The following is a 673,982-nucleotide window of genomic DNA, read 5'->3' as shown; positions in this document are numbered from 1 at the left end:
CGTGGTGTCCGGGTAAGGTTGCCTTATTGAGAGCGGACTTTATACCTTTTCGCGCGGCGGAGCAACGTCCGTGCTCCAGCATCACTTTCACTATCTGAGCTAACCATCAGATATGAAAGGAAAAATTCTGGTTCATCGATTTGCGCGAGGCCCCATATCCGTCTACCTTTTGCCAAAAAGGCCTCCCAAAAGCCGCTACCTTTCCTGGGCGACCACGCAAACCCGGCACAAGATTTGCCACCACGAAGGTACCCATCCATGGGGGCAAACGCGCGGAATCGGGATGGTCGGGAGGATTCGTGGTGCCTTGCAGCACAACCGCCGTTTTCTCCCATAACTTGCTACCTTCGTCGATTCCCATAGGAGGGTACCTGTCAGCACCGTCAAACGTATTGCTTGCCGTCCCGAGCGTAGAAATCGCTCCCATAAACGGCAACCATTCGCTTTCCCCATAAAAGGTAACCTGTCGATGACACCGGTCCTGTCTATGGGAAAGCGCTACGGGGTGCGCGAGGGAAAGGACAACGAATCGATTCAGTCCGGCTCCCATAACCGGCTACCTTCTTGATTCCCCATAACCGGCTACCCAAAGAAAATCACTGTGCACGCAACGAACTTCCGATCGAGAAAAGTCGCCCATAAAAGGCTACCTTCATGCGTTCCCATAGACGACTACCTAACGCAATTTCCGGCCGATTTCCCATAACCGGATACGCTCGCCCCATATCCACAACCCTGATTCCCCACAGCGTGGTACCCCAAACCCCAAATCCACAGACCTGAAACCCCAAGCCCTTCCACCTGTGCTCCCATAAATGGGTACCGAACACCGCTCAAAGCCTTGCCAGATAAGGCTGTGAGCCGTCTAAAAGTAGTTAAAGAAGTAAACGTGGTTTACCAAAGATGTAAACACACGTGTGCTTGCACAGAAAGACGAACCCCATAAACCGCTACCAATGGGAGTCATCTGTGGGAGACGAAGCCCCGGATCTCTCGATTCAGGCCGACTCCGCCCTGTCTGCCCACACTGGTTTCTGATGGCTCCAAGCCTGACAAGGCATCCCGAAGAGGTGAGTGCCCACTCACAAACACCGAAACGTAGAAACTTATGGGAGGAAATCCCCGGATTCGGCGTAGAGGTTCCCGTTTATGGGACGCAGAAACGTGGCTCGCGGCCCCTGCGATGCCTGTGATTGACCAGCGGAACGGATCCCGTCGGTTTCCTCCACAGCAGTTCGAAATCATCCCGGGCTGCCGGCGAGTGGTTTTTTGTACTCGCGCTGCCTCGTCTGTGGACAAGTTTTTGCCGATCGCCGGTGACGCTGCTCGCCAAATTTAGCCTGTGGACTGTGCAAGCAGGTATCCGCGCCGGGCTGTTTTCCATCCTCATGTCCCGTCCGTTTTTCTACCTTTGTAGCCACGATCGGGAGTCGTCATGCTGTGCCCGTCACCGGCAACGAGAAATTCGTACAACGGCCCGAAAGCAACCTCATGCCGAAAGGCCACCGCACAGAGGGCCGGACCGCCGCGCCGATCTTGACGGCATTCAGGCATTCATCGACATCGCTGCGAGGCAACGTGAAGATGTCGCCGGATCCGACGCTCACCGCACCCGATTCTGCCGATGCTCCCGAACATCCTCACCTTTTCAAAAACACTGGATCCCGTAAAAGCTCACCGATCAGGTGGAGCACAGGTATAAGCAAGCTGTGCAGGTAGCAGCTTCGTTCAGATAGGGAACCGTCGATGGGAGCAAACAACAACGGGTGGCGTCCATGTGTGATGCCTGGTGCGTCGGCAAGTATCGTCACGGGGACGAGCATGTGACCACGGTGATGTGCGCATCCATCAGACGAGCGTTGCTCCTCATGCCGGGTTCAGCACATCCGTGAGACCGACCAGGCCGGCGTTTTCACCGCTCGCACGGCACTCACCTTTTTCGTCAGACCTGCCGGTCGTCCACGGGTAACCTTCGGCATCACAGTGTCGCGAAACCTGCCGAATCAATGACCGAACACCGCAACGGCGCAACGTAACCGTCTCGATCGCCGAAGAACCGAATCGTGGTCGTTTATGGGAGGAACCGTCGCTCGAGCTACATCGAACGACGACGTAACGCACGGACCGACTGTTGCTGCGGTGATCGTGCGAGCGCGACGATCATCACGTCGCGCATGAGCGTATCGATATCACCACCCATGAAACAGCCATCGACGCCGCGCGTCGTGTCCGGTACGACTGCGCCCGTCATCGAACGCACGAGCCACGTCGTCTCCCATACGTGTATCCCCAATGCCGTTGCACGATGGCGCCATATTTTTTGCGACACGGTTATGATGCACAGGTCCTGATCGCGACATGACGACCGGTCAGGGCAGGGGCGGTATCTCGATGGTTTTTCAAACCGTGATGGTCATCAAAAAAGAGAGTTCAGCGATGCGAATCCAGATCAGAAAACTCACGCTGGCTGCTACGGCAGCCGCTTTCCTGTTCGGCTCGGCCGTTCCGGCGTTCGCGCAGACCGACGCCGCCAGCGCACCGGCTGCGGCGGCTGCACAGGACGCAAAGGCCGCGAAGAGCGAAGCGCGCAAGGCGGCCCGGGCCAAACGCAAAGCCGAACGCAAGGCCGCGCGTGCGAAGAACACCGCCGAGCTGAAGAAACTCGAAGACGCCGGTTACAAGCCGGCGGCCAATGATCCGAACTATCCGCAGAACCTGCAGAACGCGGAGAAGAAGGCCGGCGCCGCAGCAAGCCAGTAAGCGTGGTCCGGCGGCAAGCCACGGTTCGATCCGCGGCTTGCCGTTTGCATTGCGATCAAGCGATGCGCACAGGCGAACACGTTCCGGACATTCACCTCATTTGATTCGGAATCCTTCATGGTTTGAAGGCGCGTGGCCGGCATGCCGAAGCGTCAATCCCGCCCGCCCGACGCAGTCGCGCTTCCCGTCACCTTCAACCAGTCCTTGAACGCACGTACGGCGTCGTCGTCCGCCCGCGCGGATGCCACATACGTGAAGTAGCGCCACGGCGGCAGCGCCGGTTCGCTGAACGGCTGCACGAGCCGGCCTTCGGCGATGTCGTCGGCGACGAGCGCGATCGGCCCCATCGCGACGCCGAGCCCGTCGAGCGCGCCTTGCAGCGTCAGGTAGAAATGCTCGAGCGTGAGCGAGTGTCGCGGGACGAGATTCGGATGCCCGGCCGCCGCGAGCCATTCCGGCCACATGCCCGGATAGGTCGCCGCGTGCAGCAACGTGAAGCGGGCGAGATCGGCAGGCGTATCCAGCGACCGGCCCTCCAGCAACTTCGGCGCACACACCGGCAGCCGGACTTCGGACAGGAATTCCTCCGCGACGTACCCGTCGATGGCCTGCGGGCCGCCGCGCACGATCAGGTCGACCTTGTCGCGCAGCTTTTCGATCGGCTCGTTCGACGTCGACAGCCGCACCTCGATGGCCGGATGCGCGACCTGGAACGACGACAGCTTCGGGACGAGCCAGCGCAGCGAGAACGTCGCGGGCGCGCTGACGCGCAACACGCGCTGCTGCGCGTGGCCGAAGTGCTGCGCGGTGGCGAGCGCGATCCGGTCGAACGAGGCGCCGACCTCGGCGAGGTACGCGCGCCCGGCCGCGGTCAGTTCCACGCGCCGGTTGTGGCGTTCGAACAGCGGTCGCCCGAGCCACGCTTCCAGTTGCTGCACGTGCCGGCTGATCGCGCCGTGCGTCACGCACAGCTCGTCGGCGGCCAGCGTGAAGCTGCCGAGGCGCGCGGCGGCTTCGAACGCGCGCAGCGAATTCAACGGAGGGAGACGTCGGGCCATGGCATCGTTTCGTGTGAGATTTCATCACACGATGGTTCAGGTTTAATCGTTTGATCGGGTGATCCGGCTCCGTCAATATGGCATACAAACGGCCCATGCGGCCGAACGAGTGTCTGAATTTCTCACATGGAGTACGGAGCATGCCGAACGTGGTGGTCGTGGGCGCCCAATGGGGTGACGAAGGCAAGGGGCGCGTCGTGGACTGGCTGGCGGCACAGGCCGATCTCGTCGCACGCTACAACGGCGGGCACAACGCGGGCCACACGCTGGTCGTCGGCGGCAACACGTACAAGCTCGCGCTGCTGCCGAGCGGCATCGTGCGCGGCAAGCGCGGCGTGATCGGCAACGGGGTGGCGCTCGACCCCGAAGCGCTGCTCGCGGAAATCGGGCGGATGGCCGAGCTCGGGTTGTCGGTGACGCCGGACAACCTGTCGATCGCCGAGAACGCGACGCTGGTACTGCCGATTCACCGCGCGATCGACGAGGCGCAGGAGCGGTTGCGCCGCGAGCCCATCGGCACCACGCTGCGCGGCATCGGGCCGGCCTACGAGGACAAGGTCGGCCGTCGCGGGCTGCGTGTCGGCGATCTCGCGGAACCGGGCGGGCTCGCGGCCAAGCTCGACGTGCTCGTCGACCATCACAATGCATGGTTCCGCGGCCTGGGGCTCGACGCGTACGATCGCGACGCGATGCTGGCAACGCTGGTTGCGCTCGCACCGAAGATCCTGCCGTTCGTGCGTCCGGTCTGGGCCGACCTCAACGACGCGACCGATCGCGGCGAGCGCATTCTGTTCGAAGGCTCGCAGGCCGTGATGCTGGACATCGACTGGGGCACGTACCCGTTCGTGACGTCGTCTGGCACCGTGGCATCGGCCGCGGCGGCCGGCACCGGGCTCGGTGCGGCGAAGCTCGGCCACGTGCTGGGTGTCACGAAGGCGTATGCGACGCGGGTCGGCGGTGGCCCGTTCCTCACCGAATTGACCGACGCCACCGGCGAAACGCTGCGCGCGCGTGGACAGGAATTCGGCGTCAACACCGGCCGGCCGCGGCGCTGTGGATGGCTCGATGCCGCGCAACTGCGCCAGGCCGTCAGGATCTCGGGCATCGATTCGCTCGCGCTCACCAAGCTCGACGTGCTCGACGGCTTCGAGTCGATCGAGCTGTGCGTCGGATACGAATTCGACGGCGCGCGCGTCGACCATTTGCCCGCGAGCCTCGATGCGCAGTCGCGCGCGAAGCCGGTCTATGAACGATTCGACGGCTGGCAAGGCTCCGTGAAGGGCGTACGCGAGCGAGCGGCGCTGCCGCGCGCGGCGCGAGATTTCATCGCGCGCATCGAAACCGTGGCGGGCGCGCCGGTTTCGATGATCACGACCGGCGCGGAGCGCGACGACACGATCGTATTGCGCAATCCGTTCGATGCGGCGGGCGCCGCGTAACGCGCGAGGCGCGAAGGGCGTCGATCGACGGGCCGGCGGCATGCCGGTCGGCGGGTAGTTTTTGCCGGCCGATGCTGTCGGCGTGCCGGTACGTTCGATACGTATGTGCGCCCGGCCCGGATCCCGCGCGGCGGGCTGCTCGGCAGCACGATTCGGCATCCGGATCACGCCGCGTACGGCGAACTGGACACGTCTGCAACGCTGCTGTACTGTTCCGCACAATTCGCGCCGGACCGGCGTGTGCCGGCGCCGCCGGCACCCTGTCGGCACGGCGGCGCGACGTGACAATCCCGGGGACAGGTCGATGGATACGTTACAGATGATGCGCATTTTCGTCCGGGTCGCGGAGGAGGGCAGCTTCACGAGCGCGGCCCAACGTCTGGACATCACGACGGCCTACGCATCGCGCTCGGTCGCGCAACTCGAAACGCATCTGCGCACGCGCCTGCTCAACCGCAGCACGCGCCGCATCGCGCTGACCGACGCCGGGCAGCGCTATCTCGACCGCTGCCAGCGCATCCTCGGCTATATCGACGAAGCGGAAGCCGAGGCGGCCGATGCACAGGCGAAGCCGTCCGGGCGGCTGCACGTGCACGCGACGACGAGTTTCGGCCAGTCCTACGTGGTGCCCGCGGTTGTGCGCTACCGCGAACGCTATCCGTCGGTCGCGGTCGAGCTGACGCTGTCGCAGCACGTGCCCGACATCATCGACGAAGGCTACGACGTATCGCTCCAATTGAGCACGACGGAGCTGCCCGATTCCGGGCTGGTATCGCAGCGGCTCGGCGACGTGGGCAGCGTGCTGTGCGCGTCGCCTGCGTATCTGAAGGCGCGCGGCACGCCGCGCACGGTGAGCGACCTCGCCGGGCACGCGTGCCTGCAGATCGTCACGCCGCTCTTTCCGCGCGACCGCTGGCATCTCGACGGTCCGAACGGTCGAGAAACGTTCGAGCTGCCGCTGCCGGATTTCCAGGTCAACATCGCCGATGCGCTCGGCGCCGCGCTGCGCGCGGGGCTCGGGATCGGCTCGCTGCCGATGTCGGCTGCGCTGCCCGCGCTCGCGAGCGGTGCGCTGGTGCGCGTGCTGCCCGATTACCGGTTGCAGAAGCTGACGGTCTATACGTTGTATGCGTCGCGTCAGTATCTCGATGCGAAGATCCGCACGTTCGTCGATTTCCTGCGGGAATGCGTGCCGGAGATGCTGGCCGCCGACGAGGCCGCGTTGAACGCCTGTTGCGCCGCCCGTCATTCCTGAACTGATTCACGCATGGTCGGTACGTGAGTACCGCGCACTGTCTCTCTGTTCGATAAAAATAATTGGTAGTCCTGTATTAAAGGCGGGCGGCGAACGCACGTGCGCGGACCGTTCCTGACAACGATGCCCGTGCCATCGGCATTGCCCTTATGAAAACGCTTGCTTTCGATATCGAACATCGTTGGTTCGGCGCGCAGCGGCCCCCTTTTAGAATCGGTTCGACCTGCTTCATCGCATGCGCGCGCTCCGGCCGCGCCTTCTTCATCGAACCCGAAACGACATGGCAGATCGACACTCCAGTATCCGCCGCCGGCTGCTTCATGCCGGCCTGGCACTCGCGGCAGGCGCCGCCGCCCACCCGGGTCTTGCGCTAGCCGGCGCGGCCGGCACGCGTACGTTGCGCATCGGTTATCAGAAAGGGCCGCTCAGCCTGCTGAAGGCACGCGGCACGCTGCAAGGCAAGCTCGCGACACTCGGCGTGAACGTCACGTGGACCGAGTTCCCGTCGGGGCCACCGCAACTCGAGGCGCTGAACGCGGGATCGATCGATTTCGGCGATGTCGGCGAAGCGCCGCCGATCTTCGCGCTCGCGGCCGGTGCGCCGCTTGTCTACTACGCGCAGACGCCGGCCGGTCCGACAACCGAAGCGGTGGTCGTCGCGAAGGACTCGCCGGTCAAGGCCTTTGCCGACCTGCGCGGCAAGCGCATCGCGCTGGTGAAGGGATCGAACACGCACTTCCTGCTGGTCCGGCTGCTGCAGGCCGCGAAGCTCGGCTATGCCGACGTCACGCCGGTGTGGCTGTCGCCGTCCGATGCGCGGGCGGCATTCGAGAACCGCTCGGTCGATGCGTGGATCATCTGGGACCCGTTTCTCGCGGTGGTCCAGCAGGCATTCGGCGCGCGCATCGTCGCGGATGGCACGGGGCTGGTCGAGAACCGCAGTTACTACTTCGCGTCGCGCACGTACGCGCAGCGCAATGCCGACGTGCTCGACGCGGTCGTGTCGGAACTGACGACGGTCCAGCGCTGGCTCGATGCGAACCGCGCGCAGGGCGCGGCCGAATTCTCGAAGCTCTGGGGGATTCCGGAGCCGGCCGTGGCGCTCGCGTTTCGCCGCGCACGCTTCGGTGTCGAGCCCGTCACCCGCGACACGCTCGCGTACCAGCAGCGCATCGCGGATGTGTTCTACCAGGCCGGCATCCTGCCGAAACGCGTCGACGTCAGCGTGGCAGCGCCGCCGTCGCTCGCGTGAGGGTCTAACCGCTCCTGCGATCGGGTGGGTGACGAGTCGCTTTGTCGCCCCCGATATTCCTTCATGGTGCAACGCGCGACAGCGGCACCGCTTCCCCGCGCAGCCTCGCGACGTCGCGGCCCGGCGCGTCGCCGAACAGCCGTGCGTATTCGCGGCTGAACTGCGACGCGCTCACATAGCCGACGCTGCGACACGCCTGCCGCGCATCCATCGCCGACAGGCACATCAGATGGCGCGCCTCCTGCAGTCGCAGCACCTTCTGGCATTGCAACGGGCTCATCGACGTGACCGCCCGGAAGTGATGGTGGAACGTCGACGGGCTCATCTCCACCTGCCGCGCGAGCGAGTCGACCACCATCGGATCGAGGTAGTGATCGCGAATCCATGCGACGGCGCGCGAGATGCGCTGGGTCGTCGAACCGGCGTCGCCGATCTGCGCGACGCGCGCGCCCGACGGGCCGCGCAGCAGCCGGATGAGGATTTCGTCGACGATCAGCGGCGCGATCAGGTCGAGGTCGTCCGGTTGCGCCATCAGTTGCATCAGCCGCGCGATGGCGTCGACGATTTCCGGCGTCGCGTCGTGCGTGTCGAGTGCGCGGCAGTCGACGGCTTTCGGCAGTCCGCGCGGGAAGACGACCGGCGTGAGCGCCGCGATGCGCGCAGGATCGAGTTCGAGTTGCGCGTACAGGAACGGCTCGGCCGGGCGCGCACGCGTCACGCGGCCGGTCACCGGCAGGTCGGCCGTTGCGACCAGCATCCGCGATTCGTCGATCGTGTAGGTATCGTCGCCGACCCGCATCGACTTCGCGCCTTGCCCGACGATGCTCAGGCACGCGTGGTGCACGCCGTGGTTCCATTGCGGCGGCGGCACGGAAGCGCGCGCGATGCGCATGCCGCGCAGCGGAAGGTCGAACATGCCGTCGTGCGGTGCATAGGCGGCGATCAGCGTCGCCAGCCGGGCCGCGGCGGGTGCGCCGGCTCGCGATCGTGCGTCGTGATCCGGCGGGGTGCGCGGGTGCGGTGGCGTTCGAGCGTCGATTTCCATGTTGCGTGAGCGGTTGGCGGAGTGAGCGATGCCATGCGCGCGGCGGCGATTCCCTGTCGAGCTGCACGCACGGCGGTCACATCGTACGGCCAGTTGCGTGCGCCGGATTGCCTAAACCTGTCCGAAATTAGCCCGATCATCCGGACCTGCATGGCGGCGGACGCATCGCCCGTCGTGGCATCGTGTGCAGCGCACAAATTCGGAAATTAAGGCAAAACAATCGCAGGATCGGGCAAGCCATTTTCCGGCGGTTTCCCTACCATTGCACCTGCTGAAGGAAATGCGGTTTCAGCGTGCCCGGATGATGCGGGCAACACCGTCCGCGTGATGCGCGGCCGCCGCCGGCCTTGCCGCGCGCGTCGCCGCCGCGCATCGCGGGAAAAGACTCAGGACTGCTACTGAACGATCGTGCATCGGGCTTGCCGAGGCTGGTTTGCGCCCGTCGCGAGCGTGCCGACCGACCCGGCGGAGCCGGCGTCGGCGCCGCCGCATTGGCCGGGCCGATGCGGGCGGGTGGCGGTGCGGCGTCGGGGTGCAGGCAGACGGGCAGTCGTTCGCGCAGGGGAATCCGGACAAATGGACCAACTTCAATCGATTCGGGCATTCGTGACGGTGGCAAGGGAAGGCGGATTTCGCCGGGCCGCGACGCGGCTGCGCGTGTCGACGGCGATGGCGAGCCGGCTGGTCGATGCGCTCGAGACGCGCCTCGGTGCGCGCCTGCTTCAACGCAGCACGAGCCACCAGTCGCTGACGGAGATCGGCGAGCTGTATCTCGCGCGCGTCGAGCGGATTCTCGGTGCGATCGACGAGATCGACGGTCGTTTCGTCGCGATGGGCAGCAAGCCGGAAGGCGTATTGCGCGTGGCCGCGCCGGTCGCGTTCGGGCTCAGCCAGTTGAGCGCGCTGCTCGATCGCTTCGTGCACCGGTTTCCGGACGTGCGGCCGACGGTGACGCTGACCGATGCCCACGTCGACCTGACTGCCGAGGACATCGACGTCGCGTTTCTGACGGATGGCATGCCGGTGTCCGGCGCGCACGCGTTGCATACGCTGGCTGCATACGAAACCGTGCGCGTCGCGGCGCCGGGCTATGTCGCCGCGCACGGCGGCGCCGCTGCGTCGGGCGACTGGCCGGAACTCGCGGCCGTGCGGCTGGAGTTGCCCGCGGCCGACGACGACCCGGCGGCCGCGATTCGATCCGGTGCGGCGTCCGGCAATACGGGCGTCGGCCATCTCGAGATGGCGCGGCGGCTGGCCGTCGCCGGCATGGGCGCGGCGGTGCTGCCCGCGTATCTCGTCGATGCGGATCTGGCGGCCGGCACGCTCGTGCGCGTGGCCCCGGTCCGCCCGCTCGCGCCCGTCACGCTGAAGCTCGCGCATGCGCGTGCCGCGCGTCTGCCGGCCGCCGCGCGCGCGTTCATCGAATTCGCGGGCACCGCATTCCGGCCCGCGCGCTAGCGGGCCGGCTGATCCCACGGCAACGCGAGCCCGCCGGGGCCGCGGGCTCGCCGTTCTTTTTCGGAAGCAGTTCGGCGCACGAACGCTCCGCAGGGTGCAACGCACACCCGCAACACGCGTCCGCATCCGCGGTGGGCCGGAAGCTGCAGGTCCGCCGCGTGTCAGGGCCATGAGGAGATCTGGTGATTCCCATTGAAGGTCGTCTAATTGTGAGAGGTCGCTCCATGCGCGTCGAACGGGTTCCATACCGCTTAATCACTGCCGCAACGGCTGCCGTTTTCCTGGCCGCGTGCGGGAAAAAAGAACCGGCGCCGCCGCCGCAAACGCCGGAAGTCGGCGTCGTCACCGTGCAGCCGCAAGCCGTGCCGGCGGTGACCGAACTGCCGGGCCGCACCAGTGCATTCCTCGTCGCGCAGGTGCGTGCGCGGGTCGACGGCATCGTGCTGCGTCGTGAATTCACCGAAGGCACCGACGTCAAGGCCGGCCAGCGTCTCTACAAGATCGATCCGGCGCCGTACATCGCGGCCCTGAACAGCGCGAAGGCGACGCTCGCGAAGGCGCAGGCGAACCTCGCCACGCAGAACGCGCTGGTCGCGCGCTACAAGGTGCTGGTCGCCGCGAACGCGGTCAGCAAGCAGGACTACGACAACGCGGTCGCCACGCAAGGGCAGGCCGCGGCGGACGTCGCGGCCGGCAAGGCGGCGGTCGACACCGCGCAGATCAACCTCGGCTATACGGATGTCGTGTCGCCGATCACCGGCCGCGTCGGCATCTCGCAAGTGACGCCGGGCGCCTACGTGCAAGCGAGCCAGGCGACGCTGATGTCGACCGTGCAGCAGCTCGATCCGGTGTACGTCGACCTCACGCAGTCGAGCCTCGAAGGGCTGAAGCTGCGGCAGGACGTGCAGAGCGGTCGTCTGAAGACGACCGGCCCGGGCGCGGCGAAGGTGTCGTTGATTCTCGAAGACGGCAAGACCTATTCGGAGCCGGGCAAGCTGCAGTTCTCGGACGTGACGGTCGACCAGACCACCGGCTCGGTGACGATCCGCGCGGTGTTCCCGAACCCGAATCGCGTGCTGTTGCCGGGCATGTTCGTGCGTGCACGGATCGAGGAAGGCGTGAACGAGAACGCGTTCCTGGTGCCGCAGATCGGCGTCACGCACGACCAGAAGGGGCAGGCGATCGCACTCGTCGTGACCGCGGCCAACAAGGTCGAGATGCGTCCGTTGACGACGACCGGCACGTACGGCCAGAACTGGATCGTCGAAGGCGGTCTGCAGGCGGGCGATCACGTGATCGTGCAAGGCGTCGACAAGGTGCGCCCGGGCGCGACCGTGAAGACCGTCCCCGCGCAGCTCGCCCCGGCGCCGGACGCCGCCTCCGCCACATCGGCCGGCGCCGCGCCGGCGACTACCGCGGCCAGCGCCGCAGCGAGTTCGGCCGCCGCGTCGAGCGCGCAATAACAGGGAGTCCGTTTCATGGCCAAGTTCTTTATCGATCGCCCGATCTTCGCGTGGGTGATCGCGATCGTGCTGATGCTGGCCGGCGTCGCATCGATCTTCAAGATGCCGATCGCGCAGTACCCGACGATCGCACCGCCGACGATCCAGATCCAGGCGAACTATCCGGGCGCTTCCGCGAAGACGGTGGAAGACACGGTCACGCAGGTGATCGAGCAGCAGATGAGCGGTCTCGACAACTTCCTGTACATGTCGTCGACGAGCGACGATTCGGGCAACGCGACGATCACGCTGACGTTCTCGCCGGGCACGAATCCGGACGTCGCACAGGTGCAGGTGCAGAACAAGCTGTCGCTCGCGACGCCGAACCTGCCGCAGGTCGTGCAGCAGCTCGGCATGCAGGTCACGAAGTCGAGCAGCAACTGGCTGATGTGGTTCGCGTTCAACTCCGAGGACGGCCGGATGTCGAAGGAGGACCTGACGAACTACGTGGCTTCGCACGTGCTCGATCCGCTGAGCCGCGTGAACGGCGTCGGCCAGACGCTGCTGCTCGGTTCGCAGTTCTCGATGCGGATCTGGCTCGACCCCGTCAAGCTGACCAACTACAGCCTCACGCCGACCGACGTGACGGCCGCGATCACGCAGCAGAACGTGCAGATCGCGGGCGGCCAGATCGGCGGCACGCCGGCGAAGCCGGGCACCGTGCTGCAGGCGACGATCACCGAATCGACGCTGCTGCGCACGCCCGAGCAGTTCGGCAACATCCTGCTGAAGGTCAACCAGGATGGCTCGCAGGTCCGCCTGAAGGACGTCGGCCGCGCGGCGCTGGGTTCGGAGAACTACACGTTCGACACGAAGTACATGGGGCAGCCGACGGCCGGCCTCGGCATCCAGCTCGCGACCGGCGCGAACGCGCTGGCGACCGCGAACGCGCTGCGGGCCAAGATCGACGAGCTGTCGAAGTACTTCCCGCACGGTCTCGTCGTGCACTACCCGTACGACACGACGCCGTTCGTGCGCCTGTCGATCGAGGAAGTGGTCAAGACGCTGATCGAGGGCATCGTGCTGGTGTTCCTCGTGATGTACCTGTTCCTGCAGAACCTGCGCGCGACGATCATCCCGACGATCGCGGTGCCGGTCGTGCTGCTCGGTACGTTCGCGATCATGGGCCTCGCCGGTTTCTCGATCAACACGCTGTCGATGTTCGGCCTCGTGCTCGCGATCGGCCTGCTGGTCGACGATGCGATCGTGGTGGTCGAGAACGTCGAGCGCGTGATGGCGGAAGAAGGGCTGTCACCGAAGGAGGCGACCCGCAAGGCGATGAGCCAGATCACCGGCGCACTCGTCGGCGTGGCGCTCGTGCTGTCGGCGGTGTTCGTGCCGGTGGCGTTCTCCGGCGGCTCGGTCGGCGCGATCTATCGGCAGTTCTCGCTGACGATCGTGTCGGCGATGGTGCTGTCCGTGCTGGTCGCATTGGTCCTGACGCCGGCGCTGTGCGCGACGATCCTCAAGCCGATCCCGCAGGGGCATCACGAAGAGAAGAAGGGTTTCTTCGGCTGGTTCAACCGGACTTTCGATCGCAGCCGCGATCGCTACACGAGCGGCGTGAACCACGTGATCCGGCGCTCGGGCCGCTGGCTCGTGATCTACCTCGCCGTGTTCCTCGCGGTCGGCGTGATGTTCGCGCGTCTGCCGAAGTCGTTCCTGCCCGACGAGGATCAGGGCTACATGTTCATGATCGTGCAGACGCCGTCCGGCTCCACGCAGGAAACGACCGGCAAGACGCTCGACAACATCAACACGTACCTGACCACCGCCGAGAAGGATGTGGTCGACTCGGTGTTCACGGTCAACGGCTTCAGCTTCGCGGGCCGTGGCCAGAACGCGGGCCTCGTGTTCGTGAAGCTGAAACCGTACGAGCATCGCCAGCGTTCGGACCAGAAGGTGCAGGCGCTGATCGGCCGGACCTTCGCGCACTATTCGACGTACAAGGACGCGATGGTGATTCCGTTCAACCCGCCGTCGATTCCGGAACTCGGTACGGCTGCCGGCTTCGACTTCGAGCTGACGGACAACGCCGGTCTCGGCCACGATGCGCTGATGGCCGCGCGCGGCCAGTTGCTCGGGATGGCCGCGAAGGATCCGGCGCTCGCGCTGGTGCGCCCGAACGGCCTGAACGATACGCCGCAGTACAAGGTCGACATCGACCGCGAGAAGGCGAATGCGCTCGGCGTGACGGCCGCGGCGATCGACCAGACGTTCTCGATCGCATGGGCGTCGCAGTACGTGAACAACTTCCTCGACACCGACGGCCGGATCAAGAAGGTGTACGTACAGTCGGACGCGCCGTTCCGGATGACGCCGGAAGACATGAACATCTGGTACGTGCGCAACAGCGCGGGCGGGATGGTGCCGTTCAGCGCATTCTCGACCGGCCACTGGATCTACGGTTCGCCGAAGCTCGAGCGTTACAACGGGGTGTCGTCGATCGAAATCCAGGGGCAGGCCGCGGAAGGCAAATCGACCGGCCAGGCGATGGCCGCGATGGAAGCGCTCGCGAGCAAGCTGCCGGAAGGCATCGGCTACTCGTGGACGGGCCTGTCGTTCCAGGAAATCCAGTCCGGCTCGCAGGCGCCGATCCTGTACGCGATCTCGATCCTCGTCGTCTTCCTGTGTCTCGCGGCGCTGTATGAAAGCTGGTCGATCCCGTTCTCGGTGATCATGGTTGTGCCGCTCGGCGTGGTCGGCGCGCTGCTCGCGACGATGCTGCGCGGCCTCGAGAACGACGTGTTCTTCCAGGTCGGCCTGCTGACCACCGTGGGCTTGTCCGCGAAGAACGCGATCCTGATCGTCGAGTTCGCGCGCGAGCTGCAGGCGGGCGGGAACATGGGGCCGGTGCGCGCGGCGATCGAGGCGGCGCGCCTGCGGCTGCGCCCGATCCTGATGACGTCGCTCGCGTTCATGCTGGGCGTGCTGCCGCTCGCGATCAGCAACGGCGCGGGGTCGGCGAGCCAGCATGCGATCGGCACCGGCGTGATCGGCGGGATGATCACGGCGACGTTCCTCGCCATTTTCATGATCCCGATGTTCTTCGTGCGGGTTCGCGCGATCTTCAGCGGCGAGACGGAAAACGTCGACGACGCATGGCGTCTCGTGCAGGGCGACCTGCAGCGCGGTCACGACGACGCACACGATTCGAAGGGGCAGTAACGATGCAAAAACATGCTTTGACTGCAACCGCGGTCGCACTGGCTGCCGCGCTCTTTGCCACGGGCTGCACGATGGCGCCGCACTACAAGCGGCCCGACGCACCCGTCGCGCAGGCGTACCCGGCCAGCGGCGTCTACGCGACGCAGCCGGGCGCGGCCGGCGCGCGCAGCGCGAATGGCCAGGCGGCGACTGCCATCGGCTGGCGCGAATTCTTCGTCGATCCGCGCCTGCAGCGGCTGATCGAGATCGCGCTGAAAAACAACCGAGACCTGCGCGTATCGGTGCTCAATATCGAGGCCGCGCGTGCGCAGTACCAGATCACGCGTGCGGGGCTGTTCCCGACGCTCGACGGTACGGGTACGGGCAACCGTCAGCGTTTGCCGAATTCGCTGACGGCCGTGCCGGGCCGGAACATCACGACGACCTACAACGTCGGGCTGTCCGCGTCATGGGAACTCGACCTGTTCGGCCGCGTGCAGAGCCTGAAGGACCAGGCGCTCGCGCAATACCTGTCGACGTCGTACGCGCGGCAGGCGTCCGAGATCTCGCTGGTGTCGCAGGTCGCGGATCAATACCTGACGCTGCTGTCGACCGATGATCTGCTGAAGGTCACGGAGGACACGCTGAAGACCGCGCAGGCATCGTACGACCTGACCAAGCTGCAGTTCGACAACGGCACGGGCTCCGAGCTCGAGCTGCGTCAGGCGCAGACGGTGGTCGAGACGGCGCTCGCGAACCAGCAGGCGCAGGCGCGAGCCCGCGCGCAGGCGCTGAACGCGCTGGTGCTGCTGATCGGCGAGCCGCTGCCGGACGATCTGCCGGCGGGCATGCCGCTCGATGCGCAGAACCTGCTGACGGACGTGCCGGCCGGGTTGCCGTCGGACCTGCTGACGCGTCGTCCTGACGTGATGCAGGCCGAGCAGACGCTGCTGGCCGCGAATGCGAACATCGGCGCGGCGCGCGCGGCGTTCTTCCCGAAGATTTCGCTGACGGGCGCGTTCGGCACCGCGAGCCCGACGCTGGGCGGCCTGTTCAAGGCCGGCACGGCGGCGTGGTCGTTCGCGCCGAGCATCGCGCTGCCGATCTTCGAAGGCGGGCAGAACATCGCGAACCTCGATCTCGCGAACGTGCAGAAGCGCATCGAGATCGCGAACTACGAGAAGGCGATCCAGTCGGCGTTCCGCGAAGTGTCGGATGGTCTGGCCGCACGCGGCACGTACGACCAGCAGATCGCGGCGCTCGAGCGCAACGAGCACGCGCAGCAGCGACGCTTCGATCTGTCGGACCTGCGCTACAAGAACGGTGTCGACAGCTATCTGTCGGTGCTGACCGCGCAGACGGATCTGTACGCCGCGCAGCAGTCGCTGATCAGCGCACGTCTGGCACGCTGGACGAATCTGGTCGACCTGTACCGCGCACTGGGCGGCGGGTGGATCCAGCGCGCCGGCGAGACGCCGCGCGCGCCGGATGCCCCGGTCGATTACCAGCCAGCGACGAACGGATAGGCGCGACGGCACGGCGGGAGCTTCCAGGCCAAGTCTGTCCGCCGACCCGACCGGCTGTGAAAACGAAAACGCCACGGACGCAAGTCCGTGGCGTTTTCCTTCATACCGTCGTGCGTGCGGTGAGCAGCGTTACGTTACGCCTGCTTGGTCCACAGCGTCCGGCCGAAGAACGTGAGCGTGCGATCCCACGCCATTTCCGACCACACCGGATCGAACTGCGTGCCGGCGATGCGGCCGGGACCGACCGCCGTTTCGTTCGCGAACGCATGGTGCGCGAGATAGCGATGGAATTCGAAACCGACCTTCGCATCGGTCAGCTTCTTTTCCAGTGCGTCGACCTGGTCGATCGTAAAGAACGCATCCTGCGTCCCCCAGTGCCCCATCAGCGGCACCTTCAGCTTGGCCGGATCGATGTAGTCGAGCGGCGGAAGGCCGTACCACATGACGCCGGCGTCCGCGTCGGCGTACTGCAGCGACAGCAGCGTCAGGGCGCCGCCCATGCAGAAGCCCGTCACCGCGACACGCGGCGCCAGCGTCTTCAGGTGCGCGACCGCGCCGGGAATGTCCTGCGACGCGGCGTCGCCGAAATCGAGGCCGGTCATCAGGTGGTGCGCTTCTTCCTCCTCGACCGTCGACTTGCCGCGATACAGGTCGGGCACGAGCGCGAAGTAGCCGCAGCGCGCGAGGCGATCCGCGACGCCGCGGATCTGGTCGTTCAGCCCCCACCATTCCTGGATGACGACGACCGCGGGCGCGCCTTCGGTTTGTGCCGGCGTGGCGAGATAGCCCTGCAGTTCCTGGCCGTCCGGACGGCGAAACGTGATCATGGAACCGGATGTTTGAGACATGAAACCGCTCCTTTTCGAAAAATGCGCCGAGTGCGACATCGGGCCGGCCAGCGGGCGTCGTGATACCGCTCGCATGCGTTCTGGCCGACGCCGACCACGCGGCCATTCTATGCGCAAACACCGGACGCTTGCGTGAACGGCGCAGCGCGGCGCATGACCGGCGGCGGGAGCGGAGACCGAAAAGCAAACACCCCGCCCCGATGAACGGGAGCGGGGTGTGGCGCGTACGACGTGCGTATCGAAATACGTCGGGAATACGCCGGAATGCGCCGGCGCGTATCCGGCTTACTGGCCGAAATAGATCGAGTCGCGGCCTTCCTGCTTGACCGCGATCGCGCGGCCGGCGCGTGCACCGGCGGCTGCTTGCGCGCCGTAGCCGGTTTCATCGGCGTTCGTCACGCGAGCCTGGGCGATCTGCAGCGCCCGCGGGTAATACTGATCGGACACTTCGGGCTTGTAGCCGGCCTGTTCGAGCTGGACGAGTTCCGCACGCACCTGGGCCCGCGTCAGCTGGCCCGACGGGTTCGATTGGGCGAATGCGCCGTACGATGCGGACAGGGCAGTTGCGGCGACGACAGCGGTGATGAACGACTTCATGGTGACCTCCGGTTCTGTTGATTTCGCGCTTCGCTCGTGGCGTTCAGCGGTTGATTGCATCGTAACGATCGCGTTACCGGTCGGAAATACGTGTTGCAGCGAATCATTATTGCAACTGGGTAAACGATTCGCGCGGCATGCGATTTCGTCTGACGATTGAGGGCATGTCGGCGAGGCGCGGCTTGGCCTGCGGAGCACGATAGGGTCGATGGGCGCAGCAACGGAATGAGCGGGTGAATCGCATTCCGAATTATTTTGCCGAGGCCGTCAGCGTCGCGCGCTCCGCATCACGCAGCGAGGGTCGCCTGCCGTTTCCGGTATTCGGCCGGCGTGATGCCGACATGCCGGGTGAACGCTCGCCTGAGCGTATCGACGTTTGCGAAGCCGCATTTCGCGGCGACCTGCTTCGGCGTGTCGTGGCCGTTCTCGAGTAGCCGACGAGCGGCCGAGATGCGGGTCGCCTCGACCCATGCGGCCGGCGTCATGCCGACTTCCGCGCGGAACAGTCGCGCGAAATGGCGCGGGCTCATGCCCGCATGCTTCGCCATCCCGGCCACCGAATGTTCGAGTTCCGGATGGGCGGCGATCCAGCGCTGGACTTCCTGCAGGACCGAACGCCCGGCGGGGCGCGCCTCGCCCGTGCGGCTGAACTGGAGCTGCCCGCCCGGGCGCTTGAAGAACATCACCAGCTGCGCGGCGACGCGCCGCGCGATCTCGCGGCCCAGATCCTCCTCGACCAGCGCGAGCGCGAGATCGAGCCCGGCCGTGACGCCGGCGCCGGTGCGCAGCTTGCCGTCGCGCACGTACAGCGCGTCGGCGTCGACGGTGACGGACGGATACGCCTGCGCGAATGCATCGGCGGCGGCCCAGTGCGTGGTCAGGTGGCGCCCTTTCAGCAGGCCGGTGGCCGCGAGGATGAACGCGCCGGTGCAGATCGAGCCGTAGCGCCTGCTTTGCACGGCCGCCGAGCGCAACCACGCGAGGACGTTGGTGCGCAGCACGATCTGGCCGGCGTGCGGCGCGCCGGCGACCAGCAGCGTGTCGACGCGCTCCGGAATGTCGGGCGCGATCCAGTCGGGCAGCAGCCGTGCGCCGGACGCACTGCGGATCGGCCCGGGCCCGCTCGCGATGATCCGCAACGTGTAGAACGGCTTGCCGCACTCGGCGTTCGCTTGCGCGAACACGTCGAGCGGCGCGGAGACGTCGAGCAGTTGAACGCCCGGAACGGCGAAAATACCCACGACCTTCGGCATGATCGATTGCGTGTCGTATCGAACGTGATGCGCAGCAGTATAGGAGCGCTTTCTTCGCCGCGCAGGCGCCATGTCCGTTCGTCGCGCGAAATGGCAGGATTCGGCGTGATACGTCCATTGGAGACACCCGTCGGACTCCGGAAAATCGCAGGTGTCTTCCATGGAGGTCGATCATGACTGTGAGCGTTGCCGGCATCACCCTTCCCGATACGCGTTTGACGCGCGAGATCACCGAGCTCGTGCGCGATACCGAATCCGAGCTGCTGTTCCACCACTCGAGCCGCGTGTTCTATTTCGCGGCGCTGGCGGGCCGGCGGCGCGGGCTCGAGTACGACCCCGAGCTGCTCTATTGCGGCTGCATGTTCCATGACATGGGACTCACGCACCGGCACAGCAGTGCATGCGAGCGCTTCGAAGTGGACGGCGCGAACGCCGCGCGCGATTTCCTGAAGGGCAACGGGATTTCGCAACAGGACATCGATGTCGTGTGGACCTCGATCGCGCTGCACACCACGCCCGGCATCCCGCAGCACATGCATCCGGTCGTCGCGCTGGTCACGGCGGGCGTCGAGATGGACGTACTGGGCCTCACTTACCCGGAATACAGCGATACCGAGCGGGAGGAGGTCGTGCGCGCGCATCCGCGCACGCCGCATTTCAAGGAGGACATCATTCAGGCGTTCTACGACGGCATCAAGCACAAGCCCGGCACGACGTTCGGCAACGTGAAGGCCGACGTGCTCGCGGACAAGGATCCGCATTTCCGTGCGGGCAACTTCTGCAGCGTGATCCGCTCGTCCGCGTGGGCCGGCTGAGCGCGCACGGGCGACCGCGCATCAGCCGACGTTGATCGACTGCCCGACATGCAGCACGTTCGGCGCCGACGCCAGGCCCGGATTCAGCTGCAGGATCTCGTTCAGCGCGCGCGCATCCTGCTGGTCGCGCGTCATCGCGTTGCGGTCGTGCTGCGACACGTGCGCGGCGTCGAGCAGCGACTGGCGATGCGCGTCGGCGATCACCCACAGCGAATCGCCGGCCACGACGATGGTCGGCTGCGCGGCCGACGACGGCGGCGCGGCGGGCTGAGCGGGCGCCGTCGTGCCCGTCGTGCCGGTCCCGGGTGGTTGCGTTGCGGTAGTGCCCGGCGCGAGGCCGGCCGTCGGCGCGCCGCCGGTCGGTTGCGGCGGCTGGTGTGATGGCGATGCCGGCGTCGACTGCGGCTTGTGCGGCGACGAGCCCGAGCCGCCCGACGGCGGGCCGAAGAACAGGTTCTGCAATTGCGTGAAGCCCCAGATTCCGATCGGCACGAGGATCAGCGCGGTCGGGTATTTCCTGACCCAGCGCGTCGCGTTCGGGAAATGCGTGTTCAGCCGCGCGCCGAGCAGCATCAACGTCGACGTCGCGGCCGTTGCCGCGAGCCCGTAGTGACCTTTGTCGTATTGCGCGATCGAGCCCGCGACGCCGCTCGCGACGCCGACGAAATCCGACGTCGAGTCGATCAGGCGCACGACGCGGCTGCGCTTGTCCGCGTTCACGCGGTGCGCGCTCACTGCATAGACGAGGCCTGAATACGTCGCGGCGAGCGCCGCGCTCGCGGTCGTCAGCGCGCCCGCGACGGTCGGCGTGGTCATCAGCCCGTGCACGCCGACGGCGATCGTCCCCGAATAGCCGACGATCGCGCTGCCGCGACCGACGAGGCCGAGCAGCCGGCGGGAATTGCCGTGATGCAGTTGCGCGAGCGACGTGCCGCCGACCATGCCCTGCATGTTCGCGAGCAGGTCGACCGACAGTTCCTTGATCTGCGCGGCCGCATCGTCGAAGCCGATGAGCCCCTGGCGATGCATGTCGACCAGGTGGGTCGCCTTCACGCGGGTTTCGTTCGTCAGCAGGTCGAGCTGTTGGAGCCGCGCCGGGTTGTAGCCGTGTACCGGCGCGGTCAGCTGCTGCGCAAGCGAGCGCTGCAGGCGGTCGAGCACGTCGTGCACCGCGCGCGGATCGCCGCTCTGCAGGCTCTGCACCGCGCCCTGGTGCATCGCGCCGAACACGCGGCCCGCACGCGCGCCGACGAACAGTGCGGTGTTCGCGTGGGTCAGCGCATCCGAACTCATCACGGTCATGCCGTTGAACACGTTCAGCGCGACGAGCGAGCTGGCGCCGGCCACCGTGCCGCCGAATCCCAGCGACCACGCCCAGTCGCGCTTGCCGAACGACGGGCGGTGGACGCGCAGCGCATTGAGCTGCGCGAGCGCGGCTTCCTGCGGGTTGCCGAGCTGGTGGCTCGGCTGTGCGGCGATGTCGCGGTTCACGAGGACGGGCTTGGTCTCGTCGATCGCGAGCTTCGGATCGGCGGCCACCGCGCGCCAGAACGCGGTGCTCGATGCATTCGGGTTCGCATGCGCACCGATCTTGCGTTCGGTAGCGGGCCGGCCGTACTGGTTCAGCCAGCGCTTGCCGGCATCGCGTGCGCGCAGCTCGGCCCGGTTGGCGGGTGCGGTGCTGTTCCAGTAGTTCTCCTGCGCATAAGTGATCGTCGCCTGCCGTGCGCGGTCCATCAGCGCGGTCGTATGGCCTTCGTACAGGTCGGCGCGCAATTGCGCGAGCTCGTCGGGAGTCATCTTGTTCGCGAGGCCGACGCGTTCGACTTCGGCGAACAGCACCTGATGCTGGTTCGCGAGCGTTTGCGTGCCGACCCGTTCGAACACGCGCGTGAGCGCATCGGCGCCGTGCAGGCGCGCGAGTTTGTCGGGTGCATGCAGCTTGTAGTCGACGAGCGTGCGGGCGAGGGCGGCGGTCAGATCCTGATTCGCGACGAAGTCCGCGCCATGCGTCGCATACGACAGCCCGAGATGAACCCAGTCGAGTTCCTTGCGGTCGAGCACGGCCTCGACGAGCTTCAGGTGGCCGTCGCCGGGCGCCGGTTCGAGCACGGCGTCCCAGCCGTGGAACGTCACCATCACATGCGGCGCGGTTTTGCCGGTGTGCTGCCGCGCCCACGTTTCGAGCGCGTCGAACGTGCGCACGTAGTCGTGGTACGCATCGTTGGTGCCGGCCAGCGTGCGCTGGTCCTCGGCCGACACGAGCGCGCGCGACGGCGCGGTTTCGAGGCGCAGCACGAAGCCGCCTTCGGACGCCGCATCGAGCCATTTGAACAGGTGGTCGAGGTCGTCGAGTTCGAGATGGCGGCCCGTGCCGACGATGTCGATCCGCGCGTTCGCTTCGTCGAACTGCGCGTTGTCGAGCTTGCCGAGTTCGCGCACGCGGCGGATGAACGCGGGGTCGTGTTTCCGGCCGAGCGCGGCGGCCAGCGAATACGGATCGACCGCGACCGATACGACCGGCATCGCCCCGCCATAACGCTTCACGAGCACGAGCATTTCGGCGGGGTCGTCGCGCAACGTGAAGCCGCGCGCCATCAGCGCGAGGCGATCCTGGAGCTCGGCCTTCGCGCGGGCATAGGCCTGCAACGCGTGCCGGTCCGCGGCGCGTGCGATCGACAGATAGGTGATCGCGCGCTTCGCATGGCGCGACACCAGGTTCGCCGCATGGTCGGGCCGCGACAGCGGGCCGCGCCACGGCATGCTCGACGCGTCGCGCGCGAGCCGCAACGGGATGCCGAGCGCCTTCATCATCACGCTGTCGGCCATCATGACCTGGCGTGTCGCGCCGAGGTCGAGCGGCTCGCCGGTGCGGCCCGCGAACGCCTTCACGCGCTCGTGCTCCGGGAACCAGTCGTCGAGCTTCGCCTTGCCGAAGCGGAGGATCCATTCGGCGACCGTCGCGCTCGTCAGGCCCGGCTGATAGGTCTTGATGCTGAACGGCTTGCCGGCCGGCGCGGCCTGCGGCGCCGGCGACGCGGCCGGTGCGGGCGCCGCCGGCGCGTTCCGGCTGCCTTTCTTGCCCTTGCCGCGCGCAGCCTTGTTCGGTTTCGCGGGCGGATTGGCGGACGCCGTGCCGGACGCGGGATCGCCGGCAAGTGTGGCCTGCTGGTGCTTCGCGGCCGCCAGTTCGGCCGCGATGCGGCGCCGCAGTTCGCCGAACGGCGCGGACGATTCCGCGGCGGCCTTCTGCAACTGCTTGTCGAGTTCCGCTTGTTTCAGCGCATAGGCCGCGACCTGCGTCGGCTTCGTGCGTGCATCGAATTCCGCCGGGTCGAGCCGCGTCACGAGAAAGTGCCGGTCCGAGCCGTCCGGACCGCCGCCGATCTTCGTCCTGTCGAGATCGACGCCGGGCTTGCGCTCGTCGGCGAAATGCGCGGCATCGTCGAACCATTGCAACGTGCCGTCGCGGGTCGCGAGGAGGCCGTCAGGCTGATGCAGCGTGTCGATCAGCGCGCCTTCCGTACCGTAGACGTAGATGAAGTATTCCGGGCCGACCTGGCCGAGATCGATCACGCGCCGCAGGTGCAGCGTGTTCGCGCCGTTGAAATCGTGCACGTCGTCAGCCGATTTCGGCAGCAGGTTCGGCGCGACCCGCGGGTTGGCGAGCGATGTCGCGCCGGCCGGCGGCTTGCCTCTCGACTGAAGCTTGCCGAGCCGGCGCTGCACGCGGTCGCTCGTTTTCATCGACGGCGGCTTTTGCTCGGCGATCGGCAACGCCCGCTCGGCCGGCGCGAAGCCGCCATAGCGGGATACCACCGATTCCGGCAGCGACGACGGGACGAACACGACGCCGCGCCGTCCGTCGGGCAGGCCGCGGGCGCGGCGGCGGAATGCGGCGCCAAGATCCTGTTCGGCGATCGATGCATCGCCAACCGAGGTTTTCTCGTGATACGCCCAGCCGCTGCCGCCTTGCTTGGGCACGGCGTAGCCGAGCACCTTGCCGGTTTTCCGGTCGACCGCGAAGATCGTCGTGCTGTCGTCGGCGACCTTCGCGGCCGCCTTGGGCCGCTTGAATTGCGGCGCGCCGGCGAGTTTGCCGATCTGCTCGACGACCTCCTGCGCAGGCGCGTCGCCGGAAGGCTCGGCATTCCATACGCGTTTCGAGTCGACGGCTTCGACCTTCGCCGCGCCGCCGAATTGCCGCAGCTCGTCGAGCGACACCGGCGACAGGTAGAAGTCGAATTGCGCACGCGCTTCATGCGGCGTCGCGCTGCCGCTGCGCTTGCGCGGACGCGTGCCCGGATAGAGCGCGTCGCGCAAGTCGTGCGACGGCGCGCCGCCCGGATCGATCGATTCGACCTGACCGGGCTGGCCATGCGCATCGGTCGTCAGGCTCGCGACGAATTCGGGTTGCGGATGCGTGCCGTCGTCCGCCGGCCGATCGGCGTGCTTCGCGATCAGCACGTGGGCGTTGGGGCCCGCGTATTGCGCGAGGTCGCGGATGTCGGCCAGTTGCGTGCCGTCGATGCGCTTCAGATCGCGCTTGCCGTGCGCGTCGAGCCAGTCGGCCGCGCGGGCCTCGGGCGCAAGCACGGGGGCGGCCGGCAGGAACGACGACGGGTCCATCGGCCACATCATCATCGACGGCATCGTCCGCGGCATGGCGCCGGCTCGCCCGGCCTGGCCGTCGCGCAGCGCCTGCTCGGCCTGCGTGCGGTACAGCGCCCGATAGACGGGGTTGCCGGGCAGCGACGTCTGCACGTTGCCGAACGCGTCGGCGAGGCGCGCGAGGCCGGCCGCGTCGCCCGGCATCACATGGTCGGCTTCGCGCGCGATCGCGTCGGGCAGTACCGCGTGCGCGGCGATGTCGATGCCGGTCGATTCGAGGATCTGCTTGCGCACCGCGAACGCGTTGGCCTGCGCGCGCGCCTCGGCGCGCAGCGCGCTTTCCGCATATGCGTCGGGGCTGCTGGTGTCGAGGTCGAGCCGGTTCGTCGCCACGTCGACCGCATGACCGACCTCGTGGGCGAGCACGTAGACGATCGTGCCGGCGTTGCGCAGGCCGCCGTCGATCACGATCCGGCGCTGTTCGGCATCGACCTTGCTGCCGGCGCCCGCGCGGCCCTGCACGATCTGCCAGCGGCCGGGGTTCAGCAGCCGCAGTTGCGCGGCGAGCAGGCTCGACTGGTCGGCCAGCGCGTACGCGGCGTCGGGTAGCGGCGCGCCGCCGAACCACGTCCGGATCCGCGTGAAGCGCGACGGTTTCTGCACGAACGCGCCGTCCGGCAGCGATTCGCTGATCAGCGGGTGCGCGAGTTCGACGTGGCCGCTGGCGATGCCGCGTTCGAGCGGCTGGATGACGGCGTCGATCATCCCGGGCGTGCGGTTGGTTGCCGGGTCCGGATGCGGGATCAGGACGGACGGATCGCTGAAGTGGAACTCGCCGTTCGCATCGAACAGGCCCTCGAAATCGAACGACAGGCCGTGCCGCGCGGCCAGCTCGCGCATCGCGACGAGCTGGCGCATCGATTCGCGCGTCACGCGCTTCGGCAGGATGCCGTGCATCACGTCGAGGCTGCCGAGTTCGGCCAGCGGGCTGTACAGCACCGCGACGCGCCCGTGGTACGTGAACGGCCCGTCGACCGTGACCGTGCGCATGCCGAGCTGCGTCAACTGCTCGAGCCCGCGCTTTTCGTGGGCGAGCATCGTGCGGGCCTTGTCGCCGCTGGCGTCGAACACGCCGATCGCGTTGCGCTTGCCGAGTTCGAATACCGCCTTCGCGGTGCCCGCGCCGAGGAACGGGCCGAGCAGCGCATCGGGATCGACGCGCCGCGACGGATCGCCGGCGACGTGCAGCCCGTGTTCGTCGACGGCGAGCGCGCCCGCGTCGATCCGTTCGCGCGGCGACGGCGTGTAGCGCGTCCATGCGCGCGGGCCGCCGAACCGCATGCGCTGCGTGCCCTCGCCGCGCGGTTCGCCGAGCGTGCGGACCGTGCCGCTGTCGGGCACGTAGATCGTGCGTTGCCACAGGTTCGCGAGCCACGCGGCGTGTGCGGCCCCGCCTTCGCCCGCGAGCACGATGGGGGCGCCGGCCCGGGCGGGCGTGAACGCATGGCGATGGTCGATCGAATAGTCGACCGGCGTGGCGGGGTTGCCACGTGCGTCCAGCAGGCCGCCGGCTGCGTCGGTTCGCGCATGGACGAGCGTCAGCGGTTCGCCGTTCGCATAGGACACCGGACCGTGGCGCGAGAAGGACAGTGTCGGCGAGCCGCCGCCGAACCAGCGGCGCGGAAACGGCGATGCACGGTCCGCGTGCGCGTGGCTCCACTGCGCCTGTTCGTCGAGCGTGCGCGGCAGCCGTGCGCCGCCGCTGCCGCCGGACGATTCGGCCGTGTGCGGCGCGGGCATGCGCAGCGCTGCGTTGCCCGGCTGCTGCTGGCGGTCCCATGTGCTGCCGTAGAACGCACGGTAGTGTTCGCCGTCGCGGCCGGATACGGGGGCATTGCCGAATGCGTCGGCGAGGCGCGCGAGGCCGGCGTCGTCGCCCGGCATCACGTGATCGGCTTCGCGCGCGATCGCATCGGGCAGCACCGCGTGCTCGGCGATGTCGACGCCGGTCGATTCGAGGATCTGCTTGCGCACCGCGAACGCGTTGGCCTGCGCGCGCGCTTCGGCGAGCAGCGTGCTTTGCACGTACGCTTCCGGGCTGCTGGTATCGAGGCCGAGCCGGTCGTTCGACACGTCGGCCGCGTGGCCGGCTTCGTGCGCGAGCGTGTAGACGAGCGTGCCGGTGCCGCGCAGGCCGCCGTCGACCACGATCCGGCGCTGCTCGACGTCGGTGCGGCTGCCGCGTCCCGCGCGGCCCCACACGACCTGCCAGCCATCCGATTTCAGCAGGCGCAACTGGTCGGCGAGGAGGCTCGACTGGCCGGCGAGCGCATAGGCGGCGTCGGGCAGCGGCGCGCCGCCGAACCACATCCGGATCCGCGTGAAGCGCGACGGCTTCTGGACGAACGCGCCGTCCGGCAGCGATTCGCTGATCGCCGGATGCGCGAGCACGATGCTGCCGGTGCGGATGCCGCGCTCGAGCGGCGCGATCACGGTGTCGATTTCCTCGAGCGTGGCGTCGATTTCCTCGCGGTCATCGGTGCGGAATATCGTGGCCGGGTCGCTGAAGTAGAACTCGCCGCGCGCGTCGACCACCCCCTGAAAATCGAACACCAGGCCATCGCGCTCGACGATTTCGCGCATCGCGGCAAGCTGTTGCATCGAGTCGTGCGTGATACGTGACGGCAACGCGCCGAGCGAGATGGCACGGCTGCTGAGTTCGGCGAGCGGATGGTAGAGGATCCCGATCCGGTTGCCGACCGAGAACGGGCCGTCGATGGTCAGCGTGCGCATGCCGTAGCGGCGCAGCAGGTCGAGCCCGGTGCGTTCGGTGTCGAGCGCGTCGTAATGATTCTCGAGCTGGCCGTCGCGCGGCCTCGATGGATCGACGTCGTACAGGCCGATCGCGTTGCGCTTGCCGAGTTCGAACACGCTCTTTTCGATGCCGGCGCCGAGGAACGGGCCGATCAGCGCTTGCGGGTCCAGTCGCCGTGACGGATCGCCCGCGACGTAGAGGCCGTGCGCGTCGACGGCCAGTTCGCCGTAGTCGATCCGCTCGCGCGGCGACGGCGCATAGCGGGTCCACGTGGGGGCGTGGTCGAATCGCGCCTCGGGCCGCTGGCTGCCCGGGTTGCGCATGGCCGCGTCGAACGCGCGGATCGTGCCGCCGTCCGGCACGTAGACCGGCCGTTGCCAGGTGTTCGTGAGCCATGCCGCGGCCGCGTGTCCGTCGTCGGCCGCGAGGACCAGCGCGCGGCCGGTGCCGGCGCTGGTCGACGTGCCGGCGAGGAAGTGCGCGATCGAAAACGGCACGTGCTGCGCGGGGCGGCCGTGTGCGTCGAGCAGTTGGCCCGTGGCGTCGGTTCGGCCGCGAATGATCGTCACCGGTTCCTCGGTTCCCGACGACGTGCGTTCGTCCAGCATCCGCAGCGTCATCTGCCGCGGCTCGTGACGCCCGCGTTCGGCGAACGGCGAGATCGTTTCCGCATGCGCGACGCTCCACCGCACCTGTTCCTCGAGCGTGCGCGGCAGGTGCGCGCCACCGGTCCCTTCGGTCGTGTGCGGCGCCGGCATCCGGCGCGGGGCGCCGCCGTGGCGCTTCTGCTTGTCCCAGATGCCGTCGTAAAACGCCTGGTACGTCTCGCCGCGGCGGCCCGACACCGGCGCATCGGCGAACGCGTCGGCGAGCCGCTCGACCGTGCCCGCATAGTCGCTCGATGGCGACCAGCGGTCGGCCTCGTGCTGCAGCGCATCGGGCAGCGTCGTGTTCGCCGCGATGTCGCCGCCTCCCGCGAGATCGATCTCGTAGCGCGCTTCGAACGCGTTGATCTGGGCGCGCGCTTCGGCTTCGAGCGCCTTGCGCGTGAAGCGGCTGCGGCCGCTGTAGTCGAGCGAATCCAGTGTGCCGTCGATCGCCTCGACCGCATGCTTCGCCTCGTGCGCGAGCGTATAGGTGATGCTGCCCGAATCGTGCAGCGCGCCGTCGATCGTCACGCGGCGCCGCTTCGGATCGATCCGGCTGCCGCCGCCGCGCTTGCCGAGGCTCACGCGCCAGCCGGCGTCGCTCAGCATCCGCAACTGCTGCGTGAGCGTGCCCGATTGCTGCGCGAGCGCGTGGACCGCGTCCGGCAGCGGCGCGCCGCCGAAGCGCATCTGCAGCCGCGTGAACAGGCCCGGGCCGGCAAGCGACGGGTCCGCCGGCGCTTCGGTGGTGTCCGGGTGGGCGGCGGCCGGAAGCGCGTGGTCCTGGGTTCGCGCGTCCCGGGCCGGCTTGGGCGCGGCTGCCTCGCGTGCATCGTTCGCCGCTTGCGTGGGGGCGCGTTCGGCCGGCTTGACGAGCACGAGGATGCGGTTGGGCGCGCTGAATGCGCCGTCCAGCGCACGCGCCGCGCGCGCGGGCGGCTGCGGCACGGCGGCATGCGTGTCGGGGTCGGCGACGTTGCGCCGGGTCGACGCGAGCACGACGACGGTGTCGTCGTTCACGGGGCGTGGCGCGCGGCGCGCGGCGGGCGCGTCCGGATTCGCCTCAGGCGGGTCGGCTTCGACGACGCCCGCCGCGTCGGCGTGGGCCGCCTGCGCGTTCGTGCCGACGACGCGGCCGCCGGCCGCCACGGCGTCGGGGGCGGGCAGGTAGCGTGTCAGCGGCGCATCGGCGCGCAACGTGCCGTCGGCGTGCAGGGCATCCGGCGCGGCCGCGAATACCGGCCGCTGCCAGCGGTTCGCGAGTTCGGGGGCGACGTGCGCGTCCGCGGCATCGGCGATGACGACGATCGGTTCCGCGACGTCGGCGGGCAGCTCGCCCGCCGCGCGCGGCCGCGCGGCGTCGGGCCGGGCGGCCGCCGGGTCCTCGCCGTTGCGCACGATCAAGAGCGTGTGCTCGCCATGGTCGAGCGCCTCGACCGACGGGCCGCGCGGTACCGACACGCCGGCCGGGTCGCGCGTCGCGGGCCGGGAGGCCGGTTCGGCGTCGGTCAGGTCGATCACGCGGACCGGCGTGCGCGGCGCGACGCTGGCCGGTTCCTCGAGCGCGCCCGCGCCGGGTGCGCCGGGCGTCCGCGCGACGGCCGGATCGTGCACCGCGCGCAGGTCGCTGCTGCGGCGATTCTGCGCGGCGACATGCGAATCGGACGCGCGCGTTTCCTGCTGGTTCTCGTCGCGCGCGGCCTGCGCTTCGCTCGTGTGCTGCGCGTTGCGTGCGCTGGCGGCCGTGGTCGCGGTGGCCGTGTCGTTCGCTGCGGTGGCGCGCGCCGCGGCTTCGTTGGCGGGCGTGGTGCGCGGCGCGCTGTCGGCCGGCGGCGTGTCGTTGCTTGCCGGTTGCCGCGGGTCGTTGCGCGACGGGACGGGCGTTTTCGCGACGAGCTTCGACGGCGCGTTGATTTCGCCGTCGCTGCCGAACGACAGCCGGTCGCCCGTCTCCGTGACCGAATCGATCTTCGTGCCTTCGGTCCAGGTCTTGCCGGTCAGCTTGACGATGCTCAGTTCGCCGTTCTCACCGAGGATCACCGACGTCCCGCGCGGCAGGTGGTTCAGGTCCTTGTTGTTGAGCGAGTCGAGCACGCGCACGGGCATGTTGTCGTAGGTGAGCACCTTGTCGCCCGCCATCAGCGTGCCGTCTTTCGCGACCTTGATGTCGACGCCGTCGAGCGACGCGCGCGTCGCGCCGAACGCGAGTTGCGACGGCTCGTTCCTGCTCAGGATCTTCTGCAGTTGCTGTCCGTCGATCGAGATGCGCTCGCCGCCTGCCGAGCGGGCGACCACCGGCCGGCCGGTGACGCGCACCGTCGCGTTGACCACGCGGTCCCGCACGCCGCCCGCGCCCATCAGCGCGACGTTCGTGAAGCCGGACTTGAGCGCGTCCCAGCCGTGCTCGCGGTCCCCGTGCGCGAAGTCGACAGCGGCTTCGACGAAGCTTTCGCCGGCGGCGCCGAGGCCGGTGGCGAGCGAGGTGCCGCGCACGATCGCGGTGCTGATTCGCGCGGCCCTCGCCGAGCGCAGCGCGGTGACCGTCCTGGCGAAGACTTCCGAGCCCGCGAATTTCGCCGCGCCGGCCGCGCCCATCGGTACGAGGTTGAGCCAGTCGCCGCGCGCGCCGGCGTCGGTGAACGGATTGATGCTCTGGTTGTGTTCCCAGCGCGAGCCGATATCGAGCGCGGATTTCGTCATGCTCGAGCCGATCGCCGTATCCATCATCAGCCCGCCCGCGAAGTTCAGCGCGCCGCCGGCGAACACGCCGACGCCGGTTGCGTCGAGCAGCACGCCGGCGCCTTCCATCAGCAGCCCGAGGCCCATCATCCCGAGGTTCACCTTGCCGCCGGTCAGCGTGTTCAGCGCGCTGTCGAACCAGTCGTCGTGATGCGCGCTCTTCTGCTGGAACTGCGCGTGCCCGTTGTCGTCGTAGCCGGTCACGAGATCGAGCGTGCCGCTCGACGCAAGCTGGTTGTTGTCGAGGTAGTCGCCGATGTTGTCGTAATTCGCCGACGTGTCGTCGACGTACTGGACGTGGCCCTTGCTGTCGGTGACCTTGAAGAGCGCGCTCGTCACCATCCCGGCCGTCTTGTCCGAGTAGATCAGCGGCAGGATGTTGACCTGCGTGCCGCTGCCGCCGCCGAGCTCGAGGATTTCGCCGCGCACCTTGTTGATCGTGTCGAGCTTTTCGTTGTCGGTGTAGCGCACCGAGTCGTCGTTGACCGGCGCGGTGGGCGTGCCCGTGTCCGCCGACGGCTGCACGTCGGGCGGGAGGCCGATCGCGGTGCCGATCAGGTTGCGCTGCTCGTTGTCGGTCAGCTTGCCGAAATCGATCGTCGCGGCCTTGTTCGTGCTCGCGCCCGCCTGGTCGAGCAGCGATTGCGACAGCTCGCCCTGGTGCGCGCGGAAGAAGCCGTCGAGCGCCTTCGAATAGGCATCCTTGTCGTCCTGGCTCTGCGGGTTGCGCAGGTTCTCGGCGAGGCTCGCATCGAACTGGTCGAGCAGCACCTGCTGACGCGACATCTCGGTCAGCAACTGCAGCTTGTTGATGGTCGCGTCGGCCTGCTGCAGGTTGTTGCGCGCCTCGTCGAGCCGATCCTGGTACGGATTCGGCCGCCGCGGCGTGGGCATCGGGATCTCGTCGCCGTTCACCTCGCGCATGCGCACCGGCGTCGGGTGGTTCGCGTACCAGTCGTCGTAGGTTTTCTGCATGTCCGCGAGCTTGCCCTTCAGCACGCCTTCCTGCGTCTTCGCGTTCGCCAGCTGGAATTTCGCGGCCGCGTCGTTGAACGTGTTGGACAGGCGGCCGTCGGCCGCGCGCAGCGCGCCCGCGACGACATGGAGCTTTTTCGCGTCGAGGGCGGTCTGGCCGGTCGCGGTGGTCGGCACGGACGTGTTCGAGCCGGGCGGCTGCAGCACGAACGACGGATTCGTGAACAGCGTCGTGGGCGGGAGCGACGTCGATAGCGCGGCGGGCGGCGCCGACGTGCTCAACGACGACGACGGTGTCGGCGTCTGGGTCGTCGACGGCGCCGCGGAACTCGCGGTGCTCGATGGGCTCGGCAGCGACGTGCTGAGCGACGGCGACGGCTGCGCCGACGGGGACGGCGGCGTCGTGGACGGCGGTGGATTCGTCGACAGCGTCGGTGTCGGGTTCTGCAGCACGAACGGCACCTTCGGCTTGAGCTGCGCATCGATCTGCGCGCCGGCGTCGTCATACTGCTGCGCGAGCGTCTTGCCGTACGCGACGACGAATCCGTCGTGCGCGAGGCTGGCCTTCTGCTTCGCCTGTGCGAGCGCATCGGACGCGGCGGCGAGGTCGGCGTCGACGGTCGGATGCGGGTCCAGCGAGCGCGGATTCGCGATATGCCAGTCGTCGGATGCCGATTTCGCGGTGTCGTACTTGGTCTGCAAGTCGTCGACGGTCAACTGCGCGCCGAGCATCTGCATGTAGCTGCCGCTCGTGTTCGCCTGCGTCGTCGCGCGATCGAGCGCGGCCTTGTCGTCTTTCGTCGCGCCGGGCGTCGAGCCGATCAGGCACGCGCTGTCGGCGTCGTATTTCTGCTGCAACGTCGTGACCTGCTGCGCGTCGAGCGATGCCGCATAGGCCGCGTTCGAGTAATTGGCGAGCTTCGCGGCCTGCGCGATATTGGCCTGCACCGCGTTCATGTCGACGTTGCCGTTCGCGTCGGCGGGCGGCGGATCGGGCAGGTCGACCTGCAATTGCAGCGGCTCGAGCGCATCGTTCAGCTTGCCGACGCCGGTATCGATCGCATCCTTGTAGGCAGGGTCGGCCATGTACGACTGGAATTGCGTATAGGCGAGATTCGCGTTGCTGACGTCCGCCCAGTACTTCGCCTGCGCCGTTACCGCGGTCGACGTCGCCGACTGCCAGTCGTCGTAGGCCTGGACCTGGGCGGGCGTCTTGCAATCGCCCTGCTGCGGGATGAAGTTCGGATTCGCCTTGGTCTGGTCGGGAAACAGTTTCTGCAGCGCGGCGAGCTTCGCATCGGCCTGCTGCTGCGCGGGCCCCTCGATTTTGTCGTTGCTCGGGTCGGCGCTGTACTGGTCGGCTTTCGCCTGTTCGCCGTACAGGATCCGGTAGCCGGCGTCGGTCGTGACGTCGAGTTCGCGTTGCGCGGTGGCGGCCGCGTCGTGCGCCTTCGTGTAGTTGTCGCGCGCGGCCTTGCGCTCGTCGGGTGTCGCTTCGGGGTCGCGGTTCGTCATCCGCAGCACGCCCTGCGCGCCTTGCAGCGTGTGTTGCGCGTCGTCGTACCTGGTCTGCGCGTCCTGGATCACGCGCTGGACGGCTTGCGTCGTGTCGTTGTCGACGGTGATCTCGGGCGGCGCGACGCGATACTGGTCGGCCATGTTCCGGAGCAGCGCGGTGGCCGACGCGATTTCGGCATTGGTCGGCTTGGACGGATCGGTGCCGAGGTCGGCCTGCACGGAAATCGGCGGCACGGTGGTCGGGTTCACCGGGTTGGCCGGGCCGTTGTTCGGGCCGTCGTTGGACGTACCGTCCGTATTGCGCGGCGGTTTCGGGGCGAGGTCGGGATCCAGCGTTTGCGACAGGAAACGCTGCCAGTTCAACCCCAAACCCATTCCATCGATGGACAACATGCAAGGCTCCCGTCAGGCGCGGCCGTACGCAGGGTGCACGCCGCCAGCGCCGCATGGCGCGATTTCGAGTGTACGGAAGCGGTTGGGGCAGGCACGGGGGCGATTCGTAGCGTGCGACGAGGGCGAGACGAACGGTCCGGGGATCGCTACGAGACGCGATCATGCACCGATAGTGCGCGGGACCCGACGCGGGGCGATGAGGCGGTTTGCGCATCGATTCGGGCGAGGGCGTGTGTTACAGCTGGCTTTCGGTGGTGGATGCTGTCTTACCGTTTGCTTTCCGTTTTTTTGATCAGGTATGCGAAGTAATGGGTGGTGGTGGGGGTGTTGTGGGGTCGTGCTGTCTGCCCGGAAGCGGGCGAGAGAGTGCAGCGACACGAGTGCGTCGAATCGATATCGATGGGAGAGGGAACAGGAACCGATACAGCGGGTGATTCGCTTTCGCGGCGGGCCAATAGCTGGCCACTATCTGGCTAGGTCGCGTCGACCTCCGGTGGGCCGCGGTCGGCTTGCTGGAGCATGCGGTCGACGTGTAATTCGCCGAGTGCTATGTCACACCGAGGAAGGACAACGCACCGGCCGGGGAAGCGGCGCGCTTCCTTCATTCCGTTCGGTCACCGTTGGGAAATTGTTACGTGACAACTTCCGATCATTATGGATCGATGACTTTATATACTGAATATGAACCCGGCCTCACCGAGGCGAATCTTCGATTCGCATACCCCGAAATACCGGCCTGCCAGCGCAGTCATCCGCTCCGCCACTCGACGATCCGCAAGCATTCGGCAAAACGCCTATAATGATTGGGCAAATTGCCGGAGAGAGGTCATGAGCACCATCGCTTTTCATCCTTCGGGCGTCGCTCATCCGCGGCAGGCCGAATTCACGATTCTCGAGCAGCTGCTGGCGATCCGCGTCCGTTCGGGCGCCGATCTGGCCGAGCTGGCGAGCGCGCGCGTCGACGTGTCGGTGATCGACCGGCTGTCCGAGCGCGGGCTGAAATCGGACGAGCTGGCGTTCATCATTCCGCGTCGCACGCTGAGCCATCGTCGCCAGGCGCACGAACGCCTGTCGCCGGAAGAGTCCGACAAGGCGATCCGCCTCGCGCGCATCGTCGCGCAGGCGACGGCCACGTTCGGCGATCAGGACAAGGCGATGGCGTGGCTGCGCAACGGGCTTCAGCGCTTCGGCGGCCGCACGTCGCTCGACATGGCGAGCACCGAGCATGGCGCGCGGCTCGTCGAAGAGGCCCTCACGCAGATCGACGAGGGGTACTTCGCTTGACGACGCTGTGGCGGATCAGCAATTACGCCGATCTGAAAGGCATCGGCGGGTTGCGGGCCGGCGGCCGCTGGCATTTCGCCGGGCAACCCGTCGTGTATCTCGCCGAGCATCCGGCGCTCGCGTTGCTCGAGACGCTCGTTCATTTCGAAATCGCCACCGTCGCGCAATTGCCGAGCGCGTACCAGTTGCTGCGTATCGAGGTGCCCGATTCGGTGGACGTCGCCGAAATCGCCGAAGGCGATGCGCCGGACGACTGGCGAACGAACGTCGACTGGACGCGTAGCGCCGGCACCGAGTGGCTGCACACGCAGCCGAGCGCGCTGCTGCGCGTGCCGAGCGTCGTCGTGCCGCACGCCCACAACTTCCTGTTGAATCCGCTGCATCCGGCCGCGTCCGACATCCGCATCGCGGAAGTGATGCAATCACCGTACGACACGCGAATTCTGCGGCTGGTCCAGTCGAAGCCGGGCGAATAGCGAGCCGGCGGAACAACGTTCGCGCCGGCGGCGCGCGATCAGCGTTCGTGGGCAGCGCGATCCGCGGCCGCATCGGGCGGCAGCGTCTGCCGGATACGCGTGACCGTTCGCATGCTGGCGAGGCCGAGCATCGCCGTGACGTCGGCATGCGCGTGACCGGCGAGCAACTGGCGGCGCGCATAGGTATTGCGCAGCACGCGCGGGCTCATGTCCGCTGCGCGAAAGGCGATCGCGTTCAGCGCATCGCGTACGACGAGCAGCAGGAACATGTCGTTCATGGCCCCCCCGCGCGGCGCGGGAAACAGCAGCGCCGACGGCGGCGCGTCGGTCGAGCGCGCGCGCCATGCGGCGAGCGGCGCCACCGCGAACGCGGCGAGTTCGATCCGGCGCGCCGGCCGCGCACGATCGCGCGGCACCGTCAACACCGGCGGTCGCGCATCGAGTTCGGGCGCGTCGGCAGTCGCCGCACGAATTTCCGCCGACGTGATGCCGCTCGCGAGCAGCAGCGCGACGATCGCGCGATTGCGGCAGTCGGCCGGCGTGTCGTCCGCTCGAGGCTGGACATGGCGCTGCAGCGCCGCGTCGGCATCGGGCGGCAGGTAGCACGGCTCGGGCTCGCCGTCCGGCCAGGCGAGATCGCGCGTCGACCGGCCGGCCGGGTGGACCGCCCGCACGCCGGTGTCGACCAGATGCCGGCCGAGCCGGTCGATCAGCTTCGCATAGCGCACGCGCGTCGACGTGCCGGGCGCGCAGGTACGGTCGAGTTCCGCGAGGAAGGCCGCGACGTGGTCGGGCCCGAACGTGGCGAGCGACACGCGCTGCGCACTCAGGTGGCGCAGGAATCGCTCGAACATCGCGACATGCTGCACGACCGAGCGCGGCGCGAACGGCCGGCGGCCGGCGCCGGTCGCGGCGGTTTCCTGCCAGACGCGAAACGCGCCGACGGGGTCGTGGATCCAGCGATTCGTGTCCATCTCCGCTTTATAGCCGGACGCGGTGACGCCGGCAATCGTCCCGATGTCCGGTCGGCCGGCACGCGACGCAACGGGCGCGTCAGTGCGCGTGACGCGTGTCGTCGATGCCGTCGTTGTTCATCGTCAGGTAGACGAGCACGAGCAGCAGCGTGATGAAGAACCGGAACGCGTCCGGCACGCCGTTCCATTGCTTCGACATCCACATCCCGAACCATTCGCCGCCGACCGACATGAACGCGACCTGCCACGTGAGGAAGCCGAGCGTCAGGCCGGCGATCGCATGGCCCTTGGCCGTGCGGAATTCCGCATCGCCGGCGCGTCGCGCGCGCAGCAGCCGTGCGCCGCCGATCCAGCACAGCACGGCCGTGAGCGTTTCCATCGAAATGATGCCGATATAGCCGGCGTGATGGACCCACGGCGTGTCGATCGCGCGATACATGATCCCGTTGCCCGGGAAGGTGGTATCCATCAGGAAGACGTGGTGCACGAACGCGAAATTCGTCGCGTAGTCGGTGATGTTGCCGAATGCGACGAGCGACGCGAAAAAGGCCATGGCCAGCACCATGGCTGCCTTGGAAAGACGAATGATCATCATGGACTCCGAAGTGAACGGGCAGGCACGAGCGTGACCGCGCGGCTATGCGCTGGCGTTCAGGGGCGGTACCTGCGTTAAGCGTGTCCGGCGAAGCCGGTCGAAGAGCGTGCGCGTGCACGGCGGCGCGGAGATCGGGACTGGAAAACCTGAAGCCGGTGCGGCGTCGAGGAGACGCACGCGCCGGCTGGATCGAGTGCCCGCGCCAGGAGGGAGCGGCGATTGTCGGTCGATCCGCGGGCGTCGTCAAGCGGCGCGCCGCGTGTGCGTGCCGCTGCCGTTATGCGTCGTGCGAAGGCGCCGCAGCCGCACCCGCGTGTGCCTGCCCGTTCAGCCGCGCGAGCGCGGCGAACGCCAGTTGCGTCGCGATCGCCGCGAGCGTGCCGGCCGCCATGCCGTTGCCGAGCACGATCTGCACGGGTGCGCCGAAATGGCGATACAGGTTCGGCACCAGGATCGGTGCGAGGCCGACCACCAGTGCGGCGGCGAGCGTGTACTGGTTTGCGCGCGCGTGCAGGTCGACGCTCGCGAGCAGCCGGATGCCCATCACGCCGATCATCGCGAATACGACCAGCGCGGTGCCGCCGACCACGGCGGCCGGAATCGCATACGCGAGCCGCGCGAGCGGCGCGAACAGCGCGATGACGATCAGCATCGCGCCGGCGGCGGCCGTCACGTAGCGCGAGCGCACGCCGGTCGTCTGCACGACGCCGATGTTCTCGGCGCTGGTCACGATCAGCGGCGTGCCGAACAGCGCGCCGGCCAGCGACGCGAGCGCATCGCCGCGTATCGTCTTCGGCACGTCGCGCCGGAGCGCAATCGGCTTGCCGCACGTTTCGCCGACGGCGACCGTCTGCGCGGTGGCCTCGGCCATCGAGATCGCGGTGAAAATCAGCAGCGGCAGCGCGGCCAGCACGTCGAAACGCGGCATGCCGAACGGCAGCCACACCGGATGCGTGAAGAGCGGCCCGTGCCACACGTCGGCGAGCGCGGGCATCGCGCCGAGCGCCCAGCCGAGCGTCGCGCCGGCCATCAGCCCGATCAGCACCGCGAGGCGCCCGGCCGTGCCGCGGAACGCGCCCGCGACGACGACGGTGGCGACGATCGTCGCGAGCGCGAGACCGAGCGCGCGCGGCTGCGCGAAATCGGCCGAACCGGGCTGCCCGACGACGATCGTCGCGTAGATCCGGATCAGGTTGATCGACACGAGCAGCAGCATCGCGCCGACGACGATGCGCGGAAAGAGCCGCAGGCAGCGCGTGAAGACGGGCAACAGCACCCAGTAGAACGCGCTGGCGAGCAGCGCCGCGCCGGCCGCGGTCGGCAGGCCCGATTGCGCGGCGATGCCCGCGAACAGCATCGTCGGTGCGCCGCCGGGCACCATCACGAACGGCATGCGCGCGCCGATCGGGCCGGCGCCGAGCGATTGCAGCAGCGTGCCGATGCCGCACGCGAAGAACGTCGCGCCGATCAGCTGGACCGTCAGGTCGGCCGGCAGCGCGAGCACTTTCGCGATCAGGAAGACGGCCGTGATCGGCGATGCGGCCATCGACAGCACGTGCTGCAGCCCGAACAGCGCGAGCTGCCACGCGGGCAGCCGGGCATCGACGGGCGGGGAAATCGGATCGTGCGACACGGCAGGCCCCTCGAAAACGAACGGCGACGATCGCCGGAAACCGGCGGTGAACGAAGGCTCAGGTCCGTAGCCAGGGCAACTGCGCGGCGCTGTAGCGGAACGTCTGGAACACGCTGTTCAACTGGCCGGGGCCAGTCTTGCGCGCCGCTTCGTCCGGGTATTCGGCGAACCACGGGATCACGTATTCCCACACGACCTCGCCGGCCGGCGTCACTTCGAACAGCCGGCCCGTGGACGATTCGGTGACGTGCGTGTTGCCGTTCGGCAAGCGCTGCGCGTTGCCCATGAACGGCGTGTAGAACAGGTTCACGACGTCGTCCGCATACGACCACACGACGCGCCGCGTCGCCGGATCGATTTCCACGACGCGCGAGAACACGACGTGCGCACCGTGACGGAAATTGCCGTTGTCGAACGCGAGGATGTTGCCGTTCGGAAGCGGCACCGGCGCATGCTGGTGCGATACGACGTCGGGACCGATGTGCAGGTCGACGCGGCCGGTTGCGCGGTTCACGCCGATGATTCCCGACGTCGTGCGCAGGCTCATCAGCACGCGGCCGTCCGCATCGACCGCGAGACCGTTGACGAGCGGCCAGTGATAGCGGCCGAAGCCTGCCGCGATCGGAAAGTCCTCCGGCCGCAGATGGTCGCGTGCGTGCCATTCCCAGACGATCTGGCCGGCGCGGTTCACTTCCCGGATCACGTCCGCAAACATCACCTCGTCGTCGCCGTGCGCGGTGCCGCCCGGCACGCGCCGCGCGAAGGCCGCGTCGACCGGTTCGCACGCCGCATACAGCAGGTTGCCGTTCGGCAGCCACTGCGCGTCGTGGTGATGCGCGGGGTCCTCGTAGCGCCACACCGTTTCGCCTTGCGGCGTGACCTCGTAGAAGTCGCCGCCGTGCCACATCGACCACGGTGCGTAGCGCGATTCGGAGTGCGGATGATTGCCGTTGTAGCCGAGGTTGCCGTTCGGGAGGATGACCGCATGGCGGCCGGGGCGCACGGGCATCTTCCACTGGTGGACGACCTCGCCGTCGATGCCGACGAGATAGACGTTGCCGTCGGCGGTCTGCGGCGCGATGAGCGTATAGCCGCCTGCGGACAGCGCGGGATCGTGGGCGATGAGGCCGACGCCGCGGCGGCGCTGGGTGATCTGGTCGACGGTCGTCACTGCGGTCTCCATTCGAATCGGATACGGGGATGCAGCGGAATCTAGACGATTCGTCCGGTCAGTAAAATCGGATTATTCTTGACGGCCTGTTCGGAAAAATCTAACGGACTCCACATGCGTTCGATATCGCAGACATTCCGCTGTTTCGACGAAGTCGCGCGGCGCGGCTCGCTTCGCAAGGCAGCCGATGCGCTGCACCTGACCGCCGCGGCGGTACACCAGCAGATCCGCAATCTCGAGGAGCAGGTCGGCGTGCCGCTGTTCGACCGGCTGCCGCGCGGCATGCAGCTGACGCTCGCCGGCGAGATCGTGATCGCGGCCGTGCGGCGCGGCCAGCGCGATTTCGACAACGCGCTGACGCAGGTCGAGGACCTGCGCGCGTTGCGGCGCGGCCACGTGAATCTCGCGGTGCCCGCGTCGACCGCGGAAAAGCTCGTGCCCGACGCGATCCTTGCCGCGATGCAGCGTTACCCGGGCGTCACGTACAGCGTGCGCTCCGGAAACGGCGAGAGCATCGTGCGCTGGGTCGAGACGGGCGAGGTCGACATCGGTTATGCGCTGCGCCGGCGTACCGCGCCGGGCGTCGTCGAGGTGCGCGCGTTTGCGCAGCCGCTGGGTGTCGTCACGGCGCCCGGTCATCCGCTGGCGTCGACGGGTGGCAAGGTGCGCATGCGCGACTGCTTCGCGCATCCGCTGATCCTGATGACGCCCGACACGGAGCTGCGCGCGATGTTCGACCAGATCGATGCGCGGCAGCCGCGCAACGTACGGCCGCTGGTCGAAACCGGGTCGGTGTCGATGGTGCGGCGTCTCGCGGCCGAAGGCGCCGGCGTCGGCTTCCTGATCGCGGAAAACGTCGCGGACGACGTGGCCGCCGGCCGGCTCGCCTGGACGCCGCTGGCCGATGCGGGCGCGCGCTCGTTCAGTTGCATCTACCAGCGGGCGGACATGAGCGCGACCGTCGCGATGACGATGTTTCTCGAGTTCTTTTCCGAGGCGATCGACGCGATGGAGCACGGCTTCGCACGCAGCGGCCCGTCGAGCGGCACGCGTCGCCGGGCGAAAAGATAACGACGTCGCGCGGCGAGCCGCATCGGCGTATCGAAACGCGATGCAGTGCAACAGGTGAACCCGCATGCCGGTTCGGTGACGTTGCGCACACAACGTCCGGTTGCACTACGCCATTTCCTTATTGCGGAAAAAATTTTGTTCATGGGACCATCGAACGCGTTGCCCGTGCACCGAGGGGGTTGCAGGCAACAGGATGTCCATCGCAACGATCGACGAGAACATCGGCAGACAATGAACAGAACAGCGATTTTTCCGTATGCGTCCGCGTTGCTCGCGGCCGCCCTGTTGACCGCCTGCGGCGGCGACGTCGAGAACGAGGCGGGCCGCACGACCGCACCTTCCACCGATGCGAGCTGCCTCGCGGTCGACAACAGCGGCGCGACGGTCGTGGTGGGCTCGAACCAGCCGGGCGACCCCTCGCTGCCGGAAGCGTCGTCGGGCTATCGCACCGGGATGAAGCCCGTCCATGCGAAAACGTACCTGGTCGCCACGTCGAACGCGTACGCGAGCGCGGCCGGTTGCGCGGTGCTGAAGAAGGGCGGCACGGCCGCCGACGCGGCGGTCGCCGTGCAGGCCGTGCTCGGCCTGACGGTGCCCGAGGCGACGGGCCTCGGGTCGGGCGGCGTATTGCTCTACTACGATGCGCGCGGCAAGACGCTGCAGGCGTACGACGGCCGCGAAACCGCGCCGGCCGCCGCGACCGAGAACTACCTGCGCTACGTCGACGACGCCACCGATCATTCGGCGCCGCTGCCGAACGCGCGCGCGAGCGGCCGCTCGATCGGCACGATCGGCGTGCCGCGGCTCATCGAGGCGCTGCAACAGGATCATGGCCGCCTGCCGTGGCAGAGCCTGTTCGGCGACGCGATCACGCTGGCGACCAACGGTTTCCCGATCGGCGGCCGGCTGGCCGACGCGATCGCGGCGAACGCCGCGAACCTGAAGCGCGATCCCGAAGCCGCCGCGTATTTCCTGAACGCCGACGGGTCGCCGAAGACGCTCGGCACCGTACTGAAGAACCCCGCGTATGCGCGCACGCTGTCGCTGATGGCGCAGTCGGGCGCGAATGCGCTGTACACGGGGCAGATCGCGCAGGACATCGTCGCGAAGATCGCGGTGACGAAGGGCGCGGACGGCTCGACGCTCACGCCGGGCAAGACGACCGTCGCGGATCTCGCCGCCTATCAGGCGAAGCGCCGCGACCCGGTGTGCACGACCTATCGCAGCTACTGGGTGTGCGGGATGCCGCCGCCGTCGTCGGGCGGCATCGCGGTCGCGTCGGCGCTCGGCATTCTCGAGAACTTCGACCTGAAGTCGCTGAAGCCGACGGCGATCGATCTCGAAGGCGGCAAGCCGACCGTCGCGGGCGTCCACCTCGTCACCGAGGCCGAACGGCTCGCCTATGCGGACCGCGACAAGTACGTGGCCGATACCGACTTCGTGCCGCTGCCGGGCGGCACGTGGGACACGCTGCTGAACAAGCCGTACCTGAAATCGCGTGCGGCGCTGATCGACACGACCAAGAGCATGGGCACCGCGCAGCCCGGCAATCTCGGCGCGGTGCCGCTCGGCGTCGACACGACGCTGATCGAGCACGGCACGAACCAGTTCACGATCGTGGACGGCGACGGCAACGTGCTGAGCGCGACGACGACGGTCGAGTCGAGCATGGGCTCGTTCCACATGACCAACGGTTTCCTGCTGAACAACCAGTTGACCGACTTCTCCGCGAACCCGCTCGACACGTCCGGCAATCCGGTGGCCAACCGCCTGCAGCCGGGCAAGCGGCCGCGCAGCTCGATGGCGCCGACGATCGTGTTCGGGCAGGCCGCCGACGGCTCGCGCGGCGACTTCGTGATGGCGACCGGTTCGCCGGGCGGCGGCACGATTCCGCAATACGTGGTCAAGACGCTGGTCGGCGCGCTCGACTGGGGGCTCGATGCGCAGCAGTCGGCGGGCCTCGTCGACTTCGGCGCGAGCAACAGCCCGACGACCACGGTCGGCGGCGAACATCCGAACGTCAACGCGGCGAACAACGGCGCGAACGATCCGCTGATCACGGGGCTGCTCGCGCTCGGGCACAAGGTGTCGACGTCCGCGCAGGCGAGCGGCGTCAACACCGTGATGCGCGTGACGGTCGGCCAGTCGCCGGCGTTGCAGGGCGGCACCGATCCGCGTCGCGAAGGCGTCGTGCTCGGCGATACGTTCCGGCCGTAACCGGATGGAATGCGCACGGCCCCGGTCCGCTTGTCGGCGGCCGGGGCCGTGCGTCATGACGAGGCTGCATCGACGACCGGGCGTCACTCGTCCTTCGGGATGCAGATAAAAGCGGCCGGCTCGTCAGCCGGCCGTTGCATGGATCGGCTTTCCCGATACCTGGCGATCGGGCAGGTCGTCGCCGTGACGCAGCCGGTCGTCCCGGTTCGCGGTTCACACCCGTCCGTCGTCAAATACGGCGCTCACCCCGCCGCAAGCCCCCGATTGTCAAACAGTGTGAGTCAATCGTCAGCATTTGCAACGGAAGTAACAGTCCCCGCAATTCAATCGTTTTGCGCGTCGGCGCCGCTACATTAGCTCCACCTGCCGCATGTCGCGGCGAGGCATGCGACAAGCCGCACGAAGGCGGCCCGCAGCAACAACGTCTTTGGGGAGAATGACCATGAACAAGATTCGTACGATTCTGCTGGGTGCCGCTCTGACGGCGATGGCGACTTCGGCTGCATTTGCACAGACCGCCCAGACCGGCGCCCAGGGCTCCGCAGGTGTCGGCGCCCAGGTCCAGACGCCGCTGCTCGGCGGCGGCGTGGGCGTGCAGGCGGGCGCCGGCGCGAATGCGGCAGGCTCGGGTTCGGGCGCGGGCAACGTCGTCGGCGGCGCGCTGAACGGCGTCGGCAAGACGGTCGGCGGCGTGGGCTCGGCAGCCGGCACGGCAGTGGGCGGCGCGACGCAGGCGGTCGGTTCGGCGGCCGGCGCGACGAAGGATGCGGCGGCATCGGCCGTGCATGCGACGAAGTCGCACGTGAAGCACGTCGCAGGTTCGACGAAGAGCCATGCGCAAGGCGCGGTGTCGACCGCGGGCGATGTCGCGGGCGGCGCGAAGGCGAAGGCCGGCGAGGCGCTCGAAGGCGCGACGAACGCGGTGCAGGGCGGCGCGTCGGTCGGCGTGAAGGGTTCGGCGTCGGCGCAAGGAGGCGCGCTGTAATAAACAGCACGCATCCCGCCACGGCCCGGTCCGCTTCGATGCGGGCCGGGCCGTTTTTTTATCGGCGCGCGGCCCCTGCCCATTGCCCGCACGCCATGCTTAAATAGCAGGGCGCCCGACAGCCGGTCGCCGCGATGGTCGTACCGGCCGGCATGGGCCAGCATGTCCGATCGACACCGTGACGACAGACGATACAAAAACACCGTTCCGGCGAGCCCGGCGCGGTCCGATAACATTCCGAGGCATCACGTCATGACCCTCCTGTTCCGCCTTCTCACGCTCGCCTGCGCGCTCTGGCTGGCTGCCTGCGCGGCGCCGCCCCCGCCGTCCGCCAGTACCGCCGCGCCCAGCGCCGCGCCGGACGCCAGCGAACGCCGCGGGCTCGGTACCGCGTGGGGCGAGTCGGTGCGATCCGAAACCCGGCAGGTCGAATTCGAACGCGCGGATCCGGCGAAGCCGACGGACCTCGCGTCGGTCTACTACAACGACGTGCTGCCCGGCCATCTTCCCGCGTCGCAGGTGCGCCGGCTGCCGACCCGCATCGCGCTCGCGAACGGCGACATCGCGCTGTCGTTTACCGACGAGAAGGGAGCGCCGCTGCGTCTCGCGCGCAGCAACGGCCGCTGGCACATGGCCGGCGTCGAAGGCTCGCGCTACATGATCGTGTTGCGTAACCAGGGGCGCCGCGCGTTCGAGGTCGTGTCGACGGTCGATGGACTCGACGTGCGGTCGGGGCGGCCGGGCAGCTATACGAACGGCGGCTACGTGCTGTATCCGGGCCGCACGCTGACGATCGAGGGTTTCCGCAAGAGCCGCGACGAAGTCGCCGCGTTCCGCTTCGCGGCCGTGCCCGACAGCTATGTCGCGAATTCAAGGTACGGCGATGCCGCGAACGTCGGCGTGATCGGTGTGGCGCTGTTCGCACAGAAGGAGAGCGACGAGGATGCGCTGCGCCGCAACGCGAATCCATTCCCCGGCAACGACAACGGCTATGCGCCGCCGCCCGTTCCGCGCGGCGAGTGAGCGCCGGTAGCCGGGCGCGTGCGTCGCGACGCACGCGGGGCGATCCCGCGTGTGTTCCTGCTCCCCGTTCGACGCTTTCCCGGCGTCGTTTCGCTGTCACGCGATCGTGCTGCGGCACAATGGCGGTTCGCATCGGTATCGCGTGCTTCCCCGCCGTCCGGACCGACGGAGAACGCATGTCGTTACCCGCTTTCAGGTACCATCGCGACCCGCTTGCAACGGGCAGCGCGATCCGGCTCGGCGCGTGTCGCATGTGCGGCGGCAGGCCTGGCGGCTACCAGGGTGACGCCTGACGGCACGGGCCCGTGCGAGCGGCGTCGCCCCTTCGCCATGAAACAGAGGAACCTTCGTGAAGTTCATCCACGCGGCAGACATTCACCTTGACAGCCCGTTGCACGGCCTGAGCGCGTACCCCGACGCGCCGGCCGCGCAGTTGCGCAACGCGTCGCGCGAGGCGCTGCGGCAACTCGTGGATCGGGCGATCGAGGAGGAAGTCGCGTTCCTCGTGATCGCGGGCGACCTGTACGACGGCGACTGGAAGGATCACAACACGGGCATCTTCTTCGGCCAGCAGATGGGCCGCCTGCGCAAGGCCGGGATCCGCGCGTTCGTCCTCGGCGGCAACCACGATGCCGAAAGCGAGATGACGAAGAAGCTGACGCTGCCCGACAACGTCACCGTGTTCGGCCATCGCAAGCCGGAAACCTTCAGGCTGCCGGAATTCGACGTCGCGCTGCACGGGCAGAGCTTCAAGGACAAGGCCGTCGTCGACAATCTCGCGGTCGGCTATCCGGACCCGGTGCCCGGGTACTACAACATCGGCGTGCTGCACACGGCGCTCGAAGGGTATGCGGCGCACGCGAACTACGCGCCGTGCACGCTGGCCGAACTGCACGCGAAAGGCTACGACTACTGGGCGCTCGGCCACGTGCACGAATTCCAGCAATGGACGGGCTCGTCCACCGTCGTGTTTCCCGGCAACCTGCAAGGGCGCCATATCCGCGAAACCGGCCGGCGCGGCGCGGTGCTCGTGACGGTCGAGCAAGGCAACACGCAGGTCGAGCGACTGTATCTCGACGTGCTGCGCTGGGAAGCCGTGTCGGTCGATGCGTCCGATTGCCTGTCGGTGGCCGATCTGTCGCGAAAGATCGGCCAGTCGCTGGAGGCGCTGTTGACCGTCGACGGCCACGTGCCGCGCGCGGTGCGCGTCACCGTCACCGGGTGCACGCCCGCGCATGGCCTCTTTTTCGGCCGCGCGCCGCAGCTGCGTGCGGAGGTGCTGAACCAGATCGGCATCATCGGCAACGAGCGGCTGTGGCTGGAGAAGGTCCGGCTCGCGACGTCCGCCGCCGATCGGCAGCCGGGCGAAAGCGAACCGCTCGAGGCGCTGGAGGACCTGAAGCAGATCCTGGCCGACGCCGCGCATGATCCGGATTTCCTCGCGCTGCTCGAACGCGACCTGAAGCCGTTCGTCGGCAAGGTCCGCAGCGACGTGAAGGAGGAGGTGCCGTTGCTGACGATGGCGCGCGCGGGCGAGCTGACCGCGCTGGTCGAGCAGGTCGGGCCCGCGTTGCTCGCGCGGCTCGCGAGGGGGGAGTAAGCGATGCGCATCCGCCAGCTCGATCTGATCAAGTACGGCAAGTTCACCGACGAGACGCTGCGTTTTCCGTCGGCCAGCGAGGATTTTCACGTGATCGTCGGGCCGAACGAGGCGGGCAAGTCGACGATCCGCACGGCCGTGTCCGAGTTGCTGTTCGGGATGAAGCTGCAGACGCCGCTCGATTTCCTGCACAGCACACCCGAGTTGCGAATCGGCGGCGTGCTGGAGAGCGGCGCCGGTGAACTCGCGTTCCACCGGGCGCGTGGCCGCAGTTCGTTGCGCACGCCCGCCGACGACAAGCTGCCCGACGACTATCTGGCCGCGATCCTCGACGGTGCGACGCGCGAATTCTTCGAGCAGATGTTCGGGCTCGATCACGGGCGGCTGGTCGATGGCGGCCGCAGCATTCTCGACGCATCGGACAAGCTCGGCCAGGTGCTGTTCGAATCGGCGGCCGGCGTCGGCAGCCTCGGGCCGGTGCGCGAGGAACTCGACGCGCGCGCGCTCGAATTGTGGGCGCCGCGTCGCAGCGGTAGCGCGTTTGCGCTGGCCGAAGCGGCGTTCAACGAAGCCGTCGCCGAACTGAAGACGGTCCAGGTGCGCACGCGCGACTGGGTCGATCGCAAGGACGCGCGCGAAGCGGTCGAGCAGCAGATCGAGCAGGCGCGCGCGGAACAGCGTCGGCTCGAAGCGCTGCGCTCGAAGCTCGAACGCGTGCGGCGGCTCGCGCCGTACCTGAAGGAACTGACGGTCAAGGACGCGGCGCTGGCCGAACTCGGCACGGTCGTCGAGTTGCCGCCGACCGCGTATGCGGATCTGCTGAAGGCGCAAGGCGATCTCGCGGCCGAGCAGAAGGTGCTCGAGGAACGGCGCGCCGACCTGCTCGCGAAGCGGCAGGCGCGCGATGCGATCGCCGCGGACGCCGACACGCTGGCGCTCGAAGCGGATATCGAGGCGCTCGACCGGCTGCGCGGCGCATGCATGAATCACGCGCAGGATCTGCTGCTGCTCGGTGCGGACGTCGAGCGGCACCTGTCCGCCGCGCTGTCGGCGGCCGCGCAACTCGGCTGGCCGACGGACGAAGCGTCGCTGCGCGCCGCGTTGCCGACGGCGCTGTCGCTGCAGACCGTCGCGAACCTGCTGCGCGAGCATGGCGCGTTGCGCCAGGCGCTCGCCGGCGCGCGCGAATCGCTCGACGAACGCACGCGCGAGCTGGCGCAGGTCCGCGAACAACAGGCGCGCCTGTCGACCGTCGACGTGCCGCAAGCATTGCGCGCGGCGCTGGCGGATGCACAGGGCTTTCGCAACAGCGGCCCGCGCGAGCAGGCGCTGGCGCATGACATCGCGGCTGCCGAACGCACGCTGACCGGCGCACTCGATGCGCTCGGCCCATGGCGGATGCCGGTCGACGCGCTGCGCGCGCTCGACGTGCCGTCGGCCGCGCGGCTCGGCGCGTTGCTCAAGGAAGACAGCGAACGCGCCAGCGCGGCCGCTGCCGCGCGCGACGCGCGGGATGGCGCGCTCGAGGAACTCGAACGGCTTGTGCTGCAGGAGAAGCATTTCGCGGAGAACCACAAGGTCGTCACGACCGCCGACGTGCTGGCGGCGCGTGCGCGGCGCGACGGCGCGTGGGGCGAGATCCGCAGCGGGGCCGTCGATCTCGCAACGGGCGCACCGGCGGTCGACGCCGCGATTCGCCTCGCCGACGAACTCGTCGATGCGCAACTCGGCGCGACCCAGGCCGCGGCGACGCTGCAATCGCTGCGTCAGCAGGTCGAATCCGCCCGTGCAGGCGTGACGCGCCGGCAAGCCGCGCTGGACGAACGCGAGCGCGAGCTCGCCGCACATCGCGACGCCTGGGCCGCGCTCGCGACGACGGCCGCGGTGCCCGGCATGCCGCTGGCGGCGATGGGTGACTGGCTCGCGAAGCGCGACGCGGTGTTCGCTGCACAGGCCGAGCTCGATCGTCAGCGTCGCGAATTCGACGCGATGCGTGCTGCCCGTGCCAGCGCGGAAACCGCGCTGCGCGCGGCGCTGCTGCCGGTATCGCGGGGCGGCGAGGCGGACGGATTGGCCGCGCTCGTCGCCGTCGCCGAGACGTTCGTGCAGTCGGCCGAGAAAGCGGCCGCGCAGAAGGACAGCCTCGACGATCGTGCGCGGGAAGCCGAACGCGGCTGCGCGACCGCGCAGTTGCGGGCCGATCATGCGCAAACGGCTTACGACGCGTGGCAAGCGCAATGGCGCGACGCGCTGGCCGACGCGAAACTGTCCGCGAGCGCGACGACGCTGGCCGCGGCGGAAGGCGCGCTCGGGCTCGCGAATACGGTGACGGCCGAACTGGCCGATGCCGACGCGCCGCGCAACCGGATCGCCGCGATCCGCGCGGAGTTGAACGCACTCGAGGCCGGCGCGCGGCGGCTTGCCGAAGCGCTCGCGCCGGAATGGCTGGCGAGCGGCGACTGGCCGGACGTCGCGCGGCGGCTGACGATGCGCCTCGCGGCCGCCCGGGAAATCGCGCGTGCGATCGATCGTGCCGACGAGGCCGTGCGGCACGCCGACGGCAAGGTCGCGGACGCGGCGGCCGCGGTGGCCGGCGCCGACGCGCGCATCCAGCCGCTGCTGCAACGGGCCGGCGTCGCGTCGATCGATGCGGCGCTGCCGCTGGCCGAGCGTTCGGATCGCCAGCGCCAGCTTCGTCAGGCGGTCGATGCCGCGCACGAGGCGCTGGTGCGCGACGGCGACGGGCTGTCCCGGTCCGCCGTCGAGGCCGAGGTGGCGGAACAGGACATTGCCGACGTGCCGGCGCATCTGGAAGCGGTGAAGCAGTCGCTGGACGATGTCGGCAAACGGCTGAACGCGTTGTCGCAGCAGCAGGTCGTGGCCGATCAGGCGTTCGGCGCGATCGACGGCCAGGCGAACGCGGCGGTCGCCGAGTCGAAGCGGCAGGAGGCGCTCGCGGCAATGGGCGACGCGGCCGAACAGTATCTGGAAGCGGCCACGGCGAGCCGCTTGCTGAAGTGGGCGACGGATCGCTACCGTGACCAGAAGCAGGGGCCGATGCTGCGGCGCGCGGGCGAGATCTTCGCCGGGCTCACGCTGGGCGAATTCGCGAAGCTGACCGTCGATACCGAACGGACGCCGCCCGCGCTGTATGCACGGCGTACGAAGGGGACGTCGGTCGAGGTCGCCGGGTTGAGCGAAGGGACGCGCGATCAGCTGTTCCTCGCGCTGCGGATCGCGGCGCTCGAGTTGCAGCTCGGCAGCCGCACGGCGCTGCCGTTCGTCGCCGACGACCTGTTCATCAATTTCGACGACGCGCGTGCGAAGGCGGGGCTCGATGCGCTGCGCGATCTGTCGACGCGTACCCAGGTGCTGTTCCTGACGCACCACGACCACCTGCTGCCGCTCGTGAGGGACGTATTCGGCGCGCGGGTCAACGTGGTCGAGTTGCAGCGCGCGCCGGTCGGCGCGTGATGCGGGCACGCCGGGAAGCCGGCGCACGGGAAGCGGCATCGCGTACAGGTAGTATGAGCGGTTCCGAAATGCACGCGGCCGGTTCAACGGCCGCGGTCTGGCCACACGAGGGGTGAATATGAAGAAGCTGGTAGCCGCGATTGCGTTCGCGGCGGACAAGCATCGCAATCAACGGCGCAAGGACGAAGAAGCGTCGCCGTACATCAATCATCCGATCGCGCTCGCCGACGTACTGGCCAACGAGGCCGGCGTCGAGGACGAGCGCGTGATCGTCGCGGCGGTGTTGCACGACACGGTCGAGGATACGGAGACGACCGAGCAGGAGTTGCTGCGGCTGTTCGGCAAGGATGTGGCGGACATCGTGATGGAAGTCACCGACGACAAGTCGCTGCCGAAGGAGGAGCGCAAGCGTCTGCAGGTCGAGCACGCGGCCACCATCAGCCGGCGCGCGAAGCTGGTGAAGCTGGCCGACAAGATCTGCAACCTGCGCGACATCGCCCGGCATCCGCCCGCGGACTGGCCGCTCGAACGCAAGCAGGCGTACTTCGACTGGGCGAAGTCGGTCGTCGACCCGATGCGCGGCGTCCATCCCGGTCTCGAGGCGATCTTCGACACCGCGTACGCGGCACGGCCGGCGGACTGACGCACGCATGCGATCGGCCCGATCCGCCGCACCACGACCGGCTGCAGTCGCGGGTGTCGACGTCGGCGGCGACAGGAAGCTGTGCGATCTCGTGATCCTGCGTGGCTCGACGGTCGTCTGTCGGGAAGCGCGAATCGCGCCCGAGTCGCTGCCCGCACTGTGTCTCGCCCATGACGTCGTGGCCGTCGGCGTCGACGCGCCGAGCCTGTGGTGGACAGGGAGCGGCCGCCGCGCGGCCGAGCAGGCGCTCGCGCGCGAACGGATCTCGTGCTTCCCGACACGTCGCGCGAGCAGGCCATCGCGAGCACGTCGGGCTTCTTCGACTGGATGTTCATGGGAGAGCGCGTCTACCGCGCGCTTTCGGACGCCTATCCGTTGCTGACGGACGCGCGCTACGCGGGCGGCCGTGCGAGCTTCGAAACCTATCCTTATGCGATTACCTGCGCGATGCTGGGCAAGGCCGTGGCGTCGGCGAAGCAGAAGCGCAATCAGCGGCGGCAATTGCTGGAGCGGCTGGGAATCGACGTATCGACGCTGCGCACCGTCGATGCGCGAGACGCCACCTTGTGCGCGTTGACGGCGCAGTACGTGATCGACGGGAACGCGCATGCGTATGGCGATGCGGCGGGCGGGTACATCCGCGTGCCGGTGATGAGCGAGACGATCGTGCTCGATTCGCCGTAGCGGCGACGTGCGGCTCCGCGCGGGATGGCGGTCGGAGGGCGAACGCTTCGTGCGGGAAGAATGCCGCAGGCCCGGCGATGCAGCGGGCGGCTAGCGGCTGTCGGCGGGCACGACGTGAGGCCGGTGCACCGCGCGATGCCGGGCGAGCCTGTTCAATCCTCGAGGATGGATGTCGGCACGCTGGACAGGTCGCATGCTTGAGCATGCGCGAAGTAGCTGTCCGCATCGTCGATCATCACGACCGCGACATCGATCAACTCGTCCAGCCGTTGCAGCAGCGATTCCCGCCACTCGATGTCTTCGTCGCGCTCGGGCGTCTTGTCCAGCTGCTCGATGATCGAGTCGGCGGTCTGCAGGAATGGAATCGCCTGCTGATAGTTTTCGATCGAGACCAGCGCCGCGTTGCGCGCACCGACGAGTCGCTCGCGATGCGTATCCGCGAGTTCGGATTCGCCGCTGATGCGCGGCAGCATGTCCGAGATGCGTTGCAGAAGCGGCGGGACCTCTTGTTCCAGCAGGATCGCGCGCTCGCGCAGTGCCGCATATTCGTCGCGAAGGTCGGTGTCGCCGGGTTGAGTCGTGCTGTCCATCGTCAATATGAGTGCGTGGTTCGGTCGCGGCATGATACTCGACCGCGCCGGGTTCCTTGGCCGTTCCGCGCCCCCTCATATAGGGGGAAAGAGACGTGTTCGTCATATCTTTGGACGGCGGCGCGCGTTGCGCTTCCTGGCCCATCGAGCCCAAAGCCTCCGTGCGCGTGAGCGCACGGAGGCTTTTTTCAAACTTTCTTCACAAACCGCTTGCATGGACGAGGGCAGGTGCTTAGAATCACGCCTCTTTCGCGCCAACGGAAACGCGGCGCGGAGGGAAGGGAAGCAGTGCTGTTGGGGTTCGGAGGTAGCGAGCCTCGGCGGTACGGAAGTTGAGCCCCGCAGTCGCAACGAAGTCGTTCAGAAAGTTGTTGACGAACTGCGAAACACGGTTCATAATCTCGCTTCTCTGCTGCTGAAAACGCAGCGCTGCTGAGGGGTTCAAGATCCCTCGCAGACATGCTCTTTAAAAATTAACAGCCGATAAGTGTGGGCGCTTGATGACAGCGAGCTGATCCTCGGATCAGATAGCAAAAGTATCAAGAGTCTCACACTAAAGTAAGTCAGGTTTATGAAGTGATTCATATTCCTGTCAGCTTTGAGTGAGCGACCGGTTCGAAAGAACCGAAAACAGTAACAGGTTTGAACTGAAGAGTTTGATCCTGGCTCAGATTGAACGCTGGCGGCATGCCTTACACATGCAAGTCGAACGGCAGCACGGGTGCTTGCACCTGGTGGCGAGTGGCGAACGGGTGAGTAATACATCGGAACATGTCCTGTAGTGGGGGATAGCCCGGCGAAAGCCGGATTAATACCGCATACGATCCACGGATGAAAGCGGGGGACCTTCGGGCCTCGCGCTATAGGGTTGGCCGATGGCTGATTAGCTAGTTGGTGGGGTAAAGGCCTACCAAGGCGACGATCAGTAGCTGGTCTGAGAGGACGACCAGCCACACTGGGACTGAGACACGGCCCAGACTCCTACGGGAGGCAGCAGTGGGGAATTTTGGACAATGGGCGAAAGCCTGATCCAGCAATGCCGCGTGTGTGAAGAAGGCCTTCGGGTTGTAAAGCACTTTTGTCCGGAAAGAAATCCTTGGCTCTAATACAGTCGGGGGATGACGGTACCGGAAGAATAAGCACCGGCTAACTACGTGCCAGCAGCCGCGGTAATACGTAGGGTGCAAGCGTTAATCGGAATTACTGGGCGTAAAGCGTGCGCAGGCGGTTTGCTAAGACCGATGTGAAATCCCCGGGCTCAACCTGGGAACTGCATTGGTGACTGGCAGGCTAGAGTATGGCAGAGGGGGGTAGAATTCCACGTGTAGCAGTGAAATGCGTAGAGATGTGGAGGAATACCGATGGCGAAGGCAGCCCCCTGGGCCAATACTGACGCTCATGCACGAAAGCGTGGGGAGCAAACAGGATTAGATACCCTGGTAGTCCACGCCCTAAACGATGTCAACTAGTTGTTGGGGATTCATTTCCTTAGTAACGTAGCTAACGCGTGAAGTTGACCGCCTGGGGAGTACGGTCGCAAGATTAAAACTCAAAGGAATTGACGGGGACCCGCACAAGCGGTGGATGATGTGGATTAATTCGATGCAACGCGAAAAACCTTACCTACCCTTGACATGGTCGGAATCCTGCCGAGAGGCGGGAGTGCTCGAAAGAGAACCGGCGCACAGGTGCTGCATGGCTGTCGTCAGCTCGTGTCGTGAGATGTTGGGTTAAGTCCCGCAACGAGCGCAACCCTTGTCCTTAGTTGCTACGCAAGAGCACTCTAAGGAGACTGCCGGTGACAAACCGGAGGAAGGTGGGGATGACGTCAAGTCCTCATGGCCCTTATGGGTAGGGCTTCACACGTCATACAATGGTCGGAACAGAGGGTTGCCAACCCGCGAGGGGGAGCTAATCCCAGAAAACCGATCGTAGTCCGGATTGCACTCTGCAACTCGAGTGCATGAAGCTGGAATCGCTAGTAATCGCGGATCAGCATGCCGCGGTGAATACGTTCCCGGGTCTTGTACACACCGCCCGTCACACCATGGGAGTGGGTTTTACCAGAAGTGGCTAGTCTAACCGCAAGGAGGACGGTCACCACGGTAGGATTCATGACTGGGGTGAAGTCGTAACAAGGTAGCCGTATCGGAAGGTGCGGCTGGATCACCTCCTTTCCAGAGCTTCTCGCACAAGTTGAGCGCTCACGCTTATCGGCTGTAAATTAAAGACAGACTCAGGGGTCTGTAGCTCAGTCGGTTAGAGCACCGTCTTGATAAGGCGGGGGTCGTTGGTTCGAATCCAACCAGACCCACCATTGTCTGGCGGTAGGTACACCTGAGGCAAATCTGTACATGGGGGCATAGCTCAGCTGGGAGAGCACCTGCTTTGCAAGCAGGGGGTCGTCGGTTCGATCCCGTCTGCCTCCACCAATCACCAACGCTAAGGGCTTGGTTCAGACACTGAACCGAGAATTTTGCATTGGCGATTGAGCCAGTCAGAGGATATCAACAGATATCGGCTGTCGTTCTTTAACAATCTGGAAGAAGTAAGTAATTTGGATAGCGGAAGCGTCTTTGAGATGGACGTGAAAACTATCCGGGTTGTGATTGTATCGATGTATCTCAAGATGATTCGAACTCTAAGTTTGACTCAATTGGAATACGGCACAACGCGAGAACTCAACCTGTAGCGACTGTCGATGAGACAGACTCGTTATAGGGTCAAGCGAACAAGTGCATGTGGTGGATGCCTTGGCGATCACAGGCGATGAAGGACGCGGTAGCCTGCGAAAAGCTACGGGGAGCTGGCAAACAAGCTTTGATCCGTAGATGTCCGAATGGGGAAACCCACTCCTTTTGGAGTATCCATGGCTGAATACATAGGCCATGTGAAGCGAACGCGGTGAACTGAAACATCTAAGTAACCGCAGGAAAAGAAATCAACCGAGATTCCCAAAGTAGTGGCGAGCGAAATGGGATGAGCCTTGCACTCTTTATTTGTATTGTTAGCCGAACGCTCTGGAAAGTGCGGCCATAGCAGGTGATAGCCCTGTAGGCGAAAACAGTATGAAAGAACTAGGTGTGCGACAAGTAGGGCGGGACACGTGAAATCCTGTCTGAAGATGGGGGGACCATCCTCCAAGGCTAAATACTCGTGATCGACCGATAGTGAACCAGTACCGTGAGGGAAAGGCGAAAAGAACCCCGGGAGGGGAGTGAAATAGATCCTGAAACCGCATGCATACAAACAGTCGGAGCCTCGCAAGGGGTGACGGCGTACCTTTTGTATAATGGGTCAGCGACTTACGTTCAGTAGCAAGCTTAACCGTATAGGGCAGGCGTAGCGAAAGCGAGTCCGAATAGGGCGTTCAGTTGCTGGGCGTAGACCCGAAACCAGGTGATCTATCCATGGCCAGGATGAAGGTGCGGTAACACGTACTGGAGGTCCGAACCCACTAACGTTGAAAAGTTAGGGGATGAGCTGTGGATAGGGGTGAAAGGCTAAACAAACCTGGAAATAGCTGGTTCTCTCCGAAAACTATTTAGGTAGTGCCTCGTGTCTCACCTTCGGGGGTAGAGCACTGTCATGGTTGGGGGGTCTATTGCAGATTACCCCGCCATAGCAAACTCCGAATACCGAAGAGTGCAATCACGGGAGACAGACATCGGGTGCTAACGTCCGGTGTCAAGAGGGAAACAACCCAGACCGCCAGCTAAGGTCCCCAAATATAGCTAAGTGGGAAACGAAGTGGGAAGGCTAAAACAGTCAGGAGGTTGGCTTAGAAGCAGCCACCCTTTAAAGAAAGCGTAATAGCTCACTGATCGAGTCGTCCTGCGCGGAAGATGTAACGGGGCTAAGCTATATACCGAAGCTGCGGATGCGTGCTTAGCACGCATGGTAGGAGAGCGTTCCGTAAGCCTGCGAAGGTGCCTTGTAAAGGGTGCTGGAGGTATCGGAAGTGCGAATGCTGACATGAGTAGCGATAAAGGGGGTGAAAGGCCCCCTCGCCGTAAGCCCAAGGTTTCCTACGCAACGTTCATCGGCGTAGGGTGAGTCGGCCCCTAAGGCGAGGCAGAAATGCGTAGCTGATGGGAAGCAGGTCAATATTCCTGCACCATTGTTAGATGCGATGGGGGGACGGATCGCGGAAGGTTGTCCGGGTGTTGGAAGTCCCGGTCGCTGCATTGGAGAAGGCGCTTAGGCAAATCCGGGCGCAGGATTCAAGGGTGTGGCGCGAGCTCCTTAGGGAGCGAAGCAATTGGAAGTGGTTCCAAGAAAAGCCTCTAAGCTTCAGTCTAACGATGACCGTACCGCAAACCGACACAGGTGGGCGAGATGAGTATTCTAAGGCGCTTGAGAGAACTCGGGAGAAGGAACTCGGCAAATTGGTACCGTAACTTCGGGATAAGGTACGCCCTTGTAGCTTGACTGGCCTGCGCCAGGAGGGTGAAGGGGTTGCAATAAACTGGTGGCTGCGACTGTTTAATAAAAACACAGCACTCTGCAAACACGAAAGTGGACGTATAGGGTGTGACGCCTGCCCGGTGCCGGAAGATTAAATGATGGGGTGCAAGCTCTTGATTGAAGTCCCGGTAAACGGCGGCCGTAACTATAACGGTCCTAAGGTAGCGAAATTCCTTGTCGGGTAAGTTCCGACCTGCACGAATGGCGTAACGATGGCCACACTGTCTCCTCCCGAGACTCAGCGAAGTTGAAGTGTTTGTGATGATGCAATCTACCCGCGGCTAGACGGAAAGACCCCATGAACCTTTACTGTAGCTTTGCATTGGACTTTGAACCGATCTGTGTAGGATAGGTGGGAGGCTATGAAACCGGAACGCTAGTTTCGGTGGAGCCGTCCTTGAAATACCACCCTGGTTTGTTTGAGGTTCTAACCTTGGCCCGTGATCCGGGTCGGGGACAGTGCATGGTAGGCAGTTTGACTGGGGCGGTCTCCTCCCAAAGCGTAACGGAGGAGTACGAAGGTACGCTAGGTACGGTCGGAAATCGTGCTGATAGTGCAATGGCATAAGCGTGCTTAACTGCGAGACCGACAAGTCGAGCAGGTGCGAAAGCAGGTCATAGTGATCCGGTGGTTCTGTATGGAAGGGCCATCGCTCAACGGATAAAAGGTACTCTGGGGATAACAGGCTGATACCGCCCAAGAGTTCATATCGACGGCGGTGTTTGGCACCTCGATGTCGGCTCATCTCATCCTGGGGCTGTAGCCGGTCCCAAGGGTATGGCTGTTCGCCATTTAAAGAGGTACGTGAGCTGGGTTTAAAACGTCGTGAGACAGTTTGGTCCCTATCTGCCGTGGGCGTTGGATATTTGAAGGGGGCTGCTCCTAGTACGAGAGGACCGGAGTGGACGAACCTCTGGTGTACCGGTTGTCACGCCAGTGGCATCGCCGGGTAGCTATGTTCGGAAGAGATAACCGCTGAAAGCATCTAAGCGGGAAACTCGCCTTAAGATGAGATATCCCTGGGGACTAGATCCCCTTGAAGGGTCGTTCGAGACCAGGACGTTGATAGGTCAGGTGTGTAAGCGCAGTAATGCGTTCAGCTAACTGATACTAATTGCCCGTAAGGCTTGATCCTATAACAAGTCTGCCTTGTAGATCGGCGCCGTGCGCAAGCACTGGCCGCGATCCAGAGCGACAAGTTGGATTCTCGTGTGTGATACACACAACCTAAATTACTGCTTCTTCCCAGATTGGTTCTGTTGGCCACGCCAGCAGAACAACCCCCTTTGCCTGATGACCATAGCGAGTCGGTCCCACCCCTTCCCATCCCGAACAGGACCGTGAAACGACTCTACGCCGATGATAGTGCGGATTCCCGTGTGAAAGTAGGTAATCGTCAGGCTCCCCTCAAGCCAGAAACCCCCGCCCGAAAGGCGGGGGTTTTTGCATTGGCGTGCCAAAAAAACATGCTTGCCGCAGTCGGTAGCCCAATCTCGTCAACCGTACGCAGTGAGCCATCTTGCTGCGATCTCCTCACCCATCAGACCATGATCCGCAAGATCGGAAAAAATCTGCCCGGGATAGCGCTCGATTCCTTTTCGCCGATCTTTTCAGCCCCCAGTGTCAGATAGAACGGCGCGGCATTGGGATCTGCTTCGATCACGAAGCGCTTGATTCCTCTCGCAGCGGCCTCGGTCCGAACTGATTCCCACAGCGCACGGGCGACACCCTGACCCATGTGATCGGGATGAACGAACAGCCATCCGAGTGTTGGTCGATCCGAATTCAACGATGCTCGGATCCAGAACCCGATGATCGACTCGCCTGATTCCGCGACATAACCGATCGCCCCTTCGATCGTCTCCGGCGAGATCGTGAAATCGTTTTGCCACACGTCCAGCCATTCCTTCGGATAGCCCCAGTGCGCTTTCGACAGGCGCGCCAGTCGCGTGAGTTCGTCTGCGTCCGCGGCACGCGCGGAACGCACGGTAAATAGCTCGTGCATTTCGTCTCTCGTCATTGCCGACACCGTGTCGCGCCTTCATCAGTGCATCGTCGGGATCGCGGCATCTCACCGTCCGGTCGACGGCCGGCTGCTCGCAGCGGCTTTGCTCGACACTATGCATCCCCACACGCCCGTCGCAGTTACATGACCTGCGACGCATGTCCGGCGACGACACGCCAGTGGGCGCCCGATCGACGCCAGACACGCGTATAGGCAAACGTGCCGGCGAATGCCGCGCCATCGAAATGTCCGGCGAGAGTCGCTCGCGTCGTGGTCAGGATCATCTCGTCGATCGCGCATGCGCGCCTCTCGAGGACGTCGAGTGTGTCGAGACGCAGAAGCTTCGCCCGATGCGCGGTGAGGTCGTCCTCCTTGGAGATGACCTGGCCGGTCGGGGCGGTGAATACCAGATCGTCGTCCAGCAGCGCGTCGAGCGCTTCGACGTCGTTGCTCAGCATCGCTGTGCGGAGCGCGGTCTCATAGGGTTCGATGACGGTACGGATTGCGTCCATGTCAGGCCTCGCATCATTTCGGAAGGGGAGCGGCATGGCGGTGACAAACGCAGCCTACCGCGCGTTCGACAACGACTGACGCCGGACCAGCATCACCATGCAGATGCCGATCGACGCGATGAGGTTGACGGCCGGATAGAACGCGACCGCGACACTCCACGTGCTCAGTGCCAGCAGCGCCAGTGCGTACTTGAGCACGCATAGCGCGAAATACGCGAGGCTCTCGCTCCACGGATCGCGGATCGTCTTGCGCACGGTCGGGCCGAGGCCGGCAAGCTCGATCAGCGTAACCAGACAGATCGACACCGTCGGATCGTCGGTCAGCTTCCACAGCGGAATGGCCGACAGGGCCGCGCACAGGAACAGCCAGTCGAGGCCCGTCCAGCCGCGTTCGCCGCGAAACAGGCTGGCGATCAGCGTCAGAAAGCACGTGACGGCGATCGCCGCCGTGCACCACGCGGACGGCCCCGCGCCCGCGACGAACTGGCCGGCAGCCGCGATCGCCGTGACGACCGACCACACGAGCCACGTGAACAGATGCGGACGCACGGTGCGCCGATAGATCGCGAGCGCGTAAGGAATCGCCGCCAGCAACGACACGGCCGTTCCGATCGCGCCGAAGATCGAAGCGGCGCCCTGATCGACATTCACCATCGACGCAACCTCGTCCGGACTGGCCGACCAGTATGTGGTCTGACGGATCGCGGCGCAACGTCGTGCCGGCTCCGCGGTGCGGTGAACGCTGCGCGGATTCGCACCGGAACGCAGAAGAAACCGGACTGGAGCGTATCGACGGCACATGACGAGGCGCTCCACATCCATCAGCCATTCAAGACTCCGCCTGAGCCGCATGCACGTCGCGCCGGAAGGCACCGGGGCTCGTCCCCGTCCATTTCCGGAACGCGCGATGAAACGCGCTCGGCTCGGTGAAGCCGAGCTCGGCCGCGATCTCCGCGACGCTGAGCGCGTGCCCGCGCAGCAGCGACTGCGCGAGCGCGCCGCGCAACTCGTCCTTGATCGCCGCGAAGCTTTGCCCTTCGCTGCGCAAACGCCGCCGCAGCGTCGCGGGCGTCGTGTCGAGGCGCACGGCCAGCGTGTCGAAGTCGGGCCATTCGGCGGCCGGCCGCGCCTTGAGATGCGCGCGCGTCTTCGCGACCCAGCCGGTGTCGTGCCGGTAGCGCACGAGCAGGTTGCCGGGCGCGCCGCGCAGGAAGGTCTTCAGCGCCTGCTCCGAACGGATCGTCGGCAGCGCGAGGTACGCGGCGTTGAACGCGAGCCGGCTGTCGGGCCGGTCGAAATGCACGGGGACGCCGAAGAACTGGTGATAGTCGCTGCGCTGGCCGGCGCTCGGGCACGCGAAATCGATGCGCTGCAGCGGGATGCGCCGGCCGATCAGCCAGCACGCGACGCCAAGCAGGATCAGCCAGAACGTCCGGTACGCGAACGCCGGGTACGGCGCGCCCGATTGCGCCAGCACGATCTGCGCCTGCCCGTCGGCCACCACGAGCTCGCCGTGCGGCTCGTCGAGCACCACGCGCAGAAACTTCAGCGCGCGCCGCAGCGCCTTGTCGAGCGTGCCGGCATGCAGCACCGCGTGGCACAGCAGCGTGAAGCTGCCGCGCCGCATCGGGCGCGCGGCGAGTCCGAAGAACTCGTCGTCGAGCGCACCGGCGATCGCGAGCCACAGCCGGCCGTACTGCTGGGGCGTGACGGGCTCGTGCACGGCGGCCGGCAGCCCCGCGGCACGCAGCACGGGCACGGTCGGCAGGCCGCGCCGGCGCAGGCACGCAAGCGCATCGTCGACGAAATCCGGCGAAATCATCTGCGGCCCCATTTTCCTGCGTCCTCCGACATGGCAAAAGCGATCACGATTCTAGATTCCGTTTGTCATTGATTGCAATGTAGGGGCTGTCTACTATCGATGTATCCCCGTCGCGCCCCTGGCTCGCCGGCGGCCATAACGCACAGGAGACACGCATGCCTGAAGGAGCTACCGCCCGGGCGGTGCCGGCCTACGCCGACGCCGTGGCCCGGTTCAGTATCGAGACCGCCGCCGCGCAACTGGACGGCGACCTGGAGCGCGGCCTGAACGCGTGTGTCGAATGCTGCGACCGGCACGCGAAGGCGGACGCGATCGCGCTCGACTGGATCGACGCCGGCGGCCAGCACCATCGCTTCACCTTCGCGCAGATGCAGGCGTTGTCGGCCCGGGTCGCGCACCTGCTCGTCGCGCAGGGCGTGAAACCGGGCGACGTGGTGGCCGGCATGCTGCCGCGCACGCCGGAACTCGTCGCGACGATCCTCGGCACGTGGCGCGCGGGCGCCGTGTACCAGCCGCTGTTTACCGCGTTCGGCCCGAAGGCGATCGAGCACCGGCTGCGCATGAGCGGCGCGCGGCTGGTCGTGACCAACGTCGCGAATCGCGCGAAGCTCGACGAAATTGCCGACTGTCCGACGGTCGCGACGGTGCGCGAAGCAGGCGAGACGCTGCCGGCTCACGACATCGATTTCCGCGCGGCGCTCGCTGCGCAGTCCGATACGTTCGAGCCGGTGCTGCGCAAGGGGGCGGACCTGTTCATGATGATGTCGACGTCGGGCACGACGGGCCTGCCGAAGGGCGTGCCGGTGCCGCTGTACGCGCTGCTCGCGTTCGGCGCGTACATGCGCGAAGCGGTCGACCTGCGCGCGAGCGACCGGTTCTGGAACATCGCCGATCCGGGCTGGGCGTACGGGCTCTATTACGCGATCACCGGCCCGCTGCTCCTTGGTCATGCGACGACGCTGTACGAGGGCAGCTTCACGGTCGAGAGCACCTACGACGTGATCGAGCGACTCGGCATCACGAGCCTCGCCGGTTCACCGACCGCGTACCGGATGCTGATGGCGGCCGGCAACGAAGCGGCCGCACGGCTGAAAGGCCAGCTGCGCGTGGTCAGCAGTGCCGGCGAGCCGCTGAATCCCGAAGTCGTGCGCTGGTTCCACGCGGCGCTCGGCGCGCCGATCCATGACCACTACGGCCAGACCGAACTCGGGATGGTCGTCAACAATCATCACGGCCTCACGCACGTCATCCATGCCGGTTCGGCCGGCCTCGCGATGCCGGGCTACCGTGTCGCGGTGCTCGACGAAGCCGGCCGCGAGCTTGGCCCCGGCGAGCCCGGCAACCTCGCGATCGACATCGCGCGCTCGCCGCTGCTGTGGTTCCGCGGCTACTGGCAGCAGGACACGCCGGCGATCGCGGGCGGCTACTACCGGACCGGCGACAACGTCGAGCTGGAGCCGGATGGCACCGTGAGCTTCATCGGCCGCGCGGACGACGTGATCACGTCGTCCGGCTACCGGATCGGCCCGTTCGACGTGGAAAGTGCGCTGATCGAGCATCCGGCCGTCAGCGAGGCTGCCGTGATCGGTGTGCCCGATCCGGAGCGCACGGAGATCGTGAAGGCGTTCGTCGTCCTGTCGAAAGGGTTCGACGGCACGCCGGAACTGGCCGAGGAATTGAGTCTGCACGTGAAGCGGCGGCTGTCCGCTCACGCTTATCCGCGCGCGATCGACTTCGTCGACGCGCTGCCGAAAACCCCGAGCGGCAAGATCCAGCGCTTCGTGTTGCGCAAGATGGAAGCCGAGAAAGCCGCTCAACCCTGAATACGGACTGCGAATGAATATCAAGGATCGCGTTTTTCTGATTACCGGTGCCGGTTCCGGCCTCGGCGCCGCGGTGGCGCGCATGGTCGTCGCGCAGGGCGGCAAAGCCGTGCTGCTGGACGTCAATGACGAGGCGGGCACGAGCCTCGCGAACGAACTCGGCGCGGCCGCGCGCTTCGTGAAGACCGACGTGACGAGCGAAGCCGATGGTCAGGCAGCCGTCGCGGCCGCGCGCGACGCGTTCGGCCGCGTCGACGTGCTCGTCAACTGCGCGGGCGTCGCGCCGGGCGAGAAGGTCGTCGGCCGCGACGGCCCGCATTCGCTCGACCGCTTCGCGCGCGCGGTGTCGATCAATCTGGTCGGCACGTTCAACATGATCCGGCTGGCCGCCGAAGCGATGTCGAAGCAGGACGCCGACGCGGAAGGCGAGCGCGGCGTGATCGTCAATACCGCATCGGTCGCGGCGTTTGACGGGCAGATCGGACAGGCTGCGTATGCGGCGTCGAAGAGCGGCGTGGTGGGCATGACGCTGCCGATCGCACGCGAGCTCGCGCGCTTCGGCATTCGCGTCGTGACGGTCGCGCCCGGCATCTTCGCGACGCCGATGATGGCCGGCATGCCGCAGGACGTGCAGGACGCGCTCGGCAAGAGCGTGCCGTTCCCGCCGCGGCTCGGCCGCCCGGAAGAATTTGCGGCGCTGGTGCGCCACATCGCCGAGAACACGATGTTGAACGGCGAAGTTATCCGTCTCGATGGCGCGTTGCGCATGGCACCGCGCTGACACTGGAGGAAGCGAATCATGACGACTCAGGATCCGATCGTAATCGTGGGCGCGGCGCGCACGCCGATGGGCGGTTTTCAGGGCGACCTGGCGGCGGCCAGCGCGAGCGACCTTGGCGCGGTGGCGATTCGCGCCGCGCTCGAGCGCGCGAACGTGTCCGCCGAGCGCATCGACGAGATCGTGTTCGGCTGCGTGCTGCCGGCCGGCCAGGGCCAGGCGCCGGCGCGCCAGGCCGCGCTGAAGGCCGGGCTGCCGCTCGCCGCGGGTGCGACCACGGTCAACAAGATGTGCGGCTCCGGGATGAAGGCCGCGATGTTCGCGCACGACCTGCTGCTGGCGGGTTCGGCGGGCGTGGCCGTGGCGGGCGGGATGGAGAGCATGACGAATGCGCCGTACCTGCTGCCGAAGGCGCGCGCGGGCATGCGCATGGGTCATGGGCAGGTGCTCGACCACATGTTCCTCGACGGGCTCGAGGACGCGTATGAAAAGGGCCGCCTGATGGGTACCTTCGCCGAGGATTGCGCGCAGGCCTACCAGTTCACGCGCGAAGCGCAGGATGCGTTCGCGATTGCGTCGCTGACGCGGGCGCAGCGCGCGATCGCGGAAGGGCGTTTCGTGTCGGAAATCGCGCCGGTGACCGTGAAGGCCGGCAAGACGGAAAGCGTCGTGTCGATCGACGAGCAGCCGGGCAAGGCGAAACTCGACAAGATCCCGACGCTGAAGCCGGCGTTCCGCGACGGCGGCACGGTGACGGCCGCGAACGCCTCGTCGATTTCGGACGGCGCGGCCGCGCTCGTGATGATGCGTCGCTCGGAAGCCGAGCGCCTCGGCCTCACGCCGAAGGCCGTGATCGTCGGGCATTCGACTCATGCGGACAAGCCCGGCCTGTTCGCGACCGCGCCGATCGGCGCGCTGCGCAAGCTGTCGGAGAAAACCGGCTGGAACCTGCGCGACGTCGACCTGTTCGAGATCAACGAAGCGTTCGCGGTGGTGCCGATGGCCGCGATGCGCGACCTCGACCTGCCGCACGAGAAGGTCAACGTGCACGGCGGCGCATGCGCGCTCGGGCATCCGATCGGCGCATCGGGTGCGCGCGTGATGGTGACGCTGCTGGCCGCGCTCGAAACGTACGGCTTGAAGCGCGGCGTCGCATCGCTGTGCATCGGCGGCGGCGAAGCGACGGCCGTCGCGATCGAGCGCCTCGCGTAACGCGACGCATCGTTCGTCCGTCCGTGGCATCGCGGGCGGCGCGTATCGCACGGGACCTTCCGTGTGGTGCGCGCCGCCCGTTTTTATTTGGTTGATCGCCGTGTCGCGCTACGACTTCGCGTTCGGCGATACCGCGCCGCATGCGCGAATCACGAGTTGCACGACCTGTTCGGTCCTGTCGTCGAACGCCTTCTTCGTGAACGCGCGCTTGCCGCTCAGCGCGCGAATCTGCGCATCGAAATCCGCATAGTGCTGCGTGGTCGCCCAGATCAGGTACATCAGCGCATGCGGGTCGATCGGCGCGAGCAGTCCGCGCGCGATCCAGCCGTCGATCACGTTGATGCGCGCGTCGAACCACGGCTTCACGCGTTGCGACAGGATGTCCTGCATGTGTTCCGCGCCGTGGATGATCTCGTTGGCCCAGACCTTCGAGCCGAGCGGGCGCCGCTGCGACAGCGCCATCTTCGCGCGCACGTAGCTGCCGATCGCCTCCACCGGATCGTCGCCGGCCTCGAACGAGCCGGCCGCGCGATGCCAGTCCTCGAACAGGTCGTCGAGCACGCGGCGGTACAGCGCAAGCTTGGTCGGGAAGTAGTAGTGCACATTCGCCTTCGGCAGGCCCGCGCGCTCCGCGATCATCGCGGTGCTGGCGCCGGCGAGCCCGCGTTCCGCGAATACGGCTTCCGCGCACGCGAGCAGATGGGCTTCGTTGGACTCGCGAATGTGTGCCTTGCGTCGCCGCAAAGGCGCGGGCGTTTCGTCCCGGTCGGTGGCTTCGATCGCCGCCTCGTCATGTCTCATCGTGTCCCTCGCGCGGCGGCCATGCCGCGTTGGGCTTCATTCTAGCTGCTGATTCGCGTCGCGCGCACGCATCCGGATGCCGCGATTCCACCGCGATGCTGCGTTGCGGTGGCACGTTTCTCGCTCCATCGCGTCACGCAAGAAAGACGTTGCGCTGGTCATTTTGATCGTCTAAAACCTGTCCAATCGGACAGGATTTGCGCGTTTCGCGAATCGACGGGGACATGCACCGCATCCGGGCGGTGTGCCCTCGAAACAGGCATCACACGCACCGGCACAGACCGGGCTGACGACATCACCGACCCCACAGGAGCGATACGAATGAACGCGGTATCGGAAACAGTGAAGCGGGCAGCTTTCGACACGTCGATCAAGGTCGACGGCAAGCGGTTGTGGGACAGCCTGATGGAAGTCGCGAAAATCGGCGCGACGCCGAAAGGCGGCGTGTGCCGCCTCGCGCTGACCGATCTCGACAAGGCCGGCCGCGACCTGATCGTCGGCTGGGCGAAGGCGGCCGGCTGCACGGTGACGGTCGATACGATGGGCAACGTGTTCATGCGCCGCGCGGGCCGCGTGGCCGACGCCGCGCCGGTCGTCACGGGCTCGCACGCGGATTCGCAGCCGACCGGCGGACGCTTCGACGGCATCTACGGCGTGCTCGGCGGCCTCGAAGTGATTCGCAGTCTCAACGACCACGGCATCGAGACCGAGCATCCCGTCGAGGTCGTGATCTGGACCAATGAAGAGGGTTCGCGCTTCGCGCCCGCGATGGTCGCATCGGGCGTGTTCGCGGGCGTGTTCCCGCTCGAATACGGGCTGTCGCGCAAGGACGTCGACGGCAAGACGATCGGCGAGGAACTGGCGCGCATCGGTTATGCGGGCGACGTGCCGTGCGGCGGGCGCAAGCTGCACGCGGCGTTCGAGCTGCATATCGAGCAGGGGCCGATTCTCGAAGCGGAATGCAAGACGATCGGCGTCGTGACCGACGCGCAGGGGCAGCGCTGGTACGAGATCACGTTCACCGGCCAGGAAGCGCACGCGGGGCCGACGCCGATGCCGCGCCGCCGCGACGCGCTGCTCGGTGCGTCGCGCGTGGTCGATCTCGTCAACCGGATCGGCCTCGATCATGCGCCGTTCGGCTGTGCGACGGTCGGCATGATGCAGGTCCACCCGAACTCGCGCAACGTGATTCCGGGCCGCGTGTTCTTCACCGTCGATTTCCGTCATCCGGACGACGCCGTGCTCGCGAAGATGGATGCGGCGCTGCGCGACGGCGTCGCGCGCATCGCGGCCGACATCGGGCTCGACACCGAGCTCGAGCAGATTTTCTACTACAAGCCGGTCGCGTTCGATCCTGCGTGTGTGGCGGCCGTGCGCGGCGCGGCCGACCGCTTCGGCTATTCGCATCGCGACATCGTGTCGGGCGCGGGCCACGACGCGTGCTATCTCGCGCAGGTCGCGCCGACGTCGATGGTGTTCGTGCCCTGCGTCGACGGCATCAGCCACAACGAGATCGAGGACGCGACGCCCGCATGGATCGAGGCCGGCGCGAACGTGCTGCTGCACGCGATGCTGTCGCGCGCATGCGAGCCGGCTTCATGATGGATCGGCCGTAGCAGCCGCGAGGCTGCCTGTCGTCAGAAATTTGCATGCCTAAGCATGACCGCCCCGACTGTGCATTCGCAGCCGGCGGGGACGGCTTTGTCTCCACCCAGCCGAAGGAACGCGTATGACCACCCAGCCAACCGGCGATATCGCCGCGCATCGCCTGTCGTCCACGCAACTCTCGTGCGAATTCGCCGATATCGCGCCGCTGCTCGATCCGACCGCGGCGGCGGCCGCCGCGAGCCGCTGCCATTACTGCTACGACGCACCGTGCGTGCACGCGTGCCCGACGCAGATCGACATTCCGAGCTTCATCCGCAAGATCGGCAACGGCAACCTGAAAGGCGCCGCGACCGACATCCTGTCCGCGAATCCGCTCGGCGGGATGTGCGCACGTGTGTGCCCGACCGAGATCCTCTGTGAAGGCGCTTGTGTGCGCAACCATCAGGATGCGCAGCCGGTCGCGATCGGCGCGCTGCAGCGGCATGCGACCGACTGGGCGATGCAGACCGGCGCGGTGCAGTTCCGGCGCGCGCCGGAGACGGGCCGCCATGTGGCGGTGGTCGGCGCGGGGCCGGCCGGGCTCGCGTGCGCGCACCGGCTCGCGCTCGCCGGGCATCGTGTCACGCTGTTCGACGCGCGTCCGAAGGCCGGCGGCCTCAACGAATACGGGATCGCCGCGTACAAGACCGTCGACGATTTCGCGCAACGCGAGGTCGAGTGGCTGCTGTCGGTGGGCGGCATCACGCTGAAAACCGGTGCGGCGCTCGGACGCGACGTGACGCTCGATGCGCTGCGCGAGCAGCACGACGCGGTATTCCTCGCGATGGGGCTCGGTGGCGTGCGCGCGCTCGCGATCGACGGCGAGCAACTGGGCGGCGTGATGAACGCGGTCGATTTCATCGCGCAGGTGCGGCAGGCCGACGCGCTCGCGAACGTGCCGGTCGGGCGGCGCGTGGTCGTGATCGGCGGCGGCAATACGGCGATCGATGCGGCGGTGCAGAGCCGCAAGCTCGGCGCCGAGCGCGTGACGATGGTGTACCGGCGCGGCGTGGACGCGATGAGCGCGACGTGGGCCGAGCGCGAGTTCGCGCAGAAGAGCGGCGTCACGCTCGTCACGCACGCGAAGCCGGTGCGTATCGCGGGCACGGACGGGCAGGTGACGGGCGTCGAATTCGAGGGCGCATCGGGCGAGCGCTTCACCATCGATGCGGACATGGTGCTGAAGGCGATCGGCCAGACGCTCGTGCCGGACGGCATCGCGGCCACGTTGCTGACTTCGGACCGCACGCGGATCGCGGTCGATGCGGACGGGCGCACGGCGCTGCCGGACGTGTGGGCCGGCGGCGACTGCGCGGCGACCGACGGCATCGATCTCACGGTGCAGGCCGTGCAGGACGGCAAGCGCGCGGCCGCGTCGATCGACGCGACGCTCGCCGCGCGCGACGCGAAGGCGGCCTGAACGCGCGGCGTCCCGCCGGCACACCGAACACGATCCCATTCTCACGGAGCCGAACATGGCCGATCTTCGCTGCACCATCGCAGGCATCACTTCGCCGAATCCCTTCTGGCTGGCGTCCGCGCCACCGACCGACAAGGCCTACAACGTCAATCGCGCATTCGAGGCGGGCTGGGGCGGCGTCGTCTGGAAGACGCTCGGGCTCGACCCGCACGTCGTCAACGTCAGTTCGCGCTACGGCGCCGTGCAGTGGAACGGCCAGCGCATCGCGGGGTTGAACAACATCGAGCTGATCACCGATCGTCCGCTCGACGTGAACCTGAGAGAGATCGCGCAGGTGAAGCGCGACTGGCCGGACCGCGCGCTGATCGTGTCGCTGATGGTGCCGTGCAACGAGCGCGACTGGAAATGGATCCTGCCGCTCGTCGAGGATACCGGGGCCGACGCGGTCGAGCTCAACTTCGGTTGCCCGCACGGGATGAGCGAGCGCGGGATGGGCGCGGCGGTCGGGCAGGTGCCTGAATACGTCGAGATGGTCACGCGCTGGGTGAAGGAGGGCACGAAGCTGCCGTGCCTCGTGAAGCTCACACCGAACATCAGCGACATCCGGATGGGCTCGCGCGCTGCGTACAAGGGCGGCGCGGACGGCGTGTCGCTGATCAACACGATCAACTCGATCGTCGCGGTCGATCTCGACCACATGGCGCCGATGCCGACCGTCGACGGCAAGGGCACGCACGGCGGCTATTGCGGGCCGGCGGTCAAGCCGATCGCGCTGAACATGGTCGCGGAAATCGCCCGCGACCCGGAAACGCCGGACCTGCCGATCTCGGGCATCGGCGGCATCTCGTCATGGCGCGACGCGGCCGAGTTCATGGTGCTCGGCGCCGGCAGCGTGCAGGTGTGCACCGCCGCGATGCATTACGGCTTCCGGATCGTGTCGGATCTCGCCGACGGGCTGTCGAACTGGATGGACGAGAAGGGCTACGCGACGCTCGACGACATCCGCGGCCGCGCGGTGCCGAACGTCACCGACTGGAAATACCTGAACCTGAAGTACGACATCAAGGCGCGCATCGACCAGGACCGCTGCATCCAGTGCGGGCTGTGCCATATCGCGTGCGAGGACACCTCGCACCAGGCGATCACGGCGACGAAGGACGGCGTGCGGCATTTCGAAGTGGTCGATTCGGCGTGCGTCGGGTGCAATCTTTGCATGCATGTGTGTCCGGTCGAGCAATGCATCACGATGGAGCGCGTCGATTCGGGCGACTACGCGAACTGGACCACGCATCCGAATAATCCGGCGAGCGTGGAGGCGGGGGCGGGTGCAGGCGCGGCGGCACCGGAGAAGCACGCGAAGAAGGCTGCCTGACCGGCGTCCGGCGAGGAGGGTCATCCTGCATCGCCGCCTTTCGTTCCACCCGGGCCGGCATCGCACGATGCCGGCGTTGACGTTTTCGTGGAGTGTGTTCGATGAATCACGCAGCGAATCCCGCCGATCCCGACAGCGCCGCGGCGCACGGCGGCAGCCTGTACAACGACGATCTCGCGCCGACGACGCCGGCGCAGCGCACGTGGAAGTGGTACCACTTCGCGGCGCTGTGGGTCGGGATGGTGATGAACATCGCGTCGTACATGCTCGCGGCCGGGCTGATCCAGGAAGGCATGTCGCCGTGGCAGGCGGTGATGACGGTGCTGCTCGGGAACCTGATCGTGCTCGTGCCGATGCTGCTGATCGGCCATGCGGGCGCGAAGCACGGGATTCCGTACGCGGTGCTCGTGCGCGCGTCGTTCGGCACGCAGGGCGCGAAGCTGCCGGCGCTGTTGCGCGCGATCGTCGCCTGCGGCTGGTACGGCATCCAGACCTGGCTCGGCGGCAGCGCGATCTACACGCTGCTGAACATCCTGACCGGCAATGCGCTGCACGGCGCGGCGCTGCCGCTCGTCGGCATCTCGTTCGGGCAACTCGCGTGCTTCCTCGTGTTCTGGGCGCTGCAGCTGTACTTCATCTGGCACGGCACCGATTCGATCCGCTGGCTCGAAAGCTGGTCCGCGCCGATCAAGGTCGTGATGTGCGTGGCGCTCGTGTGGTGGGCGACGTCGAAGGCGGGCGGGTTCGGCTCGATGCTGTCGGCGCCGTCGCAGTTCGCGGCAGGCGGCAAGAAGGCCGGGCTGTTCTGGGCGACCTTCTGGCCGGGCCTGACCGCGATGGTCGGCTTCTGGGCGACGCTCGCGCTGAACATTCCGGATTTCACGCGCTTCGCGCATTCGCAGCGCGACCAGATGATCGGGCAGTCGATCGGGCTGCCGCTGCCGATGGCGCTGCTGTCGGTGGTGTCGGTCGTCGTGACGTCGGCAACCGTCGTGATCTACGGCAACGCGATCTGGGATCCGATCGACCTGACGAGCCGGATGACGGGCATCGGCGTCGGCATCGCGCTCGTGATCCTCACGCTCGACACGATGTGCTGCAACCTCGCCGCGAATCTCGTCGGCCCCGCGTACGACTTCTCGAGCCTGTGGCCGAAGGCGATCTCGTACCGCACGGGCGGGATGATCACCGCGACGATCGCGATCGCGATGATGCCGTGGAAGATCCTCGCGACGACGGACGGCTATATCTTCACCTGGCTCGTCGGCTATTCGGCGTTGCTCGGGCCGGTCGCGGGCATCCTGATGGTCGACTACTTCCTGATTCGCGGCACGCAGCTCGACACGCGTGCGCTGTTCGACGAGGCCGGCGGCTTCAGCTACGCGCGCGGCTGGAACCCGGCCGCGCTGGTCGCGCTCGCGGTCGGCGTGCTGCCGAACCTGCCGGGCTTCCTGCATACCGCGTTTCCCGCGTCGTTCCCGAACGTGCCGGCGTTCTTCAACACGCTTTACACGTACGCGTGGTTCGTCGGCCTCGTGCTGGCGTCGGGCGTGTACGGCACCTGGATGAAGTGGCGCGCCGGACAGCGCGCGCAGATCGCGAGCGCATGACGCGCGAGCCGGCTTCGACTCGCACGCGGCATGCGGCACCCGACAGTCAACGAGGAGGCAAGCAAATGGCAATCCTGATTCGTGGCGGCACCGTGGTCGATGCAGACCGTTCCTATCGCGCGGACGTGCTCTGCGCGGACCCGCAGGACGGCGGCACGATCCTGCAGATCGCGGAGCAGATCGATGCGCCGGCCGGCGCGACCGTCGTCGACGCGCACGACCAGTACGTGATGCCGGGCGGCATCGATCCGCATACGCACATGGAGTTGCCGTTCATGGGCACGCGGGCGAGCGACGATTTCTACTCGGGCACGGCCGCCGGGCTGGCGGGCGGCACGACGAGCATCATCGACTTCGTGATTCCGAGCCCGAAGCAGCCGCTGATGGAGGCATTCCACGAATGGCGCGGCTGGGCCGAGAAATCGGCTTCCGATTACGGCTTTCACGTGGCCGTGACGTGGTGGGACGACAGCGTGCACCGCGACATGGGCACGCTCGTGCGCGAGCATGGCGTGTCGAGCTTCAAGCACTTCATGGCGTACAAGAACGCGATCATGGCCGACGACGAGATCCTCGTGAACAGCTTCACGCGTTCGCTCGAACTCGGCGCGCTGCCGACCGTGCACGCGGAGAACGGCGAGCTCGTGTTCCAGCTGCAAAAGGCGCTGCTCGCGCGCGGGATGACGGGGCCGGAGGCGCATCCGCTGTCGCGGCCGCCGGAGGTGGAAGGCGAGGCCGCGAACCGCGCGATCCGCATCGCGCAGGTGCTCGGCGTGCCCGTGTATATCGTGCACGTGTCGGCGAAGGATGCGGTCGACGTGATCACGCGCGCGCGCAGCGAAGGGCTGCGCGTGTTCGGCGAAGTGCTGCCGGGCCACCTGGTGATCGACGAGGCCGTCTATCGCGATCCGGACTGGACGCGCGCGGCGGCCCACGTGATGAGCCCGCCGTTCCGCTCCGCCGAGCATCGCGAGGCGCTGTGGCGCGGGCTGCAGTCGGGGCAGCTGCATACGACGGCGACCGATCACTGCGTGTTCTGCGCATCGCAGAAGGCGATGGGCCGCAACGATTTCACGAAGATCCCGAACGGCTGCGGCGGCGTCGAGGATCGCATGTCGGTGCTGTGGCATCACGGCGTGAATCATGGCCGCATCACGCCGAACGAGTTCGTGCGGATCACGTCGACGAACGCCGCGCAGATCTTCAACCTGTATCCGCGCAAGGGCGCCGTGCAGGTCGGCGCCGATGCCGACCTCGTCGTATGGGACCCGGCCGCGACGAAGACGATCTCGGTGAACACGCATCACCAGCAGGTCGACTTCAACGTGTTCGAGGGGATGACCGTGCAGGGCGTCGCGACGCACACGCTCACGCGCGGCGCACTCGCCTGGGCCGACGGTGAATTGCGCGCGGTGCGCGGCGCGGGCCGTTACCTGAAGCGCCCGCCCGGTGCCGGCTACTACGAGGCCGCGCGGATCGCGAACCGGCTGCGCGAACCCCATCCGGTCGAACGCGCGGGTTGAGCGATGCGTAGCAGGCGGGGCGTGCCCGTTCGAACGGCGCGCCCCGCGCGCGTTTTCACGAGGTAGGTAGAACAACTGATCAAGTCGTCGAAGCACGAAAAAAGAAACGATCGACGCCATTGGTCGCGGCGATTTTGGCGACGTTGCCGGCGTGCATATCGAGCGAGTAACATCCACCAACCCGATCACGCGGGTCGCGGGCACGGGCCGCCCGCCGGACAGTTCAAATAGTGAGAAAGGAGCACAAGGTGGATATTCTGCGCAGTCTCCTCGGTATGCTGTTTCTGTTGCTGGTCGCGTATCTGCTGTCGAACAACCGCCGCGCGGTCAGTGGGCGGACCATGATCGCCGCGCTGCTCACGCAGTTCGCGATCGGCGCGCTCGTGCTGTTCGTGCCGTCGGGTCGCGCGGCGCTGGCCGCGGCCGCGAACGGCGTCAACCGCGTGCTCGACATGGGCAATCACGGCATCGCGTTCGTGTTCGGTGGTCTGGTCGACGCACGGATGTTCCAGTTGTTCGGCGACGGCGGGTTCGTGTTCGGCCTGCGCGTGCTGCCGATGATCATCTTCGTCACCGCGCTGATCTCGGTGCTGTACTACATCGGCGTGATGAAGTGGATCGTCGCGATCCTCGGTGCGGGGCTCGCCAAGGTGCTGGGCGTGAGCCGCATCGAGGCGTGTTCGGCCGTCGCGACGATCTTCCTCGGGCAAAGCGAGATGCCCGCGCTCGTGAAGCCGTTCGTGCGCAACATGACGAGCGCCGAGATCTTCACGGTGATGGCGAGCGGGATGGCATCGGTCGCGGGCTCGGTGCTGGTCGGATATGCCGGCCTCGGCGTGAAGATGGAGTACCTGCTCGCCGCGTCGTTCATGGCGGTGCCGGGCGGGCTGCTGTTCGGCAAGCTGCTGTTTCCGACCGTCGAACCGAGCCGCGTGGTGGTCGACGGTCTGGATTTCGACGACAAGCGCGCCGCCAACGTGATCGAGGCGGCCGCCTCCGGTGCATCGGTCGGGCTGCGCATCGCGATCAACGTCGGCGCGATGCTGATCGCGTTCGTCGGGCTCATCGCGCTGATGAACCTGATCGTCGGTGGCGCGGCCGCGTTCGTGGGCTTTCCGCACGTCACGCTGGTCGGCATCATCGGCCACCTGTTCGCGCCGCTCGCGTGGATCATCGGCGTGCCGTGGCACGATGCGGCGCTGGCCGGCAACTTCATCGGCGAGAAGCTGATCTTCAACGAATTCGTCGCGTACGGCGACCTGTCGCCGTACCTGAAGGGCGGCGCGCATGCGGCGGCGGCCGGCCTGCAGGTGCTCGACCCGAAGACGCTCGCGATCGTGTCGTTCGCGCTGTGCGGCTTCGCGAACTTCTCGTCGATCGCGATTCTCGCCGGCGGCTTCAGCGCGGTCGCGCCCGAGCGCCGCTCGGACGTCGCGCGCCTCGGCTTGCGCGCGCTGACGGCGGCGACGCTGTCGAACCTGATGAGCGCGGCGATTGCCGGCCTGTTTTTCTCGCTGCATTGACAGTAGACTCCGACCGATCGAAGCGAGGCAACGATGTTTCTACCGCAGGAATTCATTCGCAGGAAGCGCGACGGGCAGCCGCTCGATCGCGACGGGATGGCCGCGTTCGTGCGCGGCGTGACCGACGGCAGCGTGACCGAGGGCCAGGTGGCCGCGTTCGCGATGGCCGTGTATTTCAACGACCTGAGCACCGACGAGCGCGTCGCGCTGACGCTCGCGCAGCGCGATTCGGGCGACGTGCTCGACTGGCGCGCGCTCGATCTCGACGGGCCGGTGATCGACAAGCATTCGACGGGCGGCGTCGGCGACGTCGTGTCGCTGATGCTCGGGCCGATGGTGGCCGCGTGCGGCGGCTACGTGCCGATGATCTCGGGGCGCGGGCTCGGTCACACCGGCGGCACGCTCGACAAGCTCAGCGCGATTCCCGGTTACGACGTGATGCCCGCCACGGACGCGTTTCGTCGCACGGTGCGCGAGGTCGGCGTCGCGATCATCGGGCAGACCGCGCGGCTCGCGCCGGCCGACAAGCGCATCTATGCGATCCGCGACGTGACGGCGACCGTCGAATCGGTCGCGATGATCACCGCGTCGATCCTGTCGAAGAAACTCGCGGCCGGGCTCGACGGGCTCGTGATGGACGTCAAGGTCGGCTCCGGCGCGTTCATGCCGACCGCGGAGAAATCGGCGGAACTGGCCCGCAGCATCGTCGACGTCGGCAACGGCGCCGGCATGAAGACGACTGCGATCCTCACCGACATGAACCAGTCGCTCGCGCCGTGCGCGGGCAACGCGCTCGAGGTTGCGTGCGCGATCGACTACCTGACCGGCAAGTCGCGTCCCGCGCGGTTGCACGACGTGACGATGGCGTTGTCGGCCGAGTTGCTCGTGACCGGCGGGCTGGCGCGCGACGTCGGCCACGCGCGCGAGAAGCTGCAGCAGGCGCTCGATTCGGGCGCGGCGGCCGAGCGTTTCGCGCGCATGGTCGTCGCGCTCGGTGGCCCCGCCGACCTGCTCGACGCGCCCGCACGGCATCTGGCGCGCGCGGCGGTGATCGTGCCGGTTCCGGCGCCCGCGAGCGGCGTGGTGCAGCGCGTCGATTGCCGCGCGCTCGGGCTGGCGGTGGTCGCGCTCGGCGGCGGCCGTACGCGCGCGGAGGATGCGATCGACGTCAGCGTCGGCCTGTCGGCGCTCGTGGAGATCGGGCAACGCGTCGAAGCGGGCGAGCCGCTCGGTTTCGTGCACGCCCGTGACGAAGCGACCGCGGCGCATGCGGCGGACGCGATTCGCCGCGGCTACGTGCTCGGCGACACGGGCGAAGTGCCGCCGACCCTTTACCAGCGGGTCGACTGACCCTGCTCCCGGAGGCCTCACCACGATGGAACGAGACGAACTGATCGAACAGGCGAAGGCGGCGCGCGAGCGCGCGTATGCGCCGTACTCGCGCTTCAAGGTCGGCGCGGCGCTGCAGGCGCGCGACGGCACGGTTTTCCACGGCTGCAACGTCGAGAACGCGTCGTACGGACTGTGCAATTGCGCGGAACGCACGGCGTTGTTCGCGGCGATCGCCGCCGGCTATCGGCCCGGGGATTTCGCGCGGCTCGCGGTCGTCGGCGACACGGACGGCCCGATCGCGCCGTGCGGCGCGTGTCGTCAGGTGATCATCGAGATCGGCAAGCCCGACATCGAAGTGATCCTGACCAACCTGAAAGGGGCCGTCGAGATCACGACGGCCCGCGCGTTGCTGCCGGGCGCGTTCATGCTGTAACCACACGCGCCGCGGCGAGATGCGCGCGTCGCCTCATGCGCTGTCACGCGCGTCGCGGATCGGGATCACGGTGCGCGCGCCGCACTGGCGCAGCAGGTCGCGCAGCTCGTTGATGACCGGGAACACCTCGTGATTCCAGTCGGCGCCCTGCTGGTCATGCGCTTCCTGCTCTCGTTCGACGATCCAGCGATCCTCGCGGAAGATGCGCTCGGTGAACCATACGAGCAGCGGCCACGCGAGATCGAGCGCGAACGGGATGCCGGGCTTGTGGATCGACAGCAGCCCGAACGTGCGGTTGGTGCGCTGCTCGGCGTCGAGCGGCACGTAGACGATCCACAGGTCCATCACGAGCGTGCCTTCGCTCGACCGGATCCGCAGCGTCTGGTACGGATACTCGGTGCGCACCGTCATCACGCTCTTGTTGGCCTGGTCGCCGGGCTTCTTGCTCGAACCGAACACGAGCGCCTCGCCGACCGGCTGCTTGCCTTCCATCCGCGCGAACGTGTAGTCGACCTCGACCCAGTCGTCGCCGCGGCGGCGGCCCACGGAGCGTGCGCGCATCTGGCCCATCTGCTTGCGGTGCAGGAACTGATGGTTCATGTCCATCAGGTTCTCGTGCATGAACGAATAGTGGCACTTGACTTCGCGGCCGAAGCGGCGTGTCTTGAACGCTCGATCGTCCGCCGATTCGAGCGCGGGGAACGGCCGTGCCTCGGCGAGCGTGGCGTCTCCCGGGAACACGAAGATCAGCCCGTGCGCCTCGCGGCACGGATACGCGCGCACGCCGTTGGGCAAGCGTTCGCGGCCGAGGTAGGGCACGTCGACACAGCGGCCGCTGTCGCACGCGTAGGTCCAGCCGTGATAGCAGCAGCGCAGCGTTTCGCCGCTCACGACGCCTGCGTGCAGCGGCACCTGGCGGTGCGCGCAACGATCTTCGAGCGCATACACGGCGCCCGATTCGGTGCGCACGAGCACGATCGGATCGCCGGCGAAGCGCACGCCGAGCGTCTTGCCGCGCTTGAGCTCGCGCGACCACGCGAGCGGGTACCAGTGATCGGGGTGAATGGGCACGCGGCGCAGGTCGCGCACGACCGCGCCGGTGGACGGTTCTTCGAGGGTATTGCTGTCAGGCAAAGGCACTGCGCGCATGCGTGACGCCTCCTGGCTGGGCGGGTGGTCCGGATGCCGCATCATGCGGCGAGGATCAGGAGAAGTCTACGCGAAGTTGCCGGCCGCGGCGGACACGATGCGGGTTTGCCCCGGCGTCGCGTCCGCCGATTCGTTGATGCGGCGCAAAGCGGCCTCTGCCGGCGCCTGGCGTGGCGGGCCGGCCCGGCCCGGCCCGGCTGTGCGGCGGGCGGCCTCCCGTCGCGCGGCAGGGTGAGTGACCCGCGGCTCACAAGCGCGCTTCGCGCCACAGCACCGCGTCGGCACGGTACAGCGCCGGGAAGCGCTGCTTCAGCCCGGCGACCTTCGGCAGATCGTTGAACGCGATATACGGCGCATCCGGATGCAGTTCGAGGTAGTTCTGATGATAGGCCTCGGCCGAATAGAACCCCTTGTAGGCTTCCACGCGCGTGACCACGGGCGCCGGAAACACATGCGCGCTGCCGAGCTGCGCGATGTACGCGGTCGCGACCGCGCGTTGCTGTGCGGTGGTCGGGAAGATCGCGGACCGGTACTGCGAGCCTTCGTCGGGGCCTTGCCGGTTCAGTTGGGTCGGGTCGTGCGCGACCGAGAAGAACACCTGCAGCAGCCGGCCGTACGTGATCTGCGTCGGGTCGTAGACGATCCGCACCGATTCCGCGTGCCCCGTCAGCCCCGAGCCGACGAGCGCGTAGTGCGCGGTTTCGGACGCGCCGCCCGCATAGCCAGCGGTGACCTGCTTCACGCCCTTCACGTGTTCGAACACGCCCTGTACGCCCCAGAAGCAGCCGCCGGCGAGCACGGCCGTTTCGTCGTGCGACGCGCCGGGCGTTTCGTCGAGCGTTGCTGCGGGCACGGTGCGCATCGGCTCCGCGGAATTGACGATGCGCTGGTAGCCGAACACGGCGGCGGCTGCCACGGCAACGGCGCCGATGCGGCGCAGCATGGTCGCGCGCCGTCGTGCGGCGGCATCGTGGGTCGGGATCGGGATCATCTCTTGCTCCTTCGGACTGCGTTGAAAAAAGCCGATGCTCGGAGGGCGGTGGCGCGAGCAATCAACCGAACGTGAACGCGTACGCATCGACGCCCGGATCGAGGAACTCGATCGCGAACGTGCGATCGGCGATCGCGCCCGGCTGCCGGACGAGCTGGTACAGACGCTGGTCGGTGACGGTGCCGTAGCCTTGCGCATCGACGTCGGCGCCATGCGCGGCCCCGGGCGCCGCGCCGTCGAGCGTCACCCGAAAGCGCACGGGCCGGCCGTTCGCACCGGGGCCGAGCACGAGGTGCAGGTCGCGCGCATGGAAGCGGTAGACGATCCGGCCATCCGGTGCGGCCAGCGACGCGCGTTCGGCGCCGACGTTCCACGTGCCCGCGAGACCCCAGCCGTTGAGATCCGGGCTGCCCGGCGCGTCGTAGCGGTGCGCCGCGTCGCGCACGACGCCGCCCGGCGACGCGAAGCTTTCCGCGCGCGCATAGCCGACATAGGTTTCGGGCGAACGGACGTCCGCGCTGTCGGCGGCGGCGAGCGCACCCTTCGCGGGCGCGCCGGCGAGCCCGAGCGGCACGTTCAGCGCGTCCGGATGGCCGGCTTCGGCGAGCAGCGACTGGATCGCGCGTTCGGACTGTGCGTATTCGCCTTCGCCGAAGTGGTGATGGCGGATCCGCCCTTGCGCGTCGATGAAGTAGTGCGCGGGCCAGTATTCGTTGTTGAATGCGCGCCAGATCGCATAGCCGTTGTCGATCGCGACCGGGTAGTCGATGCCGAGGTCGTGCACGGCCTTCTTCACGTTGCCGATGTCGCGCTCGAACGCGAACTCCGGCGCGTGCACGCCGATCACGACGAGTCCGTACGGCGCGTACTTGCGTGCCCAGGCGGTCGTGTACGGCAGCGTGCGCAGGCAGTTGATGCACGAATACGTCCAGAAATCGACCAGCACGACCTTGCCGCGCAGGCCGGCCGCCGTCAGCGGCGGCGAGTTCAGCCACTGCACCGCGCCGTCGAGCGACGGCAGCGTACCTTCGACGGGCAGCGCGGCCGCGGTCGCGCCGGCCGCGCGCATCATCGCGCTGCCGGCCATTGCAGCGCCGCCGGCCTGCGCGCCATCCGTCGCGGCGGCCATCATCGCGCCGCCCGTCGCGTTGTCGGCGGCGCCGGTCGCCGGCGTTGCCGCCGGCGCGCCGTTCGAGCGCCCGCCGAGGCGGTCGACGAGCTTCGTTTCGAGCCCGCCGGTGGTGACGGTCGACAGCTGCGCCAGGGCGCCGGTGTCGAGGCCGAGCGCGATCGCGCCGACACCGGCCAGCAGCGCCGCGCCGATCCCGCGCCGGATCCATTCGCCGGCGCCGAGCGAGCGCTTCATCGCGGCGAACACCTTGCCGCCGATCACGAGCGCGACGCCGAGCGAGGTCGCCGCGCCGGCCGCATACGCGACGAGCAGCAGCGTCGTGCCGACGCTCGCGCCGCGCAATGCGGCGCCGGTCAGCACGAGACCGAGGATCGGGCCCGCGCACGGCGCCCACAGCAGGCCCGTCGCGACGCCGAGCAGCAGCGACGACGCCGGGCCGGCCGGGCGGCCGTCGCGTTGTGCGAATCCGGTGAGCCGGTTGCCGGCGGCGACCAGCGGGCGCGTCAGGTGTTCCGCGAAGCGCGGCATCAGCAGCGTCAGGCCGAACACCGCGAGCAGCACGATCGCGATCCAGCGGCCGGCCTGGTTGGCCTGCGCGACCCAGCCGCCGCCGACGGCGGCGAGCGTCGCGACGACGGCGAACGTGAGCGCCATGCCGGCGAGCAGCGGCAGGCCGGTGCGCACGAACGGCTGGTCGGCGCGCGCGAACACGAACGGCAGCACGGGCAGGATGCACGGGCTCAGGATCGTGAGCACGCCGCCGAGATAGGCAAGGACGATGAGCAGCATGATGCGTTCTCCAGTCGGTCGGGGGGCCGGATCAGGCGGCAGCCGGGTGGAAGGCGAGCGCGACGCCGTTCATGCAGTAGCGCAGGCCGGTCGGCGCCGGGCCGTCGTCGAACACATGGCCGAGATGGCCGCCGCAGCGGCGGCAGTGCACTTCGGTGCGGACCATCCCGAACGACGCGTCGGTGTCGGTGCCGACCGCGTGGTCGAGCGGTTTCCAGAAGCTCGGCCAGCCCGTATGGCTGTCGAACTTGGTGGCCGACGAGAACAGCGCGAGGTCGCAGCCGGCGCACGCGAACGTGCCGGGTCGGTGCTCGGCGTTCAGCGGGCTGCTGTACGGCCGCTCGGTGCCGGCTTCGCGCAGGACCGTGTATTGGGCGGGCGTGAGCCGGCGATGCCATTCGGCGTCGCTGAGCGTGATCTCGAACGGGGCGGCCTTGGGCGAGCCGGCGGGCGGCGCGGCGAGCGCGCGGCCGACCAGCGCGCGGCGGCCGGCGGACGACAGCGCCGCGAGCGCGGCGAGACCGGTGGCGCCGGCGAACAGCAGATGTCTGCGGGTGGGCATGATGGGCTCCTGGAAGCAGGTCCTGAAAACATGCGCCTATCGTAGGCAGCGGCCGGTGTCGAAGTCCTCACGGAAAGTTAAATGAATTGTGATTATTTTCCGGGTGTTCCGGCCAAGTCCGGTGAAATCCATCAAAGCCCCGTCTGACAAGGGTTTGCAGGGTATTCGTGGTCCGTCCACTTCCGCGGAAATCCCGCACGAGCCGCAACTTTTTAGTGTCTTTTTAGTGTTCGTGGTGTGGGGCAGGCTCTGCTTGGGATGCACGAGCCGACCCGATGACGAAATCAATGGAGGGCGATCATGGGTGCACTGACGGTCAGGCAAATCGAAGCCGCAAGGGCGACCGGAAAGCGGTATTTCCTGTCGGATGGGCGTGGACTGTTCCTGCGTGTCGGCCCGGCCGGCGGAAAGATCTGGTTTGTTCGCGCCAGCATCAACGGCAAGCCGCTCGGCAAGGCGTGGGCACGCTCGACCACAGATGCGCAGCTGTTCCTCGAGGATGCACGCGCAGCGGCGGCGACGATTCGTTCACAAGCGCACGACGGTGTGGACTATCTCGAAGCGAAGAAGCGTGAATGCCAGGCGAGGGTTTAAAAAGGCGGCGATGGCGGACCTCACGTTCGGCGACTTATTCGACGCGTGGTTCGCGACCATCAACAAGAAGCGCGGCAAGAAAGGCCGGAAGGATGGCGGTAAGTCGCTTCGAAGTGCGATGGAAAAACATATGCTGCCGTCTCTCCGTACATACAGGATCGCAGGCGTGTTTGCGTCGAACGTTCTGCCGCTGCTTACCGCGATTTCCGACGGGGGACACAACCGGCAAGCGGTCGAGATGTTGATCACGATCCAGCAAATGATTCGGTGGGGCGAACGAAATCAGCCGTGGAAGCGATTGCTGATCGATTGCGATGTGCTCGCGCTTGCAAAAGAGGATGTCGTTTCAGGTGATTACGACCCGGTGCGTGGCAATGAGCGTAACCGGACGCTTACGGACGACGAAATCCGACTACTCGGTGACCTGATTCCAGCCGTGCGGCTTCCACGTTCCATTGAGTCAGCGGTATGGGTGATGCTTGCGTGCGGAACACGCGTCGGCGAAACGCTCCTGACGCGCTGGACCGATCTCGACTTCAAGGCACGGACGTGGACAATTCCAAAGGAACGCACGAAGTCGAACGCGGCGATCACGATTCATCTGTCCGATTTCGTTCTTGCACAGTTTGCAGCGCAGCAGGTCGTGCGCGCCGGCATGCCTGAAGGCGACGCACGCCGCGAATATGTGTTTCCGTCGGAGAAGGGCAAACTTCCGCACGTCAGTATTCATACGACCTGCGGGGCGATCCATGACCGGCAACGCCCGAAGGATGCACCTACCGAAGGCCGCACAAGGGCAACCGATGCGCTCACAGTCCCGGGTGGCCAATGGAAATGTCATGACCTGCGCCGGACGTGCGCAACGATGATGCAGTCGCTCGGCATCGCAGAAAGCATCGTGCATCGATGCTTGAACCACGCGCGCAATGATCCGCTTGATCGAATCTATTTGCAGTTCGACTATGACGCGCAGATGCGCGATGCGTGGCGGCGATGGGGCGACCGTTTGTCGGTATTGCTTGGCACGAGTACAGAAAACGTACGCTTTCTGTTCGCGCCGTAGTCGGGGAGCGTTTCTCCGCAGAGGGAAGAGGGAATATGTAACCCTGATAATACGAGTTATCACGGTTAAAGGTGCCCGAGAATCGACGGGGATGCCGTGCTTCATTCCTGTTCCCTCGATACATTCCATCGGTGTGGGGCGCCTATAGGGGCAAGTGCGGTGGCCGCCGGGTACCGATGGTCGTGCCCGTGGTCCGCAGTGGTAAGTGCGCAGGTTGCCACGAGCGGAAGAGTGCAGGTTCTGGCGGGTACTGGCTGCATCGGCCGCCCTGCGGTTTGCGTGTTGACCGTTGGATGCGGTAGGGTGCGACTTTGACTTTATGATCCGGACAAGTCCATGAACAAACAGGAACTCATCGACGCGGTCGTCGCGGGCGCGGGCGTCAGCAAAAGCGACGCGAGCAAAACTGTTCAGGCGGTGCTGGATGCGATCACGGACGCGGTGAGCCGCGACGAAGCGGTGCAGCTCATCGGCTTCGGGGCATTTTCGCGGGGGCAGCGCTCAGCGCGTACCGGTCGCAATCCGACGACGGGCGAGGAGATCGCTATTGCCGCAGCAAATACTGTGAAGTTCGCCGCCGGTAAGGCGTTTAAGGACGCAGTGAACGGATCGTGACATCGTGCGAGTTGCGCCTGGCCGCCTAGGCGGGGTCGCCTCCGTGAGAACGCCAGTGTCGTCGCGTTCGTGCGGGTGCACGAGTCTGACTTGATTTGCCGGTCTACCGAATTGTGCAGACAGTGTCTGCACAATTCGGTAGACCGGCTCCAAGTTCGCGACAAACGTGGAGCGCGCCTCAGTCCAGCAATAGCGACTCGTCCGCTGTTCGTGAGTTCGTATACGCGGAACGGAGCTTCGCCGACGCGTGGCGTCAGCGATACCCGCTGGACCACTCGTTCTGTTGTTTGGGCCGTTGATTAAGCAATGCGAAAACACTGTCCCGTGCGCCGCCGCGCGATGACGAAGCGCAATTGCACCCACTTCCCGCCGACAAAATCCGCCGCTTGTCGCTCAAGCACCATCTCGCGTTTGCAGCGCTATGTGGCGGATGCGGCGACGTTGAGTTGATCGCCACGCTGTCCAATATGCTCGCACCTGCGTTTTACCCGCGTGCGGACTGCAATGCCGAACTATATCGCTGCGCGGATTCCGCCCTCGCTCAATGTGTTGCGCGGGTAGAGTGCGGGCGCTCGTGGGCCTTAACGGACGCTGAGCGGACTGCATTCGAACCGTTGCGTCTTGTCCATGACGAGCAACTTGCTGCAGTGCCTGTCCATCGCTACCTTGAAACGCATGGAATGCATGCGACAGGTTCTCGAAGCCATCAACGTTACTGCGTGCCTGAGCGTGTATGTACAGCCGATTTCTCCGAGTGGAATCCTCACCTCTCTCGAGATGCTCGACGCGGAGAAAGGGATACCCTTGGATCCTACGGCTGCCCGTTTCTTCAACGATCTCGATTTCGAAGTATTCGAGTATCACGCAACACATAAGCCATTCATTCAAGCGGATGTAATTTTCTATCGACCCGACAAATAAGTAGGAATGCGATAGAAGTTGGTTTGACAGCATTAACCATTTTTGAGATTCGTGAGATCCGCCGTTCTGTACAATCGCGTGTGAGGGCAAAGCGCGCTTACCGCTTAGCAAGCGGGCGTAATAAAAAAGAAAGGTATGCAGATGGATGCACGTAATCTGATGAAAATCATTCGAGGCGGGCTAATTCAGCAGGACCGACTTCTGAAGCTCGACACTTCGTTAGGGCACGACGTCTTGCTGCCGCAGCAGATGATCGGTGATACGCGACTGGGGCGCGATTTTGAGTTTGTCGTCGACGTCGTTTCAACGACGTCGAGCGTCGAGCTTAAGAAACTTATCGCGCAACCCGCGACGCTATGGATCCAACAGGGTGATGGTTCGTACGCGTCGCATAACGGTTACGTGCATACTGCGAGACGTCTTGGTGCTGACGGCGGGCTGACATTTCACCAGCTCACGATCTCCTCGTGGATGCACTTCCTGCTATTTCGTCGCGACCAGAAGATCTGGCAGGACAAACCGGTCGATGCGATCGTCACCGACGTTTTCAACGCTCATCCCCAAGCACGCGGCTTCTTCGAGTTTCATCTGTCCCGGACCCTGCCGTCGCTCTCCTTCTGCCGCCAGGACGAAACTGATTGGAATTTCGTCCACCGGCTCCTTGAATCGGAAGGGCTCTACGGCTACTGGAAGCACGACAGCGACGGCAAAGCACATCGGCTCGTCATCACCGATCGCCTGACGGCACTCGACGAGCCAGTGCCGCTCACGTTTTCACGCGCGGGAACCACAGTCGCATCGGACGCACTCACGCAATGGAGCGGCACACGCATCCTGCAGAGTACGTCGTTGACCACTTGTACGTTCGATTACAAGAACCCCGCTAGCACGTTTAACGCGAAGGGCACGTCGTTGCCGACAATGCCGAACCAGGGCGAGTTACCAGAGCAAGCTGAGGTGTATCAGTACACCGGCGCGTACACCTTTATGGCCCAGGACCGGGGTGACGCGCTTTCGAAAATCCGCCTCGAGGAATGGGAATCTCGGTCGAAGCGCTTTTTTGGTATTGGAGGTTGGCGAGCTGCTGACTCAGGCAAACGTTTCACGTTGGACGGACATCCCGATCACGATGGAGACTCGAGCGAGCAGCGCGAGTTCGCGGCGATTGCGGTGCGCTGGATCGTGCGAAACAATTTGCCGATCATTCAAACCTCCGCCCGGATGCCCCATAGCCTGGATCGTCGGATCGCAGAATCAGCGATTGCGGACTTGGATCGCGCCGCGTATACGGTGGTCGGACCAGACGGAGCGTCGGGAGTCTTTCACGTTGAGATCGAAGCGCAGCGGACGATGGTGCCGTTTCGGAGCCCTTTCGAACACGCCAAACCATCGACACACCTCGAAACCGCGATTGTCGTCGGGCCAAAGAGCGAAGAGATCTATACGGACGAACTGAACCGTATCAAGGTGCGCTTTATTTGGGATCGCATCAATGAAGGCAATGAGAGCGCCTCGTGTTGGATCCGCGTTGCACAGTCTGATACCGGCAGCGGCTACGGCGCTGTCCACCCTCCACGGGTCGGCGAAGAAGTCTTGATCGATTATGTTGGCGGAGACTGTGACCGTCCAATCGCGATCGCACGCGTTTACAACGGAGCGACGAAACCTCAGTGGCATACGAACGGTCTGCTCTCGGGCTATCGCTCGAAGGAGTATTCCGGAGCGGGATACAACCAGATGGTAATGGACGACTCGACCGGCCAGAACCGAGTGCAGCTGTTCAGTAGCCAAGGGAACTCGGCGCTTCATCTCGGCTATCTGATCCAGCATACCGGAAATTCACGGGGCGGTTATCTGGGTAGTGGTTTTGACCTGCGGACAGATAACTACGGCGCCATCCGCGCGAACCGCGGATTGTACGTCACCACGTATTCGAAGGCGGCGGACAGCCAACCGCTCGACGCGCGCGAAACGCAAGAGCAATTGGTGCGAGCAGAGAGCCTGCTCGAATCACTTTCGGACGCAAGTACCGCACACGAGGCTGAGGGCATGCAGGCCGGATACGACGCACTAAAACAGCTGACCGACGCGTCGCAACAGTCGGTCGCTGGCACCGTGTCTGGTGGCCGCACCGCTGGCGGGGGCACCGGTGCAGCGAATGCCTTCAAAGAGCCGATCATGCTTTTCGGAAGCCCATCGGGCATCGCGATCTCGACGAACGAGACCGCCCATCTGTCAGCCGCGCAACACGTTAACGTCGTCAGCGGGCAAAGTACCCACCTGGCGGTCGGAAAGTCTCTGATCGCAAGTGTCGCGAACAAGCTGAGTATCTTCGTTCAGAATGCCGGCATGAAATTGTTCGCCGGTCGCGGCAAGATCGAGGTACAAGCGCACTCAGACAACATCGAGCTGATTGCTCAGAAATCGGTCAAAGTGCTTTCGACGACTGCCAAGGTCGAGGTTGCCGCTGACCAAGAGATCTATCTAACTTCCGGCGGTGCCTATATTCGCATCGCAAATGGTGACATCCAGATCCACGCGCCCGGCAAGATCGATATCAAGGGCACGTCGCACAGCCTCGACGGACCGACCGCGCAGGGTTACGTACTCCCTGGTCTACCGCATGCGGGCGATGTTCCGCGATATCACGAGCAGTTCCACCTGGTCGACGACGACGGCGAGACGGTGTTGCCGCACACACGCTACGAGATCGAAAGCGAGTCGGGTAAAAGGTGGAGCGGCTTCAGCGATGCAAACGGCTTTACTCAGCACATTTATACCGATGAACCAGAGTCTCTTTCTCTGACAGTGTACAAGGAGGTAGATGATGACGGCGACGAAGAAGCGTAAGACGGTGAAGCGCCACGTTAGGCACGCGTCGACGACGAGTGCTGACCAAAATTCCCTAGTGAAAGCCGTCATTCAGAACGACGCCGGTGACTGGGTGCGCCCGGCGACAGGGGACAAGTTCTACATCGACGAAACAACGAAGTTTCCGTCGATCACATTCGAGTTCAAGTCGGACGATCCTCCCCCCTACCAATGGAAGTGGACCATCGTATGGGACGCGCAGGTGAGCCCGCTGAACGAGAAGAAAAGCCGCGGCAAGAAGGTGCGATCGTTTTCGGAGACCGGATCTTTTACCAGCAATGACAAGGTGTGGGATGCGAATCTGAATGGGAAGATTATCGGTGGGAAGCTGTCCGTCGAAGTCAAGGCGGGGTCAACCGAGTTCCGAAGAACTGTGTTGGTCCTCGGAAAGAATCCGGCGAAAGAAGACGTGCTCGCCTACCTCAAGCCGATTCCGAAAACGGTCGGGTTCGAGCTCGTTCTCGATCAAGAGAGTCACTTCAAAAACTTCAGGACGTCTGACAGTGAACCCGTGGTCGCTGGCGACAAGGGTTTCGGTATGACTCAAATGACGAATCCCGCACCGTCGTACGAACAGGTCTGGAGCTGGAAGGAAAACATTAAGGCTGGCGTTAAGTTGTGGCAGCAGAAGCAAACCGACGCGATCAAGCACTTTGACGGGGTCCCCTATACAGAGGAGCAGCTTCGCCGCGAGACATTTTCCAGATGGAACGGGGGTGCCTACTACAAGGTAGATAAGGCGGCAGGGACGATCGTGCGTGACGATGTGATGTGTGACACGCAAACGGGTAATATAGGTTGGGACATGACGAACCCTTCGAACGCCGGGAAAACAGAAGAGGAACTTCGCAAGCGGGACAAGGATGAGTACCCGAAAATGAAGGCCGGCCAAACCAAAGAACATCCATGGAAGTATTCCGGAATCTGCTATGTCGATCATATCTTCGGTAATTAAGTGTTGCGTCTTCGCTGTTGCAGTAGCTGGTGCAGCTAACGCGTTCGCAGACGAGAAAGCACCGACCTCGATTCAGCTGTCGAACGGACGCCAGTTACAGCAAACGGAAGATGGAAAACGGTTGATTGAAGTAGACGCCGCCCATCACCGGACAATCACGGTGAAGTTGCCTACGGCATTTCGTCGGACCGTCGCATCATCGTCCGGCATCGGATTCCCATCGGCGACATCGAAGGTCGTCGACGGAAAGGAATTTGTGCTGGTGGTCGTGAGCCAATCCTCGAGTAACAAGCCAATGGGTTTCTGCGGTGCAGGGGAAGAGAGCACGCTGTATGCGTTGCAGGTCCACGGTAACGCCGCAGCCCCCGTCTATTCGATGCCGGTACAAAGCTGTTTGCACAGCGTGTCTCTCAATGACAACGGGGGCTACCGGTCGCCATGGCTCGCGATCGAGTGGATCGACAATCCGCTCGGGTTCAAAATCACTTGGACCAATATCGACGATGCTGGCAATGCGACGCGCGAGTATCGGTACAACGGAAGTTCGTTTTCGCGTAGCAAGTAGTAGGCGCCGGTCCGAGAATTAGCAAAATTCCCGTGACGTCGTCGGCAGCGCGCCGAGCAACGCGGTCCTGTCGACGAGCTTGCTCGCGATCAGGTGCCGCACCTACCTTCGGCCTGCCACACGCCGTACACGGCCGGCAGCGCAGCGCCGAGCGCTTCCTTCCGAAACTTCTCCAACAGACCGGGCCAGAGGATCACGTTCGCCTGGCCCGTCTCGTCCTCGAGCGTCATGAACAGCACACCGTTCGCCGTGCCGGGCCGTTGCCGAACGGTGACCAGTCCGCACGCACGCGCGAGCTGGCCGCTGCGCAACGTCGCCAGCTGCTCGGCCGACTGCAGGTGGCCCAGCGCGAGGCGATCGCGCAGCAGTGCCAGCGGATGCCGGCCGAGCGTGAAGCCCATCGCGCGATAGTCCGTTACGATCTCGTGGCCCTCCGACGCTTGAGGTAACGCCGGCACCGCGTCGTCGCGTTCGGTGCCGCGCAGTAGATCTCGATCAGGCGCGGCAGCGGCCCCGAGCCAAAGCGCGGCGCGTCGGTTGCCGCCAGCGAGTGAGCGAAGAGCGTTCGCGCGCGCGAGTACCTGAAGGTCGTGCCGATCAAGCTGGGCGCGACGCGCCAGATCCGCGACGTCGGCAAACGGCCGCGCCGCGCGTGCGAGCTCGATCCGGCTTGCGACGTCCTCGCGCATGCCGCGCAACAGCGAGAAGCAAGGCGCACGGGCGCCGACGTCGTCGGCCCTTCAATCGCAGAATCCCATGTGCTCACGTTGACGTCGACCGGCAGTACCTCAACGCCGCGGCGCTGCGCGTCCTGCAGCAGATGCGACGGCGTGTAAAAGCCCATGGGCTGGCTGTTGAGCAGGGCGGCCAGGAATACGGCCGGTTCGTGTCGACGCAGCCATGCGCTCGAGTAGACGAGCAGCGCGAAGCTCGCCGCGTGGCTCTCCGGGAAGCCGTATTCGCCGAAGCCCTTGATCTGCGCGAAGATCGATTCGGCGAACTCGCGGTCGTAGCCGCGCTCGAGCATGCCGCTCACGAGACGTTCGTGGTGCGGCTCCAGTCCCCCCTTGCGCTTCCATGCCGCCATCGCGCGGCGCAGCTGGTCGGCCTCGCCGGCGGAGAAGCCGGCCGCCAGCATCGCGACCTGCATCACCTGCTCCTGGAAGATCGGCACGCCGAGCGTGCGCGCCAGCGCCTTCTCCACGCCTTCCGACGGAAACATGACAGGCTCCAGCCCCTGGCGCCGGCGCAGAAACGGATGCACCATCCCGCCCTGGACCGGGCCCGGCCGCACGATAGCGACTTCGATCACCAGGTCGTAGAAGCACTGCGGCCGCAGGCGCGGCAGCATCGACATCTGCGCGCGCGATTCCACCTGAAACACGCCCATGCTATCCCCTTCGCAGAGCATGTCGTAGGTCGCCTTGTCCTCGGCCGGGATGTCCTGCAGTTCCAACGTCTCGTCGCGCTTCTCCGAGATCATGTCGAGCGCGCGGCGCACCATCGACAGCATGCCAAGCGCGAGCAGGTCGATCTTCAAGATCCCGAGCGCTTCCAGGGTCCTTCTTATCACGACGGCACGATAGCGTGCTCAAACTCAGGTTTTGAACAACGTGTTACCGCGACCGACGGCGTTGCAACGACGTCGCGAGGGAGTTGACATCGCTCTTCGCAACGCCGCGCTCGGTGACAACTTTAATTCGCGGCGGGCAAATCCTTGAATTCACAAGGGTTCGCAGCTCTTGGGTGACTGCGAAATGGCGAAGTGACATCTTTACTTCGCAAACGGTGACAACTTTATTTTGGCCTACGTCGGCGAAGCGAACCACCGCAGTAGAGATATCTCCCCCCCGTCCAACAATTTGCCTGCGATCTCCCGTTCCTGAAACCGTTCATGTGCGATGCCGGCGTACTTTACGGCGAGCGCGGAGACACGTTCACCGTCCACGTTTAGCGTGCGGCGTGCGTGCGACCTCGGTCGCCACCACGCGAATCGCGTCGATCAACGCGCGCGCGGCCGGCGACGGCGGGCTGCCGGCGCGCGTCATCAGCCCGATGTCCCGAGTCGTTTCGCGCAGCGGCACATCGAGCACGACCAGCAGCCCCGCTTCGCATTCGTAGTGCAACTGCTGCGCGGACAGCACCGCGAGCATGTCTGTGTGCAGCAGCAGGCCGCGTATTATCGCAAGGTCGGCGCTCTCGACCGTCGGCATCGGCGGCTTGAGTTTCATGCGCCGGAACAGCGACTCGAACAGCCCGAGCGCGGGCGAGTGGCTGCGCGGCAGGATCCATTGCGCACCGGCGAGGCTCGCGAGCGTGAGGTTGCGCACGCCGGCGAGCGGGTGATTGTGGCGCGCGAGCACGACGAGGTTCTCGGACATCAACCGTTCGTTCTCGAGGTTGTTCGCCGGATCGCTCGCGCGCAGCGCGCCGAGGATGAAGTCGATGTCACCCGCGCGCACGCCGGCGACGAGCGCCTCGTACGCGCTTTCGTCGGTGATCACGTGCACCTTCGGAAACCGCGTGACGACGCGCGCGACCGCTTCGGGCAGCATCAGCGTGCGGCCGAGCGGCAGCGCACCGACGGTCACGACACCCTGGATGCTGCCGTGCAGCGCCGCGACGTCGTCGGCGACGTGCCGCAGTTCGTTCAGCGCGCGCCGCACGTGCAGCAGGAACGTCTCGCCGTCGGCCGTCAGCAGCAGGCCGCGCGGATGCCGATGGAACAGCGCGAAACCCGCGCCGCTCTCGAGAATCCGGATCGCGCTGCTGACGGCCGGCTGCGTGACGCCGAGCGCACGCGCGGCGCTCGGCATGTGACGGTGCCGCGCGAGCGTCGAGAACAGCAGGAGCCGCCGCGTGTTGAGCAGGTAAGCCGGCAGGCCGCCGTCGGTCGATGCGCGGCGGCGCGACTGGCGCAGCGCACACCAGTTCGCGAGCGCGCCGAGTTCGGCGATCACACGCTCTCCGCGCTTGAGCACCGCACGGCCGACCGGCGTCGCCAGCATGCCGGACGGCTTGCGGTCGAACAGCGCTTCGCCGACGGCCGCTTCGAGTTCCTGCACCGCGCGCGTGACGGCCGACTGCGCGCGAAACAGCGTCGCGGCGGCGCGGCTCACGCTGCCCGTTTCGGCAACGCGCTGCACCGCGTACAGGCAGGCGAGATTCGGAAGGTCGGTGTTGTCCATGGGTGTTCGGGCGGTGTGCGTCGCGGCGGCCGAGCGTACGACATGCGTGCATCCGTGCGGCCTGCGCCGGCGGCGCAGCGGGTTGAACGACTTTACCGGAACGGCGGCCGCGGAGCTTGCGTCGTGCTTATCGGCCCATCTGTTTTATTTATCGGATGTGAATCGCCGAGCGATCGGCTGCGGCTCGCTCGCCGCCGGACGCGGCCGCGCGAGCGCCATATCCGGCGGGCTTCCGGGCCATCGGCGACGCGGTGCGCGTGCTGGTTGAGCGCTTGCCGGATATGCGGTTACATCGGGTTATAAGGGTTTACCCTAACTGTATTGCCCCGGCCGCGACTGAGTAATTTCAATCCCGGGAGCCGCAAGCACGCGGTTGCCGGCGCATCGGGCCGCCATCTGATTCATTGTTCGTCCGATCACGAAAAGGGGCTGGCGCGTGGCGCGGCACCTCCAACTACGAGCGAGGCAGCGTAATGGGACGGCAGCACATCATCGGAGCACGCGAACCGGCGGACGCATCGGCGGGCAGCACGCCGCTTTCCTACACGGTACGCGCCGGTATTCGCGGCGGGTTCGCGGGCGCGGTGCTGATCTGGGTCTACGAGGCGCTCGTGTGGGTTGGCACCCAGCACCTGATGCCGCTCGCCGGCATCCCGCGCAACGCGACGGGACTCGTGTTCGGCAGGGCCGCACAGGACGCGCTCGGCATCGGTGCATACTTCATCGGCACCGCGATCCATTTCGCGTTCGCGCTGTCGTGGGGCATCGTGTTCGCGGCGATCTGGCCGTGGTTCCGCCGGCGCGGCTTCGAGGCGACGTTCGTCGCGCTGTTCTTTGCGATCGTCGCATGGATCGTGATGCACGCGCTGATCATGATCGCGTCGAGCAATCATCCGAACTATTTCGACCCGAACGTGATCATCGGCGGGTTCATGTCGCATTTCGTGTTCGCCGTTCCGCTCGCGCTGGTCGTCAAGCGCAGCCTTGCGCCGCAGCCGCACGGGCGCGCGTAGCGAGCGAACGCGCACGCATTCAATCAGCAACGGCCGGCGCGGCCGGACCGCATCAGAGCATCACGAAGGAGCATTGGCATGGCACGGATTATCGGAGGCATCGCGGCCTCCCACACGCCCACGATCGGGTTCGCGTTCGACAAGAACAAGCGCGACGATCCCGTCTGGGCGCCGATCTTCGAAAACTTCGCGCCGCTGGCCGGGTGGCTCGCCGACAAGCGTCCCGACGTGCTGCTGTTCATCTACAACGACCACGTGACGTCGTTCTTCTTCGATCACTATTCGGCATTCTCGCTCGGCGTCGGACCGCAGTGGCATCCGGCGGACGAAGGCGGCGGCGCGCGCGACCTGCCGCCGATCGCCGGCCACCCGGCGCTGGCCGCGCATATCGGCCGGTCGCTGATGGCCGACGAGTTCGACATGTCGTTCTTCCAGAGCAAGCCGCTCGACCATGGCTGCTTCTCGCCGCTGTCGGTGCTGTGTCCGCACCGGCCCGCCTGGCCGGTGCAACTGGTGCCGCTGCAGATGGGCGTGCTGCAACTGCCGGTGCCGTCCGCGCGCCGCTTCTACCGGCTCGGCCAGGCGCTGCGCCGCGCGATCGAAAGCTATCCGGAGGACCTGCGCGTCGCGATCGTCGCGACCGGCGGGTTGTCGCATCAGGTGCACGGCGAGCGCTCGGGCTTCAACAATCCCGAATGGGATGCGCGTTTTCTCGATCTGCTCGAGCGCGATCCCGAGCGCCTGGCCGGCATGCCGCTCGGCGAATACGCGACGCTCGGCGGCTTCGAAGGCGCCGAGGTCGTGATGTGGCTCACGATGCGCGGCGCTTTGCCGGCGGGTGTCGTGTGCCGCCACCGCAGCTACTACCTGCCGTCGATGACGGGGATCGCGACGGCCGTGTACGAGCCGGCGGACACGGAAGTCGACGAGGCGGCGGCAGAGCGCCACCGGCAACGGATCGCGGCCGAACTCGCCGGCGTCGAGCAACTGCCGGGCACCTATCCGTTCACGATCGAGCGGGCCGTGCGCGCGTACCGGATCAACGACTATCTGCACCGAATGATCGAACCCGCCCATCGCGCGCGGTTCCTGAGCGACCCCGAAGCGAGCTTCGCGGCCGCGGACCTCAGCACGGAGGAGCGCGACCTGATCCGTCGGCGCGACTGGCTCGGCCTGCTGCGCTACGGCGTGATCTTCTTCCTGCTGGAGAAGCTCGGTGCGGTGACGGGCGTATCGAACCTGCATATCTATGCGGCGATGCGCGGCGAATCGCTGGAGGACTTCCAGCGCACCCGCAACGCGCCAGGCGCGCTGTACTCGGTGGCCGGCAAGAGCGCGGGGCCGCTCGGCTGGGACGGCGCGGACCAGTCGGTCAACACATAGCGAAGACGAGGGCGCGCGCGAGATCACCGCGCCTGCGCGACCGGACTGCCGGAAGCGCAACGGGCCATATAAATAGGATGACGAATCGACTGATCGATCGTCGCCAAGGAGACAGGAGAGTCATGATGGCAGGTGGAAAGACAATCGACATCAAGTCGTTCATCGACGAGCGGCCCGTGTCGCGCTACCAGTGGCTGCTGGTCGTGCTGTGCTGCCTCGTCGTGATCGCCGACGGAATGGACGTCGCGATCATGGGATTCGTCGCACCGTCGGTGATTCGCGACTGGGCGATCTCGCGTCCCGAGTTCGGGCTGGTGATGAGCGCGGCGCCGATCGGGCTCGTGATCGGCGCGCTGCTGGCCGGTCCGAGCGCCGACCGGTTCGGGCGCAAGCGCGTGCTGATCGCGTCGGTGTTCCTGTTCGGCGTGTTCACGATCGTGACCGCGCACGCGCATTCGCCATTCGAGATGGCGGTGCTGCGGCTGCTGACGGGCATCGGGCTGGGCGCGGCGATGCCCAACACGACGACGCTGCTGTCCGAATACGCGCCGCAGCGGATGCGGGCGCTGATGATCACCGTGATGTTTACAGGCTTCAACCTCGGCTCGGCGCTGATCGGCTTCGTCGCCGGCTGGCTGATTCCGCTGCACGGCTGGCGCGCGGTGCTGCTGTTCGGCGGCGCGCTGCCGCTGCTGCTGATTCCGCTGCAGCTGTGGCTGTTGCCCGAGTCGGCGCGGCTCCTGGCCGTGCGCGGTGCGCCGCCGCAACGCATCGGTGCGCTGCTGAACCGCGTGTGCGGTGCCCGGTTCACCGGCGACGAGACGTTCGTGTCGAGCGAGCCCGCGCTGCCGACGCGCAAACCGATCGGCGTGCTGTTCTCGCAAGGCTATGGCCGCGTGACGCTGTCGCTGTGGATCACGTACTTCATGGGGCTGCTCGTGATCTACCTGTTGACCGGCTGGTTGCCGACGCTAATCAAGGATGCCGGGTTGTCCGTCAGCACGGCCGCGAACGTGACCGCGATGTTCCAGATCGGCGGCACGATCGGTGCGATCGGCGTGGGCTGGTTGATGGATCGCGTGCGGCCGGCGCCGGTGATCGGCGTCGCGTATCTCGGCGGCGGGCTGTGCGTTGCCGTGCTCGCCTGGGCCGGTGCGTTGTCGTCGTCGCTCGCGCTGCTGGTGTTCGCGGCCGGCTTCTGCATGAGCGGCGCGCAGACCGGGCTGAATGCGTATGCGCCGGGCCGCTATCCGACCGTGGCACGCGCAACAGGCGTGAGCTGGATGCTCGGGATGGGCCGCTTCGGCAGCATCTTCGGCTCGGCCATCGGTGGTGCGCTGCTCGGCTTCGGCTGGAAGTTCGACGCGATCCTGTCGATGCTCGCGGTGCCGGCCACGCTGGCGGCCATCGCGATCATGACGACGCAGCATGCGGCCGTGCCCGAACCGCAGGAACTCGAAAACCCGGCGCACTGACGCACGTCGCACACCGCCATCCGGCGCGGCGGTCGGCAGGGTGCCGGACACTTCATCCAATGCAGGAGCATCAATGATCATCGATATCCACGGTCACTACACCACCGCGCCGAAGGCGCTGGAAGCGTGGCGCAATCGCCAGATCGCGGCGCTTGGCAGTCCGTCGGAGCAACCGAAGGTGGCCGAGCTGAACATCAGCGACGACGAACTTCGCGAATCGATCGAACACAACCAGTTGCGGCTGATGCGCGAGCGCGGCCTCGACCTGACGATCTTCAGCCCGCGCGCGAGCTTCATGGCGCATCACATCGGCGACTTCGCGGTGTCGAGCACGTGGGCGGCCGTGTGCAACGAGCTGTGCCATCGCGTCCATCGACTGTTTCCCGATCACTTCGTCCCGGCCGCGATGCTGCCGCAAAGCCCGGGCGTCGATGTCGCGACCTGCATTCCCGAGCTCGTGCGCTGCGTCGAGGAATACGCCAACGTCGCGATCAACCTGAATCCGGATCCGTCTGGCGGCCACTGGACGAGCCCGCCGCTGTCGGACCGCTACTGGTATCCGATCTACGAGAAGATGGTCGAGTACGACATTCCCGCGATGATCCACGTGAGCACGAGCTGCAACGCATGCTTCCATACGACGGGCGCGCACTACCTGAACGCCGACACCACGGCGTTCATGCAGTGCCTGACCTCCGACCTGTTCCGTGATTTCCCGACGCTGCGCTTCGTGATCCCGCACGGCGGCGGTGCGGTGCCGTATCACTGGGGACGGTTCCGCGGGCTCGCGCAGGAGCTGAAGAAGCCGCTGCTGAAGGACCATCTGCTGAACAACGTGTTCTTCGATACGTGCGTGTATCACCAGCCCGGCATCGACCTGCTGACCGGCGTGATTCCGGTCGACAACCTCCTGTTCGCGAGCGAGATGATCGGCGCGGTGCGCGGCATCGATCCGGAGACCGGTCACTACTACGACGACACGAAGCGCTACATCGACGCATCGTCGCTCGATGAGCAAGCGCGTCGCAAGATCTACGAAGGCAATGCGCGGCGCGTGTATCCGCGCCTCGATGCGCAACTGAAGGCGAAGGGGTTTTGATCATGACTGAACTCGGTGTGGTGTACCGCACGATCCAGCGTGCGGACCAGGATGTGGCGGCGCGGCTCGGCGCGCTCGGCTCGGCGACGGTGCACGAGGCGATGGGCCGCACGGGGCTGCTGAAGCCCTACATGCGGCCGATCTATCCGCGTGCGCAGGCGTCCGGCACGGCCGTCACGGTGCTGCTGCACCCGGGCGACAACTGGATGATGCACGTCGCGGCCGAACAGATCCGGCCGGGCGACGTGGTCGTCGCGGCAATCACCGCGGATTGCACGGACGGCTATTTCGGCGACCTGCTCGCGACGAGCTTCAAGGCACGCGGCGCGCACGCGCTGATCATCGATGCCGGCGTGCGCGACGTCGCGGTGCTCGAGGCGATGCAGTTCCCGGTCTGGAGCAAGGCGATTTCGGCGAAAGGCACGATCAAGGCGACGCTCGGTTCGGTGAACGTGCCCGTCGTATGTGCGGGCACGCTCGTCCACCCCGGCGACGTGATCGTCGCGGACGACGACGGCGTGGCCGTGGTGCCGGCCGCGCGCGCGGCTCAGGTGCTCGAGAAGGCGGCGGCCCGCGAAGCGAACGAAGCGGCGAAGCGCGCGAAGCTCGCGTCCGGCGTGCTCGGCCTCGACATGTACGACATGCGCGAGCCGCTGCGTCAGGCCGGCTTGCGCTACATCGACTGATTCAGGGGGACGCGATGATGCAGACACCGGAAGCGGCGCTGGCCGTCACGGGCATCTCGTCGATGGCGACGCGGCCGGTGCTCGCGCGGCTTGCCGCCGCTTACGAGCGCGACACCGGCGCGCGCGTCGCGATCACGTCAGTCGGCGGCGTCGACGCTGCGCGGCGCGTGCGCGACGGCGAGCCGTTCGATGTCGTCGTGCTCGCGTCCGATGCGATCGAGCGGCTTGCGGCGGACGGTCATGTCGAGCCGGGCAGTCGCGTGGACGTTGCGCGCTCGGGTATCGCGGTCGCGGTCGCGAGCGGTGCGCGGCGGCCGGACATCGGCACGGAAGCCGCGTTGCGCGATGCGATCCTGGGCGCAGGCCGGATCGGCTATTCGACCGGGCCGAGCGGCACGCACCTGACGCGTCTGTTCGCCCGCTGGGGCATCGCCGACGCGATCGCACCGCGCATCGTGCAGGCCCCACCGGGCGTGCCGGTCGGCGCGCTGATCGCAGCCGGCGACGTCGAGCTCGGCTTTCAGCAGACGAGCGAGCTGATGCACGTGCCGGGCGTCGCAATCGTCGGTGCGCTGCCTGACGCCGTGCAGGCGGTGACGGTGTTCGCCGCCGCGGTCTGCGCCGTCGCGCACGATCGCGTGGCCGCGGCGCGGTTCCTCGCGTATCTGGCGTCGCCGCAAGTCGCGCACATCAAGCGCGAACACGGGATGGAGCCTGCATAAGGCTGACGCGGCCGGTCGATAAACGAATTGGATGGGATTCGCCTTTCTTCGCAACGGGCTTGCGCATCGATATTAGTTATGCTGATGAAGCAGTGAGTGGTGATCCAGCTCATACGATCTATCGAAGAATCAATACAACGTCGCCGCGTCGTCCGGCCCGGACGAGCGGCATATCCAGCAGAAAGACAGGAGACAGGCATGCAGACGAACTGCAGGGCAGGGTGGATGATGTGCGCTTGGCATCGCGCGACACGCGTAAGGTGCGATGCACTGACCAGGGCGCTGGCGATCGGCGTCGTGTGGCTGAGTGCGGCGCTGACGGGCTGGCCGAATGCCGCGAATGCGGCGAGCACCGCCGGACTCGCGAATCTTCCCGCGGTGATGCCCGCGATGTCGTGCCCGTCGGTCGCGGCGCTCGACCTGAGCGGCGTGACCGACGGCGCCGTCACGATCACGTCGGCGGTGCTGCTGCCGGCCGGCACGGTCGTCGGTAACAACACGTTGCCGGCGCCGGTGTGCGACGTGAAGGGGACGATCGGCCCGGGCGCGTCGCTGTTCGAACTGCAGCTGCCGACGCAGGGCTGGACGCAGCGTTATCTGCAGACGGGCTGCGGTGGCCTGTGCGGCAACCTGTCCGTCAACGCGCCGATGGCATCGACGTGCGTGCCGGTGACGAACGGCACGATCGCGATGGCTGCGACCGACATGGGCCACGAAGGCGGCAACGACGGTTCGTGGGCGCTCGATCCGAAGGCGAAGCTCGACTTCGCATACCGCGCCGAACACGCAACGGCTCAGGTCGCGAAGGCGATCATCGGCAAGTTCTATGCACGGCCCGCGCGCTACGCGTACTTCGACGGCTGCTCGGACGGCGGCCGCGAAGCGCTGATGGAGGCGCAGCGCTTTCCCGACGACTTCGACGGCATCGCCGCCGGTGCGCCGGCGAACGACCTGATCGTGCAGAACACGTTCCACCATGCATGGCCGAACGCGGTGAACACCGACCCGAAGACGGGCAACGCGATTCTGCTCGCCGGCAAGCTGCCGATGCTGCACGCGGTCGTGCTCAAGGCGTGCGACGGGCTGGACGGCGTGGTCGACGGCGTGATCGACAACCCGCGCGCGTGTCGCTTCGATCCCGCGACGATCGTCTGCGCGCAAGGCCAGTCCACCGCGACCTGCCTGACGCCGCAGGAAGCCGACGTCGTCCGTCGGATCCACGACGGCGCGACGACCGCGGACGGCACGCGTCTCGAGCCGCTCGTCTCGCGCGAATGGGGCTCCGAGCTGAACTGGACGCTGTTCGTCCCGGCGACCGCGACCGCACAGAGCGGCACGATCGGCTTCGTGCTGCCGTTCCTGCGCTATCTCGACTACTACAACGCGTCGTATCCGTCCGCGGCGATCGGCGACCTGAAATTCACGCTCGACGGGTTCGCGAAGACGGTGCCGGTGTCGAACTACCTGGCCGCGACCGATCCTGACCTGACCCGGTTCGCCGGGCGCGGCGGCAAGCTGCTGCTGTGGCACGGCCTGGAAGACCAGCACATCTCGCCGCGTTCGAGCATCGCGTACTACGAAGCGATGAAGCACTACATGGGCGACGCAAGAGTCGACCGCTTCGCGCGCTTCTACCTGTTCCCGGGCGTCGCGCACTGTGGCGGCGGGCAGGGGCCGGACGTGTTCGACATCCTGTCGCCGCTGATGGCGTGGACCGAAACGGGCGCGACGCCGGGCCGGATCGTCGCGTCGATCGTCGACGCGAACGGCAACACGACGCGCACGCGCCCGGTGTTCCCGTATCCGGCCACCGCGCGCTACACAGGCACCGGCAGCACCGACGACGCGGCGAACTTCGCCGCCGGTACGCCGAAGGCCGACCCGGTGGTCGACCTTCACTGGGCCGGCGAATGGCTGTACTCGCCGGGTTACGAAGCGCAATGCCAAGTCCAGGGTTCTCAACTCGTCTGCAAGGGCGGCAACGGCTGGCATGCGTATCGTCCATGACCCCACGGCGGCACGCACTGATCACAACAACTCACGCATTCAACAAGGCAAGGAAGGAGACGGATCGATGAAGAAGCAGGCATCACGGGTCGCGCTGACCGCCATCGCGATGGCGGCGGCCGCACCGGCGTTCGCGCAGAGCAGCGTCACGCTGTACGGGATCGTCGACAACGGGATCGGCTACCAGAGCAACGCGACGACGCTCGGCTCGACGAGCGGCGGCAAGTCGGTGATCAGGATGAACCAGGGCGTGTGGGCCGGCAGCCGCTTCGGCTTGAAGGGTGCCGAGGATCTCGGCGGCGGCACGAAGGCGATCTTCACGCTCGAATCGGGCTTCAACTCGGGCACGGGCGCCACGCAGTACACCGATGCGATGTTCGGGCGGCAGGCTTGGGTCGGCCTGACCAATGCGACCTACGGCACGCTGAGCGCGGGGCGGCAGTACGCGTCGTACTACCAGACGATGTCGGCATTCAGCCCGACGACGTGGGTCACCGGCTACTACGGCGCGCACCCGGGCGACGTCGACGGGCTCGACACGATCTATCGCGCGAACAACACGCTCGAATACACGTCTCCGAAATGGTATGGCCTGACGCTGAGCGGCTCGTATTCGTTCGGCGGCGTGGCCGGCAGCACCAATGCCGGCTCGACATGGGCAACCGGCATCCAGTACGCGGCCGGCCCGCTTGGCGTCGGCCTCGCGTTCGAGCGCGTGAACAATTCGAATACGGCCGGCGGCACGTGGGGTGCGAATTCGACGACGTCGAACGGGGGCGCGCAAGTGGGCGTGTCGGCGCTCACGAACGGCTACCAGACCGCGAAGGCGCAGCAGCGGTTCGCGGTGGGCCTGAGCTACCGGTTCAGCGACGCGTGGGATGCGACGGCCACGTACACCAACACCGAATACATCCCGGGCGCGGCGTCGAAGTTCGTCAACACCGCGATCTTCAACACGGCCGGCGCGGTGCTGCACTGGAAGCCGTCGGCGGTGTGGGATTTCGGTGCAGGCTATGCGTACACGCGCGCGACCGAGGCGAACGGCATCACCGACAGCGCGCAGTATCACCAGTTCAACCTGTCGCAGTATTACTCACTGTCGAAGCGCACGGGGCTGTACCTGCTCGAAGCGTATCAGCACGCGAAGGGCAAGACGCTCGGCACGAGCGGCGCGGGCAGCATCGTCGACGCGACCGCAACGCTGGGTGACGGGTTCAACTCCGCGCCGTCGTCGACCGGGACCCAGTTCGCGTTCGGTGCGGGGATCATTCATCGGTTCTGACCCGGGCCTGATTGCGCGCGCATCCGGCGGCGTCCGGATGTCGCTCATAAGGTAGAGTGCGCCCACATCGGGTTCTGCAGCCGGGGAATCGCGGGCGGCATCGCGCCGATGGACATGATGCTCACGCTGATGTCGAGCGACTTCGGTCCGCATCTCGTCGTCGACGTGTCGAAGCACCTGGTCGTCAGCCGGCTGCGCGGCATGAATGAACCGCAGCCGATGCCGGTGTGTGCGCGTCTCGAGTCGATGCGCGACGATCTGGTCGAAGCGGTGAAGCTGATGGAAGCCAACGTCGAGGAGCCGCTTTCGTTTCCCGAGATCGCGCGGCTGGTCGGGCTGTCAGCGCGGCAGTTTCAGCGCGTGTTCAAGGAATATTTGAGTATGTCGCCGCGCGACTACTACCGAAGCATTCGCCTTCGGCATGCACGGGCCCTGCTGCGCCGCGGCAACGATTCCATCGGCGATGTGTCGGTGCGTTGCGGATTTCCGTCGGCGTGTACTTTCAGCAAGGCGTATCGGAAGGAGTTCGGCCATGCCCCGATCGTCGAGCGCCGCGCACCGCGATACACGGCGGGATGACAGTGCTCGGGTGACCGCATTTTGAGTACGACGCGGGCTGCCGATCGCTGGCGCGGACGTCGGCCGGGTATCACATGCTCGGCAACTGTCCGCGATGCGGGACGGGCGGGATGCCCGCGCGGGCAGGCAGGTTTTCCGTGCCGACGAATGCGTCGGCGTCGTGTGAAGCGCCGATGCAGGACAGGACCGCATCGCGTCTCGACGAGCGGGACGGTGGCGCGACATCGCCTTCCCCCCGAACTTTCTCGGCTCTTTCTCATATCTTTCACAAACTAACTATATCGTACGCGCTTTCTCGACACTCCACGGGAACCGCCCAGTCATGTCAGCGCATCGCCGGATTGCCTTGCACACCTTCGCTATCGCCGTTTCGGCAGCCTTCGTTGTCGCGGCTTGCGGCGGAGACGACGTCGACAGCAACCAGCCGCCGTCGGTTGTCGCGCAACTGCCGGCAGCGCCCGCGGACCCCGGTTTCGTGGACAGCGCCCCGGTTCCGGCATCGGTGCCGGCGTTCGTCGACAACGCGGCGACCAACCAGCGCGGCGATGCGCGTTACGCCACGATGAGCACGAACGCCGGCGTGCGCGTCTTGAACGGCTTCCGTGCGCTGTGGCAGCCGCTGACCGACCTCGTCGATGCCGGGACGAGCGCACCTGCGGCCGGCGGTTTTCCGGCGGTGGCGCCGTCGCTGTGGACCGGTCTTCCGAACGACGGTACGCCGGGCGGGACGGCGCTGAACCCGGCCGTGCTGAACGCGAATGTCCAGTATGTGGTCGACGCGACGTCGCAGCGTACCGCCGCGCAGGCCGAGGCCGCGTACTACGACGACCGCCGCGGCAAGGGCTATAGCGTGTCGGACGGCATGGGGCCGCTCACCGACGCGTGGCGCGGCGCGGCGCAGCAGACGACGAGCATCACGTCGGTGCCGGCCGACGCGACGACGAAGCTCTACAACGATACGGGCAACAACACCGGCGTCGGCGGCAGCGCGAATGCCGGGTTCGGTTCCGTCGTCGATTTCATCAATACGATGGGAAACAACGGCTCGACGGAGCCGGCGAAACGCTTCTACAAATATGCGCGTCCGTATCGGTGGAGCACGAGCGTCGTCGTCGCGCCGACGCTCGTACCGGCAGAAAGCACCACGCCGGCCACGGACGGCGGTTTTCCGAGCGGGCATTCCGCGGAAGGCATGCGTGACGCGCTCGCGATGGCGTACGTGATTCCCGAACGTTTCCAGGAAATGATCAGCCGCGGGCTCGAACTCGGCGAGAACCGCATCCTCGCCGGCATGCATTCGCCGCTCGACGTGATCGGCGGCCGGATACTTGCCCAGGCGGTGGTGGCGGCGAACCTCGTCGATCCGGCCAACGCGACGCTCAAGCAGACGGCCTTCCAGCAGGCGCATGCAACGCTGTATTCGCTGACCCGCACCACGCCGGCCACGTTCCTGGCCGCCGCGCATGCCGGTACGGCGTCGAGCGACCGCTTTGCCGACCCGGCCGCCAATCGGGCCAATTACGCGCGCCGACTCACGTTCGGCTTCGCGCCGATCGGCACCACCACCAACGGCGCAGTCGTGCCGAAGGGGGCCGAAGTGCTGCTCGAGACGCGTCTGCCGTATCTGAGCGCCGACCAGCGACGCGTCGTGCTGAAGACGACGGCGCTGGCGTCCGGTTATCCGCTGCTCGACGACGCCGAGGGATGGGGCCGGCTCAACCTGTTCGCCGCCGCGGACGGGTACGCGAATTTTGCCGGCAACGTCAGTGTGACGATGGATGCTTCGCTCGGCGGATTCAATGCAGCCGATACCTGGCGCAACGATATCGGCGGCGACGGCAAGCTGACGTTCGCCGGCACGGGCGCGCTGACGCTTGCCGGCGCGAACACCTATCGCGGCGGCACGGAAGTGCGGGGCGGAACGCTCGCGGCGGGATCGCCGCAGGCGTTCGGTGCCGGCGACGTCTATGTCGGCGGCGGCACGGTGGCGATCAAGGCCGCGGCGCGCGCGAACATCAACGGTCGCTACACGCAGTTGAAGGGCGGTACGCTGGAACTCGACCGTGGCGCCGGCGACGCCGGACGACTCGCGGTGGCAGGGATGACGACGCTTGCCGGCGGCACGCTGCACGTCCGGTTCGCCGCGGGTCTCGCGCCGCAGGTCGGTGACGTCGTTTCGCTCGTCGACAGCAGCCAACTTCAGGGGCGCTTCGATTCGGTGGTCGTGGACGGGTACAACGCCACCGCGCTTTACAGCGCATCGGGCATATCGGTTCGTATCGACAAGTAGGGGCGGGCGGCGCATCGATGCAGTGATCCGGACGGCGGTTGCCCGCCGGAGCATGCATCGCGCCTTCGTCGTTGGCCGCGGCTGTCGGCTGCGGCTTCGACGACCGCCGCCAGGGTCGTCGACGAAACGCGAGCTTCAGTATTGGCGGCGCGCTTGCGCGGATACCGCGTGCATCGAGCATGATCACGCACGCACGTCGGTAGCCGCGGCACTGATGCGAACGCCGGGTCACCCGGCGTCGTCCGACAGCGCGACGGGCGCGTCGTATGGATGGTCGCGCGCGGCCGCGGCCTCGTGACGCCCGCGGGAAGCGACGTCGGCCCCGAGCGCGTGGAGAATCGATCGGCCCTTCTTCGTCAGGTACGCGCGCCGGCGGCCGGGTGCGCCATGTTCGAGCATGACGAGCTGCCGTTCGAGCAACGCATCGAGTTCGGCGCGGTTCATGTCGAGCTGATCCGGCGCCTGGCACACCAGCATCAGCGTCGCGAATTCATGCGGGCTCAGCATGGCCGCCTCCCGTCGCGCACGAAACCGCCACGCGCGGGCGCAACGCCGAAAAATGAAATGTGGTGCAGCACCCGTCCTGGCGTGGCGACGCGGCGGCGCGGCGGCTTCGGTCGGCCGATCGCGGCGGGCTGGGCCGCGCGACGCAACGCGAATGGCTTGCGCGCGCCGCGTACCCACGCGCCGATCGACGCGAAGCGACCGGTGCCGTTGCGCGCTATCCACAGGCCGGTCGGCAAACCCTTGACGACGCGGGCGACGCGTCGTGGTCGGCGGCCGACCTCCGGCAGCCGATCGAAGATGAAGAAAGGATCGTTCATGATTCGCTCCCGGTTGGACCTCGCACGGAGGACGAACCGGACCACGCGCTCCAGTTCGTCGATCCGCGAAAGATCTCGCTGACAAACAAATCGAAACACGCAGCGCGTAAGCCGCGGCTGCTTGAGCGATACCAAAATAGGATGGGACGCGCGGATTTCAAGCATCGTTGCACGACGATTCGCGCGGCCCGGAGCGGTGGTCGTCGAGGTCGTGTTGCCGCTCGCGACGAAGCGTCGGGAGACAGCCGCCGGTCGTGCGCGCGCCGGTTTCGCGATGAAACATTTTGTTACATATTGGGCGCGCGTCACCCTCTTGAAGCGTCCTCCCCACGCCACTATTTCGCTTTTCGCCAATCGATGGCACGCCGGCGCATCGCGGTCTTTGCGCGTGCAGGCGCCGGCGGATTCCCTTTTCCAGGTGATCTCATCGCTCAGGAGATGAAAATGCAGATTCGTCCCCTCTACGACCGGGTTATCGTCAAGCGAATCGAACAGCAGCGGACGACGGCCTCCGGCATCGTGATTCCCGATTCGGCCGCCGAACGGCCCGAGCAGGGTGAAGTGATTGCAGTCGGCAGCGGCCGGCTGCTGCAGGACGGCTCGCAGCGCCCGCTGCAGCTCCAGGTCGGCGACCAGGTTCTCTTCGGCAAATATGCAGGCCAGACCGTGAAGGTGAACGGCGAGGAACTGCTCGTGATGCGCGAAGAGGACGTCATGGGCGTACTCGAACCCGAATCGCCGGCCGCCAGGAAAGCGGCCTGAATGCCGATTCGACCGCGTCGCACGGGTGTGTACCCGGTGCGCGCGGCATCCCGTTCAACGACTGTATCCGGAGCAAGAAAATGACTGCAAAAGACGTGAAATTCCGCGATGGCGCGCGCCAGCAGATCGTCAAGGGCGTGAACGTGCTGGCCGATGCGGTGAAGGTGACGCTCGGTCCGAAGGGCCGCAACGTCGTGATCGAGCGCGGCTTCGGCGCGCCCGTGATCACGAAGGACGGCGTGTCGGTCGCGAAGGAAATCGAGCTGAAGGACCGCTTCGAGAACATGGGCGCGCAGATCGTCAAGCAGGTCGCGTCGAAGACGGCCGACGTGGCCGGCGACGGGACCACCACCGCCACCGTGCTCGCGCAGGCGATCGTGCAGGAAGGCATGAAGCACGTCGCGGCCGGCATGAACCCGATGGATCTGAAGCGCGGCATCGACAAGGCCGTCGGCGCGGTACTCGACGAGTTGCGCAAGCTGTCCCGACCGATTTCGACCCACAAGGAAATCGCGCAGGTCGGCGCGATTTCCGCGAACTCGGACGACGCGATCGGCAAGATCATCGCCGATGCGATGGAGAAGGTCGGCAAGGACGGCGTGATCACCGTCGAGGACGGCAAGTCGATGGAGAACGAACTCGACGTGGTCGAGGGCATGCAGTTCGATCGCGGTTACGTGAGCCCGTATTTCATCAACGATCCCGCCAAGCAGGCGGCCTATCTCGACGATGCGCTGATTCTGCTGCATGACAAGAAGATCTCCAGTGTCCGCGATCTGCTGCCGATCCTCGAAGCGGCGTCCAAGGCCGGCAAGCCGCTGCTGATCGTCGCCGAGGACGTCGAGGCCGAAGCGCTCGCGACACTCGTCGTGAATTCGATGCGCGGCATCCTGAAGGTCGCCGCCGTCAAGGCGCCGGGCTTCGGCGACCGGCGCAAGGCGATGCTGGAAGATCTCGCGATCCTGACCGGCGCGACGGTCATCTCGGAGGAAACCGGCAAGCAGCTCGACAAGGCCACGCTGGAGGATCTTGGCAGTGCGAAGCGCGTCGAGGTGCGCAAGGACGATACGATCATCATCGACGGCGCGGGCGATGCGGCGCGCATCGACGCGCGCGTGAAGGCGATTCGCGCGCAGATCGACGAAGCGACGAGCGACTACGATCGCGAGAAGCTGCAGGAGCGTGTCGCGAAGCTCGCGGGCGGCGTGGCGGTGATCAAGGTCGGCGCCGTCACCGAAGTGGAAATGAAGGAGAAGAAGGACCGCGTCGACGATGCGCTGCATGCGACGCGTGCCGCGGTCGAGGAGGGCATCGTGCCGGGCGGTGGCGTCGCGCTGCTGCGTGCGCGCGCGGCGCTGTCCGACATCCGGGGCGCGAACGCGGACCAGGATGCCGGCATCCGGATCGTGCTGCGTGCGCTGGAAGCGCCGCTGCGCGTCATCGCGGCCAACGCGGGCGACGAACCGTCGGTCGTGATCTCGAAGGTGCTCGAAGGCAAAGGGAACTTCGGCTACAACGCGGCGACCGGCGAGTACGGCGATCTGGTCGATGCGGGCGTGGTCGATCCGACCAAGGTCACGCGGACCGCGCTGCAGAACGCGGCATCGATCGCGAGCCTGGTGCTGACGACCGATGCGACCGTCGCGCAAGCGCCGAAAGAGGACGGCGCCGAGCCGGCCGCCGCGCCCGACCTCGGCTACTGACCTGCGTCGCGGGCTCGCCTGCGATCGTCGAACAGCCGCTGGCCGGAGCGGCTTTGCTCGGCGCGCGCGACAGCGGGGGGCGCGTCGCGCCGCTTTTTTCGTGTTTGCGAGACCGACCATGAAACTCGAACTTTCGATCGATTCCAGGCCGCTGCACGTCGAACTCGACGACGTCATCGCCGGCCTGCTCGCCGCGCGGCTCGGCCTGCCGCTCGACGGCGACAATCGCGGCGCGATCGGCCGCTACCTCGGCGACGCGGCCGGGCCGTGGACGCTGGATGACGACCATATGCGCAAGCGCGTGATGCGCCGCCTGATCCTCGACATTGCCGATCCGACGCTGGTCATCCAGTACCTGATGGCCGACCAGAGCGACCAGACCGAGCCCGACGAAGCCGGCGCCTGACGCGTGCCGGACGCGCGGCCGCACGTGCGGCGATGCATCCGGCGCGCGCGTCATGTCGCTTCGCCGGCGCGCCGGAATCCCGATCGCGCGCCAGCGCGCCCTTGCTCACGCGCCGTCCGGCTTGCCCGGCTTGCGGCCCTGAGGCGCCGGCGGCCCCGCGCCGAGTTCGGCGCCCGTCACCGGGTCGCTGTTCGGATCGGAGGCGAGTCGCTGCGCCATGGCTTCGATGGCGTCCGCCTGCTGCGCGTCGAGCATGCCTTCCGGAATACCGCTGCCGCCATCGACCGCCGGCTCGCCGGGCCGGATCTCGAGTTCGCCGCCGTGGTTCCACGGTCCGACCAGCGGCGCCGCGTCCGGCTGCATCCGGAAGTACACGTGGTCATACGGCGTCTTGGGCGGCAGCTTGCCCGGCGGGAAATTCGCGGTGATCGCATACAGCGCCTTCTCGAACGACATCTGGTGCGACACTTCGCGCGTCATCAGGAAGCCGAGCGCGTCGCGAATGTCCGGATCGTCGGTGACGTTGATCAGCCGTTCATAGATGATCTTCGCGCGCGCTTCGGCCGCGATGTTCGAGCGCAGGTCGGCGGTCGGCTCGCCGATCGTGTCGATGTACGCGGCCGACCACGGCACGCCGCCCGAATTGGTCAATGGCGCGCCCGCGCCGTACAGCACCTGCGTCACGTGGCTGTCGTTGCCGGCGCCGTGCAGCTTGCGGTACAGCTCGGCCTGTTCGTCGACCGCTTCGGCCAGTTCGCCCTTGGCGCCGCGGTTCAGCATCGCGGCCATCGAGCCGATCACTTCGAGATGGCTCAGCTCCTCGGTGGCGATGTCGAGGAGCATGTCCTTGCGGCCCGGATCTTCCTCGGTGATCGCCTGCGTGAAATAGCGCATCGCGGCGGCAAGTTCGCCCTGCGGGCCGCCGAACTGCTCGAGCAGCAGGTTGGCGAGCCCGGGATTCGGCGCGCCCACGCGCACCGTGTACTGAAGCCGTGTGTTGTGGATGAACATGGCATCTCCGTGGAAAAGGGTTGCGCGACATTCGCCGGCTCGAACCAGCACGATTCGATCCCACGGCCGACGATCCCGGGCATGCGCGATGCTGTCCGGTGCGGGCTGTGCGCGAGCGGCTTGCCGCGGGTGACGGCATCGTTCGCTGCACGACACGCGTGCGTCGGGCAACGGGTATCGGTCTGTCCGGCATCGGTCGGCGCGGCGCGACGGAACCGCGATCGGCTCGCGGCGGGGCTGCTTTCCGCGGGCGCGGCGGCCGGCCGGCGACGCAACGGCGCGGCATGCGACAAGGGCCGAGACGGCGGCGGCGCGAGCACGCGTCGCGTAGCCCGCCCCCTCGTCGCCGGATTTTCAAGCGGTTGTCATTTCGGCTGCATGGCCCGTGTCGCGCCGGCACGGAGGCGGTGCGGCACGGTGTGTCGGCGGTACGCGGGATGGATCGCGCGGGGGGCGCACGATGCCGCTTTCGTGAAGGAGTACGGATGGCGACGCTCGACAGGAACGCGGCGACGGAGCGCACCGCGACGGACATGCGCGAGGGGTTGGCCGGCCGGCGGCGCGGGCCGCTGGCGGCGCTGTCGTTCGCGGGGCCGGCGGTCGTCGCGTCGGTCGCGTATATGGACCCCGGCAATTTCGCGACGAACATCCGGGCCGGCGCGCAGTTCGGTTACACGCTGCTCTGGGTCGTGCTGATGGCGAACGGCATCGCGATGTTGTTCCAGTCGCTGTCCGCGAGGCTCGGCATCGTCACCGGTCGCAATCTCGCGGAGCTCTGCCGCCTGCATTTCCCGCGGCCGGTGGTCGTCGGCATGTGGGTCGCGAGCGAGCTGGCCGCGATGGCGACCGAGCTGGCCGAATTTCTCGGCGGCGCGATCGCGCTGTCGCTGCTGTTCGACCTGCCGACCTTCGCCGGAATGTTCGTGATGGCGCTCGCGACCTACGCCATCCTGCTGGCCGACCGGAACGGGTTCCGGCCGATGGAAATCGCCGTGGGCGTGTTCGTCGGCGTGACCGGTCTCTGCTATCTCGCCGAGATGTTCATTGCGCCGGTCGCGTGGGCCGAAGTCGGCTGGCATGCCGTCGTGCCGGAATGGCCGCGCGGCGACGCGTTGACGGTGTCGGTCGGCATCGTCGGCGCGACGATCATGCCGCATGCGCTGTTTCTGCACTCCGGGCTCACGCAGCGACGCGCGTCGGGGCTCGATCGCGCGCGGCGCCGGATGATGGTGCGGTTCTCGGATCGGGAGGTGGTCGTCGCGCTGTCCGTCGCCGGCGCGATCAACATGGCGATGATCGTGATGGCGAGCGCGGCGTTTCATGCCGGCCATCGCGATGTCGCGGAGATCGAAACCGCGTACCGGATGCTGACGCCGTTGCTCGGCCCGGCCGCCGCGACCTGTTTCCTCGTGTCGCTGATGAGCGCCGGCATCTCGAGTTCCGTCGTCGGCACGATGGCCGGACAGATGATCATGCAGGGCTTCGTGGGGTTCCGGATTCCGGTCTGGCTGCGCCGGCTCGTCACGATGGCGCCCGCGTTCGTCGTCGTCGGGATGGGCGTGGATTCGATGCAGGCGCTCGTGATCAGCCAGGTCGTGCTGTCCGTCGTGTTGCCGGTACCGATGCTGGCGCTGGTGTACTTCTGCGGCCGACGTGACGTCATGGGCGCGTTCACGAGCGGGCGCATCGCGCGCTGCGCAGCGCGCGGCGCGACTGCGGTCGTCGTCGTGCTGAATGTCGTTCTGCTGGCGCGGCCGGTCGGCGCAATCGTTGCACGGTTGGGCGGCAACTGAACGGCCGGTGCGTTAGCGCCCGGGCAAATGTGGCGGCCCAGGTTGCCCGCGACCCCGCGCGAGCCGGATGACGGCCGGCGCGCCGGCGTGCGGGTTCAGCGCGCTTTCAGCATTTCGTCGGCGAGCCGGTAGGCGCTGACCGCGCGCTTCGATTCGTAGTCGGCGATCGTCGACACGTTGCGCCCGGCGTCGCGCGACAGCAAGCCCTGCAGCGCGGCGGCGGCAAAGAAATCGCGCAGGTCCGGGGTCGTCGATTTCGGCTCGGGCGGAACGGCTTCGACGAGCGGCCCCGCCTTCCAGAAAACGGGCGATGGAGTGGCTGCCCTGGCTACGGCGGCAGTTTGCTTGATGCTCACATCCTGCGAAAACGGCGTCATTTCTTCCCCTTCGATCCAGTATCCGTTGGCGAAGCAGCGTAATGTCCCCGACTGCATGAGCGAGCATCGTGTCGTTGTGTTGTGAGCGGTACTAACCGCTTGATCGACGCGAATATTCGCTGGTAATACGGAATTCGTCAAAGAAAATAAATTAGGTCCGCGCCGTCGACGGACGAGCACGATTCGTTCCCGCTCGCAGTCGTGGAGCGGCATCGCGTCTTGCGGACCGATGGGGATGGTATGTCGGCACGAATGACGTTCCGGTGACACGCCTGCGCGCAGGCGCGGCGGTCCTGCACGGCATCCTGACGGCGGTGTTGGCGACATCGCAGGCGAGATGAAAGCGGGCGAGGCATCGTTGCGGGACGGAGCCGAGCAGGTGCAGCCGTTTCATCGTTCCGGTTCCCGCTGTCCCGCGCGCACACGCCGTCGGTGATCCGCCGCATGGGGGATCGCAAGCCCTTGGTCAGCGGCGGTCCGGCGCTTGCCGGTGCCGTACAATGCGCACGGAGGCGCAGGGGAAGCATCACGGAGGAGCGTGGGACGCCCCGACCCGGACGAGGGCGATGCGACCCGGTATCGATCGGCGGTCGGCACACGATGCCCCACAACACCATCAGGAGAATTCAATGGCACGGCAAGCGCCTGCGCGCAAGGAGCGGCTTTCATCGCCCGCCACGTTGAAGAGCGATCTGTCGTTTCCGGTCGTGGGCATCGGCGCATCGGCAGGCGGTACGACGGCCTTGCAGACCTTTTTCGAGAGCGCGCCGACGGGCATGGACATGGCGTTCGTCGTCGTCGTCCATCTCGCGCCGGAACAGGTCAGCCACATGGACAGCGTCCTGCAGCGCACGACGGGCATGCCGGTGCATCAGGTGACGTCCACGGTGCCGATCGAAAAGAACCACATCTACGTGATCGCGCCGGGCATGCAACTCGAGATGTCGGACGGCTGCCTTCGCTGTCATAGCCGGGGCCAGTCCGATGATGCCCCATTCACGATCGACCACTTCTTTCGGACGCTGGCGGACGCGCACGACTGGCGCGCGATCGGCATCGTGATGTCGGGCACCGGCTCCGACGGCGCGGCGGGCTTGAGCCGCATCAAGGAGGCGGGCGGCATCACGCTTGCGCAGACACCGGATGACGCCGAGTATGCGGAGATGCCGCAGCACGCGATTGCCATGGCGCGCGTCGATATCGTGCTGCCGGTGGCCGACATGCCGCAACGGTTGCTCGAACTCTGGTCGAATGCGCGCCGCATCGAGCAGCAAAGCGTCGAATTCGCGCAATCGCTGCACCACGTCGATCGGCCGACGGTCAACGATCCGGAGCGGGCGCTTTCCGACATTCTGATGCACCTGCGGGTACGCACCGGCCACGATTTCCGGCTGTACAAGCGGGCGACCGTGCTGCGGCGTATCGAACGGCGCATGCAGGTCAACGGCCAGCGCGATCTCCTCGCGTACCGGGATTTCCTGCGTGCCGCGCCGGAGGAAGCAAACGCGCTGCTGGCGGACATGCTGATCGGCGTGACCCAGTTCTTCCGCGATCGCGAAGCGTTCGATTTCCTCGAACAGGAAGTGATCGGCTCGTTGTTCGCGTCGGAATCCGGCGAGGAGCAGGTGCGCGTGTGGGTAGCCGGATGCGCGACCGGGGAAGAGGCGTACTCGATCTCGCTGTTGCTGGCGCGGGCGCGCGAGGCCGCGATGTCGAGCCAGGCCATCCAGGTATTCGCGACCGATATCGATGAGGCGGCGATCGTCCGCGCGCGCACCGGCTCCTACCCGCTTTCGATCGCGAGCGACGTGCCCGCCGCGCTGCTGCAGCGGTATTTCACGCGGGACGGCGCACATTACGTGATCGCCAAGGCGGTGCGCGAGCGCATTCTGTTCGCCGCGCACAGCCTGCTGCGCGATCCGCCGTTCTCGCATCTCGACCTGATCTCGTGCCGCAACGTGCTGATCTATCTGGAGCGGGCGGTGCAGCGGCAAATCCTCGAGCTGTTTCATTTCGCGCTGCGTCCGAACGGCTACCTGTTCCTCGGCACCGCGGAATCGGCCGACGCGGCGGACGATCTGTTTGCCGTCGTGGACAAGAAGCGCCGGATTTACCGCGCCCGCGTCGTCACGCATCGCGCGAAGCCGGTCACGGGCTTTCCGCCGCTGTTCCAGGTCGAGTCCGGTGCATCCGACGAGCGGGCCGCGCCGCAGCCCCCGCTGCGGGTGCCGACCAGCCCGGCACAGCGCAATTTCTCCTATGCGGAACTGCACCAGCGCGCGCTCGAAACGTATTCGCCGCCGAGCGTCATCATCGACAAGGAATCAAACGTCGTTCATCTGTCGGATAACGCCGGCCGGTTCCTCAGGCATGTCGGCGGCGAGCTGTCCAGCAACATCATGACGCTGGTGCTGCCGGATCTGCGGCTCGATTTGCGCACCGCGATTTTTCGCGCGCTACAAACGGGCACGAGCGTGGAAGCGCGCCGGGTCAAGTGGGCGCACGACACGCGCGTATCGTGGATCAACATGACGGTCCGGCCGTTCCACGACAAGGTCGCGAATGCGGAATTCCTCCTCGTCGTGTTCGACGAGGTGGCCGGCCGCATGACCGAGGAGGATCAGGCCGAGACGAGCGGGCAGGATCCGGTGCTGGCGCAGCTCGAACAGGAGCTGCAGCACAGCCGCGAGCAACTGGCGACGATCATCGAGCAGTACGAAACGTCGGTCGAGGAACTGAAGGCGTCGAACGAGGAGCTGCAGGCGATCAACGAAGAATTGCGCTCCACGAGCGAGGAGCTCGAAAGCAGCAAGGAGGAACTGCAATCGGTCAACGAGGAGTTGACCACGGCCAACGCCGAAATGCAGGCAAGGATCGAAGACACCGCGAAGGCGAACGACGACCTCCACAACATCATCGCGTCGAGCGAGATCGCGACCGTGTTCGTCGACAAGGAAATCCGCGTCAAGCGGTTTACGCCGAACGCGACGGCCATTTTCAATCTGATCGATACGGACCTGGGCCGGTCGCTGTTCCACATTACCCACGCGTTGCGGTATCCGACGCTGGCCGACGATGTCCGGCAGTCGTTTCAGTCGCTGCGGTTGATCGAGCGCGAGATCGAGAGCGAGGCCGGCCGGTGGTATCTGATGCGGTTGCTACCCTACCGCACGGCGGACGACCACATCGACGGCGCGGTGATCACGCTGATCGACATCACCGACCGGCATCATGCGGAAGAGGCGGCTCGCGCGGGCGAGCAGCGCCTGCGCCTGGTCGCGCAGTCGACCAAGGACTACGCGATCATCATCCAGGACGGCAACGGCGCGATCGTGAGCTGGAACGCCGGGGCGGAACGCATCTTCGGCTATACGGAAGAAGAGATGATCGGCCAGGACGTGGAGTTGATCTACGAACCCAACGATCGACAGGCGCTCGTGCCGATGCGCGAGCGCGAAGTCGCGACCCGGGAAGGCCGCGCGGACGACGAGCGCTGGCACCGGACCAAGGACGGGCGCCGGATTTTCTGCAGCGGCGTCGTTACGCCGATTTCCGATACGTCGTTCAACGGATTCGCGAAGATCGTGCGCGACATGACGCTGCGCAAGCAGAGCGACGACGCGAACCGCGAAGCGCTTGCGCGGGAGCAGGCGGCCCGCGAGCAGGCGCTCAGTTCGAATCAGCTAAAGGACGAGTTCATCGCCGTGCTGTCGCACGAGCTGCGGCATCCGCTCAACCTGATCGGCGTCAAGTCGGAAATGCTGCCGCGCCTGCCGGAGACGCGCGACATTCCCGCCGTGCGCGAAGCCGCGGATTCGATTCGGCAGGCCGTGCGCGCGCAGGCGCAGATCATCGACGACCTGCTCGATCTGTCGCGCATCCAGACCGGCAAGCTCGCGCTCGAGCTGGGCCGCGTCGACCTGACGGCGATGTTGCGCGGCATCGCCGATACCTGCGAGCGCGACGTGCACGCGCGCGGTCTGGTCCTGAAAACGGAGTTGCCGACGGAGCCGGCCATCGCGCTCGCCGATCCGGTGCGCTGCGAGCAGATCTTCTGGAACCTGATGTCCAACGCGCTCAAGTTCACGCAATCGCATGGCGAGATCGTCGTGCGTCTCGCGCATGAAGGGCGGATGCTGCGTGTCGACGTGATCGACGACGGGCAGGGGATCGACGGCGATACGCTGCCGCATGTGTTCGACATGTTCCGGCAGGCGCCGCGCGACCGGACCCGCGGCGGGCTCGGAATCGGGCTGGCGCTCGTTCGGCAACTCGTGGAAATGCACGGCGGCCGGATCGCCGCGGCATCCGACGGCCAGGGAAGGGGGACCACGATGACGGTATGGCTGCCGGCCGCATCCGACGAGCGCGTCGTGTCTTCCGGCAACGGCGCGGCGGAGGGGAGTATCGCGGGCCTTCGCGTGCTGCTGGTCGAGGACGATCAGGAGACGGCGCTGTCGCTCACGGCGCTGCTGGAACTCGCGGGGGCAACGGTCACGGCCGCGAAAAGCGGGGCCGAGGCACTGGAGAGGTTGCCGGAGACGCCTGTCGACGCCATCGTGTCCGACATCGGACTGCCCGACATGGACGGCTATGAGTTGAATCGCCACATCAAGGCCGATCCCCGCTGGGCCACGCTCCGGACCGTTGCGCTGACGGGCCGTAATCGCCAGGACGATGTCCGGGCCGCGGCGGAGGCCGGCTTCGACACTCACCTGTCCAAACCGCTGGATTTCGGGATGTTGCTCGCGGCGCTCGGCGACACGCATTAAGCCTGCCCGGTGACGACCCGCGCGTGCGTCGCGGGTCGTTTGCGCCGCGGTTCGCGCCGCGCGTTCCCGTCGGCGGGTTGCATCAACCGCCATCCGACCCGCATTGCCTCGTCTGCTACCGCCCGTGACGGAATTTCGGCTCAGGAACCCGATTTGCGGCGCTATCCGCAAAGGGGGCGCTATGGACCGTCGAGATATCGTGGTAATTGCGTCGTCCCGAGGCGGTCTCCCGGTCCTCCGGACGTTGGTAGCCGGCATTGCCGCGGATTTTCCGGTGCCGATTTGCATCGTGCAGCACATCGGTCGACATCGGACGATCCTGCCCGAGTTGTTGTCGCGATGGGGCAGGCTCGATGCAAGCGAGGCGCTACACGGGGAATCGCCGGAGGCGGGCAGAATTTACGTGGCGCCGCCCGACCGGCACATGATCGTGCGCGGCGGCGACCTGTGGCTGCTCGATACGGCCGCCGAGAACTTCGCCCGCCCGGCCGCCGACCCGCTGTTTCGCTCCGCCGCACGCGAATATGGCGCCGGTGCGATCGGCGTGGTGCTCAGCGGCGACCTCGATGACGGCGCGGCCGGCCTGGCGGCGATTCGCGCACGGGGCGGCTACGGCATCGTTCAGGACCCCGATGAATGCGAAGCGCCGTCGATGCCGCGCAGCGCACTGGCCGCGGCGGGAGCCGATGCGGTCGCGACGGCGGAAGAACTGCCGCGGACCCTTCATGCAGCGGTCTACGGCGCACGTGCGAAGGAGCAGCGAAAAATGGCAGATTTGCGCGACCTCGACCATGAGAGCCGGATTGCCGAGGGCGGCCTCGTCGATCCGGGACTGCTTGACGAAATCGGCACGCGTTCCGCCCTCACGTGCCCCAGTTGCAACGGCGTGCTCTGGCGCATGCGCGACGATCGTCCGTTGCGATACCGTTGCCATACCGGGCATGCGTTCTCCGCGCTTTCCCTCGACGACGCGGAAGCCCAGAAAGCGGAGGATGCGATATGGGGGGCGATCCGCGCGGTTCACGAGCGCATGATTTTTGCGCGTGAGCGTCAGGAATGGGCGCGCCGCACGGGCAACGCCGAGGACGTCGCGATCGAACAGGCCCGCATCGACGAAAACCAGCGGCTCGCGGACGTGCTGCGCCGTGCGGTCGGCGCCGCACTGAGTACGGGCGAACTGGAGTGAGCGCGAGCCGCGGCATTCGCGCTGCCGGTTTCATCCCGGCACGAACACGCCCATCGCCGCGATCGCCATCGCGAGCGTCGCGATCCATCCGCCCCATGCAAGCGCGCCTCTGACGGCAAACTCGCCCATGACCCGTTTGCTTCTCGCCATCAGCATCATCACGACCATGATCGGAACGGCGCTCACGCCGTTGATGACGGCGCTCCAGTAAAGCGCGCGGATCGGGTCGAAATGCATGAACGTAAACGCGATCCCGCCGACGATCGCCAAGACGATCACCGCATAGAACTCGGGCGCGACGCCCAACTGCAGCGCGAGGCTGTTGCGCCAGCGGAACGTGCCCGCGGCCGCATAGGCGGCCGATCCCGCGAGCACCGGCAGCGCCAGCAGGCCGGTGCCGACGATGCCGAGCGCGAACAGCACGTATGCGAAGTGACCGGCAAGCGGCTCGAGCGCCCGCGCGGCATCGGCCGACGTCTTGACGTCGATGTGATGCGCGTTGAGCGTGGCCGCCGCCGTCAGCACGATGAAGAAGGCGATCACGTTCGACACGCCCATGCCGAACCACGTGTCGAAGCTGATCCGGCGCAACTGGGCGGGTGCCTGATGCGGTACGCGCTGCAGCGGCCGCTGGTTCGGCACGGAGCGCAACTCTTCGACTTCCTGGGACGCCTGCCAGAAAAACAGATACGGGCTGATGGTCGTGCCGAGCACGGCGACGACCGTGGTCAGGTAGGCGGCGCTCAGTTGCGCATGGGGCCGCACGATCGCGCGACCGACGTCGGCCCAGTCGACCGGCACGATGACGGCGACCGCGACATAGGCGAGCAGCGTCAACGCCGTCCATTTCAGCAATCGTGAATAGCGGTCGTACGGGACGAAAACCTGCAGTACGACCGACACGCCGCCGAGGCACACGATGTAGAGCTGTTGTGGGCCGGGCAGCAGCAAATTGACGGCCGCGCCCATGGCCGACAGATCGGCCGCGATGTTGATCACGTTGGCCGTGATCAGCAGTACGACCGTTCCGTACAGCAGCCATGGCGGGTAGTGCTTGCGCATGTTCGACGCGAGGCCCTTGCCCGTCACGCGGCCGATTCGCGCGCTGACCAGCTGGATCGCCGTCATCAGCGGATACGTGAGCAGCAGCGACCACAGCAGTTCGAAGCCGAATTGCGCCCCCGCCTGCGAGTATGTCCCGATGCCGGAAGGATCGTCGTCGGCGGCGCCGGTGATCAGGCCGGGGCCGAGACGCCGGACCCACGTGACCGCGTTCGGGTCCGGTTCCGTCGGCTCGGGCTGGAGCAAATCGTTGTCGTTCATGATCGCGGGCCTCCCGGGGTCCGGCAGGCGCAATGGCCGTGCCCGCCCGGGCGGTTTCCCGCGCCGGCAGCCGGGGCGGGCCTCACGGTCCGGTCGGCTTCGCCCTGTCGCCCACGTCGACGTCGATCGCGTGTTCCTTCGATACCAGCCGGGCCCCGACCATGCTCCCGCCGCCGATGCGCAACGTCAGGCGCGCGGGTTCGTTGGCATCGAGCCCCGACACATAGTCCAGGCCGTGCAGCCCCGCGCGATCGTGGAACGGAATGAACCAGGACGAACAGAAGTCCGACGTGGGGACCGGACACGGGGCGCGGATGGCGAGCCGCCGCGCAGCAAACGGATAGTCGTCGAGCGCGGGTTCACCCGTATCGAATCGCTTGCGGATGGTGAGCGGCGTGACGGTGTAGCGGAGGTAGACGTGGTCGGCCCACAGCGTTCGGTCGAGCGATGCCAGGTCTTCCGTGGTGAACGCAACGATCGTGAGACCGTTTCGATCGCGGTTCTGGATTTCATATCGGCTGACATTCACCGATTTGCAGCCGGTACACGCGATCGCCAGACCCATCGCGAAACCGATCCAGCGCATCCGGTCATGCATGTCGTCCTCCCCGGCACCCTCCGACCTCGGTTTGCTTGCAATACGACGGCGCGCGACGTTGCGTTACGTCGGGCGACCGGCACCTTCGGCAGGCGAGACCGGCGCGTGCATCGCCTGTTCGAGCAGCGCATGCGCGGCTTGCCATGCGCGCTGGGCCGCCGCGGAATCGTTGAACGCCCGCGCTTCGACCGTGGCGCCGTCCAACAGCATCATGAAGACGGTCGCCAGCCGGTTGGCGGTTTCGGCCGGCACGACGGCTTCGATCAGTTCGGCCATCCATTCGACCATCTTGCGGCGATAGCGGATCGCGACATCCGAGATCGGCGCATAAGCGGTGCCGAATTCGGCCAGCGCACGCTCGAACAGGCAGCCGGCAAATTCGGGTGTGCGGAACCACGCTTCATACCAGTCGAAGACGGTCTTGACGCGCTCGACCGGATCGACGACGTGCTGCAACTGCGCGTCGATGCTGCCGACGATCAGGTCGTAGCGCTGGACCAGCACTTCGCGGATGAGCTCGTCCTTGCTCGCAAAATGCCGGTACAGCGTCATTCGCGCGACACCGGAATCGTCGATGATCCAGTCGACGCCCACCGGGTGAAATCCATGCCTGGAGAACAGTTCGGTCGCTTTGTCTACCACCAGCTGGCGTTTGTTGGCTCGCACGAACGGCTTCCTCCTCGATATTTCAACAGCATAGACCGATTATTCTAGCATCATGCCGGTCGATGAAATCGGCCTCCTGGCGCTGTCTGACGGCCGTTCCGCCCCGACAATCTTCGCTTGTCGAGCCGGTTATCAAGTCATCTTGACTATTAGATAGACCGATATGTATCATTTGAAGCCAGTAAGCAGCGATCGATATTGCGTGGATTAAAGAGACAGAACAAGAGCGGGTTTACCGCGTGCCGTTTTCTGCCGTGTCAGACGCTGCAACGATGTTTCAAGCCGAAAAGAGGACCTGAGAGAGCCTTGGCACGCGGGCCCGCGGACGATGTTCGCCGCGCCCCGCACCGGCCGGGGGCATGCTCGCGGGCGAGCGCGCGAAGCAATACGGCGCCAATGAAACGTGAGGAAAATACCCATGTATCGCCGTTTACTCGCACCGGGGCTGCTGTTGCTGTTGGCCGCGTGCGCGCAGGATCCGTCCGTCACCGGGAACACGGTACGGATCTGCGACGACACAGGTTGTTCCGATCGCCCTAAAGATCAGGTCTCCTATCAAAAAAGGGACGATGCGGAAGACCGGGACGATCCGCGCATCGCCGCGCTCAGGCAGACCGCGAAGACCCAGCCGAAGGCCGCCTACGACCTCGGCCTGCGCTATTTCCGCGGCGACGGCGTGCGCCAGGACAGCTATCAGGCGCTCAAGTGGATGCGCGAGGCCGCCGAACGCGGCGACCTGAACGCGCAGAAGGCGCTCGGCAGTTTCTACCTGTTCGGCCTCGAGGAAATGGGCTCGGATGCGCGCGAAGCGGAGAAGTGGCTGTCGATCGCGGCCGGCCGCGGCGACAAGGAATCGAAAAAGCTGCTCGATCTCGCGCGCAAGGCCAAGAAGGAAGACGAGGAAGACTGGAAATGGCGCACGCAATGGCGTGACGTCTATTACGGCTACTGGTACTCGGGCTATCCGTACTACGGCGTCTGGCAGCAGACGTACTGGTACTACTGACCGGGCATCGAGCAACGGGGGCAGCCGCGGGGAGACCACCATCGCGCGCCACGCCGGGGGGCTTATCGAAGTTCGCACGGACGCATAAGCCGAACAACGACTCTAATCGATCGACAACGACAATGAAGACCAACCTTCTCCAACGTCTCACTCAAGGTGCGCTGGTTGCAGCGCTTGGCGCGTCCGTCGCGGGTTGCGGCGGCGTGGTGACGCCCGGCGGGCAGAACGCCGGCGTGACGGGCGCCGCGGCTGGCGGCGCGAGCGCCGGCGCCGATTCGCAACTGCAGCGCTGCACGTCGCCGCTCGGCACGATCGCGGTCGACGACGGCCGCAATGCCGACTGGTGGGGCCCGTTCGGCAGCGCGACCAAGATGACCACGATCGACCCGCTGCTGCGCCTGGCGGTGCAGCAGTCGAACTGCTTCGTGATCACGTCGATCGGCAACCAGAAGAGCGACGCGCGCCTGTCGCGCATCACGCAGCTGCAGCGCAACTCGGGCGAATACCGCGCGGGCTCGAAGCAGCAGAAGGGCCAGCGTGTCGCGGCCGACTACTACATGGAGCCGCAGATCGTGATCAACGATTCGCCGATCGGCGGGATCGGCAGCATGATCGGCGGGCTGATCGGCAACAGCGCGGTGGCGGCGGTGGCGGGCCACCTGCAGACGAAGGCGTCGGTCGTGACGCTGACGCTGTTCGACGTGCGCTCGGCGGTGCAGATCGCGGCGTCGGAAGGCAGCTCGACGGCGACCAACTACGGCGCGGCGCTGGGCGGCTTCGGCGGCGGCGTGGGGGGGGCGCTGGCGGGCTTCTCGTCGACGCCGGAAGGCAAGGCGACGGTCGTGGCGTTCATCGACGCGTACAACAAGATGGTCGTCGCGCTGCGCAGCTACAAGGCGCAGGACGTCAAGGGCGGGCTGGGCCGCGGCGGCCAGCTGCAGGTCAACTGACGTCGTCGGGCCGGCGAGGGCCGCCGGCCGATTGCCTTGATTCCTGATGTCCGATTCGTGAGGGGCGGTGCGTGCGGCACGATGCGCGCGCACCGGCTGCGTTCGTCCTGTTCGTTCGGAGGGTGATTCCGATGAAAGCCGTTGCACTGATTGCATTGACCTGCCTGGCGCTGACCGCTTGCGGCGGTGGCGACGACAATTCCTCGCCCGCGGCGTCCGGCGGATCGGGCACGACCAACAACGGCGGCAGCGGCGGGACGGGCGGCACGCCAACGACGGGCACATCCGATGGCAATTCGGGTTCGCCGACCGCCTCGAACGTCGAGTGCGATCCGGTCTACCAGCAAGGCGATATCGTGCAACTGCACATGTACACGCAAGCGACGGCGCAGAGCCCGGCGGTCGACAACGGCGTGTACACGCGGACCTTCGCGCCGGCGACGTTCGAGGGCGTGGCGCTTACGCAGCAGGCCGAAACCACGACCGGCTCGCCGATTCAGACCAATCACTACTACCTCGTCGGCAACGGCGTGCGCACGAACTACGGCGGCGAGGTCTACAGCGGCAGCACGCTCGCGTTGCGCGATGTGAACTCGCCGCCCTATGTCGAGACGATCGGGCTCACGGGAAGCGAGACGGTGAATTATGTCGATACGCCCGTCTTTCCGTCCGGCGGCGCGCAAACGTCCGTCTCGATCCAGCGGACCTACGTCGCGCGCGAAACGGTCAGCCTCCGGAACGGCAAGGTCTTCGCGAACGCATGCCACTATCACACGACGGAGACCTTCACCAACCCGGCGTTGACCAGCAAGACGATCGCGGACGACTGGCTCGCGCCGGGTGTCGGCATGGTCAAGTCGGTCGCCGATGTGGGCGGCACGCAGATCATCACGCGCGAACTGGAATCGGCGACGGTGGGCGGCAAGTCATACTGAGTATGCATGGACGGCGCGCGGGGATTGGTCACGCGCCCGTGGTTGACGATGCTGCGTGGCGGCATGCAGCAGGTCACGTCGTCACGCGGGCGCCGGCCCGATTTTCCGACTGGCAGGAACGTGACGGCGCGCTCTGTTGTCCGCCGTCGAGATAACCGTTGCAACGACGGGGCGTTGACAGAGCGAGCCGCGTGAATTTCATCCAGAAACCCCAAGCGGTTCAGGCGAGAAAGTTGCTCGACATCTTCCCGACGCCGTCGTGGCGACCGCAGCAGCAATGGGAAAACGTGCGGGCCCCTTGATCGGCTCATGTCGACGCAGGCGAGCCTTCGTGCCGGACGGCATCGTGTGGTCAACAAAGTGGGGGAACACAAGCGTCCGCACTGGCCGGACGGCCACATGCACCGCCTCATATCATCCGACGAGCGTCTATACTTTTTGATCGTCATGCCGGCGCAGTGGGCGCTGGTGATGCATCACTATTGCTGGATTCGCGCCAGGATTTTCTGTCACGACGGTGCTCGCCCATGCGCGGCGCCGGCTTTGCGAGCCCGATTGCCGCGAGAAGGCGCCGGCGCCTGGAACGCTCGGCCCATTGGCGCGTGAGCGTGTGCTCCGGAGGTGCGTTATGAACTGGATCGGTACGTGGCGTAATCAATACGGCTCCACACTTTCCATCACCGACGACAAGGAGGGCGCCATCCGTGGCGTATTCAGCACCGCGTTGCAGGACAGCGCCTTCTTCGGTCACGATCTGCCTGTCTCGGGCGTCTGGTTTGGCGATTGCATCAACTTCGCTTTCGGCATATCGAATGACCGGGTTACCGTGATCTGTTCTTTCACGGGCATGCTGCGTGACGGCACGCTGCAGACGGTATGGCATGTCGTTACCAGCCAGGCGCCTCGGCAAGGCTCACGATCATCGGAGTCTGGATGGGCACATGCCGTCCAGACCAATGCGGATACGTTCGAGAGAGTCGCGGGGTAACGTATCTGCGAACTCGTGGTCCGGAGCGATTGCAAGGTGCGATGCCCGTTGCTGACCTGAACGGCGTGGCCAGGCGGGTGGCATGCAGGTTCGTGCCGAACGTCGTCACCGGGCCGGTCGCGACTGGGCGGTCTCGCGCGTCGGCGAGCTGCCGTGCAGTGCCCCGAACGCGCTCCGCGTCGAACAGGTCGGGCCAGCCTTACCCGCAGCCTTTCCTCCCGTCCGGGCGCAAGTCAATTCGACGCAGCGTCACGGAATTTCCCGTGAGGGGTTCACGCACACCCGCGCACGTACCGGTCGTACCCGACGATTCCCGGTTTGAGCGTCCCGTGCTCGTCCCAGTCATCCCAACCCGGAAATCGCAGCGGCCGGTCCGTCTGCCAGTTCGCGAGCCGGCGCGCGAGCGTGTCGCGATGCGCGGCCAGTTCGGCCGCCAGCGCCGCATCGTCCTGATACGCGTAACCGCCGTGTGCGTCCTGCACGCCATGCGCGAGCACCGGCGACAGCACGTCGTATCCCATGTAATGCAGCGAGTAATGAATCGGCCACAGCAGCAGGCCGATGTCGCCGCTGCGCCCGCCCGGGCCGAACGTCGCGGCCGGCGCACCGGTCGTGACCGAGCAGATCGCCCGTCGGCCGCGGAAGTGGCCGCGATCGTAGCGGCGGCTGCCCGTGTACAGGCCGCCGTTCACGAACACGCGATCGAACCAGCCCTTCAGCATCGCGGGCGGCGCATGCCACCAGACCGGAAACTGGAACACCACGAGGTCGGCCTGCTCGAGCCGGGCGATCTCCCGGCGCACGTCGGCGGGCAGCGTGGCATGCGTGCTCGCGTGGCGCTGTTCGACCAGCGCCGAGAACACGTCGGCGTTCGCGCGACACGGGTAGTGGCGCGGCGCCTCGACCGGATCGAACCCGTCCGCGTAGAGATCCGACACCTCGACGTCATGGCCGAGCGCGCGCATCGTCCGCGCGGCGGTGTCGCGTAGCGCGGCGTTGAACGAGCGGGGTTCGGGATGGCAATGAACGATCAGCGTGTGCATGGGCGGCGTTCCTCATGGTGTGCCGGTGAAGGCGGCTTGCGCCGGGATTTGCCTGATACGGTACGCGTTGCGAGAATGAACGGGAATTGGCCAGTTTCGCAAACGAGGTTTGCATGAATGAACAGCGGCTGTCATGGGACGACCTGCGGCTCGTGCTGGCGGTGGCGCAGGCCGGTTCGCTCGCGGGCGCGGCGCGGCGGCTCGGCATCAGCCACGCGACGGTGTTTCGCCGCCTCGCGGCAATCGAGGCCGAACTGGGCGTCAAGTTGTTCGAGCGGACCCGCGCCGGTTATGCGCCGACGCCGGCCGGCGAGGACGCCGCCGCTGCCGCCGAACGGATCCAGGACGAGGTGCATGGCGTCGAGCGGCGCGTGGCCGGTCGCGACGTGCGGCCATCGGGCACCGTGCGCGTGACGACGACCGATACGCTGCTGTCGGGCTTGCTGTCGCCGGTGTTCGCCGCGTTCCGGCATGCCTGCCCGGAGATCACGCTGGAAGTGTCCGTATCGAACGCGGTCTTCGACCTGTCGAAGCGCGAGGCCGATGTCGCGATCCGCCCGTCGTCGTCGCCGCCTGAGGTGCTGATCGGCCGCCGGGTCGGTACGATCGCACAGGCCGTCTATGCGGCACCCGGGTGGCGCGAGCGCGCCGACGATCTCGCGTGGGTCGGGCCGGACCGGCGGATGGGTTACCGGCCGCTCGAGCGATGGATGCATGCCCAAGGCGCCGATGCGCGTTGCGGGTATCGGGTCGATACGCTGCTCGGCCTGTTCGCCGCGGCACGCGCCGGCATCGGTGCAGCCGTGTTGCCGTGCTACCTGGCCGACGACGAGCGCGATCTGGTGCGGCTGGGCGGCCGGATCGACGAACTGGCGACCGACCTGTGGCTGCTGACTCATCCGGACCTGCGCGACACCGCGCGGATTCGCGCGTTCTCGTCGTTCGTCGCAACGTCGATCGAGGCCTTGCACGCGCGGCTCGCAGGTGACGCGCATCGCTGACGGCCCCGCGGGCCGGATGCTTCGGCCTGCGAAGCGTTACGGCCGCGTCGTCCTTGGCGGTGCGGCCGGCCGCATTTCCCCGAGCCTCGCGCTCCTCGCATCGACGTACGCATGCACCTTCGGCGACGGCAGCGCCTGTGTCGCGCCGACCGCTGACGTTGGCAGCGTCCTTCGACGGCGGGCACGGACATGACTCGAAGACGTTTTGACCGAACTGGACCCGCGCCTGATCGCGGCCCAGGAAACGCCCGGCAACGACACCTGCCGCTAGCGCGTCAGACGAACGATGAAGCAGACGGTCCTTGCCATCCTGGTCGGCGCGTGCGCCGGTCTGCTGGCGTTCGTGGCGGCAGTGAACAACAGCAGGCAAAAGCAGGCGGCACCACGCGTACCGCGGCCGGACGCATCGCCATCGCTGGATTTTCAGTACTTTCCCGGCGAGCCGAAAGGCTATGCGGGATACACCGACCACATCTCGATGCAGCAGACCGTCAACGATGACCTTGTCGAGCATGATGCCGACTGGCAATTCAGCCGCATAGGATTCGCGAAGGGATTCCTGCGTACGGTGCTGCGCCGAGCCGATCGCTCGCCAAATGCGCCCGGCATTTTTCGCATGGAACGTGTGAGCGAAGACGATGCGATGACGATCGAGTGGATCGCACGGATGCAAACGGACGGCATCGACAACGCTTCTCCTTCGACATCGAATGTGAAGTCGATCGTGGATGGGATGGCGTCCGACATTGCGTCGACCGGACCGCGTCGCTCGACGTTCGGGAGTCGCGCCGGGGTGGACGGCCGCGAAGGGATGGAACGCGACGAAATTTCTTCCGAGCGATTGCGCGAACTCACGAAGCTCATGCGCGACGCGGAACGCAGGCGCGTCGCGGGCGGCCCATGCCCGGATCGTGCCGCGGGAATCGAGAGGTCGAGGGACGGGCGGCGCCGATCCGTCGGCTGGCGAACCTTTCGCTGTCGATCGAGCGTGCCGCCCGGCGTGTCCGACATCGCGTTTCAGGGGCCAGATTGCCGCGCCCGCCCTTGACGGCGTGGGCTGACGGCGCACGCGCGGCGCAAACATAAACGAAATGTGATCCCTTGCCGCCGCAAAATTTTGCACAATGACGGCAGCGCGGCCTTCCGCCGTGCTTCGCGCCGGCTCCGATCGCCGCCCGACAACCGTGACCGAGCCCCGCTCCGACGTGCCGCCGCCCACCGCCATGGACCAACCGAAACGTATCCTGATCGTCGAGGACGACGCCGACATCGCCGACGTGCTCAGCCTGCACCTGCGCGACGAGCGCTACGAAGTCGTGCACAGCGCGGACGGCGCCGAAGGGCTGCGCCTGCTCGAACAGGGCGGCTGGGACGCGCTGATCCTGGACCTGATGCTGCCGGGCGTCGACGGCCTCGAGATCTGCCGGCGGGCGCGCGCGATGACGCGCTACACGCCGATCATCATCACGAGCGCGCGATCGAGCGAGGTGCACCGGATCCTCGGCCTCGAACTCGGGGCCGACGACTACCTCGCGAAGCCGTTCTCGGTGCTCGAACTCGTCGCGCGCGTGAAGGCGCTGCTGCGGCGCGTCGATGCGCTCGCGCGCGATTCGCGGCTCGACGCGGGCACGCTCGACGTCGCCGGGCTGGCGATCGACCCGATCGCGCGCGAAGCGAGCGTCGACGGCGCACGCATCGACCTCACGCCGCGCGAATTCGACCTGCTGTATTTCTTCGCGCGGCATCCGGGCAAGGTGTTCTCGCGGATGGACCTGCTCAATGCGGTGTGGGGCTATCAGCACGAAGGCTACGAACATACGGTCAACACCCACATCAACCGGCTGCGCGCGAAGATCGAGGCCGATCCGGCCGAGCCCGTGCGAATCCTCACCGTGTGGGGGCGCGGCTACAAGCTCGCCGCGCCGGGTCAGCGGGACGCATGATGAAGCTCACGCTCACCCGGCGGCTGTCGCTCGTGTTCTCGATCCTGCTGCTCGCGTGCTCGGGTGCGTCGGCATGGCTGCAGATCCGCGCGAACGACATGCGCGAGAAGGAAGTCGTGCAGGCGCTGTCGCGCGACCTGGCCACCAACATCGCCGGCAGCGCGCCGCTGATGGACGCGAACGGATTGCGCCCCGACGCCGTGCGCACGTTGTTCGGCCAGTTGATGGGCGTGAACCCGAGCGTCGAGGTGTACCTGCTCGACAACGCGGGGCGCATCAAGGGCGACGATGCGCCACCCGGCCACGTGAAGCGCGACCGCGTCGATCTCGCGCCCGTGCAGCGCTTCATCGCGGGCCAGCCGCTGCCGATCCTCGGCGACGATCCGCGCAGCCCGGACGCGCGCAAGGTGTTCAGCGCCGCGCCGCTGCAGCGGCCCGGGCAGCCGCCGTCGGGCTACATCTACGTGGTGCTGCTCGGCGAGGCGCACGACCGGCTCGCCGCGCGCGTCGACGCCGGCAACGTGCTGCGCACGACGCTGTGGTCGATGGCGATCGTCGCGCTGCTCGGTCTGCTCGCGGGCCTTACCGCATTCAGCTTCATCACGCGCCCGCTGCGCCGGCTGACGGCCGCGATGCGCGACTTCGACGCGAACGGTGCGCCCGGCGCGCCGGGCGCGGCTGATGTGCAGCCGCCGGTGCTGCGTTTGCCGCCGGGCCGTCGTGGCGACGACATCGCGGTGCTCGAATCCGCGTTCGCGCAGATGGCCGACCGGATCGGCGACCAGTGGCGCGCATTGACGCGCCAGGACCAGCAGCGGCGCGAACTGATCACGAACATCTCGCACGACCTGCGCACGCCGCTCACGTCGCTGCACGGCTATCTGGAGACGCTGTCGCTGAAGGCCGACACGCTGGCCGAGCCCGAACGGCGGCGCTACCTGTCGATCGCGCTCGCGCAGAGCGCGAAGGTCGGGCGGCTCGCGCAGGCGCTGTTCGAGCTCGCGCGGCTCGAATCGGGCGGCGTGCAGGCCGAGCGCGAGCCGTTCTCGCTGGTCGATCTCGTGCAGGACGTATTCCAGAAGTTCGAACTGAGCGCGCAATCGCGCGGCGTCGCGCTGCATGCGCGGATTCCGCCGCGCGTGCCGGCCGTGTCGGCCGATCTCGGGATGATCGAGCGCGTGCTGACCAACCTGCTCGACAACGCGCTGCGGCACACGCCCGCGCACGGCGAGGTCGAGATCGCGCTGGCGCCGCACGGCGACCGCGTGGTCGTGACCGTGTCGGATACCGGGGCAGGGATTCCGGCGGCGCGGCGCGAAGGGCTGTTCCAGCGGCCGCAGCGGCCGATGAGCGGCGGCACCGCGACGAGCGGCGGGCTCGGCCTGTTGATCGTGCACCGGATGCTGGCGCTCAACGGCAGCGGCATCCGGCTCGTCGACCGGGCCGGGCGCGGCGCGGTGTTCGAGTTCGCGCTGGCGGTCGCGTCGCCGGCGGCGGGCGACGCACGCTGAGCTTCGATCGGCGGCGTCAGCCGCCGCGCTTGCGTCGCACGTCGCTCGGCGTCGTGCCGGTCCAGCGCTTGAACGCGTGGCGAAATCCCACCGCATCGCTGAAGCCGAGCGTCAGCGCGATGTCCTCGGTGCTGAGCGTGGTCGTGCTGAGGTAGTCGATCGCGAGCGCCTTGCGCACGCTCGTCAGCAGTTCGCTGTACGACGTGCCTTCGGCTTCGAGCTTGCGGCGCAGCGTGCGCGAGGTCATGCACAGGATCTCGGCGATCGCGTCGATGTCCGGAAACTGCCCGGGCGTGCGCGTGAGTTCCTGGTATACGCGCCGCGTGACGCCGGCCTGGCTGCGCATTTCGTCGAGCAGGCTCGCGCAGTGCGACGACACCTGCGCGGCGGTGATCGGATTCGCGAGCTGCGGCGCGCGCGTGAGCCAGGCCGCCGGATAGCTGAGCACGTGGTGCGGCTGGTCGAACGCGATCGGGCATTCGAGCGCGTCGGCCAGCAGCGCACAGTGCGGCGGCTGCGGCTGCGCGAACTGCGCGCGCGCCGGCACGCACCATCCGCCCATCACGTCCTTGATGATCGTCACGTGCAGTGCGAACTGCATGTCGATCAGGAAACGGTACAGCGGCTCGTCGAGATCGGGCAGCGCGACTTCGTGGCGGTCCGGAAACAGCCACGACGCGGTATCGCCTTGTTCGACCCAGCGGATCGGCAGCATGCCGTTCGCGAGCCGGTGATATTTGACGGCGGAATCGAACGCGTGCGCGAGCGATTCCGAGCACAGCATCGCGTAGCCGTACATCCCGTAGCTCGACGCGCGCAGCCGGCGGCCGACGCGCACGCCGAGGTCGGGGCCGTCGTAGCGGGCGACCGCGTTGCGCGCGGCCGTCAGGAACTGCAGCGGCGACGTGAGCGTGAACGGGTCCGCGACGTCGGCCGGCGCGAGGCCGGTGCCGGCGAGCACGGCGGCCGGATCGAGGCCGGCTTGCGCGGCCACGTCGACCAGCACGGCCAGCTTGGCCGGCGTGAAGCGCTGCTCGCGCAACGCGTGCGCGGAAGCGGCGTCCGGCAGCCGGGCGGGACGGGCGTCGGTCGGTTTCAAGAGCGCACTGCGCAGCATGACGGGATCCTGCGTCCGAATCGATATCGTTGACGGCACGCAATTCTGCGCGGGAACGATCCCATCCGCCACCGGGTTCACCCTGATATACGCCGGCGCCACCCCGCCGCGCGGGTAGTCAGCCCCGATCGCCGGGCTGCGCGCGCAGGATCGCGTCGACGAACTCGACGAAGCCGAGGCCGCCCGGGCCTTGCGTGATCCATCGCGGCAGCGCGGGCAACTGCGGCAGATACTCGATAACGGTGCTCATGCCGGCCGTATGCGTGAAATAGCCGAACATCGGCGCGTCGTTCGTGGAATCGCCCGAATAGGCGACGCACCCGGGCGCGGCGCCGGCATCGACGCCGAACGTATCCGCCAGCACGCGCAGCGACATCGACAGCTTGTCGTACCCGCCGACCCAGCCGATCACCCACAGATTGTTGATGGTTGCGTCGGCACCGGCCTCGATCAGCGCGTCGAGTATCCGGTCGTCCTGGTCGCCGCCGGTGCGTGCGTACGCGAGCGACGTCAGCCGGAAGTCCTGGTCGTCCGCGCGGCGGGCGGGCGGGACGGCCGTCGCGACATGCTGCGCGATGCGCCGGAGCGCGTCGCGTGCGCCGTCGAGCGCATCGTCCGCATGCCAATAGCGGCGTTCGGCGCCGTGCCCGTCCGGGCTGCGCCGGATGAAGAGTCCGCCGTTCTCCGCGATCACGCCGTCGACCGGCCACATCCGCGCCATCTGGTCACACCAGCCGGCCGGCGCGGCGGTGACCGGGATCACGCGGATGCCGCGCGCTTGCAGCCGCTCGAGCGCCGCATAGGTCTGCGCGGCGAGGCGGCCGCGATGCGTGAGGGTCTCGTCCATGTCGGTCAGCAGGAAGCGAACGGACGAGAAGGTGTCGGCGGGGGCCAGGGCGAGCGGCTGCATGGTCTCGGCGGATGAGGGACGGTCGTCGATTATGAAGAACGGCGACACGCCGCGCCATGCCGCTTGCTGCTTTGCAATTCGCGCCGGGGAATATGCGCGCGGACGAGTTGCCTGGACAGGGAGCGAGCACGCATGTCCGTTTCGATCATGTTTTCGGCCGCCCGGATCATTTGCAAAGCGCGTCGCGCGGGCGATAGTCGCCGGTCAGGCGGCGGCCCGCGTCCCTCCGGCGTGCAGGCCCCGTGCGAACGGTACGCATGCTGGCGTGCCGTCCAAAGAGGAGTGAGACATGACGAAGAGACACTGGACCGGGTCGTATGGCTCGATCCCCGCCGAGATCGACGCCGATCGCCATCCTTCCGTCAGCGCGCTGCTGGACGACGCGATGCGCCGCTTCGCCGACCGTCCGGCGTTCCATGCGTTCGGCCGCACGCTCACCTATGCCGACGTCGAGCGCCTGTCGACCGCGCTGGCCGCGTATCTGCAGCAGGTCGTCGGCGTGCGCAAGGGCGATCGCGTGGCGGTGATGCTGCCCAACGTGCTCGCGTTCCCGGTCGTGTTCGTCGCCGTCGCGAGGATCGGCGCGATCCAGGTCAACGTGAATCCGCACTACACCGCGCGCGAGCTCGAGCATCAGCTCAACGACGCGGGAGTCGAGGTGGCGATCGTCTGCGGCGGGTCGATGGGCACGTTCGCGGACGTGGTCGGCGGCACGCGCGTGCGCACCGTGCTGAGCGTGGGGCGCGAGGATCTCGGCGTCGTCGATGCGCCGGCCGGCACCTGCGACGCGCTGCCGCCCGGTTCGACCGCGCTCGCGCAGGCGATCGCCGCCGGCGAATCGCTCGCGTGCGAGCCGGTGGCGCTGAGCGGCGCGGACCTGTTGCTGCTGCAATACACGGGCGGCACGACCGGCCTGTCGAAGGGCGCAGCGCTGTCGCATCGCAACCTCGTCGCGAACATCGCGCAGTTCGCGGCGATCGTGCCGGATGCGCGCCGGCCGGGCGAGGAAGTCGTCGTCACGGCGATCCCGCTGTATCACATCTTCGCGCTGACGGTGAACTTCCTGTCCTACTTCGCGATCGGCGCGCAGAACTGGCTCGTCGCGAACCCGCGCGACATGGACGGGTTCATCGACGTGCTGAAGGCCGCGCGGCCGACGGTGTTCGTCGGCGTGAACACGCTGTACGCGGGGCTCGCCGGCCATCCGCGCCTGAAGGAGGTCGACTGGTCGCGGCTGAAGCTGTCGGCCGGCGGCGGGGCGGCGGTGATCGACGTGATCTCGTCGCGCTGGAAGGCGGTGACGGGCAATTTCATCCGCGAAGGCTACGGGCTGTCGGAAACGTCGCCGGTCGTGTCGTTCAACCCGCAGTCGATCGACCGGTTCACGGGCACCACGGGCCTGCCGCTGCCGTCGACCGACGTGAAGCTGCTCGACGACCAGGATCGCGAGGTGGCGATCGGCGAGGCGGGCGAGATCTGCGTGAAGGGGCCGCAGGTGATGAGCGGCTACTGGCGGAAGCCGGACGCGAACGCGGCCGCGTTCACCGCGGACGGCTATTTCCGTACCGGCGACGTCGGCGTGTTCGACGCGGCCGGCTTCCTGCGGATCGTCGACCGCAAGAAGGACATGATCATCGTGTCCGGTTTCAACGTGTACCCGAACGAGGTGGAAGCGGTCGCGACCGCGCTGCCGGGCGTCGCCGAATGCGCGTGCATCGGCGTGCCGGATCCGCGCACGGGCGAGGCCGTCAAGCTGTTCGTGGTGCTCGCGGCGGACGCCGACGTGACGGAGGCGCAACTCGTCGCGCATTGCCGCGCGAGCCTGGCCGCGTACAAGGTGCCGAAGCTCGTCCGTTTCGTCGAGCGGCTGCCGAAGTCGACGGTCGGCAAGATCCTGCGCCGGGAACTCAGCCGCACCGACTGATGGGCACGACGCGCCGCGCGGCCGCGGCGGCGCGGCCCGGTGCGCCGGCCACGCCGAAGGGGGCGCGCGGGCCGCTCAAGTACAATGCGGTCGGTTCGATCGACGGGGACGCGATGACCGGCTCAGATTCACTTTCCGCCCGGCCCGGGCGTGCGCTGCCGTCGCCGAGCGCGACGGTGCCGATCTCGCTCGTCAACGGCTTTCTCGCGAGCGCGGGCGTGCAGCGCGACGTGGTCGAGCGCTACCTGCGCGGCGCCGGCATTCCGATCGAGCTGCTCGGCGAGCCGCACGCGCGCGTGACGGAGGAGCAGTTCTCGACGCTGTACCGCACGCTCGCGATCGACCTCGACGACGAGATGCCCGGCATCTTCTCGCGCCCGTTGCGCGGCGGCACGCTGAAGTACCTGTGCCTGAGCCTGCTCGACGCGCGCAATCTCGAAACGGCGCTGCACCGTTTCGGCCAATTTTTCCATATCCTGCTCGACGACTTCTTCGTCGAATCGAAGCGCGACGATCTCGTCGCGCAGGTGCTGCTGCGTCCGAACGACGCCATCGGGCCGATCGGCGCGCTCGGCCAGGAGCTGATGCTCAAGCTCGTGCACGGCGTGTGCTCGTGGCTGATCGGGCAGAAGATTCCGCTGCTGCAGATCGAGTTCGCGTGCCCGCGGCCGCGCCATGCGGTCGATCACCTGTACTTCTTCACCGGCGCCGTGCAGTTCGACTGCGAGCGCACGCTGATGCGCTTCAGCGCCGACTACCTCGACGCGCCGATCCGGCAGAGCAAGCGCAACCTGCGCAAGTTCCTCGCGCGCGCGCCCGGCGACTGGATCTTCGAATCGTTCAGCGAACAGCTCGTGTGCCATCGCGTGCGGCAATACCTGTCGGCGGCGCTGCCGGATCTGCCCGTGATCGACCAGGCGGCCGAGCATCTGCATTGTTCGGTGCGGACGCTGAGCCGTCACCTGGCGGCGGAAGGGACGACGTTCCAGGTGCTGAAGGACGAGCTGCGGCGCGATATCGCGATCCAGCGGCTGACCGATACGCCCGACACGATCGCGGCGATCGGCGCCGATATCGGCTTCGACGATCCGAGCGCGTTTCATCGCGCGTTCCGGCACTGGACCGGGAGTACGCCGGGGACGTATCGGCGGCGGGCGTGACGCGGGCGCGACGCTGAGTGGCGCGGATGCGCGGGTTCGCGGATTGAATCCCATAACCGGCTCCTTTTGCGGTTTCCACGGCCGGTTTTCGGCGGACATTCCCATAACCGGCGACCTTCACAGCTCGGGCCGTGCAGGCGCGCACTCGGCCGATCGTTTCCTTCGGCGTGCGTCGCCGCAATCCGCGATCTGGATTTCCGATCGACGGACACATTCCGCTCAATTCCCGGCAAACAGCCGCGCGGCCGCGCGATCGGACGCGATCACCGCGTCGGTCGCCCACACGCGCATGTCTTCCGCATATCGCGTCAGCGCGTGCCGGATATCGCCATCGTTGGCGGTCTGCCCGGCCAGCCGCGCCGCCAGCGCGGCGGCATCCCTGAGCGCCGTATTGGCGCCCGCGCCGCCGGCGGGACTCATGGCATGGATCGCGTCGCCCAGTAGCGTAACCGGGCCGGCCGGCAGCGCTACGTCGGGGCGTCCGCGACGCACGGGCAGCGCGGTGACGGCGTCGGACGGTGTGTCGAGCAGCAGGCGGCGCAGCACCGGGTGCCAGTCCCGCACGACATGCCGGAGCGCGGCCGGGATTCGAGCCGCGAGCGCAGCCGTCGGGTCGGCGTCATCCAGCCCGAAGCGGCTCGACGGTCCGATCGCGGCCCAGTAGAAATAGTCGTCCGGCGGCGTGAACCGGCTGCACGGCAGCGCATGGGCCGCGAGCGCCCGCAGGTCGGTGCGGAACCGCATGTCCTCGAGGACCGCCGCGCACCCGTCGGCCACGATCACCGTGGTGGCGGCGCGCAACCCGGCGGCTTCGGGGAACGCGGGATCGTCGGTCGGCAGCCGGGTCCTGCCGTAGACGCACAGGGCGCCGGTCCTGACCGGCGCGGCCGCCGGAACGAGCTGCGCGCGGAGGGTCGAATGGATGCCGTCCGCGCCGACCAGCACGTCGCACGTGACGGACCCGGACGTGCCGCTCGCGAACGTCACGTGTGCGCGGCCGTCGGGCAGTACTCGATAGCGGTCGACCGCGTGGCCGACATGCACGCGATCCTCGATGCCGGCCATCAGGATCTCCCGCAGGGTCAGCCGGTTCACGCTCAGGTCCGCCGTGTCCGGTGCGGTGTGCCAGCCGGCGGGCGCATGTCCGTGGGCCGGCGTGAGCCGGGGCGTCGCGAGCCGCACGGCGCCGGTGCCCTGCGACGCCGATGCCCGGAACAATGCCGCCGGCCCGGCCGGCAGGCAGGCCGCCAGCGCGCGCTGGCCGGTCGCGTCGATCCGGATGCGGTAGCCCTGCCTCCGGCTGTCGATGGCCGCGTCGCGCTCGTAGACATCGAACGCGATGCCGGCCTGTTTCAAGGCCTGGGCGAGGGCCAGGCCGCCGAGACCTGCACCGACGATGGCGACGTGAATGTCGTGCATGGAACGCTCTCCGTTAGCCGCGCGGGCGCGCGGTCCGGCATGCATTGTTCCGTGCGTCACGGGTGGGCGGATAACGGCATCTGGCCGTTCAATGCCGTAGACTGGCCAATATGGATAACCGTACCGCCGCCGACCTGGCGCTTCCCGACTACAGCGAATGGCTGGACGGCCCCGCGCTGATCGCGCTGCGCGGCAATGACGATCCGGCCAGCGCGTATCGGCTCGGCACACGCGACTATGACTGGCACGCGCATGCGCGCGGTCAGGTGCTGTGTGTCGAGGCGGGGTTGATCCACGTTCATACGCCGCGCGGTGCGTGGCTGCTGCCGCCGCATCGTGCGGGCTGGGTGCCGCCCGGCATGCCGCACAAGGTGCGGGTGAGCGGCGCGCCCGGTGGCTGGGTGCTGCTGGCCGCGCCGCCGTTCTGCGCGGGCCTGCCGGACGAACCGTGCGTGATCGGCATCAGCGCGGTGCTGCGTTCGCTCGCGCATCGTGCGATCGAATGGGACAAGCACGCGCCGCTGGCGCCGGAGCACGCGAGGATGGCTGCGGTCATCCACGACGAAATCCGTCGCACGCCGCGCGAGGCGTTGCACGTGCCGATGCCCGCCGATCCGCGGCTCGCGCGGGTGGCACGGGCGCTTCTCGACGATCCCGGCAGCCGGCGCACGCTCGATGCGTGGGCGGCGTTCGGTGCGATGTCGCCGCGTACGTTGCGGCGGCTCATGTCGGCCGAAACCGGGTTGAGCTTCGCGCAATGGCGCCAGCAGGCCCGGCTCGCGCGCGGCCTCGACCTGCTCGCCCGCGGCTGTCCGGTGGCCGAAGTGTCGGACCTGCTGGGTTACGCATCGCCCAGCAACTTCATCGCGATGTTCCGAAAGGCGCTCGGCGATTCGCCCGCGCACTATTTCGCCACCCGGCCGGAACGGCAGCCGGACGGGCGCTGACGCCCGCCAGACGGGCTTTCGCGGCCAGATGCGACGGCCGCCGCCGGCGCGCGACGTGGCCGGTTTTGTCACCATGTGGGCCGGATATGACAATCGGAATCGGGAGTCCCGGCGTTAGGATGGCCCATCACGTCGCGGCGCTGGCCGGTTTTGCCGTACCGGGCCCGCGTCGCGCCCTATTCACCGCCTGATTGGAACATCGACCATGAGCTATAACGCCCCCGTCAAGGACATGCTGTTCGTGCTGAAGGAACTCGCGGGCATCGACGCCGTCGCGCAGTTGCCGGGCTTCGAGGATGCGGGTTACGACACGGCGCAGGCCGTGCTCGACGAGTCCGCGAAATTCTGCGGCGAGGTGCTGGCGCCGCTGAACGTCGAAGGCGACCGCAATCCGAGCAGCTGGAAGGACGGTGTCGTGACCGCGACGCCGGGCTTCGGCGCAGCGTTCCGCCAGTTCGTCGAGGGCGGCTGGCAGGGGCTGCAGCATCCGGCCGAGTACGACGGCCAGGGGCTGCCGAAGCTGATCGCGACGCCGTGCATCGAGATGCTGAACGCGTCGAACCTGTCGTTCGCGCTGTGTCCGCTGCTCACCGACGGCGCGATCGAGGCGCTGCTGACGGCCGGCACCGACGAGCAGAAGCAGCGCTACGTGCCGAAGCTGATCTCGGGCGAATGGACCGGCACGATGAACCTGACCGAGCCGCAGGCGGGCTCCGACCTCGCGCTGGTGCGCTCGCGCGCCGAGCCGCAGGGCGACGGCACCTACAAGGTGTTCGGCACCAAGATCTTCATCACGTGGGGCGAGCACGACATGGCGGACAACATCGTCCACCTGGTGCTCGCGCGCACGCCGAACGCGCCGGAAGGCGTGAAGGGCATCTCGCTGTTCATCGTGCCGAAGTTCATGGTCAACGACGACGGCTCGCTCGGTGCGCGCAACGACGTGCACTGCGTGTCGATCGAGCACAAGCTCGGGATCAAGGCGAGCCCGACGGCGGTGCTGCAGTATGGCGATCACGGCGGCGCGATCGGCTATCTGGTGGGCGAGGAGAACCGCGGCCTCGAATACATGTTCATCATGATGAACGCGGCGCGCTTCGGGGTCGGGATGCAGGGGATCGGCGTGGCCGACCGCGCGTACCAGAAGGCGGCCGAATTCGCGAAGGAACGCGTGCAAAGCCGCCCGGTGGACGGCTCGGCCAAGCAGTCGGTGACGATCATCCATCACCCGGACGTGCGCCGGATGCTGGGCACGATGCGTGCGCTGACCGAAGGCGCGCGGGCGCTGGCCTACGTGGCTGCCGCGCACAGCGACATTGCCCACCGCCATTCGGACGAGGCGACGCGCGCGCGTCATCAGGCAATCTACGAGTATCTGGTGCCGGTCGTGAAGGGCTGGAGCACGGAGATGGTGAACGACGTCGCGAGCCTGGGCGTGCAGGTGCACGGCGGGATGGGGTTCATCGAGGAGACGGGCGCGGCGCAGTACTACCGCGATGCGCGGATCCTGGCGATCTACGAAGGGACGACGGCGATCCAGGCGAACGACCTGGTGGGCCGCAAGACGCTGCGCGACGGCGGCGCGGTGGCGAAGGCGCTGCTCGCGGAAATCGGCGACACGGTGACGGCGCTCGGCAAGCTGGACGGTGCGGCGGCCGCGTCGATGAAGGCGCAGCTGGAGAAGGGTGCGCGCTCGCTGGCGGCGGTGGTGGACTACGTGCTCGCGAACGTGAAGCAGGACCCGAACGCGGTGTTCGCGGGCAGCGTGCCGTACCTGAAGCTGGCGGGCGTGGTGCTGTGCGGCTGGCAGATGGCGCGCGCGCTGGTGGCCGCGCACGCGAACCGTGCGAGCGACCCGGCGTTCTTCGACGCGAAGATCGCGATCGCGCAATGCTATGCGGAGCACGTGCTGGTACAGGCGGGTGCGCTCGAAGCGTCGATCGTCGGCGCGAAGGGCAACGAGAGCGTGCTCGCGTTGACGGAAGACCAGTTCTGACCCACTGACGGTCGGGACGCAGCAGGAGACAGGATTTTGACCACACAGGACTTGCTCGCGCAATACGGTCCGCGCGAATCGATGGAATACGACGTCGTGATCGTCGGCGGCGGCCCCGCCGGGCTGTCGGCGGCGATCCGGCTCAAGCAGCTGGCCGCCGAGAAAGGCGCCGAGATCGGCGTGTGCGTGCTCGAGAAGGGTTCCGAGATCGGCGCGCACATCCTGTCGGGCGCGGTGATGGACCCGCGCGCGATCACCGAGCTGTTTCCCGACTGGAAGGAACGCGGCGCGCCGCTCGACGTCGAGGTGACGGAAGACCGCTTCCTGTTCCTGTCCGAGAAGAGCGCGGTCACGACGCCGAACTGGGCGCTGCCCGACAACTTCAAGAATCACGGCAACTACGTGATTTCGCTGGGCAACGTCACGCGCTGGCTGGGCCAGCAGGCGGAAGCCTTGGGCGTCGAGATCTTCCCCGGCTTCCCCGCCGCGGAGATTCTCTACAACGACGACGGCTCGGTCAAAGGCGTCGCGACCGGCAACATGGGCGTGGGCAAGGACGGCGAGCCGACCGAGAACTTCCAGCTCGGCATGGAGCTGCACGCGAAGTACACGCTGTTCGCCGAAGGCTGCCGCGGCCATCTCGGCCGCCAGCTGATCTCGAAATTCAAGCTCGACGCGAACGCCGATCCGCAGGCGTACGGGATCGGCATCAAGGAACTGTGGGAAATCGATCCGGCCAAGCACAAGCCGGGCCTCGTGATCCACACGGCCGGCTGGCCGCTGAAGTCCGATACGTACGGCGGCTCGTTCCTGTATCACATGGACAACAACCAGGTCGTGGTCGGCTTCGTGGTGGGCCTGGGCTACACGAACCCGTACCTGTCGCCGTTCGAGGAATTCCAGCGCTACAAGACGCACCCGTCGATCCGCGCATTCCTCGAGGGCGGCAAGCGCGTGTCGTACGGCGCGCGCGCGATCACGGCCGGCGGCCTGCTGTCGCTGCCGAAGACGGTGTTCCCGGGCGGCGCGCTGATCGGCGACGACGCGGGTTTCCTGAACGCGTCGCGGATCAAGGGCAGCCACGCGGCGATCAAGACCGGCATGCTGGCCGCCGACGCCGCATTCGACGCGGTGCAGGCCGGCCGTCAATCGGACGAGCTCAATGCGTATCCGGATGCGTTCAAGCAATCGTGGCTGTACACGGAGCTGTACCGCGCGCGCAACTTCAAGCAGTGGATGGCCAAGGGCCTGTACCTGGGCACGCTGATGGTCGGGCTCGAGCAGAAGGTGATGGGCGGCAACGTGCCGTGGACGCTGCATCACCAGCATGCGGACCACGAGATGCTGAAGCCGGCGTCGCAGTGCGAGCCGATCGCGTATCCGAAGCCGGACGGCAAGCTGACGTTCGACCGGCTGTCGTCGGTGTTCATCTCGAACACGAACCACGAGGAGAACCAGCCGGCGCACCTGACGCTGAAGGATGCGAGCGTGCCGGTGAACGTGAACCTGCGTACCTACGCGGGGCCGGAGGCGCGTTTCTGCCCGGCGGCGGTGTACGAGTTCGTGAAGAACGACGACGGCAGCGAGCGCCTCGTGATCAACGCGCAGAACTGCGTGCACTGCAAGACCTGCGACATCAAGGACCCGACGCAGAACATCGTGTGGGTCACGCCGGAAGGCGGCGGCGGGCCGAATTACCCGAACATGTAACGCAACGCATCCCCGCGCCCCGCGGGCGCGAACGAACCGGAGTGAGACGATGAGCAATGCAGCGAAGGAAGTCGTGGTGGTGAGCGGTGTCCGTACCGCGATCGGTGATTTCGGCGGCAGCCTGAAGGATTTCTCGCCGACCGACCTCGGCGCGAAGGTGGTCGCCGAAGTGCTGTCGCGCGCGAACGTGCCGGGCGACGCGGTCGGGCACGTCGTGTTCGGCCACGTCGTGAACACCGAGCCGAAGGACATGTATCTCGCGCGCGTCGCGGCGATCAACGGCGGCGTCGCCCAGCACACGCCGGCGCTGACCGTGAACCGCCTGTGCGGCTCGGGCCTGCAGGCGATCGTGTCGGCCGCGCAGACGATCATGCTCGGCGATGCCGACGTCGCGATCGGCGGCGGCTCGGAGAGCATGAGCCGCGCGCCGTACACCGTGCCGGCCGCGCGCTTCGGCCAGCGCATGGGCGACGGCAAGCTCGTCGACATGATGCTCGGCGCGCTGCACGACCCGTTCCAGACGATCCACATGGGCGTGACGGCCGAGAACGTCGCGAAGAAATACGACATCTCGCGTGAAGCGCAGGACGCGCTGGCGCTCGAATCGCATCGTCGCGCGGCGCGCGCGATCGCGGAAGGGCGCTTCAAGGACCAGATCCTGCCGATCTCGATCCGCACCAAGAAGGGCGAAGTCGCGTTCGACACCGACGAGCACGTGCGTCACGACGCGAGCGCGGACGATTTCACGAAGCTCAAGCCGGTGTTCGCGAAGGAGAACGGCACCGTGACGGCCGGCAACGCGTCGGGCATCAACGATGCCGCGGCCGCCGTGCTGATGATGAGCGCGGACGCCGCGCGCGCACAGGGCGTGAAGCCGCTCGCCCGCCTCGTCGCGTATGCGCACGCGGGCGTCGATCCGGCGTACATGGGTATCGGCCCGGTGCCGGCCACGCAGAAGGCGCTCGAACGCGCGGGCCTGAAGATCAGCGATCTCGACGTGATCGAAGCCAACGAGGCATTCGCGGCCCAGGCGTGCGCGGTCACGCAGGCGCTCGGCCTCGATCCGGCCAAGGTCAACCCGAACGGCTCGGGCATCTCGCTCGGTCACCCGATCGGTGCGACCGGCGCGCTGATCACGGTGAAGGCGCTGTACGAGCTGAAGCGCATCGGCGGGCGTTACGCGCTCGTGACGATGTGCATCGGCGGCGGCCAGGGGATTGCGGCGATCTTCGAGAACATCTGATAATCGACCGCTCAGCATCCGAACACACAGGACATTTCATGGCCATCGAAACCGTCGGCGTCGTGGGCGCCGGAACCATGGGTAACGGCATTGCGCAAACGGCGGCCGTTGCAGGACTGAACGTCGTGATGATCGACGTCAGCGACGCCGCGCTCGACAAGGGTCTCGCGACGCTGAAGGGCAGCCTCGAGCGGCTCGTGTCGAAGGACAAGCTCGACGCGGCCGCACGCGATGCGGCGCTCGCGCGCATCACGACGTCGACCGACTACGCGAAGCTCGCCGCCGTCGACATCGTGATCGAAGCCGCGACCGAGAACGTCGAGCTGAAGGGCCGCATCCTGAAGCAGATCGAGGCCGTCGCACGCCCGGACGCGATCATCGCGACCAACACGTCGTCGATCTCGATCACCGCGCTCGCGGCGCCGCTCGCCGATCCGTCGCGTTTTCTCGGCATGCACTTCTTCAACCCGGTGCCGCTGATGCCGCTCGTCGAGATCATCCGCGGGCTGCAGACGAGCGACGCGACCGCGTCGGCCGTGCGCGCGCTGACCGAGCGTTTCGACAAGTCGCCGATCGGCGTGCGCAATTCGCCGGGCTTCGTCGTGAACCGGATCCTGGTGCCGATGATCAACGAAGCGTTCTTCGTGCTGGCCGAGGGCATCGCGTCGGCCGAGGAGATCGACGCGGGGATGAAGCTCGGCGCGAACCACCCGATCGGGCCGCTCGCGCTGGCCGACCTCGTGGGCCTCGACGTGTGCCTCGCGGTGATGGACGTGTTCGTGAAGGACTTCGGCGATCCGAAGTATCGCGCGTGCCCGCTGCTGCGCGAGATGGTGTCGGCCGGGCGGCTCGGGCGCAAGACCGGGCGCGGCGTGTACGACTACAGCAAGTAAGCGGCGCGTCATGCCACTTCGCGCGGCCGCCTTCGGGCGGCCGCGTGCATGGTGCGGCGCGCGCGGCGCGATTACGCGTCGAGTACCGACAGGTCGCGCGGCAGCGCGCGCTTGAACATCGCCAGCATGTGCCGCGCCGCCTTCGGCGGCAGCGTGATCGCATGGCGTACGGCCGCCGCGATCTGGATCATCATCAGTTCCGCGAATGCGCTGCGCTGTGCGCGCGTCGTGTCGGGCGCGACTTCCGCCAGCGCATCCGCGAACAGTCCGGCCAGGAATTCGCCGTCCGCGCGATCCAGTGCCTGCAGCGCGCGATCGGCCTGCGTCGCGCGCCAGATGTCGCGCATCAGCGGCTCGTCGACGAACATCCGGTAGTAGCTGTCCGTGATGCGCGCGAGCGTGGCGTGCAGATCGTCGATCGTCTTCATTCCCGCGAGGTCGCGCCGCACGCAGTCGTGGCCGACGGCGTTGTAGCGCTCCGCGAGCGTGCCGATCACCGCGGCCTTGTCCGGAAAGTACTGGTACAGCGAACCGAACGAGATGCCCGTGCGTTCGACGATGTCGCTCATCCGGAACGCGTCGCAGCCTTTCTCGATCATCACTTCCGACGCGCACGCGAGGATGCGCTCGAACCGCTCGCGGCTGCGCTGCTGCGTCGGTACCAGCCGCGCGCGCGCCGGCGCGTCCGCTGCCGCCGCGTCGGGTTCGTCGCTCTGCCCCGATTTTTGTCGGCCCATGCTGTCTCCCGAAAAGCTTGACGTTGCTAATGCGAGAGTCTATCGTGTTTTTGAAACACGAGAGATTCTCGTGTTTTTCCAAAAGGAGACGCACATGTCGGCACTTCCCCTCCTCATCGTCGGCGGTTCGGGCAAGACGGGCGCCCGCGTCGATGCCCGGCTGCGTGCGCGCGGCCATGCGACACGGCCGGTATCGCGCACGTCGGCCGTCCGCTTCGACTGGACGGCGCCCGAAACGTGGCCGGCCGCGCTCGATGGCGTGTCGGCCGCCTATGTGACCTACCAGCCCGATCTGGCCGTCGAAGGCGCGGTGGACGCGATCGCCCGATTCGCGCGGCTCGCGCGGGACCGCGGCGTCGAGCGCGTGGTGCTGCTGTCCGGGCGCGGCGAGCCGCGCGCACAGGCCGCCGAGGCTGCGTTGCAGGCGTCGGGCGTGGGCTGGGGTGTCGTGCGGGCAAGCTGGTTCAACCAGAACTTCTCCGAAGGCTATCTGCTCGACGGCGTGCTGGCCGGCGAAGTCGCGCTGCCCGCCGGCGCGGTGCCCGAGCCGTTCGTCGATGCGGACGACATCGCGGACGTGGCCGTGGCCGCGCTCACCGATGCGCGGTTCGCGGACCGCGTGATCGAGGTCACCGGCCCGCGCGCGCTGACGTTCGCGGAAGCGGTCGACGAAATCGCGCGGGCCGCCGGGCGGCCGATCGCCTACCGCGAGATTCCGCACGATGCATTCGTCGCGGGGCTGAGCGAGGTCGGCGTGCCGGAGCCGGTCGTCGCGTTGCTCGACGACCTGTTCGACGGGGTGCTCGACGGGCGCAACAGCGCGGTGACGCACGGCGTCGACGCCACGCTCGGGCGCCCGGCGCGCGATTTCTCCGACTATGCGCGCGCGGTCGCCGCGACCGGCGTATGGAGCGCCCGACCATGATCGCGTTCGTGACGGCCGCGTTGCTGTGGGGTTCCGCCATCGGCTGCGGGCTGATGGCCGGCGTGTACTTCGCGTTCTCGACGTTCGTGATGACGTCGCTCGGACGGCTCGCGCCGCCGGCCGGCGCGGCCGCGATGAACGCGATCAACGTCGACATCGTGCGTTCGCCGTTCATGCCGCTGTTTCTCGTCACGACGCTGATGGCGCTCGCGCTCGTCGTGATCGCGCTGTTCGATCGCGATTCGCCGGGCGCGATGGCGGCGCTCGCCGGCGGCGTGCTGTACGTGTTCGGCATGTTCGCGGTGACGCTGGCCGTCAACGTGCCGCTCAACGATGCGCTCGCCGCAGCCGATCCGGCCACGGCGCAAGGCGCGGCGCTGTGGACGCGCTACCTGCACGACTGGACGAGGTGGAATCACGTGCGCACGGTGGCGTCGGCGGTCGCATGCGCATGCTTCATCGCGGCACTCGCGGCGCGCTAGCGGCAGCGCCGCCGTTACGCGTAAAACGCCGACGGCGACATCCCGAAGTGCCGCTTGAACATCGCGGAGAACGCGCTCTGGCTGCTGTAGCCGTGATCCATCGCGACGGTCAGCACTTTTTCGCCGTGCGCCAGACGCTTGAGTGCGAGCAGCAGCCGCGCCTGCTCGCGCCAGCGGCGGAAGCTGAGCCCCGTCTCGCGCCGGAACGCGCGATGCAGCGTGCGGACCGACAGGCCGAGCAGGTCGGCCCACTCGGCGATCGTGCGCAGGTCGTCGGGCGTGGCGACCAGCGTGTCGCAGATCGTCCGCAGGCGCGCGTCGTGCGGCCACGGCAGGTACAGCGGCAGCAGCGGCGCGACGGTCACTTCCGCAAGCAGCAGGTGCATCAGGTGATCGTGGCGCGAGCCCGGCGCGTAATCGAGCGGCACGTCGACTGCGGCGAGAATCAGCTCGCGCAGCAGCGGATGCACTTCGACGACGCAACTGCGCGCGGGCAGGTGCTCGACCGCGCCCGGCTCGACGAACACCGTGCGCATCTGCACGTCGCCGCTCATCTGCACCGTATGGTCGAGCCCGGCTTCGAGCCATACGCCGCGCGTCGGCGGCACGACCCACGATGCACCTTCGGATTCGACGTGCATCACGCCCTCGATCGCATAGAGCAGTTGCGCGCGCCGATGGCGGTGCGGCGCGATCGACGTGCCGTGCACGTAGGTGGCCGCCATCGCCGACACGGGCATCGGCGTCGATTCGTAGCGCAGGTGCGCAAACGGCGGGGTGGACTCGAGTGTCCGATTGGCGACAAGTCGTGACATTTTGGCGTGAGACAGGCAGTGGGCGGGCGGGCACGATGGCGTTCCGATTCACGCCAGCCTCCCTGTCACGATATTAATCCGTCCAACGCGATGAACAAGTCTCCTTTTCTGCTCCCCTTCTGCGCGATCGCGCTGTGGGCCGGCAACGTCGTCGTCTCGAAGCTGTCCGCGTCGACGATCGACCCGTCGGCCATCACGTTCTACCGGTTGCTGCTCGCCGTCGCGCTGATGAGCGTCTTCACGCTGCGCCCCGCGTGGCGCAATCGCGCGGTGCTCGTCGCGCACCTGCCGAAGCTCGCGGTGCTCGGCTTTCTCGCGATGGCGCTGTTCCAGAGCCTGTCCTACGAGGCCGCGAAAACGACCAGCGCGACCAACATGGCGATCATCACCGCGCTCGTGCCGCTGATGACGATGCTGCTGAGCTCGCTGCTGCTCGGCGATCCGCCGGGCGCCGGCATGATCGGCGGCGGCGTGCTGTCGCTCGCGGGCGTCGTCTACCTGATCGCCGAAGGGCACCCGACGGCGATCGCCGCGCACGGCGTGCAGCTGGGCGACCTGCTGATGCTGGCCGCGTCGGCCGCGTACGCGCTGTACGGCGTGCTGCTCAAGCGCTGGCGCATCGGCGCGCTGCCCGCGTGGCAGTCGACTTACGTGCAGGCGCTGGCCGCACTCGTGTTCATGGTGCCGATGCTGCTGCGGCTGCCCGCGCAGGCCGCATGGCCGACGCGCGCGAGCGTGCCGCTGATCCTGTATGCCGGCGTGCTGGCGTCGGTGGTGCTCCCGTATCTGTGGATGCAGGGCGTGCGGCTGCTCGGCCCGAGCCGCCGCGCGATGTTCATGAACCTGCTGCCCGTGATGACGGCCGGCGGCGCGATCGTGCTGCTCGGCGAATCGCTGCGGCTGTATCACCTGATCGGCGGCGGCGTCGCGCTGCTCGGCGTCGCGCTCGCGCAGCGGTTTCCGTTTCAAGCCGGTGCATCGCAAGGAGCCCGCCAATGAGCGCGCATGCGGACCTCCAGGATCTGATGGCCATGCTGCCGGACGAATGCGCGCCTGGCGCCGCGCCGGCGCTCGCGCGCCAGCTCGAACGGATCGCGACCGCGCTCGAGGCGTTGGCGGGCATCCGCCAGCCGGCAGCGATCGATTTCGATGCGGCCATTGCGTTTCGCTGGTGCGGTGTCGGCGGCGGCCATCGAACGGCGCCGCTCGAACCGATCGCCACGCCCGCGCTCGTCGGGTTCGACGCGCTGCGCAACGTCGGCCGGCAGGCGGCGATCGTCGAGCGGAACACGCGCCAGTTCGTGCACGGGTTCGCGGCCAATCACGTGTTGCTGACCGGCGCGCGCGGTACCGGCAAGTCGTCGATCGTGAAGGCGTGCCTGCATGCGTTCGCGGCGCACGGCCTGCGGTTGATCGAGGTCAGCAAGGAAGGGCTGAACGATCTGCCGGCGATCGTCGAGCTGGTGCGCGCGCGGCCCGAGCGCTACCTCGTGTTTTGCGACGACCTGTCGTTCGAGGCCGGCGAGACCGGCTACAAGGGCCTCAAGACGGTGCTCGACGGCTCGGTCGCGAGCGACCTGTCGAACGTGCTCGTGTACGCGACGTCGAATCGCCGCCACCTGATGCCCGAGCAGGCGAGCGACAACGCGAACGTGACGCGTGCGGAGAACGGCGAGCTGCACCCGGGCGACGCGGTCGAGGAGCGGATTTCGCTGTCCGAGCGCTTCGGGATCTGGGTCACGTTCTACGGCTTCACGCAGGACGAGTACCTGGCCGTCGTCGAGAGCCGGCTCGGCGCCGCCGGTTTCGATGACGCGCAGGTTCGCGCGGCCCGCGAGCCCGCGCTGCAGTGGGCGCTCGAACGCGGCGCGCGTTCGGGCCGCATCGCGGTGCAGTTCGCGCGCGATTACGCGGGACGGCTCGCGGACGAAAGCGGTGCGGACGATCGCCCGCCGGGGCGCCGGCGCGCCTGAGCCGCGCGCTACAGCAGCCGCTCGGACAGGACGCGGAATGCGACGTCCGGCACGACGAAGCACAGCGGCTCGCCGGTCGCGCCGATGCGGGCGAGGAAGTCGCCGCCGCCTGCGGGGCCGATCGTCTTGAGCGGCCGCACCGCGTCGACGTCGATCGGCAGGTCGATCGACGCATGCGCGAGGCGATCGCAGTCTGCCACATGGGCGACGGCCGCGTGCTGCAGCGACAGCGCGGCGACCGCCGCGCGCCAGTCGTCGAAGAACGGCGCGAAGGCGTCGGGCAGCGTGCGGTCGTGCGACGCTTCGGCCGTGCAGCGGAAGTCGGGTGCGCTGCCGCCGCTCGCGGCCAGCAGCGTGTCGTAGCGTCCGTCGCGCGCCGCATGCGTGAAGGGCCGCGCGAGATGCGACGGCAGCGCGTCGCTGAACAGCCGGCTGCCGAGTGCATAGAGCGGGTGGTCGAACACGTTCTTCACGAACAGCACGGTGCGCCCGGCCGGCGCGCCGTCCGGCAGCGCGTCGACGTAGAGCCGCCAGTTGCTTTGCAGCGGCGACGGAAACACGCGCCGCAGCGGGCCGGCGAGCCGCGGGCCGAAGTGGCGGTGCCGGTAGGTGAGCGTCGTGAACAGCGTGCGGCCGCCACGGCTCGCGAGCGTGACGCCGCGCGGCACGAGCGGCGCGACGGCCGCGACATCGACGACCCACGTGCAATACACGACGTGCTCGACGTCGCTCGCGAGCTGCAGGAACGGCAGCCGCGACAGCAGCGCGCGGCGTGCGCGCAGCAGCGGGCCGCTCGCGACGATCCGGTTGGCGAGCCGGCCGGCGAAGCCGGAGGACGGGTAGACGAAGGTATTGTCGTAGCGCATGGGCGGCATTGTGCCGGGGTTGTCATGTGTGCGGAAGAGGCGAGCCAGCGTCCTTGGCCGAACGCCGTGCATTTGCCGGACGCCGCCCGCATGATGCACGCTCGTGCGACGGATCGCGCCGGAATCGATGGAAAATTTCCGCCGACCCGCGCGTACGGGAGATGGGGCAGCGCTCCACCGATCCCGCCGCGATTCATTCCGGCTCGGGTTCGCGCATCGGTTGCCGCGGCGCGTTCAGCCAACGCGCGATCCTGCCGCCCGCGAGTCGCCACTCGAACGGATTGCGAAAATCGAACGTGTACAGTTCGTGCAGAAGGGACGGCCAGCACCCACGTAGATTCCGGGACGCCTGGGAGCGCTCGATGCGCGAGGGGCGCCACGTGTCGTGCCAGGGAAAGTTCGTCGTCGTACTCGAGCACCGTCGTGGTAACCGGAAATTGAGCGCATACGCGTACCGCGGCCGATCCGAGAAGTTTGCCCCCGCGGCGTGCAGCGTGCGCCCCGCATGCACGGTGCAGTCTCCCGGCATCAACGGACACGTCACGGCGCGCGCCGGATCGAATCCGCCGACACACTCGAGTCCATGGGCGGTCACGTCGCCCCCGAGCGGTACGTGCGGAAGGACGTCGTACAGATGAGACCCGGGGATGAACCGCATGCACCCGTTGTCGACCGACACGGCTTGCAACGGAATCCAGAAGTTGACTTCGCGATGGTCGATGCGCGCGTCGGTAAACGCGTCGTCCTGATGCCATGGCGTCACGGTGTCCGTACGCGACTGCTTCAGGAAAAAGCTGTCGCCGGCAAAACGAACATTCGGGCCGAGCAGCGCCTTGGCGATATCGAACGCGGCGCAGCGGATACGGAGTTTCGCCAGCCGACGCTCGAAATAGGACGCCCAGTGAAGTTGGAGAAGTTGAGGCCCGGAATCGCCCCCGTTCGACTCGGGATAGAAATCGAACATCAGGCCCTGGGCGTAGCCCGTGCGACTGCCGAGCAGACGATGGCCGATTTCGCGCAAGTCCTCGATCTCCGCGGTGTCGATCAGCCCGTTGATGACCGCAAAGCCGTCGTGATGGAACCGGGACCGAAGATTGGCTTGCATTGGAGCCTTGACGATGAGTTCACGGATCGCGAAGCGATGCAGACGGCCTCTGATTTTTCGATTTTCGTATTTTCGCGAAGGACGCTTCTGTTCGATACCTTACGTTGGTTGCCGACGGCCGAGCAGCCCGACGCGTTCTGCGACAAGGGCTATCGGGTCGTGAATGGCGCGGGCGGGGCAACGTGGACGTCGCGATGCCGCCACGTGCCGGGCGAGCGCAGTACCCGGCCGGCGCCGCCGTAGCGGTGGTGCAGCCGATGTGTGCACCACCGATCGCAGCATCGCCGTGCTGGCCGTCGATGGCGTGTGCCGCACCGAGCGCCTGGCGTGCGTCCGACGTCGGACCGGGTCCGGCCGGAACCTGCGCGAGGCGTTTCGACGGCCAGTCTTGACGTGTGATGCACGCGTGCGAAGGCCGGCCGTTCGCGCGTCAGTACCCCGATCCGCCGCCCGCCTGATCGCTGACGATCGCCACCCCCGAGCTCGTACCGAGCCGCGTCGCGCCGGCTTCGAGCATCGCGAGCGCGGCCGCGCGGTCGCGCACGCCGCCCGACGCCTTCACGCCGAGCGTCGGTCCGACCGTGCGGCGCATCAGCGCGACGTCGGCGAGCGTCGCGCCGCCGTGGCCGAACCCGGTCGACGTCTTCACGAACGCGACGCCGAGATCGCGGCACATCTCGCACACGCGCACCTTCTCGTCGTCGGTCAGCAACCCCGTTTCGAGGATCACCTTGAGCGGCACCGTGCCGCACGCGCGATGCACGGCGTCGATGTCGGCCTTCACGTCGTCGGCGCGGCCGCTTTTCAGCGCGCCGATGTTGATCACCATGTCGATCTCGCCGGCGCCCGCCGCGATCGCGGCGGTGGCTTCGAATGCCTTCGCGGCGGACAGCCCCGCGCCGAGCGGAAAGCCGACCACGGCACACACGAGCACGCCGGTATCGGCCAGCTCGCGCGCGGCGAGCGGCACGTTCGCCGAATTCACGCAGACCGAGTAAAAGCGATGCTCGGCCGCCTGGCGGCAGAGTTCGCGGATCTGCGCGTCGCTCGCGTCGGGCGCGAGCAGCGTGTGATCGATGGTTTGGGCGAGTTGGGCGTTGGAAAGCGGCATGTGTCAGGACTCCACGGATCGTGTGCGGAAAGGGCACACGGAAAGTTGATGTTTTCACATCGGTTTGTTACAAATACGACATTCCGGCCGGGCCCGCGCGCCCGGCACGACGAGCGACTCACGCGGCGGGCACGCAGGATACAGGCATGGAAACAAAGAAGGGCGAGCGGATCAAGACATTGATGAACGTGCTGCAAGGGCAGAACGCGATTCATCTGAAGGAAGTCGCCGAGTTGTTCGGCGTGTCCGAAATGACGATCCGCCGCGATCTCGCGGACAACCCGCACGGCCTCAGCCTGATCGGCGGCTACGTGACGCGCCATTTCGCCGCGCAGCGCAGCGACATCGGCGAATACCTGATCAGCGCCGAGAACAACCGGCAGACCGAGGAAAAGCGCCGCATCGGCAAGCTGGCCGCGCAATTCGTGACGACCGGCGACACGATCTTCGTCGACTGCGGGTCGACCACGCCGTTCATCGTCGATTTCATTGCCGACGACCTCGAATTCACGGCGGTCTGCAATTCGCTGAACGTGTTCGCGAAGCTGCAGCAGAAGCCGCATTGCAACGTGATCCTGTGCGGCGGCGCGTATCACCGCCAGAACATGGTGTTCGAATCGGTTGCCGAAACGGGCATCCTCGATTCGGTGCGCGTGTCGAAGGCGTTCATCTCGGCGGCCGGCGTGAGCGACCGCTGCGGCGTCACGTGCTTCAACTTCCACGAAGTCGATGCGAAGAAGAAGGTGATGGCGCGCGCGCAGAACCGCTTCCTGCTGGTCGACCACACGAAGTTCGACGAAGTGCGCGCGGCCTATTTCGCGGAACTGACCGATTTCAACTACGTGATCTCCGACGGCCAATTGAGCCGTCGCTACGAAACCGCGATCCGCGAGCACGGGATCGCGCTCGTGACGTGAGGCGGCGCGGGCGTGCGGCGCGCTTTTCGTCGCGGTTTTCATCACGTTTTCCATCACATCACGCATCGCGCGCTTCCGCCGCGCTCAGGTAGCCGGTGACCACGTCGAAGCGGCGCGACGCGCCCGGCGCCAGCGCCGCGACGTGGCCCTTGCGGCGTTCGGCTTCGTAACCTTCGGGCTCGCAGGTCGACGGCAACGCGAACGCGGCGACCTGCTGGTCCGCGTTGTGCAGGATCCAGCGCGTCGCATGCGGGAATTGCGCGGGGCGGTACGCGGTGTGGAACGCGCCGCCGTCCGGATGCGCGAGCCGGAAATGCGCGACGCCGTCGCCGTCCGTTTCAACCTCGTTCATGAAGAACACGATCTCGGGGTCGTACAGCGCGGGCGCATCGAGCGTCGCGAGCCGCGCCGGATCGCGCGCGAGCGTGGCCGTGTAGTCGCGCCACGCGGCGGTCGGCTTCACGTGCGCGGGCACGCTGTCGCGCAGCCGCATGCCGCCAGGCGGGAGCGACTGCTCGAAGCGGCCGCCCGGCACGTACGCGTAGTTCAGGTGGGCCATGTACATCAGGTCCATCGGCGCGCCGCCGAGGTTCGTCACGTCCATCGCGATCGTCATCCGCGCATCGTGCTCGGCCAGCCGCACCGACGGACGCGCGACGTAGTGGCTGCCGAAGCCCTGCACGTATTCGTACTCGCCGGTCACCTCGACCGTCGCGCCGCGCGCATCCGCGCCGACGACGAGGCTCGCGCGGTCCATCGGCGCGCACGGCATCTCGCCGTGCAGCGCGTGCGTGTCGTCCGGCCCCGGGCAGCCGTTGCGCAGCAGTCCGCTGTGGAACATGAAGCAGCCGTAGGTGTCGATGATCGACGCCACGCGCTTCGGCTGCCGGAACATGTGCTTCATCGTCAGGTCGCGGCCGTCGAATTCGGCCGCCCAGATCATCTGGCCGAGATACGGCAGCACGACGAGATGGCCGCGGCGGTTCTCGAGCTTCAGCGCCTCGACGCCGGACGGATACGCGAACGCGGTCACGGTGAGGCCGTCGGTGCGGTACAGCGTGCGCGGTGTTTCGCGGAAGTCGTCGCGCCGCAGTTCGATCTCGCCCCGCATCGTCAGGCTCCCGACGTGTTGCGCGTCGCGGCGTAGCGCGTGGACGCGTGGCCGTCGGCCGCCGCGTCGGGCGTCGCCGCCGGCAGGTGACGCAGGCAGTAGAAGCCGTAGTAGACGATCACGACGAAGCAGACGAGCGGCACGACGAACGCGAGCTGCATGTTGCCGCCGGTGTGATCCGAGATCAGCCCCTGGATCAGCGGCACGACCGCGCCGCCGACGATGCTCATCACGAGGATCGAGCCGCCGTATTCGGTGTCCTTGCCGAGGCCGTCGATCGTCAGCCCGTAGATCGTCGGCCAGCACGGGCCGAGGAAGACGCTCACGCACACGGCCGCATAGACGGCCGTGATGTTGTGCACGCTGATCGTGTACGCGAGCAGCGCGATGCACAGGATGCCGTAGACGATCAGCACCTTGGCCGGCCCGACGCGTTTCATCACGAGCGTCGCGACCAGCTTGCCGACGAAGAACGCGAAGAAGGTTGCGAGCAGGTAGCGCGATGCGCCGCGCTCGGTGAGGCCGCCGATCTGCATCGCGAGCCGGATCGTGAAGCTCCATACGCCGACCTGCGCGCCGACGTACAGGAACTGCGCGACCACGCCCGCGACGAAGCGCCGGTTGCCGAACAGTCGTGCGAGCGTGCCGCGCGCGTCGATCCGGTGCGTGACCGCGCCCGTGCCGTTGCCCTTGCAGGCCGGGTACGGCGTGAGCGCAAACACGATGAACACCGCGACGAGCACGACGATCAGCCACTTGTACGGCTCGAGCGTCGCCTGGATCATCGCGAGCTGGTGCGTGTGCGCGTCGGCGGCCGACATCGCCGCGAGCTGCGCATGCGACGCGTCGCCTTCCTTGAAGATCAGGAAGCTGCCCATGTAGACGCCGGCCATCGCGCCGAACGGATAGAACGTCTGCGAGATGTTCAGGCGCCGGGTGCTGGTGTCGCGCGGGCCCATCAGCGTCGAATACGAGTTCGACGCCGTTTCGAGGAACGACAGGCCCGCGGCGATCACGAACAGCGCGACGAGGAACATCCCGTACTTCGCCATCGACGCGGCCGGGAAGAACAGCAGGCAGCCGGTCGTGTAGAGCAGCAGGCCGACGAGGATCGTCGTCTTGTAGCTGAACTTCTTCACGACGGTCGCGGCCGGAATCGCAAGGAAGAAGTAGCCGAGATAGAACGCGGACTGCACGAACGCCGATTCGAAATCGGACAGGAAGAACGATTTCTTGAACTGCGCGATCAGCACGTCGTTCAGGTTCGCGGCGGTGCCCCACAGCGCGAACAGGCAGCACAGCAGCGTGAACGCGAAGAGCGGCGTGCGATTCAGGTAATAGCCGTCGGGGGCGTGTTCGATCCGGGTTCGGCTCATGGGTGTCTCCTTCCCAATGTCTCGTCGATGAAGGCGCCGGTCAGAAGCCGGCGTCGCGGAGAAAGCGTTCGAACGTCGCGGCGTCGGCGTACGACTTTTGCGTGCCGAGGCCCGTGACCGAATGCGCGGCGTACGCGGATGCGTAACGCATCGCATCGATCGCGTCGCGCGACGCCGCATAGCAGCGTGCGAAGCAGCCGATATAGGCATCGCCCGCGCCCGTCGTGTCGCGCGCGTCGACCGGGACGCCCGGCACGTGCCGCACGCCGTCGCGCGATACCAGCAGCGAACCGTTGCTGCCGAGCGTGACGAGCACGTGCTTGAGCCCGCGCGCGACCAGCGCTTCGGCGGCGCGGGTCGCACTTTCGCGCGAATCGACCGGCATACCCGACACGATCGCGAGCTCGGTTTCGTTCGGCACGAAGAATTCGACGGAGCGGATGCGTTCGAAATCGAGGTCGGCGACCGCCGGTGCGGGATTCAGCAGCACCGGAATGCCGTGCCGCGCGCCGAATTCGATCGCGTGATAGACGGTGTCGAGCTCGATCTCGAGCTGCAGCACGATCAGCGCGCATTCGGCGAGCATCGGCGCGGCCGCGTCGATGTCGGCCGGCCGCAGGTGGCGGTTCGCGCCCTTGACGATCAGGATGCTGTTGCTCGAATCGGGCTCGACGAAGATCGGCGCGACGCCGCTCGGCACGCCGGCGACCTTGCGCACGTGCGTGGTGTCGATGCCTTCGCGTTCGAAGTTGCGGATCGTGTTGTCGGCGAACACGTCGTCGCCAACTTTCGTGACCATCACGACGCGCGCGCCGAGGCGCGCGGCCGCGACGGCCTGGTTCGCGCCCTTGCCGCCGCAGCCGAGCTCGAAGTTCGGGGCCTCCAGCGTCTCGCCCCGGGCGGGCATGCGCGCGACATAGGTCACGAGGTCGACCATGTTGCTGCCGATGACGGCGATTGTCTCCATCTGCGTCTCTTCCTTGGTATGGGATGCGCCGCGGCGCGCGCATGGTCGGCGGCCGCTCGCGACAGGTGATAATAAAATCACATTGAATGTGAAAATGCAATCCTATGATGTTAGGAGGGTCACTTTTCGGTCGCTGGCCAGGCGGACGAGACGCCCGCATGCCGCTGTCGGCATGCAAAAAGATTGCACGTGGGAGGGCCGGCGAGGATGGGCCAGAAAGACGGGCTTTCGCGAGAACCGCGCGCGATCCGTCGTGCGCATGGCTGTTTTTAGCAGTCCGTTCCTGCGGGGGAACGAGGCATCGATGGCAAGACGCCCGTGATGTGCGAAAGCGCGTCGGTCACGGGCGTACGGAGGCTACCGCTGCGCCACCGCGCTCGTTTCCCGCCAGCCGCCGCCCAGCACCTTGTACAGCGTGATGAGATTGGACTGCTTGGCGAGCATGTCCGTGACCAGTTGCTGTTGCGCGGCGTAGAGCGTGCGCTGCGCGTCGAGCAGGGTCAGGAAGCTGTCGGTGCCGCTGCGATAGCGTGCCTGCGCGAGGTCGTAGTACTGCCGCGCGGACTCGACGTAGTCGCGATCCGCGGCGACCTGGGTGACGTACGTGGTGCGTCCCGCGAGTGCATTCGACACCTCCTTGAACGCCGTCTGGATGGCCTTTTCATAGTTGGCGACGTCGATGTCCTTCTCGACTTTCGCCACGTCCAGCGTGGCGCGGTTGTAGCCGAAATCGAAGAGCGGCACCGAGAGGGTCGGCGCAAACGTCCACGCCCCCGTGCCCGCCTTGAACAGGTTCGAGAGGCTGCCGCTCGTGGTGCCCGCGGAAGCCGTCAGCTCGATCTTCGGAAAGAACGCGGCGCGCGCCGCACCGATGTTGGCGTTGGCGGCCTTCAGCGTGTGCTCGGCTTCGACGATGTCGGGCCGGCGCGCGAGCAGATCCGACGGCACGCCTTCGCCGATGTCCGCGAACGTGTGCTCGCTTTCCATCAGCGAAGGGCCCTGCGGCAGATCGTCGGGCAGCGGCGCACCGATTTCGGCCACCAGGTTGTTGCGGTCCTGCGCGACCGCACGCGTGTACGAGGCGAGACTCGACCGCGCGCTCGCCAGCGAATTTTCGGCCTGGCGCCCGTCCTGCAGCGACGCGCTGCCCATTTTCATCATGTTCACCGTGAGATCGTAGGTGTGCTGGTCCGCATCCACGGTGTTCTGCGCGATCTGCAACGACGTCTCGTCGGAGCGCAGTTGCAGATAGTCGGTGGCGACGGTCGCGATCAGGCTGATCTGCGTGCTGGTGCGCGCGGCGTCCGTGGCGAGGTACTGCTCCAGCGCCTGGCGCTTGAGGCTGCGCAGGCGGCCGAAGAAGTCGATTTCCCACGATGTGAGGCCCACGCTCGCGCTGCTCGAACCGTATGCGCCCGTGGAGCCGGCCACGCGTTCGCGCGTGATCGAGCCGGATGCGTTGATGGCCGGTCCGACGTTGGCGCGCGCAATGCGGTACTGCGCTTCGTACTGCGCCACGTTGAGCGCGGCCACGCGCATGTCGCGGTTGTTCGCGAGCGCGAGTTCGATCAGCTTTTGCAGTCGCGGATCCTTGAAGAAGTCGCGCCAGCCGAGGTCGGCTCCCAGCGGTGCCGCAGCCGTGCTCTGCGCGGCCTTCGGCTGCGGCCGCGAGGGCACGGTGGACCAGGTATTGTCGACCGGTGCGGCCGGCCTTTGGTACGTCGGGTCCAGCGTGCAGCCTGCCAGCATGCCCGTGCAGACAAGGGCGATCAGTGTGCGTTTCATGCGTTGCCCTCGTTGATGCCGGCGGAGTCCGTCGTGTGACCGTGTTCGTTGAACAGTCTGCGCACCACGACGAAGAAGACCGGTACGAAGAAGATGGCGAGCACCGTGGCCGCGATCATGCCGCCCGTCACGCCCGTGCCGATGGCGTGGCGTGCGCCGGCGCCGGCACCCGTACTGATGACGAGCGGCAGCACGCCGAACACGAACGCGAGCGAAGTCATGAGAATGGGGCGCAGCCGCATGTGGGCGGCTTCGAGTACGGCGTCCACGAGGCTGCGTCCCTGCGCTTGCAGATCCTTCGCGAACTCGACGATCAAGATGGCGTTCTTCGTGGACAGACCGATAGTGGCCAGCAGCCCCACCTTGAAATAGATGTCGTTCGAAAGCCCGCGCCCATGAGCGGCAAGTAACGCGCCCAGCACACCGAGCGGCACGACGAGCAGCACCGCAAGCGGAATCGACCAGCTTTCGTAGAGGCCCGCCAGGCACAGGAACACGACGACGAGCGAGATCGCGTAGAGCACCGTGGCTTGCGAGCCGGCCTGCTTCTCCTGATACGACTGGCCCGTCCATTCCACGGCGAAGCCGGGCGGCAGTTTGCGTGCAAGCTGTTCGACTGCCGTCATTGCCTCGCCGGTGCTCACGCCGGGCCGCGTGGCGGCCGAAATGCCGGTGGCGAGCTGCCGGTTGTAGCGTTCGATCTGTGGCGGCCCGGACGTCCAGTGGCTCTTTGCGAACGACGAGAAGGGCACCATCGTGGAGTCGTAGCCGGTCGTGCTCGTGGTGCTCGAGGACGATGAAGACGACGAACTCGACGCACTGCTGCTTGCCTTCACATACCAGTCGCCAAGGTCGGCAGGCATCATGCGATACGGGGCGTCCGACTGCACGTAGACTTTCTGCACGCGCCCCGTGTCGATGTAGTTGTTCACGTAGGACGAACCGAACGCGGTCTGCAGCGTCGCGTTGACGTCGGAGATGGAAAGCCCCAGCGCGTTGGCTTTTTCGCGGTCGATGTCCACCTGCAGCTGCGGCGTGTCTTCAAGGCCGGACGGACGCACCATCGCGAGCGTCGGCTCCTTCGACGCCATGCCGAGAAACTGGTTGCGCACCGCGAGCAGCTTGTCGTGGCCTGCGCCGCCGCGATCTTCTATCTCGAAGTCGAGGCCGCTTTGCGTACCCAGTTCCTGAATGGCGGGCGGGTTCAGCACGAAGATGCGCGCGTCGCGATTGCCGGCGAAATGCTGGTTGGCGCGCGCGATGATGGCCGACACGCTGTCGCGCGAACCGCGCAGGCTCCAGTCCTTGAGCGTCACGAACGCGATGGCGTTGTTCTGCCCCTGGCCGTTGAAGCTGAAGCCGTTGATGGCGATGACCTGCTTGACGCCCGGCTCGTCCTTCAGCACGTACTGCTCCACGGCCTCCACCGTCTTCAGCGTACGCGAGGCCGGCGTGCCCGCGGGCGCGCTGATCGACACGATGAAGTAGCCCTGGTCTTCGTCAGGCAGGAACGAGGAGGGCAACGTGACGTAGAGCAACGCCACGACGCCGGCGATCGCGCCGTAGAGCAGCATGTAACGCGCGGGTCGCGCGACCACGCGTGCGAGCGAGGAACTGTAGCCCGCGTTGCGCTTGGCGAACCACCGGTTGAACCAGCCGAAGAAGCCGCGCTTGTCGTGGTGCTCCACGTCGGCGCGCTTGAGCAGCGTGGCGCACAGCGCCGGCGTGAGCGTAAGCGCGAGCATGACCGACAGCAGCATCGCCGAGACGATGGTGATGGAGAACTGCCGGTAGATCGCGCCCGTGGAGCCCGCGAAGAACGCCATCGGAATGAAGACGGCGGTGAGCACGGTGGTCACGCCGACCAGGGCGCCGGTAATCTGCCCCATCGCCTTGTGCGTGGCTTCCTTCGGGCCGAGCTTCTCCTCGCTCATGATGCGCTCGACGTTTTCCACCACCACGATGGCGTCGTCCACGAGCAGGCCGATGGCGAGCACCATCGCGAACATCGAGAGTACGTTGATCGAAAAACCGATCATCGACATCACGCCGAACGTGCCGAGCAGCGCAACGGGCACCACGAGGGTCGGAATCAGCGTGGCGCGCACGTTCTGCAGGAACAGGTACATCACGAGGAAGACCAGTACTACCGCTTCGAACAGCGTCTTCACGACCTCTTCGATCGAGATGCGAACGAACGGCGTGGTGTCGTACGGGTAACTGATCGCGACGTCCTTCGGCAATTGCAGCTGGATCTCGGCGAGCTTCGCCCGCACGGCGTTGGCCGCGTCCAGCGCGTTGGCGCCGGTGGCGAGCTTGATGGCGAGCGCGGATGCCGGCTTGCCGTTCAGACGCGACGCGGTGTCGTAGCTGTCGCCGCCCACCTCGACGCGCGCCACGTCCTTCAGCAGCACGCGCGAGCCGTCGCTGTTCACGCGCAGCAGGATGTCGGCGAACTGGTCGGCGCTCGTCAGCAGACTCGACGAGCGGATGGTCGCGTTGATGGCCTGCGAATCCGTTGCCGGCGAGCCGCCGACCTGCCCCGTGGAAAGCTCGACGTTCTGGTTCGTGATGGCCGTGGTCACGTCGGAGGGCGCGAGTCCGAAACCGTGCAGCTTCACCGGGTTGAGCCAGATGCGCATCGCGTGCTGCGCGCCGAACAGCGTCACGTCGCCCACGCCGTTCAACTGCGCGAGCGGATCTTCGATCCGGGTCGCGATGATGTTGCCGAGATCCACCGAATTCCAGGTGCCGCCCGGCGACGAGAGCGCGACGATCATGAGAAAGCTCGTCGACGCCTTCGCGACCTGCACACCTTGCTCCTGCACCGTTTGGGGCAGGGTAGGCGTGGCCTGCGTCACCTTGTTCTGCACCTGTACCTGCGCGATGTCGGGATTCGTTCCGGGATTGAACGTCAGCGTGATGGTGGCTTGCCCGGCGGAACTGCTCGTGGACGACATGTACAGCACGTTGTCGATGCCGCTCAGCTTCTGCTCGATCACCTGGGTCACGGTTGCCGCGACGGTGTCGGCGGAGGCGCCGGGGTAAGTGGCCGTCACCTGCACGGAGGGCGGCGCGATGGTGGGGTACTGCGCGACGGGAAGACTCGTGACCGCCGCCGCGCCCACCAGCATGATGACGATGGCCATGACCCACGCGAGAATGGGGCGCTTGATGAAGAACTCTGCCATGCCGTTCTCCGCCTAACGTTGTGCCGACACGGTCGAGGCCGTGTCCGTCGCGGGTGCCGCGGATGCCGCGTTCGCCTGCGTCTGCGGCGTATCGGCCGCCACCTTGACCGGCGCGCCCGCATGCACGCTCTGCAGGCCGCTCACGATCACGCGGTCGCCGGCGTGCAGGCCCGAGGTCACGATCCATTGGTCCCGGAATGCGTTGTCGGCCGTGACTTGCACTTGCCGCGCGTTGCCGGCCGCATCCACGACGTAGACGCTCGCCTTGCCGTCCGACGCGCGCGTCACGGCCATCTGCGGCACGAGTATCGCGTTGTCGTTCTCGCCTTCTTCCAGGCGGGCGCGCACGAACATGCCGGGAAGCAATTCGCGTTCGGGGTTCGGGAACGTGCTGCGCAGCGTGACCGACCCGGTGGTGGCGTCCACCGTGACGCCGGAGAACTGCAGCGCGCCGGGGTGGGCGTATTCGGTGCCGTCTTCCATCACGAGCGTGACGGCGGCGCTGTCGCTGCCCGTTTTCTTCAGGCGCCCGGAAGCGAAGGCCTTGCGAAGCCTCAGCCATTCCGTGCTGGGGCGCGTGACGTCGAGGTACATCCGGTCGAACGCCTGGATGGTGGCGAGCGCGGTGGTCTGGTTCGAGGTCACGAGCGCGCCTTCCGTCACGGTCGATGCGCCGATGCGTCCGGAGATGGGCGCACGCACGTGCGTGTATTCGAGGTTCACGCGCGCGGATTCGAGCGCTGCCTCGTCGGCCGTGACGCTCGCGGCGTCTGCGCGAACCGCGGCGACGGCGTCGTCGTAGTCCTGCTTGCTCACGGCGTTGATCTTCACGAGTTCGGTGAAGCGGTCCGCTTTCGTCTTCGCCGAAGCCAGCGTGGCGCGGGCGTTTTCCAGCGTGCCGCGTGCCTGGTCGTAGGCAGCCTGGTAGGTGGCCGGATCGATCTGGTAGAGCACCTGGCCCGCCTTCACGTCACTGCCTTCCACGAACAAGCGCTTGAGGATGATGCCGCTCACCTGCGGTCGTACGTCGGAGACCTTCTGCGCGGAAAGGCGGCCGGAAAGTTCGGTCGTTTCGACGATCCGCTGCGGCGCGAGCGAGAGCACGCCCACCTGGGCGGTCTGCGTGGCGAAGCCGCCGGGCGGTGCGCCGGTTTGCCTGTTGCAGCCGGCGGTTCCGACTATCGCAAGGATCGAGAGTGCGGCAAACAGCTGGCGCGGCCTGTACGTCATGGGGTGGTGCGCGTGGTTCGCGAGAATGGGCGTCTTCATCTTTGACCTGTTTGGACATCGCGATGTCGCGCGATGCGAGAACGGGACGGCTCCGGACGCTTCAGGGGACCTGGCGGTGCCGGTGCTGGACAAGGCGTAACGCTACCGACGGCGCATTTTTTTGTGCTTACGGAAACTTACTGTCCAGTGACGCGCCTGGAGAGGGGGAAGAGAATCGGGATTTCGGCATACGTAATACCCTCGCGGCCCGGCCCTTGTGCTGGTTCCGTTAGGAATCGCAAATCACAGTAATATTTCGAAAGCCAGTCAGATCGTATCCGGGCTACCATCATTTCGTCCTCACGCCGCCCTGAATACCTGAAATGCACCCATCTTCCATCCCCGGCTCCGCGCCGCAAGTCCTGCTCGTCGACGACGATGCGGAACTGCGCGACCTGCTGCGCAGGTTCTTCCAGCAGCGCGGCATCGAGTTCTCCGTTCTGCACGATGCAACGAATCTCGCGCGGCGGCTGGAGCGCGAACGGCCGGCCATCATCGTGCTGGACCTCATGATGCCGGGCGTGGATGGCCTCACCGCGCTCAAGCAGCTGCGCGCGAGCGGCGACACGATTCCCGTCATCATGCTGACCGCGCGCGCCGACGGCATTGACCGCGTGCTCGGGCTCGAACTCGGGGCGGACGACTATCTGGGCAAGCCGTTCATGCCCCAGGAACTGCTCGCGCGCATCCAGGCAGTGCTGCGCCGCCAAGGGCCACCGCGGACGACAGCGGTGCAGGAGAAGCCCGCTCCGTGCCGGTTCGGCCGCTTCGAACTGGATTTCGCGACGCGCACGCTGCTGTGCGAAGGCACGCCCGTGAAGCTCACCGGCGGCGAGTACGCGCTGCTCGAGGTGCTGGCCTCGCACCCCATGGAAACGCTTTCGCGTACGCGGCTCATCGAATTGCTCCACGGTCCGGATGCCGAAGTGACCGAGCGCGGCATCGACGTGCCGGTATGGCGCCTGCGCCGCCTGATCGAGGACGACCCGTCCAATCCCCGACGGCTGCAAACCGTGCGCGGGATCGGCTACATGTTCATTCCCGACAACCCGGCCGATGAAGAATCCACTTGATACGATGTTCGGCCGGCTCGTCATCACCACGGTGGGCCTGCTGATGCTGGTTCATCTCACGTCGCTGCTGTTGATCGAGCGAACGCGCGCGAGCCTCGCCGCCTTCCATATTTCGCGCGTCGTGGAGGTTGCCGCCGGCATGGACGGGCGGGGCGGCGACGGCGAGCGGTCCGGGGCGGACATCCTCGGTATTTCGTTCGTGGACCTGAAGCAACTGCCGGCCGCCGACGCGCGGCGCTTTCGCGACGACACGAACGGGCCCATCGAACGGCAATTGCGGCACGTGCTGCCGCCGGGCACTCACGTGGCAATGGACGACGACGGCACGCTGCGCGTGCTCCCCGCGGGCAGCACGCGTGGCATCGTGCTGCCGCAAGCCGAGGTGCCGCTGAGCCGTTTCACCGGGGCGCTGGCGTTGACGCTGATGTTCGCCATCGTGGTTGCCGTCGTGCTTGCGTGGCAATTGAATCGCCCCATTCGCGATCTTGCCGCAGCCGCGCGCGAACATCGCACCGGCCACCATCTGAACATGGTGCGCAAGCGCGGGCCGCGCGAATTGCGCGAGCTGATCGGCGACTTCAACGACATGACCGGCGAGCTGGCCGTGGCCGAGCGCGAGCGCGCCGTGATGCTGGCGAGTATCGCGCACGACCTGCGCACACCGATCACACGCATGCAGGTGCGGGCAGACCTGCTGACCGATCGTGGCGATCGCGAGGGCTTTCTGCGCGATACCGAGTCCATGTCGCGTGTCATCACGCAGTTTCTCGACTTTGCGCGCGAGATCCCCGAAGGTTCGCCGCGGATCAGCGTGGACACGCATTGCCGTCGCGATTACACCGACGCACCGAGTCCGAGCGGCGAGGCGCACCGGGATGCGCTCGTCACGCTCGATCTTCACGCGGGGCCCGACTTCATGCTACCTGCGGTCGACATCGACCGCATGCTCTCGAACCTCGTCGAAAATGCGCTGACCTACGGCGAGCCGCCCGTGGAGATCACCACGCGAGCGCATGGCGAGCACTACGAACTCGTGGTGCGAGACCACGGGCCCGGCGTATCCGAGCCTGATCTGGATCGCGTGCTGCGTCCGTTTGTCCGGCTCGATCCCGCTCGCGGCGGCACCTCGCACAGCGGTTTGGGCCTGGCCATCGTTCACCGCCTCGTTCGCCATCACGGCGGCACGCTGCAAATTGCCAACGCGGCCGACGGCGGGCTCGTCATAGCGATGCGGTTTCCGAAGCGCGGCGTCGCGCAATGAAGCGCCGCGCGCCGCCCAGCTTGCTTTATGCGTCCATATCTTCAGCGCGAGGAAAAAGATGTAGATGGAACTCGCGAGCTTGACCGCGTCATAAAGCCAGGGCCGGCCCGCAGCGAGCGCGGACAGGAAGAACCCCATCCGGCAATCGCGATCGCGTAGCCGAGCGCCTCGGCGACGATCAGCGGCCAGGTGCCACGCAAGCGGACCTTCAACCCGGACGACAGCAGCAGCGTATTGGTCGGCCCCGGCACGATCGGCACCAGCGACACGTACATCGACATCTTCAGCAAGGCTTCCTGGATGGGCACGCGGCCTCCTCGATTCGTCAGTGTCGCGGTTCGCGGCCGGCCAGCGCTGGCACGCCGTTGAAATGTTTCAGCGCGAATGCGATTCGCGCTTCCGTGAATGTGCTCGCCTTCATGACCTTTCTGTTCTCCCGCGGGCTCGAGAACACCGCGGTGACGATCCACGCGCTCGCGGCGCGCCTGATCTCTTCGGGCCGTTCGGCATGCTGTCGCGCGCGCTTGGCATGAACATGTCGCAGATGAACCTGCACTTCGACGGCTACCCGGGCGGATGCGTGACGACCGTCGCGCTGGACGCAGACGTCAAATACAAGCTGCTCCAGTGCGTGACGCCGGTGAGCGACGGCAAGAACGTCATGCACATGCTGATCTCGATCAGGAAGGCGCGCGGCGTGCCGCGGCGCGCGATCGACTACGGGCTGTTCGGGCTCCAGACCCGACAGGCGGCGGGGTACGACGTCAGGATCTGGAACGGGATGAAGCCGGACGGCGGCGGTGCGTACAGCCGGTACGACACGCTCGTGCTGAAGTACCGCGCGTTCTACCGCGGCTGGGTCGCCCGCGTCGGGGTGAGCGAGCCGCCCTGCGCGAGCCGGCGGCGTTAGCCTGACCGGCGCCGGCCGCGCCGTTCCGTCCGGCGCGCGCGAACAGCGATGAACCGCATGGACGGCCGGCGTTGGCGCGCGCGGCCGAACCGCCCCGCGATGCCAATGTGTCCCTGTTTTCGTGCAACCGCACGCCAGGCTGACCGGCTGATTACGGTTTTGTCATCTACGCCATTCGCGCTTGCACGCAGCGGCGCCGCGTCGCCGTTTCCCGGTAACATCGCCGCATGTCCCCACGAATGCGACGGAGCCGGCGATGCGCATCCTGATAGTCGAAGACGAACCGAAGACGGGCGCGTACCTGAAGAAGGGGCTCGAGGAATCGGGTTTCAGCGTCGATCTCGCGAAGGACGGCGGCGAAGGGCTGATGCTCGCGCAGGAAGAGCGTTACGACGTGATCGTGCTCGACGTGATGCTGCCCGTGCTCGACGGCTGGGGCGTGCTCAAGCGGCTGCGCGACACGCACACGACGCCGGTGCTGTTCCTGACCGCGCGCGACGACGTGCAGGACCGCGTGCACGGCCTCGAACTCGGCGCCGACGACTACCTCGTGAAGCCGTTCGCGTTCGTCGAGCTGCTCGCCCGGATCCGCACGCTCGCGCGTCGCGGGCCGCCGCGCGAGACCGAGCACCTGGCGGTCGGCGATCTGGACATCGACGTGGTGCGCCGCCGCGTGAAGCGCGGCGCGACGCGGATCGACCTGACGCCGCGGGAATTCTCGCTGCTGCAGCTGCTCGCGCGCCGCCAGGGCGAGGTGCTGAGCCGCACGCAGATCGCGTCGTACGTGTGGGACATGAATTTCGACAGCGACACCAATGTCGTCGAAGTCGCAATCCGGCGCCTGCGCGCGAAGATCGACGACGCGTTCCCGGTCAAGCTGATCCATACCGTGCGCGGCGTCGGCTACGTGCTCGAACCGAAGGACGACGCATGACGCGGCCGCGCTCGCTGGCCGCGACGCTCGCGCTCGCGTTCGCCGCGACCACGCTGGCCGCGTTCGCGCTCGTCGGCGCGTACGTGTATGCGGGCCTCGAGCGGCAGGTGAACACCCAGGACGATCTCGACATCGTGCTGGCCGCGCGCCACACGCGCCGGCTCGCGGGCGAACTCGAGTCGCTCGACGCGGTTCGCTCGCACGCGGAGCGGCTGACGAGCCAGGTGCTGGGCAACGAGGCGCTGTCGATGGTCGTCGTCGATGCGGGGGGCGACGTGCTCGCGCGCCACAACGTCCGGCTCGCCGCACTCGACGACGCGCCGGCAGCCGCCTCGGCGCCGCTGGCCGACGCGCAGCTCTTTGCGCCACGCGCGGTGCCGGTTCCGGCGAACGACCGGATCACGGACGACCGGCTCGTCACGTGGACCGCCGACGGCGGCACGCCGATGCGCGGCGTCGTGATCGAGGCCCCGCTCGGCGACCGTACGCCGATCCGCATCGCGATCGCGCGCAACATGCGCGACCGGGCCGATCTGCTCGACGGCTACCGCGACCGGCTCAAGCTCGCCGGCGGGCTCGGCGCGCTGTTCGCGCTGCTGCTCGGCTATTGGCTGATCCGCACGGCGCTCGCGCCGTTGCGCGAGATCGTCGACAACACCGGCCGGATCACGGTCGACAAGCTCGACACGCGGCTCGACGCGTCGCGCGCGCCGCCCGAGCTGCGCGCGCTGGTCGACGCGCAGAACGCGATGCTCGGCCGCCTGCAGCAGGCGTTCGCGCATCTGTCGCAATTCAGCGCCGATCTCGCGCATGACCTGCGCACGCCGCTGAACAACATGCGCGGCGCCACCGAAGTCGCGCTCGCGCGGCCGCGTTCGGTCGACGAGTACCAGACGCTGCTCGAATCGAATCTCGAGGAATACGACCGTCTCGCGCGGATGATCGAGAACGTCCTGTTTCTCGCGCGCGCCGAGCATCCGAGCTTCGTCACGCGGCAGCGCGCGTTCGACGTGCGCGACGAACTCGAGCGCATCGCCGAGTATTTCGAGGGGCTCGCCGACGAAGCGGGCTCGACGTTGCGCGTCGACGGGCAGGGGCAGCTGACGGCCGATGTCGAACTGTTTCGTCGGGCCGTGGGCAACCTGCTCGCGAACGCGCTGCGTTACACGCCTGCCGGCGGCGTCATCACGCTGAGCGTCGATGAAACGGCCGATGCGGTGCGCGTCGTCGTCGCGAATTCGGGCGAGCCGATCGATCCCGCGCTGCTGCCGCGGATCTTCGACCGGTTCGTGCGCGGCGACCCCGCGCGCAGCGGCGGTGCGCCGGGCGGCACGGCCGGGCTCGGCCTCGCGATCGTGCGCTCGGTGATGGAGCTGCACGGCGGCAGCGCGCAGGTCGAAAGCGATGCGCGCGGCACGCGGTTCGTGCTCGTGTTCAACCGGCCGCCTGTTGCGTGACGGCGGGTTCGTGGCGCGCGGCGGCCGCGTGTTCGTGCGTGTCGGTGTTCGATTCCGCGTCTGAGCTGGCGCTTACGCCCGCCTGCCAGCCACCACCCAGCGCCTTCAGCAACCCGACTTCGGCCTCGATCCGGCGCGCGTCGATCTGATCGGCCGTGCGCCGGTTCGTCAGCGCGATCGTCTGCGCGGTCACCACGTCCAGATAGCTGACGGCGCCCGCGTTGAAGCGATTCGTCGTCAGCCGCAGCGACAGGTCGGCCGCGTCGGTCGCGCGCTGCTGGCTGACGGCTTCGGACGCGAGCGCATCGAGCGCGGACAACTGATCCTCGACCTGCTGGAACGCGACGAGTACGGTTTGCCGGTAGTCGGCGACCGCACCGTCGTATTGCGCATGCGCGCCGCGCAGCGACGCGCTGCGGCGGCCGCCGTCGAACAGCGTGCCGGCGAGTTGCGGGCCGAGCGACCAGAACAGGCTCGGCGCGGCGAGCCACGGCGCGAAGAACGAACTTTCGAGGCCGGCGCTCGCCGACAGCACGAGATCCGGGAAGAACGCGGCCCGCGCCTCGCCGATCTGCGCGTTCGCGGCCGCGACGCGACGCTCGGCCGCCGCGATGTCGGGCCGCCGCTCCAGCAGTTGCGACGGCACGCCGGCCGGAATGGCCGGCACGTGGAACGGCTGTACGTGCGGCGGCAGCGCGAACGTCGACGCGCTTTCGCCGACGAGCGTCGCGATCGCGTGCTGCAACTGCGCACGCGACGCATCGATGTCGGTGTCCTGCGTGCGGGTCGATTCGAGCTGCGTCTCGGCTTGCGCGACCGCCGACGCGTCGATCGCACCGGCCGCGAGTTGCTGCTTGAGCAGCGTCAGCGCGTCCGCGTACGCATGCACCGTGTCGTCGAGCAGTTGCTTCTGCGTGTCGAGCGAGCGCAGCGCGAAATAGTCGGTCGCGAGTTCGGCCGTGACCGACAGCTTCACGGCCTGCAGGTCGGCCGCGCTCGCGGCGGCGTTCGCCTGCGCGCCGGTCACCGCGTCGCGCACGCGGCCGAACAGGTCGGGCTCCCAGCTCGCGGCCACGCCGACCTGGTAGTCGGGCGTCGTCTTGCCGGCGAGCGACGAGCCGAGCCGGTTCTGCGACACGCGCGCGCGGCTCTGCGCGGCACCGGCCGTGATCGTCGGCAGGAACCCGGCGTGCTGATAGTCGACCATCGCGCGGGCTTGCTGCAGATCGGCGACGGCTTTCTTCACCGTCTGGTTCGACACGTCGACGCGCGCTTCGAGCGCGTTCAGATCGGCATCGTCGAAGACGGTCCACCAGGGGCCGCGTGCGACGGCGTCGGCCGGCATCGCGACGTGCCAGCCGGTTTGTTCGGCAGGTGCTGCCGGTGCGCCTGCATAGTGCACGGGCACCGCGACGGCGGGCGGCGAATAGCGCGGCAGCGTCGAGCAGGCGGTCAGTGCGGCGACGGCGCCGAGCGCGACGATGCGGCGAGCGAACGGGAGCGGATGAGGAAGACGCATGGCAGGCATCTCGTGGGTGGTCGTCGATGGGTCAGCCGTGGGCGGGCGCGGGAGCGAGTGTCGACGCAGCCGGCGCGGCACCGGCCGCGTGCAGCGGCGGCACGTCGCGTGCACTGACCGCGGAAGCCGGTTGCGCGGGCAGAGCAGACGAAGCAGACGAAGCAGACGAAGCCGCAACCGGCGCCGCATCGTGCGAAGTCGACACGACCTTCACGGCTTCCCCGACCGTGATCGCATCGCCCGGGTTGTCGATCACGCGATCGGCCGCCGCGAGCCCCGCGACGATCTCCACGCGCGTGCCGAAATCCCGCCCGATCTGCACGGTCTTCAGCGCGGTTTGCCCGTTCGCGTCGACGGTGGCGACCGTCACGCCGTTCGGGCGGAACAGCAGCGCGCTGACCGGCAGCTCAAGCGCCGGCGCCGCACTCGGCAAGACGAGATGCGCCTGCGCATACGCGCCGGGCATCAGCGCGCCGTCGCGGTTGTCGACGTCGATCTCGACACGCAGCGTGCGCGTGACGGGATCGATCGCGCCCGCGCTGCGCGCGACCTGCGCGGCAAAGTGCCGGCCCGGATACTGTGGCGTCGTCAGGTAGACGGACGTGCCGGCCGACACGCCGGTCGCGCTGTCCTGTGGCACGTCGACGAACACGCGCAGCGTGTTCGTCTGTTCGAGATGGAACAGTTCGCCGGACAGGCCCGGGCTGCCCGGCGTGCCGCCCGCGGTCACGAGCGTGCCGACGTCGACGTTGCGTGCGGTGATCACGCCGTCGAACGGCGCGGTGACCGACTCGTACGACACGAGTTCGGCAAGATGCGCGACGTTCGCCTGCGCGGACGCGAGCATCGCGCGCTTCGCGTTCATGTCCGCGACCTTCGTGTCGGTGTCCTGCTGCGACACCGATTGCGTTTTCAGCATGTCCTGCCAGCGCTGCGCGGTCGATTTCGCATAGTCGTAGTTCGCCTGCGCGCTCGCTTCGTCCGCACGCGCCTGGCGCAGCTGCGCATCGAGATCGGGCGCCGAGATCTGCGCGAGCGTCTGGCCGGCCTTCACGCGCGCGCCGAGATCGGCGCTCCAGTGCGCGATATAGCCGCTCGTGCGCGCATAGATCGACGCGTCCGCATACGGCATCACCGAGCCGGGCAACGTCAGTGTCTGGTCGGCCGGCGCCGCGCCGGGCATGACGACCGACACCGGCAGCGCCTGCTGCGCGGCGACCTGCGCGCGCTGCGCGGCGCGTGCGTCGATACGCGGCACGATGCCGAGCGCGAGCAGCGCGGCGGCGAGCGCGACGGCCGCGAGCGGCACGGCCAGCTTGCGGCCGCGGCGGGGCGGCGGCGTATCGGAGGCGGCGCCGCGCGCGGCGGGCGGCACGGCTGCGGCCACGGTGGCCGCTTCGGCGGCGGGCGGCGGGGCGACGGGTTCGATCGAGTCGTTCATGATGGGTCCGGGGGCGGGCGAATCGAAGGATGAGAAGGGGCGGGCGTCCGCGCTCAACGCAGCGCCGGCGTATCGGGTGCGTGCTGCGCGTGCCGCGCTGCCGCGGCGTCGCGACGCCGGGCGAGCCACGCATGGACGAAGCCGAACAGCACCGGCACGAACAGCAGCGTCGACACCGTGCCGAACGCGAGGCCGCCGATCACCGCGCGGCCGAGCGGCGCGTTCTGCTCGCCGCCGTCGCCGAGGCCGAGCGCCATCGGCAACATGCCGATCAGCATCGCGAGCGCGGTCATCACGACGGGCCGGAAGCGGTTGAAGCCCGCGTCGAGCGCCGCTTGCCATGGCGGCGCGCCGGCCGCGAGCAACTCGCGCGCTGCGTTCACGACGAGAATGCTGTTCGCGGTCGCGATGCCGATGCACAGGATCGTGCCGGTCAGCGCGGGCACCGACAGCGTGGTGCGCGTGACGAACAGCATCCATGCGATGCCGGCGAGCGATGCCGGCAGCCCGCCGACGATCACGAGCGGATCGAGCCACGACTGGAAGTTCACGACCATCAGCAGGTAGACCAGCGAGATCGCGAGCGCGAGGCCGCCGAGCAGCCCCGCGAACGACTCGTGCATCGCCTGCACCTGGCCGCGCAGCACGATCGACGCGCCGGGCGGCAGTTGCGCGCGCGCGGCGTCGACGAGCTTCGTCACGTCGCCCGTGACGCCGCCGAGGTCGCGCCCCTGCACGGACGCGAAGATGTCGAGCACCGGCTGCACGTTGTAGTGCGACACCACGGCCTGCTGCGTCGCGCGCGAGAACGAGCCGAGCGCGCCGAGCAGGTTCTGCGCGGGCGCGCCCGCGGCCGGGCCGCCGGCCGGCGTCTGCGGCGAGCGGGCGGTGCCGGCGGGCAGCGGCACGTTCGCGAGCGACTGCAGCGAATTTACCGTGTACTGCGGCGTCTGCACGAGCACCGGGTAGCTGACGCCGTTGCGCGGATCGAGCCAGAAGTTCGGCGTCGTCTGCGAGCTGCCGGACAGCGCGATCAGCAGGTTCTGCGCGACGTCGCGCTGGTCGAGACCGGCCTGGATCGCCTTCGTACGATCGACGTTCACGTTGATAGCGGGTTCGTCGCCGGGCTGCTGGATGCGCGCGTCGACGAGCCCGCGCACGCCGCGCAGCTTCGTGAGCAGCGCGTTCGCGACCGCGCGGTTCTGGTCGAGCTTGTTGCCGACGATCTGGATGTCGATCGGCGCGGGCAGTCCGAAGTTGAGGATCTGGCTGACGATGTCGGCCGGCAGGAACGCGAACGTCACGCCGGGGAACGCCTGCGCGAGCACGTTGCGCAGCTTCGCGACGTACGCGGCGGTCGACGCGTGATCCGGCTTCAGCGTGACGAGCACGTCGGCGTCCTCGGTGCCGATCGGGTCCGACGAGTCGTACGTGAGGTTGATCCCGCTCACCGGCACGCCGATGTTGTCGAGCACGCCCGCGAGCTGGTTCGCCGGAATCACGCTGCGGATCTTCGCTTCCACTTCGTCGGTGAGCCGCGCGGTTTCCTCGATCCGCGTGCCGGTCGGCGCGCGCAAATGCAGGCGAATCTCGCCGGTGTCGACCGACGGAAAGAAGTCCTGCCCGGCGAACGCGTAGAGGCCCGTCGATGCGACGCAGGCGAGCAGGAACGCGGCCGCGAAGCGGCGCCGCCGCGCGATCGCCGCCGACAGCAGCGCGCGATAGCGCAGCCGCACGGCCTCGAAGCGATGCTCGAACGCGGCCTGGAACCGCGCGATGCGTGCGAATGCGCCGCGCGGCGGCCGGCCGCTGCCTTTGGCGCGCATCAGCGCCATCGCAAGCGTCGGCACCAGCGTGCGCGAGAAGAAGTACGACGCGATCATCGCGAAGATCACGGCTTCGGCGAGCGGCACGAACAGATAGCGCGCGACACCCGTGAGCAGGAACATTGGCACGAACACGATGCAGATCGACAGCGTCGACACGAAGGTCGGCACCGCGATTTCCCCCGCGCCGGTGAGGATCGCTTCGTCGAGCGGCGCGCCGAGCTCGAGATGATGCGTGATGTTCTCGATCGCGACGGTCGCGTCGTCGACGAGGATCCCGACCGCGAGCGCGAGCCCGCCCAGCGTCATGATGTTGATGGTCTGCCCGAGCACGGACAGCGCGAGCAGCGACGTGAGCACCGCGAGCGGAATCGTGATCGCGATGATCAGCGTCGCGCGCCAGCTGCCGAGGAACAGCAGGATCATCAGCGCGGTCAGGCATGCGGCGATCAGCGCTTCGCGCACGACGCCCTGGACCGCCGCCTTCACGAACACGGACTGATCGTCGAGCGGCGCGATGCGCAGCGTGTTCGGCAACCCGGCCGCGATCTTCGGCAGCATCGCCTTCACCTGGTCGATGATCGTCAGCGTCGATGCGCTGCCGGTCTTCTCGACCGTCAGCAGCGCCGCGCGCTTGCCGTCCACCCGCACGATGTTGGTCTGCGGCGCGTAGCCGTCGCGAACGTGCGCGACGTCGCGCACGTACACGACGTTGCCGCCGATCGTCTTCACCGGCAGGTCGTTCAGCGCGGCGACCGTCTGCGTGCTGCCGTTCATCTGCACGTTGTATTCGTGCGTGCCGATTTTCGCGGTGCCGCCCGGCAGGATCAGGTTCTGCGCGTTGATCGCGTTCACGACGTCGATCGGCGCGAGCCCCTTCGCCTGCAGCGCGCGCGTATCGAGATCGACGACGATCTGGCGGATCTTGCCGCCGAACGGCAGCGGCACCGCCGCGCCCTGGACGGTCGCGAGCTGCGTGCGGATGAAGCTGTTGCCGAGGTCGTACAGCTGCTGCTCGGCGAGCGTGTCGCTCGACAGCCCGAGCTGCAGGATCGGCACCGTCGACGCGTTGTACGTGATGATGTTCGGCGGCAGCGTGCCGGGCGGCAGGATGCGCAGGATCGACGCGGCGTTGCTCGCGGCTTGCGCGATCGCGCGATTGATGTCGGCGCCCGGGTGGAAGAACACCTTCACGACCGACACGCCGTTCAGCGATTGCGACTCGATGTGCTCGATGTCGTCGACGTCGGACGTGAGCGCGCGTTCGTAGTTCGACGTGATCCGCTTGGCCATGTCCTCGGCGGAGAAGCCGTTGTACGACCAGACGATGCTGACGACCGGAATGTCGATGTTCGGAAAGATGTCGGTCGGCGTGCGCAGCAGTGCCAGCGGCCCCGCGATGAAGATCAGCAGCGCGAGTACGACGAACGTGTAGGGCCTGCGTAACGCCAGCCGGACGATCCACATGATGGTGCTCCTCGAAGCAGGGCTCGGATGCGCATTCGATGCGACGAGCACGCAGTCTGCCGGCGCGGCGTTGACCCGACCCTGACTCGAGGATTACGAAACCGTTATCTGTGCGGGCGCACTGCAGCGTCGGCGGTGGTCGCCGGTAGCTCGCCCTTGCTTTTTCATATTCCTTACCATAAAGTAAGGAATATTGGAGGTGCCGCAAATGACAGCAGCTACTATTACTTCAAAGGGTCAGGTGACCATTCCGGTGGATGTACGCAATCAACTAGGCCTGGAGTCCGGAGACCGGATCGAATTCAGCTTCAACGAGGCAACGGGCCGGTATGAGATCTACCCGGCCACGCGCTCGCTCGCCTCGCTCAAGGGCATCGTGAAAAAGCCCGAGAAATCGGTGTCAATCGAGGACATGAATCGGGCCATCGCCGAACAGGGAGCGTCCGCGCGATGATAGGACTGGATCCGAACGTGCTGGTCCGCTATTTCGCTCAAGACGATGCCGTGCAATCAAAGAGGGCGACCGCGCTGATGGAGTCGTTGTCGGCGGAGCGTCCGGGGTACGTTTCGCAGGTGGCGCTGGTCGAGGTCGTCTGGGTGCTGGGACGTTGCTACGGCGTAGAGCGCGAACAGATAACAGACATCATCGACTCAATGACCGCTACGAAGGAACTGGCCGTTGAAGGCGCTGACACGGTGCGAAAGGCACTTCGCGTTTTCGCGGCATCACCGAAGGCGGATTTTGCGGATTGCCTGATCGAGCGGTCGGCACACGTCGTCGGGTGCGAGTACACAGCAACCTTCGACGTGGCCGCCTCAAAGGTCGCTGGCATGCGGTTGATAAAGTAATCACGGCGCAAGCCGACGATAGAAGAACGGGCGATCAGATAACAAAACCGTAATCGAAGCCTCACCTTCAGGAAAGCGCGCGAATCGCAGAATGGACTCAACTCTTCATCGCATCGATGGGGAGCGGAGGTCCGGCCTGATCTGCGGACGCGAACACGCCATCTTTGAGAGGTGAACATCATGAACAACCTGATTCGTGCAGTCCTGCTGTCCTGCGCACTGAGCGCACCGATCGTCGCATTTGCGCAAACCACCGACCATGCGGTTACCCGCGCCGAGGTGCGTGCCGATCTCGTCCGCGTCGAAAAGGCCGGTTATCGTCCCATCGGCACCGATCCGTACTATCCGGAGGACATCCAGGCCGCGGAGGCGAAGGTCGCCGCGCAGCAAGCGCAATCGGCCGCTGCCCAGCCGACCGACGCGGCCAGGACGGCGACATCATCGCTCGCGTCGCTCGACACGCAGCCGTTGTACGAGCATCACTGAGCGCGGTTGGCGACCGCCGTCGGAAACCCGGCGGCGGTTCCCTCAACGGACGGCGCGCATGCCGTAGCGAGTCAGTTCTCGCCTTTCTCGAGCACGTTCTGCGTGAGCGTGATCGACGGAATCGTCGGCTTGAGCAGCGCGCGGCGCGCGCGACGGCTCAGCCACTTCCAGCCGGCCACGAGCAGCAGCGCGACCAGCGGGATCGAGGCGATCGTCCACGTCCCGTTCGGGTAGTCGAAGGCCATCAACACCAGCACGCCGAGCAGGAACAGCAACGTGAGCCACGACGTGACGGGCGCGCCCGGCATCCTGAACGACACGTCTTCCACGTCGCCGCGCCTGACCGCGGCGCGGAACTTCATCTGGCACACGACGATGAAGCCCCAGGTGCTGATGATGCCCAGCGACGCGATGTTCAGCACGATCTCGAACACGCTCGACGGCACGAGATAGTTGAGCAGCACGCCGACCACGTAGATCGCGACCGTCACCAGAATGCCCGCGTACGGGACGGATTGCCCGCTCATTCGCGCGAGGAACGCGGGGGCGGAGCCGCCCATCGACAGCGAACGCAACACGCGCCCCGTCGAATACAGGCCGGAGTTGAGGCTCGACAGCGCGGCCGTGAGCACCACCAGGTTCATCACCGAGCCGATGCCCGGCACGCCGAGCGTGCCGAAGAACGTGACGAACGGGCTCTGGCCCGCCTTGTACGCGCTCCACGGCAGCAGGCAGACCAGCAGCACGACCGATGCGACGTAGAAGATCGCGATGCGCCAGATCACGTTGTTGATCGCGCGCGGCAGCACCTTGCGCGCATCCTTGCATTCGCCGGCGGCCGTACCGACCAGTTCGACGCCCGCGAACGCGAACACCACGCCCTGCACCAGCACCAGCGCCGGCATCAGCCCGTGCGGAAAGAACCCGCCGTTGTCGGTGATCAGATGCATGCCGGTGCCATGACCGGCGACCGGCATGCCCGTGCCGAGGATCGCCGCGCCGATCACGAGAAACAGCACGATCGCAGCGACCTTGATCAGCGCGAACCAGAACTCCATCTCGGCGAACCACTTCACGCCGATCAGGTTCATCGTCGCGACGATGCACAGCGCGACGAGCGCGAAGATCCACTGCGGCACGGCCGCGAACGGCGCCCAGTAGTGCATGTAGAGCGCGACGGCGGTGATGTCGACGATGCCGGTCATCGCCCAGTTCAGGAAGTACATCCAGCCGGCGACGAACGAGGCCTTTTCGCCAAGGAACTCGCGCGCGTACGACACGAAGCTGCCGCTGCTGGGGCGATGCATCACGAGTTCGCCGAGCGCGCGCAGGATCAGGAACGAAAACGCGCCGCACACCAGATAGACGATCGCGAGCGCCGGGCCGGCGGCCTGCAGCCGCGCGCCGGCGCCGAGAAACAGCCCGGTGCCGATGGCCCCGCCGATCGCGATCATCTGCACCTGTCGATTGCCGAGGGTCTGGTGATAGCCGGCTTCGTGCGATTCGAGCCAGCTGCGTTTGTCGGTTTCGCCGGTTGTCGACGGGTCGGGAATCGATGCCATGACGGTATCCTCGCGCGCGGATGGGATTGGATTCGCCCCGATCGCGGGACGATCGGGACCACCGGTACCGGAGGAGCAGCGCACCGAATCGAGCACGCCCGTCCTGATCGCGATTCGTCGGACGTGACGAAAGGCACGGTACGTCGCGAACGTATTCAGCCGTAATTGCCGTCACAAACGGAATGCAAATTTGGACTGGGCCTGTTCGAATCCGTGCATAGGGCCGCGGCGACGGGTGAACCAGATAGGTAATTTGGTGCGCCGGCGCGCGCTGCGAGGGCAACCGTTACCGACGGCGCCGGTTCGTGCACCGAAATGAGGAATTCGGCACGCCGAGCGGTTCGCTGAAATTTCCGTCTCGTGCCGGTGGGGCAAGCGTTTGACGGCAATGGCCCGGTTTTTGCTGGAGTGGTGTGGACCGCGCAATCGTTGCGCGTCGCTCGACGACATACCAGACAAGGAAGATTCACCGTGAGCCCGACGACCCGACCGTTCCCCCGACGCACCTGGCTGGCTGCGCTGCTCGCCGCCCCCGTGATCGCGCTGTTCGCCGCCGCGCCGGCCCATGCCGATGCGCTCGACACCATCGCGAAAAACGGCACGCTGCGCGTCGCGGTGCCCGAGGACTATCCGCCCTTCGGTTCGGTCGGCACGGACATGCAGCCGCAGGGCTACGACATCGACATGGCAGGACTCCTTGCCAAGGCGCTCGGCGTCAAGCTGAAGCTGGTGCCCGTAAACAGCGCGAACCGGATTCCGTACCTGACGACCAACAAGGTCGACATGGTGATCTCGTCGCTCGGCAAGACCCCGGAGCGCGAGAAGGTCATCGACTTCTCGAGCGCGTACGCACCGTATTTCCAGGGCGTGTTCGGGCCGTCCGACGTGAAGGTGAGCGCGCCGGCCGACCTCACCGGCAAGACGGTCGGCGCCACGCGCGGCGCGCTCGAGGAGATCGCGCTGTCGCAGCTCGCGCCGAACGCGACGATCAAGCGCTTCGAGGACAACAACGCGACGATCCAGGCGTTCCTGTCGGGGCAGGTCCAGTTGATCGCGGCCGGCAACATCGTCGCGGCGGCGATTCTCGCGAAGAATCCGCCGCGCCGCCCGGAGGTGAAGTTCGTGATCAAGAATTCGCCGTGCTTCGTCGGCGTCAACAAGAACGAACCACGCCTGCTCGCGAAGATCGACGATGCGATCGCGCATGCGAAGCAGGACGGCTCGCTGGGCGAGATGTCGCGCAAGTGGCTCGGCCAGCCGTTGCCGGCCGGACTGTGACGCATCGCCGTGTCGCCGGATACGTCGCCGCGGCCGGGGTGCCCGGCGTGGCGCGTGTCGTTGTCCGAACCTGAATTTATCCCCGTCCCATGAGCTACCAGCTTCAATTCGGCGAGCTCGCCGAGTACGTCGGCGTGTTCGCGAGCGGCGCGGCGATCACGCTCGCGCTGACCGCGGTTGCGACCGTGCTGGGCGTCGCCGTCGGCGTGCTCGGCGCGGCCGCGTACAGCGCCGACGCGCGCGCGGCCGTGCGCTTGCGCCCGCTGATCGGCGCGTACGTCGAGGCGATTCGCAATACGCCGTTCGTCGTCCAGCTGTTCTTCATCTTCTTCGGCTTGCCGGCGCTCGGCGTGCACATCGACGAGTACACGGCCGCGATCCTCGCGATGACGCTCAATCTCGGCGCGTACTCGGTCGAGATCGTGCGCGCCGGCGTGGCCGCCGTGCCGAAAGGGCACTTGGAGGCCGCGTCCGCGCTGGCGATGTCGCGCGCGCAGATGCTGCGTCACGTCGTGTTGCCGCAGGCGCTCGCCAAGGTGTTTCCCGCGCTGTCGAGCCAGATCGTGATCACGATGCTCGGCTCGGCCGTCGTGTCGCAGATCTCGGTGGCCGATCTGACCTATGCGGCCAGCTACATCCAGTCGCGCAACTTCCGCGCCTTCGAGACGTACTTCGTGATCACGCTCGCGTATCTGGCGATGGCGCTGCTGCTGCGCGCCACGCTCGGCGCGATGGGCCGCCGCCTGTTCACCCGTCGCGTGCGAGGTGCGCGATGACCGATTTCACGTTGGGGCAGATTCTCGCAAACCTGCTGCTGGCCGCGCGCTGGACGATCGTGCTGTCGATCGTGTCGTTCGTGACGGGCGGCCTGGTCGGCCTCGGCTTGCTCGTGATGCGCGTGTCGAGCTCGACGGTGCTGCGCGGCGTCGCGAAGCTCTATATCGAGGTGTTCCAGGGCACCCCGTTGCTGATGCAGCTGTTCATCGTGTTCTTCGGCCTGCCGCTCGTCGGGCTCGACGTTCCGCCGTGGGTCGCGGCCACGGCCGGGCTCACGTTCTTCACCAGCGCGTATCTGGCCGAGATCTGGCGCGGCTGTGTCGAGGCCGTACCGAAAGGGCAGTGGGAGGCGTCGGCCAGCCTGGCGATGAGCTACGTCGAGCAATTGCGTCACGTGATCCTGCCGCAGGCCGCGCGCATCGCGATCGCGCCGACGGTCGGTTTCGGCGTGCAGGCCGTGAAGGACACGGCGCTGGTGTCGATCATCGGCTTCACCGAGCTGACGAAGGTCGGCGTCGCGATTTCGAACGCGACGTTCCGGCCGTTCGTCGTGTATGGCCTCGTCGCGCTGATCTATTTCGCGCTCTGTTATCCGCTTACCCGTTATGCGCGCACGTTGCAAAGGAGATGGCATGCCGCTCGTTGAAACCCGGGGTCTCGAAAAGAACTTCGGCACCCATCATGTGCTCAAGGGCATCGATTTCTCCGTCGAGCGCGGGCAGGTCGTCTCGATCATCGGGCGCAGCGGCTCGGGCAAGAGCACGCTGCTGCGCACGCTCAACGGGCTCGAGAGCATCGACGCGGGCACGATCTCGGTCGACGGCGAACGCGTCGATGCACGGCACGCGGACCTGCGTGCGCTGCGGCTGAAGGTCGGCATGGTGTTCCAGCAGTACAACCTGTTTCCGCACCTGAGCGCGGGTCAGAACGTGATGCTCGCGCAGTCGGTGGTGAAGAAGGCGCACCGCCAGCAGGCACGCGCGATCGCGGAACTGATGCTCGAGCGCGTCGGCCTCGGCGACAAGTTCGACGCGTTTCCGGAACAGTTGTCGGGCGGCCAGCAGCAGCGCGTCGCGATTGCGCGGGCGCTCGCGATGAAGCCGAGCGTGCTGCTGTGCGACGAAATCACGTCCGCGCTCGATCCGGAGCTCGTCGGCGAGGTGCTGGGCGTGGTCGAGCAACTCGCGCGCGAGGACATGACGCTGATCATGGTGACGCACGAGATGAACTTCGCGCGTGCGGTGAGCGACCGGATCGTGTTCATGCATCAGGGGCGCGTGTGGGAGAGCGGGACGGCCGACGAGATCTTCGAGCGGCCGCAGACGGTGGAGTTGACGCGGTTTCTGGGCAGCGTGCGAAACACCGAAACCGTGACGCGCTGACCGACGCCGCCGTGTGGCCCGGCCGCGATAGATGACAGGACCGTAATCGAAGCCTCACCTTCCGGACAGCGCGCGAATCGCAGAATGGACACCACTCCTCATCGCATCGATGCGGAGCGGAGGTCCGGCCTGATCGGCGGACGCTAACACGCTATCTTCGAGAGGTGAACATCATGAACCACCTGATTCGTGCGGCATTGCTTTCCTGTGCGCTGAGCGCACCGATCGTCGCATTTGCGCAGACCACCGGCCATCCGGTCACGCGGGCCGACGTGCGCGCCGACCTGATTCAGGCGGAGCGCGACGGGTCGCTGCCGACGTTGAACACGGACTATCCGCCGAGCGCGCAGACGATCGCGCGCAATCGCGAGCTGTATGCGATCGCGCATGGCGGCCGGCACTCGGCAATGACCGCGACGTCGGGCGCCGTATCGACCGCGAGCGCGCAATGAAGCGGGGCGCCGTATCGAGACGCGTGACGGGGCTGGCGATCGCCGCGTGGCTCGCGGCGGTCGCGACCCCGGTTTTCGCGCGCGGGCAGCCGCAGCTGCCCGATGACGACGGCGGGCGCGCCAGCGTGCTGCGCGCACTGAATCCCGGATTCGATCCGCAGCGCCATGCAGTCGACCCCCGGCCGGCGCATGTTCACGCCGCGCCCATCAGCCGCGCGCCGAGTGCGATCCCGCGCGCGGCGATCGATGCGCTGGCGGCGCGCTGACGGGCGTCCCAGCCCGCCAGCGCGGCATCGAACGCGGCGCCGCGTGTGACTTTGCGCACTGCTTCGGCGAGGCCGACCGCGTCCTCCGCCGCTTTCGCGACGCCCGCCGCCGTGTGCGGGCGCACGATGCAGGCGGCATCGCCGAGCAGCACCGCGCGCCCGAAAGCCATCCGCTCGACCGCGAGATCGAGGATCGCCTGCGCGAACGGCGCGGTGGTTGCATCGACGAGCGCGGCGAGCGTCGGCGCGAGCATCCGGTCGGCGGCGTCGACGAGTTCCGCGCGGTGGTCGTCGCGCATCGCGCCGGGTGGCAGCGACCCGTCGCGTTGCGTGCCGTCGCGCGCAACGAACAGCGACGGCATCCGGTCGGATGCGAGACGCCGGTACCACACCCAGTTCACGCGCCGTTTGCCCGGTTCGATCGTGCCGTCGGCGCCGGGCACCAGATAGGTCAGGAACAGGTGCCGGTCGCCTTGCTGGAACGTGAAGCGTTCGCGCAGCAGGACCAGCACCTGCTCGGGCAGCGCGCGTTCGTCGACGAGCCCGCGCCACGCGACATAGCCCGCATACGTCGGCCGCACGTCCGGCAGCAATTGCGCGCGCACGGTCGAGCGGCCGCCGTCCGCGCCGATCAGCAGGTCGGCCGTCTCGGCGCGGCCGCTCGCGAAATGCGCGACGATCCGCTCGCCGTCCGGTTCGAACCGCTCGAACGCGTCGCCCGCGTGGATGACGCCGGCGGGCAGCGCACGCTTGAGCGCCGTGTAGATCACGTTCCAGCCCGTCTGCGTCTGCGGCATCGCGAAGCGCTGCACGATCCGGTCGTGCGCATCGACGTAGATCCGGTCGATCGAATCGACGCTTGCCTCGCGCGGCAGCGGCACACCGCCGAACGCGAACGCGCGCTCGATCGGCGGTTGCAGCACGATGCCGCCGCCGCGGCTGTCGAGTGCGTGCGGCGATTGCTCGAAGACGCGGACGTCCCAGCCGGCCGCGCGCAGCGCGGTCGCCGCGAACAGCCCGCCGACCGATCCGCCGGCGATGACGGCCTTGCGGCCCGCTCCGTGTTCCATCCGATGTTCCCCCCGATGATGCCGTGTGCGGCGCGCGTGGCGTCAGCCGGCCCAGCCGCGCAGGAAATCGAGCAGCAGCGCGTTCACGCGCTCGGGCTGCTCCTCGTGCGGCAGATGCCCGCACTGCGCGATCGGCTCGGCACGCAGGTGGGTCGCCATGCCTTCCCATACGGCCTTCATGTCGAACATCTTGCCGACCGCGTAGAAATCCTCGCCCCAGATCGCCATGGTCGGGCACGCGATCCTGACGTCCGCATCGACGAGGTCCTGCTGCACGTCTTCCGCGTTCGCGCGATAGTCGGCCAGCGCGCCGCGCGCGGCCCCCGGGCGTCGGTACGCACGCACGTACGTGTCGAACGCATCGCCCGAGATCGCGTGCGGGTTGTAGCACCAGTCGGCGAAAAAGTAGCTGAGCCATTCGGCTTCCTTGCCGGCGATCAGCGCCTCCGGCAGGTCGGGCACCTGATGGAACAGGAAGAACCAGTACGCGCGCGCCGTTTGCGCGGTCATGTTCTGCGCGACGATGCGCGTCGGCACGTTGTCCATCACGACGAGCCGCTCGACGCGTTCGGGGAAGTCCTTCGCGAAACGCGTCGCGACGCGTGCGCCGCGATCGTGCCCGACGAGCGCGATGCGCTCGATGCCGAGCGCGTCGAGCAGCGCGGCGAGATCGCGCGCCATGTTGCGCTTGTCGTAGCCGGCCGCGGGTTTGTCGGTTTCGCCGTAGCCGCGCAGGTCGGGCACGATCACGCGATAGTGCCGCGCGAGCACCGGAATCTGGAAGCGCCATGCAAAACTGGTTTCGGGGAAGCCGTGCAGCAGCACGACGACGGGCCCCGCGCCGGCATCGATGACGTGCTGGCGGATGCCGTTCGCCGTAACGGTGTGATGGGTGAGTGCGAGCGTGTCGGTCGTCATGGTGAGAATCCCGGTTCGATGCGGACGGTGCGCGATACGGTCGCGTCCGATGCTGTCCGAGCATAGGCCACGCGACGAACGTCGTGGCTGAATCGTTCTGAATCCCGGTGTGAGGCGGCGGCGTGGCGGTCGGTTCGTCGGCGGTCGTCGCGTGCGTGCGTCGCCGCGCCGCACCGCACCGCACCGCACCGCACGTTCAGAACGATTCAGTTCGCCGCCATGACTTTCAGGGCCGCCTTCCCTAGTCTTGTTCCCGAGCCGCCGCACGAGGCCGAAGCCCTTCGGCCGGCCCGGCCGGCGGTACAACCGGAACGGACCATGCCTTACTTGATCTCGCCGGGAGCCCGCATCGCAGTCGGCCTCCTGCACCCCCTCGTGCGCGTGCAGTCGCCCGCGCCGCCGCTGATCGCGCTGGCGCGCCTGTTCGGCATCGTCGTCCGCGAGCATGCGATCCCGCTCGTGCCGGCGCCGTTGCGTGCGCTCGCCGCGCAGGCTCGCGATGCGGACCCCATCCACAAAACCGCGGAAGCCACGACATGCAACCCGCGCAAGTAACGGCAGCGGGCGCGGCGGCCCCCGATCGCGTGCGCGGCGAGGACGTGTTTCTCGCCTCGATCGCCGGCTACGTCGACACGCTCGGCTTCGTCGCGCTGTTCGGGCTCTTTACCGCGCACGTCACCGGCAACTTCATCCTGATCGGCTCGGGCCTTGCCGGGGTCGGCCAGGGCCTTATGATCAAGTGGCTCGCGTTTCCGGCATTCATCGCGGGCATCGTGGCCGCCCGCGTGCTCGATCACCGGATGCGCGTGCGGGGGCATGGCGTGCGGGCGCGCTCGCTGTACGCACTGCAGACGATCCTGCTGGCCGGATTCATGCTCGCGGGCGTCGCGGCGTCGCCGATCGGCAGTGCCGATGCGCCCGCGACGATCGTCTGCGGGCTGCTGGGTGCCGCGGCAATGGGTGTGCAGAACGCGCACGGCCGGCTGACCGCGCGCACCGTCGTCGCGAACACCGTGATGACCGGCAACGTCACGCAGGCGGTCATCGATGCATTCGACTGGCTGGTGCCGATCGCCGCGCCGGCCGAACGGGAAGCCGCACGCGCGCGGCTGCGACGCACGTTGCCGCCGGTCGCCGGTTTCGCGCTCGGCGCGGGCGCCGGGGCGAGCGCCTACCTGTACGCCGCGTTCTGGGCACTGGCGCTGCCGCTCGCGCTGCTTTGTTTCCTTACCTGGCGCGCCGGCCGGACCGGCGAACCCTCCGCGTCGCGCTGAGCGCCGGTTCCGCACGGCGTTCGTCGCGCACGCGGCGGGCGGCTACAGAAAGCGCAGCAGTGGTGAACCGGTCGACGAGGTCCGGGTGACCGAGCTGTTCGACCCACCAGCGTAACGCGCGCCCGGCTTCGTCGGCGCGCCACGCGATATAGCAATGGGTCGTGCCGCGCATGCCGGTGACTTTTCGCGCGACAAGCCTGCCTTGCGCGATCGCGGGTGCCGCGATGCAGTCCGGGAGCGTACCCACCGCGAGTCCTTCGCATGTAGAACGCGTGGGCGTATGACCACATCATGTCGAATGGCAGTATCTCCACGATGCAGACGCGGACCTCGGTTTCCCGACCTTGCTGCGCGCGCTGCGCCTTCCGTTCAGGCTGCTCGGCGGCATGAAGCAGACGACGGCCTTCCTCGACGACGACGCGGCCCGCGCGCGTGAGCTTCGCCCGACGCCCGCTGCGATCGAACAACGCGACGTCGAGATCGCTTTCGCGCTTTTGTACGAGATATGTCAATGCGGACGGCACGCGGTGCACCAACTGCGGCGTCAGAAAACCTACCGGTGCGGTCGATCGCGTCCAGTGCATCGAGTGCTTCGAAAGACAGCTTCATGACGAGTTTTGCTACGACAAGGGCATCAGGCGGTGTCGCGCCGTCGAGCAATGCTGAACCCCATGTTGTTAACAATGGTTCGTCGTCCGATGTATCGAGGCACGCACGCATGTGTGCCGACGGCCGGGCCGCCGCCGCATTCGCTCGACGTCTGCCTGTCACGTCGGTGTCGATTCGCGGTGCTTCGCGGAAGCATCGGCGTGCGCGCCGGGCAGCGCGCCGAACATGTGCTGGCTGCACTTCGCGTCGCGCCATGCGGTTCCCAGGCGGATGCCATCGAACATCCGTCGCACCACGGGAAGAATCTGTTCGCCGACCAGAATGCCGAGCAGGCCAGCCAGGGCAACGGCGGGCGGCGCCGGCGATTGCACGCCGATCAGCGCGTAGACGACGCCGGCGAGGATGCCGGCGAGAAGCGAAGCAATATACGGTTTCATAGATATAGGACGGAATGACGGCCGTTAAAAATATGGATAAATACCGGTCTGGCGTCGATCCGAAAGTCTTGGGCCAGCCTATCAGGTCTGCGTGTTCATCGTTAGCCGATTCAATGAAATTCAGATCTTTTCAGTCTGAATTCAGAGCGCGGTGAGAATCAGAACAATTAACTGGTGCGGTCGAAATTTCGCGTATTGAATGACGCAGGCCGACTGCCGACGCTTCCGACATGGCGCATTGGATGCCTCGCGGATGCGTCGGCCGGGCAAGCCTCATTTTTCTCCGCGTCAAAGGACATCACCACCATGAGCAATCCGAAGCTTGAAGTACTTACTCCGCACAACAGCCAGCTGATCTTCATCGACCAGCAGCCGCAGATGGCGTTCGGCGTGCAGTCGATCGATCGTCAGACGCTGAAGAACAACGTCGTCGGGCTCGCGAAGGCCGCGAAGGTCTTCAACATCCCCACCACGATCACGACGGTCGAAAGCGAGAGCTTCTCGGGCCACACCTATCCCGAGCTGCTCGACGTGTTCCCGAACCAGAAGACGCTCGAACGCACGTCGATGAACTCGTGGGACGACCAGAAGGTGCGCGACGCGCTGGCCGCGAACGGCCGCAAGAAGGTGGTCGTGTCGGGTCTGTGGACCGAAGTCTGCAATACGACGTTCGCGCTCTGCGCGATGCTCGAAGGCGACTACGAAATCTACATGGTCGCCGACGCATCGGGCGGCACGACGCAGGCCGCGCACGATTTCGCGATGCAGCGCATGGTGCAGGCCGGCGTGGTGCCGGTCACGTGGCAGCAGGTCCTGCTCGAGTGGCAGCGCGACTGGGCGCACCGCGAGACGTATGACGCGGTGATGGCGATCGCGAAGGAGCATTCGGGCGCATACGGGATGGGTGTGGACTACGCGTACACGATGCTCCACAAGGCGCCGCAACGCACCGCGACGCCGCACGAGTCGATTCCGGCCGTTCCGGCGAAGTAAGCGCGGACGACCGGCGACCGCTGATGCCGGTGCGGCGGGTTCGATGTGAACGCGTCGCATGGGCTCCATTGCCGCGGGCGGCGGACGTGACCGAAACACGAATGCCGCCCGCGGCATGCGGGTCGAAATACAGCCCCTGCATTCGAAATTGTCCGGGAGATTTATTGCATGGAACCTTATCTGGTTTCCCTTGGCGCGGGTGTGCTGATCGGTGTGATTTACAGCGCCATCAAGGTTCGCTCTCCCGCACCGCCGCTGATTGCGCTGGTCGGGCTGCTCGGCATGCTGATCGGCGTACAAGCCTTACCCCCCGTGAAACAACTCTTTGGCTTCTGATCAACAAGAGATGATGCATATGACCGCAACCGTGACCCAACCGGATCTGATCCTGCATAACGGACGATTCACGACGCTCGATCGCACGAACCCCGTCGCGACGGCGGTCGCGATTGCCGCCGGACGCTTCGTTGCCGTCGGCAGCGAAGCGGACGTGATGCCGCTCGCGGGCCGCGCGACAAAGGTCGTCGATCTCGGCGGCCGCGGCGTGCTGCCGGGTCTGATCGACAACCACTGCCACGTGATTCGTGGCGGACTGAACTACAACATGGAACTGCGCTGGGACGGCGTGCCGTCGCTCGCGATCGCGATGGAGATGCTCAAGCAGCAGGTCGCGATCACGCCGGCGCCGCAGTGGGTGCGCGTGGTCGGCGGCTTCACCGAACATCAGTTCGTCGAGAAACGGCTGCCGACGATCGCCGAACTCAATGCAGTCGCGCCCGATACGCCTGTGTTCATCCTGCATTTGTACGATCGCGCGTTGCTGAATGCGGCGGCGCTGCGGGTGGTCGGCTACACGAAGGACACGCCGGAGCCGCCGGGCGGCACGATCCTGCGCGATGCCGCAGGCAACCCCACCGGCCTGCTGCTCGCGAACCCGAACGCGACGATCCTCTACGCGACACTCGCGAAAGGCCCGAAGCTGCCGTTCGAGTATCAGTACAACTCGACGCGTCACTTCATGCGCGAGCTGAACCGGCTTGGCGTGACGGGCGTGATCGACGCGGGCGGCGGGTCGCAGAATTATCCCGACGATTACGAAGTGATCCGCAAGCTGCACGACACGGGCGAGATGACGATCCGGATCGCGTACAACCTGTTCACGCAGAAGCCGAATGCGGAGAAGGAAGACTTCGTGAACTGGACGAAGAGCGTCAAGTACCACGACGGCACCGACTACTTCCGCAATAACGGCGCGGGCGAGATGCTGGCGTTTTCCGCGGCCGACTTCGAAGACTTCCGCGTGGCGCGGCCGGATCTGCCCGCGCAGATGGAGGATGACCTCGAAGGTGTCGTGCGCGTGCTGGCGGAAAACCGTTGGCCGTGGCGCATGCATGCGACCTATGACGAAACGATCAGCCGCGCGCTCGACGTGTTCGAGAAGGTCAACGAAGACATCCCGCTCGAAGGGCTGAACTGGTTCTTCGATCACGCGGAAACGATCACCGAGCAATCGATGGACCGGATCGCCGCGCTCGGCGGCGGTATCGCGGTGCAGCACCGGATGGCGTACCAGGGCGAATACTTCGTCGAGCGCTACGGCGCGCAAGCCGCGGAGGCGACGCCGCCTGTCGCGAAGATGCTCGCGAAGGGGCTCAAGGTGTCGGCCGGCACGGACGCGACACGCGTCGCGTCGTACAACCCGTGGGTGTCGCTTGCATGGCTCGTGACGGGCAAGACGGTCGGCGGCCTGAGGATGTATCCGCAGCGCAACCTGCTCGATCGCGAAACCGCGCTGCGGATGTGGACCGAGTACGTGACGTGGTTCTCGAACGAGGAGGGCAAGAAAGGACGCATCGCGGTGGGGCAGCTCGCCGACTTGATCGTCCCGGACCGCGATTTCTTCGCGTGCGCGGAGGACGATATCGCCGGCACGACCGCGTTGCTGACGGTGGTCGACGGGAAGATCGTATGGGGCGCGGGGCCGTTCGCGTCGCACGACGCGCCGATCCCGCCGGCGATGCCGGACTGGTCGCCCGTTCGCGAGTTCGGGGGCTATGGCGGCTGGGGCGCGACGCAGCGCAACGGCGCACCGTTGCAACGCGCGGCCGCCGCCGCGATGTGCGGCTGCGCGAACGAATGCAACGTTCACCAGCATGCGCACGCGAACGCATGGGCAAACGCGTTGCCGACGTCCGACGCGAAGGGCTTCTGGGGTGCGTTCGGCTGTTCGTGCTGGGCGGTCTGAGATGACGACGCGCCTCGTCTACGGAACTCGGCGTGGGTCCGCGTGCTGCTGTCGCAGCCATGGGTGCTGCCGGTCTCGCGTCTCATGCTGGTGTCCGCGTATTTGATCGCGGGCGTGTACACGCTGCTGGGTTTCGATGCGGCCGCCGCGGAGCAGGCGCACTTCGGCCTGCACCCCGGGTCCGTATGGGCGGCGATGGCGATCGTGGTCGAGATCGGCGGGCTCGTCCTCGTCACCGTGCGCAACGATAGGCGAGACCGGGCTGGCAGCGTTCCCGCCATTCGGTGACGTTGCGACGACCGTGTCGAAACGACGAGTCTGCGCCGTCTCCCGCGCGCGGTGCGCGTGTTTCTCGCCTGTCGTCCGGGCCGCCCGGACGAGTGGCCTGTATCCCGCTGAATCCGAATCCGCGCGCGGCGCCGTGCCGCGCGCGTCACCATCAAGGAGAAAACCGATGAATTCATTGAACCTGCGCGACATGCTGCGCATGACCGCCGCATCGTCGGCCGTGCTCGTCGCGCTCCTGGCCGGCGCGCCGGCGCTCGCCGACGAAACCCACCTCGACGACATCGCATCGCCGGCCGCCGCGGCGCGGTCGCCAGCCGTTGCGGTCGGCCCGCAGTACGACACGACGCACGTGTGCGTCGCCCCCGAAGACTTCGACCGCTTCACCGACAGCTTCGTCGCGACCTTCGGCGGCAAGAAGTCGAAGCAGGGCGTGTTCCAGGTCACGCCGACGCCGAGCCAGACGATGTCGCAGCTCGTGCTGACGCCGGTCGGCACGATCTCGGTGTTCGGCTTCAAGACGCCGATCCCGTACCCGTTCTGCGAGGAACGCACCGGCTATCTCGTCACCGACATGGACGTCGCGGTGAAGTCGGCGCGCGCGCATGGCGCGGACATCGTCGTATCGACGTTTCCCGACCCGATCGGACGCGACGCGATCGTTCGCTGGCCGGGCGGCGTGAACATGCAGCTGTACTGGCATACGCAGGCGCCGAACTACGACGCGCTGCAGACGGTGCCGGAGAATCGCGTGTACGTGTCGCCGGAAAGCGCGAGCAAGCTCGCACGCAACTTCGCCGCGTTCTCGCACGGCAAGATCGTGTCGGACGTGCGCCATGCGCCGGGCATCGAGATCGGCCGGCCGAACGATACGTACCGCCGCATTCGCATCGAATCGGGCTTCGGCAAGATGACCGTGCTCGCGACCGACGGTCACCTGCCGTACCCGTTCGGGCGTGAAATGACGGGCTACGAAGTGGCCGATCTCGCCGCGACGCTGAAGCAGGCCGAAGCCGCGGGCGTGACGGTGCTGGTGCCGCCGTTCAAATCGGACGGCCGCGACGCGGCGCTCGTGCAGTTCCCGGGCGGCTATGTCGCCGAAATCCACGCGCGGTTGAAATGACGGTGCGCCGGCCGATGAAGCGATCGTGGCGCGGCGCGCTGCCGTGCGTCGTGCTGGCGGGCGGCGCCGCGTTGCATGCGGGTTCGGCCGTCGGCGCCGATGCCGAGGCGGCGGGCGGCGCGGCCGCGTCGCCGGCTGCCGCCGCGGCGTCGTGCACCGCGAAACGCCCGACGGTGCTGTTCAACCGCTGGCAGGAGGACTGGTCGGTGCTCGCGAATCCGTGCGTGCCGCGCAAGCCGTTCGACGCGCTGAAATACATACGGCTCGGCGACGATCCGTCGACCTACCTGTCGCTCGGCGCGAACCTGCGCGAGCGCTTCGAACTGAACAACGCGCCGCTGTTCGGCCTCGGCGCCGCGCACGACGACAATTACGTGATCCAGCGCGCGAACGTGCACGCGGACCTGCGCTATCGCGGGCACTTCCAGGCGTTCGTGCAGTTCGTCGATGCGCGGCCGTTCGGCAAGGACACGGTCGGCCCCGTCGACAAGGATCAGCTCGACCTCGAGCAGGCGTTCGTCGCGTACGTCGATCAACTGGGGCCGGGCACGTTCAAGACGCGGATCGGCCGGCAGGAGATGGCGTTCGACTTGCAGCGCTTCGTGTCGGTGCGCGACGGCCCGAACGTGCGGCAGGCGTACGACGGACTGTGGACCGATTACGAAATCGGCAAATGGCGCCTGATCGGCTACGTGACGCGCCCGGTGCAGTATCGCAATGCGGCCGCGTTCGACGACGTGTCGAACCGCCATCTGCGATTCGACGGCGTGCGCGTCGAGCGCACCGGCACGGGGCCCGGCGATCTGTCCGCGTACTGGTCGCGCTACACGCGCGACAACGCGCGCTATCCGGATGCGTCCGGCACCGAGCGTCGCGACGTGTTCGACATGCGTTACGCGGGCAAGACCGACGGGTTCGACTGGGACGTCGAGGCGATGCTGCAGACGGGCCACGTCGGACAGGACACGGTCGGCGCGTGGGCGTTCGGCGCGCTGGGCGGCTACACGTTCGCGAAGACGGCCGGCACGCCGCGCATCGGCATCCAGGTCGACGGTGCATCGGGCGACGCGCATCCGGGCGACCGGCGCGTCGGCACATTCAACCCGATGTTTCCGAACGGCTATTACTTCACGCTCGCCGGCTATACCGGGTACAGCAACCTGATCCACGTGAAGCCGTCGCTGACCTTCAAGCCGGCCAGCTCGGTGACGGTGCTCACCGCCGTCGGCTTCCAGTGGCGGCAGACGACGGCCGACGCGATCTACGGGCAGGGGATGTCGGCGGTGCCGGGCACGGCGGGCAAGGGCGGCGCATGGACGGGGATGTACGCGCAGGCGCGCGTCGACTGGCTCGTGAACGCGAACGTCGCGCTCGCGCTGGAGGCCGTGCACTTCCAGCTCGGCTCGTCGATTCGCGCACTCGGCGCGCGCAACGCCGACTACGTCGGGATGGAAGCGAAGTTCGGCTGGTGACGCATGGCATCGCTCGTGTCGCCCGTCTCAGGGCTGCGCGCGAGCGAGCGATTCGACGAAATCGATGAACGCGGTCACGCGCTTCGAGCCGCGCTGGTTCGGCAGGTACAGCGCGGTGATCACCGCGCGCGCCGAGCCCGGCGTCACGTCGTATTGATCGAACAGCCGTTGCAGGCGGCCGGCTTCGAGGTCCGTATCGACCAGCCAGTCGGGCAGCAGCGCGATGCCGGCGCCGTCGAGTGCGGCCTCGCGCAGCACTTCGCTGTGGTTCGATTTCAGCCGCCCGGTGACGACGACCTGCGCCGTGCGTGGCGCACCCACGAACGTCCACGTCTGCTGGTCGACGCCGAAATGAAAGCGCAGGCATGCGTGATCGACCAGTTCGGCCGGCGTCGCGGGCGTGCCGTGCGCGTCGAGGTAGGCGCGGCTCGCGACCACGTAGCGCCGGAACGTGCCGAGCGGGCGCGCGACGACTTCCGCGGTCGGCGCGGCGTCACCGAGCCGGATCGCGACGTCGATTCGCGCGGATACGAGATCGACGCGTTCGTCGGTGAGTTGCAGGTCGAGGTCGAGCTTCGGATGGCGGGCGACGAACGCGGCGACGTGCGGCGCGAGGCGGCGCAGCCCGTAGGCGACCGGGACCGACACGCGCAGCGGGCCGGACGGCGCGTCGCCGCGGTCGGCCACCAGCGCGTCGGCATCGGCGAGTTCGCCGAGCACGCGTTTCGCCCGCGCATAGTAGACGGCGCCCGCATCGGACAGCGTGACCTGCCGCGTCGTGCGGTTCAGCAGCACGGTGCCGAGCGACGCTTCGAGCGCGTCCACCGCGCGCACGACCGACGAAGCGGCGAGATCGAGCCGGCGCCCTGCGCTCGAGAAGCCGCCGGCTTCCGCGACTTCGACGAAGGCGCGCAGCGCGGAGAATTTGTCCATGGGGTCGTCCTTGGGCGGGGTGCAACGTCGCGTTGCATGCGGATCGCATTCTAGCGCCGGGTCGCGCGGCAGCCCCGTCCGTGCGCTGCGTCTTCAGGACAATTCAGGCAGCGCTCAGGATTTTCGCCATGGCGCCCGATAAGCTGCGCGACATCGCGTGTCGCGCGGGCCGTTCCATTCGTGGCCGGGCGCGCGTACGGTTCGTCACGGAGAACACATGAAGACCCTGTTCCGGCACGCGTGCGTCGCGCAGGCGGCGCGTTTGCTGATCGTGGCCGGGTGCGCGGGCCTGTTGGCGCCTGCGGCATTTGCGCAAGCCGGCGTGCCGTCCGACGCGGCGTCCGGTGTGCAGCCCGACGCTCCCGTGCCCGCCGCGGGCCGGCAGCCCCCCGGCTTCTATCGGCAGAAGATCGGCGACTTCACGGTGATCGCGCTGTCCGACGGCACTCATCCGTTTCCGGTCGACACGGTGTTCCGCGACATCTCGAAGGACGAGATCCGGCGCGATCTCGATCGCGCCTTCCTGGAGCCGCCCGTGCAAGGGTCGATCAACGCGTTCCTGGTCGATACCGGATCGAAGCGGATTCTCGTCGATGCGGGCGCCGGCACGCTGTACGGCGACTGCTGCGGCAAGCTGCTCGACGACCTGCGCGCGGCCGGCTACGCGCCCGCGCAGATCGACGAAGTGCTGCTCACGCACCTGCACAAGGACCATGTCGGCGGCATTGCGTCGAATGGCGCGATGACGTTTCCGAATGCCGTCGTGCGGGTGAACGCGGTCGAGGCCGCGTACTGGCTCGATCCGGCCAACAAGGCGCACGCGCCGGCGTTCCTCGCGTCGTTCTTCGATGCGGCCGCCGCGGCGGTCGCGCCTTACGTCGCGGCCGGCCGCTTCAAGACGTTTCGCGGCGACGCGACGCTCGCGCCCGGCATTCGCGCGGTGCCGATGCCCGGCCATACGCCGGGCCATACGGCCTATCTGATCGAGAGCGGCAACGCGGGCCTGCTCGCGTGGGGCGACATCGTGCACGTGGCGGCGATCCAGTTGCGCGACGTCGACGCGACGGTCCAGTACGACAGCGATGCCGGCACGGCCCGCCGCACGCGGCGCGACACGCTGAAGCGCGTCGCGGCTCGACGCTATCTCGTCGGTGCCGCGCATATCGCGTTTCCCGGGCTCGGGCATTTGCGCCGCGACGGTGCGCAGTACGACTGGGTGCCGGTCAACTACGACGCGACGCCGGTGCGGTGACGGCCCGGCGTGCGCCCATGCCGGTCAGCGCGACCGTGCGCGCCGCCACGCGCCGGGCGGATGACCGACGATCCGCGCGAACAGGCGGTTCAGATGGCTCTGATCGGCGAAGCCGCACGCGACCGCGATGTCGGCCAGCGTCATGTCGGACGTCTCGATCAGCTCGCGAGCGCGCATCACGCGCTGTTCGAGCAGCCACTGGTGCGGCGTGCGGCCGGTGGTGCGCGAGAACGCGCGGATGAAATACCCGCGCGACAGGTCGCATTCGTTCGCCACTTCCTCGATCGACACGCCGAGGTCCGCCTTTTCCATCAACAGCTCCTTGGCGAGCGCGACCTTCGCGGGAGACAGCACGCCCTTGTGCTCGAGTTCGCGCGTGCGCGCGTTGCCGTAGCGGCGCACGAGATGCGCGCCCATCGCGAGCCCGACCTGTTCGATGAACAGCGCGTTCAGCGGGCCGGGTGTGTCGAGGCTGTCGGCCACCGCGTGCGCGAGATGCCCGAGCACCGGGTCGCGCGCATCGACGCGGCACGTGAGGCCGTCGACCGGGCTGCCGCCGTGCTCGGGGCCGATGCGCGCCAGATACGCATGCGGCAGCTCGACCAGCACGAAGTCGAAGTTGCCGTACAGGTCGGCGTGGAAATGACGGGAAAAATCGCGAATGTAGATCGAGTGGTGCTGGAACCGGCGCTCGCTCGCGCCGGCACGCCCGTAGAGCGTGCGGCGGTGGCCGCCGTTCAGCGACACGCCGACCAGGAAGCCGCGGTCGCACGCGGGCATCTCGATGCGTTCGACGTGCGCTTCGCGCATGCATTTGCGGTGGAGCTTCAGGCCGCCGGATGTCGTCTCGACATCCTTCGCCAGCAGGCTCGACACGCAGCCGAGCGTGTCTTTCGGCCGCCGCGAAGGCGTTGCCACCGGCGCGGCGATGACGGTGTCTGACATGGAATTCCCCAGCGAGGGACTCGGAGCGTGAAATGACGAGTCCAGTTTAGATGCGCACGCGAACGTTCAAAATGAATTTGCATAAACGTCCGCTCGTCATCCTGACAGATTGCTTTCAATGCGTGTGCGCGGTGAGTGCATACCCCCGCGCAGGGCCTGCGCGCGCGGCCCGGCAGAGTATAGCGCCCTACTTTTACACGCAAGTGATCGTGCCGATCGCGTCCGCGCGAAATGCGCTGGCAGCGCATTTTCCTTCAAGATTTTCACGGCATGCCCGTCTACACTCGGTCCGGAATTCGACATTTTCGTCCGGTGCAAGGGTGCGCCGGACGCGGACTTCCTGACGGGTGAACTGCCGCGTTCATTCGCCAGCCATCCCGAGGAACCCGGAGGCGGCCATGATCCAGATCGGAACTTTGTCGGTGGACTTCGAGCAACGCGACATTCGCCGTCACGGCGCGTCGCTGCGCATCGGCGCGCGCGCGCTCGACATTCTCGAAGTCCTGCACCGCGCGAGCGGTTCGGTCGTGTCGAAAGACGACATCATGGATGCGGTCTGGCCGGGCCTGATCGTCGAGGAAAACCGGCTTCAGGTGCATGTGGCCACGCTGCGCAAGGCGCTCGGCGCGAGCCGCGATCTGATCAAGACGGTGCCCGGGCGCGGCTACCTGCTGGTTGCGAGCGCGTCGCCCGGCCCGGATCTCGTACCCGCGGCCGAAGCGCCGGCCGTCGCCGTACCGCCAGCGGTCGCCGCGCTGCCGGATGCCTGCGCGTCGTCGCTGCTCGCGCCGCTGGTCGGGCGCGACGTCGAAATCGCGCAGATCGTCGACATGCTCGAACGCACGCCGGTCATCACGCTCGTCGGCGCGGGCGGCATCGGCAAGACGAGTCTTGCGGTGCGCGTCGCGCACGGCGTGCGCAGCCGCGCGCACGAGCGCGTGCTGTTCGTGGAACTGGCGCGCGCGTCGACGCGCGACGACATGCTGATCGCGCTCGCTGCCGAACTCGGCCTCGATACGTCCGGCGTGCCCGCCATCGACCGCATCGGCGACGCGTTCGCGACGTCGCGCTGCCTGCTGGTACTCGACAACGCGGAGCACATCGTCGATCTGGTGGCGAGCCTCGTCGAAACGCTGACGTCGAGCGCCGGCTCGCTGCGCGTGCTCGTGACGAGCCGCGAGCCGCTGCACATCTCGGCCGAAGCGGTGCTGCGCATGAGCCCGCTCGCGGTGCCGGACGGCAATGCCTCCGCGGCGGAAATCGTCCGTTGTTCGGCCGTCGAGTTGTTCCTGGAACGCGTGCGCGCGGCCGCGCCGGATTGCGCGGTCGACGAAGCCGGCGTGCGGCTGATCGGCGACATCTGCCGGCGCCTCGACGGGCTGCCGCTCGCGATCGAACTGGCGGCGGCGCGCGTGGCGACGCTCGGGCTCGCGGTCGTCGCGTCGCGCCTCGACGACCGGCTGAATCTGCTGACGGGCGGGCTGCGCTCGGCGCTGCCGCGTCATCAGACGCTGCGCGCGACGTTCGACTGGAGCTATGTGCTGCTCGACCGGGCCGCGCGCGCGCTGTTTCGCCGGATGGGATGCTTCATCGGGCCGTTTTCGTTCGATGCCGCGCGCGCGGTCGCGACCGAGCCCGGCACCTCGGCCGCGGACATGATCGCGGTGCTCGGCGAGCTGGTGGCGAAATCGTTGGTGACCGTCGAATTCGACGGCGCGTATGCGCGCTACCGGCTGACCGAATCGACGCGCGCGTACGCGCTGGAAAAACTGCACAACGAGGGCGAGTTCGAGCGCATCGTCGCGCGCCATGCGGAGTACGAGCGCGAGCGGGCGCATGGGCGTCCCGCGGCGCCCGTGATGCTCGCCGACGTGCCACCTGCCGGTGCGCCCGCGCCGGCCGTGGACGAACCGGCGGACGCCGCCGAAGCCGCGGGCGTGCCCGAGCCCGACCGGCTGGCGCGCGCGCTGCTGGAGCCGTCGCGGATGCGCGCGTGTACGGCGCGGGCGCGCCAGGTACTCGACGGGCTGGACACGGACGCCACGGGCCCGGTCGACGTCGCGCGCGAGATGCGGCTGCGGGCGGCCTGCGCGTCGGCGCTGCTGCATACCGACGGCGACGCACTCGCCGCCGCCGCGATGTGGGACCGTACGCTCGGTCTCGCCACGCACATCGGCGACGATGCGTTCGACGCGCGCGCGCTGGTCGGGCTGTGGAACACGATGCTGACGCTGTCGGACATTCACGAATCGCTGCGCTACGCGACGCGCTTCGAGCGGGCGGCCGAGCGGCGCGGCGACCGGTCGCAGCGGTTGCTGGCCAACACGATGGTCGCGACGTCGCTGCATTACTTCGGCGAGCATGCGCAGGCGCGCGAGCGGCTGGAAGCGGCGACGGCCGAGCTGGCCGACGCGGGCGAACCGCCGTGCGCGCAGGCCGCGTTGGGCATCGACATGGCGACGCTGGGGCGCACGATGCTGATCCGTCTGCTCTGGATGCAGGGCGAGCCGGAACACGCGATGCGCGTCGCCGCGCAAGCGGTCGAGCATGCGCGCCGCGACCCGTCGCCCCTCCCGCTGTGCATCGTGCTCGGCGCGGCCGCCGTGCCGATCGCGCTGCGCTACGGCGATCACGACATCACCTCCGACTATCTCACGACGCTGCGCGCGACCGCCGACGCACACGGTTTCGACATCTGGCGCAGTCACGCGGAATGCTTGACGGGCCAGTTCGACATCCAGGCCGGCCATCCCGGCGCGGGCCTCGCCCGGCTCGAGCCCGCGCTGCTGCGCGTCGAGGCGAGCAGCTTCCGGCGCGTGCTCGCACCGTTGACCGTCGCATACGCGGAGGGCCTCGTGCGGACCGGTCGCGCCGATGAAGCGTGCACCCGGCTCGATGCGACGCTCGCACGCTGCCGCGCGCACGGCGAGCACCTGTTCGTCCCCGAACTGCTGCGCGTGAGAGGCGTCGCGATGCTCGAACAGGCGCGCATCGTCGGCGCGGATCTCGCGGTGGCGTACGAGGCCGACGGGCATCGCCATCTGCAGATGGCGATCCAGACCGCGAACGCGCAGGGCGCCGCGATGTGGGCGCTGCGCAGTTCGCTCGATCTCGCCGATCACCTGATCGAGCGCGGGCATACCGCGCAGGCGTCGGCGCTGGTCGCCGGCGTCGCGCGGCACTTCGATCCGCATTCGCGCGCCCACGACGTGCGCCGTTTGCTGCGCGTGCAGAGCTTCGTCCGTCAGGGTGCGCCGCTCGCGCCGTGCCTGACGCGCGCGCGACGCGATACCGCCGACGCGGCGCAGCAGGCGGCATGACGATGCGCGAACCCGGTACGGCCGCGCGGCCGCGCGATAGCAGCATGCATGCCGATGCGTGCGGTGCGGCCGCTTTCCCGCGTTCGACGAGCGGCAGGGCGGCCCGCGCCGCGTCGCACGCGGGTGCGCACGGGAGGCCCGACGGTGCTTAGAGCGACGGAACCCGCGCGTTCGGCGGACCTCGTCGTGTTCAACGGAAAGATCGCGACCCAGGACGAACGGCGCTCGTTCGTCCGCGCGCTCGCCGTGAAGGACGGGACCATCGTCGCGACCGGCGACGATCGCGACGTGCTGCGCCATGCGCACGACGACACCGCCTGTATCGATCTGAACGGTCGTACCGTGATTCCGGGCCTGATCGACGCGCACCTGCAGGCGATCCGCGGCGGCATGAACTTCAACCTCGAGGTGCGCTGGGACGGCGTGCCGTCGCTGGCCGATGCGCTCGAGCTGCTGGGCCGGCAGGTACGACGCACGCCCGCGCCGCAATGGGCGCGCGTGGCGGGTGGCTGGAGCGCGCTGCAGTTCGCGGAAAAGCGCGGCCCGACGACGGCCGAGCTCAACGCGATCGCGCCCGACACGCCGGTATTCGTCCAGCATCTGGCCGACAGTGCGTGGCTGAATGCGGCCGCGCTGCGCGCGCTCGGCTACGGGCGCGACACGCCCGATCCGCCCGGCGGCGAACTGCGGCGCGATCGCCATGGGCGGCCGACCGGGCTGCTGCTCGCGCGTCCGGACCCGGCGGTGCTGGGCGCGGTGCTCGCCCGCGCGCCGAGGCTCGATGCGGCCGACCGGGTCAACTCGACGCGGCAGTTCATGCACGCGCTGAACCGCGTCGGCGTGACGAGCGCGATCGACGCCGGCGGCGACGGCCTCGCGTATCCGGACGACTATGCGGCGGTCGAGACGCTCGCGCGGCGCGGCGAATTGACGACCCGCATTGCCTATGCGCTGGGCGCTCGGCATGCCGGCCGGGAGCTCGACGATTTCGCGAAATGGATCGCGCTGACCGCGCCCGGCGACGGTGACGCATTCCTGCGCGCGAGCGGCGCGGGCGAGCGATTGCTGTTCTCGGCGGTCGATCTCGGGAATTTCCTCGAACCGCGCGTCGAGCTGCCCGCGTCCGTCGAGGTCGAACTGGCGGCCATCGTCCGGCTGCTCGTGCAGCATCGCTGGCCGTTCCGGCTACAGGCGACCTACGACGAATCGATCGGCCGCTTTCTCGACGTGTTCGAAGCGGTGGACCGCGACACGCCGTTCGACGGGCTGCGCTGGTGCTTCGACCGCTGCGAGACGATTTCGGATGCCAATATCGCGCGGGTCGCGGCGCTGGGCGGCGGCATCACCGTGCAGCCGCGCATGGCGTTCCAGGGCGAAGCCTTCATCGCGCGCCATGGTGCGGCGGCGGCCACGCGCGCGCCGCCGCTCCGCGCGATGCTCGCGGCCGGGCTGCCGGTCGGTGCGGGGTCCGGCGCGATGGGCGCGGCGAGCTACAACCCGTTCGTCGCGCTGTACTGGATGGTGTCGGGACGCAGCGTGGGCGGCACCGCGCTGTATCCGGCGCGCAACCGGCTCGGTCGGATGGAGGCGCTGCGCCGCTACACGGTCGGCAGCGCGTGGTTTTCCGCGGACGAGCACCGCAAGGGCGCGCTGGTGCCCGGCCGGTACGCCGATTTCGCGGTGCTGAGCGACGATTACTTCTCGATCGATGCGCGGCGCATCCCGACGCTGTCGTCGGTGCTGACGGTCGTCGATGGCAAGGTCGTGCACGCGGAACAGGAATTCTCGCCGCTTGCGCCGCCGCCGCCGCCCGTCAGCCCCGCATGGTCGCCGGTCGCCGCAGGCGGCGCCGCCGACGCGGCGGGCGCCGACGGGCGCGACCGTTCGCGTGCCTCGGCGGCGGGCGACGCGTGCGTGGCGCCCGGCGTCGATGCGTGCCGTGCGCGTGGTGATGGGCGTCGCTTCGCGCGACCGCGCTATCCGACGGCAAGTGCGGCCGCCGAGCGCTGCGAAGCCTTCGGCCGCTGCTGCGTCGCGTTTTGAGCGGTGCGTACCGGTGCGCTGCGCGCCGGGCGCCGCCGTGCATCGAACGATTTTCCGCCCCGTGCACGGGGCATGAAGGAGACAGGATGAATGTTGCGCACCCGCGCGCATCGGCCACCGGCGACGAAGTGGCCGGCGTGCGCATTCCGCGCACGCCGGTGACGGTCGAGGCCGCCGACGCGGCCCGCGCGTCGTTGCCCGCCGCGCTCGCCGCTCATGCGGCGCGCGTGTTCGTGTTCGCGTCGCTCGCCGCGCGGCGTGCAGGCGACGCGTGCGACGCCGACGCACTGTACGTCGCCGCGATGTACGCGAACATGGGATTGAGCCCGGCGTACTGCCGTTCGACCGAACGCTACGAGCTCGACGGCGCGGATGCCGCGCACGCGCTGCTGCTGCGGCATCGCCGGTCGCGGCGCATGCGCGACGACGTGTGGCACGCGGTCGCGCTGCATACGACGCCGGGCGTGGCCGCCCGCGCGTCGCCGCTTGCGCGCGCACTCGCGTGCGCCGTGTCGACGGACCTGATGGCGACCGACTTCGACGCGTATACCGCCGACGAACGCACGGCGCTGCTCGCGGCCTACCCGCGCGGCAGCGGTTTTCGCGAAGCGTATCTGGACATGGTCGCGCGCGGCGTCGAGCATCGGCCGCAGTCGACCTTCGGCACCTGGAGCGCGGACGTGCTCGAACGCGCGGACCCTGATTTTCATCGGCCGAATTTCTGCGGGCGCGTGCTGGGCGCGCGGTGGAACGATACGTGACGGCGCCGGCCCGGCGTGCGGCAGCCGGACGCACGGCCGGCCGCGGCACGCCGCCGCGCCCGGCGTGCGCGGGTCAGGCGGCCGATTGCGCCGCGTCGTGCCGCGCGTAGTCGACGTAGCCGGCGCGCTCGCCGCCGTACCAGCCGATCGACTTCGGCTCCGCGAGCGGTGCGCGGGCCGCGATGCGCTCGACCAGATCCGGATTCGCGATATACGCGCGGGCAAACGCGACGAGATCGGCGTCGCCCGCGTCGATCAGCGCGCTCGCCGCCTCCGGTGAAATGCCGCCGTTGACGATCAGCGTGCCGTGGAACGACCGGCGCGCGTGCTCGACGATGCGCGGCAGATCGGGTTCGCCGCTCCAGCCGTTGGTGTCGGCCGCGTGCAGATAGGCGACGCCCGCCGCGTCGAGCATCCGGCCGACGTACGCGAGCGTCGCGTCCGGATCGGCGTCGCGCACGTTGTTGTATTTCGCGTACGGCGAGATGCGCACGCCGACGCGGCTCAGCGGCATCACGCCGCCGACCGCGTCGACGATTTCTTCCAGAAAGCGCGCGCGGTTCGCGACCGATCCGCCGTAGCGATCGTCGCGGCGGTTCAGCGTCGACGACAGGAACTGGTGCGGCAGGTAGCCGTTGGCCGCATGAATCTCGACGCCGTCGAAGCCCGCGGCCATCGCGCGTGCCGCGGCCTGCCGGAATTCGTCGACGGTCGCGACGACTTCATCGGTCGTCATCGCGCGCGACGGCGTCGCATGAATCTTCGTGTAGTAGCCGTTCTGCAGCTGCGCCCAGACCTGCAACTGTTCGAGGTCGTCGTTTACGCCGGACGGCGACAGCGGCGCGGCGCCGCCGAGCAGCGTCAGCGAGCTCACGCGGCCGCCATGCCACAGCTGCGCGAAGATGCGCCCGCCGTTCGCATGGACGGCATCGGTGACGATTTTCCAGGCGGCGGCCTGCGCATCGTCGACGAGGCCCGGCGTCAGCTCGAATGCGGCGGAGGCCGGGCTGACGTTGGTGGCTTCGGTCACGATCAGGCCGGCCGACGCGCGCTGCGCGTAGTACTCGGCCATCAGTTCGGTGGGCAGCCCGCGCGACGGCGCGCGCGAGCGCGTCATCGGCCCCATCACGACGCGGTTCGGCAGCGCGAGGCCGCGCAGATCGTAAGCACTGAGCAGGGAAGACATGATGGACTCCTGTGGTTCGACGGAGGGCGGGGCGGCGGCGCGCCCCGCGAACGGATCGGTTCGGCGTGCGACGGCGGGTCAACCCGCGGCGTGACGTTGCGCGTGCGGCCGCCCGACGAGCAGGTAGTGCGCGAGCGCGACGATCGGGAATGCGCCGGCCACTGCGGCGACGAGCGGCCAGCCGCCATGCGCGTACAGCGGGCTCGCGAGCGCGGAGCCGACGGCGCCGCCGACGAAGATGCTCGTCATGTACAGCGCATTCAGCCGGTTGCGGCTCGCCGCGTGCAGCGCATAGATCTCGCGCTGGCCGAGCACCATGTTCATCTGCACCGCGAAGTCGAGCACGATGCCGGTGACGACGAGCCCGTACAGGCCGGTGCCGTGCACGAACCCGACCGCATACGCGAGCGCGCCGGCGACGAGCGCGATCAGCGTCGCGCGCACGGTATGGCCGGCATCCGCCAGACGCCCTGCCACCGGCGCCGAGGTCGCGCCGATCGCGCCGACCAGCGCGAACAGGCCGATCGCCGATTGCGACAACCCGTAGTGACGGGTCAGCTCGACGGGCACGGCGGTCCAGAACAGGCTGAACGACGCGAACATCAGGCCCTGGTAGAACGCGCGGTGGCGCAATACCGGCATCGTACGAACGAGGTGCAGCAGCGAGCCGATCAGTTCGAAATAGGTCGCGCGATGATCGGGCTGGCGCGATGGAATCGTCAGCGCGAGCACGGCCGTGACCAGCGTCATCAGCACGGCCGCCGCCGCGAACACGAAGCGCCAGCCGAACGCGTCGGCCACGACGCTCGACAGCGGCCGCGCCAGCAGGATGCCGAGCAGCAGCCCGCTCATGATCGTACCGACGACGCGGCCGCGCGAATGGTCCGGCGCGAGGTGCGCGGCGAGCGGCACGAGGATCTGCACGGCCACCGAGCTGAACCCGATCAGCAGCGAAATCGCGAGAAAGAGCCCAGGCGTGCGCACGAGCGCCGCCGCCGCGAGGCTCGCGATCGACACGACGGCCGTCACGATCATCAGCTTGCGGTTTTCGAGCAGGTCGCCGAGCGGCACGATGAAGAACAGGCCGAGCGCGTAGCCGATCTGCGTCAGCGACACGATCAGGCTCGCCGTGTTGCCGGACATGTGCAGGCCCGGCGCGATGAGCTCGGTGATCGGCTGCGCGTAGTACAGGTTCGCGACGATCGCGCCGCAGCTGAAGGCGAACAGCAGGATCAGCCCCTGCGTGAGCTTGACGCCGTGCGCGGGCGGCGCGAGCGGTGTTGAATCCGTTGACATGGTCGACTCCTGGAAAAGGGAAAGGCCGGGCACCGAAGCGTCGCGCCGGCATGGAAGTCGCCTGGCCGCGATACGATGCACCGCATTGCCGTCGATACTAGTGATCAATCACTCGAGCCGGAATCGGGACGCCGTGCAATCGAGCGTTGCGTGGCACGCAAAGGTGCCGCGCCGCGCGGGTTCAGCCGCGTTTGCCCTGCAGCGTCGGAATCTGCTCGAACAGGCCCGCGAGCCAGTCGACGAACACCTTCAGCTTGACCGGGATGTGGCGATTGGGCGGATACAGCACCGAGATCGGCCGGGCCGGCGCGTTGAAATCGGTCAGCACCTCGCGCAGCCGGCCCGATTTCAGGTACGGCTCGACGAGATACAGCGACGTCTTGATCAGGCCGATGCCGGCGACGCCGCACTCGATGTAGTTGTCCGCGTCGTTGACGGCCACCGTGCCGCACATCTGCACGATGCGCGGCTCGCCGTCGACGACGTAATCCCACGGGCGAGGCCGCCCGGTGTCGGCCGAGATGTGACTGACCGCGACGTGCTGTGCGAGATCGTCGACGGTCTGCGGCTCGCCGCACCGCGCGAAATAGGCGGGCGAGCCGCACGTACAGGTGGTCAGGCTGCCGATCCGCTTCGCGATCATGCCCGAATCGTCGAGCGCGCCGATGCGCACCACGCAGTCGACCCCTTCGCCGACGAGGTCGATCTGCCGGTCGGTCACGCCAAGTTCGAGCATGATGTCCGGATGGGCGTCGAGAAACGCCGGCAGCGCGGGCACCACGACCTGCTTGGCCATCGCGGGCGGCAGGTTCACCTTCAGCCGGCCGCGCGGCACGTTGCGGGCCTGCGAGACCGACGCCTCCATGTCGTCGATCTCGCGCAGCACCGCGACGGAACGTTCGTAGTAGGCCTGACCGTCCTCGGTCAGCGAGATGCGCCGCGTGGTGCGGTTCAGCAGCCGGCAGCCGAGATGCTGCTCGAGTGCGCTCAGCAGCGCCGACACGCGCGGCGTGGTGAGGCCGGTCGTGTCGGAGGCGCGCGTGAAGCTGCCGGTTTCGACGATGCGCGTGAACACGCGCATCGAAAGCAAGGTATCCATCGTCGGAGGTTCTCCAGCCGGTCGGCATGCGGCGCCGGTGCGTGCCGGCGTCGTCTTGTCTCGTGTCGGATATAGGGTGTCGCGCAGCGGCGTGACCGACCCGCTAGGCGTCGATGCGCTTTCTCAACGCGTCGCCGGCGAACGGCATTTCGCGCATGCGCTGCCCGGTCGCGTCGAAGATCGCGTTGGCCAGCGCGCCGGCGGTCGGCCCCATCGACGCCTCGGCCGCGCCCAGAAACGGCGCGCCGGGGCGATTGACCAGATGGACCTTCACGTTCTGCGGTACGGCCGAGAAGCGCAGGATCGGGTAGCTGCTCCAGTCGAAGCTGCGAATCCGTTCCGTGTCGTACTTCAGCGCCTCGTACAGCGTCCAGCTCGCGGCCTGCACGATGCCGCCCTCGATCTGGTTGCGGATGCCGTCCGGTGACACGATCTGGCCCGCGTCGACGGCGGCTTCCGCGTGTTCGAGCGTCACCTGGCCGGTTTCCGGCACGACCGATACCTCGACCGCGATCGCGACGTAGGCCATCAGGTTCTTGTACTTGCCGAACGCGAAGCCGACGCCGCGGTTGCGCGCGCGCGGCGGCCGCGGCCAGCCGAAGTGCTTCGCGGCGAGCTGGATCACCTGCCGCGCGCGATGGTCTTCCATGTGACGCAGCCGGAATTCGACCGGATCGACGCCGGCCGCGCGCGCGAGCTCGTCCATGAAGCTCTCGATCGCCCAGACGTTGGTGTGCGCGCCGAGCGAGCGCATCGCGGACGTCTGCAGCGGCATCGTCGGCGAGAAGTTGTTGACGATGTGCTGGTTCGGCAGCGTATACAGCGGAATCGCGTTACGGTCGCCGCCGCCCTCCGGCTGCAGCATCGGCGTCGACGGCGCGGGGACGAACGGCGGCTCCAGCATGCGCGCGGGCAGCAGCCGGCCGGCGTTGACGATCCGCTCGTTGTGCGAACTGCTCCACAACGCATAGTTCCAGTCGACGATGCGGCCGCTCGCGTCGAGCGACGCGCTGACCTCGGTCACCATCGCGGGCGTGAAGTGATCCCACGTGTGTTCCTGTTCGCGCATCCATTGCACGCGAATCGGCTTGCCCGGCATCGCGGCGGCGATCAGCGCGGCATGCGCGGCCGCGTCGTCCGCCGCGTTGTGGCCATAGCAGCCGGAGCCCTCGGTGTGAATGCAGCGCACGCTCGCCTTCGGCATCGACAGCATCTCCGCGAGCGCGTCGCGCAGCGGGTAGACGCCCTGCGAGTGGGTCCACACCGTCATCATCCCGTTCTCGAGATGCGCGACCGAACACGACGGCCCGATCGACCCGTGCAGCAGGTAGTTCTTCAGGAACGTCGCGTTCAGCGTCTTCACGGCCGGCGCGGTGGCCGCGTGCGTGTTCGCGATCTCGATGCGCTGCGTCGAGATCCGTTTCAGATCCGCGTGCACGGTGCCGCGCTCGGGCAGCTTGCGGCCCGGCGACCAGCGGCAGCCGGCGGCGAGCGCGCGCTGCGCGACCACCGCCTGCCACTCGCCCTGCGCGACCACCGCGAGCATGCTGCCGTTGCGCACGATCCGCACGACGCCGGGCAGCTTCAGGATCGCGGCTTCGTCGAACGACAGCAGCGTCGCGTCGTATCCCGGCGGCATCACGACGCGTGCGTGCAGCATGCCGGGCAGCTGCATGTCCTGTACATAGCTGACGCCGCCCGTGACCTTGTTCGGGATGTCGACGCGCGGCAGCGACGTGCCGATCACGGCGAACGTCGCCGGGTTCTTCAGCGGCGACGTGGGCGCCGCATTGCGGTGCAGGTCGACCGTGCGGATCGCGTCGCCGTAGGTCAACGTGCGGCCGTCGGGCGCCTTGATCACCGCGTCGGCGGTCGTCAGCACGCGCGGATCGACGCCGAAGCGTTTCGCCGCGCCTTCCACCAGCAGCGCGCGCACCTGCGCGGTCGCGTTCAGCAGCGCGGAGCCGCTGTCGACCATCGTGTGGCTGCCGGCGGTCAATCCTTCGTCCGGCGACGCGCCGGTGTCGGCGGTCAGGAACGTGATTAGCGACGGCTTCATGTCGAGTTCCTCGGCGGCCACCTGCAGCAGCGCGGTGCGCACGCCGGTGCCGAGCTCGACCTTGCCGGTAAACACGGTGACCTTGCCGTCGGGTGTGATCTTGACCCACGCGTCGAGCAGCGGATTGGTCTTCAGGCTGCCGGCGAGCGCCTGCGTGGCTTTCGTCACGTGCACGGCCGCGCCTTCGTCGGCGATCACCAGCTGCGCGGCCGCGCGCGACGCGGGCGCGAGACTGAACGCGACGAACAGCGCGCCGGAGACGATGAAATGCCGGCGGCCTTCGTCGATGTCGTCGTGGGAATTCATCAGAGCCCCTTGCTGATCGTGACGGGAGCGGAAGCCGGTTCGGGGGCCGGCAGCCCCGCGACCGAGCGCACCGCCGCGAGAATCCGCATGTGCGTGCCGCAGCGGCACAGGTTCGGTTCCATGTGCGTGCGCAGTTCCTGTTCGGTCGGCTTCGGATTGCGTTCGAGCAGCGCCTGCGCGCGCATGATCATCCCGGCGATGCAGTAGCCGCACTGCGCGGCCTGATGCTCGATGAACGCGCGCTGCAGCGGGCCCGGATGCTCGGCGGTGCCGAGGCTTTCGATGGTGCGCACGCTGCGCGCGCCGACCGCGGCCACCGGCATCAGGCACGAGAAGGTCGGCTTGCCGTCGACGATCACGGTGCAGGCGCCGCATTGTCCGAGGCCGCAGCCGAATTTCGCGCCGTGCAGGTGCAAGTCGTTGCGCAGCGCGTACAGCAGCGGCGTGGACGGATCGATGTCCAGCGTGTGCCGCACGCCGTTGACGGTGAGGGTAATCATCGTACGGTGTCCTCTTTTCTGAGCTTCGCGGCCATCGCGTCGACGCCGGACCATGCGGGACGATCGGTATAGGTCTCGCGCACGTACGCGGCGAGATCGGCGATCTGCGCGTCGTCGTACTGGTCGATGAACGACGGCATGTAGTTGAGCGTGTCCTCGCCGTGCCAGCCGATGCCGTTGAACATCATCTGGATCGCGTTGCGCGGCGTATCGGCGTTGACCGCCGTGCTGAACGAAAGCGTCGGCCGCTCGCCGATCGACTGCATCGGCGCGGCCGGCCCGTGGCACTGCGCGCACGACGCCTGGAACAGCGTTGCGCCGCGCTGCGCGGCCGGCGTCGTCGCGGCGCGTTCGACCGCGTTCGCGGCGGCGGCCGCACGCGCATGCGCCGGCTTCTGGATCGACAGGATGTAACTGGCGATCGCCTCGACGTCCTCCACCGGCACCGTCGCGAGGTCGCGCGTGACCGGCAGCATCGGCCCGGCCGCCGCGCCGTGCTCGCTCGCGCGGCCGGTACGCAGGTAGGTGACGAGCTGCGCCTGCGTCCACGGCCGCGCGGCCTGGCCGAGCGCATTGAGCGGCGGTGCTTCCCAGCCGTCGACGATGCCGCCGTCGAACGCGCGGCCGCGCTGCTCGCCGCCGATCGCGTTCAGCGGCGAATGGCACGACGCGCAGTGGCCGAGCCCGTCGACGAGCATCCTGCCGCGGTTCCATTGCGCGGACTGCGCCGGGTCCGGCTGATACGCGCCTTCGCGCAGGAACAGCACGTTCCAGAACGCGACCAGCGGCCGGAAGTTCAGCGGAAAGACCAGGTCGTTGGCGGGCGCCGTCGCGTGTACCGGCTCACGCGTCATCAGGTACGCGTACGCGGCCGCGATGTCGTCGTCCGACATCCGCGTGAAATGAATGTACGGAAACGCCGGGTAAAGCGGCTGCCCGTTGCGTCCGATGCCGGTGCGCAGCGCCCGGGCGAACGCGTCGCGCGACCAGCGGCCGATCCCCGTTTCGGCGTCCGGCGTGATGTTGGTCGCGTAGATCGTGCCGAACGGCGTCGCGAGCGGCAGCCCGCCCGCGAACGGCTTGCCGTCCTTCGCGGTGTGGCACACGATGCAGTCGCCGAGCGCGACGACGCGCGCGCCGGCGCGTACCAGCTGCGGATCGAACGACGCGGGGGCGGGCGGATCGATCGGCGCGATCGACGGCCGCACCATGATGCCGATCGCGACCGCGAGGCCGACGACCGCGATGCCGGCCGCGCCGAACCAGAGTCGTTTGTGCTTCATGCGTGCTCCGGGCGACGCGGTGCGCCGCAAGCGATGCGAGGCGCGGCGACACCGGACGATGAGTGTCGGCCGTGCGGGGTCGTCCGATGCGGCCGCGAGCGTGTTGCCGAGCGGCGGTGATTGGCGGCGGGGATCATGTTGTCACTCCAGCAGTCGATAACGGGCGCACGCGCCGTTCTGCGCGGCAGCTCATGAACGGCAGTCTACGCAGCGGCCGCGATCATTGCCTGAAGCGGCGCTGAAACGTTCTGAACGGTGTCCGGCCCCGGATCGGCGCCCGGGGGACGATGACGGGCGGCCATCGTCCGCAGCCGCCCCGCACGTCGCGTTACGACGGAACCTCGCCCGCGACGACTTCGTCCGCGTAGCACCAGATCCAGCGCTCGCCGGGCTCGATCGAGCGGACGAGCCGGTGGCCGGTGTCATGGAAATGCCGGCTTGCGTGGCGATTCGGCGACGAGTCGCAGCAGCCGACGTGCCCGCAGATCAGGCACATCCGCAAATGCACCCAGCGGCTGCCCGATCTGATGCATTCCTCACAGTAGTCCTTGTCGGTGTCGAACACGCGTGCTTCGTCGAGATGCGTACAGGCGTTGGCCATCTTGCGCTCCGATGCCGGCGCGGGAGCGACGCTTGCGGCGGGGCCGGCGCGAGGCCGCAAGCGGGACGGATACCCGACATTGTGCGGCGTGGCGGCGCGGCCGGACCTTAATTGTCATGAAGCGGCCCGCGCGGCGCGTGCCGGCGGCGTACAGTCGCGAATGCGTCCGGCCGCGGCACCGGCCGGGCCGCATCCGGCATTCGACATCGACATCATCGGGAGGCGTTCATGGATCAACCGCAACACGTGCGGATCGTCGGCCTGCCGCGCAGCCGGGACGCGTACGCGATCCGCGATTTCCTGCAGCGGCGCATGATCGCGTACGACTGGTGCGAGCTGACATCCGACGCCGATTGCGCGCAGGTGCTCGGCATCGCGCCGCTGCGCGACATCCGGCTGCCGGTCGTGATCTTTCCGGACGGCTCGCGCCTGTACCAGCCGACGCTGGCCGAGATCGCCGCGCGGCTCGGCTGGGTTGCGCGCCCGCGCTTCGTCGAATACGACGTGTCGATCTACGGCGCGGGGCCGGCCGGGCTGTCGGCGGCGGTCTACGCGGCGTCCGAAGGGCTGCGCGCGGTCGTGATCGAGCGCGGTGCGATCGGCGGGCAGGCCGGCACGAGTTCGCTGATCGAGAACTACATGGGCTTCCCCGACGGCATCCCGGGCGCGGAGCTCGCGGAACGCGCGCGCGAGCAGGCGGTGAAGTTCGGCGTCGAGCTGCTGACGATGCGCGAGGGCGTGCATGCGACGTTCGTCGACGGCAAGATCCGCGTCGAGCTCGCCGACGGGTCGATCCTGATCGCCCGCGCGAACATCTGCGCGACCGGCATCGAATATCGCAGCCTCGGGCTGCCGGAGGAACCGGCGTTTCTCAACGCGGGGCTGTTCTACGGCGCCGGGTCGAGCGAAGCGCCGATGTGCGCGGGCGAGCAGGTCTTCATCGTCGGCGGCGGCAATTCGGCCGGCCAGGCCGCGATGAATTTCTCGCGGCATGCGCGTCAGGTGACGATGCTCGTGCGCGGCGCGTCGCTCGCCGACACGCTGTCGCGCTACCTGATCGACCGGATCGAACGCACGCCGAACATCGAGGTCCGCTACCGGTCGAGCGTCGCCGCGCTGCACGGCGACGGCTGGCTCGACGCGATCGAGCTTCGCTCGGCGGACGGCACGCGCGAACGGTTGCCGGCCACGCGCCTGTTCGTGTGCATCGGCGGCGCACCGAATACCGACTGGGCGAAGGACACCGACATCATTCGCAATCCGGACGGCTATCTGGTGACCGGCGGCGATCTGTACGATTGTCCGGCGTTCGAGCGCGTGTGGCCGCTCGAGCGTCGGCCGTACCATCTGGAAACCAGCGTGCCGGGATCGTTCGCGGCAGGCGACGTGCGATCGGGATCGGTCAAGCGCGTCGCGTCGGCGGTCGGCGAAGGCGCGATGGCCGTGACCTTCGTGCACCGGTTTCTCGGCGAGGATGCGCATCGCCTCGCGCTTGCCTGACGCGCTCGCGGGCCGTTCGATGCCGTCATCGCGCGTCGGCTTGCGTCGCGTCATGCAGCCCGCCCCGGCCGGCGCGCGCCGACGGTGTCCACCCGCCGCCCAGCGCACGCACGAGGCTCACCGTCGCGACGGCCAGCGCCTGCCGGCTGTGAATCAGCTGGCGCCGCGCATTCAGTGCGTCGCGATCGGCGTCGATGACTTCCAGGTAGCTGACGTAACCGTGCGCGTAGCGGCTCAGCGATAGCCGCGCCGCCGCGTCCGTCGCGCGCGCCGCGCTGTCGTAGCGCACGATCCGCTCCTTTTGCGCGGCGATGTCGTTGAGCGCATCCTGCACGTCGCGCAACGCACCGATCGCGGTCGCGCGATAGTTGGCGTCGGCGACGTTCGTGCCGGCTCGCGCGGCGGCCACCGCGGCATCGCGCTTGCCGCCGTCGAACAGCGTCAGCGCGACGTTCGCGCCGAGACTCCACAGCGAGCTGTTGCGGTCGAGAAACGAGCGCAGGTCGCGGGTGGCGAAACCGCCGTCGGCGGTCAGCGTCAGCGTCGGCAGCCACGCGGTGCGCGCGATGCCCAGTTCGAGCGATGCCGCATCGGCGCGCCGCGCCGCCGCGAATACGTCCGGGCGTTGGGCGAGCAGCGCGGACGGCAGCCCGGCCGGCACCTCCGGCACCTGCACGGGCACGGCGCCCGCGTCGACGTCGAACGCGGTCGGCGACACGCCGGTCAGCACTGCAATGGCGTCGACGAGGTTCTCGCGCAGCCGGCGGCTCTCCGCGAGATCGGCATGCGCGGTATCGAGATCGGCCGCTGCGCGCAGCCCGTCGAGATCGCTCGCCGCGCCGGCCCGCACGCGGGCGGCGATCACGTCGAGCGCGGTGCGCCGCAGCCCGATCGCGCGCGTGAGCGTCACGAGATCGTCGTCGACGTAGCGCAGCGTCAGATAGTCGACGGCCACTTCGGTCGCCACCCGCAGACGCACCGCATCGCGGTCGGCCGCCGTCTGCAGCAGGTTCTGTTCGCTGACGTCGGCATCGCCCCGCAAGCGGCCCCATAGATCGACTTCATAACTCGCGGCGACGGGAACCGACCAGTTGTGCATCGTGCGCTTCGGCAGCGCGTTGTCGACCGTGCCGGACACTCGCGTGCGGCTGAACGACGGGTCGACGCGCACGGTCGGCGCCAGCGCGGCCTCGCGCACACCGAGCAGCGCCTGCGCCTGGTCGACGCGCGCGGCCGCCGCGCGGATGTCGAGGTTGTGCGCGAGCGCGGCGTCGACGAGGCGGCCGAGCTGCGGGTCGCCGAACCACACGGGCCACGCGGCGAGCGACGGCGCGCGCGCATCGGTCGCCGGATCGGCATGGCGGAACCCGTCGTGTCCGACCGGGACGGGCGCGAGCGGCTGCGGTGCGATCGAGCACGCGGCCAACAGGCTCGCGGCGAGCAGGGCGAAGACGCGCGTCATCGCGATTCGCTGCCGGGTTGCAGCGTGACGACGACCGACAGCCCGGGCCGGATGCGCGGCTCCGTCGCGGCCGGGCCGTCGAGCAGGATCTTCACGGGGACGCGCTGCGTGACCTTCGTGAAATTGCCGGTCGCGTTGTCGGGCGGCAGCAGCGCGAACTGCGCGCCGGTCGCGGGCGACAGGCTGTCGATGCGGCCGGTGAACGCGCGCTGCGGCAGCGCATCGAAGCGCAGTTGCACGGCGTCGCCGGCACGCACGTGCCGTAGCTGCGTCTCGCGGAAATTGGCGACGATCCACGGATGCGGCTCGACCAGCGTGAGCAGCGCCTGGCCGGGCGCGACATGCTCGCCGGTCTCGACGGTCTTCTTGCCGACGTAGCCGTCCGACGGCGCGACGACCGCCGTGTAGCCGAGTTGCAGCAGCGCGTCGCGCAACTCGGCGTCGTTCTGGCTCGACGCGGCAGCGGCGGCCTGAGCGGCGGCGAGCGCGCTGCGCCGTTGCGCATCGGCCGCCGCGACGCGCGCGCGGGCGGACTTGCGTGCGGCATCGGCCGCATCGAATTCCTGCTTCGACAGGCCGCGCGGTGTCTCGCGGGTCAGTTCGCGTGCACGGGCGTAATCGAGCTCGGCCTTTTCGGCATCGGCGTGCGCCGACACGAGCGCCGCGTCCGCCTGCTCGATCAGCGCGCGTGCGCGGCTCGCATCGGCATGTGCCTGGGCGACGCGGGCGCGCTGCGCCGCGACGCGCACGTCGAAGTCGCGCCGGTCGATCTGCACGAGCGCGTCGCCCGCATGCACGAACTGGTTGTCGTCGACGAGCACACGCTCGACCGTGCCGGTGACGCGCGGCGAGATCACGTGCAGATGGCCGGTCACGTACGCGTCGTCGGTGCCGCGATCGCGTGCGTCGAACTCGTACACGAGCAATGCGACGAGCAGCAGCGCGATCACGGCGATCGCGACGACGGCCAGTCGCCGGGAACGCGCGGGCGCAGCGGGCGACGGTGCGGGAGAGGGTGCGGGAGAGGGTGGGGTCATGATCGGCAAACTCCGTCGTACGGGCAGGATTCGACGCACCGCGTTATGCTTGCGCCAGCTTGACAGGCGGGAGCCGCTCGACGATGAACACGACGTTCGCCACCGGCAGTGCCGTGCCGGCGCCGGCCGCAGGCCCGGCCTCCGACATTCCGACGTTTCGGTCGATCGCCGCGATCGCGGCCGTGCTGCTCGGCGCGATCATCGCGACGCTGACGTCGCGCATCACGTCGCTCGGGCTGGCCGACGTGCGCGGCGCGCTGGGCATCGGCTTCGACGAAGGTGCGTGGATCAACACCGCGTTTACCGCGTCGCAGATGTTCGTCGGGCCGCTCGCGATCGCGGCGGCCTTCATGTTCGGCACGCGCCGCGTGCTGGTCGCGGGCGCCGTGGTGTTTCTCGGCGCGGAAAGCGTGCTGCCGCTGTGCACGCAATTCGGCGCGTTCATCGTGTGCCAGGCGATCGCGGGGCTCGCGTCCGGCGTGTTCGTGCCGCTGACGGTCGGCTTCGTCGTGCGCACGCTGCCGCCGCGGCTGATTCCGTTCGGCATCGCCGCGTATGCGATGAATCTCGAGATGTCGCTGAACCTGTCGGCCACGCTCGAAGGCTGGTACAGCGAACATCTGAGCTGGCGCTGGCTGTTCTGGCAGAACGCGGCGCTGACCGTGCCGTTCATCGCGTGCCTGATGCTGTCGCTCGCCGACGAGCCGATCAAGCGCTTCGCGTCCGGCATCGATGCGCGCGGGATGCTGCTCGGCGCGGGCGGCTTCGCGTGCCTGTGCATCGCGCTCGACCAGGGCGAGCGGCTGTTCTGGTTGCAGTCGCCGCTGATCGTCGCGCTGCTGGCCGCCGGCATCCTGATGATCGCCGCATTCCTGATCCACGAACTCGCGTCGCCGCGCGCGGGCATTGACCTCGGGTACCTCGCGCGGCCCAACATCGCGCTGCTGATCGTGCTCGTCGGGCTCGTGCGCTTCACCGTGCTCAACACGAGCTTCATCCCGTCGCTGTTCCTCGCCAGCACGTACGGCCTGCGGCCGTTGCAGATCGGCGACACGCTGCGCTGGATCGCGATCCCGCAACTGCTGTTCGCGCCGTGCGTCGCGCTGTTGCTGCAGCGGGTCGATCCGCGCCGGCTGATCGTCGCCGGCTTCGCGATGGTGGCGATCGCGTTCGCGCTCGGGTCGCGGCTCACGCCGGTGTGGGCCGAGCCCGACTTCATCCCGTCGCAGTTGCTGCAGGCACTCGGTCAGACGATGGCGCTCACGTCGGTCATCTTCTTCTTCGGCAAGCACGTGACGGCCGAGCATGCGTTGACGTTCGGCGCGGTCGTGCAGGCGACGCGCCTGCTCAGCGGGCAGCTCGGCACGACGTCGATCGCGGTGATTCAGCGGATCAGGGAGGCTACCCATTCGAATCTCGTCGGTCTGCATGTGTCGCTGTCGGATCCCGAAACGCTCGAACGGCTGCGAGCCGGCGCGGGGTCGCTGGTCGCGCATGGCGCCACGTTCGCGACCGGCAACCAGGCGGCCTATGCGCTCGTCGATCGCGCGGTGCGCGTGCAGGCCACGACGCTCGCGCTGGCCGACAACTTCCGGGTGGCGATGGCGTTCGCGCTCGCCGGCGCGCTGCTCGGCATCCTGTTGCGCCCGGTGCGGGCGCCGTAAGTGTGGCACCGGACGGTCTGAAATTTCCTGAAAAGTCCTGAACGGCGCGTCCGTCGCGGCGGCATGCGCGCCGCCGCGACGGACCGCGCGCTTACGCCTGCAGGAACGCAAGCAACTCGGCGTTGATGCGATCGGCGTTCACGACGCACATGCCGTGCGAGCCGCCTTCGATCACCTTCAGCACCGCGTGCTTCACGAGCTTCGACGACAGCCGGGCCGAATCGTCGATCGGCACGATCTGGTCGTCGTCGCCGTGCAGCACGAGCGTCGGCACGTCGATCTTCTTGAGGTCGTCGGTGTAGTCGATTTCCGAGAACTCCTTCACGCACAGGTACTGGCCATGGATGCCGCCCATCATGCCCTGCGACCAGAATGCGTCGATCGTGCCCTGCGACACCTTCGCGTTCGGCCGGTTGAAGCCGAAGAACGGCACGGCCAGATCCTTGTAGAACTGCGAGCGGTTCTCCGCGACGTTCTTGCGGATGCCGTCGAACACTTCCATCGGCAAGCCGCCCGGATTGGTCGGCGACTTGACCATCTGCGGCGGCACCGCGCCGATCAGCACCGCCTTCGACACGCGTTTCGTGCCATGGCGGCCGATGTAGCGCGCGACTTCGCCGCCGCCGGTGGAGTGGCCGACGAGCGCGGCTTCGCGCACGTCGAGCGCGTCGAGCAGCGCGGCGAGATCGTCCGCGTACGTGTTCATGTCGTTGCCGCGCGACGGCTGGCTCGAACGGCCGTGGCCGCGGCGGTCGTGCGCGATCACGCGATAGCCGTGCTGCACGAGGAACAGCATCTGCGCGTCCCACGCGTCCGCGCACAGCGGCCAGCCGTGCGAGAACACGACCGGGCGGCCGCTGCCCCAATCCTTGAAGTAGATCTGCGTGCCGTCCTGAGTGGTGATCGTGTTCATCGTGTGCGCTCCTGAGTGGGCTGAAGAAGGGCTGCGCGAAGGCGCGCCGGCCGCGGCCGCCATCGCGGGCAGCGCGACTGCGGCAACGGCCGTGGCACCGGCAAGCAGCATGTCGCGGCGGCGGGCCGACGAAACGGCGTCGGTCTGTTCGGGATGCATGTGGACTCCTGAGGTATGCGGCGGCGAGGCCGCACGGGATGGTGGATCGGTGGCGGCTGGCCGTGGCCATCCCGCCCGGCAGCCGGCCGGCGTGCGCCGTCGCGCGTCGATGGTGGCGCGCGGACGAACGAATGCCGTCGGGAGCGTAATCCGGCGTGGTGCGCGCCGTACTGAAATCCGGCTGAATTCTCTTGAACGCCGCGGCGCCCCCAACGGATTTGCCGCACTGCAGAAAAATTAAGCCCGCGACCGGGACTCTTCAGCGCACGGCGGCTATCGTCAGCATCGGGTCGTCGGCACACGTCGCGCGCCACGCGAACGGGGCCGACGACCCGCGCCGCCCGTCACCTGCCTGAATAAGCCGCCATGGACGCCTTCAATCGCTGGGAGCACATGATCACGTCGCTCGGACCGCTACCTGCCACGGGGAGCCGGATGCCGCCGCTGCCGCGTACGCGAGAGACGGACGGCTCGCGTCGCCCGCATCGGAACGATGCGCCGGTGCCGTCGAGCGGCGACGTGCGCCGCCGCAGCGCGATCGTCGCCGTCGAGCGGCAGACCGATTCGTCGATGCTGGTGTCGTGGAGCGATCCGACGCGTTGCCGCTACGACGAACAACGCTGGATCAGCGCGAAGGCGCGCAGGCTGGCGCGCTGCGCGCTCACCGGGCAACCGATCCGGGTCGGCGACGCGATCTACAAACCCCAGTGGCGCGGCGAGAAACGCCCCGCGAACTGCCGCGAGATGGTGCTCGCGACGGCGCTCGAGCAGTTCGTTACCCGGCAGTCCCGGGCATGACGCGCCGCGCCGCACACTTCGGCCGCGTCCATGGGCGCGGCTTCCCTACTCGAAAGGAACCTTCATGAGCACGTTCGCCACCCGCGACGGCGTGTCGATCCACTACAAGGACTGGGGCAGCGGCCGCCCGGTCGTGTTCATTCATGGCTGGCCGCTGAATGCCGACATGTGGGACGTGCAGATGCATCATCTGGCGTCGCACGGCCTGCGCGGCATCGCGTACGACCGACGCGGCGACCGCGAAACTCGTTCCGAATTCGACGCTGAGCGTCTATGAAGGCGGCCCGCATGCGCTGTACCTGACGTACGCGACCAGGCTGAACGACGAATTGCTGGCGTTCGCGCAGGGCTGAGCTTCGCGATGCCGGTTCCGCGCGGCGAATCGCGCCGGAAGCGAGCCAGAAGCGCATGCCAATACGTCGACGGATATTCGGCCGGCGCAATAGAGCAACCCGAAAATAAACCGGCCGTTCGAATCGAAAAGAAAATGCGCCGCATATCTCCGTCCGGCAAACATTTCGTCTGATATATCGAAATCGCATTCATGGACGCATGCACCATTTGCACATGAAACGTGCGTGATCGCGCCGCATTTCAGTGCTGGAGTGCAAAACAGCACCGTGCGGCGGAATTTTTCGTCATTTCAAAAAATTCGAGCCGTTCATTCTGATAATTTGAATCATTCGACCATGCAAATACCGTAGCATTGATGCCGAACCGGCACCCGATTTCAGTGGGGCGCCGTTGAATGTCACCCTCAAGAAATTCTCATGATCCGGATTGGAACACTTCACGTTTTTCTCGACAGACGTGAAATTCGTTCGAACGGCAAGCTGCTGCGCATCGGCAGCCGCGCATTCGAAATTCTCGAGCTGTTGATTCGGGCGAATGGTGCGCTGGTATCGAAAGACGACATCATGCAGCGGGTATGGCCGCACACCGTGGTGGAGGAAAACAACCTGCAGGTGCACATCGCGTCGCTGCGCAAGGCGCTGGCCGACGACCGCAACCTGATCGTCACGGTGCCGGGCCGCGGCTATCGGTTGGTCGTCGGGCAGGACGACGGCGACGCGCCCGTGCGTCCCGCGATGTGGCGGCCGTCTGCGGCGCCGAGCACGCTGTTCGGCCGCGAACAGACGGTCGCCGACGTGCTGGCCGCCCTGCAGGGCGCGCGCGTCGTGACGCTGGTCGGCGCGGGCGGCATCGGCAAGACGCGCGTCGCGATCGAAGCGGCGGCGCGCGCCGACGCACGCTTTCCGGAAGGCACCGTATTCGTTTCGCTCGCGACCGTCGCGTGTCCGCGCTTCGTCCCGGACGCGCTGGCGGGCGCGTTCGGCATCACGCAGCCGACCGGGTCGCTGACCCTCGAAGCAGTGCTCGCCAGCGTCGCGCGTCGCCGGATGCTGCTCGTGCTCGACAATTGCGAGCACCTGCTCGACGCCGCCGCGCAGATCGCGAGCGCGCTCACCGATGCGGACGACGGGCTGTGCGTGCTCGCGACGAGCCGCGAATCGCTGCGCATCCACGGCGAGCGCGTGTGCCCGGTGCCGCCGCTCGACGTCCCCGACGAAGGGGGCGGCGACGGCGAGGCGATGAACGCCAGCGCGGTGCAGTTGTTCGCGGCGCGGGCACGTGCGGCCGATCCGCGTTTTCCGCTCGACGCGCGCAGCCTGGCGTTGATGGCGTCGGTCTGCCGTCGCCTCGACGGCCTGCCGCTCGCGATCGAACTGGCGGCGGCGCGCGCCGCCGTGCTGGGCATCGACGTGCTGGCCGCCCATCTCGACGATCACTTTCGGTTGCTGACCGGCGGTTTTCGCACCGCGTTGCCCCGTCACCAGACGCTGCAGGCGATGTACGACTGGAGCTACCGGTTGCTCGGGGACGCCGAGCGCCTGCTGCTGCGATGGCTCGGCGTGTTTCGCGACGGCTTCTCGATCGAGGCCGTGCGCGAGGTCGTCGGTGCCAACGGGCCGGCCGGCGCCGAGCTGCTCGAGACGATCGCCGGCCTCGTGTCGAAATCGCTGGTGATCCTCGAGACCGCGCACGGCGTGCCGCGCTACCGGCTGTTGACGACCACGCGGGCCTACGCGCAACAGCAACTCGACAGTCACGGCGAGGGCGCGGCTGCGGCGCGCGCGCACGCGACCTACTTCCTCGCGTTGTTCCGGCGCGCGGCCCACGGTGGCGACGCGCCGGGCAGCGGGCCGGAGGGCGCGACCCGGCTCGATGCGGTCCGCCGCGAGCTCGGCAATCTGCGTGTCGCGCTCGACTGGACATTTTCGGCGCAGGGCGACGCGGCGCTCGGCATCGCGCTCACGGCCGTCGCGGTGCCGTGCCTGTTCGATCTGTCGCTCGTCGACGAATGTCGCGAGCGCGCGCGCGTCGCGCTCGATGCGATGCGTGACGCGGATGCAACCGGGGTGTCCGACGATGCGCGCGTGCGGGTGCTGGCCGCGTATGCGGCGGCGCTCGCGCATACCGCAGGGTCGACGCAGGTCGTGCACGATGCGTGGTCGGAGGTGCACGCACTCGGATTCGATGCGGCCGAGGCCGAACTGCCGTCGGGCGAGTCGTGACGCCGGGTTCGTGCGCGTCTCCCGTGTTTCAGAACGATTCAGCCCGGATACAGGACGGCGGCAGGCGGCGCGCGTAGATTGCCTGAACGGCGCGTGCCGACACCCCGTCGGCACGCGTGCGCATCGACCGCCTGCGCTCGCCGACATCGCGCGATCCCACTGAAGGTCGGCGCGGCGAAACACCCGGCGCACGCGTCGCCGCGCATCCCGTTCAACCGACGAACCGCCGCATGAAACCTGATCAATCCGACCTTTCCCGTCACGCGACCGATCTCGGCCTGCTGTTCCTGCGCGTCGCCGCCAGCGTGCTGTTGCTCGTCGTGCACGGCTTGCCGAAGATCGTGCATTACACGGCCGAAGCCGCGGCGATCGAAGATCCGTTCCATCTCGGCCGCACGCTGTCGATCCTGTTCGCGATCTTCGCGGAGGTCGTGTGCCCGGTCTTCGTGATCGTCGGTCTGTATCCGAGGCTGGCGGCGCTGCCGGTGATGATCGTCACGCTCGTCGCGCTGGTGTTCGTCCACCCGGACTGGCCGCTGCGCGATGCGCAGTTCGCGTGGATGCTGCTGATCCTGTTCGGCACGATCGCGATCGCGGGTGCCGGCCGCTACGTGTTGCCACTGCCGTTGCCGAGCGTCATGCGCCGGCGCGCCTAGCGGCGGCCAGTGCGTCGGCGGCCCGCACGCCATGTGCCCGACGATTCCGTCCGCGCGGCGACGTACGTGCTGCCGCGCCCATCCTTTCGCGCGCCGCGCGTGCGTTCCGACATGTTGAATTTCTCCGATACGGCGATCTACGGCGCGCCGATCGTGCTGGCCGATCTCGCCGCGTGGCGGCTGTTCGGGCGCGGTCGCTCCGCGGCGCGCGCCATCCGGCGCTGCGCGGCGTTCGCCGCGTTGACCGCGGTGCTGTTCGCGACCGGCGTGAGCCCGCTCGCCGTGCCCGCGTCGCTCGCCTGGCTCGACCGGATCGCGGTCCAGGCCATCTGCATCGCCTGGTGGCTCCAGTGCGCGATCGTGTTCAGTCTGCTGCTCAATCATCTGCTGCTGCTGCCGCGTGCGTGGCGCAACCAGCGGCTGTTTCACGACCTCGCCGAAGCCATCGTGTTCGGCGCGGCCGCGGTGGCCGCGCTCGGCTACGTGCTCGGCCTGCCGTTGAGCGGCCTGGTCGCGACCTCCGGCGCCGTGGCGGTGATACTCGGCCTCGCGCTCCAGAACACGCTGAACGACGTGTTCTCCGGGCTCGTGCTGAATACCACGCAACCGTTCCGGCTCGACGATACGGTCTCGATCGGCGAGCTCGAAGGGCGCATCGTCGAGAGCAACTGGCGTGCGACGAAGCTGATCGACAGCCTCGGCAACCTGGTCGTCGTGCCGAACAGCACCGCGGCGCGCGCGACGATCGTGAATCTCAGCGAACCCGCGGGCCTGCACGGCGTGACGCTCGCGCTCGACCTCGATCCCGCGGTGCGGCCGGCGGTGGCCGTCGGCGCGCTGGAGCGGGCCGCGGCGAGTTCGCTCGACGTGCTCGCGCGCCCCGCGCCGATCGCCGTCGTGAAGGCGTTCCGCGCGAACGCGATCCAGTACGAACTCGTCTGCTACGTCGACGCACTGCAGAAGAAAATTACCGTGCGCAACGCGCTCTACGATCTCGCGCATCGGCATCTGGCCGCGGCGGGCGTCGCATGGCGGCCGCTAGCAGGCTCTGCGCCGGCGTCCGTATCGACATCGCTAGGGCAGCCGGTATCGCGTCGGCTACTGCTGTTGCGCGCGGTCGAATTGTTCGCGCGCGTGGACGACGACGATCTGGCCGTGCTGGCCGATGCGCTGGTTGCGCGTTCGTTCGGCAAGGGCGACGTGATCTATGCGTCGAATGCGGAGTCGCGCGTGCTGACGATCGTCGAATCGGGCGTCGCGGCGGTGTTCGTGCCGGGCGCTTCCGGCGATGTCGAAGTCCGGCGCATGGCGCCGGGCGATGCGATCGGGCAGTCGGTCGTGCTCGCCGGCACGCGGCTTCATGCGACCGTGCACGCGGTGACCGCGATGACCGTGCATCAGCTTCGCAGCGAGGATCTGTCGGCACTGATCGCGAGGAAGCCGGCGCTCGGCAGGCTGATGTGCGAGTCGCTCACCGACCATATCGCGACCGAGGAACGGGTGATGATTCCGCCGGTCGAGAAAGCGCACGCGGGGTTCAGCCTGATCGGGTGGCTCGAGAAGGAAATGAAGCGGCTGCACGATTCGCTCGGCTGACGCCGGGCCGGATCGCGAGGGCCGCTGGCGGCCCGCGAACGGGCGTGTCAGTCCGGCGTCGTGAAACGATCGACGAGATCCGGCTGGTCGAGTTGCTCGACCCACCAGTGCAGCGCGCGGCCCGCCTCGTCGCCGCGCCACGCGAGATAGCAGTGCGTGGTATCGCGCATGCCGGTCACCTGGCGTGCGACGAGCTTGCCGTCGGCGATCGCGCGCGCCGCGATGCATTCGGGCAGCGTGCCGACCGCGAGCCCTTCGCATTGCGCTTCCAGCTTCGCGGCCAGCGTCGGTACCGCGAGATACGGCTGGCCCGCATCGATCGCTACCGACTGCGGCTGCAGTTCGCGCGACGTATCGCTGATCACCGCGCCGCGATACTGGACGACCGACGCCATCGCCAGCGGTTCGGGCAGCGCCGCGAGCGGATGGGACGGCGCGACCGCGAACACGTGTTTCAGCGAGCCGATCGGCCGTGCGACGATGCCCGGCAACTCCGGCGGTTCGCCCGCCGCGCCGACGACGAGATCCGCCCGCCGCGAAATCAGCGCATCCCACGCGCCGCCGAGCACTTCGGTCGACAGCCGCAACCGCGTGTCCATCCCGAGCGCGTAGAACCGGTGGACGTACGGCCACAGCGCGTCGAACGGCAAGATTTCGTCGATACAGACGCGGACTTCCGTTTCCCAGCCCTGTTGCGCGCGCAGCGCCTTCATTTCGAGCTGCTCGGCCGCCCGCAGCAGGCGCCGGCCTTCCTCGACGACGATGCGGCCCGCATGCGTGAGCTTCGCGCGCCGTCCGCTGCGGTCGAACAGCGCCACGCCGAGATCGCTTTCGAGTTTCTGCACCAGGTAGGTGAGCGCGGACGGGACACGATGCAGCAGTTCCGCTGCTTCGGCAAAGGTGCCGGTGCGGTCGATCGCGTCCAGGGCTTCGAGCGCTTCGAATGACAGCTTCATCGCGAATTCCGGTAGGGGGTGGCTGGCGCATCATACCAGTGCGGGGTGCGGCGCGAGCAGCGTGCGTCGCCGCGATTTGCTAGAGTGACAAGCCTCGTCATTCACCTTCCCGCATCGCCCCATGAGCGCCCCTCAGCCGGACACCGCATCGTCCGATTTCATCCCGGCCGACGTCAGGCAGACCGTCGTCACGCAAGCGTTGCCGAACGGGCAAATCGGTATCGTCCGGCTCAAGACCTTGCGCAGGAACATGGGGTTGACCGCGCCCTACGAACTCGAGAATACGGATCTGATCGTGCTGCAGTTGCAACCGTTCGGCGAGCAGGATCTGTGGCTCGACGGCCGCCCCGCACCGTTCGTTCCGTATGACGCGGGAACCGTGTCGATCTACGATCTCGACCGTCGCTGGGTGGCCGATCTCCAAGGTGCGTTCGATTGCCTGCATTTCCATCTGCCGCGCCACACGCTCGAGGAAACCGTCGACGACCTCGGCGGCCGGCAGCGGCCGCAGCTTTATCTGCCGCCGCATCTGAGCACCCACGATTCGGTCATCCATGCGCTCGGACACGCGCTGCTGCCTGCGCTGGCCCGGCCGGGCGAAGCGTCGCAGATCTTCATCGATCACGTGGGGCTGGCGTTTCAGGCGCACGTCGCGCATCGTTACGGCGGCGTCGGCGAACGGCGGGAAAGGTCGGACGGCAAGCTCACGCCGTCGCAGGCGCGCCGCGCGAAGGAGTTGCTGCTCGCGCACCTCGACGGCAACATCGGCCTGGCCGACGTGGCGAGCGCGTGCGGGCTGTCTCGCGGTCATTTCGTCAAGGCGTTTCATCGAACGACCGGGCTGCCGCCGCATCGCTGGCTCATCGTGCAGCGCGTCGAACGGGCGAAGGAATGGATGCGTGACCCGAACATGCCGTTGAGCATGATCGCCGTTGCATGCGGCTTCGCCGATCAGAGCCATTTCTCGCGCACCTTCACGCGCTTGACCGGTGTCACGCCTCGCCGGTGGCGCGCGGACCATACGTGATCGTCGCGACGCGGATGCGGGGCGCGGCATGGCAAGCGCGGCGACGTGCAGGCATGCAACTTGCGCGGCCGCACGGGCCGCACTACTTTGGAGAGATTTCCATGAAACGACGCTGGCCGCGACAACCGATGCTCGCGATAGGTGTGTTCGCAACGTTCGCGCTGCACGCAGCCGTTGCATCGGCGGCGCCCGACGTCTCGATCAGCTGCGCGGATTACGGCACGACCGCGACCGGGCAGGCGGTGAGCCAGTACACGCTCGCGAACCGGCACGGCGTGACGCTGAAAGTCATCACGTACGGCGGCATCGTGACCGCCCTGGACGTGCCCGACCGAACCGGCCACGCGGCCGACATCGTGCTCGGCTTCGATTCGCTGCGCGACTACGAGGCGCACAACGGCAACATCCATTTCGGCGCGCTGATCGGCCGGTATGCGAACCGCATCGCGGGCGGCCGTTTCACGCTCGGCGGCAAGACGTGGAAGCTGCCGGTCAACGACGGGCCGAACACGCTGCACGGCGGCCCCGACAGTTTCGATGCGAAGGTCTGGACGGTTACCGGCACGCACAGCGACGCGACCGGTTCGAGCGTCACGCTGCGCTACGTGAGCCCCGACGGCGAGAACGGCTTCCCCGGCACGTTGACGACCGACGTGACCTACACGCTGACCCGCGACAACCAGATCCGCATCGACTATCGCGCCACGACGGACAAGGACACGGTCGTCAACCTGACCAACCACAGCTACTTCAATCTGGCCGGGCAGGCGGGCGGCAGCGTCGAGCGGCAACTGATCGAGATCGCCGCATCGCGTTTCACGCCGACCGACGATACGTCGATTCCGACCGGGCAACTGGCGAGCGTCGCAGGCACGCCGATGGACTTGCGCCAGTTGACGCCAATCGGCGCGCATGTGCGCGATGCACATCCGCAGCTCGCGATCGCGCATGGCTACGACCAGAACTGGGTGCTCGACCAGGGCGGCCAGTCGGCCCCCGCGTTTGCCGCGCGCGCCTACGACCCCGCGTCGGGGCGTTTCCTCGAGCTGTACACGACGCAGCCGGGGCTGCAGTTCTATACGGCCAACGGGTTGAACGGCAGCGTCGCGGGCAAGGGCGGGACGATCTACCGGCAAACCGATGCGTTCGCGCTGGAAGCCGAGCATTTTCCCGATTCGCCGAATCGTCCGGCGTTTCCGTCGACGGTCCTGAAGCCCGGCGAGACGCTGCACGAAGTGACGGTGTGGCGGGTGGGCGCGCGGTGAGCGTCGGCGTCGGCCGCATCGCGTTCGTCAAACGTTGATCACGCCGCGCCCGATTTCGATCACGCGCCCGCCGACGCCGATTTCGCCCGCGGCATTGACCGACAGGCGCAGCAGGCAAGGGCGGCCGACGGCTTCGCCCTGTTCGATCCGAAATGCGGCCGGCAGGTCGTGCCCTCCGGCCAGCAGCCAGCCGCCCAGGTTCGCGCAGGCCGAACCGGTGCCCGGATCTTCCGACACGCCGCCGCCCTGCTTCACGAAGAAGTAGCGGGACACGACCGTTCCCGGGCGTGCGTCGTCGAACGCGAACACATACGCGGTCTTGCGGCCCAGGCCGCTCCGGGGCCAGATGTCGAGGTGCGCGCTGTCGGGTTGTGCGCGCCGCACGGCGGCCGGGTCCTTGAGCGCGACCAGCAACTGGTCGGCACCGGTATTGACCCACAGCGGCGGCGCGAGCAGATCGTCCTCGGCGAGCCCGAGCAGCGCCGCGACCTGCGCAGCGGACAACGCGCACGGCGCCGTGTTCGGCATGCCTGAGTGCGGCGCGGTGAAGGTCCACACGTCGTCGCGCGCCGTGACGTCGACGACGCCGGCCTTGAATTCGAGCGTGAGCGCGTCGCCGGCATTCAGCCGCTCGCGCACGACGTGCGCGGTGCCGAGCGTCGGATGGCCGGCAAACGCCATCTCGTAGCCGGGCGTGAAGATGCGAACGCGTGCATGCGCGCGTTCGGACGGCAGCACGAAGGTCGTCTCCGACAGGTTGAACTGCACGGCCAGCGCCTGCATGGTCGCATCGTCCATGCCGCGCGCATCGTCGAATACGCAAAGCGGGTTGCCGCCGAACGTTGATTCGGCGAAGACGTTCAACAGACGGAAGGTGTAGGGGGGCATCGATATCTCGTACGGGTCAGCTCGACTTGTCGAGCGGCGCAAGCATCGCCTGCATGTCGGGATGCTTCAGTACTTTCCGGTATTCCGCCGGACTCATGGCGTCGATCAATACGCGGCCGCTCACGTCGGCCTTGATGTACTCGACCGCGAGCAGCGCGATGACCGGATTGGTCGTCAGCGTCGCATGGTCGGGCGACTGATCGCCGAATTCCGCGACCACGGCCTCGGTGTCGTCCGCGATCGCGACGGCCAGCCTCCGCCCCGACAGCCGAAGTCGCGCGCTGGCGCCGCATTTGGCCATGTCGTAGCAGCGCGGGCCGTTGAGCGTGCGATTGCCGTAGATCGCCACGTGCGTATCCACGCCGCGCGCCGCGGCTGCTTCGAGCAGCGGCCCGAGATCGTCGATTTCTTCGTCCCAGACACCCGCGAAGATCGCCGTCTTCGCATGGTCGATCACGCGCGCGAAAGCGCTGACGATCGCCTCCCGCCCGCTCAACGACCAGACTAGCCCCGGCTCTTGCCGCACCGGCAACCGGTCGAGCGCGTCCGCTGCGAGCTCGAGATCCGCGTTGAAGCGCGTGCGCAGTTCTTCCAGCAGCGACCGGTGCGGCACGGCCGCATAGCGGACCGGTTCGGAGCGGTTCACGAGCACCGCGCCGCGCGCCTCGAGGCGGCCCAGGGTCTCGTAGACCTTCGATGGCGGCATGCCGGCGCGCCGGCCGACTTCCGCACCCGTCAGCGCGGCTTGGCCGACGAGCGCCGCGTACGCCTGCGCCTCGTATTGCGTGAAGCCAAGCCGGATCAGTGACGTGATCAGTTCCGCGTTGTCGTTCATGTGGATGGATTCGGATTGCCGTGACGCGCTTCAGGGGATGCTTGATTAACTACCGAAGTAGTATAGAATCGATTCAACTTACTACTGAAGTAGTAAGCGAGATTTCCCAACCTTACCGAGAAGGATCATCGAGATGCGTCAACGGATCAGTACCGGCTCCCCGTGGGAGCCGAAGGTGGGCTATTCGCGTGCCGTGGTCGTCGACAACACGATCTACGTATCGGGGACGGCCGGCAAAGGCGACGACGTGTATGCGCAGACGCGCGATGCGTTGGCGACGCTCGGCAAGGTCCTCGCGGACAGCGGATTCGCACTGTCGGATGTCGTCCAGAGCCGGCTGGTGGTCGCGGATTTCGACCATTGGGAAGACGCCGCACGTGCGCACGGCGAGATATACGGCGAGATCCGGCCGGCATTCTCGCTGGTCCATGCGTTGCCGTTCGTCGATCCTGAGATTCGCGTCGAGGTCGAGGCGATCGCGGTGCGGACGGCCGCATGACGGTCGCCGGCCCGCCCGCCTACCTGTCCCGCACCGCGATCGCGATGCTGGCGCTCGCGGCGGGCGTCGCGATCGCCAACGGCTATGCGCTGCAGCCGTCGCTGTCGGCCATTGCCGGCGATTTCGGCGTGTCGGCTGCGCGGATGGCGACCCTCGCGTCCGTGACGATGCTCGGCTATCTGGCCGGCCTGGCGCTGCTGGTGCCGCTGGTCGACCGGTTCGGTCCGCGCACGCTCATTCCGGCGCAAATGGGGGGGCTCGCGGTGTTGCTCGCGTGCGCGTCGCTGTCGTCGACGCCGCTCGCGCTCGACGCCTGCTTCGTGCTGGTGGGGGCCGCCACCACGGTCGCGGCGCAATGCAGCGCGGTGGTCGGCAAGCATGCGGAGCCGCGTCGGCGGGGCGCGGCGATGGGCGTGGTTTCCGCGGGCATTTCCGCCGGCATCCTGCTGAGCCGTTTCGTCGGCGGCGCGTTGTCGCAGTGGTGCGGATGGCGGGGCGCGCTGCTCGCGCTGGCCGGCTGCGTGGCGCTGGCGGCCGTCGGCAGTGGCGTGCTGTTGCCCGGCGGTCGGCCCGAACGGCGTTCCGGCCACGCAGCCACGATCGGCGCGATTCCGCGGCTGTTGCGCGACAGCACCGCATTGAGGCGCCGCACCGGCGCCGGCATGCTGTGGTTCTTCGCGTTCAATCTGGTCTGGGTCGGATTGGCGATCCGTCTGGCCGCGCCGCCGTACAGCATGGGGGCGGCCGCGATCGGCGCATACAGTCTCGCCGGCGTGCTCGGCCTCGGCGTGACGCGCGTGGCCGGCAAGCTCACCGATCGCTTCGGCGATCGGGCGGTGATCGGCTGGGGGCTCGCGGTGGCCGCGCTTTCCACGTTGCTGCTTGGCGTCGCCCTCGGACATCCAGGCTGGCTGGGCGTCGGGCTGGCGTGGTTCGATGCCGGTTGTTTCGCTGCCCAGGTCGCGAACCAGGCCCGCGTCGTGGCGATTCAGCCCGCACGGGCCGGTGCATTGAGCGCCGCGTACCTGACGCTGTACTACGCGGCCGGCGCGGGCGGCGCCGTGGCGGCAGGCATGCTCGTCGAACGGATCGGGTGGGGTGCGATGATGTTCGTCGCGGCCGTTGCCCTTGCGGCAGCCGGGTGGGTCGGGGCCGCACGCGTGAGCGTCGATGCCTCGGGCGAACCGACGTCCGCCGGTTGAGTGCGTGCGGGACGGCGGTCATCGGCCGGATGTTCGCGCCCACCTCAATGCGACGACACGAACACCGCATCGTCGAACGCTTGCGGAATCGCGAAGCTCGCGCGCATGCGCTGTGTTTCCTTCGCCGGCGTCAACCCGAACAGGCGCTTGAATTCCCGGCTGAACTGCGACGGGCTCGTATAGCCGACCGCGTAGCCGGCCGCCTCCGCCGTCAGGTCCTGGCGCACCATCAACAACCGCGCCTGATGCAGGCGCGTCGATTTCAGGTACTGCATCGGCGACACCTGCGTGACCGCCTTGAAGTGACTGTGAAAGCTCGGCACGCTCATGCCGGCTTCGTTGGCCAGTTGCGACACGTCGAGCGGCCGCGCGTAATCGGCGTGGATCATGCGTAACGATCGTCCGATCCGGCCGAATTGCCCGCGCATCGCCAGTGCGCTGCGCATCGCGTCACCTTGCGCGCCGGTCAGCACGCGGAAATACAACTCGCGAAGCAGCGCCGGGCCGAGCACCGCGGCGTCGAGCGGCCGCTGCAGCGCCTCGACGAACCGCAGCACCGACGCGTGCATCGCTTGATCCATCGGCGTCGACATCATGCTCTTCGGCGCCTGCACGGTTTCCGCGCGGCCAGCGCGGTCGATCTGCGCGGCGAGTTCGGCGGCCAGCGTGAAATCGAGGTGCAGGTACAGCGCGAGCAGCGGGCGCTCGGGCGTGGCGTCGGTTTCCATGCTGAACGGGACGGGCACGGAGACGGCCAGGTAATGGTGTTCGTCGTACAGATAGCGCTCGCCGCCGAAGTAGCCGCGCTTCGATCCCTGGCACACGATCACGATGCCCGGGTCGTACAGCACCGGCGTGCGCGACAGCGCGCGGTTCGCGCGCAGGATGCGCACGCTCGGCAGCGCGGTCAGGTTGTAGCCTTCGTCGGGCGCCAGCGTGCGCAGCAGTGTCACCAGGCGTTTCCGGTCGCGCGGCGGCAGCGCTGAAGAGCGAACGGAGGCGGGCGAGATGCTCATAGTTTTGTGCAAGAAAATCAGCGGAATCGGGCTTATTCGGCGTGGTTCGTCAGATTAGTATGCACGCTTCAATCGACATTCGGGAGAAGCTCAGATGGCATCCGGCAACATCATGCTCATTACCGGCGTCAGCAGCGGTTTCGGCCGTGCGCTGGCCCAGGAAGCGCTGGCCGCCGGTCACACGGTGGTCGGCACGGTGCGCAGCGCGCAGGCGGCGCGCGACTTCGAAGCGCTGTCCGCGCAGGCGGCCGTCGCGCGCGTGCTCGACGTGACCGACTTCGCGCGCATCGACGGCGTCGTCGCGGACATCGAGGCGAACGTCGGGCCCGTCGACGTGCTCGTGAACAATGCGGGTTACGGACACGAAGGGATCCTGGAGGAAGCGCCGCTCGACGAGCTGCGCCGGCAGTTCGACGTGAACGTGTTCGGCGCGGTCGCGATGATGAAGGCCGTCGTGCCGTTCATGCGCGAACGCCGGCGCGGCCGCATCCTGAACATCACGTCGATGGGCGGCCACATCACGATGCCGGGCATCGCGTACTACTGCGGCAGCAAGTTCGCGCTGGAGGGCATTTCCGAGACGCTCGGCAAGGAGCTGGCGCCGTTCGGCATCGCGGTGACGGCCGTCGCGCCGGGTTCGTTCCGCACCGACTGGGCCGGCCGTTCGATGGCGCGCACGCCGCGCTCGATTGCCGACTACGACGCGCTGTTCGACCCGATCCGCCGCGCGCGCGAGGAAAAAAGCGGCAAACAACCGGGCGATCCGGCGAAGGCCGCGCGGGCGATGCTCGCCGTGATCGCGGCGGACCATCCGCCCGCGCATCTGCTGCTCGGCAGCGATGCGCTGCGGCTCGTGCGCAACAAGCTGGCGGCGCTGGACGACGAGATCCGCGCGTGGGAAGCCGTGACGGTGTCGACGGACGGCTGACGCGCGCCGTGTCGTTCGTTTCCTGCCGGTGGATGATCGGCCGTTGCATTGCACGATGGCATCGTGGTTTCACAATAATGGCCGATAATGGCAACCGGCCCGTTCGCCACGTTCATCCACCTCACAGGAGCATCGCGATGCCATACGTCACCACGAAGGACAACGTCGAGATTTTCTACAAGGATTGGGGTCCGAAAGACGCGCAGCCCGTCATGTTCCACCACGGCTGGCCGCTGTCCAGCGACGACTGGGATGCGCAGCTGCTGTTCTTCGTCCAGCACGGCTATCGCGTGATCGCGCACGATCGCCGCGGCCATGGCCGCTCGGCGCAAGTCTGGGACGGCCACGACATGGATCATTACGCGGCGGACGCGTTCGCGGTCGTCGAAGCGCTCGATCTGCGCAATGCGGTGCATATCGGTCACTCGACGGGCGGCGGCGAGGTGGCGCGCTACGTCGCGAAGCACGGCGAGCCGGCTGGCCGCGTCGCGAAGGCGGTGCTGGTCAGCGCGGTGCCGCCGCTGATGCTGAAAACCGATTCGAACCCCGAAGGCCTGCCGCTCGACGTGTTCGACGGTTTTCGCAAAGCGCTCGCCGACAACCGCGCGCAGTTCTTCCTCGACGTGCCGAGCGGCCCGTTCTACGGGTTCAACCGCGAAGGCGCGACCGTGCACCAGGGCGTGATCCGCAACTGGTGGCGGCAGGGGATGGAAGGCAGCGCGAAGGCGCATTACGACGGCATCAAGGCGTTTTCGGAAACGGACCAGACCGAAGACCTGAAGTCGATCTCCGTCCCGACGCTCGTGCTGCACGGCGAGGACGACCAGATCGTGCCGATCGCGGATTCCGCGCTGAAGTCGGTCAAGCTGCTGAAGAACGGCACGCTGAAGACCTACCCGGGTTATTCGCACGGGATGCTGACGGTCAACGCCGACGTGCTCAACGCCGACCTGCTCGCGTTCGTACGGGCGTAATGACGGCGGCGCCGGCCCGCCGCGGCGGGCGGCGCCGCGATCGAAGGCGGGCGATCCGGACGCGCGTGGAAAAGGACGGATCGCCCGCCATCTGCTTCACCCCGGACCGACGAAACGAACGCCCGGATGCGCGAGACGCGGCATCCGGCCGGCCAGGAACGCGTGCAGTTCGCGTACCTGCGCGACCTTGGCGGAATCTTCCGGCCACACGAGGTAATACGCATCGCCGGTGCTGACGGCCGTCTTGAACGGCAGCACGAGCTGCTTCTCGTCGATGGCCGTCGCACACAGCGCGAGATCGCCGATCGACAGGCCGTGGCCGGCGATGGCCGCCGCGATGCCCTGTTCGAGCATGTCGAACACCTGCCCGCGCGTGATGTCCAGGTCCAGATCGTGACCGCTGCCGTTGAGCCAGCGGCGCCAGTCGCGCCGGTCGGGCGACGGATGGATCAGCTCGCACGCGGCGGGATTCGCACGCGCGACCGTGGCGGTGGCTCGCGAGCACACCGGAATCAGCCATTCGTCGAACAGCTTCACGCAATGCGTGCTCTCGCCGAACTTGCCTGCACCGAGCAGGATCGCGCAATCGTAGGATTCGCTGAAGAAATCGACGGTATCGACGTCCATCCACACGCTCGCGATCTGCACCTCGAACGCCGGCCGCGTGCCGCGAAACGCGGCCAGCGCGTCGAGCAGCCAGCGCATCGTCAGCGTGGACGGCGCCTTGAGCCGCAGCACGTCGCGTTGCGTGCGGAACAGCATGCACGCTTCCTCGACCTGCCGGAAGCCGCGCCTGAGGCCGGCCGCGAAGATGTGGGCTTCCGCCGTCACGGTCATTTTCGGCCCGCGCCGGACGAACAGCTTCCGGCCGAAGTAGGCCTCCAGCGTCTTCACGTGCTTGCTGACCGCGCTTTGCGTCAGGCTCAGTTCCTCGGCGGCCAGCGTGAACGAGCCGGTGCGCGCGGCGCTCTCGAACGCGCGCAACGCATAGACGGGGGGAAGCGGTTTGGCCTTCATGGGTTTCGAGTATGAATAAAACTCATGTCATCGGACAGGATTTTCCGTTTTCGGTCGGCGGCCCGGGCGCGTGATACTGCCAGAAACCGCGCTTTTCGATCCATCGGGTCTCCATGATGCCATCGTGACGGGCGTGCTTCTCGACTCATCGAACAACTTTTTGTCATGACACTCCATTACCCGCTGCTGTTCGCCTATCTGGCCGCGATCGTGCTGCTCGTCGCGACGCCCGGCCCGGTCGTCATGCTCGTGACGGGCACCGTCGCGCGGCGCGGATTCCGCCAGGGCGTGCTGACCGCGGTGGGCGCGAATGCCGCGAGCCTCGTGATGATCGCGGGCGCGATGCTGATGGTGTTCGGCGTCGTGATGGTCAGCGCTCGCCTGCTTGCCGGCCTGCATGTCGCGGGGTGCCTGTTCATCGCGGTGCTCGCGATCCGGACGCTGCTCGGCGAATGGCGCGCCAACCGCGCACGGCATGGCGATGGCGCGGCGGCAGGCGAACCGATACCGCAGCCGCGCGGTTTGCCCGGCGTCGTGCGCGGCTTCCTCGTCGGCATCGCGAATCCGAAGGACCTGCTGTTCTTCGTCGCGTTCTTTCCGCAGTTCGTCGGCATCACGCCCGATTCGCGCGTGAGCCTCGCGATCCTCGCCGCGTTGTGGATCGCGGTCGATTTCACGATCCTCGCCGGCTACATGGCCGCGATCAACCATCCGGCGATTCATCGGAAGCAGCGCTGGATCTCGGCCTCGTCGGCGCTTGCGCTGCTCGCGATTGCGCTCGCCGGGCTCGGCAGCACGATCGCGGGCGCCGCGTAGCGCATCGGCGATCTGCGTTACGCTTCGTCGGCACCGATTCTTTCATCGAGTTCGATCATGTCCCGTTCCGCCCCGGCTTTCTCCGAGCACCTTTTCTCATATGGCACGCTGCAGCTCGATCAGGTGCAGCTCGCCACGTTCGGCCGCAAGCTCGACGGTCACGCGGACGCGATGCCCGGCTATGCGATGACGATGCTGCGGATCGACGATCCGGACGTGGTCGCGACGAGCGGGAAGACCCATCATCCGGTGGTGACCTATACGGGGCAGACGGGCGACCGCGTCACGGGCACCGTGTTCGCGATCACCCGCGACGAACTGCAGCACGCGGACGATTACGAAGTCGATGCGTATCGGCGCGAGCGCGTCGTGCTCGAATCGGGTGTCGCCGCATGGGTGTACGTGGACGCGCGTTCGCCGCGCGCCGACTGAATCCGCTACGCGGGCGGGATCGACGCCGTCGCGTGTGCGGCCGCTAGCCGTTGCGCAGGAACACGACGTAACCGCGGAACCACGGATTCGTTGCGAGGTACGGCGGCGCGTCCCATTCGCCGCCCTGGATCACGCCGATGCGAAACGGCAGCTGCAGCCGCGCGACGCGCGGCAGGTAGGCCGCGTAGTCGGGAATCGTGCGGCTGCCCTGGTACGTCTGCACGACCACCTCGTCGACGATGCCCTTGAGCTGGTTGACCTGGTCGGTATCGATGCGGCTGCTCCAGTCGAGCAGCCCCGTGATGCTCAGCCGGCAATCGGCGGGCAGGGTGTCGCGCAGCGTGCGCAGGAACGCGAGGTAATCCTCGAGGTGGCGCGTGCCCGCATCGAAGTCGATCTGGATGCCGGCGATCGTGCGGCCCGACGCACGCCAGCGCGCGAGCTGCGCGAGCATGATCTGCGTGACGCGCGGCGTCCAGCGCAGCGTATGCGCACGATAGACGAGCCACACGCGCGCGTCGGGCGCGGGCGGCAGCGCGACGCCCTGCGCGATCACGCGCACCTGCGACTCGTCCCGCGGCGACGCTTCGATCTGCCCTTGCAGCACATAGACGGCGCGCGCGCCGTGCACGACCGCCTGCGGCTTCACGCCCGCCCACAGCCAGAACGCGTCGTACCGCGCGGCGTCGACAGTGCCGGCCAGCGCGACGCGCGCGGCCAGCAGCAGCGCGATGCCCGCGATGCGCTTCATGCGCCGCTTACCAGTAGTAGCGGAGCTTCTGCGCCCACGGGCTGCCCGGATAGGCGGTCTTCAGCGTGTCGAACCAGCGCTTGCGCGTGCTCTTCGACACTTCCTTGCCGCCGCATTCGTTCGCGCCGGCCGGCGCATAGCACTTGATCGCGCGGTAGAACGCGTACGCGCGATCGTTCGGGTTCGCCTGCGTATCGGCCATCACCGCCACGTAGCTCGACATCCGCTCGTACGGCTTGCCCGCGAACTGCGACGGCGCCGCACCGAGCGTCGGCGGCACGCGCGTGGCGGCCGTGCTCGACGCATTGCGGATCCACGGCGGCACCGGATCGCTTTCGATGCCGGCCGCGGGCGGATGCAGGCGCACGAAATCCGCGAGGCAGTTCAGCCCTTTCGGGTCGGCGGGATTCTGCTGCAGCGTCGCGGCGATGTCGCGCGCCGACAGGCACGTGTAGCCGTCTTCGTTTTTCGCGCCGGCTGCGATGAACGGCTTCAACGGATCGGCGGGCGTGCCGGACACCAGCGCGGTATCGGCGAGGAAGTCCGCGTAGTGCGAACGCGTGAGCTCCTTGTACAGCAGCGTGTACAGCGCGGTGTCGCGCAGCGCGCCGCCGGTCGCCTGGTTTTGCGCCTGCGCGCGCAGCAGGTCGGCATTGGCCGCGCGCTGCAGCAGCACCGCGCGGATCGCCGCGTTCTGCACGAGCGAATCGTCGGCAAACGCGTCGTTGACGAGCCCGGCCTGCTCCAGGTTGATCGCGAGCGCGAGTTCCAGCATTTCGCGCTGGAAGCGGAATTTCGCGAGCGGGATCAGGTCGCGCCACAGCTGGCGGGCCTTGTCGTTCTGGCCGCTGTCTTCCAGCGCGAACCCGCGCAGCGCCTGCTGGCTCAGGCCGAAGTAGTCGAGCGGCGCGGCGGGCGCTTGCGGCAGCAACTCGAGGGCGGCATCCGGCTTGTGCCCGATCTGGACGTACCAGGTCGCGAGCAGGTAGCCGTAGAGCGCGGGCGCGTTCGCGAAGCGCGGCTTCTGCGCCTGCAGCTCGTCCAGCGTCATCGGCTTGCGGCTCGCGTCGCTGCTGTCGGACGCGCGCATGCGCAGCAGGTCGACGGTGGCGAGCACGGTCGGCGACTGGATCTGGCTCGCGTCGAATTCCGACCCGAACAGCAGCTTGCTGTCGAGTTCGTTCGCCAACTGCATCAGCGGCACGTTCGACGTGGCCGGCGACCAGCGCGCGAGCGCGTGGCCGTACAGGTCGGCCTGCTGCGTGACGTTCCCGCCGAGCCACGCGACACGCCGCAGCAGCCCGGTCGCGGAAACCGCATAGCGCCCCTTCGGATACACCTTCAGGTAGGTCCGGAATACCGTGTTCGCCGCGTCGAGCGAGACCTTCGTCACGCGTGCGCGCGACGGCGTCGGGCCGTCGTTGTCGAATACGTTGGCCTGCGCGGCGTTCAGCTGCGCGCGGCCGGCCATGTAGAGGCCGGTTTCCTTCAGCCACGGGTCCGCGCTGTGCGATGCGTTCGCGAAGGCCCGCGTCGCGGTGAGGAAGTCGGCGCGGTAGAACGCGTTCGTGCCGTCGAGGTACGCGGCGAACTGCTGGCCGAGCGGCGACTTGACCGGCGGCTTCGTCCACGCGGCGCCCGCGCCGCCCGCGGTGCAGGTCTTCTGCGCGATGTCGGCGCGTGCCGCGCGCAGGCGGGCGGCTTCGTCCGCGGGCAGGCCGCCTGCGCCGCCCAACGCGTCGTCGAACGCTGCCGCGCCCGCGCTCATGCTGCGGCAGATGCTGCCTTCGCCGTCGGCGTACCGGCTCGACGACGCATCGGCATCCGCTGCGCCGCCGGCCTTGTCGGGCTCCTTCTGACCGATGTAGATCCAGCCGGAGAAATCCATCGGGAACGGCACGACGATCTGGTTGATCCGCTCTTTCGCGGGGATGGTCCTCGGGTCCGGAAACACCTGCGCGACCTTGGCGCTGTCGACCATCATCAGCATCGCGTTGATGCGCGTGTCGTTGGCGGGCGTCAGCATCGGTATGTTGCCGCACGAGTAGGAAGTCTGCCGGAGCGTGTTCGGTACGTAGCAGCCGTCGTCGCCGCTGGCGTGGGCGGCCGGCATCCAGAGCAGGCTGGCCGCCAGCGCGGCGAACAGGTTGCGGTGCAGCGTCGGGTTTCTTCGCATTTTTGTTGTGCTGGGTAGGGGGCCGCGACGGCCGGGTCTCTCAGGGGGGCGCTTTGCCCCGGCGCGTATCGTACCTCACGGCGCGCACACGCCCGTCGAGCGGCGGCCCTGCTCGCGCATCACGCGCACACGCTGCTGGCGATGCCGCCTTCGTCGATGTCTTCGATCGCGGCGCGCAAGTCGTCGATCGCCACCATCAATTCGCGGACCTGCCGCAACGACGGGTACTGATGCAGCACGGCCTGCCATTGCGGCAGGGTCAGCAGCGCATGCCAGATGACGCCGAGGCCATCCGGATCGGCATCCGGCTGCTGCGCGAGCGCACTCGCGTATTCGAGGCTCGCCTGCGCGGACAGCAACTGCATCCGGCTCGCGGCGCCCAGCAGACGCGGCGTCGCGTCCGCGGACGCGTCGCAGCAATACAGCACTTCGCGTGGCAGCGTCGTTTCGTCGGTCGTCAACGCGTGCAGCGATGCGCCGTGCACGTGCACCGTGCCCTGATGCGTCTCGAATGCATAGACCGTGTCGGGCGCTGCCTGCGCGAGCAGGGTCAGGCCGCGCAGCAGCCGCGGCAGGTCGGTCGTCGCGGCATCCGCGGAGGCCTTCGCTTCGACGAGAAAGCGCACGTTCCACGGGGACGCCGGGTCGCTGCCGCGCGCGCGTTCGAGCAGAATCGCGTCCCATTCGGTTTTCGCGCGGTCGTGCCGGCCCGGGATCGACGAAGGCACGCGCATCGACGTGACCACGCGGTAGGTGCGCTGCGCGTCCACCGCGTCGAGCCGGCGCGCCAGTGCGTCGAGCGCCTGCGCCGCCAGTGCTTCGACGGCGGCGCCGCGCTGCTGGGACGCGGCGCCCTGCGCGACGGCGACCGTGCTGCCGACGAGCGGACCCTGGCGGACCCACAGCGCGCGATATCGACGGACGTCCTCGTCCGCGGCCAGCGCGTCGAGCCGCAGCATGCGTTCGAGCGCGGGGCCGTCCTTGAGCTTCACGATGTCCTGCTCGAACGCCGCGTCGGTCGCCATCTCGGGCAGCGCGAGCAGTTGCGCGAGCGCGGCATGCAGTTCGGCCCACGATGCCGCGGTCGCGGCCGCATGCAGGCGCGCGAGGCCGTCGCGTTGCCAGGCCTGCGCGCTGCGTTCGAGCTTGGCCGGATGCGCGATCGCATTGACGGCGGAGTGGAGCGCGCGCCGGTCCTGCTCGGCGTGCGCGGACAACGACGCGTATTCGCGTACGTTCGGCGCATCGTGACGCAGCACCGACGCCTGAAACGACGGATCGCCGGATGACGGGTCCATCGCGTCGCGGATCATCCGCGCGAGCGCATCGATGAAGCGCTGCCGCAAGTCCGCGCCGGGCGCGTGGCCATCCGCCCGCACCCTGCGCGCTTCCTCGATCACGATCGCCAGCGCGGTGGCCGGGTTCGTCGCGTCGGTCAGCGACGACGCGCGTTCGAGCGGCGGCAGCCGGTAACGGCGCGCGACGGTGCGCAGGGTGGCGTCGAGCAGGGCGGGAAGCGGTGTCAGCGACATGGCGGGTTGGGCGTGAAAGAGACGTGACCCGTCACGCCGTCAACGTCACCGACAGGCTGCCGAGCTCGCCGAAGCGGACCGTCAGCGCGTCGCCGAGCGGCACCTCGATCGCACCCGCGTACGAACCCGTCGTCACGATCTGGCCGGCGCGCACCGCGTCGCCGCGCGACGCGAGGAAATTGACGAGCCACACCAGCGGCTTGAGCGGATCGCCGTCCGGATGGCGGCCGTCGATCGTGCGGTTCAGCGCACCGTCGAACGACAGCGCCAGCGTCGCGAGCGGCACGTTCAGCCCGTCGGGCACGACCGGGCCGACGCACAGCCCCTGGTTGAATTGCCCGTCGGCCAGCAGCTCGAACTTCGACGCGCGCGTCGGCTCCGCATAGCGGCAGCCGAGCACTTCGAGCACGATGCGCACTTCGCGGATCGCGGCGCGCACGTCGCTTTCGTCGTACGGCTGCTCGCGCTCGGGCAGATCGCGATCGAGCACGAACGCGATTTCCGGTTCGATCCGCACGATCGGCCCGCCGACGACGCGGTACGGCGCATCGGCTTCGCGGATCGTCGACGCGAAGATCGGCGCGAGGATCACGCGATCGGGCGGCGGCAGTGCGCATTTCCAGCCGCCGACGGGTTCGCCGAGCAGGTCGGCGACGCGCTGCTGGATCGCGAGCGCGGTGTCGATGTCGTCGGGGCGCAGTGCATCGGGCAACAGCGGGCCGGGCGAGCCGGCATGGCGGGCGGCGACGAGATGCTGGGCGGCGCCGTCCACGCGTTCGATAGTCGTTGTCATGTCGGTTGAGCGAGTTGAAAGTGGGGCCGGCAAAAAAGGGCCGGACGAAAGTCGCATCGTCGATGATAGCGCCTTCGGCGCGATGGCCGCTCGAAAGCCCGTCGGCTCATGCGTTGCCGGTCCGGTTTCGGTTGGCCGAGAACGCAGGCTTCCCGCTTCCCGTCGTGCCGTTTTGTCGCATGCGTGATCGCCGCCGCGGCTTGACCGCCGTCAACATCCGAACCTGCCGTCGGCCGATGATGGTGACATGGCCGCGCGCGACAGGGTGCGCGGCAGCTCACCCCAGCGAGGTTCGCATGTACGAGAAAATCATGGTGGCCGTCGACGGCAGCGCTTCGTCGAAACAGGCGCTTGCCGAAGCCGTGAAGGTGGCGCTGGCGGGCGATGCGCACGTCAGCGTCGTGTATGTGGTCGACAAGTCGGTGCTGTTCACGTACGCGGGCCGTGTCGATCCGCACGCGCTCGTCGAGGAAATCCGCGACGACGGGCGCAAGGTGTTGCGCGAAGCCGAACAGATCATCGCGTTGGCCGGTGCGAAGGGCGAAGGCGAACTCGTCGAGACCGAGAGCATCGGCGAGGACATCGCGGAACGCCTGCAACGCTACGTGAAAGAGCACGGGATCGATCTCGCAGTGGTCGGCACGCACGGGCGGCGCGGCATCCGGCGCGTGCTGCTCGGCAGCGTCGCCGAGCGTTTCGTGCGCGGCTCGAAGTGCCCGGTGCTGCTGATTCGCGGCGACGACGCCGGCGAGCCGGCCGCCGCGGCCGCGGCATGACGCGGCGCGCGCGATGATACGTCGCCAGTACCGCATCGTCGTCGCGGCGATCGCCGTGTTCGTGTCGCTCGCCGGGATGATGGCCGTCGTGACGGGCCTGCTGTTCGATGCCACGTCGGCGCTGCGCGGCGGCGCCATCGCGTTGATCGTCGGCGTGGCGGGCTTCGTCGTGATGCTGAACCCGGGGCCGAAAGGCGAGGAGTGACGCGTGCGGGCGAGGTGGTGGCGCACGTCAGGCGTCGGTTTCGCGACGACCGGCGACAGCCGTTGCGCCGCCGTGATCTCGCCTGGTCGCTCGCCGTCGCCGGCGCCTTCGTGCCGGCCTGCCCGATCTGGATATCGGCCGCTTCGACGTTGCCGCCCGCTCGGCGCTTCTGTCAAACTGGCGCCCATGAAACCGCGCCTGACGTCACCGCTTTCCCCCGATTCCGCGCCTGCGCCCGCAGGCTTTCCCGATGCCGACGAACTGGCTGCCCTGCGTGCGTGGTACGCGGGCATGACCGTGCGCCAGGCCGTCGAGCGCTACCTGCCCGACCGGCTCGGCGACGGGCGGTCGGCGCGCGGCGTGATCGGCGCCATTCGCCGCCGCCTCGTGCGCGTCGCGCGGCAGGTGGGCCGCGCCGATCTCGCGGCACGGCTCGGCCATCCGGACGGTGAGCGTTTACGGGAGGCGAAAGCCGCAACCGACGCGATCGGCGTGCTGCGTCATGCGCGCGCGCCGGTCCCGCAGATCAGCGACGACGTCGACCTGTGGCTGCCGACGCGCGCGGTCGTTGCATTGCGTGCGCACGGGATCGCGACGCTCGCCGACCTGACGGTGCGGATTCCGCGCCGGCGCCAGTGGTGGCGGGCGATCGCGGGCCTCGGCATGGCCAGCGCGCGGCGCGTCGAGGCGTTCTTCGCCGCGCATCCGGACCTGACCGAACGCGCGCGTGCGCTGATCGCCGCGACGCCGCGCGGCAGTATCGTGCCGTGGGAGCATCTGAAGCTGCCGCACGAAGTCGACGGCTCGGCCGGCACGTTCCGCGCGCCGCGCGCGACCAGCACGCTCGACGCGGACAACGATTACGCGGCCGTGCACGCGTGGCTGTCGCTGCACGAATCGGCCGCGACGCGGCGCGCGTACCGGAAGGAGGCCGAGCGGCTGATCCTGTGGGCGATCGTCGAACGCGGCCGCGCGCTGTCGTCGCTGACGACCGAGGACGCGCTCGCGTATCGCGCGTTCATCCGGCGGCCGACGCCGCACGAACGCTGGGTCGGGCCCGTGCGGCCGCGCGGCGCGCCCGACTGGCGGCCGTTCTCGGGCGCGCTGTCCGCGCGCTCGGCCGCGTACACGCTGTCGGTGCTCGGCGCGCTGTTCCGCTGGCTGATCGAACAGCGCTACCTGCTCGCGAATCCGTTCGCCGGCGTGAAGGTGCGCGACACGCGCGGCGCGACCGCACTCGATACGTCGCACGCGTTCACCGAAGGCGAGTGGCTGCTGGTCCGCACGATCGCCGACGGGCTCGAGTTCCAGACGCGCCCGCTCAAGGGCGCGCCGCAGTCGGGCTGGACGCCGGCCGCCGCGCAACGGCTGCGCTTCATTCTCGATTTCGGCTACGCGACGGGGCTGCGCGCGAGCGAACTGGTCGGCGCGACGCTCGGCGACATCGAGACGGACGCGCACGGCGACGCGTGGCTGAAGGTGATCGGCAAGGGCAGCAAGGCCGCCCGCGTCGCGCTGCCGCCGCTCGCGCGCACGGCGCTCGATCGCTATCTGGTCGCGCGCCGTCTGCCGGTCACGCCGGCGCGCTGGCGGCCCGATACGCCGCTGATTCCGAGCCTCGCGGAAGACGACGCGGCCGCGATCACGAGCGTGCGGCTGTGGAAGGTGATGCAGCGTTTCTTCGCGCAGACGGCCGAGCGCGTCGAGGCCGACCACCCGGCGCTCGCGCACAAGCTGCGCCAGGCAAGCCCGCACTGGATGCGGCATACGCATGCGACGCACGCGCTGGCGCGCGGCGCGGAGCTGACGACGGTGCGCGACAACCTGCGGCATGCGTCGATCTCGACGACGTCGATCTACCTGCATGGCGACGACGTGAAGCGGGCGCGGCAGATGTCGAGCGCGTTCGGTATCGACAAATGAGTTGAACGGCGCGGCGTCGACGCAGGTCAGACGAATTTTCGGTCCTGGAGATTCGGATGGCATCGAGCCAGAGCACAGTCGATTTCATCGTCGAGCAGATCGCGGCGGCTGGTACGGTCTCGGCGCGCAAGATGTTCGGCGAATACGGCATCTATTGCGACGGCAGGATGGTCGCGCTCGTCTGCGACGACCGGCTGTTCGTCAAGCCGACGCCTGAAGGCCGCGCGTATCTCGGCGTGTGCGACGAAGCCCCGCCGTATCCGAGCGCGAAGCCGCATCTCGTCATTGCTGGCGATCGCTGGGACGATCGCGAATGGCTGTCGACGCTGATCCGGATCACCGCCGCGCAAGTGCCGCTGCCGGTGAAGCGCAGCCGATGACGATCGCGCCGCCTGCCACGCCGCGCGGCTGGCAGGCGTATTCTGTGACACATGCGCGCGGCCACCGTGCGCCCGGGAGTATCAACATGGAGACATCCGCAGCTTCGCGCGGCACGCGCCGTGCCTGGCGCGCGCTCGTCGCAGCCCTGTGTGCAGGCTGGAGCGCGCTGTCGTTCGGCGCGGAGGGCGCGAACGGCGCGGCCGCGCTGCTCGACCGCTACCGCAGCCTCGGCGCGCAACTGAAGGACAACGCGTTTCACCGGCCCGTGGTCCTCGAATCGTCGGAAGCGTCGTCGTCGCTGAAGGGCGACATCTACGCGGTCGTCGATTATCCGTTCGCGGTCGTGAACGGCCAGCTCAACGATCCCGCGCAAGGCCCCGCGAACTGGTGCGCGGTGCTGATCCTGCACCTGAACACCAAGTACTGTCACGCATCGAGCGGCGCCAACGGCCCGGTGCTCGACGTGAACCTCGGCCGCAAGATCCAGCAAAAGTTGCCGGATACCTATCGCGTGCAGTTCCGCTATCGCGTGGCGGCCGCGACGCCCGACTATTTCCAGGTCGACCTGACCGCCGACAGCGGCCCGATGGGCACGAAAGATTACCGGATCGCGCTCGAAGCCGTGCCGGTCGGCGCGTCGCGCACGTTCCTGCACCTCACGTATTCATACGGGTTCGGCACGGTCGGCCGGATGGCGATGAAGACCTACCTCGCGACGGTCGGCAGCGACAAGGTCGGGTTCACGACCGTCGGCGCCGCGTCGGCCGCGCAGCCGCAGTACATCGGCGGCGTGCGCGGGCTGCTGGAGCGCAACACGATGCGTTACTACCTCGCGATCGACACCTATCTCGCGACGCTCGACAAGCCGCTCGACCAGCGCCTCGCGCGCTGGTTCGACGCGACCGAGCAGTATCCGCAGCAACTGCACGAGGTGGAGCGCGGCGCGTATCTGCAGATGAAAGCGCAGGAGGTGCAGCGGCAGCAGACGGCGCGGTAGGCGCCTGCATCGCCGTCAATCGAGCAACCCCGCGACGACGTCGACGATCCGCTGCAGCAGCGCTTCGTCGTAAGGCAGCCACGGCACCGCGCGCAGCGGCGACGGCGGTGGCGCGATCGCCGGTTCGACCGGCTCGCCATCGCGCGTCACGCGGCCGGTCGCGCAATGCACCGACCATGCGCCGACGCGCACGTGGCGTTCGTCGATCGTGATCTTTCCTTGCGCAACCGGCTCGGCGAACACGAGCGACAGCACGTGTTTGCGATGCTGCGCCATCACGCCCAGCGGCAGATCGGACAACCGGTCCAGGCGCTGCCAGTGTTCGGCTTCGAGCTCACGCAGGCGGACCGGGTCCGCCGCGAGCGAAGCGGTCGCCGCACGTGTCGCATCGTCGTCGAGCGCGAACGCGGACACGCTGACGAGCAGGTCGACCGCGCGCGCCGCTTCCGAGAACACCACCCGATCGATCTCGCCGATCGGCAGCGGCAGCCAGCGGGCGCCGTGCCGGCGTTCGAAGTGCAGCCGGCGCGACGTACCGTGGCTTTCCGAACCCGGATAGAGGCGCGCATCGACGCGGAAGGTCGCGCGCACGTCGCCGAATTCGCGGACGAGCGCGTCGTCATAGGCACGGATCGACCAGCCTTCGCGGCGTGCGACGCCGAGCAGCGGCCGGCTCGACAGCACGTGGCCTTCGAACATCGCGGTATCGCTGGCCGACGCGTCGTCGTCGCTCGGCACGTAGTACTCGCGGAACGCCTGCCTGACCGGTTGCCGCAGCGACCGGCCGACGATCGCGCGCTGCCACGCGAGCCGCTCGTCCGCGTCGGCCAGCAGCGGGTGCCATAGCCGGATCTCGCAGTCGTCGGCGATCTCGCATGCGCGGCCGGCCGCGTCGCGCAGCACGACCTTGCCCTTGGCGATATCGGGCGTGAACGATTGCGTCGAGCCGTCGCCGCGGCGTGCCTGCCAGATCATCCGCGCCGAGAACGCGGCGCCGGCCGGCGCATCGACGAGCCGCTCGCGCCATTCGGCGTGGCCGAGCGTCAGCGGCTGCCAGAAGCCGGTCTCCATGCACGTGGCGAGCATCGCGAGGGACTTTTTGTCGGGCTGCGCGTCGAGCGTCATCCGCAGCGCGGTACGCGGCCGCTCGCCGAGTGCGCGTTCGGCCGGCTTCAGGTTGCGCGCGAGCTTCTTCTGCACGCCCGCGTGACGGACGACGGCCAGCGCGTCGCGCAGCGCGCGCACGCCCTCGGGCGTCGGGATCGTCTCGATCGCATGGCCGAGCGCGATGGCGAGCGATTGCGACGGCGCGGTTTTCGCGGCCGTCGGCGCGACGCATACCCCCGTCAGCAGCGGCCCGATCAGCGGGCGCAGCCATGCTTCGTCGCGATAGGCGGCCACGCGCGCGGCGCGGGACAGCACTTGCGCGTCGTCGGTCGTGAACGCGCGATCGGCTTCGTACGGCACGGCGCCGGCATGCAGCGCGGCGACCTGTCGCGCCGCTTCGGTCAGCGCGTCGCGCGCGAACGCGACGTACGCGGCTTCTTCCGCGAGCGTCACGGCCGGATCGCTGAGGTCGAGCCACAGCCGCTTCGGCGCGAAATAGCCGTCGTTCGTCGCAGCCAGTGCGAGTAGCGCGGCCGCTCCGAGTTCGGGCAACACGTCGAGTTCGCGCACGCGAAACGGCGAACCGGCCAGCGCCTGCGCACAGGCTGCGCGCCGCGCCGAGAAGTCGCGGCGGCCCGCGAACCAGTCGAGCGCATACGCGGCATAGGCCGACGCCGCGCGCAATCCGCCTTCTTCCGGTTCGTCGGCGATCCGCGCGAGTTCGGCTTGCAGCGCGGGCGACGGCAGCGCGTCGAGGTACGGCAGATCCTCGAGCGCGCGTTTCCACCCGCCGGCCGGAATGGCGCGGAACAGTTCGAGCGCCGCATCGGCGTCGATGAGCGGCACGAGGCCGAGCGCATCGATCTGCCGGTGCACCGTGCGCGCGAATTCGGCGCGCGGGTCGCCGAACGCCTGGTCGCGCACGAGGATCTCGTGCTCGACGCGCCGCAGCGCCGGCCACACGGTGCCTAGCGCAGGCGCGTCGAGCGCCGACAGATCGATCGGCTCGTCGATGGCGCCCGCGTGGGCGGCCGGGTCGGTCAGCCGCCCGACGAGTAGCGCTACGAGGGCGCGATCAGCCATGCGTACGTGCCCGGTCGGCCGCACCGTTCTGGCGCGATTTCTTTTGTGCCGGTCGCGCGACGCGTCTCGCGCCGCCGAGGCCGGCTACGGGTTCGATCGTGTGCTGCATGGTCTGGCTCTCATCGTGAAAAACCGTGCGGGCGCACAGTATTGCACCCCCATTGATCCGCGCGCGCGGAGGCCCGTGCGGCGGGCCTGCCGGGCCGATTCGCCCGCGCCGTGCCAGCCGACCGACCGTCCGGCCATTTCATAAGACGTACAGTTTTACCGCGATGCGCGATTCGCGCCGAACTGTACTCTTGTTCGCGTGCTCGATGTGTGTACTCGTCACCAACTGTTCTTCTCTTAAGATCCGATCATCAAGTGCACAGTGCCGCAGATCCAGTTGGTCCGGACCCCTGGCGGCGCATCTTCAAGAGAGAGCCAGTGCGATGGAAAAGGCAAAACCGGAGGGAAAGATCAGGAATCACGACGGCCCGGTCGGCGGGCGAAACACGTGCAACGCGTGCGGATTGGACGCACACGGCGGGGCGGCGGGGCGGCGTGCGCCGGCGGGAGACGCACGATGAAACTCTATGAAAAGCTCGCGGACGATATCGAGCGCCTGATCCGCCAGGGCGTGTACCGGCACGGCGACCGGATTCCGTCGGTGCGGCAGGCGAGCCAGCAGCACCGGATCAGCATCACGACGGTGCTGCATGCGTATCTGCTGCTGGAAAGCCGCGGGCTGCTCGAAAGCCGGCCGCAGTCGGGCTATTTCGTAAACCTGCGGCGCGACGACAGCCACGCGCCGGTGCGCGAGCTGCGGCCGTCGAAGCCGATCGCGATCTCGTCGTCGGTGGACGTGAGCCGGCTCGTGCTGTCGACGCTGCGCTCGATCGGCACGGACGACGCGGTGCCGCTCGGCTCGCCGTATCCGGACCCGAGCCTGTTTCCGTTCGAGAAGCTGAACCGCTACGCGTACGCGGCCGGCCGCGACAAGTCGCTGTGGGGCGTGACCGACGGGCTGCCGCCGGGCCATCCGCGGCTGATCCGGCAGATCGCGCGGCGCTACCTGGAAAACGGGATGTCGGTGGACCCGAACGAGATCATCGTGACGGTCGGCGCGACGGAGGCGATCAACCTGTGCCTGCAGGCGGTCGCGAAGCCGGGTGACACGATCGCGGTGGAATCGCCGACGTTCTACGCGATGCTGCACGCGATCGAACGGATGGGGATGAAGGCGATCGAGGTGGCCACGCATCCGGAATACGGGATCGACATCGCTGCGCTGGCCGCGATCGCGAAGTCGCAGCCGATCGCCGCGTGCATGGTGATGCCGAACTTCCAGAACCCGCTGGGTTTCCAGATGCCGGACGAGCGCAAGCGCGAACTGGTTGAGTTCGCAACCAAGTCCGGGATGCCGATCATCGAGAACGGTGTGTATAACGAACTGTATTTCGGCGATACGCATCCGAGTTCGCTGAAGTCCTACGACCGGACCGGGATCGTGCTGCATTGTTCGTCGTTCTCGAAGAGCCTGACGGCTGCATACCGGATCGGCTGGGCGCTACCGGGCCGCTATCGCGATCAGGTCGAGAAGCTGAAGTTCCTGAATACGCTCGCGACGCCGTCGTTGCCGCAACTGGCGATTGCGGAGTTTCTCGAACGCGACGGCTACGAGCATCACCTGCGGCGCTTGCGCAAGGCGTATGCGCAGCAGGCGAACCTGATGCGCGCGATGGTGTCGCGGTTCTTTCCGGAAGGCACGCGCATTTCGAGCCCGGCGGGCGGCTACGTGCTGTGGGTCGAGTTGCCCGCGCAGGTCGATGCGATGCGGCTGTACCAGCTCGCGCTGGAGCAGGGGATCACGATCGGGCCGGGCTACATGTTCTCGATCACCGACAACTACCGGAACTTCATCCGCCTGAACTACAGCAGCCCGTGGTCGCCGGAGATCGAGCAGGCGGTGATCACGGTCGGGAAGCTGGCCGCGGCGTGCATGCGGTGAACGGGCGGGTGACATGGATCGCGGGCGGCGGGACCTGCCGCGTGCGATTCATGTCGTTCAAGCCCAGCCGGCCGCCGAAAACGACCGTGCGGCCGATCGCAGCCAACTGCAGAACGCATCGATTTGCGGCCGCGCGGCGGCCGCGCGCGTCGTCAACAGATGGTAGCTGTAGGGGCCTTGCACCGGCTTGCCCGGCGCAATGGCCAGCAGCCCTTGCCTGACCGCATCGGCGGCGAGGACGTCCGACGCCACGGCCACGCCCTGACCCGCGATCGCGGCATCGAGCGTCAGATAGGTATGCGAGAAGCTCGGCCCCTGTCGCAAACGCGCCGCGCTCGCGTGCCCGTCCTGCATCCGGCACCAGCGCACCCAGTCCACCTGCTCCGGAATGCGCGCCTCGTATTCGTCGTGCAGCAGGGTTGCACGCAACACGTCGTCCACGGTGCGCAGCGGCTTGCATAGCGACGGTTGGCCGACCGCGAGGAACGTTTCCGACATCAGCTTTTCCGCGACGAGCCCCGGATAGGGGCCCCCACCCAGGCGGATCGCCACGTCCACGCGCTCGCGGCTGAAGTCGACGGCGGGCACCGAAGCCAGCAGGCGCACCTCGATGTCGGGATGCAGCCGCCGGAACTCGCCCAGGCGCGGCATCAGCCAACGCGTGACGAACGACGGCATCGCGGTGACCGTTACTTCCGGCGAATCCGCGGCCTGCCGGATGTCGAGCGACGCGCGCTCGAGCTCGTCCATCAAGCGCTCGATTTCCAGGAAGTAGCGCCGCCCGATCTCCGTCAACTGGACCGACCGGGCGCCACGCATGAACAACGGCGTGCCCAGCCATTCCTCCAGCAGCCGCACCTGATGACCCACCGCACCGGACGTGACGCACAGCTCGTCACCTGCCCGGGCGAAGCCGCCATGGCGCGCGGCCGCCTCGAATGCGCGGACGGAGAGCAGCGGTGGAAGTTGTCGCGACATGACTGAATTGAATTGAGGCTCAGTGCGGAAACGTTTGATTTGTTGCGCGGGAAAGGCATGCCTAATCTACAAGCCTCCTGTCACGAGGCTCAGAAATAGTGAGCCATGCCATTTCCGGAGTCAACATGGATCTCAGCATTCACGGCGAGTCGAATCCCGCGCTCGCGTCGTCGTTTCGAAAGGTGCTCGTGCCCTGGGCGGTCCAGGGCGGGCTCAATCCGCCGGTCATCACGCATGCGCACGGATGCTACTTCTACGATGCGAACGGCAAGCGCTACCTGGACCTCACCAGCGGCTATGTCGCGGTGTCGTTGGGACATGGCCATCCGAAGGTGGTCGAGGCGATCCAGGCGCAGGCCGCGCGCATGTGCTGGGTCGCGTCCAGCTACTTCAACGACGTGCGCGCCGAATACGCGGAACGTCTGAACAGCGTTTCGCCGTGGCCGGAAGGGCTGCGCGTGCACTTCACCTGCGGCGGTGCCGAGGCGAACGACGATGCGGTGAAGATCGCGCGGTTGGTGACACGCCGGCCCAAGGTGCTGACCGCCTACCGGTCGTATCACGGCAGCACACTCGGCGCGAGCGCGATGACGGGCGTGGACCGCTGGCGCGATCCGTTCCCGGCGCTGTCGGGCATGGTGAAGTTCTTTGCGCCGTATCCGTATCGCAGCCCGTTCCATACGTCGGAGCCGGCCGAGGAAACCCGGCGCGCCCTCGATCACCTGGCGCGCGTCCTTTCGCACGAAGGCGCACAGAACGTGGCCGCGATCCTGATGGAGCCGATGACGGGATCGAGCGGGGTCGTCGTCTACCCGCCGGGGTATCTCGCAGGCGTTCGCGACCTGTGCGACCGGCACGGCATCCTGCTGGTCTTCGACGAGATCATGACGGGCTTCGGGCGCACGGGGGCATTGTTCTGCGCCGAGCGGGTCGGCGTGTTGCCGGACCTGATTTCGTTCGCCAAGGGGGCCAGCTCTTCGTATACGCCCCTTGGCGGCGTCCTGGTGCGCGAAGGCGTGGCCCGCCACTTCGATACGGAACTCTTCGACGTGGGCCACACGCATGCGGGCCATGTACTGGCGGTCGCCGGCGGGCTCGCGGCACTGAAGGTCTATCTGGAAGAGGGCTTGTTCGAGCGGGCGCGCGAGATCGAAGGCTGGCTGCGCGACGGTCTCGGCGAGCTGGCGGAGCGTCATCCGTCGATCGGCGACGTGCGGGGCATGGGCGCCCAGTTCGGCATCGAGCTGGTGCGCGACCGGGAAACGCGCGAGCCGCTCGTCGAGTGGCACCACCCGGCGGGATCGGCGCCGATGCGCGCGTTCTATGGCGAACTGCTGAAGCGCGGCGTTCACGCGTACGGGCGCTACAACGTGGTGATCGTGACGCCGCCGCTCGTCATCTCGCGCACGGAGCTGGACGAGGGGCTCGACGCGCTCGACGCGGCGCTGACGGTGTTGGAGGCCGCGCGATGAACTACGAGGACATCCTGTATCGCGAAGCAGGCGGCGTGGCGACGATCACGATCAACCGTCCGTCGGTGTACAACGCGTTCCGCGCGAGGACGGTCGACGAACTGCTGCACGCGTTTCAGCAGGCGGGCTGGAATCCGGAGATCGGCGTGATCGTGCTGACCGGCGCCGGCGACCAGGCCTTTTGCACCGGCGGCGACCAGACGAGCCACGGCGATGGCGGCTACGGCGGGCGCGGCACGATCGGCTTGCCCGTGGACGCGTTGCAGAGCCTGATCCGCGACGTGCCGAAGCCGGTGATCGCGCGCGTCAACGGCTATGCGATCGGCGGCGGCAACGTGCTCGTGACGGTGTGCGACCTGGCGATCGCGAGCGAAGCGGCGCAGCTCGGGCAGGTGGGGCCCAGGGTGGGGTCGGTGGATCCCGGCTTCGGCACGGCGTTGCTCGCCCGCGTCCTCGGCGAAAAACGCGCGCGGGAAGTGTGGTTCCTGTGCCGGCGCTACACGGCGCGCGACGCGCTTGCGATGGGGTGGCTCAATGCGGTCGTGCCTGCCGATCGGCTCGACGGGGAAGTCGCGCGATGGTGCGACGAAATCCTTGCACTGAGCCCCACGGCGCTCGCGATCGCCAAGCGGTCGTTCAATGCGGACTCCGAGCATATCCGCGCGATCGGTGCGCTGGGATTCGAGGCGTTGTCGCTGTACTACGCCACCGACGAGTCGAAAGAGGGCACACGCGCCTTCCGCGAACGGCGCAAGCCCGCTTTCCGGCGCGCAAAGGCACGCCATGATCCTCAACCCTGAACGGTCGCCCTGCCTGCTCGACGCGATCCGGCAGGGCGGCATCGTGCGACAGACGATTCGGACGGAGCACTTTGATGAGCACCACTGACGTACTTTGGCAACCACCGGCCGACTGGCGGACCAGCACGCTGCTGGGTGAACTCTGCGCGCGCGTGGGCGCCTCGTCGTTCGAAGATCTGATCGGGATGTCGCTGCATGAGCCGCAACGCTACTGGGCCGCGGTGATGGCGCACCTGCAGTTCCAGTGGCGGATGCTGCCGCGGCGGCATGTCGATCTTGCGAGCGGGCCCGCGTTTCCGCGATGGTTCCCCGGCGGTCGGCTGAACTGGGTCGATCATGTGCTTGCGCACGCGGACGGCCCGCGTGCGCTGCAGGCGGCGGTCGTCACGGAGACGGAGGACGGGCGCGTCAGCACGACCAGTTATGCCGCGCTGGCTCGGGATGTACGGCAACGGGCGTCGCGGCTGGGCGCGCTCGGCGTCGGCGCGGGCGATCGGGTCGGCATCATGATGACGATGGGGGCGCAGGCCGCGGCCAGCCTGATTGCCGTATCGGCGCTCGGCGCGATCGCCGTGCCGCTGTTCACCGGCTTCGGGGCGGACGCCGTCGCCGCGCGACTGACGCTGGCCGACGCGCGTGTGTTGCTGGCGAGCGGCGGCTACCTGCGCCGCGGACGCACCGTCGACCTGAAACCGGTATTCGACGCATTGCAGGAACGGATGCCGGGTTTGCGCATCGTTATCCAGGGCGACGAGCCGGCGGGCCCCGTCACGCCAGACGCCCGATCTTCGCTGCACGCGGCGGCGCCCCATGCGTTCCCCGCGCAGGACCCCGACCAGCCGTTCATGATCGTTTTCACATCGGGAACGACAGGGTCGCCAAAGGGCACGGTGCATACGCATGCCGGCTTCCCGTTGAAGATCCTGCACGATTGCGCATACCACTTCGAGTTGCGCCCCGGCGACCGCTGGCTGTGGCCGAGCGACATGGGCTGGATCGTCGGCCCGCTCACGACGATCGGCGCGCTTGTCCGCGGCGCGACCCTGGTGTGCTACGACGGCGCGCCCGACTATCCGGACGCCGGGCGTCTGGCCGAAGTCGTCGACCGCCACCAGGTCACGCACTTCGGTGCGTCGCCCACGCTGATCCGCAGTCTGGCGGCGTCGCCGCGGGCGGTCGACGGCGCGGTGCTGGACAGCCTGCGCGTGCTGATGGTGGCCGGCGAGGTGATCGACCCGGATCACTTCGCGTGGTTCTTCCATGCGTTCGGCCGGTCGCGGTTGCCGGTGATCAACTACAGCGGCGGCACGGAGGCGTCGGGCGCGCTGTTGGGCAATGTTCCCGTGCGCCCGATCCGTGCGTGCGCTTTCAACGCCGTATCGCCGGGCGTCGACGCGTTCGCGGCCGACGAGCAAGGGCGGCGCGTGCGCGGCGTTCCCGGTGAACTGGTGATCGCCGCGCCGTTCGTCGGGATGACGTCGGGGTTCTGGAACGCGGCCGACCGCTACGAGGAAACGTACTGGCGCCAGCGGCCGGGCCTGTGGACGCATGGCGACCTGCTGCTCGAAGACGATGACGGACAATTCTTCATCCTCGGCCGTGCGGACGACACGCTGAAGATTGCCGGCAAGCGGCTGGGGCCGGCCGAGGTCGAGTCGGTCGTGCTCGGGTCGCCGCTCGTGCGCGACGTGGCGGCCGTTTCGCTGCCCGATCCGGTGAAAGGGGAGCGGCTGGTGGTTTGCGTCAGTACCCAAGGCGAACCGCCGGGCGCGCTGGCGACCTCGCTGGCCGACCGGATCGAGGCGGCGCTGGGCAAGCCGTTCCGTCCGGGCATCGTACATCTCGTGCCCGATCTGCCGCGCACGCGCAACGGCAAGGTCATGCGCCGCGTGGTGCGAAACGTGTTGCGGGGCTTGCCGCCGGGCGACGTGAGCGCCCTCGAGAACCCGGCGGCGCTTGCAGCCTTGCAGGCGCTGGCCGGTCAGGGCACGGCATGACGGATCGACATCGGAACGGGCGGGGCGCGGTGTAACGTCATCCGCCCGTCACCGGTGGAAAGAACGCAACTTCGCTGTCCTCGCGCACGACGAATTCCCCGGTCACCATTTCGAGGTTCACGGCCGCCCGCACCGGGCGGTCCATCCGCAGCGCGTCCGCACTGCGCGCGTCGCGTGCGGCCAGCGTGCCGCGCAGCGCGTCGACGGTGAGTTCGCGCGCATCGATCTCGACGGTTTCCTCGTCGAGCGCCAGTTGTTCGCGAATGCTCGCGAAGTATTTGATCGTCAGTTTCATCGGGTTGTCTCGGGCAGGAGCGGCGGAATCGGAAAACGCGAAGCGGGTGCGGTCAGCCCCAGCGCCGCATCGCCAGGTCGTCGTGCGCTTTCGCCTCGACCCAGCCGGATTCGCCGTCGTGCCGGATTTCCTTCTTCCAGAACGGCGCATGGGTCTTCAGGAAATCCATCAGGAATTCGCATGCATCGAACGCGGACGCGCGATGCGCGGCGGCCACCACGACCAGCACGACCGGCTGGCCGAGCGGAATGCGGCCGACGCGGTGCACGATCCTGACCGCTTCGAGCCGCCAGCGCGCGGTGGCCTCCTCGACGATGCTCCACAGTGCCTGTTCGGTCATCGTCGGGTAGTGCTCGACTTCCAGCGCGACGACGTCGTCGACGTCGCCTTCCTTGCGCACGACCCCGAGAAAATTCACGACCGCGCCGACATTCGGATTGCGAACGATCGGCGCCAGCTCCGCGCCCGCGTCGATCGGCGCATGCTGCACGCGTACTTCGAAGCCCGCGGCAATCGCGGGCGCCGATTCGGGGTGCGGGTCGGTCGCGTCGACGGGCGGCGGCGGGCTGGCGGCACGCAGCGGATCGTCCGGCAGCCCGGCGCGGGATTCGGTGAAGGTCGTCATGACAGGTTCTCCAGTGGGCGGCGCATCCGGTGTCGCGCGGCGGCCCGTCAGCCGCCGACGAGCGACATGCGCACGGTCGGATAGGTCTTGCCCGGCGCGCGGGCCGGCCGTGCGGCCCGGCGCTCGGAATAGCGGTCGTCGCGCTGCGTCCAGCGTGCGCGCACGGCGGCGGCGAGGTCGGCGCTCGACGCCGCGTCGTCGAGCCACGGCCGCAGGTCGGTGCCTTGCGTCGCGAACAGGCACGTATAAAGCTGGCCGTCGGCCGACACGCGGGCGCGCGAGCAGGTGCCGCAGAACGGATGCGACACGCTGGCGATGAAGCCGACTTCGCCTGCGCCGTCGATGTGCGCGCAACGGATCGCGGTGGCGTCGTGCCCCGGCTCGCCGACGAGCACGAGCGGATAGTGGGCGTCGATCAGCTCGCGCATCCGCGCGGCCGGCACCACCTTGTCGCCGGACCAGTAGCTGGCGCCGCCGACGTCCATGTATTCGATGAAACGCACGGCTACGCCCGTATGCCGGAAGTGCCGCACGAGCGGCAGGATCTGGTCGTCGTTCACGCCGCGCTCGATCACCGCGTTGACCTTGACCGGCGCGAGCCCGGCCGCATGCGCGGCCTCGATGCCGGCCAGCACGCGCGCCACGGGCACGTCCGCGTCGCTCATCCGGCGGAACACCGCTTCGTCGAGCGCATCGAGGCTCACGGTCACGCGCGACAGCCCCGCATCGCGCAATGTGCGTGCCTTCGCGGCGAGCAGCGAGCCGTTGGTCGTCAGCGCGATTTCGACCGGCTTGCCGTCGATGGTGGTCAGCGCGGCCAGCCGTTCGATCAGCGCTTCGAGGTGGCGGCGCAGCAGCGGTTCGCCGCCCGTGATGCGGATTTTCTCGACGCCGAGCGACGTGAAGGCGCGCGCGATCTTTTCCAGTTGCGCGAACGACAAGCGCTCGGACGACGGCATGAACGCGTAGTCGGCGCCGAAGCTTTCGCGCGGCATGCAGTAGCCGCAGCGGAAATTGCACTGGTCGATCACGGACAGGCGCAGGTCGCGCAGCGGGCGGCCGAGCGTGTCGGACGGGCGGGGGAAGGCGCCGGGCGATGCGCCGCCGGATGAAGCGGCGACGGCCGGCGCGGCGGAAACGATGGCATTCACGATCGGGTCGTCGGCCTGCATGAAGTAAGCGGAGGGGCGTCGCCGTTCGGCCGTGCGGGTGCCGACGTGTCGGCGCACAGGTCGTGACGAGCCTCATCGTGAGCATAGTCCGCCGGATTTTTCCGGCAGAGACACAATCGCGCCCGAATTGCAGGAATACAGTTCGCCGCGCCGGACGCGCGACAGGCGCGGCGAATGGCGCGAATGCGTCGCGCCGGGCGGGTAGTCGGCGTCGTGTTCATGCGAGCCAGGGAGTGAATTCGTAGTACGGAACCGCGTCGCCGCGCGCGAGCGTGCGCCCGGCCGGCAGCCGCGCGAGCCCGGTTGCCTGCACGAGCGACTGCAGCGTGCCGGCGCCTTGCTGGCGCAACGTGTCGAGCATGGGCGCGCCATCGGCGCCGACGATGCGCCGCACGCGCACGAAGCGTTCGCGCTGCGCATCCGGCTCGAAGCCGGTATCGATCGGCAGCGACGGCACGACCGGCAGGCAAGCGTCGCGCCCCTGCAGGCGGCGGATCAGCGGCGCGACGAACAGCGCGAACGCCGTCATCGCGGCGCCCGGATTGCCGGGCAGCAGTACCACGGGCCGCGCATCGAGCCGCGCGAGCGCGACCGGCTTGCCGGGCTTCATGCGCACACCGGTGACGAGGAACGACGCACCGAGCGCGGCCAGCGCGGGGCGCAGCAGGTCCTTGTCGCCAACCGACGCGCCGCCGACGCAGATCACGAGGTCGCACCGCGCGTGCAGGTCGCGCAGCGCCCGCTCGACGGCGGCCGGCGTATCGGCCGCATGCAGGCTCATCGCGACGTCGGCGCCGGTTCCCGCGGCCAGCGCGGCGAGCATCGGCGCGTTGCTGTTGTAGATCTGCTGCGGCGCACGCGGCTGGCCGCACGCGATCAATTCATCGCCGGTCGTCAGGATGCCGACGCGCAACGCCGCCCGCACGTCGATCCGCGCGAACCCCTGCGCGGCGGCCACCCCGACGTGCATCGCGCCCATCCGCACGCCGGCCGGCACGAGCAGGTCGCCGGCGCGCACTTCCTCGCCGCGGCGGCGGATGTGCGAACCGATGCGTTGCGGCGCGTCGAACGTGACGCCGCCGTCCTGTTCGTGCGCATGCTCCTGCATCACGACGGTGTCGGCGCCGGGCGGAATCAGGCTGCCGGTGAACAGGCGTGCGGCGGTGCGCGGCGCGAGCGGCGCGGGCGTGTCGCCCGCATAGCAGCGCTGCGCGACGCGCAGCGGCTCGCCGTGCGCGAGGTCGGCGTGCCGCACGGCATAGCCGTCCATCGCGCTCTGGTCGGCCGGCGGCTGGTCGAGCACCGCGGTCAGCGGCGCGGCCAGCACGTGGCCGGCCGCGTCGGCGACCGGCAGGGACGCGGCGGCCGCGAGCGGCGCGAACGCACCGGCGAATTGCTGCTGTGCGGTATCGAAATCGAACAGGGGTTTCATGACGAATGGACCGGGTGCACCGGTGCAGGCAGTGGGTCGAGGTGAACGGCGGCGGGCGACACGTATTCGACGAAGCCGTCGTCGCGGCAGAAACCGACCAGCCGCACGCCGGCTTCGCGGGCGACGTCGATCGCGAGCGACGTCGGCGCCGAGATCGTCGCGAGCATCGGGATGCCGACCCGCGCGGCCTTGCGCACCAGTTCGTAGCTCGCGCGGCTCGACAGGAACACGAAGCCCGCGCGCAGGTCGGCGCGGCGGCGCGCGAGCTGGCCGATCAGCTTGTCGAGCGCGTTGTGGCGGCCGACGTCCTCGAACACGTCGAGCACGGCGCCGTCGCGGTCGCACCACGCGGCCGCGTGGATGCCGCCCGTTTCGCGCATCAGCGTCTGCCGGGCCGGCAGCGCACGCGCGGCGCGCGCGATCGCATCGGCGCCGATGCCCGCGGCCGTGCCGGCGGCCGCGATCCGCGGCGGGTGCAGGTCGAGCTGCGCGATGCTTTCGATGCCGCACACGCCGCAGCCCGTGCGGCCGGCCAGCGCGCGGCGGTGCGCCTTCAGCGCCATGAACGCCTGCTGCGACACCGTGAGCCGGACTTCGGCGCTGCCGGGCCGGCATTCGCTTTCGATGTCGAAGACGTCCGACGCGCGCTCGACGATGCCTTCGCTCAGCGCGAAGCCGAGGCCGAACGCGTCGAGGTCGATCGGCGTCGCCATCATGACCGTGTGCGCGATGCCGTTGAACACGAGTGCAACCGGGGTTTCGTCGACGACGCGATCGACGGTGTCGCACGCGGCGCCGGCGCGATGGCGCGTCACCTGACACGCGGTGCTGCCGGTCGGATCGTCGCGGCGGGTGCAGGACTCCATGCGGGTTTCTCCAGACGGGACGGCCGGCGGGCCGGCCGGGCTCGGCGCGGGCGCCGAACGACGGGATTCGATGCCGCCGGGCGGGCGCCGCAGGGCGCACGACCGCCGCGGGCAGGCGTTGCATAACATGTTAAGTGGAGTGAACAGTGCGCCGCAGACACAGCGCCGCCACGCGGAAAGCAGTACAGCTGAGCGTCCCGCCGGCACGGAAACTATTTTCCGTGCACACATCTTTGGCGGCGCAAGCAGCACAGTTTCAGCGCACGTTCGAGTGATTGCGAGTATCGTTGCAAACGCGATATCGTCATTCACGCTTCGATGCCATGCGAGTGACCCGTTGTGTTCGCATGTGTCATCGCCAAGCCGTCGCGCGATTTCCTGCTTCGGGCGTACGTCCTCACAACCACGAGCAAATTACGGTCATGGAAATCTTCGATGCGTTCCATCTCGCCCGATTGCAATTCGCATTCACGGTGTCGTTCCACATCGTGTTCCCCGCGATCAGCATCGGCATGGCGAGCTTCCTGGCGGTGCTGGAATGGCGCTATCTCGTCACCGGCGACGCCGCCTACAAATCCATGTTTCAGTTCTGGTCGAAGATCTTCGCGATCGGTTTCGGCATGGGCGTGGTCTCCGGCGTCGTGATGGCGTACGAGTTCGGCACCAACTGGGCCGGCTTCTCGCGCGTCGCGGGCAACATCACGGGGCCGCTGCTCACGTATGAAGTCCTGACGGCGTTCTTCCTCGAAGCCGGCTTCCTCGGCGTGATGCTGTTCGGCTGGCAGCGCGTCAGCCCGCGCGCGCACTTCTTCGCGACGCTGATGGTCGCGGTCGGCACGCTGATCTCGACGTTCTGGATTCTCGCGTCGAACAGCTTCATGCAGACGCCGCAAGGCTACAAGATCGAGAACGGCCTCGTCGTGCCGGTCGACTGGTTCAAGGTCGTCTTCAACCCGTCGTTTCCGTACCGTCTCGTGCACATGACGATCGCGGCGTTCATCGTCGCGGGCTTCATCGTCGCCGCGTGCGGCGCGTGGCACCTGCTGAAGGGGCGTCGCGACGAGCCGGTGAAGCGCAGCTTCTCGATGGCGCTGTGGATGCTGCTGGTGCTCGCGCCGATCCAGATCGGCGTCGGCGACGCGCACGGGCTGAACACGCGCGAATACCAGCCGGCGAAGATCGCGGCGATCGAAGGGCTGTGGGAAACCGAGAAGGGCGGCACCGCGCTGAACCTCGTCGGGCTGCCCGACATGCAGGCCGAAACCACCCGCTATGCGATCCAGGTGCCGCACCTCGGCAGCCTGATCCTCACGCACAGCTGGGACGGCGAGATCCGCGGGCTGAAGGAATTCCCGCCGCAGGACCGTCCGTATTCGCCGATCATCTTCTGGACGTTCCGGATCATGGCCGGCCTCGGGATGCTGATGCTGCTGACCGCGCTGCTCGGGCTGCTGCTGAGAAAGGGCGGGCGCCTGTATGAAACGCGCTGGTTCCAGTGGTTCGTGGTGGCGATGGGGCCGTCGGGCATCGTCGCGCTGCTGGCCGGCTGGATCACGACCGAGGTCGGGCGGCAGCCGTGGACCGTATACGGCGTGCTGCGCACCATCGATTCGGTCTCCCCGCTCGACGCTCAGCAGGTCGGCGTGTCGCTGCTGGTCTTCGTGGTCGTGTATTTCCTGGTATTCGGAACGGGTATCTACTACATGATGAAGCTGATGAAGCGCGGGCCGGCGGCCCAGGCCGGCTACATCGAACTGCACCGGCATCCGGGGCTGCGCAAGAGCGCGCTGTCCACGCCGCTGAACGTCACCGAGGCGGAGTAACCATGCACATCGATCTTCCTGTCGTCTGGGCCGCGATCATCGGCCTCGGCGTATTCATCTACGTGATGCTGGACGGCTTCGATCTCGGCATCGGTCTGCTGTTTCCGTTCTTCGATGCGAAGGCCGAGCGCCAGGTGATGCTCGACACCGTCGCGCCGGTGTGGGACGGCAACGAGACGTTCCTCGTGCTCGGCGGCGCGGGCCTCTACGGCGCGTTTCCGGTCGTGTATTCGACGCTGCTGCCGGCCAACTACCTGCCGCTGGTGCTGATGCTGGTCGGGCTGATCTTCCGGGGCGCGGCGTTCGAGCTGCGCGCGAAAGCCACCCGCACGCAGCACATGTGGGACCTCGCGTTCATCGGTGGCTCGGCGCTGGCGGCGTTCTGCCAGGGAATCGTGCTCGGTTCGCTGCTGCAGGGCATCAAGATCGAGAACAACCACTTCGCGGGCGGGCCGTTCGACTGGCTGTCGCCGTTCAGCATGATGTGCGGGATCGGCGTGCTCGTCACCTATGCGACGCTCGGCTGCGGCTGGCTGATCCTGAAGGTCGACGGCGAACTGCAGCGCAAGATGCGGTTGCTGATGAAGCCGCTCACGGGCGTGCTGCTCGCGGTGATGGGCGTGGTGAGCCTGTGGACCGTGATCGGGCTGCCGGCCGTCGCGCACCGCTGGTTCGGCAGCGGCAACCTCGGCTGGTTCCTGCCGGTGCCGGTCCTCGTCGTCGCATGCGTGTGGGGCATCTTCCACACGGTGAAGCGCGCGCACGAGGCCACGCCGTTCCTGCTGACGCTGGCCCTCGTGTTCCTCGGCTACACCGGGCTCGTGATCAGCATCTGGCCGAACATCGTGCCGCCGTCGCTGACGATCTGGGACGCGTCGTCGAGCCATTCGAGCCAGTTGTTCGCGCTCGTCGGCACCGTGATCGTGCTGCCGATCATCCTCGTGTACAACGCGATGCAGTACCACGTGTTCCGTGGCAAGGTGCGCGAGGGCGACGTCGGCTATCACTGAGCGGCCAGCGCGGTGACGGGGCGCGTCGCTCGCGTCTCATCACGCGCGGCGCGGCGCCCGACACGGCACCCGATACGAAAGCGGCCCGCCACGCGCGGGCCGTTGCGCATCGGGTGCGGGCGCAACGGGTTGCGCATTTCCTTGGCAGTCGAGAAAACATCATGATCGTCAGACCACGACAGAACTGGCTCAGGATGCTGTTCGTATGGAACGGCTCCGTGCTGCAGTCGATCATTCCGCAGCTCGTGTTCATGGCGATCGTCAGCACGCTGGCGGTCTTCACGAACGGGCGCATCTTCGGCGAGAAGATTCCGCTCAACACCGCGCCGTTCACGCTGTTCGGGCTCGCGCTCGCGATCTTCCTCGGGTTTCGCAACAACGCGAGCTTCGAGCGCTTCAAGGAAGCGCGGCATCTGTGGGGCAACCTGCTGATCGCCGCGCGCACCGTGACGTCGCAACTGCATCGCTACCTGCCCGACAGCGTGAGCGACGCCGAGCGCAACCGGCTCGCCGATCTGCTGATCGCGCTCGCGTATGCGCTGAAGCACCAGCTGCGCCATACCGATCCGACCGCGGACCTGCAGCGCATTCTTGGCGCGGAGCGTACGGCCGCGCTCGGCGGCAAATGCTACAAGCCGGTCGCGATCCTCGACGAACTGCGCGGCGGCATCGTCCGTGCGCTGGGCCGCGCGCCGGGCAGCGACGCGACCTGCTGGATGTTCGAGACGCAACTCGACGAGCTCGGCAAGTCGGTCGGAGGGTGCGAGCGCATCCTGTCGACGCCGATCCCGTTTTCGTACAGCGTGCTGCTGCATCGCACCGTGTATGCGTATTGCGTGCTGCTGCCGTTCGGGCTCGTCGATTCGACGGAGTTCTTCACGCCGCTGATCTGCGTGTTCATTGCGTATACGCTGATCGCGCTCGAAGCGATCGCGAACGAAGTGGCCGAGCCGTTCGGCCTCGCGCCGAATGCGCTCGCGCTCGATGCGATGACGCGTACGATCGAGCGGTCGGTGCTGGAACTCGGGGATCGGCCGATGCCGGAGGAATTCGTGCCCGCGTCGACGTATCAGATCACGTAGGCTGCGGGGCGTTAGTGTAGTCGTCTGTAAGGTTGATCGGCCGGAGCGATGACGGGTGTGTAGACTCTTGCTCGTTCAATGGAGCCCACACCATGCAACTGCTCGATCACGTGTCGATCGGCGTGCCGGATATCGACCAGGCACGCCCTTTCTACGATGCCGTCATGGCTGCGCTGGGCGCGACCAAGGTCTATGACCGGCCCAATGCGCTCGGTTACGGCGAACGTTGCAGCGCGAATGATCCGGGGTCGACCTTTCTGGCGGTGTATCTGGATCCCGCCGAAATCGGCGCGAGCAAGCGGCACTGGTGTTTCAAGGCGACTTCCCGCGAGCAGGTGCATGCGTTTTTCGAGGCCGGCCTCGCGACAGGCGGCCAGTCCGACGGCGAACCCGGGTTGCGGCCGCAGTACCACGCCGACTACTACGCGGCTTTTCTGGTCGATCCGGCCGGCAACCGGGTCGAGGCCGTCTGTCATGCGGCGGCCGGCGCCGGAGCGTGAGCGGCCGTGACGGCATCGCTCAACCGAAATACGTCAACCCCATCGCTCCCTTCACCTCCGCGAGCGTCGCCCCCGCCACTTCCCGCGCATGCAGCGTGCCGCGCTTCAGGATCGCCATCACTTCGGCCTTGTCGGCTTCGAACTCACGGCGGCGCGCGCGGATCGGCTCGATCAGCGCCTGCAGCCGCTCGTTCAGCACGCGCTTGACGACGCTGTCGCCGAGGCCGCCGCGGCGATAGTGGGCCTTCAGCTCGTCGACCTTCGCCACGTCCGGCTCGAACGCATCGAGGAACGTGAACACGACGTTGCCCTCCACTTGGCCGGGGTCGCTCACGCGCAGGTGATTCGGGTCCGTGTACATGTCCTTCACGGCCTGCGCGATCTCGTCCGGCGTCGAGCCGAGCGTGATCGCGTTGCCGAGCGACTTGCTCATCTTCGCCTTGCCGTCGATGCCGGGCAGCCGCGTGACCGATGACAGCACGGCCTCGCATTCGACCAGCACCGGCTGCTCGACGGTCGCGTTGAAGCGACGCACGAGCTCGTTGGTCTGCTCGATCATCGGCAACTGATCGTCCCCGACCGGCACGTGGGTCGCCTTGAACGCGGTGATGTCGGCTGCCTGGCTCACCGGGTAGGTCAGGAAGCCGGCCGGGATGTCGCGCTCGAACCCGCGCAGGCGGATTTCTTCCTTGATGGTCGGATTGCGCTCGAGGCGCGCGACCGTGACGAGGTTGAGCAGGTATTGCGACAGCTCGGCGAGTTCGGGCACCTGCGACTGCACGACGATCGTCGAGATCGCCGGATCGATGCCGACGGCGAGGTAGTCGAGCGCGACCTCGATCACGTTTTCGGTCACGCGCTGGCGGCGGCCCATGTTGTCGGTGAGCGCCTGCGTGTCGGCGAGCAGCAGGAATTGCGTCGCCTCGTGCTGCATCTGCACGCGGGCGCGCAGCGAGCCGATGTAGTGGCCGAGGTGCAGCGGGCCGGTCGTGCGGTCGCCGGTGAGGATGATCGGGCGGGTGGGATGCGTCATGGTCGTCGTGGGCTCCGGGTTGTCGAAGCCGCCAGCCATGGTCTCGGCGCAGAAACGCAAATGCCGCCATGGCTGGCGGCATCACGTTTGGGACATGCAAAAGGAAACGGGCCGCCTGGGTCAGGCGCGCCACCAGCAATGCACGATCGGCGAGGCAGGTCGGGTTTCCATCGCGCCAGTATAGCGCAGTGCGCGGCAGGACGCGTGCGTCAGCGGATCACCGACTCCATCGCGAGGTACGCGGTTTCGGCGGACGGCCACAGCAGGTACAGCAGGCCGGCCATCAGCAGCAATGCGCCGGCGCGGACGAACGGCGTGCGGTCTTTGTCGCGGGGATGGGTGGGCTGCTTCGATTTCTTCATGCTTGCAGGCGCGGGGTGCGCCACTCCAACGGTTACTGCAACGGCTCGCGCGGGGCGAGGCCGAGGTATGACGGGTTTTACGGGACTGGGATGCTGTCCGGGGCCCGGGTCGTCCGGGCCGAGCGCGAAGTTTACCAGCCGCGGGGCGTGAAAAAGGGGACGGTTGAGAGGTCGTGCCGGCTGCCCGCGTCGAGGCGACCGGCATCCTACCAGTTCAACAGGCCGGACACAGTCAAGAATTGTCGGGAACGGGCGCGGCCGGCGCGCCGGCCCCGTTCCCGATTTCACAGACACGTCGCATGGTTCGTCCCTGCAGCGGTCCGCCGAAATTTCCGGCCGGGCCGTCGCACCTTCCTTTCCCGGAGAACCCCATGCGATATCCATTGCAGCACGCCGACCAGGCCGCCGTGGCGCGGCGTCCATCCGAACCCGACCCTCGCGTCCCCGTGCCGGGGCGTCCCTCGAGGAGGTGTGAGCCATGAGCAACGACACACTCGACCCCCTGCTGCGCCAGTTCGCGGAGAAGCGTCTGGGCCGGCCGCTCGAGCCGGGCGAAGAACAGGCGCTGCTGGAGCGGCTGCCGAGCAGCCAGGGGCACCCGTCGGCGTCCGCCGCCGGCCCGGCCACGCCGGCGAGCACCGCGAATCCGTCCTTGCCGCAGTTGAAAACCCGGCGCGAGGCGCGCGAACAGATCAAGCATTTTCTGCAGCTCAACCAGCAAAAGGCGTACGAGAAGATGCGCGGCATCCTGCAGACGATCGACACGCAGAACGAGACGACCCTCGGCATGCTGGCGTCGGAGCAGCGGAAAGTAGCGGGCGTGCTCGACGCGCACGAGGCGGCGGGCGACGCGCAGGCTGCCGGCGCGGCGGAGATTCAGGACAGCACCCGCGAGGCGCTGACGATGATCGGCGAACAGCTGACGGGCCTGATCCGGCAGGAAATCGAAACGTGCTTCCGCCAATACGGCGATGCGCTCGCCGAACGGCTCGCGGCCAGGTTCGACGCAATGGAGGACCGGTTGCGGCGCATCGACACCGGCCCGGTTGAACGATCCGAACCTGCCGCTGCCGTTCACGACACCGTCGGCCGAGCGTCCATGGAGTAGCACGCGGGTCATGCGACCGAACGCGAAACCGGCCGGTCCCGATGTGCGACCTCTCAACTACGTGAACCAAGGAGCAACAAATGGCTGATACGTGTCAAGTGTGCCAGGTCAATCCCGCGATTACCGATGCGGTCACACAGGTCAACGTCAAGGTGGTCGCGGAAGCGCCGGCGATGGCGATGGGCTCGCTGTACCAGGCCCAGAGCCATTCGCTGAGCATCCTGTTCGAGAACGCGGTGCAGCAGCAGTCGCAGGCCGCGATCCAGTCGCAAACGTCGACGAACGTGGGGACGATGCAGCTCTACACGATCGGGCCGGAAAGCGCGGGCGCGGCCGCCACGGAAATCGGCGCGAACGGGATCATTTCCATTCTGGCCGACGTGATCGCGATCGGGAAGGCGGTGGCCCGGCCGTAAGGCGTCATCGCAGCGCCGTGGTTGAAGCGGCGGCGGCCGCGGCACGCGCCGCCGATCCCGCCGCCGCGGCGCGGATTCGCAGCATGGCCGCCGGCGCCTGACCCACGGTGCCGTGCGGTGTTCCGGAGCAAACGACGGAGCGGGCAGCGCCGATTCGATGCGCAGCCCGTTCGCGAAACAGGAGAAATACGATGGCAAATGACACAAACGACGCGAAGGACCCCTGCAAGACGTGTGCGGTCAACGCCGCGATCACCGACGCGGTCACGCAGACCAACGTCAAGGTGGTCGGCGAGGCGCCCGCGATGGCCACGGGCTCGCTGTACCAGGCCCAGAGCCATTCGCTCAGCGTGCTGTTCGAGAACGCCGTGCAGCAGCAGTCGCAGTCCGCGGTGCAGCTGCCGACCTCGACGAACGTGGGCACGATGCAGCTGTACACGCTCGGGCCGGCGAGCGCCGGCGCGGCCGCGACGGAAATCGGCTCGAACGGCGTGCTGTCCGTGCTGGCCGACGTGCTCGCGCTCGGCAAGGCGCTGGCCTGACGCGTAGCCCGGCGTCGGCGCCGGGCGGTGGCCCCGATCGCGGTGGCTGCCGCCCGGCGCCCGACATCGTGTCGACGCACGTGACGGCGGACACCCCGTCACGTAGCGTCGGCGCCGGCCGACCCACTCATGCGCTCGCCACGACCGCGCCGCGGCGGCGAGCCAACCAGGAGCCAAGACATGCCGGAACAGGTTTCCCCCGCGACGACCGATGCAGTCACGCAAGCCAACGTCAAGGTAGTGGGCGAAGCGCCCGCCGTGGCGTTGGGCACGCTCATGCAGTCCAACAGCCACGCGTCCGCGATCCTGCTTCACAACGCGGTGCAGATGCAGGCGAACCAGGCGGCATCCAACCTCGCCGCCACGACCGTCGGCATCATGCAGCTCTATGCCGGCTCGCCGGTAGCGCTGGCCAGCGCGGCGCGGTCCGCGAACGACAACTTCGTCTCGCAACTGGCCGCCGTCGCTCAGTTGATGAACGCCATCGGCCACGGGCGCGGTTGACCTTCACCGCGCGCCGCGCAATCCGGCGCGCGCAACCATGCCCGCATGGCGGCGCTGCCCGGCGCACGCGCTTGCCGGGGCATCAATTGGCGGCGACGATGGTCCGGAGCTGCTCCGGTTTCTCGATCGTCACACCGTGTTCGTGTAGCCGGATCAGGCCGTCGCGCTGCATCTTCTGCAGGCTGCTGTTCAGTCGCGGCCGGCTGACGTTGAGCATCGCGGCGAGGATGCTCTGGTTCTCCGGCAGCGGCACCTCGAGATCGTTTCCTTGCATGCGGTTCAGCAGATGGCGCGCGAGCCGTGCTTCGAGCCGGTACAGGCATGCCGACTCGACGAAGTCGCTCAACTGGTGAATGTGCCGGCACAGCTGCTCGTGGATGCGCGCCATGAATTCCGCGTTGGCCTGCAGCGGCGCGAAGTGCTGGCGATGCAGCAGCGAAATGCGGCAGTCGGGGCTCAACTGGGCGGTGAAGCTGCGCCGGTGCGCGCGAATCAGCGTGTTCTCGCCGATGAGGTCGCCCGGCATCGCGTGACCGAGAATGATCTCGCGTCCGCCGGGTTCGTGCAGCGTCTTGTAGACGCGGCCGCGGTGCACGAACGCGACGAAATCTCCCGGATCGCCCTTGAAGAACAACAGGCGATTGCCGTGTTCCGGCCAGGACGTGACGTGCCGCTCGATGTGCGCGAGCAGGCTCTCCGGAAGATCGGCGAGTATCGGTATATTGCGCAGCGTTTGAGCGTTAGCAAGGGCAGGCATGTTTTCCGCGCGAGGTTGTTTGACGATGCAGCCACCTAGCGAAAAACGCTGCCTTTGGCATTGCGTGAAAAATGAATAATGAAAGTATCGAAATAATCGGCAAGCGGTCCGGACGGGGCCGTGTTTTGGCGGCAAGCGCGCTTGTTCGACCGACAGGGGAAGCCGCATGCCGACGCACGGGCGCATCGCGGCGGGAGTCCTGCTTGTTCATCGCAATGCCGTTATCCGGTCAGGCCCGGCGACGCACCTGAAACGACGGATCGGGCTATGCCGGTGAATTAAAATTTCCGTTCATAATAATCAAGAAAATTTACTGAAACCGATTATCGTTATATCGGTGTTACACGGGTAACAGCGCCATTCCCGGCGTCGAATCGATTCTGTGTTTTCCATAAAAAAGGAAGACACGGGATGACAACCTCGAACCAGCACGCTGCCCCGCCGCCCGAGTCTCCGGCGCAGCAGCTCGACCGCACGTGGCGGGAAATGCAGGGAAAATTGCGGCGCCGCGCGCGCCTGTTGTGCAAGGGTGATATTCACCGTGCCGACGAACTGCTTTCCGATACCGCACTCAAGGTCCACATTTATCTGCAGCGCTCGCCCGAGCGCGTCCGGAACCTGACGGGCTTTCTCTTTCTGGCGCTGAATCACGCGTTCCTCGATGGCGCGCGCCGCCGTCTGCGCGAAAGCGGCATGCTCGAATTCGACCCGGGCTGGGACGACGATCACGCCGTCGAGCTGGCCGGCCACGCGCCGTCGGTGGAGCAGCAACTGCTGCTGCGGCAACAGCTGCTGCGCCTCGAGCAGGCGCTGTCCATGCTGTCCCCGCAGCAGCAGATGCTGTTCACGCTGAAGTTCGAGGAGGACCGGCCTTATCTGCACATCGCCGAGACGCTCGGGATCAACGAGCCGCTCGCCAGAAAACGGGTCGAGCTGCTGCGCAAGAAGTTGCGCGAGGAACTCGCGTGAGCGCGTTCACGAATGCCGGCACGCAGCGTTCCTAACGGCATGCGCGGCGTCGATGGCCTGCCGGCCCGCCCGTTCCTTCAATCGCATGCCGGAGCCGAGATCCGAGGAGGCCTCGTGGCAGACAAAGTCAATGAGCAGATTACCGATGCGCTGACGCAGACCAACGTCAACGTCGTCGCGGGATCGCCGGCCCAGGCGCTGGGCATGCTGTACCAGATGTTCAGCCAGGCCGTCGGCATCTCGGCGCAGAACATGACCCAGCAGCAGGCGGCGCTGAACCAGATCTCGAACGCCGTGGTGTCGAAGGCGGTGGCCATGATCCTGTCCGTCGAAGCGTCGCCGAAGCCGGCATCGGGCGGCGCGTCACTGCCCGCGGCGGGCGGGCCGCCGACGGGCTCCACGCACTAGGACGCGACGTTATCAGGATATCTGAATAATGAACATGAAAGGTCTTTTGGGCGGCCGCGCAGACGGCGCGACGCAAGCGCCGGACGGCACCGCGGACGCAGCAGCCGCCACATCCGCCGCAGCCGAAGCAACGACGCCGGCCGATGTCGCGCCGCACGCCGCTGCTTCGGCAGCCGGCACGCGCGCGTGGCCGACCAACCGGCTGCGCAGGTTCACCGATGCGCTGAAGGCGCCGGACCAGATCGCGGGCGCGAGAGGGTCCGCCCACTCGGCGCTGCAGACCGTGCAGGCGATCAACGCGGAGGCTGCGTCCTACGCGACGACGCAGATCGCCGTCGGCCCGAACATGATGATCACGCAGGCGGGCGGCATGGTCGCGCAGGCGGCGGCCAACTACTTCGAGGCGTCGACGTCGCTGGCGATCGCGGGCAAGAGCGTGCTGATGAAGGACCTGGCGCAGAAGACCATCGACGAGGACGTGAAAGGCATGGCGATGGATGCGGTGGGCCTGCTGTTGACGGACCTGTTCGTCGCGACCGCGGCGGTCGTCGCGGGCGCCGCGGAGGCGATCGAAGGCGAGGCCGCGAGCGTCGCGCTCGACAGGATCGACGAGAGCCTGCAGAAGTATCAGGCGTTGCTGGACAAGAAGGGCACGTAGGGGCGCGACGTCGATCACGAACGTCGCGGGCGATCGCCTGTCGCGCGAGTGGCGGCAACGCATCGATCGACACGACCCGCCGGGCCGCCCGGCCCGATGCGGGATGTGAGCGGCAGGCGCGACGCGCGTTCTTCGTCGAACACGTCGCGGCCTGCTACCGGCAGTCCAGTCCAATCATGTGAGGAACCCATGTCCTACATCATTCAGCACGTAAACGGTCCCGCGCCGCTGGCGGTCGGCGAGCGCCAATGGGGAGATGCGACGGAAATCGATTTCGGCGCGATGACGAGCTGCATCGCGCTCGTCGAGCAGACGCCGGGTCAGCCGACGATGGTGCGCGGCATCCATCTGTCGATCGTCGGCCCCGACGGCACGAAGGTCTACGACACGGCGGCGAATGTCGCCGGGCAGGTCGAGACGATCATGCAGCAGAGCGGCGACATGCGTGCGTGCCTCGGGCGTATCGACGTCTGGCAGGCCAACGAGTCGCAGGAGGTGCAGGATTTCTTCGCCGCGCTGATGCAGAGTCTCGACATGTTCGAGTGGGTGCAGGTGCCGGACGGCAATCTGCGGGTGCGAATCCATGGTGGCGTGATGGCGTATCGGAAGGGCACCGACGGGTGGACCAACGTGTAGTCGGCACGAGCCGGTGACATACCGGTGGGGCGCGTCGACGATCGGTTCGGCTGCGTCGGGACATCGGATTTTTTGGCGCACCCATGCGCTCGTGTCGAACCGTTCCCGACCGGCGTTGCGCTTCGGCTGCCTGCTTGCACGCTGCGCGCCACCGCCTCCCGCCCCAGCTTTTTGCTCGTCAACACCAACAAAAAACCTCATTTCGCGCCAGACGCCCTGTCCGCAGAATGTCTCCATTCCAGCTCACGCAGCGACACGCGCGTCGCATGAGCCGCACTTCAGAAGGAGACAGCCGTGGCAGTCGAAACAACCTCAATCGATACGCTCGTCGTCGGCGCCGGGCAGGCCGGCGTGGCCATGAGCGAACATCTGGGCAAGCTGGGCGTGCCCCATCTCGTGCTGGAGCGCAGCCGCATCGCCGAACGCTGGCGCACCGGACGCTGGGATTCGCTGGTCGCGAACGGCCCCGCGTGGCACGACCGTTTCCCGGGGCTCGAATTCGACGGCCTCGATCCCGACGCGTTCGCGTCGAAAGACCAGGTCGCGGACTACTTCGAAGCGTATGCACGCAAGTTCAACGCGCCGATCCGTACCGGCGTCGAAGTGAAGCACGTCGTGCGCAACACGGGCAAGCCGGGCTTCGTCGTCGAGACGTCGGACGGCACGATCGAGGCGAACCGCGTGGTGGTCGCGACGGGGCCGTTCCAGCGCCCGGTGATTCCGCCGATCGCGCCGGACGATGCGCGCCTCGTGCAGATCCATTCCGCCGACTATCGCAACCCCGGTCAGCTTCCGGCGGGCGCGGTGCTGGTGGTCGGCGCCGGTTCGTCGGGCGTGCAGATCGCCGACGAGCTGCAGCGCGCGGGGCGGCAGGTGTACCTGTCGGTCGGGCCGCACGATCGTCCGCCGCGCGCGTATCGCGGCCGCGACTTCTGCTGGTGGCTCGGCGTGCTCGGCGAATGGGACAAGGAAGTCGCGACGCCCGGCCGCGAGCACGTGACGATCGCGGTGAGCGGCGCGCGCGGCGGCCATACGGTCGATTTCCGCGCACTGGCGAACCAGGGCGTGACGCTGGTCGGGCTGACGAAGTCGTTCGACGGCGGCGTGGCGGTGTTCGAGCGCGATCTCGCGATCAATCTCGCGCGCGGCGACGAGAACTACCTGGCGCTGCTCGACGCGGCCGACGCGTATGCGGCACGCAACGGCCTAGACCTGCCGGAAGAGCCGGGCGCGCGGCGCATCCTGCCGAATCCCGAATGCGTCGCGCATCCGATCCTCGCACTCGACCTCGCCGGCGCCGGCATCGCGTCGATCGTCTGGGCGACGGGCTATGCCGTCGACTACGGCTGGCTGAACGTCGACGCGTTCGGGCCGGACGGCAAGCCGCAGCACCAGCGCGGCGTGTCGAAGGAGCCCGGCATCTATTTTCTCGGGCTGCCGTGGCTGTCGCGGCGCGGCTCGAGCTTCATCTGGGGCGTGTGGCACGACGCGAAACACATCGCCGATCACATCGTCACGCAGCGCAAGTACCTCGCGTACCACGACGCGTCGCAGCACCGCGCGGCCGCGCAAGCGGCACGGCCCGACGCTCGCCCGCTCGCCGAAGCGGCGAACTGATCCCCGACACATCCCGCCGCGCCGCGATTGCTTCCGGCGCGGCGGGCAACCCACCGACACTCGAAGGACCTCGATGAGCCAGCCCACCCATACGCGTATCCGCATGTTCAACACCCGGGATACCTACCCGAACCAGACGCTCGACAACGACCTGTGCCAGGCCGTGCGGGCCGGCAACACCGTCTACGTGCGCGGCCAGGTCGGCACCGATTTCGACGGCAACCTGATCGGCCTCGGCGACGCGCGCGCGCAGGCCGAGCAGGCGATGAAGAACGTCAAGCAATTGCTCGAGGAAGCCGGCAGCGACATCACGCACATCGTGAAGACGACGACCTACCTGATCGACCCGCGTTACCGCGAACCCGTGTACCAGGAAGTCGGCAAGTGGCTGAAAGGCGTCTACCCGATCTCGACGGGGCTCGTCGTCTCCGCGCTCGGCCAGCCGCAGTGGCTGATGGAGATCGACGTGATCGCGGTGATCCCCGACAACCGGCAGCCGAACCGCGCATAGGAGGCGACATGACTTTCTCCATCGTCGGGCGCTGCCCGGAAACGGGCCAGCTCGGGATCGCGATCAGCTCGTCGAGCATCGCGGTGGGCGCGCGCTGCCCGTGGGTGCGCGCGGGCGTCGGCGCCGTCGCGACGCAGAACATCACGCTGCCGGCGCTCGGGCCCCAGATCCTCGACCTGATCGAGCACGACCCGCTCACGCCCGCCGCGGCGCTCGACCGCGCGTTGAGCGCGAACGGCTGGAGCCAGTACCGGCAGGTCACGGTGATCGACGGGCAGGGGCAGACCGCATGCTTCACCGGCAAGGAGGCGCTCGGCACGCATCACGCGGTGCAGGGCGAGCAGTGCGTGGCGGCCGGCAACCTGCTCGCCGCGCCGACCGTGATCGACGCGATGGTGCGGGCCTTCGAGCAGGCGCCCGGGCTGCTCGCGGATCGCCTGCTGGCCGCGATGCACGCGGCGATGGCGGCCGGCGGCGAGGCCGGGCCGGTGCATTCGGCCGCGTTGAAGGTGGCGGGCGACGTGACCTGGCCGATCGTCGACCTGCGCGTCGACTGGGCCGACGCCGATCCGATCGGGCAGCTCGATGCGTTGTGGCGCGCGTATCGGCCGCAGATGCAGGACTACCAGACGCGCGCGCTGAATCCGACCGCCGCGCCGAGCTACGGAGTGCCGGGCGATGAGTGATCCGTCGAGCCGCGCGCTGCTCGAACGGCTGATCGGCTTCGCGACGGTCAGCCGCGATTCGAACCTCGAGATGATCGGCTTCATCCGCGACTATCTCGCCGGGTTCGGTGTGGCGAGCGAACTGTTCTACAACGCGGAGCGCACGAAGGCGAGCCTGTACGCGACGATCGGCCCGTGCGATCGCGGCGGCGTCGCGCTGTCGGGCCATACCGACGTGGTGCCGGTCGACGGGCAGGCGTGGACGGTCGAGCCGTTCCGGCTGACCGAGCGCGACGGCCGCCTGTACGGTCGCGGCACGGCCGACATGAAGGGCTTCATCGCGTCGGCGCTCGCGGCCGTTCCGGCGTTCGTTTCACGGCCGCTGGGCCTGCCCGTGCATCTGGCGTTCTCGTACGACGAGGAAGTCGGTTGTCTCGGCGTGCGGCCGATGCTCGACCAACTGGCCGTGCGCGAACATCGTCCGCGGCTGTGCGTGATCGGCGAGCCGACCGAACTGAAGCCGGTGCTCGGTCACAAGGGCAAGCTCGCGATGCGCTGCCACGTGAAGGGCGCCGCGTGCCACTCGGCTTACGCGCCGTCGGGCGTCAATGCGATCGACTACGCGGCGAAGCTGATCGGCCGGCTCGGCGAGATCGGCGCGGCGCTCGCACGGCCCGAGCATCACGACCGCCGCTTCGATCCGCCGTTCTCGACCGTGCAGGCCGGGCTGATCAAGGGCGGCCGCGCGCTGAACATCGTGCCGGCCGAATGCGAATTCGATTTCGAGGTGCGTGCGCTGCCGGATTTCGATGCGCACGACGTGCCGAGAAAGCTGCAGGACTATGCGGAATCCGAACTGTTGCCGAAGATGCGCGCGGTGCAGCCCGATACCGACATCCGGTTGCAGCCGCTCGGCGCGTATCCGGGGCTGGCGACCGCGCCGGACAGCGAGGCCGCGCGCGTGCTCGCGCTGCTGAGCGGCTCCGATGCGTTCGGCACGGTGGCGTTCGGCACCGAGGGCGGGCTGTTCGGGCAGGCCGGCATTCCGACCGTGGTGTGCGGGCCGGGCAGCATGGATCAGGGGCACAAGCCCGACGAGTTCGTCACGCTCGACCAGCTGCACGGATGCGACGCGATGCTGGGCCGCCTGGCCGCGTATCTCGCTTCCGCCGCCTGAACGTGCGGCCGACACGCACGCACCGCATCCGGCGGCGCGTGCGTGGTCCTGTTCCCGCTCGCGATCCTGTCGTCCTTATCGCGCCGATTGTGCCGATTGCGCGACGATCTGCGCGAGCCGTTCGCGGCAGAAATCGACGAACGACTGCGCCTGCTTGGTGAGCTGGCCGCGCTTCAGCCGTGCGCTCACGAGCCCGGACGGGCTGACGGTTTCGCTGAGGGCGATCGTCACGACGCGCTGGCCGTCGTACGTATAGTCGGAATGCGGGCGCGTGACGAGCAGCGAGAACCCGAAGCCCTGGCCGACCATTCCGCGCACCATCTCGATCGACGGCGAGCCGAACACGATGTTCGGCGTGAGCCCGAGTTCATGAAACAGGCTCACGAAGTACGTGCGGCTCGGTTGCACGTCGAGCAGGATCATCGGCTCGACGCACAGGTCGCGCAGCGACACGTGCGTCTGGCCCGCGAACCGGTGGTTCTCCGGCAGCAGCACGTACGGCTGCTGCGGCGGCATCAGCGGCTCGGTTTCGATCGTGCCGTCCAGATCGTGGTCGTACATCAGCGCGAGATCGAAGGTGCCGGACGTCAGTCCCTGCACGAGTTCCTGCTGGTCGCCGTCGCGCAGCCGGATGTTCACGCCCGGGTAGCGCTCGCGAAAACCGGCGATCAGTTGCGGCAGATAGAGCGGCGCGACCGTCTCGAAGCAGCCGATGTCGATCTGCCCGGTGATCACGTCGTTGTCGGCGAGCGCGTTCTGTTCGAACTCGTGCGCGATGCGCAGCAGTTCCTGCGCTTTCCGGTAGAAGCGCGTGCCGCTCGGCGTCAGCGACACGCCCTGCGCGTGGTGGCGGATGAACAGCTTCACGCCGAAGCTCTCTTCGAGCCCCTTGATCGCGCTGGAAATCGACGGCTGCGCGATGAAGAGCTGGCGCGAGGCCTCGGCGACGCTGCCGGATTCGACCGTCGTGATGAAGTATTTCAGTTGCCGCAAAGTGTAGTGAGCCACAAGCACCTCTGATGCCCGGCCCCGGCGTGCCGCCGCGGGCGCATGCGCGTTCCGTAGGGAAACAGACCCTGGCACCTTACCTGAAGTCGTTCCACGCCGAAATTTCCGCTGCAGAGCTTTTTCGTATGTCGCGGAAATATTTTTAGTATTTTCCGGTCCCGATGCACGTGGCGCACCATCGTCGCCAACCTGGATCGCGGCGAGGCCGCGCGCGCAGGCGGAGGCGGTCATCCGTCCCCGCCTGCCGCGCATCGTTCGCCTCGCCGACCCGGCCGCGTGTGCACGCGGCGCGGCGTCGCTCGCGCATCCGGACCCGATTGCCGGCGCGCACCTCGACGCGCGCCGGCGGAAACGGCACGCGCGCATCGCCGCGCAGGACAGGAGACATCACCATGACGAACGCGGAACGCAATGCGTCCCCGATGATAGAGAAGCACACGATCGGCTATGTGCCGCCTGCGGAACGCCACGGCAAGGTGCGCGACCTGTTCACGCTCTGGTTCGGCGGCAACATCGCGCCGCTGCCGATCGTGACCGGCGCGCTCGGCGTGCAGATGTTCCACCTGAACCTGATGTGGGGCATCGTCGCGATCGTCGTCGGCCAGGCGGTCGGCGGCGTGCTGATGGCGCTGCATTCGGCGCAGGGGCCGCAGATGGGCATCCCGCAGATGATCCAGAGCCGCGCGCAGTTCGGCTCGTGGGGCGCGCTGCTCGTGACGGTGATCGCGGCCGTGATGTACGTCGGCTTCTTCGCGTCGAACATCGTGCTCGCCGGCAAGTCGGTGCACGGCATCGCATCGTCGGTGCCGGTTCCGGTCGGCATCGTGATCGGCGCGGTGGGCTCGGGGCTGATCGGGATCGTCGGCTACCGGTTCATCCACATCCTGAACCGCATCGGCACGTGGGTGCTCGGCATCGGCATCGCCGTCGGCTTCTGGATGATCCTGTCGCACGTGAGCACCGCCGATTTCCTGACGCGCGGCGGCTTCGACTTCGCGGGCTGGCTCGCGACGGTGTCGCTGTCGGCGCTGTGGCAGATCGCGTTCGCGCCGTACGTGTCGGACTATTCGCGCTATCTGCCGGAGAACGTCGGCGTCGCGTCGACGTTCTGGGCGACCTATCTCGGCTGCACGCTCGGCTCGACGCTCGCGTTCATCTTCGGCGCGGTGGCGGTGCTCGCGGTGCCGGCCGGCGCGGACACGATGGACGCGGTCAAGCAGGCGACCGGCCCGCTCGGCCCGCTGATGCTCGTGCTGTTCCTGCTGAGCGTGATCAGCCACAACGCGCTGAACCTGTACGGCGCGGTGCTCGCGGTCATCACGTCGGTACAGACGTTCGCGTACAAGTGGATTCCGACCGCGAAGGCGCGCGCGGTGGTGTCGGTCGTGATCTTCGTCGCATGCTGCTACGCGGCGATCGGCGCATCGACGAACTTCGTCGGCAACCTCGTCGATCTGGTGCTTGCGCTGCTGGTCGTACTGGTGCCGTGGACGGCGATCAACCTGATCGACTTCTACGTGATCCACAAGGGCAAGTACGACATCCAGTCGATCTTCATGGCGGACGGCGGAATCTACGGCCGCTTCAATCCGCAGGCGCTGCTCGCGTATGCGATCGGTATCGTCGTGCAGATCCCGTTCATGAACACGCCGATGTATGCGGGACCGATTCCCGCGCATCTGGGCGGCGCGGACCTGTCGTGGCTCGTCGGCCTGCTGCTGACGTCGCCGCTGTACTACTGGCTCGCGACGCGCGACAGCGCATATCGGCGCCGGCAGGGCGGCGCGCACCTGCCGCCGACGGCGGCGCGGTAAGGAAGGGGGCCGCCGCATCGGTTGCGACGCGGCGGCGAGCAGCGGAAGGAACCGGGCAGGCCAGCGCCGGACTACAGGGTGCAGGCCTGCCGCGGCATCAGACCACCGCCGAGCGCGCGACGCGCACCGGCACCGACTTGTACGACGGCGTGCCGCTTTCCTTGTCGATGTAGTCGAGCGGTACGAGCACGTTCGCTTCCGGATAGTACGCCCCGACCGAGCCCGGCGCGATGTCGTACTCGATCGCGGTGATCTTTTCGAGGCGCAGCGTACGGCCCGACGCGGTCACCGTCTCGATGTCGACGAGGTCGCCGTGTTCGAGCCCGTACTTCGCGAGATCGGCCGCGTTCATGAACAGCACGTCGCGCCGGCCGAACACGCCGCGATAGCGATCGTCGAGGCCGTAGATCGTCGTGTTGTACTGGTCGTGGCTGCGCAGCGTGATCAGCCGCAGCACCTGCTCGGCGCCGAGCACGTCCGCGTCCTCCTTCACGCCCTTGTAGACCGAGAACATCGCCTTGCCGGTCGGCGTCGGCCACACGCGCTCGGTGGGCGGCAGCGGCAGCCGGAAGCCGCCCGGCGTGCGGATCCGCTCGTTGAACGCCTCGAAGCCGGACACCGTCTTGTCGATCAGGTCGCGGATGCGGTCGTAGTCGGCGATCAGGTCGAGCCACGCGACCTTGCTGTTCGGCAGCGTCGCATGGGCGATGCCCGCGACGATCGCGGGCTCCGAGCGCAACTGGTCCGACGCGGGCTTGAGCTTGCCGGCCGACGCATGGACCATCGACATCGAATCCTCGACGGTGATCGACTGCCGGCCGGTGGCCTGCATGTCGAGCTCGGTGCGGCCGAGCACCGGCAGGATGAAGGTTTCCTTGCCGACCAGCAGGTGCGAACGGTTCAGCTTCGTGCCGAGATGCACGCTCAGGTCGAGCTTCGCCATCGCCGGGAACGACACCTCGGGGTCGGGCAGCGCGACCGCGAAGTTGCCGCCGAGGCACAGCAGCGCCTTCGCGGTGCCGTCGATCATCGCCTGCATCGCCTGCACGGCGTCGTGCCCGTGCTGCGCGGGCGGCGTGAAGCCGCACACGTCCTCGATCTTCTTCAGGAATTCGGCCGACGGCTTCTCGGTGATGCCGACCGTGCGGTTGCCCTGCACGTTCGAATGGCCGCGCAGCGGACACACGCCGGCGCCCGGCTTGCCGATGTTGCCGCGCATCAGCAGCAGGTCGGCGATCAGGCGCACGGTCGCCGTGCCCTTGTTGTGCTGCGTGACGCCCATCCCGTACGTGACGATCGTCGCGTTCGACTTCGCATACGCGAGCGCGACCTGTTCGAGCTGCGCCTGGCTCAAGCCGCTCGCGCGTTCGATGTCGTCCCACGACGTCGCCTCGAGATCGGCCGAGAATGCGTCGAAGCCGTTGGTGTGCTGCGCGATGAAGTCGCGGTCGAGCACGTTGCCTTGCTCGGCTTCGAGTTTCAGCAGCGCCTTCATGATGCCTTTCAGCGCGGCCGCGTCGCCGCCCGCGTCGACCTGGTAGTACGTCGACGCGATCCGCGTGGAGCCGAACGACGCCATCTCGATCATGTCCTGCGGATCGGCGAAGCGTTCGAGCGCGCGTTCGCGCAGCGGGTTGAACACGATGATCGGCACGTTGCGGCGCGCGCACTCGTGCAGCGTGCCCATCATCCGCGGATGGTTCGTGCCGGGATTGTGGCCGATCGAGATGATCAGCTCGCAGTGGTCGAAATCCTCCAGCGACACGGTGCCCTTGCCGATACCGATCGACTGCGGCAGGCCGACGCTGGTCGGTTCGTGGCACATGTTCGAGCAGTCGGGAAAGTTGTTGGTGCCGAGCTCGCGCGCGAACAGCTGGTACAGGTACGCGGCTTCGTTCGACGCGCGGCCCGACGTATAGAACTCGACCTGCTCGGGCGGCAGCGCGCGCAGCACTTCGCCGATGCGCGCGAACGCGTCGTCCCATTCGATCGCGCGGAACGTGTCGGTCGCGCGGTCGTAGACGAGCGGATGCGTGAGCCGGCCCATGTTCTCCAGTTCGTAGTCCGACATGCGCAGCAGCGACGACACGGTGTTCGCCGCGAAGAACTCGGGCGTCACGCGCTTGGTCGTCGCTTCCCACGTGACGGCCTTCGCGCCGTTCTCGCAGAACTGGAACGTCGACTTGTGTTCCTTGTCGGGCCACGCGCAGCCGGGGCAGTCGAAGCCGTCGGGCTGGTTGGTCCGCATCAGCACGATCGGCGCCTCGATGGTTTCCATTTGCGTGCGCACCGCATCGGCTGTCGCGCGAAGCGCGCCCCAACCGCCGGCGGGCCCATCGTATTTCCTGATGCCTGGCACTTCGCGTCGATTTGTCATGGTGAATCTCCAATAGCCGGGCCCGGTGCGGGTGGCTCGGTTGCGCCGTGTCGCGGCGTGGGGCGGCTCCGTCCGGCGGACGGAGCCGGTCATGCATGCCCCGGGTTGCAGGGCATGCGTTGTTTTAGTGTGCGTCCTTTTTCGCGCCGGACGACTTCTTGCCGGGCTTCGCCGCGGGCGGCGGAGCGTCGGCGGGCGTGTCGTCCTGCTTCGCGTCTGCTGCTGCCTTGGCGGCCTTGCCGTTGGGTTTGGCCTTGCCGTCGGCGTCCGGCTTCGCGTCCTTCGCTTCCGGTGCCGCGAGCGTGTTGAACTTCACTTCGTCGCTGTTCTTGTCGTAGTCGACCTCGCACTTGTCGCCCGACTTCAGCCGGTCGGCGAGGATCTCCTTCGCGAGCCGCGTCTCGATCGTCTGGCGGATCTGGCGCTTCAGCTCGCGCGCGCCGAATTCCGGCTGGTAGCCGACTTCGGTCAGATGGTCGACGAGCGAGTCGCCCATCACGAGCGTGATGTCCTGCGCGGCGGCCGTGCGCACCACGCGGTCGAGCTGGATCTGCACGATCGAGCGGATGTTGTCCTTCGACAGCGCGTGGAAGACGATCACCTCGTCGATCCGGTTCAGGAACTCGGGACGGAAGTGCCCCTTGAGCACCTGCATCAGTTCCTCGCGGATCGCCTTGTCGGTCTTGCGCGCGGCTTCCGGCTGCGTGAGGTTGTCCATGATGATCGCCGCGCCGAGATTGCTGGTCGCGATGATGATCGTGTTGCTGAAATCGACCACGCGGCCCTTGCCGTCGGTGAGACGCCCATCGTCGAACACCTGCAGCAGCACGTTGTAGACGTCCGGATGCGCCTTCTCGATCTCGTCGAGCAGGATCACGCTGTACGGGCGGCGCCGCACACGCTCGGTGAGCTGGCCGCCTTCGTCGTAGCCGACGTAGCCGGGCGGTGCGCCGATCAGCCGCGCGACCGCGTGGCGCTCCATGTATTCGGACATGTCGATGCGGATGATCGCCTGCTCGTCGCCGAACACGGTCTCGGCCAGTGCTTTCGCGAGCTCGGTCTTGCCGACGCCCGTCGGCCCGAGGAACAGGAACGTCGCGATCGGCCGATGGGTCTGGCCGAGCCCCGCGCGCGACAGCCGCACGGCATCGCTGACGGCGACCACCGCATCGCTCTGGCCGACCACGCGTTCGCGCAGTTGCTCCTCCATCTTCAGCAGCTTCTGGCGTTCTTCCTGCGTGAGTTCGGACACGGGGATGCCGGTCAGCCGCGACACGACCTCGGCCACCGATTCGACGGTCACCTCGAGCGTCTCCGAGCCGGTCTTGCGCTGCCACGCCTCCATCATCTCGTCGACGGCCTTCTGCTTCGCGTTGATCTGCTCCTCGAACTGCTTCGCTTCGTCGAAGCGCTTGCGCGAGGTCGCATAGTCCTGCTCGCGCTTCAGTTGCGCGATCTGCGCTTCGCCTTCCTGGATGTCGACCGGGCGCGACGTCGCGCCGATCCGCACGCGTGCGGCCGCCTGGTCGATCAGGTCGATCGCCTTGTCGGGCAGGAAGCGCGACGTGATGTAGCGGTCGGCGAATTCGGCGGCCGCGACGAACGCGTCGTCGGCGAACGTCACCTGGTGGTGCGCCTCGAGGCTGTCGCGCAGCCCGCGCAGGATCACGATCGTCTGCTCGACGCTCGGCTCCGGCACGAACACGGGTTGGAAACGGCGTTCGAGCGCGGCGTCCTTCTCGATGTACTTCTGGTATTCGTTGAGTGTCGTCGCGCCGATCAGGCTCAGCTCGCCGCGCGCGAGCGCGGGCTTCAGCACGTTCGCGATGTCGAGGCCGCCTTCGCCGCCGCCCTGGCCCGCGCCGACGATCGTGTGCAGCTCGTCGATGAACAGGATCAGTTCGTCCTGCTTCGCGGTCACTTCGTCGATCAGCTGCTTCGCGCGTTCCTCGAATTCGCCGCGATACTTCGCGCCGGCCACCATCGAGTTGATGTTGACCTCGACGAGCCGCTTGTCGCGCAGCACTTCCGGCACGTCGCCGTTGACGATCCGCTGCGCGAGGCCTTCGACGATCGCCGTCTTGCCGACGCCCGGCTCGCCGATCAGCACCGGGTTGTTCTTCTTGCGGCGCGCGAGCACCTCGATCGTGCTCTCGATTTCCTGCGCGCGGCCGAGCACCGGGTCGAGCTTGCCCTGGCGCGCGATCGCGGTCAGGTCGCGGCCGAACTTGTCGAGGTTCGGCGTGCCGGTCGGCGCATCGACGCGGCCGTCCTCCGCGCCCTTGCCGACCACCTTCACGACCTTCTGGCGCAGCGCCTCGGGCGTCACGCCGTATTTCTTCAGCAGCGTGCCGGCGACGCTGTCCGGCACCGACGCGAGCCCGATCAGCAGATGCTCGGGGCCGATGTACGAGTGGCCGAGATCGCGCGACGCCTGGAACGCGTACTGCACGGCCTTCTTCACGCGCGGCGAGATCGACAGCTTGTCGAGCGGCGCATCGGGGTCGGCCGTGCCGGTGTGCGCGTGCTCGTCGATGTACGCGCGGATGTCCTGCGGCGACAGCTTCAGTTCCTTCAGCAGCGCGGCGCAGACGTCGGTGTCCGCGAGCGCGTACAGCAGGTGCTCGGAATCGAGTTCGCTGCGACGCAGTTCATGCGCCTTCTCGGCCGCGCGCTGCAGCAGTTCGAGCGTCTGTTCGCTGAACGCGTCGGTCGGGTCGACCGATTCGCGCGGAATCTCGGCGGCGAGCGGCGATTCGTCGCCGAGCCCGCCGAACAGCGACGGGCCGCCACCGCCCAGCAGCGAATCGAACGGATTCAGCATGCTTTGATGCCGCATCAACTGACGGAAGTGGTAGTCGCAGATCGAGATCGTCTTGCGCTCGCCGTCCTGCATCACGGTTGCGCGCGCGACGGCCGGCCGGGCGTGACAGATATCGCAAAGTGCGGGCATGGTGGTCTGGCTCCTGTCGGTGAAGGTGGGTCGAAGGGTGAAGCCCGATGCGGTGCGGCGCCCGCGCGTTCCGACCGCGCACGCACGACGCGCACGACACGCATCGCGGCGGCGCGCGTGCGGCACCAGTGCGTTCGCGCGGCGCGCGCCGGCGTGGCGCACGGTCGCGGTCGGGGCGGGAAGCGCGAGTGCTGCGAGGAGCCCACGGCATCGCTTCGACTGCGTTCAAAATAGCGAATCGGCACGGGCCATCCAAGACACAGTTCCATGCCGGGCCGGCCGTGAATTGCACCCTCACATGCGCGCGCGATCCGGCGACAAGGAGTACAGAGGGGCAAGCGCGCCGCGGCGCGGGCGTGCGCGGCGCATGCGGCCTGCGGTGGAAGGGAACGGGAAGGGGCGGCGCGCGAACGGCGCGCGGTGCGGCATCGGCGCGCAGGGCGCCGGCAGCCGGCGAACCGGGGAGACGGGACGCGGGGCCGGACGCAAGACGGCGTGCGACGCGCGGTGCGGGCGCGCGGCGGTTACGGCCGGCTCCGCACGCACCGCAGCCGATGCGTGGCGGGGGGCCGGCGAAGGCGAGGACGGGTTGCACGGGATGCGCCGGACATCGCGCAACCGTCGCGAACCGCGATCAGTCCGACAGGTTCATCGCGAGCCGTTGCCGGGCGATTTGCTTCACGTCGGACGAGAGTGCCGCATTCGGCAGACCATTGGCCCAGACGGAGAACGAATCCTCGATCAGGTTGCGCGTGTCGGGCGGCAGTTCGGCCAGCATCAGCGACACGACGGTAAACAGCACGGCGGTGTCGCCGGCCTGGCTGCCTGCGTTCGCGTCGACCGTCTGCTTCAAGGAAGCGACGGACGCCTGCAGCGCCTGTAATGCGTCATTCGATTCGCTCATGACATCCTCCATGCAAGATGGGCTGGATCGGCGACGAGCCTGCGGCCGGCGGTGCGGCCGTCGCGCGCGACGCCCGGCCGGGCATCGCGCGCGGGCAACCGCGCTCAGGCGGCCGCGTTGCCCTGCGGAGCCACGGCCACCGATGCTTCGCTCGTCAGCATCAGGAACGTGAAGGTCTCGCGCAGGTACAGGCGAACGCTCTTGTCGGTGTGGCTCGTGTAGCCGATCGACACGTCTTCCCCGAGGTGCAGCTCGTAGTCGCCGCCGCGCGTGGACAGCACGCAGCCGCCGCTGATCGCCGGCGCCCAGATGATCTCGCCGCTGACGATGCGTTTGATATGGCCGAGGACCGGATAGCCCTGGTCGCGCGCTTCGCTGAGCGCGGTGTACGCGTCCGAACCGAGCACGACCGAGTACGGGCCGTCGACGCCGGCGAGGCGCAGCGCTTCGAGTGCGTCGCTGATCGCGTCCGGGTATGCGCCGACGTCCGCCGGCAGCGTGAGCCGGCGGTTCGACGTGCCTTCGCGGATGCCGACGATGCCGGCTGCCGGGTAGCCGTCGAAGATTGCGTTGTCTTCGGCGAATGCGAGCCGCTGCGCGGCTTCCTTCGCCGGCTGCCAGTCGGCGTCGCGCGCGCCGCGCTCGACGCTGTCGATCGCGTCGCGGCTCAGCTCGAACGGCACCGTCAGCTCGACGATGGTGCGTACTTCGCGCAACCGTGCGTTCACGTGCTCGCGCGGCGCGGCGACGTCGAGCAGGTGCCCGGTGCCGACGGCCGACAGTTCGGGGCCCTCGGGGCCGTCGACGTCGACGACGCGGCGGCCGGCCACCGAGCGCTTGAAGGTGCGCGCCACTTCCTCCTCGATTTGTTCCCAGGCGGACGACGAGATCGGAGCGAGTTCGCGGTGCAGGTTATTCATAGGTCGGGGTTCCTTTCAGCGAGCCGATGTTCAGCGAGCCGTCGCGACGCGGGGCGGAAGGCGCGGACGGCGTGGATTCCGTTTGGATGGCTTCGGCGGGCGGCGCCGGGCGGTCGGCGAGCGCTTCGAGCAGGTCGGCCGACGGCACGAAGAACAGCGAGCCGGTGACCGCGCGGCTGTAGTCCAGCAGGCGGTCGTAGTTGCCGGGCGGCCGGCCGACGAACATGTTCTCGAGCATCTGCTCGATCGGCGCCGGCGAGCGCGCATAGCCGATGAAATAAGTGCCGAATTCGCCGGCGCCCGGGCGCCCGAACGGCATGTTGTCGCGCAGGATCTTCACTTCCTGACCGTCCTCGTCGAGCGTGGTCAGCGAGCTGTGCGAGCACGACGGCTTCACGTCCGGCGGGAGTTCGATGTCGGACAACTTGGTCCGGCCGATGATGCGCTCCTGCGTCTCGACCGCGAGCGCGTTCCAGCCGGCCATGTCGTGCAGGTACTTTTGCACGAGCACGTAGCTGCCGCCCGCGAATTCGGCATCTTCGTCGCCGATCACCGTGAAGTCGACCGCCTCGCGGCCTTCCGGGTTCTCGGTGCCGTCGACGAAGCCGATCATCGCGCGCTGGTCGAAATTGCGGAAGCCGTGCACCTCGTCGACGACCGTGACCGCGTCGCCGAGCGCGCCGAGCAGTTGCGTCGCGAGTTCGAAGCACAGGTCCATCGCTTCGGCGCGGATGTGCAGCAGGATGTCGCCGGGCGTCGCGACCGCGACGCGCTGGCCGGCGCCGAATTCCCGGAACGGATGCAGCGACGCGGGGCGCGGCTCGCCGAACAGCGCATCCCATGCGTCGGAGCCGAAGCCGCACACGCAGGTGAGATTGCCGCCCGGCACGCGCTTGCCGACCGAGCGCACGAGCGCGGCGATGTCGCCGCACCACGAACGGATCGTGTCGGCGTGATCGGCGCCGGGATTGATCGTCGCCACGAGAAAGATCGCGCTGCGCGTGATCGTGCTGTGAACGGCCTGGGAGAGCGGGGGAGGAGTGGTCTGCATCGCGGCCTGCCGGTCAGTCATGTCGGGACGGACGGGCCGCGGCAGCCGCGGCGCGCGAAGGCGAACGGTTGAACTGTGTCATGCGACGGTTCTCTTTGTGACATCCGGATGAAGGACGTTGCGCGGGCATCGCGCAACGGGCCGCAGCGGCGGCGGCCGGCTCCCGGCGCGACGGGGAGGCGGACGGGGTGGCCGCGCGTTCGCCCGGCGCGTGGGGCTGCTCGCACCGCGTAACGTCGTCGAGCATGCAATCTAGCAGCTTCGGCGGGTCTTTGGAACACGTATCGACGATCTGTCATTCGAATGGGTCAAACCGGGCCGGATTTTGTGCGGCGCCCGCGCAGCTGTACTCCTGGCGCGCGCGGCGCTGTGCTCTTGAGCGTGCGTGTCGCGTGCAGTAGATTAGGTTCGCTCCGCTCGACGACGGCCATCATGATGAACCTTTTGGAAGCGATGCGTATTTTCGGTGCAATCGTCGAGCACGGCGGGCTGTCCGGCGCGGCGTCCGATCTGAAGCTCGACGTCGCGCAGGTCGGCGCGCGGCTCGACGGCCTCGAACGCTATCTCGGCTGCCGGTTGTTGCTGGAGCGCGCGGGCGACGATGTCGTCTGCACCGAGGCCGGCGTCGCGTTTTACGCGTGTTGCCGGCGCACGCTGTCCGCGGTCGCGCAGGCGACCGGCGCGAGCGGAGCAGAGGCGTGCGCAACGGGTTCCCGTTCGCCCGTCGCGGGCTTTCCGTTGCCCGAGCCCCCCCGTTGCGGCGACGGAGCATCGATCGCCGCGCCCACGACACTACACCGGCTCACACCTTGAATACGTCCACTGCATCCGCCGATACGGCCGCCGAGCGCATCCGTCGCCGCTTCGGCCATTTCCTTCACGCGGCCGAGCTGGCCGGGCTGGTCGTGATCGGGCTGGCGACTGCGTTCGCGATGACGCAGGAAGCGTGGAAGGTCGTGCTCGCGGGCGAAGTGTCGCTGACCGACCTGCTGTTGATGTTCCTGTATCTGGAAGTGCTCGCGATGGATCTGCGCTACCTGCGGCTCGGCCGGTTGCCGGTGCGGTTTCCGCTGTTCATCGCGATGACGTCGCTCGCGCGCGACCTGATCCTGCGCGGCGCGACCGACAGCCCCGAGCGCATGCTGATGACGACCTTCGGGATCGTGCTGCTCGCGGTCGGCGTGCTGATCCTGAGCTTCGGCCAGCATCGCTTTCCGGCGGACGTCGACGATGTCGAGGACGACGTGCATGCTCGCAAGTAACGCGGCCCGGGCGGCATTCGAAGCGAACCCCGGCGCGTCGTGCGCGGTGCGGCGGTTCCCCCACCATTCAATCAAGCGAGGTGTCGCATGACCAGGCAATTGATCGTCGCCGTGTTCGGCAGCGTCGAGACGGCTCGTCAGGCTGCGAACGATTTCGACGCGCTGTCGGAGAAGAACGAAGGATTCCACATCGAGAACGGCGTCGTCGTCGAGAAGGACGCGAACGGCAAGCTCGCGGTGCTCGACGCCGAATCGCGGCCGTTCAAGGGCGGGGTGATCGGCGCGATCGCGGGCGGCTTGCTCGGCCTGCTCGCCGGGCCGCTCGGCGTGGTGACCGGCATGGCGGCCGGCGCGGGCGCCGGCATTCTCGCGCAGGCGGCCGGCAACGCGCTGCTCGACGGCACGTTCGTCGAGACGGTCGCGGCGCGGCTCGTGCCCGGCAGCGTCGCGGTCATTCTCGAAGCGAGGGAGGACACGCCGTTCTCGGTCGACAACGTCGTGACGGGATTCGGCGGCAAGGTGTTTCGCCAGACGCTCGACTGAGCCCACCCCTTTTCGAACCGAGCCGGGAGAACCGCATGCGCATCGATCAATCGTACCGCCGCTTCGACATCGCGGCGACGCTATCGCCGCTGCCCGGCAACCGCGCGATCGCGAGCGTCGACGTGACGACCGACGATCCGGGCCGCCTCGCCGATCTCGGCACGAGCCAGTTCCTGCAGATCCGCAAGTGGCTCGAGTCGAACGACGTCGCGCTGCTGACGGTGGTGTTCGACGAGTGCAAGGTCGCGATCGACCACTACGCGGACAACGTCGACGACGCGTGAGGGCGAGCGGGCCCGCGCATGGCCGGGCTGCGCTTCACCGCCGCTCCCTCTGCTACCGCAATACATCGTGACGTGCGCCGGACGAACGGCTGCCGTGCGATCGCGCGCGGCCGCGCCGTCGCCTTCGCATCATCTGTTCACCACGCCGGCCGGATTTGACGTTTCCCCGCCAAACTGTCACTTACATTCGCCGAAATGACGCAGTAGGATGCCGAACCTTGTCTTGATGAGATTCGCATTGCTATCCGCCTTCAATTTCGGTAACGGACGAGGTTCGAACCGGGACACCCGCACCCGGCGACGGCTATCCGGCTTCGTGCGTCGGCGCGGCCGCGCCGCCCATGCGGCGCAGGCCGGTTCATCGCTGGCGGGGCGAGGCGGATGAAGCTCTACGAGAAATTTGCGAACGACGTAGAGCGACTCATTCGGCAAGGGGTATATCGACACGGCGACCGTGTGCCGTCGGTGCGGCAGGCGAGCCAGCAGCACCGGATCAGCATCACGACGGTGCTGCATGCGTATCTGCTGCTGGAAAGCCGCGGGCTGCTGGAAAGCCGGCCGCAGTCGGGCTATTTCGTGAACCTGCGGCGCGACGACAGCCACGCGCCGGTGCGCGAGCTGCGGCCGTCGAAGCCGATCGCGATCTCGTCGTCGGTGGACGTGAGCCGGCTCGTGCTGTCGACGCTGCGCTCGATCGGCACGGACGACGCGGTGCCGCTCGGCTCGCCGTATCCGGACCCGAGCCTGTTTCCGTTCGAGAAGCTGAACCGCTACGCGTACGCGGCCGGCCGCGACAAGTCGCTGTGGGGCGTGACCGACGGGCTGCCGCCGGGCCATCCGAGGCTGATCCGGCAGATCGCGCGCCGCTACCTGGAAAACGGGATGTCGGTGGACCCGAACGAGATCATCGTGACGGTCGGCGCGACGGAGGCGATCAACCTGTGCCTGCAGGCGGTCGCGAAGCCGGGGGACACGATCGCGGTGGAATCGCCGACGTTCTACGCGATGCTGCACGCGATCGAACGGATGGGGATGAAGGCGATCGAGGTGGCCACGCATCCGGAATACGGGATCGACATCGCGGCGCTGGCCGCGATCGCGAAATCGCAGCCGATCGCCGCGTGCATGGTGATGCCGAACTTCCAGAACCCGCTGGGTTTCCAGATGCCGGACGAGCGCAAGCGCGAACTGGTTGAGTTCGCAACCAAGTCCGGGATGCCGATCATCGAGAACGGCGTGTACAACGAACTGTATTTCGGCAACATGCATCCGAGCACGCTGAAATCGTTCGACCGCCAAGGCATCGTGCTGCATTGCGCGTCGTTCTCGAAGAGCCTGACGGCCGCGTACCGGATCGGCTGGGCGCTGCCGGGCCGCTACCGCGAACAGGTCGAGAAGCTGAAGTTCCTGAATACGCTGGCGACGCCGTCGTTGCCGCAACTGGCGATCGCGGAGTTTCTCGAACGCGACGGCTACGAGCATCACCTGCGGCGGATTCGCAAGGCCTATGCACAGCAGGCGAACCTGATGCGCGCGATGGTGTCGCGGTTCTTTCCGGAAGGCACGCGCATTTCGAGCCCGGCGGGCGGCTACGTGCTGTGGATCGAGCTGCCGGTGCAGGTCGATGCGATGCGGCTGTATCAGCTCGCGCTGGAGCAGGGGATCACGATCGGGCCGGGCTACATGTTCTCGATCGCGGACAGCTACCGGAATTTCATCCGCCTGAACTACAGCAGCCCGTGGTCGCCGGAGATCGAGCGCGCGGTCGTCACCGTCGGCAAGCTCGCCGCATCCTGCCTCGACTGACCGCGCGGCCGAACGCGGCGCGCGGCGTCACGTCAGCCGGTACGATTGCGCGCCCGTGCCGGCGAGCGTGCCGCCGTCGACGATCAGGTATTCGTTGCGGATCGGCTTGCCGTCGAACCAGCATTGCAGGATCTCCAGCGTGCCGGCCGCATAGCGCGCCTGCGCCGACAACGACGTGCCCGAGATGTGCGGCGTCATCCCGTTGAACGGCATCGTACGCCACGGATGATCGGCCGGCGCCGGCTGCGGAAACCACACGTCGCCGCCGTAGCCGGCGAGATGGCCGGACGTGACGGCATTCACCACGGCATCGCGGTCGACCAGTTTCGCGCGTGCGGTGTTGATCAGGTACGCGCCGCGCTTCATCCGCGCGATCATCGCCGCGTCGAACAGCCGCTCGGTGGACGGGTACAGCGGAATCTGCAGGTTGACGATATCGACGGCGCTCGCGAGCGACGCCGCATCGGCGTGATACGTGAGCGCGAGCGCCTGCTCGATCGACGCATCGAGCCGATGGCGCTGCGTGTAGTGCAGATGCAGGCCGAACGGTTGCAGCCGGCGCAGCACCGCGAGGCCGATGCGCCCCGCGCCGACCGTGCCGAAATGCATCCCTTCGATGTCGTAGCTGCGCGCCACGCAGTCGGCGATGTTCCAGCCGCCCTGCTGCGCGATCGCATGCGACGGCAGGTAGTTGCGCACCAGCGCGAGCGTCGTCATCACCACGTGCTCGGCGACGCTGATGCTGTTCGAGCCGGTGACTTCGGCAACGGTGATGTGCGCGCGTGCGGCCGCATCCAGGTCGACGTGATCGGAGCCGATGCCGGCCGTCAGCGCGAGCTTCAGCTTCGGCGCGCGGGCGATCCGTTCGGCGCTCAGGTACGCGGGCCAGAACGGCTGCGAAATCACCACGTCCGCTTCGGGCAGCCGGCGCTCGAATTCGGAGTCGGGGCCGTCCTTGTCGCTCGTGACGATCAGAGTGTGGCCGTGCGCTTCCATATAGCCGCGCAAGCCGAGCGCGCCGGACACCGAGCCGACGAGCTCGCCGGGCCGGAAGCCAAGCGGGCCGGCCGGTGTCGGCGCGGTCTGGCCGTCCGCGTAGTGCGTGACGACCGGGATCGCGTCGCGCACGTAGCGCGGCGGATAGCCGTCGACGGGATCGGGGTAGAGCACGCACAGGACGGTGGCCATCGGGTAGTGCTCCTTTGACGGGTGAAGGCGGCACGCGGCTTGCGCGGGTCGCGTCGTGCGCCTCGCAGGCGGCCGCCGTGTTGCGCCGCAACGTTGATCACGTTCTACGCCGGTCATGGATCGCGTACAAGCTACAGTCCGGGTTTGCGTGCGCTGCGGGGCGTCTGTACCTGTTCTTTTCAGGAGGGATGTCGATAATGGGATCGTTACCTGACTTTTCGGGAGCCACGTCATGACTGGAAGTGATGCGTCCTCACGCCCCGACCTCACGCAGGGGGTCGCGCTCGACGATCTCGCCGACGGCGCGATGATCGAGGGCCATGTCGGCGACGCGGCGGTGCTGCTCGTGCGTCGCGGCGACGAGCTGTTCGCGGTGGGCGCGCAATGCCCGCACTATGGCGGCCCGCTGGCCGAGGGCCTGCTGGTCGGCGACACGATTCGCTGCCCGTGGCATCACGCGGCGTTCTGCCTGCGCACCGGCGCGATGGAGCGCGCGCCGGCACTCGACGGGCTGCCGTGCTGGCGCGTCGAGCGGCGCGACGGCCGCGCGGTCGTCGTCGATGCGCGGCCGGCCGCCGTGCCGCCCGCGCTGAAGGCAGCCGGGCTGCCCGCGTCGGTCGTGATCGTCGGCGGCGGCGCCGCTGCGATCGCGGCGGCCGTGACGCTGCGGCAGGAAGGCTATCCGCACGCGATCACGCTGCTGAGCGCCGATGCCGATCCGCCGTACGACCGGCCGAATCTGTCGAAGGATTACCTCGCGGGCACGGCGCAAGCCGACTGGTTGCCGCTGCGTGCGCCGTCGTTCTATGCCGAGCAGCGGATCGACGTGCGCTGCAATACGCGGGTCACGCGCATCGATCCCGCGCAGCGGTCGGTCGAGCTGGCCGACGGCGGCCGGGTCGACTACGGCGCGCTGCTGCTCGCGACCGGCGCCGAGCCGAACAAGCTGAACGTGCCCGGCGCCGATCTGCCGCACGTGTGTACGTTGCGCTCTCGCGCCGATTGCGATGCGCTGATCGGCAAGCTGAAAACCGCGCGCCGCTGCGTGGTGGTCGGCGCGAGCTTCATCGGGCTCGAAGCGGCCGCCGCGTTGCGCACGCGCGGGCTCGACGTGCACGTCGTCGCGCCCGATCCGCATCCGATGGGCCGCGTGCTCGGCGATGCGCTCGGCGACACGATCAAGGCGCTGCACGAAGCGCACGGCGTGGTGTTCCATCTCGGCGCGACGCCCGCGCGGATCGGGCCGGACAGCGTGACGCTGTCGAGCGGCGACGTGCTGCCGGCCGACGTCGTGCTGGTGGGTATCGGCGTGCATCCGAACGTCGAACTTGCGCAGGACGCCGGGCTCGCGGTCGAACGCGGCGTGACGGTCGACCGCTTCCTGCAGACGAGTGCGCCCGGCATCTATGCGGCCGGCGATATCGCGCGCTGGCCCGATCCGCTGACGGGCCAGCGGATTCGCGTCGAGCACTGGGTCGTCGCCGAGCGGCAGGGCATCGTCGCGGCGCGCAACCTGCTCGGCCAGCAGCGGCCGTTCGACGCGGTGCCGTTTTTCTGGAGCCAGCATTACGACCTGACGCTCCGCTATGTCGGGCATGCGGAGCAATGGGAGCGCGTCGAGATCGAGGGCGACCTCGGCGCGCACGACTGCTCGATCGCGTACTGGCGCGGCAACACGCGGCTCGCGGTCGTGACGATCGCTCGCGATCTCGACAACCTGAAGGCCGAAGCGGCGCTCGAGCGGCAGATGACGCCCGCATGAAAGCAGCAAGACGACACCTGCCGAACCCTTGATGGAGGCAAGATGAACCCCGACGTCCGCGCCCGTTTCGAAACCGAGTTCGCGCCGCGCATCGCGACGCGCCTGCGTGGCCTGTACCAGCCCGGCGAAGTGAAGGTCGACGTCGTGCCGCACGACGGGCAGGGCAGCCCGACCTGCATCGACGTGATCGGCCTCACGTCGACGGTCGGCTTGCCGAACCGGTTGAACGTGCGGCTCGCGTGGCGCGACGACGCGATCGCCGGCCTGCTGGCCGAGCCCGATCCCAGCCGCTTCGATCGCTATCTCGCGGCGCTGCCGGTCACGATCGAGCGCTGGCAGATGGAGCTGCCGGTCGATTTCAGCACACGGACCCAGCGCGATCGCGAGATCCTGATCGGCGACCTCGATTTCGATGCGTGACGTGCATCGCGCGACGCCGGTCGCCCGTGTGCCGATGAACCGGGTGGCGTTACCGGTCGCGCGTCTTGATCATCACGCGCCCCTGGTCGATGCCGCCGCGCAGCGCCTCGTCGCACGTCAGCCATTCGGGCGTGACGAGTTCGGGCGCGGGCAGGTCGACGGGCGCGCCGTCGCGGAAGATCCGCACCTGCGCGACCCATGCGCCGTTCGCGTTGCGCGTCGCGTCGACGCGAATTTCGTGACCCATGAAAGTGTCGGTGGCTTGCATCGAGCGGGGCCCTCCGTCGTGGATGAACGTGGTGCGTGGATCGTATCAGCATGGCGTGCGCCGCGCATCGAAAACGAACCGGCGTGGGCGTGTCACGTGCCGCGCGAGACGGGAGCGACCCTGTGGCCTTCGACCTGACTTTTTCCATCAAGGTATTCGCCGCGCTGTTCGCGATCATGAACCCGATCGCGAACATCCCGGTGTTCCTGTCGCTGACCGAAGGCGCGGCGGACGGCGTGCGCCGCAAGGTCGCGCTGACGGCCGCGATCGGCGTGACGGTCGGCTGCATCGTGTCGGCCGTCGCGGGCGGCGCGATCCTGCGCGCGTTCGGCCTGACGATCGACGATTTCCGCCTCGCGGGCGGGCTGCTGGTGCTGTTGATCGCGCTGTCGATGCTGCATGGCGCGCCGAGCCGCCAGCATGCGCCGGGCAGCGACGAAGGCGCCGATCCGGCAGCCGCCGAAAGCGTGGCGATCTACCCGCTGACGATCCCGTTGCTGGTCGGCCCCGGCACGATCGCGACGATGATCGTGCTCGGACACGGCGCGGTCTCGACCGGGCAGGAACTCGCGTTCGCGCTCGGGCTGGCCGCGTTTCTCGTGCTGCTGGCCGTGTCGCTGCTGTCGGCGCCGCTGATCGGCCACTACCTGTCGCCGCGCGTGACGGCCGTCACGCAGCGCCTGATGGGGATGATTCTCGCGGCGATCGCGATGCAGATGATCGTCGCGAGCCTGAAAGCCGCGTTCGGGCTGCCGCATTGAGCGCGCCCGTTCGACTGCCTGGAGTCGCTGAATGAACACGCTAATCGTCTTGTCCTATCCCGATCTCGACGCGGCGCGTCGCGCGCTGGCCGAACTCGGCACGCTGCGCGACCGGCACGTCGTCGCGCTCGCGGGGATCGTGATCGTCGAGTGCTCGACCGACGGACAGTTGCGCACGCATGCAGTCGATCCGGGCCGCGTGGCATCCGGATCGCTGCTCGACAGCGTCGTTGCGCACATCGAATCGTCGCTCGACGCATGGCGCGAGCGGCCGGTCGACGATGCGCTGACCGATCGCGTCGCGCGCAAGGCGCGCCCCGGCACCGTCTCGCTCGGGCTGGCCGCGACGCAGGTCGACATCTACGCGTTGAGCGCGGCGCTCGGGCCGCTGGGCGGTGACGTGGTCGACACGACGCTGTCGATCGACGACGAACTGAAGCTCGTCGAAGCGATCTCGAACGCGCGCGACGGCGGCATCGGCAGCGGCCCGGCGACGGACTGACGCGCCGGCTCGATTCCTCCTCGAAAACGCAGCGCTTCCTGTCCGTGCCTCACGGCGCGCCGCACAGGCGCACGCCTTGCTCGATTCGCTCGACGGTCTCATTCACCGTTTCCGCTTTCGACAAGGAGGGCCTGACATGAAAGCAGTCGTATTTCACGGCATCGGCGACATTCGCATCGACACGGTGCCCGATCCGGAAGTCTCCGCGGCGACCGACGCGGTCGTGCGCCTGACCGCCAGCGCGATCTGCGGCACCGATCTGCACATGGTGCGCGGCACGCTGGGCGGCATGAAGCCGGGCACGATCCTCGGCCACGAGGGCGTCGGCATCGTCGAGGCGGTCGGGCGCGACGTGCGCAACCTGCGGCGCGGCGATCGCGTGCTGATTCCGTCGACGATCGCGTGCGGCAGCTGCGCCTACTGCCGCGCGGGCTACACCGCGCAATGCGACGTCGCGAACCCGGGCGGGCCGCGCGCAGGCACTTCGTTCTTCGGCGGGCCGGCGGAAACGGGCCCGGTCGACGGGCTACAGGCCGAATATGCGCGCACGCCGCTTGCGCATGCGAGCCTGATTCGCCTGCCTGACGCGATCGACGACGATCGCGCGATCCTGATGTCGGACATTTTCCCGACCGGCTATTTCGGCGCGCAGCTCGCGGAAGTGAAGCCGGGCGATACCGTCGCCGTGTTCGGCGCGGGGCCGGTCGGGCAGTTCGCGATCGCGAGCGCGAAGCTCATGGGCGCCGGGCGCGTGATCGCGATCGACCGGATCGCGTCGCGGCTCGAGATGGCGTGCGGGCAGGGCGCCGAGATCGTCGATTTTTCCGAGGACGATCCGGTCGATACGATCCTGCGGCTCACCGGTGGGATCGGCGTCGATCGCGTGATCGACGCGGTGGGCGTCGACGCGATGCGCGCGACGCACGGGCCGGCCGCAGCCGATCGCGACGCCGCGCGCGCGTTCGATGCGGAAGTCGACGCGATCGCGCCGCACCGCAAGCCGGACGGTCGCAACTGGGTGCCGGGCGACGGGCCGTCGCAGGTGCTGCAATGGGCGGTGCGTGCGGTCGCGAAGGCCGGCACGATCTCGGTGATCGGCGTGTATCCGCCGGCCGCGCGCGTGTTTCCGATCGGCGACGCGATGAACCGCAACCTGACGATCAAGATGGGCAACTGCAATCACCGGACGGTGACGCCGCCGCTCGTGGAGCTGGTGCGCAGCGGCGCGTTCGACCCGCTGTCGGTGCTCACGCGCAGCGAGCCGCTGACGAACGCGATCGATGCGTATCGCGCGTTCGACGTGCGCGAGCCGGGCTGGATGAAGGTCAAGCTGACGCCATGACGACGACACGAACCGAAACCGGGAGCATTGCGATGAACGATCGATACGACAACTGCATGGCCGCGTGCGACGCCTGCGCGCACGCGTGCGACACCTGTGCGGCATCCTGTCTTGCGGAGCGCGACGTGCATGCGCTGGCCGCGTGCATTGCGCTCGACATCGAGTGCGCGCAGCTGTGCCGCTTCGCATCGGGCGCGATGGCGCGCCGCAGCGGGCTCGCACCGCGCATTTGCGCGCTGTGCGCGCATGCGTGCGACCTGTGCGCGGCCGAGTGCTCGCGGCATGCGCACGAGCATTGCCGCCGCTGCGCGCTCGCGTGCGAGGCCTGCGCGGCGATGTGCCGCGCGATGGCCTGAGTGCTTACGACGTGTCCTGAACCCGCCGCGCGACGCGCTGCAGCAACGCATCGAGCACGGCCATCTCGACGGGCTTCACGAGATGGTCGTCGAAGCCTGCGCGTTCGGTGCGCGCGAGGTCGGACGCGCGCGCATGGCCCGACAGCGCGACGCAGGTCGTGTCGCGCAGCGTGTCGATCGCGCGCAATTCCTGCAGCAGCGTGAAGCCGTCGATGTCCGGCATCGTCAGGTCGAGCAGCATCAGCTGCGGCAGGTAGTCGCGCGCGAGGGCCAGCGCGTCGGCCGCGTTGTACGCGACCCGCGGCGCATGCCCTTTCAACTGCAGCAGCACCGCGAGCGTATCGGCCGAATCGCGGTTGTCGTCGACGACGACGATGCGCAGCGGCGCGTCCGCCGGCTGTTCAGGCACGGCCGGTGCGGGCAGTGCGGCGCGCTCGGCGCGCATCGTGTGCGCGATCGGCAGCCAGACCGTGAAGGTCGCGCCGTGGCCGGGCCCGTCGCTTTCCGCGACGATCCGCCCGCCGTGCAGATCGACGAACGACCGGCAGATCGCGAGACCGAGCCCGAAACCGCCGGACGGAGAGCGGCCCGGTGCATCTTCCTGTTCGAACAGGTCGAAGATCGTTTCGAGCGCACCGGGCGCGATGCCGACGCCGCGATCGACGACGCTGATCGCCACCGACGGCCCTTCGATTCGCGCACCGACGTCGATTCGGCCGCCGTGCGGCGAGAATTTCGATGCGTTGTCGAGCAGGTTGTGCAGCACTTGGACGAGCCGTGCGTCGTCGCCGTGCAGCACCACGGAGTCGGCCGGCAGGTCGACGCGGATCCATTGCCCGCGCGCGGCCAGCTTCGGCTGGATGCTCTCGACGCCGCGGCACACGATGTCGCGCACGCTGACCGGGCGAGCGTCGAGTTCGATCTTGCCGGCCGTGATGCGCCCGACGTCGAGCAGATCGTCGACGAGCCGCGTCAGTTGCCCGACCTGGCGGTGCACGGCGTCGCGACACTGCGCGAGCGCGGGCGGCGGATCGGACAGGCTCTGCAGCACGCCGACCGAATTGCGCAGCGGCGCGAGATGATTGCGCAGTTCGTGCGCGAGCGTCGCGATGAACACGCTGAGCCGCTGCGTCGATGCTTCGAGCTCCTCGAGCCGCTTGCGCTCGGTCATGTCGCGCGTGATCTTGATGAAGCCGCACAGCTCGTGCGTCGCGTCGTACACCGGCGTGATCGTCACGCTCGCCCAGAACTGCGTGCCGTCCTTGCGCACGCGCCAGCCCTCGTCTTGGAAGTGGCCATGCGCGGCGGCCAGCGCGAGCCCCTGCGACGGCCGGCCGGCCGCGATCGCGTCGGTCGGATAGAACAGCGAGAAATGGTGACCGACGATTTCGGCCGCGTCGTAGCCCTTGATGCGCGCCGCGCCGGCGTTCCACGTCGCGACGTTGCCGTACGGATCGAGCATGAATACCGCATAGTCGGTGATCGACTCCACCACGGTCTGGAACCGGAATTCGGCGAAGCGGTGCTGCAGGTCGCGCGGATCGGACAAGCCGGGCGGCGGCGGATGCGGTTGGAGATCGGCGTCGTCTTTCTTCATCGGAGCGGCAAGTTGGAAATACGGGCGGCCGCGGGTCGCCGGCCCGCCCCCGGACGCGCCGGCGGCGGCCATACGGAGCGATTGGCACGTCCGAAAGGATAAAGGAACTCGATTCGGCTGATCAATGGGCGCGCATCGGCCGTGCCGTGCGCCGGGATGGGCGCCGGCGCGACCGGCGGTAGCCGGCCCGGCATGCCGATTGCACGACCTGCTGGTCCATCCGCCGCGCGCCGGTCGTCCGGCCCCGCGCGCGGCGGCAAGCCACGCAAGGAGATCGACATGAACAGCACGCTGAATCCCGACAACGAACCGGCCGGCCCGGACGACGACAACGCGAGCCGCGGCCGCGACGGCCGCGCGCTCGGTCCGAGCGACTCGTCCGACAGCGGCAGCGACACGGCGGGCGCGCGGCGCCATCCGTTCGACGTCGATTCGCCGCTCGACGATCACGCGCTCGAACGCGGCGATGCCGCGCTCGGCAGCGACACGGACCGCGCGGGCACCGGCGAGCGGGCATCGGCGGACGGCGACTCGACGCTCGAGGAAGGCGCCGACATCGAGCCGGACCGCACCGAGCGGCTGAGCGAGCCCGGTCGCACCGACGAACCGGACGAACCTGGCGGCGCGCCGTGACGCCCGGCACGCAAAAACTGCAATCGCGTTGCAGATTGGGGCGCCCGACGGCTTCCCGGCGCTGCGACGCGCAACCGTCGCGGTACGGCCATGTCGCCGGCACGCGATTTGCATTCACCCGACCGACGCGCGCCGCGCCGCGGCATGGGGCCGTGCGCGGCGCAGGCGATCAAGGAGAGACACGATGCAACGACGATATCCCGGACGGTCCGGCGAGCGCGGTGGCCCGCCCGACTGGCACGAGCGCAACGAACGCGCGTACCGGGGCGCTGGCGAGCGCGGCATCCCGGACGACCCCGCACGGTGGCCGGAAGAAGACTACGAATCGGCTTACCGCCGCTTCGCGAGCGAGGACGTGGGCCCGGAAGACTGGGGCAGCGAATGGACCGAGCGCGCCGCGCGCCCGGTCGACCCGCGGCGCGCTGCCGCCGACCCGGACTGGCCGGGCGGCGCGCGCCAGCCGGCGCGGACCCCCGAGCGCGGCTACGGCGACCCGGGTCGCCGCGCGGAAGGCCGCGAAGGCCGGTACGGCGGCGAGCGCCCGGAATTCCGCGGCCAGCACCGGATGGGCTGGTACGGCGGCGAGCGCGACCCCGGTGATCCGCGCCATGGCGGCAGCGCGCCTGACCTGTCGCGCTTCGGCCGGGACACCGAACGCGAAGCGCTGCGCCATCGCCGCGGGCCGAAGGGCTATACGCGCTCGGACGAACGGATTCGCGAGGACGTCTGCGAGCGGCTCGCGCATGCGCTCGAGATCGACGTGAGCGACGTGACCGTGCAGGTACGCGACGGTCGCGTCGAACTGGACGGCACGGTGCCGGCCCGCTGGATGAAGCACGACATCGAGGATCTGGCCGACGGCTGCATGGGCGTGCAGGACGTCGAGAATCGCGTGCGCGTGCGCCGCGAAGGCGAACACGATACGGGCATGGTGCTGCATCCGGACCAGCGGACGGTGACGCCGACCCAGCCCGCCGCGCGGGACCCCGAGCCCGGCACCGTGGTGCGCGGCCGCGAGCGTGAACCGCGCCACTGAGCGCCGATGCGTGACACGGCGCGCCCCCGACCGCGAGCACTGCGTGCATGACGACCGGACTCGACGAAACGCCAACCAAGGACCGTGACGTGGCGGCAGGCCGCGCGCGCCAGGGCCGCCGCCGCGACGAACGCGGCCTGCGGGTGCGGATCGCGGTCGAACTCTGGCGCGCGATCTGGCATTACCGTGCGCGTGTGCTGGCGGCGATCGTGCTGCTGGTGCTCGCGAAAGCGGCGGCCGTGTCGGTGCCGCTGCTGCTCAAGGACATCGTCGACGGCTTCGGCCGCGCGGCCGGCCAGCCCGTCGCGTGGCCGGTGCTGCTGCTGTTCGCGTACGCGGTGGTGCGCTTCGCGTCGAACGCGCTGAACGAAGTGCGCGACATGACGTTCGTGCAGGTCACGCAGCACACGGTCGCGTCGTTTACCGTGCGCACGTTCGGCCACCTGCATCGGCTCGGCGCGCGCTTTCATGCGCAGCGCGAGACGGGCGCCGTCGTGCGCGATCTCGAGAAAGGCACGGCCGGCATCGGCTATCTGCTCGGCGTCGCGGTGTTCACGGTCGTGCCGACGGCCATCGAGATCGGCTCGGTGCTCGTGATCGTCATCGGCAAGTACGGGGGCGGCTTCACGGCGATCATTTTCGTCACGTTCGCCGTCTACGCGGCGTATACGGGGGTGTTCACGCGTCGGCGCATGCGTTACCAGCGGCGCGTGAACGCGCTCGAGGCCGAGTCGAATGCGCGCGTGGTCGACAGCCTGCTGAACGTCGACACGGTCAAGTACTTCGCGCGCGAGGACGTCGAGCGCGACCGGCTCGACCGCGTGCTGGACGAATGGCGCGAAGCCGGCGTGGACAACCAGTACGCGCTGTCGACGCTGCATATCGGGCAGAGCGCGTGCATCGGCGCGGGGATCGCGGCCGTGATGCTGCTGGCTGGGCAACATGTCGCGCGCGGCACGATGACGGTCGGCGATCTCGTGCTGATCAACGCGTACATCATCCAGATCAGCCTGCCGCTGAATGCGCTCGGCTTCGTGTTCCGCGAAGCGAACGACGCGATGACGAACATCGAGCGCCTGTTCGGGCTGCTCGATGCGCGCGGCAAGCCGAGCGAGGACGGCGACGCGCCCGGCGCGCAGCCGCTCGTCGTACGTGGCGGCACGATCGAGTTCGAGCATGTCGACTTCGGCTACGAGCCGAGCCGGCAGATTCTGTTCGACGTGTCGTTCCGTATCGAGGCCGGGCAGACGGTCGCGGTGGTCGGCGGCAGCGGCTCGGGCAAGTCGACGCTCGCGCGCCTGCTGTTCCGGCTGTACCAGCCCGACGCGGGCACGATCCGGATCGACGGCCAGGACTTGCGGCTCGTCACCGAGCGCAGCCTGCGCGATGCGCTCGGCATCGTCCCGCAGGACACCATCCTGTTCAACGACACGCTCGCGTACAACATCGCGTACGGCAAGCGCGACGCGACGCGTGGCGAGGTGATCGCGGCCGCGCGCGGCGCGCAGCTCGACGCGTTCATCGAGCGGCTGCCCGACGCGTACGACACGCGCGTCGGCGAGCGCGGCGTACGGCTGTCGGGCGGCGAACGGCAGCGGGTCGCGATCGCGCGCGCGTTGCTGAAGGCGCCGCCGATCGTCGTGTTCGACGAGGCGACGTCGGCGCTCGACACGCGCTCGGAGCGCGCGATCCAGCAGGAACTGATGCGCGTCGCGCAGCATCGCACCAGCCTCATCATCGCGCACCGGCTGTCGACGATCGTCGATGCCGATCGCATCCTGGTGATGGAGCACGGCCGGCTCGTCGAGCACGGCACCCACGACGAGCTGCTCGAAAGCGGCGGCGTGTATGCGCAGATGTGGGCGCTGCAGGCGAAGCAGCGCGAACTGGAACGCACGGAGGCGAAGTTCGCGCGGCAGCCGGTGCGCATCAACCCGCTCGTGTCGCAGGTGCTCGATTCGCTGGCGGAGGCGGCCGCGCAGCGCGGCGTGCCGGTGTTTCGCCATCTGTCGGACGAGGATCTGGTCGTCAAGGCCGATCCGGCCGCGCTGCGGCGCTTCGTGTGGGAACTGTGCCGCGGCGCGGTCGACGCGAGCAGCGGCGGGCAGCTGGAGGTGCGCACCGCGCGCCACGACCCGGAAGCGCGGATCACGATCGCATGCGCGGGCGTCGACGCCACCGAACTGTCGTTGATCGATCTCGAACGCTTGCAGGACGCGATCGAGGAGGCCGGCGGCTATGTCGTGCGCGAACGCGACGATACCGGCGTGACGCTGCACCTGTCGCTGCCGATGTGCGCGGTGGCGCCCGCGTCGATGCAACCCGACGGCGCCGTGCCGAATCCGGATGCCGGCGCGGCGCCCGCGGCGAAGCCGCTCGACGGCCTGCGCATCGCGTGCGTGGACGATCACGACGAGGCGCGCGAGGCGCTCACCGCGCTGCTGAAGGTCGCCGGCGCCGACGTGCACGCGTATGCGTCGGGCCAGGCATTGCTGGACGACCTGTGGCGCGCGCGCCGGGCCGACTGGCCGGCGCTGCTCGTCTGCGACATCGACCTCGGCGACGACGAGGAGGACGGCTACGCGGTGATGTCGCGGGTGCGCCAGCTCGACGCCGCGCGCGATCGCGATCGTGACGGCCGCGCGCCGCTCGAGGCGCTGGCCTTGTCCGGCCATGCGCGCGACCGCGATCGCACGCGGGCGGTCGAAGCCGGTTTCCATGCGTACCTGACCAAGCCCGCGGTAGCGGCCGACCTGATCGCGGCGTTGCGTGCGCTCGCGTTTTCCTCCGGAGAAATCCATGCCGAACCTTCTGAATCCGACGCCACCCGAAACCCTGAACGCGCGTCGCGGCGGTAGTGCGTTCGCCGACCGCCAGGCCGCGGTGGCGGCCGTCGAGCTGCTGTTGCCGAGCCTGTCCGCCGCGCTGCAGAGCGACTTCGTCGGCGACAGCGGCTGCCTGCACATCGTGATCATGGACCCGGCGCTCGGGCCGCACGACGCGGCGTTCGAGGACGCGATCCTGTATGAGTTTTCGCTGCCCGACCCGAAGGACTGGGACGCCGACTATCGCGCTTACGCGCGGGCCAAGGCGCGGCTGTCGTGGGAAACGGGCCGCGACGGCCACGTCGTGCAGGCGCTGGAGCCGTACCGGCTGCGCGCCGGCGACACGAACCTGTGGGGCGGCGTCGCGCTCGGCGGCATCGTGGTCGGCGTGTCGGGCGCGCAGCCGTGGTTCGACGAGGCGTTCGCGGGCTGCATCGCGCACTGCCTGCGCGCGCTCGCCAAGCACCGCGCGCAGGCGACGCCCGACGGGCTCGCGATCTGAGCGCGGCGGCCCGGACCCGTTTTTACAGCCGGTTATAAAAAAGCCAGCGGGCGCGCGGCACAGCCCGACGCGGCGCGGGCGCACGCAGGCCGGCACGGTTTTCGCTGTACCTCATGCACGGACGGTTGTCGCGACAAGTGTCGCCGTCAGCCGGATGGCTTTCCGACATCGACAGGAGGTGCAGGTGAACGCGACTCACGATCCAGCCAGACCGCCGCTCGCCGGCCGGACCGCACTCGTGACCGGGGGCGGCCGCGGTCTCGGCGAAGCCATTTGCGAGGAGCTTGCCCAGCATGGCGCGCACGTCGTCGTCGCCGATCTCGACGGCGACCGCGCGGCGGCCGTCGCGCAGCGGCTCGAGCGGCACGGCGGCCACGCGGTGGGGCGGCCGCTCGACGTGCGCGACGAAGCGTCGGTGCTGCAGGTCGTGCACGACGCGCGCGAGTCGCTCGGCGACCTCGACGTGATCGTCAACAACGCGGCGATCGACGTGACCGCGCCGATCGACGACGTGAGCGTCGAGGCCTGGCAGCAGGTGCTGATGACGAACCTGTTCGGCCCGTACCTGATGTGCCACGCCGCCGTGCCGATGATGAAGGCGCGCGGCGACGGACACATCGTCAACATCGCGTCGACCGCGTCGAAGCGCGCGTGGCCGAACGCCTCCGCGTATCACGCGACGAAGTGGGGCCTGCTCGGCCTGTCGCACGCGCTGCATGCCGAACTGCGGCCGAGCGGCGTGCGCGTGTCGGCGATCGTCGCGGGCGGGATGCGCACGCCGTTCCTGCTCGACCGCTTTCCGGACATCGACGAGGAGACGCTGCAGCCGCCGGAGCACGTGGCGGCCGCCGTGCGCTTCGTGCTGACGCAGCCGCCGGGCACCGTGGTGCCGGAACTGATGGTGCTGCCGATGAAGGAGACGTCATGGCCCTGAAGCGCGAACGGCGGCTGCCCGGCGCGGTGCTGCTCGACAAGGACGGCACGCTGCTGGAGGACGTGCCGTACAACGTCGATCCCGCGCACATGCGCCTCGCGCCGGGCGCGGCGCGCGCGCTGCGCACCCTCGGCGCGACCGGCATGCCGCTGGCGGTCGTGTCGAACCAGCCGGGCGTCGCGCTCGGCCGCTTTACCGAAAACGAGCTTGGCGCGGTCCGCCAGCGTCTCGCCGAACTGTTCGAAGCGAACGGCGCGACGCTGGCGGATTTTTTTTACTGCCCGCATCACCCGCGAGGCAGCGTGCCGCGCTACACCTGTGACTGCATCTGCCGCAAGCCGCGCCCCGGCATGCTGCGCCGCGCGCTGACCGCGCTCGGCGTCGTCCCCGAATGGAGCTGGATGATCGGCGACATCCTCGACGACGTCGAAGCCGGCCGCACCGCGCGCTGCGGCACGATCCTGGTCGACTGCGGCAACGAGACCGAGTGGCGCCTGAACGCCGCCCGCACGCCGCACCACGTCGTCGATCGCATCGACCTGGCCGCCGACATCGTCGTGCGCGAGGCCGTGCGCCGGCACGGCTCGTGGGTGCGGCGATGAGCACCGCCTGGAGCCGCGCCCGCCGCATCCTGTGCGTGCGGCTCGACAGCATCGGCGACGTGCTGATGACGACGCCCGCGCTGCGCGCGCTGAAGGAGGGCGGCCATGACCGCCGGCTGACGCTGCTGACGTCGCGCACGGGCGCCGCGCTCGCGAAGCACCTGCCGATGGTCGACGACGTGTGGTCCTACGACGCGCCGTGGGTCAAGCATCCGGACACGCGGGGCGACCCGGTCGCCGATCTCGACATGATCGACCGGCTGCTGGCGGGCCGCTTCGACGCGGCCGTGATCTTCACCGTCTACAGCCAGAATCCGCTGCCCGCCGCGATGATGTGCTGGCTCGCCGGCATTCCGTTGCGGCTCGCGCATTGCCGCGAGAACCCGTACGAACTGCTGACCGACCGCGTGCCGGAAACCGAGCCGGAATCGCACGTGCGCCACGAGGTCGCGCGCCAGCTCGCGCTGGTGCGCACGGTCGGCGCGACGACGTCGGACTGGCGCATGGCGTTCGAGCCGGGCGACGCGGCGCGGCGCGCGGTGCACGCACGCTTGCAGGCCGCGCTGCACCGCTTTGGCGGCGCGCGCCAGCCGGAGGCGCCGCGCGCGCGCTGGCTGGTCGTCCATCCGGGCGCGAGCGCGGCGTCGCGGCGCTGGCCGGCCGAGCGCTTCGGCGAAGCGGCCGCCGCCGTCGCGCCGCTGTTCGACGGCATCGCGGTGACGGGCAGCGCGGACGAACGCGCGCTGGTCGACGCGGTGTGCGAACGCGCGGGGCCGCGCGCCGTGCCGCTGGCCGGCGTCTTGCCGCTCGGCGAACTCGGCGCGCTGATCGAAACGGCCGACCTGCTGCTGTCGAACAACAGCGGCCCCGTGCATCTCGCGGCCGCGCTTGGCACGCCGGTGGTCGACCTGTACGCACTGACCAATCCGCAGCACACGCCGTGGCGTGTGCCGCACCGTGTGCTGAACGTCGACGTGCCGTGCCGCAACTGCTATCGCAGCGTGTGCAATCAGCCCGGCCATCCGTGCCTGCGCGGCGTGAGCGTCGACGACGTGGTCGCCGCCGTGCACGCGTTGCTGCGCGGCAGCGCGCGCCATGCGCAACGCGCGGCCGCGCGGGCTGCCGCGCACGGCAGCGAGCCGGTCGCGGTGCCCGCATCGAACGTGCTTCCGTTCGCGCACGTCATCACGAGGAACTGACGCATGCCTGACCCGATCCATACGCTCGGCATCAACGCCGCCTTCCACGACAGCGCCGCGTGCATCGTGCGCGACGGCGTCGTGATCGCGGCGGCCGAGGACGAACGCTTCACGCACGTGAAGCACGCGAAGCGCCCGGTGCCGTTCTCGACCTGGGAGCTGCCTTTCCATGCGATCGACTATTGCCTCGCGGAAGCCGGCATCACGCTCGCGGACGTGGACCACGTCGCGTACTCGTACGACCCGTGGTTCGAACTCGACCGCGAAGGCACGCCGCAGGCGTTGACTTTGCCGCTGTCGCCGTCCGCGCATGCGCCGCGCGAGGACGGCGCGTCGCCGTGGCATCCGCTGTTCCTGTCGTCGATCGTCAACGCGCCGCGGCAGCTCGCGGGCGGCGTGCCGCATCATCTGCAGCGGCGCTTTCGCGGCGTCACGCACGACGGGCCGTTCCGCTGGCATTTCATCGAGCACCATCTCGCGCACGAGGCGAGCGCGTTTCTCGCGGCGCCGTTCGAGCGCTGCGCGGTGATGACGATGGACGGGCGCGGCGAGCGCGCGACGACGAGCTACGGCGTGTTCGACGGCCGCGCGTACCGGCGGCTCGGGCAGGTCAACCTGCCGCATTCGCTCGGGCTGCTGTACGAGCGCTTGACCCGCTATCTCGGCTTCCTGCACTCGTCCGACGAATACAAGGTGATGGCGCTCGCGTCGTACGGCAAGCCGGTGTTCGCCGACGAGATGCGCAAGCTGGTGCGGTATCGCGGCGAAGGGCGCTACGACGTGGTCGACGACGATCTGGCCGCGCGATTCGGCCCGCCGCGCGAACGCGGCGGCCCGATCGAGCCGCATCACTGCGACATCGCGCATGCGCTGCAACTGGTGCTCGAGGAGACGACGCTGCAGGCGGTCGACTGGCTGGCCGCCGAGACCGGCGAGCGGCAGCTCGCGATGGCGGGCGGCGTCGCGCTGAACTGCGTGATGAACGCGAAGATCCGCGATCGCGGCCCGTTCGACGACGTGTGGGTGCAACCGGCCGCCGGCGACGCGGGCACGGCGCTCGGCGCCGCGCTATGGACCGACTTCCGGATGCGCGGCGAGCGCGGCGGCTGGCGCATGGACCATGCGTATCTCGGCCCGGCCTACGACGACGATGCGATCGAGGCGTTCCTGAAGGAGGCGCAGCTGCCGTACCGGCGGCTCGCCGACGTCGCCGCGCAGACGGCCGCGCTGCTCGCCGCGAACCGCGTGATCGGCTGGTTCCAGGGGCGCATGGAGTTCGGGCCGCGCGCGCTCGGTGCGCGGTCGATCCTCGCGTCGCCGATCGATCCGGACATGCAGCGCAAGCTGAACCGGATCAAGGATCGCGAGGATTTCCGGCCGGTCGCGCCGGTCGTGCTCGAGGATCGTGCGCATCACTGGTTCAGCGGCGGCCGCGGCACGCCGCTGCGCGCGCCGTTCATGCTGTTCGTGTACGACGTCGTGCCGGAGCGCGCCGACAGGATTCCGGCCGTGCGCCACATCGACGGCACCGCGCGCGTGCAGACCGTCGACGAAAGCCAGCATCCGCTGCTGCATGCGCTGTTGACCGAGTTCGACGCGCTCACCGGCGTGCCGGTGCTCGTCAACACGTCGTTCAACACGCGCGGCGAACCGATCGTATGCTCGCCGCGCGACGCGATCGAATGCTTCTGGACGTCGCCGCTCGACGCGCTCGTGATCGGCCCGTTCCTGCTGGAGAAGCCGAGATGAACATGCGCGACACGCACCTGCCGCCGGTCGTGTCGGTCGTCGTGCCGACCTACCGGCGGCCCGATCTGCTCGAACGCTGCCTCGACGCGCTGTGCGTGCAGGTGTTCGATCCGACCACCTACGAGATCGTCGTCGTGGACGACGATCCGGCCGGCAGTGCGCGCGCCGTCGTCGATGCGTGCCGCGCGCGCGTGACCGACGTGCCGGTGATCCGCTACATGACCGCGCCCGACACGCAGGGGCCGGCCGGTGCGCGCAACGTCGGCTGGCGCAGCGCGGGCGGCGCGCTGATCGCATTCACCGACGACGACACGATTCCCGATCCGAGCTGGCTGCGCCACGGTGCGGCCGCGCTGCTGGCCGAGCCGTCGGCGGCGGCCGCGGCCGGCCGGATCGACGTGCCGTTGCGGCCGCGCCCGACCGACTACGAACGCGACGCGGCGGGGCTCGCGCACGCGGAATTCGCGACCGCCAACTGCTTCGTGCGGCGCGCGGCGCTCGAACGCGTCGGCGGCTTCGATGAGCGCTTCACGCGCGCGTGGCGCGAGGACGCCGACCTGATGTTCGCGCTGCGCGAGCATGCGGGGCCGATCGTCGAGGCCGACGCCGCGCGCATCGTGCATCCGGTGCGTCCCGCACGCTGGGGATCGAGCATCGGCGCGCAGTCGAAGGTGTATTTCGATGCGCTGTTGTACAAGAAGCATCGCACGACCTATCGGCGCCATATCCGGCCGACGCCGCCGTGGCATTACTACGCGGCCGTGCTCGCCGCGCTCGGCGCGCTCGGCTGTTTCGCGGCCGGCTGGCCGGCGCCGGCCATCGTGTGTGCGGCGGTGTGGGCCGCGATTACCGCGGGGTTCTGCGCGAAGCGGCTGCGCGGCACGCAGCTCACGCCGTCGCATGTGGCCGAGATGATCGTCACGTCCATCGCGATTCCGCCCGTGTCGCTGTACTGGCGCATGCGCGGTGCGCTTCACTTCAGAGTGTTCTTCCTTTGACGCCCTCATCTCCTTAAGGGGGAGGATTCCCACACCTGGCGATGCACGTCCGCATCGGAGAATGTTCAACGCAGCGTTGGTATCTCGATCATGTTCGACACCACAGTCACTACAGGCCCACTCTCTTATTCGCAGTTCCGCGATACCTTTCGGCCGCGTCGTGCTGTCTTTCGATCCGCACGACGAACAGGACTGGGTAGAACCGCTTTCGTCGACTTCCTCGAACGTGGCTCCGTGCGCGATCGCTTTATAGCGGAGCTTGTTCCGGAAGGACGACCAGGATGCGTCGTAGACGCTCTTCGCCATCCTGGTTCTGGCGAGTTTTGCGGCCGACACGTTGCCGACCGCGATGTAATCGAAGCGCCGCACCAGATCGAGCGCGAGCTTGTGCTGGAAATCGGCACGGGCATTCGAGATCTTTGCGTGCAGCTTCGCGATATGTCGCTTGTGCTTTCGTGCTCGCTGCGCTTTCGTCAGCTTTTCTGCCGCGCATCGGCCGAACCGGTCATTCGGCAGTTTTTCTCCGGTCGAAAGCGTGGCGAAGTCTTTCAGGCCGAGATCGATGCCGACACCGGAGCGGACCGGGCGGACCTGCACATCGGGCATCTCGATCACGATGTTGAGAAACCAGTTGCCGCGCGCATCCTGCGCAAAATTGGTCCCGTCCTTGATCTTGCATTCGGGAAGCGGTCGACTGTTGAACACGCGGAAGGTGTTGCCGGCAAAGCGAAACGCTTCGCCTTCGCGCTTCAGGTCTCGGCCCTTCAGCTGCACCCAGCCCAGCGATTTCATGCCGCGATAGCGCAGGTAAGGCCGAGGGTTCCGACTGCGCGACTTCGCGTATTGCTCGCACGTCGCGTTGATCGTGCCGGAATGGATGCCGAGCGCCTTGCTGCTGGTCGTCAGCACGTTCAGATCAAAACCCGTCGGCCATTTCTTATTCCACTTGAGCGCGTGCTTCTGCGTGTCGTTGCAGAAGTTCCAGACGTAGTTCACCGCACGGCTCTGCTTGTTGAGCAGTCCATTGAGCGATTTCACGCGGTAGCGATAGACAAGGATCATGCCGGTGATCCTAACCCGTGGAAGAAGCAGCCTGTCGACAGCACGCCTTTCCTCTCCGTCCTGAAGGTCGGGGTTTCTCGGAGCAAATGATGAAGCTCGATTCCAGCGTCGATTCCGACGGCCCGCGCGGCCCGAAGCGGATCGCAGTGTTCCGCGCTTTGCAGCTCGGCGACATGCTGTGCGCGGTGCCCGCGCTGCGTGCGCTGCGGCGCGGCGAACCGGATGCGCGCATCACGCTGATCGGGCTGCCGTGGGCGCGCGAGTTCGCGTCGCGCTTCTCGGACTACATCGACAGCTTCATCGCATTCCCCGGCGCGCCGGGGCTCGGCGAGCAGCCCGAACCCGACGCGGCCACGCGCGAAGCGTTCATCGCCGAATGTCGCGCGCGCGACTTCGACCTCGCGATCCAGCTGCACGGCAGCGGCGCGCACACGAACGCGATCGTCGCGTCGCTCGGCGCGACCCGCACGGCCGGCTTCGTGCCGGCCGACGGTGGCACGACCGCGCTCGACTGCGCGCTCGTGTGGCGCGACGACGAACCGGAAGTGACGCGCTATCTGGCGCTCACGCGCAAGCTCGGCTACGCGGACTGGGGCGACTACCTCGAATTCCCGCTCGGCGGCCTCGACTACGCGCTGTGGCACGTGCTCTGCGACGAGCACGCGCTCGATCCCGGCCGCTACGTGATCGTCCATCCCGGCGCGCGGATGGCGTCGCGGCGCTGGCCGGTCGAACGCTTCGCGCTCGCCGCGCGGCAACTCGCGGACGACGGCTGGCAGATCGTGCTGACCGGCACGCGCGCGGAACTGGCGTTGGCGAGCGCGTTCGCCGAACACCTCGGGCGGCCGTGCGTGAACCTGTGCGGCCGCACGCCGCTCGGCGCGCTCGCCGCGCTGATCGCCCGCGCGCGGCTGCTGTTGTGCAACGACACGGGCGTGTCGCACGTCGCGGCGGCGCTCGGCACGCCGAGCATCGTCATCGCGTGCGGCAGCGATACGGCCCGCTGGGCGCCGCTCGACGCCGAACGCCATCGCGTGCTCGCGAACTACCCGGCGTGCCGCCCGTGCATGTTCGAGTCGTGTCCGTACGGGCACGAGTGCGCGACGGCGATCGGCGTCGGCGAAGTGATCGACCGGGCGGGCGAACTGCTCGCGGAGGAGAGACGTCATGTCACGTAAGCGGTTGCGCGTGCTGACCTGGCACGTGCATGGCAATTACCTGTATTACCTGTCGCAGGCGCCGCACGATTTCTACATCGTGACGAAGCCGCAGCATCCGCCCGGCTACGCGGGCCGCGTCGGGCACCTGCCGTGGGGCGACAACGTCCATGAGGTGCCGGCCGAATGCGTGCGCGACACCGCATTCGACTGCGTGCTGTACCAGCACGTGAAGCATTATCAGCACGACCGCCTGCGGCTGCTGAGCGAAGCGCAGCGCGCGCTGCCGACGCTGTTCGTCGAGCATGATCCGCCGCGCGAGCATCCGACCGACACGCTGCATCCGGTGCAGGACCCGAACGTGTTGCTGGTGCACGTGACGCCGTTCAACGCGCTGATGTGGGACAACGGCGTGACGCCGACGCGCGTGATCGAGCACGGCGTGCTGATGCCGGAAGGCGTCGAGTATCACGGCACGCTGCCGAAGGGCGTGGCCGTCGTGAACAACCTCGCGCGCCGCGGCCGGCGCCTCGGCGCGGACCTGTTCGAGGTCGTGCGGCACAGCGTGCCGATCGACCTGGTCGGGATGGGCTCGACCGATCTCGGCGGGATCGGCGAAGTGCCGAACCCGGCGCTGCCGCAATTCCTGTCGCACTACCGGTTCTTCTTCAACCCGATCCGCTACACGAGTCTGGGGCTCGCGGTGATCGAGGCGATGATGATCGGGCTGCCGATCGTCGCGCTCGCGACGACCGAGATGGCGCAACTCGTGAAGACCGGCAGCAACGGCGTGGCCGATACGCGGCCGGCCGTGCTGATCGACGCGATGCGGATGTTGATTCGCGATCCGGACCTGGCGCGCGAATGGGGCGCCGCAGCCAAACGCGACGCGTGCGAGCGCTTCGGCATCGAACGGTTCGCGCGCGACTGGGACGCCGCCCTCCGCGATGTGACGACGTGACGACGTGAGCGCGGCGGCGTGCCGGCCGCGTTCACGGCGTCGTCGCGGGCGGCGAACCGGAGGCGTTTCCGCCGTTCGCGGCATTCGGCGCCGGCGGCGCGCCGCTGACCGCGTTGCGCTCGTTTTCCGGCAGCAGCGCGAGGCGGTTGTACAGCGTTTTCAGGCTGATGCCGAGCGCCTTCGCGGTGCGCGGCTTGTCGCCGTTGAAATGCCGTAGCGACGCGACGATGAAGCGCTGCTGCGTATGCGCGAGCGTCGTGCCGATATGCAGCGTCATCGCGTTGTGGCGCACTTCCTCGCGCGGCGGCTGGCGGCGCGGCAACTGCAGTTCGATCTGCTCGTCGGCGAGGATGAACGCGCGCTCCAGCGCGTTGCGCAATTCGCGCACGTTGCCGGGCCACGTGTACGCGCGCAGCGCCTTCATCGCCTGCGTCGACAGGCGCTTTCTCGTACGGTGCCGCGCGTTCAGCCGCTCGACGATCTGCAGCGCGATGTCGCCGACGTCGTCCTCGCGCTGCCTGAGCGCGGGCACGTGCAGCGCGATCGGCGCGATCCGGTAGAACAGGTCCTCGCGCAACCGGCCGCTGCGCAACGCCTCGACCGGATCATGGTGGGTGGCCGCGACGATCCGCACGTCGAGCGGAATCGCCTCGTGGCCGCCCACGCGCACGATCGTGTTGGTTTCGAGCGTGCGCAGCAGCTTGACCTGCAATTCGAGCGGCATCTCGGCGATCTCGTCGAGAAACAGCGTGCCGCCGCGTGCGGCTTCGAACATGCCCACGTGTTGCGCGACGGCGCCCGTGAAGCTGCCTTTTTCGTGGCCGAACAACTGCGACTCCGCGATGTCCTTCGCAATCGCGCCGCAGTTGACGGGCACGAACGGGCCGCGCCGGCGCGGGCTCATGTCGTGAATGAGCCGGGCGACGATATCCTTGCCCGCACCGCTTTCGCCGACCACCAGCACACTCACGCGGGTGGCGGCGACGCGCGACACTTTCAGCAGCAGTTCCTGAATTGTTCGCGAACGGCCGAACAGTCGCGTGCCGTCATCGTCGGATTTCGACATGGAGTATGACCGGGTTGGGAAGTTTTGACCGAATGCGTCGTGACCAGGTAAAAAATGACGTGGCACACGTCGTCTTTCACGTACGCAGGATACCTTTTATACCGATTCGCCGACATTGAATCTGGCAATGCGGCTTACGTCAGCAGATAGATTTATTCGATGGGTCGCGAATGGACGACATCGTTCTTCTATACTGCTAAGCACCTGTTTTCCCATGTGGGACAGCTTGTCTGTCCGTTCGTGTGCAGCGTTGAAGATGCCGTCTTGGGCCAGCGCACGTTCCCTTGTTTGGAAAAATGCATGCGTGGCGCTGGCCCCCCGGAAGGGCCGAGCGCCGCGTCATGCTCGTCGCGAATACGTCGCGTATTCGCTTCGTCGCCATCCTCGCGCTCGACCCTTCCGGGGGCCGGCGCAAGCCCGTCATCAGCATGAACGGGCCCCATGACGTGCATTGCGCCGCACGTGTCGCGGTGCCGGCCGACGTACCTGCCGGGCCGCATTACAAGGAGTCTCGATGCCTTACGTCCTGATCGTCGAAGACGACGCCGATACGCGAACGATGCTGGCCACGCTCGCGCGCACGCAGCAACTGACGTGCGATACGGCGGCGACGCTTGAAGAAGCGCGCACGCTCGTCTCGACGCATACCCCCGATCTCGTGCTGTGCGACCTCGTGCTGCCCGACGGCAACGGGATGGATCTGTTCGACGCATTGCCCAAGCGCGGGCATTGCGAAATGGTGTTGACCACCGGCCACGCGAGCCTCGAAACCGCGATCGACGCATTGCGGCGCGGCGCGACCGATTACCTGGTGAAGCCGCTCAACATGCAGCGGCTGAACAGCATCTTCGCGCGCGTGCCGCGCACGACCGCGCTGCACGAGGAAATCGCGGAACTGCGCTCGGAACTGCAGCGCCTCGGCCGGTTCGGCCGCATGCTCGGCAGCTCGCCCGCGATGCAGGCCGTCTACGACGCGATCGGCCGCGTCGCGCGCACCGAAGCGTCGGTGCTGCTCACCGGCGAATCGGGCACCGGCAAGGAACTCGCCGCGCAGACCGTGCACGACCTGAGCCTGCGCCGCCGCGGGCCGTTTCTCGCGGTGAACTGCGGCGCGATCGCCGCGAATCTCGTCGAGAGCGAGATGTTCGGCCACGACCGCGGCAGCTTCACCGGCGCGGAACGTCAGCACAAGGGCTTCTTCGAACGCGCGGACGGCGGCACGCTGTTTCTCGACGAAATCACCGAGATGCCGCTCGAGTCGCAGGTCAAGCTGCTGCGCGTGCTGGAGACCGGACGCCTCACGCGGCTCGGCTCGACGCGCGAGATCGACGTCGACGTGCGCATCGTCGCCGCGACCAACCGCGACCCGGAAGCCGCGATGGCCGACGGCAAGCTGCGGCCCGACCTGTTCCACCGGATCAACGTGTTCCCGATTCCGCTGCCGTCGCTGCGTGAACGCGGCGACGACATTCCGATGCTCGCCGACGCGTTCCTGCAGCGCTACAACGAAGAGACCGGCCGCAACCTGCGCTTCGCGCCGGCCGCGCGCGAAGCGCTGAAGACCTACGAATGGCCCGGCAACGTGCGCGAGCTGCGCAACTTCGTGCAGCGCGCGAGCATCTTCACCGACGCCGACGTGATCGACACGCTGCCGCCGCCGATCATGGACGAGCTGTCCAGCATGGTCGATTCGCATGAAGATCGCGTGACGGTGCCGTTCGGCACGCCGCTCGAGGAAGTCGACCGCAAGCTGATCCTCGGCACGATCGCGCAATGCGGCGGCGTGAAGGCGCAGGCGGCCGAGGTGCTCGACGTCAGCCTGAAGACGATCTACAACCGGCTCGCGCAACTGGAAGACGAAGCGGAGAAGCCGGATTCCTGATGCCGCTACGATCGCGTTCATGTTCCCGTTTCGGCCTCGCGGCGCGTGTCGCGTTCGAGGCGGCGGCGCATGCGTTCGACGTGCGGCGGGATCGTGCGTCGTTCGCGCAGGATCCACGGCAGGCCCGCGAAGGTGCGCACCACTGCACGTTCGCGGCGCAGCAGCGGCAGCATGCGCACCGTATGGCGCCACGCGGCGGCGGCCGGCCATCTGAGCCACGCGGTCCACACCGCGTTGCGCGCGGCGGTGCGCGCACGTGCCGGCCGGTCGCGCCGCGTCGACGGGTAGTGATGGACCGTCAGTCCCGGCGCATACACGAGCCAGTGGCCGGCGCGCGTCAGATCGAGCGCGAGCAGCGCTTCCTCGCCGCCGAGGAAGTAGCGCGGATGGTAGCCGCCCGCGCGCACGAACGCGTCGCGCCGGAACGCGGTCGCGCCGGCCAGCAGCCCGAGGATCGGGCGGCCCGGCAGCGCGACGGGCGCGTCGAGCGGGCTGTCGGCCATCAGCCGGCAGGTCGGGTCCTCGCGTTCGTCGGGGCCCACCAGCACGCGCGCGGTGACGGCCGCGACGTGCGGATACGCGTCGAGCAGGTTCGCCGCGTCGGCGATGGAGCCGGGCGCCCACCACGTGTCGTCGTCGCAGAACGCGACGTGGCGCGTGCGGGCGACGGCGACGCCGAGATTGCGGCCGGCCGCGCCAAGGTTGCCCGGCGCATGCACGAGCGCGACATGCGCAAAGCGTTCGCGGATCAGGGTGGCCGTCTCGGCGTCCGCCGCGTTGTCGACGACGACGATCGCCGGCCGGTCGGGCAGCCTGGAAAGATGGTCGAGCGTGCGCGCGAGTTCCGCGGCGCGCCGGCAGGTCAGCACGATGGCGGTCACGCGCGGCTCGCCCGGCGGCAGCGCGATACGGGCGGGCGTTACGCGGACGTGACGTCGCATTCGAGCCGCCAGATCATTTCGGGTTCGCGGAGAGCGGCGCGCATATGAGGCTCGAGCAGCGTGACCTGGCTGGCGTACGCGTCGACGGCGGCGGCTTTCGCGGCGGCGCTGTTCGTATCACCGCCGGCCGGCGTTGCGACCGGATGCGCGATCCAGCCGCGCTCGCGCCAGCCGGCCACGCGCCTGGCCATCAGCCCGTCGATGCGGCGATACGGCACGTCCTCGTAGAAGCGCCAGACGTGCGACGGATCGTCGTCACGCAGCAGCCACAGCATGGCCTCCTGCACCTGCAGGTGATCGCGATGGAACAGGCCGGCCGGCGCGAGCACGCCGAAGCCCGGGTACGCGTCGATCGCCGCGGCCACGCGTGTGGCGATCGCGGTCGACGTAGACGGTATGCCGTACTGATCGTCGAGGAAATCGAGCCACACGGGGTGTGCGTCAAGCAGCGCCAGCGCGCGGCGGTCTTCGTCGCGGCGCGCGCGCATCGCTTCGTCCGCGTGATGGAAGCCCGCGCGGCGATCCCACGGCGGCGCGGGCATGCCAGGCGGCGGCATCCCCGCGAACACGGTGACGACGATCGAGCCGGGCGCCTGCGCGAGCAGTTGCCCGCAACTGAAGACGGCATCGTCGAGATGCGGCGAGACGACGAGCCAGCGTGTCGGGTCGGGCATGGCGTGAAGATCTCCTTCGTGAGCGGCCGGGCCGCGGTTACGATCGGCCAGCATGTGCCGTGCCCGCCGGCGGCCGCCACGCCGGTCGCCGCCGACTGTCCCCGCAGGAGCGTGTTCGATGACTGAAATTGCACGACCGCAGGCCGGAAATTACGCAACGGCCGTGATGCTGGTCGCGATCGCGACCGTGCTGCAGACGCTCGCGATCCGGTTCGGCGGCGTGAATCTGCCGTTCGTCCTGTATTACCCGTTGCTCGCGGGCGCCGCGTGGGCGACGTCGTTCCTGTTCGGCATCGTGTCGACGGTGGTCAGCGGGTTGCTCGTGTGGACGCTGTTCCTGTCCGATCCGGCCGCCTATACGGCGCCGCTGCCCGAGCGGCTCGTGCAGCTCGGCACGTTCATGCTGATCGGGACGCTGGTGTGCGCGGTCGCGTCGCTGCTGCATCACACGCGGGTCACGAACGATCGTGCGCGCCGGCGCGAGGCGGGCGCGCGCCGCCAGCTCGAAGCCGTGCTGGGCGCGTTGCCGCACGGCGTGATCGCGACCGATCCGAACGGGCGGCTCACCTATCTCAACGCGGCCGCGGCCGCACTCGTCGGCTGCCGGCCGGACGACGCGATCGGGCGGCCGGCGCGCGACGTGCTGCGGATCGTCGATCACGACGGCCGCCGCGTGCAGACCACGCCGCTCGATCACGCGCTCGGCGGCGCCGGGGCGACGTCCGACCGGCACTGGCTGCAGGCCGGCAGCGGCGAGCCGGTGCCGATCGTCGCGGTGGCGTCGCCGATCGGCGATGGGGACGGCAATCTCGACGGCGCGGTATTGCTGCTGCGCGATGCGGGCGCGGACCGCGCGCGCGTCGACGCATCGCGGCTTCAGCATGCGGTCGTCGAGGCGGCGCCGGACGCGATCGTCGGGATCGATGGCGACGGCCGCATCGCCAGCTGGAATCCGGCCGCGCAGCGGATCTTCGGCTATGACGAGGCCGATGCGCGCGGCCGCAGGTTCGATACGCTGATCGCGAGGCGCTGGCTGCGGCTCAATCCGCTCGCCGACGCGTTCGACGCGATGCACGAGCCGGTCGGGCCGCTCGAACTGCTGTGCGTGCGGCGCGACGGCCGGCGGTTTCGGGCGACGGTGTCGGCGTGCCCGGTGCAGGGCGACGCGCGGGCCAGCGTCGCGCTGTCGCTCACGCTGCGCGAAACCGGCGCGCAGCGTCGCCGCGACCTGCGTGCGCAGCGCTCGCTGCAGGGCGCGCGCAACGCGCTCGACCAGGCCGACACGTCGAACCGGCTGAAGGACGAACTGCTGGCCACGGTGTCGCACGAATTGCGCACGCCGCTGAACGTGATCTACGGATGGATCGAGGTATTGCGCAACTCGGGCGACCAGGCGTTGCAGCATCAGGCGATCGACGCGATCGACCGCAGCGCGCGTTCGCTCACGCGGATGGTCGGCGACATCCTCGATGCGTCGTCGCTCGCGACCGGCAAGCTGCGGCTCGACGCGACGCCGGTCGACGTCGTGCGGCTGTTCTCCGATCTGGTCGGCACGTTCCAGACGGCCGCGTCGTCGGCCGGCATCGTGCTCGAATTCGACTGCGGCGCAACCGCGTGCATCGTGTCGGGCGACGCCGAGCGGTTGCGGCAGATGCTGTCGAACCTGATCTCGAATGCACTGAAATTCACGCCGGGCGGCGGCAGCGTGACGGTCGGCCTCGCGCGCGACGAATCGCAGGTGGTGCTGACCGTCACCGATACCGGGCAGGGCATCGCGACGGAGTTCGTGCCATACGTGTTCGACATGTTCCGCCGCGCGGACGATTCGCCCGCGTCGCCGCGGCGCGGGCTCGGTCTCGGCCTGTCGATCGTGCGACATATCGCGGAGCTGCACGGCGGCAGCGTGATCGTCGCGAGCGCGGGCCGTGATCGCGGCACGACGTTTACGGTGACGCTGCCGGCCGGCTGGCAGCCGGGCGGCGCGATGGCGTGGAGCATCGTGCAGGCAGGCGGCCGCCGCGACGCGCTCGTGCTCGATACGCAGCGCATCCTGATCGTCGACGACGACGCGACCACGCGCGCGAGCCTGACGGCCGCGCTGACCACGTTCGGCGCGGCCGTCGCGATCGCGTCGTCGGGCCGCGAGGCGCTCGCGATGGCGGCCGACATGCGGCCGACGGTCGTGCTGTCCGATCTCGCGATGCCCGACGGAGACGGCTTCTGGCTGCTCGATGCGTTGCGGCGCGGCGCCCTGAACGGCGACAGCGGTCCATCCGACGTGCGCGTGCTGGCCGTCACCGCGCACGCGGGCCTGGCCGACGAGCGCCGCGCGCTGGAGGCCGGCTTCGACGGCTACCTGTGCAAGCCGGTCGACGTGCGCGAACTGGCACACAAGATCGCACACGTGACGAAGCGCGACGGCTGACGCACGTCGCGCGTACCGGCCGCGTCAGGTGGTCGGCGCCGGCCGGTTCTGCGTATGGACCTGCGCGAGCAGATGCGACGCGATTCGCGTGCTGCGCACGAGGTCGCCGGGCGTGTGGTGCGTGACCTGGCGCTGGATGAAGTAGCGCGCGGTGTGCGCGAGCCCGTTCGCGAACGTCGTCGTCGCGCGCCAGCCGAGCCGCTTCTGCGCGGCGGCGAGATTCGGCCGCCGCTGGCGCGGATCGTCGGACGGCAGCGGCCGGAACTCGATCGGCACGGTCGCGCCGACGATCCGCACGACCTCCCGCGCGACGTCGATCATCGCGATCTCGACGTCGCTGCCGAGATTGACCGGCTCGCTCGCGTCGCCCGGTTCGTCCATCAGCCGGATCAATGCGTCCACCATGTCGTCCACGTAGCAGAACGAGCGCGTCTGCTTGCCGTCGCCGTAGACGGTCAACGGCTGTTCCGCGAGCGCCTGCGTGACGAAGTTCGACACGACGCGCCCGTCGGCCGGGTGCATGCGCGGGCCGTACGTATTGAAGATCCGCGCGATCCGCACGTCGACCCCGTACTGGCGGTGATAGTCGGAGAACAGCGTCTCCGCGCAGCGCTTGCCTTCGTCGTAGCACGCGCGGATGCCGGTCGGATTGACGCGGCCGCAATAGTGCTCGTCCTGCGGATGCACGTCCGGGTCGCCGTACACCTCGCTCGTCGAGGCCTGCAGGATGCGCGCCTTCACGCGCTTGGCGAGGCCGAGCAGGTTGATCGCGCCGTGCACGCTGGTCTTCGTCGTCTGCACCGGGTCGCGCTGGTAGTGGACGGGCGATGCCGGGCACGCGAGGTTGTAGATTTCGTCGACTTCGACGTAGAGCGGAAACGTCACGTCGTGCCGCATCAGCTCGAAGTTCGGCGCATCGAGCAGGTGCGCGATGTTGTCCTTCGTGCCCGTGTAGAAATTGTCGACGCACAGCACGTCGTGGCCGGCGGTCACGAGGCGTTCGCACAGATGCGAACCGAGAAAGCCGGCGCCGCCGGTGACGAGGACGCGTTTTCGGTCGTAGCCCTTCATTACGTATTCTCCTTGCGGTGTGCGAGCACGCCTCGCGTGGTGGCGACCGGCGTGCGCCGGCCGGTGCCGGCCGACGTGCCGGCGCGCTGCGCGTGGGCGACGTCGCGATAGATGTCGACGAGCCGGTCGGCGACGCCTTGCCAGGTGTAGAAGCGATGCGCGCGCAGGTAGCCGGCGCGGCCGAGCGCCGCGCACAGGTCCGGTTGCGCGCGCAGTTGCACGAGGCGCGCGGCCAGCGCGGCCGGGTCGCGCGGCGGCACGAGATAGCCGGTCGTGCCGTCGTCGACCGTCGTGCGGATGCCGCCCACGTCGCTGCCGATCACCGCCGTCGCGCACGCCATCGCCTCGACCGGCGTGATGCCGAACGGCTCGTACCACGGCGTCGTCACGAACACGTCGGCCGCGCTGTAGTACAGGTGCAGCGCGTCGCGATCGCGCCGGCCGACGAAGGTCACGCGGTTCGCGATGCCGAGTTCGTGCGCGAACGCGGCGAGCCGCGCGAGTTCCGGGTCGCGCGCGGGGTCGGGCGTCGCCTGGCTGCCGCCGACCACGTACAGGTGGGTCGGCCGCTGCGGGTCGCGCGGCATGCGTGCGAGCGCGTCGATCACGGTGTCGATGCCCTTGCGCGGCACGAGGCGCCCCAGTTGCAGCACGACGAACGCGTCCTGCGGCCAGCCGAGCCGCGCGCGCGCATCGACGCGCGGCACCGGCCGGAATTCCCGCGCGTCGAAGCCGCACGGCACGATCTCGATGCGCTCGGTATCGGCGCGATAGTGCGTCGTCAGGTCCAGCGCATCCTGCGGGCATTCGGCGATCAGGCGGTCCGAGCGGCGCGCGAGCGTGTCCTCGATCGCGAAGCGCGCGTCGGGGAAGCCGTCGGCCGTGCCCTGGTGCAGCCGCCGCACGCGGCCGAGCGCATGGAACGTCGTGACGAGCGGGATGCCGAGCGCCTTTTTCACGCGCAGCGCCGCGTCGCCGGACATGAAGAAGTTCGCGTGCATCACGTCGACCGGATCGGGCTCGCGTCGCATTCGCGCGATCATGTACTGCGCGAACGGGCCCATGTACGGCAGCAACTGCTCCTTGGGCACGTCGGTCGGCGGTCCGGCCGGCACGTGGATCACGCGCATGCGCGGGCCGATCGGCACGACTTCCGGCAAATGCGGATTGTCGCAGCGGGTGTACACGTCGACGTCGAGGCCGCGCTCCGCGAGCTGCTTCGCGACGTTCGCGACGTAGATGTTCTGACCACCGGCATCGACGCCGCCGATCACCCCCAGCGGCGACGCATGTTCACTGATCAACGCGATTCTTTGCATGGTATTGCTCCCGGTATCGGGGCCGCGCACACGGGCCACCGTTGTCGGTGACCCGGCAATCGGCATGCCCGCTGCATTGCGGGGAAAACCGCTTCCCGGGGTGCCGAAAAATTTACAACGCGTTGGATGAAAGGGCGTCTGATCGCGGCATCCCGCTGGCATGCGGCGCACGCGGCGCGGCACGCGATTTGCGCGACCTCTGCTCACCCGCCGGCTCGCCCGGCCCGATGAAAAGGAGGTCACGATGAAGGTATTCCAGCTGCAAGCCCGCTCCCCGCGCATCCGCCATCAGCGCGCGATGCGCACCGGCATGGCGGTCGCGATCGCCGCGGCCACCGCATGCATGGTCGTCGCGCCGAACGCGGTCGCCGCCGGCGACGATGGCGCCGCATCGTCGTCGACGTCGTCGTCGCATTCGAGCACCGGCACGAAGATCCGCGACGCGACGATCACGACCAAGGCGAAGGCCGAGCTGGTCGGCACGAGCGGCCTGTCGGCCGGCGACATCCACGTGAAGACGCGGCACGGCACCGTGACGCTCACCGGCAGCGTGCCCGACGAGCAGCAGCGCACGCAGGCCGTCAGCGTCGTGAAGCAGGTCGACGGCGTGCAGGACGTGCGCGACCAGTTGACCATCCGGCCCAAATAACCGCGACGCGACCGTAACAGGAGTCCAGTGATGAACTGCATGCTCAAACCGGTCGGCGAACAGACGATCGTGATTACCGGCGCGACGAGCGGCATCGGTCTCGTCACCGCGCGCAAGGCGGCCCGGCGCGGCGCGAAGCTCGTGCTGTTCGCGCGCAACGAGGAAGCGCTGAACACGCTGTGCGAGGAAATCCGCCAGCATGGCGGCCTCGCGGTGCCGGTCGCCGGCGATGTCGGCAACGTCGAGGATCTGCAGCGCGCGGCCGCGGCGGCGGCCGAGACCTACGGCGGCTTCGACACCTGGATCAACAATGCGGGCGTATCGATCTTCGGCACGGCGGCCCAGGTGCCGCTCGAGGATCAGCGCCGGCTGTTCGACACCAACTACTGGGGCGTCGTGCACGGCTCGCTCGTCGCGGCCGACCATTTCCGGCGCAAGAGCGATTTCCACGGCGGCGCGATCATCAACATGGGCAGCGAGGCGTCCGACGCGCCGGTGCCGCTGCAAAGCGCGTACGTCGCGTCGAAGCACGCGGTGAAGGGCTTCACCGATTCGCTTCGGCTCGAGATGGAAGCCGATCACCTGCCGGTGTCCGTCACGCTGATCAAGCCGGCCGCGATCGACACGATGTTCGTGATGCACGCGAAGAACTACATGAACGTCGAGGCGAAGCTGCCGCCGCCGATCTACGACCCCGACCTGGTGGCCGACGCGATCCTGTTCGCGGCCGCGCATCCGCGCCGCACGCTGTTCGTCGGCGGCGCCGCCAAGTTCACGTCGGCGAGCGCGTACCACGCGCCGCGCCTGTTCGACCGCGTCGCGGCCACGCTGTTCTCGCGCGGCCAGCGCACGGTGCGCCCGGCGCGGCCGCGCGACGACAACGCGCTGTACGACTCGCGCCACGCGCTGCACGAGCGCGAAGGCATGGAGGGGCCGGTGCTGCGCAGCTGTGCGTACAACACGGTGGTGCAGCGGCCGAAGGTCGCCGGCGCGGTCGCGCTGGGCGCTGCGGCGCTGGTGTTTGCCGCGTTCGCGCGTGCGCGCCGGTCGTCCGCGTGATTTCGTTCATTTTCCAAGGAGGCGTTCATGACATCCCGACAACACACGGGCCACGAGTACAGCCACTCGCGCGCGCACGAAGGCGAGCGCACCCAGCAGGACCACGACAAGGGCGGGCACCAGACGGGGCACGGCAAGCCGCCGAGCCCGGTCGACGTGCAGAAGGCGCTGAAGGGAATGGACTATCCGGCCAGCAAGGCGGACGTCGTGCAGTGCGCGGAACGCTCGAACGCGGACCGCGCGGTGCTCGACATGCTGCGCAAGATTCCCGAGCGCGAGTACGACACGCCCGCATCGGTATCGAAGGAGCTCGGGCGGCTGATGTGAGCGTCGCCCATCGCGCCGCGTGCTCGCGCGCGCGGCGCATCCATCATGAGGAGCACGACCATGGCGATGATCGTCGCAGGCCGTTTCACGACGTTCGATGAAGCGGAAGGTGGGGCGCGTCACCTCTACGAGCGCGCGTTCGGGCCGGACGACGTGTCGATCTTCTTCCTGAACCCCGGCGGCCAGCACGCGCGCTTCCCGATCGGCGGCGACGTGTATGCCGACACCGCGGCGAAGCCCGGCGGGCGCGGCGCGATGGTCGGCGCGATCCGCGGGCTGCTGATCGGCGTCGTCATCGGGTTGATCGCCTATGCGCTCGGCCTGCGCTACTGGTTCGTGCCGGCCGCCGCCGCGCTGGCCGGCGCCTATCTCGGCGCATTCGGCGGCGCGCTCGGCCGCATGCGCGGCGAGCAGGCCGAAGGCAAGGGCACGCTCGCGCAGAGCGAAACGGGCGTGATTCTCGCCGCGCGCGTGACGCCCGACACCGCGACGACCGCCGAAGACGTGTTGCGCGCGACCGGCGCGAAGTCGATCGAGCGCGTCGAAGGCGACTGGCAGGACGGCGAATGGCGCGATTTCGATCCGGTACGCCGGCCCGACGAAGCCCCGTCCGGCGGCCCCCGCTGACGACGCCGTTTTTCCAGACGCTTGCAACGTCAACCCTGAAAACACGGCCGCCGTGCGCGGGCCGGCGTCCGCCGCGCGCGGCACGCCGTTTGCGCAGCATCGGCGGCACCGTTCAAGGAGGAACCCCATGACCACTGCACAGACGCCGCCACCGCAGAAACAGACGCATCAGCCGGGCACCGAGCGCGACATGCATCCGAAGCCGCGCGACGAAGCGGCCGACTACGTGGGCAGCGGCAAGCTTGCCGGCAAGGTCGCGCTCGTGACGGGCGGCGACAGCGGGATCGGCCGCGCCGTGGCGATCGGTTTCGCGAAGGAGGGCGCGGACGTCGCGATCGTCTACCTGAAGGAATCCGACGACGCCGCGCATACCCGGCAACTGATCGAGCAGACCGGCCGACGCTGCGAGGCGATCGCCTGCGACGTCGGCGATCGCTGGCAGGCGTACGACGCGGTGGCCCGCACGGTCGAACGGCTCGGCCGGCTCGACGTGCTCGTGAACAACGCAGGCGAGCAGCATCCGCAGCCGGGCATCGAGGACGTGTCCGAGGAACAGCTCGAACGCACGTTCCGCACCAACGTGTACGGAATGTTCTTCTGCACGCAGGCCGCGCTGCCGCACATGAAGGCGGGCGGTCGCATCGTCAACACGGCGTCGGTCACCGCGTATCACGGCAGCCCGAAACTGCCCGACTACTCGGCGACCAAGGGCGCGATCGTCGCGTTCACGCGGTCGCTGTCGATCGAGCTGGCCGAACGCGACATCCGCGTGAACGCGGTCGCGCCGGGGCCGATCTGGACACCGCTGATTCCGTCGACGTTCACGCCCGAGCAGGTCGCGAAATTCGGCTCGAACGTGCCGCTCAAGCGGCCGGGGCAACCGGACGAACTGATCGACTGCTACGTGCTGCTCGCGTCGGCCGGCGCGAGCTACATGACCGGGCAGACGCTGCACCCGAACGGCGGCTCGATCGTCGGCGGTTGATGGCCGTTTCCACGCAAGCACCAGGAGAAAGCTGATGAGACAACCCAACTGGACGATCGCGGCGCTCGCCGCCGGCGTGCTCGCCGTGTCGGGGCTCGCCCGCGCGCAGATGCCGAGTGAGCCGCCCGCATCGAATTCGCACGTGCCGGGCGGCGTGATCAACCCGTCGTCGGGCGCGGGCGCCGCCGGCGACCCCGGCATCGCGAAAGCGCCGAAGGGCGCCGATGCGGAGTTCGTCGACAAGGCCGCGATGGCCGGCAAGGCGGAAGTGCAGGCCAGCCAGCTCGCGCTGAAGCAGGCGCAGTCGGCGGACGTGCGGGCATTCGCGAAACGGATGGTCGCGGATCATGGCAAGGCGAACGCGAAGCTCACCGAGCTCGCCGCGCGCAAGGGCATGAAGCCGCAGGTCGAACAGATCTCGGACCCTGACGTCGAGGCGCTGCGCGGCAAGAGCGGGCACGACTTCGACACCGCGTATCTCGCGGCGGCCGGCCCCGACGCGCACCAGAAGGCGGTCGCGTTGTTCGAGGACGAAGCGCGCGACGGCAAGGACGCGCAATTGCGCGCATTCGCGAAATCCACGCTGCCGACGCTCAAGCATCACCTGAGCATGGCGCAGACGCTCGCACGCAAGGTGGGCGCGCAATAACGCGCGCCCGGTTCCACCCCTGGGCCGCACGGGCGGCCCGCTTTTTCGGAGAAGCAGTCATGGCCCAACGGCAATCGAAGCACGAAGGTATCCTCGAACTGCTCTGCCAGGCATACGAGACCGAGCTTGGCGGCGCGCAGATCTACGAGGCCGCGCTCCAGTGCGCGACCGACGAGGACCTGCACAAGGAATGGGAGAAGTACCATCGCGAGACGCTGCACCACCAGGAGGTGCTGCGCAACGTGTTCGCCGCGCTCGGCCTCGATCCCGATGCGCAATCGCCGGGGCGCGCCGCGGTGGCTGCCACCGGCAAGTCGCTGGTGCAGGTGATCGAGCAGGCGAAGAAGCAGGCCGACCCGGCGGTCGCGCAGGTGGTCGCGGCCGAGTGCGTGGTGCTCGCCGAAACCAAGGATCACCTGAACTGGGAGCTGATCGGCTATGCGGCCGACCAGCTGCCCGACAGCGACGCCGCGAAGGCGCTGAAGGCCGCGCACGACGAGGTGGAGGCCGACGAGGATCATCACCTGTATCACACGCGTGGCTGGGCGCGCGAGATGTGGATCGAGTCGATGGGCTTCAAGGCGGTGCTGCCGCCGCCGGAGGAAGTGAAGAAGGTGGAGTCCGCCGCGGATGCGGCACGTGCCGAGCGCTCGCGCGGCAAGATGATGTAACGCCCCGGGCAGGCGGGCGGCGCGGCTGCCCGCCTGCCGGTCGAGCCGGTTGCGTCCGCAACGGCTTTCATCCCGCTGTTTCGATCCTCACGTCAGCATGTCGACGATCATCGTCACCACCGACGCCGCCATCAGCGCGACCGCCAGCCAGCCGAACAGTTTGGATACCGGGCCGCTGCCGGGCCGGCCGGCTGCGTCGCGCTTTCGCGCGAGCAGCATCACCAGCACGAGCATCGGCACCGCCGCGACGCCGTTGAGCACGGCGCTCCAGTACAACGCGCGGATCGGGTCGATCGGGCTGAAGCAGATCGCGATGCCGACGATCACGCACAGCGCCAGCACCGTGTAGAACGCGGGCGCACGCCGCACCGGCTCGTTCAGCCCTTCGCGAAACCGCCACGCTTCCGCGCAACCGTAGGCGGCGCTGCCCGCGAACGCGGGAATCGCGAGCAGCCCGCAGCCGACGATGCCGAACGCGAACACCAGGAACGCGGCTTCGCCGGCGATCGGCCGCAATGCCTCGGCGGCCTGCGCGGTGCTGCCGATGTCGTGCCGGCCGTGCGCGAAGAACACGGCCGCGCCGATCACCATGATGCAGAACGACACCGCGTTGGTGACTACCATGCCGGTCCACGTATCGAACGTGATGCGCTGCTCGGTCTCGCGGCGTGCGCCCGGCGCGCACGACGTATCGCCGTTGCGGCGCTCGGCCTGGGTTTCCTCGACCTCGAGCGCGGCCTGCCACACGAACAGGTAGGGGCTCAGCGTCGTGCCGAGCACCGCGACCGCGGTCGTCGCGTAGTCGTGCGTGAACGAAATGTGCGGCAGCGCGATGGCATGCAGCAGGTTGCCCCAGTCGACGTGCACGAAGCCGAGTTCGATCACGTACGCGAGCAGCCCGAGCGTCATCCATTTGAGCCAGCGCGCGTAGCGCTCATAGGACATCAGCACCTGCAGCGCGAGCGACGCCAGGCCGTAGACCGGCGCATACCAGTAGCTGCGGCCGCCGACGACGAGCGCCGTCGCGTCGCCCATCGCCGCGAGATCCGCGCCGACGTTCACCACGTTGACGATCACGACCATCGCGATCAGCCCTTTCGCGAGGCGCTCGGAGAACATCTCGCGGATGCCGGCGACGAGGCCTTCGCGGTTGGTGCGCCCGATGAACGCCGACGCGAGCTGCACGGCGACCATCATCGGCAGCGTGACGACGATCATCCACAGCATGTTGAAGCCGAACTGGCTGCCCGCCTGCGCATAGACGGCGACGTTGCTCGGATCGGCGTCGGACGCGCCCGCGAGCAGCCCGGGGCCGAGCCGCCGATACCACGGTGTCGCGGCGGGCGGCGACGCCTCGGTCGCCGGCCGCGCGTCTTCGTCCAGTCCGCTCATCCGGCGTCCCCGTGCGACGGGCGTGCGCCGCCGTGGCGCCGCTCGCGCGCGAGCCGCGACGCGGTGCGCAGCGCGTCGACCAGCGTGCGGTACGCGTGTTCGCGGGAATCGGCGCCGCGCGTGCGCAGCACGTACGACGGGTGATAGGTCGCGACGACGATCCGGCCGTCCTCGGTGCGCACCGGTGCGCGCGTGCGCTCCAGCGTCGCGTCGTTGTCCTGCAGCACCGCGCGCAGCGCCGTCGCGCCGAGCGCGACCACCACGCGCGGCTGGACCGCTTGCAGCTCGCGTTCGAGCCAGTAGTGGCACGCGGCCACTTCGCGCTGCGCGGGCGTCTTGTGCAGCCGCCGCTTGCCGCGCGGCTCCCATTTGAAGTGCTTGACCGCGTTCGTCAGGTAGACGTGCGTGCGCTCGATCCCCGCTTCGTCGAGGGCGCGGTCGAGCATGCGGCCGGCCGCGCCGACGAACGGCAGGCCCATGCGGTCCTCCTGGTCGCCCGGCTGTTCGCCGACCAGCATGATCGGCGCGTCGACGGGCCCGGCGCCCGGCACCGGTTGCGTCGCGTGTTCCCACAGCGCGCAGCGGCGGCATGCGTCGAGCGTGGACGGCGCATCGTCGTCGGCCGGCGTCGGCGTCGGACGGTCGGGTGCTTTGCGGGTCATGCGGCGCCTCCGGTGCAGGCCGAAACAGCGGCGCGCCGCGATCGCGCGGAACATGCCGGCGCGCACGTGGTCGCACGCGCAGAGGGACGCAAACCGGACGCTTGAAACCGCATCGCGCGCATGAAGGACTCCAGGGTCGACGATGCGAAACATGCAGCAACCGGCATGCCGCATGCAGTCGGTATGGGCGCGCGCCTTGCGGCGCAAGCCGGTCCAACGACAGGAGAAGCACGATGCAACCCGATCCCGGCGACGATCCGGCCGCCGACGACGTGCTGCTGTGGCGCGCCCCCGACAGCGTGCCGCGCCGCCCGCGCCGCGTGCTGGTCGTCGACGATTATCGCGATGCGGCGGATGCGCTGCGCCTGCTGCTCGAGGCGCGCGGCTTCGAGTGCCGGGTCGCCGACGATCCGTTCGCCGTGTGCGACGTCGCGCGCGACTGGCAGCCGTTCGCGGTGGTGCTCGACATCGCGATGCCGGGCCTCGACGGGTTGCAGCTCGCGACGCTGCTGCGGCGCGATCCGCGAACGTCGGACATGCTGCTGGTCGCGTGCAGCGGGCTCGCATCGCGGCGCGATTGCGAACGGGCGAAGGAAGCCGGCTTCGACGCGCACTGCGCGAAGCCGTTGACGCCGCACCGGCTGCTGGGCTACCTCGAATCGGCGAGCGGCGGTGCTGCGAAGCCGGACGGGGACGTTACACGACCCTTGTAAAAAGGCGGGCGGTGCGCCGGGTGCGGCGCCGGCCACCGCGGCGCGAGGACAAAAAAACGCCCCGCGCGAGGCGGGGCTGTCGAACGGAGGCGCCGGCGAACCGGCGCGCGTCAGTGGGCGGTCAGTGACGGCCGCGCGTACGCGGATCGTCGAGGTCCTCGGTCGGGTCGGTCAGCCCGAGTTCGTCGCCGGCACTCCAGTACGGGGTGCTGCCGTAGAACTCGTGCAGCGGCTCGGCCCATTGCGGGTCGGCCATTGCCGGCCAGTGGTCCTTGTCGAACCCCGGCGCATTGCGAATCCGCTCGGACGATACCGACAGCAGGAAGCACTTGCGCTCGGTGTCGAGCGTCAGCGCGCTCCACGGAATCGCGTGCAGCTTGTCGCCGATGCCGAGAATGCCGCCGCTCGACAGCACCGCATACGCGATGCGGCCGGAGCGCACGTCGAGCATGATGTCCTTGATCTTGCCGACATCGTCGCCGTCGGTCGTATAAACCTTGTCGCCTTCCAGCGTATCGGCTGCCATCACGTCGGGGCCGGGGCCGGCCGCCGTCGCGGCGCCCTTGCCGATGATGCGGGTCTGACCTTGATCGGGAGTCTGCATGGTTTCCTCCTGGCTGCGTGGGGCGCGACCGTGCCCGGATGGGCCCAGCGGGTCGCGCGGGGTGGTCGGGCGAAGCGGAAAAAACGCTCCGTCACGTCTGCTTCGGTTGCGACACGCCTTCCAGCGTGTTCGCGACGTCGTCGCGCTCGGGGCTGGCCGTGCGCGTCGCGATGTCGGCCAGCGACAGCATGCCGACGAGCCGCTTGTCGTGATCGACGACGGGCAGCCGGCGCAGTTGCGCGTCGGCCATGTAGTGCTGGATCTCGTCCAGCGAATCGTCGTCGAAGCACCATTCGATCGGGCCGGACGCGACCTCGTGGATCCGCGTCTCCGGCGGCTTGCCGGCCGAGATCGCGCGCACCGCGAGATCGCGGTCCGTCACCATCCCGATCAGCCGGTTGTTGTCGCACACGGGCAGCGCGCCGATGTCGTAGCGCTCCATCAGTTGGGCGGCATGACGGATCGAGTCGGTCGGGGCGATCCGCACGACGTCCTGCGACATGATTTCGTTGACGCGATGCATGAAATTCTCCTTGCGGGTTGGGTGAAGCAATGTGCCGATGCGGGTGCTGCGATCCAGCAAACCGCATGCCGTGCGCGCGGCCGTCTCGTCACTCGGGGTCGCTTTCGCGCTTCTCCTGCCACGGCCCGTCGTCGTGCGTGCCGGGCGGCGTGTCGGGCTCGATGCGCGTGACGCCGCCGGTCGCGGGCGGGTCGCTGGCCGGAAACGTGTCCTCGAGCTGCTTGTCGATATGACGTTCCGAATGGCGCGTGCGCGTCTGGTCGTGCTCCTTCAGCGGCGGTTGCGGGTCGGGCTGCCGCTCGTGCGCCGGTGCGTCGTGGCCGTGCCGGGTCGAATCCTTCATGGCGGTGCTCCGTATCGGTGACGATGACCCGCCTGTGCCGCAACGGCCGTTCCCGGCGCGCATGGACGGCACGCGACTTGCCGCTGCGACCGCGACGACCATGACGACGATCACGACACGGCGCAACAGGAAGCCTGCTGCGCACATCGACGGGAGGCACGACGATGATTCCGAAACGACGACCAGGGGTGCGCTATGAGGTCAACGTATGCGGCGGCGGATTCGATTCGGTGAAGAGCCATTTCGATACGTGGAAGCACGAACCGCTGATCTACCGGCCCGAGCGCCGGATGTTCGAAGGCAAGGCCGACGTGCGGCCGCTCGGCGACGAGACGTTCGGCGCAACCGAGCCCGCCCGTTTCGCGTTGCAGCGGGCGTGCGAGCCGTCCGATCCGTACGCGCTCGCCGCGCGCGTGCGCGACGACGGCCGCGAGCTGTGGCTCGTGATGGCCGCGTACGACGCGTAGCGGCGTGCTTGCAAGATTTGCAGCGAACGGTGTAGCGAAGGCATGGCGCTTCGCGGCCAGCCGCGCGCCTGCGTGCCGATTCCCGCGCGCTCCCGCCGCGCGCACGACCGGCACGGAGGGCATGCGGCTTGCGAATCCACGGTGTGCGGCGCGCCGCGCCGATCCGTACCCGAACCCCGCAACGAGGGAACGCCGATGAAACACGACTCCGCGCAATGGCTGCAACGGCCCGAACCGCCGCTTCCCGACATCGAGCCGGACCCCGAGCCGCCCGATCCCGACGACGTGCCGCCGGACATGCCCGAACCGTATCGGGAACCGGAGGGCGATCCGCCCGGGCATGCGCCGCCGGAACGGGATCCGCCGTCGCGCGAGCCGCCCGTGCGGGCGCGGCCCGCCGGCGCGATGCCGCGGATGCGAACGGAGGGTCTGCAATGAGCATCCGCGTGAAACCCGGCCTGCTGCGCGACATCGCCGAGACGCTCGGCCGTCATTTCGAGGCGCGCGAGATTCCGTTCCACGTCGAGGAACAGCCGGCCGGCGCATTGCATATCGGCTTTCGGGTCGACGGCCATCCGGCGTCGCTGACCGTGACGTTCGACGCCGACGCATTCGCCGCGCTCGAACGGGCCGACGTCGACCGGCAACGCGGCACGCTCACGCGCGTCGCGGCCGAATTCGACACGATGATGGCGCGCCGCGCACCGACCGCGTACGCGGGCGATTTCCATTTCAACCGGCTCTGAGCGGCGCTCGATGCGCCGGCCTGGAGCCCTCGATGGAGGATTCGATGAACACGATCCAGACGATACGCGTGGGCGCCTGTGCGTTCGCCGCCGCGTGCGCGCTGGGCGCATGCACGCAACCGACCGGCGGCACCTACGGCACGCGGGCGGCGCCGCCCGCGCCGCCGGACGGCCGCGGCGCGCAGTCGACCACGACGATGCCGGACGCGAATACGCGTTACGACACGCGTCCGTCGCCGGGCAACACGATGCCGAAGGACGCGAACGTCGGCGAACCGGCCGACGTGCCGCCGCCGGGCCCGAACGGCGCGCAGGGCGACCCGCCGCTGCCGGGCACGCCGCCGCCGATGCAGTACTGATGGCACGCGTCGCGGCGACGCGTCACGGCATGCCGCACCGCGATGCGGCCGGAGAAATGCGATGGCGAACCAGCACGAGCACCTGGAGGACTGGCTGCGCGATGCGTACGCGATGGAGCGCCAGGCCGAGACGATGATCGACGCGCAGTTGAAGCGCGTCGGTCACTATCCGCAGTTGCAGGACCGGCTGCGGCTGCATCTCGACGACACGCTCGGCCAGCAGGCGCTCGTCGAAGCGTGCCTGATGCGGCTCGGCACGTCGCCATCGGCGACCAAGGATCTCGCCGCGCGCGTCGCCGCATACGGGCAGATCGCGAGCGGCATGCTGGCGGACGACGAAGTCGTGAAGACGGCGCTGGCCGGTTATGCGTTCGAGCAGCTGCAGATCGCCGCGTACACCGCGCTCGTCGCGGCGGCGCACGCGGCCGGCGAAGAGGAAATCCGCGCGTGTTGCGAGCGGATCCTGCAGCAGGAGCGCGACATGGCCGCGTGGTTGCTGCGCCATCTGCCGGCGTTGACGACCGCGTTCCTCGACCGTTCGGCGGTCGATCGCATCGATGCGAAGCGGTGACGGCGGGGCCGCCGGGCGGCAGCCTCGGCATGCATTTTCCCGCGAGCGAAATGCGTGCCCCAAACTTGCCCCCGGCTTGTAAAAAAGCGGCCTTGACGCGTGGCGAAACGGGGTGCGAACCCGCGAGAGCCGCGACGGCTCGCGCTTCGCGCGGCTGGCACGGAAGCTGCGTGACGTCCGGTAGAAGAGGGTGAAAACATACCGCGAACCGAACCGTCAGGAGGCTTTCGATGCCCGTCTCGCTTGCGCTGCAGATGCGACAGCATCTGGCACTTACGCCGAGGCTTCAGCAGTCGCTGCGGCTGCTGCAGTTGTCCTCGCTCGAATTTCAACAGGAATTGCGCCAGGCGCTCGACATGAACCCGTTTCTCGAAGACGGCCAGGGCGACGATGACACCGCTGCCGGAACGCCCGAGCAGCCGACCGAAGCCGCCGCGCCCGAAGCGGCGCCCGAGCGCGACGAAATCCGCCCGCCGGATGGCGAGGTGCCGTTTACCGCCGCACCCGCGCCGCGCGGCACGAGCCGTCAGGGTGACGACACCGACGGCCTGTCGCCCGGCGAATGGATCGCCGCCGAGCCGTCGCTGCATCAGCAACTGCACGATGCGCTGCGGCTCTATCCGCTCAACAAGCGCGACCGCGAAGCCGCGCGCCTCGTGATCGATGCGCTGGATGACGACGGCTACCTGCGTCAGGAACTGCCTGAACTGCTGGTCGCCGTCGATCCGGCCTGGCTGCTGTCGGAGCAGGATCTCGCGGTCGCGCTGCGGCTCGTGCAGATGCTCGACCGGCCGGGCATCGCGGCCCGCTCGCTGTCCGAATGCCTGGTGTTGCAGCTCGATGCGATTCCCGCCGGCACGCCGGCGCTCGCGGAAGCGAAAGCGATCGCGCGCGAACATCTGGAGCGCCTCGCGCGCCGCGAGACGGCCGAGATCCAGCGACGCCTCGGCTGCAATCAGCAGACGCTGCACGCGGCGTGCGCGCTGGTGCGCGGGCTCGACCCGCGCCCCGGCAATCACTACGGCAGCACGCGCGGCGACTACGTGGTGCCCGACGTGATCGTGCGCCAGGTGCGCGACGAGTGGATCGTGACGATCAACCCGGCCGTGCTGCCGCGCGCCCGCTTGCACGAGCGCTACGCGACGCTGTTCGCGCAGTCGAGCGGCGAGCGCGATTCGCCGCTCGGCCAGCAACTGCAGGAAGCACGCTGGCTGATCCGCAACGTGCAGAAGCGCTTCGACACGATCCAGCGCGTGGGCGAGTGCATCGTCGCGCGGCAGCGCGATTTCTTCCGCTACGGCGAGATCGCGATGAAGCCGCTGGTGCTGCGCGACATCGCGGAAGAGCTCGACCTGCACGAATCGACGGTCTCGCGCGCGACCGGCAACAAGTACATGGCCACGCCGCACGGTACGTTCGAGTTCAAGCATTTCTTCCCGCGCAAGCTGGAAGCAGCCGGCAAGGGCGTGTGTTCGGCGTCGGCCGCGAAGGTGCTGATCCGCGACATGATCGCGGCCGAGCGGCAGACCGATCCGCTGTCCGATGTCGCGCTCGCGGAAAACCTCGCGGGCCGCGGCATTCTTCTTGCGCGTCGCACGGTGACCAAGTATCGCCAGGCGATGAAGATTCCGCCGGCCGATCTGCGGCGTCGCGACGCCGCGTGACGGCCCCACTGTTCCAACCACGCGCGTGCCGTCCGTCGCGTCGGCCCGCGCGCCAACGAGAGGAGCGCAATCATGCCAGCCAAATCCCAGGCCCAGCAGCGCGCCGCAGGCGCCGCGCTGTCGGCCAAGCGCGGTGACACGAAAATGAAGGACCTGAAACCGCCGTCGAAATCGATGGCCAAGTCGATGAGCGAGAAAGAGCTCGAGAAAATGGCTTCCACGCCCACGCACGGCAAACCGAAACACAAGCACGATGCGTGACCGGCGCCGACGTTTAGTGACGACCGCTGTCATCCAGGAGGGTTCCATGCTTCGATACGCCATCATCTTTTTCGTCATCGCGATCATTGCCGCCGTGTTCGGCTTCGGCGGCATCGCCGCCGGCGCGGCCGAAATCGCGAAGATCCTGTTCTACATCTTCGTCGTGATCTTCCTGGTCACGTTGCTGCTGGGCGTCGTGCGACGATGAGCGTGATGCCCGACCGGTCGCAGCGCGTCGCGGAACTCGAGCACGCGTTCGCGATCGGTTTTCCGTCGCAGTCGACCGTCGTCGTGCATGCGGACGACGCATCCGGGCGACTGACGATCCATGTGTCGTGGGTGCGCGTGCCGTCCGACGAGGACGCGCGCGAATGGCGCTGCACGGTCGACATGCGCTTCGATGCGGACGTAATCGAGCGTTACACGGTGCTCGACACGGCCGACCGGCTGCGCGTGCGCACGCAGCTGTGCGACCGCGCGCGGCGTGCGGTGGACGAGCACAAGCCGCGCGTCGAGGACGCCGTGATCGAATGCAGCGTGACGCTCGACGTGACGGCCGCCGAATTCGACGCGGCGCTGCGCGCGCCCTGACGTCGTCGCCGGCTCCGCCGCCGTTCGCGGCGCGTCGGGCCGGCTTTTCCCGCCGTCCGCACGCGCGTGCCGCGGCGCGCCGTGTCGGCGCGTGCTGCGGCGGCCCATCCGAATGCCACGAGGACCGATAGCGATGACGAATCCCCCATCCGCCGGCAAGACGCCACCCACGCAGCCGACGCAGCCGCCCGACAGCGCGAAATCCCGCCAGCTCGAACAGAACCGGGCGCGGCCCGACGGCGAAGCGCTGCGCACCAACCAGGGCGTGCGGATCGCCGACAACCAGAACACGCTGCGCGGCGGCGCGCGCGGCCCGTCGCTGCTCGAAGACTTCATCATGCGCGAGAAGATCACGCACTTCGATCACGAGCGCATTCCGGAGCGGGTGGTGCACGCACGCGGCTCGGCCGCGCACGGCGTGTTCCGCGTGTACGAGCCGATGGCCGACTACACGAAGGCCGCGTTCCTGCAGGACCCGGCCGCCGAAACGCCGGTGTACGTGCGGTTCTCGACCGTGCAGGGGCCGCGCGGGTCGGCCGACACCGTGCGCGACGTGCGCGGCTTCGCGGTGAAGTTCTATACCGAAGAAGGCAACTACGATCTCGTCGGCAACAACATGCCGGTGTTCTTCATCCAGGACGCGATCAAGTTTCCCGACTTCGTGCACGCGGTGAAGCCCGAGGCGCCGAACGAGATGCCGACCGGCGCGTCCGCGCACGACACGTTCTGGGATTTCGTGTCGCTGGTGCCGGAAACCACGCACATGGTGCTGTGGCTGATGTCGGACCGCGCGCTGCCGGCGAGCTATCGCGCGATGGACGGCTTCGGCGTGCATACGTTCCGTTTCGTGAACGCGGCCGGCGTCGAGCGTTTCGTGAAATTCCACTGGCGGCCCGTGAGCGGCGCGTATTCGCTGCTGTGGGACGAGGCGCAGCGGATCGCCGGCCACGATCCGGATTTCAACCGGCGCGACCTGTGGAAGGCGATCGAACGCGGCGACTATCCGGAGTTCGAACTCGGCGTGCAGATGATCGATCCGGCCGATGCGGACACATTCGACTTCGACCTGCTGGATCCGACCAAGCTCGTGCCGGAAGAGCTCGTACCGGTGCGGCCGATCGGCCGGATGACGCTGAACCGTAACCCCGACAACTTCTTCGCGGAGACTGAACAAGTCGCGTTTCACCCGGGCCACGTGGTGCCGGGCATCGACTTCACGAACGATCCGCTGCTGCAGGGGCGGCTGTTCTCGTACACCGATACGCAGTTGAGCCGGCTCGGCGGCCCGAATTTCCACGAGATCCCGATCAATCGGCCGGTGTGCCCGTTCGCGAACAACCAGCGCGACGCGCTGCACCGGCAGACGATCAACGTCGGCCAGGCGTCGTACGAGCCGAACTCGACGAGCGGCGGCTGGCCGCGCGAGACGCCGCCCGCGCCTGCCGGCGGCGGGTTCGAGACCGTGCCCGAGCCGCTCGAAGGCCACAAGGTGCGCGTGCGCAGCGAATCGTTCGCCGACCATTTCTCGCAGGCCGCGCTGTTCTACCAGAGCATGACGGACATCGAGCAGCGGCATATCCGCGACGCGTACTGCTTCGAACTCGGCAAGGTGACGCAGCCGCATATTCGCGAGCGGGTGGTCAACGAGATCATCGCGCGCTTCGATGCGGGGCTCGCCGCGCAGGTCGCCGAACGGCTCGGGCTGCCCGCGCCGCAGGCGGCCGCGACGCCGGCCGTGCCGCAACGCTCGCCCGCGCTGAGCCTGATCGGCCGCGCGAAGCCCGGCATCCGCTCGCGCAAGATCGCGCTGATCGCGACGCCCGGCGTGAACCCGGTGCTGGTCGAACAGGTGCGCGACGCGCTGCGGGCCGCGCACGCGGTGCCGACGATCGTCGCACCGACACTCGCGCCGATCGGCGGCATCGTGCCGGAGGCGACGCTCGTCGGCATGCCGTCGGTGATGTTCGACGCGGTATTCGTGTGCGGCGGCGACGGCGATGGCCGCGATCTCGCGCACAGCGCCGACGCCCGCCATTTCGTGCGCGAGGCGTTCAAGCACCTGAAGCCGATCGCGGCCGTCGGGTCGGGCCGGCAACTGCTCAGCGCCGCGCATCTGCCGGACCCGGCCGAAGGCGTGTGCGTCGGCCAGCCCGTCGATCTCGACAAGGTGCTGAACACGCTGTCCGACCACCTCGGCCAGCATCGCGTGTGGGCGCGCGAGCAGCAGGCGGCGGAGCTGCCGGCATAGGGCCGACAGCGGCGCGCGCCGTACGGCGCGCCTGCCCGCGGGCGGGCGCGCATTCGGCAAGGAGGAACACGCATGGCACCGCGGATGATATGGAAAGGCGCGATCAGCTTCGGGCTCGTGCACGTGCCCGTGCAGCTGTTTCCGGCGACGCGCACCGTGAAGCCGTCGTTCCGGATGCTCGACAAGCGCTCGATGGACCCGATCGGCTATCGGCAGATCAACAAGCGCACCGGCAAGGAGGTCACGCGCGAGGACATCGTGCGCGGCTACGAGTACGAGAAGGAGCGCTACGTCGTGCTCACCGACGACGAAATCCGCGCGGCGAACCCGGAATCGACGCAGACCGTCGACATCCTGACCTTCGTCGACGAGGACGCCGTGTCGTTCCTCTATCTCGACACGCCGTACTACCTGGTGCCGGACCGCAAGGGCGAGAAGGTCTATGCGCTGCTGCGCGACGCGCTGAAGGACAGCGGCAAGATCGGCATCGCGCTCGTGGTGATGCGCGACCGCCAGCATCTGGGCGCGCTGATCCCTGTCGGGCCGATGCTCGCGCTCGATACGCTGCGCTGGCAGGAGGAATTGCGGCCGCTCGACGAGCTGTCGGTGCCGGCCGACGACGCGAAGGGCGCGGGCGTCACCGCGCGCGAGCTGGAGATGGCGAAGAAGCTGATCGACGACATGTCGGGCAAATGGACCCCCGACGAATATCACGACACGTTCCGCGACGACATCCTCGAACTGGTCGAGCGCAAGGTGCGCGCCGGCAAGATCGAGGAGATCGAGGACCGGCCCGCGCAAACCGGCCGCGCGGCGAGCAACGTGGTCGATCTCACCGAGCTGCTGAAGCGCAGCCTGAAGGGCGGCGCCGGCGCACGCGCGGCGGATCTGCGCGAGGCGCGCGACGAAGCGGAGGACGAGGCGTCGTCGTCGTCATCGCGGAGCGGCGCGCGCCGCAAGCCGGCGGTGAAATCCGCATCGAAAGGCGCCGCGACGAAAACCGCGGCGAAGCGGACTGCAGCGAAACGCGGCGCGGCGAGCGACCCTGCGGCGAAGAAGACCGCCGCGCGCCGCAAGCACGCGGCATGACGCCGATGACGCCGACTCCGACTTCGACTCCGACGAGGTGACGCAATGGCCGGCAAGCTCGATCCGTATCGCCGCAAGCGCCGTTTCGGCGCGACGCCCGAGCCCGAAGGCGCGCACGGCAAGCGTCGCGCGAAGGCGCAGACGAAAGCGGGGACGCAGCCAAACGCGAAGCCTGCCGCACGCGCAGGCCATCCGCTGCGCTTCGTGATCCAGGAGCACCACGCGCGCCGGCTGCACTACGATTTCCGGCTCGAACTCGACGGCACGCTGAAGTCGTGGGCCGTGCCGAAGGGGCCGAGCTTCGATCCGCAGGTGAAGCGGCTCGCCGTGCACGTCGAGGATCATCCGCTCGAATACGCGTCGTTCGAAGGCGAGATTCCGGCCGGGCATTACGGTGCGGGGTCGGTCGTCGTGTGGGACGAAGGTACGTGGACGCCCGATGGCGGCATCGCGCATGCGCGCGAAGGCTATCGGGCCGGCAAGCTGACGTTCAGGCTCGACGGCGAAAAGCTGCACGGCGGCTGGGCGCTCGTGCGCAGCGGGCGGCAGGAGGGGCGTCAGGAGCAGTGGCTGCTGATCAAGGAGCGCGACGACGACGCGCGCAGCGCCGATGAATTCGACGTCGTCGGCGAGCGGCCGGGGAGTGTGCGTGACGATGCGTCCCACGGCGCGGCGCGCAAGCATGCTGCGCGGCGTCGCGGATCGAACAGCGCGGATGGCGCGAATGGCGATGCACGTGCCGCGCGACGCGAAAGCCCCGAAAGCCCCGAAAGCCCCGAAAGTCACGAAGGCCCGCGCCCCACCGAACCGTCGCAAGTCGAAGGCGCGGTGCGCGCGCCGCTGCCCGAGCGCGTCGCGCCGCAACTCGCGACGCTGGTCGATGCGCCGCCGACTCAGGGCGGCTGGTGCTACGAACTGAAGTTCGACGGCTATCGAATCCTCGCGCGCATTGCCGGGAAGGGCGCGCGTCGACGCGTCACGCTGATGACGCGCGAAGGCCGGGACTGGACCGCGAAGCTGCGCGCGCAGCGCGACGCGCTCGCGGCGCTCGACGTCGACGACGCGTGGCTCGACGGCGAGGCCGTCGTGCTCGGCGACAACGGCCTGCCGGATTTCCAGGCGCTGCAGAACGCGTTCGGCACGGACCGTTCGGACACGATCACTTTCTTCGTGTTCGATCTGCCTTATCTCGACGGCTACGACCTGCGCGACGCGCCGCTCACCGCCCGTCGCGCATTGCTCGAGCCGCTGCTCGCGAACTGCGACCCGGCGCGCGTGCGCTTTTCGCCCGATCTCGGCGAGGACATCGCATCGCTGATCGCGAGCGCCTGCGACACCGGCCTCGAAGGGCTGATCGGCAAGCGCGCGGAGTCGCGCTACCGCGCTGGCCGTTCGCCCGCGTGGATCAAGCTCAAATGCCGGCGCCGGCAGGAGTTCGTGATCGGCGGCTTTACGGAGCCGTCGGGCAGCCGGCACGGCTTCGGCGCGCTGCTGCTCGGCGTGCACGAACCGGCGCCGGCCGGCAAACGGCGACGCGGGCCGGGGCCGCTGCGCTACGTCGGCCGCGTCGGCACCGGCTTCGACGCGCGGATGCTCGACCGTCTCGCCGCGATCCTGCGCAAGCACGAGCGCGACACGATGCCGTTCGATGCGCCGCCGCGCGAACGCACGCGCACGCGCGTGCACTGGGTCGAGCCGACGCTCGTCGCCGAATGCGAATTCGCCGAATGGACCGGTGACGGCATCGTGCGGCAGGCCGCGTTCATCGCGTTGCGCGACGACAAGCCGGCGGAGCAGATCGTCCGCGAGATGCCGACACACACGGAAACGGAGGGGGCGATGGATCAGCGTTCGACTACGCAGGACAAGCCGCGGCGTGCGTCACGCACCGATCGTCACGCGAGCACGGGCCAGGCGCGCGGCGCGCGCGCCGATGCCGATACCGGCGACGATACGATCGGCCGCGTGCGCATCACGCATCCCGAGCGCGTGCTCGATCCGCAAAGCGGCACGCGCAAGCTCGATCTCGCGCGGTACTGGCAATGGGTCGCGCCGTGGCTGTTGCCCGACCTGAAAGGCCGGCCCGTGTCGCTCGTGCGCGCACCCGGCGACATCGCCGGCGAACTGTTCTTCCAGAAGCACGCGGAACGCCGCGAGATTCCGTTCGTCACGCAGCACGAAGGGCTCGACCCGGGCCACGGGCCGCTGCTGTCGATCGACAGCGTCGACGCGCTGCTCGGCGCCGCGCAGATGGGCACGGTCGAGCTGCATACGTGGAACGCGCACGCGTCGAACATCGAGCGGCCCGACCGCATCGTGTTCGACCTCGATCCCGACCCGGCGCTGCCGTGGCGCACGATGATCGACGCCGCGCAGCTCGTGCGCGGGCTGCTCGACGAACTCGGGCTCGTATCGTTCTGCAAGACGAGCGGCGGCAAGGGGCTGCACGTCGTCGTGCCGCTCACGCGGCATGCGGGCTGGGACGACGTGAAGGACTTTTCGCGCGCGGTCGCGCAGCACGTCGCCGGCACGCTGCCCGACCGTTTCACCGCGACGATGGGGCCGCGCCACCGGCGCGGCAAGATCTTCGTCGACTATCTGCGCAACGGCCGCGGCGCGAGCACGATCGCCGCGTATTCGGTGCGCGCGCGGCCCGGCATGGGCGTGTCGGTGCCGCTCGACTGGGACGAGGTGCCCGAGACGACCGGCGGCGCGCAATGGACGATCGACACGCTGCACGAACGGCTGGATACGCTGAAGCGCGACCCGTGGGAAGGTTATGCGAAGACGCGCCAGCGCATCACCGCGGCGATGCGCGCGCGGCTCGGCGCCGATGCGTGAGCCGTCAGCGCCGATGCTGCTGCAGCCGGTAATACCAGTTCATCAGCGGCGTCGCGGAAATCCCGTGCGCGACCACCGACGCGGACACCACCGCCAGCACCGGCGCCGCGAGCGGGCGCACGACGTCGGACGGTCCGTGCTCGAGCGCGAACAGCAGATAGTAGAACGAGCCGATCCCGCGAATGCCGAACCACGCCATCAGCCGCCGCTGCGCATGCGTCGCACGCGAGCCGGCCAGCGTGACCAGCACCGCGAGCGGGCGCACCGCGACGAACAGCACGGCGGCCAGCGCGACGGCGCCCCACGTGAGCAGCGGGCCGGGCAGCGTCGCGAGCACGCTGCCGACCATCGTCATCACGATCGCCTCGGCGATCCGTTCGAGCTCGATCGTGAAGCCGAGCACCGATTCGGCCATGAACGCATGCGCTTTCTCCGGATGCTTCTCGGTCGCGACGACGTCTTCCGAATCGATCTGGCCGATCACTTCGCGCGGCGGGCGGTCGCCGCTCGCGCGATGCTCGACGCGTCGCATCGCGACGCCGGCCGCGAACGTCGCGATGAAGCCGAACGTATGCGCGAGCTGCGCGGCGCCGAACGACAGCACGATCAGCGCGAGCGCGAAGAAACCTTCGAGGCCGAGCGCCTGCGCGTGCCGCGTGCGCAGCCAGCCGATCGTCTTCGTCGTGACCCAGCCGAGCCCGCCGCCGATCGCGACCGCGCCCGCGATGCCCCACAGCGCGACCAGCGCGAACGTGCCGGACAACGGCGGGATACCGTGCGTCGCGCCCGGTGCGCCGCACAGCGCGAGCCCCGCGAGCGCGAACGGCAGCGCGATGCCGTCGTTCATCCCGCCTTCGCCGGACAGCGCGAAGCGCACCAGGTCGCGATCGCCCGGATCGTGCACCTGCACGTCGTGCGCGAGCACGGGGTCGGTCGGCGCGAGGATCGCCGCGAGCAGCAGCGCGGGGCCCCAGCCCAGGCCCAGCGCGAGCACCGCGCAGACGGCGAGCAGCGGCACGGTGACGACCATCGCGAGCAGCCCGAGGCGGCACGGCACGAGCCACAGCTTGTCGGACAGCGGCACGCGCAACCGCAGCCCGATCGCGAACAGCGACACGAGCAGCGCGACTTCGACGATCTCGCGCAGCAGGCGCCCGTCGCGTTCGAGGTCGAGATGCAGCAGGTCGGCGCCGGTCGGACCGAGCGCGACGCCGAGCACCAGATAGATCATGGCCGAGCTGCAGGGCAGGTGGCGCAGCGTGGACGTCACGACGCCCATGCCGAGCAGCACCGCGCCGATGATCAGATACCAGAGCGTTTCATGCATGCGTGTGATCGCAGCAGGGGGAGAGAGGCGGCGCGCCAGCCGTCAGGGCTTGCGGCCGAATGCCTCGCGCAGCTTCCGCTTCGCGCGTTCGAGCGTCGCGCGGCGTGTTTTCGGCAGGTTGCGGCCCGCGCGGTTCACGTAGAAGTTCAGCATCGACATCGCCGACTGGAACGGCGACGCCTTGCGGCGGCGGCTGTGTTCGGCCGAGCGCTTCAGCGACGCGGCGATCGCGGCCGGATCGTCGGATTTGAAGATGTCGGGCTCGATGTCGAGTGCATCGCTCTTTTGCGTGACTTCGCCGGACCAGCGCTTGCGGTGGGTCGGGTCGGCGCTGCGCGCGCGGCCGGGTCGGCGCGTGTAGCGTTTGCCGTGCGACTTGACGTGCGCGTGGGAAGCAGAAGCGGAAGGCATAAGGCAAGGGGCTCCGTATGGAATCACAGGACGGTCGTGCGAACACGGCGGACGCAAACCGCGTGCCGGGTCGCGAACGTGCCGACGACGGCATGGGCCTTGCTGAAAGACCGGAGCAGGAATTTCCATCAAGCGATCACCCACAGGGAGAAAACGCCATGAAATCAGCATTCGAATCGAAGTGTGTCGCGCGGCACGTGCTGGCGTGCGCAGCCGTCGCGATCGTCGCGGCCGCGCCGGCCGCATGGGCGCAGAACTCGCAGCGCTCGGACGAGGGCACCGGCGCGCCGAATCCGTCGATGGACATGTCGACGCCGGGCACCAACGGCAATACGACCGCGCCGCCTCCGCCGGCCGGCACGCAGCGGCATGGCGCGAAGCACGGCATGCGTTCGCACAGCGGGTCGGCCGGCCATGTGAAGCCGGGCGGTGGCCCGAACGGTGCGGGCGAAGGCGGTAGCGGCGCCACCGGCGGCGGGGTCGGCGGCGGGTCGGGCGGGGCCGGCGGCGCCGGCGGCTCGGGCGGCACCGGCAACGGCGGTTCGGCCGGCTCGACGGGCACGGGCGGCGGCGGGGCCGGCGGCACGGGCGGCGGTTCCAGCGGTTATTGACGGTGTCGTGCCGGCGCGGCCGGCACGGCGCGATGGCGGCGCGGTTTCCCGGGACGGGCGCGCCGCCGCCACGCAGGAGGACATCATGCAATCGAATTCCCGGATTTTTGTGGACAACGACGAGATCGACGGCGATGCGAGCGACACGGACGATCTCGACACGACGGTCCACGTGGACGTCGAAACGGGCAGGGTCATGTTCCATGCGGCGTGGGCGAACGCCGTCGAAGCGCCGCCCGAGGCGGCCCGCCATTCGGTCGTGCTCGCGCTCGAATGCTCGACGATGGAACGCTACGCGGATCTCGACGAAGGCGCGCGGATGCGTGTCCACGCGATGCTGCATGACGCCGTGCAGCAGACGCTGGAACAGTTGCCCGATACCGACGAGAACCTGACGCTGACGGTCGAGCTGACCGACGCGATGCTCGACGCCGTGCGTCATCTGCAGTAATCGCACGGGATCGGCGCACGGCGTCGCGTTACATCCCGTTGAAATCTTTGCAGTAGCACGGGGCCCGGCGGCCGGGCAGCCCGCCGATCGCATTCGATTGCGGGTCGTTCCCCGGTGGCCGGAACGCATGCGCATCCGCGCCGGCACGTCCGCGCCGGCGGCCGCAGTCTGCGCGGCCGGAACGGCGCTTGCTGGGCGACCGACACGGCACGACGCGTGCCTTGTTCCTATTCCTTTCCACGGACCTTTCCACGGAGGCATCCATGAGCGGCAGGCTGGATCATTGCAAGGTAGCGATTCTCGCGGTCGACGGTTTCGAGGAAGCCGAGCTCGTCGAACCGCAGCGCGCGCTCGCGGCCGAAGGCGCGCAGGTGGACGTGATCTCGCAGAAGCAGGGCGAGATCCAGGGTTTCCGGCACGTCGACAAGGGCGAGCGCGTGAAGGTCGACCGCACGTTCGACGACGCGCGTGAAGGCGACTACGACGCGGTCGTGCTGCCGGGCGGTGTCATCAACGGCGACGCGATCCGGATGGTGCCGGCCGCGCGCGAATTCGTGACGGCGGCCGTCGGCGCCGGCAAGCCGATCGCGGCGATCTGCCACGGCGGCTGGCTGCTCGTGTCGGCCGGGCTGGTGGAGGGCAAGACGATGACGAGCTGGCCGAGCCTGCAGGACGACATCCGTCATGCGGGCGGCAAGTGGGTGGACGAGGAAGTCGTGCGCGACGGCAACCTGATCACGAGCCGCAAGCCGGCCGACCTGCCCGCGTTCAACGGTGCGCTGGTCGAGCGCCTCGCGTCGCGGGGGGCATGAGCCGATGTCGTCCGATTCCCCGCGCCCCGTGACGCTGACCGACGAACCGCCGACCTTCGACGGCGCGGCGCTGCAGTTGCGCTTCGTGGTCGAGGTCGACGGGGTGCCGCACGCCTGCGCGATCACGGTCGAGGCGCTGGAAGATCATTTCGGTGCGAAGTCCGCGCTGGAGGCCGATCTGCGCGACGCGTTCGAAAACGGCCGCGCGCGTATCGAAGCCGCGTGCGCCGACGTGCTGGCGAGCGGCAACCACGACGTGGTGCTGCACAGCGGGTATTTCCGTGCGCCGGCCGGGCGGGCGCGGGCCGGGTTGTTTCGCTCGCGGCGGACGTGAGCGGAGAGCGTTTTCCGGCACGTTTTCCGGCGCGTTCCTCGCACCTGGCGCCGGCCGTCGCCCGCCCTTACATGCCGTTGAAAACTTTGCAGCGGTTCACCCGCATTCCACGGTGCCACATGGCGCGGCGCGCGCACCGTACGGACGCCGGCCGCATGACGTCCCTTGGCACGGTCCCTGCATGCTCATACCGGCGCCGGCGCACGATTCGCGCCGCATGCCGATGCGACGCCGGTGTCGCATCGCGCGCAGCCGCCAACGGGGAAACGAGCATGCTGACCGCCCATGAATTCGCCGCGCTGTTCCTGGCGCATCACGCACCCGAACAGATCCAGATCGACCGCGACGACGTTCTCGCGCTCGTCGAACAACACCTGATCGTGCTGCAGCACGACGACGCGTCGGGCGCGCACCGACCCGCGTTGACCGCCGACGGACTGTCGGTCCTGCGGTGCGTGCAACGTCACGACGCCGCCGAATCCCATGGGATCGGCGTAAGCGACGCGGCCGACGCGTGACGCGCCGGCCCGCGCGCGCCGCTTACCGCGCGATCGCGACGGATGCGTTGACCTGCACGACCGGCGGCTCGCCGTCGAACGGCGGCGCGTACAGGAAGCGGTCGATCACGCCGGCCTCGAACAGCAGGCAGTAGGTCGAGCCGCCGAACTGGAAATAGCCGATCTCGTCGCCCTTGTCGACGCGCTGGCCCGGCACGACCTCGATCACGCACGACGACACGTCGCCCATCCCGACGAACACGGCCGCGACCGTCCCGATGCCGGGATCGTCGCAGGCGATCGCGACCACCGCGCGCGCGGCGACCGCCGTCATGTAGCCCTGCGAGTCGTTGAGGCCGGCCGGGTCCGGCCCTTCCGCTTCGGCGACCGAATAGTAGGCGCCGTCGACCCGATACGCATGCGTGACGACGCCGCGCACCGGCGCATGCCAGCGGTGATAGTTGTACGCACTGAGGTAGGCCTGGTAGACGTCGCCGCCGACGAAGCGCTCGGCGAGCGACAGCCATGCGGGCGTGAAGAGGTCGCGCAGCGAGTACGGCTGCGCCTTGATCCAGAACGTGTCGCGCAGCTTCACGTTGGTTTCGGTGTGATAGGGCGCGGCCTCGCACGCGCTGACGATCACGTGCGGATCGTCGGGCGCCGCCACCGGCCGCGCGCCGTCGCGAAAGCGCCGCGTGAAGAAGTCGTTCCACGAATCGAAGCCCCAGTGCGGCTGGTCCTCGCGATACTGGAACTGCGACAGCCCCAGGCGCTTGCGTGCCGCGTCGCAGAACCAGCCGTCGGGCGCGGCCGTGTCGAGATGCGCGCGCGAATGCGGGCCGCCGAGGAAATCGCACCATACGTTCAGCACGCGCTTCAACTGCGCGTTGACGGCCGCGTCGCGAAACACCGCGTGGCCCGACGGCATGCACATCGGCCAGTCGAAGAATGCGTTCAGCGGGCACACGATCAGGCTTTCCTCGCTGAACGGCGGCGTGTAGGTCATCAGATGGTCGAGCACGGTCATCAGCTCGCCGATCGACGCATAGCCGAGCCGGTATCCCGCTTCGCGCGCCTCGTCGATCGCGCGGGTCAGGTTCATGCGCAGCACGGCGTTGTCGTCGAACAGCTGCGCGAGTTCCTGCACGGCGGGCGTACGCAGCCGGTCGCCGGCCTGCGCGCGCGCTTCGCTCGCGATTTTTTCGCGGAACGCGGCCATGTGCGCTTCCTCGCTGGCCATCCATCCGCCGAGGCGGCGGCGTGTGGCGGGCGGCGTGTTGCGATTCGTCGGCATCGTCACCTCCGGAACGGTTTCGGTCGAATCGGTGTAGCAAGACGCTTGCCCGGCGCCCGGCATCGAAATTGCTGCCTGCGGGCGACCGGTTTCTTTCGATGACACAGGAGAAAAGCATGGCTACAGCTTCGAACGCACGACAGACGAACGACGCGGGATCGACGGACGAAGGCCGCCGCAGCGGCCAGCGAACCGTGACGCCGACGCGCACGCGGAAACGTCCGCAGGCTGCGGGGCCGCGCGACGACGCGCGGCGAGTTGGGCGCGGTGATGGTCGCGCGAGCGGAAACGGGCCGGTAACGCCGAGCCGCGGGGAAGAGGCGGGGAAACCGCTGTGGGAGGACGACCGCGGCGAGATGCCGCCGGAAGAGTGGTCGTGAGTTGCCGCCGACCATCGTCGGGTAGCACGAAATCGCTTGCGAGCAGGTGTTTCGGTTGTAATTCGATTGCGCGTGCGCACAATCGATTTCGGTGACTCGGGGCTGGCACGCAACGGGCGTCGGCTTCAATGTCCCGTCCGCGCAGCAACGAGCACCGCAACAGGCAACTCGGCCAGACAGCGATCGAGCGCCAGCGTGCCGTCCGGCGCATCGATTGCTTGCGCCGCATTCAATCCGTCCGTCCACGGTCCTGCCACGCCGCGCGGCAGCACGACCGCCGTATCGCGCCATTGCGCGGGCTCCACGCGCGGCAACCCCGGCGCTTCCCCCAGCAACCGGCACGCGAGCCGGGTCGCGACCACCACCACGGTCGCCGCCTCATCACATCGCGCGAACGCCACCGCGTGTCGCGCGAGCGGGCCGCGCACCCGCAGCGGAACGTACGCGCCGTCCGCGAACGTCGCCGGCCAGCGCGCGCGCAGCGCCAGCATCCGCTCGATCAGCGCGCGCTTCACGCGCGCATCGGGCCACGTCGGCAGATACGACGCGACGGGGCCGTCGACCGGTTCGGCCGCCAGCGTCGCAAATGGCACGTCGCGCCGGTTGTCCGGATCGACGAGCGAGTGATCCCATCGCTCGGTACCTTGATACAGATCGGACACGCCGGGCGACGCGTTGCGCAGCGCCGTCTGCGTGAGGCTGTTGACGACGCCGGCCGGCGCGATCCGCGCGACGAACGCATGCAGCCGATGCGGAAAATCGCCGGCGCCGCGCGGCGTCAGGATCGCGCGGACGAACGCTTCGCAGTTGCGCTCGTAATCCGGCTCGGGCGCGAGCCAGTCGGTGTCCTGCTTCGCTTCGCGCAGCGCCTTCGTCTGCCATTGCACGACGCGCGTCGCGAGCGCGTCGAGGCCTGCCGCATCGTCGGGCGCGAGCGTCGGTGGCCAGCAGCCGACCAGCGTCTGGTACAGCATCGCCTCGGCGGCCGGCCCGGGCGTCCACGCGAGGTCGCGGTGCGCGCCGCCGCGATGACGGAGATTCAGCGCCGACCAGTCGAGCGACACCGCGCGCCACGCATCCGGCACCTCGCTCAGCACCGCGAGCCGTGCACGCGCATCCTCGCCGCGCTTGTGGTCGTGCGTGGCCGTCGCGACGAGCCCATGCGGGACGGTGCGCGCGCGGCGCCGGTTGCGCGCATGGAAGGCGCCGCGCGACAGGCTGAAGTCGCCGGCATCGGCGCCGACTTCGTTGCGCGACAGCAGCCGGCCGTAGCGATAGTTGGCGGTATCCTCGACGCCCTTCGCGGCCAGCGGCGCGGTGAGCTGCGCGAACGCGACGCGTGCCGCGACGAGCGCAGCGGCGTCCGCGCGCGGCACGCGCACGACCGGCAAGCCGAGCCACGCGGCGACGCGCTCCAGCGCGAACCGGTCGGTCGGATCGACCGCTGCGTACGCACCTTCATACGCGCGGGCGAGTACGCGCCGGTCTGCGTCGGCCGGCTCGTCGCCCGGCGCCGGATACATCCGGTACACCGGCAATTGCACCGCGAGTTCGCCGAGCACGCGCTGGATCGCGATCCGGCTCACGTCGCGCGTCGCGGGCGACGCTCGTGCGATCTCGTGCAGCAACCGCGCGACCCGCGCATGCTCGACGGCGAGCTGGCGCATCAGCACGCGCCGCTTGCCGTCGAGCGCTTCCTGCGCGAACGTGCGCGCCGAACCCGACACGGCCGCCCAGTGCGCGGCGAGCGGCTCGGCGCCGGCCGGGTCGTGCAGCAGCGCGCCGACGTCGTTCATGAAGTCGTAGCCGGTCGTGCCGGCGACGGCCCAGTCGGCGCGCAGCGTCTCGCCCGGCGCGAGGATCTTCTCGACCACGACGTACGGCCGCGCGTCGCGCTGCGCGGCGAGCCGCGCATGCAGCCTGCGGCAATATGCGCGCGGATCGGCGAGGCCGTCGACGTGATCGACGCGCACGCCATCGACGAGCCCGGCGGCATGCAGGCGCAGCGGCAGCGCATGCACGGCGTCGAACACCGCGCCGTCTTCGACGCGCACGGCCGCGAGCGTCGCGATGTCGAAGAAGCGCCGCCAGTTCAGCTCGTCGGCGGCCGTGCGCCACCACGCGAGCCGGTAGTGCTGGCGTTCGAGCAACCGGTGCAGGCACGCGCGCGAGCGCGCGCGGCGCGGGTCGGCGCCGCGCAATACCGCGTCGAGCGCGTGCGGGCCGTGCGCGGCCGCATGATCGCGCAGCGCCGCATGGGCGGCGGCGAGCCGCGCGCTGTCGCGTGCCGGCGCGGCGTCGAAACGCTCGGCCAGCGCGTTCAGGTCCGCGCGGTTCGCGATGCGCAGGATCTCCGCGTAGGTGGCGACCGCGACCGGCAACCGCCGGCCGGGGCATGCGATGTAGAAGCGGCCGGCGGCCGGATCGGCGCGCAGCGTGATGTCGCCGGCCGCGAGCGCGTCGCCGTACGGCGCGCCGAGGCAGGGCAGCAGCACCTTGCCGTCGAGCGCGGGGTCGGGCGGATGCCAGTCGATGTCGAAATAGCGTGCGTACGGGCTCGCCGGCCCCCATTCGAGCACGTCGTTCCACCAGCCGTTCGACGACCCGCCGACGCCCATGTGGTTCGGCACGATGTCGACGATCACGCCGAGGCCGCGCGCGCGCAGCGCGTCGACGAGCCGCATGAAGCCGGCTTCGCCGCCGAGTGCCGCGCCGAGCGCGCGGTAGTCGACGGTGTCGTAGCCGTGCAGCGAACCCGGCTCGGCCGTCGAGACCGGCGACAGGTACAGGTGGCTGACGCCGAGCCGCGCGAAGTAGTCGGCGTGCGCGGCCGCGTCGTCGAACGTGAAGCCCGCATGCAGCTGCAGTCGCAGCGTCGCGCGCGGGATCATCGGCGGCGCCCCTGCGCGCGGCGCGCATGCACGACGGCGGCGATGCGCGTGCGCACGTCGGCGTCGAACAGCGCGTCGATCGTGCGCGGCAGCCGCTGCCGCCAGTTCGGATGGCCGCACGGCGGCCCCGGCAGGTTCGGCTGCGCGTCGAGCGCGAGCAGATCCTCGAGCGGCAGCAGCGCGAGCGGCGCCGGGCCGCTCGCGACGTAGCCGAGGATCGCGTTCACCGGCGGCATGTCGGCCGGCGGCGTCGCGGCGTCGGCCGGCACGCACCCGGCCTGCTGCAGCGCGTGCCACAGCGCGGCGCGCTCGGTCGCGCGTTCCGCGTGAGCGGCGAGCAGCTCGGGCGGCGACGCCGGCGGCGGCGTCGGGTTGCCCGGTTCGGGGCGCTGCACGGTGTCGTGTCCGAACGCCATGCTTTGCACGATCTCATCCGAATCGTGCGCGCTCGCATCGTCCGGCGCCGGGGCGGCGACGTCGCGCGGTTGCGATTCGTCGCGTCGCTTCGCGGCTGCGGCCTCGGCCGCGACGCGCCGCCATCCGAGATCGACGCCGCGCCACCAGCCGGCCACGGTCGGCAAATCGTGCGTCGAGGTCGTCGCGATCGCGTCGCGATCCCACGCGGACGGCGGCCGGAACGCACCCTGCGCGTCGCGCTCGAACCACAGCACGCGCATGCCCGCGACGCCCTGCGCGCCGAGCCGTTCGCGCAACCCGGCCGGCACGGTGCCGAGATCCTCGCCGATCGCGATCGCGCGATGGCGCGCCGCCTCGAGCGCGACGATCCGCACCAGATCGTCGAGCGGATAGCGCAGGTACGCGCCGCTGCGCGGCGAGCCGCCGTCCGGCACGATCCACATCCGCGCGAAGCCGAGTACGTGATCGATGCGGATGCCGCCCGCGTGCGCGAACGCGGCGCGCAGCAGCTCGATGAACGGCGCGAAGCCATCCGCGCGCAACGCGGCGGGCGTCCACGTCGTCACGCCCCACGCCTGGCCGGCGGCGTTGAACAGGTCGGGCGGCGCGCCGAGCGACACGCCGCGCAGCAAGGTCGTGCCGTGCGCCCACGCGTCGCTGCCGGCGCGATCCGAGCCGACCGCGAGATCGGCGATCAGCCCGGTCGCCATGCCCGCGCCGCGCGCCGCGTGCTGCGCGTCGCCGAGCGCGCGCGACGCGCACCATTGCAGGAACGTGTGGAACGCGATCGTGTCGGCATGCGCATGCGCGAACGCGTCGACTTCCGCCGATCCCGGCGTGCGCCACGGCGCCGGCCACTGCCGCCAGTCCGCGCCGATCCCGTGCTCGATGCAGAACGCCTGCAGCGCATCGAAGCGCGCATGCGCGTCGAGCGCCGCACCGCCCGCCGCGCGAAACCGCTGGTAGGTGTCGCGCGACGGGTCGTCGCTCGCGCGCCACGCGTCGAAGCATGCGCGCAAACGGCGCAGCTTCATCGGCAGCACGCGAGGCCAGTCGATCAGCGCGGCGTCGGCCGTGGCGGCGGCCGCGGGATGCGACGCGGCGCCCGCGCCCGGCACCGCGTCGCAGTCGAGATACGCGACGTTGTGCCAGCGTCGCGACGACGGCGAATACGGGCTGTCGTGCGCGGGCAGCGCCGGATAGCCGGCATGCGTCGGGCTGATCGCCACCGCCTGCGCGCCGTGTCGCGCGGCCTGCGCGGCCAGCCGCGCGAGCGCCGTGTAGTCGCCCGCGCCGTCGTCGCCGGTGCGGCGCAGGCTGTAGAGCTGCGCCGCGATGCCCCAGCGGCGGCCCGCGTCATGGGTGCGGGCGAACGCGTCGAACGGGCGCGTGCGCGGCGGCGCGATCGCGAGCCCGATGCGCTGCTCGCCGATGTCGAGCGCGTGATAGCCGGGCATCGCGAGCGGCGGCAGCGTGCCGTGTTCGCCCGCGCCGCCCACGCGTCCGTCCACGTGCCCGCCGGTCTCGAGCGAGATCCGGAAGCGCGCGCCCGGCGGCGCGACGGTCGCGGGCAGCGTCAATGGCAGGCCGGCGTCGCCCGTCACGACGCGCGGCGGCGACGCGTTCGCGTCCGCGAGCGCCGCCGCGCTGTCGACCCGCTGGATCGCGGTGCCGCACGGCCAGCCGAGCGCATCGACGAGCGCGACGAGCGCGTCGTCGTCCACGCGTTGCGCGACGCCGCCCGCGTCGGTCCAGTCGGGTTCGAGGCCGGCCGCGCGGGCGAGCGCCGCGATCGGGACGTCGGTCGTCATGACGGGCTCCGTCCGTTCGCGCGGTGATGCCGCGCATCCTGGTTGACCGCGCCGTCGCGCCACGCGAGGCACGCGCGCGGCGGCACGTGTCCGCCCGGCAGCCGGTCGCGCGCGCGCGGCGGCGTCTCGAACACGATCTTGCCGACCGGCAGATCGGGCAGCGTCGCGTCGTGCGAGCCGAGATTCAGCGCGATCGTCAGCGTGCTGCCGTCGCCGAGGCGCCAGCGCGCGACGAGCGCGGGCGGGTCGTCGTCGCCCGCGAGCAGTTCGACGCCGAGCGACTGCGCGCCGGCCAGGTGTGGCGTCACGAGCGCCGCGCGCACGGCCAGTGCGCTGCGATAGAAGCGCCGCCACGCGGCCGCGTCGGGCCACGACTCGTCGGGCGGATGGTGCGACGACGAGCGCACGAAGGTCGCGATGTCGTTCGGGTCGGGAATCGCGTCGCGATGCGCGGCGTCGGCGAACGCGGGAAACGCGGCGAATTCGCGACGCCGGCCGTCGCGCACCGCGTCGGCGAGCGCACCGCGATAGTCGGTGAAGAACTGGAACGGCTGCGTGCTGCCGTCTTCCTCGCCCATGAACAGCAGCGGGATCGACGGCGCGAGCAGCATCAGCGCGGTGGCCGCGCGCACCGCGTCGTCGTTCGCGAGCGCGCGCAGCCGCTCGCCGAACGCGCGGTTGCCGATCTGGTCGTGGTTCTGCAGGAACGCGACGAACGCGGTCGGGGGCAGGTGCGCGCTCGGCTCGCCGCGCGCGGCACCGTCGTGCAGCGGCGACGGTTCGCCCTGGTACGCGAAGCCTTCGCCGAGCGTGCGCGCGAAATGGCGCAGCGGCGCGTCGGCGTACGCGCGGTAGTAGCCGTCGCGCTCGCCGGTCAGCAGGACGTGCGCGCTGTTGTGGAAGTCGTCGTTCCATTGCGCATCGAAACCGCCCGGGCCCAGCAGGCTCGCGGTATTGCGTTCGTTCTCCAGCACGAGATGAACGTGGCGCGCGTCGCCCGCATGCGCGCGCACGCGACGCGCGAGTTCGCGCAGCCACGCATCGTCGTCGATCGCGTGCGCGGCGTCGATGCGCAGCCCGTCGAAACGGTATTCGTCGAGCCAGTACAGCGCGTTGTCGATGAAGAACGTACTCGTCTGCGGGCGCGAGAAATCGATCGCCGGCCCCCACGCGGTCTGCCGGTCCGCGCGGAAGAACTCGGGCGCGTAGCGCGGCAGCAGGTTGCCTTCGGGGCCGAAGTGGTTGTACACGACGTCGAGGAACACCTGCAGCCCGAGCCCGTGCGCGGTATCGACCAGCGATTTCAGCTCCTCGGGCCGCCCGTACGACGCGTCGGGCGCGAACGGCAGCACGCCGTCGTAGCCCCAGTTGCGCGCGCCGGGGAACGCATTGACCGGCATCAGTTCGACCGCGGTCACGCCCAGTTCGGCGATCGCCGGCAGCCGCCGCTCGACGGCCGCGTAGCCACCGCAGGCGCCGACATGCAGCTCGTACAGCACCGTCTCGTGCCACGGGCGGCCGCGCCATGCGTCGTGGCGCCAGCGGTACGCGGCCGGATCGACGACCTGGCTCGGGCCGTGCACGTCGTACGGCTGGAAGCGCGACGCGGGATCGGGCACCGCGAGCGCGTCGTCGAGCAGGTAGCGGTACAGCGTGCCGGGGCCGCACGGCGCGACCGTCTCGAACCAGCCGTCGCCGGCCGGCGTCATCGGCAGCGCGCGACCGCCTTCGTCCTGCAGCTCGACCGCGGCGGTGCGGCTCGCGGGCGCCCATAGCCGGAAGCGTGTGTGCTCGGCATCGATGCAGGTCGCGCCGAACGACGCTTCGAATGCATGCGTGCCGGTGGGGCGGGCGGAACGGGAAGTCATGGCGGTCCTCAGGAAGACTGATCGGGCGGCACGGCGGCGACCGCGATTACGGCTGCATGGGCGGCGACGTCGAGCCCCGCTTCCGGCCACGAGCGCGGGCCCGAGTCGGGCGTCGCGGTGTCGAGCAGGATGCGGTAATCGAGCACGGGTGCGGGCGGCATGAACGTGATGGTGTCGGCCGATGCGTTCAGCATCACGAGCAACGCCTCGGTGCGTCCGGTGCGGCCGGTGCCGACGCGCCGCATGGTCAGCGCGCGGCGTTCGCCGTCCTCCCAGGCGGGCACGGTGAGCGCGTCGCCGCGTTCGTCGAACCAGTCGATCTCGCGCATGCCCGGCGCGCCGTCGCGGTCGCCCGACGGGTAGCGCGGTGCCGACATCACCGGATACATGCGCCGCAGCGCGGCGAGCCGCGACACGAAGCGGGTCATCTGCACGCCGTCCTCGCTGTGCGCCAGGTCCCAGTCGAGCCACGACAGTTCGTTGTCCTGGCAATACGCGTTGTTGTTGCCGTGCTGCGTGCGGCCGAATTCGTCGCCCGCCACGATCATCGGCGTGCCGAGCGCGGTAAACAGCGTCGCGAGCATCGAGCGCGCGACGCGCTGGCGCACGTCGCGGATCGCCCCGTCGTCGGTCGGCCCTTCGGTGCCCCAGTTCGCGCTGCAGTTGTCGTCGCGGCCGTCGCGGTTGTCCTCGCCGTTCGCGTCGTTGTGCTTGCCCGCATACGACACGAGGTCGGCGAGCGTGAAGCCGTCGTGCGCGGTGACGAAATTGACCGATGCCCACGTGCGGCGGCGCCCGTGATTGAACAGGTCGGCCGAGCCCGACAGCCGCGCGGCCAGTTCCGGGCGCTGCCCCGCGTCGCCGCGCCAGAAGCGCCGCACGGTATCGCGAAACCGGTCGTTCCATTCGGCGAAGCCGGGCGGGTGGCGGCCGAGCTGATAGCCGCCGGGGCCGAGATCCCACGGCTCGGTGATCAGCTTGCGCTGCGCGAGCACCGGGTCCTGCCGCAGCGCATCGAAGAATCCGGCGCCGGGCTCGAAGCCGTGATCCTCGCGGCCGAGCGTCACGCCGAGATCGAAGCGAAAGCCGTCGATGTTGAACGCGGTCGCCCAGTAGCGCAGCGAATCCATCACCATCTGCACGACGCGCGGATGCGACAGGTTCAGCGTGTTGCCGCAGCCGGTTTCGTCGACGTGGTAGCGCGGATCGTCGGGCCGCAGCCGGTAATAGCTCGCGTTGTCGAGGCCGCGCCACGACAGCGTGGGCCCGAGCTGGTTGCCTTCGCACGTGTGGTTGTAGACCACGTCGAGCACGACCTCGATGCCGGCCGCATGCAGCTGGCGGACCGCGATGCGCATTTCGTCGAGCCGCCGCGTCGTGAGATACGACGGCTCCGGTGCGAAGAACGCGGCCGTGTCGTAGCCCCAGTAGTTGCGCAGTCCACGTTTCACGAGCTCGCGCTGCTGCAGGAACGCGTGGATCGGCAGCAGCTCGACCGTCGTCACGCCGATCGACAGCAGGTGATCGATGAACGCCGGATGCGCGAGCGACGCGAACGTGCCGCGCTCCGGCGGGCGCAGCCCCGCGCGGCGCATCGACGCGCCGCGCACGTGGGTCTCGTAGATCACGGTGCTGCGCCACGGCACGTTCGGGCGGCGGTCGTTGCTCCAGTCGAATGCTTCGTCGACGACCACGGCCTTCGGCATCGCGGGCGCCGAATCGCGGCGGTCCATCGACAGGTCGGCCCGGTTCGAATGCACGCGATAGCCGAACAGCGCGTCCGACCAGCGGAACTGGCCCACCAGCTTGCGCGCGTACGGGTCGAGCAGCAGCTTGGTCGGGTTGAAGCGATGGCCGTGCTGCGGCTGATAGGGGCCGTCTGCACGGAACCCGTACACGGTGCCCGGATGCGCGTTCGGCAGGTAGCCGTGCCACACCTCGTCGGTGCATTCGGGCAGGTCGAGGCGCGCGAGTTCCTTGCGGCCGGTCGGATCGAACACGCACAGCTGGATGCGATGCGCGTGCGCGGAAAACACCGCGAAGTTGGTCCCGAGGCCGTCCCAGGTCGCGCCGAGCGGATAGCTGCGGCCGGATTCGAGACGGGTGGGCAGGGCGGTCGGCATGGGGCGGATCTCCGTGTCGAGGGCGCGAGGAGTCAAGCGGGCGTCAACCACAGTGTCGCGAGCGGTGGCAGGCGCAAGGTCGCCGACCACGCCTCGCCGTGCGCGGGCACGGCTTCGGCCCACACGGCGCCGTCGTTGCCGGCGTTGGTGCCGCCGTACGACGCGGCATCGGTGTTCATCAGTTCGCGCCACTGGCCGGGCGCGGGCAGCCCGAGGCGGTAGCCACTGCGCGGCACGGGCGTGAAGTTGCAGACGGCGACGACCAGGCGCCCCGCATCGTCGCGGCGCGCGAACGCGAACACGCTGTTGTCGCGATCGTCGCCGATCAGCCAGGAGAAGCCGGCCGCGTGACAGTCGAGCGCATGCAGCGCCGGCTCGGCCGCGTACGCGCGGTTGAGATCGCGCACGAGCCGCTGCACGCCGCGATGCGCGGGCGCGTCGAGCAAGTCCCAGTGCGGCGTCGCATCGTGCGCGAACTCGCTCCACTGCGCGAATTCGCTGCCCATGAACAGCAGCTTCTTGCCGGGGTGGGCCCACATGAAGCCGAAATACGCGCGCAGCGTCGCGAGCCGCTGCCACGCGTCGCCCGGCATCTTCGCGACGAGCGAGCCCTTGCCGTGCACGACCTCGTCGTGCGACAGCGGCAGCACGAAGCGTTCGGAGAACGCGTACACGAGCCCGAACGTCATCCGGTCGTGGTGGTAGCGGCGATGGATCGGGTCTTCGTGCAGGTACGCGAGCGTGTCGTGCATCCAGCCCATGTTCCACTTGAAGTCGAAGCCGAGCCCGCCGTCGCCGGTCGACGCGGTGACGCCCGGCCACGCGGTCGATTCCTCCGCGACGGTGACGACGCCGGCCGGCGCGGCGTCACCGTGCAGCGTGTCGTTCAGCCGGCGCAGGAACGCGACCGATTCGAGGTTCTCGCGGCCGCCGTACACGTTCGGCACCCATTCGCCTTCCTTGCGCGAATAGTCGCGATACAGCATCGACGCGACCGCGTCGACGCGGATGCCGTCGACGTGATAGCGGCGCGCCCACGCGAGCGCGGAGGCGACGAGGAACGCGCTGACCTCGGTGCGCCCGACGTTGAACACGCAGGTGTTCCAGTCGGGGTGCATGCCCTCGCGCGGATCGGCGTGCTCGTACAGCGCGCTGCCGTCGAATTGCGCGAGCCCGTGCGCGTCGTTCGGAAAATGCGCGGGCACCCAGTCGACGAGCACGCCGATGCCGGCCGCGTGCGCGCGGTCGACGAACCGCGCGAAGCCTTCGACCGGCCCGAAGCGCGCGGACGGCGCGAACTGCGCGAGCGGCTGGTAGCCCCACGAGCCGCCGAACGGGTATTCCGCGATCGGCATGAACTCGACGTGCGTGAAGCCCATTCCCTTCACGTACGGAATCAGCCGCTCGGCGAGTTCGTCCCACGTCGCGCTGCGGTCCATCTGCTCGGGAATGCGCTGCCACGATTCCGGATGGACCTCGTAGATCGACCACGGCACGCGGTAGCGGTCGACGCGCGGCCGCGCATGCATCCAGCCGTCGTCATGCCATGCGAACGCGTGGAGCGCCGCGACGTCGGCGACCACCGACGCCGTGCGCGGCGGCGCCTCGGTCGCCCGTGCGCACGGATCGGCCTTGTGCGGCAACACGCGCCCGTCGGCCGCGCACAGCTCGTACTTGTAGCGCTCGCCCGGGCCGATACCCGGCACGAACAGCTCCCACACGCCGGACGGCCGCCGCAGCCGCATCGGATGGCGGCGGCCGTCCCACGCGTTGAAATCGCCGACCACCGACACGCGCTGCGCGTTCGGCGCCCACACCGCGAACCGCACGCCGTCGGTGTCGTCGATGCGCACCGGCGTCGCGCCGAGGCAGTCGAGCACGGCTTCGGGATCGCCGGCCGAAAAACGCGCCAGCGCTGCTTCGTCGAGCAGCGTGCCGAACGCGTACGCATCGTCGGTCACCTGATGCGCATCCGGCCAGTCGATCGAGAGCAGATAGTGCGGCGTGCCGCCATTGTGCGCAATGGTCCCCGCGAAGCAGCCGGCGCGATCGACGCACGCGAGCGTGCCGAGTTCGGCGCCGTCCGGCGACAGCGCGCGCACGCGCTCGGCGCCGGGCAGCAACGCCCGCACGACGATCCGGTCATCCTGTTCGTGCGGGCCGAGGCACGCGAACGGGTCGGGATGGCGGCCGGCGAGCAGCGCGTCGATGTCGGCGCGCGCGAACAGCGTGTCGGTCATGGGTTTCCTCCGTCGTCGGGCAGCACGCCGTCGCCGAGCAGGCGGTCGACCAGCGCCGCGAGCCCGCCGACCGGCACGCTCAGCCAGTCGGGCCGGTTCGCGGCTTCGTAGCACAGCTCGTACGACGCCTTGTCGATCAGGAACAGCGCGAGCAGGCGGTCCGCATAGTGCGGATCGACGAAGCGCGCGGGCGCGAGGTCGGCCGCCGCGCGATAGCATTCGACGAAGCGGTCGGCGGCCGCCTGCCCGAAGCGGTCGAACAGCGCGCGCTTGCGGCCGGCGGCCTGCGGCGGCGCTTTTTCGATCGCGAACTGCGCGGTCGCGCTCACGTACGACAGCGAGCGCAGCAAGCCGGCCACGTCGCGCAGCGGATGCGATTTCGCGCGACGCCGCTCGAGCGGGCGCGCCGGTTCGCCTTCGAAGTCGATCAGCAGTGCGTCGCCCTGCACGTCGAGCACCTGGCCCAGATGAAAATCGCCGTGAATCCGCGTGCATTGCGCATCGAGCGTGCGCGGCACGAGTTCACCGAGCGCCTGCACGGCCGCGTCGCGCGACGCGAGCAGCGCATCGGCCGACGCACGGGTGGTCGGATCGAGCGCGTCGAGCCGCGTGCGCAGCACGTCGAGCGCGCGCTCGAACGACGCGATCGCATCGACGCACCAGCTGTCGACGTGTTCGGGCGTCGCGCGCTCCGGCGCGAACGCGGGATCGTCGGACGGCTGCGCGAGCGCGACGTGCAACTGGCCGAGCCGCGTGCCGATGATGCCCGCGAACGCCGCATAGCCGAGCAGCGCATCGGGTTCCTCGCCCGTTTCGGCCGCCTCGCCTTCGTCCGCAGCGGGCAGCGCCAGTTCGTCGATCGCGCGGCGCAGGAAATCGAACGAACGCGTCCATGCGTCGCCCTGGTTGTCGACATAGCGCTGCAGGATCGCGACCGTGTGCGGCGTGCCGTCCGGATCGACGTGCACGACCTCGCCGGCCAGCGTCGCGGTGTTCGCGTAGCCGATGCGCGTCAGGTGCCGGCTCATTTCCGCTTCCGGGTGAATGCCGTGCGCGACCTTGCGCACCAGTTTCAGCACGATCGTGTCGCCGATCACGAGCGAGCTGTTGCTCTGCTCGGCCGCGAGCCAGCGCACTTCCGCGTCGTCGCCCGGGTCGAGCCCGGCGAGCGCGTTTTCCGGCAGAAAGGTGAGCCGGCCGCCGTCGGACGTGAGCACCGTCGCGCCGACGCGCAGCTTGCGCAGCATCCCGCGCGCGAACGCCGGCAGCGCGAACGCGTCGGTCAGGTAGCCGACCGTATGGCCGCGCCGCACGCGCGCCAGCGCGAGCTGCGTGAACAGCGGATTGGACGTCTCGCCGCCCCACGCGGCCGCGAGCGGCACGACGTAGCGTTCTGCGCCGCCGTCGCTCGCCGACACCCACGCCTCCGCGTACTGGAACGGCTCGTCCGGAATCGGCGTGACGACGTTCAGCCACGCGTCGCCGATCTTGCGATCCTTCGACGCGAACCAGCGCCGCCGCGCAAGCCACGACGCGAGCGCGTCGTGCGCGAGCGCGTGCAGCTGCGAGACGTCCGGCCGCGTATCGCCGCGCCGCATCACCAGCGTCACGTATTCGGGCAGCGGCTCCGCATGCGGCTGCCGCCACGACGGCTCGCGGCCGTGCTCGGCGAGCACGAACCACAGGAACCCGTACGGCGGGAAGGTGAGGAGATACGGGAGCTGGCCGATCGGCGGAAACGGCGAATCGGACGTCATCTCGATCGGCACGCGGCCCGCGAATTCGGACAGGTCGAGTTCCACCGCCTGCGACGCGCGCGACAGGTTCGCGACGCACAGCACCGGCTCGTGGCCGTCGAGTTCGCGCAGGTACGCGAGTACCTTGCGGTTTTCCGGGCGCAGGAAGCGGATCGTGCCGCGCCCGAACGCCTGCGACGCGCGGCGCGTCGCGAGAATGCGGCGCGTCCAGTTCAGCAGCGAATGCGGATCGCGCGTCTGCGCCTCGACGTTGATCGCGTCATAGCCGTACAGCGAGCCCATCACCGGCGGCAGCACGAGCAGTTCGGGGTCGGCGCGCGAGAAGCCGCCGTTGCGGTCCGACGACCACTGCATCGGCGTGCGCACGCCGTCGCGGTCGCCGAGGTGGATGTTGTCGCCCATCCCGAGCTCGTCGCCGTAATAGATCACCGGCGTGCCCGGCATCGACAGCAGCAGCGAATTGATCAGCTCGATGCGGCGCCGGTCGCGCTCCATCAGCGGCGCGAGCCGGCGCCGGATTCCGAGGTTCAGCCGCGCGCGCCGGTCGCTCGCGTAGGTCTGCCACAGCAGGTCGCGCTCCGAATCGGTGACCATCTCGAGCGTCAGCTCGTCGTGATTGCGCAGGAACACGGCCCACTGGTTGCTCGGCGCGAGCGCCGGGGTCTGCCGCATGATGTCGACGATCGGGAAGCGATCCTCGCTCGCGATCGACATGTAGATGCGCGGCATCAGCGGGAAGTGGAACGCCATGTGGCATTCGTCCTCGTTGCCGAAGTATTCCTGCACGTCTTCCGGCCACTGGTTCGCTTCCGCGAGCAGCATCCGGTTCGGGTACTCGGCGTCGATCGTCGCGCGGATCCGCTTCAGGATCGCGTGCGTCTCCGGCAGGTTCTCGTTGTTGGTGCCTTCGCGCTCGACCAGGTACGGCACCGCGTCGAGCCGCAGCCCGTCGATGCCGAGGTCGAGCCAGAAGCGCATCACCTGGATCACTTCGCGCACGACGGCCGGGTTGTCGAAGTTCAGGTCGGGCTGGTGCGAATAGAAGCGGTGCCAGTAATACTGGCCGGCCACCGGGTCGTGGGTCCAGTTCGACGTTTCGGTATCCAGAAAGATGATCCGCGTGCCCGCGTATTTCGTGTCGGTGTCGGACCACACGTAGTAGTCGCGATGCGTGGAGCCCGGCTTCGCGCGGCGCGCGCGCTGGAACCACGGATGCTGGTCCGACGTGTGGTTGATCACGAGTTCGGCGATCACGCGGATGCCGCGCGCATGCGCTTCGCGGATGAAGCGCCGCACGTCGGCCAGCGTGCCGTAGTCGGGATGCACGTCGCGGTAGTCGGCGATGTCGTAGCCGTCGTCGCGGCGCGGCGACGGATAGAACGGCAGCAGCCAGATCGTGTCGACGCCGAGTTCGGCGATGTAGTCGAGTTTCGCGATCAGGCCGGGGAAATCGCCGATGCCGTCGTTGTTCGAGTCGTAGAACGACTTCACGTGCACCTGGTAGATGATCGCGTCCTTGTACCACAGCGGATCGTCCGCACAGAGCGCGGGTTCGCGGCGGCGCGCGCGGCGCCGGCGCGGCGTGCCGGCCGGCGCGAGCGACGGAAACTGCGCGCGCCGCACGTCGTCGAGGGAATCTTCGCGTTTCATCATGCATGCGCTCCCGAAGGGCCGCGGGCGGGATCCGGTTCGGGCGCCGCCGCCCGCGCGGCGCCCGGAGACGGCGCGAGCCGCCAGATTGCGTACGGCCGCACGTGCGGATCGAGCGAGACGTACTGCCGATGGCCGCGCCAGGTTTCCGCGTGCGCGGCGTCCTGTTCGAGCGCATCGAGCGGTTCGCCGTCGACCAGCCCGAGGCCGCGCCACAGCGCCGCGTCGAGCGTGAAGTTCGCGGCCTGCGGATGCCACGGGTCGAGGCTGATCGCGACGACCACCACGCTGTCGAACGCGGGCGTCGCCTTCATGAACACGAGCACCGAATCGTTGTCCGCCTCGACGAACGTGAGCCCGAGATGCGTCTGCAGCGCCGGGTGATCGCGCCGCGCGCGGTTCAGCCGCGCGATTTCCGCGCCGATGTGCGCGGCCTTGCTCCAGTCGCGCGCGCGCAGCTCGTATTTCTCGGCATCCGCGTATTCCTCGCTGTCCGGCAGCGGCGCCGATTCGCCGAGCTCGAAACCCGAGTACAGGCCCCACGAGCCGGCCAGCGTCGCCGCGAGCGCCGCGCGGATCACGAACTGCGAGCGCGGCGCGTTCTGCAGGTGGCGCGGATTGATGTCGGGCGTGTTGACGAAGAAGTTCGGCCGGAAGAATTCGCGCGGCGGGCCGGCCGTCAGCTCGGTCAGGTAGTCGATGAAGTCGCGCTTCGACTCGCGCCACGTGAAGTACGTGTACGACTGCGAGAAGCCGACTTTCGCGAGGCGATACATCATCGCCGGCCGCGTAAACGCCTCGGACAGGAACACGACGTCCGGATGCCGGCCGCGCACGTCGGCGATCATCCACGCCCAGAACGGCAGCGGCTTCGTGTGCGGGTTGTCGACGCGGAAGATCCGCACGCCCGCGTCGACCCAGAACAGCACCGCGTCGCGCAGCGCGAGCCACAGGTCGGGCAGCGCGTCCGGCGCGTAGAAATCGGGGTTCACGATGTCCTGGTAGCGCTTCGGCGGATTCTCCGCGAAGCGCAGCGAGCCGTCGGGCCGCCACGCGAACCAGCCCGGATGCGCGGCGAGCCACGGATGGTCGGGCGAGCACTGGATCGCGAAATCGAGCGCGATCTCGAGCCCGTGCCCGCGCGCGGCGTCGACCAGCGCGCGGAACGACTCGAGCGTGCCGAGCTGCGGATGCACGGCCGTGTGGCCGCCGTCGGGCGAGCCGATCGCGTACGGGCTGCCGACATCGTCGGGGCCGGCGGTCAGGCTGTTGTTGCGGCCCTTGCGCGCGGACGTGCCGATCGGGTGGATCGGCGGGAAATACAGCACGTCGAAACCCATGTCGCGGATGCGCGGCAAATGCGCGATCACGTCGTCGAACGTGCCGTGCCGGTGCGGATCGTCGCTCGCCGAGCGCGGAAACATCTCGTACCAGCTCGAGAAGCGCGCCTTGCGGCGTTCGACGTCGACCGGGTAGGTCGTCGCGTCGTGCGTGACGAACGGGCGGTAGCGCAGCGCCGCGAACGCGTCGGCGAGCGCGGGCGCGCCGATCAGCGCGAGGCGGTCGTCGGGCGACGCGTCCTTGAGCTCGGCGGCGAGCCGCTCCATCTGCTTGAGCGCGCGCGGATCGGCGGTATCGGCGAGCTTCAGCGCGGTCGCGAGCAGCAGTTGCGCTTCGCGCACCTCCAGCGTCACGTCCTGGCCGGCCGCGCGCTTTTTCGCGATGTCGGTGACGAGCGACGCCCAGTCGTCGCGCCATGCGATCACGCGGAATTCATGGCGGCCGAGCTGGTCGAGCATGACGCGCGCGTGCCAGCGATCGTTCGGCTCGGCTTCGAACGGCACTTCGCGCCAGGTGTCGTCGCCATCGCCGCGCCACTGGAGCACGGCTGCCAGGTGCGCGTGCCCGTCCGTGAAGATCGAGGCGCTCACGACGAGCGGCTCGCCGATCACGCGCTTGATCGCGAAACGGCCGCCGTCGACCGATGGCTCGACGCGCTCGATCGCGATCCGGTCGGCCGCGAGCGCCGCAGACAGCACGGTGCGCTCGCGTGCAGCGTCCGCGCGCGTCGTGACGGGCGGCGCCCGCCATGCATGCAGCAGCGCATATGCGCCGGGCGCGAGCGTGAACGGCTCGAGCGCGGCCGGCGGATGCGTGTGCGCGCCGTCCTGCGTGACGACGCGCGTGAAGCCGCCCGGCACGCCGGGCAGGATCGTCGCGGGGTCGACGGTCGCCGGCGCGTCGAGATCGGGATTCAACGCGATCAGCAACGCCGCGTCGTCGTGGTCGAGCAACGGCCCGGTGCCGCGCAGCAGCGCGGTTGCCGGCGCGCCGGGCGCGCTCAGTTGCACGATTTCGCCGCGTGCCGCCGCGACGGGCGTGGCGCGGCGCCATGCGTTGGCATCGGCGAGCGCGCCCGACAGATCGAAACGGGCGTGCTCGAATGCGGCGCGGTAGCGCGCGGCATCCGCGTCGCGCGCCATCAGCGGGACCGTCACGCCGCGCTCGAAGCCCATCGGCACGAGCCAGCCGGTGCCGACGGCCGCGGCCGTCCACAGCGCGCGGCGATACGCGCGGGCGACGGTGTCGTCCGGCGCGTCGGGCCAGTCGTCGGCCAGACGCGGGCCGTCGGGCGCATCGGGAAACGCGATCGGCGCGCCGATGCGCCGCAGCAACCGGTGCTCGTCCGCGAACCACGGCGCGCGCAGGTCCCACCAGCGCACCGATGAAAACACCGCGTCGAATCCGGCGGCTTCGAGCTGCGTGAGCGCGTCGCGCGCATGGCCGGGCACCCCGGCGAGCACCGCGACGTCCGGGCGCGCACGGCGCAGCGCCGCGCGCCAGCCCGGCCACCAGTCGGCCGGCAGATGATGCGGTGCGTCGATCAGGAAGCCGGCCGCGCCCGCATCGGCGAACGTCGCGAGATGCGTGCACCACCACGCGGACAGCGCGTCGCGCACCGCTTCGTCGCCGGCGTTTGCATGCGCGATGTCCAGCGCGTGCGCGGTGCCGCGCGGATCGATCAGCGCGTCGTCGTGCGTGCGCTCGACGTACCAGTCCGGATGCTCGGCGCGCAGCGGGTTCTCGCGCGCGATGCGATCGGGCACGACTTCGAGCAGCAGGCGCAGCCCGTGGCCTTTCGCGAGCTGCGCGAGCCGCGAGAAGGTTTCGAGCGCGCTTGCGCGCGTGTCGAACGACTGGGCCGGCCGCCGGAAATCGGCCACGTGGCGCGGGAAGCCGGCCACGCTCGCGGCCCAGAACGCGCCGACCAGCACGTGATCGAAGCCCATCCCGGCGATATGCGCGAAGGTTTGCGGCCATGCGTCGAGCGGCCCGACGAGGCGGGCGTCGCAGAAGTAGAGGTGCGGAGCGAACGGTGGTGTGGAGTCCATGGCGTGGCGCGGGCGGGTGGCGGCGAGCGGTAACGCCGGTGCGTCGCAACCTGCGTGCCTGCTGCCGGATCGCCTGCGGAGCACGGTGTGTGCGGGAGGCCGGCTTGAAGGGGCTGCCGTTTTTACATGATTGCCGGGCACGCGCTTGCACTTACATGCGCGGAATCGACCGAATATCCGAACTGTCGCCCGTCGCCGGATCGTCGTCCGAAGTAGGAATCGGCACACCCGGGTCATACCGCACCACCGCGCCATGTTCGATCCGGTGCGGGAACGACGGCGGCGCGTCCACCTCGTCGCCGAAGCGCGCACGCACGAACGCGCGCAGCAGCGCCACGCGCGCATCGCGGCCATGCGCGCCGCACGTCGACGGGCCGTCGACGAAGGTCGCGTCGCATTCGACGTCGTTCCCATGGCGGGCGATCCGCAGATCCTCCACGCGATCGAGCACCGCGCCCGCATCGGCCCACGACGCCGAAGGCGCGAACGGCGCATCGAGATGCCGGAACGCGTCGCACGCGGCCGTCACGACGACGGTCGGCGCGACCGCCGTGAAGCGCAGCGTGTCTTCGTCATCGGCGCACAACGCGCGGGCGCACCAGTAATCGAGATCCTTTCCGTCGAGGGCATCGGTTCGCATGGGCTGACTCCGTCGGATCGAAAAACGCGTCACCGCGCAAGCGCCGTGCCCGTCGCGGGCGTCGCGCGCATCCGGGCCACCAGCGGATAGTGGTCCGACGCGTGCCGGGCCCGCGCGCTGCGGTGCACGACCACGTCGACCAGCAGCTCGCCCGGATGGATCCAGATCCGGTCCAGCGAGAACACCGGGCACACGGTCGGGAACGTGCGCGGCGCCGGCGCGCGCCGGAATCGCGTGACGAGCGCCTGCAGCGCGCGGCCGCGCACGAACCACTCATTGATGTCGCCGAGCAGGATCACCGGCATCGCGCCGGTGTCGAACGCCGCGAGCAGCCGCTGCACCTGCGCGCTGCGTTCGCTGGCGGACAGCCCGAGATGGGTCGCGACCACGCGGATCGTGCCCGCGCCGCAGTCGATGTCGGCGTCGAGCGCGCCACGCGGCTCGCGCGGGTGGAACGACAGGTCGAGTGTGCGCGCCGCGCGGATCGGGCAGCGCGACAGCACCGCGTTGCCGTAGCGGCGCTCCGGCGTGTCGATCGTCGGGCCGGCCACCGCGTGCATGCCGGTCGCGTCGCGCAAATGCGCGAGCACGTCGGGCGCGCGCGTGCCGCCGAGGGGCACTTCCTGCAGCGCGATCACGTCCGCGTCCAGTTCGTCGATCACGGCCGCGATCCGGTCGACCGCGCGCGCCGGCCACGCACCGTAGCCGCCGTGGATGTTGTAGGTCGCGATCCGCAGGTCGCGCCCGCCCGGCGCGGCGGCGGGCGCCGCGTCGGCGGTGACGACGTGCGGTGGCGGGGCCGCGTGTTCGCTCAGCGCCATCGTCGCAGCATCCTCACGAGCAGGATCGACACGCCGACCAGCACGAGGCCGATCGCCGCGAGCCATGCGAACGCGCCGGGCCCCGGATGGCTGAGCGCGGCGGTCAGCTGGTGCGCGAACGTGACGGTCAGCACGATGCCCGGCAGCATCCCGAGCGCGGTGCCGATCAGGAAGTCGCGCAGCCCGATGTGCGACGCGCCGGCGACGAGGTTCACGACGGTGAATGGCGCGATCGGCAGCAGCCGCAGCACGGCCATCGCGACCACGCCGCGCCGGCCGATGCGCTCGCTCAGCCGGTTCGCGCGCGGGCCGGCGAGCCGGCGCACCGCGTCGCGCCCGAGCCAGCGGCCGAGCGCGTAGGTCGCGGCGGCTGCTGCCATCGAGCCGATGCCCGCATACGCGAAACCCGGCCACGCGCCGAACACGAGCCCCGTCGCGGCGATCAGCAGCGTGATCGGCACCGCGCAGGTCGCCGCGATCACGTAGGCCGCGAGCAGGAGCACCGGCGCGGCCGGCAGCCGCGCGATGCCGGCCACCGCGTGCGACAGCGATGCGACGTTCAGGTGCGCACCCAGCGGCGTGAAACGCCACGCGAGCGCCAGCGCGGCGATCGCGAGCACGATCGCACCGAGCACGAAAAAGCGCGCGGTGAGCGTGCGATGCTGTTCGTGCGGCACGAATTCGCGGATGAACCGGTCCGGTTCGATCGGCTGTTCCGGGTCGAGCCGCGCGCTGACCGGCACCAGCGCTTCGAATTGCGGCGACACGGCCGGATCGAGCGTGCGCAGCGTGCGGCCGGGTTTCGCGCGCAGCCGGTCGAGCACGACGTTCGGCCGTTCCCCGCACGCGAACGCGTCGGCCACCGCCGCGGGCGTCGTACCGAGATGCTCGGCCAGCAGCCGCTCGCGCATGGCGGCGATCGCGGCGCGAATGCGGGGATCGCCGGCCGCGACGAGCGCGATGCAGCATTCGGTGTCGAGCAGCATCGAGCGGTTGTTCAGGTTCGCGCTGCCGATCACGATGCATTCGTCGTCGACGATCGCGACCTTGCTGTGCACGTTCACGCACCCGTCGCCGAGCCCGTCGACGTGCGGATACAGCAGCCGGTAGCGGTCGAAGCGGTCGGCCGACGCGAGCGTCGCGTGCAGCCGCGCGCGCAGCACGCCCATCGTCGCTTCCTGCAGCCAGCCGCTCTGCACGCGCGGCGCGACGACCGTCACGTCCGGCCCGTGCGTGTCGGCGAGGCGCGCGGACAACGCTTCGCGCACCACCGCGGCGGTGAAATACTGGTTTTCGACATACAGGTGCCGCTGCGCGGCGCGGATCGTGTCCTCGACCAGCGCGCGCACCTGCCGCACCGGTTCACGCCCGCCGTGGCGCGGCGCCGTATAGGCGATGCCGAGCTGCACGTCGTGCACGTCGACGCGTGCCTCGCGCGGCCACGGATCGTCGTCGTCGGGCCGCTCGAGATGCCGCTGCGCGCGGATCGCGATCGGGCGCCCGCACGCCTGTAGCCAGCGGGCCCGCGCCTGATCGCCGATCGCGGCGGCCGCGTCGCCGTCGAACATCGCGTGCACGTCGTGGAACGGCCCGTACGGCATGCCTTGCTCGTCGCGGCGGCGCGGATCGTCGGCTGCGTGCGCGGGCGTGTCCCAGCGGGCGCGTGTCAGGTCGAGTCCGCCGACGAACGCGAGCCGGTCGTCGATCACGACCAGCTTCTGGTGATGCGACGCGCCGCGCGGATGCGCATCGTCGAGCCGGAACCGGATGCCGCGATGCGCGCGCCAGCCGGCCCGATATACGGGGGGCCAATCGCGCTCCAGCGCGTAGATCATCGCGAAATCCCACGCGAGTACGTAGATGCGCAGGTTGTGACGAGCAGACGCGAGCGCATGCAGGAACGCAGCGAGCGTGTCGGGTAAGGTGTCGTCGGCGCCGCCCGGCGTGAGCCGCATCCGGCTGTCGACGTCCCAGCCAACGATGAACACCGTATGGCGCGCACGCAGCAGCGCGGCGCGCAGTATCGAGAAATACGCGTCGCCGTCGACCAGCATTGCGAAGCGGTCCGCGTGGCGGATCGTGTCGCAGTTGCGCCCCCGTTCGAGCAGGCCGTGCCGCGACGGGCCGTCCGCCGGCGCGGCGTCGACGCGCCGGTCGTCGGCGCGGGTCATGCGATCCGGCGCGATCATCGGGCCCCGACGTCGCGGTTGCCGTCGATCCGCTGCAGCAGCGCATCGCAGCGTGCCCGAAGCCCCTGCAACTCCGGCGAATGTGCGTCGAGCCGCGCATGCTCGCCGTGCGCGACCGCGATGTCGTAGATCTCCTGCGCGATCGTCGCCGACGCGTGCGCGATCCTGATCCGGTCGAGCCAGTCGCATTCGGCGCGCTGGCACGCGAGCCACGCGCGCAGCGCGCCCACCAGCTGGCTGGTCGTGAGCCAGGCGCCGCTGCGCATGCGCGCGGCGAGCTGGCTCGTCACGAGATAGGAGAGCAGGTCGGTCTGGGTCACACGAAACTCCTTGACGAGGTGTCGGGTTGACAGGTCCGTACGCACGCGATGTTTTGCAGCGTCTCGCAGATCGCCGCAAATTCCGGCCCGCTCGTGCGCGAGAACGAGACGGAGATGTCGTCGGTGTCCGGGTCGTCGTCCGATTGCTGGACGATGAACCGTTTCACGCGCACCCGGCCGGGGCCGAGCGCTTCGTGCAGCGTGCCGAGCGTGAGGCCGCCGCGCTCGGCCACGAGCAGCAGCGTGCGCTGCTGGCGCTGCGCGATGAAGCGACGCTCGAGCGGCTTCACGCCCGCGAGGATCGCGAGCACGATCGCCGTCGCGCCGACCGACGCAACCACCATGCCGCCGCCCGCGGCGAGCCCGACGCCGGCCACCGCCCACAGGCTCGCGGCCGTCGTCAGCCCGCGCACCACTTCGCCGCGCAGCAGGATCGAGCCCGCGCCGAGAAAGCCGATGCCGGACACCACTTGCGCGGCGACCCGCGACGGGTCGAGCACGACGCCGTTCTGCCCGCGCACGTCCTCGAAGCCGAACGTCGATACCAGCATCACGAGCGCGGAACCGACGCACACGAGCATGTGCGTGCGCAGCCCGGCGGCCCAGTTCAGGCGTTCGCGTTCGAGCCCGATCACGCTGCCGAGCAGCGCGGCCAGCAGCAGGCGTCCGAGTAATTCGAGGTGGCCGATCATGATGTGCATCCCTTCCGGCCCTCAGCGAGGCGGGCCCGGTAGCGGTTCGATGCGGAAAAGGGACGCAAGCAGCGTGCCGGCCGGGCACGGCGCGTGCGCGCAAGGCCGGCGGCGCGCCTGACGAGCATGCGGCGCGCATTTTTTGCATCGCTATCGCAGATAAGACAGGAGGCCACCGTGGCACATCAACAGGACGCACAGGTTCGGGACCCGTATCGCGGCCACGAGATTTTCGTGTGGGCGCGACCCAACGAGCGCGGCGCATGGCGCGACGAGGTGCAGGTGTACGTCAACGGCGCGCGCATCGAGCTGGTGGTGCCGGAAGCCGCCGGCCCGGAATGGCTGACCGAGGTCGAGGCGCTGAGGGCGGGCCTCGAGCGCGGCCGCTATCTGATCGACAAGCGCGTGGACGACGACTGACCGGCATCGCGCTTGCGGCGCCGTGTGCCGCGACAGCGCACCACGGCAAGTACCTTGTGAACCCATGCCGGCCCGCGCCGGGAGGAACCGATGAGCGATCCGCGTACCCTGCATATCTACCGCTACGACCCCGACCGCGACGCGGCGCCTTACATGCAGCGCTACGAGATCGACGTGAATCCGGACGACCGCATGCTGCTCGACGTGCTGGGCCGCGTGAAATGCGACGACGAGACGCTGTCGTATCGGCGCTCCTGCCGTGAAGGCATCTGCGGCTCGGACGCGATGAACATCAACGGCAAGAACGGCCTCGCATGCCTGACGAACATGCAGACGCTGCCGCGCGAGATCGTGCTGCGGCCGTTGCCGGGGCTGCCGGTGGTGCGCGACCTGATCGTCGACATGACCGATTTCTTCAACCAGTACCACTCGATCCGGCCATACCTGATCAACGACACGACGCCGCCCGCGCGCGAACGGCTGCAATCGCCGGAGGAGCGCGACCAGCTCGACGGGCTGTACGAATGCATCCTGTGCGCGTGCTGTTCGACGTCGTGTCCGAGCTACTGGTGGAACCCGGACAAGTTCGTCGGTCCGGCCGGGCTGCTGCAGGCGTACCGCTTCATCGCCGATTCGCGCGATCTCGCGACGGCCGAGCGGCTCGACGATCTCGAGGACCCGTACCGGCTGTTCCGCTGCCGGACGATCATGAACTGCACGGACGTGTGCCCGAAGGGGCTGAATCCGACCAAGGCGATTTCGGAGATCCGGACGATGCTGGTCAGGCGGACGGTGTGACGCGCGATGTCTGGATGCTTGCTCATGGACTTATGAAAATAACGCGATTAGCCGTTGCAGGAGCGGTATTCGCGCCGTCCACGCGTCCAGTCTGGAAGGCGGCATGGGGATGAAGCGCAAGGGCGACGACTTCGATTGGTCGTAGTAGAAAATAGTGTCGTCGCCGTACTCCAGTTCCCGAGGGGTTGCATCATTAATCGTGCGCACCGCGAAATACCTCTCCGCCAGCACATCCCCGGCCGGCCCTGTCACCCGGAGCCGAATTTCGTCGCCGTCGCCAAAAGAGCGGCGTGCGCCGCACAGTTCGATTTTATATTTCTCGCCACCGAACTCTTTCGTTCCACCGTTGAGAGCCTGAGTATAGCTTTCGCACCCGCCATATGATTTCAGAAACATGAGGGACGGAATCGCCAAAGCCAAGACGACCGCGATCGCGATTAAATTTTTTCTGGTGACCTGCATATTTCGCCCAGGCTCAATTTGATGGGATTTTTCAATTTGAGGTATCGAAGTCGAGAATATATCACGAAATCCTCTCCGCGATTATGCTTGAGTCTCCAGTCGTTGTAGGTTTTGTTGAAAACAGGATAGTGCACATCGCATGCCCTGAATTTCTTGAACAGACCTTTTCGTGTGTCAATTGGTTTATCCAGAAAATCATCGAGCAGATACTTCCATTTAATACTCGATTCAACCTCAAGGGCGTCGCCGAGGTTGGAATTGACGCCGCTTCGATATAGAAGCTCCCTGAGTCTCCCTCCGTTCGTGATGATCATTCCGTTTTTATTCCAGTGCCCCAAATACTGGCTGCTCGATGGCGGCTTTCCGTCATTGAAAGAATAGCTATCTTTTATGTACGCGTAGATATGTGTTATGGATGCGGTCAAGTCCGTGCAGTAGGATTTGGTCTTTTCATGGTTGTCGTATTTGTAATATCTGTCTCCGGAAAACTCCGCACGCCCAATGGCGGCATAGATGTTGAAGTTGGCCAGAGCAGCAGTCAAATCTGTAGGCGCATACGGGAGCCCCCCCGTCGTGTCGAAGCTGGATATATTAATGAGTTGAAATTGCCACTTCCTGCAAAACTCGACGAGATTGCCTTTGTCGCCGACCGTCTGAAAATCGAAAGCTACCGAAGATGCGAATTTTTCTTTCACCGCACGCCGTAGCAGATCTCTCAACCTTGCTCTGGCGCTTTCGTTGTAGATATTTTTCGAGATGAGCTCGTCATATCGCTCTTTGACCTTCCCGAACCTGAGGGCCCAATCGAGCGTGACGGTGGTGTTGTCAAACGGCTGGTCAGTTTTGAAGCTGTTGTCCCAAACGTGTTTGGGGCCGCTGAACCATCGTCGGGCGAGTTTGGCCGCAACAGGCCATTTCATTCGTTCCATCGCCTCAGGAACATCCAGCAGGTCAAAGGGAGGGGGATTCTCGCAATCTTCCGCGTCGGCTGGCTCGGATGACTTGCGAGGTGGCGCTTGCTTGGGTGGAGGAGCCTTCGCCGGCTCGGGCGCTTTGATCGTCTCAGGCTTTGCTGGGTTGGGCTCCGGAGGCTTGAAGGGCTTGGGTTCGCCCGGAGCAAGCTTGTCCATGCAAACGCCGTGCGGTGTATTCAGAGGAACACATCCGTTGACGCCAGCGTATTCCTTCCACTTCGGCATTGAAAAGGGAATCGATGATGTCTTGATTTCATAATACGGTAATTTTTTGATGTCCGGCATAGGGATTTCGATAGTAATTTTTGAAATGAACAGGTGAGTTAATCGATATCCAGGAAAATTGAATGGCAACAATGAAAAAAACTGTTACGTCAGCCTGCGTACTCGATGGTCGTAAAGACATGAACTGGGCCACTGTCAGGGGCAACCCGAGCCAATTGGCATGTCCCGCTCTATACGATGTCGACATCAGCTACGACGGCTGCTCATTCCTGTGCCTCAGCGCTTCCGCCGTCAACCATGGCTTTTCGAGTCCTGCTTTAACGTGCAGATAGGTGCAGGTGGCTCGTGCCGTCGTGTTGATTACTCCTATTCGCGCGTCGAACCCGATCTAGTGTACCGGGATGCAGAAGTGCTGAGGTGCGACCACGGATGTCCGAGGAAAATGGTTTTATAATCGATCGGGGGATTAAATGGTCGCACCTGTTCGATAATTAATAATTAAGTTCCTCGCATGCCATAAAATCGCTCGCCCACGTATATTCACGCGGGAGAATTATTCGTTGGCACTTGAATAACGGGAAAACGTATAGGCGTTAGTCGCAGCGGGCGTCGATTCCGGCGTCGTACGCGTCATGCTCCTTGCGCGGGCCGCGAAGCTCGATGTCGATTTAGTGGATGGCGATGGGCCGGATAGCAATCTGCCGTTGCCGATCTCTGTGACGGCAACGGTCGATGCCAATTTGTGCGGATATGGCGAATCATTACTGACGTCTGCACGGCGGTGGCGCTATCTGAAGGTGCGCGAAATGCCGGATGCGGCGGAGCAGAGCAGAGCGCTGGCGCGTTCCAGTGCGTCGTTGCCGGCGCCACCGGCTCCCGCTATTTCCCGGCAAACGCGTCCGCCTGCGCGGTGCGATGCCGTGCCGCAACGCGATCGCCGGCCGGATAGAACTGCCGCGCCCATCGCTGGAATACCGGATACGGCCCGTCGCCTGCGACCGGGGTACCGTAGCCGGTGTAGTCGCGATGGCTCCACACCATGATGTCTTCCTTGAACACCGGCACCAGCCACAGCCGGTGCAGCAACCGGCCGAGCGCGGCGTAGACGATCCGCTGCAACGGAGCCGGCCACCTCGACAGCCACGAAAAGCGGAACGAGATACCGTCCCGGAAGGTCCAGCGCAACGGCGCGACCTGCACGCCGCACGCGAAGATCTTCGCTTCGAGGCCGATCGCCTTCATTTCATGGTCGGACGACACGCAGCCGAGGCCGTGAACGCCGATCACCGTGCGCCATCTGATGTGCTTCCACGCCATGTCCACCTGCATCGAAATGCGCGGGCCGTCGATCACGGGCGTATGCGGTTTCATGTCCTTCCAGCGGTGCAGCGCGCCGAAATGTTCGAGATCGAAGCCGTTTTCCGGCAGGTTCTGCATCACGCCGCGTAGCGTGAATGCCTGGCCGACCGGTGCCGAGAAGCCGGTCATGTCCACTTCCGGCAGTTCCCAGGTCGGCGCCAGGCCGTCGGCGTTCTGCCATACGAACACGAAGCCGTTCCACTCGCGCACATGCCAGGTGCGAAGCGTCAGCCGTTGGCCGCCTTTCGTGCAGCCGGCGGCGATACGCCGGCCGTCGGGGCCGTACGCGTAGTGATGGAACGGACAGACGATCTGCTCGCCGTCGACCGTGCCGCCGTGGCCGAGATGCGCGCCCTGGTGCGGGCAATACGCGTCGACCGCGCAGGCGACGCCCGAGGCCGTCCGGTACAGCACGACGTCGCGTCCCATGAACGGCGTCGCGAGCACGGCCCCGCGCTTCAGCTCGCGGCTGAAACACAGCGCGAACCACCCGTCCGGATAGGGCAGCGGCGCGGTTTCGTCGACGGGGCCGGCTGCATGCATCGCGCGCTCCTGCATCGGCATGGCACTCATCGCGCGAATTCCCGATCGGCATGTGCGACGGCCGCCGACACGGGGCCGTCTCGCCCGTCGGGTGCGTCGCCGCCGGGCGCCGGGTAGAACTGCGCGGCCCAGCGCCGGAACGTCATGATCGGCAGCTCGCCGGCCATCAGCGTCGGGCGTGCGTCGTAGTCGCGGTGATCCCAGATGCGCAGGTCGCGCTTGAATTGCGGCACGAACCACAGCCGGTATGCGGCGCTCGCGAGGACCTCGTGCAGGGCCCGGCGCAGCGGCGACGGCCACGCCGACGCACGTTCGACGCGCAGCGCGACGAATTCGCGGCAGGTCCAGCGGTCGGGTTCGATCTGCGTCGGGAACAGCACGACCCGTGCGTGCAGCCCGAGGTCCGGCAGTTCCATGCGCGCGGCCATGCAGCCCAGGCCGTGCATCGTGATGTCCAGCAGCAGCCGTTGCCCGAGCAGCACGAGCGTCGAGCGCATCGTCAGCCGGTGGCCCTCGGCTTGCAGCGGCTCCAGCACCGGATTCGACCAGCCGTGCACCGGGCTGAAATGATTGACGTCGACGCCGTTCTCGGCCGGATTCTGCAGGCTGCCGTTCAGCGTGTGGCACTGGCCGCGCGGCCGCGAATAGCCGTCGAGGTCGAGTTCGGGCAGCGACCACGACGGCGCTGCGCCCGCACGGTCCTGCCATGCGAGCACCAGGCCGTTCCATTCGCATACGGGGCGCTGCCGCAGCGTGGCGGCGGGCGGCTTGCCGTCGCGCCCGGCGCGCACGCAGGTGCCGTCCGCGGCGAACGCGAGGTGATGGAACGGGCATACGATCTCCTCGCCGCGCACGACGCCGCCGTGCCCGAGATGCGCGCCGAGGTGCGGACAATGCGGCGCGACCGCGCGAATCAGGCCGGATGCCGTTCGATACAGCACGACGTCCGCGCCCATGAAGCGCGTCACGACGAGCGCGCCGGGTTTGACGTCGCGGCTGTAGGCCAGCGCGAACCAGCCGTCCGGATAGCGATGTCGCGAAGCGGCGGCGAGTTCTGGCACAAGAGGGGTCGGTGCGTGCATGTGCGTCTCCAGTCACCGGGGCCGAGCATGCCGGTCCGCCGCCGCGATTTCCTCGAGCGTCGGCAGCGCCGTCATCGCGACTGCGCCGCCGGCGAAGCGCCCGCCGCCGAGATCGTCGCCGTGGTAGCGGGTGCTGAATGCATGAAACTCCGCATTGCCGGCACTCATGTAACACAGCTCCGTCACGTAGGCCTGCGCGTCGGCGTCGCCGGCCAGCGCGCCCGTCGCGACCGCTTCACGCGCGTCGATCAGACGGTGTTCGTTCGACATGCAGAGTACCGCCAGCCGGTCGAGCGCCGCCTGTGCGTTCAGTTGCTCGACGCGCATCAGGATCCACACGGCATTGAATCGCTCGTGCGCGGACCATTCCTTGCGAAACGAAAACAGGTCGTTGACGAGGATCACCGAGTCGATCGTCGCATCGCGCGCATCGGCGAGTGCCGCGTGTTGCGCGAGGCGCTGCCGCATGTCGATGTCGAGCGCGTATTCGGTGAGCAGCGTGATCCAGTGGCCGAAGCCCTCGACCCGGCGAAACGCCAGATAGTCGGCCAACGACAGGCGCGTTGCGTCGGTTGCCGTCGGGCTGGCCTGCGTATGGATCTGCTCGCGGATGCATTCGACGAACCGCCGCCAGAAGGCCGGGCGCGCCTCGCTCCGGGTGCGCATCAACTGCAGCGTGTCGTGCAGCAGCCGCGCGGAAGGTGCGTCGGCCGGCGGCGGCGTGCCGTCGACGGCCGCCAGGAAATGCTCGCGCAACGTGTCGAGCCCCGCCTGATCGCCGGTGCGTGCGAGATGCGTGAAGGCGTCGTCCATCAGCGTCGTGACGTGCATCATGCGGTGGAGCGCGTACACGCGATCGGGCCGCGCATTCGGGTAGCACAGGCTGCCATACGCGGGAATGCGCTGCGCGAGAAAACGGCGCGCCGCGGCGTCGCTGCGATAGTGCTGCACGATGTACGGGTAGTCGTCGATCGCGAGCTGCCGCTCGATTGCTTCATGCTGCGGGTGCCGTGCGACGGGCAGCGACAGATGCGGCAGCGGCAGCACCAGCATTTGCGTCTCGCTGGGCGGGGCGCTCGTGGCGCGTGGCGTTCCGGATGCTTGCATGCGGCTCTCCAAGTTACGCGTCCGGTTTGACCGCGACGATGCTGTAGGTCGACACCTTGTTCTTGATCAGCGCGACGGACCAGTTTTCGGCGAGCACGCGCAGTTCTTCCAGCGTGTCCGGCGCACGGTGCGGAAAATGGCGGTCGATGTTGGCCCTGGCATCCATCAGCCAGCGCGCGACGTCGATGTTCGACGGCAGCACGCGCATGTCGCGGATCGCGAACCCGGCGTCGATCAGCACCTGCCTGAAATAATCGGGCGTCTTCCTGTGCTTGCACGCGATCCGGTCGACCTCGTCCGGCGTGTCGGATGCGTATTCGCTCAGGTCGACGTTGTACAGATTGTCCGAGATCACCACCGAGCCGCCGCCGCGCACACGCGCATGCAGCGCGCGCATCGCCTTTTCGTACAGCGCGTTCGGGAAGTGCGAGATCACGCCGCGAATGATCACGAGATCGTACGGCGTCGCGGGATCGGGCAGTCGATCGACGTCCTGAGCGTTGCACTGATACAGGTTGATGCGTTCCGCGAGCCCGTGTTGCGCATGAAAGCGGGCGCAGTAGTCGAGCTGTTCGCGACTGACGTTGATACCGTCGAGGCGCATGCAGCCGGGGAAGCGGCCGGCCAGATACTTGAGGATGTAGCCCCAGCCGCAGCCGATGTCGAGAATGCGTTCGGCCCGGGCGGGAACGGGGTCGTCGAAGCCGGCGAGATGAAGCTGGCGTTCGAAGTAGCGAATGCCCGATTCATCGAGCGAGATCGGCGGCGTGGAGCGCGGATCGTCGTACACACCGAACTGGAACAACAGGTACTCGCCGATCGCCTTGCGCCAGTCGTCCGGGCTGCCGGCGTAGGTCGTCTGCACTTTCCGCTCGTAATCGCTCACCGTCTCGCCATGCAGTACCCGGATCGGCAGGGCGGGTTCCAGGTGCGGCGCGCGCAGTTCGGCGATCGCCTGTTCGCTGATCTGATTCATCGAAATCCTCGCGTCGTCCATTTCCGTCAAACCGGACAAAACAATGCCCGCCGATCGAGCGGCGGCGCACGTCTTTACGAAACGCCGGCACAAAAATACCCCGGCCGATACCTGTGATCGTGCAATCGAATAAATCGAGGTAATGCTTCGGTCGAAACGTTATGAACGTGAAAGATCCGTGCGCATTTATAGAATCCCCGGATAAATGGCGGAAAGGGCGCTACGACGCCACATTGCGACACAGACCCCATATCGTGCCTGGGACGTCTGGCGACGCGGGCTGGCGCTGGCTGGCCGGTTCGGCTCCGTACGCAACGCGTATTTTCACGATTCTGGCACTGCGATCGTGAACCGGAAGCGAAGTGTTTTTGTTATATGAAAGGCGATTCGATTTTTCAAGAATCTTCCCGTGTGTTTTAAAAACACAGGAAAACAGGTGCGAATAAAAATATTAAAATCGGGCTTGTCAATGGCGGTGGGGATTGTTTCGATTCGATGAATCGAAAAAAGCCGCGACGCGAACGATCGCGCGCGCGGCTATCCGGCCGGACGAGCTCGTGCGGCCGCATGACGTCAAGCTCGACTGAAACGCTCGCTCACGGAGGAACGGACCGGGCGCGGCGTACTGGCGCCTACGGCCGCGCAGCCACCTCGTCGAGGTGCCACAGCAGATCCGCCGGATCGTCGTACACGCGCAGCGCGCCGGCCCGTTCCAGCTCATCGCTGCCGTACCCGCCCGCCAGCAGCCCGACGCCGAGCGCGCGGCAGCGGGCGGCGGCGAGCATGTCCCAGATGCTGTCGCCGACCACCACCGTATGCTCGATCGGCACGTTCAGCTTCGCGGCCGCGGTCAGGAACAGGTCCGGGTCCGGCTTCGCGTATTTCACCTGATCGCGCGTGACGACGACGTTCTTCGCCGGATCGACGCCGAGCGCCTCCAGATTGATCGCCGCCGTTTCCATCCGCCCGCTGGTCGCGATCGCCCAGCGAATGCCGGCATTCGACAGCGCGGCCAGCAGTTCGCGCGCACCCGGCAGCGGCCGGACCTGCGCGCGCAGCCGCTGGTACGCGGCCGCATGCAGCCGTGCGAGCCGCTCGACGCGCTCGGCGTCGATGTCGCCGGCCGTTTCGCGCAGCAGCTGGTTCAGGAACAGGCCGCCGCTCATCCCGATCTTGCGATGGATGCGCCACACCGACAGTTCGATGCCTTCGGCATCGAGCGCTTCCTTCCACGCGAGTACGTGCTGATAGACGCTGTCGACGAGCGTGCCGTCGAGATCGAACAGAAATGACGTTTCAATGCGCATGTAACTCTCCTGGCCCGATGATCGTCGGGCAAATCGTCGGCAAAACCCAATGCGTCACATTATCGGCGCACGGCCGTGTCACCGCCATGTCCCGCGCCGCACGCACCGCGCCCGGCGGCGGCGGGTCGAACACCGCTGGTACAATCGCGCCGATGCGCCGGGCGGGCCGCCCGCGCACGCCCAACCTTCGTCGAATCCCCGTATGGCAACCCCCGACGCCGTCAGTTCCGAACAATCGTGGTGGGGCGTTCTGGCCCTGGCGCTCACCGCCTTCATCTTCAATACCACCGAATTCGTGCCCGTCGCGCTGTTGAGCGCGATCGGCGACAGCCTGCAGATGCAGCCGACCGCCGTCGGCCTGATGCTGACGATCTACGCGTGGGCCGTCGCGGTCGTGTCGCTGCCGCTGACGTTCGTCACGCGCCACGTCGAGCGCCGCAAGCTGTTGAGCGTGGCGCTGCTGGTGTTCATCGGCAGCCATGTCGTGACCGGCGTCGCGTGGAATTTCGCGGTGCTGATGATCGGCCGGCTCGGCATCGCGTGTGCGCATGCGGTGTTCTGGTCGATTTCGATCCCGCTCGCGGTGCGGCTCGCGCCGAGCGACCGCAAAAGCCGTGCACTCAGCCTGATCGCGATGGGCTCGGCGATCGCGATGGTCGCCGGGATTCCGCTCGGACGCGTGATCGGCGAGGCGTTCGGCTGGCGCGTCACGTTCCTGATCATCGCGGGCACGGCGGGCGTCGCGCTGCTGTTGCTGCGTGCCACGCTGCCGTCGCTGCCGAGCCAGGGCGCGGGCTCGCTGAGCAGCATCGGCGTGTTCCTGCGCAAGCCGGCGCTGGTCGCGCTGTACGCGATCACCGTGCTCGTCGTGTCCGCGCACTTCACGTCGTACACGTACATCGAACCGTTCGTGCAGAGCGTCAACCACGCGAGCAGCAGCCGGATCACCTACGTGCTGATCCTGTTCGGCGTCGCCGGCCTGCCGGCCGCGGTCTGCTTCAATCGCGTCTATCCGCACCGGCCCGACGATTTCCTGCTGGCGTCGATCGTCGCGCTGTCGGGCTGCCTGCTGATCCTGTTCCCGTGCGCGCTGAACATCGTCACGCTGTCCGTGCACACGCTGGTGTGGGGCGGCGCGATCGTCTGTTTCGGGCTCGCGATGCAGGCGTGGGTGCTGAAGCTGGCGCCGGAGGCGACCGACCTGGCCGTGTCGATCTACTCCGGGCTGTACAACGTCGGGATCGGCGCCGGCGCGCTGCTCGGCAACCATATCGCGGGCGACTTCGGGCTGCCGTGGATCGGTACCTTCGGCGGCGTGGTCGCGATCTTCGCGGCCGGGGTCGCGTGGGCCGCGTTGCGGCTGCACGCGAAACGGGAAGCGGCGCTCGCGGCCCCCACGCCGTGAAGCCGCTGCCCGGCACGCCGCCGGTGCATCACGCGACCGAATAGCCGCCGTCGGCCACCAGCGCGTGCCCCGACACATAGCTGGCATCGTCCGACGCGAGGAACGCGACGACCGTCGCCATCTCGTCGGCGGATGCCCAGCGGCCGGCCGGCGTCGATTCGGCAAAGGCGAGCCGTGCTTCCTCCGACGCCCAGATGCCGCGGTGATGGAACGGCGTATCGATCAGCCCCGGGCACAGCGCGTTGACGCGCACGCCGCGTTTGAACCATTCGATCGAAGCCGTCTTCGTCATCCCGATCACCGCGTGCTTGCTCGCGATATACACCGACGCGTTCTCGAAGCCGATGACGCCGCCCATCGACGCATTGTTGATGATGCTGCCCTTGCCCTGACGCAGCATGATCTCAGCCGCGAACTTCATCGAATTGAACACGCCGCGCACGTTCGGCTCGAACACCCGGTCGTAGCTTTGCGCGTCCTGCTCGAGCATCGGCGCGAACACGCCTTCCGTGCCCGCATTGTTGAACGCGACGTCGAGCCGTCCGTGGGTCGACAGTGTGAAATCGAATAGCTTGCGGAGCTCGGCTTCGTTCGCGACATCCGCGGCAAAGGCCGTTGCGTTGCCGCCGGCGGTCGCGATCTCGTCGACCAGTCGATCGAGTTCGGCCTTGCGTCGGGCGCTGACGACGACCTTCGCGCCGCGGCGCGCGAGTTCGATCGCCGACGCGCGGCCGATGCCGGAACTGGCGCCCGTCACGAGGGCGATGCGACCGTCGAGCGGGGCAGAGTGCGTGCTTGCGTTCATGATGCGTTTCTCCGTGAGGGGTGATCCGTTGCGTCGAAGCGACGTCCGATGCGCATTGTGGTCGTTCGACGTCGACAAAAAAATGGAACAATGGCGCATTCAGAATTCCTTTTTGGGGAATTAAAATCGCTTTTTCGCGAGCATCATAAAGGCTTCCCATGCTCAACCGCCTCGACATCCTGAAGATCTTTTCCGCGGCCGCCGCGGCGCCGACGTTTCGCGAGGCGGCCGCGCGGCTCGGCGTGTCGCCGCAGGTCGTCACGCGCGCGGTGCGCGAACTGGAGGAGATGCTCGGCGAAACGCTGTTTCACCGGACGACCCGCAGCATCCGGATCACCGCGTTCGGCCAGTCGTTCGCGCGCGAGGTGCAGGGCGCGCTGGCCGTGGTCGACGGGCTGTTCGGGCCCGCGACCGGCCAGCGCGACGAGCCGGTCGGCGTCGTCCGGATCACCGCGCCGTCGGGCATGGGGCGGCATTACGTGCAGCCGATCCTCACCGGCCTCATGCAGCGATATCCGGGGCTCGTGCCCGATCTGCGGCTGTCCGACGTGCCGTCGCCGGTGGTCGACGAGCAGATCGACATCGGCGTGCGCGTCGGCGCGATCGGCGACAACCGCTTCGTCGCGCGCATGGTCGGGCCGCTGCCGATGTGGGTGGTGGCCGCGCCGTCGCTGATCCGGCGGCTGGGCGAGCCGAAAAACCGCAAGGCACTCGAAGCGATGCCGGTGACGTGCCTGATCGATCGTGCAAGCGGGCGGCCGTGGCCGTGGATGTTTCGCGGCGAGCAGCAGTTCGTGCCGTCGTCGCCGGCTTACCTGACCGACGACACCGAGGTGGAGATCGAGGCCGTGTGCGCGGGCGTCGGGGTCGGCCAGTGCGCGGAGTATCTGGTGCGGCCGTACGTCAGGAAGGGGCGCCTCGTGCGGGTGTTGCCGAGCCTCGAACCCGAGCCGTGGAAGCTGCACGTCTATCGGCCGCGGCGCGGCCCGATGCCCAGGCGTATCCGGGTGGTGTACGACGAACTGGTGGCGAAGCTCGCGGACGCGACGTGGCGGGAGTAGGCGTGGTCGCCGCCGTGCCGTCGGCCGACACGCTGCGGCAGCGTCCTGGTGCCGACGCACCCGCATTCGATGATCGCAGTCGGCGAGTTCGGGCGACCGTGGATCGGCTCCTTCGGCGGCGTGGTCGGTGCGTTGTCGGCCGGGCTCGCGCGGCCAGCTTTGCAGTTGCATGAGCGGCGGGCGTGGCTTGGCGCCATCGCCAGCCACACGGCCCGCTATCGCGAACCGTCAATGCGACCCGTCGTACCCGATTCCCGCCGCATCGAGCTGCCTGAGCTTCGCATACAGTGTCGTGCGGGAAATGCCGAGCTGCCGCGCGGCCGCCGACACGTTGCCGTCGTGCTCGGCGAGCGTCCGCCGGATCGCGTCGAGCGACTGTTCGTGCAGGCTCGCCTGAGGGCCCGCGGCCGATGCGGTGCGGCACACGTCGGCGGCGTCTTCCAGCACGTCGGCGTGGCGCGCCGTCGTCGCCCGGTCGAGCGGTGCACGCACGGTGCGCACCCATACATGGCTACCATCGTCGCGTGCGATCCGCTGCGGCGTGCGCGCCGGTGTCAGCAAGCGGCGCTGCTGCGCGGGCGTCGCGCCGGGAAACAGTTGCCGAAGATCGTACGGGGCCACCGGGCCGGCCGGCGCGAGGTCGAGCATCTGGCGCGCCAGGCGGCTCACCGCGCGCACGCGGCCCGCTTCGTCGAGCGCGATGACGCCGGCGAGCGGCGTGCCGAGCCAGCGCGCGTCATGCTGGACCTGCAGCAGATGGCAGTCACGCAACATCGCGTAGAGCCGCTGCTCGGCGGACAGCGCCGCGTGCCGGAACTGTTCGCGCAACTGCACGACGTTGCGCCGGCCGACGCCGGTGATGTCGAGCGCGCCGATCACTTCACCGTCGAATCCCACCAGCGGCACCGCGAGGCAGAACACCCGCGACAACTCGTGGAGATAATGCTGCGCGCCCGCGACGATGGCCTCGGCGCCGTCGTGGATCACGCAGCTCGGCGCGGTCGTGCCGACGTTCGGCTCGACGATCCGGCGTCCGGCGACGATCGGTGTCAGCAGCGCGTCGTCGCATTGCGGGCTGCGCCGCGCATGGACGATCGTGCCGTGCGGATTGACGCACATGATCGTCCATTCGGTGCCGCCGAATGCGGCCCACAGCGGCTCGATCTCCTGCGCGACGCAGCGGGCGAGCCGCCGGTCCGCGCGCGATTCGTCGCGCTCGCGCTGCATTTCATAGCGGGCGGTTTGCCAGGGCCGCAGCCCGGCGTCGCGCGAGCGCAGCCACGAGCGTGCGACGCTGGCCGGCAACGCCGTTTCCGGCAGCGGCTCGCCCGCGGCGAAGCGGGCGCGGAGCCGGTCGAGGTCGACCGGCCGTGCAGGGGATTCAGGGGCCATGTTCACGCTGCGCTCCATGTGAGGTCGAATGGTCGGGCCGGGCGTGCCGGCCCGGCGTGTCGCGCGAATGCGTAATATAGCCCGCTGCCCGAAGCCGGGCATTTTCGTGCCCGGCAAGGTCGCCCGCCGCGTGGCGCCGCCCGGCATCGGCGGACGGCCCGCGGCGCCCCGCGCCTAGTGCGGCAACCGCAGGATCGGCTTGAGCGTGATGCCTTTGCTGCTGTCCTCGGCGGCCTGGTTGATCTGCTCGAGCGAATAGAACTTCACCAACCGGTCGAACGGAAACCGGCCCTGCAGGTGCAGTTGGACGAGCTGCGGAATGAACGTCTGCGGCACGCTGTCGCCTTCGACGATGCCGCGGATCGTGTGGCCGCCGAGCAGCAGGCTGTTCACGTCGAATTCGGCCCTGGTGCCGAGCTTCGGCGCGCCGACCACGCCCATCGTCCCGCGCGAGCCCAGCGCGTCGATTCCTTGCGACAGCACGGCCGGCAGCCCGGTCGATTCGAGCGCGTAGTCGACGCCGCCGCCGGTGATCTCGCGGATCGCGTCGACGACGTCGACTTCCCGGCTGTTGAGCGCGTGCGTCGCGCCGAGTTCGAGCGCCAGCGCGAGCCGCGACGGCACGATGTCGACGGCGATGATCGTGGTGGCGCCCGCGATGCGCGCGGCCATCACGGCGCTCATGCCGACCGCGCCCGCGCCGAAGCTCGCGAAGCTGCTGCCGGTGCGCACCGCGAGCGAATTGATCACCGCGCCCGCGCCGGTCTGGATCCCGCAGCCGAGCGGGCCGAGCAGCTCGAGCGGCGCTTCCTTCGGCACCTTGATCGCGTTGTTCTCGCGGGCGAGCGCGTAGCTCGCGAACGACGACTGCGCGAAGAAATGATCGTGCAGCGGTTGGCCGGATGCGTCACGAAGCGCGGTTTGCCCGTCGGCGTCGGCGCCGCCGAAGTTCAGCGCGAAGAACTGCCGGCAATACGCGCCGTGACCGCCGACGCACGACGTGCAGTGACCGCACGCGCCGTAGGTCAGCACGACGTGGTCGCCCGCGGCGAGCGTCTTCACGTTCGGGCCGACCGCCTCGACCACGCCGGCGCCTTCGTGACCGAGCACGGCCGGCAGCGGCACCGGATAGTACTGGTCGCGCACGATCAGGTCGGTATGGCACAAGCCGGTCGCGACGACGCGCACCAGCACCTCGTCGCCGCGCGGCGCGCGGATCCGGGCGGATTCGATCGAGAACGGCGCGCCGGCGGCGCGCGCGACGGCCGCGGTGACGGCGCGTGTATCGTTGTCGGTGTACATGGTCGGTCTCCTCGTCAAATCGGATACGGCGGCGCTTCGCCCTTGATCGTCAGCCACTGCCACTGCGTGAATTCCTCCCAGTTTGCCGCACCGCCGATGCTCGAGCCATTGCCCGATGCGCCGACGCCGCCGAACGGGTTGATCACTTCGTCGTTGACCGTCTGGTCGTTGATGTGCAGCAGCCCCGTGTTCAAGCGCTCGCCGATCCGCAGCGCGCGGCCGACGTCGGCGGACAGGATCGCCATCGACAGCCCGTATTCGGTCCGGTTCGCGAGCGCGATCGCGTCCTCGTCGGTATCGAACGGCACGACGATCGCGACCGGCCCGAAGATTTCCTCGTCGAACGCCGGATTGCCCGGCGCGACGCCGCTCAGCACGGTCGGCTCGAAGAACAGGTCGCGATGATTGCCGCCCGTCTCGACGCGTGCGCCCGCGCGGCGGGCCGCGTCGACCACGCTCGCCGCATGGTCGCGTTGCGCGGCGTTGATCAGCGGGCCGAGGCCGACGTCGCCGGTGGCCGGGTCGCCGACGCGCAGGCTGCGCGCCTTGTCGACGAGCTTCGCGACGAAGCGGTCGTGAATCGCGCGCTGCACGAGCACGCGGCCGGTCGCCATGCAGATCTGGCCTTGATGCAGATACGCGCCCCATGCGGTGTTGGCGACCGCGCGGTCGAGGTCGGCATCGTCGAGCACGATCAGCGAATTCTTGCCGCCGAGTTCGAGCGACACCTTCTTCAGATGGCGGCCCGCCGCTTCGCCGACCTTGCGCCCGGCCGCGGTGGAGCCGGTGAACTGGATCATCGCGACGTGTGGATCGGCGACCAGTGCCGCGCCGGCCGCGCCGTCCCCGGGCAGCATGTGCAGCACGCCTTCGGGCAAGCCGGCAAGCTCGAACACGCGCGCGATCGCGACGCCACCGCACACGGCGGTGCGCGGATCGGGCTTCAGCACGACCGCGTTGCCGAGTGCGAGCGCCGGCGCGACCGCGCGCATCGCGAGGTACAGCGGGAAGTTGAACGGCGAGATCACGCCGACCACGCCGCGCGGACGGCGGCGCGCGAGCGACAGGCGGCCGGCCGCGGACGGGAGCACTTCGCCGGCTGCGCGTGATGGCAGGCTGGCGGCTTCGTGCAGTGCCTTGATGGTGATGGCGGTTTCGAAGGAAGCTTTTGCGCGGGTCGAGCCGCTTTCGCGCACGAGCCAGTCGACGATCGCGTCGGCGTGCGTTTCGGCGATGGCTGCGGCGCGGCGCAGGACGGCTGCGCGCTCGTCGTAGGGGAGGGCGAACCACGCGGGCTGGGCGCGGTGGGCGGTCGCTGATGCTTCGCCGATGGCTGCGGCGTCGGCGACGCCGATGCGGCCGAGCGCGTTGCCGGTCGCCGGTTCGATTACGTCGGCCGCGTGCGGGCTCGCGTGCCAGCTTCCGTTGAAGATCTTGCCGCGCCAGATGTCGGTGTCGAACAGTGCGGGGGTGTTGCTATCCATTTGCGCTCCTGGGGAAATTCGGATCGGCCGGATCGGCGTTGGTTGGCGCCGATCGGCATGCGCGCGAGGGTAGGCGGGGGCGGGGAAGCGGGGGTATCCGGGTTTCTTCCCATGTGGGGGAGGCGCGTGGATTGGGGGCCGTTTGTGATTCGGTGTGCGGAAATTGGACAGTTGGGGGGGCGGTTTTTTGCGGCATGCGATCTGATGACGCGACAAGACCTGCGCTCACGCTTCTTCCGAGTGGCAGTTACCGACCCAGAGTCGCCTTTCACCGCATCGGACGTGCAACGTCGGTTTGTCGATCTTCGGCGGTCGCTCGATGAATACTTCCGGTCGTCGCGATGCTGCACACGCAATTTCCACGCGGAACCACACGTTTGGTAATACAACGATGGCTGACTGCTACACGCTATAGCTATCCAAGGCATCCGTAGGCACATGCAATTTGCTATCCGCCGTTAGCGCTTCCAGCAGATGTTTGACGGTAACTTGCACTCGTGGCGCGACAAGCGCCCGGTGTGGATACTGCATCACCATCTCATAGCTTCCGGGATGGTGAAACCTGTGGAGAATGACCTTCAGCGCACCGGAACGCAACCGATCCCACGCAAGATGCACCCCGACCTCCGCGATGCCAACGCTATCGCACGCCGCCTGCACCAGCGATTCCGGTGCGGATAGTGTCAGCATTGCCTTGCCGGAGGGGTCGATCGTCGTGATGCTTTTGTCGTCGCCCGTGAAGTTCCACGGCGCGACCTGGCCGCTCAGGAATCGCCGTGCAATGAGCCGGTGCGCGTGCAACGCATCCGGCGTTTCGGGCACGCCATGGTTCGCCAGATAGTCGGGAGACGCTACCAGTACTGTATTCAAGCGACAAATGGGGCGAGTCACGAGCGCGGAATCCGGGATGTTGCCGCCTCTTACCGCAATGTCGTAGCCGTCCCGGACAATATCGATGACCCGATCGTCGAAATCGACCTCGACCGACAGCGCCGGGTAGCGAGCGAGCAGCGCGGGCAGCGCCGGAAGCACGTGGTTATGCCCGAAGGCGGCACTCGTCGAAATCCGCACGCGCCCGGCCGGCACGGCCCGCTGGGCGGAAACCGTATCGATCGCGGCATCCAGTGTTTCAAGTGCGATGCGCGCGTGGCGCAAAAACGCCTCGCCTTCCTCTGTGAGTTTGAGTGTGCGGGTCGTCCGGTTCATCAGCCGCACACCCAATGCTTTTTCGAGGCCCGCCACGTTCTTGCTCACGGCAGCCGACGTGACGCCCAATTGTCGGGCCGCTGCCGCAAAACTTCCCGCATCCACGGCCTGGACGAGAGAAACGATGGCTCGAACACGCTGCGAAGAATCCACATTTCCTCCATGACTGACATCGCGCCGACCTGTCGTCGCGCCGCCGGATTCTAAACTTTCAGTTGAGGGTGGTTCAACCCTGTCAGAACTTCTCGTAATGAGTGACGCTGGTGACAATGGCGGACATCGCCCCTCCGTCCGAAGCTTGCGAGTTTTCAATGCTCATCACGATCCTCTATGACAGTGGCTATGGCCACACCGCGAAACAGGCCCAAGCCGTTGCAGACGGCGTTCGTCGCGTGCCGGGTGCCGAAGCGCAGTTGATCGCCGTTGCAGATGGCGATACGCCCTGGGAAAAACTCGCCGCGAGCGACGCGATCATCTTCGGTTCGCCGACCTACAACGGCACCGTCAGCGCGAGGCTCAAAAAGGTGATGGAGGACTCGACGCGGCCCGCGTGGATTCCCCAGTCGTGGCGGAACAAGATTGCCGCAGGCTTCACGAATTCGGGCGCCAGCACGGCGACAAGCTGAATTCCCTCGTCACGATGGCGCTGTTTGCCGCCCAGCACGGGATGATCTGGGTCGGACTCGATATCTTCCCGGGCAAGTCGCCGCAGGAGAAGAATCGTGTCGGCGGATGGCTGGGCGCGATGGCGCAATCGGATGATGCATCACCGGACATCACCCCCATCGAGAGCGATATCGATACCGCTGCGTATCTGGGCGAGCGCGTCGCTCACGTGACCAGCCAGTTCATGTCAGGAGCCGCACGATGAAATTGCTTTGTCTCGACGTCCCGCTGCCGGGGGCCAGCCCGGACACCTATCAGCCCCATCTTCTCGAAGAAGTGCGCCATGCGTGGCATCTGTATAAAACGGGCTTCGTGCGCGAAATCTCGTTCCGTCAGGACCGCCCGGGCGTCGCCATCATTGCCGAAAGCGATTCGGTCGATGCCGCGAGACAGGCGCTCGCCGAGTTTCCGCTGGCCAAGGTCGGCCTGATCGACTGGGAGATCATTCCGCTCGGCCCGTTCGTCGGCTGGGAGTCGCTGTTCGCGTCGCGCGACGCTTGACTGCTGCGGCAGCGTCTATCGCGGTGTCGGTCCGTGGTTGTCGTGTAGCGCTGACGCGGGATAAATCGTCAACCACGGGCCTGCCGCAGTCTGCTTATAGGCGTTGTGTGACCGTAGACCTTTGAAGGTGAACATGGAATATGTCAATCTGGGCCGAACGGGCCTGAAAGTATCTCGTCTTTGCCTGGGATGCATGAGCTATGGGGAGCCTGCCCGCCTGCCCCAGCCTTGGTCCCTCGATGAAGCAGCCTCCCGCCCGTTTTTTCGGCAAGCGCTCGAGGCGGGCATCAACTTCTTCGACACTGCCAATATCTATTCGGGCGGAAGCTCCGAGGAGATCACGGGCCGAGCGCTCAACGACATGGCGCGGCGCGAAGAGGTCGTCGTCGCCACCAAGGCGTTCTTTCCGTGGCGCAATTCACCCAATACCGGGTTTCTCTCGCGGAAAGCGCTGCTTCAGTCGATCGACGACAGTCTGACCCGCCTCGGCATGGATTACGTCGACCTCTACCAGATCCACCGTTTCGACCACGGCACGCCTGTGGAGGAAACGATGGAGGCGCTGCACGACATAGTGAAGTCAGGCAAAGCCCGCTACATCGGTGCATCGTCGATGGAGGCATGGCGCTTCGCGAAAATGCAGCACGTCGCGGAACGCAACGGCTGGACACGCTTCATCTCCATGCAACCGCAGTACAACCTGCTCTATCGGGAGGAGGAACGCGAAATGTTGCCTCTTTGCGCCGACCAGGGCGTCGGGGTCATTCCATGGAGCCCGATGGCGCGCGGCAGGCTGACGCGCGACTGGAGCGAAACCACGCGCCGCACGCAGAACGATGCCTTTGCGCTGCAAATGTATCGGAACGCTGAAATCCAGGACCAGAAGGTGGTTGACGTCGTCGCGCGTATCGCCGAGGCGCACCATGTGCCGCGCGCGCACGTCGCACTGGCGTGGCTGTTGACGAAGCCGGCGATCACCGCGCCGATCATCGGGGCAACGAAGCCCGAGCATCTGGCAACCGCCATCGGCGCGCTCGACTTCTCGCTGACGCAGGACGAAATCGCCGCGCTCGAAGCGCCGTATGTCCCCCATCCGGTGGATGGCATCGTGCCACCGCTTCCGGAACATCCGCCGACGATTTCAATGCCGCGGAACTGAATGTCGCGAGCGGCGGTACGTTCAATGGCGGCAGCTTGCGAACTCGCCGCCGCGGTCGAACGTACCGCCGCTGGACGAACATCGAATGCGAAAATAGATATGAAGGGGCCGTTCATCGAGTGCCGACGTCTTATCCTCTTCGCGCTCGTTGTGATGTGTGCGGTACTGCCGTTGGGGCAGCACGGTAACGTCCATGCGCAGGAGCCGAAAATGTTAGTCCGTATCTCCGAAATCGAGATATTCAATCAGCATCTCGAAGCATATCGGCGCATCTTGAACGAGGAGGCTGAGGCGTCGATGCGCGTCGAGCCGGGGGTAGTGTGCATTTTCCCGATGGCTCAAAAGGATAGCCCGACGCACATCAAGATCGTGGAAATTTATGCGAGCCACGATGCGTACGACGCACATATCCAGTCGCCACATTTCAAGAAGTACAAGCGTTCGACGCTGGACATGGTGAAGTCCCTGCGACTGGTTGACATGGATGGGCTGGATGCTGAAGCAATGCCGCTCATCTTCAGGAAATTGAGGGGTCGGTCGTAACAAACACCGGCCAGATGGGAAGAATGGATCGCCATGAAAGCGTGCGTGTCCGTTGTCGGAACTCGACCTGCCTACCGGATGTCTGGTTGCTGTTGTTGGTCCACGACCGGTTTTGGCCGATAGTGGCCGTCAGCGTCTGTTGGACGACGCGTATCGACAACAACGTCAATCTCCGTCGACCCGCCTCCTTTCGATCGTTCGCAGAGGCCGCTCCTGAAGGCCGGACGTCCAGCTCCACCGTTTTTCCCCTCAGGAAAACCCTGATCCGACTCCGTAGGGCACCGGTTTTCAGCCGATTTTCCCACTGCCGCAAGCAGCCTCGATAGGCTCCCGCCCAACCGCTCCCCACCCCCGCGCAACCCCGTTCCATCAACCCTCCGAGCCCGCCTACCTAACCAAAACAGGTATGGCGCACCGCAATATTTCGCGCCCACGGCCCGATTTCAATACCCAGCAGGTATCAAAAATCCCGTCCAAAAGTATTGGACGCCCCATTTCCCCGCCGCGTATAAATCCGTTCCATGAACAGCCCCCACGCAGCGCGCCCCATGTCCTCCGCCACCATCGAACGCATCGAAACCCGTCTCGTCGACCTGCCGACGATCCGCCCGCACAAGCTGTCGGTGGCCACGATGCACGGCCAGACGCTGATGCTCGTGAAGGTGTTCTGCAGCGATGGCGTGACCGGTATCGGCGAAGGCACGACGATCGCCGGCATGGCCTACGGCCCGGAAAGCCCGGAAGCGATGAAGCTCGCGATCGACGCGTATCTCGCACCGGCGATCGTCGGCCGTGACGCCACGCGTGTCCAGACGCTGATGGCGTTCGTCGGCAAGCTCGCGAAGGTCAACCACTTCGCGAAAAGCGCGCTCGAAACCGCGCTGCTCGACGCGCACGGCAAGCGGCTCGGCGTGCCGGTCAGCGAACTGCTCGGCGGCCGTCGCCGCGATCGCCTGCCGGTTGCATGGACGCTCGCGTCGGGCGACACGGCCACCGACATCGCCGAAGCCGAGCGCATGCTCGACGCGCGCCGCCACAACGTATTCAAGCTGAAGATCGGCGCGAAGGCGCCGGAAACGGATATCCGGCACGTGGCCGAGATCAAGAAGGCGCTTGGCGATCGCGCGTCGGTGCGCGTCGACGTGAACATGGCGTGGAGCGAAACGCAGGCCGCGCGCGCGATTCCGGCGCTCGCCGATGCGGGCTGCGAACTGGTCGAGCAGCCGGTCGCATCGGCCGCGGCGCTGGCGCGCCTGATGCGCCGCTTCCCGGTCGCGCTGATGGCCGATGAAATCCTGCAGGGCCCCGACAGCGCATTCGACATCGCGAAGCAGCACGGCGCGGACGTGTTCGCGATCAAGATCGAACAGAGCGGCGGCCTCTTCGCCGCGCAGCGCGTGGCCGCGATCGCGGATGCGGCCGGCATCGAGCTGTACGGCGGCACGATGCTCGAAGGCGCGTTCAGCACGGTGGCATCCGCGCACCTGTTCGCGAGTATCGCGAACCTGCAGTGGGGCACCGAACTGTTCGGGCCGCTGCTGATCACCGAAGAAATCCTGACGCAGCCGCTGGATTACAGCGACTTCGAACTGACCGTGCCGGACGGCCCCGGTCTCGGCATCGCGCTCGACGAGGACAAGGTCAGGCGCTTCACCCGCGACGGGCTGACGAAAGTCGCGCGGTAAGTCGAGTCAGGCAACGACCGTCATCCCCCAAATACACGTGGAGACAGCATCATGAGCGTCAAAGTTTTCGATACCCGGGAAGTGCAGGACCTGCTGAAGGCCGCGTCGAACGCGGGCGGGAGCGGCACCGGCGGCAACGCACGTACGCAGCAGATCGTGCTGCGCCTGCTCGGCGACCTGTTCAAGGCGATCGACGATCTCGACATCACGCCCGACGAAGTGTGGGCGGGCGTCAACTACCTGAACAAGCTCGGTCAGGATGGCGAAGCAGCGCTGCTCGCGGCTGGCCTCGGTCTCGAGAAGTATCTCGACATCCGGATGGACGCCGAGGACGAGGCGATCGGGCTCGACGGCGGCACGCCGCGCACGATCGAGGGGCCGCTGTACGTGGCCGGCGCACCGGTGCGCGACAGCGTCGCGAAGATCGACCTCGACGCGGACGACGGCGCGGGCCCGCTCGTGATCCACGGCACGGTCACCGGTCTCGACGGCAAGCCGATCGCCGGCGCGGTGGTCGAATGCTGGCACGCGAATTCGAAGGGCTTCTATTCGCACTTCGATCCGACCGGCAAGCAGAGCGATTTCAACCTGCGCGGCGCGGTGAAAACGGGCGCCGACGGCAAGTACGAATTCCGCACACTGATGCCGGTCGGCTACGGCTGCCCGCCGCAGGGCGCGACGCAGCAATTGCTGAACCGCCTCGGTCGCCACGGCAACCGTCCCGCGCACGTGCACTTCTTCGTGACGAGCGACGATCACCGCAAGCTGACGACACAGTTCAACATCGACGGCGATCCGCTGATCTGGGACGACTTCGCGTATGCGACGCGCGAGGAATTGATCCCGCCCGTGACCGAAAGAACCGGCGGCACGGCGCTCGGCATGAAGGCCGATGCGTACCAGGACATCGAGTTCAACTTCGTGCTGACGCCGCGCGTGCAGGGCAAGGACAACCAGATCGTCGAACGCCTGCGCGCGTCCGCCGCGGCATAACCACCGGCGGCACGGCGGCGCGCGTGCGCCGCCGCTGCCGGCCGGTCCCCCCGAGATTCAACCGATACCGATGCGAGCGTGCTTGCAGGACGCGGCACGCGCATGGAAGGAGCCATCATGTCCATCACGATCGACGCTACGAACGACCTGGATCACCTGCTGGAAACCGCCGTGCAGGATGACAAGGCGGCCGGCGTCTTCCGTTGCCGCCGCGACATCTTCACGAACGCGGCGCTGTACGAGCTCGAGATGAAGCACATCTTCGAGGGCAACTGGGTGTATCTGGCGCACGAAAGCCAGATTCCCGACAACAACGATTACTACACGACGTGGATCGGCCGCCAGCCGATCGTCATCACGCGCGACAAGACCGGCGAGCTGCATGCGGTCATCAATGCGTGTGCGCACAAGGGCGCGATGCTGTGCCGCCGCAAGCACGGCAACAAGGGCAGCTTCACGTGCCCGTTCCACGGCTGGACCTTCTCGAACACCGGCAAGCTGCTGAAGGTGAAGGACGAGAAGACGACCGAATACCCGGTGCAGTTCAACACGCACGGCTCGCACGACCTGAAGAAGGTCGCGCGCTTCGCGAACTATCGCGGCTTCCTGTTCGGCAGCCTCAACGCCGACGTGCTGCCGCTCGAGGACTACCTCGGCGAAGCGCGCGTGATCATCGACCAGATCGTCGACCAGGCGCCGAACGGGCTCGAAGTGCTGCGCGGCAACTCGTCCTACATCTACGAAGGCAACTGGAAGATGCAGATGGAGAACGGTTGCGACGGCTATCACGTCAGCACCGTGCACTGGAACTATGCGGCGACGATGGGCCGCCGTAAGGCGGACGGCACCAAGGCGGTCGACGCGAACAGCTGGAGCAAGTCGGTCGCGGGCGTGTACGGCTTCGACCACGGCCACATTCTGCTGTGGACCCGGACGATGAACCCGGAAGTGCGGCCCGTGTACCAGCATCGTGACGAGATCAAGGCGCGCGTGGGCGACGTGCAGGCCGATTTCATCGTGAACCAGACGCGCAACCTGTGCGTGTACCCGAACGTGTTCCTGATGGACCAGTTCAGCACGCAGATTCGCGTGGTGCGGCCGCTCGCGGTCGACAAGACGGAAGTCAGCATCTTCTGCTTCGCGCCGAAAGGCGAGAGCGAGGCCGATCGCACGACGCGGATTCGCCAGTACGAGGATTTCTTCAACGTGACCGGCATGGGCACGGCCGACGATCTCGAGGAGTTCCGCGCGTGCCAGGCCGGCTATGCGGGCATCACGGCGATGTGGAACGACCTGTCGCGCGGCGCGCCGCTGTGGGTCGACGGGCCGGACGAGAACGCGAAAAAGATGGGGCTGAAGCCGCGCATTTCGGGCGAGCGCAGCGAGGACGAAGGGCTGTTCGTGTGCCAGCACGAACACTGGGTGAACCTGATGCGCGATGCGCTGAAGAAGGAACGCGGGGAGGTGGCGGCATGAGCTTCGATTACCGGACGATTTGCGCGGCGCTGTATCGCGAAGCGCGCCTGCTTGACGATCGCGAGTGGGACGCGTGGCTGACCTGCTACACGGAGGACGTCACGTACTGGATGCCCGCATGGGACGACGACGATCGGCCGACCGACGATCCGCAGAGCCAGATCTCGCTGATGTATTACGCGGACCGCGGCGGCCTCGAGGATCGCGTGTTCCGGATCAAGACCGAGCGCAGCGGCGCATCGACGCCCGAGCCGCGTACCAGCCACAACGTGACGAACGTCGAGGTGCTGGCCGAACGCGACGACGAGGTCGACGTGCGCTACAACTTTCACACGCTGAACCACCGTTATCGCGTGACCGATCACTTCTTCGGCACGATGTTCGTCACGTTGCGACGCACGGGCGACGCGCTGCTGATTTCACGCAAGAAGATCGTGCTGAAGAACGATTACATCCGGCAGGTGCTCGACGTCTATCACGTCTGACGCCGTTGGCCTGTCATGAAAGGAAGTGGAGGTGACGCGATGTCCAGCTACAAGATTGCACTGAATTTCGAGGACGGGGTGACCCGCTTCATCGACTGCAAGGCCGGCGAGAAGGTGCTCGATGCAGCCTTTCGCGCGAAGATCAACCTGCCGATGGATTGCTCCGACGGCGTGTGCGGCACCTGCAAGTGCCGCGCCGAAAGCGGCCGCTACGACCTCGGCGACGATTACATCGACGATGCGCTGACCGAGGACGAGAAGGACGGCGGCCTCGTGCTGACGTGCCAGATGGTGCCGCAAAGCGATTGCGTGATCGCGGTGCCGACGTCGTCGGTCGCCTGCAAGACCGGGCAGAGCGCCTTTGCCGCGACGGTCACGAAGGTCGAGCAGCACAACGATGCGGCCGTCGTGCTCGAACTCGACGTCGGCGCCAGCGCGCCGGTGTTCCTGCCGGGCCAGTACGTGAACATCGGCGTGCCGGGCAGCGGCCAGCATCGCTCGTATTCGTTCTCGTCGGCGCCGGGCGACGCGAAGGTCGGCTTCCTGATCAAGAAGATTCCAGGCGGCGTGATGAGCACGTGGCTCGAATCGGCGCAGCCCGGCGACACGCTCGAACTGCACGGGCCGCTCGGCAGCTTCTACCTGCGCGACGTGCAGCGGCCGCTGCTGTTCCTCGCCGGCGGTACGGGCCTCGCGCCGTTCCTGTCGATGCTCGAGGTGCTCGCGCGCAGCGGCTCGCAGCAGAAGGTGCACCTGGTCTACGGCGTGACGCGCGATCTCGATCTCGTGCTGGTCGACGCGCTTGAGGCGGTGGCGGCGAGGCTGCCGAACTTCAGCTTCGCGACGGTCGTCGCGGACGCCGCGTCGAGCCATCCGCGCAAGGGCTGGGTCACGCAGCACATCCCGGCCGACGCGCTGAACGACGGCGACGTCGACGTGTATCTGTGCGGGCCGCCGCCGATGGTCGACGCGGTGCGCCAGTACTTCGACGACGCAGGCGTGAAGCCGAACAGCTTCCACTACGAGAAGTTCACCCCCAACGTCACGGCAAAGGCGGCATGACCATGCAACGATTCTCCGGCAAGGTCGTCGTCGTCACCGGCGCGGCGCAGGGCATCGGCCGCGGTGTCGCGCTGCGCGCGGCGGCCGAGGGCGGCAAGGTGCTGTTCGTCGATCGCGCGGATTTCGTGGCCGAGGTGGCCGCGGAAGCGCCGGGCGGCGATACGGCCGGCTTCGTCGCCGATCTCGAGACGTACGAAGGCGCGCATGCCGCGATGGCGCACGCGGTGCGGACGTTCGGCGGCATCGACATCCTGATCAACGGCGTCGGCGGCGCGATCCGCATGCGGCCGTTCGCCGAGTTCGAGCCGGCGCAGATCGACGCGGAAATCCGCCGCTCGCTGATGCCGACGCTCTATGCTTGCCACGCCGTGCTGCCGCACCTGCTCGCGCGCGGCGGCGGCACGATCGTCAACATCTCGTCGAACGCGACGCGCGGCATTCGGCGCGTGCCGTATTCGGCGGCGAAGGGCGGCGTCAACGCGCTGACGTCGGCGCTTGCGATGGAATACGCGGAACACAACATCCGCGTCGTCGCCACCGCGCCGGGCGGCACCAGCGCGCCGCCGCGCCGCGTGCCGCGCAATGCGGCCGGCGACACCGAGCAGGAACAGGCGTGGATGGGCGAGGCCGTGCGGCAGGTAACCGAATCGACGTACTTCAAGCGCTACGGCACGCTGGACGAACAGATCGCGCCGATCCTGTTCCTCGCGTCGGACGAGGCGAGCTACATCACGGGCACGGTGCTGCCGGTGGCGGGTGGCGATACGGGTTGAAGGGCGTATCGCGGGCCATTGTTTCATCGACAACCGCAGACGGCCGGCGCGACGATGCCGGCCACGGAGACAATCATGCATGAACGCAAAGCCATCGTTCCGGCGGGAATGGAAGCGGTGTACGAGAAGATCGGCTACGCGCCGGGACTGAAGGTCGGCGATACGCTTTACGTATCCGGCCAGATCGGCCGCGACGCGGCGATGCAGCTGGTCGAGGATCGCGAAGCGCAGATCGTGCAGGCGTTCGAGAACCTGAAGCAGGTGCTGGAGGCGGCCGGCGCATCGTTCGACGATGTGGTCGACCTCACGACGTTTCACACCGACATGCGCGACCTGCCGCTGTTCATGCAGGTGCGAGACCGCTATTTCGATGCGCATCCGCGGCCCGCGTGGACGGCCGTCGGCGCGCACATGCTCGGCGGCGCGCCGGGTTATGTCGTCGAGATCAAGGCGGTGGCGGTGCTGGCGCGCTGATCCGGTGCGTCGATGAAGTCAGGCTCCGTGTGGATGAACACCCGAGATCGAATCGTCGGCGATCGCTGAACGGTTTCGATGCGCGTGCGACGACACCGACACGCTACTTGTGTATCGCTCCCCGCAACCGCCGCACCTCCTGCTCCGACACCGGCGCGGCCCGATTCCCCCACGCGCCGCGCACGTAGCTGACCACCGCCGCGATTTCGCGGCTCGTCAGCGCGCCGCGCATCGCCGGCATACGTTGCACCGGCCCCGGTTTGCCCGGCGTGGGCCGCGCCCCATCGACCACGATCCGGATCGTGCTGGTCGGATCGGCTGCGAGCACGACCGAGTTGCCTACGAGCGCCGGCCCCCGATCACGCACGCCCGTGCCGTCCGCACCGTGGCAACGCGCACAGAACCCCGCATACACGCCGGCCCCCGGCGCCTGCTGGCCGCCTTCCGGACGCGGGCCGGCGGCCGTCAGCCGCGGCACGCCGACGCCCAGCGGATTCGTCGCGGCAGTCGGTTGCGCCGGCAACGACTTCAGGTACACGGCGATCGCATGGCGGTCGGCATCGGTCAGCAACGCGGTGCTTTCGCCGACGACCGGCGCCATCGCGCCGAACACCGCGCCGCGCGCCGCATGGCCGCTGCGCAGGAACGCGGCGATGTCGTCGGCGGACCAGCGGCCGAGGCCGTCCGGGCTCGCGCCGGTCAGGTTCGGCGCGAACCAGTGATCGTTGATGCCGCCGGTCAGGAACGCGGGGCTGCGCTCATCGTAGCCGCGTTCGTTGTAGGCCGGCCCGCGCGGCGTATGGCACGCGCCGCAATGGCCGAGCCCCTGCACGAGATACGCGCCGCGATTCCATTCGGCCGATTGCGACGGCTGCGGCGTGAACCGGTCGCGGTTCGCGAACACGAGGCTCCACAGCCCCAGCGCCCAGCGCTGGTTGAACGGAAACGGCAGTTGCGTGAGTTTGGCCGCGTTCGCGGACGGCGCGACGCCGCGCATGAAATACGCATACAGCGCGCGCACGTCGTCGTCGGTCAGGTGCGCGAGCGACGGGTACGGCATCGCCGGATACAGCCGGCTGCCGTCCGCGCGCACGCCGCGCCGCAGCGCATCGTCGAACTGGCGCAGCGTGTAGTGGCCGATCCCGTGCGTCGGGTCCGGCGTGATGTTCGGCGCGTAGATCGGCCCGAACGGCGAATTCACCGGCTGGCCGCCCGCGTACGGCGTATGGTCGGCCGCGTCGTGGCACGCGGCGCAATCGCCGGCGAGCGCGAGGTAGCGGCCGCGCGCGAGCGTCGCGGCGTCGGCGCTCGCGGCGGCCGCGGCGATCACCGGGCGGCGGGCGGTCGACGTGGAGGCCGCCTCGGGCGGCGGGGGGGACGCCGCGGACGATGGCGCATCGGCCACCGACGCGTCCCGGTCGCGTGACAGCCGCCGGTCGTCCTTCACGCGTGCGGACATCGACGCAGCTGCGTCGGCCGCCGACGCACCGATCCGCACGAACCGCCAGCCCGACGCGGGCTCGGGCGCTTCCGCCGCCGACGCGGCGTCGGCCGCATCGCCGGGTGCGGCCGTGTTGTCGTCCCGCTGCATGTCGCATCCGCAGAGCGCGACGCACACGGCGAACGCGACGCCCGCGCGGCGGCGCGGAACGCGGAACGGAAACGAAGCGAACGAGATCAGCGCCATGGACTGCAAGGCCCCACGAAAGCCGTGACGATCCCCGTGAACACCAGACCGATCACGAAGCCGAGCGCGGCGAGCATCCCGCAGCGCGCGAGAAAGCGGGTACTGTCGTCGCGGGTCGCGGCCGGCGCATCGGCATCGTGCCGGCGCCGCCACGCGCGCGTGAGCCACGTCGCGCAGGCCGCGGCCAGCGCGAACGCGCCCGCGGCGATCAGCGCAAGCCATACGCCGACGTGCGCCCAGCGCGGCGCGGCCTGCGCGACGCCGAGCGGATAGCACGCGGTGGACGCGAGCGTCTCGGACACCAGCATCTGCGCGAACCACAGCGCGGGTGCGCCGACCAGGCCGGCGGCGATCGCGAGCAGCGGTGTCCACGTGCGTCGTGCATCGTTCATCCGGTGCTCCTCAGCCAGAACGGCGACACGTACAGCGCGGTGAAGATGAACAGCCACACGATGTCGACGAAGTGCCAGTAGAGCCCGCCGACCGTCAGCGCGACGCGCCGTTCGCGGCCGAAGAAACCGGCGGCGGTCCAGCCGGCGAGCAGCGCGAGGATCGCGAGGCCGGCCACGACGTGCGCGAGGTGGAAGCCGGTGATCGTGAAGTAGAGGCTGCCGTACAGATGCACGGTCGGGCCGTACGGATGGTCGCGCCATTCGTGCAGCTGGACCAGCGCGAACGCGATGCCGAGCACCAGCGCGACGACGAGCATCGCGACCGCGCGCCCCTGGCGGCCGGCCCGCACCGCGCGCTCGGCGAGCCACACGAACACGCTGCTCGACAGCAGCACGACCGTGTTGACGGCCGCGAGCCCGATCTTCGGCATCCCTTCGGGCGGCCACGGCGCGGGCCATTGCGACTGCAGGTAGAAGTAGCAGAACAGCAGGTAGCCGAACAGCCCGGCCTCGGTCACGATCAGCGTGAGCACGCCCCACCAGCCGCCCGCGCGTTCGCCGCAACTGCCCACCGGCAGCGGCGCGACGCACGCGGCCGGCGCGCCGGCCGGCACCGTCGGCGATGGCGGTTCGTCCGGACGAGGGCCAGCCGCGGCCGCGGGCGCCTGCGTGTCGGCGCGAGCCGGCAGCCGCGCGCGTTGGCCGAGCGTGCGGCGCGGCCACAGCCACGCGGCGGTGGCGATCGCGCAACCGGCGACGGCCACGCAGACGAGCGTCGGCGAGCGCGCGAGCATCGCCGCGAACACGGCGGTCGTCAGCAGCGCGAGCACGAACGGCACGCAACTGTCCTCGGGCATCTTCAGGATCGCGCTGGGCGCGGCGGCGAGCGGCGTGACCGCGAGCGCCTCGCGCCCGTCCGCGAGCCGGTAGCCGACCCGCAGGCTGGTGCGTTGCGGATTGTCGCGCGTTTCCCACAGCGGATGCCGCGACGCGACGAGCGGCAACACCGCGAAGTTGTACACGGGCGTCGGCGACGCGACCGACCATTCGAGGCCGGCCGCGCCCCACGGGTTGTCGTCGGCACGCACGCCGCGCCGCGCGCTCACCAGCGCGTTGACGACGAACATCACGATGCCGATCCCGAACACGAACGAGCCGATCGTGGTCAGCAGGTTCGACGTGTCCCAGCCCATCCCCGACGGATAGGTATAGATGCGGCGCGGCATCCCGAGCAGGCCGGAGACGTGCATCGGGAAGAAGCCGAGGTTGAAGCCGACCAGCACGACCCAGAAGGTCCAGCGGCCGAACCGCTCGTTCATCATCCGGCCGGTGAATTTCGGGAACCAGTACGCGACGCCGCCGAGCACCGGAAACACGTTGATGCCGAGCAGCACGTAATGCAGGTGCGCGACGACGAAGTACGTATCGGTGAGCTGCCAGTCGAGCGGCACGGCCGCGGTCATCACGCCCGACACGCCGCCGACCACGAACATCAGCACGAAGCCCGCGAAATACAGGAACGGCGTGCGGAACACGGGGCGCCCGGTCCAGATCGTCGCGATCCATGCGAACACCGCGACCGCACTCGGAATCGAAATCAGCATGCTCGCGGCGCCGAAGAACGCGAGCGCGAGCGGCGCGATGCCGGTCGCGAACATGTGGTGGACCCACACCTCGAAGCCGATCAGCATCGTCGCCACGGTCGACACCGCGACGGCCTCGTATGCGACGAGCGGCCGCCGGCAGAAGGTCGGCAGCGCGTCGGACACGATCCCCATCGCCGGCAGCACGACCACGTAGACCCACGGATGCGCGAACATCCAGAACAGGTGCTGCCACAACAGCGGCCGGCCGCCGTGCGCGACGTCGAAGAAGTGCGTGCCGGCATTGCGGTCGAGCCACAGCAGCAGGAACGCGAGGCTCACCGACGGCACCGCGACCAGGTTCGCGACCGACGCGGTCAGCGTGCCCCACACGATGATCGGCAGCCGGTCGATCGACATCCCGTGCGCGCGCATCCGCAGCAGCGTGACGACGAAGTTCGCGGCGCCGCCGGTCGTCGAGATGCCGAGCAGGATCATCCCGAGCGCATAGATGTCGATGTTCGCGCCGGCGCTGTAGTCGAGCGACGTGAGCGGCACGTAGTTGAACCAGCCGCCGTCCGGCACCGCGCCGAGCGGAAAGCTCGCATACAGGAACAGCCCGGCGAACAGGAACGCCCAGTACGAGAACGCGTTCAGCCGCGGGAACGCCATGTCGCGCGAGCCGAGCATCAGCGGCCACAGGTAGTTCGCGAAACCGGACAGCACCGGCAGCGCGTACAGGAAGATCATCGTGACGCCGTGCATCGTGAACAGCGAATCGTATTGCGCGGGCGTCAGCACGGTCGCGTTCGGCCGCGCGAGCTGGATGCGCATCACGAGCGCCTCGACGCCGCCGAGCAGCAGGAACACGAATGCGGTGACGATGTAGCGCAGCCCGATGCGCTTGTGATCGACGGTGCCGAGCCAGCCGCGCCAGCCGGGTGCCGATTCCCACAGCTCGGCCAGCGCGCGCTCGTGCGCGGAACCGGGCGGCGCGTCGCCGAGATCGGGTACGCGGCTGAGCGGGGTGGGCGTGTCGCGGGCAATGGCCATCGGCATCCTCCGTTCAGTGCAGCGTCGCGAGATACGCGGCGAGATCGTCGGCGTCGCGCGGCGCGAGCGCGATCGACGGCATCAGCGATTGCGGCTTGACCTGCTGCGCATGCGCGATCCAGCGGCGCAGGTTGTCGGGCGTGTTGTCGAGCGTGCCGGCCGCGAGCAGCCGGCGTGTGCCGACGTGCGTGAGATCGGGGCCCGCGTCGCCCGCGGCGTCGGTGCCGCGCACCGCGTGGCAGCCCGCGCAGCGCGCGGCGAACACGCGCTGGCCGCGGCGTTCGGCGTTGGCGCCCGCCGCGGGTGCCCGGGCCGGTTGGCGCTGCGCGGCGAGCCATGCGTGAAACGCGGCCGGCGGCTCGGCCACGACTTCGAACGCCATGTGCGCATGTTGCGCGCCGCAATACTGCGAGCATTGGCCGCGATAGATGCCGGGCCGGTCGGCCTGCAGCCATTGGCGGTTGGTCTGGCCGGGAATCGTCTGGGTCTTGCCGGCAAGTTGCGGCACCCAGAACGCGTGGATCACGTCGGCGCTCTTCAGTTCGATCGCGACGGGCTCGCCCACCGGAATATGGATCTCGTTCGCGGTGACGAAGGCCGGGCTGCCCGCATCGTCCGGATAACGAACGGCCCACCACCAGTCTTGTGCGGTCACGGTGATCGTCAGCGCGGGCGGGCGCGGCGGTGCGGCGACCATGCCCAGCACGCGCAGCATGTACACGAGTGCGCCGAACAGCAGCAGGATCGAGATCGCGGAGCCCACGGTCACGATCGTCAGGCCGCTGCCGTGGCCGCCGCCTGTCCGTGCGCGACGACGAAACAGCGCGATCAGCAGCAGCACGGCGATCGCGATGCAGACGAACGTACACAGCGCGAGCAGCGCCCAGCCGAGCACGAACACCGGCTGCGCGGCGGGGCCGGCCGCGTGCACGACGTACGCGAGCGGTAACGGCGCGGCCGGATTGCCGGGCGCCGCAGGCGCGGCGGCCGCGTACGCGACGCTCGGCGCGACCGCGCACGCGAACGGTGCGACGCGCGCGATATGACGCGTTTTGCGGGACAGCGGAACGAGCAACGAGACTCCTTGCCGGACGCACCGGCATGACGACAGCCGTTCGCGGCGGAGCAAATTTCGTGCGCGTGCGGCCGGCGCGGAGGCGGCCGCGAGGTGGCGGGATTGCGCGCACGACGGCCGGCGCGTTACAGCCGGCTTGTAAATTGGGCGACCGTTCACGGCTCGCGCCGAGGCCATACGGCCCCGGCGGCCGACGGCATGTCGTTTGCTGCGCCGATCGCGTTCCGGCACGTTGCGGCGCGAAAGCTTCGACGGCGTGCCGGCCATCATCGAAAAACGGGAGGACTCGACCGTGAAGACCGTCGCGATCACGGGTGCAAGCGCGGGCGTCGGTCGCGCGACCGCCCACGCGTTCGCGCGACTCGGCGCGAACGTCGCGCTGCTCGCTCGCGATCCGCGCGCGCTGCACGACACCGCATGCGAAGTGCGCGCGTATGGCGTCCAGGCGCTGCCGATTGCCGTCGACGTCAGCGATGCGGCTGCGCTCGACGCGGCGGCCGAGCGGATCGAACACGAACTCGGGCCACTCGACGTGTGGGTCAACAACGCGATGGTGACCGTGTTCGCGCCGTTCGACGCCATCTCGCCGGAAGACTACGCGCGCGTGACGGCCGTCACCTATCTCGGCTGCGTGTACGGCACGCGTGCCGCGCTCGCACGGATGGCCCCGCGCAACCGCGGCACGATCGTGCAGGTCGGCTCGGCGCTCGCATACCGGTCGATTCCGTTGCAGGCCCCGTACTGCGGCGCGAAACACGCGATCCGCGGCTTTACCGACGCGCTGCGCTGCGAGCTGCTGCATGCACACAGTCATGTGCGCGTGACGATGGTGCAATTGCCCGCGATCGACACGCCGCAGTTCGACTGGGCCGAATCCGTGCTGCCGCATGCACCGCGTCCGGTCGCGCCGGTCTATGCGCCGGAGGTGGCGGCCGATGCGATCGTGCACGCCGCGCGGCATCCGTGCCGCGAGCGCTGGGTCGGCTGGTCGTCGCTCGCGGCGATCGTCGCGAACGGCCTTGCCCCCGGCTGCTTCGACCGCTATCTCGCGCGGACGGCCGTGCGCGGCCAGCAGCGCGCGGCGCGGGCCGGCCCGCGCCCGTCGAACCTGTGGGAGCCGGTGCCGGGCCGGCATGCGACGCGCGGCGCGTTCACCGACGAAGCGCGCCGCGCCGGCGCCGAGGCAGGGCTCGGCGCGTCGCGCGCGCTCGCGTTCGGCGCGGCCGTCGCGGTGCTCGCGGCTGCCTTTTCCGCCGCGCGCAAATGGCACCGGTGAGCGCGATGCGGATCGAGGATTACGCGCTTGTCGGCGACGGACGCAGCGCGGCGCTCGTCGCGCGCGACGGCAGCATCGACTGGCTGTGCTGGCCGGACTTCGATTCGCCGCCGTGCTTCGCCGCGCTCGTCGGTACGCCGGACAACGGCCGGTTCCGGATCGCGCCGCGCGAGCACGATGCCCGCGCCACGCGTCGCTATCTGCCGGGCACCGCGATACTCGAAACGACGTTCGACACCTCGTCGGGCCGCATCACGCTCACCGACTGGATGAGCTGGAACGCGCCCGATCCATGCCTGATCCGCAGCGTGAAGGGCGAGCGCGGGACGGTCGACGTCGATATCGACCTCGGCGTGCGCTTCGACTACGGCAGCGCGCTGCCGTGGTGCCGGCGTTTCGGCCGGCGCTGGCGGATGATGACGGGCGGCGATGCGATGTGGCTCGACACGGATGCGCGGCTCGACGTGCAGAGCGACCGGCTGGTCGGCACGCGACGGATCGCGGCGGGCGAGCGGGTGGATTTCTGCATCAGTTACGCGCGTTCGTTCGACCCGGCGCCGGCCGTGCCCGACGCGTACGCGTCGCTGCGCGACACGCAGGCGTTCTGGCGCGTCTGGTCGGATTGCAACGCCGCCGAGGGCCCGCATCGCGACGCGATCGAGCGCGCACTGATCACGGTGAAACTGCTGTCGAGCCTGCGCACCGGCGGCATCGTCGCGGCGCCGACCAGTTCGTTGCCCGAGCGCTTCGGCGGCAAGCGCAACTGGGACTACCGGTTCTGCTGGTTGCGCGATGCGAGTTTCACGCTGCGCGCGCTGGTGCGCTGCGGCTATCGCGACGAAGCCGCGCGTTGGCGCGACTGGCTCGTGCGCGCGATCGCCGATCATCCGTCGCAACTGCAGGTGCTGTATGCGGCCGACGGCGGCCGGCGTGCGGCCGAGTGGGAAGCCGCGCATCTGGCCGGTTACGAAGGCGCGCAACCGGTGCGCTTCGGCAACGCGGCAGCCGACCAGTTGCAGCTCGACGTGTACGGCGAGGTGCTCGGGGCGCTGTACCAGGCGCGCCGGCACGGGCTGCCGCCCGACGACGACGCGTGGACGCTCGAACGGCGCCTGCTCGAACATCTCGCGACGATCTGGCGCGAGCCGGACGAAGGGATCTGGGAGGTGCGCAGCGGCCGGCATCCGTTCACGTCGTCGAAGGTGATGGTATGGGCCGCGGTCGAAAGCGCGTACCGTTCCGCGCGCGCATTCGGCCACCACGCACCGCTCGACGTGTGGCGGCGCTGGGCCGACGCGGTGCGCGCGGAGGTGCTCGAGCACGGTTATCACGCGCAATTGGGCCGCTTCGTCGATCGCTTCGACGGCGACGGCATCGACGTGAGCCTGCTGCTGATTCCGCTGACCGGGATGCTCGACGCGTCCGATCCGCGCGTGGTCGCGACGGTCGCCGCGATCGAGCGCGAACTGGTCGACGACGGCTTGCCGTTCCGCTATCGGCCGCCGCGTTTCGCGGACGGTTGCGAAGGCGACGAAGGCGCGTTTCTCGCGGCCGGCTTCTGGCTCGTGCAGGTGTACCGGATGCAGGGGCGCGACGACGACGCGCACGCGCTGTTCGAGCGGCTGCTCGGCTTGCGCAACGACGTCGGGCTGCTGTCCGAGGAATACGACGTGCACACGCGGCGCCTGTGCGGGAATTTTCCGTTCACGCTCGCGCAGGTCGGGCTCGTGAATGCGGCGCTCGCGCTGCAGGGCGACGGGCGGGACGACGTCGACATCGGCTAGGATGACGCGCCGTCCGCGCGTGCGTTGCCTACGATTCGCCTTTCCCGCCCTTGCTGCCTTTGCCGGCCTTGTCGCCGTGTTCGCCGTTGCCGGGCAGCACGGCCGACAGCACCTGCCGCGCGGTCTCGACGATCACGTTGGCTTCGCGCGCGTCGCCTTTCACCAGCGTTTCGGCGAAATGCTTCGCCTGCTGCAGCGTCACGTGCGGCGGCAGCGGCGGCACCTCGGGGTCGCTCTTCACTTCGAGCACGACCGGCCGGTCGGACGCGAGCGCTTCGTCCCATGCGGCGCCGAGCTGTTCCGGATCGTCGACGTAGATGCCCTTGAGGCCGAGCAGCGTCGCGAAGCGGTAGTACGGCACGTTCGGGATCTGCTGCGACGCGTCGAACTTCGGGTCGCCTTCCATCACACGCTGCTCCCACGTGACCTGGTTCAGGTCCTCGTTGTTCAGCACCATGCAGATCCAGCGCGGGTCGGGCCACTGGCGCCAGTATTTGGCGACCGTGATCAGTTCGGCCATGTTGTTCATCTGCATCGCGCCGTCGCCGACCATCGCGATCACCGGGCGCACCGGGTGCGCGAATTTCGCGGCGATCGCGTACGGCACCGCGGCGCCCATCGACGCGAGCCCGCCGGACAACGACCCCATCATCCCGCGCCGCATCATCAGGTCGCGCGCATACCAGTTCGCGCAGGAGCCCGAATCGCTCGTCAGGATCACGTCGTCGGGCAGGCGCGGCGACAGCTCGGTAAACGCGCGCTGCGGGTTCACGCCGCGCCCCGCGCTGGCTTTCGCGGCCGCGCGGGCGGCGAGCGTCTCGTGCCAGTCGTGGTTCCATTTCGCGATCCGGTCGCGCCATGCGGTGTCGCGACGCTCGTTCAAGAGCGGCAGCAACGCGCGCAGCGTCTCGGCGCTGTCGCCGACGAGGTTGACTTCCATCGGGTAGCGCAGGCTCAGCATGTCGGCCTTCAGGTCGATCTGCACGCCGCGCGCCTGGCCTTCCTTCGGCAGGAATTCCGAATACGGAAAACCCGAGCCGACCACCAGCAGCGTGTCGCATTCGGTCATCAGCTCGTAGCTCGGCTTGGTGCCGAGCAGCCCGATCGAACCGGTGACCCACGGCAGGTCGTCCGGCAGCGCGGCCTTGCCGAGCAGCGCTTTCGCGGCGCCCGCGCCGAGCCGGTCGGCCACCGCGATGACCTCGTCGGTCGCCTTCAGCGCACCGGCGCCGACCAGCAGCGCGACTTTCGACCCCGCGTTGAGCACGTCGGCCGCGCGCCGCAGGTCGTCCGCATACGGCACGACTTTCGGCGCCGTGTAGCCGACCCCCGAATGCACGGTGCCGTGCGCGCGCTTCGGCGGCGCGTAGTCGAGCTCCTGCAGGTCGTTCGGCAGCACGAGCGCGGTGACCGTGCGCGCGCCGAGCGCGGTGCGCACCGCGCGATCGACCAGGTGACGCACCTGGCCGGGCACCGTCGCCAGCTGAACGAATGCACCCGCAACGTCCTTGTAAAGCGCCGGTAGATCCACTTCCTGCTGATAGTGGCCGCCGAGCGCCGCGCGCGCCTGCTGGCCGACGATCGCGAGCACCGGCATGTGGTCGAGCCGCGCGTCGTACAGGCCGGTCACGAGGTGCGCGGCGCCGGGGCCCGAGGTCGCGACGCATACGCCCAGCTCGCCTGTAAATTTTGCATGCGCGGACGCCATGAAGGCCGCCATCTCCTCGTGGCGCGCCTGGATGAATTCGATCTTGCCGTCCGCGCGGTTCAGCGCGCCGAAAAAGCCGTTGATGCCGTCGCCCGGGTAGCCGTAGATGCGGCGCACGCCCCAGTCGTACAGCCGCTCGACGATGAAATCCGCCACTGTCGCCATGCCGTTTCTCCTTGGTTCGGGATGAGCCGATGCGAGGCTGCCGCGCAAGGCACGTGCCGCGCCGCAGAAGCCGGGCACAGCGGTTGCACGCCGCACCGCAAGCAACAAGCAAGCTGACCGGAGCGCAACGATGGCACTTTCCGCCGCGCCGGCGATCGACGACGTGCGCGCCCGCGCGTACCGCGTGCCGACCGACCGGCCCGAAGCCGACGGCACCTACGCATGGACCGCGACGACGGTCGTCGTCGTCGAGATCGACGCGGGGCCCGTGACGGGGCTCGGCTATACGTACACGGACGCGAGCGCCGTGCCGCTCGTGACGTCGCTGCTGGCCGGCGTGCTGCGCAACCGGCCGGTGGTGGACATCCCGGCCGCCGTCGACGCGCTGTGGCGCGCGGTGCGCAACGTCGGCCGCGGCGGAATCGCGGCGACCGCGATCTCGGCGCTCGACGCCGCGTTGTGGGACGCAAAGGCAAAACTCGCCGACGTGCCGCTCGCGCTGCTGCTCGGCCGCTTGCGCGAGCGCGTGCCGGTGTACGGCAGTGGCGGTTTCACGACTTACGATGCGCCGACGCTCGCCGCGCAGCTCGACGGCTGGCGCGCCGGGCACGTGCGCGCGTGCAAGATCAAGATCGGCGTGGACGATGCACGCGATCCGTCGCGCGTGCGCGCGGCGCGCGATGCGCTCGGGCCGGGCGTCGACCTGTTCGTCGATGCGAACGGCGCGTATGCGCCGCGCACCGCGCTCGGGTTCGCGCAGGCCGCCGCCGATTGCGACATCCGCTGGTTCGAGGAGCCCGTCAGCAGCGACGACGTCGACGGGCTGCGGTTCGTGCGCGAGCACGTCGGCGCGCGGGTCGACATCGCCGCCGGCGAGTACGCGTATACGCCCGACGATTTCCGGCGCTTGCTGGAAGGCCGCGCAGTCGACGTGCTGCAGGCCGACGCGACGCGCTGCGGCGGCGTCAGCGGCTTTCTCGCGGCCGCCGCGCTTGCCGATGCGCATCACATCGACTTGTCCGCGCATTGCGCACCCGCGCTGCACCGGCACATCGGATGCGCGGCGCCGCGCCTGCGCCACATCGAATGGTTTCACGATCACGTGCGCATCGAGCGGATGCTGTTCGACGGCGCGCCGCGGCTCGTCGACGGCGCGCTCGAGATCGACGCGACGCGCGCCGGGCTCGGCCTCGAATTGCGCGCCGCCGATCTGCTGGATCTCGCGCTTTGAATCCCGACGAGGAGGAACGATGCGACACCCCCGACATCGCGCCGCCGAGCGCGACAGGTTGCTCGCCGACGCCGCGCGGCTGCTGAACCGCAGCGCACTGCTGCTGGCCGGCTCGGTGCTCGCGGACAGCGGCGTCGAGCACTATCGCGGCACCTTTCACAATCGCGCGATGCTCGCGCCGCTCGCGATGTCGACGCTGTCGGTGATCGCGAGCGTGCACGGCCACGCGGACGACACGCCCGTGCGCCACCGGCTGCGCGACGCGGTGCACGTCGCAGCGGCCGCGGTCGGTGTCGCCGGTTCCGCGTTCCACCTGTACAACGTGACGAAGCGACCGGGCGGGTTCAGCTGGCACAACCTGTTCTATGGCGCGCCGCTCGGTGCGCCGTTCGCGCTGCTGCTGTCGGGCGCGCTGGGGGCGGCGGGCGAGCGGCTGCGCGAGAGCCCGGCCGACGCGCCGCGGCTCGCCGGACTGCCGGCCGGGCGCGCGCTGGCCGGGCTCGTCGCGGCGGGGCTCGTCGGCACGCTCGGTGAAGTCGGGCTGCTGCATTTTCGCGGCGCCTTCCAGCATCGCGCGATGTTCGCGCCGCTCGTCGTGCCGCCGGTGGCCGCACTGGCGACCGCGCAGCTCGCGCTGTCGCGTCCGCGCGCCGACCGGCGGTTCTGCCGCGGCTGGCTGCGCGCGACGGCCGTGCTCGGGTTCGTCGGCGTCGCGTTTCATGTGCGCGGCGTCGCGCGGCAGATGGGCGGCTGGCGCAACTGGTCGCAGAACCTGCTGTCGGGCCCGCCGCTGCCGGCGCCGCCGAGCTTCACCGCGCTCGCGATCGCGGGGCTCGCCGCGACCGCGCTCGCCGAACGGGAGGCGCCATGAGCGATACGAACCGCAACGCCGTCGCGCTGCCGCGCTATCCGGGCTATGACGTGCTCGCCAAGCGCGACACGCCATCGTGGAACGATGCGACGCGGCGCGCAATCGATGCGCGCCTGCGTGTCGCGGCCCATGCGCCACGCTATCTGGATGCCGAACGATTCGCGACGCTCGGCGCGTTGTGCGCGCGCATCGTCCCGCAGCAGCCGGGCGGCGCGGGCGCGATCCCGACCGCCGCCTTGGTCGACGCGCGGCTCGCGGCCGACGACGGCGACGGCTATCGCGATGCGCGCCTTCCGCCGCTGCGCGTCGCGTGGCAGACGGGACTCGCCGCGCTCGACGCGATGGCGCGGCACGCGCATGGTTGCCCGTTCGCGGCGCTCGGCGCGCGCGACGCCGATGCGTTGCTGCACGCGGTACAGCAAGGCGACGTCGACCGGCAGCTGGAACCGGCGTGGGACGGCATGGACCCGCGCACGTTCTTCACGAAGCGCGTGCTGATGGACGTCTGCGGCGCGTACTACGGCCATCCGTTCGCGTGGAACGAGATCGGCTTCGGCGGACCCGCGAGCCCGCGCGGCTACGTGCGGATGGACTTCAACCGCCGCGACCCGTGGGAAGCGGACATGCGCATGGAGGAGGGCGATCGCGATGGCCGCCGATGAACCGCTGTCCGCCCCGACGCCGCGCGGCCGCGACGGCCGTGCGCCCGATCCGTTTCGGGTCGGCGGCTGGTCGCCGATGCGGATGTTCCGCGACGACGATGAGGTCGACTTCGTGATCGTCGGCACCGGCGCGGGCGGCGGCACGCTCGCGTGCAAGCTCGCCGAATACGGCTTTTCGGTCGTCGCGCTCGACGCGGGTGCATGGTGGCGGCCGCTCGAGGAATTCGCGTCGGACGAGACGCATCAGCACAAGCTGTTCTGGACCGACGAGCGGATCTGCGACGGCGCCGATCCGCTCACGCTCGGCACCAACAACAGCGGCCGGGCGATCGGCGGCAGCACGGTGCACTTCGCGATGGTGTCGCTGCGATTCAGGCCCGAGTGGTTTCGCTCGCGCAGCGCGCTCGGCTATGGCGTCGACTGGCCGCTCGACTGGCGCGAGATGTGGCGCTACTACCGCGAGGTCGAACAGGCGTTGAAGATCAGCGGGCCGGTGAACTACCCGTGGGGCCCGCCGCGGCCGCGCTATCCGTATCGCGCACACGAACTGAACGCGGCCGCGCTCGTGCTCGCACGTGGCGCGGAGGCAATGGGCATCGACTGGACGCCGACGCCGCTCGCGACGCTGTCCGCGCCGCGCGGCCGCGCGCATCCGTGCGTGTATCGCGGCTTCTGCATCGCCGGCTGCGCGACCAACGCGAAACAGAGCGCGCTCGTCACGTGGATTCCGCGCGCGGTCGCGGCCGGCGCCGAGGTGCGCGATCTCGCGATGGCGCTGCGGATCGAGGCCGCAGGCGATCGCGCGACCGGCGTGCACTACCGGCGCGATGGCCGCACGCATTTCCAGCGCGCGCGCAACGTCGTCGTCGCCGGTTACGCGATCGAGACGCCGCGCCTGCTGCTGCTGTCCGCGAACGGGCGGCATCCGCAGGGGCTCGCGAACCGTTCGGGCCTCGTCGGCCGCTATCTGATGGCGCAGCTCAACCAGGCGTCGTGGGGGACGATGGACGACGAAGTGCGCTGGTACAAGGGCCCGCCGTCGCTGTCGATCACCGAGCACTGGAACTACGCGGACGAAGGCAAGGATTTCTTCGGCGGCTACTGCTGGATGAGCCAGGGGCCGCTGCCGATCGAATGGGCGCGCAAGGTCGCCGCGCGCGGGCTGTGGGGCGATGCGCTGAAGCGCGAGATGGCGCGCTACAACTTCCAGGCCGGCCTGAAGATCGTCGGCGAGACGCTGCCGCGCGCGGACAACCGCGTGACGCTCGCCGACGAACGCGACGCGTTCGGGCTGCCGGTCGCGCGCGTCACCTATTCGTACGACGACAACGATCGCCGGATGATTCGCCATGCGCTCGCGCAGATGGGCCGTTCGCTGGAAGCGGCCGGCGCGCGCGACATCTGGCACGAGGAGGACGACACGTGCCATCTCGCCGGCACCGTGCGGATGGGCGACGACCCGGCGACGAGCGTCGTCGATGCCGATTGCCGCAGCTGGGACATCCCGAACCTGTGGGTGTGCGACGGCTCGGTGTTTCCGACCGTCGGCGGCGTGAATCCGTCGCTGACGATCCAGGCGATCGCGTGCCGCACCGCCGACCGCATCCGCGCGCTGGTCGCGCGCGGCGACGCGCATGCGCGTGCGCGATGGCGGTGACGCGTGCCGCGCGGCCTCCGTCGTCGCGATGCATGCGAACGAGAGGAGAGCCGCACGCGAACCGTTCAATCTCTTAGCGAGGATTCGTCTCATGTCTGCATTCAACCGTTCATCCCTGCGCCGCGGTGCCGCCTGCACCCTGCTGGCCGTGTGCGCGTCGGCGCTGCCCGCGGCGGCGCAGTTGCGCCCCGCCAATCCGGCCAGCGTCCCGGATTCATCCACGCAGGCATTCAAGCGTGCCGACCGCAAGATGATGGAAGCGATGGAAAGCGCCCCGTACACGGGCGACGCCGATCGCGATTTCGTCTCGCACATGGCGCCGCATCACCAGGGCGCGATCGACATGGCGCAGGTCGAGCTGAAATACGGCAAGGACCCGACGCTGCGGCAGCTCGCGAGCCGGATCGTCGCCGCGCAGCGCGACGAGATCGCGCTGATGGAACGCTGGCAGAAGGAGCACGGCAAGACGCCGTGAATCGCGGGGCGGGACGGGATGCGCGGTCGGCCGTACCGGCGGCTGCGCATCCGGTCAGCGGCGACAGCGGACACGTACCGACGCGACGGCGGCGCGTACCGGCAACCGCGACAGGAGGGGTGATGGATGGACGGTGAACGTGACGCGGCAGATCGCGCGATCGACAGCGTGGCCGACTACATGGCCGCGATCGGCGCGCAGCGGCAGACGATGGCGCTGCGCCTCTTTCGCGGCCAGTGCAATGCCGGCTGGCCGCTCGTGCCGGGCATCGCGCGACAGCGCGCGTCGCCCGACGTCGAAGCGCGGATGCTCGACGAATTCACGCGGCGCGCGCTGCCGCACCTCGAACCCGGACAGAACCTCGATGCGTGCGACTGGCTCGCGCTCGCGCAGCAGCACGGGATGCGCACACGGCTGCTCGACTGGTCCGGCAACGCGCTCGCCGCGCTGTGGTTCGCGGTCAGGCGCGCGGGCGAAGCGGGCGGCGACGGCGTGGTGTGGTGCCTCGCGCACGACGCCGACGACATCGCGACCGCCGCCGAGCGGCGCGCCCCGCTGGAGGTCACGCGCACCAAGGTGTTCCGGCCGCGTCACGTGATGCCGCGGATCACCGCGCAGGACGGCTGGTTCACGATTCACGGCTACGACGCCGGCGCCGAGCGCTTCGTGCCGCTCGACGAGCATGCGGATTTTGCCGGCCGCCTCATCCGCATCGTCGTACCGGGCGCGCGGTTCGCGACGATCCGGCAGGAACTCGCCGGTGTCGGCGTGAGCGTCGCGACGATCTTTCCGGATCTCGACGGCATCGCGCAGCTGACCGACACGCGCTATTTCCCGGACGACGAGGACACGCACGCGCCGCGGTAAAGCCGCCGCCGCACGGGCACGCGCGATGCTTGTTTCGACGGCGCGCACACGGGACCGGCCCCCGAGCGGCCCTGCATGCGTCCGGTTCGCGGCGGGCGGCGACGCGGTTCATGCGCACATTCCAACCAACCATCGAATCCGGAGGCTGTCATGCGCGAACCCAACGAACCACCGAGCGACCGTCGCGACACGGCGTGCAAGCCCGGCGCCGGTTCCGCGCCGAGCGGGCACGCGGTCACCCGCGCGTTCGAACGTTTCGCGTCGGGCGTGACGACCTGGGCCGGCTCGCCTGTCGCGTTCGGCAGCGCGGTCGCCATCACCGTGCTGTGGCTCGTGAGCGGGCCCGTGTTTCACTACTCCGACGCATGGCAGTTGGTGATCAATACTGGCACCACGATCATCACGTTCCTGATGGTGTTCCTGCTGCAGCGCAACCAGAACCGCGACAGCGTGGCGCTGCACCTGAAGCTCGACGAATTGCTCGCGGTCACGCGCGCGGCGAGCGACCGGCTGATCGGGATCGAGGATGCGTCGGAGGAAGAATTGCGCGCGCTGGCGCAGACCTACGTCGAAATGGCGCAGCGCGCGGCCGAGCGCGGCGAGGACGAGCCGGGCGGCACACGCGCGGAAACGGCCGATACGCCGCCCGAATCCTGATCGCCTGATCGCGCGATGCGCGGCCCGATGATTTTTCAAACGCTTGTCGTTTCCGGCGTCGCATCGCGGCAGACCGGCGTGCCCACGACGCTCGCAGCGGGGAACGGCACGTGCTGCAACCCGAAACGAAGCCCGGTCGTTCCGGGTATTGCCTACGGTGCTTCCATGAACTCCAGAACCCCTTCGAATCCGCTGTTGAATCTTGCGGTGGCCGTCGCCTGCGGCGCGGCCGCGATGTACTTCCTCGATCCGTCGTCCGGCCGGCGCCGGCGCGCGTATCTGCGCGACAAGGCGGTTGCGGGCCGGCACGGCGTGGCCGATTATGCGAATACGCAGGCGAAGCGGGCGGCCGACCATGCGCGCGGCGCGATCGCCGGCCTGCGGGCGGACTGGCTCGCGGGCGATGCGAGCGACGTGCAGGTCGCCGAGCGCGTGCGTGCGGCGCTCGGCCGGCTCGTCGGTCGCCCGCGCGACATCGACGTGAGCGTCGAGCGCGGCAACGTGTGCCTGACCGGACAGGTCGAGGAGGCCGAAAGGCAGGCGCTGATCGACGGCGTCGCCGCGCTGCATGGCGTGCATCACGTCGAGGACGCGATGGGCGCGCGCAGCGAATACAAGGCGCCGCCCGGCGGCCATTCGCACTGACGCGGCCGCGGCTGCCCGCACCGGCGGGGGCCGGTGAACGACTACGACACGCATTCGGCGCACGCACGGCTGCCGGCACGACGGCAGCCTGGCGCCCCAACCGGAGCAAGCCCATGACCGACCGCCAGCCCCCCGATACGACGCCTCCGCATCCGGAGCCCGGCGCGCACGACGCGCTCGAACACCTGCTCGGCAGCCTGCATCGACACGGCTTCCTGCGTTTCGCGAACGAGGTCGTCACGGCGAACGCGCGGCTGGCCGACACGTTCGTCGACGTGCTCGACAAGCCCGGCATGCAGAGCGGCATGCAGAATCTCGCGATGCTCGTGACGGCGCTGTCGCGCATTCCGCCGGAACAGTTCGGTCGCGCCGCGTTCGCGGCGGCCGACGCGCTGCATCACGTGGGCGCCTGGCAGCCGGCGCAGCACGAGCATGTCGCGCCCGGCGTGCGCGGCGTCTACCGGCTGCTGCACGACGAGGCGCTGTGGGAGGCGTTGACGCCGCTGCTCGAAGGACTGAAAGTCTTCGCGCAAGGGCTCGCGCGTGATGCGCAGCCGCCGGCCGCCGGGCTCAACGAGGCGACGAAAGACGCTTGACCGGCGCCGGTGACAGGCCGCACGCGGCGCACAGGTCCGCGAACTGGCGGATGATGCGCTGCGTCGGCGCGCTCGCCGGCCAGTGCGGCACCGCGTCGATGCCGACCCAGCGGCACAGCGCGATTTCCCGGCCCGGGCATGCGTGCGCGCCGCGCGGCAGGCTCGCGACGAACACGTGATGGCGTTTCACGCTGCCGTCCACGTAGAAGAAATACGCGAGTTCGAGATCGACGAGCCCCGTTTCCTCCCGAAGCTCGCGATGCGCGGCGTCGAGCGCCGATTCGCCGCGCCGAATCACGCCGCCCGGCAGCGTCCAGCGCGACGACGGCCGTCGGGCGACCAGCAGCACGCGCTGGTTGCGATGGCAGATGATCGTTGCGCGTTCTTTCGCCAGCGGCGCCAGCGGCACCGCGCGAACAGGGAAATCGGACGGGTCGGGGAGCGTCATGCAGGGCAGGCGACGGGTGAATGAAAGATCCATTACCCGGTACAGCAACCTGCATTCCTGCTTCGCCGCCGCGCCTGCCGGCGCGTGAGCGTTTCGGGGCTGCGTGCCGGCGGGCGTCCGCGATTTTTCAACGGCTTGTCATTTATGCCGCCGCCTGTCGCGGCCGACCGCGCGCGCGGTGCGGCGCAATGCGCGGCTATCGCGCGTTTTCGCGCTTGCGGGATGGTGCGCGATCCTGCGGCGTGCCGTTTTCCGGCTCGTCCGGCTTGCCTTCGGCGGGATCGTGCGCGCTGCGCGGCGGCGGCGTGGCCGTGCCGGGGCGTTTGCCTTCGGGACCGGGCGTGCTGTTGCCGCGATCTTCGTCGCGCGTGTCGGTGTCGAGTGAGGTCGAGCGTGTCATGGTTCGCGAGTCCTGTCGGGGCCGTCGAAACGTACGCGTCGCGCATCGGGCGTGCCGGTCGGCTGGAACCAAGCCGAACCACCTTGCCGGGCCCGCTGTTTGCTTGATCGCGCGCTTGAGGTCCGTGCGGGCAATGACGCCCGCGGCCGCCGCCCGGAGTCCCGTTCATGCCCGATGCGATCCTGTGCCCGTTGTCCGTTCGTGAGCGATTTGGCGTCGCGGTCCGGCGCGCGCTGACGCCCGGACCGCGCGGCACCGGCGCGCCTGACGCGTTCGTGTCGGCGGCGGCCGGTGCCGCCCTGTCGACGCCGCTGCACGTGCGCTGGCCGACCGTGGTCGCGCGCGCAGGCGATGGGCCGTCCGGTGGCGGCAGCGGCGCGGGCCCCGCGCCGGGCCGCAACGACGGCGAGCACCCGACCGACGCGCCGGGCGGCGGCGGTGGCGACGACCATCCGCACGACGATCGCGGCGGTCGCACCGGCGGAGACGGAGACGGCAACGACGGCGAAGGCGAACGCAAGCGACCCGGCAAGAAAACGCTGATCATCCTCGGCGCGGTGCTGATCGTGCTGCTCGTCGGCGGCCTCGTCTGGTGGCTCGCGACGCGCAACCAGGAAAGCACCGACGATGCGTACACCGACGGCAACGCGATCGCGGTCGCGCCGCACGTGTCCGGCTACGTGACGCGGCTGGCGGTCGACGACAACACCTTCGTGCGGCGCGGCGACGTGCTCGTCGAGATCGATCCGCGCGACTACCGCGCGCAGGTCGACGCGGCGCAGGCGCAGCTCGGCCTCGCCCAGGCCCAGCTGGATGCGGCGCGCGTGCAGCTCGACATCGCACGCGTGCAGTATCCGGCCCAGTACCGGCAAGCGCGCGCGCAGATCGAATCGGCGGAAGCCGCGTACCGGCAGGCGCTCGCCGCGCAGGCGCGGCAACGCGCGGTCGATGCGCGCGCAACCTCGCAGCAGGCGATCGATGCGGCCGACGCGCAGCGCGCGACCGCCGACGCGAACGTCGCGATGGCCCAGGCGCAGGCGCGCACCGCGAGCCTCGTGCCGCAGCAGATCCGGCAGGCCGAGACGGCCGTCGAGGAGCGCCGCCAGCAGGTGCTGCAGGCGCGCGCGCAGCTCGAGACAGCCAACCTGAACCTGTCGTACTGCGAAATGCGTGCGCCGTCCGACGGCTGGGTCACGCGGCGCAACGTGCAACTGGGCTCGTTCCTGCAACCGGGCACGTCGATCTTCTCGATCGTCACGCCGCGCGTGTGGATCACCGCGAATTTCAAGGAGTCGCAGCTCGAACGGATGCGCATCGGCGACCGCGTCGACGTGTCGGTCGACGCGTATCCCGATCTCGACCTGCACGGCCACGTCGACAGCATCCAGCTCGGCAGCGGCTCGCGCTTCTCCGCGTTCCCCACCGAGAACGCGACCGGCAACTTCGTGAAGATCGTGCAGCGCGTGCCGGTGAAGATCGTGCTCGACGGCCCGCTGCCGACCCGTCCGCCGCTCGGTCTCGGCCTGTCGGCCGTGCCGACCGTTCACCTGAAATGACCGGCCGCCGCGCCGCGGCCGGTGTCGACCGGAGCGATCCGATGCCCGATACCCGCACGTCATTCCCGTTTCGCGAGGCCCGCCGATGAACCGGCCGCCCGAGCGCAACGGCGCGTCCGGCGGCGCATGGCGACCCGCCGCGAACCCGTGGCTCATCGCGATCGTCGTCACGCTCGCCGCGTTCATGGAAGTACTCGACACCACGATCGTCAACGTCGCGCTGCCGCACATCGCCGGCACGATGTCGGCGAGCTACGACGAGGCGACCTGGACACTCACGTCGTACCTCGTCGCGAACGGCATCGTGCTGCCGATTTCGGGCTTCCTCGGGCGCCTGCTCGGCCGCAAGCGCTACTTCCTGCTGTGCATCGCCGCGTTCACCGTGTGCTCGTTCCTGTGCGGCGTCGCGACCAACCTTGGCGAACTGATCGTGTTCCGCGTGCTGCAGGGGCTGTTCGGCGGCGGGCTGCAGCCGAACCAGCAGTCGATCATCCTCGATACGTTTCCGCCGGAGCAGCGCAACCGCGCGTTCTCGATCTCGGCGATCGCGATCGTCGTCGCGCCGGTGCTCGGGCCGACGCTCGGCGGCTGGATCACCGACCATTTCTCGTGGCGCTGGGTGTTCCTGCTCAACGTGCCGATCGGCGCGCTGACCGTGCTCGCGGTGATGCAGCTCGTCGAGGATCCGCCGTGGCGGCGCGACGCCGAACGCGGAATCTCCATCGACTACATCGGCATCGGGCTAATCGCGATCGGGCTCGGCTGCCTGCAGGTGATGCTCGATCGCGGCGAGGACGAGGACTGGTTCGGTTCGAACTTCATCCGCATCTTCGCGGTGCTGTCCGCGCTCGGGCTGATCGGCGCGACGCTGTGGCTGCTGCGCACGAAGAAGCCGGTGGTCGACCTGTCGTGCCTGCGCGACCGCAATTTCGCGCTCGGCTGCGTGACGATCGCGACGTTCGCGGCCGTGCTGTACGGCAGCGCGGTGATCGTGCCGCAGCTCGCGCAGCAGCATCTCGGCTACACGGCGACGCTCGCGGGGCTGGTGCTGTCACCCGGCGCGCTGCTGATCACGCTCGAGATTCCGCTCGTGAGCCGGCTGATGCCGCACGTGCAGACGCGCTATCTCGTCGGGTTCGGCTTCGTGCTGCTGTGCGGCGCGCTGATCTATTCGCGCACGCTGGTGCCGAACATCGATTACACGCACCTCATGATGATCCGCTGCGCGCAGTCGCTCGCGATCGGCTTCATGTTCGTGCCGATCACGACGCTCGCGTACCTGACCGTGCCGCAGCGGCTCAACGACGACGCGTCCGCGCTGTTCACGATGTTCCGCAACGTCGCGGGCTCGATCGGCATCTCGGTGTCGACCGCGCTGATCCGCGAACGCACGCAGGCGCGCATGGCGCATCTGTCCACGCACATGTCGACGCTGTCGCAGAACTTCCAGGATGCGTTGCAGGAGAACGCGCGCGCGATTGGCGCGCTGACGGGCGCGCCGCCGTCGGCCGCATTGCAGACGGCCGGCGGGCGGCTGTACGAGACCTTCATCGCGCAAGCGACGATCCTCGCGTATATCGACGTGTTCGCGATCCTCGCGGTGTTCTGCGCGTTCAGCATTCCGCTGACGTTCCTGTTCTCGCCGGCGAAGGCCGCGCGCGCCGCGGGAGGGCATTGAGATGAACGCACGTCGGGACAATCGCAATCGCCGCGTGATTCGCAGCCTCGTGCGCCGCGCGGTGACGATCTTCACCGGATGCACGGTGGTCGCAAGCTGCACCGTCGGGCCCGACTACCAGCCGCCGCACGCGGACGTGCCGGACACCTGGCATGCGATGCGGGCGGACGGACAGGCGGCGTCTCCCGCGTCGGACGCGGCCGCACGGTCGTCGCCGACGGTCGACGCCGATCCCGATCCGCGCTGGTGGCGTGCATTCGGCGATCCGCTGCTCGACCGGCTCGTCGAGCGCGCGGCGCACGACAACCTCGACGTGCAGGCGGCCGTGCTGCGCATCGCGCAGGCACGCGCGCAGGTTCGCGCGGCCGCCGCGCAAGGTTTGCCGGACGTGCGGGCGACCGCGAGCTACCAGCGCGAACAGCTCGGCCTGAAAGGCATCGTCGAGGAGCAGGGCATCGACCAGCGCGTCGATCGTCTCGGCGCGCCGGGCTCGCCGCTCGACCGGTTCGGGCCGGGCACCGGCGCGCGCGTGCAGCAGGGCGCGCGTAGCGCGATCGATGCGCTCGAAGCGCCGGTCAACCTGTGGCAGGCCGGCTTCGACGCGTCGTGGGAGCTGGACCTGTTCGGGCGCGTGCGCCGCTCGGTCGAAGCGGCCGGCGCGCAGACGAGCGCGGCGATCGCGAGCCGCGACGACGCGCTGCTGTCGCTCGAGGCGGAGGTCGCGCAGACCTATCTGCAACTGCGCGGCGCGCAAGCCCAGCGCGCGCTGGCCGACGACCTGCAACGCGCGCAGCGCGAACTGCTCGACCTGACGCGCGAGCAGGCCGCGCACGGTCTCGCGAGCGATCTCGACGTGCGCAGCGCCGACGCGCGGCTCGCGCAGATCCGCGCGCAACTGCCGCAGTTCGACCAGCAGATCGTGTTGTTGCGCAACGGTCTCGCGTATCTGGTCGGCGGCGCGCCGGGCGCGCTCGACGACTGGCTTGCCGCCCCGCGCGCGCTGCCGGACGTGCCGCCGGCCGTGCCCGTCGGTCTGCCGTCGACGCTCGCGCGCCGGCGTCCCGACATCCGCCGCGCGGAGGCCGAGCTGCATGCGGCCACCGCCGACGTCGGCGTCGCGGTCGCGCAGTTCTATCCGGACATCTCGTTGACCGGGCAAGTCGGGTTGCGTGCGTCGCACGTGCGCGAGCTCGCGCACTGGTCGCATCTGTTCTATGCGTTCGGGCCCGCCGTGTCGCTGCCGATTTTTTCCGGCGGCGCGCTCGTGTCGAACCTGCGGCTGTCGCAGGCGCGCCAGGCGGAAGCGGCGCTCGCCTACCGGCAGGCGGTGCTCGTCGCGCTGCGCGACGTCGACAATGCACTGGCCGTGTACCGCACCGACCAGGCGCGCGCGGCCGCGCTCGACGATGCGGTGAAGGCCGAACAGGGCGCGCTGGACCTCGCGCGCGATCGCTACCGGAAAGGCTTGTCGCCGTTCCTCGACGTGCTGGACGCCGAGCGGCAATGGTCGGAGGGGCGGCAGCAGGCGCAGCAGGGCGCGTTGCAGACGACGACCGATCTCGTCGCGCTGTACAAGGCGCTCGGCGGCGGATGGCAGGCGGAGCCGGGCACGCATGCGAATCCGGATGCCGGTACGGCCCGCGCGCAATAGCCGCGAACGCACGCCGGACATCGCGGGCCCCGCTCGCGCCACGCCGCTCGCCGGCCCGCACGCGGCGTCAATCCCACGCGTGCTTGCTGAACTGATAGCCCTTGGAGCGGATCGTCTTGATCCGTTTCGGTTCGGCCGCATCGTCGCGCAGCTTGCGGCGCAGCTTCGAGATGCGACCGTCGATCGACCGGTCGAGGCCGTCGAACGCGATGCCGCGCAGCAGCAGCGTCAGGTCTTCGCGGCTGACCACCTCGCCCGCGCGGCACACGAGCGCCCACAGCAGGTCGAATTCGGTCGACGTCAGGCGCGGCGTGCTGCCGTCGGGAAGATGCACGCGGCGATCGGCCCGGTCGATCGAGAATTTGCCGAACACGTATCGCTGCGGCGAATCCGGCGCGGGCTCGCCCGCCGGCACGCGCGTGCGCCGCAACTGCGCCTTGATCCGCGCGAGCAGCAGCCGCGGCTCGACCGGCTTGCGGAGAAAGTCGTCCGCGCCGAGTTCCAGGCCGAGCAATTCGTCGAACGGTTCGTCGCGGCCGGTCACCATGATCACGATGCCGTCGTACTGCATGCGCGCCTCGCGGCAGATCTCGAAGCCGTCCTTGCCCGGCAGGTTGACGTCGAGCAGCACGAGGTCGGGGCGGTTCGCGACGATCGCCGGCACTGCGCCGGCGCCGTCGAACAGCGTGTCCACCTGGTAATGATGCTGGCGCAGATAGTCGGCGATCAGCGCGGACAGCGGGACGTCGTCTTCGACGAGCAGAATTCGGATGGGCATCGCTAAACGAAGGGGGCAAAACGGGAAGGTGGCGAGCGGTCAGGCCCAGTCCGAACGCGTCGTAGCCGAAGCGACGTGGATGATACTGCGCAACATTCCGGTGGAATGTGGCGAAATCTGAATCGTTCGGTGAGCTTAGCTATGGGCCAATCGCCGCCGCCGGGCGGCAGGTACGGGAAGCGCGAGGCGGGGTCGCGCGCGGGGCAGAAACGGTTCGGGGCGAGGGCCGGCGCGGCGCTCGCGACGTTGCGCGGCCGCGCATCCTTCAGACGAAAACGTTTGCGCCAGGCCGCGGTCGCGAACCGCGCTCGCACCGGTCAAACCCAGGCCAGGCAAGGTTAGTCGACATATCATTACAAAATATTACCGACGTGGGCGGGTGCCGCTCCCTACAATCTGCGCAGCTGACTCGCGCGCATCGCGCACTGCGATGGCATCGTTTCCCGATCGTATCGACTGCCGGTTTCGACGACACGTCGAGCCATGTCGCTCGCGTGCGGAACCGGATGCGCGCGGGTCGGCGCGACGCCGCGCCGGCGCCTGACGGGCGGGCAAGCGGATGGTACGAACGATTGACGGGGAAATGAAATGACGCCGTTGCAAGTCGTCCAGCGTCTCGAGGCACTCACGCAGGCGATCGAAGCCGCGGTCGCGCGCGCCGACTGGAACGAAGCCGTCCGCGCGGCCGAGATGCGGTCGGCGTTCGTGCTTGCGCTTGCACCCGATCAACCGGCCGAGGTCGTGTCGGCGTTGATGCGCATGCAGGAAATCGATGTCCGGATTTCCACCATCGCGCGCGACACGCTGGAGGCGCTCATCGCGGAGGGCTGGACGGCGTTGCACGCGACCCGGTTGGCCACCCACGCGCTGAGGGTGCGGCAGCGATCGCTCGACGCCGGCGCCGCGGCCACGCGACATTGAAATTCGTTTCTGCAGGTGACGGGATGAGATTCAGAAAACGCACCAGTCACGTCGATGCGACACGGTGGTTCGCCGACGGCGACCATGAACGGGTAGAGCGCCGTGACGGGAAGTGGGCGGTCGCGACGCCGGAAGGCTGGCGGCCGGTGCAGCCGGGCGACTGGATCGTGCGCGATGAAGGCGGCAACTGCTGGCCGATGGAAGACGGCCTCTTCGTGCGTTGCTACGAACCGGCAGCCGACTGACGCGGCCGCCGGCTCGCCGCGCTTATCGGCTCTTGCGCGAAAACATCAACGAATCGGCGTCGTTGAACCGGATAGGCCGCGGCTCGCCGTAACCGGCTTTCTCCGCGACCCGGATCGATGCGACATTGGTCGGCGCGATCAGGCACACGCTGCGCTCGAACCGCTGCTGCGCGTCGAGCCATGCGAGCGCGGCCGCGAGCGCCTCGGTCGCATAGCCGCGGCCCTGCGCCCACGTCGCCAGCGCCCAGCCGGCTTCCGGCACGCCGCGGATCGGCGGTTCGATGTTCCGGTGGAAATCCGCGAAGCCGAGATCGCCGACATAGCGGCCCGACGCCTTTTCGCGAATCGCCCAGTAGCCATAGCCGAGCAGCGGCCACAGCCCGCGATACGCGAGCATGCGCATCCACGAGTCGCGCGGCGCGGACGGCTCGCCGTTGAAGATGTGCGCGACGACGCCGGGTTCCGCCCACATGGCGGCGAGTGCGTCGAAGTCGCCGAGCGGATGGCCTTCGAGCACCAGGCGCGGCGTGTCGAGAACGGGCGGGGACGAGACGGGTGGCATCGGGTGTCCGGAAAGAGGGGATAGTCGGGCGGCTAGACCGTCAGCACGTCGATGCCGCGCTGGCGCAGGTCGTCGACCACGGCTGCGTCGGCGCCCGTATCCGTGATCAGCATGTCGAGCTGCTCGACGCTTGCGATCACCGAGAGATTGCGCTTCATCAGCTTCGACGAATCGGCGACCGCGATCACCTGGCGCGAGATCTTCAGCATCTGCGCGTTCAGTTGCGCTTCGAGCAGGTGCGGCGTCATCAGGCCGATCTCGGGATCGAGGCTGTCGACGCCGAGGAACAGCCGGTCCGCGTACAGCCCCTGCAGCGCGACGACGGCCTGCGGCCCCGACAGCGAATACGAGTTCGGCCGAAGCTGCCCGCCCGGCATGATCAGGTTGATGTGCGGCGCGGCCGCGAGCAGCACGGCCACGTTCAGCGCATTGGTGATCACGTTCAGCGATTGCAGCTTCATCGCGAGGATCTGCTTCGCGATTTCCTCGGTCGTGCTGCCGGAGTCGAGCAGGATCGTTTCGCCGTCGCCGATCAGCGCGGCGGCGGCCGCCGCGATCCGCACCTTCTCCGCGTGACGGAGCTTCTGCTTGACCGCGATCGGCACCTCGTCGCTTTCGCGCAGCACCAGCGCGCCGCCATGGGTGCGCAGCACCGCGCCGGCCGCCGCGAGCGCGTTCAGGTCGCTGCGCACCGTGACGAGCGAGATGCCGAACCGCTCGGCCAGTTCCTCGACGGTGACCTTCTCCCGCTCGCGCACCAGCTCGCAGATCAGGCGGCGACGTTCTTCGACAAGCAGCGGCGCGTGATCGACGGCAGGCGACGGAGGCACTCGGTGAGCGGGCATGTCCATTTCGGCAAGACAGGGAGCCGAAATGATATCAAAACCCCTGGCCGGGCTGGAGCGCATGCAAGGCCGGCGCGTCGAGCGGCATGCCCGCCAGCCGGGCCGCGTGGACCGCCGCGCCGACGTGGGGCCCGAGGCGCGGCGCGGTGAGCACCGCATCCGGCACGCGGCGCGCGAGCGCGTCGCGCAGCGGCTCGAGCACGCGCGCGCCGGCGTTGAACACGCCGCCGGAATACGACACCGGCAGCGGTTCGCCGGGCGGCCAGCCGAGGGTGCGCGCGACGCCTGCCGCGAGTTGCGCGAGCTCGTCGGTCGCGCGGTCGATCAGCGCGTGCGCTGCGGGGTCGCCCGCGTGCGCCGCATCGATCACGAGCCGCGACAGCTGCGCGAAGCGGCTGCGCACCGCGCCCGCATTCACGGCCGCGCACAGGTCGAGATCGTGTTCCAGCGCGAAGTGCGCGCGCACGATGTCGAACAGCGGCCCGCGCGCGGCGCGGCCGTCCGCCATCCGCGAAAACGCGGCGAGCCCTTCGCGCGCGAGCCAGTAGGCCGAGCCTTCGTCGCCGAAGACCTCGCCCCAGCCGCCGCAACGTGCGGCGCGGCCTTCGCGTTGCCCGTACGCGATCGATCCGGTGCCGGCGACGATGCTGATGCCGTCGCCGCCGGCCAGCGTGCCGGCCCAGCTGCACACCATGTCGTTGCCGATCCGGTAGCGCTCGCGCGCGAACAGCGGCGCGAGCAGGCCGTCGAGCTCGGGCAGCAGGCGGCTGTCCTCGCCGTACGCGGGCAGGCCGGCGAATGCGTACGCGACGTCGTCGCGCGCGACGTTCGCCGCGGCCAGCACCGCATGCACGCCGTCGGCGAGCAGCGTGCGCAGCGCGTCCACGCCGATCTCGAGGTAGTAGCTGGTGGTCGTTTCGTGACGCGCCCGCACGCGGCCTTGACGGTCGATCACCATGAACGCGGTTTTCGTGCCGCCGCCGTCGATGCCGAGAAAGAGTGGAGTCATGTGGGCTGCCCCGCGTACGGATGAATGGTGACGCCGGCCACGACGCGGTTGACGGTGCCGGACGCGCTCGGGTTGTCGGGCGTGAGCCCGAGGCGCAGCGACGCGAGCAGCGCGAAACACTGCGCGAGGACCAGCGCGACGGGCGCGAGCGCGAGATCGGGCAGGCCGGGCGGCAGCGGCACCGTCAGGTCGTCGCCGGACGGCGCCGGCGTGCCGGTGTCGCCCGCGTCGTCGGCCGGCGCGACGCCGACCGACAGTATGCCGGCCGCGCGGTTTTCGCGCCGCAGTTCGCGCAGCAGGTCGAGGTCGTAGCGGCGCGTATGCGGATCGCCGGACAGCAGCACGACGACGAGCGTGCGTTCGTCGAGGAACGTTTTCGGGCCGTGCCGGAAGCCGAGCGGCGATTCGGCCATCGCGACGATCAGCCCGTCGGTCAGTTCCAGCAGTTTCAGCGCGGCTTCGCGCGCGAGCCCGAGCAGCGTGCCGCTGCCCAGATACACGACGCGCTCGGGCAACTGCCGCACGTGCGCGGCGAGCCGCGACGCGTGGTCGCGCAGCAGCGTGCGCGCGGCGTCGGCCAGCGGCCCGACCGGCATGCCGGCCACGCCGAACGCCCAGGCCGCGCCGAGCAGCATGCCGCTGAAACTGGACGTCATCGCGAACGCCTGGTCGTGCGTGGCCTCGGGCAACAGCACGACGTGCGCGCGCGGATGCGTGCCGAGGCGGCGGTTCAGCATGCCGTCGGCCGCGCACGTGAACGCGAGGTGGCGGCAGCCGTCGACGAGGCGATCCGCCAGCTCGACGGCCGCGACGCTTTCGGGGCTGTTGCCGGAGCGCGCGAACGACACCAGCAGCGTCGGCACGCCCGGCTGCAGCGTGTCGCCGGGGTTCGCGACGATGTCGGTGGTGGCCACCGCTTCGACGCGGCCGCCGAAGCGGTGCCGCAGCGCGGGCGCGAGGCACTGGCCGATGAAGGCCGAGCTGCCCGCGCCGGTCAGGACGATGCGCAGGCGAGGATCGGCGAGCAGCGGCGCGAGAAACGCGTCGAGCGCCGCGCGCTGCGCGTCGACGACGGCATGCACGTCGGGCCAGACGTCGGGTTGCTGGGCGATTTCGCGTGCCGTGTGGGCGGCGTGGCGGCGGCTGAGGTCGGCGGGATCGAGGTCGAAAAATTCCATGAGCAGATCTGAGGAGAGTCGGTCACGCGGCACACGCGTGGAGATACGGACGGACGGCCGCGGCCGTGCCGTCTTGCAACAGGGCGCCGGCGCGCAACGCGAGCCGTCCTTCGCGGACGGCCTCGTACTGGCGCGGCAGATGCTGGCTGACGAGCGTGAGCGGCGGCGGCGACGCATCGAGGCGCGCGAGCAGGTCGGCGCACGCGCGTTGCACGACGGGATGGGTCCAGTAGTAGCGGATGCGGTCGCTCAGGCTGTACGCGAGATCGAGTTCGAGTTGTGCGCCGGCCGGGTAGTAATCGCGCCAGTGCGCCGGTTCGTTGCGCATCACGCCGAGCACGGTCGCGATGAACCCGTCGTCGCCGCCGAGCCATTCGCGCTCGATCGCGGCGAGCGACCACAGCGTTTCGCGCATCGCGAAGGTCACGCCGGGGCCGACCTTCAGGATCGCGAAGTGGTCGCGCACGAGTTGCGCGAGGTTGTCGGGCGTCTGGTAATCGGTCGAATGCGCTTCGAACACGAGCGCGGGTTCCGTTTCGATGAATGCGCTCAGTTCACGCGCGTTGCCGGCGTCGTAGTCGATCACCTTGTGATGATCGAACTCGACGCCCGGCTGCACGACCATCGCGATCACGCGCGACCACGCATCGTCGAGGCCGGCGCGCGCGAACGCGTCGCGGTGCAGCGCGAGCGTCGAGCCGGCCGCTTCGGGCGTGGTGACCGCGACCGCGTCGAGCGTCTCGTGCGCACCGCCGGGCACCGGCACCTCGGTGCCGATCACGTAGACGGGCGCGTCGCCGCGCGGCGCACCGGCCGCCCACGCGGCCTCGGCGGCGCGGCACAGGCGCACCGCCCGCGCGGCGATCTCGGCTTCGGGCAACGGCTGCGGATCGTCCGCGCACGACATCGAGCAGTCGAGATGCAGCTTGCGGAAGCCGGCCGCCACGTACTGCGCGACCATCGTCTCGGCCTTGTCCATCGCGTGCGCGGCCGGCAGCCGGCGCCATGCGTTCGGGCCGAGATGGTCGCCGCCGAGCAGGATCGCATCGGGGCTCACGCGTTCGCGCGCGGCGATGTCGAATACGTGGCGACGGAAGTCGTGCGGCGTCATGCCCGTATAGCCGCCGTCCTGGTTGACCTGGTTGCAGGTCGCCTCGATCAGCGCGGGGCGTTCGCGCGCCGCGCATTCGCGCAGCGCGGCGGCGATCGCGACCGGATGCGCGGAGCACACGGACGGGATGCCGATCGCGGGTGTGCCGGGCGGCGCGTGACGCGACGACTGCTTGTGACGGCGGACGAGATCGAGCAGCGGGTTCATGCCGATTCCCCCGCCGTGTGGGTTGCCGCGGCGCCTTCCGGCTGCAGCGCGAGCAGCAGCGCGGCCAGCAGCGCCAGCGCGATGCCCGTGAGCTTGCTGCCGGTCGGCGTCGCACCGGTGACGATCATCGAGATCACCGACGTCAGCAGCGGCGCGCCCGCGTTGACGAGCGGCGACACGACGATCGCCTTGCCGAAGCGGAACGCATAGACGAGCGTCAGCGCGCCGATCGCATTCAGCACCTGGATCACGGCGGCGAGGCCCGGGCCGCCGATCCCGTAGTTGATCGTGCGGCCGAAGTCGGTCATCCACAACGCGAACGGCACGCACAGCAGGCCCGTCAGCGCCATGTAGAAGAAGATCGATTCCGCGTCCATCGTCGCGTTCGCGATCTTGATGAAATACGCCTGCAGCCCCCATGCGACGAGCACCAGCAGCGCGAGCGCGAACCACAGCCCGAACCGCGCGGGGCCCTGGCCCGACTGGAAGTCGAACAGCGGCAGCGAGCACAGCGCGAGCACGATGCCGGCCACGCCGAGCTTGCCGGTGCGTTCGCGCAGCAGCAGGAACGACAGCGCGATCGTCAGCGCCGGCGACAGCGACACGATCGGGAACACGAGATACGGCGGCCCCGATTCGACCGCGCGGAACAGCAGCATTTGCCCGCCCGCGCCGAGCAGCCCGATCGCGAGCCCGAGCGCCAGCGAACGGCCATCGCGCCGCACACGCCAGCCGGCGCGGCCGAGCGCGACCAGCGCCGGCGGAATCATCGTGAACGCCCAGACCACGTAGATCAGCGTGTCGGGGAAGCCGTGTTCGGCGGGCAAGCCGGTGAATGCGCCCCACACGCCCCAGAGCAGGGTCGTGACGAGCGCGTGAACGAGCCAGTTGTTTTGCATCGGTCGCGTCTTTCGAAGTGGGTTCTGATCCGTCGAATGCTTTCGTTTGATGCCGTGCAAGGCGAAATCGGAGGCGTTCGGCGGCCGAGCCCGACGACGTTCCAGCAGAAATCGGCAGAAACGTGCGTCGGGAGCGGCCAATTTATGATCTTTCGATTTCTTTCGTTATTAGTGTAAACCACAAACGAAAGAAATCGAAAGATCGACTAGATTGCCGATCTGCGCGAGACGGATGCGTCGGCGCACGGCCCTTCTTCACGAGGAATTCCGTATGAACGCTTGCTTTTCCTTTCGATTTCCACTGCCTGCCCGGCGTGCCGGCAGCGCGGCGCGCTGCGTGCCGTTGCGTCGCGAGGTGCGTCCATGACCACCCGGCGCGCGTTCGTGCAGTGGCTGGCCGCCGGCGCGGCGAGCCCGATTCTGGTCGGCGTCGGCGTGCGCGATGCCCGCGGCGGCGAGCCGTCGCGCGTCGCGCTGCGTGACGACCGGCTCGTGATCGAGTTCGATCCGGCGATGCGCAGCCGGCTGGCCGTGCGTCGCGGCGGCGGCACGCGTGCGCTGACCCGCTTCGATGCGAGCGAGACGCTCGAGCAACTGATCGGCCCGGCGCCGGCGCCGACCTCGGACGGCCCCGCGCCCGACACGCGGCCGGTGCGCACGATCGATCGCTTCGCGCTCGTCGACGCCGCGCATGCGGACGTCTCCACCGCCTTCGGCGCGGGGCGGCAACTGCGGCTGGTGGGCCGGTCGGCGCACGGCTTCGAGAAGACGGTGCGCATCACGTTGCTCGACGCGCGGCCGGGCGTCGCGCTGATCGACACGCAGTTCCGCAACGTCGGCATGCAGCCGACCGACGTCCGCGCATGGAACGTCGCCGCGCACCGGCTGCTGCCGGCCGCGGCCGGCGCGGGCGGCTACTGGACCTATTCGGGCGCGAGCCACGCGGACCGGCGCGACTGGGTGCAGCCGGTCAAGGCCGGCTTCGATCAGCGCAATTTCATGGGCATGAACGCGTCGGACTATGGCGGCGGCACGCCGGTCGTCGACGTGTGGCGGCGCGACCAGGGCATCGCGCTCGGTCACCTCGACATCGTGCCGCGCCTCGTATCGCTGCCGGTGAAGGCGGTGCGCGACGAAGTCTCGCTCGGCCTGCGCGGCGAGCAGACGATCACGCTCGCGCCGGGCGCGACGCTCGATACGCCGACCGCCTTCGTGATGCTGCACGACGGCGACTATTTCGTCGCGCTCGATACGTACCGGCAGATGATGGGCGCGCAGGGTTTCCATGCGCCGCGGCCGCCGGCGAGCGCGTACGAGCCGATCTGGTGCGCGTGGGGCTACGAGCGTCAGTTCAGCCTCGACTACGTGCGCGCGACGCTGCCGAAGGTGCAGGAACTCGGCTTCAAGTGGGCGGTGCTCGACGACGGCTGGCAGCGGCGCACCGGCGACTGGGTGCCCGACCGCGCGAAATTCCCGGCCGGCGACGCCGACATGAAGGCGCTCGTCGACGATATCCATGCACGCGGCCAGAAGGCGCGGCTGTGGATCGCGCCGCTCGCGGTCGCGCCGGGCAGCGACGAACTGCACGACCACACCGACATGCTGCTGCTCGACGCGGACGGCGCACCGCAGGCGATCACCTGGTGGAACAGCTTCTATCTGTGTCCGGCCTACGAGAAGACGCAGGCGCACATCGCCGCACTGATGCAGAAGGTGATCGGCGAGTGGGGCTTCGACGGCGTGAAGGTCGACGGCCAGCACCTGAACGGCGTCGCGCCGTGCTACAACCCCGCGCACCGGCATGCGCGGCCGGAGGATTCGGTCGAGCACCTCGCCGATTTCTACCGCGTGTTCCATGACGCCGCGCATGCGATCAAGCCGGATGCGGTCGTCGAAGTGTGCCCGTGCGGCACCGCGTACGCGTTCCACAACATGCGCTACATCGACCAGGCGCCGGCGTCCGATCCGCTGTCGAGCTGGCAGGTGCGCCACAAGGGCAAGACGCTGAAGGCGCTGATGGGCGCATCGTCCGCGTACGCGGGCGATCACGTCGAACTGAGCGACGGCGGCGGCGATTTCGCGTCGGCGGTGGGCGTCGGCGCGGTGATCTCGACGAAGTTCACGTGGCCCGTCGATCCGAAACCGAAGGACTCGTTCCTGCTGACGCCCGAGCACGAGCAGGCATGGCGGCACTGGGTCGAGGTCTACAACGCGCACCGGCTCGCCGAGGGCCGCTATCGCGGCGAGCTGTACGACATCGCGTTCGACAAGCCCGAGGCTCACGTCGTGGAAAAGGACGGCGTGCTGCATTACGCGTTCTACGCCGAGCGCTGGAGCGGCCCGGTCGCGCTGCGCGGCCTGCAGCCCGGCCGGTCGTACCGGATCGTCGATTACGCGAACGGCAATCGCGAGGTCGGCCGCATCGCGCCGGGGCACGACGCGATCGCATTGCGCTTCGAGCATGCGGCGCTGCTGCGCGCCGAGCCGCTCGACGCGTGAGCGTCACCCCGCAACACCGCGTACCACCGCCCGGGCCACGTGTCGTCGCGCATCACCGGGCAACCGGCAGTTCCGCAACGCGCAGTTCCATTCGTCATTCCGATCCCTCCACTGGAGATGCTTCGATGAAAAAAATTGCACGCAACCTTTCCGGTGTCGCGGCGCTCGCGCTGTGCGCCTCGATCCTGCAGGCCTGCGGCGACGGGTCGTCCGATCCGTTGTCGGCCAAGGCCTTTGCCGCGTCGCCGCCGGCCGTGGCGGCGCCCGCGCGCGCCGCGTCGCACTGGACGCCAGCGGTGGGCGATACGTGGCAATGGCAGCTCAAGGGCAAGCTCAATACGTCGTACAACGTGGCCATCTACGACATCGACCTGTTCGATACCGACGCGGCGACGATCGCGGCGCTCAAGCAGGCGGGGCGCAAGGTCGTCTGTTATTTCTCCGCGGGCAGTTCGGAGAACTGGCGGCCCGATTTCTCGAAGTTCAAGGCGTCCGACCAGGGCAACAAGCTCGACGACTGGGAGGGCGAGCGCTGGCTCGACATCCGTTCGAGCAACGTGCGCGAGATCATGACGGCCCGCCTCGACCGCGCGGTGGCGAAGGGATGCGACGGCGTCGAGCCGGACAACGTCGACGGCTATGCGAACGACACCGGTTTCCCGTTGCAGGACACCGATCAGTACGCGTTCAACGTGTTCATCGCGAACGAGGCGCACAAGCGCAATCTGGCGGTCGGGCTGAAGAACGACGTCGATCAGCTCGTGGCGCTCGAACCGTCGTTCGACTTCGCGGTGAACGAAGAATGCAACGAGCAGAAGGAGTGCGACGGCTACACGGTGTTCACGTCGAAGAACAAGCCGGTGCTGAACGCCGAGTATGCGGGCAAATACCGGACGCCGAGCGGGCAACGCACGCTGTGCAATGCGGCGCGCGCGCTCAACATGCGCACGCTCGTGCTGGCGAAAAAGCTCGACGACAGCTACCGGTTCAGCTGCGACGGCGCCTGATCGAACCGCGCCCGTCGTGACGGGCGAACCTGTGTGACCGGTGTCCGCGCGCGCACGCTCCGTGCCCGGGCGTGCGCGTCGCGCGCATCGGATGCCGCGATCCGGCGCGCGATGCATGGCCGACGCCGCATCGACGTCCGTTCAAATCGATTCGCACTACTTATTCAACAATACGATGAAAAATTGCATGCTGATTGCAGGCGCTGCCGTGGCGGCCGCGCTTTCCGTCGCCGCGCGCGCGGAGGGTTCGGTCACGCTGTACGGCACGATCGATACGGGTGTCGCGTATCTGAACCACGCGGAAGGCGGGAAGTCGCGCGTATCGATGTCGTCGGGCGCGTTGTCGGCGAACGAATGGGGATTGACCGGCAGCGAGGCGCTCGGCGGCGACATGAACGCGATCTTCACGCTCGAGAACAATTTCGACGTCGGGACCGGCCAGCTCGACGGCGGCCGGCTGTTCGGCTCGAAAGCGTTCGTCGGCGTCGCGTCCGCGACGTGGGGCACGCTGACGCTCGGCCGGCAGAACGATCCGGTGACGGATCTCGTGCAGCCGATCACGGCCGACGCGTTCAGCGGGCTCTTCGCGCCGCCCGGCGACGTCGACAACTACGACAGCAGCGTGACGTTCAGCAACGCGGTCAAATGGACGAGCGCGGCGTGGCACGGCGTGACGGTTGCGGCGATGGTGTCGCCCGGCGGCGTGGCCGGCGCATCGGGGTCGGGGCTCGCGTATGCCGGCGCATTCGGCTATGCGGACGGTCCGCTGAGCGCGGCGGCCGGCTACCTGCACGTCGACAACGGCAACGCGCTCCGTTCGACGCGCGGCGCATCGTCGGCCGATTCGTTCTTCAACAGCGCGGTGAACCGCGCGTATGCGTCGGCGCGGTCGATCGAAGTCGCGCGCGCCGGGGTGCAGTATGCGATCGGCAACGTGACCGTCGGCGCGGCGTTCAGCTTCAGCGAATACCGGCCCGACGCGTCGTCGACGTTCGTGCACGCGCAGCGCTACCGGAACGGTTCGGCGTTCGCGCAATGGCAGGCGCTGCCGTCGCTGCTGACGATCGTCGGCTACAACTTCACGTGGTCGGGCGGCGATTCGTCCGCGCGCTATCACCAGGTCAATGCCGGCGTCGACTATCTGCTGAGCAAGCGCACCGATCTCTATACGACGGTCGGCTACCAGCACGCGAACGGCTTCAACGGAACCGGGCCGGCCCAGGCCGTGATCGGGTCGTACAACGTCGATGCCGGCACGAATTCGCAGTTGCTCGCGATCGTCGGCATCCGGCACCGGTTCTGAGCCCGGTTGCCGGCGCGCGTTATTTGCGGCTTTTCAGGAAGGAGCGTCCTTCGGCCGTGATCGATGCGCCGGAGCGGCCGTGCGCGGGATGGCTGACGAACCCGGCGCTGACGAGTTCCCGCGCGATCGACCAGCCGAGCGCCGGCGCGTCGCGGCCGTAGCGAACATCGGCGAGCCGTTCGAGCGCCCAGATCGCGGAGGCCGACAGGTTGGGGGTGTTGGACGTGAGATTGTCGTTCATCGCTTCCTCGGGAAATGGGGTGTCGGGGTGGACGGCGCATGGCCGCGGGATCGGCGGCGCAAGCGTCAGCTTGCCTGCAGCAACGGCAGCAGCGCCTGCAGCGCGGCCTCCTCGTCGGGGCCGGTGGCGAGCACCTGGGCCGACGTGCCGCCGTGAACCTGCAGCGACGCGATCGCGCCGCCGTCTTTTGCGTTGCTGCTGTGCCCGTTCGCGATCAGCTGGATGTCGCTGTCGAAACGGCGTGCCGCGGCGACGGTCGCGTCGCGCGCGGCGCGGCCGCGATTGCGGTTCCATGCGGGGCCGATTTGAACGTACACAACGATTGCCACGATGCTGGAAAGCCTCCGGACAGGTGGGCGGGGCGGTGCGCGCCATGCACGGTTGCGCACGTGTTGCGGACATCGGGCGGCCGGTATTCACGATTTATCCCGCAGGGTCGCGGGTGCCGGCCGGGCGGAGTGCGCGCACCATCCGGCGCGAACATGCCGACATCCGCTGCGAAGGCGCATTCAAGTGCGCGGATTGTCGGGAAGTGCGTGATTATAATGCATCGGCCAGATCATGTGAATTGCATTATAATGCGGTGTGCGCCGATGCCGGCCCGCGGCGTTGCCGGCGGGCGTGTCGCCCGCATCCGGGCGCGCAACCTGCTCGCCCGGCATCATCGAACTCCTCCCCGAATGGAAGCCGCAATGAATGCCCCCGCCTGCCCGCAATGTGCAATGGAAAACACTTACCCGGACGGTGCGCTGACCGTCTGCGCGGACTGCGGCCACGAATGGTCGGCCGACGCCGGCGCCGAGGCCGGTGACGAACCGGCGGGCGACGTCGTCAAGGACGCGAACGGCAACGTGCTGTCGGACGGCGATTCGGTCGTGCTGATCAAGGATCTGCGTGTGAAGGGCTCGTCGATCACGCTGAAGATGGGCACCAAGGTCAAGAGCATCCGGCTCGTCGGCGGCGATCACGAAGTCGACTGCAAGACCGACATGGGCGGCTTCATGCTGAAGGCGTGCTACCTGAAGAAGGTTTGAGCGCGCGGTTCAGGCGACCGTTGCCTTCGCGTTTTCATCCGCCGCGTTTTCATCCGACTACCCGCACATGGCCGAGGATCGAACTTCCTATGACGCGTTCGTCAGGTTCCTGGCGACGCCGCTGAACGATGGCCGGCCGTTCGTGCTGCGGACGCAGCATGCGGTGTCGCTGCACTTCGATCATTTCGGCACGCAGAGCTTCATGTCGCTGCGCGATCCGATGCGGCTGGAGCTGGGTTATACGCGCGTGATGATGGGTTTCCTGCTGCTGCAGCCCGAGCCTGCACACATCTGCATGCTCGGGCTCGGCGGCGGTTCGCTCGCGAAGTACTGCTACCGTCACCTGCCCGGCACGACGATCGATGCGGTCGAGATCAATCCGGACGTGATCGCGCTGCGCGACGTGTTCAGGATTCCTGCCGATGATGCGCGGTTCAGCGTGGTATGCGCGGACGGCGCGGATCATCTGGAGCGGGCGGACGTCCGGACCGACGTGATCCTGCACGATGCGTTCGTCGCCGACGGTATGCGCGGCCGCTGTGCCGGCCGCACGTTCCTCGACGCGTGCCGCGCGCGCCTGAGCGCATCCGGCGTGCTCGCGATCAACTTCATGGACGACGATCCGGCGTTGCCGCAGCACCTCGAGCAACTGCGGTCGGTATTCGGTTCGTCGTATGCGCTGCTGCCGTGCGGCGACGACAACAACTTCGTCGCATTCGCATGGAAGGACGGCAGCCGGCTGCCGTCGTTGCGTATCCTGCTGGAGCGGGCGCTCGCGTGCCCGCAGGCCGGCGAACTGAAGCTGGCTGCCACCGCGAGGCGCATGAAGCACGGCGAGGGCATCGATCCGCGGCGGCTGGTCTGGCGCGCGCAGTCGCACGAACGTTGGGAGATCGGCGCGTAACGGTACCGGGCGGTACCGGGCCGGCGAGGCCGGCGCCGCGCGCGGCCGGTGCGGCCGCGCTTACTTCACGCGCTTGCCGATCGCGCTCCGGGTCTTGTACGTGACGCCGTGCCGGTCCAGATATTCGCGGATCAACTGCCGTACGACTTGCGACGGCGTAAGATCCTGCTCCGCGCAGAGCATCTCGAAGGCTTCCTTCTTCGCGGGATCGATCAGGACGGTCAGGCGGGCGGTTTTCGTTTCCATGACGGGGCGAGGGTGGTCGATATGTTAATCAAATTATAATCGATCCGCTTTCGGCGTTACCGCGCGCGAGCGCCGCCTGTCGCGCACGATCAGCGTTTGCTGCGCAGCAGCGCGAGCAGGTCGTCGATCACCGGCACGATGGCGAGCGTGACGAGCACCGCGGCGAGCGGCACGGTCGACACGTAGCCCACGCGCTTGAAGCCGATCGCGCCGGCCAGGCCGCCGACGAAGAACGACGAGAGCATCGTCGCGTGAATCCGCAGTTTCGAACGGTTGGCGATCACCGCGTGTGCGTCGACGTCGATGGCTGACCGGTTCCAGTAGAACAGCTTGCCGAGCTCGATGCCGAGGTCGGTCACGATGCCCGTCATGTGCGTCGTGCGGATCTCCGCGCCCGACAGTTTCGTGATCGTCGCGTTCTGCAGCCCCATGATGAAGCACAGCAGCGTCACGGTCACCGGCACGAAGAAGGTTTCCCACAGGGCCAGATGGCTGCCGAGCAGCCCGAACAGCAACAATAGCGCGGCTTCGATCAGCAGCGGCAGCATGAACTGGCTGTGCAGCCCGCGGCGGCGCCCCCAGTTGACGAGGACCGCCGAGCACGCGGCGCCGATCAGGAACGACCCCAGCGAGCTGATGCCGGCGAGCGCGAGCCGCACGTCGCCGAGCGCCGTCTGGTCGGCGATCGCCGACACGATGCCGCTCATGTGCGACGTGTACTGCTTGACCGCGAGAAAGCCGCCGGCATTGGCCGCGCCGGCGACGAACGCGAGCGAAAACCCGAGCTGGCGGTTCGCGGTCGCGCTGCGGTGTTTTCCCGTCAGGTTTCGAAAGTACTGCGCTGGCATAAGGGTGTCGCTCGATCGTCGCGGATTCGCGGTCACAGGCCGAAACCGGTGCCGGACGTCGTGACGGGCACGCCGCTTGCACCGGATACCGGGGCTGTCGAATCATGTGATGAACATGATAATGTCATTATCATACTCTGTTGGCCGGATGGTGCTTTCAGTACAATGATGGAAGGCGCCGCCGGCTGGCTGTTTCGCCGCTGCGCGGCGCGCGCTTGCGATTCCCTTCTGCCCACCGCTTCATGACCCCGATCAAGTTCATCCTGCGCTACACGGCGATCCCGTTCACGGCCATCGTCGCCGTGGTGATCTGGACTGTCATACCATCGTCGAAAGAGATCGATGCGAGACAATATGCGGCGCTGTCGCGCGCGTACGCGAGTTTCCCGCTGCCGTTCCGGCGCGAGATCTCGGACACGATGGAGCACGGCACGATCAACGACCGGCGCTATCAGGCGCTCGTGCGCGATTCGCTGGGCAACGGCGTCGCGCTGGACTGGCCGGCGTCGGGCGTCGGCGGCGTCGCCGACGAGCGGCAAAAACTGGCCGAACTGATTCAGGCCGATTCGGATCTTCAAAGGCAACGGCAATGAAAACCCTGCTGGTTTCTGTGGCATTCGCGATGATCATCGCGAGTTTGATCTTCGCGCTGTACTTCATGAATCACGATCGCGGCAAGTCCAAGCGGATGGCGTGGTCGCTCGCCGCGCGCGTCGGGTTGTCGGTCACGCTGTTCCTGTCGCTGCTGATCGCGTACAAGCTCGGCTGGATCGAACCGACCGGGTTGCCGATCGGGCGCTGACGCGCGATTGCCGCGCGGTTCGATCCCGCGTGATCGCGCCGAAGTGGACTTGACGGCGAGAACCGGTGGTCGATCAGCCCGTGACGGCGGTTCGACGGGGGCAGGCAGCCGTCATGCGAGCGCGGTGAGGGTTGGGGCGATGACCGCGCTGCCGGGCAGCGTGGGCAGTGCGTCGAGGAGCGACGCGGTATACGGGTGCGACGGCGCGTCGAATACCTGCGTAACGGGCCCGCTTTCGACCACGCGGCCCCGCCGCATCACGAGAATCCGGTCGGCCACGTGATGCACGACGCCCAGGTCGTGCGAGATGAACAGCATCGCGGTGCCGTGTTCGGCCTGCAGATCGGCCAGCAGGTCGAGCACCTGCGCCTGGATCGACACGTCGAGCGCGCTGACCGGTTCGTCCGCGACGAGCAGCGCCGGGTTGGACGCGAACGCGCGCGCGATCGCGACGCGCTGGCGCTGGCCGCCGGACAATTCGCGCGGGTAACGGTCGAAGCACGCCGCGCCGAGCTGCACTTCGTCGAGCAGTTGCAGTACGCGGCGGCGGCGTGCGTCGCCGTGGAGTCTGGCCACCTCGAGCCCTTCGCCGATGATCCGGCCGACCGAATAGCGCGGATCGAACGAACTGTACGGGTCCTGGGCGATCAGTTGCAGCCGCGCCCGGCGGGTGCGCCGTGCGGCTTCGGGGATGCCGTTCCATGGCCGGCCGTCGAGCGTGACGGTGCCGGCGTCGGGTTCGACGAGCCCGAGCACGATGCGCGCGACCGTCGATTTGCCGGAACCGGATTCACCGACGATGCCGAGCGTCTCGCCGCGCGCGAGGGAGAACGACACGCCGTCGACGGCGGCAGGCGCATCGCGCCCGCCGTAGCGTTTCGTCAGCGCGTCGACGGCCAGCACCGGCGCCTGCGTGTCGATGCGCTTCGGCGGCAGGGGCACGCGCTCGGCGCTCGCCAGCCGGAACCCGCGCGACGCGGCGGTGGGAATTGCCGCGAGCAACGCACGCGTGTACGGATGCGCCGGTGCGCTCAGCACGTCGCGTGCCGGCCCCTGTTCGACGACCTGGCCCGCGCGCATCACGAGCACGCGGTCGGCCAGATCGGCCACGACCGCGAGGTCGTGGCTGATCAGCAGGATCGCGTCGCCGGCGTCCCGGCGCGCACGCAGCAGCGACAGGATCTGGCGTTGCACGGTCATGTCCAGCGCCGTGGTCGGCTCGTCGGCAATCAGCAGCGACGCACCGCCCGCGATCGCGGTGCCGATCAGCACGCGCTGCCGCAAGCCGCCCGACAACTGATGCGGATACTGCGGCAGCCGCCGCTCGGGATCATCGATGCCGACCGCGCGCAGCAGGTCGGCGCTACGCGCGGCGACATCGTGCCGGCGCGTATCGTGCAACGCCTCCGCGACGAGGTCACGTACGCGCCACAGCGGGTCGAGCGACACCAGCGCGTCCTGCAGCACGTAGCCGATCCGGCGGCCGCGTATCGTGCGCCAGTCGCGCTCGCGATGGCCGCGCGCGTCGGTGCCGGCGATCTCGAATCGGGCCGCGTCGATCACGGCGCGCGGGCCGTTCAGCCCGACCAGACTGCGCGCGGTGACCGACTTGCCGGAGCCCGACTCGCCGACGAGCGCGACGCATTCGCCGGCATGCACGGCCAGGTCGAGCGGGCCGACGACGGGCTGGGTGCCTCGCGGGCCGCGAAACCCGATCGTCAGACGCTCGATGCGGACCAGCGGCACGGCGGCGTCGGTCGTTGCGCTCGCAACGGTATCGCGCGTGCTCATGCTGTCTCCCGGTGCTCGAAGCGCGCCTGCCAGTAGCCGCCGAGCGCATTCACGGCGATCACGGCCGCGGTGATCGCAAGGCCGGGCCACACCGCGATCCACCACGCGTTGTACAGATAGTTGCGGCCCTCGGCGAGCATCAATCCCCATTCCGCCGCGGGCGGCTGCGGCCCCATTCCGAGAAAGCTCAACCCCGACGTGCCGATGATCGCGGTGCCCAGCCCGATCGTCGCGAGGACCGGCACCTGCGCGATCGCATGCGGCAACACGTGCCGCCACACCAGTACCGCCGGCGCGAGGCCGAGGGTGCGCGCGTGCTCGACATAGCCGGACGCCGCGACGACGAAGGTTTGCGCCCGCACCACGCGTGCGAAGCGCGGTACCGACGCGACGCCGAGCGCGAACACGAGGTTGACCGCGCCGGGGCCGGTGAACGAGATCAGCATCAGCGCGAGCAGCAGGTCGGGAAACGCGGACACGACGTCGAGCACGCGCGTGATCAGCTCATCGAGCCAGCCGCGCGCGAGGCCGGCGCACAGCCCGAGCGCGGTGCCGAACAGTGTCGCGACGCCGATCGCAGCCGCGCTGATCGACAGCGAGTAGCGGGCGCCATGTACGACCCGCGAGAAGATGTCGCGGCCGAGCTGGTCGGTGCCGAGCCAGTGCTCGGCGCTGCTGCCGAGCTGCGCGGACAGCGGATCGGCCGCCAGCGGGTCGTAGTGCGCGAGCCAGCCCGGTGCGACCACGGCGATCGCGTTCAGCAGCAGATACACGGCGGCGAGCGCGAGGCCCGGATGGCGGCGCAGCCAGCCGGCGGCGGCGAATGTGGCGGGCGTGCGCAACGTGAAGTCGATGGGCGTGGACATCGAAGTCTCCGGTTCAGCGCGCTGCGCGGCGGTCGCGCAGGCGGGGATCGATCAGCAGGTACAGCAGGTCGACGGCCGTGCTGAGCGTGACGTAGATGGCCGCCGACAGGATCGCGATCGCGAGGATCACCGGCATGTCCTTCGACAGCACCGCGTCGACCGTCACCTTGCCGAGGCCCGGCCGGCCGAACACCTGCTCGGTGATCACCGCGCCGCTCAGCAAGCCGCCGACGAGCCAGCCGGCGAGCGTGACGGCCGGCAGCGCCGCATGGCGCAGCGCATGGCGCACCCGCAGCGCGAGCCCGCCGATGCCCCACGAACGCACCGTCAGCGCGTACGGCTCGTCGAGCGCGCGCTCGATGCCTTGCCGCAGCACGCGGCCGATCACCGCGCCCTGCGCGAGCCCGAGCGACAGCGCGGGCAGCACGAGCGACGCGAAGCCGCGATCGCCGGCCACCGGGAACAACTTCAGCGTGAAGCTGAACACGAACAGCAGCATGATGCCGAGCCAGAACGACGGCGTCGACGCGAGCAGCAGTTCGACACCCGATGCGGCGCGGCCGGCCCAGCGTCGGCCGGCGGTCAGTACCGCGAGGCCGACCGCGAATACGATCGTCACCACCAGCGCCGCGCCCGTCAGTTTCAGCGTCGGCCATAGCTGGCCGAGCACGAGCGGCGCGACGTCGGTGTTGAGGATGTACGAGCGGCCGAACTCGCCGTGCAGCACGCGCCACAGGTAATGCAGGTATTGCAGCGCGAGCGGCTCGTCGAGCCCCCATTCCTGGCGGATCGCGGCCTCGATCTCCGGCGTACTCAACTGCTCGCCGATCAGGATGCCGACGATATCGCCCGGCGCGAGATGCACGGCCGCGAACGACAGCGTCACCGCGGCCCACAGCACGAGCGCACCGGTGGCGAGCCGCGTCGCGACCGGCGAACGCAGCCAGCGGCGCCACGCAGCCGGCGGCGCAGCGGCAGGCCGCGCGTCCGGGACGGAGACGAAAGCGGACGACGGACGGTTCATGGTCGATTCTCCTGTCGGGGCGGCGCGATGGGCGAGGCGAAGCAGGCCGGCACGCGTCGGCTTACTTCTTCACCCACACGTCGTACGGGTTCTCGGGCATCTGCGCGAACGAGCGGAAGCGCAAGCCCTGGACCGCCTTCGCGGCGGCGATCTGGTCTTCCGGCTCGTACAGCGGCAGCGCGTACGCCTGTTCGTTGATCGCGAAGTGCTGCAACTCGCCGTACAGCTTCTTGCGCTCGGCGACGTTCTGCGTGCGGGCGGCCGCCTGCAGCCAGCGCGTCAGCTCGGGCGCCGCCGCACGGCTGTAGTTCAGCGCACCGCCGCGGTCGACGGGCAGGTAGTGGCCTTCGATGTCGATGCCGTCCGGCGGCGTGTTCGAGTTCGCGATCGAACCGAACTTGCCGCTCTTGCGCGCCTCGACGTACGTGCCGTCGTCGACGTACTGAATCTTCAGGTCCACGCCCAGTCGTTGCCGCGTTTGTGCCTGCAGCGCCTGCAGCAGCACGTCGCGCTGGTCGCGCACGGTCGCCTGCGCCTGGACGACCGCGATCGTCAGCCGCTCGCCGTGCTTCGTGCGATAGCCGCCGCTGTCGCGCGCGCTCCAGCCGGCTTCGTCCAGCAACTGGTTCGCGAGCTTCGGGTTGTTGCCGTAGGTCTTTTCGATCGACGCGTCGTAGAACGGATCGATCGGCGACGTGATGCCCCAGGCGCGCGTACGCTCGCCGCGGTAGATCGACTGCACGATGCCGGTCGTGTCGAGCCCTTCGAGCAGCGCGCGGCGCACCTTCACGTCCTGCGTCGGGCCGTAGCCGACGTTCAGGAACAGCGAGTACGGCGTGCCGGTATTGAGCGCGCGGCGGTAGGTGAAATCGGCGTTCTTGCGGATCAGCGCGGCGTCGTTGCCGGACACGCCCTCGATCACGTCGACCTGGCCGGACAGCAGCGCGCCGGTGCGGACCGACGATTCGGGCAGGAACCGGTAGACGATCCGATCGAGGTACGCGGGGCCCTGGTGGCCCGCGGTCGGCGGCGCCCAGCGATAGTCGGGATTCTTCGCGAACTCGATTTCCTGGCCCTTCACGTAGCGGCGCAGGATGAACGGGCCGGTGCCCGCGATGTCGGGGCCGCCGGATTTCAGGCCGGGCCGGTCGAACGCGTTCGGCGACAGCAGCGGCAGCCGGCCCGCGAACGTCAGGAACGGCGCATACGGCGCGTCGAGCGTGATGACGACGGTGTGCTCGTCCGGTGTCTTGACGTCGGCGACGTGCGAGATCAGCCGCGCAAGCTGGCTGCCGGCCGCATACGACAGTTCGCGCGCGTTCAGGAAATTGCGGGCGACGGCCTTCGCGTCGAACGGCGCGCCGTCGGTGAACTTCACGCCGTCGCGCAGCGTGAACGTGTAGGTCTTGCCGTCGGCGGAGACCTTGTAGCCGGTCGCGAGCCACGGCACGTAGCTGCCGTCGGGCTTCTGCGCGAGCAGGCTTTCATACGCGTTGCGCAGCAGCAGCTCGACCTTGTCCTGGCCGTTCAGTTGCGGGTTCAGCGTGCGGGGCTCGGTTTCGACGCCCCAGGTCAGCGTGCCGCCCGCGACGGGCGCGCCCTGGGCGAACGCCGCATGCGGCAGCGCGAGCGCGAGCAGCAGCGCAGCCGATACGGTGCGGCGCGACGCGCGCGGCGCGGAATCCGGAAATGCGAATGTCATGCGAGAAAGCCTTTTACGAGGTGGATAGCGGTGGATGCGGTTCGCGTCGTTTATGTGGGCCGGCGCGGCACGTCATGTCATGCGTTCGCGTGGATGCGCTCGCGGTCCGGGGCGGTATCGTCCGCTGTCGGGGCCGGGTAGAGATCCGGGATCAGGATTTTTCTCAGCCAGACGAGCGGCGTGCCGAGCGCATTCGTCGAGTGGTCGAACGGCTGATAGCCGCTACGCTCGTAATACGACGGCAGCCATGGATGGTTGGTCGCGGTCGCGAGATACGTCGCCGGCGCCTTCACCTGCGACGCCAGGAACTGCGTCTCGACGTGCGCGATCAGCGCGTGTCCGAATCCCTGCCGCTTGAACGCTGGGGCGACCGCGAACCAGTGCAGGAACGGATAGGGCGTGCGATGGCGTTCGCCGGATACCCACGGAAACCGTACGGTCAACGTGGCCGCGAGGGCGGTACGGCCGTCGGGTGTCGCGTGTTCGAGCACGAACGTCGTTTCGCGCGCGATGGTCTGCGCGACGCGTTCGATCGGCGAGCGCGTGATCGTGAAGTGCACGCCCTGCGCCGCGAGCGGCGCGTAGGCGTTCTGCAGCAGCGCATAGACGGCCGGCACGTCGTCCGCGCCGGCGATGCGGATCGTATCGGTCATGGCGCGGTGCCTTCGAAGTGCGGTTGATGCGTGGTCGTGCGCGCGTTCCACCCGTCGCGCGCCGCCGCGGCGTCGTGATCGTCGGCGGGCGCGCCGGCCAGCAACCGCAGCGACGCAATCCGCGGTGCGGCATCGGCGAGTGGCGTGTCGACGACGAATTCGGCAATCCCGTGACGACGATGCAACGCGTCGAACTCGCGCAGCACGTCGTCGCGCGTGCCGTGCACGATGCGCGTTTCGCGCGGGTCGATCCGGTGCGGGCCGCCGCCGGCCTGACGGATGTACGCATGCGCCTGTTCGACGCTGCCGACGTTGACGGCCGGCGTGTCGCCCACCTGCACGCGAAAGCCCTGATGGCCGCTCGCGAGCCGCGCGGCCGCGTCGCGGGTGCCGGCGACGATCGCGGAGACGGCCAGCAGCGGCGTGCGGCCGCCCGACGCTTCCCGATAGGTATCGAACGTGCGCGCCAGATCCGTTGCCGATGCGTTCAGGTGCGACGCGTAGACGAACGCCCAGCCGAGCCGGGCGGCGAGCGTCGCGCTTTCCGCGCTCGCGCCGAGCAGGAACGGTTGCGCGGGCGTTGGCGGTCGCGGCGTCGCATGCAGCGTGGCCGCGTCCTCGCCGGTCGCATCGGTTGTCGCATCGTCACCGTGGAGATGGCGATTCAGCGCGTGGGCCAGATCGGCGAAGGGCGCGCGTCGCGCCGGATCGTAGCCGTCCTGCAGCGCGCGCGTCGACAGCGGCAGGCCGCCCGGCGCCTTGCCGATGCCGAGATCGACGCGGCCGGGCGCGAGCGACGCGAGCAGGTTGAAGTTTTCCGCGATCTTGTACGGACTGTAGTGCTGCAGCATCACGCCGCCCGATCCGACCCGAATGCGCCGCGTCTGCGCGAGCACGTGCGCGATCAGGATTTCCGGCGACGGGCACGCGAGCGCGGCCGTGTTGTGATGCTCGGCGAGCCAGTAGCGGTGATAACCGGCCGCATCGGCGAAGCGCGCGAGCGAGACGCTGCGCGCCAGCGCGTCGGCGGCGGTTTCTCCGGGCGCGACGGGGCTCTTGTCGAGCACGCTCAAGCGGAACGGCAACGCGGACAAAGCGGACGAATCGGTGTGGGAGCGGATGGCGTCGAACGTCATGATGAAGCGATCGGCGCGGGTCGAAACGGCCGGATCAGCGGGTTTGGCATGCCGAATTATTTTGCGTCGTCGTTCGCACGGTCAAACAATCAAGAAGAATATCGAAAGCCGAAAATATTCGTTCCGGCCGACCGGGGGGCTTGCGTTATGGTCGTTGGCTGCGCGCCTCGCGGCGCGTGCGTGGAGCCTGCCCGACGATCTCCGGCGCGAGTACGCTCGCCGTCGCGATGGCCGCAGGCATGCCCCGATTCTCCGACCGAACGGAATCACGAGGAATCCGAATGAATGAGCAACGCGAACGACGTACGGCCTTCACGACGACCGGAGCCGCGTCATGAGCGGCGCACGCAGACGGCTCAAGACGCTCGTCGGCGCGGCGAGCGTGCTGTACGCGCCCGGCGATGCGGATGTCGGGCAGGGCGTGCGGCGCGCGGCGTCGCTCGCGCGCAAGGCGGAAGCCGAGAAGATCACCGGCCTCTTTACCGCCGATCTGCTGCAGGCCGATGCGGCCGGCCTCGCCGGGACCACCGGCAGCCAGGAGCCGATCGTCGCGCTGGCGGCGCTGAGTCAGGCGACCTCGGCCATCGGGCTCGTCGCGACCGTGTCGACGACGTATCACCATCCGTACAACCTCGCGCGGCTGATCGGCACGCTCGATCACGTGAGCGGCGGCCGCGCCGCGTGGAACGCGGTCACGTCGTCGGTCGGCGAGGAGAATTTCGGCGATGCCGCGCTGCCCGACCCGGAGCAGCGTTATGCGCGCGCGGCCGAGTTCATCGAGGTCGTCAACGCGCTGTTCGATGCGAACCATCCGCGTGCGACGCGTCGCGGGCCGGGTGGCGGCATCTCCGTCGATCCGCTCAAGCTCGGCGCGATCGACTATCGCGGCGCGCATTTCCAGGTACAGGGGCCGTTGAACGTACCGCCTTCGGCGCAACGGCGGCCTGTGCTGTTTCAGGCGGGGCAGTCGGCAGGCGGCGTGGCGCTCGGCGCGCGGTATGCGGAAGTCGTCTACACGTCGCAGCCGACGCTCGACGATGCGCGCGCGTTCGTCGCCGAGCTGCACCGGCAGGCGGCTGCATTCGGCCGCGGCGACCGGCCGCCGCTCGTGATGAACTCGTTTCATTCGGTGATCGGCGAATCCGATGCCGACGTCGCGCGGCGCTTGCGCGACAAGCATGAGCGCATCGACTACGAACAGGGCAGGCTGAAGCTTGCCGACATGCTCGGCGGCGGTGTCGACCTGCGCGGCCTGCCGCTCGACCAGCCGTTGCCGGCATCGCTGCTGCCGGCGATCGACAGCGTGCACCGCCGGCGCGGGCGCGTGGCGATCTTCGTCGGCTATGCGCGCCAGCGGCTGACGCTGCGCGAGCTGATCGTGCGTGCGCAGGAGACCGGGCACTGGTTCGTCGCGGGTACGCCGGAGCAGCTCGCCGATGCGATCGAAACGCGCTATCGCGCGGGGCTCGTTGACGTGCTGTCGCTGCACGGGCTCGGCCAGCCGGACCAGGAGGACTTGTTGCTCAACGGCTTGCTGCCCGAATTGCGGCGGCGCGACCTGCTCGATACCGACTATGTAGGCGGCGATTTCCGCGCGAACCTGGAACTGCCGGCGTTGCGGCGCGAGGCCGTGGCAGCGTGAACGGATGACTCGCGCACCGGGCGAGGACGTTGGCCGGTGCGCGGTTCGGCGCATATCGCGCGATCAGATATCCATCGAAAAAATAACCATTTGGTACACGCTTCGGCGCGCATTACAGTCTCGCCTCCTGCCGGCCGCCACGCCGGTCGTTCCGACGTTATTTCAGAAATGCGCCACATGAATCGTTTGATGCGTTCCAGGGTCCGCCGTGCCGCGGCCGCGCTGTTCGTGCTCGGCCTCGCGCCGGTTTCCCATGCGGCCCAGCCGACGTTGCGCGTCGGCATCGACGCCGAGTCGTACCCGCCGTTCTTTTCGAAAGATGCCGGCGGCAAGTGGAAGGGCTGGGAAATCGACGTGCTCGATGCCGCGTGCGGCAAGCTGAACGTGCGGTGCGAGGTCACCGACATCGCGTGGGACGGCCTGATTCCTGCGTTGCAGAACCGCAAGATCGACGTGATCTGGTCGTCGATGACGATCACCGGCGAGCGGCAAAAAGCCATCGATTTCAGCCGTGCGTATTACGAATCGCCGACGGTGTTCGTCGGCGCGAAAAGCGACCGGCGCCGCGTCGACTGCGCGGTGCCCGCGACCTTCAAGGGCAGCGTGATCGGCGTCGAGGCCGGCACCAACTTCTCCGCGTTCCTCGATGCCCGCTTCAAGCAGGACGCGCAAGTCAAGGCGTTCGACAAGTTCGACAATGCGCTCGCGGATCTGGTGTCCGGCCGCGTCGACTACGTGCAGGAAGGCAAGGGGCTGTTCACGGCGTTCCTCGCGTCGCGCGACGGCAAGGACTTCGAGATCAAGGCCACGTGCGCGGACAATCCGGTGCTGGGCCTCGGCATCGGCGCGGGCGTGCGCCATGGCGATGCGCTGCGCGGCAAGCTGTCGACCGCGATCGCGCAATTGCAGCAGGACGGCACGTGGGATGCGATCACCGCCCGCTATCCGAACCTGAAGGGCACGATCGAGAAGGGGCGTTGAGCGCATGGCCGCGGACGATTCGCTGCTCGCGTTGCTCGCCTTCGGCGACGGCGGTTATGGCCGCGTGTTCGCGGGCGCGTTCGCGCTGACGTTCGGCGTCGCGGCCGCGTCGTTCTGCACCGGCGTGCTGCTCGGCATCGCCGGCGCGCTCGGCAAGCTGTCGCGATACGCGGCGCTCGTGTGGCTGGCGCGGCTCTACACGATGCTCGTGCGCGCGCTGCCGGAGTTGTTGTGCCTGCTGCTCGCGTTCTACGCGGTCGCACCGGCCATCGAGAACGCGTTGCGCGGCAGCCGCATCGTAGCCGGCGACTTCGCGTTCGACCCGTTCGTCGTCGCCGCGCTGTCGCTCGGTTTCATCCAGGGTGCGTATCTCACCGACATCTTGCGCGCGGCGCTCGTCAACGTGCCGGTCGGGCAGATCGAAGCCGCGCACGCGTACGGGATGACGCCCTGGCAGACGTTCACGCGTATCCGGCTCCCGGCCGCGGCGCGGCTCGCGCTGCCGGGCGTCGGCAACGTGTGGCTGAACGCGACCAAGGACGCGTCGTTCATCAGCGTACTCGGATCGTTCACGGATCTGCTGAAGGCGAGCCAGCTCGCGGCCGGTGCGACGCGGCACTACGTCTTCTTCTATCTGGTCACGGCCGCGCTGTTCCTGCTGCTGAGCATCACGTCGACGGGCATTTTCGCGGCGCTCGAGCGGCATGCGAACCGCGGCACGACGCGCGCGACGACATGATCTTCTCGCTGCCGTTCCTGCTCGACACGGTGATGCCGAAGCTGCTCGCCGCGGTGCCGACCACGCTCGCGCTGACGCTCGTATCGGGTGCGGCCAGCGTGCTGCTGGGCGTGCCGCTCGCGCTCGCCGCCGGTGCGCGCCATGCGCCGCTGCGCTGGTCCGCGCGTGGCTGGCTGATGCTGATCCGTGGCACGCCGCTGCTCGTTCAGCTCTATCTGCTGTACTACGGATTCGGGCAGATCGTCCCGCGCGAATGGATGCGCGACAGCTGGGCGTCGCCGCTGCTACGCGACGCGTTCTGGTACGCGATCGTCGCGCTGAGCGTGAACGAGAGCGCGTACGTGGCGACAATCCTGCGCGGCGCGATCGCCGGCGTGCCAGCCGGCGAGATCGAGGCCGGCCACGCATACGGGATGACGCGCATGCAGGTGCTGCGCCGCATCGTCGGCCCGCGTGCGTGGCGGCTTGCGCTGCCCGCGCTCACCGGCGAGGCGATCCTGCTGCTGAAATCGACCGTCCTCGCGTCGACCGTGACCGTGTTCGACGTGATGGGCACGGCCAATACGCTGCGCTTCGAGACGTTGCGCGTGTACGAGCCGCTGGCCGGTGCGGCGATCGTCTATGTCGTGCTGGTCGCGCTGCTGACCATTCCCGCCGCCCGCGTCGAGCAGCGCATCAATCGCTACCTGACGCGCCAGCCCGACGAACGCGTGCCCGCACGGCGCAGCCGCGCGTCGTCGGGCGCGTGGGCGGCCCCCAACTGATTCCTGCCTTGGTACCGATTTCGACGATGTCCGATCCTCGCCCCTTGCTGTTTTCCCTGTATGAACAAGCCAGCGTCGGCTGCGGCGGCGCGCCGAGCCTGTGGACCCATCCGGCCGACGAACGGCTGCGCGCGAATACGCTCGCGTTCTGGTCGAATCTCGCTCGCACGGCCGAGCAGGCCGATCTCGACATGCTGTTCTTCGCGGACGTGCTCGGCCTGTACGACGTCTATGGCGGGTCGGCCGACGCGGCGGTGCAGTGGGCGGTCGAGGCGCCCGCGAACGATCCGATGATGCTGATTCCGGCGCTCGTCGCGCAGACCGAACGGCTCGCGTTCGGCGTGACGGCGAGCACGACCTACGAGCATCCGTTCGCGCTCGCGCGCCGCTTCAGCACGCTCGATCATCTGAGCAACGGCCGGATCGGCTGGAACATCGTGACGTCCTACCTGACGAGCGCGGCGCGCAACTTCGGGCTCGACCGGATGATCGGCCACGACGCACGCTACGCGCGCGCGGAGGAGTTCCTCGACGTCGTGTACAAGCTGTGGGAAGGGAGCTGGGCGGACGACGCGGTCGTCGCGGACAAGCACGCGCCGCGCTATGCGCGCGGCGAGCGCGTGCGGCCGATCGCGCACGAAGGCACGCACTACCGCGTGCAGGGGCCGCACGTCTGCGCGCCGTCGCCGCAGCGCTCGCCCGTGCTGATCCAGGCCGGCTGGTCGGGGCGCGGGCGCGCGTTCGCGGCGAAGCACGCGGAGGTGGTGTTCGTCGCGAAATCGGATCCGCACGAGATTCGCGCGGGCCTCGACGAGATTCGGCGGCTTGCGGCCGAACGCGGCCGCGCGGCGGACGACGTGAAGTCGCTGACGGTGCTGCGGATCGTCACGGCGCGCTCGTCGAGCGATGCGAAGGAGAAGTATCACGCGCTGCAGCAGCACTATCACCAGCACGCGCAACTCGTCAGCTATGCGGGCGACACCGGCATCGACATCGACCGCTATGCGGACGACGAACCGCTGACGACGCAGACGGAAGGCCTGACGTCCTACGTGGTGCGGCCGGACGGCAGCGGCAAGCCGCTCACCGCGGGCGACGTGCGGCGCAAGTTCGCGAGCGTCACGCGCGGCACCGACCTGATCCTCGTCGGCGCGCCGGACGAAGTCGCGGACCAGCTCGCCGAGCATGCGCGGCAGTCGACGACGAGCGGCTACATGATCAACCCGCTGATCAGCCCGGGCACGCTCGACGATTTCGCCGAACTGATCGTGCCCGAGCTGAAGAAGCGCGGCCTGTACCGGACGACGCCGGCGAGCGGCACCTTCCGTTCACGGCTGGGCGGCCGCGACCGCCTGCCGGACACGGCCTATGGCGCGTGGTTCCGGTTTCCCGTGCCGGAAGCGGGCTGACCGGCCGACCAATGCCGAACGACTTTCATCGGAGTGGCGTGACATGATCGATGACGTACTGTTCCTGCCGCATCTGCATCGTGCCGACCGGGATTTCTCGGCATGAATGGCGCGACGAACGAAACCATGGAGGCGACGCGGCGCGAAGCTCGACCCCGTCGATCGGCATCGCCGCCCGTCCTGAGCGCCACGGGCATCGCGAAACGCTTCGACGCGACCGTCGCGCTGGCTGCGCTCGACCTGTCGATCGGCGCCGGCGAAGTCGTCGCGCTGATGGGCGCGAACGGCGCGGGCAAGTCGACCTTCGTCAAGATCCTGAGCGGCGCGCTGCAACCGGACGGCGGCACGCTGACGCTGCGCGGCGAACCGTATCGGCCGGCGTCGCCGCACATGGCCAAGCGGCTCGGCGTCGCGACCGTGCACCAGTCGGTGGCCGACGCCGTCGTGCCGACGCTGTCGATCGCCGACAACCTGCTGCTGGACCGGCTGTGTGACCCGACGTCGCCGTGGCGCGCGCCGCCGGCCGCGCGGCGTGCCGCGGCGCGTTCGCTTGCCGAGCGGGTCGGGCTCGACGTCGATCTGGCGACGCCGCTCGCATCGCTGTCGCTGGCCGACCAGCAGCGCGTGACCTTGGCGCGTGCGCTGGCCGGGCAGCCGTCGTTGCTGATTCTCGACGAGCCGACCGCCAGCCTGTCGGCGACGGAGGCCGAGCGGCTGTTCGAGCTGGTGGATGCGTTGCGCCGCGATGGCGTCGCCATCCTGCTGGTGTCGCATCGGCTCGGCGACTTACGTCGTATCGCGGATCGCGCGGCGATCGTCCGCGATGGCCGGATCGTCGCGGATCTGGCCGCGCCGATCGATTTCGACGCCGCGGTGGAAACGATGATCGGCCGGCCGTTGCCGCGTACGCGTGCCGTGGCGCCGGAGCGGGTCGCACCGACCGAATCCGGGCCCGGATCAGGCTTCAGCGTGCGGCAGATCCGGCTGACGCCGACCAGCACGCCGTTCGACCTCGATGTCCGGCGCGGCGAGATCGTCGCGATCGCGGGCCCGGTCGGCGGCGGCAAGTCGCGCTTCGCGCGGACGATCTTCGGCGCGGTGCGGGCGGCCGCCGGCGAGATGACGCTCGACGGACGGCCATGGCGGCCACGTTCGCCGGCCGATGCGATTCGCGCCGGCGTATTCCTGGCCGGCGAGGATCGCTGGCGCACGTCGCTGTTTCCCGACAGCGTCCCGTTCGCGTCGATCGCGGGCACGATCGGCTTTCCGTTCCTGTCGCGCTGGTTCGCGGGCGGCGCGGTGCGCCGAGCCCGCGAACGTACGGCCGCCGCGGCCGCGATCGCGCGGTTCGGCATTCGCTGCGAGGGGCCGGACGATCGCGTCGCGCACCTGTCCGGCGGCAACCAGCAGAAGGTCGTGCTCGCGCGCTGGCACGCCGAGCCCGCGCGGCTGTTGCTGCTCGACGAGCCGTTCCAGGGCATCGATGCGGGCGCGCGCGCCGATATCGTCGATACGCTGCGGCGTCATGCGCATGAACGTGCGACGCTCGTGTTCGTCAGCGATCTCGAGGAAGCGGCCGAGATCGCCGATCGGATCGTGCGGTTCGATCGCGCGACGCTCGATGGCCTGTCTCCGATTTCTTCCATCGTGGGTGCCCACTCATGAAACCCGTGACTTCTTCTTCCGCCGTGCATCATGCCGCCCCCGTCGAACGATCGTCGCGCACGGGGCCGGCGCGCATCCGCGATGCGCTCGAACGGACGGGCATCCTGCTCGTGCTGGCCGTCCTCGTGGTGGTGTTTGCGCTCAGGGAGCCCGCCTTCCTGAACCTCGACAATCTGTTCAGCATCCTGCAGGCGGTGTCGATCGTCGCGTTGCTCGGCGTCGGGGTGACGGTCACGCTCGCGGCCGGCGGTTTCGACCTGTCGGTCGGCAGCGTGGCCGCGACCGCGCAGATGGCCGCGAGCTACGTGCTGGTCGTCTGGCACGGCAGCGCGTGGGCGGCCGTGATCGCGTGCGTCGTGCTCGGCGTGACCGCCGGGTTGTTCAACGGCTTGCTGATCACGCGGCTGCGCGTGCCCGACCAGCTCGCGACGCTCGGCACGCTGTTCCTGCTGGCCGGCCTGCAGTTGATCCCGACCGGCGGCCGTTCGCTCGCGACCGGCTCCGTGCTGCCCGACGGCACGGATGCGACGGGCGTGTTCCCCGACGCGTTTCTCGCGCTCGGCCGGCTGCGCGTATTCGACGTCGTACCGTTGCCGGTGCTGGTGCTCGCGGCCGTGACGGTGCTGGCCTGCATCACCATGGAAGCGACGCGCTGGGGCCGCGTGATCTATGCGATCGGCGGCAACGAAACGGCTGCGCGGCTGGCCGGTGCGCCGGCCGCGCGCTACCGTGTCGCCGCGTATGTCGTGTCGGGCGCGATCGCGTCGCTGGGCGGCGTGCTGATCGCCGCGCGGGTGGGCCGCGGCGACGTCAGCGCGGGACACTCGCTGCTGCTCGACGCGGTGGCCGCCGCACTGATCGGTTACGCGGTGTGGGGCGCGAAGCGGCCCAACGTGTTCGGCACGGTCGTCGGCGCGGTGTTCGTCGGCGTGCTGCTCAACGGGCTGACGATGCTGAACGCGCCCTACTATATGCAGGATTTCATCAAGGGCGTGCTGCTCGTGCTGGCCTTGGCGTTTACGTTCGGCATCGGTCGCCGGGCGGATGCCCGGGCGTGACGGGCGAGGTCGCCAAGCGTCGGCTCGGGAATGGACGGGTTCGAGGCACGCCCGGACTGAACCGTTTGTTATCCAAAGTAATATCGATTGCCGAATCGGTCGGTTTGAGTTCGCGTGCCGCGCTGATAGATTGAGCCGATATCGTGCTGTATGGAGACCGACACGTCATGCGCTCGTTGCTTCGCCGAAAGTCGCGCCTCGAACCGAAACTCGGTGCACTCGTATTGGGCGCCGCACTCGCGCTCGGTGTGCCCACCGCGCACGCCGGCCCGCTCAAGGGCGCGCCCGCGCCGTTCGACAAGGGCGGCGTGAAGATCGCGCTCGTCAACTACCTGTCGACCGGCGATTTTTTCCAGGCCTACGAAGCCGGCGCGCAGAAGCAGGCACGCGCGCTCGGCGTCGATCTGCGCATCTACGAAGGGCGGCAGGACGCGGCCGAGCAGCGCGAGCAGATCCAGCAGGCGATCAGCATCGGCGTGTCCGCGATCATCGTCAATCACGGCTTGCCGGAATCGCTGAAGGACGTCGTTCAGCGTGCGCTGGACAAGGGGATCAAGGTCGTCGCGTTCGACGTCGATCTTGCCAATCCGAAGGTGCCGCAGATCGAGCAGAACGATCGCGACCTCGCGAACCTGCTGCTCGATCAGGCCGTGAAGGACAACGGCGACGCGTTCTCCGCCGGGTACGTGTACGTGGCCGGATTCGCGCCGCTCGACCGCCGCGATGCCGCGTGGCGCGATTTCAAGCGCGCGCATCCGAAGGTGCAGGAAAAGGCGCGCTGGGGCACCGTCGACAACCCGATCGCGCAATCGGTCGCGAACCAGGCGGCGGCCGTGTATCGCGCGAATCCGGACATCCGCGTGGTGTTCGCGCCGTACGACGAATTCGCGCGCGGCGCGAAGCTCGCCGCCGACGAGGCCCGGCTGTCGTCGAAAATCCGCATCTACAGCGCGGACGTGTCGACGGCCGACATCGAGGCGATTCGCGCACCGAACAGCGCGTGGGTCGCGACGGCCGCGACCAATCCGGCGGTCGTCGGCGCCGTGTCGGTGCGGGCCGCGGCGCTGCTGGTCGCCGGGCAAAACCCGGGCGCGCGCATCGCGGTCAAGCCGACGCTGATCACGCGCGACGATCTCGTGAAGAACGACATTCATACCGTGGCCGAACTCGGCGCGAAGTTTCCGGCGTTCCGCGCGAGCGACGCGGCAACCGCCCCCTGGATTCCGGCGATCGACTGATCGCCCCGGCACGCAGCGAACCGATCGGTCGCGTGCGTGCCGCTTACCCGTGACTTGACCATGACGACCCTGAACGACTATCTCGCCCACAAGCGCGATGCGTGGCACGCGAAGCAGCAGGCTGCCCGCAACGATCCCGATTTCAAGGCGACGCCACTGAAGGCGACCGTGCGCGCGCTTGGCCGCAGCGGTGTGCGCGAGATCCGGATCCGCGACTTCCAGGTGATCAGCGACAGCCCGCCCGATTTCGCGGGCTACAATCTCGGGCCCGCGTCGCCCGAGCTGCAGCTCGGCGTGCTCGGCAGTTGCCTCACGCACATCACGTTGATCCAGGCCGCGGAGCGGGGCCTGAAGATCGATGCGATCGAAGTCGAAGTCACCGGCGACCAGCATCCGCTCGCGCAGCAGCCGGGGTTCGAGCATGTTCCGGTATTCCCGCACAACATCCGCTATACGCTCGACATCGTGTCGCCGGAGCCGCCGGAGACCATCCGCGCGTTGCATCAGGCAGTCGAAGCGGTGTGCCCGATCTTCAACCTGCTGAGGCTGCCGCAGCACATCGACGGGGAATTGCGGCATACCGGCGGCAGCGCACCGGCGCAGTGATACGCGGCCGAGTTTTGAAAGAAAATCGATGCATTGTGATAAGAATACTTATCCCGACGGTCGCGATACGAACGCATGGCGTTGACGGAGTCGCGCCATCACGAGCCCGACGAAGGCAGTCACGACGCTAGTTGCCCGATTCCTTCGTCACGTCATGACGATAGGCGCGCGGCGAGCAGCCCACGATCCGCTTGAACGCATGGCCGAACGCGCTATCCGAGTCGTAGCCGAGCCGTTGCGCGATCGTCGAGATCGACGCGTTCGAGCGGCGCAGTTCGCGCATCGCCAGCTGGATCCGCCAGCGCAGCACGTATTCGAGCGGCCCGAACCCGAGCCGCCGCTTGAAATGCAGCGCGAACGTCGACCGCGATACGTGGCAGCAGGCCGCCAGCGCGTCGACGGTCCAGCGCCGCTCGGGCGCCGCGTGAATCGCGGCCAGCGCCGCGCGGACCCGCGCATCCGCGAGCCCGGCCAGCCACCCGACATCGCCGTTCGCGCCGGTGTCCACGTAGCGCCGCAGGATCTGCACCAGCATCATGTGTCCGAGATGCCGGATCATCAGCGACCCGCCCGGCGACGACGCGCCGAATTCCCGTGCGAGTTGCTGCAGCGACCAGCGCAGCACCGCCGCCGATTCGGAATCCCCGCTCACGATCACCACGGGCGGCAGGCTGCCGAGCAGCAGCGGCATGCGTTCCTCGTACGCGAAGCGGCCGCCGATCAGAAAGCAGTCGGCCGGCTCGCCATAGTGCGCGATACCGCGTTCGACATGCCGGTACACGTCGGCGGCCGGCACCGGCGCGACCGACGGATCGCTCGCCAGCGAAAATGCCCGCGGCGCGGCGAGCAGGAAGCAGTCTCCCGTACGCAGCCGAACAGGTGGCCCCGCACCGTCGACGGTCAGCCAGCAACTGCCTTCGACCACCGCGTTGAACTTGATTCCGTCGGGCGGGGGCAGGTCGACCGCCCACGGGCCGCCGGCCCGCAGGCCGGTGAAAAACGAGTCGCGCGTTTCCAGCAGCGACAGCACTTCCGATAGCGGGTCCACGCGCAATTCCCGGACGATCTCGACGAAAAACCGGATTCTATTGCATTCACGGTCCGGATGCGCGGCCGGAGAATGGGTTCGTGCAGTGACGCGGCCGATGGGCGGCCTCGAGCTTCGCACCCCGTTCCTGGAGCCTTCGATGACGAGCAGGCAGCATCCCCTTCATTCCGGATTCGACGCCGCCTCGACGGCGAGCGACGTCCTGGCCGGCCTCGACCTGCACGGCAAGACCGCCATCGTCACGGGCGGCCATTCGGGTCTCGGCCTCGAAACCACGCGGGCGCTGGCGCAGGCCGGTGCGCACGTCGTCGTCGGCGCACGGAGCGTCGCGGCCGCGCGCGAGGCGACGCGCGACATCGACGGCGTGGAAATCGCGACGCTCGATCTCGCGGACGCCGCGAGCGTGGCCGCATTCGCCGCGCGGTTCGTCGACGCGCGGCGCGACGTGCACATCGTCATCAACAGCGCGGGCATCATGGCGTGCCCGGAGACTCGCTTGGGCGACGGAAGGGAAGCGCAGCTGGCCGTCAATCACCTCGGTCACTACGCGCTCGTCAACCGGCTGTGGCCGGCGATCGCGCACGGCGACGGCGCGCGCGTGGTCGCGGTGTCGTCGCTCGGGCACCGGCTGTCGCCGATCCGCTGGGACGATATCGATTTCGCGCGCGGGTACGACAAATGGCTGGCGTACGGGCAGTCGAAAACGGCCAACGCGTTGTTCGCGGTGCAGCTCGACGTGCTCGGCGCGCCGTTCGGTGTCCGCGCGTATTCGCTGCATCCCGGCAAGATCGCGACGCCGCTGCAGCGTCATCTGACGCGCGAGGAAATGATGGCGCAGGGCTGGATCGACGAGCACGGCGTGCCGATCGATCCGACTTTCAAGACGCCCGCGCAGGGCGCGGCAACCCAGGTATGGGCGGCGACGTCGCCGCGCCTGGCCGGTTTCGGCGGCGTCTATTGCGAGGATTGCGACGTCGCGACGGTGACGCGCGGCAACGAGGAATCGGGCGTGCGGCCGCATGCGATCGATCCGGAGGACGCGGCGCGGCTGTGGGCGTGGTCCGCGGCGGCGACGGGCGTCGATGCCTTTGCGGGGCGGGGCTGACGCCCAGGTATTCGCCGGGCCGGGCGGCGCGCGGGTATCGGCGGCGGTACGACACCCGCGCGCGGCAACCTATCCGCGCGCCTGCCGCAGCGCGCGCCCCATCGCCGCGATCGGCATCGCGGCGATCGAATTCAGCAACCGCATTTCCCCGGCGTCCGGATGCGCGATGTTTCGCACTTCATCGAGCGTCTCTCCGACGTGACGATCGAGCGGCTCGAGAAAGCGCTGCAGTTCGCTGGTGGCCGCTTTCTCCCTGAGCCCTAGCGCATGACCGAATGCGACCAGCGCATTCGTGTCGATATCGGCGAACCGCGTCGCATTCCCGAGCGGCATCGTCAGCTCGCAGTGCGGCCAATGATCGCCGCGGTGGTCGGGCCGGTGCGTCGGCGTGTGATACACGACCGTGCTGACGATGTCGTAGAACGGTGCGAGCCGGTAGCCGCGCGCGTCGACGAAGAACGACAGATTCTTCAGGTGCGCGTCGGCATTGCCGACCACCACGTTGAACACGGTCCAGCGGAACACCGACAGACGCGTGAGCGCGCGCGTGCTGGTGCGGTCGATCGCGCGGGCCAGCTCCTGCGCATTCGCTCGCTGGTACTTGAAACCGCGGTCGTAGTTGAGCAACTGCATCGCGTCGATCGTATGCACGCGTGCGGCCCGTTCGGACGCGACGTCGCGGTCGAACCGGTCGATCACGTAGCAGGCGGACGGCGCGCGCAGGAAATGCACGTCGGGCACGTCGAGCCCCATCTTCTTCGCGAGCCGCATGCAGAAGAACTCGTTGATCGCCGAATGCGGATAGCGGGCCGCGCGCATGTCGGGTTTGAGCAGGTGCATCGACGGTTCGCTGCCGACCGGCTCGAACAGCGCGTAGTCGGGCGCGTCGCCGCGCAGCACCAGTAGCAGTTTCTGCTGCGCGCCGGCCGCCGACATGCGCTTGGGCGCGGTGGCTGTCAGCGCGCGCTCGGGCATCGCCTGGATCCGGTGCTCGAGCTCGTCGAGCGGCAGCGGTTGCAGGTCGCCGGGCGTTTCCTGCTCGCCGTCGGTCAGCAGCGTCAGCGCGCCGGCCGATTCGCGGCCGAAGTACGCGAGCAGGCCCCACGCGTCGGCCGCATCGACCTTCGCCTCGCGCGCGAGCGACGTGCGCATGCCTTCCTCGGGCAGCAGATTGTCGAAGAACCACTGGACCGGGCGATCGGTGGACGTGTCGGTGAACACGTCTGCGCGGAGCGGGAACGCCGGCGACAGCGGATACGCGGTGGGTGACGCAAGCCATTGCGGGTCGTACGCAAACGACCAGATCCCCTTGTCGTCGGCCAGCGTGCCCATGCGCACGCCGTTAGCGGACGCGATCAGCGTTCTAGCCGCCATGGCTGCTCCTGCGGCGTTGGGTGGCCTTCAGCGCGGTCGCTTCGGAAATCTCGATCGCCGACTCGGCGTACAGCCGCACGCCGAGCTCACTCAGCAGCAGCATGACCTTGCCGATTTGTGCGGTCGGCTTGCCGGCTTCCACCTGGCTGATGAATTTCGGCGACAGCCCGGTCGCGTTCGCGAGTTCGTCCCGGGTGAACCCCTGCTGGATTCGCGCCGCGCGAATGAAATGGGCGAGCGCGCCGATCGTGTCGACGGATTGGGACTCCGACATGACATTCTCCGTGCTTCGTATCCGAACGGGAACAGTATTGCATAACTCGCCGGCTTGGACCGTGATTCGTATTCGTGCGGGAACGAATGGAGTGTTCCGATAAGCGGCGGCGTGATTTCGTTCCCGATTGGGAACGGACGGTGAGAAAAGGAGGGTGGAGGCGAGGTCCGTATCTGACCGGATACGGAGAAAGACGGCGTCGGCGCCTGCGTGCGCACGTCCGACGGGCACGCCGGACAGGGCTCCGATGGATGCCCGCAGCGGCAATCCGTCCGCCGCCGTTCCGCGCCTCGAGTAGCGGCAGGCGATCCCGCGCACAGCTCCGGCACCTTCGCCGCTGACGCACAGTGTGCGCAGAACGCCCCTTTCTACAATCCCATTCGACTTGCTACACCCGCCGCCTACCCGGAAAGCAGGCCCGAGCCTTGCGACCGGCAAGCGTCGTCGGCGGCGTTCGCGCCCCGACACATGACGATTTGCACGGGAGGCGCGCATGGAACCGATGCCGGTCGCACTGCAGTGGCACGACGTTCTCGTCAGGATCGGGCTGGCGCTCGTCGCGGGTGGCCTGATCGGCTTCGATCGCAGCGAATCCGGCAAGACGGCCGGACTGCGCACGACGATCCTCGTCTGTCTCGCCGCGTGCCTGTCGATGCTGCAGGTCAATGCGCTGCTGCTGCAGGCGGGCAAGCCGGAGGGCGCGTTCTCGGTGCTCGACCTGATGCGGCTGCCGCTCGGCATCCTGACCGGGATGGGCTTCATCGGCGGCGGCGCGATCCTTCATCGCGACGGCCTGGTGTCCGGCGTCACCACGGCCGCGACGCTGTGGTTCGTGACGGTCATCGGGCTGTGCATCGGCGGCGGCCAGTTGTCGCTCGGCGCGCTCGGGCTGGTGCTCGCGCTGCTGGTCGTCTGGCCGCTGCGGTTCGTCGAGCGGCGCTTGCGGGGCGTCCGGACCGCGCTGGTGACGGTCGAATATCCGCTCGGCTCGGCTGCACGTGAACAACTGGCCGCGAAGCTGCGCGACGCGGGTTTCACGTGCCGGACGAAGAGCTTCTGCGAAACGACCGCGCGCGCGGTGCGCCAGGAAGAACTGTTCGTGCAGTGGCGCGAAGCGGCCGGCGCCGACGTGATGCTGAAGCAACTGATGCGGATCGTCGAATCGGCCGGCCTGACGTCGGTGCGCTGCTCGACGGAGAACTGACGCGCGCGGCGGCCGGAACGCGCGATGCTGCATTGCGCAGGCCGCCGTGGGCGGCTTATCAAGGAGCGAAACATGACATGTGTATCGGAAGTGATGACGCGCGACGCCGCGACCATCGGCCCGACGCAGAGCCTGCGCGATGCGGCCAAGCTGATGAGCGACCTGAACGTCGGCGCGCTGCCCGTGTGCGACGGCACGCGGCTGATCGGCATGCTGACGGACCGCGACATCGTCGTGCGCGCGGTGTCGATGGGCGTGCCGCCGAACGAATCGATCGAGGGCGTCGTCAGCGGGCCCGCGAACTGGTGCTACGAGGACGACGACATCTCGGCGGTGCAAAAGAAGATGGAAGACGCGCAGATTCGTCGCGTGCCGGTGGTCGACCGGCAGAAGCGGCTGGTCGGCATCGTCGCGCTGGGTGATCTGGCGACGGCCGCCGACGGCGCGATGTCGTCGACGCTCGGCGCGGTATCGGCGCCGTCGCGCCCGGATCGGTGATCGCCATGGCAGACACGGAGAACGACATGGACGAAGACAGGGAAACGCAGATTCGCGAGCGGGCGTACCAGCTGTGGCAGGCGGACGGCGCGCCCGACGGCAGGGCCGACGAATACTGGCAGCGGGCCGAGCAGCAACTCGATGCGCAGGGCAGCAGCGCGGACGGGCGCGCCGAGCAGACGGCGGATTTGCCGGCCGACCAGGCCGCGAAGCGCCGCGTTCCGGGCGAGCCGCTGCAGGACGTCGATGCGTTGCCGACCAGCGAGGTCGCGCACGAAAGGCGGCGCACGCGGTGAAGCGCGGGCCGCCGGCCGGCGGTGTCGAAAATCCGGCAGGCGGCACGGTTCGCGCGATCGGTTAGCCGTCCTCGCCCACTTCGGTCGGGTCCGGCAAGTCGGGCAGGTCGTCGTGGCGCTCGTCGTCGGGCTCCGGCGGCGGAATGTCCGGCGTGTCGGTCATGTCTTCGTCGTTCGGTGTCGCGTTCGTCGCGTGTGTCGCGCTCATGATCGTCCTCCTCGGCATCGAAAGGGTGCCGGCGTGCAGCCGGCATGCCGCTTTCGAGCATCGTGCGTGCCGCGTTTCGTTTCCGCATCGGCACGGCCGCGTGCGCTGTCCTGACTGCGCCGGATGACGCGTCGCTTGTAATTTCTGTAGCGGATCGACCGGCTGGCGGTGCGCAGACGCAGCCCGATGACGGCATGTCGCTTGCTGAAAGCGGTGCAGGCCGCCGCATCGCCCGTCGCGGTGTGGTGCGGCGCAACGCAGTCCTCATCCGGACAGGGAGTCATTCATGACCGAGCACAGTCAACGGCAGGATCCCGCGTCGCCCGACGCGGCGCGTGAGGCGGCCGACGCGCCGCAGCGGCGCAACCCGACCCCCGGCGGCGGCGAATCGACCGCGCGCCCCGGCCACGCGCCGGGCGGCGGCGAACTCGACACGATTCCGGACGATCAGGCACGCAAGGTCGTGCCGGACGACCCGCGCCAGACCGAGGTGCGCGATCCGGCCGGCCAGCCGTGGCCGGACGAGCACGACGCGCCGGACGATTCTGGAAATCGGCCGCGGCCGCTGTAGCGCGCGCGTCGGCCGAATGGTCGCGTCCGGTTCCACACCGCCAACCACGCACCGGAGTCCATCATGTCATCAGATGAAGTTTCCGAATCCCGTCGCAAATGGGTGCAGGGCACGACGGCCGGACTGGTCGCCAGCGTCGCCCTGCCGACGATCGCGCAGACGGGCGGCCCGGCCGACGCCGGCGATCCTGCGCCGCGCGATCCGCGCACGCTTTATCCGCATGCGCCGTTTCCGCAGCAGCACCAGCCGTGGCCGGGCCTCGCGGGCCGGATGACGCCGCGCCCCGATCACGGCGAGCACAGCTATCGCGGCAGCGGCCGGCTCGACGGCCGCAAGGCGCTGATCACCGGTGGCGACTCGGGCATCGGCCGCGCGGTCGCGATCGCCTGTGCACGGGAAGGCGCGGACGTCGCGATCGTCTATCTGCCCGACGAGGAGCCCGACGCGCGCGAAGTCGTGGATCTGATCCGCAGCGCGGGGCGCAAGGCCGTGCCGCTGCCGGTCGACATCCGCAGCGAAGGCGCGTGCAACGGGCTCGTCGAGCGGGCGGTCGCCGCGCTCGGCGGGCTCGACATCCTCGTGAACAACGCGGCCCGCCAGCAGAGCCACGAATCGATCCTCGACATCAGCACCGAGCAGTTCGACTGGACGCTGCGCACCAATCTTTATGCGATGTTCTGGATCACGCGGGCCGCCATTCCGCACATGCCGGCCGGTTCGGCGATCGTCAACACGACGTCGGTCAATGCGTACGATCCGTCCGCGAACCTGCTGGACTACGCGTTGACGAAAGCGGCGATCGCGAATTTCACGAAGGGGCTCGCGAAGCAGATGATCAAGCGCGGGATTCGCGTGAACGGCGTCGCGCCGGGGCCGTTCTGGACGCCGTTGCAGGTCAGCGGCGGACAGACGACGCACAACGTCGAGAAATTCGGCGAGCAGGTGCCGATGGGGCGGCCGGGACAACCGGCCGAGATCGCATCGATCTATGTCGAACTGCTTTCGTCGCGCGCGAGCTACGTGACCGGGCAGATCTATGGTGCGTCGGGCGGTGCAGGGCAGCCATAGTCGGCTCGCCGTGCGTGGGCCGACGCGGCTGAACGCGATCGGAACCTTTGTTCATCGGGCCGCCTGGACGATTCCGCCCCGATCGGCGCCGTATGCGCGAGCAGCGATCTTTATCACCGCAGCAGATAAACGTATCCGAATCGCTTCGTTGACGCACGCCGGCACGCACTCGTAGATTCGCGTTTTGACCGAATCAGGGGCCGTGCCGTGACGACTACCGCCATCCGCGACGCCGCAACGCTTTCCGCCGGGCATCCCGCCTTGCGGCCGGACGGCGCGGCGCAGCATTTCGACATCGTGCCGTTCGACGCGCCGCTCGGCGCCGAGGTGATCGGCCTCGACCTGTCGCAACCGCTCGATGCCGACGATTTCGCGCGCATCCATCGTGCGCATCTCGATCACCACGTGCTGGTGTTTCGCGACCAGCGCATCACGCCGGACGAGCACATCGCATTCAGCCGCCGCTTCGGCCCGCTGCAGATTCACGTGCTGCACCAGTTCGCGCTGGCCGGTCACCCGGAAGTGCTGATCGTGTCGAACATCGTCGAGAACGGCAAACCGGTCGGGCTCGGCGATGCCGGCCATTTCTGGCACTCCGACCTGTCGTACAAGGAAAAACCGAGCCTCGGCTCGCTGTTGCACGCGCAGGAGCTGCCGGCCGAAGGCGGCGACACGTTGTTCGCGAACATGCATCTCGCGTGGGACACGCTGCCGGCCGACCTGCGCCGCGCGGTCGAAGGGCGGCGCGCCGAGCATACGTATCTCGCGCGCTATGCGGAACTGCAGGCGCGCAGCCCGTGGCGGCCCAACCTGTCGCCCGAGCAGATCGCGCAGGTCGCCGCGGTCGTGCATCCGGTCGTGCGCACGCATCCGGAAACCGGCCGCAAGGCGCTGTTCGTCAGCGAGCATTTCACGACGCGCATCGTCGGGCTGCCGGAAGACGAAAGCCGCGCGCTGCTCGACGAACTGTTCGCGCACAGCGTGCGCGCCGAGCACCTGTATCGGCACGCATGGCGCGACCACGATCTGGTGTTCTGGGACAACCGTTCGCTGATGCATCTCGCCGCCGGCACGCCCGACCACCTGCGCCGCAAGCTGTACCGCACGACGATCGAAGGCGACGCGCCTTTCTGAACCGCACGCCCCCGTCATTCATTTCCGCCCCTTCCTGACCGGAGTTCCGATGTCGTTCTCGTTCTTGCCGGCGCGTCGCGCGCTGGCGGCCACGCTCACCGCCGCGCTCGCCTTCGCGGGCGCGGTCATCCCGCAAGCCGCGCACGCGGAGGGCCGCATCCGCATCGCCGAGCAGTTCGGCGTCGTCTACCTGATGCTGAACGTCGCGCGCGACCAGCAACTGATCGAGAAGGAAGGGCGCAAGGCCGGCCTCGACATCAAGGTCGACTGGGTGCGGCTGTCGGGCGGCGCGGCCGTGAACGACGCGCTGCTGTCCGGCGCGGTCGACGTCGCGGGCGCGGGCGTCGGACCGCTGTTGACCGTGTGGGACCGCACGCGCGGCCGGCAGAACGTGAAGGGCGTCGTGTCGCTCGGCAATTTTCCGTACTACCTCGTCAGCAGCAACCCGAACGTGAAGACGATCGCCGACCTGAGCGCGAAGGACCGCATCGCGGTGCCGGCGGTCGGCGTGTCGGTGCAGTCGCGCGTGCTGCAGTACGCCGCGGCGAAGCAGTGGGGCGACAAGCAGTTCGACAAGCTCGACGCGTTCACGCAGGCGATTCCGCACCCCGATGCGACGGCCGCGATTCTCGCGAACAGCAACGTGATCACCGGCCACTTCGGCAATCCGCCGTTCCAGGAGCAGGAGCTCGCCGGTAACCCGAACGCGCACATCGTGCTGAATTCGTATGACGTGCTCGGCGGCCCGAGCTCCGCGACGGTGCTGTACGCGACCGAGAAATTCCGCGACGACAACCCGAAGACCTACCGCGCGTTCGTCGCCGCGCTGGCCGACGCCGCACGGCAGATCGCGGCCGACCCGGAGCGCGCGGCCGATACCTATATTCGCGTGAACGGGTCGAAGATCGATCGCGCGCTGCTGCTGAAGATCCTGCGCAATCCGCAGGTGCAGTTCAAGACCGCGCCGCAGAACACGCTGCCGCTCGCGCAGTTCATGCATCGCACCGGTGCGATCCGCAACGAACCGAAGTCGTGGCGCGACTACTTCTTCGACGATCCCGCGACGGCCGGCGGTAGTTGAGCGGCGTCGACGCTGCGACGCCGCGATCGACGCTTATGCGGCGGCGCGGTTTCGATATGCGCAATCGATGGTTGGTCCGCACGACGCCTGGCCGTATGTTGATGCTTTTCCCGCAAGAGATTCCATCGTGAACGCCACTTCTCCCCGAACCTGGTTTCCGCCGTATACGGCACGCAGCGGCGCGTCGCCGGCCGCGTCCGCCGCATCCGATGCAGGTGCCGCCGGGCGGCCGGCGGTGCATGCCGCGCAGGCCGGCGCGCACAGCGAACGCCTGCTCGCCATCGACGAGGTCAGCCTCGAATACCGCAGCGGCGCGCGGATCGTGCGCGCGACGCATCAGGTGAGCTTCGACGTGTACGGCAGCGACCGCTTCGTGCTGCTCGGCCCGTCGGGATGCGGGAAGTCGACGTTGCTGAAGGCGATCGCCGGCTTCATCGAGCCCGTCTCGGGTTCGATCGCGCTCGACGGCCGGCCCGTGCGCGGGCCGGGGCCCGACCGCGTCGTCGTGTTCCAGGAGTTCGACCAGTTGCCGCCGTGGAAGACGGTCGTCGAGAACGTCGCGTTTCCGTTGCGCGCCGCCGCGAAGCTGTCGCGCGCCGAAGCCCGCGAGCGCGCGCTGCACTATCTCGACAAGGTCGGCCTGAGCGCGTTTGCCGATGCCTATCCGCATACGCTGTCGGGCGGCATGAAGCAGCGCGTCGCGATTGCACGGGCACTGGCGATGCAGCCGCGCGTGCTGCTGATGGACGAGCCGTTCGCCGCGCTCGACGCGCTCACGCGCCGCAAGATGCAGGAGGAACTGCTGCGGCTGTGGGACGAATTCCGCTTCACGCTGCTGTTCGTCACGCACTCGATCGAGGAGGCGCTCGTGGTCGGCAACCGGATTCTGCTGCTGTCGCCGCATCCGGGCCGCGTGCGGGCGGAACTCAACAGTCACGAGCATTCGCTCGACAACGTCGACACCGGCGACTTCCGCGACCACGTCGCGCGAATCCACCGCCTGCTGTTCGACACCGACGCACCGCACGTACCGACGACGGAGGACGCCGCATCATGAGTACGATCGATCCGGTCCTGCCGCCGCTGCCGCCTGTGCGCGCCGAATACACGCGTCCGCTCGACCCGCTGCCCGACGCCGAACGCGCGGCGCCGGCGCCGCTGTCGCGCCGCATCGCCGGTGCCACGTGGTTTCGCCGCGGCGTCATCGCGCTCGTGCTGATCGCCGTGTGGGAGATCGTCGCGCGCATCGTCGCGAACGATCTGCTCGTCCCGACCTTCGGCGCGACGCTGGCCGCGTTCGTGCAGGGCATCGAGTCGGGCGAACTGCTGGTCAAGACCGGCATCTCGATGTCGGTGCTGCTGCGCGGCTATGCGCTGGGCGTGCTGCTGGCGTTCGCGCTGACGTCGCTGGCGGTATCCACGCGCATCGGCCGCGATCTGCTGACGATGCTCACGTCGATGTTCAATCCGCTGCCGTCGATCGCGTTGCTGCCGATCGCGCTGCTGTGGTTCGGGCTCGGCACCGGCAGCCTGCTGTTCGTGCTCGTGCATGCGGTGCTGTGGCCGCTCGCGCTCAGCATCTATACCGGTTTCGTCGGCGTGCCCGCCACGCTGAAAATGGCCGGCCGCAACTACGGGCTCACGGGCCTGCGCCAGATCGCGCTGATCCTCGTGCCGGCCGCGCTGCCGTCGATCCTGTCGGGCCTGCGCGTCGGCTGGGCCTTCGCGTGGCGCACGCTGATCGCGGCCGAGCTCGTGTTCGGCGCGAGCGCGGGGCAGGGCGGCCTTGGCTGGTACATCTTCCAGAACCGCAACGAGCTGTACACGGACCGCGTGTTCGCGGGCCTCGCGGCCGTCATCGTGATCGGGCTGCTGGTCGAGAACCTCGTGTTCGATACGCTCGAACGCGCGACCGTGCGGCGCTGGGGGATTCAGCACTGACGCGTCCGTCCGCGATCAATCCCGGCGCGGGCATAACGTAAGCTGAAATCGGCTTTTCACGCGCGCCGGGTGCGTCCCTATACTCAGCGGACGGCGTGTAACGTACGCCCCGTCGCGCGCTGCCGCGACATTCCCCGATCTGCCCGAACAAGGACCTGCCGAATGACTGCCCGTGATGCCGTCGATCCGCGCGACGCATTGCGCGACGCGCTTGCCGCGCTGCCCGATCTCGCGACTGCGATCGGGCAGGATGCCGCCCAGCGCGAGGCGCGTCGCGAACTGCCGTTCGACGGCTTCGCGCTCTTCCGGCGCTCGGCGCTGGGTGCGCTGCGAATTCCGGTCGCGCGCGGCGGCCTGGGCGGCACGCTGGTCGACCTGTTCGATGCGATCGCGACGCTGGCGGCCGCCGATTCGAATCTCGCGCATGCGCTGCGCATCCACTACGACCAGACCGAGACGCTGCGGCTGTCGCCGCGTACGGCGTTCAACGACGTGCAGCTCGAGCGTGTGCTGGCCGGCGCGATCTTCGGCGGCGCGTCGACCGAACGCGGCACGTCGCGCCCGGGCGAGAACACGACCGTGCTGCGCCGCGACGGCGATCACCATCGCGTGACGGGTCGCAAATACTATTCGACGGGCACCGCGTTTGCCGATTTCGCGCGCATCAACGTGGAGAACGAGCAGGGCGACGCGCTCGCCGTGATCGTTCCGGTGGCGCGCGACGGCCTGCAGGTGCTCGACGACTGGGACGGCATGGGCCAGCGCATGACCGCGAGCGGCAGCCTGGTGCTGAACGACGTGCAGGTGTTCGCGGACGAAGTCGCCCCACGCGACGGGTCGACGCTCGTCGGCCGGCATTGCGGCGCGCTGCGGCAGTTGCATCTGGTCGCGACCGGCGCGGGCATCGTGCGCAACGTGGTGGCCGATGCACGCCGCTACGTGCTCGCGCATGGTCGTCCCGCGCTGCACAGCCCGGCGGCGACCGCGCGCGACGATCACTTCATCCAGCAGATCGTCGGCGAGCTGTCCGCGCACAGCCATGCGATCGACGCGCTCGTGCGAGAAAACGCGCGTGCGCTCGACCGTTCCGCCGATGCGATCGAGGCGGGCGCGGCCGATGCGGATACGCTCGTGCTCGACAGCGCCCTCGCGACCGCGCGCACGCAACTGATCGTCAGCAAGCTCGCGCTGCATGCGGCCGAGCGGCTGTTCGAAGTGGGCGGCGCGTCGGCAACGGCGCGCGAGCACAACTTCGATCGCCACTGGCGCAACCTGCGCACGATCTTCAGCCACAACCCGTTGCTGCACAAGGCGCGCGTGGTGGGCGATTACGTGTTGAACGGCGTGACGACGCACCTGACCGAAGGGCGCGTGTTCTGACGACGGCCGCGGGCGGTTGCTGCTACGCCGTCGCGCCGCGTTGCAGCGCCGACTTCAACGCCGCAAGCCGGCTTCGCGCAGCAGCGGCAGCACGCGCTCGCCGAAGAAGTCGAGATCGGGCTTGAAGTCGTAGAAACTCAACTGGATGCCGTCGATGCCCGCGCGGTGCAGCCGCACGATGGTGTCGGCGACTTGCTCCGGCGAGCCGGTGATCGAGATGTTGCCGCCGATCGCGCGCGCGGCGGCTTGCGCACGCTGCTCGAACCCGCCGCGCCACGCGTGCGCGTCGCTGTCGAAGCGGTGGAAGCTGCCTTCGTCCGCATGCGCGACGATCGCGTCGCGGTACGCGCGTGCTTCGGCCGCCGTCTCGCGGCAGATCACGAGCGGATTGAGCAGCGTGCGGATCGTGCGACCGCGCGCGGCGGCGGCCGCCTTCACGCGGGCGGTATGCGCGGGCAGCGCGTCGATCGCGCGTTCGGCGTCGGGGCCGGCCGGGCTCGTGACGAACACGATGTCCGAATAGCGTGCGGCGAACGCGATACCGGCGTCGGAACCCGTCGCGTTGATCAGCAGCGGGCGGCCGTAGCGCGGCTTCGGCGTCACGAATGCGCCGCCGAGCCGCCAGCTCGACAGTTCGGGCGTATAGCTGAAATTGTCCGGTTGCGCCCACAACTGCTGGACCGCGTCGAGGAATTCCGCGGCCATCTCGTAGCGCCGGTCGTGTTCGATCCGGTTCCAGCCGAACATCTCGTGTTCGATCGCGCGGTGGCCGGTCACCACGTTGATGCCCCAGCGTCCGCGCGAAATGTGGTCGAGCGTCGCGGTGAATTTCGCGAAATGCAGCGGATGCCACGGCCCGTAGAGCACGTGGCTCGTCGCGACGAGGATGATCCGCTCGGTGCGCGCCGTCAGCGCGGCCAGCGTCATGAACGAGTCGAGCGCGTGGCCGTCGAACACGCCGCCGTAGCCGCCTTTGGGCAGCCATTGCGACAGCGCGAACACGAGATCGAAACCGAGCGCCTCGGCGCGCGCGACCAGCTCGGCGTTGTAGTCGAACGTCCAGTCGGTCGAGCGCGGCAGCGTCGACGCGCTCCATCCGCCAGCCTGGATCGGCAGGAACAGCCCGAGCATCAGCGGCTGCGAGAGGGTGCGCGACACGGGGCTGTCGGGGAAGTCCGCCGGCGAACGAACGTCGACGAACGGCGACGATGCGAGCGGGGCGGCGACGGAGGGATCGCTCATCACGGGGTCCTTGCTGAAAAGCGCGACTCGACTCGCGCGGGTGGGCCGCTCGATCGGGCAAGCGAAGCGGGACACGTCATAGCTTGCCCGGCCTCGGATCGGGCACGAAGCCGTCACGGTTCGGCATCCGCACGCGCGGCAGCGTGCGCGCGTCGAGCCGGGCATCGCCGGACACGATGCCGTTCAGGTGCAGGACGTACGCGGTGACCGCATAGACGTCGTCCGCGCTCAGCGATTGCGGCGCGTTGTACGGCATCGCCCGGCGAATGTAGTCGAACAGCGTCGTCGCGTACGGCCAGTAGCTGCCGACCGTCTTCTTGGGCTTCGCGCTCGCGAGCGAGCCGGCGCCACCGACGAGCGGATCGCCGACGCCGCCTTCGCCGCCGGCGCCGTGACACATCGCGCATTTGTCCGCGAACACGCGGCCGCCGCGTGCGACCGTGCCCGCGCCGGGCGGCAGGCCGCCGCCGTCCGGCGCGACGTCGATGTCCCACGCGGCGAGCGCCGCGCGGTCGATCGGCTGTCCGAGGCCGAAGCCGGCGCCGAACGCGCCCGACGTCATCGCGCCGGTCGCAAGCAGGCAAGCAAGCAGCTTACGCATTGCGCACCTCGCCGTCCGCCCCGATGCGCCAGTTCTGGATGCCGTTGTAGTGGTACTGCGAGTTCAGCCCGCGCGCGGCGACGAGCGCGTCGCGGGTCGGCTGCACGTAGCCGGTGTCGTCGGTCGCGCGGCTCTGCAGGTCGGCCGGCTCGCCGCGCCATACCCAGTCGGCCTCGAAGCGCGTCAACGCACGGTCGCGGACGTCGCCGGCGAGCCGTGCGGGGCGCCAGGTGCGACCGCCGTCGGTCGACACGTCGACGGCGCGAATCCGGCCGCGGCCCGACCACGCGTAGCCGCTGATCGGGTAATAGCCGTGCGCGGCGAGCCGATGGCCGGCCGACGGCCGCGTGATGACCGACTTCGCATCCATCTCGAACACGAACTGGCGCGCACAGCCATCCGGCAGCAGATTCGTGTATTTCGACGTTTCCTCGCGCGTCATCTCCGGCGCACGCACCAGTTTCAGCCGTCGCAGCCACTTGATGTTCGTGTTGCCTTCGAATCCCGGCACGATCAGCCGCACCGGGTAGCCGTTCTCCGGACGCAGCCGTTCGCCGTTCTGCGCATAGACGACCAGCGCGCGCTCGAGGATCCGGTCGAGCGGCAGGCTGCGCGTCATCGCCGCGCCGTCCGCGCCTTCGGCGAGCAGCCAGCGTGCGGCGGGATCGATGCCCGTTTCGTCGAGCAGCGTCGACAGCCGGACGCCGGTCCATTCGCAGCACGACAGCAACCCGTGCGTGAATTGAACCGGCAGCCCGCTCGGGCCGTTCCATTCGCTGCCCGTGTTGCCCGAGCATTCGAGGAAGTGGATTCGCGATTCGGACGGGAAGCGCAGCAGGTCGTCGACCGTGAAGACGCGTGGCTCGCGCACGAGGCCGTGCACGACGACGCGATGGCGTTGCGCATCGATGTCCGGCACGCCCGCGTGATGACGCTCGTAGACGAGCCCGTTCGGCGTGATGTCGCCGAACAGGTCGGCGAGCGGCGTCATCGACGAGCCGGAACCGGGCAGCGCCGGCGTGCGGGCGCTGCGGCGAATCACGTCGCGTTCGTGCGGCCCCGGCACGCCGTACGGCGGCGACAGCAGCGGCGCACCGGGCGCGCGCGTCCACGGCGGCACATCGAGCGGCGGGCTCGCGAGCGCGCCGCCGGCCGGCAGCAGCGTCGCCGCCCAGCCGCCGGCCAACTGGCGCAGCGCCGCGCGCCGGCCGGGGCGCGGCGCGCGGGGAGGAAAACGGGAATCGGTCATGGTCGAACGCGTGTGGCGCGCGGGGAAACGATCATTCTCGGCAACCGGGCGTGGCGCGGCAAACAACGATTCCCGCTTTGCTTATCGTGACGATTGCGCCGCGCCCGCCGCGCGTGCCGTCAGAACTTCACGCGCAGCCCGCTGACGAACGCAAGCTGGCGGTTCGTCGACGACGCGCTGCCGATGTTCGAGATCGCCGCGATCTTGCGATAACCGCCCGACGTCGCGGTGCTCGCATCACCGGCCGCGAGCTGGTAGATGCCCGACACATAGATGTCGGTGCGCTTCGACAGCGCGTAGTCGAACCCGAGCGTGAACTGGTGCCAGCGCGGTTTCAGCGTCTGGCCGCTCGTGCCCGGCAGGCCGCTGGCGCGCCCGTCGGTAAACGTATAGACACCGATCAGCGTGGCCGCCGGCGTGATCTGGTAGCGCGCGTTCACGTCGTAGTTGTTGAACTTGCGCGACGAGCCGTCGAGATAGTCGAGCTGCGTGTGGCTCCATGCGAAGCCGAGCGTCGTGCGGCCCAGCGAGTAGTTCGCGCCGACCGCGCCGATCTGCTGCTTCAGTACGCCGCCGTTCAGCCCGTAGAAGAACGCGCCGCTGTAGTCGTTGCCGGTGGTCGAGGTCGCGCCGCCCACCGCGCCGCTCGTGTTCGACGTCGCATTCGGGTGATTGAGCCGCACATAGCCGCCGCCGACCGACAGCGGACCGTTCACGTAGTTCGCCGATGCGCCCCACGCGTTGTTGTTCGAGAAGCCGGTGCCCGCGCCGCCATTGGCCTGGTTGCTGAATGCATAGAGCAGGTCGGCCGTGAAGCCGGCGATCGTGTCGCTGCGGAATTTCACCGCGTTGTTCAGGCGGAAGCTCTGGTTCAGGTTGTCGTTGTCGCCCACGTGCGTGGCCGGCGACCAGAAACCGGCTCCCGAATACTGCGCGACGAGATCGGTGATCGGCTCGTACTGACGGCCGAACGTCAGCGTGCCGAGGCCTTTCTTGCCGAGACCCACGTACGCGGAGCGGCCGAACAGGCGGCCGCCCTGGCCGAGCCCGCCGTCGCTCGGCCGGAATCCGCCTTCCAGCGTGAAGACCGCCTGCAGGCCGCCGCCGAGATCCTCGGCGCCTTTCAGGCCCCAGCGGCTGCCGCTCAGCTTGCCGCTCGTCTGCTGGATGTTGCTCGCGCCGCCCTGGTTGTTCGTATACGCGATGCCGGCGTCGACCACGCCGTACAACGTGACCGAACTCTGCGCATGCGCACTGACCGAACCGATCGACACCAAACCCAGTACCACCGTTTTTTTGATCATGACCATCCTCTGTTGTTATCAGTACGTTTGTGAGGATCACGATGCTATTGACGACGGGCGCGTCGATGAACGGCCGATCCGTGGTTTGTAATTCGCTGTGCGGCCGATTTGTAATGTGCGTTGCCGCCGGCCCGGCAGGTGCGCCGCGATCGCGTCCGGCGCGCCTGCTGCGGCGAACGCATCGCGCGGACTGCGAACGTCGCGCGCTGGAAATGCCTGCGCGCGGTCATATCGATCGATGAAATGGTTCGATGTGCGGAATGCCCGTCGTTCGCATGACGATGCGTTTACGCAACGTCCGGCTAGGCGACGACCGGCCGATGCGCTATCCGCGTTTGCATATCGATTCCGCAAAACGTTGGTAGGGCCGTGCGAGGTGCGACGGTAGAGTCTGGCATCCGGCCGGTGGCCGGCATGACGCGGGAACAGCAGCGCGTACAGGCGTACGAATGCTTCCCGATCGGGACGATCGACGAAAAAGGAGCCGTTTGACATGAGTCGCGATGTGCTGTTTCTGCTGGAACCGGGCTTTGCCGATCCGAAGCATCCGGGCCAGCGCTTCGTGTGTCCGCATGGATTGCCGATCGAGGGGCTGCTGGCGAGCGCGCCCGATCTTGCCGCGCGTCTCGACGTGAAGCGCGTTGGTTTCGAGCGGCCGCGGCCCGCGGTGATCGACGCACTCGACGACGCACACCAGGGCCTGCCGGTGCTCGTGCTGGGCCGCGACCGGCCCGCGCCGGACGACGCGCAGACGCTCGGCGACGTGCGCTTCGTCACCGACGCACGCCGCATCCTCGAACTGCTGGCCGAGCGCCACGGGTTTCCGGCGCTGCATTGACGCAGCGGTTCCACTTCCGATCCCATTCCATCCGATCGACAGGAGCATCCGATGTCGTCAATGTCGGCGGCACGTCGCCGTCTGCTGCTTGCCGGCGCCGCGGTCGTGGCGCACCCATTGGCCGCGTTCGCCGCGCCGGCCGCCGACGCCGATCTGGCCGGCGCGACGTTGCGCGTCGCAACCTACAAGGGCGGCTGGCGCGCGCTGCTGCAGGCGGCCGGGCTCGCCGATACGCCGTACCGGATCGACTGGCGCGAACTGAACAACGGCGTGCTGCATATCGAGGCGCTCAACGCCGATGCGCTCGATATCGGTTCGGGTAGCGAAATTCCGGCCGTGTTCGCCGCACGCCAGAAAGCCAATGTGAAATTCATCTCGCGTGTGCGTGAAGACCTGAACAACCAGGTCACGCTCGCGCGCAAGGACACGCCGATCCGCGGTATCGCCGACCTGAAGGGCAAGCGCGTCGGCTACGTGCGCGCGACGACGTCGCACTATTTCCTGTATCGACAGCTGGCGGAAGCCGGCCTGACCTTCGACGACATCCAGCCGATCAACCTGTCGCCGACCGACGGGTTGTCCGCGTACGACCGCGGCGATATCGACGCGTGGGCGATCTACGGCTACAACGGCCAGCTCGCGCGCAATCGCTACGACGCCCGTGTGCTGAAGACGGGGAAGGGGTATCTGTCGGGCAATTTCCCGGTGTACGCGAATCCGCGCACACTCGACGATGTGCGTCGCCGCGCGGCGACGGGCGATCTGCTGCTGCGGTTTCGACGTGCGTATGCGTGGGCGAACGGGCATTTCCGCGACTATGCGCTCGCGCAGAATCGCGAGACCCGCGTGCCGGTTGCCGATCTCGTCACGATGTTCGACCAGCGCAGCGAGGACTACGCATTGCTGCCGGTGACGCCCGACGTGGTCGCGCAGCACCAGCAGGTCGCGGACGTGTTTGCCCGCATCGGCGTGCTGGACGGGCCGGCCCATGTCGCGCCGTTGTGGGACACGTCGTTCAATTCGGTGGTTGCGGCGGGGTGATGCGATGAAGCGGAAGGCGCGGGCGGGTCAGCGGTGATGCAAATTTCGTCGGACGATCAGGCTCGACCGGATCAGGAGAACGTCGTCGCGACCATGATGCCGAATACCACGCCGAGCGCGATCCCGCAGAGCCGGCCGTAGATCGATGCGCGAACGTTGTCGTCGAGTTCGAAAGGCGAGCGCTTGTGCTTCCAGACCGTGCTGAATGCGACCGGCCGCGTCAGCAGCGCGAGGCACGCGATCAGCACGGGCGTGGCGATGAGCATCGCGACGCGCGGGCCGTTCCAGTCGACGCCGTGCATCGCCAGCGAAACCAGCGCGGCAAGCGGCACCTCGACGCACAGGCCCAGCAACGAGCCGTTGACGAAGGAATCTCCCGGAGTCTGGAACATGATCGGTCCTGGGGGTGAAATTGGTGCCCGGATGGGGCTCCGGAAAGAAAAATACGCTTGTCATCCACGAGCGATTCAACGGTGTTCGGCGCGATGCTGGTCAAGATGACGGCGGGATGGTAAGGCAAATTACCGGCGCGTGGTCGATCACTCACGCTATTTAACAAACGATCCGAGCCGCGGCACGGACAATCCGTTGTATATCCGGCTCAACCCCGATTGGCCCCCCAGAAACGCGCGGATCTTCATTACAATCGAGCGGCCGTTTCTCGACGGGCGGGCGATCGATCGTGTTGATTTCATTCGTTATCGTATGACGATAACGAATGATCGGCTGACTCCCGGTAATCGGCATTGCGTATCAAAGGCTCCGCAGCCGCACCGTTCCGCATGCGGACTCCCCAGCCGTTACTACACGCATGAACATGTCAAACAACAACGAGACCAACCGCCGTCATCTCGTCGCGTTCGCAATCGACGACAACAGGCAAGCCTGGTACGAGATGGTGATTCCGTTCATCGTATCGCTGCGCGCGACGGACTACCGCGGGCGTATTGGCGTCATCGGTTATGGCTTGTCCGCTGACAAGCAGCAGCGGTTGCGCGACAACGGTATCGAGGTCTATGCCGGGGCGGGCGTCGGCGACCTTGCGTGGGATCGCTACATCTCGGCGGCCGCCGTCTTCGACGCCGATCCGGAATTGCAGACGCTTGCGCTCTACGATGCGGATATCTGGTTTCCAGGGCCGCGGTTCGATATTTTCGACGTCGTGCCGGACGACGATCTGCTCCACGTCGCACCCGACGCTCATTTCTGTGCGTTCGTGATGGCCCCGCTCATCGGCGAGCGACGCGACGCGCTGGTTCGTCAATGCGTCCAGGACGTGCTCGATCGGGTGGGGCATCCGTTGCAGGCGGGGCTCGTCGTCGGCACGCGTGCGCCGTGGATGCGGTTTGCGCAGTACGTGCGCGAACAGGCCGGAAGAATCGGCCAGGACTTCGCCGCGATCCACGGGCTCGACACGACGTTCCTGCATCTATGGGGCGGCTTGGGACAGGTGCGACTCGTCGGCTGCGAGCAGAATTTCGTGACGAAATGGGGACTTCACGAGCGGCACGATTTCAGCGCCGTGCAAATCGTGCTCGAGCATCAGGGCAAGCCGATCCGCGGCCTGCACATGACGGGCGACGTGCGCTTCCTGAATCACTGGCGCTATTTGTCTCGCGATGCCGAACGGGCGATCGCGCTCGGACAGGCGTTCGCGCTGCCGCCCGAACCGGGCATGCGGGAACAGCCGGCCGATCTCGACGCGCATCAACTCGAATGCCTTGCCGCCAGCGGCTTGTCACTCGTCGCCGCGCACGAGGACGTGCTGCCGAACGTTCCGCGGCTCGTCGCCGGCACATCGTTCCGGCATCCGCAGGGGAGTGCGTTCAATGCATGGGCGTCGCACAAGGTCGAGTTCGCGGTGACGCGCGAGCGGATGGTGCTCGACATCGGGTTGTCTCACCTGAGCGGCCAGCCGTCGGCGCCCCGCGCGCGAGTGGAGCGCAACGGTGAAAGCGTGTCGCTGCAGGCGCCGCACAAACTCAGCGTCGCGACGCAACCGGGCGACCGTATCGCGCTGAGCGCACTGACGCTGCCCGGGCAGGCGTGTCATACCGCATGGGATATCGTCGTGCGGCAGGTGTGACGCCGCGGTCGGTCGGCGTGTGCGTGGCTGTTCGATACGCGCCGGTTCCCGTTCGTCAGACTGTGAAGATCCGCCGCTGGTAGTCGAGGATCAGGCGATCGATGTCCTGATCGGCGCGTCGCGGGTGGGTTTTCGGCTCGAGCCAGAGCCATCGCATCATCCGGTAGCGCGCCTCGACGCACATCAGCCATGCGTCCCAGTCCGACCAGTGTCGCAGCAACGGGATGTTGCGAATGTCGCGCAGCCCGTCGCGGATCTCGTACACGTTGAAGTACTTGCCCGCGCGCTGACTCAATTCGTCGAATGCGCGCGCGGCTTGTTCCGGGTCGGAAAGCAGAAAATCGTGGATTTCGATGATTACGTGGCTGCCGGAAAGCTGCTCCAGCAGCGCATCGTCGAACAGGTCGAACTCCGCACCCTCGATATCGCACAGGATGACCCGTTTGGCCGGCTCCCCGCCGTGCTCCGACAGAATCGCGGGCAAGTCGCGATCGGCCTTGCCATAGACCGCGACGCGGTCCGCCAGCCCCATCTCCGCGGCGCGGTGCTGGATCGCGTGGCGGCGCTGCTCGTCCATCTCGAAACACAGGCTGCGGGCAAAGACGTTGTTCCTGACCAGGCCGATGCCGAAAATCCCGTCGGCGGCGCCGAGGTCGACCAGCACCTTGTCGGGCGATCCGAGCGCTTCCAGGATCGCGCATACGGCGATCTCGTAGGTGCCGAGCAGATAGCCGCCGACCGCAACTTCCGCCCAATGACTGAAGCCGATCGGAAACCCGCGCAGGATGCCGTACTGGACGATCGAGCCTGTCTGCTCGCGCAGCAACTGCGACAGATAGTGCAGGCGAAGATTCGCGCCCTGGATCGAACTTTGGCTGAAATACTGCGAGTGGTCCATTTTTGTCGTTCTCTCGGGGTGAGGAAGCGCGTCGGGAAGGGTTGCGATGGCGGGCGGCTTCCGTCGTCGTCCTGCCTGGGACCAGAATATAGCGCGTTGTCGGCTCGCTCAGGAAGCCGGCTACCGGGGCGGCGCCGTCGATACGATGGGACGGGGTTCACCCGGAGCGTCCGGCCGAGCGATTCGCGAATACGCCGGCCACGTTGGGGGCGGCAGGCCAGGCAGCCTATGTAATGCGTATTCGTCGAGCGCCGATTCATTTGTCGGACCGCAAGGACGCACGATCCACCGGCCGCCCCCCTGCATACGCAGGCGGTCGGCCGGCCCCTTCTCGTCATTCACCCCAACGCCGCGTGACCACGACCGAATCGCTTTCCTCCGAAACGAAATCCCGCCACGCGACTGCCGGCGTCCGACGCGTTCATACACGCACGGTCAATTCACCCCGACCGCACTCCACGCGCGGGCGACCGTCGCGCTTTCGGCCGAGTTCGCGCCATACAGGTCGTTCGCGGCCTGGATCGACGCACGCCGCGCGTTCGGGTAGCTCGAGTTGGCGTTCAGGTACACGGTCAGCGTCCGGTACCAGATCTTGCCGGCCTTGTCGCGGCCCAGCCCGCTGAAGGTCGTGTCGCCGTTGCAGACCAGTTGCGTCCTCGACAGGCCGGTGTCGGTCGGCGGCACCGACGGGCCTTCCGACAGCAGGTAGAAGAAGCGGTTGCCGACCCCCGACGTGAAATGCGGATCGTGGCGCGGATTCGACCACGAGAAGCCGCCGGACGGGTAGCAGCTGAACGACCGGCCGTCGAGATCCTGCTTGTACATCTTGCGCAGGCCGCCACTCACCACGCGCGCGCCGATCACGTAGTTGCCGGGATCGTTCGGGTTGTTCGCGTAGAACTTCACGAGCGTGCCGAAAATGTCGGACGTCGATTCGTTCAGGCCGCCTGCATCACCCGAATAGTTCAGGTTGGCGGTGGCCTCGGTCACGCCGTGGCTCATCTCGTGCCCGGCGACGTCGACCGACACCACGGGTTTCGGCAGGCGCGTGCCCGGCTCGCCGTCGCCGTACGCCATCACGCGCGACGACAGCCATGCCGCGTTCGCGCCCGTCGTGCCGCTGCCGGTATTGAACACCACGTGCGCGTAGCTCTTCACACCGCGGCCGTCGTTGAAGATGCCGTTGCGGTTATGCGTGGTCTTGTAGTAGTCCCAAGTCAATGCGAGCCCGTAGTCGATGTCTGCCGCGACGGTCTGCCGGTCGGTGGTCGTGTTGTTGCCCCACACGTTCGTGCTGCTCGTGAAGATCGGCAGGTCGGTCGCTTGCTCGACCTCGTCCGAGCTGAGACCGCGACCATCGTAGACCGAGCCGCCGCCGCGGCTCGGATCGAGCATCCGGTACGCGTTCGTGCCGGTCTGGTCCGTCGTGAGCGTCAGGTTGCCGTAGTACAGCGAGCGGCCGGTGCCGGTCGCGGCGGCGGTCTTGATCAGGTCCTGTGCATCGAGTAGGGTGCCGGTGCGAGCGTCGACGTAGTAGAGCACGGCGTCGCCGTGGGTCTCGGTCGCCTTGCCGTAGACGCGCACCGCATAGGCCAGCGTCGGCGTGACGTCGCGTGCGAACACGACGAGTTCCGCGTCGTCGACGCGGCGCACGTCGGAGTTGAAGCGCGCGGCCGCGATGTGCCTGGCGCGCGTCGCGCCTACGTCGGGTGCGTTGCGGATCACGGCGCGGTTTCCGACCTTGCCGATCGAGCCGGCGAGATTGATCGGCGCGAGCTGGGTCACGCTTGCCTGCTTCAATTGCCCCTTGCTCGAATGGACGACCACGTCGCCGCCGATCACGGGCAGGCCTGCATGGAAGCGGTCGAAGCGCACGTGCTCGGTGCCGTCGGGATCGACGATCACGTCGCGTACCTGGAACTGGTCGCCGTCGGTCGGTGCGCCTGCTTGTGGCCCGGCGAACTTCAACGTGCGTGCCGTGCCGCCGGCAGCCAGACTGAAGGCGGACGGGTTCTGCTGGATCAGTTGCAGTGCCTTGTCGACCGCGGCCGGCTGGTCGCCGGCCTGGGCAAAAGCGCTGAGACTCGCGAGGGTAATCGCGGTGATGGGCAGCAGTCGAGACAGTTTCTTCATGTAATTCCCCAGGTTATGAATGGGTTTGTTCGAGGAATGCATCAAGTGATGACTTTTAAACAAGACGTGTCGCGAACAGCAGAGGGATGCTAGAAGGTGATTTTTATAATTACAAGATATTTTCTGTTGGATTAATTTTTCATGTCGTCGATGTTAATCAAGTCGGGGTTTGGTGAGGGAATTGAAATGATCGTGTCGGGTGTGGCAGCCGCGTCGGGAGCCGCACATCGAGGTGTGGGGGATTGGGCCGTGATGTACGTGCCGCGACGGGGCGGGGCGCAGTGCGGGTCGAGTGGACGGGGAGCGAGTGACGTGTGATCGAGTTGACGGAATGACTGGAATTGGTTTCATTAAATATTGTTTTTTATTATTGTCATTTAATATATGAGGGTGTCGTCAAGTTGCGTGCAGTTTTCCGTCGACTGATCTTGATTGGGGTAAGGTCGCTGAATTGTGACCCCGAACATTTTGATTTAAATCAGTACCGGCCAGCCTCACGGACCCTGCAGTGACTCCAGCAGCCCCGTTCGTTTCTGCCGAAGCAGCAGGTAACGCATGCATGCGGTGAATGCGCGCGCTCCAGCGCCGGGCGGCGAGTGCACTGCTCGACAACGTGTCCCCGACGACTGCGATTTTTCGCAACATACGTGTGCTCCTCGAAATACGGCGTCGGCGCGGCGCGCGTCGGCCTCTCTCAGTTTTGTTTGGATGATTGCCCGGGATTCTATCAAGCCGAGCGGTTCGCGCCCGGTAGCAACGACGTGTAGAGGCGTCCGGCGCGGTCGGCCTCGTCCTTCGCCGCGCTCCACGTTGATCGACGTTTATGGGGGATGTAGGTAGGTGGCCCGATACCGGTCCAGAGAGGGCCAGATCGCCACGAGCGCGGGAGATTCAGCGCGAGCGTGCGCCACTTGGCGAGCACGGCCGTGAACGCGCCTTCGCGCTTGGCTCGGCGGATTTTGTCCGCGACGTTCCAGCCGCGAATGACTAGATTTTACATAATGCTGATTATCGCCAAATTGGGGTCGAAATCGACAACCTCCATCTTCAGTATCACGTCGTGTGCAACGTAATGCTCCCGGCGTGGCGGCGACCAGCCGAGGACGGTTTCCAGCGGATCTGCGCGCAGCGTTAGAATAGCGCCCCTTCTCACAGGAGACGAAAATGTCCTGGTTCGTTTACGAAGTGCCCGAATACCACGAAGACGCTGCGCGCATCGAGCCCTTGAGCGACCTGCGCAGCCGTGTGCTGAAAGTCAACGGCCCGGCCATGGCCGACGAGCTGGAAAGCGTTCGGGAGAACGCCGCGGCGGCAGCGGACACGCCCGAGCGCCCGTTGCGTACGCCGGAAAATCCGCATGTTTTCCCGATTCCTTACGCCGATTCCATGATTCTGGTCGGCTTCATCTTCGATCTGAAGCGCGAATTCCGGCAACTGATCGTGTCGCCCGTGGAAATGCCCTGGCTGAAAGACGCGTAAAAGGCGGCCGGAACGGAAGTTAGCGTTCGAGCGATCGTGATAAGCAGGATGACATAACACTGACGGCAAACGGCGGTTTGAAAAAAGCCCGCCACGCGTGATGGTCGCGACACACCCGCGCCGTCTTTGCGTCGGACGCGCATCGTCGATCGGCCCGAGGAAGTCGCGGACGTCACACCGTCAGAAATTGCGCGCCAGGCCGACCATGAACATGTCCTGGTCCTTGTTGTTACCGGTTGCGACGCGATTGAAGCGCAAGCTCGCCGCCCAATCGTTCGTGACCTGATAGGTCACCAGCGCGCTGAGCAACGCATTGAGCCTCGTTTTGCGCGAGACCTCGTCCCGGTCATGCGACAGATACGGACCGACACCGGCCGAAAGCGTCCATTTGCTCTTGATCGGCGCGACGTACCAGAATTGCGCGGCCACGCCCCTTCGGCCCGCGACGCCATTGTTGCCTTCGTACACGAAGCTCGCCGAATAGGCCCACGCATTGCCGAACGGTCGTTTGACTTCGATCATGTAGCCCTTTTCGATCGGCACTTGGGGGCGGTTCGTCTGCGACGTCCCGGCCCAAACGCTCACCTGCGTCTTGCCGTCCGACAGCGCCGGGCCAGGATCGCCGCCAAAATCCGAGCCGATGCCGAACAGCACCGCGTCGGAATTGAATCCGCTGAACATCTGGACGTGGTTGTACTGCAGCTTGAGGAAGAAGCGATTGGGCACGAGGTAATACCGCACCGCTGCCGACGCACGCACGCCCCAGCGCTTTTCGTTGCGCGCCTGATTGTCGACATGCGTGGTGTCCATGCTGAAATACGGCCCGGCCGACAGTTCGAGCGCCACGCGACTGCCGACCGGCCAACGAAACGAGCCCAGCGCGGCGAAGCCGTCACGGTGGTGATCCAGCGGATGCCCCTCGTTCAGATACGCGAGGTAGACCGACAGGTAGTCGTTCAGGACGTCGCCGAAGCCGACTTCGTAGGCGCGCCAATGCATGTCGCCCCCCTCGGTCGCGCGTCCGTCGCCATACACCGCATAGGCGTTGATCGTTCTTTCCGATGGCTTGAAGTCGATCGGAACGCTCGACGCACTGTCCTCGGCATGTGCGTTGCCCGGGCCAGCAAGCATGGCCAGACCGGCGATCGAACTCGTGAGGATGACGCGCGAATAGATGCGACGGTACGGTCCCATTTGCCCTCCCTCGCCTTGATAACCGCGACTTCCCGGACAAGCTGATGGCGATTATAGGAGGCCGCGAGGGATGGAGCCAGCCCGCGCTCTTCCGCTGCGGTACACGTCACGGCGCGGCGATCAACGCCTGGACCAGATTGGCGGCCATCGGGCGCCCGAGGCCGGTTACGTAGTCGTATCCGGTTGTCGCAGTGCAAAGCGCGCCGCATGCGCCGTTCGAACCGCTGACGATGTCGCGGAAGTTCGCCGCGTAGGCGCTGGCGGCGAGCCCGTACAGCACGGTCTGGAGCGCGCTCACCGCGTTCAGCGTCGTCTTGCCGTGCGCGATGCGCAAGCTGTTCGCGATCGCGATCAACGCGGACCATTGCGGTGCGCCCGCGCTCGTGCCGCCGACCACGAACCACCCGCCCTGCCCCGCATAGCCGTACGAATCGTAGACCGCGAAGCCGGATGCCGGATCGGCGTCATAGGCGACGTCGGGCAGCCCGCGCAAGCCGAGGCTATCCGACGGAATCCGGAAGTTCGACTGATACGTCGGCTCCGTCTCGACGGCGCTCTGTCCGCCGCCACTGCCGGCCCATGCCGTTTCGCCGGCATAGGCGCCGCTCGCATCGATCGCGATCGACGTGCCGCCGACGCTCAGCACGTACGGCGACGCGGCCGGGTAGTCGATCCCGTTGCCGCCGTCGCCGGACGCTGCGACGAACGACACGCCGTTCGCGCTGGCGAACTGCCCGTCGAATTGCGTTTCGGCCAGGAACTCCCCGCTCCCCCAACTGATCGACACGACCTTCGCACCGACCCCGCCCGGGGCCGGACTCGTCGCGAGCGCGATCGCGCTCATCAGGTCATCGAGCGAGCTCGATGCGGCTTCGACCAGCACGATCCGCGCATTCGGTGCGATCGCGTGCGCCCACTGCACGTCGAGCGAACTCTCGAGCGCCCACAGTGCGTCGGGCGGCGGCGGACGCTTGTCGGCGGTCGCGTACACCTTCGTGAAGCAGCGCGGCGACGCGCACGGCGGCAGGCCGAACGTGCGGCTGAACGTTCGCAGATCCGCCTCGACGTTCGGGTTGTCGTACGCATCGACGATCGCGACGACCTGATCGTCGCCACCGTAGCCGCGCGCCGGCAATTGATCGAACCCGTAGAAACGGCGGATCTGCTGCGGTGACAGGCCGGCCGGATTCCGTTTCGCGGCGCCGTGCAGATGGAGCGGCGGCCGTGCAAACCCGCGCGGCGCGCGCGGTGAGGACTGGGCGAACGACACGCCGCACAAGAGCGCGACGCTCGCCGAAACGACCAGCATCCGCAGCGCACGCGCAAACGAAGCTCGCTTCATGATGTTCCCCGTTGGTCAAGGCGCCGGCGCGCGTCAATGCGCCTTCGCGCTCGTGAACGACAGCGACTTGCCCGTGCCCGCGATGACCAGCCAGTTGACCGGATCGGTGCTCACGATCGTTGCGCTTCCGCTTTTCACGCTCGGCATCTGGTACGTGCTCTTCGGGAGCAGCCAGGTCATGTCCTGCAGGCTGCTCGGGTGCGTCGCGCTGAACGTCCAGCCGGTGCCGGTGTCGGTCGCCGTCCAGTTCACGAGCAGACGGCGCCGGTCGAACTGCGTGAGCTGATCCATCGTGAACCACTTGAACTGGCCGGTCTTCGCGAGCGACGCGGCACGGCTCAGGATTGTCGTGACGACGTTCGGATACCACGACGCGCCGAGTGGATGCATGTAGATCAGCCGGCTCGTGTGGTTCGCGACGACGAAATCCATCAGCGACAGATACCAGTTCTGCACGTCCGCGGTCGGTACCGCGAACTCCTGGAACTCCTCGAACGTCGCGTACTTGCCGAACGGCATCACCGGAAACGCCCAGATGCCGGGATTCAGCAGCGAACCGTTGCGATACGCACGCGTTTGCGCATTGCCGGTATGGCCGGTGAAGTAGTAGCCGGAGTAACCGTTCGATTCGAGCCAGTTCACCGCCCACGTCGGCGTATTGCCTTCCGGCGCCGCCCATTCGATGTCCGGCTTGCCCGTCACCGACTGCACCGCATTGCGGTTCAGCACCAGGTACTGCGTGAACGTGCTCGCGTTGGTTTCGCTGGCGTTCGCCCCCCAGTAGTCGTGCGCCCAGCCGCCGTGGCTGCCGACGTTGTGGCCGCGCTTGAGCAGGAACGCGACCAGTTGCTTCGCCTGCGTGTTGTTCGTCAGGTTGATGCCGAGACCATCGCCGATCGTCACGTCGTCAGGGCCGGCCGTCATCACGATCGAATACGGGCCGTTGTTCCAGATACCGTAATTCTTCAGATACTGCGCCGGCTGGATCTGGTCCTCCGCGCAGAAGTGCCAGTTCAGGACCATCCCGGCCTGGGCACGCGGCTGCAGCGACAGGCGCGGCATCGACAGGACGTTCGTCGTGAAGTAACGCAGGAAGCCGTGGATCGGCATGCTGTCGGTTTGTCCGTCGAGATACGCGAGCGGCAGGTTGACGAACATCACGCCGCCGTTTCCATACGCCTGATAGCCGGCGACGAGCCCGAAATTCGGCGACGTCAGCAGCGTCGTGCCGGTATACGTGCCTTGCGTGACGTAGCTCGGATAGGTGAGGAAACCGTAGACGTAGCCGGAGATTCCTTCGAGCACGTCGGTCGTCGCGGCAGGCGACGTGCTCGCGAACGACGTCGCGCCACTCATCGACATCGATGTCGATGCCGACGACGGCCTCGTCGAGCTCGGCCAGTACGATCCGGAGCCGACCCTTGCGCCGGTCGACACGCGCCCGAGATTCAGCGGCACGCCGGTCATGCGTCCGTTCACCGTCTTGTACGTGAAGTACGCCTGATGGTTGTAACCGGCAAGCCCGCCGGGGTTCGACGTGCTCGGCTGCAGGTAGAGCGGCGGATTCGTCGTCGAGCCGGTCGACGTACTCGACAGGGTGGTGGCCGACGCGGTCGCGGCCGCCGTCGTGCCCGGCCATGTCATCGACTTTCCGGGCGGAATCTGCAGCGCGCGCAACGTGCTGCCCATCCCGGTCACGCTGCCGAGGCCGATCATGTTCCCGCCGAGCGTATCGTAGAGCACGTAGTTGACGCCGGCCATCGAGCTGAAGCGCGATTGCCCGGCCGGATAGAAGCCTGCCGCGTTCAGTACGCCGAAATCATAGACGAGCATCACGCGCCCGCCGTTCAACGCGTAGGTCTGGATGGCGCTCACGAGCGTATCGTCGGCGACCGTATGCACCTGGTCGGGCAGGATGAGGCCCTGGTACTGCTGCAGCGACGTGCCGCCCTGCTTGAATTGCGTGTCGCTGATCAGCGCGATCTGCAGCCCCTCTTCCGCCGCCGAATCGAGCCACGCGGACACCCGCGGGTCCGGCAGCGTGAAGTTGTCCGGCAGCAGCAACAGCAACTGGTTCGACAGTGCGCTCGCCCGCCCGGGTGCCAGCGTCATCAGGCAAACGGAGAAGACGATCAGCACGGCTCGTAGGGTCCGGATTGACTTGGCCAACATTTTTATCTCCCCGTAGAAGGTGGGACGACCGCCGATGCTCGACGCGTCACGGCCCGAGCGTCCCGCTCATCGTCAGCGGGCGGTCTGCGTCGGTCGGGTGGCGCCGTCGACTGGCGGCGAAGCGCGAACGTGCCGTGTTGTCGGACACCCCGCGACGCATGCGCGTCGAATGGTCGGACGATCACGGGTGCTCGGCGGCTATCGTTCCCACTACGACCGGTGAAGCGAACAACGTGCCAGTCTCGCAACCGCGCCGTCGGGCCGGCCATGGGCGAGGTCGAGCATCCGGGACGCGAAAATCGAGCGCAAAACGTTGCAGCGTCGATACGGCGCCTGTCGCGCGTAATGGAGCGAAGCCGGCGGCCGCGGGCGAGATGGACGATGTGACGCTATTTGGCGCTGTGTCGGCCGGGGCTCGCGCTCGCTGCCGGCCGCGTCGGGCATCGGCAAGCGCGCCGGGCATCAACGGAAAATGATTCTGCCGTGCAACACCGGCGTGGCCCGCGCCTTGCTCGCCTGAACGGTGCGCAACATTCCAGGTTGCGATCAGGAGAGCGAGATGACACGTGAACAGCAACAGACAGGCAAGCAAACCGGCGACGCGAAGCCCGCGGAGAAGCCCGACGACGGGCAGCGAACCTTCGAAACCGATATTTCCGAAACCGGCGACGACGGCACCACGGTGCGCCAGGCGGAGGTTCACGAGGACGACCTGTCCGAGACGAAACCTCCGTCCGATCCGGCTCGCTGAGCGTCCGGAAGCGGCGCGGCCAGCGGGATCACCGCCGGCCGCGCGGCACACCGCGCCGCGCCATCGCTGCCGCGCGAACGACGCAATCCGCCGGCTACCGGCGGAATCATGCAAAATGCTCCGCATCTGAAATCCGAGTGGCGGAGCGTGACCCCGTGGGCATCAATTTCGATTTGACGGACTTGCAGGCGTTTCGCGCGGTCGTGGAAACGGGCAGTTTCCGAAAGGCCGCCGATGCGATCAGCCTGTCCCAGCCCGCATTGAGCCGCCGGATCGACAAGCTCGAGGACGCGCTCGGCGTGCGGCTCTTCGAGCGCACCACGCGCCGCGTGACCCTCACCACCGTCGGCCGCGTGTTCGCCCAGAGCGCCGAACAACTGCTCGACGATCTCGACGCCGCGCTGCTCGGCATCCGCGACGTGTCATCGAGCCGCCTCGGCCATGTGACGATCGCCTGCGTGCCGTCGGTCGCCTACTACTTCCTGCCGCCCATCATCGCCCGCTATCATCAGCGTTTTCCGCGCATCCGCGTGAAACTGCTCGACGCCAGCGCGAACGAGGTGCTCGGCGCGGTGATCAGCGGCGAGGCGGATTTCGGCGTGAGCTTCATCGGCAGCCAGGAGGCGGAGATCGAGTTCAAGGTGTTGCTCCAGGAACGGTTCGTCGCCGCCTGCCGCCGCGACCATCCGCTCGCGCGCAAGAAGCGCGTGACCTGGAACGAACTCTACGCGCACGATTACGTATCGGTGGACAAGACGTCCGGTAACCGCCTGCTGCTCGACCAGGCGCTGGCGGCCGTCGCGCCGCGCACGCCGAGCGTCTGCGAAACGCGCCACGTCACGACCCTGCTCGGGCTGATCGAGGCGGGGCTCGGCGTCGCCGCGGTGCCGTCGATGGCGATGCCGGGGCACGACCACCCTGTCATCACGAGCGTGCCGCTCGTCGAACCGGTCGTCAAACGGCGCGTGGGCATCGTCAAGCGGCGCGGGCGCGCGCTGACGCCCGCCGCCGAGGCATTTCACCGGATGGTCGTCGACGCGAAGCGCGGCAGCACCGCCGACAGCGGTACATCGGCATGACGGCGCCGGAACGGACACGAAGGACGACCGCATCGTGAGGCAGGCCCGGCTGCTCAAATCGCTGTACGTGCAGGTCCTGCTCGCGATGATGCTCGGCATGGGCATCGGCCACGTGTGGCCGGCGGCGGGCGCGATGCTCAAGCCGCTCAGCGACGCGTTCGTCGCGCTGGTGAAGATGACCATCGCGCCGATCGTCTTCTGCACGATCGTGTCGGGCATCACGTCGCTGTCGAACGGGCAGGCCATCGGCCGCACGATCGTGCGGGCGCTCGCGCTCTTCTATCTATTGACCGCCGCCGCGCTCGCGCTCGGGCTCGTCACCGCGTACGTGCTGCAACCGGGCGCCGGCATGCACATCGATGTCCATCACCTCGATGCGAGCCTCCTCGCCCCGTATGTGAAGCATGCGGCGCCGCCCGGGCTCGTGGCGTTCGCGCTCGGCGTGATCCCGGACACGATGCTCGGCGCGTTCGCGAACGGCGAAGTGTTGCCGGTGTTGCTGCTGTCGCTGTTGTTCGGCTTCTCGCTGAACGCGCACCCGCGGGCCGGCCGGCCCGTTCTCGCGCTGATCGACGGCTTCGCCGAGGTCGTCTTTCGCGTGCTCGCGATGATCATGCGGCTCGCGCCGCTCGGCGCATTCGGTGCGATGGCCTTCACGGTGGGCCGCTTCGGCATCGGCTCGGTCGGCTCGCTGGCGAAGCTGATGATGGTCTTCTACGTGGCCTGCGTGCTGTTCGTCGCGGGCGTGCTCGCACCGCTCGCGCGACTGCACGGCTTCGCGCTGTGGCGGCTGTTGCGCTACCTGCGCGAAGAGTTGCTCATCGTCCTCGCGACCTCGTCCACGGAGCCGGTCCTGCCGCGCCTGATCGTCAAGCTGGAAGCGCTCGGCTGCGACAAGGGCGTCGTCGGCCTCGTGCTGCCGGCCGGCTATTCGTTCAATCTGGACGGTACCGCGATCTACCTGACGCTCGCGGCGTTGTTCATCGCGCAGGCGTGCGACGTTCCCCTTTCCGCGTCGCAGATCGCGACGATGCTCGCGATCATGCTGCTCACGTCGAAGGGGGCGGCCGGCGTGTCCGGCAGCGGGCTCGTCGCGCTGGTCGCGACGCTCGCCGTGATGCCCGACCTGCCGGTCGCCGGCGTGGCGCTGCTGGTCGGGATCGACCGCTTCATGTCGGAGGCGCGCGCGCTGACCAGCGTGATCAGCAATGCGTGCGCGGTGATTTTCGTGTCGTCGTGGGAAGGGGCGTGCGATCGTGCGCGGCTTGTGCGGACGCTCGCGATGGCCGGGCCGGCCTCGCCGAACGGAGTCGATGAAGACGGTATCGCGGCCCATGCGGGCGGGGACGGGAAAGCACGCTGACCCAAGCCTTCCCGTCTCTCCGGCTCAATGAGCCGAAACCGAATCGAGCCCGGTCGATTTCACGTCGCCCTGCACGTCGGGCGATGCGAGATAGTCGAGCAACGCCTTCGCTTCCTGCGGATGCTGCGCGCCGACCGGAATGCCGGCGGCGAAGCGCGTGACGGATTGCAGCGATTCGGGAATCTTGCCGACGAAGGTCGCCCCCTTGACGGGCAGCAGCTCGCTGACCTGCTGGAAGCCGATTTCGTAGTCGCCGTTCGCGACCACCGACGCCACCGGAATCCGCGGGATCATCTTCGCCTTCGACTTCACCTGCTCGTCGATGCCGAGCTTCTTGAACAGTTCGCGCTCGATATACACGCCGCTCGCGCTGTCCGAATAGGCGATCGACTTCGCGTGCAGCAGCACCTGCTTGAGGCCTTCGGCCGTGCTGATGTCGGGCTTGGCCGCGCCGTCGCGCACGACCATGCCGATGCGCGAGTCGGCCAGATCGACGCGGGACCCCGGGATCACCTTGCCCTGCTTGATCAGATCGTCCAGCGCGTAGCCGACCATGATGACGGCGTCGGCGGGCTCGCCGCGCGCGAGCCGGTTCGGAATCGCTTCGGGCGACTTGCCCATCGACGGACCCAGCGCGGTGTCGAGCGTATTGCCGGTCGTCGACGCGAACCGGGGGCCGAGCACCTTGTAGGCGGCGGTGAAGCCGCCCGAGCTCATCACGTGCAGCTCGGCGGCCTGGACGTTGGCCGCCACCGCCGCGGTGGCGACGAGCGCGGTCGCGCAGCATTTCAGGAGCAGATTTCTCATGGTTGGTCGTGGTCGTACGAATGCGTGGGTGGGATGAACGTTCCGGCCGGGCCGGACATCAATGCGCCGGCGTCAACGTCGCGGCGTGCCGGCGATAGAGCGCGAACGTCGCCAGCAGCGCGCACACCGCGGCGAAGCTCATCCAGTAGCCCGGTGCGGCCTTGTCGCCGGTCATGTGAATGAGCCCGGTCGAGATGGCCGGCGTGAAGCCCCCGAACACGGCCGTCGCGAGGCTGTAGGCGAGCGAGAAGCCCGCGACCCGCACCTGCACCGGCATCACCTCCGTGAGCGCGACGACCATCGCACCGTTGTAGATGCCGTACATGAACGAGAGCCAGAGCAGCACGAGCAGCATGTGGGCGAACGACGGCGCGTGCGCAAGGAACGACAGCGCCGGGTAGGCGGTCGCGACGGTGAGCATCGTCATGCCGACCAGCAGCGGCCGGCGGCCGATCCGGTCGGACAGCGCGCCGCCGATCGGCAGCCACACGAAGTTCGACACGCCGACGCAGAGCGTCACGAGCAGGCTGTCGGCGGTGCTCAGGTGCAGCACCGTCTTGCCGAAGGTCGGCGCGTAGACGGTGATCAGATAGAAGCTCGTGGTGGTCATCGCGACCAGCATCATGCCGGCGACCACGACGCCCCAGTTCTGGACCAGCGTACCGAACACTTCCTTCATGCCCGGACGATGCTTGCGTGCCTTGAATTCCTGGGTTTCCTCCAGGTTGCGGCGCAGCATGAAGATGAACGGCACGATCATGCAGCCGACGAAGAACGGCACGCGCCATCCCCAGGCGGCGATCTGCGATGCGCTCAGCCACTGATTGAGCGCGAAACCGAGGGCCGCCGCGATGACGATCGCCACCTGCTGGCTCGCCGATTGCCAGCTCGTGAAGAAGCCCTTGCGGCCAGGCGTCGCCAGCTCGGCCAGATAGACCGAGACGCCGCCCAGTTCGGCGCCTGCGGAGAAGCCCTGCAGCAGCCGGCCGATCAGCACGAGCACGGGCGCCAGCAGCCCGATCGTCGCGTAGCCCGGCACGAACGCGATCAGGATGGTGCCGCTCGCCATGATGGACAGCGTGACGATCAGGCCCTTGCGGCGGCCGACCTCGTCGATGTACGCGCCGAGCACGATCGCGCCCAGCGGCCGCATCAGGAAGCCGGCGCCGAACACGGCGAAGGTCATCATCAACGACGCGAACTCGCTTTGCGCGGGGAAGAAGACGTTGGCGATCTGCGTGGCGTAGAAGCCGAACAGGAAGAAGTCGAACTGCTCGAGAAAATTGCCGGCCGTGACGCGAAAGATCGCGGCGGCCTTCGAGCGTTCGGCCGGAAGGCTGGACGAGGGATGCATCGAGGGTGTCTCCTGAAAATCCTGGAATACGCGGGAGGGACTGGTCTGATTGTCGTTTTCCGGCATGTTGGCGCGGTATCGCTCAAACGATAAGTGCGATTTTTGGAACGATTGATGCAGTGTCGTTATCAATCGGCGCACGCCGCGTCGGTCCGGACGGCACTCGAGCATCTCGCTGCGAGGCCGCATACGTTTGCGTCGCCGTGCGATGCCGCCATCGTCGGCGGGCCATCACGCGGGCCTCGATTTTTTGTTAACCGTGCCGTTAACGAGAATTTGACCGGCGCCGGCGCCATTGCAGCCGGCGTCCCAAACGAGCGCGAGCATGCCCGCATTCACTTCGATCGAGAAAATCGCCGACTGGGCCGGACGCAACCCGCTCGTCGTCGGTGCGTTGGGCACGCTGATGTCGCTCGCGGCGCTCGGGATCAGCGCGGTGACGCTGTGGGCCGCGCGCAGCGAGGTCGTCGAGCACGCGCACGAGACGTCGCGCAACGTCGCGGCCGTGCTGGCGAGCCAGATCTCGAGGACGGTCGAAACGTCGAACAACGCGCTGATCGCGCTGACCGTCGATCTCGGCAAGCCGTCCGTACAGCGCATGGACGCCGGATTGCGGCACGACCTGCTGTTCGAGCGCACCGCGGCGCAGTACGTGACCGGCATGGGCGTGACCGACCGGCACGGCCGGTTGATCGACGGCTGCTGCAGCGCGACCCATCGCTGGGACTTCAGCGATCGCGATTACTTCAAGGTCCATCGCGATGCGGACAATCTCGGTCTCTACGTCTCCCAGCCCTATCGCGCGCGCTCGCGCGGCGACAAGGAGTCCATCGCGCTGTCGCGGCGCATCGAGCGGCCGGATCACGGGTTCGACGGGATCGCGGTCGTCGCCATCGATCTCGCCTATTTCGAGCAGCTTCTGTCCCGCCTCGATGTCGGGCCGAACGGGGTCAGCGCGATCGTGCGCGCGGACGGCACGATCCTCGCGAGAAACCCGTCGTTGAACGACGGCCAGATGAGCCGCCTGCGTCGTTCGACATCCTTCAAGCGGATGGTGAACAGCGAATCGGGCTTCTATCCCGCGCGATCGAGCATCGACGGCACCATGCGGTTGTATACCTACCAGCGGATACCGGGCACCCCGCTGATCGCGGTCGTCGCGCCGGCCGAAAGCGACGTGCTGGCCGGCATCCGGCGCCTGTCGTGGACGGTCGGCGTGTCGGCATCCGTGATCGGCGCATCGTTCTGCGCGGTGGTCTGGCTGCTGGCCTTCGCATTGCGGGACAACTTCCGCAAGCAGACGCTGCTGACCGACCTCACCCGCACCGATCCGCTGACCGGGCTGCACAATCGCCGCGCGCTCGATACCGCGCTGGCCGACGAATGGGAACGGCTGCAGCGCGGCAGCGGCGGCAGCCTCTCGGTGCTGTTCATCGACGCCGATCACTTCAAGCAGTACAACGACCGGCACGGGCACGCGCTGGGCGACACGGCGCTGCGCTTTCTCGCCGAATGCATCCGCGCGCATACGCGGCGGCGCGGCGACCTCGCCGCGCGCTATGGCGGCGAGGAGTTCGTCGCGGTGTTGCCGGATACCGATGAAAACGGGGCCGCGCGGGTCGCCGACGCGATTCGCCGCGAAGTCGAACGCAACCGGCTCGACGGGTTTGCGGAAACGGTTCCGCCCTTCACCGTCAGCATCGGCTGCGCGACCAGCCGGCGCGCACGGCATGCGTCGGTGCATGCGCTGACGCACGACGCGGACATGGCGCTCTACCGAGCGAAGCGCGAAGGAAGGAATCGTGTGCGTCGCGCGCAGGCGGAGCCGGTCGCGCAGCCGGCGTGAAGCGGGGAAAAGGCATCGGCGCGTGGCGTTCGCCCGGCGGTGCGCCGCGACCAGACGACGCCCGACAGACCAGCCGTCAACCGGCCCTCCCCCCGCCCCGACGCATCACGACGAGCGCATGAAGTAATGCTGCGCCAGCTCGACCCAGTACCGGACCCCGGCCGGAATGATGTCGTCGTTGAAGTCGTATTTCGGATGATGCAGCGATGGTGCCGTCGCGCCGTCCTGCGCATTGCCGATCAGCACGTACGCGCCCGGCCGCTCCTCCAGCATGAAGCCGAAGTCTTCGGACGTCATGTTCGGCGGCACGTCGCGGGACAGGCGTTCGTCGCCGAACGTCGCGCGAATCACCGCTTCGCACAGCGCCGTCTCGGCCGGCGTATTGACCGTCGCCGGATAGTACTGAAAAAACTCGACGTCGACCTGCGCACCATACGCATGCGCCAACCCCTCGCACGCAAGCCGGACGTCGCGCTGCAACTGCTGCTGCAATGCCGACGACAACGTGCGAATCGTGCCGCGCAGCTCGGCGGTGTCGGGAATCACGTTGTCGGTCGTGCCCGCATGGAACATGCAGACGGAAATGACCGCCGGATCCACCGGGTCCTTGTGCCGCGCGGCGATGGTCTGGCACTGCAGCACCATCGAGCACGCGAGCGGCACGGGATCGATGCCCAGATGCGGCTGCGCCGCGTGCGCGCCCTTGCCCGTGACCGTGATCCTGAAGCGCGAGCCGGCAGCCATGATCGGGCCGGTACGCAATCCGAAATGCCCGGCCGGCAACCCGGGCCAGTTGTGCATGCCGAATACCGCTTCCGTCGGGTATCGCTCGAACAGCCCGTCGTCGATCATCCGGCGCGCGCCCGCGCCGCCCTCTTCGCCCGGCTGAAACACGAAATGGACGGTGCCGGGCAACTGCGGCATTGCCTTCAGCACGCGCGCGGCGCCGAGCAACATCACGGTATGGCCGTCATGGCCGCACGCGTGCATGATTCCGTGCGTGCAAGATGCATGCGCGAAGTCGTTGGCTTCGTGGATCGGCAATGCGTCCAGATCGGCGCGCAGCACGATGCCGCGGCCCGGGTCCGTGCCGGGCAGGCTCGCCACCACGCCCGTGCCGCCCAGCCCGCGCGACACCGCATAGCCGAGCGCCTCGAGCTCGCGGGCGACGACGTCGGCGGTCCGGTGTTCTTCGAATCGCAACTCGGGATGCGCATGCAGGTCGCGGCGCAGCTTTGCCCAGTGCGCGTGATGCGCGTGCAGCGACGGGACGGGAGTGACGGGGTTGTCCAATTTAGGCACCTTCGGAAAGTAGCGGGCTCGCAGCCGTCATGCCGGCGCGTGTCGCGCGCGGCGGCTGGGTCAGTCGTAACAGCCGACGATCGACTTGATCTCCATGTATTCCTCCATCCCTTCGATCCCGTACTCGCGGCCGTTGCCCGACTGCTTGTACCCGCCGAACGGCGCCTGCGGATCCCAGGCCGGGTAGTTCAGATGCACCTGCCCCGCCCGGATGCGGGCGGCCACCGCGCGGACGTGTTCCTTGTCGGTGCCTTGCACATGCGCGCCGAGCCCGTAGACCGTGTCGTTCGCGATGGCGACCGCTTCGTCGACGGTGTCGTACGGCAGGATCGCGAGCACCGGGCCGAAGATCTCCTGCTGCGCGATCGCCATGTCGGTGCGCACGTCGGAGAAAATCGTCGGCCGCGCATAAAAGCCGCGGTCGAGCCCCGCGGGTCGGCCGGGGCCGCCGGCGATCAGTTTCGCGCGTTCGTCGATGCCCACGTCGATCATCTGTGCAACGCGGCCGAACTGCGCGCGATTGGCCAGCGGCCCGTGCGTGGTTGCGTCGTCGAACGGATCGCCGACGACGAGTCCCTGCATCGCCGCGACGGCCAGCGCCTCCACCACGCCGAGCACGGCGCGCGGCACGATCATGCGGGTCGGCGCGCTGCACGACTGCCCCATGTTGCGGAACGCGGCGGCCACGCCGGGCGGGATCGCACGCGACAGGTCCGCATCCGGCAACACGATATTCGGCGACTTGCCGCCCAGCTCCTGCGCGACGCGCTTGACGGTGGTGGCGGCCGCCTGCGCCACCAGCACGCCGGCCCGCGTCGATCCGGTGATCGACACCATGTCGACCTCCGGGTGCGACGCAAGCGCGGCCCCCACGGTTTCGCCGCTGCCGCTCACGAGATTGAAGACGCCGGCGGGCACGCCCGCATCGGCAATCACTTCCGCGAACAGCAGCGCGCTGAGCGGCGACAGCTCGCTCGGCTTGAGCACGACCGTGCAGCCGGCTGCGAGCGCCGGCCCGACCTTCGCGGTGATCTGGTAGATCGGCCAGTTCCACGGCGTGATCAGCGCGCACACGCCGATCGGCTCGCGGGCGACCGCGGTCGTCCCGCGCCGCTCGACGAACGGGTAGCGCGCGAGGTTGTCGCGTGCGACCCGGATATGTTCGGCCGCGAGCGGCACGTGCGCGCCGCGTGCATAGCCGAGCGGCGCACCCATCTCCAGCGCGAGTGCCGTGGCGAACAACTCGGCGCGTTCCAGCATCAACGCACGGATGCGGTCGAGCAGCACGGCGCGTTCCTGGGGTGAAGTCGCGGACCAGCGTTCGAACGCGTGGCGCGCGGCCTGCACCGCGCGATCGGCGTCATGTGCGTTCCCGAGCGGGATCTCGCACAGCGTGTCTTCCGTGGACGGGCTGACGACCGCGAACCGGTCACGGCCGTCGGGCATGACCCAGTCGCCGTCGATGAAGAACCGATCCAGCCTTCCGGCTTGCATCAGGCGATGAACCGGTGAATTGACGGGGGAATGCATGGCAGGAATATCCTTGAGTCGATACCGTGCGTCGACGCACGGCGAAGGCCGTGATGAGCCGAAGCAGCGGTCGGAACGCGTCGCGGCCGCCCGCTAGAAATCCGCGACCTTGCCCCACGCGGATTCGGCGAACCGGCTGGGCCGATACGGCGCCGGATCGACGAGCGGTTGCGCACCGGTCGCGAGATCCGCGATCAGGTGCCCGGCGCCCGGGCCGATCCCGAAGCCGTGCCCCGAAAACCCGGCCGCGAGGATCAGCCCCGGCACGCCCGGCACTTCGCCGATGCCCGGCACGCCGTCCGGCGTGCTGTCGACGAAGCCGGCCCACGCGTGCGTGATCCTCGCTTCGCGCAGCTCGGGCAACAGTTCGGCCGCGCGGCGGTAGGTTTCGGCGACCGTCGGCATGTCGGGCTTCGGATCCAGGATGCGCACCGCCTCCATCGGCGTCGGCGCGTCGAGGCGCCAGCGCTTCAGCGTTTCGTGGCCGCCGCGCACGCCTTCGAGACCGCCCGGCAGCAGGTTGCGCCAGCGCTTCGCGAACATCGGCACGAATTGCGGCGCGAAGCGCAGGAACTGCGGCGTCAGGTCCACGCGCGCGCGGCCGCTGATCGCCAATGCATAGCGTCCGTCGCTGCGTCGCGTCACGGACACGCCGGATGTGTACATCGCTTCCGGCAGCGGTGTTTCGACGGGTGACACGCTCAGGATCGACTGACGGATCGACGCCTGCGGAAACCGGATGCCGAGCTGCCGGCAGAACGACGACGCCCATGCGCCGCCGGCCATCACGACCGTGCGCGTCTTGATGACGCCGGCCTCGGTGACGACGCCGGCGACTCGGCCGCCCTCCAGCTCGATGCCGCGCGCCGCGCAGTGCTGGTGGACGCTGCCGCCCAGCTTGATCAGCGCGGCGGCCACGGCCGGCGCGGCCTTTCCGGGGTCGGCCGTGCCGTCGGTCGGCGAGAACACGCCGCCCTTCCACTGCCGCCCGGTCGCCCGTCCACGCTCGGCGGCCTGCTTGCTGTCGAGCATATACGTGGTCACGCCCGCGGTCTTCGCGAATTCGCCCCAGCTGGCCCAGCGGGACAGCTCGGCGTCGTCATTGCTCAGATACAGCAACCCGCAGCGATGAAAGCCCGTGTCTTCGCCGGATTCGGCGGCGAATCGTTCCCACAGATCGATGCTCTTGCTGGCCATCGGCAACTCGCGCGCGTCGCGGTTCTGCTGCCGGCACCAGCCCCAGTTGCGGCTCGACTGTTCGGCGCCGATGCGGCCCTTCTCGACGAGCGCGACCGATACGCCGCGGCGGGCCAGATAGTAGGCGGTGAAGACGCCGATGATGCCGCCGCCGATCACGACGACGTCGGCCGCGGCCGGCGGCGTGGACAAGGTTTCGATATGACGCAACGGAGGGGACATGTTCAGTCTCGCTCGACGGGGGCGTTGACGGTCTGCATCACGTAGAACTTCGCGACGCGTTCGCTGCTTTCCCACCCGATCGACGCGCCGCGCGGCACGAACAGCGCATCGCCGGCGCCGAGCGCCAGCACGCTGCCGTCGGGCGCGGCGAACCGTACGCCGCCGTCCAGCAGGAACATGAACTCGTTGGCGCGATGCGGCCGGACGATCCGGTGATACGGCGTCGAATCCCACGTGCCCGCGCAGTACCCGGCTGCGTCGTCGGTGAACACGTTGTCGCTGCGGCATTGCGGCGCGGGGCCGAGCAGCACCTCGGCCGGCAGCGTCGCGGACGGCTTGAAGTCCGCGTCGGCGTACAGCGCGAAGAGACCTTGCTTCGTCGGTGTCTCGCACGCCGCCGCGCAGAACGTCAGCCGCACGGGCGCTTGCGCGGCGATGCGCAACGCGGTGCCGCAGCCGATGACGGCACCCTGTCGCGGACCGAGCACCAGCGGCGCGGCGCCGGCCGCTTCGAGCGTCAACTCGCCTTCGACGACGACGAGGGTTTCGACGTGCGGAAAGCTCGCCACGTCCAGCGCGCCCACGAAGGCGATGCGCCCGGCGGCCATCGCGTCGGGGCCTTCCCACGCAATCTCGCGATGCGCCGCGAACGGATCGCTCGCGCCGAACCCCTGCTGGCGGAAGGCGGTGGAAGACGGTGCGCCGTCGGCCCGGTGCAACACGAAAACTGCGGTCATTTCTGCTCCTGTGCAATGCGTGGCGACCTGGTTCGAAGCCGTCACGCGATATCGGAAATCGTCGTTCGCCGGCGCTCCTGCCGGAACGCCTCGGCGGCGCATGTCGTCCATGCGTGCGCCTATGCCGCGTGACACGACGCTTCGCGGCGTTCGCCGCGCACGCGCGTCGATGGCGCTCGCACCGGCGCGCCGGCCGTTCGGGCGACCACGTAGTCGCGCGGCGTGATCCCGAGCACGCGCCGGAAATGCCGGCACAGGTGGCTCTGATCGAAGAAGCCGACGTCGGTCGCGACGATCGACGGCGCGAGACCCGCGCGCAGCAGGTCCTGCGCCCGCCGCACTCGCACGAGACACAGATACCGGTGCGGCGACAGACCGGTTTCGCTGCGAAAGCGCGCGGTGAAACGCGACACGCTCAACCCGGCCACCGCCGCGAGCGTGTCGAGGTTCAGCGGCTGCGCGAACGACGCGTCGATCGTGCGCAGCACGTCGCCGATCGCCGGCGACACGGGCCGCGCGACACGCGGCGAGCCCACGAATTGCACTGTCATGTCGAATTCTCCCGGCGCTCGCTTCAATGCAGGAAATCCTGCATCCGGTAATACGCGCCGACGAGCGGCAGGAACCACGCGTGCCCGAAATGGCCGGGTATCGCCGGCCAGTCGAGTGCGCGCCACGGGTTCGACGCGGCCGCGCCATACAGCACGTCGGCCATCACGCGGCCCATGTGCACCGACATCTGCACGCCGTGCCCGCTGTAGCCCATCGAGTAATAGAGCCCGTCGTGCTGGCCCGCGCGCGGCAGCCGGTCGGCGGTGATGTCGACCAGCCCGCCCCAGCAATAGTCGAGCCGCACGCCGGCCAGCTCGGGGAAATAGCCGGCCATGCCGGCGCGCAGGATGTCGCCGCTCTTCGCGTCGGAGCGCGGGCTCGACATCGCGAAACGCGCGCGGCCACCGAACAGCAGCCGGTTGTCGGGCGTCACGCGAAAATAGTTGCCGATCTGGCGCGACGTCACGTACGCACGGCGCTGCGGAAACAGCCGGTTCAACTGCGCGTCGGGCAGCGGCTCGGTCACGACGATGAAGCTGCCGACCGGCGCGATGCGTCGCCGGAACCATGCGAACGGCCCGTGCTGCGACGCGCCGGTCGCGACCAGCACGCGATCGGCGACGATCGTGCCGCGCGTGCAGGTGATCCGGTGGCGCTCGCCGTCCAGCCGGTCGAGCCGTGTGACGGCCGCTTGCTCGTACACGCGTGCGCCGGCCCGCACGGCCGCTTGCGCGAGCCCGACGCCGAACTTGCCCATGTGCATCTGCGCGCCGTTGCGCTGCAGGAGCCCGCCGTAAAAGCCGTCGGACGCGATTTCATCGCGGATCCGCGACGGCTCGATCAGCTCGATGTCCGGATCGACGTCGCGCCGCAACGCATTGAAGGTCTTTTCGAGCCCCGCGAAATGCTGCGGTTTCGCGGCGAGCTTCAGCTTGCCCGTTCGCCGGAAATCGCAGTCGATCGCCTGTTCGGTGACGATCGTCTCGACGCTCTTCACCGCGCTTTCGTACGCGAGATAAAACTGCTTTGCCTGCGCGGCGCCGATGCGCGCGGCCAGCGACGCGTAGTCCTGTGCGACGCCCGTATTGCACTGGCCGCCGTTGCGGCCGGACGCTTCGCCCGCGACCTGCGCGGCTTCGAGCACGACCACCGAGACGCCGCGCTGCGCGAGCGCGAGCGCCGCCGACAAGCCGGTGAAACCGCCACCGATGACGACCACGTCGGCCTGCCCCTCGACGGGCCCGACGCTGCCCGCGCGAAACGCGGGACGGGTATCCAGCCAGTACGATTCCAGTTTCATCGGATTCTTCTCGAGCATTCCCGCAACGACGATCGGCGACCGTTCAATGCGAATCATTTAATCACCGTCAAAAACCGCAGTTGCCGCGTATTCGCGCGCGGCACGCGTACAAATCGCCGTTTTGCGCGACCGCCGCAGCAGACTATGCGGCGGGCCGTTCACCGCGCCGCGCGACGCACGGTTCGCGCGCCACGGACTACAGCTGCACCGGCGTGACACCCGCGGGCGCCGGCTCCGCCTGAAAGCGCGCGAGATCCTCCTCGCTGCGATGGCACAGCACCTGCGCGCCGTTCCCGAGTGTGCGCAGCGACGGGGCCGTGCGGTTGCACACGCCGTCCACGCGCATCGCGCAGCGCGACAGGAACGGACACAGCTCGGCCTCGTGCTCGCGCTCGCCGATCGGCACCAGCGGACGATGGCAGCGCTCGGCCGCATCGTCGAGCCAGCCCGCGCGCAATTCCGGCGCGGACGACACCAGCAGATGCGAATACGGGTGATAAGGCGGCGCGCACAGCGCGTCGCGGCTGCCCGTCTCCACGCGGCGGCCCGCATACAGCACGACGATGTCGTCGCTGATCGCGCGCACCTTCGCGATGTCGTGCGTGATGAACACGTACGACACGCCGAGCTTCGCCTGCAGGTCGCGCAGCAGTTCGATGATCGCGGCGCCGACCACGGTGTCGAGCGCCGACGTGACCTCGTCGCACAGGATCAGGTCGGGTTCGGCGGCGAGCGCCCGCGCGAGATTCACGCGCTGCTTCTGCCCGCCGGACAATTCGCCGGTACGCCGCGCGGCCACCGCCGGCGGCAGCCGCACGAGTTCGAGCAGTTCCGCGACGCGCTGCCGCGCACGCGCGCCCTTGATCCCGTGATAGAACGCGAGCGGTCGCGCGAGCGTGCGCTCGACGGTATGCACCGGATTGAGCGCGGTATCGGCGTTCTGGAACACGATCTGCACGCGGCGATGCTGCTCCTTCGTCCGTTTGCCGATATCGCGCGCGAGCGGCACGCCGTCGAGCAGGATCTCGCCGCCGGTCGCCGGAACGAGGCCCGCGATCACCTTCGCGAGCGTCGTCTTGCCGGAACCGGATTCGCCGATCACGCCGACGGTCTGCCCGCGCCCGATGCGCAGGTCGACTTCATGCAGGATCACCTTCGCGGGCCAGCCGTTCGCCGCGCGGCCGCCGTAACCGGCGATCGCGCCGCGCACGTCGAGCAGCGGCGCCGGCGCGGCCGGTCGTTGCACTTCCCCGCCACGTTCGGCATCGTTCGGCGTGACCGCCGCGATCAGGCTCTGCGTGTACGGATGCGTCGGCGCATGCAGGATCTGTTCGGTCGCACCCGCCTCGCGGATCACGCCGTCGCTCAGCACGACGATCCGGTCGGCCATCTGCGCGACCACGGCCAGGTCGTGCGACACGTACACCGCGCTCATCCCGTAGCGCCGGATCACGCGCTTGAACGCCTGCAGCACGTCGATCTGCGTGGTCACGTCGAGCGCGGTGGTCGGCTCGTCGAGGATCACCAGTTCCGGATCGGTGATCAGCGCCATCGCGGCCATCAGCCGCTGCAACTGCCCGCCCGAGACCTGGTGCGGATAGCGCTTGCCGATCGTCTCCGGCTCCGGCAGCGCGAGCGCGCGAAACAGCTCGATCGCCTTCGCCTGCGCGTCGCGCTTCGTCATCGTCTTGTGGATCAGTGCGCTCTCGATCACCTGGTCGAGAATCGTGCGCGACGGATTGAACGCGGCGGCGGCGCTCTGCGCGATATACGCGACCTTGCGGCCGCGCAGCGCGGTCAGCGCCGCGGCGGAAAGCGTGCACACGTCGGAGCCGTCGAGCTTCACCGAGCCGCCGGCGATCCGGCAGCCGGCGCGCGCATGGCCCATCAGCGACAGCGCGATCGTCGTCTTGCCGGAGCCCGATTCGCCGATCAGCGCGAGCACCTCGCCGCGTCCGATGTCGAAGTCGACGCCGTGGACGATCGTCGTTTCCTCGCCGCCCGGCCGGCCGCCGACCACGCGCAGCCCGCGCACCTCGACGAGCGGGTTCGATTCGTGTCGCATCAGTGTCCTCCGGCGGCGCCGGCCGCGCCCTTGCGGCGGCCGCGATGCGGCAGACCGTCGATCAACAGGTTGACGCCCACCGTCAGGATCGCGATCGCGACCGCGGGCATGATCGCGACGGCCGAGCCGTCGCCGAGGCTCGCGATGTTCTCGCGCACGAGCGAGCCGAGGTCCGCATACGGCGGCTGCACGCCAAGGCCGAGAAAGCTGAGGCCGCTCAGCAGCAGCACGACGAACGTGAAGCGCAGCCCGGTATCCGCCAGCATCGGGTGGATCATGTTCGGCAGCATCTCGACGCACGCGATGTACAGCGCGCTCTCGCCGCGCGCCTTTGCCACCTGCACGAATTCGAGCGTGCTGATGTTGACGGCCAGCGCGCGCGCGATCCGGTACGAGCCCGGCATGTAGCTGACCGCGGCTGTGAGCACCAGCAGCGGCAGCGACGAGCCGAACGCGGCGACGAACATCAGCGCGAACATCTTCGACGGAATCGACGTGAGCGCGTCGAGCAGCCGGCTCATCGTCTCGTCGACCGCGCGGCCCGACACGGTCGCGAGCAGCCCGAGCGTCGTGCCGGTCAGCGCGGCGAGCAGCACCGCGGCCAGCGCGAGCAGCACGGTCAGCCGCGTGCCGTACAGGATGCGGCTCAGCATGTCGCGGCCGAGGAAGTCGGAACCGAACGGCAGCTTCGCACCGAACGGCGCGAATACATCCGGCGTGACGATCGCGCCGACGTCGTGCGGCGCGAGCAGCGGCGCGAACACCGCGATGAACAGCATCAGGCCGACCATCGACAGGCCGACGCGGCCGCCGGTCGTCAGCCTGATGCGTGCGCCGCGGCGCTTGCGGGGCTGGTCGGGGGACGGCGCGGCGGGCGGCGTCGCGCCTCCCCACGGCGCGCGCGGTTCGCCTGACGGCGGCAGCGCGCTGCTGCGATGAACGGGTTCGGTCGGGTGCATGGGCGGCATCTCGGAAGAAGAACGGGACACTCAGGTCCGCAGTCGCGGGTTCGACACGATCGAGCACAGATCGGCGAACAGCACGAGCATCAGGTACGCGACGCAGAAAATCAGCGTGCATGCCTGGACCAACGGGAAATCGCGGTTGCCGACGGCATCGACCATCAGGCTCGCGAGGCCCGGATAGTTGAAGATCGTCTCGACGACGATCACGCCGCCGAGCAGATACGACAGGCTCAGCGCGATCGCGTTGGCGATCGGACCGATCGCGTTCGGCAGCGCGTGGCGCAGCACGACGCGCGCGGGGCTCGCGCCCTTGAGCATCGCCATCTCGACGTACGACGCGCTCAGCTGCTCGATCACCGCGGCGCGCGTCATCCGCGCCATCTGCGCGATCACGACCGCGCACAGCGTCAGCACCGGCATCGCATACGCCCGCAGGAAATCGTGCAGGCTGTCGATCGGGCCGCTGTACGACAGCGCGGACAACCAGCGCAGCTTCACCGCGAACACGAGCACGGCGACCGTCGCGATCAGGAACTCCGGCGTCGCGACGAGCGACAGCGTGCCGAGGCTGATCACGCGGTCGACCACCGACTCGCGTTTGACCGCGGCGAGGATGCCGAGCAGCAACGCGATCGGCACCGACACGGCGGTCGTGATCGCCGCGAGCGCGAGCGACTTCGGCAGGCGCCCGCCGATCAGCTCCGACACCGGCATGTCGCCGGACAGCGAACGGCCGAAATCGCCGTGCAGCAGCCCGCCGAGCCAGTGCATGTAACGCACGTGCGCCGGCATGTCGAGCCCGAACTGCTGACGCAGCGCGGCGACCGTCTCCGGCGTCGCCGACTGACCCAGCGCGGCCTGCGCGGCGTCGCCCGGCAGCAGGTTCGTGATCGTGAAGATGATCGCGGACACGATCAGCAGCGTCAGCGCGGTGACCGCGATACGTCGACCGATCAGCCCAAGCAGGATTCGATTCATGAAACGGCACTCCGGGAAAGATCCCGCGCGACCGGGGCGGTGGCCCGCTGCGGCCGCGCGGCGGCGTCACGTATCGACGTCAGGCGTTCCACCACACGTACTCGGCGAACATGAAGCCCATCATCCCGCCGGTCGGGATCGACCCGAGGCCCGCGAGCCGCTTGTCGTAGCCGTCGAGGAAGCTGATGAACGCCGGAATGCCGACCCGGCCCTGCTGCGCGACGAGCGTCTGCATCTCGCCGTACATCTGCTTGCGCTTCGCATCGTCGGTCTCCGAGCGCGCGGCGAGCAGCAGCTGATCGAACTTCGCGTTCTTCCAGCCCGACTCGTTCCACGCGGCGTCCGACTTGAAGAACTGCGTGAACAGCACGTCGGCGCTCGAGCGCGGGTTGATGTTGCCGAAGCCGAGCGGATGCTTCATCCAGTGGTTCGACCAGTAGCCGTCGGGCGACACGCGGTTGACCTGCAGGTTCAGCCCGATCTTCTGGCCGGCCTGCTGCAGCAGCACGGCCATTTCGATCGACCCGTTCGCATCGGACGTCGCATAGATCGGCGGCAGCGCCGTGCCGAGCGCGCCGGCCTTCTGGAACAGGAATTTCGCCTTGTCCGGATCGTGCGGCCGCTGCGGCAGCGACGCGTTGAAGTAGCGATGCCCCGGCGGGATCGGCTGGTCGTTGCCGATCACCGCATAGCCGCGAAATACCGCCGAGCGGATCTGTTCGCGATCGAACAGGTACTTCATCCCCTCGACGAAATCGGGATTCGCGGTGATCGGGCTTTCGCTGCGCATGATCAGGTCGGTATAGAGCCCCGACTTGGTTTCCTTCAGCGCATAGCCGGGCGTCGACGCGACCCGTTGCGTCGATCGCGGGTCGATCGCGTTGATCAGGTGCACGTCGCCCGACAGCAGCGCGTTCAGGCGCGCGGCGCTGTCGCTGATGCCGATCAGTTCGATCTCGTCGAGATACGGCATGCCCGGCTTGAAGTAGCTGTCGTTGCGCACGCCGACGGTCGACACGCCCGGCTTGAACGACTTGAGCTTGTACGGGCCGCAGCCGATGCCGGTCGCGAAATCGGTCGTGCCGTCCTTGACGATCACGAGTTGCGGCGTCGCGAGGATGACCGGCAGATCGGCGTTCGCGCTGGCGAGCGTGAGCGTGACCTCGTCCGGGCCGCTCGCCTTCGCGTCCGCGAACTGGTCGGCGAGCGGCTTGACCTTCGACGCGGTGGCCGCGTTCTTGTGGCGCATCAGCGAGAACACCACGTCGGCCGGGCCAACGGGTTTGCCGTCGTGGAACGTGACGCCCTTGCGCAGCTTGATGATCCAGGTCTTCGCATCGGTCGTGTGCAACGACTCGGCGAGATTCATCTGCGGCGTGAGGCTCCCGTCGAGCTGCGTGAGGCCGCTGTAGAACATGAAGAAGCGGATGTAGTCCGCGCCCGTCGAGCCCTTGGCCGGGTCGAGCGTATCGGCGGTCGAGCTAGATTCGTTCGCGACCCGGATCTTGCCGCCGCGCTTCGGCGCGGGCGCGGCGAATGCCGACTGCGCGCTCGTCAGCAATCCGCCGCCGCCGACGGCCATCATGCCGCTCGCCGCCATGACCCGCATCATGTCGCGGCGCGTGAAGCCGCCCTTGCCGCCATTGTCGATATCGTCGCTCATCCGAACTGCTCCTGACTGTGTAAAGTGGGTCATAGGGTCCAGCGTGGTTGTTCGATCCCGCCGCGCCCGCTTGCTGGTGGCGGGCGCGACGCCGTGCACATGCAATTCATTTAAGCATCGCCAAAATGCCGGTTGTCCCGATTCGGGCCGCCCTCACGATACGAATCGACCGTTTTGGGTAGCCTGCGCAGCATGATTTGCTGCGTGCGCCGGGGACCGTCGGCGGGTGCCGGCCGCATGCCGGCGCGTAAGTGAAAGTTCAGAGGATTGTTCGCCGGCATCGACGCGTTGATCCCGAGGGCGCGACGCGAATGCGTGCAGGCTCGCGCGACGTGGCGACGTGGCGACGTGGCGACACCGGCCGCCTGCCGCATTGCGCGTGTTTCTCCCGGGATCGCGACGGGCGGCACCACGCGTGCGCGGCACCGCACCGGGGAAACGCGTCGCTTACAGCCCGAGCTGCGTCGCGAGCTGGCCGATGTCCGACACTTCGTAATAGTTGTAGAACGGCGTGCCCGGCTCGTGGCCGCGATTCACGAAGGCCTTGTGCCTGATTCCCAGATCCTCGGCCGTCATCAGGTCGTAGCGCAGGCTCGACGACACGTGCAGCACGTCCTCGGGCTTGCAGCCGAGCTTGTCGAACATGTATTCGAAGCCCTGCATCCGCGGCTTGTACGATTGCGCCTGCTGCGCGGTGAACACCGCGTGGAACGGTGCGCCGAGCTTGTCGACGTTGCTCATGATCTGCTCGTCCATCGCGTTCGACAGGATCACGAGCTTGTACTTCGTCGCCAGCCGTGACAGCCCGGCGGGCACGTCCGGATGCGGGCCCCAGCTCGGCACCGCACGATAGAACAGCTCGGTCTCGGCTTCGTCGAACGTCACGCCGACCCGCGCGCAGGTGCGGCGGATCGCGTTGACGACGACGTCGCGATACGGCTTCCACGCACCGAGCACCTCGTCGAGCCGATAGGCGGCGAACGCGCGCACGAATGCCTCCATCGCGGCCGGCGACAACCGGTCCGCATAGATTTCGCGCGCCGTCTCGGCCATCCGGAAATGGGTCAGCGTGCCGTAACAGTCGAAGGTGATGTACTTCGGTTCAAACTGGATCATGATGACGTCCTGTCGGTGTGAAGCCCCGGCGGGCCGGGGACGGGCTGGGTTGTACGAAATTGAATCAGGGCAAAAAGCCCCGCGCGCGTCGTTTGGCGCCGTCCGAAACGCAGAATCGTCGCGTGTTGCGCGGCGCGGGCAGCACGATATGCGGCGCGTCCGGCGTCGCCGGCCGCTGCGGCCCGCCGCAACGGCCGCGACATCGCGCTTTCGTCGTAGCGGCACGCTCGCGGCAGGAACGATCGAGTTCATGTGACGCACCGGCACGACGGGCGGATGCGTTCGTGCCGGCCGAGCGGATCGGCATCGATCCCGGGCGCCAGGCCGCCCCCGGAAAACAGGCGAATCGTCCTATCCGTGCCGCCGCCGCGCTGGCAGAGTGAACAGGTCATTTCCACCCATCCGGAGTCCGGCGTGTCCGACCTCAATCCTTCCCGCACGCTCATCTATCGCCCGTTCACCGAAGCCGACCTGCCCGCCGCCCATCGACTGTCCGAAGCAGTCAAGTGGCCGCACCGGCTCGACGACTGGCGCTTCGTATTCCAGCTCGGCAGCGGCTTCGTCGCCGAGGACGAAACCGGCATCGTCGGCACCGCGCTCGGCTGGCGCTTCGGCGAATCGCACGCGTCGCTCGGCATGGTCATCGTGTCGCCCGAGCGCCAGGGCTGCGGCATCGGCCGCGAACTGCTCACCCGCGTGGTCGACAGCTTCGGCACGCGGACCGTGTTTCTGCATGCGACGCCGGCCGGCGAGCCGCTGTACGCGAAGTTCGGCTTCGACGTCATCGATACGATCGATCAGCACCAGGGCGCCGCGTTCCAGCCGCCGCTGATCTCGCTGCCGCCCGGCGAGCGCCTGCGCCCGCTCGGCACCAACGACGGCCCGCGGCTCGCCGCGCTCGCGTCGCGCGCGGCCGGCTACGAACGCGGTGCGGTGATCGATGCGCTGCTCGACGTCGCGAACGGGATCGCGCTCGACCGCGACGGCGAGCTGCTCGGTTTCGCGCTGTTCCGCCGGTTCGGCCGCGGCCACGTGATCGGCCCGGTGATCGCGCCGGATGCGCTGCGCGCGCAAGCGCTGATCAGCCATTGGCTCGCGCTGCACGAGGGCATGTTCGTGCGGCTCGACGTGCCGGGCGACAGCGGACTGTCGGACTGGCTGCAGGGGCTCGGGCTGCCGCGCGTCGATACGGTCGTCGCGATGGCGCGCGGCACGACGCCGCCACGCGACCCGGCGCTGCGCGCGTTCGCGATCGTGAACCAGGCGCTCGGCTGAGCGGGGCGCACGATGAGTTTTCTCTACAAGGCCGACCCGGTGCGCGGCGCGCAGTGGGCGGCGCGCTTCGCGCAACGCGCGCCCGACCTGCCGTTCCGGATCTGGCCGGACCTCGGCGACGCCGACGCCGTCCGCTATCTCGCCGCATGGCAGCCGCCGGACGATCCGGTCGCGCTGTTGCCGAACCTCGAAGTCGTGTTCTCGGTCGGCGCCGGCATCGATCAGTTCGACCTGTCGCGCGTGCCGCCGCACATCCCCGTCGTGCGGATGATCGAGCCGGGTATCGTCGAAGGAATGGTCGAATACGTGACGCAGGCCGTGCTGACGATCCATCGCGACCTGTTCGACTACGCGGCGCAGCAGCGCGACCAGGTGTGGCGCGAGCGCCCCGTGCGCGCGGCCGCGTCGCGACGCATCGGCGTGCTCGGGCTCGGCACGCTCGGCCAGGCCGTGCTCGACACGCTGCGGCGCTTCGGCTTCCCGTGCGCGGGCTGGAGCCGCACGCCGCGCACGCTCGACGGCGTCGACTGTCATGCAGGCGATGCCGCGCTCGACGCGTTCCTCGCCCGCACCGACATCCTGATCTGCCTGCTGCCGCTCACCGACGGCACGCGCGGCCTGCTCGGCGCGCGCGTGTTCGACGCGCTGCCGGCCGGCGCGTCGCTGGTGCAGGTCGGGCGCGGCCCGCAGCTCGATGCGCCCGCGCTGCTCGCGGCGCTCGCGAGCGGCCGGCTCGACAGCGCGATCCTGGACGTGACGGACCCCGAACCGTTGCCGGCCGGCCATCCGTTCTGGACGCATCCGCGCATTCGCATCACGCCGCACATCGCCAGCGCGACGCGGCCCGACACCGCGGTCGACGCGGTGCTCGCGAATCTCGCGCGCCATCGCGCGGGACAACCGATGATCGGCGTCGTCGATCGCGCACGCGGCTACTGACGTGCGGGCCCGGTCTGCGGGGCGCGCAGCAGAAAATGCCGAAGCGCCCGGTGCAAACGCCGCGCGCATACGTTTCGGACCGCAAATTGAAGACGCATGCGGATGGCTTGCCCGTTAGCATGAACTCACCGCTGACACCTGACGAGAGTCCCGCCTTCCCATGAACCAAGCCGCGCTGATCGAAGCCGATCGTCAACACCTGATCCACCCCGTCGTCAACTACCGTGCGCACGAGGCGCGCGGCGTCACCGTGCTGGAATCCGCGGACGGCGTGTTCCTGCGCGATGCCGCGGGCCATACGCTGCTCGACGCGTTCTCGGGCCTGTGGTGCGTCAACGTCGGCTACGGCCGCGACAGCATCGTGAAAGCCGCCGCCGACCAGCTGGCCAAGCTGCCCTACGCAACCGGCTATTTCCATTTCGGCTCGCAGCCGGCGATCGAGCTCGCCGAACGGCTCGCCGCGCTCGCGCCGCCGTCGCTGAACCGCGTGTACTTCACGCTCGGCGGCTCGGACGCGATCGACTCCGCCGTGCGCTTCATCACGCACTATTTCAACGCGACCGGCCGTCCGTCGAAAAAGCAGATGATCGCGCTGGAGCGCGGTTATCACGGCTCGTCGTCGATCGGCGCCGGCCTCACCGCGCTGCCGGCGTTTCACCGTCATTTCGACCTGCCGCGTGCGGACCAGCACCATATTCCGTCGCCCTACCCGTACCGCCATCCGCTCGGCGACGATCCGCAGGCGCTGATCGCCGCGTCGGTCGCCGCGCTCGAAGCGAAGGTCGCCGAACTGGGCGCGGACAATGTCGCCGCGTTCTTCTGCGAGCCGGTGCAGGGTTCCGGCGGCGTGATCGTGCCGCCGGCCGGCTGGCTGAAGGCGATGCGCGACGCGTGCCGGCGCCTCGGCATCCTGTTCGTCGCGGACGAGGTGATCACCGGCTTCGGCCGCACCGGCCCGCTGTTCGCGTGCGAGGCCGAACAGGTCGATCCGGACCTGATGACCGTCGCGAAGGGGCTGACCGCCGGCTATGCGCCGATGGGCGCGGTGCTGATGTCCGACGAAATCTACGAAGGGATCGCGGGCCACCGCGCCGATGCGCCCGCGGTCGGCCACGGCTATACGTATTCCGCGCATCCGGTGAGCGCGGCGATCGGCCTCGAAGTGCTGAAGCTCTATCACGAAGGCGGGCTGCTCGCGAACGGCCAGGCGCTGGCGCCGCGCTTCGCCGCGGGGCTCGACGCGCTGCGCGCGCATCCGCTCGTTGGCGACGCGCGCTCGGTCGGCCTGCTCGGCGCGCTCGAACTGGTCGCCGACAAGGCACGCAAGACGCGCTTCGACCCGGCGCTGAACGTGCCGGACCGGATCGCGGCCGCCGCCTACGCGAACGGCGTGGTGTTCCGCGCGTTCGGCGACGGCGTGCTCGGCTTTGCGCCGGCGCTGAGCTTCACTGCCGGCGAGTTCGACCTGATGTTCGAACGCGTGCGCAAGACGCTCGACGACGTGCTGGCGGATTCCGGCGTGCAGCGCGCGCTCGACGCCGCGCATGCGCAACCGGCCTGACGGGCCAAGGGAAAGCCGGGCTTGTAGCGGTCATCGTTCGTCTCTAAAGTAACCGGACATTCCATTTTTGCTCTTTCACGTGAACATGACGGACAGCAAGCTGGATCGCATCGACCTGCGCATCCTCTCCCAGTTGCAAAAGCGCGGCCGCATGACCAACGTCGAGCTGGCCGATGCGGTCGGGCTGTCGCCCAGTCCGTGCCTGATCCGCGTGAAGCGGCTCGAGAAGGCCGGCTACATCGGCGGCTACGGCGCGCACATCCAGCTCGAGAAACTCGGCGACGTGCAGGTCGTATTTACCGAGGTTACGCTGGCCGATCATCGGCGCGAGGATTTCGACCGCTTCGTCGCGGCGATCCGCACCGTCGACGAGATCGTCGAATGCCACCTCGCGAGCGGCGGCTACGACTATCTGCTGAAGTTCATCACGCGCAGCGTGAGCCATTACCAGACGATCGTCGAAGGGCTGCTCGAGCAGAACATCGGCATCGAGAAGTATTTCAGTTACGTGATCATCAAGTCGCCGTTCGTCAAACGGCACTACCCGCTCGAATCGCTGTTCGGCGAACGTCACTGACACGCGGCGTGCGTCCCCCCCGAACGCGGCAGCCCGCTGTCCGCGCGGGGTAGCCGCGCGTCCGCACCGCTCAGCCAGCGTCGCCGAACCGCCTCATTCAAGGATCTGTCATGCCGCTTACGCTGTCCCGCACCGAACTCGTTCGCACCGCCAACCTGATCGACGGCAACTGGCGCGATGCGCTCGACGGCCGCCGCTTCGCCGTCACCGATCCCGCCACGCTCGAAACCGTTGCCCACGTACCCGACAGCGGCGCCGCCGACGCACGCGCGGCGACCGACGCGGCAGCCCGCGCGCTGCCCGCGTGGCGTGCGACGCCCGCGCGCGAACGCGCCGCGATCCTGCGTGCCTGGCATGCGGCGATCGTGGCGCACACCGACGATCTCGCGAAGCTGATGTCGCGCGAACAGGGCAAGCCGCTGGCCGAGGCGCGTGGCGAAGTTGCGTACGGTGCGTCGTACGTGCTGTGGTTCGCGGAGGAAGCGACGCGCACGTACGGCGACCTGATCCCGCAGCAGCAGCGCGGCAAGCGCTTGAGCGCGGTGAAGGAGCCGATCGGCATCGTCGCCGCGATCACGCCGTGGAATTTCCCGCTCGCGATGATCGCGCGCAAGATCGCGCCGGCCCTCGCGGCCGGCTGCACGGTGGTCGCGAAGCCGGCGGAGGACACGCCGCTGACCGCGCTCGCGCTCGCGTTGCTCGCGCAGGAAGCCGGCGTGCCGGCCGGCGTGCTGAACCTGATCGCCGCGTCGCGCGAGCGCGGCGTCGACGCGGCGGCCGACTGGCTCGCCGACGGCCGCGTGCGCAAGATCACGTTCACCGGCTCGACGCCGGTCGGCAAGCTGCTCGCGCGCGAATCGGCGGCGACGTTGAAGAAATTGTCGCTGGAGCTCGGCGGCAATGCGCCGTTCATCGTGTTCGACGACGCCGAACTCGATGCCGCGGTCGACGGGCTGATGGCCGCCAAGTTCCGCAACGGCGGGCAGACCTGCGTGTCGCCGAATCGCGTGTACGTGCAGGCCGGTGTCTACGACGCGTTCGCCGCGAAGCTCGCCGCGCGCGTCGCCGCGCTGAAGGTCGCGCCGGCGACCGACCCGGCCGCGCAGATCGGCCCGATGATCAACGCGCGCGCGGTCGACAAGATCGCACGCCACGTCGGCGATGCGATCGAACGCGGCGCGCGCGTGCTCACGGGCGGCAAGCGCCTGACCGAGCTCGGTGCGAACTATTACGCGCCGACGGTGCTCGTCGACGCGACCGCCGACATGCAGCTCACCTGCGAGGAAACCTTCGGCCCGATCGCCGCGCTGTTTCGCTTCGCGTCCGAGGACGAAGCGGTCGCCGCCGCGAACGACACGCCGTTCGGGCTCGCCGCCTATTTCTACACGCAGGACGTGCGGCGCATCGCGCGCGTGTCGGCGCGGCTCGAAACGGGCATCGTCGGCATCAACGAAGGCGCGCTCGCGAGCGAGGCCGCGCCGTTCGGCGGCGTGAAGGAATCGGGCTACGGCCGCGAAGGCTCGCGCTACGGCCTCGACGATTACCTGTCCATCAAGTACCTGTGCCAGGGCGGGCTCGACTGAGCGGATGAACCCGCGCCGTCCGCAAGGACGGCCGTCGCCGTGTCCGGTCCGGCCACGCGCATTGACATCGGAACCGATCGGTCCATATAATGCATCCAACTTTGGCACCGCATCGATGGCGAAACCGATCAATGGCAAATCCGGCTGGCGTGGGCCGTCCCCGCGAATTCGAACTGGGCGACGCCGCGCGCGACGCGATGGACGTTTTCTGGGATCGCGGCTACGAAGGCGCGTCCCTGCCCGACCTGATCGCCGGCACGGGCTTGTCGCGCGGCAGTCTCTACAAGGCGTTCGGCGACAAGAAGGCGCTGCTGCTGGCGGCGCTCGACCTGTACATGGCCGACGGGCTCAAGGCGACCGCCGACATCCTGTCGCAACCCGGTGCCGTGAAGGATGCGATTCGCGATTCACTGCTGCGCTATGCGCGCCTGTCCGTTGGCGACGCGGGCCGGCGCGGATGTCTCGCGGTCGCGATGACCACCGAACTGGCCGCGCGCGACGCGGATGTCGCGGAACGCACCGGGCGCATGTTCCGGCGGCTGCAGCAGCTCTATGCCGGTGCGATCGTCCGCGGCCAGGCGAGCGGCGAGATCGCCGAGCAGGACGAACAGGTGCTGGCGCGTTTGCTCGTCTGCCAGATCGAGGGCATGCGCGTGCTGGGCAAAACCGGTATGTCCGAGCCCGACGTGCTCGCGTTGGTCGATCGCACGATGCGCATTCTCGACTGATATTTTTTTACCCGATTTGGAACTGATTGGTTCCGTATGGAGAGCCGCCCATGTCACGGAATGACCCCGTTTCACCCGACCCGCGTCGCTGGGCGATGTTTTCGGTCCTGCTCGTCGGCGCGTTCCTGCCGCCGCTGGATTTCTTCATCGTCAATGTCGCGCTGCCGTCGATCCGCGCGGAACTGGGCGCCTCGTCGTCGGCCGAGCAACTCGTCATTTCATCGTATGCGGGCCTGTACGCGGTGACGCTGATCACCGGCGGGCGATTGGGCGACCTGTTCGGCCGCGGCCGCGTGTTTTTCCTCGGGTTGATCGGCTTTGCGATCGCCTCGACGCTGTGCGGCCTCGCGAGTTCGCCGTGGACGCTCATCGTCGGCCGCGCGTTGCAGGGCGTGACGGCCGCGATCATGGCGCCGCAGGCGCTCGCGTCGATCCAGGCGATCTTTCCGGAACCGGAAAAGCCGCTCGCGCTCAGCTTGTACGGCGCGGTATTCGGCCTCGCGGCCGTGGTCGGGCAGGCGCTCGGCGGGATCCTGATCTCGTTGAATCTGTTGAACCTGGGCTGGCGCACGATCTTCCTCGTCAACCTGCCGCTGGCGATGCTGGTCGTCCTGTTCGGGATTCCGCTGTTGAAGGAAACGCGGGCGCAGCATGCGCGCAAGCTCGACCTCGGCGGCACCGCGCTGTCGATGCTGACGCTGGGCGCGCTGATCGTGCCGCTGATCGAGGGGCGCGAAGCAGGCTGGCCGGTATGGGCATGGGGGTCGCTGCTCGCGGTGCCCGCCCTCGCCGCGTTCTTCTGGCGCTACGAGCGCCGGCTCGGCCGCCGCGGCGGCGCACCGCTGCTCGATCCGGCCGCGCTGCGCGCACCGGGGCTGGGCCGCGCGTTGCTGATCGCGCTGCTGCTGTACTCGATCGGCGCGTTCTTCCTGCTGTTCTCGGTGTATCTGCAGAATGCGCTGCACGTCGACGCGCTGAGCGCGGGCCTCGTGTTCTTGCCGTTCGGCGTCGGGTTCCTGCTCGGCCCGTTGTCGACGCCGTTCTGCACACGTGTCATCGGCGCTTACGTCAATCCGTTCGGCATGGGGCTGGAGATCGTCGGGCTCGTCGGCCTCGCGGGGTTGATCGATGCCACGCCGGTCGGGATGCCGCTCGCTGCCGTGCCGCTCGCCGCCGCGCTCTTCGTCATCGGGTTCGGACAAGGGCTCGCGCTGCCGACGCTGATGCGCATGGTGACGGGGCGCGTCGCACCGGCGCTGTCCGGCATGATCGCCGGCATCGCCAGCTCGACGCTGCAGGTCAGCACGTCGCTCAGCGTGGCGATCATCGGCGGCATTTTCTATACGACGCTCGGCACGCGCCAGGACCCGGCGGCCATCGCGCACGCGTTCATCGTCGCACTCCTGTCGATCTCGCTGTTCCTCGCCATCGGCGCCGCGCTGGGCATCTCGCTCGCCCGCGCACCCGCCGCGCACCCGTCGATGCGGGCCGCCGTCCGTCCGGGCTTCGGCCCTGAACGCAAACGGCCGTAATCGCCCGTCGTCGCCTGTAAACAGCGCGGCGCTGGACGCCGCGTTCGCTGCCGCGAAGACGGCAGATGTCATGGCCGATATCGATGCGCTCACCGATATCGAACCCGATCGGCACATCACGCACGTGTTCTCGCGCATCCGCGCGCGCACGCAAGCGAATCCGCGTCGTGGATGGCGTCAGAGCAACCCCAGCGCCGACGCCTTGAGGGTCGCCGCGGCGCGTGTCGAACATTCGAGCTTGCGGAACGCCTTCTCGACATGGGTGCGCACCGTGCTCGGACTCATCGCGAGCGCCTGCGCGACCTGCTTGTTGCTCGCGCCGCGGGAGATCGCCCGCAGGACGTCGATTTCCCGAGCGGACAGGCGCGGTCCAGCGCCCGACGCGATGCGCCGGGGCACAGGTGCTCCGCCCGTCACGAGCGCGGCCACCACGTCGCCGCAGAGCCGGCCGCAGGCCGCTTCTTCCTGCAACTGGTCGGCGGCGGCCGCATCGCTCAGCGCCGCGCGCCACGGACGCGCCGAGCGCAACGCTACCCATGCCAGCGACGCCGCGAGCACGCGCGCCTCCAGCGTCAGCGCCGCATCGCGCGCGCCGCGAAAATAACCCGAGCCGTCCTGCCGCTCGTAGGCATACGACGCAAGCACCGCGGCTTCGCCGAGCGCGCCGGTCTGCCTGCCGGCGCGCTCGGTCCAGTAAGGCACGAGTCGCACCTTTTCCCAGGCGCTCGCGGGCAGCCGCGTCGGCAAGTTCCACACGTCGTTCGGTACCGCGGCCCGGCCGATGCCGTGAATCAGGCCGGCGCGGTACACGCGTTCGCGCGCGGCCTCGTCCGGCGAGAGACGGCCGTAACACGCGGCCGCCGTCGCGGCGACCGAACGCGAGAAGCCCGTCATCCACGGCAGTTTCAGATCGATGACGTCCGCGATCAATTCGGCGGACGTCGCGCCCTGCATGTCCGGCGTGGCCAATGCGGCGTCCAGCTCGGCGGGCGCCATGTGCTCGAGCGCCGCCAGCCAGCGCGGTGCGTCACGCTCGGCCGTCTCGACGAGCACGGCCGGATAGCGCGCCCCCGCGCGTTGGCCGATCAATTGGAGCGCCCGTTCGATGCCGTAGGTGCGGCTGAACACGTCGAGGTCGCCCGCAAGCGCGACGATCGATACGGCGGCCGGCACCTGTTCCCGCGCGAGCCGCGCAGGCAGCCCGTTGCCGTCCCAGCTTTCGAAAATGTGCCGCAGCGCGGTTTCCGTCGCGTTGGACAGACCGAGTATTCGCGCGACCTCGCCCGACACTTCGCAATGAATCTGCGCGAGCGGGATCATCGCGACGCCCGCGCCGCCGATCGCTTCGGCCATGCCGGGCCGGCTCTCGAGCATCGCGGCGCGGATCGCGACGTCGTCGCCGAATACCTGCGCGAAACCCGCCGCATTCGCGGTGCAGCCCGACCAGCGCAACAGCGCCACCTCGCGGGCCGTATCGCACACCGCTGCATCGAATCGCGCCGCGTGCGCGAGCTGCGCCGCCAACCAACTCGTGCGTGGCGAATGGTCGGTCGGCTGGCCCATGCTGAGATCGCCGATGAAAGCCAGCGCGCGTACGGCGTCGACGATGCGCAGCGGGGCGTGACGGGCTTCGGCGTCGGACATCGGGCGGGCGGAGACATTCGCGGGAGCGGGAAAACGATCATACGCGACGGCGTCGCGGCGTGCACGAGCATGCGCGTCGGCGCCGCGCCGCGGGCCGCTCCGATGCGATGTTCGCCTGGACCAGAGCCTGCCGCCGGTGGAATGGGCCATCGGACATCTGACCGATGGCGGCCGGCCCCGGCGATTGCGATACTCGGCGCACTGGAGATCCGGTCGGCGCCGCATCCGAATCCGCATGGCGGACGCCCTGCATGCCGGCCGGAACGACGATTCAATATATGAAGGAATGCAAATGATTGACCGCTACCCCGAATTCCGTCCCCCTGCCGACGAACACTGGCTGAAACGGTACTACTTTTCCCGCGCGGTGTTCTCGCTGATCTGGGTCGCGCTGGCGTTTTCCGTCGGCCGGCACAGCGCAGCCGGCGCGGCGGTGCTGCTGGTCGTTTATCCGGCCTGGGATGCGCTCGCCAATTTCGTCGACCTGTCCCGCAGCGGCGGGATGGCGGCAAACCGCACGCAGGCGGCCAACGTCGCGATCAGCGTCGTCACGACACTGGCCGTATTTCCGGCGTTGAATGCGGGCCTGTCCGCGGTACTTGCGGTGTTCGGCGTCTGGGCGATGCTCTCCGGCGCGCTGCAGCTCGGCACCGCCGTGCGGCGCTGGAAGCATGCCGGCGCACAGTGGGTGATGATCCTGAGCGGAGCGCAATCGGCGTTGGCCGGGCTGTTCTTCATTGTCCAAAACCATGCGCCGATGCCACCCGCGATCGTCAAGATCGCGGGCTACGCGGGAGTCGGTGCGCTTTATTTCCTGATATCCGCCATTTGGCTGCAGGTGCGGGGGATGCGGCGCAGCCTGTCGTGAGTCGTCGGTCAGAGTGAAGATGTCGCGCCGAGGGTCGCGGCCGCCGTGCTTGCAAGCAAGGTCACGTGTGTGCACCGCATTAACTCGTGTATACGATCGGAGTAGTGAAAAGCGGGGGTTATTTCGCAGTCCCGCGCAGATCCGACGTCAGGACCTGCACACGGCCGTGAATTGCAGTTGCGGAACAACACGAACGGGTCTGAACGACCCATAGCAGACACCACATATCTTGTAACGCAGGGGCTGCTGGAGCATTTCCGCGACCGGTAAGGACGATAAACAGCGAGGCAAGTGCAAGTCAGGGAATCACTGCTGTGCGATGTTGTCTATGAACACGTTTTCGCGGTGGTACTTCATGTATGGCCTCATGCCCTCGTAGCTGTGTGGGCGAATCTTCTGATTCAGAAGATGCATCTCACTCGCCTGAAATGCCCCAAGCTTCTTGCTTATGAGAATCGTGTAGCGGTTGTTCTCGTCAAATGAGATGAGTCCTCGATCAAAGAGCTTGTCCAGTGTTGGTGAAAGCAGTAGCCCATTGTCTGGGCTAAGTCGCTCTGCTCTAGTGGTGCACTCCCGCCAAGGCTTGATGTGCGAAGCAACTAGGATAGACGGTTCAGTGACTTTTGTGACGCTGCAACCTGTCCATCGTTTCAGTAGCTGGTCCCTGAAGTAGCCTTGACCAACACGTGTCTTGATTACAGCTTCCTTCTCGGTTTCGCTGAGAGGGGAGTTGCTCATGAACTCTTGGAATGCTTTGTCATCTGCTGGGTCCTCAGCATCATCAAATGGGTCTGAAACGATTCTTGACGGCATCGGGACATTACGCACCATGAGGTACCGACCACTAAAAGGGTCATACTCATGTACGAACCATTCGAGAAGATCTAGCTCTCTAGCTTCTGCGGATGATGGGTCGGACTCGTCATCTACTGAGAGCTTGCCGTCCAAAATGGCAGTTCTGACAGGTTTGCGCTTTCTGTAAGCTTCAGACACCAGCCGGTCAAATTGCTGGGCCTTCGTGATTTTGTTGCGCAGCTTCATCGCAATACTCGGGTCTTTGCCCTTCACTGCGAGGATGTCGCTCATACGCTCTACGTCGGCCTTGGAGCTTCCCTCCAGGACAAGCCCGATGTCCTTGATGGCAATCTCACGCCACCAGATGCAGGCTACAAGTGGCTCATTGCCACCACCAAAGGCCCATTGTGAATTGCGATAGCTGTTGCTATATGGGTTCAGTGCTCGATTGTCCACCACGCTTTTTTCCCATAGAGCGACATCTACGCCTGCGGCCTTTACGAGGTCGTAAATTTTCTCGAGCCTTGTGGGTTTAAGAGCCTTATATGTTTGCTCCAGCATCTTCAGACTTCACCTTTCTTTGCGTATTTAGATTCAGGGTGACCACCACTTTGCGAATGTACGGTTTGGGCCGATTGCCGCCCAACGCGATCGACTGTCGCCGGGCCATTGCATCCACTCCATCTGCTCAGTAGAGAGAATTCACGCTCAATTCTAAGTGTGCGATTCGCTGACGAAGACGTTATAAGGCATGACTTCCAGATCTATACTTTCAGGCATAGGCACGCCGTTTCCGCAATAGTCTATTTTGACATCGACTAGATGACGTGACTCGTCGGCAAAGAGCAGAATCTCAATCGCCCCCCCAACCTCCCGGCTTCATCCGGTCCCGGAAGTTCGCTTCAAACGCCATGCGAAAACGCTGTCCACTCGCAGCGATGGCTATCGGGGGATTTTATCGGGCGCGGCCAGCGTCAGTCGATAGCGAGTATAGTGCGACTGCGACATCGATGGCGGTTTGGGGAGTCGCATGAATCCTTGTATGAGATCCCGCATCGTGGGCTCCACGCGGTTGCCTTGCATGATTGCCGCCGTCTACGAACTGAATCATAGGTGCACATCAAAGCAAGTGGCAGTAAGGCATTTCCGCCCGGACGGTCAATTCGTCGGCGTTTATCACTGCAGGTTGGATCACACTTGCATTTCCGTGAACAATCAATGACCGTTCCTGACCGGATGCTCCGACGTTTGGCTGCAGCCGCCTCGGAGAAGAGACTAGCCATTCTTAAAGCCCACCTTTCGGACCGGCCGATGCCGCCCGGCTCGATCTCTGTCCTTACCGCCTCCGCAACGCCTGCGCCAGCGCATCCCCCGCCGCCAGAATGTGCGCGGACAAAGCCGCGCACGCTGCGTCCACGTCACCATTGCGTATCGCCTGAACGATGTTTCGATGCTCGTCGTTCGAGCGATCCTGCCAGTCAAGTTGCTGCCACGTCGCGTACAGATGCCGTGAGCTGGCCCGATGCATGTCGCCGATTGCGTCGATGAGCCGCGGCATCCCGCACCGCGCGGTCAATGCGCGATGAAACCTCAGGTTCAGCGTGCCGAGCACGGCTATGCCGTGCGCTGCCGACTCCTGATCGAGGATCGCATCGAGTTCCTCCAGCGCACGTGCGTCGAGCGCGGGCATTGCCTCGCGCAGCGCCAGCGCCTCGAAAGCAGCGCGCATCTTGGCCATTTCGAGCACGTCCGCCGGCTCGAGCGGCGCCGCCCGCACGCCGCGTCGCGGCTCCACCACGGCCAGCCCCTGCGCTTCCAGCCGTCGGAACGCCTCGCGTACCGGCACATGGCTCGCGCCGAACTCTGCCGCGATGTGGTCCTGACGCAGCCACTCTCCCGGCGCGATGACGCCGGAGATGATGCGGTCCGCCAATGCGACGGCGATCCGATCGGCCAGCGAGCGATCGTCCTTGACTTCAAAGTTCATCCCGACCACCATGCATATATTATCTATTAAATTGTAACAAAATCGGAGGCTCCGATGCGCCACCACCGTCCTGTGCGCCTGCAGCACATCGCCGGCATCGGCGTCGATCGCATGGGTTCGATCGCCGATCATGCCGACGTCGACCTTTTGCGACTCGAAAATCTCGATACCGACATCCCGCCCACCTCGGAGGCGCTCGCCGTCACCCGAGAGGCCATCCAGCGAGACTCGGCCAACTCCTATTTGCCATTCGTCGGTCAGGATCTGCTACGCGCGAGCGCTGCCGCCCACGTGTCGGCGCTGTCGGGGCAGCGCTTCACGGCCGACCAGGTGGTGGTGTCGGCGGGCGGGCTCTCCGGCATTCTGAACACGCTGCTCGCCACCGTCGAGACCGGCGACGAAGTCATCGTCACCGATCCGACCTACGCAGGTCTGCTGAACCGCGTCCGCCTTGCGGGCGGCGTGCCCCGGCAAGTACCGTTCGTCTTCACGCCGGGCGGCGAATGGAAGCTGGACCAGGCCGCGCTGCGGGCAGCGATCGGTCCGCAGACGCGGGCCATGCTGCTGATGTCTCCGTCGATGCCTTCGGGCGGCTTCTTCGATGCGTCCGACTGGCAGCTGATCGCGAGCCTGTGCGTGCAGAACGATCTGCTGCTGATCCTCGACAGCGCGATGGAACGGCTGCTCTTCGATGGACGCACGGTCATCCATCCCGCCGGCCTGCCCGGCATGGCGGAGCGTACGGTCACGGTCGGCGCGGCGTCGAAAGAGCTGCGCATGATCGGCTGGCGGGTCGGCTGGATCGTCGCGCCGCAATGGCTGATTCCGGATCTCGTGGCCGTGTCGCTCGCCAATGTCGTGGTGCCGGTCGGCATTGCGCAGGAGGCCGCGGCGGTCGCGCTCGACCATTCCGCATCCGATCTGCCTGGCTACGTGAGCGAACTCGAGAGGCGGCGGGATACGGTCGCCGCCCAACTGTCGGGGCTCCCGTTCGGCATGCCGGCGGGCGGCTGGTCGATGCTGCTGCGCGTGTCCGATTTCGGCCTGACCGGGTCGCAGATGTCGGAGCGATTGCTGCGCCACGGCGTATGCGCGACGGCCATGGCCGGATGGGGCGTTGCCCACGGCGACGCGTATATCCGTTTCGTGTTCGCGAACGAACCGGTCGAGCGGTTGCGCACGCTCGGGGACAAGGTGCGCTTCGCACTGGACGGCGCCTGACGGCTGCTCACGAGAAAGCGGAATCGCGCGCAGCGCGTCGCCGGTTGGAGGTGTCCGAAAGTCCGTCCGTGATGGTCGAGCACACTCACGCGAGATCACTCCACGTGACGCGATCCATCCGGCGCCGGGGCGGCGCGATGCCCCGGCCCCGGTCGGACCTGACGCCGGGCGAACGCCCTACCGCCCCGCCGGCGGCCGCAGGATGTCGCGCGGAATCGACGCGATCAGCACGCAACTGATCAGCAGGCAGGCGCCCAGCGCATAGGTCCCGTTGTTGATGTCGCCGGTCATCTGTTTCGCGACGCCGGTGATCATCGAGCCCGTGAAGCCGGACAGGTTCCCCACCGAGTTGATCAGCGCGATGCCGGCCGCCGCGGCCGTGCCGGACAGGATCTGCCCCGGAAAGGTCCAGTAGATCGGCATCAGCGCGAGGATGCCGCACGTGGCGATGGTCAGGAATACGATCGACAGCGCCACGTTGTGGGCAAACGCCGCGCTCAGGATCAGAAAGACGCCGCCGATCAGCGCGGGAATCGCCGCATGCAGGCGGCGTTCGCCGGTCTTGCGCGAGTGCGACGCGTTCCACACCATCGCGAAGATCGCCGTCAGGTACGGAATGGCCGTCAGTACACCGATGTGCAGCGGGCTGTGCACGCCCGACGCGCGAATGATCGACGGCAGCCAGAAGGCCAGCCCGTAGAAGCCGGTATTGAAGGTGAGCAGGATGAAGGTGAGCAGCCAGACGCACGGGCTGCGCAGCGCGGCGCCGATGCTGTGCGACTTGTGCGCGGCTTCGGATTCGAGGTTGCGCGACAGCACCGCCTTTTCGTCGGCGGACAACCATTTCGCCGACTGCGGGCCGTCGCCGAGGCAGGCCAGCACGATGAACGCCACCACGATCGACGGCAGCCCTTCGAGCAGCAGCATCCATTGCCAGCCGCTCATGCCCGACAGGCCGTGCGTCTGCTCCATCAGCCAGCCCGACACCACGCTGCCCAGCGTCAGGCTCAGCGGGATCGCCACCAGGAAGCCCGACATCGCCACGCTCTGGCGGCGCGCCGGGAACCAGTAGTTCATGTACAGGATGACGCCGGGGAAAAAGCCGGCTTCGCACAGCCCCAGCAGGAAACGCAGCGTGTAGAACATGGTGGTCGTCTGCACGTGGAAGAACTGCGCGAGCGGCACGATGAACGCCATCGACGACGACACGATGCCCCACGTGATCATGATCCGCGCGATCCAGAAGCGCGCGCCGTAGCGGTGCAGCAACAGGTTGCTGGGCATCTCGAACAGGAAATAGCCCCAGAAGAAAATGCTCGCGCCGAGCGCATAGACGCTGTCGCTCAGGCTCAGGTCGTCGAGCATCTGCAGCTTCGCGAAGCCGACGTTGACGCGATCCAGATAGGCCACGACGTAGCAGAGCAACAGCAACGGCAGGATGCGCCGCATGACCTTGCGGTAAAGGGCGTCTTCGGACGAATCGGCCGCGGCCGGTGCGGCAGCGGCCTGCGTGATGGATGGCATCGGTCTGTCTCCTGTTCGTGTAGGTCTTCTTCGTACCGGCGAGTCCTCTAACGCATCGATGTTACCGATAACATTCCGTGGCAAAAAAAAGCCGGCGAGGCGACGGGAGCGATCGGCACACTGATACCGGTAACACACCGGAAGGTAGCACGCTGCGACCGGGGCGTACAAGGTCCGCCGCACGCGTGGTTTCCCTAGTACGGGCGTCGCCGCGACGGGCGAGCGTCGGCCGGCCTGCCCGGTACGCCGCACCGGTATGATGTAGCCTTTCCGGCCTTCTCACGATCGCGATTCCGATGCCCAGTCCCACCGCCGTCCGGCCTGCCGGGCCGCCCCGCATGTCCGACGTGGCGCGCCTCGCCGGCGTCTCGAAGATGACCGTGTCGCGCGTGCTCGCCGGGCACAGCGTGGCCGCCGAGACGCGCGCACGGGTCTGCGAGGCCATCGAGCAGCTCGGCTACGTGGCCGACGCGGCCGCCGGCGCGCTGTCGTCGGGGCGCTCGGAGTTCGTCGCGGTGCTGGTGCCGTCGCTGTCGAGTTCGAACTTCTCGGACACCGTGCGCGGGCTGACCGATGCACTCGAACCGCATGGCCTGCAGTTGCTGCTCGGCGATACCGACTACGACCTCGAACGGGAAGAACGGCTGGTGCGCTCGATGCTGCGGCACCAGCCGCGCTGCATCGCGCTGACCGGGGCGCAGCACACCGACGCGACGCGCAAGGTGCTGGAGCGCTCGGCGATTCCGGTGGTCGAGATGTGGGACCTGCCCACCCGCCCGATCGACACCGCCGTCGGCTTCTCGAACGTGCGCGCCGCCCGTGCGATGGTGCGGCACCTCGCCGAGCGCGGCTATCGGCGCATCGGCTTTCTGGTCGGCGCGAGCGAACTGGATCGCCGCGGCCTGGACCGGCTCAAGGGCTACCAGGCGGAGATCAAGGCGCTGGGGCTCGGCGAACCGCGCGTCGTGCGGCTGGGCGAATCGCCGATCACGATGAGCCACGGCGGCCCGGCGATGGCGGCCCTGCTGGCGCAATGGTCGGATACCGATGCGGTGATGTGCGTGAGCGACATGTCGGCGTTCGGCGCGATCATGGAATGTCATCGGCGCGGGCTGGCCGTGCCCGCCGACATCGCGGTGGCCGGCTTCGGGAACTTCGAAGTGGCAACCTGCTGCCATCCGACCATCACGACCGTGTCGGTCGATGCGTACGGTATCGGGCTGCGCACCGGCGAAGCGTTGCTGGCGGCGCTGCAGGCGCGCGACGGCGGCGAGCGGACCGAATCGAAAAGCATTCGTATCGACTACACGATCATCCCGCGGGAAAGCGCCTGACGGCCGGCGCCCGGGCGCATCCCGACCCGCGGGATGCGCGGCTCCGTACCGGTTTCCGCCGCCCTCTGCTGCGCCACTCGCGCACGAAATCGCGCACGAAATCCCTTCCGCGATGCAAAAACCCCGTGCTAACATCCCACCGATGTTACCGGTAACTATCCGGCACGCAAAATGAGAAAGGCCCCTTAGGAGACAGCCTGCCATGTCACACACCGCTCGCCGCCTGCGCAGCCAGGAATGGTTCGACGACCCCGCGCACGCCGACATGACCGCGCTCTATGTCGAGCGCTTCATGAACTACGGGTTGACGCGCGAGGAACTGCAGTCGGGCCGCCCCGTCATCGGCATCGCGCAGACGGGCAGCGACCTGGCACCGTGCAACCGCCACCACCTTGAGCTGGCCGAGCGGACCAAGGCCGGCATCCGCGACGCGGGCGGCATTCCGATGGAATTCCCCGTGCATCCGCTGGCCGAGCAAAGCCGCCGGCCCACCGCCGCGCTCGACCGCAATCTCGCCTACCTCGGGCTGGTGGAAGTGCTGCACGGCTTTCCGCTGGACGGCGTGGTGCTGACGACCGGCTGCGACAAGACCACGCCCGCGTGCCTGATGGCCGCGGCCACCGTCGACCTGCCCGCGATCGTGCTGTCGGGCGGCCCGATGCTCGACGGCTGGCACGAGGGCAAGCGGGTCGGCTCCGGCACGGTGATCTGGCATGCGCGCAACCTGCTCGCGGCCGGCGAGATCGACTACGAAGGCTTCATGCAGCTGACCACGGCTTCGTCGCCGTCGATCGGCCATTGCAACACCATGGGCACCGCGCTGTCGATGAACAGCCTGGCCGAGGCGCTGGGCATGTCGCTGCCGGGCTGCGCGAGCATTCCCGCGGCCTATCGCGAGCGCGGCCAGATGGCTTACGCGACCGGCAAGCGCGCGGTCGAGCTCGTTCGCGAAGATCTTCGCCCGTCGACGATCATGACGCGTGCGGCATTCGAGAATGCGATCGTCGTCGCGTCCGCGCTGGGCGCATCGACCAACTGCCCGCCGCACCTGATCGCGATCGCACGCCACATGGGCGTCGAGCTGAGCCTGGACGACTGGCAGCGCTTCGGTGAAGCCGTGCCGCTGCTCGTCAACTGCATGCCGGCCGGCGACTACCTCGGCGAAAGCTTCCACCGCGCCGGCGGCGTGCCTGCCGTGCTGCGCCAGCTCGATGCGGCCGGCCTGCTGCGACGCGACTGCCTGACCGTATCCGGTCGCGCGATCGGCGCGATCGCCGACACCGCGCAGGACGCCGACCGCGACGTGATCCGGACGCCCGACGCGCCGCTCAAGCACGGCGCCGGCTTCATGGTGCTGTCGGGCAACTTCTTCGACAGCGCGATCATGAAGATGTCGGTGGTCGGCGACGCGTTCCGCCGGACCTATCTTTCCGAACCGGGCGCGGAAAATACGTTCGAAGCGCGCGCGATCGTGTTCGACGGCCCCGAGGACTATCACGCGCGCATCGACGATCCCGCGCTGGACATCGACGAGCGCTGCATCCTGGTGATCCGCGGCTGCGGCACGGTCGGCTATCCGGGCAGTTCGGAAGTCGTGAACATGGCGCCGCCCGCCGAATTGGTGAAGCGCGGCGTGACGTCGCTGCCGTGCATGGGCGACGGACGCCAGAGCGGCACGTCGGCCAGCCCGTCGATCCTGAACATGTCGCCGGAAGCGGCGGTCGGCGGCGGCCTCGCGCTGCTGCGCACGAACGACCGCGTGCGCGTGGACCTGAATCGCCGCAGCGTCGACGTGCTCGTCGACGAGGACGAACTCGCGCGACGCCGCGAGAGCGCAAGCTTCACCGTGCCGCAGGCGCAAACGCCGTGGCAGGAACTCTATCGCCGCTTCGTCGGCCAGCTGTCCACCGGCGGCTGCCTCGAACCGGCCACGCTGTACCTGAAGGTGATCGAGCAGCGCGGCAACCCGCGCCATTCGCACTGATTTCACCGTCCACGACTCTTGCCGAGCTGACCATGCGTACTCCTTCCGTTTCCGACTGCCTGCCGCACGACCTCGCCCACGCGCTGCTGATCGGCCGCGTCTGGCGGCACGACGGCGCCCACGCGGGCCCGAGCGTCGTCGCCGTGCGCGGCGGCGAGGTGTTCGACCTCACGCGCACCGTGCCGACCACCGCGGACCTGTTCGACCGCCCCGATGCAGTCGCCATCGCGCGCACCGCCGTCGGCGAATCGCTGGGCCGCGTCGAACCGCTGCTGCAGGCGGCGCTCGACGGCACGCCCGGCGCGACGCACCTGCTCGCACCGTGCGACGTGCAGGCGATCAAGGCGTGCGGCGTCACGTTCGCCGTCAGCCTGATCGAACGCGTGATCGAGGAACAGGCCGGCGGCGATCCGGCCAGGGCGCGCGAGGTACGCGACACCATCGCCGCGACCATCGGCACCGACCTGTCGAAGATCGTGCCCGGCTCGGAAGCCGCGCTGCGCCTGAAGGCGGAACTCGAGCGCCGCGGCGCGTGGTCGCAATACATGGAAGTCGGCATCGGCCCGGATGCCGAGGTGTTCTCCAAGGCGCAGCCGATGTCCGCGGTCGGCTTCGGCGCGGACGTCGGGCTGCTGCCCGTGTCGGTGTGGAACAACCCGGAGCCGGAGATCGTGCTGGCGGTGGCGAGCGACGGCCGGCCGGTGGGTGCGACGCTCGGCAACGACGTGAACCTGCGCGACATCGAAGGCCGCTCGGCGCTGCTGCTCGGCAAATGCAAGGACAACAACGGCTCGTGCGCGATCGGCCCGTTCGTGCGGCTGTTCGACGACGGCTTCACGCTCGACGGCGTGCGTCAATGCAGCGTGTCGCTGCGCGTCGAAGGCGCGGACGACGGTTTCGTCCTCGACGGCATCAGCCACATGCGCGAGATCAGCCGCGACCCGGCCGACCTCGTCGCGCAGACCTGCGGCGCGCATCACCAGTACCCGGACGGCTTCATGCTGTTCCTCGGCACGATGTTCTCGCCGATCCAGGATCGCGACGCGCCCGGCGCGGGCTTCACGCATCACCTGGGCGACCGTGTCACGATCTCGACGCCCGCGCTCGGCGCACTCGTCAATACCGTGCGGCTTTGCACGGAGATCGCGCCGTGGACCTTCGGCGTGCGCGCGCTGTATGCGAACCTGGCCGCGCGCGGGCTGCTTGCCGAATGAAAGCGGAAGACGCGGCGACATGAAGTCCTGCGCGAACGACGTCGACGGACAATAAGCGAAGCGGTATGAAACGGCCGTTCGCGCCGGCGCGCATGTAGCCGGCCTTCACTGCGCGACCTGAACACTCGCCGAGCCGGAACGGCCGCCTTGAGCGGCGCCGCCTGCTCGACCGTCTTTCCGGCGTCGCTCCACGGCCTCGGTGGACGCGATTCGCTCCAGCGGCGCCTCGTCGGCTGCGACAATACCGCGGCTGAGTCAATTCGAGGTGTCGATGGAACTGAGGCAACTGCGCTATTTCGTCTGCGTCGTGGAACACGGCAGCATGGGCAAGGCCGCGCTGGAACTGGGCGTGGTGACGTCCGCACTGAGCCAGCAGATCAGCCGGCTCGAGAGCGAGTTGTCCACGCGCCTGCTGCAACGCACCTCCACGGGCGTCGTGCCGACGGACGCCGGCCTTGCATTCTGGCGACAGGCGCAACTCGCGTTGCGCCACGTCGACGATGCGGCGCTCGCCGCGCGTCAGGCGCGCCTGTCGGGGCACGTCAGCGTCGGGCTTGCGCCCAGTACGACCGGCGTACTCGGCCTCGCGTTCATGCAGGCGATGCGACGGCGCTATCCGGATGTCCGGCTGCGCATGGTCGAGAGCCTGTCGGGCTATCTCGGTGCGATGCTGAGTGCGCGGCAGATCGACCTGGCGATCCTGTTTCGCGAAGAACCCGCGCAGCGCTGGAGCGTGATGCCGTTGCTCGACGAGCATCTGTTCGTGATCGGCGCCCCCGGCCTGCCGGGCATGCCCGACGGGCCGCGCGTCCGCCTGGCGAACCTCGGCGCCGTGCCGCTGATCCTGCCGAGCGGCCCGCATGGTCTGCGCGCGTTGCTGGATGTCGCATTCGCCCGCACCGGCTTTACCCCGCACATCGCCGCCGAAGTCGACGGCCTCGCGATGTTGATGGATGCGGTGCGCGGCGGGCTCGGTGCAACCATTCAACCGGGCGCGGCGCTCGCACGGCTCGAGAACGCCGCGCTCGCGAGCGTCCCTGTCGCGGACGCCCACGCGACGAGGCCGAACCTGATCGCGAGCGTCTCCGACGACGAGTTGTCGCCCGCCGGGCTCGCCGCGCGGGTCGTCCTCGCCGACGTCGCGCGCGAGATCGTCGCGGCAGGCGGGTGGCCCGGCGCCACGCTGCGCGAGCCGCCTCTTCACAAAAACTGAAGACGTGTTGCCGCGCCGCTGATGGCGGCAGGCGAGGCCGATCCGTAGAGTGCGTCTCAAAGGAGACGACTCAGATGATCGATGTTCTCGTAATCGGCGGCGGCAACGCGGCGCTGTGCGCGGCCTTGATGGCGCGCGAAGCCGGCGCGTCGGTGCTGCTGCTGGAAGCGGCCCCGCGCGAATGGCGCGGCGGAAACTCCCAGCACACGCGCAACCTGCGTTGCATGCACGACGGCCCGCAGGACGTGCTGGTCGGCGCCTATCCGGAAGAAGAGTACTGGCAAGACCTGCTGAAGGTCACGGGCGGCATCACGAACGAGGCGTTGGCCCGGCTCGCGATCCGCGCGTCGGCGAACTGTCGTCCGTGGATGCACGCACATGGCGTGCGGTTTCAGCCGCCGTTGTCCGGCGCACTGCACGTGGCGCGGACCAATGCATTCTTCATGGGCGGCGGCAAAGCGCTCGTGAACGCGTATTACCGCAGCGCCGAAGCGCTGGGCGTACGGATTCGCTACGACACGCCCGTCGACGCCATCGAGCTCGACGGCGAGCGCTTCGTCGCCGCGCGCAGCGGGAGCCGGCGCTTCGAGGCGCGCAGTTGCGTGCTGGCGGCGGGCGGCTTCGAATCCAACCGCGAATGGCTGCGCGAAGCGTGGGGACAAAACGAGCGTGGCGAGTGGCCCGCCGACAATTTCCTCATCCGCGGCACGCGCTTCAACCAGGGCGTCCTGCTCAAGGCCATGCTCGACGCCGGCGCGGATGCGATCGGCGACCCGTCGCAGTCGCATTGCGTCGCGATCGATGCGCGCGCGCCGCTCTACGACGGCGGCATCTGCACACGGATCGATTGCGTGTCGCTCGGTATCGTCGTCAACCGCGATGCGCAGCGCTTCTACGACGAAGGCGAAGATTTCTGGCCGAAGCGTTACGCGATCTGGGGCCGCCTCGTCGCGCAGCAACCGGGACAGACCGCCTACTCGATCATCGATGCCAAGGCCGTCGGACGCTTCATGCCGCCGGTATTCCCCGGGGTCCGCGCCGATTCGTTGCCGGAACTCGCGCGCGGGCTGAACCTGCCCGAGCGAGCGTTCGTCGAGACGCTGCGCGCGTACAACGCCGCATGCCAGGTGGGCACGTTCGATCACACGACGCTCGACGACTGTCGCACCGAAGGCGTCCATCCCGCGAAAACCCACTGGGCACGCCCGATCGATACGCCGCCCTTCTTCGGCTATGCGCTGCGTCCCGGCATCACGTTTACTTATCTCGGGCTCAAGGTCAACGAGCGCGCGCAGGTCCACTTCGGCGGACGACCAAGCGGCAACCTGTTCGTTGCCGGCGAGATGATGGCCGGCAACGTGCTGGGCAAGGGTTACACGGCGGGCGTCGGGATGTCGATCGGCACCGCGTTCGGCCGTATCGCGGGCACCGAGGCGGCCAAGGCCGCGCAAACGACCGGAGTTCAACATGCACGATATTGAAGAACACGTTCGCGACGCCCACGCGCTCGCGCCCGCCGGCCGGCCGTCGACACGCGCAAGCGGCGCCGCCGTGATCCGCATCGTGCCCGTCACCGACCACGAAGCGGAAGTCGCGCGCCAGATGCAGATCTGCAATGCGTGCCGCTACTGCGAAGGGTTTTGCGCGGTCTTTCCGGCGATGACGCGCCGGCTCGAATTCGCGAAGGCGGACGTCAACTACCTGGCCAACCTGTGCCACAACTGCGGCGCGTGCTATCACGCGTGCCAATATGCGCCGCCGCACGAATTCGCCGTGAACGTGCCGAAGGCGATGGCGCAGGTCCGGCTCGACACGTATGTCGAGTATGCGTGGCCCGCCGCGCTGGGCCAGCTCTACAGGCGCAACGGCCTGGCCGTCGCGCTTGCCCTCGCGATCGGGCTGGCGCTTTTCCTGATGCTCGGCGTCGCGATGCACGGCTCGCTGCTGAATGGCCCGTCGGGCGGCCGTTTCTACGCGATCTTTCCGCACAACCTGCTCGCCGCGATGTTCGGCTCGGTGTTCGGCCTCGCCGTTCTGGCGCTCGGGGTCGGCGTGACGCGTTTCTGGCGCGACGTGTCGACGGGTACGGCGAGCCTGCCCGCGGTCGCCGAGGCGGCGAAACACGCGCTCGTGCTGACCTATCTCGACGGCGGCCACGGTGACGGCTGCAACGAGTCGGACGATGCGTTCACGCGCGCGCGGCGCCGGTTTCACCACTTCACGTTCTACGGCTTCATGCTGTGCTTTGCCGCCACGCTCGTGGCGACCTTCTATCACTACGCGCTGGACCTGCACGCGCCGTACGCGTTCCTGAGCCTGCCCGTGCTGCTCGGCACCGTCGGCGGAATCGGTCTGCTGATCGGGCCTGCCGGCCTCCTGTGGCTCAACCTGCGGCGCGACCCCGCGCGGACCGATCCGGCACAACGTCCGATGGACCGCGGCTTCATTGCCCTGCTGATGCTCGTGAGCGCATCGGGACTGGCGTTGCTCGCGTGGCGCGACACGAGCGCGATGGCGACGCTGCTCGCCGTTCATCTCGGCATCGTGATGGCGCTGTTCGCAACGTTGCCGTACGGAAAATTCGCCCACGGAATCTTCCGCTGCGCGGCGCTGCTCAAGTCGTCGATCGAAAAGCGCCAGGCCAACCGCCTGCAACTCGGCTCGGACTGAACCGGGCCAACCGAAGCGGTCCGGCTTTCGGGCCGCTTCGCACCATACATCCAACGGAGACACCCCATGCATCCCTCACCGTCAACCGCGCCGGACGGCACGGCCGCACGCACGTCGAAGCTCGGCGCGGTCCTGCGCGTGACCAGCGGCAATTTTCTCGAGCAGTTCGATTTTTTTCTGTTCGGCTTCTATGCGACCAGCATCTCGCGCGTCTTCTTTCCGGCGGCAAGCGAGTTCGCGTCGCTGCTGCTGACGTTTGCCGTCTTCGGCGCCGGTTTCCTGATGCGCCCGCTCGGCGCGATCGTGCTCGGCGCCTACATCGACGAAGTGGGCAGACGCAAAGGCCTGATCGTGACGCTCTCGATCATGGCGAGCGGCACGATCCTGATCGCGTGCGTGCCGGGGTACGCGACGATCGGGCTCGCCGCACCGGCGCTGGTATTGCTTGGGCGCCTGCTGCAGGGCTTCTCGGCCGGTGCCGAGCTGGGCGGCGTGTCGGTCTATCTGGCGGAAATGGCGACGCCCGGGCACCGCGGCTTCTATACGAGCTGGCAGTCGGCCAGCCAGCAGGTCGCGATCGTCATCGCGGCGGCCTTGGGCTATCTGCTGAATCATCTGCTGACGAGCCAGGAAATCGGTGCATGGGGCTGGCGCATCCCGTTCTTCATCGGTTGCGCGATCGTCCCGGTCATTTTCGTGCTTCGCCGAACGCTGCAGGAAACGGACGAATTCAAGGCGCGCACCCATCGTCCGCGTGCACGCGAGGTAGTCGCGACGATGCTGCGGAACTGGCGCACCGTGTTCGCCGGCATGCTGCTGGTCGCGATGACCACGACGACGTTCTATCTCATCACGGTCTATACGCCGACGTTCGGCAGGGCCGTACTGAAACTGTCGACGGCGGACAGCCTAGTCGTCACGCTGTGCGTGGGCGTGTCGAATTTCTTCTGGCTGCCCGTCGGCGGTGCGCTGTCGGACCGCATCGGACGCAAGCCGATTCTCGTGGCCATCGCAGTCGCGGCCATCGTGACGTCGTATCCCGCGCTCGCGTGGCTTGCGTCCGCCCCCAGCTTCGGCCGCATGCTGGCCGTGCTGTTGTGGCTCTCCTTCTTCTTCGGCATGTACAACGGCGCGATGGTCGCGGCGCTGACCGAAATCATGCCCGCCAGCGTTCGCGTGGCCGGTTTCTCGCTGGCCTTCAGCCTCGCGACGGCGGTCTTCGGCGGCTTCACGCCCGCGGTGTCGACCTATCTGATCGAGATCACGGGCGACAAGGCCGCACCCGGATACTGGCTCAGCTTCGCCGCATGCTGCGGACTGCTCGCGACCCTGTCGCCGTATCGCAAAGGCGGGACGGTGCGGCGTTCGGCGTCGCCGGCATGAGAAGCGCGCCCGGCGGCGCGGTTGCCGTGCGCGGTTCGACGACGGCAGCGCGCTCGCGCGACTGCTCGGTCGCCTCGCGACGCCGTTGGAGAACCTCGTCGCTGCCGCATTGCGTACCGGAAGCCGCAATGAATCGAATGCCGGATCGACGAAGGGGCACGTGATTGCTACGCGCGAGCCACGTCGGTCCACGCATGTCATCCGGCATTCGCGCGCCGTGTGCGTCACGGTCGACCGTTCAGCGTAACGAAGCGCGACGGTCCGGCCGCTGCGTTGACGTAGCCGGATCGCGGGCCGCGCGCCGTCGCGCACTCAGTCGAACGGCACGGCCAGCCGGTCGATCACCGCGCTGGTCTCGGGCCGGACGCCGCGCCACCAGGCGAACGCCTCGGCCGCCTGCTCGACCAGCATGCCGACGCCATCCGCGATACCGTGCACGCCGGCATTTTTCGCGAGTCGGAGAAACGGCGTCAGGCGCTTGCCGTAGGCCAGTTCATAGGCCGTGCCGGTCGGGCTGAACACGCTCGGCGGGACAGGCGGCAGGTTGCCGGTCAGACTGGCCGACGTCGCATTGACCACCAGGTCGAAACGTCCCATCCGGGCGAGGTCCGCATAGCCGCCCGCGATGAGCGTTCCGCATCCGGCGACCTCCAGGGCCAGTGCGCGCGCCTTGTCGACGTCGCGATTCACGACAACGAGTTCGGCCGGCCCGGCATCGAGGAACGGCAGCAGCGCGCCGCGTGCCGCGCCGCCGGCACCGAGCAGCAAGATGCGCTTGCCCGCCATCGGAAGCCGGAGATTGACTTCGATGTCGCGAACCAGTCCGATGCCGTCGAAGTTGTCCGCCCAGATGCGGTCGCCGTCGAACTTGAGCGCATTGGCTGCGCCCGCCAGCGTCGCGCGCGCGCTTCGCTCGTCGGACATCGCGAATGCGTCGAGCTTGAATGGCGCGGTCACGTTGATACCCTTGCCGCCCCCCTCGAAAAATGCGCGAACCGCTGCAGCAAAGGCGCCTGCCGGCTCGACCGGCCCCTCGATCGCCGTATAGCGGATGTCCTGTCGCGTCTGTTGCGCGAACAGACCGTGAATCAGCGGGGATTTCGTGTGCCCGATCGGATAACCGATCACCGCGTATTGGTCCGTCATCGTTGGCTCGCTTTTGAATAGAGGACGCCGTCGGCCTGCATTGCATCGATTTCGGCCGAATCGAACCCGAGCGAGCGCGCGACCTCCGCGTTGTGCTGCCCGAGATCGGGGGCGACGTCGCGTATGGTCGTGTCGCAATCGGAAAACCGGAACGGCAGGTTCGGCAGGCGCAGCGTCCCGTAGCGCGGATGCTGCTGCTCGACGACCATGCCTCTGGCCTGGATCTGCGGATCGTTCAACACCTCGTCGATGCGCTGCACCTTCGCGCACGGCACGTCGATGCCGTCGAGCAGTTCCAGTACCGACGCGACGGAACGCGCGGCCACCCACGGCTCGACCACCGCCAGGATCTCCGCGCGGTGCGCGTTGCGCCCGGTGCTGTCGTGAAACCGCGTGTCCGCGCCGAAGCCGGCCGGGCCGCCGTGCGCTTCGATCAGTTGCGCGAAACGCTTCCATGCGTCGTCGACTTGCGCGGCGATCACGAGATCGCCGTCGGCGGCCCGGAACACGCCATAGAGCGTCGAGGTCGGCATGTCGTGCCCGGTCTGCTCGGGCAGCACGCCCTGCAGCGTGTAGCACTGCACCGCATATTCGTGCATCGATACCAGCGTGTCGTACAGCGCCATGTCGATATGCTGCCCGCGGCCGCTCTTCACGCGCCCGAGCAGCGCGGCGTTGATGGCCGCGACCGCATGAATCCCGGTGTACATGTCGCCGAGCGAAATGCGCAGCAGCGGCGGCCGCTCGCCGGGCGTGCCGACCATCTGCATGATCCCGCTCTTCGCTTCGGCGATCAGCCCGAAGCCGGCGCGATGCGCATCGGGACCGGTGTGCCCGTACGCCGAAATCGAGCAGTAGACGAGCCCCGGATTGCGCGCCGACAGTTCTTCATAGCCGAGCCCGAGCTTGTCCAGCGCGCCCGGCCGATAGTTCTCGATGAAGACGTCGGCCGAGTCGCACAGCCGCTGCATGAACGCCTTGCCGCGCGCGTCCTTCATGTTGACGCTCACGCCGCGCTTGCCCATGTTGAGCTGCAGGAAATAGCCGCTTTGCTGGTCGTCGAGCACGGTCGCATGCTGACGTCCGGCGTCGCCGGCGCCCGGGCGCTCGACCTTGATGACTTCGGCGCCGAGCGCCGCGAGACAGCGCCCGACATACGGGCCGGCAAGAAAATGGCTGTAGTCGACGACGCGCATGCCTTCGAGGGGACGGGCCTGCATCACGCTGCCTCCGGCCGGCGCGGCACCATCAGGCGATGTTCGCCGCGTTGAACGACCTGCCCGTCCTGATTGATCAGCTCCGACGGCAGCACGACGATGCCCCAGTCCGGGCGGCTCTTGCTGGCCCGCATCGAACCGACGCGGAACGTCACGCGCAGCACGTCGCCGACCTTGATCGGCAGCAGAAAATCCCAGGTCCAGCCGAGCGACATGCCCGGCACAAAGCGATAGTCGCTCTGGGTCTTCAGGCCGTCGGCAACGGACAGCCCGAACAGCCCGTGCGCGACGAGGCAGCCGAAATGGCTGGCGTTCGCATAATCCTCGTCGACGTGCACGGGCGTATGGTCGCCGGTGAGGTCGGCGTACGCGAGAATGCGCGCCTTGGTCACGACGTAAGCCGGGCTCGTGCACGCGTCGCCCTCGCGGGCGTCGTCCCAGTATTTCTCGACGATCGTCATGGTCATGCCTCCGCGCGCGGGTCGATCGCCAGCGCCTGCGCGACGCAGGAAGCCGGCTTGGCCTGAATCAGTTCGACGGCAAGCCCGTCGGGCAGGCGAAGCCAGTTGCGCCCCTGCGGCATCTCCGTCACGTCGAATCGCCGCGCCGCGGCGAGCGCGGCTTCCAGGTCCTCGCACATCACGCCGAGATGGGCGAGCCGGCCTTCCGGGCCGTCGTGTTCCGGCGCGTGGATGAACTGCAGGCCGCCGAGCGTCCAGTACTGCCGCGGGGCGTCGAGCGGGCCGTCGACTTCGCGCAGCGTCATGCCGAGCACGTCCTCGAAGAAACGGATGTGCCAGCGGATGTCCTTCACCCAGATCGCGACGTGTTCGAGATAGGCTTTCGTTGCGGTCATGCGGCAGCCTCCTCGCGTTGGCGATCGGCCATCGCGCGCTCCAGCCCCTTGATGCACGCGACGAGCGTCGCATTGACCGGCGTCGGCACGCCGTAGCGCTGCCCGCAGCGCACGACCGAACCGTTGATGAAGTCGATCTCGGTGATCGAGCCCTTCTCGAGGCTTTGCAGCATCGAGGTCTTGAAGGTCGCGGGCAGCCCTTCAGCGGCCAGCGTCCATGCCTGTTCGGGGTCGGTCATCGACAACTTCACGCCGGCTGCCCGGGCCGCCGCGATCGCCTCGGCCACGGCCGCGAGCGACGTGGCCTTCAGCAGCGGCTCGTCGTAAAGCTGCCCGTAGGTGAGCCCCGTGAGGCCCGTCAGCGCGCCCGTCGCGACGTTCACCAGCAGCTTGTCCCACATCGTGCCGACGATGTTGTCGCTGATCGTCGTCGCGAGACCGGCGCCATCGAACGCGTCGGCGATCGCCCGCACGCGCGGCGTGATGCGGCCGTCGAGTTCGCCGATGTAGGTCGACTTGCCGATCACGCCGGATTCGATATGGCCCGGGCCGCGCCGCACGCCGCCGACGTAGGTCTTGCCCGCGAGCACGCGCTCGCGGCCGACGGCGTCGCTCAGGATGTCCTCGTGGCCGAGGCCGTTCTGCAGCGACAGCACGACGGTATCCGCGCCCACCAGCGATCGGGCGCCGCGAATCGCCGCGTCGGTGTGGAACGACTTGACCAGCACCACCACCAGGTCGGCCGTGCCGACTTCGGCAGCCTGCGTCGTCGCATGCACGCGTACCTGGCGGCTGCCGCGGGCGTCGTCGACGCGCAGTCCGTCGCGACGCATCGCGTCGACGTGCACGGGCGAGCGATCGATCAGCCAGGTCTCGTGACCGCCTTCGGTAAGGGTGGCGCCGATTGCGCACCCCAGCGCGCCAGCGCCCAGAATTGCAATTTTCAATGCTGTCTCCTTGACGTATGGCCTCACGATAGGAGTTGCCGCTCATGCCGGCAATGCAATGGATACAATGACGTCATTGCAATGGACAATAATGTGCCGATGCCCGCCGATCTGCCCGACCTGAAGCTGCTGCAGCTTTTCGATCTCCTGTACGACGTGCGCAGCGTCACGCGCGTCGCCGAGCAACTCGGCCAGAGCCAGCCGACGGTCAGCATCTGGCTCGGGCATTTGCGGGAACACCTGCACGATCCGCTCTTCATCCGGACGCCCGGCGGCATGGCGCCAACGCCTCAGGCCGATGCGCTGATCGGGCCCTGCCGGGAAATCCTCGAATCGCTGCGGCGCTTCACCGCGTGGGAGATCGCGTTCGATCCGTCAACGGCCCAGCGACGCTTTCGCATCTGCATGACCGACGCGAGCCACATCACGCTGCTGCCGCAGCTACTGGCCCATGTCAGGGCGCAGGCGCCTGGCGTCCGGCTGGAAGCCGCGCGGATCGACGGCAATACGGAACGCGCGCTCGAATCGGGCGAGGCCGACCTCGCGATCGGCTATGTGCCGTGGCTCGGCGGCGGCATTTACCAGCAGAAGCTGTATGACCAGGACTGGATTTGTCTGGCCAATCGGCATCACCCGAGAATTCGCGGCCGGCTCGGCGCAAAGCAGTATCGTTCCGAAGGACATGTCGCGATCACCGCGGGAACCGGCGCGCAGCTGCTCGAACAGGCGCTGCGGCAGGCGCGCATCGAGCGGGACGTGGTGCTGGAATTGCCGGGCTTCCTGGGTCTGGGGGCGATCGTCCAGACGACCGACCTGATCACGACGCTTCCCCGTCATATCGGCGAGACGCTGGCCCACGCGAACGACCTGGCGGTTCATGCCTGCCCGATCCCGGTCGACGGATTCGCGGTACGGCAGCATTGGCATGCGCGATATCACCACGAGGCGGGCAACCGGTGGCTGCGCGGCCTCGTGACCGAGTTGTTCGGTGCGTCGCGTTGACCGGTAGCCATGGCGCGGGGGTGCCGGTACGCGTAAACGGGGTGGGCGACCCAAACGTCGCCACCCTCATCCCGACGTAGACGCAGAAATAGAGGGGCCGCGCCCCCAACGGCACGCGACCGTTGCGCAGAATATCGAGCACGCCGGCCGGCCATGCCGGGCCACGGCGCAGGCCCGCTCGGTCTCCAGGTCGCGCAGCCCCATCGCGTCCTGCACGGGCGCCACGCTCCAGCCGGACGGCGGGAAGAAGTCGGCCGTCTCGAAACCGGACGCGGCTTCGCTCGCCCTCCCGCCCGTGGCCGTGCGGCCCGCCATTTCGCTTCGTCCTCCCAATCTCAAAATTACGATTGCAAATGCCTCTCATTTGCATTAAATTGCCGCGCAAATGTACTGTTTGGAACACAGATGTCGGCGCGAGGCCGCCCGCCGTGCCCGAACGCGAAACACACTAAAAGGAGGAGTATGAGCAGGAGGAACTGGGCGGCCGCACCGATGGCCATCGTCGTCGGCACGACCGGCATGGGCAGCGCCGACGCGCAGGAGACGGCGCTACCCACCATCGAGATCTCCGCCCAACGCGCGACGGCGCCGTTTCGCACGCGCGAATCGACGAGCGCGACGCGCAGCGAGGCGGACGTGATGGAGATTCCGTTCGCGGTCAGCAGCGTCGACACGAAGCTGATCCAGACCGTGGCCGCCACGCGCGGCGACGATCTCTACGACTGGGTCGCGGGCGTCTCGCGCCAGAACAACTTCGGCGGCCTGTGGGACAACTACGCGGTGCGCGGCTTCGCCGGCGACGGCAACACGTCCGGCACCGACTACCTCGTCAACGGCTTTTCGTGGAATCGCGGCATGAGCGTGCCGCGCGACACCGTCAACCTCGAACGGATGGAAGTGCTCAAGGGGCCGGCGTCCGCGCTGTATGGCCGCGGCGATCCGGGCGGGATCATCAGCTATACGACCAAGCAGCCGCAGTTTGCCCGCGCGACTACCGTCGGCGTGTCGGCCGGCAGCTACGGCGCATTGCGCCAGACCCTCGATACGACCGGCCCCGTCACGCAATCGCTGGCGTACCGCTTCGTCGCGATGAACGAGAACAACGGCAGCTTTCGCGACACGGTGTCGAGCAAACGCTACCTGTTCTCGCCGTCGTTCACGTGGGACATCGGCGCGGACACGACGCTCCACTACGAGTTCGAGAGTGCGCGTCAGCGCGCGCCGCTCGATCGCGGCGTGCTCGCGGTCAACGGGCAACTGGGCGTGATCCCCGCGTCGCGCTTTCTCGGCGAGCCGCGCGACGGCGACTACGACGTGCGCAACACGGGCCACCAGTTCACGCTCGAGCATCGCATCGATTCGGCTTGGTCGATCAATGCCGGCGTCGCGCAACGCAACACCGACCTGTCGGGGCGCTCGTCCGAGGCGTTCGCATTGCAGCCGGACGGCCGCACGCTGTGGCGCCGCTACCGGCAAGTCGCGTTTCACTCGAACGACCTGCAAGGCCGCCTCGAGACGGCCGGCTCGTTCCGCACCGGCGGCATCGGCCACACGCTCGTGATGGGCGTCGATGCGTATCGCTTCAACTACGACCAGTTCGTCACGCGTTCCACGCCGACCGCCGCCGCGCCGTATGCGATCGACATCTTCGATCCGGTCTACGGCCAGCCCGCGCCGACGCCGCGCACCGCGACCAACCTGCTCGAACGCGACGACGGCCAAGGCGTCTACGCGCAGGACACGCTCGCGTTCGGGCCGCACTGGAAAATCCTGGCCGGGCTGCGCTGGGATCGCTTCCACCAGTCGATCGACAACCGCCTGAAGGGCGTGACGACGAGCCAGCTCCAGACCGCGCTGAGCCCGCGTATCGGCGTCGTGTATGAAATGAGTCCCGCGTGGTCGCTGTATGCGAACACCGCGTATTCGTTCCGGCCGAACAACGGCGCCGACGTCGGCGGCCGCGCGTTCGATCCCGAAAAGGGCCACGGCTACGAAGCGGGCGCGAAATGGGCGGGCGCGCGCTGGCTCACGACCGTCTCGGCGTTCTACGTGACCAAGCGCAACGTCCTCACCGCCGATCCGGCGAATGCGGGCTTCTCGCGCGCGGCCGGCGAAGTGCGCAGCCGCGGCGTCGAATTCGAATGGAGCGGCGACCTCGGTCACGGCTTGCGCGGGCTCGCCAACCTCGCGTACGTCGACGCCGAGGTCACGCGCGATGCCGTGCTCGCGTCCGGGGCGCGCCTCGTCGACGTTCCGCGGCTGAGCGGCAGCGCGCTGCTGATGTACGAAACCACGCTGCCGTTCGCGGACAAGGCCGGCGCCGGTGCCGGCGTGATCTACGTCGGGCGCCGCGCGGGCAACACGGCCAACACGCAGGATGGCTTCGAGCTGCCGGCCTACGCGACCGTGCAGCTGAACGGCTATCTTCAGGTCAACAAGCACCTGCGTGCGTCGGTCGTGCTGAACAACCTGTTCAACCGTACCACCTACGTCAGTTCGTACAACAGCCTGTGGGTCACGCCGGGCGCGCCGCGCAGCCTGTTCGCGTCGCTCGCCTACACGTTCTAGCGCCCGTTCGCGCTACCGCGCGAGCGCGGCGACTTGCGTCGCCGTCAGCGCGCCCCTGCGGAAAACGCAGCGGGCTCCGCCGCGCCCTCCCGCTCGATGCGCTCGACGATGCGCGCCAGCCGAATGATGTCGGTCAGCGCGAAATCGGCCGCATCGGGCCGGGATCGGCCGCACGCGTCGGCCATCCGCATCGCGAACGACAGCGCTTCGGACCGCTCGTGCAGCAGCGCGCGCAGTGCATCCGCGATCAGTTGCCGGTCGCGCGGATCACCGAGGCCCAGCACCGGGCCGGCATCCGGCATCGCGCGCGGCCCGGCCGCCCGCACGGAAACATCCTGCACGCGCATCGTGTTTCGTTCCATGGCCTTCCTCGTTGTCGACTCGCGACCGACCAGCGGCCCGTCACCGCCGGTTCGAGCGCGACACCACGTCGATCCACACCGCCAGCACCAGCACCGCGCCCTTGACGATCATCTGCCAGTACGCGTCGACGTCCAGCATCGACATCCCGTTGTCGAGGCTCGCCATCACGAGCGCGCCGATCAACGCGCCGTAGACGGTGCCCGACCCGCCGCGCATCGACGTGCCGCCGATGAAGCACGCGGCGATCGCATCGAGTTCGCCCATCGTGCCGGCGGACGGCGACCCGGCCGCCAGCCGCGCCGTGTTCACGAGGCCGGCAAACGCGCACATCAATCCCATCAGCGCGAAGATCGCGAGCTTCACGCGATCGGTGTCCACGCCCGACAGCCGCGTCGCCTCCAGGTTCGATCCCACCGCATAGATGCGCCGGCCGAATACCGTCTGCGTCGCGATCCACGAGAACACGCCGAGCAACGCGAGCAGCAACAGCACCGGCACCGGAATGCCGCCGTAACGGTCGAGCGTCGCGACGAACGCGAACAGTACCGCGCCGGCGCCGACGATCTTCGCGACGTCCTGCCACAGCGGCGCGACCGCGAGCCGGTAGCGATGCCGCGTGCCGCGCTGCCGCACCACCAGCAGCGTCACGAGCGCGAACAGCAGGACCGCGAGGCCGTCCCCCGCCACGCGCGGCAGATAGCCCTGCCCGATGAACACGAAGCCGTCGGATACCGGCGCGATGGTCGAGCCGCCGGTCACGCCGAGCAGGATGCCGCGAAACGCGAGCATCCCGCCCAGCCCGACGATGAACGACGGCACGCGCCGATAGGTCGACCACCAGCCGTTGAAGAGCCCGATCAGCACGCCGAGCGCGAGCACGGCCGGGACCGTCGCCGCGACCGGCCAGTGACGGTTGACGTCGAGGATCGCGGCGACGCCGCCGAGCAGCCCGAGCAGCGAGCCGACCGACAGGTCGATCTCGCCCGCGATGATGACGAACACCATGCCGCACGCGAGCATGCCGGTGATCGACATCTGCCGCAGCAGGTTCGATACGTTGCGCGGCGTGACGAACGCGCCGTCCGTCAGCACCGAGAAGAACGCCCAGATCGCGACGACCGCGAACAGCAGCGCAAGCACCTTGTAGCGCGTGAAGACATGGCGCAATGGCAGCCGCGGCGCGCGGCCGGCGCCTGCATCCGGCGTCGCCGGGGTCGAGGAAGAAAGTTCGGAATTCATATCGCGCTCGCTGCAGTGGGTTCGGCGGGCAGGCGCGCGGGCTTCAGCGCGGCGCCGAGGATCTGTTCCTGCGTGAGGCCCTGGTTGACGAAATCGCCGCGCAGCTCGCCCTCGCCGATCACCAGCACGCGATCGGCCAGGCCGAGCACCTCCGGCAATTCCGACGACACGACGATCAGCGCGACGCCCCGCCTGGCCAGCGCGAAGATCAGCCGGTAGATCTCCGCCTTCGCGCCCACGTCGACGCCGCGGGTCGGTTCGTCGAGGATCAGCACCTGCGGCTCGGTCAGCAGCATCTTCGCGAGCACCGCCTTCTGCTGGTTGCCGCCCGACAGGCTCGCGATCGACAGGAACGGGTGCGCTGCGCGCACCGACAGCCGCTGCATCTCGGTGCGGATCGTATCGAGCTCGGCGGCCGCGTCGATCCGCCCGCGCGCTGCGAAGCGCCGCAGCACCGCGAGCGTGATGTTGTGGCCGACGCCGAGCTGCGGCACGATGCCGTGGCGCTTGCGGTCCTCCGGCACCATCGCGATGCCGGCGCGGATCGCGTCGGCCGGCGAGCGGATCGACAGCGGCCGGCCGTTCATCGTCACGCTCGCCGTGCACGCGCCCGGATACGCGCCGAAGATCGCCTGCATCAGCTCGGTGCGCCCCGCGCCGACCAGCCCGGCGACGCCGACGATCTCGCCGCGCCGCACGCTGAACGACACGTCGTCGACCCGCTTGCGGCGCGCGTTCGTCACGTCGCGGCACGTCACGTGGCGCACGTCGAGCACGACGTCGCCGATCTCGTGCGGCTCGCGCGGATACAGGTCGCGGATCTCGCGGCCCACCATCATCGCGATGATCCGGTCGGTGGTCAGCGCGGCCATCGGCTCGGTCGCGACGTGGCGTCCGTCGCGGATCACGGTGACCGTGTCGCACACGGCCGCCACCTCGTCGAGCTTGTGCGAGATGTAGACGCACGCCACCCCACGGCGCTTCAGGTCGCGCACGATGTCGAGCAGGATGCGCGTCTCCGACGCACTCAGCGACGACGACGGTTCGTCGAGGATCAGCAGCTTCGCGTGCTTGTTCAGCGCCTTCGCGATCTCGATCAGCTGCTGGTGGCCGCCGCCGTAGTTCATCACCGGCTGCGCGACGTTGATCGTGTCGATCCGCAGTTCGTGCAGCAACGCCTCGGCGCGCCGGACCATCGCCGCGAAGTGCATGCGCCCGCCCGGCAACGTGATCTCGTTGCCGAGGAAGATGTTCTCGGCGACCGACAGCTCGGGTACGAGCATCAGCTCCTGATGGATGATCGCGATGCCCGCCCGCTCGGTGTCGCGCACGCCGGCGGCCACGAGCGGCGCGCCTTCCCAGCGGATTTCGCCGTCCCACGTGCCGTGCGGATAGACGCCCGACAGCACCTTCATCAGCGTCGACTTGCCCGCGCCGTTCTCGCCGCACAGCCCGACGCATTCGCCGGGCCGCACGGTGAGGTCGATGCCGTCGAGTGCCTTCACGCCGTCGAATGCCTTGACGATGCCGCGCATCGTCAGCAAGGGTTCCGTCATTCGTTCATGCCTCGCAGGATGCGCGCGGGCGCGCTAGTGAAGCGCCGCCCGCGCGTCGCGCCGTTACTGGCTCGCCAGCTGGGCCTGGGTATAGAAGCCGTCCTTCACGACGACGTCGACGTTGCGCTTGGTCAGCAGCGTCGGCTGCAGCAGCACCGTATCGACCTTCTTCCTGCCGTTGTCGTATTGCGCGTTGAACGCGGGCTTCGCGCCCTTCGCGAGATCGACCGCGAGCTTCGCGGCTTCGCTCGCGATCAGCTTCAACGGCTTGTAGACGGTCATCGTCTGCGTGCCGGCGATCACGCGCTTGACCGCGGCCAGATCCGCGTCCTGCCCGGATACCGGCACCTTGCCGGCCAGATGCTGCGCGGCGAGCGCCTGGATCGCGCCGCCGGCCGTGCCGTCGTTCGACGCGACGATCGCATCGATCTTGTTGTTGTTCGCGGTCAGCGCATCCTCGACGATCCGCAGCGCGGTCGATGCGCTCCATTCGGGCACCCACTGCTGGCCGACGACCTTGATGTCGCCTCGGTCGATAGCCGGCTTGAGCACCTTCAGTTGTCCTTCGCGCAGCATCTTCGCGTTGTTGTCGGTCGGCGCGCCGCCCAGCAGGAAATAGTTGCCCTTCGGCTTCGCATCGAAGACGCCCTGCGCCTGCAGCTCGCCGACCTTCTCGTTGTCGAACGAGATGTACGCGTCGACGTCCGCATCGAGAATCAGGCGGTCGTACGACACGACCTTGATGCCGGCCTTCCGCGCCTCGGCGACAACGTTGCCGAGCGTCTTCGAGTTGAACGGCACGATCACGATCACGTCGACGCCGCGCGAGATCAGGTTCTCGATCTGCGAAATCTGCCGCGCCTCGCTCGCATCGGCGGACTGCACCGACACCTTCGCGCCGAGCTTCGTCGCGGCCGCGACGAAATAGTCGCGATCGCGCGACCAGCGCTCGACGCGCAGGTCGTCGATGCAAAAACCGATCTCGGGCTTGTCCTTGCTCGCATGGGCGAGCGGCGTGCCCAGCGCGAGGATCGCGAGCGCGGCGGCGCCGGCCAGCGAACTCAATACGGTACGACGCGTTACGGATTTCATGTCTCCAAACTCCTTGTTATGGAACCACCTCACGAACGCCGGGCGGCAGCCGACATGCGCCGCCCGCATCGAGTCACTGCAAAGCCCGGCAGCGCGACCGTTGCCGGCCGCCTGCGCGGCATCGCGTCAGCGCAACCCGTAGATCGCCTGGTTCACGATGTTCTCGAGCCGCTCCTGCGCGCCGCTCGCATGTTGCGGGTCCACGCCGCGCGCGAGCGCGTCGGCCGCGAGCGACTCCAGCGTATAGCCGCCCGCCAGGATCTTGCGGCCGAACGCGTCGTCCCATTGCGCATAGCGCTGCCGGCGCAACGCATCGAGCCGGTCGTTCTCGACCAGCACCGCCGCGCGTTCGAGCGCGAGCGCGAGCACGTCGATCGCGCCGACGTGGCCGTAGAACAGGTCTTCCGGATCGATGCTCTGGCGGCGCACCTTCGCGTCGAAGTTCATCCCGCCGGTCGTGAAACCGCCGTGACGCAGGATCTCGTAGAACGCGAGCGTCAGTTCCTCGACGCTGTTCGGGAACTGGTCGGTGTCCCAGCCGTTCTGCGGGTCGCCGCGGTTCGCGTCGACGCTGCCGAACACGCCGAGCGCGAACGCGTTCGCGATCTCGTGATGGAACGAGTGACCGGCGAGCGTCGCGTGGTTCGCCTCGATGTTCACGCGAATCTCGTTCTGCAGTCCGTACTGCACGAGAAAGCCGTGCACGGTCGCGACGTCGTAGTCGTACTGGTGCTTGGTCGGCTCCTGCGGCTTCGGCTCGATCAGCAGCGCGCCCTTGAAGCCGATCCGGTGCTTGTGCTCGACGACCATCGACAGGAAGCGGGCGAACTGGTCGCGCTCGCGCTTCAGGTCGGTATTGAGCAGCGTCTCGTATCCTTCCCGCCCGCCCCACAGCACGTAGTTTTCGCCGCCGAGGCGATGGGTCGCGTCGAGTGCATGGCATACCTGGGTCGCGGCCCACGCGAACACGTCGGGGTTCGGGTTCGTCGCGGCGCCGGCCGCGAAGCGCGGATGCGAGAACAGGTTCGCGGTGCCCCACAGCAGCCGCACGCCGCTTGCCTGCTGGCGCTCGCCGAGATAGTCGACCATCCGCGCGAAGTTGGCCGCGTATTCGCGCAGGCTGTCGCCTTCCGGCGCGACGTCGGTGTCGTGGAACGTATAGAACGGCGTACCGAGCTTCGTGAAGAATTCGAACGCCGCATCCGCCTTCATCCGCGCCCGCTCGAGCGCATCGCCCGGCTGCTGCCACGGCCGCCGGAACGCGGCCTGCCCGAAGATGTCGTGACCGGGCCACACGAACGTGTGCCAGTAGCAGACCGCGATCCGCAGATGCTCGGCGAGCGTCTTGCCCAGCACGCGCTTGTCGGGGTCGTAATGGTGATACGCGAGCGGGTTGTCCGACTGCGGGCCTTCGTAGCGAATCGCGGGAATATGTTCGAAATACGACATGGCGTCTCCGTGCGGGTTCTTGTTGCAGCGCAACGCGCGTCGCGGCGACGCGCGCGGCCGAATTCGGTTGGCTGGATCGTGCCCGCGCGCCTGCCGGCCGGCAATTGCGAAATTGCGCAGCCCGCTTGATGTTTCTTGCCAGCGGCGCTCGTACGGTACGCATTCCGTCCTACAATCGCCGTCACCAGACCACCGCGCGCCGCCTCCGCGAGCGCGCCCCGGAGACAACGGCACGGCGCCCCCGACGCGCTCACCCGACACCGAGATGACACGCGCCCCTTCCGCCCAGACACCGCACCGCATCGCGCTGCTGTTCAACGCGAACAAGGTCTACGACCGCGAGATCATCAGCGGCATCGGCCAGTACCTGCACACGACGCGCGTCGTGTGGGACCTGTTCCTCGAAGACGACTTCCGCTGCCGGCTCACCGGGATCGAGCGCTTCGACGGCGACGGCATCATCGCCGACTTCGACGACCCGGCCGTGGCCGACGCGCTCGCCGGCTCGCCGCTGCCGATCGTCGCGATCGGATCGTCGTACGAGGACCCGACGCAGTACCCGGACGGCGTCCCATATATTGCGACGGACAACCCGAAGCTCGTGTCGCTCGCGTACACGCACCTGATCGGCGCGGGGCTCGCGCATTTCGCGATGTACAGCCTGCCGGTCGCGCAGGAGAACCGCTGGGCGCAGCAGCGCGAGCTGGCGTTCGACCGGCTCGCGCGCGCGGACGGGCTCGACGCGCCGATCTACCGCGGGCTGTCGACCAGCGCGTCGGGCTGGAATCACGCGATCGAGCAACTGATCGACTGGCTGCATGCGCTGCCGAAGCCCGTCGGCGTGATCGCGGTGACCGATGCGCGCGCGCGGCACCTGCTGCAGGCGTGCCTGATCGCCGGCCTCGCGGTGCCGGAACAGGTCGCGATCATCGGCATCGACAACGATCCGCTCACGCGCACGCTGACGCGCATTCCGCTGTCGTCGGTGATCCAGGGCACCGAGGAAATGGGCCGCACCGCCGCGCACCTGCTGCATCGGATGCTGCGCGGCGCGCGCTTTCCCGGGCAGCGCATTCTCGTGCCGCCGGTCGGCATCAACGTGCTCGAATCGACGCGCCACCAGCCGCTGGCGAGCCCGCACGTGATGCGTGCGCGGCATTTCATCCGCCAGTACGCGTGCCAGGGGATCAAGACCGAACAGGTCGCCGACTATGTCGGCGTGTCGCGCTCGCTGCTCGAGGAGCACTTCCGGCGCGAACTGCAGCGCACCGTGCACCAGGAGATCCTGCGCCACAAGCTCGAAGCCGCGCAGGCGCTGCTTGCCGGCCGGCAGGCCAGCAGCGCCGAAGTCGCGATCCGTTGCGGGTTCACGTCGCTTCAGTACATGTATGCGGTGTTCAGGCGCGAACTCGGCTGCACGCCGCGCGAATATCAGGAACGCGCGGCCGCCACGCCCTGACGCCCGCCGCCCATCCGACCTCCACTCATGCATATCGATACCGATTCCTCCTACCTGACACGCGGCGTCGCACGCGTGCACGCCGAGCCGTGGGGCACGTTGCCCGACGGCGAGCCGGTGCGGCGCTATACGCTGCGCAACGCGCACGGGATGCGTGTCGTCGTCAGCGACCTCGGCGCGACCGTCGTGTCGTGGCTCGCGCCCGATCGCACGGGACGCTTCGCCGATATCGTGCTCGCGCACGACACGCCGGCCGAGTACCTCGAATCCGGCGTCTACCTCGGCGCGACGATCGGCCGATGGGCAAACCGGATCGCCGGCGCCCGCTTCACGCTCGACGGCGTCGACTACCTGCTCGACCGCAACGAGAACGGCAACCTGCTGCACGGCGGCGCGAACGGGTTTCATCGCGCGCGGTGGGACGTGATCGACGACGGCGGCGGCCTGACGCTGCGGCTCGATTCGCCGGAAGGCGATGCGGGATTCCCCGGCAACGTGAGCGTCCAGGTGCGCTACACGCTCGACGACGACGGCACGCTGACGATCGACTATGCGGGGTGGACCGATGCGCCGACGCCGCTGAACCTGACGAATCACAGCTACTTCAACCTGAACGGACGCGCGGGCAGCGACGTGCGCGGCCATCTGCTGCACATCGACGCCGACGCGTTCCTCGAAGTGGACGACGCGCTGATCCCGACCGGCACGGCCGACGTGACGGGCACGGCGTTCGATTTCCGGCACAGCGCGCCGCTCGGCGCGCGCCTCGACTGGCCGCATGCGCAACTCGCGCGGGCGCGCGGCTTCGATCATTGCTTCGTCGTCGGCAACGGCGCGCGCGAAGTCCGGCCCGTCGCACGCGTCTACGATCCGGAAAGCGGCCGCGAGTTGATCGTGTCGACCGATCAGCGCGGCCTGCAGCTCTATACGGGCAACTATCTCGACGGCGTGCGCGTGAGCGGCGGCACGCGGTGCGCACGCCACGCGGCGCTGTGCGTCGAGGCCGGCGGCTTTCCGGACCAGGTCAACATGGACGGCCTGCGCGACGACGTGATCGTTCGTCCGGGCACCGTCTATCGACAGACCACGCGGTATCGGGTCGGCGTTCACGCGTAGCGCGGGGCGGGCGGCAGCGTCGCTTGGCGGGAACCGGCGCGAATGCCGACGCTTCGCCACGCGGCCCCGCTTGCTCGCGTCGGCTTTCCCCCTGCGGATTCACGCCGTCACGCGCACAGCCGGGGCAACGAGGCGATCGCTGAAACAGGAAAATGCTTTCTACGATTCGTTGGTTTGAGCGGCGCGGCGCAGCCCGTAGCATGGGCGCGTCACCCATCCTCCAGCATCGGAATGTCCGCGCAAACAGACAAGGTCGTCCATTGGCTGCTGTCCAGCCTGGAGCCGAGAAGCCAGCTTTTTCATGTCGGCCAGTATTGCGGCGACTGGCAGGCGTCCACCGCCGGCCGTGCGAAAGCGAGCTTCCACGTGATCCTGCACGGATCGGCGTGGCTGCATTTCGCCGACGGGCGCGACAGCATCCCGGTCACCGCCGGTGAAGCCGTCTTTCTGCTGCGCGACGTGCCGCACGGCTTGTCGCCGAGCCCGGTCGACCCGCAGGCCTGCGCGGTCGCGGGCGGCCGCCCGCTCGAGCGACGCGGGTCGATGCAACCGCTCGACCCGTCGGTCGACGGCAGCGTCGGGCTCGCCTGCGGCTTCATCGAATTCCACTCCACCGTGTCGCGCGCGATCGTGTCGCTCTTTCCCGAGTACCTGATCGTGCGGCGCGGCGACGACGCCTATCGCGGTATCCACGGGCTGTTCGACCTGATTCGCGCCGAGGGCCGCCATGGCGTCGACGCGCCCTCCCCGCTGATCGACAAGCTGGTCGAACTGCTGTTGTTCTATGCGGTGCGGGATGCCGCGGGGCACGATACCGTGGCCAGCGGCCTCGCGTCGCTGATGCAGCGGACCGGTTTCGCCACGCTCGTCGCCGCGATCATCGATGCGCCCGCCGACGCGTGGACCACCGACTCGATGGCCGCATTCGCGAACATGTCGCGCACCGCGTTCTGCAAGCACTTCAGCGAAGCGTCCGGCCATCCGCCGATGCAGTTCGTCACGATGGTGCGGATGCGACTCGCGGCGGACCTGTTGCAGCAAGGCCTGCCGATTTCGCGTGCGGGTGAACTGGTCGGCTATCAGTCGGAATCGGCGTTCGCGCATGCGTTCAAGCGCACGATGGGCATGCAGCCCGGCGCATGGCGGCGCGGCGGCCCTGCGTCGCCATCGGCGGCGCGCCTGCACTAGCCGGAGACGGCGCGACGGCGGAACGCGCGGCGCGGGACGAACGCACAGGAATCGCGGATGTTCGCGCATTGTCCGGCGGGGGCGCCGCCTCGACAATGATCTCACTGCCCCTCCGGAGAATCCTGTGAGCCGCCTGCCCTTGCCCACCATCGAAACCGCCCCCGCGCCCAGCCAGCCATTCCTGGAAAAGTCGCAGCGCGCGAACGGTTTCCTGCCGAACCTCGTGCGCTCGCTCGCGAACGCGCCGGTCGCGCTCGAAACCTATCTGACCGTCGCGGAGATCAACAGCCGCGCGGGCCTCACGTTCGCCGAGCGCGAAGCCGTGCAGATCACCGCGGCCGCCGTCCACGGCTGTGCGTTCTGCGTGGCCGGACACACCGCGGCGGCGCTGAAAAAGGCCCACGTCGACCACGCCGACGTCGATGCATTGCGCGACGGCGAACCGGTCGCCGATCCGCGGCTCGACGCCGTCGCCGCATTCACGCGCGCCGTGATCGCGACGCGCGGCGGCGTGCCCGACGACGCGCTCGACGCGTTCCTGGCCGCCGGCTTCACCGAGGCGAACGCGCTCGAAGTGGTGCTGGGCGTGAGCCTCGCGACGCTGTGCAACTTCGCGAACAACCTGTCGCGCAACGAACTCAACCCCGAACTGGCGGCATACCGATGGGAACCCCGGACACAGGCCGCCTGACGGCGCCCGAACTCGACGCGTCGCTGGTCGACTGGCTCGACGCGAACGCCACGTCGCTCGACACGCGCGCCGCGCTGAAAGCGGAAGTCGTGCCGCGCCTCGCGGCGGCCGGACTGTTCCGGATCGGCGTGCCGGCGGGCCTCGGCGGCGCCGGCGGCACCACCGCGGACGCCATTGCCGGCATCGCCGCGGTGGCAGAGCATTCGCTGACCGCGGCATTCGTGCTGTGGGGCCAGCGCAGCTTCATCGAGTACCTGTTGCAAAGCCCGAACGCCGCACTGCGCGCGCGCTGGCTGCCGGCGCTGCTCGACGGCCGTTGCGCCGGCGCCAGCGGGCTGTCGAACGCGATGAAGTATCTGTGCGGCATCGAGTCGCTTCAGATCGACGCGACGCGGCATGCGGACAGCGCCGACGACTGGCGGCTGACGGGCAGGATGGCGTGGGTGACGAACCTGCGCGCCGAACGGTTCGTGGTGGCGGCAGCCGTCGCGTTCGACGATGGGCGGCCGTCCGCGATCGTCGCGATTCCGGATGACGCGCGCGGCCTGGCCCGCAGCACGGATCTCGACCTGATCGCGCTGCGCGGCAGCAACACCGCCGCGCTGCATCTCGACGCCGTGCCGAGCGACGCCGCCTGGCTGATCCATCCGGATGCGCAAACCTTCCTGCCCGCGGTACGACCGGCATTCCTCGGCTTGCAGTGCGGGCTGTCGATCGGGCTCGCGCGGCGCTCGCTGGCCGAAGCGCGGCGCGCGGCGGAGACGACGCGCGGCATTCTCGGCCCCGAAGTCGAATCGTGCGCGGCCGAACTGGCCGCCGCGTGCTCGCAGTTGTCGGCCGGCATCGCCGACGGCAGCCTGCGCCTGCATCCGAACCGCCTGTTCGAGCTGCGTATCGCGCTCGCGACGCTAGTGGCCACCGCCGTGAACCTCGAACTCGAGGCGAGCGGCGGGCGCGGCTATCTGCGCGATGCGGGGCTCGGCTTCGAGCGACGCTGGCGCGAAGCGGCGTTCATTCCGATCGTCACGCCGAGCGTGGTGCAGTTGAAGGCGCAACTCGCCGCGCAGGCGCGGAGCATCGCCGCATGACGCCCCCGCTGCTGGACGCCCGTCACCTGACGCTCGGCTACGGCGACGAGCCGCGCACGACCGTGCTTGCCGACGTGTCGCTGTCGGTCGGGCGCGGCGAAATCGTCGCGTTGATCGGCCCGAGCGGGACCGGCAAGTCGAGCCTGCTGCGCGCACTGGCCGGGCTCGAGCGGCCGCAATCCGGCACCGTGTCCGTCGACGGCGCGCTGCTGCAGGGCCCGCACCCGAGGATCGCGATCGCGTTCCAGGACCCGTGCCTGCTGCCGTGGCTGTCGACCGAACGGAACGTCGCGTTCGGGCTTGCCTTCGCGCATCAGGAGCGCCTCACGCGCGATCAGCAACGCGAACGCGTCCGCTCGGCGCTGCGCGCGGTCGGGCTCGACGCCGCCGCGTCGCTGCGCCCGGCCCAGCTTTCCGGCGGGATGGCGCAGCGTGCGGCGCTGGCGCGCGCACTGGCGCGTCGGCCGCACGCGCTGCTGCTCGACGAACCGTTCTCGGCGCTCGACGAAGTCACGCGCGCGGCGATGCAGCGGCTGCTGGTGAACATCGTGTCGACGACGCGCTGCGCGACGGTGCTCGTGACCCACGACATCGACGAGGCGCTGCTGGTGGCCGATCGCATCGTGCTGCTCGGCACGCAAGGCCGCTTCATCGACGCGTGGCAGGTCGATTACCCGCATCCGCGCGACGCGTTCGTCAGCGAACTCGGCACGATGCGCATCGACATCCTGAAGGCGTTGCAGGCCGGCATGAAGCGCCCGCACGCGTCCGAACCCCATCCCTTGAACTGACCTCCCTATCCATGTGCCAGATTCCGATGTCGCGCCGCGAATGGCTGAAGCTCGCGGCCCTGTTCACCGCGACGGGTGCCGCCCCGTTGCTGTCGATGGCCAACGCGCACGCCGCGGCCGAGCCGGATGCGCCGGTTCGCATCGGCTATCTGCCGATCACCGACGCGGCCCCGCTGCTGGTCGCCCACAACAACGGCTATTTCGCGTCCGAAGGGCTGACGGTCGAGCAACCGAAGCTGCTGCGCAGCTGGGCGCAGCTCGTCGAGGCGTTCCTGTCCGGCCAGGTCAACGTCGTGCACCTGCTGTCGCCGATGACGCTGTGGGCGCGCTACGGCAGCCGCGCGCCGGCGAAGGTGGTGGCATGGAATCACGTGAACGGCTCCGGGCTGACGGTCGCGCCCGACATCGACTCGCTGCGCGATCTCGGCGGCAAGACCGTCGCGGTTCCGTTCTGGTACTCGATTCACAACGTCGTGCTGCAGGACATGCTGCGCGGGCAGGGGCTCGTCCCCGTGCTCAAGCGGCGCGGCACGCCCGCGGCGAACGAGGTCAACCTCGTCGTCATGGCGCCGTCGGACATGCTGCCCGCGCTCGCCGCGCGCCAGATCGCCGGGTATATCGTCGCGGAGCCGTTCAACGCGACCGCGGAATTGATGAAGATCGGCAAGATCCTGCGTTTCACCGGCGATGTGTGGAAGAACCATGCGTGCTGCGTCGTGTTCATGCACGAGCAGGATCTGACGCAGCGCCCCGCGTGGTCGCAAAAGGTCGTCAACGCGATCGTGAAGGCGCAGCTGTGGGCGCGCTCGCATCCGCAGGAAACCGCGCAACTGCTGTCGAAGGACGGCACGCACCGCTATTCGCCGCACACGCTCGCGTCGCTGGACCGCGTGCTGGTGCCGTCGGCGTCGCTGGCCGACACCTATCGCGCGAGCGGCGCGATCCGCCACGCCGACTGGCACGCGAAGCGGATCGACTTCCAGCCGTATCCGTTCCCTAGCTATACCGAGGCGCTGGTGCAGCGGCTGAAGCGGACGGTGGTCGACGGCGACAGCGCATTCCTCGCGTCGCTCGATCCGGCGTTCGCGGCCCGCGACCTGGTCGACGACCGGTTCGTGCGCAAGAGCATCGACGCGGTCGGCGGGCTGACCGCGTTCGGTCAATCGGGCGGGTTCCGCCGCGAGGAGATCGTCGTTGTCTGATGCGCTTGCTACCCGCCGCTCGTCCGCACCCGGCACGCGCCGGACCGGCGGCGGCCGTTCCCGGGCACCTGCGGCCGCGGGCTGGCTCGGCGTGGCCGGGCTCGTGGCGACGGTCGTGGTCTGGTGGGCCGCGATCCATGCGTTGACCGAGCCTGGCTCGCTCGGCCGGCAGTTCGCGCCGGACAGCGCGTTCGCCAGCCTGCGCTCGCTCTGCGCGGACGATCATCTGCTCGAACACGCGCTCGTCAGCCTGCGACGCATCGGCGTCGGGCTCGGCGCGGCGCTGCTGGCCGGCGTCCCGCTCGGCTTGTTGCTCGGCCGCGTGCCATGGGTCGAGCGGATGCTGTCGCCGACGTTCCAGTTCCTGCGCATGGTGTCGCCGTTGTCGTGGATGCCGCTTGCGGTCATGTCGTTCGGCATCGGCGACCGCGCGATCTACTTCCTGCTCGGGTTCGCCGCGTTGTGGCCGGTGCTGATGAGCACGGCGGCCGGCGTCAAGCAGATCGACCGGCGCTGGCTGCAGCTCGGCGCAAGCCTCGCGGCCACCCGCAGCGAGCTGCTGGTCCATATCGTGCTGCCCGCGATCGCGGGGCCGCTGCTCAACGGCATCCGGCTCGCGATCGGCATCCTGTGGATCGTGCTGGTGCCGGCCGAGATGCTCGGCGTCAACGCGGGCCTCGGCTACCTGATCCTCGATACGCGCGACCGGCTCGCGTATGCGGAACTGACCGCGGTGATCGTCGTCATCGGCGCGCTGGGTTTCGCGCTCGACGGCATCGCGCGGGGGTTGACCCGCGCGCTGCTGGCGTCCGGGCGCTGACGTTCAATTCCACGCATGGCGCGCCGGGCGCGCGCCGTTCAGGTAGTAGTTGCCGACGAGGTGATATTTCCAGCGCACCGGGTCGTGCAGCGTATGCGTGCGCGCATTGCGCCAATGGCGGTCGAGGTTGTGCTCGGCGAGCGTCGCTTGCGTGCCGGCCAGCTCGAACAGCTTCTCGCCCGCGAGCAGCGCGACCTCGGTCGTCAGCACCTTCGCTTCGCCGACCGCCACCGACGCCCGCGCGACGTCGTCCTCGGTCACGTCGCCCTTGGCCGCGATCTCGTCGAGCGTGCGCGCCGCGCGTTCGAGCAACGCGTCGGCCGCATGCAGCTGGATGTGCAGCCGGCCGATTTCACGAATCGTCAGCGGATCGTCCGTGGCCCGCTCGACGCCGCTGTCGACCCACGGCCGCGTGCGGGTTCGCACGAACGCGAGCGTATCGTCGATCGCCGCCTTCGCGATGCCGGCGTCGATTGCCGCCTGGATGATCTGCGACAGCGGGCCGTTGAGCGTCGGCACGTCCGACACGCGCTGCGCGGGCAGCACGTGCGACGCCGGGATGCGCACCGCGTCGAGCACGACCGTGCCGCTCGCGGTCGTGCGCTGGCCGAAGCCCGACCAGTCGTCGATCACGGTCAGCCCGGGCGTCGGTTGCGGCACGTACGCGAGCCAGGCCTGCTGCGCGTCGTCGAGCCCGAGCACCGGCACGTAATGCGCGAACAGCGCGCCGGTCGAGTAGAACTTCGTGCCGTCGACGACGTAGTCGTCGCCGTCGCGGCGCACGCGCGTCTTCAGGTCGAGCACGTGCTTCGTGCCCTTCTCCGAGAACCCGTTGCCGAACCGCTTGCCGCTCAGCACTTCGGCGAAGAAATGCCGCTTCTGCGCGTCGGTGCCGACGAGCGTGATCACGTCGATCAACCCGAAATGATTCTGCGGAAGCTGCCCGAGCGACGCATCGGCCGCGGCGACGATCTTGATCACCTCGGTGAGCGTCACGTGCGAGACGCCTGCGCCGCCGTATGCCTTCGGCACCGTGATCGCCCACAGCCCCGACTGCGAGAACCATTCGATTTCCTCGCGCGGCAGGCGGCGGTCGCGATCGCGCTCGGCGGCGCCTTGCGCGAGGCGTTGCGCCAGCGCATGCGCGGCCGCGATCGCTTGCGCGTCGTCGGCGATCACGCGGGCCACCTGCGGGTGTGCATCGGCCGGCCGCTCCTGAATCGTCGCGCTCGTGTCTGACATCGGGCTCTCCTGTCGAATGGCGAAAGCATTCAATCTAGCAGCGCCGCGCGGGCCGGAAAACCGAGCGATTCTCGGAACGATATTCCTTGGGAGAACAAACGACGTCGCGCCTGACGCAGGTGGAACGGCGTTTTGACGTCGCAACGGATGCATGAACGTCGATGCGTCCCCGCGTGGTTGCGGTCGCAGTCGCGGTAATACGCAGCGACGATAACGATCCGAGAATCCGTTATTGGAACGCCCGCTTCGCGCTTCCTATACTGGGCTCCCGGCGCACGCCCTTCGAGGAAACCCGCATGACTTCGTCGCACGCAGCCCCCGACCTTTCCACTGGTACCGATTACGATGCGCTCGCGAGCCGGTTCCGGCCGATCTTCGAGCGTATCGCCGCCGGCACCGCCGAACGCGAACGCCGCCGCGAACTGCCGCACGAGGCGATCGGCTGGCTGAAATCGGCGGGCTTCGGCGCGATACGGCTGCCGGCGAGCGCGGGCGGCGCCGGCGCGTCGCTGCCGCAGTTGTTCCGGCTGCTGACCGAGCTGGCCGCCGCCGATTCCAATTTGCCGCAGGCGTTGCGCGGACATTTCGCGTTCGTCGAGGACTGGCTGAACGCACCGGACGGCCCGCAACGCACGACCTGGTTCGACCGCTTCGCGAGCGGCCAGCTGGTCGGCAATGCATGGTCGGAAGCCGGCGACGTGCCGCTCGGCCAGACCGTCACGAAGGTATCGGAGCAAAACGGCCGGCTCGTGCTGAACGGCCGCAAGTTCTACAGCACCGGCAGCCTGTTCGCCGACTGGATCGACGTGTTCGCGCAGCGCGCGCACAACGGCAGCGACGTGATCGTCGCCGTCGCGACCGCGCAGCCGGGCGTGATCCGCGAGGACGACTGGGACGGTTTCGGCCAGACGACCACCGGCAGCGGTACGACGCGTTTCGAGGACGCGGCGGTCGATGCGGACAACGTGATCGATTTCGCGCGCCGCTTCAAGTACCAGACCGCGTTCTACCAGCTGTTCCACGTCGCGACGCTCGCCGGCATCGGCCATGCGATCGTGCGCGACGCGGGCGAACTCGTGCGCAACCGCACACGGGTGTACAGCCACGGCAATGCGCCGCGCGCGGGTGACGACGCGCAGCTGCAGCAGGTGATCGGCGAGATCGCGTCATGGGCCTACGCGGCCGATGCGCTCGCGCTGCGCGCCGCGCAGCCGCTTCAGCACGCGTACGAAGCGCGCTTCGGCGGCGACGAAGCGGCCGAGCAGGCCGCGAACGTCGCGGCCGAAATCGAATCCGCGCAGAGCCAGCTCGTCGTGTCCGAACTCGTGCTGCGCGCGGCGACGCGCCTGTTCGACGCGCTCGGCGCGTCGGCGACCCGCAGCACGACCGCGCTCGATCGCCACTGGCGCAACGCGCGCACGGTGTCGTCGCACAATCCGCTCGTCTACAAGGCGCGCATCGTCGGCGACTGGATCATCAACGGCCGCACGCCGCCGTTCGTGTGGCGCGTCGGCAACGGTGCGGACGCCCATGCGGGCGCCAGCGCGGAAACGGGGGCCGCGCAATGAGCAAGACCATCCGCTTCAATGCGTTCGAGATGAACTGCGTGGGCCACCAGTCGCCCGGCCTGTGGGCGCATCCGCGCGACCGCTCGTGGCAGTACAAGGATCTCGACTACTGGACCGACCTCGCCCGCGTGCTCGAACGCGGGATCTTCGACGCGATCTTCATCGCGGACGTGATCGGCTACTACGACGTGTACAAGGGCAGCAACTATCACGCGCTGCACCAGGCCGCGCAGATTCCGGTCAACGATCCGCTGCAGCTCGCCGCGCCGATCGCAATGGCGACCGAGCATCTCGGCATCGGCATCACCGCGTCGACGACGTTCGAGCATCCATACACGTTCGCGCGCCGGCTGTCGACCGCCGACCACCACACGAAGGGCCGGCTCGCGTGGAACATCGTCACGTCGTACCTGGAGAGCGGCGCGAAGAACGTCGGCGATCACGGGCTGCGCACGCACGACGACCGCTACGCGGTCGCGGCCGAGTACGTCGAAGTGCTGTACAAGCTGTTCGAAGGCAGCTGGGAGGATGACGCGGTGGTGCGCGATCGCGACGGCCGCGTGTTCACGCATCCGGAGAAAGTGCACGAGATCGGCCACAAGGGCCGCTTCTTCGACGTGCCCGGCTATCACCTGTGCGAGCCGTCGCCGCAGCGCACGCCGGTGCTGTTCCAGGCCGGCGCGTCGGGCCCCGGCAAGGCGTTCGCCGCGCAGCACGCCGAATGCGTGTTCGTCGCCGCGCCGACCCGCGACCAGCTTGCGCGCTATGTGGCCGACGTACGTGCGCAGGCCGCGGCCGCCGGGCGCGACCCGGCGAAAGTGCTGATCTACAACCTCGTCACGGTGATCGTCGACGAGACCGACGAGAAGGCGCAAGCGAAGTTCGACGAGTATCGGCGCTACGTGTCGTACGACGGCTCGCTGGTGTTCATGTCCGGCTGGACCGGCATCGACTTCGGCCAGTACGCGCCGACCGATCCGGTCAGGCGCGTCGAAACGAATGCGATCGTGTCGGCGGTCGAGCACCTGTCGGGCGGCGACACCGCGTGGACGATCGAGGCGCTGGCGGCCTGGGGCGGCATCGGCGGGATGGGCCCGGTGTTCGTCGGCTCGGCGTCGACCGTCGCGGACATCCTGCAGGAATGGGTCGCCGCGACCGACGTGGACGGTTTCAATCTCGCGTATGCGGTCGCGCATGAAACCTTCGAGGACGTCGTGCGCCATCTCGTGCCCGAGTTGCAGCGGCGCGGCGTGTATCCGACCGCGTATGCGCCGGGCACGCTGCGCGAAAAACTCTTCGGCGGATCGGCGCGGCTGCCGGACGAGCATCCGGCCGCGCAGTTTCGCGATATCGAACAGGTCAAGCGCGCGGCCGAGCGGGAAGCGGTGAGCGCGTAGCGTTGGGCGACGTCGAAGCCGGTCTGTCCGCATTCACGCGGCGGCCGGCTTTCAGTACAAACGGTTTCGTGCAGTCTGACGAAGCCGTTTGTATTTGCCGGGGGACAACGAGCGCCCCCAGGGTCGATGGTTACGCCACGCTTTCGTCGTCGACGTCGTTCGCCGTCGGCTCATAACGAATGATCAGCAGGAACACGATCGGCGTGACCGCGCTGATCGCGACGACCCAGAACATGTCGGTGCCGAGACGCGCCTGCAGGATCGGCAGCACGAACAGCGCGAGTGCCTGGCCGATGCCGCACAGCGACCGCCCGAAGCCGACGCCGGTGCCGCGGATCGCGGCCGGATACGACAGCGTCGGATAGATCATCATCTGCGCGCCCGGCCCGAAACCTTCGGCGAACAGCCAGGTGCCGAGCATCAGCAGCACGACGCCGACCGCCAATGCGCCGTGCGGATGCCCCGCCAGCGCCAGCGCGACGAGCGCGACCGTTTGCAGCGCAAACCCCGCGATCGCGACATGACGCGACGGATAGCGATACGCGAGTCGCATGCCGAGCAAGCCCCCGGTGAACGCGAACAGCACGTTCAACGCGAGCGACGCCGCGATCGTCTCGAACACGCCCGCGCCGAGGAATTGCGACAGGATCGACGGCAGGAAGAACGCGATCGCCGTGTATTCGAACGGGATGCACAGGTTCATCACGCTGGCGACGATCGTGCGCCCCAGATACGGACGCTGGAACAGTACGCGAATCCGCACCGGCGGCGGGCTCGGCTCGCGTCGCGCATCGTCCGCTTCGTGCGCGTGAATGCCGTACGATTCGCGCAGGATCCGCGCGGCATTGGCCAGATCGCCCTGGTTCGCGGCCCACAGCGGCGACTCGTTCATGAAGCGGTTGCGGAACAGGATGATGACGAGCGCCGGCACCGCGCCGAAGATCAGCGACGCGCGCCACAGCCAGCCCGCGTGCTCGGCCGGCAGCAGGAAATACAGCCCGAAGATCAGCAGGAAGCACACCGACGACGCGACGTACCACATCGGGCACCACGCCGCGAGCCGCGACGCCTTGTTGCCGCGGCCGTTGAACTTCGAGAATTCGGCGAGGAACGCCATCGCGACGGGCAGGTCGATGCCGACGCCAAGCCCCATCACGAAGCGCGCGGCGATCAGCACCCAGACATTCGGCGCGAGCCCGGCCGCGATCGCCGCGACCACGAAGAACAGCATGTCGGCCATGAACACCTGATAGCGGCCGATCCGGTCCGTCAGCCAGCCGCCGACCAGGCTGCCGAAGATCGTGCCGATCATGATCGCCGACCCGACCAGCCCGGTCAGCGCGGGCGTCAGGCCGAATTCGCGCGCCACGTCGTCGATGCCGTACGACAGCGTCGTCAGGTCGTACGCATCGAGAAACACGCCGCCGAGCGCCAGCAGCACGATCATCCGTGCGTGACTCACCGAACTGTCCACCGTATTGATCAGGCGCGCGACGTCGCTCGCCGAGCGGATGGGGGAAGAAACCGGCGTGACTGAGCCTAGATCGATCGAACTCATCGGATTCCTTAGTTTGATGCCGAATGCACGGCAAGGTGATCGTAAAGCCGGGGAACCGGGCAGGCGCCTTCGCGACCGTCGCGGCGTCGAGCGCATGCGGCCCCGCTGCAGCCGGGTTCCGGCAACGGAAATTCTGTTCCCTCGATCCGGCAATCCCAAGCGATATAAACCGATAAATTAATCGGCGTGCGTCATAAAGTTGCGCGGCAGAGGCGCTTAGCAGCAGCGTGCATGTGCAATCGCGGATTTCTTCGTTAACGGAACGCCTGCGCTTCGTTACAGTAGCCCACTACCCTGCCTGTTCGCGGCGCGTTGCCGCTCTTCCGGAGAATCCCCGATGAAGTCGTTCTGGTCCCGCGTGTGGCAATCCGCGGCCGTCGTCGTTGCCGCGCTTGCCGGCCTCGCGTCGATACACGCGCAGGCGGCGACGCCCGCTGAAATCCGCGTCGACTACGCGTACTACTCGCCCGAGAGTCTCGTGATCCGCCACTTCGGCTGGCTCGACGACGAATTCAAGGCCGACCATACGGCGATTCGCTGGGTGCTGAGCCTCGGCAGCAATCGCGCGCTCGAATACCTGAACAGCGGCGCGGTCGATTTCGGCTCGGCCGCGGGGCTGGCGTCGGTGCTCGCGCGCGCGAACGGCAACCCGATCCACACGGTCTACGTGTTCTCGCGCCCCGAATGGACGGCGCTGGTGGTGCGCAAGGATTCGCCGATCCGTTCGCTCGCCGACCTCAAAGGCAAGAAGATCGCCGCGACGCGCGGCACCGATCCGTTCCTGTTCACGCTGCGCGCGCTGCACACGGTCGGCCTGACCCGCGACGACGTCGAGATCGTCAACTTGCAGCATCCGGACGGCCGCACCGCGCTCGCGAACGGCCAGGTCGATGCGTGGGCCGGGCTCGATCCGCACATGGCCGCCGCGCAGCTCGACGACGGCGCGCGCCTGCTGTACCGCAACGTCGCATTCAATACGTACGGCTTCCTGAACGTGCGCGATGCGTTCGCCAGCCAGTATCCGCAGGCGGTCGCGCGCGTGCTGAAGGTCTACGACCGTGCGCGCCAGTGGATCGTCGCGCATCCGGCCGAAACCGCGCAGATCGTCGCCGACGAATCGAAGGTATCGCTACCGGTCGCGAAGCTGCAGCTTCAGCGCAACGACTTCAGCGACCCGGTGCCGGGCGACACGCAGCGCGCGGCGCTGAAGGCCGCCGCGCCGGTGCTGACGGCCGAGCAATTGACCAAGCCGGGCGTCGATCCGGCGAAGATCGTCGATACGCTGCTCGATCCGTCGTTCGCGCGCCCGATCGTCGCGGCGTCGCACTGAGCGTGACGCCGATGACGGACACCACCGCGCGCGGCGACGCGCTCGCGTCCCGCCAACCCGCTTCGCCGCCGCGTGCGGCCCGACGTGACCCGCTGCGCGCGTGGCGGGTCGCGGGACTCGCGCTGCCGTTCGCGGCGCTCGTGCTGCTGGAGTTCGTGGTGCGGCGCGGCTGGCTGCCCGAACATCTCGTGCCGGCGCCGAGCGAGATTCTCGATACGCTCGCGCGAATGGGCGTCACGCGGGTTGCGCGTCACGTCGGCGCGAGCACGCTGCGCGTCGCGGCCGGCTTTGCGGCGGGCGCCGGCCTCGCGCTCGTCGTCGGCGCGGCGATGGGCCTGAGCCGCCGAGTCGATGCGCTGTTCGAACCGACGTTCCAGGCGCTGCGCGCGATTCCGTCGCTTGCGTGGGTGCCGGTGCTGCTGCTGTGGCTCGGCATCGACGAAGCGCCGAAGATCACGCTGATCGCGATCGGCGCGTTCTTTCCCGTTCATCTCGCGGTGGTCGCCGGCATTCGCGACGTCGACCGCAAGCTCGTCGAGCTCGGCGCGGTGTACCGGCTCGGCCCGCTCGCGCTGTTCCGCCGGATCCTGCTGCCCGCCGCGCTGCCGCAGATCGTCACCGGCCTGCGGACCGGCCTCAGCCTCGCGTGGATGTTCATGGTCGCCGCGGAGCTGATCGCGGCCACGCGCGGCCTAGGCTTCCTGCTGAGCGACGGCCGCGAAACCGGACGCCCCGACCTCGTGTTCGGCGCGATCCTGCTGCTCGCGTTGCTCGGCAAGCTGACCGACGGCGCGATGCGTCGCATCGAGTCGCGCTGGCTCGGCTGGCGCGATGCGTTCGACGGCGCGGCGCGCGAGGGCGGCAAATGAGCGCTTCCACTTCCATCCGTCCGGCCGCCAGCCTCGCCACGCCGCTGCTCGACCTGCGGATCGCCCGCAAGCTGTATGGCGATCGCACGATCCTGGCCGACATCGCGTTGCAGGTCACGCGAGGCGAAATCGTCTGCGTGGTCGGCCCGAGTGGGTGCGGCAAGAGCACGCTGCTGCGGATCGTCGCCGGCCTGGACCCGGACTTCCGCGGCAGCGTGACGCTCGATGGCAGCGCGCTGGCCGGGCCGTCCGCGCGTGTCGGCGTGATCTTTCAGGAGCCGCGGCTGCTGCCGTGGCTGTCGATCGCGGACAACGTCGGTTTCGCGTCCGGCGCGCGGGGCGGACGCGATCCGAGCGTCGCGCGGTTGCTCGACGAGGTCGGCCTGGCCGGCGTCGCGCGGCAGCTGCCGGCGACGCTGTCGGGCGGCATGGCGCAGCGTGCCGCGATCGCGCGCGGGCTGTTCGGCGAGCCGGATCTGCTGCTGCTCGACGAGCCGTTCAGCGCGGTCGACGCGATCACGCGGATGCGCTTGCAGACGCTGCTGCTCGAGGTCGTCCATCGGCACCGGATGGCCGCGATCGTCGTCACGCACGATCTCGACGAGGCGCTGTATCTCGGCGATCGCGTGCTGGTGCTCGCGCCGAACCCGGGCCGCGTCGACGATGAACTCCACGTCGACGTCGCACGGCCGCGCGATCGGCGCGATCCGTCGCTGGCCGCGCAGCGCGCGCGGCTGATCGATGCGTTCCAGCGCTTTCACGATCGTGAGGCGCGCGACCCCACAGGCATCCCGGTCACACCGGCGTGACGTCGCCACTTCATTGCGCAGACGCCGACCGGACGAACGCGGCCAGATCGCGATTGAACCGCCCGGCTTCCTCGATGAACGGCGCGTGACCGGATGCCGCGTACACCTTGCTGACGATGCGTGAGTTCAGTGCGGCCGCGCGAGCCAGCGTCGCCTGCGTGTCGACCAGCGCGTCGCGCCCGCCGTAGATGAACAGCAGCGGCACGCGCGCGTGGCCGAGCCCCGCGGCGGCGAATACCGACATCGTCGGGATGGCCTTTTGCATGTCCCACGACGCCATCGCGGCGTTGGCGAGCAAGCGCTCGAACGTCGCGGCATCCGGCCGGCGGTTGAAGCACAGACCGACGAAAGTCCGCTCGCCGTCGAGATGCGTTTTCAGATCCGCCGCATTCATGTCGCGGTACACGTCCGGATGATCGACGATCTGGCCCGGCGCAAGCTCGACCACGCCGTCGACGTACACCGCGCCCGCGATCGCGCGGTCGCCGTATTGGGCGAGGTAGTTCGAGATCACCACGCCGCCGAGCGACCAGCCGACCACGACCGGTTTGCGCGCATGCGTGCCGTCGATGACCGCGGCGAGATCGTCGCCCCAGCGGGTTCCGTCGCGATACGGCTGCGCGCCGGACGGCTTGTCCGACAGCCCGTGGCCGCGCAGGTCGTACGTGATGATCCGGAAGCCGCGCAGTTCGGCGCTCTGGACTTGCGCGTCCCAGTTCAGGCGGCTGCCGAGCAGGCCGTGAATCAGGATGACCGGAACGCCGTCCGGGTCGCCGCTTTCCTGAACGGCCAGCTTCACGCCGTCCGTCGACGTCACGGTATAGCTCAGCGGCGCGGCGGCCGCGTCGTACGCCCACGCGAACGGCATCGCCCACCAGATCACGGCAATCAGCCAGCGCATCAGCACGCGGGTATCCATGGTGTTTTCCTCCAGGCATGAACGGACGCCCAGTCTCAACCCTCACACTGATGTAAGAGTCAAGCGGATCGTGCTAACCTGCCCTTCATGAAAAATCCGCCTACCCAGCCACTGCTGACCATCGGCAAACTCGCGCAGCTCACCGGCGCGAGCGTGCGCTCGATCCGGCACTACGACGAGCACGGCCTGCTCGCATCGGTGCGCGCGGACAACGGCTATCGCCTGTTTCCCGACAAGGCTGTGACGCAGGTCAAGCAGATTCAGCGCATGATCGCGACCGGTTTCACCCTCGACGACATTCGCGGCTTTCCGGACTGCATGTTGCTGATCGACGGCGCCCGCTCGTGCGACCAGATCACCGACGTCCAGCGCGAACGCCTCGAAGCGATCGACCGCCAGATCGCCGATCTCGAGAAGCGGCGCGCAAGGCTCGTCAAGATGTTGCGGGATGGTGCGGTGCCGCCGCTCGATTGATCGATGCGCGGGTTCGCCAGCGGTCCGCTTTTTCCCGCTACGGATACCGGCCCACCCGCGCGCTTCGGGCACAATACGCGCCCTCACCTTTTTGCCGGTGGTCACACCCATGCGCGTCATCGTCGTCGGAACAAGCGGAGCCGGGAAATCCACCTTTGCCAGCGCACTGGCCGCCGCCGCGGCCTGCCCGTACATCGAACTCGACCGGCTCTACTGGGGCCCGGGCTGGACCGCCGTGCCGCCCGCGCAGTTCGACCATGCGGTGCGGGCGGCGACGGCCGGCGACCGCTGGGTCGCCGACGGAAACTACAGCGCGGTGCGTGACGTGCTGTGGTCGAGGGCCACGCACGTCGTATGGCTCAACTTCGGGCGATGGACGGTGTTTTCCCGTGTGCTGCGGCGCACGATCGGCCGCGGGCTCATGCGCACCCGGCTCTCTCACGGCAACCGGGAATCGCTGCGGATGGCGTTCTGCTCGCGGGACTCGGTGCTCCTGTGGTCGTACACGACGTTCGCGAGAAACCGCGTGAAGTTCGCCGGCTTGCGCGACGACCCGAAATACGCGCATCTGCAATGGACGGAGATCACCAAGCCGTCGCGTACCCGCGCGGTCATCGAGACGCTCGCCCGCGCCAGCCGTTGCGATTGAGCGTGGCACGCACTGCGTCGCATCAATCGTCGAAGGTGCCCTGATATTCCGGCGCGGCATCCGCGCGCGTGTTCAGTTCGAACATCACGCCGCCCGGCGCGCGGCAAAAGAAGCGCGAGCCGCGCCCGTTGTTGAAGACGTCCGTCTCCATCGCGACGCCTTCCTCCTTGAAGCGCGCGAACAACGCGTGCACGGCATCGAGACTCGGCAGTTCGAAGCCGACGTGGAAATTGGCGGGCCATGCGGGCACGCCGTCGCCGACGTGATCGATCACGACGTCGAAGCCCGGGCGTTTGAGGATCCAGGATTTTTCCCAGCTTCCCGCGATCGTGAAGCCGAGGTATCGCTCGAAGAATCGGGCGGTGGCCAGCGTGTCGGCGGAGGGAAAGCTCAGGTGGTTCAGCTTCATCGTGGCTGTCGTTTCGGTCATGGTCGCGCTCTCTGATGCGGTGGTGGGCGGAGGCCCCATGCCGTGCCGCCCGAGGACTTCAGAATACGAGCGCGGGCTCGCATTCCACAACTCGCATTGGACGCACGGGTGCGCGGGGCGCCAAGCCCGCATGAGGCCGTCGTTCGAGCGATGGGCAATGCGCGGCGCGGGTCGTGCTGCTCGCATTCGGAGCCGCGCGACGGACGCGGCGCGACCGCTCGAACCGGTGTGCGTCGAACGACACAGGCCCGGGGTCCGCACACGGGCCCCGGGCCACCATTCGACCGCGGGTGCCAGGCATGACTGCCGTTGCCCGGCACCCGCGCATCGCTCAACGCTGCGCGAGCCCCATCAGAACTGGTAACCCGCGCCGACCACCGCGCCGAAGTCCGACCGCGTGTTGCCCGTCACCGATGCCTTGACGACCCAGCGGTTGCTCTCCGTCACGTACGAGTAGCCGGCCGCGAAGCCCTGCTGGCCGTGATAGTTCGACGTCGCAGCCGACACCATCGAGCGCCCCGCGCCGGTCGGCTGCGGCAAGCCGGCCACCGCCATCGCCGACGCGACGCCGCCGTACATGTCCTTCTTCAGGTCGTTGAACGAGTTGTACACCTGCCCGATGCGCTGGTCGGTGTAGCCCTTCGCCTGCGTCGACGCCGTCGCGAGGTTGTCGTTCAACTGCTGCACGTTCACCGCGTCGGTCGGCGCCGTGCCGGCCGCGACGTTCGTGACCTGGCGCTCGCTGCCCTTCGCGCCGACCGAGAACGAGTTGTCGCGATCGGCGACGGAGCCCTGGCCGACCGCCACCGCGTTCTTGCCGGTCGCCGTCGCCGTCGAGCCGATCGAACCCGCATCGGCACGCGCGATCCACGTGGTGTTCGCATCGGTCGCGGCCGCGCGGATCTTGTCGTTGGCCGCCACGTTCTTCAGCGCGTTGTTGAACTGGCCCATGTTGACCGCGTCGTTGTCGCTCACGCCCGCCGCGACGCCGGTCAGCACGCGGTCGCCCGCCGTGCCGGAGAAGTTCACGCTGGTGCCGCCCGAATCCTTGCCGACCGTGATCGCGCCGTTCGGGTCCTGCTGCTGCACGAGGCCGGCCTTGCCGTTCGCGATGTTGGTGACGCTGCCTTGCAGGTTGGAAATGTCGGTGGTGTTCTTCGACACCTGCTGGTTGGTCGCATAGAGCTGCGAGCCGTTCACCGCGTCGGTGCTGGTCGCGCTGAGCGTGCCGGCCTGCACGTTGGTGATGCGCGTGCCGCCCGCGCCGCCGAGCGTGATCGTGCTCTTCGAGCTGTCGTCGTACTGCACCGCGAGCGCGCCGAGCTGGTTCAGGTTCGACTGCACGTCCTTCAACTGCTTCACGTTCACCGCGTCGGTATCGCTGGTGCCCGCCGCGACGTTCTTCAGCACGACCGCCGAGGTGGCGTCGCCGCCGATGAGCGACACCGAATTCAGCCGGTTGCCGCTCGCGTCGACGTCGTACTTGACGACGTTCTTCACGGCTTCGCCGGCCTGGTTCGACACGTTCGTGATCTGCTGCTCGAGCGCGGTCTTCACGCCCGACAACTGGCCGCCATTCACCGCGTCCGTGCTGCCTGCGGCGACGTTGCCGTCGGCCACGTTGCTCAGCTTCGTCGGCGCGCCGCCGCGCGCGGCGTTGAATGCGCCGAGCGTCGGGTCGAATTGCAGCGCATCCTGCTGCAGCCCGGCAATCGCCGCCGTGTTGCCGGCGATATTGGTTTCGGCATTGTCGATGCGCGTTTCGTGATTCGCGAGCGTCGTCGTGTTGCTGCCGACCCGGCCGTCGAGGTTCGTCAGCGCGTCGCCGACGTTGTTGAACGCGCTGCCGCCGATCTTGTAGTTCGGCGCGCCGATCGAGCCGTCCGGGTTCGCCGTCGCGCCGCCGCCGAGCGCGGCCGCGGCGCCGTCGGTCGCGCGGCGCAGTTGCGCGCCGTTCACCGCGTCCGTGCTGCCGGCCGCCACGTTGCCTGCCGCGACGTTGGTCAGGCGCACCGGGCTGCCGCCGTTGCCCGCGCCGAGCGACACCTGCTGCTTGCTCGCATCGTCGTATTTGACCGCGAGCGCATCGAGCTGGCTCGTGCCGTCGTGAATCGCCGCGTTCAGCTGGTCGACGTTGACCGCATCCGTGCCGCTCTTGCCGGCCGCGACGTTGCTGATCAGCTGCGGGCCGTGGCCGCCGTGGCTCGCATCGTAGGCGCCGAGGCCCGGGTTCCACTGCAGCGCATCCTGCTGGAGCGCCGCGATGTTGCCGGTATTCGCCGTCACCTGGTTGCCGACGGTCATGATCGACTGGTTGAGCGTGTCGGTCGCCTTGCCGAGCTGGCCGACGTTCACGGCATCGCCCGCCGCCACGCCGTCCGCCACGTTGTGCAGGCCGACCGGCGCCGTTGCGCCCTTGCCGCCGAGCGTGACGCCGTCGTGCGCATCGTCGTCGTACTGCACCGCGTTCTTCGTCGCGTTGCCGATCTGGCTGGTGATCGACGTGCTCAGGTTGCCGAGCGTCGTGCTGAGGTTGTTCGTCACGCTCGTGCTGAGCGACGCGAGGCCGCCGTTCAACTGGCCGACGTTGACGGCGTCGTGCGGGTCCTTGCCGTCTGCGACGTTGTGCAGCGTCGTGCCGTTGGGGCCGGCGAACGTCACCGAGTCGAAGCCGCTCGCGCCGTCGTACTTGACGTTGCGCGTATCGGCCGCCTGCAGGCCGGCGATGTTCGATGCCGCCGTGCTCAGCGAGCCGTTGATGCCCGTCACGCTGTTCTGCAGGTTCGTGATGTTCGAAGCCGCCGTCGAAATGGACGTCTGCAGCGGCGTGAGGCTGCCCTTCAACTGACCGACGTTGACCGCATCGGTATCGGCGACGCCGGCGGCCACGCCGCCGATCGTCGTGCCGGCGGCGCCGTCGAGCGCGATCGCCGCGTGCGAGTCGTCGGTGTATTTGACGACGTTCTGCGTGGCCGTGACGATGCTCGTACTGAGGCTGTTGCCGACGCTGGTCACACGCTGGTCGACGTTCGAGATTGAGGTCGACAGCGCGTTGCCGACCGACGTCACGCGTGCGTCGACGTTGCCGATGCTCGTGCTCAGCGTGCTGTTCACGTTCTTCAGCTGCTGGACGTTGACGGCGTCCGTATCGGCCGCGCCCGCCGCGACGTTCTTGAGCTGACGTTCGCTGCCGATCGCGCCGAACGATACCGCGCCGCCCACCGGCGCGGCCGTGCCGCCGAATACCGGCGTGCCGCCGTTGTTCGCACCGACGCTGCCCGAGCCGATCGCCACCTGGTTGTTGTCGCTCGTCTGCGCGCCGGCGCCGATCGCCACCGACTGCGTCCCGCCGGCACGCGTTTGCGTGGCCGCGTCGTACGACGCGCCGGCCGATACGCCATCGCTCGACGTCGGGTTCGCGCCGCCGATCGCGACCGAGCGGTCGCCGCTGGCGAGCGCCGAGTGACCGAGCGCGATCGAGCTCGTGCCGTGCGCATCGGCGACGTTGCCGAGCGCCATCGAGAAATCACCGACCGCCGCCGACTGGCGGCCGATCGCCAGCGAGGTATTGCCCTGGGCGACCGCCACCGTGCCGATCGCGGTGGCCGAGTTCGCCAGCGCCTGCGAGCCGACGCCGATCGCGATCGCGCCGCCGCTGCTGGTGCCGCCCTTGCTGCTCGCATTCGACTGGTCGCCGATCGCGATGCCGCTGGTGCCGGCCTTCGCATTGGTGCCCTGCGTCACGTTCGCGGTGCTGACCGCGACGTAACTGCCGTTCTTCGTTGCCACGCATAGCGGGTTGGTGCCGTCGATACACTGGCCGTTCAGCGCGTTGTCGGGGTTGCCGCGGTCGACGAAATTGTCCGCGTGGGCGGCGCCGGCGATCAGCACACCCGCACCCGCGAACATCGCGGCGGCGAGCGCCGAAATCTGCTTCCTCTTCATGGTCTTCTGCTCCGTTGTGTAGCGTCTTGTTTGAATACGGACTACTTACTTTTATTGACAGCTTCGACTTCGATTACGGTTGCGACTTCTCTCGGAAGTGAATTCCACGGCCCGGACACAAGCCCTGTCGAGACGACACGTATCGCGCACGCTCGTTTCGACAGGGCGTTCGAAAGCCCCGGGCATGCCGTCGGTTCGACGTCCCGTTCCGCTAATCCGGCTATTGCATTAGGAATACGTATTGATTCTTATGGACGAGTCTTCTCCCGGCTGAATCAGGAGATTCAACCCGTCATCATGAACATCCCCGATTTGTCGTCGCGCCGACCGCGACCCACCACGCTTCTTTTATTTCATCCCCGGCAACCGGGTTCCATTTCCGTGCAGCGAGCATGTGCCTGGACGAGCATCAATTGATGCGCAGGCCCCGGGTCTGACAACGTCCGTCGCCGCTTGCGGCACTTCCGCTGCCCTGCTCCACCCGTCATTCAAAGTTCGGACGAATTATGAGACACGAGATTAAATTATTAAAGCCGACATTCTTTATAGATTGTAAAATCTAAAATATTCAATGACTTACGTAAAATACACTCATCTCGCAAACGATTTCGCGCCCGCGCCGTTATTCAAAATCTTTTACCGGGCGGATAAATACTTTGCCAAAGCGGATTCGATTAAAAAACTTTCTGAAAAAGACAACCTCGAAACTGGCCGACTCGGCGCTTTTACGCCGGATATAGGCGTAAACCATGAGCATTCACGCACATCGACGCTTCACGAGCCTGTCGCAAACCGCCATTTTCGATAATCGAGAAGGGTGAATCGTGCGAATAGGGCCGCCATGTCTGGCCGGATTCGAAATATGCTCCTACAATTCCGCTCGCGCCGATTCCGGCAGTCGCGATCATTTCCACGCGAGCACGGCAATCCCTCGCGTGTCGACCGGCTGGCGATCAAAACAACGAAAGCCGTGCGATGCGCCGAGCGATTACCTGCCGCGCGGTTCCGCCCTGTACGGATTCGATGCGAGCATGCGATGCGATGGATGCATCGCCACAGAGCGGCTTCCGACGTTTCCTCCGCACCGGGCAGGCCACCCGCGGAAACGCAGTCAACCGCCTTTTCACAACAGGTGCACGATGTCTTCATCGATCTCCGCATTAAGCGACGCGCATATCCTGATCGTCGACGATCAACCCGACCAGCTAAGGTTGCTGATCGACATCCTGCGCAGCACGGGATGCCGGATCAGCATCGCATTCGACGGCACGCAGGCGTGCCAGCGCGCGCAGGCGCTGATGCCCGACCTGATCCTGATGGACGTGCGCATGCCGCGCATGGACGGCTTCACCGCATGCCGTCTGCTCGCCGCCGATCCGCTGACGTGCGCGATCCCGGTCATCTTCCTGACCGTGGCCGACGCATTGCACGAGCGGCTCGAAGGGCTCGAGATCGGCGGCGTCGACTATGTGGTGAAGCCGTTCGAGCCGGCGGAAGTGATCGCGCGGATTCGCGTGCAGCTCTCGCGCACGAAACGCGAACGGCCGGCCGCAGCGGAACAGGCGGAAGGCTCGGCCGCGGGCGGCAAGGAGGACGACATCATCGTGCGCGCGGCGATCCGCCACCTGTCGCGCACGCTGAACGATCCGCCGACGGTGGAAGAACTGGCGCGTGCGGTCGGCACGCACGAAAAGCGCTTGTCGCGCGCGTTTCGCGACAATCTCGGCCAGACGGTGTTCGAGTATCTGCGCTACGAGCGGCTGCGGATCGCGCAGGATCTGCTGGATTCCACCTCGCTCAGCATCGCCAGCATCGCGAAGGAAATCGGCTTTTCCACGCCGGCCAATTTCGCGACCGCCTTTCGCGAACGGTTCGGCATCACGCCGACCGAATGGCGCCGCCAGGGCCACGCGGGCGCGCGCGCCGCGGCCCGGCAGCCGCAACGCCGCGCGTAGGCCGATGCAACACGAGTGCGCTTACCAGTTGTATTTCGCGCTGGCCAGCACGGTCCGCTCGTTGCCGAACACGCACACCGCGTACGACTGGCATCCGCTGACATAACGCCGGTCGAACAGGTTCGCGACGTTCACCGCGAAACGCCAGCGCGGCAGGTCGTAATGGATCGCGAGATCGTAAAGCGTCGCGCTCGGCACCGTCAGCGAATTGTCCGGCGCGCCGGCCGACGCGCTCTGGTAGCGCACGCCGCCGCCGACGCCGACGCCCGCCAGCGCGCCCGTGTGCCAGGTCCAGTCGGCCCACATCGACGCCATCTGCCGCGGCAGCGGCACGGACACCGGCCAGTGGTTCAGCGACGCGTCGTTCGCCTGCACGTTCTTGACGTCCTGATAGAGATACGACGCGACGATCGACAGCTCGCGCGTCACCTTGCCGACCGCACTCAGCTCGATGCCGCGCGAGCGCACCTTGCCGGTCTGCACCGACGTCGTGGCGGTCGGATCGAGATTCACCGGCGTCGGCGTCACGACGTTGGTCTGGTCGATCTGATACACGGCCGCGTTCAGCATCAGGTTCCGGCCGGGCGGCTGCCAGCGCAGCCCGGCCTCCGTCTGCGCGCCGCGCGTCGGTTTCGGCAAGCCGCCGCCGAACATCCGCACGCCGATGACGGGATCGAACGACGTCGAATAGCTGACGTACGGCGACCACCCGGCGTCGCCGCGATAGGTGAGCCCGACGCGCCCCGAAAACGCACTGACGTCCTGCTGCACGTGCGTGCCCGCCGACCGGTCGTCGAACCGCGCATTCACGACATCCTCGCGGCCGCCGAGCGTCAGCGTCCAGCGCCGCCAGCGGATCTGATCCTGCGCATACACGCCGAACGCGTTCATCGCCGTGTACTGGTCGACGTGGCCGAGCGACGTCGGGCCGGAGAAGATCGCGGCCGTCACGGGCCGATAGACGGGGTGGTACAGGTCGAGCGACGGCGCGAGCGCAAGCCATACGCTGTTGGTCGTCGTCTGCCGGTCGAATTGCGCGCCGAACAGCAGCGTGTGTTCGAGCGGCCCGGTGCCGAAGCGCGCCTGCGCGTGGTTGTCGATGTCGAGCCGGCTGTAGTTGAGCTGGAACAGCCCCGCGAAACGCATCATGTTCGTCGTACTGCGGGGCGCGAGGCCGTTGCCGAACACCGTCGCGTCGTCGAGCGACAGGTGCGACCAGCGCACGTCCTGACGCAGCGTCCAGATCGCATTCACGCGGTGTTCCAGCGCGTAGCCGAGCGACCATTGCTTCTTGCGGTAGTCGTTGAACGACGGGTCGCCCATGTAGAGGTCCTGCGACAGGCGGCCGTTCGGGTTCGGCAGCACCGTGCCCGACGCGGGCAGGAAGTTCGACGAGATGTCGCCGCTGTCCTGCAGGAACGTCGCGGAAAATGTCAACGACGTATCCGCGTTCGGCCGCCACCGGAACGACGGCGCGAGCGCGACGCGCCGGTCGCCGTTCGGGCCGGTCACCGCGTTGCCGTCGCGCGCGACGCCGACGAAGCGGTAGGCGTACCTGCCATCCGGATCGAGCCGGTCGCCGACGTCGAGCATCGCTTGCTTGCGCGCATCGTTGCCGATCTGCACGCCGGCTTCACGCACGCGCTCGCCGTCGGCGAGCTTCGTGTGCGCGTCGACGATCGCGCCGGGCTCGCCCGCGCCATACAGCACCGACGTCGGCCCGCGCAGCACCGCGATCGAGTCGATCGTGTACGGGTCGACGCGCCAGTTCGCGATCACGGCGGTATTCGGCGCCGGCAGGCCGTCGACATACAGCGTCGGCGTGAAGCCGCGCAGCGCCGCATACCAGTCGGTGCGGCTGTCGGCGCCGAACGTCGCGAAACCCGGCACGTAGCGCAACGCCTGGTTCAGGTCGGCCGCGCCGGTCATCTCGATCTGTTGCGCGGTCACGATGTTGATCGTTTGCGGAATCTCGTCGATCGGCGTGTCGGTCTTGGTGCCGGTGACGGTGCGCCGCGCGACGAGCCCGACGGACGAAGCGTCGGCCGGCCCACGCACGTCGATCGGCGGCAGCGCGACTGCCGCGGCGCCCGGCGCCGTTGCCTGCGCGTACGCCCCGCCCGCGGCGGCCACGCACATTGCCCCGCCGGCCGCGATCGCCCGCGCGCACCGCCCCGTCCCTGTCTCCGTCCACATCGTGTCGATACTCCGTCGTGCTGGGTTGGCCCGTTCGGCCGAATCGGCGGACCGCGCATCGCCTGGTCCGTCCGGTAGTGTCGTCATGGTCTTGATTGCCGTGCTGGCGCAGCCGGTGACGCATGAATCGGTACGCACCGGCCGATTGCGTCGCTCGCGAGCGCAGCGATCATACCGGCCGAACGTGGCACGGTCTTTAAGAAAACAAATCGGCGACGGTCGCGGCACGCAGATTGCTCGTCGCCGGAACCGCATCAGGAACCCGGCGCGGCCGGGCATCGACGTGACACGCACTTCGGGCAGGATTCACATCGGCATTTCAGGCTGGCGCTACCCGGGCTGGCGGGGAACCTTCTACCCCGCCGACCTGAAGCAGGCCAGCGAGCTGCGATACGCATCGGGCCGGATGCAGACGATCGAAATCAACGGCACGCACTACAGCCTGCAAGCGCCCGACAGCTGGCGGCGCTGGTACGCCGACACGCCGCCGGGATTCGTGTTCAGCGTGAAAGGTTCACGTTACCTGACGCACATGCTGCGTTTTCGTGACGAAACGGCCACGGTCGCGTGCGCGAATTTTTTCGCCCAGGGGCTGTTCGCGCTGAAGGACAAGCTCGGGCCGCTGCTGTGGCAATTTCCGCCGTCGTTGCGATTCGACCCGGCGCACATGGAGCGCTTCCTGAGCCTGCTGCCGCACGATACGGAGGCGGCGCTCGCGCTCGCCCGCCGGCACGATGCGCGGGTTCGCGAGCCGTATCTGCAGATCGACCGCAAGCGGCCGTTGCGTCATGCGGTGGAAGTGCGGCACGACAGCTTCGTGGACCCGGCATTCGTGAAGCTGCTGCGCCGCCACAAGGTCGCGCTCGTCGTGTCGGATTCGACCGAGGCGTGGCCGCAGTTCGAGGATCTGAGCGCGCGGTTCGTCTACCTGAGGCTGCACGGCACCGAAACGAAGTATTCGGGCGAATACGCCGATGCGGCGCTCGAACGATGGGCGCAAAGAATCGACGCGTGGAGCCGGGGCACGCAACCGGCCGATGCGCGTCTCGCCGCACCGGCGCTGCAACCGCCGCGTGTGCAGACGCGCGACGTGTACTGCTACTTCGACAACGATACGAAAACGCAAGCGCCGTTCGATGCCGGGCGGCTGATGGCGCGGCTGGGGCTGCATGCGCAGGATGCGGCGGAGTGAAACACTCGGCGAGCTGCGTAGCCGGGAAATGCCGCCGGCGCGGCCAAGCCAGGCTCGCAACATGCTCCCGCATGCGCGGATCGCGCCTTTCATCGCGCCTCGCCGCGCGAGCGGTAAATTTTGCACGACCGGCAATCGGCGTCACGGGCCAACACTGCAAGGAGAAGAACGATGACCCTGCTCATCTACCTGGTCGGATGGATCATCTTCATCGGCGGCGTCGCCTGGGGTTTGATGACGCTGCACGTCTCTCAGCACATCATCGAGATCGTGGCCGTCATCCTGTTCGGCATCGCGGTCATCACCGGAGCGACGCGCGCTCGCAATCGCGACCGGTCCTAGCGCGGCGCGCATGCTGCGAGCGCGTACGCCGCGAGCGGCCGACCGCGACACAGCGCCGGAGTCCGCCGACGGCCACGCGAGCGCCGTCCGCGCCAATCGTGCCGTCCGTCGAGCCGCACTGCGACGACGAGCAACGCGTGACGGCGCTCGCCAGATAGTAGGCAACGCGCGGGTTCTTTGCATCGGCGGCGACAGATGCGCTACGCTCCATTCGGCCTCGTCTCGCAGGCCGAAATTTAAGCGCTTAAAAACACCGAAGCCGACCCCACGCACGACGGGGTCCATGACATGGAGGATGACGATGAACAGACGATCGATGCTGCGCTGGAGCATCTCGAGCGCGGCGCTTGCGTGCCTCGACCTGGCTGGCCCGCTGCCTGCCTTCGCACGACCCGCGCCGCGCAGTGCGACGGCCGGCGGCTTCGCGATGGGGGCCGACATCTCGACGCTGCCCGAACTCGAAGCGCATGGCGCGGCCTTCTTCGACGGCGGCGGCGCGCCGCGCGACTGCCTGAAGATTCTCCGCGCGCACGGCGTCGATTCGATCCGGATCAAGGTGTGGAACGATCCCGGCAATCCGGATTTCTTCCCCGCGAACCAGAGCGCTGCGGCGGGCTACAACAATGCCGCGCACGTCGTGGCACTCGCGCAGCGCGCGGCCGCGCTCGGGATGCGCATCCTGATCGATTTCCACTACAGCGACTGGTGGGCCGACCCCGGCAAGCAATACCCGCCGCATGCGTGGGCCGGCAAGAATCTCGCCGAGACGTGCGCGCTGCTGTCGGCCTATACGACCGACGTGCTGCGCCAGTTGCAGCGCGCCGGCGTGCGGCCCGAGTGGGTGCAGATCGGCAACGAGATCACGGGCGGCATGCTGTGGCCGCTCGGCCGCTACGATCAGTGGGACAACCTCGCGCAGTTGCTGAAAACCGGTCACGACGCGGTGAAGGCGGTCGATCCGCGCATCAAGGTGATGCTGCATATCGACAGCGGCGGCGACAACGGCAAGAGCCGCTGGTGGTTCGACAGCGCGAAGCAGCGCGGCGTCGCGTTCGACGTGATCGGCCTGTCGTACTACCCGCAATGGCAAGGCGCGCTCGACGATCTGCGCAACAACGCGAACGATCTCGCGGTGCGCTACGACAAGGAGCTGATCGTCGTGGAGACCGCCTATCCGTGGACCACGAGCGACGGCGATTCGGAGCCGAACGCGATGACGAACACCGGCTCGACGACCTTCCCGCCGTCGCCGGCCGGCCAGGCGCAATTTCTCGCGGCGGTCGTCGATATCGTGAAGGGCGTGCCCGGCAATCGCGGCAAGGGCGTGTTCTGGTGGGAACCGGAATGGATCCCGACGCCCGGCGTCGGCTGGAAGCTCGGCGCGGGCGACCAGTGGGACAACAACACGCTGTTCGATTTCCACGGTCGCGCGCTGCCGTCGCTCGGCGCGTTCCGGCAGCGCTGACGCGTCACCGCGCCGCGGCTTCACCGCACCGGCGCATGCCGCGTCAGTGCGGTGAATCGAAGCCGTGGCGCGCCCCGCTCGTGCGGCGTGCGCCGCCCCGCTCGCCGTACGCATCCACGGCGAGCAGCACGCACGCCACGAGCGCGAGCCCGCCGCATCCGGCGAACGTCGCGCGATAGCCGAACAGATCGACGCACGCGCCCGACAGCACACCGGATGCGATCGAGCCGACCCGCGCGGTGCTGAAGAACATCGCGGTCGCGGTGCCAGGGCGCGTGGGCATCAGGTCGCACACGCGCGTCATCCCGAGACACGACGTGATCGCGACCACGCATGCGCTCAGCAGTTGCAGCGGCAGGATCAGGTTCACGCGCGTCACCGTCGCGAGGCCGACGAAATACGCCGCATGCACGAGCGCGCACGCGGTCAGCCAGCGCGCCTTGTCGAGGCGCGTCGAACGGATGCCGAGCCACAGCATCATCGGAATCTCGAGCAGCGCGGCGAGCCCGAGCGCGGCCGACACGTTCGCCGGCGTGCCGCCGAGCGCGTGCACGATGTAGAGCGGAAGCACGATCATCGTCGCGTTCGCCGCGAGCCCGATCAGCGTCAGCGCGACGAGTGTGCGCAGCACGCTTGCACGCGTTGCGACGACGACGACCGCTACACGCGCAGCGTCAGGCGGCGGTGCAACGCGGTCCGGGGCTTGCACGTGAGCCGCCACGGGCCGCCGCGCCGGCTCCGGAATCCGCGCGACGATCGCCGCGCACGCGACGAAGCCCGCGGCAGCCGCCAGAAAGAGTCCGGTAAAACCCGTCTGCGCGAGAATCAGCGCACCGAGCGCGGGGCCGAACACCCACGCGATCGACAGCATCGTGCGCAGCGCGGCCGACGCGAGTTCGCGCTGCGCATCGTCGGCGACGGGCAGCACCGCACGCGCGAACGAGAAGATCTGCGACAGCGACACGGCGCCCGCGCCGAGCAGGATCGTGCCGGCGGCGATCACCGGCCCATGCGCGCGCAGCACGCACAGCAGCGCGAAGCCGAGCGCGGCCGCCCCGAGCGACACCACGAGCAGCGGCCGGTGCCGCTCGCGTCGATCCGACCAGCGCCCGGCCCACGTGCTCGCGACGACGCCGCTCGCCGCGATCGACGTCATGAAGATGCCGGCCAGAAACGGCGACATGCCCGCCGCCTCGACGCCGAACAGCGACAGGTACGGCGCCGTAAACGACATCGCGACGCCGAGCATCAGCGCCGCCGCGGACAGCGGCACGAAGTGCGCGATTCCCGCCAGGCGCGCGAAATGCAACAGCAGCGGCCGCAACGACTGCATCGCGTCAGTCCGGCTCGACCCAGGCGGCGACGTCGACCGCGCCGAGGTCGCGATTGCCGAGGACGAACGTGGCACCGCCCGGCGCGGGCAGCATGCACGGCGTGTCGCCGTAGTTGAACGCGAACGTCACGCGCCCGCGTCGGCGCAACCGCACACCGTCCGGCATCGCGCGCACCAACAGGCCAGCATCGCTCGCACAGCGGGCGACGATCGCGCGCAACAGCGTGCGGTCGAAACAGGCCGTCGCCATCGTCACGCGACCGCGCCGCACGAGTGCGGGCACGCCGTCGTCGCAGGCGGCCAGCACGTCTGCGCCGCGCGCCGCCTCCATATCGACGTGATCGCGCCATTTCAGCGCATGGCCGTCGATGCCTTCGAACGACACACGCGGCGCGAGCGACGGCCGTAGCGACTCGACCTGGCCGATCCGCACCGGTAGCACATCGCGCAGCTTGCCCGGTGCGAGACCCGGCGCGATCGCGAATTCAGCGGTGCGTGAACCCGTGCGCGGCCCGAACAGCCAGTGTGCGTGTCCGCTCGCGGCCTGCTCGACGATGCGATCCGTGACGACCGGCAGCGTCGGCGCGACGACGAGCGCGTAACGCGACACGTCGGCGCCGGCCGCGACGATGTCGACGTCGAGGCCCAGTTCGCGCAGCGCGCGATACCAGTCGAACGCATGCTGCTGATAGTCGAAATCGGCGCCGTGCGGCTGGATCCGGATCATCCAGTCGGCCTCGTAGTCGAACAGCAGCGCGACACGGGCCGCATCACACTCGCCGGCGACGAGCTCGGGATCCAGCGCGGCGATTTCGCGTGCGACGCGCGCCACTTCGTGGCCGCCCGGCGCCAGCCGGTCGTCCGGCGCGTTGAGCCCCGAGTGCAGTTGCTCCTGCGCATGCGGATACTGCCGCCAGCGAAAATACGACACGAGCTCCGCGCCATGCGCGAACGCTTCCCACGTCCAAAGCCGCACCGCGCCGGCGTGCGGCACCGGGTTGTACGGCCCCCAGTTGACCGGCCCCGCCTGCTGCTCCATCACCCACATCCGGCCGTTGCCGACGCCACGATACAGGTCGTGCGAGAACGCGGAGACGTCCGGATGCCCGGTGCGGGCCCAGCGTTGCTTGTCCGCTTCGTCGAGCGGCAGCACTTCGGTACGCGGCACCGGATAACTGTCCCACGCGGCGACGTCGAGCCCGCTTCGCGCGAATGCGTAATGATCGAATTCGGTGAAAAACCCCATGAAGTTGTGCAGCACGTCGCGGCCGGGCGCGTGCGGGCGGATCGCATCGACCTGCACCGCATGGAACCGCGCGACCTCGTCCGACTGGTAGCGCCGGAAATCGAGCAGATGCGCGGGATTCGCGTCGGTCGGCGTATGGCGCGGCAGCTCGATCTCGTCGAAGCCGCGATACTCCATGCTCCAGAACACGTTGCCCCACGCGCGGTTCAGCGCGCCGATATCGCCGTAACGCGCGGCGAGCCACGCACGAAAGCCGTGGAGCGCCGCACGCGTATAGCTCGGCAGCGTGTTGTGACAGCCGATTTCATTGTCCGTCTGCCACGCGATCACGGCCGGATGCGCGCCGTAGCGCCGCGCCATCGCGTCGACGATGCGCACGCAGTGCTCGCGATACGCCGGGCTCGCGATGTCGTAATGGCGACGCGAACCGAACTGCCACACCGCGCCGTCCGCGCCCACCGGCAGGATCTCCGGATGGCGATCGACGAGCCATTTCGGCGGTGCGGCGGTCGGCGTGCCGAGCACGATCTTCAGGTGCTGGCCGGCGAGCGTGTCGATCGCTTCGTCGAGCCACGCCCAGTCGTAGCGGCCGGGCTCCGGCTCCATCCGGCTCCACGCGAATTCGGCGATCCGCACGCGCGTCAGGCCGAGTTCGGCCATCCGCCGCGCATCGCGCGCCCATTGCTCGCGCGGCCAGTGTTCGGGGTAATAGCAAACGCCGAGATGCATCGTGGATTCCTTGCTGAAGAAAGAGGATGGGACGGATCAGCCCTTCGTCGCGCCGAACGTGAGCCCCGCGACGAAGTGCCTCTGCATCGCGAAGAACATCGCGACGGACGGCAGCGCCGCGAGCACGGAGCCGGCCGACACGATGTTCCAGGCGGTCGTCCACTGCCCTTTGAGCGCGGCGACGCCGACGGTGATCGGTGCCGCGTCGTCGCCTTGCGTGAGGCACAGTGCCCAGAAGTAGTCGTTCCACACGAACGTGAACACGAGGATCGCGAGCGCCGCGAGCGCGGGCCGCACGAGCGGCAGCACGACGCGCCAGTAGATCGCCCACTCGGACGCGCCTTCGACGCGCGCGGCCTCGATCAGCTCGAACGGCAGCTCGCGGATGAAGTTGCGCAGGAACAGCGTGCAGAAGCCGGTCTGGAACGCGGTGTGGAACAGCACGAGCGCCCACACGGTGTTGTACAGGCCGACGCCGAGCATGATCTGCCGCACCGGAATCATCAGGATCTGGATCGGCACGAAATTGCCGGCGACGAACAGGCCGAGCAGCACGAGATTGCCGCGGAACCGGTAGTTCGCGAGCGCATGCCCGGCGAGCGACGCCAGCAGGATCGACGCGGCGACCGACGGCACCGTGATCAGGAGGCTGTTCGCGAAATAATGGAGCATCGGCGTTTGCGTGAGCGCGGCACCGTAGTTGTCGACGAGCGCGAACTGCTTCGGCCAGCGCCAGTAATCGCCGGCCACGATCTCGTCGGTCGAGCGGATCGACGTGACGAGCACCGCGAGCAGCGGCACGAGCCACAGCGCGAGCGCGCACGGCAACGATAACCGGTACAGCAGGCGGGCGGGACGTCCCCAGCGGGACACGGGCATCGGGTACATGTTGGTGGTCCTTGCTGTGGTCCTTACGACTCGACGCGCACCAGCTTGCGCAGCTGCCACACGATATAGACGAGCATGATCGCGAACAGCACGACGGCGATCGCGGCCGAATAGCCTTCGCGGTAGTACTTGATCGCCTGATCGACCATGAAGTACGCGAGCACGGTCGAGCTGTCGAACGGGCCGCCGCCCGTCATCACCGAGATCAGGTCGAAGCTGCGCAGCGCGCCAATCACGGTCAGCACGACGGCCATGAAGGTCGCGGGCCGCAGTTGCGGCAGGATCACGTGCCACAGCAGCGTGAAGCCGCGCGCGCCTTCCATTCGCGCCGCCTCGACGATCTCGCCGTTGATGCCGGTCAGCCCGGTCAGGTACAGGATCATGCAGAACGGAATCTGCGGCCACAGCGCGGCGGCGATCACGCCGTAGGTCGCATAGCGCGGATCGCCGAGCACCGGGATTCCGTGCCCGACGATCAGCTTCAGCAGCCCGAACGTCGGGTCGTAGAACCACGAGAACACGAGGCCGACCACCACACCCGGCAGCACGAACGGCGCGAAGAACAGCGACTTCACGAGCCGGATGCCGAACACGTTCTGGTTCAGGTACAGCGCGAGCGCGAGGCCGAGCGGCGGCGCGGCGAGAAACAGCACGAGCCACAGCACGTTGTTCTTCAGCGCGACGGTGAACGTGTCCGACTGCAGCAGCTCGCGATAGTTGTCGAGCCCGGCGAACGTCATCGGCGTCATCCCGTCCCAGTGATGGAAGCTCAGCCAGATGCTGCTGACGATCGGATACAGCACGAACACGGTGAAGAGCGCGAAACCCGGCAGCACGAACCACAGAGCCGCGCGGTTGCGCCGCCGCGCGAGCGACGCGTGCGCAGGCCGCCGCGGGCCGGCATCGCGGCGCGCGGCGCTTTCGGACAGGCTGGTCGACATGAGATGGCCTTCGATGAAACGAACGTACAGTGACAACGACGCACCGGGCCGGCACCCACGCCGGCCCGGCCGCGCGCTACTTGCGGTAGATGCGCTTGCGGGTCTGTTCGAGGCGCTGCAGGATCGCGTCGAGCTGCGTCGGGTCGGACAGGAACTGCTGCATCGCCTTCATCCCCTCGTCGGCCATTTCCTTCGTCATGTCGCGGTCGTAGAACTGCGCGATGCCGCCGGGCGTCGTCGCGAGCGTGCGGAAGCCGATCTTCGAGATCGGGTCCTGCGGCTCGGGCGCCTTGTTGTTCGACGGCAGTTGCCCCATCCCCTTCGCGAACTCGCCGTTGACCGCCGGCTGCCCCATGAACGCGAGGAAGCGCCGCGCATCGGCCTTGTTGTGCGCTTTCGCGGGAACGATCAGCACGTTGACCGGGCCGTCCTCGGCGAGCGGCACCGATGCATCGATCACCGGGAAGCGGAAGAAGCCGATCGGGTTGCGCGCCGCGCTCAGCAGTCCTGCCGAATACCAGGTGCCCATCAGCGTCATCGCTGCCTGGCCGTTCACGATCAGCGGGCTCAGCGAATCGACGTCGTAGGACAGCGCGTTGTCGATGAAATACTTGTCGTCGATCAGCTTCTTCCAGGCCGCATACACCGCACGCACGCGCGGATCGGTGTACGCGACGTCGCCGGCCATCAGCTTCTGGTGGAACGCATAGCCGTTGATCCGCAGGTCGAGATAGTCGAACCACGCGGCGAGCGTCCACGCATCGCGCGCGGCCACCGCGATCGGCGCGATGCCGGCCGCCTTCAGCTTGCGGCACGCATCGAGAAACTGCGGCCAGTCGGCCGGCTCGCCGTGGATGCCGGCCTTCTCGAACAGGTCCTTGCGGTAGAACAGGCCGTACGCGTCGTAGCCGAGCGGCAGGCTGTAAACCTTGCCGCCATACGTCGACGACTGCTTCACGGACGCATACGTGTCGTTCCAGCCGTTCTTCTGCCAGTCCGCGCCCAGGTCCTCGATCAGCCCGCGCTTCGCGAAATACGCGAGCCGCTCGCCGTTGTTCCAGCTCAGCACGTCGGGCGGATCGGTCGCGAGCCAGCCGGACATCTGCACCTTGTACGCCTCCTCGCCGACGTAGCTGATCTTCAGGTCCACGTCGGGATTCGCCTTGTGGAACTGGTCGAACACGGCCTGCCACGTCGCGCGCTGGTTGCCGCGCGCCGCGACGTTCACTTTCAGCGTGCCCGCGTCGGCCATACCTGCGGCGCACGCCGCGGCGGTCGTCAGCGCAAGCAGCAGTCGGCTCGCACGAAGTCTCATCGTTGTCTCCTGGTATTGGTGTGATGGGTGCCGCGTCGCGCGCGGCCGGTCTGCGCCGCGCCCGCTAGGCGAACGCCGCTTCGGCGTGAAGCGCCGGCACCGCGATGCCGGCTTCGTCGAACAGATGGCAGCGCGAAGGCGACACGTGGAACGCATGCCGCTCGCCGCGCCGTAACGCCGCCTGTCCCGGCAGTTTCGCGAGCAGCGGCACGCCGCCGGGCTGGTCGAGGTGGACGTATGCGGCTTCGCCGAGCTGCTCGACGAGCGCGACGTCGCGCACGAACGCCGGCAGGTCGGTGTCGCTTGACGCCCCGATCGTCAGGTGCTCGGGGCGAACGCCGAGCGTCACGCGCGCGCCGCGGCCGACGTGGCGCGGCAACGCGCGATCGCGCAGCGTCAGCGTCTCGCCGGTGCCTTCCAGCGTCAGCCGGCAGCCGTGCGCATCGCCCGCGTCGACGACGGCCGGCAGAAAATTCATCCGCGGCGAGCCGATGAAGCCCGCGACGAAGCGGTTGGCCGGCCGGTGATACAACTCGAGCGGCGCACCGGCCTGCGCGATGCTGCCGAAGCGCGCGACGTCGTCGCCCGCATGCAGCAGCACGATCCGGTCGGCGAGCGTCATGGCCTCGATCTGGTCGTGCGTGACGTAGACCGAACTCGATTGCGTGAAGCGCGCGTGCAGCCGCGCGATTTCGACGCGCGTCTGGCCGCGCAGCGTCGCGTCGAGGTTCGACAGCGGCTCGTCGAACAGGAACACGCGCGGCTCGCGCACGATCGCGCGGCCGATCGCGACGCGCTGGCGCTGCCCGCCGGACAACGCCTTCGGCTTGCGATCGAGCAGCGCTTCGAGCTGCAGCACGCGCGCGGCCTCGGTCACGCGGCGGCGGATTTCGTCCTTCGGCGTGCCGGCGATTCGCAGTCCGAAACCGATGTTGTCGAACACGGTCATGTGCGGAAACAGCGCATAGCTCTGGAACACCATCGCGACGCCGCGCTCCGCGGGCGGCGTGTCGTTCATCCGTGCGCCGCCGATCCGCAGCTCGCCCTCGGTCACGTCCTCGAGCCCGGCGATCATCCGCAACAGCGTGGATTTTCCGCAACCCGACGGACCGAGAAACACGCAGAATTCATGCGATGCGATCTCGAGGTTCACGTCGCGCAGCACCGGCGCATGGTCGCCGTAGCGCTTCGAGACGTCCTTCATTGAAATGGCGGTCATCGCGCTCTCCTCTCGCCGGTCACACGCATCGGACCGGAAAATTTAAACGCTTAAATTTTGGTGGCGCGATTCGCCCGGTTCGCCGTACCATGTCGTCTCCTTCCTCTGATGTGTCGAGAAATTAGCGTATCGGCCGTCCCTGTGCAACTTGTGGGACGCACTCCCAGAATATGAGCAGACACTCCCCCGCTTCACGTCAGGTGCACCCCGCCAACCGGCCGATCGGAGGCCGCGCATGGTGACGCTCGCGCAAGTCGCGCAGCGCGCGAACGTCACGGCGGCGACCGTCTCGAACGTGCTGCGCAATCCGCAGAAGGTGAAGCCGGCCACCGTCGAACGCGTGATGGCGGCGATCCGCGAACTCGGCTATCGGCCGAACCTGACCGCGCGCGCGCTCGCGGAGGGCCGCACGTCGACGCTCGCGCTGATGCTGTCGAACATCACGAACCCGTTCTATCCGGAGTTCGTGCTGGCCGCCGAACGCGAGGCGCGCAAGCGCGGCCATTACCTGCTCGTATCCAATACCGACGACGATCCGGCGATCACGCGCAACTACCTCGAGCGGATCGCCGGCACGCTCGCGGCCGGTGCGATCGTGATGAACACCGATCTCGCCGAGGCCGAACTCGCCGACATCGCGCGTCACGGCGCATCGATCGTGCTGTGCATGTGGGAACACGTGCATGCGTCGCGCACGCTGCCGTGCGTGACTGTCGATTTCGCGGCGGCAGGGGCGCTGGCGGCCGCGCATCTGTCCGGGCTGCGCCATCGCGCGTTCGGCGCGCTGGTCGGCAAGGGCTCGGGCGGCCCGCAGTCGGTGCGACTGCGCGGGTTCGCCGACGAACTCGCGGCGCGCGGCCATCCGGCCGGCGCGCTGACGACCGCGTCGACGCACGACTCGATCGAAGGCGGCTACGAAGCGGCCGCCGCGCTGTTGCGCGAGAAGCCCGGCCTCACCGCGCTGTTCGCGACCAACGACCTGATGGCGATCGGCGCGATGCAGGCCGCCGCCGATCTCGGGCTGCGCGTGCCGGCCGATCTGTCGGTGGTCGGCATGACCGATATCCAGCTCGCGCACCAGTTCCGCCCCGCGCTGACGACGGTGAGGTTCCCGACGTCGCAGATCGCCGCGCGGGCGATCGCGCTGACGCTCGACATGATCGACGGGATCGAGCCGAGCACGGCCGTGCATACGATCGGCGCACCCGAACTCGTCGTGCGCGAATCGACCGGGACGGCGCCGGACTGACGCTTCGGTGTGCTCACGTTTGCGGATGCGGCGTATGCGTCGGAATGGATCGCATGGCGTCGGTCGCGCGGTTTCGGGTTTCTCGTTCGACCACGACGCAAATCGGCACATCGCCACCTTCCAGGCACGGCGAATCGATGCAGGCGGGAAGCGATCGGGAACCCGGGACGGCGGCATCCGATGCCGCGACTCCCCAAATGCAAAATGGCGCGTCACCGAGGCAACGCCGCGCGATTCGACATGGTTCGTCGTTCCGCGGGCGTCACGGGTGACGCGCCTGACGCGTGAAGATTCGCGGCCGCCCGGAGCATGTGGCGGCCGCGGTGTCGACGTCGCCTACTTCTTGATCACCGGAACGGTGAGCGAAGTGACGAGCGACGTCACGGGTGCCAACAGACCGCCCGACGCGCTACCGCCCCCTTGCGCGGAATTGCCGTTCAGCGAGACCGCCAGCGCGGGAACGACGCCGGCCACCGACCCGACGGCCGAACCGACCGATTGCACCGCCGCGTTGGCGATCGTCGCGCCGCCGGAGATGAGCGCTCCCGCGGCGTTCGTCACCCCGCCGACCGCACCGGCTGCCGTGCCGCCGTTGAGCGCGACGCTCAGTGCCGGAAGGGTCCCGGCGACCGCGCCGGCCGTGCCGGTCACGGTGTGCGCGAGCGAGCCCGTCAGGCCAGTGGCGACCGTCGCGAGCGAGCCCGCCGCACCGGTTGCGCCGGAGAGCGCGCCGGATCCCGAGCCGACGACGTTGCCGGCGCCGCCCGTGGCGGATCCGATCAGCGACGTGACGGTCGATGCGATCGGCGTGATCGCCGCGGTGCCGCTGCCGGCGAGACCGGTTACCGCGCCGGACGCTGCGCCGATCGCACCGGTGGCTGCACCGACCGGCAACGCGCCGCCGAGATTGCCGACGATGCTCGTGATCGGCGTGATCAGCGCGCCGCTATTGCCCGCGACACCGGTGACGGCGTTGATGACGCCCGGACCGGCGTTGGCGACCGTGCCGACGATGCCGCCGAGACCGCCGGTCGCGCCGCCGACACCACCTGCTGCGCCGGTCAGCGCTCCCACCGCACCCGTTGCCGAGTTGGCTACCGTGCCAATGATGCCACCGAGGCCGCCCGTCGCGCCGCCGGCACCGCCTGCTGCACCAGCCAACGTCCCGAGTGCACCGGTTGCCGTGTTACCCACCGTGCCAACGACGCCACCGAGACTGTCGAGGCCACCAGTCGCGCCTCCGCCAACACCGCCAACTGCGCCAACCAACGTCCCGACTGCGCCGGTTGCCGAGTTGCCGACCGCGCCAACGACGCCGCCGAGACCGCCCGCTGCGCCGGCCAATGTTCCGACTGCACCCGTTGCGGAGTTAGCTACCGTGCCAACGATGCCACCGAGGCCGCCGGTCGCACCGCCGGCGCCGCCCAGGGCACCCGTTACCGTACCGACTGCGCCGCTTGCCGCGTTGCCCACCGTTCCGACGACGCCACCCAGACCACCGGTCCCGCCACCAACACTGCCCAGCGCCCCAGTCAGCGTTCCAACTGCTCCCGTCGCCGTGTTCGCTACCGTGCCGACAACACCGCCGAGACCGCCGGTCCCGCCGCCAACACCACCCAGCGCGCCAGTCAGTGTTCCGACTGCACCGGTTGCCGTGTTCGCCACCGTGCCGACGACACCACCGAGACCACCGGTCCCGCCGCCGACACCACCCAGTGCGCCAGTCAGTGTTCCGACTGCACCGGTTGCCGTGTTCGCCACCGTGCCGACGACACCACCGAGACCACCGGTCCCGCCGCCAACGCCACCCAGTGCACCGGTCAATGTTCCGACTGCACCCGTTGCCGTGTTCGCCACCGTGCCGACAACGCCACCAAGGCCGCCCGTCGGGTTGCCGCCACCGATGCCACCCAGTGCACCGGTTACCGTGCCAACCACGCCACCGAGACCGCCGGTCGGATCGCCGACGCCACCCAAGGCACCCGTCACCGTACCGACTGCGCCGCTTGCGGCGTTGCCCACCGTCCCGACAACACCGCCGAGACCACCGGTCCCGCCGCCGACACCACCCAGTGCGCCAGTCAGTGTTCCGACTGCACCGGTTGCCGTGTTCGCCACCGTGCCGACGACACCACCGAGACCACCGGTCCCGCCGCCGACACCACCCAGTGCGCCAGTCAGTGTTCCGACTGCACCGGTTGCCGTGTTCGCCACCGTGCCGACGACACCACCGAGACCACCGGTCCCGCCGCCAACGCCACCCAGTGCACCGGTCAATGTTCCGACTGCACCCGTTGCCGTGTTCGCCACCGTGCCGACAACGCCACCAAGGCCGCCCGTCGGATTACCGCCACCGATCCCACCCAGTGCACCGGTTACCGTGCCGACCACACCACCAAGACCACCGGTCGGATCACCGACGCCACCCAAGGCACCCGTCACCGTACCCACTGCACCACTTGCCGCGTTGCCCACTGTCCCGACAACCCCGCCGAGGCCACCAGTCCCGCCACCGATGCCACCCAGTGCACCGGTTACCGTACCGACTACACCACCAAGTCCGCCGGTCGGATCGCCGACGCCACCCAAGGCACCCGTCACCGTACCCACTGCACCGCTTGCCACGTTGCCCACCGTCCCGACGACGCCACCGAGACCGCCGGTCCCGCCGCCGACACCGCCCAGTGCCCCGGTCAGTGTTCCGACTGCGCCCGTCGCCGTATTCGCGACCGTGCCGACAACGCCACCAAGGCCACCCGTCGGGTTACCACCACCGATGCCACCCAGTGCACCGGTTACCGTGCCAACCACGCCACCAAGTCCGCCGGTCGGATCGCCGACGCCACCCAAGGCACCCGTCACCGTACCCACTGCACCGCTTGCCACGTTGCCCACCGTCCCGACGACGCCACCGAGACCGCCGGTCCCGCCGCCGACACCGCCCAGTGCGCCAGTCAGTGCTCCGACTGCACCCGTCGCCGTATTCGCGACCGTGCCGACAACGCCACCAAGGCCACCCGTCGGGTTGCCGCCACCGATGCCACCCAGTGCACCGGTTACCGTACCGACCACACCACCAAGACCACCGGTCGGATCACCGACGCCACCCAAGACACCCGTCACCGTACCCACTGCACCGCTTGCCGCGTTGCCCACCGTCCCGACGACATCGCCAAGGCCGCCCGTCCCGCCACCACTTCCGCCAAGGCCGCCCAGCGCACCCGTCACCGTGCCAACCACACCACCGAGACCACCGGTCCCGCCACCACCACCGCCGATACCACCGACCCCACCCAACGCACCCGTCACCGTACCGGCCACGCCTGCGACCGGCTCGAGCAATCCGCTACCGATATCGATGGTCGCGCTTCCTGTCCCCGTCCCTGCCAGCCCGATCGAGATACCGCCTGCATTCGGGCTGCCGACCGTCACCACCCCGTTCCCCCATCCCGCCACGGTGCCGACGAGTTCCCCGGGCGCGGGAGATCCGCCTGCGACGATCACGCCGTCGGATTTGCTGACACTTCCCAGCGGGGAAGCCAGTACCCCCGCCTGGGACGCCGAGGCGGCCAGGCTGAACAAAGCCGCGACCGACAAGGCGATGCCTGTCAATTTCACGTTCGCTTTCGTTTTCATGAGTAACCTCATTTCGGTTGGACAACCGCGGAACAGCTCGAGCGATAACGCGTGGACCCTGCCGCCGCGAAGGGGGCGCGAATCGTTCGCGGATTGCCCGATATGGCAAAGCGTTGAAACAGGTCTAAACACGCCGATACAACGGGATACCGGACACCGCGTGACGCACTTCATGAGAATCGATCTGCATAACGAAATTTCTGCAAAACGAATCAACAATCTGACGATCATCGAACGATCGTCAAACGATCGGCCGCTCACGACGATTCCATCGCAAGCGGCCGCCGCCCCTCCCCTCAGAACTTCCACAACAGATTGCCGTACAGCGCGTGGTCGCTGATGCTGCCGCCGATCTGGCCGCTGTAAGACAGCCCGAGCGACAGGTTCTTCGTGATGGCCGCATCGACACCGACCTCGAGCACTGCCGCATCACGCGCGACCGGCACGCCGGTGACGCTGAACGGCGAGCCGCCGCTCGCGAACGACAGCCTCGACGCCGGCTGCGTATTGCCGAACGCGTGCCGCCAGCCGACGGTGCCGAACGCCATGACCTTGCCCTTCGTCGTGACCGCGACGTCGGTCGAGGCCCGCACGCCGAGTGTCGAGAAGCCGAGGCCCGTCGTATCGGAATCGCCCTGCAGCGCCGCCGCGCCGCCGTTCTCCTTGAAGCCGTCGGTGTGCAGGCTGGCGTACGCGAGGCCGACGAACGGTTCGAGCGCGACGTTACGGAACGCCGTCGAGTAGCCGATCTCGGTGAACACCTGCGTCGCGTTCGCGTCGTAGCTGGCGGTATCGTGATCGGAGAAGCTGCCGAACGACGGATTGCGCTCGCTATGCACGCGGTACCACGACTGCGACACGCCACCGCGCACGTTCCACGCGTTGTACCGGCCGCTCGCGTACAGCGCGATCGTCTCGCCGTTGACCTTCGCCGACTCGTTCTGGTCGGTATTGAGCTGGCTGCGCGACGCACCGCCCGCGATACCGACGCGCCAGTGGCTGCTGACTTCCGCATCCGTGCCGACGACGAAGCCATACAGGTTGCGATCGATCGACGCGACGCCGTCGCCGTCGAACCGGCTATGCGAACCGTACAGCCGGCCCCACACCGCGGGCTTGTACGACTTGGCCGGCGTGCAGCCGTTCTCCGCGACCATGCGCCGGTCGAGCGCCGCCGAATGATCGTCCGCCGACACCGGTGCCTCGCATCCGCACAGCGCCCCGCCCGGCTGCGAACCGAGCCGCGCACGATCGAGCACCGCATCACGCACGTAGCGGCTATCCGACAACAGCACGCTGCGCGTACTCGGATACAGATCGCCGGCCAGTTGCGTGAACGCGCGGTTCGCGGTCGGCGCATCCGACGTCAGCACCGTGTCGAACAGCGGGTTGCCGGCGCCGAGCGTGCCGACCGCACCCGCCACCGCTTGCCCGTCGGGTGTCGTCGCGACCGACGAGAACGGCGTGCCGTTCGGCGTCAGCGACATCAGCACCTGCGCCGGGTTGTACGTGAGCGTCGGCGTGAGGAACGCATACGTCGAGTTCACCGCGCTGAACTGCCCTTGCACGCCCGCGCCGGCATTCACGATGGTGTAGAGCTTGCCCGGCTGGTATTGCCCGGTGGCCGCGACGACCTGTACCGATCCACCGTTGAGCGTGGCGGAGCCGGTCACGTCGAGACCGCCGCTCTGTTGCGGCGTGGCGCCGACCTGCAGCGTCGAGCCCGGCTGGAAGGTCGCGTTGCCCGCGACCTTCAGCGGCTGCCCGAGCTGGAGGACCGATGCGGTGCCGCCGCCCGACACGACCAGGCCGCCGATCGTGCCCGTCCCGGTGACGGTCGCGCCGCTGCCGACGGTCACCGGCGAGTTGGCCAGCGAACCGGTGACCGCGAGCGTGCCGCCCGTCACGGTGGTCGGCCCGGACAGCGTGTTGGTCCCGCTCAGCACCTGTGCACCCGTGCCGGCCAGCGTCAGCGGGCCGGTACCCGACAGCGTGCCCGCGAACGAGCTGGTGCCGGCGGTATTGACGGTCAGCGGCGTCGCGCCGAGGTTCACGTTCGAACCCGTCGTGCCCGACAGCGTGCCGATCGACTGCGGTGCGGCCGAACCCGTGAGGTCCAGCGTCGCGCCGCTGCCCGCGAGAATCACCGGGCTCGTCGACGCGAGGCTGCCTGCGCCGGCAAGCGCGAGCATGCTGCCGCTGCCGATCGTCGTGCCGCCGGTGTACGTGTTGGCGCCCGTCAGCGTCTGCGTGCCGCCGCCCTGCACCGCGAAGCCGCCGGTGCCGGCGATCGTGCCGCCGAACGAACCGCCCGTCGGACCGGCCACGGTCAGCGTATTGCCGCCGAGATTCACGGTCGAACCGGCGGCGCCCGACAGCGCGCTCGCCGTCTGCGGTGTCGTGGCCGCGCTGACATCGAGCGTCGCGCCGTTGCCGGCCAACGTCAGCGCGCTGCCCGCCGACAGGCCGCCGTTGCCGGCGACCGCCAGCGTGCTGCCGTTGCCGATCGTCGTGCCGCCCGTGTACGCGTTCGCGCCGCTGAGGGTCGTCGTCGACGGGCCGCTCACCGCCAGGTTGCCGCCACCGGAGATCGGGCCGCTCAGGCCGAGGTTGTTGGCGCCGCCCACCGTCAGCGTCGAACCCGCGCCAAGATTCACCGCGTTGCCGAGCGTCGTGCCCGCGACGCTGGTGCCGAGCGTGCCGCCGTTGCCGCCGACGCTCAGCGTGCCGCTGCCGAGTGCGGTCGGCGTGCCGGCGACCAGCGTGCCGCCGCCGGTGACGTTCGTGCCACCGGTGTAGGTGTTGGCACCCGACAGCGTCGTCGTCGCCGGACCGTTGACCGCGAGCGTGCCGCCACCCGAGATCGCGCCGCCCAGGCCGAGGTTGTTCGCGCCGCCGACCGTCAGCGTCGATCCCGTACCGAGGTTCACCGTGTTGTTCAACGTCGTGCCCGGCGTGCCGGCAGCCAGCGTGCCGCCCGCACCGCTCGCATTCAGCACGCCGGTACCGAGCGCCGTGTTATTCCCCGCGACCAGCGTGCCGCCACCGGTCAGGTTCGTGCCGCCCGAATACGTGTTCGCGCCGGTCAGCGTTTCGGTGCCCGTGCCCGACAACGTGAGGCTGCCGCCCGTGCCGGCGATCGTGCCGCCGTACGTGCCGCTGCCCGACCCGCCGAGCGTCAGGGTGTTGCCGCCGAGGTTCACCGTCGAACCGGCGACACCCGACAACGCGGTCGTCGTTTGCGGCGTCGTCGCACCGCTGACGTCGAAGGTTGCGCCCGCACCGGCCAGGTTCAGCGGGCTGCTGCCGGACAGGCTGCCGCCCGCGCCGATCGCCAGCGTGCCGCTGTTGATCGTCGTCGCGCCGGTGTACGTGTTGGTGCCCGTCAGCGTCTGCGTGCCGCTGCCCGACAGCGTCAACCCGCCCGTGCCGGCGACGGTGCCGCCGTACGTGCCGTTACCGGCGCCGCCCAGCGTCAGCGTGTTGCTGCCCAGGTTCACGGTCGAACCCGACACGCCCGACACTACGCCCGTGGTCTGCGGCGTCGTCGCGGCGCTCAAGTCCAGCGTGGCGCCCGTACCCGACAGATCGACCGCGCTGCCCGCCGATAGGCTGCCGCCCGCGCCGACCGCCAGCGTGCTGCCGTTGCCGATCGTCGTGTTGCCGGTGTACGAGCTGGCGCCGGTCAGCGTCGTCGTCGACGGACCGTTCACCGCGAGATTGCCGCTGCCGACGATCGCGCCGCCCAGGCCCAGATTGTTCGCACCGCCCACCGTCAGCGTCGACCCCGCGCCGAGACCGATCGCGTTGGTCAGCGTCGTGCCGGCCACGCTCGTGCCGAGCGAACCGCCTGCGCCGGTCGTAGTCAGCGCGCCCGTGCCGAGCGCCGAACCGTTGCCCGCGAGCAGCGTGCCGCCGCCGCTCAGGGTCGTGCCGCCCGTGTACGTGTTCGTCCCGTTCAGCGTTTCGGTGCCCGTGCCCGACAGCGTCAGGCTGCCGCCCGTGCCGGCGATCGTGCCGCCGAACGTCCCGTTGGCGGAACCGCCGAGCGTCAGTGCATTGCCGCCGAGGTTCACCGTCGAGCCCGCTACGCCCGACAACGCGCCAGTCGACTGCGGCGTCGTGGCGGCGCTCAGATCGAGCGTCGCCCCTGCACCGGCCAGATCGACCGCGCTGCCGCCCGACAGGCTGCCGCTCGCGCCAACCGCCAGCGTGCTGCCGTTGCCGATCGTCGTGTTGCCGGTGTACGAGCTGGCGCCGGTGAGCGTCGTCGTCGACGGGCCATTCACCGCGAGGTTGCCGCTTCCGCTGATCGCGCCGCCGAGGCCGAGATTGTTCGCACCGCCAACCGTCAGCGTCGATCCCGCACCGAGATTCACCGCGTTGCCGAGCGTCGTGCCGGCCACGCTCGTGCCGAGCGTGCCGCCCGCGCCGCTCGTGTTCAGCGCGCCCGAGCCAAGCGCCGAACCGTTGCCCGCGATCAGCGTGCCGCCGCCCGTCAGGCTCGTGCCGCCCGTATACGTGTTCGTCCCGTTCAGCGTCTCGGTGCCCGTGCCGCCCAGCGTCAGGCTGCCGCCCGCACCCGCGATCGTGCCGTCGTAAGTACCACTACCCGAACCGCCGAGCGTCAGGTTATTGCCGCCGAGGTTCACCGTCGAACCCGCGACACCCGACAGCGTGCCTGTCGTCTGCGGCGTGGTCGCGCCGCTCAGGTCGAAGGTTGCGCCCGCACCCGTCAGGCTCACCGGCGTCGTCCCCGACAGGCTGCCGCCCGCGCCGATCGCCAGCGTGCCGCTGTTGATCGTGGTCGCGCCGGTGTACGTATTGCTGCCCGTCAGCGTTTCGGTGCCGGTACCCGACATCGTCACGCCACCGGTGCCGGCGATGTTGCCCGCGTAGGTGCCGCTGGCCGACCCGCCAAGCGTCAGGTTGTTGTTGCCCAGGTTCACCGTCGAGCCGGCCACGCCCGAGATCGCGCCGGTCGATTGCGGCGAGGCGGCGCCGCTCAGGTCGAGCGTCGCGCCGGCCGCCGTCAGGCTGACCGGGCTGCTCGACGACAGGCTGCCGTTGCCGCCGATCGCGAGCGTGCCGCTGTTGATCGTGGTCGCGCCGGTGTACGTGTTGTTGCCCGTCAGCGTTTCGGTGCCGGTGCCCGACAGCGTCAACCCGCCCGTGCCGCCGATCACGCCGCCATACGTGCCGCTGCCTGCGCCGCCGAGCGTCAACGTATTGCCGCCCAGGTTGACGTTCGTGCCCGTGCCGCCGGACAGCGCGCCGCTCGTCTGCGGCGACGTGGCCGCGCTCAGGTCGAGCGTGGCGCCGGTGCCGGACAGGTCGATCGCGCTGCCCGACGACAGGCTGCCGCCCGCGCCGACCGCTAGCGTGCTGCCGCCGCCGATCGTCGTGCTGCCGGTGTAGGTGTTCGCGCCCGACAGCGTCGTCGTCGACGGACCGTTCACCGCGAGGTTGCCGCCGCCCGAGATCGCGCCGCCGAGGCCGAGACCGTTCGACCCGCCGACCGTCAGCGTCGACCCCGCGCCGAGATTCACCGCGTTGCCGAGCGTCGTGCCCGGCGTGCTCGCGGCCAGCGTGCCGCCTGCACCGCTCGTGTTCAGCGCACCGGTGCCGAGCGCCGAACCGCTGCCCGCGATCAACGTGCCGCCGCCGCTCAGGGTCGTGCCGCCCGTGTACGTGTTGTTGCCGGTCAACGTCTCGGTGCCGGTGCCCGACAACGTGAGGCTGCCGCCCGCGCCGGCGATCGTGCCGCCATACGTACCGTTGCCCGTGCCGCCGAGCGTCAGGTTGTTGCCGCCGAGATTCACCGTCGAACCGGCGACACCCGACAGCGTGCCCGTCGTCTGCGGCGTGGTCGCGCCGCTGACGTCGAAGGTTGCGCCCGTACCGGTCAGGTTCACCGGGCTGCTCGCGGACAGGCTGCCGCCCGCGCCGATCGCGAGCGTGCCGCTGTTGATCGTCGTCGCGCCGGTGTACGTGTTGGTCCCCGTCAGCGTTTCGGTGCCGGTGCCGGACAGCGTCAACCCGCCCGTGCCGCCGACCGTTCCGCCGAACGTGCCGTTGCCCGACCCGCCGAGCGTCAGCGTGTTGCCGCCGAGGTTCACCGCCGAACCCGCCGCGCCCGACAGCGTGCCGGTCGTCTGCGGCGACGTGGCCGCGCTCACGTCCAGCGTCGAGCCCGCGCCGGCCAGATCGATCGCACTGCCCGATGACAGGCTGCCGCCCGCGCCGACCGCCAGTGTGCTGCCGCCGCCGATCGTCGTGTTGCCGGTGTACGAGCTGGCGCCGGTGAGCGTCGTCGTCGACGGGCCGTTCACCGCGAGATTGCCGCTGCCGCTGATCGCGCCGCCGAGGCCGAGATTGTTCGCACCGCCAACCGTCAGTGTCGACCCCGCGCCGAGATTCACCGCGTTGCCGAGCGTCGTGCCGGCCACGCTGGTGCCGAGCGTGCCGCCTGCGCCGCTCGTGTTCAGCGCGCCCGTGCCGAGCGCCGAACCGCTGCCCGCGATCAACGTGCCGCCGCCGTTCAGGGTCGTGCCGCCCGTGTACGTGTTGTTGCCCGTCAGCGTTTCGGTGCCGGTGCCCGACAGCGTCAGGCTGCCGCCCGCACCCGCGATCGTGCCGCCATACGTGCCGTTGCCCGCGCCGCCGAGCGTCAGGGTGTTGCCGCCGAGGTTCACCGTCGAACCCGCGACACCCGACAGCGTGCCCGTCGTCTGCGGCGTGGTCGCGCCGCTGACGTCGAAGGTTGCGCCCGCACCGGCCAGATTTACCGGGCTGCTCGCGGACAGGCCGCCGCCCGCGCCGATCGCGAGCGTGCCGCTGTTGATCGTCGTCGCGCCCGTGTACGTGTTGGTGCCGGTCAGCGTTTCCGTGCCGGTGCCTGCCATCGTCAACCCGCCAGTGCCGCCGATCGTGCCTGCATAGTTACCGTTGCCGGTACCGGCCAGCGTCAGCGTGTTGCCGCCGAGATTCACGTTCGTGCCCGCCACGCCGGACAGCATCCCGCTCGTTTGCGGCGTGGTCGCCGCGCTGATGTCGAGCGCCGCGCCCGTGCCCGCGAGATCGAGCGCGCTGCCTGCCGACAGGCTGCCGCCCGCGCCGACCGCCAGCGTGCTGCCGCCGCCGATCGTCGTGTTGCCGGTATAGGTGTTCACGCCGGTGAGCGTGGTCGTCGACGGGCCGCTGACCGACAGGCCGCCGCTGCCCGAGATCCCGCCGCCGAGCCCGAGATCGTTCGCCCCCCCAACGGTCAGCGTCGCCCCCGCGCCGAGATTCACCGCATTGCCAAGCGTCGTGCCGCCGACGCTCGTGCCGAGCGAACCGCCCGCGCCCGTCACGTTCAGCGCGCCGGAACCGAGTGCGCTGCCGTTGCCTGCAATGAGCCCGCCGCCGCTCAGCGTCGTGCCGCCGCCGTACGTGTTCGTGCCGCCGAGCGTCGTGGTGCCCGCGCCGGTCTGCGCAAGCGCGCCGCCTCCGGAAATCGTGCCGCTCAGGCCGAGATCGTTCGCGCCGTTCAGCCCGAGCGTCGCGCCCGCGCCGAGCGTGACCGCGTTGCCGAGCGTCGTGCCGTTTACGCTCGCGCTCAGCGTGCCGTTGCCGGTCACGTTCAACGCGCCGGACCCGAGCGCCGTATTGTTGCCCACGCTCAGTCCGCCGCTGCTCAACGTCGTCCCGCCGCCGTAGGTGTTCGCGCCGCCGAGCGTGGTCGTGCCCGAGCCGGACTGCACGACGCCGCCTGCGCCGGAGATCGTGCCGCCCAGGCCGAAGTCGAACGCGCCACCGAGATTCAGCGTCGAACCGATGCCCAGATCGACGGCGTTCGCCAGCAGCAGGTTCGCCGTGCTTGCGCTGAGCGCGCCACCGCTGCCGGTGACGTTGAGCGAACCCGTGCCGAGCGCCGTGTTGTTGCCGACCGACAAGCCGCCGGCACCGAGCGTCGTGCCGCCCGTGTAGAGGTTCGCGCCGGTGAGCGTGGTCGTGCCGCTGCCGGTTTGCGCGAGGCTGCCGCCGCCGACGATGATGCCGCCGAGGCCCAGGTCGTTCGTGCCGCCGAGCGTCAGCGCCGAACCCGTGCCGAGATTGACGGCATTGTTCAGCGTCGTGCCGGCGACGCTCGCGGCCAGCGTGCCGCCTGCGCCGGCGAGGTTCAACGCGCCGGTACCGAGCGCCGCGCCGTTGCCGGCGACCAGCGTGCCGCCGCCCGTCAGGTTCGTGCCGCCCGTGTACGTGTTGATGCCGGTCAGCGTTTCGCTGCCCGTGCCCGACAGCGTCAGGCTGCCGCCTGCCCCCGCGATCGTGCCGCCGAACGTGCCGCTGCCGGCGCCGCCCAGCGTCAGGCCGTTGCCGCCGAGATTCACCGTCGAACCGGCTACGCCCGACAGCGCGCCGATCGCCTGCGGCAGCCCTGCGCCGCTCAGGTCGAAGGTTGCGCCGGCGCCGCCCAGATTCACTGCGCCGCCCGCGGCCAGGCTGCCGCCCGCGCCGATCGCGAGCGTGCCGCTGTTGATCGTCGTGCCGCCGCCGTACGTGTTCGCGCCGGTCAGCGTCTCCGTGCCGGTGCCGGCCATCGTCAGCCCGCCGGCACCGCCGATCGTGCCGCCGAACGTGCCGTTGCCGGAACCGCCGAGCGTCAGGGTGTTGCCGCCGAGATTCACCGCCGAGCCGGCCGCGCCGACCAGCCCGCCCGTCGTCTGCGGCGACGTGGCCGCGCTCAGGTCGAGCGTCGCGCCCGCGCCGGCCAGATCGAACACACTGCCGCCCGACAGCGCGCCGCCCGCGCCGACCGCGAGCGTGCTGCCGTTGCCGATCGTCGTGTTGCCGGTGTAGCTGCCCGCGCCCGTGAGCGTCGTGATCGACGGGCCGGTCACCGACAGATTGCCGCCGCCCGAAATCGCGCCGCCGAGGCCCAGATTGTTCGCACCGCCCACCGTCAGCGTCGCGCCCGCGCCCAGACTCACCGCGTTGCCGAGCACCGTGCCGCCGACGCTCGTGCCGAGCGAACCGCCCGCGCCCGTCACGTTCAGCGCGCCGGAACCGAGTGCGCTGCCGTTGCCGGCGATGAGCCCGCCGCCGCTCAGCGTCGTGCCGCCGGTGAACGTGTTCGCGCCGAGCAGCGTCGTCGTGCCGCTTCCGGTTTGCGCGAGCCCGCCGTCGCCGGCGATCACGCCGCCCAGGCTCAGGTCGGCCGCGCCGTTCAGGCCGAGCGTCGCGCCCGCGCCGAGATTCACCGCGTTGCCGAGCAAGGTACCGGCGACGTTCGTGGCGAGCGTGCCGCCCGTGCCCGCGACCGTCAGCGCGCCCGTGCCGAGCGCCGCGCCGTTGCCGGCGATCAGCCCGCCGCCGGTGAGCGTGGTGCCGCCCGAGAACGTGTTCGCGCCGAGCAGCGTCGTCGTGCCCGTGCCGGTTTGCGCGAGGCCGCCGTTCCCGGCGATCGTGCCGCTCAGGCCGAGATCGTTCGCGCCGTTCAGCCCCAGCGTGACGCCGGTGCCGAGGTTCACCGCGTTGCCGAGCGTCACGCCGGGCACGCTCGCGCCGAGCGAAGCCGAGCCGTTGACGTCGAGTGCGCCGAGACCGAGCGCAGTCCCGCTTCCGACCACCAGGCTGCCGCCCGTCAGCGCGGTGCCGCCCGCATACGTGTTGTTGCCGGTGAGCGCCTGCGAGCCGGTGCCGGCAAGCGTCAGCCCGCCCGCCCCGCCGATGTCGCCCGCGAAGACGCCGCTGCCGCTGCCGGCCAGCGTCAGGTTGTTCGCCCCGAGATCGATCGTCGAACCCGCGACACCCGACAGCGTGCCGATCGACTGCGGAGTGGTCGCGCCGCCGATGTTGAAGTGCGCACCGGCGCCCGTCAGGTTGACGGGGCTCGACGCGGCGAGGCTGCCGCCCGCGCCGATCGCGAGCGTGCCGCTGCCGATCGTGGTGCCGCCGGTGAACGTCTCGGCCGCGGTGAGCGTCGTCGTGCCCGGGCCGTTCACGGACAGGCCGCCGGCACCGGAGATGAGCCCGCTCAGGCCGAGATCGTTCGGGCCGCCAACCGTCAGCGCCGCGCCCGCGCCGAGCTGGATCGCGTTGCCGAGCACGGTGCCGCCGACGGTCGTGCCGAGCGAGCCGCCCGTGCCCGTCACGTTCAACGCCCCCGTGCCCAGTGCGGCGCCGTTGCCGGCGAGGAGTCCGCCGCCGCTCAGCGTCGTGCCGCCCGAGAACGTGTTCGCGCCGCTCAACGTCGTGATGCCCGAGCCGATTTGCGCGAGACCGCCACTCCCGGCGATCACGCCGTTCAGGCCCAGATCGTTCGCGCCGGTCAACGCGAGCGTCGCGCCTGCGCCGAGATTCACCGCGTTGCCCAGCGCGGTGCCGTTCACGCTCGCGCCGAGCGCACCGCCCGTACCGGCGACGTTCAGCGCGCCGCTGCCGAGCGCCGTATTGCTGCCGGCGAGCAGCGTGCCGGCGCTCAGCGTCGTGCCGCCGCCGAAGGTGTTCGCGCCGGACAGCGTCGTCGTCCCCGTGCCGCTCAGCACGAGACCGCCGGTGCCGCCGATCGCGCCGCTCAGGCCGAGGTCGTTCGCGCCGTTCAGCGTCAGCGATGCGCCGTTCAGGTTGATGCCGTTCGCGAGTGCCGCGCCGGCGGCCAGATCCGCGCTCAGCGAACCGCCGAGGCCGCTCACGTTCAACGCGCCGCCGATACCGAGCGCACTGCCGCCTTCGACGATCAGGCTGCCGCCGCCCGTCAGGCTCGCGCCGCCCGTGAACGTGTTCGCGCCGGACAGCGTCGTGGCGCCGGTGCCGCCGAGCGCCAGGCTGCCCGCGCCCGAGATCGCGCCGCTCAGGCCGAGATCGGCTGCGCCGTTCAGGCCGAGCGTCGCGCCCGCGCCCAGGTTGACCGCATTGCCGAGCACGGTGCCGCCGACGTTCGTCGCGAGCGTGCCGCCCGTGCCGGATACGTTCAGCGCGCCCGTGCCGAGCGCCGCGCCGTTGCCGGCGACGAGGCCGCCGCCGCTCAGCGTCGTGCCGCCCGTGAAGGTGTTCGTCCCGAGCAGCGTGGTCGTGCCGGCACCGGTTTGCGCCAGTTGGCCACTCCCGCCGATCACGCCGCCGAGGCTCAGGTCGACCGCGCCGTTCAGGCCGAGCGTCGCGCCCGCGCCAAGATTCACCGCATTGCCGAGCACGGTGCCGCCGACGTTCGTGGCGAGCGTGCCGCCCGTCCCGGATACGTTCAGCGCGCCTGTGCCGAGCGCCGCGCCATTGCCGGCGATCAACCCGCCACCGCTCAGCGCCGTGCCGCCCGAGAACGTGTTCGCGCCGAGCAGCGTCGTCGTGCCCGTGCCGCTTTGCGCAAGGCCGCCGTTACCGGCGATCGTGCCGCCGAGACTCAGGCCGTTCGCCCCGTTCAGGCCGAGTGTGGCGCCTGCATCGAGATTGACCGCATTGCCGAGCAGCGTGCCGCCGACGTTCGTCGCGAGCGAGCCGCCCGTGCCGGTCACGTGCAGCGCGCCCGTGCCGAGCGCCGCGCCCGTGCCGGCGACGATCCCGCCGCCGCTCAGCGTCGTGCCGCCCGCGAACGTGTTCGGGCCGAGCAGCGTCGTGATGCCCGGGCCGGTTTGCGCCAGCCCGCCGTTGCCGGCGATCGCGCCGCTCAGCCCGAGACCGGCCGAGCCGTTCAGGCCCAGCGTGACGCCGGTATCGATATTGACCGCGTTGCCGAGCAGCGTGCCGCCGACGCTCGTGCCGAGCGTGCCGCCCGCGCCCGACACGTTCAGCGCGCCGCCGCCGAGCGCGTCGCTCGTGCCGACGAGCAGCCCGCCGCCGCCCGTCAGATTCGTTCCGCCGACGAATGTATTGACGCCGTTCAATGCCAGCGTGCCGGTGCCATGCGCGTTCAGCATGCCGACGCCGCCGATCGAGCCCGACAATGCAAGCCCGTTCGCACCGTCCACCGTCAGGCTGCCGTTCAGCGTCACGTTGTTGAGCAGATTCACGCCGGCCGCGCCGGCCTCGAGCGTGCCGCCGCCGGCGACGATCGTGCCGGTGCCCAGCGCACCCGCGCCGTGGACGATCGCGGTGCCGCCGGTCAGCGACGCGTTCCCCGCCGTCGATGCGCCGGTGATGTCCCACGTGCCGCCCTGCACGGCGAGGTTGTTGAAATTGCCGAACGTATCGATCGCGATGGCGCCGTTCGCCGCACCGCCGGCGGCCGGGTTCAGTTGCAGGTTCAGCGTGTTGTTGCCGCCCACGCCCGCATCGACGCCGAGCCCGACCGACGACCCGGTCTGCGCATTGAACGTGTTCGACGTGCCGAGCGCCGCGCCCAGCGACACGTTGCCCGTGACGGTGCCGGCGTTGGTGAACGTGTTCCCCGCGCCCGGTGTCCCGCTGGGTGCGAGCACCACCGAACCGTTGATCGCGCCGCCGCTCGCGTTGGTGAAGTTGACCTGTGCACCGCCCGACGTGGTCACGACCTGCGCGGTGGGCCCCGCGCTGAAGCCGAGCAGGCCGGTCGTTCCGATCGTGCCGGCGTTCGTGATGTTCGTCGTGCCGCCGATACCGTTGTAGACCGTCAGCGCGGGCCCGTTGAGCAGCGAGCTCGTCGAGCCCATCATCACGCCCGTGCTGGCGTTCGTGACGTTGACCGTGCTCGCCGACGCGATATTGCCGACGACCGTGCCGTTCGACACGAGGCTCAAGCCGGACAACGCGGGGTCGATCCTGCCGTTGTTGGTCAGCGTGACGCCGCTGCCCGTCAGCGACAGCGCGGTGCCGCCGATCAGCGGCACCACGGAGACGGTCGCGCCGGACCCGACGGTCAGGTTGAGATTGTTCGCGCCGTTCGAATAGGTGGTGGTGGCTCCGGTACAACTGACGGTCGTGGTTCCGACGCAGGCGGCCAGTGCATCGGCGGGAACGATCCCGGCGCCGACCAGCGCGACCAGCATGCCGGTCGGCACGAGGAGTTTCGGACGTGCTTCCGCGCGCTTTTTGTTCGAGCCCATGCGCATACGCATAATCACACCTTCCCATAAGAGAATCGACGACACCGGGCATTCCCTCGCCGCATTCAAAATGCCGAAGGTAAATACCGGAATACGCTATTCGATGTTTTTTGGAAAAACACCGTCCCGTCACCAGTCCGAAGCGGATGGCTGGATTAAAAACAAACGAGAATCAATCGGCGAGAATTATTGAATCGGCATATTTTACTTTTAAGCCCCCTTCGTCACCCGGTAAATTTTCCACTAATTAGAAACGATTGTTTTTCATCAAACCAGGGCATTGCCCCGGCGAGCGGCTTTCCTCGCACCTCTGTCTATACAGGCCAACGAGGCCTCCACGCCGAAATCCTGCAGCGACGGGGCCTCCCGCCCGACAATCAAACGCCGGCCCGGTGCCGTCGAACAACCGTGCATCCCTTGCCCCGCCTGTCGTTTGGTCGGTGCCTGCCGTCCGATCCACGTGTCTCCCGGAGTGATCGCGAGTCAAATATAGGCTCGACTCGCAAACGTTTTCCATGGGGCCGACATTTTTTTGGCAAAACTCAACACTCTTTCATCTTCATTAACTACTTTGCATTCCGGATGAAAGCGATTCTTATTAAATTAATCACGCAAATTATTAAGAAAGGCAAAAAACTCAAATTCCCGGATGCCGACTTTTTACCGGATCTGCTTTAATTGATTCAGATCCGCCGCATTGTCTTTTTGGTCCGCGGGCGATAACGAGGTGTCCAAGGGAGAACTTCACGATGGTGACGTTGAATATCAACGACCGGCCGGCCGAGATCGACGCCGATCCGTCGACGCCGGTGCTCTGGGTGCTGCGCGACAACCTCGGGTTGACCGGCACCAAGTTCGGATGCGGCACCGGCGACTGCGGCGCCTGCACCGTGCATGTCGACGGCCGCCCGGCCCGAAGCTGCACGCTGGCGCTGTCGGCGGTCGGGAATGCGCGCATCACGACGTCCGAACATCTCGCCGACGATGCGGTCGGCAAGGCCGTCCTCGACGCGTGGCTCCGGCACGACGTCGCGCAATGCGGCTACTGCCAGAGCGGCCAGATGATGAGCGCGGCCGGCCTGCTACGCGGCAACAAGGCGCCGACCGACGCCGACATCGACCGCGCGATGGCCGGCAACCTGTGCCGTTGCGCGACTTACCAGCGCATCCGTGCCGCGATTCACGATGCGGCTCGCGCGCTTGCCTGAGCCTGCCGGGAGACTTTGACCATGCGTATCCGCACTTTCGGGCGTCCGGCAAGCGCCGACGCCCCCCACCGCGATGCATCCTCCGTCACCGGAGCCGATGCTCCGATGCCCGGCCGGCGCGGCTTCCTGAAGCTGACGATGGCGGCGAGCGGCTGCCTCGCGCTCGGCATCGCGCCGACGCGGGCGCGGGCCGAAGCCGGCAGAACCGTTCAGCCTTCGCCACCTCAAGCATTCCTGATCATTGCGCCGGACAACACCGTGACCGTTGCCGTCAACCGCACCGAGTCCGGCCAGGGCGTCAGCACCGCGCTGCCGATGGCGCTGGCCGACGAACTCGACGCCGACTGGCGCAACGTGCGCACCGTGCTCGCGCCGGCGGGCGAGCCGTACAAGGACCCGGTGACGGGTATCCAGATGACGGCCGGCTCGACGTCGGTCAATCACTCGTTCGCGCAGTACCGCGAACTCGGCGCCTCCGCTCGCGCGATGCTCGTCGCCGCGGCCGCGCAGCGCTGGAAGGTCGATCCCGCCACCTGCCGGACGGCGAACGGTGTCGTGACGTCCGGCAACTACCGCGCGACCTACGGCGAACTCGCACCGGCCGCGATGGCGATGCCGGTACCGCAGCGGGTGTCGTTGAAGTCGCCGGACCAGTTCCGCATCATCGGCAAGCCGACGCCGCGCATCGACGCGCGCGGGATGCTCGACGGCACGCTCAAGTACGGGATGGATTGGCGTCTGCCGGACACGATGGTGGCCGTGGTCGCGCGCCCGCCGCGCTTCGGCGGCAAGGTCGCGAGCTACGATGCGGCCGCGGCCCGCGCCGTCAAGGGCGTGGTCGAGGTCGTCGAGATTCCGACCGATCGCGGCGGCACCGGCGTGGCCGTGATCGCGAACGGCTACTGGCCGGCCAAGCTCGGCCGCGATGCGCTGAAGATCACGTGGAAGGACGCCGGCTCGACCGTCACGTCATCCGAACAGATGCAGGCGTACAAGCAGCTCGCCGGCACGCCGGGCACCGTGGTGCGCACGGCCGACGCGGGCAGCGCGCCGCCGGCGGCCACGCGCATTCGGAAGGATTACGAATTTCCGTATCTCGCGCATGCGGCGATGGAGCCGCTCAGCTGCACGGTCGACGTCGGGCCGGCGAGCTGCGCGTGCGGGATCAAGATCTGGGGCGGCTCGTCGCTGCAGACGAGCGACCGCGCGGCGGTCGCGAAGGCGCTCGGCGTCGCGCCGGAGAAAGTCCAGATCTTCACGCTGACGTCGGGCGGCGACTATGGCCGGCGCTCGACGCCGACGTCGGACTACGTGGTCGAAGCCGCCCACGTGTCCGCCGCATACCTCGCGGCCGGCCATCTCGGCCCGGTCAAGACGATCTGGACGCGCGAGGATGATCTGCGCGGCGGCTATTACCGCCCGATGGTGCTGCATCGCGTCGACATCGGCGTGGACGGCAGCGGCGCGGTGCGCGACTGGCAGCATGTGGTCGTCGGCCAGTCGGTGCTGAAGGGCTCGCCGCTCGAGCGCACGACGATGCTCAAGCGCGGCACCGATCCCAACCTGACCGAAGGCGTCGCGAACAGCCCGTACGGCTTCCCGATGCAGGTATCGGTCCATCAGACCGACGCCGACGTGCCGGTCCAGACCTGGCGCTCGGGCGGCAACACGCATACGGCGTTCGTGATGGAAACGCTGGTCGACGAGCTCGCGCACTCGGCGCGGCAGGATCCGGTCGCGTACCGGATGGCGCGGCTGGCCGGCCCCGAGCACACCGCGCATCGCCAGGCGCTCGCGCTGGCCGTCGACAAGTCCGGCTACGGCATCCGCACGCTGCCGGCCGGGCGCGCGTGGGGGGTCGCGATGCACGAAACGGCCGGCTCGGTCGTCGCGTACGTGACGGAAGTGTCGATCGAAGCGCAACAACCGCGCGTGCATCGCGTGACGGCCGGTGTGTATGCGGGGCGCATCGTCAACCCGACCGGTGCGGAAGCGCAGATCCAGGGCGGCGCGCTGTTCGGTCTCGCGACGACGAAGCCGGGCTTCGCGATCGACGTCGACCATGGCGCGGTCCGCAACGCCGGGTTCGCCGACTATTCGCCGATACGCATGCAGGAAGCGCCGCCGGTGGATGTCTTCTTCGTTCCGTCGGACGCTCAGCCGACCGGGCTGAGCGACGCCGGCGTGCCGCCGATCGCGCCGGCGGTGGCCAACGGGGCGTTCGTGCTGACCGGCGAGCGGGTGCATGCGTTGCCGTTCGCGCCGATGCTGGTCGCGGCGGCCGCGCCCGCGATGCCGGCGGCCCCCGCGGCGGCGGCCGACGAGGATCCGTACGGCGACCTGCCGGCCGGCGGCTGCCGGTTGCCGCACAAGGTCAAGCCGGCCGCGTTGAAGCCCAAGGCCGATCAAAGCCACGCGGGCGTCGGCCAGGCGCCCACGGTGCCGAAATTCCTGCGGCCGAAACGGCGCGCCGGGATTCCGTGCATCGACGAACTGAAGAAAGGAACGGTGACGTAGCCAGCCCGGCCAGCGCGACGGCGGGACCTCGTTCCCGCCGTCGCGTTCCCCCTCCGCACGACGAACGCGCGCCTGTTCGCACCGCTCGGCCTGAGCATCACGTTGCTGCCGCCGCAAGCGAATACGGCGCTGCCGGCGCCCGCGCCGCACGGCTATCAATGGGGCACCAATGCGGAGACGATCGATAGCGACGCGCTGTCGCCCGAACGCCAGGCGGCAGCGAAGAACGCCACGCTGCAGCCGACCGACCTGACCGGCGTCAATACGTCGGCATCTCGACCGTGACCGAACTGGCCGTGTACGTGCAGCGAATGGTCGGCGGCGGCTACCTCGACGCCGACCTGCAGGCGCAACGCCTCGCCAGTTGCACGCCGACCGATCCGTCCGATCCGAGATCGGCCGATTACTGCATGGGTCTCGCGCGATTCGGAACGTTCTCCGGGCACACGGGCGAGATACCGGGCTTCGAACCCTTCATGGGCTACGACCCGGCAACGAAAACGGCGATCGTCGCGTGGACCACCACGGCCGCCGCGCCCAACGGACGCTCACCGGCCAACGTGATCGCGCAGATCATCATGGGCGAGCTCAGCAAGGCGGCGGAAGTGCCGGGCGAAGGGCGGCCGTGACGCGGCGGCGCCGCGGCGGTTAGCAGTAGGGGGCAGCCGTGAAGGCGGTGGACTACGGCTTGTTCCATGGCCGACCATGGGTCCAGGATGCATTGACGCCGCTATGGTCGACCTGTCTCGCGGCGCCGCCTGGGGAGGGAGCCTCCATGAAGCCTGTTGCCGTGCCGGCCGCCGGATGGCCAGCGGGTGGCCCGGGGGCCGGCACATCCAGCCTTTATCGATGCGCGCGAAGCCGCATCCGCGCGCCGCTCACTGCGCGATGCCAACGAACGTCGGCAGCAGCACGCGATAGACGTGAATCATCGCCGGGCCGAGCAGCACCACCATCAGCGCGGGAAAGATGCAGAAGATCAGCGGGAACAGCAGCTTCAGCGCGATCTTCGCCGCCCGTTCCTCCGCGCGCGTCCGGCGCCGCGTGCGCAGCATGTCGGACAGCACGCGCAGCGATTCGCTGATGCTCGTGCCGAACCGGTCGGCCTGGATCAGCATCGCGCAGAACGACTCGATGTCCTCCACGCCGGTGCGCAGCGCGAGATTGCGCAGCGCCGTCTCCTTCGTGAAGCCGGAGCGCATCTCGAGCAGCAGCAGGTCGAGTTCGCTCGCGACCACCTCGCTGCGAAACCGCAGCTCCTCGCTCACCTTCATCAGCGCCGCGTCGAGCCCGAGCCCCGCTTCGACGCACACCGTCAGCAGGTCGAGCGCGTCCGGGAAATCCTCGAAGATCTTCTGCTGGCGCACCTTGACCCGCTGCGACAGCACCACGTTCGGGATGTAGTAGCCGATCCCCGCGAGCGCCACGAGGATCACCGACAGCAGCGCGCGCTCGTCGCCAAGCGACGTCGTGATCAGCACCAGCAGCGCCGCGCACGGCAGGCCGAGCGCGAGCATCGTCTTCGCGGTGAAGTACAGCGCGGCCGCGCTCGGGTTGCGCCAGCCGGCATTCATCAGCCGGATGCGCAGCGGCGAATTCTCCCAGCCCTCCTTCGGCACCGACAGCTTCGAGATCGGGGTGGACAACTCGACCAGCTTCGCGACCCAGCGCGACGCCAGGTCGTCGCCGTCGCCCGGGCCGGCGATGGCGCCCGCCCCGGCGCCGCCCGCCTGCTCGATCCGGCGCTGGATGCTGCGCGGCGCGAACAGCAGCATCGCGACGAGCACGCCGCCGGCCACGAAGATGAACAAGCCGCCCAGCATCACGGCCTGGACCACGCTCAGGTTTTGCATGACAACCTCGCAACGGTTCGTTATTCGGCTCGCGCGTCAGACGCGAATGCGGACGATACGGCGGATCCAGAACAGGCCGAACAGCATCGACACCAGCATCGTGCCGACCATCCGGATCCCGGCCGGATCCTCCCAGAGCACCGACAGGAATTCGCGGTTCAGCAGCGCCATCACCGCCGCGGTACCGAACGGCAGCAGCCCGAGAATCCACGCGGACAGCCGTCCTTCCGCCGACAGCACGCGCACCTTGTCGAACAGCTTGAAGCGCTCGCGAATGAGTCCGGCGATGCTGTCGAGCAACTCGGCCAGGTTGCCGCCCGTCTCGCGCTGGATCAGCACCGCGATCACGAAGTAGCGCAGATCCTGCACCGGCACGCGCGTCGCGAGATTCATCAGTGCGTCGTGCAACGACACGCCGTAGTTGACCTCGTCGAACGTGACGCGGAATTCGCCGCCCATCGGCTCGGAAAACTCGTCGCCGACCATCCCGAGCGTGCTCGTGAACGAATGACCGGAACGCAGCGCGCGCGCGATCATGTCGCAGATGTCCGGCAATTGCCGCTCGAGCTTGCGCATCCGCCGGGCGCGGCAGCGCAGCACGTACAGCATCGGCAGCCAGCCGGCGAACAGCGCGAGCGGCACCGCGGCGAGCTGCGGCAACCGCATGAAACTCGCCACGAACCACGTGAGCGCCGCGAACGTCGCGCTGAGCGTGATCAGCTTCGGCAGCGTCCAGTCGAGGCCCGACTGCTGGATCACGAGATCGAGCGTATGCACGCGCGGCAGGCGCAGCAGCAGCCGGTCGAACGGCTTCGACTCGTCGAGCATCCGCTTCTTCAGGATCGACAGCCGCTCCTGCTGGACGTTGCCGCCGGCCGACATCGCGCGAATGCGCGATTCGATCCGGCGCGCGGCGGTGCCGTGCCGCGCGTTCCACCATTGATAGATGCCTTCGATCGACAGCACGACCGCGACGAAGGTGAGAATCACAAAACCGTAAAAGATCGCATTCATGAGGCCTCTCCCCGGCAGCACACGGCGCCCTGGCGTCAATCCGTCTCGTAACGCACGGACGGGTCGTACAGCGAATCCGGCAGGTTGATGCCGAACGCCTGCAGCCGCTCGACGAACTTCGGCCGCACGCCGGTCGCGCAGAAGTGGCCGCGCACCGAGCCGTCGCGGTCCACGCCGGTGCGCTTGAACGTGAAGATCTCCTGCATGTTGATGATGTCGCCTTCCATTCCGGTCAGTTCCTGGATGCTGATGATCTTGCGTTTGCCGTCGGTCAGCCGCGCCGCCTGCACGACCACCGAGATCGCCGACGCGATCTGCTGGCGCATCGTCTTCGGCGGCAGCGTGAGGCCGGAGACGCTGACCATGTTCTCGAGCCGCGTCAGCGCGTCGCGCGGCGTGTTCGCGTGAATCGTCGCGAGCGAGCCTTCGTGACCGGTGTTCATCGCGTTGAGCATGTCGAGCGCTTCGGCGCCGCGCACTTCGCCGAGGATGATCCGGTCCGGGCGCATCCGCAGCGCGTTGCGCACCAGCGTGCGCTGCGTGATCTCGCCCTTGCCCTCGATGTTCGGCGGGCGCGTTTCGAGCCGCAGCACGTGCGGCTGCTGCAGTTGCAGCTCGGCGGCGTCCTCGATCGTCACGATCCGCTCGTTGCGCGGAATGAAGCCGGACAGGATGTTGAGCAGCGTCGTCTTGCCGCTGCCGGTGCCGCCCGACACCAGCACGTTCACCTTCGCGCGCGACAGCGCGTCGAGCAGCTCGGCCATCGGCGGCGTCAGGCTGTGGAAGCGCACCAGGTCGTCCATCTTCAGCGGATTGACCGCGAAACGCCGGATCGACATCAGCGGCCCGTCGATCGCGGACGGCGGGATGATCGCGTTCACGCGCGAACCGTCCGGCAGCCGCGCGTCGACCATCGGGCTCGATTCGTCGATGCGGCGCCCGACGCGCGACACGATCTTCTCGATCACCTTCATCAGGTGCGCGTCGTCGTAGAACGTCACGTCGGTCAGTTCGAGCTGGCCGCAGCGCTCGACGTAGACCTGCCGGTAGGTGTTCACGAGGATGTCGGAAATGCCGGGGTCGCGCAGCAGCGCCTCGAGCGGGCCGAAGCCGAACATTTCGTCGTACACGTCGATCGCGAGCTGGCGCCGCTCGATGTCGTTCGCCGGCAGCCGCTCCTCGTCGAGGATGCGCGCGATCAGCGCGCCGATCTCCATGCGGACCTGATCCTGGTGCAGCCGCGACAGGCGCTCGAGCTCGACGCGCTCGAGCACGGCCAGGTGGATTTCGCGACGCAGCTTCTGGTATGCGTCGCGCACCGACGAATGCGCCGGGCCGGCCGGTTCGTTGCCTGCCGCCAGCGGCTGGGCCCGGTGCAAGGACATCTGTTCGCGCAATGACATGATGATTCCCCGAAAGAATTACATCGACTTGAGCTTCGGCGTGGCCTTGCGGCCGAACAGCCGGGACATCAACGGTTCGCTGTGCGTCGCGCTGCGTCCCGCGCGCACGTCGCCGTCGACGAGTTGCTTCGCGCAGCCCTGCAACGCACGCGCGACCGCCGAGCCGCGCGCGAGCCGCGACACCGGATGGCCCTGGTTGATCGCTTCGAGCACGGTCTCGGCGTCGTCGGGAATCGTGCAGGCCGCCTGCAGGCCGAGCACTTCCTCGAGCGCGGTGCGGGTCCGCTCGCTCGCGCGCGTCGCGCGGTTCACGATCAGCCGCAGCTGGTCGGTCGAGTAGCCGAGCGACACGAGGATCTCCAGCAGCCGGCGGCCGGCGCGCACGTGCGGCATCGCGGGCTGCAGCACGATCTGGATCTGGTCGCTGCGATCGAGCGCGACCATCGACAGCGGGTTGATGCCGACGCCGACGTCGAAGATCACGAAGTCGTAGCGCGGCGCGGCGACGCCGAGAATCCACTCGAGCGCGTCCTCGCGCATCTCGGCGGCCTTGACCGGGTCGCCGGCGCCCGCGAGCACGTGGAAGTTTTCCGTCACGTGCGCGACGCTCGCGTCGAGAAACGCGCTGTCGAGCCGCTCGATCTGCGCGCACAGCTGCGGCAGCGTCGACGGCGGGGTTTCGTCGCTGACGAGGAACGCCGCGTCGGCGAACTGCTGGTTCACGTCGATCAGCAGCACGCGGCGCTTGAAGCCCTCGGCGATCTCGAACGCGACGTTGCCGGCCGCGAAGCTCGTGCCGGCTCCGCCCTTGCACGACATGAACGACACGATCCGCGTGTCGTCGGTATCGCGCCGCGTGCTTTGCGCGGCCGCCCGCCCGAGCGCGTGGCCGAGCGCCTGCGGGTCGAGCGGCCACTGCAGCACGTCGCGTGCGCCGGCGCGCATCGCGTCGAGCAGCACGTGCGGCGACGCGTCGGCCGTCACGAGGATGCAGGTCAGGCCCGCGTGCGCGCGGCAGATGCGCTCGATCGCCGGCAGCTCGGACGGCTCGAGCGACGTGCCGTCGACCAGCAGGATGTCGAACGCGTCGAGCCCGTCGGTGCGATGCTCGATCTGCGACGGGCGGCCGGTCGCACGGGTCGTGCGATAGCGTCCGCAGTCGGCCACGAGACGCGCGATCTGCGTGAGCCGCGCGGTATCGTCGGAAGCTACGAGGATGTTGATCATGTCGTGTGCCTCGTGTGTTCGATTAGTTGCAGGCGGAGCCGCCCGTCGCGGAGCTCAGGCTTTCGCGCGGCAGCGTCGTCGTGAACGGCGGCATCCTGACCGTGACGTTCACGAACGGGATCATGGTCTTGACGGTGACGTTCGTGACGCTCACCGTCACGAACGAGCACGTGTTGATGTCGCAACTCGTCGGCGTGTAGCTGACCGACACGTTCGCGTCCGACAGCAGCGGCAGCAGCGACCGCACGCGCTTCACGACGCCGGCGGCGTTCACGTCGCAGACGACCGCCGTGCGCGCGCCGAGACGCACGGCCTCGCTCGCGGTATTCCAGTAGAACAGCACGCGACCGAATTCGAAGATGCCGATCAGCAGCATGATCAGCACCGACGCGATGAGGGCGAACTCGACGATCGCGACACCGCGCTGGGCGCGCCGGCGTGATGGCGGAAAGCGGCGTGCGTTCATGACACTTGCCTCATCACGGTGACGATGTTGCCGAAGGTGATCGACGGCAGTCCCGGGTACGCGGGAATCGGCTGGTACTTGTAGCCGCTGATCTTCACTTCGACGACGTTGATCGCGCCCGCCGCCGAGCCGCTCGACGAACTGTTGTTGTCCGCGTCGTAGGTCGGCAGGTTCGCGAACTGCGACGGGTCGGATGCGTCGCTGCAGCCGGTCGTGTGCTGTGCGTCGCAGATCGTGACCATCGACGTCTTGAGCCCGGGCACCAGCTCGCTGCCGGCCGAGCCGCACGTCGTGCTGCCGTACACGACCAGGCACTGCGCCTGCGCCACCGGATACGCGCTGTCGGTCGGCAGCCAGACCGACAGGTAGCGCGCCGCGTCGCGGGTCGCCTTGGTCAGCGTCTCGTACTGGTAGATCGCGCGGCCGAACTCCGCCACGCCGGTCGCCAGCATGATCATCGGCATCAGCACGAGCGCGAACTCGACGGCGACGGCGCCGCGGGCGCGCGAACGACGAATCGACGGCTTCTTCATGATCGTCTCTCCGTTATCGAACGAGCATCGGAACCTGGGTTCCGGACGCACTGCCGCTGCCGGGCAAGCCGTGCGTCGCGCACGGGTTGTTGCCGGAAACCGACGAGCCGAGGTATTCGAGGTGCGCCACCACGGGGCCGCTGCCGGCGCTGAACGGCAGCGGATCGAGCATCAGCACGCAATCCCATTGCGTGATGTGCACCTTGCCGCTGCTGCCGGACAGCGTCGAGCAGTCGCCCTCCGGCGCGAGCGCGACGCGGCGATCGCCGCCGAACGTCTGGTAGTTGCTCGCCGTCGCCGTGCCGTTGGTCGCGATGCCGCTGCCCGACGGCGGTGCGCCGTCGCCCTGGTAAGGCTTGAAGCTCGCGCGGTCGGCCACGAACTGCGTGTACGCGTCACCCTTGATGCCCGGTGTTCCCGGCGGCCCGTAGTTCGGCCCGACGTACGCGTAGCCGGTGAAGTCGGGCTGGCCGCTCGAGCCGTTCGCGCCGTTCGTATAGATCCCGAAGCGCGTGTTCCAGGCCCGCTGCGCCGCCGACTTCAAGCCCGTGGTGCTCAGGTCCGGGGGGCTCGTGATGTTGCAGGTATTGCCCGACAGCTCGCTCGCGAGCGTCGTCTCGTTCGTCGAGCCGTCGAGCGCCGCCCAGCCGAAGTTGCCGGGCCCGTAGGTCGACGACGACCCGGACGGCGACGAGATCCAGTCGCCGACCTTGTAGGCCGGATCGGACGGGCCGCGGCACACGAACACGGGAATCGCGCAGGTCGTCTGCCCGCCGCCGACGGTCGCGATCGCGCTCGCCGACACTTCCGCCGCATTCGCGAGCTTCGTGCCCGGCAGCACGTTCAGCACCTCGATGAACCAGTGCGCGATGTTGCTCAGCGTCGCGGTGCACTGCACGTACTTGATGCTCGCCGGCTTCGTGACCGCGCTCTTGGTCAGGAACGGGTTGGTCAGCGAATCGCTGAACGTGACGTTCGCATTCGTCGACATCTGCACCGACGTCTTCTGGAAAAACACGAAATTCAGGTGACCGGCGGCGATGCCGTCGGCCTCGGCCACCGACAGGCTGATCGCCGAAGTCAGGTCGCGCGCGGCGGACAGCGCGCAGGCATCGGCGCTGTTCTGCAGTTCGCTGCGCGTAACGTACAGCTTGCCAAGATCCAGCGCGAGCCCGACGAATCCGATCATCACCGCCAGCGAAAGGCCGACGATGATCGCGACGGCACCGCGCTGGCGATGCAGGCCGCGACGCGTGACTTTCGGATGGCGGGCTGCGCTGTTCATGGCGTTCTCCCTGAGCGTGGTGTCGTTACTGGGTAGCCTTGCCGATGCCGATCACGAACGCATTGGCGGGCGGCACGGTCTGCTTGAACGACTTGTCGTAGTTGTCGAGCGCGGCCGCGGCGGCACTGCCGTCGATCCCCGATGCCGACGCCGGATGCTCGCCGGCATGCGGATCGATGATCTGGGCCTGCATCACGGTGCGGACCGAGTCGCCGAAGCGGCTGTCCCACACCGGGGTCGACGACATGCAGCCGGCAAGCGCGAACGCGAGCGGAACGGCGAGCGCCGCGCGGCGCACGAATACGAGGTAGGCGGATTTCATGAGCTTCCCCTTGGATGGCTTCAACGATCGGTGGACTGGGGTTCCGCGCCGGCGCGCGCGATCTGCGCCTTGGGCGCCGCCGCGATCCGGTGCTTCGGGCGCGCCGCCGGCTGGGCCGACGGTTCGGCGCCCGCTGCCGCGAGGCGCGCGGCGGCGGCTTCGATGCGCGCGACACGCGCCGCGGTGGCCGGGTCGGGCTGCGGGCCGGCGGCCGCGACCGGCGCCGGCGCCTTCGGCGGCTCGGCCGGCACCGGCGGCTGCACGTCGGCGTCTTGCGGAGCACGCGGCGCGGGCAGCGCGGCCGGTGCGACCGGGGCTTCCGATTGCGGCGCCGGCGCGGGCGCCGGGGCCTGGGCCGGGGTCTGCGGGGCGGCGGCCGCGCCGTTCGCGGGTTGCATCGGCTGCGCGCCTGCCTTGCGCACGCCGCCACGGCCTTCCATGTTGCCGGTCGCATACACGTCGACTTCGTTCGGCTTCGAGAAGCTGTCGGTCGGCAGCGCGACGTCCGCGGTCTGCAGCGGCTTCACCAGGTGCGGCGTGATCAGGAAGATCAGCTCGGTGCGATCCTGCTGGAACGACGTGCTGCGGAACAGCGCGCCGAGCACCGGCACTTCGCCGACACCCGGGATCGCCTTCAGCGCGCCGGTCGCGTTGTCCTTGATCAGCCCGCCGATCGCGAACGATTCGCCGTCGCTCATCTGCACCGTCGTCGATGCGCGCCGTGTCGTGATCAGCGGCAGGATCGACGTGCCGCCGATGTTGGTCGCGCTCAGCGTGACGCCCGTCTGCGACAGCTCCGACACTTCCGGCGCGACCTTCAGGCTGATCCGGCCGTTGGCCAGCACGGTCGGCGTGAACTTCAGCGCGACGCCGAATTCCTCTTCCTGCAGCGTGATCGACGACGTGCCGTTGCCGCTGCTCTGCGGGATCGGGATGAAGATCTTGCCGCCGGCGAGGAACGTCGCTTCCTGGCCGCTGATCGTCACGAGATTCGGCTCCGCGAGGATCTTGACGAGGTTGTCGGTGTTCTGCGCGTCGGCCGCGATGCTGAACGGCCGGTTGTTCGCCTTGTTGAACACCGCGCCGCTCGCGACGCCCGCGAGCAGGTTGCTGACCAGCGCACCGCTCCACGAACCGAAGCCGCCCTGGATGTTGAATGCGCTGCCCATCTGGTTGATCAGCGTCTTCGACACCTCGGCCACCTTCACCTCGAGCATCACCTGCTGCGGCGACGTGACGTTCAGCATGTTGAGCACGCCGCCGCCCTGCTTGCCGCCGCCCGCCGCATCGCCCGCGCTGTCGCCGTACGCATGGGCGATCTGCACGGCCTGCTGCGCGGCCTGCGAGCTCGACACGGTGCCGGCCAGCACGATCGTGCCGGCCGCGGTCGACACGTGGATGTCGCGCTCGTTCGGCATCAGCTGCAGCAGCGACGCCTGCAGGCCGCCGGCGTCCGCGCCGACCGCGACGTCGATCACGCGGCACGCACCGCTCTTGCCCTGCACGATCATGTTGGTCGTGCCGACCGCGAGCCCGAGGATGTACAGCGTCTGCGGCGACACCATCGTCGCCTGCGCGACGGCCGGATTGCCGATCGTCCGGTTGCGCACCGGCTCCGGCATCGGCACCAGCAGCGACTTGCCGAGCGGCACGGCGACGCTGGTCGATTCGCGCACGGCGCCCACGCAGTTCGGCCCGCGCAGCGGCCCCGCCGATGCGGCGGGCGCGGCGGCCGGCACCGGCGCCATGCTGATCGTCATCTGCATCGGCCCCTTGCCGACCGCGGCCGGCGCGCTGGCGCCGCCCTTCGTCAGCACCGCCGATTCGATGCCTTCCTGCGCGAGCGCGCCATACACGGTCAGCCATCCCGAACAGAGGATCGCGGTCATCATCGTGCCCCGTGCGACGCGTGTGCGCAGTGGGCCGGTACCTGTGCGTTGCGGTTTGATCTTCATTTCGTCTGATCCCCCGAGAGACCGGCGCCGTGCCGGTTATCGACTTCCAAGGCCGCCGCGCGTTGCCGGCGGCCGGTTTGTTGGTCTGGCTGGTTCGATCTGCTTCAGAAACATTCGACGCTGCCCTTCACGCCGGTCAGCACGCCGACGCAGTCGCGCCGCACTTCCGGCGCCGCGTGCGAGGCGACGTGCACGCGGACCGGCCGTACGTGGACAGGCGCCGGCGGCGCTGCCGGTGCAGGCTCCTTGCCGAGCAGCGTGAGCTTGGTCGCACCGTCGGTGTTCAGCGTCTTCTGGTCGACCTGGTTGCGCAGCACGAGCGACAGCGTGCCGACGCTGCGCGCGAGGTCGAGCCGTTCGGCCTGGTCGGGCGTGACTTCCAGCGTCACCGCGTTGACCACCTTCGGCGCCGTGTCGTCGCGGCTGACCTGCTGCGCGACGGCGAGCACGAGGATGTGCTCGAGCACGATCTTCGAGATGCTCTGCCCGTCGGTCTTGCCCTGCTGTTCCTGCGTGTTGACGATCACGTCGACGTAGTTGCCCGGCAGCGCGAAGCCCGCGACGCCGACCACGTCGTTCACGCGCACCGTGATCGCGCGGCTGCCGTCGGCGATCACCGCGGACAGCCCGCCCTTCGTGCCGACCGGCGCGAGCTTCGATTCGATCACCGGCTCGCCGCGCGACAGGCTGGTGCGCACGACGCGCCCTTCGAGCGCCTTCGTGTCGGTGAACGCGCCGGTCGGCACGCTGCCGGACGGCCAGCTCACCATGTGGATCTGGTTCGGCCCGAGCGGCTCGCCCAGGTTCAGGTCGGTGGTGGCCACCGCGACGGACGTGACCGAGCTCGTGGATGTCTGCATCAGCCAGTGGGAAGCGAATACGACCGCGGCAAGACCCGCGATCATCGCGACGACCAGCATCATGACCGCTCGACTGTTTTTCATGGCAATGCTCCTCGACGAATCGTGAAAGAAACCGCTCAACCGGTGACGAACGTCCGGCCTCCGCGCTCGACGGGCGGCGGATGGCCGCCGTCCCGTTCAGGCGCCGCGCCGAAGTAACTCGCCCACGCGTCGTACAGCGCGTCGTGCGTCACCTCGGGCGGATCGCCGCGGTAACGCGCGCCGGCGGCCACGAGGCGCAGCAGGTCCGCCGGAAAGCACGCGAGAAACGCCTTGCCGGTCGGCAGATGCAGCCGATGCAGCAGGAACTCGAACGCATCGCTCGCCGACACGAGCCCGAGCGCTGCGCAAGCGGCGTCGTACACCGCGCGGTAGTCGTCGATCGACATCGCGCCGACGTGCAGCTTCGAGCCGAGGCGGCGCATGAACGCGTCGTCGCAGAACTGCTCCGGCGCGAGGTTGCTCGAGAACACCGGCCACACGTCGAACGGCAGCACGAAGCGGTTGCCGGATTCGAGCGTCATGAAATCGACGCCGCGATCGAGCGGACGCAGCCAGCGATTGAGCAGGTCGCGCGGCTCGACGCGCTGGCGACCGAGATCGTCGACGACGTACATGCCCATGTTCGCCTTCATGTGCGGCGGCGCCTGATAGAAGCCGGCCGCTTCGTCGCGCCGCAGGTCGAGCTCGTCGAGCGTCAGCTCGCCGCCCGACATCACGACCGGCCGTTCGCACAGGCGCCACCGGCGATCGACCGACTGGCCGGCGCCCGCGGCTTCCGCGTCGACGTGCACGAGCGGGTCGTAGACCTGGATCACTTCGCCGGCCGCGCAGATCGCGTACGGCACCGGCACGCGGCCGTGCATCAGCGCGCCGAGCCGTTCGGCGAGAAAGGTCTTGCCGCTGCCGGCCGGACCGTAGATCAGCAGCGGCCGGCCCGCGTTCAGCGCGGCGGCCGCCGCATCGAGCACCGCCGTGTCGATCACGACGCCTTCGAATGCGGCCCACACGTCGCTCTGGCCGATGTGCAGCTTGCGCACCGAATGCGCGGCCACGCTCGCGAGGTACGCATCCAGCGTCACCGGCGCGGGCCCGCTGTAGCCGCTGCGTTCCCGTTCCTCGAGCGCGAGCACGCGGCCTGCATCGGTCAGGCGGAACGTCACGTCGAGATCGGTCGCGCCGCGATGGGTCAACTCGACCAGATGCTCGCGCACCAGGAACGCGAAGACTTCGTCGAGCACCGCGAGCGGCAGGCAGTGCCGCTCGACCAGATCGCCGTAAGACGGGCGACCGAGCACCAGCGTCGACTTCAGCACGAGGCCGCCGACGAACGCCATGCTCAGCCCGGTTTCCGCGAGCGAGCGCGGCGCCGACGGCAGCTGCGCGCCCAGCTTCGTATGGACCTCCCGCGACGGCAGCGGATCGGGCAGGTGTGCCACCTGCGCGTCGCGTCTCGGTTCGGTGTGGTTCGTGTTCATGATCGTTGCGTCCTCGTTGCGTCTTCGTGACGGAACCGCCGCGCTATGCGCACGACGCGAACAGCATGCCCAGCGTGCCGGCCGCGATCGCCACACCGTACGGCAGCGTGCCGACCGATGTGATCCCGGCGGGGCCGTCGTCGGCCTCGGCGCGCGCCGCTGGCGAGCGCCGCACGATCAGCGTGCGCACGTTCGCCCACATCTGGCGCATCCGCCCGCGCAGCAGCGCGTAGGCGATGGCGCCGATCCCGCCGGCCAGGAACGTGGCCAGCACGATGTAAAAGGTCATTTCCGCGCCGACCCACGCGCCGATCGCGAGCATCAGCTTCACGTCGCCCGCCGCCATTCCGCGCAACAGATAGAACGGCAGCAGCAGGCCGAAGCCGGTTGCCGCCCCGGCAAGCCAGCCGAGCACGCCCACCGGCACGCCGTGCAACAGGCACTGGGCGATCAATGCGCCGACCAGGCCGAGCAAGACGAGACGATTCGGAATGCGACGGGTCGCGATGTCCGTGCTGGCCGCGGCGACCGCGAGCAGCGTCACGCACAACGGAACCGGGTAAGGCGGCGCAACGGGAAACATGGCGAACCTCGCGAATCGAATCGGTGGATCAGGAAACCATGGACAGCGCGGTGGTCACGGCGGTGGTCACGGCAGCCGTCACGGCCGCGGCGATCATCTCGTACGCAGCGCCGAGCGAGCCCTTCAGCGTGACGACGCTACCCAGTACCGCGATGGCGAACATCGACGCGAGCAGCGCATATTCGATCGACGTCACGCCTCGTTCGTCGGCGATCCAGCAACGTGCGACACGCATGATGGCTTGCATGATGGTCTCCGGTTTCCGGTTGGTCGGATGGCCGGGGACGGCTCGAACGCTGCACCAGCCGAGCCGTCCGCGGCACGCTCCATCAGATGCCTGCCACCGCCGAATCGAGGTCGGCCGCGATCGTGCTGAACACGGTCTTGAGGTCCTTCCCGATGGTCGACAGCGCGAGGATGATGCCGACTGCGATCAGCGCGGCGATCAGGCCGTATTCGATGGCGGTCACGCCATCTTCATCGCGAACGAAACGGCTGGCTTGTTGAATGAGCTTGGACATGGTGATCTCCTTGCGTGGTGACTTTCAAAATCCTCGCGCACCGGCTGGTCGGATGACCGTGCTTCGATACGTCGAGGAATGTCGTTGATGCCGTGTGGCGCCGACGAACGATTCGAACGAGCCGTTCGTCGTACCGTCCATCAGATGCCTGCTACCGCCGAGTCCAGATCCGCGGCGATCGTGCTGAACACGGTCTTCAGATCCGTACCGACCGTCGCCAGCGCGGCGACGATGCCGATCGCGATCAGCGCGGCGATCAGGCCGTACTCGATGGCCGTCACGCCGTCCTGATCCTGGACGAACCACGCGATCTTTTCGATGATTCTTGACATGAGCATTCTCCTTTCGGACTGCTATGAAATACCCTTCGTCGGTCAGGACGTCGGGGGGTTGGCACCACCGGCACTACTCGAAAAATCGGAAGCCGACGATCAGTCGCGGCAACGGGGTGGACCAGCGTTGTCCGTGCGAACGGGTATCGGCGAGGCGGAGCATGAGAGACGCGTGTACGGTTCGACCGGCCGGATGAACCGGACGAGTCGATCGACCGGAACGGCGCGACGGCCGTTCGACGCATGGAATCCAGTTGAACGGGAGATGAACTCCCGGCAAAGCTGCAGTGTGTCTTTAACGCGGCTTGCGATCCGCGACGTGCTGTGGTCTTTCATTTTTATTCCCCATGTACTGCCATGCCGATTTCTTATTGCCCTGAATCCACCGGGTCTCTTGGGTCGTTCGACGACGGTTGCCGCGGTTGATCGGACTGGAGCTGCGTGTTCCCCGACGCGCTCCGGACTGTCTGTTCCGCAGGTGATTCGCGAGCCGGTTCCTCTGCTGCCTGCCGGAACCGCCCGGTCGTCACGTCGTCGACTGCCGTGCCAACGCTTACGCAAAGAGCGGACCATCCCGGTCGGAATCGAGACGCATCAAGGGTTTCAGCGATATATGCAAACCTCCGCCAAACGCCCGACCGCCGAAATGTTTCAACTTTGATATATGCGGTTCGGGCGCATGCGGCCGGCACGAAAGCCCGTCGTGGCGCTGCACGAAGGACCTAAAAAATTTTCTCGGGATTTTCCCGAACGCGGCAGACCGCCCGCGCGCTGCGGGTTCGGCGGCACGCACAGCCGGTAAAAATCGCGGAATGTTTCAGGCCAGAAACACGAATCCCGGCGGCGGCGTTTTCTCATACCAGAAATGGCGGTTTTCACCCGAATCGCTGAACACATTAAATGCCGGCCGGCCGTGCGTGGTTTGCATCACGCGATTTTTTCTTCAACAATGAATTCACCGGACAACGCCATTTCAGAGCGATTCGATCCGCAGGCACCACAACATCAAACGGCCGCGACAGACCACGCGGCCACACGACAGACGGGGCATCATGTACACAGCCAATCGTGGAACGCGCGATCGCGCAATACGCTGTGCTCAATGGCTGACGGCCGACCGGATCATTCCGTACAGCTGCATCATGCTGATGCTCTTCGCTGCGCTGCTGATCGTCTGGGCGGTCGTGACCGACGGCTTCACGTCGAACGCCACCGCCCGCCCCGGCACCGACTTCTCGGTCTTCTGGACCGCATCGCATCTCGTGTTGCAAGGCCATGCCGCGGCGGCTTACGACACGTCCTCATTCCTGCAGGCCGAGTTCGCGCACTTCGGTGCGTATCTGCAAAACCGGCCGCTTCCCTGGCTCTATCCGCCGACGATGCTGCTGTTCATCGCGCCGGTTGCCCTCGTGCCTTTCCTGCCCGCTTACTTCCTCTTTTTCGCGGGCAGTCTTTTATGCTACGCGCTCGCCGTCTCGCGGTTGTCGGGGCTGCGCGCGCATCTTCCCGTGCCGCGCGCCGCGGCGCTCGTCGTCGTCGCGTATTCGGCGGTGTGCATGTCCGCGCTGTTCGGCCAGAACAGCATCCTGACCGCCGGCCTCGCCGCGCTCGCGCTGCATCTGCTCGGCAAGCGTCCGGTCCTGGCGGGCGTGCTGATCGGGCTGCTCGCGATCAAGCCGCAACTCGCCGTCGTGTTCCCGTTCGTGCTGATCGCGACGCGTGCGTGGCGCACCTTCGCGGCGGCGGCGATCAGCGCGACGCTGTTCGCGGCGGCCGGCGTGGCGCTGGCCGGCCCCGCCGCGCTGCACGGCTTGAGTCACGCACTGTCGACGGTACGCGCGCAGCACTTCATGCTCGCGTCGTACTGGCTCGCGTCGCCGACGCCGTTCGCCGCGTTGCGGCTCGCCGGCGCGCCGGTGGCGGCCGCGCTGGCCGCCCAGGCGGCGGTCGCGCTCGTCGCGCTCGCCGCGGCCGTCGACGTCTGGCGCCGCACGCGTGACATGCGGCTGCGCGGGGCGGTACTGGCGGTCGCCACCCTGCTGACGACGCCATATCTGTGGAACTACGAACTGACGTGGCTCGGCATCGCGATCTTCTGCCTGATCGCACACGGCCTCGACGAAGGCTGGCTGCCCGGCGACCAGGGCATTCTCGTGCTGGCGTGGCTGCTGCCGATCTTCGAAATGCTGAACCGGCTGATGAAGCTGCCGCAGATCGGGCCGGTCGTGCTGCTCGCGGTGCTGTTCGTCGTCGTGCGCCGCACGGCGCTCGCATCACGGAGCGCACGATGAAAGCGCCGTCGTTCGCCCGCCACGCGCATTCGGCCGCCGACGTGCATCCGGAACTCCCGATCGCCGGCCCGCGCCGCCATCCGCACTGGCTCAACCGCGATCGCGTGCGCCTCTATGCGGCCGCCGTGCTGCTGACCGAGCTGCTGTTCATCGCGATCTACCTGACCCGCGTCCTCCTGTCGCGCCACGGCGCGCTGGAACCGCTGTCGCAGGACTTCTCGCCGGTCTGGAGCGCCGCGTGGCTCGCCGCGCACGGTCACGGCGCGGACGCGTGGCATTTCCCCGCGCTGTTTGCGGTCCAGAAGCTCGCGGTCCCGACGATGACGCTCGCGGACGGCACGCTGCCGTGGCTCTATCCGCCGACGATGCTGCTGTTCGTGCTGCCGCTCGGCTGGCTGCCGTACACGCTGGCGGTCGTGCTGTGGCTCGGCATCACGATCGCGCTGTTCGCGGCGACGATGCGCGCCACGGTGCAGCGCGACGCCGCGTGGCTGTGCGCGCTCGCGTTTCCCGGTGCGTTCCTCACGGTGATCGTCGGGCAGACGAGCCTCTTCACCGCGACGCTCGCCGCACTCGGCCTGCTCGCGTTGAACCGGCGGCCTGTCTGCGCCGGAATCTGCTTCGGGTTGCTGACGATGAAGCCGCAGCTCGCGGTGCTGTTCCCGCTCGCGCTGCTGTGCGCGGGCCAATGGCGCGCGCTGGCCGCGTGGGCCGCGACGATCGCCGTCAGCGTCGCGCTCGCGACGCTCGCGTTCGGGATCGGCCCGTGGCTCACGTTCATGCACGTGATCGGCAACGTCTACGCGATCGTCGATGCGGGCCACGCGAAGCTCGCCCGCATGCCGACCGTGTTCGCGCTCGCGACGATGGCCGGCTGGCCCGCGCTCGTCGCACGCGGCCTTCAGCTGCTGTCGGCCGCGGCCGCCGCGAGCGCCGTCGTCTACGCGTGGCGCGGCGCGTGTTCGTACGCGCTGCGCGCCGCGACCCTCGCGTGCGCGTGCCTGCTCGTCAGCCCGTATCTGTACGACTACGACCTCACGTGGTACGGCATCGTGATCGCGTGGTACGCGCGCTATGCATGGACGCACGGCTGGCGGCACTTCGATCGCGAATGGCTGATGCTGCTGTGGCCGATGCCGCTCGCGGGCCTCGCGATCGTGCCGCACCTGTCGTTCCAGTTCATGCCGCTCGTGACGCTCGCATCGCTCGCGCTGCTCGTCAGCCGCATCGCCCGGGAAAGACGCGACGTGCCGTCGCTGCCCGACGCGCGCGACACCTCGACCGAGACCGGGTTCACCCACCCGCTCCGACCGCACCACCGCCCGGCGCACGGCATGCGCCGCACCGGCCGCCCGACGCTCGGCGCCGGCCGGTAAAGCGCCATCACAAGGGGAATCATCATGCGGGAACCCATCTACACGCCGCTCGTTTCGCTGGTCGTGCCGTTCTACAACGAAGGCGAAGCCGTCGAACGCTTCTTCGACGTCGTGATTCCGTTGCTGAGCGCGATCGACGCGATCCGCTTCGAGATCGTCTGCGTAAACGACGGCAGCCGCGACGACACGCTGGAACGTCTGGTCCGGATCGGCGCGGCCGAACGGCGCGTACGCGTCATCGACCTGACCCGCAACTTCGGCAAGGAAGCCGCGCTGACAGCCGGCCTCGACGAAGCCGCGGGCGATGCGGTGATCCCGCTCGACGCGGACCTGCAGGACCCGCCGAGCCTGATCCCGGTGATGATCGACCACTGGCGCGACGGCGCGGAGGTCGTCGCGGCCAAGCGCAGCAACCGCGCGTGCGATTCGTTCGCGAAGCGCACCGCCGCCGCGATCTACTACCGCGTGCACAACCTGCTGTCGGACGTGAAGCTGCCGGAGAACGTCGGCGATTTCCGGCTGATGGACCGCAAGGTCGTGAACGCGCTGCGCAACCTGCCCGAGCGGCACCGCTTCATGAAGGGGCTGTTCGCGTGGGTCGGCTACAAGACCGTGATCGTCGAGTACCAGCGCGATCCGCGCAGCGCCGGGCACTCGAAATTCTCCGGCTGGAAGCTGTGGAATTTCGCGCTGGAAGGCATCACCAGCTTCAGCACCGTGCCGCTGCGCAGCTGGACCTACATCGGCGTCGGCATCGCGGCGCTCGCGTTCGTGTACGGTTCGTTCATCATCCTGCGCACGCTGCTGTTCGGCAATCCGGTGCTCGGCTACGCGTCGCTGATCTCGGTCACGCTGTTCATCGGCGGCATCGAGCTGATCGGGATCGGCGTGGTCGGCGAATACGTCGGGCGGATCTACGACGAATCGAAGCAACGGCCCGTCTACCTGATCCGCCGCCGCTACCAGGCGCACGGCAAGGTGATCGAACTGCCGGTCGCGCGCGACGCCCGCCGCCAGCCGGCCCGCCGGCGCGTGCAGCCGGTCCGGGCGCGCATCGGCGCGCGCTGAACGCGCGCTCGCCATGATCGGGCTGCTGCAGGCCGAGCGCACGCGGCTCGTGCGTTTCGGCGTGTCCGGGCTCGGCTCGACCGCGCTCCACACGCTGGTCGCGACGGCGCTGTTCGCGCTGCGCGACGCGACGCCGGTGACCGCGAATGCCATCGCGTTCCTCTGCGCGACCGCGTTCTCGTATCTCGCGAATACGCTGTGGAGCTTCTCGTCGACGGTGCGCCCCCGCAACGCGCTGCGCTTTCTCGCGGTCACGCTGGCCGGCTTCGTCGAGACGATGCTGCTCGCGCGTGCCGCCGAGGCGCTGGGTGCGTCGCGCGCGATGGGCGTCGTCGCGATCGCACTGCTGATCCCGCCGACGACGTTCGTGCTGCACCGGCTCTGGACCTACCGGTAAACAGCCGCCTTCCCGCCCCCGCCGATAATCGGTCAATCGATTAACAGATTCAATGTCGCGATATTTATGTCACGCATCGACCCGATTGATTCCGATTTTAAAATTAACTCGAAAAATCATTTTCCCGACCTGTTTACTTTTACAGCTTCCATGATTAACCAAACGGACTAATCTGCATTAGCCGTCGCCTCCGCACGTGCCGATACCGGCTCAAACCCTTGTCTCACAAGGCGATGGCGGCTGCACGAAGCAATTCGCGCAACGATGATTCCCATTACTTCAAACGGGAGCTTCTATGTCACGCGTTACCGATGTGCTCGTTTCGTTCGATACCGAAACCATTCTCAAAAAATATCCGAATCCCAGCAAGAATCCGGCGGCGCCGACACTGATCGACTGGCGCTATGTCTATATGGTGACCAACCAGGACAACGTCATTTCCGGGCAGGCGGGCGGCGAGCTCGACCTGAAGGCGCAGGTCGGCGACCTGATCCGCTGGCGCGAAACGAGCCTGTCGCTGGGCTTCGAAAACCAGGTGGTGTTCTACAAGTTCATCGGCAACGTCGGCAACGACCTGATCTCGACGCCGACGCCGCGCGTCGCGGAAGCGTCGATCCCGGTGCCGAACACCAGCAAGCCCGAAGTGCCGACGTGCCAGAAGGTCGCGAACTACTACTGGTCGTCGGAATGCCTGAAGGTCGGCCGCGTGACCTACCACTTCCAGTTCCAGATCATCGATCGCAACTGCCAGAGCCAGGGCTGCTTCTCGTGGGATCCGTTCATCTCGATCCATAACTGATCGCGGCACGCGGGCGGCCGCACGACGGCCGCCCGTGCCGCTCCCTTGTTGCGGAGGACGTGCTCATGTCTGGTGTTCGTTGCGATGGTCTCGCGATCGTCGACGCCGTCACGCTGCTGTCGGCCTACCCCGATGCGAGCCGGGACGCCGACGCGCCGACCGTGATCGACGGCCGGCACATCTACGTGTTGCGCCCCGGCGACGCCGGGCAGGTCGGCCACAACGACAACCGGCTCTTTGCCGGCCTGTCGCCCGGCGACCAGCTGCATTTGCGCGAAACCGCGCTGGCGCTGCGTGCGGAAGTGACCGTGCTGTTCATCCGGTTCGCGCTGAAGGACGCCGGCATCGTCGCGCCGATCGAAGCGGAAATCCGCGACGCCGCCACCCCGGTGCCGGACGGCGACGACCTGCTGCATCCGTCGTGCCGGCCGATGAAAGACCATTTCTGGCGCAGCGAGGTGCTGGCCCCGGGCATCACCACGTGCACGGCCGATTTCGCCGTGCTCGATCGCGACGGCGCCGTATCGGGCTACTTCCGCTGGGAAACGGCGATCGAGATCGCGGGCAGCCGGCCGGACACGAAACAGGCCGGCGTCGAACCGTAGCCGGATCGCAACCGCCGTTTCACGGTGCAGCCGAACGGCGGCCGATCACGCAAGCGCCGCCGCGTGCCGTGTTCAGGTGCGCGGCAACCCCGGCGGATTGGTCTGCGACCGGTCGATCGCCTCGGCATCCAGCCGCCAGTGATCGAGCGCTTTCCGGTAGCTGCCGTTCGCGATCAGCGCATTGATCGCGAGCGTCAGCGGCTCGGCCAGGCCGCTGCCCTTGCGGGTCGTGATCGCGATGTCCGCGGTGCGCGGCCAGCCGCCGCTGACGGTGCCGATCAGCTTCGCATCGCCGCGCAGCGACGCCTGGTACGCGAGCATCGAGTTCACGCTGAAGATCGTGTCGACCCGGCCCGACTGCAGCGCGACCCACCGCTCGGCCGCATCCGCGTAATACTGGATCTCGACCGGCGCGAGGCCGCGCGCGACGTTCTGCCGGTTCCATTCGAGCAGGATCTTTTCCTGGTTCGTGCCCGAATCGGTCACGACGCGCAGCCCGGCGACATCCTTCGGCTCGCGGATCGCGGCCAGCCTGCTGCCGGTTTTCACGTAAAAGCCGAGCTGGTCCTTGCGGTAGGTCGAGAAGTCGAACTTCTCCTTGCGCTGCTCGGTGACCGTCACGTTCGAGATCACCGCGTCGACCTTGCCGGACTGCAGCGCGAGCGGCCAGTCGGCCCACGCGAGCGGCACGATCTTCAGCTTGCGGCCGAGGCTGTCCGCGATCAGTTGCGCGAGATCGGGATCGAAGCCGACCACCGTGCGCGCGTCGGTCGCATAGGTACTGAGCGGCGGCAGGTTCGGCGCGATGCCGATCGTCAGCGTGTTCGCTTCGGCAAACCGGAAACCGGCCGGCAACGCCTGCTCGACCGCCGGGTTCACGGCGCCGCGCTGCCGGGCCGGCTGCTCGGGGCTCAGGTCGAACGACGCGGCCTGCGCGGCGAAGGCGCTGCCGGCGATCAGCGCGGCAGCCAGCAAGCGGGCAACGTGTGTCACGGGAAAAGCGTGGCTTCTCATGTCTGGTGGAATCCCTTTTTATTCGATGATGCGTGGCGCACGCGCGGGCGGCGGTTCGGTGACGTTGCGCGTACCTTGCCGCCCGGCCCGGCTCCTTTATGCAGGCGTCGCTTCGAGTTCGACCGCGGCCGCACGCCGCGGCGCCGGTTGCACGACGGGCGCCGGCTGCCTCGCCTGCGCCGACTCGCCCGCATACAGCGCCTTCGGGTCGAACACGCGCGCCTGCAGCGGCGTGAACGCACGGAAATTCCACAGGCTGCGCGCGACGAACACACGCTGCACCCAGCGGAACGCGCGATCGTTCTCGTCGTACTGCGGGTCGAAGCGGTCGCGCGAATGCAGCGTGAAGTGGTTGTTGATCAGCACCAGCTTGCCCGGCGACACCTGCACGCCGAACGACACCTCGCGCACCGCGCGATACAGGTTGGCCAGCGCTTCCTGCGCGCGCGGGTTGACCGCCAGCACCATGTCCGGATAGAACGCGACCGTCACGCGCGGCGCATCGAGCGGCCCCGACAGCACCGCGCTCAGGTCGGTGTTGTCGCGCGGCGTCGGCGCCGCGCCGCGCCACCGGTACGGCACGCGGATGATGTAGTGCTCGCCGTAGAGTTGCGCAATGTCGTCCGGCGACAGCAGTTGCAGCGCGCGACGCGCATCGGCGAGCCGCGTGTACGGGCCGCCGCCCGCCTCGCTGCGCACGCCGAGCAGCAGCAGCGCGAACGGCGACGTGTCGCCTTCCGGCATGTGCGCCTGCGCGGCGTTCTCGATGTGGAAGTCGAGCTCGACCTCGGATCCCAGGCCCGTGTAGTCGCGCGCGGTCGCCTTGTGCGGCGTCAGGTTGTTCACCAGCTCGCGGCCTTCGTGCGCGATCGAGTACGGCTCGCCGGCCAGCGTGCTCAACGCGACCAGCACGTTCTCGCTCAACACGCCGGCCTTGAACGAGCGGCCGGTTTCCTCGAACCGCGGGCTGCCCGTCACGCCGTCGTCGATCGGCAGGTTGTCGATCTCGATCGAGCCGTGCGCGTCGGCGGTCGGCGCCTTCGCCCGATCGAATGCGTCGACGACCCGGTCGGGAAACGCGTTGTAGGCGAGCTTGCGGACCGCGCTGATATAACCGGCGCCGCCGGCCGGGTCGTAGTCGAGCGCGCCGAGCGTCGCGCGGATATGAGCGGATTCCACTGCCGTCAAAGCGATGCGTTCATCTGCGAGATAGGTCATAGGTCTCTCGTATAAAGATCTGGTTCGAAGAGCGGCGTGGCATCACCGCCGCGCTCCACCGTCCTCGGGGCGAAGCGCTCGACAAGACTAGGAGACCGCCATTGCATTGCGAAATGATATTAATTCGATTGCAAACGAAAATTATCGATATAAGTTCAGCAATGCGGGCGGAACCGGTTCACGTCGTTTGCACCTTCCCTTAACACGAATACTTGTTAAAAAATCGCTGCTTATTATTTGTATTCGCCAACGGGTCGATGCTAGTTTTCTGTCGGATTCGACGATGCGGCCGGCGCCCGACGGGCAGCCGGCTTCCTCTATCCGCCCTACGGGAACCCGCCAGATGAATCGATACCGCCTGCCGCACCCGACGTCGCACACGTCCCGCCCGCACCGGGAGCCGCGATGAACGATCGCGCCCCGGCGCTCGACCGCGTCGACCATCCACCTGCCGCCGCCGCGACTGCGCCGCGTACGTCGCTGCGCGCCATCTTCCCGACCGTCGCGGCCGCGAGCCTGGGCTTCGCGATCGTCCAGCTCGACGTGACCGTCGTCAACGTCGCGATTCCGAGCCTCGGTCAGGCGTTCGGATCGAGCGTTCACGGGCTGCAGTGGATCGTCGATGCGTACACGCTGTCGTTCGCCGCGCTGCTGCTGACGTCGGGCACGCTGGCCGACCGCTTCGGCAGCCGCCGGCTGTTCGCGTACGGTCTTGCGCTGTTCCTGCTCGCGTCGCTCGGCTGCGCGCTCGCGCCGTCGCTGGCGGCGCTGGTCGCCGCGCGGGTCGCGCAAGGCGTCGGCGCCGCGATGATCCTGCCCACGTCGCTCGCGCTCATCACGCATGCGTGCGCGAACGACGCCGCCGCGCGCGTGAAAGCCGTCGCGTGGTGGAGCGCGACGGGCGGCGCGATCAGCGCGGCCGGCCCGACGCTCGGTGGCCTGCTGATCGATTCGCTCGGCTGGCGCGCGATCTTCTTCATCAACCTGCCGATCTGCGCGCTCGGGCTGTGGCTCACGCTGCGCCACGTGCGGGATTCGGCCGCCGCGCGCACCCGGCTGTTCGATCCGGCCGGCCAGATCGTTGCGGTACTCGTGCTCGGGTTGCTGACGGGCGGGATCATCCGCGCCGGTGCGCACGGGATCAGCGACCCGCATGCGGCCGGCGCGCTGCTCGCGTCGGTCGCACTCGGTGCGCTGTTCGTCGCGATCGAACGGCGCGTGGCCGCGCCGATGCTGCAGCTCGCGTTCTTCCGGATCGCCCGCGTGCCGGGCGTGCTCGCGATCGGCGCGATCACGAATGCGGCGTTCTACGGGCTGATCTTCTCGCTCAGCCTCTATTTCCAGAACGCGCGCGGCTTCACGGCGACCGAATCGGGGCTCGCGCTCGCGCCGCTCACGATCATCATGCTCGCCAATATCGCGAGCGCACGGCTCGCGGTCCGCTACGGGTTTCGCGCGACCGTGATCGTCGGGCTCGCCGTGTCGCTCGCCGGCTACGTGTGGCTGTGGCAAACGCTCGCCGCGCACACGCCGTATGCGCTGCTGGCGCCCGGGCTCGCGGCGATGGCGGTCGGCGGCGGCATCGCGATTCCCGCGCTGACGTCGACGCTGCTCGGCAGCGTCGAGGCCGGCCGCTCGGGCACCGCGTCCGCGATTCTCAATACCGCGCGCCAGGTCGGCGCCGCGATCGGCGTCGCGGCACTCGGCGCGCTGGTCGCCGGCCAGGGCGCGGCCATCGTGGCCGGCGCCGCGCATGCGTTCGCCGTCGCGGCCGTGCTCGTCGCGATCTGTGTCGTGCTGGTCGTGCGCTGGCCCCGCGACACTCCCGTTACCGGCACGCGGGCCTGAGCGCGCTGCCGCACGACGTCCTTCAACCGCCCCCATCCGAGCGAGGAATCCATGCAGCATCGCTTCATCGATACCGTCCTGATCGTCGACGGCGCGTCGACCGCCGCCTATCTGGCCCCCGCGTTTCGCGCATACGGCATCCGTTGCGCGCATGTGATCAGCGACCCCGATCTGCCCGCAATCTACCGGAACCAGTTCGTGCCGTCCGACTACGTCCGCCAGGTCCAGCATCGCGGCGACATCGACGCGACGCTCGCGCAACTGGCCGACCTGCGGATCGGCGCGGTGCTGCACGGCCTCGACGCGGCGCTCGAGCTGGCCGACACGCTCGCCGAGCGGCTCGACGTGCCCTATCGCAACCCGCTCGCGACCTCCGCCGCACGACGCGACAAGTTCGCGATGAACGAGCGCATTCGCGCGGCCGGGTTGCGTGCGCCGGCGCACTTCCACAGCACGTCGGTCGACGAAGCGCTCGCTTGGGCGCGCGCGCAGGGCACGCTGCCGCTCGTCGTGAAGCCGGCGCGCAGCGCGGGCGTGACCGGCGTGAAGATCTGCCGGACGCTCGCGCAGGTCGAGGCCGCCGCGCGCGACGTGCTGGCGACCCGTTCGCTGTACAACCAGCCGAACGACGACATCGTGATCCAGAGCTATTCCGAAGGGCAGGAATACATCGTCGACTCGGTGTCGTTCGAGGGCCGCCATCGCGTGGTCAGCTTGTGGGAGGTGCATCGCGACCGCACGCACGCGCCGCGGCTCGACAAGATGCTGGTGCTGAACCATGCCGACCCGCGCTACGCACCGCTGCTCGACTACGCGGCCGACGTGCTCGACGCGCTGGACGTGCGCTTCGGGCCGACCCATCTGGAGCTGTTCGATACGGCCGACGGTCCGACGATCGTCGAGCTGAACGCGCGGCTGCACGGCAGTCTCGATCCACGGCTGACGAGCGCGGTCAGCGGCGAGAATCACGTGTCGGCCGCCGTCGAAGCGGTGCTGCATCCGGAACGGCTGTTCGGCGAGATCACCGCGCCGACGGATTTTCGCGGCTACTGCGGGCACGTGCTGCTGCTGTCGTCGCGCAACGGCGTGCTGCGGCAGGATTTCACGTGGCAGGCGATCCAGGCGCTGCCGTCGTTCGTCGGGCTCAAGCAGTGGATCAAGGTCGGCGACACGCTGCGCGTGACCACCGACCTGCAGACCGCCCTCGGCACGGTCGGCCTGTACAGCCCGACCTTCGAGCGGCTGCTCGAGGATTGCCGGCGGATTCGCGAAATCGAGGCCGACTTCTTCGCGGACGAACGCGCGGTCGCGCCGGCCTAGGGCCGGATCGTCTCGCGTCAGCGCGCGAGCAGCGCACCCGCCTGCCGGCCGAGCACCGCGCGCAACGCGTCGAGTTCGGGCAGCGCGGGCGCTTCGTCGGGCGTGACGAGATAGGTCGTCACGCTGTCGAGATCGTCGAACGCGTGCGTGCGCAGTTCCTTGCGCGCCACGTGCTCGGTCGTGATCCGTTTCGGCAGGATCGCGACGCCCATCCCGGCCGCCACGCAGCCGAGAATCGCGCCGAACGTGCCGAACGACGACACCGACTCGATCGCGACGCCGCGCGCCTTCAGCCAGTGTTCCGCGACCGCGCGATACGGACAGCCGTCGTGAAACGCGAGCAAGCGCACCGTGTTGTCGGCCAGCAACTGCCGGCGCGTGACGGTCGCCGCGCTCACCAGCACCATGTCTTCCGCGAATGCGGGCTCGTAACGCAGCCCGGGCCGGACAACCGCGCGAGCGGTCAACGCCGCGTCGATCCGGCCGCGCAACAGCGCCTCGGCCAGATCGGGCTCGCTGCCGATCTGCACCGCGAGGCCGAGCGCCGGGTCGCGCTCCTTCAGCGCGGCGGCCAGCGCCGGCAGCCGCGTGGCGGCGGTGCTCTCCATCGATCCCAGCCGGAAGCTGCGGGCGACCGGCGTTTCGCGCACCACCTGCGTCGCTTCGTCGACGAGGCGCAGGATGCGGTCGCAATACGGCATCAGCCGGCGCCCGGCGTCGTTCAGCACCAGCCGCTTGCCGTGCCGGTCGAACAGCGGCGCGTCGAGCGACTCTTCGAGCTGGCGCAGCCGCGCCGTGACGTTCGATTGCGTGCAGCCGAGCCGTTCGGCCGCGCGCAGCGCGCTGCCTTCCTGCACGACGGCCCGGAAAGTTTCGAGCAGAGGGATGTTCATATCGGTTTCTCTTGTTACCGATTCAGTTTATATCATTTTACTTCGCCAATCATCCGGATTAGCCTAGCGGGTATTCCCTGCCGGCCGGCCCTTTTCAAGGAATCCGCATGCCATTCGCTGCCTGCTTCGGCTTCACCCCCGTTCGCCGCCGGCTCGAGGTTCGTCCGTGCGCGCACTGATCGCCGCGCTGGTGCGGCGTGGCCCGACCGTGCTCGCGTGCGGCGTCGGCCTCGGGCTGCTGGTGCCGCCGCTCGCGGCGCTCGCGCGGCCGTTGATGCCCGTTACCGTGTTCCTGTTCGTGCTCGGCACGCTGCTGCGGGTCGAGCCGAGCGCGGTGCGCGCGGTCGCGCGGCGGCCGGCCGTGTCGCTGCTGCTGCCCGCCGTGACGATGATCGCGTGTCCGGTCGCGCTCGGCATCGCCGCGCGGCTCGCCGGCCTGCCGTACGACTGGGTCGTCGCGCTGGTGATCGCATACTGCGCGCCGCCGTCGAGCGGTACGTCGACGATCGCACGGATGCTGTCGCTCGACGCAAGCGTCGCGCTCGTCGCGACCCTCGCGTCGATGGTGTTCGTGCCGCTGACCGCACCGCTGTTGACCGCGTGGTTCAGCCACGACGCGGCCGTGTCGATCTCGCCGTCGAGCCTCGCGCTGCGGCTCGCGCTGCTGATCGGCAGCGCCGAGGGCGTCGCGCTGCTCGTGCGCCGCCTTGCCGGCGCGCGGCTCGCGCGCCATGCGACGCCGATCGACGCAATCGTCGTCGTCGCGCTGCTGATATTCGCGCTCGGCACGATGGCCGGCATGCAGCAGTCGATCATCGACGCACCGCACCGCGCACTGGCCGCGATCGCCGTTGCGTTCGCCGTCAACGCGGGTTTCCAGATCGTCGCGTACGGGCTCACGCCCGGCGACGTCCGCACGCGCCTGAACGTCGCGCTGATCGTCGCCAACCGCAACGTCGGGCTGATGTGGGCCGCGCTCGGGCTGGCCGCCACGCCGACCATGGCGCTCGTGTTCGCGTGCGCGCAGTTGCCGATCTATACGTTGCCGCGCGTCGTCCAGCATCTGCTGCCGCGCCTCGAAGCCCAGCGCCTGCGCAGGCGCGCACGCTAGCCGGCTTTCCTCTTCCGCCCTCGATCAAGGATTCCTCATGAAGCGACTCATCGTGATCGGCGCACGCGCCACCGGCAGCAGCATCGCGCTGGTGCGCGGCGCCCTCGCACGCCAGGTGGCCGTGACCGTCGTCACCGCGCCCGGCCATCGTCTCGACGGCGTGTTTCCGGACGGCGTCGAGACGGTCAACCTCGCGCCCGACGCCGGCCAGCTCGCCGGCTGGCTGCGCGCGCGCTATCCGGACGAACTCGACACGCTGCGCGTGACGACCGCGCACGACACCTATGCGCGCACCGCCGCGTGGGTCGCCGATGCGCTCGGGCTGCCCGGCCCCGATGCACGGCACGTCGCGCACGCGGTGTCGAAGTCCAACCAGAAGGCGCTGCTCGCCGCGCACGGCATCCCGGCCGCGCAGTTCGTCGCGGGCACGCTGGCCGCGCCGGCGGCGCTCGCGGCCGCGGCCGCGCCGTTGCGCTTTCCGGTCGTCGTCAAGCCAGCGGAAGGCTCCGCGAGCGACGGCGTGCGCCGCTGCGAGGACATCGCCGCCGTGCGCGCGCAGCTCGACGCGCTCGCTGCCGTGCGGGCCGATGCCCCGTCGCTTGCGACCGAACGCGTCGTCATCGAGGAGTTCCTGGACGGCAGCGAATACTGCGTCGAGTATTTCGACGGCCGCTATGTCGGCGCGCTGCGCAAGCTGAAGCGGCATGGCGCCGGCTTTCTCGAACGCGGCTATACGTCCGAACTCGATCTCGACGCCGACACGCTGCGCGCGCTGATCGACGTCGGCACGCGTGCGACGGCCGCCGCCGGGCTCACGTGGGGGCCCGTGCATCTCGACTGCATCGTGCATGATCGCGTGCCGCACGTGATCGAACTGAACCCGCGTATCGCGGGCAGCTTCATCTGCGACATCGTGCGCGACGGGTACGGCTTCAACGTGGTCGAAGCGTTGCTCGACAAGCTCGACGGCAGGACGGTGACGATTCCCGCGCTGTTCGAGCCGCACGCGTATGCGCGCGCCGAATTCCTGCTCGACAGCGATCCCGGCGCGTGGCGCTTCGCGCAGGCCGGGGAGATCGACGACGGAGCGGTCAGGATCAGCTACGGACCGCAAGTGCTGCCCGATCGGGAGCGGCGTGCGTTTCTTTATGTGCGGGTGGCGTTGCCGGCCGGGTATGATCCCGCGGACAGCGCGGGAGCGGCGGGCGCGCGCGGCGAGTTGAAATCGACTACCGAGTCGGCCTGACTTCGGGCGAGCGAGATTTGCTTGCGCCGGCAGGCGGCGTCCCGCGCCAGAAGAAAAACACGAGCGCGCCCGCGATCGCCTGTGCGCCGACGACGAACGCGACGCAGCCCGCCCAGCCCCAGCGATTCCATGCGGGAACAGGCAGGACCGAGCCGAGACTTCCGCCAAGGTAATAGAAGGAAAGGTAGATGCCGATCGCCGTCGATCGTGCCCCGCGTGCCACCCGCGAGATGAACGCATTGGCCGACGCCTGCTCGACGAACACCGCGGTTGAACTGAGCGCGAGACCGGTCAGGATCGCACTGACGCTGCTCGACAGCGTGAGCAATGCACCGACGATCGCGAGCCCGGTCGCCGCAAGCGCGAGATCGCGCGGGCCGCGTTGCGCCGCGACGCGGCCCGCGAGCGGTGTGACGACCACCGCGACGAGAAATACCGCATAGATCGCGCCGATCTCGACCGTATCGAAGCCAAATGGCGCACCGGCCAGCCGCAGTCCGACAAACGTGAACGTCGCGACCTGCGATGCGAGCACGCATGCGCCGACCAGAAACGACGCCAGCAGCGGGCCGCGTGTCAAGAGCTTCCGGCGCGGCGTCGCCACGCCATCGCCATCGCCATCCGGACGCGCGACGCCGGACCTCGGCAGGCACGCGTGGATCGCGAGGCCCGTCGCGAGACACAGGAACGCGATGAAATCGAGCGCGTGACGCCAGCCGAACGCGGACGTCAGGATATTGGTCACGAAGCGCCCGGCGAATCCGCCGAGCGTCGTACCGGCGACGAACAGTGCGCTGACCTCCGTCGCCGCGTCGTGGCTGAAGATCTCGCCGATACAGGCGATCGAGATCGCGAAGATGAACGGCATCAGCATGCCCGCGGCAAAGCGGGCGGCGAGAAACGATGAAAAGTGCGCCGCGTGCCCCGACCACAGGACGGGAAGCGCACACACCACGGCGGCGCACGAAATGACCGTCCGGCGATCGAAGCGGGCGGCCAGCGTACCGACGAACGGAGCGATAATGGCAACCGCCAAGGTAGTGGCGCTGATGCCCTGGCCGGCCTGTTCGGCGCTCACGTTGAAGGCCGCGGCGAGTTCGTGCAGGATGCCCTGCGTCGAATAAAGATTGATAAATGCCGCGAACCCGCACAGGAAAAATGCGAATCGGATGGTTCTGTTGCCCACGGGTGATGCCCTCTCTGATGTGGGTGACAGTCTGACGAGCGGGCGGCACGCGTGCCAATACTGTTTTCGTGGCCATTGATACCGAAACGACAAAAATGCTCGACCTACGCCGCCTCCGCTATTTCGTGACCGTCGCCGAAGAATTGCACTTCGGACGCGCGGCGTTGCGTTTGCGTATCGCCCAGCCGCCTTTGACGCGCCATATCGCCGCGCTGGAAGCCGACCTCGGCATCCGGCTGTTCGAGCGGTCCACGCGCGCGGTGCAGCTCACGCCGGCAGGCGCGCTGTTTCTCGAACAGGCGAGAACCGTCGTTCATGCGGTCGACGAGGCGGAGGCGACCGCGCGCAAGATGGCGCAGGGTATGGTCGGCCGTGTCGTGATCGGCTATGCAAGCTCCATCCCGATGTCCGACGCGTTTTCGGACATCATCCGCAACGTGAGCCGCAGCATGCCGGAAGTCGAGTTGGCGTTTCGGGAGGTATCGACCGCCAGTCAGCGCCAGCAGATCGCCGACGGCACGCTGGACATCGGCTTCGGCTGGTCAACGGCGACGGCGTCCGGCGAGCGCATCCGCTCCCTCGTCGTGTCGCGGGAACCGCTCGTCGCCGCGGTGCCGGCCCGGAGCCGATACGCGGGCAACGCGACGATCGCGTTCCGCGAACTCGCGATGGAGAACTTCGTCACGTTCCCTTCCGGGTACGGTTCCGCGCTGAACGCCGCGCTCGAGGATCTGTGCGCGCATGAAGGCGTGACGCCACGGATAGGACCGACCGCGTCGCAGATCGCGACACTGGTGTCGCTGGTGGCGGCGGAACGCGGCGTCGCCATCGTGCCCGGCTTCACGTCGACGTTGCACCGCCCGGGCGTCGCTTACGTGCCGCTGGCGAGGCCGCACGTGCTCGAGCTGGTCGTCACGTGGTCCGAACCGTTTTCGTCGACCTGCGTCGAGCAATTCGTCGAGTTCGCCCGGTCGGTCGCGCCGGACTAGGCTTCCCGCTCCTGCTGCACGTACCACGATATCCGAGACGCATACGTTGACGTCGTACGTATGTGCATACGCTACGAGACCCGACTAAGCGGTGCACCATACGCGCGGCCGGAGCATGCGTGCGCACGGACGATTTCCGGATCGACCGGGCTATGTCCCGAAACGATCAAAGGTGGCGTGCATGGCTTCCAGGGCCCGTTTCCTCGGAATAGCCTGCTTCACGTTCTCGGCGAAGCTGTCGTAGATCGCATCGAACTGCTTGCTGTTGAAGCGCTGAATCGTGATCCTTTCGGCATCGTCGGCAATGGCCTTGTCATGCGAGTAATACCCGAGGTGCACCTTGGTCATGAGGAACAGGCCGACGCAGATCAGTACGGCTACCACGGCAGCAATCGATTTCGTTCTTTTTGTCATCGGTCATCGCACCCGCTACAAACGGGTTCCCGGATCTTTTCCGGCGATCCTGCCCCGCACGCACGATCGCCCGCCTCCTCAAAGCGACGCGCCGTCGTCGCGCGTGGGCCCCGCCATCAGCACATCGGTCAGTTTCAGCACCGGACAATGCGCGCCGGCCCCGGCAACGGCATCGCGGTACGTATCCGTGACGGCCGCCGCGATCGCATGGGCTGCATCGACGCCTTCGGCCATCGCCGAGTAGTACGACAGATCCTTCAGCGCATTCGCCATATGGAACGGCAGCGCGGACGTGTCGCCGGACTCCAGGAACGGACGCAGCCGGTTCAGCGCGGCGCCGCCGCCACCGCCGTTGGCGAGCACGTCGGCGAGCACCGCGACGTCCACGCCCGCGCGCTTCGCGCACGCGACGGCTTCCGACAGCAGCGCGATGGTCCCGAGCGAAACATAGTTGTGCAAAAGCTTCATGCTGTGGCCGGCCCCGACATCGCCGACGCGCGTGATGTTTTCGGCGAAGCACGCGAGCACCGGCCGGACCTCCGCGAACAACCCGGGCGTCGCGCCGACCAGCAGGTTCAGCCGGCCCTCGTGAGCCTCCCTGGCGCCGCGCGTCATCGGCGCATCGACGAAGCGCCCGTCTGCCGCTTCGACGAGCCGCGCCATCCGGACGGTCGACTCGGGAACCGCGGTCGAACAATCGACGACGATCGCGTTGTCCTTCAGGCCGGCCAACACACCGTCCTCGCCGGTGAGCACCGCTTCCACTTCGGGGGAACCCGTCACGCAGAGGATGACGACGTCCGCTTGCGCGGCCAGTTCGCGCGCGGTCCGCACGGTCCGGACGCCGCCCTGCAGCAGTTCGTCGAGCGGCTGGTTGCCCGGATGCTCGACGACCGTGAGCGGATAACCGTGCTTCAGCACGTTGCGCGCAATACCATGTCCCATCAAACCCACGCCGATCAGGCCAATCTGCTGTTTCATGTCATTCCCGTCAAAAAAGGCGCCGCGGCGCTGCGCCGCGGCGAACCGGATTGTCGTTACCGCTCGACCAGCCGCGCCGGCAGCAGCATCGTCAGAACGAGGCCCAGCAACAGGCACCCGACCATCAGGAACAGCGGCACGGCGAGATTGCCGGACAGCTGCTTCAGGTAGCCGACCGCATAGGGGCCGAAGAAACCGCCGAGGTTGCCGAACGAGCTGATCACCGCGATGCCCATCGATACCGACGCGGCGCCGAGCGCCGCGGTCGGCATGCTCCAGAACAGCGGCGGAAACGAGATGAGCCCCGCGTTCGCAATGCAAAGCGCGAACATCCCGAGCCACAGCTGATCGTGCCAGACGACCGACAGCCCGAGCCCCGTCGCGCCCATCAGCAAAAGCGTGGCGACGTGCAGCCGCCGTCCGCCGCGCCGGTCCGCGCTGCGCCCGAACAGGACCATCACGACCACGGCCACCGCGTTCGGCAGCGCGGCGAGCAGGCCGATCACGAAATCGCTGCCGATGCCCATCTGCTTGATCATCGTCGGCGCCCAGAACGTATAGCCGTAAATCGCGAAGACGTCGAGAAAGTAGATCACGCAGAACGCCCACACGAGCCAGCTCGAGAACAGGCCGCGGTGCGCGACGGACTCGGTCGTCGCGCGGTCTTCCGCCAGTACGCGTGCGAGGACGGCGCGCTCCGCGTGCGAGAAGCGCGCGCTGCGCGTGACGTCGTCGTCGAGGCCTTTCCATACGTACAGCGCGGCCAGGAATGCCGGCAGCGCCTCGAGAATGAAGATCCATTTCCAGCCCGGTATCTGCATCGCCCCGTCGAAATACTGCAGGATGAAGCCGGTCAACGGCGATCCGATCAGGCCGGCCAGCGCCAGCGCCGCGTAGAACATCGACAGGATCCGCGCGCGCCGCCGCCCCGGGAACGAACGCGCCATGTACAGCACGATGGCCGGGATGAAGCCGGCCTCGGCGACGCCGAGCAGGAAGCGCATCACGTAGAACTGCATCGGCGTGGACACGAACGCGGTCAATCCCGACACGATGCCCCACGACACGACGATCCGCGTGATCCAGCGCCGCGGCCCGACCCGCACCAGCAGCATGTTGCTCGGCACCTCGAAGATCACGTAGCCCAGAAAGAATATTCCGGCGCCGAAGCCGAACACCGCATCCGAAAAGCCCAGGTGCTGGCTCATCTGCAGCTTGGCGAAGCTGACGTTCACGCGGTCGATGTACGAAGTGACGTACGCGAACATCAGGATGGGCAGGATCTGCACGGCCAGCCGACGAAAGATCCGGTCCTCCTGCGCGAGGTCGTGCGCCGATGCCGGGGCGGCGAGGTCGCCCGGATCGCAGGTCGCGTCGATTTCCACGTTTGTCTCCGAAAGTTCATGGATGGCCCCGCGTGCAGTCGCTGTCGAGATAAGTGTGTGCGACAGGGGACCGTTCGAATCTACCGGCTGCCCCGGCCGCCCGATATGCGAAATCCTTCAAGCGGCACTTCGAATATCTCGAACGCATGCCCGCGCCGGCCATCGTACGGTGCAATGCACAAGCCACCGGAAAAACGGATTCTAGCGCCGATCGCCCGCGCGACACGGGCAGCCGCGGGATGATCGCGGCGTCGCGGTGTGCGGCGCACCATTCGCGGCCGCTCAGGGTTAGCACCACTTCGCCCGGCACCATGGAGCGCATCGATGGATGACATACTGGCCGCAGTGTCAACCGGAGTCCGCGCTTGTTCGATCTCACGTCCCTCGCCCTGTTCGTCCGTGCATCCGAGCTGGGCAGCCTGTCGCGCGCCGCGCAGCAGTCGCACATGTCGCTTTCCACCGCGAGCCGCCGCATCGCGCTGCTCGAGCATCACTTTCGCGTGGTACTGCTGAACCGCACGGTGGCGGGCGTCGAACTCACGCCGGCCGGCGAAGCGCTGTTGCGTCACGCGACCGACCTGCTGCTGCGCACCGATGCGATCTACAGCGAGTTGTCCGACTATACGAAAGGCGCGGTCGGCCGCGTCCGCGTCTTCGCGAACATCTCGGCGATCAGCCAGGATCTTCCCGATCAGTTGCGCGCGTTCTCGCAGCGCTATCGCGACATCAAGCTGCAGATCAGCGAACTGAGAAGCGCCGACATCCTGCAGGCGCTGCGCGAAGGCCGCGCGGACGTCGGGATCGTCACGTCGCGCACCGCGACCGAAGGGATCCATCTCGCGCCCTACTGCATGGACCGGGCCAGCGTGGTCGTGCCCGACGAATACCCGCTGACCGGCGAGTCGATCGATTTCAGCGCGTTGCTCGACCACGATCTGGTCGCACTCGACGACCGCTCGGAACTGACGCGCTCGCTCGTCAGGGAAGCGGCGCTGCTCGGCAAGTCGGTCCGCTTCCGCGTGCAGGTGCAGAGCTTCGAGGCGATGTGCCGGTTGATCGCCGCGGGGCAAGGCATCGGCATCCTGCCCGAGCGCGCGGTCGCGCTGTTTCGCGAACCGATGCGCCTGCGCTTCATTCGCCTGAACGATCCGTGGGCCAACCGCGTCATGTCGGTCGGCATCCGCGCGGGCGCCGTGCCGCTGCCGACGCGCAAGCTGTTCGAGTTCCTCGCGTCCTTCGCGCCGCCTTCGCTCGTGTCCGGCGAAGCCGGGCAGGCGGTCGACTGATACGCCGCCCCGCGCCCGCGCTCGCCGGCGTGTTGCAGATTTTCGAAGGTCCCGTTCGCGGATCCGCACTTCCTGCCCGCGCCTGCGAAGAAGTAGATTCGACGGACCGATTCAACAGTCCGCCGGTTACCGCAACGGAAGAGACGCAGGAGACACGGCGACGCGATCCGACGTGAGCGGTGCAGCGTCGCGTATCGCAGGTCGCGCGGCCGTTCGACGCTGCGCGGTTCACGCCGCTCCCCGTGTCAGCCCCTCCCGTGCGGGACGCCAGCTTCGTCATGGAGGCTTCCCGCCATATGAAGAACCCGCACCGCATCGCCGTCATCGCCGGCGACGGCATCGGCAAGGAAGTGATGCCCGAAGGCATGCGCGTGTTGCGCGCTGCCGCCGACCGTTTCGACATTCCGCTCGCGTTCGACGAGTTCGGCGACTGGTGTACTGATCACTACGTTCGCCACGGCACGATGATGCCGGCCGACTGGGCGCGGCAGATCGGCGCGCACGACGCGATCTTCTTCGGCGCGGTCGGCGCGCCCGATATCGTGCCCGACCACGTCGCGGTGTGGGAATCGCTGATCAAGATCCGGCGCGAGTTCGATCAATACGTGAACCTGCGTCCGGTGCGCCTGATGCCGGGCGTGCCCGCGCCGCTCGCCGGACGCCGGCCCGGCGACATCGATTTCATCGTCGTGCGCGAGAACACGGAAGGCGAGTATTCGTCGGTGGGCGGCCGGATGTTCACCGGGACCGACCGCGAAATCGCCGTGCAGCAGTCGGTTTTCTCGCGTGTCGGCGTCGACCGCGTGCTCCGGTTCGCGTTCGAGCTCGCCCGCTCGCGCCCGCGCAAGCAGTTGACGGCCGCGACGAAATCCAACGGCATCTCGATCACCATGCCGTTCTGGGACGAGCGCCTCGCGGAAATCGCGCGGTCGTTCCCGGACATCGAAACGCGCAAATATCACATCGACATACTGTGCGCACACTTCGTCCAGAATCCGGATCGCTTCGACGTCGTCGTCGCCTCCAACCTGTTCGGCGACATCCTGTCCGACCTCGGCCCCGCCTGTACCGGCACGATCGGCATCGCGCCGTCCGCGAACCTGAACCCCGAGCGCCGCTTCCCGTCGCTGTTCGAGCCGGTGCACGGCTCGGCGCCCGACATCGCCGGCCGCGGCATCGCCAATCCGATCGGGCAGATCTGGTCGGCCGCGTTGCTGCTCCAGCACCTCGGTCGCGGCGAATCGCGCTACGAAGCCGCGGCCGCCGAAATCGTCGCGGCGATCGAATCCGTGCTCGTCGCCGGCCCGCGCACCCGCGACATGGGCGGCACGGCCAGCACCGCGGAACTGGGCGCCGCGATAGCGCACACCATCGCGAATCCCGCATCGATCGAGGAATGACCCATGCAATGTGATCACTACATCGACAACGTCCGCGTCGCACCGACGACCGGCGAGCGGATCGACGTCGTCGACCCGAGCACCGGCGAAGCGTTCGCGACGATCGCGCGCGGCGATGCGACCGACGTGCAGCGCGCCGTTTCCGCCGCCCAGCGCGCGATGGGCGACACGCTCGACGGCCCGTGGGCGAAGCTGTCGCCGGTCGAGCGCAGCAACCTGCTGTTCGCGTACGCCGCGGCCGTCACGCAGCATGCGGACGAACTCGCGCAGCTCGAAGCGCGCGACACGGGCAAGGCGCTGAACACCGCGCGTACCGACGCGGCGGTGCTCGCGCGCTACCTTCAGTACTACGCCGGATGCGTCGACAAGCTGCACGGCGACACACTGCCCTACACCGCCGGGTTCACGGTATTGACGGTGCGCGAACCGATCGGCGTGACGGGCCACATCGTTCCGTGGAATTACCCGATGCAGATCTACGGCCGCTCGGTCGGTGCGTCGCTCGCCGCCGGCAATGCGTGCGTGGTCAAGCCGGCGGAGGATGCGAGCCTGTCCATTCTGCGGCTGGCCGAAATCGCGGCGGAGGTCGGCTTTCCGGCCGGCGCGGTCAACGTCGTCACGGGGTTGGGCGGCGAAGCCGGCGCGGCATTGTCAGCCCATCCCGGCATTCGTCACATCTCGTTTACCGGGTCGACCGGAACGGGCGCGCTGGTCGGGCGCGCGGCGGCCGAGCGTCACTGCCCCGCGGTGCTCGAGCTGGGCGGCAAGTCGCCGCAGTTGCTGTTCGACGATGCCGACCTCGACCAGGCGCTGCCGGTCATCGTCAACGCGATCGTGCAGAACGCGGGCCAGACCTGCTCGGCCGGCAGCCGCCTGCTCGTCCAGCGCACCGTCTACGAGCGCGTGCTCGATCGTCTCGCGCAGCAGTTCGCGCGGCTGCGTTCCGGGCCGCCGTCGATGAATCTGGAGATGGGGCCGCTCGTCAACGCCAGGCAGCATGCGCGGGTCCGGGCCATCGTCGAGCGCGCGCAGGCCGACGGCATTCGGGTGGCGGCGCGCGGCACCATCGCGGCCGGCGCATCGGGTTCGGGGTACTACCAGGAAGCGGTGCTGTTCCGCGACGTACCGCCCGACAGCGAACTCGCGCAGGAAGAGGTGTTCGGCCCCGTGCTCGCGGCCATGCCGTTCGACGACGAGAACGCGGCGGTCGCGCTCGCGAACGGCACGCAGTACGGCCTCGTCGCCGGCGTCTGGACGCGGGATGGCGCACGTGCGCTGCGCCTCGCGCGCAAGCTGCAGGCCGGACAGGTCTTCATCAACAACTATGGCGCGGGCGGCGGCGTGGAACTGCCGTTCGGCGGCGTGAAGGCAAGCGGATATGGCCGCGAGAAAGGCTTTGAAGCGTTGCTCGGCTTTACCGCGCTCAAGACCATCGCGATCAGGCACGATTGACGGCCACAACGGCGCGACGGCCTTCGGGCCGTCGCCGGGGAATCGCGATATCTCGGCTGACCATCGTGGGTGCCGGCCACGTCGGCAAGCGCTTCGGCAACCTGATCGTCGTGAACCGTGTCGTCGACGTGTTGCAGATCCACGATCGCGACATCGCGCGCGCTGCCGCCGCGGAATTCGTCGGCGCCGGCTGACCGTTCCATCATCCGTCGCGCGACGCTTGCCGGCCGAGTGCCGACCTATCCCGTCTGCAAGACGGCCGGATCGATCTCGCGCGCCGTCAGCCCGAATCTCGCCATGCGAGCGCGATGGTCCGGCGAGCCGAGATACGAGCGAAGTCGCTGATTGAACGCCGCCAGCAGATCCCCGTGTTCCCGGTTGAATGAAAACGCGCCCAGCGGAGGCGTCCGCGGGCTGCCGTCGACATCCGACTCGTGCGCGACGGCCTCGATCAGCGCGCTGCCTATCCGGCCCGCCACGATTCGATTCCCCAACGCGGTGCTCGCATACGCATCGACCACGCCGGAAAGAACGGCCGCGATCGCGTCGGCCTGCTGTTCGAAGACGACGATTTGCCGCCGGCTCACGCCCGCCGCGATCGCGGAATCGTGCTGGACCTGTCCGGCAATGATGCCGAGGCGCGCGTCAGGACGTTCGGCAATCGACGCATAACGCCTGAGTGCCTTCGGATTTCCCGGGCGAACCAGAAAACCGTCTCCGATCCCCCACACCGGCACGCTGAACGCGACGGTGTGGGCGCGCTGCGGCGTCACGAAGAGCGGCACGTTCATGTCCCAGTGACCTGATGCAACGCCGGGCAGCAATTCGCCGAACGTCGCCGGGCAATACTCGATCCGGGTCACGCCTATCTGCCGGAGGATCGTCGCCGCGAGTTCGAGATCGGCACCGGTCGCGGTGCCATCCGCTTCGGTCCAGCCGAATGGCGGTTCTTCGATGTACGCAATGGTCACCTTCATCGCTTTCTCTCGCAAGCCGAAGAATCGATCAGGAATGCATCAGCTTACCGTGGGAAGTCGAGGTCCAGTCAGCGTGGACAAAATTAATCCGGATGTAAGCAAGTTGGCGGCATTTTCCTGACGCCCCCGTCGATGCAGTCACCAACCCGAAACATCGCACGCCCGATGCGACTGGCGTTCTGGCGTGACGGCATGAGCCGGCGCCACGCTATTCGACGCTATCCGTCACGTCCGTCATCCGGATCATGTGCGGCTTGATGCCGTCGTCTTCGGCCGTCGCGGTCTCCTTCGGATGAATCAGCGCTTCGAGTCGCGCCTTCGTCGCGATGAACTCGGGCGTATTGACCTGCGAATAATCGCGCGGCCGCGGCACCGGCACTTCGATCAACTCCTGCACCCCGCCCGGATTCGCCTTCAGCACCAGGATCCGGTCGGCCAGAAAGATCGCCTCGTCGAGGTCGTGCGTGATGAACAGGATCGTCACGTCGATGTTGCGCCAGATGTCGAGCAGGTGCGTCTGCATCCTTGCCCGCGTCTGGGCGTCCAGCGCGCCGAACGGTTCGTCCATCAGCAGGATGCGCGGACGGTTCGCGAGCGCACGGGCAATCGCCACGCGCTGCTTCATGCCGCCCGACAACTGGTGCGGATACACGTCGGCAAAACGCGTCAGCCCGACGAGATCGAGCCACTGCAGCGCCTCGCGCTCGGCCGCGCCGCTGCTGCTGCCGTTCATGCGCAGGCCGAACATCACGTTCTTCTTCACCGTGAGCCATGGAAACAGCGTATAGCCCTGGAACACCATCCCGCGATCGGCGCCCGGCCCGTCGACCGGCTTGCCGTCGAGCAGCACGTCGCCGCTCGTCTGCGCGTCGAGCCCGGCGAGGATCCGGATCAACGTCGACTTGCCGCAGCCGGACGGGCCGATCACGCACACGAATTCGCGCCGGTGCGTGCGGAAACTGATGTCGTCGAGCGCGACGCACTCGCCCTGCGGCGTCGCGAAACGCTTGCCGACGTGTCGCACGTCGAGGATCACGTCGCGCTCCTTCAGCCGCGCGAAGCGCTCGCGCACCGCGTCGGATTGAATCAGGTAATCGGGGACGGCTTGCGGGTTCTGCATGATGCCCTCTGCGGAAATCGGTCGATGGGGACGTGGGAGCGGACGTCACGCTTTCAGCGTGCGGTCCCACGGAAAGAGCCGGCGGCCGAGCAGCCCGAGCACGATGTCGGTGCCGAGGCCGATGATCCCGATCATCAGGATCGCCGCATACACGTTGTCGAAATGCTGGTAGCGCGCCTGCTGGCTGATGTACCACGTGATGCCCGAGCTCGTGCCGACCAGCTCGGCGACGATCAGGTAAGTCCACGCCCAACCGAGCAGGATCCGCTGATCGCGATACAGGTCGGGCAGCACGCCCGGAATCACGACGTGCGTGAGCAGCTTCAGCTTCTTCGTGCCGAGCGTCATCGCGGCCTCGAACAGCCCGTATTCGAGCTTGCGCGTGGTGTTCGCGATGATCAGCACCTGCTGGAACAGCGTACCGATCACGATGATCGCGATCTTCGGCGCGTCATAGATGCCGAGAATCGCGACCATCAGCGCGCCGAACGCCGGCGCAGGCAGGTAGCGGAAGAACTCCAGGAACGGCTCCTGCAGCCGCGCGAGCGCACTGAAGGTGCCGCAGACGATGCCGAGCGGCACGCCGATCGCGGACGAAATCACGAAGCCCCAGAAGATGATGCGGATGCTGTGCCACAGGCTTTCGTGCAGCCACACGCCATCGCGCGACGCGGGCGGCGTCGTGAACGCCGTGTAGAACGCGCGCAATACCTGGTGCGGCGCCGGCAGGTAGACCGGATTCGCGCGCTCGCCCTCGGGCACTGCCGCGTGCGCCGCACGCGCATGTGCGAGCTCGTCGTCGAACACGTCGCGGTCGATCTGCATGCCGGTCTGGAAATAGTCGACGCTGCCCGGGTTCGTGATGCGCATCTGCGGATGCCAGATGAACGGGACGTAGCTGATCAGGCACCAGACGGCGAACGGCAGCAGGAAGGACGCCAGCCCGAGCGTCCATTGGCCGCGCGTCGTCAGCTCGCGGCGCACCGCGAGCCAGCCGGTCGTGTTGCGGGTCGTTGTCATCGGAATCTCCGTAGCGTTTCAGGTGCCGGTCGCGCGGATACCGCGGCATCGCGCGACCGGGCGTTCATTGCAGCGCGCCGCTGGCGGCCTGCGCGCGGTAGGCCCGCCAGCCGCCGAAGCGTGTGATGTCCTGCGCATCGTCGAGCGCCACGCTTTCGCACAGGAAGCCCTGCACGCGCGTACCGTCGGCGAGCGTCAGCGTGCCGATGCCGAGCGGCGCCGCAATTCCGGCGACGAAGCTGCCGTAGGCGTCGACCGGCATCTCCCAGACCTCGACCGCGATCGGCGCGCCATCGTTCGGCACACGCACGAGGCCCGGTTTCGCGACACCGCCGCTTGCTTCCGCGGACAGCGCGTAGAGGCGATAGGCCGGCGCGGTGGTGGTCGCGGTGACGAAGCGCGCGCCGCGCTGCGTGAGCTGCCCGTTCAACGGTTCGCCGCGCAGATGCGCGCCGACGACGGCCACCCGCACGACACCCGGGGCTGCGGCACGCGCCGACACTGTGGCCGCAGGCGGCCGACCGTCATCGACAGCGGCAACGCCGTCGCCCCACGCGTGTGCGAGATCGAGCAGCCGCGCATCGTCGTGTGCACGCCCGACGAACGTGATGCCGAACGGCAAGCCCGCATGCGGCCCGGTCGAGCACGTGCCCGCCGGCACCGCGATCGCCGACAGGTCGAGCAGGTTCACGAAGTTCGTGTAGTAGCCGAAGCGCGAATTGATCGCGATCGGATCGGCTTCGAGCGCATCGACGGTCGCGGTCGTCGCCGAGGTCGGCATCACGATCGCATCGAGGCCGTCCCACGCGCGGGCTGCGTCGACGCGCAGCGCCGCCAGCCGGTCGAATGCGGCGAACGCGTCGGCGGCGCTGAAGCGCGACGCCCCGCCGACGATTTCGCGGATCACCGGATGCAGCGCGTCGGGCTCGCGCGCGGCGAATGCGCCGATCGCGGCCAGCCGCTCGGCGACCCACGGGCCGTCGTACAGCAGCCGCGCGGCGGCCAGGAACGGTGCGAAGTCGATCTCGACGAGCCGCGCGCCGGTCGCGCGCAGCCGTTCGAGCGCCGCGCCCCACGCCGCGCGATACGATGCGTCGCCGAAGAATTCGAGCTGATCGGCACGCGGCGTGCCGAACCGCACTTGCCCGAGCGGCCGCGCCGGCTGTGCCCGCAACCCGTCCGCACCCAGCAGCGGCTGCCATGCGCGCCCGTACGGATCGCCTTCCGTCACGCCGTGCGCAGCGGCGAACACGACGCGCGCGTCGTCCGCCGAACGCGCGAACACCGACACGCAATCGAGCGACCGGCAGGCCGGCACCACGCCGAGCGTGCTCAGCACGCCCCGTGTCGGCTTGAGCCCGACGAGCCCGTGGAAGGCGGCCGGCACGCGCCCGGAGCCGGCCGTGTCGGTACCGAGCGAGAACGTCGCGACCCCGAGCGCGACGGCCACCGCCGACCCGGAACTCGAGCCGCCCGACGCGTAGCGCGGGTCGAGCGCATTGCGGCACGCGCCGTAAGGCGAGCGCTGCCCCGAGAGCCCGGTCGCGAACTGGTCGAGATTCGTCTTGCCGACCGGAATCGCACCGGCCGCGATCAGCCGCTCGACGACGGGCGCGCTGCGTGCCGGCGTGTACGCGTAGGCGGGGCAGCCGGCCGTCGTCGGGATGCCGGCGAGGTCGATGTTGTCCTTGATCGCGAACGGCACGCCGTACAGCGGCAACGACGCGATGTCGCGTCCGGCCAGCGCGTCGGCGTACGGCATCATCTCGTCGCGCGTAAGCGGCCGGATCCACGCATGGTGCGGGTCGCCCGCATCGAAGTGCGCGGCGATCGCGTCGACGAGCGCAGGCGGCGTCAGGTCCCCCGCCGCGTAGCGGGCGCGCAGCGCGGCAATCGCATGCACCCCGCGCAGGATCGAGCGTTCCGTCGTGCTCATGCGACCTCCTCGGCGGCGCCCGCCTTCATCACCATCAGCCGCTGGCCGGCCACCACCGCCATGCCGGGCGCGCAATCGATCGTCTCGATCGCGCCGTCTTCCGTTGCCGTCACCGCCACCTCCATCTTCATCGATTCGACGATCGCGACGACCTGCCCCGCGCTCACGCGCTCGCCGGCTTCGACCAGCACTTTCCACACGCTGCCCGACACGTCCGCGGCGATCGCCCGCTGCGTGTCGTCGAGCGCGCCCGCTACCCGTTCCGGTTGCGCATCGCCCGGCTCCCCCTCGCCGACATATTCCGCATGGCCGGCCACGCGCCACCGCTCGCGCTCCGCGTCGAACGCGGCCTGCTGCGTCGCCTTGAACGCGGCGATCGACTCCGCCTCGTCGTGCAGGAAGCGGTTGTAGGCGCGCAGGTCGAACACCGATTCCTCGATCTTCAGCGTCGCGCGGCCCGCGATGAAATCCTCTCGCAGCGCACGCAGCTCGGCCTCGCTGACTTCGTAGAAGCGGATCTCGTCGAAGAAGCGCAGCAGCCACGGCTTGCCGGCCTCGAATTCGCGCGTGGTGCGGTGGCGATTCCACATCTGCACGGTGCGGCCGACGAACTGATAGCCGCCCGGCCCTTCCATCCCGTACACGCACAGATACGCGCCGCCGATGCCGACCGCGTTCTCCGGCGTCCAGGTGCGCGCGGGGTTGTACTTCGTCGTCACCAGCCGGTGCCGCGGATCGATCGGCGTCGCGACGGGCGCACCGAGGTAGACGTCGCCGAGCCCCATCACCAGATAACGCGCATCGAACACGATGCGCTTCACGTCGTCGATGCTCGCCAGGCCGTTGATGCGCCGGATGAATTCGATATTGCTCGGGCACCACGGCGCATCGGGCCGCACCGACTGCATGTAGCGCTCGATCGCGACGCGCGTCGACGGGTCGTCCCACGACAGCGGCAGATGCACGATGCGGTTCGGCACGCGCATGTCGGCCACGTCGGCGAGTTCGCGTTCGGCGGTCTGCAGATGCGCGAGCAGCGCGGCAAGCGGCAGCGTCCGCGCGTCGAACTGCACCTGAAGCGACCGGATGCCCGGCGTCAGGTCGAGCATGCCGGGCAACCGGTGCGCGTCGAGCCAGCCCATCAGCGCGTGCACGCGAAAACGCAGGTTCAGGTCGAGCACGAGCGGCCCGTATTCGACCAGCACGTTGCGATCGCCCGAGCGCCGGTAGACGACGCCGATGCCGCCGCCGGCCGACGGATCGCGATGCAGCACGCAATCGTCGAACGAGCCGGATGCAGCCGCGGCAACGTCATGTGTCGCCTCCACGACCGCGGCAGCCGGTTCCCCGGCCGATATTCCGGACGACACGCCCGCGCGCACGAACTGCACGGTATCGCCCGGCCGCAACTGCCCGAGCTTCCACAGCTCGTCGCGCACGACCGTCACCGGACAGACGAAGCCGCCAAGGCTCGGCCCGTCGGGGCCAAGGATCACCGGCATGTCGCCGGTGAAATCGACGGCCCCGATCGCATACGCGTTGTCGTGGATGTTCGATGGATGCAGCCCCGCCTCGCCGCCGTCCGCACGCGCCCATCGAGGCTTCGGGCCGATCAGCCGCACGCCGGTGCGGCTGGAGTTGTAATGGACGGTCCACTGCGTGCCGTACAGCATCGCGATGTCGTCCGGCGTGAAGAAATCCGGTGCGCCATGCGGACCGTCGAGCACGCCGAGCGTCCATGCATGCGTCAGCGCGGGAATGTCGGCCGCGGCCAGCGTCGCGCCGGCATCGCCGCGCCCCGCTTGCGCGTGCAGATGCAGCACGTCGCCCTTGCGCAGCGCGCGACCGGCATGGCCGCCGAACTGGCCGAGCGTGAAGGTCGCCTTGCTGCCGAGATAGTCGGGCACCTGCAGCCCGCCCTTGACGGCGAGACACGCGCGCACGCCCGCGCCCGTCACGCCGCCCAGCTTCAGGACCGCGCCCGCTCGTGCGCGCACGACCTGCCAGAACGGCGCCGCTTCGCCGTCGAGCGTGGCCGCGAGCGGCGCACCGCCGAGCACGAACAGCGTCGCGGTATTGAAACGCAGCGTCGCGCCGACCATCGTGAATTCCAGCCCGGCCGCGTCACGCGGGTTGCCGAGCAGCGCGTTAGCAAGGTCGAATGCGCGGTCGTCCATCGGCCCCGACGGCGGCACGCCGACGCTCCAGTAGCCGACCCGCCCGGGGGCCTGCTGAACGGTGGTCTGCACGCCGCCGTCGAGCACGTCGATCGTATGCGGCGCGAACGCGAAGCGCGACAGGAAGGCGGTCGTCGGCGCGCCGCGCGCGAACGCGTCGGAGCCGACGACGGCACGCAGGTAGTCGAGGTTGGTCTCGATCCCGTACAGCTCGGTCTGGTCGAGCGCGGCACGCAGCGCGGCCAGCGCGTCGCGCCGCGTGTCGCCGCGCACGATCAGCTTCGCGAGCAGCGGATCGTAATGCGCGCTGATCTCCGTGCCTGCCTCGATCCAGCCGTCGACCCGCACGTTGTCCGGAAACGCCACGTGCGTGAGCAGCCCGGCGCTCGGCTGGAACTGCTTGTGCGGATCCTCCGCATACAGCCGCACCTGGATGCTCGCGCCGCGTGGTGCGACGGCGAGCGTGTCGAGCGGCGGCAGGTCGCCCTCCGCCTGCAGGATCATCCATTCCACGAGATCGACGCCCGTCACGGCCTCGGTCACGCAATGCTCGACCTGCAGCCGCGTGTTCACTTCGAGGAAATAGAACTGCCGCGTGCTCGCGTCGAACACGAATTCGACCGTGCCGGCCGATGCGTAGCCCACCGCGCGGGCGAGCCGCACCGCGCTCGCGTGCAGCGCGTCGCGTTCGGCGTCGGTCAGGTCGGGCGCGGGGGTTTCCTCGATCACCTTCTGGTTGCGCCGCTGCACGGAGCAATCGCGTTCGCCGAGCGCGAGCGCCCCGCCGCGACCATCGCCGAAGATCTGCACTTCGATGTGTCGCGCATGTTCGACGAACTTCTCGAGATAGACGCCCGCATGCGCGAAGTTCGCGGCGCCGAGCCGCACGACGGATTCGAACGCCGCGCCGAGCTGCGCGGCATCGCGGCACAGCGACATGCCGATGCCGCCGCCGCCCGCGGTGCTTTTCAGCATCACCGGATAGCCGATCGCGTCGGCTTCGGCAAGCGCCGTCGCGACGTCGTCGAGCAGTCCGGTGCCGGGCAGCAACGCGACGCCGTGCGCGGCCGCGAGTTCGCGGGCGGTGTGCTTGAGGCCGAACGCGCGCATGTGGTCGCCGCGCGGCCCGATGAAGCGCAGGCCTGCCGCTTCGCATGCGTCGGCAAAGGCCGCATGCTCGGACAGGAAGCCGTAGCCGGGGTGCACGGCCTGCGCGCCGGTCTCGCGCGCGGCGGCGAGGATCGCCGCGACGTTCAGATAGCTGTCGGCCGCCGGCGCGGGCCCGACGCGTACGGCTTCGTCGGCGAGCGCCACGTGGCGCGCGTCGCGATCGGCATCCGAATAGATCGCGACCGATGCGATACCGAGGCGCTTCAGCGTGCGGATCACGCGGCAGGCAATTTCGCCGCGGTTCGCGACGAGGACTTTGGCGAATCTCATGTTGCCTCCCGCAGCGAACGTGTCGGCCCGGCGTAGCGCTTCAGCGCATACTCCGGCCCCATGCAAAGCAAGTGCGCGTGGGGGCCGTTCATTCCGCCTCCCATACCATCAGGCGCACGGGTGTCGGGTTGTAGCCGTTGCACGGATTGTTGAGTTGCGGGCAGTTCGAGATCAGCACCGTGACGTCCATCTCCGCACGCATCTCGACGTACTTGCCGGGTGCGGAGATGCCGTCCTCGAACGTGAGCCCGCCGAGCGGCGTGACGGGCACGTTCATGAAGAAGTTGACGTTGCCGACCAGGTCGCGCTTGGTGAGCCGCGCGCCGGCGCCGCACGTGCAGTGTGCGATCGCGTTGAGGAAGCTGTCGCGGCAGTTGTGCATGTAGCGCTTGTCGAGCGCATAGCGCACCGTGTTGCTCTCGGCCGCGCACGCGCCGCCGAGCGTATCGTGACGGCCGCACGTGTCGGCGACGATCGTCGCCATCGGGTTGCCGTGGTTCGACACGAGCACGCTGCCCGCGCTCAGGTACAGGTTGCGCTGCGCGCGGATCGTGTCCTGCGCGCTGTAGCGCTCTTCGGGATCGTCGGTGCGGTAGAACAGCGTGTCGACGGCCTGGTTGCCTTCCAGGTCGAGAATGCGGAAGATCTGCCCGCGCTTCAGGTCGTGCAACCACGGGTCGCCCGCGTTCAGCGTGACGTCGTGGATCGCGTCGCGCGGATCGAGACGGCTTTCGGTGATCGGCATGGTCTCGCTCCTCATGCGAACAGACGGTCGGTGTTGGCGAAGCCGCGCGTGTTCTCCGCGCATGCGCGCCGGCACGGGTCGTCGTCGGGCGCGGCACCGTCGGCCGGATACGCGCGGTACGCGATCAGCTTCACGGCTTTGGGCGCATAGTCCGGACGCGGATCGAGCGGATGCGGCGCGGTCGAGAACGCCGCGAGCGTATTCATCTCGAAGCGCAGGTCGAACGCGCTGCCGGCCGGCGAATGTCCGGAAACGAAATCGAGCGCGCCGTCGTCGCGCGTGTCCAGCTTGCTGAAGAAGTTGACGTTCGCGGCGAGGTCGCGTGCCGACAGCCCGTATTTCGCGAGCTCGAGCACGAGGCTGTCGCGGCCGTTGCGGATCATCGCGTTGCGATCGGCCTGGTACGACGACGCGCCGTACTTGTGCGCGAACAACCGCGCATCGCCGACGCCGCCGAGCGGATCGTGCCAGCCGAGCGTGTCGGCCGTGATCGACGCGATCACGCGCCCCATGTCCGTATACAGCGCATGGCCGCGCGTGAGATGCGCGGTGTGCTGCGCCTTCAGCGTATCGGCCATGTTGTAGCGTTCGAGCAGGTCTTCCTGGCGATGAAAGACGGCGGACAGGTTCGCGCCGCCGTCGACGTCGACGATGCGCAGCGCGAGGCCGCGGCGCAGGATGCCGGACCAGTGGGTTCCGGCGGGAATCAGCGTTTCCCACGCGACGTGCGGCGGCGGGGCAAGAATGGCTTGGGGGCTCGGCGACATGACGGCTCCGGGATCGGTTGATAAAAGGCGTGAGAGGGCGACCGAACGACATCGCGACCTCCCGGGCTTTTATCCCTCCGTGGAGCCTCGCCGTTTCCTCTCATCGAGGCGAAGGCAAGACCGGATTGCTCTCGGACCAGACATCGCGCGGCACATGCCGCACGACCGGAACCCTAGCGATCCTGAAGATGATGCAAATTGCTTCGCACCTCTCGAGCGTCGAATAAGCGAGTTGCGTGCCAGGCGCTGCCAATGACCACACGACGCGGCTCGGCGGCGCGATGATGCATGGCATCCGAATGGCGGACGCATTTTCTTGCCCTCGCGGCGGGCGTGCGGCGCACCATGCGCACGCAACCGCGCACCGGCGCAGTGCGCGTCGCGTGCTCGCACATTGCGCGCTCCGCGATGGCATGGCTATTGCTGAATCCGTGCACCGTCACCTCGCGCACGATCCTTCATGAACAAGCTCGACCTGCTCCGACGCGTACTGCACGCGCTGTTCGCCGCCCGTTTCATCGAACTTCAGCGCCCCTTGCGCCGACGTTGAATCGGATGGCCGCGTGCCATTGGCACGCTTCTCGCTCGGCATGACGCCGAGAGGTGCGGCGGCGTCGCATCTTAGGGGTGCTAGGGTTCCGGTTCATCGAGCGTCTGGTCCGAGAGCAGCCCGGCGTGGGTTCATCCGTTCGCGAGACCGGATGCGCACGCGCTACACGGCGGGACAAAAGCCCGGGAGATTGGCGATGGCAACAGCCGTCGCGCCTCTCCGTGGCCGCCTCGTTCGTTCCGCATCCGCAGGAACCGGCCATGCAGTCGGAACGTGTGCTCACGCACGATCCGTATCGACGATCCCGATCCCGGTCTCCTGGAGAACAACGATGACCCGTCCCGCCCCGGCGTTCCGCCGCCTGCCGTCCTTCCGTTTCATCCGTCATGCATTGGGCGCCGCCGTTGCGGCCGCCACGCTATGGGCGGCGCCTGCCGCGCAGGCTGCCGCACCGCTGAAGATCGGCTACAGCGACTGGCCCGGCTGGGTCGCCTTCCAGGTCGCGCTCGACAAGGGCTGGTTCAAGGAGGCCGGCGTCGACGTCGATTTCGAATGGTTCGATTATTCGGCGTCGCTCGACGCGTTTTCCGCAGGCAAGCTCGATGCGGTCGCGGCGACCAACGGCGATGCGCTGGTAACAGGCGCGTCCGGCGCGAAGAACGTGATGATCCTGCTGACCGACTACTCGGCCGGCAACGACATGATCGTCGCGAAGCCGCCCTTGCGCACCGTCGAGGCGCTGAAGGGCAAGAAGGTCGGCGTCGAGCTCGGCCTGGTCGATCACCTGCTGCTCGAAACCGCGCTGCAGAAGCACGGGCTCAAGGACGGCGACGTCACGCTCGTGAATGCGAAAACCAACGAGCTGCCGCAGGTGCTCGGTTCGTCGGCCGACATCGCGGCGGTGGCCGCGTGGCAACCGAATGCGGGCGAGGCGTTGAAACGCGCGCCGGGCGCACGCGCGATCTTCACGTCGGCGGATGCGCCGGGGCTGATCTACGATGCGATCACCGTCGCGCCGGCGAGCCTCGCCGCGCGCCGGGCCGACTGGGCGAAGGTGGTCAAGGTCTGGTATCGCTGCGTCGCCTACATCAACGATCCGAAGACGCAGGCCGATGCGGTCAAGATCATGTCGGCACGCGTCGGGCTCGCGCCGGCGCAATACCTTCCGCTGCTGAAGGGCACGCATCTGCTCGACGAAGCGGCCGCGAAGCGCGCGTTCCGCAAGGGCGACGGGCTCGATTCGATCTACGGCTCGACGCGCAACGCGAATGCGTTCAACGTGCGTAACGCCGTGTACAAGCAGTCGCAGGACGTCGACGCGTATATCGATCCGCGGCTCGTCGACGCGCATTGACGGCGGCGCGCCTGCCGGCGCGGCGACGCGCCGGTGGTAACGCCGGTCGATCGCCTGCTCCGGGGTAACAAGCGGTCATGGCCTGTCCATGTCGTGCCAATGCCTCGTACGTCATCGACCGCCGTGTCCTCGACGGGGACGCTTACGCGAAGGGGAACGGGCCCTCGAAGTGCCCCACGTAACACAAGTGGGAGACCGCTGGCTGACCTCGACCTGCCCAGCGATGCAGCATGTATGCAGGGGGTTCGAGAAAAGAAGCGGGCTGCGCGTCCGCTTCAACGCGCAGCGCAATCTGAGTGGTCGTGCTCGGGCAGGTGAGTACCGGAACGCGCCCAAGACGCGTCTGCATCGACCGGTGGACGTGCCCGGCAAGAATGCGATCTACGTTGCTATGCCGCGCAAGAACCGCGGCAAATGCCTCCGCATTTCGCAACCCGTAGATGTCGAGATAAGGAATGCCGGTCATGAACGGTGGATGGTGCATGACAATAACCACCGTCCGATTGCGATGCTCGGCAAGTTCAGTGTCGAGCCACGCCAGGGTTTCGGCGTCCAGTTCACCGTGATGTAGCCCTGGAACGGAGGTGTCCAACGCCACGACGCGTAGTTCGCCCACGTCCAGCGCGAACGAGAGTGCGCCCTCGTCCGGAAGCCACGCGTGATCCGGGAACGCGGCTCGCAGATTGCCACGGTCGTCGTGATTACCCGGCAGAACCACGAACGGTCGCCTCAACTCGACGAGCAGTTCGCGAAGTTTTCGATACTCGTGTTCGGTGCCCTCGTCCGTCAGGTCGCCGGAGATGACAACCAGGTCCGGCTCAGGTCGAATGCGGTTCAGCGAATCGACGGCTGCCGAAAACATGACATTGGAATCCACGGCGTCTTGATACAGGACGCCGTGAGGCCGGACATGAATATCGGAAAGTTGTGCGATGACCGTCACTCAGCGCTCCGTTGGCTTTGACCTGCCCGTACATCGATCGAGGAGATTTTAGGCCGGACAAAATTCGCCCATCGACAGAGGCTTTCGGTGACAACGTTCGTGCGCCACGCGCTCAATCGTGCGTCAGCGTGGCTGATTCGGGATGACAGGCAGACACCGGGTGGCGAAGCACGAAAGGCGGCTTCTGGCCGGTAGCGGCCTCTCGCCACCGCCGACCGCAAGCCCGACGGGGAATCATCCCCCGACCCGCGCTTCCCGCTTCATACACGTCTCGGCAGCCGCACCGCAAACACGGTTTCCGTCTGATCGGACCGCGCGTCGATCCGGCCGCGATGCGCCTTGGCGATTTCCCTCGCGATGAACAAGCCGAGCCCCAGGCCGGCATCGTCACCCGTCCGTCCCTGACGCTCTTCCCCGCGCTCGAGCGGATCGAAAATGCGGTCGAGCATGCGCGGATCGATCGCCGGCCCGCTGTTGCCGACCTCGACGAACACTTCATCGCCGGTCGTCTTGGCCACCACCCGCACCGGGGTATCGCGCGCGCCATACTTGATGGCATTGCCCACCAGGTTGCTCAGCAACTGCTGCATTCTCTGCTCGTCCCACTCACCCCGGAGATCACCGCGCATATCGACGATAATTTCGCGATCCGGATGGCCGGCCCGCAACTCGTCCACCACATTGACGAGCACGTGTGCGAGATCGATATTGCGGGGAACGACGTTGATGCCCAGCCCGAGCTGGGTTCGATTGAAATCGCAGAGATCGTCGAGAAGGCCCTGCATGCGGCCGCCGCTTCGGATCAGCCGAGCGGCGGCCTCCGATACGGCCTCGCCCGCATTGAGGGCGGCAAGATACGACGCCGTGAGCTGGATGGTCTGCAGCGGCGTGCGCATGTCGTGGCTCAGCATGCCAAGCAGCAAGTTGCGCGCCTGCTCGACCTGGTCGGTAAAGAAAGCCACGGATTCCGCCAGCGCTTGGTCGATCGCTTCGTTGAAGCGAATCATGTCGCCCATATCAGGCGGCGCCGGGTGACACGCATCGATCCACAGCCGCAGCACACTGGCACGCAGCGCCCGATACTCGGCTGCCAGCTGGTTGATGTTGAAACCCCGCCGGGCGCGCAGAACGGCATGCGTCTGGGCGGCCGTCTCGCTGGCGTTCGCCGGCTCGGGCGCGCGCCCCAGCGATTTCTCGTGCTGCTCCTCCCTCGTTTGCGGCGTCGCGATGTCCTTGGCGACGGCGGTCAGGATCTCGCGCGCGTGGTCGCGTAGCCCCTGCGAGTTCATGTGCCTCGCAGCCGGTAACAACGTGGCGGCAAACGCTTCCCACTGCACCAGGATCGGTTCCATGTTCCGTACGATGAAATCAGCAAGACGCATGTCGCCCCTCACAACGGAATGAACGGTGAACGCTTCTGTCGAACCGCACGATATCACTGAACAACGGCGTTATCCGACGATTCGATCGCCGCCGTCGTCATTTCCGGCCGCGTGGGCGGTGAATGCCCGGCGGCCAGGGCCCGGCGAACCGGACGATTCCCGATGCGCGATGGTCCTTTTCAGGGCCGAAGGAGGCTTCGATTCGCACGCTCGTCACGTCGGGCGGCTAGCATCGCCGATAATCGATGCGCGTCACCCCCGTTCAGCCGGACGCCGCCTTTCGGTTGCCGCGGCACCGGCAGCACGAACCTTGCTCCGCGCCCGTTCGACTTCCATCCGACGGTGGAGTCGGCCGCCTCTTCCCGCCACGGCCGGCCGCCCGCACGAAACCGCACATGCCCAGGAAAAAATCCAGCCTCTGGTTACGGCATCTCGAACTGTTTTCCATCGCGACCGGTGCGCGGCCGAAGAAGCGGGCCGGCAAGCCGCGACCAGCCACCCAAAAAGCCGCCAAAAAGGTCGTTCAACGCACCATCAAGCCGGCCGTCGCCGCCCCTGCCGCCAAACGGACGGGCACCGCGCCCGCCGCACGCGCGCCGTCGGTCGAGCTGCCCGGCACCTGGCTGCGCTCGTTTCATTCCGCCGGCCCGAGCGCCGGCCGGCTCGTGAACCATCTTGCGTATGCGCTGTATCTTCCCGCCGCACCCGCCAAGACAGCAGGCATGCCAGCCATCGTCATGCTGCACGGCTGCAAGCAGACTGCCGAATCGTTCGCCGCGGGCACGCGCATCTGCCGTCTGGCCGAGCGAGCGGGGTTCGCCGTGCTGTTTCCCGAACAGGCCAAGACAACCCATGCGCACCGCTGCTGGCACTGGCATGGCGATGCGACCGAGTCCGAAGCCGCGGCCGTCGCGTCGCTGGTCGACGCCATCGTGCGGCGCCACGGCTTCGATCGCGACCGGATCTACGTGGCCGGCCTGTCCGCCGGCGCCGGGCTCGCCGCGGTGCTGGCGCTCCGGTATCCCGACCGTTTCGCGGCCGTCGGCCTGCACTCCGGCCCGGCCATCGCGCCGCCGTCGTCGACGATGGCCGCGATGAGCCTGATGCGTCGCGGGCTCCGCGACGATCCGATCGCCGCGCTCGACGCGTGCGCCGACGTCGCGTCCTATCCCGGCATGCCGGCCCTCGTCATCCACGGCGCGCTCGATACGGTCGTGACCGACCGGAACGCGACGCAGCTCGGCATCGCGTTCGCGCGGCTCAACCGGCTCGTCGACGAACACGGTGCGATCCGCGTCGGCGAGCAACGCAGCTACGCGCAGGACGATGCGGACTACGTCGATTATCTGAAGGGGGGGCGGCTGGTCGTCAGGGTGTGCATCGTCCGCCGGCTGCCGCATGCGTGGAGCGGCGGGGACCCGAGCGAGCCGTTCCATTCCGCCAAGGGGCCGGACGCGACCGCGATGTTCTGGCATTTCTTTCGTCGTCAGCGCCGCAAGCGATCGGCGTGACGCACGACGCTCGCAGCGGCCGCTCGCGAACGGCCGCCGTCATGACGTCAAACCCGCTGCTCCAGCGCTGCGGCGTCCGCGCGGTCGCCGGCACGCCGAACCGGCAACCGTATCCGGAAGGTCGTGCCGCGCCCCGGCTCGCTGGTCACGTCGATCGCGCCGCGATGACGCTCGACGATGCCGTGCGAGACCGACAGCCCGAGCCCCGTGCCCTGCCCGACCGGCTTCGTGGTGAAGAAGGGATCGAAGATCCGCCGCACGACGTCGGGTGTCATGCCGGCGCCGGTATCGCTGATCGCGATCGACACCTGTTCGCCGTCGCTCGACGTGCGGATCGTGATCACGCCGCGCTCGGGAATCGCCTGCGCGGCGTTGACCAGCAGGTTCATGAACACCTGGTTCAACTGCGACGGCAGGCATTCGACGTGCGGGACGTCGCCGTAATCGCGCACGATGTCGGCCTTGTACTTGAGCTCGTTGTGAACGACGTTGAGCGTGCTCTCGAGGCCCGTATGGAGATCGACCACGCTCCATTCGTCGCTGGCCGGGCGCGAGAAATCGCGCAGGTCCTGCACGATGCGCCGCACGCGCAGCGCGCCGTCGATCGATTCGTCGATCAGCGTCGCGATCTCGTCGCGGACGTAGTCGAGATCCGCCGCGCGGTGCGCGGCCGTCAGCGCGTCGCGGGTGGCCGGATCGAGCTGCGGCAGCGCGGCTTCATGCGCCGCGACCACGTCGAGCAGGCTGCGCACCCACGTCTTCAACGTGTTGAGGTTCGCGCTGACGAAGCCGATCGGATTGTTGATCTCGTGCGCGACGCCGGCCGCGAGCTGGCCGATCGACGCGAGTTTTTCCGACTGCAGCAACTGCTCGTGCGTTTCCTCGAGCGCATGCAGCAGGCGTCGCTGCTCGTCCTTCTCCTGTTCGAGCAGCGCGTGCGCGGCCTTGCGCTCGTCGATCTCGGTCGCCATGTTCTCACGCGTGCGTTGCAGCATCTGCGTCGTCTGCTCGTAGCTGTGCAGCGCGCGTTCGAGTTCGCTGGTTCGCACCCGCACGAGCCGTTCGAGCGTATCGGTCATGCCGCGCAGGAAAGTGGTGCGCGCATCGAAACGGCACACGAGCAGCGTGACGACCAGCGTCGCCATCGTAAACAGCGCGACGGTCGTCGCGAGCCACGGCGCGTCGACGCCGTTCGCGGCGCCGCACCGCGCGTCCGGTGCGAAATGCGCGGCCGCCATCGCCGTGTAGTGCATGCCGGTAATCGCGATGCCCATGATGGCGGCCGCGCCGATGCGCTGCGCGGTCGCGTGGCGCGCCTGCTGCATGCGCAACGCCTGCGCGATCCACAGCGCGGCCGTCGACGCGACCACCGCGATGCCGATCGACGCGGCGAACAGCGCGGCGTCGTAGCGAATGCCAGGCTGCATGTGCAGCGCGGCCATCCCCGTGTAGTGCATGCCGGCGATCCCGCCGCCCATCAGCACGCCGCCCGCGCACAGCCGCCGCCAGCCCAGCCGGGCGCGCGTGACGACGTTCAGCGCGAAGTACGACACGAGCACCGCGATCGCGAGCGAGGCGCCCGTTTCCTGCCACGCATAGCCGAGCGGCACCGGCAACGAAAACGCGAGCATGCCGACGAAATGCATCGACCAGATTCCGGTGCCCATCGCCGCCGCGCCGCCGCCGAGCCACGCGCGCTTGAGCTTCGGATTGTCGAGCAGCGAAATGAACGCGGCGAGGTCGAGCGTCGTATAGGAAGCCAGCGTCGCGATCGCGAGCGACAGCAGGACGAGCGGAAGGTTGTAGATGCCATGCATGATCGGGGCGCCCGCAACGAGTTGAATGCAGCGTCGCGGTGCGGGCGGTCGCACGCCCCGCGGTCGTCTTCGATATCAGGCCGGCGGCGCCCCTCCATTGGGTGCGTGCGCCTGCCCGGCCGGACGGGCCAGCACGAGAATGTCGAACGGCGTGCCCTCGCGCGTCTCGAAGCGGCGCACGAGCTCGATCTGATGCGCGGACATCACGCTGCCCTTCGTCATCAACAGCACGCCGCGATGCGTGCGCAGATCGTCGGCGAGCTCCATCCCTTCGCGCAGTTGCGCCGACCGGATCTCCGCGACGGACGCCGCGATGCCGAGGCTCGCCGGATCCCGCATCAACTCGATGAAGCGCGCGACCAGTTGCGGGTCGTAACGCACGTTCGCCTGCGAACGCAACACGTCGATCGCCTGCTCGATCGAATGCGGCGCACCGATTTCGCCGTGGCGCAGCCCTTCGAAATCGCGCGCGATCGCAACGATCCGCGACCCGACCGGGATCGCGTCGCCGACCAGCCCGTCCGGCGTGCCGCGGCCGTTGAAGCGCTCGTACTGGTGCAGCACGATCGACGCGACCTTGTGCAACTGGGCGACCGGCGTCAGCACCATCTGCGCACGCAGCGGATGCTCCTGGAACACGCGGTGCTCGTCGGTCGTCATCCGCGCGAGCGGCTTGTGCAGCAATTCGTCCGGCAGCGACAACTTGCCGATGCCGTGCAACAGCCCCGCGAAATAGACGTCCTGTGCGTGCAGTTCGCTCATCCCGGACGCCAGCGCGAGCCGCCGCGCGATCTCGCCGACCCGCATCGCATGCCCGCTCGCGGCCCCGCAGCGCAGCTCGATCATGCTCGCGCACACCTGGACCATCGCGGTGAAACTGCTTTTCAGGTCGCTCTGCGCCGCTTCGAGAAACATCACGGTCTGGCCGAGCTCCTCGGTGCGCGCGCGAACCTGCGTTTCGAGGTCGGTATTGAACCGGCGCAGCGCGTCGTTCTGCGCTTCGGTGAGGGCCGCCAGCCGCGCCGCTTCGCGACGCAGACGGCGCTGCTCCAGCGCCTGCTCGATGGTCAGCAGCAGGTCGTGATCGTCCCACGGCTTGTTCAGGTAGCGATACACGCCGCCTTCGTTGACGGCCTGCACGACCGACGCGATCTCCGCATAGCCGGTCAGCAGGATGCGCATCGTGTCAGGGTACAGCGCCCGCGCGCGCGCCAGGAATTCCGCGCCGCTCATGTGCGGCATCCGCATGTCGGACACGATCAGGTCGATGTCGGTCGACGCCAGGATCTCGAGCGCGGCCTCGCCGCTGTCGGCCGTCGCGATGTCGTAGCCGGTGGGCCGGAATACGCGCCTGAGCGCCGACAGCACGTTCGGTTCGTCGTCGACGAGCAGGATCGACGGTACGCGGGCCGCTTCACCGGATGCCACCGCGGTGTCGGACGTTTCGGGCGACACGGCATTCAGGTCGTTTGTTGCAGATGTCGTCATAATCGGCCTCGGATCAATTATTCACGCCCTCTCTGCGACATCGGCCGGCCCCGCGTTTTCCACATTGGTGGAAACGCTAATACGTGCGTGTCGATTTCATTCGGAATCCATCACGCGAGCGCTACGTCGTCGCCGTGCCCGGTTCGCGCCGGTAGTAGATGTCCCATTCCGCTTCGCCGGTTCGCACGAAGCCATGCCGCTCGTAGAAGCGGTTCGAGTCGCTGCCGCGCAGCGCGCCGACGTGAACGGGCATCCGGTGTTCGTCGGCTTCGGCCAAAATCTCGCGCAGCACGGCGGCGCCGATGCCCTTCCCCTGATGCGCGGGCACGATGTACAGATGGTCGAGCAACCAGTGATCCGCCCTCGGGCGAAGCGTGTAGAACCCCGCACGCGAATGGTCGACTTCGACGAAACGGCATCGCGCCGGATCGAACGACGCGAGAAACCGTTCGCGCGCACGCTGCGGATCGAAACGGCCGATGCGCTCGAGGCTGTCGCGCATCGCGGCGATGCGGATCGCGACGAGCGCTTCGGCGTCGGCGTGCGTGACGGGGACGAAGATCAGGGGCATGGAGCTGACGCGATTGACGCGATGCGTGGGACAGTGTCTGATGTGCCGCTACCGACGATGCAGCGTTGCCTGACCTTACCCGATAAAGGATCGCGCGCAAAGCGAGCGGTCATGCAGCAACCGCTCGCCTCGCTCTGAACGAACTTCCCGAACAAACCGGCCTTTTGTTTTGTCCGGATAAGCGCCCGGCAAACGAGCCGACGAGATCGGCTCGAGGAATAAAAAACGCTGGCCAGTGAACTGGCCAGCAAATTGGTTCTGGCGATCCGAGGTTGGTGCGTGCCAGAACCACATGCATTAGACGGCCTGCGCGTACAGACGGACGGGCTCGTCAGACGACCGCGTCCCGAGAATCGGAGCGGTCCCGGACCGCGCCCGCGCAACAATCTGTGATCGCAGTTCAGGCCAGGCTGGCAGAGGCGATCAGGTCTGCCCGCGCGCCCGGAAACGCGAAGACATCGTCGCGATTCGGCACTTCCCACGTTGCGATCGTCGCCGCCGTCGGAAGATAGTCGGGATCAGCCGACGCGACCCCGACCCACACGCCTTGCGACACCTGTTTGCCATGGAGATAAAACTGCAGCTCCCGGCCACCGCGTTCGCAAGTACACCTGATTCTCCCCACCGATTGGCCCAAGCCTCTGATCCGTGCGACCTGGTTGCGATCCAGTTCGAACATGGCACTCATCACCCCGTCGCAATCGCCGATGCCGAGCATGTTGCTGTCATCGGTGAATGTCCACGACGGATGCGGCGTGCCTAAGCGCAGCATGAAAAAATCTGCGGACGCTGAACCAACCATCATCTTTCTCCAGCAAAAAAAATACGTCGTCCTACCCACTGAAACTCGCCAAGAACGCACGCTCGTCCAGTCTTGTTCTCCTCTCGGCGCCTGGATGGCCGAGCGGGCGCCCCCCAATTCGTGACATTCGCCGGGCGCGACATTGAAAAACGCCCGCCGCCCGTCGCTTCCGAAGCACCTACACGCTTGCCTGACGCGTCACGGTTTCCGCGGCCATGTCGTCTGAACCGGAAAGCCTCACCGCGACAGCGGCCGCCGTCGTGCTCCCGTACACGTTGAGCGCGGTTCTCCCCATGTCGAAAAAGGCGTCGACGCCCAACAGCAGCAGCACCGCATCGGCCGGCAACCCGATCGACGTGAGGACGATGGTGATGGCGACGATCGCCCCGGACGGCACATTGGCCGCTCCGTCGATGGTGATGATCGTCAGGATCAAGATCGTGATCACCAGCGGCCAGGACCAGGCCAGGTGATACGCGTCGGCCAGATAGCCGACCGCAAGGGCCGTATAGAGCACGGCGCCGTCGCGATTGAAAATATAGGCGAGCGGCAAAATCGTGGACGCGACGCCGTACGGCACACCCAGCTCAACCAGCTTCTTCAGGTGCAACGGGTAGGTAATTTCGGACGAACGCGTCGTGAAACCGAGGATCAGCGGTTCCTTCACCTTCCTGAGAACGGCGACCGGCGACTGACCGGCAATGCGAATGACGATCGTGAGTACGACGGCCAGCACCGCCATGCCGAGATAGGCCACGCCCAGCAGTTCGATGAGCGAGTGCGCGCCGGTAAAGCCCTTGGCCGCCAGCAGTTGCGCGATCGCGGCGAAGATCGCGAGCGGCGACCATGCGATCACCCACTGGACCATCTTGAACAGCCCCGACAGCAGCGCCTCGAAAACGGCGATCGCAGGCTCCGCACGCTCCGGTGCAGCCGCCAATGCCGCGCCGAAAATGACGCCGAAAACGAGCACCGGCAGAGAATTCCCCGCGGCGAGCGCCGCAACGATGTTCGCGGGAATCAGGTCAACGAGAAACTTCGTCCAGTCGATGCTGGACGCGAGCGCTGCCGGCATCGATCCCGACTGCGCCATGCTCGCACCGAGCCCCGGTCGAAATGCGAAGTTGAGCAGCAGGCCGAGCGACGCAGCCAGGCCGGTCATCAACACGAAGAAGGCGATACTGGACAGCGCGACCTTTCCAAGCCGCTCGCGAAGCTTGCCCGCGCGAAAGACACCGACCGTGACCGACAGGAAGATCAACGGCATCACGACCATCTTGATCGCGTGGCCGAACATCGTGCTCAAGAAGCCCAGCTTCGCGGCAAAGCCCGGTGCAAGCACGCCGCAAGCGGCGCCCAGGACAAGTCCGCCAAGCATTTGCATCGGGAGGGAAAGCCCTTTATTTTTCGTGTTCATGCCGCGCCTTTAGCAGTTTTATCCGTGCCGGCGTACCGTCAACGATGTGGTTCCACATGTGCTGACGCGCCAGCTCGCCGTTGTTCGCTTCGATTGCCTGAAAGATGTGCAGATGCTCGATCGTGCCGCGCCGGACGGTTTCGGCGTCGCCACGCGGGAGTTCGTTCAAGGCGAGCGTCTGGGCCCGCAACAAACCATACGCCGACGAGATTCGAACGTTCCGTGCGGCAGCGAACAGCTCTTGATGAAACACCCAGCCGATACGTTGCTCGAGCATGATGTCCGCGACGTCCCGGTCGATCAGTTCCCGCATCTTCCCCGCCGCCTCGCAAAGACCCGGCGTGACGCCCGATCTCGCGGCAAGAAACGCCGCGGTACTCTCCAGCGCCAGCCGCATTTCAAAAATTTCGCGGAGATCGCTCGTCGTGGGCGAGGCAACATAGGTTCCACTCTTTTCGATGACGACGACCAGCCCTTCGGATTCGAGCAAATGCAATGCGCTGCGCACCGGCATTTGGCCGAAACCCAGTTCGTCGGACAGGCCGCGGTGAGATACTTTCTGTCCAGGCGCAAGGCGGCCGTCAAAGATCCTCGATCGGATCTCGTCGTAGGCAAGCTCTGCATCTGTCGAGACTTTCGACGTCATCTGTGATCGCAGTTAGCGTATGATTGGAAAAGAAGTGGCGGATAGGAAATTACCCTTACCGGCAATATCCGGCAACTGCTAATTTTGCGAGTGGGTATACCGAAAGAGAACTGCAAGAAAATCTGCGTCACGAAAAGAGCCGATAATTATATGATTTCACAAGATGTGCGCTTTACCATCTGTGCCGTCCGTGCGGAAGAAACCTATCCCCTCAGGGCCGCCATCCTGATGGCGGGAGATGAGGAAGGAAGTGCTTTACACGGCGATCTCGCCCCCACGACAACGCATTTTGCCGTTCGCGATAACGATACGATCGTTGCCGTGGCATCGGTGTGTAAAGAAGCACAATCCGGCGTTTCGAACGCCGGGGCCTGGCGCCTGCGCGGCATGGCCGTCCATCCGTCGGTACGCGGGCTGGGGTTCGGACGCCTGCTGGTCAATCTCTCCCTTCGCCATGTACGCGAACAGCATGGCACGCTGCTGTGGTGCACGGCCCGCGAGTCGGCGTATCGATTCTACGAAATGCTCGGCTTTAATCGCGATCCGGTGCCGATTTCAATGCAGGGCCGCGATGACATGAAATTCTATCTAATGCAGCGCGAGATCGAATGCTGAGTTTCGTCTGCGACTGGCGTTCGGTCGCAATCGCAACCTGTAAGGTACTGGTAGCTGATCCGAAAACAGTGCGACACACGAAAGCTCACGCGCGACTAACGCGCAACATTCAATAATCTCCTTCTCCGTTTCGATTATCGCAATCGACGCGCAAATGGACCGGTTACCGAGCACCACGCTTGGTGACCGATTTTCCGCGATGGCTTTCGGCTTCTCGAACGGACCTCATTCGACCGGCGCCGCGTAATCAGCGAGATCTGCCGACCGGTACTTTCCGCCCCCGATTGTCGCCCGTCGCGGCCGACCCTTTCAGCCGGATATCGTCCTCCGCCACATAGCGCGCATTCGCTTGCCCTTGTCGAGATCATCGGCATGATGGCGCGGACGTCGACAGCACGTCGCCCTGATGGCAGTTTCTATAAGGGAAACTCCGTAAGGCGCGAGGTCATCAAACGAGATTAACTTATATCAAACTAATTTTGACGGGAATTTATGTTCCTGATATGGTTTTTCCACCTGCAAAGTGCGACCACGTTGCAGGGGCGTGGCGCGCGCCGCGGCAGCACGGCTGAAGCGACAACGTAGCAAGGCAGCAGCTCTCGTTCACGTCGTGGCACCACGATCGTTCCAATCGAGCGGGTGCCGGATCGCTCGGGCAATACGGCGTTCTCCACACAAGATTGTAAGGATCACGAAATGAGTGAATCTGGTCCGCCGCTGTGGCGAATACGACGCTGACCGTCGCGACCGAAACGATGCGCAAGCCGTGCGCGTCACCTGCATTCGAATACAACAAAGCCGTTTCAACCCATCCCGAAACCCACTCCTGACAGTGAAATGCAGATGAAAAACAAGAAAATCAACATCAGCGTTATCGCGGTTGCCGCCTTCGCAGCATCGTCGGCAGCAATGGCGCAGTCGTCGGTCACCCTGTATGGCATGCTCGATGCGGGCATCGGCTATACGTCGAACGTCAACGGTCACAGCCGGTTCGGCCTCGATGGCGGCGCCGCCGGTTCGAACAAGTGGGGCCTCAGGGGGCAAGAGGATCTCGGGGGCGGTCTCCAGGCGGTATTCAAGATCGAGAATGGTTTCAACATCGGCACCGGCGGCATCGGCGGCCAAGGGCCGATCGGCACCACGCGTTCGCTGTTCAACCGCCAGGCCTACGTCGGCCTCGCGTCCGAACAGTACGGCGCACTGCGCATGGGGCGCCAGCTCGACGCCGTGACGGAGATGGTTCAGGCCCTGACGGGCGACGTCATTTCGGCATCGACCTTCTCGACCCCGGGCGACGTCGACAACAACGACAACACGACGAACCAGAACAACGCCGTGAAGTACATTTCGCCGATCATCCACGGCTTCCAGGCTGAAGGCGCGTACTCGTTCGGCGGCGTGGCCGGCGCAACGGGTTCGGGTCAATCGTGGTCGGCGGCCGCGACCTACGCTCAAGGCGGCCTGACGGTCGCCGGCGGCTACTTTCGTGCGGTCAACCAGGGCGAGAACGGCTGGTTGAACGCAACGGCACAACCGAGTTTCGGGGGTGCGCTCGGCTATCCGAGTTCGGGCTACAACGGCGGCAATGCGTTCAAGAGCGCGGGCATCGCGCAAATCGCCGCGCAATACCAGGTAGGGCCGTACACGGCCGGCCTGCGCTACTCGAACGCCCAGTACCACGGCAACGATGGCCAGCCGTCGATCCACTTCAACGTGCTGGGTGCGCTGCTGCAGTACCGGGTCACGCCGGCGCTGTCGCTGGCGACCGGCTACACGTATGTGTACGGTTCCGCGGCCACGCCCAAGCAAGCGGCCGAAGGTCGCACGATGGCTTCGATCAACCAGGTGTCGCTGGGTGCCACGTACTCGCTGTCGAAGAGTACCGCGCTGTACGCGATGGGGGCCTACGTTCACGCGAAGGGCGCGCAGGCGTCGGCTGCCGACTTTGGCAACACCTCGTCGGGCGGCAACCAGGTGCAGGTCAACATCGGCATGTTCCACGGCTTTTGATCGCCGATTCGCCGGTCCGGACGAGTGGGCGCACGACGCCGGCGACGAAGGCTTCCGCCAGTTTCGTCGCCCCTTGCCGCCCGCTCTGACCGGCGAGCCTAGCCACCCTCCTGGCTCGCCATGCCTTCCATCCATTCCTCGAACGCGGATACCGCCGCCTCGTCGGCGCGATCGGCGTTCGTCACCAGCATGTAGTCGTCGGCACGCCATACGGGCGCTGCGATGGGACACACGAGGCGCCCCTCGGCGAGATCGCGCCCGATCAGCGGCAGCGACGCCAGCGCGACGCCGAGCCCCTCGATGGCCGCGCCGAGCTGAAGATTCACATGATCGAATTCGACATGGCGCGCCGCCCGCAGATCGGCAGCCCCCGCTTCCTTCAACCAGTGCGACCACGCGGAGCGCGTCGTGGCCGAATGCAGCAGGGTGTGATGACGCAGGTCGGCCACGCTCTGTATCGGATGCTGGCGCAGCAAGGCCGGATTGCAGGCCGGCACGCGCAGGTCGGGCATCAACGGGCGCGATACGACGCCCGCGCCTTGCTCGGGACCGGAACGCACGCCGATATCGAAAGCGTCGGCGACATAGCGCAGCTTGCGCGAGGTCGTCGACACCCTGACGTCGATGTCGGGATACCGCGCATGAAAATCGGCGAGCCGCGGCAGCAGCCAGCAAAGCGCGAAGCTCATCGGCACATTCACGCGCACGACGCCCGATATCCGCTGCGTGAACGTGTTGTGGCGCAGCCGCACCACCGCGGTGCCGAGGCGCTCGAACGCGTGGCTGACGTCGTTCAGCAACGCGGCCCCTTCGTCGGTCAGCACGACACCGCGCGGACGACGGTCGAACAACGGCAGGCCGAACCAGTCCTCCAGCAACCGGATCTGCTTGCCGACGGCCCAGTGGGTGACATGCAGTTCCGCCGCGGCCCCCGCGAAGCTGCCGTGCCGCGCGACCGCATCGAACGCGCGCAGCGCATTGAGCGGAGGCAACTCCCCGCGGTGCGTCGCAGCATCCCGGCTCTCGTTCATGACGTGACTTTTTCTCTCCATTGACGCGATTTTAGCTCAATTGAAATGGCTGTCCCGTCAGCCATAAAATTCACCCATCGAGCCTGAAAACGATACCGCGCGCGGCTTCCATGACCCGCTCGCACGGAGCGAACGACGATGCGCCTGCCGGTTTTTTCCCCACCCGTCATGTCGGAAACCGCGCCATCCCGACGGCGCGTGCTATGGCTATCCTGCATTGCACACGCGATGCACGATGGCTATACGGACATGATCTATGCGTTGCTACCCGTGTGGCAGTCGGAATTCGGGCTCGACTTTGCGGCGCTGGCGATCCTGCGCGGCATCTACGCCGGCACGATGGCGACGCTGCAGTTGTCTGCCGGGCGGCTTGCCCAGCGTCTGGGCAGCCGCACGACCCTCGCACTCGGTACGTTGCTCGCCGCGCTCGGCTATGCGATCGCGGGCCTGTCGGGCGGCCTGCTCGGATTGGGCGTGGCGCTGGCGATTTCGGGCGGCGGATCGAGCACGCAGCATCCGATCGCGTCGGGCGCCGTGTCGCGCCTCTACGGGCGCGACGCGCGGGGCCCGCTGAGCATCTACAACTTTTCCGGCGACCTGGGGAAATCCGCGCTGCCGGCCGCCATTTCCCTGCTCGTGACTCTGATGCCGTGGCGCCACGCGCTATGGATCGTCGCCGGACTGGGCTGCGTCGTGGCTGCCGTCATCGCGTTGTGGTTTCCCGCCGTGCCACGTGGTGCCGCCGCAAAGACGACAGCCAAGGTACGAGCGTCCACTCAACGCAGCGGCACCGGAGCAAGCGGATTCGCCGCGCTGTTTTCCATCGGCGTGCTCGATACGGCCGTACGCATGGGACTCCTCACCTTCCTGCCTTTCCTGCTCAACGCAAAGGGGGTCTCCCCTCAGCTGTTGGGAACGGCTCTTGCACTCGTTTTCATCGGCGGCGCGGCCGGCAAGTTCATGTGCGGCTGGCTCGGCGCGCGCATGGGTATGGTCAGTACGGTGCTGTTCACGGAGGGCGGTACGGCGGCGTGCATCGTCGCGGTGATGTATCTCCCGCTGGCGCCGACCATGGTGCTGCTGCCGATTCTGGGCATGATGCTGAACGGCACCTCGTCGGTGCTGTACGGCACCGTTCCGGAGATGTCCGCGCCCGAGCACACCGAGCGCGCATTCGCGATTTTCTATACGGGAACGATCGCATCGGGCGCGATATCGCCCGTGCTCTACGGTTTTCTGGGCGACAGGATCGGTGTGCACGGCGCCACGTATGCGACCGCGTTGACCGCCGTCGCGATTTTTCCGCTCGCGCTCGCACTGCGCCCGCATCTGGCAAACGACTCGACAGGACGAACACCATGACGAAATCCCACCACCCGCGCGTCGCCCTCGTCGGTCCGGGCGCGATCGGAACGACGGTCGCCGCCGCCCTTCACGAAGCCGGCCGCACGCCGGTGATCTGCGGCCGCTCGGCGCACGCGCAGTTGACGTTGCGCTTCGATGGCGGCGAGATCGTCGTGCCCGGGCCCGTACTGACCGATCCGCACGCGATCAACGAACGGGTCGATCTTGTCTTCGTCGCGGTCAAGGCGACGCAGGTGGCGAGCGCCGCACCCTGGATCTCCGCGCTATGCGATGCGAATACCGTCGTCTGCGTGCTGCAAAACGGCGTCGAGCAAAAGACCGCGTTCGCACCGTATGCGGCCGGCGCCGCGGTGGTGCCGTCGGTCGTCTGGTTTCCGGCGCAACGCGAACCGGACGCGTCGGTGTGGCTGCGGGGCAAGCCCCGGCTCACGCTGCCCGATACGCCGGCGAGCGATGTGGTGGTGTCGGCTTTACGCGGCACGCGCTGCTCGCCCGAGGTCGCGGAGGATTTCATCTCGCTCGCGTGGCGAAAGCTTTTGCAGAATGCCGTGGCGGGACTCATGGTGCTGACCGGCCGCCGCGCCGGCATGTTCTCGCGCAGCGACATCACGGCCCTGGCGCTCGCCTACCTGCGGGAATGTCTCGAGGTCGCGCGTGCGGAGGGCGCGAAGCTGGGCGATGACGTGCCGCAGGAAATCGTCGATGGATTCCATGGCTTTCCACCCGATCTGGGTACGTCGATTCTTGCCGACCGACAGGGCAACCGCCCCCTCGAGTGGGACTGCCGGAACGGCGTCGTGCAGCGGTACGGACGCACCCACGGCATTCCGACGCCGATCAGCGATCTGGTCGTGCCGCTGCTCGCGGCAGCGAGCGACGGGCCGGGTTGATCGCGCATCAACCGCTATCCAGCCTGACCGGCGCGAATCGTCATTGCAGACGCCTCCAGTGAGGAACACGACGACGGCCCGTCAACTCGCCGCGCCCGGCTTGCTGCGATGGAGGCGGCGTCATTGCTCGTCGAGCTACCCCAAGTAGGGCTTGATGTTCGTCAGCGCACGCGAAACATACTCGTCCTTCTCCCCGACCGGCGCGACGTAGTGCAGCGCGCTGCGCGCGGCGTCCTCGCCTTCCAGGCGCGCGATGAGCCACGCGGCCAGATACTGCGAAGCAAAGCAGCCCCCCGCCGTGGCGACGTTGCTTCGAGCGAAGAATGGCTGATCCAGGACGTCGACGCCCGCCTCGAGCACCCACGGTTTGGTCGTGAGATCGGTGCAGGCCGGGATGTTGCCGAGCAAGCCGAGCTTCGCCAGAACCAACGTGCCCGAACATTGCGCGCCGATGAGCTGCCGGGCAGGGTCGAACTCGAGCTGCGCCATCAGTGCCGCGTCATTGACGACCTGGCGGGTTTGCATACCGCTGCCGATGAGGACGGCATCGGCCGTGCAAGCGTCCGCCAACGTCGACTGCGCCTGCACGGTCACCCCGTTCATCGAGGTGACGGCAGGCTCCGGACAAGAAAGGGTTACCCGCCAGCCCGGCTTCCTGATTCGATTGAGCACGCCGAGCGCAATGAGGGAGTCGAGCTCGTTGAAGCCCTGGAAGGTCACGATCGCGATATGCATGGGACACCCTGTATCCAGTCAGTCGATGCATCTTGCCAGATTGCCGCCGCGAACGGCCCTGCTTTGCCGACAACTCAGTGTTACAGCCGGCCGGCTTGCCCTGATGGTCGACTTCATCCCGATACATCCCGGGCGGGCACACTCGCGCCGCCCAGGCAATTTCTCGCCGCTCCATGAGTCCCCCGTGCCCCAGGCGATACAAACATACGACGAAAGAACGTGCGGCCATGCCGTACGACGTAATTGCCCGCCGCCACCCGGCCCGGGCCATCCGCAGCGACATCAATCCCGGTAAAAATTGACCGATCGAACAAATTGTTACCGTCGGTTTCAAAGATTCCCAAATAGTAGGCTGCCGCCTCGCTATTCTTCCGTCACCCACAATAACGATCCCACTTGGGGGGTGACATATGAACAACATCATCAAGAGCGCCCTGTGCGCCGCCTTCGTACCATTCGTCCTTGCAGGTTGCGGCGGCGGCGACGACGGTGGCGGCACGCAAACCGGTACGCTGCACGTCGCGATGACGGATGCGCCATCGTGCGGCTTCGACCATGTGTACGTCACCGTTTCGCAAGTCCGCGTCAACGCCAACGCGAACGCCGCCGACAACGACGGTGGCTGGTCGACCGTTTCCCTCGCGACGCCGCAGAAGATCGACCTGCTGTCGCTGACCAACGGCGTGCTCGCCGATCTCGGCCAGACCGCGCTGCCCGCCGGCCAGTATCAGCAAGTTCGGTTGGTGCTCGCGCAGAACCAGGGCAACACGCTCGCGAACTCGGTCGTCCCGAGCGGCGGCAACGAACAGGCGCTCGCGACGCCGAGCGCGACGCAAAGCGGCTACAAGATCATCCAGCCGTTCACGGTTCAGCCCAATACGCTCGTCGATCTCGTGCTCGACTTCAACGCCTGCAAGTCGATCGTCCAGCGCGGCAACGGCTCGTATGCGCTGAAACCCGTCGTCACCGCGATTCCGACCGTCGTGAGCGGCGCGATCTCCGGTTACGTCGCATCGGCCGAAGCCGGCGCGACCGTCTATGCCGAGCAAGGCGGCAAGGTCGTCCGCGGCACGGTGGCCGACAGTTCCGGCAAGTTCGTGCTGTCGCCGCTGATCCAGAGTTCGACGCAGGGCAATTACGATGTCGTGATCGTGCAGAACAACTTCGCATCGGGCATCGTCCGCTCGGTTCCGGTGGTCGTGAACACGACCACGGCGGTGTCGGCGTCGAACGCGCCGATCACGCTGCCGGCCTCGACGATGAGCACCGTCGGCGGTACGGTGACGGCGAGCGCGAACGCCTTCGTGCGTGCGCTGCAGACGATCGATGCGAACGCCTACGAGATCACGTCGATCAACGCGAACATGGACACCGGCGCCTATTCGCTGTCCGTGCCCGCTGCCGCACCGATCGTCGGCACCTACTCGGGTTCGCTGCCGGTCGCGCTGGCCGCGGCGCCGGCCGCCGCGGGTCAATATACGATCGAGGCCGACGCGGCATCGGGCGCGACCCAATCGGCAAACGTCAACGCAACGACCAGTCAGTCCAACGTCAACTTCAGTTTCTGACGCGCTGACGGCATCATCGAAAGGGCCGAAGGGCCCTTTCATCAATAACGGGAGAACGAAGTGAAAAAAGGGGTTATCGCATTGCTCGCAGCCGCGAGCATGGTGGGCGCGCTCGGCGGGTGCGTCGCCTATGTTCCTGGCCCACCGGTCGTGGTCGCGCCGCAAGGCGGGCCGGGGAATGGATTCTGTCCGCCGGGACAGGCCAAGAAAGGCAACTGTTGACGAAAAGCCCGCGCCTCGCGGGCTTTTCGTCCGTCCAGCGCGCCGACCGGCGGCCACGCCGGTCGTCTGCACGCATCCCCGCTTTCCCGCTCGTCACTCCGCCATCTTCGGTGGCCACGCATGGCCTTCGGCCTGGCAATGCCGGCACCACGCATACAGCGCGTCGTACATGACGAGACCATGTTCGAGCATGTCGTGATCGTCGGAAAACATGTCCGACAGCCCGAGCGAGATGGCATAAAGCCCGCTGGACTGCGGCGTCAGATCGAGTCGCGACGTATCCGCGCCGCGAATGATGCGGGCCATGTGCTGCAACGCGCGATCGTCGGCCAGACCATATTTGTCGAGAAACGCATCGAAGCTGCATTGCTCGCCGACGTGCGTCAGCTCCACCCCCGGAATGTCGTACGGAATCGCACCGGTCTCGTCGGCGATCCGCAGCACGTCGGCCGGCGCAACGTACAGAAATTCGGGTGTCTCGTCGATGAACCGGGCAATGAGCCAGGGACACGCCACCCGGTCGATTTTCGGACGTTGTCGCGTAATCCATTGCATGGCGGCCTCCACGGTCAGTGATGCAACAGCGGATACACAATCAGGCCCAGCACGGCGGCTCCGCCCACGACCACCGGCTCCGACAGCTTCTTGAACCTGACCAGCAACACGATCGTCGCGAGCGCCACCAACGCGGTCGGCACATCGACGATCGAACGTCGGGCCAGCACGATCACCGACCCCGTGATCGCGCCGACGGCCGCGGCCGTCACGCCGTCGACGAACGCCAGAATCGCCGGCAGCCTGCCGTACTTCTTGAAGTACGGGGCCGGCAGCACCGTGAACAGATAGCACGGCAGGAACGTGCCGGCAGCCGCCACGCACGCACCGGGCAGCCCGGCCACCAGATAGCCGATGAAGCCCACCGTGATCACGACCGGGCCCGGCGTGATCATCGCGACCGCCACGGCGTCGACGAACTGCTTCTCGTTGAGCCAATGGTGCTCGGTGACGATGCCGCCATAGAGGAACGGCACGATGGCAAGCCCCGAGCCGAACACGAACGCGCCGGCCTTCGCAAAGAACGCGGCAAGTTGCGCGAGCTGCGGCCAGTCGACGATACCGAGCCACGCGCCGGTGGCGGAGACGGGCAACGCCATCGCCGCATTGACGCGCCGTTGGCGTAGCCATCTGGGCGGCGCGCGCGTGAACCAGACGAGCAGGCCCGCCGCGAGAAATAGCCACGCCACTTCCGATTCGGTGATCACCGTCACGGCGACCAGCGCGAGATAGATCGCCCACAGCAGCTTGTCGTGGCCGATGCTTTTCGCGGTCAGCTTGCGCGCGCTGATCGCGATGATGCCGATCACCGCCGCGCCGACACCGTAGAACACCGACTGCATCCACGTCAGGCCGCCGAATCGCGTGTACGCGTAGCCGAGCCCCACCACCATCAGGAACGACGGCAGCACGAACGCGATCCCGACCAGCGTCGCGCC

Annotated in this window: 563 protein-coding genes, 2 tRNA genes, 3 rRNA genes, 11 pseudogenes and 2 riboswitches (1 of these 581 only partly in view); of the genes and pseudogenes, 325 read left to right on the top strand and 254 right to left on the bottom strand. The window is 68.1% G+C overall.

Annotated elements, in window-relative coordinates:
- Window positions 1-106: 106 nt before the first annotated feature.
- Window positions 107-361, bottom strand: a complete 255-nt coding sequence (locus KU887_RS34560) for a hypothetical protein (RefSeq protein WP_124550877.1) — start codon at window positions 359-361, stop codon at window positions 107-109.
- Between the two features lie 1,734 nt (window positions 362-2,095).
- Window positions 2,096-2,251, bottom strand: coding sequence for a hypothetical protein (locus KU887_RS34555; RefSeq protein WP_162470861.1), 156 nt, complete (start codon window positions 2,249-2,251; stop codon window positions 2,096-2,098).
- Between the two features lie 140 nt (window positions 2,252-2,391).
- On the opposite strand from KU887_RS34555, the gene KU887_RS34550 reads away from it, so the two are divergent.
- Window positions 2,392-2,760 carry a hypothetical protein gene (locus tag KU887_RS34550; protein ID WP_006489073.1) on the top strand — a complete coding sequence of 123 codons (369 nt, stop codon included), beginning with the start codon at window positions 2,392-2,394 and terminating at the stop codon, window positions 2,758-2,760.
- Window positions 2,761-2,912: 152 nt separating this feature from the next.
- On the opposite strand, the gene gcvA (KU887_RS34545) is transcribed toward KU887_RS34550, so the two are convergent.
- Window positions 2,913-3,818: a transcriptional regulator GcvA gene (gene gcvA / locus KU887_RS34545; RefSeq protein ID WP_006489079.1), complete on the bottom strand. Its 906-nt coding sequence runs from the start codon at window positions 3,816-3,818 to the stop codon at window positions 2,913-2,915.
- Window positions 3,819-3,958: 140 nt separating this feature from the next.
- Here gcvA (KU887_RS34545) and KU887_RS34540 point away from each other — a divergent pair, with 140 nt between their 5' ends.
- The 3 genes from KU887_RS34540 (at window position 3,959) to KU887_RS34530 (ending at window position 7,764) form a co-directional block, all read left to right on the top strand.
- On the top strand, window positions 3,959-5,257 hold the full coding sequence (locus KU887_RS34540) for an adenylosuccinate synthase (RefSeq protein WP_124675027.1): 1,299 nt from the start codon (window positions 3,959-3,961) through the stop codon (window positions 5,255-5,257).
- Between the two features lie 304 nt (window positions 5,258-5,561).
- On the top strand, window positions 5,562-6,512 hold the full coding sequence (locus KU887_RS34535; protein ID WP_012493826.1) for a LysR family transcriptional regulator: 951 nt from the start codon (window positions 5,562-5,564) through the stop codon (window positions 6,510-6,512).
- 280 nt (window positions 6,513-6,792) lie between these two features.
- Window positions 6,793-7,764, top strand: a complete 972-nt coding sequence (locus KU887_RS34530) for an aliphatic sulfonate ABC transporter substrate-binding protein (protein ID WP_034203796.1) — start codon at window positions 6,793-6,795, stop codon at window positions 7,762-7,764.
- A gap of 61 nt (window positions 7,765-7,825) precedes the next feature.
- Here the strand turns inward: KU887_RS34530 and KU887_RS34525 are convergent, their stop codons facing one another.
- A complete protein-coding gene (locus KU887_RS34525; protein WP_034203795.1) occupies window positions 7,826-8,809 on the bottom strand; it encodes an AraC family transcriptional regulator in 984 nt (327 codons plus the stop codon).
- A 576-nt stretch (window positions 8,810-9,385) separates the two neighbouring features.
- Here KU887_RS34525 and KU887_RS34520 point away from each other — a divergent pair.
- From KU887_RS34520 to KU887_RS34505, 4 genes are all read left to right on the top strand, one after another.
- Window positions 9,386-10,267, top strand: coding sequence for a LysR family transcriptional regulator (locus KU887_RS34520; protein WP_034203794.1), 882 nt, complete (start codon window positions 9,386-9,388; stop codon window positions 10,265-10,267).
- A 224-nt stretch (window positions 10,268-10,491) separates the two neighbouring features.
- Entirely contained in the window at window positions 10,492-11,730 is a 1,239-nt protein-coding gene (locus tag KU887_RS34515; protein ID WP_258258679.1) for an efflux RND transporter periplasmic adaptor subunit, read from the top strand.
- Between the two features lie 15 nt (window positions 11,731-11,745).
- Entirely contained in the window at window positions 11,746-14,937 is a 3,192-nt protein-coding gene (locus tag KU887_RS34510) for an efflux RND transporter permease subunit (RefSeq protein ID WP_006497829.1), read from the top strand.
- 2 nt (window positions 14,938-14,939) lie between these two features.
- Complete coding sequence (locus KU887_RS34505; protein WP_034203792.1) at window positions 14,940-16,442, top strand: efflux transporter outer membrane subunit; 1,503 nt, start codon at window positions 14,940-14,942, stop codon at window positions 16,440-16,442.
- A 134-nt stretch (window positions 16,443-16,576) separates the two neighbouring features.
- Here the strand turns inward: KU887_RS34505 and KU887_RS34500 are convergent, their stop codons facing one another.
- The 3 genes from KU887_RS34500 to KU887_RS34490 form a co-directional block, all read right to left on the bottom strand.
- The gene (locus KU887_RS34500) at window positions 16,577-17,290 is read right to left on the bottom strand and encodes a dienelactone hydrolase family protein (protein WP_006483507.1); all 714 of its coding nucleotides are present in this window, start codon (window positions 17,288-17,290) and stop codon (window positions 16,577-16,579) included.
- 285 nt (window positions 17,291-17,575) lie between these two features.
- The gene (locus KU887_RS34495; protein WP_034203791.1) at window positions 17,576-17,887 is read right to left on the bottom strand and encodes a DUF4148 domain-containing protein; all 312 of its coding nucleotides are present in this window, start codon (window positions 17,885-17,887) and stop codon (window positions 17,576-17,578) included.
- 287 nt (window positions 17,888-18,174) lie between these two features.
- On the bottom strand, window positions 18,175-19,140 hold the full coding sequence (locus KU887_RS34490) for a GlxA family transcriptional regulator (protein WP_034203790.1): 966 nt from the start codon (window positions 19,138-19,140) through the stop codon (window positions 18,175-18,177).
- Window positions 19,141-19,313: 173 nt separating this feature from the next.
- Here KU887_RS34490 and KU887_RS34485 point away from each other — a divergent pair, with 173 nt between their 5' ends.
- A complete protein-coding gene (locus KU887_RS34485) occupies window positions 19,314-19,955 on the top strand; it encodes an HD domain-containing protein (protein ID WP_006497826.1) in 642 nt (213 codons plus the stop codon).
- Window positions 19,956-19,976: 21 nt separating this feature from the next.
- On the opposite strand, the gene KU887_RS34480 is transcribed toward KU887_RS34485, so the two are convergent.
- Complete coding sequence (locus KU887_RS34480; RefSeq protein WP_258258678.1) at window positions 19,977-33,653, bottom strand: LWXIA domain-containing protein; 13,677 nt, start codon at window positions 33,651-33,653, stop codon at window positions 19,977-19,979.
- 828 nt (window positions 33,654-34,481) lie between these two features.
- Here KU887_RS34480 and KU887_RS34475 point away from each other — a divergent pair.
- Both KU887_RS34475 and KU887_RS34470 read left to right on the top strand, forming a co-directional pair.
- A complete protein-coding gene (locus KU887_RS34475; protein WP_006480981.1) occupies window positions 34,482-34,937 on the top strand; it encodes an antitoxin Xre/MbcA/ParS toxin-binding domain-containing protein in 456 nt (151 codons plus the stop codon).
- Window positions 34,934-35,413, top strand: coding sequence for an RES family NAD+ phosphorylase (locus KU887_RS34470; RefSeq protein ID WP_006497823.1), 480 nt, complete (start codon window positions 34,934-34,936; stop codon window positions 35,411-35,413). Before KU887_RS34475 ends, KU887_RS34470 begins: the two co-directional genes overlap by 4 nt.
- Window positions 35,414-35,451: 38 nt before the next feature.
- Here the strand turns inward: KU887_RS34470 and KU887_RS34465 are convergent, their stop codons facing one another.
- From KU887_RS34465 to KU887_RS34450, 4 genes are all read right to left on the bottom strand, one after another.
- Window positions 35,452-36,387: a tyrosine-type recombinase/integrase gene (locus tag KU887_RS34465; RefSeq protein WP_080331772.1), complete on the bottom strand. Its 936-nt coding sequence runs from the start codon at window positions 36,385-36,387 to the stop codon at window positions 35,452-35,454.
- A 79-nt stretch (window positions 36,388-36,466) separates the two neighbouring features.
- Window positions 36,467-36,979: a DUF2165 family protein gene (locus tag KU887_RS34460; RefSeq protein ID WP_043205982.1), complete on the bottom strand. Its 513-nt coding sequence runs from the start codon at window positions 36,977-36,979 to the stop codon at window positions 36,467-36,469.
- A 280-nt stretch (window positions 36,980-37,259) separates the two neighbouring features.
- Window positions 37,260-38,615 (bottom strand): uracil-xanthine permease family protein, encoded by a 1,356-nt coding sequence (locus KU887_RS34455; protein ID WP_006483692.1) that lies wholly within the window; start codon window positions 38,613-38,615, stop codon window positions 37,260-37,262.
- A 58-nt stretch (window positions 38,616-38,673) separates the two neighbouring features.
- Entirely contained in the window at window positions 38,674-39,798 is a 1,125-nt protein-coding gene (locus tag KU887_RS34450; RefSeq protein ID WP_034203786.1) for an aryl-sulfate sulfotransferase, read from the bottom strand.
- 102 nt (window positions 39,799-39,900) lie between these two features.
- Here KU887_RS34450 and KU887_RS34445 point away from each other — a divergent pair, with 102 nt between their 5' ends.
- The 8 genes and pseudogenes from KU887_RS34445 to KU887_RS34410 all read left to right on the top strand — a co-directional run bounded on the left by KU887_RS34445 (window position 39,901) and on the right by KU887_RS34410 (window position 51,483).
- Window positions 39,901-40,857, top strand: a complete 957-nt coding sequence (locus KU887_RS34445) for a LysR family transcriptional regulator (RefSeq protein ID WP_006497819.1) — start codon at window positions 39,901-39,903, stop codon at window positions 40,855-40,857.
- A gap of 231 nt (window positions 40,858-41,088) precedes the next feature.
- Window positions 41,089-43,074, top strand: coding sequence for a gamma-glutamyltransferase family protein (locus KU887_RS34440; protein WP_034203784.1), 1,986 nt, complete (start codon window positions 41,089-41,091; stop codon window positions 43,072-43,074).
- Between the two features lie 442 nt (window positions 43,075-43,516).
- Window positions 43,517-44,059 carry a hypothetical protein gene (locus KU887_RS34435; RefSeq protein ID WP_006497816.1) on the top strand — a complete coding sequence of 181 codons (543 nt, stop codon included), beginning with the start codon at window positions 43,517-43,519 and terminating at the stop codon, window positions 44,057-44,059.
- Window positions 44,060-44,311: 252 nt separating this feature from the next.
- Window positions 44,312-45,082 carry a hypothetical protein gene (locus KU887_RS34430; protein WP_059721221.1) on the top strand — a complete coding sequence of 257 codons (771 nt, stop codon included), beginning with the start codon at window positions 44,312-44,314 and terminating at the stop codon, window positions 45,080-45,082.
- Between the two features lie 349 nt (window positions 45,083-45,431).
- On the top strand, window positions 45,432-46,682 hold the full coding sequence (locus tag KU887_RS34425; RefSeq protein ID WP_058903774.1) for a DNA repair exonuclease: 1,251 nt from the start codon (window positions 45,432-45,434) through the stop codon (window positions 46,680-46,682).
- A 3-nt stretch (window positions 46,683-46,685) separates the two neighbouring features.
- The gene (locus KU887_RS34420) at window positions 46,686-50,156 is read left to right on the top strand and encodes a YhaN family protein (protein ID WP_258258671.1); all 3,471 of its coding nucleotides are present in this window, start codon (window positions 46,686-46,688) and stop codon (window positions 50,154-50,156) included.
- A gap of 118 nt (window positions 50,157-50,274) precedes the next feature.
- Window positions 50,275-50,799 carry an HD domain-containing protein gene (locus tag KU887_RS34415; protein WP_006489846.1) on the top strand — a complete coding sequence of 175 codons (525 nt, stop codon included), beginning with the start codon at window positions 50,275-50,277 and terminating at the stop codon, window positions 50,797-50,799.
- Window positions 50,800-50,806: 7 nt separating this feature from the next.
- Window positions 50,807-51,483, top strand: a pseudogene (locus tag KU887_RS34410) (DUF429 domain-containing protein).
- A gap of 152 nt (window positions 51,484-51,635) precedes the next feature.
- On the opposite strand, the gene KU887_RS34405 reads toward KU887_RS34410, so the two are convergent.
- On the bottom strand, window positions 51,636-52,073 hold the full coding sequence (locus KU887_RS34405; RefSeq protein ID WP_006493901.1) for a hypothetical protein: 438 nt from the start codon (window positions 52,071-52,073) through the stop codon (window positions 51,636-51,638).
- Window positions 52,074-52,717: 644 nt separating this feature from the next.
- Between KU887_RS34405 and KU887_RS34400 the strand changes: the two genes are divergently transcribed.
- From KU887_RS34400 to rrf, 5 genes are all read left to right on the top strand, one after another.
- Window positions 52,718-54,250 (top strand): 16S ribosomal RNA (locus KU887_RS34400).
- Window positions 54,251-54,313: 63 nt separating this feature from the next.
- Window positions 54,314-54,390, top strand: a tRNA-Ile gene (locus tag KU887_RS34395).
- A gap of 39 nt (window positions 54,391-54,429) precedes the next feature.
- Window positions 54,430-54,505, top strand: a tRNA-Ala gene (locus KU887_RS34390).
- Between the two features lie 289 nt (window positions 54,506-54,794).
- Window positions 54,795-57,676 (top strand): 23S ribosomal RNA (locus KU887_RS34385).
- A 154-nt stretch (window positions 57,677-57,830) separates the two neighbouring features.
- A 5S ribosomal RNA gene (gene rrf, locus KU887_RS34380) occupies window positions 57,831-57,943 on the top strand.
- The 16S, 23S and 5S rRNA genes sit together here with 2 tRNA genes alongside, the layout of an rRNA operon.
- Window positions 57,944-58,081: 138 nt before the next feature.
- Here rrf and KU887_RS34375 read toward each other — a convergent pair.
- The 4 genes from KU887_RS34375 to KU887_RS34360 form a co-directional block, all read right to left on the bottom strand.
- Window positions 58,082-58,546: a GNAT family N-acetyltransferase gene (locus tag KU887_RS34375; RefSeq protein ID WP_258258660.1), complete on the bottom strand. Its 465-nt coding sequence runs from the start codon at window positions 58,544-58,546 to the stop codon at window positions 58,082-58,084.
- Between the two features lie 140 nt (window positions 58,547-58,686).
- Window positions 58,687-59,058 carry a nuclear transport factor 2 family protein gene (locus KU887_RS34370; RefSeq protein ID WP_006483646.1) on the bottom strand — a complete coding sequence of 124 codons (372 nt, stop codon included), beginning with the start codon at window positions 59,056-59,058 and terminating at the stop codon, window positions 58,687-58,689.
- Between the two features lie 54 nt (window positions 59,059-59,112).
- Window positions 59,113-59,712 carry a hypothetical protein gene (locus KU887_RS34365; protein WP_006491465.1) on the bottom strand — a complete coding sequence of 200 codons (600 nt, stop codon included), beginning with the start codon at window positions 59,710-59,712 and terminating at the stop codon, window positions 59,113-59,115.
- Window positions 59,713-59,887: 175 nt separating this feature from the next.
- A complete protein-coding gene (locus KU887_RS34360; protein ID WP_059721215.1) occupies window positions 59,888-60,892 on the bottom strand; it encodes an AraC family transcriptional regulator in 1,005 nt (334 codons plus the stop codon).
- A 143-nt stretch (window positions 60,893-61,035) separates the two neighbouring features.
- On the opposite strand from KU887_RS34360, the gene KU887_RS34355 reads away from it, so the two are divergent.
- From KU887_RS34355 to KU887_RS34345, 3 genes are read left to right on the top strand one after another with little or no spacing between them, the layout of a single operon-like run.
- The gene (locus tag KU887_RS34355; RefSeq protein WP_062885886.1) at window positions 61,036-62,703 is read left to right on the top strand and encodes an acyl-CoA synthetase; all 1,668 of its coding nucleotides are present in this window, start codon (window positions 61,036-61,038) and stop codon (window positions 62,701-62,703) included.
- A 13-nt stretch (window positions 62,704-62,716) separates the two neighbouring features.
- Entirely contained in the window at window positions 62,717-63,484 is a 768-nt protein-coding gene (locus tag KU887_RS34350) for a 3-hydroxyacyl-CoA dehydrogenase (protein WP_006483642.1), read from the top strand.
- An 18-nt stretch (window positions 63,485-63,502) separates the two neighbouring features.
- The gene (locus KU887_RS34345) at window positions 63,503-64,693 is read left to right on the top strand and encodes an acetyl-CoA C-acetyltransferase (RefSeq protein WP_034203774.1); all 1,191 of its coding nucleotides are present in this window, start codon (window positions 63,503-63,505) and stop codon (window positions 64,691-64,693) included.
- Between the two features lie 108 nt (window positions 64,694-64,801).
- Here the strand turns inward: KU887_RS34345 and KU887_RS34340 are convergent, their stop codons facing one another.
- Window positions 64,802-65,494, bottom strand: coding sequence for a TetR/AcrR family transcriptional regulator (locus KU887_RS34340; protein WP_006485720.1), 693 nt, complete (start codon window positions 65,492-65,494; stop codon window positions 64,802-64,804).
- A 321-nt stretch (window positions 65,495-65,815) separates the two neighbouring features.
- Here KU887_RS34340 and KU887_RS34335 point away from each other — a divergent pair, with 321 nt between their 5' ends.
- The 8 genes from KU887_RS34335 (at window position 65,816) to KU887_RS34300 (ending at window position 76,354) form a co-directional block, all read left to right on the top strand.
- Complete coding sequence (locus KU887_RS34335; RefSeq protein WP_006498608.1) at window positions 65,816-67,096, top strand: Zn-dependent hydrolase; 1,281 nt, start codon at window positions 65,816-65,818, stop codon at window positions 67,094-67,096.
- A gap of 127 nt (window positions 67,097-67,223) precedes the next feature.
- A complete protein-coding gene (locus KU887_RS34330; protein WP_200064159.1) occupies window positions 67,224-68,561 on the top strand; it encodes an NAD(P)-dependent oxidoreductase in 1,338 nt (445 codons plus the stop codon).
- A 55-nt stretch (window positions 68,562-68,616) separates the two neighbouring features.
- The gene (gene preA, locus KU887_RS34325; RefSeq protein ID WP_077057117.1) at window positions 68,617-69,933 is read left to right on the top strand and encodes an NAD-dependent dihydropyrimidine dehydrogenase subunit PreA; all 1,317 of its coding nucleotides are present in this window, start codon (window positions 68,617-68,619) and stop codon (window positions 69,931-69,933) included.
- A gap of 101 nt (window positions 69,934-70,034) precedes the next feature.
- Window positions 70,035-71,543, top strand: a complete 1,509-nt coding sequence (locus KU887_RS34320) for an NCS1 family nucleobase:cation symporter-1 (protein WP_006498605.1) — start codon at window positions 70,035-70,037, stop codon at window positions 71,541-71,543.
- A 65-nt stretch (window positions 71,544-71,608) separates the two neighbouring features.
- Window positions 71,609-73,066 (top strand): dihydropyrimidinase, encoded by a 1,458-nt coding sequence (gene hydA / locus KU887_RS34315; RefSeq protein ID WP_006485639.1) that lies wholly within the window; start codon window positions 71,609-71,611, stop codon window positions 73,064-73,066.
- Between the two features lie 248 nt (window positions 73,067-73,314).
- On the top strand, window positions 73,315-74,589 hold the full coding sequence (locus KU887_RS34310) for a NupC/NupG family nucleoside CNT transporter (RefSeq protein WP_258258649.1): 1,275 nt from the start codon (window positions 73,315-73,317) through the stop codon (window positions 74,587-74,589).
- Window positions 74,590-74,622: 33 nt separating this feature from the next.
- On the top strand, window positions 74,623-75,939 hold the full coding sequence (gene deoA, locus KU887_RS34305) for a thymidine phosphorylase (RefSeq protein ID WP_048985674.1): 1,317 nt from the start codon (window positions 74,623-74,625) through the stop codon (window positions 75,937-75,939).
- Between the two features lie 25 nt (window positions 75,940-75,964).
- On the top strand, window positions 75,965-76,354 hold the full coding sequence (locus tag KU887_RS34300; RefSeq protein WP_006485641.1) for a cytidine deaminase: 390 nt from the start codon (window positions 75,965-75,967) through the stop codon (window positions 76,352-76,354).
- Between the two features lie 33 nt (window positions 76,355-76,387).
- On the opposite strand, the gene KU887_RS34295 is transcribed toward KU887_RS34300, so the two are convergent.
- The 4 genes from KU887_RS34295 to msrB form a co-directional block, all read right to left on the bottom strand.
- A complete protein-coding gene (locus KU887_RS34295; protein ID WP_034203766.1) occupies window positions 76,388-77,503 on the bottom strand; it encodes an aromatic ring-hydroxylating dioxygenase subunit alpha in 1,116 nt (371 codons plus the stop codon).
- 247 nt (window positions 77,504-77,750) lie between these two features.
- Window positions 77,751-78,494: a peptide-methionine (S)-S-oxide reductase MsrA gene (gene msrA, locus KU887_RS34290; RefSeq protein ID WP_212137234.1), complete on the bottom strand. Its 744-nt coding sequence runs from the start codon at window positions 78,492-78,494 to the stop codon at window positions 77,751-77,753.
- A gap of 61 nt (window positions 78,495-78,555) precedes the next feature.
- Window positions 78,556-80,415: a cytochrome c biogenesis protein DipZ gene (locus tag KU887_RS34285; protein ID WP_258258646.1), complete on the bottom strand. Its 1,860-nt coding sequence runs from the start codon at window positions 80,413-80,415 to the stop codon at window positions 78,556-78,558.
- 31 nt (window positions 80,416-80,446) lie between these two features.
- Window positions 80,447-80,977, bottom strand: coding sequence for a peptide-methionine (R)-S-oxide reductase MsrB (msrB, locus tag KU887_RS34280; protein WP_058903762.1), 531 nt, complete (start codon window positions 80,975-80,977; stop codon window positions 80,447-80,449).
- Between the two features lie 300 nt (window positions 80,978-81,277).
- Between msrB and KU887_RS34275 the strand changes: the two genes are divergently transcribed.
- From KU887_RS34275 to KU887_RS34250, 6 genes are all read left to right on the top strand, one after another.
- The gene (locus KU887_RS34275; protein ID WP_059721205.1) at window positions 81,278-81,571 is read left to right on the top strand and encodes an Arm DNA-binding domain-containing protein; all 294 of its coding nucleotides are present in this window, start codon (window positions 81,278-81,280) and stop codon (window positions 81,569-81,571) included.
- A gap of 10 nt (window positions 81,572-81,581) precedes the next feature.
- Window positions 81,582-82,634, top strand: a complete 1,053-nt coding sequence (locus tag KU887_RS34270) for a site-specific integrase (RefSeq protein ID WP_171984116.1) — start codon at window positions 81,582-81,584, stop codon at window positions 82,632-82,634.
- Window positions 82,635-82,970: 336 nt separating this feature from the next.
- Window positions 82,971-83,249, top strand: a complete 279-nt coding sequence (locus KU887_RS34265) for an HU family DNA-binding protein (protein ID WP_059721203.1) — start codon at window positions 82,971-82,973, stop codon at window positions 83,247-83,249.
- 1,062 nt (window positions 83,250-84,311) lie between these two features.
- Window positions 84,312-87,020, top strand: a complete 2,709-nt coding sequence (locus tag KU887_RS34260; protein WP_258258832.1) for a type VI secretion system Vgr family protein — start codon at window positions 84,312-84,314, stop codon at window positions 87,018-87,020.
- Window positions 86,998-87,996, top strand: coding sequence for a hypothetical protein (locus KU887_RS34255; RefSeq protein WP_230204555.1), 999 nt, complete (start codon window positions 86,998-87,000; stop codon window positions 87,994-87,996). Before KU887_RS34260 ends, KU887_RS34255 begins: the two co-directional genes overlap by 23 nt.
- Window positions 87,971-88,561 carry a hypothetical protein gene (locus KU887_RS34250; protein ID WP_125346673.1) on the top strand — a complete coding sequence of 197 codons (591 nt, stop codon included), beginning with the start codon at window positions 87,971-87,973 and terminating at the stop codon, window positions 88,559-88,561. Before KU887_RS34255 ends, KU887_RS34250 begins: the two co-directional genes overlap by 26 nt.
- An 18-nt stretch (window positions 88,562-88,579) precedes the next feature.
- On the opposite strand, the pseudogene KU887_RS34245 reads toward KU887_RS34250, so the two are convergent.
- Together KU887_RS34245 and KU887_RS34240 are read right to left on the bottom strand one after the other, a co-directional pair.
- A pseudogene (locus KU887_RS34245) lies at window positions 88,580-90,119 on the bottom strand (error-prone DNA polymerase); the annotation flags it as partial.
- Window positions 90,120-90,498: 379 nt separating this feature from the next.
- Window positions 90,499-91,749: a LysR family transcriptional regulator gene (locus tag KU887_RS34240; protein WP_258258645.1), complete on the bottom strand. Its 1,251-nt coding sequence runs from the start codon at window positions 91,747-91,749 to the stop codon at window positions 90,499-90,501.
- 473 nt (window positions 91,750-92,222) lie between these two features.
- Here KU887_RS34240 and KU887_RS34235 point away from each other — a divergent pair, with 473 nt between their 5' ends.
- The 10 genes from KU887_RS34235 to KU887_RS34190 all read left to right on the top strand — a co-directional run bounded on the left by KU887_RS34235 (window position 92,223) and on the right by KU887_RS34190 (window position 104,285).
- Complete coding sequence (locus KU887_RS34235) at window positions 92,223-92,762, top strand: hypothetical protein (protein ID WP_102898721.1); 540 nt, start codon at window positions 92,223-92,225, stop codon at window positions 92,760-92,762.
- A 78-nt stretch (window positions 92,763-92,840) separates the two neighbouring features.
- Complete coding sequence (locus tag KU887_RS34230; protein ID WP_060214574.1) at window positions 92,841-94,145, top strand: gallate dioxygenase; 1,305 nt, start codon at window positions 92,841-92,843, stop codon at window positions 94,143-94,145.
- 125 nt (window positions 94,146-94,270) lie between these two features.
- Complete coding sequence (locus KU887_RS34225) at window positions 94,271-95,620, top strand: aromatic acid/H+ symport family MFS transporter (protein ID WP_043205976.1); 1,350 nt, start codon at window positions 94,271-94,273, stop codon at window positions 95,618-95,620.
- Window positions 95,621-95,693: 73 nt separating this feature from the next.
- Entirely contained in the window at window positions 95,694-96,719 is a 1,026-nt protein-coding gene (locus KU887_RS34220) for an amidohydrolase family protein (protein ID WP_258258643.1), read from the top strand.
- 2 nt (window positions 96,720-96,721) lie between these two features.
- Entirely contained in the window at window positions 96,722-97,405 is a 684-nt protein-coding gene (gene ligK / locus KU887_RS34215) for a 4-carboxy-4-hydroxy-2-oxoadipate aldolase/oxaloacetate decarboxylase (protein ID WP_043205974.1), read from the top strand.
- A gap of 14 nt (window positions 97,406-97,419) precedes the next feature.
- Window positions 97,420-98,127: a substrate-binding domain-containing protein gene (locus KU887_RS34210; RefSeq protein ID WP_059720905.1), complete on the top strand. Its 708-nt coding sequence runs from the start codon at window positions 97,420-97,422 to the stop codon at window positions 98,125-98,127.
- 198 nt (window positions 98,128-98,325) lie between these two features.
- Complete coding sequence (locus KU887_RS34205; RefSeq protein WP_058903755.1) at window positions 98,326-100,134, top strand: tannase/feruloyl esterase family alpha/beta hydrolase; 1,809 nt, start codon at window positions 98,326-98,328, stop codon at window positions 100,132-100,134.
- A 67-nt stretch (window positions 100,135-100,201) separates the two neighbouring features.
- The gene (locus KU887_RS34200; protein ID WP_058903754.1) at window positions 100,202-101,416 is read left to right on the top strand and encodes a porin; all 1,215 of its coding nucleotides are present in this window, start codon (window positions 100,202-100,204) and stop codon (window positions 101,414-101,416) included.
- 108 nt (window positions 101,417-101,524) lie between these two features.
- The gene (locus KU887_RS34195; RefSeq protein ID WP_226245446.1) at window positions 101,525-101,995 is read left to right on the top strand and encodes a GlxA family transcriptional regulator; all 471 of its coding nucleotides are present in this window, start codon (window positions 101,525-101,527) and stop codon (window positions 101,993-101,995) included.
- 322 nt (window positions 101,996-102,317) lie between these two features.
- Window positions 102,318-104,285 (top strand): phosphatase PAP2 family protein, encoded by a 1,968-nt coding sequence (locus KU887_RS34190; protein ID WP_059720907.1) that lies wholly within the window; start codon window positions 102,318-102,320, stop codon window positions 104,283-104,285.
- A gap of 228 nt (window positions 104,286-104,513) precedes the next feature.
- Here the strand turns inward: KU887_RS34190 and KU887_RS34185 are convergent, their stop codons facing one another.
- Window positions 104,514-104,792, bottom strand: coding sequence for a hypothetical protein (locus KU887_RS34185; RefSeq protein ID WP_006498550.1), 279 nt, complete (start codon window positions 104,790-104,792; stop codon window positions 104,514-104,516).
- Window positions 104,786-105,463: a hypothetical protein gene (locus tag KU887_RS34180; protein ID WP_258258631.1), complete on the bottom strand. Its 678-nt coding sequence runs from the start codon at window positions 105,461-105,463 to the stop codon at window positions 104,786-104,788. The genes KU887_RS34185 and KU887_RS34180 overlap by 7 nt, the downstream gene beginning before the upstream one ends.
- A 90-nt stretch (window positions 105,464-105,553) precedes the next feature.
- Here KU887_RS34180 and groES point away from each other — a divergent pair, with 90 nt between their 5' ends.
- The 3 genes from groES (at window position 105,554) to KU887_RS34165 (ending at window position 107,980) form a co-directional block, all read left to right on the top strand.
- Entirely contained in the window at window positions 105,554-105,871 is a 318-nt protein-coding gene (gene groES / locus KU887_RS34175; RefSeq protein ID WP_006482399.1) for a co-chaperone GroES, read from the top strand.
- A gap of 80 nt (window positions 105,872-105,951) precedes the next feature.
- Complete coding sequence (gene groL / locus KU887_RS34170; protein ID WP_006482400.1) at window positions 105,952-107,574, top strand: chaperonin GroEL; 1,623 nt, start codon at window positions 105,952-105,954, stop codon at window positions 107,572-107,574.
- Window positions 107,575-107,692: 118 nt separating this feature from the next.
- Complete coding sequence (locus KU887_RS34165) at window positions 107,693-107,980, top strand: hypothetical protein (RefSeq protein ID WP_043205962.1); 288 nt, start codon at window positions 107,693-107,695, stop codon at window positions 107,978-107,980.
- A gap of 105 nt (window positions 107,981-108,085) precedes the next feature.
- Here the strand turns inward: KU887_RS34165 and KU887_RS34160 are convergent, their stop codons facing one another.
- Window positions 108,086-108,991 (bottom strand): manganese catalase family protein, encoded by a 906-nt coding sequence (locus KU887_RS34160; RefSeq protein WP_006491398.1) that lies wholly within the window; start codon window positions 108,989-108,991, stop codon window positions 108,086-108,088.
- Window positions 108,992-109,476: 485 nt separating this feature from the next.
- Between KU887_RS34160 and KU887_RS34155 the strand changes: the two genes are divergently transcribed.
- The gene (locus KU887_RS34155; RefSeq protein WP_048987791.1) at window positions 109,477-110,784 is read left to right on the top strand and encodes an Nramp family divalent metal transporter; all 1,308 of its coding nucleotides are present in this window, start codon (window positions 109,477-109,479) and stop codon (window positions 110,782-110,784) included.
- Between the two features lie 95 nt (window positions 110,785-110,879).
- Here the strand turns inward: KU887_RS34155 and KU887_RS34150 are convergent, their stop codons facing one another.
- Window positions 110,880-111,161, bottom strand: a complete 282-nt coding sequence (locus KU887_RS34150; RefSeq protein ID WP_006485830.1) for a hypothetical protein — start codon at window positions 111,159-111,161, stop codon at window positions 110,880-110,882.
- A 629-nt stretch (window positions 111,162-111,790) separates the two neighbouring features.
- Between KU887_RS34150 and KU887_RS34145 the strand changes: the two genes are divergently transcribed.
- Window positions 111,791-115,933 (top strand): CheR family methyltransferase, encoded by a 4,143-nt coding sequence (locus KU887_RS34145; protein ID WP_124634113.1) that lies wholly within the window; start codon window positions 111,791-111,793, stop codon window positions 115,931-115,933.
- A 181-nt stretch (window positions 115,934-116,114) separates the two neighbouring features.
- Window positions 116,115-117,119: a chemotaxis protein CheB gene (locus KU887_RS34140; RefSeq protein WP_043205961.1), complete on the top strand. Its 1,005-nt coding sequence runs from the start codon at window positions 116,115-116,117 to the stop codon at window positions 117,117-117,119.
- Between the two features lie 30 nt (window positions 117,120-117,149).
- Here the strand turns inward: KU887_RS34140 and KU887_RS34135 are convergent, their stop codons facing one another.
- From KU887_RS34135 to KU887_RS34125, 3 genes are all read right to left on the bottom strand, one after another.
- Window positions 117,150-118,442, bottom strand: coding sequence for an Nramp family divalent metal transporter (locus tag KU887_RS34135; protein WP_069353631.1), 1,293 nt, complete (start codon window positions 118,440-118,442; stop codon window positions 117,150-117,152).
- 82 nt (window positions 118,443-118,524) lie between these two features.
- Window positions 118,525-119,040, bottom strand: coding sequence for a hypothetical protein (locus tag KU887_RS34130; protein WP_058903748.1), 516 nt, complete (start codon window positions 119,038-119,040; stop codon window positions 118,525-118,527).
- 63 nt (window positions 119,041-119,103) lie between these two features.
- Complete coding sequence (locus KU887_RS34125; RefSeq protein WP_006485824.1) at window positions 119,104-119,706, bottom strand: TetR/AcrR family transcriptional regulator; 603 nt, start codon at window positions 119,704-119,706, stop codon at window positions 119,104-119,106.
- 418 nt (window positions 119,707-120,124) lie between these two features.
- Here KU887_RS34125 and KU887_RS34120 point away from each other — a divergent pair, with 418 nt between their 5' ends.
- The 4 genes from KU887_RS34120 to KU887_RS34105 all read left to right on the top strand — a co-directional run bounded on the left by KU887_RS34120 (window position 120,125) and on the right by KU887_RS34105 (window position 123,585).
- Window positions 120,125-120,712: a tetratricopeptide repeat protein gene (locus KU887_RS34120; protein WP_212137252.1), complete on the top strand. Its 588-nt coding sequence runs from the start codon at window positions 120,125-120,127 to the stop codon at window positions 120,710-120,712.
- A 122-nt stretch (window positions 120,713-120,834) separates the two neighbouring features.
- A complete protein-coding gene (locus KU887_RS34115; protein WP_006498538.1) occupies window positions 120,835-121,662 on the top strand; it encodes a hypothetical protein in 828 nt (275 codons plus the stop codon).
- 131 nt (window positions 121,663-121,793) lie between these two features.
- On the top strand, window positions 121,794-122,597 hold the full coding sequence (locus KU887_RS34110) for a hypothetical protein (protein WP_058903974.1): 804 nt from the start codon (window positions 121,794-121,796) through the stop codon (window positions 122,595-122,597).
- Window positions 122,598-123,225: 628 nt separating this feature from the next.
- On the top strand, window positions 123,226-123,585 hold the full coding sequence (locus KU887_RS34105) for an avidin/streptavidin family protein (RefSeq protein WP_058903747.1): 360 nt from the start codon (window positions 123,226-123,228) through the stop codon (window positions 123,583-123,585).
- A 272-nt stretch (window positions 123,586-123,857) separates the two neighbouring features.
- Here the strand turns inward: KU887_RS34105 and KU887_RS34100 are convergent, their stop codons facing one another.
- Window positions 123,858-124,628: an NAD(P)H-dependent oxidoreductase gene (locus KU887_RS34100; RefSeq protein WP_058903746.1), complete on the bottom strand. Its 771-nt coding sequence runs from the start codon at window positions 124,626-124,628 to the stop codon at window positions 123,858-123,860.
- 113 nt (window positions 124,629-124,741) lie between these two features.
- On the opposite strand from KU887_RS34100, the gene KU887_RS34095 reads away from it, so the two are divergent.
- The 4 genes from KU887_RS34095 (at window position 124,742) to KU887_RS34080 (ending at window position 129,083) form a co-directional block, all read left to right on the top strand.
- Entirely contained in the window at window positions 124,742-125,629 is an 888-nt protein-coding gene (locus KU887_RS34095) for a LysR family transcriptional regulator (protein WP_034203742.1), read from the top strand.
- A 286-nt stretch (window positions 125,630-125,915) separates the two neighbouring features.
- Window positions 125,916-126,677 (top strand): hypothetical protein, encoded by a 762-nt coding sequence (locus KU887_RS34090; RefSeq protein WP_233633844.1) that lies wholly within the window; start codon window positions 125,916-125,918, stop codon window positions 126,675-126,677.
- A gap of 175 nt (window positions 126,678-126,852) precedes the next feature.
- Window positions 126,853-127,572: a response regulator transcription factor gene (locus KU887_RS34085; protein WP_006484292.1), complete on the top strand. Its 720-nt coding sequence runs from the start codon at window positions 126,853-126,855 to the stop codon at window positions 127,570-127,572.
- Complete coding sequence (locus KU887_RS34080; RefSeq protein ID WP_080331414.1) at window positions 127,572-129,083, top strand: HAMP domain-containing sensor histidine kinase; 1,512 nt, start codon at window positions 127,572-127,574, stop codon at window positions 129,081-129,083. The genes KU887_RS34085 and KU887_RS34080 overlap by 1 nt, the downstream gene beginning before the upstream one ends.
- A 16-nt stretch (window positions 129,084-129,099) precedes the next feature.
- On the opposite strand, the gene KU887_RS34075 is transcribed toward KU887_RS34080, so the two are convergent.
- Together KU887_RS34075 and KU887_RS34070 are read right to left on the bottom strand one after the other, a co-directional pair.
- Window positions 129,100-130,200, bottom strand: a complete 1,101-nt coding sequence (locus tag KU887_RS34075; RefSeq protein ID WP_048987806.1) for an AraC family transcriptional regulator — start codon at window positions 130,198-130,200, stop codon at window positions 129,100-129,102.
- Between the two features lie 118 nt (window positions 130,201-130,318).
- A complete protein-coding gene (locus tag KU887_RS34070; protein ID WP_258258615.1) occupies window positions 130,319-131,110 on the bottom strand; it encodes an HAD-IIB family hydrolase in 792 nt (263 codons plus the stop codon).
- 289 nt (window positions 131,111-131,399) lie between these two features.
- Between KU887_RS34070 and KU887_RS34065 the strand changes: the two genes are divergently transcribed.
- A complete protein-coding gene (locus tag KU887_RS34065) occupies window positions 131,400-133,034 on the top strand; it encodes an AMP-binding protein (protein WP_048987811.1) in 1,635 nt (544 codons plus the stop codon).
- A complete protein-coding gene (locus KU887_RS34060) occupies window positions 133,034-134,194 on the top strand; it encodes an AraC family transcriptional regulator (protein WP_006498528.1) in 1,161 nt (386 codons plus the stop codon). The genes KU887_RS34065 and KU887_RS34060 overlap by 1 nt, the downstream gene beginning before the upstream one ends.
- A 219-nt stretch (window positions 134,195-134,413) precedes the next feature.
- Here the strand turns inward: KU887_RS34060 and KU887_RS34055 are convergent, their stop codons facing one another.
- Window positions 134,414-135,613, bottom strand: a complete 1,200-nt coding sequence (locus tag KU887_RS34055; RefSeq protein ID WP_125333453.1) for an NAD(P)/FAD-dependent oxidoreductase — start codon at window positions 135,611-135,613, stop codon at window positions 134,414-134,416.
- Window positions 135,614-135,723: 110 nt separating this feature from the next.
- On the opposite strand from KU887_RS34055, the gene KU887_RS34050 reads away from it, so the two are divergent.
- The 5 genes from KU887_RS34050 (at window position 135,724) to KU887_RS34030 (ending at window position 142,402) form a co-directional block, all read left to right on the top strand.
- On the top strand, window positions 135,724-136,560 hold the full coding sequence (locus tag KU887_RS34050; RefSeq protein ID WP_034203736.1) for a helix-turn-helix domain-containing protein: 837 nt from the start codon (window positions 135,724-135,726) through the stop codon (window positions 136,558-136,560).
- Between the two features lie 205 nt (window positions 136,561-136,765).
- Window positions 136,766-138,556, top strand: a complete 1,791-nt coding sequence (locus KU887_RS34045; RefSeq protein ID WP_048987815.1) for an acyl-CoA dehydrogenase — start codon at window positions 136,766-136,768, stop codon at window positions 138,554-138,556.
- Window positions 138,557-138,637: 81 nt separating this feature from the next.
- Complete coding sequence (locus KU887_RS34040; RefSeq protein WP_077181273.1) at window positions 138,638-140,266, top strand: electron transfer flavoprotein-ubiquinone oxidoreductase; 1,629 nt, start codon at window positions 138,638-138,640, stop codon at window positions 140,264-140,266.
- Window positions 140,267-140,315: 49 nt separating this feature from the next.
- A complete protein-coding gene (bktB, locus tag KU887_RS34035; protein WP_034203733.1) occupies window positions 140,316-141,509 on the top strand; it encodes a beta-ketothiolase BktB in 1,194 nt (397 codons plus the stop codon).
- A gap of 38 nt (window positions 141,510-141,547) precedes the next feature.
- Complete coding sequence (locus tag KU887_RS34030) at window positions 141,548-142,402, top strand: 3-hydroxybutyryl-CoA dehydrogenase (RefSeq protein WP_006489742.1); 855 nt, start codon at window positions 141,548-141,550, stop codon at window positions 142,400-142,402.
- Between the two features lie 71 nt (window positions 142,403-142,473).
- Here the strand turns inward: KU887_RS34030 and KU887_RS34025 are convergent, their stop codons facing one another.
- Window positions 142,474-143,139 (bottom strand): TetR/AcrR family transcriptional regulator, encoded by a 666-nt coding sequence (locus KU887_RS34025; RefSeq protein ID WP_006489724.1) that lies wholly within the window; start codon window positions 143,137-143,139, stop codon window positions 142,474-142,476.
- Between the two features lie 94 nt (window positions 143,140-143,233).
- Here KU887_RS34025 and KU887_RS34020 point away from each other — a divergent pair, with 94 nt between their 5' ends.
- On the top strand, window positions 143,234-144,064 hold the full coding sequence (locus tag KU887_RS34020; protein ID WP_258258608.1) for an NmrA family transcriptional regulator: 831 nt from the start codon (window positions 143,234-143,236) through the stop codon (window positions 144,062-144,064).
- On the top strand, window positions 144,061-144,546 hold the full coding sequence (locus KU887_RS34015; protein WP_034203731.1) for a DUF1772 domain-containing protein: 486 nt from the start codon (window positions 144,061-144,063) through the stop codon (window positions 144,544-144,546). The genes KU887_RS34020 and KU887_RS34015 overlap by 4 nt, the downstream gene beginning before the upstream one ends.
- Before the next feature lie 14 nt (window positions 144,547-144,560).
- Here the strand turns inward: KU887_RS34015 and KU887_RS34010 are convergent, their stop codons facing one another.
- A complete protein-coding gene (locus tag KU887_RS34010; RefSeq protein ID WP_059721730.1) occupies window positions 144,561-145,361 on the bottom strand; it encodes a helix-turn-helix transcriptional regulator in 801 nt (266 codons plus the stop codon).
- Between the two features lie 90 nt (window positions 145,362-145,451).
- Here KU887_RS34010 and KU887_RS34005 point away from each other — a divergent pair, with 90 nt between their 5' ends.
- Together KU887_RS34005 and KU887_RS34000 are read left to right on the top strand one after the other, a co-directional pair.
- Window positions 145,452-146,360, top strand: a complete 909-nt coding sequence (locus KU887_RS34005) for a DMT family transporter (protein WP_258258607.1) — start codon at window positions 145,452-145,454, stop codon at window positions 146,358-146,360.
- Window positions 146,361-146,392: 32 nt separating this feature from the next.
- The gene (locus KU887_RS34000; protein ID WP_077057200.1) at window positions 146,393-147,334 is read left to right on the top strand and encodes an ATP-binding protein; all 942 of its coding nucleotides are present in this window, start codon (window positions 146,393-146,395) and stop codon (window positions 147,332-147,334) included.
- Window positions 147,335-147,342: 8 nt separating this feature from the next.
- On the opposite strand, the gene KU887_RS33995 is transcribed toward KU887_RS34000, so the two are convergent.
- The 3 genes from KU887_RS33995 to deoC form a co-directional block, all read right to left on the bottom strand.
- Window positions 147,343-148,209, bottom strand: coding sequence for a DUF2071 domain-containing protein (locus tag KU887_RS33995; protein ID WP_012493784.1), 867 nt, complete (start codon window positions 148,207-148,209; stop codon window positions 147,343-147,345).
- A 184-nt stretch (window positions 148,210-148,393) separates the two neighbouring features.
- Window positions 148,394-149,305, bottom strand: a complete 912-nt coding sequence (locus tag KU887_RS33990; RefSeq protein WP_034203727.1) for a phytanoyl-CoA dioxygenase family protein — start codon at window positions 149,303-149,305, stop codon at window positions 148,394-148,396.
- A 430-nt stretch (window positions 149,306-149,735) separates the two neighbouring features.
- The gene (gene deoC / locus KU887_RS33985) at window positions 149,736-150,416 is read right to left on the bottom strand and encodes a deoxyribose-phosphate aldolase (protein WP_034203726.1); all 681 of its coding nucleotides are present in this window, start codon (window positions 150,414-150,416) and stop codon (window positions 149,736-149,738) included.
- 146 nt (window positions 150,417-150,562) lie between these two features.
- Between deoC and deoR the strand changes: the two genes are divergently transcribed.
- Entirely contained in the window at window positions 150,563-151,333 is a 771-nt protein-coding gene (gene deoR, locus KU887_RS33980) for a DNA-binding transcriptional repressor DeoR (protein WP_006491525.1), read from the top strand.
- 58 nt (window positions 151,334-151,391) lie between these two features.
- Here deoR and KU887_RS33975 read toward each other — a convergent pair whose 3' ends face one another.
- The 6 genes from KU887_RS33975 to KU887_RS33950 form a co-directional block, all read right to left on the bottom strand.
- Window positions 151,392-152,444: an aldose 1-epimerase family protein gene (locus KU887_RS33975; RefSeq protein ID WP_058903735.1), complete on the bottom strand. Its 1,053-nt coding sequence runs from the start codon at window positions 152,442-152,444 to the stop codon at window positions 151,392-151,394.
- A 2-nt stretch (window positions 152,445-152,446) separates the two neighbouring features.
- Window positions 152,447-153,820, bottom strand: coding sequence for an L-fucose:H+ symporter permease (fucP, locus tag KU887_RS33970; protein ID WP_048986049.1), 1,374 nt, complete (start codon window positions 153,818-153,820; stop codon window positions 152,447-152,449).
- A gap of 40 nt (window positions 153,821-153,860) precedes the next feature.
- A complete protein-coding gene (gene rbsK, locus KU887_RS33965) occupies window positions 153,861-154,787 on the bottom strand; it encodes a ribokinase (protein ID WP_006489721.1) in 927 nt (308 codons plus the stop codon).
- A gap of 357 nt (window positions 154,788-155,144) precedes the next feature.
- Window positions 155,145-156,572, bottom strand: coding sequence for an efflux transporter outer membrane subunit (locus KU887_RS33960; protein ID WP_112751600.1), 1,428 nt, complete (start codon window positions 156,570-156,572; stop codon window positions 155,145-155,147).
- Entirely contained in the window at window positions 156,569-159,763 is a 3,195-nt protein-coding gene (locus KU887_RS33955) for an efflux RND transporter permease subunit (protein ID WP_258258601.1), read from the bottom strand. The genes KU887_RS33960 and KU887_RS33955 overlap by 4 nt, the downstream gene beginning before the upstream one ends.
- 12 nt (window positions 159,764-159,775) lie before the next feature.
- A complete protein-coding gene (locus KU887_RS33950) occupies window positions 159,776-161,032 on the bottom strand; it encodes an efflux RND transporter periplasmic adaptor subunit (protein WP_077020421.1) in 1,257 nt (418 codons plus the stop codon).
- Between the two features lie 323 nt (window positions 161,033-161,355).
- On the opposite strand from KU887_RS33950, the gene KU887_RS33945 reads away from it, so the two are divergent.
- Both KU887_RS33945 and KU887_RS33940 read left to right on the top strand, forming a co-directional pair.
- Window positions 161,356-162,105 (top strand): response regulator, encoded by a 750-nt coding sequence (locus tag KU887_RS33945; RefSeq protein ID WP_258258596.1) that lies wholly within the window; start codon window positions 161,356-161,358, stop codon window positions 162,103-162,105.
- Window positions 162,089-163,366, top strand: coding sequence for an ATP-binding protein (locus KU887_RS33940; RefSeq protein ID WP_043205951.1), 1,278 nt, complete (start codon window positions 162,089-162,091; stop codon window positions 163,364-163,366). Before KU887_RS33945 ends, KU887_RS33940 begins: the two co-directional genes overlap by 17 nt.
- Before the next feature lie 30 nt (window positions 163,367-163,396).
- Here the strand turns inward: KU887_RS33940 and KU887_RS33935 are convergent.
- Window positions 163,397-163,674, bottom strand: a pseudogene (locus KU887_RS33935) (LysE family translocator); the annotation flags it as partial.
- 185 nt (window positions 163,675-163,859) lie between these two features.
- Here KU887_RS33935 and KU887_RS33930 point away from each other — a divergent pair.
- From KU887_RS33930 to KU887_RS33920, 3 genes and pseudogenes are all read left to right on the top strand, one after another.
- Window positions 163,860-164,276: pseudogene (locus tag KU887_RS33930) on the top strand (2Fe-2S ferredoxin); the annotation flags it as partial.
- 256 nt (window positions 164,277-164,532) lie between these two features.
- Window positions 164,533-165,210, top strand: a complete 678-nt coding sequence (locus tag KU887_RS33925; RefSeq protein WP_006489720.1) for a heavy metal response regulator transcription factor — start codon at window positions 164,533-164,535, stop codon at window positions 165,208-165,210.
- On the top strand, window positions 165,207-166,667 hold the full coding sequence (locus KU887_RS33920; RefSeq protein WP_258258590.1) for a heavy metal sensor histidine kinase: 1,461 nt from the start codon (window positions 165,207-165,209) through the stop codon (window positions 166,665-166,667). Before KU887_RS33925 ends, KU887_RS33920 begins: the two co-directional genes overlap by 4 nt.
- On the opposite strand, the gene KU887_RS33915 is transcribed toward KU887_RS33920, so the two are convergent.
- From KU887_RS33915 to KU887_RS33905, 3 genes are read right to left on the bottom strand one after another with little or no spacing between them, the layout of a single operon-like run.
- Window positions 166,645-168,186 (bottom strand): efflux transporter outer membrane subunit, encoded by a 1,542-nt coding sequence (locus tag KU887_RS33915; RefSeq protein WP_062885718.1) that lies wholly within the window; start codon window positions 168,184-168,186, stop codon window positions 166,645-166,647. The genes KU887_RS33920 and KU887_RS33915 overlap by 23 nt on opposite strands.
- Before the next feature lie 31 nt (window positions 168,187-168,217).
- Window positions 168,218-169,627: an efflux RND transporter periplasmic adaptor subunit gene (locus tag KU887_RS33910; protein WP_258258589.1), complete on the bottom strand. Its 1,410-nt coding sequence runs from the start codon at window positions 169,625-169,627 to the stop codon at window positions 168,218-168,220.
- Window positions 169,628-169,680: 53 nt separating this feature from the next.
- Window positions 169,681-172,920 carry an efflux RND transporter permease subunit gene (locus KU887_RS33905; RefSeq protein ID WP_258258587.1) on the bottom strand — a complete coding sequence of 1,080 codons (3,240 nt, stop codon included), beginning with the start codon at window positions 172,918-172,920 and terminating at the stop codon, window positions 169,681-169,683.
- A 208-nt stretch (window positions 172,921-173,128) separates the two neighbouring features.
- Between KU887_RS33905 and KU887_RS33900 the strand changes: the two genes are divergently transcribed.
- From KU887_RS33900 to KU887_RS33890, 3 genes are all read left to right on the top strand, one after another.
- The gene (locus tag KU887_RS33900) at window positions 173,129-173,374 is read left to right on the top strand and encodes an AbrB/MazE/SpoVT family DNA-binding domain-containing protein (protein WP_012493780.1); all 246 of its coding nucleotides are present in this window, start codon (window positions 173,129-173,131) and stop codon (window positions 173,372-173,374) included.
- Entirely contained in the window at window positions 173,371-173,769 is a 399-nt protein-coding gene (locus KU887_RS33895) for a PIN domain-containing protein (RefSeq protein ID WP_043205949.1), read from the top strand. The genes KU887_RS33900 and KU887_RS33895 overlap by 4 nt, the downstream gene beginning before the upstream one ends.
- Before the next feature lie 180 nt (window positions 173,770-173,949).
- Window positions 173,950-174,255, top strand: a complete 306-nt coding sequence (locus KU887_RS33890; RefSeq protein WP_077057143.1) for a DUF4148 domain-containing protein — start codon at window positions 173,950-173,952, stop codon at window positions 174,253-174,255.
- Between the two features lie 71 nt (window positions 174,256-174,326).
- Here the strand turns inward: KU887_RS33890 and ansP are convergent, their stop codons facing one another.
- Window positions 174,327-175,817, bottom strand: a complete 1,491-nt coding sequence (ansP, locus tag KU887_RS33885) for an L-asparagine permease (RefSeq protein ID WP_080331425.1) — start codon at window positions 175,815-175,817, stop codon at window positions 174,327-174,329.
- 471 nt (window positions 175,818-176,288) lie between these two features.
- Between ansP and KU887_RS33880 the strand changes: the two genes are divergently transcribed.
- The 6 genes from KU887_RS33880 to KU887_RS33855 all read left to right on the top strand — a co-directional run bounded on the left by KU887_RS33880 (window position 176,289) and on the right by KU887_RS33855 (window position 179,972).
- Window positions 176,289-177,095 (top strand): transporter substrate-binding domain-containing protein, encoded by an 807-nt coding sequence (locus KU887_RS33880; protein WP_006484387.1) that lies wholly within the window; start codon window positions 176,289-176,291, stop codon window positions 177,093-177,095.
- An 89-nt stretch (window positions 177,096-177,184) separates the two neighbouring features.
- Window positions 177,185-177,871, top strand: a complete 687-nt coding sequence (locus KU887_RS33875) for an amino acid ABC transporter permease (protein WP_006484385.1) — start codon at window positions 177,185-177,187, stop codon at window positions 177,869-177,871.
- Window positions 177,868-178,518, top strand: a complete 651-nt coding sequence (locus KU887_RS33870) for an amino acid ABC transporter permease (protein WP_258258582.1) — start codon at window positions 177,868-177,870, stop codon at window positions 178,516-178,518. Before KU887_RS33875 ends, KU887_RS33870 begins: the two co-directional genes overlap by 4 nt.
- Window positions 178,505-179,254 (top strand): amino acid ABC transporter ATP-binding protein, encoded by a 750-nt coding sequence (locus KU887_RS33865; protein WP_006493844.1) that lies wholly within the window; start codon window positions 178,505-178,507, stop codon window positions 179,252-179,254. Before KU887_RS33870 ends, KU887_RS33865 begins: the two co-directional genes overlap by 14 nt.
- 173 nt (window positions 179,255-179,427) lie before the next feature.
- Entirely contained in the window at window positions 179,428-179,706 is a 279-nt protein-coding gene (locus KU887_RS33860) for a DUF4148 domain-containing protein (protein WP_062886082.1), read from the top strand.
- Window positions 179,703-179,972, top strand: a complete 270-nt coding sequence (locus tag KU887_RS33855) for a hypothetical protein (RefSeq protein WP_012493778.1) — start codon at window positions 179,703-179,705, stop codon at window positions 179,970-179,972. Before KU887_RS33860 ends, KU887_RS33855 begins: the two co-directional genes overlap by 4 nt.
- Here the strand turns inward: KU887_RS33855 and KU887_RS33850 are convergent.
- A complete protein-coding gene (locus KU887_RS33850) occupies window positions 179,900-181,042 on the bottom strand; it encodes an FAD binding domain-containing protein (RefSeq protein ID WP_258258579.1) in 1,143 nt (380 codons plus the stop codon). The two genes, KU887_RS33855 and KU887_RS33850, sit on opposite strands and share 73 nt — an antisense overlap.
- A gap of 42 nt (window positions 181,043-181,084) precedes the next feature.
- Window positions 181,085-181,960, bottom strand: a complete 876-nt coding sequence (locus tag KU887_RS33845) for an alpha/beta fold hydrolase (protein ID WP_258258577.1) — start codon at window positions 181,958-181,960, stop codon at window positions 181,085-181,087.
- A gap of 318 nt (window positions 181,961-182,278) precedes the next feature.
- Here KU887_RS33845 and KU887_RS33840 point away from each other — a divergent pair, with 318 nt between their 5' ends.
- Together KU887_RS33840 and KU887_RS33835 are read left to right on the top strand one after the other, a co-directional pair.
- Window positions 182,279-182,515 carry a DUF1427 family protein gene (locus KU887_RS33840; protein ID WP_058903727.1) on the top strand — a complete coding sequence of 79 codons (237 nt, stop codon included), beginning with the start codon at window positions 182,279-182,281 and terminating at the stop codon, window positions 182,513-182,515.
- On the top strand, window positions 182,497-183,234 hold the full coding sequence (locus KU887_RS33835; RefSeq protein ID WP_058903726.1) for a YoaK family protein: 738 nt from the start codon (window positions 182,497-182,499) through the stop codon (window positions 183,232-183,234). Before KU887_RS33840 ends, KU887_RS33835 begins: the two co-directional genes overlap by 19 nt.
- Here the strand turns inward: KU887_RS33835 and KU887_RS33830 are convergent.
- Window positions 183,188-183,843, bottom strand: a pseudogene (locus KU887_RS33830) (LysR family transcriptional regulator). The gene KU887_RS33835 and the pseudogene KU887_RS33830 overlap by 47 nt on opposite strands.
- Before the next feature lie 158 nt (window positions 183,844-184,001).
- Window positions 184,002-184,280, bottom strand: a complete 279-nt coding sequence (locus KU887_RS33825) for a XapX domain-containing protein (protein ID WP_060211395.1) — start codon at window positions 184,278-184,280, stop codon at window positions 184,002-184,004.
- A gap of 306 nt (window positions 184,281-184,586) precedes the next feature.
- Between KU887_RS33825 and KU887_RS33820 the strand changes: the two genes are divergently transcribed.
- The 6 genes from KU887_RS33820 to KU887_RS33795 all read left to right on the top strand — a co-directional run bounded on the left by KU887_RS33820 (window position 184,587) and on the right by KU887_RS33795 (window position 190,398).
- Window positions 184,587-185,273, top strand: a complete 687-nt coding sequence (locus KU887_RS33820) for a hydrolase (RefSeq protein WP_006498490.1) — start codon at window positions 184,587-184,589, stop codon at window positions 185,271-185,273.
- Window positions 185,274-185,441: 168 nt separating this feature from the next.
- A complete protein-coding gene (locus tag KU887_RS33815) occupies window positions 185,442-185,609 on the top strand; it encodes a DUF1427 family protein (RefSeq protein WP_006484386.1) in 168 nt (55 codons plus the stop codon).
- 19 nt (window positions 185,610-185,628) lie between these two features.
- The gene (locus KU887_RS33810; RefSeq protein ID WP_048986098.1) at window positions 185,629-187,518 is read left to right on the top strand and encodes an amidohydrolase; all 1,890 of its coding nucleotides are present in this window, start codon (window positions 185,629-185,631) and stop codon (window positions 187,516-187,518) included.
- Window positions 187,519-187,560: 42 nt separating this feature from the next.
- A complete protein-coding gene (locus KU887_RS33805) occupies window positions 187,561-187,806 on the top strand; it encodes a DoxX family protein (protein WP_058903725.1) in 246 nt (81 codons plus the stop codon).
- 166 nt (window positions 187,807-187,972) lie between these two features.
- Entirely contained in the window at window positions 187,973-188,926 is a 954-nt protein-coding gene (locus tag KU887_RS33800) for a VOC family protein (RefSeq protein ID WP_077020431.1), read from the top strand.
- Between the two features lie 14 nt (window positions 188,927-188,940).
- Window positions 188,941-190,398, top strand: coding sequence for an alginate export family protein (locus KU887_RS33795; protein WP_080331433.1), 1,458 nt, complete (start codon window positions 188,941-188,943; stop codon window positions 190,396-190,398).
- 27 nt (window positions 190,399-190,425) lie between these two features.
- Here KU887_RS33795 and KU887_RS33790 read toward each other — a convergent pair whose 3' ends face one another.
- A complete protein-coding gene (locus tag KU887_RS33790) occupies window positions 190,426-191,331 on the bottom strand; it encodes a LysR family transcriptional regulator (protein WP_048986071.1) in 906 nt (301 codons plus the stop codon).
- Between the two features lie 217 nt (window positions 191,332-191,548).
- Here KU887_RS33790 and KU887_RS33785 point away from each other — a divergent pair, with 217 nt between their 5' ends.
- A complete protein-coding gene (locus tag KU887_RS33785) occupies window positions 191,549-192,583 on the top strand; it encodes an MBL fold metallo-hydrolase (protein ID WP_006498484.1) in 1,035 nt (344 codons plus the stop codon).
- Window positions 192,584-192,607: 24 nt separating this feature from the next.
- Here the strand turns inward: KU887_RS33785 and KU887_RS33780 are convergent, their stop codons facing one another.
- Window positions 192,608-193,528, bottom strand: a complete 921-nt coding sequence (locus KU887_RS33780; protein WP_006485986.1) for an AraC family transcriptional regulator — start codon at window positions 193,526-193,528, stop codon at window positions 192,608-192,610.
- Between the two features lie 398 nt (window positions 193,529-193,926).
- On the opposite strand from KU887_RS33780, the gene KU887_RS33775 reads away from it, so the two are divergent.
- The 3 genes from KU887_RS33775 (at window position 193,927) to KU887_RS33765 (ending at window position 199,652) form a co-directional block, all read left to right on the top strand.
- Window positions 193,927-196,848, top strand: coding sequence for a winged helix-turn-helix domain-containing protein (locus tag KU887_RS33775; RefSeq protein ID WP_258258570.1), 2,922 nt, complete (start codon window positions 193,927-193,929; stop codon window positions 196,846-196,848).
- Between the two features lie 144 nt (window positions 196,849-196,992).
- The gene (locus KU887_RS33770) at window positions 196,993-198,891 is read left to right on the top strand and encodes an amidohydrolase (protein WP_060266513.1); all 1,899 of its coding nucleotides are present in this window, start codon (window positions 196,993-196,995) and stop codon (window positions 198,889-198,891) included.
- 86 nt (window positions 198,892-198,977) lie between these two features.
- Complete coding sequence (locus tag KU887_RS33765; protein WP_023478103.1) at window positions 198,978-199,652, top strand: hypothetical protein; 675 nt, start codon at window positions 198,978-198,980, stop codon at window positions 199,650-199,652.
- 73 nt (window positions 199,653-199,725) lie between these two features.
- Here the strand turns inward: KU887_RS33765 and KU887_RS33760 are convergent, their stop codons facing one another.
- From KU887_RS33760 to KU887_RS33730, 7 genes are all read right to left on the bottom strand, one after another.
- Window positions 199,726-200,838, bottom strand: a complete 1,113-nt coding sequence (locus KU887_RS33760) for an alkene reductase (RefSeq protein ID WP_258258566.1) — start codon at window positions 200,836-200,838, stop codon at window positions 199,726-199,728.
- 78 nt (window positions 200,839-200,916) lie between these two features.
- Window positions 200,917-202,134 (bottom strand): MFS transporter, encoded by a 1,218-nt coding sequence (locus KU887_RS33755; RefSeq protein ID WP_012337476.1) that lies wholly within the window; start codon window positions 202,132-202,134, stop codon window positions 200,917-200,919.
- A 181-nt stretch (window positions 202,135-202,315) separates the two neighbouring features.
- A complete protein-coding gene (locus KU887_RS33750) occupies window positions 202,316-203,233 on the bottom strand; it encodes a LysR family transcriptional regulator (RefSeq protein WP_006481367.1) in 918 nt (305 codons plus the stop codon).
- A gap of 103 nt (window positions 203,234-203,336) precedes the next feature.
- On the bottom strand, window positions 203,337-205,598 hold the full coding sequence (locus tag KU887_RS33745; RefSeq protein WP_258258563.1) for a molybdopterin cofactor-binding domain-containing protein: 2,262 nt from the start codon (window positions 205,596-205,598) through the stop codon (window positions 203,337-203,339).
- The gene (locus tag KU887_RS33740; protein WP_006498476.1) at window positions 205,598-206,098 is read right to left on the bottom strand and encodes a (2Fe-2S)-binding protein; all 501 of its coding nucleotides are present in this window, start codon (window positions 206,096-206,098) and stop codon (window positions 205,598-205,600) included. The genes KU887_RS33745 and KU887_RS33740 overlap by 1 nt, the downstream gene beginning before the upstream one ends.
- The gene (locus tag KU887_RS33735) at window positions 206,095-207,381 is read right to left on the bottom strand and encodes a cytochrome c (protein WP_258258561.1); all 1,287 of its coding nucleotides are present in this window, start codon (window positions 207,379-207,381) and stop codon (window positions 206,095-206,097) included. The genes KU887_RS33740 and KU887_RS33735 overlap by 4 nt, the downstream gene beginning before the upstream one ends.
- A 328-nt stretch (window positions 207,382-207,709) precedes the next feature.
- Window positions 207,710-207,982: a UBP-type zinc finger domain-containing protein gene (locus KU887_RS33730; protein ID WP_124701410.1), complete on the bottom strand. Its 273-nt coding sequence runs from the start codon at window positions 207,980-207,982 to the stop codon at window positions 207,710-207,712.
- 228 nt (window positions 207,983-208,210) lie between these two features.
- Here KU887_RS33730 and KU887_RS33725 point away from each other — a divergent pair, with 228 nt between their 5' ends.
- The gene (locus KU887_RS33725) at window positions 208,211-209,482 is read left to right on the top strand and encodes an NAD(P)/FAD-dependent oxidoreductase (RefSeq protein WP_258258560.1); all 1,272 of its coding nucleotides are present in this window, start codon (window positions 208,211-208,213) and stop codon (window positions 209,480-209,482) included.
- A 25-nt stretch (window positions 209,483-209,507) separates the two neighbouring features.
- Here the strand turns inward: KU887_RS33725 and KU887_RS33720 are convergent, their stop codons facing one another.
- Together KU887_RS33720 and KU887_RS33715 are read right to left on the bottom strand one after the other, a co-directional pair.
- Window positions 209,508-210,944, bottom strand: coding sequence for an efflux transporter outer membrane subunit (locus KU887_RS33720; RefSeq protein ID WP_077057192.1), 1,437 nt, complete (start codon window positions 210,942-210,944; stop codon window positions 209,508-209,510).
- Window positions 210,941-211,981 carry an HlyD family secretion protein gene (locus KU887_RS33715; protein WP_080323839.1) on the bottom strand — a complete coding sequence of 347 codons (1,041 nt, stop codon included), beginning with the start codon at window positions 211,979-211,981 and terminating at the stop codon, window positions 210,941-210,943. Before KU887_RS33715 ends, KU887_RS33720 begins: the two co-directional genes overlap by 4 nt.
- Before the next feature lie 83 nt (window positions 211,982-212,064).
- On the opposite strand from KU887_RS33715, the gene KU887_RS33710 reads away from it, so the two are divergent.
- The gene (locus KU887_RS33710) at window positions 212,065-213,645 is read left to right on the top strand and encodes an MFS transporter (protein ID WP_058903715.1); all 1,581 of its coding nucleotides are present in this window, start codon (window positions 212,065-212,067) and stop codon (window positions 213,643-213,645) included.
- Between the two features lie 91 nt (window positions 213,646-213,736).
- Here KU887_RS33710 and KU887_RS33705 read toward each other — a convergent pair whose 3' ends face one another.
- Window positions 213,737-214,717 carry an alpha/beta fold hydrolase gene (locus KU887_RS33705; RefSeq protein WP_077057074.1) on the bottom strand — a complete coding sequence of 327 codons (981 nt, stop codon included), beginning with the start codon at window positions 214,715-214,717 and terminating at the stop codon, window positions 213,737-213,739.
- Window positions 214,718-215,083: 366 nt separating this feature from the next.
- On the opposite strand from KU887_RS33705, the gene KU887_RS33700 reads away from it, so the two are divergent.
- The 5 genes and pseudogenes from KU887_RS33700 to KU887_RS33680 all read left to right on the top strand — a co-directional run bounded on the left by KU887_RS33700 (window position 215,084) and on the right by KU887_RS33680 (window position 220,343).
- Window positions 215,084-215,515 (top strand): DUF3331 domain-containing protein, encoded by a 432-nt coding sequence (locus tag KU887_RS33700; RefSeq protein ID WP_006498468.1) that lies wholly within the window; start codon window positions 215,084-215,086, stop codon window positions 215,513-215,515.
- A 64-nt stretch (window positions 215,516-215,579) separates the two neighbouring features.
- Window positions 215,580-215,750: pseudogene (locus KU887_RS33695) on the top strand (alpha/beta fold hydrolase); the annotation flags it as partial.
- 535 nt (window positions 215,751-216,285) lie between these two features.
- Window positions 216,286-218,091, top strand: coding sequence for a winged helix-turn-helix domain-containing protein (locus tag KU887_RS33690; protein ID WP_069353396.1), 1,806 nt, complete (start codon window positions 216,286-216,288; stop codon window positions 218,089-218,091).
- 230 nt (window positions 218,092-218,321) lie between these two features.
- Window positions 218,322-218,747 (top strand): DoxX family protein, encoded by a 426-nt coding sequence (locus KU887_RS33685; protein WP_069353417.1) that lies wholly within the window; start codon window positions 218,322-218,324, stop codon window positions 218,745-218,747.
- A 111-nt stretch (window positions 218,748-218,858) separates the two neighbouring features.
- Window positions 218,859-220,343 carry a mechanosensitive ion channel family protein gene (locus KU887_RS33680; protein ID WP_258258559.1) on the top strand — a complete coding sequence of 495 codons (1,485 nt, stop codon included), beginning with the start codon at window positions 218,859-218,861 and terminating at the stop codon, window positions 220,341-220,343.
- 47 nt (window positions 220,344-220,390) lie between these two features.
- Here KU887_RS33680 and KU887_RS33675 read toward each other — a convergent pair whose 3' ends face one another.
- Window positions 220,391-221,299, bottom strand: coding sequence for a LysR family transcriptional regulator (locus KU887_RS33675; RefSeq protein ID WP_006481353.1), 909 nt, complete (start codon window positions 221,297-221,299; stop codon window positions 220,391-220,393).
- 121 nt (window positions 221,300-221,420) lie between these two features.
- Between KU887_RS33675 and KU887_RS33670 the strand changes: the two genes are divergently transcribed.
- The gene (locus KU887_RS33670) at window positions 221,421-222,326 is read left to right on the top strand and encodes an AraC family transcriptional regulator (RefSeq protein WP_006498459.1); all 906 of its coding nucleotides are present in this window, start codon (window positions 221,421-221,423) and stop codon (window positions 222,324-222,326) included.
- 101 nt (window positions 222,327-222,427) lie between these two features.
- Entirely contained in the window at window positions 222,428-223,591 is a 1,164-nt protein-coding gene (locus KU887_RS33665; RefSeq protein WP_258258557.1) for an aldose epimerase family protein, read from the top strand.
- Between the two features lie 27 nt (window positions 223,592-223,618).
- Here KU887_RS33665 and KU887_RS33660 read toward each other — a convergent pair whose 3' ends face one another.
- Window positions 223,619-224,479 carry a PhzF family phenazine biosynthesis protein gene (locus KU887_RS33660; RefSeq protein WP_060266472.1) on the bottom strand — a complete coding sequence of 287 codons (861 nt, stop codon included), beginning with the start codon at window positions 224,477-224,479 and terminating at the stop codon, window positions 223,619-223,621.
- A gap of 16 nt (window positions 224,480-224,495) precedes the next feature.
- Window positions 224,496-225,314: a TrmB family transcriptional regulator gene (locus tag KU887_RS33655; protein ID WP_060266475.1), complete on the bottom strand. Its 819-nt coding sequence runs from the start codon at window positions 225,312-225,314 to the stop codon at window positions 224,496-224,498.
- Between the two features lie 133 nt (window positions 225,315-225,447).
- Here KU887_RS33655 and KU887_RS33650 point away from each other — a divergent pair, with 133 nt between their 5' ends.
- Both KU887_RS33650 and KU887_RS33645 read left to right on the top strand, forming a co-directional pair.
- Window positions 225,448-225,813 carry a RidA family protein gene (locus KU887_RS33650; RefSeq protein WP_006498454.1) on the top strand — a complete coding sequence of 122 codons (366 nt, stop codon included), beginning with the start codon at window positions 225,448-225,450 and terminating at the stop codon, window positions 225,811-225,813.
- On the top strand, window positions 225,810-227,015 hold the full coding sequence (locus KU887_RS33645; protein WP_109343125.1) for an MFS transporter: 1,206 nt from the start codon (window positions 225,810-225,812) through the stop codon (window positions 227,013-227,015). The genes KU887_RS33650 and KU887_RS33645 overlap by 4 nt, the downstream gene beginning before the upstream one ends.
- A gap of 44 nt (window positions 227,016-227,059) precedes the next feature.
- Here KU887_RS33645 and KU887_RS33640 read toward each other — a convergent pair whose 3' ends face one another.
- Window positions 227,060-228,031, bottom strand: coding sequence for an AraC family transcriptional regulator (locus KU887_RS33640; RefSeq protein ID WP_043205938.1), 972 nt, complete (start codon window positions 228,029-228,031; stop codon window positions 227,060-227,062).
- A gap of 94 nt (window positions 228,032-228,125) precedes the next feature.
- On the opposite strand from KU887_RS33640, the gene KU887_RS33635 reads away from it, so the two are divergent.
- Both KU887_RS33635 and KU887_RS33630 read left to right on the top strand, forming a co-directional pair.
- Complete coding sequence (locus KU887_RS33635) at window positions 228,126-228,959, top strand: oxidoreductase (protein WP_006498450.1); 834 nt, start codon at window positions 228,126-228,128, stop codon at window positions 228,957-228,959.
- Between the two features lie 137 nt (window positions 228,960-229,096).
- Entirely contained in the window at window positions 229,097-229,933 is an 837-nt protein-coding gene (locus tag KU887_RS33630) for an alpha/beta fold hydrolase (protein WP_006498449.1), read from the top strand.
- Window positions 229,934-230,029: 96 nt separating this feature from the next.
- Here KU887_RS33630 and KU887_RS33625 read toward each other — a convergent pair whose 3' ends face one another.
- Window positions 230,030-230,950: a LysR substrate-binding domain-containing protein gene (locus KU887_RS33625; protein WP_258258554.1), complete on the bottom strand. Its 921-nt coding sequence runs from the start codon at window positions 230,948-230,950 to the stop codon at window positions 230,030-230,032.
- 165 nt (window positions 230,951-231,115) lie between these two features.
- On the opposite strand from KU887_RS33625, the gene KU887_RS33620 reads away from it, so the two are divergent.
- Both KU887_RS33620 and KU887_RS33615 read left to right on the top strand, forming a co-directional pair.
- Complete coding sequence (locus tag KU887_RS33620) at window positions 231,116-231,766, top strand: LysE family translocator (RefSeq protein ID WP_006498447.1); 651 nt, start codon at window positions 231,116-231,118, stop codon at window positions 231,764-231,766.
- A gap of 57 nt (window positions 231,767-231,823) precedes the next feature.
- Window positions 231,824-232,198, top strand: coding sequence for a gamma-glutamylcyclotransferase family protein (locus KU887_RS33615; RefSeq protein ID WP_059721775.1), 375 nt, complete (start codon window positions 231,824-231,826; stop codon window positions 232,196-232,198).
- 43 nt (window positions 232,199-232,241) lie between these two features.
- Here KU887_RS33615 and KU887_RS33610 read toward each other — a convergent pair whose 3' ends face one another.
- The 4 genes from KU887_RS33610 to KU887_RS33595 form a co-directional block, all read right to left on the bottom strand.
- Window positions 232,242-232,949 carry a DUF3142 domain-containing protein gene (locus tag KU887_RS33610; RefSeq protein ID WP_059721776.1) on the bottom strand — a complete coding sequence of 236 codons (708 nt, stop codon included), beginning with the start codon at window positions 232,947-232,949 and terminating at the stop codon, window positions 232,242-232,244.
- Between the two features lie 7 nt (window positions 232,950-232,956).
- Window positions 232,957-235,125, bottom strand: coding sequence for a hypothetical protein (locus tag KU887_RS33605; RefSeq protein WP_080323835.1), 2,169 nt, complete (start codon window positions 235,123-235,125; stop codon window positions 232,957-232,959).
- Window positions 235,126-235,244: 119 nt separating this feature from the next.
- Entirely contained in the window at window positions 235,245-236,657 is a 1,413-nt protein-coding gene (locus KU887_RS33600) for a hypothetical protein (protein ID WP_048986216.1), read from the bottom strand.
- A gap of 31 nt (window positions 236,658-236,688) precedes the next feature.
- Entirely contained in the window at window positions 236,689-237,450 is a 762-nt protein-coding gene (locus tag KU887_RS33595; RefSeq protein WP_034203682.1) for a 2-keto-4-pentenoate hydratase, read from the bottom strand.
- Between the two features lie 296 nt (window positions 237,451-237,746).
- Between KU887_RS33595 and KU887_RS33590 the strand changes: the two genes are divergently transcribed.
- The 5 genes from KU887_RS33590 (at window position 237,747) to KU887_RS33570 (ending at window position 241,732) form a co-directional block, all read left to right on the top strand.
- Window positions 237,747-238,226, top strand: coding sequence for a universal stress protein (locus tag KU887_RS33590; RefSeq protein WP_048986217.1), 480 nt, complete (start codon window positions 237,747-237,749; stop codon window positions 238,224-238,226).
- 13 nt (window positions 238,227-238,239) lie between these two features.
- The gene (locus KU887_RS33585) at window positions 238,240-238,431 is read left to right on the top strand and encodes a DUF2964 family protein (protein ID WP_006498440.1); all 192 of its coding nucleotides are present in this window, start codon (window positions 238,240-238,242) and stop codon (window positions 238,429-238,431) included.
- 186 nt (window positions 238,432-238,617) lie between these two features.
- Window positions 238,618-240,354: a site-specific integrase gene (locus KU887_RS33580; RefSeq protein WP_006498439.1), complete on the top strand. Its 1,737-nt coding sequence runs from the start codon at window positions 238,618-238,620 to the stop codon at window positions 240,352-240,354.
- A gap of 56 nt (window positions 240,355-240,410) precedes the next feature.
- On the top strand, window positions 240,411-240,734 hold the full coding sequence (locus KU887_RS33575; protein ID WP_006498438.1) for a TfoX/Sxy family protein: 324 nt from the start codon (window positions 240,411-240,413) through the stop codon (window positions 240,732-240,734).
- Between the two features lie 86 nt (window positions 240,735-240,820).
- On the top strand, window positions 240,821-241,732 hold the full coding sequence (locus KU887_RS33570; protein ID WP_062885696.1) for a hypothetical protein: 912 nt from the start codon (window positions 240,821-240,823) through the stop codon (window positions 241,730-241,732).
- Between the two features lie 15 nt (window positions 241,733-241,747).
- Here KU887_RS33570 and KU887_RS33565 read toward each other — a convergent pair whose 3' ends face one another.
- Complete coding sequence (locus KU887_RS33565) at window positions 241,748-243,922, bottom strand: DUF4132 domain-containing protein (RefSeq protein ID WP_258258547.1); 2,175 nt, start codon at window positions 243,920-243,922, stop codon at window positions 241,748-241,750.
- Between the two features lie 565 nt (window positions 243,923-244,487).
- On the opposite strand from KU887_RS33565, the gene KU887_RS33560 reads away from it, so the two are divergent.
- Window positions 244,488-245,912, top strand: a complete 1,425-nt coding sequence (locus KU887_RS33560) for a PLP-dependent aminotransferase family protein (protein ID WP_006498434.1) — start codon at window positions 244,488-244,490, stop codon at window positions 245,910-245,912.
- Window positions 245,913-245,969: 57 nt separating this feature from the next.
- On the opposite strand, the gene gcvA (KU887_RS33555) is transcribed toward KU887_RS33560, so the two are convergent.
- Entirely contained in the window at window positions 245,970-246,890 is a 921-nt protein-coding gene (gene gcvA, locus KU887_RS33555) for a transcriptional regulator GcvA (RefSeq protein ID WP_006498433.1), read from the bottom strand.
- Window positions 246,891-247,015: 125 nt separating this feature from the next.
- Between gcvA (KU887_RS33555) and KU887_RS33550 the strand changes: the two genes are divergently transcribed.
- The 3 genes from KU887_RS33550 to KU887_RS33540 all read left to right on the top strand — a co-directional run bounded on the left by KU887_RS33550 (window position 247,016) and on the right by KU887_RS33540 (window position 251,159).
- Window positions 247,016-248,362 carry an aminotransferase class III-fold pyridoxal phosphate-dependent enzyme gene (locus tag KU887_RS33550; protein ID WP_058903702.1) on the top strand — a complete coding sequence of 449 codons (1,347 nt, stop codon included), beginning with the start codon at window positions 247,016-247,018 and terminating at the stop codon, window positions 248,360-248,362.
- On the top strand, window positions 248,359-249,162 hold the full coding sequence (locus tag KU887_RS33545) for an enoyl-CoA hydratase-related protein (RefSeq protein WP_034203671.1): 804 nt from the start codon (window positions 248,359-248,361) through the stop codon (window positions 249,160-249,162). The genes KU887_RS33550 and KU887_RS33545 overlap by 4 nt, the downstream gene beginning before the upstream one ends.
- A 74-nt stretch (window positions 249,163-249,236) precedes the next feature.
- Window positions 249,237-251,159, top strand: a complete 1,923-nt coding sequence (locus KU887_RS33540) for an AMP-binding protein (protein WP_059723893.1) — start codon at window positions 249,237-249,239, stop codon at window positions 251,157-251,159.
- A 37-nt stretch (window positions 251,160-251,196) separates the two neighbouring features.
- On the opposite strand, the gene moaD is transcribed toward KU887_RS33540, so the two are convergent.
- From moaD to fdhD, 5 genes are all read right to left on the bottom strand, one after another.
- On the bottom strand, window positions 251,197-251,454 hold the full coding sequence (gene moaD / locus KU887_RS33535; RefSeq protein ID WP_006498429.1) for a molybdopterin converting factor subunit 1: 258 nt from the start codon (window positions 251,452-251,454) through the stop codon (window positions 251,197-251,199).
- Window positions 251,455-251,506: 52 nt separating this feature from the next.
- Window positions 251,507-252,079 carry a molybdenum cofactor biosynthesis protein MoaE gene (locus KU887_RS33530; RefSeq protein ID WP_058903700.1) on the bottom strand — a complete coding sequence of 191 codons (573 nt, stop codon included), beginning with the start codon at window positions 252,077-252,079 and terminating at the stop codon, window positions 251,507-251,509.
- Between the two features lie 47 nt (window positions 252,080-252,126).
- Window positions 252,127-253,251 (bottom strand): GTP 3',8-cyclase MoaA, encoded by a 1,125-nt coding sequence (gene moaA, locus KU887_RS33525; protein WP_084752710.1) that lies wholly within the window; start codon window positions 253,249-253,251, stop codon window positions 252,127-252,129.
- 217 nt (window positions 253,252-253,468) lie between these two features.
- On the bottom strand, window positions 253,469-254,683 hold the full coding sequence (gene glp / locus KU887_RS33520) for a gephyrin-like molybdotransferase Glp (RefSeq protein ID WP_059723896.1): 1,215 nt from the start codon (window positions 254,681-254,683) through the stop codon (window positions 253,469-253,471).
- A complete protein-coding gene (gene fdhD / locus KU887_RS33515; RefSeq protein WP_034203666.1) occupies window positions 254,680-255,549 on the bottom strand; it encodes a formate dehydrogenase accessory sulfurtransferase FdhD in 870 nt (289 codons plus the stop codon). The genes glp and fdhD overlap by 4 nt, the downstream gene beginning before the upstream one ends.
- Before the next feature lie 422 nt (window positions 255,550-255,971).
- On the opposite strand from fdhD, the gene KU887_RS33510 reads away from it, so the two are divergent.
- The 4 genes from KU887_RS33510 (at window position 255,972) to KU887_RS33495 (ending at window position 259,964) form a co-directional block, all read left to right on the top strand.
- Window positions 255,972-257,372, top strand: a complete 1,401-nt coding sequence (locus KU887_RS33510) for a cytochrome ubiquinol oxidase subunit I (RefSeq protein WP_258258545.1) — start codon at window positions 255,972-255,974, stop codon at window positions 257,370-257,372.
- 2 nt (window positions 257,373-257,374) lie between these two features.
- Window positions 257,375-258,382 (top strand): cytochrome d ubiquinol oxidase subunit II, encoded by a 1,008-nt coding sequence (gene cydB, locus KU887_RS33505; protein ID WP_212150543.1) that lies wholly within the window; start codon window positions 257,375-257,377, stop codon window positions 258,380-258,382.
- 161 nt (window positions 258,383-258,543) lie between these two features.
- Window positions 258,544-259,464, top strand: a complete 921-nt coding sequence (locus KU887_RS33500; RefSeq protein ID WP_034203665.1) for a bestrophin family protein — start codon at window positions 258,544-258,546, stop codon at window positions 259,462-259,464.
- A gap of 92 nt (window positions 259,465-259,556) precedes the next feature.
- Entirely contained in the window at window positions 259,557-259,964 is a 408-nt protein-coding gene (locus KU887_RS33495) for a VOC family protein (protein WP_034203664.1), read from the top strand.
- Between the two features lie 19 nt (window positions 259,965-259,983).
- Here the strand turns inward: KU887_RS33495 and trpS are convergent, their stop codons facing one another.
- Entirely contained in the window at window positions 259,984-260,997 is a 1,014-nt protein-coding gene (gene trpS / locus KU887_RS33490; protein ID WP_034204044.1) for a tryptophan--tRNA ligase, read from the bottom strand.
- A gap of 209 nt (window positions 260,998-261,206) precedes the next feature.
- Window positions 261,207-261,359, bottom strand: coding sequence for a hypothetical protein (locus tag KU887_RS33485; RefSeq protein WP_006498419.1), 153 nt, complete (start codon window positions 261,357-261,359; stop codon window positions 261,207-261,209).
- Between the two features lie 478 nt (window positions 261,360-261,837).
- On the opposite strand from KU887_RS33485, the gene KU887_RS33480 reads away from it, so the two are divergent.
- The 4 genes from KU887_RS33480 to KU887_RS33465 all read left to right on the top strand — a co-directional run bounded on the left by KU887_RS33480 (window position 261,838) and on the right by KU887_RS33465 (window position 263,929).
- Entirely contained in the window at window positions 261,838-262,467 is a 630-nt protein-coding gene (locus KU887_RS33480; RefSeq protein ID WP_034203663.1) for a hypothetical protein, read from the top strand.
- Window positions 262,468-262,547: 80 nt separating this feature from the next.
- Window positions 262,548-262,883, top strand: a complete 336-nt coding sequence (locus KU887_RS33475) for a RebB family R body protein (protein WP_006498417.1) — start codon at window positions 262,548-262,550, stop codon at window positions 262,881-262,883.
- A 191-nt stretch (window positions 262,884-263,074) separates the two neighbouring features.
- Window positions 263,075-263,425 carry a RebB family R body protein gene (locus KU887_RS33470; RefSeq protein WP_006498416.1) on the top strand — a complete coding sequence of 117 codons (351 nt, stop codon included), beginning with the start codon at window positions 263,075-263,077 and terminating at the stop codon, window positions 263,423-263,425.
- Between the two features lie 180 nt (window positions 263,426-263,605).
- Entirely contained in the window at window positions 263,606-263,929 is a 324-nt protein-coding gene (locus KU887_RS33465; RefSeq protein ID WP_006498415.1) for a RebB family R body protein, read from the top strand.
- Window positions 263,930-264,011: 82 nt separating this feature from the next.
- Here the strand turns inward: KU887_RS33465 and KU887_RS33460 are convergent, their stop codons facing one another.
- Window positions 264,012-264,854, bottom strand: a complete 843-nt coding sequence (locus tag KU887_RS33460; RefSeq protein ID WP_227746391.1) for a Crp/Fnr family transcriptional regulator — start codon at window positions 264,852-264,854, stop codon at window positions 264,012-264,014.
- A gap of 243 nt (window positions 264,855-265,097) precedes the next feature.
- On the opposite strand from KU887_RS33460, the gene KU887_RS33455 reads away from it, so the two are divergent.
- The 8 genes from KU887_RS33455 (at window position 265,098) to argE (ending at window position 271,327) form a co-directional block, all read left to right on the top strand.
- Complete coding sequence (locus KU887_RS33455; protein ID WP_006498413.1) at window positions 265,098-265,655, top strand: RNA polymerase sigma factor; 558 nt, start codon at window positions 265,098-265,100, stop codon at window positions 265,653-265,655.
- Between the two features lie 114 nt (window positions 265,656-265,769).
- Complete coding sequence (locus tag KU887_RS33450; protein WP_006498412.1) at window positions 265,770-266,063, top strand: RebB family R body protein; 294 nt, start codon at window positions 265,770-265,772, stop codon at window positions 266,061-266,063.
- A 34-nt stretch (window positions 266,064-266,097) separates the two neighbouring features.
- Window positions 266,098-266,721 (top strand): hypothetical protein, encoded by a 624-nt coding sequence (locus tag KU887_RS33445; RefSeq protein WP_226244867.1) that lies wholly within the window; start codon window positions 266,098-266,100, stop codon window positions 266,719-266,721.
- 189 nt (window positions 266,722-266,910) lie between these two features.
- Window positions 266,911-267,357 carry a hypothetical protein gene (locus KU887_RS33440; RefSeq protein WP_006498410.1) on the top strand — a complete coding sequence of 149 codons (447 nt, stop codon included), beginning with the start codon at window positions 266,911-266,913 and terminating at the stop codon, window positions 267,355-267,357.
- Window positions 267,358-267,651: 294 nt separating this feature from the next.
- Entirely contained in the window at window positions 267,652-268,974 is a 1,323-nt protein-coding gene (locus KU887_RS33435) for an NAD(P)/FAD-dependent oxidoreductase (protein ID WP_084752705.1), read from the top strand.
- 73 nt (window positions 268,975-269,047) lie between these two features.
- The gene (locus tag KU887_RS33430; RefSeq protein WP_006498408.1) at window positions 269,048-269,485 is read left to right on the top strand and encodes a RidA family protein; all 438 of its coding nucleotides are present in this window, start codon (window positions 269,048-269,050) and stop codon (window positions 269,483-269,485) included.
- Between the two features lie 8 nt (window positions 269,486-269,493).
- Window positions 269,494-270,171: a DUF1028 domain-containing protein gene (locus KU887_RS33425; RefSeq protein ID WP_006498407.1), complete on the top strand. Its 678-nt coding sequence runs from the start codon at window positions 269,494-269,496 to the stop codon at window positions 270,169-270,171.
- Window positions 270,164-271,327, top strand: a complete 1,164-nt coding sequence (gene argE / locus KU887_RS33420; protein WP_069353604.1) for an acetylornithine deacetylase — start codon at window positions 270,164-270,166, stop codon at window positions 271,325-271,327. Before KU887_RS33425 ends, argE begins: the two co-directional genes overlap by 8 nt.
- A 75-nt stretch (window positions 271,328-271,402) precedes the next feature.
- Here the strand turns inward: argE and KU887_RS33415 are convergent, their stop codons facing one another.
- A complete protein-coding gene (locus KU887_RS33415) occupies window positions 271,403-272,335 on the bottom strand; it encodes a LysR substrate-binding domain-containing protein (protein ID WP_034203656.1) in 933 nt (310 codons plus the stop codon).
- A gap of 392 nt (window positions 272,336-272,727) precedes the next feature.
- Here KU887_RS33415 and KU887_RS33410 point away from each other — a divergent pair, with 392 nt between their 5' ends.
- Entirely contained in the window at window positions 272,728-274,149 is a 1,422-nt protein-coding gene (locus KU887_RS33410) for a cytosine permease (RefSeq protein WP_048989242.1), read from the top strand.
- Between the two features lie 97 nt (window positions 274,150-274,246).
- Here KU887_RS33410 and KU887_RS33405 read toward each other — a convergent pair whose 3' ends face one another.
- From KU887_RS33405 to KU887_RS33385, 5 genes are all read right to left on the bottom strand, one after another.
- The gene (locus KU887_RS33405) at window positions 274,247-276,526 is read right to left on the bottom strand and encodes an FdhF/YdeP family oxidoreductase (RefSeq protein ID WP_058903695.1); all 2,280 of its coding nucleotides are present in this window, start codon (window positions 276,524-276,526) and stop codon (window positions 274,247-274,249) included.
- Between the two features lie 124 nt (window positions 276,527-276,650).
- Complete coding sequence (locus KU887_RS33400; protein ID WP_059723907.1) at window positions 276,651-279,479, bottom strand: ATP-dependent Clp protease ATP-binding subunit; 2,829 nt, start codon at window positions 279,477-279,479, stop codon at window positions 276,651-276,653.
- 634 nt (window positions 279,480-280,113) lie between these two features.
- Window positions 280,114-280,383, bottom strand: coding sequence for a hypothetical protein (locus KU887_RS33395; protein ID WP_006498399.1), 270 nt, complete (start codon window positions 280,381-280,383; stop codon window positions 280,114-280,116).
- Between the two features lie 104 nt (window positions 280,384-280,487).
- On the bottom strand, window positions 280,488-281,303 hold the full coding sequence (locus KU887_RS33390) for a family 1 encapsulin nanocompartment shell protein (protein WP_006498398.1): 816 nt from the start codon (window positions 281,301-281,303) through the stop codon (window positions 280,488-280,490).
- Window positions 281,296-282,375 (bottom strand): Dyp-type peroxidase, encoded by a 1,080-nt coding sequence (locus tag KU887_RS33385; protein ID WP_006498397.1) that lies wholly within the window; start codon window positions 282,373-282,375, stop codon window positions 281,296-281,298. The genes KU887_RS33390 and KU887_RS33385 overlap by 8 nt, the downstream gene beginning before the upstream one ends.
- A 414-nt stretch (window positions 282,376-282,789) precedes the next feature.
- Here KU887_RS33385 and KU887_RS33380 point away from each other — a divergent pair, with 414 nt between their 5' ends.
- From KU887_RS33380 to KU887_RS33360, 5 genes are all read left to right on the top strand, one after another.
- Window positions 282,790-283,167 (top strand): LysR family transcriptional regulator, encoded by a 378-nt coding sequence (locus KU887_RS33380; protein ID WP_212137371.1) that lies wholly within the window; start codon window positions 282,790-282,792, stop codon window positions 283,165-283,167.
- Window positions 283,164-283,616: a phosphate-starvation-inducible protein PsiE gene (locus KU887_RS33375; protein ID WP_006498395.1), complete on the top strand. Its 453-nt coding sequence runs from the start codon at window positions 283,164-283,166 to the stop codon at window positions 283,614-283,616. Before KU887_RS33380 ends, KU887_RS33375 begins: the two co-directional genes overlap by 4 nt.
- Before the next feature lie 87 nt (window positions 283,617-283,703).
- Window positions 283,704-284,159, top strand: coding sequence for a DUF1269 domain-containing protein (locus KU887_RS33370; RefSeq protein ID WP_048989244.1), 456 nt, complete (start codon window positions 283,704-283,706; stop codon window positions 284,157-284,159).
- 35 nt (window positions 284,160-284,194) lie between these two features.
- The gene (locus KU887_RS33365) at window positions 284,195-284,443 is read left to right on the top strand and encodes a hypothetical protein (RefSeq protein ID WP_006498393.1); all 249 of its coding nucleotides are present in this window, start codon (window positions 284,195-284,197) and stop codon (window positions 284,441-284,443) included.
- Between the two features lie 381 nt (window positions 284,444-284,824).
- Entirely contained in the window at window positions 284,825-286,249 is a 1,425-nt protein-coding gene (locus KU887_RS33360; RefSeq protein ID WP_043205931.1) for a PLP-dependent aminotransferase family protein, read from the top strand.
- Window positions 286,250-286,276: 27 nt separating this feature from the next.
- On the opposite strand, the gene KU887_RS33355 is transcribed toward KU887_RS33360, so the two are convergent.
- A complete protein-coding gene (locus tag KU887_RS33355; RefSeq protein WP_258258528.1) occupies window positions 286,277-287,437 on the bottom strand; it encodes an NAD-dependent formate dehydrogenase in 1,161 nt (386 codons plus the stop codon).
- Window positions 287,438-287,669: 232 nt separating this feature from the next.
- Between KU887_RS33355 and KU887_RS33350 the strand changes: the two genes are divergently transcribed.
- Window positions 287,670-289,199, top strand: a complete 1,530-nt coding sequence (locus KU887_RS33350) for an FAD-dependent oxidoreductase (RefSeq protein WP_258258527.1) — start codon at window positions 287,670-287,672, stop codon at window positions 289,197-289,199.
- 42 nt (window positions 289,200-289,241) lie between these two features.
- A complete protein-coding gene (locus KU887_RS33345) occupies window positions 289,242-289,619 on the top strand; it encodes a DUF5594 family protein (protein WP_059722845.1) in 378 nt (125 codons plus the stop codon).
- Between the two features lie 49 nt (window positions 289,620-289,668).
- On the opposite strand, the gene KU887_RS33340 is transcribed toward KU887_RS33345, so the two are convergent.
- Window positions 289,669-289,887 carry a DUF6566 family protein gene (locus KU887_RS33340; RefSeq protein ID WP_043205930.1) on the bottom strand — a complete coding sequence of 73 codons (219 nt, stop codon included), beginning with the start codon at window positions 289,885-289,887 and terminating at the stop codon, window positions 289,669-289,671.
- A gap of 122 nt (window positions 289,888-290,009) precedes the next feature.
- On the opposite strand from KU887_RS33340, the gene KU887_RS33335 reads away from it, so the two are divergent.
- From KU887_RS33335 to KU887_RS33320, 4 genes are all read left to right on the top strand, one after another.
- Window positions 290,010-290,648 (top strand): MarC family protein, encoded by a 639-nt coding sequence (locus tag KU887_RS33335; protein WP_006498386.1) that lies wholly within the window; start codon window positions 290,010-290,012, stop codon window positions 290,646-290,648.
- A 31-nt stretch (window positions 290,649-290,679) separates the two neighbouring features.
- On the top strand, window positions 290,680-291,150 hold the full coding sequence (locus KU887_RS33330) for a membrane protein (RefSeq protein WP_034203648.1): 471 nt from the start codon (window positions 290,680-290,682) through the stop codon (window positions 291,148-291,150).
- Window positions 291,151-291,286: 136 nt separating this feature from the next.
- Window positions 291,287-292,492, top strand: a complete 1,206-nt coding sequence (locus tag KU887_RS33325) for a zinc-dependent alcohol dehydrogenase (protein WP_034203647.1) — start codon at window positions 291,287-291,289, stop codon at window positions 292,490-292,492.
- 32 nt (window positions 292,493-292,524) lie between these two features.
- On the top strand, window positions 292,525-292,848 hold the full coding sequence (locus KU887_RS33320) for a four-helix bundle copper-binding protein (protein ID WP_006498383.1): 324 nt from the start codon (window positions 292,525-292,527) through the stop codon (window positions 292,846-292,848).
- Window positions 292,849-292,852: 4 nt separating this feature from the next.
- Here the strand turns inward: KU887_RS33320 and KU887_RS33315 are convergent, their stop codons facing one another.
- A complete protein-coding gene (locus KU887_RS33315; protein WP_112751569.1) occupies window positions 292,853-294,445 on the bottom strand; it encodes an ATP-binding protein in 1,593 nt (530 codons plus the stop codon).
- A gap of 279 nt (window positions 294,446-294,724) precedes the next feature.
- On the opposite strand from KU887_RS33315, the gene KU887_RS33310 reads away from it, so the two are divergent.
- The 9 genes from KU887_RS33310 (at window position 294,725) to KU887_RS33270 (ending at window position 304,923) form a co-directional block, all read left to right on the top strand.
- The gene (locus tag KU887_RS33310) at window positions 294,725-295,078 is read left to right on the top strand and encodes a hypothetical protein (RefSeq protein ID WP_043205927.1); all 354 of its coding nucleotides are present in this window, start codon (window positions 294,725-294,727) and stop codon (window positions 295,076-295,078) included.
- A 184-nt stretch (window positions 295,079-295,262) separates the two neighbouring features.
- Window positions 295,263-296,114, top strand: a complete 852-nt coding sequence (locus KU887_RS33305) for a BON domain-containing protein (protein WP_048987206.1) — start codon at window positions 295,263-295,265, stop codon at window positions 296,112-296,114.
- Between the two features lie 47 nt (window positions 296,115-296,161).
- Window positions 296,162-298,972: an ABC transporter transmembrane domain-containing protein gene (locus KU887_RS33300; protein WP_258258524.1), complete on the top strand. Its 2,811-nt coding sequence runs from the start codon at window positions 296,162-296,164 to the stop codon at window positions 298,970-298,972.
- On the top strand, window positions 298,914-299,441 hold the full coding sequence (locus KU887_RS33295) for a hypothetical protein (protein ID WP_043205925.1): 528 nt from the start codon (window positions 298,914-298,916) through the stop codon (window positions 299,439-299,441). The genes KU887_RS33300 and KU887_RS33295 overlap by 59 nt, the downstream gene beginning before the upstream one ends.
- A 184-nt stretch (window positions 299,442-299,625) precedes the next feature.
- Complete coding sequence (locus tag KU887_RS33290; RefSeq protein WP_006498377.1) at window positions 299,626-300,375, top strand: SDR family oxidoreductase; 750 nt, start codon at window positions 299,626-299,628, stop codon at window positions 300,373-300,375.
- Window positions 300,366-300,977, top strand: a complete 612-nt coding sequence (locus KU887_RS33285; protein WP_006498376.1) for an HAD-IIIA family hydrolase — start codon at window positions 300,366-300,368, stop codon at window positions 300,975-300,977. The genes KU887_RS33290 and KU887_RS33285 overlap by 10 nt, the downstream gene beginning before the upstream one ends.
- Window positions 300,974-302,176, top strand: a complete 1,203-nt coding sequence (locus KU887_RS33280) for a glycosyltransferase family 9 protein (protein ID WP_059723080.1) — start codon at window positions 300,974-300,976, stop codon at window positions 302,174-302,176. The genes KU887_RS33285 and KU887_RS33280 overlap by 4 nt, the downstream gene beginning before the upstream one ends.
- A gap of 3 nt (window positions 302,177-302,179) precedes the next feature.
- Window positions 302,180-303,925 carry a carbamoyltransferase C-terminal domain-containing protein gene (locus tag KU887_RS33275; RefSeq protein WP_258258522.1) on the top strand — a complete coding sequence of 582 codons (1,746 nt, stop codon included), beginning with the start codon at window positions 302,180-302,182 and terminating at the stop codon, window positions 303,923-303,925.
- Window positions 303,922-304,923, top strand: a complete 1,002-nt coding sequence (locus tag KU887_RS33270) for a glycosyltransferase family 2 protein (protein WP_080323331.1) — start codon at window positions 303,922-303,924, stop codon at window positions 304,921-304,923. Before KU887_RS33275 ends, KU887_RS33270 begins: the two co-directional genes overlap by 4 nt.
- A 24-nt stretch (window positions 304,924-304,947) precedes the next feature.
- Here the strand turns inward: KU887_RS33270 and KU887_RS33265 are convergent.
- Window positions 304,948-305,985 (bottom strand): annotated as a pseudogene (locus KU887_RS33265) (RNA-guided endonuclease InsQ/TnpB family protein); the annotation flags it as partial.
- Between the two features lie 89 nt (window positions 305,986-306,074).
- Between KU887_RS33265 and KU887_RS33260 the strand changes: the two are divergent.
- Both KU887_RS33260 and KU887_RS33255 read left to right on the top strand, forming a co-directional pair.
- Window positions 306,075-307,163, top strand: coding sequence for a glycosyltransferase family 9 protein (locus KU887_RS33260; RefSeq protein ID WP_034204040.1), 1,089 nt, complete (start codon window positions 306,075-306,077; stop codon window positions 307,161-307,163).
- Window positions 307,153-308,103 carry a glycosyltransferase family 4 protein gene (locus tag KU887_RS33255; RefSeq protein WP_034203640.1) on the top strand — a complete coding sequence of 317 codons (951 nt, stop codon included), beginning with the start codon at window positions 307,153-307,155 and terminating at the stop codon, window positions 308,101-308,103. The genes KU887_RS33260 and KU887_RS33255 overlap by 11 nt, the downstream gene beginning before the upstream one ends.
- Window positions 308,104-308,134: 31 nt before the next feature.
- On the opposite strand, the gene KU887_RS33250 is transcribed toward KU887_RS33255, so the two are convergent.
- Complete coding sequence (locus tag KU887_RS33250; protein WP_006498369.1) at window positions 308,135-309,169, bottom strand: sigma-54-dependent Fis family transcriptional regulator; 1,035 nt, start codon at window positions 309,167-309,169, stop codon at window positions 308,135-308,137.
- 341 nt (window positions 309,170-309,510) lie between these two features.
- On the opposite strand from KU887_RS33250, the gene KU887_RS33245 reads away from it, so the two are divergent.
- On the top strand, window positions 309,511-309,699 hold the full coding sequence (locus tag KU887_RS33245; RefSeq protein ID WP_258258520.1) for a hypothetical protein: 189 nt from the start codon (window positions 309,511-309,513) through the stop codon (window positions 309,697-309,699).
- Window positions 309,684-311,051: a sigma-54 dependent transcriptional regulator gene (locus tag KU887_RS33240; protein ID WP_006498367.1), complete on the top strand. Its 1,368-nt coding sequence runs from the start codon at window positions 309,684-309,686 to the stop codon at window positions 311,049-311,051. The genes KU887_RS33245 and KU887_RS33240 overlap by 16 nt, the downstream gene beginning before the upstream one ends.
- Before the next feature lie 17 nt (window positions 311,052-311,068).
- Here KU887_RS33240 and KU887_RS33235 read toward each other — a convergent pair whose 3' ends face one another.
- Both KU887_RS33235 and KU887_RS33230 read right to left on the bottom strand, forming a co-directional pair.
- Window positions 311,069-311,992 carry a glycosyltransferase family 2 protein gene (locus KU887_RS33235; RefSeq protein ID WP_077189921.1) on the bottom strand — a complete coding sequence of 308 codons (924 nt, stop codon included), beginning with the start codon at window positions 311,990-311,992 and terminating at the stop codon, window positions 311,069-311,071.
- Window positions 311,971-312,666, bottom strand: coding sequence for a PIG-L family deacetylase (locus KU887_RS33230; protein WP_034203638.1), 696 nt, complete (start codon window positions 312,664-312,666; stop codon window positions 311,971-311,973). Before KU887_RS33230 ends, KU887_RS33235 begins: the two co-directional genes overlap by 22 nt.
- A 118-nt stretch (window positions 312,667-312,784) precedes the next feature.
- Here KU887_RS33230 and KU887_RS33225 point away from each other — a divergent pair, with 118 nt between their 5' ends.
- Window positions 312,785-315,091, top strand: coding sequence for an ATP-binding protein (locus tag KU887_RS33225; protein WP_258258518.1), 2,307 nt, complete (start codon window positions 312,785-312,787; stop codon window positions 315,089-315,091).
- Between the two features lie 24 nt (window positions 315,092-315,115).
- On the opposite strand, the gene KU887_RS33220 is transcribed toward KU887_RS33225, so the two are convergent.
- Together KU887_RS33220 and KU887_RS33215 are read right to left on the bottom strand one after the other, a co-directional pair.
- Entirely contained in the window at window positions 315,116-316,162 is a 1,047-nt protein-coding gene (locus KU887_RS33220) for a UDP-glucuronic acid decarboxylase family protein (protein ID WP_006498363.1), read from the bottom strand.
- On the bottom strand, window positions 316,162-317,481 hold the full coding sequence (locus KU887_RS33215; RefSeq protein ID WP_258258515.1) for a glycosyltransferase family 1 protein: 1,320 nt from the start codon (window positions 317,479-317,481) through the stop codon (window positions 316,162-316,164). Before KU887_RS33215 ends, KU887_RS33220 begins: the two co-directional genes overlap by 1 nt.
- Window positions 317,482-317,725: 244 nt before the next feature.
- On the opposite strand from KU887_RS33215, the gene KU887_RS33210 reads away from it, so the two are divergent.
- The 7 genes from KU887_RS33210 (at window position 317,726) to KU887_RS33180 (ending at window position 322,448) form a co-directional block, all read left to right on the top strand.
- Window positions 317,726-318,130: a BON domain-containing protein gene (locus KU887_RS33210; protein ID WP_006498360.1), complete on the top strand. Its 405-nt coding sequence runs from the start codon at window positions 317,726-317,728 to the stop codon at window positions 318,128-318,130.
- Window positions 318,131-318,160: 30 nt separating this feature from the next.
- The gene (locus tag KU887_RS33205; protein ID WP_258258513.1) at window positions 318,161-319,189 is read left to right on the top strand and encodes an SDR family oxidoreductase; all 1,029 of its coding nucleotides are present in this window, start codon (window positions 318,161-318,163) and stop codon (window positions 319,187-319,189) included.
- A gap of 27 nt (window positions 319,190-319,216) precedes the next feature.
- Window positions 319,217-319,516 carry a DUF2795 domain-containing protein gene (locus tag KU887_RS33200; protein WP_006498358.1) on the top strand — a complete coding sequence of 100 codons (300 nt, stop codon included), beginning with the start codon at window positions 319,217-319,219 and terminating at the stop codon, window positions 319,514-319,516.
- A 60-nt stretch (window positions 319,517-319,576) separates the two neighbouring features.
- Window positions 319,577-320,143 carry a hypothetical protein gene (locus KU887_RS33195; RefSeq protein WP_006498352.1) on the top strand — a complete coding sequence of 189 codons (567 nt, stop codon included), beginning with the start codon at window positions 319,577-319,579 and terminating at the stop codon, window positions 320,141-320,143.
- 127 nt (window positions 320,144-320,270) lie between these two features.
- Window positions 320,271-321,128 (top strand): SDR family oxidoreductase, encoded by an 858-nt coding sequence (locus KU887_RS33190; RefSeq protein ID WP_258258512.1) that lies wholly within the window; start codon window positions 320,271-320,273, stop codon window positions 321,126-321,128.
- A gap of 34 nt (window positions 321,129-321,162) precedes the next feature.
- Window positions 321,163-321,777 carry a DUF4142 domain-containing protein gene (locus KU887_RS33185; protein WP_034203636.1) on the top strand — a complete coding sequence of 205 codons (615 nt, stop codon included), beginning with the start codon at window positions 321,163-321,165 and terminating at the stop codon, window positions 321,775-321,777.
- A gap of 59 nt (window positions 321,778-321,836) precedes the next feature.
- Window positions 321,837-322,448 (top strand): hypothetical protein, encoded by a 612-nt coding sequence (locus KU887_RS33180; RefSeq protein ID WP_006498349.1) that lies wholly within the window; start codon window positions 321,837-321,839, stop codon window positions 322,446-322,448.
- Between the two features lie 87 nt (window positions 322,449-322,535).
- Here the strand turns inward: KU887_RS33180 and KU887_RS33175 are convergent, their stop codons facing one another.
- Both KU887_RS33175 and KU887_RS33170 read right to left on the bottom strand, forming a co-directional pair.
- Window positions 322,536-323,840: an NRAMP family divalent metal transporter gene (locus KU887_RS33175; protein WP_006498348.1), complete on the bottom strand. Its 1,305-nt coding sequence runs from the start codon at window positions 323,838-323,840 to the stop codon at window positions 322,536-322,538.
- Complete coding sequence (locus tag KU887_RS33170) at window positions 323,837-324,502, bottom strand: UdgX family uracil-DNA binding protein (RefSeq protein WP_034204039.1); 666 nt, start codon at window positions 324,500-324,502, stop codon at window positions 323,837-323,839. Before KU887_RS33170 ends, KU887_RS33175 begins: the two co-directional genes overlap by 4 nt.
- Window positions 324,503-324,735: 233 nt before the next feature.
- Between KU887_RS33170 and KU887_RS33165 the strand changes: the two genes are divergently transcribed.
- Window positions 324,736-325,215: a response regulator gene (locus KU887_RS33165; RefSeq protein WP_058903682.1), complete on the top strand. Its 480-nt coding sequence runs from the start codon at window positions 324,736-324,738 to the stop codon at window positions 325,213-325,215.
- A gap of 121 nt (window positions 325,216-325,336) precedes the next feature.
- Here the strand turns inward: KU887_RS33165 and KU887_RS33160 are convergent, their stop codons facing one another.
- The 3 genes from KU887_RS33160 to KU887_RS33150 all read right to left on the bottom strand — a co-directional run bounded on the left by KU887_RS33160 (window position 325,337) and on the right by KU887_RS33150 (window position 326,685).
- Window positions 325,337-325,819 carry a PRC-barrel domain-containing protein gene (locus tag KU887_RS33160; RefSeq protein WP_006498342.1) on the bottom strand — a complete coding sequence of 161 codons (483 nt, stop codon included), beginning with the start codon at window positions 325,817-325,819 and terminating at the stop codon, window positions 325,337-325,339.
- 91 nt (window positions 325,820-325,910) lie between these two features.
- Complete coding sequence (locus KU887_RS33155; RefSeq protein WP_058903681.1) at window positions 325,911-326,342, bottom strand: CBS domain-containing protein; 432 nt, start codon at window positions 326,340-326,342, stop codon at window positions 325,911-325,913.
- A gap of 88 nt (window positions 326,343-326,430) precedes the next feature.
- Window positions 326,431-326,685, bottom strand: a complete 255-nt coding sequence (locus KU887_RS33150) for a hypothetical protein (RefSeq protein WP_006498340.1) — start codon at window positions 326,683-326,685, stop codon at window positions 326,431-326,433.
- Window positions 326,686-326,849: 164 nt separating this feature from the next.
- On the opposite strand from KU887_RS33150, the gene KU887_RS33145 reads away from it, so the two are divergent.
- The 12 genes from KU887_RS33145 (at window position 326,850) to ligD (ending at window position 337,522) form a co-directional block, all read left to right on the top strand.
- Window positions 326,850-327,152 carry a hypothetical protein gene (locus KU887_RS33145; protein WP_034203633.1) on the top strand — a complete coding sequence of 101 codons (303 nt, stop codon included), beginning with the start codon at window positions 326,850-326,852 and terminating at the stop codon, window positions 327,150-327,152.
- Window positions 327,153-327,347: 195 nt separating this feature from the next.
- Window positions 327,348-327,590 (top strand): hypothetical protein, encoded by a 243-nt coding sequence (locus tag KU887_RS33140; RefSeq protein ID WP_006498338.1) that lies wholly within the window; start codon window positions 327,348-327,350, stop codon window positions 327,588-327,590.
- Window positions 327,587-327,898, top strand: coding sequence for a hypothetical protein (locus KU887_RS33135; RefSeq protein ID WP_006498337.1), 312 nt, complete (start codon window positions 327,587-327,589; stop codon window positions 327,896-327,898). The genes KU887_RS33140 and KU887_RS33135 overlap by 4 nt, the downstream gene beginning before the upstream one ends.
- A gap of 44 nt (window positions 327,899-327,942) precedes the next feature.
- A complete protein-coding gene (locus tag KU887_RS33130; RefSeq protein WP_034204037.1) occupies window positions 327,943-328,257 on the top strand; it encodes a hypothetical protein in 315 nt (104 codons plus the stop codon).
- A gap of 61 nt (window positions 328,258-328,318) precedes the next feature.
- A complete protein-coding gene (locus tag KU887_RS33125; protein ID WP_034203632.1) occupies window positions 328,319-328,828 on the top strand; it encodes a DUF892 family protein in 510 nt (169 codons plus the stop codon).
- 230 nt (window positions 328,829-329,058) lie between these two features.
- Window positions 329,059-330,492: an RNA polymerase factor sigma-54 gene (locus tag KU887_RS33120; protein ID WP_258258500.1), complete on the top strand. Its 1,434-nt coding sequence runs from the start codon at window positions 329,059-329,061 to the stop codon at window positions 330,490-330,492.
- A gap of 72 nt (window positions 330,493-330,564) precedes the next feature.
- Entirely contained in the window at window positions 330,565-330,753 is a 189-nt protein-coding gene (locus tag KU887_RS33115; protein ID WP_006498333.1) for a DUF3008 family protein, read from the top strand.
- A 46-nt stretch (window positions 330,754-330,799) separates the two neighbouring features.
- Window positions 330,800-330,961, top strand: a complete 162-nt coding sequence (locus tag KU887_RS33110; protein ID WP_006498332.1) for a DUF1328 family protein — start codon at window positions 330,800-330,802, stop codon at window positions 330,959-330,961.
- Complete coding sequence (locus tag KU887_RS33105; protein WP_059722869.1) at window positions 330,958-331,344, top strand: DUF3022 domain-containing protein; 387 nt, start codon at window positions 330,958-330,960, stop codon at window positions 331,342-331,344. The genes KU887_RS33110 and KU887_RS33105 overlap by 4 nt, the downstream gene beginning before the upstream one ends.
- A gap of 133 nt (window positions 331,345-331,477) precedes the next feature.
- Window positions 331,478-333,592 carry a catalase HPII gene (gene katE / locus KU887_RS33100; RefSeq protein WP_062885682.1) on the top strand — a complete coding sequence of 705 codons (2,115 nt, stop codon included), beginning with the start codon at window positions 331,478-331,480 and terminating at the stop codon, window positions 333,590-333,592.
- A gap of 72 nt (window positions 333,593-333,664) precedes the next feature.
- Window positions 333,665-334,681, top strand: coding sequence for a Ku protein (locus KU887_RS33095; protein ID WP_258258497.1), 1,017 nt, complete (start codon window positions 333,665-333,667; stop codon window positions 334,679-334,681).
- A gap of 45 nt (window positions 334,682-334,726) precedes the next feature.
- A complete protein-coding gene (ligD, locus tag KU887_RS33090) occupies window positions 334,727-337,522 on the top strand; it encodes a DNA ligase D (protein WP_258258496.1) in 2,796 nt (931 codons plus the stop codon).
- A gap of 4 nt (window positions 337,523-337,526) precedes the next feature.
- On the opposite strand, the gene KU887_RS33085 is transcribed toward ligD, so the two are convergent.
- Window positions 337,527-338,849 carry a sodium:proton antiporter gene (locus tag KU887_RS33085; protein WP_077189915.1) on the bottom strand — a complete coding sequence of 441 codons (1,323 nt, stop codon included), beginning with the start codon at window positions 338,847-338,849 and terminating at the stop codon, window positions 337,527-337,529.
- 42 nt (window positions 338,850-338,891) lie between these two features.
- Entirely contained in the window at window positions 338,892-339,260 is a 369-nt protein-coding gene (locus tag KU887_RS33080) for a DUF3175 domain-containing protein (RefSeq protein ID WP_258258495.1), read from the bottom strand.
- Between the two features lie 158 nt (window positions 339,261-339,418).
- Here KU887_RS33080 and KU887_RS33075 point away from each other — a divergent pair, with 158 nt between their 5' ends.
- The 5 genes from KU887_RS33075 (at window position 339,419) to KU887_RS33055 (ending at window position 341,986) form a co-directional block, all read left to right on the top strand.
- Window positions 339,419-339,871, top strand: coding sequence for a hypothetical protein (locus KU887_RS33075; RefSeq protein ID WP_058903677.1), 453 nt, complete (start codon window positions 339,419-339,421; stop codon window positions 339,869-339,871).
- Between the two features lie 85 nt (window positions 339,872-339,956).
- Entirely contained in the window at window positions 339,957-340,322 is a 366-nt protein-coding gene (locus KU887_RS33070) for a DUF3022 domain-containing protein (protein WP_006498323.1), read from the top strand.
- 263 nt (window positions 340,323-340,585) lie between these two features.
- Entirely contained in the window at window positions 340,586-341,134 is a 549-nt protein-coding gene (locus KU887_RS33065) for a type 1 glutamine amidotransferase domain-containing protein (protein ID WP_034203625.1), read from the top strand.
- A gap of 4 nt (window positions 341,135-341,138) precedes the next feature.
- Window positions 341,139-341,468, top strand: coding sequence for a DUF1488 domain-containing protein (locus tag KU887_RS33060; protein WP_006498321.1), 330 nt, complete (start codon window positions 341,139-341,141; stop codon window positions 341,466-341,468).
- Between the two features lie 272 nt (window positions 341,469-341,740).
- Window positions 341,741-341,986 carry a hypothetical protein gene (locus KU887_RS33055; RefSeq protein ID WP_006498320.1) on the top strand — a complete coding sequence of 82 codons (246 nt, stop codon included), beginning with the start codon at window positions 341,741-341,743 and terminating at the stop codon, window positions 341,984-341,986.
- Window positions 341,987-342,008: 22 nt separating this feature from the next.
- Here the strand turns inward: KU887_RS33055 and KU887_RS33050 are convergent, their stop codons facing one another.
- From KU887_RS33050 to KU887_RS32990, 13 genes are all read right to left on the bottom strand, one after another.
- A complete protein-coding gene (locus tag KU887_RS33050) occupies window positions 342,009-343,259 on the bottom strand; it encodes a phosphatidylserine decarboxylase family protein (protein ID WP_058903961.1) in 1,251 nt (416 codons plus the stop codon).
- Between the two features lie 505 nt (window positions 343,260-343,764).
- The gene (gene treY / locus KU887_RS33045; RefSeq protein ID WP_258258489.1) at window positions 343,765-346,530 is read right to left on the bottom strand and encodes a malto-oligosyltrehalose synthase; all 2,766 of its coding nucleotides are present in this window, start codon (window positions 346,528-346,530) and stop codon (window positions 343,765-343,767) included.
- The gene (malQ, locus tag KU887_RS33040; RefSeq protein WP_080322935.1) at window positions 346,527-348,758 is read right to left on the bottom strand and encodes a 4-alpha-glucanotransferase; all 2,232 of its coding nucleotides are present in this window, start codon (window positions 348,756-348,758) and stop codon (window positions 346,527-346,529) included. The genes treY and malQ overlap by 4 nt, the downstream gene beginning before the upstream one ends.
- Window positions 348,755-350,626, bottom strand: a complete 1,872-nt coding sequence (gene treZ, locus KU887_RS33035; protein ID WP_006498315.1) for a malto-oligosyltrehalose trehalohydrolase — start codon at window positions 350,624-350,626, stop codon at window positions 348,755-348,757. Before treZ ends, malQ begins: the two co-directional genes overlap by 4 nt.
- Window positions 350,627-350,634: 8 nt before the next feature.
- Window positions 350,635-352,749, bottom strand: coding sequence for a glycogen debranching protein GlgX (glgX, locus tag KU887_RS33030; protein ID WP_258258488.1), 2,115 nt, complete (start codon window positions 352,747-352,749; stop codon window positions 350,635-350,637).
- Between the two features lie 32 nt (window positions 352,750-352,781).
- The gene (gene glgB / locus KU887_RS33025) at window positions 352,782-354,989 is read right to left on the bottom strand and encodes a 1,4-alpha-glucan branching protein GlgB (RefSeq protein ID WP_048987166.1); all 2,208 of its coding nucleotides are present in this window, start codon (window positions 354,987-354,989) and stop codon (window positions 352,782-352,784) included.
- Window positions 354,986-358,396 (bottom strand): maltose alpha-D-glucosyltransferase, encoded by a 3,411-nt coding sequence (treS, locus tag KU887_RS33020; RefSeq protein WP_034204035.1) that lies wholly within the window; start codon window positions 358,394-358,396, stop codon window positions 354,986-354,988. The genes glgB and treS overlap by 4 nt, the downstream gene beginning before the upstream one ends.
- Window positions 358,396-361,788, bottom strand: a complete 3,393-nt coding sequence (locus tag KU887_RS33015) for a maltotransferase domain-containing protein (RefSeq protein ID WP_077057041.1) — start codon at window positions 361,786-361,788, stop codon at window positions 358,396-358,398. The genes treS and KU887_RS33015 overlap by 1 nt, the downstream gene beginning before the upstream one ends.
- A 151-nt stretch (window positions 361,789-361,939) precedes the next feature.
- Window positions 361,940-362,428 (bottom strand): phage protein NinX family protein, encoded by a 489-nt coding sequence (locus tag KU887_RS33010; RefSeq protein ID WP_034203618.1) that lies wholly within the window; start codon window positions 362,426-362,428, stop codon window positions 361,940-361,942.
- A gap of 29 nt (window positions 362,429-362,457) precedes the next feature.
- A complete protein-coding gene (locus tag KU887_RS33005) occupies window positions 362,458-363,249 on the bottom strand; it encodes an endonuclease/exonuclease/phosphatase family protein (protein ID WP_006498305.1) in 792 nt (263 codons plus the stop codon).
- On the bottom strand, window positions 363,240-365,438 hold the full coding sequence (locus tag KU887_RS33000) for a VTT domain-containing protein (protein WP_375167912.1): 2,199 nt from the start codon (window positions 365,436-365,438) through the stop codon (window positions 363,240-363,242). The genes KU887_RS33005 and KU887_RS33000 overlap by 10 nt, the downstream gene beginning before the upstream one ends.
- Window positions 365,435-365,758, bottom strand: coding sequence for a hypothetical protein (locus tag KU887_RS32995; protein WP_012336640.1), 324 nt, complete (start codon window positions 365,756-365,758; stop codon window positions 365,435-365,437). The genes KU887_RS33000 and KU887_RS32995 overlap by 4 nt, the downstream gene beginning before the upstream one ends.
- Window positions 365,755-366,450 (bottom strand): MgtC/SapB family protein, encoded by a 696-nt coding sequence (locus KU887_RS32990; RefSeq protein ID WP_041492325.1) that lies wholly within the window; start codon window positions 366,448-366,450, stop codon window positions 365,755-365,757. The genes KU887_RS32995 and KU887_RS32990 overlap by 4 nt, the downstream gene beginning before the upstream one ends.
- Before the next feature lie 177 nt (window positions 366,451-366,627).
- On the opposite strand from KU887_RS32990, the gene KU887_RS32985 reads away from it, so the two are divergent.
- Both KU887_RS32985 and KU887_RS32980 read left to right on the top strand, forming a co-directional pair.
- Entirely contained in the window at window positions 366,628-366,870 is a 243-nt protein-coding gene (locus KU887_RS32985) for a DUF6566 family protein (protein WP_023476627.1), read from the top strand.
- A 90-nt stretch (window positions 366,871-366,960) separates the two neighbouring features.
- Entirely contained in the window at window positions 366,961-367,668 is a 708-nt protein-coding gene (locus tag KU887_RS32980) for a succinate dehydrogenase/fumarate reductase iron-sulfur subunit (protein ID WP_011545529.1), read from the top strand.
- 30 nt (window positions 367,669-367,698) lie between these two features.
- Here the strand turns inward: KU887_RS32980 and KU887_RS32975 are convergent, their stop codons facing one another.
- From KU887_RS32975 to KU887_RS32945, 7 genes are all read right to left on the bottom strand, one after another.
- The gene (locus KU887_RS32975; RefSeq protein ID WP_058903669.1) at window positions 367,699-368,130 is read right to left on the bottom strand and encodes a hypothetical protein; all 432 of its coding nucleotides are present in this window, start codon (window positions 368,128-368,130) and stop codon (window positions 367,699-367,701) included.
- On the bottom strand, window positions 368,106-369,389 hold the full coding sequence (locus KU887_RS32970) for a DUF6402 family protein (protein WP_077057037.1): 1,284 nt from the start codon (window positions 369,387-369,389) through the stop codon (window positions 368,106-368,108). The genes KU887_RS32975 and KU887_RS32970 overlap by 25 nt, the downstream gene beginning before the upstream one ends.
- An 819-nt stretch (window positions 369,390-370,208) precedes the next feature.
- The gene (locus tag KU887_RS32965; RefSeq protein WP_058903668.1) at window positions 370,209-371,261 is read right to left on the bottom strand and encodes a Rieske (2Fe-2S) protein; all 1,053 of its coding nucleotides are present in this window, start codon (window positions 371,259-371,261) and stop codon (window positions 370,209-370,211) included.
- Complete coding sequence (locus KU887_RS32960) at window positions 371,258-372,313, bottom strand: Rieske 2Fe-2S domain-containing protein (protein ID WP_062885674.1); 1,056 nt, start codon at window positions 372,311-372,313, stop codon at window positions 371,258-371,260. The genes KU887_RS32965 and KU887_RS32960 overlap by 4 nt, the downstream gene beginning before the upstream one ends.
- Window positions 372,314-372,325: 12 nt before the next feature.
- Window positions 372,326-373,420, bottom strand: coding sequence for a methyltransferase type 12 (locus KU887_RS32955; RefSeq protein WP_258258484.1), 1,095 nt, complete (start codon window positions 373,418-373,420; stop codon window positions 372,326-372,328).
- Between the two features lie 13 nt (window positions 373,421-373,433).
- Window positions 373,434-374,396: a cyclopropane-fatty-acyl-phospholipid synthase family protein gene (locus KU887_RS32950; RefSeq protein WP_258258483.1), complete on the bottom strand. Its 963-nt coding sequence runs from the start codon at window positions 374,394-374,396 to the stop codon at window positions 373,434-373,436.
- A gap of 632 nt (window positions 374,397-375,028) precedes the next feature.
- Window positions 375,029-375,703, bottom strand: a complete 675-nt coding sequence (locus tag KU887_RS32945; RefSeq protein WP_011545523.1) for an HAD family hydrolase — start codon at window positions 375,701-375,703, stop codon at window positions 375,029-375,031.
- A 202-nt stretch (window positions 375,704-375,905) separates the two neighbouring features.
- Here KU887_RS32945 and KU887_RS32940 point away from each other — a divergent pair, with 202 nt between their 5' ends.
- On the top strand, window positions 375,906-377,108 hold the full coding sequence (locus KU887_RS32940) for a sugar transporter (RefSeq protein WP_258258482.1): 1,203 nt from the start codon (window positions 375,906-375,908) through the stop codon (window positions 377,106-377,108).
- 28 nt (window positions 377,109-377,136) lie between these two features.
- Here the strand turns inward: KU887_RS32940 and KU887_RS32935 are convergent, their stop codons facing one another.
- On the bottom strand, window positions 377,137-377,913 hold the full coding sequence (locus tag KU887_RS32935; protein ID WP_058903664.1) for an SDR family NAD(P)-dependent oxidoreductase: 777 nt from the start codon (window positions 377,911-377,913) through the stop codon (window positions 377,137-377,139).
- 158 nt (window positions 377,914-378,071) lie between these two features.
- Here KU887_RS32935 and KU887_RS32930 point away from each other — a divergent pair, with 158 nt between their 5' ends.
- Window positions 378,072-378,974: a LysR family transcriptional regulator gene (locus KU887_RS32930; protein ID WP_258258481.1), complete on the top strand. Its 903-nt coding sequence runs from the start codon at window positions 378,072-378,074 to the stop codon at window positions 378,972-378,974.
- 228 nt (window positions 378,975-379,202) lie between these two features.
- Here the strand turns inward: KU887_RS32930 and KU887_RS32925 are convergent, their stop codons facing one another.
- The 4 genes from KU887_RS32925 to KU887_RS32910 all read right to left on the bottom strand — a co-directional run bounded on the left by KU887_RS32925 (window position 379,203) and on the right by KU887_RS32910 (window position 384,511).
- A complete protein-coding gene (locus KU887_RS32925) occupies window positions 379,203-380,483 on the bottom strand; it encodes a helix-turn-helix domain-containing protein (protein ID WP_230205492.1) in 1,281 nt (426 codons plus the stop codon).
- Window positions 380,484-380,540: 57 nt separating this feature from the next.
- On the bottom strand, window positions 380,541-381,668 hold the full coding sequence (locus tag KU887_RS32920) for an NAD(P)-dependent alcohol dehydrogenase (protein ID WP_034203610.1): 1,128 nt from the start codon (window positions 381,666-381,668) through the stop codon (window positions 380,541-380,543).
- Between the two features lie 14 nt (window positions 381,669-381,682).
- The gene (locus tag KU887_RS32915) at window positions 381,683-383,152 is read right to left on the bottom strand and encodes a benzaldehyde dehydrogenase (RefSeq protein WP_077057032.1); all 1,470 of its coding nucleotides are present in this window, start codon (window positions 383,150-383,152) and stop codon (window positions 381,683-381,685) included.
- Between the two features lie 402 nt (window positions 383,153-383,554).
- On the bottom strand, window positions 383,555-384,511 hold the full coding sequence (locus KU887_RS32910; protein WP_006498289.1) for a LysR family transcriptional regulator: 957 nt from the start codon (window positions 384,509-384,511) through the stop codon (window positions 383,555-383,557).
- Window positions 384,512-384,669: 158 nt separating this feature from the next.
- Here KU887_RS32910 and KU887_RS32905 point away from each other — a divergent pair.
- The 11 genes and pseudogenes from KU887_RS32905 to KU887_RS32855 all read left to right on the top strand — a co-directional run bounded on the left by KU887_RS32905 (window position 384,670) and on the right by KU887_RS32855 (window position 394,175).
- Window positions 384,670-385,229 (top strand): annotated as a pseudogene (locus KU887_RS32905) (flavodoxin family protein).
- On the top strand, window positions 385,226-385,525 hold the full coding sequence (locus KU887_RS32900; RefSeq protein ID WP_212127014.1) for a superoxide dismutase: 300 nt from the start codon (window positions 385,226-385,228) through the stop codon (window positions 385,523-385,525). The pseudogene KU887_RS32905 and the gene KU887_RS32900 overlap by 4 nt, the downstream one beginning before the upstream one ends.
- A gap of 133 nt (window positions 385,526-385,658) precedes the next feature.
- Complete coding sequence (locus tag KU887_RS32895) at window positions 385,659-386,684, top strand: aldo/keto reductase (RefSeq protein WP_012493760.1); 1,026 nt, start codon at window positions 385,659-385,661, stop codon at window positions 386,682-386,684.
- Complete coding sequence (locus KU887_RS32890) at window positions 386,685-387,227, top strand: putative quinol monooxygenase (protein ID WP_226244863.1); 543 nt, start codon at window positions 386,685-386,687, stop codon at window positions 387,225-387,227.
- Between the two features lie 548 nt (window positions 387,228-387,775).
- Window positions 387,776-388,912 (top strand): muconate/chloromuconate family cycloisomerase, encoded by a 1,137-nt coding sequence (locus KU887_RS32885; RefSeq protein ID WP_058903659.1) that lies wholly within the window; start codon window positions 387,776-387,778, stop codon window positions 388,910-388,912.
- A gap of 51 nt (window positions 388,913-388,963) precedes the next feature.
- The gene (gene catA / locus KU887_RS32880) at window positions 388,964-389,905 is read left to right on the top strand and encodes a catechol 1,2-dioxygenase (protein ID WP_006485382.1); all 942 of its coding nucleotides are present in this window, start codon (window positions 388,964-388,966) and stop codon (window positions 389,903-389,905) included.
- A 117-nt stretch (window positions 389,906-390,022) separates the two neighbouring features.
- Window positions 390,023-391,381: a Rieske 2Fe-2S domain-containing protein gene (locus KU887_RS32875; RefSeq protein ID WP_258258480.1), complete on the top strand. Its 1,359-nt coding sequence runs from the start codon at window positions 390,023-390,025 to the stop codon at window positions 391,379-391,381.
- Window positions 391,378-391,866, top strand: a complete 489-nt coding sequence (gene benB, locus KU887_RS32870; protein ID WP_006485355.1) for a benzoate 1,2-dioxygenase small subunit — start codon at window positions 391,378-391,380, stop codon at window positions 391,864-391,866. Before KU887_RS32875 ends, benB begins: the two co-directional genes overlap by 4 nt.
- A 39-nt stretch (window positions 391,867-391,905) precedes the next feature.
- Window positions 391,906-392,928, top strand: a complete 1,023-nt coding sequence (gene benC / locus KU887_RS32865; RefSeq protein WP_034203604.1) for a benzoate 1,2-dioxygenase electron transfer component BenC — start codon at window positions 391,906-391,908, stop codon at window positions 392,926-392,928.
- Window positions 392,925-393,701 carry a benzoate diol dehydrogenase BenD gene (gene benD, locus KU887_RS32860; protein ID WP_059722908.1) on the top strand — a complete coding sequence of 259 codons (777 nt, stop codon included), beginning with the start codon at window positions 392,925-392,927 and terminating at the stop codon, window positions 393,699-393,701. Before benC ends, benD begins: the two co-directional genes overlap by 4 nt.
- Window positions 393,702-393,776: 75 nt before the next feature.
- On the top strand, window positions 393,777-394,175 hold the full coding sequence (locus tag KU887_RS32855) for a RidA family protein (protein WP_006485395.1): 399 nt from the start codon (window positions 393,777-393,779) through the stop codon (window positions 394,173-394,175).
- 103 nt (window positions 394,176-394,278) lie between these two features.
- Here the strand turns inward: KU887_RS32855 and KU887_RS32850 are convergent, their stop codons facing one another.
- Genes KU887_RS32850 through coxB form a run of 4 tightly spaced genes read right to left on the bottom strand, consistent with a single transcriptional unit; the run spans window position 394,279 to window position 399,965 of the window.
- Window positions 394,279-395,862, bottom strand: coding sequence for a cytochrome c (locus KU887_RS32850; RefSeq protein ID WP_258258479.1), 1,584 nt, complete (start codon window positions 395,860-395,862; stop codon window positions 394,279-394,281).
- Complete coding sequence (locus KU887_RS32845; protein ID WP_048987230.1) at window positions 395,853-396,254, bottom strand: hypothetical protein; 402 nt, start codon at window positions 396,252-396,254, stop codon at window positions 395,853-395,855. Before KU887_RS32845 ends, KU887_RS32850 begins: the two co-directional genes overlap by 10 nt.
- Window positions 396,251-398,890 carry a cytochrome c oxidase subunit I gene (gene ctaD, locus KU887_RS32840; protein WP_205672770.1) on the bottom strand — a complete coding sequence of 880 codons (2,640 nt, stop codon included), beginning with the start codon at window positions 398,888-398,890 and terminating at the stop codon, window positions 396,251-396,253. Before ctaD ends, KU887_RS32845 begins: the two co-directional genes overlap by 4 nt.
- A 13-nt stretch (window positions 398,891-398,903) precedes the next feature.
- Window positions 398,904-399,965, bottom strand: coding sequence for a cytochrome c oxidase subunit II (coxB, locus tag KU887_RS32835; protein WP_258258478.1), 1,062 nt, complete (start codon window positions 399,963-399,965; stop codon window positions 398,904-398,906).
- Window positions 399,966-400,257: 292 nt separating this feature from the next.
- Between coxB and KU887_RS32830 the strand changes: the two genes are divergently transcribed.
- Both KU887_RS32830 and KU887_RS32825 read left to right on the top strand, forming a co-directional pair.
- Window positions 400,258-401,241 (top strand): SDR family oxidoreductase, encoded by a 984-nt coding sequence (locus tag KU887_RS32830; RefSeq protein ID WP_062886123.1) that lies wholly within the window; start codon window positions 400,258-400,260, stop codon window positions 401,239-401,241.
- Window positions 401,242-401,246: 5 nt separating this feature from the next.
- Window positions 401,247-403,025 carry a glycoside hydrolase family 15 protein gene (locus KU887_RS32825; protein WP_043206009.1) on the top strand — a complete coding sequence of 593 codons (1,779 nt, stop codon included), beginning with the start codon at window positions 401,247-401,249 and terminating at the stop codon, window positions 403,023-403,025.
- A gap of 28 nt (window positions 403,026-403,053) precedes the next feature.
- Here KU887_RS32825 and KU887_RS32820 read toward each other — a convergent pair whose 3' ends face one another.
- Window positions 403,054-404,898 carry a thiamine pyrophosphate-requiring protein gene (locus KU887_RS32820; RefSeq protein WP_006482037.1) on the bottom strand — a complete coding sequence of 615 codons (1,845 nt, stop codon included), beginning with the start codon at window positions 404,896-404,898 and terminating at the stop codon, window positions 403,054-403,056.
- 130 nt (window positions 404,899-405,028) lie between these two features.
- Between KU887_RS32820 and KU887_RS32815 the strand changes: the two genes are divergently transcribed.
- From KU887_RS32815 to KU887_RS32775, 9 genes are all read left to right on the top strand, one after another.
- Window positions 405,029-406,129 carry an enolase C-terminal domain-like protein gene (locus KU887_RS32815; RefSeq protein ID WP_196433307.1) on the top strand — a complete coding sequence of 367 codons (1,101 nt, stop codon included), beginning with the start codon at window positions 405,029-405,031 and terminating at the stop codon, window positions 406,127-406,129.
- Window positions 406,130-406,148: 19 nt separating this feature from the next.
- A complete protein-coding gene (locus KU887_RS32810) occupies window positions 406,149-407,000 on the top strand; it encodes a hypothetical protein (protein WP_006498269.1) in 852 nt (283 codons plus the stop codon).
- Window positions 406,997-407,662, top strand: coding sequence for a gluconate 2-dehydrogenase subunit 3 family protein (locus tag KU887_RS32805; RefSeq protein ID WP_006483455.1), 666 nt, complete (start codon window positions 406,997-406,999; stop codon window positions 407,660-407,662). Before KU887_RS32810 ends, KU887_RS32805 begins: the two co-directional genes overlap by 4 nt.
- Window positions 407,649-409,319 carry a GMC family oxidoreductase gene (locus KU887_RS32800; protein ID WP_084752633.1) on the top strand — a complete coding sequence of 557 codons (1,671 nt, stop codon included), beginning with the start codon at window positions 407,649-407,651 and terminating at the stop codon, window positions 409,317-409,319. Before KU887_RS32805 ends, KU887_RS32800 begins: the two co-directional genes overlap by 14 nt.
- Before the next feature lie 91 nt (window positions 409,320-409,410).
- Window positions 409,411-409,794 carry a DUF305 domain-containing protein gene (locus tag KU887_RS32795; protein WP_006498267.1) on the top strand — a complete coding sequence of 128 codons (384 nt, stop codon included), beginning with the start codon at window positions 409,411-409,413 and terminating at the stop codon, window positions 409,792-409,794.
- A 126-nt stretch (window positions 409,795-409,920) separates the two neighbouring features.
- The gene (locus tag KU887_RS32790; RefSeq protein ID WP_034203596.1) at window positions 409,921-410,661 is read left to right on the top strand and encodes an FRG domain-containing protein; all 741 of its coding nucleotides are present in this window, start codon (window positions 409,921-409,923) and stop codon (window positions 410,659-410,661) included.
- A gap of 150 nt (window positions 410,662-410,811) precedes the next feature.
- Window positions 410,812-411,318, top strand: a complete 507-nt coding sequence (locus KU887_RS32785) for a low affinity iron permease family protein (RefSeq protein ID WP_006483457.1) — start codon at window positions 410,812-410,814, stop codon at window positions 411,316-411,318.
- Between the two features lie 165 nt (window positions 411,319-411,483).
- Window positions 411,484-411,963 (top strand): BON domain-containing protein, encoded by a 480-nt coding sequence (locus tag KU887_RS32780; protein ID WP_034204031.1) that lies wholly within the window; start codon window positions 411,484-411,486, stop codon window positions 411,961-411,963.
- Between the two features lie 113 nt (window positions 411,964-412,076).
- Window positions 412,077-412,559 (top strand): DUF1641 domain-containing protein, encoded by a 483-nt coding sequence (locus tag KU887_RS32775; RefSeq protein ID WP_258258477.1) that lies wholly within the window; start codon window positions 412,077-412,079, stop codon window positions 412,557-412,559.
- On the opposite strand, the gene KU887_RS32770 is transcribed toward KU887_RS32775, so the two are convergent.
- Window positions 412,534-413,007 (bottom strand): NUDIX hydrolase, encoded by a 474-nt coding sequence (locus KU887_RS32770; protein ID WP_006483465.1) that lies wholly within the window; start codon window positions 413,005-413,007, stop codon window positions 412,534-412,536. The two genes, KU887_RS32775 and KU887_RS32770, sit on opposite strands and share 26 nt — an antisense overlap.
- Window positions 413,008-413,203: 196 nt before the next feature.
- Window positions 413,204-413,407: a hypothetical protein gene (locus KU887_RS32765; protein ID WP_058903648.1), complete on the bottom strand. Its 204-nt coding sequence runs from the start codon at window positions 413,405-413,407 to the stop codon at window positions 413,204-413,206.
- A gap of 167 nt (window positions 413,408-413,574) precedes the next feature.
- On the opposite strand from KU887_RS32765, the gene KU887_RS32760 reads away from it, so the two are divergent.
- The 3 genes from KU887_RS32760 to KU887_RS32750 all read left to right on the top strand — a co-directional run bounded on the left by KU887_RS32760 (window position 413,575) and on the right by KU887_RS32750 (window position 418,292).
- Entirely contained in the window at window positions 413,575-414,963 is a 1,389-nt protein-coding gene (locus KU887_RS32760) for an HlyD family secretion protein (RefSeq protein ID WP_059722937.1), read from the top strand.
- Window positions 414,964-415,048: 85 nt separating this feature from the next.
- Window positions 415,049-416,641 (top strand): DHA2 family efflux MFS transporter permease subunit, encoded by a 1,593-nt coding sequence (locus KU887_RS32755; protein ID WP_006486261.1) that lies wholly within the window; start codon window positions 415,049-415,051, stop codon window positions 416,639-416,641.
- Window position 416,642: 1 nt separating this feature from the next.
- A complete protein-coding gene (locus tag KU887_RS32750) occupies window positions 416,643-418,292 on the top strand; it encodes an efflux transporter outer membrane subunit (RefSeq protein ID WP_258258476.1) in 1,650 nt (549 codons plus the stop codon).
- Window positions 418,293-418,359: 67 nt separating this feature from the next.
- On the opposite strand, the gene KU887_RS32745 is transcribed toward KU887_RS32750, so the two are convergent.
- Window positions 418,360-419,070, bottom strand: coding sequence for a response regulator (locus tag KU887_RS32745; protein WP_059722941.1), 711 nt, complete (start codon window positions 419,068-419,070; stop codon window positions 418,360-418,362).
- Window positions 419,071-419,658: 588 nt separating this feature from the next.
- Here KU887_RS32745 and KU887_RS32740 point away from each other — a divergent pair.
- Both KU887_RS32740 and KU887_RS32735 read left to right on the top strand, forming a co-directional pair.
- Window positions 419,659-419,991 carry a hypothetical protein gene (locus tag KU887_RS32740; protein ID WP_006498255.1) on the top strand — a complete coding sequence of 111 codons (333 nt, stop codon included), beginning with the start codon at window positions 419,659-419,661 and terminating at the stop codon, window positions 419,989-419,991.
- A gap of 23 nt (window positions 419,992-420,014) precedes the next feature.
- On the top strand, window positions 420,015-420,236 hold the full coding sequence (locus KU887_RS32735) for a hypothetical protein (RefSeq protein ID WP_006490674.1): 222 nt from the start codon (window positions 420,015-420,017) through the stop codon (window positions 420,234-420,236).
- Window positions 420,237-420,258: 22 nt separating this feature from the next.
- Here the strand turns inward: KU887_RS32735 and KU887_RS32730 are convergent, their stop codons facing one another.
- The 6 genes from KU887_RS32730 to KU887_RS32705 are packed head-to-tail and all read right to left on the bottom strand — an operon-like array spanning window position 420,259 to window position 426,047.
- Entirely contained in the window at window positions 420,259-420,798 is a 540-nt protein-coding gene (locus tag KU887_RS32730; protein WP_006490675.1) for a GNAT family N-acetyltransferase, read from the bottom strand.
- Between the two features lie 32 nt (window positions 420,799-420,830).
- Window positions 420,831-421,643, bottom strand: a complete 813-nt coding sequence (locus tag KU887_RS32725; RefSeq protein ID WP_012493748.1) for a DeoR/GlpR family DNA-binding transcription regulator — start codon at window positions 421,641-421,643, stop codon at window positions 420,831-420,833.
- Window positions 421,644-421,677: 34 nt separating this feature from the next.
- The gene (locus tag KU887_RS32720; RefSeq protein ID WP_034203589.1) at window positions 421,678-422,652 is read right to left on the bottom strand and encodes an N-acetylglucosamine kinase; all 975 of its coding nucleotides are present in this window, start codon (window positions 422,650-422,652) and stop codon (window positions 421,678-421,680) included.
- Window positions 422,649-423,830: an SIS domain-containing protein gene (locus tag KU887_RS32715; protein WP_258258475.1), complete on the bottom strand. Its 1,182-nt coding sequence runs from the start codon at window positions 423,828-423,830 to the stop codon at window positions 422,649-422,651. The genes KU887_RS32720 and KU887_RS32715 overlap by 4 nt, the downstream gene beginning before the upstream one ends.
- Before the next feature lie 22 nt (window positions 423,831-423,852).
- The gene (locus tag KU887_RS32710; RefSeq protein ID WP_258258474.1) at window positions 423,853-425,148 is read right to left on the bottom strand and encodes a D-tagatose-bisphosphate aldolase, class II, non-catalytic subunit; all 1,296 of its coding nucleotides are present in this window, start codon (window positions 425,146-425,148) and stop codon (window positions 423,853-423,855) included.
- Entirely contained in the window at window positions 425,145-426,047 is a 903-nt protein-coding gene (locus tag KU887_RS32705) for a DMT family transporter (RefSeq protein ID WP_012493745.1), read from the bottom strand. Before KU887_RS32705 ends, KU887_RS32710 begins: the two co-directional genes overlap by 4 nt.
- A 363-nt stretch (window positions 426,048-426,410) precedes the next feature.
- On the opposite strand from KU887_RS32705, the gene KU887_RS32700 reads away from it, so the two are divergent.
- The 3 genes from KU887_RS32700 to KU887_RS32690 all read left to right on the top strand — a co-directional run bounded on the left by KU887_RS32700 (window position 426,411) and on the right by KU887_RS32690 (window position 430,856).
- Complete coding sequence (locus tag KU887_RS32700) at window positions 426,411-428,546, top strand: glycoside hydrolase family 36 protein (protein WP_258258473.1); 2,136 nt, start codon at window positions 426,411-426,413, stop codon at window positions 428,544-428,546.
- A 125-nt stretch (window positions 428,547-428,671) separates the two neighbouring features.
- A complete protein-coding gene (locus KU887_RS32695) occupies window positions 428,672-429,553 on the top strand; it encodes an endo alpha-1,4 polygalactosaminidase (RefSeq protein ID WP_006498249.1) in 882 nt (293 codons plus the stop codon).
- Between the two features lie 175 nt (window positions 429,554-429,728).
- Window positions 429,729-430,856, top strand: a complete 1,128-nt coding sequence (locus KU887_RS32690) for a porin (protein ID WP_034204030.1) — start codon at window positions 429,729-429,731, stop codon at window positions 430,854-430,856.
- 19 nt (window positions 430,857-430,875) lie between these two features.
- On the opposite strand, the gene KU887_RS32685 is transcribed toward KU887_RS32690, so the two are convergent.
- Together KU887_RS32685 and KU887_RS32680 are read right to left on the bottom strand one after the other, a co-directional pair.
- Entirely contained in the window at window positions 430,876-431,097 is a 222-nt protein-coding gene (locus KU887_RS32685) for a hypothetical protein (RefSeq protein ID WP_006489160.1), read from the bottom strand.
- A 65-nt stretch (window positions 431,098-431,162) separates the two neighbouring features.
- Entirely contained in the window at window positions 431,163-431,426 is a 264-nt protein-coding gene (locus KU887_RS32680; protein ID WP_227739741.1) for an HPr family phosphocarrier protein, read from the bottom strand.
- Between the two features lie 351 nt (window positions 431,427-431,777).
- Between KU887_RS32680 and KU887_RS32675 the strand changes: the two genes are divergently transcribed.
- A complete protein-coding gene (locus KU887_RS32675) occupies window positions 431,778-432,131 on the top strand; it encodes a zinc ribbon domain-containing protein YjdM (protein WP_006498247.1) in 354 nt (117 codons plus the stop codon).
- Window positions 432,132-432,198: 67 nt separating this feature from the next.
- On the top strand, window positions 432,199-433,035 hold the full coding sequence (locus KU887_RS32670; RefSeq protein ID WP_006489174.1) for a hypothetical protein: 837 nt from the start codon (window positions 432,199-432,201) through the stop codon (window positions 433,033-433,035).
- A 60-nt stretch (window positions 433,036-433,095) separates the two neighbouring features.
- On the opposite strand, the gene KU887_RS32665 is transcribed toward KU887_RS32670, so the two are convergent.
- Together KU887_RS32665 and KU887_RS32660 are read right to left on the bottom strand one after the other, a co-directional pair.
- The gene (locus tag KU887_RS32665; protein WP_006489181.1) at window positions 433,096-433,281 is read right to left on the bottom strand and encodes a ribbon-helix-helix protein, CopG family; all 186 of its coding nucleotides are present in this window, start codon (window positions 433,279-433,281) and stop codon (window positions 433,096-433,098) included.
- 89 nt (window positions 433,282-433,370) lie between these two features.
- Window positions 433,371-434,129 carry a YoaK family protein gene (locus tag KU887_RS32660; RefSeq protein ID WP_059722956.1) on the bottom strand — a complete coding sequence of 253 codons (759 nt, stop codon included), beginning with the start codon at window positions 434,127-434,129 and terminating at the stop codon, window positions 433,371-433,373.
- A gap of 242 nt (window positions 434,130-434,371) precedes the next feature.
- Between KU887_RS32660 and KU887_RS32655 the strand changes: the two genes are divergently transcribed.
- Both KU887_RS32655 and KU887_RS32650 read left to right on the top strand, forming a co-directional pair.
- A complete protein-coding gene (locus tag KU887_RS32655; RefSeq protein WP_006489163.1) occupies window positions 434,372-434,722 on the top strand; it encodes a hypothetical protein in 351 nt (116 codons plus the stop codon).
- Complete coding sequence (locus KU887_RS32650) at window positions 434,719-434,931, top strand: twin transmembrane helix small protein (protein ID WP_006489184.1); 213 nt, start codon at window positions 434,719-434,721, stop codon at window positions 434,929-434,931. Before KU887_RS32655 ends, KU887_RS32650 begins: the two co-directional genes overlap by 4 nt.
- Window positions 434,932-435,042: 111 nt before the next feature.
- Here KU887_RS32650 and KU887_RS32645 read toward each other — a convergent pair whose 3' ends face one another.
- The 6 genes from KU887_RS32645 to KU887_RS32620 all read right to left on the bottom strand — a co-directional run bounded on the left by KU887_RS32645 (window position 435,043) and on the right by KU887_RS32620 (window position 442,103).
- A complete protein-coding gene (locus tag KU887_RS32645) occupies window positions 435,043-436,722 on the bottom strand; it encodes an ABC transporter ATP-binding protein (protein ID WP_258258472.1) in 1,680 nt (559 codons plus the stop codon).
- Window positions 436,719-437,588, bottom strand: coding sequence for an ABC transporter permease (locus tag KU887_RS32640; RefSeq protein ID WP_077175850.1), 870 nt, complete (start codon window positions 437,586-437,588; stop codon window positions 436,719-436,721). The genes KU887_RS32645 and KU887_RS32640 overlap by 4 nt, the downstream gene beginning before the upstream one ends.
- 13 nt (window positions 437,589-437,601) lie before the next feature.
- Window positions 437,602-438,612, bottom strand: a complete 1,011-nt coding sequence (locus tag KU887_RS32635; protein ID WP_258258471.1) for an ABC transporter permease — start codon at window positions 438,610-438,612, stop codon at window positions 437,602-437,604.
- 61 nt (window positions 438,613-438,673) lie between these two features.
- Window positions 438,674-440,314 carry an ABC transporter substrate-binding protein gene (locus KU887_RS32630; RefSeq protein ID WP_258258470.1) on the bottom strand — a complete coding sequence of 547 codons (1,641 nt, stop codon included), beginning with the start codon at window positions 440,312-440,314 and terminating at the stop codon, window positions 438,674-438,676.
- Between the two features lie 77 nt (window positions 440,315-440,391).
- On the bottom strand, window positions 440,392-440,967 hold the full coding sequence (locus tag KU887_RS32625; RefSeq protein WP_112751540.1) for a GNAT family N-acetyltransferase: 576 nt from the start codon (window positions 440,965-440,967) through the stop codon (window positions 440,392-440,394).
- Complete coding sequence (locus KU887_RS32620; protein ID WP_063899355.1) at window positions 440,964-442,103, bottom strand: MsnO8 family LLM class oxidoreductase; 1,140 nt, start codon at window positions 442,101-442,103, stop codon at window positions 440,964-440,966. Before KU887_RS32620 ends, KU887_RS32625 begins: the two co-directional genes overlap by 4 nt.
- Before the next feature lie 334 nt (window positions 442,104-442,437).
- Between KU887_RS32620 and KU887_RS32615 the strand changes: the two genes are divergently transcribed.
- The 9 genes from KU887_RS32615 to KU887_RS32575 all read left to right on the top strand — a co-directional run bounded on the left by KU887_RS32615 (window position 442,438) and on the right by KU887_RS32575 (window position 452,205).
- A complete protein-coding gene (locus KU887_RS32615) occupies window positions 442,438-443,745 on the top strand; it encodes an NtaA/DmoA family FMN-dependent monooxygenase (RefSeq protein ID WP_058903637.1) in 1,308 nt (435 codons plus the stop codon).
- Window positions 443,746-443,922: 177 nt separating this feature from the next.
- The gene (locus KU887_RS32610; protein ID WP_309138193.1) at window positions 443,923-444,726 is read left to right on the top strand and encodes a transporter substrate-binding domain-containing protein; all 804 of its coding nucleotides are present in this window, start codon (window positions 443,923-443,925) and stop codon (window positions 444,724-444,726) included.
- A gap of 4 nt (window positions 444,727-444,730) precedes the next feature.
- Complete coding sequence (locus tag KU887_RS32605) at window positions 444,731-445,465, top strand: ABC transporter permease (protein WP_006498235.1); 735 nt, start codon at window positions 444,731-444,733, stop codon at window positions 445,463-445,465.
- A complete protein-coding gene (locus KU887_RS32600) occupies window positions 445,462-446,229 on the top strand; it encodes an ABC transporter permease (RefSeq protein WP_006489186.1) in 768 nt (255 codons plus the stop codon). Before KU887_RS32605 ends, KU887_RS32600 begins: the two co-directional genes overlap by 4 nt.
- 26 nt (window positions 446,230-446,255) lie before the next feature.
- Entirely contained in the window at window positions 446,256-447,638 is a 1,383-nt protein-coding gene (locus KU887_RS32595; protein WP_196433299.1) for an NtaA/DmoA family FMN-dependent monooxygenase, read from the top strand.
- A gap of 102 nt (window positions 447,639-447,740) precedes the next feature.
- Window positions 447,741-449,303, top strand: a complete 1,563-nt coding sequence (locus tag KU887_RS32590; protein ID WP_258258468.1) for a sugar ABC transporter ATP-binding protein — start codon at window positions 447,741-447,743, stop codon at window positions 449,301-449,303.
- Complete coding sequence (locus KU887_RS32585) at window positions 449,300-450,361, top strand: ABC transporter permease (protein ID WP_258258467.1); 1,062 nt, start codon at window positions 449,300-449,302, stop codon at window positions 450,359-450,361. The genes KU887_RS32590 and KU887_RS32585 overlap by 4 nt, the downstream gene beginning before the upstream one ends.
- Window positions 450,362-450,528: 167 nt before the next feature.
- Window positions 450,529-451,599, top strand: coding sequence for a substrate-binding domain-containing protein (locus KU887_RS32580; protein WP_111442172.1), 1,071 nt, complete (start codon window positions 450,529-450,531; stop codon window positions 451,597-451,599).
- Window positions 451,600-451,659: 60 nt separating this feature from the next.
- The gene (locus tag KU887_RS32575) at window positions 451,660-452,205 is read left to right on the top strand and encodes an OsmC family protein (protein ID WP_006498228.1); all 546 of its coding nucleotides are present in this window, start codon (window positions 451,660-451,662) and stop codon (window positions 452,203-452,205) included.
- A 127-nt stretch (window positions 452,206-452,332) separates the two neighbouring features.
- Here KU887_RS32575 and KU887_RS32570 read toward each other — a convergent pair whose 3' ends face one another.
- A complete protein-coding gene (locus KU887_RS32570; RefSeq protein WP_006489183.1) occupies window positions 452,333-453,253 on the bottom strand; it encodes an AraC family transcriptional regulator in 921 nt (306 codons plus the stop codon).
- A gap of 139 nt (window positions 453,254-453,392) precedes the next feature.
- Here KU887_RS32570 and KU887_RS32565 point away from each other — a divergent pair, with 139 nt between their 5' ends.
- Window positions 453,393-454,358: an SDR family NAD(P)-dependent oxidoreductase gene (locus KU887_RS32565; RefSeq protein WP_258258466.1), complete on the top strand. Its 966-nt coding sequence runs from the start codon at window positions 453,393-453,395 to the stop codon at window positions 454,356-454,358.
- Between the two features lie 69 nt (window positions 454,359-454,427).
- On the opposite strand, the gene KU887_RS32560 is transcribed toward KU887_RS32565, so the two are convergent.
- Together KU887_RS32560 and KU887_RS32555 are read right to left on the bottom strand one after the other, a co-directional pair.
- Window positions 454,428-455,732: a HipA domain-containing protein gene (locus KU887_RS32560; protein ID WP_062911628.1), complete on the bottom strand. Its 1,305-nt coding sequence runs from the start codon at window positions 455,730-455,732 to the stop codon at window positions 454,428-454,430.
- Complete coding sequence (locus tag KU887_RS32555; protein ID WP_058903630.1) at window positions 455,722-456,006, bottom strand: helix-turn-helix transcriptional regulator; 285 nt, start codon at window positions 456,004-456,006, stop codon at window positions 455,722-455,724. The genes KU887_RS32560 and KU887_RS32555 overlap by 11 nt, the downstream gene beginning before the upstream one ends.
- 493 nt (window positions 456,007-456,499) lie before the next feature.
- On the opposite strand from KU887_RS32555, the gene KU887_RS32550 reads away from it, so the two are divergent.
- From KU887_RS32550 to KU887_RS32540, 3 genes are all read left to right on the top strand, one after another.
- Window positions 456,500-457,210, top strand: a complete 711-nt coding sequence (locus KU887_RS32550) for an MgtC/SapB family protein (protein ID WP_006489187.1) — start codon at window positions 456,500-456,502, stop codon at window positions 457,208-457,210.
- Window positions 457,211-457,282: 72 nt separating this feature from the next.
- Window positions 457,283-457,708: a CBS domain-containing protein gene (locus tag KU887_RS32545; protein WP_006489155.1), complete on the top strand. Its 426-nt coding sequence runs from the start codon at window positions 457,283-457,285 to the stop codon at window positions 457,706-457,708.
- A gap of 26 nt (window positions 457,709-457,734) precedes the next feature.
- A complete protein-coding gene (locus tag KU887_RS32540; protein ID WP_171984009.1) occupies window positions 457,735-458,004 on the top strand; it encodes a DUF2934 domain-containing protein in 270 nt (89 codons plus the stop codon).
- A 61-nt stretch (window positions 458,005-458,065) separates the two neighbouring features.
- Here the strand turns inward: KU887_RS32540 and KU887_RS32535 are convergent, their stop codons facing one another.
- Window positions 458,066-458,212, bottom strand: a complete 147-nt coding sequence (locus KU887_RS32535; protein WP_006489171.1) for a hypothetical protein — start codon at window positions 458,210-458,212, stop codon at window positions 458,066-458,068.
- 286 nt (window positions 458,213-458,498) lie between these two features.
- Between KU887_RS32535 and KU887_RS32530 the strand changes: the two genes are divergently transcribed.
- The 7 genes from KU887_RS32530 (at window position 458,499) to KU887_RS32500 (ending at window position 465,387) form a co-directional block, all read left to right on the top strand.
- Window positions 458,499-458,783: a hypothetical protein gene (locus KU887_RS32530; RefSeq protein WP_012493736.1), complete on the top strand. Its 285-nt coding sequence runs from the start codon at window positions 458,499-458,501 to the stop codon at window positions 458,781-458,783.
- Between the two features lie 63 nt (window positions 458,784-458,846).
- Entirely contained in the window at window positions 458,847-459,851 is a 1,005-nt protein-coding gene (locus tag KU887_RS32525) for an SDR family oxidoreductase (RefSeq protein WP_258258465.1), read from the top strand.
- A 207-nt stretch (window positions 459,852-460,058) separates the two neighbouring features.
- Window positions 460,059-460,985 carry a TauD/TfdA family dioxygenase gene (locus KU887_RS32520; RefSeq protein WP_058903627.1) on the top strand — a complete coding sequence of 309 codons (927 nt, stop codon included), beginning with the start codon at window positions 460,059-460,061 and terminating at the stop codon, window positions 460,983-460,985.
- Window positions 460,986-461,034: 49 nt separating this feature from the next.
- Window positions 461,035-462,066: an ABC transporter substrate-binding protein gene (locus KU887_RS32515; RefSeq protein ID WP_077057008.1), complete on the top strand. Its 1,032-nt coding sequence runs from the start codon at window positions 461,035-461,037 to the stop codon at window positions 462,064-462,066.
- Between the two features lie 67 nt (window positions 462,067-462,133).
- Window positions 462,134-463,123: an ABC transporter ATP-binding protein gene (locus KU887_RS32510; protein ID WP_034204022.1), complete on the top strand. Its 990-nt coding sequence runs from the start codon at window positions 462,134-462,136 to the stop codon at window positions 463,121-463,123.
- Window positions 463,120-464,007, top strand: a complete 888-nt coding sequence (locus tag KU887_RS32505; protein ID WP_006487501.1) for an ABC transporter permease — start codon at window positions 463,120-463,122, stop codon at window positions 464,005-464,007. Before KU887_RS32510 ends, KU887_RS32505 begins: the two co-directional genes overlap by 4 nt.
- 162 nt (window positions 464,008-464,169) lie before the next feature.
- Window positions 464,170-465,387, top strand: a complete 1,218-nt coding sequence (locus KU887_RS32500) for an acyl-CoA dehydrogenase family protein (RefSeq protein ID WP_006498211.1) — start codon at window positions 464,170-464,172, stop codon at window positions 465,385-465,387.
- A 54-nt stretch (window positions 465,388-465,441) separates the two neighbouring features.
- On the opposite strand, the gene KU887_RS32495 is transcribed toward KU887_RS32500, so the two are convergent.
- From KU887_RS32495 to KU887_RS32480, 4 genes are all read right to left on the bottom strand, one after another.
- Window positions 465,442-466,629: an LLM class flavin-dependent oxidoreductase gene (locus tag KU887_RS32495; RefSeq protein WP_006493986.1), complete on the bottom strand. Its 1,188-nt coding sequence runs from the start codon at window positions 466,627-466,629 to the stop codon at window positions 465,442-465,444.
- A 76-nt stretch (window positions 466,630-466,705) separates the two neighbouring features.
- The gene (locus tag KU887_RS32490; RefSeq protein ID WP_006498209.1) at window positions 466,706-467,230 is read right to left on the bottom strand and encodes a c-type cytochrome; all 525 of its coding nucleotides are present in this window, start codon (window positions 467,228-467,230) and stop codon (window positions 466,706-466,708) included.
- Entirely contained in the window at window positions 467,223-468,479 is a 1,257-nt protein-coding gene (gene soxC, locus KU887_RS32485) for a sulfite dehydrogenase (RefSeq protein WP_012493734.1), read from the bottom strand. Before soxC ends, KU887_RS32490 begins: the two co-directional genes overlap by 8 nt.
- Before the next feature lie 119 nt (window positions 468,480-468,598).
- Window positions 468,599-469,783 carry a porin gene (locus tag KU887_RS32480; RefSeq protein WP_258258464.1) on the bottom strand — a complete coding sequence of 395 codons (1,185 nt, stop codon included), beginning with the start codon at window positions 469,781-469,783 and terminating at the stop codon, window positions 468,599-468,601.
- A gap of 493 nt (window positions 469,784-470,276) precedes the next feature.
- On the opposite strand from KU887_RS32480, the gene KU887_RS32475 reads away from it, so the two are divergent.
- Together KU887_RS32475 and KU887_RS32470 are read left to right on the top strand one after the other, a co-directional pair.
- Entirely contained in the window at window positions 470,277-470,621 is a 345-nt protein-coding gene (locus tag KU887_RS32475; RefSeq protein ID WP_006481897.1) for a DUF3088 domain-containing protein, read from the top strand.
- A gap of 51 nt (window positions 470,622-470,672) precedes the next feature.
- Entirely contained in the window at window positions 470,673-471,662 is a 990-nt protein-coding gene (locus tag KU887_RS32470) for an ABC transporter substrate-binding protein (RefSeq protein ID WP_077057005.1), read from the top strand.
- Window positions 471,663-471,733: 71 nt separating this feature from the next.
- On the opposite strand, the gene KU887_RS32465 is transcribed toward KU887_RS32470, so the two are convergent.
- On the bottom strand, window positions 471,734-472,054 hold the full coding sequence (locus tag KU887_RS32465; RefSeq protein ID WP_062911637.1) for a hypothetical protein: 321 nt from the start codon (window positions 472,052-472,054) through the stop codon (window positions 471,734-471,736).
- A gap of 425 nt (window positions 472,055-472,479) precedes the next feature.
- Here KU887_RS32465 and KU887_RS32460 point away from each other — a divergent pair, with 425 nt between their 5' ends.
- Window positions 472,480-473,748 (top strand): hypothetical protein, encoded by a 1,269-nt coding sequence (locus tag KU887_RS32460; RefSeq protein ID WP_227746398.1) that lies wholly within the window; start codon window positions 472,480-472,482, stop codon window positions 473,746-473,748.
- Between the two features lie 55 nt (window positions 473,749-473,803).
- Here KU887_RS32460 and KU887_RS32455 read toward each other — a convergent pair whose 3' ends face one another.
- On the bottom strand, window positions 473,804-474,574 hold the full coding sequence (locus KU887_RS32455; protein ID WP_230391129.1) for a hypothetical protein: 771 nt from the start codon (window positions 474,572-474,574) through the stop codon (window positions 473,804-473,806).
- A gap of 507 nt (window positions 474,575-475,081) precedes the next feature.
- Window positions 475,082-476,779 carry a M4 family metallopeptidase gene (locus KU887_RS32450; protein ID WP_006498196.1) on the bottom strand — a complete coding sequence of 566 codons (1,698 nt, stop codon included), beginning with the start codon at window positions 476,777-476,779 and terminating at the stop codon, window positions 475,082-475,084.
- Window positions 476,780-477,943: 1,164 nt separating this feature from the next.
- Between KU887_RS32450 and KU887_RS32445 the strand changes: the two genes are divergently transcribed.
- Window positions 477,944-478,258, top strand: a complete 315-nt coding sequence (locus tag KU887_RS32445) for a helicase (RefSeq protein ID WP_069352310.1) — start codon at window positions 477,944-477,946, stop codon at window positions 478,256-478,258.
- A gap of 180 nt (window positions 478,259-478,438) precedes the next feature.
- Here KU887_RS32445 and KU887_RS32440 read toward each other — a convergent pair whose 3' ends face one another.
- From KU887_RS32440 to KU887_RS32430, 3 genes are all read right to left on the bottom strand, one after another.
- On the bottom strand, window positions 478,439-479,452 hold the full coding sequence (locus tag KU887_RS32440; protein WP_258258463.1) for a porin family protein: 1,014 nt from the start codon (window positions 479,450-479,452) through the stop codon (window positions 478,439-478,441).
- A gap of 106 nt (window positions 479,453-479,558) precedes the next feature.
- Window positions 479,559-480,794, bottom strand: coding sequence for a S53 family peptidase (locus KU887_RS32435; RefSeq protein WP_258258828.1), 1,236 nt, complete (start codon window positions 480,792-480,794; stop codon window positions 479,559-479,561).
- A gap of 33 nt (window positions 480,795-480,827) precedes the next feature.
- The gene (locus KU887_RS32430; RefSeq protein WP_124633146.1) at window positions 480,828-482,966 is read right to left on the bottom strand and encodes a polysaccharide deacetylase family protein; all 2,139 of its coding nucleotides are present in this window, start codon (window positions 482,964-482,966) and stop codon (window positions 480,828-480,830) included.
- A 559-nt stretch (window positions 482,967-483,525) separates the two neighbouring features.
- Between KU887_RS32430 and KU887_RS32425 the strand changes: the two genes are divergently transcribed.
- The 3 genes from KU887_RS32425 to dctA all read left to right on the top strand — a co-directional run bounded on the left by KU887_RS32425 (window position 483,526) and on the right by dctA (window position 486,159).
- Window positions 483,526-483,717, top strand: coding sequence for a hypothetical protein (locus KU887_RS32425; protein WP_006481878.1), 192 nt, complete (start codon window positions 483,526-483,528; stop codon window positions 483,715-483,717).
- A gap of 155 nt (window positions 483,718-483,872) precedes the next feature.
- The gene (locus KU887_RS32420) at window positions 483,873-484,796 is read left to right on the top strand and encodes a LysR family transcriptional regulator (RefSeq protein WP_006481880.1); all 924 of its coding nucleotides are present in this window, start codon (window positions 483,873-483,875) and stop codon (window positions 484,794-484,796) included.
- A 34-nt stretch (window positions 484,797-484,830) separates the two neighbouring features.
- Complete coding sequence (dctA, locus tag KU887_RS32415) at window positions 484,831-486,159, top strand: C4-dicarboxylate transporter DctA (RefSeq protein ID WP_258258827.1); 1,329 nt, start codon at window positions 484,831-484,833, stop codon at window positions 486,157-486,159.
- A gap of 24 nt (window positions 486,160-486,183) precedes the next feature.
- On the opposite strand, the gene KU887_RS32410 is transcribed toward dctA, so the two are convergent.
- Both KU887_RS32410 and KU887_RS32405 read right to left on the bottom strand, forming a co-directional pair.
- Entirely contained in the window at window positions 486,184-486,966 is a 783-nt protein-coding gene (locus KU887_RS32410; protein WP_006481888.1) for a substrate-binding domain-containing protein, read from the bottom strand.
- A 58-nt stretch (window positions 486,967-487,024) separates the two neighbouring features.
- Window positions 487,025-488,320, bottom strand: a complete 1,296-nt coding sequence (locus tag KU887_RS32405; RefSeq protein ID WP_006481900.1) for an MFS transporter — start codon at window positions 488,318-488,320, stop codon at window positions 487,025-487,027.
- A 325-nt stretch (window positions 488,321-488,645) separates the two neighbouring features.
- Here KU887_RS32405 and KU887_RS32400 point away from each other — a divergent pair, with 325 nt between their 5' ends.
- Window positions 488,646-490,166, top strand: coding sequence for a diguanylate cyclase (locus KU887_RS32400; RefSeq protein ID WP_034203518.1), 1,521 nt, complete (start codon window positions 488,646-488,648; stop codon window positions 490,164-490,166).
- A 105-nt stretch (window positions 490,167-490,271) separates the two neighbouring features.
- On the opposite strand, the gene KU887_RS32395 is transcribed toward KU887_RS32400, so the two are convergent.
- The 11 genes from KU887_RS32395 to KU887_RS32345 form a co-directional block, all read right to left on the bottom strand.
- Window positions 490,272-491,459 (bottom strand): M20 aminoacylase family protein, encoded by a 1,188-nt coding sequence (locus KU887_RS32395; RefSeq protein WP_006498169.1) that lies wholly within the window; start codon window positions 491,457-491,459, stop codon window positions 490,272-490,274.
- 69 nt (window positions 491,460-491,528) lie between these two features.
- On the bottom strand, window positions 491,529-492,998 hold the full coding sequence (locus KU887_RS32390; RefSeq protein WP_048987325.1) for an aldehyde dehydrogenase family protein: 1,470 nt from the start codon (window positions 492,996-492,998) through the stop codon (window positions 491,529-491,531).
- A 93-nt stretch (window positions 492,999-493,091) separates the two neighbouring features.
- Entirely contained in the window at window positions 493,092-494,417 is a 1,326-nt protein-coding gene (locus tag KU887_RS32385) for an FAD-binding oxidoreductase (RefSeq protein WP_006498167.1), read from the bottom strand.
- 2 nt (window positions 494,418-494,419) lie between these two features.
- Window positions 494,420-495,154 (bottom strand): cupin domain-containing protein, encoded by a 735-nt coding sequence (locus KU887_RS32380; protein ID WP_012493729.1) that lies wholly within the window; start codon window positions 495,152-495,154, stop codon window positions 494,420-494,422.
- Between the two features lie 119 nt (window positions 495,155-495,273).
- The gene (locus KU887_RS32375; protein ID WP_006481886.1) at window positions 495,274-495,705 is read right to left on the bottom strand and encodes a helix-turn-helix domain-containing protein; all 432 of its coding nucleotides are present in this window, start codon (window positions 495,703-495,705) and stop codon (window positions 495,274-495,276) included.
- Between the two features lie 23 nt (window positions 495,706-495,728).
- Complete coding sequence (locus tag KU887_RS32370) at window positions 495,729-497,063, bottom strand: FAD-binding oxidoreductase (protein WP_080322676.1); 1,335 nt, start codon at window positions 497,061-497,063, stop codon at window positions 495,729-495,731.
- Between the two features lie 139 nt (window positions 497,064-497,202).
- A complete protein-coding gene (locus KU887_RS32365; protein ID WP_058903943.1) occupies window positions 497,203-499,071 on the bottom strand; it encodes an ABC transporter ATP-binding protein in 1,869 nt (622 codons plus the stop codon).
- Complete coding sequence (locus KU887_RS32360) at window positions 499,071-500,030, bottom strand: ABC transporter permease (RefSeq protein ID WP_012493727.1); 960 nt, start codon at window positions 500,028-500,030, stop codon at window positions 499,071-499,073. The genes KU887_RS32365 and KU887_RS32360 overlap by 1 nt, the downstream gene beginning before the upstream one ends.
- Before the next feature lie 30 nt (window positions 500,031-500,060).
- The gene (locus tag KU887_RS32355) at window positions 500,061-501,014 is read right to left on the bottom strand and encodes an ABC transporter permease (RefSeq protein WP_006498162.1); all 954 of its coding nucleotides are present in this window, start codon (window positions 501,012-501,014) and stop codon (window positions 500,061-500,063) included.
- Window positions 501,015-501,093: 79 nt separating this feature from the next.
- Window positions 501,094-502,677 (bottom strand): ABC transporter substrate-binding protein, encoded by a 1,584-nt coding sequence (locus KU887_RS32350; protein WP_006482802.1) that lies wholly within the window; start codon window positions 502,675-502,677, stop codon window positions 501,094-501,096.
- 447 nt (window positions 502,678-503,124) lie between these two features.
- Window positions 503,125-503,793 (bottom strand): haloacid dehalogenase type II, encoded by a 669-nt coding sequence (locus tag KU887_RS32345; RefSeq protein ID WP_258258826.1) that lies wholly within the window; start codon window positions 503,791-503,793, stop codon window positions 503,125-503,127.
- 414 nt (window positions 503,794-504,207) lie between these two features.
- Between KU887_RS32345 and KU887_RS32340 the strand changes: the two genes are divergently transcribed.
- The 7 genes from KU887_RS32340 (at window position 504,208) to KU887_RS32310 (ending at window position 511,988) form a co-directional block, all read left to right on the top strand.
- A complete protein-coding gene (locus KU887_RS32340) occupies window positions 504,208-505,068 on the top strand; it encodes a GNAT family N-acetyltransferase (protein ID WP_006482807.1) in 861 nt (286 codons plus the stop codon).
- A gap of 12 nt (window positions 505,069-505,080) precedes the next feature.
- On the top strand, window positions 505,081-506,007 hold the full coding sequence (locus tag KU887_RS32335; protein ID WP_006498158.1) for a glyoxylate/hydroxypyruvate reductase A: 927 nt from the start codon (window positions 505,081-505,083) through the stop codon (window positions 506,005-506,007).
- Window positions 506,008-506,167: 160 nt separating this feature from the next.
- Window positions 506,168-507,568 carry an aspartate aminotransferase family protein gene (locus KU887_RS32330; protein WP_241277091.1) on the top strand — a complete coding sequence of 467 codons (1,401 nt, stop codon included), beginning with the start codon at window positions 506,168-506,170 and terminating at the stop codon, window positions 507,566-507,568.
- A gap of 85 nt (window positions 507,569-507,653) precedes the next feature.
- A complete protein-coding gene (locus KU887_RS32325) occupies window positions 507,654-508,145 on the top strand; it encodes an Lrp/AsnC family transcriptional regulator (RefSeq protein ID WP_034178445.1) in 492 nt (163 codons plus the stop codon).
- A gap of 110 nt (window positions 508,146-508,255) precedes the next feature.
- Window positions 508,256-509,728, top strand: coding sequence for an NAD-dependent succinate-semialdehyde dehydrogenase (locus tag KU887_RS32320; protein WP_006493468.1), 1,473 nt, complete (start codon window positions 508,256-508,258; stop codon window positions 509,726-509,728).
- A gap of 131 nt (window positions 509,729-509,859) precedes the next feature.
- Window positions 509,860-510,456, top strand: a complete 597-nt coding sequence (locus KU887_RS32315; protein ID WP_006483275.1) for a TetR/AcrR family transcriptional regulator — start codon at window positions 509,860-509,862, stop codon at window positions 510,454-510,456.
- A 50-nt stretch (window positions 510,457-510,506) separates the two neighbouring features.
- Window positions 510,507-511,988 (top strand): MFS transporter, encoded by a 1,482-nt coding sequence (locus tag KU887_RS32310; RefSeq protein WP_080322679.1) that lies wholly within the window; start codon window positions 510,507-510,509, stop codon window positions 511,986-511,988.
- A 177-nt stretch (window positions 511,989-512,165) separates the two neighbouring features.
- Here the strand turns inward: KU887_RS32310 and KU887_RS32305 are convergent, their stop codons facing one another.
- A complete protein-coding gene (locus KU887_RS32305) occupies window positions 512,166-513,632 on the bottom strand; it encodes an HD domain-containing phosphohydrolase (RefSeq protein WP_258258825.1) in 1,467 nt (488 codons plus the stop codon).
- 292 nt (window positions 513,633-513,924) lie between these two features.
- Between KU887_RS32305 and KU887_RS32300 the strand changes: the two genes are divergently transcribed.
- Window positions 513,925-514,500: a DUF308 domain-containing protein gene (locus tag KU887_RS32300; RefSeq protein ID WP_258258830.1), complete on the top strand. Its 576-nt coding sequence runs from the start codon at window positions 513,925-513,927 to the stop codon at window positions 514,498-514,500.
- Between the two features lie 306 nt (window positions 514,501-514,806).
- Here KU887_RS32300 and KU887_RS32295 read toward each other — a convergent pair whose 3' ends face one another.
- Window positions 514,807-515,856, bottom strand: coding sequence for an HNH endonuclease (locus KU887_RS32295; RefSeq protein WP_258258824.1), 1,050 nt, complete (start codon window positions 515,854-515,856; stop codon window positions 514,807-514,809).
- Between the two features lie 775 nt (window positions 515,857-516,631).
- On the bottom strand, window positions 516,632-517,282 hold the full coding sequence (locus tag KU887_RS32290) for a GntR family transcriptional regulator (RefSeq protein WP_231883193.1): 651 nt from the start codon (window positions 517,280-517,282) through the stop codon (window positions 516,632-516,634).
- A 54-nt stretch (window positions 517,283-517,336) separates the two neighbouring features.
- Between KU887_RS32290 and KU887_RS32285 the strand changes: the two genes are divergently transcribed.
- Entirely contained in the window at window positions 517,337-518,503 is a 1,167-nt protein-coding gene (locus KU887_RS32285; RefSeq protein ID WP_058903935.1) for a pyridoxal phosphate-dependent aminotransferase, read from the top strand.
- A gap of 177 nt (window positions 518,504-518,680) precedes the next feature.
- Here the strand turns inward: KU887_RS32285 and KU887_RS32280 are convergent, their stop codons facing one another.
- Window positions 518,681-520,027 carry an MFS transporter gene (locus KU887_RS32280; protein WP_258258823.1) on the bottom strand — a complete coding sequence of 449 codons (1,347 nt, stop codon included), beginning with the start codon at window positions 520,025-520,027 and terminating at the stop codon, window positions 518,681-518,683.
- Window positions 520,028-520,323: 296 nt separating this feature from the next.
- Here KU887_RS32280 and KU887_RS32275 point away from each other — a divergent pair, with 296 nt between their 5' ends.
- The 7 genes from KU887_RS32275 (at window position 520,324) to KU887_RS32245 (ending at window position 529,825) form a co-directional block, all read left to right on the top strand.
- Window positions 520,324-521,361: a LacI family DNA-binding transcriptional regulator gene (locus KU887_RS32275; protein WP_176731446.1), complete on the top strand. Its 1,038-nt coding sequence runs from the start codon at window positions 520,324-520,326 to the stop codon at window positions 521,359-521,361.
- A gap of 202 nt (window positions 521,362-521,563) precedes the next feature.
- Window positions 521,564-523,345, top strand: coding sequence for an IlvD/Edd family dehydratase (locus tag KU887_RS32270; RefSeq protein ID WP_006483301.1), 1,782 nt, complete (start codon window positions 521,564-521,566; stop codon window positions 523,343-523,345).
- A 32-nt stretch (window positions 523,346-523,377) separates the two neighbouring features.
- Window positions 523,378-524,559 carry a fumarylacetoacetate hydrolase family protein gene (locus tag KU887_RS32265; protein ID WP_124675710.1) on the top strand — a complete coding sequence of 394 codons (1,182 nt, stop codon included), beginning with the start codon at window positions 523,378-523,380 and terminating at the stop codon, window positions 524,557-524,559.
- A gap of 271 nt (window positions 524,560-524,830) precedes the next feature.
- On the top strand, window positions 524,831-525,772 hold the full coding sequence (locus tag KU887_RS32260) for a LysR substrate-binding domain-containing protein (protein ID WP_006498144.1): 942 nt from the start codon (window positions 524,831-524,833) through the stop codon (window positions 525,770-525,772).
- Window positions 525,773-525,846: 74 nt separating this feature from the next.
- On the top strand, window positions 525,847-527,253 hold the full coding sequence (gene tcuA, locus KU887_RS32255; protein WP_059723012.1) for an FAD-dependent tricarballylate dehydrogenase TcuA: 1,407 nt from the start codon (window positions 525,847-525,849) through the stop codon (window positions 527,251-527,253).
- A complete protein-coding gene (tcuB, locus tag KU887_RS32250; RefSeq protein WP_069352300.1) occupies window positions 527,240-528,442 on the top strand; it encodes a tricarballylate utilization 4Fe-4S protein TcuB in 1,203 nt (400 codons plus the stop codon). The genes tcuA and tcuB overlap by 14 nt, the downstream gene beginning before the upstream one ends.
- Window positions 528,443-528,508: 66 nt before the next feature.
- A complete protein-coding gene (locus KU887_RS32245) occupies window positions 528,509-529,825 on the top strand; it encodes an MFS transporter (protein ID WP_258258822.1) in 1,317 nt (438 codons plus the stop codon).
- A gap of 312 nt (window positions 529,826-530,137) precedes the next feature.
- Here KU887_RS32245 and aroE read toward each other — a convergent pair whose 3' ends face one another.
- The 5 genes from aroE to KU887_RS32220 are packed head-to-tail and all read right to left on the bottom strand — an operon-like array spanning window position 530,138 to window position 533,991.
- The gene (aroE, locus tag KU887_RS32240) at window positions 530,138-530,971 is read right to left on the bottom strand and encodes a shikimate dehydrogenase (protein WP_006498140.1); all 834 of its coding nucleotides are present in this window, start codon (window positions 530,969-530,971) and stop codon (window positions 530,138-530,140) included.
- On the bottom strand, window positions 530,968-532,191 hold the full coding sequence (locus KU887_RS32235; protein ID WP_058903932.1) for a CaiB/BaiF CoA-transferase family protein: 1,224 nt from the start codon (window positions 532,189-532,191) through the stop codon (window positions 530,968-530,970). The genes aroE and KU887_RS32235 overlap by 4 nt, the downstream gene beginning before the upstream one ends.
- Entirely contained in the window at window positions 532,191-532,649 is a 459-nt protein-coding gene (locus KU887_RS32230) for a MaoC family dehydratase (RefSeq protein WP_205670750.1), read from the bottom strand. The genes KU887_RS32235 and KU887_RS32230 overlap by 1 nt, the downstream gene beginning before the upstream one ends.
- 2 nt (window positions 532,650-532,651) lie before the next feature.
- Entirely contained in the window at window positions 532,652-533,044 is a 393-nt protein-coding gene (locus tag KU887_RS32225; RefSeq protein WP_258258821.1) for a VOC family protein, read from the bottom strand.
- Window positions 533,041-533,991 carry a ketopantoate reductase family protein gene (locus KU887_RS32220; protein WP_059723022.1) on the bottom strand — a complete coding sequence of 317 codons (951 nt, stop codon included), beginning with the start codon at window positions 533,989-533,991 and terminating at the stop codon, window positions 533,041-533,043. The genes KU887_RS32225 and KU887_RS32220 overlap by 4 nt, the downstream gene beginning before the upstream one ends.
- A gap of 81 nt (window positions 533,992-534,072) precedes the next feature.
- On the opposite strand from KU887_RS32220, the gene KU887_RS32215 reads away from it, so the two are divergent.
- Window positions 534,073-534,993 (top strand): LysR family transcriptional regulator, encoded by a 921-nt coding sequence (locus KU887_RS32215; protein ID WP_258258820.1) that lies wholly within the window; start codon window positions 534,073-534,075, stop codon window positions 534,991-534,993.
- A gap of 462 nt (window positions 534,994-535,455) precedes the next feature.
- On the top strand, window positions 535,456-537,561 hold the full coding sequence (locus tag KU887_RS32210; RefSeq protein WP_258258819.1) for a TonB-dependent siderophore receptor: 2,106 nt from the start codon (window positions 535,456-535,458) through the stop codon (window positions 537,559-537,561).
- Window positions 537,562-537,605: 44 nt separating this feature from the next.
- Here KU887_RS32210 and KU887_RS32205 read toward each other — a convergent pair whose 3' ends face one another.
- The 5 genes from KU887_RS32205 to xylA all read right to left on the bottom strand — a co-directional run bounded on the left by KU887_RS32205 (window position 537,606) and on the right by xylA (window position 543,260).
- Window positions 537,606-537,923 (bottom strand): hypothetical protein, encoded by a 318-nt coding sequence (locus tag KU887_RS32205; protein ID WP_258258818.1) that lies wholly within the window; start codon window positions 537,921-537,923, stop codon window positions 537,606-537,608.
- A gap of 40 nt (window positions 537,924-537,963) precedes the next feature.
- Window positions 537,964-539,163 (bottom strand): sugar ABC transporter permease, encoded by a 1,200-nt coding sequence (locus tag KU887_RS32200; RefSeq protein ID WP_034203492.1) that lies wholly within the window; start codon window positions 539,161-539,163, stop codon window positions 537,964-537,966.
- Window positions 539,160-540,719, bottom strand: coding sequence for a D-xylose ABC transporter ATP-binding protein (gene xylG / locus KU887_RS32195; protein ID WP_058903925.1), 1,560 nt, complete (start codon window positions 540,717-540,719; stop codon window positions 539,160-539,162). Before xylG ends, KU887_RS32200 begins: the two co-directional genes overlap by 4 nt.
- Window positions 540,720-540,782: 63 nt before the next feature.
- Window positions 540,783-541,811 carry a D-xylose ABC transporter substrate-binding protein gene (gene xylF, locus KU887_RS32190; RefSeq protein ID WP_006483304.1) on the bottom strand — a complete coding sequence of 343 codons (1,029 nt, stop codon included), beginning with the start codon at window positions 541,809-541,811 and terminating at the stop codon, window positions 540,783-540,785.
- A gap of 126 nt (window positions 541,812-541,937) precedes the next feature.
- Entirely contained in the window at window positions 541,938-543,260 is a 1,323-nt protein-coding gene (gene xylA / locus KU887_RS32185; protein ID WP_006483287.1) for a xylose isomerase, read from the bottom strand.
- A 265-nt stretch (window positions 543,261-543,525) separates the two neighbouring features.
- Between xylA and KU887_RS32180 the strand changes: the two genes are divergently transcribed.
- The 8 genes from KU887_RS32180 (at window position 543,526) to KU887_RS32145 (ending at window position 551,615) form a co-directional block, all read left to right on the top strand.
- The gene (locus KU887_RS32180; RefSeq protein ID WP_048985823.1) at window positions 543,526-544,719 is read left to right on the top strand and encodes a DNA-binding transcriptional regulator; all 1,194 of its coding nucleotides are present in this window, start codon (window positions 543,526-543,528) and stop codon (window positions 544,717-544,719) included.
- A gap of 27 nt (window positions 544,720-544,746) precedes the next feature.
- A complete protein-coding gene (locus KU887_RS32175) occupies window positions 544,747-545,835 on the top strand; it encodes an aldose epimerase family protein (protein WP_006483285.1) in 1,089 nt (362 codons plus the stop codon).
- 231 nt (window positions 545,836-546,066) lie between these two features.
- Window positions 546,067-547,023, top strand: a complete 957-nt coding sequence (locus KU887_RS32170) for an AraC family transcriptional regulator (RefSeq protein WP_212137098.1) — start codon at window positions 546,067-546,069, stop codon at window positions 547,021-547,023.
- Window positions 547,024-547,147: 124 nt separating this feature from the next.
- Window positions 547,148-547,714, top strand: a complete 567-nt coding sequence (locus KU887_RS32165; protein WP_006489008.1) for a carboxymuconolactone decarboxylase family protein — start codon at window positions 547,148-547,150, stop codon at window positions 547,712-547,714.
- Window positions 547,687-548,802: an acyl-CoA dehydrogenase family protein gene (locus tag KU887_RS32160; RefSeq protein WP_058903923.1), complete on the top strand. Its 1,116-nt coding sequence runs from the start codon at window positions 547,687-547,689 to the stop codon at window positions 548,800-548,802. Before KU887_RS32165 ends, KU887_RS32160 begins: the two co-directional genes overlap by 28 nt.
- Window positions 548,799-549,593: an ABC transporter ATP-binding protein gene (locus tag KU887_RS32155; protein WP_006483334.1), complete on the top strand. Its 795-nt coding sequence runs from the start codon at window positions 548,799-548,801 to the stop codon at window positions 549,591-549,593. Before KU887_RS32160 ends, KU887_RS32155 begins: the two co-directional genes overlap by 4 nt.
- Before the next feature lie 11 nt (window positions 549,594-549,604).
- A complete protein-coding gene (locus KU887_RS32150) occupies window positions 549,605-550,795 on the top strand; it encodes an ABC transporter substrate-binding protein (protein ID WP_034203485.1) in 1,191 nt (396 codons plus the stop codon).
- Window positions 550,788-551,615, top strand: a complete 828-nt coding sequence (locus KU887_RS32145) for an ABC transporter permease (protein WP_058903921.1) — start codon at window positions 550,788-550,790, stop codon at window positions 551,613-551,615. Before KU887_RS32150 ends, KU887_RS32145 begins: the two co-directional genes overlap by 8 nt.
- A gap of 3 nt (window positions 551,616-551,618) precedes the next feature.
- Here the strand turns inward: KU887_RS32145 and KU887_RS32140 are convergent, their stop codons facing one another.
- Window positions 551,619-552,857: an SfnB family sulfur acquisition oxidoreductase gene (locus KU887_RS32140; RefSeq protein ID WP_006483330.1), complete on the bottom strand. Its 1,239-nt coding sequence runs from the start codon at window positions 552,855-552,857 to the stop codon at window positions 551,619-551,621.
- A 296-nt stretch (window positions 552,858-553,153) separates the two neighbouring features.
- Between KU887_RS32140 and KU887_RS32135 the strand changes: the two genes are divergently transcribed.
- Window positions 553,154-554,425 carry an acyl-CoA dehydrogenase family protein gene (locus KU887_RS32135; protein WP_058903920.1) on the top strand — a complete coding sequence of 424 codons (1,272 nt, stop codon included), beginning with the start codon at window positions 553,154-553,156 and terminating at the stop codon, window positions 554,423-554,425.
- Window positions 554,422-555,822: an LLM class flavin-dependent oxidoreductase gene (locus KU887_RS32130; RefSeq protein WP_058903919.1), complete on the top strand. Its 1,401-nt coding sequence runs from the start codon at window positions 554,422-554,424 to the stop codon at window positions 555,820-555,822. Before KU887_RS32135 ends, KU887_RS32130 begins: the two co-directional genes overlap by 4 nt.
- Before the next feature lie 130 nt (window positions 555,823-555,952).
- Here KU887_RS32130 and KU887_RS32125 read toward each other — a convergent pair whose 3' ends face one another.
- Window positions 555,953-557,380, bottom strand: a complete 1,428-nt coding sequence (locus KU887_RS32125; RefSeq protein WP_006498123.1) for an MFS transporter — start codon at window positions 557,378-557,380, stop codon at window positions 555,953-555,955.
- Window positions 557,381-557,717: 337 nt separating this feature from the next.
- Here KU887_RS32125 and KU887_RS32120 point away from each other — a divergent pair, with 337 nt between their 5' ends.
- Genes KU887_RS32120 through KU887_RS32110 form a run of 3 tightly spaced genes read left to right on the top strand, consistent with a single transcriptional unit; the run spans window position 557,718 to window position 560,388 of the window.
- Complete coding sequence (locus KU887_RS32120) at window positions 557,718-558,710, top strand: aliphatic sulfonate ABC transporter substrate-binding protein (protein ID WP_006483326.1); 993 nt, start codon at window positions 557,718-557,720, stop codon at window positions 558,708-558,710.
- Window positions 558,711-558,721: 11 nt separating this feature from the next.
- A complete protein-coding gene (locus KU887_RS32115; protein ID WP_034204015.1) occupies window positions 558,722-559,579 on the top strand; it encodes an ABC transporter permease in 858 nt (285 codons plus the stop codon).
- On the top strand, window positions 559,576-560,388 hold the full coding sequence (locus KU887_RS32110; protein WP_077188972.1) for an ABC transporter ATP-binding protein: 813 nt from the start codon (window positions 559,576-559,578) through the stop codon (window positions 560,386-560,388). The genes KU887_RS32115 and KU887_RS32110 overlap by 4 nt, the downstream gene beginning before the upstream one ends.
- Before the next feature lie 10 nt (window positions 560,389-560,398).
- Here KU887_RS32110 and KU887_RS32105 read toward each other — a convergent pair whose 3' ends face one another.
- Window positions 560,399-561,307, bottom strand: a complete 909-nt coding sequence (locus tag KU887_RS32105; RefSeq protein WP_006483331.1) for an alpha/beta fold hydrolase — start codon at window positions 561,305-561,307, stop codon at window positions 560,399-560,401.
- An 87-nt stretch (window positions 561,308-561,394) separates the two neighbouring features.
- Here KU887_RS32105 and KU887_RS32100 point away from each other — a divergent pair, with 87 nt between their 5' ends.
- Together KU887_RS32100 and KU887_RS32095 are read left to right on the top strand one after the other, a co-directional pair.
- Window positions 561,395-561,781, top strand: a complete 387-nt coding sequence (locus KU887_RS32100) for a MerR family transcriptional regulator (RefSeq protein WP_006483333.1) — start codon at window positions 561,395-561,397, stop codon at window positions 561,779-561,781.
- A gap of 109 nt (window positions 561,782-561,890) precedes the next feature.
- Complete coding sequence (locus KU887_RS32095) at window positions 561,891-562,430, top strand: hypothetical protein (protein ID WP_006498118.1); 540 nt, start codon at window positions 561,891-561,893, stop codon at window positions 562,428-562,430.
- Window positions 562,431-562,452: 22 nt separating this feature from the next.
- Here the strand turns inward: KU887_RS32095 and KU887_RS32090 are convergent, their stop codons facing one another.
- Both KU887_RS32090 and KU887_RS32085 read right to left on the bottom strand, forming a co-directional pair.
- A complete protein-coding gene (locus tag KU887_RS32090) occupies window positions 562,453-562,860 on the bottom strand; it encodes a VOC family protein (protein ID WP_006483322.1) in 408 nt (135 codons plus the stop codon).
- 351 nt (window positions 562,861-563,211) lie between these two features.
- The gene (locus tag KU887_RS32085) at window positions 563,212-566,805 is read right to left on the bottom strand and encodes a YadA family autotransporter adhesin (protein ID WP_258258816.1); all 3,594 of its coding nucleotides are present in this window, start codon (window positions 566,803-566,805) and stop codon (window positions 563,212-563,214) included.
- 1,139 nt (window positions 566,806-567,944) lie between these two features.
- On the opposite strand from KU887_RS32085, the gene KU887_RS32080 reads away from it, so the two are divergent.
- Window positions 567,945-568,760 (top strand): response regulator, encoded by an 816-nt coding sequence (locus tag KU887_RS32080; RefSeq protein ID WP_027811369.1) that lies wholly within the window; start codon window positions 567,945-567,947, stop codon window positions 568,758-568,760.
- A gap of 21 nt (window positions 568,761-568,781) precedes the next feature.
- On the opposite strand, the gene KU887_RS32075 is transcribed toward KU887_RS32080, so the two are convergent.
- Window positions 568,782-570,956, bottom strand: a complete 2,175-nt coding sequence (locus KU887_RS32075) for a TonB-dependent siderophore receptor (RefSeq protein ID WP_258258815.1) — start codon at window positions 570,954-570,956, stop codon at window positions 568,782-568,784.
- 283 nt (window positions 570,957-571,239) lie between these two features.
- On the opposite strand from KU887_RS32075, the gene KU887_RS32070 reads away from it, so the two are divergent.
- The 3 genes from KU887_RS32070 (at window position 571,240) to KU887_RS32060 (ending at window position 573,955) form a co-directional block, all read left to right on the top strand.
- The gene (locus KU887_RS32070; protein ID WP_258258829.1) at window positions 571,240-572,148 is read left to right on the top strand and encodes a DUF72 domain-containing protein; all 909 of its coding nucleotides are present in this window, start codon (window positions 571,240-571,242) and stop codon (window positions 572,146-572,148) included.
- Window positions 572,149-572,319: 171 nt separating this feature from the next.
- Window positions 572,320-572,490 carry a hypothetical protein gene (locus KU887_RS32065; RefSeq protein ID WP_006397039.1) on the top strand — a complete coding sequence of 57 codons (171 nt, stop codon included), beginning with the start codon at window positions 572,320-572,322 and terminating at the stop codon, window positions 572,488-572,490.
- 301 nt (window positions 572,491-572,791) lie between these two features.
- On the top strand, window positions 572,792-573,955 hold the full coding sequence (locus tag KU887_RS32060) for an arabinogalactan endo-1,4-beta-galactosidase (protein WP_006498113.1): 1,164 nt from the start codon (window positions 572,792-572,794) through the stop codon (window positions 573,953-573,955).
- 43 nt (window positions 573,956-573,998) lie between these two features.
- Here KU887_RS32060 and KU887_RS32055 read toward each other — a convergent pair whose 3' ends face one another.
- The 6 genes from KU887_RS32055 to KU887_RS32030 all read right to left on the bottom strand — a co-directional run bounded on the left by KU887_RS32055 (window position 573,999) and on the right by KU887_RS32030 (window position 581,626).
- The gene (locus tag KU887_RS32055) at window positions 573,999-575,288 is read right to left on the bottom strand and encodes a sugar efflux transporter (RefSeq protein ID WP_258258809.1); all 1,290 of its coding nucleotides are present in this window, start codon (window positions 575,286-575,288) and stop codon (window positions 573,999-574,001) included.
- Between the two features lie 4 nt (window positions 575,289-575,292).
- Window positions 575,293-577,263 (bottom strand): beta-galactosidase, encoded by a 1,971-nt coding sequence (locus tag KU887_RS32050; protein WP_258258808.1) that lies wholly within the window; start codon window positions 577,261-577,263, stop codon window positions 575,293-575,295.
- A gap of 36 nt (window positions 577,264-577,299) precedes the next feature.
- On the bottom strand, window positions 577,300-578,151 hold the full coding sequence (locus KU887_RS32045; RefSeq protein WP_006482010.1) for a carbohydrate ABC transporter permease: 852 nt from the start codon (window positions 578,149-578,151) through the stop codon (window positions 577,300-577,302).
- Window positions 578,152-578,174: 23 nt separating this feature from the next.
- Window positions 578,175-579,092, bottom strand: a complete 918-nt coding sequence (locus KU887_RS32040; protein WP_006498110.1) for a carbohydrate ABC transporter permease — start codon at window positions 579,090-579,092, stop codon at window positions 578,175-578,177.
- Between the two features lie 76 nt (window positions 579,093-579,168).
- Window positions 579,169-580,407 carry an ABC transporter substrate-binding protein gene (locus KU887_RS32035; protein ID WP_048985838.1) on the bottom strand — a complete coding sequence of 413 codons (1,239 nt, stop codon included), beginning with the start codon at window positions 580,405-580,407 and terminating at the stop codon, window positions 579,169-579,171.
- A gap of 64 nt (window positions 580,408-580,471) precedes the next feature.
- The gene (locus KU887_RS32030; RefSeq protein WP_006498108.1) at window positions 580,472-581,626 is read right to left on the bottom strand and encodes an ABC transporter ATP-binding protein; all 1,155 of its coding nucleotides are present in this window, start codon (window positions 581,624-581,626) and stop codon (window positions 580,472-580,474) included.
- 235 nt (window positions 581,627-581,861) lie between these two features.
- Here KU887_RS32030 and KU887_RS32025 point away from each other — a divergent pair, with 235 nt between their 5' ends.
- On the top strand, window positions 581,862-582,875 hold the full coding sequence (locus KU887_RS32025) for a LacI family DNA-binding transcriptional regulator (protein ID WP_006490776.1): 1,014 nt from the start codon (window positions 581,862-581,864) through the stop codon (window positions 582,873-582,875).
- A gap of 336 nt (window positions 582,876-583,211) precedes the next feature.
- Here KU887_RS32025 and KU887_RS32020 read toward each other — a convergent pair whose 3' ends face one another.
- On the bottom strand, window positions 583,212-586,511 hold the full coding sequence (locus KU887_RS32020) for a hypothetical protein (protein WP_258258834.1): 3,300 nt from the start codon (window positions 586,509-586,511) through the stop codon (window positions 583,212-583,214).
- Window positions 586,512-586,807: 296 nt separating this feature from the next.
- Window positions 586,808-599,524 (bottom strand): autotransporter-associated beta strand repeat-containing protein, encoded by a 12,717-nt coding sequence (locus KU887_RS32015; RefSeq protein WP_258258803.1) that lies wholly within the window; start codon window positions 599,522-599,524, stop codon window positions 586,808-586,810.
- Window positions 599,525-600,261: 737 nt separating this feature from the next.
- On the opposite strand from KU887_RS32015, the gene KU887_RS32010 reads away from it, so the two are divergent.
- The 4 genes and pseudogenes from KU887_RS32010 to KU887_RS31995 form a co-directional block, all read left to right on the top strand.
- Window positions 600,262-600,720 carry a (2Fe-2S)-binding protein gene (locus KU887_RS32010; protein WP_006498103.1) on the top strand — a complete coding sequence of 153 codons (459 nt, stop codon included), beginning with the start codon at window positions 600,262-600,264 and terminating at the stop codon, window positions 600,718-600,720.
- 21 nt (window positions 600,721-600,741) lie between these two features.
- Complete coding sequence (locus tag KU887_RS32005) at window positions 600,742-603,237, top strand: xanthine dehydrogenase family protein molybdopterin-binding subunit (protein WP_258258802.1); 2,496 nt, start codon at window positions 600,742-600,744, stop codon at window positions 603,235-603,237.
- 102 nt (window positions 603,238-603,339) lie between these two features.
- Window positions 603,340-603,522 carry a hypothetical protein gene (locus tag KU887_RS32000; RefSeq protein WP_156908367.1) on the top strand — a complete coding sequence of 61 codons (183 nt, stop codon included), beginning with the start codon at window positions 603,340-603,342 and terminating at the stop codon, window positions 603,520-603,522.
- Window positions 603,492-603,866: pseudogene (locus tag KU887_RS31995) on the top strand (D-alanyl-D-alanine carboxypeptidase); the annotation flags it as partial. The gene KU887_RS32000 and the pseudogene KU887_RS31995, both read left to right, overlap by 31 nt.
- A 249-nt stretch (window positions 603,867-604,115) precedes the next feature.
- On the opposite strand, the gene KU887_RS31990 reads toward KU887_RS31995, so the two are convergent.
- From KU887_RS31990 to KU887_RS31920, 16 genes and pseudogenes are all read right to left on the bottom strand, one after another.
- Window positions 604,116-605,090: a type II secretion system F family protein gene (locus KU887_RS31990; protein WP_258258801.1), complete on the bottom strand. Its 975-nt coding sequence runs from the start codon at window positions 605,088-605,090 to the stop codon at window positions 604,116-604,118.
- Between the two features lie 36 nt (window positions 605,091-605,126).
- Window positions 605,127-605,714 (bottom strand): annotated as a pseudogene (locus KU887_RS34670) (type II secretion system F family protein); the annotation flags it as partial.
- A 92-nt stretch (window positions 605,715-605,806) separates the two neighbouring features.
- Window positions 605,807-606,104, bottom strand: a pseudogene (locus KU887_RS34665) (pilus assembly protein TadB); the annotation flags it as partial.
- A 35-nt stretch (window positions 606,105-606,139) separates the two neighbouring features.
- Window positions 606,140-607,507, bottom strand: a complete 1,368-nt coding sequence (locus tag KU887_RS31980) for a CpaF family protein (RefSeq protein ID WP_006486287.1) — start codon at window positions 607,505-607,507, stop codon at window positions 606,140-606,142.
- A gap of 18 nt (window positions 607,508-607,525) precedes the next feature.
- Window positions 607,526-608,734 carry an AAA family ATPase gene (locus tag KU887_RS31975; protein WP_034204009.1) on the bottom strand — a complete coding sequence of 403 codons (1,209 nt, stop codon included), beginning with the start codon at window positions 608,732-608,734 and terminating at the stop codon, window positions 607,526-607,528.
- Window positions 608,735-608,756: 22 nt separating this feature from the next.
- Window positions 608,757-609,200: a TadE/TadG family type IV pilus assembly protein gene (locus tag KU887_RS31970; RefSeq protein ID WP_006498094.1), complete on the bottom strand. Its 444-nt coding sequence runs from the start codon at window positions 609,198-609,200 to the stop codon at window positions 608,757-608,759.
- Complete coding sequence (locus KU887_RS31965) at window positions 609,197-609,733, bottom strand: TadE/TadG family type IV pilus assembly protein (protein ID WP_006486283.1); 537 nt, start codon at window positions 609,731-609,733, stop codon at window positions 609,197-609,199. The genes KU887_RS31970 and KU887_RS31965 overlap by 4 nt, the downstream gene beginning before the upstream one ends.
- A 13-nt stretch (window positions 609,734-609,746) precedes the next feature.
- Window positions 609,747-611,018, bottom strand: a complete 1,272-nt coding sequence (locus tag KU887_RS31960; protein ID WP_006486279.1) for a pilus assembly protein TadG-related protein — start codon at window positions 611,016-611,018, stop codon at window positions 609,747-609,749.
- 25 nt (window positions 611,019-611,043) lie between these two features.
- Window positions 611,044-611,340 (bottom strand): hypothetical protein, encoded by a 297-nt coding sequence (locus KU887_RS31955; protein ID WP_006486293.1) that lies wholly within the window; start codon window positions 611,338-611,340, stop codon window positions 611,044-611,046.
- A 20-nt stretch (window positions 611,341-611,360) separates the two neighbouring features.
- Window positions 611,361-613,295 (bottom strand): type II and III secretion system protein family protein, encoded by a 1,935-nt coding sequence (locus KU887_RS31950; protein ID WP_043205887.1) that lies wholly within the window; start codon window positions 613,293-613,295, stop codon window positions 611,361-611,363.
- A gap of 104 nt (window positions 613,296-613,399) precedes the next feature.
- Window positions 613,400-614,239: a Flp pilus assembly protein CpaB gene (gene cpaB, locus KU887_RS31945; protein ID WP_034204006.1), complete on the bottom strand. Its 840-nt coding sequence runs from the start codon at window positions 614,237-614,239 to the stop codon at window positions 613,400-613,402.
- Between the two features lie 35 nt (window positions 614,240-614,274).
- Entirely contained in the window at window positions 614,275-615,675 is a 1,401-nt protein-coding gene (locus KU887_RS31940; protein WP_006498089.1) for a hypothetical protein, read from the bottom strand.
- 43 nt (window positions 615,676-615,718) lie between these two features.
- The gene (locus tag KU887_RS31935) at window positions 615,719-616,258 is read right to left on the bottom strand and encodes a prepilin peptidase (RefSeq protein WP_124633104.1); all 540 of its coding nucleotides are present in this window, start codon (window positions 616,256-616,258) and stop codon (window positions 615,719-615,721) included.
- A gap of 28 nt (window positions 616,259-616,286) precedes the next feature.
- On the bottom strand, window positions 616,287-616,505 hold the full coding sequence (locus KU887_RS31930; protein ID WP_006498088.1) for a Flp family type IVb pilin: 219 nt from the start codon (window positions 616,503-616,505) through the stop codon (window positions 616,287-616,289).
- Window positions 616,506-616,587: 82 nt separating this feature from the next.
- A complete protein-coding gene (locus KU887_RS31925; RefSeq protein WP_006483622.1) occupies window positions 616,588-616,779 on the bottom strand; it encodes a Flp family type IVb pilin in 192 nt (63 codons plus the stop codon).
- A gap of 140 nt (window positions 616,780-616,919) precedes the next feature.
- Window positions 616,920-617,111 carry a Flp family type IVb pilin gene (locus KU887_RS31920; RefSeq protein WP_006483618.1) on the bottom strand — a complete coding sequence of 64 codons (192 nt, stop codon included), beginning with the start codon at window positions 617,109-617,111 and terminating at the stop codon, window positions 616,920-616,922.
- Here KU887_RS31920 and KU887_RS31915 point away from each other — a divergent pair.
- The 7 genes from KU887_RS31915 (at window position 617,110) to KU887_RS31885 (ending at window position 623,647) form a co-directional block, all read left to right on the top strand.
- On the top strand, window positions 617,110-617,772 hold the full coding sequence (locus KU887_RS31915) for a hypothetical protein (RefSeq protein WP_124633103.1): 663 nt from the start codon (window positions 617,110-617,112) through the stop codon (window positions 617,770-617,772). The genes KU887_RS31920 and KU887_RS31915 overlap by 2 nt on opposite strands.
- Window positions 617,773-618,163: 391 nt before the next feature.
- Entirely contained in the window at window positions 618,164-619,402 is a 1,239-nt protein-coding gene (locus tag KU887_RS31910; protein ID WP_012493711.1) for a glycosyltransferase family 87 protein, read from the top strand.
- Window positions 619,399-620,778, top strand: a complete 1,380-nt coding sequence (locus tag KU887_RS31905) for a glycosyltransferase family 87 protein (protein WP_059723830.1) — start codon at window positions 619,399-619,401, stop codon at window positions 620,776-620,778. The genes KU887_RS31910 and KU887_RS31905 overlap by 4 nt, the downstream gene beginning before the upstream one ends.
- 24 nt (window positions 620,779-620,802) lie before the next feature.
- Window positions 620,803-621,846 carry a glycosyltransferase family 2 protein gene (locus KU887_RS31900; RefSeq protein ID WP_006498084.1) on the top strand — a complete coding sequence of 348 codons (1,044 nt, stop codon included), beginning with the start codon at window positions 620,803-620,805 and terminating at the stop codon, window positions 621,844-621,846.
- Window positions 621,847-621,859: 13 nt separating this feature from the next.
- Window positions 621,860-622,243, top strand: a complete 384-nt coding sequence (locus tag KU887_RS31895; protein WP_006498083.1) for a GtrA family protein — start codon at window positions 621,860-621,862, stop codon at window positions 622,241-622,243.
- A gap of 295 nt (window positions 622,244-622,538) precedes the next feature.
- Window positions 622,539-623,042 carry an inclusion body family protein gene (locus tag KU887_RS31890; protein WP_006483191.1) on the top strand — a complete coding sequence of 168 codons (504 nt, stop codon included), beginning with the start codon at window positions 622,539-622,541 and terminating at the stop codon, window positions 623,040-623,042.
- Window positions 623,043-623,107: 65 nt separating this feature from the next.
- Window positions 623,108-623,647, top strand: a complete 540-nt coding sequence (locus KU887_RS31885) for an AidA/PixA family protein (protein WP_058903896.1) — start codon at window positions 623,108-623,110, stop codon at window positions 623,645-623,647.
- A 72-nt stretch (window positions 623,648-623,719) separates the two neighbouring features.
- Here the strand turns inward: KU887_RS31885 and KU887_RS31880 are convergent, their stop codons facing one another.
- Window positions 623,720-624,661 carry an ABC transporter substrate-binding protein gene (locus KU887_RS31880; protein WP_034204003.1) on the bottom strand — a complete coding sequence of 314 codons (942 nt, stop codon included), beginning with the start codon at window positions 624,659-624,661 and terminating at the stop codon, window positions 623,720-623,722.
- 96 nt (window positions 624,662-624,757) lie between these two features.
- Window positions 624,758-625,879 (bottom strand): TauD/TfdA family dioxygenase, encoded by a 1,122-nt coding sequence (locus KU887_RS31875; protein ID WP_006483186.1) that lies wholly within the window; start codon window positions 625,877-625,879, stop codon window positions 624,758-624,760.
- A 405-nt stretch (window positions 625,880-626,284) separates the two neighbouring features.
- Between KU887_RS31875 and KU887_RS31870 the strand changes: the two genes are divergently transcribed.
- Both KU887_RS31870 and KU887_RS31865 read left to right on the top strand, forming a co-directional pair.
- Window positions 626,285-627,727 (top strand): MFS transporter, encoded by a 1,443-nt coding sequence (locus tag KU887_RS31870; protein ID WP_062911711.1) that lies wholly within the window; start codon window positions 626,285-626,287, stop codon window positions 627,725-627,727.
- 51 nt (window positions 627,728-627,778) lie between these two features.
- On the top strand, window positions 627,779-629,047 hold the full coding sequence (locus tag KU887_RS31865) for an ATP-grasp domain-containing protein (RefSeq protein WP_048985972.1): 1,269 nt from the start codon (window positions 627,779-627,781) through the stop codon (window positions 629,045-629,047).
- Between the two features lie 17 nt (window positions 629,048-629,064).
- Here KU887_RS31865 and KU887_RS31860 read toward each other — a convergent pair whose 3' ends face one another.
- A complete protein-coding gene (locus tag KU887_RS31860; RefSeq protein ID WP_006491158.1) occupies window positions 629,065-629,940 on the bottom strand; it encodes a LysR family transcriptional regulator in 876 nt (291 codons plus the stop codon).
- A gap of 166 nt (window positions 629,941-630,106) precedes the next feature.
- Here KU887_RS31860 and KU887_RS31855 point away from each other — a divergent pair, with 166 nt between their 5' ends.
- Both KU887_RS31855 and KU887_RS31850 read left to right on the top strand, forming a co-directional pair.
- Window positions 630,107-631,051, top strand: coding sequence for a hypothetical protein (locus tag KU887_RS31855; RefSeq protein ID WP_006493813.1), 945 nt, complete (start codon window positions 630,107-630,109; stop codon window positions 631,049-631,051).
- Between the two features lie 37 nt (window positions 631,052-631,088).
- A complete protein-coding gene (locus tag KU887_RS31850; RefSeq protein WP_059723837.1) occupies window positions 631,089-632,297 on the top strand; it encodes an acetyl-CoA carboxylase biotin carboxylase subunit family protein in 1,209 nt (402 codons plus the stop codon).
- On the opposite strand, the gene KU887_RS31845 is transcribed toward KU887_RS31850, so the two are convergent.
- Window positions 632,281-633,483, bottom strand: coding sequence for an MFS transporter (locus tag KU887_RS31845; RefSeq protein WP_212127161.1), 1,203 nt, complete (start codon window positions 633,481-633,483; stop codon window positions 632,281-632,283). The genes KU887_RS31850 and KU887_RS31845 overlap by 17 nt on opposite strands.
- A 95-nt stretch (window positions 633,484-633,578) precedes the next feature.
- On the opposite strand from KU887_RS31845, the gene KU887_RS31840 reads away from it, so the two are divergent.
- On the top strand, window positions 633,579-634,472 hold the full coding sequence (locus KU887_RS31840) for a LysR substrate-binding domain-containing protein (protein WP_258258787.1): 894 nt from the start codon (window positions 633,579-633,581) through the stop codon (window positions 634,470-634,472).
- 150 nt (window positions 634,473-634,622) lie between these two features.
- Here KU887_RS31840 and KU887_RS31835 read toward each other — a convergent pair whose 3' ends face one another.
- The 3 genes from KU887_RS31835 to KU887_RS31825 form a co-directional block, all read right to left on the bottom strand.
- On the bottom strand, window positions 634,623-634,856 hold the full coding sequence (locus KU887_RS31835; protein ID WP_258258786.1) for a DUF3887 domain-containing protein: 234 nt from the start codon (window positions 634,854-634,856) through the stop codon (window positions 634,623-634,625).
- 108 nt (window positions 634,857-634,964) lie between these two features.
- Window positions 634,965-635,867 (bottom strand): NAD(P)-dependent oxidoreductase, encoded by a 903-nt coding sequence (locus tag KU887_RS31830; protein WP_258258785.1) that lies wholly within the window; start codon window positions 635,865-635,867, stop codon window positions 634,965-634,967.
- Window positions 635,868-635,923: 56 nt separating this feature from the next.
- Window positions 635,924-637,252: an MFS transporter gene (locus tag KU887_RS31825; RefSeq protein WP_034203994.1), complete on the bottom strand. Its 1,329-nt coding sequence runs from the start codon at window positions 637,250-637,252 to the stop codon at window positions 635,924-635,926.
- Window positions 637,253-637,617: 365 nt separating this feature from the next.
- Here KU887_RS31825 and KU887_RS31820 point away from each other — a divergent pair, with 365 nt between their 5' ends.
- From KU887_RS31820 to KU887_RS31805, 4 genes are all read left to right on the top strand, one after another.
- Window positions 637,618-638,538 (top strand): LysR family transcriptional regulator, encoded by a 921-nt coding sequence (locus tag KU887_RS31820; protein ID WP_258258784.1) that lies wholly within the window; start codon window positions 637,618-637,620, stop codon window positions 638,536-638,538.
- Window positions 638,539-638,834: 296 nt separating this feature from the next.
- Entirely contained in the window at window positions 638,835-639,938 is a 1,104-nt protein-coding gene (locus KU887_RS31815; protein WP_006493819.1) for a tartrate dehydrogenase, read from the top strand.
- A 3-nt stretch (window positions 639,939-639,941) separates the two neighbouring features.
- Window positions 639,942-641,390, top strand: a complete 1,449-nt coding sequence (locus KU887_RS31810) for an aldehyde dehydrogenase family protein (RefSeq protein ID WP_058903887.1) — start codon at window positions 639,942-639,944, stop codon at window positions 641,388-641,390.
- Between the two features lie 65 nt (window positions 641,391-641,455).
- A complete protein-coding gene (locus KU887_RS31805; protein WP_006498067.1) occupies window positions 641,456-641,584 on the top strand; it encodes a hypothetical protein in 129 nt (42 codons plus the stop codon).
- A gap of 45 nt (window positions 641,585-641,629) precedes the next feature.
- Here the strand turns inward: KU887_RS31805 and KU887_RS31800 are convergent, their stop codons facing one another.
- The 7 genes from KU887_RS31800 to KU887_RS31770 form a co-directional block, all read right to left on the bottom strand.
- Window positions 641,630-642,367: a transporter substrate-binding domain-containing protein gene (locus tag KU887_RS31800; protein WP_258258782.1), complete on the bottom strand. Its 738-nt coding sequence runs from the start codon at window positions 642,365-642,367 to the stop codon at window positions 641,630-641,632.
- Between the two features lie 208 nt (window positions 642,368-642,575).
- Window positions 642,576-643,487, bottom strand: coding sequence for an ABC transporter ATP-binding protein (locus tag KU887_RS31795; protein ID WP_062885980.1), 912 nt, complete (start codon window positions 643,485-643,487; stop codon window positions 642,576-642,578).
- 45 nt (window positions 643,488-643,532) lie between these two features.
- The gene (locus KU887_RS31790) at window positions 643,533-644,507 is read right to left on the bottom strand and encodes an ABC transporter permease (protein ID WP_048985962.1); all 975 of its coding nucleotides are present in this window, start codon (window positions 644,505-644,507) and stop codon (window positions 643,533-643,535) included.
- A gap of 64 nt (window positions 644,508-644,571) precedes the next feature.
- A complete protein-coding gene (gene atzF, locus KU887_RS31785; protein WP_258258781.1) occupies window positions 644,572-646,443 on the bottom strand; it encodes an allophanate hydrolase in 1,872 nt (623 codons plus the stop codon).
- Window positions 646,440-650,060, bottom strand: a complete 3,621-nt coding sequence (uca, locus tag KU887_RS31780) for an urea carboxylase (RefSeq protein WP_069352195.1) — start codon at window positions 650,058-650,060, stop codon at window positions 646,440-646,442. Before uca ends, atzF begins: the two co-directional genes overlap by 4 nt.
- A gap of 88 nt (window positions 650,061-650,148) precedes the next feature.
- Complete coding sequence (locus tag KU887_RS31775; protein WP_006498062.1) at window positions 650,149-650,805, bottom strand: urea amidolyase associated protein UAAP2; 657 nt, start codon at window positions 650,803-650,805, stop codon at window positions 650,149-650,151.
- A gap of 11 nt (window positions 650,806-650,816) precedes the next feature.
- Window positions 650,817-651,572, bottom strand: a complete 756-nt coding sequence (locus tag KU887_RS31770; protein WP_006485567.1) for an urea amidolyase associated protein UAAP1 — start codon at window positions 651,570-651,572, stop codon at window positions 650,817-650,819.
- Window positions 651,573-651,628: 56 nt separating this feature from the next.
- Window positions 651,629-651,760, bottom strand: a riboswitch (guanidine-I (ykkC/yxkD leader).
- 431 nt (window positions 651,761-652,191) lie between these two features.
- Window positions 652,192-652,313: riboswitch (guanidine-I (ykkC/yxkD leader) on the top strand.
- Window positions 652,314-652,453: 140 nt separating this feature from the next.
- On the opposite strand from KU887_RS31770, the gene KU887_RS31765 reads away from it, so the two are divergent.
- Window positions 652,454-653,476 carry an ABC transporter substrate-binding protein gene (locus KU887_RS31765; RefSeq protein ID WP_006485590.1) on the top strand — a complete coding sequence of 341 codons (1,023 nt, stop codon included), beginning with the start codon at window positions 652,454-652,456 and terminating at the stop codon, window positions 653,474-653,476.
- 142 nt (window positions 653,477-653,618) lie between these two features.
- Here KU887_RS31765 and KU887_RS31760 read toward each other — a convergent pair whose 3' ends face one another.
- Both KU887_RS31760 and KU887_RS31755 read right to left on the bottom strand, forming a co-directional pair.
- Window positions 653,619-654,419 (bottom strand): phosphodiesterase, encoded by an 801-nt coding sequence (locus KU887_RS31760; protein ID WP_034203989.1) that lies wholly within the window; start codon window positions 654,417-654,419, stop codon window positions 653,619-653,621.
- Between the two features lie 260 nt (window positions 654,420-654,679).
- Window positions 654,680-655,801: a sensor histidine kinase gene (locus KU887_RS31755; protein ID WP_062911743.1), complete on the bottom strand. Its 1,122-nt coding sequence runs from the start codon at window positions 655,799-655,801 to the stop codon at window positions 654,680-654,682.
- A 395-nt stretch (window positions 655,802-656,196) separates the two neighbouring features.
- Here KU887_RS31755 and KU887_RS31750 point away from each other — a divergent pair, with 395 nt between their 5' ends.
- Window positions 656,197-657,312 carry a PHB depolymerase family esterase gene (locus tag KU887_RS31750; RefSeq protein WP_006498058.1) on the top strand — a complete coding sequence of 372 codons (1,116 nt, stop codon included), beginning with the start codon at window positions 656,197-656,199 and terminating at the stop codon, window positions 657,310-657,312.
- 47 nt (window positions 657,313-657,359) lie between these two features.
- Here KU887_RS31750 and KU887_RS31745 read toward each other — a convergent pair whose 3' ends face one another.
- The 6 genes from KU887_RS31745 to KU887_RS31720 form a co-directional block, all read right to left on the bottom strand.
- On the bottom strand, window positions 657,360-659,129 hold the full coding sequence (locus KU887_RS31745; RefSeq protein WP_062911717.1) for a histidine kinase: 1,770 nt from the start codon (window positions 659,127-659,129) through the stop codon (window positions 657,360-657,362).
- Window positions 659,130-659,204: 75 nt separating this feature from the next.
- Entirely contained in the window at window positions 659,205-660,617 is a 1,413-nt protein-coding gene (locus KU887_RS31740; RefSeq protein ID WP_006498056.1) for an HD domain-containing phosphohydrolase, read from the bottom strand.
- 121 nt (window positions 660,618-660,738) lie between these two features.
- On the bottom strand, window positions 660,739-661,188 hold the full coding sequence (locus KU887_RS31735) for a GNAT family N-acetyltransferase (protein ID WP_059723860.1): 450 nt from the start codon (window positions 661,186-661,188) through the stop codon (window positions 660,739-660,741).
- Window positions 661,189-661,588: 400 nt separating this feature from the next.
- Window positions 661,589-661,993, bottom strand: coding sequence for a hypothetical protein (locus tag KU887_RS31730; protein WP_006485531.1), 405 nt, complete (start codon window positions 661,991-661,993; stop codon window positions 661,589-661,591).
- A 175-nt stretch (window positions 661,994-662,168) separates the two neighbouring features.
- Window positions 662,169-663,407, bottom strand: coding sequence for a dicarboxylate/amino acid:cation symporter (locus KU887_RS31725; protein WP_006485544.1), 1,239 nt, complete (start codon window positions 663,405-663,407; stop codon window positions 662,169-662,171).
- Window positions 663,391-664,053 carry a GntR family transcriptional regulator gene (locus KU887_RS31720; RefSeq protein WP_006485559.1) on the bottom strand — a complete coding sequence of 221 codons (663 nt, stop codon included), beginning with the start codon at window positions 664,051-664,053 and terminating at the stop codon, window positions 663,391-663,393. The genes KU887_RS31725 and KU887_RS31720 overlap by 17 nt, the downstream gene beginning before the upstream one ends.
- 150 nt (window positions 664,054-664,203) lie before the next feature.
- On the opposite strand from KU887_RS31720, the gene KU887_RS31715 reads away from it, so the two are divergent.
- Entirely contained in the window at window positions 664,204-664,668 is a 465-nt protein-coding gene (locus tag KU887_RS31715; protein ID WP_034203986.1) for a GNAT family N-acetyltransferase, read from the top strand.
- Between the two features lie 843 nt (window positions 664,669-665,511).
- Complete coding sequence (locus KU887_RS31710) at window positions 665,512-666,678, top strand: porin (protein WP_034204104.1); 1,167 nt, start codon at window positions 665,512-665,514, stop codon at window positions 666,676-666,678.
- A gap of 98 nt (window positions 666,679-666,776) precedes the next feature.
- On the opposite strand, the gene gcvA (KU887_RS31705) is transcribed toward KU887_RS31710, so the two are convergent.
- Window positions 666,777-667,709 (bottom strand): transcriptional regulator GcvA, encoded by a 933-nt coding sequence (gene gcvA, locus KU887_RS31705; RefSeq protein WP_006485586.1) that lies wholly within the window; start codon window positions 667,707-667,709, stop codon window positions 666,777-666,779.
- A 138-nt stretch (window positions 667,710-667,847) separates the two neighbouring features.
- On the opposite strand from gcvA (KU887_RS31705), the gene KU887_RS31700 reads away from it, so the two are divergent.
- Together KU887_RS31700 and KU887_RS31695 are read left to right on the top strand one after the other, a co-directional pair.
- Complete coding sequence (locus KU887_RS31700; protein ID WP_006498048.1) at window positions 667,848-669,071, top strand: MFS transporter; 1,224 nt, start codon at window positions 667,848-667,850, stop codon at window positions 669,069-669,071.
- The gene (locus KU887_RS31695; RefSeq protein ID WP_058903879.1) at window positions 669,068-669,964 is read left to right on the top strand and encodes an oxidoreductase; all 897 of its coding nucleotides are present in this window, start codon (window positions 669,068-669,070) and stop codon (window positions 669,962-669,964) included. The genes KU887_RS31700 and KU887_RS31695 overlap by 4 nt, the downstream gene beginning before the upstream one ends.
- 135 nt (window positions 669,965-670,099) lie before the next feature.
- On the opposite strand, the gene KU887_RS31690 is transcribed toward KU887_RS31695, so the two are convergent.
- Window positions 670,100-670,699 carry a DJ-1/PfpI family protein gene (locus tag KU887_RS31690; protein ID WP_258258780.1) on the bottom strand — a complete coding sequence of 200 codons (600 nt, stop codon included), beginning with the start codon at window positions 670,697-670,699 and terminating at the stop codon, window positions 670,100-670,102.
- Window positions 670,700-671,109: 410 nt separating this feature from the next.
- On the opposite strand from KU887_RS31690, the gene KU887_RS31685 reads away from it, so the two are divergent.
- Window positions 671,110-672,267 (top strand): DUF4382 domain-containing protein, encoded by a 1,158-nt coding sequence (locus KU887_RS31685; RefSeq protein ID WP_258258779.1) that lies wholly within the window; start codon window positions 671,110-671,112, stop codon window positions 672,265-672,267.
- A gap of 315 nt (window positions 672,268-672,582) precedes the next feature.
- Here the strand turns inward: KU887_RS31685 and KU887_RS31680 are convergent, their stop codons facing one another.
- Together KU887_RS31680 and KU887_RS31675 are read right to left on the bottom strand one after the other, a co-directional pair.
- Complete coding sequence (locus tag KU887_RS31680) at window positions 672,583-673,044, bottom strand: chromate resistance protein ChrB domain-containing protein (RefSeq protein ID WP_006485541.1); 462 nt, start codon at window positions 673,042-673,044, stop codon at window positions 672,583-672,585.
- A 14-nt stretch (window positions 673,045-673,058) separates the two neighbouring features.
- Window positions 673,059-673,982, bottom strand: partial view of a chromate transporter gene (locus KU887_RS31675; RefSeq protein ID WP_258258778.1) — the 3' portion only. The gene runs 249 nt beyond the window's last position; 924 of the gene's 1,173 nt are visible here — the last part of the coding sequence; its start codon lies beyond the right edge, outside the window; it ends in the stop codon at window positions 673,059-673,061.

It is taken from the genome of Burkholderia sp. EMB26, assembly GCF_024730645.1.
Taxonomy (GTDB): domain Bacteria; phylum Pseudomonadota; class Gammaproteobacteria; order Burkholderiales; family Burkholderiaceae; genus Burkholderia; species Burkholderia cenocepacia.
This window is presented reverse-complemented; position numbering and strand designations above follow the sequence as displayed.

Bases quoted from the DNA above. Each gene is read 5' to 3' on its own strand.
- KU887_RS34560 (WP_124550877.1), bottom strand. From the start codon at position 361: ATGGGAATCGACGAAGGTAGCAAGTTATGGGAGAAAACGGCGGTTGTG.
- KU887_RS34555 (WP_162470861.1), bottom strand. From the start codon at position 2,251: ATGACGGGCGCAGTCGTACCGGACACGACGCGCGGCGTCGATGGCTGT.
- KU887_RS34550 (WP_006489073.1), top strand. From the start codon at position 2,392: ATGGTTTTTCAAACCGTGATGGTCATCAAAAAAGAGAGTTCAGCGATG.
- gcvA (WP_006489079.1), bottom strand. From the start codon at position 3,818: ATGGCCCGACGTCTCCCTCCGTTGAATTCGCTGCGCGCGTTCGAAGCC.
- KU887_RS34540 (WP_124675027.1), top strand. From the start codon at position 3,959: ATGCCGAACGTGGTGGTCGTGGGCGCCCAATGGGGTGACGAAGGCAAG.
- KU887_RS34535 (WP_012493826.1), top strand. From the start codon at position 5,562: ATGGATACGTTACAGATGATGCGCATTTTCGTCCGGGTCGCGGAGGAG.
- KU887_RS34530 (WP_034203796.1), top strand. From the start codon at position 6,793: ATGGCAGATCGACACTCCAGTATCCGCCGCCGGCTGCTTCATGCCGGC.
- KU887_RS34525 (WP_034203795.1), bottom strand. From the start codon at position 8,809: ATGGAAATCGACGCTCGAACGCCACCGCACCCGCGCACCCCGCCGGAT.
- KU887_RS34520 (WP_034203794.1), top strand. From the start codon at position 9,386: ATGGACCAACTTCAATCGATTCGGGCATTCGTGACGGTGGCAAGGGAA.
- KU887_RS34515 (WP_258258679.1), top strand. From the start codon at position 10,492: ATGCGCGTCGAACGGGTTCCATACCGCTTAATCACTGCCGCAACGGCT.
- KU887_RS34510 (WP_006497829.1), top strand. From the start codon at position 11,746: ATGGCCAAGTTCTTTATCGATCGCCCGATCTTCGCGTGGGTGATCGCG.
- KU887_RS34505 (WP_034203792.1), top strand. From the start codon at position 14,940: ATGCAAAAACATGCTTTGACTGCAACCGCGGTCGCACTGGCTGCCGCG.
- KU887_RS34500 (WP_006483507.1), bottom strand. From the start codon at position 17,290: ATGTCTCAAACATCCGGTTCCATGATCACGTTTCGCCGTCCGGACGGC.
- KU887_RS34495 (WP_034203791.1), bottom strand. From the start codon at position 17,887: ATGAAGTCGTTCATCACCGCTGTCGTCGCCGCAACTGCCCTGTCCGCA.
- KU887_RS34490 (WP_034203790.1), bottom strand. From the start codon at position 19,140: ATGCCGAAGGTCGTGGGTATTTTCGCCGTTCCGGGCGTTCAACTGCTC.
- KU887_RS34485 (WP_006497826.1), top strand. From the start codon at position 19,314: ATGACTGTGAGCGTTGCCGGCATCACCCTTCCCGATACGCGTTTGACG.
- KU887_RS34480 (WP_258258678.1), bottom strand. From the start codon at position 33,653: ATGTTGTCCATCGATGGAATGGGTTTGGGGTTGAACTGGCAGCGTTTC.
- KU887_RS34475 (WP_006480981.1), top strand. From the start codon at position 34,482: ATGAGCACCATCGCTTTTCATCCTTCGGGCGTCGCTCATCCGCGGCAG.
- KU887_RS34465 (WP_080331772.1), bottom strand. From the start codon at position 36,387: ATGGACACGAATCGCTGGATCCACGACCCCGTCGGCGCGTTTCGCGTC.
- KU887_RS34460 (WP_043205982.1), bottom strand. From the start codon at position 36,979: ATGATCATTCGTCTTTCCAAGGCAGCCATGGTGCTGGCCATGGCCTTT.
- KU887_RS34450 (WP_034203786.1), bottom strand. From the start codon at position 39,798: ATGGAGACCGCAGTGACGACCGTCGACCAGATCACCCAGCGCCGCCGC.
- KU887_RS34445 (WP_006497819.1), top strand. From the start codon at position 39,901: ATGCGTTCGATATCGCAGACATTCCGCTGTTTCGACGAAGTCGCGCGG.
- KU887_RS34440 (WP_034203784.1), top strand. From the start codon at position 41,089: ATGAACAGAACAGCGATTTTTCCGTATGCGTCCGCGTTGCTCGCGGCC.
- KU887_RS34435 (WP_006497816.1), top strand. From the start codon at position 43,517: ATGAACAAGATTCGTACGATTCTGCTGGGTGCCGCTCTGACGGCGATG.
- KU887_RS34430 (WP_059721221.1), top strand. From the start codon at position 44,312: ATGACCCTCCTGTTCCGCCTTCTCACGCTCGCCTGCGCGCTCTGGCTG.
- KU887_RS34420 (WP_258258671.1), top strand. From the start codon at position 46,686: ATGCGCATCCGCCAGCTCGATCTGATCAAGTACGGCAAGTTCACCGAC.
- KU887_RS34415 (WP_006489846.1), top strand. From the start codon at position 50,275: ATGAAGAAGCTGGTAGCCGCGATTGCGTTCGCGGCGGACAAGCATCGC.
- KU887_RS34405 (WP_006493901.1), bottom strand. From the start codon at position 52,073: ATGGACAGCACGACTCAACCCGGCGACACCGACCTTCGCGACGAATAT.
- KU887_RS34375 (WP_258258660.1), bottom strand. From the start codon at position 58,546: ATGCACGAGCTATTTACCGTGCGTTCCGCGCGTGCCGCGGACGCAGAC.
- KU887_RS34370 (WP_006483646.1), bottom strand. From the start codon at position 59,058: ATGGACGCAATCCGTACCGTCATCGAACCCTATGAGACCGCGCTCCGC.
- KU887_RS34365 (WP_006491465.1), bottom strand. From the start codon at position 59,712: ATGGTGAATGTCGATCAGGGCGCCGCTTCGATCTTCGGCGCGATCGGA.
- KU887_RS34360 (WP_059721215.1), bottom strand. From the start codon at position 60,892: ATGGGGCCGCAGATGATTTCGCCGGATTTCGTCGACGATGCGCTTGCG.
- KU887_RS34355 (WP_062885886.1), top strand. From the start codon at position 61,036: ATGCCTGAAGGAGCTACCGCCCGGGCGGTGCCGGCCTACGCCGACGCC.
- KU887_RS34350 (WP_006483642.1), top strand. From the start codon at position 62,717: ATGAATATCAAGGATCGCGTTTTTCTGATTACCGGTGCCGGTTCCGGC.
- KU887_RS34345 (WP_034203774.1), top strand. From the start codon at position 63,503: ATGACGACTCAGGATCCGATCGTAATCGTGGGCGCGGCGCGCACGCCG.
- KU887_RS34340 (WP_006485720.1), bottom strand. From the start codon at position 65,494: ATGAGACATGACGAGGCGGCGATCGAAGCCACCGACCGGGACGAAACG.
- KU887_RS34335 (WP_006498608.1), top strand. From the start codon at position 65,816: ATGAACGCGGTATCGGAAACAGTGAAGCGGGCAGCTTTCGACACGTCG.
- KU887_RS34330 (WP_200064159.1), top strand. From the start codon at position 67,224: ATGACCACCCAGCCAACCGGCGATATCGCCGCGCATCGCCTGTCGTCC.
- preA (WP_077057117.1), top strand. From the start codon at position 68,617: ATGGCCGATCTTCGCTGCACCATCGCAGGCATCACTTCGCCGAATCCC.
- KU887_RS34320 (WP_006498605.1), top strand. From the start codon at position 70,035: ATGAATCACGCAGCGAATCCCGCCGATCCCGACAGCGCCGCGGCGCAC.
- hydA (WP_006485639.1), top strand. From the start codon at position 71,609: ATGGCAATCCTGATTCGTGGCGGCACCGTGGTCGATGCAGACCGTTCC.
- deoA (WP_048985674.1), top strand. From the start codon at position 74,623: ATGTTTCTACCGCAGGAATTCATTCGCAGGAAGCGCGACGGGCAGCCG.
- KU887_RS34300 (WP_006485641.1), top strand. From the start codon at position 75,965: ATGGAACGAGACGAACTGATCGAACAGGCGAAGGCGGCGCGCGAGCGC.
- KU887_RS34295 (WP_034203766.1), bottom strand. From the start codon at position 77,503: ATGCGCGCAGTGCCTTTGCCTGACAGCAATACCCTCGAAGAACCGTCC.
- msrA (WP_212137234.1), bottom strand. From the start codon at position 78,494: ATGATCCCGATCCCGACCCACGATGCCGCCGCACGACGGCGCGCGACC.
- KU887_RS34285 (WP_258258646.1), bottom strand. From the start codon at position 80,415: ATGCTGCTCATCGTCCTTGCCTATCTCGGCGGCGTGCTCACGATCCTG.
- msrB (WP_058903762.1), bottom strand. From the start codon at position 80,977: ATGCCCACCCGCAGACATCTGCTGTTCGCCGGCGCCACCGGTCTCGCC.
- KU887_RS34275 (WP_059721205.1), top strand. From the start codon at position 81,278: ATGGGTGCACTGACGGTCAGGCAAATCGAAGCCGCAAGGGCGACCGGA.
- KU887_RS34270 (WP_171984116.1), top strand. From the start codon at position 81,582: ATGGCGGACCTCACGTTCGGCGACTTATTCGACGCGTGGTTCGCGACC.
- KU887_RS34265 (WP_059721203.1), top strand. From the start codon at position 82,971: ATGAACAAACAGGAACTCATCGACGCGGTCGTCGCGGGCGCGGGCGTC.
- KU887_RS34260 (WP_258258832.1), top strand. From the start codon at position 84,312: ATGGATGCACGTAATCTGATGAAAATCATTCGAGGCGGGCTAATTCAG.
- KU887_RS34255 (WP_230204555.1), top strand. From the start codon at position 86,998: ATGACGGCGACGAAGAAGCGTAAGACGGTGAAGCGCCACGTTAGGCAC.
- KU887_RS34250 (WP_125346673.1), top strand. From the start codon at position 87,971: ATGTCGATCATATCTTCGGTAATTAAGTGTTGCGTCTTCGCTGTTGCA.
- KU887_RS34240 (WP_258258645.1), bottom strand. From the start codon at position 91,749: ATGGACAACACCGACCTTCCGAATCTCGCCTGCCTGTACGCGGTGCAG.
- KU887_RS34235 (WP_102898721.1), top strand. From the start codon at position 92,223: ATGGGACGGCAGCACATCATCGGAGCACGCGAACCGGCGGACGCATCG.
- KU887_RS34230 (WP_060214574.1), top strand. From the start codon at position 92,841: ATGGCACGGATTATCGGAGGCATCGCGGCCTCCCACACGCCCACGATC.
- KU887_RS34225 (WP_043205976.1), top strand. From the start codon at position 94,271: ATGGCAGGTGGAAAGACAATCGACATCAAGTCGTTCATCGACGAGCGG.
- KU887_RS34220 (WP_258258643.1), top strand. From the start codon at position 95,694: ATGATCATCGATATCCACGGTCACTACACCACCGCGCCGAAGGCGCTG.
- ligK (WP_043205974.1), top strand. From the start codon at position 96,722: ATGACTGAACTCGGTGTGGTGTACCGCACGATCCAGCGTGCGGACCAG.
- KU887_RS34210 (WP_059720905.1), top strand. From the start codon at position 97,420: ATGATGCAGACACCGGAAGCGGCGCTGGCCGTCACGGGCATCTCGTCG.
- KU887_RS34205 (WP_058903755.1), top strand. From the start codon at position 98,326: ATGCAGACGAACTGCAGGGCAGGGTGGATGATGTGCGCTTGGCATCGC.
- KU887_RS34200 (WP_058903754.1), top strand. From the start codon at position 100,202: ATGAAGAAGCAGGCATCACGGGTCGCGCTGACCGCCATCGCGATGGCG.
- KU887_RS34195 (WP_226245446.1), top strand. From the start codon at position 101,525: ATGGACATGATGCTCACGCTGATGTCGAGCGACTTCGGTCCGCATCTC.
- KU887_RS34190 (WP_059720907.1), top strand. From the start codon at position 102,318: ATGTCAGCGCATCGCCGGATTGCCTTGCACACCTTCGCTATCGCCGTT.
- KU887_RS34185 (WP_006498550.1), bottom strand. From the start codon at position 104,792: ATGCTGAGCCCGCATGAATTCGCGACGCTGATGCTGGTGTGCCAGGCG.
- groES (WP_006482399.1), top strand. From the start codon at position 105,554: ATGCAGATTCGTCCCCTCTACGACCGGGTTATCGTCAAGCGAATCGAA.
- groL (WP_006482400.1), top strand. From the start codon at position 105,952: ATGACTGCAAAAGACGTGAAATTCCGCGATGGCGCGCGCCAGCAGATC.
- KU887_RS34165 (WP_043205962.1), top strand. From the start codon at position 107,693: ATGAAACTCGAACTTTCGATCGATTCCAGGCCGCTGCACGTCGAACTC.
- KU887_RS34160 (WP_006491398.1), bottom strand. From the start codon at position 108,991: ATGTTCATCCACAACACACGGCTTCAGTACACGGTGCGCGTGGGCGCG.
- KU887_RS34155 (WP_048987791.1), top strand. From the start codon at position 109,477: ATGGCGACGCTCGACAGGAACGCGGCGACGGAGCGCACCGCGACGGAC.
- KU887_RS34150 (WP_006485830.1), bottom strand. From the start codon at position 111,161: ATGACGCCGTTTTCGCAGGATGTGAGCATCAAGCAAACTGCCGCCGTA.
- KU887_RS34145 (WP_124634113.1), top strand. From the start codon at position 111,791: ATGGCACGGCAAGCGCCTGCGCGCAAGGAGCGGCTTTCATCGCCCGCC.
- KU887_RS34140 (WP_043205961.1), top strand. From the start codon at position 116,115: ATGGACCGTCGAGATATCGTGGTAATTGCGTCGTCCCGAGGCGGTCTC.
- KU887_RS34135 (WP_069353631.1), bottom strand. From the start codon at position 118,442: ATGAACGACAACGATTTGCTCCAGCCCGAGCCGACGGAACCGGACCCG.
- KU887_RS34130 (WP_058903748.1), bottom strand. From the start codon at position 119,040: ATGCATGACCGGATGCGCTGGATCGGTTTCGCGATGGGTCTGGCGATC.
- KU887_RS34120 (WP_212137252.1), top strand. From the start codon at position 120,125: ATGTATCGCCGTTTACTCGCACCGGGGCTGCTGTTGCTGTTGGCCGCG.
- KU887_RS34115 (WP_006498538.1), top strand. From the start codon at position 120,835: ATGAAGACCAACCTTCTCCAACGTCTCACTCAAGGTGCGCTGGTTGCA.
- KU887_RS34110 (WP_058903974.1), top strand. From the start codon at position 121,794: ATGAAAGCCGTTGCACTGATTGCATTGACCTGCCTGGCGCTGACCGCT.
- KU887_RS34105 (WP_058903747.1), top strand. From the start codon at position 123,226: ATGAACTGGATCGGTACGTGGCGTAATCAATACGGCTCCACACTTTCC.
- KU887_RS34100 (WP_058903746.1), bottom strand. From the start codon at position 124,628: ATGCACACGCTGATCGTTCATTGCCATCCCGAACCCCGCTCGTTCAAC.
- KU887_RS34095 (WP_034203742.1), top strand. From the start codon at position 124,742: ATGAATGAACAGCGGCTGTCATGGGACGACCTGCGGCTCGTGCTGGCG.
- KU887_RS34090 (WP_233633844.1), top strand. From the start codon at position 125,916: ATGAAGCAGACGGTCCTTGCCATCCTGGTCGGCGCGTGCGCCGGTCTG.
- KU887_RS34085 (WP_006484292.1), top strand. From the start codon at position 126,853: ATGGACCAACCGAAACGTATCCTGATCGTCGAGGACGACGCCGACATC.
- KU887_RS34080 (WP_080331414.1), top strand. From the start codon at position 127,572: ATGAAGCTCACGCTCACCCGGCGGCTGTCGCTCGTGTTCTCGATCCTG.
- KU887_RS34075 (WP_048987806.1), bottom strand. From the start codon at position 130,200: ATGCTGCGCAGTGCGCTCTTGAAACCGACCGACGCCCGTCCCGCCCGG.
- KU887_RS34070 (WP_258258615.1), bottom strand. From the start codon at position 131,110: ATGCAGCCGCTCGCCCTGGCCCCCGCCGACACCTTCTCGTCCGTTCGC.
- KU887_RS34065 (WP_048987811.1), top strand. From the start codon at position 131,400: ATGACGAAGAGACACTGGACCGGGTCGTATGGCTCGATCCCCGCCGAG.
- KU887_RS34060 (WP_006498528.1), top strand. From the start codon at position 133,034: ATGGGCACGACGCGCCGCGCGGCCGCGGCGGCGCGGCCCGGTGCGCCG.
- KU887_RS34055 (WP_125333453.1), bottom strand. From the start codon at position 135,613: ATGCACGACATTCACGTCGCCATCGTCGGTGCAGGTCTCGGCGGCCTG.
- KU887_RS34050 (WP_034203736.1), top strand. From the start codon at position 135,724: ATGGATAACCGTACCGCCGCCGACCTGGCGCTTCCCGACTACAGCGAA.
- KU887_RS34045 (WP_048987815.1), top strand. From the start codon at position 136,766: ATGAGCTATAACGCCCCCGTCAAGGACATGCTGTTCGTGCTGAAGGAA.
- KU887_RS34040 (WP_077181273.1), top strand. From the start codon at position 138,638: ATGGAATACGACGTCGTGATCGTCGGCGGCGGCCCCGCCGGGCTGTCG.
- bktB (WP_034203733.1), top strand. From the start codon at position 140,316: ATGAGCAATGCAGCGAAGGAAGTCGTGGTGGTGAGCGGTGTCCGTACC.
- KU887_RS34030 (WP_006489742.1), top strand. From the start codon at position 141,548: ATGGCCATCGAAACCGTCGGCGTCGTGGGCGCCGGAACCATGGGTAAC.
- KU887_RS34025 (WP_006489724.1), bottom strand. From the start codon at position 143,139: ATGGGCCGACAAAAATCGGGGCAGAGCGACGAACCCGACGCGGCGGCA.
- KU887_RS34020 (WP_258258608.1), top strand. From the start codon at position 143,234: ATGTCGGCACTTCCCCTCCTCATCGTCGGCGGTTCGGGCAAGACGGGC.
- KU887_RS34015 (WP_034203731.1), top strand. From the start codon at position 144,061: ATGATCGCGTTCGTGACGGCCGCGTTGCTGTGGGGTTCCGCCATCGGC.
- KU887_RS34010 (WP_059721730.1), bottom strand. From the start codon at position 145,361: ATGTCACGACTTGTCGCCAATCGGACACTCGAGTCCACCCCGCCGTTT.
- KU887_RS34005 (WP_258258607.1), top strand. From the start codon at position 145,452: ATGAACAAGTCTCCTTTTCTGCTCCCCTTCTGCGCGATCGCGCTGTGG.
- KU887_RS34000 (WP_077057200.1), top strand. From the start codon at position 146,393: ATGCTGCCGGACGAATGCGCGCCTGGCGCCGCGCCGGCGCTCGCGCGC.
- KU887_RS33995 (WP_012493784.1), bottom strand. From the start codon at position 148,209: ATGCCGCCCATGCGCTACGACAATACCTTCGTCTACCCGTCCTCCGGC.
- KU887_RS33990 (WP_034203727.1), bottom strand. From the start codon at position 149,305: ATGCAAGCCAATCTTCGGTCCCGGTTCCATCACGACGGCTTTGCGGTC.
- deoC (WP_034203726.1), bottom strand. From the start codon at position 150,416: ATGCCGCTTTCCAACGCCCAACTCGCCCAAACCATCGATCACACGCTG.
- deoR (WP_006491525.1), top strand. From the start codon at position 150,563: ATGGAAACAAAGAAGGGCGAGCGGATCAAGACATTGATGAACGTGCTG.
- KU887_RS33975 (WP_058903735.1), bottom strand. From the start codon at position 152,444: ATGCGGGGCGAGATCGAACTGCGGCGCGACGACTTCCGCGAAACACCG.
- fucP (WP_048986049.1), bottom strand. From the start codon at position 153,820: ATGAGCCGAACCCGGATCGAACACGCCCCCGACGGCTATTACCTGAAT.
- rbsK (WP_006489721.1), bottom strand. From the start codon at position 154,787: ATGGAGACAATCGCCGTCATCGGCAGCAACATGGTCGACCTCGTGACC.
- KU887_RS33960 (WP_112751600.1), bottom strand. From the start codon at position 156,572: ATGAAACGCACACTGATCGCCCTTGTCTGCACGGGCATGCTGGCAGGC.
- KU887_RS33955 (WP_258258601.1), bottom strand. From the start codon at position 159,763: ATGGCAGAGTTCTTCATCAAGCGCCCCATTCTCGCGTGGGTCATGGCC.
- KU887_RS33950 (WP_077020421.1), bottom strand. From the start codon at position 161,032: ATGAAGACGCCCATTCTCGCGAACCACGCGCACCACCCCATGACGTAC.
- KU887_RS33945 (WP_258258596.1), top strand. From the start codon at position 161,356: ATGCACCCATCTTCCATCCCCGGCTCCGCGCCGCAAGTCCTGCTCGTC.
- KU887_RS33940 (WP_043205951.1), top strand. From the start codon at position 162,089: ATGAAGAATCCACTTGATACGATGTTCGGCCGGCTCGTCATCACCACG.
- KU887_RS33925 (WP_006489720.1), top strand. From the start codon at position 164,533: ATGCGCATCCTGATAGTCGAAGACGAACCGAAGACGGGCGCGTACCTG.
- KU887_RS33920 (WP_258258590.1), top strand. From the start codon at position 165,207: ATGACGCGGCCGCGCTCGCTGGCCGCGACGCTCGCGCTCGCGTTCGCC.
- KU887_RS33915 (WP_062885718.1), bottom strand. From the start codon at position 168,186: ATGCGTCTTCCTCATCCGCTCCCGTTCGCTCGCCGCATCGTCGCGCTC.
- KU887_RS33910 (WP_258258589.1), bottom strand. From the start codon at position 169,627: ATGAACGACTCGATCGAACCCGTCGCCCCGCCGCCCGCCGCCGAAGCG.
- KU887_RS33905 (WP_258258587.1), bottom strand. From the start codon at position 172,920: ATGTGGATCGTCCGGCTGGCGTTACGCAGGCCCTACACGTTCGTCGTA.
- KU887_RS33900 (WP_012493780.1), top strand. From the start codon at position 173,129: ATGACAGCAGCTACTATTACTTCAAAGGGTCAGGTGACCATTCCGGTG.
- KU887_RS33895 (WP_043205949.1), top strand. From the start codon at position 173,371: ATGATAGGACTGGATCCGAACGTGCTGGTCCGCTATTTCGCTCAAGAC.
- KU887_RS33890 (WP_077057143.1), top strand. From the start codon at position 173,950: ATGAACAACCTGATTCGTGCAGTCCTGCTGTCCTGCGCACTGAGCGCA.
- ansP (WP_080331425.1), bottom strand. From the start codon at position 175,817: ATGGCATCGATTCCCGACCCGTCGACAACCGGCGAAACCGACAAACGC.
- KU887_RS33875 (WP_006484385.1), top strand. From the start codon at position 177,185: ATGAGCTACCAGCTTCAATTCGGCGAGCTCGCCGAGTACGTCGGCGTG.
- KU887_RS33870 (WP_258258582.1), top strand. From the start codon at position 177,868: ATGACCGATTTCACGTTGGGGCAGATTCTCGCAAACCTGCTGCTGGCC.
- KU887_RS33865 (WP_006493844.1), top strand. From the start codon at position 178,505: ATGCCGCTCGTTGAAACCCGGGGTCTCGAAAAGAACTTCGGCACCCAT.
- KU887_RS33860 (WP_062886082.1), top strand. From the start codon at position 179,428: ATGAACCACCTGATTCGTGCGGCATTGCTTTCCTGTGCGCTGAGCGCA.
- KU887_RS33855 (WP_012493778.1), top strand. From the start codon at position 179,703: ATGAAGCGGGGCGCCGTATCGAGACGCGTGACGGGGCTGGCGATCGCC.
- KU887_RS33850 (WP_258258579.1), bottom strand. From the start codon at position 181,042: ATGGAACACGGAGCGGGCCGCAAGGCCGTCATCGCCGGCGGATCGGTC.
- KU887_RS33845 (WP_258258577.1), bottom strand. From the start codon at position 181,960: ATGACGACCGACACGCTCGCACTCACCCATCACACCGTTACGGCGAAC.
- KU887_RS33840 (WP_058903727.1), top strand. From the start codon at position 182,279: ATGCCTTACTTGATCTCGCCGGGAGCCCGCATCGCAGTCGGCCTCCTG.
- KU887_RS33835 (WP_058903726.1), top strand. From the start codon at position 182,497: ATGCAACCCGCGCAAGTAACGGCAGCGGGCGCGGCGGCCCCCGATCGC.
- KU887_RS33825 (WP_060211395.1), bottom strand. From the start codon at position 184,280: ATGAAACCGTATATTGCTTCGCTTCTCGCCGGCATCCTCGCCGGCGTC.
- KU887_RS33820 (WP_006498490.1), top strand. From the start codon at position 184,587: ATGAGCAATCCGAAGCTTGAAGTACTTACTCCGCACAACAGCCAGCTG.
- KU887_RS33815 (WP_006484386.1), top strand. From the start codon at position 185,442: ATGGAACCTTATCTGGTTTCCCTTGGCGCGGGTGTGCTGATCGGTGTG.
- KU887_RS33810 (WP_048986098.1), top strand. From the start codon at position 185,629: ATGACCGCAACCGTGACCCAACCGGATCTGATCCTGCATAACGGACGA.
- KU887_RS33800 (WP_077020431.1), top strand. From the start codon at position 187,973: ATGAATTCATTGAACCTGCGCGACATGCTGCGCATGACCGCCGCATCG.
- KU887_RS33795 (WP_080331433.1), top strand. From the start codon at position 188,941: ATGAAGCGATCGTGGCGCGGCGCGCTGCCGTGCGTCGTGCTGGCGGGC.
- KU887_RS33790 (WP_048986071.1), bottom strand. From the start codon at position 191,331: ATGGACAAATTCTCCGCGCTGCGCGCCTTCGTCGAAGTCGCGGAAGCC.
- KU887_RS33785 (WP_006498484.1), top strand. From the start codon at position 191,549: ATGAAGACCCTGTTCCGGCACGCGTGCGTCGCGCAGGCGGCGCGTTTG.
- KU887_RS33780 (WP_006485986.1), bottom strand. From the start codon at position 193,528: ATGTCAGACACCGTCATCGCCGCGCCGGTGGCAACGCCTTCGCGGCGG.
- KU887_RS33775 (WP_258258570.1), top strand. From the start codon at position 193,927: ATGATCCAGATCGGAACTTTGTCGGTGGACTTCGAGCAACGCGACATT.
- KU887_RS33765 (WP_023478103.1), top strand. From the start codon at position 198,978: ATGAATGTTGCGCACCCGCGCGCATCGGCCACCGGCGACGAAGTGGCC.
- KU887_RS33760 (WP_258258566.1), bottom strand. From the start codon at position 200,838: ATGTCTTCCCTGCTCAGTGCTTACGATCTGCGCGGCCTCGCGCTGCCG.
- KU887_RS33755 (WP_012337476.1), bottom strand. From the start codon at position 202,134: ATGTCAACGGATTCAACACCGCTCGCGCCGCCCGCGCACGGCGTCAAG.
- KU887_RS33750 (WP_006481367.1), bottom strand. From the start codon at position 203,233: ATGGATACCTTGCTTTCGATGCGCGTGTTCACGCGCATCGTCGAAACC.
- KU887_RS33745 (WP_258258563.1), bottom strand. From the start codon at position 205,598: ATGAATTCCCACGACGACATCGACGAAGGCCGCCGGCATTTCATCGTC.
- KU887_RS33740 (WP_006498476.1), bottom strand. From the start codon at position 206,098: ATGATTACCCTCACCGTCAACGGCGTGCGGCACACGCTGGACATCGAT.
- KU887_RS33735 (WP_258258561.1), bottom strand. From the start codon at position 207,381: ATGAAGCACAAACGACTCTGGTTCGGCGCGGCCGGCATCGCGGTCGTC.
- KU887_RS33730 (WP_124701410.1), bottom strand. From the start codon at position 207,982: ATGGCCAACGCCTGTACGCATCTCGACGAAGCACGCGTGTTCGACACC.
- KU887_RS33725 (WP_258258560.1), top strand. From the start codon at position 208,211: ATGGATCAACCGCAACACGTGCGGATCGTCGGCCTGCCGCGCAGCCGG.
- KU887_RS33720 (WP_077057192.1), bottom strand. From the start codon at position 210,944: ATGACGCGCGTCTTCGCCCTGCTCGCCGCGAGCCTGTTGGCCGCGTGC.
- KU887_RS33715 (WP_080323839.1), bottom strand. From the start codon at position 211,981: ATGACCCCACCCTCTCCCGCACCCTCTCCCGCACCGTCGCCCGCTGCG.
- KU887_RS33710 (WP_058903715.1), top strand. From the start codon at position 212,065: ATGAACACGACGTTCGCCACCGGCAGTGCCGTGCCGGCGCCGGCCGCA.
- KU887_RS33705 (WP_077057074.1), bottom strand. From the start codon at position 214,717: ATGCATCCCGAACAGACCGACGCCGTTTCGTCGGCCCGCCGCCGCGAC.
- KU887_RS33700 (WP_006498468.1), top strand. From the start codon at position 215,084: ATGGACGCCTTCAATCGCTGGGAGCACATGATCACGTCGCTCGGACCG.
- KU887_RS33690 (WP_069353396.1), top strand. From the start codon at position 216,286: ATGATCCGGATTGGAACACTTCACGTTTTTCTCGACAGACGTGAAATT.
- KU887_RS33685 (WP_069353417.1), top strand. From the start codon at position 218,322: ATGAAACCTGATCAATCCGACCTTTCCCGTCACGCGACCGATCTCGGC.
- KU887_RS33680 (WP_258258559.1), top strand. From the start codon at position 218,859: ATGTTGAATTTCTCCGATACGGCGATCTACGGCGCGCCGATCGTGCTG.
- KU887_RS33675 (WP_006481353.1), bottom strand. From the start codon at position 221,299: ATGAAGCTGTCATTCGAAGCGCTCGAAGCCCTGGACGCGATCGACCGC.
- KU887_RS33670 (WP_006498459.1), top strand. From the start codon at position 221,421: ATGAGCGCCCCTCAGCCGGACACCGCATCGTCCGATTTCATCCCGGCC.
- KU887_RS33665 (WP_258258557.1), top strand. From the start codon at position 222,428: ATGAAACGACGCTGGCCGCGACAACCGATGCTCGCGATAGGTGTGTTC.
- KU887_RS33660 (WP_060266472.1), bottom strand. From the start codon at position 224,479: ATGCCCCCCTACACCTTCCGTCTGTTGAACGTCTTCGCCGAATCAACG.
- KU887_RS33655 (WP_060266475.1), bottom strand. From the start codon at position 225,314: ATGAACGACAACGCGGAACTGATCACGTCACTGATCCGGCTTGGCTTC.
- KU887_RS33650 (WP_006498454.1), top strand. From the start codon at position 225,448: ATGCGTCAACGGATCAGTACCGGCTCCCCGTGGGAGCCGAAGGTGGGC.
- KU887_RS33645 (WP_109343125.1), top strand. From the start codon at position 225,810: ATGACGGTCGCCGGCCCGCCCGCCTACCTGTCCCGCACCGCGATCGCG.
- KU887_RS33640 (WP_043205938.1), bottom strand. From the start codon at position 228,031: ATGAGCATCTCGCCCGCCTCCGTTCGCTCTTCAGCGCTGCCGCCGCGC.
- KU887_RS33635 (WP_006498450.1), top strand. From the start codon at position 228,126: ATGGCATCCGGCAACATCATGCTCATTACCGGCGTCAGCAGCGGTTTC.
- KU887_RS33630 (WP_006498449.1), top strand. From the start codon at position 229,097: ATGCCATACGTCACCACGAAGGACAACGTCGAGATTTTCTACAAGGAT.
- KU887_RS33625 (WP_258258554.1), bottom strand. From the start codon at position 230,950: ATGAAGGCCAAACCGCTTCCCCCCGTCTATGCGTTGCGCGCGTTCGAG.
- KU887_RS33620 (WP_006498447.1), top strand. From the start codon at position 231,116: ATGACACTCCATTACCCGCTGCTGTTCGCCTATCTGGCCGCGATCGTG.
- KU887_RS33615 (WP_059721775.1), top strand. From the start codon at position 231,824: ATGTCCCGTTCCGCCCCGGCTTTCTCCGAGCACCTTTTCTCATATGGC.
- KU887_RS33610 (WP_059721776.1), bottom strand. From the start codon at position 232,949: ATGAAGCGCATCGCGGGCATCGCGCTGCTGCTGGCCGCGCGCGTCGCG.
- KU887_RS33605 (WP_080323835.1), bottom strand. From the start codon at position 235,125: ATGCGAAGAAACCCGACGCTGCACCGCAACCTGTTCGCCGCGCTGGCG.
- KU887_RS33600 (WP_048986216.1), bottom strand. From the start codon at position 236,657: ATGTCGCTGACACCGCTTCCCGCCCTGCTCGACGCCACCCTGCGCACC.
- KU887_RS33595 (WP_034203682.1), bottom strand. From the start codon at position 237,450: ATGACAACGACTATCGAACGCGTGGACGGCGCCGCCCAGCATCTCGTC.
- KU887_RS33590 (WP_048986217.1), top strand. From the start codon at position 237,747: ATGTACGAGAAAATCATGGTGGCCGTCGACGGCAGCGCTTCGTCGAAA.
- KU887_RS33585 (WP_006498440.1), top strand. From the start codon at position 238,240: ATGATACGTCGCCAGTACCGCATCGTCGTCGCGGCGATCGCCGTGTTC.
- KU887_RS33580 (WP_006498439.1), top strand. From the start codon at position 238,618: ATGAAACCGCGCCTGACGTCACCGCTTTCCCCCGATTCCGCGCCTGCG.
- KU887_RS33575 (WP_006498438.1), top strand. From the start codon at position 240,411: ATGGCATCGAGCCAGAGCACAGTCGATTTCATCGTCGAGCAGATCGCG.
- KU887_RS33570 (WP_062885696.1), top strand. From the start codon at position 240,821: ATGGAGACATCCGCAGCTTCGCGCGGCACGCGCCGTGCCTGGCGCGCG.
- KU887_RS33565 (WP_258258547.1), bottom strand. From the start codon at position 243,922: ATGGCTGATCGCGCCCTCGTAGCGCTACTCGTCGGGCGGCTGACCGAC.
- KU887_RS33560 (WP_006498434.1), top strand. From the start codon at position 244,488: ATGAAACTCTATGAAAAGCTCGCGGACGATATCGAGCGCCTGATCCGC.
- gcvA (WP_006498433.1), bottom strand. From the start codon at position 246,890: ATGTCGCGACAACTTCCACCGCTGCTCTCCGTCCGCGCATTCGAGGCG.
- KU887_RS33550 (WP_058903702.1), top strand. From the start codon at position 247,016: ATGGATCTCAGCATTCACGGCGAGTCGAATCCCGCGCTCGCGTCGTCG.
- KU887_RS33545 (WP_034203671.1), top strand. From the start codon at position 248,359: ATGAACTACGAGGACATCCTGTATCGCGAAGCAGGCGGCGTGGCGACG.
- KU887_RS33540 (WP_059723893.1), top strand. From the start codon at position 249,237: ATGAGCACCACTGACGTACTTTGGCAACCACCGGCCGACTGGCGGACC.
- moaD (WP_006498429.1), bottom strand. From the start codon at position 251,454: ATGAAACTGACGATCAAATACTTCGCGAGCATTCGCGAACAACTGGCG.
- KU887_RS33530 (WP_058903700.1), bottom strand. From the start codon at position 252,079: ATGACGACCTTCACCGAATCCCGCGCCGGGCTGCCGGACGATCCGCTG.
- moaA (WP_084752710.1), bottom strand. From the start codon at position 253,251: ATGCAGGCCGACGACCCGATCGTGAATGCCATCGTTTCCGCCGCGCCG.
- glp (WP_059723896.1), bottom strand. From the start codon at position 254,683: ATGAAACCCCTGTTCGATTTCGATACCGCACAGCAGCAATTCGCCGGT.
- fdhD (WP_034203666.1), bottom strand. From the start codon at position 255,549: ATGGAGTCCTGCACCCGCCGCGACGATCCGACCGGCAGCACCGCGTGT.
- KU887_RS33510 (WP_258258545.1), top strand. From the start codon at position 255,972: ATGGAAATCTTCGATGCGTTCCATCTCGCCCGATTGCAATTCGCATTC.
- cydB (WP_212150543.1), top strand. From the start codon at position 257,375: ATGCACATCGATCTTCCTGTCGTCTGGGCCGCGATCATCGGCCTCGGC.
- KU887_RS33500 (WP_034203665.1), top strand. From the start codon at position 258,544: ATGATCGTCAGACCACGACAGAACTGGCTCAGGATGCTGTTCGTATGG.
- KU887_RS33495 (WP_034203664.1), top strand. From the start codon at position 259,557: ATGCAACTGCTCGATCACGTGTCGATCGGCGTGCCGGATATCGACCAG.
- trpS (WP_034204044.1), bottom strand. From the start codon at position 260,997: ATGACGCATCCCACCCGCCCGATCATCCTCACCGGCGACCGCACGACC.
- KU887_RS33485 (WP_006498419.1), bottom strand. From the start codon at position 261,359: ATGAAGAAATCGAAGCAGCCCACCCATCCCCGCGACAAAGACCGCACG.
- KU887_RS33480 (WP_034203663.1), top strand. From the start codon at position 261,838: ATGAGCAACGACACACTCGACCCCCTGCTGCGCCAGTTCGCGGAGAAG.
- KU887_RS33475 (WP_006498417.1), top strand. From the start codon at position 262,548: ATGGCTGATACGTGTCAAGTGTGCCAGGTCAATCCCGCGATTACCGAT.
- KU887_RS33470 (WP_006498416.1), top strand. From the start codon at position 263,075: ATGGCAAATGACACAAACGACGCGAAGGACCCCTGCAAGACGTGTGCG.
- KU887_RS33465 (WP_006498415.1), top strand. From the start codon at position 263,606: ATGCCGGAACAGGTTTCCCCCGCGACGACCGATGCAGTCACGCAAGCC.
- KU887_RS33460 (WP_227746391.1), bottom strand. From the start codon at position 264,854: ATGCGGCTTCCCCTGTCGGTCGAACAAGCGCGCTTGCCGCCAAAACAC.
- KU887_RS33455 (WP_006498413.1), top strand. From the start codon at position 265,098: ATGACAACCTCGAACCAGCACGCTGCCCCGCCGCCCGAGTCTCCGGCG.
- KU887_RS33445 (WP_226244867.1), top strand. From the start codon at position 266,098: ATGAAAGGTCTTTTGGGCGGCCGCGCAGACGGCGCGACGCAAGCGCCG.
- KU887_RS33440 (WP_006498410.1), top strand. From the start codon at position 266,911: ATGTCCTACATCATTCAGCACGTAAACGGTCCCGCGCCGCTGGCGGTC.
- KU887_RS33430 (WP_006498408.1), top strand. From the start codon at position 269,048: ATGAGCCAGCCCACCCATACGCGTATCCGCATGTTCAACACCCGGGAT.
- KU887_RS33425 (WP_006498407.1), top strand. From the start codon at position 269,494: ATGACTTTCTCCATCGTCGGGCGCTGCCCGGAAACGGGCCAGCTCGGG.
- argE (WP_069353604.1), top strand. From the start codon at position 270,164: ATGAGTGATCCGTCGAGCCGCGCGCTGCTCGAACGGCTGATCGGCTTC.
- KU887_RS33410 (WP_048989242.1), top strand. From the start codon at position 272,728: ATGACGAACGCGGAACGCAATGCGTCCCCGATGATAGAGAAGCACACG.
- KU887_RS33405 (WP_058903695.1), bottom strand. From the start codon at position 276,526: ATGACAAATCGACGCGAAGTGCCAGGCATCAGGAAATACGATGGGCCC.
- KU887_RS33400 (WP_059723907.1), bottom strand. From the start codon at position 279,479: ATGCCCGCACTTTGCGATATCTGTCACGCCCGGCCGGCCGTCGCGCGC.
- KU887_RS33395 (WP_006498399.1), bottom strand. From the start codon at position 280,383: ATGAGCGAATCGAATGACGCATTACAGGCGCTGCAGGCGTCCGTCGCT.
- KU887_RS33390 (WP_006498398.1), bottom strand. From the start codon at position 281,303: ATGAATAACCTGCACCGCGAACTCGCTCCGATCTCGTCGTCCGCCTGG.
- KU887_RS33385 (WP_006498397.1), bottom strand. From the start codon at position 282,375: ATGACTGACCGGCAGGCCGCGATGCAGACCACTCCTCCCCCGCTCTCC.
- KU887_RS33380 (WP_212137371.1), top strand. From the start codon at position 282,790: ATGAACCTTTTGGAAGCGATGCGTATTTTCGGTGCAATCGTCGAGCAC.
- KU887_RS33370 (WP_048989244.1), top strand. From the start codon at position 283,704: ATGACCAGGCAATTGATCGTCGCCGTGTTCGGCAGCGTCGAGACGGCT.
- KU887_RS33365 (WP_006498393.1), top strand. From the start codon at position 284,195: ATGCGCATCGATCAATCGTACCGCCGCTTCGACATCGCGGCGACGCTA.
- KU887_RS33360 (WP_043205931.1), top strand. From the start codon at position 284,825: ATGAAGCTCTACGAGAAATTTGCGAACGACGTAGAGCGACTCATTCGG.
- KU887_RS33355 (WP_258258528.1), bottom strand. From the start codon at position 287,437: ATGGCCACCGTCCTGTGCGTGCTCTACCCCGATCCCGTCGACGGCTAT.
- KU887_RS33350 (WP_258258527.1), top strand. From the start codon at position 287,670: ATGACTGGAAGTGATGCGTCCTCACGCCCCGACCTCACGCAGGGGGTC.
- KU887_RS33345 (WP_059722845.1), top strand. From the start codon at position 289,242: ATGAACCCCGACGTCCGCGCCCGTTTCGAAACCGAGTTCGCGCCGCGC.
- KU887_RS33340 (WP_043205930.1), bottom strand. From the start codon at position 289,887: ATGCAAGCCACCGACACTTTCATGGGTCACGAAATTCGCGTCGACGCG.
- KU887_RS33330 (WP_034203648.1), top strand. From the start codon at position 290,680: ATGAACACGCTAATCGTCTTGTCCTATCCCGATCTCGACGCGGCGCGT.
- KU887_RS33325 (WP_034203647.1), top strand. From the start codon at position 291,287: ATGAAAGCAGTCGTATTTCACGGCATCGGCGACATTCGCATCGACACG.
- KU887_RS33320 (WP_006498383.1), top strand. From the start codon at position 292,525: ATGAACGATCGATACGACAACTGCATGGCCGCGTGCGACGCCTGCGCG.
- KU887_RS33315 (WP_112751569.1), bottom strand. From the start codon at position 294,445: ATGAAGAAAGACGACGCCGATCTCCAACCGCATCCGCCGCCGCCCGGC.
- KU887_RS33310 (WP_043205927.1), top strand. From the start codon at position 294,725: ATGAACAGCACGCTGAATCCCGACAACGAACCGGCCGGCCCGGACGAC.
- KU887_RS33305 (WP_048987206.1), top strand. From the start codon at position 295,263: ATGCAACGACGATATCCCGGACGGTCCGGCGAGCGCGGTGGCCCGCCC.
- KU887_RS33300 (WP_258258524.1), top strand. From the start codon at position 296,162: ATGACGACCGGACTCGACGAAACGCCAACCAAGGACCGTGACGTGGCG.
- KU887_RS33295 (WP_043205925.1), top strand. From the start codon at position 298,914: ATGCCGAACCTTCTGAATCCGACGCCACCCGAAACCCTGAACGCGCGT.
- KU887_RS33285 (WP_006498376.1), top strand. From the start codon at position 300,366: ATGGCCCTGAAGCGCGAACGGCGGCTGCCCGGCGCGGTGCTGCTCGAC.
- KU887_RS33280 (WP_059723080.1), top strand. From the start codon at position 300,974: ATGAGCACCGCCTGGAGCCGCGCCCGCCGCATCCTGTGCGTGCGGCTC.
- KU887_RS33275 (WP_258258522.1), top strand. From the start codon at position 302,180: ATGCCTGACCCGATCCATACGCTCGGCATCAACGCCGCCTTCCACGAC.
- KU887_RS33270 (WP_080323331.1), top strand. From the start codon at position 303,922: ATGAACATGCGCGACACGCACCTGCCGCCGGTCGTGTCGGTCGTCGTG.
- KU887_RS33260 (WP_034204040.1), top strand. From the start codon at position 306,075: ATGAAGCTCGATTCCAGCGTCGATTCCGACGGCCCGCGCGGCCCGAAG.
- KU887_RS33255 (WP_034203640.1), top strand. From the start codon at position 307,153: ATGTCACGTAAGCGGTTGCGCGTGCTGACCTGGCACGTGCATGGCAAT.
- KU887_RS33250 (WP_006498369.1), bottom strand. From the start codon at position 309,169: ATGTCGAAATCCGACGATGACGGCACGCGACTGTTCGGCCGTTCGCGA.
- KU887_RS33245 (WP_258258520.1), top strand. From the start codon at position 309,511: ATGCTCGTCGCGAATACGTCGCGTATTCGCTTCGTCGCCATCCTCGCG.
- KU887_RS33240 (WP_006498367.1), top strand. From the start codon at position 309,684: ATGCCTTACGTCCTGATCGTCGAAGACGACGCCGATACGCGAACGATG.
- KU887_RS33235 (WP_077189921.1), bottom strand. From the start codon at position 311,992: ATGCGACGTCACGTCCGCGTAACGCCCGCCCGTATCGCGCTGCCGCCG.
- KU887_RS33230 (WP_034203638.1), bottom strand. From the start codon at position 312,666: ATGCCCGACCCGACACGCTGGCTCGTCGTCTCGCCGCATCTCGACGAT.
- KU887_RS33225 (WP_258258518.1), top strand. From the start codon at position 312,785: ATGACTGAAATTGCACGACCGCAGGCCGGAAATTACGCAACGGCCGTG.
- KU887_RS33220 (WP_006498363.1), bottom strand. From the start codon at position 316,162: ATGAAGGGCTACGACCGAAAACGCGTCCTCGTCACCGGCGGCGCCGGC.
- KU887_RS33215 (WP_258258515.1), bottom strand. From the start codon at position 317,481: ATGCAAAGAATCGCGTTGATCAGTGAACATGCGTCGCCGCTGGGGGTG.
- KU887_RS33210 (WP_006498360.1), top strand. From the start codon at position 317,726: ATGAAGGTATTCCAGCTGCAAGCCCGCTCCCCGCGCATCCGCCATCAG.
- KU887_RS33205 (WP_258258513.1), top strand. From the start codon at position 318,161: ATGAACTGCATGCTCAAACCGGTCGGCGAACAGACGATCGTGATTACC.
- KU887_RS33200 (WP_006498358.1), top strand. From the start codon at position 319,217: ATGACATCCCGACAACACACGGGCCACGAGTACAGCCACTCGCGCGCG.
- KU887_RS33195 (WP_006498352.1), top strand. From the start codon at position 319,577: ATGGCGATGATCGTCGCAGGCCGTTTCACGACGTTCGATGAAGCGGAA.
- KU887_RS33190 (WP_258258512.1), top strand. From the start codon at position 320,271: ATGACCACTGCACAGACGCCGCCACCGCAGAAACAGACGCATCAGCCG.
- KU887_RS33185 (WP_034203636.1), top strand. From the start codon at position 321,163: ATGAGACAACCCAACTGGACGATCGCGGCGCTCGCCGCCGGCGTGCTC.
- KU887_RS33180 (WP_006498349.1), top strand. From the start codon at position 321,837: ATGGCCCAACGGCAATCGAAGCACGAAGGTATCCTCGAACTGCTCTGC.
- KU887_RS33175 (WP_006498348.1), bottom strand. From the start codon at position 323,840: ATGAGCGGACTGGACGAAGACGCGCGGCCGGCGACCGAGGCGTCGCCG.
- KU887_RS33170 (WP_034204039.1), bottom strand. From the start codon at position 324,502: ATGACCCGCAAAGCACCCGACCGTCCGACGCCGACGCCGGCCGACGAC.
- KU887_RS33165 (WP_058903682.1), top strand. From the start codon at position 324,736: ATGCAACCCGATCCCGGCGACGATCCGGCCGCCGACGACGTGCTGCTG.
- KU887_RS33160 (WP_006498342.1), bottom strand. From the start codon at position 325,819: ATGCAGACTCCCGATCAAGGTCAGACCCGCATCATCGGCAAGGGCGCC.
- KU887_RS33155 (WP_058903681.1), bottom strand. From the start codon at position 326,342: ATGCATCGCGTCAACGAAATCATGTCGCAGGACGTCGTGCGGATCGCC.
- KU887_RS33150 (WP_006498340.1), bottom strand. From the start codon at position 326,685: ATGAAGGATTCGACCCGGCACGGCCACGACGCACCGGCGCACGAGCGG.
- KU887_RS33145 (WP_034203633.1), top strand. From the start codon at position 326,850: ATGATTCCGAAACGACGACCAGGGGTGCGCTATGAGGTCAACGTATGC.
- KU887_RS33140 (WP_006498338.1), top strand. From the start codon at position 327,348: ATGAAACACGACTCCGCGCAATGGCTGCAACGGCCCGAACCGCCGCTT.
- KU887_RS33135 (WP_006498337.1), top strand. From the start codon at position 327,587: ATGAGCATCCGCGTGAAACCCGGCCTGCTGCGCGACATCGCCGAGACG.
- KU887_RS33130 (WP_034204037.1), top strand. From the start codon at position 327,943: ATGAACACGATCCAGACGATACGCGTGGGCGCCTGTGCGTTCGCCGCC.
- KU887_RS33125 (WP_034203632.1), top strand. From the start codon at position 328,319: ATGGCGAACCAGCACGAGCACCTGGAGGACTGGCTGCGCGATGCGTAC.
- KU887_RS33120 (WP_258258500.1), top strand. From the start codon at position 329,059: ATGCCCGTCTCGCTTGCGCTGCAGATGCGACAGCATCTGGCACTTACG.
- KU887_RS33115 (WP_006498333.1), top strand. From the start codon at position 330,565: ATGCCAGCCAAATCCCAGGCCCAGCAGCGCGCCGCAGGCGCCGCGCTG.
- KU887_RS33110 (WP_006498332.1), top strand. From the start codon at position 330,800: ATGCTTCGATACGCCATCATCTTTTTCGTCATCGCGATCATTGCCGCC.
- KU887_RS33105 (WP_059722869.1), top strand. From the start codon at position 330,958: ATGAGCGTGATGCCCGACCGGTCGCAGCGCGTCGCGGAACTCGAGCAC.
- katE (WP_062885682.1), top strand. From the start codon at position 331,478: ATGACGAATCCCCCATCCGCCGGCAAGACGCCACCCACGCAGCCGACG.
- KU887_RS33095 (WP_258258497.1), top strand. From the start codon at position 333,665: ATGGCACCGCGGATGATATGGAAAGGCGCGATCAGCTTCGGGCTCGTG.
- ligD (WP_258258496.1), top strand. From the start codon at position 334,727: ATGGCCGGCAAGCTCGATCCGTATCGCCGCAAGCGCCGTTTCGGCGCG.
- KU887_RS33085 (WP_077189915.1), bottom strand. From the start codon at position 338,849: ATGCATGAAACGCTCTGGTATCTGATCATCGGCGCGGTGCTGCTCGGC.
- KU887_RS33080 (WP_258258495.1), bottom strand. From the start codon at position 339,260: ATGCCTTCCGCTTCTGCTTCCCACGCGCACGTCAAGTCGCACGGCAAA.
- KU887_RS33075 (WP_058903677.1), top strand. From the start codon at position 339,419: ATGAAATCAGCATTCGAATCGAAGTGTGTCGCGCGGCACGTGCTGGCG.
- KU887_RS33070 (WP_006498323.1), top strand. From the start codon at position 339,957: ATGCAATCGAATTCCCGGATTTTTGTGGACAACGACGAGATCGACGGC.
- KU887_RS33065 (WP_034203625.1), top strand. From the start codon at position 340,586: ATGAGCGGCAGGCTGGATCATTGCAAGGTAGCGATTCTCGCGGTCGAC.
- KU887_RS33060 (WP_006498321.1), top strand. From the start codon at position 341,139: ATGTCGTCCGATTCCCCGCGCCCCGTGACGCTGACCGACGAACCGCCG.
- KU887_RS33055 (WP_006498320.1), top strand. From the start codon at position 341,741: ATGCTGACCGCCCATGAATTCGCCGCGCTGTTCCTGGCGCATCACGCA.
- KU887_RS33050 (WP_058903961.1), bottom strand. From the start codon at position 343,259: ATGCCGACGAATCGCAACACGCCGCCCGCCACACGCCGCCGCCTCGGC.
- treY (WP_258258489.1), bottom strand. From the start codon at position 346,530: ATGATCCCGCGCGCGACGCTGCGACTGCAGCTGCATGCGGGCTTCACG.
- malQ (WP_080322935.1), bottom strand. From the start codon at position 348,758: ATGACGACCGACGTCCCGATCGCGGCGCTCGCCCGCGCGGCCGGCCTC.
- treZ (WP_006498315.1), bottom strand. From the start codon at position 350,626: ATGACTTCCCGTTCCGCCCGCCCCACCGGCACGCATGCATTCGAAGCG.
- glgX (WP_258258488.1), bottom strand. From the start codon at position 352,749: ATGCCGACCGCCCTGCCCACCCGTCTCGAATCCGGCCGCAGCTATCCG.
- glgB (WP_048987166.1), bottom strand. From the start codon at position 354,989: ATGACCGACACGCTGTTCGCGCGCGCCGACATCGACGCGCTGCTCGCC.
- treS (WP_034204035.1), bottom strand. From the start codon at position 358,396: ATGAAACGCGAAGATTCCCTCGACGACGTGCGGCGCGCGCAGTTTCCG.
- KU887_RS33015 (WP_077057041.1), bottom strand. From the start codon at position 361,788: ATGGACTCCACACCACCGTTCGCTCCGCACCTCTACTTCTGCGACGCC.
- KU887_RS33010 (WP_034203618.1), bottom strand. From the start codon at position 362,428: ATGCGAACCGATGCCCTCGACGGAAAGGATCTCGATTACTGGTGCGCC.
- KU887_RS33005 (WP_006498305.1), bottom strand. From the start codon at position 363,249: ATGGCGCTGAGCGAACACGCGGCCCCGCCACCGCACGTCGTCACCGCC.
- KU887_RS33000 (WP_375167912.1), bottom strand. From the start codon at position 365,438: ATGATCGCGCCGGATCGCATGACCCGCGCCGACGACCGGCGCGTCGAC.
- KU887_RS32990 (WP_041492325.1), bottom strand. From the start codon at position 366,450: ATGATCGGCCACCTCGAATTACTCGGACGCCTGCTGCTGGCCGCGCTG.
- KU887_RS32980 (WP_011545529.1), top strand. From the start codon at position 366,961: ATGAGCGATCCGCGTACCCTGCATATCTACCGCTACGACCCCGACCGC.
- KU887_RS32975 (WP_058903669.1), bottom strand. From the start codon at position 368,130: ATGCAGGTCACCAGAAAAAATTTAATCGCGATCGCGGTCGTCTTGGCT.
- KU887_RS32970 (WP_077057037.1), bottom strand. From the start codon at position 369,389: ATGCCGGACATCAAAAAATTACCGTATTATGAAATCAAGACATCATCG.
- KU887_RS32965 (WP_058903668.1), bottom strand. From the start codon at position 371,261: ATGAGTGCCATGCCGATGCAGGAGCGCGCGATGCATGCAGCCGGCCCC.
- KU887_RS32960 (WP_062885674.1), bottom strand. From the start codon at position 372,313: ATGCACGCACCGACCCCTCTTGTGCCAGAACTCGCCGCCGCTTCGCGA.
- KU887_RS32955 (WP_258258484.1), bottom strand. From the start codon at position 373,420: ATGCAAGCATCCGGAACGCCACGCGCCACGAGCGCCCCGCCCAGCGAG.
- KU887_RS32950 (WP_258258483.1), bottom strand. From the start codon at position 374,396: ATGAATCAGATCAGCGAACAGGCGATCGCCGAACTGCGCGCGCCGCAC.
- KU887_RS32945 (WP_011545523.1), bottom strand. From the start codon at position 375,703: ATGCGCATTGAAACGTCATTTCTGTTCGATCTCGACGGCACGCTCGTC.
- KU887_RS32940 (WP_258258482.1), top strand. From the start codon at position 375,906: ATGGCAACCCCCGACGCCGTCAGTTCCGAACAATCGTGGTGGGGCGTT.
- KU887_RS32935 (WP_058903664.1), bottom strand. From the start codon at position 377,913: ATGAACGCAAGCACGCACTCTGCCCCGCTCGACGGTCGCATCGCCCTC.
- KU887_RS32930 (WP_258258481.1), top strand. From the start codon at position 378,072: ATGCTCAACCGCCTCGACATCCTGAAGATCTTTTCCGCGGCCGCCGCG.
- KU887_RS32920 (WP_034203610.1), bottom strand. From the start codon at position 381,668: ATGTACACCGACAACGATACACGCGCCGTCACCGCGGCCGTCGCGCGC.
- KU887_RS32915 (WP_077057032.1), bottom strand. From the start codon at position 383,152: ATGGATAGCAACACCCCCGCACTGTTCGACACCGACATCTGGCGCGGC.
- KU887_RS32900 (WP_212127014.1), top strand. From the start codon at position 385,226: ATGAAATTGCTTTGTCTCGACGTCCCGCTGCCGGGGGCCAGCCCGGAC.
- KU887_RS32895 (WP_012493760.1), top strand. From the start codon at position 385,659: ATGGAATATGTCAATCTGGGCCGAACGGGCCTGAAAGTATCTCGTCTT.
- KU887_RS32890 (WP_226244863.1), top strand. From the start codon at position 386,685: ATGTCGCGAGCGGCGGTACGTTCAATGGCGGCAGCTTGCGAACTCGCC.
- KU887_RS32885 (WP_058903659.1), top strand. From the start codon at position 387,776: ATGTCCTCCGCCACCATCGAACGCATCGAAACCCGTCTCGTCGACCTG.
- catA (WP_006485382.1), top strand. From the start codon at position 388,964: ATGAGCGTCAAAGTTTTCGATACCCGGGAAGTGCAGGACCTGCTGAAG.
- KU887_RS32875 (WP_258258480.1), top strand. From the start codon at position 390,023: ATGTCCATCACGATCGACGCTACGAACGACCTGGATCACCTGCTGGAA.
- benB (WP_006485355.1), top strand. From the start codon at position 391,378: ATGAGCTTCGATTACCGGACGATTTGCGCGGCGCTGTATCGCGAAGCG.
- benC (WP_034203604.1), top strand. From the start codon at position 391,906: ATGTCCAGCTACAAGATTGCACTGAATTTCGAGGACGGGGTGACCCGC.
- benD (WP_059722908.1), top strand. From the start codon at position 392,925: ATGACCATGCAACGATTCTCCGGCAAGGTCGTCGTCGTCACCGGCGCG.
- KU887_RS32855 (WP_006485395.1), top strand. From the start codon at position 393,777: ATGCATGAACGCAAAGCCATCGTTCCGGCGGGAATGGAAGCGGTGTAC.
- KU887_RS32850 (WP_258258479.1), bottom strand. From the start codon at position 395,862: ATGGCGCTGATCTCGTTCGCTTCGTTTCCGTTCCGCGTTCCGCGCCGC.
- KU887_RS32845 (WP_048987230.1), bottom strand. From the start codon at position 396,254: ATGAACGATGCACGACGCACGTGGACACCGCTGCTCGCGATCGCCGCC.
- ctaD (WP_205672770.1), bottom strand. From the start codon at position 398,890: ATGGCCATTGCCCGCGACACGCCCACCCCGCTCAGCCGCGTACCCGAT.
- KU887_RS32825 (WP_043206009.1), top strand. From the start codon at position 401,247: ATGCGGATCGAGGATTACGCGCTTGTCGGCGACGGACGCAGCGCGGCG.
- KU887_RS32820 (WP_006482037.1), bottom strand. From the start codon at position 404,898: ATGGCGACAGTGGCGGATTTCATCGTCGAGCGGCTGTACGACTGGGGC.
- KU887_RS32815 (WP_196433307.1), top strand. From the start codon at position 405,029: ATGGCACTTTCCGCCGCGCCGGCGATCGACGACGTGCGCGCCCGCGCG.
- KU887_RS32810 (WP_006498269.1), top strand. From the start codon at position 406,149: ATGCGACACCCCCGACATCGCGCCGCCGAGCGCGACAGGTTGCTCGCC.
- KU887_RS32805 (WP_006483455.1), top strand. From the start codon at position 406,997: ATGAGCGATACGAACCGCAACGCCGTCGCGCTGCCGCGCTATCCGGGC.
- KU887_RS32800 (WP_084752633.1), top strand. From the start codon at position 407,649: ATGGCCGCCGATGAACCGCTGTCCGCCCCGACGCCGCGCGGCCGCGAC.
- KU887_RS32795 (WP_006498267.1), top strand. From the start codon at position 409,411: ATGTCTGCATTCAACCGTTCATCCCTGCGCCGCGGTGCCGCCTGCACC.
- KU887_RS32790 (WP_034203596.1), top strand. From the start codon at position 409,921: ATGGACGGTGAACGTGACGCGGCAGATCGCGCGATCGACAGCGTGGCC.
- KU887_RS32785 (WP_006483457.1), top strand. From the start codon at position 410,812: ATGCGCGAACCCAACGAACCACCGAGCGACCGTCGCGACACGGCGTGC.
- KU887_RS32780 (WP_034204031.1), top strand. From the start codon at position 411,484: ATGAACTCCAGAACCCCTTCGAATCCGCTGTTGAATCTTGCGGTGGCC.
- KU887_RS32775 (WP_258258477.1), top strand. From the start codon at position 412,077: ATGACCGACCGCCAGCCCCCCGATACGACGCCTCCGCATCCGGAGCCC.
- KU887_RS32770 (WP_006483465.1), bottom strand. From the start codon at position 413,007: ATGACGCTCCCCGACCCGTCCGATTTCCCTGTTCGCGCGGTGCCGCTG.
- KU887_RS32765 (WP_058903648.1), bottom strand. From the start codon at position 413,407: ATGACACGCTCGACCTCACTCGACACCGACACGCGCGACGAAGATCGC.
- KU887_RS32760 (WP_059722937.1), top strand. From the start codon at position 413,575: ATGCCCGATGCGATCCTGTGCCCGTTGTCCGTTCGTGAGCGATTTGGC.
- KU887_RS32755 (WP_006486261.1), top strand. From the start codon at position 415,049: ATGAACCGGCCGCCCGAGCGCAACGGCGCGTCCGGCGGCGCATGGCGA.
- KU887_RS32750 (WP_258258476.1), top strand. From the start codon at position 416,643: ATGAACGCACGTCGGGACAATCGCAATCGCCGCGTGATTCGCAGCCTC.
- KU887_RS32745 (WP_059722941.1), bottom strand. From the start codon at position 419,070: ATGCCCATCCGAATTCTGCTCGTCGAAGACGACGTCCCGCTGTCCGCG.
- KU887_RS32740 (WP_006498255.1), top strand. From the start codon at position 419,659: ATGACGCCGTTGCAAGTCGTCCAGCGTCTCGAGGCACTCACGCAGGCG.
- KU887_RS32735 (WP_006490674.1), top strand. From the start codon at position 420,015: ATGAGATTCAGAAAACGCACCAGTCACGTCGATGCGACACGGTGGTTC.
- KU887_RS32730 (WP_006490675.1), bottom strand. From the start codon at position 420,798: ATGCCACCCGTCTCGTCCCCGCCCGTTCTCGACACGCCGCGCCTGGTG.
- KU887_RS32725 (WP_012493748.1), bottom strand. From the start codon at position 421,643: ATGCCCGCTCACCGAGTGCCTCCGTCGCCTGCCGTCGATCACGCGCCG.
- KU887_RS32720 (WP_034203589.1), bottom strand. From the start codon at position 422,652: ATGACTCCACTCTTTCTCGGCATCGACGGCGGCGGCACGAAAACCGCG.
- KU887_RS32715 (WP_258258475.1), bottom strand. From the start codon at position 423,830: ATGGAATTTTTCGACCTCGATCCCGCCGACCTCAGCCGCCGCCACGCC.
- KU887_RS32710 (WP_258258474.1), bottom strand. From the start codon at position 425,148: ATGAACCCGCTGCTCGATCTCGTCCGCCGTCACAAGCAGTCGTCGCGT.
- KU887_RS32705 (WP_012493745.1), bottom strand. From the start codon at position 426,047: ATGCAAAACAACTGGCTCGTTCACGCGCTCGTCACGACCCTGCTCTGG.
- KU887_RS32700 (WP_258258473.1), top strand. From the start codon at position 426,411: ATGACCACCCGGCGCGCGTTCGTGCAGTGGCTGGCCGCCGGCGCGGCG.
- KU887_RS32695 (WP_006498249.1), top strand. From the start codon at position 428,672: ATGAAAAAAATTGCACGCAACCTTTCCGGTGTCGCGGCGCTCGCGCTG.
- KU887_RS32690 (WP_034204030.1), top strand. From the start codon at position 429,729: ATGAAAAATTGCATGCTGATTGCAGGCGCTGCCGTGGCGGCCGCGCTT.
- KU887_RS32685 (WP_006489160.1), bottom strand. From the start codon at position 431,097: ATGAACGACAATCTCACGTCCAACACCCCCAACCTGTCGGCCTCCGCG.
- KU887_RS32675 (WP_006498247.1), top strand. From the start codon at position 431,778: ATGGAAGCCGCAATGAATGCCCCCGCCTGCCCGCAATGTGCAATGGAA.
- KU887_RS32670 (WP_006489174.1), top strand. From the start codon at position 432,199: ATGGCCGAGGATCGAACTTCCTATGACGCGTTCGTCAGGTTCCTGGCG.
- KU887_RS32665 (WP_006489181.1), bottom strand. From the start codon at position 433,281: ATGGAAACGAAAACCGCCCGCCTGACCGTCCTGATCGATCCCGCGAAG.
- KU887_RS32660 (WP_059722956.1), bottom strand. From the start codon at position 434,129: ATGCCAGCGCAGTACTTTCGAAACCTGACGGGAAAACACCGCAGCGCG.
- KU887_RS32655 (WP_006489163.1), top strand. From the start codon at position 434,372: ATGACCCCGATCAAGTTCATCCTGCGCTACACGGCGATCCCGTTCACG.
- KU887_RS32650 (WP_006489184.1), top strand. From the start codon at position 434,719: ATGAAAACCCTGCTGGTTTCTGTGGCATTCGCGATGATCATCGCGAGT.
- KU887_RS32645 (WP_258258472.1), bottom strand. From the start codon at position 436,722: ATGAGCACGCGCGATACCGTTGCGAGCGCAACGACCGACGCCGCCGTG.
- KU887_RS32640 (WP_077175850.1), bottom strand. From the start codon at position 437,588: ATGTCCACGCCCATCGACTTCACGTTGCGCACGCCCGCCACATTCGCC.
- KU887_RS32635 (WP_258258471.1), bottom strand. From the start codon at position 438,612: ATGAACCGTCCGTCGTCCGCTTTCGTCTCCGTCCCGGACGCGCGGCCT.
- KU887_RS32630 (WP_258258470.1), bottom strand. From the start codon at position 440,314: ATGACATTCGCATTTCCGGATTCCGCGCCGCGCGCGTCGCGCCGCACC.
- KU887_RS32625 (WP_112751540.1), bottom strand. From the start codon at position 440,967: ATGACCGATACGATCCGCATCGCCGGCGCGGACGACGTGCCGGCCGTC.
- KU887_RS32620 (WP_063899355.1), bottom strand. From the start codon at position 442,103: ATGACGTTCGACGCCATCCGCTCCCACACCGATTCGTCCGCTTTGTCC.
- KU887_RS32615 (WP_058903637.1), top strand. From the start codon at position 442,438: ATGAGCGGCGCACGCAGACGGCTCAAGACGCTCGTCGGCGCGGCGAGC.
- KU887_RS32610 (WP_309138193.1), top strand. From the start codon at position 443,923: ATGAATCGTTTGATGCGTTCCAGGGTCCGCCGTGCCGCGGCCGCGCTG.
- KU887_RS32605 (WP_006498235.1), top strand. From the start codon at position 444,731: ATGGCCGCGGACGATTCGCTGCTCGCGTTGCTCGCCTTCGGCGACGGC.
- KU887_RS32600 (WP_006489186.1), top strand. From the start codon at position 445,462: ATGATCTTCTCGCTGCCGTTCCTGCTCGACACGGTGATGCCGAAGCTG.
- KU887_RS32595 (WP_196433299.1), top strand. From the start codon at position 446,256: ATGTCCGATCCTCGCCCCTTGCTGTTTTCCCTGTATGAACAAGCCAGC.
- KU887_RS32590 (WP_258258468.1), top strand. From the start codon at position 447,741: ATGAATGGCGCGACGAACGAAACCATGGAGGCGACGCGGCGCGAAGCT.
- KU887_RS32585 (WP_258258467.1), top strand. From the start codon at position 449,300: ATGAAACCCGTGACTTCTTCTTCCGCCGTGCATCATGCCGCCCCCGTC.
- KU887_RS32580 (WP_111442172.1), top strand. From the start codon at position 450,529: ATGCGCTCGTTGCTTCGCCGAAAGTCGCGCCTCGAACCGAAACTCGGT.
- KU887_RS32575 (WP_006498228.1), top strand. From the start codon at position 451,660: ATGACGACCCTGAACGACTATCTCGCCCACAAGCGCGATGCGTGGCAC.
- KU887_RS32565 (WP_258258466.1), top strand. From the start codon at position 453,393: ATGACGAGCAGGCAGCATCCCCTTCATTCCGGATTCGACGCCGCCTCG.
- KU887_RS32560 (WP_062911628.1), bottom strand. From the start codon at position 455,732: ATGGCGGCTAGAACGCTGATCGCGTCCGCTAACGGCGTGCGCATGGGC.
- KU887_RS32555 (WP_058903630.1), bottom strand. From the start codon at position 456,006: ATGTCGGAGTCCCAATCCGTCGACACGATCGGCGCGCTCGCCCATTTC.
- KU887_RS32550 (WP_006489187.1), top strand. From the start codon at position 456,500: ATGGAACCGATGCCGGTCGCACTGCAGTGGCACGACGTTCTCGTCAGG.
- KU887_RS32545 (WP_006489155.1), top strand. From the start codon at position 457,283: ATGACATGTGTATCGGAAGTGATGACGCGCGACGCCGCGACCATCGGC.
- KU887_RS32540 (WP_171984009.1), top strand. From the start codon at position 457,735: ATGGACGAAGACAGGGAAACGCAGATTCGCGAGCGGGCGTACCAGCTG.
- KU887_RS32535 (WP_006489171.1), bottom strand. From the start codon at position 458,212: ATGAGCGCGACACACGCGACGAACGCGACACCGAACGACGAAGACATG.
- KU887_RS32530 (WP_012493736.1), top strand. From the start codon at position 458,499: ATGACCGAGCACAGTCAACGGCAGGATCCCGCGTCGCCCGACGCGGCG.
- KU887_RS32525 (WP_258258465.1), top strand. From the start codon at position 458,847: ATGTCATCAGATGAAGTTTCCGAATCCCGTCGCAAATGGGTGCAGGGC.
- KU887_RS32515 (WP_077057008.1), top strand. From the start codon at position 461,035: ATGTCGTTCTCGTTCTTGCCGGCGCGTCGCGCGCTGGCGGCCACGCTC.
- KU887_RS32510 (WP_034204022.1), top strand. From the start codon at position 462,134: ATGGTTGGTCCGCACGACGCCTGGCCGTATGTTGATGCTTTTCCCGCA.
- KU887_RS32505 (WP_006487501.1), top strand. From the start codon at position 463,120: ATGAGTACGATCGATCCGGTCCTGCCGCCGCTGCCGCCTGTGCGCGCC.
- KU887_RS32500 (WP_006498211.1), top strand. From the start codon at position 464,170: ATGACTGCCCGTGATGCCGTCGATCCGCGCGACGCATTGCGCGACGCG.
- KU887_RS32495 (WP_006493986.1), bottom strand. From the start codon at position 466,629: ATGAGCGATCCCTCCGTCGCCGCCCCGCTCGCATCGTCGCCGTTCGTC.
- KU887_RS32490 (WP_006498209.1), bottom strand. From the start codon at position 467,230: ATGCGTAAGCTGCTTGCTTGCCTGCTTGCGACCGGCGCGATGACGTCG.
- soxC (WP_012493734.1), bottom strand. From the start codon at position 468,479: ATGACCGATTCCCGTTTTCCTCCCCGCGCGCCGCGCCCCGGCCGGCGC.
- KU887_RS32480 (WP_258258464.1), bottom strand. From the start codon at position 469,783: ATGATCAAAAAAACGGTGGTACTGGGTTTGGTGTCGATCGGTTCGGTC.
- KU887_RS32475 (WP_006481897.1), top strand. From the start codon at position 470,277: ATGAGTCGCGATGTGCTGTTTCTGCTGGAACCGGGCTTTGCCGATCCG.
- KU887_RS32470 (WP_077057005.1), top strand. From the start codon at position 470,673: ATGTCGTCAATGTCGGCGGCACGTCGCCGTCTGCTGCTTGCCGGCGCC.
- KU887_RS32465 (WP_062911637.1), bottom strand. From the start codon at position 472,054: ATGTTCCAGACTCCGGGAGATTCCTTCGTCAACGGCTCGTTGCTGGGC.
- KU887_RS32460 (WP_227746398.1), top strand. From the start codon at position 472,480: ATGTCAAACAACAACGAGACCAACCGCCGTCATCTCGTCGCGTTCGCA.
- KU887_RS32450 (WP_006498196.1), bottom strand. From the start codon at position 476,779: ATGAAGAAACTGTCTCGACTGCTGCCCATCACCGCGATTACCCTCGCG.
- KU887_RS32445 (WP_069352310.1), top strand. From the start codon at position 477,944: ATGTCCTGGTTCGTTTACGAAGTGCCCGAATACCACGAAGACGCTGCG.
- KU887_RS32440 (WP_258258463.1), bottom strand. From the start codon at position 479,452: ATGGGACCGTACCGTCGCATCTATTCGCGCGTCATCCTCACGAGTTCG.
- KU887_RS32435 (WP_258258828.1), bottom strand. From the start codon at position 480,794: ATGAAGCGAGCTTCGTTTGCGCGTGCGCTGCGGATGCTGGTCGTTTCG.
- KU887_RS32430 (WP_124633146.1), bottom strand. From the start codon at position 482,966: ATGTTGGCCAAGTCAATCCGGACCCTACGAGCCGTGCTGATCGTCTTC.
- KU887_RS32425 (WP_006481878.1), top strand. From the start codon at position 483,526: ATGACACGTGAACAGCAACAGACAGGCAAGCAAACCGGCGACGCGAAG.
- KU887_RS32410 (WP_006481888.1), bottom strand. From the start codon at position 486,966: ATGAGAAATCTGCTCCTGAAATGCTGCGCGACCGCGCTCGTCGCCACC.
- KU887_RS32405 (WP_006481900.1), bottom strand. From the start codon at position 488,320: ATGCATCCCTCGTCCAGCCTTCCGGCCGAACGCTCGAAGGCCGCCGCG.
- KU887_RS32400 (WP_034203518.1), top strand. From the start codon at position 488,646: ATGCCCGCATTCACTTCGATCGAGAAAATCGCCGACTGGGCCGGACGC.
- KU887_RS32390 (WP_048987325.1), bottom strand. From the start codon at position 492,998: ATGCATTCCCCCGTCAATTCACCGGTTCATCGCCTGATGCAAGCCGGA.
- KU887_RS32385 (WP_006498167.1), bottom strand. From the start codon at position 494,417: ATGTCCCCTCCGTTGCGTCATATCGAAACCTTGTCCACGCCGCCGGCC.
- KU887_RS32380 (WP_012493729.1), bottom strand. From the start codon at position 495,154: ATGACCGCAGTTTTCGTGTTGCACCGGGCCGACGGCGCACCGTCTTCC.
- KU887_RS32375 (WP_006481886.1), bottom strand. From the start codon at position 495,705: ATGACAGTGCAATTCGTGGGCTCGCCGCGTGTCGCGCGGCCCGTGTCG.
- KU887_RS32370 (WP_080322676.1), bottom strand. From the start codon at position 497,063: ATGATTCGCATTGAACGGTCGCCGATCGTCGTTGCGGGAATGCTCGAG.
- KU887_RS32365 (WP_058903943.1), bottom strand. From the start codon at position 499,071: ATGCGACACGAATCGAACCCGCTCGTCGAGGTGCGCGGGCTGCGCGTG.
- KU887_RS32360 (WP_012493727.1), bottom strand. From the start codon at position 500,030: ATGCACCCGACCGAACCCGTTCATCGCAGCAGCGCGCTGCCGCCGTCA.
- KU887_RS32355 (WP_006498162.1), bottom strand. From the start codon at position 501,014: ATGAATCGAATCCTGCTTGGGCTGATCGGTCGACGTATCGCGGTCACC.
- KU887_RS32350 (WP_006482802.1), bottom strand. From the start codon at position 502,677: ATGAGCGACGATATCGACAATGGCGGCAAGGGCGGCTTCACGCGCCGC.
- KU887_RS32345 (WP_258258826.1), bottom strand. From the start codon at position 503,793: ATGATCCAGTTTGAACCGAAGTACATCACCTTCGACTGTTACGGCACG.
- KU887_RS32335 (WP_006498158.1), top strand. From the start codon at position 505,081: ATGAGTTTTCTCTACAAGGCCGACCCGGTGCGCGGCGCGCAGTGGGCG.
- KU887_RS32330 (WP_241277091.1), top strand. From the start codon at position 506,168: ATGAACCAAGCCGCGCTGATCGAAGCCGATCGTCAACACCTGATCCAC.
- KU887_RS32325 (WP_034178445.1), top strand. From the start codon at position 507,654: ATGACGGACAGCAAGCTGGATCGCATCGACCTGCGCATCCTCTCCCAG.
- KU887_RS32320 (WP_006493468.1), top strand. From the start codon at position 508,256: ATGCCGCTTACGCTGTCCCGCACCGAACTCGTTCGCACCGCCAACCTG.
- KU887_RS32315 (WP_006483275.1), top strand. From the start codon at position 509,860: ATGGCAAATCCGGCTGGCGTGGGCCGTCCCCGCGAATTCGAACTGGGC.
- KU887_RS32310 (WP_080322679.1), top strand. From the start codon at position 510,507: ATGTCACGGAATGACCCCGTTTCACCCGACCCGCGTCGCTGGGCGATG.
- KU887_RS32305 (WP_258258825.1), bottom strand. From the start codon at position 513,632: ATGTCCGACGCCGAAGCCCGTCACGCCCCGCTGCGCATCGTCGACGCC.
- KU887_RS32300 (WP_258258830.1), top strand. From the start codon at position 513,925: ATGATTGACCGCTACCCCGAATTCCGTCCCCCTGCCGACGAACACTGG.
- KU887_RS32295 (WP_258258824.1), bottom strand. From the start codon at position 515,856: ATGCTGGAGCAAACATATAAGGCTCTTAAACCCACAAGGCTCGAGAAA.
- KU887_RS32290 (WP_231883193.1), bottom strand. From the start codon at position 517,282: ATGAACTTTGAAGTCAAGGACGATCGCTCGCTGGCCGATCGGATCGCC.
- KU887_RS32285 (WP_058903935.1), top strand. From the start codon at position 517,337: ATGCGCCACCACCGTCCTGTGCGCCTGCAGCACATCGCCGGCATCGGC.
- KU887_RS32280 (WP_258258823.1), bottom strand. From the start codon at position 520,027: ATGCCATCCATCACGCAGGCCGCTGCCGCACCGGCCGCGGCCGATTCG.
- KU887_RS32275 (WP_176731446.1), top strand. From the start codon at position 520,324: ATGCCCAGTCCCACCGCCGTCCGGCCTGCCGGGCCGCCCCGCATGTCC.
- KU887_RS32270 (WP_006483301.1), top strand. From the start codon at position 521,564: ATGTCACACACCGCTCGCCGCCTGCGCAGCCAGGAATGGTTCGACGAC.
- KU887_RS32265 (WP_124675710.1), top strand. From the start codon at position 523,378: ATGCGTACTCCTTCCGTTTCCGACTGCCTGCCGCACGACCTCGCCCAC.
- KU887_RS32260 (WP_006498144.1), top strand. From the start codon at position 524,831: ATGGAACTGAGGCAACTGCGCTATTTCGTCTGCGTCGTGGAACACGGC.
- tcuA (WP_059723012.1), top strand. From the start codon at position 525,847: ATGATCGATGTTCTCGTAATCGGCGGCGGCAACGCGGCGCTGTGCGCG.
- tcuB (WP_069352300.1), top strand. From the start codon at position 527,240: ATGCACGATATTGAAGAACACGTTCGCGACGCCCACGCGCTCGCGCCC.
- KU887_RS32245 (WP_258258822.1), top strand. From the start codon at position 528,509: ATGCATCCCTCACCGTCAACCGCGCCGGACGGCACGGCCGCACGCACG.
- aroE (WP_006498140.1), bottom strand. From the start codon at position 530,971: ATGACGGACCAATACGCGGTGATCGGTTATCCGATCGGGCACACGAAA.
- KU887_RS32235 (WP_058903932.1), bottom strand. From the start codon at position 532,191: ATGCAGGCCCGTCCCCTCGAAGGCATGCGCGTCGTCGACTACAGCCAT.
- KU887_RS32230 (WP_205670750.1), bottom strand. From the start codon at position 532,649: ATGACGATCGTCGAGAAATACTGGGACGACGCCCGCGAGGGCGACGCG.
- KU887_RS32225 (WP_258258821.1), bottom strand. From the start codon at position 533,044: ATGACCGCAACGAAAGCCTATCTCGAACACGTCGCGATCTGGGTGAAG.
- KU887_RS32215 (WP_258258820.1), top strand. From the start codon at position 534,073: ATGGACAATAATGTGCCGATGCCCGCCGATCTGCCCGACCTGAAGCTG.
- KU887_RS32210 (WP_258258819.1), top strand. From the start codon at position 535,456: ATGAGCAGGAGGAACTGGGCGGCCGCACCGATGGCCATCGTCGTCGGC.
- KU887_RS32205 (WP_258258818.1), bottom strand. From the start codon at position 537,923: ATGGAACGAAACACGATGCGCGTGCAGGATGTTTCCGTGCGGGCGGCC.
- KU887_RS32200 (WP_034203492.1), bottom strand. From the start codon at position 539,163: ATGAATTCCGAACTTTCTTCCTCGACCCCGGCGACGCCGGATGCAGGC.
- xylG (WP_058903925.1), bottom strand. From the start codon at position 540,719: ATGACGGAACCCTTGCTGACGATGCGCGGCATCGTCAAGGCATTCGAC.
- xylF (WP_006483304.1), bottom strand. From the start codon at position 541,811: ATGAAATCCGTAACGCGTCGTACCGTATTGAGTTCGCTGGCCGGCGCC.
- xylA (WP_006483287.1), bottom strand. From the start codon at position 543,260: ATGTCGTATTTCGAACATATTCCCGCGATTCGCTACGAAGGCCCGCAG.
- KU887_RS32180 (WP_048985823.1), top strand. From the start codon at position 543,526: ATGACACGCGCCCCTTCCGCCCAGACACCGCACCGCATCGCGCTGCTG.
- KU887_RS32175 (WP_006483285.1), top strand. From the start codon at position 544,747: ATGCATATCGATACCGATTCCTCCTACCTGACACGCGGCGTCGCACGC.
- KU887_RS32170 (WP_212137098.1), top strand. From the start codon at position 546,067: ATGTCCGCGCAAACAGACAAGGTCGTCCATTGGCTGCTGTCCAGCCTG.
- KU887_RS32160 (WP_058903923.1), top strand. From the start codon at position 547,687: ATGGGAACCCCGGACACAGGCCGCCTGACGGCGCCCGAACTCGACGCG.
- KU887_RS32155 (WP_006483334.1), top strand. From the start codon at position 548,799: ATGACGCCCCCGCTGCTGGACGCCCGTCACCTGACGCTCGGCTACGGC.
- KU887_RS32150 (WP_034203485.1), top strand. From the start codon at position 549,605: ATGTGCCAGATTCCGATGTCGCGCCGCGAATGGCTGAAGCTCGCGGCC.
- KU887_RS32140 (WP_006483330.1), bottom strand. From the start codon at position 552,857: ATGTCAGACACGAGCGCGACGATTCAGGAGCGGCCGGCCGATGCACAC.
- KU887_RS32135 (WP_058903920.1), top strand. From the start codon at position 553,154: ATGACTTCGTCGCACGCAGCCCCCGACCTTTCCACTGGTACCGATTAC.
- KU887_RS32130 (WP_058903919.1), top strand. From the start codon at position 554,422: ATGAGCAAGACCATCCGCTTCAATGCGTTCGAGATGAACTGCGTGGGC.
- KU887_RS32125 (WP_006498123.1), bottom strand. From the start codon at position 557,380: ATGAGTTCGATCGATCTAGGCTCAGTCACGCCGGTTTCTTCCCCCATC.
- KU887_RS32120 (WP_006483326.1), top strand. From the start codon at position 557,718: ATGAAGTCGTTCTGGTCCCGCGTGTGGCAATCCGCGGCCGTCGTCGTT.
- KU887_RS32115 (WP_034204015.1), top strand. From the start codon at position 558,722: ATGACGGACACCACCGCGCGCGGCGACGCGCTCGCGTCCCGCCAACCC.
- KU887_RS32110 (WP_077188972.1), top strand. From the start codon at position 559,576: ATGAGCGCTTCCACTTCCATCCGTCCGGCCGCCAGCCTCGCCACGCCG.
- KU887_RS32105 (WP_006483331.1), bottom strand. From the start codon at position 561,307: ATGGATACCCGCGTGCTGATGCGCTGGCTGATTGCCGTGATCTGGTGG.
- KU887_RS32100 (WP_006483333.1), top strand. From the start codon at position 561,395: ATGAAAAATCCGCCTACCCAGCCACTGCTGACCATCGGCAAACTCGCG.
- KU887_RS32095 (WP_006498118.1), top strand. From the start codon at position 561,891: ATGCGCGTCATCGTCGTCGGAACAAGCGGAGCCGGGAAATCCACCTTT.
- KU887_RS32090 (WP_006483322.1), bottom strand. From the start codon at position 562,860: ATGACCGAAACGACAGCCACGATGAAGCTGAACCACCTGAGCTTTCCC.
- KU887_RS32085 (WP_258258816.1), bottom strand. From the start codon at position 566,805: ATGAAGAGGAAGCAGATTTCGGCGCTCGCCGCCGCGATGTTCGCGGGT.
- KU887_RS32080 (WP_027811369.1), top strand. From the start codon at position 567,945: ATGTCTTCATCGATCTCCGCATTAAGCGACGCGCATATCCTGATCGTC.
- KU887_RS32075 (WP_258258815.1), bottom strand. From the start codon at position 570,956: ATGTGGACGGAGACAGGGACGGGGCGGTGCGCGCGGGCGATCGCGGCC.
- KU887_RS32065 (WP_006397039.1), top strand. From the start codon at position 572,320: ATGACCCTGCTCATCTACCTGGTCGGATGGATCATCTTCATCGGCGGC.
- KU887_RS32060 (WP_006498113.1), top strand. From the start codon at position 572,792: ATGAACAGACGATCGATGCTGCGCTGGAGCATCTCGAGCGCGGCGCTT.
- KU887_RS32055 (WP_258258809.1), bottom strand. From the start codon at position 575,288: ATGCAGTCGTTGCGGCCGCTGCTGTTGCATTTCGCGCGCCTGGCGGGA.
- KU887_RS32050 (WP_258258808.1), bottom strand. From the start codon at position 577,263: ATGCATCTCGGCGTTTGCTATTACCCCGAACACTGGCCGCGCGAGCAA.
- KU887_RS32045 (WP_006482010.1), bottom strand. From the start codon at position 578,151: ATGTACCCGATGCCCGTGTCCCGCTGGGGACGTCCCGCCCGCCTGCTG.
- KU887_RS32040 (WP_006498110.1), bottom strand. From the start codon at position 579,092: ATGTCGACCAGCCTGTCCGAAAGCGCCGCGCGCCGCGATGCCGGCCCG.
- KU887_RS32035 (WP_048985838.1), bottom strand. From the start codon at position 580,407: ATGAGACTTCGTGCGAGCCGACTGCTGCTTGCGCTGACGACCGCCGCG.
- KU887_RS32030 (WP_006498108.1), bottom strand. From the start codon at position 581,626: ATGACCGCCATTTCAATGAAGGACGTCTCGAAGCGCTACGGCGACCAT.
- KU887_RS32025 (WP_006490776.1), top strand. From the start codon at position 581,862: ATGGTGACGCTCGCGCAAGTCGCGCAGCGCGCGAACGTCACGGCGGCG.
- KU887_RS32020 (WP_258258834.1), bottom strand. From the start codon at position 586,511: ATGAAAACGAAAGCGAACGTGAAATTGACAGGCATCGCCTTGTCGGTC.
- KU887_RS32015 (WP_258258803.1), bottom strand. From the start codon at position 599,524: ATGCGTATGCGCATGGGCTCGAACAAAAAGCGCGCGGAAGCACGTCCG.
- KU887_RS32010 (WP_006498103.1), top strand. From the start codon at position 600,262: ATGGTGACGTTGAATATCAACGACCGGCCGGCCGAGATCGACGCCGAT.
- KU887_RS32005 (WP_258258802.1), top strand. From the start codon at position 600,742: ATGCGTATCCGCACTTTCGGGCGTCCGGCAAGCGCCGACGCCCCCCAC.
- KU887_RS31990 (WP_258258801.1), bottom strand. From the start codon at position 605,090: ATGCAAAACCTGAGCGTGGTCCAGGCCGTGATGCTGGGCGGCTTGTTC.
- KU887_RS31980 (WP_006486287.1), bottom strand. From the start codon at position 607,507: ATGTCATTGCGCGAACAGATGTCCTTGCACCGGGCCCAGCCGCTGGCG.
- KU887_RS31975 (WP_034204009.1), bottom strand. From the start codon at position 608,734: ATGATCAACATCCTCGTAGCTTCCGACGATACCGCGCGGCTCACGCAG.
- KU887_RS31970 (WP_006498094.1), bottom strand. From the start codon at position 609,200: ATGAACGCACGCCGCTTTCCGCCATCACGCCGGCGCGCCCAGCGCGGT.
- KU887_RS31965 (WP_006486283.1), bottom strand. From the start codon at position 609,733: ATGAAGAAGCCGTCGATTCGTCGTTCGCGCGCCCGCGGCGCCGTCGCC.
- KU887_RS31960 (WP_006486279.1), bottom strand. From the start codon at position 611,018: ATGAACAGCGCAGCCCGCCATCCGAAAGTCACGCGTCGCGGCCTGCAT.
- KU887_RS31955 (WP_006486293.1), bottom strand. From the start codon at position 611,340: ATGAAATCCGCCTACCTCGTATTCGTGCGCCGCGCGGCGCTCGCCGTT.
- KU887_RS31950 (WP_043205887.1), bottom strand. From the start codon at position 613,295: ATGAAGATCAAACCGCAACGCACAGGTACCGGCCCACTGCGCACACGC.
- cpaB (WP_034204006.1), bottom strand. From the start codon at position 614,239: ATGAAAAACAGTCGAGCGGTCATGATGCTGGTCGTCGCGATGATCGCG.
- KU887_RS31940 (WP_006498089.1), bottom strand. From the start codon at position 615,675: ATGAACACGAACCACACCGAACCGAGACGCGACGCGCAGGTGGCACAC.
- KU887_RS31935 (WP_124633104.1), bottom strand. From the start codon at position 616,258: ATGTTTCCCGTTGCGCCGCCTTACCCGGTTCCGTTGTGCGTGACGCTG.
- KU887_RS31930 (WP_006498088.1), bottom strand. From the start codon at position 616,505: ATGCAAGCCATCATGCGTGTCGCACGTTGCTGGATCGCCGACGAACGA.
- KU887_RS31925 (WP_006483622.1), bottom strand. From the start codon at position 616,779: ATGTCCAAGCTCATTCAACAAGCCAGCCGTTTCGTTCGCGATGAAGAT.
- KU887_RS31915 (WP_124633103.1), top strand. From the start codon at position 617,110: ATGAGCATTCTCCTTTCGGACTGCTATGAAATACCCTTCGTCGGTCAG.
- KU887_RS31920 (WP_006483618.1), bottom strand. From the start codon at position 617,111: ATGTCAAGAATCATCGAAAAGATCGCGTGGTTCGTCCAGGATCAGGAC.
- KU887_RS31910 (WP_012493711.1), top strand. From the start codon at position 618,164: ATGTACACAGCCAATCGTGGAACGCGCGATCGCGCAATACGCTGTGCT.
- KU887_RS31905 (WP_059723830.1), top strand. From the start codon at position 619,399: ATGAAAGCGCCGTCGTTCGCCCGCCACGCGCATTCGGCCGCCGACGTG.
- KU887_RS31900 (WP_006498084.1), top strand. From the start codon at position 620,803: ATGCGGGAACCCATCTACACGCCGCTCGTTTCGCTGGTCGTGCCGTTC.
- KU887_RS31895 (WP_006498083.1), top strand. From the start codon at position 621,860: ATGATCGGGCTGCTGCAGGCCGAGCGCACGCGGCTCGTGCGTTTCGGC.
- KU887_RS31890 (WP_006483191.1), top strand. From the start codon at position 622,539: ATGTCACGCGTTACCGATGTGCTCGTTTCGTTCGATACCGAAACCATT.
- KU887_RS31885 (WP_058903896.1), top strand. From the start codon at position 623,108: ATGTCTGGTGTTCGTTGCGATGGTCTCGCGATCGTCGACGCCGTCACG.
- KU887_RS31880 (WP_034204003.1), bottom strand. From the start codon at position 624,661: ATGAGAAGCCACGCTTTTCCCGTGACACACGTTGCCCGCTTGCTGGCT.
- KU887_RS31875 (WP_006483186.1), bottom strand. From the start codon at position 625,879: ATGACCTATCTCGCAGATGAACGCATCGCTTTGACGGCAGTGGAATCC.
- KU887_RS31870 (WP_062911711.1), top strand. From the start codon at position 626,285: ATGAACGATCGCGCCCCGGCGCTCGACCGCGTCGACCATCCACCTGCC.
- KU887_RS31865 (WP_048985972.1), top strand. From the start codon at position 627,779: ATGCAGCATCGCTTCATCGATACCGTCCTGATCGTCGACGGCGCGTCG.
- KU887_RS31860 (WP_006491158.1), bottom strand. From the start codon at position 629,940: ATGAACATCCCTCTGCTCGAAACTTTCCGGGCCGTCGTGCAGGAAGGC.
- KU887_RS31850 (WP_059723837.1), top strand. From the start codon at position 631,089: ATGAAGCGACTCATCGTGATCGGCGCACGCGCCACCGGCAGCAGCATC.
- KU887_RS31840 (WP_258258787.1), top strand. From the start codon at position 633,579: ATGCTCGACCTACGCCGCCTCCGCTATTTCGTGACCGTCGCCGAAGAA.
- KU887_RS31830 (WP_258258785.1), bottom strand. From the start codon at position 635,867: ATGAAACAGCAGATTGGCCTGATCGGCGTGGGTTTGATGGGACATGGT.
- KU887_RS31815 (WP_006493819.1), top strand. From the start codon at position 638,835: ATGAAGAACCCGCACCGCATCGCCGTCATCGCCGGCGACGGCATCGGC.
- KU887_RS31810 (WP_058903887.1), top strand. From the start codon at position 639,942: ATGCAATGTGATCACTACATCGACAACGTCCGCGTCGCACCGACGACC.
- KU887_RS31800 (WP_258258782.1), bottom strand. From the start codon at position 642,367: ATGAAGGTGACCATTGCGTACATCGAAGAACCGCCATTCGGCTGGACC.
- KU887_RS31795 (WP_062885980.1), bottom strand. From the start codon at position 643,487: ATGCAGAACCCGCAAGCCGTCCCCGATTACCTGATTCAATCCGACGCG.
- KU887_RS31790 (WP_048985962.1), bottom strand. From the start codon at position 644,507: ATGACAACGACCCGCAACACGACCGGCTGGCTCGCGGTGCGCCGCGAG.
- atzF (WP_258258781.1), bottom strand. From the start codon at position 646,443: ATGAGCACGACGGAACGCTCGATCCTGCGCGGGGTGCATGCGATTGCC.
- uca (WP_069352195.1), bottom strand. From the start codon at position 650,060: ATGAGATTCGCCAAAGTCCTCGTCGCGAACCGCGGCGAAATTGCCTGC.
- KU887_RS31775 (WP_006498062.1), bottom strand. From the start codon at position 650,805: ATGCCGATCACCGAAAGCCGTCTCGATCCGCGCGACGCGATCCACGAC.
- KU887_RS31770 (WP_006485567.1), bottom strand. From the start codon at position 651,572: ATGTCGCCGAGCCCCCAAGCCATTCTTGCCCCGCCGCCGCACGTCGCG.
- KU887_RS31765 (WP_006485590.1), top strand. From the start codon at position 652,454: ATGACCCGTCCCGCCCCGGCGTTCCGCCGCCTGCCGTCCTTCCGTTTC.
- KU887_RS31755 (WP_062911743.1), bottom strand. From the start codon at position 655,801: ATGCGTCTTGCTGATTTCATCGTACGGAACATGGAACCGATCCTGGTG.
- KU887_RS31750 (WP_006498058.1), top strand. From the start codon at position 656,197: ATGCCCAGGAAAAAATCCAGCCTCTGGTTACGGCATCTCGAACTGTTT.
- KU887_RS31745 (WP_062911717.1), bottom strand. From the start codon at position 659,129: ATGCATGGCATCTACAACCTTCCGCTCGTCCTGCTGTCGCTCGCGATC.
- KU887_RS31740 (WP_006498056.1), bottom strand. From the start codon at position 660,617: ATGACGACATCTGCAACAAACGACCTGAATGCCGTGTCGCCCGAAACG.
- KU887_RS31735 (WP_059723860.1), bottom strand. From the start codon at position 661,188: ATGCCCCTGATCTTCGTCCCCGTCACGCACGCCGACGCCGAAGCGCTC.
- KU887_RS31730 (WP_006485531.1), bottom strand. From the start codon at position 661,993: ATGATGGTTGGTTCAGCGTCCGCAGATTTTTTCATGCTGCGCTTAGGC.
- KU887_RS31725 (WP_006485544.1), bottom strand. From the start codon at position 663,407: ATGAACACGAAAAATAAAGGGCTTTCCCTCCCGATGCAAATGCTTGGC.
- KU887_RS31720 (WP_006485559.1), bottom strand. From the start codon at position 664,053: ATGACGTCGAAAGTCTCGACAGATGCAGAGCTTGCCTACGACGAGATC.
- KU887_RS31715 (WP_034203986.1), top strand. From the start codon at position 664,204: ATGATTTCACAAGATGTGCGCTTTACCATCTGTGCCGTCCGTGCGGAA.
- KU887_RS31710 (WP_034204104.1), top strand. From the start codon at position 665,512: ATGAAAAACAAGAAAATCAACATCAGCGTTATCGCGGTTGCCGCCTTC.
- gcvA (WP_006485586.1), bottom strand. From the start codon at position 667,709: ATGAACGAGAGCCGGGATGCTGCGACGCACCGCGGGGAGTTGCCTCCG.
- KU887_RS31700 (WP_006498048.1), top strand. From the start codon at position 667,848: ATGCGCCTGCCGGTTTTTTCCCCACCCGTCATGTCGGAAACCGCGCCA.
- KU887_RS31695 (WP_058903879.1), top strand. From the start codon at position 669,068: ATGACGAAATCCCACCACCCGCGCGTCGCCCTCGTCGGTCCGGGCGCG.
- KU887_RS31690 (WP_258258780.1), bottom strand. From the start codon at position 670,699: ATGCATATCGCGATCGTGACCTTCCAGGGCTTCAACGAGCTCGACTCC.
- KU887_RS31685 (WP_258258779.1), top strand. From the start codon at position 671,110: ATGAACAACATCATCAAGAGCGCCCTGTGCGCCGCCTTCGTACCATTC.
- KU887_RS31680 (WP_006485541.1), bottom strand. From the start codon at position 673,044: ATGCAATGGATTACGCGACAACGTCCGAAAATCGACCGGGTGGCGTGT.